Origin of the sequence: Paenibacillus sp. FSL R7-0179, from assembly GCF_038002265.1 — a bacterium.
Taxonomy (GTDB): Bacteria; Bacillota; Bacilli; order Paenibacillales; family Paenibacillaceae; genus Paenibacillus_AQ.
Genome location: NZ_JBBOCC010000002.1, coordinates 1,113,256 through 2,036,001 on the forward strand (window position 1 = coordinate 1,113,256; position 922,746 = coordinate 2,036,001).

Sequence of the window (922,746 nt, forward strand, 5' to 3'; positions counted from 1 at the left end):
CGCGATTGTCTGCTGCTGAAGCAGGGCGAGCGCCTGCGCGGCCATGAATTTCATTACTCCATCATGAGCTATCCTGAGGGGGAAGCCCGGACCTATGCCTATGAGAGTAAGGGCAGAGGGGGCAGCCAACCGGAAGGCTACATCAGCGGCAGCATTATGGCTGCTTATGCGCATATCCATCTGGCTTCCCATCTCCCGGCAGCAGCCCGGCTTGTAGCGGCCTGCCGTGCTTATCGTGACCGCAAACAAGTTGTGAAGCAGCATGATTCCGATTCCTGCAACCAATAAGTGGAATAACGTACCTTGTTTTCCCGATTATCAAGCGATGTCCGGCAACAAGTGGAAAAACAACATCAATTCATGTTACTTTTAGCTGCTTGGGCTAAAATGGGCAACATTAAGTGTTGTTTTTCCAACTGCTGTTATCGCATCGGCCATTTGTTCATTAGCAAGTGTAGAAAATCCAACTATCTTCGTTCCCGTTCAAGTCCAGCCTAAGTCTCATCCGCAAATCACTTCTGACTACTATATGTCAACCGCTTGTCATACGTATAAGGGCCACGTATAATAGGACAAGAGAACGCTTTAATCACCGCGCCGGGCCGGTTATTGAAGCAACAGCATATGGATGCATCAGGAGAAGGGGGAACACTGCAGTGAAATTGTTGGGAGCGATTGAAGCAGGAGGAACTAAGTTTGTATGCGGTATCGGGAATGAGGACGGGACGATTATCGACCGGGTGAGCTTTCCGACTGCCACTCCTCAGGAGACTATGAGCCAGGTAATGGAATATTTTAGCGGAAAAGCTGTGGAGGCTATCGGCATCGGTTCATTCGGACCGATTGATCCCGTTATCGGCAGCCCCACCTATGGATATATTACAACCACACCCAAGCCCCATTGGGGCGGGTATAATCTGGTGGGAGCCGTGGAGGAGCAATTCCACGTTCCGATCGGCTTTGATACAGATGTAAACGGCGCGGCGCTGGGCGAATACAGCTGGGGGGCGGCGCAAGGTTTGGATAGCTGCCTCTACATCACTGTGGGCACCGGGATCGGTGCCGGTGCCGTGGTAGGCGGGAAGCTCGTTCACGGGCTGTCCCATCCTGAGATGGGCCATATTCTGGTCCGTCGTCATCCTGAGGACCACTACGAAGGCTTCTGCCCTTATCACGGCGATTGCCTGGAGGGTCTGGCAGCAGGTCCGGCTATCGGCAAGCGCTGGGGTAAGCCTGCGGGCGAGCTGCCGGCGGATCATCCGGCATGGGCGATGGAGGCTCACTATCTGGCTCATGCACTGATGAACTATGTGCTGATCCTCTCGCCGCAGAAGATCGTAATGGGCGGCGGTGTGATGAAGCAGAGCCAGCTCTTCCCGCTGATCCATGCCAAGCTGCAGGAGCTGCTCGGCGGATATGTGCAGCATCCCGCGCTCAATCAAGAGATTGGCAGCTATATTGTGCCTCCGCAGCTTGGAGATAATGCCGGTTTGTCGGGTGCACTGGGTCTGGCCAAGCTGGCTTTGGACCGCAATTAGGATCTGCTGACAAAAAGGCATTGACTGTTACGTAATATATGGTATTCTAGGTTTTAACAGTATAGCATTTAAGAGGAAGCACCTCTTTCACGAATTTCGTGGGAGAGGTGCTTTTTTGCGTTCAAAGATAAGAATTTATATGCTTCGCGCTAAAATTATCCTTATCTTTCTCGCTGAAACGGTACCGCCCTTTTAAAGGACGGCAATGCCGTTTCCACTTGAAATATGTCATGCGTACTGTAAAACGACGAAAGTAGGGATTGATATGCAGATCGTATTTATGAACCGTTTGTGCAGAAGATCAGGTATGGACGGGGAGGTGTTTGCCCAGCTGTGGATTGGAGAGGAAGATGGGCAGTGGCGTCTGGGCTGGCGTGATTTCTCCGGCGAACAGGAGACGGGCGACAGCCTGTGGTATGAAGGCGGATCATGGAATGAGATGCTGTGTGTATACCGTCACGAGCTTGCCGTGAAGATGGGGGATGGCTACCGCCCGCTGATTGACGGGGTATTTCATGACGAGGATAACCTCAGCAGCCGCAGCCAGGAGCAGCTTAAGCTGCAGTATTACAGTGAACAATACGGCAATGAAGCCATCTTCGAGGAGCTGTGCTCCTGGCGTAGAGGGAAGGCCTCAGGCGAACGGAAGGCGCCTTACATCCTGGCCAGTAACCGTCTGCTGCGCATGATCAGCGCATTTCTTCCCCGCACGGAGGAGGAACTGCTGCAGCTTCCGGGTGTAGGTGAAGGCAAAGCCTCACAGTATGGAGCAGACTGGCTCAGTATCACCGCAGCGGCTGAGCGTGAGCATGATTTTCCCCTAGGCTGGGTGAATCATGCCATAGACGAAGAGAGCTTCGTATCCTGGCAATATAAGCAGAAGGAGCTTAAGTACAAGAAGCAGCTGGAGCGGCTGAGACTGCGGCGTGTTCTGTTACAGGGGATCGAAGAGGGGCAGGGGATGGAGCAGCTCAGAGTGCTTAGCGGCGTTTCACGCCGGGAAGTGCTTGAAGTTGTAGAGGAGCTGGAGAAGGATGGCTACTCGGCCGAGAAGCTCATTACCCTGGAGCTGAGCGGGGTGAGCCCCGAAGAACAGAACAGTATTTGGACAGCCTTTGAACTGATCGGCGACAACTTCCTGAAGCCTGTCCTTTACAAAGCTTACGGTGAATCTTTCGTTCCTGCTGAAGGACTCGATCTGTATTACGAACGCCTGCGGCTGATCCGCATCCGTTTCCGGCGTGAACATCCGGCGGCGTTAAGGATGGTCACCCCTCAATAATTATGGAGACTGACGGCCTGCAGCGGCCCCAATCTGCGGTTCTGAAGAGCGGAATTCCTGATCGCCGCAGACGCATTACATACGGGTGACATACCAAAAAGACGAGGGCTCCCCGGGTCCCGGGATAACCGGGTATACGGTGCCTTCGTCCTTCGTATTCGTCCGCCCTGCTTCATAACCATTCCTTCTTACGGAAGATAATGAGCATTCCGCAGCCTAGCGTCACCATCACGGCAATGACGCCATAGTAGCCGTACTCGGTGTGGATCTCCGGGATATTGTCAAAGTTCATGCCGTAGATTCCGGTAATCACGGTCAGCGGCATGAATATGGTGGTAATTGCCGTAAATACACGCATGATTTCATTGGCGCGGTTCGCAATACTTGATTGATAAGCTTCGCGCAAGTTGCCCATGAGATCGCGGTATGTTTCGAAGGTTTCAGAGATCTTGACCGCATTCTCATAGATATCGCTGAAATACTTCTGCAGTTGATCGTCGATCAGGCGGAGATCCTTTTTGTTAAGCGTGTTGATAACTTCCTTCTGCGGGCCGAGCATCTTCTTCAGCCAGAGAATCTCACTGCGTAGCCCTATGATCTCGCTCAGATGCGATTTCTTGGTATGCATAAGGATATCTTCCTCCAGCTTCTCAATCCGCGCTTCAATCCGGTCACCGACCGAGAAGAAGTTGTCGACAACGAGGTCGATCAGCAGATACAGGAAGCGGTCAGGCGTACTGACCTCCTGCTCCCACAGAACGGGCTTCAGGACACGCAGCTCATGGATCTTCTGCTTCGTAACGGTAATAATATAATGTCTGCCAAGGAATACGTTGAGCGCACGGAGGAAAATCTCCTCATCATCGAACCGGATGCTGTTCACCACGATGAAATAATGACTCTCATAAATCTCCAGCTTCGGACGCTGATCCTCTTCACTCAGACAGTCTTCCACAGCCAGATCATGCAGGCCGTATACAGGCTGAAGCTCAACAAGGTCCTCCACATCCGCATCAATCCAGTAGAACCCCTCGGCAGGGGCGGTTAAAGTTTCTTCAATATTGTCAATAGGCGTAAAAACCCCTGCATTCACCAGCCGGATTTTCATCTGATTCACTCCTTATGTCCCTGGTCTTCTCCAGGGGTATGCTAATTTCAGCACACGGAAAAAATCAGCTTGGCCGGTGGTACAATCATGGATGAAGGCCAAAAGACGGTCCGAGAGCATGAAGAAAAAGGGCTCCCGCCGCCGGCAAGCTGATGTTAATCCTGTGTGGTTGTTCATTCTGCACGCATATTCGCGAGCCCGGGTCGCCTTCCATTGTTCTCTCACCTCTTCTTTTCGCCGTTTATTTTGAAATATAAAAATTTATAGGTTTCACACCATAACTAATTTTTATATTTCTCGCTGAAACGGTGCCGTCCTTTAAAAGGACAGCAAAGCCGTTTCCACTTGGTTAAAACACTTGTCTAGTATAACGCCGGGATATGGGTCTTACAAGAGAAATTGTTTTCTGTCATAAGGCCCCTTCAGCATTGTATGGACTTGACGAAAAGGAGGTTCATGATTTAAAGTGAAATTTAAGAAAAAGCATCTTTCGGATGCTTAAGGCTATTCAACTGAATACAGCTAAATCTTATCAAGAGCAGGTGGAGGGACTAGCCCGATGAAACCCGGCAACCGGCGTGTGAGCGCACGGTGCTAATTCTTGCGGAAGCTTTGCAGGGCGTTATTCGTCCGGCGGAAGTTCTCTGGCAGATGAGAGAGGCGCATATGACTGCATGATATGACCTTTCTCGCCCGGGAAAGGTCTTTTTTCGCTACCCTGCCTCAGGTTTAACCACCGAGTGGAACCCTATTTCAGTTAAGGAGTGAACAGCAATGCCTATCAAAATTCCCGACAGTCTGCCGGCCAAAGAAGTGTTATCCGGTGAGAATATTTTTGTAATGGATGAAAGCCAGGCCTTCCATCAGGATATCCGTCCCCTGCGGATCGCCATTCTGAATCTGATGCCTACCAAAGAAACTACTGAGACCCAGCTGCTGCGCCTTATCGGGAATTCCCCGCTTCAGGTGGATGTTGTTCTGCTCCATCCCAGCTCTCACACGTCGAAGAATACTTCGGCTGAGCATTTGAAGAGCTTTTACGTAACCTTTGATGAGATCAGCCACCGCCGGTTCGATGGCCTGATCGTAACGGGCGCTCCCGTAGAACAACTGGAATTTGAGGATGTCAACTACTGGGAAGAGCTGAAAGTGATTTTTGAGTGGAGCAAGCAGAATGTTACCTCGACCATGCACATCTGTTGGGCGGCGCAGGCAGGGCTGTATCATCACTTCGGCGTGCGCAAGGTGAGTCTGCCGGACAAATGCTTTGGAGTGTTTCCGCATACGTTGAGCCATAATAATGTCAAGCTGCTGCGCGGCTTCGATGAAGTGTTCCATGTTCCGCATTCCCGCCATACCGATGTCTCCCGCGAAGATATTGAGCAGAACCCGGAGCTGCAGATTCTGGCAGAATCCGAGGAAGCCGGGGTGTACCTGGTGGCTACGCATGACGGGAAGCAAATTTTTGTCACCGGACATTCGGAATATGATCCCTTCTCGCTGAAATGGGAGTACGACCGGGATATCGCCAAGGGGATGGAGGTTGCCCTGCCGAAGCACTATTATCCCAAGGATGATCCGACGCGTACGCCTCCGGCAGTCTGGCGTGCCCATGCCAACTTATTATTCGCTAATTGGCTCAATTACTATGTATACCAGGAGACTCCTTACGATATCGGGGCATTTATCTAAGAGGTTGACTTATTCTTAATAGAAGTAATTAATTTAGGAGGCAATGGAGATGGATGAGAAACTGAGAATTGAGAGCAGACTGGCACAGATTGGTTCGATGGAGGACCCCGCCACCGGGGCCATTAATTACCCGATTTATCATGCGACGGCTTTCCGTCACCCTAGACTTGGGCAAAGCACGGGCTTTGACTACATCCGCACCAAAAATCCTACCCGCTCTGTTCTCGAAGAAGCGGCAGCGGCCCTGGAATCGGGGGATGCCGGCTTCGCCTGCGCCTCCGGTATGGCTGCACTGACTACGGTGTTCACCTTGTTTGGACAAGGGGACCATCTCATTGTGTCGCTCGACCTGTACGGCGGAACCTACCGGCTGCTGGAACGGATTCTCTCCAAATACGGCATCAGTGCCTCCTATGTAGATACGAACGATCTGGATGGACTGGAGGCGGCCCGCCAGCCGGGCACGAAAGCCGTATTCATTGAGACGCCGACCAACCCGCTGATGATGATTACGGATGTCGAAGCCGTATGTACCTGGGCCCGCCATCACGGGCTGCTTACGATTGTGGATAATACGCTGCTGACTCCATTCTTCCAGCGTCCGCTAGAGCTTGGAGCAGATATCGTGGTTCACAGTGCGACTAAGTATCTGGGCGGGCACAACGATGTGCTGGCGGGGCTGATTGTGACCAAGGGCGCAGAATTGTCGGCTGAAATAGCTGTTCTGCATAACTCTCTGGGAGCGGTTCTCGCACCGAATGACAGCTACCAGCTGATGAAGGGCATGAAGACCCTCGCCCTGCGCATGGAGCGGCATGAGAGCAACGCCCTGGCCATCGCCCGTTATCTGCAGGAGCATCCGGCTATTGCCGAGGTCTTCCACCCGGGCCTGCCGGACCATCCGGGCTATGCTATTCAGAACCGCCAGTCCTCCGGCAACACCGGGATCTTCTCCTTCAAGGTAAAAGAGGCCGGCTATGTGGAGCCGCTGCTCCGCCATATCAAGCTGATCGCCTTCGCCGAGAGTCTGGGCGGTGTTGAATCGCTGATGACCTATCCGGCGATACAGACTCATGCCGATATTCCGGCTGAAATCCGCGATGCTGTAGGCGTGGATGACCGGCTGCTGCGCTTCTCAGTCGGCATAGAGCATGTAGATGATCTGATCGCGGATCTGGGACAGGCACTGGAGGCCGCACGGAGCGAGCTGGAATAAGGCGGTATGCCGGACCTGGCCTGGCATGCGGGATTCGCAGAACGTACAAGCAGCAGTGTCTTCGGGCGCTGCTGTTTAATTTTGCCTGGGACAAGGTCAAATACCGGTCCTGCGCAGCGAAACATTTTTCAAGAACAGCCGATTGTGATACGATGGGAGAACGAGTATATTTACTTCAAATTAAATTTATCTATACTACTTCATAGATTTAGAGGAGGCCGTCAACAGTGAGTGCAGTCGATCTTATACTGGATAAGGCACTGAAGGGTGAGCGTCTTCAACTGGAAGACACGATCACGTTGTTCGAGAGCAATGAAATTGAGAAAATGGGCGCTGCCGCAGATATTATTATGAAGCGCTGGCACCCGGAGCCAGTGGCAACATTCGTCATCGGCCGCAACATTAATTACACCAATGTATGTGATGTATATTGCCGATTCTGCGCCTTTTACCGCAGACCCGGTTCGGAGGAAGGTTATGTGCTTCCCGATGAGACCATCTATCAGAAGATTGCGGAGACCATGAGCGTGAATGGAACCGAGATTCTGATGCAGGGCGGTACGAATCCCAATTTGCCGTTCAGCTATTATACGGATATTCTGCGCGGCATCAAGCAGCGGTTCCCGGAGATTACCATGCATTCCTTCTCACCTGCAGAAATTATGAAAATGGTAGAGGTCTCTGGCCTGCCGTTGGAACAGGTCATGCGTGAGATTCATGCTGCAGGCCTCGATTCCCTGCCCGGCGGCGGCGCAGAGATTCTCGATGACCGTACCCGCCGCAAGATCAGCCGCCTTAAGGGCTCCTGGCGCGAATGGATGGACGTCATGCAGACCGCACACCGTATCGGCATGAATACAACAGCCACGATGGTAATTGGTTTGGGCGAGAGTATGGAAGAACGGGCGCTGCATCTGCTGCGTGTCCGTGAAGCCCAGGACGAATGCATTGCGAACAAATATGATTCTGAAGGCTTCCTGGCGTTCATCTCCTGGACCTTCCAGCCGGATAATACGAACCTGAAGCTGGACCGCCAGACCCCGGAGGAGTACCTGAAGACCGTAGCCATCAGCCGTCTGGTGCTGGACAATATCAAGAACTTCCAGTCCTCCTGGGTAACGATGGGTCCTGAAGTAGGTAAGCTCTCCCTGCAATACGGCTGCAATGACTTCGGCAGCACGATGATCGAGGAGAACGTAGTCTCCTCCGCTGGCGCGACCTACAAGGTCAACATCGAGTCTATCACCCAGCTCATCCGCGAAGCGGGCAAGATTCCGGCGCAGCGCAACACGCGTTATGACATCCTGCGCACCTTCGAGGATGCCAGCGCGAAGATTGACAATGATTTCATAATGCAGAATTAGAATGAAATAAAGAAAACAAAAATAACGGAGTTAAACTACAAATTGTAGTTTTTACTCCGTTATTTTTGTTGCTCAACTGCAATGCTTGTTCCATTTTTATAAATAGGATAATAAATCGGCTAGCTTTTTGATGTTTAGATATTTTGTGCTTGCTTGAGAATTCGGTCTTGACAGGACTAATACTGCTTGGATACCCAGTGCTGTTGCACCCTCTAAGTTCTGTTCATAATCATCGATAAATACTGTTTCAGTTGCCGGCAAATGCATCGCATCAAGTGCATGGCTGAACATGCCGGGATTAGGTTTGCTTTCTCCAAGTTCAAAACTAAGTGTCATATTATCAAAATAATTATACATACCGGCATTTTTAAGAACTCTTTTGACCGACGGGTCGGTATCTGAAATAACTCCAATCCTATACTTTGCGCTCAGGACTTCAATGGTTTGATTTGTATGATCTAAAAAAACATAATTAGCATCATTGTACACTCTATCATATGCAATGATTTCAGCGTGTTCGTTAGTAAGGTGAATTTCAGGTAACCATTCAGCCAGTGTTTTATAATAATTTGTATACCTTTCAAGCTCCTCATCTTCAGTTTTGTAAACTTCATTTTTGAGGTGCTCATTTGCTTTTAAAATTGCCGTATTCAATTGTTCTTGTGGTATTGACCCTAGAATTTGTGGATTTATGTATTCCAACGCTTTTAATGTTATCCTCCAATCACCTGATGCAGGGCGGAAAATCGTCCAGCCAAGGTCGAGAAATATACCACGTACAGGTTTTTGTATAGTCATTTCAACTCCCCCTATAAATCCTATGATATTGTAAAAATCTATTTATAAAAGAGTAAGTAATCTGTTTTTATTTCCTATTTAACTTGTTCAACAGGCGGAGACCAATTGAATAGGCTTTTTTACGCTTTGTTCACTTAATTCTTCACTTAATTGTAAAATGATATCGTTATATTTTACAAAAAACGATGAATTAATGTGAGATTTTACACAACTCTTTATAAGAGTTAATGGAATTTGATAGATTCATAGGGAAGGCTATGATACAATTTTTCGGACAGTGGTAGAATAATATAGCAATCACAGGGAGGAAATTAGATTTATGGGAGAGAGAAGATGGAACAAGCCGATAGCTTCTTTATTGGCTACCACAGTTCTGGCAGCACAGATGCTGGGCGGAGTATTCAATGTTCCTGTGCTGGCGGCAGGAAAGGCGGAGGCTTCTCCGGTGATTAATGCGGGAACCATTAATTTACGTTTGATGAGCACCACTGATGTTCATACGAACGTATATGGATGGGACTATTTCAAGGGTGCCCCCTCCGCAACTGTAGGTCTGGACCGTACTTCAACCTTAGTAAAAGCTGCACGCAATGATCCAGAGGGGAAATACAACCTTTTGCTGGATAATGGCGATTTAATTCAAGGAACACCACTCGGGACGTATATGGCCCAAGTGTCTGATTTCAAAACTAGCGAAGACCAGATTCATCCGATCATCGCAGCTATGAACCTCATGGGTTATGATGCAGCAACCTTCGGTAATCATGAATTCAATTATGGATTGGATTATCTGGACCGGACCGTTAAAGGCAATGTGAGCAGTGCAACCTATAAAGAGTCTACGGGTGCAAAATTCCCTTATATCAATGCAAATATTTATAATGTGTCCAATGGTGAAAATACATTCACTCCTTATCAAATCATCGATAAAGTGGTAAAGGACAGCGAAGGAAACACCGTTACCATTAAAGTCGGCCTCCTGGGTCTGGTTACTCCGCAGATTATGGAGTGGGACAAGGTAAATCTGGAGGGCAAGGTAACTGCTAAGGATATTGTGGAAACCGCGAAGGAATTTGTTCCTAAAATGAAGACGGCTGGCGCTGATGTTATCGTCGCTATGACGCATTCCGGGTTCGATGCGGCTGCCTCCGGTGAAAATGCAGAGAATGTCATCAACCTGCTGAGCAAGGTTGAGGGCATTGATGCCATTACTTTCTCGCATACCCACAAGGTATTCCCGACGAACGGCGTTGACAGCGCGCTGGATGCTTCCTTCAAAGATCCGTCCACCAAGCTCCCTTATAATAATGATGTAGCTAAGGTAGATAACGTCAATGGTCATATCAATGGGACTCCGGCAGTTCAAGCGGGCTATGGCGGAGGTTACCTGGGCCTTATCGATCTGAAAATCGCCCAGAACAGCAGCGGCAAGTGGACAGTAGACAAAACAGCTTCCAAGGCTTCTACGCGCTCTATTGCTGGCGCAGCCATTGACACCGCTATTGAAGATCTTGCAGGAACGGCACATCAAGCTACGATTGATTACGTGAATCAGCCGTTAGGCAAAACAACTGCTCCGATGAACAGCTATTTTGCAATGGTGCAGGATGATCCGACAGTCCAGATCGTAACCTATGCCCAGCAGCAGTATGTATCTAACTTGATTCATACGAACGATAACCTGGCCGCCTACAGAGATCTTCCGATCCTGAGCGTCGGCGCACCGTTCAAGGCTGGACGTAACGGCCCGGATGAATATACTGACATTAAGAAAGGCAACCTTACGATTGCCAGTGCAAGCGATTTGTACTTGTATGACAACACACTCAAGGCGATTGTTGTTAAAGGCTCGACCGTCAAAGAATGGGTAGAGATGAGTGCAGGAGCGTTCAACCGCATCAAGCCTTCCATCTCCACGCCTCAGCCGCTTTTAAATTCCGCATTTGCTGTGTTCAATTTTGATGTAATTGACGGCATCAAATATACATTTGATGTCACTCGCAATGCGAAGTACAAGCCTGATGGCAGCATCAATGATAAGTCCTCCAGCCGGGTCACTTCCATCACTTATGACGATAAGCCGCTGAATCTGGACCAGGACTTCGTGGTTGTTACCAACAACTACCGTGCCAGCGGCGGGGGGAACTTCCCGGGTGTCAAAGGCGCTAACATGATCATTGATTCCCAGATGGAGAACCGCCAGGTGCTCATGGATTACATCAAGGAAGCGGGAACCGTTGATCCTACCGCAGACAACAATTGGTCGATTGCTCCTATCGAAGGGAATGTCACTGTAACGTTCCCGTCTTCACCTAGAGCAGCAGCGGTCGCTCCTGCAAACATTACAACTACGGATACTACAGATGTAAGAGGTTTTGAGATCTACAACCTTGATCTGAAAAAATCCGCTCCAACCCCAACGGGAGATGTTGAAGTCCATCTGCTGGGCATTAATGACTTCCACGGCCAACTGGACACTACCTCGGTGGTGAACGGTGAAGCAGTAGGCACAGCGGCTACACTTGCAGCTTATTTGAAAGAAGCACGTGCCAAATATGAGAATTCACTGCTGTTCCACAACGGCGACTCTGTGGGCGCATCCGCTCCGGTATCTTCGCTGGAACGCGACAAGCCTACGATGGAATGGATGAACCTCATGAAGTTCGACGTCGGTACCCTGGGGAACCATGAGTTTGATCAAGGTGTCGAGGCTATGAAGGCTCAGATCTATGGCGGTAAGGACCCTAAGAACGACAAAGTCGTCCATAAAGGCGCAGATTTCGATTATATCAATGCCAACGCAGTAGACAGCACTACTGGCAAGCCTATTATCACCCCTTATGTTGTAAAAGAAATTGGCGGTGTGAAGATTGGCTTTATCGGAGTGGTAACCAAAGCAACACCAAGCAAAGTATCGCCAGCCGGTACAGCCGGTGTGAAATTCCTGAGTGCCGAGGAAGAGGTCGCGGCGATTGAGAAATATGCGGCCGAGCTGAAGAGCAAGGGCGTCAATACGATCATCGTGCTGGCCCATGATCCGGCTACTACCAAGGTTGATCCAGTCACCAAAAAGAATGTATCCACCGGTGAAGCTGTGGATCTGGCCAATGCGCTGCCAGCGGATTCCCCGGTTGATGTTATCGTAGCCGGAGACAATCATGGCTATGCCAATGATATGGTGAACGGTAAGCTGATCGTTCAGGCTTACTCTTACGGAACGGCTTTTGAAGACATCAAGCTGATCATTGATGGGCCTACGGGCAAGGTAAAGGATAAGACGGCAGTAGTAACGAACACGGTTCAGAGTAAAATCGCACCGGATGCAGAAACCAAAGCTCTGGTGGACTATTATCTCGGACGTCACCCGGAGCTGACTCAGCCCGTAGGAACTACTGACGGTACCATTACCCGTACAGATGCCTACACTAAGGAATCAGCATTGGGTAACCTGATTGCAGATGCAATGCGTCATGCTATTTTCAAAGAGGGCGAGAAAGATCCTGCTGATTTCGCCTTCATGAACCCGGGCGGTATCCGTGCGGATCTTCCGAAGGGCAATGTAGCGTTCGGAGATCTGGCGAAGATTCAGCCATTCGGCAACACACTTGTGAAGCTGACGCTGACTGGCCAGCAGATCAAGACTCTGCTGCAGCAGCAATGGGCGGTTAAGGCTGACGGCACCGCAGACACGAAGACCCTGCAAATCTCAGGTCTGAAATATACAGCCAACATGTACCTGCCGGTTGCAGAGCGTGTGGCTAACCTGACCAAGACAGATGGAACACCTATTGAAATGTCGAAGAGCTACACGGCTGTAGTCAATAACTTCATGGCTGCGGGCGGCGACAATTATAAGGTGTTAACCGAGGCAAGCTCCTCGCTGGCCGGACCGATTGATCTGGATGTATTCTATAAATATATCGTCGACACATTCAAAGGCGGCGCGATCACTGCTGCCATTGAAGGCCGGATCACCAATGTGGAGAAAGACCCTGGAACGGTTACTCCGAGCCCTAGTCCTAGTTCTAATCCGAACCCAGGTAACCCTGGGCCGGTTACAACTGCAACACCTAAGCCAACGGTTTCGCCTTCGGCTACTCCAAGTCCGGCAGCTACACCAGCCGCAACGGCAGCTCCAACGCCAAGCCCGGCTGTACCTGCTGTGGCCTTCAAGGATCTGGGCAAGGTAGCCTGGGCCGCAGATGCCATTAATGCATTGGCAGCCAAAGGCATTATCAAAGGGATGGACGGCACGAACTTTGCACCAACGAAGAGTGTAACCCGCGCAGAATTCGTAACCATGCTGGTTCGTTCACTTGAATTGAGCAATACGGCTTCACCTGCGAAATTCAGCGATGTGAAGCAGGGAGTCTGGTACTCCGATACGATTGCTGCGGCGGTGAATGCAGGTCTTGTAAAAGGCTCCGGCAACGGTAAATTCGAACCGGGCCGTGAGATTACCCGCGAGGAAATGGCAATTATGATCGCGAATGCCCTCAAAGGTCAGCTGCAGCCGGTAGACACTGCAACGTTGAACAAATTCACAGATAAGGCCAAGATTGCCCCTTACGCCCAGCAGGTAGTGGCACAGCTGACTCAGATGGGTATCGTCAACGGAGTGGATGCCAAGCAGTTCGCACCGAAGAGTATGGCTAACCGTGCTCAGGCTGCGGTCATCATCTTCCGTATGCTGGAGAACAAAGCTTCATAAGTTGAAGTTTACTCATGCAATCATGAAATGATAATCAACAAGATGGAAGGCCCTTGCTGAAATAGCAAGGGCCTTCTTGTGGTTTACATTTGTATCCAAAAATGATATCATAATAATATCAAATACATATCTAATGGAGGCGGCATTATGAAAGAGAAAATTTTGCATCCGGTCAGCGGTTTTTGGGTCATCGCTCTGATTGCCATTTGTATAGGCGGCGGAATTTATGGTGCGGTTCAGGAAAATGTGGCTTTGCCTGTTATTCTGTTCGTAGCGGCGTTCATTTTGAGCACAAGTATATCCGTGGTTCAGCCTAACAAATCGGTGGTAGTGACTTTTTTTGGCCAATATGTGGGTACGATTGCCTCCAGCGGGTTGTTCGCGGTCATTCCGTTCAGCATCCGTAAGACGGTATCCCTGCGGGTCCGCAACTTCAACAGCGTGAAGCTGAAGGTCAATGATGTCGAAGGTAATCCGATTGAGATTGCTGCAGTGATTGTGTTCAAGGTCATTAATTCCGCCAAAGCGCTGTTCGATGTAGATAAATATATGGCGTTTGTGGAAATTCAGAGTGAGACAGCACTGCGTCATGTGGCGAGTAAGTACCCTTACGATAACTTCAATGAGACCGGCATGTCCCTGCGGGCCAATGCTGATGAAATTGCCAAAGAGCTTGCCGTAGAGCTGCAGGAACGCTTGTCCCTATCGGGTGTAGAGGTCATTGAAGCCCGGCTGACCCATCTGGCTTACTCCACTGAGATTGCCAGCACGATGCTGCAGCGCCAGCAGGCTTCGGCCATTCTGTCCGCCCGCCAGATCATTGTGGAGGGGGCTGTCAGCATGGTCGATATGGCGATCCGTCAGCTTAAGGAGAGCGGTGTGGTTGAACTGGACGAAGAGCGTAAGGCAGCTATGATCAATAATCTGATGGTCGCGATTGTGTCCGAGCGCGGCGCGAGTCCGGTAATCAACGCCGGCTCGTTGTACTAAAGGCGGTAATATTATGGCGGCCAAAAAAAGCTTTCCGCTGCGGATCGATCCCGAGCTGCACGAAGCGCTGGAACGCTGGGCGGGAGAAGAGTTTCGCAGCGTGAACGGACATATTGAATATTTGCTGCGTGAGTCTTTGAAGCGTGCAGGCCGCTTGCCGGTTAAAAAACGCAGGGAAGAAGAATAATCTGCCCCGGACGGCGGCCCTTCTGGCCTGAAGGGGGACAGCCGTTTTGCGCTTGACGGAAGATAAGCTGAGATTTATAATTGCCTTAATTCATGTTATCAGCGTTGACGAAGATATGGACCACTTGCTTTGGACCGTTTCAGAGAGAGGGAGCTTCAGGCTGCAACTTCCTCCGGTACCGGCTGCTGGTTTACCCCTTTGTAGCTGCGGTTATGAACTCCGGACGGCTTCCATACTAAGGAACCTTGACGGATAGTAAGAACCGCCGGTTCATGGCCGTTATCCCCATGCTAACGAAGGATTATATTCTGCAGTGAAGCCGAAGTATAAGCGGCAGCTGCCAGGATGGATCGAATTTGGGTGGAATCACGGGTGCAATCACTCGTCCCTTTGCGGGACGGGTGTTTTTTGTGTGCAGAAGCTATGGGTGGTAGCCGCTTGTAAGCTTAGGCTTGCGAAGTGAGTGTGTGAAGAGTTCAAGGAAGTATAGCCCAACAAACCTTAGGAGGAAGTAATCATGTCAGTAAATATTAAGCTTCCGGACGGATCAGTCCGGGAATACGCAGACGGCAGCAGCATTGATGATGTAGCCGCCTCTATCAGCAGCGGACTGCGCAAGAACGCCGCAGCAGGCAAGCTCAACGGGATTGTCGTAGACCTCTCAACACCGCTGCAGGAAGGCGATCTGGTAGAGATCGTAACGCTTGATTCGCCGGAAGGTCTCGAAGTGATGCGTCACAGTACAGCTCACTTGATGGCGCAGGCAGTAAGACGTCTGTTCGGTACCAAGGAAGTGAAGCTTGGAGTCGGTCCTGTGATCGAAGACGGCTTCTATTATGATATGGATCTGGAGCATCCGCTCAATCCCGAGGATCTGCTGAAGATCGAGAAGGAAATGGACCGTATTGTCTCGGAGAATCTGCCGATTGTCCGCCATGAGGTCAGCCGGGGGGAAGCGCTGGAGCGCTTCGGCGAACTGGGTGATCCTTACAAGCTGGAGCTGATTGAAGCTCTGCCGGAAGACAGCGTAATTACCATCTATGAGCAGGGCGAATTCTTCGACCTTTGCCGTGGCCCGCACTTGCCGTCTACAGCCAAGATCAAGGTATTCAAGCTGATGAATGTGGCCGGGGCTTACTGGCGCGGAGACAGCAAGAATAAGATGCTGCAGCGTGTGTACGGCACAGCCTGGATCAAGAAGGCACAGCTGGATGAGCATCTGCGCCTGCTGGAGGAAGCGAAGAAGCGCGACCACCGGAAGCTGGGCAAGGAGCTGGAGATTTTCACCTTCAACCAGTTAGTTGGACAAGGCCTGCCGATCTGGCTGCCTAAGGGCGCGAAGCTGCGCAGTATTCTGGAGCGTTATATTGTCGATCTGGAAGCAAGTCTCGGATACCAGCATGTCTACACTCCGGTACTGGGGAACGTAGAGCTGTACAAGACTTCAGGGCACTGGGAGCATTATCAGGAAGATATGTTCCCTAAGATGACTATCGATAATGAAGAGTTCGTGCTGCGCCCGATGAACTGCCCGCACCACATGATGATCTACAAGAGCTCGATGCACAGCTACCGCGATCTGCCGATCCGTATTGCTGAGCTTGGGATTCAGCACCGTTATGAAATGTCTGGAGCCTTGACCGGTCTGCACCGCGTGCGTTCCATGACGCTGAATGACTCACATATCTTCTGCCGTCTGGACCAGATTAAGAGCGAGTTCATCCGCGTGCTGGAATTGATTAAGCAGGTATACAGCGACTTCGGGATTGAAGATTACCGGTTCCGCCTATCCTATCGTGATCCTAAGGATACTGAGAAATATTATGCCAACGACGAGATGTGGGAGACTGCACAGCGTATGCTGCGTGAGGTAGTCGAAGAAGCCGGCCTTCCGTTCTACGAAGCCGAAGGCGAAGCAGCCTTCTATGGTCCGAAGCTCGATGTGCAGATTAAGACTGTACTCGGCAAAGAAGAGACACTCTCGACCGTACAGATTGACTTCCTGCTGCCGGAGCGCTTTGAGCTGGAATATGTCGGCGACGACGGCCAAAAGCACCGTCCAGTTGTCCTGCACCGCGGGATTCTGGGAACCATGGAACGGTTCGTAGCCTTCCTGCTGGAGAACTTTGCCGGTTCACTGCCGCTCTGGTTGTCCCCGCAGCAGGTGAAGATTATTCCCGTATCGTCAGCCTTCGACGAATATGCGAAGGAAGTGGAAGCGAAGCTGCTGAAGAGCGGCATCCGTGCGGAAGTGGATTTACGCAATGAGAAGATGGGCTATAAGATCCGTGAAGCCCAGCTCGAGAAGCTGCCGTACATGTTCGTAGTCGGCGAGAACGAGATGAATGCGGGCAGCGTGTCGATCCGCAAACGCGGTGAAGGGGATATTGGTGCCCGGGCGCTGCAGGAAGCCATTGATTCGCTTGCCCAGGAAATTGCCGGACGTGTAATCTAATTCAGTCTGCTTACTGAACCTCTGTTATAAGCCTCGTGAGACCGCTATGGCGCGGTGTCATGTATAAAGTTTTGTGAATCGGGAAACCCTCGTACTATGGGGAGGGTTTAACTAATGAACAAAATGGGCTTATACCAGAGGTTTTGGTGTCTTTTCGTCACGATCGTCCTTATGCTGACCGCTGCCGGGATCTTCCCGGATTACGTGCGCAAATCGGCTCAGGCGAGAGGGATGGAAGACACTGCAGGACAGCATGGAAGCAGTATACAGAAGCAGTTACCCGTTGATCGCCAGCAGGCAGGCTCAGCATCCCGTCTTGGAGGCTCCTCTAGAGCCGTACAGCCGGATGCCGCAGACAAGGCTGCTAAGCCAGAGGTACAGGCAGCTAAACCTAAGAAGAATGCTGTTAAGGCCCCCGGCTCGGTTCCGGTAGCCGCTCCGGCTCCAGAGCAGATTATCACCTCGCTGAAAGTAATGGCGACCGGCTATACAGCCGGATACGAATCCACAGGCAAGACAGCGAAGCATCCTGAATATGGGATTACGTATTCAGGTGTTAAGGTACGGCGGGATAAGAATGCGGTATCCACAATTGCAGCGGACCCGAAGGTGCTGCCGCTGGGAAGTATTTTATATATACCGGGTTACGGATATGGAATTGTGGCCGATACCGGATCGGCAATCAAAGGACGCAAGATCGATCTCTACTTCAGCACCACCAAGCAGGTCTACAAGGAATGGGGCAAAAAGTCGGTCGTAGTTCAAGTGATCAAGCGCGGCGACGGAAAATGCACGGAAAGTATGCTGAAGAGCCTTGGCCATGCTATCCAGACTTATAATGCGGTTCCGCAATATTTGCTGGAAGAAGCTATTTAAGGGATATTTCAGCCGGATAACCGGGAGTTTGAATTTATTTTCACGAGCGCATGCATAATACTGCGGCCTGCTTCCCATAATATCGACTGGGGCAAATACTTGCTTCTTCCGATACAATAGGGAGGTGATTCTCGTGGCTAATTCCAAGAAACCAAAGGTACAGGAAAATTTCAAAACACCAAATGAAAAATACAATGCAGAATTCGCTGTTGAAAATGACGGTGCGACTAAGCAAAGCAGCAGTTCTCTGACCAAACCGGCTCAGAAACCGCAGCAGTAATACTTGGTTCCCGGTAAGCTCCTGAAGCAACAAGCTGTCCTGCCATGTCCGGATTACGGGCTGGAGGGCAGCTTTTTTAATAGAATTTTTTAGATGTTTTGGGGTTATTTTAATTGGTTATAGTTTAACTTATTATTCCAGCTGTCTCGGTCTGGAGACTGAGATATGGTTCCTTCTTACGCCGCTGTTCTCTACGGCATTCTTCCTGTAGACTAAGGCTATAAGTGTTCAAGAGGAAGAGTTGTATTTACGACAAGGAGGATGACATTATGAAACGAAGGTTCACCAGCCGGGTACTCGGCGGCCTGCTCCTCATCGGTCTGGGAGGAATGTTCCTGCTACGGCAGATGGGCTACACGGATTTCAGTCTGAGTTCGCTGATCTCCACCTATTGGCCCGTTATTCTGATCGTGATGGGCGTACAACGGTTTTTGGCTCCGGATGAGGATCGTTCAAGATTCTCGGCAACACTCGGCGGATTCATCTATCTGGCCATCGGGGTATTTTTCCTGGGACGGAATTTAGACTGGTTCTACTATTCGGCAAGCGATTTCTTCAAAATGCTGATTCCGGTTATGCTGATCGGCGGCGGATTATCTGTCATCTTCAGACCGCGGCGTAACACTCCGCCTGTACCTCCGGCACCGCCTTCACAGCCCGGCTACTACCCGCCTGGACCCGGCAAGAGTCCGCTGGATACAGCGCCGCCCGCTCCGCTGGAGTCCACGCTCGATCAGCAGTTCGAGCAGAAATTCGGCAAGCCGGCTGGCAGCGGAGAGCGGAACTGGAACGATTATCTGCATAAGAATGAGGAGGACGATGGCGGTAATCCGCTGCATGCCTCGGCAGATACACGCTGGCAGGAGAAGCAGGAGCGCCAGGAGCGCAGACGCCAGGAGCGTCAGGAACGGCAAGCCCGCCGTCACGGCGAATGGCATGAGGAGTTCCAGGATTCCGGGAATGATAAGGATACAACGAACCGCTCGGCTTTTATCGGCGACGTGCATATGGGCAAGGAGCATTTTCAACTGAAGCGGACCAACATTTCGCAGTTCATCGGGGATACAGTGCTGGATCTGACCAATGCGCAGATTCCTTACGGCGAGACCAGGATTAATATCTCTGCTTTTGTCGGCGACATCAAGGTATACATTCCAGATGATATGGATCTGGGCGTGGCTGTGACCGGCAGCTCGTTCATCGGTGATATGCAGGTGCTTGAGCAGTCGCGCAGCGGGTTCATGAGTAATGTGCAGTGCAAAACGCCGTATTATAAGGAATCGGGCAAGAAGGTCCGTATCAACGTCAGCTGCTTCATCGGTGACGTTAAAGTTAAAACGGTGGGTTAAATGGGGATGATCTTCAGTAATACCAAGTGGATGCTGCTGGTCTATTTCCTGCTTAGCGGCGGGGTGACAGCAGGGCTGATGTATGCCGGGACATGCCTGGGCTACATTCAGGTGGTGGATACCCGGATGTGGATCTACCTGTGTCTGGGCATTGTACTGTTCACAGTGATCATCGGCTACATCGCCGGTCAGCGGATTCAGCGGCGGATCGATCATCTGGATCTGAATATGCTGCAGGTGGCTAAGGGGAATATGTCGGTGCGGATGCCGGAGAGCGAGGACCAGTCCTTCGCACGTGTCTACCATGAGTTCAACATCATGATGGATACGGTCGAGAAGAAGATGAAGCGGCTCCAGCAGCTGGGGGAACAGGAAGTTATTGAGAAGGAAAAGGCAGCGGAGAGCGCGGTACTGGAAGAGCGCAGGCGTATGGCCCGGGATCTGCATGATACGGTGAGCCAGCAGCTGTTCGCTATTCACATGTCCGCCTCCTCGCTGCCTAAAGTGCTTGAACGCAGCGCCGAGCACGGCAGGACGGTGATGGATCAGCTGATCAGCATGTCCCAGATGGCGCAGAAGCAGATGAGGGCGCTGATCGCACAGCTGCGTCCGGTAGAGCTTGAGGGGCGTAATCTGTTCGAAGCACTGGAGAAGTGGTTCCCGGATTACTGCCGCCAGAACGGGCTCAAAGGGGTGAAGGAGCTCGAGCTGCAGGGTGAGCTGTCCGAAGCGATTGAGCATCAGCTGTTCCTGATTATTCAGGAGTCGATGGCGAATATCGTGAAGCATGCCGGCGCACGGGTGGTCAGTCTGTCCCTGCGGGAGGTGCCGCGCCAGGTCGTGCTGAGCATCAGCGATGACGGGCAGGGCTTCGAGCATGTGCAGCACAAGCAAGGCTCCTACGGGCTCACAACTATGCGTGAGCGTGCCGAGAAGCTCGGCGGCCAGGTCGAGATTATCAGCCGCAGGGGAGCGGGAACGACGATCCGCGTACATATACCAAAGTTTGTCCAAGGCCGCGCGGAGTCGGCTGCTGACGGGACTGAGGCCGATTCTGAAGAGGCTTGATATGCTCTTGCTGTGAGGAAGCTGTGGCTGTATCATGCTTATATATTATTAGGGGGAGTGCGGAATGAGTCTCGTAAAAGTACTGCTTGTAGATGATCACGATATGGTGAGGATGGGCCTCAAAACCTATCTGATGCTGGACCCGATGTTTGAAGTAATCGGAGAAGCAGCCAATGGTCATGAAGCGCTGGCGATGCTGCGCGAGCTGGGACAGGAGTCGCTGCCGGACTTGGTGCTGATGGACCTGATGATGCCGGTAATGAACGGGGCTGAGACCACCCGGGCGGTCCTGGCTGAATTCCCCGGGCTCAAGATTGTCATCCTTACCAGCTTCCTGGAGGATGATCTGGTGGTCGATGCGATTGAAGCCGGAGCTGTCAGCTACGTGCTTAAGACCGTCTCGGCAGAAGAGCTGATCTATGCGCTGCAAGGCGCGTATCGCGGCATGCCCGTGATGACGGGGGATGTGTCGCAGGCACTGACCCGCGGTATCCGCCAGCGCACGGTCCAGGGCGACTCCTCCGGCTTGACTGAACGGGAGAAGGAAGTGCTGCTGCTGATCGCCGAGGGCAAGACGAATAAGGATATCGGCGAGGAGCTGCATATCAGCATCAAGACTGTGAAGACCCATGTCAGCAACCTGCTGATGAAATGCGAGCTGGATGACCGCACCCAGCTGGCGATCTATGCCCACCGCAAGGGCTGGGCACAGGGATAGCAGCTCCAAAACATGAAAACATTAGTTCAATTTATATAGTGAACCGATAAGGAGGCTATCCGAATAGCAAACGCCAATCTGTTGAAAGAAATTAACCTGAATAATGTGCGTCAGGTGATGAAGCGTATGGAGACGGCTACAAAACCCCAGCTAGCTGCACTGACCAAGCTAAGCGTAGTAACTGTGAACTCGTTAGTTAAGGAACTGTCCGGGTTAGGGGAGTTGTTTGAAGACTTGGTAGTGCCTTCCAACGGGGGCAGACCCGCACAGACCTATCGCTATAATTACGATTTTAGCCTCGCGCTGGTGATGTACGTGACAGAAAAAGCGGGAAAGGTCCTGGTTTCCGCCGCAGTAATCAATTTGAAGGACGATATTATGATGAAGGATGAGCATATCATCCCGGTTTTCGAAAGAGATTTTTTCTATACAATCATAGTACAGGCACTAAGCCAGTATCCTTCCATCAAGGTGATTGGCTTAGGTATTCCGGGACAAGCGGTAAATGGTGAAATTAAGGTCAGCAGTCTCCGGGAACTGACAGGCTCACGGTTAATTGAAGAGATAGAGACCCGGTTTGGGCTGCCTGTTCTGGTGGAGAATGATGTGAATGCAGCGATCAGCGGATATTGTATGAAGCATAGTGAAGGCGAAGAGCAATATTTACTGGGTCTCTACTTTCCGAACGGTTACCCGCCGGGTATGGGGATCTACTTGAACGGCAGTATTCTAAAAGGAAATCAGGGGATGTCAGGAGAGGTAAAGTTTCTTCCCGATATGCCAGAGTGGAGCGTGGAGATGACCCTGGATACATTCATAGCTGCAACCTGCAGGATATTGCAGACGGTGAATGCTGTTCTGGCCCCGGATAGAATTGTCATCTATCAGGACAGAGTGGAAGAGGAAGTCTGGGGAGCGGCCTGGACAGCCTATCAGCTTCAGCATCCCATGCCTGTTTATCCAGAGGTCGTCTTACAGTATACCTTCCAGGAAGATTTCGAGCACGGTCTGCGCAGGCTGACCCTGAAGGAGTTAGAGCCGGAACCCGCCTAGACCGGGCTTCTTAAGAACCCTTGTTAACTACAGGGGTTTTTTGTTGTTTTCTGGATAAGTAAAACAGCTCCTTGACAAAAAATCAGAGAGAGAACATACTTAATATATATACTTTATAAAGTTTATTTATTAAGTGATTTTAGGAGGAGAATCTTTGTCTACCTATTTTTTGATTATTATTTATCTGGCTTTTATCAGTCTGGGACTTCCCGATTCCTTACTTGGCGCTGCGTGGCCCGTGATCTGGCCGGAGATGGGTTCATCGCTGGGATCAGCGGGAATCATCTCGATGATTATTGCCGGAGGGACCATCGTGTCCAGTCTGTTCAGCAATACAATCGTGAAGCGCCTGGGGACAGGACGAATTACCTTTATCAGCTGCCTCTTAACCGCTGCTTCATTGTTCGGATTCTCCGTGTCGCCATCTGTGTTGTGGTTCATCGTAATGGCCGTTCCGCTAGGACTTGGGGCAGGAGCCGTGGACGCGGCGCTGAATCATTATGTGGCTGAACATTACAAGGCTCATCATATGAGCTGGCTGCACTGCTTTTGGGGCGTAGGCGCGACTCTGGGACCCATGATTATGTCAGTCAATCTCGTACATGCCCAGTCCTGGAGAGGAGGATATGCGGTAGTTGCCGGCATACAGTTCGGATTCGCGATGATTCTATTAGTAACGCTTCCGCTATGGAAAAGAGTTGCTGCCACGCGTGAGCCTCAGCTTCCCGCAGCGCTTAGCGGCAATTTTCCAGATGAGTCAGCAGTGAACCTTAAGCCGCAGGAGAGTACTATCCGCTTAAGGGGTGTTAAGCCTACGCTGTTAACGTTCTTGTTGTACTGTGGGATAGAAGCGATGGTTGGACTGTGGGGCGCCAGTTATCTGGTGGGTGCAAGGGGGGTTGCGCCAGATACGGCAGCGGCTTGGATCTCCGTATACTATGCGGGCATAACAGTTGGCAGGCTGATCACCGGCTTCATCACGTTAAAGGTCCATAACCGCCTCCTTATCCGTTACGGTCAATTGGTGACCCTTATAGGTGGAGCTATTCTTGTAATCCCGCTCGATCCGGCCCTCTCACTTTCAGGCCTGATATTGATTGGTCTGGGCCTCGCACCGATTTATCCGGGTCTCCTGCATGAGACGCCGACCCGGTTCGGCAAGGAAAATGCAGCCCGCTTAATCGGATATCAGATGGCGGTAGCCTATACGGGGACAACGTTAATTCCGCCGTTGTTCGGGCTTTTATCCGTGCGCACCAGCATTGCCGTGTTCCCCTTTGCTGTGCTTGCGCTCCTGATCTTCATGTTCTGCAGTGCAGAGCGGGTGAACCGGCTGCTGGGCCGGGCTACTTTGGGGAGGGAATAAACGGATGGCTTATATTCTTATGTGTGCAATCATCTGGCTGGCAGCCTACTTTCATATGGCAGCATTCCAAGAACCAATGGAAGTGAAGCCTATCCGTACTGTAGAAGATCTGTTTGATTAATCAACTATTTATCATCGTCCGGGTATCTTTTATCTCCGCTTAAATTGTTTTTAATGTGACCTTAAGGTTTACAGTACAAAATAAGGACATCAAAACAAATAACACTTTGCCTGACACGGCAAGGCGCGGGAGGAAAGTAAACATGGACGATAACAAAAACAACTACAATCGTGAGAACAACTACAATCGTGATCATGAACCGGGACCGGATCGTGAATGGGACAATAATCATAATGATACTGATAACAGCACTAATTCATCCGCAGAAGGCGGCTCCTACTACTACTCTTACGGACCTTTCAAATCGATGAACAACGATGAGATGAATGGTAATGACCCGCAGCATTATAACCGCCGCGAACCGGAGCGGGTAGAGGTTACTCCGCCGCAGCCGGTGAAGTCCTTACCGTATAACACATCGCTCCGTACCACCGGGTATGACGGAAATGGCGGACGAGGCGGCAATCCTCCGGAGGGAGGCAACGGCTGGCAGTACAACCGTAAGCCGAAGAAGCCGGTGAAGGCAGTACTGGTATCTTTTCTCGCCGGAATGGTGGTCTTATCAGGCTCCATGTTCATGGCAGACCGCGGGAACTGGTTCACCGGAGGCCAGGAGGCAACCACGGTTGTAACGAATCCGGCAGGCAAGACGGCAGGCGGCAACGCCAATATTACACCTTCCACTTCCGCAGCGGCGCTGGTCACCGGCTCAGGAGATGTATCCGGCGTAGTTGAAGGCGTAGGGCCGGCAGTCGTCAAGATCGAGACGCTGGTGAAATCGAATAACTCGCGGAACAGAAGCAGCAGCCCGAATATGAGCGATCCGTTCTCACAGTTCTTCTTCGGTGATCAATTCGGCGGAGGAGGTTCCGGCTCGAATAATTCGGAATCCCAGTCAGGCTCGAATAATTCTTCTCCGCAGCTTACACCTTACGGTATTGGAACAGGCTTCATCTATGATTCGAACGGTTATATACTGACCAACCAGCACGTGGTAGATGGTGCCGATGTCATCCAGGTTACCGTAGACGGTACCTCCAAGCCTTACGAAGCGAAGCTGCTGGGTTCCAGCAAGGATCTTGATCTCGCCGTACTGAAGATTGAAGGCTCGGACTTCCCGTCTGTGGCGCTTGGTGATTCCGACAGCATCAAGGTAGGCTCTGAGGTCGTGGCGATCGGTAACCCGCAGGGCTTCGACCATACAGTGACAACCGGAGTGCTCAGTGCCAGAGGCCGCAGTATTGATATTGCCGAAGAAGACGGCAGTGGTACAAAAACCTACAAAAATCTTCTGCAAACCGACGCCTCGATCAACCCGGGGAACTCCGGCGGACCGCTGCTCAACATGAATGGCCAGGTCATCGGTATGAACGTTGCAGTAAGCAGAGACGCTCAGGGTATCGGCTTTGCGATTCCGGTAAATACCATCAAAGGCGTAGTAGATAAGCTTGAAGCCAACCAGGAAATTCCTAAAGAACCGGTACCTTTCATTGGTGCTACTCTGATGACGATTACTGATGAAGTTGCCAAGCAAATGGGGACAACGATTAAAGAAGGCTCAGTAGTGGCTGAAATTGTCTTCAAATCTCCTGCTTATACAGCGGATCTGCGTCCTTACGATATCATTACAGGAATTGACGGAAAGAGCTACGCTACCAGCCAGGATCTGATCACTTACATCCAGACGCTTAAGGTAGGCGATAAGGCGACTCTGAATGTCGTGCGTGACGGCAAGAAGCTGGATCTGCCGGTAACAATCGGCAACAAAAATGATTTCGAGACTGCGCAGACTCAGAAGCAATAAGCACATCATGCGGTTAGCGCTGAGCGGAAGGGGTAACCCTTCCGCTCTGTGCTGTTCGTGTACGGATGCGGAGAGACGGGTGCATCTGCTACAATAGAGATATATGAATGAGACAATGGGGGCTGCCGGATGCGACCGAATATACTGATAATTGATGATGATGAGAAAATAACCTCCATGCTCCGACGCGGGCTGGCTTTTGAAGGCTATGATGTCAAGACCGCGTCCAACGGGGCAGACGGGCTGCGTGCCGTTCTGAACAGTGATCCTGATGTGGTCATTCTGGACGTTATGATGCCCCAGGTGGACGGGTTCGAGGTGTGCCGCCGTCTGCGGGAGGGCGGGAGCAGCGTTCCTGTGCTGATGCTGACCGCCAAGGATGAAATCGAGCACCGGGTGAAGGGGCTGGACCTTGGGGCAGATGACTATCTGGTGAAGCCTTTTGCACTGGAGGAGCTGCTGGCCAGAGTCCGGGCGCTGCTCCGGCGCAAAAGCGAGCAGGGCGGAAGCCCGGATCAGGCGGTCACCTATGAGGATATAACGCTAGATGTGGATTCCCGGGAAGTGACCCGCGCCGGCCGGCGCCTGGAGCTGACGGCGAAGGAATTCGAGCTGCTGCATCTGTTCATGCAGAATCCGAAGCGGGTGCTCTCCCGCGATCTCATTATGGATAAGATCTGGGGCTATGATTACAGCGGGGAATCGAATGTCCTGGAGGTATATATTGCAATGCTGCGCCAGAAGACAGAGGAGCATGGCGGCAAGCGGCTGATTCAGACGATCCGGGGAGCCGGTTACATCCTAAGAGGTGACTAATATGTCCATACGACTACGGCTCACTGCCTGGTATTCAGGGATTCTTGCCGTTATGCTGCTGGTCTTGTCGGCCGTAATTTACGGCTTTGTCTATATTAATACGTATGGCGATTTGAAAAGCCGGCTCCAGAATCTGTCGCTTCAGGTAGAGCTGAAGGCGGGCCTGACTCAGGACGGAACCCTTCAGCCGATGCTTGGGGGACCGGCGGGTCAGAGTCTGTTTGCCCAAATGTACATCTACGATCTGGACCGGCTGATTTCAAGCCAGAATATGACCGAAATCAAACTGAAATTCCAGGTTCCCTCTAAGGAGGCCCTGCACAGCCAGGAGGGATTTCTGCACGCCAGCTATGGCGGCAACCCCTTCCTGATTTATCAGCGGGCGGTTGATGTAACGCTCAACAACAGTCTGCCTGCGTCTGCTGTCCTTCAGGTTGCCGTATATACGGGGGAGCAGGTCACCCTGCTGAACCGGCTGAAGAATATTCTGCTGGCCGGCTCCTTTGCTACCCTACTCGCCGCTTTCACCTTCGGCCTCTTCCTGGCCCGCAAGGCGATGAGTCCGATTGGCAAGGTCATTGAAGCTGCGAACGGGATACAGACGGGAACGGACCTCAGCTCGCGGATCGTATATGACGGTCCGCAGGATGAGATCGGGCGGCTGATCGAGACGGTGAACAGTATGCTTGGGCGGATGGAGGGCTTTTATACGGGGCTTGAGGAGGCTTATGCAACACAGCGCCGCTTCGTCTCGGATGCTTCGCATGAGCTGCGGACACCGCTTACAACCATCCGCGGGAATATCGATCTGCTGCAAAAGGTCTGGGAGATGAAGCCGGATGACAGCCGGATGTCCGAGGCGGATGTCCGCCAGCTCTCGATTGAATCGGTGAAGGATATCGCTGATGAAGCGGCACGAATGAGCCGTTTGGTAGCGGATATGCTCTCCCTGGCCCGTGCGGATACCGGCCGGACCTTCGAGATCGAGCCGGTGGCGCTGGAGCCGATGATGACTGAGGTGGCCCGCCGGGCGTCGTTCCTGACGCGTGAAGCGGAGTGGTCTGTGGGTGAGATGGGCCATCTGAACGGTAAGTATATCCTGGGCAACAAAGATTATCTGCAGCAGATGATGTTTATTTTCATTGATAATGCTTTCAAATACACCCCGGCCGGTGAGGTTACGCTGGATGCATTGCTGTATCAGAATCAGGTGGGAATCCGCATTGCCGATACGGGAATCGGGATGGACAAAGATGAGGTGCCGCATATCTTCGACCGCTTCTACCGCGCAGATGAATCCAGAGGAATCACGGAAGGCATCGGGCTTGGACTGTCCATTGCCAAATGGATTATCGAGGAGCATGGAGGCTCTGTTGAGGTGGTTACCCGTCAGGGGGAAGGGACTACCTTTGTGATCTGGCTGCCGCTTCTCTTTGCCCCGCCGCTGGAATAGGGTATAATTGAGTAGCTCCTATTACAGCAGTCATTGACAGCAGAAAGCGGTGAATTCATGGAAGTCATCAAAATCTCTCCCCGGGGGTATTGCTATGGCGTCGTCGATGCTATGGTGATGGCACGGCAGGCTGCGCAGAATCTTGATTTGCCCCGGCCGATTTATATACTGGGCATGATTGTACACAACAGCCATGTCACGAACTCCTTCGAGGATGACGGAATCATTACGCTGGACGGGCATAACCGTCTGGATATTCTAGATAAAGTAGATAAGGGAACAGTCATCTTCACAGCGCACGGCGTATCGCCCGAGGTCCGCAAGATGGCGCGCGCCAAAGGGCTGACTACGGTTGATGCCACCTGCCCGGATGTGACCAAGACGCATGACCTCATCAAGGAAAAGGTAGACGAAGGCTGTGAGATTATCTATATCGGCAAGAAGGGCCACCCGGAGCCCGAAGGTGCGGTGGGAATTGCGCCGGAGCATGTCCATCTGATCGAGAAGGAAGAGGAAATTGCCGGCCTCTCTATCCCTTCCTCGCGGATTGTTATCACGAACCAGACCACAATGAGCCAGTGGGATATCAAGCATATTATGCGCAAGCTGCTGGAGACTTTCCCTGGCGCTGAGGTCCATAATGAGATCTGCATGGCTACGCAGGTACGGCAGGAAGCTGTCGCTGAGCAGGCGGGCCAGTGCGAGCTGGTTATTGTGGTCGGTGACCCGCGCAGCAATAACTCAAACCGTTTGGCGCAGGTATCAGAGGAGATCGCCGGAGTTCCGGCTCACCGGATTGCTGACGTCTCCGAGCTGAATACGGAGTGGCTGAAGGGAATTACCAAGGTAGGCGTGACCTCCGGCGCTTCAACGCCGACACCGATCACCAAGGAAGTTATTAATTATCTGGAGCAGTATGACGAAGCGAAGCCGGAGACCTGGGAGATCAAGCGCACAGTCAATATGGCGAAGCTTCTGCCGCCAGTGAAGAATAAGACAGCGAGCACCAGCTGACAGCTCTGAACAGCAATAACACCCTAACCATGTACTCATAGCGATTAACCGGCAGTGCGGCCTGAGAGGGTTGTGCTGCTTTTTTTTGTGAAAAAAGAAGGTCGCCGTTCTGCCACATAGAATTCACGCGGAGCCAGGGGAATAATGGTTGACTGAGAGGGGAATATGCGCTAAAATTACTTTAGTGCTTAAAAGCGTATACGCGTCGTAGCGGAAAAGTAATTTTGAAGATCGGCAGTCGGCCGCTCTATTCAACAACACTAATACGGGTCCAAAAGGGGAGCTATCATATGATCGTTATTACATCCAACCAAACACCTCAGGAACAGGTGAATGAGATTATTGCCGTGATTGAGAAGGAAGGCTTGCAGGTCCACCTCTCTGTAGGGGCTGACCATACCGTAATCGGACTGGTCGGGGGCGTCACTCCGAAGCTTGCTGAGCATCTGCGCCAGATGAAGGGCGTGGAGAATGTGGTGAAGATTACTAAATCCTACAAGCTGGCAAGCCGCGACTTCCATCCGGAGGATACGGTTATCGATATCCGCGGAGTGAAGATCGGCGGGGAGAACCTGGTTATTATGGGGGGGCCGTGTGCCGTAGAATCTCCGGAGCAAATCGATGAGATTGCCCGGCTGGTCAAGGCTTCCGGCGGCCAGGTGCTGCGCGGGGGAGCCTTCAAGCCGCGTACCGGACCTTACAGCTTCCAGGGGGTTGGCGTGGAAGGGCTGACGATGATGGCGGAAGCCGGCAAACGTCACGGCCTGCTGACCATTACTGAGGTCATGACGCCGGAATATGTGGACATCTGTGCCGAGCATGCGGATATTCTGCAGGTAGGCACACGCAACATGCAGAACTTTGACCTGCTGCGCAAGCTGGGCACCTGCGGCCGTCCTGTGCTGCTGAAGCGCGGGTTCAGTGCGACCTATGATGAGCTGCTGAATGCGGCGGAGTACATTCTTGCCGGCGGCAACCGGGATGTCATGCTCTGCGAGCGCGGCATCCGTACCTTCGAGACGTACACGCGCAACACGCTGGATTTGTCGGCCATCCCGGTATTGCAGAACCTCAGCCACCTGCCGGTCATCTCTGACCCGAGCCACGGCACAGGACGCCGTGAGCTGGTAGCCCCTATGGCCAAAGCCTCGGTTGCTGCCGGCGCCAACGGTCTGATTATCGAGATGCATACCGACCCTGATAACTCCATGACTGGTGACGGCGTGCAGTCCCTGTTCCCTGAGCAGTTCGACAGCCTGCTGCGGGATTTGGAGAAGCTGGCACCGCTGGTGGGCCGCAAGTTCTCTCCGTCGCTGGAGGCTGCACCTGTAGTATAATTTTCAACATGTAAATGACTATTGAACAGCTCTCTTCTCCCGCTTCAGGCTGGAGGATGAGAGCTGTTTGTGCTGCATAGGGGACAAAGGTGACATGGAATCCGGATGAAATTGGTATTTTCACCAAAGCGTCAGAATATCTTACATTGTCGCAAGAAATACCTGACATAAGCATTGACGATGTTAGGTATGCGATTTATAATGACGACAGCAAAAAAATAAAAACAAGAACATTTGATACGATGAGCGGCCTAATGTTCGGAATCTGGGGAGGAATTAAGCATGTCGGTTGAAAAAGTATTGCAGACGATCAAGGAAAACAATATCGAGTGGGTGGATTTCCGGTTTGTAGATTTGGGTGGACGTGCTCACCACATCTCTTTGCCAGCATCCGCAGTTGAAGAAGAAACCTTTGTAAATGGAGTAGCATTCGATGGTTCTTCCATTACAGGCTTCCGGGGGATTGAAGAGTCGGATATGGTAATGATGCCTGATCCAAGCACCACTTACATTGACCCGTTCACTGCTCACCCTACGCTGAACATTATGTGCGACATCTTCACACCTGATGGCGAACGTTATGAGCGCGACCCGCGCGGTATCGCAGTGAAGGCTGAAGAATTCCTGCAGTCCAGCGGAGTAGGTACAGCGGCATTCTTCGCACCTGAATCCGAATTCTTCATCTTCGACGATGTACGTTACGAGAGCGGAATGAATACTTCCTCCTTCTACGTAGATTCCGAGGAAGCAGCTTGGAACACTGGCCGCAAGGAAGAAGGCGGCAACATGGCGTTCAAGGTTGGCGTGAAGGGCGGATACGTGCCTGTAGCTCCAGTGGATTCCCAGCAGGATATCCGCAGTGAAATGTGCCGTTTGCTGGGTGAAGCCGGCCTCGAAATCGAGCGTCATCACCATGAAGTAGCAACAGCAGGCCAGGCGGAAATCAACTTCCGTTTCGACACCCTGAAGAAAACAGCTGATAATCTCCTCACTTACAAATACATTGTGCAGAACACTGCACGCCAATACGGCAAGGTAGCAACCTTCATGCCAAAACCGCTGTTCGGCGATAACGGTAGCGGAATGCACGTTCACCAATCGATTTTCAACGGCGATGCTCCATTGTTCTACGAAAAAGGCGCCTATGCCAACCTGAGTGAAATGGCATTGCACTACATCGGCGGTATCCTGTATCATGCTCCTGCATTGATCGCGCTGACGAACCCAAGCACCAACTCATTCAAACGTCTGGTTCCTGGCTATGAAGCACCGGTCAACCTGGTCTACTCCAAGGGTAACCGTTCCGCGGCTGTCCGTATCCCGGTTGCTGCTGTGACACCTAAGGGCTGTCGTATCGAATTCCGTACACCGGACTCCACTGCTAACCCTTACCTGGCCTTCTCCGCTATGCTGATGGCTGGTCTGGATGGAATCAAGAAGAAGATCAACCCTGAAGAAATGGGCTACGGTCCGCTGGACAAGAACATCTACGAATTGTCTGACGCAGACAAAGAGAAGATCCGCAGCGTTCCGGGTTCCCTGGACGAAGCGCTGGATGCACTGGAGGCTGACTTCGAATTCCTGACTGAGGGCGGCGTATTCACCAAGGACTTCATCGATAACTATATCGCCCTGAAGCGTTCCGAAGCTCAAGCTGTTGCCATCCGCGTTCATCCGCATGAATACTCCCTGTACTTCGACGTATAAGATAAGATAGACTATTGTAATATAGCAGGATAGAAAGGCCCCTGGAATCATTGATTCCGGGGGCTTTTTGCGGTACGCCCAACATGGGCATCATCTCTAGGGTGAAAGTCCCGAGCGGGGGCTGGCAAGCGCCTACCGTTAGCCAAGGGCAAGGGTGTCTACCGTGAGGTGGGATCTGAAGGAAGCCGGAGGCAAAAGCACGGCCTGAGGTACACGAATCCAATTAGAGGCGGCTGCAGCCGGATGAGTCACCCGCACATGACAAAATCCAAAGCTGCCAAGTGCTGTAGCCGTAGACTTGGGCAGGCGCGGGCGGAAAGATGATGTTCTTATCTGGGGAGGCCTGCCGGATATGCAAGAAAAAAACTTGTAACCGTAGCCGAGAGGCTGCGCTGAACCGGCAGGAGTCAGCAGAGGCCATAGTACATAAGCTGTTGCAACAGTTTACGGAAGGGCTGAACCGAAAGAAGAGAGGAAACCGATGCGTTCGCATGAAGAGCAACGACAGCAGAATATCTCGCAAGAGAGCTTGCGGCAAAGAGAAGCGGTGAAGCCGTCAGGGTATGCTGGAGCGCCGAGTTCTTCATCGGCACAAGTCGGCCCTTCCTCTCGCAAAGCAGAGAGGCACCTGCTGGAGCGAATGCTCGAAGGAGATAACCTTCGGCTCGCATACAAACGAGTGGTCCAGAACGGAGGAGCACCCGGTGTGGACAATGTAACGGTAGCGAATCTACAGGCTTATTTGAAAACACATTGGGAACCGGTGAAAGCCGAACTTCTTGCGAGTACCTATAAACCGGCACCCGTCAAACGGGTGGAAACCCCCAAACCCGGAGGCGGCGTACGGCTGCTAGGCATCCCGACGGTAATGGACCGCTTTCTCCAGCAGGCTCTTCTACAAGTCATGAATCCGGTCTTTGACGCAGGATTCTCGTGGTACAACTACGGATTTCGGCCGGGAAAGAGCGCCCATGACGCCGTGAAACAAGCACAAAGATATATCCAAAGTGGTTTGAGATGGGTCGTAGACCTCGATCTCGAGAAATTCTTTGACCGGGTAAATCACGATATGCTCATGGCGAGGGTTGCGCGGAAAGTAGCAGACAAGAAAGTACTAACACGGATTCGTGCGTATCTTAGCGCCGGAGTGATAGTAAATGGAAAGCTGGAGCATAGCGGGGAAGGAACGCCACAAGGCGGTCCGCTCAGTCCGCTTCTGGCAAACATTCTATTGGATGATCTGGATAAGGAATTGACCGGACGCGGACTGCGGTTTGTACGCTACGCGGACGACTGTAATATCTTTGTGGCGAGTAAACGTGCGGGCCAACGGGTCATGGAATCGGTCAGCCGATTTGTAGAAGGAAAGCTAAAACTGAAAGTGAACCGGGAGAAAAGTGCGGTAGCCAGACCCTGGCACCGGAAGTTCCTAGGATTCAGTTTCCTGAGCCAGAAACAGGCGAGTATACGAATAGCACCGAAGAGTCTCAAGGCATGCAAAGAGCGAATTCGAGAGCTAACGAACCGGACCTGGTCCATCTCAATGGAAGAACGAATACGCCGATTGAATCAATATCTGATGGGCTGGCTTGGCTATTTCTATCTGGCGTCGGCAAAGAAACACCTCCAAACATTGGACCAATGGATTCGGAGAAGGCTGCGAATGTGCCTGTGGAAACAATGGAAGCGAGTGCGCACACGAATCCGCGAACTTCGGGCACTTGGGGTACCCGAGTGGGTCTGTTTCACAATGGCAAACTCACGGCGAGGCGCATGGGAAATGTCCCGGAACACGAATAATGCCCTTCCGACTTGCTACTGGGAAGCGAAAGGGCTGAAAAGTTTGCTTTCACGTTATCTGGAACGTTGTTAACCTTTTGGAACCGCCGTATGCGGACCCGCATGTACGGTGGTGTGAGAGGACGGGGGCTTGCCGTCCCCTCCTACTCGATCGGCACTTCGTGCTGGAGGGTGAGGTGGAAGGGGGGAGTATAGGGAAAAGGTGAAAAGGTAAAAGGTGAAGGGGATAAATCCCTCTGATTTTAGTGGGGAGTTGGCTAGAAGGTGTGATAAAGGGGATAAATGGACTCCTGTCAAGAAAGTAGACAAAACCTACAACGTTTTTCGCTTAAATGTGGCTGCAAACTGAACCGGAGAAACGTACCCCAGTGCCCCATGGATTCGTTTACGGTTGTAGAAAAATTCAATGTACTGGAAAATGGCATCATACGCCTGTTGCTTCGTTTTAAATCGATTCCAGTACACCAACTCTTTTTTTAAGAGGCTGTGAAAAGATTCGATACAGGCGTTATCATAACAGTTTCCTTTGCGGCTCATGCTTGCGGTCATCTGGTACGTCTTTAGGCGTTCCCGGTAGTCTGCAGAGGCGTACTGGGAGCCTCGATCCGAATGGTGAATCAAGCCCTTTCCGGGGCGTTTGGCCTGGTAGGCAGCGTCCAGAGCGCCCTGTACGAGGTCAGTGGTCATCCGGTCGCTAAGCCGCCAGCCGACAATCTCCCGGGTACACAGGTCCAGCACGCTCGCCAAGTACATTCGTCCTTCCCGGCAGGGAATGTAGGTGATATCCGCTACCCACGTCTGGTTCGGCTTTTCCGTGTGAAATTGCTGGTTTAACAAGTTGGGGGCAATGGGTAGCGGATGGTTGGAGTCGGTGGTGCATACGCGAAATCTCTTTGCGACACAAGAGCGCAGCCCCAGTTCTTTCATGTACTTGCCTACCGTGCGTTCACTGACCTGGTGCCCTTCACGCACTAGGAGAACCTTGATTTTGGGGCTGCCATAGCGACCCTTAGAGTCGTGAAAATGATAGGCAATCCGCTTTAGCAACAAGGCTTTACGAGTGGCTTGAGGGCTGGGCTTCGCTGTTCTCCATTTGTAATACCCGCTCCGGGACACCTGAAAGACACTGCACATCTTCTCCACGCGGAACTCGGAGCGATGATCTTCAATAAACCGAAATCTCAGTTCTTTGGATTGCTGAAGATGTGCACGGCTTTTTTTAGGATGGCCATCTCCTCTGTCAGGTCTGCGAGTTCTTGCTCCCGCTCCTTCAGTTGACGTTCCAGCTCTCTGTATTTGTCTGGAGTAATGATGGGCTCATTCTCAAACTGCCGGTACTGACCTAGCCATTTATGCAACGTTTTGGCGGGGACATCCAGCTCCAGGGCCAATTCCGCCACCGTTTTCGTCTGCTCCTGGATGTACTTTACGGCCTGTCTTTTGTATTCTTCATTGTAGCTTCTCCGTGTTCCACTCATGCGGACACCTCCTCGTTAAACTCATTATCTCTATTCTCTTAATGGGTGTCCACGGTTAACACTAACAGCAAAATCCCTCAGATTCAGCGAAAAGTTGGCACGGAGGTAAAATGAAAGGGATAAATCCCTCAGATTCAGCGAAAAGTTGGCTCGGAGGTAAAATGAGAGGGATAAATCCCTCAGATTCAGCGAAAAGTTGGCTCGGAGGTAAAATGAGAGGGATAAATCCCTCAGATTCAGCGAAAAGTTGGCTCGGAAGTAAAATGAGAGGGATAAATCCCTCTGTTGGTGCTGCTGCTGATTAAACTGATTGACAGTAATGATGAAGAGCATTAGTGCACTTGAATTCTGCGAATGTGGGCAAATGGGCTAAATGAAGAGCATTAGTGCACCTGAATTCGGCGAATGTGTGCTAATTGAGTGAATGTGGAAGCTCCTCCGCACTTGTCGCGACTAGCTTAATATTGTGTTTTCGTAAATTTTCGTAACTAAAATAGTATTATTGTAATATAATTACAATTATATATGGTGATTTGAGCTTTGAAGTATTAATTTTGCACATCAATCTCTGCTCATAAGTCATAAATAACGCTTTACAAAGGGAAATAACGGTGTGATAATGAAACCGAAACCGATTTCGGTAAGCGGATTCGGATCACTTTTTATCAGCATTATTCAGCATTATCAGTATCAGTATCAGTATCAGTATCAGTATCAGTATCAGTATCAGTATCGGTATCGGTATCGGTATCAGTATCAGCACCAGAATCAACAATCTCAACGTAAACAAGAAGAGATCTGCTGTTAGGGAACAGGGAGGATGAATGTAGTGAAGGATCAATCAAAAGTATCAAGAACAGGCTGGAGCTTCACCGGGAATAACGGGGATTTTCGGCTGGAGCAGCCGGACCGGAGCAGCTTTTTATATTTTCCGCTAGTGAATGAAGGGGGCATGATGTCCTCGGTCAGTCCTAAGCTGCATGGCCAGGCGACTTCGGGCCATAACACCTTTCTGACGCCGCCCATCTCGGTGGAGGATCTGCATAATTCCCGCGCCTCGCGCAATTTCTGGGTATACCTCGAAGGCAAGGGCGCCTGGTCGGCTGCGGGCAATTCTGCACGGCAGAATGCGGCGTTCTATGGCGAAGCAGCAGATGAATCCTTGCTGGAGGCAGGACTTCTGTGGCATCGGGTGACGCGGGAGAGTAAGGAGCTGGGACTGAGAGCGGAGATCACAAGCTTCGTACCCTGCGGCAACGACAAGGTTGAACTGATGAAGGTGGTACTTACGAATAGCGGTACAGAGTTGCTTACGTTGACACCTACTGCGGCTATTCCGTTATATGCGCGTTCTGCGGATGATCTGCGCGATCACCGGCATGTCACCTCACTGCTGAACCGGGTCTATACTTCGGCTTATGGTGTTGAGGTGCAGCCTGCCCTGTCCTTCGACGAACGCGGACACCGGGTGAATCATACTTCGTACGGGGTATTCGGGGCTGGTGAGGGCGGAGCGCTGCCAACCGGATTATTCCCGGTGCAGGAGGAATTCATCGGCGAGGGCGGAAGCCTGGACTGGCCGGAAGCGGTTGTGAACAATCTGGCACCGCCGGTTGGGGAAGATGGCGGAGTGTCATGGGAAGGCTATGAGGCACTGGGGGGACTGCGGTTCGCCGCCATCACTCTGGAGCCGGGTCAGAGCCAGTCTTATGTCGTAGTCATGGCGATTGACAATAAAAGAATTGATGTGCAGGCGCTGATGGCCAAATATGGCTCGGCTGCGGCTTTTGACGCGTTGCTTGAAGAGAATAAGCGCTTCTGGGCGGAGAAAGTTAATACGGTTGAATTCCATACCGGAGATCATGCCGCTGACGAATGGATGAAATGGGTGACGCTCCAGCCGGTGCTGCGCAGACTGTACGGCAACTCGTTCCTCCCTTACCACGATTATGGCAGAGGGGGACGCGGCTGGCGCGATCTCTGGCAGGATTGCCTGGCTCTATTGATTATGGAGCCTGCGGATGTGCGCAGCCTGCTGCTGAATAACTATGCCGGAGTCCGGATTGACGGCAGCAATGCGACGATCATCGGGCAGCAGCCGGGCGAATTCATTGCTGACCGCAACAATATTCCCCGGGTCTGGATGGACCATGGGGCATGGCCGTTCCTGACTACCATGCTGTATCTGGATCAGAGCGGGGATCTGGACTTCCTGCTACTGGAGCAGACGTATTTCCGCGATACCTTCATGAACCGGTGTAAGGACCGCGATGCCTCCTGGGCGCCGGGGGCAGGAAGCAGTCTGTGTACAACTGCGGGCGAAGAATATACAGGTACGATTCTGGAGCATATCCTGCTGCAGAATCTGGTTCCTTTCTTCAATGTGGGTGAGCATAACAACATCCTGCTGGAAGGTGCGGACTGGAACGATGGCCTTGATATGGCTGCACAGCGGGGCGAAAGTGTTACTTTCACAGCCTTCTATGCCAGTAACCTGCTCGATCTGTCCAAGCTGCTGATTACTCTGAAGGAACGGACGGGCGGAGATACGCTGGAGCTGGCCGAAGAGATGGTGCTGCTGCTTGACTCACTGGGCCAAGCTGTTGATTATGAATCGGTGACGGCCAAGCAAGAGCTGCTCAGCCGCTTCTATGCTGCCGCACCGAATAAGGTGAGCGGGGTAAGAGCCGTGCTGAAGCTTGAAGAGGTTGCAGCAGATCTTGCCCGTAAAGCGGAATGGATCTTCGATCATCTGCGCCGCAATGAATGGGTAGAGAGCGGACACGGCGACGGCTGGTTCAACGGCTATTATAATAATGACGGCGAACGCGTAGAAGGGGAATGGGCTGAGAGCACACGGATGACGCTTACCGGACAGGTCTTCCCGCTCCTCGGCCACGCGGCTGCTCCAGAGCAGATTCCTGCGATCATCTCTGCGGTAGAGCGCAATCTGTACGATGAGAAAATCGGCTACCGTCTGAACAGCAACTTCGGCGGCATTCAGCAGAATCTGGGCCGGGCGTTCGGCTTCGCCTTCGGACACAAGGAGAACGGGGCGATGTTCAGCCACATGACGGTTATGTACGGGAATGCGCTGTATAAGCGCGGATACGTCAAAGAAGGCCGCAAGGTGCTGGATTCACTGTATAACCTGAGTGCGAATTTCGAGGTGAGCCGGATGTATCCGGGAATTCCGGAGTATATCAACGAGCAGGGCAGAGGAATGTACACGTATCTGACTGGGTCGGCAAGCTGGCTGCTCCTGACGATGGTGACTGAAGTATTTGGCGTCAAAGGCAAGCTCGGCGACCTGCTGCTGCAGCCGAAGCTGGTGAAGGAACAGTTTGACGGCGATAAGAGCGCCTCGATCAAGACTATTTTTGCCGGACGTGAGCTGAAAGTCGTCTATACGGCTTCTGGAAGCACGGAGTACGGAGAGTATCAAATACACGCAGTCCGCTTGAACGGGGCTGAGGTAACGCTTCAGCGCGTCTCAGAAGGCGCTGTGATCACACGCAGCCTGCTGACAGGCCTGCCTGAAGGAGAAATTCATCTGCTGGAGGTAGAACTGGCCTAAGCCGGAGCTGCTGAACTTAATCGCCTGCTTTGCCGGTCCGCGCAGAGCAGGCTTTTCAACATCCGAATATATCGTATAGAATGGACCTGGAAATGCTATGATAGGATGTGCTGCGTCCAACCAGGACAGAAAGGAAAGAGATCAATGACACATATATTATCCAATGGAGTACTGACCGTAGAGATTGCTGATGTGGGAGCCTATGGCGGCACCCGTTTTGACTGGACAGGATTTATTACAAGCGTGAAGCTGGAGCAGGGCGGGCATACCTTTTGCGTTCCGGAAAGTCTGGTGTCCGGGCAGGGTACGGGAGGGATAGGCCTTTGTAATGAGTTTGGCATTTCCCGGGCAATTGGCTATGAAGATGCTGCTCCTGGGGAATGGTTCCCCAAATTCGGTATCGGGCTGCTGCAGAAGCAGAGCGACGAGCCTTATTCCTTCATAGGGGAGTATCCGCTACAGCCGTTCCCGGTCACTGAAGAGTGGAGCGGAGACTCGGTTACATACACTGTGCAGCCGCTGGAATGCCGGGGCTACAGCATGCGGCTGGTCAAGACGCTGAAGCTGGAGGGGAACCGGCTGGACATATTATATAAGGTGGAGAATACAGGGAGCGAAGCGTTGCGGATTGAAGAGTATATTCATAATTTTGTCGGTATTGATGGGGCACTCGTAGGGACGGATTATGAGCTTCGGCTGCCGGGAACGCCTAAGATCGTAGCCCCGGAATCTGCATATACGGAGAATTTGCTCAACATAGACGGGAATAGCCTGACCTGGGCGGGGGAAACGGACCGCCAATTCTATTGCAGACTTGAAGGCTGGGAGCAGGCGGAGGAGGATTATTACTGGGAGCTGACCCATAAACCTTCAGGAGCCTGCATCAGAGAGAGCGGAGATTTTGCTGCTGAGCGGATTGCGCTATGGGGAGACAAGCATGTAATTTCACCCGAGGTTTTTGCTGACATCACTATTTTACCGCGTCACAGCAAGGGGTGGAGCCGCAGCTACCTGTTTTCGGCCTCCTGAATGCAGTCTAGCTTACCTCTTATGTGAATAATTATACTTGCTGGTGTTTATCGTTATCTGCTATCATAGCGATATCCATATTCATAGGAGAGAAAGGGTGGGAGTTATTTTGAGCAAGAGAGCATACAATTTTAATGCCGGTCCGGCAGCATTGCCGCTGGCAGTATTGGAACGTGCGCAGGCGGAGTTCGTTGAATTCCGGGAGAGCGGAATGTCCATTATGGAAATGTCGCACCGTGGGGCGATATACGAATCCGTGCATAATGAAGCTCAGGAACGCCTGCTTTCGCTCCTCGGCAATCCGCAAGGCTACAAGGTATTGTTCATCCAGGGCGGAGCAAGCACACAGTTCGCCATGGTTCCGATGAACCTTATCGGTGAAGGCCAGGTCGGCAGCTATGTCATGACAGGAAGCTGGGCGGACAAAGCCCTGAAGGAAGCCAAGCTGACTGGCGGCGGCCATGTAGCCGCATCCTCGGCAGACAAGAAATTCCTGGCTATTCCCGAGCTTAGCAGTATCAAGGCTGCGGATAATGCAGCTTACCTGCATATCACCTCGAATGAGACGATTGAAGGCACGCAGTATGCACAGTATCCTGATGCCGGTAACATTCCGCTGGTTGCCGATATGTCCAGTGATATTCTGAGCCGCGACTTCGATGTGAACCAATTCGGCCTGATCTATGCCGGTGCGCAGAAGAATCTCGGACCGTCGGGCGTCACCGTAGTGATAGCCAAGGAAGAGCTGATTTCCAGTTCTCCGGCGAATATTCCGACGATTCTGCGGTATGATACTCATTACAAGAATAACTCTCTCTACAATACGCCGCCATCCTTCTCTGTATATATGGTTAACGAAGTGTTAAAATGGATTGAGGAACAGGGCGGGCTTGCTGGCACTGAAGCCAAGAACCGTGACAAAGCAGGTCTCCTGTATGATTATATCGACGGCAGCGGCGGCTTCTACCGCGGAGTTGCGGAAGAAGGCAGCCGTTCCATCATGAATGTAACATTCCGGATGCAATCGGAGGAGCTGGAGAAGCAGTTCATTAAAGCTTCCGAAGCCGAAGGCTTTGTCGGCCTCAAGGGACACCGCAGCGTAGGCGGCTTACGGGCTTCGATCTACAACGCCGTCCCGCATGAGAGCGTGAAGGCACTGGTGGATTTCATGAAGCATTTCCAGCAAACCCAAGGGTAATCTAAGAACGTTCCCGACCTTCCGCCTTGCAGCGGAAGGTTTATATGTTTTGGGGTCCCCGCAAAGTACCTGAGTCATCACCCTACGCTAAAGCCCCACTTTGTGGGGTTATTTTGCCCATAGCCAGGATCACCTGAGCCCGGCCTGTACCTGCAAGCAGCAAGAATACATCACAGGGACAAGGAAGGCAATGCGGGTATCTACTCCGCCGCAATTCTTAAGACCCTACAGAGAGGAAGCATCCGACTTATGGCATTACACATTGTGCTGGTGGAACCGGAAATTCCGGCGAATACCGGCAATATCGCCCGTACCTGTGCGGCGACAGGAACCCATCTCCACCTCGTACACCCGCTGGGCTTTCGCACAGATGATGCTACGCTGAAGCGTGCCGGACTCGATTATTGGCATGCGGTGAATATTGAATATCATAATTCCTTCAGTGAAGTATTGGAGAAGTATCAGGAAGGGCGGTTCTTCTACGCAACCACCAAGGCCAAGAAGCGCTATAGTGATTTCGCCTTCCGGGATGGAGACTTCTTCGTGTTCGGGAAAGAAACCAAGGGCTTGCCGGCAGAGATCCTGGAGGCTGGTCAGGAAACGGCGATGCGGATGCCGATGAGTGAGGCGGTCAGATCGCTTAATTTGTCCAATTCAGCAGCGATTGTGGTCTATGAAGCGCTCCGGCAACTGGATTTCCCACAACTTTTCTAAAAGTTGACATCATTTTTTATTTTTTTCAGCAGGATTCGACATTTTAGTAACGAAATAGTTGATTAGTGCCGAAGAAAGTAATAGGGTACGTGAACTTGGAAGTCAGAATGGCACTACTAATCATAAGTTGAACAGGAGAGTGTAAGTTAGATATGAAACCTGCTGGCGTTGTACGTAAAGTAGATCAGCTGGGTAGAATTGTTCTGCCTAAGTCTCTGCGTAAAAGGTATCAAATGAATGAAGGTGATCCTGTAGAAATTCTCGTTCAGGGCGACCACATTATTCTGGAGCGTTACCGTCCGAAGTGTGTCTTCTGCGGATCTATGGAAGGCGTAAGCGAATATAAAGACCGTTACATTTGTGCAAGCTGCCTTACCGAGATGACCCAACTGCCAAAACACGCGTAAGCGTAGATCGCATCAATTATCTACATAGGGTAAAACACATACGCGGCGTCTTATAACATGGATGCTGGTTGGACTCGGCTTCAGTGAATAGTGAAGAACACAAAAAGAGCGCCGCACATCAGTGCGGTGCTCCTTTTTGTGACATACGATGAAACGGGTGCCGTCCCTAAAAGGACGGCAAAGCCGTTTCCACTTGGGCAGATTGTTCGCGGAGGCGGATTACAGCCCCTTAGTCTTGTCGTCGTTGTAGGAAGAAGTAAGAATACCGGCCAGAAACAGTACGAATACCAGGGTCACGATCCAAAAAGTCAGGGAGAACGACATGCAGGCACCTCCATTATTGACGATCTTTGTTACCCTGAGTATACCCTTTTAATGTGTAAAAATAAATGAAAATGTGATATTTAGCATTGACGGTTATACTTGGGGTTACTTGAAGAACAGGAAGTTCGTCGGGACACGGCGCAGATTGCCGTCTGATGGCTTGTTGATGACCTTGCCGCGGAAAATCATGGACGATGAGCCGCCGCCGTCCAGGTTATAAGCATCAATGACGCCGAGATTGTACAGCTTATCCTGCAGCTCAGCGAGTGTAGCTCCCGAGTTGCCGTTCTCGTCATATCCGTCAGCGACCAGAATTAGCAGCTGATTATCCTTATAGTTGCCTATGACAGTGCGCGGTGCACGCTTCGGAGCCAGCTGCCACTTCAGCGGAATGGCGGTCTTGCTCTGATTCTTCAGCAGCACGGGTACGAAGGTTGCCCCGAATACCGGCTCCAGCTGATCGAGCTGGTCACGGCTGGTGAACTTGCCGCCGATCAGCTGGCCGGACTTGTTCAGGCCGACGAAGCTGAGATCCTTGTAGCTGGGCTCGAAGCCGTACAGATATTGTCCGCCGACGATGGTGGTCGAGAGCGGATAACGCTTGCCGTTCTGATCAGCGAACCCCCCGGCATTAATACCGGCCGAAGCGCCGTAGCGGTTCACGGCCTGCATGGTGGTCTCCGAAGCGCCCGTGCCGTCACCGGCCAGACTCATCTTCATAGCTGTGGAATCCTTCAGCTTAATCTTCATTGCGTATGCTGTATAGTTGCCGGGGTTCAGCCGGTATAATTCGATGGTAATCCGGTCGCTGCTGATCACATCGGCGGGAATGCCGAGCCGGGAACTAATCCGGCTGTTGTAGATCCGCTCGGGACGGGAGGTCTGGGCTGCTGCTGTGCTGACCAATGCATTCATAGCATTCGTGGTCTGCTTGTAGAGCTGTGCGCTGGTGCCGATAGAGTCAATGGTGTACGCGGCATAGCTCTTGGCCACAGCCAGGTCCTGCTTCAATTGGGCGGTTTCATTCACGGGTCCGGGGTCAGCTGCGAAGGGGGCGGTATTCAGCTTAAGCTCAAGCGTGGGCTGGTACAGCCACAGGCAGAGCAGCAGTCCGAACAATGGAGCGGTCAGGAGCATGAAGAACCGGTTCACTCTTTTGACAGGCGTCATCATTTCAGCAAATCCATCTCTTTCTTGAGCGTATCAAGCTGTTTCTTGACCTCGCTTAATTGCGTGTACAGCTTGTTGCTGTTGTCCGTCTTGTTGCTGGCATTATCCTTGGTGAAGGTCAGCAGCTCGTTGAATGTCTGTACGGTGCTCTGAAGCTCCTTCACTTGTTCTGACAGAACGGCAATCTTCGACTCGTAGTCGGTCTTCAAAACGGTAAGCTGCTGCTGGCTTTGAGATCCAAGCTGGCTCAGCACCTGATCCTTCAGATGATTGGTGTAGCTGTACACGGCATATGCGCCGGCTGCGATCATCAGAATCCAGAACAGTAGAAACCATTTTACGGACGAGCCGCTTCTCTCTGCACTCCGGCGAGAGTGTACCCGGGTCGATTCCGCTAGCGGTTGCATTTCATCACCTCAAGCCATATTTTTTCATGATAAAGAATTTACGGGTCCCCGCAAAGTATCTGAGTAAACATCGAAGCCAAAGCCTCACTTTGTGGGGTGATTTTTCAAGTCCTCATTCTATCAGACTTTCAGGTTTTTCGCAAAAGTGAAAGAGCCGCGCAGAAACGACAAAAAGTAATTGCATCCTGTTAAACTACTGCGATACAATTTCTATAGATTGGAATATCTGATGGACGTATTCAAGGTAAAAGAAGGAAGATTAGACTTAGGACAGCATAGATCCTTGCTTGCGTGTTGACAGGAAACGCTTACAGCGCTTTCCATTCTGGAAAATTATATAGATAGCAGGAGGTCTGGGCATTAATGACGAAGGTCTGGCAGGTGGTCATCGTGGGATGTCATCCCACAAGTATGCTGGGAACAAAATTAATACTGGAAGATGAGGAGGGATTGACGGTAGACGGAATGTACGCTACCTGGGAAGAATGTCTTGCGGGCATGGAGGAATCCCGGCCTGATCTGGTGCTGAGTGATTATCAGATGCAAGGTGGAACCGTAGAGCAGGTGCTGCCGGACATGAAAAAAAGCTCACCGTTCTCCCACATTATTATCATGACGGAGGAGAACGATAAGGAAATATTCCTGCCCCTGGTTGAACTGGGAGCGAGCGGGGTATTGTCGAAGGGAGCCACTCCGGGTCAGCTTCTGCAGATGATCCGCGGTATCCGCGAAGGGTTCCTCTCGATTCCGCTGGAGTGGATTGAAAAGGGCTTCCGTCCGGTAGCCTCCTCCAGAGGACTGGAAGGCGTCTTGCAGCTGACACAGACTGAGATGTTCATCATGGAACGCATTGTGCAAGGAATTACATACGACAAAATCGCACTTGAAATTGAAGTCAGCCGCCGTTCAATCGATAACTACCTGCGCAAGATTTATGTGAAGCTGGAAGTATCGACAAGAGCGCAGGCGATTGAAAAGTTCGCGCTTTTCTCAAGACAGAACAAGCAAATCTACGCATAATCCCTGTATTACGACATAATGGCGTCAGGACTGGAATATTCTTAAACCAGATAAAGGGGGGAAGCGTATGAAGTATGAGTTTTCTTCGCGCGCACATACATTGTTATCTTCACCGCTGCTGAGTATCCGTAAGGAGACACGCCGGGGTACGCTAATCTCGTTGGCAGAAGAGCTCCCGGCAGAAGAATTATTTCCGCTGTCACTGCTGTCTGAGGCAGCATCTACCGTGATCTCCACAGATGCAAGTGCGCTGCAATACGGGGAGCCTGAGGGGTATGGCCCGCTCCGTGAATGGCTGACCGGAGATTGGCTCCGCAGCAAAGGAGTGGCGGTAGCCGAAGGCGGAGTGCTGCTGACAACGGGCAGTCAGCAGGCTATCGATCTGCTGTCCAGGGTGTATATCGATCCTGGGGATCATGTGCTGGTTGAGAATCCGACGTCTCCCGGTATCCTGCAGGCACTGCGGATGCAGGGAGCCGTCATTATTCCGGTTCAGGGGGATGGGGACGGCCTGCTGCCGGATCATCTGCGCCGAATGATCCGCAGCTATAGGCCCAAGATGCTGTTCGCTGCGCCAAGCTTCACCAATCCCAGCGGAGTGCTCTGGAGCCTTGCCCGGCGGCAAGAGATTCTGGAGCTGTGCATCGCACATAATGTGCTGATCGTGGAGGATGATTCCTATGGCGATCTGCACTTCCAGCGGAGTGAAGGCCATCCCACCAAGAAATATCCTACTCTATACGCGCTGGAGAATGTCAGCGAAGGCGGGCATGTGCTGTACATCGGCTCGTTCAGCAAGACTGTTGCGCCGGCGCTGCGGACGGGCTGGGCGGCGGGAAGCCGCGAGCTGATCGGCATGATGGCTGCCGCCAAGCAGATGGCGGACTGGCAGTCCAGCTCGCTGAACCAGCGGCTGCTGCATCATCTGCTCAGCGTGACAGCCTTTGATCTGCGGGATCATATCGCGCTGCTGAACCGCGAATACAATACCCGCCTGAAGCTGATGGCGGAGCTGCTGAAACGTCCGGCCTGGAAGAACAGTGTCTACGACATGCCGGCCGGCGGCATGTTCCTCTGGGTATCGCTGCCCGAAGGGCTGGACGCTATCGCTCTGCTGCGTGCTTCGTTATCCAAAGGGGTAGCCTTCCTGCCTGGTCCGCTCTGCAGTGTAAGCGGAGGCTCAGACCGCATCCGGCTCAATTTCAGCCATCCCGGCCGCGACGAGCTGCTGCTGGGGATGAATCTGATGAGTGAGGCGGTGACTGAGTTCACCGCCCGGAGCTAGGATACCATCAAGTGAACGATTGATAGGACGTCTTGTAAGAAGAGTGACCGCTTGGCCTTGACGGCCGGCGGTTTTTTTGGTTTTAGGGGCTCCTGTAATGTACCTGAATCATCATCGGAGCTAATGCCCCGCCTTGTGCAGTGTTTTCGGGGTCCCCGCAAAGTATTTGAATTAACACCGAAGCATTACTTCACTTTGTGGGGGAGAGTTTGTGGGGTTACTTGGCGTGCAGGGATATAAGAAGAACATGCGTCTAATCATTGTGAAAAGATACACAATTGAGACCGATGTTTATCAAAGGGGATGCATGCGGAAATGCAAGCGATGGAGAATGTACTGGAGTGCAGGAATGTAACGAAACGCTATGGGAAGAAGACTGCGCTAGACCAACTTAGTCTGACGATTCCCACAGGTAGAATCGTAGGGCTGCTCGGGCCTAACGGGGCGGGGAAGACGACGCTGATGAAGCTGATTGTCTCTCTGCTGCGGGATTATAAAGGCAGCCTTACGGTCAACGGCATTCGTCCCGGTCTGGATACCAAAAAAATCGTGTCTTATCTGCCGGATCGTGAATTCCTGTATCCGTGGATGACAATTGAAGAGAGCATTGCTTTTTTTGACCACTCGTTTGCCGACTTTCAGCGGGAGAAGGCGTACAGCATGATTGCAGCGCTGGGTCTGAATCTGCAGGATAAAGTGAAGTCTCTGTCCAAAGGGATGCAGGAGCGGGTGAGTATCTCGCTGGTGTTCGCGCGCAAGGCCCGGCTGTTCGTCCTGGACGAGCCGCTGGCGGCGGTGGACCCTTCCACACGGGATAAGATTATAAGGATTATTCTGGATAACTTCGACCCGGATAGCTCGATTCTGATCAGTACGCATCTGATCCACGATGTCGAGAGCCTTTTCACGGATGTGGTGTTCGTGAATGACGGTAAGGTGCTGCTGCAGGGGAGCGTGGAGGAGCTGCGGCGGGAATACGGTGTGCCGATTGAGGAGTTGTTCAAACGTCTGATTTAATCTGCTAAAAACAAGAAAAGGGGAGAACATCATGGTTCAATGGCATCAATTCAAGCTGGAATGCCGGAAGCATTTCGCTGTATTTGCTATCTTCACCGCCTTAAGCGGTCTGGCTAATCTGTATTTTCTGTTTGACCGGGGACAGGATATGGCCTTTGTCTTTCTGCTGGTAAATATGGTGATTGGCATCCTGCTGCCGGTCTATATTTACATGGATTATTACAGGGAATTCTTCACAGGGACGATGCCGGTTAACCATATGCTGCCGCTGCGAACCTCCGCGCTCTTCGGTGTGAAGTCTGCTGTCTTCATGCTGGGTCTTACCGCAGTCTGGTCTACCACTTTGCTGGATGTATTCCTGAATCCCGAAGGACTGTATCAGCTGCGGATCGCACACTCCACAAGTCCCGCGCTGGGCGTCACCTACTTCATACTCTCCAAGCTGTGCAGTCTTCCGGCAGGCCTGGCGCTGATGGGTCTGGCCCTTGCGGCTGCCAAAAGATTCCGTAAGCCTGTGCTGAGCCACATCTGTATTGCTGCCCTCATCGTCCTCATCACCGGTATCCAGTTTGCTCTGGTAATCCGGGGAAGCGAGCATTTCAGCATCGGCTCCTCTGCGGCGGACAGCTTCAAGCAATATGCGAATCTGCTTACCGTGAGCCCGGCAGGGAGGGAGCAGCCGTCCAACATTAACGAGACTATTAACTGGCTGTCTGTCGGCATAAATCTGCTGGTAGCGCTGCTGGCCGGAGCTGCGGGCAGTGCGCTCTTGAACGGGCGTAAATATGAGCTTCACGGAAAATGAGCGGATTTTCATTTGAATTTTACCGGAGGCTATGTTAGGCTGGAGTCAATTAAATCTTCCATAAACACATCGTTTACTGGATTGTTACTGGCCGTGCCAGGCAAAACCTAAACTGATGGTGACTGATTTGAACCCGCTCGCCGGGCTCGATGATCTTGCCAGAGGTTTAGGTTTTTCTGTTATATGGGCCATGCAGAAACATTATAATGAAAAGGGGTAAGGACTATGGCTACAGTACTTAACGGATTTCCTGAGCATTTCTTATGGGGCGGCGCAACCGCTGCCAATCAGCTGGAGGGCGCTTTTGATCAGGGAGGCAAAGGGCTGTCTACGGCAGATATGATCGCTTTCGTGCCTAAGGATAAGCGCAAAGGGGATCATTCCATGGAGATCTCTTCGGAGCGGATCGCCCGGATTCTTGCCGGTGAGACGGATGACTGGTTCCCGAAACGCGAAGGCGTTGACTTCTATCACCGCTACAAGGAGGACATTGCTCTATTCGCAGAAATGGGCTTCAAGGTATTCCGGCTGTCCATTAACTGGGCCCGGATCTTCCCGAACGGCGATGACGCCGAGCCTAACGAGCAGGGTCTTCAATTCTACGACGATGTATTCGATGAACTGCTGAAATACGGCATTGAGCCGCTGGTTACCCTCTCGCACTATGAGACACCGCTCGGTCTTACACAGAAATATAACGGCTGGGCCAGCCGTGAAGTGATCGGCTTCTATGTAAAGTATGCGGAGACTGTATTTACCCGTTACCGGAATAAAGTGAAGTACTGGCTGACCTTTAACGAGATCAATGTCATGCTGTTCAGTCCATATACCGGAGGCGGTATTCTCACAGACCGTGTAGAGAACAAGCTGCAAGCGGTCTTTCAGGGGCTGCACCATCAGTTTGTAGCAAGTGCCCTGGTGACCAGACTGGGACATGAGATTATTCCGGGCTCGCAGATCGGCTGTATGCTGGCCCGTATGGAGAGCTACGCGCATACCTGCAATCCGGCGGATGTGCGTAAGAGACAGCAGGAGGACCAGCTGAATCTGTTCTTCACGGATGTGCATGCGCGCGGCAAGTACCCGCGTTATATGAACCGTTATTTTGCCGAGAATCAGATTGAGATTGTCCGTGAGCCGGGGGATGACGAGCTGCTTGCCGCGAATACAGTAGATTTCATCTCGTTCAGCTATTATATGACACTCACTGTGTCCGCAGGTCCGGAGGGTGAGGCTACAGAAGGGAATCTGCTGGGCGGTATCAAGAACCCGTATTTGAAAGCCTCCGACTGGGGCTGGCAGATTGATCCTGTAGGGCTGCGCATTACCCTCAACAACCTGTACGACCGTTACCAGAAGCCGCTGTTCATTGTGGAGAACGGACTAGGCGCCTATGACAAGGTGGAGGAAGACGGGTCTATCCATGACCACTACCGGATTGATTATTTGCGGGAACACATCAAGGAGATGAAGGAAGCGGTACTGGATGGCGGGGAGCTGCTGGGCTATACGGCCTGGGGCCCGATTGACCTGGTGAGCATGTCGACTTCGGAGATGTCCAAGCGCTACGGCTTCATCTATGTCGACCTGGATGACACGGGAAGCGGCACGCTGAACCGCAGCAAGAAGGATTCGTTTGAGTGGTACAAGCAGGTCATTTTGTCGAACGGTGAAATATTGTAGGTGAAATGGGGCAAGCTTAAGAAGCACGGGCCTTAATAAACCGTTTTCATAAAAGTGTTGTCATATTTACAATGATATGCTAAGATGCTGCTACAGGTAAAATAACTGGATTGTTACTGTTCATTCAGGCAAAACCAGAAACGGGCACTCTTTTGATGCCGTTTTGGTTTTGCCTTTTTTAACACAATAATGTTGTATCCCGCGCCTGCGGGGGGAATTTATTACTCTGACGGTGTAAGGTGATGGAATGAAAATTGCTAAGGTGCTCAACAACAATGTGGTCACCGTAATCGATGCCAGCGGGAAGGAACGGGTCGTAATGGGCCGCGGAATCGCCTTCAAGAAGCAGCCCGGGGATGACGTTGAGGATGCCCAGGTTGAGAAAGTATTCGCCCTGGAGAATAAAGAAGGTTCACAGAAGCTGATGTCGCTTCTCTCGGAGATCCCGCTGGAATATGTGGAGTGCACCGATGAAGTGATCCGTTATGCCGAGACGGTGCTCGGGGAGAAGCTGCATGACAGCATCTATATCTCACTGACAGACCATATCCATTTCGCCATCGACCGTCACCGTCAGGGGCTTCAAATCAAGAATGCGCTGCTGTGGGAAATCAAACGGATGTACCGCAAGGAATTCTCCATTGGACTCAAGGCGCTGCAAATTATCGAGGAACGGCTGGGTGTTCTCCTTCCGGAGGACGAGTGCGCTTTTATCGCAATGCATCTGGTGAATGCGCAGATGAACGGTGAGATGCGGGAGACGGTGAGCATCACGAATATCGTGAAGGACATCCTGAATATTGTCCGGCGGAGCTTCCTCATCGAGCTGGATGAAGAATCACTCGGGTATTACCGCTTCCTGACCCATCTGAAGTTCTTCGCGCAGCGGGTGGTTCAGGGCACTCCGATGGAAGAGCGGGACCAGGATCATGCGCTGCATGATCTGGTCATGAAGCAGTACCCGGCCGCCCATGCGGTTGCGGTGAAGATCGCGGATTATACCCGCAAGATATACAAGCGGGTCTTGTCCAAGGAAGAAATATTGTATCTGACCATTCATATTGAACGGATTATCCGTAGTGGGGATATAACAGAATAATGTGGTGCAGGATTGCTACTCGGTACAGAGGCAAAACCTAAACCCGGACAGTGCTGGAGGCAGAAGACTGCCTTTCTCCGCTGATCGGTGTTTAGGTTTTTTTTGCGTAAAACATACTATAGCTAAGGAGCAACATCTTATGAATACAAAAGAGCTGTCAAAAGAAATATTGAAGCTTGTCGGCGGAGAAGAGAATATCGATCAGGTTACCCATTGTATGACCCGCCTGCGCTTCAACCTGAATGACAACAACCGTGCGGACAAAGCTGCCCTGCAGAAGACGGACGGGGTTATGGGCGTGATGATTAACGGCGGGCAATTCCAGGTCATTATCGGCAACGATGTGCCGGTGGTCTACAATGACCTGATTGGCAATATGTCCGTTTCTCCTGAGAAGAAGGCTTCCAGTGACAATGTGGAGAAAAAGAAGCAGAATCCGCTGAGCAAGCTGTTTGACTTCATCTCGGGGATCTTCACACCGATCCTGCCGGCCATTACCGGTGCGGGGATGATCAAGGGGATTGTCGCCCTGCTGGTAGCGGTGGGCTGGATGGGGACGGAGAACTCCACGTATATCATACTCTCGGCGATCGGGGACGGCGCCTTCTACTTCCTGCCGATTGTTCTGGCTATCAGCGCTGCGCGTAAGCTGGGAAGCAATATGTACATCGCTGCTGCAATCGGAGCGGCCATTCTGCATCCGACCGTCACCACGCTGCTGGGGTCCGGAGAGCCTGTTACCTTCGCTTCACTGCCGGTGGTAGCTGCAACCTATTCTTCATCCGTCATTCCGATTGTGATTGCAGTATGGCTGGCCTCCTATGTGGAAAAAGCCGTTGATAAAGTAACCCATGCTTCGCTGAAGCTGATTATCGTTCCAACGGTAACGCTGCTGGTCATTGTGCCGCTTACCCTGATTGCCGTAGGCCCGCTGGGTGTTATCATCGGGGATGGCCTGACCGGAGGCATCAGCTGGCTGTTCGAGAATACAGGACTGTTCGCGGGCCTGCTGCTGGGCGGAACCATGTCCCTGCTGATCATTACCGGGATGCACTATGCCCTGATTCCAATCATGATCGCATCCATTGCGCAGCTTGGCTATGACTATATGATTCCGATTATGATGGTAGCGAACTTCGCCCAGGCGGGCAGTGCGCTTGGTGTCTCTCTGAGAACGAAGAACAGCAAGCTGAAGTCCCTCTCCCTGTCTACAAGTATTACGGCCTTCATGGGGATTACAGAGCCGGCTATGTACGGTGTGAATATGCGGCTTAAGAAACCGTTCATCGCTGCCCTGATCGGCGGAGCCGCCGGTGGTGCGTTCCTCAGCTTGTTCAAGGTAAAAGCGTATGTCATCGGCGGACTCGCCGGACTCTCCGGCATTCCGATGGTTCTCGGTGCAACCTTTGTCTATTCGGTCATCGGCTTCGCTATCGGGGCGGTCGTTGCTGCCATTGTCACTTATATTATTGGCTTCGAGGATGAGCCGGAAGCTGCTGCTGCGCCTGCGGTGACTCCTGCCGAGTCTGTACACACATCTGCTGCTGCCACTACTGTAATCGGCGCTGCTGCTGAGTCTAAGATGGTGAATCAAGAGGTATTCAGCCCGATTGCCGGAGCGGTGAAGCCGCTGAGCGAAGTAAGCGACCCGGCCTTCTCGGAAGAGATTATGGGAAAGGGATATGCGATTCAGCCATCCGAAGGCCGCGTAGTCTCGCCGGTTCAGGGAACGGTGTTCTCCCTCTCGAAGAGCGGGCACGCGATTGGTCTGGTCAGCGACAGCGGGGCAGAGATGCTGATCCATATCGGCATCGACACAGTGAAGCTGAAGGGCCTGCATTTCTCGCCCAAGGTAACCGCCGGAACCCGGGTGGCCGTCGGCGATCTGCTGATGGAATTCGATCTGGTGGAGATTGAGAAGGCTGGCTACAGCACAATTACGCCGGTTATTATTACCAACATCCAGCAGTATCAGTCCATCCAGTCTGCTGGCGCTACCTTCGTTAAGGAGAAGGAGCTATTGTATACGGTCCTTGCTTAGGCTGAGCTGGGGGCCTGGAGTGGATGAGTGAATGGCTGGGCTTGGTGAATGAGTGAAGAGCTGGAGCTTGGAGTGAAGGAGTGAAGAGCTGGGGCTTGGAGTGAGTGAGTGAAGAGCTGGAGTATAAGGAAGTAGGATGTTTTAGAGTATAGGACAGGTAAGTGGGTAGAAAAGGTATAAAGGAGTTGTCGCTCGCAGCAGGTCTGCGTGGGGACAACTCCTTTTTTGGCCGAATGTATGCTAAAAAGCGAACACAATGTGTTGGGCGAAGGCAAGCGGGCCGAAGGTGTGTGGAAAACCGAATACAATGTGCCGGGGCGAGGCTGAGAGGGTCGAATGTATGCTAAAAAGCGAACACAATCTGCTTCGTGAAGGTAAGCTGGCCGAATGTATGCGGAAAACCGAATACAATGTACCGGGGCGAAGGCAAGCGGGCCGAATGTGTGTGGAAAACCGAATATAATCTGTTGGCGCCCGTTCCAGTAACTTTGTTCTGTGGAGATAGGTGGAAAAAGTACAACTAATTTGACTGGATTGCTGACAGTTGGGATGTTAGTTGGAAAAAGTACATCTATTCGGCTGAAATATGCTAGTTGAGACCAAAAGGTGGGGAATAAGTGTTGTTTATCCAACTAATCTTTTGCGGCGGGAAAAACTCAACAAATTAAGTGTTGATTATCCAACTATAGGCTGGGCAGTCGAGCATGAACGCCTCATGATTGTGTGATTGTCCATGTAAAGTAAGGCGGCAGCATACTAGGCCCGGGAGATGGAGCAGCGAGCGGACAGATAAGCAGCCGTGACCGCCCGGGCCCGGCAGGTGAAGTGGCAGATGGATAGCAAGATGCGTGGCCAGGGTCCTGCAGGTGGAGCAGCGAGCGGACAGGTGTGTAGGCACGGCGATCCGCTCACGGCTGGTGAGCAGCGAGCGGCCTGGCAGGTACGGGTGATCTGCGTATGCCTGAAGCAGCGGACAGATGGGTAGGCAGACGTATGGCCCCGGGCCCGATAGGTGGAGCGGCTCGCCGAGGGCGGACGAACCTAGTGAGATCTGCTGCCGCCCCGGCGCGGGCCTACAGCTTGCCCGCGCTGATCTCCGCGATCCGGGCATACTCGATCAACGCCGCTTGTCCGGCGGCCGTGAGCGTGTAGCGGCCGCGCTGCACCCGGAAGAACCACGCATAGTAGTTCTTCTGCAGGATCGCAGCGGCGCCGGGCACGCCGCTGCGCTTCCGCAGCGCGGCGGGCGTGACGCCGCGCGCGCCCTCCGCCCGGCTGTGCGCAGCCGCCGGGCCCGCCCCCGCAGCGGCATCATCCGCCGCTGCAGCCTCACCCGCGGCCGCCGTCTCCCCGGCGGCCAGGGCCGTGTCCGGCGCGCCGCCGAGCGCCGCGCGCCTACCGCCGAGGCCGGCCGCTCCGGCGGCTTCGGCCTCCAGGGCCTGCAGCGCGAGTGCCACGCGCAGCGCCTTCTCGCGGTAGGCCGTCACGAGCTTGACGCGCGTGCTGCCGCCGGTGTTGTAGTCTCCGCTGCGTTCGCGGAACTCGTAGAGCAGCCGCTCGCGGCGGCGGACGGCGCTGCGGGCCTGCGGCGGCGTCTCGCCCGGCTCCGCGAGCACCTCGACGAGCGGCGCCTTCGTCTTGTAGAAGACGACGGTGATCAGCCCGAGGCCGAGCCGGCGGCACAGCCCGGTGAGCTCGCCCCAGCGCTGGTTGACCGCGCCCTTCTTCTCCCTGACGCGTTCTACCGCTAGGTAGACGTTAGGGCTGAGCCGCAGCCGTTCAATCCCCTGCAGCAGCAGGGCGAGATTGAATGATTTTTTCATCTCCACAATGAGCGGCTGCGCCTCGTCCTCCCGGATGCCGACCAGATCGCAGGTACGCACCTCGCCCTTGATCTCGTAGCCCTGCCGTTCAAAAAACCCCTTCAAAGGAGCATACAGCTCCGTTTCCTGTTTGATTGCCAATGGTTGTCACTCCTGCCCTGAATTGCAGCTTAATTATCCTAGAGAAATCATGATTCTCTATTATAGCACAGCAAAAAAGAGGTCAACTATTCCGGGCTCGCCGCATAGGTATGTAATACACTTTCTAAGCTTGGTGGAGCAAGTAGGAGCGCAAGAGGAGGCAGCGAGCCAATGGATATTTTTGAGCGTATAGCAACGCATCGGGCTGAGAACGACCGTTTGGCGTGGAGCGGCACTTTCAAGGACTATATAGAACTGCTGAAACTGGACCCCGCTCCCGCAAAAACGGCTCATGCCCGCGTCTACGACATGATCAAGTCACACGGCGTCGAGGACATCAACGGGCGGAAGAGGTATAAGTTTTTTGAACAGGAGATCTTTGGGCTGGACCGTGCGGTGGAGAAGCTGGTAGAGGAGTATTTCCATTCAGCCGCCCGGCGGCTGGATGTGCGCAAACGGATCTTGCTGCTGATGGGGCCGGTCAGTGGAGGGAAGTCGACCCTGGTTACGCTGCTAAAGCGCGGGCTGGAGCAATATTCACGTACGGATGCGGGTGCGGTATATGCCATTGAGGGCTGCCCGATGCATGAGGACCCGCTGCATCTGATTCCGCTGGAGCTGCGTCCGGAGATTGAGCGGGAGCTGGGAGTAAGGATTGAAGGCAATCTCTGCCCGTCCTGCCAGATGCGGCTGAAGAATGAGTATCACGGGAATATTGAACAGGTGGCGGTCACCCGTGTGCTGTTGTCGGAAGAGGAACGGGTGGGGATTGGCACATTCAGTCCTTCCGATCCGAAATCGCAGGATATTGCCGATCTGACCGGCAGTATCGACTTCTCCACCATCACTGAATTCGGCTCGGAATCCGATCCGCGGGCCTACCGCTTCGACGGGGAGCTGAACAAGGCTAACCGCGGGATTATGGAATTCCAGGAAATGCTGAAATGCGATGAGAAGTTCCTGTGGAATCTGCTGTCGCTGACCCAGGAAGGCAATTTCAAGGCCGGGCGCTTCGCGTTAATCTCTGCGGATGAAATGATCATTGCCCACACGAACGAGACCGAATATAAATCCTTTATCTCCAATAAAAAGAACGAAGCGCTCCAGTCCCGCATGATCGTCATGCCGGTTCCCTATAATCTGCGCGTCTCTGAAGAGGAAAAGATCTACGCCAAGCTGATCGGCCAGAGCGATATGAAGCATGTGCATATTGCCCCTCACGCGCTGCGCGCGGCGGCGATCTTCTCTATCCTGACCCGGCTTAAGGAGAGCAAGAAGCAGGGCATGGATCTGATCAAGAAGCTGCGCATGTATGACGGCGAAGAGGTTGAGGGCTACAAGGAAGCAGATCTGAAGGAGATGCAGACCGAATACTTAGATGAAGGCATGTCCGGCATCGACCCGCGTTATGTCATTAACCGCATCTCCAGCGCCCTGATCAAAGGCGATCTGCAGTGCATGAACGCGCTGGATGTGCTGCGGGCGATCAAGGACGGTCTGGATCAGCATCCTTCGATTACGAAGGAGGAGCGCGAGCGTTATCTGAACTTTATTTCCATTGCCCGCAAGGAATACGATATTCTCGCCAAAAGCGAAGTGCAAAAGGCCTTCGTCTACTCTTTTGAAGAATCAGCCAAAACGCTGTTCGAGAACTATCTCGACAATATCGAAGCCTTCTGCAACTGGTCCAAAATCCGCGACCCGCTTACCGATGAGGAGATGGAGCCGGATGAGCGACTGATGCGCTCCATTGAAGAGCAGATCGGCATCTCGGAGAATGCGAAGAAGGCCTTCCGCGAGGAGATTCTGATCCGTATCTCGTCCTATTCCCGCAAGGGCAAGAAGTTCGAATATAACAATCACGACCGGCTGCGTGAAGCCATTGAGAAGAAGCTGTTCACGGATCTCAAGGATATCGTCAAAATCACCACTTCCTCCAAGACACCGGATGAAAGCCAGCTCAAACGGATCAACGAGGTCAGCCGCCGCCTGATTGACGAGCATGGCTACTGCCCGATCTGCGCCAATGAGCTGCTGAAATATGTCGGAAGCCTGCTGAACCGCTGACGGAGGCGGCTTCACGGATACTGGGGACCTGGGACTGCCATTAGGCAGTCCTCATGTCTGCCCCGGCGTCAATCAAGACTTGCAGGTTCAGCAAAAAGGGAATATCCCAGGCCATTGTGATGGCTTAAGGATATTCCCTTTATGTTATCTAGGCGGCTAATGACCCTTATCCGCATGGCTAACCTCTACGTCTCCTAATCCTCCTGAGAGTCCTTAGGCTCCTGGTGCTTCCCGCCAATTTTGAAGCTGAATTGGCCTTTATATTTTCCGAGCTGCCCGCCCAGGCCGATGCCTGCGCCTTCACCGCCGCCGAACTGGGCCTTGGCCTCAGCCCCGATGCCCTTGTTGCCGCCTAGCTGAACATGGGAGTCAAAGCCGGCGCCTTGACTAAGCCCCAGATGAGCACCTGCATCTGCATCCAGCCCGTGGTCGCCGCCGGCCTGCGCGCCAATCTGGACATCTGCGCCCTGCCCGCCGCCTAGCTGGGCCTTGGCCTCAGCCCCGATGCCCTTGTTGCCGCCTAGCTGAACATGGGAGTCAAGACCGGCGCCTTGGCTAAGGCCCAGATGACCGCCAGCGTCTGCACTTAGTCCGTACTTGCCGCCTGCCTGCGCACTGAGCCCGGCATCTGCACCCTGGCCACCGCCGAGCTGGGCCTTGCCCTGTGCGGTCACCCCGTATTTGCCGAAGGCCTGGGCTTCGGCGTTCACTCCGAGACCTTGCCCGTTGCCTACATGAGAATCACCTTGCGCTGCAATGCCATAGGAGGGGCTGCCGATATGGCCGTCTGCCTGTATAATTGCGCCGCTGTACGCCAATTTTCCTCCGGCATTCAAGCCAATGCCGTGTTTTCCCCCTAACTCACCTCCTGCATCGACATGAATTCCCTTGCCACCGGTTTGACTTGCCCCGGGATGGCCGTCCGCCGGCTTGTTCGCGGCGGCCGGAGGTTCGGAGGCCCGGATAGTCTGTGTAATCCCGGCAGCTACAGATTGCTTATCAATCCCCGGAGCGGTCTCCTCAGCGGTCTCCGAACGTAACAGGTGGTAATAATGCGAAAAGGGGTAGGGCTGCGGCAGATGCCGATAGCCTGAAGGATGAACTGAACTAGCCGAATCTTCGTTCCTGTAATTCATGCGGGATACCTCCATTCTTAATTCATTACAATAGCCTATTCGCCGAAATGGGAAGTGATACGTGTCAGCTGAAGATAAAAGTGCATTGTAATGCCTGTAAGGCTATGCTACATTGTGTGAATGAATTGAAGAATATTCACTCAGAGGGTTGGAGGGCTTACAGATGGAAGATAAGAAGGCAGAGATTTTCAGACGCGGTACAGAGCTGTTCAGCTCCAAAGGCTTCAAGGACACCAATGTGTCCGACATTACCAAGCTCTGCGGATATGCCGTAGGCACGTTCTATAATTATTATGCCTCCAAAGAGAAGCTGTTCATAGAGATTTATCTGCGGGAGAATGAGGAGCTGAAGCGGAGCATGATGTCTCAGATCGATGCGGAGGATGAGCCGGCCAAGGTGCTCAAGCAGATGATGGAGCTTAATTACAGCGGGATGAATGAGAACCCCATCCTGAAGGAATGGTACAACAAAGCACTGTTCAGCAAGCTGGAGAAGGAATTCTATGCGCATGGCGGGATAGAGGGAATTCATGAGATGATGAACAGCGGCATGCTGGAGTTAATCCGGAACTGGAAGTCCAAGGGGAAAATCAGAACGGATCTTGCGGACGGGATGATTCTCGCCTTGTTCAACTCTATTCCGTATATCGACATTCACAAGGAAGAGATCGGGGCAAGCTATTTTCCGCAGCTTCTGGATCATATGGTGGAATTCATTATGCAGGGCTTAACGGATACACAGCGCTGATAAAGAGCAAGACCGGATCAGTCCCGCAAGCCACCGTCTGATATAATGAACTTATCTATGTCTATTGAAAGGCCGGTGGAGTCACTGAATTACAGCAGAGAGATCGGACAGACGATTGATTATATTGAGGAGCATCTCATGGACCCGCTGACAGCGGAGCAGATTGCGGCGTATGCAGGGTATTCGCTGTATCATTTTTGCCGGATGTTCAGCCAGTCTCAGGACATGCCGGTCATGGAATATGTGCGCACCCGAAGATTGTCGCGGGCTGCCGTTGAATTGTTCAACGGGCGGAGAATTACGGAGATTGCGCTGGAATATGGCTTCGAGACCCCCGGAGGCTTCGCCAAAGCCTTCCGCAAAACCTACGGCTACAGCCCCTCCCAGTACGCGGCGCGGATGAGCGGATATCTCCGGGACCGGCTGGAGTATGAGATCAAGGCCTATATGGCAGAGCCGGTATTGGTGACGAAGCCTACTTTTAACGTAGCGGGTTACGGGATTGAGACCAATGTAGAGGCCGGAAATGCTACGCAGGACGTCGCCTCCTTCTGGTATTACTATGAGGGCGACAATCTGGAGGACCAGATGTACGCGAAGCTGAATCCGCCGAAGCACGGGGAGGTCGGCTTGTGCATTCCGGCAGGCACTGGCGGCAACGCTGTCTATCTGCTGGGGGTTATAGTGGAGGACTTCAGTAAGGTTACTCCTGACATGCTTACGGCGGTTGTGCCTGCGGCGCAGTATGCGGTATTTACGACACCCCCGGTGGACGCTACCGATGAGGCGAGACCGGAGACTTTTGCCGAGGTGGTCAAGAGTACCTGGAGATATATCTTCGAGGACTGGTTCCCGGGCAGCGGCTATATGCACGATGAAGATAAGCTGAACTTTGAATTCTACGACGAACGCTGTCACGCCCGCGTGGATTCGGTGATGGAGATTTATGTTCCGGTGCGTGAGCGAAGGTTTCATGAAACCCTAAAGTAGGTCATGGTAATAAGTGAAAAAAAAGAGCGTATTAAAAATATGGGATGTCGGGTATAAAAAGATGCAGTACATCTGGCAATGAGTACTTAATCTTCTGCTCAGAGAGGATGGGTGACGGTAATGAGAATGGCATTTGTGCTGTTTGACGGCATGACCAGCAATGAAGAAGAATAGACAGATTTGACTGAAGAGCCCTTTCTCGTGTCTTGGATGAAGGGGCTCTTTGTGTTAAGCATTCAGCAAGGCCGGAACAGCCCGACAAATCAGCATCTGTTAAGATGAGATTAGGCCTGGGTGAATGAGGTGAAGCGTCAGCCGTGGACAAGCCGCGTAAGATGATAATAACTATAACCATCGTATGTGCAATGTTAATTCTCTATTTTTGTATGGACTTCACCGGAGTCTATGATGCAGTGGCTGTCTGGCGATTCTTGCAGATGAAAGAGATCTTATGTTAAGAGGAATGAAGATCGACGGCGGCAACTTAGAACTAAAGAAAGGCAAGCCCCAATTGCGGGGCTTGCCTTTTCTGCCGTTATTATTGCTGGGCTGCGGCATCCAATTGAACCGCCACGTAGCTTCCAAACTCCACCATGCCTGCACTATCCAGCTTGCTGGCATCGTATTGCTTGATGACCTCGGCAGTTTTCTGCATTAGCTCCGAGCTGTCGGTATTGCCCAGAACGCGCAGGACTACCAGAGTCTCGCCTTTTTTCAGCTGTTCGGCCAGCTTGGTCTTGTAGGCGTCGAGGGAATCTACCTCAAGTCCTTGTGTCACGTAATAATCGTAAGCATTGCTGGTGGCCTTGAACAGAGGCAGCTCGTGGTCCAGCCAGTAGGCCTTATCCATCACATACTCTACATCGGTGGCTGTAGCATCATTGGAGTTATAGAGCAGATAAGGAAGTCCGGTATTGGTAGCGTTGTTGGTCGGGTCAACATTGACCCATTCGTCACCGAGCTTCACCTTGTTCCAGGCGTGATTCACGCCGCTCATGGTTCCTGTGACGACCATCGAAGGGACCTGGACGAGATCCGAGAGCAACTGGAAGGTGTGGGCATAGCTCATGCATACGCCGACTTTTTTAACCAGAATGCCATAGGTATTGAAAGAATCATTATACTTCGCATCAACGGTCTTGAACTCCTGCTCCTTGGCATTCTCCAGTGCAGCATCGTCATAGACAGTGTTATCATTCAGATAATCGTAGATCGCCATCTGCTTCTCGTCTGCACTCATGCCTTCCTTGATCGTAGCCGCGATGACTTTATCTGCTTCGGCAAGAATCTCCTTTTGCTTGGAGCGGATGGACTCGGCAGAATCATCGTAACTCACATTCAGTGTCAGCTTCTCATAATCGTAGCCATAGCCGCGGAAGCTGAGAATGAGCGGGTTCTGGTAGACCACCTTCTCAATTACATCCACCAGGGTGCGGGCATTCTGCGCCTCCGGGAAGGCTTGCAGCGAGATTTCAGTCTCGCCGTTGATCAGTGTTAATGCAAGATACTCCTCCAGCGCAGAGTCAGCATGAATCAGGTCTGCCCGTATCGTGGTGCCCGGAACCGCCTGCTTGTTGCCTTCCTCTACCTTGCTCTTGGTATTTTCTTTTTGCTGGTCGATGACATTATCACCGGGGGCTACGGGATCTCCTGACGTTCCGGTGTCTCCGCTGCCGCTGTCTTTATTATCAATGATGGTCGGCACGTCGGGTGCAGGTACATAGTCGGTGTTATTCTGCGGCTCCACATACCCTGGGGTGGCCCCTTTGCTCTGGGCGGCTGCCAGACTCTTCAGATCTGCTTCTGTCAGCTGAGATACCTGTACATAGCCCTTGAGTGCGGTGCCCTGAATCGAGTAGGGAACATCTATAGGGCCGGATGGCTTCAGCGTGACTGCACCGGTGTCGTATATGACTCCTGCCGGTGCTTTGGAGCCGTCAATGAACTGGACCGGAACGGTTTTGGGCAGCTCTTTGGCATTCTTGTACAATTTCAGGTTGATGTTATCCTCAGCTGCCACGGTGCGCGGCAGCCGTTTGGATAAAGCCACGGTATCCGCCGAGCGGCTGAACCGGGATTCTTTGTCCCCCTGAACGGCAGTGACGTAATATTCCCCTTGCACATTGTTATTCTGTACGCTGGTGATCGTCTCATCTACTACACCGAGCGCACCGCGTCCATCCTTCATGAAGTCGTTATACGAAGTATTCTTCACTGTTGCAATCAGCAGCGGGCGCTGATCCGCATAGCCCTGCTCCGCACCGCTGAGCGGCTCATTCGTGTTCTCCATCGTAATGTGGGAAGCGCTATAAATGTTATAGCTCTCTGCACCCGGCACCTCATCCCACACCAGGGTCAACCGTCCATCCAGACTGATGTCGGCTTGCAGGTTCGGCACAGGCAGATCCGATTTCACCGTAAACGGAATGATCACCGGCTGCTTCAGCAGAGTTGGCGACTTGGCATCCAGATCATAGTTGAGCCGGATGTAGTAGACAGGCGCGTTCCCCCAGGAGCTGGCTCCGGTAGCGCGCAGGGAATCGGAGGGAAGAACGCCGAAGCCGAGCGGCTTGATGGAGTATACGCTTTTGCCGTCAATGAGCTGTGAATCCTCAAGGGTCCCAACCTTGCTCTCCGGCAGTGCCTTGATATCGGTATGTACGGATAACGTCTTGCCGATGGCTTCGGAGCCAAGATCGGTATTGAATCTGAAGATGAACTCCATATCCTGCTCCACATTATACATAGGCATGATGCCCGGACTGTGATCTGCTTCATCTGAATCATACTTCTGCTTCAGATCGTACACGGTCTGTGAAGTCTCCGGCGGAGGGTTCCCCGAAGTGTTCTTCGTCTCGGCAGTTGCCGTGGCGGCCGGACTGGATGAAGGCGCTGGACTTCCTTCCTTGCTGCCCCCCATGCAGCCTGTCAGAATCACACACATGATGAGCAGCAGTATTGCCATTTGTTTCACTTTCACTAACGTCCTCTCCCGTCTGGTTTCTGTATGAGAGTAATCATGGATCATCCAGAATTACCCATTATAAATCACAGGAGATATATAACCCATTGGGATACTATTAAAACAAAATTGGGATAATTTATATTTAAATATTTTTTGCAGCAGGGTATATGGGGGAGGCGATGGGAAGGATTGAAAGAATGATAAGCGCTTTGCGGTCACAGGCTGTTTTAACAAGAGTGTATTTGTTTAAGCCGTTTACGCTTTCCTGACCAGCTCTTGGAGCTGGTCATTAATGTTATCCCTGCATAATCCTCCGTGATAACAAATAACCGATTTAATGTCGAAGTCTAAAAATTTTTCTAGGGAACGGAAGGCTGTGTTCATATCCGGTGTGGAATGCGGGTGCGGTCCCCCCAAGATGCCCTCCACACTGAACATTGCATCACCAACAACAAGGGCTTTGCTTTGTTTCAAATAGAGACTAATATGTCCAGGCGTATGCCCAGGTGTGAAGATAACTTGAATTCCCCCGCAATACGGAAGCTCTTGTCTATCAGCCAAGGTGCTGTCAACTTTGGCCTTTGGAGAGTTCTCTAATAAGTAGGCCACTATTTTCAAACGTTCGTCTTCCGGTAGGGATTTTAATTGCCAGGCCATACTATCGAGATTTGCCTTCATAAGGGGCAATTGGCCTTCAATATATGGTTTATCCATCTCATGAGCGTATACTTTAATATCTCCATCAGATTCCTGCAGGATTTCAGGAAGACTGCCGATGTGGTCAATATCTTGATGAGTTAAAACGATTGCTTTCAACTTGTCCATGGAGACTCCACACTCGTTCATGGCTGCACGTATTTGCTCGAATTGACCGGGTGTGCCAGTATCAATTAAGACAGCAGCTTCATCGTCCCAAATCAGGGTAGGATTCAATTCTTGACGATTTCCGAATACCTCAACCTGCAATTCCAACATTTCTACTCCGTTCGAAATTTTCATCATTTCTTCTCTCCTATTATATGAATGAGCATTTTGCATAATTCATTTTCAAGAAAAAAAAGAAGGTTATATCTCAAGCTGAATTGAGATTTTGAGTGAAAAAGATGAAAATGGACAGACGGGCAGAATTTTCAGAGGATTGAAATTTTAAGCGGCGTTTGTGCCTCGTTGTCTCGAGATAGCTAGCGCAGAAGCAAGCAAAATAATGGCATTCAAATATTGGTGAGTCGTGACTTTCTGAATGCCCCAAACATGTAATTGGTCTGCGGTTAGGTAGGTCTTCATTCGAGAATTGCATCGTTCTACACTTGTTCGCTTGTTGTAGAGTTCTTTCCAATTTCGGCTTTCTCGGTGTGGTAACGCATAGCGACGTAAATCGTCTCTGCTACTGACCTTAACGACCATTCCGTAATTGGAAGACGAACAGGCCGTCATACCTAAAGGACAATCCACTTTCCCCGTAGCGTGTGGACAACGAAACTTCAAACGTTCCTTTTCCTGTCCCCAATACGTCATTGGAAACCCCATCGAACAGCATGGCGTCCCTTTGCTTGTCATCCCTGCAGGAGGTTCCTTTTCGTTTCGCGGGTTCATTGGAATAATGGCCTGGGCCTTGACGCTGCGAGCCATTTCGTAGTTTTTCATTTGGTCATATCCTGCATCCAGCATGAAAAAACGAGGCTTGAATCGTTCGGCGGTTCGCTTCATGAGTGTAGGTCCCTCATCGCCATCATTTACATGAGCAGGTGTAACCTTTAGGGCAATCGGAAGTTCACTCTCCGTATCGACGGCCAGGTGCAGCTTATAGCCAAACCACTTGACTTTGTTGCCAAACGTATCGAGTTTAACTCCCCAATTGGCATTGCCGGTGAGTTCGCTTTTTCGCTTGGGTTCTTTTTTCTCGTAGGCGTGAATGGCTGCGCTGTCGATGGCGACATGCGTGCCGCCTAGGATTCCGGCTTCCTGACACTGAGCAACAAGATCCTCAAACAACTGCTGGGCAAGGTTTTTGCATGTCAGTTCGGCAAAAACCCGACTTAACGTAGAAATCGAAGGGGCGGGAATGTCCAGCCGAAGTCCACATTGGTAACGGAAACGAAGGTCAAATTCCAGTCTGCGTGCTAGGCCGGTGAACGTATCGATGTTTTCTAAGGGAGCCGCGAGTAATGCGCGAAGAATGCCTTGACGGCAGTGCCCGTCCGCTCCTCGGGGTGAAGGATTTCTTAATTGTCTCGCATACGGCCGTAGATCCAGTGCACTGAAAAAGAGGGGCAGTCGTTCTTTCGATTCAATTTTTTGAAGCTCCTCAAAGGAAAATAGACTTTCTTGGAGAATATACAAAGGGGGCTTCCTCCTCTTGAGTGTTTTGGTGTCGTTACCAAAAAACTTCTCCAAGTTGGGGTGAAGTCCTTTTTCATGCTCGAAAAACCTTTGTGTAATAAGGGCTTAGATTAATGCAAAATGCTCGAATTAGTACTCTTTACTATATAAACGAAATGGAGTCATCTAAAGATACGGGGGCGCTGAGTATTCGCAGCCATTCATGTTATAATTCACTTACACGTAATCCGTTAGGAAGCGAAGGAGGCAGAACCAAGTGTCGAATCCGGATGAGCAAAAGCAGCATTCGTATCAGGATTGGTTGTCATGGGACGGGGGATGGGAATTAATTAACGGCAAAGCCTATAATATGTCGCCAGCGCCTACAGCCTTTCACCAGTATGTTGTAGGGGAGCTATATTTCGCACTGCGTACACACCTGGAGAATAAGAGCTGTCATGTGTTTGTCGCTCCATTCGATGTGTTCTTCAGCGAGGATGATTCTGCTTCAATGCCCGATCATGTAACACAACCCGATCTGTCTGTGGTCTGCTCCAAGAATCAGATTTCCAAGAACGGCTGCCACGGCGCACCAACCCTTATAATCGAAGTGTTATCGCCGTCAACAGCCCTCAAGGACTTCAATGAGAAGTTCAATCTGTACCAGAAGTATGGCGTCCAGGAATACTGGATTGTCGATCCCGGCAACCGCACGGTTCATGTGTATGCGCTGCAGGATGGCCTATATCAGGTGAGGGACTTATATTCAGAGCAGGATAGCGTGCGGTCGAATGTGTTTAAGGATTTTCAGCTGCCGCTGGGCAAACTGTTTGACCTCCAAATCTAATACCACAAGTAGAAACGGCTTCGCCGTCCTCTTAAAGGATGGTACCGTTTCAGCGAGAAATAGAAGGATAAGTTATCATGTGCAACGCATAAATTCTTATATTTTCAAACAAGCCGCAGTGTAATTGCCTATAGCAACTACACTGCGGCTTATTGTACGAACCCGTATATTCCTTTACATAAACCGCCGCTGCACCTTTTTACCGTCATAGGTGAACAAGGCGTTTTTGTCTTCCACGACAGTCTGGAGATGCACGGTGCGGCCCCAGAGGGCGTAGATATGCGGGAGCGTGCGCTCCAGGTATTTCAGATCCAGCTCGACGCTCTCATAGCGGTGGGCAATCAAGAGTTCGCCGTTCCGCTCATAATCGGCATCCTGGATGACGAGGTACGGGGAGCCGCCGTTCACCCGGGCCAGCACCAGCTGGTCGCGTACATTTTCCCACGTTTTATCGGTAATTTTCCACTCCGGGCCTTTTTTCTCGAACACATAGAGGTCCAGGTCGTTCACCAGCTCCTTCGACAGATAACTGCGGATGAAGGAGATGTCGGAATCCAGCTCGCGTACCTCGAACATCCGGTCCCGGTCCCAGCGGCGCTCGATATCCTCGAAAATCTTCAGCCCCAGGTAGTACGGATTCAGGCTTTGGCGGGAGGGCTGGACCACCGATGAATTCAGCTTGGCGTATTCGACAGTCTCTTCGGCAGTCAGGTCCAGCTCGCGCATAATCCGCTGATGCCAGTAGGAGGCCCAGCCTTCGTTCATGATCTTCGTCTCCATCTGCGGCCAGAAATAGAGCATCTCGTCACGGAGCATCGTCATGATGTCGCGCTGCCAGTCCTCTAGAGCGGTGGAGTATTGCTGGATGAACCAGACGATATCTTTCTCCGGCTCCGGGGGAAAAGCACGCTTACCAGCAGTCTCCGGCTCCTGCGGCACAGCATCGGTTTTTTCCAAATCCCACAGCTCGCTGTAGGCACTAGGCGGTGCTGAATTGTCGGTTGCGGCGTCCTTGCGCTCTTTCATCTTGGCTTCGAGCAGATGGGTCTTGCCCAGCTTGCGCGGCTGAATCAGGCTGGGATCGATATGCTCCTGGATCGCCAGCACGGAATCGATGAAGCTCTCTACGGTGTCTGTACCATAAGTGACGGAATAATCATTGATGCGGTCGGCGGTGGCGGACATGCTCTCGACCATATCCCGGTTGGACATGGAGAAGCGCATATTGTTCTTGAAGAAGTCGCAGTGCGCCAGCACATGCGCAACAATCAGCTTGTTCTGCACCAGAGAGTTGCCGTCCAGCAGGAAGGCGTAGCACGGATTAGAGTTGATGACCAGCTCATAAATTTTGCTCAGGCCGAAATCGTATTGAGCCTTCATTTTATGAAAAGTCTTGCCAAAGCTCCAGTGCCCGAACCGGGTAGGCATCCCGTACGCACCGAAGGTATAAATAATATCCGCCGGACATATCTCATAACGCATCGGATAAAAATCGAGCCCAAACCCGGAAGCAATCTCCGTGATCTCGGCAATCGACCGCTCCAGCGCTTTAATCTCATCATCACCGGGCATGCATCCATCTCTCCTTCCAGCTTGTGAACCGTTCTTCCTATGTATATGGGGGGAGGGGAGGGAGTATGATGGGGCAGCGTGCTAGATGAGGGGATAGAAGTATTATTGTACAAAAAAAGCCTAACCACAGCGGATATGCTGAGAGGTAGGCTATTCTTCATTCGGATTTATCATTAAGGATGCTAATGGAACGTTTAAAAACATTGGTTGGATCTACTTTGAACTTGCCCATGCGGGCAAGAGCTACCCGCGCATATGTGGACCATAGAACATTATAGCCATCATTGTTCATTCTGGACCTCTTTCAGTAATCGGGCAAATTCCTCTTCGCTGTTGCTGTATGTTGAAATCCCATTCTCTCGGTCATGCTTGGCCTTACGAAGCTGTGAAAGAACATCCTCATCTTTAAAAATGACAGAAGTCATTCTTTTCTTCTGTTCGGCGGTAAATGCAGGTTCATCTTTCCTCTGTAACATAACATTAAATCCGAAATTATCCTCGATCAATTGCACCAGATCTTTAAGTTCAACATAAGGTTTGCCCTGAAAGCTTTGCTCCAATTGCTCCCTTGAAATGGACATTTCATTCACCGCCTTTTTGTTATTATATCATTTTATATAATCTAATTCTTTAAGGAGTTGGAAAATGTTATTATATACATAGGAAATTTTCCCCATGCATCAACTTACATTTTTAAGATAAATTCTCCAGGGGTGAAGATATGACAAATAGCAATTTCACTTTCTTGTCGAACCATTGGAATATTCTGTCTAATCTGGCCGAAATGGCTGAACGGAATATGTATACCGATCCCAATACATCCTTAATGAAGCTTCGTATGTTTGGAGAGACGATGACGAAGTTCATCTGTGCTCTTGAAGAGATGAGACAGGCTGAGGGGCTTAATCAGATTGATCGTTTGAACTTTCTGAGCCGTGAAGATTTGCTTACGGAAGAGCTGCTGGATATGCTGCACGCCATCCGTAAACAAGGCAACAAAGCTGCACATCAGGGCAATTATGGTACAACCGAAGAGGCCAAGGCGCTTGTGCATTTTGCATTTCGTCTCGCCGTCTGGTTTATGCAGGTCTACGGTGAATGGGACTTTACAGCGCCAGAGTATGTGGAACCAGTAGAAGCAGATGACACTGTTTACAATGAAGAACAGCTTCAGCAGTTGTCTGCTTCCTACGACTCCAAAGTCCAGCAACTGGAGCAGGAGCTCCTGCGGCTGACCGAGCTTCAGGATTCCAAGACCCAGGAAGAGAAACAGAAACGTCATTCGAAGGCCAGAAAGCTCGGCAGTGCCCTCCAACTGACTGAAGCTGAGACTAGAATGATCATCGATGAGAAGCTGCGGCAGGCAGGCTGGGAAGCAGATACATTACAATTGCGTTTTAGCGCAGGGACCCGTCCTGAAAAAGGGAGATACCTGGCTATAGCAGAATGGCCTTTGAAAAATGGTTTTGCGGATTATGCTCTTTTCTATGGAATGGAGTTCATTGGTATTATTGAAGCTAAGAGACAAAGCAAAGATGTCCAGGCCGACATTGAACAGGCGAAGAAGTATGCCTCCTATGTGATTAAGCATGGTGAAGAAATCATTCATGGACCATGGAGTAATTATCAGGTGCCGTTCTTGTTTTCAACAAATGGGCGACCCTATTTGAAACAGCTTGAACATAAATCTGGAATCTGGTTTCTGGATGCACGCAAGCCTACGAATCATGCCAGAGTGCTGCAAACCTGGTACTCACCAGAAGGTCTAAAGGCTCTTTTTCAGCAGGACATCGATCAGGCGACGAAGGATCTGCGTGATGAATCATTGGATTATCTGCATCTGCGTGAGTATCAAGAGAATGCGATTTTGTCTGTGGAACATGCGATAGAAGCGGGACAGCGCAGAATTCTGGTAGCCATGGCGACAGGCACAGGCAAGACGAGAATGGCCATCGGCTTAATTTACCGTCTGATCAAACATAATCGTTTCAAAAGAATACTGTTTCTCGTGGACCGTTCAGCATTAGGCCGTCAGGCCGAGGCGGCGTTTAAGGATTCCAAGCTGGAGAGCTATCACTCGTTCACTGAGATTTTTGAGCTTCAGACGCTGGACGACAAGAAACCTAATGTGGAGACGAAGGTACAGATTGCTACCGTTCAGGGTATGGTGAAGCGGCTTTTTTATAGCGAAGATGATAAAGGCATTCCTTCTGTAGATCAGTATGATTGCATCATCGTGGATGAAGCCCACCGTGGTTATACGCTCGATAAGGAAATGACAGAGATCGAACTGGAGTTTAGGGATCATGCCGACTATGTGAGCAAGTACCGGAAGGTACTGGATTATTTTGATGCGGTGCGAATCGGGCTAACGGCTACTCCAGCGCTCCATACGGTTGAGATTTTTGACAAAGCGATCTTTAACTACTCCTACCGTGAGGCTGTAATTGACGGTTATCTTATCGACCATGAACCACCCATCCAGTTTGAAACAGAACTGAAGAAGAATGGCATCAAGTGGCAGATTGGTGAGGAAGTATCTGTGTATAATGTGGACCTGGGAACCATTGAGAAGGAAATGCTGGAAGATGAGGTTAACCTTGAAGTAACCCAGTTCAATAAGATGGTGATTACGGAGAGTTTCAATCGTGTGGTGCTGGAGGCACTCACTGAATATATCGATCCTGAAGCGGATGGTAAGACTTTGATTTTTGCGGCAACGGATGATCATGCAGATATGGTGGTTCGGATCTTCAAGCAAGAATTGGAGAAGGTCTACGGCCCAGTAGATGATGGAGCGATTCTAAAAATTACAGGTTCGATCAAAGATCCACTGCATGCCATTAAGCTCTTCAAAAATGAACGGCGGCCGAATATCGTGGTCACTGTCGATTTGCTTACAACGGGCATTGACATCCCGAGTATCTCCCATGTAGTTTTCCTAAGGCGTGTCCGCTCCCGTATTCTGTATGAACAAATGCTGGGACGGGCCACCCGCCGTTGTGATGAGATTGATAAGGATCATTTTACAATCTATGATGCTGTAGGAATCTATGAGTCACTCAAGCCCTATACAGATATGAAGCCCGTTGTCACGAGACCTCATGTCAGACTGGATCTACTGGTCGATGAGCTGAAGCAGATGAAGAGTGAACACCACATTAAGTCACATCAGGAAGAGATTGTGGCCAAAATGCAGCGCAAGAAACAACGCTGGACGTCTCAGGATCATGAGGATTTCCAAGCTTTATCTGAAGGGCAGACTATTAATGAGTTCATTGATGAGGTAAAGAAAGCAAGTGCAGAGCAGGTTAGCGGAGCTTTATTAAGCAAACCACAATTGCTTCAGTTCATTGAGGAGAATAGAGGGAGGCATAACCGCCAATTCATCTCGGAGCATGAGGATAAATTGATAGAAGTAACACGCGGTTATGGGACAGCCAACAAACCTGAGGACTATTTGGAAGGATTCAACGGGTTTATCCGTGAAAACCTGAATCTGATTCCGGCACTCAACATCATCTGCACCCGCCCGAATGATCTGACCCGTGAAGAATTGCGGAAGCTTCGGGTGGCGCTGGATCAGAAAGGCTTTACCGAGAAAAACCTGCAAACCGCCTGGCGTGATGTGAAGCAGCAGGACGTCGCCGCAGACATCATCAGCTTTATCCGCCAGCAGGCGTTAGGTGACCCGCTCCTCAGCCATGAAGAACGGATCGAGAATGCCATGAAGAAGATCTATGAGATGCGGGTATGGCCGAAGGTACAGAAGGATTGGCTGAAGCGGATTGAGAAGCAATTGCTGCAAGAATCTGTGTTGGACCCGCATCCTGAGAAGGCGTTCGATGTGGAACCTTTCCGCAGTAAGGGCGGTTATAAGCAGTTGAATAAAATTTTTGATGGGCAATTGGACGAGATTGTTGCTACAATAAACGTTGCGCTATATCCAACCAGACAGAAGGAGCAAGCTTAAACTATGAGAAATCAGGAAATTGTACAAAAGCTATGGAACCTGTGTAATGTACTGCGTGATGATGGCATCACGTATCACCAATATGTTACGGAACTGACGTATCTGCTGTTTCTTAAAATGATGAAGGAAACAAATAATGAAAGCATCATACCTGAACAATATCGCTGGGATTCGCTTCAGGAGCGGCATGGGCTGGAATTAACCAACCATTACCGCCAACTGCTGCTTGATCTTGGTAAAGACGGTCACGAGATCATCAAGCAGATTTATATGAATGCCAGCTCCAACATCGATGAACCGAAGAATCTGGAGAAAATCGTGCGCTCCATTGATCTGCTCGACTGGTATTCCGCTAAGGAAGAAGGGCTTGGGGATCTTTATGAAGGACTGCTCGAGAAGAATGCGAGTGAAACCAAATCGGGTGCGGGGCAGTATTTTACGCCGCGTCCTTTGATTGATGTCATCGTGAAGCTGGTCGATCCACAGCCAGGAGAACGTTGTAATGACCCTGCCGCCGGTACATTTGGATTTATGATTGCAGCAGATAGCTATATTCGGAGTAAGACGGATGAGTATTTTGAGTTGAGTCAGAAAGAAGCGGAGTTTCAGAGACATGAAGCTTTCACTGGTGTAGAGCTGGTTAAGGATACCCATCGTCTGGCGATGATGAATGCAATGCTTCATGATCTCCATGGTGATATTTTGCTAGGTGATACCCTTTCCGACCTTGGAAAAGGATTGAAGAATTACGATGTGATTATGACGAATCCACCGTTTGGAATAAAACAAGGCGGAGAAGGACTTACCCGTGACGACTTAACCTTTATGACTTCCAATAAACAGTTGAACTTTTTACAGCATATCTATAGAGCGTTAAAAACAAACGGAAAAGCCCGTGCAGCAGTGGTTCTCCCTGAAAACGTATTGTTTGAAGGCGGAGTCGGTGCAAAAATTCGTGCAGACTTGATGGACAAGTGTAATCTGCACACCATCCTACGTCTGCCTACGGGGATTTTTTATGCACAAGGGGTTAAGACTAATGTTCTGTTCTTCAGCCGTGAGAAGACAGATAAAGACAGTACAAAGGACGTATGGGTATATGACCTGCGGACGAATATGCCAAGCTTCGGGAAGCGAGCACCGCTGACGACAGCGCATTTTGATGCGTTTGTGGAGGCTTACTCGGCTGAAGATCGCAGCAGTGTACAGGACGAGAGATTTAATGTATTCACTCGTGAGGATATCCGCAAGAAGGATGACAGTTTGGACATTGGACTAATTGCGGATGAGTCGCTATCCGCCTACGATAACCTGCCTGATCCGATCGATTCGGCGGAACTGGCAATTGCCAAGCTGGATGAGGCAATGACCTTGCTACTTGAGGTTGTGGCGGAGCTTAAGGCGGTTGAAAATAAGCCGGAGTATGCTGCTGAAGAGCGTCAAGAGCTGCTTCAGGTCGCGGAAGCGCGTGGAGAGTATAACGTATGAGTAAGATTAAAGGGAAGACGGCAGAGGAGTTGCTTCAAGAGGCATTGGTGCCTGAAGAGGAGCAACGGTACAAGGTACCCTCCAATTGGAGATGGGTGAGATTAGGTAGTGTTTGTGAAGTAGTTGGTGGTGGTACACCGAAGTCAAGTCTTTCAGAGTATTTCGAAGATGGCGACATACCTTGGGTCACACCAGCAGACTTGTCTGGCTATACAGAGATGTTTATTGGAAGAGGGAAAAGAAATATAACTGAATTAGGCTTAAAGAACAGTTCAGCTAGGCTAATGCCTGAAGGTACAGTTTTATTATCTTCCCGAGCTCCTATAGGTTATGTAGCTATCGCAAGTAATGAAATTAGTACAAATCAAGGATTTAAAAGCTTTTTACCCAGTAAATATGTTGATTCAAAATACCTCTATTGGTATCTGAAATTGTCAACAAATTATATCGATTCATTAGCAAGTGGAACTACTTTTAGAGAGATATCTGGATCTAAATGTAAAGAAATTCAAATTCCTCTTGCACCTATTGATGAACAAAGAAGAATTGCTGACAAAGTCGAGATATTGTTGAATAAAACCAATCAAGCCAAACAACTAATCGAAGAAGCCAAAGAATCATTTGAACTTCGTCGAGCGGCAATTTTGGATAAGGCTTTTCGTGGAGAATTGACTGCTAAATGGCGGGAAGAAAAAGGGTTAGGGTTTGCTTGGGAAGAATTCGAAATTCGAAATTTAGTTAGTGAATTAAATCAAGGGTGGAGTCCAAAATGTGAGAGCTATCCCTCATTAGAGATAGAAAAGTGGGGGGTTATAAAGACAACAGCGATTCAACATATGGACTTTAATGAGGATGAGAATAAGCAACTTCCAGATCATTTACAACCAAGAGAGCAACATGAGCTAAAGACAGGTGATCTTCTAATAACTCGTGCAGGACCTCGTGTCCGAGTTGGAGTTTGTTGCTTAGTAAAGCAAGTGAGACCTAAACTTTTACTTTGTGATAAAGCTTATCGCTTCCGTGCAAACCTTGAACGAGTTATACCAGATTATCTAGTTCTGGCATTGAACTCTCCAATGATATTAAAAGAAATAAACAGTATGAAAACAGGTATCTCTGATAGCGGTGTTAATTTAACCCAAGACAAATTCTTGTCAATTAAACTTGTAGTCCCAGCCATTGCTGAACAAAAGGAAATTATTCGTCAGGTGGATAAACTTTTCTCAATGGAACAGAAAACACAGGAACTACTTTATTTAACTGAAGGTATTGATTCTGTAAAGGAATCGATTCTTAATTCTGCATTCTGTGGTGAGCTTGGAACAAATGAATTAACTGATGACAGTGCTAAATCCTATTGATAGATTGTTTACAGGAATAAATCCAAGCATAGAAAAAAAGATTAGGTGTTTCCAAACCTAATCTTTTTCTTTTGAGGAATACATAACAAGATCTTCTAAATCCAGTATAATATTAGCTTTCATCAGCATATCTAACCCAAGGAGCCCGTTGATTGCAAGCTTTTCGTGAAGTGAACCAACATCCAGCTTATAATTCTCAATATGAAAGCTGCCTAATTGAATTGAGTCAAAAGTTTTGCGGAAGCAGCTTTCTTCCCCGCCAATGCCAAACGCAGTAATGAGTTCATCTCCAGTTTCAAAGAAAACACCAATATCTGCTACAGCATCAGCGGATAGCAAGGTATGAGATGCGCCTGTATCAATTACAAGTTTATCAATATTCAGAGTTTGTCCTTTATAAATCAAAGTTAACGACGTTTGAAGCAATCCATCGACATATTCAATTTTCATGCTGCACGACTCCCCGTAAGCCACGAAGCGTTCGAATTTCAACCTTCAACTCCTCGTTTCCAGTGTGAGACACAATCACGCCGTCCTTAGATCGCAGCAATTCCTTGGTCGCTTCTTGAGGGTCCTGAATAGCACGAATCAGTGCGACTTCATCAACATACTTAATGTTTCCTTGGGTATGTGATGCAAGGATTTGCAACTTGACGTATTGATCAGGATAAATCTTACGAACCTCTTCCCATTGCACGGCTGGCACCTCCAGTTAGGTTTGTCCTTATATTGTAGCAGAATATGATCCATAAAAAAGCTCTCCAAAACGATCCTGCATCGTTCATGGAGAACTTTTTTGCATAAGCATCTTGGTGATGCTAGCCCAGCTTAAATATCCCTCATTCCGCTTCCGTATAAAACAGTTTAAGGAGAATATTCTGCGGATAGTTTCCGAAGTGCTCCCCGAAGATGGTAAGGCCGCCTTTGTTAGTAGAATTCCCGTCAATCCCAATCCTCAGCTTGATGAAGGGGGACTCTTCGATCTTTAGCTCAGCGAGGGAGACCGATGATATTTTTTGACCGTCTATTCCAGTATCCTTTTTGGTGACTCTTAAATGCTTCAACAGGCCGTACTGGCTGAGCTCGTTATTCCACCAGGCCGGTGTTATTTTCCCGCGCACATCTGAGAAGTTCCCCGGTGCCGTCCAGGTGCCTAAGAATACATCGTTGATATAAAAAGCAATATCGCTCGGCCAATTATTGTTGGATTCAGGAAACTCTGAAGAGAGCTCCAAGGATAACTCTAATAATTCTGCAGTGAAATTGTGGTTGAACTCATTCGGAATGATATATTCAACGAAGCCCTCCGCAAACCAAAGTAAGGAAGCCTCGATCCGGTCATTGGAGACGAAGGTCCGTTGATCATCCAGCTTGCCGATAATTTTAGCCTGGCTGGCTAATCCGCAGGTAGGGGTGACGGAAAAATTAGAATAGTACCCCAGCTTGATTTCATTCGTAATGACTTTAAAAGGAAGATGGAGCTTTTGCGGGAAGTTGAGGGCAATATGATCGACAGCAACAATGAAATTCTTCTTTCGGCTGTCGGTAGCCTCCAGATTGTCCTGGAGCTTGATGATCTTGGCGTCCTCCAGTAACCGGATATGGCGTGACACGATCGCTTTGCTTAAGTTTAGTTTTACGGCGAGCTCACTGACCGTAAGCGGTGTATGTAACAATAGTCTGAGAATCGAAGCTCTGGTGTCAGATGCCAGTGCTTTCAGAACAGTAATACCATGATCGTCGAGTTCTAAGAACATATGAACCTCCGGTTGTTAACTTTTTGGTTTACAATAAACAATCTGGTTATGCGTTAATTTTATTTAGTATACCACAAAGTTGAAAATCAGGAATAACGCTGATATATGCTTGAAAGAACGCTTTCATCATGATAGTATTTGCTTGCCCGCGAGGAAGATTTACTAACTAAATCACAAAAAGTTAACTTTTATTGTTGTGGACTACTAAGATGGGAGCTGAAGCTGGATGACACACAGGATGGAATATCCGCGTCCGCAGTTCGTCAGAGACGCATGGCTTAATTTGAATGGAACCTGGCAATTTGAATTTGATGACAGGAATGAGGGAGCCGCGCAGCGGTGGTTTGATCCGGGTGAGAGCTTCAGTCAGACCATTCAAGTCCCCTTTGCTTTTCAGACCCCTGCCAGTGGAATACATGATACCACGTTTCATGACTATGTCTGGTATAAGCGCAACTTCACGCTTGATCCGGACTGGTACCAGAAGCGTGTGATACTCCATTTTGGAGCGGTAGATTACAGAGCTTGGGTGTATGTGAACGGTCAATATATCGGGATGCATGAGGGCGGACACACTTCATTTTCTTTTGACATTACCCATGCCTTGACCGGACAGGAGGAGCAGGTAACGGTTCATGTGGAGGACCCTTCAACAGACGAGACGATCCCGCGGGGCAAACAGTTCTGGATAGAGCAGCCGGAAAGCATCTGGTATACCCGCACGAGCGGGATTTGGCAGACCGTGTGGCTGGAGGCGGTAAACCCAGTGCATATTCAGCAGGTGAAATTTACGCCGGATTTGGATCAAGGGAGTATTGGCATAGAAGTGAAGTCTGAGGGACACGGATCAGAAGAATTAGATTTGGATATCCGTATTTCTTTTGGTGGAGAGCTTGTGATTCAGGACCGGGTACGATTGTTACAGCCTATAACAAGCAGAATAGTAGATCTGTTTGGTCTGAAAATATTCCGTACAAACTTTCATCGGGCAGGCTGGACTTGGAGTCCAGAAACGCCTAATTTGTTTGATGTGGAAATGAAGCTGTACGATCACGGGGTTGAGGCGGACTCTATAGAGTCGTATTTCGGCATGCGGAAGGTTCATACAGAGAATGGTATGGTCTATCTGAATAACAAACCTTATTACCAGAAGCTTGTACTCGACCAGGGGTATTGGCAGGAAGGACTGCTCACAGCGCCAACGGATGACCACCTGAAGAAGGATATTGAATTAGCCAAAGAGCTAGGGTTCAACGGTTGCCGTAAGCATCAGAAGGTCGAGGACCCGCGGTTTTTATACTGGGCTGACCGGATAGGGTTCCTTGTGTGGGGAGAATGCGCGGCGAACGCCTCTTTCAATAATGATGCTGTAGCCCGGTTAACCAAAGAATGGATTGAGATTATCGACCGTGACTTCAATCATCCCTCTATTGTGGCCTGGGTTCCGCTTAACGAGAGCTGGGGCATTCCGATGGTGAAATCGGATAAGCAGCAGCAATATCACAGCGTAGCCATGTATAGTCTGATTCATTCATTGGATAATACCCGGTTAGTCATATCGAATGATGGCTGGGAAATGACGTTGACGGACATTTGTGCAGTACACAATTACCAGCACGGCAGGGCAGATGAGCCCGATAAGTATGAAGAGTTCAAGCGCATTCTTTCCACAAAAGATACCATGCTTGCTTCCAAACCATCGGCCCGCAGTGTATATGCAGACGGTTACGAGCATCGGGGCGAGCCGATCTTGTTAACTGAATTCGGTGGTATCAGCTATAAGGCTGGCGCTGACGATGGCTGGGGATATACCAGTGCACAATCTGCAGACGATCTTGTTCAGGAATACGGAAGAATCATGAAGGCTGTATACGCGTCCAAAATTATTTATGGCTATTGTTATACACAGTTAACGGATGTGGAGCAGGAGATTAACGGCCTGGTAGCCTATGACCGGACACCCAAATGCGATCTGGCGTTAATTAAAGAAATTAACGAACAGTGGCATCTGCGGACCATTTAATCGGAACTTATGAAATGATAAGGAGCTGATGAATTTATGACAAATGAAATATTGCTCGACAAAATCGGGCTGGTCGTAGACAGGCTTATGAACCTGGGCGGCAGCGACTATGAAAAGGATAAAACCGTGGTACAGGCCGAGACCAGAGTAGGGATTGTGCAACGGGATTTCGGCATTGAAGAATGGGATTGGCCGCAGGGCGTAGGTCTTTATGGTCTTTACAAGCTGCAAAAGCATTATGGCGATACGCGTTATCTGGAATTTTTCCGGAATTGGGTTTCCCGTAACCTGGAGGCGGGCCTGCCTTCCAAAAACATTAATACAACCGCTCCTTATCTGCCTCTGGTGCTGCTCCTGGAGCAGCTTGAGCCTTCCGGCGAACTGGAGGAGCTATGCCGGGAGCATGCGGATTGGCTCATCCATGAGCTGCCCAAGACCAAAGAAGGCGGCTTCCAGCATACGGTCACTGCGATTGGCAACCGGGATGGCATTCACCTGCACAATGGACAGCTATGGATTGATACACTCTTTATGGCGGTGCTGTTTCTGAACCAGGCGGGGCGCAAGTTCAACCGGCCGGAGTGGGGGCATGAAGCTGAACACCAGATTCTGCTGCATATCAAGTATTTGTTCGACAAGCATACCGGCTTGTTCTTCCACGGCTGGAGCTTCGAACGCAATGATAATTTCGGCAGTATCTTCTGGTGCCGCGGCAATTCCTGGTTCACATATGGGATCGCCGATTATCTGGAAGCCTGCCAGGATTCGATTAGCCCGGGGGTCCGGCGGTTTCTGATAGATACGTATACTGCTCAGGTTAATGCCCTGGTATCCCTCCAGGCAGCTTCCGGTCTGTGGCATACCGTCCTGCAGGACCCAACCAGCTATGAAGAGGTATCCGGGTCGGCCGCAATTGCCGCAGGGATGATCAAAGGCATCAAGGCGGGTATTCTGGATGCCTCCTATCAGGCTGCGGCAGACAAAGCCATTCAGGCGGTATGTCAGAATATTAGCGCAGATGGAACAGTGCTGAATGTATCGGCCGGAACCGGTATGGGAATGGATAAGGAGCATTACAAGAACATTGCCCTCAGACCTATGGCCTACGGCCAGTCCTTGGCTCTTATTGCTTTATATGAAGCGTTAAACTAAACAGCAGAAAGCCTAATCCTTGAGCGTTTACGCCAGAGGATCAGGCTTTTTTTCACAATAAATATGTTAAGATTACATTAATTAATACTTGGATATCGACGAACGGGAGGGATAAGTAATGACCGATGTTACAGCGATTCGGGACCTGTTCCATATTACAGAACCGTGCGGATTTGATAATGAATCATTAACACCGTGGGTGGAACGTTACGGGCATATTCCGCAGGTGCTGCGGGCGTATTATACGGAGCTTGGGGCCCACTCTGCACTCAACGCGACTCAGGATTTTCTGGTTCAGCCTCAGAATTTTCCGCGTTATATGGAAGAAGACTACTGCATCTTTTATACCGAAAATCAGGAAGCCTGCGTATGGGGAATCCGTGCAGCGGATATGAAGCTCGATAATCCTCCCGTCTATGTGCGCAGCGGAGAGGAATGGGAGCGCCTGCGTTCGTCTGTTAAGGAATTTTTGCTGGCTATGGCCCATTTGCAGGCAGTGCTGGCGATGGAGTACAGCAGCGAAGAATATTGGGACATCGATGAGGCTGCTGCGGAGCGGATTGAGCAGAACTTTCCATCCCGCCAAGCGGATTCGGATTTGTACACGGGCGTACGCTTTTTTGGCCGGCCGGGTGAATTGATTGTGATTATGAACAACAACGGGAGCCATCTGCTAATGTTCGCGGCCGAAGACGAGGAACGCCTTGATGAGTTATACAATCTCTTTGAGCAGTGGACGGACGAATAATCCCCCGTCCCCCCAGCAAAAGCCCCGTATACGCCAAACAAGGGCCTGACCGCAGTCAGGCCCCGCTCAACACTCCATCTTATTGCATTTTGAAGTCTACTTAACCATACACCCGCACCTCAATAATCTCCGCATACTCACTGCCGTTGGTCTCCGGGATCACGACCCGCAGGCGGTCGGCTGTTACAGCCTCGTTCAGCGTGTGTACCCGCTTGCGCTTGTGGTTGTCATGTTCCCCGGCAACTGCGGTCCATTTGCCGCCCGTGTAAGCTTCAATTCGATACTCCTTAACGAGCGTTGGCAGGATTTCGTAAGGTGTAACATGATGATGCAGGTTGATCAGATCCTCATTCACGTCGTCGTTGAAGGTAATGTGAACCTCGCGCAGAGTTACCGGCTCGCTCCAGGCCAGCTCCAGCCACTCCGGCTCGCCGGAGGCCATCCGGTCCGAGGACCACAGGTGCGGCCCGCCGTAAGGACGGAGGTAGCCGTCGATGACTTTATCCGCAGCGAAGGCGCTTGTTGTCCCGGACAGACGAAGGCATGGGGCCTTATGGTCGAATTTCTTTTTGTCCCATTGCACTACAGGCTGTGCGGGCGGATTCTCGCCGAAGTCCCGCGAGGCTGCGGGGATCTCGTTATGCCCATAGGCGAGCATTCCTGAAGCTGGCTCATCTGCCATATGCAAGGACAGCGCAGCATTGGCCTTGACGACCAGGAACGCGTTGCGCGGCGTCTCCGGCTGCCACTGAACCGGGAGTTCCACCCACTGGGCGACTCCAGCCTGAACGGGAGCGGATACAGACTGGATTAACGTATGGGGTATATAATTCTCGGGCCGTCCGGTCTCCCATAGCTCGACCGTCAGCTCTGCGGCTTCGGCTGCATCAATCAGCAGCTCGATTCCGTCCAGTTCAGGATCGGCCGGAACGGTGATGCCGATGTTAGCGGTGAGCGGTACGCTGAACGCAGATTGCTCCACAGCGAACCGGCTCCGCTCGCTGGAGGCGCTGAGCGCAGCCTTCAGTGCCAGATCGGCTTCATCCTCGTTGCGCAGCCCGAGGATGGAAGCATCCTGGCGCAGCATCGTCTGCTGCAGCTCGTTCAGGTGGGCCGCATGCAGTTCGCGCGGCGATATTCCCTTGGCGGCGCAGAGTGCCGCGCCGATACCGGCGGCTTCGCCGATGACCGCGCAGGTAGCCATGACGCGGGTTGTGCCGAACGCGACATGCGAGGCGCTGATGTCGCGGCCGGCCATCAGCAGATTGCTGACGTTCACCGAATACAGAGAACGGAACGGGATGTGATAGCTGCCGTCCGAATACATATGCTTCGAGCCTGACTCTGTAGCGTACACACCCTGCGGCGGATGCAAATCAATGGACCAGCCTCCGAACGCTACGCGGTCCGGGAATTCGCGCTGGGCCAGGATATCATTCTGATTCAGGACATAATCGCCAATGAACCGGCGGTACTCCCGCTTGCCCGGAGTCGAACCGACCCATTCCAGCGTCATGTTGTCAGCGTCGAATTTGCCGGAATTCTTAATATAGTCCCAGATCCCGTAGATCACAGACCACAGCTCGTCGCGGATGGCCTCATTGTCATGAACGGTGTCCTGCTCGCCGCCGAATTCGATCCACCAGTAGGCGCAGCCGTTGTCGCCGCTGCGGATGATCCGGCGCTCGGCAATAGCGGTTTGTGTAATATCCTTTGCCATGGCCGGAGCGATATATTTGACCGGATGGCCTGCGTCCTTGGTATAGAAGAGCAGTGTGCTGCCGAGCGTAATATCATCTGCGACCAGTGGTGCCCATTCCTCATTATATTCTTCGCGTGCTTCACGGCCCAGCCGGTACTCTGCACCTGCGAGGAAGCCTACCAGGCCATCCCCTGTACAGTCCAGAAAAACCGCGCTTTCAAAAGTAATTCTCCGTTCCGACCCCATCATCCAGCCCGTCACGGACCGGATGCTCCGCTGGCCGCTGCCATCCTCGGAAGCATCGACCTCATGTACATCCGTATTCAGGAATAACTGAATGTTCGGTTCGGCCTTAACTGCTTCAAGCACAACCATATCCCACAGATACGGATTGCCGTCTTTGTTGCGGTACTGATTCTCCACAAACAGCTCGCCCATGATCCCCGTTTCACGGGCATACCGGTGGATACCGTGTGAAGTTGCGCCGCAGACCCATACCCGCACCTCGCTGCTGGAGTTGCCGCCGAGCACCGGACGGTTATTAATCAGCGCCACACGCCGGCCCAGCCGGGCTGCCGCAATCGCTGCGCATACCCCTGCCAGTCCGCCGCCTACCACCGTTACATCCGTGTTGACCGTTTCACTACGCATTGTTGAACCTCTCCTTTGGTATATGTTAATATATCCGTAGTTTCATGATAGGATAATCATTAATCAAATGACATGCATATAATTTCTTGATCTATATACTTAATTTCAATGAATGATGCAACCTAAGGAGAGTCAGACATGCGCATGAATTGGTCGGTTCGTCCGGCAGCCTATATCTATTGGGAGCAGAAAAAACAGTTCCTGCTGGAGCACGACACCTATCCCGTGTGGACGTTATTTGCGGTTGAGCAGGGACACTTCGCTTACCGCTTCGGAGACTATGAAGGGGAGGGAGGGTTCGGGGACATCATTGTATGTCCGCCGGGGACAACCTTTTACCGGAGAACGCTTAGTCCGTTGACCTTTCATTTCATACAATTCGAATGGGCAGAAGAGGGGGGACCGGAGGACGCCGCCACGCTTGGAGGCAGTTGGACGGTCAGGGATGTGGAGCGCCTAAGATCTACCTACCGCTATATGCGGAGTATCGGAAGAGGGATTCAGGAGGAGCCGGGGTATAGCAGGATGAAGCATATGCTGGAGGATCTCTGGAGGCTGCTTGAAATCGAGCGCAGCAGCGCATCATCCGTAGAGCTGAGCTCTGGAGAGGCAAGCCCTGGCCCGCTGATGCATCAGGCTAAGCAATGGCTGCTGGAGCACGCTTGTACACCTATGACCCTGCAGGAGCTGGCCGCTACCCTTGATATTACTCCGGTACAATTAACGCGGCGTTTCCGTGCAGCCTATGGGACGGCCCCTTCGGACTTCGTGACCGGACTCCGGCTCAGACGGGCTTGCCAGCTCTTGGAGGATTCCAGACTGCCCATTGAAGGGATCGCCCAGCAGTGCGGTTACGAGAACGGCTTCTACCTAAGCCGGGTGTTCACGGCCAAGCTGGGATTAACACCATCCCGGTACCGTAAGCTGCACCGCGTATAATTTTTTCCGCCCGGATGCAATTTGTAATTCCGCAATAACAATTGTTAAACATAACTAATTATATTAATATATAATTAGATTGTAATCTAATTATAGAGAGCAGTATTGTTTTCTGGGGAAAGGAATGATGTGAGATGATTGAGAACCATGCTTCTGTCACCGCCGCAAGCAATATTATGGATGCTAACCAAGGTAAGAGTTATCCCACATTTGCGTATTCGGTATTAGACCGTTATATTGCCGGGGACATTACTATCGATAAGTCTTCGGCGCTGATCGGTACTTCTTCAGGCATTTATACAGTGGTGGGGGATGAGACGAATGATGACTTTGCCTCCCGGCTTATGCGCGAATTCAAGCGTAGAGAGAAGCTTAATCAGAGATTTACGTTGTTTTCATCCTCTGAGGGGTGGGATCGCAGAATCAATGAGCTGTTTGGGGCGCAGCTAAGGCAAATGCAGCGGTATTCTTTTACATTCAATGAGCACCTTTTCATGCAAGCTGGAAGAGCGGGGATACCGGATGGGTTCCGGCTGAACAGGACAACTGAGGAATCGCTTGAGGGGCATAGAGAGTTCGATGCAGCGTACATCCGGAAATACTGGGGATCGATTGAACGTTTTCTGGAAAAAGGCATCGGCTTCTATGTTACGGAACACGATGTATTTGCAGGCGAATGTGTCTCCATCTTCTCGTCTGATCAATATGCGGAAATTGATATCGTAACGAATCCTCTGTTTAGGGGAAGGGGCGTGGCGGGGTGTGTTGCCGAAGCTTTTATCCTGGAGTGCTTAGAACGTCAGATCACGCCAAGATGGGACTGTGACCTTCACAATACGGCCTCCATCCGGTTGGCGCAGAAGTTGAATTTTACCGCTCCACAGAGCTATTCGCTCTATGTGACGAAGTAAGGCTGAATCGTTATAGTAATATACGGGTATGTAGATGGAATAGAGAGGGGGAATTACATGTTTAAGCACAAGTTTGGATTATTCTTGCTGGTCTCTGTATTCTTGTTGTTTGTTACAGGCTGCGGTCCTTCAAGAGCAGAGGTCGTTGATCAGCTGGTGTCCAAGGAAGTGAATGTACTCCACATGCATATGTTTTCCAATTCACGGGATTGGGATATTGAAATAAATGAGGTACATAATTCTGAGCCTGCGCTCGTGGAGCATATCCCTCATGTGACTGTGCATACAGAGGAGAAGAAGCTGAAATGGCTGGAGGTACTGGGACTGGAAGCAAAACGGCCCGTAGTTGTGATTTTTGATCATGAACAAATGGTGTATCACACAAGTGATCCTGAACAGTTAAGAGAATATGCTAAGACGTTTGATTGAAATAACGAAAGTGAATTCTACTCCATAGTACAGCGACAGCAAGAGACGTTATCCGTCCCCTGCTGTCGCTGTTTCTGTTTGCAGGACAAGAAAGTATAAAAAACAGGAAAAAGAACATAGAAAGCGCAAGAAAATTAAACTTATACGAACTATAATTGGTTATGCTTACATATCGTTGATTGAGTATTCGTACCTATCGTCCGCGTAAAGGAGGACTTCGAATTTGAGAACATTCCGTAATCCGGTGCTCCCGGGCTTCTACCCTGATCCTTCGGCCATCCGTGTCGGGGAGGATTATTATCTGGTCACTTCAAGCTTTGAATTCTATCCCGGAGTTCCGGTTTTTCACAGCAGGGACCTTGTCCACTGGCGCCAGCTGGGCCATGTGCTGGACCGTCCGTCCCAGCTCAATCTGGACGGGATTCTTCCGTCGAGGGGGATTTGGGCGCCGACCCTCCGGTACCATCAGGGTCTCTTTTATATGATCACGACGTTTGTTGATAATCACAAGGAATCGCATAATTTCTACGTAACCTCCGCTGATCCGGCGGGAGAGTGGTCAGATCCTGTCTGGCTGGAGGACGCGCCCGGCATTGATCCCTCCCTGTTCTTCGATGAAGACGGGAAGGTATATTACACCGGTAACCGTGTGCCTCCCGAAGGCCAGGATTATCCGAAGCATATGGATATCTGGCTGCAGGAAATTGATCTGGCGCAGGGCAGACTCACCGGTCCGAAGCACAGCCTCTGGCAAGGTGCACTGAAGACTGCACATGCCCAGGAAGGGCCGCATCTGTATTTCATCGGAGGCTGGTATTATCTGCTGACCGCTGAGGGCGGCACCGGCCATACCCATGCGGTGACGGTTGCCAGAAGCCGGAACGTGACGGGGCCCTATGAGGGATATCGGGCCAACCCGATTCTGACCCACCGCCATCTCGGCAGGGAGTATCCCATCGTGAATACGGGCCACGGGGAGCTTGTGGAGACGCAGCACGGGGAGTGGTGGATGCTCTGTCTGGCCTCCCGGACCTGCGGGGGATATTACCGCAACCTGGGCCGGGAGACCTTTCTGACTCCGGTCAAGTGGGAGGACGAATGGCCGGTAGTGAATCCCGGCAAGGGCGTCCTTGAGCTTGAGGGGCCGGCGCCAGATCTGCCGGTGACGCAGTGGCCGCTGCTGCCGGTGCGGGATGATTTTACTGCCGGGGAGCTTAGCCCGGTCTGGAACTTCCTGCGCACGCCGCGCGGCGAATTCTGGAGCCTCAGCGAGCATCCGGGACATCTGCGGCTGCGGCTGAAGCCGGAGGTGCTGGCGGAAACCGGCAATCCGGCTTATATCGGAAGACGGCAGCAGCATCTCAGCTTCAAAGCCGCAGCGGAGATGCGCTTCCAGCCGGAGGCCGCAGGCGAGAGCGCCGGACTGGCCCTGCTCCAGAATGCGGACAACCACTTCCGCTATGAACGGGTGGCAGAGGATGGAGGGCAGCTGCTGAAGCTGACCGTCCGCAGCAGAGGAGCTGAGCAATTGCTGGCCTCTGCGCCGTATGCGCTGGATACGGTACAGCTTAAAGTAGAAGCCCGGGGGCAGGATTACAGCTTTTATTATAGAGCCGCAGATTCTGACACCTGGACCGCACTGCATGAACGGGCTGACGGCCGGGTGCTGAGCACGGATTGGGCTGGAGGTTTTACAGGGGCCTATATCGGAATGTACGCCAGTGCGGGTGGAGCGCAGAGCAGCAATGTTGCGGATTTCGGCTGGTTCAGCTATGAAGAGCTTGAATAGACACTGAAGGAGGAATACGATGAGAACAATACATGATTCCGCAGCTTATCCAATCCCGGAGTTGCCACAGATTCCGAAGCACACTTTCCGTATTACAGACTATGGAGCAGAAGCTGAAGGGCTGGTGTGTACGTCTGCTATACAGGATACTCTGGATGCCTGCGCAGCTGCGGGAGGAGGAACGGTAATTATCCCGCCGGGAGTCTGGCGCACCGGGCCGCTGACGCTGCACAGCCGGATCAATCTGTGTGCTGAGCGGGGGGCGCTTGTATGCTTTGAACCCGACTACAATCTATATCCGCTGCTGTTCTCCCATTACGAAGGGACTGCCGGCTGGCGCTGCCAGGCTCCGCTGGATGGGGAGGATCTGAGCGATGTAGCCATTACCGGTGAAGGTATCTTCGATGGCAGCGGTGAGGCCTGGCGTCCGGTGAAACGCTTCAAGCGGACGGAACTGGAGTGGAATAGCCTGCTTGCCTCCGGGGGAGCCTTGGATGAACAGGGTGAGATCTGGTGGCCTTCCAAGGAAGCGCTTGCGGGAGAAGCTGATGTTCTGCAGCTGAAGGATAACGGTGAGACTGCAATGGAGGCCTATCTCCCTGCCCGTGCGTACCTGCGTCCTGCGCTGCTGAGCCTGCGGAATTGTCGGAGAGTGCTGCTGGAGGGGCCGACCTTTCAGAATTCTCCTGCCTGGTGTCTGCATCCCATGGGCTGTGAGCAGGTTACGATCAGACATATTCAGGTCCGTAATCCGTGGTTCTCCCAGAACGGGGACGGGCTGGATCTGGAGTCATGTACACATGCGCTGGTGGAGCATTGCAGGTTCGATGTAGGCGACGATGCCATCTGCCTGAAATCGGGCAAGGATGAGGAAGGCCGCCGGGCAGGAAGAGCCTGCAGGTACATTACGATCCGCCATTGTACGGTCTATCACGGACATGGCGGGGTAGTGATCGGCAGTGAAATGTCGGGCGGTGTGCATGCGGTCCGGGTGAACGACTGCGTATTCATGGGTACGGACATCGGGCTGCGCTTCAAGAGTACCCGGGGAAGAGGCGGCGTAGTAGAGGATATCCTGGTGGAAAATATTCAGATGTCAGGCATCGTCCATGAAGCGGTATCCTTCCACCTGTTCTATGCCGGGGTGGAGGGGTCTGAGGGCTATGACGAGCAAGAGGTTCCGGTCACGGAGGAGACTCCGCAGTTCCGTAACATCACGCTGCGGAATATGGCCTGCCACGGGGCGGCAACCGCGCTGCTCGTGAACGGGTTACCGGAAATGCCGCTTGCTGCGCTTACGGTGGAGAACTTCAGCGCCATAAGCAGGCGGGGCATCATCCTGCGCCATGCAGCAGGGCTGAAGCTGGACCGGATCAGGCTGCAGACGCAGGAGGAGCCGCAGGTACAGATGCATAAGTGCAGTGATGTGGAGCTTGTCCGTTCAGGAGAGCTGGCCATCACAGAGCTTTAACCTTAGGACTCCGGCGCAGGCTGCGCTCCCGCTTCCTTGCGGTACTGGAGCGGGGTCAGGCCGGTTGATTTTTTGAAAGTTTTATTGAAATGGGACAGATGCTCGAAGCCGACTGCCCCTGCGATCTCCTGGATTCTGGCGGGGGTTCCGGCCAGCAGGCGCTGGGCCTCGCGGACCCTGATATGGACGATATATTCCCGGAAATGAAAGCCGGTCAGGCGATGAAATACCCGGCTCAAATAAGAGGGACTGATGAAAAAGTCCTTGGCGGTCTCTTCCAGCGTAAGCGCTTCCCGGTAATGGGCGCGGATATAAGTGGCGACATCGGTTACCAGATGGTGCAGCGGATGACGGGTGCCGCCAGCCTGGGCCGTACTCTCCGAACGCTGGAGCAGAATCATCAGCTCGGTCAATAGAGCAGTGACACTGACTTCGTACAAGGGCCGCCGGATACGGGATTCCTCCAGCATGCGGTTTAGCAGGGACTCCGCTTCATTCTGCTCGCGCAGGGTCAGCCGGAACAAGCGGTAGCGGTGGCTCTGGAACCACTGCTGCTCGTTCCTCAGTACCGGGGGCAGCAGCAGCGGGTCATAGTTGATCAGAATCCGCTCGAACTCCGCCTTCTCTGAGCTTGCCGTGGAATGAAGCTCGCGGCCGGGAATCAGAATCAGCTCGCCTTTGTGAACCGTAACCACCCGGTCGTCTACGAAATATACACGCTCCCCGTCCGTCAGGTAATACAGCTCAGTCCATTCATGGCTGTGGGGGCGCGGCATCGCAGTGATGCCTTTACGTTTCATATGCTGGATGCTGAAGCGTCCGTCTTCAAGATGATATTTGGGATTAGGGCCAGATACGCTGTTCATACATCTCCTCTTCTCCTGGAAGCTGTTAGAGTTATTATAGAATACATTCAGGTTGCTGTGAAAGGAGCCGTCCATGTTAATTATAGTCTCGAAGAATGCCGGAGAAGGATACAGCAGTCTGCAGGAGGCGCTGGATTCCATTCCTCAGGGGGAGATGCAGGCCGTAACCATACGGATTAAGCCCGGGATCTATGAGGAAAAGGTTACGATCGCCCGTGAAGCCCCGCCCATCCTGCTGCTGGGAGAGGATCAGCATTCCACGATAGTTTCATGGAATGATAATGCCCATACGCTCGGCGCGGACGGTGAACCGCTGCGCACCTTCCGCACCGGCACACTGAACGTGTTCGCAGAAGACTTTACTGCCGAGAATCTGACCATCCGCAACACCTCCGGCCCGGGTACCGGACAGGCGGTCGCGGCGTTCGTGGATGCCGGGCAGGCTGTGTTCCGGCGTGTACGTCTGTTAGGTGACCAGGATACCCTATATACCGGGCCGGGGCGGCAATATTATGATGATTGCTACATTGAAGGGGATGTGGATTATATTTTTGGTCCGGCAACTGCGTTGTTTGACCGCTGTCATCTCCACAACAAGCGTTCCAGAGGGTATATCACAGCGGCTTCAACGCCGGAGGGAGCGGCCTTCGGTTATGTGTTCCTGGACTGCCGGATAACCGGCGGCGAAGGGGTAAGTGAGTGCTATCTCGGACGCCCTTGGCGACCTTACGCACATGTCGCCTTCATCCGCACGGTGATGGACGGCTCGGTAACCGGCGAAGGCTGGCATAACTGGGGGCAGCCGGACCGGGAGCAGACCAGCCGCTATGAAGAGTATGGCAGCAGCGGCCTTGGTGCTTGCCCCGAAGGCCGGGTGGCGTGGTCACGCCAGTTAACTGCGGAGGAAGCCGCACAGTACCGGATTCTGTCTGTGCTGGACGGCTGGCATCCCGAGGGCTATTAATCGCTTGGACTACAGTACACCCAGACCCAGGAATTCAGGATTGGAGGATTTCCCCGATGGAATCACTTGAACAATATATCAATCAACTGACGGCTGCTGCACCGCGCACCTCTGCCTTTCGCAAGGATATCCCCTTTGCGGAGTGGCAGGCATCCCTTACAGCGAGGTTCATAGAGCGGCTGGGCGGATTTCCCGCTCAGAGGGCGGCGCTTGACCCGGTACAGCTGGAGCGGACAGTCTGCAGCGGATACATCCGCGAACGTATCGAGATCACCACCTATGAAGGACTTAGAATGGCCCTGTATCTCCTGATCCCGGAGCAGCCGGCAGGCTCTCCCTGCCCGGCTGTGCTGGCTATTCACGGGCATGGCTACGGCAGCCGCGAGATTACCGGCTTGAACCCGGACGGGTCGGAGCGGACGGGGGACCCGGGTCTGCATAAGGATTTTGCCGTCTCCCTGGTGAAGCAAGGCTTCGTCGTTGCCGCTCCAGAGGTACTCGGATTCGGAGACAGGCGTCTGGCTGAGGATCTCACCAGCGGCGAGCCTGGTCGTAATTCCTGCTTCCGCCTGTCCTCGGCGCTGCTGATGGCAGGGCAGACGATGGCAGGCTGCCGTATCTACGAGACGATGCGGGCGCTGGATTATCTGCAGGAGCGGGAAGAGGTTGACGGGGAACGGATCGGCATTATGGGCATCTCCGGCGGCGGGCTGGTGGCGGGCTTCACGGCTGCACTGGATGAACGGATCAGCAATGCGGTGGTCAGCGGCTATGCCAATACGTTCGAAGCCAGCATTCTCACCCGGCATCATTGTCTGGACAATTATATTCCGGGCATTCTGCTGGAGGCGGAGATGCCGGATCTGCTGGGCCTGATTGCTCCGCGCGGGCTGTTCCTGGAGGCGGGGGACGCTGATCCGCTGTTTGGTCCAGCCGGTGCGAGGCAGGCTCTGGACCGGTTAGAGCAAATCTATGCCGCAGAGGGCCATGTCGGGCAGCTTGCGGCGGATTTTTTCACAGGGGGTCATGAGATTCATGGGGAACCGGCGTATGCCTGGCTGCTTAAGCAGCTTGCCGGTCCGCAGGAGTAGGCGAACAGGTAGCGCAAATGACAGGAGGAATAAAGATGTCTATATCAGAAGCAGTAAGCACAGGCTTATCCCGCAGAATTGCGGATACCTTCATCGGACAATGCAATGAACAAGGGGAGCACGAGTATGTAATGGAGCGCTGGGCATATGTCCCCGGCATGCTGCTGATGTCAGTGGCCCGGGCGGGAATGCAGCATAACGAGCCTGAGTACCTCTCGTTCATGCAGCGGCATATGGACAGCTTCATCGGGGAGGATGGAAGCATCCGCTCCTATTCGCTGGAGGAATATAACCTGGATCAGATTAATCAGGGCAAGAATCTGTTCTGGCTGTACGCTCAGACGGGTGAGCAGCGCTATGCAGAAGCCGCCCATCTGCTGGCAGCGCAGCTAATCGGACAGCCCCGGACCTCTGAAGGCGGCTTCTGGCATAAAAAAATCTATCCCTTCCAGATGTGGCTGGACGGATTATACATGGCTTCGCCGTTCCTGGCCGAATATGGGGCAGTCTTCGGGCGTCCGGAGCTGATCGATGAAGCTGCCCGTCAGCTGCTGCTGATTGAGCGCAGAACCCGTGATCCGCGTACCGGCCTGTTCTATCACGGCTGGGATGAATCCCGGGAGCAGGAGTGGGCGGATTCCTCCACCGGATTGTCGGCCCATTTCTGGAGCCGGGCGATGGGCTGGTATGCGATGGCCGCCGTGGACTGCCTGGAGCACTTCCCGCTGACCCATCCGCAGCGCGGAACGGTGATGGGGATTTTTCAGCGGATGTGCGGTGCGCTGGTTGAGGTGCAGGATCAGGAGAGCGGCCTCTGGTATCAGGTGCTGGATCAGGCGGGACGCAAGGGCAACTACCTCGAAGCGACAGGCTCCTGCATGTTCGTCTATGCGATGGCCAAAGCCCTGCGGCTGCGTTATCTGGAGCCTTCCTTCAAGGCGGCGATGCTAAACGGCTATGAGGGAATCCTTAAGCATCTGGTGACCGAAGATGAACAAGGCGTTCATCTGCACAAGATCTGCCATGGGGCCGGGCTCAGTAAGGACCGCAACGGCTCCTACGACTACTACATTTCCGAAGCGGTTGTATCAGATGTACCTATGGGTGTAGCGCCGCTGCTGCTGGCTGCTCTTGAAGTGGAAAGGTACGTTGCCGGGCAATAACAGTCAGCGGAATAAGCATCGTTTATATCCAAAAGAATAATTAAAAGCTGCGGCTCCATCTATCCAGATTTCAGTGGACAGACGGAGCCGCAGTTTTATGCTTTTGTGACCGCAACTGATGCTGCATACTTGTCTATCTGCTTCTTGTGATGCTTGTCGTGGGAGATGAAATCTCGCAGATACCTGCGGATACTGAATTTCTTGCCGTCACCACCCGGATGATTCTGTTCAAGGGCCGTATCGCTGAAGGAGGCTGCAAGCCCGGTAATCTTGGTCCGGTACAGGACGAATTGCTGGATGGCTTCCTGCCGGGTTACTGTCCTTGCGTATAGAACCGCATTGGCATTGAATGCATTGAAGTCCAGATGTGCGGCTGTCAGCGGCAGGCCTTCTTGGATTTTGACCAGAGCCTCCTCATAAAAGTATTTGTCCCACAGCATGATGTGGCAAAGGAGATCCTGCAGGGACCATTTTCCCGCCTCCAGCGGAGCCTCCCAGTCTGCATCTTCCATGCTGTCCAGCGATTGAATATAGGGGATGAAGGATTCGAATTCAAGAATGAGCTGCTTGTTGGTTTTGGCTGCCATGATCATACCACCTTGTCTGTCAGATTGAATAAGAGTTTATACTACTCATTATAATAGGGGGAACTGGACCACCGCCTGTCAGGTTCAGAGAATTCATCTACTGGATGATATGACTAGAACCCGGCACGGACAGAGGGTATAATTTCAAATAGATGGTAGACAGAGTTAATTACGGGAGGTTCATTATGCAACAGAGGGTGCTGCTGATCGAGGATGATGAAGCGATCAGCGAAATGGTCTGTTCTTATCTGACCAAAGAGGGCTATGAGGTGGAGATCGCATATGACGGGGATATGGCGGTGAGCAAGTTCCTGGGCGGGCTTACATACGATCTGGTGCTGCTGGATCTGATGCTGCCGAAGCGTAGCGGTACAGATGTGCTGCAGATTATCCGGAGCGGCAGCCTTGTGCCGGTGCTGATTATGTCGGCGAAGGACAGCGATGTGGACAAGGCGCTGGGGCTGGGCTTCGGTGCGGATGATTATATTACGAAGCCGTTCTCGATGATTGAGCTGGCAGCCCGGGTGAAGGCGGCGATCCGCCGGGCAGGTTATGCTGCAACTGGCAGCCAGGCTGCTGCCGGGAGCGGGGTGCAGGATGGCGGAGAGATACAGCCGGAGAAGGCGAAGGGTACCCGGCTGCGCGGACTGACCGTGGATCTGGATAATTTCTCCGTACGGAAGAACGGGCAAGAGCTGAAGCTGACCGCCAAGGAGTTCCACATCCTGAAGCTGTTCGTGAGCAGTCCGGGCCGGGTATTCACCAAGGCTCAGATCTACAGCCAAGTCTGGGAAGAGGATTATTATGGCGATGAGAATGTAATTAATGTACATATGCGCAGATTGCGCGAGAAAATCGAGGATGATCCCTCCCATCCAGAGTATATCAAGACGCTGTGGGGGATCGGCTACAAGCTGGGGGATGTGCTGCTGTGATCATTCTTTTGCTGGTTCTGGTTGTACTGTTGCTTGTGGTCACCACGCTGCAGTTCCTGAATTCACGGCAGCATGCCCGCCAGTTGGACTACATTCATCATAAGCTGGAGAGTATCATAGAAGGCGGATCGCATGAGCGGCTGCTCTTGATGAGCAGCAGTCCGCAGGTGCAGCAGCTGCTGACCGATCTGAACCGGCTGTTGGATGTTAATCATCAGGGAGCGGCTAAGCGAAGCAAGCTGGAGCAATCCATGCGCGGAATGCTGGCGAATGTGTCGCATGATCTGAAGACGCCGCTGACGGTGGTGTTGGGTTATATTGAGACGCTGCTGCATGATGAGGCGATATCCAAGGAAGAGCAGGAACGTATGCTGCGGACGATTCATACCAAGGCCGGGGAGGTCATTGCGCTGATGAACCGGTTCTTCGATCTGGCCAAGCTGGAGTCGGGGGACCGGGATATCCCGCTCTCGCGGGTGGAGCTGGGCGAGATCTGCCGCCGGAATATTCTGGCCTTCTATGATCTGCTTAGTGAGAGCGGCACGGATGTGCAGATCGAGATCCCGGAAGAGCCGCTTCATATCATGGGCAACGATGAGGCGCTGGACCGGATTCTGACGAACCTGCTCTCCAATGCGATTACCTATGGTAATGCAGGGGGAGTGCTGGGGCTGAAGCTGTACCCGGCGGATGCCGGACGGGTCTGTATAGAAGTGTGGGACCGGGGCAAAGGCATCGCCGAAGGCCACGAGGATAAGGTGTTCGAGCGGCTGTACACCCTGGAGGATTCGCGCAACCGCGACTATCAGGGCAGCGGCCTGGGGCTGACGATTACGAAGCGGCTGACGGAGCAGATGAACGGCACCATTTCCCTGAGCAGCCAGCCGAATGTGCGTACGGCATTTACGCTCTCTTTTCCCAGACAGTCCTTCTGAAGCTTCTTAAGAATTAAGTAAGATTTCAGTAAGAAAAAAGCAAATTCCGCCCTGTAGAATAAATACCAGGAAGAACAAGACGAGGCTAAAGGGGATAACGGAAGATGACAATGATACTCCGGACATGGGATCTGACCAAGGTCTATGAGGATAAGGAAATTGTGAGCAGTGTGAATATGGAGATTAAGCAGGGTGAAATTTACGGGTTCTTAGGACCGAACGGCGCGGGCAAAACAACGGTGATGAAAATGATTACGAATCTGGTGAAGCCAACAGCGGGCGAGATTGAATTTGCCGGGGAGAAGATGACCCACCGCTCTTACGATATGCTGAAGCGCATGGGCAGCATTATTGAATACCCGGTGTTTTACGACAAGCTGAGTGCCCGCGAGAATCTGGCGCTGCATGGAGAGTATATGGGCTTTTATGATGCCAACGCGATAGAGGAAGCGCTCGAATTAGTGAAGCTGAGAGCGGTGGACAGCAAACCGGTGAAGAATTTCTCCCTCGGGATGAAGCAACGATTAGGAATTGCCAGAGCGGTCATGACCAAGCCGGAGCTGCTGATCCTCGATGAACCGATCAACGGGCTGGACCCGCTTGGAATCAAGGAGCTGCGCGAGGTGTTCCGTATGCTGAGCCGTGATTATGGCATGACGCTGCTGATCTCCAGCCACATTCTGGGCGAAATCGAGCAGATTGCCGACACGATCGGCGTAATCCGTGAAGGGGTGCTGGTAGAGCAGGTGGCAATGGATACGATTCGGAGTCAGCAAACCCAGTACATCGAGCTGGTGACAAGCGAGTGCACGAAGGCCGTCTTCGTCCTGGAGGGGAAGCTGGGCCTCCGCAATTACAAGGTGCTTGACCCGCGGACCATCCGTGTCTACGAGGATATCCCGCAGCTTGAGCTGAGCCGGGCCCTGTCCGCAGCAGAGGTGGAGCTGGAGAGTATGAGCAAGAAGCATCATTCGCTGGAGGATCATTTTGTGGAACTGATGGGGGGCGTCAACCATGCTTAAGTTAATCCGGCTGGAGCTGCGCAAGAGTAAATTCACTTTTCTTAAGGGCGTGCTGATTGCGGACCTGGCTATTCTGGGATTCATGCTTCTAATCGCATTTACGGGCATGAATGAAGGGGACTTTGCGACGTATAACGATTTATTTCAAGGGGTGTCTGTGTTTGTAAAAGCGACCTACATCATCTTCGCCTCCGTTCTGATCAGCAAGCTGGTCATCGACGAGTATAAGAATAATACAATCACAGTGCTGTTCATGTACCCCGTACCGCGTAAAATGCTCATGGCAGCCAAGCTGATTATTGTCTTTCTATTCACCTTCTTAAGTATTTGGCTGTCTAATATAGTGATCAGCAGTATTCTTGCAGGTGTCGGTTATTTCCTGCCCGATGTCATTCAAGGAGTGCTGACACAGAAGCTGTTGCTTACCCACCTGGTGACAACTGGAACAGATGCGCTCTATGCGGCCGGCATCGGACTGATTCCGTTATTCTTCGGGATGCGCCGTAAATCTGTATCGGCCACGATTGTCTCCGCTGTGCTGATTGTAATGCTGATCTCCTCGGGCTTCGGGAACTTCCGAATGGGCAACCTGCTCGAAATATCGATCACGCTTGCCCTGGCCGGTGCGTTCATTGCCTATCTCTCGATCCGCAAAATCGAGCATCAGGATGTAAGCTGAGGCTGCCGGAATCGAAGCCGTTTCTCTCCTGGAAATGAAGTGAACAGTGCGTTCCTCCAGCAGGACTTGCACTGTTTTTGTCGTTGCACAGTCTGCCCCAGTGCGATGTTTTTCTGGCGACCGCTTACGTTTTTTTTGCTATAATAGGAACTAATTCAGAGAGTTCTACATAATCAGAGCGTTTCTGCAGTCTTCGGACGCTAGCTATAGCATAGTTGAAGCAACAGCAGAGGAGGTGGGCTATGCTTAAAGACTGGGCTTCTATTCTGGACAACGCACTGTCAGGCGAAAGTACGTATAGAGCGTTGTTCGATCATCATCCAGACTTCATCATTGTGCTGGACAGGCAGGGGCGGTACAGGGACAGCAACCGGATGTTAAGTGCCGAGGAGGCAGACAGACTGAACGAATGCCGGATGCATCCGCCCGGAGAGGCTCATTTCGCATCTGCTCTGGCCGGGATTACATCGAGCTTCGAGCTGGCTGTGGAAGCCGCGGAAGGAAACGAAGGGACGGGCAGAGGGGCCGGCGGTACTGGAAGTGTGGTAAGTGCTGGTGCTGGAAGTGCGGGAAGTGCTAGTGCTGGAAGTACTGGTATGGGAGGTGCCGAGCGTGCAGTTATTACGGTAAGCTATGTGCCGCTTCACACAGACGAAGGCATTGCCGGTGTATTCGCTATCCTCCATGATCCCGGGAACCGGCCTCTTTCGAGTCTGCTGTGTAGCTGGGTGAGCATGAGCAGCAGACTTGCGGCAGGCGCTGAGCAGACTGTGCAGGCAGGAGACGGGGATTTTGTGTATGCAGATGAAATGGCTGCCACGAAGGATGACGATGAGCAGCCGCAGGCTGAATTCATCTTCGAGATGGCTGAGGACAAACGGCTCAGTCTCATTCTGAACTCTGTCTCTGCCGGAATTTTCGGCCTGGACAACCTGGGCAGGACCATCTTCATTAACCGTGAAGGGGCAGAGATGCTGGGCTACAAGCCGTCAGAGTTGACCGGGCTGCCGATGATGGAGATGATCCATTCCCTGCATGGAGGCGCGCCCCGCCATTCTCTGCTGGAGTGCCCCATTATGCGTACCCTGCAAGACGGAGTTACCCGCAGCATGGCGGATGAAGTCTTCTGGCGCAAGGATGGAACCAGCTTCTTCGTGAATTACCGGATCGCTCCGCTGCTGGACCGGGGGATGATTTGCGGTGTGGTTATTTCCTTCAGCGATATTACGAACGAGCGGGAAATTCTCCGCGCCAAGGAATCGGCAGAGCGGGCTGCACAGGCCAAGTCGGATTTCCTGGCGATGATGAGTCATGAGATCCGCACGCCGATGAACGGAATGATCGGCATGGCCGACCTGCTGCTGGAGACCGAGCTTGGGGAGGAACAGCGCAGCTACGCCGAGATTCTGCGCAGCAGCAGCTACAGTCTGCTGCAGATCCTCAATGACATCCTCGATTTCAGCAAAATGGAGGCCGGCAAGATGCCGCTGCAATCCGAACGCTTCGATCTGCGGGAGATGCTGGAGGGCATCATTGATCTGTTCACTCCCAAGGCAGAGGAGAAGAAGCTCTCCCTGCGCTGGTGGGCAGATACCACTGTGCCAGACATTGTCACGACCGATCCGAGCCGGCTGCGCCAGATTATCGTCAATCTGGTTGGCAACGCGCTGAAATTCACCGATCGGGGCAGTGTCACCTTGTCAGTCAAGAACATCCCGCTGCCCGCCTCACCGGAATATCTGCTGGAGTTCTCGGTCCGCGATACCGGAGTAGGCATTGCCGACAGCAAGCTGAATCTGCTCTTCCAGTCCTTCTCCCAGCTGCATCCGTCCATTAACCGCAAATACGGCGGAACCGGACTGGGGCTTGCTATCTGCAAGCAGCTCGTGGAGCTGATGGGCGGAACGATTTTCGTGGAGAGCGAGGAGGAGCGGGGATCGATCTTCCGGTTTATGCTGCCTTTTATGAAGGAAGAGCCGGAGCCTGAGATACCCTCCTGAGGCTTAGCCGGGGGCTGACGCTCACTTCTATTCTTGTGTTCACATATATCCAGTCAAGCAACTGTGTTCTCAACGATCAAGCCAGACAACCCGTTCTCCAAGATACAGTGGGAGCGGGTTATTTCTGTTCGTTGTATCCACTCTGAGACATGGGTAGCGCAAAGCATTGGATTTCTGCTTGTTGCATTATAAACAGATTATAGTAAAATCAGAAAGTGCCATTTCCAAATTCTTCTTACAAGGGGGAGTAACATGCAAGAGCAGATGTCACGTACGAATAAGGCAGCTTGGGAGACAAAAGCCTATCAGGCTTGGACGCAGTACCATGGTTCACCTGAGGAGCTTGCAGTGCAGCTGCAGCAGGACCCCGTACATACGCTGCGGTATTGGCTTAAGTACACGGGCGATCCGTCAGGCTTGAAGGTGTTGAATCTGCTTGGCTCTCACGGCAGGAAGGCTATTTGCTTCGCTCTTCTGGGAGCTGAAGCCACGGTTGTAGACATTTCGGAAGAGAACCGTATATACGCCTGTGAAGTAGCGGAGTCGGCAGGGGTGAAGCTGAATTACATCTGTGCAGACGCCATGAATATCCCCGAAGAAGAAGCCTTAGGAACGTTCGATGTAGTGCTGATGGAGTTTGGGATTTTGCATTTTTTCACTGATTTAAATGCGGTGTTTGCCTTGGTCCGCAGAAGACTGAAGCCAGGAGGCCGGCTTCTGCTGACCGATTTCCATCCGTTCGCCAGGGCATGGCTGAATACTAAGACGCTTCAGCATCCCACAGGCAATTATTTTGACGATACGCTTAGAACAGGGGAGGTTGCTTTTGCGAAGCTGCTTCCTGAAGAGGAACGTGCCGGGCTGCCACAGGTGGTGACACGTAGCTGGACGCTGGGGGATATCTTAACCTCCATAGCTTCCCAAGGGTTATCGATCCGCGCCTTCGAAGAAATCCCAAGCGCCGAAGATCCGAGATTCCCCGAATTTTACACGCTGGTTGCTGATGCGGCCGAGGGGCCGGTGAGAACGTTATATCTTGATAGGACAACTTAATAGTATCCAGCAAAAAAACAGCAGGTCTCCATTTGGGGACCTGCTGCTGTCACCGTGGCACATGAGCCAAATGTAATCGAAAAACCGATTACATTGCGCAATTGTGAGGCAAGTGAGCCAAATGTAATCGGAAAACCGATTACATTGCGCAATTGTGAGGCAAGTGAGCCAAATGTAATCGGAAAACCGATTACATTGCGCAATCGTGAGGCAAGTGAGCCAAATGTAATCGAAAAACCGATTACATTGCGCAATTGTGAGGCAAGTGGGGCCACATGCGATCTGTGAGCGTACAGCTTTAGCGCATATACATCAGACCCACCGTAGCAGGTCCACAGTGGCTCCCGATGACACAGCCGGCATGAATGACAGCGATCTCAGAGACGCGGGTCTGCTCGCGCAGCGCAGCCTCAAGATACTTGGCGTCCTCATCGGCCAGTGTATGGGCGACAATCAGCAGCTCTGTGTCCATGACAGCTGCATTGGCCAGCGCATGATGGAGCATCTGTTCCACCGCTTTCTCCTTCTTGCCGCGGATGCGGGCAACAGGAACAATGGCTCCGTCCACCAGCCGCAGAACCGGACGGATCTTCAGCAGGCTGCCGATGAAGTTCTGCATCCCTGAGCAGCGTCCGCCCATGTATAAGTAGTCCAGCGTGTCGACCACGAATTCCGATTCCACCCGGCTGCGGGCTTCGGTAATCATCGCTGCGATGTTGGCAGCGCTCTCGCCCGTGGCTGCGGCACGGGCAGCCTTCATGACCAGCAGCGCGATTCCGCCGCATAAGGTCTCAGAATCGACGACATGCACCCGGCCCTCCGGGAATTCACCCGCTGCCAGCAGTGCATTCTGATATGTAGAGGATAGAGCAGACGACAGACTGATGTATACGATATCATGGCCGCTGTCGATCACCGGCTGAAAAGCAGTGATGAAGTCACCGGGGGAAGGGGCGGCTGTCTTGGGCAGAGCGCCTCTTGCGGCCACCCTGCGGTACACTTCCTCAGGGGTAATCTCTACCCCATCCTTGAATGTGCCATCCTCAAAGACGACATATAACGGAACAATGCCGATATCATACGTGTCCTTCCAGCCTTGCGGCAAATCGGAAGTGCTGTCTGAAAAGATTTTTACGATAGACATGAATATCTCCTTCACCGATCTCGGATGAGAATACACTAGATTAAGAAAACTATAATCTATTTATTATACCAAGCTTGGGAAGAATCTCAAAACAAAAAAATGTAACCTGCCAGCCACACAGCACCCCCGCCCATGCCAAAACGGCCTCACCGTCCATGTTAGACAGCGAAGCCGTTCCCGGATACCACATTCAGCCTTGCAGTGCTTATTTCTTCATCACCGGAATCCATACTTCACACACAAAATCCTCAGAGTTCGTATCGCCGGGCGGGTATACCTCAATCTCAGGCCCGCCGGTATGCTCGTAGCCGGTTCCCGGGAACCATTCCTGGTAGATCCGCTGCCAAACCCCTTGGATCGCATGCGGCAAAGCACCCTCGGACCGGAAGACCGCCCAGCTGGCGGCCGGAACAACAGCTGTCTCATACCCCTGTGCATCCGTCTCCGGCGTTCCTTCCACTCCGATCCAGTAAGTAAGCATTTCCTTCTCCATATCCATGTTCATACAGATGCCAAGCCACTCGCGGGAGGAACTAAGCTCAATCAGCTTGTCGGAAGTGCCGTCCTCATTGCATTCGTCCCAGAACTGCGGGATTCTGCGGAAATTCTCCCCCTCACGGGTAGTGACCTCCATTGATTTGCCGATAACGGTAAAAGCTGGTTTATCCACGATTTTATAGTCCATGTCCTGATCTCCCTTCAATGATAGGTGGAACGAGATGCGGGGGAAGGCTTTGAGCTGGACGCCCGGTTTACGCGCTTCCGAAGGAGTAATCCCATGCGCCTTGCGGAACGCCTTGGCGAAGGACTCCGGCGATTCATATCCGTATTTCAGTGCCACATCCAGCACACGAACCTTGGATACGGCCAGCTCCTGGGCGGCCAGCGTCAATCTGCGCTTGCGGATATAGTCGGCCACGGTGAAGCCGGTCAGCATACTGAACATGCGCTGGAAGTGGAACGGTGAGACATAAGCTACCTCAGCCACATCCTCGATACGCAGCGTTTCAGTCATTTTGAGCTCCATATAGTCCAGTGCGTTCTTCATTCGGATCAGCCATTCCAAAGCTCCCCATCTCCTTCTGAAATCATCCTATCATACTACCGCACGTATGTTCCTGTTATTCTCTGCTCATTAGTGACAGGCTTCGTCCGGCGTTCTATCCACCTATGATGTCATATTTGAAGGAGTTTGTCAGTATTCGTAATGCTAACCGATCCGGCAGACTCTGGCCTCGTAAGGGCGGAGGGTGCTGCGGTCCATGACTGCGGGCTCCTCTGCATAATTGCCGATGATCGTTGCGGTGACGGCATTCAGCTCCTCAGTTAGTCCGATAGTCTGCGGGGTATCACTGAAGTTAAGCAGAATCAGCCACTTTTCACCTTCCAGGGTGCGGGTATAGGCATAGATATATTCATGCTCCGGCAGCAGCAGCTCATAATCGCCATAGACCATAATCAGATGCTGCTTGCGCAGCCGAATCAACTGCTGATAATAGTAAAATACCGAGTCCGCATCAGCCAGCGCCTGCTCCACATTGATCTCCGTATAGCGCGGATTGAGCTTCAGCCACGGAGTTCCGGCGGTGAATCCGGCATTGGCTGAAGCGTCCCACTGCATCGGCGTGCGGGCATTATCGCGGCCTTTGGTATGAATCGCTTGGAGAATGGTGTCATGGTCTGCGCCGCCTTCGGTCACCTTTTCCCGGTACATATTGAGAATCTCGATATCCTTATAGTCTTCAAGCACGGGGAACTTCACATTGGTCATGCCGATTTCCTCGCCCTGATAGATGTAAGGCGTGCCTTTGAGCGTGTGCAGCAGGGTGGCCAGCATTTTGGCCGATTGGACCCGGTATTTGCCGTCATCTCCGAACCGGGAGACCATCCGCGGCTGATCATGGTTGTTGAGATAGAGGCTGTTCCAGCCCTTGTCTGCAAGCCCCACCTGCCATTTATGCAAAATATCGCGCAGACCCTTCAGCGTCCACGGCACGACATTCCATTTGCCGCCCGGGCCGGAATCGACGTCCATATGCTCGAACTGGAATACCATCTGCAGCTCATGACGGTCTTCGTCCGTGTAGAGAATGGCGTCCTCGACAGTGGCTCCCGGGGTCTCGCCAACGGTCATTACCTCATATTTGGAGAGGACCTCACGGTTCATCTCCTGCAGATACTCATGGACCCGTGGACCATTCATGTAGTATTCGCCGCCGCCTGCCAGCTCCCCGGGTGTGAGATCCTCATGCTCGACCGAAGGCAGACCCTCCACCTTGGAGATCAGGTTAATGACATCCATCCGTAGCCCGTCGACACCCTTGTCGAGCCAGAAGGCAATCATTTTGTAAAGCGCCTCACGCAGCCGCGGATTCTCCCAGTTCAGATCCGGCTGCTTGCGCGAGAAAAGGTGGAGATAATATTCGCCGGTCGCCTCATCCCGCTCCCAGGCGGGTCCGCTGAAGATGGAGCTCCAGTTGTTCGGCAACGCGCCGTCCGGTCCGCCGGGACGCCAGATGTAATAATCCCGGTAGGGATTATCCTTCGAAGAGCGGGATTCCGCGAACCAGGCGTGCTCGTCCGAGGAATGGTTGATGACAAGATCCATCATCAGCTTCATGCCGCGTTCATGCAGTCCGGCGAGCAGCTCCTCCCAGTCCCGCAGCGTACCGAACTCATCCATAATATCCTCGTAATCGCTAATATCGTAACCATTGTCGTCATTCGGCGATTTGTAGACCGGCGACAGCCAGACGACAGTAACGCCCAGCTTCTGCAGATAATCCAGCCGGGAGATGATACCCTGCAGATCGCCGATGCCGTCTCCATTGCTGTCCTGGAAGCTGCGCGGGTAGATCTGGTAGACTACGGCTTCTTTCCAAAAGGCTCTTTTCATTGGGGGACGCTCCTTCTAGTGGTATTTAAAATTTAGTTACAAAATGGTATCAGCGGCAGTGTTGGCTCCAAGGAAGATTTGGAGTTCCGGCCGCTGTTGTCCCCAGATTTCCTGATTTAACCGCTATTCGCGGTAGAAATCCGGTGACAAAGGCGGACGCTATCGCTCCTACACTTCCAAATTTCCTTTCCGCCTTTCCTGCTGAATTAATTTTCAATAACAAATTTCAAAAAAGCCCCGAAGAAGCTAATATCTTCGGGGCTGATCAAATTACACCGTGACGGAAGCGCCCCCGGCACTGACGCTGCCCAGTCCGTTCACCGTATACTCCTTGCCGTGAATAGTGAGCGAGGCTGGAACCTCGGTTTCGTTGCTGACGGTAACCAGTGCATCGGTCACGGTCACTTTTAGCCGTGAGCCGCGGAACATGATTTTGAACGAATAAGAGGTCCAGTGTCCCGGGTTAGACGGGTTCAGCACGAGCCGGTCATTCAGCACCCGAAGTCCGCCGAAGCCATGGACAACCGACATCCACGTGCCCGCCATGCTGGTGGTATGGCAGCCATCCTCCGTATCGTTATTGTAATTGTCGAGATCCAGCCGCGAGGTCCGCAGGTACATCTCGTACGCCTTCTCCTTGTAGCCCAGCTCACAGGCCAGAATGGCATGGATGCAAGGGGAGAGGGAGGACTCATGCACGGTAATCGGCTCGTAGAAGTCGAAGTTACGCTTCTTAGTCTCCAGATCATATCGGTCGCCGAGGAAGTAGAGTCCCTGAAGTACATCCGCCTGCTTGATGAAGCAAGAGCGCAGAATCCGGTCCCATGACCATTTCTGGTTCAGCGGCAGGTTCTCCGGCAGCACATCCTTGACCTGAATGATCTCCTTGTCGAGGAAGCCGTCCTGCTGGAGGAAGATGCCGCGTTCCCCGTCAGCCGGATAGTACATTTTGGCGATAATCTCATTCCACTTGGCTGTTTCGCTCTCCAGCAGCTCCAGCTTATCCGCCAGTTCGGCGTAACGCGTACCCTCATTCTCCTGCAAATAGGCAAGTGCCTCCAGTGTATACTCCATCGTCCAGGCCGCCATCCGGTTCGTGTACCAGTTGTTATTGACGTTATTCTCGTATTCATTCGGGCCGGTGACGCCCAGCATGACGTATTTGTCCTTATGCGCCACATAGTTCACACGCTCCTCCCAGAAGCGCGCAATCTCCACCAGCACCTCCAGACCGTATTGGCCCAGATAAGCCTTGTCGCCGGTATAATTCACATAGTTATAGATGGCATAAGCAATCGCGCCGTTGCGGTGAATCTCCTCGAACGTAATCTCCCACTCGTTGTGGCACTCCTCACCGTTCATCGTGACCATCGGGTAGAGCGCGCCTTTGCGGTAGCCGAGCTTGCGGGCGTTCTCCTTGGCCTTCTCCAGATGCTTGTAGCGGTAAATCAGCAGATTGCGGGCAATCGCGGAGTCGGCGGTACTGAGATAGAACGGCACACAATAAGCTTCCGTATCCCAGTAGGTGCTGCCGCCGTATTTTTCCCCGGTGAAGCCCTTCGGTCCGATGTTGAGCCGGTCGTCCTCGCCCGTATAGGTCTGATTCAGCTGGAAAATATTGAACCGGATCGCCTGCTGCGCCGACACATCACCTTCAATAATAATGTCGCTTTCCTTCCACTTGTCGCCCCAAGCCGCAGCCTGTTCCGTGAGTAGTGCCACAAACCCCGCCTCCCGCGCACTTTGCAGTGCAGCCGATGCGGCATCCGTGAGCTGTCCCAGTCCGTAATTGCGGGAGGTAACATTCGCAGCATACTTATAAATAACCAGTTGGTCACCGGATTGTACTTGAACGTTCACTGTACTGCCCACATATTTGTCTTGCTCCAGCACTTCAGCTTCGGCAGCAACCGGCTCCCCATTCAGCAGAATATCGAAGGCGAAGGCGGAGGTGACGTGGAAATCGAGCTTTTTGGTCTTTAGGGTCAAATGCCCGCCTTCTGGTCCGGCCTTCTTCTCCACCTCGTTCCAGAATTTCTCGTCATAGTTGGCATCCTTGTTCTTGATATCGCCGTCCAGGTAGGGGGTTACGGTGATTTCGCCGGAGAAGTTCAGCGGGCTGATGGAATAGCGGATTGCCCCGATCTCATGGCGGACCATGCTGACAATCCGGATGCTCTCTACCTTAACTTCTTTGCCGTCCCGAGTGGTTGCGGTGAAGCTGCGGGAGAGTGTCCCTTCCTTCATATTGAGTACCCGGCGGAATTCGCTGACTGTGCATTCGGCCAGATCCAGCGGCGTCCCGTCCAGCTCGATGTTGATGCCGATCCAGTTAGTGCTGTTCAGCACTTTGGCAAAATACTCCGGGTACCCGTTCTTCCACCAGCCGACCCGTGTTTTGTCTGGGTAGTAGACGCCAGCCATGTAGCTGCCTTGCAGACTGGGTCCGCTATACTGCTCCTCGAAGTTGGCTCTGCCGCCCATGTATCCGTTCCCGATACTAAATACGCTTTCGGATATTTCCTGGGTCTGCGGATCAAAGGACTCTTCGATAATGGACCATTCGTTGATTGTTAAGTATTGTTTCATGATTTTGGCTCCTTTAAGGGGGATGGGGATAGAAAATGAACCGTGTGTCTTAGTCTCGCCGGTCCGTGCAGGCCGCTCCGAATGCGAAAGGATGTTATGATCGCTGTTGTCCTCAGATGCCTTTATTCAACGGATGATATCAACTAACGAGTGCATGGAGTAATGTACGCTTTCCGCACCCGGAGCGAAGCTCAGGGGCTTAGACTTAAAGTTAGTTGTATTCTGTGCATTTAAAAGGTGCGATTAGAGGGACTGGAGTCGTATAACTGTAGTCTGTACAACTAAATCTGCCGTAAAAGGTCATATCAGCCTTAAGGTGATAACATAATTGTACAAAGTACAACTAAGCGGATAACCGGGGGCTAAATTAGCAAATTAGTTGTACAAAGTACAGTTAGGCTATCCGGCGGGCTAGAGATGCCGCTTGAGCGGAAAGGCTCACGGCTAGGCTCAGCCTCTGTTACTATTCGTCATACAGTGGCAAAAGATTCCTTCAGCGTGGCAACTGTGAGCTGCTGCAGGGAAGGGACGACGAGTGTTGCTTCGCCTAGCGTCTCGGGGGAACCGATGCCTACGCTGCGCATACCGGCGCGGGAAGCGGCCAGGATGCCGGCTGCGGCATCCTCGAAGACTACACAGTGTGCGGGAGCGGTGTTCAGAGCCTTCGCGCCCAGCAGGAAGACCTCCGGGTCCGGCTTGGCCGCGCTTGTATGCGTGCCGTCAATGATGGCATCGAAGTATGGGGTCAGGCCGGTATTGTTCAAGATGGTCATTGCATTCTTACTGGCTGAGCCTAGGGCTACCTTGATGCCGGCTGTCCGGCATTCCTTCAGGAAGTCCAGAGCGCCGGGGAGAATCTCCGAGCTGTCCATCTTGGCGATGTACTCGACATAACGGTTATTCTTCTGCTCTGCAAGCCGTGCTTTCTCGTCTTCGCCAAGCGTGATGCCGCCGATCTCCAGCAGGATGTTGAGCGAGGCGGCCCGGCTGACCCCCTTGAGCCGCTCGTTATCCTGCTCAGTGAAGACAAATCCAAGCTCTGCGGCCAGCTCCCTCCAGGCAATATAGTGGTACCGGGCAGTGTCCACGAGAACGCCGTCCAGATCGAACAGGCAGGCTTTGATATCAGACATGGTTGTTCCTCCTACGAAGTATTAGTGAATCAATATATGTGTATATGGACATCGCCCCAAATGGGCGGAATTCCTGCAACTTATGCAACTTTCACTGCCGAATTGTGCCCATGTCGAGGAAATCCTGCACAAAGTACAACAATCGGTGAGCGTTACGCGCCAAACAGGCGAGAATCCTGCACTATGTGCAACATTTGTCTGCGGATCATGCCCTGCTTAGGGAAGTCCTGCAAAAAGTGCAACATTTGTCTGCAGATCAGCAGTTTTTCGAACATTCTAATCATTAGCGCAAACGTTTGAACAAATTGCGAAAAAATAAATGAAGCACCATAAGCTTCATTCATCTTTCTTGTTCCTGTCTTATTTCCCCGGGGAATACATCGAGGATTCGCGGACAATCAGGCGGTGGGGAATGACAAAACGGTTCGTATATCCGTCCTGGTTCTCCGGCTTCTGAATACTCTGGATCAGCACCTGTGATGCCGTGTAGCCCAGATGATAGATCCCGATATCAATGCTGCTGATCGGCGGACTGGACAATTCCGAGAGCGGGATGTTGTTGAAGCTGACAATCGCCAGATCCTCGGGCACCTTGTACTTCAGCTCATTCAACCCGCGCAATACGCCGAAAGAGACCATATCATCCACCGCAACAAGCGCGGTCGGGCGGTTCGGAAGATTCATGAAGAAGGACATCGCCCTATAGCCGCTGTCCTGCAGGAATTCACCTTCGACAATCCATTCCTCGCGCATCTCCAGGCCCTTGCTCTGCATCGCTTTGCGGTAGCCCTCCAGACGGTCGCGCGATACGATCAGATTCGGCGGTCCGCTGACGAAGCCGATGCGCTCATGTCCCATCGCAATGAGATGATTCGTCGCATCGAAGGCCGCCATGACATTATCATTATCCACCGAGAGGATATCCTCGTAACGGTCACTTCGTCCCACCAGGACAAACGGATAGTCGCCCGCCTGCAAGAAATCAATGACCGCATCATCCTTGCGGGAGTACAGCAGAATCACACCGTCTACGCGGCGTCCCTTGAGCAGGCGGGAGACCGCTTCCAGCTCCTCCTTCTCGTTGGCACCCGAGCTGATCAGCACATCGTAGCCGGAGCGGCTGGACTGGGTAACGATCCCACGGATCAGTTCCATAAAAAACAGGTTAGAGAACAGCTCCTCTGCAGGCTTCGGAAGAATGATGCAGATGCTGTTCGTTGTTTTGGAAACCAGACTCTTGGCCATCATGTTCGGGGTGTAGCCCATTTCTTCCATAATCACTTTGACCTTACGGGAAGTTTCCAAGCTGATTCTGGGATGGCCTGACAACACCCGGGACACCGTGGAGGGAGAGACCCCCGCTTTCTTGGCAACGTCCTTAATGGTAACTGTCATAGAAACCTCCTAATGGAACCGTTTGCTTTACACAGTAATATTAATCGAAGTGGGGATGATTGTAAATAGAGAAACCCTGAACAAGGCATAATTCCGGCGAATAGCGGGTCTCTTACCTGTGAAGCAGAAGGTACTGCAATTCTTGATGTTGCATAAGGATATGCGCAAATTTGTGCAATTATTAAAGCAATGGTGTGCAAATCAAGCAGAAGGTGAGCTTCACAGTCTTCTTAAAATAGTTGTTGACAGTTACTTTTCTGATGATTTAGTATTTTAACGAATTGTAGCAAGCGTTTACAAAAGTTGATTTCATGCAGGATTCCGAAGCTATAACCATGTGAGTCCAGAAAAAAAGTTCTTCGATGACATTTTTGCAAACGTTTGCGCAGAGTATGTCCTTGTTGATGGTGGGCTTCGTATTTTGATAATCGAAAGGGGGCAGGCAATTACGTATTAACGGGTCGCATCTACAGCAAATGCCCGTAAGGAGCGGGTTGTTATCCGTCATATGGGCTAAACATCATTAACACTAATGGGGGGATTAACGGATATGAGATTTACTGTGCGGGTTAAGAGAATATTTACCGTCCTGATGGTTCTCGCTTTGATCAGCTCTAGCCTAGGTATCGGTCCGGCCAGAGTAAGCGCTGCAGTGGTGAAAGCGGAGCATGCAGGTGATTTGCAGACGAAGTCCGCCGGGCCGGACCCGGCGGAGACGAAGGACTGGAACGAAACCTCAACGGTAACGGAGATGGCTTATAAGGCAGAGGGCTTGTACATAAACGCAGCGGACCATAATGGCACCGCTCTGTATACGGCTCCTGAAGGTGCGGGTGAGCTGCAGCCGGTTCCAGCGGGACATCTGCGGGTTCATTACCAGCGTGCGGACGGCAATTATGCCGATCTGGGCTTGTGGACCTGGGGCGATGTGGCTTCCCCGTCTACGGACTGGCCGAAGGGTGCGGTTCCCTTCCCGGCAAGACAGACCGATGCCTATGGCGCATATGTCGATCTGCCAGTCAAGGATGGGGCGAAATCAGTCTCCTTCCTTGTCGTCAACCGGGTGAACGGAGTTAAGGAGATGGAGAACGGGGACAAGACGTTCCTGATCGGTACTCCGCAGACCAATGAGGTCTGGATCAAGGAAGGCTCCAATCTGACGACACCTTACGAGCCGGTATCCCTCCCTGAGAATACGGTGCGGATTCATTATTCACGTGCGGATAATAATCAGAGCCAGTACGGCCTGTGGCTGTGGGATGATGTCGCCTCGCCGTCCGAAGGGTGGCCGAAGGGCGCAACTCCGTTCGCGCCGGAGCATAAGGATTCCTATGGCGCGTACGTTGACATCCCGCTTAACGAGAACGCGAAGACGATCAGCTTCATCGTCATGAAGCCTGCCAGCGGTGACAAGGATGGTCCGGCGGGCAATGAGAACAAAAGCTTTGCTTTTCTGGACCGCTACAATCAGCTATGGGTGAAGGAGAATGATCCGAACGTCTACACCTCGCCGTTCGGCGAGACGCCGGTCGGCCTGTTGTCTGCGGAGGTGCTGTCTGCCGGCAAGCTGGTGCTGGGCTTCACCATGACGTACGGGCTGGACCCGGCTGCGCTGAAGACCGCCATTACCGTGAAGGACGCGGAAGGGACCTCCATTCAGGTCACGGGGGTGACGATTACGGGCGGAGGCACACTGGAGGTGGCTACGGGTGCTTTTGACCTGAAGAAGACGCCGCTCCGTGTAACTTACGCCGGGGCAACGGTATCCGCTTCCACCGGCTGGAGAATGCTCGATGAGATGTACAATTACACCGGGGATGATCTGGGAGCCGCGTACCATCAGGACGATCATTCGGCAACGCTGAAGCTGTGGGCGCCGAAGGCAAGCTCTGTGACTGCCGTGGTATACGATGCAGCCGATGCTGACCGCACGGTTAGGCGTGTGGAGCTAACCCCTGGTGAGAAAGGTGTCTGGTCGGCCCGGCTGAGAGCCGCTGATCTCGCAGGTGCACCGGGTGCCGGGGATGTGAGAGGCTTCTACTACCAGTATGAGGTCACCAATGATTCGGTCACCCGGCAGGTGCTTGATCCTTATGCCAAGTCAATGGCTGTGTTCACCGTGAATACGGCAGGGGAAGCAGGCGCTGGCGGCGATACGGTCGGCAAGGCGGCCATTGTTGATCTCAGCACAACGAATCCGCCAGATTTCCAGGCGGCTGATATTCCTGGCTATGAGGAGCGCGAGGATGCGGTAATCTATGAGGCCCATATCCGGGACTTCACCTCCGATCCAGCGATTCAGTCCAGTCTGGGCGGGGAGCGTTGGGGCTCTTATGCCGCTTTTGCCAAAAAGCTGGATTATATCAAGTCCCTTGGGGTGACCCATATTCAGCTGCTGCCGGTCATGGCCTGGTATTACGGGGATGAGACGCAGATGAATGAGCGGGAGCTGGATTACTCGGCCCAGGGCAATGAATACAACTGGGGGTATGATCCGCACAGCTATTTCTCCCCGGATGGAGCGTATTCCCAGCGTCCGGCTGACCCCGAAGCGCGGATTAGAGAGCTGAAAGGCCTGATTGATGCGGTACATGAGGCCGGAATGGGCGTTATTCTTGATGTGGTATACACCCATATGGCCAAGAAGGAATTGCTGAACGATATTGTGCCCGGATATTATGCCTTCCAGGATGCGCACGGCAACTTCATCGGCGGCTTCGGCAACAATCTGGCGACCAGCCATAAGATGGCCGAGAAGCTGATGGTGGATTCGGTAAAATACTGGTTCGAGGAGTATAAAATCGACGGGATGCGCTGGGACATGATGGGAGACGCGACAGCAGACGCAGTTCAGGCGGCTTATGATGCTGCGGAGGCCATCAATCCGAAGGCGCTGTTCATCGGCGAAGGCTGGATTACCTTCGGGGGAGATGCTGGTGAGCCTGAGCTCAAGGGACAAGGTGCCGACCAGAAATGGATGGACAAAACGGACAGCGTCGGCGTGTTCTCCGATGAATTCCGCAATGAGCTGAAATCGGGCTTCGGCTCGGAGGGAGAGCCGCGCTTCATTACCGGCGGAGCACGTGATCTGAATACGATCCTGAACAATATCAAGGCCCAGCCCTCCAATGTTCCGGCGGATGATCCGGGCGATATGGTGCCTTATATCGAGGCGCATGACAATCTAACACTTCACGATGTGATTGCCTTAACGCTCCGCAAGAATCCGCAGCTTGCGGAGAATGAGCTGGAGATTCAGAAGCGGATCAGGCTTGGCAATCTGCTGCTGCTGACTTCACAGGGCACAGCTTTTCTCCATGCCGGACAGGAATACGGGCGCACAAAGCAGTGGATGGCGGCAGGCGTTCCCGAGCAGAAATATACCGAGGTGCGGGATGTCGGGGACCAATCGGTCAGTTATTTCATCCACGATTCCTACGATTCGTCTGATAGCGTGAATAAGTTCGACTGGGCAGCAGCAACGGATGCGTTGAAGCATCCGGTACAGAATGAGACCAGAGCCTATACGGCCGGTCTGATCCAGCTCAGGAAATCAACCAATGCCTTCCGGCTGGGCGATATAGGGCTGGTGAATGCCAATGTCAAGCTGATCCAGGCTCCCGAGATGCAGCAGCAGGATCTGGTCATCGGCTACTCCAGCAAGGCTACGGATGGAACCGGCATCTATTATGTCTTCATGAACGGCGACAATAAGGCAAGAACGTTGACCTTACCGGAGGACCTGTCCGGGGCTGAGGTCGTAGCCGACAGTGACCAGGCCGGTACGGCAGCGATTGCTGCGGCGGAGCAGAGCGGCTTCCGCCTGAGCGCTGAGTCGATTACGATCGACCCGCTGACCTCCGTGATTCTGCGCAAGGAGGCACCGGCAGCGGTGTTAACCAAGCTTGCCGCCGACAAATCTGCCTATTCGCTACAGGCGGGCGGCACACATCAGGCGGCGGTTACCGCCACCTACGATGACGGAGCTTCAAGCACAGTCACCGCCAAGGCACAGTATGTATCAGATAAGCCTGAGATTGTCACGGTTACCGGCAAAGGGCTGATCCAGGGACTGAAGGCGGGCACGGCTACCATAACGATTACGTATGGCGGCTTGTCTGTTCAAGTCACAGTTGAAGTCGCAGCGAAGCCAGCGGACGGCAAGCGGTATGTGCAGTTCACATACACTCGTCCCGACAAGGATTACAAGGACTGGAGCGTATGGCTCTGGTATACCGGAGCCGCTGACGGAGAGGTCAAGCTGCCGGAGCCAGCAGGCGGTTCCGCAAGCTCCAGCGTGCTGATCGAGGTGGGCAAGGAGGCCACCCGGGTAGGCTTCGTGCTGATCAAGGGGCTGGACTGGGCGGACAATAAACAGGATATAGCGGAGGACCGCTATATTGAGCTGGTGCCGGGCGAGCTTTTCACCAAAGTCTATGTCACCAGCATGGTTCAGGAGCTTAACGTAATGCCGGCTATCCGTGGTCCGCTCCTGCAAGGAGAAGCTGTAACATTCCTCTACCGGGATGACGAGCTGTTCCGCAGCGGGGCTATATCGGCCATTACGGAAATGAAGGTGAAGGTGAACGGAGCCGAGTATCCGATGACGTATGATACGGCCAAGGAGTGGTTCAGCTACCGGCTGGAAGGACTGCAGGAGGGCACTTATAAATATAGCTTCATGGTTACCAAGGATGGTGTGACCCGCGAGCTGACAGACCCGCACAATACGGTGGACGGCGAATCGGTGATCCGCTACCACAAGCCGGAGGTGCAGATTACAGCAGAAGTCAGCCCGCCTGCGGTGAACTTCAATGAGAACGCTGTGATTACGGTAAAAGCAGCCTCTGCGGAGGAAGTGTCCTACACGGATGCTTATCTCGATCTTACAGAGCTGGGCGGACCTGCTAAGGTCAAGCTGGATACCGGGCTGATGCAGCAGACTGTGTCGGTGAAGCAGAATGTAACAGCCGGACACAAGAATATTCCGGTGGTTCTGGTGGACCAGTACGGCAATGCGCACCGGCAGACGGCTGAGATAGAAGTTAAGGCCAGAACGTACAGTGGCGCGAAGACAGATTTTGACTGGGATGAGGCCCGGATCTACTTCGCGCTGACTGACCGCTTCAAGGACGGCGACCCTGATAACAATGAGAATGTGGACACAACCCATCCTGAAGCGTATCACGGCGGCGATTTCAGAGGGATGATCGATAATATCGATTACCTGAAGGAGCTTGGGATCAACACTCTTTGGATTACACCGGTTGTCGATAATATCGATTTCAACCAAGGGGTAAGCTTCGGCGGTAAGCAGTATGCCTACCACGGGTATTGGGCGAAGGATTTCACGAAGCTTGACGAGCATCTGGGCGACATGGACACCTTCAAGGAGCTGATTGACAAGGCGCATGACCGTGGCATCAAAATCATGGTCGATGTTGTACTCAATCATGCCGGCTACGGGCTGAAGGAGAGCGACGAGCAGCCTGGAGTGACGGCCGAGGATAAGGCGCGCTTCGCAGGAATGCTGCGCACGGATGGAGTACAGGCAGACAAGGATGTCATTCGGGGCGAGCTGAGCGGGCTTCCAGACTTCCGCACCGAAGATCCTGCGGTCCGTGAGAAACTGATCGCCTGGCAGACCGGCTGGCTGAACAATGCACGGACAGAGCGCGGAGATACAATTGACTATTTCCGGGTAGATACGGTTAAGCACGTGGAGGATACGACCTGGAAAGCGTTCAAAAATGCGCTGGCCACGATCGATCCAAGCTTCAAGCTGGTGGGCGAATACTTCGGCGGAACCGCCGGTAATGACGGCGGAACGCTGGAGAGCGGCCAGATGGACGGGCTGCTGGACTTCGGCTTCAAGGAGCAGGCGAAGCGGTTCACCGGCGGTTCCATTACCGCTGTCGATGCCTATCTCCAGGAGCGTGAAGCGAAAATCGGCAATACCCGAATGATGGCGCAGTTCCTGAGCAGCCATGATGAAGACGGCTTCCTGTCCGAATACGTGGACGGAGACGAAGGCAAGCTGAAGGTTGCTGCTGCCCTGCAGATTACAGCCAAAGGCCAGCCAGTTGTCTATTACGGCGAAGAGCTGGGCCGCTCAGGCAAGAATGCGGGCAATATGGCCGAGGGCGAGTTCAGCGGGAACCGCAGCGATATGCCATGGGATCAGCTGGATGCGGAGCAGGGGCTTCACGATCACTACAAGAAGCTGTTGAATATCCGTGCGAATTATTCTGAGGTGTATGCCAGAGGAACCCGCAGCTGGCTGGCAGGTAATGATGAGTCCGGGTACTTAGCCTTCAACAAGCAGTATGGCAAAACGAATATTGTGACGGTCATCAACAGCAAAGCAGAAGGACAGAAGGCGGAAATTCCTGTTCCGTATGAACCCCTGTCTGCTGTGAAGGATGAATACAGCGGCAAGGAGTATACGGTATCGGCGGCTGGGAAGGTTAGCATTGATCTGCCGGGCAGAGATGCTGGCGGTACGGTCATTCTGTCGGCGAAATCTGAGGCGGTGGTGCCGACGCCAGTGCCGACAGCAACACCAGTGCCGGGTGGAGAATCCGGAGGTACTCCGTTGGTTACACCTTCGCCTAGCTCTCCGGCGGTTCCGGGAGATATCCAGGAAGTCAGTGAGGCACAGCTCAGTTCTGCTATGGATGGCCGAGTGGAGCTGCGCATGGAGCCGGGCAAGACAGCGGTACTGCTGCCGCTTCAGGCAGCCGGCTTACTGGGCAAGAACGAACTGGTTATTCAATCGGAGGGGCTAACTGTTACGGTACCGAGTGCGGTGCTTGCGGATGCTGAAGCCTTAGTTAAGGAAGCGGACGCTGAAAGCACGCGAATCCTGCTGGAGCTTCGTCCGCTTAGCCCGGTTGCGGTACAGGAGGAGGTCCGCAGGCTCAGTACGGAGAACAGGTTAGCGAGTGCGGCGTCAGGAATCTACGAGCTTAAGCTGCAACTGGTCAAGCATGACGGTACACGCCTGCCTGTTAACTCATTCAAACAACCGGTTACTTTAACACTCAAGCTTACAGGCCATCCAACGAAGGATTGGACGGGGGTGTTCAGTCTGGAGGATGGCGGTGTGCTTCGGTATATGGGGGGAGCAGTCCAGACGGACGGTTCCTACACGGCGGCAGTTACACAATCCGGCAGGTATGCGGTGCTTGAGGTGCATACCGTCTTTAAGGATGTACCGGGCACTCACTGGGCTTCTGCTGCAATTACATCGCTGGCTGCGAAGCAAATCATTACCGGTGTAACCGCTGAGGCCTTTGAACCGGCCCGGACGGTGACCCGTGCGGAGTTTACGGCGCTGCTGATGCGGGCCTTGGGACAGTCCGGGCAAGGACAGACAACGTTCGAAGATGTCCATCCTGGTGCGTGGTACGCCACTTATGTAGAGGCAGCTGCAAGTCTGGGGATCATCAATGGACGCAGCCGCAGCTCCTTTGCACCGGATGCGGCCATAAGCCGTGAGGAGATGGCCGTGATGGCTGTCCGTGCCCTGGAGTTCAAGCAGGGAGAGAAGCTGGCAATGGCAGCGCCACCGGCAGGGTATGCAGATGCTTCCGGCATTCGTGAATGGGCGAAGGCTTATGTCAATGCTGCTACAGCCTTGAAGCTTGTAGAGGGCAGAGAGCAGCGGCAGTTCATCCCCCAGGGACAGCTGACCCGTGCAGAGAGCGCGCAGGTGATCTATAACCTGCTCAGCCGCCTGTACAAGTAATCCGGCTTTATAACGAAACAGGGTATTCCCGCCAGCCTGAAGGCTGCTGCGGAATACCCTGTTTGTGTTGCGGTAACTGCCGGTGTATGAAGCGAATTCACTCAACATTGCCGGCAATTTACAAAAGCAATTTGAAGTGGCACTTCAAAGATTAAGGCGTGGATCATTGGACGTTTTAGGTGTACAGACTGCAATTAAGCGTAACATTTCGCCGTGTACCCTAACTGAGGCCCGTTATTACCTTAACAAGCTACTGGTTAAAATAGTCTCGCAAGGTATGCTTGTGATGTTACCCTAGGACAAGTTGGCCTGAAGCACGGCGAAGCCGTATGCCGGCAGCCGCAGTGACAGCTTGCCGCGTTCGGCGCGGAGCGCTTCGCCGGTCCACAGATTCTCCCAGTTGCGTTCCTGAACGTCCAGCCGGAAGGTCTGCACCGTCTCCTCCGTATTGATCAGCACGATGATCAGATCATCGTCCAGACTGCGCTCATATGCCAGCTTACTGCCCCCGGCTCCGGCTTCAAGGAAGGTGAAGCGTCCGGTACGCAGTGCCGGATGGCTGCTGCGGATCTCAATCAGCTTACGGTAAAAGTTGAACAAATCGCGGTCCTGCCGCTCAGGGTCCCACTCCATGCATTTCCGGCAGTCCGGGTCGCCTCCGCCATCCATTCCGATCTCATCTCCGTAGTAAATGCAGGGCGTGCCCATGAAGGTGAACTGGAACAGCGCAGCCAGCTTCATAACGTTCTTATCTCCCTCTGCCACAGTCAGCAGACGCGCAGTATCGTGGCTGTCAAGCAGATTGAAGGCAACCTCGCTGGCCTGGAGCGGATAGCGGGACAGCTGTCTGCCGATCGAATGGGCGAAGCCTTCCGCATCCAGCGTTCGGTAGACGAAGAAGTCAAGCACCGCATCGGTGAACGGGTAGTTCATTACGGCATCGAATTTGTCGCCTTCCAGCCAAGGGGCTGATTCATGCCAGATCTCGCCCAGAATGTAAGCCTCAGGATTGGCGCGCTTCACTACTTTGCGGAAATCACGCCAGAATTCGTGATCCACCTCGTTGGCCACATCCAGACGCCAGCCGTCGATGCCGACCTCCTTAATCCAATACTCTGCGACCTTCAGCAAATATTCCTTCACCTCAGGATGCTCCGTGTTCAGCTTCGGCATCAGCGGCTCGAAGGCGAAGGCATCGTAAGTCGGAATGTTGTTCACGACCTGGAGCGGATATTCCCGGATATGGAACCAGTTCTTATACTCCGAATCCTCGCCTTTCTCCAGTACATCCACGAACGGGGCGAAGGTACGGCCCGCATGGTTGAAGACCGCATCCAGCAACACACGGATACCGCGCTCATGGCAAGCATCGACCAATCTTTTCAGCGTGTCCACATCACCGAAATGCGGATCGACCTGCATATAGTCCTCGGTGTCATATTTGTGATTGGTGGTGGCAGTGAAGACTGGTGTGAAATAAATGCCCGTAATGCCCAGCTCTGTCAGATGGTCAAGATGATCTATGACACCCTGCAGATCTCCGCCGAAGAAATTATCCGGCCGGGGGGTTCCGCCCCAAGGCTCCACATGATCAGGACTTATGTCAGGATTGCCGTTAGCGAACCGTTCCGGGAAAATCTGATAAAACACCGCATCCTTGACCCAAGCCGGAGGCGTGAAGACATCACCGCGGCTTATGTAGGGGAATTCAAACAGCCGGTTGGGATTCGCGGGACGCTCCTTCTGGAAATCACTCTCTGTCATCCAGATCCTCTCTTGGCCCTGCTGCAGCAGGAAGCCGTATTTCAGCCTGCGGTAGAGCGGCACCGATTCGCATTCCCAGTAATCGAACATCGCATCGGAAGTGAACAGGGTCATCGGGATTAATTCCTTGGTGGTGTCCCAGGCATATTTATCGCCCGCCCAGGCGAAAACCTCAGTCAGATCGCCTTTCTTGGCCCGCAGCCGCAGGTGGATGGTGTTGTGATCGTAGGCGTACGACCAGTTCAGACGGGGACGATGATACACGGCTTCTAATAACATAATAATTCCTCCTAGATTTAGTTTGGCTATATAGAGTGAACTTAGAAATTTAAATTAAGGGAAAAGTGGCGGAGGGGAATTTTGGAACTGGAGGAGCGGTAGCGACCGCCTGAAAGCTTTACGCAGGAAAGCTCGCATCGTAAGCATCAGCAGTCTGCGGATTTCAACCGTTATCAACGGTATATCAAGAAATCTGCGGACAACAGCGGCCGGAAGTCCAAAACTTCTCTGGAGTCACGGCTAATCCCAAAACATAAAAACCAGTAGTTCAATTTATATAGATTACGCACCCGATTCTGCACATGGCAAAAAGGCACAACCGCCGGTCAGATTACGCCGAGGTTGTACCCGATAAGGGACAGTGCCTTTAGATTGGTGAAGAATGAGGTGTTTCATGATGGTTTGGATTATAGCACGGAACAAAATGAGGTTCAAGAGGTTTGTACAAACAGTTGCACAAAGAAAACTCAACGGGAAACCGATTTCCAAAGTCTGTAAATTGATAATATTTAGCAATTATACAACAAAATTCGTCTAAATACGACAAAAAATGCAGATTCAAATTTTGAAATTGAAGTATATTTAAGTTATTTAAAGAAATCATGCGATATATAGAGTAAAGGTAACAATTTCCCCGTTAAATAGCCGAATTTCATTGATTTTATAGTGTGCAAACGTTTTTACAACTACAAGCCTGCTGATGTATTATGAATTCAGGAATGAAGCGCTTTCTAAACCGGGTATAACGTATTCGGAAGAGGCACAGGAAGAAAGCAGAATTTTTTTTGAATCCTCTGAAATCGTTTGCGCAAACTAGGGAGCGTCATCGTACAATCGAAAGAAGCATCAGCGTAAAGTGGAAAGAAGATTCATCGTCAAATCAAGTGATATACACACACAGGAGGGGTTAAAAGGAATGGATCTCAAAAAACTTATGGTTCTCACCGCAGCGTGCTCGATGGCAATCTCAATTACGGCGTGCGGCTCAAACAACAATACCGGGGGAAATGCAGCGGCGACTAATGCGCCTGCGGAAAGTGCGGCAGCTACAGATAATGCAGGGGCTGGCAGCGACAACGCTCCGGCAGCGGGTGAGATCGTCCCTGAAGAAGGCGCTTCCCTAGTGATCTGGGAGAGTAAGGAAGAAAGACAGTTCGCCGAAGAAGTCGCGAAGCAGTTCACTGCCAAGTATAATGTTCCGGTCAAAATCGAAGAGGTAGCCCCGCCGGATCAAGTCGGCAAGCTTACCCAGGATGGTCCTTCCGGTCTGGCTGCGGACGTCATCGTCATTCCTCATGATAATCTCGGCAAGGCGGCCAGCGCGAGCCTGCTGCTTCCAAACGATATTTTTGCAGAACAGACCAAGGCGGAGAATACGGAGGCTTCCATCGTAGGTTCTTCCTATGACGGCGAGCTGTACGGCTATCCTAGAGCGGCAGAGACCTATGCGTTGTTCTATAACAAGTCTCTGGTCAAAGAAGCTCCGAAATCCTTCGATGACGTTATTGCCTTCAGCAAAACGTTCACCGATAAAGCCAAAAACCGGTACGGCATTATGTGGGAAGTGGGCAACATGTACTTCAACTATCCGTTCATCGCCACTACCGGCGGCTACCTGTTCGGCAAAGACGGTACCGACAAGGACGACATCGGCCTCAACAATGAAGGTGCAATCAAAGGTCTGACTGAATTTGCCAAGCTGAAGGAAGTCTTGCCGATCAAGAGCGGTGACATTAACCCGGATATCAAGCGCAGTCTGTTCAACAGCGGGGATGTAGCTATGGATATCACAGGACCTTGGGAGCTTGCCGGATATAAAGAAGCGCTGGGCGACAAGCTGGGAATCGCCCCGGTTCCTACCATTGACGGCAAAACTGCTATTACCTTCTCCGGGATCAAAATCTTTACCGTCAACGCCTACACGCAATATCCGAATGCGGCTAAGCTCTATGCCCACTTTGCTTCCGGCAAAGATTCGCAGCTGACACTTAACAAGCTGGTCGGCTCCGTACCGACCAACCTCGAAGCGCTGAAAGATCCGCAGATTACGGGTGACGAGTTCGTATCCGCTTTTGCTGAGCAGGCCAAGAACTCCCAGCCGATGCCTTCGATTCCTGAAATGGGGAACGTCTGGAGCCCGGTGAATGCCGCACTTCCGGCCATCTGGGATAACAATACCGATCCGAAGGCAGCCATGGACAAAGCTGTAGAGCAGATTAAAGACTTGAACAACGGGGCTTCTGCCCAGTAACTACACAACCATCAGCTTACCGTGGAATTAGAGTTGCCCGCCGCATAGTCTGCGGCGGGCAGTTTCCTTGAATTCCGCACGGAGAGGAGAACGGAAGGGAAATGCAGCGACACAAAGCGAGAGCTGGAATACTGTCGGCCATTTTTATGGGGCTCGGGCAAATATACAACCGCCAATTCATCAAAGGCCTTATGTTCATAGCGGTAGAAGCTGTGGCACTTATCTATTTCATTAACAATTTGGGAAGAGCCTTCTGGGGGATCACCACACTCGGAGAATCGCCAAGCCGGCTGGAGAAGGTTAAAGGGATTGCCAAAATGGTCCCCGGAGACCATTCCATCGTTATTCTGATTGAAAGTCTGATTACCCTGCTGTTCTTTGTGTTATTCCTGATCGTCTGGTATATGAATATTAGGGATGCCTATAAAATCGGAGCAGAACGCGAAAACGGCCGTCCATCGCATACATTTACTCAATCTGTACGTTATATTCTGGATTATAAATTCGCCCAGAGCTTCCTGCTGCTCCCGGGGCTTGGAATTCTGTTCTTCACCATTATGCCGATCATCTTTATGATCATGCTGGCGTTTACCAACTATGCTGCACCGAACCACATTCCTCCGGCCAAGCTTGTAGACTGGGTTGGATTCGAGACCTTCCGCAATCTGCTGGTGCTGAAATCATGGAGCCATACCTTTTATGGTGTACTTACCTGGACGATAATTTGGGCGGTTCTTTCGACTGTAACTACTTATTTCGGCGGGATGCTGGTTGCCCTGCTGATCAGCCAAAAAGGTATACGCTTCAAAGGCATGTGGAGAATGCTCCTGATCATTCCTTACGCCATTCCGCAGATGATCTCGCTTCTCTTGATGCGCAACCTGTTCAACGGACAGTTCGGCCCGATCAACCAGTACCTCGGTTACTTCGGACTAGGGGGTCTGCCTTGGCTGACTGATCCATTCTGGGCCAAGGTTACAGTTATTGTCGTGAACATGTGGGTGGGAATTCCGGTATCCATGCTGCTAATTATGGGGGTGCTGACTACAATTCCCCGCGATATGTATGAGGCGGCTGAGGTGGATGGTGCGACCAATTATCAGAAATTCCGGATCGTCACCCTGCCGATGATTCTGTTCTCCACCGCACCTACGCTGATTATGCAGTTCGCCGGGAATATCAACAACTTCAATGCGATCTTCCTGCTGACGGGAGGGAACCCGGTGAACGGGAACTACCAGTACGCCGGTTCGACGGATCTGCTCGTTACCTGGCTGTATAAGCTGACGCTGGATCAGAACAAGAATAATATGGCGTCTGCAATCGGCATCATCTTGTTCATCATTGTTGCCGGGTTCTCCCTGTACAATTACCGCCGGACCAAATCGTTCCAAGAGGAGGATATGATTCAATGATTATCGGACGCAAAGCTGCGAACTTTATTCGCCTCTGCTTAAGCTATATTGTTCTCGTTGCCCTGGCGGTCGCTGCAATCTATCCGGCACTCTGGATTCTGCTTGCATCGTTCCGTCCGGGTAAATCCCTGTACAGCAAGACGCTGATTCCTGAGACATTCACTCTCGCCCACTATAAGGAGCTGTTCACCTCACCGGTCTATATGTTTGGAACCTGGTATGGGAATACGCTTAAGATTGCGGTGTTCTCGATGCTGATCGGGGTCGTGCTGACGCTGTTGACCAGCTATGCCTTATCCCGGTTCCGGTTCAAAAGCCGTAAGACTACCATGTCCACACTGCTGATTCTCGGGATGTTCCCTGGCTTCATGAGCATGATTGCCATCTATCTGCTGCTGAAGGAGTTCAATCTGCTGGATACCCATCTGGCGCTGATTATCGTCTATGCGGCCGGAGCGCCGCTTGGTGGAACGCTGATTGCCAAGGGCTTCCTGGACACGATTCCGCGTTCGCTGGATGAAGCCGCACGGATTGACGGGGCGAGCAACTTCGGGATTTTCACCCGGATTATCCTGCCGTTGTCCCGTCCAATGATCACCTATATAGCGCTGACCCTGTTTGTCGGCCCGTGGGTGGATTTCATCTTCGCCAAGCTGATTCTGCGGACCAAGGAGAACTGGACGGTTGCCGTGGGGATGTGGGATATGGTCAATACGATGCAGAATTCCAACTTCACGCTGTTTGCGGCGGGTGCCGTGTTGATCTCTGTACCGATTATGATTCTGTTCGGCTTCCTGCAGCGCCTGCTGGTTGACGGGCTGACTGCGGGAGCAAGCAAGGGATAGGAAATAGTAATTAAACAATGTATGTACGAATAACGGGTGCGGCCTTGAAGCAGTTCTGAGGGGCTGCACCTTTCTTTTGTGGAGAAATCGTGATCTGGATGATAAGGGGAGAATGTAATGCGGCAGCGGCGATTCATTAATTTCAGCTCGGTTGGCGTCAAGTTATTCGTAATTCTGTTCTGTACTATTGTCCTGTTGTCCTCAGTCCTGGGCTTAACCTCCTATTATGCGGCAAAAGGGATCATTACCGATGAGGTGGCAGCTGCCTCCTCACAGTCCATTGTCCAGGCGGCGGACAAGCTGGATTTCCTGTTCGCTGAATATGAAGCGCTCTCCAGGCAATTCGCTGTAGATCCGGCGCTAAAGGCTGACATGGAGACGGTTAATCTTCCAACCGCCGGTACGGTTGCGCGGGCGGCCGCAGAGGACCGGATACGCCGCAAGCTGGACTCCGTGAGAGGATCGGATGAGCGGCTGCTGGGTGTCCGGCTGGTCGCAAGAAGCATGGTGGACGCCGAATCCTACAAATCGACGGGGATTAGCGGTGTGCGCAGTGATGAGGGCATCCTTGCACGGATGAAGGAGATCGATAACGCTAAAGGCAATCCCGTCTGGTTCCCCGTCCGGGCTAAAGGCTTCTTCGATGCCTACAGCCAGTCCGCTATGACGATGGGCCGTCTGCTGCGGAATATTCAGAATCCGGCGGCAGAGTACTACATGCTGATTGAGGTGAAGGGCCAGGCGCTGACGGATGTGCTGTCCAATCTGCATATCGGGCTGGGTGGGGAGATCCGCATCCTTGATTCTTCGGGCCGGGTTACCTACAGTGCTGACGATGCACTGCTCGGGCAGGCTTCTTACATACATACCGGAGAGTTGAAGGCCGGAGCACAGACCGGAGTGCAGAAGAAGGAGGGGCAGAAGCTGCCTGCGGCGGGGAAGAGTGAGGAGCCGGATCTGACCGGGAAACGGGAGAGTGAGGGACAAGAGCCGGCCGGAGCACGCCAGGGGGAGGACGGGAAGCGGTCCTTCACGGCCGGGGATGAGCAAGGAAGCCCGCAGCTTGTAGTCTACCAGCCGCTGAGTACGGCGGACTGGACGCTGATGGGGTACGCTCCGGTGAGTGATTTCACCCGATCGGCCGACCGGCTGCTCTATATTACCTTGCTGGTAGTCTTGGCTGCCGCTCTAATTGGTCTGGTCATCGGCTATGTCTTGGTGCGGCTGATCGGCCGTCCGCTCGGCAAGCTGGCCCGACTGATGGAAGAGGGCGAGCGGGGCAATCTGCAGGTACGGACCAGCTTCAAGGGCCAGGATGAGATCGGGCGGCTGGGCTACAGCTTCAACCGGATGATGGAGCAGATCTCCCGGCTGGCCGGGCAGAGCAGCAGCTCGGCTGCAGAGGTATTAGCGACCTCGGAGCAGCTCGTTGCCGCATCCGGTGCGATTAGCGGCCAGGCCAGTGAGGTCGCAACTGCTACCGGCGAAATCGCCGGGGGAGCCGCCAGTCTGGCAGCCGAGGCCGAGAGCAGCAATGCCAAGGTAGAGCTGATGGGCGGCAAGACTAGCGAAGTAGCAGAGAACAATGCAGTTATGGCAGCATCCGCAGGGAAGGTTATGGAGGTCAGCGGCCAGGGAGCGGAGCGGATGAAGAAGCTGGTAGCGCAGAGTGAGGGGGTGCTGAAGCTGATGGATCTGATTCAGGAGAATTCAGCCATGCTGCGGGATAGCACGGTGCTGATCCGCAGCATCCTCTCCCCGATGATTGCGATGAATAAGCAGACGAATATTCTGGCGCTGAACGCATCGATTGAAGCCGTGCGCGCCGGTGCTGCCGGAAGAGGCTTCATTGTTATTGCCAATGAGATCAGAGGGCTGGCCAAACAATCGAGCGAGTCGATTGCCTCCGTCTCCCGGATTACCGGGGAGATCAGCGGCCATATCGAGAATACGGTCAAGGTTGTGAATGAGGCTGCGCCGATGTTTGACAGCCAGCTGGCCTTGGTCCGGGAATCCTCACTCATCTTCGGGAGTGTAAGGGCCGAGATGGAGGTGTTCAGCGGAGTTCTGAACCAATCCTCGGCGGCAGTCTCCGAGCTGGCCGAATACCAGCAGCAGTTGGGACAATCCATGGCGAGTGTGATCTCGGTAGTGCAGCAGACCAGCGCCTCTACGGAAGAGGTAGCGTCTATGTCCTCACAGCAATTTACGGTCAGCAGGGAGCTGGTCGCCCTGTCACACAGGCTGGAGGAGCTGGCAGAGCAGCTGAAGCAGTCGATGATTTCTTTTCAGGGATAATGGGATTAAGGTGAACGGGTGAGGAAGCGTATTGCGGGAGCCTGCGCTTTTCTATAAGATGGATGAGGTTAGATGCAGGATATCTTGAATACTGAAGGTGATGTCATGGACAAGCATTTATTTCTGAACGGCGGCGGTCCGCCGTTTACCCGTGGACTGGCACGGAGGTTCGTAAGCACGATGGCAGCAGCCGCAGAGCCTGTCGCTGTGTTATTTGAAGAAGGGGTAGACTGGCCGGACTATATGGCTGCTTGCATGCAGCCGCTGGCGGACGCGGGTATAGCTGAATTCTGTTATTTGCCGCTGAAGTCCACTGAGGTGAAGACTGCTATAGAGAGCCTCCAGACTTGCGGCGGGATCGTCATCGGGGGCGGGGATACGGATCTGTATGCTGATCTCATTGTGGATACCGCTATCGGTGAGGTGATCCGGCAGCGTTATGAGTCGGGAATACCGGTTGCGGGATTCTCGGCAGGAGCCTTGATTAGCCCGGAGCGCTGTGTAATTTCCGCCAAGGACAATGAAAGCAGACAATTCAAACACCGCAAGGGCCTCAATCTGATTCCTGAACTGCTGCTATCCGTTCATTTCACCCAGTGGGATGAGGAAGAACATTTACGGACAGCGGTCCGTACCCTCGGCGAGCTGCCGAATTACGGCATTGACGAAGAGACCGGCATCTACCTGCTGAATGGACAGCCCGAAGAGATAGAGGGCGGCGGGGTGTATAGTCTGGTGAATGGAATATTAACAAAGATTCACTGACGATGATGAACAGGAGCAGAGGGCGTTGGCCTTCTGCTCTTTTTTTGCGCCGGAGAACCTGGGCATGTGGTCGGAATGTAATCGGAAAACCGATTACAATCGGCTGGCGAGGGGTGTGTGGTCGGAATGTAATCGGAAAACCGATTACATTCGACTGGCGAGGGGTGTGTGGTCGGAATGTAATCGGAAAACCGATTACATTCGACTGGCGAGGGGTGTGTGGTCGGAATGTAATCGGAAAACCGATTACAATCGGCTGGCGAGGGGGACGTGGGCGGAATGTAATCGGAAAACCGATTACAATGTGTTGGGAGGAGGCATCCGGGCCGGAGGGTTGACCCCGCTGCTTGTCCTGCCTGCGATCAAGCGATACACTTGTGCTATTGATAATGGCAGAGGGGCGGCGGGCGGTGTGGCGGAGATGAACGGGAGTCTATTTGAACAGGGATTGCTGGAGCGGGATTACAGCCCGCACTTTCTGGCTTACTACTACAAGCAATGGAGCAATTATACGATGGCTTACCATCATCACAACTCCACGGAGATCATGTATCTTATCTCTGGCAGCTGTGTCGTGGAGGTGCGGGATGAAGCGGGCGGCGACACACCCTTCCGTCTGAAGCGGGGAGAGATGATTCTGCTGGATGCGGAGGTGCCGCACCGGCTTATCGTGAACGAGGGCTCCTCGTGCCGGATGCTGAATGTGGAATTTGCTTTTACCGAATATGGGGGCGTAGTTCCTTCCATTGGCAGCTTGGCCCGGGAGGAGGAGGTGCTCGCAGAGCTGCTGCGGCATCCGTTCGACAGCCTGGTGTTGCAAGGTCAGGAGGAGGTTTTCCATGTGCTAAAAGCGCTGGTGCTGGAGCTGGATCAACGCGGGCGGAGGGGGAGCAGTATGGTGAATCTGCTCTTCGTAGAGCTTCTGCTGCGGCTCGCCAGGCTGCGCATGGAGTCGCTACCGTCCAGCCAGCAGTCCTCACAGACTTACGTGAGGCGTGCCATCGAGTTCCTGCATCAGAATTATGACCGGAGCATTCAGGTTAAGGAGGTTGCGCTCTCCGTGAATGTTCATCCGGGCTATCTGCACCGCATCTTCCGGACGCATACAGGGCAGACCCTGACGGACTACCTGAACCAGCTGCGTATGGAGAAGGCCCGGATGCTCCTGGGACAGGGCGAGATTCCGGTAGCGGAGATTGCCGACTATGTGGGGATCAGCAGCAGGCAGTATTTTCATCTGCTATTCAAGAAATATTCAGGCTGTACTCCTATCGAATACCGCAACTCTATCGAACGCCATTATTGGAGTGAAGAATAGCTGCCTGTTCGTTTCGGGCTTGTTATTCTGCACATAAGGTTAGGATTGTTGACAGGTTACCGGCAAAATGGTCATGATATTGGTTACGCTTCCGGCAGCCTCCTTGCTACAATGGACAGGAGTCAATAATTCATTGCCGGAGGATGATTATTATGTCTTTTAAAGTAACCTTTATCGGGGCAGGCAGTATCGGTTTCACCCGCGGACTGCTGCGCGACCTGCTGACTGTGCCGGAATTCCGTAATATCGAAGTTTCGTTCATGGATATAAACAGCCATAACCTGGACATGGTCACCGAGCTGTGCCAGCGGGATATTAAGGAGAATGGTCTGGATATCATCATCTCTTCCACTACGGACCGCAGGGAAGCGCTCAGGGGGGCCAAGTACGTATTTTGTACTATTCGTGTGGGGGGCCTGGAGGCCTTCGCTACCGATGTGGATATTCCGCTGAAGTATGGCGTCGATCAGTGTGTAGGAGATACGCTGTGCGCAGGCGGGATTATGTACGGGCAGCGCGGGATCGCAGAGATGCTGGAGATCTGCCGTGATATCCGTGAGATGGCTGCGCCGGATGTACTGCTGCTGAACTACTCGAATCCGATGGCTATGCTGACCTGGGCCTGCAATAAATACGGCGGTGTGCGGACGATCGGACTCTGCCATGGCGTCCAGCATGGACATCAGCAGATCGCCCAGGTATACGGCCTGGAGAAGTCGCAGGTGGATATTATCTGCGCGGGCATCAATCACCAGACTTGGTATATCTCCGCGAAGCATGAAGGCAAGGATCTGACAGCAGGCCTACTGGAGGCGTTCGAGAAGCATCCGGATTACAGCCGTACGGAGAAGGTGCGGATTGATATGCTCCGCCGCTTCGGCTATTACAGTACAGAGTCGAACGGACACCTGAGCGAATACGTTCCGTGGTACCGCAAGCGCCCCGAGGAGATTATGGACTGGATCGATATGGGGGTATGGATTAACGGCGAGACAGGCGGATACCTGCGGATCTGTACCGAAGGCCGCAACTGGTTTGAGACAGACTTTCCGAACTGGATGAAGGACCCGGCGATGGAGTACATCCCGGAGAAGCGGGGCGAGGAGCACGGCTCGTTCATTATTGAAGGACTGGAGACAGGACGCGTTTACCGGGGACATTTTAATATGGTGAACAACGGCGTGATTTCCAATCTGCCGGCTGATGCTATTATTGAAGCGCCCGGCTACGTGGACCGTAACGGCATCTCGATGCCGCTGGTCGGCGACCTGCCGCTCGGTCTGGCAGCAGTCTGCAACGTCAGCATCTCCGTGCAGCGCCTGGCGGTGGAAGCGGCTGTGCATGGGGACGACAAGCTGCTGCGCCAGGCGTTCATGATGGACCCGCTGGTCGGTGCCGTCTGCAATCCGAAGGAGATCTGGCAGATGGTTGACGAGATGCTGGTAGCTGGAGAACAGTGGCTGCCGCAATACAGCGCAGCCATTGCGGCAGCAAAGGAACGCCTTGCTTCCGGTGATCTGATCCCGACAAGAGCCGGCAACGAGGGCGCGGCCCGCTTGAAGGTGAAGACGATAGACGAAATGATGCAGGACCGCGAGGCCGCGAACAAGAATGCCGGGGAATCCGACAAGGGCAAGGACCGCGAGAAGGTGCAGTAAGCGGAGCAGAGATAAGCTTAGGTGGAGCGAATATTTATTGGAATAAGGGCTGTCCCAAAAGCCATGAAATGGCTGCTTGGGATGGCTCTTTATTTTTGGCATAGGGGGAGGTGGGGGTAAGCGCGCTGGTCCGGGTGATGTATGCGAAAAACCGAACACAATTTACTCAGGGTAGGCGCTTGGGCTGGATGTATGCGAAAAACCGAACACAATTTGCTCAAGTAGGTGCTTGGGCTGAATGTATGCGAAAAACAGGCATGACAAGACAGAGACCTTGTCACCCCCAGGAATGAAAATAAGTGGGTGGCATCCGTCGCATCCATTCTAAAAGAGGCTGTAGTCGTCAACACTACATATACAAATCAAAGGGCGGAAACGGTTACTGGGATACACCCCGTGCGAAAAACTGTTCTATTGCGCTTTTCGAGCATCGCCTATTGTAGCCCCCAAAAGTACGTGTATTAAATTACACTCACTCGAGCGCATGATTTGTAAGCTGACGATGGAGGATGATTGGAATGGATGCTGTACGTATGTGTTGCGCCGGTCTGGACGTGCACCAGGAAACCGTTGTGGCCTGCGTGTTGAAAGGACCGATCGAACAGAAACCCCAATGTCACCTGAAAACCTTTGGGACGACAACCAAAGAATTGCTAGGCCTGCAAGATTGGCTGAGTGAACAAGGCTGTCGGGAGGTGGTGATGGAGAGTACGGGCGTGTTATGGAAACCGGTATGGAACATCTTAGAGGGCAGTTGTGATCTGGTCTTGGCCAACGCCCAGCGGGTAAAGAATACGCCGGGTCGAAAAAGTGACATGCAAGATGCGCGCTGGTTAGCGCAATTGCACCGTTGCGGGCTCATTGAAGGCAGTATGGTGCCCGAACAAGACATCCGGGATTTGCGAGACTTGACCCGTTACCGGAGTAAGATGGTGCAGGCGGTGACGGCGGAGAAAAACCGCATTCACAAAATCCTGCAGGATGCCAACATTAAGCTAACCACCTTTATGTCCGATCTATATGGGGTTTCGGGACGGGGCCTGCTCCAGAAGATCATGGACGGCGAGGTCATCGACGAAGGGACCGTTAAAAACCTGGTCAAAACCCGTTTGAAAAAGAAAGTTCCGCAGTTGCTAGACGCGCTCAATGGCAAGTTGCGCCGTCATCACCGCGAGATGATTCGAGACCACTGGGACCACTTGGTCTATTTGGAGAAAAGGATCACGGAGCTGGAAGCTCGAATCGAGGCGAAGGCAGAACCGTACCTGGAGGTGATTGAACAAATTGACTCCATTCCAGGAATTGAGCGGACGTCTGCCGTGACCATCTTTGCCGAAGTGGGGCCGCATGTCGCGGAAATGTTCCCGAGTGATGCGCAGTTTGCATCATGGGCGGGGGTGTGTCCAGGGAACAACGAAAGCGCGGGAAAGCGAAGAAAGTCAAAAACGATGCAAGGGAACAAGCATCTGAAAGGGGCCTTGTGTCAGGCGGCTTGGGCGAACTCTCGCTCCTCGAACCGGATCGGCCAATTTTTTCGACGAATACGTAAGAGAAGAGGCGATAAAAAAGCAAACGTCGCCACCGCGCATTTGCTGATTCGAATCCTCCATGCCCTGATGCGGGAGAAGAGGTCATACCAAGAAATAGACGTCTCACTAGGCGATGAGACGTCCAAGAAAAACACGTTAGATAGGTACGTGAACTATATCCAGCAGTTAGGATATAGCGTGCAATTAAATCCTATCCAATAGTCTTCCCTTTTTCAAAAAAAACGAAACGTTTTTTTGGGGCGGTGGGTCTTTTTTTGTCAAAACCCGTTCTGCTGCGCATTTTCCGGTACTTTTATTTTCGTATTAAACCGAACACAATTTACTCAGGGTAGGCGGTTGGGCCGAATGTATGCGAAAAACCGAACACAATTTACTCAGGGTAGGCGGTTGGGCCGAATGTATGCGAAAACCCATTCTCCTTGCCGCAATTGGGGGAATAGTTGGATTCTGGGCACTTGTTAACGAACGGATCGACGATACTCCGGCAAGAGTTGGAAAAACAACACTTAAATGTTTGCATAGCGCCCACTCGGAGCAAAATCGGCCCTAGCAGATGCTGTTTTTCCACTTGTTTACCTGTAATCGTAAGAAGTTGAAGAAATAAGCAGCGCTATTCCACTTGTTAGCTGCTGTGGCTATTGAGGCTCTGTATCCCTGGGGTGTTTTTGTTCTGTACTAGCTGAGAGATAAAGGAAATACATGGAGCAGACCGAATATAAATTGTAGAAATAAAATTTATCGTTCGAAGGAGAATAAGGGAATTGAAGAAAAGAATACATATGGCTAATGTGCTGTTAATCCTGCTGATTACTTTGTTAGGCGTTGCTATGACTTCTAATGCAGTATCCGCAGCAACAGCAACCCAAACTGCAAAGGGAATCCGTGTATATGTGCAAAATAAGGAAATTCATCCGCGTGCGGCTTCGGTGATTCAAGGAGGAAGTGTGTATGTAGAATTCCGTAGTGTGGTGCAGGCTTTGGGCTTTAAGTTCAAGTATGATGCTGACAGCAAGCAAATTACAGCTACCTCAGAGGATGCTTCTTTTAAAGTTGACCTCAAAACGAAAAAAACATTCGTAAACGGTTCTCTGTACACCCATAATTCGAACATTCCGATGGTTATTGGTTCGGGTGCGGATGCCCTGGTTGCGCTCTCTCTGTTCGAGGAGACTAACTATATCAATGCCGACTATGATAAGACGAACAAAATAGTTAAAGTATACGAGGATCTGCAAGGCAAGCCTAAAAAGGCGGACCTGAAAAAAATACAGGCACTAATTAAAGCCCATTATCAGACTCAGGCTGGCTTTCAGTCGATCGACAAGCTTGAAATGAAATCGTGGGGAGAGTATACCGTATTGCTTGCTGATGTCTCCTTTCGTAAGACAAACACTGAGCTCCTGGACCGGGTTGAGCATGTAAACTTGGAAATGGAACATAAGCCTGATGCCAGTTGGAAGATACATACTATAGAAATCAGTGATACAGACTATCTAAACTATACTTCATTGATTAATAAAGAGGTAAGCGTTCCTGCCGCAGATCAAATGGCCATTCGCGAGTTGCTCGCTGCTTATAGTAAAGCTATAAATGACAAAGATGTGGAGGCGGAACTGGCGCTGCAGGACCCTGCCAACAAGACTGCTGACTACGAACAGGAGATCAGAGAGCTCCGGGAATGGTCGAATCGAAAATTGGATATAGAATATACGCAAGAACAGGTAGTCATTGTCTCATTTTCGGCAAAGAAAGCAGTTGTCTATTCTATCTATACACTTCAAGCTAACAACGACCCATCGAAGTTCAAGGAGCGTTTCTACTCACTTACCTCTGTAGTTAAAAATAAGGATAGATGGTATATTGATTCAAATGGAGGAGTTACGCTTGGTAGAGAGGTTATCAAGTAAACCCTCACTCCCGAATCAGCTTCTCCTGCTGCAGCCGCGCGATCTTGCGGCGGACCGGCAGGCTGAGCCACACGAAGAACAGGCCCAGAATCACCACAGACACTCCTACGTAGAGGTTGATTTTGTAGATGATAGAGGAAGAATTTAGCATAAGCAGCATGATATTTAAGGAGCCCATAATCAGCTCCATGAACGCGAGGGACAGATAGACTTTGTAGATTCGCTGATAGTGTTTGATTTTGGAATCTGCATCGGTATAGATCTGAAAGGGGCCTTCCGAGGCCTTCCTTCTGAAGAATACCCAGCGTTGGTTCATGAATACACGATTGGCCTTGGAGGGGATCCCGAATGGCACACACTCGGCTCCGGTCTCCTCCATGAATTGCAAGTAGCCGGCCGCCTCCTTAGGGTCCTTCTCCAGCAGCTCAATCCGGTAAATATACTCCCCCTTGGTGCTCTCCTCAAACACATAACGGGCCCAAGAATGCTCCACCAGTGCCCATCCCTTGGCCGACATTTCATTCAGCCATGCTTCTTCCTTCTCGAAATCCATGAAAAATTTGCGTACCACCTGACTCATTACGCTTCGCCTCCCAGTAGCTTTCTTCCATTTGTGAGCAGCTCATCAAGCCTTGTCATTTCACTCTGGGCTATCGATTTGCCAAGTTCCGTAATCTGGTATTCCTTCTTGCGGGAATCCTCTCCGCCGGCCAGCAGCTGGATCCAGCCCCGTTCCACCAGCGTGCTTAACGCCCCGTATAACGTGCCTGCCCCCAGTTCCACGCGCTGATTGCTCAGCAGCTTCACATTCTGCATAATGCCGTAGCCGTGCATCGGGGTGAGCAGAGACAAGAGGATATAATAGACGCCTTCGGTCAGCGCCCCGTATTCATTGTTGCCGGACAATGCCATCACCTTCCTTATCGCGAATCTTTGAGTCTCATTCCACACAGACCGGGAATTTCATTTGCATTCCTTTGTATCCTTCGGCGTTATAGCATCTGACGTTATAACATCTGTCGTTATATCGTCAATCGATACATTTAGTATATCGGCTGCCGATACAATAGTCAACAGGCTTATGCGGCGCAAGTTCCAAGCCAGCACAAAAAAAACCGCACAAAAACCCCGCACACCGCAAGAAGCGGCAGGGCGGGGCGGGAACTCACAGCGCAAGAATGCGCATAGCCGTTATGGCTTAACTGCTCAACTGTTCATTGCTCGATTGACAGACCTGAAGTGAGGCTGCTTAAGCTTCAGTAACCTTTTTGCCGAAAAAAGCCTTCAGCGCCTGATACACTTCCTTCTTATCCTTAATCACATAATGCATGAACTGCTCCTGCTTCAGGTGACGGTAGGCGGACATCAGGGTGCTGCTGCGGTTGTACTGGTTCACCTCGCCGTAGCCGAACATATTGCTGCGCTTCAGCAGCTCGCCGATCAGCTTGACACAGCGCTCATTGTCGGAGGTCAGATTGTCGCCATCCGAGAAATGGAAGGGATAGATGTTGTATTTGGCTGGCGGATAGCGGCTGTCGATAATCTCCAGGGCTTTCTGGTATGCCGAGGAGCAGATTGTCCCCCCGCTCTCGCCACGGGTGAAGAAGTCATGCTCGCTGACCTCCTTGGCTTCCGTATGATGGGCCAGGAACACAATATCCACCTTCTCATACTGGCGGCGCAGGAAGCGGGTCATCCAGAAGAAGAAGCTGCGGGCGCAGTATTTTTCAAAAGTGCCCATCGAGCCGGAAGTGTCCATCATGGCAATAATCACGGCATTCGAGTGAGGAACTGCGATGTCATCCCAGGTTTTGTAACGCAGATCATCTGGGCTGATGCTGTGTATTCCAGGGTGGCCGCTGCTGGCATTGCGCCGCAGATTCTCAAGTAACGTTCGTTTCTTGTCGATGTTCGACATCATGCCTTTTTTGCGGATGTCATTGAAGACAATCGATTTGACCTCAATCTCTTCCTTATCCTTCGGCTTCAGATGGGGCAGCTCCATGTCCTGGAAAAGAATATCCTCGAGATCCTCCAGATCGACCTCGGCTTCAACGGTATCTGCTCCCGGCTGGTCGCCCGCTTTATCCCCTTTGCCCGGCTGGGCCGACTGGGAATCGCGTCCGAGGACATCACCCACCTGGCTCTCCCCGTCTCCCTGGCCGACATGCTTTTGCTTGCGGAAATTATAGATAATCCGGTATTCATCCAGACTGCGGATCGGCACCTTCACAATCTGCTTGCCGCCTGACAAAATAATGTTCTCTTCAGTAACCAGATCGGGCAGATTGCCCTTGATGGCTTCTCTGACCTTTTGCTGGTGACGCTCCTGATCCTGATGGCCTTTGCGATGAAGGGACCAGTCTTCTTTGGAGACGACAAAAGTGTATGGACCGGACGGCTGGGACAAGGATGACCACCTCCCATGGACTGTGTTATTCGGTATTGTCACTACGGAGACTGAGACGAAGCAGCAGGTTGTAACTAAAGTATATTCAGGGAGATGGGGGATATGTGAGCTGTATTATTCACTGATTTCTTCCAGGAGCAGATTGTAGGTATTAGAACGGGCTTCGCCGGAGTACCGGCGTCCGTCGATGGTGAATAGATACAGGGCTGCCGTAGAGCCTTGAAGATTCTTACCCATATAATCTGTATTTATTCTGACAAAATAAGTGAGTGTGGAAGTCTGCCCCGCTTCCAGCGTTCCCAGAGCAACGGTTCCGCTGTAAGGCGTACCGGGTACAGTGATGGCGCTTATCGTAACGATATCGGGATCAATGACGATACCCTGCGGTACAATCCGGATCACTGAGACCTCAGCCGGATAATTCCCGCTGTTGGACACTTGAATGTTGAATTCAGCGATGCCTCCAGGCTCAACTACGGGCGGCTCACCCTGAATCTGAATGGAAATGATCGGCGTGAACAGCAATGTGGTCACCGCATTGGAGCGGGAGACCTGCCCAACATTGCGTCCGTCGGGCAAGGAGAATGTATACTGGACCACTCCCTGATTCTGAATGGCCGGAGTCTGGCGGATATCGGTGGCACCCGGAATGGATACGAGAAAATCAACCACCATAACAGCGCCTGCCCGTAAGGTGCCCAGCGGGATTCCGTCTCCGGGGCGCACGCCCCTCTGAGGAACCCCGTCAATCCGGACGCTGTCCCAGACGAACAGTACGCTGGGCGGAACGGCGTCCGTGAGCCGTGCGTTGACAGCCAGATTGCCGCTGTTATTCACAGTGAACTCGTACCGCAGATTGTCGCCGGGCGCTGCACTGTAGAGATCGACCTTCAGCCTTACCGATAATCCGGGCTGGATGACCGTAATCTGAACGGTATTGCTTGTGGATGAGATTCTGCTGTCGTTAGCCTCATAAGAGATTTGTGCGTTCGCCAGAATCACCGAGCCTGGAGGATTCGAGCTCACCCGGACACGGTAAGAGACCTCAGAGGCTGCTCCTGCAGGGAGCAAACCCAGCCCGATGCCTGATGCCGGGTCGGCCTCAGGCTGATAAATCCCGCCAGCGGTAACACTTCCGGGAAGGAAGGTGGTGCCTTCCGGAACGGGAAGTGTGGCAATGACTCCGGTCAGCGGCCGGGTGCCTTCATTCCTGAGCTGAAGGGTATAAGTTACGACATCCCCAATGAAGGTTGTGGGGGTGCTGGCTGAGAGCAGGGAAGACAACTGGTAGGACAGCAGGGAGACACTAACCGTATTGGAACGGATCTCTCCGCTTACTGCTCTGCCTTCAGATGTATTGAAGGAATACGTGCCAATCGCCCTGTTAACCAGCGCTAGTGAAGGCGGAAGCGAGATGACAATGACCTGGAAGGCGATGCTGACTCCCGAATGGGGGGCGAGCAGGCCAAGGGGAATGCCGGAAGACGGAGTGACCCCCGGAAGGGGGACTCCGTCTCTAAGCACACTATTGGCAATGAACGAGACGCCCGGGGGAAGCACATCCGTGATGGTGACAAGCGCACCCGTATTGCCGCTGTTCCTGGCGGTCACAGTGTAGACGAGTGTCTCCCCCAGGGAGGCGCTCAGGCGGTCAGCTTGCTTCTGAAGCGATAATACCGGGCCCACGACAAGTGTATTGACGGTATTGGAATAGGTAACCGAGTCGGTGCCCTCTGCAGAGCTGTACAGAACCATGGACTGATTACTTACGACAGGCTGGAGCCTTGAGCCGTCTGTCATATGACGATGACCTGGACCTGGAAGGTTACCGTTGAGGTCGCTCCCGGTGCGATTGTTCCGATGATGATACCGGTGGCCGGATTTGCTCCGGGACGCGGTGTGCCGTCTACAGTTACGCTGCCTGCAACGAACTGGCTGCCAGCGGGGATCGGGTCAACGAGGACCACATTGTTAACGGGAACAATGCCGTTATTGGTTACGGCAATCGTATAGGTAATGATATCGCCGACAACGGCATCGACAGCCGGAGTGCTCTTAACTGCAGTTACGTCCGGTGAAGAGACAGGGATGACCAGCGTGTTCGATACAGCTGATCCCGAGAGCGAGCGGCCATCCGGCGGCGTGAAGGTGAAGGACGCGGCGGCCTGGTTCACCAGCTGCTGAGGTGAAGGAAGGGAAGCCAGCGTAACCTGCAGGGTGACGAGCATAGTAACTGTCGCACCCGCTGGAACTGTACCCAGATTGATCCCGGTAGTCGGATCAGCGCCGGGGACGGGCTGGCCGTTAACCAGTACGCTGTTCGGTATGAATACAGCGCCCGCAGGGATAGAGTCGGTTAAGGTGACGACTGCCGCAAGATTGCCTGTATTGGTGACGCTGAGTGCATAGGTGACTGTATCTCCAACCGTCGCGTTTGTGGTGTCCGCAGACTTCAGGATGCCGATAATCGGCTGGTATACCGGAGTAACCAGCGTATTGGAATAAGAGGCTCCCGAGAATGCGCCGGAGGTGAAGCTGACGGAGGCCAGATTGCTCAGCGCGGCCGGATTAGGCAGCGTATTGACCAGGATGTTGAAGGTGACCAGCACGGTTGCTCCCGGAGCGATGGTGCCCAGCGAGATCCCGTTCGCAGGATTTCCCCCTGGCAGCGGAGTGCCGTCCACGACCACGCTGCCGGCTACAAAGGATGAACCGGCCGGAATCGGATCACTCAGCACAACATTATTAATCGGAGCAATGCCGTTATTGGTGACTGCAATGCTGTACGGAACCGTATCCCCCGGAACTGCATCAATGACAGTAGTGCTCTTGGCAACCAGGACATCCGGCGACGATACCGGAATCAGATTGATGTTCGAGCTGGCCGACTGGTTGAAGACGCGTCCGTCAGGCAGCGTATAATTGAAGGCGATGATGGCCTGATTGCTAAGCTGCTGGCTGGCCGGCAGCGTAGTGATCACTACCGAGAACACTACGGTCAGAGCTGCACCCGCGGCAACACTGCCCAGTGCGATTCCGGTAGCAGGATCGGAGCCCGGCGAAGGGAATCCGTTAATTAGCACACTGTTCGGAACCAGTGTTGTACCTGCCGGAATGGTGTCGGTCAGTGTGGCCGAGGCGGCATAGTTCCCTGAATTGCTTACATTCACGGTATATATAATAGTGTCGCCTACCGTTGCATTTTGAGAGCTTGCGCTCTTCGCTGCAGCGATAATCGGCTGGAATACCGGCGTGGTCACAATATAAGAGAAGGCTGCACTGGACAGAGCGCCGGAGGTGAAGCTGGCCGAGGACTGATTGTTCAGTACCCCGGACGGCGGCAGCGCTGTAACCGTAACGCTGAAGGACACGGTGACGGAAGCCCCGGGAGCAATACTGCCCAGGGTCACCCCGGTAGCCGGTGAAGCGGCGGGGCGGGGCACACCGTCCACGAGCACGCTGCCCGGAACAAAGGCGGTACCGGCAGGCAGAGCATACGTGAATACCACATTATTGACTGCCGCAATCCCGTTGTTGGTCAAGGTTACGGAATAGGTGATGGTGTCTCCGACATTGGTTGCGGTGGTCACCGTTGTTTTGACAATCCCCAGATTCGGGTTTGAGACCGGCATGGTTACGGTATTGGTGAGTGTTGAACCACCCAGGGTTCTTCCGTCAGGCAAGGTGAAGCTGGAAGCAACGGTTCCCTGGTTGACCAGGAACTGCGGCGATGGCAATGAAGTGATGACCACCGAGAACGTAACGGCTACCGTTGCTCCCGGAGCAATGCTTCCAGCGGCGATTCCTGTGGAAGGATCGGCCTGCGGCAGAGGCAGACCATTAATCAGCACGCTGTTGGCCACAAAGGTAGTGCCGGCCGGAATATTGTCCGTGACCGTCAGGCTTGCTCCGTAGTTACCTGTATTGGTGATATTAATGGTATAGGTCACGGTATCTCCAACCGTGGCATTGGTGGTATTTGCTGCTTTGGTTGCTGCAATTACCGGCTGGAAGACGGGGACTGCCACAGGGTTCGAGAAGGTTGAGCCGGCGAAGACACCGGAGGTGTAGGTGACCGTCGCCTGATTATCAATGGAGGTATCCGCCGGTACGGAGGTGACGGTGACGCTGTATGAGACGACGGCTGAGGCGCCGGAGGCAAGCGTGCTGATGGGAACCCCGGAGGCCGGATTGGCGTTCGGAAAAGGAACCCCATTCACGGATACGCTGCCCGGTACAAAAGCAGCACCATCGGGTGTCGGATCGCTGAGAATCACATTGTTAACCGGGTCCGCCCCGCTATTCGTGATGTTGACGGAATACGCAATCGTGTCACCGAGTGCCACTGAAGTGGACGTGGTGCTCTTGACCACCGACAGGTTGGGAGCAGAGACTGCGATGGTCACGGTATTGGAGACGGCGCTGCCGCTGAGCAGCCGGCCGTCAGGCGGCGTGAAGGTATAGGTAGAAGCTGCCTGATTGACCAGCTGCTGCGGGGAAGGCAGGGACACGATGAAGACCGTGAAGCTGACAGACACACTTGCCCCGGGAGCTACGGTTCCGACTGTGATTCCGGTATCCGGTGCAGCCCCTGGCTGAGGGAAACCGCCGACAATGACACTGTTAGGGTCAAAGGTAGTACCAGCCGGGATATTGTCGGTTAACGTAACATTGGCGGCAAGGTTACCGCTATTGCTGACCACAATGGTATAGATGACCGTATCGCCAACGGTGGCGTTCAGGTCACTGGCGCTTTTGACCAGGGAAATCTGGGGTTGTGTGACCGGTGTGGTGGTGACATTGGATGATGAAGAGCCGGAGAAGACCCCGGAGGTGAAGCTGACGGTCGATTGGTTATTGACCTGCGAAGGAATCGGCATGGTTATTCTCACCTCGAATGTGACGGCAACGGAGGCCCCAGGCCCCAGGCTGCCGATTGGGATACCGGCGGACGGAACTGACAACGGCTGGGAGACGCCGCCGACAATTACGGTTCCGGGAAGGAACGCTGCATTCTCTGGCAAGGGATCGCTGAGAATGATGTTGCTGACAGAGGTAATGCTGTTATTCGTCAGCACGGAGGTGAAGGTAAGAATGTCACCGGTCACGGCATCAATGGCATTGACGCTTTTGACAATACTGACATTCGGTGCCGAGACGGGTACTGTAAGTGTGTTTGATACGGCGTTACCGCCAAGCTGGCGCCCATCCGGCAGGGTGAAAGTATAGGAAGCCGCTGCGTTATTGGGCAGCTGCTGGTTCGGGGGGAGCGCAGTTACCGTAACCAGGAAGCTGACTACAACACTGTCACCCGGAGCAAGCGGCCCCACCGGAATACCGGTTAAGGGGCTGTATCCCGGCAGCGGCGTCCCGCCTATACTTACGCTGTTGGTCTCGAATACCGTCTGCGGCGGCAGGGCATCGGTCAGATTCAGCATGGCCGCGATATTGCCGGTGTTGCTCGCCAGGATGGAGAAAGAGAGCAGACTGCCGACAGAGGCCTGCGCAGGGCTTGCGCTTTTGACAAGTCCAATGACTGGAATGAAGACCGGAGTAGATACTGTGCCCGATAGGGCTGTTCCGCTGAATGTGCCTGATGTAAAGGACGCGCTTGCCCGGTTGCTCAGTTGTGGCGGACTTGGAATAGAGGTCGCATTAACCTGGAAGACAACGATGCTTGTAGCACCCGCAGCAAGTGTGCCAAGAGCGATCCCGGCATTCGGATTGGCAGAGGGGACGGCCGTCCCGTTCACCGTGACTGTCCCCGCTACAAAGGCACTGCCGGCCGGAGCCGGATCAGACAGCACTACATTGTTAACAGCTACACCGCTGGGGTTGGATACGGAGACGGTGTAAGTAAGATATTCGCCTACAGCCACAGAGGTGAGATTGGCATTTTTGAGAATCGTGATGTTGGGCGCAGAGACCGGAATAGTCACTGTATTAGATACACTTCCACCGGAAAGGGAGCGTCCGCTGGGCAACTGATAGGTGTAACTGCTGCTGCCCTGGTCCGTCAAGGTTGCCGGAGACGGCAGGGATTGAACAGTGGTGAGGAAGGTTACGGTCAAGGCGGCTCCCGGTGCTACGGACCCGAGCGGAATTCCGCTTACCGGAGAATCTGACGGCCGGACCACTCCATTCACTGTGACGCTTCCGGCGACGAAGGCAGACCCGGCAGGAATCGTGTCCGTTAAGGTTACTGTTGCTGCGAGGTTGCCAGTGTTCTGTACCTGCAGCGTGTACTGGACATTTCCCCCAACCGTGGCGCTGCCGGGGCTGGCGCTTTTGACAATGCCGATTATTGGCTGATAGACAGGGGTGAGGGTTGTATTGGACTGTGTGATGGCATTGAAGGACCCCGAGCTGTAAGAGGCCGATGACTGGTTGGCGAGCTGGCTGCTTCCCGGCACAGAGGTGACACTCACCTGGAAGGTTACTGTTACGCTGGCCCCTGGCGCAATGGTGCCGACAGATATCCCCGAAGCCGGATCAGCGGCTGGCCGTGCGGTTCCCGCCACCACCACACTTCCAGGCACTAGAGTGCTGCCTGCAGGGATCGGATCAGAGAGCACGACATTCGTGATGGCGACGATTCCGTTATTAGTAACCACAGACGTATACTGCAGGGTATCGCCTACGGCGACATCCGGGAAGCTGGCGCTTTTGACAAGGGCGACATTAGGCAGTCTTACCGGTATGGTGAGCGTATTGGAGGCGGCCGAACCGTTCACGGTCCGCCCGTCAGGAACCAGGAAGGTATAGGCGGCTGTAGCCTGGTCAACGAGCTGCGGAGGAGAGGGCAGGCTGTTCACCAGCACGCGGAACTGGACGGTCGAGCTTCCTCCCGCCGCGATGGTGCCGATGGCGATCCCGGCGGCGGGATTCCCCGCCACGGGCGTACCGTTTACTGTGAAGCTTCCCGGAATGTAGGAGCTGCCGGCAGGGATGTTATCCGTGAGCGTAGTAGTGGCGCCGATATTGCCGGTATTGGAGATTTGCAGGGTGTAGAGAATCTGGTCTCCGACGGTTGCATTGGTTGTATTGGCGCTTTTGACAATGCCGAGCACCGGAGAATATACCGGCAGTGATTGTGTATTGGATGGAATAACCCCGCTCACAATGGGGCCTCCAGCCACACTCTGGAAGGTGAAGGCAGCGTTAGCCGTGTTGGGCACAAATTGCGGATTCGGCAAGGAAGTCACTCTGGCTTGATAGGTAACTGTTATGGAAGTGCCAAGGGCCAATGATCCCAGCGGGATGCCGGAGGTTATATCATAAGTCGGCCTGGAAACACCGGCCACCACTACACTTCCTGTGACAAAAGTAAGACCTGCCGGTAAAGCATCCGACAATACAACACTGGCTGCGCTTGCTGTGCCGCTATTGCTGACCGTTACAGTATAAGTGACCAGATCGCCAACGATGGTACCGGCGACATTTGCGCTTTTGGTCAAGGAGATCTTGGGCGCGTTGATATCAATTTGCAGTCCGTTCGCGTTAACGACATACGCATCGCCTGATGTAGTCAAGGTCAGGAGTGCAGAGGACTGATTATTGACCAGACGCGCAGAGACATCCACATTCGTGATATCCCAGCCCTGCCGCCCCCCGACAATGTTGGAGCCCGGACTGCCGTTGGTCTGGTTGCGGGTGCCGAACGTGCCTGTCGTATTCAGATTGCCGGCATCATTGTTAATCTGCGAGGCAAAGAAGTTGTTCGCGAAGTTATTAGGACCGGACAAGGCGACCTGAGTAGTAGAGGTAGGGCCGAAAAGCGCCTGATCTCCCGAGCGGTTGGCATCTCCTTCCTGGGCGCTGAACTGGATACGTCCGCCCAGCGCGCCGGTAACCGGTGTGGCGAAGCCGGTAATGGTGGTGACCACGGGAGCCGAGGAAGCTTGGACAAGGACGGCGCCTGCGCGCAGTGACATGTTGCGGAAGGGCAGCGACGGATTCTGGTAGATGACGGCAAGTGTCCAGCCCGCATGGTTGGCAGTGGAATCACCAGGAATAACAATAGTCCCGACTACACCGCCAGTGACATAGGTTCCGGCACCTGAGGCTTGAATGGTGCTTGTGACATTGGCGGAGCGGACATACGCGAGTGCCCCGCCACCCAGATCCACCGAATTGGCTGTGGCTGAATCGGGGGTTACGCTGACCGTGTTCCCGAGTGGTGTTGTAAAGGATACCGGGTTGTTGATTGCAGAAGTGAGATTGACGTTACCGTTAACATAGGAACCGCCCCAAATCAGCTCAGCATACAGAACCGTGCTTCCTGCAGGGAGTACTAGAATAGCGGCTGAACTGTTGTTCTGATATAGACTGGTAGTGCCAGCGGGGTAGGTGCCGTATACAGAAGCTGTATTGATCGTAGAGAAGCCTCCGATACTGTCCTGCGTACCCGGTACACCGGCAGTTTCAGAGCGGCTTAGTCCCAGCGTGTTGCCTGTGAAAGTGATGGCGCCTGTTGCATTAACCGTAGACCGGACGACTAGAGGAATAATTTTCACCTCCTTTTGAATAGAAGCTCTGACAGCAAGTGGAAACGGCTTTGCCGTCCTTTAAAGGACGGTACCGTTTCAGCGAGAAATAGAAGGATAAGTTATCATGTGAAACAAATAAATTCTTCTATACTTCAAAAAAAAGCAGACCGGCTCCTGTGTGAGCCGATATGCCATCTTGCTTGTGTTGTATTAGCCTATGTTCCGTTTTGGGCAATCTTGTATGTCCATCCCGATTTTTATAACATATATTACCTGTTATGCAGCCGAAGCCTGCGCTCCAGCAGCGCCTGTGGCTCAGGCAGCACCTTCCGGCTCATCGCCTCCAGTTCCTCACCCGTAATCTCCCGCTTAATGACGGCGAAGTGGTACATAATTTCATGGATGACATTGGACTGCAGCGTCTTCAGAACCTCCAGCTCTTCCGCATCATACAGATTGTCGTCATACGGATATTGATAGAACAGCTCCATCCGCAGCAATCTGAAGTCAAACGGCGGCAGTGGTACGGGATAATCAGGGATCTCCGGGCACAGCGGACTCTGAGAGGGCTGGAAGAAGCGGCCGGTGAAATAGCGGGGGGTATACTCATCGAACTTTTGCTTAAACATAGGGTTGGAAGCATGCGGGAAGCTATGGGCATAGGGTGAGAGAATACACACAACCGCTTGGTGCGTGCTTATTCTATAAATCTCTGACATCGCTGCAAAAAGATCGTTCACATAAGGCATGACCCGGCTGGCCATCACGAATTCGGCCGTATTGTCGGGCAGGGGGATTCCTTCGCAAATATCGCAGACGATATCCACCCCGGGGTACAGTGTGCGGTCGATTCCCAGATACCCGGACTCTTTGCCGGGGCCGCAGCCGATATCGATTCTCAAGGATACCACTCCTTCAAATGCTGAATAAGGCTCTTCATGTATTGTATTAGTCCGGCGCTTCTGTGCGTACGGCTGATGCCCAGCCCGTAACGGCAAGTTTACACTACCCGGCTTGCGGGGTAATCCTTAGGTAAGGTAAGCAGCACACAACTAACAGAGGAGGTACACATCATGAGACTAGAGCGTACGCTACCCGGTATGACAGCAATCGCTGCATTGATGCTCACCCTGACGGCTTGCGGCGGGAACAGCCCGGCGGAAGCCCCCGGAGAATCGTCCTCAGGAGGCTCTTCGGGCATTCCTGTACAGACGGCGGCGGTACCTCTCGCCAGTCCGGTGCTTAAGTCTAGTCCTTCCGCAGCCGAAGAGTCAGAGAAGATTCAAGGCTCAGGTACTTATGTCGGGCAGATGGACCCCCATTCCGTGGAGATTGTGACAGAGGAAGGGCCAACGGCCTTTGAACTAGGTGCTGGCACAGAGGATGCGCCGGAAGGGCTTGAGATGGATGAACCAGTAGTATTTACTTATGTGGAAAAAATAGTCGGAAAAGATCCTGTAGTGATTCAGCGGGTATTGTCCAGTCTGACCAAAGCGGACTGATTCGGCAGGGTGCCCGGAACCGGGACTGTAATAGCGGAATATCCCATGGGTATTCTCTGTTGCAGTCTTTTTGCCGTCTATGGAACCGGCTCCAAAGGTTATTTTTTTGTAACCGGTTCAGAGAGAAACTTTTTCCGCCCGGCTTGCGTCAAAGAGATAGAAAAATGTGAGATGTTTCCTATTTCGGGAGGGTGAGTTTGTGAAAAAGTTATGGATTTCGATTGTAGCAGGATTATTGGTGTTCCCGATGTTGTTTCAGGCCCCTGCCCAGGCAGCAGCCAAACCCATCAAAGTTATTATTGATGGAGTGACCTTGTCCACCGATCAGCCGCCGATAATGGTGAACGGACGGACTATGGTACCGCTGCGGGCTATCTTTGAAGCCTTCAATGCCGACATCAAGTGGAATCAGAAGACACAGACAGTAACTGCCTCTCAGAATGATACAACGATTGTACTGAAGATTGGCTCCAAAATTGCCACAATCAACAACAAGGCAGTCAGCCTCGATGTGCCGGGCCAGAATCTGAAGGGCCGCACTATGGTGCCTACCCGGTTCGTCAGTGAAGCGCTTGGCCGCGAGGTTGGCTGGAATCCGGCTGCGCAGATTGTAACGATTACCACTCCGGTTCCGGTAGGCGGGAATGCGGCTCCGGTATCGGGAGTAACCGCCCAGGATATCGGCGATTATGGAGACGGCCGGGATCTTCAGGTCAGCTTCAACCGTGCGGCCGACGAATCGCTGGTGGATCACTACCGCGTGCTTATCGCCAAGACCGGCACCACACTAAATCTGTCGTCTGCACTGGCAGTAGGGTCCAATAACTACTCCGTTGCTCTGGTAACAGGAGCCAATCCTGTTGTGAAGCTGAATGCAGCCGCCAGAACGATCGACGGTGACCTGATTAAGAATAATCAGGGATATAGCGTATATGTAATGACAGTGGGCAAAGGCAATAATACCAGCGCCCTCTCCAGTGCATCTGCCGTTATTACCTTGCAGAACAAGGCAGTTCCGGCACTGGGTACCGTCCAGGCAACAGATACCAGTGATTACGGAGATGGCCGGGATCTTCAGGTCAGCTTCAACAAGCTGGCCGATGAGAGCAAGATCAGCACGTACCGGATCTTCGTAGTCAAAGCGTCGAATTCCCAGGTGTTTGATCTGGGCAGAGCCAATGCGGTGTCCAGCAGCAATTACACGCAGATCAACAAGACGGGGAACAATATCAGTATGAACCTCGCCTCCGGCTCCAGAGATACAGATGGAGCACTGATCAAGACGGGTGTCAGCTACCGGGTATATGTACTGGCGGTTGACAGCAGCAATGCTGCGAATAATGTGCTGTCACCTGCTTCGGCGGCCCTCACACTCACCAATGCAGGGGTATCCAACCTGAATGTGACCGATGTGAACGATTATAATGACGGGCGGGATTTGAAGGTTACCTTCAACCATGCCACAGACGAGACCAATATCAGCCAATACCGAATCCTGGTAGTGCCAATGAATTATTACAGCAGCTTCAGCTTGAATGATGCGAATAACGTCTCCAGTGCCAATTATACGGCTGTAAATACATCAGGATCTTATACCGAACAGATTCTGAACTCCTCCAGCCGAGATGTACGCGGTTCCCTGATCAGGAATGGAATTAGCTATAGAGTGTATGTGCTCGCGGCAGGCAACTGGAACAATTCAGGCTCGAATGTGCTATCCGCTGCTTCTCCGGCGATCACGCTGGTGAATACCTCCGGCCTCAGTGCCATATCGAATCTGAGTGTGAGTGATGTGAATGATTATGGAGACGGCCGTGATCTGAGAGTAGCCTTCAATCATGCCGCAGACGAATCCTACATCAGCCATTACCGGATTCTGGTGGTGCCTATGAATTATTACAGCAGCTTCAGCTTGTCGGAGGCGAACAATGCGGGGAACTATACTACCGCAGGTACATCCGGGGACAGCACCAATCAGGTGCTCGATGCCTCAGCCAAGGATGTACGCGGCGCAGCCATCAAGCCGGGAATCAGCTACCGGGTATATGTGTTGACTGTCAGAAACGGCGGCTACCAGGGAGCTAACATATTGTCGGAGGGATCGGCAGCCATTACCTTATCGGCTAAGCTTCCTGTCACTTCCGTGACGAATGTAACCTACGGCATGGATAACGGCAAACTTGCCGTTAACTTCACCAAGTCTGCCCGTGAGTCGAATATTTCCGAATACCGGGTATTCGTAGTACCTTCCAAGCAGAGCTTCGGTACAGCAGAGGCCCTAAGCGTGCAATCGTCTTACTACAGATCGGCAGTCCCCAACGGAAGCAATCTCTCGATAGCGGCTGCTGCCAGAGATATTAACGGTAACCCGATTGTCAAAGGCACCAAGTATAAGGTATACGTGCTTGCGGTAGCCAACAGCTCTGGAGTACAGAACGGCGGACTATCCGATTCAAGCGAAGAGTTCGAAATATAAAAGTCCGGCTCTCTCTAGAGGGCTGCACCAAAAAACACAGCATGTCCCGGTTAAGGGATATGCTGTGTTTGCTGTTGAGCGGAAATCAGGACGCTCCGGCATTCACGAACACAACGGATAGCAGAAGCATGAACAGAAGCAGGAAGCCGGCGTTGATGATGATGCCGATGACAGCAAATACCTTACGCCGTCTGCGCAGGGTCAGACCGATAATGCCGGTAACCGCCCCGATGATATTCACTGCGACAAGGATGAGCATGGTCAGGCCCAGATACATGATCGTTTCTGCCGAATCGGCAATCAGTTTATTGTGCTCATTCATCAGAGAAGACGCTTGAGCTCCTACATACACGAAGGTAACCGCGTAGCAGACCAAAGTAAGCAGAGCGATTACGAACGAAGCGATACCGGGGCCGGAGTGCTTATAGTCGCGTTTATTCTCCTGATATTCGTATTCCGGATTCGTATCTTGTTCGAGAGGAGGTGAATGATAATCCATGGGCTGCACTCCTTGGGATGTAATAGGTTATTACTACCACTTCATCATAACACCGCTCTAAATGCAAGTCTTCAGCGCATATACGCTCAGAATAATGCAGCTGGCAAAAGGCGAAGCAGATACGTTAAGATAGGAGAAGTTCAACTCAGGGAAGGAGCTGTATATCTATGCAACGAAGATTGATCGGCTGGGGAGCCTTGCTGGGTATGCTGTCCGTTGCCATCGGTGCGTTCGGATCGCATATCCTGAAGCCTAAAATCAGTGAGCACTATCTGCAGGTATACGAGACGGGCGTCCAGTATCATATGTTCCACGCGCTGGCCCTGATCCTTATCGGGCTTGCCGCAGGGCAGTTGGGCGAAAGCGCACGTCTGCTCTGGGCAGGGCGGCTGATGGTTGCCGGGGTGATCCTGTTCTCGGGCAGCTTGTATATCCTCAGTATTTCCGGCATCAAGGTTCTGGGGGCGATCACTCCGCTGGGAGGCGTATGCTTCATTGCGGGCTGGATCTTCCTCGCCTTGGAGGCCTTTTCGCGCAAGAAGTGAAGTGAAGCCGGAGTATGTATTCGCACAATAACGGTAAGACGAAGAAGCACCCGCCCCCGGAACCCGGAGGGGGTGCTTCTTCGTCTTACAGAAATTCATCGATTTCATTAAGCTTGAATGTGTAGACCTGCTTCTCGTCCTCATGGTATACACTCAGCGAGTTCTCGGTTTCGTCAAAATTCAGAATACGGCAGGGCATGGACACCTGCTTGCCGTGCCGGTTCGCACGAAGCCGGACCAACTGGTTATTCTGAATGTACTGCCTGATTTTGCCGAATACATCAGCAGGAGTTTCTACCGGTGCTGCCGCCGGCTTTTTGGCCGCTGGCTTCTCCGCAGGCTTGGCCGCCGGAGGGTCTGCCGGCTTCTCTGGCAATTTCACCGGCACAGGTGAAGTTGTCAAAGCGTCATTCTTTATAGCCATTTTTGCGGACTTCAGCAGATGATCAATGGCTCTTCCAAGCTCCAGCCCGGAGTTGATGTTGAAATCCGTGACTTTGTCGCTGGCATTCAACATTTCAAGCAGGAACTGCAGCGCAAGCGGGTTCGTGCGGGCATTAATCAGGATGTCGACATTAAATAAATAATTGCCGTCGGTATGTTGTAGTTTCTTATCCATTAATCCCCCAGCTTAATCGTTAGTCACGATTTCTTTAATTTAAATTAGTATATAAACTATACCACTAAATTAGCGGAAATTATATACCCTCTTACATAGAAATAAGGACTTCTGACCCCTCCAATTTCTCTATGAACTAGGACCATCGTCCACACGCGCTCTGAAGCGGAAGCATAACCTACAACGTGTATGTGAAAAGAAGGAGGTGCTGCAAATGGTAACGTTAGAGCCTATGCAGGTGGGCGACCATGTCCTGGTGGGTGTTGAGGTGAAGCTGCCCAAAACTACGCTGCTCAGCATCAGTACAGACAAGGGATATATCATGTGCGGGGCGCTGGATATCGGACTGTTGAATGAGGTGCTGAGCGACCGGCAGATTATTGCGGCAAGGGCTGTCGGGGTGCGCACGCTTAATCAGCTGCTGGCTGCGCCGCTGGAGTCTGTAACTATAGAAGCAGAGAAGCTGGGAATTGTTCCGGGTATGTCCGGTGCAGAGGCCCTGCTGCTAATGATGTAAGGCGCATAGCGATGTAGTCAGCCAAGGAGCATCTCTGCCCCTTGGCTGATTTTATTCTCTTTGAACCGTATCATTTAGCATAACCGCCGCCTGCTTGGTTCATCCTACGGGGTAGGACAGAGGCTTGTTTATGGCCACGGGGGTGAAGGCTTGCCCGGGGTCAAGCTTGTTTCGCCCACAGGGCAGAAGGGTAAATGAAGAATAGACAACTGCATGGCCGGACAATGGACAAGCAGCCGGCTAAATTCGATGGATAAGGAAGGGATTATCTCATGGCTAAAGCATCAAACAAAGTGAATACCGCTTCATTGGAACAGGTACTGAACCGTCAGGTTGCCAACCTTAACGTATTATATGTGAAGGTGCATAACTATCACTGGTATGTGAAGGGTGAGCAGTTCTTCGCACTACATGTGAAGTTCGAAGAGCTCTACGATGACATTACACTCAAAATGGACGAGGTGGCTGAGCGACTGCTGAGCATCAAAGGCAGCCCTGCAGCAACTATGAAAGAATATCTGGAACTGGCTACCATTCAGGAAGCCACAGGCAAAGAAGATGCCCGCGGTATGGTTCAGGCGCTGATTGAGGATTTCGCTACAGTAGCGGAAGAACTGACAGAAGGCATCGAGCTGGCAGAAGAAATCAGCGACCAGCCGACAGCAGACCTGTTCATCAAAATCCGCACGGATCTGGAGAAGAACCAGTGGATGCTGCGCGCTTTCCTGGGCTGATTGCCGGGTAGCGTCAAATAATGAAGTAGACGAAGCCAAGCCTCCCTTCGGGAGGCTTTATTTTTTTGGACTATGATCAATTATTGTTTGAACGAATTTCAGCGAAGCCTGCAGCTCCGGCTCTGTGAAGGAGTTCATGCTCTCGAGAAATTTCTGTTCAAGGTGCTCATGCATCTTGGCGTGGAGGTCAAAGAGCTGTCTGCCTTTAGGGGCAAGGCTGAAGTACACCTCTTTCTTGTTGTCGTTCATCCGGCTGCGCTTGATGCAGCCATCCTGCAGGAGCTTGGTGCTGATTTTGGTGATGCTCGCCTTGGACAGCTTCATTTTGTCCGCGATTGCAGTGCTGTTAATCGGCTCGTTATTGCCGATACAATCAAGGACATGAATGCTGGTTAGACTGGTTGATGAGAACGTGATCCCGTGCTCCTGCAGGAGTTCAGCAATAGTATTCTCCTCAGCGGCAATATATTCCTCGGATAAATGGGATAAATGGATGAAACGCTCATACAGCAGGCGCTTAAGTCCTTCGGCTGGATACATGGGGGACAGGCCACTCCTTCTTGTATATATTAATTCTATTCTAATTCATTATTATTCATTAGTAAACTAATGTTAATGAAGAGTTGTTTTTTAAACTATAGCTAATTAAATAACAGATTTAACTATTGCAATATTGGATTGACATTCCTCAATTTTGAAAATATAGTTTACTGGTAAATCATTTTATATACCAAGCTATATTCGGGGAGGAATGAGAGTGAAGGATGTGTCAGGCACCATAAAAGAACGGCGGACTGTCAGGAGATTCACCGATGCGCCGGTTGAGCAGGAGGCTATTGTATCTTTACTGAATGAAGCCGCCGGTCTATACGAGGCTGAGGGAACACCTCACTGGCGCTGTCTTTATGCCGGAGACCCCGAGTCCCGGGATGAATTGGCTGAATGTATGATCGCGAAGGTGAAGGGAAGCACTCTCGCCAAGCTCCTTCCTGCCAAAATGACCGAATTTTTGAAGAAGCAAATCATAAATACACCGGCCCACATCATCTTCATTGCTGAAGCCGCCGATACGCAGCAGCAGCGGGATGTGAATTTTGCCGCGGTCTGCAGCATCATGCAGAACGTCCAGCTGCTGGGCTGGGAGCAGGGACTTGGCATGCTGTGGTATACAGATCCCATGATTCTCAGCGAGTCTTTATATGAAAAAATTGGTATGCGTGAGGGAGAAAGGATTGCCGGAATTCTGGAAATCGGCTACTTTGAGAAGACGCCAAGGGCCCGGAAAAGAAAACCGGCAGAACGAAGCTGGACTACAATCGGCGAAGACGGCAGCCTGCTCCCGGGCTCCTCTCTGATCTCTCCACAGAACGTCCTGAAGCTGTTGAACGAAGCGGTCTGGGCACCGAATGACGGTCTGAGGCAACCGTGGCGGTTCATCTATGTAACGGGCAGCGAGGTTGCCCGTCAACTCAGCTCCGTAGAGGAGCAGGTTGTGCTGCCGTTGCTTCTGGTTGTAGCCACAGAAGAAGCCGATCCTCATAAGCAGCAGGAAGATTATGCAGCAGTCTGTTGTCTCGTTCAGAATTTTCAGCTGCTGGCCAAATCTGAACCGTGGCAGGTACGCCGACACATTCCGGAATGGGTGTATGAACGGGAACGGTGTAAGGCACTTGGACTTCGTCCGCTGGAGCGGATCGTTGCTGTGCTGGAACTGGGCGGGGGCAATAGGGGTCCTGAATCCGGAGCTTTGCCTCCAGAAGTAAGAATAGAGCTGAATTCATTTGTAAAAACCGGACCTTTGTAATAAAATTAGTGAGAATCATTGATAATCATCCTGATTCACTTTATAATAATTACAATGTGATAAAAAATCTAAATGCTTGTAATCAGGGTTAACCTGTGACAATACAACTTTCTGATTTCGCAAATCGATCAATGGAGGGAATAATAATTATGGCAGCAGAATTTGTCATTGAGGGACTGAAAGCGACGATTGAAGGAAAAGAAATTCTGAAGGGGATTAACCTTCAGATGAAGGGCGGAGAAATTCACGCGATCATGGGCCCGAACGGTACTGGTAAAAGTACGCTGGCTTCAGCGCTGATGGGACACCCTAAGTATGAAGTTACAGAAGGCGCCGCTGTACTCGAAGGTGAAGACCTGCTGGAGATGGCAGTGGATGAACGCGCCCGTGCCGGCTTGTTCCTGGCAATGCAGTATCCAAGTGAGATTAGCGGTGTAACTAATTCTGACTTCATGCGCAGTGCGATCAACTCCCGCCGTGAGGAGGGCAGTGAAATCTCGCTGATCCGTTTCATCCGGCTGATGGAAGCCAAGATGAAGGAGCTGGATATGAATCCTGAATTCCTGCACCGCTATCTGAACGAAGGCTTCTCCGGCGGGGAGAAGAAGCGTAACGAGATTCTGCAAATGATGATGCTGGACCCGAAGATCGTCATCCTTGACGAAATTGACTCCGGCCTTGATATCGATGCCCTCAAAATTGTTGCCGACGGTGTGAACTCCATGCGCAGCCCGGAACGCGGATTCCTGGTCATTACCCACTATCAGCGGTTGCTTAACTATATCAAGCCTGACTATGTGCATGTCATGATGCAGGGACGGATTGTGAAATCCGGCGGTCCTGAGCTGGCACAGAAACTGGAAGCAGAAGGTTACGAATGGATTAAGGAAGAGCTCGGCATTGAAGACGAAACTGTAGGACAAGAAGCTTAGAAACGCTGGAAGGAGGAAACCACTTATGACGACGCAAACCATACTTCCCTTAGACGCCCTGCAACTTACCGCACAGTCGCTGAGCAACGGTGAACCGGGCTGGCTGAAGGACAGCCGCTTGAAGGCTCTGGAGCTTGCCGCTGAGCTTGCTCTGCCGAAGCTGGAGAAGACGCGGGTTGACCGCTGGAATATCAACAACTATGGGGAATACAAGCCAGGCCAGGCGCTGGCGGCACTTCAAGATGCACCGGCTTCTATTGCCGGGCTGATTGAAGGACAAGAGGAAGGCAGCCTGATTATTCAACGGAATTCAGGGGCTGTATATGCCCGCCTGGCTCCGGAGCTGGCTGCGCAAGGTGTTATTTTCACCGATTTACAGACTGCAGTCAGAGAGCATGGAGACCTTGTTCAGCGTTATTTGCATAAGGCAGTATTGCCTGAAGAGCACTCCGTTGCCGCACTGCATGCAGCACTATGGAACGGCGGCGTATTCCTCTACGTTCCGAAGAATGTCATCCTTGAGACTCCATTGCAGGCAGTGCTGCTTACGGATGACGCTGAAGCTGCTTTTGTACCGCATATTCTGATTGTAGCCGACACGAATAGTTCCGTGACTTATGTAGATAACTATGTATCGGATAAGTCTGAAGCCGGTTTGCACAACGGAGCGGTTGAAGTCTTTGTAGGTGCTGGCGCTACAGTGAGATACGCTACGGTGCATCAGCTCGGCCAAGATACTACAGATATTACTTACCGCCGCGCGGTGGTTGAGAATGATGGTACTATCGAATGGATCATCGGTGAGATGAACTATGGTGATACGGCTAGCGACACCAAATCGGTGCTAAAAGGCAACGGCTCAAGCTCAGATGCGAAGGTAATTGCTGTAGGCTCCGGCTCGCAGAAGCTGAGCTACACTACACAGGCGCAGCATTTCGGACGGAATACACCGAGTGATATGATTACCCGTGCTGTTATGCGGGATTCAGCAACCTCGATTATTAACGGAATTACTAAGATTGAGAAGGGCGCTACCAGAGCTGACGGACAGCAGACAGAGAAGGTTCTGATGCTAAGCCCCAAAGCGCGCGGAGATGCCAACCCGATCCTGCTTATAGACGAAGATGATGTAACCGCAGGCCATGCCGCTTCCGTAGGACAGGTCAATTATGAGCAAGTCTATTACCTGATGTCCCGGGGATTATCGCGGCATGACGCAGAAACACTGATCATTTACGGCTTCCTTGCACCTGTTGTGTCGCAAATTCCACTGGAGGGACTGCGCAATCAGCTCCAAACTCTTGTGGAAAGGAAGTTAGGCCAATGATTAGCAGTCAGATCCGGGAGCAGTTTCCCATCCTGAACCAGAAGATCAACGGCCATCCGCTGGTCTACCTGGACAGTGCGGCCACTTCACAGAAGCCGCGCCAGGTCATTGAGGCGGTCAAGTCTTACTATGAATGGGATAATGCCAACGTACACCGTGGGGTGCATACCCTGGGGAGCCGGGCAACCGATGCGTATGAAGGCGCCCGCGAGAAGCTGAAGAACTTCATTAATGCCCGCAGTGTGAAGGAAATTATCTTCACACGCGGGACAACGACCGCACTCAATATTGTAGCTTCCTCTTACGGTCCTTCCGTCCTGAAGGAAGGGGATGAGATCGTGATCACCCAGATGGAGCATCACAGCAATTTCATTCCCTGGCAGCAGCTGGCCAAGAACACCGGGTCCACCCTGAAATTCCTGCCGCTGCAGAAGGACGGGACGATTACGCTGGAGGATGCCGAGCAGACGATTACTGCCCGGACGAAGATCGTAGCGATAGCGTATGTATCCAATGTCATGGGGGTTACTCATCCTATCAAAGAGCTTGCAGCGATTGCCCACCGGAACGGTGCAGTAATCGTTGTGGACGGGGCACAGAGCACACCGCATATGAAGGTGGATGTGCAGGACCTGGATTGCGACTTCTACGCCTTGTCCGGACACAAGATGCTTGCGCCTACGGGTATCGGGGCTCTCTACGGCAAGAAGGCGCTGCTGGAAGCTATGGAGCCGGTTGAGTTCGGCGGCGAGATGATTGATGATGTCGGGCTGTATGAGTCCACCTGGAAGGAGCTGCCGTGGAAGTTCGAAGGCGGAACACCGATTATTGCAGGTGCCGTCGGCTTAGGGGCAGCGATTGATTTCCTCCAGGAGGTCGGAATGGATGAGATCCACCGCCACGAAATGCAGCTTGCCGCATATGCGGAGCAGCGGCTGTCTGAGGTCAGTGATCTGACGATCTATGGTCCCCGCAACCGTCAAGTGGGGGTAGTCACCTTCAACCTGGGTGATGTGCACCCGCATGATGTGGCCACTGTGCTGGATGCGGAAGGTGTGGCTGTCCGTGCAGGGCATCATTGCTGCCAGCCGCTCATGCGCTGGCTGGAGGTCAGCTCCACCGCCCGGGCAAGCTTCTACCTGTATAATACAGAGCAGGATGTAGATGCGCTGGTTCAAGCCTTACTTAAGGCAAAGGAGTATTTCAGCTATGAACTTGGATGACTTATATAGACGCGTAATTATGGATCATTACAAAAATCCCCGGAATCGCGGCTCATTTGAAGACGATGCACTTAAGATTGAGCTCAATAACCCAACCTGCGGCGACCGCATTACGCTTCAGCTTAAGGTGGAGGATGGCGTTGTCCAGGACGCACGTTTCAGCGGCGAAGGCTGTTCGATCAGTATGTCGTCGGCTTCGATGATGACGGAAGCGGTCAAAGGCCAGACAGTAGAGTATGCGCTTGAGATGGCTAACAGCTTCTCCTCTCTAATGAAGGGTGAGGAAGCAGATTTCGGAGATTACGAAGATATTGAAGCCCTGTCCGGTGTTAATAAATTCCCGGCGCGGATCAAATGTGCCACTCTGGCCTGGAACGCGCTTCGCAAAGGCATAGAAACGTAAGAAGCTTATCAATAACATACACAAGGAGGCTGACACCATGGCTAAGAAAGCGCCTGATATGGAGGAATACCAGTACGGATTCCGTGACGAGCACAAGTCGATATTTCAGTCTGGTAAAGGACTCACGGAAGAAATCGTCCGGGAAATCTCCGCGATTAAGAATGAGCCTGAATGGATGCTGGAATTCCGGCTGAAATCCCTGGAGCAGTTCCGTAAGATGCCAATGCCACAGTGGGGCGGCAATCTGGATGATCTGGATTTCGAGGATATCCAATATTATGTTAGACCTTCCGAGAAGCAGGGCAAGACTTGGGAAGAGGTTCCTTCCGAGATTAAGGAGACCTTCGACAAGCTGGGAATTCCGGAAGCGGAGCAGAAGTTCCTTGCCGGTGTCTCTGCACAGTATGAATCCGAGGTAGTCTATCACAGCATGCAGCAGAACCTGGAAGATCAGGGTGTAATCTTCACGGATACGGATTCTGCACTGCGTGATCACCCGGAACTGTTCAAGAAGTTCTTCGGTACGATTATTCCTCCTGCTGACAACAAGTTCGCCGCACTTAACAGTGCTGTATGGTCAGGAGGCAGCTTCATTTATGTTCCGAAGGGTGTGAAGTGCGAAGTTCCATTGCAGGCTTACTTCCGCATCAACTCCGAGAATATGGGACAATTCGAGCGTACTCTGATTCTGGCAGACGAAGACAGCTTCGTGCATTACGTTGAAGGCTGTACTGCCCCGATCTACAGCACGAACTCGCTGCACAGCGCCGTGGTTGAGATTCTGTGCATGAAGAATGCGCGTGTCCGTTATACCACCATTCAGAACTGGGCACCGAACATCTATAATCTTGTTACAAAACGTGCGGTTGCCGAAGAGAATGCTACCATGGAATGGGTAGACGGCAACATCGGCTCCAAGCTGACGATGAAATATCCGGCAGTGGTACTTAAGGGCCGTGGAGCCAAGGGTTCTGTATTGTCCATCGCAGTAGCGGGTAAGGACCAGCATCAGGATGCAGGCGCCAAAATGATTCACTTGGCACCGGACACCACCTCTACGATTGTATCCAAGTCGATCAGCAAGCACGGCGGCAAGGTTACTTACCGCGGACTCGCTTCCTTCGGCCGCAAGGCAGAAGGCGCAAAATCCAATATCAAATGCGATACACTCATTCTGGATAACGAGTCCACCTCGGACACGATTCCTTACAATGAGATCATGAACGATAACATTGTGCTTGAGCATGAAGCGACGGTCTCCAAGGTGTCTGAGGAGCAGCTATTCTACCTCATGAGCCGTGGTCTCTCCGAAGCCGATGCCACGCAGATGATTATCATGGGCTTCATCGAGCCGTTCACCAAGGAGCTGCCGATGGAATATGCGGTAGAGATGAATCGCCTCATAAAATTCGAGATGGAAGGAAGCATCGGGTAACCGGAAGCTTCCTCCAATTCTCAAAGATAGATACAGTGAGTGTCCACAGAACTTTGATGCAGGTTGGTCAAAGCTCTGTGGGCATTTTTGTGTTTTATTAGGACTGCTTGAATTTTTTTCTGTAGTAAGGATGAGGTGGCCTGAAAAGGGGCCGGTCTGTGAAATAAAGGAACCTGAGTCCGATTGCTGAGTAAATACCGCTGATTTTCCCGATTAGCGGTATTTCAGTCCTTTTCAGAGGGCAAGTCGCAATAAAAATACATAAAATACCTTTTATTAGGCTTCCAAAAAGCTGCTTCGCATCGTTGAATCTTGCTATATCTTAATTGAGCAGTATTTGCGAGGAAATAGCAGCATTTAAAACGACGGGCGTCCTTTAGCCCCTGCTTAAGCCCGGTTTATTCCGAAAAAAGAGGGAAAACGGTGGTTTCTCCCCTTTGCCGCATTAAATTAGGGATGATAAACTGCTTAAAGTCACTAAATTGGAAGCGCTAAAAAAGCTGGTTTACGGTGCGATATTTAGAGACTAAGTTTATGCTTACGGGGCAGGTTACTTCGTAAAGCTAAGTTTATGCTTACGGAGGCAGGTTACTTCGTAAAGCTAAGTTTATGCTTACGGAGCCAGCTTTACTTCGTAAAGCTTTAAGGAGGAGAGATATGGATGTTCTCAGGCAACTGCGGGGCTTTTATCGGGAGAAGCTGCACTATCTGATTCTGTCGATTGTATGTTTGGCGGCCGCAACTGCAGTGGGGCTTATTACCCCCAATTTGTTAAGGAGATTGATCGATGATGTTATTGTTCCCCTAAAGTTTACTGAGGTGCCCGTACTCGCTCTCAGTGTGCTTGCTGTCATTATTGTCAAGGCGTGCCTGCAGTTTGCCCATGGATTTTTCGGCGGACGGCTGGGGAATTTCCTGGCTTACCGGCTGCGCAATGCCTGTTATGAGAAGCTGCAATTTCTGTCCTTCCGGTATTATGATACGGCGAAGACAGGTGACCTGATGTCCCGGCTGACCGGGGATTTGGAAGCAATCCGCATGTTCATCGGCTTCGGATTTGCCCAATTGCTAAATGTGTTCTTCATGGTTCTGTTCGGCTCCATTATGATGTTCACCATCAACTGGCAGCTGACGCTGGTTACTCTGATCACAATGCCATTTCTGGCAATAGTCGCACTTAAGTTTGAATCCAAGATTCATCCGGCCTTTCAGGAGATGCGCCTCGCGTTAAGTTCCCTGACAACGGCTGTACAGGAGAATGTCACCGGGGTAAGAACAGTCAAATCGTTTGCCAGAGAGGCCTACGAAGTTGAGAAATTCTCGCACCGTAATGAACGATATAAAGAAAATCAGATTTTTGCGGCCGAGCTATGGAGTAAATTCTTCCCGTTCATGGAGCTGCTGGCTTCGGTCAGTGTAGCTATTCTGCTAGGTGTCGGCGGTACGCTGGTTATCAACAAGCAGATGTCGCTGGGTGAGCTGGTTGCGTTCTTCAGCCTGATCTGGTACATCATCGGTCCTGTATGGGGACTCGGGTTCCACATCAATAACTATACCCAGTCCAAGGCCTCCGGCGAACGTGTGCTGGAAGTGCTGAATCAGACCATCGATGTCCGGGATCAAGAGAATGCCCGCGAGCTTGCAGCGGCAGAAGTGAAGGGTGAGGTGGAGTTCGATCATGTCACCTTCGCTTACGGCAACAAAATGCCGGCAGTCAAGGATATTCATTTCCATGCCGAGCCCGGTGCAGTCATTGGCTTCCTCGGCGGAACGGGGTCCGGTAAATCCACGATCACCCAGCTGATGATGCGTGCCTATGATGTGAATCAGGGCAGTATCAAGCTCGATGGTGTGGATATCCGCGAGTTCCAGGTCCGAAGTCTGCGTTCGCAAATATCGACGGTGTTCCAGGAGACCTTCCTGTTCTCCTCATCAATCCGCAATAATATCTCTTATGGCCTTAAGAATGTCAGCATGGATGAGATCATCCGTGCCGCTGAGCTGGCGAAGGCGCATGACTTCATTATGGAGATGCCGGAAGGCTACGATACGGTAGTCGGTGAGCGGGGGATGGGTCTCTCGGGCGGCCAAAAGCAGCGCATTGCCATCGCCCGCGCATTGCTGAAGAATCCGCGGATTCTTATTCTGGATGATGCGACCAGTGCGGTAGATATGGAGACGGAGCATGAGATTCAGGCCGGCTTCCAGGAGGTTATGCGCGGACGGACGACCTTGATTATTGCCCACCGGATCTCCTCCCTGCGCCATGCCGATCAGATCATTGTCATGAATGAAGGAAGAATGGTCCAGCAGGGCACCCATCAGGAACTGATCGCGGTCCCGGGACCTTATCAGGATGTGTACCGGATTCAGTACGCCGATTATTTAGCCAGGGATAACGGACGAGAGGCAGGTGATCCGGCATGAGTCTTGAGACCTCCAAGCAGACTGCTGACAGTGTATTAAATACCGACAACAGCAAGGTTGAAGAACAGACACTCGAAGAACGTTTTATCTATAAAGATGATGATGTGATCGACAAGGCTTTTGACTGGAGGCAGTTCACCCGCTTATTCAGCTATATGAAGCCATATGCGAAGCAAATGCTGCCGCTGGTCTCGATCATGATGATCCTGGGTACGATTACCAAGCTGACGGTTCCGTTCCTGACCAGTATGGCAATTGATAAAGCGATTGCACCAAAAGATGGAAACCCCAGCCTGACGCTGCTTTATACGCTCACAGCCAGTGTAATCGTACTGTATTTGATTCAATGGATCGCCGGCGTATACCGGATCAAATATACGAATGTGATCGGCCAGCGGGTGATTTATGACCTGCGCTCAGACCTGTTCCGGCATATCCAGAAGCTGTCCTTCAACTTCTTCGATAAACGTCCGGCCGGATCAGTCCTCGTCCGGGTGACCAATGACATCAACTCGCTGCAGGATTTGTTCACCAACGGGGTCGTCAATCTGATGATCGACTGTGTGCAGCTGTTCGGTATTATGATAATTCTGCTGCTTATCAACTGGAAGCTGGGGCTGGCCGTGATGATTACGGTGCCTGTTATGTTCCTGATCTCGACCAAGCTGCGGCAGAGAATCCGTATTGCCTGGCAGGATGTGCGTATGAAGAACTCACGGATCAACTCCCATCTGAATGAGTCGATTCAGGGGATTCGCGTCACCCAGGCCTACACCCAGGAAGAAGAGAATATGCATTATTTCGATGCCATGAATATGGACAGCCGGAAATCGTGGAACAAGGCCTCGGCCATGAACCAGGCATTCGGTCCGATCATTGAAGTCACCGGCGGCTTCGGGACGATGATTCTCTTCTGGTTCGGGGCTTACCTGATTCAGTCGGGAGAGCTTACGGTCGGCTTCCTGGTCGCCTTCAGCAGTTATGTCAGCAACTTCTGGGACCCGATCAACCGGCTGGGACAGATGTACAATCAACTGCTCGTAGCGATGGCTTCCTCCGAACGGATCTTCGAGTATCTCGACGAACAGCCTGCCGTTCAGGATAAGCCGGGAGCGACACCGCTGTCCAAGATTAAGGGAGATATTCACTTCGATAATGTTGTGTTTGAATATGAGAAGGGCCGTGCGGCTCTTAAGGGCATTAACCTGGATGTCCAGGCAGGCCAATCCATTGCACTCGTAGGACATACCGGCTCCGGCAAAAGCACAATCATCAACCTGATCGGCCGGTTCTATGATATCAAGAGCGGCGGCATCACCATTGATGGACGGGATGTCCGCGATGTTACACTCCAGAGTCTGCGCGAACAGATCGGGATTGTCTTGCAGGATACCTTCATCTTCTCAGGAACGATCCGCGACAACATCCGCTTCGGACGGCTGGATGCCACGGACGAAGAGATTGAAGCGGCTGCCAAGGCTGTAGACGCCCACGATTTCATCGTCAAGCTGCCTGCCGGCTATGATACCGAGGTGGAGGAGCGGGGAAGCGCACTGTCCATGGGACAGCGCCAGCTGCTCTCCTTCGCCCGGGCGCTGCTGGCCGATCCGCGGATTCTGATTCTGGATGAAGCGACAGCCAGTATCGATACGGAGACGGAGATCAAGATTCAGGAAGCGCTGAAGCTGCTGCTTCAGGGCCGGACCTCCTTCATCGTCGCCCACCGGCTCTCGACCATCCGTCATGCGGATAAGATTGTAGTGCTGGATCACGGCGAGATTAAGGAAGAAGGCAATCATGCCGAGCTGACCAAGCATGACGGCATTTATAACGGTTTAATTGAAGCACAGTTCCGCTTTTTATAGAAGCATCGTAGAAGCAGATGCAGCAGCCTGGCCCCGATGTGGGGATGGGCTGCTGTTTTTATGTGCTGGAAAGTACAGGGCGCGCGCGGAGCCCCTTTCCGTCAAGACCGTTTCCCCGGCTTCCCGCTTACCCGGACCTCCAGCAGCTGCGCGCTGATCTCCTGCTGCCACTGGGTATCATGAATATCCGCTGCCAGCAGGGCTTCGATATGGAGACGCGCCATTTCCCAGCAGTAGACGGTGTTGACATGCAGGCAGTGCTGAAGCTCGTCTTGCTCCGCCGGAGCCAGCGGACGCTTCAGACTCAGGGTATATAGCTCGGCAAGGCGCTGATGAACCGCAAGCATCATATCTCCTCCTTGTATTACTGTCTGCTATTAGCGTGGCCCCCGAGATCCGGTTTCAAACCGGAAGGAAGCCTAATATGAATATTCAGATCTTTAGAATAAATAAAGTTCTTGAAATCGCTTTTATTTATGCTACAATAGCAGTAATACAGGATTGTGACCGGTAACGCGGGCAATGCCTAAGCTGATGCGAGTATCATTTTTGAATGATATTGGGATCAACTTAGGCTTTTTTTGTACAAACTATGCGGCAGGAGGTGAATAGAGATGATTATCGAGAAGGTGCTAAACAATAATGTGCTCCTGACCAAGAATCAGAAGGGCAAGGAGGTTATTGTGATGGGCAGAGGGATTTCCTTCAATAAGGTGGCGGGGGATTATGTTGATCCTGCCAAGGTAGATAAGATTTTTCTGCTGAACGAGAATGAATTCACTGCCCGGCTGACTGAATTGCTGAATGATATTCCGGTAGCTCACCTGGAGCTGGCCAGCAGTATCGTCACCTACGCGAGTGGAGTGCTGCACACGGAACTGAACGATAATCTCTATCTGACGCTGACCGATCATATCCATTTCGCGCTGGAGCGTTTTGAGAAGGGGATTCAGCTGAAGAATGCGATGCTGTTTGAGATCAAGCGCTTTTACCAGAAGGAATTCGGGATCGGGCTGGATGCCCTGAAGATGATAGAACAGACCACCGGCCTCTCGCTGGGCGAGGATGAAGCCGGATTCATTGCCCTTCACCTGGTCAATGCCAGAATGGATGGCACGGAGGTAAGATCGACGATCAGGATGACAGAGATCGTTCAGAATATTCTGAACATCGTTACCTATCATTATAAGGTGGTGCTGGATGAGACCTCGCTTAATTACTCGCGGTTCCTGACCCATCTGCAGTATTTTTCCATGCGGGTGCTGAAGAAGGAAACCAATAATAGCGGGGAAGAGTTCCTGTACAACCAGGTGAGAATTACTTATGTCAAGGCTTTCGAATGCGTAGGCAAGATCAATGAATATCTGGAGAAATCGCATGGTCAGAGCCTCAGCAAGGACGAATATGTCTATTTGACGATTCACATTCAGCGTGTAACGGAACGCAATAACCTGGAGTAACACGTAACATTTAACACGTAACATACGTAAGATTACAATATTTCATATTTTCATATCATCTGTCAGGGTGTAACTGGTCATGCAGGCAAAACCTGAACTGATGGCAAAAAAGCGTGTAATGACGTCTCTTTTGCCTTGAGTTCAGGTTTTTCTTGTTTGCAGGGGGGAACAAATCGAATATGCTGGCACCATTCGCCTCTGCAGCGATGCTTATATTACAGATCTCAAAAGGAGCAAACCCAAATGAGCAATAAAGACTTATCCAAACAAATTATCACACTCGTTGGCGGAGAAGGGAATGTGAATTCCGTCTTCCATTGTGCCACACGCTTAAGATTCAAGCTGAAGGATAACAGCAAAGCCAATAAAGCAGCACTGGAAAAAACACCGGGAGTCATTACAGTCGTCGAGAACAGCGGACAATTCCAGGTGGTTATCGGCAACAATGTCAGCCAGGTATTCGAGCAGATTATGAAGGAAACCTCGCTTCAGGATGCGGAGAAAAGCGGCGGCGACGAGAGCTCAGAGAGCACTGGAGTTCTGGGTAAAGCGGTGGACATCATTTCAAGTATTTTCTCGCCGATTCTGGGTGCATTGGCCGGAGCGGGGATACTCAAGGGCTTGCTGGCTCTGATTCTGTCCCTGGAGTGGATTAGCGCTGCCAGCGGCACTTACATGATCCTCAATGCGGCTGCCGACAGTGTATTCTATTTCCTGCCTGTCTTCCTGGCGGTGACGGCTGCGCGCAAATTCAAGGCGAATCAGTTCGTGTCGATTGCCATAGCCGGAGCCTTAATCTATCCCGCAGTCATTGCGGCTGTAGGCTCACCTGACTCCCTGCACTTCCTGGGAATCAAGATCGTACTGATCAACTATTCCTCCAGCGTAATTCCAATTATTCTGGCGGTATGGGTGCAGTCGTATGTGGAACGCTGGTTCCGTTCCTTCATTCATGAGTCAGTGCGGAATATTCTTGTTCCTATGTTCGCGCTGCTCATTGTTATTCCGCTTACATTCCTGGCCTTCGGACCTGTAGGCTCTCTGATCAGTGACGGGTTGGCCTCCGGCTATACCTGGCTCTACAATCTAAGTCCGCTTGTGGCGGGAGCTATTGCAGGGGCGTTCTGGCAAGTATTCGTAATCTTCGGTGTACATTGGGGCTTCGTACCGATCATGCTCAGCAATATTGCTACATTAGGACAGGATACCATGCTGCCCATTCTCAGTGCGGCGGTTCTGTCGCAGGCCGGGGCTGTATTCGGCGTCTTCCTGAAATCCCGGAACCCGCAGCTTAAAGCGCTCGCCGGTTCTTCTACACTATCTGCAGTCTTTGGGATTACGGAACCAACGATTTACGGAGTCACCCTGAAGCTCAAGAAACCGTTCATCTATGCTTGTATCTCCGGCGCTATCGGCGGTGCAATTATTGCAACAGGCGGTGCAAGAGCATTGTCCTTCTCGCTGCCGGGTCTGCTGGCCCTGCCGACATATTTCGGTACAGGATTTGTATGGGTAGTCATTGGTATACTGGTAGCATTTGTATTGGCAGCTGTACTGGTGTTGGTGCTTGGCTACAAGGAGCCTGAGACAGATGCTGCTGCAACCGTTAACTCAGGAGGAACCTCGGGTACGACTACACCAACGCTGATTGATAAAGAACTGGTTGTAAGCCCGCTGGAGGGAACGCTGCATCCGCTGGGCACCCTGCCTGACGAAGCTTTTGCTTCCGGTGCCATGGGTAAGGGAATTGTAATTGAGCCTTCTTCGGGCATCTTAACCAGCCCTGTGAACGGAACGGTGACTACTGTATTCCCGACAGGACATGCCATCGGCATTACTTCGGACGGCGGTGCGGAGCTGCTGATTCATGTCGGTGTCAACACCGTGAAGCTTAAGGGTCAGCATTTTACTAAAAAAGTGAAGGAAGGCGACAAGGTGGTCAAGGGTCAGCTATTGCTTGAATTTGACCTCGAAGCTATCCGTGCGGCCGGATTTATAACGGCGACACCGGTGATTGTCACCAACTCGGCACAATATCTTGATGTGCTTAAGAGCACAGGGTCAGAAGTGCCTAGCGGCGAGCTGCTGCTCACACTCATCCGGTAAAAGTATTGGGGCTATGACTACTGTCATATGACCCACGAATAAGGGCTGTCCCGGCTTGGCCAATTATTGGCTCGCTCGGGACAGCCCTTTTGTGTGCAAATGCTCAGGTAAGGCTACTCCATGTAAATCTCAACGACGGCAATTTTGCGTTCGCGGGACAGGTCAAGGAATTTGCCTTCGCTCTGTACAAGCGGACGGAAGACATCCAGCGGGTTGTTCATCACGATCACACCCATATCACCGGTGCTCAGCAGCACACGCTTGCCGATGAAGTTAGGCATCAGATGATTGATGAAGGCCTGGACCGGTTTGCCGTTCAGCTTGCCGAAGCTGAGGGAGTTGATCTCACGCAGAACGGAAATCAGCTCCTGCTTGGACTGATAGACCCGGTGAGTGGTCATAGCGCTGTAAATATCCGCGACGGCTGCGATCTGGGCGTAAGGGTGAATATCTGTCTTGGTCAGCTGCTTGGGATAACCGGAGCCGTCTTCGCGTTCATGATGCTGCAGGGCAACCAGAGCTGTGAAAGGATCGTTCATGGAGTTCTGTATGATTTCGTACCCGTAAACCGTATGTAATTTGATCTCTTCGTATTCTTCAGGCGTTAATTTGCCGGGTTTGTTCAGGATGGCGGGGGAGATGCGGCATTTTCCGATATCGATCAGGTAGCCCGCACGCCCGATCTCATAGCACTCTGTCTTGGAGTATCCAAGCCACGAGGCAAGATAATAGGAGAGCATGCCTACCTGAAGGGAGTGGTTATAGGTATAATTATCTTCCCGGTCGAGAAGGAGCAAGAGTGTCACAACGTCCTTGTGCTTGTCCAGCGTGGACAAGGTCGGCTGAAGAATATCATCCACCACGGACTGATTGAAGCTGCCTTTGCTGAGCGCTTCCATATATAGAGATTCAAAGCCGTCAATCGTGGTATCGAAGCTGCTGGCTGCAGCCTGAATGATTGAGGTCCGGCTGGAAGGGGCGGGCTCTTCCTGTACCGTTTCAATATCTACATAATCAACGCCGTGCTGTATCAGCTTGGCGATTTCCTCCAGTTGCAGCCGTGATCCCTTAGGGAGTACATGCAGCCCGCGGGAGCTGAAGCTATCCATCCGCAGATGATCACCCGGTTTAAGATCCATCACGTGTACTCTCAATGACTAGGCCACCTTACTATAGCAATTTTTTACAGCATAGCAACAAAGTCCGCAATATTCAATGGTGTAAGAGTACTGATTGTAGCTTGCAGATTGTGCAACCCGCTGGTCCTACCCTACTCTGAAGCTATGCAGATTCGCGGAAGGAGAACGGTGTGGTTAGCCCCCGGACACGGGCGGAATGAAGGCCACCTCTGAGCCTTCGGTAATATCCGTATCATCAGGCGCATATTCCTGATCAACGGCTACCAGAGATACACTGATCTGCGGCGCGGCATCGGGATAGGAGGCGGAGAGGAGCTCCTTCAGCCGGCCTGCTGTTACAGGGGACTCATGGGCGTGGAAGACCAGAGTGGAGGAGCCGATAATTTCGGCCAGACCGGCGAATAGCCGGATGGAGATATGCATGCGTTCTTCACCCTTTCTGGACTTAAGCTTAGGACAGCTTATAATGATTACAATATACCATATTGAGTCTGAAAATGTTATGCTAACTCTAGAACAGAACAAGCCTGCCGCTTACTTTATAAACGGCTGTACAAGTGGGAGGGAAGCCAGCTTATGAAGCCTGGGCCGCAAAGATTAACCATTATTCATACCAATGATATACATAGCCACTTTGAAATGATGAGTCCGCTCGCGGCAGTAATATCCGCGATGAAGGCGGCGGCGGGCGAGGAGCCGGTGCTGCTGCTTGATATCGGCGATCATATGGACCGCGCCGCTGTAGAGACGGAAGGCACGATGGGACAGGCCAACATCGACATTATGAATTTGACCGGATACGATGCGGTCACCATCGGCAACAACGAAGGCCTCACCTTCTCCAAGGAGATGCTCTCAGCCATATTCACAGGCATCCAGTGTTCTGTGGTATGCTGCAATTTCCTGGAGTCCGCCACCGGTGAGCCGCCGCACTGGATGCAGCGCCACGCGATTATAGAGAAGGACGGGATAAAGATAGGACTGACCGGTGCGACGGCGGCGTTCACCTCCTTCTATTCTCTGCTCGGCTGGGATGTGCTGGACCCGGAAGAGGCGCTGCGCGAGCAGGTTCAGCTGCTTGCCCCGCAGGTGGATATCGTGATCATTCTGTCTCATCTGGGGCTGCCCGCAGACCAGAGGCTGGCCGAGAAGCTGGAAGGCGTGCATGCCATTCTGGGCGGACACACCCACCATATGCTGGAGCAGCCGCAGATGATTAACGGGACAGCCGTATGCGGTGCCGGCAAATTCGGCCGGTACGCCGGACGGGTTGTCTTCGAGCGGGAGCATCCAGGCGGAGTATTTCACCTGGCCGAAGGAGGCTGCACGGCAGTTGATCCTTCCTTAACGGAGGAGCTTATCGCTCCGGCGGCAGCGATCCATCTGCAGCGCGGCCGTGAGGCCCTGGAGGAGACGGTTGCCATCAGCGACCGCATGCTGCCGCTGGATCTGCAGGGGGAGTCTCCTTTTGGCAACCTGCTGGCACAGGCGGTCCGCCAGTTCACAGGCAGCCCCATCTCGCTCGTTAATACAGGACAACTGCTCGGCCCGCTTCCGGAAGGCAACATCACCGCAGGCATGCTGCATGCCTTATGTCCTTCGCCAATTAACCCATGCACAGTACAGCTGACAGGCAAGGATATCCGCACCGCACTGGAACAGAGTCTGATGGCAGAGTTCCGGAATAAGGTCATCTACGGATACGGTTTCCGGGGAGAGGTGCTGGGCACCTTGGCCGTGGACGGATTAAAAATCTTGTACGATCCAAGGGTCATGCCTTATGATAACGGTATTGCGATTTTTGCCGGCGGGGAGCAGCTGGAGGATACCAAGGTGTATAGTGTCGGCACGCTGGATATGTTTACATTCCGTACAGGCTATGAGAGTATAGCTAATGGCCGGGAGGCGGTATATTTGCTGCCTCATTTCCTGCGCGATCTGCTGCGGATGGAGCTGCAGCGGCCGGGGAGTCTGGATGAGTGTGAAGCGTTTCGCTGGGAGAGGCAATCCACCTGATGATCCACACCATGTTTTATCAAATGGATAGATAACGCATTACCAGGTTTCATTGACTAGATCAGGAGGAGTAATATGGATACAATTACAGCCATTATTCTGGCAATTGTGGAAGGAATCACGGAGTTCATTCCGGTTTCTTCGACGGGACACATGATTCTAACGACTAAGATTCTGGGCTTCAATGAGCAGGATTCGATTATGAAGACCTATGAGATTGTGATTCAGCTGGGGGCCATACTGGCGATTGCGCTGGTCTACCGCCAGCGGATTGTGAATCTGCTCGGCTTTGGCCGCAGAGACAGAGGGGGCGTTATGCCGGCAGCCCGTCTGAACCTGATTCATGTGCTGCTGGGCATTGTGCCTGCGCTCGCTGTAGCTTTTTTTGCAAGGGACTTTATCAAAAGCCTCTTCGGGGCATCCACCGTTCTCTGGGCGCTGGTGGCAGGCGGTATTCTGATGATCATTGCCGAATGGGTCAATAAACGCAAGATTCGTGTGACAGCGCATGATCTGGATGATCTGTCCTACGGGCAGGCACTCTCGATCGGATTATTCCAGATTATTTCCGTCCTTTGGCCCGGATTCTCCCGCTCCGGCTCGACAATTTCCGGGGGGATGCTGAGCGGGGTAAGCTACAAGGCTTCGGCCGACTTCTCCTTCCTCATCGCAATTCCGATTATGTGCGCGGCCTCGGGGTATGAGCTACTCGATTCGTATAAGAATTTCACGAGTGAGACGATCGGGTATTTTGTCATCGGCTTCATTATTTCCTTCATCGTGGCCTATGTGGTGGTAGTTCTGTTCATGAGAATGATCCAGAAGATCAGACCAACTCATTTTGCCATCTACCGCTTCATCCTTGCAGCCGCCTTCTGGCTGTTTATTATGCGTTGATTCTCAGCTTGGCATCACAAAGAAGCAATTTTACCGTTAAAGGCAGGAGTGAGCCAAGGTGCGTCTAGTATCCGTCAATCGGCTTCAGGCGGGAATGAAGCTGGGTAAAAAAATATATAATGATGAAGGGCTGGTTCTGCTTGCGGACGGAGTGGAGCTTACCGATTCCCTGATCAAGCGGCTCGCCAGAATTGATATCGGCTATATCTATATTGAGGACTCGCTCACGGAGGATATTGTGATCCCCGGAATGCTGCAGGATGAGACGCGCAATCAGGCACTTAAGGTGATCCGTAACCAGTTCCAGCAGATGTCCGGTGCCTCGGGGATTACCAAGGGCTTTTATCATCTGGATAAGAAATTCTCCAAGGTGATGGATTCCATCCTCGACGACATGTCCCTGCAGGAGGACCCGATGATCATGCTGCTTGACATGCACACGGCTGACAATTACCTGTACGTCCATTCCCTGAACGTATGCCTGTATACGCTGGTGCTTGGCATTGCCCATGGCTACAGCAAAGAAGAGCTGCGGGTCATTGGGCTTGGTGCGCTGCTGCATGATATCGGCAAGACGCAGATTCCTGTCAAAATTGTACAAAAGCCCGGCATGCTCAGCGAGGAAGAGTTCCGGCATATGCAGGCGCATACCGAGATCGGATACCGCATCCTCAAGGAAGAGCCCAATATTCCTCTGCTGGCGGCTCATTGTGCCTTGCAGCATCATGAACGGATTGACGGCTCCGGCTATCCGCGCGGCCTGACGGGTCCGCAAATCCATGAATATGCGAAATGGCTGGGCGTAGCAGATTCCTATGATGCAATGACCTCCAACCGGATCTACAAAAAAGCCATGCTGCCCCATCAGGCGGTAGAAGCGCTGTATGTCGGCTCTGGAACCTTGTACGAGCAGAAGCAGCTGGAGTTATTCAGAGACCGCGTGGCCATCTATCCGCTGGGGCTTACGGTGAAGCTCAGCTCCGGTGAGAGCGGTGTGGTGGTCAAGATTGATCCCAGCACGCCGCACCGGCCTGTTGTCCGTGTACTGAATGGACCCGAAGGCGAAACGGTTACCCCCTATGAACGTGATCTCAGCAAAGCCCTCTCGGTAGTCATTGTGGATGTGACGGACGGAGGAGAACCTGTAGTGAAAAGTACCGGATAGGTGTTCTGTGCAGCGAGGAGAGAATAGGGCATCTGCAGGAATTGCAGAGCTCTAGTCTCAACCTTGCTGTTTTTTTGAGTAGTCGTGGTATGATATAGCTTAAGTTATCGTTCTTTTTCTTTTGTTTTGGGTTAATAATAAGGAATAAGCATTAAAGGAGCCTTAAGAAATGAGTATATTAGAGCCATCATCATCTATAATTCCTGTAAAAGAGCTGTCGCCGGAGTACGATCCGTGGGATCCGATTACCTCGCTCCGCGAATACGGGCAGCATGTGCTGACCAGTGTAGAGATGACGGTCACGAATCTATGCAACATGCGCTGCGAGCATTGCGCCGTCGGCGACAGCCTTACAATGAAAGAGGGGGAGCTGCTGCCTTTAACCCAGATGCTGAAGCGTCTGGAGGAAGTTGAACATCTGCAGACCATCAGCATTACGGGCGGGGAGCCGATGTTCCGTGCCGGAACGGTGGAGAATACGATTGTGCCGCTGCTGAAATATGCACGGGAACGGGGCATCCGATCACAGATCAACTCGAATCTGACCATGCCGTATTCCCGTTATGAGCAGCTGCTCCCTTACCTGGACGTTATGCATATCTCGTTCAACTATGTTAACGGCGATGACTTCCACGAGGTGGGCTTCGCGAACAGCGGTCACCCGGTCTCGAAGGAGGCCGCCTACCGGCTGTACGACACGATGCTGGAGAATTCCCGCCGGCTGAGCAGCGATGGAATGCTGATTTCTGCCGAGTCGATGATCAATTACCGTACACACACCAAGCTTCCCGAGATTCACCGGCTGATTGGGGACATGGGGGCAAGACGTCATGAGGTACACCCGATGTACGCATCAAGCTTCGCTTCGAAGCTGCCTGTGCTGTCGCTCCGGGAGATGAATACTGCGATTCATTCCCTCCTGGATCATCGTGACCCGGAGATGTGGATGCTGTTCGGCACGCTGCCGTTCTTCGCCTGCAGCTTCCTGGAGGAAGACCAGCAGCTGCTGAGCAGACTGCGCAGCGAGAAGAATGTAACGCTTCGTAATGATCCGGACGGAAGAAACCGGGTCAATGTGAACCTGTTCACGGGCGACGTCTTTGTCACGGACTTCGCCGACATATCCGCTTTTGGCAATATCAGCAACGCGAAGCTGGATGACATTTTCACTGAGTGGCAGACTAAGCATCCCTTGAATCAACAAGTGAATTGTTACTGCGATGCAGCAGGCTGCTGCGGGCCTAACCTGCTCGTGGCCGATATGTATTATCCCGGGGTCGATTTCAAAACCAGAAAAGCGATCACCTTGTAGAAATGGGGCGTTATTATAGTGCATACGGAATTTGAAATAGGAAGATTAGTGCTTAATCTTTTGCTCGTTCTGGTGCTCGTATTATTAAATGGTGTATTCGTTGCGGCGGAATTCTCGCTGGTCAAGGTCAGACAGTCTCGTCTGACCCAACTGGTCAGCGAAGGCAACAAAATGGCGGGATATGCGCTAAAGGTCAACAAGCGGCTGGATTCGTATCTGTCAGCCACCCAGTTCGGAATTACACTCGCTTCTCTTGGACTCGGCTGGGTCGGGGAACCGGCAATCTCGGAGCTGCTGGTGGAGCCTCTGATGTACCAGATCGGTGTAACTGACCAGACGCTAATCTCAACGGTATCTGTGATTATCGGCTTCTCCATTATTACCTTTTTACATATTGTGCTGGGGGAACTGGCACCGAAATCTCTGGCTATTCAAAAAACAGAAGGCTCAGCACTGCTGTTGTCCGCTCCGCTGATGTTCTTCTATAATCTGTTTCTGCCCTTCATCTGGGTGCTGAATGCCTCAGCGAACGCTCTGCTGAGACTGTTCGGCGTGGAGCCGGCCAGTGAAGCCGAGGCGGCCCATTCGGAGGAGGAAATCCGCATTCTGATGAATCAGAGCGCGAAGAGCGGAGTGATCGATCAGGATGAAATGAAGCTGATGGATAACATCTTCGAATTCTCGGACCTGCTGGCCCGTGAGGTGATGCTGCCGCGTACCGATATGGATGTACTATACAGCAATCTTCCGCTGGAAGAGAACATGCGGATCATTACAGAAACGAAGCACTCGCGTTATCCGGTGGCCTTCGAGGACAAGGACCGGATTATCGGCTTCATCCATATCACGGATCTGCTGTTCGCCCCGCCGGAGCAGCAGAATGATCTGGCTTCCCTGGTCCGGCCGATTCTGAACGTGCCGGAATCGATGGAGATCAGCCATGCGCTGCGCCTAATGCAGAAGAACAAAGCCCAGCTGACGCTGGTCGTTGACGAGTACGGCGGTACGGCAGGGCTGCTGACCGCTGAAGAGATCCTGGAGGAGATCGTCGGCGATCTGCATGACGAGTTCGAGGATGAACGCCCTAGCGTGGAGCGCAACGGGGATTACATCTCCGTAGAGGGCCGGATGCTGATTGAAGACGTCAACGATCTTACGGGTGTCGTGATTGAGGATGAAGAGGTGGATTCTATCGGCGGCTGGCTGTTCAAGGAGCTGGAAGGCAATCCGTCCAAGGGCAAGCAGGTGGTCGTTGGCGATGTCACCTTCGAGGTGGAGGAATCAACCCGGCTGCGGATCACCCGCATCAACATCCACCGCGAGAATCCGCCAGAGCCTGAAGAGGATGCGGACGGCGGGGAAGAGGAGAAGGAATAAGCAGAAGTCTAACTCGTATTTTCAAATATAGCAGGGTACTTCAGAAGCTGTGTTGCAGAGCTTTTGGGGGCCCTGTTTTTTTTGCTTTTTCACTATATAGATTGAACTAAAAAATTTAAGTTAAAGGAAAAGTGGCGGAGGGGAATTTTGGAACTGGAGGAGCGGTAGCGACCGCCTTTGTCTGCGGATTTCAACCGTTAGAAACGGGATAAAACAAGAAATCTGCAGAAGGGCAGCGGCCGGAAGTCCAAAACTTCTCTGGAGTCACAGCTAATCCTAAAACCAAAAATCATTAGTTCAATTTATATAGTTTGGCCGCAAAAAGTACCGTTCGCTTGCACACCTGAAGGTGATTTTAATGGGCAACTGTTCTTTTCCACCCTTGGACTGTCATAAGTTAGTTACGAAGGTAACGATCAGAGATCTGGACATTCATCAGGCAATGCCGTCAAAACCTTATGAGGAGGAATGATTATTGAACTCCCAGGATCGCGTATGGACACCGTACAGGGGACCGTTTGATCCTTGTCCGCCGGTGCCGTTCAAGACGTATGTTGTGCCGCCGAACCAATTCGTCACGTTTCAGCCCCCGAATCTGCCGCAGTTCTCCCTGCCGGAGGCGCTCAAACATGGAACGTTATGGCCATCGCTTTACAGCCCTTATGAGTCCAAGTTCAAAGGAGGGAAGTAGCTATGGAAGCTAATCCTTGCGAGCCCCGTTATTACGAGATGCTGGAGCAGCTGCAGGTCCTTGATTTTGCACTCGTAGAGCTGAATCTGTTCCTGGACACTCATCCGGAGGATGTGAAGGCGATCGAGCAGTTCAATCAGCTGACATATGAGCGCACCAAGCTGGCGAACCAGTTCCAGGAGCTATACGGACCTCTGCAGAATTTCGGCCGCGCCTATTCCAAGGCTCCATGGCAATGGAGCGAGAGTCCCTGGCCTTGGCAAGTCTAAGGCATGAAGCCGGGAATGAAATAAGCCTTAAGGAGGGGGAAGTTCACGAATGTGGATCTATGAGAAAAAGCTGCAATACCCGGTGCGTGTCGGCAAATGCGATGTGCGGATGGCCCGGTATCTGATGGAGCAATACGGCGGTGCGGACGGCGAGCTGGCTGCGGCGCTGCGCTATATGAACCAGCGGTATGCTATACCTGATAAGGTAATTGGTGTATTAACGGATATTTCTACTGAGGAATTTGCCCATCTCGAAATGATTGCCACCATGATCTACAAGCTGACCAAGGACGCCTCGGTACAGGAGCTGGAAGCCGCAGGCTTAGGGCCGAACTATGCACAGCGGGATCATGCCTTGTTCTACCAGAACTCGGCCGGTGTGCCCTGGACAGCATCCTATATCCAAGCCAAGGGCGATCCAATCGCGGATTTGTACGAGGACATCGCCGCAGAGGAGAAGGCCCGGGCTACATACCAGTGGCTGATTGACATGACCGACGATGTGGATCTGCAGGACAGCCTCAAGTTCCTGCGCGAGCGGGAGATCATTCATGCGATCCGGTTCAAGGAATCGGTGCAGATTTTGATTGAGGAGAAGGATAAGAAGCGGGTGTTCTGACAATGATGTATACACAAATTAAATAGACAGTTTGACAAGAAGAGCCACAGGAGCAACATCTGTGGCTCTTTTTTCATTGAACGAGAATGTACGTTCGTTTTATTATAGATAATTCCATTAAAATGGGATATGCTCACAAGAAACAAGCAGTACATAACAGGAGGCGACTAAAATCCCTTTACCGCATGATGAAGCATTTAAGAAGCTGCTGGAGACGTTTTTTCAGGAATTTATTGAGTTGTTTTTCCCTGAGCTTGATTCCATGCTGGACTACAGTGAAACCCGGTTTCTGATGCAGGAATTACTCGTGGACATTGTTGGCGAGGAAGCGCGGGAGCTGGATCTGCTGCTGGAGATCCGCTACAAAGGGCTGGACGGTTATATTCTCATTCACCTGGAGCCGCAGTCGTATCGGGATTCACGGTTTCATGAACGAATGTTAACCTATTTCAGCCGTCTGTTTGAACGCTACCGCAAAGAGCATAAGCTGATTATACCGATTGGCATCTTCACTTCTGATGAGATCAGGGAAGAGCAGGATACCTTGGAGATGGTTATTCCTGAACATCATATCCTGCGCTTTCAGTTTCTCAAGGTGGAATTGCGTAAGCAGAACTGGCGAAGATTTATTGATTCGGACAATGCAGTGGCTGCTGCGTTACTGGCCAAGATGGGGTATACTACAAGAGAAGCGAGAGATGTGCGCCGGGAATTTCTGCGCATGTTCATGAAGCTGAGAGCGCGGCTCGATCAGGGTCGGCTGGCGCTTGTGATGTCAGTGGCAGATTTATATTTCCAGCCGGACCGGGCGCAGGATGAAGAGATTATACAAGAATTGATGATACAATACCCGGAGGAGGGTGAAGCGATTATGGAACTCATGCCAGCCTGGAAGCGTTGGGGATATGAAGAGGGTATAGCTGAAGGAATAGAAAAGGGCCAAGCCGAGATTATTCGTAAATTACTGCTTCACGGACTCACTCCGGAAGAGGTCTCCGAAGCGGTGGAGTTACCGGTGGAGAAGATTAAAAAGCTGATGTAAGCAGGGCTCCTCCAAATACGGAATAATATGCTAAGAGTGCTGCACAAACCGTCTCCAGACCCAAGTAAGGGCCGGAGACGTTTTTTTATGTGAACTCTTTTGGCATGTTTTCATGTGATTTTCTGAAATAACCATTAATAACCAGAATATCAAAGGAAATGCTAGTATAACCTCGTTGAGGGATTGTACAAGGGCCTAGAGGTATTCGTATGTAAAAATATGTATATTTTTGAGTGTTGAGGAAACTGGTGTTTAGGCTTACACTGAATATGTAAATAAATACCAAAAAATCAAATGGAGGAAGGCGATCAAAGCGGCTAAGCCGATCAAGCTAATTAAGCTGATTTAACCGATCTAAGCCGCAACGCATACTCTCTCATACATCGTGATTAATACCCGCATGTAAATCTAATACCATCAGAAAGGAATGTGAGATTCAGTGAACAGAGTTGCATTAGTAAGTCCCTTACGGACAGCAGTTGGTTCATTTAACAACGGACTTTCAGCAGTTAGGGCTACGGAATTAGGAGCAAAGGTGATGACGGCCTGCCTTCAGAAAAGCCATGTAGAGCCTGCGTTAGTGGAGCAGATTTATCTGGGCAATGTTCTACAGGCGGGCGAGGGCCAGAATCCTGCCAGACAGGCGGCGCTGCAAGCCGGTATCCCGATTGAAGTGCCTGCAACAACGATCAACACCGTTTGCGGTTCAGGGCTTCATACCGTTGCTTTGGCTTACAATTCTATTCGGGCTGAACAAGGGAGTGTTCTCCTGGCCGGGGGGATGGAGAGTATGTCTAACGCCCCTTATGTGCTGAAAAATGCAAGAAACGGTTACAAGCTTGGGAATAGCGAGCTGATAGATACCGTGGTGGCTGATGGCCTGACCTGTCCGATCAATAACTATCATATGGGCATTACTGCCGAGAACATTGCCGGGAAATATCATATTTCACGACTGGAGCAGGATGAATTTGCCTATGACAGCCAGATCAAGGCCGCTGAAGCTAAGCGGAAGCAGACTTTTGCAGAGCAGATTGTGCCCGTGATGACCAAAATCAAAAAGGAGACAGTCTGGTTCGCGGAGGACGAGCATGTAAGAGGAGAGGTCAGTAAAGAGAAGCTTGCTCAGCTAAAGCCTGCTTTTAAGGAAAACGGGTCGGTTACTGCCGGAAATGCCTCGGGGATCAATGATGGAGCGGCGGCTGTGCTGGTCATGTCGGAAGATAAATGCAAGGAGCTTGAGGTTGAGCCTTTTGCCTATATTAAGGGCTATTCACTGGTGGGCGTAGATCCTGCTTACATGGGAATGGGGCCGGTAAGAGCCATTAAGTCGCTGCTTAAGAACCAGGGCATTCCTCTTGAGGCCATCGATTTGTTCGAGATTAATGAAGCCTTTGCGGCACAGGCCATAGCGGTACTGCACGAGCTTGAGCTTAATCCGGAGAAGGTGAATGTCAACGGCGGTGCGATTGCGATTGGACATCCAGTGGGGGCCAGCGGAGCCAGGGTACTCGTTACGCTGGTCCATGAAATGGTCCGAAGCTCTAAGCATTACGGTATAGCCAGCTTGTGCATCGGAACGGGGATGGGCATTGCCATGCTGGTTGAGAACGCACGCTATTAACACAATTCTGACAGAAAGGGAGTTTAAGATCATTATGAATGCAAAAGAGGTGCTTGCGCTGCAATCCATGCCTGCAGCCAGTCCGGGTTACGGGCGTCCGCCTTACCGCTTCATTGACCGTGAATTTATGGTTATCACTTATGAATCCGACCCTGCGGCGGTCAGACAAGCGGTCCCGGAACCCTTGCAGCCGGATGGAAGTAACACCGTGTCATATGAATGGATCAAAATGCCTGATTCGTCGGGTCTGGGAAGCTATGAGGAGAGCGGGATTGTGATTCCGTGTACTTTTCAGGGGGAGCCGTGCAATTTTGTAGCTCAGATGTATCTGGATAATGCGCCTGCCATTCTGGGAGGACGGGAAATCTGGGGTTTCCCCAAAAAGTGGGCCTCTCCCCGCCTGACCGTTGCAGGCACAGAGACGCTGACCGGCACGCTGCATTATAACGATGTTCTGGTGGCCGTGGGAACCATGCCTTACAAGCATGCTGTGATGGATGCAGAGGATACAGCCAGAGCTATCTCTACGACCCAAGTGAATCTAAAACTGATCCCCGATGTGGATGGGACCCCTAAGATTGCGCAGCTGGTTGCTTACACTCTTGAAGATGTTCATGTAAAAGGCGCTTGGACCGGGCCGGCCCGATTAAGCCTGATCCCCCATGTGAATGCCCCTGTGGCCGATTTGCCGGTGAAGGCGTATCACGGGGGAAAGCATTTTATTGCCGATCTAACGCTGCCCTATGGCCAAGTCATTCATGATTATCTCCAGTAAGGGCTTTTCTCCAAATAATGAACAAGGAGCCTGAAATCTATGATAAACAAATTAATCTCCGCCGAAGATGCCGTGAAGAGGGTGAAGGATGGAGACACCGTGATGGTCGGCGGTTTTCTGGCTGGAGGCCATCCCGATGAGCTGGTGCATGCGCTTGTCGAGACTCATTCTGCGGGTAATCTCTCGCTCATCTCCAATGATACAGGCACCCCGGAATTATCAATCTATAAGCTGGTCAAAAGCGGCCGGGTTAAGCGCATCTATGCCTCCTACATCGGCTCCAATCCAGAGACCGGAAGACTGCTGATGACCAAGGAAGCGGAGGTGAATCTCTATCCGCAGGGCACGTTAGCTGAGAAAATCCGTGCCGGGGGAGCGGGGCTGGGCGGTGTGTTAACTCCTGTAGGAGTAGGAACGATTGTAGAGGAAGGCAAAAGGAAGCTTGATATCGACGGAAAAGAATATCTGCTGGAGCTGCCTCTCCATGCAAATGTGGCGCTGATCCGGGCCCATAAAGCGGACGAGGCGGGGAATCTGGTGATCGACGGCTCTTCCCGGAACTTTAATTTCGTCATGGCGATGGCGGCGGATTATGTAATCGCAGAGGTAGATACTTATGTGAAGCTCGGGGAAATTGATCCCAATCATGTCAACGTCCCCGGGATTTTGATTGATGCTATTGTAAAGGTGGCGAATACGCATGAATAACCGGGAATTTATTGTGAGAAGAATCGCCCAGGAGTTCAAAGACGGTGATGTAGTGAATCTCGGGATCGGTATGCCGACCCTGGCTGTAGACTATATTCCTGATCATGTCCAGATTATGCTACAGGCCGAGAACGGAATACTCGGAGTAGGCCCCAAGGCGGCGAAGTCAGAGGAAAACATCGACTGTATCGATTCTGGCGGGAGCTTTGTGACCACGATGGCCGGAGCCTGCTATTTTGACAGTGCGGTCTCCTTCTCAATCATCCGTGGCGGGCATGTGGACATCACCGTGCTGGGTGCGCTTGAGGTTGACGAGCAGGGCAATCTGGCCAGCTGGATGATTCCGGGGAAAAAGGTGCCGGGCATGGGCGGGGCGATGGATCTGGTCGTCGGGGCCAAGCGGGTCATTATCGCCATGGATCATGTGAGCAAGGACGGGCAGCCGAAAATAGTCAAAGCCTGCAAGCTGCCCCTGACGGCGGTACATGTCGTAAATACGATTGTAACTGAAATGGCGGTCATCGAGGTGATTCCGGGCCAAGGGCTGATGCTGATGGAAATCGCACCGGGTCTGACGGTAGAAGACGTTCAGCAGGCAACCGGGGCAGAGCTATGGATCTCCCCAGACCTGAAGGCGATTGCTGTCGCTGTCTAATAAAATAAAATTTAATATGCTTACATTGTGATGATTCTACGAACATATTACGCCGTTATGCTGTCTACTAGAACAGACAACAAGGAGTGTGAAGGTTCGTGAGTAATCATCCATTTGTAAAGAAAGTATGGAGCGGGATCTTGGCTATGACGGTTCTGCTTCCCACCCTTACCCCTGCTCTATCTCCGCTACCGACTGCTTTTGGGGAGGCGGCGGAGACCAGCGGGGTCGTAAAGGTTGAGGATTTTGAACAGGTGAGCTTAGCGGACCTAACCTTTGACAGTGCCCGCATTCATAGCGGCAGTCTGGCGCTGGAGACCAATCCGAAATATGTACATAGCGGAGCGAAGTCCCTGCGGATTGATTATGACTTCATAGGCATAACCGATAACCCGTCCCAGGTTGCCGTTGGTCCGGCGGCTCAGCTACCATTGACGAACCGGACCCCAAAAAGAATCGGGATGTGGGTATACGCCAATCAGGAGGGTCATGGTCTGACCTCCAAGTTCTACGTGTCTTCTACCGGCAAATCCAAAACGTATGAAATCAGGAGTGAAGAGACCGGGATAGACTGGAGCGGCTGGAAGTATGTTGAGGCTGAGATAGGGTCAGATCTGACTATGCCGGGTACTCTGGCCTTCTACTTCCAGATGAAAGAAAGACAAATGAACAAAAAGAATAAAGGCTCGATTTGGATTGATGATATCAGGCTGATTTATGATGAGCCCAGTAATGAGGATATGGATGTGCCAGTGTTGACTCCGGCGGCACCGGCTCCTGATCAAATCTTGAGCGCTCCCGTCTCTGACCTTATTACCTTATTCTGTCAGCAGAGGATGCTAAGTCAGGCATTGATCCGGATTCCATCCGGTTAACGGTGGATGGTCAGGCTGCGGCACCGTCAACGTATACCTATGATCTGAATCTTAAGCAGATTATCTATCACCCGGAGCTTCCGCTGGCCGGAGGCTATCATCAAGTGCTGGCAGAAGTGAAGGATAGAGCCGGCAATCCGGCAGCGGCCGAATATGCTTTTCAGATCGAGCATGGGGCCAGATTTACCTTGGAAGCCCCGGAGGAGGCTGTCAGTAATGAGACCTACCGGCTGAAGCTGAAGGCGACGGACGTAGGCGAAGCCAAGAGCTTCCATGCCAGAATCAAGTTCGATCCAGAGACATTGCAGGCCAATGTAATTAATGCACACTCCGGCTTGAGTCAGGTGCAGACAACTATCGATAATACAGGCGGCTACGTTGATGTCAGTGCCGAGGGACTGCAAGGGGATCAGGCTGATGCGCTGTCAAGTATTGATTTTGAAGTGAACCGGTCTGCGAAAATGGAGCGCGGCGAGACGGCTAAGCAGATGGCCATGGTAGAGGGCAGTTTCGGATATGGAAGCGGGACGCCAGTTCGTTCCTTCGCCTCTCCGTTAAGTTATAAGATCGGGTTTCCTTACAAGATCAGCATCAAGGGATCAGGCCTGCATACTCAGAGTATCATCTCGGTTACCTCCCGCGCAGGAGCGCCGGTGGAAGGAGCCGGGATTGATTTTACCGATACCAGCGGTCCTCAGACTTATGTGCGTGTAACCGCCGATGGGTCCAAGGTATATGCCAAAGCCGATTCAGCATCCGCAGTGCTCATTAATGTAGAGAAAAACGCGCGGATGTTCGCCACAGCAGGCAGCGCCTCCGGATTCATCAAGGTGTATCTGCCGGATGGCAGCAAGGCGGGGTACATCTCATCCGCAGACGTGGAGCAGAGTGACCTTAGCGCAGAAATAGGCTTGACGGATGCCAATGGAGAGATCCATACGTCCCTGACGAACCTAGCCATTGGCACTTGGAGCGTGCAGGCTGTCAAGGATGGCGGGACCAGCGAGAGTATCAGTATGAATGTTGTAGCTCTGTTTGGCGGGGCAGATCCCCAATATATTCAGACTTTTGTTGCCGAAGATATGAAGACGATGATGAGTGTAGGGTGGCAGAGCGCGCCAAGTGTACAAGAGGCTTATATCCAGTATATGAAAGATAGTGATTGGGTGGACAGTGACCTGACGAATGCTCCGGACAAAGCATCCGTGCAGCGTGCGTTCTCTGAGGTGGAGGTTATTCCTGAGGTTGCAGGGGGGCCTATGGGCGAAATCAAGTTCCATAATGCATTAGTCACGGGTCTTGAGCCGGGTACGGGCTATCGTTACAGAGTCGGCTACGAAGGCCACTGGAGTAATTGGTATCCTTACAAGACGGTTGAGGCTGCGCCGGACAAGCCTGTTTCTTTTGTATTTGTAACCGATTCGCACACCAAAGGGGACAATGGGCTGGAGACCTACCAGCAATTGATCCAGAATGCGTTCACTAATTATCCGGGTACCCAGTTCATTATGCATGGCGGTGATATGGTCGATGACGGGGCGGTTTTGAATGAATGGAACCAGTTCTGGCAAGCCTCGTCGATCTATTCCTCCTCTGTTCCTTCTGCGTATACCATGGGGAATCATGATGTAAAAGGGGGAGGAAAGTACATTTTCGCCAAAGGCTTGGGGCTTCCTGTTAACGGGCCAGAGCTCCAGAGGGAGTATGCCTATTCGTTCGATTCAGGAGAGGTGCATTTCGTGGTGCTGAACTCTGAAGCAGACGAAGTCACGATGGGCAAGCAGGCGGAGTGGCTGCGGGAGGACCTTCTAGCAAGTAATAAAAAATGGAAAATTGTCATGTTCCACAAACCTGCCTATCATACCGAAGATGGACGCGGCAATCTGATCGAATACACACAGACTTATTTTGCCCCCATTCTCGAAGAATTGAAGGTCGATCTGGTGCTGGAAGGCCATGACCATGTATATGCGCGGACCTATCCGATGAGCAAAGGCAAGCCACTGCCAAGCGGAGAGCAAGGAACGGTCTATCTGGACGGCGGGGCGTCCGGCTGGAAGTTCTATGATGGAAGCAAATACGAGTATCTTGATTTCATGTTTGACGAGGATGTTCCGGTCTATTCTGCCATTCAGGTGAGCCATGATAAGATCGTAATCCAAGCCCGCACTACGCAAAGCGCAGAATTAATTGATAACTATACGATTGTGAAAAAGGATGGGCGGACGCTAACTTCGGTGGCCGTAGCCCCGGCCGAATTGAAGCTGAATGTGGGTGATAAGCACGCGACGGTGCTTACAGCTACCTATAGCGATAACTCCACTGCCGATGTGACGAATCAAGCCATATGGACATCTTCTGATGAGCAGGCAGCTACAGTAGACGCGGAGGGTATCATTCATGCCGTTGGAGTGGGCGAGGCGACCATTCAGGCGAATTACAGTAATCTGCCGCCGGTGAAGCTGTCGGTAACTGTGCAGTCAGAAGGTACGCTGCCTAAGCTGCTGAAGCTGACCGCCGAGCCTGGCACACACACCTTGCAGGTGGGCAAACAAGCGGCTTCCGTGATTACGGCGGTATATGACAATGGAGTAAGTACAGTGGTTACAGATCAGGTCCGTTGGACGACCTCAGATCCTGGGGTCGCCTCGGTATCGGATAAGGGGATCATTACAGGGGTTGCAGCTGGGGATGGGGTAACCATTACAGCTTCCTTCGGCGGCTTAACCGTTGCCATTTCCATCGTGGTTGAGGGAGGAAAGGTACCGGTAGTAACGCCGACACCGACACCATCGCCAACTCCACAAACGGGAGTAACACCGGCAACAACGCCAACACCAAAGCCGGCTGTAACACCGACAGTAACACCGTCAGCCAAAGCAACGACTACACCGGCACCAACACCAGCAATAACTGCCGGTCCCGTGAAGCCAACCCTAACCAGACCTGTGCTGAAAGACAGCTTGGACTTAGATAAACTTAAATCTATAGTTGCAAAAGGCCAGACAGCGGCTATTGTTTCATTCCAGGATGTGCCTTCCACGCTGTGGAGTGCATCGTTCATTGAACGTGCAGCCCAGATGGGGTTGATAACGGCTTACGTGGACGGTTCATTCCATCCTGAAGCCAAAGTAACACGCGCTGAGTTTGCTGTAATGCTCACAAAAGCTTTTGGACTGACCGGCTCACAGGGAACCGGATTTTCCGATACGCAGGGACATTGGGCTTCTATGGCACTTGCAGCGCTTAGGCAGCATGGGGTGATTCAGGGCTACGCGGATGGTTCCTTCCACCCCAAGCAGGAGATCACCCGCGCGGAAGCTGTGACTATGCTGGCACGTCTTACGAGCTATGTTCCCGGCACGCCGGCGTTATTCTCTGACCTCCCGGCAAGCTGGGCGGCAGAGCCAATTAATGCCTTCGCTAATGCGGGGATTGTCTCCGGGAAAGGCAACGGCGCCTTTAAACCGAAGGAATCTGCCTCCCGCGCTGAAGCCATAGTGATGATCATCCGGCTCATGGATAAGCTTGTTGAAGCGGGTGAGGAGTAGGCTAGATAGATAAAGCTAATGCTTCTGAGCAGACAAAGGCAGCCCTACTTGATCGGGGCTGCTCTTTTTTACATCAAAATAAGAACGCATGTGCGTTTTATTATACCGAATTCCATTGAAATGGAATATACTCACAACAAACAAGCAGTACATAACAGGAGGCGACTAAAATCCCCTTACCGCATGATGAAGCATTTAAGAAGCTGCTGGAGACGTTTTTTCAGGAATTTATTGAGTTGTTTTTTCCTGAGCTTGATGCAATGCTGGACTACAGTGAAACCCGGTTTCTAATGCAGGAATTGCTAGTGGATATTGTTGGCGAGGAAGCGAGGGAGCTGGATCTGCTGTTGGAGATCCGCTACAAAGGGCTGGACGGTTATATTCTCATTCACCTGGAGCCGCAGTCGTATCGGGATTCACGGTTTCATGAACGAATGTTTATCTATTTCAGCCGTCTGTTTGAACGCTACCGCAAAGAGCATAAGCTGATTATACCGATCGCCATCTTCACTTCAGACGAGATCAGGGAAGAGCAGGATACCTTAGAGATGGTTATTCCTGAGCACCAGATTCTACGCTTCCAGTTTCTTAAGGTGGAATTGCGTAAGCAGAACTGGAGAAGATTTATTGATTCAGACAATGCAGTGGCTGCTGCGTTACTGGCCAAGATGGGTTATACTACAAGAGAAGCGAGAGATGTGCGCCGGGAGTTCCTGCGCATGTTCATGAAGCTGAAGACACGGCTTGATCAGGGACGGCTGGCACTTGTGATGTCAGTGGCAGATTTATATTTCCAGCCGGACCGGGCCCAGGATGAAGAGATTATACAAGAATTGATGATACAATACCCGGAGGAGGGTGAAGCAATTATGGAACTCATGCCAGCCTGGAAGCGTTGGGGATATGAAGAAGGTATAGCTGAAGGAATAGAACAAGGAATAGAACAAGGAATAGAACAAGGAATAGAACAAGGGATAGAGCAAGGGAAAGAAAAAGGTCAGGCGGAGATTATCCGTAAATTACTGCTTCATGGATTTACCCCGGAAGAGGTGTCCAAGGCCGTGGAGTTACCAGTGGAAAAGATTAAGAAGCTGATGTAAGCAGGCATTCTCCAAATAACGCATATACCAAAGAGACCGCCTATCCTAAGACGGTCTCTTTGGTGCGTTCTGATTCAAATCTTTTATTCAATATAGCTCTTCGTAGCCTCATACATTTGCGCTGCATATTCGTCAATCTGGTCCCGTGACATGCGCAGACGGTCCACAGATGTGCCGTAGCCGATCTCCTGGAGTCCGTCAGCAAGGCCCTGGAAGATCCCATCCGTGAACGCATCTAACGGCTCGCCATGTACATGCAGCCCTGATCCGCCGAGATCTGTATTTACGGCTGGAGGGGCTACCTCGATTACCTCAACGCGGGTCCCGGAGAGCTGGAGTCTCAGACTCATGGTGAACGAATGAAGGGCCGCCTTTGTTGCTGAATAGATCGGTGCGATGGCAAACGGAGTAAAGGCCAGGCCAGAGGTCACGTTAATGATAGTTCCAGCTTCCTGTGCTACGAAGAAAGGGGCAAACAGCATAGCCAGATGAAGAGGGGCTTCAAGGTTGGTGGTGATTTCCTGATTGAAATCAGCCCAATGGTTCCTCACATCCGCTGTCTGTACATTGAAGCGCTGCTGAATCCCGGCATTGTTCACTAGGACATTCACTCCCGGATAGCTTGCAGTTACCCAGTCCAAGAGAGCGAGACGTTCTGACTCTACCATTAGATCACACGCACGAATGATCAGGCCGGGGAATTTGTCCTTAGCCGACTGCAGCACCTGCTCACGCCGTCCGGTAATAATAACCGTGTTGCCCGCAGCGATGAAGCGTTCGGCCATCGCCAGTCCAATGCCGGAGCCTCCGCCTGTAATCAGAATGGTGTTTCCTGAGAGCTTCATGATAAAACCTCATTTCCTTTTGTTTTCTAAGTAATTCGTATACCGTTCTATTTTCTTATCAATGCCCTGCAAGGCTTCGGTCATGAGCGCAATTTGTGCCAGTACAGCCTGTTTGTGTTCTTGAAACATGGCTAGCCGCAGAGCAATCGTGCTATCCCCCTCTGCCATCCAGTCTACATATTGCCTGATCTGGCTTATGGGCATCTGTGTGTTTTTCAGATAGAGAATGATCTTAAGGAAGGCGAGATAATTCTCCGTGAAAATCCGCCTGCCTGCTTCATCCCGTTCCATCCGGGGCAGCAGTCCTTGCTTCTCATAATAACGGATGGTAGATTCCGGAATCCCTAAACGGGCAGCAGCTTCGCCAATGGAATAATAGTTCATCTGGAGGCCTCCAAAGTGATTGTTAGATGTCGACAGAGATAGCATACGACTTAAACCATGGTTTAAGTCAACCTAATATTCAAGAGTCTGTCAAAATATTGCTATATGTTATTTTTCCATTTTGCTATAGGATGTGATTGCTCTGCAATTAATTAGAAATATCCAAAAATAGGAGGAATACCAAATGACCAAGGCTGATTTTACAGCATACCAGTGGATGAATGAGGGGAGCATCCGGTTTGAGGATGACAGTATTATAATAGAGGCCACTGCTAACAGCGACTTTTTCTGCAATAACGGGGCCATTTCCGAGGAGGGACTGACGCCTGAGAGTCTGACGAATGCTCCCTTCTTCTATACAGAAGTATCCGGGGATTTCGTGCTGCGGGTGAAGGTGAGCCATGACTTCCGGGACACGTACGATTCTTCTTCCATTATGGTGATGCAGGACCTTAACATCTGGGCCAAGGCTTGCTTTGAGCTGACAGATTTTGATACCCACGCAGTGGTCAGCGTAGTTACGAACCAGATCTCGGACGATGCGAATGGCTGCAATATTGAGGGCAATGAGGTATGGCTTCAGGCTGCCAGGTCTGGGAATGCCTTTGCTTTTCATTATTCGACCGATGGCGTAAGGTTTGACATGATGCGCTTCTTTACCCTCCCGGTGGGAGACATGGTCAAGGTCGGGTTGTTGGCGCAAGCCCCTACCGGCGATGGCGGGGATAGAATATACAAGGATTTCTCATTGCAGCGGACGGTGAAAAATATAAGAGCCGGCGTATAAGCCGGCTCAGCTTGAACCTTTGGCCTGTCGGGGCCAGATGAAATAGGTAACAGTGATGATCAAGTCAATGCCAACCACCACGGACCATACGGTTAGGATACTTAACAGAGCTTCGGTACGGGCGGCGTCGTCAATCCAGATGATGAGACCATACAGTATCCCGGCAGCGAGTACAAAGGAGAGCAGGTGCTTCAACCAGCTCTGGAAATAATGCTTGGCGTGATCCATGCCGTAACGCTTAGCCGGCTTCGCCCCTTGCTTGGTAACATAGTACCGGAAGCGTTCGTCGGCCCAAGCGATCATGCTTTTACCGAATACAATGGACACGGAAATATATACGGCTGCAAGCGCATGTGCTGTCGTAGCGGTAGCGCCTCTTGCCAAATCCACGCCGGAGATCATCAATAGAAGGATATCGAGCACCGGAGTCATCGCCAGCAAAATCAGTCCCAGTGTAGACCGCTTGAAGATATAACGCGCTGTAAAGCCTGCAAGAATGACCACCCAGAACAACACCTCACAGGTAAGAATCGCCCATGCAACCAGATTCATATCGCACCCCTTGTTATAGTTGATAGTAAGTATAGCTTAGTCGAAGTATAACAGCGGATTTTAAATAATACAATCGTATTATTTAAATTGTGCTTATCATTTCGGGTATGCTACAATATGGGCATGCCAAAAATTGTAGATCATTCCGAACGAAAATCGAATATTGCCGAAGCTACCTGGCGGGTTATTATCCGGCAGGGAATCAAAGGGGCTACGGTGCGTAATATTGCTGCCGAGGCGGGTGTATCCTTGGGTGCGCTGCGCCATTATTTCTCTACCCAGCAGGAATTGCTGGAGTTTGCTATGAATCTGGTGAAGGAGCGCGTAACAGCGAGGATTGTGGACATTATGCAGTCGAAGCTTCCTCCCCGGGAGCAGATTTTGCAGGTGCTGCTGGAGCTGCTCCCTACCGACGACAGCAGCATGGCTGAGATGGAGGTATGGTTCGCTTTCACCTTCCATCTCAAGACTGGCAGGGAGAGGGCTACTGAGCTTAACGATGCGATCTATCCGCTGATCGTCCAAATTATTGATTATCTGGATCAGCAGGCGCTCCTCAAGCCGGGGCTGGATAAGGATGATGAAGCCGAACGGTTGTATGCCTTAATTGACGGCTTGGCCCTTCATGCCATGCTTGAGCCTGACCGGATGAATAAACAACGTGTGATCCGGGTGCTGAATGTTCACCTGGAATCTATCTGCAGAAGTGGAGGGGACAGGTAGAGCCGTCCGCTCCGCTTTCTATTTCTGCCAATTTGTTCTAGAATGAATAGGTGCATATAGCAACCGGTTGGCGGGACCCGCCGGATTCAGAGAGGAGTAAGGGATTAATGAAATACCGCAGATTAGGTGGAACCGGACTTAAGGTCAGTGAGATCAGCCTGGGAAGCTGGTTGACCTATGGAGGATATGTGGAGCAGGACAATGCTGTTAAGGCTATTGAAACCGCTTACTCCCTGGGCATTAATTTTTTTGATACCGCGAATGTCTATGAGAAGGGGGCGGCGGAAAAGGTGCTGGGAGCTACCCTAAGCAGCTATCCGCGCGAATCCTATGTGCTGGCGACCAAGGTGTTCGGGGTAATGGGTGACGGTCCCAATGACCGCGGCCTGTCCCGGAAGCATATTACAGAGCAATGCCATGCCAGCCTGAAGCGGCTGGGCGCTGACTATGTGGATCTGCTCTACTGTCACCGGTATGATCCGGAGACTCCGATCGAGGAGACGCTGCGGGCGCTGGATGATCTGGTCCGTCAGGGCAAGGTGCTGTATGTGGGAGTCAGTGAATGGACAGCGGCGCAGATGACCGAAGCTCTTGCAGTTGCCGACCGGTATCTATTGGATCATATCGTGGTCAATCAGCCGGTCTATAATATGCTTGAACGTTATATCGAGAAGGAGATTATCCCGCTTGGGGTGCGCAAGGGAATCGGACAAGTCGTATTCTCCCCGCTCGCTCAAGGTCTGCTGACCGGCAAATACAGCTCGGTCTCCGATATTCCCGCAGACAGCCGGGCTGCCCGGCTCGACTGGATGCGCAAAGGAATTACGGAGGAGAAGCTTACAAAGGTTCAGGAGCTGGTCAAGGTTGCCGCTGAACTGGATATCTCCGTAGGCAATCTGGCGCTGGCCTGGATTCTGCGCCAGCCTAATGTATCCAGTGCCCTGGTCGGCGCGAGCCGCCCTGAGCAGGTGGAGGAGAATGTGAAGGCTTCGGGCATTGAGCTGCAAGAGGATATATTGGCACGAATTGAGGAAATTATCGGTTAAGAGAGAGGGAGGATACAGATGAAGGTTCTATTTATCGGAGGAACGGGACTTATCAGTCAGGCGGTTTCCCGGCTGGCAGTGGAACGGGGAATAGAACTGTATCTGTTCAACCGTGGAGAGCGCAGCAGCTTCGTGCCGCAGGGCGCACAGGTGATACACGGTGATATCCGTGACAAGGAGCAGGCAGCCGAGGCGCTACAGGGGTATGACTTCGATGTTGTAGTCGACTGGATTGCCTTCACGCCGGAGCATGTGCAGACGGATATTGACCTGTTCACCGGCAAGACGCGGCAGTATATCTATATTAGCTCTGCTTCTGCGTACCAGAAGCCCCAGCGTAATTATTTGATTACCGAAGAGACCCCGCTGGTGAACCCGTACTGGCAGTATTCCCGGGACAAAATTGCATCCGAGGAGCTGCTTCTGGAAGCGTATCAGAGCAGCGGCTTCCCAGTGACCATTGTCCGGCCTTCCCATACTTATGGAGATACAGCCATTCCGGCGGCGCTGACCAGCTGGAGCCATCCATGGTCTCTGGTGGAACGCATCCGCAAGGGCCAGCCGCTCGTCATTCATGGCGATGGCACCTCTCTATGGACATTGACGCATAATACGGATTTTGCCAAAGGCTTCGTTGGTTTGCTGGGACTCCAGGAGGCGCTTGGAGAAGCGGTTCATATTACCTCGGATGAGGTGCTGAACTGGAATCAGATCTATGCCGCTATCGGGGAGGCCGCAGGCCGTGAGCCGAAGGTGGTACACATGTCCACGGACTTCATCGCTGCGAATACCCCGGCGGGAACGGCGGACGGGCTGATCGGGGATCAGGCAGTCAGCAGTGTATTCGACAACAGCAAGATCAAGCGCCTGGTGCCAGACTACCAAGCCACCCTGCCGTTCGCGGAAGGCGTGAAGCGGTCGGTTGCCTGGTTCGAAGCCCGGCCGGAACGCTGCACCTCAGACCATGATTGGTCCAAAATGCTGGACGGATTGATCGCAAGACATGGCGTTGATGCGAAGCTGCTTAGCTATTATGTATAAGTAGATTTTATAGATACAAGACCTATAGATTACGCTGAGCAGGTGCTGTCCGTTAACGGGTAGCGCCTGTTTCGCTTACGGATCGATCCACCTTGAATATTAGGGATTGAGTAGGACGTTACGTCACAGTTTATAATAAAAAACACGGTACTTATAAATCTATATAGATTGAACTAAAAAATTAAAGTTAAAGGAAAAGTGGCGGAGGGGAATTTTGGAACTGGAGGAGCGGTAGCGACCGCCTTTGTCTGCGGATTTCAACCGTTAGAAACGGGATAAAACAAGAAATCTGCAGAAGGGCAGCGGCCGGAAGTCCAAAACTTCTCTGGAGTCACGGCAATCCCAAAACAGAAATCATTAGTTCAATTTATATAAAACGGTAATACAGGAGGGGATTATATGGAGCTTACGGTCGGTCAATTCGCCAGCGCTGTCGATACGACGGTAAGGACACTAAGATATTATGAGAAAATCGGGCTTCTTGTTCCTGGAAAGAAAAACGGCGCCAATCAGAAAATTTATGCTGGAGATGATCTCAAGAAATTCTATAACATACAGTTGCTTAAGAGTATGGGCTGGCCGCTAATCGAAATCAAACAAATGCTTGAAGAGACCGCGTATTCTTTTGGAGAAATGGTGGAAATGCAGGAAGCTGTGCTTCGTGATAAGCGAAATAGAATAAACGAATCCTTGGAAATGATAGCCCGGATGAAGAATGTAATGAATGAAACGGGTGATTTGAACAATGAAGATCTGATGTTGCTCATGAATGCGATCCGGTTAGAAGAAGATCAAAGAACGATTTTACAACAATATTTCTCTGCAACCACGGTAGATAAAATAATACCCAAAAATAAACAGCAACAACCAGCATTTGATCGATTAAACCGGAGGTTATTGTCTTTTTTTCAGACATCCATGGACAGCGGACTGCGTCCTGATAGTCAAGAGGTACAACGCGAGCTACAGGAAGTGTTAGCCCTTGTTCCGGTATCTGTGAACGAGCTTTTTCAGACAGAGCGGAGCTTGGACAAGCAGTCAGAGATTTTGAAGGCTTTGCTGCCTGATGATATGGGGGGATTTTTCGGTGAAGCGATTCATGCCTTTTATAACAATCAGTTCGAAGGAAGGGGGGGATAGAAATTGAGTGAATTAAGTACGCGGCAGCATAATAAATGGTTGATCCAAATTGGGTTAGGTTTAGTGCCATTTCTGGTTTTAGGCGCAGCACTCATTGCCATTTTCCGGTGGGGTGAAATCATTCCCTATATCCAGTCCTTGTTTGTTCCAAGTGAGTTGTCTTTTCTAGAAGTTACCTTGCTGGGGCTGATCGCGGGTACGATTGTAGTGCTTATCTCTGTCGGTCTTATTATAACAACAAAAACGGTGCTTCCCCAGTCCGAAGGTTCGGAGATTATACGGAATATCATGAGAACTCCAAGCGGCATTGCCGTCAGCTCACTGGGGGGAGGCATTGTTGAAGAGTTTTTCTTCAGAGGCGTATTAATTGGACTGTTTACGGGTTATGGCTCTATCCTTGACGGCATTGTGATTGGGATAAGTACTTTTTTATTTTGGATTATTCATGTCCCTCAGTATAAAGGGGTACGTTTGGCTTACGGCTTAGTTTTCATTAATGGCCTGATATTTGCTTTATTGTTCTACTTTACGGATTCATTGGTTCCATCGGTCATTGCCCATGCCATTTATAATCTGGGTATAGGGATCTACTTCATGAAGCTTACGAAATAATCCCCATGTCAGGCTGCTGCGAGGTTATAGCATGAATCCGGGATTCGTGAATATACTCTCACTACCGAAATCCCCACGAGTAAAGGAGTCCTGGCCATGCCGACACATCCTTACGTCTCCCGTTTTTTTGTAAATACCGATGCACGCCGTGACAAGCTGGTTTATGATTTGCCGGAAGCCTGGTGGAGCCGTCCGTATGAATACGAATGGTGTACGAATTTCATCTCACCGCACGATGTAGTACTGGACGCAGCCTGCGGAATCTCTCACCCGCTCAAATTCTATCTTGCCGAGCATAGCGCTGAGGTCTATGCCTGTGATAAGGATGCCCGGATTCTGTCGCATGAAGCGATAATGCAGAATATCACCGAGGATGCCGGAGCAACTGCAGCCTCTCAGGTGGAGGCCGGACCTGTAAACAGGCTGCATCTGGCCCAGGCTGATCTCACCTCACTGCCTTATGAGGATGAGAGCTTTGATACGGTTTTTTGTATCTCGGTGCTGGAGCATCTGTCTGTGCAGGAAGCAGTACTGGCCGTCCGTGAGTTCCATAGAACGCTGAATGGAGAAGGGCTGCTGGTGCTGACCTTTGATCATCCGACGGTCAACCTGCCGCGGATGAATGAGATTCTGCTGCAGGCCGGCTTTCAGTATTGGGGCGAGACGGATTTCAATCTTCCGGCAGATGCCGTGCGTACAGATCAGTGGGGCGGCCTAAGCTGCTTCCGGGCAGTGCTCAAAAAAGCGCAAATCTAGCAAAGTCCATCCATCATTTGGTTGTTTCCTTCCATTGTAGTAGAATAGCTTCTAGGGCAGAAGAAAGAAGGAGACAATCTCATGGGGATGATCGGCAATGTTCCGGCTGTAAATGCTGAGCTGCTTCAGTCATCATTCTATTACATTACAAAAAGGAGCTAGAGAACTTTGCGCAGATATGCTGTTATAGTCATGATTCTGCTTCTGCTGGTCCCTGCCGCGGGGATAAGCGCCCAGGGGGCTGCTAAGCAGGAGGAGATTAGCCTTACTTTTGCCGGGGATATTCTGCTGGACGGCTTTGTCGGCGACCAGATTGCTAAGTATGGCGTTGATTTCCCGTTTGCCAAGGTAGCACCGGTGCTGCAGAAGGCGGATATGGCTTTTGCCAATTTGGAGACTCCGGTCTCTGTCCGCGGAACTGCAGCCAGTAAGACGTTCGCCTTCCGCTCCAAGCCGGCGGCACTTGCGGGATTAAGCAAAGCGGGGATCGACGGTGTCACTGTAGCCAACAACCATATTCTGGATTATGGCCGGAACGCGATGCTGGATACTCTGATTCATCTGGATAAGAACAACATTGGGCACACCGGTGCGGGTGCCAATATGGATGAAGCGTTCAAGCCGTATGTCAAGACCGTCAAGGGCAAGCGGATCGCCGTTCTGGGTACAAGCCGTGTGCTGTCCAGCCCCTCCTGGTATGCAGGCAAGAACAGCCCGGGTGCGGCTTCCGCTTATACGGCAGAGCCGCTGCTGAGTGCAATTAAGAAGTCTGCCAAGGATAATGATTATACGGTTGTATATATTCACTGGAATCAGGAATTCAAGGATTACCCGGAAGCTTATGCCCGCAAGCTGGCCAAGCAGATGATCGACAGCGGTGCAGATATCATTCTTGGTGCGCACAGCCATTGTCTGATGGGCATTGAATATTACAAGCATAAGCCGATCTACTATTCACTGGGCAATTTTGTGTTCAACCGTTCCACACGGGGCGGAGACAAGACCCTGCACTCGATGCTGGTTAATTTCACCATTAACTCGTCAGGGGTAACCAGCAGCATTACACCGGTCAAAATCATTGGCGGGCAGCCGAATTTCATGGGGGATGCCTACAATAAAGAGACCATCAAGAAGCTGAACCAGCTCTCCTTCAATGCGAAGATTGCAGCGGGCGGGGCAGTCAGCGAGAAGCTGTGAAGTAAGCTGGCCTGACAGATTCAGAGCCATAATGTATAAGCCCGGGGAGCCGCTTCCTAATCCTCCCTGGGCTATTTGACGTGTTCCTGGTATTATCATAAGTGCCGTTTCGGAGTAGAATAGCAATAACGAATTCTATGCAGAGGATGTCCAGTGAATGATGCCCAAGCTTAAGAAGTACATGCCTTTCACCTATAAAATGATGATTCCTTATCTGCTGCTGGTTCTGCTTACGGATGTGTTCATCGGCTATATCTCCTATTCCATGCTGACCGATTCCCGGACAGAGATGGCCGAGTCCAACATCCGTACAGGCATGGAGCAGTCGAGGAACAATATCCGCTATCAGATGGATGAGATTCAGCGGATGTCGGACAACCTGTTCGGCAGCCAGCCGTTCCAGCGTGCGCTGGAGCTGAAGGGGACGCCGTTTGAGATCTATCTGACGATGCTTGACGAGATTGTTCCCCAGATTACCGCGCCGCTGCAGCTGTTCGGGAACAAGATCCGCTTCATGCTCTACACTCCGAACGCTGATCTGAACATTGTGTCAGGCGATAATCTGGATGATCCGATTATTACCAGCGATTACTACATTCTGCCGTTGGACGATATTGTAGGCAGTCCATGGTACCGGTCGCTGAAGGATTCCAAGCGTGATAATTTGTGGCTGCAGATTGATACAGACCAGAAGCTGGGCAACCTCTCACATGTGCGCAGACTCGTCAACTTCAGTGATTACAAGTCGCTGATCGGGTATGTGCGGATTACGGTATCGCTGGAGGACCTGTTCGGCGGCTTCGATACCTTCCCGCTGGAGGAAGGAATTACGCTGCGGCTGGTGGAGGAGACTACCGGGGACGTTCTGTTCCAGCGGGGCCCCGCCAATAATAGCAGCGGAGAGGGGAGCTTCCTCAGGCTGCAGGAGCAGATTCCGGGCAGTAACTTCATTATTGAAGCGATGGTTCCGCATAAATATCTCACCCAGGATGCCGGACGTCTGCGCCGTGTGATTATCGCGGTCTGCAGTCTGAGCTTCCTGGTCATGACCCTGATCGGGTATGTGGTGGCACGGATATCGGGCCGCAAAATGAGCAGGATCGTAGGCCTGGTGCGTTCCTTCCAGGACGGGAACTTCCAGAAGCGCATCCGCTTCTCCGGCAATGATGAATTCGTGCAGATCGCGGATTCCTTCAATGATATGGCCTCCAACATCCAGGGGCTGATCAACAGCGTGTATGTGCAGGGAATTCAGAAGAAGCAGGCGGAGCTGGAAGCTCTGCAGGCACAGATCAATCCGCATTTTCTATATAATACACTATCTACGATCAGCAGCCTGGCTAATCTCGGGGAGATCGGCAAGGTCACGGAGATGGTCCAGGGGCTGTCCCGGTTCTACCGGCTGACGCTCAATCAGGGCAATGTCTATATTGAGCTGGAAAAGGAGCTGGACCAGGTTGCTACGTACCTGGAGATTCAGCGGGTCAAATATGCGGATGCCTTCACGCTGCACGTGGATGTGGACGAGGAGATTCTGCACATGCAGGTGATTAAGCTGCTGCTTCAGCCTTTTGTGGAGAATATATTCAAGCATGCCTGGTTCGGTGAGACCATAGCCATCCGGCTGACCGGCAAGCGGGTAGGGGACAATATTGAACTTAAGGTAATTGATAACGGGATCGGCATGCGCCCAGAGGTGGTCAAGCGTATGATGCAGGGACCGAGCCAGTCAGGCGGGTACGGTGTGAAAAATGTGGACGAGCGGATTAAGCTCAGATACGGCGATGCATACGGAGTGACAATTGCCAGCTTCTACGGAGGCGGGACAACCGTACGGCTGCTGCTTCCTGCCGGGCTTCAAGGTGATGAGGAGCTATAAGACATGAGGTCAGTTACACATACAGGAGGACAAGATTGCGATGAGTATCAATGTACTATTGGTTGACGATGAGGCAATCGATCTGGAGTGGCTGCGGCGCAGAGTGCTGGCCAGTCCACTGGATCTTGCAGTGGTAGGAACGGCGAACAGCGGCTTCAATGCGCTTAAGATCATGGAGCAGGAGCGGGTGGATATCATCCTGTCTGACATACGTATGCCCATTATGACGGGGACGGAATTCGCGCGCCGGGCCAAGGTCATCCATCCGAAGGTCAAAATTGTCTTCATCAGCGGCCATGAGGATTTCAGCTATGCCAAGGAAGCGATTGAGATCAATGCCTCCGGCTATTTATTGAAGCCTGTAGAAGACAAGGATCTCTACGACATGCTGGAATCTTTGTCTGCCGCTCTGGAGCAGGAACGGGAGAAGAACCGTTCCTTCACCGAGGCATTGTCCCTGGTGAACAAGGAGCTGATTCTGCGCTGGTTCGAGGATGCATCGCCTGAGCCGGCGGAGCAGCATCTGCGCAGTGCCCTGAACCCGCTGCTCATGAAGGGAGCGGCTGCAGCAATTATTGAAATTGATGATCTGGAATGGAAATTGCGCGACCTGTCCGAGGAGGATGCGCGGGTCAAGACGCGGCAGATGGCCGGACTGATCAGAGCGTTCGTAGAGAGCACCCAGCTGGGAATACTGATTCCTGTCCATCATCACCGGTTCGTCATTCTGTGCAGTCTTCCGCCGGACAGCTTCCTCAGTCTGCTGGATGAACTGATTAAGCAGATGGCCGGGAGCTCACCCTGCACCTTAACCATCGGGGTCGGGCGTTACGCCCAGGATGAGGCGGGGCTGCATGAATCCTACCAGCAGGCAACGGCTGCACTCAGTGCGAAGTGGCTGCTGGGCAAGAACCGGCTGATCCGCGACAATCTGGAGTCCTCCCCGCGCGGGACACCGGGGGCCAGAATTGAACAGACCGTTGTGCAGCTGCTGGAGGCTATCATCCAGTACGATCTGGTGGCGATTGACGATCATCTGCTGGAGCTGTTCACGAATGCCGGCAAGAAGGATGTCTATGAGCTGATTATCCGTATCACCTCCAAGCTACATGCGGACCTGCAGCAGCAGAATGAGAATCTGTATGAGCTGCTACAGTGGGAGTCCCATCAGCCGGATATCCTGTTCCAGTTCGAGACGATTCACGATATCCTGTCGTGGATGAGACGGAGATTCTTTGAGCTGTCAGAGCTGCTGTATGTGAAGCGGCAACGGCAGAAGCGCAAGCTGATCGACGAGATTATGAATTATGTCGAGGAGAATCTGGAGAAGAAGATCACCTTGAAGGAGGTAGCCGCCCACTTCGACTTCACCCCAAATTATCTGGGCTTCCTGTTCAAGGAGGAATACGGGGTTCCTTTCAGTGAATACGTCAACGAGCGCAAGACAGGCAGAGTGTTCGAGCTGCTCAGTGATCCGACGCTTAAGATCTATGAGATAGCCGAACGGATGGGCTATAAGAATATCATCTATTTCAACCGTCAGTTCAAGCAAATCACCGGCATGACGCCGGGGGAATACCGCAAGAAGCAGAAGATATAAGCTTTGTTTGCCAAACGTTGCCAGCTCTGGTTTTCAAATCAGAGGCAACGTTTTTTGTTTTTTTGGAAAGTATATATATTTAAACGGATCGTTGAAAAAGTATTACTTTTAGTTGATAGCCCTAATCCACACCGGATGGACGCTTATTTATAATAAGGCTATAGAGAAATGGGAATGGGAAAGGGGATTCAAGATGAAACAGAAACAACACGGATTCTGGGATGATGTCAAGAAATACAGATCCTTGCTTCTTATGCTGACACCGGCAGTATTGTTCTTTCTGCTATTTGCTTATCTGCCCATGTCGGGCATTGTGCTGGCATTCAAGCAATTTGACTATACGGGCGGGGTATTCGGCAGTCCATGGAACGGGCTGGACAACTTCAAATTCTTCATTGACTCCGGCGACGCCTGGCGCGTAACCCGAAATACAGCACTATATAACATTGCATTCATCGTTGTGAACAACGTGCTTCAGATCTTCGCAGCCATCCTGCTGTTCGAGGTAGCGGGCAAATGGTTCCGCAAGCTGACGCAAACGGTATTGTTCCTGCCTTATTTCATCTCCTGGGTGGTTGTGGGCGCGATTGCGTACAACCTTTTCAACTTCGATGTAGGTACGGTCAATGTGCTGCTGAAGGGACTGGGAATGCAGCCAATCGATATTTATAATACGGCAGCCTACTGGCCGTTCATTCTGGTCATCGTATCCGCGTGGAAGACACTCGGCTACGGAACGATTATGTATCTGGCCGCGATTACAAGCATTGACACCGAGATGTATGAAGCCGCCGAGATTGACGGCGCGAATATTTTCCAGCGTATTATGAAAATTACGGTTCCGAACCTGATGCCGACCGTCATCATTCTGGTGCTGCTGGCAATCGGTAATATCTTCCGCGGAGACTTCGGGATGTTCTACAACATGGTCGGCAACAACGGCCTGCTGTTCTCATCCACAGACGTAATCGACACCTTCGTCTTCCGCTCGCTGACTACATCCAATGAAATAGGGATGTCTGCAGCCGCCGGCTTCTACCAATCGATACTCGGCTTCGCAACCATCATGCTGGCCAACTATGCAGTACGCCGATACGATAAGGATCGCGCTCTATTCTAGGACAAGGAGGTAATGCCCGATGAGTTCAACCACTGCTAATATTCAATCACCGGAAGTACGCAGAAAGCCTGCCAACAGGGACAAAATGGTGCTATCCGTTATCGGATACGTAACCCTTACGATATTGGCTATATTCTGTATCTTCCCGTTCATTCTGGTTATCTCTTCCTCGCTGAGTGAAGAGAGCGCGATTATCGAGAAAGGGTTCCAGATCTTCCCGACCGCCTTCTCGACAGAAGCGTACAGCCTGCTGTTCAAATATCCGGCTGAGATGCTCAGAGCGTATGGCGTAACGATCTCCGTTACAGCCATCGGTACGATCGTCGGATTGTTCCTGACGTCAATGACAGCCTATGTGCTGTCCCGGAGAGATTTCAAATGGCGCAGCCGCTTCTCCTTCTTCTTCTTCTTCACTACATTGTTCAGCGGCGGCCTGGTTCCCTGGTATCTGATGATCATCAACTATCTGCATCTGAAGGATACGCTGCTGGTACTGATTCTGCCGATGATGATGAACGTCTTCTATATTATTGTCATGAAGTCCTTCATGGGCAGCATCCCGGATGCGATTACAGAATCGGCCAAAATTGACGGAGCCGGCGATTTCCGGATCTTCATGCAGCTGATTGTGCCGTTGTCCAAGCCCGCTCTGGCGACCATTGGTCTGTTCATTGCCTTGGCCTACTGGAATGACTGGTATAACGCACTTCTCTTCATCTCCAAGTCGGAGCTGATGCCGCTGCAGTATTATCTCTACAAAATGTTAGGCAACATGGATGGAATGCGTAAGGCAATGATGGCCTCCGGTGCGGTAGTCAACACAGACCTGCCAACCGAAAGTCTGAAGATGGCCATGACGATTGTGGCTACAGGGCCGATCCTGCTGGCGTATCCGTTCATCCAGAAGTATTTTGTAACAGGACTAACGATTGGTGCAGTCAAAGGATGATCACAGGGTAACCTGGTTATCAATATAGACTTGAGGCAACTATTACTTAAGGGGGAAATATCGGTCATGATGAACAAGAAAAAGAAACTTACAGTAACGCTTGCAACGATGATGGCACTAGGGACGGTCCTCAGTGCATGCGGCGGCGGCAATAATAACACCAATACAGGAGCGGAGGCTACTAAGGCTCCGGCGGCATCGGAAGGAGCAACCAATTCCGGCGCTCCGGACACCTCCAAAGAAGTGAAGCTCAAAATGATTCTGCTCGGGCCACAGCCTGGGGATTACGATAAGGTCTTCGGAGAGCTGAACACCAAGCTCAAAGAGAAAATCAATGCTACCGTAGAAACTGAATTCCTCGACTGGTCTGACTGGACCCAGAAATACCCGCTGAAATTCGCGGCGAACGAAGATTTCGACCTCGTGTATACAGCGAACTGGGCCTTCTATAACGATCAGGCGCTGAAGGGCGGATTCCTGGAACTGACGGATGATATGCTGACCAAGTATATGCCGCAGACCTGGGAAGCTATGCCGAAAGTGAACTGGGATCAGGCAAAAGTGGACGGCAAGCTGTTCATGGTTCCGAACAACAATGTTGAAGTAACCGACAAAGTGGTGCTGTACCGTGAGGATCTGCGCAAAAAGCATAACCTGCCTGAAATCAACAGTCCTGAGACGTACGCAACTTATCTGAAGGCAATTGCCAAGGACGAAAAAGGGATTACTGCCTATGGAGCCAAGCCGGCAGACGGCTGGAAATTCCATGAGCTGGATCAAACACTGCTGGAGCAGAACAACAACTTCAAAATCGTAGACAGAAGCTTGCTTCCGCTGGCATACAAGCTGGATGATGCTTCCGGTAAAGTCTTCAATATCTATGACACACCGGAATTCACTTCCCTGCTGCAATATTACAAAGACCTGGCCGATAACGGCGCATGGTCCAAGAACGTAGTCAGCAACAAAAACGATGTATGGCAGGATATTAAAGCAGGCAAGGTGTCCTCTTATGCACACAACCTGGGTACTGTAGCTGCTAACCTGGCTGAAATGCGCCGTGACAAACCGGATGTGGAGCTGGCCATTGCTGACCTTACCCCGGGCAAAAAGAAAATTGCTGCGATCTCCACGCAGAACGGGATGTCCGTACATGCTACCTCCAAGAATCCTGAGCGCGCTCTGATGCTGCTGGATCTGCTTCAAAATGATAAAGAAATTCATGATTTGACGATGTACGGTATCGCCGGAAGCAACTACAATCCGGAAGGCGACAAGAAGTTCACCGCCGGTCCTGCTGCCGCTAACTACACAGGCTTCTCGAACTGGGGCTGGAACTCCCCGCTGAACCGTCAGGATGCAGCTTATCCTAAGGAAGCGGACGATATGTTCAACACTTGGCAGTCCAGCATCTATCACTTCCCGCTCGAAACCTTCGTCTTCGACACTACGCCAGTGAAGAACGAAGTGGCTAACATCGGCAACGTGATGCTGCGTTATGCGATTCCGCTGGAGTACGGCTTGATTGATGATCTGGCTAAAGGTCAGGCAGACCTGATCAAGCAGCTGAAATCAGCAGGTCTGGATAAGGTTCAGACTGAAATGCAAACACAGATTGATGCGTTCCTCGCAGCGCAGAAATAACAGCATAAGCTTACGGGCTGCTCTAAAGCGTTAGCTTTGGGGCAGTTTTTATGAAAGGAGCAATTCTCATGAAGTATACGATTCAGGCTCAGGTGTCTCCCAAGCATATCTACCCGTCTACGCTGCGGCTGGGCGGAACCAGTCCCTCAGGGGATGAGCTCAGCTTCACGAATTATTATATGGAGCGCAGCGGCAAGCCTTATTTCGCCATCTGCGGCGAGTTTCATTATTCCCGTTATCCTGAGGCAGACTGGGAGAGCGAAATCCGCAAGCTGAAGGTGTCGGGAATCAATGTGGTTGCGACCTATATTTTCTGGAATCATCACGAAGAGCTGGAAGGCGTGTTCGAATGGGCGGGCAACCGGAATCTCCGGCGGTTCGTGGAGCTATGCCGGGATAATGGCCTATACGTCATCCTGCGTGTAGGTCCGTTCTGCCATGGCGAGGTCCGTAACGGCGGACTTCCGGATTGGCTGTTCGGGCGTGAATTCGAGGTGCGCTCCAATGATGAAGGCTATCTGCGTTATGTACGGCGGCTGTTCGGAGAGATCGGGCACCAGGCTGCGGGCCTGATGTTCAAGGATGGCGGCCCGGTAATCGGCATTCAGCTGGAGAATGAGCTGAATGCTGCGGCCGCACTCTGGGAAGAGACCGCCAAGCAGGGGGACGAGTATCTTAGCGGCGGTGCAAGCGGTGAAGCGGGATCGGAGCATATGCGTCTGCTTAAGAAGTATGCGGTGGATTCCGGTCTGATTGCTCCGATCTATACCAGTACCGGCTGGGGCGAAGCACCGTTTCTGGAAGATGAGGTGCTTCCGCTATATGGCGGGTATGCTTATACTCCATGGAGCATCAGTGATCCGAATCAGGTCCAGAAGCCGACGCCGGAATACGTATTCGTGAACTTTCATGATGAGCAGGCGCCGGGCGGTGAATTCAATCCGCCGTATCCGCGGACGAAATACCCGTTCGCCTGCTGCGAAATGGGCGGAGGGATGCAGACCTGGTATCTGTCCCGGTTCCAGGTCGAGCCGGAAAGTGTCATCGCCATGACCCTAATGAAGCTTGCCGGCGGCTGCAACTTCATCGGGTATTATATGTTCCACGGCGGAACGAATCCGGTGGGAAGAACGGGATACCTGAACGAGAGCACTACGCCGAAGCTGACCTATGACTTTCAGGCGCCGATTGGTGAATTCGGCCAGATCCGCGAGTCGAATCATCTGCTTCGTCCGCTGCATTTTTTCCTGCGCCGGTTCGCAGACCGGCTGGCACCGATGGCGACTGTGCTGCCCGAGGGGGCACAAGCTGTTACGCCGGAGGATGCGCATACGCTGCGTTATGCCGTCCGCACGGATGGCAAGTCCGGGTTCCTGTTCGTCAATAATTATCAGGACCATGTGGACATGGATACGCATGAAGAGGTTGTGTTCGCTGTGGAGCTGGAAGAAGAAACGGTAAGCTTCCCGCAGCGGAGCCAGCTAACCGTTCAGTCCAAGGCTTCCTTCCTGCTGCCGTTCAACTTCGCGCTGGATGGTCTGAATCTTAAATTCGCCACAGCCCAGCCTGTTACGGCTGCTGAAACAGAGGAAGCAGCGGTCTACTTCTTCTCGATGCCGGAGGGTGTCGACGGTGAGTTCCAGATCGATGCAGCTTCCGGCATTCTTGATGTGACTGTGGATGCCGGGAACGTAGCAGAGAACGGCGGCTACAATGTGCTGATTCCGCATGAGCAATCTTCTATGATTGTGATTCGGCGGGACGGAGCCAGAGAAGTCCGTATCTATGCCATGAGCGCTCGTGAAGCTTCGACCTTGTGGGAGCTTGAGGAGAACGGCCACAGCCGCATCATCTTCTCACCGGTTCCTCCGGTTCAGACCCCTGGCGGGATGGAATTCATCAGCCAGGGGCAGCATGCATTCACCTTCCGTGAATACACGGGCGGAACCGAGGCGGCAATGCAATGGAATACCGCACAGGCGGATGCAACGGTCAGCGGACGACAGGATGGCTGGTTCCAGGCTTATGAAGTACAGGTACCGCAGAAGGAAGCCGCCGTTACCATGCGCCGGATTCAGGACCACAAGGTTGTCCTCCAGTTGCCTGAGGATATCCTCGAGAGTACGGAAGAAGTACTGCTGAGCATCGACTATACAGGAAATGTAGGCTACGCCTTCGCTGCCGGACAGCTGTTCCACGACCACTTCTATAACGGCCTGCCGTGGGAAATCGGCCTGTCGCGGTTCCGGGAGGTGCTGCGCCGTGGTGAGATCGTACTGGAGACCACGCCGCGCCGCACCGGTGCCGTCAAGCTGGCCGACGATGCCGCCATGGCGGTGGAGAAGGTGTTCGAGGGCGAAGCCGTAGCCGTGTTCCGTAGTGTGACCGCTACTCCGGTGTACCGGATCGGATTAACCAGATAATGATAATGTAAGAAGGAAGCACTGTCCAGGAAGCTCCGCTGGATTGTGCTTTTTTTTGTTATACAGATAGAACTTGAAACCATACTGAAAGGGAAAAGTGGCGGAGGAGTACAAGTATGATCTATTTAGTACATTTTGTGAGATTTTTATAAGTGCATTAAGTTAGAATGATAACATCGATGATTTGTACTGGAGGCTGTTTGTGAGAAAGGTAAATATCCGCAGGCTTGCGGGAGTCAGCATATTTTTCTTGATTGTCTTTTCTTTAATCTTCATGATCTTCTCACTGACCCGTCCTCCTCAAAGCGAGGTAAGAGTGGAGAAGGGAGTACTGGATCTGTCCAATTGGAATCTTAAGCACCAGGGAGTCGTGAATTTGGATGGTGAATGGGAGTTCTATCCGGATGAGCTGCTGAGCCCTGCGGATTTCCGGCTAGGCAAGTATGATTCACCGCCTGACTATTTGAAGGTTCCCGGCACCTGGCGCGGTAAGAACCCGGACGGCTGGATGAGCCGCAAGGGTTCAGGTACTTACCGCCTGCAGGTATTGCTGAAGGATACCGATGAAATACTCGGCTTGAAAACAAGAAGCATCCGCATGGCCCACCGTCTGTTTATCGGTGGACAGGAGGAGGGGGGCAGCGGTCTTCCTTCCACGGACCAAAGCGTGTTTCAACCCGGAAACACACCCTATTCGGTATTTTTTCATCCGGATGCCCGCAAGCTTGAGGTTGTGATCCAAGTCTCTAACTATAATTTTGTCACCGGAGGAATTGTGAACTCCCTCACGCTTGGGGCACAAGAGGACATCACCCGGCGCAATATGGTACAGATTGGTGCGGATATCGGAGTCATTTTGATCTTGGCTATGTTCGGTGCCTATCACCTGAGCTTCTATTTTATTGGCCGCCAAGAGAAGGAGTATCTGCTTAGCGGATTTTTCTTATTATTTCTGGCCTTGCAGAACTCCTTGTACGGGGAAAAGGTGTTTCAGCGTCTCCTGCCGTCTGTTCCCTTTGATTTTTCATATAAGCTGCTGGATGTCAGCCACTTTCTTAGCGCGATACTGATTATTATGTTCTTTTGTACCGTAGAGTCGCACCTGATGTCGCTGCGCAGGCTGAAGCTGATTCTTACCCCGTTTATGGCTTATCTTGTGATGGTTGTGCTTTTGCCGTACGGGGTGCATATTCGTATGAAATATATCTTCATATTTTATCTCTGGATCGTTATGCTCGGCATTGTAGCGAGAATGGTTTATTTATATATCCGTAGGCAGAGCCAGGTGGCAGACCGTGCGGAGCTGATGCTGTTCATTGGCGGAGCCATTTCTCTGATGATCTATCTGATGAATGACGGCCTCTATTCCGAGAATGTGGTGCAGAGTAATTTTACAGGAAGATGCGGAGTCATTGCCTTTATCGTGCTCATTAATGTCCTGTTGGCTGTAAGGTTCTCGAATGCCTACGCCAAAACAGAGATTCTATCCCGTAAGCTATGGACAGCGAACCAGCTTAAGGATGAATTCCTGATGAACACCTCTCATGAGATCAAGACACCGCTGCATGGAATTATGAATATGACCTCCTTTTTACTGGAAAATAAGGAAGAGAATCTGCATCCAGGCCAGAAGCAGAACCTCTGGCTAATTAAGGATACATCCACGAAGCTGTCGATGCTGATCCAGGATCTGATCGATGTCAGCCGGCTGAGGCACGGAGAGCTGCGGCTCCACCAGACCGCTGTTGATCTTAGAGTGGCTGTCCAAATCGTATACGATATTCTCCGCTTCGAGCTGGCGGGCAAAGAGGTGCAGCTGCTCAATCAGGTGGAAGCTGGTACTTGGGTACTCGCGGATGAGAGCAGACTGCGGCAGGTGATGTATAACCTGGTTCATAACGCGATCAAGCATACCAGTCACGGATCGATTCAGATTTCAGCAAGAGCAGCCGGGAGTGAGGTCTTCATTGAAGTGGAGGACACCGGCACGGGGATATCGGAAGAGAACCATGCGGCGGTCTTTGAATATTTCGGGCAGGTGGACAGGCTGCTGCCGCAGGATGGATATACCGGAATGGGGGTAGGGCTGTATATCAGCAGGAAGCTGGTGGAGCGGATGGGTGGTGTGATTCGGGTGGCCTGGTCCGAGAAGGGCAAGGGAACCCGCATGGTATTTACGCTGCCCGTAGCGGACCCTATTCCAGAATATCAACAGACCGCTGAACCTTACGCGCTGCATACCGATGTTGATTATACGGTGCATGATGTACTGGACCGGGAAGGGCAGACCATTCTGATTGTAGACGATGAGGCCTCCAACATCCATACACTGCTGAATATTCTCCGCCGTCATGATTATAATGTGCTGGTAGCCTTCTCCGCCAAGGAGGCGTTGGCCAAACTGCAGGAATACCAGCAAGTGGACCTTGTCATTCTGGATATCATGATGCCCGGTACATCAGGCATTGAATTATGCCAATCCCTGCGCAGCCGTCATTCTATACTAGATCTGCCGATATTGTTCGCCACCGTCAAGGATGCGCCTTCCGATATTGCGCTGGGCTTCCGGGCCGGGGCCAATGATTTTGTAACCAAGCCCTTTGAGAGCGAGACGCTGATGGCCCGGATTCATAACTTGCTGGCCATGAAATCGTCGATCCAGGAAGCGATCCGGCATGAGCATGCGTTCCATCAAGCCCAGATCAAGCCGCATTTCCTGTATAATGCGATGAGCAGTATCATCTCATTCTGTTATACCGATGGCGTCAAGGCAGCTTATCTGTTAACCATGCTCAGCCAATATATGCGCTTTATTCTGGATATGGACCGCTCCACACTCGTCATTCCTGTATACCGGGAGCTGGAGCTGATTCAAGCCTATGTGGAAATTGAACAAGCCCGCTTCGGGGAGAGGTTCGACTATAGCAGCCAGGTGGATGATTCATTGAAGGCGGTGAATATCCCTTCCCTCTGCATTCAGCCGTTTATTGAGAATGCCATCCGTCATGGACTGTTCGAGAAGGAGGGGCAAGGCAAGGTTGCCTTAAGGATTCAGGCTGGTGACGGATACATGAAGATCTTAGTCGAAGATGATGGTGTCGGCATTCCCGCTGATCTGTTATGTACATTGAACAGTCGCGGAGAGCTGCAAGGAAGCATTGGTATTCAGAATATCCGCAAGCGTCTGGATACAATTCCGGGAGCGAGCTTAAGCATTCATTCGCAAGCAGGAAGCGGGACGAAGGTTACGATCTATCTGCCGCTCAGCGGCTCCGGGCAAGGGGCTGCAGAGGATTAGGAGTAAATATGATTCTGCGTGAAGGAGGGGGCGTCCATGTTTCGCACGATGATCGTTGAGGATGAACGGCCAATTCTGGATTTAATGAAGGTACTGGTTGGCCAAAATAGCAATTATAGCATTGTTGGAGCTTTTACGAATCCGGTAGAGGCCTTGGCGAAGCTGCAGGAGCTGCAACCGGATATCGTGTTCATTGATGTGGAAATGCCGCGGATGAACGGGCTGCAGCTAGCAGTGCATATCCATGAACAGCTGGGTCAGGCAGAGATTGTGTTCACTACGGCTTATAAGGATTATGCGCTTGAAGCATTCGAAGTAAGTGCACTTGATTATATTCTCAAGCCTGTCACGCCGCAAGCGATTCAGCGGGTCACCGGGCGGCTGTTCAAGCACCGGACGACCCTCGCTCCTGCAGAGACCCTCAAGTCCAGCTTCTCTGTCCGCTGCTTCGGTGACTTTGAAGTCCTTAATCCGGAGGGACTCCCGGTTCACTTCCGAACCCGCCGGACCGAGGAATTGTTCGCTTATCTTCTGTGCCACCCTGGACGGTATATCAGCAAGTGGAAGCTCATTGATTTGTTGTGGCAGGATGCGAAGGGAGAGCGGGGATTATCCAATCTGCATAATACCCTGTACCTGTTAAAAAAGGTCCTGAAAGAGAACGGAATTCCGATGAGCATACAGAAGCTTAATGACGGCTACAGGCTGGACACGGCAAATAAACAATATGATCTCCTGCTGTATCATCAACTGCAGCAGGTTCACAGTGAGGGCAGACTGACTACAGAACAAGCCGAAGAGCTCTGTTCGCTCTATCAGGGGCCGCTGCTGGAAGGCAAGAATTACTTATGGAAGATCCCGTTAGAGGAAGCCTGCTTCAAGCAATATACAGCTTTGATTCGGGAATTGGCGGCGGCTGAGCTTGCGGCTGGAAATGGCGCAGCAGCGGAATTGCGTCTTGAGCAATACTTATCGCTGCATCCGCTGGAGGAGGAAATGAGCCGCTTCCTGATCAGTATGTATAGAGAACGCGGCGCATTGGAGAATATCAACAGACTGTATGAGCAGTTTGAAGCTGCCTGTAAGAATGAGCTGGGACTTGAGCTAACGCCGGAAATCAAGAATGAATGGCTGCAGGCTCATTAGGGCCCACAGCAAAAATAAAAGGCGTCCTATGTAGCCGTTACGGCTTATAGGACGCCTTTTATTAGGGTGCTAACAGGGATCAGCCCTTAACCGCCCCCGCGACAACACCCTTCACAATGTATTTCTGCAGGAAGATAAAGACCACGATCGATGGAAGCACCGCCATTACCATAGCGGTCATGGCATACTGCCAGTCCGAGGTATACTGGCCCACGAAGGTGTAAGCGGCCAGCGTTAACGTCTTCGTCTCAGGTGAACCGTTGACCATCAATAGCGGGAGCAGGAAGTCATTCCAGATCCACATGACATCGATGATGATAATGGTCGTGGTGACCGATTTCAGCAGCGGGAAGATCACGCTGAAGAACAGGCGGAAGCCGGAAGCGCCGTCAATTGTCGCACTCTCGTCGATCTCTGTAGGGATGCCCTTGACGAAGCCGTGATAGATGAACACTGCCAGCGGAGCACCGAAACCCCAATACAGGAGACCCAGTCCCCAGGTGCTCTCTGACAGGTTGAGGTTCTTGGCGGTCTGGAGGACCGTCAGCATGATCGACTGGAACGGGATCAGCATCGGCATAATGCACAGGAAATACAGGACACCGCTCCATCTGGTTTTGGTCCGGGCCAGCTTATAGGCGGCGATGGAGGAGATGAATACGATACCGAGCAGGCCGACACCGGTAATAATAAAGTTGTTCAGGAACAGCCGCGGATAGTTGATGAACTCCCAGACATAGGCGTAATTGCTGAAGGTCAGCTTCTGCGGCAGGGCGATGACATCGGTCATGACCTCGCCGAAGCTTTTGAGCGAGTTGATAATCGTCAGGAACAGCGGATACAGGAACAGCAGAGACAAGAGGATCAGAATAACCTCCAGGATGATCTTGCCTGCCTTGCCACGGTTGGTTGTCATTAGGCCTCTACCTCTCTCCGTTTGAAGACGGTTAGCTGGATAATCGTTACGGCAAGCACGGCAAGGAACAGAATGAGCGCTTTGGCTGTACCGTAGCCGTACAGGTTGTTCTGGAATGTATCCCGGTAGATATCATACGCGATACTATAGGTAGTTCCACCGGGGCCGCCGCCGGTCAGCGACAGAATGACATCGAAAACTTTGATCGAATTAGTGAGCGCCATGAACACAGAGATGGTAATCGATGGGGCAAGCAGCGGCAGCGTAATGCTGAAGAATTTTCTCAGCGGTCCGGCTCCGTCTACTGTAGCAGCTTCCTTGAGATCCTCAGGCACAGACTGCAGACCGGCAATGTAGATGACCAGATAGAACCCGATCGACTGCCAGATGGATACGCCAAGGATGGAGATGAAGGCCAGTCCCGGTGTCCCGAGCCAGCTTAGATCAAAGATTGCCCAGCCGGTGCTCTCGCCCAGCGAGTTGAAGCCCTGCATGAAGATGAACTTCCAGATGAAGCCGACAATGACCAGACTGAGGATATAAGGGATGAAGAAGGCCGCTCTCAGCCAAGAGGTGCTTCTTAGTTTCATGTCCAGCAGCACCGCCAGCAGAATCGCCAGCACGTTGACTATGATAATGTAGAGCACCGCGTATTTAATCGTGAACCAGGCGGCATGGGAGAAGTTGGTATCGCCGGAGAAGATCTGCTTGAAGTTATCCAGCCCGATGAACTTGGGGTGCTTGGAGATCCCGTTCCACTTGGTCATCGAATAGCGGATGGTCATCGCGAAGGGAATATAGAAGGCTACAGCGATACAGATCAGAACCGGGAGAGTGAAGATTCCGAATTCGAATTTCTCGCGCCATCTTTTGCCGGGTGTTTTTAACATGGATGCACCTCTTCTTGAGTTATAGGGTGGGAGAATAAGGCCTGGCTTGCCACACTTAACCATTCCGGTTAGTCTATATTGTGTATTATAGAGCAGACCCTTATCGTCAAAAATGGATTTAAGAGTACAGTTAAGGGTAAAAAGGTGAACGGACTGCGGAGGCCGGAAAACCCCAAAACCGGCAGCGGGGAGAGCGGAGAGCATCATGAGAAAAGTGTGGGTTAAGCTGATCGGACCTTTGCTGGCGCGGGTATCCCGCCGCCTGGCTAATAAGCTGATTCTGTTATTTACGATTATCATCATCCTGGTGGTCAGTTCACTCACCTACATATCCTATAGCATGCTGCAGCGGGAATCGGTCGATAACAGCATTGCCAGTACAGGCAATAACCTGCTTCTGGTCGGACGGAATCTGGAGAGCTACCTGAGCGGGATTGAGCAGTTGTCTCTGCCGCAGATCTCCTATGATGAGTTCAATTATGCGCTTTTGCATGAATCGGAAGACTACAGCTCCCGGATGTACGTGGAGGATTATCTGCGGAATTTGTATTTTTCGCGCAATGATCTGGAGGCTGTATACCTCTATGTAATCAAGGAGCAGAAGTATTATTATGTCACTAAGGAGAACTATAACATCACCGTCCGGGTATCCGAGCATCCGCCTATTAATGACCTGCCGTGGTATAAGCGGGCGCTTAAGAGTCCGTATAACCGTTCCTATCAGTCGTTCGTGGAGGAACAGCCGGCCAGCGTGAACAGCGCCGATTACCCCGTTAACCGGGACAAGGTGTTCATGGGCTATCACCGGCTGATCCGCTCCATCGTGTCACGCGAGCCGCAGGCAGTGTTATCGCTATATTTGAACTCCTCCGTGACCGATGAGATTATGCGGGATATCCCGTTCAGCACCGGAGAGCATTTGATGTATATCAGCCCGGACGGCGAGCCCTTCAAGGTGGATGACAAGGAGTTCTACCGGGAGAGCAAGGAGGCGGGGCTGGTGAACCTGCTGACACCGGAGCAGAAGGGGCGCGTAACCTGGCCCGGCAAGGGGCAGAAATACCTCGTAATCTACGATATCAGCCAAAAGGAGGGCTGGAAGCTCGTCAAGCCGATTCCTTACACCCAAATCTATGAGGCGGCGACAACGACGCGAACGTTAAGTGTGGCGATTGGCCTGCTGTTCCTGATCGTCTCTGTGGTGCTGGTCAGCTTCACCTCGAACCGGATTACCCACCCGCTGAAGAATCTGTCGCTCCAGATGCAGCGGTTCAGTACGGGGAGCTTCGATGCGCAAGCTACGGTTGCGGGCAAGGATGAGATCGCCTACCTGTCTCGCCATTTCAACAAGATGGTCGAGAGGACGAATGAGCTGATCAATGAACGCTATAAAATGAAAATCGTTGAAAAGAACGCCGTCCTGAAAGCGCTGGAGGCCGAGATTAATCCCCATTTCCTGTACAATGCGCTCCAGGCGATCTCAACGAAGGCCCTCAAGAACAACAACGATGATATTGTCGAGATGGTGGACAACCTGGCCCTGACCCTGCGATACTGCATTAGCGGCAAGGATGTGGTGCAGGCAAGGGAGGAGCTGCGGCATATCGAACGTTATCTGGCGCTGCAGAAGGCGCGGTTCGGGAGCCGGATGCAGGTGGTGTACGCCTGGGATGAGAGCCTGATGGAGCTGAGAATCCCCAAGCTGTCGCTCCAGACCCTGGTGGAGAACTGTATCAAGCATGCGCTGGAAAAGGTATCAAGTACGGTTACCATCACCATTGAGGCGCATATCACCGGCACACACAGCGTCATCTCTGTGCTGGATGACGGTCCGGGCATCAGCGGAGAACGGCTGGAGCAGGTGCTGAATTCACTTCAGATGCAGTGGGAGGACCGCGCAGCGGACACGGACGAGGAGGACGGCATGGAGAGTATCGGGCTGAAGAATCTGAACACCCGGCTGAAGCTTTTGTATGGAGATGAGTCAGGTCTGGTCATTCATAGCACGGAGCAGGGAACACGAATGGAGATGCGGCTGCCGCGGGGAGGAGTGGGACAACATGTATAGAGTGCTGATTATTGATGATGAGGAGCCGCTGCGCGAAGCGATCCATATCCTGGGGGATTGGGAGGGCCTTGGTGTCAGCGAGGTGCGGGAGGCGACAGACGGGAAGGCGGGCCTTGAGCTGCTGCGCCGTGAGCGGTTCGATCTGGTGCTGGTGGATATGAAAATGCCGGAGCTGGGCGGAGCCGAGCTGCTGCAGATAGCCGAGCAGGAATTCCCGGACCTGCTGCTGATTGTGATCAGCGGCTATAATGATTTCGAGTATACGCGCCAGGCCATCCGCTCGAAGGTGGTGGATTACCTGCTGAAGCCGGTGAACCGCACAGATCTTAACCATGCGCTGCGCAAGGCGGTGGGGGTGCTGGAGGCCAAGCGGAAGCGGGAGAGCGAGTTCATCAGCCGCAATATTACGCTCAATATGTCGCTGCCGAAGCTGAAGGAGAAGATGTATCTGTCCATCATTGACCGGAGCTTCAAGACCCAGTCCAATGAGGCCTTTCTCCCGCTGATCGGGGTGGACGGGGGAGCCAGCCATTTCGCTGTCGGCCTGCTGCGGATGCTTAATCTGGAGCAGGTACGTAAGGAAAGATTCCACGGGGACCGGGATCTGCTGCAATTTGCCGTAACGAATGTCATGAACGAGAACACGGACGGGCAGTTCGAGTCGTTCAGCTTCGCCAGCCCCAAGGGGGAGCGCGAGTTCATTGCCATCTTCACTATGAAGGGCGGTTATGAAGCAGATGCGGCCTTCCTGTCGCTGCACCATATGAAGAAAGCAGCCTCTACCTTGAAGGAGCTGTTCGGAATCCTCTGTGCAGGCGGAATCGGGGAGCCTTGCCGCGATTCGCTCAGTATTGCCGCCTCCTATGAGCAGGCCAAAGCCTCACTGGATATGGTTGACCTGCTCAGCCTGAGGGGCAGCCTGATTGTGCAGGGCAATGTGATGAATCCCGCAGCGAAGGATATTCCCTCCCTGACCGGGCGGATGCCGCAGATCCGCAGCGCGCTGGAGAGCGGGAATGTGAACCATGCCCGCAGCATCCTCAGTGAGTTCATCCGCAAATGCCAAGAGACGGAAGGGTTCACGCTCGGGGAGGCGGACCGTACGCTGCAGGGCTTTATTTTGCTGCTGGGTGAGATTGCTGCAGAGCTGGATGCTATGCCGCCGCAGACCCGCAGCGGGAAGGACAGCAGCCTGTTATCCCTGGGCATTCTTAGCGACTTTGCCTCCTTTGAGCAGTTTGCGGGCGTGCTTAACGATATCTTCGACCGTTATGCGGGCGAGATCAGCCGGACAGTAGCCGGAGACCGCAGCAGTGTGCTGGAGAATATTAAGGCGTATATTGATAACCATTATTTCGAGGACATTAAGATATCGATGTTCACGGAACAATATTTCCTGAGCAGAGAGTATCTGATGAAGCTCTTTAAGGGACAATACGGCTACGGCATTCACGAGTATGTGCAAAAGGTAAGGATGGACAAAGCCACAGCACTGCTGGCCGATCCCGCCCTCAAAATTCAGGATATCTCTGAAATGCTGGGATACAAGGACAAGAACTATTTCAGCAAGGCATTCCGCAATTACTATGATTGCTCCCCTTCTGAATTCCGGCTGCGGCTGCCAGGGGTAGAAAAGTGAAACGGTTACATGGACACTTTTTTACCCTCAGAAGTTCACTTATGTACCTTCTTATCCTTTTTCTTTTTATTTAGAATGATGAGCAAGACCACAAGATGCATAAGGAAAAAGGGGGCAACATCATGTTAAAACGATTCATGGCATTATCTGCGAGTCTGCTGCTGGTGGGCGGACTGCTGGCCGGCTGCGGCGGAAATAACACTAATAATGCCGCTAACAACACGGGTGGAACAGCCGGGGCGGGCAATACACCAACGGATTCCGCCAAGCCCGTCACGATTAATATGTTCACCGCCTCTCCCGAATACACGGATGCCTTCAATGCTTATATTGCGGAATACAAGAAGGTGAAGCCGAATGTTACGATCAATCTGGAGATCATGCAGGCAGACTACAATACGGTGCTGAAATCCAAGATCGCCGCCGGCAGCACACCGGATGTGTTCCAGACCACGGCGGGCGGGGATATCGATACGTTTGCCGAATACAGCGCTGACTTGACCAATGAGCCGCTGGCCGCAGCGATGACGGATGCCGTCCGCTCGAACATGAGCTCTACCGATGGCAAAGTCCTCGGACTGCCGGTGAAGGGCAACCTGTTCGTCCTTATGTACAACAAGAAGCTGCTGGCGGATGCCGGCATCACGCAAGTGCCTAAGACAACTGCTGAAATGGAGGATGCGATCACCAAGCTTGAAGCCAAGGGCATCACACCCTTCGCCAACGCCTACAAAGAGTGGTGGGTATGGAAGCATATCTTCCAGCACTTCGTAGACGCCGCAGCGACCGATGCCGGAACCGATGCCAAGACGCTCGTAGCGGACTTCATTGCCGGGAAGACGACCTTCAAGGATCATCCGGTGCTGAGCGATAACTTCTTCAGCTTCATTGATACAACGGTTAAGCACGGAACCGACAAGCCGCTTGAACGCGACAGCAATGCTGAGGTCAGTGATTTTGCCCTGGGCAAAACAGCATTCATGACCGGTAAAGGCGCGTGGGATGAAGAAGCGATTAAGAAAATCACCCCTGACTTTGACCTCGGCATCGCCGGGTACCCTGTCAGTGACAAACCGGAGCAGTCCCAGATTATCACCGGTGCCGACCAGGCACTGCGGATCAATAAGGATTCTGCGGTAGCAGCGGAAACGGTTGAGTTCTTCAACTGGCTGTATACTTCCGACTACGGGAAAAGCTGGTTCTCTAACGTAGCGAAGGTTATACCTCCAATCAAGGATGCTCCGATGCCTGACCTGCAAATGCCTAAGGAAATGGAAGAAATCCTGAAGACGGAGAAATCCGGCGACCTGTCGGTGAACTATTCCCTGGATACGTTCCACCAGAAATTCGGTGAGCTGATGCAGGCTTATATCGGCGGCAGCAAGACGAAGGATCAGGCGATTGATGAAATTCAGAAGGCCTGGATTCAATTCGGGTCTGCGGAATAAAATTTTGTTTTGACCTTTGCGGCCTCCGAAGTAAGCTTTATTACTGAGGGGGCCTTCTTTCTATGTAACGCGGATTTCAGGGTGGGGGGGTGTAAGTGGCTGGACGTAACTGCGGGAGCTTTGGATTTCCGGCCGCTGTTGTCTCCAGATTTCCTGATTATACCGCTCGTAGCGGTTGAAATCCGGAGACAAAGGCGGGCGCTGCCGCTCCTCCAATTCCAAACCTCCCTCCGTTACTTCGCCACTTACACGAGCACCGCAGGAAATCAGGAGTTTCGAATAGAAGAGAAGGTCTCAATATCGGGAGATGCAGGAAGTGCGGAGAGATTAAGAGATTAAGGATCAAGAATATTTGTCAGGAGGCCAAATAGACATGCAGAGCAGGCTAATAGACATAGCCGAGAACGGGCTTTATCTTACGATTGAAATTACCGGCGAGCAGGATGTGCGGCTGCTGCATTTTGGCGCAGCGCCGCTGGAAGCCGGGAGCATAGAAGAGAAGCATAAGGCAAGCTTCCGGCTGCTGGAGCTGCAGCTGTCAGGGGAAGACCGGGCGGAATATCACGGGCGGACACACCGCGCATCCTATCCGGGATTACGGATGGTGTATGACGGGCATAGGGACACGGTGAATCCGCTGGGCCGGAAGCTGGAGCTTACGTTGGCTGACCCGCTGACAGGTGTGAAGGCGGTACAGCATTATCAGTTCTATACCGGTGTGCAGATTGTACGTTCCTGGACAGTGGTGAGTAATGACGGTGACACAGAAGCGGCTGTGGAGTATATCTCTTCATTCGCACTCACTGGAGTAGACAAAGAGGGCAGCGGCGACCGAAATGATAAGATTGAAGTTAGTATTGCTCACAGCGGGTGGCAGAGCGAGCTGCAATGGAAGAGCTACAGTCTTCCAGAGCTGGGCATGTCCCATCTCGCCGACCGTGGCTCGAAGCGGATTGCCGCCAGCAATACCGGGTCCTGGTCAGCGGCAGAGCTGCTGCCAATGGCCGTACTGCACAACCAGGAGAGCGGGAGCAGCCTGTTCTGGCAGATTGAACATAACGGCTCCTGGCATTGGGAGCTGACGGATCAGGCCCATCAGCTTACACTTCTGGTCAGCGGGCCTACGGAGCATGACAACCACTGGTGGCTGAAGCTTGCCCCCGGTGAAGTGTTCACCTCCGTGCCGGTGGCCGCAGGTGTAGTAGAGGGCGGGTTCGGCGAAGCGGCAGAGCAGCTTACGGCATACCGGCGGCTGATCCGCAGACCGAATGAGGATAATGCGCTGCTGCGGGTGATTTTCAACGATTACATGAATTGTCTGTGGGGAAGCCCGACAACGGAGAAGCTTCTGCCGCTGATTGATGCTGCTGCCGAAGTCGGCTGTGAATACTTCTGCATCGACGCAGGCTGGTATGCTCCCGGTGAATGGTGGGACGGGGTCGGGGAGTGGGAGCCTTCGGCTGAGCGCTTCCCGGAAGGCATCAGGTATGTGCTGGATGTGATCCGCAGCAAGGGGATGATTCCGGGTCTGTGGCTGGAGCTGGAGGTGATGGGCATCAACAGTCCAAAGCTTGCGGAGACCGATGACAGCTGGTTCTTCATGCGCCATGGCAAGCGGGTCAAGGACCGCAGCCGTTATCAGCTCGATTACCGTAATCCGGAGGTCATCAAGCATGCCGACAGCGTGATTGCCCGGCTGGTTGAGGAATACGGCGTCGGATATATCAAGATGGACTATAACATCAATGCAGGTATTGGCACGGAGACGGAGGCAGACAGCTTTGGAGACGGCCTGTTGCAGCATAACCGCGCGTATCTGGCCTGGCTGGACAGCATCTTCGCCCGTTATCCGCAGCTCGTCATTGAGAACTGCTCCAGCGGCGGGATGCGGATGGATTACGCCATGCTCAGCCGCCACAGCATCCAGTCCACCAGTGACCAGGAGGATTATGTGAAGTATGCTGCCATTGCCGCAGGCTCTCCGGCTGCACTGACTCCCGAGCAATCGGCGGTCTGGTCGTATCCGCTGCGCGAAGGCGACGATGAAGAGGTCATTTTCAATATGGTTAACTCGCTGCTGCTTCGCGTGCACCAGAGCGGCCATCTGGCCGAGCTAACGCCAAGGCGCCGGGCGCTGGTGAAGGAGGCGCTGGATTATTACAAGTCTATCCGTGCCTGCATTCCGCAAGCCTTCGCCTTCTGGCCGCTCGGTCTGCCGGATAGTGGAGGGGAATGGGTCAGCTTCGGCCTGCGCCATGGAGATATCCGCTATATTGCTGTATGGCGGATTGCCGGAGAAGCGGCTGGAGTCACGCTGCCCGTTCCTGAGCTGAGGGGCCGTGAGGCGGAGGCGCGGTGTGCGTATCCTGAGGCACACGGTTCGGAGTGGAGCTGGAACGCTGCGGAAGGCAGATTGACCGTTACGCTGCCCGCCGGCAAGACTGCGAGGCTCTTCGAGCTTCGTTCCTAGGGTCAGCTTCACGTGCCAAGGAGAGGTTGAACAGCTGATACGGGGGCATTTGTATACAAGAAGGGGTATTTCTGCACCGGGGGACGGCTGCTGAAATACCCCTTCTTGCTACTTGATGAAGCTTAGGCTTTTCAGCAGCAGACGGCGGGTGTAATAAAAGGACAAGAGAAGGAGGAACGCGAGAACCAGGCTGAAGGGCAAGCTGAGAAAGGCCGGGACCGAATAGGAGGGGGGCAGATTCATCCCTATGGCACTGACTCCGAAGGTCCGCAGTATTCCCGCTATTGGAGCGATGATGGCACAGATGAAGCTCCCGGCCGTCCAGACGCCCAGTACGGGCAATGCAAAGAGGAGGACGAATCCTTTTGCCAGATAGTTCAGCAGGTTGGGCATTGCACCAGAGGAAGAAGTTTTCATGTCGTGTACCTCCATCGTTATGTATTTATCTGAATAATCTTGCCTATCCGGGAAAGGGGATGAATGGTCAGCGTGTCCCGGTAACGGATCTCCCGGATGGAGCATCCCGGTCCGAGTGTAACATTCTGTCCGCACACAAGGTCTGCATGCGTCCGGTACAGGGTGAGATCAGCCCCTTCAATGGTCTCGCAGCGCAGCTTGCGGAAAGGGCTGAGCGGAACAGGGAGCAGCCTGGAGGAGGGAGACACGATAATATCACCTTCAGAGGTCATGTGTCTGATCTTGCACAAGGCCCCCAGCTTGAGACGGATGGTGCCCCTGCAGGACAAGCGGTCTATACGAACGCAGCCCTCAGCCTTGAATTCTTCTCCGGCAGCCTCACCGGTGACAGACAGGTATCCATTGGACGTGATGCTCACGCCCTTGAGTTCATTAACGCGAAGACTGCCGAAGCTGCTCAGTTCCTGCGTGTTGCAAGACAACCCTATGGAGCATTCTCCTCTAAGCCTCAGGCGCGCTGTGGTCAAGCTCCCGCTGACATGCAGGTGGCCCAGCACCTCCACATGGGAGGCGTCCAGATCTCCCCGGCAGATTCGGGAGCCGTTGATTTTAAGAGGTTTATCGGGCGCAGGTGTCGGGTTCAGTGCAGACATAGGTTTATTCACCGCCATTTTAATATTTTAGTAACTATAATATATATTAAATAAAATATTTAATCAATATGTTATCAACCGCAACAATCGGGTTTCGCCTGAATTGCGGCTCGTACAACAAAAAAACTGCACTTCCCTAAGGGAAATGCAGTCTGTCCGTATATTAGGAAACTATAGTTTCTCGCAAGCAGGCACACGGACCGAATGTATGTGAAAAACAGTATACATTGTGCTCGCAAGCAGGCACACGGACCAATGTAAGTGGAAAACAGCATACATTGTGCTCACAAGCAGGCACACGGACCAATGTAAGTGGAAAACAGCATACATTGTGCTCACAAGCAGGCACATGGACCGAATGTATGTGAAAAACAGCATACATTGTGCTCACAAGCAGGCGCATGGACCGAATGTATGTGAAAAACAGTATACATTGTGCTCGCAAGCAGGCATACGGACCGAATGTATGTGAAAAACAGTATACATTGTGCTCGCAAACAAGTATAGCCCCCGGTGTTACTCTAACATTCCGCCCACCAGCTCATCAATTCTCTGGAGGGCCACCGAGATTTTGCTGAGGTCAGTGAGTGCAAAGGTGTCGAACAGAGAAAGGATGTGCTGCTTGCCTGGTCCGGTGAGAATAATATTGACGACTCTGCGGTCTTCCTTCGTGCGCAGTCTCTCGATGTATCCCAGATCCTCCAGCTTATCGCACATGAACGAAGCGGCTCCCGGCGTAATGACTAGCCGCTCTGAGATATCCGTAATGTTAAGAGAGCCGGTGAGCTGCAGCAGGAACAACAGCATGATCTGATTCTGTGAGAGGGACCCTTTTTTCGTAATCCGGTCTATGAACGCCTGTGACTTCTGCTGTACGCTGGCCATATGCTCCATGACGGTATAGACGGCTTTCTCTTTCTCAGCTTCTTTGCTCATGGAAACACTCCAATATAGTATATTACGTAAAATATATAGATTGTATATCTTTCTTGTCAAGTAAAGGAAGAGCATAGTTCCAAAGGAGCAGCCGTAAGCTAAGAGGAGAACCGCATCAGCCATGCCCCCGCAGAATATCGGGCAAAAATTGAATGAAAAGAATAAAATGGATATAAAACGGTTTCGGTTATAGATTTGTCGAAAAAACTCTAAACTTTGTCGAATTTTTTGTCGATAAATATCAAAAGATGTAGAAATAAAATTGACAGGAAAGAAATAGCACTTTACAATGCAATTATAGAGTAATCATTTCTACTTATTAGAAGCTTTGATAGCTTTTAACACGCAATGATGATCCAAGTGTTATTTCAAGGGAGGATGCATAATGATGAAAGCAACTGGCATAGTAAGAAAAGTAGATGAACTGGGACGTATTGTGATTCCGATTGAGCTTCGCAGAACAATGGGAATTGACATAAAGGATCCGCTCGAAATTTTTGTGGACGGCGAAAAGATCATTCTCAGAAAATATGAGCCTACTTGCATCTTCTCCGGAAGCTCCGAGAACCTGATCAACTTCAAGGGTAAAATGGTCAGCAAAGATGTTCTCGATGAACTGATCTCAAGCTTCGACAACGTATAAGTTAAGGCTCTGAGGCAGTATGCAGTATGAACAGAAGGGATCGCGGTGTAAGCACTCCATGTGTTTGCACTGTGGTCCCTTTCTCTAATTAGGGGTTCGTAGACAACATCAGCTGCTTCCTATATCATTAGGTCGTGTGACCGAAGAACAATGGGAAGGGATGATTCACCTCATGAGCAACGAAGAACAGACACAGGCGGGGAACAGACCGCTGCCGAACTTAAACCAGCCGGAAGCCATCGTATTTGATATGGATGGTACGCTGTTCCAGACAGAAAGCCTGTTATTGCCCGCCTATCATAAAATGTTCGATATCCTGCGGGAAGAAGGCCTGCATTCCGGCCCGACTCCGCCCGAGGAACGCATCTTGGGCAGTCTGGGCATGCTGCTTGCAGATATCTGGAAGAACGTAATGCCGGAAGCGGATGAGGCGGTGCACCGCCGGGCGGATGAGCTGCTCCTGCAGCTGGAGATTGAGGGGCTGGAAGCCGGAGGGACGGTCCTGTACCCTAAGGTAGTTGAGACGCTGCGTGCCCTGCATGCGCGCGGAGTGAAGCTGTTCGTCGCCAGCAACGGGCTGGAGGATTATATTCATAGCATAGTAGTCGTGCACGGGCTGAAGGACCTGTTCGAGGGGCTGTACAGCGCAGGCGGCTCGGGCACGGCAACCAAGACCGAGCTGCTCGGCCTTCTGCTGGACAATCACAAGATTGGCAGCGTCTGGATGGTCGGGGACCGTTCCTCCGATGTAGAGGCGGGCAAGGGCAACGGACAGACCGTTATCGGCTGTGCCTATGCCGGCTTCGGGCGGCAGGATGAGCTGAAGGGCTCGGATGTCATTATCTCTTCGTTCGATGAACTGATTGCGTTGTATGATAACAGCGTTGCTGCTGAGCTGTAATCCGGCGTACCTGGAATAAGCAAGGAGTAAGCTAGGAGTGAGCTTTACTACTGGGAAGAAACTTTAATAAGGTAGGCAATGTCCGCCCTCGCCCGATCTTTTATAAGGGTGAGGGCGGTTTTTCCTGTTAGAGGTCAATTCCTGCGCATAATGCAACATACCTTCTCCTTGAGAGACTACAATCGGCAAATGTTGCACAAAAAGCAGGATTACTCTGCATTTAAGTAACTTAACGTTGAGTTTCCTGCATTTCCTGCAACAATTCTGCCGCACACTCTGGTATCTGGATGGCTAAGTTGCACTTTCTGCAACACTTTCAGTTTGCCTTCGGCATCCGCACCTCACCTCACCCCACCCCTCACTAGCTCACAGCTCACCCAACTAATCTACTCTAAACTAGTTAACAAACCTACTTTGCTCCTCAGCGGGCGAGCTCCCCATAACCCCAATCACTACAGAAACCAATCGGATAATCCTTCTACCGGCTCGTAATAACATACATAAGTGCTTTGGATCACTGGGCGCATAAAGCCTTTACGGACCAACTCCTGCAGCTGTTTACGCGCTGTCCGAAAGCTCACATCGTATTGGAGCATCACATCTTTGGGGCGTAAGCCCTTCTTTTGACTCCAGGATAGTCTTAGGATCTCTCGTTCCAGCGGTAAGAGAGACTGCCCGGACGGGTTACGGAGCAAGGCAGGGGTAATGACCATTTGCAGCAGCATCCTGCAGATTTCCGGGCGGTTCTGTACATCATCGAAGGAGAAATGGATGATTCTCCAGCCCATTCCGCTCAAGAATGTATCACGGTTAAGCGAGTAACTGAATTTCTCCCGGTCCATATCCTTCACATGGCTCTGATAACCGTCACATTCCAGACCGAATTTCCCGTAGGAGGGGAGAAAGGCGACATCCAGAAACTGTGATTTACGGTTCCAGTCATAGATTTCATATTCAGGGTGCAGGTCATCCAGGTTGCCGAATAGCGGCCACCAGACATTGCGCAGCATCAGCTTCTCAGCATACTGGTGTCCCCGTGACAGCCGGCCTCTGCGCTCCCCTGATCGGATTGACAAATGCCGGTCCAATAGCAGCTGATGCGCTTTTTCAAACTCCATATGTATTCCCCCTTCATATTGACAAAAAAAGAACGCCCCTCTGCCAGCGATGGCTTGGGACGTTCTTCGTCTGAGTTAATTATACGCTGGCACCTGCGCAGGTGGCAATAAATGGTTTATCGATGTCTGGACATTACCCGTTTATTCGTAATCTATAACAGCCGCCAAGAGGATATTTCCTCCCAGATCGTTTATACTGAGTTTACATACATAACGTAATTTAGTATCTGCACACGCAAGTGCAGAGATGGAGGTTTGTGCGATTGGAATTATTTGAGTATATTTTGTTGATGCTGGCAGCCGTGTCGCTGTCTAATCTGGTGAACCGCTTCATCCCCTCGCTCTCCGTGCCGATTATTCAGATTGCACTGGGCATGGCCTTGACCTGGCTGCCCCTGCATTTCGAGCTGGAGCTGAACCCGGAGCTGTTCCTGTTATTATTCATTGCCCCCTTGCTGTTCAATGACGGCAGGCTTGCCGATAAAGTGGCCTTATGGAAGCTGAAAAAGCCGATATTGCTGCTGGCACTGGGGCTGGTTTTTCTAACGGTAGGGGTGCTGGGATATTTCCTGCACTGGCTGCTGCCGGTATTGCCTCTGGCGGCTGCGTTCGCGCTGGCGGCGGCACTGGCTCCTACGGATGCGATTGCTGTGGGCGCACTGGAGCAAAAAGTGAAAATTCCCCATCAGACGATGCAAATTCTCGAAGGAGAATCGTTGATTAACGACGCATCGGGTCTGGTATCCTTTCAATTTGCAGTCGCGGCTATGGTTACAGGTGCCTTCTCTTTCAAAACGGCCAGCCTGAGCTTTATCTCCATTTCGCTTGGCGGTGTGGTGCTGGGCCTTGTGCTGACATTCATTAAATACGGGATCGTCCGCTGGCTGCGCAGGCTGGGGATGGAGAATGTCACGTTACATATGCTGATTGAGATCCTGACGCCGTTTGCTATTTTTATGGCTGCTGAGGAGCTCGGGGTTAATGGCATTCTGGCAGTGGTCAGTGCAGGGATCGCCCATTCCTTCAGCTACAAGCAGATGAATCCTGAGGTAGCCAAGCTGAGCGTCGTGTCCAAAAGTACCTGGGCGGTCATTATCTTTGTCCTGAACGGTCTGGTGTTCCTGCTCCTCGGTACCCAACTGCCGGAGATTATTAAGACGGTCTGGAACAATCCGGATATAGGCAATGTCCAGGTTATCCTGTATACCTTGCTATTAACCGCTGCTGTCCTCGGTCTGAGGCTGATCTGGATGCTGGTCATGGATATTCCCGAAGGCGAGGAGCCGCGCGGACCCTGGAAGCTGGAATTCAAAAAGGCGCTCATTCTCACGTTGTCGGGGGTTCGAGGTACGATTACCCTGGCGAGTACGATGTCACTGCCGTTTTTCCTGGATGACGGCTCTTACTTTCCCGCGCGAGACCTGATTATTTTCCTGGCGGCGGGTGTCATTCTGTGGACCCTGCTGGCGTCTAACTTTCTGCTGCCGCTGCTGCTTGGCTCAGCTCATGAAGCGGAGCATAATGCTGAGGAGGCCGAGGCCAAAATCGAAATTCTGCGCAACGTAGTTGCCGGATTGCAAGAGCAGGCGACAGATCAGTCCCAGTCCCGGATGGCTTTGAATCATTTGACCGGCACCTACAATGCCAGAATCCGCCTGCTGAAGAAGAATGATGACGCTGAGGAAATGGAACGGAAGCTTGGGGTGACAGCGCTCAAGTGGCAGCGGGAATACATCATGCAGGCGCTCAAGCAGCACGAGGTGAACCCGTACACGGCCTACCGCTATCTGAACAGGCTGAATCGGCAGTTGTTCGTATACACCCGTGATCCGCAATACAAGAATGACCTGATTCCATTCAAAAGCTTGGAAGAAATCACAGGTGTCATCCAGCAGGTCCGCTTAAACGCGCAGGAGCGGCGTGAGGAATCGAACCGGCTGCAGTCCGGGATTTTCGCTTACGTGCTTGAACAGCTGAGAGAGCTGCAGAATACGGGGGAGATGGAGCCTGAAGTAATCAGCTCCCTGATTCTTCGTTATGAGCGGGGGCGGCTCAGACTGACCCGTCAGGAGTCTATCTCTGCTACGAAGCGGGAGTTCGAAGAGTCGCTGCACGAGCTGTCCCGCGCGGGGATTCAGCTGGAGCGTGACAACATTCAGCTGATGTTCGAGGCCGGACGGATCTCCAGAGCTAGCATGAAGGAAATGAAACGTGATATTCTGTTCATGGAGCATGATCTGCGGGAAGAAATGGGCTGAATGCCATCTACAAGGAGCTGAATCTATAGTATGAACAATAAAATAGTAGCGGCTGCCTGTGCAGTTATTGCAGCGCTGGGAATCTACCTGTACACGGGAAGCGGGGGAACGAAGACAACGGAGGTTGCCACGACTCCGGGCAGCGGCCAGTCTGCCAGTCAGGACATCAAGCAAATGGTCGCTGACTTCAGCTCACGCACCTTAACGGCGGAGTCCGCTTCGATTACCTCGACCCAGCTGATTGTGGACAACGGCGGTTCTAACGAAGCAGTCTATGGGCTGCCGGAGGATGAATTTTTCTTATCGGTCGCTCCTTATCTGGACAAGACGCATCCCTGTGCCACCCACAGCCTGACCGGCTGCCAGGGAGAGATGGTTGGCCAATCCTTTGGGGTAACGGTCGAAGACGCGGACGGTAAGGAGATCATGAACCAGACCGTCAAATCCCAGCCGAACGGCTTCATCGACCTATGGCTGCCGCGTGATCAGAACTACAAGCTGACCATTACTCATGAGGGCAAAGAGGCTACGTCCGAGATCTCCACGTTTGAGAGTGACGATACCTGTCTTACAAGTATGCAGCTCAGTTAAAGGTTGGCAGGCCTGATTCTGCCTAAGCCGTTTTTTTGCCCGGATCAAGGGGGAGAAAACGGCTTTTCGGCATGCCACAATATACATAAATGATGAAGAGGAACCGATAATTTGGTAGGAAGGGAAAATTTTCAAAACGAAGAATTCATAATCGCGGAGGAGATCCATTGAGCGAGAAGATGTATCTTAGGATGAAAGCAATAGCACAGGTTGCATTGGTTGTTATCTTACATTTAGGGATAATCACCTTTTTGAGAATAAAAACGGAGGAGTGGCAGGAAGTAGAGGGAATGGAAATGGTATTGACCTATTGTGCTCCTGTATTCCTGCTCTACGCAACTTGTATCCGGTCGTTGAAAATAAAGAAGCTCAGGTACAATCTGATTTGGTTCCTGATCAGTCTACTTCCCAGTGTTGCTATTCTGTTTAAATTAAAAGAGGCTGCAGGCGCTGAGCCTAGCGAATCTGCATTTATTGTATTTCCTCTTGAACAGGGTTATTTGGAATTAATGTGGTTCTTTCCCGTTGTCTATTCGGTCATTCAGTTACTCCTGTGGGCCTCCATGTGGTTTATGATATTATCCAAAGAGTAACGATGGACGTCAGGCTCCCCGCACCCCAGCCATAATGAAATCCTTGAATTGCCGGTCCGCTGCCCGGTCTTCCTCCGTAACGGCACCGCCCCGCTGATGGGACAGAATAACAGCCTTTTGCAAATACATGAAATAGAGGTGGGTGGACTTCTGCAGAAGATCCAGCCACTTTTTTTGATGCTCTGGAGCCACCGCTGCGGTCTCAAGGTTTATGTACCGGGAATACCAGACCTCCATAGCTCTCTTGAAATCAGGCAGCTCCGCCGGATTCTTGGACAGGGTGCTGTAATACACTCCAAAAAGAGCATCATAATAGATCAACGCCTCCTCATGCTCTCTAAGCGCCAGATATTGATCCAGAATCTTCTCCAGGGACGGAACAGGCCGGGCAAAATCAAAATCAAACAGCAGCCTGCCAAACATCCGCTCCAGATTATCCACATAGAGCTCAGCGGCTAAATCTTCCTTGTCCTTATAATGAAGGTACAGCGTGCGGCGGGAGACACCGGCTTGTCCGGCGATCTGCGTCATATCCGTACGTTCAATCCCCTGAGCACAGAATAGGCCCAGCGCGGCCTCCTTAATGAGGCCTTTGGTCATTTGCATTTGCTTTTCACGTAAATTCAATGATCTTCTCTCCTGTCTTCCTGCGAAAATATTGCTGCTGAACCTACTCCTGAGCGGTTGCCGGAGCCTCCAAAAACTCACTGCCTACCGAATAGCGCTTCTGCTGATTGACCGCATCCCCCAGCCACTTCACAAGCTTCACACCATCCTGCTCCGCCTGATAGAAGGTCTCCCGGGTGGAAAAAGTGTGCGGGGTTGTCCCGTTCTCAGTATTCAGCCCGTAATCCGTCAGATAGTAATAATAATTAGGGACCGTTGCAGCTAGAGCAGCTACCGATTGCCGCATTTCCTCTGACCATGCCTTAATACGCTTCTGGTCCCGTGGCCCATTGTAGTCGTTGATCTTGTTCTGGAAGTGAATCAGAATCTCATCATATACCGAGTAGGCTTGTAAAAGCACTGTACCTGCTGGCAGCAGCCGGCCATTCGCCCGAAAAGCAGCCCCGATGATATCTGCCTCCGGCTCGTATCCGAAGCTTTTAACGAAATCCGAGTTCCATTCCTGCTTCATCACATTCGGCCACTTGTCTGACTTCAGGAAGGAGCTGTCCGCATACTGAAAGATCTCAGAATCCCGGTAATGTGAAGCAATCTCGGGCGCCCAGAAGGCTGACCCGAATCCGCCGGCGCTCTCGCCTGCAATCAGCAGCTTATCGGGCTTAGCCACATTCGCATAGATCCAGTCGAGGCTGCTGCGCACATTAGTACGCCCGTTATACCGCATGGTGAAGGTGCTGCCATCTTCTTTTGTATACTCTGTGGTGCGGTTACCAATGTGGAAGTCGCCTGTTGAATAAGGAAGGTAGACCACATTCCAGCCGTGAAAAGGATTATCCGGGTTGTCCGTATCCATCATCCCGCCCAGCAAAGTCAGCATATAGAACGGAATGTCAGCGAAATAGTTGCCTGTATCTCCGCCTTTAATAAAGTTCATAAGCTTAATGGGGTGGGCTGCGCTCTGTGCATCCCAGCTGACACCGCCACCGGAAAAGAAGATGATCCAGTTGTTGCTCTCACCGCTCTTCGTCCAGATAAAATACTCAGACCCATCACTGGAAAGGGTATTCCCGCCCAGCTTCACCTTATTCCACTCGTAAGGCTTCACTTCTGCGATGACAGGGGTTGTAGTGACCGGTCTTTGGATGACAAAAGCGTTGACGGCAAGAACAGCAATCCCAATCAGGCTCAGTAACCCTATCCCTGTGAATAACGTGATTCGCTTTATTTTTCGCATGTCATCGCTCCTTTGATTGGAGTATACAATAGGTGTATTGGTTATACAAGGTGTGTAATTAAATGATCGACAAGTTCATTGGTTTAACATCCCAAATAAAGTATTTTATGATAGTATTATCTACATGAGAAAACTAAGTACAGATACAGTGTTATCCCTTGTTCTAGGTCTCGTGCTGCTGGCCGTGGTTGGCTGTAGCGATAACCCGAACACCCCTGGGGAACAGACTGATGAACAGACCGCAGCCGGCGAGTATTCGATTGAAGGGAAGTCGCTGGAGGAAATGAAGGGGATGGAGTATACGCAGTGGCTTGAGTATTGGAAGGAGACGTATGGCCCGAAAGTAAGCGTAAACGTATATATTCCTATAAATGAATTAAAGAGCTTATCTGAAAAAGCAGCCTCACTGCATTGGAAGGACTTTGACCAGTATGCTTTTGAAGATATCGGTTCAGGAGTGTATATCAGAAAGTACGAAATCGAAGGGGAAGGGCATCTTGTAGTGAGGGGAAAAAGTCTGGAGAATCCGCCTGAGCAAATTACTATGGTTGATGCAGAGGGGAAGGAGTGGGTATTTAATCCTGAGAGTTTGAGTGAACTGCTTAAATAATTCACGCATACTATTATCTGTTTAAAATGAGAAAAGAGAATTAATTAGATTGGCAGGTGAATTAAAGTGGAATCTCACATGCTTATTGCTGCGCAAGGTTTAGCAGATATGCTTCAGCAGGGAAAGGTCCGGCATTTGGAGCTAGGATCTATGACAGAAGACGAACGCGGATGGTCCGGTGCGGAAGTGCGCCGCATAGGAATTATTTATGAAAATGGTCAAAGGGAAAGTATGATTTTTAAGGAAGCGGCCCTGAAAGAGAGAATGGCTATGAAACGGTTAACTGACCAGGGACACCGTAACACGCCAGCAGCCTTTTCTGCGGACACTCGGACAGATGAGCCTAAGTGGATGGCGATGGAGGATTTGGGGAGAATCAAGATGGCTCCGCTGGGTCCAAATTGGACACCGAGGGTTGCAGAGGCACTGGCCAGAATCCATGCCCGTAATTTGCGTAGAGGTTCTGAGATGTCTTGGCTTCCCCACGCTGACCGTAAGTATTGGGAGGATTATGTGATTACGACATTGTCTGTGGATCACTTTGAAGCGCTCACTGTACAAAACCCGGATTTTAGCCGGGAATTTGGCGCTTATCTGCCATTACTGCGTGAGAAAGCCAGCATTTTTGCGCGTGATATGGCGGCCTTATACAGAGAGAAGGAGAGCCTAACCCTTACGCATGGTGATTTGCAGCCAGCAGATGGTTCACATGTCCGTGAATATAATGGAGAGCCGTATATCATTGATTTCGGGTGGTGTCATTATGCCCCTTTTTATATCGATCTGGTCAGTTATTTCAACCAGGAGGATTCTCGAATGTATTACAAGGAACTCCTCTCAAACGGTGTAGCTCTTAGCTTTGCTGATTTTTACGAAAGATTGAGGGCAGCCTTTCGTTACAGCGGGCTGATCTATTTGTATCCCAGTATCAGACAATGGTCTTCCGGGCCTACGGAACTGACGGGCAAGCGTCTGCTTCAGATGTTGAAAATTGTACTTACCGGTGAATTTCCTGAACGTAAAATAGATTACTCTAGCCAACTTTTCTCAAAGCTGCTTAAGGAGCATAACAACGGTACACTTCATCTAAGTATTCAAGCGGATTAAACTCATTTCATTAATTCAACAGGATAGTCAGGAGCAGGATGATTTTGAAGCTCGGCTTCTGTTCCTACAAAAAAGCGCTGCACCGTAGGCCCCTCGATTTTACCGGAACTGCTAACCGACTCGCCGTTGCCTATAGTGTGACGGTGGATCATTTGATCGGTATCTAATTTTTGCTGCTTATTTTGTTCATCATAGTAGTAGAATTCTTCGAAAGATATCCCATATTCAACATCGGGAGTGGAAGTTTTTAATACTCCAGACTCAGGAATGGTAAAAATATATTTTCCGTTATCCTTTTCGATAGCGTTAAACCCCTCTTGATTATAAATAATCTGCACCCATCCCACATAATTGTTTCGAATAAGATAAATATTCGGATTGCGTTTATTAGTGCTGGAGAATTCAAGGACTAATAATAACAACAACGGTATCAATAGGAAAAGTGTCTTTCTCAATTTTTCTACCTCCGGAATTTAACATTAATATACAAGATTAATAGGGAGGGCCCGATAATTATAATTAAAGGAAAAAATTCAATTTAACCGGAGAATAAAATGATAATGAGTTTATTTTTTATTGCCTTAAGCGCAGCCATGGGTGTAGGTATTTGGTTTTTAGTTATAGGGATAATCTTTTCTACTGGTAGTGGCGACCTATTCACAGTAACTCACTATGATTCTTTATTTTTTTACGCTACCCTTTTGTTGTTATGTATTATAGCCTATCTTTTTTTTGCAAAGCACCTAATAGAAAAAGAACTACCCCTTTTGCTTGCTATTTGTTTTGGGACCACCGTTCTTTTCTTTTTCATTACACCTTGGCTTGCCGAAGCAAAATCATCAGTACAGCGGGAACTTTCTAACATTAGCGTTTCGAACAATGAAAAGTTTATTGAAAAAGTAGAGGTAATGGCGGAACAAGAAAAACTACCGTATTCAGTTGATGTTAATAAAAGTAGGGAAAGGTTCAAGGAGATAAGAAATATTAACGTTGTCGTATTGAATAAAACTACCAATGAAGAGATTAAGAAAAAAGATGTCGACAAGTTACTTGGTTTAACATATGGAGAAGATGTCAGGTTGAAAATTTTCGAGAATAGTAATGAAAGATTGCTGATAGATTTCGTAATAAATATAGATAAAAGCGTTAGCTACTGTGAACCTTATAAAATATGCGGGGATTTAGGGTTAGAGAATAAATAATCCATTACATAAAAGAAGGTGTTTATAACGGCCGTTGTAACGCTGCTCTGCAACTACCTTTACGGCAGCATCCTGAATAATTATTACCTTCATACCAGCGGATAATCGTTCCGATTATAGGATTACGGCAAACATAAGGGAAGGGTAACTATATTACCTAATTGTGAGGTGTGAATAAAATAAAAAAGTTCTTTTTAGTAAGTGTAAAAGCGATTTTACAAGTGATCTTTATTGTGTTTATACATTTATTTGTTATTCGTTTTTTGAATCTGAAGTCAGAAGTATGGGAGGAAGAAGCAGTACGACAAGCATATGTTGTTTCTTTCGTTCTAATTATCCTGTTGTATGCAACTTGCATGATTTCATTACTAACAAAAAGGCTTATATGTAACCTAATATGGTTTTGCATAAGCACAGTCCCTAGTGTTAGTCTTCTAATACTTTTTTATAACAGTAGAGAAAATGAACCTACTGAAAATTATTTTATAGATTTGAATTTTGACAGTGGTTTTTTTGAATTAGTAATTATCGTTCCTGTTATATATATTGTAATACAAATAGTTTTTATTTTTGTGCTATGGGTGATGAAATGTGAGAGCATTAAAAACAATACTCCAAGCCATTCTCTATGTACTGTTGGCTATTGGACTACAGCTATTCTTAATTTATTTTCTAAGGATAAGAATAGAGGGTTGGGGAATAAAGCTATTGAATTTTTCAATAAAGATGTACCTTGGGCCACTGTTTTTACTTTTAATTAATTCGTTTTTATATGTAAAAACGCGGAGGATAAAATATCATATTACCTGGTTTCTATTAACTGTTTTACCGAGTTCTTTATTAATTTTATTTTCCAAAGCAATACAAAGGAGCGGAGAGTATGAGCAAGCAGTGGTTGAGATTAAATTCTTTCCTGAATATCAGGTGGAAATGCTCATTCTGCTCCCATTTAGCATTTTTATATTTCAGTTCATTTTGATCTTGTATTATTTGATTAAAGTAAGAAAAGAAGAGGGGTTATTACAATGAAAAGAATTATATCAATTAGTGTAATCATTGTAGTGATTTTTTCTTTATTCAGTTCAATTGGAGGGGGACAAAGTTATACATACGCACATTCAGTTATATTGTTTTCAATCCCATATTTCAAAGAAGTAGCTATGAATGATGCTGCATATTTTCAAAAACGTTCACCAAAAATGCTGATTTAAATGTAGGCAACTACGTGGTGCACTAAAATTCAAAAAATAAACAGCAAGCGCCTCTCCGCATATACGGAGGGGCACTTGTCATTTTATAGATTAACAATCTTCTACTCCTCAACCACCTTAGAAGAACTAGGCGTGTTCTTATTCTTATACACCCACATTGCGTACTCCAGCGGGCGGACCAGCGCTTTGCGGTAGGTGGTGTTGTCGCCGGAGCGGGCGAAGACCTCACGGGCGGGCTTGGGGTTGACCTCCAGCACGTAGATCTTGCCCTCGCGGTCGATGGCCAGATCCAGGGCCAGCTCGCAGAGGGCGCCGAAGCTGTCTTCGAGATAGGCGGCAGCCTCGATCCCCAGCTTCTCGGCAGCGCGCATGGCCTTGTCGGCCCGCTCTTCGCTGCCGAGCCACTGCTTCAGCAGCGTCTCTGCCTTCATGGCATGCCCGCCGCCATGCAGGTTCGAGGTGACGCTGCGGGCGGCGCCCACCCGGCCGGCCATGCCGGTGAACTCCCAGTCGCCCTGGCCGTTCTTCTGCACCAGCATCCGGTAATCGTGGAACCGGCCGCTGGGCAGCCGCAGCGGGATGCCCTGCTGCACGAGGAATTTACCGCTGATGCACCACTGGCGGACGATGGTCTCCAGCCGGTTCAGCGACACCTTGCGCGGGGCGATAATCTGGCGGCTCTGGCGGCGTCCCTGGATATCGAACAGGGACTTGCCTTCCCGCTGGCGTTCGATCCGCAGGATGCCGCGCCCCCCGGTGCCGTTGATCGGCTTGACATAGACAACGGGGCTTACTTTCAGCATCCGGTGCAGATCGGCGGAGGACTGGTAGAGCAGCGTCTCCGGCATATGGGGCCGGAAGCGGCTCCGCTGGGAGAAGGTCTGGTGCACCGTCCATTTATTGCGCAGCGGGCGGTTCAGGAAGGTCAGATGATCGTACCGCGCGCGGAAGCGCAGCAGCTGCTGGAAGCGCTGGCTGCGCTGAATCCGGCAGCGGTCATAGATCATATTCGGGAAGGAGCGCCACTTCCGCGACCATACGCCGCTTTTGACATCATAGACCATGGCATGGATCAGGTCCTTGCTGACATGTACATCTGCCGGGGTGAACACAAAGACATGCAGCCCGATCCGGCTGCCTTCGATAATCATCCTCCGGTATACACTCTTCTCTTCGAGCTGCTTGGCGTCGTTCAGATACAGAGTGAGGATGCCTAGGACGGGCTCTGGCACAGGAGTTCACCTCCTTGCGGGAGAATGGCGGGATCAACTGCGCTCCCCGGGGAACGCAAGAGCAGGGTGGGCTTGCCTGTTGGGCCGGTAACCAGGTCAACAGCGGCAAGGCCGATGTTGAAGCACATCTTGAGGCTGGCTGCATTGTCGCAGGCGACATGGCATTCCAGCTGCCCCAGGCGCTCCAGCTGTGCAGCAAGCAGGGCTGTGCCTGTATGCCTGTTACGGTACAGGGGATGAACGGCGACTACACAGGCCTCCTTGCCGAAGCCGGACACGAAGCTGACGCCTGCGAGCTGGCGGCCGTTCTGCCCCCGCACCGTGGCAACGAGTAAGGAGACTCCCGGCAGGGCGAGCTGATCCGGCGTCAGCCGGGCCAGCCTCCTGCACCCGCGAAGGGTAATCCGCTGCTCCCCATACTCCCTCAGGAACTCAAGCAATCCGGTTCGCCTGGATTCCCACTGTACGGGATTGCTGTCGTAGAGTGAGGATATCTGCATGGTGTCACTTCCTTTGACGGATAATGGATTATTTGGATTGGCGGGACAGATGGTTGCCGTATTGGAAAATGCGTTCGAGTGACAGCTTGCGGATTGCCGGCTCGTCGAACTTCATCGGGCGGGAGTTGGCTTCAAAGAACCAGACTCCGCCTTCTTCATCCACCCCGAGATCCATCGACATCTCGCCCAGCATGCTGGAGGAAGCCCGCTCAATCTGCCGGGCAACCAGCAGCGCTGTGGTAGAGACATTCTTCAGGATAACCTCTGCCTGCTCGGGCCCGAAGGTTCCCTCCAGCATGCTGGAGGGGTCTTCGATGCTGCCGCCGCGCGGCACATGGGTGGTGATGCTGCGGGCCCCGGCCAGGCGGGCACCGATGCCGGTTACCGCCCAGGCGCCCCGGCCGTTCTTCTGCAGCAGCACCCGCAGATCGAAGGGACGGCCGCGGTGTCCGGCAAGCACGATGGCTTGCTGGACAATATAGCGGGCGGACCCTTTTTCCCGGCCGATCCGGGCCCACAGCCGTTCGACGGATGCGGCCTTGTAGGTCGTATTTTTTTTGCCGCTCTGAATCTGCAGCCGGTAGGGCAGGAGAGTGTCCGGCCGGTATCCCAGCCGCATGATGCCTTTGCCCGCCTTGCCCTTCTCCGGCTTGAGATAGAGGCTCTCGTGATTCTTCAGCATCGCGGTAAGGGTCGCTGCGCTGCGCAGGCGGCGGGTTTTGGGCACATGCCGCGAGGTGGCCTTGGATTCCTTGAGCCACTCGAAGAGATTCCATTTATTGAAGAAGCTCGGATTGTACAGCGAGATCTCAGGATGCTCCAGGCACTCGGCGATTTTGCGCGCGACCGGTGCTTTCTCCTCCTCCTCGCGGTTGGGAATCCGGTTATAGATGACCTGCGGCAGAGGAACAGGCACGGCATACCAGATCTTCCCGCTGGCGGAAGGAATGTAGCCGGTCACAGTCGGCTCATTCAGCTTCAGGTCACGGACCGTGACGACATAGACCATATAGCCCATTTCTCTGCCGGTACGGATAATGTCGCGAAAGTTATTGCGGTTGCCGCGGAACTGCTTAAGCCGGTCACTGGTGGTCAGAATGGCGATTACAGGCTTGCTGGGATCGGGTATCCGGCTGTTCACAAGTCATCCCTCCTGCGGAATTTGCTGAGATACAGACAATGCTCCAGGATGTGCTCAATGGAAGCTTTGCCCTCAGCGCGCAGGGAGGGGTGGCGGAAGATAGAGCGTCCCGGTTTGGCATTGGCCTCGAACATCCAGATATCCTCATCCTGGTCAATGCCGAGATCGAACCCGATCTCGCCGAGCAGATGGCGGTGCTGAATCTCCAAGGATTCTGCGAGCTTGACGGCAGTGGTTTTGGCGCGCTGGAGCACTTCATCTGATCTGGCCCCGAACACCCGGCCGAGGGCCTGCTGAGGGGTCAATAGCGCTCCGCCGTTCTTCAGATGGGTGGTGACACTGCCCCGTCCGGCTTTTTTGGCACCGATCCCGACCACAACCCATTGATTGCTGCCGTTCTTGTGCATATGGAAGCGGAAATCAATCGGGCAGCTGTCAATCTCAATAAGGCGGATGCCCTGCTGGACCACATAGTTCTGCATGCTCTGCCCGTGGCGGCCCCGCAGCATACGCATCAGGCTGTCGAAGCTGGTGAAGCGCAGCAGCACGTTCTTGCCATTCCTGCGGTACCGGGCGAAATATCCTTTCTTCGGCAGGTAGGTCAGGCGGTAGATGCCGTGTCCCAGGCTGCCGGCAGACGGTTTGTAATAGACGAAGTGGTGACGGTCCAGCATATCCCGCATTTGTTCGGAGCTGGGGTTACTGTGTGTTTCAGGCACGAAGCGGTTCGCTGCCCCGTCGTTCTCCAGCAGCCGGTAGACATCCGATTTGTTGAAGAAGCTCCAGTTGAAGTACGGAATCTTCTTGCGTCCGAAGCGTTCCCGCAGCTGGTTAATGTAAGGGGAGGTCTCAGCTCTGCGGCTGGGCAGGCGGTTATAGACGACATCCGGCAGGGGCACCAGCTTGCGCTCGAAGCGGCCGCTTGCCGTCAGGAAATATCCGTTGACCTGCTCCTGCTGCCAGTCGATATCCCTGGGCATGAAGGCGAAGATGTAGCATTTGTTGCTGCCTTCGCGCAGCAGCTGCTTGATGAAGCCGGTGCGGGAGCCGAAGGGCTGCGCAGCGGAGGCGGGTCCGTCTGAGAGCACGCCGACCAGCGGCCCGAGCTGCACCTCGTCATTCTGCAGATTGCGCAGGTAGACGCCGCCTGACTTCGGGACCTTGATGGCGCTTTTGACGCCAGAGGCCAGGAAGAGGTGCTTGCCGGCACGCTTGATCGGCTTGATCGTGGCCGGGATGGCATCTTTACCGAGGCGCAGGCGGATATTTTTCTTGCCGGATAATTTCAGGCTTCTCATCAGTTCACCCGAGACATATACTACTCGATCAGGCTGCTTGGTGAAGTGTACATTGCAAAAAGTGAGACCCATTTATGAATCCTCCTTTGGAACCATAGATATCATTCTCCCGTGTGAACGGAGCTGCCCGGGAGGCAGCTTGTGATAGCTGCTTGAGGTAAGCAGCAGATGGCGCGCATAGCGCAGCGGGTTCTCGGCGGCGAGTCTAGCAGCCCGGCGGTCGCCCGTCAGCCGGAACACCGTGCGCCCTGGCTTGGAATTGGCTTCCAGCAGATAAATTCTCCCTCCGGCATCGATGCCAAAATCCAGGCCCAGCTCTCCGAGTCTGCCGCAGGATTCTTCCAGCAGCGGAGGCAGGAGCGTAGACGCCAGGGTCAGCTCCTCCAGCAGGTCTCTTCCTCCCGCGCCGTATTCGTCCAGCAGGAAGGGGAGGACGGGAACAGCTGTGCCTCCGCCATGCAGATTGGAGGTTAGTGAGCCCCGGGTGCCGAGCCGGACGGCCATGCCGGTCAGGCTCCAGGCACCGGTGCCGTTCTTCTGCATCAGCACACGTACATCGAACGGCTGTCCTCCGCTGCCGGTGAGATGCAGGTAAGGCTGTATGATATAGCGGTGCTGGCCGATGAAGCGGCCGATCCAGTCCAGACCTTCGTCCAGCGTACCGAAAACATATTGAAAAGGCTTGTTATCCCGGTCTCTGCCCCGCACCTTCACTCCGCCGCCTTCACGTCTGCCGAGCAGCACAGCGTGCAGGGTGCGCTTGCCGTGGGAGCCGGTCCGGGGCTTCAAGAAAACGCCGTATTCCCTTCCGGCGAGCATATTGCCAAGCGCTTCGCGGCTGCTGTACAGCTCAGTCTCCGGCAGCAGGGCGGCGGCAGCGGGGCTGCGCCGCAGAATCTCGTAGACTCCCCATTTATCGGGAAGCCCGCGGGACCAGGGCAGACAGCGGGTCAATACAGACAGGGCAGCCGATGCTGCCCGTTTCTCCTCCGGTGTCCGGTAGAAGCAGCGGTTATAGAGAATGTCGGGCGGCGGAGCCTGCGCAGGCTCCCATTGTCCGTTCTGCCACTCATATCCGCGGACATAGGAGCCGTCCGCCGCCACATCCTCCGGATGAAAAACAAGGACCTTCAGCTCATACAGCGGGGCCGCACGGCAGAGATGACTGCATAACTCCGGCTCTGCGAAGGGAGGAATCCCGTGGCGACGGCCTGTCATAATGCCAAGGAACCCCATTGCTGTTGTGGTCATGATGTCCTCCTTATAACCCGGCCAGATAACGGCAGTATAGAATCATTTGTTTGACAGAGGGTCTGATTTTCTGGTCATTCAGCGGTGTATTGTCGTTCTTGGACGGCTTGGAGTTGACCTCCAGCAGCCAGATCCGGCCGGATTGGTCAAGTGCAAGGTCGATGCCGAGCTCCCCGAAATGGGCGGGAATGTAGGTCTCAACCCCTCTTGCAATGGCCAGCGCCGCTCGGGGCAGCTGAATCTGAGTGCTCTCTTTGACACCGGCCGGAAGACTGCTTTTGCCGACAGCCTCTCGGGCCGTACTGAGTGTACCGCCGCGGGCCAGATTGGAGACAAAATGATTACTTCCGGCGGTCCGGGCCACAATGGAGGTGACGCCCCATTTGCCGGTGCCGTTCTTCTGTACCAGTGCCCGGAAATCGACCGGCCGCCGTCCAAGCTCCATCAGGGAGAGACCCTGCTGGATCTGGAAGCGGGTGGTTTTCATCTTCGGAGCAATGGATTGAAAAAGCTTCGCCAGGCTGGAATAGCTCTGCTTGCGTGTGCCCATCGGAGTGGTGGACAGCAGCCGGTAGCCGCCGCCTTCCTCCCTGGAAATGCGCAGAATGCCTTTGCCGAGGCTACCGCGTACCGGCTTCAGGAACACGCTTTGGTAGCTGCTGCACATTTTTTTGAGTATGGCGAAGCCGTTCAGGGCATGCGATTCGGGCAAGTACCGCTGCAGGGCGGGGTCCAGAGCCAGCGCCTCGAATACCTCTGTCTTGTCTAGGAACTTTTCGTTGAAGAAGTGGGTTCCGTAGCGGGATTTTACATCTGCCAAAAAATGCTGTACGCTAGGTTTATTCTCTACCTTTCGCGTGGTCAGCCGATTGTTGATCACATCGGCAACAGGAAGACTCAGCTTCCGCCAGCCCTCATCGTAGACCCAGCCCTGGATGGTAGTGGTGCGCGATTCCAGCGCTTCCGGGGTGAAGAAATAGACATAGGCGCCTTGTGCATGGCAGGCATGGGTCAGCTCCCGGCAGAACATGGTAATCTGGCCGAAGACCCTCTCCGGCTGTTCGGGATGGTCCCGGCTCACCAGGACGCCAATCATCGGCCCCAGACGCAGAATGCGGCTGCCGGTGCTGTAGGAAGCGTTAAGTGTCAAGCGCTGTCTTAAGCCAAGCCGCCGGCCGAGTGCCTCACTTACACGCAGGCTGTCGGATTTGGGGACAGGAATTACAGTAACCTCCTGCCGGAAAGAGCCGAAGTTCAGCTGAATGGTTCCGTGCGCCGGTATTTTGAGCCTCTTCATGGATTTGTCGCCTAGCATTACAGCATTTTCCTGCAGGATGCCCGAGTGGACCGTTTGAACCGGGATCTTTAGCTTAGACATCGTGGATCTCCTTCCGGTAGGCAAGCATCGTGCCGGCAATATGATTCTTGAGGGTTACATATCATTCATCATATGGAGACATCTGACCCTTGGTGATTGACCTATTCCCGAAAAAGCCGTGCCGGGCGGATTAATATCGCCGGCAGCCAGGGGGCTGGCAGGCGCACCCGGACCGGAGGGCGGGAGCACAGAAGGAAGCAGGCGTGTCCGGGCGTAACTTGCGCGGCTGCCAAATTTGGGCGCGGACAGCCCCCGGGGCTGCCTGCTGGACAGGCATAGACGAAGCTGCCTGAATAAGCGGGGGATTTTTTGAAGCGAAGCAGAGACGAACATCATTTGGAGGAGGAAATAGAATGAACGTGATTGATAAGGCGCATGAATTAGCGCGTGCTATTAAGGACAGCAGTGAGGTATCGGATATTACCAGTGCAATGAAGGTGATCGAAGCAGATCCGGAGAGCAAGCAGATGCTCGACAACTTCCGCCAGAGCCAGATTGAGCTGCAGCAGCGGATGATGAGCGGGGACATGCCGCCGCAGGAGGATATGGAGAAGATGGAGAAGCTCTTCGAGGTGCTTAACCTGAACCTGGGTATCCGCCGTCTGTTCGACGCAGAGCGCCGTCTTAGTGTGGTTATCGAAGATGTGAACAAAATCATCACAGACAGCCTGTCCCAAATGTACGGCGCCCAATAAGCACCGGCAGCGTATCGGGGATTCGTTATCATACAGGAAAAGGGTGATTTCAGGGCCATACGGCTCTGGAATCACCCTTTTTAGTGCGCCGATCCATAATTACTGCGAGCTACATTCGGTTAATCCTGCTTGCCCTCTACCAGACACAGCAGAATAGTAGCGGCCATCCCGAGACGGCGGTCCAGCTTGCCGTGGGTGTCCTTTGAGAAATCGGCAGTGATTTTGGTGACAAACGGGTTGAAGTTCTGCCGGAAGGCAGGAATCACCATTCCCCCGATTTCTAAATCATATTTCTGCGGAATAATGGCAAGCGCACGGCGCAGCAGCGCGAGGAAGGCATTGTCCTCCTTAATGGTGCCGATCTCGTTATCCTGTGTGTCCAGGATGGCCCACTCGTCCTTGATGAGAGATTTCAGGCCTTTGCGGCGGAGTGCGCCCACCGTTTCCCCGGTCTCCATATCATATACATCATAGGTTGAGCTGATATCAAGAATCTTGCGCGCTTTAATCCGCAGCAGCTCCCTCCCCATTGTCTCGTCAGGGTACAGTGTAATGTCCTCTCTCAGCCGGAACGCTTTCATTTCGGAGAACAGTAGCAGTTGCCCCGAATCACCCAAGATATGTAGTTTTCCGCCGAGTGCAGAGAATATTTTTTTGCGGGCGATGTACCGGGTCTGGTTATAAATGGGATTCAAGGTCATTCCCTCCTTCGCTATATAACATCACATACCCGGGCCATACAGGATAGAAACTGCTACAAGGCACTAACATCCTTCCGGAAAATTACGCAGCTTGTCTCATATTTCAGATCGCAGGTTCATAGATTAGAGATATAGAATCATTCTAACAATCCCGTAGAGCGAAGGAGCGGTCCTGCAATGAGAAAAAAAAGTAAATTCAAGCATTCCGTGTATCTGCTGATTGCCCTGGCCATGCTGTTATACGCGCTGCCGAAGCTGTCTATTCAGAATGGCTCCGGCTGGGTGCTGGGCTTCGGTATCGTCTGGTGTGTCTTCGCGTTCCTGGTCATTGCCTCGCATCTGCATTTCATTATCGGAGTGGATGAAGAGAAGCAGAAGCGTCTGGATGCCGTCCGCAAGGCCAAGCTGGCGCAGTGGCAGGGCAAGTGGAACGAAGAAGGCCGGGTGTCGCAGAGATCATAGTCCAGGAATAGCGCTGGCGGTGTAAAAGTACCCCCTGTTTGCCATTGCGGCGGACCGGGGGTTACCTGTGCAAATATAAGAATGTATATGTTTCACGCTACACATTATCCTTCTATTTCTCGCTGAAACGGTACCGTCCTTTAAAAAGGACAGCAAAGCCGTTTCCACTTGGTGCTTCTCCTGCCGGGAGTAAGTTACCCGGTGTTATATATATATTCCCGGCTGTCATAACTTTTGAAAGATAGAGTGTAACCTGCTGTACTCCGGTGCGGGCAGCATGTATAATAGGTACAGAATAGTACAGATCGGGGTATGGGGGTGTAACAGTTGGAAGGTCAAGGCGATAACATCACAAAGCATGAACAACTGCTGCAGCACATTGAAAGTCTGAAGGTGGGAACCAAAATCTCCGTCCGTAAGCTGGCGAAGGAGATGGGGGTCAGCGAAGGTACGGCTTACCGCGCGGTGAAGGAAGCGGAGAACCTTGGAATCGTCATCACCAAGGAACGGATTGGCACGGTCCGTGTGGAGAAGAAGCCGCGCAATATTTCCGAACAGCTGACCTTCGGGGATGTAGTAGATATTGTTGAGGGGCATGTGCTTGGCGGAGCAGAGGGTCTGAACAAGCATCTTCATAAATATGTGATCGGTGCGATGAAGGTCGATGCCATGATCCGGTACATCGACGCCGACAGCCTGCTGATCGTCGGGAACCGCGATGATGTGCACTCGCTTGCACTGGAGCAGGGGGCCGGGGTGCTTGTGACAGGGGGCTTCGGCACCAGCCGAGAGGTCAAAGCGCTGGCCGATGAGCTGGACCTGCCGGTCATCTCGTCCAGACATGATACGTTTACGGTGGCTTCGATGATTAACCGCGCGATTTTTGACCGGCTGATCAAGAAGAAGATTATGCTGGTCGAGGATATCGTGGAGGGCAAGCTGCGGTTGAACACGCTCAAAATCTCCAGCACTGTAGGAGAACTGCGTGAACTGTCACAGGCCAGCGGCGAGCAGCGGTTCCCGGTCACGGATGAGTGGAACCGGGTTATCGGAATCGTAGGCCGGCGTGATGTGGAGGATCTCAGCGAAGGGCAGAGTATTGAGAAGGCGATGGTGCGCAGTCCGGTCACCGCTGCACTCCAGACCTCGCTGGCTTCGGCGGCGCAGATTATGATGTGGGAGGGGATCGATTTTCTGCCCATTGTGGACCGCAACCGTAAGCTGGTAGGATCGGTCACCCGCCGTGAAGTGCTGCAGAGCCTGCGCGACGCCAGCAATCAGCCACAGCTGGGAGAGACGTTCGATCATCTGATCTGGAACGGGTTCGCGGATGAGCGGGATGAGGAGGGCAGGCTGTTCTTTCATGGCTTCATTACCCCGCAGATGGCGACTGATCTGGGAACGATCTCGGAGGGGGTTCTGTCCACCCTGATGACCCTGTCCGCCTTCAAGGCAGCCAAGGACATCACCGGGAATGACTATGTACTGGACAATATGTCCACCTATTTCATCCGTCCGGTACAGATTGAGCATTCCATCACCGTCATGCCGAAGCTGCTGGAGATCAGCCGCCGTACCTGCAAGCTGGAGATCGAGATCAGCTATATGGATACCATTGTAGCCAAGGCCGTGCTGATGCTGCAGTCGATTGACCACGGGTAGCGGGATTAGCGTGTCACGATGAACGGGTAATGCTAGGCGAATAACGATGAGAGTGACGATGAACGAGGATTCATTCCCGGCAAAATATAAAATAGACCAGGGCTGTCCTGCAGGCAATCAGGATGAGCAACTGGTCTATTTGTACTGGCAACAGAATTTTGGCGGATTTGGTTTCGAGTAAGCTGTTAAGTAATCAGTCGAGTCGGCCTATTGAGTAACCTGTTGATTACGTCTGTTGGGTGATGCCACATTCGCCACGCAAAGATGAACATAATATACAGCAAGTGGAAAAAGAGCATCTATTGATGCTGAATGTGATCGTATCGGAGCAGCAAGTGGAAAAAGTACAACTAATTCGCCGGGAATTGCACCATCTGATGAAAGGACGCGCAAGGAATGCCTTTTTTCCAACTAATAGTCCGGAACTGATAAATGGCCCAAAATTAACTGTACAATTTCCAATTCTCTTAGGCATCCAACGGTAGATGAGGGGAGGAAAACCGCAGCTTCAGGCTCTACCGCAGAGTGTAGTGGGGGAATCCTCAGCTTCCGCTGCGCATCCGGCTGTAGTAGCTGTAGCTGCGCAGTCCCGAGAAGATATTGAACAGGCCCAGCAGCAGAAAAGCAGCCTCAATGACCACGTTAAGCGTCGAGCCGCGGAAGATGAACATCGACATTAATGAAAGCGTGACCAGCATTCCGCCCAGCAGCATATTCATGATCGAGCGTCTGGTGCCTTGGATAAGCGGGTCGGCAGTTCTGCGGGAAGAGATGCTGTACGCGGCGGCGCATACCATGAAGATAACCAGCAGGGCAAACAGCAGATACTTAATGAACATAATCATGAACGGCAGCTCCTTTGTGGAAGACCGGGCAGTCAGCGTAGCCTAAGCCGGGCATTCTGTATCCTGTGATTGTGATTTGTCCACTATTGTATCATGATTTGCGGCTCAGCTGCGTTTATAAGGACTGATTTCCACCCAGATTTGCAGCACGCCCTCCATCACCAGCATGGTGCGGATTTTGACGGTGTATTCCTTCTCGCGGGCCAGATAGATTTTGTTATCCAGCAGCAGGCGCGCCAGCTTGCCGTCGGAATCGATATCGAACATGCTGCGCCCGCGCAGCGGCTCCAGATCGCCTGCCAGCTTGCTGAGGACCTCCTTGGCTGTCACCGGGTCCAGCGCCGCTGCGCTGTCCTTGACCTTGCTCTCCTCGGTACGCACCTTAATCTCACGGATGACGGTGGAGGTGTTGTTATATTTTTTGAGCGTCAGAATGTCATTCCGGTATTGTGCAATCTCCAGCCGCAGATCGTGGTTATTGACCCAGAGCAGGCTATAGCCCATATGATAAATCGCGTTGTACAGGGCGGCTCCCACAATCATCCCCAGCACAAACACAGCAGCAATTTGCGAGAAACGGCGGTAGCGGTCAAACGGCGGAAGTCGCATGTATCTTTTCACCCCTTCGCTTCTACTTGCCGCATACCCACTTGACCAGCTCGCTGCCCATATGAGCACCCAGGAAGGCGAACACCAGATAGAGAATCTGCTTGATCGCCGGAGAGAGATTGCCTCCCAGCATATTGCTCTCAATGACCCGCATCGGGTCGATGGTTCCGCCAACGGCAGCAGCCAGTGCCCATATCTTAATACGGTCTGCGATTTCCAGCATGGTATCGGTTGGCGGTTGAAGAGAGACGACGGCGCCGATTCCGCCCAGCATCGCTCCGCCCAGCACTATGCCGAACGCGATGAAGAAGTCGAGGACGGCCTTGCTTAAGAAAATATCCATAGAAAGCTCCTTCCTTAGATCAGGCGGCGGCCTGCTTTTGCCTGTCCATATGCTCTTAATCCATTCTATGGGCGGTTCCCCCTCTAATATGATAAAATAGTTTCATCTTATGTTTTGATTTGGAGCTGAAGGGAAGTGGGGAATATGAGCCCATTCGTGCATTTGCATGTGCACAGCGAATACAGTTTACTGGACGGGGCGGCGCGCATTACAGATCTCGTGCGCCGGGCCGGCGAATACGGCATGACATCGCTGGCGCTGACGGATCATGGTGTGATGTACGGGGCCATCCCTTTCTATAAAGCCTGCCAGGCGCAGGGAATCAAGCCGATTATCGGCTGTGAGGCTTATTTGACAGCAGGCTCGCGCCGTGAGCGGGGAAGCCGCAAGGATCAGCCGATCTATCACCTGATTCTGCTGGCGAAGAATATGACCGGCTACCGGAATCTGATGAAGCTGATCTCGATCGGCCATCTGGAAGGCCAGCATTACAAGCCGCGTATCGATATGGAGGCGCTGGCAGCCTATGCCGAGGGCATTATCTGCCTAAGCGCCTGCCTGGGCGGTGAAGTACCGCAGCATCTGCTGCACGGCCGGGAGGAGGAGGCGCGCAAGGCGGCTCTGCGGTATAAGGAGATTTTTGGAAGCGACTTCTATCTGGAGCTGCAGGATCACGGGATTGCCGAGCAGAAGCGGGTGAATCCGCAGCTGATTGCGCTTGCTGAAGAGCTCGGCATTCCGCTGGCAGCGACTAATGATGTCCACTATATGGACAAGGAGGATGCCGAGGTTCAGGATGTGCTGATCTGCATCGGCACGGGCAAATCCGTGGACGATGAGGACCGGCTGAAGATCGGGACAGACCAGCTGTTCTTCAAAAGCGGGGAGCAGATGGCTGCGCTGTTTCCGCATGTACCGCAGGCGATAGAGAACACGCAGCGGATCGCTGAAGCGTGCAATCTGGAGCTGACATTCGGCAATCATATTCTTCCGGAATTCTCGCCTTTGCCGGAAGGGCTGGATGCCGCTGCTTATCTGCGCCAGCTATGCCGTAGCGGGCTGGAGCAGCGCTATGCGGATACTCCGCTCTGGGAATCGCCGGAGCAAAAGGAGACGGCCGAGAAGCGGCTCGACTACGAGCTGGGAGTCATTGAGAGCATGGGGTTCAGCGATTACTTCCTGATCGTGTGGGATTTTATCGCTTTTTGTCACCGCAGCGGTATTGTTACCGGTCCGGGCCGCGGTTCCTCTGCAGGAAGTCTCACCGCGTACACGCTGAAGATTACCGATGTGGACCCGCTGAAATATAATCTGCTGTTCGAGCGGTTCCTGAACCCTGAGCGGATCACGATGCCCGATATTGATATCGACTTCAGCGACGAACGCCGCGATGAGGTCATTGCCTATGTGGTAGACAAGTATGGCAAGGAGCATGTAGCGCAGATCATCACCTTCGGTACGATGGCGGCGAGGGCTGCTGTCCGTGATGTGGGCCGGGCGCTGAATCTGCCGTATAACGAGGTGGACAAGGCGGCGAAGCTGATTCCGGGCCAGCTCGGCATCAGCATCAGCCGGGCGCTGGAGGGCACGCCTGAGCTTAAGGCGCTGTATGAGACGAGTCCGAAGACCAGAGTGCTGCTGGACACGGCGATGAAGGTGGAGGGGATGCCGCGCCATGCTTCGACGCATGCAGCTGGTGTGGTCATCTCCAAGGGGCCGCTGACCGATGCGGTTCCGCTCCAGGCGGGCAATGAGAGCACGGCGCTCACCCAGTACTCCATGGAGCATTTGGAGAGCGTTGGGCTGCTCAAGATGGATTTTCTCGGCCTGCGGACTTTGTCGATTATTGAACGCTGCATGAAATGGGTGAAGGAGATGACCGGGAGCGTGCCGGATTTCCGCATCATTCCGGATCATGATCCGCTCACCTATGAGATGCTGGGAGCAGGCGAGACCACCGGCGTATTCCAGCTGGAATCGGCGGGTGTGCGGCGGGTACTGAAGGACCTCAAGCCAAGCGGGTTCGAGGATATTGTCTCGGTGGTGGCACTGTACCGTCCGGGTCCGATGGAATTCATCCCGAAATTCATCGGGGGCAAGCACGGGGAATTCGAGGTCGTCTATCCGCATGCGGATTTGCAGCCGATTCTGGCCGATACGTACGGCATAATCGTCTATCAGGAGCAGATCATGCAGATTGCCTCCCTGATGGCCGGCTTCTCGCTTGGTGAAGCGGACCTGCTCCGCCGTGCGGTGTCCAAGAAAAAGCGGGAGACGCTGGATCAGGAGCGCAGCCACTTCGTGGAGGGCAGTCTGAAGCAGGGCTACAGCGAAGCGGACGCCCATGCGGTCTATGATATGATCGTGCGGTTCGCCAACTACGGTTTCCCGCGCGCCCATGCGGCTGCTTACGGGGTGCTGGCCTTCCAGACCGCTTATCTTAAGGCGCATTATCCGGTGCAGTTCATGGCTGCTATGCTGACTGCTGTGATGGGGAGCCACCGCAAGGTGGCGGAATATGTCCTGGAATGCCGCCGGTCCGGGATTGCCGTCCTGCCGCCGGATGTCAACGAGAGCGGGGTGCTGTTCACTCCGGTGCCCGGCGAAGGCCGAAGGGCTATCCGCTTCGGGCTGGCTGCAGTGAAGAATGTCGGCACGCAGGCCGTAGAGAACATTATGGCAGTCCGTAAGGAGCGGCCGTTCGACAGCCTGCTCGATTTCTGCCGCCGGGTCGATCTGCGGGTCTGCAACAAGCGCGTGATCGAATCGCTGCTGCAGACCGGCGCCTTCGATACGCTGCCCGGACACCGGGCGCAGCTGCTGGCGATGCTGGATGAGACGGTGGATGCGGCGGCCAAATGGCGCAAGGAGCGAGATGAGCTGCAGATCCAGCTGTTCGATGATCTGATCGAGACGCCGAACTGGGAGATCCGCTACCCGGATATTCCGAGGTTCAGCGGAACCCAGCAGCTGGAGCTGGAGCGGGAGCTGCTCGGGCTCTATCTCTCCGGCCATCCGCTGGATGACCATGCGGGGCTGCTGGAGGAGCCGGGCATGCAGAAGCTGATGGATCTTGGCGAAGCAGCGGATGAGAGTATGACCGTGACGGCCGGTATGGTCGTGTCGCTGAAGGAGATCACGACCAAAGCCGGTAAGGCGATGGCTTTTGTGGAGTGGGAAGACCAGATCGAGCGCTGCGAGGTCGTACTCTTCCCGGAGGTGTGGAAACGCAGCCGCGCCCTGATTGAGAAGGGCGCATTGCTGGCCCTGCGCGCCAAGGTGCAGCAGGAGGACGAGGGCTTCAAGCTGCTGGCCGAGGAGGTAGCGCAGCTCACCTCGGACAGCGTGCGCGGCCTGCTGCAGCGCCGCAGCGCCGGGTCCCGGCCCGCCTACGGCGCGGGCCGCAGTGCCCCCGCAGGAGCGCCTGCGGCCGCTCCTGCAGCCCGCACGGGCGCCGGTGGCCCCGGCGTCCGGCCCGGCGGTGCAGCTGGCGCCGCCGCTGCACCGGGCACGCGCACACCGGCGGCACAGCCGCCCGGTGCGCGCGCTTCTGCGGCCGCTGCGCAGGCCGCGCCCAAGGCCACGGCCGCGTCAGACGCGCGGCCGGGCAGCCCTGCCCCGCTGCGCACGGGGCAGGACCCCGCCGCTGAGCGCTTCGCAGGCTCAGCGCCCGGCGCCCAGCGTGTCTTTATCAAGATCACGCCGGGCGCTGAGCTGAAGGGTCTGCTGCCGCGCCTCCAGGCGCTGCTGCAGACCCATCCGGGACCCGCAGCGACGCTGCTGTTCTACGAGCGCAACCAGAAGGTGCTTGCGCTGAGCGACAGCTACCGGATCGAGCCCTCGGAGGAGCTGTTCGCAGCCATTGAAGAGATGCTGGGTGCCGGGACCGTCCGCCTCCGATAGGAGCAACCAAGCTATCCTGGTGCAGCGTCAGAATTATCTTTATGGGTTGGATCAGTAAAGCGATACCACCTAAAATTGTGTTCGATTTTTAGCATACATTGTGCCTGATTACCGTCACGCCCTCGCAATGTGTTCGGTTTTTCGCATACATTGTGCCCGATTACCGTCACGCCCTCGCAATGTGTTCGATTTTTAGCATACATTGTGCCCGATTACCGTCACGCCCTCGCAATGTGTTCGGTTTTTGACATACATTGTGCCCGATTACAGTCACGCCCTCGCAATGTGTTCGATTTTTAGCATACATTGTGCCCGATTACCGTCACGCCCTCGCAATGTGTTCGGTTTTTCGCATACATTGTGCCCAAGCAATTTACTCTTCTATTTGTTCAGGCCTCATCATGCCGACCCGCTATTTTTAATCTGATGCGCTGCTAGAACCTTATCGGATTTAAAGTAGTGGAGCAGAAACAATTCCCGCTTCAATTTACATCTTTTCCATGCGAGGGTTGTTCTTTAGGGGCGATTGGCTTAGCGTAACGGACTGAGGGGCTCTTATGCGGGAAGAAAGTCGTCACTTGGGCGATTAACGGACCGAAAGGACCTTATCCCCTGCAATTCAGCTCCAAAACATCCCGCAGAAAGATGATAAGGTCGTCTGAGTCCGTTACGCTGCATAAGGGGGCGTTATCGTGGGAAGAAGCTCTCTTCGGTCCGTTAGATTTTTGGGGGTGATAGGGTTTCATTACACGAACCCCTGAGTTTCACAACCCTATCCACCCTTTTAAAGCTGACACTGTACTTGGAGCTTGTTCGAAGTGAACAATCCCATAGGTGTATTATGTGCAATTATCAACCGTGAAAAGGACGGCTTTCCTCTCCTAGCTGTAGTTTGTACAACTAAATCTGCCCGAATGGGTGAGAACCCGGGTATAGTGGCAGTTTAACTGTATGGATTACAGCTAAAAGGAAAGTCTGCGCTAAATCAGAGGATTTAGTTGTACAGAATACACCTAAGCATACCCGTTGCCCCTAATTGGGGCTTGGCAAACCCTCAGCATGGCAGCTGGTTAAAGAGTTTCTCACCAGTTAATTCTGATGCTGCACAGATGCATCTTTTACGGGCAGCCGCTGAGATACACCGATCTTTTTAGCACATTTGTCCCCTCTTCCGCATACATTAGGGAACCAATAGAGTGAACTTATGAATCTGTCAGGCTTCACTCTCAAGTTCAGCTAAATCATAGCGGGGCATTGCCCCGTGCGGAAGGGGAATGACATCATGTCCTATCAAATGGCGGAGGAGCTGCTGGAGCGCCGGGGAGTATCGCTGGACTCGATCGCGGAGATCGTCTATATCCTGCAATCGGTCTATTATCCCAGCTTAACGCAGGAGGAGTGCCTGAGCAGCGTCAAGTCGGTCCTGAACAAAAGAGAGGTCCAGTATACGCTCATGACCGGGATTGCGCTGGATGAGTTAGCCGAGAAAAAGCTGCTGCCCCAGCCGTTTCAGGCGGTAATGGAAGCGGATGAATCGCTCTACGGGGCGGACGAGACGCTGGCGCTGGGCATCACGAGCGTGTATGGAATGATCGGCCTGACGAGCTTCGGCTACCTGGATAAAATAAAGCTTGGAATTATCGGCAAATTGAATGATGATAAGGGGAGCATTCATGTATTCCTGGATGATCTTGTGGCCGGAATTGCGGCTGCAGCTTCAGCCCGGATCGCCCACGGGCATGAGGGTGCGAAGGTCTATCCCCATGTGACAGGGACCGAATAACGGCTGCTCCTGATGCGCTGCGGTCGGCCTCCCGCTCCTGAGTTCTTCCTGCCGGGCTTGCTTGCGGGAAAAAAGAAAACTGTGTTATCATAATTTCATTATATTCAGGATACGGCTAGATTCGAGATTAGGGAGGCCTTGCAGGGCATGTGGACGGTAATCTATATAGCGCCGACCGCCAAAGTGGCGGAGATGATCCAGAGGAAGCTTACGGAAGAAGGATTTCTGATTAAATGCCGTCCCATCAATATGTCCAAGCAGCAGTTTGAGATTCTGGTCCCTTCGGGAGAGCTTGAAGAAGTGCAGGAGGTCCTCAATCTGATTCTGCACCCCTGAAGAGTACAACGTAGAGATTCAAGAGCATTCATGACAGCGGCAAGCTGCTATTTGCGCAAATAAACGGCTGAAGAGGTGCGACCCTTGTTCAAAGATTTATTTCAGAAAAAACGGAAGTACGCGACTATTCCTTCAGAACGTCTGGAGCGAAGCGGCGGACCGGCAGAAGGCGAGCGCCCTAAGCGGGAGATTCCCGAAGGTCTAATGAGCAAGTGCGCCAAATGCGGAACGATCCAGTACAGCAAGGAACTGGAGAAGAATTTGAAAGTATGCCCGTCCTGCGGCTATCATATGCGCCTGAATGCAACCGAACGGATTGCAATGATCCTTGATCCGGAAGGGTTCATTGAGTTCGACAGCGAGATGGCGTCGATTGATCCGCTGAAGTTCCCCGGCTATGCCTCCAAGCTGGAGCAGCAGCAGTCCAAAACCGGACAGGTTGAGGCTGTAATCACCGGCCAGGGCAGCATCGGCGGACATCCGGTGATTGTAGCCGTGATGAATTTTGAATTCTTTACCGGCAGCATGGGATCTGTGGTTGGTGAGAAAATTACAAGAGCGGTGGAAGAAGCGACAGAGCGGAGACTGCCGATGCTGATCTTCTCCACCTCCGGCGGAGCCAGAATGCAGGAGAGCATTCTCAGTCTCATGCAGATGGCGAAGACAAGTAGCGCGCTGGCCCGATTCAGTGAAGCAGGCGGCCTGTATATCTCGGTCATTACTGATCCGACTACCGGTGGAGTATCGGCGAGCTTTGCAAGCCTGGGCGACATTATTATTGCCGAGCCCGGAGCGGTATTCGGCTTTGCCGGACGGATTGTCATCGAGCAGACGATCCGCCAGAAGCTGCCGGAGGATTTCCAGACGGCAGAGTTCAATTTGCAGCACGGACAGCTGGATCTGGTCGTGCACCGTAAGGAAATGCGCTCCACACTCACGAAGCTGCTGGAGCTGCATGATGTGAAAGGGGGATTTTAGGTTGGCAGGAGAGTTGCCTTTTGAAATGCCTCTGGTAGAAATGCGCAAAAAAATCGCCGAGCTCAAGCAGTTCGGTGAAGAGAAGGGCATTGATTTCAGCGATGAGGTAGCCCGGCTTGAGGAGCGCTACAGCGAGCTGGAGAATGAGATCTATTCCAATATATCCCCGGCCCAGAAGATGCATCTGGCCCGGCATCACGGACGCCCGACCTCGCTGGATCTGATCGGGCTTATCTTCACGGACTTTATTGAGCTGCATGGTGACCGTCTGTACGGTGATGATCTTGCGGTAGTCGGCGGAATCGCCAAGCTGAACGGCCGGCCTGTGACCGTTATCGGGCAGCAGCGCGGCAAGGATACGAAGGAGAATATTCTCCGCTTCTTCGGCAGTGCCCATCCGGAGGGCTTCCGCAAGTCATTGCGCCTGATGAAGCAGGCGGAGAAGTTCGGCCGTCCGATCATCACCTTTGTCGATACCAAGGGGGCGTACCCCGGCAATACCGCAGAGGAACGCGGACAATCTGAAGCGATTGCCCGTAATTTGTTCGAGATGTCCCAGCTGGCCGTGCCGGTCATCTGTGTGATTATCGGCGAGGGCGGCAGCGGCGGAGCTTTAGCGATGGCCGTGGGCAACCGCGTGCTGATGCTGGAGAATGCCATCTATTCGGCGATCTCCCCTAACGGTGCGGCGTCGATTCTGTGGAAGGATGCCACCAAGGCGGAGCAGGCCGCGGAGGCCATGAAGATTACGGCCACCGATCTGCTGGAGATGGAAGTCATCGAGGAGATTGTTGCAGAGCCCAGAGGCGGTGCGCACCGGGATTACGAAGCTACGGCGGAGGCTGTGAAGGACACAGTCTGGCGTCACCTGCAGGAGCTGTCCGGCATGGATGCAGCAGCGCTGAAGGAAGACCGTTATCTGAAATTCCGCAAAATCGGCGAGTTTTCCGAGTCGGTGCTGGAGCAGGATTACGATCAGGATGAAGCGCAGATTGTGGAGTAAGCGGGAGCTTTTCTCCGGGGGATGAGCGGCATGGCCGGTCCGCCGGATTTGCACTTTTTAACATATTCCAGCTTATTCCAGACTACGGACGGGACAAGACCTGTTATACAATTATTCCCACTATAATCATCCTGTGCTTGCTGCGGGATGATTTTTCTTTTATCGGCCATCCTAGTATTATTCGACTTTAATTTACAGCAAAAACAGGCACTAACATTGATTTTGTGCTCAACATGCAGTAATATTCATAAGGGCGCAATAAAACGTGCATGTCTTTACATGTGATAAAGTTCCTATACAGAGAGCAAGCCTTATAGTAGATTTTGTAGTTGGAAAAAGCGAGACAGAGAGAACGAAAAAACGGAGGAAAACCTAATGCGGAAAAGTAAAATTGTATGTACGATCGGACCTGCAAGTGAATCGTTGGAGAATATCAAAAAATTGATTTTGGCTGGTATGAATGTGGCCCGTCTGAACTTCTCCCACGGCGATTTTGATGAGCACGGAGCCCGGATCAACACGATCCGTCAAGCATCCAAGGAACTGGGCAAGACTGTTGCCATCCTGCTCGACACCAAAGGACCGGAGATTCGTACTGGCAAGCTGGAAGTAGAACCGATTGAACTGGTTCAGGATGAGTATCTGACTTTGACTACGGAAGAGATCCTTGGCGACCATAACCGTATCTCCATCACTTACAACAACCTGCCTAACGATGTTCAAGTAGGATCGACGATCCTGATCGACGACGGCCTGATCGGCCTTACTGTTGTCGACATTCAAGGCACCGAAATCAAGACCCGTATTGTTAACGGCGGTACGATCAAGAGCAAGAAGGGTGTTAACGTACCAGGAGTATCCATCTCCCTGCCGGGTATTACGGAAAAAGATACCAATGATATCATTTTTGGGATCGGACAGGACATTGATTTTATTGCCGCTTCTTTCGTACGCAAAGCCAGCGACGTTCTGGAAATCCGTGAACTGCTTGCGAAGCATGATGCTTCCCACATTCAGATCATCTCCAAGATCGAGAACCAGGAAGGTGTCGATAACCTGGATGAGATCCTGGCAGTATCCGACGGCCTGATGGTTGCCCGTGGCGACCTTGGTGTAGAAATCCCTGCTGAAGATGTACCTTTGGCTCAGAAGCTGATGATTCAGAAATGTAACATCGCCGGCAAACCGGTAATCACAGCTACCCAAATGCTGGATTCCATGCAGCGCAACCCGCGCCCGACCCGCGCTGAAGCAAGTGACGTAGCGAACGCAATCTTCGACGGAACTGATGCAATCATGCTGTCCGGTGAGACTGCTGCCGGGAAATATCCGGTAGAATCCGTACTGACTATGTCCCGTATTGCTGAGAAAGCAGAATCTGCTCTGAACCACCGTGAGATCTTCATGAAGCAGCAGATTGCTCAAGAAACTACCGTAACTGAAGCGATCAGCCAATCCGTAGCGATCTCCGCTCTGGATCTGAATGCTAAAGCGATCATTTCTTCGACTGTAACTGGCCACACTGCACGCGTGGTTTCCAAATATCGTCCTAAATCACAGATCATTGCTGTTACTACCCAGGAAAGAACAATGCGTCAGCTGGCGCTGGTATGGGGCGTAACTCCTGTATTCGGTCCTGAAGCTCATTCTACTGACGAATTGCTGGAAACAGCTCTTAACGGCGGTAAGGCTTCCGGTCTGGTTAAAGCCGGCGATCTTGTAGTCATCACTGCAGGTATCCCGCTTGGACGTTCCGGTTCCACTAACCTGGTGAAGGTAGATACGATTCCAGCCGACTAGGATTTGGAAGAGCTTCTGCAGCACGAATAAGATATAATGAGAAGAGCAGTGGCGCTTGATTGCCGCTGCTCTTTTTTTGATAAGCGGACGCTCTGGAAGTTCAAGATATATGTTGATATCAGGGATGTAAATGGATATATTGGACCTGTGTGTTTGGAGCAAGGCAGTATGTCAGGGAGTCGTATAAATAGGGTTCCTGGAATACACGGCAGGGGGACTTTTACGATAGATCCGTCTGACCGAAAAGGCGCTTCCGCAAGAACGCGGGAGAGATGGCACGGCCAACAGCTTCTTATTCTGGATCATAACGCCGCCGTCTGAGACCTTTAGTCTGGGGCTGCGCCCATTGACTTGACAGCAGGTGAAGCAGACTGTGGATAACTTGGCCAGCGGAGCAATATCGAATCCCACTTGGGGTGCTTCGACAATCCATTCGGCAGAGCTTTGCGGTCCGTTATAGCGCTGTACCGTGCGGAAGACCCAACCTTTGCTGAGATTGCGCAGGGTGATGCACCATTTGCCGGGACTCAGCTTGACGATGGAAGCACGCATATGGTTGCCGGGGGAGACGGGAAAAGGAATGACGGTTTCGGAGGCGGGGAGAATCTCCCACCAGGCATAATACCGGACTTTACCGTTCACCGACTCATGGCCGGTGCCGGTCTGGATCAGGCTGCTGTTCTTGAAGCCGTCAATGCCGATCCAGGCCGAGGAGAACGTAGCTTTTTCCGTAGGCTTTACATAAGGGACGATCCAGTCGGCAGATATCTGCCGGTAGCTGCCTTTTTTGCCGGAAATGGCATAACCGCTCCAGTTGCTTGAGGTCCAGCCGAAGCCGGAACTGGCGGCTCTGCCCGTATTGAGTTTATCCTTCAGACAGGGTTTGCTCCGTGTTAATCTATTGACTTGGCCCACTTGTCCACCGCCTCATAATAGGTTGTGCTCTATTTAATGCAGCAGGCGGCTATGAAGGTTGGGTATTCTGTTAAAAAGAATGAGAGAGGACTTGTAATCCCCATGGAAAAAATAACAAAGCTGCGCGGGTTCTATCTGTTTCTGGGACTGGCCGGGGGCTCCTTCGGCTCCTACCTCTCGCTGCTGCTGAAATCAAACGGACTTGAAGTCAGCCAGATCGGCTTGCTGATGGCTATAGGGACGCTGATCGCCATCTGTGTGCAGCCTTTATGGGGAATGGTCTCCGACCGGTATAACCAGGCGCGGCTGGTGCTGATTCTGAGCGTGGCGGTTCCGGCGGTGCTTGCGGTCCTGTACCGCTCGGAATATTTCATCGTGCTGATGCTGGTGTATACCGTGTCCACGATCTTCTCCTCTACACAGGCGCCTATAGCCGACTCGTACGCCATAGCGGCTGCGAACAGGGCTGGAGCCACTTACGGCAGCATCCGCATGATGATGAGCATAGGCGCTGCCGTAGGGGCCATTGCGGGGGGGCAGTATGTATCCAAGTTCTCTGTATCGACCATCTGGCTGCCGTTTCTGCTTTTGAATTGCATCGCCGTATTCATCGCCTTCACCCTTCCTAAGCAGGCGGAGGAGAATCATATGATGAGCCAGTCCTTCTCGCAGGGTATCAAAAAACTGCTCGGCAACCGTATATTCCTGGCCTTCCTGGGCGGGAGCTTTCTGGTCAATCAGACGATGACGGCCTTCGGGACCTATTTCGTGATTGCCTTCCAGTCAGTCGGCGGGTCCACGAGCTCTGCGGGAATCGCCCTGTTCCTGGCGTCGATTACCAATGTTCCATCCATGTTCTTCGCCTCCAAGGTCATCCGCAGGCTTGGCATGGAGCGGACACTGCTGCTTGGTGCGCTGATCTATGTGCTGCGCTGGGGTATCCAGGTGGCCTTCCCTTACCCTTCCGTGATGATCGGCGTGCAGGTGCTTCACGGCCTCTCGTTCGGGTTCTTTTATATCGCGGCGGTTGAATATGTATCGAAGATTACCTCACCGGAGATGCAGGCGACCGGGCAAAGTGTATTTAACATCGTATTCTCCGGGTTAGCCGGCATTCTGGGCAATCTGCTGAACGGGATGCTGCTGAATCAGGGCGGGGTTGGTCTGATGAACCTCTCCTGTATGCTTAGTGCGGCTGCGGGCGCGGCTCTGCTGGTCTATGTCGCCCGAAGCTCACGCCGCAAGCTGCCGCTTGCGTCTGCATCCGGCGGTGTCGGCGCTTAAGCGTTCTGCTGGCTGCCGGACAGGCTGTATTATAGAAAGGAGCATGAATATGAATCTGCGTAAGCCTGGATGTGCCAGCCGCTGGCACAGTACCTCCATCCGTGTTCGTTATCAGGAGACGGACCAGATGGGGGTGGTCTATCATGCCAACTATTTGATCTGGTTTGAGTGCGGCCGTACGGAGATGTTCCGTGAGCTGGGCTTTGATTACCGGATGCTGGAGGGACTCGGCCTGCTGCTGCCGGTAACCTCTGCAGATTTGCAATTTAAAAGCCCCGCGCGATATGATGATCTTATTACCGTGTATGCGCGGTTAACTACCTTCTCGGCTCTGAGGGTTGTGTATGAATATGAAATCCGCCGGATGGCGGCGGGTCAGGAAGGGCAGGAGCGGACCGCAGGCGAGCTTCTGGTCAGCGGCTCGACGAGCCATGTCTGGCTGAACGGGGAGTGGAGGCCGGTGCGGATTGACAGGGCACAGCCTGAGCTGTTCCAGGCCATCCTGGCTGCGCTGAAGGAAGAAGAATAGCGTTAACGTAAGGAAGAAGGAGGAGCAGTATGATCAGGAACAAATGGCTGTGGGCCGCCTTATTTGCAGTCCCGGCCGTGGAATTATTCGGTTTCATCTATGTCTCAAGTTTTCTTGGAGCGCCCAAGACACTGCTGATCATGCTGGCTACTTCAGTCATCGGTTTGCTTATGATGCGGTTCGAAGGCAAGAAGGTGCTGCAGGACAGCAGAACACATATGCAGGAGGGCCGGGTGCCCGGACGGACCATGCTGGACGGCTTATGTATTTTCTTCGGCGGTCTGCTGCTGATTCTCCCGGGATTTGTCACAGATCTGATCGGCTTTACTCTGGTATTTCCGCTGACCCGGCCGGTCTACCGGGTTTTTCTGCTCAAATGGATCGAGAAGAAGATGAAAAACGGCACGTTCACCTTCTACCGCAGGTAGCGGGTGGGCGTTTGCTGGCGGTATGGTGTGTCAGAAGGTGTTCAGTTGCAGGGTACTGCGGCTGGATGCCTTTTTGGCGTTAGGGGGTTGTGGGGGGAGCAGCAGCGGCCGGGAACAGTTGGATATTGTCCACTTACTGGTGGGCGCAAGAGACACTCTAAGCTTTTAGTTGGAAAAACAACACTTATTAGGCTGCAATTTCTCTCAATGGGCGATGTTCGTAGAATTAAGTGACGTTTTTCCAACTGTTACTCTAAAAAGTTTAAAAACTTCTAAAACAGTATACGTTTATCCAACTAATAGGCCATCAGTAATAAGAGTGTGAGAATTACTTTAACTACACTTATCCCTAATGGTTCGCTATGCTCAACTAGTTTCGAACCTTGCCCCCTAATACAGCCTGCCGCTAAGGATATAGGTGCGCAGGGCGCGGAATACGCCGGCGCGGGCGAACGCGTCGAGAATAACGAGCAGCACAGGGCCGAGGATCAGGCCCAGCATGCCCATCAGCTGAAGGCCGGCGAACATGCCGATCAGCATGGCGAGCGGATCGACGCCGATACTGCTGGCGAGTACCTTGGGCTCCAGCACCTGGCGGGTGATCAGGATGACGCCGTAGAGCACCAGCAGCCCGATGGCCAGCGCCATGTTCCCGGTCATGTATGAATATAAGGCCCAGGGCAGAATGACGATACCGACGCCCAGATAAGGAATCAGGTCGACGATGCCGATGGTCAGGCCGATGGCGAAGGCTGATTTGACCCCCAGCAGCAGCAGGCCGATGATCACAATTACCGCCGTTACGGAGATCAGCACCAGCTGGGCGCGGATATAGCCGAACAGCGCCTTGCGCAGATCCTTCCAGATCTCCGACACCGGTCTCAGCAGCGGGGCCGGGAGCAGGGCGGTCAGCTTGGCATTATGCCGTTCCCAGCCGGTGCTGAGGAAGAAGGCGGCCAATACGATGACAATCAGAATGGTGCCAAGGCTCGGCAGCGAGGAGATCAGCTTCAGGATGATATTGAAGAATCCGGTAATCATCTGCGTCACGGCTTGGCCGACAGTTTCTGTGGTCCGGTTGATATTGCTGTCAATGGTGGCATGATAACCCGGATTGTCGTGGTAAAACTGGTTGATTTGGTTAATAATATTTTGAATGCTGGCATTGCGGCTTAAGGACAGCAACAGCTCCCGCCACTGATCGGTATGAAGATCGAAGGTCTGGAGCAGCCCGATCAGCTCTTTAACCAGCCGGGTGATGAGTGCGGTCAAGACAAGTGCGATGCCTCCGATGTAGAACAGCAGCGAGAGGGATACGGCGAGCCAGCCGGGGAGCTTCATCCCCTTCAGGATCAGGACCAGCGGATGCATAAGATAAGCCAGCAGCCAGGCGATCAGCAGGGGGTATAGAAGCGGCAGCAGTACATATGCAGCCAGCAGAATCAGGGCGGCAGCAAGCACGACCCAGAGGCCGCGCAGCATTCTTTTAAGCACAAGTGTATCGATCATCGGTCCCTCCTACTCTGGGGGATTCCAGAAATAACGGCTCGTCTTATATATATTCATAAGGGGTGTGAAAAGACTAGCAGCGGTAGAAAAGCGCAGGCGGCGGCCATATCCATAACCTGGAAGCTGGTTCGTGAAACAGATTTTGCGTTCGTTTTTTTCTATCCCTCCGATAAAATCATTTGATGTCCTGCAAAGCTTCCACGTTGTTCACATAACCGTCAAAATCCGGTATGATAATTAAAGGTTAAAGAGCAGAAATCTAGTTGCATTCTTCTGAGCCGGTCCTGAAGCTTTTTTCAGAGAGAGTTGAAATACTTGGAAATGTAAATGTTTACATGAGGTTTGAAGCGGCACTATACACTCTTGTTGGCAAAGGAGAGAGATACTATGACAGCTACTAAAGGACTTGAAGGCATTGTTGCAACGACCTCCTCAATCAGCTCTATCGTAGATGGAGTGCTCACTTACCGCGGCTATGATATTGACGATCTTGCGGACCATGCCACATTTGAGGAGACTGCTTATTTGCTGTGGTTCGGCAGTCTGCCGACGGTGCCGGAGCTTGAAGCTCTGCGGCGCGAGCTCAGCGCTCATGCTGCGATCCCTGAGCAGGTGCTCACTCAAATGAAGCTGTATCCCAAGGAAGCCAACACCATGGCCGCTTTGCGCTCTGCCGTATCGAGTCTGGCCCTGTACGATGAAGCTGCCGATGATATGAGCAAGGAAGCGAACCAGACCAAGGCGCTGAAGCTGCAGGCGCAGATTCCGACTGTAGTCGCCGCACTGGCGCGCATCCGCAAAGGCCTGGAGCCGGTGGCGCCCAAGGCGGGACTGACCATCGCCGAGAACTTCCTCTACATGCTGTGGGGCAAAGAGCCGGATGCGGTATCCGTCAAGGCGCTGGATACGGCGCTTGTGCTGCATGCTGACCATGAGCTGAACGCATCGACTTTTGCCGGGCGGGTAACGGTTGCGACCTTGTCCGACATCTATTCCGGTGTGACTTCGGCGATCGGGGCGCTTAAGGGGCCGCTGCATGGCGGGGCGAATGAAGCCGTAATGAAGATGCTGGAGGAGATCGGCAGCCTGGACGCGGTGGAGCCGTATATCCAGGGCAAGCTGGAGCGCAAGGAGAAGATTATGGGCTTCGGACATCGTGTCTACAAGAACGGGGATCCGCGCGCCAAGCACCTGATGAAGATGTCCAGCGAGCTGGGCACGATGAAGAATGACACCAGTCTCTATGACATGTCGGTCAAGGTGGAAGAGCTGATCACCAGCCAAAAGGGGCTGAAACCGAACGTCGATTTCTATTCGGCATCGGTCTACACACAGCTGGGGATCGAACGGGAGCTGTTCACCCCTATCTTCGCCATCAGCCGGACTTCGGGCTGGACAGCCCACATTCTGGAGCAGTATGAAGACAACCGTATCATCCGTCCGCGTGCGGAATATACAGGCATGTCCGACATGAAGTATGTCCCTGTAGACGAGCGATAACAGGGCGGCAGGGAGGGCGGCCCTTGCGGGCTGCTCTGCCCCTTTAGTACAATGAATGATATGAATGCTTATACATTATACTTTTAGGAGGAATATCTACAAATGTTGAAACTGGAACAATACGATCTGCCCACAGAAGGCGAACAAATTACAATCGAAGACGGCAAGCTGCTGGTTCCGGATCAGCCGATCATTCCATTCATTGAGGGTGACGGGACAGGCCGTGACATTTGGAAAGCCTCCAAGCGGGTGCTGGATGCAGCTGTAGAGAAAGCCTACGGCGGTAAGAAAAAAATTGCGTGGTACGAAGTGTTTGCCGGCGAGAAGGCCTTCAATACATATGGTGAATGGCTGCCGAACGACACGCTGGAAGCGATCCGTGAGTACATTGTGGCAATCAAGGGCCCGCTGACTACTCCAATCGGAGGCGGTATCCGCTCCCTGAACGTGGCGCTGCGCCAGGAGCTTGACCTGTACGTATGTCTGCGTCCGGTGCGCTACTTCGACGGCGTTCCTTCTCCGGTGAAGCATCCTGAGCTGGTGGATATGGTTATTTTCCGTGAGAACACTGAGGATATCTATGCGGGGATCGAATATCAGGAAGGCTCCGCCGAAGTGAAGAAGGTGATCGAATTCCTGCAGAAGGAAATGGGCGTGAACAAAATCCGCTTCCCGGAAACATCCGGTATCGGTATCAAGCCTGTATCCGAGGAAGGCTCGAAGCGCCTTGTTCGTTCAGCAGTAGAGTATGCAATCAAGCACGGACGCAAGAGCGTGACTCTGGTACACAAAGGCAACATCATGAAATTCACTGAAGGTGCCTTTAAGAACTGGGGCTATGAAGTGGCTGAACAGGAGTTCGGCGATAAGGTCTTCACCTGGAACCAGTACGATGTCATCAAGGAGCGCGACGGTGAAGCGGCTGCGAATGCTGCCCAGAAGGAAGCCGAAGCGGCAGGCAAGATCATCGTTAAGGATGCCATTGCGGATATTGCTCTGCAGCAGGTATTGACCCGCCCGACAGACTTCGATGTCATTGCGACGCTGAACCTGAACGGTGACTATCTCTCCGACGCACTGGCTGCCCAGATTGGCGGCATCGGTATCGCTCCGGGAGCGAATATTAACTATATTACGGGACATGCTATTTTTGAAGCTACACATGGTACGGCACCTAAGTATGCTGACAAGGATGTAGTGAATCCGGGCTCTGTTATTCTTTCCGGCGTCATGCTGCTTGAGCATCTGGGCTGGCAGGAAGCAGCTGACCTGATCTACAAGGGAATGAGTACAGCGATTAACAACAAGACGGTTACTTACGACTTTGCCCGCCAGATGGAAGGCGCCACTGAGCTGAAATGCTCTGCTTTTGCTGACGAGATCATCAATCATCTGTAAGCAGGCTGGGCCCGTAAATATTACAGATATAAGCTGCACATCCGTGTAGCTTATATCTATGTAGCCGCCTGTAGACTATCATGCGGCGCTCGACCAGTCCGCTGATTCGGTCCACGCGGTGACTTCCTCTGTAACCGTGTAACCCCGGCAATCTGCCGGAGCCCCTCAAATTGAAAATGGAGGAGATTACGATGGGTCATATTTTCTTTTTTCTGCATATGATCGGAACGCTGGCGCTTGGCTTCTATCTGGTGCTGCCGTTTATCTTAAGCGGGACGGCTAAGCTGTCCTCCCCGGCTAAGGAAGGCACGCTCAGTGCAATCGGTGGTTTCAACCGCTTTGCCCAATACGGGCTGGTGATTCAGCTGCTGACCGGCGGCTACATGATGACCAAGGGCGAGTATTCTGTACCTTGGATGATCATTGTTACGGTGCTTCTGCTGGCTATGTTCGCGTTCGGCGGAATTATGACCAAGCCTCTGCGCCTTGCTGCGGCAGGCATGAGAGAGAACCGTGATGTCTCTGCGGAGACTGCCAAGATCCGTACCATGAGTCTGCTGCTGATGGTCTCGCTGGTCGTCATGATCTTTTTCATGGTGTATAACACAATTATCTAATGAACCTGCTGCCGGATGGGTAGTAGGGTGCTTACAGCTCTGGAAGCCTCGGCCTCCAGGGCTGTTTCGTATGTCTGGAAGCACATTGCTGGAGATTGTTCCCAACGGCCGTGGATTCCGCTACACTGTGATTAGGTACTTAGTTCATTTGGGATCACATACATAGGAGCGTGGCAGTAATGATTGGAAGAAAAATAGTAACGGTGGGGCTAAGTCTGGGCTTGCTGCTGGGTTCATCCGGGGTTATATATGCGGCAGCCGATTATGAAGGACACTGGGCACAGAAGCCGATTAGCCTCTGGCTGGAAAAGGGATGGCTGAAGGGATTCGCGGACGGGTCAGTCCGGCCGGATCAGGCGATCACCAGAGCGGAATTTATCAAGTTGATCAACGGGTTCGCCGGGCTGACGGCGGAGAGCAAGGTGAAGGCCGATTTCAGCGATCTGCCTAAGACGGACTGGGCCTACGAAGAAATCTCTAAAGCACTCGATGCGGGCATTATTAAGGGTTATGGCGGCACGATTCGTCCGGGCGATCCCGTTATGCGCCAGGAGGCGGCGATTATGGTGAGCAGATTGCTGCATTATGAGACGGGGAGCACGGAGGTATTATCCATGTTCAGTGATAAGGATCAGATTGCAGGCTGGAGCCAAGCCGATGTCGCTGCTATGATCAATGCCGGAGGAATGAGGGGATACCCGGACGGACGGTTTGCTCCAAAACAAGCGATGACCCGGGCCGAAGCGATTGCACTGCTGGATTACTACAACGTCACAAGCGGCGGCTTGCAGAGTGTAACTATCAGCCGTTCTGAGGGGCTCGGAAGCTTTGAGCCGGGAGCCATCAAATACTATAACAATGTCACCGTATCCGGCTATGATGTGCTGCTGCAGAATCTTAAGATATTTGGAGACCTGGTCTTGGAAGGAATTGGCAACGGAGAGGTGGACTTGGACAGTGTTGAAGTGTTAGGGAAGGTCATCATACAGGGAAGCGGAGATCCCTTAGTGCAGCTCAAGAACACAACCCTGAACCAAGTGATTGTGCAGAAGAAGAGTGGAACTGCCCGCCTGGTAACCGAAGGTGCAACATGGGTGAAGGCGGTGTCGGTACAATCTAATGTGATTCTGGAGGAGGATGAGGGTACCGGTGCCGGGTTCACAGATATTGATCTGCCATCCGGCCCTGCAGCCGGGCTCGCAGTGATGCTTAAGGGCAATTTCGGAGACGTGAACGTTGAAGCCGATGGACCCAACCTCCACCTGCAAAAAGGCTCCATACGCACGGTCAAGACCGCTGCCTCTGCATCAGGACTTAAGATGGAGCTGGATGAAGGCACAACGGTTACTCAGGCTATTCTGAATACGTCAACGAAGGTTACGGGAACAGGCAGAGTTCTGGATGTAATTGTGAAAGAAGATGAATAGAATCCTGAATGAAAAGTTGCTCTTCTAAAGGGCGTCATGCGGAGCATAGAAGAATGTATGCGACAAACCGAATATATTTAGCATGATGATGCTCCTTAAGTGTAGCATAAGGTCTCAGCATCTCTCCCCAGTCTGGTTCTATATCCCGTTATGCCCCAGGTACTCCCGGTCCAGTATTGCATAGAAGTATTGGTTGACCCACTGGTTGTTCCAGTGTATTTCTTCCCGGAATACGCCCTCGCGGACCATGCCTAACCTGTCCAGTACCTTGATGGATGAGGTATTGTATTCATTGCACATAGCCACGACTCTGTGGGCCCTCCATTCTTTAAAAGCAAGCTTCAAGGCCAGCTGAGCCGCTTCGGTGCAGTAGCCTTGCCCCCGGTATTCAGGGAAAAGGCTGTAGCCCAGCTCCCAGCTCTCGCGCTCTTTTACATACCAGTGCAAATGCACTTCACCTGCAGGGGTTGCCTCCGGGGAGGCGAGCCGGATCACGAATTGTTTGTACCAGTCGCTATGGATTCGTTCCGCCACGGTCTTCCGGACTGCCTCCTTGTCGGTTGGAATCATATCCTCGAAGGGCCAGAGTGAGGCGTTGGTTTCAAGCGTTGTGATGAAATCGATATCGTCCGGGGTGACCGGAGAGAGTGAAATTCTTGCGTTCATTTTGCAAAACCTCCTGTTAGTATGATTTCGATCCTACAGATGTCACTATGCTGTGTTATGGTGCCGAAGCGGCCATTAACAATCCCGATGCTTGTATGATGCAGCGGCGGCCGTCCGGTTCCATCGATTACCGTTCCGTTCACCAGCAAGAAGCGCTCATTTCCCATGATAGAAGCGTCCCCTCCGTTAAGGTAGTTGTCGTTCCTCACCAAGTATAGGGCTTTCCCCTTAGCGGATATAGATAATATTCTCTTTGGAAACGTTCGTTGCATACTGTACTAACGTCCCGCTAGAGGTGCCGGTGAATGAAGATTAGCTGTTTGGGCGGCTGCCAAGTGTGGTAAGTAACATAACGTACAGCCAAGCAGGCACACTGCCTGATGCATAAACACCAGACCTTAAGCCATGCTAACATGATCAATCAACATTACTGTGGACAGCGAAAGGAGAATGGATTATGCCAGACACTAACAAACAACCTGTCAAAACCCTGCCCCCGCAGGTACAGGATCAGCGCCCCGGAATTGAGAGTGAGATGAACCCGCTCCCGGAGTTTGAGACCCCGGCGTACAAGGCCGCAGGCAAGCTGCTGGGCAAGGCCGCGCTTATTACCGGAGGCGACAGCGGGATCGGGCGTGCGGTTGCCGTTCATTTTGCCAAGGAGGGCGCGGATGTGGTGATCTCCTACTTGAACGAGCATGAGGATGCGGAAGAGACCAAGCGCCAGGTGGAGCAGGAGGGCAGAAAGTGTATTCTGATCGCCGGGGACATCGGGGACGAATGCTTCTGTCAGAGCTTGATTCGTCAAACGGTTGAAGGACTCGGCAAGCTTGACATCCTAATCAACAATGCGGCGGAACAGCATCCGCAGGACCATATTGAGGACATCACAGCGGAGCAGCTGGAGCGCACGTTCCGGACGAATATTTTCTCCATGTTCTATCTGACCAAGGCAGCCATGCCTCATCTTAAAAAAGGCGCTACGATCATTAACACCACTTCCATCACGGCGTATCGCGGCAGCCCGCAGCTGCTGGACTATTCGTCCACCAAGGGAGCGATTCTCAGCTTCACCCGTTCGCTGTCGATGAATCTGGCCGATAAGGGCATCCGCGTGAACGCGGTAGCGCCCGGACCGATCTGGACCCCGCTGATTCCGTCAACCTTTGACGCGAAGAAGGTCAGTGAGTTCGGCGGCACCCAGCCGATGAAGCGCCCGGGACAGCCTGAAGAGCTGGCACCGGCTTATGTATACCTGGCCTCGGACGATTCCTCCTATGTGAGCGGACAGGTGATGCATGTGAACGGCGGCGAGGTTGTCAACGGCTGATGGGTGCTGGATGCAGATTTGTGTGCAACATATAAATTCTATTTTAAAAAAGCCTAACCGCTTGCCGGCAGGCTTTTTTTCTGCGCTTGTAACTATTACAATATATTTCCGTCTATTTAGATAATTGGATATGAAAAGGGGATTGGGATGCTTAGAAAAAAAGGATTCATTCTATCGGCAGCGGGGATTTTTGTTTTTCTGGTAGTGTTCATTTATTTGACTCCTTTTGCAGGGAGACTTGTGGCAAATACAAGGTTGGAAGGATATGCAAAAAGCATTGGGATTAGAATTACACAGGAATCGCCGCCGCTACCCCTTGTTACTTCCGGTAAAACCCAAATTCCAGTTACCCAAGGCAGCTATTGCTGGGGGAATTTAGGATGTGCGGATTATACAGGAGGACAATCCATGGTACAGGGGGTTACTCCCACTGTTATAGCCTCTGGGGGGAAGATCGATGTTGCTTTTACTTATAAACCGGCACCCGATGAGGTAAACGTTCAGCAATTTGTCGATGATAAAGAAGTGCAAATTCCATTGAAGAACGGCTCTTTTAATGCTCCAAAAGAACAAGGCGTTTATTACTACGGCATATCAGCATTCTGGACAACCGAGGATGGTAAATTTTCAGAAGGGAGTTCATCTGTGGTTTTTGTAATTGAAGTAAAATCTACGAAAGAATAGCTCTAACAGGAATTATATGCTAATATACAACAAGCAAGACGAAACAACCGCATATGAACGATCACTAGGGGTGCCGCAAGGCTGAGACGGGCGTAGTTGTCCGGACCCTTTGAACCTGATCTGGTTTATACCAGCGTAGGGAAGTGGAGAACGAATATTGCAGCGGGGTACACGGCTCATCCCGGTATTCCTGCTTATATTCCAGACTGCTTCCTTATGGGAGTGGTCTTTTTTGTGTTGGCGCGCGGTTTAGAATGAGCTGGAACAGACGGGAGGGGAAGGGATTGTACAAGATTCATGCGGTTTCGGATGGGCGGCTAATGCCTGAAGCGCTGGCGGAATGGGCCGTTGCGGTACATTCTATGGTGGATTATATCCATCTCCGCGAAAAAGCCATGTCCGCCCGCGAATTGCTGGCGGCGGCGCAGCAGATGCTTCAGGCCGGAGTACCGCCATCGAAGCTGGTCATTAATGATAGGATCGATGTTGCCCTGGCCGCCGGGGCAGGCGGTGTACAGTTAGCCTGGCATAGCCTCCCGCCAGCCGCAGTGCGCGGCCTTGCACCGGGCCTGCGGATCGGCAGATCGGTCCACTCGCAGGAAGAGGCGGCGGAAGCTGGAAGGCAGGGAGCAGACTTCTGCCTCTACGGGCATGTATTCCCTACGGCCTGCAAGCCCGGACAGCAGGCGCGGGGACTTGCGCAGCTGGCCGAGGCTGTCCGCTGGAGCCGCATACCGCTGATTGCGCTCGGCGGGATTACCCCGGGCAATGCCGGAGCGGTGCTGGCTGGGGGGGCGGCTGGCATTGCGGTCATGTCGGGGATCTGCGGAGCCCCAGATCCGGTGGCAGCGGCCTTGGCCTACAGGGAAGCGGTTCACAGGGCGGCAGAGCAGGCCGAAACGCTGGATATGACTCAAGCACAGGGCACAGCAGGAGGTGAACAGGCATGAATGTGACCGTTAACGGGAAGAGACAAAGGATCGGGGAGAGCTGCCGGACACTGGAGGATCTGCTGGCCCGGCCCGAGTGGGCCGGTAAGCTGGTAATTGTCGAGCTGAACGGTGAACTTGCCGGCAGAGAGGTTTATGGAGAGACACTGCTTAGCGAGGGGGACCGGGTGGAGCTGGTTCATTTTGTAGGCGGAGGCTAAACACAAAGACTTATCCCAGGAGGCGTTAAGATGCAAGATCCATTGATGATTGGCGGCGTGACTCTAACCAGTAGACTATTCATTGGCACCGGAAAATACAGCCGTAACACCCTCATTCCCGAGGTCATTACGCGATCAGGCTCACAGGTTATTACCGTTGCCCTGCGCCGGGTAGACCCGGAGAGCAGTGACAATATTGTCAGCCATATTCCTTCCCATATGACCTTGCTGCCCAATACCTCAGGTGCGCGCACCGCAGAAGAGGCGGTACGGATTGCCCGGCTGGCGAGATCGGCGGGGCTGGGGAACTGGGTGAAGATTGAGGTCATCAACGACCAGAAATACTTGCTGCCGGATAATATGGAGACCATCCGGGCGACTGAGATCCTTGCAGCAGATGGCTTCGTGGTGCTTCCGTACATGAGTCCTGATCTGTCCGCCGCCCTGCGCCTGAAGGCAGCGGGGGCTGCGGCCGTGATGCCGCTGGGGGCACCGATCGGGTCCAACCGCGGGCTGCAGACCAAGGAGCTGATCCGGATTCTGATCTCCGAGACGGATCTGCCGGTGATCGTGGATGCCGGAATCGGCAGACCGTCCGAGGCGGCCGAGGCGATGGAGATGGGAGCGGCAGCAGTCCTGCTTAATACAGCGATTGCCACCGCCTCAGATCCGCTGCTGATGGCAGAAGCCTTCCGCGCTGCGGTATCCGCAGGGCGCAAGGCTTATCTTGCCGGACTGGGGCCTGTAGAAGAGACGGCGGCAGCCTCTTCACCGTTGACCGGGTTCTTGGCCTGACAGATGGAATAGGGAGGAGAGGAATGGTTATGAGCTTTTATGAGACGATGACCCGGCTGGAGCAGCTTCCTTACGGGACGCTATGGAGCCGGTATACGGCAGAGGATGTGAAGCGCGCGCTTCGTGCAGAGCAAGTCGATGAAGAGGGGCTGATGGCCCTGCTGTCACCGGCAGCGGAGCCTTATCTGGAGGAGATGGCACAGAAGGCGCACCGTTTAACGCGTACGCATTTCGGCCATGTGATGCAGTTGTTCACACCTATGTATCTGGCTGATTTTTGCGTGAATCACTGCACGTATTGCAGCTTCAGTTCTATCTATGATTTTCCGCGCAAAAAACTGACGCTGGAACAGGTCGCCCGGGAAGCAGAGATCATCGCAGCCACGGGGCTGCGCCACATTCTGATTCTGACCGGAGAATCCCGTAGGGACAGTCCGGCTGGTTATGTGAGGGACTGCGTGAATGTACTACGCCGCTATTTTTCCTCTGTCAGCATTGAAGTGAATCCGCTCTCGACAGCCGAATATGCTGAGCTCCGGGAAGCAGGCGTGGACGGTCTGACGCTCTATCAGGAGGTCTACCACCAGGAGACTTACCGTGCGCTGCATGTAAAAGGACCCAAACGCGTCTACCGCAACCGTCTGGATGCTCCCGAGCGGGGCTGTCAAGCGGGCTTTCGTTCAGTAAATATCGGGGCCCTGCTCGGCATGTATGAATGGCGGCAGGAGGCGCTGGCCACAGCGCTGCATGCGAGGTATCTGCAGGACAAGTACCCGGAATGCGAAATCGGGCTGTCGATTCCCAGATTCCGGCCTTACTTAGGCGAATTCAACCCCGCAAGCGATGTTACCGACCGGGCACTGGTGCAGATCATCCTGGCGTACCGCCTGTTCCTGCCGCGCTCCGGGATCTCGCTGTCCACGCGCGAGCCTGCCGCTCTGCGCGACCATCTGGTCCAGCTCGGCATCACGAAGATGTCCGCCGGGGTATCCACCGAAGTGGGCGGGCATTCCCTGGAAGGGGGAACGCCGCAGTTTGAAATCTCAGACAACCGCAGCGTGAACGAGATAGTCGAAATGCTGCGCTCGCAAGGACTCCAGCCGGTATTCAAGGACTGGGATATCCTGTCCGAGCCGCTTGGCTTGAGGTAGGCAAGCTGGTTTGGCTTAGTTTCATGTGACCAAACTGGATGTAACTTAACCTGATCAGGCTGACCGGATGAATTAAAACTGAACAGATTAATCGAATCTACTTGAACAGATTAACCAAATCAAGTTAAACTGACCAGACATACTAATGAATCTAAGTTGACCAGACTGACTAAATCAACTGAACTTAATCAGACTAATTCAATCAACTTATATTGACCAGAATAATCGTGCCTGACTTAACCTGCCCGTTTGCAAATAACCCGCCATGAGGCGGGTTATTTGCATTGTATAAGCGTTCTGGGCTGCGCGTGGGCCGGATATATGCGGAAAACCGAATACAATCGCTAGCGCGAAGGCTGATGGACCAAATGTAAGCGAAAAACAGAACACAATTTCCTGCACGAATGCGCGTGGGCTGGATGTGCGCTCCTCAGGGCTGATACCGGATGCATTCAGAAAGCAGTCGGATGGAGAAATGTGCTGCTACTTAAGAGTGGCATAGGGTATTCGCATTGTTCAGATATTAGTGTTCCAGTCAACGCTAGGAGCCAACGCTATGCGAATGCCATACTCTAATTACTCTATAGATTCAGACTCTCCGGCAGACTGCCCCTGATTCGCGCTGGAAGACAGCTCGTCTAGCGACATCTCGAAGCCCGGAGCCATGTGTTCAAGGAAATACTCCATCTCCGGCATCTCCAGCACATGCAGCTTCGCAGCGGTCTGCTCCCGGGCGGCGGCGAATTCGCGGTTGCCTGCGGCGACCTCCCAGACGCATTTCAGGTAAGCGTCAAGCACATCCGCTGCTTTGACGTAGCGGAGCAGTCCGGCATCCTCGGAGCCGGGCGGGCTGGTGTGCGGCTGCAGGAGCGGCGCGTAGACTGCGCTCAGCTCCGGCGGGATCATGGCCGCCAGCCGGTCGGCGGCCACCTGCTCCATCTCGCGGAAGCTGGACAGCAGACGCGAGTTGTTATGCTTCACCGGCGTGGCGATGTCGCCGGTGAAGACCTCGGTGGCGTCGTGGAACAGCGCCATCGTGGATGCACGGTCGGCGTTCAGCGACCGGCCGAAATGGGCATTGCCAATGGTGCACAGCATGTGCGCCAGCAGGGCGACCTGGAACGAATGCTGCGCCACGTTCTCCGGGGCGGTGCTGCGCATGAGGCTCCAGCGCTGGATATATTGCAGCCGGTAGAGATAGGCGGAGAAATGGTAGTTCAATTTTGAGGTAACCCCTTTCATGAGCAGCTTAATGTGCTATTATAGTAACTAATTGTACCAGAGTTAGGGCCGCTTGAACCAGATGGAGAGGAGACTGAATGAAGATGCAGCATTTTGAAGAGAGCATTTATAATTTGATTGTAGAGACCTCCACGAACCTGCCGGGAGATGTACGCCGGGCGGTGGCCAGAGGGCGAGCGCTGGAAGACCGGGCGACACGCTCCGGACTGGCACTAACCACGATAGCGCAGAATATCGGGATGGCAGAGCAGCAAATATCTCCGATCTGCCAGGATACGGGGATGCCGACTTTTATAATCCATACGCCGGTGGGCGTGAATCAGATAGAGATGAAGAAGGATATTCACAGCGCAATTACCCGTGCTACGAAGAACGGCAAGCTGCGTCCCAATTCGGTGGATTCGCTAACGGGCGAGAACAGCGGGGATAATCTGGGGGCAGGGACTCCGGTGATTCATTTCGAGCAGTGGGAGGAAGAGAGCATTGACGTCCGGTTGATCCTTAAGGGCGGCGGCTGCGAGAATAAGAACATCCAGTACAGCCTTCCGGCAGAGCTGGAGGGACTCGGCAAAGCCGGACGTGATCTCGACGGTATCCGCAAGTGCATTCTGCATTCCGTGTACCAGGCGCAGGGTCAGGGCTGTAGTGCAGGGTTCATTGGCGTAGGCATCGGCGGTGACCGTACCACGGGCTATGAGCTGGCCAAGAAGCAGTTGTTCCGCAAGGTCGAAGATGTGAATCCTACCCCAGATTTAGGCAAGCTGGAGCATTACATTATGGAGAATGCCAACAAGCTTGGAATCGGCACGATGGGCTTCGGCGGTGAAGTGACGCTGCTGGGCTGCAAAATCGGAGTAATGAACCGGCTGCCTGCCAGCTTCTTTGTCTCTGTGGCCTATAACTGCTGGGCCTTCCGCCGTCAAGGCATTCTGGTCCATCCGGCTACCGGTGACATTCAGGAATGGCTGTATGAGAGCGGCACCGGGATATCCGTTGAGGGGGAAGCGGCACCACAGCCTGTTGCTGAGCCTGTGGGTGTAGCAGCGGCAGAAGGGACAGCCTCCGGCGTGGTGCCAGAGGATGCTACGATTCCTGCGGCACCGGCTATTGTATCCGGTACGGGTGAAGCAGCTTCGGATGCGGCCGTCTCAGGGAATGGGACAGCCTCTGAACCGGCTGGAGCAGCTTCCGCTGGTTCAGGCGGCTCGCGTGAGATCCGATTGAGCACACCGATCAGCGAGGAGGATATTCGAAGTCTGCGTGTCGGCGATGTGGTTATTCTCTCCGGTGAAATGCATACCGGCCGCGACGCCCTGCACAAATACCTGATGGATCACGACACCCCTGTCGATCTGAACGGTGCTGTCATCTACCATTGTGGACCGGTCATGCTGAAGGATGATGAGGGATGGCATGTGAAGGCCGCTGGCCCGACGACCAGTATCCGCGAGGAGCCGTATCAAGGCGATATTATCAAAAAATTCGGTATCCGCGCCGTAATCGGCAAAGGCGGTATGGGACCCAAGACCCTCCAAGCCTTAGGTGAGCACGGCGCAGTCTACCTCAATGCAATCGGCGGTGCAGCACAGTATTACGCAGAATGTATCAAGAAGGTCAACGCGGTAGACTTCATGGAATTCGGTATTCCTGAAGCCATGTGGCATCTGCAGGTGGACGGCTTCGCAGCGATCGTGACCATGGATGCGCACGGCAACAGCCTGCATGCTGATGTCGAAAAGGATTCCGCCGCCAAGCTGGCCCAATTCCGCGAGCCGGTGTTTAAGTAAGCGAGCAGATTGTTCCTGCTTCAGAATAGTATCTAACAAACTGCTACGTATGCTGACTAGATATACTGTTAGACTAGAACCTCCTTCATTCCGGTGAAGGAGGTTTTTGGCGATTGCAGCAATTGTGCAGGACAACCTCCTATTGCGGATGAGGGGGCGAAATAGCAGGAACACTGCTGCGTAACGGGAAGTCGGCTGTGTGGGGAGGGTAATGAGAGGACACATGAGAGGCATAAATCCCTCTGCTGGTGCTGAAAGTGGGCTGGATGCGGAAATGAGAGGGATAAATCCCTCTGATAGCGCTGAAAGTGGGCTGGATGCGGAAATGAGAGGGATAAATCCCTCTGATGGCGCTGAAAGTGGGCTGGATGCGGAAATGAAAGGGATAAATCCCTTTGATAGCGCTAAAAGTGGGCTGGATACGGAAATGAGAGGGATAAATCCCTCTGATAGCGCTGAAAGTGAGCTGGATAGGGAAATGAGAGGGATAAATCCCTCTGCTGGTGCTGAAAGTTGTCGGAGAGTGGAAAGGAATGGGGATGGTGCTGAAAGTTAGCTGGGGGCAAAGAGTAGCCGAGGAGCACTAGTGCACCTGAATCCGCTAACCGCCATGAATGGATCTTGCCAGCAAAAAAAGGGGAGTATGAGACCAATACAGTCTTCCTGAGGGGGCCTTCGAGGTATGAGTTTATGCTGAATACTGCTTTTTGTGTTTTTTGCAGAGCGGTTATCCTATATGGGATAAGGGTTGGCGGCAGGTTTGATTTATATGTCTTGACAGCGCATACAGGGACATGTTAATTTTTAGTGGGGAAACCGGTTTCCCCACTGCTGCACTGATGCTGTGAAAGTAAGCTCTAGCGAACCTATCTAGCTAAGCATGAGCACTCTAGCTAAGCTCTAGACAAACTGCCTAGCTAAGCATGAGCACACTCTAGCTGAGCTCTAGCCAAACTGCCTAGCTAAGCATATGTAAGCTCTGGCTAAATTGTCTAGCCAAGCATTAGCAAGCTGTAGCTAAGCATCCGTGAGCCCTTACTAAGCTCTTACTAAGCTCTAGCTAAGCTCCTGCTAAGCAGTCAGCATCAGCCTATGCACTATCAAGCTGAAGCAAAGCTCAAGTTGTTGATGGCAGAGTATCCGCTGGCCCCAATGTGTTGCATTCGGTTTTACATGAGAGGGAGATGAGGAATGAAAAGAAAACGTAACCGCCTGCTTGTTCCCGTTCTAATCACATCCATTGTATTGTCGATCATGATGAATCTGTTTGTCCTGCCGCAAGCTAAGGTGGAAGCAGCCAGCATTGGCACCGTAACCGAGAATGACACGATTTATCAGATTATGGTGGACCGCTTCAATGACGGGGATTCTTCCAATAATGCAACAGGCGCGGCTATCCGCTACGGGGAGAACTCCGAGGAGGATTTCCGTTACATGAAGGGCGGCGACTGGCAGGGGGTCATTGACAAGCTCCCGTATATTCACAATATGGGCTATACCGCGATCTGGATCTCACCGGTAGCTGAGCCGCAGATGACTAACCGTGATAACAACGGTACAGGCAAGAACACAGCCTACCACGGCTACAATGTCAAAGATCCGAACAAGGCCAACCCTTACTTCGGCACCAAAGAAAAGCTGAAAGAGCTTGTAGACTCCGCGCATGCGCTAGGAATTAAGGTCATCATTGATGTCGTTCCCAACCACATCGGCGATTATATGCTGGGCACACAGGCGTATTATGATATCCCGTCATTGCAGCCTGCCGCTCCATTCAATAATCCGGCCTGGTATCACCATAATGGTGACATTAACTGGTCTCTTGCCGATGGACGGTACGATCAGTGGGCCCAGGATTATCTGGAGAATCATGATTTGGGCGGTCTGGATGATATCGACTTCGATGTTCCTGCCGCCAAGCAGGCTATCTTCAGCTCGATCAAGGGCTGGTTTGACTATACGGGGGCCGATGGCGCCCGGGTCGATGCAGCCAAGCTGATGAAGCCGACCGATATCGGCGAGCTGCAGAATTTGCTGGGCGTGAATACTTTTGGGGAGAATTTTGACGGCAATGCCGAATTCGTTTCCCGCTGGGTCGGTACCAACAAGGAGTGGGGGATGCTCGACTTCCCGTTATTCTTCTCCGTGCTGAACAGCTTCGCGTACGGCCAGTCTTTTGACGCGAATATTAAAGGCACCCTGGCTCAAGACTCCTACTACGGCGGCAACGCCAACCATATGGTTACCTTCATCGACAATCATGACCGCAACCGCTTCCTGACCGAGGCCGGGGGCAGTGTTGAGAAGCTGCAGAATGCTTTGTCCTTTATTTTTACTGTGCGCGGAACGCCTGTGGTCTTCCAGGGAACCGAGCAGAACAAGGGCAACGGCAACGGGCAGATCATGACGGGCGGCATCGCGGATACGTGGAACCGCTGGTCGATGGTGAAGCGGGATGCAAACGGCAATGTGCTGGAGAATTATTTCAATGAGAATGCCAGTACCTTCAAGCATGTAGCCAAGCTGAACGAGATCCGCAAAAACAACCCGGCCCTGCGCACCGGCACCCAGCGCGAAATGTGGTCCGCACAGAATCTGTACGCCTTCTCCCGGCGGATCGATACAGGCACGAATGTCGGCCAGGAGGTCATCTCCGCATTCAGTAATGCCTCCAGCGGATCACAGACTGTCACGCTGCCGCTGCGCGCCGAAAGCACGCTTACCGCAGGTACGGTTCTGGTGAACCAGTTGAACCCCTCCGATACTGTGACCGTGCAGGCGGGCGGTGTTACCGGTAAGCAAATTACAGTTACCCTGAGCGCCAATTCAGCCAAAATCTACTCCAAAACTCAGCCGGTAACCGATACGCAAGCACCAAGTGTTCCGGGAAATGTAACAGCAACGGTACAGAATGCCTCCAGCGCGCTGGTATCCTGGTCGGCCTCCACCGATAATGTCGGGGTCACAGGGTATGAAATCTACCGCAATGGAGTGAAGATCGGGACTTCCGCTACGACCTCTTTTACAGATAACGGACTTGTGGGCAGCACTAATTATTCCTATACGGTAAAAGCGTATGACGCCGCCATGAATCTGTCGGCCTTCAGCGCAGCCGCTCTGATCGTTACTCCTGCCGGTAACAGTGTGACTATCTACTACAAGCAGGGTTACACCAATCCGTACATTCATTACCGCCCGGTAGGCGGGACTTGGACGACATCTCCAGGTGTGGCTATTCCAGCCGCCGAGGTAGCTGGCTATAACAAAATCATCATAAACATCGGCGCAGCCACTCAGCTCGAAGCCTGCTTCAATAACGGCAGCGGCACCTGGGACAGCAATGGGGGCAGCAATTATCTGTTCAGCACCGGCACCTGGACCTATTCGCCTACAGGCAATATCCAGGCAGGCGGTCCGGTAACGCCAACGGCATCGCCGACTGCTACACCGACTGTATCGCCAACAACGACACCGACCGTGGCGCCAACGGTGGCACCAACCGTAGCTCCAACAGCTACACCGACTGTAGCACCGACCGCAACACCAACGGCAACACCAACCGTAGCGCCAACGGCAACACCTGTGCCAACCGCCACACCAGCGGGCAACACCGCGACGATCTATTACAAGAATACGGCCTTCAGTAACTCCTATATCCATTATAAGCTGGATGGGGCATCCACCTGGACGACTTCACCGGGTGTGCAGATGCAGGCCTCTACTTTCAGCGGCTACAAAGCTATTACCATTCCGCTCGGCACCGCCACCGGCCTGACCGCAGCGTTCAATAACGGCAGCGGCACTTGGGATAACAATGGCGGGAATAACTATCATTTTGGCACCGGCAGCTCCAGTCTGGTTGGGGGAAGCTTGACCTCCGGGGAACCGCAGGCGGATAGCGTAACCTTCAGGGTTAGCGTTCCGGGATCGACTCCAGCGAATGCCCAGGTCTATCTGACGGGTTCGTTCAACAGCTGGAATGCGGCAGATGCGGCCTATCTGCTGACTCGCGGCAGTGACGGCGTCTATTCCGTCAACGTAAACCTTCCGGCAGGCAGTCCCGTGACGTTTAAGCTGACGCGCGGAAGCTGGGGCACGGTAGAGACCGCGTCCAGCGGTGCGGATATTGCGAACCGGACGCTTACACCGGCAGGCGGAGCACAGACAGTGACGCTAAGTGTGCAGCGCTGGAAGGATCAGTAAGCAGCTTGAGAGGGCGAGGGATGGAAGTCCCTCGCCCCCGTTTTTTTCACGAAGAATAATCCCAAGTAAGAAGGAGTTGAACCATGACCAAGACAACCAGGTCCCTTCGCAAAATTACAGCCCTGCTTCTGGGCGCGCTTCTGACCGTTCCGGCACTAGTGTCTCCTGTCTCGGCAGATATTGCCGCTACGCATGTCTATCATAATCATATGCCGAACTTCTGGGCTTACTATGATCTGAACACTTACAATTCCACCCCTGTAGGCAGTCCGATCCGCTATACCTATGACGGTGAAGTCATCCAGCTGAAGCAGAATCCGCCCGCGGGATATCCCTATTATCTGCCGAATGGCTCTCCCATGCCCCACGATGATCTGGTCTCTTATTATTCCCATCACGCCAAGACTGGCGCGTATTTAACCTGGCCCTGGAGTGTGGCGAACACGCTGCACAGCACTCATCCCCAGGCGCAGATGCATGTTACCATGTCGGGGTCTGTGGTGAACAATGTGAACAGTATTATTCAGCAAGACAATGTAAGCGGATACAATAATCCGGCCTGGGGAACCCCTTGGAAGAATGCCGTGAATCAGCTCCGGACCACTGGCGGCGACAACATGCTCGACCTGATTCATTTTTCCGGACACCATTCGATGGGCCCGCTGGTCGGCAACGATTATTTACTCAAGGATATGATCTATCATGGAGCAACGATGGCTCAGCCTTATTTCCTGGGCAGCAGCTATAAGTCATCGAAGGGTTTTTTTCCGACAGAGCTGGGGTTCTCAGAGCGGATTATTCCTGTGCTGAACAAGCTCGGCATCCAGTGGTCCGTGATCGGCAACAACCACTTCTCCCGCACACTTAAGGATTATCCGCTGCTGGACAGTCCGGGCAAGGACACGATGATCTCGCCGCCTAACCGCAGTGATCTGCAGAATGTCAGCACGGCGGGGGCCTGGGTGAGTGAACCGATGTTCAATGAGCAGCAGGTGGTCTATAATAAATATCCTTTTGCCTCAACGGCCCATTGGGTGCGTTATGTGGACCCGGCAACCGGGGCGGAATCGAGAGTGGTTGGCGTGCCTGTCGCGCAGGCGCAGTCCTGGGAAGAAGGGTATCTGGGCCAGGTAAAAGCAGATGCGCTTAAGCCGTATGAGAATCTGGCTCTGCAGAAGCAGATTTTTGTCGTGGCCCATGACGGGGATAATTCTTCGGGCCGGGCCGGCTCCGAGGAGACCTGGCGCAATGCCGGGAATGTCACCTATGCCGGCAGCGGTGTGACCGGAATGGGGATCGATGAGTATCTGCGCAGCAATACACCGGCCGCTTCCGATGTGGTCCATGTGCAGGACGGCTCCTGGATCGATACCCGGGATTCATCCTCTGATCCGACCTGGTACCATTGGCATTTGCCGTTTGGGATCTGGAAAGGCCAGTTCGCGGCCTTCAATCAGGTGAACGGGACTGCTTACGCCCCGAAGAAGAATCTGGCGGGCGCTGAGGAAGGCATGACGGTATCCTTCGAGAAGGGCTATCATTATCTGGAGCGTAACTTCGCGTTGCTACAAGCTTCCCTGAACTATGCCAAGACCGCCGAACAGATCTGGCTGGAGGAGCATCCGAATTACTGGAAGCCGGCGAACCCGCTGGACCGTGAGGTGACCTACGAAGGCAATCAATTGAATCCGTGGATGCTCTCTTATCCTGTGAAGGGGAATGCTGCGAGTGATTACGCAGGAGGTGCCAATCCCGCTGAGCTGGCCTGGTATTTCCTCCTGCCTGCCATGGATTCGGGGTTCGGTTATTACGATGAGAATGTGGATGACAGCGTGAAGCCGGCGTTGTCCTTCAATCAGTCACTGTATTTCTCCAAGCCCTATGTGTCGCAAAAGCTGGCCAAAGACAAAACCGGCCCCTCCGTCTGGTGGCCTCAGCGTTACCCGTACAATCCGGGCAGCGCCAATGTCAGTAAGGCAGAGGGCTGGACCCTGCAGCATTACAATAATGCTTTTGCCATCTATACGTATGCGTTCGACACCAGCGGAATCAGCGACATCAAGGTGAAAATCCGGGCACATCGTGATAAGACGGCAGACGCAGCGGATAATACCTTCAAAGTATATGATCCCGCAGGTCTGGCCGCATCCGGGGTGCCTGGTATTGATCCTGCCAAGGTAGGTGCGTGGACGGAATATCCGATGAATGTCCGTGACCTGAGCGCCGATATTAACGGTGTCGACTGGCAGCCAAGCAGTAAGACGATTATGCAGAAGGTTCCGGCCACGGATATCGGGAACCTGTATTTCTCCTACATCTCCGATTACCGCGATCAGCTATTGGACTACTACATTGAAGCCAAGGATGCCAAAGGCAATGTGACCAAAAGTGATATCCAGCAGGTCTATGTCGGTGCCGGCAAATATACGCTGGAGAACGGAAAATATAAGGAGAGCATCCAAGGTACTATTGAAGGGACGCATCCGTTCATCACAGATGTGCCTGCTGTCCCGGATAATGAAGCTCCGGCTGCTCCAGCGAACTTGCAGGCCACAGTGGTTAATGCTTCTTCTATCGGGCTGACCTGGAATGCCGCGACAGATAATATCCGTGTTACCGGCTATGAGATCTACCGCAATGGCGTTAGAATCGGAACAACTACTTCCACCTCATATACAGACAGCGGCTTGTCAGCCAGAACAGCCTATGAATACAAAATTAAAGCCTATGATGCCTCCGGTAACCTCTCCGGCTTCAGTGCGGCAGCAACTGCCACCACACCGGAGGGCAATAATGTAACGATCTATTATAAGCAGGGTTATTCCACTCCTTACATCCATTACCGCCCGGTTGGAGGGACTTGGACGACAGCCCCGGGCGTAGCGATTCCGGCCGCCGAGCTAGCAGGCTATAACAAAATCACCATTAATATCGGCGCAGCCACCCAGCTTGAAGCCTGCTTCAACAACGGCAGCGGCACGTGGGACAGCAACGGCGGCAGCAATTATCTGTTCGGCACCGGGACTTGGACGTATACGCCGACTGGAAATATTCAGTCGGGTGGTCCGGTGACGCCAACGGCATCGCCGACTGTAGCACCGACAGCTACGGCAACGCCTAAGCCAAGTGCGACGCCAACGGTTGTGCCAACCGTAGCACCGACAGCTACACCGACGCCAACACCAACCGTAGCACCGACAGCTACACCAACCGTAGCACCTACAGCTACACCAACCGTAGCACCTACAGCTACACCGACGGTAGTACCAACAGCTACGGCAACACCTAAGCCAAGTGCCACGCCAACAGCTACACCAACCATAGCGCCAACGGCTACACCGACGCCCATCGTGACGCCAACACCAACCGTAGCGCCAACAGCTACACCAGTGCCAACCGCCACACCGGCGGGTAACACCGCAACGATCTATTACAAGAATACAGCCTTCAGTAACGCCTATATCCATTATAAGCTGGATGGGGCAACCACCTGGACGACTTTACCGGGTGTGCAGATGCAGGCCTCTACTTTCAGCGGCTACAAAGCCATTACCATTCCGCTCGGCAGCACCACAGGCCTGACCGCAGCCTTTAATAACGGCAGCGGCACTTGGGATAACAATGGCGGGAATAACTATCATTTTGGCACCGGCAACTCCAGTCTGACGGGAGGCAATCTGATTACCGGCGAACCACAGGCTGATAGCGTAACCTTCCGGGTCAGCGTTCCGGGCTCGACTCCAGCGAATGCTCAGGTCTATCTGACGGGTTCGTTCAACAGCTGGAATGCGGCAGATTCAGCCTACCTGCTGACTCGCAACAGTGACGGCGTCTATTCCGTCAACGTAAACCTTCCGGCAGGCAGTCCCGTGACGTTTAAGCTGACGCGCGGAAGCTGGTCCGCGGTAGAGACCGCGTCCAGCGGTGCGGATATTGCGAACCGTACGCTTACGCCCGCAGGCGGTGCACAGACGGTGACACTGACCGTGCAGCGCTGGAAGGATCAGTAACAGGTTATTGGTCAATTTATTATCCCGGAGTGTCTGATCCACGAATCGCCCCTTTTTGGATGGTGTAATACAGCCCTCTGAGAATGGGCGATTTCTTTTGACTTAAGATGCAGAAATAGATGGATTTTCTCCACCTGCTGCTTACAAAATTTGCGCCGAAGAAACAATAGTTGGACAACCAACACTTAATCATTCACATTTACGAGAAATAGCAGAAACAAACATAATTAGTTGTCATTTATCCACTTGCTTCCGATAATTTGGCAGAAAAGGGCGAATTAAGCTGCGTTTTTCCAATTGTTTGCCGTGAACCGGTCACTTCTGAAGAGCAGGGCTGAAACTATTTGGATTGGAGGAGTTGAGGATTGGAGAAATGAGGAGTTGAGGAATTAAAGTTTGCAGAATCGGATAGTTGCGGGTTGAGGTGTCAGGGTGTTGAAATGTTGATTATTTAAGGAGATTTAGGGTTGTGTAACTCCACCACTTAAACAGCGCAGCGGGCGGACTGATTGTGGAGAAGCGATAGTGTTCGCCTTTGTGTCCGGATTTTCACCGATCAGGTAAAATAATAAGAATCTGGACACAACAGCGATCGGAACAACGGTCCGTTTGCGGAGCGTCCATTAGAGAGCCTACACCGCTCCTCCTCGCCCCAGGCCTTTAGATCTCAGACACCGCTCCTCCCTCGACTTTATATCCAGTCCTCCCTGGCACTCCCTCCCAGCGCACATCCCGCTCCCCGCACATTTTACACCCCGTTGATAATCGCCGCCAGAACTGGTATTTTGCCGAAAATGAAGGTAGAGTGTTCTCAAGGACATTTACACGAGGGAAGAGGACCGCCGCAGATGAAACCATTCCGCATTCGACTTACCATCATACTTATGGCACTGATAGGAATATCAATGACCGGGGCCGGGATCACTATGGCTCAGCTGTTTAAGGATTCGCATATTTCCGTGCTTGAAGAGAACATGTCCCGGGAAATAAAGCTGCTCTCCGGCACCTTCTCATTCATGGATACCGGCAGTCCCGATGCTCTCAACTACTATACAGAACAGGCAGAGAAGATCTCCAACTTGACTGGATCGCGCGTCACCTTCATTACGAAGCAAGGCCAGGTCATCGGCGACTCGGAGAAGAATCCGCGCGAGATGGACAATCACTCAACCCGCGAGGAGGAGCTGCTGGCCGCGAAGGAAGGGATTGGCCGGGCGATCCGTTACAGCGATACGTTAGACCGTGAAATGATGTATGTGGCGGGCTCCGTGTCCTCAGACCAAGGCTTTGACGGGTATATCCGGCTGTCGATGGGGCTGGATACCGTATCCGAAGGACTGAACCGGGCGTGGATGATCATGGCAGGAGGACTGGTGCTGCTGTTCATTGCCGCGACCTTGGTGAGCTACAAGGTAGCTTCCAGTATGACCTCTCCGCTGGAGCAGATCACCAGAGTGGCGCGGCGGATTACCGATCTGGATTATGATGCCCGGGTACCGATGAAGCGCAAGGATGAGATCGGCCAGCTGGCTACAGCCATCAACGCGATGGCCGACAGTCTCCAGGCCCAGCTGAAGACCATACGCGACAACGAGGACCTGCTGCAGAGTGTACTCGACAATATGACCGGCGGCATCGTGATGATTAACGCTGAAGGGGAGATTGCCCTGCTCAACCGGGCCGCTGAACGACTGCTCGATGTGAAGCACAGCGAGATGACCGGACATTCCTACAAGGAGATTAAGCATCATTATGAGCTTACCCGGCTGATTGATGATGGAGTGTCCGCAGGTGAACCTATCCACGAGGAGCGCAGCATCTATAATCCGGTGGAGCGGATTGTGCGTCTGGACGGGGTGCCGATGATTCAGGACGGCTGCTCCCGGGGCATGCTTTTCCTGCTACAGGAGGTTACAGAGATCCGCAGGCTTGAGAAAATGCGCAGCGAATTCGTCGCCAATGTCTCCCATGAGCTGAAGACCCCTGTTGCTGCGGTAAAAGGCTTCGCCGAGACCCTCCTCGGCGGGGGCGTTACGGATGAGAAGACGGCGCGTTCGTTCCTGCAGATCATTTACGATGAGAATGAACGGCTGAACCGCCTGATCGGCGACATCCTGGAGCTGTCCAAAATCGAATCCAAACGCGTTCAGCTGGAATGCTCCCCGGTTCATCTGATCGAGTTCTTCGATTCCGTCCTGGAGACGCTTAGCAAGGTAGCGGAGAAAAAGAAGATTACGCTCAGCTCGGATGTGCCTGCGGAGCTATTCATTGAAGGCGATGAAGACAAGCTGCGCCAGATCTTCATGAATCTGCTTTCCAATGCGATCAACTATACCCAGGACGGGGGCAATGTCAGAGTGACCGCAGTGAGCATCCAGAAGAAGGATGGCACTGAGAGCGTACGTTTTACAGTCAGTGATACGGGGATGGGGATTCCGCGCAAGGATCTGCCCCGGATCTTTGAACGCTTTTACCGGGTGGACAAAGCCCGCTCCAGAAGCTCCGGCGGAACCGGACTTGGTCTATCTATCGTGAAGCATCTGGTTGAGCTGCATCGCGGATCTATTAATGTAGAGAGCGATCTGGGCATCGGCAGCTCATTTATCCTGGAATTGCCGCTGCTGCAGGAAGAGAATGAATAACCCTGCGGAGTTTAATAGAGAATAAATTTATAATTTTACACTAAGTTAACATTGTGGTGCTATGATGTGCATGTGTGCAGTTTTGTAAATTAATAACCTATGAAAAGACGGGGGAACCTATGGCACAACGATTGCTTGTCATTGAAGACGAACCGACACTGGCCCGGCTGCTGTCTTATAACCTGACACAGGAAGGCTACGAGGTGACGGTGGAGGATCATGGAACGGCAGGATATGACCGTGCGACTAGAGAACCTTTTGAATTGATCGTACTGGATCTGATGCTGCCCGGCATGAACGGCATTGACATTCTGGATAAATTGCGTGGACAAGGCATACGTACACCGGTGATCGTGCTGACGGCCAAGAATGCGGAAGAGGATGTCGTCCGCGGGCTGAAGTCCGGGGCGGATGACTATATTACGAAGCCCTTCGGCGTATCTGAGCTGCTGGCCCGGGTCAGTGCAGTGCTGCGGCGGATCTCCGGCATTGCCGAAGAAGCTCCGCCCGAGGCAGCGGTATCTGCATCGACGATTATTCTCGGACAGCTGGAGATCTACCCCGAGCGTTATGAAGTCTCCCTGGGCGGACAGAGCATCAATCTGCGGCCGAAGGAATTTGAAGTGCTGCTGTATCTGGCCCGTAAGCCGGGCGTCGTTCTGACGCGGGATGATCTGATGAATGCGGTCTGGGGCTTCGACTATATCGGAGGCCAGCGTACCGTTGATGTGCATGTCAGTTCCTTGCGCAAGAAGCTGGAGCTTGACCCTGAATCCGTGCATATCGATTCCATCCGCGGGGTGGGCTACAAACTGGTCGTCAACAAGAAGAGAACACCTGTCATCTAACATGGCGGTGTTCTTTTCACAAGATAAGCACCTTCTCCTGGCGCATATCTTACTACACAAGGATTTTACACTGCGTTAACAATTCTCTGGAGCTCTATTTACACTGAAAGCTTATCATGGGGAACGAAGATGATGAGAAGGAGACAACAGAAACTAATGAAATCCATCATTGACATAGAGAAGCTAGATCTCTACTATGAGTCATTCCATGCCCTGAAGAACGTGGATTTGCAGATTCCGGAGAAGCAGGTGACCGCTTTTATCGGACCTTCCGGCTGCGGGAAATCCACACTGTTGCGTACTCTTAACCGTATGAACGACATGATTCCCGGAACACGTATTGAAGGTAAAGTAAATATCGGCGGCAAAAACATCTACAGCGACGAGATCGAAGTGGAGAGTCTGCGTAAGCAGGTGGGGATGGTGTTCCAGCAGCCCAATCCTTTTCCCAAGTCGATCTATGATAACGTGGCTTACGGTCCGCGCCTGCACGGTGTGAAGAGCAAAGCTGAGCTGGATGTTCTTGTAGAGCAAAGCCTGCGCCAGTCCGCGCTCTGGGAGGAAGTGAAGGATTTCCTCAAGAAGTCTGCCTTAAGCCTGTCCGGCGGGCAGCAGCAGCGTCTCTGTATTGCCAGAGCCCTTGCCGTACAGCCGGATATTCTGCTGATGGATGAGGCGACGTCTGCGCTGGATCCGGTGTCCACGCTCAAGATTGAGGAGCTGGTCCAGGAGCTGCGGGATAAGTATACGATTGTAATGGTCACGCATAATATGCATCAGGCCGCCCGGGTATCGGGACGCACTGTATTTTTCCTGAACGGTGTTATTGTGGAAGCTGCGGACACGGAGCTGTTATTCTCCAACCCGAAGGATTCCCGCACAGAAGACTATATCTCCGGCCGCTTCGGCTAAGAATGCCTGATTCGCAAGTCTCAGGTTCACTCCGTTCACCCGATATGACCATATGTTTTTGAGGAGGATCACTTTCGATATGATTCGCAGAAAAGAATTCGACAAAGATCTGGAAGAACTGCGCACCCTGCTGCAGCAGATGGGCGAGCATGTAACGGATGCCCTGGATGGTGCGATACTGGCCCTGCAGACCCTTGATACGGCACGGGCACAGGAGATTGTCAAAGCGGACCTGCGGCTGAACGCCATGGAAGACCGGATTATGGAAATCGGCTCACGGCTGATCATCACCCAGCAGCCAGTGGCGAAGGACTTGCGCCGCATTATTGTAGCCTTCAAAATCTCCAGCGATCTGGAGCGTATGGGCGATCTGGCACTGGATGTAGCCAAGGTAACAATGCGTATCCAGGGACAGCAGCTGATTAAGCCGCTTGTGGATATTCCGCGTATGGCTGAGCTGGTGACGATCATGACCACCGAGGCTATTCAGTCTTATCTGGACGAGAATACGGATCTGGCCTACAAAATGGCGCAGGATGACGATCAGGTCGATGGCCTGTACAGCGCGATGATTAACGAACTGTACACGTATATGGTTCAGAAGCCGGAAACCGTGAATCAGGCGATGCTGCTCACTCTGGTTGGCCGCTATATTGAGCGGATTGCCGACCATGCAACGAATATTGGTGAGAGTGTAGTGTATCTGGTTACAGGGAAACGTCCGGATTTGAACCAATAACCGTATAATGATGGCGCATAGATGCTGCTTTGCAGAGCTCTGCGCCTTAAGCGTCAGACAGCAAGCCACCTCCCCGGGGCTTGCCTTTTTTTGTTTTAAAGCGCGCTTCACTTGGCAAACCTGTATTCCATACCATTAGCAGCAGCTAAGGAGCGGGCAGGTGTGGATCTGTGGTCTCAGGTTCTTTTTTGTACGGAGCATATGGTACTATGTAAAGAGAAAGCAAGATAAAGGCGAGGTGCTAGTGTGGACAAGCTGATACTCATTGATGGAAATAATATCATTTACCGGGCGTTCTTCGCCATGCCGCCGCTGACGAATACAGCGGGACAGCAGACGAATGCGGTATACGGTTTCACGACGATGCTGCTCCGTTTGCTGGAGGAGCATAAACCGACACATATGATTGTGGCTTTTGACGCGGGAAAGATTACTTTCCGGCATGAGGGCTATGAAGATTATAAGGGCGGACGCCAAAAGACCCCGCCGGAGCTGTCCGAGCAGTTCCCGCTGCTCAAAGAGCTGCTGAAGGGTCTGGGAGTTCCGCAGTTCGAGATTGCCGGCTACGAGGCTGACGATATTATCGGCACCATCTCCAGGGAAGCGGATGCCGCCGGCCGTCAGGTGATGATTGTGTCGGGGGATAAGGATATGCTGCAGCTGGCTTCCGAGCATACCACCATCGCACTGGTGCGCAAGGGAGTTACGGAAGTAGAGCTGTACGGACCTAAGCAGATCCGCGACAAATATGATCTCACCCCTGAGCAGATCATTGATCTGAAGGGGCTGATGGGCGATGCCAGCGACAATATTCCCGGGGTGCCGGGAGTCGGGGAGAAGACGGCGCTTAAGCTGCTCCAGCAGTTCGGATCGGTGGAAGGCGTGCTGGCCGGAACCGGTGAGCTGAAGGGGAAGATGAAGGAGAAGCTGGAAGAGCATGCAGACAGCGCCATTATGAGCAAAAAATTGGCGACGATCTACCGTGAGGTTCCGCTTGAACATACCTGGGAGGATATGGTGTTCAGCGGTATTGCTGCCGATACGGCGGGCCCTGCCCTGGCAAAGCTGGAGTTCAAGTCCCTGCTGGAGCGGCTGTCGCTCAGCGCCTATTCGCATGGGGCGGACGGCAGTCTGTCCAGCCCCGCAGCAGTGGAAGCGGCTGAGCTGACGATTACCCTCGTTGACGAAGCCGGAATAGAGCAGCTGATTCAGACACTGCCGGGCATCTCCGCCCTGCATGTGGAATCTAACGGGGAGAACCCGCACCGTGCTGAAGTGATCGGCCTCGGGCTGTCTTCGCCGGAGCAGCATTATTTTGTGCCTTTTGCCCTGCTGAAAAGTCCGGCGGCAGCACCTCTGCGGGACTGGCTCGGTGATGAGCAGGCGCCGAAGAGCGGGTATGATCTGCACCGGGCCGATCTGGCTCTGCATTGGCAGGGAATTGCTTTTGCCGGAGCCGCTAAAGATGTTCAGCTGGCCGCTTACCTGCTGGACCCGACGGAAGCGAGCCAGAATCTGAATGACCTGACCACGAAATACGGCCTGCCCCGCTTGTCGCCGGATGAGGATGTTTTCGGCAAAGGGGCCAAATATAGAATTCCTGAGCTTAAGATTCTCGGTGAGCATGTCGCCCGCAAAAGTGCTACCGTGCTTGGCATTGTGCAGAAGCAGCAGGAGGAGCTGGACAAGACGGACATGACCGGTCTGTTCCAGGACCTGGAGATGCCGCTATCACGAATTCTGGCCGATATGGAGAAGCAGGGCATTGCTGTGAATAAGGATGATCTCATTCAGCTCGGCAAGGAATTCGAAGCCCAAATCTCCCGGCTGGTCACTGAGATCTACGCCGCCTGCGGAACCGAATTCAATCTGAATTCTCCGAAGCAGCTGGGCGAGGTTCTGTTCGTGAAGCTCGGTCTGCCGGTTGTGAAGAAGACGAAGACCGGATATTCGACCGATGCCGAGGTACTGGAAAAGCTTGCGCCTTATCATGACGCCGTGCGCCTGATTCTGCAATACCGCACCCTGGCCAAGCTGCAATCTACGTATGTCGAAGGTTTAATGAAGGAAATTTCGCCGGAGACGGGCAAGGTGCATACCTTCTACCGGCAAACGATTGCTGCTACGGGCCGGCTCAGCAGCCAGTTCCCGAACCTGCAGAATATTCCAATCCGGCTCGAAGAGGGCCGCAAGCTCCGTAAGGTATTCGTGCCCTCCGAGCCGGGCTGGTCGATTCTGGCGGCGGATTACTCGCAGATCGAGCTGCGTGTGCTGGCGCATATCTCGGGCGATGAGCGGATGAAGGAAGCTTTTGTCGAGGATATGGATATTCATACCAAGACCGCGATGGACGTATTCGGCGTCCCTGCGGAGAGTGTGGACAGTAATATGCGCCGGTCCGCCAAAGCAGTTAACTTCGGAATTGTGTACGGCATCAGCGATTACGGCCTGTCGCAGAACCTGAACATTCCCCGTAAGGAGGCAGCCCGGTTCATTGAACAGTATTTCGAGGTGTTCCAAGGTGTGCGCCGTTATATGGATGATATTGTGGTCGAGGCCCGTAAGCAGGGGTATGTGACTACGCTGCTGGAACGCCGCCGTTATCTGCCGGAGATTAATGCAAAGAATTTCAATCTGCGTTCCTTCGCAGAACGTACGGCGATGAATACGCCGATTCAGGGAACAGCTGCGGACATTATCAAGCTGGCCATGGTTCATATGGACAAAGCGCTGCATGAGCGCGGCCTGAAGAGCCGGATGCTGCTCCAGGTACACGATGAACTGGTGTTCGAGGTGCCGGAGGAGGAGCTGGAGCAGATGAAGCAGCTTCTGCCCGAGGTGATGGCCGGAGCGCTGCAGCTGTCAGTTCCGCTGAAGGCAGAGGTAAGTTATGGCAGCAACTGGTACGAAGCGAAATAGGCTCCCCGCGCATGGCAGATATCCGGTATAATGGAGTGGAGGTGAGCCATGATGCCGGAATTGCCGGAAGTCGAAACAGTCAGAAGAACACTTAATGAGTTAATTACAGGCAAGCAGATAGAGCATGTCACCGTCCGGCTGCCGCGGATTATTCAGCGCCCGGATGATATTCAAGCCTTTGCCCATATGCTGGCAGGCCATAGTGTGGTTACAGTTGAACGCAGAGGCAAGTTCCTGCGTTTCGTATTTGACGGGCTGGTGATGGTCTCCCATCTGCGGATGGAGGGCCGTTACGGCGTCTACCGTGAGGGCGAGCTGCTGGACAAGCATACGCATGTTATTTTCCATTTCACAGACGGGACAGAGCTGCGTTATACGGATGTGCGCCAATTCGGGACGATGCATCTGTTCCAGCCGGGAGAGGACCTGCAGCTGAAGCCGCTGAACAAGCTGGGGCAGGAGCCGCTGGATGCCGATTTCACGCTGGAACGGTTCAAGGAGATTGTCGCGAAGCGGAGCACCAAGATCAAGCCGCTGCTGCTCAATCAGGAATATATAGTAGGTATCGGCAATATTTATGTAGATGAGTCCCTGCATCGTGCAGGAATCCACCCGGAGGAGACCGCGAAGTCCCTCACGGAGGATCAGCTGGCCAGGCTGCACCATGCTATTGTCGCAACACTGACAGAAGCGGTGAATGCCGGAGGCTCCTCAGTGAAGTCGTATGTCAACGGCCAAGGGGAGAGCGGAAGCTATCAGGATCAGCACAAGATCTATGGACGCAAGGATCAGCCGTGTGCCACCTGCGGTACGCTGATTGAGAAGAGCGTAGTCGGCGGACGGGGAACGCATTATTGTCCCACCTGCCAGCCCGTACCTGTACTGATTCTGTGACTTTTATTTAGAGTCAGCGCTGCATTTACCGCCCTTTCCCGGGCCATTACACCTGAGTTATAACCGTTCTGTATAAAGGCAGGCACTTACTGCCCGTCCCGCCCATATAATGTGTGAAGATTGCTGATTATGGCGAAACGGAGCTCCGGCTTGGATGCTTAATCCACCAGCTCCGGTTCTTCACGGGAGGGATTGCGGGTGCTGAGCCCATTGTTGTCTTTGCTGTTGCTTGCGTTTGCGCTTAGTCTGGATGGATTTGGTGTAGGCATTACATATGGACTGCGTAAAATGAAAATTCCCCTGCTCTCCATTATCATTATTTCGCTCTGTTCAGGGGTCGTCATCTATGGTTCTATGCAGGTGGGCGTGCTGTTGGCCAAGGTAGTCTCGCCGAATGCCGCTTCCAGTGTCGGAGCGGTTATTCTCGTCTTAATGGGCTGCTGGTCCCTGTTCCAGATGCTGACGCAGAAGGAGAAGGAGCAGGGAGAGACAGTGCCTGGACAGGAGACCATACTGGAGACGGCTGCTTCCGTACAAAGTGCCGAGACAGTGCTGAAGCCGGCAGTATTCTCGCTGGAGCTGCGCCATCTGGGCGTGGTGATACAGATTCTCCGGACGCCGTCTTCCGCCGATATGGATGCTTCAGGGAGTATCTCCTCCATGGAAGCCATGATTCTGGGGATCGCGTTGTCACTGGATGCCTTTGGGGCCGGCCTTGGTGCGGCACTGCTCGGATTCAGTCCGTGGTCCACCTCGCTGATGATCGCTGTATTCAGCGGAACCTTTTTGCTGATGGGAATGAAGACGGGACTGAGATTATCCGGCAGCTACTGGATGAAGCATGCGGCTGCGCTGCCCGCGATATTATTAATTGTAATGGGTATAATGAAGTTATTATGAGGTGAGTACATGATTATAGGCTTAACCGGAGGCATAGCTTCGGGAAAAAGCACCGTGTCTGCGCTGTTTGTCCGCAAGGGAGCTGCACTGGTGGATGCCGATGTCATCGCCAGAGAGGTGATGCTCCCCGGACATCCGGTGCTGGCGGCAGCGGTGGAGGCTTTTGGAGACCGCATCCTGCTGCCTGACGGTTCGCTGGACCGGGCGGGTCTTGGTGAGATTGTCTTCCGGGACCCGGAGGCGCTCAAGACACTGAATAACCTGACCCATCCGGCAATCCGCAGGGAGATCAAGGACAGAATGTATGCGCTTGAGCAGGAGAATCCGCAGCGGCTGGTCATTGTCGACATTCCGCTGCTCTACGAATCAGAGCTGGATTCCTTATTTGAGCAGATTATTGTGGTCTATGTTCCAAGGAGGGTGCAGTTAGCCCGCCTCATGGAGCGGAGCGGAATGAAGCTGGAGCAGGCTGAGGACCGGCTGAGGTCGCAGATGGATATTGAACTGAAGCGCAGGAAAGCGAATTATGTGATCGACAATAGCGGTGATCTGCAGTCTGCCGAGCTTCAGGTTGCCCGGTTGTGGGACAGGCTGGGCCTGATATGATGAAGTGGTTACGTAAAAAAAGAGTCCTGCTGCTGCTGTTCATCGGCTTCACCGCGATTCTGTTTCTAGGCTCTAACTGGATGTCATGGTTTTATCCTATTCATTATAAAGCAGAGATCCGCCAGCACAGCCGGACGTATGAGATGGACCCGTTTCTGGTGGCATCCATTATCCGCGTGGAGACCAATTATAAGACCGGCCGTGAATCCAAAAAAGGCGCGCTGGGACTCATGCAGCTGATGCCGGATACCGCCAAGTGGGCACTAGAAAAGGCCAAGCTTCCTGAGGTATCGCTGGAACGGCTGAAGGAAGAGCCCTCGTCCAACATTGAACTGGGCACCTGGTATTTGTCTACGCTCTCTAAGCAGTTTGACGGCAACCGTATAGCAGTAATAGCCGCCTACAATGCTGGACCCGGCAAGGTGCAGAGCTGGCTGGATGAAGGGCAGTGGGACGGAACAGAAGCCTCTGTGAAGGATATTCCGTTCGGTGAGACCCGTCATTACGTGCAACGCGTGATTTATTATTATGATCAATACACTGAGCTCTACAGTGAGTTCTAGGTGCTTGTTACTTCTGTTGCTCTTATGTAAAAAGAAGCATCAAACGGCCGGAGGCCGTTCGATACTTCTTAGGCAAGCTTATGTCGTGTTTAGCAGGTTATTTGTACTTATTTGTACTGACCTGCCAATTGCTGTTCAGCCAGGGTTACAAGACGTTTAGTGATGTAACCACCGATCGAACCGTTTTCGTAAGAAGTTTTATTGCCTTGGTATCCGTCTGGGGAGAGGGTGATACCTAGTTCCTGGGCAACTTCATATTTCAGTTGTTCCAAGGCACCGCGTGAGTTTGGAGCTACCAGGTTATTGGAGTTGTTATTTTGGCTCATTGCTGTTCACCTCCTATCGGTTGGTAACTGTATTATGTGCCGGACATGTCAGATTCATAACAACAAATAAACGGTGTTTTCTGGAAATTAAATGATGCCCGAATAGCCCTTGTGTATCAAGGGACCGGGCCAATCCATTCTAATGATGAGGAAGTGAAGAAGCTTATGAAATGCCCTTACTGTGACCACACCAATACCAAAGTCCTGGACTCGCGCCCGGCCAATGAGAATAAGTCCATCCGCCGCAGGCGGGAATGCGAGCTGTGCAGCCGCCGTTTCACCACCTTCGAGATGATTGAAGAGACCCCCCTGATTGTGATCAAAAAGGGCGGCAGCCGTGAAGAGTTTAGCCGTGACAAAATCCTCCGCGGCCTGATCCGTGCCTGCGAGAAGCGTCCGGTCCCTGTAGAGCGCCTGGAGGTCATCGTATCCGAGGTGGAGAAAAGCCTGCGCGGCATCGCCCTCGCTGAGATCGAGAGCCGCCAAATCGGCGAGCTGGTCATGGAGCAGCTCTACCCCGTTGACGAGGTAGCCTACGTCCGCTTCGCGTCCGTGTACCGCCAGTTCAAGGACATTAACATGTTCATGAAGGAACTGAAGGGATTGCTGTCCAAGAACACGGAGGAGCTGGAGGGGCTGTAAGCGGTTTAGGGAGGGTAAGCCCTCATTGGGGGGGGCTGGCTCTGGGGTTTACGGGACAGCCGCACAATGTACAAGGTACTTATTGGTGAATGAACCGATGAGTGCCTTTTTGTTGAATTGCTTATGAACGTATAGGATTGAGGGGCTTTAATTTGAACAAAAAAAAGACCCTGGTCAGGGTCTTTAAAAATGTGATGGACTCTCAGGGGCTCGAACCCTGGACAAATAGATTAAGAGTCTACTGCTCTACCAACTGAGCTAAGAGTCCATGGAATGGTGGAGAATAGGGGATTCGAACCCCTGACCTCTTCGCTGCCAGCGAAGCGTTCTCCCACTGAACTAATTCCCCATTCGTTTTTCTCACAAGAAATAATATATCATAAATATATTTCTCAGTCAACATTATTTACAAAAAGAATAATAAGGATTAAAATATGGTAGTATATATGACTGATGGGAGGTCTTTCGATATGGGGGATAAGAGGCGGGTCGCAGCATTTTACAGAGTATCAACAAAGGGGCAGCTTGAAGGAAATGATATTCCTATGCAACGTAGGGCTTGTCAAGAGTTTATTAATAGTAAGGGTTGGATGTTGGTAAAAGAGTATACGGAGAAAGGCGTTTCTGGATATAAGACAGCGAATGAGGACAGAGATGAAATTCAACGTGCTAGATATGATGCAGAAAATAGTCACTTTGATGTATTGCTTTGTTTCATGTTCGACAGATTAGGAAGAAGGACATATGAAACTCCTCTGTTATTAAAATGGTTCAACTCAATGGGAATTGAAGTCTGGTCAGTAAAAGAAGGTCAACAAGAATTTACAGACGAAGGGCATGACATAACAAACTTCCTTAGATTCTGGCAATCGAATAACGAATCTCAAAAAACTTCGATGCGCGTTGATGAAAAACATACACAAATGGCCGAAGATGGTGCATTTAGAGGTGGCACTGCCCCATTCGGATACCGGTTAACACCTTCAGGAATTAAAAATAAGAAAGGCAAAGAGCTGATGAAGCTGGAAATAAATGAAGAACAAGCTACCATCGTCAAACAGATGTTCAATATGGTGATAAAAGAGGGTTTTGGAAGTAATCGAATTGCTAAGTTTCTTAATGAAAATACAATCCCCACTTCTACCGGAGGTAAATGGAACACTGCTGCTGTGAACTTTATTCTTAGAAATCCTGTGTATAAAGGGTATCCGGCCTATGGAAAAAGAAAATCGGTTGAAGGGATTTTTGAGACTAAAGGTAAAGCAGAATGGACGATGCCCGAAAAACAACAACTTCAATTAGTAATTATCGATAAAGAAGATTTTGATAATATTCAATTGCTAAGAAGTTCTAGGTCGAAAGAACAAGTTAAAGACCATAATCGGGAACGAGTTAACACCTCGGTAGGCCCGCTTCTATTGGTCGGGTTTATAAAATGTGGTTATTGTGGCTCCCCTTTGACTACAACATATAATGCCAAAAAATACACTCTTGCTGATGGTACGATTAGAATGTGGAAACGGGCGGTTTATCGATGTTCTGGCAAAGCGTTAAGGAAGGTTGATTGCAAGGGGCAGACTATTTATGCACAAAATAAAATTGAAGATACTGTTGCTGATGTTGTTAATCAATATCTCGCATCTTTGAAAAAGATAGACTACATAGAATTTTCCAGAGGTTATGATCTAGAGGAGTATAAGGATATTAAAGAATTCCTTGATAAAAAAAATCAAGAGTTGGCAAGCGAATATGTTGAATTGAACTTACTTAAAAAGGAAGTGACAAAAAGTATTTTGGGAAAGAGTGCCTTCAAGCCAGAACTATTAAATGAAATGATTGAGGATAAAGAAAAGGAATTGCAAAAACTTGATCAGGAAGTCAGATCACTTGAGGAGCAACTTCAGACGAAAAAACTAGAATTAAGTGAAATTAAAGAATTGGCCAAAAATATTAGTGGGTGGATTTTAAAATATAATGAAGCTAGCCATGACAACAAAAAAGTTATGTTGAGATGGATCATTGAAAGGATAACTGTATTCAAAGATCAAATTGAAATCGAATTTAGGCCGGATATTATAAAGTTCTTATCGAGTGCCGGGAACGGTAATATAACTGAACTGAGGAAAAGAACGCATCGCTGGCATGCGTGAGGCTAGCGTTCTAATTTTTCATAAGACATAACTATGGTTTGAAAATAGGGCTTAAATCCAAGCTTTGTATAAAGCGCATTGGCTTCGTGGCTTGCTCTCAGGGTTGCTGTCCGCACACCCTTGTTATGTAAATCATGCAGGGTTGTGATGCACAGAGCGCTTGCAGCGCCTTGATTTCGATACGGCTGCAGGGTAGATACAAACTCAATGGATGCCTGATTGCCGGTCTGCATGGCAGCCGAGGTAGCTATGGGAACACCATCCAGGTAAGCAAGATAAAAAGATAGCTCGCTGCGTGAAAGCCAAAATTCGTAATATGGTTTGCAGGCTTGGAGCTTGGCGGGATAAACCATATTTTTGGAAGTGCTCCTGTTTTCAAGTCAGGCAGCAGATTGTCAATATGCTCGCTTGCTGTATCCTCCTCAAGAGATACTTTAAAAACTAGTGAGGGGCCGTCGAAGCCGGGCAAAGGAGAAATCCATTCCACTTCCCCCTGATGATATTGCATATGTTTTGCCAACGCCAAGGTATGCAGATATTTCTCCATTCCCTGAGTGATGCAATTCACATAATAATCGTGATTCATAAATGGCCTCCCTCTATCGCTTCCCTAAGAGCAGCTTGTTCCGTAAGCGAAGCCCAATGTAGTTAAGCAGCACCTGCATCAGCAGGCTGTCTACTTGGGTGCCGGTGCCTTCGTATTGCAGCGACAGGTCAACAATGTTCTCTATACCTTGTAGCCTTACGTGAGCTATGCAGGCAGTCCGGGCACCTTTTTCCTTAGCCCTCTTCAACTGCTGCACCTGATGAAGATTATACTGCGGCATATAGATCAAGCTGATGACGGCCGACTTTTCGTTCACACCGTCAACGGCATTGACTTGATAGTTGGGGTCGATAAACGCTTTGGTTTTTTTGCCCAGGAGCACCAGCTCCACCTGAAGCCGCCAGATCTCGGAATGCAAGGGAATACCGATGAAAACGATCTCGTCACTGGATTCGATCATGGACAGCAGCGAAGTGATCGCCTGTCCATCCAGTTGGCTGGTGGTTGCCTTAATCTTCTCGGCCAGCAGCTCACCATAGGCTACCGGATCTATGTCCTCTTCCTTCAATGCAGGATAGTATTTGCCGTCATATTGATATTGCAGAGGCGTCTGCTCATAGATCATCCGGAAGCTTGAGAAGTTGTCATAATACATCTGCCGCATGAAGCGGCTGACCGTAGAGACTGAAATATGGTTGGACTCAGCGAATTCCTGTATACTTGAAGTCTGAAGCTGGTTATAGTTCTCCAGCATAGTTTTGGCAACATCAAAGTAAATATCATCCTGATCATAGGTGTTATAGCACTCCAGCAGCGCGAGAATATCTAACATGACGTACAGACTCCCTTTATAGTTTTACTTCATTATAATCGGATTCGGGTGGAGAAGATTCAGCACAAAATCGCCCATACCGGGTAAAGGTAGGGCGATTTTTTAACAATTGTGCAATTCGTTGTCTAATTACTTATGCGAGTACCCGGCAGCATGGATACCGGCCAGCCGGCCGGAGGTATAGGCAAAGCCAAGTGTACCGCCTTCAAAATCAACATAGGCCTGTCCGTACATCCCGCCTGCATCAGCGCCGGCAACGTAAAGTCCAGGAATGGCCCGGCCGTCCGAATCAGTGGCTTCGATCTTCTCATTGATGCGTACGCCGCCCAGCGTTCCGAGGTTACGTCCGACATACTTAATGGCATAATAAGGACCTTGCTTGAGCGGAACCAGCCGCTTCGTGTCGGAGAAGAACATAGGGTCATTGCCCTGGGCGATAGCAGTATTATACTGGTTGGCGGACGCAAGGAACGTATCCTTGTCCACGCCGATCTCCTGAGCCAGTGCCTCCAGTGAATCTGCTTTGTGGACAACACCGGTACCTTTCATTGAATCCAGCAGCGGAGTGTAGTCCGTAGGCTTATTCTCATCTGCAAGTATAACATCTGTATCATTCGGTTCATTGAATTCCATGTAGAATTGCCGGTTGCCCTTCCATTTGGAGAAATGCGGCTCGATGGCAGCCAGGCCCTTCTTCTTGATGGTGTTCAGCATGGCGGAGTCCAGAATCAGGAATTCCGTCTCTTTGGGCTGCATGTGAATCTCAGCGCCGTGCACAGCGAAGAGGGTAACCTTAGTCTCATCGGAAAAGCGCTGGCCCAGCGTATTCACTCTCAGGTTCGGGTACTCACTGAACTTGGTCAGGCTGTACCAATCCTTGTTGATCGGGGCCAGCTTAGCGATCTCTTCAGGCGTAAATATTTGCGCAAAATACTGGGTCGAGGTCATTCCGTATGGATCAGCACCAGCCTTCCAGGCCATTTGGATGCCGTCACCTGTATTTGTAGCAATCTGTCCCGGAGTGAACTTCTTGCCGAAATACTTCTCCATCATCTCGCTGTTGCCGCCGAAGCCGCCTGTTGCAATGACGACAGCCTTGGCGTTCACTTTGAGCTTGGAGCCATCCTCTTTCTTAGCCAGCACGCCGGTTACTGCACCGTCAGAGTCTGTCAGCAGCTCAGTCACCGGAGTACTGAAGCGAACCTGTCCTGATTTGGCTTCAAAAGACTTGATCAGCTTGGTAATCGCAACTGTGCCGCCTTCCTGGTATCCGTGCAGCGTGGCAGGCATTCCGATATGCTCAAAGGCAAAGCCGGTGCCGGCATCCACCAGGGTCATTTTGGCGCCATTTGCATTCAGCCAGTCAACTGTCTTACCGGCTTCATCAATAATGGTGCGGACCAGCAGTGAGTTCATGTATCCATCTGAGGCCGCCATGTATTGGTCATAGAGCCATTGCTTGCTGACTGTGGCCTTCTTGTCCTTCTGCTGCTGGGAATCGGCGGCGAACATGCCTCCGGCCATAGTGCCGGCTCCCATAGGTGTAGCTGTCTTCTCCAGCAGTACGACGCTGGCCCCGCTGTCTTCGGCGGCAAGCGCCGCAGCTGTACCGGCCGCACCGGCACCTACCACGGCTATATCCACCGTGATCTCCTCTACTTCCTTATTCTCGGCAGTGGCCTTGGCCTGCTTCAGGACGGCTAGATCCCCGCCTGCCTGCTTGGCGCAATCTTCCACCGCGTCCAGAATACCCTTAGTGGTCATAGAAGCGCCGGAGACGGCATCGATTGCGAGGCTTTGCTCACTGATGATTTTTTCAGGAACAATCTTTAGCGGCCCTTGGGCAATGCCTTCCGTTTCATTCTGGCTTAACACCTTGATGCTTTTGATCGCGGTCTCGGTGAATTCTGTTTCCACTTCGATCGGACCGTTTTTTCCGTTCCCCTTGGCCGTGTATTTCCCCGGCTTGAAGGAGAGTGCTGCGCCCGGTGCAGAAGGGCTTGCCTTTGCCAGTTGACTTGTCGCTGCCGCCGCCGCCGCTTGCTTCTCAACGTTCTGCGAAGTTACTTCTGTCCCCTTGTTCGCTGAGCTGCTACAGCCCGCAAGTGAGATTACCAGTATCGCGATAATAGCCAGCAGAACTCCTTTGTACCCCCAGTGTTTCTTTTGCATAATGCAGTTGCCTCCCCAACATTCTTTGAGATGTATATCCTCTATTTGAAGGTAACATGTAACACATTTCACATGGAGGTCTGGATCAGACCGCTCTACTTCTGATTTAGAAGAGGAAGGGCGATACGGCACGCAACATTTACCGAATGTGAGCTGTTCAACGGCCGTAACACTGAACCTGTAGGATTGCGATCTTGCGGCAGTTACTTAAAGCAGAATTCCGTTGCAGTCCGAAATCTCCCGGATTTTGATATACCAATTTACAAACCGATGGTCGGTATGTATAATCAGCAGTAATCATATTTTAAATTAACTCAATCTTAACTATGCCGGACAAAAGAGGAGAATAGCGATGAAGAACGCAGACCGCCGCAAGCAGACAATCCGGCAGCTGTTGGAGGCTACCAAGGAGCTGCTGTGGGACAAAAGCTGTCACGCCATTACTTTGAAGGACATCATGGAGCGGTCGCAATTGTCGAAGGGGGCTATTTTTCATTATGTGAAAAGCAAGGATGAGATTTTTGCCTGGGTGCTGGAGGAGCGGCTTGATGCTGTGAATGATCGTTTCGAGGAGGAAGTGGCAGGCAGTCTGGACAAAGCCTTCGAGGGGCCGATGCTGGCGATTGCAAGAAGTCTGGCCGGACTGGAGGACAGCCATGAGGCGACGAATAAGGTGCTTCTATACCTGCTGGGCAAGGAGAATGAGCCGGCGGTAGCGGAGGTGCTTAAGCAATTTCATGAGCGGTCGGTATCCGTATCCAGACAATGGATTAGTACGGGACAGAAATATGGAGTAATCAAAGAAACAGTGAATCCTGATGAGACGGCGGAGCTGTTCGTTCTGTTGTCACTGGGTCTGCGGGTGCGGGCGTCCATGCGTCCCTCTGACGAGTCCCTTTCTGCAAGAGAGGTATCTGAGTTCATGGCTGGTATTCTGAAGAATGAAGATGAAGCATTATCAAGTGATAGAAGGGGAGAGTTTAAATGATTCCTTTTTATGCGCTCATCGCATCCTTTTTGCTGTTCCGGGGAATGGGTCTGCTGGGCCTCCAGTATTGGAATGACTGGCAAACCGCCCTTCAATGGGCCGTAGCTGTGATGCTGCTGCTCGGAGCTTCGGCTCACTGGGGACGGCGGCGGCCGGATCTGGTCAGAATGGTGCCGCCTGTTTTCCCGGGGAAGGAATGGATTGTGACGGTTACCGGAATGCTGGAGATTACCGGGGCTATTGGATTATTGCTGCCCGCTGTTTCCTTGGCGGCCGCAGTGTGTCTGGTTGTGCTGCTGACCGCCATGCTCCCCGCCAATATCTATGCTGCCCGCAATCACCTGACGATTGGCGGCAAGCCGGTCCCGAAATTGCCGGTACGTCTAGCGATTCAGCTTGTTTTTATAGCGGCGGTACTGCTGGCTTCTCCGTTGATCTAACTACTTTAAGCCGTACAATCAAGCTCACAGGTAACACTCCCTTTGTTCATAGGATAGCCATAGAGACTGATAATAAAAATAGCACCTATGAGTGAAAGCTCAAAGTGCTATTTTTTGCTATTTTTTTTTAGAAAAATCAGGACTTTTTCATTTTTTTTAGAGCCATACCCCAATTAGGTCCTCGTGAATCGGTTTTTGTCGAGAATTGTTAAGAGTTTGTTTAGAGCGGTCTGCTAGAATGGAGCCCAGATATGAAATTTCTAAGGGGGCAGATGCTACACTCCAGCAGAATTTGCAATATAGCGCACAGGATGAATGAACAAGGGGGAGCGATACATTGTTTAAGGGTAAGGGATTGAAAAAAGTTTTCTCGTTGCTACTCACGATCAGTTTGGTTTGGACCGGGGCCTTTCCGGTATATGCGGGTTCAACAGATAATGGTGCGGCAAGCTGGTCATCTCTCGATACGGCGCCAGGGGGAATTACATTAAATGCAGTAGCAATAGGCACCGGTACAGTAATGGTGGGCAATGGAGGGGAGATTGGTGCGTTAAGCAGCTCCATGACCTGGACAGACCGCGAATCAGGTGTGACCAAGAATTTGAATGATGTTATTCATACGGGTACAGATGGTGAATATGTTGCAGTCGGTGCCAATGGGATAGTCCTAACGTCAACAAATGGCGTGTCCTGGGCACCCTCCGATGGATACTACAGTATGAACTGGAATGGAGTCAGTTACGGTGATAAAAAACTAGTTCTAGTCGGCGAATCAGGATCTATCATGATGAAAAATGACAACGACAACGACCCTGATTGGAATATAGTATACTCAGACACTAATGCGAATCTGAACGCTGTGGCTTACGGCAACGGTACGTTTGTAGCTGTGGGTGATAACGGTACAGTGGTAATGTCCAAAGATGGATCTGATTGGACTAAGGTAACACGCAAAACAACCGAAAATTTAAAGGGCATCAGCTTCGGCGGTGGCATGTTCATGGCTGTCGGGGCGTCCGGAACCATCATTATCTCTCCGGATAGTAAGAGAGGCGTTGAGCAGGCCCTGGATTCTAAAGTGAATCTGAACGGAGTGGCTTACGGGAACGGGGTATTTATGGCCGCTGGAGACGGCGGTAAGGTTTTCTCTACTAGTGATATGGGGCAGAAGTGGAAGCCTGAAAATACAGGTACGACAGCAACCCTTAATGGAATCGCATTTAATGAGAGCCATAACCGCTTTATCGCTGTGGGTGTAACTGGTGTGATCATTGAGTCCAATGCCGTTCCAAACATTCCGCGGGTGCTCAGTCTGACTCCGGCAAATGATGATACCGATGTGGAGATTAATGCCAATCTGGTCCTGACCTTCAATCAGCCGGTGGATGAAGCAACTGGAAATATCCGGATTTTCAAGGCTGCGGATCTGTCTGCTCCGGTTGAAATCATCCCGGCGAAGGACAGCAGGGTATCAGTAGATCCTGTTAATAATACCGTAATAATTAATCCGGGCGAGGATTTTGTTGAAAGCACTAAATATTCCGTAACAATTGACGAGAATGCCTTCATCAATAAGAGCGAATATGGAAATTCCGCGATTGCAGCGGGTGAATGGAGCTTCACGACAGTAGCTGGAGCAGCAGATACCACAGCTCCGGCTGTAGACAGTTTGACTCCGGAGCGTTGGGGGACATCAGTAGCCACTGACACCAATCTTACGATTACGTTCACTGAGGATGTAATGAAGGAGAGCGGCAACATTCTGATTTACAACAGCACGGAACGCGATATACCGGAACAGATTATTCCTGTTAATTCGGATAATGTAAGGGTGAATGGCAGTGTTGTTACTATTGAACTGTTGTTCTCTTTGAAACACAGTACTAGTTATTATGTTGAAATCGGAGACGTAGCATTCAAAGATGCAGCGGATAACTATTTCTCCGGCATCATAGACAGTAACACCTGGTGGTTTACAACAAACGATGCGCCAGATACTACACCGCCGTTAGCAAGCGGCTTTACTCCTGAGAATGGGGCAAAGAATGTAGAGATTGGCACCAACCTGAGCTTTATTTTCAACGAGGATGTACAGAGATCGGAAGGCAGCATTAAAATATATAACAGCACGAACAGCAGTGTTCCGCCGGTGACGATTCCTGCCGAATCTATTCAAGTCATCATTGACGCTAATGTAGTAACGATCAATCTGGAGGCTGACCTCGATTACAGTACAACCTACTATGTACAGATTGAGAACAATGCATTTGCGGATATGGCGGGCAACAGCTATGCGGGTATCACTAACGATACAACCTGGCGGTTTACTACTACCAGCGAGCCCGATAAGACTGCGCCAATTGTATACACATACTCACCTGCGAACGGTGCAGCAGATGTAGCGGTTGGAACTGATCTGGAGCTTACTTTCAGCGAGAATGTAAGGGCAGGGGAAGGCAGCATTAAGATCTACAGCCCTGACTCCGACAAAGCGGTAGCTACTATTGCTGCCAGTAAGGCAATCATTCTGAACAACAAAGCAACAATCCACCTGGCTCAACATCTGGAGTATGGTACAAGCTACTATGTGAGAATTACAGGAGATGCCTTCGCAGATCTATCCGGCAACTTCTACTCCGGAATTGCGGACAGTACAACCTGGCAGTTCACCACCCCGGCTGCGCCAGATACAACTGCACCTGTGTTGAACACGTACACACCTGCGAATGGTGCAACAGGTGTAGCTATTGGAGCTAATCTGGAGCTTACCTTCAGTGAGAATGTAAAGGCTGGTGAAGGCAATATCGTCATTTACAATAGTGCGAATCATGCACCGGTAGCGACGATTCCTGCAGCTTCCGGGAATGTAACTATTCATAGCAATGCAGTGACGATTAATCCTACGGATGATCTGAAGTATGGTGTGAGTTACTATGTACAGATTGGAGCCGGGGCATTTACTGATCTCGCAGGCAACGGCTATGCCGGTAATGCAGAGAGTACAGTCTGGCAGTTCACAACCACAGATGCACCGGATCGGATCTCGCCAACGGTGATCACATATTCACCGGAGCCATGGGCCACCGAAGTGGCAGTGAACACGAATCTGGTCCTTAGCTTCAGCGAAAATGTACGGGCAGCAGCGGGTACTATTGAGATTTTCCGCAGCACCGATGATAGTCATCCGGTAGCGGCGATTCCTGCTCTTTCGGACAGGGTAACGATCCTGAACAATGTCGTAACCATCAATCCGGCGGATAACCTGGAGCATGGGACGAGTTACTTTGTACGGGTTACAGAGGGAGCATTTACAGATCACGCGGGCAATGGCTATGCCGGGATTGCAGGCATTAACGCCTGGCGGTTTGTGACTACCAGTGCACCGGATACAGCAGCACCTGTAGTAACCTCTTACAGTCCGGCAGGCAGTGCAACGCATGTACCTGTATCTGCTATACTCTCACTGACTTTTAACGAGAATGTGCTTGCTGGAAAAGGGAATATTGAGCTTGTAAATGCAGCAGATCATGAGATTGTAACGACAATCGAAGCGGGCAATCGGGAGCTTGTCACTATTACAAACGATATCGTTAGCATCAATACTAGCAGTTTATTGAAGCAGGGCGGCAGCTATTATGTGCTGATCGAGCCGGGTGCTTTTACAGATGAATCAGGTAACAGCTATGCAGGACTTGCGGATAGTAAGGTATGGAGCTTCTCGACAGTTCCTGTTCCGGTCACACCAACTGATTCTCCTACACCGGCACCGGGCGGCGGTTCAGGCTCAGGAGGGGGAGCCCCGGCTCCGGTACCGACACCAATCCCGCAGACTGAAAGCATCAATGCGAATGTTGAAAACGGTGCTGCTCAAGGCTCTATGGTCTCCTCCGTTGTCATTACCCGCACCAAGGATTCAAACGGTGTGAAAAGTGACACTCTTACGTTCACATTGGATCAGGCCATCCGGGCAGTTAATGAGCTTAAGGCCGCAGGGTCCAATATTGCCAAAATCATCGTGCCTGATAAGAATGACGAGGTGGCTGGAACCAGATTGACTATTCCGGCAACCTCCAGCAAGCAATTTGCTGATAATCAGATTATGCTGGATCTATTTACAGTGAATGCTGAGGTGAAGGTGCCGGGCAGCTCAATGGCTGGATTCGGTACAGATATTTACTTCAACCTCGTTCCACTGAAGACATCACAGCAGAGCGCAGAGGTTGAAGCTCTTGCAAAAGCACAGGTACAGAGTGTATCCCGCGGTGCGGCAGTTACGTTAGTAAGCCGTCCTGTAACAATTGAGACCAATCTGCAGAGCCGTCCGGTTACGCTGGTATTACCGCTTAATAACACTTCGTTAACGGCGGAGCAACTGAAGGCACTTGCGGTCTTCATTGAACATAGCGACGGCACCAAAGAATTGGTCAAGGGAGAGATCGTACCTTTTGGCCAGACCGGAAAGTCAGGCATTCAATTTAGCATCAGCAAATTTAGTACCTTTACCGTTGTACTTGCACAAGATCCTGCGGTACAGGTGAAGGCGTATATGACGGGTTATGCCGATGGCACCTTCAAGCCAGGGAACAGCATTACCCGGGCAGAAGCGGCCAGCATCATTGCCCGCACCTTCAGCCAGTCCAATGTTACTGCTGGCGTAGCGTATTCCGATGTTCCTGCCGGACACTGGGCGGCAGAAGCAATCGGTCAAGTGACGCGAAGCGGCATCATGAAGGGTTACAGCGGAGGCAGCTTCAAGCCTAACCAGACAATTACAAGAGCCGAAATGGCGACCATTTTGTCCCGCTTGATTATAAGCGCACAAGACCATGCGGCCGGCTTCAGTGATATTTCCGGACATTGGGCTCAGGCAGCCATTGAACGGATGTCTCAGGCTGGCATCATCACCGGTTACGAAGACGGCACGTTCCGTCCGGACCAGACGTTAACGCGTGCAGAAGCTGTAACTATCGTCAACCGTGCCCTTGATATCGCTCCGCTGACCAGCGCAGTTCAGAAATGGACAGATGTCCCGGTGGGCTACTGGGCATTCGGCAGCATTCAGGCAGCTTCTGTAGATCATACGGCAGAATAAAATAATTACAGCACAAACAGCCCTTCCATCCGTCTTAGACGGGGAAGGGCTGTTTTGTGCTGGGGGCTAAATGCCTTATGCTGCACTGCCATGAGGGCACGTGGGCTCAATGTATACGAAAAACCGACCACATTGGTCCGGCAGAGGGTGGCTCAGCGCTATCGGCGGTATCACCGCCCGCCAGGGGACGTTTTTCCTATTCATGCTGGCCGCTACTTGATGCCTACTTACTCCCGGCCTCCCACCGCAGATTCCAGTGGTAACGCTGGTCCAGCTCCTCATGACCGCTGAAATACTCCACAAGCCGTTCCACGCTGAAGCTCCCATCCGGTTGGCTGTGAAGCATGGCGATGGCGCACATTCCCTTATCGTTGTTGTGCTCATCCAGCTGGACCTTGATCTCAGGCCCGCACTGCTGGCTTATGGTTACAACGGCGCCGGCTTGTGACCAGTTTGCCACGCCCTCATAGATGAGGGCAAAGATAACAATCCGCTTGATCTCGGAGAGATAGCGGCTGTTAATCCGCAGATTCTCGCCCGTGGCAATCGAGCCGGTGCGGTCATCTCCGTCCAGGAGGATGTGAGGCGGCCGGTTCAGGCTGCCGAAGGATTCACCGAGCGCCTGGACCGCGCCTTTGAGGCCATTGCTCAGCTCAAACAGACAGCCCAGATCGAGATCTATCCCTTTTCTGCCGAACCAGCTGGAGGATTCGGTCTGAACCCAGTTGAGATTGATGACGATCTCCTCCGCAGCTCCCGGCCCGCTCTGAAGCCGGACCGTCTCTCCCCGGTTCTTCAGCAGCCGTTCTCCAGAATTCTCTGGAGAACCGGGCGGCGAAGCCGGAGGCAACAGGTCCGCTGGCCTCTGCTTAGGGCGTGGCCGCAGCTCCGGCAGAACAAAAGGAGATTTCCGGGGCGGAGCCTCCGGTCTCGCTGTCTGAACCAATGCCTGAGCCGTATCCGCCGGTATCCCGTAGCTATGGCACAGGGCGGGCAGGCCGCCGGCATAACCAGAGCCGACCGCACTGAATTTCCATTCGCTCCGATACCGGTAGAGCTCCCCGGCAACGATGGCAGTTTCCACCGAATAACCGTTGCCCAGCGGATAACGCAGCAGCTCCGTTCCGTCCGCAGCGCTCATAATCCGCAGATAGGCACCGTCCAAGGAAGAGAAGCTCTGCTGCCGCTTCACAGCTTCATGGATCGTCAGCACAAACGCAATGCGCTCATATTCCGCAGGAATCTGGTCGAGCCGGACAGCGATTTGTGCTTGGTCAGCCGTGCCTGTGCTGATCCGTTGCTCAGGGGATAATAGAGCTACAGACTGATCACCGGCAGCGGGATGCCCATAGAATATGAGATCCGCCGCAGAGGAGACCCGCTGTGCCTCTGTAAGCAGAACAGCAGAGCTATCAATCTCAATCCCGGCTCCCGCAGCCTGCCAGCCCAGGCCGATGATGAGCTGCGTGAGGCGGGGGTTGTCTTTGGTTATGCTGTATTTTTGCCCCTTGATAAGCTCAAGTGTCATTGAGAACCAACCTTTCCTATGTGTAGTTCAAGCTTGTATAAGTGCACTGGCAGGCTTAGAATCTTCCCCGGCTCCCGGCGTCCAGATTCGGACCGTTCAGGCTGGACAGCCGTTCCAGCGCCTGCTCGTAGATCCGCACAATATCCTGTATCTTCTGGAATTCGGGGTCCGAGGGACCCAGGTTATCCATGAACATGCGCTGTAGAATCTCTTTGTAAAAGGAGATACGGCTCCCCACCAACTGGCATTCGTAGTCAATGACCTCTTCAATCGAGTGCTGCTGAACGAAGTCCATCAGATCGTCAGCAGGGTTACCGCGCGGCTCCCGCTCATTGCGTGCAGCTACCGGCGCATTAATATTATCCAGATTGACGGTAGAGCGTATATCGGTGAACAGGATACCTTCTTTTGCCAGCATGACCTGAAAAGGCTTGTGCTTGAACAGCTCCTGTGCAACCAGCGTACACATCGCCGGATTCCGCAGCAGCATCCCGTCAAATGGATGAAGCACCCACCCGCTGTCATCCCGGTACAGGCTGAACGTGAAGTACTCACCGCCGTACTCATATTTCAGGTTAATCGAACTCTCTGAGGTAAGCTCATATTGAAATGCATCCATTCCGGGTTACGCCTCCTGTATCTACTATGAATTTCTATTAGCATAGCAGAATATAGCGAATATTGGGAGAGATGGGCTTCACCCGCATACCTTCTTTTGAAGAAGAAAAGATTAGTTTGAAATTTGAGGATATTCAGCGATTAAGCAATGTGCGGATTCGACAAATTGTGCTGTTATCTTCTTGAATTTATTATAAAGGGGGGGATTTATATTAAAAAAGCTATTGATTATTGCATTATGTTTCTCATTTCTGTGGGTATCTGATCTGAACCCATTCGCTCAGCTGTAAAAGCTAAAAAGCAGCGATTCTCCTGATTAGTGGAGGATCGCTGCTTTTCGTTGCGGGAACCTGATGTCTACTTGGGCAAAGGTAAAGCCGGCAGCTTCAGAGTCGCACACAGCCCTTCCCCCGGAGGGCTCTCCAGAACAAGCTTACCCTTGTGAGCTTCCGCGATGCGGGCGACCATCGGGAGGCCAAGCCCGTGGCCCTGCCGGACGGGGCGGGTCCGTTTTCCAGAGTAGGGCAACAGCATCAGCTCAGGCAAAAGCTCTGACGGAACCCCAGTCCCTTCATCGGATACGGCTAGACAGCATTCCGGCTCCTTCGGGTTCCGGCTGCCGGAGACCGTTACCGTAATCCGGCTGCCGTCCGGATTATGGCGGATGCTGTTCTGGACCAGATTGTTTACCGCACGGTACAGCAGTTTCTCGTCGCCCGTCACTAGCAGGCGCTCGTCCATAATGCACAGGTCCAGCGAATAATGCTCCTCCAGGCCGTTATTCATGAAGTCAGAGACCACGGTCCGGGCCAGAGCGGATAAGCGGACCGGCTTAAGCTGCAACGGCTGCATGTCATACTCCAGCATCGAGACGAGATTCAAATCGCTGACCAGCGATCTTAGCTGCTCGCCTTGGCGGCGGATGATGGCAGCCTGCTGGCGTTGCTCTCCGGTTAGATTGTCCTGCTCCTCCAGATTGCTCGCGTAGCCCAGGATCATCGAGAGCGGAGTACGGATGTCATGGGAGATCCCGGCGATCCAGTTCGAGCGGGCTTCATCCCGTGATTTCAGCTGCGAGCTCCTGGTTTGCAGCGTAGCGGAAGCCGAATTAATGCTCTCGGACAAATCGCTGAAGAGTCCGGAGGTCTGCAGTTGGACCGGCTCGTCTTTGGCCAGGGCATGAATGCCGTTGATCAGCGGCCGGATACTGCTGATCAGCCGGGAGCCGATGAACAGTGAAAGGGCCACAGCCAGTACCACGTTGCAGGCCAGGAGGAGGAGCACTCTTAAGGGGAGGGAGCGCAACCAGTCCGTCAGGTATCCGAGCTGATATTTTTCATATGAATATTTGGGATAGCCAACGACGAGAAGTCCTTCCGGGTGCTCCCAGATATACACAGGATACTCCAGCAAGTAGTAGCGCGAGAGCTTCGCCACCTCTACGATGTTGTAAGCGCGCGGAATCTCCGGCGGAAGCTGCTCACTCCATGTTACCCTGCCCCCCGTATCCAGCAGCATAGCCCAGGCCCGGTTCTGCTGAAGCAGCGCGGCCCCCTTGGGATCAAGGGAATATGTGCCGTCAGCCCCTTGCAGAGCTGAGGATAACTCGCGCACAACCTTCTCCGGTGAAGCCTCCTGATGGGTCTCCTTGAAGATTAGAGAGCCGATTAGAATCAGGTTGAACAGGAGCAGCAGCGTAGAGACCAGCAGGGTAGAGCCTACGAATTTGCGTAAAATCCGGACCGCGCTGTCCATTAGAGCGCCTCCTGCACCATGAGCTTATACCCAAGTCCTCTGACCGTCAGCAATTGCTCCGGCTTCGAGGGGTCTGCTTCGATTTTCTCGCGGATACGCCGGATATGTACCATTAAGGTGTTCTCATACCCGTAGCTGTCATCCCCCCACACCGCCTGGCAAAGGGCATCGCTGGTCACAATCCGGCCGCCGTTCTGGTGCAGCTTGATCAGAATGGCATGCTCCTTTGCCGTCAGAGGCAGCTCCTGGCCTTCTCTTAGTACCACAGCGCTGTCCAGATCCACTACCTGTTCACCTGATCTGAAGACAGGCAGCCGCTCTGGTATGGAAGGCGCATATACCCGCTTCAGCACAGCGCTCAGTCGCAGTATTAACTCCCTCGGCAGGAAGGGCTTAACGATATAATCGTCAGCCCCCAGTCCCAGACCCAGCAGCCGGTCCTCATCTTCACCACGCGCCGACAGGAAAAGTACCGGCATCCCGGAGAAGGTGCGTATGGCGGAGAGAAGCGAGAATCCGTCCCCATCCGGCAGCATCACATCGAGAATGGCGATATCCGGCTTCTCCTGGCGGCACATTGCTAAGGCACTGCTGTAATCTCCAGCTGCGTATATGCGGTAATACCCTTCTTTTCGTAAAAAAAGCTCGATCATCTCGCGTATCTTCTGCTCGTCCTCGACGATCATTATTTTGCGGTTCTTCATCATATTCAATCGTCATCACCCATAATTAGTATACACGATCAGGCGCTGAAGAATGGGCGGGGCCGGAGTATTTAAGGTAGGCGTAAGGTTATCTTCAGTCTGCAGCAAGGGAAGGCCGCTATGCTTGGAAGCAAGAGCCAACTTGACAGAAAGGGAGCTGAACTGGAGCCTATGAACACACATCCAATTATCGAGACCCAGCAATTGACCAAGACCTATGGGGGAACGCCCAGAGTGGATCAGGTAAATCTGACGGTGGAGCAGGGAGAGATTTTTGGCTTCCTCGGTCCGAATGGAGCAGGGAAGACGACTACACTCAAGATGCTGCTCGGACTGGTGCAGCCCAGCCAAGGAACAGTTAAGCTGTTCGGGCAAGAGCTGCGGAACCACCGGCTGGAGATTCTGAACCGGACGGGTTCCCTGATAGAGTCACCTTCCTATTACGGACATCTGACAGGTCTTGAGAATCTGAAAGTGATGCAGCGGCTGCGCAGCCTGCCTGCCAGGAATATCGATAAGGTGCTGGAGATTGTGCGGCTGGATAATCACCGGCATAAGCCTGCCGGGCAATATTCACTCGGAATGAAGCAGCGCCTGGGTCTGGCCATGGCCCTGCTGGCTTTCCCGAGCCTGCTCATACTGGACGAGCCCACCAATGGTCTTGATCCTGCGGGGATCGGGGAGATCCGGGAGCTGATTAAATCCTTGCCTGCCCAGTATGACATGACGATTGTGGTATCCAGCCATCTGTTGTCTGAGATCGAGCAGACCGCTACCTCGGTAGGAATCATCAGTGACGGCAAGCTGCTGTTCCAGGGGACGATGGCTGCGCTTCAGGCACAGAACCGGGCGGCGGTTCACTTCCGGATCGATGATTCCGCCCGGGCAGTCCGGATTCTGTCGGAGCACGGGTACCGGCCCAGGATGCAAGAGGGGCAGCTGGTGTTCAGAGCCATGCCGGACTCTGAGGTGGCGCGGGTCAATGAGATCCTGGTGTCAGGCCAGATTGCTGTGAGCCGGATCGTGGAGTCGAAGAAGAGCCTGGAGGATATCTTCCTGGATCTTACCGGAAAGGAGCGGAGCCTGTGACGAGAGCCTTGTTCCTCGAATATTACAAAATCCGGCGGAGAAGGGTATGGGCGATGCTGACGCTCTTTCTGGCCGCCGAGCTGGGCTGGGCAGCCATGTCCATAAGCATCTCGATCTCGCGGAGTGCAGACAATGCCGCCTGGGAAGCGCTGATTTTCAGCCTCTCGTCCATGAACGGGCTGTTCCTGCCGATTCTGTCGGCGATTGTGGTGTCAAGGATTTGCGACATGGAGCATAAAGGGGATACCTGGAAAATGCTGATGACCACCTCTGTCGGACGCCAGGCGGTCTATGCCGCCAAATTCGTCTGTGCCGGAAGTCTGATCCTCTACGGCATTCTGGCCCAAGCTGTTTTTATTGCCGGCTTCGGCATGTTACATAGACTCACAGCACCGTTCCCGGCAGGCTTGCTGCTTCAGTTCACTGCGGGTACTCTGATTGCCAGTCTATTGATTATAGCCATGCAGCAATGGATATCGCTGGCGGTGAAGAATCAGGCGTTTGCCCTATGTCTTGGCATGCTGGGCGGGTTCCTGGGGACAACCGCAAGCTTATTCCCTGCCGCTGTCCGGCGGATGGTCGTCTGGTCTTATTATTTGGATCTCAGTCCGGTGACTTATCTCTATCAAGCTTCTGCGGGTTCTTATATTACAGGTACAATACCTGTCCTTCAATGCATTACAGCTCTATTCATCACGCTGCTCCTGTATATGGGCGGAAATGCCCATATCTCAAGACAGGCAATATAAGGAGGAGAACTTATGCTCAGAAGTGTTGCTGCCGAATGGGCCAAGCTGCGCCGCTCGCGGATGGGACTGGTGCTGGTCAGTCTGCCTGTGTTCAGCCTGATGATTGGCTGTGCCAACTTTGTTATGAACCGTGAGGCGCTCGAAGGCGGCTGGTATAGCCTGTGGACGCAGGTAAGTTTATTTTACGGGGAGTTTTTCCTGCCGATTCTGATTGCCATCTGCTGCGCCTTTGTGTGCAGGCTGGAGCATGTGAACCGGAACTGGAACATGATTCTGGCTGCTCCAGTATCCATAGCCGGCCTCTTTATAGCCAAGCTTGTTATTGTAGGCGTGCTGATTGCCGGAGCGCAGGCGCTATTCCTTCTAATGTATTGGGCGGCAGGACGGATGCTGTCTATGACGGGGGCTTTTCCGCTGGACATCATCCTGTGGACCTTTCGCGGCTGGGTGGCTTCGCTCAGCATTGCCGCGCTGCAGCTTGGGTTGTCCATCCGTATCCGCAGCTTTGCCACGCCGATTGGAATCAGCCTGTGTGCGGTCTTTGTCGGGCTGGGCTTATATGTGCTGAAGCTGGGTCTGCTGTTCCCTTATTCGCTGCTGACCATTGGCATGGGCGTGCTTACCCAGCGCGGGCTGACTCCGGCAGAGAACCTGCTGTTCTTCTCCATGAGCGGAGTGTATCTGGTCATCCTGTCGGCCTGGTCTATCCGCCGGCTGAAATATAGTGCAGCGGCGTAAGTTCCGCCCCAAATGCATAACATAAAGAAGGAGCTGTCTAGGAAGCCGTGAAGCGGCTGCTTGGGACAGCTCTTTATGATGGAGAAGATTTAGCGTGAGCACTTGGGAGAGGGGGACGCTTCGCCAATGTATGCTGTTTTCCGCATACATTCAGGCCTCAGGCCTGCGCCTCAGCAAAATGTATGCTGTTTTTCTCACACATTCGGGCCTCAGGGATGCGCCTCAGCAAAATGTATGCTGTTTTTCGCATACATTCGGGCCACACGCCTGCATGTCAGCAAATGTATGCTGTTTTCCGCATACATTCAGGCCTCAGGCCTGCGCCTCAGCGAATGTATGCTGTTTTTCGTTCCCGTAATAAAAGGGGCTGTCACTTTTGGGACAGCCCCTAATTCTAGTACGCCCAGCATGGGCGTACTAGAATTAGGGTGGAATTGACCGGACGCGGGTTGCGCTTCGTACGCTACGCAGACGACCGTAATATCTTTGTGGCGAGCAAACGAGCTGGCGAACGGGTCATGGAATCGGTTAGCCGATTTGTAGAAGAAAGTAAACCGGGAAAAGAGTGCGGTAGCCAGACCTTGGCACCTGAAGTTCTTAGGATTCAGTTTCCTAAGCCAGAAACAGGCGAGTATACGAATAGCACGAAGAGTCTTAAGGCATGCAAAGAGCGAATTCGAGAGCTAACGAACCGGACCTGGTCCATCTCAATGGAAGAACGAATACGCCGATTGAATCAATATCTGATGGGCTGGCTTGGCTATTTCTATCTGGCGTCGGCAAAGAAACACCTCCAAACATTGAACCAATGGATTCGGAGAAGGCTGCGAATGTGCCTGTGGAAACAATGGAAGCGAGTGCGCACACGAATCCGCGAACTTCGGGCACTTGGGGTACCCGAGTGGGCCTGTGTAACGATGGCCAACTCGAGGCGAGGCGCATGGGAAATGTCTTGGAATACAAATAATGCCCTTCCGACTTCCTTCTGGGAAGCGAAAGGGCTGAAAAGTTTGCTTTCACGTTATCTGGAGCTTTGCTAACCTTTTGGAACCGCCGTATGCGGACCCGCATGTACGGTGGTGTGAGAGGACGGAGGCTTGCCGCCTCCTCCTACTCGATTTTGCTCATATCATAATCCGGCATTCCAATGGTAGAGAACCACTGGCGGATTTGCTCCTGGTCCTTGGAGAAGGTAAGACCCAGCTGAAGCAAGAGTCTGGCCTTCTGCGGTAGCAGATCGCCTGCGCCTATAATTCCTTTGGCGCCGGTATCATATACTGCCCCCGAGCCTGCGCGTGTCGCGCTGACGAACAGAACACCCTTGTCAATCGCCTCTTTGCGGGCAGCCTGCTGCGCGGTCGAGATCCCGCCGGCCCCGTGGCCCGCAGTAACTATGCCTTGGACTCCATCATTGGCCAAAGCTGTAATCGGTGTTGCGGAGGCTTCCGTATAGCTGTATACAATGTCAACCTTAGCGAGATCCTCCGGCTGGATTGTGCTGAGATCGAAAGGAGTCTTCCACTTCTCCGTTCCGGCATCCTTAACACGGGCCGGGGCACGGACGGCGCGTATCCGGTTTTCATCCACTGTACCCAGGGCACCGTAACGGCCGCCGTCAAAGGTATCCAGACGCAGTGCATCGGTCTTGGTAACCTCCCTTGCTGCAAAGAATTCATCATTCATCATCAGAACAGTACCGTAGTAGGCCGTCTTTTGGCTGGCAGCCAGTCGTATCGCATTCAGCAGGTTGGCTTCCCCGTCGAAGGAGATCGTATTGGATTGCCGCATCGACCCTGTGAAGACGACAGGCTTCGCGCTGCGGACCGTAAGATCAGTCCAGTAAGCCAGCTCTTCCATAATGTTGGTTCCGGTAGTCACGACAACAGCGTTCACTGCCGGATTAGCCAGTTCCTTATCGATAGCGATAGTGAGGTTATATAAGTCCTTGGATGAAGTCTGCGCCGAACTGATGTTGCTGAGCTCGGTGCTGGTCACATTGGCGATTTTGGACAGCTCGGGCTGTAATCTCTGGATAATATCTTTGATGGGAACCCTGGGGGTGCCGTAAGTCTGAAACAGCTCTCTGGAAGGTGAGGTGGAGGTGATCGTTCCGCCGACACCGACGACTACGACATTGGGAATGACTTTCCCGGGTACAGCCACATCCGCTGCCTGGGTAATGGAGGGAAACGACAACAGGGTAAAGAGGGCAAGCAGGGCGGTAAAGCTTCTCAGAGTCCGTTTGTGAATAAATTTCATAAATGACCTCCTTAGATGTTAAAATTAATGTGATTATATATGACATAAATCATAATTGTCAAAATGATATATTTACTTTTATGTAAAATAAATCTATATTCATGCAGGTTTATTGTATAAAAATTAAAAAAGAATAAATTAATGTTATTTTACATAACTCATATTGTTATTTTAGTTGCGAATTTTAGATGATTTTGTCGAATAATAGGATTTTAAAGATATTTCAAGCTGATAAAATAGACCTATATTCAGATAAGGGGTGAATGAAAATGAAAAAGTGGTTGAAGGTGTCACTTATTATGACAATGATGGTGGTTGTGCTCTCGGCGTGCGGAGGAAACAAAGCGAATGAAGGCGCGGCGGGCGGCAGCTCGAATAAACTGGTAGTCTATACCCCTAATAGTGAAGCGATGATTAACGCACTTATCCCAGCCTTTGAGAAGCAGACAGGCGTTACCGTAGAGCTGGTATCGGCGGGCAGCGGTGAGCTGATCAAGCGGATTCAGTCAGAGAAAACCAACCCGTACGCGGACGTTATGTTCGGCGGAGCTTACGCCCTGTTCAATGATAATGCGGACCTGTTCGAAGAATATGTATCTTCTAATGATAAGGATCTGTTGCCGGGTCACACGAATACGACAGGGATCATGACCTCTTATGTGTCTGACGGAAGTGTGCTGCTGGTGAATACGAATCTGGCAGGCGACATTCCGATTAAGGGCTATGCAGATCTGCTCAATCCGGCGCTGAAGGGCAAAATTGCCATGGCGGACCCCGCGAACTCCAGCTCGGCATTTGCCCAATTGACGAATATGCTCAGAGCAATGGGCGGGGATTACACTTCAGAGGCAGGCTGGGATTATGTAGCCAAGCTGCTGGAGAATCTGGATGGCAAAATTGCGGGCGGCTCCAGCAAAGCGCACAAGAGCGTTGCGGACGGCGAATATGTGGTGGCGTTGACGTACGAAGATCCGGCAGTGAGCTATGTGAGAGACGGCGCTCCAGTCAAGGTAGTCTATCCCGAAGAGGGCACGGTATTTCTGGATGCGGTAGCGGGAGTGGTCAAGGGCTCTCCGAATCAGGAGAACGCCAAGAAGTTCATTGATTTCCTCATCTCCAAAGAAGGACAGGATGCACTAGGGAAAGAGACCACGAACCGTCCGTTACGCTCGGATGCGGTAATCGGAGATTTCATGACACCGATGGACCAAATCAAGGTGATTGATGAGGATGTGGCCTATGTAGCGGAGAATAAGTCAGCCATTATAGAACGCTATACAGAGCTGTTTACCAATATCGCGAAGTAATTCAACCTTCAGAACAGCCAATTTAGAGGAAGCGGGTGTGCAACATGAGCGTCGCAATATCCTTCAAGAATATTGTCAAAAAATATGGCGACACCACCGTCATCCCCGAGCTGTCCCTGAACATCCAAAAGGGTGAGTTCTTCACCCTCTTGGGTCCTTCAGGCTGCGGGAAGACTACACTGCTGCGGATGGTGGCCGGGTTCAACAGTATCGAAGGCGGGGATCTCGGCTTCAACGATAAAGTCATGAACAACGTTCCTCCGGGCAAACGGAACATCGGAATGGTGTTTCAGAATTACGCCATTTTCCCCCATCTGAACGTATCGGAGAATGTAGCCTTCGGGCTGGAGAACCGTAAAGTGGGCAAGGAGGAGCGGCAGCGCAGAGTCGCAGAGATTCTGGATACGGTGCAGATTGAAGTTTACAAGGACAGAATGCCCAAGAATCTGTCAGGCGGACAGCAGCAGCGCGTTGCTCTGGCCCGCGCCATCGTCATTAATCCCGACGTGCTGCTGATGGACGAGCCGCTGTCCAATCTGGACGCGCAGCTCCGCGTGGATATGCGCAATGCCATCAAACGTATCCAGCGTGAGGTGGGAATTACGACAGTCTATGTGACACATGATCAGGAAGAAGCGATGGCGGTATCCGACCGCATCGCGGTAATGAAGTCCGGGATCATCCAGCAGGTGGGAACGCCGCGGGATATCTATCAGCGCCCGGCTAATCTGTTCGTCGCCACCTTCATCGGGCGGACCAATGTCATTGCGGCGAAGCTGGAGAGCGGAGCCGGAGGTAACGCAATTCTTCGTGTGGGCGGCAGTTATTCACTGGAAATCCCGGGGCTTCAGGATGAACTGCTATCCGCGGCAACGGCAGAGGTGAAAATCTCCGTCCGGCCGGAGGAATTCGTGCTGGCTGAAGACGGCACAGGTCTCACGGGAACCGTGGTGAACAATGTGTTTCTGGGGTTGAATACCCACCTGATAGTGGCGCTTGAGAACGGACAGGAGGTGGAGGTCATCCAGCAGTCGGCTTCCACCCAGGCGGTGGAGACCGGACAGCAAGTGACGCTTGCCATTCTACCGGGAACGGTCAATGTATATGATGAAGCCGGGGAACGCAATCTGAACCGGGGGATTCGGCTATGAGCGGCCGGATGAAGCGCTGGGATATCTGGTCGCTGATTACCTTTGTACTTTTTGCCGGATATTTGGTATTCCTGGCCCTGCCCTTGTTCATGCTATTGATAAAAAGCTTTTTCGACAGCAACACCGGAGAGTTCTCACTCGCCTACTTCCATAAATTCTTCAGCAAGGCTTATTATATGAATGCCGTGTGGAATAGCATCAAGGTCACGGTAAGTGTTACCCTGCTGTCTATCCTGGTCGCCGGCCCGCTGGCCTACATTATGACCATTGCCAGAATCAAAGGCAGCGCTGCGGTGCGGATTCTGATTCTGATCTCCTCCATGTCCGCTCCGTTTATCGGGGCGTATGCCTGGATTCTGCTGCTTGGACGCAGCGGGGTGATCACTACCTTCATGTCCCGGGTATTCGGGTTCACGATGCCTGATATTTACGGCTTCTCCGGCATTCTGCTGGTGCTGACCCTTCAGCTGTCTCCGCTGATCTTTATGTATGTATCAGGAGCGCTGAAGAATGTGGACAACTCCCTGATGGAAGCGGCGGAGAGCATGAACTGTACGGGTCTGCGCAAAATGTGGAAAATCCTCGTGCCCCTGATTACGCCGACACTTCTCGCCGGTGGGCTGCTGGTGTTCATGAGGGCATTCGCGGATTTCGGCACACCGATGCTGATCGGTGAAGGCTACCGGACGGTACCTGTCCTGATTTTCAACGAATTCATCAGTGAGGTCGGAGGAGATGACGGCTTTGCTGCGGCGATCAGTGTCATTGTTGTGTTTTTCGCGGTTGCGGTCTTTCTGCTCCAGAAGTATGTGGCGAATCGGAAGTCGTATAGCATGAGTGCGCTGAATCCGATTGAACCGAAGAAGCTGAAGGGAGTAGCCAATCTGGCGGCCCACGCCTACGTGTATCTGTTCACGTTACTGGCGTTGATGCCTCAGGTCTATGTAGCCTATACCTCCTTCCTGAAGACCTCCGGCAAAATATTCGTCGACGGCTATTCGCTGGACAGCTACCGGGCGGCCTTCTCCAAAGTGGGAGATGCAATCTACAACACCTTCATGATGGCCAGTATCACCATTGTAATCATTACCCTGGCTGCGGTCCTGATCGCCTATGTGACGGTGAAGCGCAAAGGTGCGGCGGCGAATGTTCTCGATACCTTCACAATGCTGCCTTATATCGTACCCGGCTCGATTCTGGGGATTGCCCTGCTCGTGACCTTCAATAAAGAACCGCTGGTGCTGAGCGGCACCGCTGTGATTCTGATTGTTGCTTTTGTCATTCGGCGGCTGCCTTATACGATCCGCTCCAGTGCGGCGGTGCTCCATCAGGTGAATGACAGCATTGAAGAGGCTGCGATTAGTCTGGGGGCCTCCACCCTGCGGACGTTCTTCAAGATTACCGTGCCGATGATGATCTCCGGGGTATTCGCCGGGGCGATTATCAGCTGGATCAGTATTATTACAGAGCTTAGCACCTCAATTATTCTGTATACCGGGAAGACCCGGACGATGACCGTAGCGGTCTACACTGAGGTGGTTCGCGGCAATTATGGGGTGGCGGCTGCCTTATCGACGCTGCTGACGGTGATCACCGTACTGTCCCTGCTGCTGTTCTTCAAGCTCTCCGGCAAAAAAGAAGTAACCATGTAGCTGTAGTCCGGGCCCGCGCCAGCGGGTACCGGGCTTTGCTGCATCCTGGTGTATGATTACAGGACGAATAGGAGGGGAAGGCATGAGGGCAAAAAGGAGCTTCAAGGATTCGCTGCGCAGACTGTTTTTGCTGCATACGCTTGTGCCGATTTCCATTCTGTTTGTGCTGTTCCTGATGTTCATGATGATCAATTCGCGGTTCCTGCTTATCAATCAGACGGCAGAAGCGGGCAAAAAAATTAAGCTGGCGATGGAGGAAGTCTACAGCTCCTATATAAAGGAAATGAATGGAGCTTCGGCGCTCGATTCCGTTATCGCGTTCACAAGTGCGCAGACCCGGGGCCCTGAGGTGTTCGAGCGGTTCTATGCCTTCAACAACCGGCAGCGGGTAAAGAGTATTCTGTATATCATGGGTACAGATGGAAGCATTCTGGCCTCCTCTGCTAACTACGGCTCTGACTCCTCAGACCTTGCCCTGCAGGCTATCGCCCGGAGGATGCACAATCAGGGCCTGACGGGATTGGCCGAGACCAACCCTATCCGCTTCTCGCATGACCGCTATACCGCTTATACATTTGCTAAGGCCATCAGCGGCAGCGGGGGTGTGCAGGGGTATCTGATCTATCAATTGTACGAGCCGGATCTGCAGAAGCTGCTTTTCGTGCAGAATAACGAAATTGCCGTAGTTACTGATCCTTACCGGACCATCATTGCCACAACCAATAACCTGACCCAGGGGCTGATGAACAAATACAGCCTGACCAGTGATTCCAAGGGCTACGTATGGATTGATGACGGAAAGTATTACAGCAAGGAAACGTATCTTCCGTTGTCGCAATGGCGTATTTACACGTTAAGTGCCGCCGAAGGGAACCGCAGCGCCTATTTGTCTTTGGTTGTATTTTTTGTATTGGCGAGTCTGCTGCTCTGGATTGTTATTTGGTATTCGGCCCGTATTATCTCCACGCGCCAATCACGGGCGATTGATAAGCTGATCTATGCCGTAAGAGAGCTGCAGTCCGGCAATATGGATTCTTACGTGTACATCGGAACCGGTGATGAGTTCGAGACGCTGGCGAATCAGTATAACCGGATGCTTCAGCGGCTGAATGAGCTGGTCGCCCAGAATACAGAGCTGTCCGATCTGCGCAGAGTCATTGAAGTGAAGCATCTGCAGTCGCAGTTTCATCCGCATTTCATATTCAATGTACTGGAGACGCTCCGGTATGCCATTATCGTGGACAATCAGCTTGCCCAGGATATGGTCCTTACGCTGTCCCGCCATCTGCGCTACAGTATAGGCAATGAGCAGGATCATGTCATGCTCGGGAGTGATCTGGAATATATAGCAGGCTATATGAAGCTCCAGCAGATCCGCTTCAAGGACAGGCTCCATTACCGCGAGGAGGTAGACCAGGCGGCCCGGACGGCGCTCGTCCCCCGGCTGATGCTCCAGCCGGTGATTGAGAATACGATTAAGTACGGCTACCGCCAGCGCCAATCCGTATCGGTTAAGGTGCTGGGCTGGGTAGAGGGAACGGATCTTATTCTTGAAGTGAAGGATGATGCCGGAGGCATGAGCAGAGAACGGCTTGCGGAGGTGCGGGCCATCATGGATTCACAGGATAACCGTGCCCCTCACATCGGGCTGCATAATCTGCACCGGCGGCTGGTGCTGATGTATGGCGGCCGTTACGGGATTGAGCTGGACAGCACGCTGGGAGAAGGCACCGTCGTTACATTCAGATTGCCATACCGGAAGGAGGAGACCAATGTTCAAGGTGCTGCTGGTAGAGGATGAGGAGATGATCCGCAAGGGGCTGCGGTTCACCTTCGATTGGATGGGAGCCGGCTGCGTCGTGGTCGGGGAAGCCGAGAATGGCGAGGATGGACTGCGTCAGATCGCAGACTTGCGGCCGGATATCGTCATTGTTGATGTGAATATGCCGCTGCTGGACGGAATTGGCATGATTGAGCAGAGCGTAGAGGAAGCCGATTGCAGCTACATTATCCTGTCGGGCTACGATGAATTCAGACTGGCCAAGGATGCTATCCGGCTTGGGGTGACCGAGTACCTGCTGAAGCCCCTGGAGCAGGAGCAGCTACTCGCTGCTCTGGAGCGGGCCAAGGGGCAGCTGGCGATGAAGCGGCAATACACGGCTATGCTGACATCAGGTGCTGCTAATGGGGAGGCACTGCAAGCTTCTGTCGTTAAGCTCCCCGGGAAGTCGTCCCGTTACGTGTCCAGGATGATCGGGTATGTTCAAGAACATTATGCGGAGAAAATCGGGATCAAGGATCTCGTGGAAAGCCTGGGGGTAAGCGCCACCTACTTGAATCAGAAGTTCAAAAGCGAAACGACCTATACCTTCAACGATTTCCTGAACCGTTACCGTATCCAGAAGGCGATGGATCTGCTGCGCAGCGGAGAGGACAAGGTATACGCCATTGCCGCCGATGTCGGCTATAAGGACTATAAATATTTCATTGCCATCTTCAAAAAATACGCAGGCTGCACACCCAGCTATTATCAGGAGCGGTACGGCCTTGGACAAAACAGCGGAGAATCGGCAGCGGACAGTCACACCAAACTGGCAGACTAATGGGCAGCGGTAAGCGCCGCCGCCTCTTTAGTCTGCCTAAGTGTATCCTCTCATTAAGCAGAGAGTTACTTTGTCTCCAGATAGGCGATGCCCAGCGCCCCGGTGACCGGGTTGCGGTAGGTCTCGCACTCCACATCGAAGACCTCGCCGATTAATTCCTTGGTCAGAATATCCTCCGGCACTCCGCTGGCCGCGACCCGGCCTTCCTTCATGACATACAGATAGTCGCAGTATTCTGCGGCCAGGGTGAGATCGTGGAGGGCGGCGAGAATGCCGATATCCAGCTTTTTGACAATATTCAGAATCTGCAGCTGGTACTTGATATCCAGATGGTTGGTCGGTTCATCCAGAATCATGAATTCCGGCTGCTGGGCCAGCACACGCGCCAGAATGACCCGCTGCTTCTCACCTCCGGACAGGGAGTTATAGCTGCGGCCGGCATGTCCCTCCAGATTCACCTTGCGCAGCGCGGCAGAGATAATATCTGAATCCTCCCGGTTGTCGGTCTCCAGCATCCCCTTGTGCGGCGTCCGGCCCATCGCCACCATCTCCCGCACGGTGAAGTCGAAGCTCAGCTCGTTGAACTGGCCGACGACGCCGAGCTTGCGGGCTACGGCCTTCGGGCTTGCTTTGATCACATTCAGCTCAGAGAGGAAGACATCCCCCTGGCGCGGCTTAATGACCTTATAGATGCTCTTAAGCAGCGTGGATTTGCCGCAGCCGTTCGGGCCGATCAGGCCGACGAATTGCTTATTTTGTACCCTCAGCGAGACCTCCTGCACAATTTTCGCTTCACCGAAGGATACACTTAGGCTTTCAACGTTCAGATTCATCAGCTTTTCCCTCCAAAAGCATAGCCTTTTCTAATCAGCATGTACATGAACATCGGCGCCCCAATCAGCGCGGTAATAATCCCGATCGGCAGCTCCACATTCGGCACAATCGTCCGGGCAATGACATCCGTCCAGATCAGGAAGATCGCGCCGAACAGAATCGACGCCGGCAGCAGCCTGCGGTGGTCCGAGCCGACCAGTCCCCGCACCAGATGGGGGATAATCAGTCCCACGAAGCCGATCATTCCGCAGCTGGCTACCATAACTCCGGTAATCAGCGCGGTGAGGATCATGTAGACTCTGCGGTAGGCACCCAGATGAATACCCAGCGTAACCGCCGCCTCATCTCCGAGCAGCATGGCATTTAGCACGCGGAACTGCGAGAGGAACAGGATAACAGCAAGCAGGATGGTGACCGAGATCAGTGGCAGCTTATCCCAGCTCGATGCAGCCAGGCTGCCCATCGTCCAGAAGGTAACCGTCTTGATGCCTTCGGCATTGTTCGCGAAATAGACAATGAAGTTGGCAAAAGCGGTACATAGAGCGTTAATGACCATCCCGGCCAGCACCAGCTTGACGGAGGTCATTTTGCCGCCTGCACTGGCGAGTGTGAGGACCAGCAGAGAGGCGCCAACCGCCCCTGCAAAAGCCCAAAAGGCGACACCCGACTGGCCGAGCAGCCCCATCGAGCCGAAGCCGATCAGGATGGCGAAGGTTGCGCCCAGCGAAGCGCCGGAGGAAATACCGAGTATGTATGGATCAGCCAGGGGGTTCTGTACCGCTGCCTGCATAATTGTCCCGCACAGCGTAAGTCCGGCGCCGATGAACATCGCCATCAGGACACGCGGGAACCGGATTTTCCAGATAATATCCACGAACGAACCGGAGGTCAGGTCTTGTATATCTCCAATCTGAATGCCTGTGATGTGGTGAAGCAGAATCCGGTAGGATTGGGAGACAGGAATGTCTACCTGCCCGAAGGAGACCGCAGCCCCGGCAGACAGCAGGGTAATAACGAACAGGATGCCTATAATAGCCATAAAGCCGTAACGGGAATGAATGAGAGATTGCTTAGGCTGTGAAGGTACGGCTAGATCAGTATGCATGACAATGGGAAGGCTCCTTTACATTAGAGAATTTAGTATGGACTGACTCATCAGACGACACTGTGAGCAGGATATCGTAGCATGTTTTTAAATATAAGGTACAATGAGAACGATTGTCAATGATAATTATTCTCATTGACATGCGGCTCAACTTTCTATATTCTACGGAGGTATCCCCTGCAAGGCTATGGGCTTAATGCCCTTCCCGCAGGATAACTAATGTACATACAGAAAAGGGGACCTAAGAGAATGAAGAAAATATTCAAAAGATATGTACCGCTGCTGGCGGTTCTCGTAATGGCGGTTATGCTGGCGGCTTGTTCTTCCAACGCAGGTAATGAGAAGGAAGCAGCGGCAACGGCTGCACCTGCATCGGCCAGTTCCGCACCGGCGGAGACTGCACCTGCGGCAGCCAAGACGGTATATCCCCTAACAATGGAGAACCACACGAATAACGGGGAAGGCACCGAATGGACGGCTAAATCGCAGACCTTCGATAAGGCTCCCGAGAAGGTAGTAGCGAATACCCAAGGTGCGGCGGAGCTGCTGATTAAGCTGGGGCTTACCGACAAAATGGTCGGAGTAGCGGCTCTCTACGGTGCAGGTGATCCGGCAGTTCAGGAAGAGTTCAAGAAGATTCCTGTCATCTCACAGGACTATGCCAGCAAAGAGCTGGTTGTAGGCGCGGGCCCGGATCTGGTGATGGGCCGCGGCGGCCTGTTCGCGGATGCGGATTGGGGAGTAGGGACGGTAGGCGGACTCAATGAGCTGGGCATCAAGACCTTCGTGCAGAGCACCAGCCTGCAAGGGGCAACGCTAGACAGCTTGTACAAGGACATTGAACAGCTCGGCCAGATCTTCGATGTGCAGGATAAGGCCACGGCTTACATCGCAGAGCTGAAGGAGCGTGCGGCGAAGCTGAAGGAGGGATCGGCAGCCACAGGCGCCAAGACCTTCGCTTATGTATCTGACGGAGGCAACGGAGCAATCGCTGTTTATAGCGGCAATGTCGACACTTTTGCGGGGGATGTGCTGGGGTTGGTGGGACTGACCAACAGCTATGCCGATGTGACCGGTGAGATCAGCAAGGAGCAATTGATCGCCACCAACCCGGATGTCCTGCTGATCTCAGTGTACACAGGCGGTATTGATGCCGACCAGTCGATAAAGGCGTTCTATGCCGATCCGTCACTACAGAGTCTGAAGGCGATCCAGAACAAAGCGATCTATAAGATTGACTTCAACCAGTTCTGGGGCTACAGCTATTCCATCTTTGACGGGGCGGAGAAGCTTGCGTCTGAGCTGGCTGCTGCGAAGTAATCCGATCTTATCTTGACAAAAAAAGCAGCCTGAGCTGTCACTCTAACGGGTGACGGTTCAGGCTGCTTTTGGCATTCTCATAGATATTCATAACCACCTGCTGAATCGGAAGTTCCTTGACGGATATATCCGAGAAGGCATGCTTGCGGGAGATACCTTCGATGAACTCGCTGATTGAGATCCGGGCGGTGTCTACCTCAAGCGTTATCTCTAGGTCGGAGGGGCGCTCCATTACCTTGGTCCAGTCATTGTCGAAAAGGGTGTCCCGCACCGACTCGTTAAACGTAAAGCTTACGCGCTTCTTCTCTCCAAGGAACAGCTTCAGCCGCTGGAGCGAGTCATCAAACACCTTCTCGCCGTGATTAATGACAATCACCCGGTGGGCTAACTCCTCCACATCCTCCAGATCATGGGTGGTGAGAATGCAGGTCATGTTCTGCTGCTTGTTCATCTGGCGGATGAATTCGCGGATTTTGAGCTTGGCGATCACATCCAGCCCGATGGTCGGCTCATCCAGGAACAGAATGTCCGGCTGGTGCAGCATCGCCATGACGAACTCGCATTTCATGCGTTCGCCAAGCGACAGCACGCGGGTAGGCTTCTCCATCACTCCGACTATATCCAGCAGCGTTGCCAGCTCTTCCAGCCGGTTGCTGAAATCCGTGGCTGAGATGCCATAGATCGCTTTGTTCATCTTGAAGCTGTCGATGGGCGGAATATCCCAGATGAGCTGGGATTTCTGGCCGAAGACCGCTCCGATGGTGCGGACATAATGCTTCCGGTCCCGGGCCGGGGAATAACCGAGTACTTCGATCTCCCCGCTGGTCGGGTAGAGTGCGCCGCAGAGCATTTTGATCGCAGTGGATTTGCCTGCCCCGTTCGGACCCAGCATCCCGCAGATTTCACCCCGCTCAATGGCGAAGCTGATATCGTTCACGGCCTGGACGCAGACCGCTTCACGCCGGAAAAAGCTCGCGAAGGTCTGCCCCATGCCTGCGCCCCGCTTATAGGTAGTATAGCTCTTCGTTAAATGCTTGACATCGATCACCGGCATCAGCCGCCAACCCCCTCATATAATCTGATCATGTGCCGGTAGACCCAAATGCCTGCCCAGAGAAAGACAAAGCAAGGCAGAACCGCGATGAAATCACCGGCCTGTGCCCGGCCAAGCAGTGCGGAGGCCGGGAGGTAGCCAACCATCCCCACGGGAATGATCAGCGTAGCTGCCGCCTGCACCGCCTTCGGGAAGATCGGCAGCGGATATTTACCGACATGCAGCACGCTGTCCGCCAGCTCGGAAATCCGGGAATTGCCGACCCATTTGAAGGACATCGCCGCCATCATCAGCGATAATCCGGCGAGTACAGCCGTCCCGGCCAGGAACATCCCGGTGAATTGCAGCCACGCGAGGGCGGAGATAGCGCCGATATGCAGAGCGGAGAAGATGAATAAGGCAGCCCCGCCAAGGAATAATCCGACACTCTCTACAGAGAAGGTAGTTGCTACAATGTAGAACAGCGGATTCAGTGGCCTCAGCAGAATGACCTCGAAGCTGCCCTCCCTCACATGCGACATTGTTGTCCATAGCAATCCTCCAAAGACCAGACTGGAGAGACCGCTGGACATGGTGAATATAGACTGAATCAACAGCACCTCGTACAAGCTCCAGCCGGGAAAGCTAGTGCCCGCCCGATAGATTAACAGCGTCACCAGCGGAAACAGAATGTTGCCGATTAGGGTAATCAGACTGCTGACGATGAAGTTCATCCGGTAAGCCGAAGCGGTCTGGATAGCAGAGTACATGCACTGCTTGTATACATCTACATATTTTTTCATAACAGGAATGTTCCTTTCCCTCCGGGTATTCATGCGCCGACCGCCGTGAACTGCTTCATGGCCCGGCGGCGGACCAGCTCATTACAGCCGAACATTATTAGTACAGCAGCGGCCTGCATGCCTACGGCTTCGGGAAGGGATAGCTGAAGGCCGCCTAGTGAATAATGCCCGGTGAACACCATGGCAGGCATATAAGCAATGTACTGGAAAGGCAGGAACAGCTGGGTGACCTGAAGCCAGTGCGGGAAGAAATCAAGCGGAATCAGCGCCCCCGAGAATATTCCCGATACCAGCAGGAAGGCGCTGCGAATCCCGCCGGATTGCACCAGCCAGAAGGAGGTCAGTCCTATCGTATAATTGACATAGAAGTTCATAAGAAAGGCAAGCAGCACAGATACCAGTGTCCAGGGGAGGCTTGCCGGCCGCATATCGATCCCGAAAATATAGATAAAGATCAGCAGGCAGGGCAGGAACTCAAATAAGAAGCCGAGCATCCGGTGCCCCAGCTTCTGGAACAAGGCGAAGGAACGGTGATGCACCGGGCGCAGATGGAAGGTGAGGAATTTGCCGGTACGCACCAGCATCGACAGATTCCAGTCGGCAAAATCCATAATCAGATACCCGATTAGTGCCGTTGCCCCGAAATAGCGGATCATTTGCTGGAGATCAAGTCCGCCGAGCGTAGTCTGCCCGCCATAGACTGCGGTCCAGATGAAATATTGCACCATGAAATAGACCGGGCCGACAATAACAGAGACCAAGGAATGGGTGCGGTAGGCACTCCATTCCTTGTAGGTAACCTCTGCAACGGCCCGGCAGATGAGCCAGTTATACTTAAGACGGTTCATTACATCAGTCCTGACCAGATTACATTGGTTACATTGAACAGGGCTTCCGCATACCAGTTATCATCCGTGAAGGGCACGAACCATACCGCCGTGAGCTGCTCCACCGGATCGATTACCATACAGCAGGCGCCGGCTCCCTCATGAAAATAACTGCCCTCAGAATAGAGGAATGCGGGGCCTTTCCGCATATCCAGCCCAATGCCATAGCTCCGGTCTTTGACATTGTTGCCCCAGCAGTAATCAGGCTTGCCATAGAGCGTGCGGGTGGTGAGCTTCTCGACGGCTTTGCGGCCGATAATACGCGTATCCCCCAAGGTTCCCATGAAGAGGAGCATATTGGCGAAGCGGGTGAGGTCCGCAGTAGTTGAGACCAGTCCTCCGCCTGTGCTGGATACATTCTCCCACAGCTTCTCTGCTGGAGGTACTTCCGGTTGTACGCCATGGATCAGGTCATGGAGCTGCTTTTCTTTATGTTCATTTCTTATGATGAAGCGCCCCGCTAATTCGGGAGTCGGCTCCCACATCGTGTCCTTCATGCCGAGCGGCTGCAGGATCTGCTCCTCTATGTACTGTTCAGCGGAAATACCAGTGACCTTCTTAATGATCTCACCAAGAATACAAAAGCCGAAGGAGCAGTATTGCCATTCCTCACCGACCGGTTTGTCGATCCCGCAGCTCAGTGCAGCTGTGATCCAATCAAGCTCGCCGTCCTCCGGCTTATACTTGTCGAAATATTCGCCAATCAGCTGCCAGTAAGACTTGTGATAAGGAATCGTGCCGCCCGCACAGTCAGGGAACAGGCCGGAGGTATGGGTCAGCAGGCTGTAGATGTCGATTTTATTGAACGGCTCTACGTTAAACGGTTCCAGAAAGGCACCAACGGGAAGATCAAACCGGAGAATGCCATCCTCCACCAGCTTGGCTATCGCCACAGAGGTCACCGCCTTGGTGATGGATGCGATGCGATGAACGGTTGTCGGCAACAGCGGGTCCGTCCGGTCCTTGCGGTAGGAGAGGGGGCCGATGGCACCGTTCATGAACGTCTTGCCGTACCGGGAGACGCTGTAAGCGGCTGCCTGGATTTTGTTCTCGTCGATCAGTTTCTGAAAGAGGGTATGGAGTACCCCGATTCTTGAAGCGTCGTATTGGACCTCTGCCGGTGAGCAGTCGGTAATGCCGGGAGTGTAGAGCATACGTATATGCCTCCTCGAAGGGTAGTAGCGCCAAGATGAAGAAGAGTCCGTGATAGCGCTCCCAAATAGTATATATTCCAGATCATGGATGGTTCAATGGCAAGTTTGATTTATAACCAATTTATCCTGATCCAAAAAGAGGGGCGGAGTGCAAGAACAGAGAATTTACTACGGAGACTATCACTCACACAGAATGGAAGGACAAGGAAAGAAATTATGAAATCGAAACCGTTAACCCAAAGTATCACCTTTATGCAAGCCCTGGCTCTGGTGGTCGGGATGATTATCGGATCGGGGATTTTTTTGAAGCCTGGGATTGTATTGAGTGACGCAGGAACCCCGTGGATGAGTATTCTGGCCTGGCTGGCAGGAGGGATCATTACGCTGGCTTCCGCGCTGAGTGTGGCGGAGATTGCAGCGGCCATTCCGAAGTCGGGGGGACTCTATACGTATCTAACCGAGTTGTACGGCGGAGTAGCCGGCTATCTGCTGGGCTGGGTGCAGGCCGTGATCTCATATCCGGCTTCGGTGGCTGCGCTGGCGATTGCTTTTGCAACCTACTCTGGTTACTTCGTGCCGTTGAACGCATGGCAGCAGAAGCTGGTGGCTGTCGGGATTCTGGGCTTCATCCTGCTGATGAATGTCATCGCGACGAAGTTCGGCGGGATCATTCAGACGGTGGCCACGGTTGGGAAGCTGATTCCGGTAGCGGGCATTGTGGGCGTCGGGCTGTTCTCGGATTTGGCTCCGGGCTTCAGCGGCATCAGTACAGCGGCTGCGGGTGCAGGCTTCGGGGCTGCGGTGCTTGGAACACTCTGGGCTTATGACGGCTGGATCAGCGTGACCAATATGGCGGGAGAGATCAAGGACCCGGCCAGGACGCTGCCCAAAGTCATTTCGATCGGTGTTATTTTTGTCATCGCCGTATATGTGCTGTTCAATATAGCGGTGTTCCAGGCGCTGCCCTATGACCAGATTGTGTCATCCCAGACCCCCGGAGCCGATGCGGCTGAGGCCTTGTTCGGGAGCGGCGGCGGAGCCTTCATTACGGCAGGCATTATCGTCTCTGTGCTGGGGGCGCTGAACGGTTATCTGATGACCGCAGCGCGGGTGCCGCAGGCGATGGGGGAGCGGGGACAGCTTCCGTTCTCCAGGGTGCTGAGCAGCATTCATCCGAAGTTTCAGACACCGGCGAATGCGCTTGTTTTTCAGAGTGTGCTGGCGGTGGTCTACATCTTCTCAGGAACCTTCAATACGCTTACTGATCTGCTCGTGTTCGTGCTCTGGATCTTCTTCACCATGGGCGTGTTCGGCGTGTTCCTCCTGCGCAGGAAGCTGCCGCCCGTACAAGGCCGCTATCGCGTGCCGCTCTATCCGTTCACCCCGGTTCTTGGCGTAGCAGGGGGCCTCTATATCCTGGCCAGTACAATTATCAGTGACCCGCAGCGTTCCCTTATAGGGATTGGCATCACGCTTGCGGGACTCCCGGTGTATGTGGTGATGATGCGGAAGAAGCGCGTGTAGACAGCAGTCCATAGCCAGGTGTGAGATAATTTGAACAAAACAGTTGACAAGCGCCCGTTCAAAAAAGTATACTATGAAAGTACTTTTGAGCGGACGCAGTCAGCTTAGAGATTATCGTCTAGAGAATCATACATAGACACCATACGGACTCTTAGCTCAGTTGGTAGAGCAGTAGACTCTTAATCTATTTGTCCAGGGTTCGAGCCCCTGAGAGTCCATCCCTTAAGAAACGGCAGAAATGCCGTTTTTTTGCTGTCTTGAGAGATGTGTGCGGTAAACCGAACACATTGGGACCGGGGATGGCACGTGGCGAAAATGTAATTGAAAAACCGATTACATTAGGTCGTGTGTAAGCGCGTGGGCTTAATGTAATCGAAAAACCGATTACATTGGGTCGTGTGTAAGCGCGTGGGCCTAATGTAATCGAAAAACCGATTACATTGGGTCGTGTGTAGGCACGTGGCGCAAATGTAATCGGAAAAGCGGATACATTATGCATCCGCAAATTCCGCAGGTAGGCTCACACTCTACAGATGCTCCGCAAGCTGTACCTCGAAGCCGTCGGGGTCCAGGATATAGAAGAAGCGCAGGCTGGGATTCGGCGCGATAGGGCCTCGGGCTACCGGAATTCCTTCCTTACTAAGCTCCGCCATAGCCTCGTCCAGCGACCCAACCTCGAACCCTACAGATACTCCGCATTCCGGCTTCAACGGCGGGTCACTACCCTCTATGAGTTCAAGCTTCGGCTGTCCCTCTATCCCCAGCATGACGATCTGCTTCCCTCTGCTCTCGAATCTGCGCTCCAGCGGAAGCCCTAGAATTCGGTGATAGAAATCAAGGGAAGCCTCCAGATTGCGTACCCTGAGTGTAATCCAATTCATCGTCAGCTCCATCATGATCCATCCTTTACTGTACAATTCAATTGCTGCTAATATTAGCTATCCGCATATTTTAACATATTCGATCAGGAGGTTATAGCAATGAACATAACTACTATAGAAGCTGGCGGCACAATCATCGCTGTAGTAAGCGGCAACGAGGCTGTGGTGGGGGATGTCCAGAGTGCACTGGATCTGATGGCGACGGTACGCTATGAGACGGAATGTGACCGGATCGTGATCCATAAGGCGCTGCTGAGCGAGGAGTTCTTCGACCTCAAGACTCGGCTGGCCGGTGAGATTCTGCAGAAATTCATTAACTATCAGGTGAAGGTAGCCGTGGTGGGGGATTTCAGCAGCTATACCAGCAGCAGTCTGCGTGATTTCATTTATGAATGCAATCAGGGGAAGGATATATTTTTTGTAGCGGATGAGCAGCAGGCCGTTGAGCGGTTGAGCCGGAAACCCCGGATATGATAAGCTCATGGAATCAGGGCGGCCCTGAACTAAGGAGGGGAATTATATGAGCAGCTTAATAGCAGGTGAGGTCTATTCCGGGTTTCAAGTGATACGCAAGGAGTACATACGGGAAATCGAATCCTCCGTATACACGCTGGAGCATCAGCAGAGCGGCGCACGGCTGCTCTATGTACAGAATCAGGATGACAATAAGGTGTTCAGTGTAACGTTCCGGACTCCGCCTGCGGACAGCACGGGAGTGTTTCACATTCTGGAGCATTCGGTTCTGTGCGGCTCGGACAAATTCCCGGTGAAGGAACCGTTCGTGGAGCTGCTGAAGGGCTCGATGAAGACGTTCCTGAATGCTTTTACCTTTAGCGACAAAACGATGTATCCGGTAGCCAGCCAGAATGATCAGGATTTTGCCAATCTGATGGAGGTCTATCTGGACAGTGTCTTTCAGCCGAACATTTACAGTCAGCCGGAGATCTTCGAGCAGGAGGGCTGGCACTATGAGCTGCCGCATTCCGGGGATGAGCTGATCTACAAGGGCGTTGTCTACAATGAGATGAAGGGCTCGTATTCCTCGCCGGTGACAGTGCTGATTGACCGCATCAAAAAATCCCTCTATCCGGGTACGATCTACCGTCACTCTTCCGGTGGTGATCCGCAGCATATCCCTGCCTTGACCTATGAGCAGTTTCTGGAGGCGCACCGGAATTATTATCATCCGTCGAACAGTTATTTCTATCTCTATGGCGATTTGAATATCGAAGCACGGCTGAAGTTTATCCATGAGGAATATCTCAGCCGCTATACCCGCAAGACAATGGACACTTCCATTCCGCTACAGGCCCCGGTCGGCATTACCCAGCTTACGGCGGAGTATCCCATTCTGGAGACGGAAACGGCTGCGGACAAGACATACTTGAGCTTGAATTATGTAATAGGGACCTCTCTCGACCGGGAGCTGAATCTGGCTTTTGCCATTCTGAAAAGCATGCTGATGGACAGCAACGCGGCCCCGCTGAAGCAGGCGCTGCTGGAGAGCGGTCTGGGCAAGGATGTGGTTTCCTTTTATTCGGATAGTATGGTTCAGCCTATGCTGGGTATTGCCTTGACACATTCCAACCCTGAGGCCAAGGAAGAATTCGTGAATCTCGTCAGAACCACTTTAAGCCGCCTTGCAGCAGACGGTCTGGATGAGAAGCTGGTGCTGGCTGCGGTGAACAGCAAGGAATTTGAACTTCGGGAAGCCGACTTCACCCAATATCCGAAGGGTCTTACCTACAATATGGAAGTGATGAAGGCCTGGCTGTATGACGGCTTGCCGTCCACGTATCTGGAGTACGAAGCCGCGCTTACGGCGATCCGTGAACAATGCTCGGGCCGCTATTTCGAGCGGCTGATTGAGACCTATCTGCTGAACAGTAACCACTGCAGTGTCGTTGTCCTCCAGCCTTCTCAGACTCTGGCGGGGGAAAAGGATGCGGCAGTCCGCAGCCGTCTGGCGTCATACAAAGCGTCTTTGGCCCCGGCACAGCTGGAAGAGCTGGTGCTTAGCACGCAGAAGCTGCTGGCCCGTCAGAACACTCCTGATCCCGCTGAAGAACTGGAGAAGCTGCCGAAGCTGACCTTGCAGGATATTAACCCTATCGCCCCGGCGGGGGTACACACAGTGGAGTATACGCTGGATGGGATAAAGGTACTGCATCATGAAGTGGCTGCCGGTGCAATTGCCTATATCAAGCTGTACTGGGATACCAGCATGCTTGCAGCGCAGCAGATTCCCTATCTTGAGCTGCTGGCGAGAGTGCTTGGACAGCTGGAGACGGAAGCTTACAGTATTGAGGAGCTGACGAGTGAGATCGGGATTTCGACCGGGGGCATCCGTTTTCAGAACGAGGTGTTCGGAGCCGGGAAGGCTTCGGAGGGCAGCTATCAGGCCAAATTCAGCGCCCGGATTAAGGTCATGCAGGGCAACATCGGCGGTTCCCTGAAGCTGCTGCATGAGCTGCTCTACGGCAGCAATCTGGATAACCTGTCCAAGCTGCAGGAGATTGTGCGCCGGGAGGCCTCCGGGATGGAGGCGATGCTGACCCAGAAAGGCAATGAGATTGCAGCCAGCCGCGTGCTGTCCTATTTCTCGGATCGGGGGATGTACGAGGAGCAGCTTGGCGGTGTGGGGTATTACCGCTTCATCAAGGAGCTGGCCCGCACCATTGACCAGCAGGCGGAGGGGCTTGCGGATACGTTGAAGGAAATCTGCGGGGTGTTGTTCAATACGCAAAATCTGACGCTCTCCATCACCGGTACGGCGGATTCGTATGCGGAATTCGCCGCACATGTGCAGGAGCTGGACCTGCAGAGACTGGCGGTGGAGTCCCAGCCGCTCTTGTCTGCACAGGGCCAAGCGGTTAACGAAGGCTTCATGTCCGCAAGCCAGGTGCAGTATGTAGTCAAAGGCTATGACTATAAGAAGCTGGGCTTCGCCTATTCCGGCAAGCTGCAGGTGCTTAAGAAGATCCTCAGCCTGACCTACCTGTGGAATACGGTCCGGGTCAAGGGCGGTGCGTATGGCGGCAATCTGCTCCTGCGCCGCGACGGGGTGATCCTGTTCACCTCCTACCGCGATCCGAACCTGCTGGAGACGCTGGAGGTCTATGACCGGGCCGCTCAGTTTGCCGGAGAATATTCGGCAGATGAAGCGGAGATGGAGAGAGCGATTATCGGGACCCTGGCCATGCTGGACCAGCCGCTGAGTCCCGGCGCGCAAGGCCGTCAGGCGGACCGGCATTACTTCGAGCAGATTACGGCGGAAGACCTTCAGCAGGAGCGTAATGAAATCCTGTCGGCCACAGCCGGGGATATCAGGAGCTATGCCAGTCTGCTTGAGGCGGTAACGCAGCAGAATTACTTCTGTGTAGTCGGAGGCGAATCCAAGCTGAAATCGGCTTCCGGTGCCTTTGGCAGCCTGGAGGAGCTGGTGAAATAAGCGGGAGCGGCTTCGATTAGCCTGCTAACACACGATAGGGTGCCTCACGGGCTGTTGACACAGCTGGGGCACCCTTTTGCTGCGGGTAGAAGTTTTCTTTGAATATTTGACTATTTAGTTTTAGAATATAAAGATTACTGACTTCTAGGAGGAACAAGACGTGGAACTTGGAATAAGCACCTTTGTCGAGACAACGCCTGATGTGAATACCGGAGTGACTCTAAGCCATGCGGAGCGGCTGCGCGAAGTGGTGGAGGAGATCGTGCTCGCGGATCAGGTGGGACTGGATGTATACGGCGTGGGTGAGCATCACCGGCCTGATTTTGCAGCTTCATCGCCTGCTGTGCTGATGGCGGCGGCTGTACCGCTGACGACCCGGATCCGTCTGACCAGTGCGGTCATGATTCTGTCCTCAGCCGATCCGGTGCGGGTATTTCAGGATTTCGCAACACTGGACGGGATATCGGGCGGCCGTGCCGAGATCATGGTGGGCCGGGGCTCGTTCACCGAGTCGTTTCCTTTGTTCGGCTATGATCTGAAGGACTACGAAGAGCTGTTTGACGAGAAGCTGGACCTGCTGCTCAAGCTAAGGGAACCCGGAAAGGTGAGCTGGAGCGGCAAGCACCGTCCGGCTATAACGAATCTGGAGATCTATCCGCGCCCGGAGCAAAATCCGCTGCCCGTATGGATTGCGAGTGCGGGAACTCCGGAGTCTGCGGTCCGTGCGGGAACTCTGGGTCTGCCCTTTGCCCTGGCGATTATCGGCAATGTGAACCCCTCCGATTATGCCATGCATGTACGGCTCTACAAGGAGGCAGCAGCCAAGGCAGGCCATGATGTGTCGAAGCTTCCGATTGCTTCACATTCTCATGGTTATGTTGCGGAGACGGATGAGCTTGCGGTAGAGGGCTTCTTCCCGTCTACCCATGCACGGACGAATGTCCGGGCGGTGGAGAAAGGGCTCCCGCCGTATCACCGTGCGGATTATGATGCCGCCCGCAGCTTTGACGGTGCTCTATATGTGGGCGACCCGGACACGGTTGCCCGCAAAATCATCCACCTCTACGAGCATGTAGGGATCACCCGCTTCCTGCTGCATGTCCCGCACGGCTCCATGCCGCATGCCCAGGTGATGCAGGCCATCCGTCTCTTCGGGACAGAGGTAGCTCCCAGGGTGCGGGAGGGAATTAAGCGGCTTAAGCAAGTCTGATGATGCTACGGGCTTAGGCAACGGCTAACAGCCCCCGGGCCTAATGGCTCGGGGGCTTAAGTCTGCCAACCTAAGAAACCAACGAACAGACGGAGAGCTAGAGGACTTAAGTAATCGAAGCCTCATAGATGGCCTGGATTGACGCAGCGAGGGTGCTGTTAAATTCCTCTTCCGTCTGCTGATCGCTGAGCCCCTGGGATAAGGCGCGGGAGAAGCTGGCAATCACTCCATGCTGGCGGGCCAGCTTCCCGTTGGCTTCTGCCTGGGTATACCCTCCTGAGAGGGCTACGATCCGAACTACATGGGGATCTGCAGCGAGCTCACTGTATAGATTATCCTCTGTCGGGATCGACAGCTTGAGCATGACCTTCACGCCATCTGGCAGTTCAGACAAGCTTGCGGCCAGTTCCCGTTTCAGCAATTGCTCTGATTCCTGCTTGTCCTTGCTGAGGATATCTACTTCAGGTTCAATAATCGGAACGAGTCCGAAGGCGGCGATCTGCCGGGCCAGCCCGAACTGCTGCTGAACAGCCTGCCGGATACCCTCCGGGTTCGCCTCATGGATCACGGAGCGCATTTTGGTGCCGAAGATATGCTTGCTGACAGCCCGCTTCAGCAGATCGTCGAGGGCGGGAATAGGCTTCATAAGCTGGACTCCGTGCTCAGGAGCGGCCAGTCCCTGGTCTATTTTGAGAAAAGGCACGATGCCCTTCTGCTCCCACAGGTAATCGGCGGTATATTGCCCGTCAATGAAGCGGTCCATCGTGTTCTCGAACAGAATTGCACCGAGAATATGCTCGCCTGTAAAGGCGGGGCTCTGAATAATGCGTGTTCTCATGCTGTGAACCATGGTGTACATCTCTTCGTCCCCTGAATAACGGTCTTCCTTAATACCGTATTGCAGCAGCGCTTTGGGGGTGCTTCCTCCGCTCTGGTCCAGAGCAGCTATAAAGCCTAGGCCAGTGTGAATCCGGTCCAATTGTTCGGTATTCATGGTTAGTGTCATTCCCTTCTGCAAGATGAGATCGTAACTGTACCCTGTCTAGTATAGCACTTGCGCATAAGGACATACATCCGGGTCCGGCAGAGCTTTCCATTTGCGGCTGAGAGATATGGTATGTTACCTTGTTCAATAGGATGGTATGATAGACAGTGGGGTGAATTTAACTATGACAAACGAAACAACCAATGAGACCACGAATGAGCCGGTGAACGGTGAAGCGGAAGCTGCCGAGAAGGCCATGACCGAAGAGAACTGGAATGAGCTGCTCAAGGCTGTTTTTCATAACGGCATTGTAGCGCTCAAAATGAGCTTCAGCGATGTGGAAGGACAGGTGCTGAACCTGGACAACTACGGCCCGGTATTTGTATTCCGTGTGAAGGATAAAGATAACGCTGATTATTACTGCGGCTTCTTCCTTCGTGAGCTGGCTGCCCGGTTCCAGTCCGGCAACAGTCCGGAGATCTGGATGGCGTCCTTCTTCCACGAGCTGATGAAGACCAAGGGAGGCAACTCCATGCCTAAGCCGCTCGCCAGTGAAGAGGAAGCCAAGGCTGCTGTCGATAACGTGCTGGTGCCGATGTGTATCGCCGCTGTAACGGAGGAGTTCGCACCGGAGCAGGTGCATGCCGGACTGGCCTGGAACGAGGAGCATGGACCGGTCTTTGAAGCAGGCTTCCCTGCCATCACAGACGGAAATAACGTATGCGCGATCCCGCTCCATCTGCTGCTGACGCATCTGCAGCTTAACCGTGATCCTTCGGAGCTGCTCGTGCAAGGGATGTATAAAATCCGCGAAGAGCACGGACTCGAGTAGTACAACGGCATTATCTTTGTAAAAGCATGAACCGCCTCTGTTGGAGCGCGGTTTTTTGCTGCGCCGGGGGTGACAACGTAGCACAGCAATAGGATAGCGTGGAGATAATCCGGCCGAATGTATGCGAAAAACTGAACACAATCGCTAGCGGGAAGGAACGGGGGCTAAATGTATAATGTAAACCTGCCGCTCTACTGGTGTCTTCCGAAAGGACAGTCCTTCACTTTCTCTCAGGTTCGCTGAATTGTCAAATTTCTGGTTCTTCCGGGAAGCAAAAGCGATATATATGGGATGTAGCAGAAGAAGGCGCTGCCATATTCATGTCCGAAACCGGTTGGGTAAGGTTTCAACTGCGCGAACGTACGCGTGCATTGAAATAAGTAGGGCAACTTCGAAATGCAAAAGAGGAGGACGAAGATGTTTAAAAGAGGTAAAGTCTTAAGCTTGTTCATGCTGTTCACATTATTAATCGCACTGGTCCCTGCAGGGAGCGCAAGCGCAGCAACCTGGAATCTGGCCTGGAGCGACGAGTTCGACGGATCTTCCCTCAATACGGGGAACTGGACAGCCGAGATTGGCACAGGCACCGGAGGCTGGGGCAACAATGAATTGCAATACTATACCAACCGTTCACAGAATCTGAAGGTGACCGGCGGCAATCTGGTTATTACTGCGCAGAAAGAATCCTATGAAGGCATGAACTATACCTCGGCGCGGATCAAGACGCAGGGGCTTAAGAATTTCACATACGGCAAAATCGAAGCCAGAATCAAGCTGCCGTCCGGCCAAGGCTTATGGCCTGCGTTCTGGATGCTCGGCTCCAATATCAACACCCCGCCCGGCTGGCCGGCCTGCGGTGAGATCGATATTATGGAGCGGGTAAACAATAACGCTGCCGTTAACGGCACGGTACACTGGGATGCAGGCGGCCACGCCGAATTCGGAAGGGTATCCGGTAATCTGGACTTCTCCCAATACCATATATACAGTGTGGAATGGGATTCGAAGTACATCAGATGGTTCGTGGACGGCAACCAGTTCAATGAATTCTATATTGAGAACGGAACCGGCAATACAGAGGAATTCCAGAAACCGTTCTTCCTGCTCTTGAACCTCGCGGTGGGCGGCAACTGGCCGGGCGCTCCGAATGCGTCCACCAGCTTCCCGGCACAGATGCTCGTGGATTATGTGCGGGTGTACCAGGAGGGCGCTCCTACAAGCGGCATTGTCAGCGGCGGGATCTACACTTTGATGAACAAGGCGAGCGGCAAGGTGCTGGATGTGACAGATGTCTCTACAGCAGACGGTGCCAAAATGCATCAGTGGACCAATTACACCGCCGCCAATCAGCAATTCAGAGTGGAGAGCACGGGAGACGGCTTCTACAAGCTTACGGCGATGCATAGCGGAAAATTGCTCGATGTGCCGAACGCTTCCACGGCCAGCGGAGTCCAGCTCCAGCAGGCGAATGACAACGGCAGCAACGCCCAGCGGTGGAAGATCGTCGATGTCGGCGGCGGGTATTACAAAGTGATCTCCAAGGCCAGCGGGCTGGCGATGGATGTATCGAATTCCTCGACAGCAGACGGTGCGGTCGTGCAGCAATGGACGGACAACGGTACCGATGCGCAAAAGTGGCAGTTCATCAAAATTAATTAGGGAGTGAGCTGGCGAAGCAGCGCTTAAGAAAAGGAGAAGCCCCGCAAGCCTGTCGGCTGGGCGGGGCTTCTTGCTGTATTCTATTTCTTTGAGAACAGCTCGATACTTTGCGTCTCCATAATTGGATTCCAAACTCGCGTTACCGGTAGGGTAAGCGGCTGCGGGTAATCTGCAGCTTGACTGTCAAAAGATAAACTCATCTCACCGGTTCCCGTACCATCTCTAGAGATCGAGGTGCCGCCAAAATTGACAAGTGGCGTTTCCCGATTGGTTCTATCATGCACCTGGCCGTCCGCATCGGTGAATTTGTCGGCCAGTCCTACGCCGATGTATTCCGCCTGTACTGCCCCTTGCGAATCAGTATAATAAAACAGTTCGGTCACTTTGCGCCGGAGCAGAATCTCTTCTGCTGTTGCATTATGCTCTTGTTTGGAGGTGACTATTTCCCAATCGTTGGTCGGTGCTTCAATCACTTGTTGTTTGTTCAGATCGACCACAAATTTCATACGGTCCGGCTCCAGAGCCGAGATGCCGGCAATCTTCAGCGTGGCAGAGTCCGGCTGGTTAAGCCCGGTATGCTTGAATACAAGCGTTGCCTGCGAGTGGTCTTTGTGCACTTCAGAATTATCGGCCGTGATTCTGCCCGGATAAACCAATTTCTCGGATTGACTCCCGGTTGTTGTAATCAGAACAGGATTCAGCAGGCTGAAAATCTGTTTGGTGTTCGCCTTGTCATACTCCAGATCGACATAAGTATTGAACGGAGTATACTGTACTTGGCGTACTTTGATCTGTTGACCGTCCACTGTAAGCGTGCGATTCACAGGGAGTGTGCGCACCTGGTCTTTGAATCCGTCCGGGTCAAGCTCAAACGATACCTCCAGGCTGGTCCGGTACTTGTTGCTGCTGGAAGTGAGCGCCTGGTCGGATGTTCCGGTGAGAATTAGAGTGAACTTCACCTCCTTGGAATCAGTGATGGCAGCCGGATAGTTAGTGGAATAAATAAAACGCTTGTCTTCACCGGGCTGAATTCTGGATTCGCCACTGTATACTAACTCCAGGGCTGCGCCCCGATGCGGATATGGAACCTCATAATCACCGAATTGAATTTTCGTATCCGCAGGAGTAACTTCTTTATCCGTACCGTTGTGTACATTGAAGAGGATATACACTTTACGGCCATCCGTGACAGCGCCATCCACATCCATGCGGTATCCATTGTTTGTTGCGCTTTGACGCACCGGCTTTACCAGATTTCGTTCCAGGATGCCGCCAACCAGCCGGTTTGTTAATGGCTGTTTGCGATAGTCTGCAAAATCATTCCAGCTTGTGGTGCTGGCCGTCTGCACTGAACCGCCGAGGACGGAACCGTCCGTACCTCCGGCTGGCAAGCCGAAGGATGAGACAATCACAAAAATGACTGCGGCCGCAGCTAATACGGCGCCGGCCCCATAGGAATAGAAACGCCGTTTGCTGCGTTTGTTCCCTTGCGCCATTCCACTGCGCATGGCTTTATAAATTTTCATTTCCTGAATCTCCTCTGCATGAAGCTGGACCTCCTGGGCGTCCTGTTTCAGGACACGCTCTTCTTTTTCTAACATTTCTGTCACCTCCTGTTTACTCACAGATATTTCCGCAACTGCATGAGTCCTTGACGCATCCAGGTTTTGATCGTGCCTTCGGGCTTATTCAGTACCTTGGCAATCTCGCCGGTCGTCATATCCTGGTAATATTTGAGCATCACGGCATGCCGGTATTTCGGCTTTAGCCGGCTCATGGCCCGCTCCAGATCGAGACGGTCGCTGCTCCTCATCTCCTGGGGCTCCTCCTCCAGCTTCTCTGTCAGCACCACACGTTTTTTACGCCTTAGCTCATCCATGCAGCAGTTGATGGTAATCCGGAGCAGCCATGGTGTGAAGGCCTGCTCATTCTTGAGCTGTTTGCGCTTCATCCAGGCCCGGCACGAGGCTTCTTGCACCGCTTCCAGGGCATCTGCTTCTGAGCGCAGATAGCTGTACGCGAGCGCATACAGTTTGCGGTGCTCACTTGCCAGCCGCTCATAGAACATCTCTTCATCCATCAGCGCCAGATCTGCTGTATTGGCTTTGTTCATTGTCTTCCCCCCATTCACCATCCCCTCTTCCTTGTGTGTTGGTCTATGGAAGAAGTCGTCCTCGAAATATGTTTTCATAAGTAAGACGGAGCAGACCGCAAAAACGATTGATTTTTATTAAAACATATATAAGTTAGGCCAACCAGTAGGAGGGAACAGCCAAGCGGCATAATTGTACTACTATAAATATCCAGATGTGTGTTACTGTTAATTGTAAGCGCTACGATTGTGGCGGAGAAGGGGAGGCGGTCGGTATGAGGGGTTCTCAAGGCTTCAGGCTGTATCTGTTTCTTATCATACTGTGTATAGTGCTGGGAGGTTGTTCACAGAACTCAGGCAAAGCGCCTGAAGAGGCGGCAGACAAGGTTGGGACGGTACCGCTGCAAAGCCCAGGCGTTCAGAATCTGGTTTTTCACAGTAAGGCCCTGGACCGGGAGATGCGGCTCAGTGTCTATCTTCCTACAGGGTACAATGCGTCTAAGCGTTATCCGGTGCTCTATTTCATCCATGGCTATGGCAGCAAAGAAACAGATATGTGGGGCGGGCTGGATATTCAGCAGAATGCAGAACGACTGATTGAGGCTGGTCAGATCGAGCCGCTCATTATCGTCGCTCCACAGATGGACAACAGCTATGGGCTGAATGCTGTAGCTAATCCGGGTAATCCCGCATCGCCAAGCGGTGAACGGTATGAGGATTATTTGGTCGAAGATGTTGTGAAGTATACAGATACGCATTTCAACACTCTGGCTGAGCGCGGTTCCCGCTATATTGGCGGCATCTCGATGGGCGGTTTTATCGGTCTGCATTCGGCGTTCTTGCATAGTGATGTCTACAGCAGGGTTGGCGGGCATAGCCCGGCGCTGTTCCTGGATGACTGGTCTCTTGCCGGAGGCGAGAACGGTCTGGTCCAGTTTCTCTATCCGACGGAGGCGCTGCGGCAGGAGCGTGATCCGCTTCTTTTGGCGCAGAACAGAGACTTATCGAACTTGAGTATCTACCTGGACTGCGGGGCGGAGGACAGCTACCGGTTCTATGAAGGCACGGAGCGGCTGTATACTCTGCTTAAGGGGAAGGGCGTGCCGGTGGAATATCATCTCAGAGCAGGGCAGCATGACGGGGACTATTGGAAGAGCCATATGGACGAATATTTGAGGTTCTATGCCGGGAGGACGAAGGAATCATGACGCTTACGCATTACAATTTGAATTTTGAAAAGCTGTGTGCTACATATAAGTTGGGCTTAGCTAACTACGCCTATGAACCAGCCCAAGGGAGATGAAGCCGAAGTGGACAAGAGTAAAGTAACCTATGAATCGGTTGACCAGTATATTGCGGACTTTGCGCCGGAGGTTCAGGAGCTTCTGCAGAGCTTGCGTAAGGTTATTTCGGAAGCTGCGCCGGAGGCAGTGGAGAAGATCAGCTACCAGATGCCGACCTGGTTCCTGCATAAGAATCTGGTGCATTTTGCCGCCTACAAGACGCACATCGGTTTCTATCCGGCACCCAGCGGGATCGAAGCCTTCAAGGAGGAGCTGGCGCAGTATAAAGGGGCTAAAGGGTCGGTACAGTTCCCCATCAAGGAGCCGCTCCCATACGATCTCATTACCAGAATCGTCAAATTCAGAGTGGAGGAGAATCAGCAGCAGGCCGCAGAGAAAGGGAAGAAGAAGTAAGCGGTTAGCCAGCAGCACGCAAACAAGCCCCGATCAGACATTAGGGCTTGGTGCGAAAAGAATTTAGTTGTATTTGGAACAGTTAAAAACCGGAGAAAAGGCGGATTTGCAGGGATAGCTGCAGTCTGTACAACTAAAAACATGGCTGAGCTACATTTTTCAATAAAACTGAATTTATAAGTGCAGAGAATACAACTAAGGCTTCCGTAGCTCAAATGAAGCTCGCTTTAGTTGTACAAACTACACTTAGCAAGTCGCAGCCTAGTCGCAAATCCTGTTACCGGAAGCATGAAGTGAATGCTGGACTACTCCCAGGGGCCTACAGCGCCTTATCATCTATGCTGTTCAGCCAGCCCTCAATCTCACCGATCACGGAGCCGATGCAGCCATCCTCGAACGGGGAGGTTAATCCGGCAAGCTTCACCAGCTCCGTGAAGGAGCGGCTGCCTCCGGCCTGGCAGAGCTTCAGATAATCCGGCCAGGCCGAGGTGAAGTCCTCGTTCGAGCGTTTCCAGAACTGGAAGGCGCAGAGCTGGGCCAGGGTATAGTCGATATAGTAGAACGGGGAGCGGAAGATATGGGCCTGCTTGTGCCAGAAGCCGCCTTGTTCCAGATAAGCATTGCCGTCATAATCACGGTGCGGCAGGTATTTCCGTTCAATGTCCCGCCAAGCCTGTTTGCGCTGCTGCGGCGTAGCTTCCGGATGCTCGTACACAAAATGCTGGAATTCATCGACTGATACGCCGTAAGGAATGAACTCCAGACTGTCCGCCAGATGGTTGAAGCGGTACTTGTCCGCCTCCTCCTTGAAGAACAGATCCATCCATGGCCAGGCGAAGAACTCCATACTCATCGAATGAATCTCAGCGGCTTCAGAGGTCGGGAACGCATATTCAGGGACCTCCATATTCCGGCTGGAATACACCTGGAACGCATGCCCTACCTCATGGGTCAGCACATCGATATCCCCGGCGGTTCCATTGAAATTGGAGAAAATAAACGGAGCACGGTAGTCGCTGAAGAAGGTGCAGTAGCCGCCGAATTCCTTGCCTTTTTTGCTGACCAGATCCATCAGCCCGTTCTCCTGCATGAAGGTGAAGAATTCACCCGTCTGCGGGGACATCTCCTGATACATCTTAGCACCATTCGCCACGATCCAGTCCGGGTCTCCCTTAGGGGTAGCGTTGCCGGAATTAAATTTAATGCCTTCATCATAAAATTTCAGGCCGTCCAGCTGAAGGCGTTCGCGCTGACGCTGCTTCAGCTTCCCCGCAACCGGCACGATATGCTCATGCACCTGCTTGCGGAAGCCCGCCACCATCTCAGCATTGTAATCGGTACGTCCCATCCGGTCATACCCGAGCTCCACGAAGCTCTTGTAGCCCAGCTTGGCAGCAATTCCTGCCCGGACCTTCACCAGCTCGTCATAGATCCGGTCGAATTCGGGTTCATGCTCTGCCATGAAGGCATTACGGGCCTCGAACACACCTTTGCGGACTTCACGGTCCGTGGAAGAATCGAACGGAATCAGCTGTGCCAGGGTGCGTTCTTCGCCCTGGAACATGATTTTGGCGGACGCGATCAATTGGGAATATTCGGAAGACAGCTTATTCTCCAGCTGCAGATCTTCAATGACTTCAGGGCTGAAGGTACGCAGTGAGATCTCGGCCAGGCTTAGGAGCTGTGTTCCCCATTCCTGCTCGAACTCGGCTCTGTACTTGGAGTTGACAAGGGCTCTGTAATAATCCGTGATGTACTCCTGGATCACCGGTCCGGTCTCGTCCATATAATCCTGCTCTGCCTTGTAGAATGCATCCTCCGTATTGATGGAGTGGCGGACACTCACGAGGGTCTCCATCGTATCGAAGCGGCTGCGCAGCTTATTGATGGCTGCCACGGCAGCCTTTTGCTCCTCCAGATTGCCTGTCTCCAGGTCCTTCAGCAGAGTGGTGAACTCTTGCTTGAATTGCTCCACATCCGGGCGTTTGTATACATATTCTGAGAATTTCATTTGCTGCATCGCATCCTTTCTTTACCATATAAATTCTATTATATAATCGGCGCGCGCAAAAAACTAATGTTCTTCCGGTAATATTTGATTATAGCTAAACGCTATACTCCTGGTACCGCGCACATCCGTTGTTGAACCGGTATGGAAATTATTTTAAGATAGAGTTAATCTGCACCAATTATTGAATCCCGGGAGGTGATGGCCATGTTTCGGATGAGTCAGTATGTGAACGGCACGCTCCATGCAAAGCCTGTGGAATAACTAAGGCGAAAGCTTGGCATGGAGCGGATGTATTCGCCTGAAGTATGTTTTAAGTGATACAGTTATTTACACAGGCTTTGCCCTTAAAAGATTAATATATTTTAAGGAGCGAGCCAGATATGCAATGTGTAAATGCAGCAAAGCTGTTGCCAGACCACCTGCTGAAGGAGATTCAGCAATATATTCAAGGGGAAGCCCTGTATATCCCGACCTGCAAGAGCAAGCGCAGAAAATGGGGCGAAAGCTCAGGGGCAGCCGATTACTATAAAGTCCGCAATGCTGAGATCCGTAGCCGCTTCCAAGAAGGTGCAGAGTTGGACCAATTGTGCGAGCAATACGGGTTATCTATCGACAGCATCCGTAAAATTGTATATTCCAAGAACCCGCAGAGCTGATCTGCGGGTTTTTCAGGCTTGGGGAGGCGGGGCTGATCTGACCGGAAAAGGGCGGGGCGGATGCAGTATATGGTCAAGTGTGCATCGGCAAAAATACAGCGTGTGATCAAGGGCATCGGCTAAACTGCTATGGCCAAGTGTTCAAAGCGGCTGCGGACTGAGATTCCGCTATTGTGGATTTACAGCGCCATAGTGACTTTTGGCGGATGACAATCCGCTATTGCTGCTCGAATCTCGACAATGAAGCTTCCCCTTTACAGTAGATTGGCCGTGAACCCGCAGTGAACCCGAAGCCGAACACAAGAAAAGCCGCCCCGATACAACGTATCCAGAGTCAGCACCAGATAAACGTTCTAATGAGGCGGCGTGTTCTTCACGACCTATACGGGTTATTATACCGTGCTTCACATTATAACCGTTACCTTATATTGCAGAAGAGCCAACGAAGGAATTGGACTTGGTTGGACCAGGTTGCACCTCCCAAACCTGCAGCTTGAACCCGCTAGAGTGCAGCTTGCGCAAAGGCTATTGTATAAGTCTTTTTACAAAAATATACTGTAGCTGTAGGGAGAGAAGGCAGGAGGCGGTGGCGGTGAAAATCACGATTGAGCAGGTTCCGGAGGGCGGTGAGCCTGAAATTATTCTCAGGTGCAATGACCCGGATGAAGGCTTGCTGGCGCTGATCTACTCGGTGAACGCAGGCGTAAAGAAGCTGATTGGTATGACCGGGCTACAGATGCACATCATCCATCCGCGTGACGTCTATTACTTCGAGGCGGTAGATCATAAGGTGTTCATCTACTGCCAGGAGAAGGTGTATGAGTCGAGGCTGAAGCTGTATGAGCTGGAGACGGAGTATGAGTCTGGTGATTTTTTCAGGGCCTCCAAATCCAGTATCCTGAATGTGGCCAAGATTGAGTCGCTCCGCCCGGTGCTCTACGGAAGATATGAGGCGCTGCTGCACAACGGTGAGAGGGTCTGCATCTCCCGACAATATGTCCCGGTACTCAAACGGAAGTTAGGGTTATAGCTATGCGGTCAAGACTCAAATAGGAGGGAAGCTCATGATTACAACCAGAAAGTATGTGTCTTTGTTCGTGAAGGATCTGCTGGTGGCTTGCGGGGGGCTGATGGTGCTTGCGGCGGTTGTGCTGGCTCTGAATGCTACGGAGATGATCCGGGGCTCGCTGCTGGTGCAGCTGTTCCTGGGGGCGGCGGCCTTTACCTGCTTCCGGTATGCGCTGGTGAATACGTATGAGGTAGATCCCAGAGTGCAGACGGTCAGCTTCTATCTCTGCTTCATTCTCGCTGATCTGCTGGTGATTCTCTGGCTGTGGCTGTTCGCGGACGGCCCGCTGATGGATAAGGGAGTGCTGGTGCCGTTCGTCATTGTCATTCTGGTGGTCAAAAGTATGGTGTACGCGATGATGCATATCGACGGGAGACGAGAAGCCAGGCAGCTTAATCGGAAGCTGAATGAGTATAAGCAGGGCGGGGATCAAGGAGACGAAGAGCTTTAGGAAGCGCTGGAGCTAGGGAGCATGAAAGCCATCTTGGAGGGGAAGCAGGCCGGGTGGCTTTTTGAGCATGAGAATATGAAAACTTAGGGATTTCTGTTACCTTTTGCAGGCTGGACCGTAATAAGCCAAATGCTATACATAATATTCCATGGAGATGATCTAATGCTGCTTCACAAGGTATCCCTGACAGAAATGATGAGCCGTATTCACGAACCCGGATATTCACCCGGAACTGTGCTTGACCCGTACCTTAAGCGTTACAGACAGCTTGAGCCGCATATCCATGCGTTTGTTCCTGAGGACCAGGTTGAAGGGCGTCTGGATTCGGAAAAAGCTTTGCTGCAAAGGATGTACAGCGCAGAAGAACGAAAACCAGGCCTCTTCGGCATTCCTGTAGCCATTAAGGACCTGCTGCATGTAGACGGCTTGCCGACCAGGGCGGGATCACAGCTATCCGCTGAATTGTTAACCGGTCCCCAGGGGTCTCTGGTCACTAAGCTGCGTGCCCTCGGGGCCGTGATTGGAGGCAAGACGGTGACCGAGGAATTTGCCTACAACGGGCCGATTGCTACGCGTAATCCGCATAACACCGCGCATACTCCCGGCGGTTCCAGTGCAGGCTCCGCCGCAGCGGTGGCTGCGGGGCTCTGTCCGCTGGCTGTGGGCACACAGACGCTGCGTTCGGTGATCGCTCCGGCGTCCTTTTGCGGAGTGGTCGGGTTCAAGCCCAGCTATGGCCGGGTTCCACTGGATGGGGTGCTGCTGTTCTCGCCGTCTTTTGACACGGTAGGGTTCTTCACGCAGAACTTGCCTGACATGGAGGCTGCGGCAGCCTTGCTTGTCCCAAATTGGCAGACCCGTCCCGCCGAAGTCTCCCGCAAGCCGGTTCTGGGTATCCCTAAGGGAGTCTATATGGAGCTGATGAGTGCGGAAGTCAAAGGGGTGTTCCAGGCTCAGATCTCAGGGCTTGAACAGCTTGGATATGAAGTCCATTATGTCCAAATGCCGTGGGAGGATGAACTTATCTACGGAAATGCCATGCTGCGCTTCATTGAGGGGGAGCTGGCACGGGAGCATGAACATAGATTCGCAGAGCATAGAGTAGAATACGGCGTTCCCGTGCAGGAAGCGATCCTCAGAGGACAGCAGATTCCCGAGGAGGAGCTGGAGCAGTACCGCGCCCGGCAACGGGAGCTGCGGCGTGAGCTGATGGAGCTTATGGAGCAGGAGGGAATCGACCTGTGGGTCTCTCCGGCCCAAGGGGGGACTGCACCGAAGATCGAGGAGCGGAATACGGGCTGGGCAGGGATGCCTGCGGTCTGGGGCTTCGCGGGAGTGCCCACGGTCAGTCTGCCTGCGGCAACGCTTGAAGGCATGCCGCTCGGCTTCCAGTGCATAGGAAAATATGGAGAAGACGAGCTGCTCTTAGCTTGGGCGCGCCAGCTATGGCCGCAGCTGGCTGAGGAGTAACCGCTCCCCGTCGGATAAGGAGCGGTTACCGTGCCGGTTATTTTGGGGTCTCCGCAAAGTAGCTGAATATCCTTCGAAGCTAAAGTCTCACTTGTGGGGTTTCTTGGGCGGGCAGCGCCGCTTCAGGAACCGTACGTCGATCTCCCCGCTGCCGGCGGTATTCGGCTTCAGGCGGAGAGGGAAGGCATTCCGCTTCAGCAGGAGCTTCACCTGGCGCGGTGTAAGGCAAGGACGGAGCTGTAGCAGCTGCGCGGCGGCACCGGACACGATGGGCGTGGAGATGCTGGTGCCAGACAGCTTGAAATACCGCTTGCCGACCTTATTGCGCGGCAATTCACGGACAAGCTGGGAGCCGGGGGCGCGCAGCGAGATCACTGAATCGCCGGGGGCGACCAGATCCGGCTTCACCCTGCCGCCGGGAGCGGGCCCGCGGCTGGAATAGACGGCGATCCGGTCATCCTTCTGCGTCAGCGTCCGCCGGTCATTGACGGCTCCGACGGTGATTGCGGAGGGGCTGATCCCGGGGGATTCAATGGTCCGGTGCCTGGGGCCGGCATTACCGGCGGCGATGACTACGGTGAGGCCGGCTTTGACGGCTTTTTCAACGGCCTGGACGAGAAGGTCATCCTTGATATGCGGGGCCACCGGTCCGCCGAAGGACATGGACAGGATACGCAGCTTCAGCTTTTTACGGTGGGTGATGCAGTATTCAATGGCCTTGATAATGGTGGAGTCATAGCCGTCCCCATACTTATCGAGCACCTTGATCCCGACAATTCCCGCTTCCGGCGCAGGTCCCCGGTACTTGCCCCGGCTGGACCAGCCGTTACCGGCGGCATCCCCGGTGATATGCGTGCCGTGTCCGTTGTCATCATACGGGCATTTCCGGTGATTGATATAGTCCTTGAACGCCAGAATGCGGTTCACCGGCCGGGTCAGATCGGGATGCGGATAGACTCCGGTATCGAGCACAGCGATGTTGATGCCTTTGCCGGTAAGCCCTCTTGAGCGTTTAACCGCTGTAGCGCCTATGGATGGAGTTGCAATGTTGAGCGTAGCCTTCTTAATGCCGTCCAGATAGACTTTATGGACTCCATTCCAGCGGCATACATGCTCCAGACATTTCAGGGATACCTGTGAAGCCACGGCCTGGTGCAGCCGCAGATGATGCTTGACCGGGAAGACATGCCGTCCCAGATGCTTCCTTAGTTCGCGGAGTCCCGCATGAGTAACCGGTTGTCTGAACTGTATGATCACCGGAATAGCAGCAGTTGAGGCAGCGGTGGAATAGGCTCTGCGGATCTTATGCTTCAGGGGACGGTTGAGCTTGGCAGCATGACGCCTGACCCATGATGGTTCACTCTTCATAATGTAATCACCTCTATGAAGCAGTGTATGCGGCCAGCTGCCTCGTGGGTACGAAACCATGAATGAGTACAGCGATACATTTATGTAAATAACAGGCAATAGCGCGTTTCGTCTGATCCTTCTCTTGCATTTACTACTGTATTCCAAGTAGAAAGTGGTGAAGTAAATGAAAGAATCAGAGAAGAAGGCATTGCTGGCAAAACGTCAACTGATGGCTAAAAAAGCAAGAGCAGCGGCGGTAGTAAGACCCAAGAGACGGCGGATCAGACAGGTGCTTAATAATTTCATCGTGCTTGCCGTGAACAATAACAATGTCCCTTACGAAACACAGGGCTGGACGGCTACACTGACCCGGAGCTCCGGCACTGTAATCACGGCACAATTCGATGAATTCGGCGTCGCTCAGTTTAATACGATCAGCACACTGACAACAGTCAGCTACACGCTCCGGATTATCGACGCGGATAATGTGCAGCGCACACAGAAGTTCGTCCCGTCGAACCGCGAGTTTTTTGTAGCACGCTTCTAAGTCACAACAGCGCGCCCGGATTCATTGAGGGCGCGCTGCTTTATGAGCATGTCTGAAATAATAGATGCTATAGAGAATCACCGGAATGATCAGGAAGTTGGCTGTATTTATGCGGGTCATCCGGTCCGTTAGATTTTTGGGGATGATAGGGTTTCATTACACGAACCCCTGAGTCTCACAAGCGTGATGAAGGAGAGGGAGATTGCGCTTTTTACATAGAGACTACGTCTGACTCCCCTTATATCAGCCAGCATATTATCGAGCCGCCACCCTGGAAATAACTTCACGAATGAAGATAAGCGCCTAACCATTTCCATCTTCTGTGGTGCCGCGCCAGTGGTATGGATGGCTTTGTGGGATTATTTTATGGATGCGTGTTAAATAATATTACATTTGTCAAGCTTCATGCGAAGAAAGCCTTAAAATATTGGCTAAATGTACAATCGCGTTCACCGAATTCAGCTCTTATGACAATAAACCTTCCATCAATATTTAAAAGCGGGGGCATACCCTATATAATATCGCCATAGATGTATATCAGGGATTGTGGAACAGGATACAAAGTGAGCGGCAGCCATGCGCTGAAGATGCTCCGGAAAGGTCTGAGGAATGATGAGCCTGAAAGCCTTGAATGAACGCGTGAACACGGATCTCTCTTACCTCGCCTATGGCGGCGCGGATTGGGTTCGCCCTGTGGAGCATGCCGAAGGCCATGTCTATGATGTCGTCATTGTGGGCGGGGGCCAGAGCGGGCTTGGTGCGGCTTTTGGCTTGCTGCGCGAACGGATCTCGAATCTGCTGATTATCGATGAGAATCGTGACGGGCTGGAGGGGCCTTGGGAGACCTATGCCCGGATGGTGACGCTGCGTACGCCCAAAGCTCTGACCTCGATTGATCTCGGCATCCCGTCGCTGACCTTCCGTTCCTGGTGGGAGGCTCAGCATGGGGCGGAGGCCTGGAGTGAGGTGGACAAAATCCCGCGCGGGCAGTGGATGGAGTATCTGCGCTGGTACCGGCAGGTTCTGAAGCTCCCGGTACGTAATGAGGTGCGGCTATTGCTGGTCGAGCCTGGTGACGATGGGATCTACCGTCTGCAGGTTACAGGAGCGGGTGCGCAGGCCGGAACACTGCTGGCACGTAAGGTGGTGCTGGCTACCGGCATTCAAGGAGGAGGACAGTGGCATGTTCCGCCGATGATTGCAGATCATCTGCCGGAGCACCTGTATGCCCATACCTCCCGGCAGATTGATTTCGCCGCCCTTCGCGGCAAGCGGGTGGGAATTCTCGGCGGCGGGGCGTCCGCCTTCGACAATGCGAATTATGCGCTTCAGGAGGGCGCGGCGGAGGCCCAGGTCTTCGTCCGCCGGGCGCAGCTTCCGGGGGTGAATCCGATCCGCCAGATGGAGGGCTCGGGCATGATTGAGCGGTTCCATACCCTGGCGGATGCGGACAAATATGCGGTCATCTCGCATTTCTTCCAGTATAATCAGCCGCCGACGAGCGATACCTTCCGCCGCGCAGCGGCATGGCCCGGCTTCCGGCTGCATCTCGGCTCGCCGTGGCTGAAGGTGGAGGCTTCAGGGGAGCAGGCGGTGGTGACTACGCCCGCCGGAGAGTTCAGCTTCGACTATCTAATCGTCAGCACGGGCCTGCTCAGCGATCCTGCCCTGCGGCCGGAGCTGCGGCAGGTGGAGCCTCATATTGCCCGCTGGAGCGACCGGTACACGGCGCCAGAGGGATCAGCGAATCCGCTGCTGGATGCGCACCCTTATCTTAGCCCCGGCTTTGCGCTTCAGAGCCGGGATGAAGCAGGCCGCAAGCTGCTGCATGGCTTATTCGTGTTCAACTATTCCGCTCTGGCCAGCTGCGGGTTATCGGCATCGGCTATCTCGGGACTGCGGAATGCGATTCCGAGACTGGTCAGCGGTGTGGCCGACCAGCTCTTCCAGGATGACCGGCAGCAGATCCTGCAGTCTTATTATGATTACGATGAGATTGAATTCACAGGCCCGTAAGACGGCGGGAAGAGGCTGTACCTGAGGCGGGCAACGACCTCTGGTGCAGCCTCTTGGCGTGCAGAGCGGTTAGATGGGCCAGTGCCTGAGAGCTGACTGGCAGCCGGGTCAGGCAGTAATTCTGGCGTATAGCGCGAAGAACAGGGCCAACTCGCCCATGATCAGGACATTCGGTACATCGACTACAAGATCCAGCACATAGAAGCAGGCCAGAATGAGGGTCAACAGTGCCAAGGGCTTCATTCCCAGCCGGTGCTGCTGATGCCTGTAGACCTGAAAGACCAGTGCTGTGGAAGCGAAATAGAGCAGCGCGGAGCCGAACAACAGATTCAGCATCTGCCCATAATGAAGCTGATCCAGGAACAATAGCTGGATTGACGCGGCAAGCATACATAGCGACAGATAAATGAACAGATGCCCGTAGATAATCGTCTGCCCGGCAGTCTGGATATGCATATCGACCTTCTTCTCCAGGTTGTCGTAATACTGCCACCATATGGCGATGATCAGTACAAAGGTGAGCGCAGCAAAGCCTACGGATTGACCGGTCCAGCTGCTGGATTGCAGCACGGCCAGAATGCTGACCACGGATTCGCCGAGCAGGATCAAGGCGAACAGGGAGAAGCGCTCCAGCAGATGATGGGTATTGGCGGGCGTCTTCACCAGAATCCTCCGTCCCGTCAGCGGGAGGATGATGTCCAGCATAATCCCGGCGTACAGTACCGCATACCGCAGCCAAGAATCGAAGAACAGGGAACAGGCCGAAATCGCAAGTCCAATCCAGAAGCGTGATCCCAGATAGCGGGCGGTGTTCCGCAAATGCCCGCTTTCTCTGGAATGGCTGTAATGATACTGGACCGCGGTCATGATCCGGAGCCCGAGGTAGCCAATCAGAAACGGCAGATAGTTGGCATCGAAATCTACGGACAGGCTGGCTGTCATAATTAATACGAAGAACAACTGGATAATAATAAATATCCGGTGCATCATCGTATCCTGGCCATATCGGTTAACGAAGAGCGTCTGGCCGACCCAGGCCCACCAGATCGGAATGAAGATCAGTACGAATTTGCCCAGTGTCTCAAGAGACAGGGTCTCGTGTTCTACATGCAGCAGCACATGGCTGGCCTTGGAGACCGCAGCGACAAACAGCAGATCGTAGAAGAGCTCCAGCCAGGTTACCTTTTTGATGATCATTACGTTAGTCCCCTTTGCTTGCCGAATGTTTGCCCGGAGCCGTCCGGTTTACAAGTATAATAATGGCTCTCTACAGAAGAAGGCAAGAATATCTGTGACAACTGGTGAGGTTGGCCTGGCGGCAATTGACCTGACGGACACACTCATTGATAATAAAGAGGTTCATATTCTTGAGAGAATGGGAGTAGAAGCATGTCATATCGTAATATGGAAGAATGTATTATTGACCTGGAGAAGCACGGGCATTTAATTCGCATACATGAAGAGGTGGACCCGCATCTGGAGATGGCGGCGATACATATGAAGGTCTATGAGGCAGGCGGTCCCGCTCTGCTCTTCGAGAAGGTCCGGGGCTCGAAGTACCGTGCGGTCTCGAATCTGTTCGGAACGATCGAGCGCAGCAAGTTCATCTTCCGTGACACGTGGGATTCATCGCAGGCGGTCATCGCCCTGCGCAGCAATCCCATGAAGGCGCTCAAGCAGCCCTTTAGATATATCGGGACAGGCCTTGCCGCCCGCAAAGCGCTGCCGATGAAGAAGGGCAGCGGCGTGCCGGCCGGATTCGAGGAGATTAGGATCTCCGATCTTCCGCAGATTAAGCACTGGCAGGGCGACGGAGGGGCGTTCGTCACGCTTCCGCAGGTGTACTCCGAAGATCCCGACAAGCCGGGCATTATGAACTCCAATCTGGGGATGTACCGTATCCAGCTTAGCGGCAACGAATATGAGCTGAATAAGGAAGTGGGCGTTCATTACCAGATTCACCGCGGCATCGGTATTCATCAGGCTCATGCGAACAGACGCGGCGAGCCGCTCAAGGTCAGCTGCTTCATCGGCGGTCCGCCTGCGCATACGCTATCGGCGGTGATGCCGCTGCCGGAGGGCTTGAGTGAAATGACCTTTGCCGGGCTGCTCTCGGGGCGTCATTTCCGCTATAGCTATGTAGACGGATTCTGCGTCAGCAGCGATGCCGACTTCGTAATTACCGGAGAGATTCATCCCGGGGAGACGAAGCCGGAGGGACCGTTCGGCGACCATCTGGGCTACTATAGCCTGACTCACCCGTTTCCGGTGATGAGAGTACACAAGGTTTACGCCAAAAAAGGGGCCATCTTTCCCTTCACGGTGGTCGGCCGTCCGCCGCAGGAGGACACTGCCTTCGGAGAGCTCATTCATGAGCTGACCGGCGGGGCGATCCGCTCGGAGATTCCCGGCGTGAAGGAGGTACACGCGATAGATGCTGCGGGTGTGCACCCGCTGCTGTTCGCGATCGGCAGTGAGCGGTATACCCCGTATCAGCAGCTTAAGCAGCCTGCAGAGCTGCTGACGATCAGCAACCGGATTCTCGGAACCGGCCAGCTCAGTCTGGCGAAATATCTGTTCATCACGGCAGAAGAGGACAAGCCGGTCAGCACGCATGATATCGCCGGGTTCCTGACCTACATCCTGGAGCGGATCAATCTGCGCCGCGATATTCACTTCCAGACGAACACAACGATCGATACGCTGGATTATTCCGGCACCGGGATCAACAGCGGAAGCAAGGTGGTCTTCGCAGCCGTAGGGGAACAGAAGCGGAGCTTGTGTACGGAGGTGCCTGAGGTTCTTCAGCGGGTAGACCAGGGCTGGGATCCGGCGGCAATGATTATGCCGGGGATAGTCGCCATGCAGGGACAGCCGTTCCGGGATTACGCCTCGGCGGCAGAGGAAATCTCCGGCCTGAGTGCTGCCATTGCAGCGCAGGGGGCGCTTGATTCCTGCCCGATGATTATTCTGTGCGATGACAGCAGCTTCATGTCAGAGTCGCTGAACAACTTCCTGTGGGCAACCTTCACGCGCAGCAATCCTTCCCATGATATTCATGGAGTGAACAGCACGGTGGAGCATAAGCACTGGGCCTGTGATAATGTGATTATTGACGCCCGGGTGAAGCCGCATCAGGCGCCGCCGTTAATTCCTGACCCTGAGGTGCAGAAGAGGATTGAGCGGGTATTTAGTGAAGGAGCAAGCTTGGGTGGACTGCGGCGGCCCTAGGAGTGAAGCAGCCATTCCATAGCCGCTGAAACCGCTGAAAAGAGGGGTTTGTATGGCTGAGCTTTTCGGAATGCTTTTCGAAGTTATGCTGGATCTCCTGCTCTACCGTAAGGACCGCAAGCGGAGGAGAGAACGAAGAAGACAGCGAAGAATGGAACGGAGAATGAAGAGGCAGGGGCGTCTGTAGACGCCCTGTCTTTCATTTGCCGGATGCTGTATATCTGGCGCATAAAAGTCATATTTTGATAAAATGACTTTTATGCGCTTTTTCTCGTGGTCGAAAAAATGTATGCGAAAAACCGAACACATGGGCTGGCACGAAGTCGCACGGGCTAAGTGTATGCGAAAAACCGAACTCAATGGAATGTGAAGCGCAGCTGCTCAGTTCTGGCTGCCAGGCCATGTGTAGGTCTTGATGATGTCTTGGCTGCCATCCATTCTGTGGATGTTGAAGCTCAACACATTGTCTTTACGCCCGGTGAAATAGATATAGTCCCCCGGGAACATGAAGTCGGGCTGCTCTACCTCGCGCTGGCGCTCCGCACTTAGCAGTTGCTTGTATAACAAAGTCTGCTTACCGGTAGCACGGTCAACAAGGGTCAGGAATGCTGTGTCTGTAGGGCGGACAAGCAGAACATCCGGGTAGACGGCTTCAACATTATAGTAGATATCCTTGGCTACAGTGGTGCCCAGCAGCTTCGGTATATCTACTGTCTCGCTGACCGCTCCGGTTCCATCCTCTATGAGCCTTAACGTATGGCCGTCATTGAATATCAGCTTGCCATCCGCCCGGACCGGGGCTGTGCCGAAGGAGGTATAAGTATCCGTATGCCCCTGGCGGATTACACTATTGTTCTTCAATAGATAGGTATAATACTCCATATGCACATGGGGTTCGCCATAGGAGTTAACGACTTGTAACAACGTTAGACCGGCAGGTGTGCGCTCGAAAGTAAAGTCTACTACATCCAGCTCTATGCCGAGAACAGCAAGCTTATGCTTAGTGTTCTGCTTCGTTGTCAGATACAGCTCGCCGCTGTCCAGCGACAACGAGTACACTCCGCCGTCGAACACTTCGGAATAACCGCGGTACATATGCAGACCGTTGGCCCGGATGGTGTTCGTGACGGCATCCCATCGTACAGCCCCCCCTTCAAGGGCTGCTACTACAAATTTGACAGGCACATACAACTGCTTATCGGCAACATAAGGTGTGCCTCCAAGGGAGACCTTCTTCCCGTCCAGTACGCCAGTGGATTGACCAAGCTTCATGCTGAAGCTTTTATTCCACCCGCTGAAGGTGGCAGTTTTGTCCGCATTATTCCACTTGATCTCAAGTCCCATAACTGTGACCAGGTTAGCCGGCATATAAGAGACCCCGTTCTTGATCTGTGCGATGCCTCCGGCCATTCCTGATATTCCGCTTACGCTGCTGTAGGTTAATTGGAGCTGCACGCCCGGGGCAGGCTTGGCCGAAGCCGGAACGGCTTCAGCTCCTCCGGTCAAGGCCAGTGCGAGTGCAGCGAGGACTAACATCCTCCAGGTAATCTTCATGTTCATCATCCTTTCTGCTTGTATGTTGCTGCTGAATCAGCCGTCCCCCGTCCCGTGACCCATAGGCTGAACTGCGGATTGTAAGGTAACCTCTGATACAGATTCATAACCCCCCAGGGGGTGAATAGCTATAACTGTCAAGCTACACGAAACTAGAAGCATAATCATTTTTCTTATCATTGGATTCTTGCACCTCTCCAATCAGAAGTCTGTATTGTTCTGTCTGTTCCTCAGTGGCCTGATGCCGGAATTGTTCAAACAGATTCACACATTTTATGATTATGCTGTCACTCTTTATTTTAGCAGAAGATTCCAGACCTTGGAGCAGGAAGCCCATTCCTTCCGGGCGGTGATTACGTAAATAATACTTGGCTAATTCCGCGAGAAAGGTAGAGTACTGGTCAGCCAGGATCTGCTGGTTGTGAAGCTCCCCGAAGGCCTTCAGATTGGTCCGGTAAGGGATATAGGAAGGGAACTGTTCAAGCACCTCATCGACATTCCAGGAGAAACGGTTGGCTGAGATCATAATATGGTACAGGGCTACAAAGATCTCACTGGCATGCGGAGCAATATAGGCCACATATTCAGGCAGTACTTCATAGTCGCCGGACATCATCCGGTAGAGAAGGGTATTGGCCGTCCCCCATTCCTGGAATTGGTCCAGGATGTGAAGGGTGTCGTCTCCTTTTTCGCGTATCCAGCTTCGATCCATATATAGAGCTACGTATTTCAGCGCCGATTCATAGTCCCGGAATTCTTCACACACACTTGCCCGCATCAGATGCGAATACAGCGCATAGAAGAAGACCGGCTTCTCCGGACATTTATCCTGGCGGTCCCTGCGCTGCGAGCGGTGCAGATGGTGGTAGCTGAGCATGGCAAGACGGTGCATCTCCTGGGCCAGCGCATCCACCTTGTCCCACTTGTGCAGCGAGTAATAGACATGCATCAGGGCTTTTAGTCCATCGAGCTGATCAGGCACCTCAAGCCGTTCAATATAACATTCGAATAAAAGAGCAGCCTGGAGGTTGAGTGTCTGGCTGTCTCCGAGGGTAATGCGGAACAAACGGTACTGGCAGAGGGCCAGCCGCTCCGAATGCTGATACTTCTCGCTTGCGCTGATATTCTTGTAGAGCACAGCCGCCGCCTGCCAGTGATGCTCCTGGAACAGGTCCTCGGCCACTTCAAAAAGCATCGGAGCGTAGATCAGGTTGTCCAGCAGATTTTTGACTACTAGCTCAATACAGTCCAGCCTCCCCAGCTCCGCCGAATTCAGGATGAAGGGGCGCAGCCGCCGCCAGGTTGGTGCCGAATATAAGAAGCACTCATCGACATACATGCTATAGAAATGATCCTCCGGCAATGACATGCCCCGGGTAATCAATTTCAGGTGGTTCATGGCAATCGGCTGCTGGCCGCTAAGGATACGGCTTAAGGTGCCGGAATTAACGCCGGACTGAATGGAGAACTGGTTAATGGACAAGTGCTGGGAATAGAGATAAGCCTCAAGATGACTCCTAATCGTTGTGAGAGGCTTCAAGGGATCACCGCCTGACTGAATTCCATATTTTGGATTATTGTATATGTGTATAATATAAGTCATTATTCCAATGGTCAATAGAGTGATGGGGAGAAACCGTGAACAATGGAAAAAAGCATTCCCGTAGTCCCGGGAACGCTTAGTCTTCATAGGCGGGCAGACAGCGGATCAGGCGGTGTAAATCCCTGCTGTATCCTTGATGCTGCAGTGCTCGATGACCTCTTCGTAATCCTTAATCAGTCTGTCAAAAATCTGCTCCCAGGAGCGCTGGAGAGCGTGGCGCCGCCCTTCACGGCCCATTGCGCTCCGCAGCAGATGCCCGGCTGCGGCAGTGCAGATCTGCTCTGCCATGGCTGCCGGACTGCGGGGGGCGAACAGCATGCCGGTGGCACCGGGTGCGACCAGCTCCCGCGTTCCGCCGGCATCTGCGGCGATCACGGGAAGCCCCGACGCCATGGCTTCAAGCACGACATTGCCGAAGGTCTCCGTGCAGGAGGGGAAGACGAACAAATCGGCGGAGGCGTATAGCTCTGCCAGCTCTTCGCCGTGCCTGGCACCGGTGAAGGTGACATTGTCCGGTGCCTGCGACTTCAGCTCAGGCAGCAGCGGCCCATCGCCGACAATCACCAGCTGAACGGTTGAACGCACGGACTCCGGCAGTAGCGGCATGGATTGAAGGAGTGTGGTGAGATCTTTTTCGGGGGCAATCCGTCCGACATAAAGCATCATCAGTGCTGCACCCTTGCTGTAAAGTTTCCGCACTTCTTCGCTTCGTCTCTCTGGCGAGTAGAGGGTGCAGTCCACGCCTCTGGACCAAAGGCGCAGCTTGGTGAAGCCCTCCATGCGTAAGCTGGTTAGGGTCTCGCGGGAAGGAGCCAGGACGGCATCGCAGGACCGGTGATACCACTTCATGTATTTCCAGTAGAGCGGCAGGATTCTTCTCATTTTGTAGTATTCGAGGTAACGGTCGAAGTGGGTGTGATAGGAGGCGACATGGGGGAGCTGCTGCTTGCGGGCATACCGGAGGCCGGTTAAGCCGATATTGAACGGGGTGGCGAGATGGAGCAGGTCGGGGGCGAAGGCAGCCAGTTCACTCTGCATGGAGGACATGCCGGGCAGGGCCAGTCTGCACTCGGGATACAGGAAAAAGGGGATGCTGGCCACGGGTCTGACAGGATCGGGGTAGCTGCTCTCCGGGGCTGATTTTGGTGTGAACAGCAGATGTTCAATTCCCCGGCGGTGCAGATGGCCGGTCAGCCGGCCGAGTGTACGGGCAACGCCATTCGTCTGCGGAAGAAAAGTGTCCGTGAATAGAGCCAGACGCATCGGTATCCCTCCCAGTAATCTTGTTGCCTTGATCTTAACAACCAACTATTACTTGGAGATCAACCGCAGGTTAAACATCTCGCATGAAGCGGGGATTTTGCAGGGAGGGTCGGAGGGAACCCGGAGGAGTAAGGAGGGTAAGGGAGGAGTAGAAGGAGTAGGGAGGAGTAGGGAGGAGTAGGTAGGGTAAGGGAAGACTAGGGAGGAGTAGGGAAGACTAGGGAGGACCAAGGAGGAGGAGAGGGGAGTAGAGAGGACAAGGGGGGCTAGGGCAACAAGGTTAAGGGAGGAGCGGAACGGGTATACATGAGGTATCAGGAATGAAGGAGGTATAAGGAGATGAGTAAAGATCTGCCGCCAGAGGTTCCGCCGAAGGTTGTCCCCGATGTAAAGCCGGATATCCTCCCGGAGCCGGTTGTGATCCCGCCGGAGATTGTACCGGAGAAGCATCCCGAAATCGTACCGCCGGAGCAGCCCGAGATTATTCCTCCAGCCCCGCCGGAGATTCTTCCGAATGCTGATCCACTGTAAGCTGGAATGCTGTCTGACAGAAGGATAATGTAAAGATTATGCTGAGCGCCCGGGGAACCGGGCTTTTTTGCGATTATAATAGGAAACTATAGTTTCCTGCTACTGTGGAGAAGTGAGTGTGAAACTGTAGATATGAGTTCTTGGAATGATTCTTAGAATGACTTTGATGCTGAATGTGACTGAAGGCTGAATGCATGTGAAAAACAGCATACATTGTGCTCGCAAGCAGGCAAATGGACCAAATGTATGTGAAAAACAGTATTCATTATGCTCGCAAGCAGGTATGTGGACCAAATGTATGTGAAAAATAGCATAGATTGATTCGCAAGCAGGCATATAAACCAAATGTATGGCAAAAATAGCATACATTGTGTTCACACGAAGGAAATGTTACTCATGCTTTGTTCTGCGCAAAGTACCTGAGCAACTGTCGGAGCTAGAGCCGGCGGGATGAATGGATTTGCGGGTTATTGTATGGTTGTTTTTTGGGTTTATGGTTATTTTTAGCTGCTGCAGGGGAAGGAGGGGGCGTTCGGACAAGCAAGGAGTTACTGTAAAGCGAAATAGGTGGATTTTGTACACTTGTCTGTTGAACGAAGGCCCTCTGTTTGAACAACAGTTGGAGAAACAACACTTAATTCGCACATATCTTCCAAAGTAGCGAAAAGTAGCTGGAATAAATGTACAAAAACCACTTGCTGCCCGATATTTTTGAGAAACCGGCGAAATAAGATACGTTTTTCCAATTGTTTGCGGCAGGCACCCGTCGCCTGTGATGGAGAAGGGTGCGTCGGTAAAATGGACAGGCCATATGTTTGCTGGGGAGCCGCTCCCGATGCCCGGTTTCTGCTCCCATCCCCAATTACAGTACCCATACCTCCGTTCCTGGTTCCCTGTACCGTGCGCGTAACTGATACCAGCTACTCCTTCATGCATCTTTCTCTCGTTTCCCGTTCCGGCTTCACCGGACTCGCTCTCCATTCCCCGCCCCCGTTCCACCATGCCCGCTCTCCAATCTCCGCTCCCCCTCAACTCCCCGGCAGACTTGTCCAGATCGGTTCCGCGTATTGGTTCTGCAGGTTCATGCTGCAATCCTTGCCGGTATCGTAGGAGCGGTTGCCCAGCACCTGTGCGAATTGCTCCAGCTTGCGAATTGCGGCAGTGGGGTCCTTACTCTCCAGCCAATCGGCAAGCGCTCCGAGCACCGTCCTGCCTTCGGCAAGAGCCGCCTCCCACAGCTCCCACACCGATTCTGTGCGGACCTCAGAATAGAGCGCGGGATGCCGCCATTCGGAGTGCCGCTCATTCAGATAATCCAGCTGCTCCTCACGGGCGGTAAGCTTACGGGAGAACAGCAGGCGTGTCCGTCCCCAGGTGATAGCCTTCTTCCAGCCCTTCGGGTCATACAGGCAGCGCTGGGCCAGCACCATATCGCGGTAAGAGGTCTGCCAGATCTCCTCAGGCAACCGGGCCATCGCTTCCGGGTAATGCTTAAGGGCCGTAGTGTGTAGGATGCGGTGAACCGGACCGGGCAGACGGGAGCCGGCGTCGATCAGGGACCAGGCCGGGTTCTGCCACGTGTTAAGATTCCTCCGCCGGTTCATGAACAAGGTGTCCAGATCAATCTCGAACCGCTGATGATCGCGGTATTGATAGCCCGCTTTCCAGTTAATATAGGGATGGAGATTGCGGTCCAGCAGATGATGGGTGAGAAAGCCGAGGAAGTAGAGCCGGGCCTGTTCACCCTCCACTCCGCCGAGGTTCCGCGCCGACTCCCAGAAGTCTATAAGTACAGGCCCGCAGCTGCGCGAATGCATCAGATCCCCGAGATGCAGCGCCCCGGCATCCTTGCTCCAGGGGAGAAAGCTGTGATACAGCAGGATATCAGGACCCTGACAGCCAAGATGATAGAGGGGCTGCTCCAGCTGCTGAAGAAACGGAAGACGATGACTGAATTCTCCGGCCAGCTGCCGCCCGTACTCGATATGCATCCAGATATTAGGCATGATCGTTACCTCCTATGAGTTCTTGGGTCAGCCGCAACTAAACATATTTATATATTTTACCCCCTGTATGTAAAAAGAAAATCAGAAATGCCGCATAAAACAGCATGCATTCTTTTACAATTCTGTGAATGAACCCAATGTGAAAAATAAAATATACAACGGCATAGATTAGCGCTATCCTGAGAAGACATGATCGGAGGCAGGGAGATGGATCAGCGGTTAACCTTCAACGAGGACGCGGCGAATTATGACAGGTGGAGGCCGGTCTACTGCGCAGAAGTATTCCAGGACATCATCGCTTACTCACACATCGGACCAGGCAAGAAGGCGATTGAGATCGGAATCGGTACGGGGCAGGCGACCAGGCCTGTGCTGGAGACCGGCTGTGAGCTGGCGGCGGTGGAGCTGGGCAGAAATCTGGCGGAGTACACACAGCTGAAATTCCGGGAGTACACAGGGTTCAAGGTGCATCATACATCGTTTGAGGATTTTGCAGCCCCGGCGGGAAGTAGCGATCTTATCTATTCAGGCACCGCCTTTCACTGGATTCCAGAGCAGACCGGCTATCCGAAAGTCTCGCAATTATTGAAAACTGGCGGAACCGTGGCTTTATTCTGGAACCGGCCGTTTGCCGCGCGTGCGGACGATGAATTACATCAGCAGCTCCAGCAGATATACCGGAAGTTCAGGCCCGGCAGTCCCCCGTTAATTGAGCACGATACGGCAAGGTACCATGCAGTCTCACAGCGTCTGGATACCTACGGATTCAGAGAGATTAAGCTGAAGCTGTATCATCTGACGAGAGCCTTCCCCTCAGCGGATTATATCGGCTTGCTCAATACCTATTCGGATCACAGAGGAATGCCTACTGCTGCGAGGTTGTTGTTAGAGGAAGAGATCAGAGCGGCGATCCTGAAGAGCGGGGATGTGCTGATGATTTATGACACGATAGACCTGCATTTGGCCAGAAAATAGCACAGCAAATAGCGGAAGCCAGGGATGAGATGTCCGGCTGCCGCTATTTGCTGTGCTCATACAAAACAATCGTATTCAGTCCATGCTGATCAGGTCACGGAATACACCGGGAAAAGAATCAGGGACCGCAATCGCACCCACGGTCTTCTCATAGAAAGGGACGGCGTCCGCCACCCAGCCGATAATGGCATAGCCATAACCGCTCTGGTGCATGGCAGACAGGCATTCCAGCAGCAGCGCCTTCCCGATGCCCAGCCCCCGGTAAGCCTCCAGCACCCCGGTCGGGCCGAAGAAGTTCTTCACCACGACATCATGGCAGGCGAAGCCGATCACCTCGCCCTGCTTCACCGCAATATAGCAGTGGACGGGCAGATGGGCGAAGGCCGTCTCGCATTCATTCCGCCAGCTCTCCGTGAAATGGCGGCCGACAAAATCCACAATCGCCTGCTTATCTCCGGTCATCGCCCGTTTGATGGCAATCCCTTCACCCCGCAGCCGCTCCAGCAGCGCTCCGTTATCCGGCAAATCGTATAGCTTCACAAGCATATCAGGCATTAAGGTTCCCCCGCTTTCTGTTCTATGAGCTCAAGATCGGTCATCATGGCTTGCAGATTGGCCTCGAATAGTTCAGGCCGGTAGAACCGGGAGCGTATGAACAGCTCCGCCATCTGCGGGACCAGCAGCTCGGCAAGCACGCTCTGCATTCTTAGCTTGGCCTGCCGGAGATCGCTGTAGCCGCTCCGGTATTTGTCCCGGAGGAAGGTCATCACTTCCTCGCTGCCCGGCGACATGGCTCCCCGGAAGAGGAAGGTAGGCAGCGGCGAGCGGCGCTGTGCCGGAAGCTCGTACTGGATCATGGCATCGATCAGCTCGGCGGTCAAGCGGTTCTTCTTCACCTCCGGCAGAAGCTGCGGAATCAACGCGTAATAGTCGGTTACCGCATAATCTGCCCATTCTTCCCCGCTCAGCCGGTCCGCAGGCAGGCCGTGGAACTGGTGCAGGAACCTTGTCAGGAAGGTCCCGGTCTCCGCTCCGGAGTTCCAGCTCTGTTCCGCAGCGAAGACAGCCGGATAACGCGAGGTCTCGAACAAGCCGTAGGGGCTGCCTAACGAGAACGGGCACCCCCAGTTCGTATGAATAATACCCTCCAGCTGCTCGGAGCGGGCGAGCTGAATCCAGTCCTGCACATTCTTGATCCGGTTATGAATCACCGGATAATTCTGGTCGCCGTTATCGTCCCAGCAGCGGACAGAGGAAGCGCCAAGGGTCTGGATGCCCGCATCCCGCAGCTTGTGGAGAATCTGCCGGGCATCCGCCTTCATCCGGTGCCCGCCGTAGATCCAGACGACCACGATCACACGCTTGTCCAGCGCCGCAATCTCCTCTGCCGTAGCCTGCATGATCATATCATGCCAGATCATCGGCTGCTTGCCGAGGCTGAGTGTCTTCTCCGCCAATTGATTGACGAAGCGGATGAACGAAGCCTCGGGGGTAAGCCCGGAGCGCTTGCAGTCCCCGCAGGTGCCAAGGGTCCAGACTTCGTCACAGCCGAGGTGAAGATAGCGGCTGTGCGGGTGGAGGGCCGCCACTTCTTCCAGAATCCCGGCCATCATCCCGAAGGAGCCGGCGCGGTGCGGGCACAGCTCGGACACGGTCTCCGGGACCTCACGCAGACCGATATAGGCCGGATGCTTCAGGATATATTCCAGATGTCCGAAGGATTGCTGCTTCGGAATGACGGTAATGAAGTGGTCCTGTGCCGTCTTGAGCAGCCGCCGGTGTTCTTCCTCCGTGAAGGCAAGCTCAGGATGGCGCAGGAAGGCCAGTTTCCGGAACGGCAGCTTGTCCTCATATTCGATAATCAGCGTATTGATCTTATAATCGGCCAGCTCTGCGATATACTCCAGCAGATGCTCATAGGTCGGATAGACGGTGCGCAGATCCAGATAATCGCTGCGCAGCCGCAGCTCCGCCCAGTCGGCAATCGTCACCGCAGGCACGGTACCGCCGCCGCTCTGAAGCAGCTGTTGCAGTGTCTTCAGCCCGTAGAACAGGCCGGAGGCGGTAAGTGCATACAACTCGATCCGGTCCTTATCGGTAATCAGCACATAGCCGTCATGCCTGCCCTCGACCCGCCGGGCCAGCAGCGGGTTGAGCGGAGTACCCTCCGTGACCAGGGCGAATACACCGCTGCCGCCCTGAGCAGCATGCGCTGTTACCCCGGCGAATATCCGTTCAGCCGCCACCACTAGCCGGGCATCCTCCCCGGGGCACCATAACTGCACCGCCCAGCCGTGAAGCCCGGTGACCGGCTCCGGTCCACGGCTCTGCACCACCTGAGGCGCTGGAATCAGCTGGAGGCTCATAGCCAGCGTACCCGGCCCTTGAAGCGCTCAATGAAGCGGTTATTCCACTCGTCCCCGCCCGGGGCGTTGCCGCTGCGCCAGACCGGCACCTCGATCCCTTTTGCCCCGAGGCAGGCGGCAGTGGTCATCATCAGGGAATTCAGCAGAAAAGCGTTGGCGAAGGTAGAGGTGGAGCCCATCTTCGGTTCAATGCCGTCAATGTGAAGCGCAGCGTCACCAGGCTTGACCTTGCTGTCCAGAACATAATCGCAGAGCGCATACAGATTCTGTCCCGAAGGGTGGCGGGCAATATGATCCGCTGGCGTAGCCTCGGCATGGCCCACGGAGGTCACCGCAACCGTGATTACGCCCCGGCGGCGTGCTTCCAGAGCGGCATCGACACAGGCTGTGTTGATCCCGTACGCATTGGCGATAATCAGAATATCGCCTTGTTCGAGCCGGTTGTCTTCAATGACTAATGTGCCATAGCCGGGAGTGCGTTCAACTGCCATGGAGCGCAAGGCGCCATTCGAGATCATCGTGCCTTCATCTAAGATGGCGCTGATATGCATCAGTCCGCCGGCACGGAAGAAGACCTCGGTGGCATTCATATTGGAGTGTCCCCCCGGTCCGTAGAGATAGATCAGCCTGTCCTCCGCAATATGCTCCGCGAGCAGCTCCGCCACCTCCAGCAGCTTGTCCTGCGGCTCACTCCGTATCTCATTCAGCAGTTCGACAATAGTATCCATATAAGCGGACATAATATCTGATTTCACGTTCATCTGGATTCCTCCTTAAGATGTAAGTAAGCATAAGCTGGTGCTTGCCTAGAAGATAACAAAGCAGACTACCCGAGTAAATCAACTATTTTGCGCAATTCCGTACCGTTTTTGACTGATTGATAGAAGGGTAGGTAAAAATTTTTCCGAACGGGTCAGGATCGTGGCTTATGCACCTCGCCTTACCTTTCTATAATGAGAGATAAGATCACGCAAGAGGGGGGACAGAGCCATTGAAGACGTCAGTTGCCTTACCGCAGTCCCGTGAGAAACCAACCGCCGGCAGCAGAAAAAGAAAACGGCTGGAAGCCGGGATGGGGTACCTGTTCACCGGTCCCATGCTGCTGGGTGTGCTCATATTTACGCTAATTCCTATGCTATTCTCCTTCGTGCTCAGCTTCACCAAATGGTCGTTCGTCACCGGGTTTGACAAGATCCGGTTCAATGGCTTCGATAACTTCCGCCAGCTGTTCCAGGATGAGGTTTTCCTGAAGTCGCTGGGCAATAACTTCATTATGCTGCTGGCCGTACCGGCCGGAATGGGGATCGCGCTGGTCCTGGCGGTGATTATCACCAGTCATGTGTACGCGCCGGGGGCTTTTAAAGTTATCTACTTCATGCCCCAGATTTCCAGTGTCGTCGCGGTAGCGGTCGTGTGGCAGGTGCTCTTCCATCCTTCGTACGGTCCGGTCAACGGCTTCCTGTCAGCGCTCGGCGTGGACCATCCGCCCAAATGGCTGGCCGATCCGACCTATGCGCTTCCTTCGGTCATGCTGCTGATGATCTGGATCGATCTCGGGGTCTCGCTGATTATCTATATCGCCGGAATCAAGAATATTCCTGCCGATCTGTATGAAGCGGCGACGATTGACGGCGCCTCGAAGCTGGCCCAGTTCCGCTCGATCACCTTTCCGCTGCTGACGCCGACGACCTTTTTCCTGCTGGTGACCGGGATTATCGGCAATTTCAAATCCTTCGCTCTGGTCAAGGTGCTGACGGACGGCGGACCGGCCCATTCCACCTCTGTTGTCGTATATGACATGTACCAGACGGCCTTCGTCGATCTTCAGACCGGGTATGCTTCATCCATGGTTATGATTCTGTTCGTCATTGTGCTGGCCATTACCGGCTTGCAGTGGCTGGGGCAGCGCTATTGGGTCAATTACTAGAGAAGGGAGGCACACACCTGTGAGAATGGGCAATCTTACCTTAGGAAAAGCCATCATCACCCTGATCATGGCGCTGCTGGGGATCGTGTTTTTGCTTCCTTTTATATGGATGCTGTCCGCTTCGCTTAAGCCGGAGGCCGATGTCTTCAAGTATCCGGTTGAATGGATTCCGCAGACCCTGCGGGCGTCCTTCAACTATCATTCCGTCTGGTTCGGCAAAGCCAACTTCACGCTCTATTACTGGAACTCGATCAAGGTCACGGCGCTTACCACGCTCTTGTCTGTGGGGGTGTCCAGCATGGCCGCCTACGGCTTCACCAAAATCCGCTTTCCCGGCAGAAATGCACTGTTCGTCCTTGTGCTGGCCACCTATATGATTCCTGCGGAAGCCACGCTGGTGCCGCTGTTCATCATCTTCCGGTCGACGGGCCTGTACGATACGCATCTGGGCCTGATCCTGCTGGGCGGGTTCAGCGTGCTGGGCACCTTCCTGCTCCGCCAGTTCTTCGCTTCGCTCTCGAACGAATATATCGAATCGGCACAGATCGACGGTGCGGGTCATCTGCGCATCTTCACCTTCATTCTGTTCCCGCTGGTCCGGCCCGCGATTGCCACGTATGCGATTCTGCGGTTTATCTGGACCTGGAATGATTTTCAGACGCCACTGGTCTTCCTGAACAGTAAGACGCTCTACACGCTACAGCTTGGCATGAATGCCTTCGCCGACCGCAACGGCGCCTTCTATTCGCTGATTATGGCGGCTTCGGTCTCGGCTATTGTCCCGCTGCTGATTGTGTTCATCCTCGGGCAGAAGCAGGTGATCGAAGGCATTTCCTTAGGGGGGGTGAAGGGGTGAAGGCTGGCAAGTTCCCGGAAGTTGCATAACCGGATGTAAACCACATTAGAAGGGGTGTTAGTGATGAAAAAGAATGTGTTCGCGCTGGTATGGATCGTCGTGCTTCTGGTAGCCTTGGCAGGCTGCGGCAATTCGGGCAACAATAGTGCATCTCCCACTTCTGGCAGCACGGCTGCACCGGAGGCGGGGGAGAGTGCTGCACCTTCCGCAGAGCCGGTAACGATCAAGGTTGCTAACTGGTCCCCTGCGGCGGATATGGAGCCTGTGCTGAAGGCCTATGAGGATTCACATCCGGGCGTCTCCCTGGAATATGTTGAGCTTGCCGACAACGGAGACTCTGTGGCTGGCATGAAAAAGCTGGATCTGCTCGTGGCTTCCGGCGAGAACCTGGATGTAGTGTTCATGCCCGGTGCCACCGACTATTCACAGCGTGCCGGACTCGGCCTGCTGGCTCCGCTGAATGACCTGATCAGCAAGGAAGGGATCACGCTGGCTGACGAATACACGATTGATCCGTCTGTGGACGGTAAGGTGTATGCCCTCCCGGATACGCTTGAGAATTATTTTGTCCTGCTGAACAAGGACAAGCTGGATGCGGCAGGGTTAGCCGTTCCCACAGAATGGAGCTGGGACGACTATCTTGATTACGCAGCCAAGCTGACCAGCGGCACTGGCCCGTCCAAGACCTTCGGCACCTATTTCCATACCTGGGCCATGTACTGGGAGCTGGGAATCATCAATCAGGAGAAGGACAACAATCTGGTCAATAACGGTATCGTGAATATCGACAGCGCGGGCATCCGTAAGTCTCTGGAGCTGCGCAATAAGGCTGAGGAATCCGGAGTAGCTGTACCGTATGCCGACACCATCTCCCAGAAGCTCGCGTACCGCTCGGAGTTCTTCACCGGACATGCCGCGATGATCGTGACCGGCAACTGGATGATCGGTGAATCCGGCGGGTCAGAGGAGTTCCCGGCTACGTTCACCACCGCGTTCGCGCCGATGCCTTCGAACAGTGCAGGAGAACCGAGCGGAGTCAGTATTGCTAACGGCAATTATGTTGGGATTCTGGAAAAGTCGAAGCATCCGCAGGAAGCGTATGATTTCATCCGCTGGTACTCCACAGAGGGCGAGCAGATGCAGAATGTATACTCCGCCTGGAAGAAGCAGGATGTGGACCAGTTCATAGCAGGCGTCAAAACCAAGGCCATGAGCCCGGACAACATTGACGAAACCTCACTGGCCTATGTAATCAAGAATGCGAAGCCTGCTCCTTTAAGTGTGCCGCCGACCTATCAGGGCGAGCTGGAAACGGCCTTTACCAAGGAAACAGAGCTGTTCATCCTGAAGCAGCAGGACCTGGAGACTACGATCAAGAAGGCGCAGGCGGAGCTGCAGAAGATTGTGGATGCCAATAAGTAAAAATTGGCAGGGCTAAACGGCCGGATTTTACCTGAAATCCTGTGCTCTAATAGGCTACTGGAGGCGGAAAGCTGATATGATAGAAGCATAGACACGATAGTCTGATTGTGAAGGGGGATTGCCATTGCTGCCAAGAGGATGGAGACTCGGTTTTCGCAATAAGCTGCTCGTCGCTTCCCTGCTCTGTCTGCTGCTTCCCGCCTCTATTACCCTGTATATTTCCAATTCCTACACAGAGCATATCCTCCGCTCCCAGGTGATTCAGAATGAACGCCGTTCACTGGAGCAGGAGAGCCTGTACATCTCGAACCTCTTCAGCAATATGGTGCTGGTGGCGAATTATATCCAGTTCGATCCCGGCATTACCCTTGTTCTCAAAGAAAACTGGCAGCGCAGCAAGCTGCACCAGCCCGATACAGCAAGACATATCCTGGACTTCAAAGAGGTGACCGACAAGCTGGTCAGCGTGACCTCCATGATGGAAAAAACATTCGTAACGGTCCTCACCTCGGACGGGCAATACTACTCCAACTATTCCTACGCCAAGCTCAATGTCGGCGCACTGCTTCAGCAGCCCTGGATGGAGGCTGCCCGCAAGCAGCCTGCCTTCGAGCTGTACTGGGCAGGCGTGATAGATAACTATATTCCGACCGCAGCAGCCGGCAGTCCGCAGGTGCTTACGATTGCCCGCAATCTCAAGCTGTCTTCCAGTTCAACCTATGCTACGGTGATGATCAGTATCGCCGAGAGCCGGATCAGCCAGATTTTCAATGATAGCGGGAAGGGGCAGCAGACCCTGCTGATTGCACCGGATGGAACGGTTACTGCCGCCCGGGACAAGTCCCTGCTGGGCCAGCCGTTCTCACTTATGGCTGCCGTGAAGCCTGCGGCCGATTCCAGCTTCATCGATTACCGGGGCGAGCAGTATCTGCTCAGCAGTCTGGAGATCCCTTACGGCAATTACCGGATTGTCAGTCTGTCGCCCTACCGCGAGGCGGTCAGCCGGATCAGCGCGACCCACCGCTGGAGTTCGGCGGTGCAGGTGGTGTCGGGGGCTTTTTTCCTGCTGATTCTGGTGCTGCTGGTCAGGCAGTTCACGAAGCCGGTCATCCGGCTCGATCAGGTGGCGGCGCGGGTGGACCGCGGGGAGCTGGGTCTCCGTTCGGGAGTCCGGGGCTATGATGAGATCGGGCGGCTGGGCAAATCCTTCGACCATATGCTGGACCGGGTAGAGCGGATGGTACTCCAGATCAAGGAAGAGCAGGCACAGAAGCGCAAGGCGGAGCTGGCGATGCTGCAATCGCAGATTAATCCCCACTTCCTGTTCAATATCCTGAACTCGATCCGCCTGCGCATTATGATGCGGGGAGATGAGGAGAATGCCGAGCTGCTGTCCTCACTCTCCCGGTTGCTGCGCATGACGATTCAACAGCGGGATGAATATACTACGCTTCATGATGAGCTGCATATTGTCAGGAGCTATGTGGAGCTGCTGAATTTCCGCCAGTCCGAGGAGGTGGCGCTGGATACAGACTGTACCTCCGAGAGCCTCAGCGTCCGTATCCCCCGCTTCCTGCTGCAGCCGGTCATTGAGAATGCCTACATTCATGGGCTGCGTCAGGCGGGCGGGCATATTCTAATCCGAACTTGGACGCAGGATCACCGGCTGTTCATTGAGATAGAAGACAACGGGCAGGGGATGGATGAGGACACCCTGAGCCGCCTGCGCGCCGGGCTAAGCTCCAAACCGCCGGGCAAGGAAGCTATGCCGCCAGGCAGGCTGGCCCACATCGGAATGTCCAATGTCTACGAGCGTCTGTATCTGACTTACGGATCAGCCTTCCAGATTACGACGGACAGCAGGCCCGGCGAGGGGACAACCTTCCGGTTCGTATTGCCCGGGCAGATTCCGGATCAGGCTAAGGAAAAGGAGCGTGGTAGGGATGTATAGCGTAATGCTGGTGGATGATGATCAGCCGGTACTGGATTTTCTGACGGCAATGATTCCCTGGGACGAGCTTGGCTTCACGCTGCATTCAGCCTGCAAGAACGGTCTGATTGCTCTGGAGAAGGCCGGGGCGGACATGCCGGATATTGTAATTACAGACATTGGGATGCCGTATATGGATGGTCTGGAGCTGATCCGCGAGCTGAAGCTGCGAAGCGGGGAGGTGCGCGTGGTGGTGCTGTCCTGCATGGATGACTTCACCTATGCGCAGCAGGCGGTCAAGCTGATGGTGAGCGACTATATCCTCAAGGAGACGATGAGCAGAGAGCTGATTACCACCCTGCTCCGGGAGCTGGGCGGGGAGCTGCGCCGCAGGGACGAGGAGAAGGCTCAGACGCTGAAGTGGAAAAGCATGGCCGAGCATCAAAAGGGGCTGCTGAAGCAACGGGTGCTTACGCGGATCACGGCCCGGGAGCTGCCAGGCAGCGAGTGGCAGAGTGACGCTGCCGAGCTGGGCATTCAGCCTGAGCTCACAGCCCATGTCGCTGTGCTCTGCCGGATCAACGGTGACAGCGGGGAGGCTCCAGGGGAGGAGCTTGCGCGGATGGCCTTGGTGGCATCGGCGGCGGAGTCGGTGTACCAGGACAATAATGCCGCCCTATGTCTGCCCTACAGTGGCCGTGATTGTGTACTGGTATTCACCGGCGGTATGGGGAACGGGGCAGAGGCCGCACACATCTCTATGCTCGGCAGGCTACGCTCAGCCATTCAAGCCGTGCCGGGGGTGAGGGCGTCCTTTCAATACCTGTGTATCCCCCGGGGCAGCGGGCATTTCCGCGAGAGGGTGATAGAGCTGCTAACCCAAGGCCGGGAGTATGCCTTCTACTTGAAGCCGGGCGGGCTGGCCGGACTGAAGGAGCTTCCGCCGTTCACGGAGGAGGACCTGTTCACCCGTTACGCCGAAGCCGCGCACGAGATCCGCGAAGCCTTCCTGGAGGAATCAGCGGACAGGCTTGCGGAGCTGCTCGCCAAATGGATGGACCATATCCGTCTGAAGCGTTATGCCCCGCGCCAGGTGAAGGAATGGATGCTCAAGCTGCTCTATGACAATCAGATGCGGCTGATGGCCCGCCAGCAGTTCCAGTCCACTTTTTCGCTGGAGCTGCTGCATGATACCCTGGCGGACATTGACGATATCGGCACGCTGGAGAGTTGGTCCCTGGCTTTCTTCTACGAACGGCTTCCTTATATCCGGGAGATGTACCAGGAGACCCGCCGGGATGAGATCAAGAAGGTGAAGCGGTATGTTGACCGTCACCTGAACCGTAAAATCACCCTGGAGGAGGTGGCGGAATATACGCATTTGAATTCGAGTTATTTCAGCCGTCTGTTCAAGAAGGAGACCGGAATGAGCTTCATCCACTACGTTACCCATATCAAAATGGAGCAGGCCAAGGAATGGCTGGACCAGTCTCCGCAAAGCGTAGAACAGGTCGCCGAGCGGCTCGGGTATGAGAATAAGAGCTATTTCACGAAGCTGTTCAAGCTGCATACTGGAGCTACGCCCGGAGAATTCCGGGGAGAGGAAGGCAGCCGTTCCGCACAACCCCCTGAAGCAAGGAGGCACTACCCATGCTGACTATCAAACCGATTCATACCGAGCTGTCGGGTGCTATGCTTGTCCGGGTATACCCAAACCGTGCACAGCTCGGAGCTGCTGCCGGACGTGAGGCGGCAGCAGCCATCCGGGCGCTGCTGGCCTCCAAAGCGCAGGTGCGGATCGTCTTCGCCGCCGCCCCTTCACAGAACGAATTCCTTGCCGAGCTTGCCGCTGCGAAGGATCTGGACTGGAGCCGGATTACCGCATTCCATATGGACGAATACACTGGCCTGCCGGCAGACTCGCCGCAGAGCTTCGGCACCTTTCTCCGCAAGGCGCTCTTTGACAAGGTGCGTCCGGGAACGGTTCATTATCTGAATCCTGCCGCAGGTGCAGAAGCGGAATGCAAGCGTTATGGACGATTGCTGGCAGAGGCGCCTATCGATATAGTGTGCCTTGGCATCGGAGAGAACGGCCACTTGGCGTTCAATGATCCGCCGGTGGCTGATTTCGCTGATCCGCTTCCTGTGAAGCTGGTGATTCTGGATGATATCTGCCGGAGGCAGCAGGTGAATGACGGGTGTTTCGCCAGCTTGGACGAAGTGCCGCAGCAAGCCTTGACGCTGACGATTCCGGTGCTGCTGTCCGCGCAATGGCTGTTCTGCATGGTGCCGGGCGCTTCCAAGCGCGGTGCAGTGACCCGGACGCTGCATGAAGCAGTCTCTACAGCATGTCCGTCCACCATCCTGCGGGGGCATGGAGACTGCCGGATGTTCCTGGATACCGACTCGTTCGGGGCGGTCTTCTCATGAAGCTGGAGGCGCTGCATTACCGGACCGGCGAGCCGGTCCGGCTTACTGTGGAGGATGGCTTAATTGCTGCTATCGACCCGCTGGAGACGCGGCTGACGCTGGAGGAACGGGCCGAGCTGCCACTGGTGGCCCCGGGCCTTACGGATCTGCAGATCAACGGCTATGGCGGACATGATTTCAATCATCCGGCGCTTGGTGCAGAGGATGTCAAAAAGGCGGTCCGTGCGGTATGGCAGGAGGGCGTGACCGCCTGTTACCCTACGGTGATTACCGGCGCGCCGTATACCATCCTGGGAGCGATGCGGGCGATTGCCCGGGCCTGTGACGAGGATGCAGCCAGCGCGGCGACCATCAAGGGCATCCATCTGGAGGGGCCGTTCCTCTCGCCGGAGGACGGTCCGCGCGGGGCGCATGCCCTGGAGCATATCCGGCCGCCGGACGCGGCCCTGCTCGATCAGTGGCAGGCGGCGGCGGGCGGACGCATCTCTATTGTTACGCTGTCCCCCGAGTGGGAGGGGAGTGCGAAGTTCATCCGCCACTGCGTCCGGCAGGGAATCACCGTCTCCATCGGGCATACGTCAGCGGATGCCGCGCAGATTGCCGGGGCGGTAGCCGCCGGAGCGCGGCTGTCCACGCATCTGGGCAATGGCGCGCATGCTATGCTGCCGCGCCATCCGAACTACCTGTGGACCCAGCTCGCGGCAGATGAGCTGTGGTGCACATTGATCGCCGACGGCTTCCACCTCCCGGAGGAGGTGCTGAAGGTGGCGATGAAGGTCAAGGGCCAGCGGGCACTGCTGGTCAGCGATGCCGTTGCCCTGGCCGGGCTTGCGCCCGGCAGCTACGACACGCCGGTCGGCGGCCGTGTCGTGCTGACCCCGGCGGGCCGGCTGCATCTCGCCGGCGAGCCCGGGCTGCTGGCGGGCTCGGCGCAGATGCTGCTGCGCCACATCGCGCGCCTCAGCGCCGCGGGCCTGGCCGCGCTGCCGGACGCCTGGGACATGGCGTCCGTGCGCCCGGCAGGCTTCATGGCCCTGCCTGCGGCGGCGGGCCTGGCGGCCGGGGCACCGGCGGATCTGGCGCTGATCCGCCGCACCGGGCCGGGCGGCGCCGGGCTTGCGCTGGCGGCGCTGTGCCAGGCCGGCGGCTGGGTGTACCGCCGGGACTGAGCGGAGCGGCGGTACAGTGCGGCGGTACGGTGCGGGCAGGCCGCCGGTGACGGGGGCCTGTTATCCATGTGAATCGCACAAGTTAATCGATTACAGACGGCGGGAGCGGCAGTGGCTGGGTAAGTACATGGCTATGGCTATGGGCATGGTATGGGGATTGTATGGGGATGGTATGAGTATGAGTATGAGTATGAGTATGGCTGTTGCGCCCGCGTTTGCACCACGCCAGTAAAATTTGTAGTAAATGTATTCGGTTTTCCGCATACATTTTCTCCGTTAGTCTACGCGCAGTATAATTGTATTCAGTATTCCGCATACACCCGTACTATGTCCACACTAGCGTCAATGTTTGCACCAGTGCCTGGACCAGTAGCTGCCTCAGTAACTGCCTCAGCATCACCCTATGTATCTGCATTAGTCTCACCCTCACCCTCACCCCTTGCCGCAGGGAACAGTTGGATTTTGGGCACTTGTTCAGAGGTGGGAGGGGCCCGCAGCGAGTCGTAGTTGGAAAAAAGGCACTTAATATGCTGGCATCAGAGCCATAGAGGGGGTTCACGCGAAAAATAAATGTCATAAATCCAACTAAGTTCCGCAAATGCTCCAAATGTTCTAGATTAAGATACGTTTTTCCAACTAATATGCATTAAGTAACCTCCATTAAGTAACCTCCGTCATGTAGAGCAAACCCCAGTTACTTTCATACCCATCAGATATCCCCACACATACCGCTTGCGCAAACCCTTCGGGAGCTGCATGCCCCAGCTTTCAGGGCAATTTGTCCGAAATCAAACTCACTCACAGAACTAGTAATCCAACTGATCTAATAATCCACCAGAACTACACTCCAACCAAACTAATAATCCAGCAGACGCCCGTTGTCATGCCATTGCCCGTACATTTTATTCACTCTGGTATTCTCGATGAATTTGTCCAATCTGCGTTCGAACAGCTCCGGCTGGCGGATGCAGCTCTGAATGGTGTCGATCCGCACCCGCTGATACAGCGCCGGGAAGGCCAGGAAATGCCGGTACACCTGCTCGTCCGCCTTCAATCGCTGTACAATCACGGGATCGATCCGAAAAGCTTCTACATCCATATCCGGCAGGCACCGCCGTCCCTCGGCGCGCATCAGTCCCAGCTTCTCCAGGCGGCGGACGCGCTCCTTATTCAGCTCGGTCCATGAGCTGCGCTTGCTGCGCGGGGATAGTCTCTGCGCTAGCTTGGAGTCAGCCGCCGCCTTCTTCACCCCGTCAATCCAGCCGCAGCACAGCGCTTCTTCCACGGCATCCAGATACAGTATCGTCTCCGGGAGCGGTTTGAGACTGACCTCTACCCAGCAAGAGCCCTCCGTGGTACTGTTCGCCATCAGCCAATCTCTTAATTCTTCTCTCGATGTAGCTTCAAGCCTATTTTCAATGCTCATAATTACACTTCAGTCCCTTCTGACGTTTGCCCTTTGCTCTCTTGCTGATACAAATCCTGCATATTATACAACTTCTCCCTCATTAAACTAATCCTAATCTGAAAATATTGCACAAAAGGCAGCATTCCCTCTTCTCTAAGGGGCTTGGCGGCGATATTCCTGCAATTTGTGCAACAATATTTAAGTTTACCCTGTTATCGATGAACCAGGGTTGCAATTTGTGCAACAACTTGGCCTGCCGCTGCTGCCATACCTTGTCTCTCTGACACCCACCCAATTGCCCCGTGCAAATAAGCCGCGTTCCCATCCAATAGTCCTACTATTTCCTTAAATTCTGCACATTTGTTAACAGTTTCGCAACAGATTCTTTACGCTGCGCATACATAACTTAGGAGGACAATTAATATCCGGCTTTTACAATTAGAGAGTATTAGCAGAATATACCTATTGCAAAATCAGGCTAGATATGAAGGGATGATACTTTTGAAGGGGAATCCGCTGCACTTTTCGATGAAATGGAAGCTGATCTTGAGTTTCTCGGCGATTACACTTATTTTTCTGGGTGTGGCCCTGTACCAGGGACATAAAATCAAGCAGGTCGAGCTATCCATGGAACGGCAGAAGAGCGAAATGGAGAATAGAATTACGGTCTCAACCATCACCCAGCAGCTGCAGGAGCTGAACCGCGCAGAGACTTCCTTGGCGGAATCCAGTGACCTGGAGCAGGCCGAACCGTTGCAGGAGAAGCAACAGCAGCTGTCTGCGGAGCTGGGGAAGGTGGATTTTAAGCAGGGTACGCCTGCTTCTGCCAGTTATAAGCTACTGTCTTCACAAGTAAAAGAATATGGCGCTCTTACAAAGGAACTGGTAACGACGATGTCGGACGAGACCCTTGACCCGCTGAGTGTGCTGGAGACCATTGATGGTATACATACAAAAGCGCTTGCCCTGAATCAGGACATGCTGAAGACTAACGGTGAGCTGTATACCGCTGCCGCTGCCAATGCCGATCAGGCCCAGGGAGTCTCCTTCGCTCTGCTGGATGATACGGTATCCATCGTGATGTACGCTGCGATTGCAGTCTCCCTGTTCATGCTGGTGCTCGCCTGGCTGCTGATCCGCTCGTTCCTGTCGCCGGTGCGCAAGCTTCAGGCGGCGCTCAGGCAGATCGCGGAGGGCGATCTGCGGCAGCAGATTAACTCCCCGTACAATGACGAGCTGGGACAGCTGAGCCATCATTTCGACCATATGGTCGGCAGGGTACAGGGGATGCTGCGGCAGACCTTGTCTGCAGCAGGCTCGCTTGCTGATTACGCGCAGTCTTTTGAGGAGTCTTCGGTGGTTACAGCGCATACGAACCAGAATATTGTCAGAACCATACAGGAGATTTCGCTTGGGGCGGACCAGCAGGCCAGCCAGTCGGAGCAGAGCACACAGCTCCTGGAGGAGCTGGCCTGCGGAGTTCAGGAGATTACTGACTATACCGATGTAATGCTGACTACAAGTGAAGCCGCTAACCGGAACAGACAGCTGGGTTCGGATACCGTTACGGCGCTGCGCCTCAGCTCCCGGAAGTCTCAGGAATCCATTGGCAAGGTGTATGGGGCGCTGGACAAGCTGGTGAACCAGTCCAAGGATATCTCACGCATTACCCATTCGATCACCGAAATCTCGAAGCAGACGAATATACTCTCGCTGAACGCCGCGATTGAGGCGGCCAGGGCCGGAGCAGCAGGTAAAGGCTTCGCCGTTATTGCCGATGAAGTGCGGCAGTTGTCTGTGCAGACGAATAATTCCTCGGTGCATATCAGCAAAATTATTCAGGAGCTTGGGGCCTGTATGGCGGATTTCCAGGGACATATGATGGAGACCCGGGACAGCCTGGAGCAGCAGGACCATCAGGTGGAGCAGACCCTGGCTTCCTTCGCCGCTATCGACGAATCGATTACAGGCATCAGCACACAAATCGGGCAAATTCACAATAAGGTGGAACAGACCCGTACTCTCAATTCTCGGCTTGCCGAATCTGTACATTCTGTTGCGGCTGTAGCTGAGCAGACGGCGGCCGGAGTTCAGGAGGTTAACGCTTCCAGCACCCAGCAGGATCAGGCCATCGGGGACATTGCCAGACAGGCCGGGGAGATTAATGAAATCTCGCAGCGGCTGTTCCGGGAGATCAATGTGTTCAAAATACCGGAGGCTGCTGAGGCCAAATTGGAGCAGGGGTCAGAGTCTGTTCCAGCCCCAGGTTCAAATTCAACCGCAGATTCGGATGCAGTTCCAAGCTCAAAGCATGCAGCGGATAAAGCGGTTCGCGGGATAGTGCAGGTATACGAAGAGCAGCCGATAGCGAAGACAAAAGAGAACATCCCGCCCAAGCCACAGCAGGAGATGCATACGAATCTGACGGATCAGCCGGAAAAAAAGGCAGAAGCCGGAATTCACCGGCCCCTGCCTGCGGGAATACCGGTGCAGGATAAGCCTGCGCCCGGCCTGAATACGCTTGTTAACGAACCGGAGAAAGAGATCTCCAAAGAGCTGGAGGAGGAGCTACTGGTCCTGGCGAAGTGTGCGGGTCAGCGAAGAGACCAGCTCCGGGAACCACTCTGATAAGGACAGGAAGCTGAAGCCCGCACTGCGGGCTTTTGCTGTATCCATGAACCAGGAGGCACCGATGCCAAAAGGCGATTGGTCTGCTTCCGCCGCCTCATTCTGGACGACAGCCGTCCTTCCGGTAATCTGTTCGATGATGGAGATGACGCTGCCAATGGGGAGAGTGCCGTCCGAGCAGGCGTTCACCGGCCCCGTGACAGCTGAGCCCTCCCGGCCCAGCCAATGCAGGAAAGCAGCCGCTTCATCCGAACGGATGAACGAAATCTCTGCCTGCGGATTAGGGATGCCAATGGGCCTTCCCGCCAGAACATGCTCGATGTGAAAATGCAACCGGCGCGTATAATCATCCGTGCCCAGTACAATCGGAAAACGTACCGCAGCCACCGGGAAATCCGCTGTCTGAAGCAGAATCGCTTCGGCTTGCCTTTTGCCTTCCTGGTAACTGACATCCGCTTTCCCGCCAGCCTTCAGCGGATAATGCCAAGGATCGAAGTCCGTTTCAGCCAGCGCCTCCGGCTGCGGATCATACACGGATAAGCTGGAAGTCAGGATATACCGCTTGGCCCGCCCCGCCCAGATCCGCACAGCTGCCGCCGCCTCATCCGGCGTGTAGCAAATGTTATCGTAGACGATATCCCATACAGTCCCCCCGACAGCCTGCTCAAGCGCAGCTTCATCCGTCCGGTCCACAGCCAGCCGGGCAACACGCTCTCCGAAGGTATCCTCAGTTAGACCCCGGGTGAGAATGGTGACCTCACTGTCCTGGTCCTGGAGCAGCAGCTCCACCAGTCTTTTACCGAAAAATCTCGTCCCTCCAAGCACAAGCACCTTCTTCATGGGATCATCCTCCTAAGTTATAGTCAGAGCAGAGCCGCTGCTCCATTCATCCCTATTATGCAGCCATCCGAAGTCCGCCATATGCAGGCGCTCCATGGGTATAGGCGTATCTTGCGTTGTCTGTATACACGGAATGCACGGACTGAACTGTAAACGTGCTTACAGCAGCCGTTACCATCCCGGCGTTCTCCTGGCGGAGCAGCTCCAGCAATACTGGAATCTGCCCTTGCTCATAGGCCTCAGCCAGCGCCCGCAGATAACCCCGGTAATCGGCATCCTGCGGAAGCGCGGGACCTTCATGCTGGATCAGCTCCTCCCGGACCTTGCTCAAGGCTTGGCGTGCACGGTGCAGCGCCGCTTTGACTGCTCCTTCCGTGGTTGCCAGGAGTCCGGCGGACTCGGCGGCAGAATACCCCAGCACATCGCGGAGAACCCAGGCGGTCCGCTGCGGCGGCGAGAGATGGGCAAGCAGCGCCTGAAAGGTCAGCTCCAGCCCGGACAGCTCCTCCAGAGTTGCCGCCGCAGAAGCCGGATCTGATGCTGCCCCAGACCGTTCCATGGCACGGATGAGCGACCCCCGGCGGCGGGAAGCGTCAATCCAGGTATTCTTGGCAATCCGCAGCAGCAGGGCTTCGGGATTGGGGCTGATGGTGAATTTGCGGTAGCCGAGCGCTTTGGCCCAGGTCTCCTGCGCCAGATCGTCGGCGTCGAAGCGGGAGCGGGTGAGCGACAGGCAGTAGTGCTGCAGTGCTTTTCCCAGCTCCTGAAGATGTCTTGTATCCATAGCTATCGTATCCGGTGTCCGGTGATGTTCAAGAATCGTCATAGTAGCCCTCTCCTTCGATGGGTTGCGTTGCTTCTATTATATAAACGAACAGTGCATTGTAAAAGATACGCACCCCCGCTATTTCCGCACCTCTTCCGCTTTCCGTATCTTTTCGCGCAGGCAACCCGTTTACATGGTATTCACACTAAAACAGATTAGAGGAGGCATACCAGAATGAGTGTAATACCCTATGTGATAGAACAGACAGCCCAAGGAGAGCGGTCCTATGATATTTATTCCAGGCTGCTGAAGGACCGGATTGTATTCGTGGGTGCGGCAATTGATGACGGGCTGGCTAATAGCATTATTGCGCAGCTGCTGTTCCTCGCGGCCGATGAGCCGGAGAAGGATATTCAGATGTTCATTAACAGCCCGGGAGGTTCGACTACCGCAGGCTTTGGTATTTATGATACGATGCAGGTAATTAAACCTCAAGTCAACACGATCTGCACCGGTTTTGCTGCTTCGTTCGCTTCTCTGCTGCTGTTGTCAGGCGCTACCGGTAAACGGTCGGCCCTGCCGAACAGCGAGATTATGATCCATCAGCCGCATGGCGGGGTGCAAGGGCAGGCGAGTGATATTGCCATCAGCGCCAGACGTATTCTTCAGATCCGCAAGAAGATTGTCGGGATCACCGCGCAGCGGACCGGCCAGCCGCCGGAGAAGGTGGAGAAGGATATGGACCGGGATTACTTCATGTCGGCTGAGGAGGCACTGGAATACGGAATTATTGACACCATCATCACCCATTTGTGAGACGAAGGAGAGGAAGAGCATGCTGGAAGCGCTGAAGGGACAGGAAGTCACGATTCATTTTTTGGATGGTACAAGTGTCAGGGGAGGCGTACTGGAGGAGCTGGATGAGCGGTTCGTGAAATACAGTACGGAGTATCAGACCCTCTACATTCCCATAACCTCCATCCGGGCGGTAGATGTGCAGACCAAGGAGCGCAAGCGTCCGCGCGTCGGCTTCGGGCAATAACCGGGGGCTGCCTATAAAAGCGTACAAAACCCCGTCATCTCTGCTCAGAACGAGCGGATATAACGGGGTTTTCTTCGAATGATTCGTAGAGCACGCATATGGTCGCGTACGGTCCGAATGTATGTGAAAAACAGCATACATTGTGGCGGTGCGCAGGCGCATGGCCCGAATGTATGCCAAAAACAGCATACATTGCGGTGGCACGCAGGCGCATGGCCTGAATGTATGCCAAAAACAGCATACATTGCGGCGGTACGCAGGCGCACGGCCCGAATGTATGTTAAAAACAGCATACACTGTGGTGGCACGCAGGTATATGGCCCGAATGTATGCGGAAAACAGCATACATTGCGGTGGCACGCGGCGCACGGCCCAAATGTATGCGAAAAACAGCATACATTTTGTTAGCGCGAAGGAAGTCCTATCCATCCGTTAATTATCCTGCTATTTCTCGCTGAAACGAACCGTCCTTAAATAGGACGGTTCGTTTCCACTTATGCCGTAAGTTCTGGCCGCCTTATGGGCACAAGTTCCGCGCTTATAAGGATAGTGAGAAGGCAGGCTCCAGTCGGTGAACTCCCTTCGGGGAGTATCCTAGGGCGGAGCTTAACCCGCACAGATCAGCCAGCAGATAAATGATGCTTAGCCACATTTCCGTGCCTTGCAGGCCGGTCTCCTGCTGCCGGGACAGCTGAAAGGCGAAGCCGCGTCCGGGAACCCAGAAGGGCAGTACTTCGCCGAGCAGCTTCTCCGCCCAGGCGCGGATCTCCGTCTGGCGGTAATCACTCTGCTTCCGGCAGAGCCAGAGCGGGTGGACGACATCCAGCACGTTGCAGGCATTCAGTACATCCAGGTGGAAGAAGCGGCGGTCCCGGCTGTGAGCCAGCACGGTATCGATGCTGCGCTCCGGGTACGGCAGGGGCAGGCCGAACTGGGCATAGGTAGCGCGGGTAAGCCGGTAAAAGCCGTTCACCGGCTGCAGCCAGCCCTCCTCCGCAGTAGGCAGACCCCACAGCCCAGAGTCGCGGCGGCAATGCGTGGCCAGCCAGCCGAACAGATCATCCGGGCGCCTGCCGGAGCCGAAGGATTTCAGATTGTGATACAGGCCGGTAGCATAGCAGTCGATCCAATCGCCGGCGCCCCAGGCATTCTCCGCCCATGGCAGACTATTAAGCTGCCGATACAGTGTAGCGGTATCCATATTCCCGGCCACGGCTACAGGATAGGGCAGAGCAGAACCTAACACCTCTAGCGCGTAGCCTACAGCGAGAAGATGATAACGCGAGAGATGATCGGTTAACAGCTCCGGCTGATCCTCCGGCCCGGGCGGTGACCACGGATCGGGCAATAATCCGGTCCAGCTGTCCTGGAACTGGTGTAAGGTGGCGATCAGCTCCCCCTTCGTCCAGCCGGGCGGCAGACTGCCGAACATGGCAGCAATCTCCACAGCATCGCAGTACGCTCTTACGGTCCGCCCCGCTCCCGGCCGGTCACGGAACAGCTTCTCTCCCTCTAACGTTTCGGAGTAGAACGCAAGCACGGGAGTTAGCTGCTCCTGCACCTGCTTGCTGAAATTCGCGAGCTGCTCATACAGGCTTATAGGAGCAGGCTCCGCTCCGCCAAGCGGCGGTACCCCGCTGCCCGTTCCCGCTCCTTCAAGCTTAGCGGTATCTGTCTGGTATTGAGCAGACGTCGGTCCCTGCGCATTCGCTACATGCTCTGCATATTCGCCAGCGTGCTCTTTCATCTCTATTGCTGCACCCTTCTTATGAACTTCTGGCACTGTCTCCCTAGCCAGACGGCTGCGGATCAGCCTGGCCGGATTGCCGCCGACAATGCTGTACGCCGGTACATCGCGGGTCACGATGGCCCCCGCCGCAACAATGCTGTGCGAGCCGATCCGCACTCCGTCAAGAATCACGGCATTCGCCCCGATCCACACATCGTCTTCTATAACGATGCCCTTAACAGTCAAAGGCTGGCGGAAGACCGGAACATCCGTCACAGCATAGCCGTGATTGAAGCCGTATAGACTTGCATGGGAAGCGATCCGCACGCCATTACCCATGGTAATATCGCCTGAGAGTACGCTATAGCTGTTAATAGAGCAGTCGCTGCCTGTGACCAGCCGTGTGCTGCGGACAATCGCACCTCCTGCGATGTAGCTCCGGTCGCCGAGGGTCAGCTGATCCGGCAGCACGATGGCTTGCGGCGAGACGAAGCAGGCTTCACCGAAGGTGCATGGATAATCGGCAGCAAGCTGCTGCTGGTGCCGTTTCTGCTGAAGCTGTTCCTGTTCTGACAGGCCAATCCAAGGCATGTAATCCAGGGCTTGTACTGAGGGGGATTGTGGTTCAGGCATCCTGCATCTCTCCTTCATCATTCCAGTGGTTAATGCCCTAAGTGTAGCAATGAATGTTGGGGAGGGGCATGGTATAATGAACAGAATTGGCATGTCAAAAACGCTTCAGAAATGACAGGCCGGGAAACGGAGGAGCTATACATGGAGGAGATTCCGCAGAATCTGGTGCTGGACATCCACTGGATTCATGACAAGACGACCTTCCCGCACTGGAGGGATATCCGTCAGAATATACATGTGCACAGCCTGTACTGGATTCAGGAGGGAGAGGGGGTATTTAGAACAGACACAGAGGAGCACCCGGTGTCGCCGGACATGCTGTTCTATCTGAGGCCGGGACTGCCCATGGAGATGAGCAGCGGAGGCGGGGAGCCTTTGCGCATCACCATGATCCTGCTCTCGCTGTATACGTTATCGCCTTCAGCGGACAATCAGGGGAGGGTAGAGCCGCTTCATGAACTGCCCTTGCCGTTCCGCCTGAAGCCCGGGAGGGAGCCGGGCAGAGCGCTGGGTCAGCTCTTCCGCCAGATTGCCGGCGATTTTGTTCCTGGCAGTCCCGGAAGCCAGCTTAAGACTCAGGCGCTGCTCTATGAGCTTTTGTACGAATTATTTCAGGCTAAGGAGAGCGGCCATCCTGACCGGGGGCAGGGATACGAATTATTCTTACGGATGAAGGAGGAGCTGGAGCGCCGCTACAGTGAACCCTTGCAGATCCATGAGCTGGCGGTGCGCTACGGGATATCCCCCTCGTATGTGCGCAGTCTTTTTCAGCAATATCTGCACAAGAGTCCCAAGGGGTATTTAAGTGAGATCCGCTATGAGCATGCGAAGAAGCAGCTGATGTACACCAGGCTAACCCTGAAGGAGATTGCGGGCGCCTGCGGATACAGCGATGAGTTTCATTTCAGCAAAGCCTTCAAGCAGCTCAGCGGACAGCCGCCGTCTGCGATGAGGTCTGGTTAATCCTGCAACGCTCAGGTATGACAGAGGTATGGGAAAGACAGGGTTACGCATAATAAACGAATGGACCGGATCAGATCACTTAACATTGGGCGACCTTTACACTTATCAGTTAACGGCAGCGAAAAACGGGTAAGTTATTATAATGTGCCTCATTTGCAATTTTATCCGGCTGGCCTTGCTTAAATTTGAAATAAAAATGTTGAACAACACCGCCGTTGTGATATAATTGTCCGGTTGGCCTGATGCACTGAAATATGGACGGAGCCCTAAGCTGGTTTTCAATTTATTAAGGTTAAAAGCGAAGGAAAACGAAGGATTTCAGTGTAATGAAGTGAATTACAGAGTATTAATGTAGAAAACTGCAGATTTTACACGGAAGATCACAGTTTTTGTCGGATTTTATTGATTTATTGAGAAAGTTTCTGTATAATCAGCGTTGTTGATTTTTCATAGGATGTAGCCTGTTCCAGAGCAGCAAGGCTAATAACTAATAACTTAAGCATAATTAGGGGGTTATTAATTTGGGAAAAGCGTTAATTATTGGCGCTGGCGGTGTAGCGAGCGTTGTTGTTCATAAATGCTGCCAGAACCCGGATGTATTCGAGGAGATTTGCATTGCCAGCCGTACGGTGTCGAAGTGCGATGCGCTCAAAGAGAAGCTGGACGGGGGCCTGACCAAGATTTCTACGGCCAAGCTGGATGCTGACAACACGGAAGAAGTCATTGAGCTGATCAAGAGCTTCCAGCCGGATGTCGTGATTAATGTGGCTCTTCCTTACCAGGATCTGACGATCATGGATGCCTGCCTGGCTACCGGAGTGCACTATGTGGATACAGCGAACTACGAACCGCAGGATACTGCGAAGTTTGAATATTCCTGGCAATGGGCTTACAAGGAAAGATTCGAGAAGGCCGGAATTACAGCGCTGCTCGGCAGCGGCTTCGACCCTGGCGTAACCGGAGTATTTACGGCCTATGCGCAGAAGCATTATTTTGACGAGATCCATACGATTGATATTGTGGATGCGAACGCGGGCGACCACGGTTATCCGTTTGCCACCAACTTCAATCCTGAGATTAATATCCGCGAGATTACTGCGAACGGACGTTACTTCGAGAATGGCGAGTGGATTGAGACCGCGCCGCTGTCTGAGAAGAAAGTATACGATCTCCCGGAGATCGGCCCGAAGGATATCTACCTTTTGTACCATGAAGAGTTAGAATCACTGGCTGTTAACATTCCTGGCGTGAAGAAGATCCGCTTCTGGATGACCTTCTCGCAGAACTATCTGACTCACCTGAAGGTGCTTGAGAATGTGGGCATGACTTCTATTGAGCCTATCAATTATGAAGGTAAAGAAATTATTCCTTTGCAGTTCCTGAAGGCTATTCTGCCTGACCCGGCTTCCCTGGGACCAAGAACCAAAGGTAAAACCAATATCGGCTGTATCATTCAAGGAACCAAAGACGGCCAGCCTAAGACCTATTATGTCTACAATGTCTGCGATCACGAAGAGTGCTATAGAGAGGTTGGCTCACAGGCCATTTCCTACACTACCGGCGTTCCTGCGATGATTGGGGCAATGATGATTATCAAAGGCATCTGGAACAAACCGGGCGTACACAATATCGAAGAGTTCGATCCAGATCCGTTCATGGATGCTCTTAACAAACACGGCCTGCCTTGGCAAGAAGATTTCTCGCCGACGCTGCTGGATTAAGGCGCATGGCCATGAAGAACAAGGACATCGATATTGATATCAGCAATCTGCCGTCCCCGGCGTATCTGGTGGATGAACGGCTGCTGACGAAGAACCTGAAGACCCTTAATTATGTGCAGGAGAAGAGCGGAGCCAAGATTCTTCTTGCGCAAAAAGGCTTCTCCATGCACGCTATGTACCCACTGGTCGGCAAATACCTGCATGGCGTAACCTCCAGCTCCCTGTTCGAGGCCCGGCTGGGCTTCGAGGAGATGGGCAAAGAGGTGCATGTCTATGCACCCGCTTATGTCGACCGCGAGTTTGATGAGCTGCTTCGCTATAGCGATCATATGGTTTTCAACTCTTTTGATCAATGGAGCCGCTTCAAGCAGCGAGTGCAGAACGCGCCGAAGCAGATCAGCTGCGGCATCCGCGTCAATCCGGAGTATTCCGAGATTGAAGTGCCGCTGTACGATCCTTGCTACAACTTCTCCCGTATGGGCGTAACCCTGCCGAACTTCCGGCCGGACGAGCTGGACGGCATTGACGGCCTTCATTTCCACACGATGTGTGAACAGAACTCGGACACGCTGGAGCGTACGCTTAAGGTTGTGGAAGAGAAATTCGGCCAGTACCTGCACGGGATGAAATGGCTGAACTTCGGTGGCGGGCATCATATTACACGTCCTGACTATGATCTCGACACCTTAATCAAGTGCATTCTGCACATGAAAGAGACCTACAACGTGGACATCTACCTGGAGCCGGGAGAGGCTGTTGCCCTGAACACCGGCTATCTGGTTGCGACGGTACTCGACACCATGCATAACGGCATGGATATCGCGATTATCGATACTTCGGCTGAATGCCATATGCCGGATGTGCTGGCGATGCCTTACCGCCCTGGCATCATCGGTGCCGGAGAACCGGGCGAATTCGCCCACACCTACCGGCTTGGCGGCATGACCTGCCTGGCAGGCGATATTATCGGCGATTATTCCTTCCCGGAACCGCTGAAATACGGCGATAAGCTGATCTTCACCGACATGGCGCATTACTCCATGGTGAAGAACCATATGTTCAACGGCGTCAACCTCCCGGCCATTGCTTCCTATAATGAAGCAGAAGGCCTCAAGGTGATCCGCGAGTTCGAATACAGTGACTTCAGCGGCCGGTTGTCTTAATCGGGTAGATGATAATAATAGAAGCGCCCCTTCAGCTTTGGCTGAGGGGGCGCTTTTTGGGTGGGGGATGGAAGGGGCGGCTTGCTAACGGACAGTCTGCGATATTGCCAATTGTCGCTCCGCTCCCCGCCGCTGGAAATCCTGCAAAAAATGCAACATTACTGCCCCCGATCCGTCCATCTGCCTGAAATCCTGCACAAAATGCAACAATAGGCTGGTCTGACCCGACAAACCGCGGGAAATCCTGCAATAAGTACAACAATTCGCATCTTTGCTCCTTACTCAGCCACAAATCCTGCATAATGTGCAACATTTGGATGCTATCTCGACCCCTGGTTTCCGTCTATCCCCCTTATTTCATACTAATCGCAATTCTGCTCTCCTGCGGCAGCCAGTCAACCTTGGCCCCAAGCTGTTCGCTGATGAAGCGCAGCGGCAGGTAGACGGTGCCATTAACTACAAACGGCGGTGTTGCCAGAGTGACACTTTTACCATTTACGGTTGTCGCTCCGTTTACGGTCTTGATGACGATGGTTAGCGGCGCTTTGTCGGCAGCGGTACCGGTGATCGTTACCACTTTGTCCATGGAATAACCGATAGTAGCTCCCATCTTGGTGAACAGTGAACGCAGCGGAATGAAATTCTGTCCGTTACGGGTAATGACGCCGTTCGTGAAGGCAATGGATTCTCCATTCAGGCTAACGGAGATCGGCTTCTGCATCGGGACAGGCTGCTTATAGCTGAATTCGTAAGTGCCGTACCCGAGCTGAGCATTCTTGTTCACGCCCCAGCCCCAGAGAGTGCCGTCGTTCTTCTGCATAATGACGTGTCTTCCGCCGCCTTTTATTGACTGGATATCGGAAGCGAGCAGGGAGAACTGGGCATTCGGCGACATAAGTTCTGCTGCAATTGAAGCCGCATAGACCTTTCCTTCTGAGGTCAGTGCCACAATTGATTGTTCAACGATGTAGGCATCGGTCACTTTACTAATCCCTGAGAAGACAATCGGAACAGGTTCATCCTGATACGTGGTCCCATCCGAATACCCGGTGACCGTGGAGCCCCAGAACCAGAGACGGGATTGCTTGTCAATCGCGAGCCGGCTGCGTCCATTGTTGTACAGGGTTCGAATATCTTTTAAGCCGGAAAAAAGAGTTGCAGTTATCTGTGCGGGGTCACTATAAGTTTCCGGTAAATAACTATCCTGGTCCGGCCAGGTCCAGACGCTGCCATCCTTGCTGAGCGCATAATTCTGTTCGAGCTGGACAATATCCTTCAAATTGGGAACTGGTGTAAAAGTGGCAAGTTCGTCGATGCTGGTCCAGACCGTCCCATCTGTCTTCAGGAACAGATAACGCTGCCAGCTGTTAAACTTATTGTTAAGCTTGTTGCTCTCGGAATATTGGGAGATAGCTGCAACGTGATCCAGGCCCGGAACAGGCGCAAACGGAGGAGTCGTATTGTCGCCGGTTGACGTAACTGAAGTATATACCGCACCCTCTCCAGTGACTGCCAAATGACGCGGGTATACTCTTTGGAAACTGGTTATATTCTTCAATTCGGGCACAGGTGTAACTTCAATGGCCATGGTTCGGGCATTACTCTCCCACTTCCAGACCGATCCATCCTTGGTGGTTACCATTGCACTGTAATATAGCGGGAAGGCAGACTTCACATCACGTAATCCATGTACCTGCGTAGGTACGGACTTCGTCTCCCCCCAGACCCACAGGGTCCCGTCATCCTTAATCAGATAGTCGGGTCCGTAGGAAGAGATGCCGGAGGACGCTTCACTTTGTGCTGAAATGGTATCTGATGTCCACACGCTCATAATTGCGATCAGACTCATAGTGAATCCTATCAGCAGGCTTCTTTTTCTCATCATATGATCCCCTAACCCCATAAAATAGTAGATTCCTAATAGACGCAGCGGGTGGAAAAAAGTTTCTCTAATGTCGCTTTTGTGCAATATTAGCCAGGCACGAAAATATACAATGAGCTTAGTAAAACATCTTTAGCAAATTTGGGAGGGGCTATTGTGGGCTTTAAATCAACTATTTTGGTAGTAGAAGATATAGCGAGATCAAGAATGTTGTACGAGGAAATTCTTAAATGAGCATTTTGCATAATTCATTTTCAAGAAAAAAAAGAAGGTTATATCTCAAGCTGAATTGAGATTTTGAGTGAAAAAGATGAAAATGGACAGACGGGCAGAATTTTCAGAGGATTGAAATTTTAAGCGGCGTTTGTGCCTCGTTGTCTCGAGATAGCTAGCGCAGAAGCAAGCAAAATAATGGCATTCAAATATTGGTGAGTCGTGACTTTCTGAATGCCCCAAACATGTAATTGGTCTGCGGTTAGGTAGGTCTTCATTCGAGAATTGCATCGTTCTACACTTGTTCGCTTGTTGTAGAGTTCTTTCCAATTTCGGCTTTCTCGGTGTGGTAACGCATAGCGACGTAAATCGTCTCTGCTACTGACCTTAACGACCATTCCGTAATTGGAAGACGAACAGGCCGTCATACCTAAAGGACAATCCACTTTCCCCGTAGCGTGTGGACAACGAAACTTCAAACGTTCCTTTTCCTGTCCCCAATACGTCATTGGAAACCCCATCGAACAGCATGGCGTCCCTTTGCTTGTCATCCCTGCAGGAGGTTCCTTTTCGTTTCGCGGGTTCATTGGAATAATGGCCTGGGCCTTGACGCTGCGAGCCATTTCGTAGTTTTTCATTTGGTCATATCCTGCATCCAGCATGAAAAAACGAGGCTTGAATCGTTCGGCGGTTCGCTTCATGAGTGTAGGTCCCTCATCGCCATCATTTACATGAGCAGGTGTAACCTTTAGGGCAATCGGAAGTTCACTCTCCGTATCGACGGCCAGGTGCAGCTTATAGCCAAACCACTTGACTTTGTTGCCAAACGTATCGAGTTTAACTCCCCAATTGGCATTGCCGGTGAGTTCGCTTTTTCGCTTGGGTTCTTTTTTCTCGTAGGCGTGAATGGCTGCGCTGTCGATGGCGACATGCGTGCCGCCTAGGATTCCGGCTTCCTGACACTGAGCAACAAGATCCTCAAACAACTGCTGGGCAAGGTTTTTGCATGTCAGTTCGGCAAAAACCCGACTTAACGTAGAAATCGAAGGGGCGGGAATGTCCAGCCGAAGTCCACATTGGTAACGGAAACGAAGGTCAAATTCCAGTCTGCGTGCTAGGCCGGTGAACGTATCGATGTTTTCTAAGGGAGCCGCGAGTAATGCGCGAAGAATGCCTTGACGGCAGTGCCCGTCCGCTCCTCGGGGTGAAGGATTTCTTAATTGTCTCGCATACGGCCGTAGATCCAGTGCACTGAAAAAGAGGGGCAGTCGTTCTTTCGATTCAATTTTTTGAAGCTCCTCAAAGGAAAATAGACTTTCTTGGAGAATATACAAAGGGGGCTTCCTCCTCTTGAGTGTTTTGGTGTCGTTACCAAAAAACTTCTCCAAGTTGGGGTGAAGTCCTTTTTCATGCTCGAAAAACCTTTGTGTAATAAGGGCTTAGATTAATGCAAAATGCTCAAATGTAATGTAGAGGCTGATTTTGGCTTATATAATGTTGGATTTGAAGGCGGTTTGGCGCTGTATAGAAAATCGTTTTTTACAGAGTTAATTCATCAAATTGACAAAGCAGCCAAAACACATAATGTCGTTATTTATTTTGAATTTAATGATATTTACTCGTTAAGAGACCGGATTGTGGCTGACGGGTTTGAGTTACTGCACGACATTAAGGAACAACCCTGGGGACAGAACGGGTTCCGCTTCTATGATTATGATCAGCATATTGTTGAGGTAGGGGAAGATATGGAGACTACGCTAGTTAACCTGTACCGCTCAGGTATGTCAGCAGCAGCCATTGCTGTCAAAACCGGCTATCCTGAACAATATGTGAAGACTCAATTAGGAGTTTAGTCAGCCATTTAAGAGGAGGTCGTTTATATGATAACACCGTTTATACATTTTCCAGGAAAATGTGTAGAAGCAATTCAGTTGTATGAGAGGGCTTTTAAGGTGACCGATAAACAAGTGATGCTCTTCCAAGAAGCCCCAGACAACTCCGGAATGACTATCACATCGGAAATGTCCAATCTAGTCTTGCACGCAACCCTCACAATCTGTGGAACAATATTTAATATGAGCGACACGGTAGATACGCATGATGCAGGAAACATGTTAGGCTTTAATGTAATGATGGACTCGGAGGCTGAGTTCTATACGGCCTTCGATGTATTGAGTAAAGAAGGCGAAGTTTTACAAGAAATCGGGCCACAGTTTTTCAGTAAGCTGTATGCTGTTCTGGCCGATTCCTTTGGAATACGCTGGCAAATCATTTTAGTCTTACCGTATGTAGATTAATATAACACTACCCCAAAGAACGCCCCCTCAACCCTGGCTGAGGTAGCGTTCTTTGGGGCAGACAGAGGAAATCCTGCATAAAATACAACAATACAATTACCAATCCATCCATATCCCTGAAATCATGCACATAATGCAACAATAGACTGATCTAATCCGGCTAACTGCAGGAATTCCTGCAAAAAATGCAACAATACCCACCTTTACTCCTTATCTAGCCGGAAATCATGCATTATGTACAACAATCGTGGTAGACCCCGAACCTTAGTTCTATCCCCTTTTAGTTCAAGCTTATCGCAATTCTGCCCTCCTGCGGCAGCCAATCGACCTTAGCACCAAGCTGTTCGCTGATGAAGCGCAGCGGCAGGTAGACGGAGCCGTTAACGACAAACGCCTTATTGGCCAGAGTTACACTTTTACCATTTACGGTTGTCGCTCTGGTCACGGTGTTGATTACAATAGTTAGCGGGGATGGGTAAGCAGCGGTGCCGGTAATGTTTGCAAATTTGTCCATAGAATATTACTGAATATAGACGCTGCACAGGTACGGAAAGTTTCTTTGAAAATTAACCGTTGCTGACGGCGCTCCTGTGGTACAATAATTTAGTCTGTTTTTTGGAATTGTCCGTACTTGAGGAGGAAATCAGCGTTAATGAAACATGCACCCTTTATAGCCGTGGAAGGCCCGATTGGAGCCGGTAAAACCACCCTCGCCACGATGCTCGCCACCGAACTGCAGCTTCCGGTCATTAAAGAAATTGTCGACGAGAATCCGTTTTTGGACAAGTTCTATCAGAATATGGACGACTGGAGCTTCCAGCTTGAGATGTTCTTCCTCTGCAACCGGTTCAAGCAGCTGGAAGACACGACTGTGCAGTACATAGATCAAGGGAAGCCGGTCATTTCGGATTATCATATCTATAAGAATCTGATCTTCGGGGAACGGACGCTGAAGGGAGCGAAACGGGACAAATACCGGGAGATCTATCATATTCTGACCGATGATTTCCCCAAACCGAACATCATTCTGTATATCCGGGCGGATCTGGATACGCTGTTGGCCCGGATTGCCAAGCGCGCGCGTACCTTCGAAGAGATCATTGCCCCTGCCTACCTCCAGCAGTTAATTGAGGATTATGACGATGCGATGGCCTCACTGGCCCGCCGCGAACCGTCCACCGTAATCGTTACCATCGACGGAAATCAGGTGGATTTCGTAGCAAATCCCGAAGATTTCAACACCATCGCAAAGCAAGTAAAGGAGCTTATGAAATGAACAGTTACAACATCCCAGAAAACGCAATTATCACGGTTGCCGGTACCGTAGGCGTCGGCAAGTCGACGCTGACCGCAGCACTCGCGCAGCGCCTGAATTTCCAGACCTCGCTGGAGCAGGTGGATCATAACCCGTATTTGGAGAAATTCTATCACGATTTCGAGCGGTGGAGCTTCCATCTGCAGATCTATTTCCTGGCGGAACGCTTCAAGGAGCAAAAGAAAATGTTCGAGCTGGGCGGCGGATTCGTGCAGGACCGTTCGATTTATGAGGATACCGGAATTTTCGCAAAAATGCACGCCGACCAAGGCACCATGTCCCCGACAGATTACGCAACCTACACCAGCCTCTACGAGGCTATGGTGATGACGCCATACTTCCCGCATCCCGATGTGCTGATCTATATTGAAGGCAGCCTGCCTTCGATCCTGACCCGCATCAATGAGCGCGGACGCGAGATGGAGATCCAGACTGATGTCTCCTACTGGGAGCATATGCACGGCCGCTATTCCCAGTGGATCAATGAATTCAGCGCCTGCCCGGTGCTGCGGCTGAATATTGACGAGTACGATGTGCATGATCCCGCTTCGGTGTCTGCTATCCTGGAGCAGGTAGGGCGGACAATCGGACAGCAGGCAGCGAAGGCATAAAGAGGATGATATACGAAAAAGAGCGTTTCACAGCCGATAGAGACTGTGGAACGCTCTTTTTCGTTTGGACGAACGTTTAGTTCGAATGATCTACACAATAATAAGCTGTCTACGGTCAAATTTTGCTATCTGTTGGTCCGCGTAATAATTCGCATTTGCACCTTAATTTGGGTAATAGGGCCTGTTTCAAATCACCTGCCATTGGATTAATTAAAAACAGAAGGAAATATTACCAATTGAGAAAAGCTAAATCAAATGAAGTTAATACATAATGAATACGGTCAGAATGACAGGAACAGCAAGAAAAGGAGCGAAGGGAACGGAGCCTGGAAGGTTGTGTCCAGCTGTCCGCTTGAGCAGCAATACCAGAGCACATAACATACAAGCCGCACCGAACAGGACCAGATTCAGGAGTCCTCCCAGCCATACCCCTGCAGCCGAGATCAGCTTAATATCTCCTGCTCCTATCGAACGGGAGTGCCTGCGCAAGAGAAGAAGGGGGGCGGCAGGAAGAAGTAAGCCGCTCAGGGAGTTCAGAAGAGAGCCGTACAGAATCATATGAAGAATACCCGTTCCCAGAATTAAGGCTGCCAGAAGGTTGGGAATCCTGCGCCGGCGGATATCACTTAGACTGCATAAGGTCAGGAGTAGCATAAGGCTGGATAACAATAGGAGTTTCATATAGGGACACCGCCTCGGATTCTGTGTGCTGTGCTGGGTTTTGTGATATGCACTATTAGTCGTTTTATGGAAAATGTTCTCATGATGTGTCGCCCTGTGTCAAGGCTGTCAGCCCGGGTGGCTTGCCAGGCAAAATTACAATGAAAGAGGATTGAGGATGAGGGTACTTCTACTCGCAGGTACAGCTCACGGGTACATCACTGCCCATATCGCTGATCCGTGGACAACTATGAATGAAGGAGGCCTGCGGGTCCGGGAGACAGCCGGATACTTGCAGAATCTTACGATTCCCGGGCCGGACGCTATTGTGATTACAGACGAAGGATTGCCGGACGGACTGGCTGCTGACATGGCGTATATTCATACTCTGCTAGAGCATCTATCCCAGACCCGGGAAGGCACTCCGGTAATTATATTCACGAGAGACCCGGGTCAGAGAGAAGCTTGGTCATCACTTGCAAGACAATATGCGAAGCTCAGTGTTCATGAATATTATACACCCAGGCTGCCGGCCTCAGTGCTGAAGCAGGCTTTAGCACAGCTTGGAGATCGTCAGAGGAATAAGGGGCGGGGATCAGGCAGCCAGGATATACGCTCTACGCAAGGCAGCGGGAATGAATCAGGTGAGCTGAAGGGCAAGAAGCGTTCTTTTCTGGACCGGTTCCGTTCCAAAGGTAAGGATGCCGAAGCGATCCAGTCCACTGACCCGCTCTCCCGGGAGCTGGCGAACATTAGCCGGGGGATGAGCCGGGTCGTGGCGGTGACCGGACACCGGGGCAGCGGGCTGACGAGCACCGCGGTCAATCTGGCGGCAGAAGCTGCCAAGCGCGGGCTGAACACGATCCTTGTCGATATGGACGCTGAATACAGAGGGCTTAACCTCTATTTCAGCGGCTTCGATGAACAGGCGCGCAAGGATGAGCATCTGGGGAGCTCCTTGATCCGGATGCTGGCGAAGCCGCAGGAATACAGGACCAATGCTTTTCCTGTCCAAGGAAATCTATGGATCACTACACTCAGCTACGGGTTCCAGGACCAGCGGGCCATTCAGCAATTCTATACCAGCGAGAAGCTGGCCGGGTTGTTATCGGCACTGCGGAATAACTTCAACCTTGTTGTACTCGATCTCCCGCTGGATGCCATGCGGCAGATGGAGAGTGCGCTCATTCATATGGATACCTTCGCGCTGTGTGTGCCTAACAACCTGTATTCAGTATTAAGCACCCTGCGGAATATTGAATTAGTGCTTACAAGGGATTCTGCCGCCTATCTGAATGCCAAGACCAAAGTGATTGTCACCCGCTATAATCACAGCTTTCGCTTTCACGGTGATCTGTTTACCCCGGAGAAGGTCGCAGAGCTCCTTGGCTCGGGCCTGAGTGACAGCTTCCGGTTCGAACCGGCACTGGCCGGATACGTGCCCGCCAGTGCCGAATTTGACCAGCAGATCGAAAGTGATATCCCGATTGTGAACAGCGGGCCGGAGTTCGAGCGGGCGTTCGGCACCATACTTCTTAGATTAATGGAGGGTTCGGGGTAGATGGATATCAGAGGTGTAAAAAATGTGGCTCCCAACCGGAACCTGCTGAAACGAATGGGTGCAGTGCTGTTCAGTCTGACCGTCATTGCCGTCTCATACATAGTCATTACCAATGCCAGCCAGGATGCCCGTGATACGGTAGAGGTGCTGCGGCTGACTCAGAAGGGGGGGCTGCCCGCCTTTACGGTGCTGACAGACAAGCAAGTGGAGACCTATAACATTATCCGCACAGAGTATACACCGGATATGGTATCAGCGGACAAGCTCCCTGACGTACTGGGCAAGTTCACGAAGTATTATATGCGCGACAATAGTGTCCTGTATGAGGATCAGCTGCTGGATGAGAAGCCGGTCAAGAATGAATGGCTGTATAAGCTGGGTGAGAAGCAGGAAGTCCTCACCCTGCCTTACAACTTCCTTGAGGCTGGCGGAGACATTCTGATGCCTGGAGACCGTGTCCGTATCCGTGTATCTTACAATGTGGAAGAAGCAGTGGCTTCTGGCGCAGGAGGCAATCCCAATGCCGTATTCAACCCTTCACAGTCCTCCGTCACGAAGACCGATATTCTGTTCGACAGTATTGTCATCAAGGATATGCTCAACGCGAGCAGCCATTCGATCTATGAGGTATACAAGGAAGTGCTGAAGCTGAGCGAGGATAAACGGCAGGAGGTCATGCGCAGCGACGATTTCCTGAAGAACATTCAGCCCAAGGCTCTGCTGCTGGAAGGCTCAGGTGAGGAGATTAACAAGTATGCCAAATACAAAAGCCTGGACAGCAAAAGCTTTCTGATTACGATGCTCAGCAGAAGCGGCAGCACGGTAATTATGGATGAGCTGCCTACACTGCAAAATGAGGTGGAATCATGGATCGAAAAGAAGTAAAGAAGCTGGAGAGCATCTTCCGCAAGATATCCTCCAAGGAGCTGGTCGGAGCCGAGTTCCGGGACAGCCCGCTAATCTATAGCGTTATTGGCTTCTTGCCGGCCTGTGAGGGTACAGATCAGGCCATGCTGATCGGCAATTTAGGCTATCTGCTGGCACAACAGGGCTTCAATACCTGTATCGTGGATTTTAAAGTGTTCAATCCGAATCTCTATTATCTGTTTGGTGTTGACCCTCCCGCCAGAGGAAAAGGGCTGATCCGGGTGCTCAAAAGCGATAAAGCGGATATGCGTGAGGATATTGCTCCTACCTCTGAGGAGAACCTGTATCTGCTCTCTCCCAGTCCCTATGATCTGCTGGAGGAATACTTCGAATTTGGTTTCGCGCATATTGAACAGGTATTAGCCACACTTAAGGGGATGTTCGATATTGTCCTGCTCGACATCCCATATAATCCCCCACTCGAATTCTGCACGGGGGCGATGAAGCATTGCCATATTGGATATTTCACAGCAGCCGAGCGGATCGAGGCTCCGGGCAATATGACCAAGCTTCTGGACTTCGCCGCCTCCATCGGCATCAGCACAGCCAAGTTCACCAGTGTCATTATGATGAACCTGCATGAGATCGGGCTGGACTATAAGGTGTTCAAGCAGATGGGCTTTCAGATCGCAGCAGCACTGCCCTTCGTGAAGGCTGCAGCGGCATACACCCAAGACGGCAAGCTCTACGTTAAAGATCATCCGCTGCAAAATAAGGCATTTATGAAGGAAATGAACCGTCTGAGGGATGCCATCATTAATCAGTGAAGGAGGCCTGAGCCTTGCTAACCCGGGCAAAAGTAAGCGAAATGCAGCAGAAGTTCTCGCACCACAGCATTCAAGCGGAAGATATGGATGCACTCAAAAATAAATACACAACGATCAGCTTCGAGGAAGCGCTGGAATTGTGCCAGAAATACATTAGCAAGGCAGCAACGAATGCCTTCCGCCGGGAGAGAGACCCGGTCCGCAAACGGGAAATGACCCAAGGCTATATTATGGAGTTCGTCGATAGCCAGAAGCCCAGCGTGGAGGGCTATAGCGGACTACAGTCCCTCAAAAATGCGCTGATTAATGAAATCACGCACTACGGTCCGATCACCGAAGCCATGGAGGACCCGCAAATTGACGAGATCCGGGCCAACGGGCCGGAACAGATCTTCGTGGAGACCGGCGGTAAAACGCTGCGCTGGGAACAGCATTTCACGGACCGCGAACATATGGAGCGCATCATATCGAAGTTAATTGGAGTATCCAAGATGCGCCTAACACCGAAGGTTCCGATGGTGAATGCCCGGACGGTGGAAGGGTACCGGGTGAATGCCACACATGCGGAAATCTCGCCCTATGAGCTGCCTGCTTTTGTCATCCGTAAATTCAGCAAAAAAAGTCTCACTCCGGCCATGATGATTCAAGAACAGAGCTTCTCCGTCAACATGTTCCGGCTGCTCTCTCTAATTCCCAAAGCAGACCAGTCATGGATTACCGTAGGTCCAACCGGCAGCGGTAAAACTACGCTAAATGAAGTGCTAGTGAAGCAGATTCATCCGCTCTCCCGGATCATCACGATTGAGAATCCGTCCGAAATGCGGCTGCACCGCCGGGAAGGCGGAGAATTCGGCCCCGTCATCAATGATGTGCTGCAGTACGAATCCGTGCCTGAAGAGGATGATGCCAGTCCGGCTACGATGGAGAATCTGCTGATTAATGCGATGCGGCAATCTCCCCATTGGATCGGGCCGGGCGAGCTGCGGACCCCGGGTGAATTCGCCACTGCACTGCGGGCGGCACAGACCGGGCATTTCTTCTTCACCACGCTCCATGCCGAAGGGGATGAGGAGGCGATCTACCGCTTCCTGACGGCCTATCTGATGGTCTCCAATGAACCGGCTGAGCTTGCCTTGCGCAACATTTGCAGTGCAGTCCGGTTCGTCATCTACCAGGAGAAGCTGGCTGACGGGACCCGCAAGGTCACGTCGATCTCAGAGATTCTGGGATCAGAAGGCTTGAAGCCGCTGATCAATCCGATTTATAAGTTCATCTATGATGATGTGGTGGAAGAGGCGGGAGGCACCAGGGTGGTCCAAATCATCGGGCGGCATAAGCGGGTGGGTAAGCTCTCTCTGCGTGCCCAGGAGTCTATGATTAAGGCCGGCATTAAGCGCAGCCGGTTTGAATTCCTCACCCGGGAGCCCCTCGAGGATGAAACGGAGGGGTATGCATTCGATGAATGTGAACTTACTCATTAGTGTGCTGCTCGGCGCTTCAGCCTTTGTGCTGTACAATACCGTGTTTCAGGTACGCTTCTTCGAGGGCTCTCTTCACCGCCTCTTAGATTTGCTGGACACGGTGGCTGACCATCTTGGTAAATACAATACCAAGCGTTACGTGGCCCGGATTAAGCGGGAGCGCATCGTCAAGCGAAAGGAGAACCCGGTCGCGAAATACAACCGGCTGGTGGAAGGGCTGATTCTGGATTTCAACCTCCCGGTTACCCTGGAGAGCTTCACCTCGCTGCTCTGCATTTCTTTTGCGCTGGTCGCTGTAGTCATTGTGTTCTTCATGAACAGCGTTACGTTGTCGGTAGTTGTAACGATCTCGATCTTTGTCGGCCTAATGACCTGGTTCGTGATGCAGTCCAAGATCATCCGTGCCCAGGATATCGAGAATATTATGGACGCAGAGGACCTGATCTGTCCGCTGGCCCGGGACGGCGTGCTGGTCGCAATTAAGAAGGTGATGGAGAGTGATGAATACATCAGCCCCAACATCCGGGTCTATCTCCGGCAGTTCATAGATAACTGCGAGAATAACGGATACAGCTTCAGGCAGGCCATCACCCTGCTCAACCGGCAGCTCGGTCCCAAGTTCGATGATTTTACGAAGAAGGCGATTGTGTTTGAATATAACGAACGCAAGGGAATGGCTGACATATTCCTGGATATTGTCGATGAGAATGCGGTGCTGCGGGAGATCAATGCGCGTAAGGAGACGATTTTCCGTAAAATGAACCGCGATTTCCTGATGAAAACCGTCATTGTACTGCTATTCTTCATCTACGCTCTGTCCATTGACGGATTTCGCGAGTTCATGCTGGAGACGCAGGCCGGGAAGCTGATTAACACCATGATGATCTGTGTAATCTGCCTGAGCTTTGCCCGCACCCAGGCGCTCCAGGGGAACCTTGGGGGAGGAAGTGACCGTAAATGATCTTTATCGCCAAGGTGTGTGCCTTAACGTCCATTCTGTATTTGATTAAGCTGTTTCTCCTGCCCATGCTGAAGCCAGTAAGCGGGCGCAAAAAGAAGCGTGCACGCCGGTTCATGAACGAACGTAAAAGCACGCAGCTGAAGCAAAGAGTAGCGCTGTATAAAAAGAATTTTGCCCTGAAATATATGACAGGACTTGTAGGCACAGCGGACCGCATCCGCTTCCGCAAGATGATCGACCGGCTGGAGCTGGCGGTCCGGCCGGAGGAGATCCGGTTGAATCAATGGCTCTACGCTTCTGGCGGAATCCTTCTGACCCTCGTGCTGGGCAGTGCCAACCGGCTGCTCGGCTGTGTGACCGCCATCTTCATTCTGCTGGGCTGGATCTATCCGGTGAAGAGCCTTGAAGAACGCATTGAGAAGAAGAACCGCAATATCTCGCTTGATTTCCCTGCCTTTTACAGCATGGTCTACTACCAGTACTCCAAATCCATCAATATCTATCTGGCCGATGTGATTCGTGATTACCTGCCCCATGCGGGCCAGGATATGGCCGAAGAGCTGGGTGTGATGCTGGATAATATTGAATACGGTGAGGAATATGCGCTGAAGCAGCTCAAGAAACGGGTTCCGATGCGTTATGTGATCAAGTTCTGCGACATCATGGAGACCCGCCTTAGAGGCTATGACAATGTCTCCCAGATGGTGTACCTCAAGAATGAGGTCAATCAATTCCGGGTGGAAGCGCTGGAGAAGGAGCTGCTGCGGCGGGAGCGCAGCAATGCACGAATTCAATGGATACTCATTATCATCTTGTTCGTGTACATTGCCATTTATTATCTGTTCCTGTTCAGAGGTTCACTGGAAATGTTTCAATAAAACTTTATTTTCGGAGGTTGAACAATATGGAGAAGAATTCGCAGAACGTGGCTAAGTCTAAGAATCAAGAGAGCTTTTGGACAGAGGAACGCGGGGATATCGGGGTGAAGCAGATTGCACTTACCGTAGCGGCTATCGTCATTATCGGTGCGGCTATCGTAATTGTGCAAGGGAATCTGGGAGCCTGGATCGGTGATATTTGGGATCTGTTCATGAAGCAGATTGAGAAATTCACACAGTAATCTGAAGGAGGTACACCGGCTATGCGGGGTGTCGCAAAATCCTTTCTGGTCGCGATTGTGGTGGCAGCCAGCATTATGGTGTTCACCAATCTGGTGTTCTTCTTCCCATGGTACATGACCCTGGTCATCGAGACCTTCAACCTGTCACAGGTCGCTGCCGGAGATAATTATATCAAGCAATCCTATTATGATGATGCGCTGAAGCGCCTGAAGGAGCGCCCGATCTACAGGGAGCACCCGGATCAGATCGAGGTTGAGGCCTTGAATGAAGATAACGGCAGGGCCATCGGCAACGATGACGAGACGGTCTATGCCAATGCTACCGAACTGGAGAAGCCCTACCGCCAGCGGGGCGAGCCCGTGACGGTCACGGTACGCGCAGTTTATCCGCTGAGCGTCAGGTTATGGGGGGAAGAGATCCGCACGGAGATTCCCGTATCCTTCTCGCTGACGTCAGTCGGGCTGAAGCACTATAAGGATCTGGACTATTATTTCGATTAACTCACTGAGATGAGAAGCGGGGACTGAAGGACTTGAGAACATTCGCGGTGTCCATTCTGATCGCTGTGATGCTGTCCATCCTGATTGCACCGCTCACCGAGGTGTTCAATATTTCACGCGAGCAGATTGTGCTGAGTACGGCGCTTAATAACGCGCTGCGTTCTGCCAAGGACCGGAGCCTGGTCTATGAGAAGCTGCGGGGGCTGGATGCGGAGGTGGATGAAGAACGTTTCGCGGAGTATTTCGCTGAAGCATTCGGTGCAGCGATGAAAGCCGGACTGACCAGGAATGAGGGCGGGCAGCTAACCTTCACAGGTGAGCAGCAGGCGATACAGGTAACTCTTGAATTTAGACATGAGACTGAGGGCTGGAATGAGCGGGAAACCACAGAAGTACATGTCCGGGCAGAAGTCCCTTATGTATTCAAGACCAGCTATTTACGGCTGGCCCGTGAAGCCGGGCAGGATGTGGATTTCGTTATGACAGGCGAGCGGATGACTGTACTCTCTGTGAAGAATTAAGGACCTTAGGAGACGAGGCTGATGGAATATGTGATGGTCACACTGAAGGCAGGAACGGTGGAAGCTGAACTGAAGCTGCCTGCGGAGATCCCGGTAGCTGAACTGCTGGAGATGCTGGAGGAGCCGCTTGCGCTGAAGCAGCCGCAAAGAGGCAGGCTGCAGGCAGAGCCGCTGGGCCGTATTCTGGAGAGCGCACGTTCACTTGAGGAAGAGGGTGTCAGCCACGGCGCGCTGCTGACACTGATAGGAGAGGAATGACAGCATGAATGATAATATTGCAGGCGGCGGACTTCTGTTACAGAGTCCGGGTGCGTTCTACATCACGGATCTCTGCGGGACGCTGGAGCCGGAACCGGGCACTTACCTGTTAAACAGGGATGAAGGCTCAGCTGCAAGGCTACCGGGAATCCTCTGGTTCATGAATGAAGCGGGCGGCATGCTGTTCGCCAGTGACCAGAGCCGTGGCAATGTCCTGGTTAGAGTGGATACGGGAACACAGGAGCTGAAAGTGGTGCTTCAAGAGCCTTGCCGCGAGATCAGACTCAGAGCAGGCTGGCTGTATTACATCAACGAGAAGGATGGCAGATTGTACCGCTGCCTGCCGGATGGACGCAAGCCCGAACGCCTTACGGACAGTGTGGTGCAATGCTATACGATCTTGGGAGAACAGCTCTATTATGCCTGCGCACAAGGGATCTACAGTTGTCCATTGGACGATAACCGTTCCACCCGGCTGATTGAGGGAGGCGCTGCTTATCTGCAGACTTGCGGAGCGCGGCTGCTGTATGCGGATCTGACGAACGGACATGCCTTGACGCTGCTTGATCCGTTGTCCGGTGAGCGTGAAACCTACCCGGACCTGATTCCGCTCAGCATGGTCAGCGAGGGTGGTTACATCTACTGCTGCAATGCAGGCAATGACGGCTCGATGTATAGACTCGATCTGAAGTCTGGTGAGAGCCTGCGCATCTACGGGGAACGTGCAGACCGCATACATAAGGTAGACGGGCAACTGTTCTTCATTCATCAAGAATCTTGGTATACCATGCCAATGTCTGGCGGACTGGCGGTCCGCTTTCAGGCAGACAGATACCGGTAAGGGGGATGACGATGGTCAAAGCTTATGAATTCAGCCGCCAGCCGAGATTTTTGCCGGATATGCCTGGCGGTGAACTGGAAATTCCGAATCCTCCGCATGCGTATGCCAAACCGGAGATCGCCTGGATGGCTCTGCTGGTGCCCCCTGCCGTAATGCTTGTCATTACCGTGCTGCTGGCACTGACAGCCCAGTCTATGTATATGATGCTGTCCATAGCCATGACGGTAACCACGCTTCTGTTCTCATTCACGGGTGCAGCGTCACAGATCCGTAAGTATAACCGGCAGAAGAAGGAGCGGGAGCAGAAGTATCTGCAATATATTGCCGATGTCCGGGCCGAGCTGTCCCTGGCCCGGACCCAGCAGAGCAAGGCGCTGCACGAGATGAACCCGGAGCCTGAAGCCTGTCTGCATAGACTTCAACAACACGACAGCAAGCTGTGGGAACGGACGCCGGTTCACCAGGATTTTCTCTCCTTGCGGCTGGGGGTGGGCAGTGTGCCCTCCGCTCTGCGTGTCGTATACAACAAGCAGGCCGTCGTGCTGGAGAATGACCCGCTGTTGATGGAGCCGCACCGTCTGGCGCTGGAGTTCGCCAAGGTTCCTGATGCACCGGTTACCGTTAACCTGCTGGAAGCTGAAATTTGCGGCCTCGCAGGGGATACAGAGCGAACCCGGCAGCTGCTGCAGCAAATGGTCCTGCAACTGGTGACTCATCACGGATACGATGATGTGAAGCTCGTGCTGCTGGTGCCGGAGGAACGGGTTCAGGACTGGAGCTGGCTTAAGCATCTGCCCCATGTGTGGAATGAAGATTTCACCACCCGTTACCTGCTCTGTGGCCGGCCTATGGCCCATCCTGTACTGGGTGAATTGCAGGATATTCTGAGAGAGAGGGAGCTGCGCACGGTTCCCGGCAGCCTGCATCCGCATTATGTCTTTATCATTGAAGATCCTTCGCTGCTGGAGAATGAACCCATCTACAATTATCTGTATAACGGGAATGCGAGGCTGGGTGTATCTTCAATGTTCATTGCAGCTAATAAGGCCTATCTGCCGATGAACAGCCGCGTAGTAATCCATATGAACAACAAGAGTGCTGAGCTGGCGGATAAGGTATCGGGAGTCAAGCTGACCTTCGTACCCGATCAGGTGAATACGAGAACGCTTGAACAGTCGGCCCGTAAGCTGGCCCCTCTACGTCTGCGGTCCACAGGAGCCGCGTTTGCTCTTCCTGCTTCGGTCACCCTGCTGGACATGCTGGGGGTCCGTACCGTGGAGGAACTGGATTTCCCGTCCATTTGGAGCCGCAACAAGACGTTCAGGGGAATGAGTGTCCCTATTGGTGTCCGTGCAGGCGGAACCTCATTCCGCTTGGATCTGCATGAGAGCGGGCATGGTCCCCATGGTCTGGTAGCTGGAACCACAGGCTCCGGCAAAAGCGAGCTGCTTCAGAGCCTGATTATTTCACTGGCGATCCACTATCATCCGCATGACCTGGTTTTTGTCCTGATTGACTACAAGGGCGGCGGGATGGCTGATGTATTCCGGGGACTCCCTCACCTGGTGGGGACGATTACCAACCTGGGCGGGAATGAGACGAACCGGGCGCTGCTCTCTATCAAAAGCGAGCTGCTGCGCCGCCAGCGGCTGTTCGCTGAACAAGGGGTCAACAATATCGACCGCTATCAGAAGCTGTATCATAACGGAGGAATGGAACGCGGCATGACGCCTATTCCGCATCTGATCATGATTGCCGATGAATTCGCGGAGCTGAAGCAGGATCAGCCCGACTTCATGAAGGAGCTGGTCAGTGCCGCGCGAGTAGGCCGAAGCCTCGGGGTGCATCTGATCCTGGCTACGCAGAAGCCGGCAGGAATCGTGGATGATCAGATCTGGAGCAATGCGAAATTCAAGATCTGTCTGAAGGTCCAGGATGAAGCGGACAGCAAGGATGTGATTAAGCGTCCAGATGCGGCAATGATCAAGGAGCCAGGGCGGGCATTCATTCAGGTAGGCAACGACGAGATCTTTGAGATGTTCCAGTCGGCTTACTCTGGAGCCAATTATGATCCGGACAACAAGCAAAGGCATCACCTCCGGCACAAACGCATTTACCGGCTGCAGCTCAACGGCAAGCAGGAGCAGATCTATCCACTGAATGAAGAGAAGCTGCCTGAGATGGAGGTGCCAAGCCAATTGGAGAGCGTGGCCCTATGGCTGGCCGCTTCTGCCCAGAGTGCAGACATTCATCCGCTCCCCGGACCGTGGCATCCTCCGCTGTCTGAATCGGTACATTTAGGAGAATTGTACAGCGCTGGCGGCGGCTGGACTGAAGCCGGCGGCTGGCCGGCCGTCAAGGAGACGCTAAGTATCCCGGTTGGACTTGTAGATGACCCGCGCGGGCAAAGGCAGGAAGCATTGATGCTTGATTTGGCCGGGGAAGGCAATCTCTTCATCTATGGTGCGCCAGGCACGGGTAAAACGGTCTTGCTGCGGACCTTATGCTTGTCAGCAGCGTACCGCTATTCACCGGAAGACGTACATTTATACCTGATGGATTGCGGAGGATCTTCGTTCAAAGCGCTTGAAGCGCTGCCCCATTGCGGAGGCGTGATGACGCTGGAGCAGGAGAAGACTATTCTCCAGTTTACTAAGTTCCTGTTCCGCACCATGAATGAGCGCAAGCGGATTTTTGAGGACAGCGGGGCGGATGGCTTTGCCGATTACCGGGCAAGGATCGGCAAGCTGGCGTCTTTGGTTCTTGTGATTGACAACTACTTCGCCTTATCGGAGACCTATGAGGAACTGGATGAGCAGATGGTGGTGCTGGCGCGGGAAGGGACCAAATATGGAATCTATATGGTGGTTACGGCTACCAATGCTTCGCTTGTGCGCTATAAGTTCGCCATCAATTTCAAGAATGCCATCAGCCTGCAGATGACGGAGAAAAGCGAATATGAAATGATTGTCGGCCGCACGGAAGGCCTGGAGCCATCACGCGCGGCCGGCCGGGGACTTGTGCGCGGCAAGCCTCCGCTGGAGTTCCAGACGGCATTGCCGCTCCTGCCGGAGCAGAAGCATGGTGGAGTAGAGCAGTGGATACTTCACTTGCGTAAACAGGCAGACGCCGGGCTGTTAACGGAAGCACCGCGAATTCCGGTGATGCCAGCATCCATCGACATAAGGAAGCTGAATGAGGCTTGTGCCCTGCCGGAAGGGCGGCTGGCGATTGGACTTGCAGATGGCGACCTTCAGCCTGTCGTCCTGGATCTGGACACAACACCTATCGTTATGGTAGCCGGAGATCCCATGTCCGGTAAAAGCACATTGCTGGTATCCTGGGTCACACAGCTGCTGAGACAGTCTGGGAAGACCGCCATCTATGCGCTTGATTCGGGGAGTATGGGAATCTACAGTGTGCTGGTGCAGCCCGGCGTAACGGATTTGGCAGGCGTAGAAGATATGTATGCCTTCGTAGAAGAAATCAAGAATGAGCTGGAGGCCAGACGCCGCTCCCTGCTGGAGGTCAAGAGCAGAGGCGGTGCAGCCGAAGAGCTGCTTGCATCATGGCCGCGTATCGTCTTCGTCATTGACCGGCTTACGGAGTTCACGAATGGTGATCTCTATGCCTTGAAAGAATTGCTGGAACGAATGGTGAAGCAGGAACGGGCGCTTAAGGTTGCCGTTATTGCCGGAGATAACACCTCCGAACTGGCCGGGAACTGGGACGGACTCGGAAAGGCGGTCCGCGAGGAACAATGCGGACTTCAGCTCGGCAGCCTGAAGGATCAGAATCTGTTCAACGTCCGGTTGCCTTACGGTGAGAAGGAGAAGGAGCTGGAGCCGGGCGATGGCTACCTGATTCTGAAGAATAAATACTCGGGTATCCGTACGGCCACTTAGGGCCTGCGTGTAGTCCTAATTGAGGAGGTGAGCTTGTTGCCTACGCCGCAAGAAATCCGCCGGCAGTCAGGAAATGTAAGCAGTGCGGCGGAGGATATCCGCCGGGAGCAGAGTAAGAATGACAGCAGTGCCGCTCAGAGCATCAGCTGGTGGAAGGGCGGAGCCGGGGATACTTACCGCAGCGAGTATCAGGAGATTACCCGGGATGTAACCCGTTTGCTTGGACAGATGCGGGAGCTGCAGAATCAGCTGCAGGCCCTGGCGGGCGCTGTCCAGCGGGCTGACGATGAACGCAGGGCGAAGGCGAAGGCGGAAGAAGAGGCCCGCCGCGCGCTGGCCGCAGCCGCTGCGAGGAAGAAGTAACGGCAATAGATTCCACGAAGGGAGGTGAATCGAATGGTGAAACAGGTGTTCAGTCCTGAGCAGGCTAGAAGTGTAGCCAGTTCCATTAAAGCTAAAGGCCAAAGTGCTAAAGATATCATCAACAAGCTGGATAGTGAGATCAAAGCTGCTGAAGCATGGTGGCAAGGTGAATCCTCCAAGGCCTTCATTGAGGAATTTAACCAGTTGAAGCCGTCGCTCGACAAGCTGGTCGAGTGTGTGAATGGCATCAGTATGCAATTGAACAAGGTAGCAGAGATCAAGGAACAAAGCGATCGCGATATTGCCAGCCAGCTTCGCAGATAGAAGCAGGCGGAATATAGGTATAGGCGGCCGGAAGCATAAGCTTCCGGCGCGGCTATGCTTATCATACATAACTTCAGCATACCAGACATCATGAAAGTGATGGTTCAGACATAGAAGTGAAGCAGGCGGAAGGAGGCCGGAACAGTGGCGCAAAAGGTTGACCCTACAAGGCTGACTGAGCTGTCAGCCGGCTTGAAGCGGATGGGCCGGGAGATCAGCGGGAGCAGCACCAGTATGCAGCAGGCAGCAGGCCAGACAGCGGCAAGAACCCGCGAACGATATACGGAAGGTTATGTGCAGTCTGCCGCCTATGGTGTGGAGAACTTGCTTAAGCAAATCAGATTGCTGGCTGGAACGCTCGCCGGTGAGCTGGACCGCAAAGCGGCTGCGCTCATCTGGGCAGCCGATCAGTATCAGCGGGAAGAGAAGCAGTCTACCATCAGGCTGGAGCGGATATCTGTCAAAAAGCAGAGTGCACCCGGTAATTCCCTGAACAAAGGCTCAGCCGCAGCCTCCCAAACAGCAGCTCTGGTATTGCCGGAGGGGATCAAAGCACTTGCCTCCAAGCTCTCGTATCATCCCGATGCCTACAGCAAAGAGGTAGTGCTGCTGCAAAAGAGGCTGACCGAATTAGGTTATCCGCTTGAAGCAGACGGTTATTTCGGGAAGCAGACCAAGCAGGCTGTTAACGCTTTTAAGAAGACCTATGGACTGGGCAATACAGGCAAGGATGCCGGGATCGTAGGCGAGATGACCTGGCTCTACTTGTTCGGCATCATTCAGGGCGGGCTAAAATATAGCCCTCATGAGTACTCTGAGCAGGTGCGGATCATGCAAATCCGGCTGCGTGAGCTTGGCTATAAGGTGACGGTGAACGGCCGTTTCGACGCCAAGACGAAGCAGGCGGTGAATGCCTTTAAATCAGACCATGCCCTGGGCAATACAGGCGACGTGGCCGGTGTCGTAGGCCCGCACACCTGGAAGAAGCTGTTCAGTGAGCTGAAGCAGGCTGATTCTTCCGCCGGAATGGGCAGCAACACGCTCACAGAGACGAAGCTTACGGATCTGGCGATGGGCGTGATTTTTGGCAATGAAGGCAATTACGGTACTGTGGTTCCAGATGACGGCGGCGGCTTAAGTGTCGGGAAAATACAGTGGCACGGCGAACGGGCCAGGGAGCTGCTCCTCCTCACCTTCAAGAAAATGAATATAACGCCATCCCAGAGAGATTACGAAGCCAAGCTCAAGAAGCATCTGCCTGCCAGTCTGGCGAACGATCTCATCAAGTACGCCAAGCAGGATAAATGGTGGTATACCCGGGTGCTGACCTTGAAGGAGAAAGAAGCGCTTGCCGCCTTATTGACGGCCAAGGCAGGGAAGGAGGCACAGGATGAGCAGGCCCGCAAGGATGTTCAGGTCTATCTGGATAGCGGGAGAAAGCTCGGCATTACCGATCCCCAGGCGCTGGTCTATTATGCGGATCTTAAGAATCAGTCGCCGCGCGGAGCGAACCGGGTGGTGGAGGCGGTGCGTAAGGCGGGTCTTCCGCTGACGCTCAAGAATATTCATCATGCAGCATTAAAAGATGAGGTCATGGGCAAATATACCACCCGGCGCAACAACACCTATAAGGAAAGCGCGGCGCTTCAGGCTCCCTCCGGGAATCCTCAGCTTCCACCCAAACCGAAGCCCGAAGCACCGGACGCTAAGGGCGGTGTAAACGGCGGCAGTACCGGGAATCCCCCTGGCATTGATAAATTCCTTGCGGCCGCTGAGAAGGAACTGGCGAAGGGCTTCAAGGAGCATGTCCCCAAAGGCAAAAAAAGCGGTGACAACAATACGCCTTACGGCAAATGGTATGGGCTGAACTATCAGCCCTGGTGTGCGATGTTCGTCTCCTATGTCGCTAATGAAGCCGGAATCCTGGGCAGTGTAGTACCCAAATATGCAAGTGTTGAAGCCGGGAGACAATGGTACATCAAGCAAGGCCGATACAGCAAACGCTCCTCGGGATATACGCCGAAGGCCGGAGATGTGATCTTTTTTACCCGCAGCGGGCAGAACCATACAGGCATCGTCACAGGCTATGACAGCAAGTCCAAAACAGTATTTACTATAGAAGGCAATACGAAAGACAGGGTGGCCCGGCGTTCCTATAAGCTTACAGATACCTATATCGTGGGATATGGCAAAAATGGCGGGGTCACGGAAGGGCAAACGGACGGCAGCGCGGAATCCGGCAAGGGGTACAGTACCCGCTGAAGAAGATCATCCGCAGCAGCAACACTTGGAGAGGAGCAACGGCAACATGAAAAAAATGTTCTGGATCATCAGCCTTAGCACCGCACTTATGATTACAGGCTGCGCACGGACAGATAAGGCTCCACCCAATGATACGGGTCAGGCTGCCACGCAGAAGCCGGCTATGGAAACCCCTGTTCCCAGTCCTTCAGCAGTTCCGGCCAAGAAGGTCATTGCTGATGAGCAGAAGAATGGAGAAGATGGTATGTTTCAACTGGGAATGACCCTGGAAGAGGTACGTAGACAATTAGAGGCTGAAGGCATCGACGACAGCAATGAAATTGAGAATGCAGGTGATCCCGCCGATTGGAATCAGGGGCACCGTACCATTATGACGGACAGTGCGGATTTCACATTCGATGAGAATGAGCGGCTCTACAGGATTGATGTGACGGATGAATCCCTCACAACAGCAGGCCTTAAGGCAGGGGATGCGGAAGCAGAAGTGCTCCGGCTGTATGGGGAGGAGTTCCACACCTATGAAGGGGCTGACGATGGAAGCCGGGTCCTGGAGTATGTAATGAAGGATCATTACTTCATGGTATGGCTGCAGGAAGAGAAGGTTGGCGGCTGGGGTGTCTCCTCGTATAAATGGCAAACGAATAGTCCCGTTACGGAGAGCTATGATCAGGTGAAGCCTGCCGGAGATCATGAAGGCACTGCACTGAAAGAGAAGCTGTATGAAGAATTACAGGGGAATATGCAGAAGGTTGAGCAAAACTCTGATGATTTGATGGCCGCGGTACTGGCCTCCGACCGGATTCGCGGGCTGCAGGGCATCCTGTCCATCGTGCTCAGCGATGCGGAAGTGGAGGAGATGCTGGGTCAGCAAGAACAGGTTCAGCCATTGTTGGACGATTCTGTGATCTATACCGGCTATACGACGCAGGGCGTGCATCTGATGGCGATTGTGTCGCCAACTACGCCGGGGAATGAGAAATTTAAAGCTGTGATGAACCAGCTGCGCGGCAAGGAGGATGAATATGCCTTCCTGTCCGCGATTACAGATGCATCGGATGAACGTTCGCTTGAGGTTGGACTTGATCTGTATGCAGAGGATCTGACAGGCTCGCGTCAGGAGATTAAGCTTAGCTCGATTACAGTCTCGGACAGCAGTAACGGAGCAGAGCAGGTAGTGCCCTTTACAGGCAAAGACCTGGAACCGCTCTTGACTCAATACAGCCGTAAGCAGAGTTCAGACCTTGTACTGGCAAGCGGAGCCTGGCACGCCTTCGGCTTCATGGGCACCCTGATCAACGATCCTGTCATTACGATAGAGTTAGACGGAGAGCCGGTAATTCTGCAACGCCAGTAGAAGGAGGATAGATAAGGCTTGTCACAAGCCCATTTGAGGAGGATATGAAGATGAAAAAAATAACCATCTGGTTTACCGCCCTTTTACTGCTAATCTCGCTAATGCCTGTATCGGCACATGCCGCCCAATCAGTCCGTGTAGTGGTGGACGGCTCCAAAATCAGCTTCCCGGATGCCCAGCCTTTTCTCGACAAGCAGAACCGGGTGCAGGTGCCGGTCCGCTTCGTGAGTGAAGCGCTCGGGGCGAAGGTGGGCTGGGACCCGGCTCCAAGACCGTTACGGTGGAACTGAACGGCAAGAAGCTGGTGCTGGTCATCGGGAACCGGCAATTTACGCTGGATGGCGCCAAGAAAACGATGGATACCGCAGCCCTGATGAAGAATGGCAGAACGTTCGTGCCGCTGAAGTTCGTCAGCGCAGGGCTGGGCGTAGGCGTGAACTGGGATCAGACTGTCAGTACCGCTTATATTTCCACGGATGGCAAGACGCCTGTGATCAGCTCCGCACCCGTTAAGGGCACTCCTAAGACATCCAACGGATTCACTTATTATACGGATACAGGCTCTATGCTGCTGGTCTCACCCTCTGAAGAGAATCCTCCCAAGGGCGAGGCCGTGCTTGCCATTCTGGTCGATTTCGAGATCAAGGGTGCTGATTACGACATGCAGATGAAGGAAGCGGAAGCGATTATGCGGCAAAAGATCGAGCCGGCTACCGTGGATGCCATGCTGGCTTATGTCGCTCCCAAGAAGACAGTAGAGTATAACCTGCCGTTTAAAACCTTTGAAGATTCCAAATATGAGATCTTTGTGTCTTCTAAGGCATATAACCAACTGTCTTTTACTATATACAGAAAATAGGTGTAGACGGATGAAGAAAGCCCTGGTTGTAGCCATACTTTCGGTTATTGTTGTCGCTGCCGTCGTGTAAACCCACGCCAATATGGCGGACGGTGAGTATCCGATTAAAGTGTCGGTTGGGAATGTGGAGCTTGGCAAGAGTAAGCTGGCTTATCGCACTCTAGGTTCTATTCAAGGCATTACGGTACTGGACGGCATGACAATCACAGTGAAGGGCTCCATGTTCGACGACTTGAATAACTAGACGGCGGATTTGTACTCTGGAGGTGAAGCATGCAGCAGCAGGTGGAGATTAAGCGGATACTGGAGCTGGAGCAGGGACTGAAGCGCTTGAACCGCATACTGGAGGAGCAGGTCACCGGTATGGACAGAAGCATTGGCGGTTTGATCAGTTCGGTGCAAGCTGCTTATCCGGAAAGTTATGTGCAGTCTTCCTCCCGCGAGGCAGTCCGATTGCTGCAGGAACTGGTAAGGGAGGCACAGTCGCTTAGTGACCGGTTAGAGCGCAAGCAATCGGCATTGCGCTGGGCGGCCGGGCAATATCAAGCTGCTGAAGCGAAGGCGCAGAGTCTGTTAAAAACTGCACCGGCCTTCACCTGGAAGCAGGCACGAAGTATGTTCAGCCAGTGGCTGCAAGGCGTACGGGACCAGGCGGCGCGTGGCGTTCAGGATCTCCTTCGCCATCCGCCCACGCTTAGCCGCATGATTCAGGACCTTCTGCGGAACGTCAGGGATGCTTCGGTGGACAGACAATTGCAGCCTTTTGCAGCGGATGCAGTCATATCGGAGCTGTTCCAGCAGAGAGAATTCGGCAGTCCCGCCGAACAGCAGCACGCGCGGGAACAATTGGCCAAGATTGCGGAGGCGTTGCGTGAAATCGGACGCAGTCAAGCGGCGTACTCTGTATATGAGAAGTATGGAAACGTAGTCTATATGAAGTCCGCGAATGAACATGCAGAGCGCCAGCGGGAGCTGCTGCAGAAGCTGGGCGTGGACCCTGGATTTTATGTGAAGACCGACATGCGGACGCAATACAAGGGCTCCCCCTTATCAGCCTGCACCTATAATCCGCTGCTGACAGACGGATCGGCGGTGCCCGCCAGTGATGAACTGCGGTTCGCCATCACACTGGGGCTGGTGAATGAGAAATACCGCGAGTGGGCGAAGAGTAATTATAAGGACATAGAGGCAGCGGTGGTTCGAGCAGAACAGATTCGCGAGCTGGAACGGCAGGTGGCAGAGTATAAGCGGCTCCATGGTCCGCCGATGACTCTGCCGGATGGTACGCCGATCACAGCAGAGAACAAAGAGAATGAGACGACCTATGCATATTTCAGGGACAAGATTTATGATCCCAATAAACATACCGGAGCGGTATACACCGCTTATTATAGCTGGGCCGAAGACACCTACGGCATGACCAAATGGCGCAAATTAGTGGTGCAGGCCGATCAGGTAACCCAAGCCTTCGTAGGCGGCCTGATCAAATCTACAGTCATGGGCGTGGTAGACACCGCCAAGTTCGCCTTTGATTTCGTCATCGACCCGGAGAAAACGACGCAGGAAACGATCGACAAGGTGAACTATCTCGTCAGTCACCCCGAGGTTTTGGTGGATGCCGCCAAAGCCATGTATCATGATTTCAATGAAGGCACCCCGGAGCAAAAAGCCGAAATGCTCGGCAACGCCGCATCCATCCTCGTACCGGGCGTACCTATCGCCAAGACCGGCGTGGTCGGCAAGGTGGCCGACGCAGTGATGGACCCGCTGACCGATGCGGTGAAGAAAGTGCCGGATGCTTTGAAGCATTGGAATTTCCCAGGGACGAATCCGTACCCGAACCGGTTAAACCCGGCAACGCCGGGCGGTCCAGGCCCGATCGAATTGCCGGGGCAGGTGTGGCGGAGTGAGGGGCGGGGGAAAGCTGAAGTAAAAGAGGTTATTGCCCCATCAACTGGCAAACCAATTAAGGTTTATACAGATGGAAATACAACTATACCAATTGATAAAATTGAAAAATATATGAGAGGTAAAGTAAACGTTAATATTCAAGAGTTGAGCAAGGAACTTCGGGAATTAAAACAGTTGAGACAGACACAAAGAAAGGTGTTTGATGCAGATCCTCAAAATGCAGAACGCATTAAACGTCTTGAATCAATGAAGCATAATTATGAGCGTTCAGATGATATGAGAAAAAAACTTGAGTCGATTGGGCTTAATGATACACCCGAGAGTAACCAATCCATTAGCAAACATCTCCTAGATGTAGGAAAGAACATTACACCCGAAAATAGATTGGATTTCCCAAGCGTATTAGAAGGTCCAAATGGAAGAGTCAAAGTTCTAACAACATGGAGTATAGTTGAGGGAAAACCTTATTTATCAACTATTAAGTTAATTCCAATCAAAGATTAACAGGTTGAGGTGAAATATGGACAATAAAGATTTAGCACATGCGTTGGATAGGTCGGAAAATTACGAGGCATATATTGCTAGTATGGATGATACTGAACTTATTTCAATCGTAACTAACTTAGAAAATTTAGATGAAGTTACTACAGCGTTAACAGAACTCTCCATAAGATATAAGGAAATGGTAGTACCTTATTGCATCAAAATACTCGGAGAAGATTTGGGAGATGAATTTCTTCAAGCGGTTGCGTTTAATTTGCTTTATGAAGTTGACCATGAAAAAGCAAAAGAGATTATCACCAAAAAACTAACAAAAGCATCTGCAACCTTGATAGGAGCAATAATGGATAATTTATCATCCGATAGTTTACAACCATTCGGAGAGTCACTTTCATCTGAGTTTCTTACTGCGATTTTAGAAAGATATTTAGAATTAAGGGATGCTGACAAGAAACGTATCCAAGATAATTACGAATGGTTCAAAGAATCTTTTGAGAAAAAACTAAATTTTATTTAGCTCACGGAGGGGTTACCTCACCGTTCCGCCACCCATGTTAGGATGTATAATGCCACGGCGCGACAGAAGTGAGCGCATATATGAAACGACTACCATTAATGTAGCCCTAACTCTGATGCGGCGGGAGAACGTGCTAGGACATTTTTCCAATGCAAAAGACGATATTGTTGGAATCTTCGTCAAGCGTGTCAAAGACCCGATGTCACAGGAGCAAGTCGAGCTAATCCTCGAACATTACCTTGCTACCTCTAAACACAATGATCATGCTAGAACACTAGACGAGTATGAAGGTTTGGCAAGAAATCCAGACCATAATTTTAACATTAACTAGAATAGAAGGTCAGGCTGGGCTTGAATTAAAGGTTAGAGGAGAACTTAAGGGGCCTCCAGTTCGGGTTGTGGTGAGTTTATCTATGGGAATGGAGGAGTGTGGGATGTAAAGGGATTTAACTCAAATTACCCTCCTAAGAAAAGCGGGTTTAGATTAGATAAGGCAATGCCAGATATTGAAGATGAATTAAGCAAAGGAGAAATTCCCTTGGTGGCCTTGAATGGAAAGAGGGGGATAACAGATGTTAACTCAGCAAGAACTAAATAAAATGATTGAGGATCACCAATTATGGATCATTGAATTAAAATCTAGAGGCACACAATTGTATTTAGAGGATGCTATTTTAATTGAATTGGAACTTGTTGATAAGAATTTAACTGATGTGGTACTTGTAGGCTCAACATTACAGAAATGTGTATTATCCAGTACTGATTTTTATTATTCTAATCTGGCATCAATTAATTTTTTTGAAGTCAGTATGAATGGCGTGATTTTGACAAAGGCAAATTTGGATTACTCAATAATTAAGAGATGTGAAGCAACTAACTCTAAGGCTATAAAAGCTTCTCTTTATGAATCAGAAGTTGAGGAAGTGGATTTTTCCAATTCTAGTATGATGAAAGTGAATTTTATGTTTTCCAAGCTTAAAAATGTGAAATTTATTAATTGTGATTTATCGAGAGCATCTTTTAAAAATTCCATCCTTCAAAATGTAGACTTTACTGGTGCCGATTTATCTGAAGTAGACTTATCAAGTGTGGAGACAAACAATGTTATTTTTAATGGGGCTTTTTACAATCATAAAACTATTTGGCCTGAAAATATAAGTTTAGAACAATTGGGAGCCATTTTCAAAGATGAATAGTAGAGGAAACATTGAGTTTGATTGCTCTGGCACAAGCAGAGTATCAGGTGATCGTAGAGAAAGTGAGAGATTACTGCCAGAAAGCACGAGCGGTAGGGCAACAGGCGGATGAGTTAAGATGATAAGAGGCTATACCTAATTCAGGAGGATGATTTTTTATGAAAAAAATAATCGCATTGCTCATGACAGTTTTGCTGCTTTGCTCCGTATTCCCTGCTTCTACGTATGCCGCCCAGTCTGTCCGGGTGGTGGTGGACGGCTCCAAAATCAGCTTCCCGGATGCCCAGCCTTTTCTCGACAAGCAGAACCGGGTGCAGGTGCCTGTCCGCTTCGTGAGTGAAGCGCTCGGGGCGAAGGTGGGCTGGACCCCGGCTTCCAAGACCGTAACGGTGGAACTGAACGGCAAGAAGCTGGTGCTGGTCATCGGGAATAGACAATTTACGCTGGATGGCGCCAAGAAGACGATGGATACCGCCGCCCTGATGAAGAACGGCAGAACGTTCGTGCCGCTGAAGTTCGTCAGCGCAGGGCTGGGCGTAGGCGTCAACTGGGATCAGAGTGTCAGCACCGCTTATATCTCCACGGATGGCAAGACACCTGTGATCAGCTCCGCACCCGCTAAGGGCACAGCTAAGACATCCAACGGATTCACTTATTATACAGATACAGGTTCTATGCTTCAGGTTAATTCTTCTACTGAGAATCCTCCCAAGGGCAAGGCCGTGCTTGTCATTCTGGTCGATTTCGAGATCGAGGGTGCCGATTATGCCATGCAAATGAAGGAAGCGGAAGCGATTATGCGGCAAAAGATTGAGCCGGCTACTGTAGATGCCATGCTGGCCTATGTTGCTCCCAAGAAGACAGTAGAGTATAACCTGCCCTTTAGAACATTTGAAGATGAAAAATACAAAATTAATGTGTCATCTACCGAATATAACGCGTTGGTTTTTACTATATACAGAAAATAGGTGTAGATGGATGAAGAAAGCACTGGTTGTAGCCATACTATCGATCATTGTTGTTGTTGCCGTCTTCCAAATGGATACGTACTCGGATGCACGCGGGAAGCCGGCCACTCCGGCCGAAGTGCTGAAATTCGCCAACGAGGATTACCTGGACTTATATGGTGTGAAGGATTACTTCAAGGAGGAGACCTCCAAGGGCAGCTACCGCAAGGATCTGCTGCAAAAACGGATCGCTTCCGGCGCTGAACGTTACTATGAGATTGTCTACGGGACCAGTCATGGCATCCAATTGGACGGTGGAATATATGAATATTCCGGCTATACCAGGGAAGGCAACTCGGTACCGACAGAGAATGTCCCCTGGTTTGCCGGGTGGAGCGGGACGCAGATTCAGAATCTCTCCCTGATTAAGGAATCCTGGGAGGATGATGCCGTTCAGCAAAAATTCAAAGTTAACACAAATAAATTTGACCGCTACCAAAACACTAACAACCCCAAGCTCACCGCTTATCTCACGGACGGGACCTTTGAGCAGGCTATTATCGAAGGCTTGAATTTTGAATATGGCGGCAACCGTACGTATAAGGACTTCATGTACCGTAATCAGAATAAAGAGCTTCAAAATATGAAGGTCTATACCAACAACGCCACTCCGTCCAAGGGCGGCAAGTGGATTGACTATGTTCATGTGCTCCAGCCGCCTACGTATTTCTCGTGGGGGTATGGAACCGTCTATATCTCCCATAACAGCGGGAATATTACGTATTTGGACATTCCGATTGCACCGCTGGCATTGGTCGAGCAGGAGTATGACTTAAAGGCTGAATTCGAACAGCTGCCGCTGCAGGCAGAGGCCGGGGAACAGGTACAAGTACAGATCCGGGTAAATTCTTCTTTTCTTGAAGAGATCAAGACTCCCTTCCGTTGGGAGATTATTCAAGTGAGTACAGGCAAGGCCATCGATACTTCAGCGGCGAAGCTGACGTTCACCGGTCAGGCGCAGAAGGGGAGCGGGGAGCTTGTCATTCCCAAGAACGGGGAGCGCCTGCTGAAAGCCAGCTTCAAGATGCCGGACAGCGAGGTGCGAATTAAGTTCAGTGTGAACCCGGAGGGGAAAGCACCTAAAGAGAAGCAGCTCGCTAATAATGTGCTCGATTCGCATCCGATCGCCGTCAAGCTGCTGAAGCCGCAGCCGCTGGGCTATAATGTGCTGACCCGGCAGGTGGAATTCCCGATCTACGGCGGCGCACCGTTAGTTGCCCAATTGTACTTACCGCGTGGAAAGTGGATCAACAATGCTACAGGGCAACTGCATGTGACCAATGCGACCCCGGATGTATTCCGGCAATATAAGGTGTCTAACAACGATGTGGTGAATGATCCGGGGAGCCGCATTTCGCGCCAGCCCATCGTCAGCGCGGTGATTGACCGCAAGGATTTCGGTGATGACCCTGAGCATGGCAAATGGCTGAATCCGGCTAATCCATACTCCCCTGCCGTGAAAGAAGGCCGGGTGGAATTCCAGGGCGGAGTCCAAAGAACCTATGAGTATGACGTGACGAGCTGCAGCAATGGCACCTGCACCACAAAGAAAGAGACCGGGACGGCAACCGCCAGCTTCCCGCAGGGGACGGACCGGAAGCTCTATGAAATGTATTTTTATCATGGACGTAAGGAAGTGCCGGAGCCTGTAGTAGATAGTAAGATCGAGCAGAACACCGGAACCGCTCTATCCAAGAAGCTGCTGTGGAGAACCGAGCCGTATCCTGTGGATGTCATCCGCTGGATGTACCATTTAGATAAGAATAATCAAGCCTATCAGGCTGTAGCTGTAAATGGACAATACAAGCGTACGTTTACGCAGCAAGGTATGGGTGACATTGCCTGGAGTGCAGACCGTTCGCAGCGCCAAGAATACCAGACTTCACGGACTGCGGCCAAAGAAGGACAAGCGGGTAAAGCAGGCTATGACAAAGCCGTGTTCGCCACGGACCGGGAATTGCAGCGCTTCAACTATCCGGTGAAGTCGGGCTATTATTTTAACCCGGCAGGGTCCTATTCCTTCAAGGTAAAAACCGTGGTGTACAAGCCGGTCAAGGACGATACCGAAGATCATAAAGAGCTGGTGCAGCGGGTCATTGATTCTTTTCGTTACGAGAATGACCTGATCTACATCAACAACAAAAAGATCGCCGTGAACCTGAGCAATGAGCCGCTTGCCAAACAGGGCGGAGGGTTTGCCCGTAAAACCGGCGTACTGACTGCCAAGAATCCAAAGGGTGTGAATGGTGAAGTGCTGCTGGCCGTAATGGACCGCAGTACAGATGGCAGCCGCTACAGCAAAAAGGTAGTGGAGCTGGAGCATTCACAGGACGTAAAGGGCGATACCCATGAATACTGGAAAAAAGTGATGGAAGGCTATAGCCAGTCCTCTACGGCAGGAAGCAATAAGGCTTTTGAGTATAAGGAATTCGTAAAAAACGGGCAGAGCATGTATCAGATTACGGAAGAGACCCGCGTTACGATTGTGGTCAACCCGAAGAACAGCTATCTGTATACCCACGCCAATATGGCGGACGGTGAATATCCGATTAAAGTGTCGGTTGGGAATGTGGAGCTTGGCAAGAGCAAGCTGGCCTATCGCACTCTAGGTTCTATTGAAGGCATTACGGCACTGGACTGCATGACCATCACAGTGAAGGGCTCCATGTTCGACGACTTGAATAACTAGACGGGGAATTTGTACTCTGGAGGTGAACCATGCAGCAGCAGGTGGAGATCAAGCGGATGCTGGAGCTGGAGCAGGGACTGAAGCGCTTGAACCGTGTGCTGGAGGAGCAAGTCTCCGGTATGAACAGAAGCGCCAGCGGTTTGGTCCGTTCGGTCCAGAGTGCTTATCCGGAAGGTTATGTGCAATCTCCCTCCCGCGAGGCGGTCCGGTTGCTGCAGGAACTGGTACGGGAGGCACAGTCGCTTAGTGACCGGATAGAGCGTAAGCAATCGGCCTTGCGCTGGGCGGCCGGGCAATATCAAGCGGCCGAAACGAAGGCGCAGAGTCTGATGAAAACTACACCGGCCTTCACCTGGAAGCAGGCAGGCAGTATGTTCAGCCAGTGGCTGCAAGGCATACGGGACCAGGCGGCGCGTGGCGTTCAGGATCTCCTTCGTCATCCGCCCACGCTTAGCCGCATGATTCAGGAGCTTCTGCGGAACGTCAGGGACGCTTCGGTGGACAGGCAATTGCAGCCTCTTGCAGCAGATGCAGTCATATCGGAGCTGTTCCAGCAGAGGTCATCCGGCAGTCCCGCCGCACAGCAGCAGGCGCGGGAGCAATTGGCCAAGATTGCGGAGGCGTTGCGGGAAATCGGACGGAGTCAGGCGGCATACTCTGTCTATGAGAAGTACGGCAACAAAGCCTATATGAAGTCCGCGAACGAACATGCGGAACGTCAGCGGGAGCTGCTACAAAAGCTGGGCGTAGACCCAGGCTTCTATGCGAAGACTGACCTGCGGACGCAATACAAGGGCTCCCCCTTATCGGCCTGCACGTATAATCCGCTGTTAACGGACGGATCGGCGGTGCCCGCCAGTGATGAGCTGCGGTTCGCCATCACCCTGGGACTGGTGAATGAGCAATACCGCGAGTGGGCAAAAGCGAATTACAAGGACATCGAAGCAGCGGTAGTTCGAGCGGAACAGATTCGCGAGCTGGAACGTCAGGTGGCAGAATATAAGCGGCTCCATGGGCCGCCGGTGACGTTGCCAGACGGCACGCCGATCACAGCAGAGAACAAAGAGAACGAGACAACCTATACTTATTTCATGGAGAAGGTCTATGATCCAAATATACATTCTCCAGTCGTGCCCACCGCGTATTCTGCCTGGGCGGAAGACACCTACGGCATGACCAAATGGCGCAAAATAGTGGTGCAGGCCGATCAGGTAACCCAAGCCTTCGTAGGCGGCCTGATCAAATCTACCGTCATGGGGGCGGTGGACACCGCTAAGTTCGCTTTTGACTTCGTCATCGACCCGGAGAAAACGACCCAGGAAACGATCGACAAGGTGAACTATCTCGTCAATCACCCCGAAGTTCTGGTGGATGCGGCCAAAGCCATGTACCATGATTTCAATGAAGGCACCCCGGAGCAAAAGGCAGAAATGCTCGGCAACGCTGCGTCCATCCTCGTCCCCGGCGTACCTATCGCCAAGAGCGGCGTAGTCGGCAAGCTGGCCGACGCAGTGATGGACCCGCTGACCGATGCAGTGAAGAAAGTACCGGATGTTATGAAAAATTGGGATTTTCCAGGGATGAACCCTTACCCGAACCGGCTGATCCCGGCAACGCCGGGCGGTCCTGGCCCGGTCGAGGTGCCGGGGCAGGTGTGGCGGAGTGAGGGGAGGGGGGGAATTCCAAGTCAAACAGAAGGTGGAGGACATTGGGGAAGGCCTGGGCAAGTAACAAGGCCAATAAATGCTACTAATCCAAATGCACAGCCAAAAGGGTATAAAACTACAATAAGAGAAAATATGGATTTAGAGACTAAGCGTTCGTTGTCACGAGAGAATGAAGCAGCCGAGATTTTAGCTAAAAACGGATATGATATTGAGCAGAATCCAAAAATACCGGATACTAATAAAGATCCTGACTATTTAATCAATGAAACTATATTTGATTGTTATTCACCTAAAGATACGACAAGTCCACGTGGTATCGCTTCACAACTAGAGAAGAAGAAAATTAAAGAAGGCCAAACAAGAAGAATTGTACTCAATCTTGGAGACTGGAATGGAAATCTAAGTGAACTGAAAAAGCAATTCACTGATTGGCCTATAAAGAATTTAGATGAAGTTATCGTAATAACTAAAGATAAAAAGGTAATTGACTTACTTCCATAAAACGGGGGAATACTCATGGCTTTAGAATATTCATTTATGTTAGAAGAGATACAATTATCCAATACTGATATCAGTATTGAACTGGAAAAATTGGGTGTAATACTAGACGTGAACAAAATTGAAAAAATGTCAGAAGGGATTCGAATAACTGAAACATATGATAGGCTTGGATTTTCATTGACGCTAATGGATACTTCAAAGTCACTTTACGGTTATGAGTCCGAGTACTTCTTGGATGAATTCATCAATCGACAAGATTTAAGTTTTAGAATTAACAAGTTCTTTGAATGGGAAAAAGCAATAGTTAATATGTTAACTATTGTTTTTGAAATCATGGATAAGGTCAGCACTAACTGCATTTTTGAGTTTAATGGCGATACAGTTTATTTAGTGAGATTAAATGAAGTGATCTATATTAATAATAATACTGGATTTTGGGATAATGAGAACTTCAAAGAAATTATCAAACGTAGAGAATTTCTGTTTTTAAAACCTAATGAAAAACTTTAGAGGAGGTTGTTGATAAATCATCTTTGCTGATTTGTAAACTAATGCAGCAGTATGTCTATTCCCTGATGATTTAGACCCTGATGAAGATACGTTTGAAGGTGTCATGTTCTCAGAGTCTGTTAAAGGCCACACCGGCCTTCACCTGGAAGCAGGCAGGCAGTATGTTCAGCTGGTGGCTGCAAGGCATTCGGGATCAGGCCGCGAGTGGTTTGCAGGATGTCCTTCGTCATCCGCCCACCCTTAGCCGCATGATTCGAGATCTGCTGCGGAACGTCAGGGACGCTTCGGTGGACAGGCAATTGCAGCCTCTTGCAGCAGATGCAGTCATATCGGAGCTGTTCCAGCAGAGGTCATCCGGCAGTCCCGCCGCACAGCAGCAGGCGCGGGCACAATTGTCCAAGATTGCGGTGGCGCTGCGGGAAATCAGGCGAAGTCAAGCGGCGTACTCTGTCTATGAGAAGTATGGTAACAAAGCCTATATGAAGTCCGCGAATGAACATGCGGAACGTCAGCGGGAGCTGCTGCAGAAGCTGGGCGTGGACCCGGGCTTCTATGCGAGGACCGACCTGCGGACGCAATACAAGGGTTCCCCCTTATCGGCCTGCACCTATAATCCGCTGCGGACGGACGGGTCGACGGTACCCGCCAGTGATGAACTGCGGTTCGCCATCACCTTGGGACTGGTGAATGAGCAATACCGCGCGTGGGCGAAGATTAATTATAAGGACATCGAGGCAGCGGTGGTTCGAGCGGAACAGATTCGCGAGCTGGAGCGTCAGGTGGCAGAGTATAAGCGGCTCCATGGCCCGCCAGTGACGTTGCCGGACGGCACGCCGATCACAGCAGAGAACAAAGAGAACGAGACGACCTATACTTATTTCAGGGAGAAGGTCTATGATCCAAATATACATTCTCCAGTCGTGCCCACCGCGTATTCTGCCTGGGCAGAAGACACCTACGGCATGACCAAATGGCGCAAAATAGTGGTGCAGACGGATCAGGTGACCCGGGCCTTCGCTGGCGGCCTGATCGAGTCTACCGTCATGGGCGTGGTAGACACCGCCAAGTTCGCGTTTGACTTCGTCATCGACCCGGAGAAGACGACCCAAGAGACGATGGACAAGGTGAACTATCTTGTCAATCACCCTGAAGTACTGGTAGATGCGGCCAAAGCCATGTACCATAATTTCAATGAAGGCACCCCGGAGCAAAAAGCCGAAATGCTCGGCAACGCTGCATCTATCCTCGTCCCCGGCGTACCTATCGCCAAGAGCGGCGTAGTTGGCAAGCTGGCCGACGCGGTAATGGACCCGCTGACCGATGCGGTGAAGAAAGTGCCGGATGTTTTAAAAAATCGGGATTTTCCAGGGATGAACCCTTACCCGAACCGGTTAATCCCGGCAACGCCGGGTGGTCCCGGCCCGGTAGAGATGCCGGGGCAGGTTTGGCGGAGTGAGGGGAGAGGGGATGTACTTGATTCTGTTCCAACTGTTAAAGACGGTGAGTTTGATGATTGGTTCAATTCACTGACTCCTGATGAATTTAATACAGTGTGGGCAGACCCTAAACTAAGAGATACTATAAAAGATCGACTCAGACATCCAGGAGGATTACATGAGTGGCATTTGGTATCAAGAGCAGACGTATTCAAAAGATGGGGAGTAACAAGCGAACAAATTGCTGAAATGAGGACGCTTATAAGCGAGACTAAATTTGTGAATCCCACTGGTAAGCATGGTGGGAAAGGCTCAACAAAAGCACATAATGAATTGCTAGAAATTATTGATTCGTCTACTGATTATGATATGTTTAGAAGAAGGCTACAGAACTGGGCTAATTATAGATTTGAGGGTGGGGTAGATGCTCTACCTGATGGATTAAAACCTTAGGGAGGCTTAACATGGAACAAGAAGGATTCGTGTCTTTGTGGGTTGGCAATGTTAAATCTTTCGAGGAATTGGACAGATTACTTATGGTCTCTTATTCCGATGAAGGAGATTTTATCCCATCCATATTTGCTAATCACTTTGAGATTCGCAGATATGATGATGCAGTAAGAGAAGCAGAATATTATGAAGAAGCAAGTAATAACCTAAATCTATTACTTGAAGGATTCTCTTATGATGATCAAATTGCCCCGAAATTTAATACACTAGTTCAGGAAGAGTTATCAAACGATATTAATGCAGTTATTTTACTTTATAACTTTAAGTATACTGGGCAGATTGCTGAAGCTACATTTTCATCCAATTACCTGAAATACTTAGGCACGGTGGAATACCAATAAAGGAGTTACCCAAGAGGTAGAGACATGGAAGTTAAGGATGAAACTATAATATATCCATTGCCAGATGATGTTCTGCTGACTGAAAAAGAAAATAAGTGGAGAATTAAATTGCCAGATCAATATAAAGAATTTATTAAAAAATTTAATGGTGCTTCTCCTGTGAAAAATAGTTTTAAGTGTGACAACCATAGTTATGCTATTGATAGGTTTTTATGTATCTTGAAGGTAACTGGGGAGAGGGAAGATGAATTTTACGATATAGGAGTAGTTAGAACCCAGTTAGATGAGAGAATTGGTGTAGACGAAAACTTAGTAGGTACTGAGTTATTACCAATTGCTGTTCTATTTGCAGGTGATTTTGTGTGTTTAGACTATAGAAATACTGGTAAAACAGAGCCATCTGTTTGCGTTTGGAATCATGAAGAATCTTCAGAATTAGACCCTGTAACATATTCTACAAGTAACAGCTTTGATGAGTTTTTAAATATGTTAACCGAATGAGTTTTGAAAATAACCGCACATCAAATGCTTTAGCTTTATAATTTAAATAACGCTATTCCGTTACATTAAACAGGTTGAGTATGGTCAGATGCCACCGTAATTGACCTGTTCTTTATTATTTTGTTTGCTTACCGATCGAGAGGGGGCGTGAAGGAATGTATGAGGTTTATGATGGTCAAAAATCAATTGAAGTTTCCAACGTGCATTACAACGGAGATCTACTGTCTTGACATTGTTTTAAACATGATGGATATTGCAAAGATTTCTGAAGACGAAGCTTTTCAAAGAATTAACTTGTACTGGGAAGGAAAAGATTTCACTTCTGAAGATGATATTGTATTTCACGAAGGACCAGACTACTGGGCCAAAAGGATTTATTATGAACAACTGGATTGGTGGAACTATAAACAGGAAGAGCTTACCCCGAGGAAAGTATGAGTTACAAATCACCTGTAAGGATTCATGGGATGACTTAAGTTAAGGGGTGTTGACATGAATTTGAATATTGAATTGAACCAATCGGAAGAAATTCAAAAGTTTTTATGTATATTAAATCTTGGTATGCTTGATTCCCTTATGGAGGGAGTATTGACATTTGAAGAAGCGCACACTTATCTCTATCGCCCTTACATAGCACAACTTTTAAAACAAAATAGTGCCAACCAGAGCATAATTGAATTGTTTGAAGAATGTTGTATGTTGGAAGATATAAGCGATATCGCTCCCGAAAAGCTAACGGAAACTTTTCAACAGAAAAAGAAAGAGACACTATATGTACTTAAATCCTTGTCTACTACAGAAAATTCGATGTACTGGATCAACAAGTTTGACGAATGATTTAGCACTGCTGGGCCATGTCTGAAAATTACCGGATGACAGTAAGAAGCAATTCATGTTTTGTCTATCGATAGCAAGAAAGAAAATGATAGTGCAAGATGATATCGACATCACTGATTTTAGTTGGTATCTGGATAAGCTGGTATCTGGATAGGATACTACCAGTATTTAAGGGTTTGCAAGTTGAACCCATTCCCACCGTAACTGAGCCGTTCTCAGTGCGGTTTTTTGTGTTTTTAGATATTTTCTCTTAAAAATCAGGACTTTTTTCGTTTTTCGAGTGTATTAACCCTATTTCGGGGCGTTTGACGCAGCTTTTGTCGAGAATTGTTAAGAGTTTGTTTAGAGCCGCCTGATAGAATAAACGCAGATATGAAAAAATAGGTAGTTTATAACTAGTATTTTTTGTCCACGGGAGGGCAGGGCGAAAGGAGAATGCGGAAGCACAGGGAGTGAATCTATGCTACAGCGAAGCTTGCTGCATGCCGGACAGGAAATGATGAACGAATAAGGGGGAGCACCAATTGTTAATGAGCAGGAGATTGAAGAGATATACCTCGCTAAGCTTGATTCTTAGTATGTTGTTATCGTTAATACCCAGTTCCTTCAGCGGACTGGCAGAGGCTGCGGGTGATGATTATGAGGTTACGTTTCCAAACGGACAACATGTCGGAAATCTAAGTTACCCTGCGGACAATACGTTTCTTAACTTTTATACCAAGGTGCAAGGCTTTAAGCAGACAGAGGAAGATAAAGACGCCAAGTACGACTGGGCTAAGGGAGATATCTTTGCGGGTGTCGACGATAATGAAGCAACGGTTCAATTCGAGGTGAAGGTAGCCGACAATCCGCTTCTGAAGAATATGGCGGAGAGCGGACATGCCGAGATGCTTACAGGGTTCGCCGTGCTGCGGCGTCACTCCGGGTTCTTATGGACCCGTCAGTCGTCCATTACAGTAAATATTGACGGGAAAAATATTATCAATGAACGAACCGGCAGCAGCCAGAGGTATAACAAGTCGGCCAAGGCTATCATCAAACCTAATTCTGTTATTACCGTTAGAGTCTGGGGCGAAGGCGATGATGACGGTGAAGCAGCGGGTGTGCGCGGATTCTACCTCAAGTTCCAGGATCTCAAGCGTCCGGTGATTGATAACTATACCTTTACTGGCAACGGTGCAGAACGGCTCAACGAGAATATTAACCAGAAAGAGCTGTATGTCAAAAGAGACGAGAACATCACGCTCAGCTACAATTTCAGCGAGCCGGTCAGACCGACTTCGGTGGTAAAGGCGAACTCTGATTATTTCCTGCGGCACAAGCTGTTCATTAATGATCCGGGCACCGGACTTCCGGCAGCCGGACAGCAGCAGTATCTGCAGAATATATCCTTTAACGAGAACAATCTCGATTCCTACCAGAAAAAAATTGCCTACAGATATACGGGTGTTCCTTTCCATAACAGCGGTAATAATCCGCTGAAACCCTTGATTACTGGAGGAACTACAGGCGGAGCGCAGATGGATCTGTCGCTGGATAATAAATTGAAAGAAGCCGTGCTCAGCGATGCGGCAGGGAATAAAGCGGTTGTCAATCTCAACACCGTACCGAGCAGCGGCAGCAATGCCTGGCTGGACCGGAAAAGCGGGAACCCGTTTGACTTCGACCGGGGCGGCTTCCGCGTCATTGTCGATGCCGTGCGTCCGAAGTATTCCAAGACCGCGAACGGCATTCAGCCGGAGATTCTGACGGGAGTTACGCTGAATAAGGGAGATGTGATTGACTTCACCCTCCAGATGACGGAAGAGGCGATTGCCAAAACCGGCTGGGACGAGAAGAAGACCTTCATCCTCTTCAATAACGGAATGAAAGCCTATTATGTTGCAGGCCGGAATACACCGAATTGGAGCTTCCGCATGACCGTGCCTGACGGCAAAACGGTGGAAACCCCGCTGCTCAAGGCTATAGCCATATCTAATGATGCCAAGGGCGGCAGTGAGCCGATCCAGATGGATACCGATGTTATCCAGGATTACGCAGGGAACCTGTTAATTCAGCCTGCGAACTTCGATGGAATCCATGAAGAGAAGATCGCTGGTATTGAGGGCGGTGACTTCTCACTTGCCAACTCCAAGATTGACTGGGCGAACCTGTTCATTGACAATACGGAGCCGGTGATCGGGTACCGGTTCGAGACAGGCGGAGCAACGGATACAACCTATGCCAAAAAAGGTAAGGTTACGATTGACGCCAACGATCCTTCTATTAAAGTACCGCATCTTGATCCTACCGTAGGTGACCGCGGTACGGAACGGCCGAGCCGCGGAATCTACCGTCCTTCCAATATGAGTGCGGAAGCCTCCCCATCTGTAGGGCTGGTGTACTACTGGTGGAGTCAGGATAAGGCTGATCCGTTCGCCGGGGTAGCCGGAGATCATTATGCAGCGCTCAAGCGTTATGCACTCTCCGCCAAACAGCCGTCGGATGAGCTATATCCGGGAGAGTTCGAAAATATAGAGCTGTCAGTAGTGAACAACAAGACAAACCTGCTTGCTCCTCCGGCGGAAGCCTTCGAGGCTGGGAACAGCGGCGAGTGGTATCTGCATACCTGGACGGCCGATATGTCCTGGGATTCTGCCAGAGAATTGATGCAGTATGAGAAGAAAAAAGCTTACGTGGCAACCCATCAAGAACTGTATGATGCCTGGAAAGCAGAGGCACCGGGTTCAGAGGCAGATAAAATCTTCTATGCTGACAATCAGGCACTGGCAGCCGTTGGACAATACGGTGATCTGACTGTCTGGCCGGTTAAAGATTTCAAGAATGACGACTCCAACTGGAAGCATGAAGTAGGCATTCTCAAGCTGGACAACCAGGGACCTTCCATTACGATGGCCGGCGAAGATACCGCTACGGTACAGGCTCTGGTGAAGGACCCGCATAGCGGAGTGAGCAGCGTGCAGTACCAATGGGTGAAGGACGGGGATTCTCCGGCGAGCGACAAGTGGGCGGATACGTCATTCACAGGTTCGACCGTTACCCGGTCTACCTATGAGGATATTGACGAGGACGGCTCGTACTGGCTCTATCTGAAGGCGCTGGATAAAGCGGGCAATGAGACGATCAAGACTCCGCAGGAAAGAGCGGTAGTCGTGAGTTCAGAGGCGGCTATTCCGACAGAGTTCACACCGGAAGCCAATCCTAACTATGTGAAAAGTCATGATGTTACATTCCGGATCAGCGGTGTGCATCCCGATTATGTAGGCTACGCCATCAGCGATAGCTCCATTCGTCCTGATAATGATAGTAAATTTACCGGACTGGAGGTCTCCAAGTCATCCGGCATGTCCCCACTGTCTGAGAAAAGCTTAATTGAAGACGGATCGGAACCGGAAGCGTCTGGTGCTCCTACAGAGCCAAGTCCTCCGGCCACACCGGAAGTTACAGCAAGCATCGGGCCGGTGGCCCTTATGAAATTCCTGTCCTCCGGGCCAGAAGCGCCTTCACTGACGCCGCTTGAACCGGAAGAGACACCGGCACCGGATAACGGTGCTGAGCCTTCAGTGACACCAGAAGTCAGCCCCGATGCCAAGCTGGCAGCCAAGGGCCTTGGCGCTTCTGTAAGTGAAGCCACTTACAGCTATGACATTCCTGCTGCTAAAACAGTGTTGAACGGAACGCAATACATTCATCTTATGGTGAAGCACAGCGACAAAACGTACTACTACTCGAAGGCTTATTATTTTGACAATGAAGCACCGGTAGTGTATTTCAGCCCTGATAGTGTTGCATACCCGCTGCCGCTGCAGAAGACGAAGATCAGCGTGTCAGAGTTCTATAGCAAAACAGGACTGGTCAGCAAGTATCAATGGGTCAGACAAGAAGCGGGTGCAAAAGTGCCTGACGAGTCTTCCGCAGAATGGAAAGACGTCCCGGCAGGCGGCTCAGTATCCATCGACGACAACTCGCTGAAATCGGGAGAAATCTCTGAGTTCCGCTTGTATGTACTCGCGGTTGACGGAGCTGGCAACAGCACGATCAAGGCAAGTGCAGGAACCTTCAAGGTCTCGGCAACGACCAAGCCGGATGCGCCGGTGTCGGATGCCAAGTCTTCTCTGATCTATTTGTCCGGTGATACAGTGGACGGCTACACGGCCATTGTGAAGCTTAGCCTCGAAACAGACGACAAGACCGGTTATGAATATTCAGTGTCACCGGATAACGGTGTGAGTTGGCTGAACTGGAAGTCTTACACCAACTTCGTAGCAGTGAAGGTTCCGACGAGTAAGCCTGAGGAGGTTCAGGTATGGGTCAAATACAGAACGCCGGGCGGTCTGATCAGCAAAGCGGCCAAGCTTGATATCGATGGAGCGTCCACCAGCCTGCAGCCGGTATATGCGCTTGCTTCACTCAGCGTGAACAGCCCGGTCAATGCCAAGGTTGGAGCGGATATTGAGATCACGGTCCCGCCGGGTATCCGGGTAATGCCATCGAAGATTAATCCCTCGGTACCTGTGCGGACAGGGAATTCTTTCAAGATCTATGAGAATGGTTACTACAGCTTCGATCTGACCGATCTCAGTGATCCGGACCGGACAGATACTCTGTATCTGGTCGTGAAGAATATTGACGGTACTGCTCCCGAAGGGACCATTGAATATTCATACATGGAGAGCACAAACGGTAATGTGGTTGCCCTTCTCCAGAGCACCTCTGAGCCGGTGACGGTTGTGAACAATGGCGGCAAGACAGCCTATACCTTCACGGAGAATGGCGAATTCGAATTCGAAATTAAGGATGCTGCCGGAAATATCAATACGGTTAAAGCTACGGTTGCGAACATCAGCAAGGAAGTGCCAAGGGTGAAAGTAGTCCGTTCCTACCAATATGGCGAGAATGGAAGCCAGACCTTCGGCACCCTGAAGGATAACAGCGGCAATGTGCTGTTCTCTACCGGAGTTACGGTTACGGTAGAGAAGGCGGATGCATCCGCTAAAGCGTTCAACATTATCAGTGCCGATAAGAGCATTACACTCATGGAGAATGGAACAGCTTCATTCACTGTGGTGGATGTGTACGGCAATACGACAGTTATCAAAGAGAAGGTAACGAATATTCTCTCTGCACCGCCAGTACCGGATAAAGTGGCTTATACCTTTGTAGATGCCGAAGGCAAAGCGGTTCCGGCTGATCAGATTGTTACCATCGGCGGACAGAAATATGCCAAAGGCAAAGTGAAGGTTACGCTTAGCGGCACAGTTGCTGCCCCTAACCAGATGTTCTCAGGCGTAAGACCTATTGAGGGTGGAGCCGCCTATACGAACCAGATCAGTAAAGCGGATGGAACGTACAGCTACTCGCGTGCTTTTGAGAACAGCGGTTCAGCGGTCATTGCCATCTCGGATCTGCTGGGCAATGTGAACAAGGTTCCGGTAACCATTGCCGGACTTGATAACACAGCACCTGAGCTGGCACTGAACAAGGAAACAGTAGGGATTGTTCAGAACAAGAAAGACTTTAACTTCCGTACGGATCTCGGCGGGTTCACCGTATCTGATAATGTATCGGCTGAGGCTAACGTGAAAGTATCGGTCAGCGGGCTGGATCTGAGCAAGCTTGGACGCCAGCGCGCCACATATACAGCGGTTGATCAGGTAGGCAATAAGTCGGTGGTCTATCAGGATGTGGTGGTCGTGAAGGACGGCGGATTACTGGTCTTCGGTAACGATACCTTAATCTCGGCTTCCTCCGGCGAATCTGCATTGTTCAATACCAACACCATTACCTTCAAGGTATCCGGCTTCAACCTGATGAAGGTAGGCGGAGTAGACAAGGTCAATCAGGCAGGAACGTTCGATATTCTGTATTACCCTGGTCTGTACCGCGAAGGACAGCTGAAGCTGGTGAAGCAGAAGCTAAGCTACGCTGAACTGGTGAGCAGTAATTTCAAGGTCACCTTCCCGAAAACAGGCTGGTACACCATTGTGGTGAGAACCCAGGAGCGGGACCGCGAATTTGCTACCTTCTTTGTCGGCAATCTGAAATAGTTGAAACAAGAACAGGGGGAATACTTGGTGAAGTTGTTGAAACGCACAGTAGCGGTAATGCTCACCTTAATCATGGTATTTCTGTCCACCTCCGAGAGCTTCCATGCTCTCGTCGAGGCGGCCAGCAGTACCAAGACAACCATGATCCAGAATGACTTTATTAAGGTCACTGTGGATAACGAGACGGGCCGCTACGGCATTCGCACTGTAGAGGGTCAGCCAATCCGTAAGAACGACAATAATGTTAACCTGCTGTTCCAGGGAGATGACCCGGAGACGTCGTTCACGACGTTCCGGATCGATGGAACCGATTATATTTACGGCAATAAATACAAGTTCGACGCCAGCCATTATTCAGAGACTACTGCACCTAAAGTGGTGGAGAATTCCAATGGCACCAAGCAGCTTGAGATGATCTGGAAGATTAAAGGCGTAGAGATCAAGCAGATTCTGATGCTCTACACCGACAGCAAGGATGCTGTGAATTCCGGTAACATCAATATCCGCTATGAAGTGAATAACAAGAGCGGGGCGCAGGTGCAGATCGGCAGCCGGATTCTGCTGGATACGATGGTCGGCGGCAACGACGGGCCGCAGTTCCAGATTGGCACAGCCTACAAGTCCCCGCTGCAGGTAGAGCGGAAGCTGGTGCATAATCCGGAGGACGATCCGGGCATTCCCTTTGAGGATAGAGCTTACTTTAAGATTCCTGCTTATTGGGTGATGCGCGATAAGCTGGATCTGACGAATCCTCAGGCAACCAATGTGGTAGCCTACGGCTTCAATAACTTTGCCGAACAGAATATTAATATTGTGGATGAGATGATTGTCGGGCACTGGAACGGCCTGGCGAACACGAAATGGGATTATAAAATCCATCCGAATCTGGACTTCACTAGAGACACCAATGATTTCGGCACAGCGGATTCCGCAGTTGCCTTCTACTGGAACCCGGAGAAGCTGGCACCGGGAGGCTTCCAGAGCTTCGAGACTGTCTACGGTCTGGGTGAACTGACAGCTCCGGATAAAGTGTTCTCGATCCGTTATGTAGATCAGGTTCAGCAGCTGGCTACCGAGCCGGTTGAAGGCGGAGGAGTGCCGACAAAATATGAGAAAAACGGTGTCTTCGACGTTATAGCCGAAGTAGAGAACCTTCAGGCCTACAATATGGAGCACTCCAAAATTGAAGTGGAGATGACGCTGGAAAGTGGCCTCAGCTTCGTCAGGCAGAATGAAAAGGGCGAAGATATCCTGGATGAGAACGGCAATCCGGTCCTGGAGAATTCCCGCAGCAAAATGCTGGAATTCAAAAAGTCAGCCACACCTGATGAAGCGGCGATGGGCATTGAGCCGAAGTACAAGCCGGGTGATGCGGTTACTGCAACCTTCCGCGTTCAAGCCAAAGGCAGACCTTGGCCGGTTACCCGGGAGTATATGATTTCCGCAAGAAGCCCGGAAACGCAAGGCAAAATCGAAGGCGTCAAGGATGAGGGCATCAAAGCCCAGTATGAATCGACCCGTACCAATTTCATTCTCCTGCCGCCGGTGGGAGAAGCAACTGCAACGTATTCCTATGCACTCGCTCCTGCAGAGCTGTATAGCACAGATGTGAAATATCTGACAGTCAATCTGTCGAATATTGAAGCTTACAATACGGGCAATGCAACGACCGCTCCGAACTTTGACCTGTACCTCAAGAATAAAGCAGACGGTAACCGGTACAAAGTCAATGTTCAGGATGCAGTGGTGATGCAGCCGACGGATGACGGATTCTCCGGCGCCATGCGGATTACGTACCGCGGCGGTGACCAGGTGGATCCAGGCGGCAATGTGCTGGAAGCCGGGCTTGGACCGGAATTGCCGCTCGGTGAATACCAGGTGGAGATTGATTACAAGGGCGATGCCGGCGGGGATGAGGAAGTAGCGGCTCTCTATGATATGACGACTCCGCAATCCTTCCTGGTTACCGATAATAACGACACACGTATCCGTGAAGCCGGAGTAATGGCGGTATACAAGGAAGCTGTAGATATCAGCGGCCTTGCGAATGGTTCATCTGTCAAGGATGAGCTGGTGGATCAGCTGAATTCTCTGTTCCCGGGCAAGCCTTTCAAGGACGGTTCGTTCCTGTACAAGGCGGTTACCGAATATAAGAAAACCAAGGCCTTGTTCGGCGCAGCGAGCAAAGCGGTTGATCCGAAATTCGATATCAGTGAATTTATGGATGAAGAAGCGCTGAAAGAGACTCCAATGTATGCTTACAAGCTGTTTGCAACAGAAGAGGACTTCGAGGAATTCAAGGAAGAAGCGGAAGCCAAGGACCCGGAATTCGACCGTGAGATTCTGGTAACTGTCCGCGGTATGATCAAGCAGGTGGGTACAGGTGACGAAGAGCAGGTCATCGTGGATACCAAGACCGAACCGGCAATTATTAATGATGCTGTAGCTTATAAAGGTAAAGACCTGTCTTTTGTACGCGGTAAGCTGGATATTTTCGGCAACACCCTTCCCGGCGATCTGCCTTTCCTGGATACCTTGTTCGTCAAGGGTGAAGGAACGCTGAGCGTAGCGAGCAGCGGATTCGTCTTCCACAAGGGCGAATGGACCCTCGACTTCTTCAACGGCTTCAACAAGTCACTTGGAGAAGAGGACTTCGATCCTAAGGAGAAGGAAGACGATGAAGATAAAGACAAGGATGATGATAAAAAAGAAGAGAAAGGCAATGACGGCAATCCGGAAGACGACAGCCAGAACGGCAGTCTGAAATGGGCCGTCGGCGGCGTGGGCGACAGATTGAATCCGCTGCGCCAGATCATGATTGAGGATGTGTACTTCAACAAGCAGTCTTTGTTCGGGGCACCAAGCTTCTCCATTGACGGCTTTGGCTTCTCTTTCAATGACTACATTCTTAGAGAGAATGGGATTTCCTTCGGCGGCTCAATGTCCCTGAAGATCATTAACTCCGAGATTAAGAATGTCATCTTCAACAGTGCCGGCTTCTATGGCGTTGATGCCTCCCTGGGCTTCGATCTTAATCAGGAGATGGGTTTATTCGGACCGGATAAGAAGAAGGACGCGGACAAGAAAAAAGGTCCGGATGCTCCAAGCGGCAAGGTTACAATCAAGCATGCTGTGCAGGGCGACGGCGTAGGCAATGAATACGGCCTGGAGTTCGCGGCCCAGCTGAAGAATATGATGGGCGTGGAGATTGAATTCTCGCTCAAGAAGGTAAAAGACGGCCGGATTCTTCCGGATGTAATTGCCTTCGGGGCAGAGCTTCCGAAACCGGGTATCCTGGTCACGGGTGCAACCTATTTGACCGCTGTGCGGGGCGCAGTGCGTGAGCTGGCGGACACGATTGCCGGCGGCACGGCACAAGATCCATTCCCGTTAACGATTCAAGCAGGCGTAGGCATGCGGTTCGGGATTGCTCCGGCGTATTTCTTCGGCGATGTGGACCTGACGGTGAAACGCACAGGTCTTAAGGTGGAAGGCAAGCTGGATTTCGCCGCCAAAGCGGATGCGGATAAAGATGACCGGCTTCCAATGCTGACCAAAGCGCTGCTCGAAGCGCAGTGGGTAACCCCATGGTTCGTGCGCGTGGAGGCGGAGATGGATATCGGCGGCTGGGATATCATCATCGGGAAGGCGGGTATCTTCGTCGGACAGAATCTGGAGAAGAACCGCACGGATTTTGAAGGCTACATCAGCTCCAAGGTGCAGATTCCGAACGATGTACCGGTTGTCGGCGGTATGCCGCTGTCCAGTATGTTCCTTGGGGTCAATAATGACAAGGTCTGGGGCAGCATCGGTATTCTGTTTATCTCCCTCGGCATCACCTATTACTGGAGTGGAGGCATTGAATTCGGCACTTCGACCGATCAGTTGCCGGAAGGCATGATCCATCTGGTGGTGGATGATCCTGAGCTTGGACCGCGCCTGATGGTGATTGGTGCAGGGGTGCAGACGCTGGCCACATCCAAGGTAGCTACTGAGGATGAGAACCAGGAAATTATCTACCGCGAGGTAGAAGAAGGCGTCAAATATGTCGAGAACGGATCGATCAATGTCGGCGTAGGCGGCATTACGGTCAAGAACGGCGGCAGAATCCATGAGATTCCAATGGACGGCGTAGCCGGCAATGCCATCATTGAGATGGAGTACAGCAGCAAGGAAATGCCGGAATTCAAGCTGCAGGATGCTTCAGGCAAGCTTTATCCGGTGAAATTCGATAACACGAACACTGATCCTACGGCAAATGCTTTTACACAATATATTCCTGCAAGCTATAAAACGGACAATGGGTCTAAACTCAGCAATGAAGTGGACATTCGCAGAGCCTATATCATTATTCCTGAGAATGAAGCCACAAAGGGCGGCACTTGGAAGCTGACAGCCGTCTCGGCAGTTGATACCAAGCTGCTTAACGTTCCTACTCTGCCTACTCTGGGTGAAGTCAACCTGGCGAAGGACAACACGAACGCGAATAAGTTCACAGCCTCCTGGAAAGTGGCTAACGCAGCCGAAGGCGATACAGTGAACCTGTATCTGGCTGAGGATGCGGTGACAAACCGCAAGGAAATGCTGAATGGTCAAGAGATTCTGCAGACGGGTGATCCGGGTATGCTGATCGCCAAGGATGTACCGGTCGGAGCTGGCGGCTCGGTCAGCGGCGGAATTACGAGCGGCAGCAAAGTGATCGATGTCACCAATGTAACACTGATGGGCAATCCCGAGGATATCCGCGGGCTGCTTAGACAAGGCAACTACTACCTGCGGGCCGAGCTGAAATCCAGCGCGAACTTCGGGACGAAGACTTCGCCGCAGCGCTTTGAAATCATTGATCCGCTGGCACCGCAGAGTGTCAGTGATGTCATTGTTGAGCCTGCCGGCAACGGATTGTTCTCACTCTCCTTCAAGCCGGGAGCGAAGAAAGCGGGACAGAGCGGCTTCGAGCACAGCTACGTGATTGATGCGAAGCTGGATGCTGAAGGCAAACTAAGTGAATATGCTCCGTTCGGAGAGCTGTTGTACACAGAACAGGAGCTTAAGCCTTACTGGAATGCATCCACAGGTAAATACGAAGGTCTGTTGATCGGCGGCTGGAAGGCTGTATCTACAACAGATGAAGTCTACAAGGGCAGCCTTGAAGGCTCAGTGATTGATCTGAGCAAGGTGAAATACGTCGGGCTGGAAGTGAAGCAGAATTACGTCATCGGCGTTACTTCAGCAACGGTTCCAACCGAGGATGCCGACAAGCATCAGAACTATCATTATGCCGAGCGGCAGAGCAGCAGCAGCAAATGGTTGCCGGTTCCGAGCCTGCCGAAGCTGACGGTATTGAGTTCATCAGGGACGGCAGATGCCTCTTCCGGGAACTACGTGAACCTGTTAACGAATGAAACGAAGCAGAAGCTGACGCTATCTTCAAGCCAGTCCAATGTGACAGTGGAAGCCTTCTACGCTGACAAATCCATTGGGACAGTAGCTCTGAAGAACAAAGCAGATGGCACAAGCGAAGGCATACTGAATCTCGACCAGTTCCAGACGGACGGGCCGTATGCGATTGAACTCAGGGCCAGAAATACGGCAACCAAGGATATCTCAGTGACCATGCTGTATCTGACGGTAGATACAATCGCACCGGTGCTGTATCTCACAGAGCCGGTAACGGGTGAACGTACTGCACAGGGTGCCGTTCGTGTAGCCGGAACAACAACTACAGGAACGAAGCTGGCCGCAGTGTATACCGTGAGCCAGTTACAGCCGGATGGGAAATACAAGGATGTTGAGATTTCTGCTCCGCTTACCGTGGACCCGTTAAGCGGTGATTTCAACGGAAATGTGAAGATTGACTCGGCTGAACCTTCCGTAGCCCTCAATATTGTGGCTAAGGACGAAGCGGGCAATCAGAACACAGCAGTTGTGGATATTACGAATGCAGGCTTCAAAGTACCGGTTGCCCTGGTTCTGAAGGGAGCGGAGACGCTGACACCGGGTGCGGCAGGCCAAATCCAGGCTTATCTCAAGGTGTCGGATGGCAAGGATGACAATGGCAAGCCGAAATTCAAGGAAGAGCCGATTACCGGTAAGGATCTGGATAACCTGACTTATGAGGTTGCTGTAGGTGATGCGGTATCCCTGTCAGCCAAAGGCAATGTTACCGCACTTGCCACCGGCTCCAGCCTGATTGAGGCTGAGTATAAGGTATCCGAGGGTGTAACGCTTAAGGGAATGCTTGCGGCAACCGTAGCTGTTCCCGATCCCAAAAAATTAGGAACTGTGCAAGCCGTATCTTCTCCGATTAGCGGAGACAACAACCACACGAAGATTACGGTGACTTCGGCCGGAGATATGACTGGACAGCAGATCTCGTACAAGGTCTTCTCGTCAAGTCCTGAAATCCTGAAGTATGAAGAAAATGTAAGCTCATGGAGTCTGCTTCCGCTCGATGGTATAGTAACTGCTCATCCGGGCGCCACCATTGTGCTGGCTAAGCGTACCTCGCTGGACAAGCTGGTTAAGGCTTCCGGCAGTGTAGCTGCGTCGGTCTGGACCAGCAGTGGTTCAGGCGGTGGAGGCGGTGCTGGCGGCGGCGGTGGTGCAGTACCGGGAGTTGTTGAAGAGCAAGCACCGGAACAGGCAGCCCAGATTACCGTCAACGGCCAGCCCGTGACAGCGGAGTGGGATGGACTTACAGCTATCATCCGGATTACGGATAAAGAAGCAGTTGCAGGCAGTGACCTCACAGTAAGCTCCACCGATCCGAATGCCAAAGCATTCAGTATCCGTGTAGACCAGAGTGTGGTTCAGCAGCAGCTGAGCGCGAAGAAGAAGATTGTGATTGAAGTTCCTATGGGCCAATTGGTCATTGCACCTGAGAATCTTGCAAGTGTAACCGCAGGGCTTACTATCGGCATTGGCGGTAATAGCACTGCTGACCAGCAGGCGATGAAGGCTATTTCGGATCAGCAAGGCTTCACGCTGATGGCGGCAGGGCAAGGTGTAACGGTGAACGTTAACCTGCCAAAGGGCAGCTGGACACCGGCGCTGGCAGCCAAGATTGCCATTCCTGCGCCGCTTGCGGCCAAGGAGATTACGGCCATGGTGCTTAAGGATAAAGACGGCAACTGGACAACGGTACCGTGGAAGCTGGACAGCAGCGGTACGGCAGTGAATGTACAGCTGACGGGCGAAGGCAGCCTCTTCTTCATCCGCAACCAGAAGACCTTCAAGGATATGCCTTCAGGCTGGGGCAAGGAAGGCATTGCAGCGGCATCCGCCAAGCTGTTCGTGCTAGGGAAATCTGCGGACATGTTCGATCCGGCAGGCAAAGTGACCCGGGCAGAATATCCAACCATTCTGCTGCGCGTTGCAGGTCTCATGAACAAGCAGGCAGCTTCGGCAGGCTTCAGTGATGTCAGCGGCAGCAGCTGGTATAACCGCAGTGTCTCCATTGCAGCCGAACTCGGTATTGTTACCGGACTTGAAGGCGGCAAGTATGCGCCTAAGGATACGCTGACAAGAGTTGAAGCAATGACGATGCTCGGCAGATTGCTGAATCAGGTCCAACCGGGCAGTGAACTTAGCGAGGCCGAAGTTACTTCGATCCTCAGCGGCTTCACTGACAAGGGCAAGGTTCCGGCATGGGCAAGACAAGCCGTGGCAATGAGCATTAAGAACGGCATTATTCTCGGGGAAGGCAACAAGGTGAACCCGTCAAGTCCGCTTACGCGTGAACAGGCGGCAGCCGTTGCCATCCGGCTGGATCAGTTCATTACAGCCAAGCAATAACAAGGATGTGCCCGTTCGCTCGTAAGCGGGCGGGCACACTTCTCTGGGAAATCCTTAAGTCACAATCCAATTCAGGTGGTGTCAATATGGCTTTGAAGCGAAAATCATGGATAGGTTATCTAATAGCACTGGCGGTAGTTGTTGTTGCCGCAGTTGCCGGAGGCATCATGGCTAAGGCTGATCCGCAGACATGGGACAGCGCGGCTAGGACCGAGTGGTACGTGCCAACGAATGATACCTTCAAAATAAAGACTGCTGCAGAGCTGGCAGGTGTAGCCAAGCTCGTAAATGAAGGTAAGGTAAACGGGCTGAGCGGTAAAATTATGGAGATTACCGACAATCTGGATCTCTCCGCTTACCAGTGGGTGCCTATCGGTACGGCCGAGCATCCCTTCCGGGGAACCTTAATCACCGAAGGCGGATTAATGAAGAAGATTAACGGTTTGAATGTAGTAGCGAACCGTTCTTACCAGGGTCTGGTAGGGAACATGGCAGGCGGTACAGTAGGCGGCCTGATTTTTGAATCAGGCACCATCTCTGTGACCGGAGTAACCTATGATGTCTATGCCGGCTCTGCTGTTGGTAAAATGAGCGGCAGCAGCATTGTGTTTGACATTACCAACCAGATCAATATCACTTCGGACGCTTCTCCGTACCACTCCTACACGGGCGGTATTGTCGGGATGGGCGAAGGGATGATCTCGAACTCTATCAATAACGGAACCGTTACAGCGTATGGTTCAGCCGATGTTGGCGGAATTATGGGCTATGGCGATTCCAGAGGCATCATCATCAAAAAAGTGGTCAACCATGGAGCGATTCTTGCCCAGGGGACGGACAGCTCCGTGCTCACCGCAGGCGGGATTGCAGGGCATACGACAGGAACGCTTAGTCTAAATGATGAAGATACGCCAATCATCAATACGGCTACTGTCTCCATTGCTGGCGGAAGTCAGGTTGCGGCAGGCGGGATTGCCGGTAAAGTGGACAACACCGTCGTGTTCTCCAACATGACTACCAATAATGGTGCAATTACCGTTAATGCAGCAGCGGCAGTGAATTCGGCAGCCGGTGCGCTGGTAGGCGCGACAGGTACGGTTGGCAGCCGTGAGGCTTCCATTACCTTTGTGAATACAGCGCCGGTTACCAATAACGGCGGCAAGAACGTATATACCGGCGGGATTGCCGGATATACCGGCAGCAAATTCACCTGGACGCATCCTTATGCGAATACACAGCAGATTACAGCAACAGGCACAGAGAATGTAGCTACCGGCGGATTCGTCGGATATGCCGCAGGCGGCTTGGTTACCAGCAACGCTACGGCAGGAGTATTTGAGAATAGAAAGCTGATCTCAGTTAACGGCGGCAAAGGAGTCTACACCGGCGGGATTGCCGGTTATGATACGGGCGGGAACATCACTCAGACCTCTTCCACCGGCGAACTGAAGGTTAAAGGTACTGCGGATGTATATACCGGCGGTACTGTGGGTTACGAAATCGGCGGAACCATTGCATCGTCCGTGACCGGCAAGACTGCAGCGGACCTGCTGAGTATCACTTCTGATGGTACCATCGGCGGAATCGCCGGCTACCTGGAAGGAACCGTGACTAATTCTTCTATTAAATATGCAACGCTGCAGGTCACTTCTGCTGGAGGGGTTGCCGGCGGAATTGCCGGTAACGCACAAGGTACAGTCAGCGGAGTTACTGCTGGAGATGCTGAATCGGCTGACTACAGCACCTTGGTGCTCAAGGCTGCGGTAGCGGGTGCACCGGACGGGCAGTATAATGTCACGTTTGGCGGACTCGTAGGCGTGAACACGAAGCCGCTGACGCTGACCGGCGGAAAGGCTGCACGGATCAGCTTCCTGAATGAAGCCGGAACCAGCGGGTATACCATCGGCGGCGCAGCAGGCAAGCTGACTGCTGATGCGGTAATCGGAACTGCTGCTGTGCCTGCACAGGTACAGGATATCCGCACAGAGCTGAAGGCCGACAAGGTGAGCTTCGGCGGCGGCGCAGGGCATAACTCGGCTGCCGGGTTCAACGGGCACACGAATCGTATTGACATTAAGGCTACAGGCGCTTCGGTAAAAGCCGGCGGTATGTTCGGCGAGAACCATTCGGCCGCAGCCACTCCTTACAATCATGCAGAGAATGTAGTTATCACTGCAAGTGGTGCGGATAACCAGCTTGGCGGGAATACCGGCTTCAATGCCGGACAGCTGGTTAACGCTACAGTGACCCAGCTGTCTATTGAAGCCAGCGGTATCCGTGCGGAAGCGGGCGGAATCGCCGGACATTCCGAAGGCGTATCGGCGTCTGAAGCACGTGCAGGCATTGCATCTGCTGTACTGAATGTTCCCGGTGCTGAACCGATGATTACGCTGACAGCGGCAGATGCCAAAGCTGGAGCGATCGTTGGAGCAGCTACAGCGACAGATATTACAGCGCCGGAAGTGAACGCGGAAAATGGCGCTCTGATGCTCATCCAGGCCCAAGCGGCGAAGCCGTCTGTCGGCGGTCTGGCAGGCACCCTTACGGACAGCAGCATCAGCAGTGACAGCAAAGTGGTCAATGTGGAGAATATGCTGATTCTGGCAGGGCCAGCGGCTGCAGATGCCTACATTGGCGGTATTGTAGGTTACAATGAATCCTCCAGGCTGGAACGTCTGGCAGGATCAGCGGTGAGTCTGACCATTAACGCGCCGCGCGCTACTGCAGGCGGAGTGGCCGGATATAACCACGGCAGTGCTACAGGCATTATTGTGGACACTTATATCAGCAGTCTGAATCTGAAGGCTAACGACGGTGCAGTGTCCTCTTATGTCGGGGGCATCGTGGGTCTCAATGCAGCCCAGAGTATGGATCCGGTACTGAATCCTGCGACCTCGGTCAGCACGATTCAGAATACCCGTACACTGGGTACGGTCTCAGCTACCTCCGCAAATGCCATTGTGGGCGGTATGGTCGGCGAGAACCGTACGCTGATTGCCAACAACAGCATTACCGATAAAATCTCGGTGATCTCACGAGGCAATTCCTCCCTCATCGGCGGTCTGGCCGGTGTGAACACGGCATCAGGAACACTCTATTACACGTATTCCAATGCGAACCTGACCATTGAAGGGAAGGGTACCCATGCCGGGGGCTTGGCAGGCAGCAATGCCGGTGCGGTGATTGGCTCTTATGTAGATATTGATGTTACTGGCAATGCTCAAGGATCATCAAGCGGCTCGGTCTACCTGGGCGGACTGATCGGCAGAAATACAGCCGGTACAGTGGAACAATCGTATTCCGTTTCCAAGGTTACGGCGAACGAAGTCTATACCATTGTAGGCGGTCTGATCGGGGAACTGTCCGGCGGGACCATCAAGAATTCCTATGTGGCGAAAAGTGTTAACGCTGCGAACGATAATTCTTACGCCGGCGGCTTCGTTGGCCGAATTACAAACGGTAAAATAAGCAACGTCTACTCGGCAGCAGAGGTTAATGTAGCCGAGAAAAAGACCGCTTATGCCGGCGGCTTCGCCGGACGTTATGATAATGCAAGCAAAGAACTGCTCTACAAGTCTTACTATATTAAAGACGAAGGACTGAACATTAACCGCGATCTGCCTGATTTCGCAGAGGGCAATCACCGCTGGCTGAATGTGCATGTCCGGCTGACCACCATTCTGTCGGAGACCCTGAAGGACAGAACGGTATTCCCGGGCTTGTCGGGCTGGGATTTCGAGGGAGCCTGGAAATACGGCTCGCTGAGCGCGGCATACCGTTATCCCGAAGTCAACCGCACTGCCAATACCGGCGGCGGAGACAACGGCAATAACGTAAATGCCAATATCAACTGGTATACGAAGGATAAGGATGCGATCGGCTTCGAGATCACCTCGGAAGCGGAGCTTGCCGGTCTGGCGGGAATTGTCAACGGCACGATTGCCGGTGTGGAGCAATTCGGCTTTAAGGACAGAACCGTGACCGTGCTGAATCCGATTCATATCCAATCAAAGCAATGGGTACCTATCGGTGATAAGGAAGCTGGCCCGTTTGAAGGAACGTTCGACGGGAAGAGCCAGCTGATCGACGGTCTGACTCTGCAACCGGTATATACTCATTCCGGGTTGTTCGGAATCATTGGAACTAATGCTACAGTACAGAACATGAATCTTGAGCCGCTCTCGGTTGCCGGTAACGGCTACACCGGCGTACTGGCCGGAACGAACCTGGGTACGGTCAAGAATGTGGACCTTAAGCTGCTTGAGGGCGTTAAGGTCAGCGGCGGTATTGTCGGCGGCATCATCGGCCAGAACTCAGGCAGTGTTGCCGGTCTGCAGCTTACGCTGGACGGCGGAAGCCGGATTGAGACAGTAGCTGAAGGCGGCATCGCCGGCGGTCTGATCGGCGACAACACAGCGGATATTACAGCTGACACCTATGTCATCCACGATAAGGACGGCAGCATCGGCAGTGCGGCTGACCATGCCGTTATCGGCGGGATTATCGGGGTTCAGAATGGTAATGCGACGGGGCTGGCCCTTGAGGTCAATTCGAGATACCGGATTTCCTCCACAGGAATGGAAGCCACGGTTGGCGGACTGGTTGGACATTACCAGAGCGGTCAAGCTGAAGGGCTGACCGTAAGCTTTGCAGACGGAACCCTGGAAGCGCGGGGGCTTGGCTCCATCCTTGGCGGTATGATCGGTCAATCCGATCAGGGGAACAGCATCCGCAATGTTACAGTAACCGGCTCCGGCAGCGGTGTGCAGCTGACAGCTAATGGTACGGCTGGCGGTGTAGTGGGCGCGAAGGAAGGCAGACTCGGCTTCATTCTGGCCCGTTCTGTGGATAACAGCAGCAGCTTCGATGTTGAACATGCAGCGGTGTCAGGCGTGAAGCTGGCTACGACCAGCGACAGCTTGCAGGCTGTGCTCGGCGGGATTGCCGGATCGGCTTCCCGGACGGCGATCAATGACGCCAAGTTCAAGGCTTCTTTGCAGGCCGCCGGTGAAGTGATTACTGCCGGAGGTATTGTGGGAGAGAGTGATAACTCCATCATCTACAACGCAGATTCGTCGCCTGAGCTTCAAGCTGCGGCGAAGAGCGGTGAGGTAGCGGTCGGCGGGATCGCCGGAACGATCTCAGCCCAGGATATCAATCAGGGCTTTGATTTTGGCAGGGCATATCCGCTGTATAAAGGGATCTACATTGCCAAGGTTCATGATGGACAGATCACAGTCACCGGAACAGACCATCGTGCTGACCTCTACGCGGGCGGTCTGACAGGCAAGAATACGGATGCTTCCATCTATAGCTCCGAGGTGGCCTCCGGTCTGAAGGTAACCGGCGGTAATACTGTGAGTGCAGGCGGAGTAGCCGGATACAGCAATGGTATCATTGTGGATACCATTGTCAGAAGTGGTGTGAACGCAGATAACAGCAGAGTGATCAATGCCGGCGGGCTTGTCGGCTGGGGAGACGGCGGTGAGCTTCATTACAGTAAGGTGACCGCCGGCTCCGGCCAGTCCATCAATATCGGATCAGCAGTTACTCTGGGTGAATCAGTACCGAATACACGCGTCGGCGGAGTGATCGGTATGGCCGATCATGTCCTGATTACGAATACCCATACGGATATTCCGGTAGTGATCACAGATACCAATCAGGATAACACGATGTATGCGGGCGGCTTTGCCGGACTGCTGGGTGAGAACGGTACGCTTGCCGGGCAGATTCAGAAGTCTTATGCTACAGGCAAGCTGACTGTCAGCGGCAGATTAGGCTCTTATGTCGGCGGATTCGCCGGATCTGTAGATCATTACTCGATCACAGATTCCTATGCCTCCGGTGACATCAGCAATACCGGCTTCGACACACGCAGCGGCGGTTTCGCAGCCTCCGTGGAGAGAAGCGGCAGCATCAGCAGGTCTTATGCTTTACAGAGCAAGATTTCTACTGTCGGAGTGAAGTCTTCGACCCGTTCCTATAACGGCGGCTTCGCCGGTTATAATGACGGAACGCTTACTAGCGTGTACGCAAATGTGCCGCAGATTAACGTTGCGGTTGCGGGGGACAATGTCTCCAAGGGTGCACTGGTCGGCTACAACTTCCGTGACGGTAAAATTATTAGTTCCTCCTACACAGGCACACTGTCCGCTGTAGGCCGCAACACAGGTGCAGCCGCAGCTGCCGTAAATACAGCAGCTGTTGATCCGCTGGCTTCAGGACTATGGAGTATCGATTATGACACTAGCTTCCTGAATGACCTGACGGGCGGGGCCATTACGGTGCAGACTCCGCTGCAGCTTGCAGGGGCAGTCATGTTCTATAACGAGACTGGACTGAATTATTACAAGCTGTTCAACAGAACGGCAGAGAACAAGCCGGGGCTGGCAACGATCCTGCTTGAAGCAGATATCGACCTTGCCGGACGCTACTGGACGGCATTCGACAGCTTTACAGGCGTATTCGACGGCCAAGGCCATACGCTAAACGGACTTTCTCTGAAAGCCTCCGGCCAGCAGACAGCCGGATTTATCAAGGATCACCGTGGACAGCTCCTGAATGTGAACTTTACCGGAGCAGAACTCTCCGGCGCAGTGAATGCAGGTATTGCTGCCGGGATCAACCATAAGGGTGCCGTTATCCAGAATGTGAAGGTCAGCGGTTCCGTGGCTGGCAGTGCTGCCGCAGGCGGGGTAGCAGGCGTGAATCAGGGAACTCTGGAGAAGGTCACGAATGAAGGCGTGAAGCTTGCCGGAGCAGGCCGGATTGGCGGCATTGCCGGAAGTAACGCTGGTGTAATTCACCAGGCTGTATCGAAGGGCGACATTGATGTTACATCTGCACTGGCCGCAGGCGGCATTGCCGGTGAGAACAGTGCGGAAGGCTTCATCACTGAATCAATGGTCTACGGCGATATCCGTGTAGCTTCGGCTCAGGCAATCGCTGGCGGAATCAGCGGTCTGAATGCGGGAGAGATCAAGAACAGCTACTCTGCCGCGACGGTTCTCGCTGAAGGCATGTCTACTGCATGGGCTGGCGGGATTGCCGGTCTGGCAGAGAGCGGGTCGATTATTTCTTCCCTGAACACCGGAGAAGTGAAGGCTGGAGTGAAGGGTAAGATTCAGCCGCTGCAGGCCTTCTTCGGAGGAATTGCCGGACAGAAGTCTGAGCATGCCACGATCAGCGGCTCCTTGTTCAACAGACAGATGCTGAAGAATAATATTGCCTATTACAATTTGGATGGTAAGGCAGTTGGCGGCAATAACAGCAGTGCCATGGGGCTGCTGGGTGCAGAGCTGACCGGTGCGAATCTGCCGGCAGGCCTGGATGCCGGAGTCTGGACAGCCCAGAACACCTTCTATCCAGTGCTTGCTGCCTTTAACGGAACAGACGAAGGGAATCTGGCTTCAGCCGCTGTTATCCTGAGCCCGCAGGATCTGATTAACCGCGTGGGTTCGGCATTCCACATGAGCGGCGGCGGAGCACTCTCCTGGAGCGCTGATCCGTCCAAGGCTGCAGTGAACGGTACAACAGGCAGCCTGATATCAGGCGGCAGTGCAGTGCTGAAGGCAACCGCTGGAGGACAGAGCAGAAGTATTGCTATTAATACAGCAGCACTCCAGTACCCGAGTGCAGCAGTTGCACCAACTGCAACTCCAGCAGATAAGAATTTCACCACTGAATTGAAGGTGGAGCTGGCAACAGGTGAGCAGGAAGGAAGTATCTACTATACACTGGACGGTACAATACCAACTGAGACCTCCCAGATGTACAGCGGACCTATCGATCTTAAGAGCACAACAACGGTTAGAGCCATTTCCATTGCTCCCGGCAAAGAGTACAGTCCGGTTGCAGCCTGGACCTGGACGCTTGTCGTCCCTAATCCTGGCACTGATTCCGGCTCTGGCGGCTCTGGCGGTGGTGGTGGCGGTGGCCTGGCAGCTCCGCTTCCGAGCCCGACACCTGCACCGGCAGCTCCCGCGATTACTGCGGTTGCTGGAGCATCAACAGTAACTGGTGACAGTGAAGCTCCGGTCAAGATCGCTAAGAACAGCAAGCTTGCGCTGACGGCTCCAGAAGGGCAGACGATCTATTTCACAACGGACGGCAGCATTCCTACTACCAAGAGCACGAAATACACTGGTGAGCTGCTGATTACCAAGAGTATGACGATCAAAGCGATTACGGACAAAGACGATAAAGTCATTACCATCGAATATGTGGTTGAGAATGCCAAGTACAGCCTGAAGAGTGACAGCGGCGAGATCAAGTATATGACAGCTTATCCGAACGGCCTGTTCATGCCGAACGCAGCCATTACCCGGTATGAGCTGATCCAGTCCCTTGCACCGCTGCTTGACATGGAAGAAGTAAATGTAGGGAAACTGTTCAATGATGTCAATGCCGAGAATGAAGGCCTGACCGGATTCTTCGCATCGGCCGGCATTATTGAAGGCTTCCCGGATGGCGGATTCGGCGGAACCAAGGGCTTGACCCGTGCGGAATTCTCCAAAATCATGACTACCGTGCTGAAGCTTGATGTGACTGGGGCAGGCGTTACGAAGCAGAAGGATATCCGCGGACACTGGGCAGAGAAATACGTGAATGCCCTGTCGCAGGCGGGATACGTGCAAGGCTTCCCTGACGGAACCTTCAAGCCGGGAACACCGATTACCCGTGCGCAGGCCGTAGTGCTGATCAACCGCATTGCCGGCACGAAGAAGCTGACGGTAACCGCTGTACAGTTCAAGGATCTTCCGGCTACCCACTGGGCTTACAAAGACATCATGTCGGTTGTGAAATAACAGAAATTCATAAGTGAAGGAGCTCGGCGGATGAAAACAAAGCTGCTTGCCGTAAGCCTGGTCCTCTCATTGATCTCGGCGATACTCTTCTATTCGGGCACCACCAGTGCGGATACACCTGAGACGTACAATGCTGAACAAAGCTATGGAATAGCGGGTAAGGCGATCTTTTATCTGCGTGTGCTGAAAAGCGATGGTACTGCAAGCTCCACCGGAACAGGAGTGATCCTGTCTCCGGCCGGTACCGCAGCAACAGCGTATCATGTGGTCAAAAACGCACAGCGCATTGAAGGAGTCATGGCGGATGGAACAGTGATTAGTCCAATTAAAGTCACGAAGTCCGACGAGCTGAAGGATGTGGCCATCCTTGAGCTGCCAAGTCCTGCTGCGATGAAGCAAAAGGATAATGCCTATGCTTATCTGCCGCTGCGGGAGGACAAGCTGAGACATGGTGAAGCGGTGTATGCCCTGGGCTATCCGCTCAAGAATACAGCGATCATCACGGAGGGGATAGTCAACACTCCGGCAGCCGACATTAACGGCCGAAGCCGGATTCTAACCTCGGCTCAGGTGGCGAGCGGAATGTCCGGCGGTCCTCTGCTCGATACGCACGGCGAGCTGGCGGGTATCATCTCCGGTTCCCTGCGGACGATGAGTAACATTCATTTGATTGTGAATATGGAGGATCTGCGCAGCCTGCTGCCAGCTTCCTTCAACTAAAAGCATTACCAGAAGCAGCTTACACTTGAGGCTGCAATATAATACCGACTATGGCTGTCCTCAGGCGTTTCTTGGCAAACGCGGGGACAGCACTTTTTTTAAAATAAGCTACTTGATGATCGTAATTCATCCCTATGGAAGGAGGAGGATCCCGGGTGATTAAGGCCTATTTGCTGGATGTGAATCAGAAGGATCTCTATAAGCTGTCATCGATGCTTCAGCATACAGGCATGGTAAATGTGATCGGTATGTCTGCTTATCCCGAGAATGTTGTGGACCGGATTGTTCTGCTGCAGCCCGACGTGCTGTTTCTGGATCTTCAGCTGCCCGGCCACCAAGGAGTCGTTGTAGCCGAGCTGGTGAAGAAAAAGCTGCCGGATATTCAGATTGTGGTGGTCACAGAGACGAAGCAGCATGCCCTGTGGGCCTTCGACCAGGACATTGTGGATTATGTGCTGAAGCCGCTGGAGGAGGTCCGGCTAAGCCAGTCTCTGGAGCGGCTGCGCAAGGGAAGCTGAAGCAGGCTGGCGGATGGAATCAGGATGCCGGATATCTCTGCCCATGGTACAATGTACGGACAAGCAGAAAGGATGGGTGATTTTAGTTGAAGTATGATTTTAACCGTGTCATTGACCGCCGCAATACCCGTTCCTACAAATGGGACCAGTCCGAAAAGCTGTTCGGAGACAAGGAGATTCTTCCGCTGTGGGTAGCAGATATGGACTTCGAGAGTCCTCCTGCGGTGCAGGTAGCGATTCTGCGCCGCGTGCAGGCTGGAATATACGGCTATAGCGTAACGGGCGACTCCTACAAAGCAGCAATTGCCGGCTGGTACCGCAGACGCCATGACTGGGAGATTCAGGAGGAGTGGATCTCGGATTCTCCGGGGATTGTAACCTCACTCAGCCTGTCTGTGGAGCTGTTCAGCCAGCCGGGGGATCAGGTGATTGTGCAATCGCCGGTCTACTATCCTTTCTATGATGTGATCCGGATGAATGACCGCAAGGTGGCAGTGAATCCGCTGAAGCTGGAAGCAGGACGTTATGTCATGGACTACGCCCAGCTGGAAGAGCTGATGGCCGGAGGCGCGAAGCTGCTGCTCCTGTGTAACCCGCATAATCCGGGCGGCAGAGTATGGGAACGGGAGGAATTGCTGCGTCTGGGCGAGCTATGCCTGCAGTACGGGGTGACGGTGATCTCGGATGAGATTCATTGCGATATGATCATGCCAAGGCACAAGCATATTCCGTTCGCCTCCCTGTCCCCGGAGCTGTCTGACATTACGCTGACCACACTGGCGGCTACCAAGACCTTCAATCTGCCGGGTCTGCAGACCTCGTATATCGTCACCTCCAGCCCGGAGCTGAAGCGGAAGTTCGATTATAAGATTAAGACGCTGAGCCTGCACATGTCTCCCTTCTTCTCGCCGGAGGCTGTGGAAGCGGCATATAACGAAGGGGAAGAATGGCTGGATGAGCTGATCCTGCACATTAACGGCAATGCTGACTACGCCATCTCCTATCTGGCCGAGCATCTTCCGCAGGTGAAGCCGATGCAGCCGGAAGCCACCTATCTGCTGTGGATCGACTGCCGCGCCCTCGGCCTGGATTCAGACGGGCTCAAGCAGATGATGTACCGTGAGGCTAAGGTGGCGTTCAACGAAGGCTCCGTCTTCGGACCGGAAGGCCAAGGCCATCTGCGGATCAATCTCGCCTGCCCGCGCTCCGTGCTGGCTGAAGCACTGGAGCGGTTCGTGAAGGCTGCGGCCGCCTACGTGAAAAATTAATGTGTCAAGCCCTATTTACAACTTGACAATCCTTAATGGAGAATCCGTCGCCTGATGAGGCTGGCGGATTCTTTATTTTGTGGAGACTATATTGAGCCGAAGATAACCCCATGTTAAGATGAGCAGTGCGAATAAGCTGAGAGAGCAGAGTAAATATAGGGAGTGGAGAGATAGAGATGAGTAACAGCACAACTAGAATCATCATCGATTGTGACACAGGAATAGACGACGCTCTGGCCATATTGTATGCGCTCCGGGCGCCGGGGGTAGTGGTTGAGGGGATTACGACGGTGTTCGGTAACATTGATGTGCAGCAGGCGGCGGATAATACGCTGCGGCTGCTTGAGCTTGCGGCTCCGGGCTATGAAATCCCGGTAGCGCTGGGAGCTTCCCGGGCGCTGGTGCGCGAGCTAACCGGCTTCTCCACCCATGTTCACGGGGAGAATGGCATCGGCGGCGTTCAGCTGCCGCCCTCCCGGCAGGTGCCGGTTCAAGAGACGGCAGCGGAGTTCATCGTGCGGATGGCGGATACGAATCCGGGAGAGCTGGTGCTGGTAACGCTTGGGCGCCTGACGAACCTGTCGCTGGCGCTGGATCTGGACCCGCAGCTGATCTCCAAGCTGAAGAAGGTAGTGGTTATGGGCGGTACGGTCTTTAAGCCGGGTAACGTCACGCCGGTGGCCGAAGCTAATCTGTGGGGCGACCCGGAAGCGGCTGACCGTGTATTCACTTCAGGGCTGCCGGTAATGATGATCGGGCTGGATGTGACACTTCAGACGCGGATTACTTCAGAGCATATTGAGCTGCTGAAGCGGCATGGACGGGAAGAGAATAAGGCGGTCATTGACTTCATGGAAGAGTCGCTGGCGTATTATTTTAAATTTTACCGCGAGGCGAACTATCTCATTAACAGTGCTCCGCTGCATGATCCGCTGGCCCTGATGGCTGCCTTGCAGCCGGATCTGGTAACCTGCCGCCGGATGAAGGTCCGTGTAGAGCATCAGGGGGCGTTCACCTCCGGGATGGTCGTAGCAGATTTGCGGGCACAGCCCAAAGAAGGCGAATTCATCGAAGTGGCTGTAGAGGTGGATGCTGAACGGGCGGTTGGTGTCTTTTTGAGCGTATTTATTTAGGTGTTTAGGGAAGCCCGGACGGGTGAATCTGCAATGGTTATACAAATTGGTCGAGAAAGCCCACTCCTTTAGGGGGGGATGAATCGTCTTTGTTTAAGGGACATCCTTATGTTGAAAAAAATGATCGCATCTTTTTGTAGCAGTTAATCATTTAACTGCTACAATCTAGGTAAGGGACAATCCTATAGAGGTACAGACGTAAAGTGCTAGTCCATCAAGTGGAGATTCAGTTTAAGCAAATCGTTATGGAGCCTGGACTCGTGCCTACTTTGTCAGTACGGCAGGGAACGTTTCAAGCGAAACGTTCAAACGATATGTTGAAGAACAAAAAACAAGGGGGTGAGACCCTGCAAACCGTAACGATTCAAATCCGCATTTTCCCAACCCATCCGTCTGTATTGGTGGATATGGGCAACGAATACATTTGTACCGTCAACCAACTAACGGAGCAAGCCGAAAGGTCTGGAACGTTCCCGAAGCTAACTTCAAAAACCGTTCATGCCAATCTCCCCTCTGCCGTAAAGAATCAAGTGATTCGAGACGCCAAAAGCCTATTTCAGCGGTTCAAGAAAACGAAGAAGCGACCTCTTCTCCAAAAGAGGGTGTACTACGTGAACAATCAAAATTATACGATTTGGGGCAACCATATTTCTTTCCCCGTGATCCTGGAAGGAAAAGTACAACGTCTTATGGTTCCTGCGCTTTTTTCGGATCGGGAGCGGGACATGCTTTCGAATGGGAAGCTTGGACTTCTGCGCGTGGTTCAAAAATCAGCGAAATGGTTTGTTCAAATTTCAATCGAATGCCCCACTGAGCCAGCCGAGGGTCATGAAGTGATGGGGATTGATTTAGGCTTGAAAGTTCCTGCTGTTGTCGTAACCTCTAGCGGCAAGACAAAGTTTTGCGGAAATGGACGTAAAAACAAGTTTGTTCGCCGTAAGTACAGTGCCTATCGCCGCAAATTAGGAAAGCTTAAAAAGTTATCAGCGATCCGTAAACAGAACGACAAGGAAAGTCGTTTTATGAAAGATCAGAATCACAAAATCAGCCGCCAGATCGTGAATATGGCGATTCAAGAAAAGGTGTCTGTCATCAAGCTGGAGAAACTGACGAATATCCGTAAGACGACAAGAACAAGTCGTAAAAACGCTAGAAATCTGCATCATTGGTCGTTCTATCAGTTGCAAATGTTCATCGGGTATAAGGCGACACTCGCTGGAATCAAAGTGGTTGAAGTGAATCCGGCTTACACATCGCAAACCTGTCCCTCTTGTGGAGAGCGGAACAAAGCAAAGGATCGAACGTATCAGTGCGACTGCGGTTATATAGCACATCGAGATCGGGTCGGTGCCATCAACATCATGCGTCAACCTGTGGCAGATGGTAATAGTCTGCCAGCCTAGATAGCTATAAGCTCTGATCTAGGATGGGCGAATGAACTCGCCCTTAACTTAGCAGTAGGGCAAAGCGGAAACGTATGCGCCCGCTAACTAGCTGAGAATCCCGCCCTTTTAAGGGTGTGGAAGTTCGAAATACCTTCATTTGCTATATTTATCTAGTTTGCTAGAATAGTAGGGGATGTAAGGTTGAGAGATTCACAATCTATCTAATAGAATGGGGAACTTACTGATATGAAGCATTTGGTCAAAATCGTATTATGCGCAGCGATCTCACTCGGCAGCCTCTCGGCACTTCCGGCAAGTACGGTCCATGCTGCGCCTGCAGGCGTCAGCATCATGCTGGATGGCTATCCGCTGCCGTTCCCGGTAGAGCCGGTGATGATGAACGGAACGACCATGGTGCCCTTCCGCGCCATCTCTGAAGCCCTGGGAATTCAGGTGGAATGGAATCAGAAGGCCCGCAAGATCACGGCCACCCGGAAGGACGCAGCTGGATCTGCTCCAACTGTAGTCGTCCTGACCCTCGGCAGCAAAAATGCCGTCGTGAACGGGACTGTAGTGAAGCTTGCGGCAGCGCCACAGGATATCCGCGGAACGACGATGCTTCCGCTCAAGTTCTTCAGCCAGCAGTTCGGGGCGGCAGCCTCCTGGGATCAGGCGTCCAAGACCGTATCCATAACTTCCCCTAAGCGGGACATGTATACCTTGGGCTTCTATGCACAGAAGGCATACAGTGAGGTCTCGCTGATTCCAAGCTTCGATGCGGTTGCTTTTGGCTGGGCGCGGATTGACAAGAACGGCCAGTTCACCACCACGGGCAAGGATTTCTGGTGGCCGGAGGCGGCTGGCGAGGTTACGCCGGAATCGATTGTGCAGAATGCGGCGGCGGGAGGGACCGCTCCCTACCTGATGATCTATTCCAGTGACTCGTCACTGGAGCTGAGCAAGAATCTGGAGGACGCGCAGCTCCAGCAGCAGACGATCGCCAGTATTGTCGATTTGGCCTCACAGAAGGGCTTCAAGGGCATCGGACTCGATCTTGAAGGCTTGGGACTGACGGGGGATAAGGCGCTGGTGCAGAGCCAATATAACGCTTTTGTCAAAAATCTCTCCACCGCCGCCCGCGCTGCCAGTCTCAAGCTGACCGTCATTCTGCATCCGCTGAACAGCTCCTACAAGGGGTATGATTACAAGACGCTGGGGACACTCGCGGATGATCTGGTTATCATGGCTTACGCCTATGAAGGAGAGACCGGGCCGGAGCCGATGAATAAGGTCGATGAGAGTATCCGGCTGGCGCTTGATCAGGTCAGCAAGGAGAAGCTGATTCTTGGGATCTCGGTCTACAGTGAGAACGAAGCCTCTGTCAATGCCAAGATCGGTCTGGCTAAGCGTTACGGCCTTAAGGGAATTGCGGTCTGGCGTCTGGGAATCATCGGCCAGCCGGTGCTGAACCGGATGGGAGAAGCTATCGAGCTGTAGCAGGTACATCTATCTTAATGAAGACTGCTGTATGGTGAGCCTATAACCGTGCAGCAGTCTTTTTGCAAAGATCAAATATCAAATGTCACATTAACCTCACGGGCAAACCTGTATAATTCTATAGTTAACTTTATTGCGAATGGTTGCACATCCAAGGAGGATTATAGAAGATGAGTACGAAATACAAAGCACTGGAACTGGATAAGCCGATGACGTATGAGCTGGAAGGGCTGGAAGTCGGCGTAACCTCGAACTGCAATTTCCGCTGTGATTACTGCTGCGCTTATAATAGAAATGACGGCCAGACTCTTGACGGCAAGGAGGTCATCCGCATTTTGGAGGAGCTGCCTAATCTGAAGCGTGTGCGTCTGTCGGGCGGAGAGGTTACGCTGAAGTTCCAGGATTGTGTGGAGATTGTGGCCTACTGCTCTTCGCGCGGCATTCAGACCCAGCTCAATTCGAACGGCAGTCTGCTGAATGAGCAGCGGATCGGGCAGCTGGTGGACGCAGGTCTGACGACGATTCATATCTCTTTCAATTTCACCACGGCTGAGGGCTTCTCGCGGTATTACAACATTCACACCAGCGTCTATCACAAAATCAGAGAGAACATCACTATGTTCGCCAAAACAAACGTGAATGTCGTGCTGGAGACACTGCTGTTCAATGAGACTCAGGATCATATGCAGGAAATCAGCGAGCATGTCTATTCCATGGGCGTAAGAACGCATGAAATCCAGAATAGTATTATCATGGGACATACCGGCTGGAAGGCGATTGCCGCCCGCGAGCAGCTGAAGAATGCCGTCAATGAGCTGATTGCACGGAAGCCGGAGGACACCACTCTCTACTTCACCTGTATGGACCGGTTCATGGATGCAATGGGCTTCGAGGAGCAGCCGGGCGTCTATTTCCCGCATTGCATTGAAGGCATGAAGCAGCTTCATCTGCACGGTAACGGCGACATTCTGATCTCCGAGCTGTGCCACCCGGTTATTATCGGCAATATCTATAATGGAACGTCACTGAAGGACTTGTACAGTAATATGCCTGCACCTCTGTCAGACTATCTGGAGAAACGGCCTTGCCCGGCGCTGGACGCCTTGTTCCCCCAAGGAGTATAGCTCCTTTACCGGATCTGGCAGCAGAGACAGTCAGCGGTGTATGATGGCAAAGTTTACATGAAGGGATGAGAACCATGCTTGGTGCAGTAAGACACGGATTAATATCATCCAACCGTGTGCTGGAGCGGATTATGCCGCTGCTAACACCCGCAGCCATCGTAGTTGGCGTGCTCAATGAGGTGTCTCTGCTTCCGTTAACGTGGCTGGTGCCTTGGATCTTCGCCGGTATGACACTGATCGGCAGTCTGAAATCGAATTTCCGGGATCTGCTAGCCGTGCTGGTCAAGCCGCAGAAGCTGATTCTTCTGCTGGTTATCCTGCACGTTGTGATGCCGCTGATCGGGTGGGTGGCTGCGATGCTGTTTTTCCCGGGTGATCCTTATACCGTTACAGGGTATGTGCTGCTCTTCGCTATTCCGACCGGAGTGGTCAGTGTAGTCTGGGTATCCATGCATGGCGGGAATATCGCGCTTACGCTGGCGCTGATCTTGATCGATACGCTATTATCTCCATTGATTGTACCGGCTACGCTGTATGTCCTGATGGGGGCGAGCGTACAGATGGACGCCGGTGAGATGATGCGGGGCCTGCTGTGGATGGTGGTACTGCCTTCTGTAGCAGGAATGCTGCTGAATCAATTCAGCAAAGGCAAGATCAGCACGGTATGCGGTCCGCCGCTGGCCCCGTTTGTCAAGGTGGGCTTGTTCACCGTGGTCTCGATCAATGGGGCCAGCATCGCCCGGTATCTGAAGCATCCGGATGGCAAGCTCATCCTTATTATCGCGGTTACCTTCGTTACGGTCGCGCTCGGTTACGTTATTGGAGCATTCGTTTCGCGCCGCCTGCATTATGACCATGAGAGCTCCGTGGCCGTACAGTTCAACTCCGGCATGCGTAATCTCAGTGCAGGCGCAGTGCTGGCTGTGCGCTACTTCCCGCCCGCTGTGGCACTGCCCGTGATCTCCGGTATGCTGTTCCAGCAGATTCTGGCTGCCTGCTCCGGCATGTTCATCCGCAGCAGGGTGAGACGGCGGCAGCAGCAAGCCCGGCCGGTAGCAGTGCCGACTGGCGCCTCAGCTTCGCCGGACAGCCCGGGCACTTAGTAGAAGACCAACTTCATATATGGAATGCGAACCCGCTTCTCCTAATTCAACCGCTGTATGCGGTTGTTGAGGAGGGCGGTTCTTTGCTATTTGGTAAATTATGATTTGCGCGACCGGTCACAATTGGACTGTGTGTGTCACTATGGCCGTGCGTTTATCACAGGTTGTGCCAGACGTTTTTTCACAGAAAAACGAATACAATATGTTTTTACTAAGATAAATATAATAGGTTACGATTCGACAAAATTCGATAATATTTCTGAAAATACTACAAGGAATATTCATTATTTTCGAGGAAAATCCGATAATTATTGTAATAAAGTTAGCATTTTGGCTGATTAGAAGCTAGCGGATTAGAAAAGGGCGGAAGGAAGAAGAAAATCATGAAGATTCGTATGAAGCTATCGGTTATGATGATTGTCGTTACACTTATTTCTACAGCATTAATGGGGATTTTTACGTACACCAAATCCACAGCCACCATCATGAACCTGACCGAATCTTCCATGGAACAGGCTAACACCAACAAAGCGCAGACCATCGGCGCAATGATCGACAAGGAGAAGCGGAACATCCAGCTGGTAGCGGGGGAGAGTGAGATCGCGGAGCTGCTGCTTCAGGCTGCTAACGGCGGCTCAGTGGAGGAAACACTGCGGGGCCAGATCAATGTTAAGCTTCAGAGCCAGGTGAAGGATGCAGGCAATCTGGAGCATATGTTTGTGGTCGATCTGAAGGGAACGGCGGTAGCGGACAGCGATACTAAGCTGGTCGGCGCCAACTTCAGCGACAGAAATTATACGAAGAATGTCTTGAAGACCGGCCAGCCGGCCATCAGTGAGACGCTGAAATCCAAATCCACCGGGGCTTACATCCTGGTGTTTGCCCATCCGGTGATGAGCGGGGGCAAGATGATCGGGTTCGTCGGCTCGGCCGTAAATGCGGATAGCCTGATTACGTATCTGGCGGATGCCAAGGTAGCGGGCGCCCCTTCGTCCTATGCCTATCTGGTGGATGAGACGGGGAATACGCTGTATCACCCTGATCATAAGAAGATTGGCTTCCCGGTCGAGAACGAATCGATCAAAGCCGTTGTGGACCGGGTGAAGGCGGGGGAGGCCGTTGCGGACGGCAATGTGGAATACACCTTCAAGGAGGCCAAGAAAAAAGCGGCCTTCACCGTGCTGCCCGAGACGAAGTGGACCCTGGTGCTGACCGGAGATGTGGACGAGGTGCTGCAGCCGGTGAGCGAAATGACCAACTTCATCCTGCTGCTTGGTCTGGGAAGTCTGCTGCTTACCCTGTTGATCGGGACTACGGTGGCTACCCGGATCTCCTCACCGATTATCAAGCTCACGGAGCTGGTGAACCGCACGGCGGAGCTGGATCTCAAGTATGATAATCAATATGAATATTTGACTAAAAATAAAGACGAGACAGGAACCATCGCCAAGGCTATGTTCCGTACCCGCGCGGCGCTGCGTGAGATGGCGGGCAGTCTGATTGCGATCTCCGCCAAGGTGCTGGACAATGCCGAGACGCTGGAGAAGCTGTCGAATGAGGTCAGAGAGAATGCGCATGATAATTCAGCCACGACAGAAGAGCTGTCCGCAGGGATGGAGGAGACGGCAGCTTCTACCGAAGAGATGACAGCGGCCATCCATGAGACCCTGAACAACGTGAGAATGATCAGCGCTAAGGTAAAAGAAGGCTCCGGAGTATCGGGCCAAATTACGCAGCGGGCCCTGGAGCTTCAGCATGATGCAGTGACGTCTACAGAGAACGCGAAGCAGATCTACAGCTCCGTCCGCAGTGAGATGCAGCAGGCCATTGAACAGTCAGGAGCGATCCACGAGATCAATGTATTGGCTGATACGATTCTCTCCATTACAAGCCAGACCAACCTGCTGGCCCTGAATGCAGCGATTGAAGCTGCGCGGGCAGGTGAGGCGGGCCGGGGCTTCGCCGTGGTGGCCGGGGAGATCCGCAAGCTGGCCGAGAAGTCCTCCGAGACGGCTTCAGGCATTCAAGAGGTTGTGCGGAATGTCTATGCCTCCGTAGAGCAGATGACCCGGCACTCTGAGGCTGTGCTGAGCTTCATCGACCGCAATGTGCTGGGCGATTATGAGCGTCTGACCGAGGTCAGCCAGCAGTATAATGATGATGCTTCCACGATTAACGGGCTGATGAACCAGTTCGAGGCGGCAGCTGAACACCTGAACGAGACCGTCTCCAGCATCGCCATCGCTGTCAATGAGGTGGCGGCTACCGTGAACGAGGGGGCCATCGGGGTGCAGGATATCGCGGAGAAGACGGCGGATATTGTGGAGAAGACCTTCCATGAAGCCACAATGGCGGACGAGAATACGCAGAGTGCTAAGGAGATGCAACAGCTGGTAGAGAAATTCAAAATCTAAGCCGGTTTCAGCAGATCTTTACCTGGGCTTCATCTATTTTTAAGCTTGAGGGGGTATAGTACTCACATACCCCCCTTTAATATAACTTTTGGCCCCGCCGGACGCTGGCGGGGCCCCTTTTTTTGAAAGACCGGATACTGGTATGCTATAGTCAATATAAGCTATGTTAGATACTGGAAGGAGGACGCATCATGACAAGATTAATGCTCAGCTCTACGCAAAGTCTATGGATCAGCAGACAGCGGTTATTGTGTAGAGCGGACAGCTATTCTCCGCTGCAACGTTTGGCCGGATAAGGTTCTGTTCTATAGACTTTGCTGCCTTGATAAGTTGAATAACTTAAGAGGAGCGGAGCTATATGAAATATGTAAATGCAGACCTGGTATTACCGCAGCAGCTGCTGCAGGAGGTTCAGAAATATATGCAGGGCGGGATGCTCTATATCCCGAAGCCCGAGGGACAGCGCAAGCGGTGGGGGGAGAGTTCAGGCGGCAGATCCTACTTAAGCGCCCGGAACCAGTCCATTCGTGAGCAATATGCCAGCGGACTAAGCGTAACTGAGCTGGCGGAGCAATTCTGCCTGTCGGGCGACAGCATCAAGAAGATTGTCTATGGAAGCAAGCAGAGAGGGTAGAGGTCTTAAAGGCACAGAAGGTAGCCATTTCTGCTTATGGTAAAAGCAGAAATCTAGTTTATGATGATCGCCTCAAACTGATCCACCTGTAATACAGAGACTGCTCTAAGAAGTCGCGTCATGACTCTTGGAGCAGCCTTTTTTTGTGCAAAAGTCAGGTTATACCTGTCTATTATCTATGTCCCCCGCCTCCGCCGACCCTATAATAAATGCAGACATTCATAGGAGGAGACAGAAAGATGAAAGTAAAAGCAGCAACAAGGAATATAGTACTCCAAGCGCTCAAGGCATACGAATTAGATTGGACAAAAATTGAATATGTAAAGGAATCCGATAGTATCACGTTCAAGATCGAGACGGAAAACAAGCAGCAGCTGCTGCTGCGGATTCATGGCGAACGGTGCAGCCGGGAGGAGATTCTGTCGGAGCTGGAATGGCTCAGACATCTCAGTCAGTCGGCGGAGCTGGTTGTCCCCGTGGGGCTGCCGGATTCAAGCGGCAGTTATATCCTGGAGACTCGAAGTGAAGCTGGCAGTGAAGCGCAGCAGCTTAACTATGTTACCCTGATGCGTTGGGTCGAAGGGAAGCATTCGGAGGGCGATCTGCCGGATGAGCAGCTCTACGCTGTAGGCGTCATGCTGGCCGGGATGCATCAAGCGGGCGGACAGTTTGCCCCCTCTGCAGCGTTCACCCGTCCGGCATGGGGAGCGGACAGCTTCCGCAAGGAATGGGATAAGCTGGAGAAGCATCATTCGGCGCTGGTCCCGGAAGCTTGGTGGAAGCTCTATCAGGCTGCGGCTGTTAGAATTTTGGATGAAGCCGAAGCCATGCTGCCGGATGACAGCAACTATGGTCTGATTCACGGTGATCTCCACGGCGGGAATGTGGTGTTCGCTGAAGGAGAGCCGCGTGCCATTGATTTTGGCCGCTGCGGCTATGGCTTCTACCTCTATGATCTGGCAGCTGCTCTGCTGGAACTGTCCACGGAACAGCGCAGAAGCCTGATAGGGGGCTATAGCAGCATCCGTGCGCTGGAGCCGGATTACGAACGGAAGCTGGAGTGCTTCTTCATTATGATCATGATCGGGAACTATAGCCACCACATCTCTAATCCTGACGAACTCCCCAGCTTGCGGGAGGAACAGCCCTATGCACTGGCCTATCTAAAGGAGTATCTGGCGGACTCCCGGTTTCTGTTTCATAGAATTCAGCCCATCGAAATCAACTGAACCGCCTCCGCCGCCGTAACCAGTTTCTCGCTCCCCAGGTCCATATCCTTCAGCCGGAGATTGCCGAGAGCGGCTTCGCTCTCTCCGACCATAATCACGTAGCGGATACCTCTGGCTGAAGCGGCGGCCAGCGTTTTTTTGGGCCTGCGCGTGCCGGTGTCCACCGTGGCCCGGATGCCGGCGGACCGCAGGCTAGCTGCAGCGATGAGAGCCTGCGGCATATATCCGCCGATCGGAACGATCAGCACGCCGGAACGTTCCGCCGGTTCTGCCGGGCGCCCGCCCAGCAGGGCCATGATCGATTCCATGCCGAAGGAGATCCCCACGGTAGGATATTCGATATCGTCACGCCCGACCAGCTTGCCGATGATGGCATCATACCTCCCTCCGCCGCCCAGACTGGACGAATAGCCGCCTGTGGCATCGAAGATTTCGTATACAGTCCCTGTATAGAATGACAGCCCGCGTGACAAAAACGGATCGAACACGCACACATCCGCAAGTCCAACCGCATCCATCAGCTGCTGCAAGGCAAGCACTTCAAGCGTGCCCGGCTGTCCTTCCAGCTTGTACCGTTCTACCAGTTCCGCGAATCCCGGGTTCGCCAGCTCCAGCAGCTCCGAGATCAGCGTAACCGTCTGAGCGGTTAGCTGCTTGTCCGTCAGCTCAGCCAGCACCCCGCCGCTGCCGATCTTAGCCAGCTTGTCGAGTGTGAGCATCACCGAGAGCTGCTCCTGCTGCGGTACAAAGGCCGCACCCAGAATCTCACCGAGAAAGCGGCGGTTGTTCCACTTCAGCACCACCGGAATTTCCAGTCTGCGGAAGGCTTCCACCGCAAGCTGCATCAGCTCTGCTTCCGCCTGCGGACCGGCAATGCCGGCGACATCGGCGTCACATTGCAGGAACTCGCGCAGGCGGCCTTTTTTGACCGGACCATCCCGGAACACCTTGCCGATCTCATACCGCCGGCAGGGGAATTCGATTCCCGGATTGAGAGCAATCACCTTGGCAAAAGGAATCGTCAGATCGTACCGCAGCCCCAGCCTGCGCCCGCCCTGATCGGCCAGCTGGTACATTTCGCGCAGAATCTCATCGCCCCCGGCGTATTTGGAGGTCAGCAGCTCCAGCTCATTCAGCATAGTCGTATCCATGGACTCGAAGCCGTACAGCTCGAACAGCTCCTGCAGCGTAGTGCGCACCTTCTGGCGGATGGCCTGTTCCCGGCCGAAGTAATCATAGGTTCCTTTAATATTTTGCATACAGCACAGCTCCTTTAGATGTGAATTCCGGTGAAAATATAAAAAACGCGCCGGACCCCGTGGTCCTGCGCGCTTATCTATGCCGCAGGGAGGTCGAACGCGAAATGCGCTAGCCCTCCCTGAATGAATTCAGGTGTGCTAACGCTGCTTGTGATGATGAAGCTGATTCGTTATGATGGACAAGCGGTTCATATGAATCATATCCCTTCCGGCTGGATTACAGCACATTATAGCGGATGGGGAGCAGCGGCGCAAGCGTAACATTTTTGATCGCAGAGGAGCTATTATAATGAATGATACAGAGCTGATCACAGCAGCGGAGCATTTCGCGCAGGAGCAATTAGGCCAGGATACCACCGGACATGACTGGTTTCATGTGAGCCGGGTGCGCAATACCGCAGCCCTGATTGCCGGAATGGAAGGGGCCAATGTGGTGATCTGTACCATAGCCGCCCTGCTGCATGATGTAGCAGATGAGAAGCTGAATCCCTCCAAGGAGGCAGGGCTGCTCAAGGTGAGTGTCTGGCTGGACGGACATCTGCCGGATGAAGCAGCGTGCAAGCATATTATGGAGATTATTGCCACGATGTCCTTCAGCGGCGGCGGGGGCGAACCGATGTCAACGCTGGAAGGGCAGGTTGTCCAGGATGCGGACCGTCTGGATGCGCTGGGGGCGATCGGGATAACGCGTACCCTGGTCTTCTCGGGAGCCAAGGGCCGGCCGGTCTACGATCCGGCGATCCCTCCGCGTGACGAATCGCTGCAGGAGGAATACCGGGACTATTCCAAGGGGACGGCGGTCAATCATTTTTATGAGAAGCTGCTGAAGCTGAAGGATTTGATGAACACCGCGTACGGCAAGCAGCTTGCGGAGGAGCGGCATCAGTTCATGCTGGATTTCCTGGAGCAATTCTATAAGGAATGGAATCAAGGGGGTACACAATGAGTGAAGTACAAGTGAAATTTAGTGATTATGGTCTGGATGAGGAGATTATCCGCGCGCTGGAGGCTCTGAAGTACACGGACCCTACAGAGGTGCAGCGGAAGGTTATTCCGGTGGCGCTGAAGGCGCAGGATCTGATCGTCAAGTCCCAGACCGGCAGCGGCAAAACCGCAGCCTTCGCCATCCCGCTCTGCGAGCTGGCCGATTGGGCGGAGAACAAACCCCAGGCGCTCGTGCTGACTCCTACCCGGGAGCTGGCCCAGCAGGTGAGAGAGGATATAACGAACATCGGGCGCTTCAAGCGGATCAAGGCGGTAGCGCTGTTCGGCAAGCAGCCGTTCGCCCCGCAGAAGCTGGAGCTGACCCAGAAGACGCATGTGGTCGTAGGCACACCGGGCCGCGTTTTTGACCATATCGAGCGTGGCACGCTGAACCTGAGCCGGATTCAGTATCTGGTCATTGACGAAGCGGACGAAATGCTCAGCATGGGCTTCATCGAGCAGATCGAGAAGATCATTAAGCAGTTGCCCAAGGAACGTGTAACGATGCTGTTCTCGGCGACGCTGCCGGAAGTGATCAAGAATCTGTGCCGCAAGTATATGACGGACCCCGTGGATATTGAAATTGCGGCCAGCGGCTTGACGACTGCGTCCATTGAACATGCGCTGATTGAGGTTGTACAAGCTGCCAAGTTCGGGCTGCTCAGCGATCTGCTGATGGTGGAGAACCCGGATAGCTGTATTATTTTTTGCCGGACCCAGGAGCAGGTGAATTCCCTCTTCCGCGGGATGGCCGACCTCGACTACCCGGTGGACAAGATCCACGGCGGCATGGAGCAGGACGAGCGGTTCGAGGTGATGAATGCCTTCAAGCGCGGCCAGTTCCGTTATCTGATCGCCACCGACGTTGCGGCCAGAGGCATTGATATCGAGAACATCACCCATGTCATCAACTACGATATCCCGTTGGAAAAAGAGAGCTACGTCCACCGCACCGGCCGTACCGCCCGCGCAGGCAAAAGCGGCAAAGCGATCACCTTCGTGACGCCGAACGAACACAAATGGGTCAGAGAAATCGAAGGCTATATCGGCTTCAGCCTGCCGGTGATAAAGGCTCCTTCAGACGATGCCGTGGCCGATGCCAAACCGGCCTTCGACCAGAAGCTGGGCAAGCAGCAGGTCCGCAAAGCGGGCAAAACCGAGGTCATGAACCAGGATATCATGAAGCTGTATTTCAATGGCGGCAAGAAAAAGAAGCTCCGCGCGGTGGACTTTGTCGGCACCATTGCGAAGCTTGAGGGGATTACAGCTGAGGACATCGGGATCATCACAATTCAGGATAACGTGACCTACGTCGATATTCTGAACGGTAAGGGACCGCGTGTACTCCAGACGATGAAGGAGACCACGGTTAAGGGCAAGCTGCTGAAATGTCATATTGCCAAGAAATAAGCCGGAGCTGCTGCTATTGCAGCCGGGTATCGAACGCTGTCACACTGGGCAACAAGGCCGGGGTGACAGCGTTTTTTTGAAATAGTGATGTATGATACAATAGTATGAACTCTTTCTAAAGGATGGGCTTCTAATGAAGAAAGCAGACAAGTCAGCCTCCTAAATTCAGTTTACACAAACATTTAGGAGGCATAGCCAATGATTTTTAATCTGATTGATAGAGATAACTGGAAGAGACAAGAGATCTTTAATCATTATCTGAACCAGGGTACGACCTTTAACCTGACAGCAGAAATCGAGATTAGCGTTTTATACCGAATAATAAAACAACAAGAATATAAGCTGTATCCAGCCCTTCTATTCTTATTGACCTGTGTGGTTAACTCCAATACAGCGTTCAGGACAGGGTACAATAGTGCGGGGGAATTAGGGTATTGGGACAAGGTAGACCCGCTGTATACAATTGCCGACTGTGTCTCGGAATCCTTTTCGGCGATTTGGACGGCAGGTACGAATGATTTCACAGCGTTCCATGATGCTTATGTTTCTGATGTGGAGAATTATAAGGATTCGGGGAGATTGTTTCCCAAGACACCTATACCTGAGCATAGCTTTTCTGTATCTATGATTCCGTGGGCATCCTTTACCGGGTTTAACCTGAATATCAGCAACAACAGGAATTACCTTCTGCCCATTATTACAGCAGGGAAATTTAGGACTACAGGTGATTCCATATCCCTGCCGCTGTCGCTGCAAGTCCATCATGCAGTCTGTGACGGCTATCATGCAGGATGGTTCATGAACGAGGTCCAGGCCATGGCAGATCGTGCTGAGGAATGGATTGACGGAAGGCAATAGAACAATCCGATCAAGAGGACAGCGATCCTTGAGAATATTAATTGCACCACATGCTGTTGTTAAATAAAGAAACCTTCCGGTACGGCTTAAGCCGCATTCCGGAAGGTTTTTTTGAGTCCAATAGTGTTGTCCGCTCCAGTATCACATAGAATTCCTAACTATTATACTGCGCCTGATAGAGACGGCTGTAAGTGCCACCGGCGTTCACCAGCTCCTCGTGGCGGCCTTCCTCGGAGATGCCGTCCTCATTAACTACAATAATGCGGTCGGCATTCTTGATCGTTGTCAGGCGGTGGGCAATAACGAGCGTAGTGCGGCCTACGGAGAGGTCGGCCAGCGACTGCTGGATTGCTGCTTCGGTCTCGGTATCGAGCGCCGAGGTCGCCTCATCCAGAATCAGAATCGGCGGATTCTTCAGGAACATCCTGGCGATGGCCAGCCGCTGCTTCTGTCCGCCCGACAGCTTGACGCCGCGTTCGCCGATTACAGTCTCCATCCCGTTCGGGAGGCTGTTAATCAGCTCCTCCAGGTGAGCCTGGCGGGCCGCCTGCCAGATGTCCTCCAGCCCCGCATCCAGCCGGCCGTAGGCAATATTCTCGCGGATGGTGCCGGAGAAGAGGAAGACATCCTGCTGCACGATTCCGATCTGCTTGCGCAGCGAATTCAGCTTCATGTCGCGGATATCGATTCCATCGATGGAGATTGCGCCGCCGGTTACATCGTAGAAGCGGGGGAGCAGGCTGCAGATCGTGGTTTTCCCGGCACCGGAAGGGCCAACGAATGCGATGGTCTCCCCGGCATTCACCTTCAGACTGATCTCCTTCAGCACGGTCCGGTCTGTTTCATACCCGAAGCTGACATTGCTGAAGGAGATATCCCCGCGAAGCGAAGCCACCTCTACCGCATCCCGCTTGTCAGCGATATCCGGTTCAGTGTCGATGACTTCAAGATAACGTTTGAATCCGGCAATCCCTTTCGGATAACTCTCAATAACTGCATTGATCTTCTCAATCGGCCGGAAAAAGACATTGGCCAGCAGAATGAAGGCGACGAATTCGCCGATCTCAAGTTCGCCCTGAATGAAGAACCACGCCCCGCAGACCATCACCACAACAGTAATCAGACGGGTCATCATATAGCTGACCGAGAAGCTTTTGGCCATCAGCTTGTACGCCATCAGCTTGGTCTCGCGGAACTTCTGGTTGTCCACAGCGAACAGCTCTTTCTCAAATTCTTCATTGGCAAAAGACTGGACCACGCGGATTCCGCCGACATTATCCTCAATCCGGGCGTTGAAATTCCCGACGTTGCCGAATAAGCGGTGATAAGTGTCCGTCATGTTGCGTCCAAAATAAATAATGACCCAGGCCATAACCGGCACGATGATGAACGTGATTACGGCCAGCTGGAGATTGATATCGGCCATCAGTATAAATGCGCCGACCAGCGTCATGACCGCAATGAATACATCCTCCGGCCCGTGATGCGCGACTTCGCCGATATCGTTGAGATCATTGGTGATTCTGCCGAGCAGATGACCGGTTTTGTTGTTGTCGAAGAAGCGGAAGCTGAGCTTTTGAATATGGTTGAACATTTTTTTGCGCATATCGGTCTCAATATTGATCCCCAGCATATGCCCCCAATAGGTGACAATATAGTTCATTGCCGTGTTCAAGGCGTAGATGGCGAGGAGGGCGACACAGGCAATCAGAATCAGCGACCAGTTCTGGCCCGGCAGCAGGTCATCAATGAATTTATTGACAGCCACCGGAAAAGCAAGCTCCAGCAGACCCGCACCCACCGCACAGGTGAAATCAAGGACAAACAGCTTCTTATACGGACGGTAATAGGAGAAAAAACGACGCAGCATCTCTTGTTCACTCTTTTCTGTAATATGTTATGTATCTGGTTACTGAGATTGATTCTCAATTAAACCTTCTGCTTAGGATACTAAAGAGGGTTACATGTTTTGTCAACGGTGAGAATCATTAAAATTAAAATATACTGCGGAATTGATTGCCGTTTAACCCATACCAAGGACATTATCTATACATATTTTAACAGTATTCAGGCATAAAGGAGGAGTTAACATGGGCGAAAATGTTGGAGGATACGGCGGAGCTTTCACTTCCACTGGCGCAATCCTGGTTCTGTTCATCCTGCTCGTAATCATCTCTAAATCCCTCTGGGTGTAATCCGGGTTCACCTGCTCTGCTGCCGCTGGTCACTTGACCGGCGGTTTTCTTCTGGACCAGGGAGACTGCTCCGGCAAGCGATATGATATAATGAAATAATGCGCCTTCGTTGAAGGGCGTAATACATATAGCGGCTATTCCCTGACAAGCTCCGGGCTTGACAGGTGTTTTGCTGCGACCCTGGAGGTACAACATGAAGCCTGGCCGTGAAAATAACATGAGGACAAGCCCGGCCTTGTCCTCATCTGCTGCGGATATCCGCAGCCGCTGGATGCTTGTCACCGGAATCATCTGTGTGGCCGCTGCCCTGCGTGCCCCGTTCACTTCCGTCGGACCTCTGCTGGAGATGATCCGGGATGATCTGGGGCTGTCTAATACGCTGGCGGGAGCGATTACGACTTTGCCTTTACTGGCTTTTGCCCTGCTGTCACCGTTCGCGCCCCGGCTTGCCCGCAAGCTGGGACTGCCCAATATCCTGTTGCTGGCCATGCTCACGCTGTCCATGGGAATTCTGGTCCGTTCGGCTTCCGGCACGGTAACCTTCTTCGCAGGTACGGCGATGATCGGTCTGTCGATTGCCGTCTGTAATGTGCTGCTGCCTGGACTGATCAAGGGGAAATTCCCGCACCGCATCGGTCTGATGACCGGAATCTATACCGTGTCTATGAACATATGTGCAGCGGCTGCTTCGGGGCTGAGTGTTCCCTTGGCCACCCGTGCGGGGCTGGGGTGGAGAGGGACGCTGGCGCTCTGGTTCATGATTGCTGCACTGGCTACGGTCTTCTGGATTCCGCAGCTGAAGAGTCTGGGTGCAGGACAGGCAGGCACTGCAGTCTCATCAGCGGCACGGGTCTGGCGCTCCCCGCTCGCCTGGCAGGTTACGCTGTTCATGGGACTGCAATCCCTGCTCTATTATGTGCTGATCGCCTGGTTCTCGGTGATCCTCGGGGAGCGGGGGATGTCTGCCAGCCATGCCGGCTGGATTCTCTCGCTGATGCAGCTGGCTCAGCTGCCGTTCACGTTCTTTGTGCCGCTCTGGGTGGGAAGGATGAAGAGCCAGCGGCTGCCGGTGGTGATTACTTCGGTTCTGTTTATCACTGGCATCCTTGGCGTCTGGTTGGGCAGCACTGCACTAATGGCGTTATGGGCTATCTGCATAGGAATTGCCGGGGGCTTCGCCTTTGGTCTGGCGATGATGTTCTTCAGTCTGCGCACCCGGACTACGCAGGAGGCCAGCGAGCTGTCCGGCATGGCCCAATCGGCGGGGTATCTGCTTGCCGCGATGGGCCCCGCGCTGTTCGGGCTGCTGCATGATGCTGCGGGGAGCTGGAATGTACCGCTTGCGCTGCTTGTTCTAGCCAGTGTGCTGCTGTTCGCAGCGGGTATGGGGGCGGGACGCGACAAGTATGTGGGGGACCGGTTGTGAACGATGGGCCCCGTCAGCTTGGCGGGGTCAAAACGTTTGTATAAGATTTTCGCTGAGAAAGTGCATTGTAAGCTGCTTATGGCGTGCTACTATTGTGTTTAAGATCATCTGAGAATGATTATCAGTGAAATTAGACACAGGAGTGAAGAGAGATATGAAGAATTGGTGCCGAAAATTCATTTGGACCGCTGTACTTATCCTGGCAATGTCCGCTATCGCAGCTTGCGGTACGAATAATAAGGCTGCGGACAGCAAGGAGGTCCAGGCAGGGAATGCGGCAGCTGCCAGCGCAGCACCTGCGGAGACTGGCGGAGCGGCAGCTTCAGAAGGGGCAACACGGACAGTAAGCGGAGAATTCGGGGAGGTAGAGATTCCGGCGAACCCTAAACGGGTAGCGGGAATCTATGTGGAGGATTATCTGAAGGCGCTCGGCGTTACCCCGGTGGTGCAATGGTATCATCCCAGCTGGGGCAAGCAGGATTATCTGAAGCTGGATGTGCCGGAATACGATATTACGGGGAGTATTGAAGCCCTGCTTGAGAAAAACCCGGATCTGATCATCGCCGACGGCGGAGCGGATGAAGCGAGGTACGAGCAATATTCCAAGGTTGCGCCCACTTACCGCCTGCCGGAGGCTGTGCTTCAGGATTCGAGATTGATCCTGACAGCTGTTGCAGAGGCGCTGGGCATCCCGGATAAGGCGAAGACTGTGCTGGCGGACTACGACAAGAAGGTGGCGGACGGCAAAGCTGCGCTGCAGCAGGCGCTGAGCCAGGAGAAGGTGGCGGTGATCCGGCTGAATGTTGCGGACAAGACCTTTGCACTTTTTGGAGTCAAAAACCGCTATACCGGCATGATCTATGATCAATTCGGCCTGACACCTGTCCCTATGGCTGCTGAGATGACGGACTATCAGGCGATCATCTCCGAAGAAGTGATCCCGCAGCTTGAGGCGGACCATATCATTATCTTCCCTGACAATGGCGGTTGGGACAGCGCGGTCAACCAGGAAGCCATCAAGCTGCTGGACGGGCCACTCTGGAAGAACCTTCCTGCGGTCAAGAACGGTAATATCTACCGGATGGAGCGTTCCCACTGGCAATCCGGGGGGATTACCGCCAACCAGATGAAGCTTGAGGATCTGCTTAAGGCGATGGTGAAGTAATCCGGCGTGAAGTGATAGTTGGTCAATAAGCCACAAGAAGGTCTATCCGCAAGGTTGATAGATCTTCTTTTTTGTTTTACACTTGAGTCTATGATAATGATTCTCAGTTAGGAGGGGCAGCAGTATGGCGGAACAGTTGCAGGAACACACCACGAGAAGGCTGCTCCACAGCCTGTTGAATATAGAAGTGGTTACACGCTCTCCGATGGGGAAGGATCAGCTCGAAGTGTATCAGGAGCATACCTTAATCATTGTGTCCGAAGGGCAGGGTTGGCTGCAGGCAGGGGACAGAAGATTTTCTTTGGAAAAAGGGGCCGGGTTCCTGATCGAAGCCGGATCACTGAACCGGATTCAGGCCGGCGAGCAGGGGATCAGCTGGTACCGGATGGAGTTCAGGCTGATTCCTGCAGGGCACGGCAGGCTTGGTACAGGGGACAAGGAACATGAAAAAAATATGCTCCGCCCCGGATATCTGGACTGCCGCCCGTTCTCACAGTGTGCTCTGCTGCTGGATTCCATCTATTATAGCTTCCGGCGTCCGGAGGATATCGAATGGTTCACGGCTCAGACCCGGTTCCAGGAGCTGCTGCTGTTGATTATGCGGGCGAATACTCCGGTACTGAGGGCTAAGGATGACCGTGAGGCCGTGGAAGCCTCGATCCGCTATATGGAAGAGCATTGCAGTGAACCGTTATCGGTCGATCAGCTGGCTGAGATTGCCGGGATCGGGCGTGCGAGTTATACGCAGATCTTCAAAGAGATTACCGGACGGATGCCCCTGGAACACCTGAACGGGCTGCGTATTGAACGGGCACAGCAGCAGCTTCTGCTGACCCGGGACCGGCTGCATGAGGTTGCCCTGGCTGCGGGCTACAGCAATGAGTATTATTTCAACCGGCGCTTCAAAAGAACGGTAGGGGTGACTCCCGGACAATACAGAAGCCTCCATCAGGAGGGAGTCCGGGTATTTGCCCCTTTTCTGGAGGATTATCTGCTGGCGCTGGGCATCACTCCGGTCGTACAGTATTGCCATGCCCAGTGGGGCAAGCAGGAATACCTTGGGTTGAATGAGGTTCCGGCGTTCGATATCTCAAGCGGAGACTGGCACGGTCTCAGCCGTTACTCGCCTGAGCTGATTATGCTGGATGACGGCTTCCGGCGCTGGCAGCTGGGAGAATGCAGCCGGGTCGCACCGTTGTTCCGGCTCCCGTTCTATCAGGAGGATTGGCGTGCCACGCTCCGCAGCGCTGCGGCCGTCTTTGGGAGAACGGGACAGGTGCAGGAGGTAATCAGCGAATATGAACAACAGGCCCGTCAGGCCAAGCGGCTGCTCAGCCGCAGCGTCCGGGGGCAGACAGTAGCTCTGCTGCGGATTTCCGCCTGTGGGGTTACCCTGTATGGTTGCGAACATCTGGGCTATGCAGCGGGTGTCCTGTATGAAGATCTGGAGCTGGGTCGGCATCCCCTGGTCCAGCAGCTTACCCGCGGGCAGAAGCGTGTACTTCTCAGCAGTGAAGAGCTGTCCGGCTTGACCGCAGATCATTTGTTCATTACGTTTGACCTTCAGGAAGGGGAGGGGCGGGAGCTGCTGGATACCCCGCTGTGGAGAAGCCTGCCTGCGGTTCGCAACCGTTGTGTGTACGAGGTGGATTTCATGGCCTGGATGAATTACGGAGTCCTGTCGCATCAGCGGAAGATTGCGGATGTGCTGAAGGTATTGGCTTGAAAATTAAAGCTTGCAATTCCCCGTCAAAGAGAGTATATTCTTAATTACGGTGATTGAATCACTGAATTACATAATATGCGGTCATGGCGGAATTGGCAGACGCGCTGGCTTCAGGTGCCAGTGATAGCAATATCGTGGAGGTTCGAGTCCTCTTGACCGCATCCGCATTACTCAATAGCCCTTCTTCGGAAGGGTTATTTTTTGTGTTTCTGCTGCAGTCGACGGGAAAGAGACTTATTTCCCGGAAGCGTTGCAAAGGAATGCCGTCACAGGCGTGGCGTAAAAGGCTACAGATACAGGTGCGCGGACGGAATGTATGCCAAAAACAGCCTACATATGCTGCTACGCAGGCGTCCAGGCCGAACGTATGTCAAAAACAGCATACATTGGGCTCGCACGCAGGCACGTGGACGAAATGTATGCCAAAAACAGCATACATTGGGCTCGCACGCAGGCGCGTGGCCCGAATGTATGCCAAAAACAGCATAAATTGGGCTCGCACGCAGGTGCGTGGCCCGAATGTATGCCAAAAACAGCATACATTGGGCGCGCACGCAGGTGCGTGGACGGAATGTATGTCAAAAACAGTTACTACTTAGGTCTCCATGAAAAAACATCCACACTATTCCACTTTCGGAAAGGAGTTTTACTCTCCCCTGTCGAAAGAAAAAGACAAAACCCGGGAGGTGAATGAGGTATGGATGTTAGCCCACAGCAAGTCCTTCAGATCAGTAAAGGGGATCCTGAAATTGCAGGCTTCATCCAGATGCTCCTCGACCAAAATCGGGCCTTGACCGAACAGAATCAGCGCCTTCAACAAATCGTTGACACCCAGGCGAAAGAGATTCAATCGCTGAAAAAACGCGTGCATGAGTTGGAACGGCAACTCCAGCAGAAGAGTCATAACAGCAGCAAACCTCCATCTAGTGACGGGCTTCGCAAGCCTCCCAATCTGCGAACCCCTGGTGGTCCCAAAGGCGCACCGAAAGGCCATCCTGGGACGACGCTCCACGTTATCGACAATCCCGACGAAGTCGTGGTCTGCGAATTAACCACCTGTCCGGACTGTTTGGGCTCGCTCGCAGGTGCTCCTTGTGTGGGGGAAGAACGGCGTCAAGAATTCGACCTTCCTGTGTCTCGCATCTGGACCACCGAGTTTCGTGCCGAGCAACGCTACTGCGCTTGTTGCCAAAAAGTCCAGCGTGCAGCCTTCCCGTCCCACATCACTGCTCCGGCCCAATATGGCCCCCGGATGGCGGCGTGGACGGTCTATTTGCATGCCTTTCACTTTCTTCCGCTTCAGCGGATGGCTCAGCTCTTCGAGGACTGGACCACGTATCGGCCCAGCGAAGGTACCTTGCTTTCCTTTTTAGAGACCGCCCATGACCGTTTCGCTCCCATCGAAGAGCATATCCGTACCCAGTTACATCAGAAAGTCAAAGTCCATGCGGATGAAACCGGGTGCCGGGTTGACGGACGGACCCAGTGGATGCACGTCATGTCTGACGAAACGTATACCTTGCTCCAGCTGCACGCCAAACGGGGAGCTCCCGCGATGAAAGACATCGGTTTTTTACCTACTTATACGGGAACCGTCGTCCATGACTGCATGAAAGGATATTTTAATGAGAGGCATAGCTATTCCCATGCCTTGTGTAATGCCCATTTGCTCCGGGAATGCATAGGGATTGCCGAGCACGACGGACATCAGTGGGCGAAGCAGATGAAGGATCTGCTGACGGAGGGCTGGGCCCAGGCGCTGCGTTCCCGTCAAGCAGGGATTCCTTTGGCGACAGAGGTCATTCAATCGTTTCGTGAACGATATGACGCGATTCTCCAAACGGGCGAAGGGGAATGGTCGAAAGACTGGGTACGGGCGAAAACGTGTAAAAAAGGTCGTGCCATTAAGAGCAGGGCCGGCAACTTGGGAGAACGCTTTGAGGTTCACAAAGAGGCGATTCTCAAGTTTCTTTGGTGTCCCGAGATTCCCTTTGATAACAACCAAGCCGAACGTGATCTCCGAATGGTCAAGGTCAAGCAAAAAGTCTCCGGTTCTTTTCGTACCGAAGCCGCGGCGCAATGGTTTGCCCGCTTACGGAGCGTCGTCTCCACCTACATTAAACAACAACTCCCTGTCCTTTCCTCGCTATCTCTTGCTTTTTTCGGTAACCCTGTTTTGAAGTGACCTAAGTAGTAACCAAAAACAGCATACATTGTGCTCACATGCAGGCGCGTGGCCCGAATGTATGTCAAAAACAGCATACATTGGGCTCGCACGCAGGTGCGTGGACGGAATGTATGTCAAAAACAGCATACATTGTGCTCACATGTAGGTGCGCGGAAGGAATGTATGTCAAAAACAGCATACATTGTGCTCACATGCAGGTGCGTGGACGGAATGTATGTCAAAAACAGCATACATTCGGTGCGACCCCCTTATCCCGGAGTCCTCCGTATCAAATCGGTACTTGTCGTAGCTATGCTCTTTATTTCGCTTTTTCTCTCGGCCAGAAGAAGCGGGAGCGGTCTTCTAGAGTCAGGACCCACTCCGCAAAGGTAGCTGGCGGCATGTTCCGAAGGCTCGTATGCATTCTGCGATTGTTGTAAAAGTCCATGTACCGGTCCACGGCTTCATAGGCCTCTTCGAAGGTGTCGAAGGCCTCTTTTCGGAACAAATCCCGGTCGATATTGCTGTGGAACGATTCAATAAAAGCATTTAAATCTGGCGTTCGAGGCGGAATGCGTTCATGAGTCATTTCCCAGCTTTCACACATGTCGCCAAACAGGTGGCTGACGAACTGTGGCCCGTTGTCGGTGCGGATCACCGGGCGTGCGCTGCCAGGGGCGCAGTGTTGCTCCATGGCGCGTCCCAGCGTTTGGCAGGCGTGCTTGGCCTCACATGACGCTCCGCGGTGGTAGCCGACGATGACACGGGTAAACACATCGATTATGCTCAGGACAAAGAAATGCCGGTCTCGGCCCGCCACGTATCCATACTTAATGTCCATCTGCCAGAGCTGGCCTGCTCCGGTAATGACCCGGTTCTCCGGCAGCCTGCGGGGATGCTTAAAGCGCTTGTGACGCTGCGGCTGCAAGATATCCAGCGCCTGACACAGCCGGTAACTTTTCTTGTGATTGAGCCTCAGCCCGTGCTGGTTCCACAAGCACTTGGCCAGCAGTTTGTATCCGTACACGTGCTCTTCTCCAGCGATTAATTCCAGCAGCCATTCCTGGATTTCCTCGTCGCTAATCTTCTCTCCAGACTCGGTCAGGGAGTAGCCGGGTACGGGTCTTCCGCGTCCCTGAGGTACGGCCTGTGGCTCCTGTGACTTGCGTTTCTTACGGTCGTAATACGTAGACTCTGCGAGCCCCACGAGACGGAGTACCAACGCTGCGGTATTCCCCTGCTTAATGAACATCTCGGCTATCTCGATTTTTTCGGATAAGCAGGGGTTGGCTTTTTTAGCAGTTCACGCAGAATCTCGATCTCTAACTCCTTTTCACCGAGGATCTTGATCGCCTTCTCGTATTTCTGCTCCACATCCAGGAGGCGCTTCAATTCCTCCACCTGCTCCTGGGGATACGGATGCTCTTGTTCCCCATGGGCTTCGCGGTAATCTCTCACCCACTGATTCACCGTCGATGGGGTCACCCCATACTTTCGGGCAACCACCGCTGCCTTAATGCCAGACAACACCTCTTGCGCGGCTTTCTCTCTTGTTCCTGTTAAGTGTCCCATACCGTTCATCCTCCTCCTGTTTCTAGTCTACATTTTTGTGGGGGAGGACTCCAACTTCTTTAGGGGGCTGTGGAGCATTGTGCTCACATGCAGGTGCGTGGACGGAATGTATGTCAAAAACAGCATACATGGTGAGTGTGCAATGGCACATGGGCCAATTGTATGGATATCCATGCTGCTCATGTTTCATGCTATATGCCGCCAGAAAGCAGAGTGGATGGAGGCACGTAAAGTCTGCCTACACGTGGAAGGAGGTACAAGCTTCCTTCACCTGTTATGGTGTTTTTCTGTTTTTCACGAACAAACTGTAACCTTTTGCCTTACTTGAACGAATAAGCAGTAGACGGCTGGGCAGGAGAGGAGGCGTGTGAGACGAACGGGAGCGAAAGTGAGCGAGGAGAAGGCCTTGGGGCAGTGGACCAGGTGACGGCGGGTGAGGCGGCGGCTTCTCAGCTGGATGAAGAAGCGGTGCTAATCAGGTTCACGGAAGGGAGCCTGGAGGCGTTTGAATGGCTGGTCCGGCAATACCGGGAGCCTGCTGTGCGGTTTGCCTACCACTTGACCGGAGATTATCATACCGCCGAGGATCTGGCGCAGGACTGCTTCGCCTATCTGCTGGTGTACCCGGAGAAATATGATTACCGGGCATCCTTCAAAACCTATCTGTTCACCATTCTCCGCAACAAGAGCATAGACTCGGTCCGTAAGCGTGCAAGGCAGCAGAGCTTGCCGTATACGGCGGAGAGCAGCAGCGTACATAACCCGGATGAGGGGAATCCTGAACGGCTGGCCATCATCCGGGAAGAGGATGTGGAATGGCGCAGAAGATTGCATCAGATGAAGCCGGACTACGGGCAGGCAGTGTATCTGGTGGATGTGGGACAGATGTCTTATGAACAGGCGGCCGCAGTGATGGGCCGGAATCAAGTGAGCTTCAAGGTCCTGCTGCACCGGGCACGCAAGAAGCTGAGGCAGATCTATGAGAAGGAGGAGTGGGATTGTGAAGTCAACGGAACAGGAGCGGCTATTTCTGGGTGAGGTCTACCGCAAGGCCCGTCTGCTGGAATACGACAAGCGTGAAGCACAGAGAGTACTGCATAACCGCAAGGTGCTGGCCAGACGCCAAATTCTTACAGTCTCAGGCATCACAATCGTTACAGCTGTATTCGCCCTAATGATTTGGATCGGTAAGGTGGATCAGTGGCTGTGTGTTGAGCTGTCGCTCCTTCTGATTACAGCAGGTCTGTTGATCGAAAAGCTGGAATTGCTGTGGAGTCTGGAGAACGACAGTTGAACGGGAGTTGCAGGAAAGGGAGAGAGATGAAATGGAGCTAATCATTAATCATTTGACCAAGACTTACGGAAGCAAGGCAGCCCTGCAGGATATCAGCTTTCGGGTAGGCGAGGGCATTCACGGCCTGCTGGGGCCGAACGGGGCAGGCAAAACTACGCTGATGCGGCTGCTAGCCACTCTGCTGACGCCCAGTTCAGGAACAGTAGAGATAGGCGGGGTTCCCTTGCAGGATAAAGCCCGGGTACGCGAGCTGGTCGGTTATCTGCCGCAGGAGTTCGCCTTCTATCCCGGAATGACCGTCTATGAGGCTATGGATTATCTTGCGCTGCTGTCCGGGATAGGCGGCCGTTCCGGGCGGAAGCGGAGAATAGATGATCTGCTGGAGCAAGTGAACCTTACGGAGCAGCGCCGGACCAAGGTCAAGGCGCTGTCCGGCGGCATGAAGCGGCGGCTGGGCGTGGCCCAGGCCATGGTGCATGAGCCGAAGCTGCTGATTGTCGATGAGCCGACAGCGGGGCTGGACCCTGAGGAGCGCATCCGCTTCCGGCGGCTGCTGGGACGGTTCGCGGAAGGGAGGATTGTCCTCCTGTCCACGCATGTCGTTGAAGATGTGGAGTCCACCTGCGAGCAAATGACTGTACTGCAGAAGGGGAGTCTGCGGTATCACGGCAGAATAGGCGATCTTACCGCCGCTGCGGCCGGACGTGTCTGGATCGCTGAGCTGGACCGGGCGCAGTGGGAGCGGGACCGCGACCGCTTCCCGGTACTGTCTGCCGTGCCGGAGGGTGCAGGCATGCGGGTCCGGGTACTGGCGGAGGAGCAGCCGTACGCAGGGGCACAGCAAGCCGCGCCATCGATTGAAGATGCGTACCTGCACCTGATGCGCAGGGAGGAATCCTGCGTATGATGGCATTGATCGGCAAGGAGATGCGCATGACGCTGCGCAGTCTGGTGTTCTATCTGTTTGTGATTGCCAGCGTATTCTTCTATTTCACTTCTTATGCTACGGAGGAGACCTGGGGAGAGCTCAGTCCTCCTGTAATAAGTACGCCGCAGAATATGGGGACTGCGGAACAGCCTTATTACGGCTGGGCGGTTCCGTGGGATACCCGCAGCTTGGCTGAACAGATGAAGATTCATATGCAGTGGGATCTGAATGATGGAGCGGGTGAGAAGCTGAGGCTGGGATTCCCGATGGAGATAGGGCTGGATGCCGGAGAGAAGGCCGCCTTAACTGCTGCCATCTCGCAGCTGGACAAAGTCCTGAAGGACCCCGGCCAATATACCATGGATGAGGTGTACCAGATCGCTGAGGCATTGAACAGCGAATTGGGCGGAAGCAGTATGTATCAGCAAGGGTTGAGTAACTACGGTTATGCTACAACGTCTATAGACGAAGCAATGAAGGCGCAGGAAGCGCAGCTTGCGGAGTACAATGCTAAGGTAGACGGTGGAGAGCTGCTTCCCGGAGCCGCCCGCTATTTCAGTGATTATCTGTCGTTGCCCGCAGGGATCTTCCCGGTCTTTCTGTCCGCCTTCCTGCTGCTGCGGGACCGCTCCAGCCGGATGAATGAACTGATCTACAGCCGCAGGGTCTCCCCGTGGGTGTATGTCGGGTCCAAGTTTATCGCCCAAGGGATTATGCTCTCTCTGGTCTACCTCATTCTGGCTGTCATCGGGGGCTGGCAGACGGTGGATACGCTTGGACTTACAGGTCAGACGGGGCAGGCCATAAGGACCTTTCTCAGCTATACGGCCTGGTGGCTGCTGCCCACCCTATGGATCTCGGTAGCCTTCGGGATGTTCGGCTCCATGCTGTTCCGCCGGGGCATTGTGCCTATCGCCTTGCAGATCATCTGGTGGTTCGTATCCGTACTGCCGCTCATGGGCTCCTATGGGCTGAGTCGGCTGTTCATCCGCTTTAATTCACCTAATGACTATAATCTGTACCGCGGCTGGGCAGATGAGATTGCCCTTAACCGCAGCTTCTACCTGCTGCTGGCCATTCTTCTGACCGCGGGGGCAGCCTGGCTCTGGGAGCGAAACCGCAGCCGTCTGGATGCTGCCCAGTCACTTGGCAGGAGAAAGACGAAGCGGACTCCGGCGGTGCCCGCATCCGGAGCACTGAGATGAGCCGGCAGATCATCGCGCCGCTCGCCCGTTACAACCTCAAGCTGACAGTGCATTATTCCTGGTTGTTGTCAGCGGTACTTTTGGCAGCCGTACCGGTATTCATAGACCCTGTATTAATGGACAGGCTCCAGGCTGCGAAGCTGGGAGAATTCCTCGTCAGCCTGCTGGGACTGATAGTCTATCCGCATCTGGGTCTGCTGGAGGATGGCGGTATCCAGGAGGTGCTTTATGCCAAACGGGTGCGTCATCTTCCGTTATTTCTGTTCCGCTGGCTGCTTACCGCTCTCTATATCTTCCTTGCTGTTGCTGCTTTGTTCACCTGGATACATGGACACGGCGCGGATTTTGAGTTATGGCCGATGGTGGGAGGGACGGCAATCACCGCCATTGTGATGGGGTCAGCCGGTCTGACGGCCACTCTTCTGGCCGGTAACCTCTCAGCTGGATATATTGCCGGATTCTCCTGGTATCTGCTGGATTTCACCACTAAAGGCAAACTGACTGGGCCCTTTTACCTGTTCGGCCAGCTTAAGGAGCCAGGGGATAACGGCAAGTGGCTGCTTGCCGGTCTATCGCTGACACTGGTACTCTTCTGTGCCTTCTGGCTGCCGCGCAGGAGACTGGACTAACCTGTACCGCCTTGATGTCATGCAAGTGACCAGGGCGGTTTTTTGAAAATATAAGAATGTATATGTTTTGGGGTCCCCTCAAAGCACCTGAGTCATCACCTGCGCTAAAGCCCCACTTTGTGGGGTTTTTGTGTGTGAATATGCACCGTTTCCAGCGGCAAGCTTGCCCGGAGTATCTTCATTAGCGGGACTTTAGGTCTGGAGCATAAATTCCGAAAAAAAGGTATAATGTTACTAAATTATGTCCCCCATTTTCTCAGAGGAGGCTCCAGCTTTGTCCGACACACTATTTAAGCACTTGTACATGCGGTCCTCAATAGGATATGCGGCAGTATCCATTACGGATGGAACTATGCTCATGGCCAACCCTGCGCTTTGCGGGATGTTTGGATACACCGAGACCGAACTCAAGGAGCTGCGTTACCAGGATATCGTCTATCCGGGTGAAGGGGATACCCTGGATCACGGGCAGATTATGAATGACTTAATAAGCAGACCCGATATGGCTGTAGATACCGAAAAGCGGTTCGTACATAAGAATGGTGAGATGCTCTGGGTTGCCCTGCATCTTTTTCTGATCATTGATGAACAGAGCGGAAGTCCCTCCCATCTGGTTGCAGAGATGACTGATATCACCGCGCGTAAGCTGGCGGAGAAGAAGATAGAGGAGGACCACCAGCTCTACGAGCTGGTTACGGAACACACCCCGGATATGATTTCATTCGCCGATCCCGACGGGACGCTGCGCTACGTCTCCCCGTCGGTCGAAGCGCTGCTGGGTTATCCGCCCAGCGACATGATCGGCCGCAACAAAACGGATTTTTACCATGAAGCGGATGCGCTGGAAATGGCCGGACCGGGTAAGCTCTACTCTGACAATGATACCTTCACACGCAGAGTGAGGCATAAGGACGGCCATTATCTTTGGATCCAAAGCTCCTTTCAGGTGGTGCGGAACCGTGAAGGTGAAGTACGGCAGATCCTGACGATTGCCCGTGACATCACCGAGCGGAAGAAGGTTGAAGATATGCTGGCTGCCGCGCAGGAGCTTGGACAAATGGGCTCCTGGGAGTGGAATTCCGTATATGAGCAGCTGATCGTCTCCGGCCAGCTGATGGCTATCTTTGAATTAGGCGGGAATTGCGGAAATCATACCGTGGTCCATTATACTCAGTTGCTTGACTGTGTAGTGCCGGAGGACCTGGACAGATTGCGCGAAGAGCTGCATTATACGCTGAAGTCCGGGGCTAAGGGCGAGGCGATTTTCAGAGTAAAGGGCAGTGAGGATCGTAAGTCTCTCTACGCACACTGGGAAGTGATTCTGGACGCCTCCGGCAAGGTTCAACAGATCCGCGGTATGGTGCAGGATGTGACTGAGCGCGAGCGGATGGAGGAGCAGCTGCGTGAGAGCGAGAACCGCTACAAGTCGCTTTTCGAATACAATCCGTCTGCCATCAGTGCCATGGATCTCCAGGGATACATTCAGTCAATGAATGCCAGTCTGGAGCAGCTGACCGGATACAGCAGAGAGACCCTGATGCATTCCAGTTACAGTGAGATTATTGAAGAGGATGAGCTGGAGCATGTGAATATGCGGTTTCTGGCGGCAGCCGGAGGCAGGGCCCAGACCTTCGATACCCGGGTGATCCGTCACGACGGAGAGCGGGTGGAGGTGGGGATGATTTATGTCCCTATGCTGATTGATCATGAGGTGGTCGGCGTATTTGCCATTACCAGTGATATTACAGAGCCTAAGCGGTATTTGGAGCAGATTGAGAAGCTTAGCTATGAGCATGCGCTGATCCTGAACTCTGTGTCTGAGGGGATTTTTGGCATGAATCTGGAGGGGGAGACCGTATTTATCAATCCCGCTGCCTCTGTCATGCTCGGGTATAATCCGGGGGAGCTGGCCGGCAATATCAAGCTGCATACGATCGCGCAGACCTGGATGGACGGTGAGCTGTATCCCGGGGGACACCGGACGCTGGCGGAGTTGCTCAAGACGAGGCTCTCTTATGAGCAGGAGCAGGAAGGGATTTTCTGGCGTCAGGACGGCTCCAGCTTCCTGGTCAAATACCGGATGACGGCATTATATGATAACGGTGAGCATAAGGGGGCGGTGGTGGTCTTCAGGGATATCACCGAGGAGAAGGCTGTGGAGCGTGCCAAGGAATCTGCGGAGAAGGCTGACCGGGCCAAGTCGGAGTTCCTGGCGATTATGAGCCACGAGCTGCGTACGCCGATGAATGGAATTATCGGGATGGCCGATCTCCTGTCGGGAACAGAGCTTACGGAGGAACAGCAGTATTACACCCAGATTATCAATAAAAGCGGCGCTGCGCTCGTGCATATTCTTAACGAGGTGCTGGATTTCAGTAAAATTGAATCCGGCATGATGACGCTGGATCTCCAGCCGGTCGATATCCGGCAGGTTGTTCAGAACGTCTGTGAGCTATTCTATCCCCGTATCCAGGAGAAAGGGCTGATTCTGCGCAGCCATATTGATCCTGATATCCCGGCAGTTGTCATCACCGACGAAACCAGGCTGAGGCAGGTGCTGGTGAACCTCGTCGGCAATGCGGTCAAGTTCACGGAAGAAGGCGAGGTCGGCGTCTCAGTGAAGCTGGAGGCTGCCGGGGAGCCGGGCTCGCTGATTCTGAGGTTCTCGGTAACCGATACCGGTATTGGCATTCCGCAGGGCAGCCAGAACCTGTTATTCCAGTCCTTTTCCCAGCTCGACCCTTCGATCAACCGTAAGTACGGCGGGACGGGACTGGGGCTGGCGATCAGCAAGAAGCTGGTCGAGCTGCTGGATGGAGCTATCGGTGTGAACAGCGTCGAAGGGGAAGGATCGGAGTTCTACTTCACCATCGGCGTGATGTATTCGGTGGAGGAGCCGGGCGAGGCGCCATTGGCAGGAGTTGCTGCCACTCAGGAGTATAAGGGCGGGATCTTCAATCTGGATCATCCCGAGGGTCAATACGGCCCGTTGTCAATCCTTGTCGCAGAGGATCATCAGGTGAATCAGCAGATCCTGCAGACTTTTCTCAAAAAGCGCGGCTACTCCTCAGACCTGGCAGTGAACGGGGAGCAGGCGGTAGAAGCTGTACGTTCCCGGCATTATGATCTGGTGTTCATGGATATTCAGATGCCGGGCATGGACGGAATTGAGGCGACCCGGCAGATCCGCGAAGCGATGGGGCTGTCCCCGGTGATTATTGCCGCCACGGCCTTTGCCCGTAAGGAAGATGAAGAGATGTGCCTCCGGGCAGGAATGCAGGACTTTATTCCCAAGCCGATCCGTGGAGAAGAGCTCGACAGAGTCCTGAGGGAATGGTCGGGCAGCATCCGCAGATAATCTTGTCATGGATTAGGCTGGAGGACTGCCGGACCAGGGAAGCGCTATTCATATTGACAGCTATCCTTTGTCTGCTTTACTATTATATAAATCGTAATTATTACGAATATATAATGGTAATCGAAAGGGTCAACCGAGTGAAAATCATGAAGCGCGGAGATTTCCTGCTGATTCTTATAGTGTTGCTGGCCGCCGGTTCCATCTACGGCTTCAAGTGGTTCTCTAACCACAGTCATCCGTATAAGCAAGGGGAGTTGGAGGCAGTAATCACAGTGAATGGCAAAGCCTACAAGACTGTGCAGCTAACCAAAGAAGAGCAGATTATTGATATCCGCACCAGGTATGGTCATAACACGCTGAAGGTATACGACTATGGTATTCAAATGACCTATTCCGATGCTCCGCTGACCATTGCGCTGGATATGGGATTCATCTCCCGGCCGAAGCAGCAGATTATTTGCATTCCGGCCCGTCTCCTGGTGGAGATCACCAATCCGGAATCTTCGCTGGAGGATGACGATGCGCTGGACGCGGTCATCTAATCAAGGCTGCAGCTCTTTCCATGCCGCTGCGGCATCGGCATTCGTGTACACATAAGGTGTGGACGGTTCTGCCGTTGCGGTTATGCTCTGCGGAGCAATCTGCAGAGTTTCAACTCCCTCATGAAGAGTCACATGAAGCTTGCCCCGAACCTCAATCCAGGTATCGGCGGGCAGGCTTATTTGTGTACCTGGCGCAAGAAGAATGCCGAAAGGAGTGGCATCTGCCGTACAACACTGAACCAGGAAGCGGCTGACGGCATAGCCGGATTGGCCGGACCCCTGCGGCTCACGGTACAGGAAGCCGGATACGGCGATCTCCTTGCCCTCGAACTGTGATTTGTACAGGTTGAGAGCGCCCAGCGTTTCCGAGAAAATCTCAGGGAACACAGGGATCACGGGCTGCCTGTAGAGCTGGCCGGCCAGCTCTGCGAATTCGGCCTCATAGGGGTTGGCCGGAGTGAACCTCGCCCCGGTGCCGGACTCTACGGCAGTGTAGGACAGGGCAAGGCCCTTCTTGGCCGCTGCGGCACTGCCAAGTGCCCGGTCGGGCAGCAGGAAGCCGAGCAGCAGCGGGAGCAGGAACAGGCTGTACAGTGCGGAGCTGCCTATGAATGAACGGGGCAGGCGGTGCTCGCAGTCGCAGAGGGCGGAGCTTCGGCCCAGCACAGCTTGGAGCCCGAGACTGAGCGCCATCAGGGAGAGCGGAACCGGGCACAATCTGATCCAGCGGGCCAGCTTGGGCGCAACATAATAATGGAGGGCGTCCTGCTGGACCAGATGTCCGATATAGAGGGCGAAGGCGAGCAGAATAACCGCCCTAAGTACGTAATGAAACCGGATGCTTGCGGAGCTATTCATGCAGATCCTCCTCCAGTTATTCGGGATTTCACGGAAGCTACAGCCAGAAGGAAGCGAGTACGGAGCCGGTGAATACGGCCGCGGCAATGAGGAAGAACAGGTACAGGGCGAATCGGGTCTTGAACAGCGAGAGCAGCATCAGCGCGTTCTTGAAATCGAGCATCGGTCCCAGCACCACGAAGGCGAGCAGGGCTCCTGCCGGGAAGGTATGCAGGAACGTGGAAGCAACGAAGGCGTCGGAGGTGGAGCAGAGCGAGAGTGCGAAGGCCAGTCCCATCATGAACACGTAGGAGCCGAGCGGACGGTCTCCAATGGCGGACAGGCTGCTCTGATTCATGAAGGTCTGGATGCCCGCAGTCAGCAGACAGCCGATGATCAGGAATTTGCCCATCTCAAAGAATTCATCCGACGTATGCACCAGGACTGCCGCTGCCCGGCCTCCGCGTAGTGTGCCGTGCTGCTCTTCGCTTCCCTCCCGGCGGATGGACAGGCGCAGCGGCGATCTGCGGACAGTCCCGTAGATGATCAGGCCAATACATGCCGCTACGGCAAAAGCCAGTCCCATCCGGGTGTAGGCCAGCTCCGGATGGGAGCGGAAGGCCGTCAGGGTGGCTCCGTAGACGACCGGATTGAGGATCGGGCCGGACAGAATGAAGACGATGGCAACATAGAGCGGCATCCCCTTATGCATGAGGCGGCGGACCAGCGGAATCATCCCGCATTCACAGACGGGAAAGAGGATTCCGAGCAGGCAGCCGAAGAGAATAGCCGGAACCGCGCGGCGCGGAATCCAGCGTGAGATCAGCTCGTCTGGCACGAAGACGCGGAGCAGGGAGGAGAGCAGCGCGCCCAGCAGGACAAACGGCAAGGCCTCCAGCAGAATGCCGAGGAATGCAGTTTTGAACGTGTCGACATAGCCGTTGTCCAGCAGGCTCAGATGTCCAGGCAGCCACAGGCTGCCCGCTGTCAGCAGAAAAGCGGCGGAAAAGAGCAGCGGCAATATTTTAATCGGATTAAGGGTGGTCATGATTTCTTCGGCTCCTTCCCGCACAGGGGTCTTAGCTGAATAACGCTGCCCAGCTGCGGCTGATGGCCTTCTCGTCCAGATTCAGGCCAATGCAGACGATATATGGCTGGCCCGGGTAGCTTGAAGCCTCCCAGGAGATGCGGTTCCCTGCGAGCTGCACCAGCTGTACGGAATCCCGGCCGGCAAGCCGCACATGGCCTTTGGCCCGGAGCAGACTGTAGCCCCATTGCCGCAAAAAATGCTCCAGCTCCTCCTGCCGGAGACTCCCTGCCCATGCCGCAGGAACGGTTAACGTCACGGCTGCGACTTGGGAAAAAGAGCCGTCCGTCCCGGTTTCAGGCTCATGCACTGCCGCCACGCTGACGCCGCTGCTACTGCCCGTGTTCATCCGCTGGAGTGTGACACCGCTGATATTGCCGGGGCCGCGCCTGGGAGCAGAGCCCTTAAAACTGCGTGCTGCGATGCCTGTGAACAGCGGAGCGAGATTAATCTGGCTGTAGTGGGTGAAGACAATCTCGGATTCCGAATTTTGTTTGGAGACCATCTTCTCAATCTTCCACAGAGTCTCAGGTTCTACCAGATCGCTTTTGTTAACGATGATGAGATCAGCGGTGGTGATCTGCTTGCGCAGAGTGCGGACGAGCTGCTTGTCGGACGAGAAGCGGCTGCTATACTCCAGTGCATTCTCGGCATCCAGCAGCGTAATGGCGTGGTGCAGCTGCAGCCGGTCTGCCAGCGACGGTGCCAGCAGCGACTTTGCGATCTCATCCGGGTCAGCTACTCCTGTAAGTTCGATGTAGATGATGTCCGGGCGGCGCGCCAGCAGGGTGCTCAGGCTGCGCGGCAGCTCCTCCTTGCGGCTGCAGCAGATGCAGCCGTCCAGCAGCTTTTCCACACTTGTGCCGGTACTCTCCTGCAGGATATAGCCGTCCACATCCTTGGCGCCCAGCTCATTCATGATCACCCCCGGGTTCAGCCCTCTCCGCTTGCTCTCCTTCAGCAGACTCAGCAGCAGGGTCGTCTTTCCGCTCCCCAGAAATCCGCTCAGTATAATCACAGGTATCTTCATGGCTCACTCTCCCGCTCCAATAGTACCGTCCCCATAAGAAGGCGGCCAAGCCGCTTCCGCTTGTAATTCCATCTATACGTCAAGCTTATTCAGGAAAGAACACTAATCTAAGAGAGCCGAAATGTTCGGGGAGCTGTTGACAGCGCAGGGATAGAGCGTGTAGAATGTGTAAATCGTAATAATTACGATTAAACGAAAGGAGTTTGATGGAGATGAGAGTAATCGTTACCTTGGCCTGTACGGAGACGGGCGACCGCAACTATACCACCACGAAGAATAAGAGAACGACACCGGAACGCCTGGAGATGCGAAAATATTGCCCGCGCCTGAAGCGTGTCACGCTGCACCGGGAGACCCGCTAAGCTGCTTAGCAGCGTTATTCTGAAAATATAATGTACAAGGAGACTACAATGGACAAAATTCCTGTAACCGTGCTAAGCGGATATCTTGGCTCTGGTAAGACTACACTGCTCAATCATATTTTGCATAATCGTGAGGGCCTGAAGGTAGCCGTTATCGTCAATGATATGAGTGAAGTGAATGTGGATGCGAATCTGGTGAAATCAGGAAGCAGCCTTTCGCGCACAGAGGAGAAGCTGGTGGAGATGTCCAATGGCTGCATCTGCTGCACCCTCCGTGATGATCTGCTGCGAGAAGTGAATCATCTCGCTTCGGAGGGGCGCTTCGATTACATTCTGATTGAATCCTCCGGGATCAGCGAGCCGGTCCCGGTGGCCCAGACCTTCACTTACCCGAACCCGGAGCTGGATATTGACCTGACGGAGCTGGCCCGGCTGGACACGATGGTGACGGTGGTCGATGCCAACCGCTTCTGGCATGATTTCGCCTCGGGCGACAGTCTGCTGGACCGCAATATGACGGCGGGTGAAGGCGACTTCCGGGATATCGTCGATCTGCTAATCGATCAGATCGAGACCTGTGATGTGCTGCTGCTCAACAAGTGCGATCTGGTGGAGGAGGCAGAGCTGAACAAGCTGGAGGCGGTTCTGCGCAGACTTCAGCCGCGGGCGAAGATCATCCGTACGGTGAATGCTCAGGTGGAGCTATCGGAGATTCTGAATACGGGATTGTTCGATTTCGGACAGACCAGCCAGTCGTCCGGCTGGATTGCTGAGCTTGCTAAGGAAGAACACACCCCGGAGACTGAGGAATACGGCATTACCTCCTTCGTCTACCGCCGGAGAACACCGTTCCACCCGCAGCGGCTGAGCTTCTTCTTCAGCAACTGGCCCTCTGAGATCGTCCGGGCAAAAGGACTGGTCTGGCTGGCGGCCAGCGGTGATCTAGCAGCGACCATCAGCCAGGCAGGGCCGTCCATTCAGTTCGGACCCGCCGGTTATTGGCTGGCTACCCTGCCGGAGGAGCAGCAGCAGGAGGTGTTGGCTGCAGAACCGGATGTACTGGCGAAGTGGGACGGGCAGTGGGGAGACCGGCTGAATGAGATCGTCTTCATCGGAGTCCAGATGAACCGTGACGATATCGAAGCCCGGCTGGACCGCTGCCTGCTGACTTCAGAGGAGATGAAGCAGGACTGGACGAAATTCAACAACCCGCTTCCTTGGTTCGTCGAGGAGTTGCTTGCAGCGGGGCAGGAGTAGAAGGATGTTGTGGCAGGGGAAGTGGTACATTAGCTGAGGCGGTGTAAGGGAGCCGGAATCATTGAGCTGATTCCGGCTTTCCCACGCTTAATGGAGCGAGTGGGCCGGATGTAATCGGAAAACCGATTACAATGTGCGGGGCGGGAGTGCGTGGGCCGAATGTAATCGGAAAACCGATTAACAACAATGTGCTGAGACGGGGGTGCGTGGGCCGAATGTAATCGGAAAACCGATTACAATCGGTGCGACCCCCTTATCCCGGAGTCCTCCGTATCAAATCGGTACTTGTCGTAGCTATGCTCTTTATTTCGCTTTTTCTCTCGGCCAGAAGAAGCGGGAGCGGTCTTCTAGAGTCAGGACCCACTCCGCAAAGGTAGCTGGCGGCATGTTCCGAAGGCTCGTATGCATTCTGCGATTGTTGTAAAAGTCCATGTACCGGTCCACGGCTTCATAGGCCTCTTCGAAGGTGTCGAAGGCCTCTTTTCGGAACAAATCCCGGTCGATATTGCTGTGGAACGATTCAATAAAAGCATTTAAATCTGGCGTTCGAGGCGGAATGCGTTCATGGGTCATTTCCCAGCTTTCACACATGTCGCCAAACAGGTGGCTGACGAACTGTGGGCCGTTGTCGGTGCGGATCACCGGGCGTGCGCTGCCAGGGGCGCAGTGTTGCTCCATGGCGCGTCCCAGCGTCTGGCAGGCGTGCTTGGCCTCACATGACGCTCCGCGGTGGTAGCCGACGATGACACGGGTAAACACATCGATTATGCTCAGGACAAAGAAATGCCGGTCTCGGCCCGCTACGTATCCATACTTAATGTCCATCTGCCAGAGCTGGCCTGCTCCGGTAATGACCCGGTTCTCCGGCAGCCTGCGGGGATGCTTAAAGCGCTTGTGACGCTGCGGCTGCAGGATATCCAGCGCCTGACACAGCCGGTAACTTTTCTTGTGATTGAGCCTCAGCCCGTGCTGGTTCCACAAGCACTTGGCCAGCAGTTTGTATCCGTACACGTGCTCTTCTCCAGCGATTAATTCCAGCAGCCATTCTTGGATTTCCTCGTCGCTAATCTTCTCTCCAGACTCGGTCAGGGAGTAGCCGGGTACGGGTCTTCCGCGCCCCTGAGGTACGGCCTGTGGCTCCTGTGACTTGCGTTTCTTACGGTCGTAATACGTAGACTCTGCGAGCCCCACGAGACGGAGTACCAACGCTGCGGTATTCCCCTGCTTAATGAACATCTCGGCTATCTCGATTTTTTCGGATAAGCAGGGGTTGGCTTTTTTAGCAGTTCACGCAGAATCTCGATCTCTAACTCCTTTTCACCGAGGATCTTGATCGCCTTCTCGTATTTCTGCTCCACATCCAGGAGGCGCTTCAATTCCTCCACCTGCTCCTGGGGATACGGATGCTCTTGTTCCCCATGGGCTTCGCGGTAATCTCTCACCCACTGATTCACCGTCGATGGGGTCACCCCATACTTTCGGGCAACCACCGCTGCCTTAATGCCAGACAACACCTCTTGCGCGGCTTTCTCTCTTGTTCCTGTTAAGTGTCCCATACCGTTCATCCTCCTCCTGTTTCTAGTCTACATTTTTGTGGGGGAGGACTCCAACTTCTTTAGGGGGCTGTGGAGCAATGTGCTGAGACGGGAGTGCGTGGGCCGAATGTAATCGGAAAACCGATTACAATGTGCTGAGACGGGGGTGCGTGGGCCGGATATAGTCGGAAAACCGATTACAATGTGCTGAGACGGGGGTGCGTGGGCCGGATGTAATCGGAAAACCGATTACAATGTGCGGGGCGGGAGTGCGTGGGCCGAATGTAATCGGAAAACCGAACACATTCGGCGTTGCGCGGGCACGTGGTCCAAATGTAGTCGGAAAAGCGATCACAACATGTAATGTGAGGTACGGCGATGCAAGTGCTGAGTGATTACGTAATTTGGTGTCCTACCATCAGAGAATAAAGCAAGTCCAAATCGTTGTGATTACGATTGATTTATGTTTACGGGTTTACAAATCGTAATTATTACGATAAAATCATTAAAGTTAAAACGTAATAATTACGAATAAATAGTGAGCTAATAGCTGCTTAATAGTTTTCACTAACAAGTTCATTAACAGCTAACGGACACTTTAGCTCGAAACGTTCCGCTACAGTGTCAGGAAGGGAGGAACGATGCCATATGATTCTGTCATCGATGCGGGATGTGGTGTTCGGTTACGGGGATGAGCCGGTCATTGACCGCTTGTCGCTGGATTTGGAGGCCGGGCAGTTCATTGGGATTACCGGACCGAACGGGGCTGCGAAGACTACACTGCTGAAGCTGATGCTGGGCTTGCTGAAGCCCTGGAGCGGAACGGTCACGCTGAACCGGGAAATTACCGGAGGAGGCAGGCTGGAGGTCGGTTATGTGCCGCAGCAGGTAGCCTCCTTCAATGCCGGATTTCCGAGCAAGGTCATTGAGCTGGTCCGTTCCGGCTGTTATTCCAGGCTGGGATTGTTCCGCCGCTTCACTAAGGAACAGGAGGCGCTCGTTGAGAGCAGCCTGCGGCAGGTGGAGATGTGGGAGTACCGTAACCGGAGAATCGGCGAGCTGTCCGGTGGACAGAAGCAGCGGATCTGCATCGCCCGCGCGCTGGCCCAGCAGCCGCAGGTGCTGGTGCTGGATGAGCCGGTAACGGGGATGGACGCTGCCAGCCGCACCGGGTTCTATGAGCTGATGCGGCATTATGTCAGCCGCCACGGCCGGACCGTCATTATGGTTACGCACGGCCTGGAGGAGACAAGTTCGTATCTGGATACCGTGATTACGCTGGAACGCAAGGAGCAGGAGGGCTGGACATGCTTGGTTACGAATTCATGCAACGCGCATTTTGGGCAGGAGGCCTGATCGGGCTGATCGGACCCTTGCTGGGAGTGTATCTGATGCTGCGTAGGCAGGTGCTGATGGCGGATACGCTGTCTCATGTCTCTCTTGCCGGTGTTGCACTGGGTTCCGTATTGGGCTGGAACCCTGCTCTTAGCGGTTTCACTGTAGCAGTAGCAGGAGGGCTGGTTATTGAGCAGCTGCGCCGATCTTACCGTACCTACAGTGAGCTTCCGGTTGCCATTATTATGACCTCCGGCCTGGCACTGGCCGTTGTGCTGATGAGCATGAAGCAGAACTTGACCAAGAGCTTCAGCTCTTATCTGTTTGGCTCCATCGTTGCGGTAAGCGATACCCAGCTTAAGCTGATTGCTGTGGTGGCCACAGCCGGTATTCTCTACTTCATTATTCTGCGCCGCCCGCTGTACAGCCTGACCTTCGACGAAGAGACCGCCGCTATCAGCGGTGTCCATACCGGGTGGTTGTCCTTCTCGTTCGCTGTTCTAACCGGCATGACCGTTGCCGCAGCCATGCCAGTGGTGGGTGTGCTGCTTGTATCGGCTCTGATTGTGCTGCCCGCCTCCATTGCGCTGCGGATGGCCTCAGGCTTCACGGCAGCTATAATAATCTCCGTCAGTGTGGGGCTGACCGGTGTGTTCAGCGGGCTTACAGCTTCCTACTATATCAACACGCCTCCAGGAGGCACGATTGCACTTATTCTGCTGGTATTTCTGCTGCTGGCCATTGCGGTGCAGAAGCTGATCAGGCTGCGCAGCCGCAGCCGTTATTCATCTCAAGCTAACGAAGAAAAGGGGTCTCACAACATATGATGAAATTCAAATCCATAGCAAAGTCCAATTCGGCCGCACAGTCCACATTCAGCATCCGTCAGCTTGCCGCTTTATCCTTGACCGCCATGCTGGTGATCTCCGGCTGCGGCAACAATACTGGGACCAAAGCCGCTTCTACCAGCAGTCCGGCGTCTACACCATCGGCTGCGGCCGGAGCGACTACTATACCGGCAGCGGATAAATTGAACATTAAGGTCAGCTTTTACCCGATGTATGAATTCACAAAAAGCATTACCGGTGACCTCGCCGATGTGGAGGTACTGGTCCCGCCCGGGGTCGAGCCGCATGACTGGGAACCAACCGCGAAGGATATGGCTGATATATCGGATGCAGATGTGCTTGTCTACAATGGGGCAGGCATGGAAGGCTGGGCGCAGCAGATTGTGGACAGTGCGGCCGGAAGTGATCTCATTACAATAGAGGCAAGTAAAGGACTCCAGATTATTGAAGGAGCAGAGCATGAACATGAACACGAGCATGAGCACAGCCATGAAGAGGAAGCGGCAAGTGGAGCAGACGACGATCACGATCATGAACATCATCATGATGAATCCGCAGCTGAAGGAAGCGATCATGATCATTCCCATACTGATTCCGCTAACAGTGAAGCAGACAACGACCATGACCACGCTCACGACCATGGCGGCCTTGATCCTCATGTATGGCTGGATCCTGTGATGGCAATCCGGGAGGTTCAGACCATTGAAGCAGCACTCTCCGCAGCTTTTCCCGGGAATGCCGCTGCCTTCCACGCTAACAGCGAAGCTTATATCGCCAAGCTGGAGCAGCTGGATCAGGATTTCAGAGCCGGGCTCCAGAACACGAAGCGCAAGGACTTTATTACTCAGCATGCCGCGTTTGGTTATCTGGCACAGCAATATGGCTTGACGCAGGTGCCGATTGCCGGGCTGTCGCCGGAGCAGGAGCCCTCTGCTGCACAGATGGCGTCAATCGTGGAGTTCGCCAAGGCGAATAAGGTGACCACGATCTTTTTTGAAACCTTGGTCTCCTCGAGTGTCGCCGATACTATTGCCCAGGAAATAGGAGCCAAGACCGCCGTGCTGAATCCAATTGAAGGATTAACAGAGGAAGACGCTGCCCACAATCTCGATTACCTGAGTCTGATGCGGCAGAATCTTGACGCGCTGACCCAGGCGCTGAACGAATAAAAACGAAGGAGCTGATCTATAGTGGCCAAGAAATCCAAGGTTGTGAAGGAACAGAAGCGGCAGGAGCTGGTGGCGAAGTACGCCGACAAGCGCAGAGAGCTGAAGGCGGCGGGCGATGTAATGGCACTGCAGAAGCTGCCCCGGGATTCCTCAGCCACCCGCCAAAAGAACAGATGCAGCGTGTCCGGCAGACCGCGGGGATACCTCGCCAGATTCAAAGTATCCCGGATCGTCTTCCGGGAGCTGGCACATAAGGGACAAATTCCAGGTGTCACCAAGTCCAGCTGGTAAACTTTTAACTTAACCAAATACGATAACGGCAAGACGGCTGATCTCTCTGTGCTACAGGAGCCAGCCGTTTTGCTGTGTCTATAGCCTTTGCCGGATCGGGCAGAGTGGACTATGATAGGAGAATAGTATTGTCCTGCTGAAGGAGGCTTACCTATGAGCTATACTGATACATTTATCCGGATTGCAGAAGATTGCCCGGTGGAGACCGGCACCATCCCTGTATCTGATCGTCCGCTCCCACCTGCTCATGTTATTCAGTATCATCTGCTGGCCGGCTCGCCTTACCGTTATAATCATGAAGAACTGCTGTACCAGGTGTATGTGCGGCACAAGGCTATTCCTGAAGAAGAGCGTGAATCACGCCGGGAGGAAATCTGGACAGCGCTGTTCTCAAAAAATCATCCGTGCCTGCGGGCCTCCATGCTGCCCAAGAAATACGGCTGGGGTGTCCATTACGATGCTGAGGGGAAGATCGCACTCTATGCCAAAGAGTCTCCAGAGTATGATTATTACACTACCAAGGATGAAGCCGGAGTGAAGCTGTTGAATGCCATGCGGAATAAGCGGCGTTAATCTTAAGACCACGCAGGATCATATTCTGAACACAGAAAGAAGGAGCTACATGACAGAGTATTGGAGTAAAAGATTTGCGCAGGAGGGGATGATCTGGGGGAGTGAGCCCAGCCCGTCGGCAGTATGGGCAAAGCGGAAATTCAGGGAGGCAGGCGTATCCACTGTGCTCGTTCCGGGTGCCGGGTATGGGCGGAATACCAAGGTGTTCTCCGCTGAATTTACAGTATATGGAATAGAACTAAGTGAGGCGGCACTGGAGCTGGGTACAGTATGGGACCCGGGAACGAGTTTTATTGCAGGCTCGGCGCTGGAGCCGCAGCTTGGGCAGTCTGTAGATGCCGTATACTGCTACGATGTTCTGCATTTATTCCTCGCCGGGGACCGCCGTCGCCTGATTGAGGCCAGTCTCAGTCAGGTTAGAACTGGAGGGCTGCTCTACTTCACCAGCTTTTCTGATGAAGATCCCCATAACGGCTGCGGGAGAGAGCTGGAGCCGGGCACATTTGAATACAAAGAGGATAAATACGCCCACTTCTTCAGCGATGCCGATTTGCGGGAGCATTTTGCCGGGACGGAGATTCTGGAGACAGGTTCCTTTACCGAGTCGCTACAGAGCCCGCAGGGCGGGACTCATGAATACATACTAAGAACGATCCTTGCGCTTAAAAGGTAGCTGCGTTCTGAGACAGAAACGCCAACATGGCCCCTCCCTGCGGCGAGAAGGGCCTTACTGTGAACCTATGCTGTACTTACTCCCTCATCATCCTGCGGCTTTCTATTTAATGAAGTTAATGGAGCTCGCAGTCGGCGAACAGGATATGCCGCGGAATGCGGAAGAAGTTCTCAGCTTTCTCCTGAAGCGCCAATGTAGGCAGATGACAATGGTGCAGCCACTTGCGGAAGGTGCCGGGATGGACGCCGATCCAGATGCTGACATCGGTGACAGAGAAATCATACACCATGCAGAGTCCGGTCAGAATCGCGTTGTGCTGCGGTGAATGGGCGAGCGTTCTTTTCATGAAACGGGATGGGGTCGGCTGGCACACAATCGGACTTTGCCGCAGAAGAGCTTCGTTGAACAGGATATGGGGCGGATAGCCTAAGTGGCGGCAGACCTTGTCCAGATTGGTTCTGGAGGGAATGCGTCCTTCATATACCCATGCGCTTACGCTGCGTGAGGAGACGGAGAGCTCTTCTGCAAGCCGGGAGAGCTTCATGTCCTTGGCCATCAGGATGGCCAGCAGAACGCGGTTGCGGATCTGGCTGCGTTTGGGGCGGCGAAATCGTTTGACCCGTACGCCTTGTCCAAGATATTTGCGGTTGATCAGAGACCAGGCCTGAATTTTATGTGTTTCTTGCTGATTTTTAGCCATAATACCTCCGGGTGTACTGATTTAATGAAGTGACGGATCATCTAGTTTAACTGTTATGACTTTACCATTTCATTACGGCATTCGTCCAGAGTGCAAAGCACCTGTTTTGGTCATGAACCAAGATTGTTTCAGTAATGCTGCGGTTTATGATATATTTTGAGTAATCCATTTCACATTAATCAGGCTGGGAGCGGGATAGATGATCAAGCATATTGTTTTCTTCAAATTAAAGGACCGGTCCCGAGACAAGGTCGCAGAGACGGTTGCAGTCCTCCGTAATATGGAAGGAAGAATTCCGCAGCTGCTGTCCATTGAAGTCGGGGCCGATCTGATTCACTCGGAGCGTTCGTTCGATATCGCCCTGGTCACGGTTGTGGCCTCGATGGAGGATCTACAGGCGTATCAGGTGCATCCGGCCCACAAGGAAGTCATTGCCCATATCAATGAAGTTAAGGAACTGTCGGTAGCGGTCGATTACGAGATTTGAGACGGCACGTACTTGCAAGGCTGGAACCCATTAAGCACGGAAAGCGGTGAGCGGAATGCGCGAGCTTGAGTATCCGATGGAAGCATTGACGTATCTGATTGTTTTTATGGCGGCGTGTGTCGTGATGGTGTTCTGGCTGAAGCGCCGGGGCAGGCGTGGGAAATAACGGCAGTTCATGTTAGGGAAGTTTACTAAATACCGCAGGGTGGAGGGTCAGCTGTGTATTATGTCAACCGGAAGCAAATAGAAGTTATTCTTGAACAGATCCCGGATCTTAACGAAGGTCTAGCGTATGCAGCTTCTTCCTGGGACGGCAGTACGCTGCTGGGTCTGGTGCAGGAACGGTGCTTACATCTGGCCGTTGAAGTCGTGACGGATGTGGGCAGCTGTCTGATTGACGGGTTCATTATGCGTGATGCCGGAAGCTACGAGGATATTATATCTATTATTCATGAGGAAAAGGTGCTGGGAGACAGCGGGATCTACGAGGATCTGACTTCGCTTGTGGCCTTGCGCAAGCCGCTGGTTCAGGATTATTTTGTGTGGGAACGCAAAGAATTGCACCCCATGACCCTGACGCTGCCGGATATTCTGGAGAAATTCGCCAGCGAGGTGCGCAGGTATCTGGATCAGGAGCTGGGCAGCGGGGTCACGGGCTAACTGAAGCCGGGGCTGTGTGCATACAGACAGAAAGGAGGTCCTTTATGGCGAAGAAGAGTCAGGAGAGCGGTTCAACCCGGCGGATGATTATGACACTGCTGAAGATGAGAGGTCCGCTGACGATCAGCGCTCTTGCTGAGGAATTGGGAATTACCGAGATGGGTGTCCGCCGCCATGTGCTTCAGCTGGAGCAGGAGTCACTGGTGAGAACCAAGGTCGTGCGCCAGGCTATGGGACGTCCGATGCATGTATATTCGCTTACCGAGCGGGCGGAGGATCATTTTCCTAAAAGCTATCACAATCTGGCGCTGGAGCTGCTGCGGGAGCTGGACCACGGGAGCGGGACGGATGCGGTCAATATGCTGTTCGAGGGCCGTAAGCGGCGGATGCTTGCCCAGTATAGCCCTATGATGAAGAGCCGAGAGCTGGAGGAGCGGGTTGCGGAGCTGTCTACGATTCAGAATGCCGGGGGCTATATGGCGGAATGGAGCAAGGAAGATGACGGCTCGTACACACTGCGGGAGTATAATTGTCCCATCCGTCAGGTGGCTACCCAGTACCGCAAGGCTTGCCAGTGCGAGCAGCATTTGTTCGAGGAGCTGCTGGAGGCGAAGGTGACACGCAGTGAGTGTATGGCGGAGGGCGGCCAATGCTGCCGGTATGCGATCACGCCGAATCCCAAGCAGAAAACTTCCGAAATCAAGGGCTGAGCAGTCACAGGACATCCTCTCTATGCTTATGATATAGCAGAAATAGGCGATCGCCCGGGTGGCCGGGCAGAGGCACAATAGAATCCAAAGGAGAGATTGATGATGAAAAAAGATAACAAAAGCTTGCTCTGGGGCGTCATTGCCGGCAGTATTGTAGGATCGGTGACAGCGCTGCTGTTCGCCCCTAAGCCGGGTAAGGAGCTGCGCAAGGATATTGCCGAAGGCACAACGGAAGCGGTGGATAAGGTTCAGGTGATTGCCGGCCAGGCCAGTGAGAAGACTACAGAGATCTACGGTAAGGCCAAAGAAGCGGTAGTCTCGGTGGCGCATGAGGTGAAGGAATGGAGCAAGTCCGCTAAATGTGCCGTGGAAGAAGCCGATGTAGCCACAGTAAGCGGTATTGCTGAGCAGGCTGTAGAGGTCACAGATGCAGTGGAAGCTGTAAAAGACGAGATCGCTGCTTATGAAGCTGCGGAGCAAGCCGCCGTGGCTGACGCTGAGATCGAAGCTGTGACCGGTACGGATGCGGCAGTAGCTGAAGCTATCGAGGATGGCAAGACTGCAGGGAAGCTGTCGTAAGCTTCGCTTGATCGATATGAAGCCGTTCTCCGCTGGCAGGCGGGGGGCGGCTTTTGCGTGTGACGGCATGCTTCAGGAGGGTGCGTATTGTGGCTTCCCTGGCTCCCCACTTGAACTGAACCCGTAAATGGAGTATTATCTGCAATTGGGGCTGAAATCCTGGTACACATTATTCCAGCCTTACATAAGCTACACAAAACGAGTTAAAGGATGCGGTGTGTTCGTGCAGCAGGCAATAGCAATATTAGACTCAGGTGTAGGAGGATTGACCGTTGTCAAGGAAGTGATGCGACAGCTCCCCCGGGAGAAAATCATCTATTTCGGCGATACGGCAAGAGCCCCGTACGGACCCCGTTCCACTGAGGAAGTGAAATTGTTCACTGAACAAATCGTGGACTACTTAATTCAATTTAATCCTAAAATGATCGTCATTGCTTGCAACACAGCAACTGCAGCAGCTCTTGATTATATCTCCGCCAAGGTAGCCATTCCTGTGATCGGAGTCATTCACCCCGGTGCCCGCGCTGCCATCAGCGCCTCCAAGAGCGGACAGGTCGGCGTTATCGGGACCATCGGTACGATTACAAGCGGTGCCTATACGGCGGCGCTGAAGCAGCTGTCCCCCTTCGTTCAGGTGGTCAGCCAAGCTTGTCCGGCGCTTGTGCCCTACGTGGAGCAGGGGCTATTTCGCTCGGAGGAGAGCCATCTGGCGGTGGCTGAATCACTGAACGGCATGAAGTACGAGCCGATTGACACGCTGATTCTCGGCTGCACGCATTATCCGTTCCTGGTCGAGCCGATCGGCAAGGTAATGGGACCCGGCGTCAAGCTGATTAGCTCGGCGGATGAGACCGCGCGGGAGATCAGCACCATCCTCTATGATAAGGGCCAGCTGGCACGCGGGGATGAGAGTCCGATTCACCAGTTCTTTTGCAGTGGAGATGCGGAGATCTTCCAGCGGATCGCCCGGGACTGGCTGGGCGAGCAGATCAGCCGGACGCCTGTCGTCTGGCAAGTATCCACTCTGTAGGAAGAGAGCATTACAGCAGTGAACTGAATAGGGACAAACCCCTTGCAGGGAATGTCAGGGAGATGAGACCGGGAGGACTTCCCGGTCTTTTTCCTCTTGATTGTCTGCGGAACGTTCTGCACACCTCCGAGTTGTTACATTTCCACATGACCCGCTGCTGCTGCTCATATACTAGGCATGAGGGCCGGGTCCCGCAGGTCATTAAGCAGGATGATAGGGACGCAGGCACAAGAGGGCCGGGAGGATGAGACCTATGCAGCAATATATTGCCCGCACGGGAGATACCGTAAGCCGTATCGCCGCAAGACACGGATTGACACCAGAGCATGTCATTCAAGGAAATCCATGGGCTGGAAGCCAGCCCTATCTATATCCGGGCCAGGTGCTGTTCCTGCCGTCTGCACCGCGCAAGCGGTATGCGGTGCAGGCGGGGGACGATGTGCAGAGCATCGCGTCCTTGTTCGGGGTGGGTGTAGATGAGCTGGAGATGCTGAATCCCGGGGTAAGCTCGGGACGCATCTGCCTGCCGGGCAAGGTGCTGGTGATTCCGGCGCTCACCCGGGGGACAGAGGTCTATCTGCGCGGGGAATACGGACCGGCTGAGATAGAGGCGGATGCTGCAAGGCTTGCGGCCCGCTATTCTTGTGTCAGCAGCGAAGTTATAGGCCACAGTGTACTCAGCAAGCCGCTCCGCCTGCTGCGGATCGGCAGCGGCCCGCGCCACCTGCATGTGAATGCCGCGCTGCATGCCAACGAGTGGCTGACGGCCCCTTGTCTGATGCGCTTCCTGGAAGAATATGCCGCTGCCTATACGTCTGGTGCGGACTGGCACGGACGTCAGCCTGCGGACTGGCACCGGGACTGGACGCTCTGGGCTGTGCCCATGGCGAATCCCGACGGTGTTGAGCTGGTGCAGGAAGGGGTTCTCGCGGATAATCCTTATTACCGGGAGTTGATGGCGTGGAACTGCGGCAGGCGCAGCTTCCGGCACTGGAAGGCGAACATCCGCGGCGTCGATCTGGGGGACCAGTTCCCCGCACACTGGGAAGAGGAACGTGACCGGCGGCAGGTGCCCGGACCGGCTCCGCGCGATTACAGCGGACCGGCACCGCTCAGTGAGCCGGAAGCGGCGGCGCTGGCGGCACTGGCTGAGCGGGTTCCGGGCGATGCGGCCGTCTCGCTGCACAGCCAGGGAGCTGAGATCTACTGGAACTACCGGGGCTATGAGCCGCCGGAGAGCAGGGATTGGGCGGCCCAGCTGGCAGCAGCCAGCGGCTACCGGGCGGTGGAGCTGACCGGCAGCGATGCCGGCTACAAGGACTGGTTCATCGAGCGCTTCCGCAAGCCGGGCTTCACCGTCGAGCTGGGAGTGGGCAAGAATCCGCTGCCCGTGGCTGATTTTGAGGATATGGCGCTGGACACAGGCCTAATTCTCAGTGCGATTCTGTCAAATTTGAAATAAAAATGAAACAATCTCTGCAAATTTGCGTAAGATAACAGCAAAGGGCACGGCCGCAATCCTGACCAATTGATGCTTTGCGGCTGTATCCTTTTTTTGGTGTGGGAATGAAGCGCAGAAGTGCCCCTGATCTCGGCAAAAGTCGGCTAGATGAGCAAATGAGGCGCAGGAGAACACTGTATTCTCCCCAAAAGTGGGCCAGGTGAGCAAATGTAGTGTATAAATGCTGTTAGTGTTAACCGTGGACACCCGTTAAGAGAATAGAGATAATGAGTTTAACGAGGAGGTGTCCGCATGAGTGGAACACGGAGAAGCTACAATGAAGAATACAAAAGACAGGCCGTAAAGTACATCCAGGAGCAGACGAAAACGGTGGCGGAATTGGCCCTGGAGCTGGATGTCCCCGCCAAAACGTTGCATAAATGGCTAGGTCAGTACCGGCAGTTTGAGAATGAGCCCATCATTACTCCAGACAAATACAGAGAGCTGGAACGTCAACTGAAGGAGCGGGAGCAAGAACTCGCAGACCTGACAGAGGAGATGGCCATCCTAAAAAAAGCCGTGCACATCTTCAGCAATCCAAAGAACTGAGATTTCGGTTTATTGAAGATCATCGCTCCGAGTTCCGCGTGGAGAAGATGTGCAGTGTCTTTCAGGTGTCCCGGAGCGGGTATTACAAATGGAGAACAGCGAAGCCCAGCCCTCAAGCCACTCGTAAAGCCTTGTTGCTAAAGCGGATTGCCTATCATTTTCACGACTCTAAGGGTCGCTATGGCAGCCCCAAAATCAAGGTTCTCCTAGTGCGTGAAGGGCACCAGGTCAGTGAACGCACGGTAGGCAAGTACATGAAAGAACTGGGGCTGCGCTCTTGTGTCGCAAAGAGATTTCGCGTATGCACCACCGACTCCAACCATCCGCTACCCATTGCCCCCAACTTGTTAAACCAGCAATTTCACACGGAAAAGCCGAACCAGACGTGGGTAGCGGATATCACCTACATTCCCTGCCGGGAAGGACGAATGTACTTGGCGAGCGTGCTGGACCTGTGTACCCGGGAGATTGTCGGCTGGCGGCTTAGCGACCGGATGACCACTGACCTCGTACAGGGCGCTCTGGACGCTGCCTACCAGGCCAAACGCCCCGGAAAGGGCTTGATTCACCATTCGGATCGAGGCTCCCAGTACGCCTCTGCAGACTACCGGGAACGCCTAAAGACGTACCAGATGACCGCAAGCATGAGCCGCAAAGGAAACTGTTATGATAACGCCTGTATCGAATCTTTTCACAGCCTCTTAAAAAAAGAGTTGGTGTACTGGAATCGATTTAAAACGAAGCAACAGGCGTATGATGCCATTTTCCAGTACATTGAATTTTTCTACAACCGTAAACGAATCCATGGGGCACTGGGGTACGTTTCTCCGGTTCAGTTTGCAGCCACATTTAAGCGAAAAACGTTGTAGGTTTTGTCTACTTTCTTGACAGGAGTCCAAAATCCCTCTGATTTCCCCAAAAGTGGGCCAGGCGAGCGAATGTAGTGTATAAATCCCTCTGATTTCCCCAAAAGTGGGCCAGATGAGCAAATGTAGTGTATAAATCCCTCTGATTTCCCCAAAAGTGGGCCAGGCGAGCGAATGTAGTGTATAAATCCCTCTGATTTCCCCAAAAGTGGGCCAGGCGAGCGAATGTAGTGTATAAATCCCTCTGATTTCCCCAAAAGTGGGCCAGATGAGCAAATGTAGTGTATAAATCCCTCTGAGTCGGCTGATCAGGTTGCTCAACCCCTAAGTTTGTTTCCATACCTCCCATTACCAGCCCGACTCCCTGCGATCAACCTGTAACGATCCACTCACCAGCCCTGCCAGCACTCATAGTCAATCCTCATCATTTCACACGCGTCAGCTAGTCACCTACCAACCACCCGTCAGCACCCCTTAGTCAATCCCCATCATTCAATCACCCGCCATCCATCCATCACCCATCCAACGTCAACCCGCCCCGGCAGTCACCCACCCGTCAGGCCCTCTCTCCCAGCTTCCCAGCGCCATATGCCCAACCTGTTCAACCAGCTCCTCGCACTCGCTTCCCCCCCTGAAAGTCAAAATAATACACATCAACCCGTATGAAAGCTATACCGTACTCCTCCGGGTCTCTTGCTAAAATTAGCGTATAGATGAGCGGCAGGCGGCCTAGGCTTATAGCATAGCCCAAGTGTCTTCCGGGAAAGTGAGGGCGAGATGGAGTACGAAACATATGCATTAGTTAGTTGTAAAAGCCCACAGCCGGCCTCCTGCGGCGCAGCAGCAGAGGTGGGTGCGCGATGAGTGAATCTGCGGTTACCCGGAAAACGGCCAAGCCCGCAGCCGGCACGTATTGGACGCGCAAGAGACGGGAGCAGCTCGCCGGATGGCTGTTCATTGCGCCGGAGGTGATCGGGATGCTGGTCATCGCGGTGTTCCCGCTGCTGTTCAGCCTGTTCCTCAGCCTGACGGAGTGGAACCTGGTCGGCGGCTTGTCGGCGATCAACTTCGTTGGCCTCGATAACTTTATCGAGCTGTTCAGGGACAACCGCTTCCTGCTGGCCCTGAAGAATAATGTGCTGTTCACGGTCGGTACGGTGCCGGTTACGATGCTGCTGGGAGTAGTGCTCTCGGCGCTGATCCATAAGAAGCTTTATGCCAAGACGTTTTTCAAGGTCGCCTTCTTTGTACCGTATATCTGTTCCACCGTGGCGATCGCGGCAGTCTGGCAGGCACTCTACCATCCGTCCAAGGGGCCGGTCAATCAGATCCTGATGCAGCTCGGGGTATCCGAACCGCCGCGCTGGCTGGTCGATACCAGCTTCTCGCTGATTGCGATTATGATTATTTATGTCTGGCAGCTGCTGGGCTACCAGATGATTATTTTCCTGGCGGGGATGACGAATATTCCCGAGGAGCTGTATGAGGCGGCGACGATTGACGGGGCCAGCGGGATCGGACAATTCCGGCGGATTACGCTGCCGCTGCTGGGGCCGACTACCTTTTTCCTGGCAATCACGAGCACGATCTCTTCCTTCAAAATCTTCGACATGATCAAGTTCCTGACCAGCGGCGGTCCCAACTATTCCAGTACTGTTATCGTGTACCAAATTTATGAGGAAGGCTTCGAGCGCTTCAAAATGGGCTACGCCTCCGCGATGTCCTGGGTGCTGTTCCTGATCATTATGCTGGTCACCTCCATTACCTGGATGACTCAGAACCGTAAAGTCCATTACTAGCCCAAGGCGAAAGGAACGAAAGGCAATGACAATGAAAAAGCTTAAGCCCGGCAATCTGATCTTCACGGTCCTGTTCGCCCTGTGCTCGGTATTCTTCCTGATGCCGCTGGTGTGGATGCTGTCGGCTGCCTCGAAGACGGAGAAGGAGGTCTGGACCTTCCCGATTCAGTGGATTCCCACCGACTGGAATCTGGTCGCCAACTTCAAGGCCGTGTGGATGGGCGATGTCGCGTTTGGATTATTCTATATGAACTCGCTCAAAATCGCCCTGATCTCCACCCTGGCGACCATCATCATCTCAGCCATGGCCGGGTATGCACTTGCCAAGCTGGATTTCAAGGGCCGGGCGCTGATCTTCACCCTGATGCTGGCGTTCATGATGATTCCCGAGCAGGCCACGCTTGTTCCGCGCTATATTATGATTAAGGAGCTCGGCCTCTACGACTCCCATGCTGCGCTGATCCTGATGGGCATGTTCTCCAGCTACTTCACCTTCCTGCTGCGCCAGTTCATGATCGGCATTCATAATGATATGCTGGAAGCGGCCGAGCTGGACGGGGCCGGGTTCTTCCGCATCTTCTGGAGTGTCGTGCTGCCGCTGAGCCGCCCGATTCTGGCGACGGTTGGGATCATCAAGTTCATCTGGACCTGGAATGATTACCAGGGGCCGCTGATTATGCTGAACTCGACCAAGCTGTACACCATTCCACTGGGGATGCAGTTCTTCAAGGAGGAATTCGGCACGCAGATCTCCGTAATGATGATGGCCTCCGTGGCTGCGATTCTGCCGCTGCTGGTCCTGTTCCTGATCCTCCAGAAGCAAGTCATCAACGGGATTGCCATTGGAGGCGTCAAAGGGTAAAGGTCAAAAAAGTGTACGCGTACACCGCATAGCTGTACACGGTGTGCGCGGGCCTTCAATTGTATAATGAGCTTGCAAAACATAAATCTAGGGGGAATTGCTGTGAAGAAACTATCAATCATGCTCGCCAGTGTGGTGCTTATGCTCTCGGTCACTGCGTGCGGCGGAAATGGCGGGAACGGGGCGGGCAGCTCAGCGGCCACCGATGCACCGGGGTCTGCGTCAGCTGAACCGGGTACTGGAAGCAGCGGCACAGACGGGACGGCAGGCAAAGCCAAAATTAAGTTCTACACCTTCAAAGCCGATAAGCCGGAGGAGCCGATCTACCAGGCCGTTCAGGCATATAACAAAGCTCAGGATAAAGTGGAAGTGGAGTATGAATCCCTGGTCCAGAACAGCGACAGCACGGATTTCATGAAGAAGCTGGATATTCTCGTGGCCGGTGGCGAAGTGGTCGATGTGTTCATGACCGGCAATGAGGATGAGCTGCTGGAGCGCGCTTCGCGGGGAGTTGTGGAACCGCTTAATTCTTTTTTTGAACAGGAGAAAATCACTCCCGAGGATGAATATTCCAAGCTGCTGAAGCTGGAGGACAAGGTCTACGGCATTCTGCCCAGCTCCACGCAGTGGCTGACGGTCTTCAACAAGGATCATCTGGAGGCCGCAGGGCTGACCCTGCCTGAGATGGGCTGGACCTGGGATGACTTCCGCGACTATGCCAAGAAGCTAACCACGCCTGAGCATTACGGAACCTACTTCCATACCTGGGGCGAATATCCGAACATTATCGCATACACCGAGAAGCCGCATCCGCAGCTTAGCGCGGATTTGAAGCCGATTTTCGACGATCCGTCCTTCGAGTACTTCTTCAACCTCCGCCGCACGATGGAGAAGGAAGATAAGAGCGCGGAGCCGTATGCCGATGTCTTGGCCTCGAACTACCATGTGCTGCAGCAGTTTTTTGCCGGAAATGCCAGTATGCTGGCTGTGCCGAGCTATGCCGTCCGGGCGGCGCTGAATCTGGAGAAATTCCCGCATGAGTTCCAGAGCATGTACGCCCCGCTGCCGCGTTCGGTGGACAGTAAGGAGCTGGGCATGACGAATATTTCCGGAGGCGGTCTGGCGATGGGCGCGAAATCAGCGAATAAGGAAGCCTCGTATGACTTCATCCGCTGGATGTCGAAGGAAGCCTACAAGTTCACCAAAGAGATTCCTTCGTTCAAGGGCGTGGACGGAGCGGAGCTGGTAGGCAGCTTTTTCGGGGAAAATACAGACCTGATCGATACCGTCTCCCTCTCCAAGACGCTGTTCGATCCGAATATTAAAATGCCTGACTCCTTCAGCGTGCCGTACGGCAGCGAACTGAAAGCGATTGTGGAGAACGGCTTCGCCAGCTTCATTCTGGATAACCGCAGCTTCGATGAGGTCAAGAATGAGATGACAGCGGAAGTCGAGAAGGTAGTTTCTGCCAATCAGAAATAACGGTTGAAGTGCAAAGGCAGCAGGGATTTTGGATTATAATAGGGACGTTGAAGCTTTCATTACAGTGCGGGGTGGAATTCTTATGAAATGGTTAAGCCGTTTTTCCTTCCATCGCAGACTGCAATACACGTTCCTGATCCTGATCCTGCTGCCTTTTGTTGTCGTTACGTTCTGGTCCTATACCTCTGTGCGGGAGAATGTGAGTGAGAAGATCGCCCGTTCCAATGAGGAGACCCTGAAGGTCATCGGCAGTCAAATGGAAAAAACGGTGGACAGCATCTCGTTTGTCTCGGTGTATTTCTCTGAGGCGTATGATCCGGCCGTGCTGGAGAGTCTGCGATATCTCAAAAATACCGGGAGCTTCGGAAATTACGGAGTGTATACCCATTACAACAAGCTCAAGACCACGGCCAATATTCTGTCGGTGCAGTCCCTGGATGCCGATCTGCAGATCATGCTGGTCAACCGGGAAGACCGGATACTGATCGGCAATCAGAATATTCCGGTATTCTCTGTGCTGCCGGAGACTCTTCTTAAGGAGAGCAGCAGGCTGGATGAGCGGGAAAAAGTGTCGCTGCAATGGTTCCCCTACGGTGGCACCCCCGCTGCACCGGATTATTATTATGCCGTACGCTTCATTACCGACCCGCTGAATCAGGACAAGCTAGCCACGCTGTATGTAGGCATTCCGAGCCACTACTTCCGCAGTCTGCTCGACACGGGCAATGCGGTAAGCAGGCTCACACTGGTCGACCAGAAGGGGAGAAGCATTGCTGTCACCGGAGAAACGGCTCCTGCGGATGAAGGTCCGCTGCTGGTCAGTGAGGTCCGTATTCCCAAGGTCGGCTGGCTGCTGACCAGCAAGACGCCCCGCAGCTCCATTGACAGCCATATCAACCGGGAGTTTCTGGTATCGATCTCGCTGATTGGACTGTTCTTCCTGGCGTTCCTGGTGCTGTCCATGCTGTGGGCCGGTTATATGAACAAGCCGATCAGCCTGCTGCGGGCCAGCGTCAAGCAGTATGTCGGCGGCAACCGCGCGGTGCGGATACCCGTCAAGGGCAAGGATGAGGTGGCGGTGCTGTCGGCAGCCTTCAATCAGATGCTAGAGGATATGAACGGGCTGCTGCAGCAGGTCGAGAGTGAACAGGAGGAGAAGAGGCAGCTGGAGCTTCAGGCGCTGGCGGCGCAGATCCGGCCTCATTTTCTGCTGAATACGCTCAATTCGATCAAGGTGGATCTGCTGCTGAGCGGGGACCCGGCGCATGGGGCCATGATCGATGCGCTGATGAAGCTGCTGCGTGTGTATGTCCATGTGGATAAGCCGCTGGAGCTGGCGGAGGAATGCAGGGTGCTGGGCAGCTATGTGCAGGTGATGCAGATCCGCAACCGTCTCGATATCGCCTGGGAATGCGAGGTGGGCGAGGCGGAAGGAGCGGTGATGCTGCCCCGGCTGCTGCTGCAGCCCATTGTGGAGAATGCGATCAGCCACGGCTTCTCCGCCCGTCCGGACCATCCGGCGATCCGGCTCGAAGCAGCGTTCGAACAAGATCTGCTGCGGATCAGCATTAGCGATAACGGCCGTGGAATGCCGGAGGATAAGCTCCAGCGCCTGAACCGGCGGCTGCAAGGAAGTGAAGACCCGGCGCTCTGGCCGGAAAAAGGAGTCGGGCTGGTCAACACAGCACGCCGTCTACAGGTGTTGTACGGATATCGCGCCCGGCTGAGCGCGCAGGCAAGAGAAGACGATGAAGGCATGACGTTCACTCTATATATTCCCGTGACCCGGGAGAAGGAGGCGGTTCCCCTTGATGACCCTGATGCTGATTGACGATGATGTCCCGATGCTGGAATATGTGGAATATCTGCTCGGGCCCTTGAGGCTGGATCTGAAGCTGGTGGCTTCGGCATATAGCAGTGAAGACGCACTGGAGCAGTTCCATGCAGCACTGCCGGATATTGTGATTGTGGATATCGGGCTGCCGGGGATGGACGGGCTGGAGCTGGCGGATGCCTTCCGGATCACGAAGCCGGAGGTGCGCCTGATTTTCCTGACCTGCTATGAGGATTTCCACTACTCGAAGCGGGCGATTCAGCTTGAGGCGGATGATTATCTGATCAAGGATGAGCTGTCGCCTGAGCAGCTTAAGAGCAGTCTCGCCAAAGCGATGAGCCGCTTCAGGAGCCGGGAGGAACTGCTGGAGCGATATTCCTTCCGCCAGGCGATTGAGCGCAATAAGGAAGTGCTGAAACAGAGCTTCCTGAAGCAGCTGCTGTCGGGTGCGGCGGGCCAAGAGAACACGCTGGAGTTCGGTGAACGGCTGGGCATCTCCTGGAAGCACCCGTATCTGCGTCATGGATTCCTGCATATGGATGCCGCATCTGTCACCGAGCGTTACCGGTACAAGGATATTCCGCTGATCCATTCAGCCGTGAACAATATTGCACTGGAGCTGTCTGCGGCAGAGTCTTCCATTACACCGATTATGAGCAGGGACGCCGATATTTATCTGGTCTGGAATGTAGCGGACCCCCACGTTACAGAGAACAGGCTGGCTGAATTCATGCAGTCGGTGCTGGGGAAGGTGGAGCAATATCTGAAGATTACCCTGCGGGGATTCTATTCGGAGTCCTGCGCACCGGTCCGCAGCTTCGATGTGTTATACAAGACACTCACGGATTGCCGGGAAAATAACTTCTATCAGTCAGTGACGCCTGTGTCACTGCTTGAGGTGTATGCGGATTTCGGGCAGACATTAGAACGGCGCGGGGAAAAGGAACGCGGCATGCTGTCCTTGGCACTTCTTGATCAACAGGCCGCCTGGATTGATCTGGCCGTGAATCAGTGGACACAGCAGGCTATGGCGGAGCGGCTGCTGCCGCGGCTGGTGAAGGAGACCTGCGGGGATCTGGTGCGCCAGCTGGCCTTCGAAGCCGGAGGGCTGGCCGAGGAGGACTTCTTCACGCAGCTGGAGCAGACGGTTCATATCGGTGAGGCGGCCAGCCTGACCAAGCGGGAGCTGAGGCATCTGTGGCGGCAGCATACTCTGGCCCCCGCAGCCGCTGAGGAGAGGGATGTCCGGCTTCAGGCCGTGGACCAATTCTTGGAGGAGCATGTGGACCGGATGGTCACCTCTACCGACATGGCAGAGCATTTGCATCTGAATGCCAGCTACTTCTCCCGCTATTTCAAGAAGCTGTCCGGCGTGAACTTCACCGATTACGTGAACCAGTACAAGATGAATATGGCCATTACCATGCTGGCCCGCCCGCAGGAGACCGTCGAGAATGTCGCCTACACCCTCGGTTTCTCCGACCGGGCGTACTTCTCCAAGGTGTTCAAGAAATACAGCGGCCGGAATCCCAGCGAGTATAAGGCAGGACCGGTTGGGGAGGACGACAGGGAGCCTTAATCGAAGAGCATCAAATGTAAAGCTGTGGGTAAGGTTATAGCCCTAGGGGTTCGGTGAAGAGAACCAACAGCAACCTTGTCGGCTCCTTACGGACCCGAGAGTCGTTATGTTCAAGAAAACGCCACTTTTTTAGCCTTAACGGACCAGGGAGCGCTTATTGTCTCTCAAAGGAACGCCTGGGAGCGGAATATTCGATAATAAAGCCCATGGTGTCCGTAACTTCCCAAAGTCATGACTTTCATCCGAAATAAGCGCACCCCAGTCCGTAACGCCGAGTCAATCGCCCAATGTAAGAACAAACTATCTGGGATGGGCTACATCTTAGGAAGAATCACTCCACGCCTTCAGTCCGGCGGGCATCGCAGGCACCTACTCCACCATTTAAATTCTGATGCTCTACTATGGAGCAGCAGATGTAAAGCTGTGAGCATGACTTTAACCAAACGTATGCTAAGGGTTTGCCGTGTTCCAGATAAGGAGCAGGCGGTACGCTTACTTGCTGTCTGTACAACTAAATCCTCTAACGTATCACCCAAAATCCATTTAACTGTAAACCGTGCAATTAAATTGTCCTTTCTACCCAGGTTCCCTGAATATTAACTTCGAAGGAAACTTCATACATGATCTAATAGAACGTCACGAAGCCCTATAAGTCAAAACTGTCCACCGTAACAGGCAATCAGTCTGCACGCTGTTGCAGCCTCCTTCTCACTATAATGGTGAAGAGTCTAAGTATAGCTTCAAGGAGGAACAACGATGAACAGAACTGTATTTACCTTGCCTGCGGAGGAGATAACGATATCCCGTGAGGTGGATGTGCTGGTTGCGGGCGGCGGGCCTGCGGGCGTCGTAGCGGCGATAGCTGCGGCCCGCAGCGGGGCGCGGACACTGCTGATTGAGCAGCGCGGCTTCCTGGGCGGCATGGGCACGGTTGCCCTTGTGCCCGCCTTCTGCCCTTACAGCGACGGGGAGAAGGCCGTGGTACGCGGCATCGGCCTGGAGCTGCTTGACCAAATGAAGGCCGGATGTGAGCCGGAGTTCCGCGAGCGCTTCGGGGCGGAGCTGGACTGGGTGCCTATTGACCCGGAGGTGTTAAAGCGCGTCTACGACGAGGCGGCTCTGGAGAGCGGGGCGGAAGTGCTGCTGCATACCGTGGCGAGCCAGACGGTGATGGACGAGACCGGCCGAAGCATTGCAGGCGTGGTGATCGTCAACAAGTCAGGCCGGAGTCTGGTCCGCGCCCGGACCGTCATTGATACGACTGGTGACGCCGATCTGGCCGCGCTGGCGGGAGCGCCGTTCCATAAGGGCGGAGAATCCGGCGAGCTTCAGGCCGCGACCATGTGCTATCTGCTGGCGAATGTGGACCGGCAGCGTTTTGAGGAATACCGGAATGTAAGCGGTGACACCGATCAGATTCATCAGGCGGTCCAGCAGGCGCAGGCGGACGGGAAGCTGCCGCAGGGCCGGGACTCCGTCTCTGGCCTCGCTTGGGTGGCCGATTATCTGGTCGGTGTGAACTTCGGCCATGTGTTCGGCATTGACGGCTCCCGCGCAGAGGATCTGACCCGGGGAGCCATAGAGGGACGCCAATTGGTCCACCGCCAGCTGGAGTTCTTCAGGGCTTATGTGCCCGGATTCGAGCAGGCCCATCTGGTATCCACCGGCGAGCAGATCGGTATCCGCGAGACGCGCCGGATTGTCGGCGATTACGTGCTGACCCAGGAGGATTTCATGAATATGGCATCCTTCCCGGATGACATTGCCCGTAACAGCTACTTCATCGATATTCATATGGCCCGCAGCAGTGGGGCGATGCATATCCACCATCTTCCGCCCGGGCAGTCGCACGGTGTCCCTTACCGCTGCATGCTGCCGGTGGGCCTGGACAATGTGTGGGTGGCGGGGCGCGCCGCTTCCTCGGACCGTGTCGTGCAAGGCTCCCTGCGGGTGATGCCCAACTGCTTCGCCATGGGGCAGGCGGCAGGTATGGCGGCGGCGATGGCCGCCGGAGCGGAGGGGCAGAGCCGGAGCGTGGATCTTGCTAAGCTGCAGAAGGAACTGGTGCAGCAGGGAGCTTGGCTTGGCGAGGCTCTAGCTGCTTTATAGCTATAATAAATTGAACTTGAACATACACAGAGTGGGACAAGTGACAGCGGCATGAAGTCCAAAACTTCTCTGGAGTCACGGTGATCCCATATGAAAACTATATGTACAATTCATTATCTGCGGGAGCGTGATCCGAATGACAACAAGAGGGTATCGCAGTGGAGCTATGAATCCGGCACAAGGCAAGCCGCGCAGGTGGCTATACTGTTTCTGTGTGCCGGGACTAATCGGCTTGCTGCTGTTCAGTCTGCTTGCAGGCATGTCAGCCCCGGTCGCTGAGGCGGCTGGAACCACCTATTACGTCGATGCTGCCCAGGGCAGCGATACCAATCCAGGTACAGGTGAAGCGGCAGCCTGGAAGACGCTGGGCAAGGTGAACGGTGTGACCTTCAGCCCGGGAGACCGGATTCTTTTGAAGGCAGGCAGCGTATGGAATGATCAGTATCTGGACCTGCATGGCTCCGGGACAGAGGGGAATCCGATAACCGTTGACCGCTACGGGAGCGGGGACAAGCCATTGATCCACTTCGGCAACACAGCTGTGGGCGGGGAGGGCTTCGGGGTCCGGCTGCGTAATGTCTCCTACTGGGAGGTTAATAATCTGGAGATTACAAGCGGGCAGCATGCCACCGACATGCGGCGGAGCGGAGTGCTGGTGGTCGGTGAAGGCTCAGGAGCCGGGAATTTCCGGCATATTACGATCCGCAATCTCGATATTCATGATATTTTCGGCACGGACCGCCGTACAGGGGGCATTAACTTTCATGCGCGCGGAGCAGGTTCCGCGCCAGAGAGTACCTGGGATGGCATCCTGATCGAGAATAACACTATTACGAATGTGGCGGATACGGGGATTCAGACGATGACGGATGCTTTTCTGAATAGTGCCTGGACGCATAAGTTCGACGCCTTCCGGGGTGTGGTCATCCGGGGCAATACCGTGGAGCGAATCCACCGGGACGGTATCCTGGTCAGAGCCGCCGTATCCCCGCTGATCGAATACAACCAGACGAAGTCCATCGGCGAAGCCTGCGATATTGATCCCGCAGTGGTAAATTATCTGGACAACATCGCTGTCGTGGCCGCGCAGTGGGCCTATTATACAACTGGTGCCGTCTTCCAGTACAATGAGGCCTCGGATACCAGGATGCTGGAGGGGGACGGTCAGCCCTGGGACTTCGACGTTGAGGTGCATGACAGCATCTACCAGTACAATTACAGCTATAATAATCAGGGCGGCACGCTGCTCGTTATGAATAACACGAACAATAATATTTTCCGCTATAACATCAGTCAGGATGATCTGGACGGCAACGGGGCGTTCCATCTGGTGAGCGGCGGGGGCAACCTGCAAATCTACAACAATATCATCTACCGTTCCGGGACGCAGAACCGGGCGCTGACTCATGCGAGCAATACGGGAATGGTTAATTACACGAATAATATATTTTATAATACCGCCACAGGCCAATATACGAACAGTCCAAGAATGACGTACAGCCATAACAGCTTCTACGGGGCGAATGCCAATGTCCCAAGCGATCCTTACAAAATCACCGGCAACCCCGGGCTAGTCAGCCCCGGCACCGCAACCGGACGCGATTCGGCAGACGGCTATAAGCTGCTCCCGTCCTCTCCGCTGATCCACGCAGGTGTAGCTGTGCCGGACAATGGGGGTCTCGATTACTTCGGGAATCCGCTCTATAACGGTGCGCCGGATGTGGGGGCGTTTGAATTCCAGGGTTCGATTACACCGCCTGCGGTGCTGTTACAGGAGGATTTCGAGAATAATGATTACGCCGGCTGGACTACCTCCGGGGGAGCCTGGAGTGTGGCCGATGATGTTACCAAGGCGTTCTCACAGAACTCCGGGACAGGTGAAGCACTTGCCTATACAGGCGATGCCGCCTGGAGGAATTATACGTATTCGGCCAGAGTCAAGCTGCTGAATGCTTTTGGCAACGCAGGCTTGCTGTTCCGTTATGCGGACGCTTCCAATTACTATATGTTCCGGCTGAATGATTCGGGCGACAAGGCGGAGCTGTTCAAAAAAACCACCGGCACGCTCACCATGGTCAGCAGCACGAATACTCCCGTTACACCTGGCCAGTGGATGGAGCTGAAGGTAACAGTCAGCGGCAGTACGGTTACCGCCTACGCTGGAGGTGTCCAGCTGCTTCAGTGGACGGATACGGCGGCACAGCCGGCCGGAGGGAAGATCGGTCTACGGATGCATTCCAGCACCGCACGGATCGACGATGTTAAGGTGACGGAGTGAACAGTGGGCACGGTTCGGGAGGATTCGATTAAATTTTACTTAAAAGTGAAACGAATCCTGCGCATTCGCGTAAGATAACAGCAAAGGGCACAGCCGCAATCCTTTTACAGGGGCTTAGCGGCGGTGCCCTTTTCTAAAGGAGGTATAACTCATGAAATTCAGAAAACTGTTGTCGCTCAAACAATGGTCTCATATATTCCGCAGCTCCTGGCATTATATCGTTTCGCCTAATGTGGCTATGGCTGACAAGCTGCTGTTCACTATTCCGGCACTGCTGTACTGGGTGCTGCCCGATTTCATGCCGTTTATACCGATTGACGATATTGGCGTAACGATGCTGCTGATGGGCTGGTTCGTCTCGCGGATGGACCGTAAATACGCGGCACTGCACAGCGGAAGATGACATTTTAGCGACGATTGCACCTTTAACTGCGGATGTCCATCTCCTAATGGTTGCTTTATCCTCCCATATTCCTTAAAATGAATTATTGAGTATTTAAAATATAGAGGCCTGGGAGATGGAATCGAATGAACGTCAAAATTACCCGCAACGCGGCTAAAGTGATAAAGAAGACCATGGAACTTGAAGGCAACAGCGAGCTTAAACTTCGTGTAGCGATTACACATGCCCATGGCGACCATGCCCACTACGGACTGGATCTGGACACGCCTAAGGAGAACGATGTAGTAGTCTCCACTGACAAGGATATCGATGTGATTCTTGATCCGAACCAGCCGCTGCTGGACGGGGTGAAGATTGATTATCTCTACTTGCCGGAAGAAGGCTTTGTGATTACTAATCCGTCTAAAGGAAATCATGGCGATCACTAGTTGATCCGCCCGTATTTTAAGGACATAAAGAAGGGTTGCTTCATGGCTAACGATATTAGAATTTGTGACGAGTGCAATCATATCAAAATGAAAAGCATCGTGCCCAAGCTGCTGAAGATGGCACCGGATGCCGAAATCAAGACAGGCTGCATCTCCTACTGCGGACCGTGCGGCAAACGCCCGTTCGTCTACATTAACGGCCGCTACATCAGCGGACCGACGGAAGACGAGGTGCTGGCCAAAGCGGAAGCCTTCGTCAAACGGCCGGTGGAAAAGAAGTAATTCAGAGCTGCTGCACCTGCAGCATCGTGCAGCCCCCGCGTGATTTGCGGGGGTTGTTTTGGTGTGCGTGGGGATATGCGGACAACCGGATACATTGCGCGGGGCGAGGGGTGCGAGGGCGAATGGATGTGGAAAACAATATACAATGTGTAGCTTCAAGGGTGTGCGGGGCGAATGTATGTGGAAAACAACATACAATGTGCAGCTGCGAGGGTGAGCGGGGTGAATGTATGCCGAAAACAACATACAATGTGCAGCTGCGGGGGTGAGCGGGGCGAATGTATGTGGAAAACAACATACATTCTTTATAGCCGCGAGTGCAGGAAGTAAAGATTTAGGATTACCAAATACCAACAAGTTCTTGCTGATTTTTATACCGGAGGAAATTGTAACTTTATAGTACTACCTTTATCTTGCATTCGCTGCCCAAAAGTGGGACACTAATTTTAGTACAAATTAACGCGGCAAAGAATGCCCCGCTCCCTTCCATTCAGAAGGAGGCGGGGTTTTGTGCGTTCTGAGATTAATTTCAATGCTAATTGGGGGGACTGAAATGGGCTTTGCAGGAGAGCATGATCAATGGTTAAACAATCATCTCAAACGAAGAAAGGGGGAGCGGCTAGATGCGCTTAAGCGGGGACATGGCTACGGGAACCGCTTATTCGTCGAGAGTGTATGGTGGCCGCTTGCCGGACATTTTCACGGACTGCACCCGGAATACGAAGTAAAGGACTGGCGCGGCAGATCTTATTTTGTCGATTTGCTATGGAAGGTTGGATCTTCGCGCATTGCGTTTGAGATTATGGATTTTGGGTCGCATGGCACGGACCGTAGCAAATACCGGATGGACCTGAATCGGGGTCTATTCCTGCAATCACAAGATTGTTTGGTGCTCTACATCTCTCTGGACGAGATGAAGGATAATCCGTCTTTCATCCTTTCAGCACTGCGGAACCGTTTGTTTCCTTATTTGTCGGCTGAAACTACAAATCGGAGTACCGAGAAAGCTTATTCGAGAATTGAACGAGATTTAATGCGATTAGCTATCCGTAACAATCGTGTGCTTCGTCCGGGCAGTGCTGCGAGAGAGCTTGAACTGCAAACCGCGACAGTCATTAAGTACAGCCGCATGTTGGTGGATAAAGGTAAATTTCGCGCTGTAGCTCGAGGAGTAACTCAACGGATTATTTACTATGAGTATGTAGGTTCGCTGCAAAGCCCAGATCTGGTTTAAGATCTGACCCCACCCGCATTTGTATGTGGAAAACAACATACATTGTGCAGCGGCGGGGGTATGCGGGGAGAATGTATGTCGAAAACAACATACAATGTGCAGCGGCGGGGGTATGCGGGGCAAATGTATGCCGAAAACAACATACAATGTGCAACTGCGGGAGTGTGCGGGGAGAATGTATGTCGAAAACAACATACAATGTGCAGCGGCGGGGGTGAGCGGGGAGAATGCACGCCGAAAACAACATACATTGTGCAGCGGCGGGGGTGAGCGGGGAGAATGTATGCCGAAAACAACATACATTGTGCAGCGGCGGGGGTGAGCGGGGCAAATGTGTGTGGAAAACCACATACAATGTGCAACTACGAGGATGAGCGAGGCAAATGTATGCGGAATTGATCCAGCATCAGCGCTTTAATGAGAAAAAAAGCCTTAAGTTCATAGCGCAGAGGGGGGCGGTCCCGAGTGCATCATGTAACTTAAGGCTTCTTAGTAAATTAAGGCTTTGTAGGAAGAGTTACTTAACTGCAATACTGTTTAACCTGCGCCAGCTCGTCCTATTTCCGCGGAGGAAGAGGTCCCAGGTATTGATAGTATTGGCATTCAATCCGGCCATTATAGAGCTTACGGCGCTTGTCCGCCTTGCGGCCGTAGTATTGCTCGAACTCCTTGTACGGGCTGATGGCGAAGAAGGACCAGGTAGGCAGATAGAGCATCATCTCGCCGAACTGGCGGGTCAGCTTCTCCACTTCCTTGTCATTGCTGATCCGCTCGCCGTAAGGCGGGTTGGTGATGATGCAGCCGTATTCGCCTTCCGGCCGGGCCTTCGCAGCGGCCATATGCTTGAAGGTGATCTCACCGGAGAGTCCGGCGCTTTTCGCCGCCGCTTCGGCGATCTCAATCGCTGCCGGATCGATATCCGTTCCGGTCAGCTGCAGCGGGTAATCGTCACGCACCGCATCGAAGGCTTCCTCGCGGGCTTCCTCCCACAGGCGCTGGGGAATCTCCTGCCAGTGCTCGGACGGGAAGGAGCGGCGCAGGCCCGGCGCGATATTCCAGGCAATCATCGCGGCTTCGATCAGAATCGTGCCCGATCCGCAGCAAGGATCATAGAGCGGACGATGGCCGTTCCAGCGGCTGAGCTGGATCAGAGCCGCAGCCATCGTCTCCTTCAGCGGCGCTTCCGTAGCCTGGCGGCGGTAGCCGCGCTTGTGCAGGGCCGGGCCGGTGGTATCCAGGGTGATCAGCGCGATATCATTCAGCAGAATCACTTCTACCACATACCGGGGGCCGTTCTCCGGGAACCACTCCGTGCGGTACGACAGCTTCAGCTTCTCAACAATAGCCTTCTTCACAATCCCTTGACAGGCAGGTACGCTGGTCAGCTGAGATTTATGCGAGCGGCCCTCTACCGGGAATTCGCCGTTCTCGGGAATCCAGTCCTCCCAATGTATCGCCTTCACTCCTTCGAACAGCTCATCGAAGGTCCGGGCCGGGAACTGGCCCATCTTCACCAGGACACGGTCCGAGGTACGCAGCCACAGATTGCAGCGGCAGATGTCGATGTAATCCCCGCTGAACAGGACCCGTCCGTTCTCGACCGTGGTCTCATAACCCAGCTCGTTTAATTCGCGTGCTACTACAGCCTCCAGCCCCATGGGGGCGGTGGCGATCAATTGTAATTTGCCCAAATGCGCTCAACTCCGTTTAACTTGTGGATAAATACGTATAGCCAGTACAATAGAGTAACTGGTTTGTCATCTGACCTGCAGAACGTTCAGCTTACAGTATAGGGTAAGGAAGAGTTCTGCACAATGCCTGTCCGCAGGCACACACCCATCCAAGAGGAGAATACATATGCAGAATCAGGAAGAGTACAGCGAACAGCTATATACAGAAGATGAATTATTGCTTCAAGTCAAAGCAGCCATCGCGGCGGGCGGCATGCCTGAGGTGTCCATTGCCCCGGGCTACGGCAGATTGCTGACGATGCTGGTGACCCTCTCCCGCTCGGCGAACCTGCTGGAGATCGGGGCGCTTGGCGGCTACAGCGGAATCTGCCTGTGCCGGGGAATGACGCAGGAAGGCCGTCTCACCTCTCTGGAGCTTAAGGCTGAATATGCAGAGATGGCACAGGGCCATCTGCAGCAGGCGGGCTTCGGCGACCGGGTGGAATATCGGATAGGCCCTGCACTGGACAGCCTGAAGCTGCTCGAAGCACAGGGGAACAGGTATGATTTCTTCTTCATCGATGCCGATAAGGAGAACTATCCGAATTATCTGGAATATGCGATCCGGCTGGCTTCGCCGGGGGCGATTATTGCCGGGGACAATATTTTTCTGCGCGGCCGCACACTCAATACCGAGAAGAACGGACCGGCTGTCCAGGCCATGCGCCGCTTCAATGAGATGATCGCGGGCGATCCCCGCCTGACCAGCACGCTGCTGCCTGCCTATGACGGCCTGGCGCTGGCGATGGTGAAATAGCATCACTCACATTAGCACCCGCCCGCGTCATAGAGAAGCAGCTCCTTAACGGAATAGCCGGGGTTCAGTCTTCTTGTACAGCTTGATCCGCACCCAGACCGTATTAATCAGCAGGAAAGCACCTGATATGATGAACAGACCCTCAATCCCGATATAACCCGACAGGAATCCGCCGATCACCGCACCGAGCATATTACCGAGCGCGAGCGTACTGCTGTTGAAGCCAAACGCCCGGCTCTCCTTGCCGTCAGGCGTATAGGAGCGAATCAGGGCGTTGACGCTCGGCAGCAGGCCGCCCATGAAGACGCCCATCAGGAAGCGGACGAGAATCAGCTGCCAGACGCTGGTCACGAACGCCTGCGGAATCAGGAACAGAGCAGCGCCGATCAGCGCGAAGGTCAGTATCCGGTGGGCCCCCACCTTGTCGCTGAGCTTGCCGAGCAGCGGCGATGCGAGCATATTCGAGATACCGGTGACGGCGCTGACCATACCTGCCCAGAAGGCAAGGTCGACGGTGGTGCCGTGCAGCTTCTCTACATAGAGCGGCAGCAGCGACATTGGACTGACCATGGCGAACTGCAGCAGGAAGGTCACGCCGAACAGGGCGGGAAGCTGCGGTACCTTCGCCAGTTCCTTTAAGCCTTCCAGCACGGATACCTGAGGCACCTGTGCGGCTTCTGCGCGGTCGAATTTCTCTTTGACCAGGAATAAGGCCAGCAGTGAAGCGACGAACAGAAGCGCGCCGACCACATAGAAAATAGGGCGGAAGCCGATCCAGTCCGCCAGTAAGCCGCCCATCAGCGGCCCGAGAATCGTTCCGGCCACAGCGCCGGACTGCATCAGGCCCATTGCGAAGCCCATCTTCGGTTTCGGTGTGGTGCCTGAGACCAGCGCGACAGAGGCGGGATTGAAGCCGGAGATGGTTCCGTTCAGCAGCCGGAGCAGCAGCAGCTGCATCGGGGACTGGGCGAAGCCCATCAGGACAATAACAATCGCCATGCCGAAGCTGGAACGCAGAAGCATTATTTTGCGTCCGTATTTGTCGGCAAGCTTGCCCCAGAGCGGCTGAAAGATAAATGAGGTCAGGAAGTTGGCGGCAAAAATAAGCCCGGCCCACATCCCGATTGCGCGGTCGCCGGTCACCCCCAAATCTTTGGCGAGATAAAGCGATAGAAACGGGGTAATCATAGTCATCCCGGCATTTACCAGGAATTGGCCAAACCAAAGCACCATGAGGTTGATTTTCCAGGTCTCCCAATTCTTCAAAGTGCTTTCACTTCCTTTCTGAAATTTCTTGCAACAACGATCACGAAAAGACGACATTATATCAGTATATCACATTTTTTCAGCAGGTTAATGCAACACTCGTCATAGTTATGTCATTGGATTGTCATTCCCGGCTGCGCCCGGGAGTTGTTAGCCGCTTACAAAAGGGGCATAATAATGATATGTGTTTAATCACAGTATTCTATTAAATCTAATGGAGATCTTATCATGACCTACAACGACACTTTTATCCGTGCCTGCAGACAGCAGACCACGGAGTACACCCCGGTATGGTACATGCGGCAGGCTGGCCGGTATGATCCCGACTACCGTACAATCAAGGAGAAATATTCGCTGCTTGAGATCTGCAGGCAGCCCGAGCTTGCGGCTGAAGTGACCCTGATGCCTGTGCGCAAGCTGGGCGTGGACGCAGCGATTCTGTATTCTGACATCATGAATCCGGTGGCCTCCCTCGGTGTGGATTTTGACATTGTGAAGAACATCGGGCCGGTTATCGAGAATCCGATCCGCTCTGCAAGCGATGTGCACCGGCTGAAGCCGATTGATGTGCAAGGCGATCTGGGCCATATTCTGGAGACCATCGCCATACTGGACAAGGAGCTGGACGTCCCGCTGATTACCTTTGCCGGAGCACCGTTCACCATCGCCAGTTATCTGATTGAAGGCAGACCGTCCAAGACGTATCACCGCACCAAGGAGCTGATGTTCAGCCAGCCTCAGGTGTGGGAGAAGCTGATGGAGAAGCTGGGAGATATGGTTATTACCTATCTGCGCGCCCATGTCGCCAGCGGCGGAAAGGCGTTCCAGCTGTTCGACAGCTGGGTCGGGGCGCTGGCTCCGCGTGATTTTGAGCAGTATGTGTTGCCTACGATCACCCGGATTTTTGCCGAGTTGTCCGATCTGGACGTTCCGAAAATATACTTCCCCGGCGTCAGCTCAGGGGAGCTGCTCCCCAGCTTGACCAAGCTGCAGGCCGATGTGATCGGACTGGACTGGCGGGTAAGCATCACCGAAGGACGACGCAGACTGGGCGGAGGCTATGCGGTTCAAGGCAATCTTGATCCATACCTGCTGACTGCGCCGATGGATATGCTCAAAGCCCGGGCCAAGGAACTGATCGATGAAGGCATCACGCAGCCGGGGTATATTTTTAACCTGGGACATGGATTATTCCCTGAAGCTTCGCTGGACACGCTCAAGGAATTAACGGATTACGTGCATGAGTATTCGGCAGCGGCAATGAAACAGGCGGCACCGCCGCTGGCATAGTTGTAGAAATAGCATCAAGGGCGGCAGCATCCTTTGCTCTTTGCTGTATGAGACGTTAATTATTCGTAAAAGGGGATGGAAACCGTGGCTAACAAAATTGGAGTACTCGTGATGTCGTACGGCACGCCTGAGAGCCTTGAGGATGTAGAGGCTTATTATACGCATATCCGCCGGGGGAACGCTCCTTCTGCTGAGCAGCTCAAAGAATTGACCGACCGCTATAAGGCGATTGTCGGCGGGGTTTTTCCGCTTAGAGAGAATACCGACCGTCAGGTGGAAGCCTTGCAGGCCAAGCTGAACAGCGGGCAGATCCAGTACGTATGCTACCAGGGACTGAAGCATGCCAGACCGTTCATAGAGGATGGTGTCGAGGCCATGGTCCGGGACGGAATTACCCAGGCGATAGGCATCGTGCTGGCTCCGCATTACTCGGTGATGAGTGTAGGAACCTATATCAAGCGCGCCAAGGAAAAAGCCGAAGCCTGCGGTATTCAAATGGAGTTCATTGAGAGCTACCATATGCACCCCGAGCTGATTGATGTGCTGAGCCGGAGAGTAACTGCCAAGCTGGACGAGTTCGAAGAAACGGGCGCATCGCGCGAGGAAGTGCGCGTGCTGTTCAGTGCACATAGTCTTCCAGAACGCATTCTGGCGATGGGCGATCCTTACCGTGACCAGCTGCTGGAGACCTCTGAGGCGATTGCCGCACAGGCTGGGGTAGAATCCTGGCAGTTCACTTGGCAGAGTGCGGGCCGGACAGCGGAGCCTTGGCTGGGACCGGATATTCTCGATACGCTGCGTGAGCTGGCCGAGAGCCAGGTGAAATACGTGCTGTCAGCCCCGATCGGCTTCGTCTCCGACCATCTGGAGGTGCTGTACGATCTGGATATTGAAGCGCAGCAGCTTGCCTCAGAGCTGGATATGCGTCTTTTGCGGATTGACTCGCTGAACAGTGATCCGGCCTATATGTCGGTGCTCAGTGATGTGGTACGTACTAAGGCGAACCAGTTGAAGGTGAATCTGTCATGACAGATTCACCTCGCAAGGTGGTCATCATCGGCGGAGGCCTCAGCGGCCTCAGCGCCGCGTTCTATATCCGCAAGTTCTACCGTGAGGCTGGAACCCAGCCGGAGATTACATTAATTGAGAAGGACAAGGTCCTCGGCGGCAAAATCGAAACGCTGCACCGTGACGGCTTCGTAATTGAGAAGGGCCCGGATTCCTTCCTCGCCCGTAAGACGGCGATGGTCGATCTGGCCAGGGAGCTGGAGCTGGACCATGAGCTGGTAAGCACGAATCCGAACGCCAAGAAGACCTACATTCTGCAGCGGGGCAAGCTTCATCCGATGCCTGCCGGTCTTGTGCTGGGCATTCCGACAGAGCTGAAGCCCTTCCTGAAGAGCGGACTGGTCTCCTTCGGCGGCAAAATGCGGGCGATGATGGATTTCGTACTCCCGCCCCGCCGCAGTGCTGAGGATGAGTCGCTTGGCGATCTGATTGAGCGCCGTCTGGGTACAGAGGTACTGGAGAATATGACGGAGCCGCTGCTGGCAGGAATCTATGCAGGGGATATGCGCAAGATCAGCCTTCAGGCGACCTTTCCGCAGTTCGGTGAGGTCGAGCGCCAGTACGGCAGCCTGATCCGTGGAATGACGACCGGCAGGAAGCCGGTGGAGACCCATACCGGGACGAAGAAAAGCGCCTTCCTCACCTTCCGTCAAGGATTGCAGAGTCTCGTGCACGCGCTCATCCATGAGCTGCAGGATGTCCGGCAGCTCACGGGGTCAGGAGCGAAATCCATCCGGGTGCTGGGAGGTGCCGGTTCTTCCGGCGCTTCCCGTTATGAGGTGGAGCTTGAGAGCGGTGAGCTGCTGGAAGCAGACGACATCTATGTTACGGTGCAGAACTTCGCAGCCGCAGAGCTGCTGCGTCCACATGTCGATGTCTCGGCGCTGGATGCAGTGAACTATGTATCAGTAGCTAATGTAGTTCTGGCGTTCACCCGGCAAGATATCGTTACCGAGTACGACGGATCGGGCTTCCTGGTTCCGCGTAAGGAAGGGCGGAATATTACCGCCTGCACCTGGACCTCTACCAAATGGCTGCATACCAGCCCTGATGATAAGGTGCTGCTGCGTTGTTATGTGGGACGGTCGGGAGATGAACAGAATGTGGAGCTGCCGAATGACGCACTGGCCGAGCTGGTGCGCAAGGACCTGAAGGAGATTATGGGCATCACCGCAGCACCGCTGTTCACAGAGATCACCCGGCTGAGGTCGTCCATGCCGCAGTATCCGGTCGGCCATCCCGGCCGGATTGCCGGCCTGCGCAGTGAGCTGGCGCAGAAGCTGCCCGGCGTTTACGCCTTTGGCGCAGGCTATGACGGCATCGGGATGCCGGACTGCATCAAGCAGGCGAAGCTTACGGCTGAGACTGCCGCAGCCAGCCTCCCGAAGCTGCCGGAACCGGCGGGAGCTACAATCTAAAAGAAGCGGTGGAGCGGAGCAGTGGCGCTCCACCGTTTTTAGATATGCTATAATAGAAACACTTTAAGGGTAAAGGAGATTACTTGCACTCATGTATCCGCCGAGATCAGGCAATAGACAAGGTAAGAGACAACATAGCAGGCGACGGCGCAGAAGGGTATGGGCATGGGTCAATGTGGCGTTGCTGCTGATGATTACCGCAGCGCTCGCTTATTCATTCATGGACGACAAGGACCAGCAGGGCTCTGCTGCTCCGCCGGCGGCGCTTGTTACCTCCCCTTCGCCGGAAGCTGCTGCAACGGCGGCAGCCCCTACAGAAGCCGTCTCTACAGAGGAAGTACCAGGGGTTGAGGCTACAGCCACTGCTGAGCCTGCTCCGGAGGAGACAGCGGAGGCTTCTCCAGTGCCTGCGGCGACCAAGGAAGCTACGTCTGCACCGTCACCGGCGGATCAGGCAACCCCTACGGATGCGCCGCAGGCCACAACGGCAAGCAGCAGCGGGCTGGTCGCAGGCTTGCCGGAGAACAGCTCCGGCGGGACAGTGAAGCTGAGCTTTGCCGGAGATATCATCTTCAGCGGAAAAGCAGGCGCGCTGCTGGAGCAGAAGGGCTACGACTATTCCTACAGTGCGCTGGATGGGATGTTCAAGAAGGATGACCTCACGGTAGTCAATCTGGAAACCCCGATTACTACACGCGGGGTCGGGGCCAAGAACAAGCAGTTTGTGTTCAAGGGCCCGCCGAAGGCACTGGATGCGCTCAAAGCCGCCGGTGTGGATGCCGTCAATCTGGCTAACAACCACACGCTGGATCAGGGGGAGGAAGGTCTGCTGGACACCCTGAAGCATCTGGGCGAACGCGGAATCCCTCATGTGGGGGCAGGGCGGAATAGCCAGGAGGCTTATTCGGCGCAGTATTTTGAACGTAATGGAATTAAGATTGCCCTGCTTGGGTTCACACGGGTGATGCCGGTGATTGAATGGAAGGCGGAAGCGGGCAAGCCTGGCCTTGCCTCGGTGTATGACAGTGCGGAAGCGCTCAAGGCCATTGCCGCAGCCAAGCAAAAAGCCGATGTTGTCGTTGTCGTCGTCCATTGGGGACGGGAGCGGATGGAGCAGTATGATAAGACCCAGCAGGCGCTCGGGCATAGCTTCATTGATGCCGGAGCGGATCTTGTGATGGGCGGTCATCCGCATGTGCTACAGGGAATTGAGCCCTATAAAGGCAAATGGATCGCCTACAGCACAGGCAACTTTATTTTCACACGCGGCTCCATCCCGGCTACTTGGGAGACGGCGGTATTCCAGGCGGAATGCAGCAAGCAGGGGCAATGTGCTCTTAAGCTGAAGCCGATGGATGCCGAGCTGGCGCAGCCGGTGCCGATGAACGATGCCGACGGGCAGCTGCTGCTGCACAGAATACAGTCTATTTCTTCCGGCCTGATCAAGGTCCGCAATGACGGCACTGTGACCCAAGCGGTGAAATAGCCGGAGGTGCGTATAATGACGAACAATTTGTGTGTAGCCCACCGCGGTTTTTCCGGCAAAGCTCCTGAGAATACACTTGCCGCCGTGCGGATGGCGATTGCGCTGCCTTTTGTACGCTGGATAGAGATTGATGTGCAGCTGACGAAGGACGGGGTCCCCGTGGTCATCCACGATTATTCCCTGGACCGCACGACCAACGGACACGGCAAGGTGAAGAATATGGAGTATGAACACATGCGGCGGCTGGATGCGGGGAGCTGGAGGGGGCGTGCTTTTCGCGGAGAGCGGGTGCCTTCACTGGAAGAGCTGCTTGCTCTGGCGTCAGGCCGGCTGCGGCTGAATATTGAACTGAAGACGGTGGGGGAAATGTATCCGGGTCTCGAGCAGGCGGTTATTGATCTGGTGAACGCCAGGGGAATGCGCGAGGAAGTGGTGCTGACCTCGTTCGATGCAGGTGTATTGCGGCGGATCAAGGAGCTGGACGCGCGGTTCCGTACAGGGCTGATCTATGACTCCAGATATGGTAACCCTGCGGATAAGCTTGATGAGCTGGGCTGCTCCTTTTTATCCATCAGCTATGACCGGCTTAGTCCGGTTCTGGCCAAATCCCTGATTGAGCGCGGCGTGCAGGTGATGGCATGGACCTTGAACAAAGGTAAGGAAATGCGCCGCCTGTCGGAGATGCATTCCGATATTATGATCTGTACGAACCGTCCGGATATTTGGGGCGAACTCTTTTTGAAGGCTTGATCAGGCTGCTGTAAGCACACCAATTCATAGAGGAAGAGAGCTGAAGGAACAATGAGCAGTGCGATCAATAATGTATACTGTGTAGGACGCAATTATCAATTACATGCGGAGGAGCTGGGCAACAAGGTGCCTGCCGAGCCGCTGATCTTCCTGAAGCCGTCTCATGCTGCTGTGGCCCTGGATAAAGCGATCATCCATCTGCCCAAGGACGCCGGACTAATTCATTACGAGGGGGAGCTGGTGCTGCGCATTGCGCGTGATTACGTGCCGGGGATGAGTGTGCAGGAGCTGGTGGATGTCATGGCGCTGGGTCTCGACTTCACGCTCCGTGATGTGCATAATGATCTGCAGCGCAAGGGTCTGCCGTGGACAGCCGCCAAGGGCTTCAAGAACGCAGCTCCGCTGACCCCGTACATGGCATTGCCTGAGGAAGAGGAACTGGAGGCCACCGACTTCACCGTCCGCAAAAACGGAGTTGAGGTTCAGCGCGGGAACGTGAAGAATATGATTTTCTCCCTGCAAAAAATCGTTGAGTTCATTGCCGCCCGCTACGGGCTGGGCAAAGACGATATTATCTTCACTGGAACCCCCGCCGGGGTAGGTCCGGTAGTGGCGGGCGATTCGTTCGAGCTGTTCTGGGGTGACACCCTCATGGGCACCTGCCTGATCGGTTAAGGCGATGCTTTCAGGACTTGAAGTGCTGCAATGGCTGATCGGGGCCTGCGGTGCGCTGCTGGTTGCCGGGGCCGCTTACTGGAAGCAGTCGCTTAGCTTCTCAGGTATGGTGGCGGCAGTGGTCATGGGGACGATCTATTTCGGTGCAGGGAATCTGTTCTGGTTCGGTATCCTGCTCGTGTTCTTCATCTCTTCAACGCTGCTGTCGAAGCTGCATCATGAGAATAAGGCAGAGCTGGAGGCCGCGTATGATAAAACCGGACGCCGCGACGCGGGCCAGGTCTTCGCCAACGGCGGACTCGGGATGCTGGCCGTTCTGCTGAACGCGGTCTATCCGCTGGAGCTCTGGAGCTTCCTGTTCATCGGGGTGATGGCTACCGTGACCTCGGATACATGGGCGACAGAGATCGGCACGCTGGCCCGGAAGCCTCCCCGGTCGGTACTGACCGGGAAGGTGCTTCCGGCAGGCACCTCCGGCGGCGTATCCCTGCCCGGGACACTGGCCGCGGCGGCGGGAGGGACGCTCATCGGCGCGGCCTCCTGGGTGCTGCGGGTGGCCTCCGGCATGACGCCCCATGCCTTCTGGCTGCTGGCGCTCGCCGGACTGCTGGGCGGGCTTGCGGGAGCTTTTGCCGACTCCGTACTGGGGGCTACTGTGCAACGGATGAACCGCTGCACAGTCTGCGGCCGCGAGGTCGAAGCCTCTATGCACTGCGGAAAGCCGACGGAATACGCCAGGGGCTGGCGCTGGATGGACAATGATACTGTAAATGCTGTAAGTTCTATAATAGGCGGTGCTGTAGCGCTGCTGGTCAGTTATATCGGTTACATAGGATAAGGACGGGCCTGAGAGTTAATAAGCTGGCCTTTGCATTATCCGGTAACAAGCTGGATTCTATGGGTTGGGAGGTGAACCGTTGAGCAGTGCATCCGTAGACAAACATGCAGCTATTCTGGATGCCGCTTATGAGCTTTTCGGTTCAGGCGGCTTTTATGAGACGAAGATGTCGGAAGTGGCCGAACGTGCAGGCATTGCCAAGGGTACGGTCTATTTATATTTTAAAAGTAAAGAGGAGCTCTTCATGGCGGTTACCCGCCGCGATTGCGAAGGCTTCCTTGAGCAGCTTAAGGGCAAGCTGAGGACCCGCTCCACATTGACAGACAAACTCTCCGTTATTGCGGAGCATCATCTGTTCTATTACTATGAGCGCAAGCAGCATACGAAGCTGTTCTTCCGTGCGCCTAACAATAACCCTGAGCTGGTGGCCTATATGGCGCAGTTCATGGAAGCCTATATGCAGGCTGTGGTGAAGGTGCTGCTGGAAGGCGGGGCTACTGAACCGGAGCTGATGGCGCAGTCGTATATCGGGATTCTGGACCGTCTGAAGATGGATATCCTGTTCGACCCTGAGTTTGCCGAGGCAGATGCGGATAAGCGTGCGAAGTTTGCAGCCAGGCTCTTTATCAATGGGGCACTGGGCAGCCTGAATTCGGCGCCGGGCGATCTCCCTGCTGAAGGTGAATCTTAAGAGAGTACAGCTAAGTTCACGTTTCAAAATATAAGGCAAGCGAGGACAACTGATGAATATTATGACGGTGGAACATCTCTCCAAGAGCTACGGGGAGAAAATCCTGTTCCGTGATGCCTCCTTTGGCATGGACGACAGGGATAAGATAGGCGTAATTGGCGTCAACGGTACGGGAAAATCAACCTTTCTGAAGATTATCGCCGGGCTTGATACAGCAGATGAAGGACAGATTGCCATCGGTAATGATGTGCGGGTGCAGTTCCTGGCCCAGAATCCGCCTTATGAGCCTGGAAATACAGTCTTGCAGCAGGTATTTGCCGGAGAGGACCCGGAGCTTGCGACGATGCGGGAATATATGGAGGTTATGTCTCTTCTGGAGCAGAATCCGGGAGATTCAGGGCTGGAGAGCCGGCTTGTCCGCATTGGGCAGGCCATCGACGCCGCCGGTACCTGGCAGCTGGAGAGTGAGGCCAAGACGGTCCTCACCAAGCTGGGGATTACCCGGTTCGATGCCCGGATGGAGAGTCTCTCCGGTGGACAGCGCAAGCGCGTAGCACTGGCGGCGGCACTGATTACGCCGTCGGAGCTGCTGATTCTGGATGAGCCTACCAACCATATTGACACGGATTCCGTAGCCTGGCTGGAGCAGTATCTGCAGAAGCGGCGCGGGGCGCTGCTGATGGTAACACATGACCGGTATTTCCTGGAACGGGTAGCCAGTGTAATGCTTGAGCTGGACGGCGGGAATCTGTACCGGTATGAGGCGAATTATTCGCGGTTCCTGGAGCTGAAGGCAGACCGTGAAGAACGGGAGGCCTCAGAGGAGCAGAAGCGTAAGAACCTGCTGCGCACAGAGCTGGCCTGGATTCGCCGCGGGGCCAAGGCCCGCTCCACGAAGCAGAAGGCGCGGATCGACCGCTTCGAGAAACTGAAGGCAAGCACGGGAGGGAATTCGGCGTCTTCACTGGATATCTCCGTAGCCTCTACAAGACTGGGCCGCAAAATCATTGAACTTCAGGATCTCACCAAATCACTGGACGGCCGGACCTTGATCGAGGATCTGAATTATATTGCGGTGCCGCAGGACCGTGTGGGGATTGTCGGCAAGAACGGCAGCGGTAAGTCTACGCTGCTGAACCTGATTGCCGGTAAGCTTACGCCGGACAGCGGCGAGGTGCAGCTCGGGACAACCGTGAAGCTGGGCTACTTCACCCAGGAGCATCAGGACATGGATCTCAGCCTGCGGGCGATCGAGTATGTGAAGGAAGAAGCCGAGATCATCAAGACCGCAGACGGCAGTGTCATCACCGCCGGGCAAATGCTGGAGCGCTTCCTGTTTCCGCCTGCAATGCAGTGGACGCCAATCTCCAAGCTGTCCGGCGGCGAGAAAAGACGTCTCTACCTGCTGCGTGTCCTCATGGGAGCACCGAATGTGCTGCTGCTCGATGAGCCGACGAATGATCTGGATATCGGCACACTCGCTGTACTGGAGGATTACCTCGATGAGTTCCCTGGCGTAGTCTTCACCGTATCGCATGACCGCTACTTCCTGGACCGTACTGTGGATAAGCTGATTGCCTTCGAGGAAGGGGGCATCCGCCTGCATGTCGGCGACTATAGCGAATATGAAGAGTGGCTGGCGAAGAACGTCCCATCCGGCAGCGTGAGCTCCGGCAAAGCAGAAGGCGGTTCCAGCCGCAGCGCCAGCGGAGCTCACGCTGCTGAGCAGGGAGGGAATGCCCAGACCGGGTCAGCGCCGCGCGAGAAGCTGAAATTCACCTTCAAGGAGCAGCGCGAGTACGAGGGAATCGACGAGGCCATTGAACAGGCGGAGCAGCATCTGACAGACATCTCGGCACAGATGGAAGCGGCCTTTGCCGACTCCGGCAGACTGCAGGAGCTGGTGGAGAAGCAGCGGCAGGCCGAGGCAGAGCTGGAGCGCCTGATGGAGCGCTGGACGTATCTCAATGAGTTGGCGGAGAAGATCGCGGGTAAGTAACCGTGCAGAGGGAGGGGCAGTGCTGTAACCCATCCGATGGAGCGCTGGACATATCAATGAGCTGACGGAGATGGACGCACGCGGGTAAGTAACAACGTGCAGAAGGGGGCGGTTACTGTGACTCATACAATAGAAGCCGCTATGCAGCTCCGGTCTTCTGGCCAGGCTGAAGAAGCAAGGACCATGCTGCTACAGCTGCTGACAGCAAATGAGAGCAGCGCGGAACTGCATTATCAGCTGGCATGGACGCATGATGTGCTGGGCTTGGAGCGCGAGGCGGTATCCTATTACGAGCAGAGTCTTGCCCTCGGGCTTCCAGATGCGGAGCAGAAGGCAGGTGCGATGCTGGGCCTGGGCAGCACGTACCGGACGCTGGGGCAGTATACAGAGTCCCGTGCGCTGCTGGAGCAGGGTGCGCTTGAATTCCCGCAGCGTGCTGAGTTCAAGGCTTTTCTGGCCATGACGCTGTATAATCTGGGTGCGCACACAGAGGCGATGCAACTGTTGCTTACCCTGCTTGCGGACACATCCACTGATCCCGGTATCCAGGATTACCGCAAGGCCATTAAGTACTATGCGGACAAGCTGGAACAGGTATGGCCTTAACCGGGTAATCCTGGAAGGAAGAAGGAGCTGGGCGGAGAAAATCGCGGGTAAGTAACACCACGCAGAATCAGCTGCAAAGTCAGAGGGTTATGCAGAAATCCTGCCCAAAATGCAACTTCTCACTCGTCATCGCAGCCCTAATCCGCTATTGTTGTACAAAAAGCAGCATTACCCGATTCCAGAGCGGATTGGCAGGATAATTGTTGTATTTCATGCAGGAATTTACTCTAATGTGCAAGTGTTTGGACGGCAGGGTTGCAATAATTGCAACATTTCGGTCTGGTCAAGTAATATTTGTCTCATTTTTATCACCATGATCAACTAAAAAGGCAGCACCAGCTATCTAAACGAGCTGGTGCTGCCTTTTTGGTACTCTGTATCTCGCTGTTATGAGAATAGGTGAGTGACTGTCCCCGTCCAACTTCAGCGATTCACTCCAGCGGCTACTGCTGTAGAGCGTGACCCGCCATGGCTATTTGCCGCCCGCCACCGCTATCATCTGCATGACCGGCCGTGAATCGCCGGTCAGTACCGCCTCGTCTGCATTCATCTGCGATGAGCCGTCTCCGTCGAGGAAGATCCCTTCCCGTCCCTCGCCCGGGACGGTCTCCTGCACGGCAGCGCGGAATTCCGCCGCCGTGCAGAGCGAATTCGTGACGAGCAGCCAGAGCTTCCCGGACTGGTCATAGACCAGCCCGGAGCGCAGGCGCAGCTCACCCTCAAAAGGCAAATGCTCTGCGGTCGCAGCCGCCTCCCACAGCTCTTCCTGCTGCAGGTTCATGCTGACCCCGCCCTGCGCCCAGTAATTGCTGCGGTCGCTCACCGCCAGGTCGTGGCCAGAGGCTGCGACCTGTACGCTGAGCGCTCCCGCAGCACCGTCCCAGACCAGCGTTCCACGCGCATATTTCGCGTTGAACCAGCCAGATCCGTAGCTGCGGGCTTCATCGTTCACGGGCTGGTCGTTCATGATAGCGATGGACAACAGGTCATCGCCGTAAAAGAAGCCGCCATTGATCCCATAGGCGGCAATTTGACGCAGCGGCAAGCCGGCGCGCCGCAGCACCACATCCTCCGGGTTCAGCGATAGCATATGCAGCTGAACCCCGCCCGGACCTTCGGCTTCCCGATAGGTATAGTTATGCGGGAGGCCGGAGAAGACCTCCCGCTGACTTGTACCTGTATGCGGGAACACAGCAAAGAGGAGCGCGCTTACCGTCAGCAGCGCTCCTATAGCTAGTATCCTTAACTGCGCCGTCCTATCAGTTCGCCCCAACATAAGCCGCCAGCAGCTTAGCCGTATTCAGCACAGCCTGCTTGTGGGTACGCTCCATGGAATGGGAGGCGTGTACGCCGGGTCCGATCAGAGCGGCCCGGATGTTATTTCCGCCGCGCAGTGCAGCAGAAGCATCAGAGCCGTATTGCGGATAGATATCGACCGCGAAGGGAATAGCCAGACCGTTCGCCAGCTCGATCATGCGGCTGGTCATGGCATAGTCATACGGGCCGGAGGAGTCCTTGGCGCAGATGGAGACATCCGTCTCCTTGCAGCTGAGGTCATCGCCCATCGCGCCCATGTCCACAGCGATCATCTCATTGATCTCACCCGGAATCCAGGCAGCACCGTGACCAACCTCTTCATAGTTGGAGATGAGCAGGGACAGGTTGTGCAGCGGCTTCCAGCCTTCGCGCCGGATGCTCTCCAGCAGCCCGAATAAGGCGGCTACGCTGGCTTTGTCGTCCAGATGGCGGGATTTGATATATCCGCTGGGGGTAAGCACCGCCCTAGCATCGAACGAAATGAAGTCACCGACTGAAATCCCCAGCTTCAGCACATCATCCTTGGTGGAGACGAGCTCATCAATCCGGATCTCCATATTCTCTTCCGCACGCTTGAATTCACGGGCATCGGCATACACATGCACAGAGGGATGACTGGTCAGGATCGTACCGGTATAAGTTAAGCCGCTGCGGGTATGGATGATGCAATATTCATTCTCAATGCTGCTCATGCTGAATCCGCCTACAGAGGTTAAGCGGAGGGTACCGTTAGACTTAATTGAGCGGACCATGGCACCGAGCGTATCCACGTGGGCGCTGATGCCGATTGTGCGCGAAGGGTCGAGTCCGGGTACGCTCAGCATCGCGCCGCCTTTTTCATTCCAGGTAAGCGGAATACCCAGCGCTGCCGCTTCTTCGGCCACGAGTGCCATCACCTGGGCGGTGAAGCCGCTGGGGCTTGGAGTGTCGAGCAGTTTTTTGAGCAGATTCAGGATATATTCTTCATTGGGCTGGATGTTAAGCAAGGATAGTTCCTCCTATTCGTCTATGAATTACAGCTGGGATGATCCTTCTGGAGTAAAAGGGGCGCTCTCAGCAGAGCTAGGCTCCATGTTGATACTTCCCGCGTCACGCAGCTTGGCAAGCTCGGCATTCAGGCTCTTGATCTGCTTCTGCAGCTTATACTGGCGGAAAATCCCGTACGAACCCACCACCACACCGCCAATCAGCGCACAGCCAAGAATAACGAGAATCAGCGGGATGCTCACCACGTCAAAGCCGAAATTCACCGGAACCGGATCTACATTCATGACTGCGAATACGGCGGTTATCAGGGCAAAGAACAAACCTAATATTAATGACCATTGAAATTTCATATTTCTTCCTCCTCGGTTCGGTGTGACAATACAAATCCCCTGCCCGCAAAGGGCAAGGGATTACTGTTATACTAAGCGTTCTGTCTTACTTGGTCAACTGCTCCATCTGCTCAATGACGCTCTCAAATACGCTCATGGCTTCACGGATCGGCTCAGGAGACGACATATCCACTCCGGCCTTGCTCAGGATGTTGATGGAATAATCGCTGCCGCCGCTCTTGAGGAAGCCGAGGTAACGGTCAACCGCCGGTTTCCCTTCCTCCAGGATCTGTTTGGCGAAGCTCGTCGCCGCCGAGAAGCCGGTAGCATATTTATAGACATAGAAGCTGTTATAGAAATGGGGAATCCGTGCCCACTCCATCTCAATATCCTGATCGATCACCATATCCTTGCCGTAATATTTGACATTCAGATCGTAGTAGATGGAAGAGAGATCCTGCGGTGTGAGCGATTCGCCTTCTTCGGCGCGCTGATGAATGATTTTCTCGAATTCAGCGAACATCGTCTGCCGGAAGATCGTCGTACGGAACTGGTCGGCATAGTAGGTAAGCAGATACATTTTTTCCTTCGGGTCTGTGGATTTCTTCAGCATATAATCCATTAACAGCGCCTCATTGGTGGTAGAAGCAACCTCCGCCAGGAAAATAGTGTACTGCGCGTCCCGGTATTTCAGCGCGGTGTCCGAATAGTAGGAATGCAGGGCGTGACCCATCTCATGCGCCAGTGTGAACATGCTGTTCAGATTATCGTTATGGTTCAGCAGCACGAAAGGATGGGTGCCGTAAGCCCCCCAGCTGTACGCGCCGGAGCGTTTGTTCTCGTTCTCGTAGACATCGATCCAGCCCTTGTCATAGCCTTCCTGCAGAACACTCAGGTAGTCCTCGCCAAGCGGCTTCAGGCCTTCCTTGGTAATCTTCTTGGCCTCGTCAAAAGTAATATCCAGCTTATATTCGTCCACAAGCGGAGCGAACAAGTCATACATATGTAGCTCATCGACCCCGAGCAGCTTCTGGCGCAGCTTCATATAACGGTGCATCAGCGGCAGACTCTCATGAATCGTATCGATCAGATTCGTGTAGACTTCCTTCGGAATATTGTCACCGTAGAGCGACATTTCAAGCACGGAAGGGTATTTGCGCACACGGGAGTAAAAGACATTCTTATTCACATTAGCGCTCAGCGTAGCAGCAATGGTGTTCTTTTGCTTGCCGTAGGTTTCGTAGACCGCTTTGAAGGCATTCTTGCGGACGTCACGATCCGGGCTTTCGAGGAACTGAATATAGCTTCCGTGCGTCAGCTCGACTTCCTTGCCTTCTTCGTTCTTAATCTTCGGAAACTTCAGATCCGCATTGTTCAGCATGCTGAATACAGTCTGCGGGGCCTGAGCGATCGTGCTGACCTGAGCCAGCAGGGCTTCTTCCGCTTTGGACAGGACATGGGCCTTCTCACGCTTCATTTCAGTCAATGTGAAGGTGTAGCCGGAGAGCGAAGGGTCGGCGATGAACTGGTCCAGCGTCGCGTCAGGCAAGGCCAGAATCTCTGGTGTGACAAAAGAAAGAGCTTCACCCGCTTCAACGCCAAGCTTCTTGGCCTTAGAGGAGAGAGCCTGATACTTCGGAGCCGCTGTATCCTCATCCTGGCGCATATGCGCATAGACATAGAGACGTTCAGTAAGCAGGGACAGCTTGTCGTCCAGCTCAAAGCATTTCTTCAGGGCTTCCGGTGAATCCAGCTTCCCCTGGAAGGAGGCAGCGCTTGTAATCAGCGCCTTCACTTCCTTATATTCGGCATCCCACTGCTCCTCTGAAGCAAACATATCTTCAAGCTTCCAGCGGTTCTCGGCGGGCACTTCACTTCTCTTAGGTAATTGTTCCATAGAAATCCTCCTCGGTAGATGGGATGCGGCTGGGCTGCTCTCCGCCTGCGGGTGCGCTGAGGACAGAGTTCCTTGCAGCAGGCTGAACGCAAGCAGGAGCGGGAGTGATTTGGCGGTAACGGACATGAGGGCAGCCTCCTGATTCTCAAAGTCTGCTTAGTATGCCCTGCCAATTCATGTTTATTAAATCATAAGTGTGCTTACAGATGAAGTTATGTGAGCAGGCTATAAATAATGAAGACAAAAGCCAGCGCAATCATAATGACTGCGGTCAATGCCATCCCGCGCTTCATGCGCGGGGGCATTTTGTCCTTGCTCATAATCAGTACGGCACCCAGACACAGGACGACTACTACATAGATGACAAGACTCTCGTTATCCATGCCGGACTACACCTGTTTGAAGGCGGCAATGATATTCTTGTACTCTTCTTCATTATCCTTGTAGGATTCTTTATTGAAGCGGTTGTTCACCCACTGCATCATAGCCGGACGGCTCATGAAGGTATGCGTTTCTTCACCCCATTGGTCGGAGATTTCACGAAGGATAATATAGCGTCCCTGAACCTCCACCGTCATCATGTTCCACTTGTCTGTTTTGTATATTTCATGTTTTTTGATCATTATCATTACCACCCTGGCGATTTTTGGCTTTTGGGTCAATGATAACGCACCAGAGAAGGGAAAAGCAAATTAAATCATGAAATCAGGGAAAAGATGGATTGCTTTACAAGTATAGAAAGAGTATAATGTAAGCATACGCCATATATGGCGCTATTTTTAGGAGGTTGTTCATTTGAAAGGTACAGTAAAATGGTTTAACGCAGAAAAAGGTTATGGTTTTCTTCAGGTTGAAGGCGGCGAAGATGTATTCGTTCACTTCTCAGCAATTCAAGGCGACGGATTCAAGACTTTGGACGAAGGCCAAGCGGTAGAATTCGATGTTACTGACGGTAACCGTGGTCCACAGGCAGCGAACGTAGTTAAATTATAAAATACGGCCAAGGCAGAGCTTCTGTCAGCCGCAATATATATATTTGATCTAGCACGCACTGGCATAAGTAGCATCAGGCAGCTTGAGCAGCACAGTTCCTTCGGGGGCTGTGTTTTTTTATTATATGAGGAAACTATAGCTTCCTTTTGCTGAGGCATGCTTAAAACCGAATACAATTGGCAGGTACAGCGGAATATGGACCAAATGTATGTGGAAAACAGTATACATTGTGCTCGTAAGCAGGCACGCGGCCTGAATGCTATGTGAAAAATAGTATACATTGTGCTCGTAAGCAGGCACGCGGCCTGAATGCTATGTGAAAAACAGTATACATTGTGCTCGTAAGCAGGCACGCGGCCCGAATGTATGCGAAAAACAACATACATTGTGCTCGCAAGCAGGCACGCAGCCTGAATGTATGTGGAAAACAACATACATTATGCTCGCAAGCAGGCACGCGGCCTGAATGTATATGGAAAACAACATACATTGTGCTCGCAAGCAGGCGCGCGGCCTGAATGTATGTGGAAAACAGCATACATTCAAGCCGCGCGAACTCAGAGCGGGGGCTTACTCTTATTCCTTAGCGGACGGACTGTGCCGCCCCCAAGGTCCAACAGATGCTTGGACAGGAAACCGGCGAAGGCCAGAACCGAGAAGGCGGTAGCGACCAGATAAAATACAACCCGCCCGGCATCCTGGTAGATCAGCCCGCCGAAGGTGCCGCTGAGCAGACCTGCGCCGCTGGACCATACGACGGTGAAGAGGGCCATTCCGGTGGCCCGCAGATGATCAGGGATGATTCGTGTGATATAGCGGACGGCGGTTACATAATAAATGCCGAACGAAATACTGTGCATGGCTTGAATGGCAACCACTGTGCCCGGCTCCTGGGCCAGCGACATGAACAGAAAGCGCAGCGTGAACATCAGGCTGGCACAAGCGAGCAGCGGCAGCTCCTTGAACTTGTCGCCATATCTGCTGAGCAGGAAGAAGATAGGGATCTCACTGAGCGCAGAGGCCAGCAGCGCCCAGCCCACGATCTCATCTCCTGCATTCATGCCCTTGAGGCTGATGGTCAGGAAGGCCTCGTTCATCCTGTAGCCGATGGCGAGCAGGAAGACCGAGCCGAAGAACCACAGCACTTCCTTTTGCAGCAGAATCTCCCGGAGTCCGGAGCCCTTCAGCGGTTTGTCCGCAGTTTCCTTGTCTACAGAGAGCGGTGCCGCTTCGGTTCGCTTCACATCCTTCAGCCCAATCGTAATCAGCAGAGCGGTTACGACAATCACAATGCAAATCGCTACGCTATACTGAGGTCCGAGCGTTCTAAGTACATAGCCTATTGTAAGGGCGAAGAAGGAGTACCCGAGTGAGCCGAATACACGGATGGCGATGAAATTCCGCCCGTGGCGCTGGGCAATTTTGATAGCCATCGTATCTGCCAGCGGAAAGACAGGGTAATAGAAGAAATAGAAAAAGGACAAAATAAGCATTACACTAGAAAAATCGGTGGCTCTGGCCAGAATAATGGCGGTTACCAGCTGGCCTCCAAGCAGGAGGGCCATAATCTTACGGACGGTACCCAGCCGGTCGCTCATCATACTCCAGAACAGATTAGAGAGAATTGAGATTAACGGGCCTACTGAGTAGAGCAGACCCATTTGCGGACTGCTGAAGCCCAGGTGGGCATAAAATAACGGGAAATAAGAAACAACCAGCACACTGGTGCCGTACAGCGTAAACATAAAGGATCGCAGCCAGTTTTGATCACTATATTGGCCGCCGCTCCGCCTCGCATTCATGATTGTGCACTCCTTCGGAATATAGAAAAGTATAGTATAGCATAAAGCGGAGAAGCCGGGGGGTTCGTAAAATATCGATTTTCTGAATCTTTCAAGAGTTTGCGAAAGTGATTTTGTTGTTTGTACAAATCCGCTCTGCATATTATAATAATCATGATTTGGATAAGGAGACAACAATGTGGAGGCACTGTCATTGAATGAATTTGAGCAAGGCCGTAACCGTAGTCCGCGCGGTCCTATTGGACTCATGAAGAGGGTCTATAAGTACGTGCTGCCGGAAGTGCGATCATGTCTCGATTTCTGGCGCAAGGATGCAGAAGGAATTCCCGATCCTGAGCTCCGCAAGCAAGCGCTTGCCAGCATTGAAACGAAGCAGTTTCATTGCGAAGGCGGCGGAATCTATGCCGCCGGCAATTTGTCGATGAGACATATACTGATTCCGCTAATTGTTGCTTATCAGACGATCAGTGATTATTTGGACAACCTGTGTGACCGCAGTACTTCGCTTGACCCGGCTGATTTCCGGCTGCTGCATAAGTCTATGCTGGATGCTGTTACCCCCGGCGCAGAGCCTGTGAACTATTACGCGCTGCGCACGGAACAGAATGACGGCGGATACCTGCACAGACTGGTCCGCAAATGCCAGGAGATGACCTCCCGGCTGCCCGGATACGGTGCTGCTGCTGAAGAGGTCTATAATCTGGCCGTATTGTATACCGATCTTCAGGTCTATAAGCACATTCACCCGGAGCTCCGGGAAGCGGCCCTCAAGGAATGGTGGGAGAAGGAGGGGCACCGGGCGCCTCATCTCCAGTGGAATGAGTTTGCGGCCGCAACCGGTTCAACTTTGGGCGTATTTATGCTTTTTCTGGCGTCCTGTGATCCTAAGCTAAGTACAGTGGCATCATCATCCATTCGTGCTGCTTATTTTCCGCATGTGTGCGGTCTGCATATCATGCTGGATTATCTGATTGACCAGGATGAAGACCGGGCCGGCGGTGATCTCAATTTCTGCAATTATTATGAGAATACGGATATGATGCTGAACCGGATCGCTTCCATTGTGGAGTGGGCCCGCAAGGATGTCCGGAGTCTTCCCGAGAACTCCATGCACCGAATGATCATCGAAGGACTGCTGGCACTCTATTTATCCGATCCCAAGGTGAGTGAGCAGCGGGAGGTCCGCTCGGTGTCCCGGAGGCTGATGAAGAATAGTCCGCTGACCAGACTCTTCTTCTTCGTCAACAGCCGCTGGATTCGCAAACACATGTATTGATGCTGCTGGATCTTCTCCGGGTAAGGGGGAGAAACCGGCACAAATTTAAGGAGGAACTAACAGTATGTCAAACGTAAAAAAAATCGCAGTATTAACCAGCGGAGGAGACTCCCAGGGGATGAACGCCGCAGTGCGTGCGGTTGTCCGCAGCGCGATCTACTTCGGAATTGAGGTATTCGGCATTCAGCGCGGATATCAGGGCCTCTTGAACCGTGACATTTTCCCGATGGATTTGCGTAGTGTCGGAGATATTATCCAGCGCGGAGGTACCGTTCTGCAGTCTGCACGCTGTCTGGAGTTCATGAAGCCGGAAGGCCAGCAGAAGGGTGCTGACATTCTGAATGAGCTTGGCATCGACGGTCTGGTTGTTATCGGCGGAGACGGCTCTTATCATGGCGCCAACAAGCTCAGCAAGCTGGGAATCAAGACGATGGCTCTTCCGGGCACTATTGATAATGATATTTCTTATACAGACTATACGATTGGGTTTGATACTGCCGTAGGCGTAGTAGTGGATGCGATCAATAAATTGCGCGACACCATGTCTTCCCATGAACGTTCCTCCATCGTAGAGGTTATGGGCCGTCACTGCGGAGATATCGCTCTGCATGCGGGTCTGGCTTCCGGGGCGGAGACCATTCTGGTGCCGGAAATGCCTTATGATCTGAATGAGGTAGCTGACCGGATGAAGGATAATTTCGCACGCGGCAAACGTCACAGTATCGTCATTGTAGCGGAAGGCGTAGGCAAAGGTGAGGATGTTGCTCAGGCTCTCAAAGACCGCCATGCTTCCCTGGATGCCCGTGTAACTGTACTGGGTCACATTCAGCGCGGGGGTACACCAACACCGGGAGACCGTAACCTTGCCAGCCGTCTGGCCGATTTCGCGGTCCGCAAGCTGATCGAAGGCGAATCGGACAAGGCGTGCGGGATTATTAAAGGGGAACTGGTTCTTACCGATATCGACAAGGTAGTGAACACGAAGAAAGATTTCAATATCGAGCTGTATGAATTGGCTTCCCGTCTATCCCAGTAACAACTACAAGAATTCATCCAATCTCCAATCCTTAGCGGAGCAGTCATCCTTCCATTTCCGGAAGAGACTGCTCCGTTTTTTGGCTTGACTATATACCCCCACCCGTATATTATAATACCCATAGGGGTATACAAACAGGAGGGAAATAATATGAGCAGAACTATAGTCATTATCGGCGGAGTTGCCGGAGGGGCATCCGCAGCAGCGCGCTTAAGAAGATTGAACGAAGAAGACAACATTATAATTATAGAGCGGGGAGAGCATGTTTCTTTTGCCAACTGCGGCTTGCCTTATTATATTGGAGAGACGATTGATTCAAGAGATAAGCTGTTCCTGCAGACACCGGCTGGTATACAGGCGCGCTTTAATATCGATGTGAGAATCTTCACCGAGGCAACGGCGATTGACCGTGAACGCAAGGAGGTACATTGCCGCAATGTTACAACAGGCGAGACACTGCACATTCCATATGACATTGTAGTGCTCTCTCCGGGCGCGAAGCCTATCGTTCCGGCGTTTCCCGGAATCGCTGAGGCGGATAACCTGTTTACACTGAGGAATATTCCGGATACGGACCGTATCAAGGCATATGTGGACAGCCGTCACCCCCGGCATGCCACTGTAATTGGAGCCGGTTTTATCGGCCTTGAAATGGCTGAGAATCTCCGGGAACGGGGTCTTGCCGTAACTGTAATTGACCGGGGGGAACAGATTCTTAACCCGCTTGACCTGGAGATGGTTCGTCCGCTGGAGGAGCATATGCGTCTGCATGGGGTAGAGCTGCGGCTGAATGAGGGCGTAGAAGCTTTTGAACAACAAGGCCGTCTGGTTCGTCTCTCCTCCGGCGGGGAGCTTAGCACGGATATGGTTATTCTGGCGATCGGGGTCAGTCCTGAGAATGACCTGGCGCGAAGCTGCGGACTTGAGCTGGGCATCCGGGGGGCGGTTAAGGTGAATGCTTCACTGCAGACGAGTGATCCGTCCATCTATGCTGTTGGTGATGTCATTGAAGTGAAGGACCGTGTTCAGGGGTTCGATACCATGGTATCCCTTGCCTGGGGGGCCAACCGTCAGGGGCGTCTGGCCGCTGATCATATCAATGGGCGGCAAGCCTCGTATACAGGAGCATTAGGTACGGCGATTATCAAGCTCTTCGATATGACAGCTGCGCTGACCGGAAATAATGAGAAGACGCTTAGTTCACTGGGCGTTCCCTTTGAAGCTGTGCATATCCATCCGAATTCCCACGCCGGTTACTACCCCGGTGCTGTGCCAATAGCGCTCAAGCTGCTGTTCAACCCGCAGACAGGTGAGATTTATGGAGCGCAAGCAGCCGGAAGTGCCGGTGTCGACAAAAGAATAGATGTCATTGCCACCGCTATCCGCAGCAAGCTTAAGGCTGATGAGCTGGCAGATCTGGAGCTGGCGTATGCGCCGCCGTATTCCTCGGCCAAAGATCCGGTCAATATGGCAGGCTATGTTGCCTCTAATGTGATGGAAGGACTCGTCCGCAATCTGCAATGGCATGAGGTGGACGAATTCACCCACACTTCCGGTCTTATCATTGATGTCAGAGACGAAGCAGAGCGGTTAGCCGGTTATATCCCCGAGTCCATCAATATTCCTCTGGCTGAGCTGAGAGACCGTCTTTCAGAGATTCCGCAGGATCAGAAGATCGCCGTATCCTGTCAGGTAGGGCTGCGCGGCTACATTGCTGCCCGGATGTTAACCCAATACGGATATGCAGTACGAAACGTTGACGGAGGCTACAAGACATACGCAGCAATGGCAAGGGGGGCTAACACTGGAGATTCCGGGAAGACAGGAGCACCAGTTTTGAGAAAAGAGGACCCGTCTCCCGCCGGGATAGTCCATATCAAAGAACAGCTTAGCAGTAAGCCTCAGCTCTTACTGGATGCTTGCGGATTACAGTGCCCCGGCCCTATACTCAAAGTATATGAGACTATAGGTTCTATGGAGGAAGGCCAGCGGGTAGAGATCACTGCAACGGATTTCGGGTTTGCCGCTGACATCAGGCAGTGGTGCAGCAAGACGGGGAATACGCTGGAAGCTGTGGATGTATCCGGAGGCAAAGTTCACGCACTGGTACGCAAAGGACAAGACCCGGAAGACAGAACCGGGGTAGCGGCGGGACAGGCAGCAGTCTCTGAAGGAACCACGATGATTGTATTCAGCGGTGATCTGGACAAAACCATCGCTTCCTTCATTATTGCAACAGGCGCCGCAGCGATGGGCAAGCAGGTAACCATGTTCTTTACCTTCTGGGGGCTTAATGTTCTGCGCCGGGGGCAGTCTCCACAGGTGAAGAAACATGCACTCGACCGGATGTTTGGCCTGATGATGCCGAAGGGAACGCGGAAGCTTCCCTTATCCAGAATGAACATGGGCGGGCTTGGCGCCAAAATGATCCGTTATACGATGCGCCGCAAGAATGTGGAGTCTCTGGAAAATCTGATGCAGGGGGCACTGCATGCGGGGGTCAAGCTGATGGCCTGCACAATGAGTATGGATATCATGGGCATCAAGCAGGAGGAATTAATTGAGGGTGTGGACTTCGGCGGTGTTGCCAGCTATCTTGGAGCTGCCGAGGACTCCGGCGTGAACCTATTCATCTAGAGGGGGCTGATTGACAGTGGAATATGATAAAGCTATTACCAACCGCTTGAAACGTATTGAAGGTCAGGTAAGAGGCGTGTTAGGGATGCTGGAGGAAGGCAAGGACTGCCGTGAGATTGTGACTCAGCTGACTGCGATCCGGACAGCGGTAGACCGCTCTATCGGTGCAGTAATCGGAGATAATCTGGAGCATTGTATCCAGGAAGAGCTGGCGAAGGGGAATTCCCCTGAGCAAGTGATTAAGGAAGCGGTGGATCTGCTGGTAAAAAGCCGGTGAAGCACAACAGCCACAGACGAAGGGGGTCTCCCGGATGTCTGTGGCTGTTTTTGGTTCTACATCGAAGCTACAGCTGAACTTTGTGGCGTTAATTCAAGCCTTCTCCGGAGCGAATCTGCGCTGCACCCTGACGAGACGGGCCAGCAGCAGAATTGCGCCGATGCCAAGGCCGGTGATGAGTCCGATCCAGTAGCCGTAGGCCCCAAGCGAAGTATAAGTGGCGAGCAGGTATCCGACAGGCAGGCCGATCACCCAATAGGCAATGAAGCAGATGACGAACGCAGGATTAACATCCTTATATCCCCGCAGCACACCTTGGGTCGGGGTTGCGATAGCATCGGAGATCTGGAAGAAGATCGCGTAGATCAGGAAATGCTGGATCAGCGAGATCACCTCATGGTCATCCGAATACAGCCCGGCGACATGATTCCCGGCGAAGAGCAGCACCAGCGCTGTGAGCAGGGAGAGGACAGCCGCCGTACCAATGCCCATAATGCCATACTGGCGTGCGTCCTTCAGCCGGCCGGAGCCGCTCTCGAAGCCGACGAGAATCGTCAGACTCATGCAGATGCTCAGCGGAATCATGTAGAGGGTGGAGGCGAAGTTAATGGCGGCCTGATGGGCAGCGATTGTAATCGTATCGAAGCGGCTCATCAGCAGGGTTACAGCCGAGAACACCGCCGTCTCGAAAAAGATCGAAAAGCCGATAGGCACACCAATCTTCAGCAGCTCCTTGAGACTTACCAGAGACACCGCGTGAAATTTACGGAAAATCTGCAGGCTCTGGAAAGGCTCGGCCCGGTAGACGAAGATTAGGGCAATCAGGAAGATGACCCAATACGTGATCGCAGAGGCAACGCCTGCGCCTACGCCGCCAAGGCGGGGGAAGCCGAAGTTGCCGAAGATCAGCAGATAGTTAAGTCCTACATTGACCGGCAGGGCAATCAGGGTGATGAACATGGAGACGCGGGTCTGGCCCAGGGCATCAATACAGCTGCGGACAACGGTATAGCCGAACAGCGGGATAACGCCGAAGGAGATGGCACCGAGGAAGCGGAAGGCAATATCGCGTACGGCAGGCTCCAGATTCATGAAATTCAGGATCGGTGTGAGAGCGAGGCTGCCAAGAATCAGCACGAGCGCCGATACGATCAGGGAGAGCCAAATGCCCTGCATCACCTGATTGGCCACATCCTTGTCCCGCTTGCTGCCAAGGAGATGAGATACAATGGGTGTGATCCCCATAAGAATACCGCTGAGGCCTGTCTGGATCGGAATCCACAGGCTTGTGCCGATGGCTACGCCGGCCAGATCATTCGTGCCGAATTTGCCGGACATATTGGTGTCGAAGAAGGTAATGGCTGACAATGCAATCTGAGTAATCAGAATCGGAAGCAATATATGAAGGAATTGCCCGGCCTTTTGCTTAATGGAAGAAGTCTGTTTCATAATCATCAATGCCCCGTTATCATTATTTTGGATACTTATATTCCAGTGTAAATGTTCCCAGTAAAAAGCCCGGCAGCTGCCGGGCTATGGATATCGTGCGGCTATAGATACATCCGGATAATTGCAGAAAGCTTATTGGTCGTACTTCACATCGGCGGTATAGCGGTTGTTGGCATTCCAGAGCAGGAATTCGTCGATATTCTGATCCTTCAAGGCACGGATCTGATCTTCAACCTGCTTTTTGCCGTATTTGACATAATGCCCGCTGCCCAGCCAGCTGGCGGTGAAATCCTGAATCCATGGGCGGATCACCGGTTTGTAGCTGCCTAGCGGGTTTAGCTTCTTGTGCGTATCGACCATTGAACCCTTAATGGTAGCATAAGGGTCTTTGTCGGGGTCCTTCACATCGAACCAGCCGGTGGAATAATGACTCGGATAGACCATCGGGCTGATAACATCGACATTCTTGGAGATCTTCACGAAATCCTGGCCGATGCCTTCTGCGGCAGGTACCGAGGCGGCATAGCCAAAGATATCTACCGAAATCCGAACTCCAAGCGGAGCTAGCTCAGCTTTGGCATATTTGACGAAGTCGGCGATAATTTCCACACGCGGTCTGTCGCTCTTCGTGTATTTCAGAGTGTCTGCACGCTTCTCGAAGCCCTCAGGGAAGCGTACATAGTCAAACTGGATTTCCTTGAACCCGAGCTTAACGGCTTCCTTGGCAATATCTACGTTATACTTCCACACATTTTCATTATAAGGATTGACGAAGCTGTCTCCGCCTTTGTTGGCCCAGACAGAGCCGTCTTTGTTAACGAAAGATAATTCCTTGTTCTTCTTGGCAAGCACAGAATCCTTGAATACTACAATCCGCGCAATCGGGTAGACATTATGCTCCTTCAGGCGGGTCATCAGCTTGTTGATATCCCCTATGAACGGCTGGGGATGCCCCATTTGCTGAAGCTCAGCATTGTCTGTCTTGTAGGTGATATATCCGGCATCATCCTTAATATCGATGACCATGGAATTGAGCTCAGTCTTGTCCAGCAGGGCAAGCAGAGTCTCCATGCGTGCGCCTCCGGCGCTGTAAGCAGTCACGTATATCCCTTTAACCTTGGGAGCATCCGGCTGCGGATCAGCAATACGAGCTGTCTCCGGCGATGCGCTTGGGGAAGGTGCTGGAGAGGCAGTGCCGCCTCCGTTCGGTAATGCTGCTTCCGGATTCGTTGTGTGTTCTGCGACGATGGGGGGATTCATGGCGCCCTGCAGTACTGCTGCCACATCGGCTTCATGTCCCTGGTTCGGGACACCCACGCCTCCCAGCGCCATCATCAGTAAAGCCCAGGTGATATTCATTTCTTATTCGCTCCCTTTATGTACATTCCTTATAAAGTATAAGGTAACGGATGCACCCAAAAAGAACAGACTTGTAACAATACCCGTAATTTTTTGATGTCTACTTTCCGCTCTTGTTGTTTATAAACGGGATGTACAGATTTTGAACCGCTGAATATAAAAGTAAATGCCGCCCCGGACTGGCACGAAGGCCAATGACCAGGGCGGCAACTATTACAACTTGCTCTTTACGGCAGCTTGCTCAATGAAGATACGCAGAATTCTGATGCTCGCAAATGCTGTAATGGATGATATCCATGGCATCTGCCGGTTCCAGAATACTCAGACCGTCACGCAGTACGATTACAGAATTGAGTTCGTCCTGCTTCAGGAACGGTATCATATCCGGATACCACCTCATGACGATTGCTGACAGTTTTACCGTTTCCATTTCCACAAAAATCACCCTTTCCTTTTTCGAATCGAACTGAATCAGAATTCAGGGTCCACCCGGAAAAACGAAGTGCCTGGAAAAAAGAGGGTAAATCACAATCTTCATGAAATTGTTAAGGTCCTGCGTAGCTATAATATAACATAATTTGAACGGATAAGCATTTTCTTATAAATTAACGTTTGCGGAAGGAGCCCATCACACCGACAGTCTCGACAATATTTACAAATGCCTGCGGGTCGCTTGTTTTGATAATGCGTTTCAGCTCCGCAAGCTCATACCGTGTGGTCACTGTCATTAGCATGTCCCGTTCTACATGAGAATAAGCACCTTCCGTCTTAAATTTTGTAACTCCGCGCTGAAGGCCCAGCAATTGCTGCAGCAGCTCGTCAGTCCGGTTGGTGATGATGTACACGGTAACCTTGATGTGGCTGATATGAATCAAGTCGACCACCTTACCGGTGACGTATATAGACACCATGGAGGCAAGTGCCAGATTCCAGTTATCGTCAAAATAGGCCGCAGCAAGAATGACGAGGCCGTTGAGACCGACCAGCACATTGCCTACCGGGAAGTCCCGGTACCGTGTTATAATGGAGCCCAGAATATCGAAGCCGCCCGAGGAGCCTCCTACGCGGAAGGATACACCAGCCCCGACACCTACAAGCACTCCTCCGAACACAGAGGCGAGCAGCATATCCGAAGAGACCTGAACGACAGGCACGACTGTCATCAACCAGGTTGTTGCCCCTACAGAGACAATGCTCAGAATGATAAATCTCCGGCCCAGCTGGAACCATCCGGCAGCAAGCAGCGGGATATTGAAGAGTAAATACAGTAAGCTGATGTTAAAAGGAGTGAAATAACCGGCCAGCATCGCAAGGCCGGATACGCCTCCGCTGAGCAGTCTGTGGGGGATCAGGAACAGATTAAAGCCGCTTGCGATCATCGCTGACCCAAAGAGAACGGCAAGAAAGCTCCCGAATAGTCTTAGTTTAACCAAGCAAATTCACCTCTGAGTGTAGTGTGAGTGTCATGTAAGTAATGAAAGTAAGGAATACACTGGTATTCCTGATTGGGTTTGTGATATAATGTATAGGATATTCTTGAGTAGGACGTTACAATGGTATTTTTGCATTGCTTAGAATGCGAAACTGCAATTGTCAGGTGTAAGTAGTGGCCTGATCATAGGACATTTTTTTGTCCCAATACGCGCTAAACCATGCAGGAAATACGGCATGATTGGACAGCCTATAAATGTGTTTACCGCTACTTAAGAATACAGACAAGCATGTGGAATGTCCACTGTATAGAAGGAGCATGAATAATTTGAAAACATTCGCAGAATTCGGCTTGGAGCCAAAAGTACTTCAAGCAATCACAGAGCTAGGATTTGAGGAAGCAACACCCATCCAGGAGCAGGCAATCCCGCTTGCACTGACCGGATCGGATCTGATCGGCCAGGCACAGACGGGTACAGGTAAGACCGCAGCCTTCGGAATTCCCCTCATCTCCAAGATCGCAAGAGAAGAAGAGAAGATCCTGGCACTGGTAATGACGCCGACGCGTGAGCTTGCCATCCAGGTTGCTGAAGAAATCGGTAAGCTGACCCGCTTCAAAGGACTTCGTTCACTGGCTATCTACGGCGGGCAGGATATCGGCCGTCAGATCCGCGGACTGAAGAGAAAACCACAGATTATTATTGGTACACCGGGACGCCTCCTGGACCATATCAACCGCAAGACCATCCGCCTGGATGATGTTCAGACGATCGTACTGGATGAAGCCGATGAAATGCTCGACATGGGCTTCATGGAGGATATCCAGACTATCCTCAAGCTCGTTCCTGAAGAACGTCAGACCATGCTCTTCTCGGCTACTATGCCTCCTAACATCCAACGCCTTGCCCAGCAGTTCCTGAAGAACCCGCAGCATGTATCCGTAATTCCTAAGCAGATTAGCGCACCGCTTATCGACCAGGCTTACATTGAAGTGCCTGAACGCCAGAAGTTCGAAGCGCTTAGCCGCTTGATTGACATGGAATCGCCTGATCTGGCGATTGTATTCGGCCGCACGAAGCGCCGGGTAGACGAGCTTGCTGAAGGCTTGCAGAAGCGCGGATATTCCGCTGACGGCCTGCATGGTGACTTGTCGCAGAACCAGCGTGACGCTGTAATGCGCAAATTCCGCGACGGCAGCATTGATGTACTGGTAGCTACAGACGTGGCTGCACGCGGCCTGGACGTATCCGGCGTAACGCATGTTATCAACTTTGACCTTCCGCAGGACCCTGAGAGCTATGTACACCGTATCGGCCGTACTGGCCGCGCCGGCAAAGAAGGAACGGCATGGTCCTTCGTAACTCCGCGTGAGATTGACCATTTGCACCTGATCGAACGTGTTACCCGTCACCGCATTACCCGCAAACCGCTTCCTACAATGGCTGAGGCTATTGAAGGCAAACAGCGCATTACTGCTGAACGTTTGCTGGCTATGGTTGAGACAGGTGAACTGAATGAATACAAAGGAATTGCCATTCAATTGCTGGAGCAATATGATTCTGTACAGCTGCTGTCCGCAGCGATGAAGCTTCTAACCGGCGATAATAAGGATGCGCAAATTGAATTGACTCCTGAAGATCCGATCCGTGCCAAGCGCCGCGGAGGCAAGAACGATATCCGCAGCGGGCGTAAGCCTAACGGCGGCTATGGCGGCAACCGTTCCGGTTCCGGTTCTGGTTCTGGTGGCGGCTATCGCGGTAACCGTGACAATGCAAGCGGCGGCGGCTATCGCGGAAATCGTGATAACTCCAGCAGCGGCGGAAGCACCCGTGGCGGCTACAGCAGCGGCTATGGCGGCAACAGCGGAAGCGGCAGCAGCTACGGCGGCGGCTACAAAGGCAACCGTGATGGAGCGAGCCGTAACACAGACGGAAGACCATCCTCGCGTCCGAGCAGCACAAGCACCCGGCCGGCCAAGCAGGATTATGACGCTTAAGACATAACAGAACACCTTGAAGAAGACGAGCAACCGTTACCGGTTCCCGTCTTCTTTTTTACTGCAGATTCGCTTAGATGAAGGTACGGCTGATAATGACCAGCAGGATGAAGAGCACGAGAATTGTTCCGGTGGAAGTCCAGGGATTGCAGCAGCCAGGTGCGGACATGAGGTCAACCTCCTTTGAACATGGGGGATTTGTTGTGGTTACAATGTAATATATGGACGTATTGCAGTGCTTGCTTAGACACTTACCTAGAACTTGTAAACTTGGGCGCTGGAAAAGTCCAGTACAAACAGGTATAGTTAAGATACGCAGTATGCACAAGATAGACAGGAGGAAGGGAATTGGAGTTTAAAGGAGCAATGGGCGGTATATACCGCATCACGGAATGGATCTCACGCATCGCCTTCAGCAATATATTATGGGCATTGTGTTCGATACCGTTCCTGTTCGCAGGAATTCTGAAGATCCTCATGCTGGGTTCAGAGGCAGGCGGACCGAATGAGCAGATTATGCTGAACTGGGTACTTGGAATATTCGCGCCATTCACTGTATTTCCGGCGACGTCGGCGTTATTTACAGTGGTGCGCAAATGGGTAATGGGCAATACCGATGTAAGTACATTCCGCACTTTTTTTCAGGGGTACAAAGAGAATTATCTGAAAAGCATGCTGGGAGGGCTTATCTACACCCTGCTGTTTGTCGTGATGTACGTTGATGTGACCGTATACATGACACAAATGCCGAATTTTAAGATCGTCGGTATCCTGATGCTGGTGCTGATGATTATTTTGTTCGTATCGATGTTTAACTTCTTCTCTATCGTAGTTCACTACCAGATGACGTTCAAGGAAGTGGTAACCAATTCGATTCTGCTCACGATCGCACGGCCGATCCGTGTGTTCTCGACGTTGATTGGTTCAGGCGTTCTTCTCTATATAGGTCTGCGGTATCCGGTTCTCTACGTGATTTGTATTCCTACGCTGGTTGCTATGCTTGCCTTCTTTAATTTCTTCGCTACATACAATAAGCTGCAATTACAGGTGGAGAAAAAGAAGCTGGCTGAAGAACAGGCCGCACTGGAAGCGGCTGAGAATGAAGGTCTTGCGTCGGATGACGACGATGACGAGGATGACGAAGACGAGGATGAAGACGACAGAGACAAGGACACCGGTAAGGATTTCAAGCGGACTTAACATTCCTTTGATCATCCGGGCAGTAATGTCAACGGAAAATGATCCCGGTGTTAAATAAAGCGTATACAGGTTTACTTTTTCGTCAAAACGCACTATAATGTTTATAAATCCTGCGATGTACGTTATGGTTGCTCGTTGTTTTGAACCAATGATAATGTCTTGGGAGATCTACATGAAGCGCGGCTGAACAGCCCTGTCTATATGACCTGGGGAATTCAAAAACGACTTCTGCGGTCACCCACCTGCTCTAGCAGGTTCAGAAGACACTGCAGCCGGACGGCATAGGCGGGTTTTCTAATGGAATCGACAAGGCACCCTGTTACCTGCTCACTTGCGGGTAGAGGGTGCCTTTTTCAAGGTTAAAGTGAGCAATGCCCTTTTGTTCCGCGGACAAGAGTGTTACACTTAAGGTAGTGAACTTGGGATTTGAAGAGGGGGAAGAATTTTGTCGTTGAAAAGAACCTTGGTCGGTTTATTTCGCAGTCATGACGGAACAAGCGACCGTGCCAAAGATCCGGCATTGAAAACGCGTTATTACAATCTTTCAAGAGACAAGGCGTGGGATGAAGTCTCCGCAACACTGAAGAAAATTCCTGGATACAAGGTCTTGCATGAAGTGCAGTCTGTAGGGGAGATCACGCTGGAGAAAAGAACGGCGTTAGGCCGTTCGCTGGATATCACCGTATCTGTGCTAAGCACCACGCCCGTACGCTGTGCCGTAGATATATATTCAGCATCCAGAGGGTCGCTCGGCGATCTGGGTGCCAATTACCGTGTCATTCAGCGTTTGTACCAGTCTCTGGATAAGAAGCTGGGCAAATATAAGGTGGATTAAGGACAAGTACCTGGGCATGTTTTGCCGGGATTGTATGCGGTTTCCGGGAGCGGGACAGCCCGCTCTGAACGCGGTTATCCTTATTGATCATCATACGCAAAAAGCGGAGAAGGATGACCTTCTGCCGCTTTTTTTCAAAAATGCACATCTATAGCTTCGAAGGCTGTATAACCTATCAGTGCTGTCCGTTCCAGCTTACAGCAGAGCCTTAACTGCGGAAATGGCCGCTTCGTAGTCCGGGTGCTCAGCCATTTCACCGAGATACTCGACATAAGCCAAAGTATCGTTCTTATCTACAACAAAGATAGAGCGCATGTCGAGACGGAATTCCTTGATAAGGACGCCGTAGGCTTGTCCGAAGGAAGTCTCCTTATGGTCGGACAGGGTGATTACACTGTCAATGCCTGCGGCGCCGCACCAGCGGGCCTGGGCAAAGGGAAGGTCTGTACTGATGGTGAGAATGACAACATCATCGCCAAGACCGGCAGCCTCGCTGTTGAAGCGGCGGGTCTGCGCATCGCACACACCGGTATCCAGGGAAGGTACAACGCTGATCAGCTTGATTTTGCCAGCGTAATCTGTAAGAGTAACATCTTCCAGGAGATTCTTGCTAACCGTGAATTGCGGCGCGGGGTCTCCGGCTTTCAGCTGCGGGCCTACCAGAGTGATGGGGTTGCCCTTGAATGTGGCTACGCCTGTTCTTTCTTGCGTCATGTGCTTGTTTCCTCCTTGAATTGCAATATTGGCATGTACCTGCCAGAATAAATTATAATCTTTTTAGAAGCTGGATGTCGAGCTGGACAACATACATAAAAGGATGGGTGTTATGATTTTTATAAGATATGAGAAGTGGAGAAGTTATCTCCGGTATTATCCTGTAACCTGTGCGCTGATTCTGGCCAACGTGGTTATGTTCATCGTGCTGTCTCTGAATGGCGGCTCTACCAACCTGAACACGCTTGTGAAGTATGGGGCTACAGTGAATGTGGGTCCTGAGAAGGATGAGCTGTGGCGCTACGCGTCGGCGATGTTCCTGCATAACGGCTTTGCCCATTTGTTCTTCAACAGCTTCTCGCTGCTTGTGTTTGCCCCGCCGCTGGAGCGGCTGATGGGCTGGTGGCGGTATGCGCTGCTGTATCTGGGCGGAGGTTTCGTTGCTAATCTGCTTGGAGTGGTCAGCCTCGGGCCTGTGGAGATTGGGATTGTCTCTGTAGGGGCCTCGGGGGCGATCTACGCTGTCTATGGCGCATTCCTCTATATTGCGTTGTTCCAGAGGGCAATGATGGATGAGGGCTCGCGCAAGACACTCTATGGACTTCTGGTGATGGGGATTATCACATCCTTTGCCACTCCATATATCAACTATATGGCTCATATCGGCGGCCTGATCGCCGGATTCTTCATTTATGGGCTAATCATCCGTGTATTCAAACGAAACCGGCGATAAGGAAGGGTGTAATCGTGGAGCTTAGACAGCTGCAGTATTTTCTGAAGGTTGCCCAGAAGGAACATGTCACCAGAGCAGCGGAGGAGCTGCATGTCGCACAATCAGCGGTGAGCCGCCAGATTCATCAGCTGGAGCAGGAGCTGGGGGTGGATCTGTTCATGCAGAAGGGGAGAAACCTGCAGCTTACACCTGTCGGGCAGCTCTTTTGCAAAAGAGTGGAGTCGGTGCTGAATGAACTCGACCGGTCAGTGGCTGAGGTGCATGAATTCCTTGACCCGGAGCGCGGCGAGATTCGCATCGGCTTCCCGCACAGCCTCGGGACTCATCTGATTCCTTCGATTGTGGCGGAGTTCCGCCGTCATTATCCCCATGTGAAATTCCGCTTCAAGCAGGGGGCCTATCCTTCCTTAATCAAGGATGTTATCTCTGGAGAGGTGGATCTGGCATTCATCTCGCCGTTCCCCGAGAATGTGGGGCATGTGGCCGGAGATATCGTGATGACCGAGGAGCTGTTCGCCATTCTGCCGCAGAATCATCCGCTTGCCAGCGAAGAAGTGATCCGGCTGGAGCAGCTGCGGGACGAGAAATTCGTATTGTTCAGCCAAGGCTACTCGCTGCGGCCGATTGTGTGGCAGGCCTGCCTCGCGGCAGGGTTCAAGCCGCAGATTGCTTTTGAAGGCGGGGAGACGGATACGATCCGCGGTCTGGTAGCCGCCGGGATGGGGGTAAGCCTGCTGCCGGAGATGGCACTCTACCAGACCAACCCGATGCAGCCTGCGCAGGTCCGGGTGGTGGAGCCTACGATTACCAGAACCGTCGGGCTGATTCACCGGGCAGAAGGTAAGCTGCCGCTGGTCGCCCAGTCCTTCCGGAACTTCCTGCTTACCTATTTCAAAGACAGACACACAGACAATACCCCGGTCGGCTCATAGCCTACCGGGGTATTGTCTGTGTAGTCGTATAGATCTTAATCGCGGTTGCCGAGGAACATCAGGATCAAGCGGATCAGTTCGATCAGGGATACCAGCGCTGCGGCAACATAGGTGAGCGCTGCGGCATTCAGGACCTTGGCCACGCCGCGCTCTTCGTCGTTGCGGATGAAGCCCTGCTGTAGCATAATCGTGCGCGCACGGCTGCTGGCGTTGAATTCGACAGGCAGTGTGACCAGCTGGAAGGCAACTGCGGCAGAGAAGAAGATAATGCCGAGTCCAATAAGATTGAACGAGCTGAAGATGAAGCCTGCAAGCAGCATGAAGGGGGCAACCCCGGAGGCAAAGTTCACGACCGGGAACATCCGGTGGCGAAGCGCCAGCATCGGATAATGCTCCTTGTGCTGGATCGCATGGCCGATCTCGTGGCAAGCGACGGAGACCGCTGCGATGGAGCTTTCATAATATACAGGCTCCGACAGCCGCACGACGCGGTTAATCGGGTCGTAGTGGTCTGTAAGGGTTCCCTGAACCGGTTCAATGGGAATATCGTAGAGTCCGTTGGCATCCAGCATACGCCGGGCAGCTTCGTAACCCGTTAAGCCGTTCATGTTCGGCACCTTGGCCCATTTCTTGAAATTGCCCTTGACCCTGAACTGGGCCCATACAGAAAAGATAAACGCGACAGCTAACAATACATACATTAGTGGCATCATAGGTGCTCATTCCTCCATTATAAATTACAAGCTGTTACATTGGCGGGCCCTGCGTCAGCAGAAGCCGGATCGCTTCCATACAGGCGACACCCTGAGGAATCAGTGCGGCCAGTGCGCGGTTGGCCTGGCCAGGCTTCAAACCGCTTATCACGGGCTCCAGGGCCTTCACTTCCCGTTCAAGCTGCTGCATCTGAAGCTCAAGCTGGACCAGCTTCCCGGAGACCTCAGCCTCAGGTGTGGCTGCATTCCACTTGCCCATCAGGGATTTGATTTCTTCCAATGTATATTTCTCTTGCTTAAGCTGATTAATACGTTGCAGAATGACTAAGGTTTCATGACTGTAGAGCCGGTAGTTCTTCATGCTCCTGGATTCAGGTGTAATCAGTCCGAGCTTCGTATAATAATCAATGGTACGTTCACTGATGCCGGCCGCCTTGGCCAGCTCTCCGATCCGGTAAAGGGTCATATCTCCAAGTTATCTCACCTCACTATATACTGCGTGAAATAATCATATCAAATTGGAAACCGTACAGTCAAACGTGACGCTTACTTTAAAGTATATGCTGACTTTTCATAAAGATGCTTGGGGCGAGAGGCTTCTAAGAAAGGATGAAGTTATTTAAAACATAACATATCGCGTCATATATTTATGTCTTTATGGAAGCGGGGAATCTTCAGAATTGAAGAAGGCAGAGCGTGGTACGGGAGTAATCAAGGGATAAGAAAAGGCATCTTTACTAATAGACGTTAATAAAAATACAGTATGATGCTAAGGTAAGAGCTCTATTGTCTGTATGCGTTTGCATAATTGGCACGTAAGGAAGCGCGCTAATTCTTGCGGGTTACCGGTAATCGTACTCAGGAGCGTTCCTTAAGTGAAGATTGGAACAGCTTCCAAAATTAAATTAAAGCATTCAAAAAAAATAGTCTTGTCAATTTACCTGACTTCTGATTATAATGACATTAAGAGTTTCACGCTTTGTTAGAAAATATAACATTGGGGAGTGGGGTACAATATGAAAAAAAAGATGTTGATGATGTTCCTGGGTATGATTACACTGATGATCTATCCGGTCAGCGCCTTCGCAGCTGAGGGTCCGGCAGCACCGGATCTGCAGATTGGACTTGACACTGCATTTACGTTCCTGGCATTTATCCTTGTATTCTTCATGCAATCAGGGTTCGCATTACTTGAGGCCGGTTCGGTCCGGATGAAGAACGCCGGTCACGTGGCCGGTAAGACGGTACTGACACTGGCAATTGCAAGCTTGTGCTTCTGGGCACTGGGCTTTGGCCTTGGCTTCGGTAACGGCAACAGCTTCTTCGGAACTACAGGCTTCTTCTACGGCGGCGATTCCACAGCCTCTGCATTCGAATCCCTGGCCTTCTCCGATGTTACACTAAATACGAAATTCCTGTTCCAAATGGCATTTGCGGCAGTCTCCCTGGCGATTGTATCCGGCGGTATGGCTGAACGTGCTAAGCTTAGCGTATATATTATCTTCGGAATTCTTTTCTCGGTTGTGATTTATCCGGTTGTAGCTCACTGGGTATGGGGCGGCGGCTGGCTGGCAGAGCTGAGCATGCAGGATTATGCAGGTTCTACAGTAGTCCATCTTACAGGTGCAACGGCGGCAGTAGTAGCGACCATTCTTCTCAAGCCGCGTCTTGGCAAATTCAACAAAGAAGGCAAGCCGGTTATTATTCCGGGACATAATCAGGTATTCACAGTCCTTGGTGTTATTATTCTCTGGTTCGGCTGGTTCGGCTTCAACCCGGGTAGTGCGTTGTCTCCTATGGGCGGATTCTTCGGACACGTAGCACTGACTACTAATATTGCAGCAGCGGCAGGCGGTCTGGCAGCTCTTGCAGCTTCCTGGCTGTACTTCGGCAAATCCGATATTCCAGCCATGCTAAACGGCGTACTGGCAGCCCTGGTTGCCATCACGGGTGCCTGTGCCTTCGTAGAGCCTTGGGCAGCCATCATTATCGGTCTTGTTGCCGGTGCCTTCACCTTCATGACTTCGCAGTGGCTGGAGCGTGCAGGACTGGATGATCCAATCTATGCTTTCTCTGTACATGGTATCGCCGGTATGTGGGGGGCGTTGTCTACAGGTCTCTTCGCAGCACCTGATCTGATTGAACAAGGCGCACTTGTAGGTAAAGCAGGTCTCTTCTACGGCGGCGGCTTCCATCAGCTCGGCGTGCAGGCGCTGGGTGTAGTCGGAACCTTCGTATTCGTAGCCGTGATGTCCTTTGTCATCCTGTATGTGATGAAGATGGTTATGGGTATCCGTGTAACAGAAGAAGAAGAGTTGATGGGTCTGGATATCAGTGAGCACGGTACTTACGGTTATCCTGAGCAAATGAAGCTGATCAGTGAATCAGAATCCAAAACCCTCAAACACTAATATATATACTCAGGCAGGGAGGCGGACCGTGTGGCTTCGATGGAGGCAGCAGATTGGAACGAAGAAGAAAGTTACTTGTCCATCGTAACAGCCGGTTCGCCGGAGGAGCTTAAGAGGAGGCGTACCGCTTGTCAACAAGTGCTGCTGGAGCAGCTGGGCGTGATTCCCGTTCAGGAATGGATGCACCGGGTCAATGCGATGCATGACCAGCTTGCCGGGACGGCGGTACGGATATGTGAGGCGCAGATGAAGGAGGCGGGCTACGGCCTGCCTCCCTGCGCCTATTCCTTTATTGTATTCGGCAGTGCGGGCCGGAAGGAAGCTACACTATGGAGTGATCAGGATAACGGGCTGATTGTTGAGGAAGCGCTGGAGGGGGAACGAAAAAGGTATTTCGAGGCTTTTGGCAGCATGCTGTCGGATGTGCTTGAGGCCATTGGCTATGAGAAGTGTGAGGGCAGGGTCATGTGCTCTGAGCCGCTCTGGCGGAAGTCACTGGCAGACTGGAGGCTCCAGCTGGCAGACTGGATGGAGCAACTCGAATGGGAGCCTGTGAGGTACCTGATTATAGCTTCGGATATGCGGCATGTAGCGGGAAGTGAGGCGCTGTCAGCACAGTGGCGGGAAGCCCTGCATAACGGATTCACGGATAACAGCAAATTAACGATGGCGGTACTGCGCAATACCGTGCGGCATAAGGCAACGCTGAACCTGCTGGGACAAGTGCTCACGGAACGGTTCGGTGATAATGCAGGCGGATTCGATGTCAAATATGGCCTCTACATTCCGCTTGTCAATATTGTCAGGCACTTGTCGCTGCTGCATGGAATTGAAGCTCCTTCGACACTGAAGCGGCTGGATGAGCTGACTAAGCTGGAGCAGTATCAGCATCTGGAAGAAATCAGGCGGGCTTGTCTGACAGCGCTCAGGATGCGGGTGAACACGCCGTTTACGGTGACGGACGGCCTGCTCGTGAGCAGTAATTATTATGCGGAGAATGATCTGAAGAATAAGCAGCTCCGGGCGGAGCTGCGGGAAAGCCTGCTGCTGATCAGACGCCTGCATAAGGCGCTGCAGCGGCAGCTCCGGTCAGCGGAAAGGAGACAGCTATGAAGGAGCCGAGCAAAGGCGGAGGATTCTGGAATAATCTGCGGCAAGGCGGAATGCCCTCTGCCATCGCTTCCATGAGGGGCGGAGAATCGGCGCAGCAGACAGCCCAGCAAATGGCCTTTATCCGTTCTCTGATGCGCGAGAAACGGCGTCCTGAGGTGCTGCATACTCCGCTCTCTGAACTGGAGACGGTGATTTTCGATCTGGAGACTACGGGTTTCTCCCATCAAGGAGGAGACGAGATTATGTCTATCGGAGCGATCCGGGTGGTCGGCGAAGAGGTCAAGGCAGAGGAATGCTTCTATACACTGGTCAACTGCGGGGCAGCGATTCCTGACAATATTACGAGACTGACCGGAATCTCAGCCGAGATGACCTCCTCTGCTCCGCCGCTGATGGATGGCCTGCATAACTTCATGTCCTTCGTCGGACAGAGGGTGCTGGTGGCGCACGGAAGTGCCCATGATAAGGCATTCCTGAACGCAGCCTTATGGAAGACCTCCAAGGTCCAGTTAACCCACCGGGTGCTGGATACAATGATGCTGGCCCGCTGGCTGGAGCCGCACCGCAGCAATTACACGCTGGATGAGCTGCTGGCGATCCATGAGATTCCTATTGAGGGACGTCACCATGCGCTGGAGGATGCCAAGATGACAGCGAAGCTGTGGGTTACTTACATCCGCCAGATCTTACAAAAGAACCAGGTGGATACACTAGGCGACTTGTACGCCTATCTAAGCAGGACATGAGGTCTATTGTTGTAAGACTAGCCGGATTGCAATGTAAGGCGGACACTTATTAAGGTATATCAGGATGGCGGCGGGTCAGGCGCTACGTTGCGTATCGGCCCTGGGCCAATACACATGCCACCCGCTGCGGCAGCACCAGCAGCTGTACGCAGGTCTCCTGCGGCAGCCGGGCAGCAGAAGCTTCCCCAGCCTCTGCTGTACGGAAGAGTCCGGTCCGAACAGCCGGAGGCTTTCCTGGCCGCTGTCAGCTTTACCCCTCTCTCTTCATGGGATTTCGTCTTTGACGGAATCCTCTTTTTTTATGATAACGTTTGAAACTGGAGCAAGTGGGGGTACAATAGAGAAAAATCCTCCATGTAAAGGATCTGAACTCTATGAAAGCAGTCCATAAACGGAATGTAACGATTCTGGCCTTGATTGTATTTCTGGCCGTTCTTGCCATAGAACATAAAGTGAAATCGGAGCCTAAGGCGGTTGCGGTCCTGCAGCAGACGGGAGAACCGGAGACTGGTGCATCGGCAGGACTCAAAGCGCCTCCTTTTACAGTGCAGGAAGGGGATAAGCAATATGGGGTCGATGGGGCGAGGGAAAAGCCGGTCATTCTTAACTTCTGGGCCTCCTGGTGCGATCCTTGCCGGCAGGAGGCTCCTGAGCTGAATAAGCTGGCAATGAAATACAGCAAGGTGCTGGATGTATACGGAATTAACGTGACCAGCCAGGATTACAAGCCGAATGCGGAACGCTTCGTCAAGAAGTACATGCTGACCTTCCCGGTGATGTATGATCTGAAGGGCCAGATCTTCGACAAGTATAACGGGGCGGTGTTCCCGACCAATGTATTGATCGATAAGAACGGGATCATCAGCGAGATTATTCTGGGGGTCCTGAGCGCAGAGGAATTGGAGAAAAAGATTATTGCGCTAACCGGGTCCTAGCACAGGCAATCAGCCATATAGTGAAAAGCCCTCCTGCGCGGAGTAACTTCCGCACCCGGAGGGCTTTGTAGAATCTTGAGAGCGAAAAGCAGACATCAGTGATTGACCAGACCTCTCGGTTCATTGCTGGCCGGAATTCCCTGGTCCAGTGAAATCTGTCCCAGGAGGGCATAGCGCATGGAATCGACCAGAGCCTCCCAGCTCGCTTCGATCACGTTGCTGGATACGCCTACGGTGCTCCAGGTGTCGCTGTAGTCCTTGGATTCAATCAGCACGCGTACCTTCGCGGCGGTCTGATCCTGCTCATCCAGCACGCGGACCTTATAGTCGGAGAGGTGCATGTCTTTAAGCTGCGGGAAGTAGGTCTGCAGCGCCTTACGCAGCGCATTATCGAGTGCGTTGACCGGTCCGTTGCCTTCGGCGGCTGTGTACAGGCTCTCGCCGCCGACCTTCAGCTTAACGAAGGCTTCGGAGACGACAGGGCGGCCGGCGGTTTTCTCAACCAGCATCTTGAATGATTCGAAGGTGAACAGCTCGTTCATCTCGCCGGTTGCTTCCCGGAGCAGCAATTCAAGCGAAGCATCCGCGCCTTCGAACTGATACCCCTGGTGTTCAAGATTCTTAATCTTGTCAATCACCTTGCGCGCCTGCTCGCTGCTTGGATCAAGGCTGAGGCCCATGTCCTGCGCCTTGGACAGCACATTGCTCTGTCCGGCAAGCTCGGAGACCAGGACACGCTGCTTATTGCCTACCAGTTCAGGGGCGATATGCTCGTACGTCCGTGAATCGCGCAAAATGGCAGATACGTGGATGCCGCCCTTGTGGGCAAATGCGGCTGTACCGACATAAGGCTGATTCACCGGCATGTTCACGTTGGCGACCTCGCTGATGAACCGGGCCGTGTTGGTTAACTGCGGCAGGGAATCGCCAGGGATGCAGCGGTAGCCCATCTTAAGTTGAAGAGTAGGAATAATGGAGCACAGATTGGCATTGCCGCAGCGCTCGCCGTAGCCGTTAATGGTCCCCTGGACCTGCCGGGCACCGGCGCCGATTGCGCTAAGGGTGTTGGCAACCGCAAGCTCACAATCGTTGTGTGTATGAATACCGAGCGATGCTTCTGGCAGCAATACACCAATGCTTGTCACAATATCATGAATCTCATGCGGCAGGGTGCCGCCGTTCGTATCGCACATCACCAGCCAGTCTGCCCCAGCCTCGCGGGCACGGGTGAGAACGGCAGCGGCGTATTCAGGATTATTCTTGAAGCCGTCGAAGAAATGCTCTGCATCGAAGATGACCTCAAGGCCCTTGCGCTTCAGATAAGAGATGGAGTCGAAGGTCATGGCCAGGTTCTCTTCCAGGGTGGTCTGCAGGGCAGTGTGAACATGGAAATCCCACGATTTGCCCACCAGGGTAGCCGCCGGAACGCCGGCGTTAATCATCCGCTGCAGTCCCTCGTCCTGCTCAGCCACTGTGTTCTTGCGCCGGGTGCTGCCGAATGCGGTAATCTTGGCATTCAGATGGAGCTCCTGGACTCTTTTGAAAAATTCGATGTCCTTGTTGTTGCTGCCCGGATTGCCGCCTTCGATATAGTGGACACCCAGATCGTCGAGTTTCCTGGCAATCTTCAGCTTGTCATCCGCCGACAGGCTGATCCCCTCGCCTTGTGTTCCGTCACGCAGGGTGGTATCGAAGATGGAGATAGACTTAGACATGAGTGTCCTCCTAAAAGTGTTATTAGCCTTCGCATAGGAAATTAATTTTTATATTATAGCATTTTTACGCGGGAAAGTAACAAAGAACTTTTCACCGCGCCGTCACAACCTGCTCACTGGCAAGTTGACCTCCCGCCGGGGTAGAGGTATGCTGACAATAACAATGGAACCCCGAAGATAAGAAGGTGGATACCATGCAGAGTGTGGATCAGTATTATCCGGCAAGCGGCAGGGTTATTCTGCATGTGGACATGAATGCCTTTTACTGCTCTGTGCATGAGGCGGAAGATCCGGAGCAATATAAAGGAAAGGCGACAGCGGTGGCGGGCAGCGTGGAGGCTAGAAGGGGAATTATCGTCACTTGCTCCTACGCCGCTCGCAGGCTGGGCATCTCCACCGGCATGCAGGTGCAGAAGGCGCTGCGGATTTGTCCGTCTTTAATGCTTATTAAGCCGGATTTCCATCTATACCGCAAGTACTCGAATGCATTTATGCAAATTGCCTACAGCTATACTCCCCTGCTCGAAGCGGTCTCGATAGACGAGTGTTATCTGGATATCACAGGCTCCCGGCAATTCGGAACGCCGCCGGAGATTGCCGAGGCGCTGCAGAGGCGGATTATGGAGGAGCTGGGTCTGCCGTGCTCCATCGGGATTGCCCCCAACAAGCTGCTGGCGAAGATCGCTTCTGATCTGAAGAAGCCCAGCGGCATCTCGGTGCTGCGGCTGCGTGATGTGCCTTCCGTGCTATGGGACAAGCCGTGCAATGAGATGTTCGGGATTGGCGGCAAGACGGCCGAGAAGCTGCGCAAGCTGGGAATCTACAGCATCGGACAGCTGGCGGCTGCGGACGAGGCGATGCTGGTCGGCCATTTCGGCGTCATGGGCGCCTGGCTGAAGCGGGCGGGGAACGGGATTGATCACGGGATCGTGAATCCTGAGCGTGAGCAGAGCAAATCCATCGGCCATACAACCACGCTGCCGCATGATGTAGTAGGTCTGGCTGAGGCGCGCCCGATTCTGCTGAACCTAAGCGATCAGGTCGCGCGGAGACTGAGGAAGCAGGGGCTGGTTGCAGCGGGGGTACAGCTGACGATCCGCACGCCGGATATGAAGACGATTACCCGCTCCCGTCAGCTTGAGGCTCCCACGGAGAGCGCCGAGGATATCTACAAGGTGGCATGTGACCAGTTCGCACGCCACTGGAAGGGTGACAAGCCCGTGCGGCTGCTGGGGGTAACGCTCCAGGGGCTGATACCCAAAGAGGAGTCGGCCATTCAGTTGGACCTGTTCGACTACGAACGGCAGCCGAAGAAGGAGTCGCTCAATAAAGCGATGGATATGCTGCGCAATAAATTCGGCGAGAATGCAGTGCTGACCGCAGGGATGCTGAGCGACAGCCACTCGGCGCGTCTGCGTAACCATAAGGAGCGGGGGACCTCGCTGCAGAAGGATAATCTGGACGGCGCAGACAAGGATATAGACTGAGTTAAGGTCCGTCATCAGCCGCCCTGGGGGACCGCAAAGAATGAGGCAATAATGTCAACACATTGAAAATTCATTGAAATTGTATCCTATTTATATTAATATGAGAAAAATAACAGGCTGCGACTGCAGGCTGTATAGTTAAGCGGGAGGCAGAGAAAAAATGGCTAAGTACACTTGGGTCGAAAAGGACACATGCATCGCTTGTGGTGCTTGTGGCGCGACGGCCCCTGATATTTTTGATTACGATGATGAAGGTTTGGCAGAAGTGATCTATGAGAACGACGGCAACCACGGTAATGTAGTGATTCCGGACGACTTGTTCGATGACCTGCAGGATTCAGCTGACGGATGCCCTACAGATTCCATTAAGATTGCAGATGCACCTTTCAACAAAGAAGGCTAAGCTTCTGCCTTCTACATAAAGACATCTCCGGTCCGCGATAAATGCGGCTTGGGGTGTCTTTTTTTGCATTTCCTGCCGATATAAAATAGAAGATACATACGCATACATAACCATACCACCAATAGTGGAGGCCAACATGAAGAATGCTCAGCATCTAAAAGCCTATGTACAGATGCATCCGGACAATAAGATGGCATGGTACTTGCTTGGTAAGGAATACTATAAGAATGGCCAGTATGGAAAGGCGAATTACTGCTTTAATCAGGCCGGGGAAGTATATGAAGCTTTTGAACGCAGCAAGGTGCCGGCGGAAATGCTGCAGCAGTACGAGGAAGGGCTGCTGGAATCGGCCCGGGAACGGCAGACTGCGAGGCTCAGGAAGCGCAGGGTTCTCCTGACTCTAATGCTGCTGTTGTTACTGCTTATTCCGGCTGCCGTTGCACCGGGAATTCAGCAAGGCAGTGCGGGCAGAGCTGCTCCGGCCGCGAATATCTCAGCCGTGCTGCCGGAGACCGCCGAAGAGCCGCAGGTAAGTCCGCAAGAACCGGTAAGTCTGGATTTCATGGCGGTAGCGTCGGATGCTGCTGCGGGGGGAGGGGGCCTGGCAGCCATCCTGAAGTCGGCGAAGACGCCTTCCGCCACCGCACTGCTCGGTATGAAGCGCTCGGGCAAATGGCTACTGTGGAAGAAAGGGCTGCCGCTGGAGGCTACCCTTGCCAAGAGCGGAGAAGGGCGCATAGTCTATCAGTCTTATAATCAGGCAGCGTGCGCTTGCCAGCCGCCGGGTCTGGCGGAGCTTAAACAGCAGGGGCTGGTCTGGCAGAAGCAGCAGGAGGAGCTCGCTGTGCTATGGAGTGCGCTGCATGCGTACAAGAACAGCAAAGGGGCTTATCCCGAAGCGGTACAGGAATTAGTGAGGCCGTTCCCGGCGAACGTGCTGGGCGGCATCACCCCTCTGATGAAGGAAGCCTTCGCACCGCTGCGCAGTGCCGCACGGGGAGAGGCGCCGCTGCTCTCTGCATCTCCGCAGCTGTCCGGCCAAGAGGCAGGTACTCCGGGACAAGAGCAGACAGGCGGAGGACGTCCGGCGGCGGGGCCGGGGGAGAAGCTCTTTTTCAAAGAACACCTTACTATTATTGTAGATAAGCAAAGCTACCGTCTGGCGGTCACCAGCGGCAATGTGATTGTGCGGAATTATCCTGTGGGGCTCGGCGGAGATAAGACACCTGAAGGAGAGTTCTTCATTAAGGATAAGGTCGTGAACCCGAACGGGCGCGATAACGGGGAATTCGGCAGCCGCGGCATGCAGCTCTCGGACAGTAATTATGCAATTCACGGGACGAATGAGCCGGGTAGCATCGGCAAGGATGAGTCGCTGGGGTGTATCCGGATGAACCGGAAGGATGTGGAGGAGCTGTTCGCGATGGTGCCGATGGGCACGAAGGTTCAGATCAGTCAAGGGGTTCTGCCTGAGGAGCTGGTCGTACCGGAGGAACGTTTCCCTTCGGATTCGCCCCGTAATCAGACCAACCCCCATAAAGTGTACCATTGGCTGAACTAATTCCCGAGAAAGACAAATAAAACGGCGATAAGCGCAATCAGCAGTACGAGGCTGGCGCTGATCCACAGAATGGCTTTGCGGTTCACTTCTTCTTTTTTCTGCTGGAGTGTAGGAGGCTTACGTTTGGTTGACATTAGGTCACCCTTCTTTCTCTCTTAGTCTGTGATAACCCTTACATGTGAGGCTTGGCGGCGGTGCATGAAACTTGTGCCCGCTCTTCTATTCTAGTCTGGATGAAAAGACAAGTCTAGCTGCAATCTCTTGCGGCAGGGACTAGATCACCTAAGCCTTAGTCTATACAGCGAATACCGGCTGGAGTATCATAAGGAAGGTTTCATGCTGGAGCGTGAAGAACACAGAAGCAGGAGTGAGGCTGCCATGGCAAGCAGATCCAAAAGCGAAATTCCGGGGAATCTGTGTGAGAAGTAGCGGCGGTGTGGGGGAAGTGCGGCAGGGCGGGGACAATCGCTGCGGCAAAAAACTTTTCTTTTCCCCCGGAAACGGATAAAATTAAGAAGAAACCTATAGATACGGGAGTCGTTATGTCAATTGTGGTTCCCTTGAAGGAGCGAGAACGGTGCTGTATCGACATTTTGGTAAACCTATTTTCTTTAAAATGGACCCGGAGACGGCGCATCATCTCGTCATCGGCGGACTGAATAAAGCAGATCTGGTTCCCGGCGGGAGCGCAGCCATGCGGCTAATGTACGGGGTTCCTGAGACTGCTGATCTTGCAATGGATCTGTTCGGGGTACATTTCCCAACCCCAGTGGGCTTAGCGGCAGGACTGGATAAGAATGCGGAAGCGGTAGGAGGTTTCTCTTCGATCGGCTTCGGATTCATGGAGGTAGGCACGGTAACTCCGGTAGGCCAGCCCGGCAATGACAGCCCCCGGCTGTTCCGGCTGCTGCCCGACAAAGCGCTTATTAACCGGATGGGCTTCAATAATGAAGGCGCGGAGGCTATGGCTGAACGTCTCAAGAAGCTGAAGAAGCGCAGAATTCCGGTGGCGGTCAATATCGGACGCAACAAGGCCACCCCGAATGAATTGGCGCATGAGGATTACCGCAAGTGTATCCGTACGCTGTATCCGTACGGTGATTTTTTTGTGGTCAATATCAGCTCGCCGAATACCCCGGATCTCCGGAGTCTTCAGCATGGCAGCGAGCTCTCGAACCTGCTTAGCGAGGTTAAGGAAGAAATGGAGCTGCAGCGGGCGAAGACTGGCTTCACAAAAGGGCTTCTGGTCAAGATTGCTCCCGATGTCAGTGACGCTGAGCTGGAATATATGGTACATACCATCACGGAAGCCGGAATGGACGGCATCATTGCCACCAATACGACACTCTCCCGTGAAGGGCTGCAGAGCGACAAAGCCAGTGAGACAGGCGGGCTGAGCGGCCAGCCGCTGCGTGAACGTTCTACAGAGATTATCCGCAGAATCTATACCCAGACTGGCGGCAAGCTGCCGATTATCGGGTCGGGCGGGATTTTTACAGCCCAGGATGCTTACGATAAAATACGGGCAGGCGCCAGTCTGGTCGAAATTTATACAGCACTCATCTATGAAGGGCCGGAGGTTAACCGCAGAGTGCATGCCGGACTACGGCAGCTGCTGCGGCGGGATGGCTATCAGAGGCTCCTTGATGCGGTAGGCGCTGATCATCACTGAAGGATGAATGGACAGGAGGACAAGGCGATGGACGTCAGGGACTGGGGAACTTTTCTGCTTCCTTATGAACAAACGGTGGAGGAATTGAAGGTTAAATTCAAGACGATGCGCTCTGAACTCAAGAAAAGGGAAGAATACACTCCGATTGAATTCGTTACCGGCCGTGTGAAGCGGCTGTCTAGCATACTTGAGAAGGCCAAACGGTTAAATGTCAAAATGGAGGATCTGGAAACGGGTATTGAGGATATCGCCGGCATTCGCATTATGTGCCAATTCGTGGAGGATATCCGCAGAGTGGCGGAATACATCCGTGCCCGCAAGGACCTTGAAGTGCTATATGAGAAGGACTACATTACCAATTATAAGGAGAGCGGCTACCGCAGCTTCCATATGATCATCCGGTATCCGGTACAGACTGCGCTGGGTCAAAAGATTGTACTGGCTGAAATTCAAATCCGTACACTGGCGATGAACTTCTGGGCAACCATTGAGCATTCGCTGAATTATAAATACCGGGAGAGCCTGCCCGATGAAATGCGGGTGCGCCTGAAGACGGCAGCAGAAGCGGCATCCATTCTGGACAGCGAGATGTCGAGTATCCGGGAAGAGATTCTGGAGGCCCAGAAGACCTTCGAGGAGAACTCGAACATGACGACCCAACTGCTGAAGGCGATTCATCAGCTGTATTTCTATCATCTTGTGAATGAAGCGATTGAGAGCCAGGAACGGTTCAATGCGATCTGGCAGGCTCAGGATATGGATGCAATGAAGGAACTGCTGGACCATGTGCGCGAGCTGCTCTCGAAGGCCAAGAAGGGCAGCGAGCCGGATGGCTTATGAGCCGCTGTATCTGGCCTACCTCATCTACTTCAACCGGGACAGGGATTATTTCGAATGTCATGAGGTGCTAGAGGAATTATGGCTGGAAAAGCAGCGTGATCCATTATACAAAGCTCTGCTGCAGGTGGCAGTAGGGCTGTACCATTTCCGTAATGCCAATGTGCGCGGCAGCCTGATTCTGCTGAAACAGTCCCATGAAGTACTGGGCAGATATCCGGCAGTGACGCTGGGTGTTGATCTGGCGAAGCTGGTCCGGGAAGCTGGGGAGTATGTTGCCCTCCTGGAAGCTTACGGTGACCAGCCCTTTGAATATTATGATCTCACAATACGCATCGTAGACCCCGTGCTGGAGGAAGAGGTCAGGCTGGCGGCTGAGTCTACTCCGCCTGTGCTGCCCCAGCGGCGCGGGCCGCAGCGGCCGGACAGACCCAGGCACAGCCCGGATGGCGCTTGACCATAGTAAGGTACAACAGGAGCACCCGCAGGGGTGTTCCTGATTATTTGAGCGGGAGGAAGGCATCATGACGGCACAACTGCCCGGAGCTTTCGCGCAGCGTATGAAAGAGCTGCTGGGACCGGAATATGAGCAATTTATAGATACCTATCAGCAGTCACCCTACGGGGGAATCCGTGCCAATACACTGAAAATAGCGGTGGACGGGCTGCGGGAGCGTTCCCCCTTCACACTGGAGCCGATTCCCTGGTGTCCTTCGGGCTTCTATACCGGAGAGGGAGCCAGACCCGGAAAGCACCCCTATTATCATGCGGGGCTGTACTATATTCAGGAGCCGAGTGCCATGGCCCCGGTTGAACTGCTGGACGTTCAGCCGGGGGACCGGGTGCTCGATCTGTGCGCAGCCCCGGGCGGCAAGTCTACCCAGATTGCTGCCAAGCTGCAGGGCGAAGGCCTGCTGGTCTCGAATGACCTGCATCCTGAACGGACGAAGGCGCTCGCCAAGAATCTGGAGCTGTACGGCGTGCGTAACGGCATTGTCCTGAATGAGCGCCCGGAGCGGATTGCGGCGGCCTTCCCGGGGTTCTTCGACCGGATTCTGATCGACGCGCCGTGTTCGGGTGAAGGCATGTTCCGCAAGGACGAGGATATGGTCAGACAGTGGGAGCCGGGAACCCCGGACAAATATGCGGAGATGCAGCGGGAGATTCTGCGGGCTGCAGCTTCAGCGCTGAAGCCCGGCGGTACCATGGTGTACTCCACCTGCACGTTCGCTCCGGAGGAGAACGAGGAGATGATTGCCGGGTTCCTGTCCGGGCATCCGCAGTTCTCGCTGGTTCCCGTAGGCGGAACCGGTCCGTTCGCTGCCGGACTCGGCCGATTGCCGGGTGCGGCGCGGCTGTGGCCGCATAAGGTCAAGGGGGAAGGGCATTTCATGGCGGTATTACGCCATGATGGAAGTGACGGAGCGGAGAGAGAGACATCTGAGACCGGTGCAGCAGTGAATGGGGCTACGGTGACAGACACTTTAGAGAACGTAAAAGCAGGAAATGATCGGAGAGAGAGAACTCTGCCCGCCGCGCCCCGGAGCAAGGCTGGCAAAACAGACTTTCACAGTAAGGCAGTTCCCGGTAAGGAGAATTACGGCCGGGGCGGCAAGGGAGGACGCGGATCTGGACACGGCTCCGGCTCTGGCTCTGGTAGAGCCGGAACGGGTCCAGGTCCGCAGTCACAGCGAACTGGCGGGGAAGCGATAGCGTTCGCGGTCTATGCGGACTTCATTCAAGAGCTGCTGGGGACACAGCCGCCCGGACATGCCATATGGTTCGGCGATCATCTATATCTCTCCCCGTTGCCGCGAGAAGCGCTGGACGGTCTGAAGACGGTTCGGCCGGGCTGGTATGTGGGGCAGATCAAGAGCGGCAGATTCATTCCCGGTCATCCGCTCGCTACAGCACTTCGTCCTGAGGAGTGCAGCCGCTCAGTATCGTTATCCAGCGCCGGCGGGGAAGCGGTGTCCTACCTGAAGGGGGAGACCTTGTCGATCCCCGCAGAGCGCTTGTCCATTAAGGAAGGACATGCATACAAAGGCTATACCCTCGTCTGCATCGACGGCTTCAGCGCAGGCTGGGGCAAATGGCAGGACGGACTGCTGAAGAACGAATATCCCGCTGGGTGGAGGTGGACTTAGAGTATGGCTGCAGGAGGAACTGCGAATAAGAAGCAGCGGATTGACAAGGTGCTGTCCCATATGGGGATCGGCTCGCGCAGCGATATCCGCAAGCAGGCCAAGCAGGGTCTGATCACAGTAAATGGTGCAGTCGTCAAAGACAGCGGGTTCCATGTAGACCCGCAGCAGGACCGCATAGAGGTAGGCGGGGAGCCGGTCCTATACCGGGAATTCATCTATCTGATGATGAATAAACCGCCGGGTGTATTATCCGCCACTGAGGATAAACGGGACCGCACGGTTCTGGATCTGCTTAAGCAGGAGCATGCGCTGTTCGAGCCGTTCCCGGTCGGGAGGCTGGATAAGGATACTGTGGGTCTGCTGCTGCTCACGAATGACGGCAAGCTGGCACATGAGCTGCTGTCCCCGCGCAAGCATGTCCCCAAAACTTACGAGGCCACCGTAGAAGGGGAGGTCGATGCAGCGGATGTGGCTGCTTTTGCCGAGGGAGTTACGCTTGAGGATGGTTATGTGACCCTGCCCGCGCAGCTTAGCATTCTGAGCAGAGAACGGGGCAGCCGCGTGCTGTCGTATATCTCACTCACCATTACGGAAGGCAAATTCCATCAGGTGAAGCGGATGTTCGTGGCTGTCGGGAAGAAGGTAGTGTTTCTGAAACGGGTGTCAATGGGCGAGCTGAAGCTGGACGAGACGCTGTCCGAGGGAGCCTGCCGGGAGCTCACGGCCCGCGAGCTGGAGCTGCTGCGCGGCGGCGGGGCTGGGGAATAGAGGTAGACTATACAGAGATAGGATGATGGGGTATGAAATACAAACTGATTGCACTGGATGTAGACGGAACACTGCTGAATGATGAGCATCAGCTCAGTGAAGAGAACAAAGCGGCGATTGCAGAGGTTACGCGTCAGGGCGGGCAGATTGTCCTCTGCACAGGACGCAGTCCGCAGAATTCGATTCCTTTTATGGAGGAGATGGGCTTGTCGGGGTATGTGCTGGGCCATAACGGGGCGGCTACGGTGAGTGTCAAGGACCGTAAGGTGCTGCACCAGTACGGGCTGGACGCCAGAGGGCTGGACCCGTATATCGCCTATTGCCGCGAGCGTGATATCCATTTTGATGTGAACACTGCGTTTGAGATGTATGTGGACAATGTGGAGAACCTGACCAAAGAAGCCCACTTTATGTATGAGCATTTCCGCATTATGCCTGCATCTCTTCCCGCCTGGGAAGATTTCCGCGAACCGATTGTGAAATTCACTGTGTTCACGCAGTCCGATATTCTGGATGAAGCGCAGCGGGAGTGGGCTACGTGGGGAGAGCAGTACAATATTCTGCGCAGCGGAGAGTTCTTCGTTGATCTTATGCACCCCGAATCCTCCAAAGGAAATGCCCTGAAGCACCTGGCTGCCGAGCTTGGCATCCCGCAAGAGCAGGTGCTGTCGATCGGCAACTATTATAATGATATTTCCATGCTGACGTATGCCGGTCTGGGTGTGGCAATGGCTAACTCTCCGGTGGAGGTCAAAGCAGCCGCAGATGTGATCACCGGCACCAATAATGACAACGGCGTGCGCGATGCGCTGGTGAAGTATTGTTTGTAAGCGGGAAAGTACAACACGTATAGTAATGAAAAAGCAGCCTGCCCCCGTTAAGGGAGCAGGCTGCTTGAGGTCCGTGTGCTATGCTGCTTATAGCGGAATTAGACGAACAACGAACGGGAAATGATTACGAGCAATATGAAGAGTACCAAAATCGCACCGGTCGAAGTGAAGCCTACACCTGCACCCATGTCTGATTCCTCCCTTGATTCATGTCTGTTCCCATTTGCCGGCGCTTAAGTCCGGCGGATCTCCATGGGATAATGACATCATATGCGTAGGGAGGCTTAATGAACTGGTCAACTGCCTAAACCTCGTCAAGATGGGCTTTTTGAATCCGCAGACCCTTGGGCAAATGATTCTTGAGCTGGCCGGAGCTGGCTTTGCCCCAGCCCACGGGCAAGCCGTCTACGGTTACCAGTGTCCAGCCATGCAGGCTTGAAGGAACCGGCAGGCTCTCCCCGTGCAGCCAGGCCTGGATTTCCGGGCCATCCGCAGGCATATCATAGCTGCGCGCCGCCTGATCCGGCCGGAGTGCCATGGCCAGAGCGTGGGCAGGCTCGATCCGGTTCTTTTTGAGATGGGCAATATGCAGTCCGGCACGCGGCACCTTGAGCCCGTTCAGTATTCCGGTGTGCAGCCGCTCACTGAATGCCTCAGGCAACAGATAGAGGGATTCGCCGAAGAGAAGCGGCACGCCGTGTCCGGTGAATCCGGGCAGCTCTTCTGCCGCCCAGCTCATAAACTGCTGATAGGCCTCCCTAAGCGTAGCATTTGCCTTCTGACCGTTACTGCCGCGTTCACCGCGTTTACTTTTCCTTTTAAGTGAAGCAGATTCTGTCTGATCAGCGGAAGCAGCCTTGTGGAGCAGAGCCGCGAAATGCCCTTCGCCCCGCTCCAGATGCGGCCACAGCCGCTTCGTAACGATTAGCGTCATATCGGGATAGGTCTGCACGAAGCGCTCCATCGTCTCCTCATTCTCCTGACGGTTGAAGGTACAGGTGGAATAGACCATATGACCGCCAGGCTTCAGCATCAGATACGCATCCTGCAGAATATCCCACTGTCTGGCTACACAGATCTCCACATGCTTCGGGGACCATTCGTCTATTGCCGCAGGGTCTTTGCGGAACATTCCTTCGCCGGAGCAAGGCGCGTCCAGCATAATGCGGTCGAACACCCCAGGGAATCTTTTGGAGAGATCACCGGGAGCTGCGGAAGTAACCAGCGTGTTGCTTATGCCGAGACGCTCGACGTTTTCGGCCAGGATTTTGGCCCGCTCCGGGTGGATTTCATTGGAGATGAGCAGCCCTTGCCTCTGCATCAGCGAGGCGATATGAGTGGTTTTGCCGCCGGGAGCGGCCGCCAGGTCGAGAACGAGCTCACCGGGGAGCGGCTTCAGCAGCTCGGCTGCGGACATTGCGGAGGGCTCCTGAATATAATATAGTCCGGCGGTATGATACGGATGTCTTCCCGGCCGGACCGGGTCCTCATAGTAGAAGCCTGTTGGGCACCATGCTACCTGTGACAGGCCGAATTGTGCGATTGCCTGCTCCGCTGCGGCGCGGCCGGAAGGTGCACTGCTTTTTAACGTATTGAACCGCAGACCCTGGGTCCGCTTAGCAAGATAGCTCTCCAGAAAAGCGTCCGCCGTATCCCCTAGCATCTCTCTAATGTTAGCGGTGTACGCGGCAGGCAGCCGTTCTTCATTCATCTTTCATTCTCCTCTAGTTCAAAATCCAAGATAAGTAAAGCTGTCATCTTAGTTGCTGTTTCGGGTGGATACCGATAAAATTAGGATATGGAACCTTAGCGTACCTATACCTGTAGCTGTACCCGTATTTATTATTGTACATATACACAACTATATCATAATTGCCGGCCTTCACCGTAAATAGGGCAATTGTAAAGGGAGATGTACCAATATGAACTTGCTGCAAGCGCTATTCTTCCCGCCGGAGCAGCCCGGTGGTGTATCTTCTATGATCCCTTATCTGCAGGAACGCTTCCGCTCTAGCCGCTGGGAGATGGATTTGTTCTGGCTGCCGAAGCGTATCCGGGGCAAGGGACGTGAAGACATTGTCTTTGAAACCTTCGATTGGACCGTGTACTTTGATAGTCCGGTTGTGCAAAAATACATTCAGACCTACCGGGATTACATCTGGTGGACCAAGCTGCGCATGAGCAAAAATTACGATCTGATCCATGCCCATCATCCGATTGCGGGGCTGGCGATGAAGAGAATTTATCCTGATGTGCCCTTGATTCAGACGCTGCACTCCAGCTATGAGCGTGAATTGATTCTGAACGGATTGATCCGCGAGGGGGGAATTGAGCATCAGTTCCTGGTCGCCATTTACCGTGAGCTGGAGCATGTGAGTGACAGGCTGATGACGGTTTCGCGTGCTTTTGCCGATTATATGACTCCTTATATTGAGCGGCCGGACAGCATCGGAGTGATCCCGAACGGATTCGACGAGAAGCGGTTCAAGCCTGTCCCGCATGAGAATGACATTCCGCAGCTGGTCACGGTTACCCGTCTGGTGCCGGCCAAAGGCATAGATATTCTGTTCAAGGCCTGTGCCGAGCTGAAGAAGCGGGGGCATGAATATGTGCTGCATATTATCGGGGACGGACCGAGCCGGGCGGAGCTGGAGAAGCTTGCGCAGGAGCTGGGCATATATAATGAGACTATTTTTTACGGCTATACGCTGCATCCTGAGGAATTCATGCCGTTCTTCGATATCTTCGTATTGCCTTCGCGGGCGGAGGCGTTCGGTTCGGTATTTGCCGAGGCTGCGCTGAGCTGTCTGGCGCTGGTCGGGACCAATGTGGGCGGCATTCCCGAGCAGATTGAGGACGGGGTGAACGGGCTGCTGGTGAATCCGGATGATGAGCTGGGACTGGCAGATGCTCTGGAAAAAGTAATCACGGACCCCGGTTACCGCTATGAGCTGTCGCGCTCGGCTTGGGATAAAGCAAAGAGCCTTTACTCCCTGACGCGTGTAGCCAATGAGCTGAAAAAAACCTATCTGCAGTTCCAGCCGGGAATGAAGGGGTGAGGCTATGATTCCTTTTCGTTTCCTGCATACAGCGGATATGCATCTGGACAGCCGGTTCGCCGGTCTGTCTCATCTCCCGCCGGAAATCCGCTCCTATCTCCGGGAGTCCACCTTCGCCGCCCTCGGGCGGCTTGTTGGCGTAGCCATCCTGCAAAAGGTAGATTTCGTGGTCATTAGCGGCGATGTCTACGATGTCTCGGATGCTTCGCTTCAAGGGCAGCTCCGGTTCCGGGAGGCCTTGGAGGAACTCGGAAGCCACGGGATTCAGGTATTCCTGATCCACGGTAACCATGATCCGCTGGACGGTCCGCGCCTTAGCTCAGCACCGCCTGCCCATGTTACGGTATTCGGCGGCAGTGAGCCGGAGCGCGTTACCGCCCGCCGCCGGGAGGACGGACGGGAGGTAGCTGTGATCAGCGGCATCTCCTACCCGACCTCCAAAGTGACAGAGAATACAGCTCTGCGCTTCAGCCGCCAGCCGGGCAGCAGCCTGTTCCACATCGGCCTGCTGCACGGCAATGTGGACGGGGATCTCCAGCATGAGACTTACTCCCCGTGCACCCGGAAGGATCTGATCGGCAGGGGCTATGACTACTGGGCGTTGGGGCATATTCATAAGCGGAGTATTCTGCATGAGCATCCGCCTATCGTCTATCCGGGCAACATTCAAGGAAGAAGCATTAAGGAGACCGGGCCGAAGGGCTGTTATACGGTTGATGTCAGTGCAGAGGGTGCAGTCCGGCTGGATTTCCATGAACTGGACAGTGTACGCTGGGAGGTCCGCGAGCTCTCTATTGAAGGGCTCACTGACGAGGCAGAGTGGACCCTGGCTGTAGAGAATGCAGTGGAGGATATCCGCAGAGAGACTCCGCAGCTGATGTCTGTGGTCAGATTCCGCCTGACCGGGCGGGGCGATATACATAAGGTGCTGGCTGAGAAGGGGGCGGCGGATGATCTGCTCACTGAGCTCCAGCGGCGGGAAACTGGGCGCGCAGTGCGCAAGGAATACGCAGGCTTGGTCTGGACGGAGGGCTTCTCCATCGAAACGGGACTTGCGGTTGACCGGGAACACTTGCTTCTGGAGGACAGCTTCCTGGGTGAAATGCTGCGGCTTGCCGGGCGCAGTGGCGGGAATGCCGCAGAGCTGGACGAACTGGTCGCTACTGCGCTGAGACCGCTGATGGAGAATCAGGAGCTGCGCAGGCTGCTATTATCCGCAGGAGCCGAAGAGAAGCAGGAATGGCTGAGAGGTGCAGCAGAGCTGGGAATCACATTGCTGAGCGGACTGGAAGAGTCAGGAGTGACGCCGCTGAATACTGCGGCAGAAGGTGAAGAGTCTTCTGTTGCGGATAGTGAGGCATTGCTGGCGGAGGTTGAGCTGGCGGCGGGAAGAGCGACGGCGGAGGCTGACGGATTGACGACGAGTAAGGCCGCTGCCGTAGATACAGGAGATAGTGGCGGACAGCAAGGCCGGGAGGTAGAGGAATGAAGATCGATTCATTGCGGATAGGCGGCTACGGAAGGCTGGCTCAGCGGGAGATCGGACTGAATGAAGGAGTCACGGTTCTGTTCGGACGCAACGAGGCTGGTAAAAGCACGACCCTGCAGTTCATCCGTGCCATGCTGTACGGCATTCCCGGCAGGGCAAATCCGGCTGAACGGTACGAGCCGCTGCAAGGAGGGACGCACGGCGGGGTGCTGGAAGCAAGGGATGAGTCCGGCGCATTATGGACCATCCGCCGGTATGCATCCGGCGGCGCGGGGCCGGGCAGAGCGGAGAAGCTGCATATTGCAATTCTCCATCCGGATGGCCGCACGGAGGAGCTGAATCAGGCGGAGCTGGAGCGGCGTCTGCTTGGCGGCATCTCCCGGAGCATGTTCCGCCAGCTGTTCGCTGTCTCGCTTGACGAGCTGCAGGAGCTGGGCGCCTTGCAGTCCGGGGAAATGAGCAGCTACCTGTTCCATGCCGGGATGGGCGGCGGCGGGGAGATTATGCGGGCCGAGAAGCGTCTGGTCCAGGAGGCGGAGAAGCTCTACAAGCCGCGCGGCAAGGTCCAGGAGGCGGCCAGGATTCTACAGTCTATCGGGAAGCTGGAGCAGGAGGTAGCGGAGAGCCGCTCTTATCTGCCGAGATATAACGGGAACACGCTGGCTCTGGAAGCTGCGGAGCAGCAGCTGGAGCAGATGAAGCTGGACCGCGAGCTCGCCGGGGCAAGGCTGATGAAGCTGCGCAAGGCGCAGGACATCCGGGAGCTGTGGCTGAAATGGAGCGAAGGCCGGCTGGAGCTGGAGGAGCTTCCTGTGATTGCTTCGTTCCCGGATAACGGGGCGGAACGCTGGAGGTCCCTTACAGCCGATCTGCGCAGCTTGCAGGGGGCGGCGTTCCGGCTGGAACGGCTTACAGCGGAGCTTACCGCAGAGCTGGCGGCGAATCCGCCTGATCCTCTGCTTGCGGAGCAGGGGCCTGCGCTCGAAGCGCTGGACCGCAGCCGCAGCAGCTACGAGGACAAGCTGTCGGAGCAGCAGCGGATTCAGGCGGAGCTGGCGGCTCTGCGGGAGCAGCTGGAACGCCTGCTGCGCAGCATTGGCGCAGGCTGGGATGCCGCAGAGCTTGCGGGCTTCAACCCGGCCGCCGCGGATCGGGAGGCCGCGCGGCGTTACGCCGCCTCTTTTGCCGGATATGACCGGCAAATGGAGACCCGGGGCGCGGAGCTGCTGAGCCTCCGCGCCCGCAAGGCCGCCGCCGCTGCTGCGCTGCAGGCAGCCGAGCGCCTGCTGGCGCAGGAGCACGCCAGCGGCGCAGCGGACTTCGCGGGCCTGGCCCCGCGCAGCCCGCGTGAACTGGTGCAGCTCTGGGACGAGCTGCAGCAGGCCGCCGAGCGCTGGCGCGAAGCGCAGCTCGGCCCGGAAGGCGGCGCGTCAGCTACGCGCCGCAGGGATACCGCCGGGGGCAGTAGCCGCCCCGGCGGGGGCCCGCGCCGGGCGGCACGCTACCGGCGCCTCCTGCAGGCGGGCGCAGCGCTTACGCTGCTGCTGCCGCCTGCGCTGCTCTTGACCGGCGCACCGCCGGTCAGCGTATGGTCCGCGCTCGGCCTGCTGGCCGCAGCGGACCTGTGGCTCTGGTCCGCCCTGCGCGCAGCAGGGGCGGCGGGGTCCCCGCCGGAGCCCGGCGGCGGGGAGGCGGGCAAGGCCGCAGCGGAGATGCTGCGGCTGCGCGGGCTGTTGCTCTCCGGCGCGGAGCGGGAGAGCGGGCAGGCGTCCAGCCCGGACGCAGGCGGGCTGGAGGCCGGGATGCGCGAGCTGCGCCGGCTGATGGAGGCCTGGGGCACCTGGCGCCAGAGCGTAGACCGGCAAGCCGCTGAGGTCGAGGCCTGCCGGACGGAGCTTGCGCAGCTGAGCGGACAGGAGCAGGTGCTTACCGGCGAGCTTGCGGAAGCGGAGACCCGCTTCACAGAGCTGGCGGCGCGCTACGAAGAATGGCTGCGTCAGCGGAGACTCCCCGAAGGGCTGTCGCCGGACGGCCTGCCGGATATCTTCGCCCTGGCAGAGCAGGGCCATGAGCTGCTGCGCCAGGAGACCAAATGGTCTGTGCGGCTGAGCGGCTTGGCTGCGGAATGTGCGCTCTATGAGCAGGAAGGGCTGAAGCTGCTTGCAGCTGCGGGGACCGGACGGCCAAATTCTATTCCCTTTGTAGCTGAGCAGCAATCACTACCGGCTGTTCCGCTTACTGCACAGCACCGATTATTGGCTACAGAGTCTACTGAGCAGCACCAGCTACCCGCTACCGAGGCTACAGTCCAGCAGTTGCTATCCTCTAACGATTTATCTGCTTATCAGACGTCAATACCCAGCGAAACTACTGAGCAGCGCCGTCTACCCGCCACCGATCCTACTGCCCAGCATCCACCCGCAACTCAAGCTGCTCCCGGTCAACCTACCCCAGCCGCCCTCTTAACCTGGCTGGAGCTGCGGAAGCGGGAGTGGGATCAGCTGAAGGCGGAGCTGCTGCGCAGAGAGAGTACGGAGGCACGGCTGGCTGAGGTCCAGGAGGAGCTGGCAGGGAATCTTAGGGAGCAGGCGGAATTGAACCTGCGGTGCTCGAAGCTGCTGGAGGAAGGCGGTGCTGAGGATGGTGAAGACTTCCTGCGCCGTTCTGCTGTGTGGCTGAGACGGATAGAGGTTACGCGGTCCGTGCGTCAAGCGGAGCTGGCGATGTTCAGCGGCTGGGATGCCGAAGGGCGGACGGAGCTGCTGAGTCTGCTGGAGCATCTGGATGCAGGGCGGCTTGCGCAGGAGCGTCTAGCTGCGGAAGAAGCGGCAGTCGAGCTTGAAGAGGAGCGGAGCGCACTGCTAGAGCAGCGCGGCAAGCTGCTGCAGGAACGGGAAGCACTCTCGGTGCGCGGCAAGGAAGACACTGCCCTCCAGCAGCTGGAGGAGCAGCGGGCGGCACTGCGTAATCTGGCCGGCCAATATGCGGTAACAGCGCTGGCGGCCGAGCTGATGGGGCGGACGCGCAGGATCTATGAACAGGAGAAGCAGCCTCAGGTGCTGCAGCTGGCCTCCCTGTATTTCTCGAAGCTCACGTACGGGGAATACCGCCGGATCGTGATGACGCTGGGGCACAAAGAGCTGAAGGCTGAACACAAGGATGCCGGACTGCTGGACAGCGGACTGCTCAGCCGGGGAACCGCGGAGCAGCTGTATCTGGCGATCCGGCTGGCACTGGCAGAAACGATGAGCGGTAAGGTCAATCTGCCGCTGTTCTTCGATGATCTGTTCGTTAATTTCGATGAACACCGGCTGCACGCGGCCCTGGCTCTGCTTGGCGAGCTGTCGGCTTCCCGGCAGATCGTCATGATGACCTGCCACCGCCACGTTGCCGAAGCTGTGGCGGGCATCATTCCTGCTGCAACAGTTATTTCCGTGTAGTCCGGATGGCAGGCTTGATGCTGACAATCGTGATCCCCTGCTTTTTACCGCCCGCACCTCCTGTTGGGGGCTTGCCCTGACCTGGCGGCGGAGATATGGGGGAACGCACGAGCATGACTACCCATATCAGACACAGCGCGCCGAAGATCGGGTAGAAGATGCCCAGCAGCGAGCTGAAGCCGAATTGGCTGAACACATAGCAGATCAGCATGAGCAGCGGGGCGACAAGCGCAGGGGCAACCGGGAGCCGCTGCTGGAGCTGTACGCTTACCCCGTAGATCCCCGCAACGAAGGTGCTGAAGATTTCCATGAAGATCAGCAGCAAGAAGATCATCTGCACCACCGGACCCAGCCGGACGGCGATGCTCCCCATCGGAATTTCGAACTGCAGGATGCCCGGCATCTGCGAGCTCATGGCAAAATGGGCCGCCAGCAGCATGAACCCGATGCCCGCTCCGCCCAGAATACCGCCGCGCACCAGCGCACGTTCGTCATCCGTATGACGGGCCAGCGGAACCAGTACAGCCTGGGCCATGCCAAGGTTGAACGAGGTATAGAGCAGCGGAGAGATCCAGGCGTTGATGCTGCTGTAATCGGTGGGCAGGAAGAGGAAGCGTTCGGCTCCCGCCACGCCCAGCGTATTACAGACAAGAATTAGCGACAAAGTAAGCATCAGGGGCACCACAAGGCTGTTGATCTGCAGAATGCCGGAAATGCCGCGCTTCAGCAGCAAGTAAGATCCGAGGAGAGTCAGAAGCAGTCCAGCCTGATAAGGAAGGCCGAGATGCTCCTTGAAGATCGCCCCGGCGCCTGCCAGCATGATGCTGTTCACCCCGATCAGAATAATCATGGTGAACAGGCTGATGATGGTCCCAGACTTGGCTCCGAACAGATGGCGGTTGAAATCCTCATACGAATCCGCAGAGATTTTCCGGGCGATGATCATCATTTTGGTGCCCAGCCAGATAAAGAGAGCGGCAGAGAACAGAATCGTCAGCAGGGCCCAGTGGCCGTATCTGGTGAAAAAACGGAGGATTTCCTGGCCGGTAGCGAATCCGGCGCCGACAATGGTACCAATATAAGTGAACGCGATCTGTAATGTGCGGACATGTGACTTCATGCTTAGCCTCCTTATGAATGCTGCGAAGTTTATAATCGCGGGGCCTGCAAGGATATAGCCTTGTGTAGTCCGCATAGTACAGGTTATGATGAGGAACAGAGGGACATGACTTCCGCCTGGACGAACAGGTGTGATTTCGGTGGAACGTCTATAAAGGGTAATGGAGGTTTACAATTATGGAAATATTGAAACAGCGGATTTTGGAGGAAGGTGTAGTCGTCTCGGATCAGGTGCTGAAGCTGGACGGGCTGCTTAACCACCAGGTCGACCCGATGCTGACGATGGAAATGGGACGGGAATTTGCCCGCAGATTTGCTGAGGCTGGAGTGACTCGCGTAGTGACTGTGGAATCCTCGGGGATTGCCGTGGCATTTGCCACCGCTTATGAGATGAAGGTGCCGCTGGTGTTTGCCCGCCGCAAAAAAACGCTGCTGGCTGATCCCGACGCTCTGTGTGAACGGGTTCCATCTTTTACCAAAGGGATTGTTACGGACATCATGCTGTCCCGCCAGTTCATCTCGGAGGATGACAAAATCCTCTTCATCGATGACATTATCGCCAACGGCGACGCGGCCCGCGGCCTGATTAAGATTATCCAGCGTTCAGGAGCCGAGCTGGTGGGCCTTGGCGTAGTAGTCGAAAAAAGCTTCCAGGCCGGTGCACGCACGATCCGCGAACAGGGAATCCGTCTGGAATCCCTTGTTGATATTACCTCTCTTAATGACGGGACAATTGTTTTCGGATAAGGTGGAAGTGACAATAACAGGAACACAGCCTATTTTTCAAACATCTGCTTTTCACCCTATAAGTTTTCCTTTATAATAAAAATTAGACATGAGAGAGGAGGCGTCACAATGGGGAATGAACCGGTGACAGAGCAGTTTTTTATTGATAAACTAACCGAGGCTAAGGATCACTTCGAACGTGCGCTGGATTGCAAACACACGGAGTTCGACGATTTGTATCCCTATATGATCGAACATCCTCAGTTTTTCTGGTACAAACGTTATGTTGCTTGGTCAGAGCTTTTGACAATCACAAGTTTGTGTGAAGAGCTGTCGTTCAGCTGGAGACAGACATTCACAGAGCATCAGGTCGAATATCTGGAACAACGTGTGATGTCCGCTAAAGTTCTTGACTTCTGGTTTGAGAAGAATGAAGCGCTGATATAGGAACTTCATAAGACATACAGATTGCTTTTGAAAGATAACTAGACCCGGATGATTCTCATTTGGGTCTTTTTCATGACCGGATTCAGAGTTGAATTTGGACAAGCTAAGCACAGAGAGGAGAGCAAGAATACTATGATCAGCGATGAACAACTGGATGCCTACCGGATTTCTGGTGAGCGGGTAAGAGTCGTGCGCGACGGGCTGGCGAGCAATGATATCAGAGGGATCGTGCTGGCCTGGGACGAGACCCAGGTGATGATCCGGCGTCCAAACAAGCATGTGGTGAAGCTGGACCGGAGATACCTGTATCAGCCGGTGAGCGAGCCCAGACCAGAAGCCTATACCCCGGAATGAGCGGAGAATGGAGGTCAAGATGAGTCATCATAATAAAATAGCGATAGTCACCGGCGGCGCGGGGGGAATCGGACGCTGCATCACCGAAGAATTCCTGAAGGCCGGAGCAATGGTTGCCTGCATCGATACGGATTCTGCAGCCGGACACTGGCTGGAGGAGCGGTATGGCACTGAGCGGCTGTTTTTCTATGCGGGCGATATTGCGCAGCAGTCCGTGCTGGATGATTTCACCGCACAGGTGATCAGCCGTTACGGACAGGTCGATTATCTGATTAACAATGCCTGTATCAGCAGGAAAGGGCTGCAGTCCGAGTGCACCTATGAGGATTTCGAGTATGTGCAACGGGTCGGAGTGACGGCACCCTATTATCTGACGCTGCGGCTTAAGCCGTATTTGGCCCAAGGAGCTTCTATTGTGAATATCTCCTCCAGCCGGGAGCGGATGTCGCAGCCGGATACCGAGAGCTACACTGCCGCCAAAGGCGGAATTGGTGCATTGACCCACGCTCTTAGTGTAAGTCTGGCCGGCAAAGCCCGGGTGAATGCCATCAGCCCGGGCTGGATTGATACCACGGCTTATCACGGTACAGAGGAATCGGTGGAGCCGGTTCATACCGAGCCGGACCGGCTGCAGCATCCTGCGGGACGGGTCGGAACTCCGGCGGATATCGCGGCTATGGTGCTGTTCCTGTGCACTGAGGCTGCGGGATTCATCACGGGCGAGAACATTACAATCGATGGCGGGATGGGCAAGCAGATGATCTACCACGGAGACGGGGGCTGGACCTATCGCCCTGGAGGGCAATCATGAAGCTGCCGGTTATCAAAGATGCCGGAGAACTGGCCGCACTGGTGCGGGAGATCGGGTACCTGCCCTTGTTCCGCTGTGAGATCGCAGGCTTCTCTCTGGAGGAATGCACGCCTGCGGGCTACTGGTTCGTGAAGGATGTAATCGGCCCGTGGGAATGGCGCGAGGAGATTGCGGCCGGGGGCGAGATCGCTTATGCGAAGCTTTTCAACAAGAAGGCCGGGTTCATCAGCAGAGAATGGTATCCGGACTTCGCCAATTACCGCCGTGACGGTTATGACTTCGACGCCAGATATGATGACGGACTGGCCTCCATGGCCAGCAAACGAATAATGGATGTGCTGCTGGAGCATGAGGCGGGGCTGCTCTCCAGTGACCTCAAAGCGCTGTCCGGCTTCGCAGCCAAAGGTGCCAAAGGCTTCGACACAGCCATGACGCTGCTCCAGATGCAGACCTACATTACAGCCAGCAAATTCGAGTATAAGCAGGACAAGCATGGCCGTCCCTACGGCTGGGGAATCGGCCGTTATGCCGTAAGCGAGCATGTATTCGGAGCGGAATGGGTGACTTCGCAGTACAGCATTCAGCCTAAAGCATCCATGGAGCGGATTATGGAGCATACAGCCAAGCTGTTCCCGGAGGCAGGAGCGAAGCAGCTGGAGAAGGTCTTGAAGTAAGTTCGCTCGGGCTGCGAACCGGCGAACGGCAGGAAGGGGCCGGGTTGCTGCTTGGACCAAGGTAATCGAAAAACCGATTACAATTGCTCGCGCGAAGCTACCTGGATCAAATGTAATCGAAAAACCGATTACAATTGCTCGCGTGGAGCTACCTGGATCAAATGTAATCGAAAAACCGATTACAATTGCTCGCGTGGAGCTACCTGGACCAAATGTAATCGAAAAACCGATTACAATTGCTCGCGCGAAGGCACCTGGACCAAATGTATGCGGAAAACTGAGCTTAATCCCCCAGTGTTCCCGACAATAAAATTCACCCAAGCCGCTCACCGCCAGCATATTCAAATCTTGTGCTGCACCCGCACCAAGAGCCTCGTCCTATTTGGGGCGAGGCTCTTGGTGACAGCAGTATTATCCATTACAAAGGACAGCTTAGATGGTCATGGCCAACTGTTCGGCTTGTTCATCCCGGGGAAGAATGGAGGCGAGCTCGGCACCCAGTCCGAGGTAGGCGCGCATACGCTGCATCATCTCATTACGGAAGCCGGGCCATAGAATATGGATCTCGCCAACATAGCCCCGGCAGTTATACTCGGCGGTAACTCCGCGCTGATCCTGGCGCACAGTACTGATCTTGAGCTGGCTCACGGTAAGCTCGCGGGTAACCTCCTTCAGCATCAGGGATGTCTTCTTGGTAGCGCTGGATACCAGCTCCATGTAGAGCTGGGGAGTTTTGAACAGACCGCTCTTGCCGATGGCACGGCAGTCGCGTTCGAATACTTTATGAATAAACGTTAGCAACAGATAGCTTCTGACCAGGGACAATTCATCTTTGGTTATATTCTCAGGGATTGTTGGTGTATTTAGGGGGTGTCTCTTGGTAATCGCCATTATAAATCACCTCATTTATATTATGCGAACCTTTGTTCTCATTATACACCGAATCCGCAAATAAAAGCAATATTTTACTTGCAATTTATGGATAGAAATTTACAATAAAATAAACTTGACTCCATAAATCTGGCATGGTAAGATCTATCTTGTGACTGCGAAAGCAAGTCAACTGAATATGCGGTCATGGCGGAATTGGCAGACGCGCTGGCTTCAGGTGCCAGTGGTAGCAATATCGTGGAGGTTCGAGTCCTCTTGACCGCATTACCGTAAGAATGAATAAGCTCTTGAATCAGTCCTTTTGACGGTTCAGGAGCTTTTTTTGATTGGTTAGATCTGATTGATAATAAGAATTAGGTGTGCCAATATGGTTTTGCTATTGAAATAGGCCGCCTGTATTGTTTATGATAATATCTATGATATTCATTAAATCTTGAGTAGGTAGATTATGAATTTAAATGACAATATATTAATCAAGATTCGTGAAATGAGGGAAAGCTTTACTCCGGTTGAACGGCTGGTCGGGGATTATATTCTGGAGAACAAAGAAGAGATTCCCCATTTGTCCATTAAAGAATTGGCCCAATCGAGTAAAACAAGTGATGCCTCGGTCCTGCGGTTCTGTAAAACAATGGGCTACAGCGGATACCGCAATTTTATTGTGAGTATATCAGCTTCTTTGGGTTCCCGCGATGAGGATGCAAAGGCCCAGTATACAGATATTCAGCCGGGTGATGAGCTCTCGACCATTATTTCAAATATTTCACTCAATAACATGAAATCCATTGAGGACACACTTAGTGTGGTTGACCGGAATGAGATTGCAAGAGCAGTAGAAGTGCTGTGCCATAGCAAAAGAATTGTTTTCTTTGGCATTGGAGCCTCGGGAATCGTCTGTATGGACGCGGAACAGAAATTCTCTCGCATTAACAAAATGTGTCATGCTTATACAGATGGCCATAGCCAGCTCACGGCAGCAACCTTACTCGGAAAAGACGATGTTGCCATTTTTATTTCTAATTCTGGTGCAACCAGTGACATTATTGACGCCCTGATCATTGCCCAGAAGAATAAAGCGACATGTATTGCGGTTACCCGGTACAACAAAAGCGAGCTTGCAATGCGGGCGGATATTGTTCTCAGCATATCTACCCCTGAAATAACAATCCGCAGCGGTGCCATGGGCTCACGTATTGCTATGCTGACGATCATCGACATCCTGTTTGCCGGTGTGGCAAGTGCAGAATACGAGCAGGTAAAAGCCTCTTTAACCAATACCCATAATATTTTGAAGAAAAAACTCAGATATTAAGTACTCAGAATCGAATAGACTTGGAGGAAGCATTGATCGGTCATCGGTCAATGCTTTTTTATTGTATAGGAAACTATAGTTTCCTGCTGCTGCAGCAAAGGTGTGTGTAGATTTGTGGATAAGAGCTCTTGGAATGATTCGGAGGTAGAGTGACTGTGAAGCTAAAGGTGGCGGAAGATAGGCTTAGAACCTATAGAATGGGAGAGTACAACGGCATATGGACTAAATGTATGTGAAAAACAGCATATATTGTGTTCACAGCAGGCACACGGCCTGAATGTATATGAAAAACAGCATACATCCTGCTCGCAAGCAGGCCTAGGAACCAAATATATGCGAAAAACAGCATACATTGTGCCCGCAAGTAGGCAAATGGACCGAATGTATGGCGAAAACAGCATACATTGTGTTCGCTCGCAGGTAATCTCATTCACCCGTTAGGTTGATTTTGGTCTTCCCTTAACGATGTCAGATTATCTACATCACAGAATGTTTGATTCTGGCGAATCTAATGACTTGTTTTTCAAGAATACGGCAGAAGGTGTGATAATAACGTTTGACAAAAGTGAGAATCGCTTATTGTAAGCGCTTTATAAATGTGGTATAACTGATTATATGAGATTATGAAATAAAAAATCGGAATAATATTCATAAATAAAATTTTATTTCAAAATCTATTGACGGCTTTAGGGATATATATTAGTATAAAAATTAATAAATGTATGATATTCTAACATGAATTGTTAGATACATGGAATTTATGTTTAACAAGAAGGAGGATGACTATGAATGACTACCTTGCGGGATTAACCACAGAAGCCGTGAATCCGGACACCCTGATGATTGATGAATGTACGACTGAACAAATGGTCCAGTTAATGAATCAGCAGGATGCTCTGGTCTCGGCAGCCGTCGCTAACGAAATCCCGCAGATTGCAAGGGCGGTAGATATTCTGCACCACAGGCTGTCTGCCGGCGGGAGAATGTTTTACATAGGAGCCGGCACCTCCGGAAGATTGGGTGTTTTGGACGCTTCCGAATGTCCTCCTACCTTTGGTACAGATCCTTCGATGGTACAAGGATATATCGCCGGGGGTGATATTGCTCTGCGGAATGCGGTTGAAGGCTGTGAAGACGATGACGAGGCAGGGACCGCATTAGTCGATAGCATCGGGGTGACAGACCAGGATGTAGTTATCGGCATTTCGGCAAGCGGGAGCGCCAGGTTTGTGATTGCAGCTCTAGCGAAGGCGAAGACGCTTGGGGCCGCTACCATCGGTGTGTGCAACAACAAGGGCTCCAAGTTTGAACCCATTGCAGATATTTGTATTTCACCTGTTGTAGGACCGGAGGTCATTAGCGGCTCGACCCGGTTGAAGGCGGGAACGGCTCAAAAGCTGGTGCTCAATATGCTGACCACATGTACTATGGTCAAGTTGGGGAAAACCTATAACAACCTAATGGTTGATTTAAAAGCCAGCAATTACAAGCTGGTAGACCGCTCCCTCCGCATTATTATGAATACGACGGGTGTAGACACCCAAGCCGCCTCAGAGACACTTGAAAAGGCAGGAATGAATTGTAAGCTGGCCATCATGATGATTAAAACGGGGTTAGACGCAAAAGCGGCAGAAGAAGCGCTTGAGGCTAATGGAGGACGCCTGAAGCAAGCGATCCTCTCATTGAATTAAAGCGCAGGAAATGGAATTACCGGATGGATGCTTGTGAAAATTAAGGAGGCTGCTATCGATGAAAAAAAGAAAAGGTTTAACTCTGTTATTGTCAGCAATCATGATGATGTCGCTGTTATCCGCCTGCGGAGGGAAAGCAAATAACACTGCGGGTTCTGCAAATTCCGGAAACACAGGCAGCAGCGGTGCGGGAAAAGATACGATAACCGCATTATTACCTCCGGTATCGGCTAATTACCAGGCCCGCTTTGCTGATATGGAAAAAGAATTTAATGCTCTGCATCCTAATTTGACGCTGAAAATCGAACCGGCGAGCTGGGAAGATATGACACAAAAGCTGGATACACAAGTCAATGCAGGCTCCCCTCCGGATATTGCCTGGATCGGTGCCTCCGGACTTTCGAAATATGCAGCACTAGATGTACTAATCGATCTGAACCCAGTCCTGTCTGACGAAGTTAAGGCGGATTATGACGAAGTTCCAATGAAATACTTTCAATTGGGTGATGCCCAGTACGGCCTGCCCGCGTATATGGAAATCCACACCATCGGCGGTAATAAACAATTCCTTGAAGAAGCCGGAATTGACTGGAAGAGTATTCAGCAAAACGGCTGGACCTATGATGAGTTCCGGAAAGCTATTGCAAAAGGTGTAGTAAAAAATGATAAAGGTGAAACCAGTCGTTACGGTTTCGTATTCGCGACCTCCGGTGTAACTTCTAAAGACTACCTGGGTATTCTTGCTAAAACTGCGGGGCTGCCGGATTACTTCGATAATGACCTCAAATACACGTATACAAGCAAAAAATTCCTGGGTCTGCTGACAGCAATCCGTGAAATGATCGACGATGGTTCTATGCCGAAAGAGTTAAGCTCCATCGATGCCGGCAAACGCTGGAATATGTTCCTGACCGGCCAAACGATGATCACGGGTAAAGGCTTGTCGGCATTTGAAAACTCCGCCCGTTTGAACAATGAGAAAATTAAAGCGAACGATGGATCAGCTGTTGCCGATTCTATCCAAGTGGATTACATTTCACTTCCGGTTCCAACCTTCAACGGTGCCGATTATATCCCTACTTCCATAGTGGACGGTTATGTCGCACTCCGCGGGAAAAAGGAGCCTTCAGAAGAGCATATCAAAAATATTGCTCTGGCGGTGAATTTCCTGTCTTCCGGTTCGATTGCTGCCAACTATAGTAATGAGCTGTTCTTAACACCAATTACCGAGTCTGCACGTAAAGCAGAAGTGCTTGAAAAATTCCCGCGTAACGAAGACAACGTAGCTGCAGGTAAAGCTATGATGGCCAAAGCGCTCCCGGCCCGTACAGATATTCCTACGGAGCAGGCTGCTGAAGCGCTCAAAATTGAAACAGAAGTGATTATTCCTAAACTGCAGGCATTGCTTGCCGATGAGATTACCCCGCAAGAGATGTATGATGCAGTTAAAGCAGCTGCCGTCAAATCCTTCGGTGAAGATGGTGTGGTCGCTGACTAGATTGCCATATAGGCCGGCATGTGAAGTGAAAGCTGTACGAAGCTTAAACGTACAGCTTTCCTTCTGAATGCAGGCAAGCAGAAGGTACTTTTTTGAAGAAGAGAGGTGCGGCCCAATGAATCAATTGTTGACAAAAAGAAAAAAGCTGAAGCTCGAAAGTGACTCTGGCTGGGGATACGCGTTTATCGCAGTAGCACTTATTGCATTTTCTTTATTTACTGCCTATCCGGTAATCAATGCCTTTATAATCAGCCTGCAGAAATATCGTCCACTAGGGTCCACTTATGTCGGCCTGGAGAACTTCGTCAATTCCTTTTCAGATGAGCTGTTCTGGAAAGCGCTGAAAAATACATTGGTCTATACGCTGTTAACCGTTCCATTTAATATTTTACTGTCCTTCCTTGTGGCCATTCTGATTATGCCTTTTAAGAAAAAAACACAAACTATATTTAAAGCGGTATATTATTTGCCGGCTGTAGCTTCAGGGGTATCTCTTGCTGTCGTATGGCTGTGGATCTTTGATCCGCTAAAATCAGGTATTGCCAATCAAGCGGTCGGATGGTTTGGAATCAGTAATCAGAACTGGCTTGGTTCGAGTGCAACGGCCATGTTCTCACTTGTATTAATGTCCTGGCTGTCAAGTCATGGTACAGCGATCATTATCTATCTGGCGGCACTACTCAGTATTGATAACAGTTATTATGAAGCAGCTGATATTGACGGGGCGACTTTTTTGCAAAAGCTGCGGTATATTGTCATCCCTTTCCTTAAGCCAACAACGCTATTCCTGCTGGTTACCGGGGTCATTGGTTCCTTCCAGGTGTTCCAGAACGCTTATCTGATGACAGGCGGCGGACCAGACCATGCCACAACTATGGTGGGATTGTTAATCTTTAACAACGCGTTCACATATTTCGAGTTTGGCGAGGCAGCGGCCCAATCCTTACTTCTGGCAGCGGTTATTGCCTTGATCTCATTCTTCCAATTTAAGATTCTAGGTAAAGATATAGAATATTAGGAAAGGGGCAGAAACCTATGGGGTTGTTCAACAATACTATCAAAAGCAAAGGGTCTCTGTTCGCCCGTAATGGTCTGATCATTACAGCCCTTCTCCTGTTTGCCGCGGCGACCATTTTCCCGATATACTTTATGATCATTTCCTCGTTCGGCGATCCGGTAGAAGCTGGCGCAATGAGCTATTCGCTGATCCCGGCGAAGATTTCCTTTGAGTCGTATAAATTCTTTTTTAACTTCAGCGCCCATTCCTGGGATTGGTTAAAAAATTCTTTTATTGTAGCAGCCTGTATTACAGTATCTAACGTATTCTTCGCCACGCTTGCAGGATACGCTTTTGCCAAAATGAAATTTAGAGGAAAAGGCATTCTGTTCGCGATTCTGCTGGGGTCCATGATGATCCCAACTCAGGTCACCCAGGTTCCGCTGTATATATTGATCGTAAATATTTTTGAATTGCAAAATACGTATACAGCGCTGATTATGCCAAGCATTGTCACAGTGTATAACATTTTTCTGGTTAAGCAGTTCATGTCGTCCATTCCGGTTGAAATTATTGAGGCTGCCAAAATCGAGGGCTGCTCCCAGCCTAAAATCTTCTGGTATATCATTATGCCGCTGTCCAAAACGGTAATGGCCGTGCTGGCGATCCTGACGTTTATGGCAGCATGGAATGACTTCTTCTGGCCGTTCCTGGTAACCAACACCATGGATATGCAGACGATTCAGGTGGGGCTCAAAAACTTCCGTTTTGCGAATACAACGTACTTTGCACCTATGATGGCCGGGGCAACCATTTCTGCGGTTCCGATGTTTATTTTGTTCTTCAGCTTACAGAAGTATTTCCTTGAAGGAGTCGCCGTCGGAGCGGTGAAAGGGTAATGGGCGGCCCATCTGAAGTAGAGGTTGCCTATCTGGTTGGCTTGATGTCCGGCACATCGGTAGACGGTATTGATGCAGCGGTAATTAAGCTTTCTTCTTCGCCGGACAAAGAGTACGGAATAGAGACGGAGTTACTGGCTTTTGAGAATACCCCGTTTCCAGCGCATGTCAGAAGCTCGATATTCGAGCTGTTTGATCCTTCCAAGGCCACGGTGGATAAAGTAGGCGCAATGAATATGTGGCTGGGGGAATTATACGCCCGGGCTGCACTGTCGGTGATCCGCAAATGCGGACTTGCGCCTTCCCGAATAGTTGCGATAGGATCACATGGCCAAACGATCTATCATGCACCGGAAGAGATGAGGATGGACGGCTACAACCTGCACTGTACGGTGCAGATCGGGGAAGGTGCGGTGATAGCGAACCGGACGGGCATTCCCTGCATCTCAGATTTTCGGGTTGCTGATATGGCAATGAATGGACAGGGGGCGCCACTCGTGCCTTTTACTGAATATTTATTGTTTAACCATCCGGAGAAAACCTCACTGCTGCAGAATATTGGAGGAATCGGGAATATAACGGTTCTTCCGGCCAATGCTTCACCCGAAGAGGTGTATGCTTACGATACAGGGCCCGGGAATATGATTATTGATGGTCTTGTCTCCCGTTTATTTGCGCCAATGACGATGGATGCCGGCGGTGAAATTGCTGCGGGCGGTGAGGTCATTGATCCGCTTTTGAAATGGATGCAGCAGGATGAGTATTATAGTATGCCATTCCCGAAATCGACGGGCAGAGAACGGTTTGGACAACAATATGTTGCCCAAATACTTCAGATGATGGAGTCGAATCGCTGGAAAGCTGAGGATGTAATAGTCACGGCAACACACTTGACAGCATGGAGCATTGCCGACAGCTATGAACGGTATATTGCCCCGCAGCATCAGGCTCAGCGATTAGTGGTTGGCGGCGGGGGGAGTTATAACCTGACGTTAATGCGTGAGTTGCGGCAGTTATTTGCCCCGTTTGGAGTACAGGTGCTGACACAGGAGGATATTGGCGGCAACAGCGATGCCAAGGAAGCCGTTGCTTTTGCTGTACTGGCTTATCATACGATGAGACGTCTGCCGAATAATATTCCCCAGGTCACCGGAGCTTCCCGGCCGGTAGTCATGGGCAAAATTTCTTGGCCCTACCCGGAACACAGGGGGGTTGAATGATGCAAAGTGATATGGTGTGGAGCGGAGTTGACTCTATCACAAGGTATCTTCATCTGTTTAAAGGGAAACGTGTGGGTTTAATTACAGCGACGACAGGGCTTACCAAAGATTTCAGATCTACCATTACGATATTACACGAGAATTGTAATCTTACGGCCATGTTCTCGCCTGAGCATGGTGTGCGCGGAGATTTGGATGCAGGGGCATTAGTGGAGACGTATACGGACCCCCGTACCAAGGTTCCGGTCTACAGCCTGTACCGCAAAGATTCCAAACGTTTAACAAAGGAAATGCTGGAGAAGGTAGATATCCTTGTGTATGATATCCAGGATGTTGGTGTACGGTATTATACCTTCATTTATACGATGCTGTATGCCCTTGAGGATTGTGCTGCGGCTGGCGTGGAATTTGTTGTTTTCGACCGGGTGAATCCGCTGAACGGGGTGAACGTGGAGGGGAACATCTTACAGCCCGGCTTCAAATCCTTTGTCGGGAATTATGAGCTGGCTGTCCGCTACGGCCTGACCGCAGGTGAAGTGGCTGTCATGGCCAATGATCAGATGAACTGGAAGGCAGAGCTTCATGTCGTTCGTCTGGAAGGCTGGAAACGGAGCATGTCCTTCCCGGATACAGGCTTGACCTGGGTTCATCCTTCACTGGGAATCCCCCGGTATGAAACCGCGTTATTATATACAGGCACCTGTTTATTTGAGGGGACAAGCTGCTCCGAAGGCAGGGGCACAACCTTCCCCTTTGAAATGATTGGAGCTCCCTTTATTGAGGCGCAGCAGCTGGCAGATGAGATGAAAGCTTTGCGGCTTCCAGGCGTATATTTCCGTCCGGTTCATTTCAAACCAACGTCATCCAAGCATTCTGGAGAGCTGTGCGGCGGCGTTCAACTCTATATTACAGATCGCCAGGTGATCAAGCCGTTAGAGGTTGGCGTATCCTTATTATTTACGATAAGAGACCTGTTTGAGCCCTTTGCATTTCTGCCCCCAGTGAAGGAGGGCTCACGTCCTTTTATTGATTTGCTGGGCGGAAGCAGTATCTACCGTACGAAGGATATTCAGGCTAAGCAGCTGCTTGAACAGTTTGCAGAGGACAGCAGGCAATTTGCAGAAATGAAACAGCAGTATCATTTATACCACTAGCGGATGGTGAATAGCGGATGAGAACGATAGAACAAATGAGCTTGCGTGAGAAAATCGGGCAAATGTTCGTAACAGGCTTTCCGTCAACGGAGATGTCCCCTGAGCTGAAGGAAGTCATTGAGCAGTACAAAGTCGGGAATATTATTCTATTCTCACATAATATCAGCAATAAATATCAATTAGGCGGGCTTGTAACGGAGCTGCAGCAATGGTTCACCACACATACAGGCATTCCGGGCTTTATTACGATTGATCAGGAAGGCGGCCGGGTGACCCGGATGCCCAAGGACGCGACGAATGTAGCCGGAGCTATGGCCATTGCCTCTTCAGGACGCCCTGAAAATGCTTATGTCGCAGGCAGAATAACGGCCCGGGAGCTACAAGCATTAGGCATTAATTTCAATCTTGCGCCCGTGATGGATGTTAACAGTAATCCGCTCAATCCGGTGATTAACGTCCGCTCCTACGGGGATTCTGTTGAGACGGTATCGCAGTACGGGCTTCAGATGATGAAGGGCTTGCTCGACGGCGGCGTTATGTCCTCGCTGAAGCATTTTCCCGGCCATGGGGATACCGATGTCGATTCACACATTGGCTTGCCTGTAATTAACAAAACGTTGGAGGAGCTAGAGCAGCTTGAACTGCTGCCATTTAAGGCGGCCATTGGGCAGGGTGCCGAGGCCATCATGAGTGCACATATTTTATTCCCGCAAATTGAAACGTCCGGCGTGCCGGGAACGATGTCTTATACGATTATTACAGGGCTGCTCAAAGAGAAATTGGGCTTTAAGGGGCTGGTAGTATCTGATTGTCTGGAAATGGATGCGATTAAACGCTATTACGGGACGGCAAAAGGTGCACTTGAAGCCATTAAAGCAGGGATTGATCTGGTGTTCATAAGTCACACGCCTGCAACCGTTAAAGAAGCGGTACATTTAATAGAAGAAGCTGTGGCGGCCGGTGATTTGGATGAAGCGGTTATTAATACTGCTGTTGCCAAAATTCTGGCCTACAAAGCCCGCTATGCGCATGTTGGGGAACCGGATTACGGGATCGTGGGCTGCGAGGTTCACCGCCGGGCGAACGAGCTGATGCGTACGGAAACGATCTGTCTGATTAAAGGTGAAATCGAGCCTGTTCAGACAGGTGATGGCCAAATCTTGTTTATAGGCTCTTATGCCTACCGGACCGACCAGGCCTCCAGCAGTGTGAATCAGGAGCTTAGCTTCCCCCGGTATATGGGTGAGCATTTTGCTGCAGCGTATGAGCTGATCAGCATTGATCCGGACGAGGAGCAGATTCACGCAGTGCTGCAAAAGGCCGAAGGGTACAAGCATGTTGTTATAGGGCTGTTTAATGCGCGTGAAAATACAGGCCAGCTTGCGCTTGTGCAGAAGCTTGTGGCAGCAGGCTGTAAAGTAACGGCAATTACACTCGGCCGGCCTTATGATTTAGCTTTAATCGAAGGCGCGTTTTGCGGCCTTGCAGCCTTTGAATATACGCCGGATGCGTTCAAGTCCCTTATTCCCATCCTGAATGGTGAGGTCACACCTGCTGCCAGAATTACGATTCAGCTATAGGGGGGACATGAGTATGGCATTTATTGTTGGCATTGACGGAGGCGGCACCAAGACTGCGGTCATTGTTACTCCTGATGATCAGGAAGAGCCTGTATTATCCTTTACCGTAGGGCCTATTAATTATAATGGCGGTGATGTAGAGGCTATTGCTGCCGCTTTCAGGGAGATGTTTAATCAGATCAGGTCCTGCTGCACAAGCCTTGCGGAAGTGATTCATGTATGTATAGGAGCGGCAGGCGTAAGCAATCCGGCAGTAGCCGATTTTTTGGAGAAGCAGGTGAGAGATAACGGTTATAAAGGTCCTCTCACGATTACCGGTGATCAGGAAACCGCATTATATGGAGCCCAGAATGCGATGCAGGGTATTATTCTCATTGCCGGAACAGGCTCCATTTGCTTCGGGGTGAATGAAAAGGGAGAGCGGCACCGCACAGGAGGCTTTGGCCATCTGATCGATGATGAGGGAAGCGGCTATTCTATCGGGCGTGAGCTCTTGTCCATTCTGGTTCAGGCAGAGGACGGAAGAACAGCGGATACGATGATTCCGGAACTGGTCTATAAGCAGCTTGGACTTGGTACGGTGCAAGAGGTGATAGGTTTGGTCTACGGCAAAAACACAACGAAAAAAGATATTGCAGCGCTCGCACCGGTGATGACGGCAGCATGCGGGCTCGGGGACGCCCGGGCACTAAAACTGGCGGAGCAATGTGCAGCCCGTCTGTTTGAGCTTGTGGTGCCTGTTATTGAGCGGCTGAAATTATATGAGAGCAAGATTGCAATTGCCGGAAGTGTGCTGCAGAAATCCCGTTTTGTAAGTGAGGCCTTAGAGCGGAAGCTTGCCCGCAGCTACCCGCAGACCAGGCTGATTATGCCTGTTCATAATGCTGCCTATGGTGCTGTACTGCTCGGAAAAGCAAAAATGAGTAACGGGTAATGCTGTGAATTAAAAAAGATGGGTGTGCCATAAGTCCGACAGTTGCGGACTTGCGGCACACCCTTTTAAAACTTGTCGGTTAAATAAAACACGGCCTGTTGCTTCGGGAACAGGGCCTGCAGGATATCAGCATGTCGGGCAGGGGCTCCTGCTTCAGCTGCGCCTTCCGCATTATAGCCGAAGATGATATAAGAGATCAGCTCCCGCTCATCCACTTCTACGGATATCCGGGACCCGGCCTGACTGCTCTGGGAAACGGAAAGCCGCTTCTGGCGGTAGTCGAGGTAGACCCGATCCTCCCCGCATTGCAGTGCTATGAACAGCTCCTGTTCTGCCATCAGGTCATTGCCGTTAAGTCGCTGCTCCAATTCAGGCTGAAGCTTGTGGAAGGTAGAGTACAGGTTGATCATTTTCCACATTGCCATATGGATGGGGACGGGCTCTGCCTGATGCTGCTGATAATAGGAATATAGCTTGTGATCCTCAGGAAGCATCGCCATGATGTGCTTGGCCTTCGGCCGGAGACGGCATAATTCATGAAATAAGTATTCCACACCGTCCGCTGCCTCATCCAGATAGATGAGTTCGTTGATAAATACCTGTTCGGTGTCCTTTTTTTCTATAATGCCATAAGCGACAATTTTATGATGATGCTGAAGCAGCAGACAGTCCGACTTCTTCCATTCCGGCCACCGGATCATATCCTTCCAGTAGGTTTTATTACGAACTACAGTATAAGTGCGGTTCTGATTGAATTGTTCATAAATAACACGGATATCATCAAGATAACGGGGCTCAAAAGGTATAACCTCGTAACCGTCCGGCTGCCCGCCTCGCGCCTGATTGTCAACAGCATAAGCAGTCTCAGGAATCAGTCTCCAGCCGGCCTTCTCATAAAATGCATGCTTGCTGGCCAGAAGTACACTTATATCATAATCGGCTTCTCTCATGTAGTCTGTTTGTGCAGCAAGAATTTTGTGTGTCAGCCCCATGCCGCGATAATGGGGATCTGCAGCGACGCTGCCCATGGCACCCGTCTGCAGGACCGCTTGGCCGACTCTGATGGAGAGGGGAAAGATTTGAACATTGGCAGCGACTTTGCCGCCGACCGTCGCAAACCATGTGGTATCCGGGTCATAGGAGCTGTCGAGGTCTAATCTTTCCTGGAAATACCCCCGGCCTACGGCAAAACATTCATCTAAAATATCATAAATCTGTTCGAGCTGTTCTCTGCCCGGCCTGTTGGTTACGCTGATATTTGGTTCTGGTGTTGTCGTCATCTGTTCTTTCCTCCTGGGTCAGCCAAGTTGAAAATTATTGTCATAGATAGATCTTAATGTTGAAAATAATTTTCGTCAACAGTACATTGTAAGCCCAATCATCCGACACATCGCAAGACATTGATGATTGATCAGGGAATTCTAAAGCCTTATGATCATATCATGCAACACGATGTTGGATGATTCAAAGGAATACGAGTAGCCAGGGGGAATTGAAATGGCAGCACAGCCCGTCAGAATTTTAATTTTCGGCGCAGGTGTCATCGGGAGCATATACGCAATCAAGCTTATGGAAGCAGGATATGACGTTAGTCTGTTTGCACGTGCGGACAGATTCAGACTTTTACAAGAAAAAGGCCTGCAATATAATGACAAAGGTACAGTTAGAATGGTTCCGGTGAAGGTCATGGATGTGCTCGAAGATGACGATATATACGATTTTATTTTCGTTACCGTCCGTTATGATCGTGCCGAATCCGCGTTGTTAGCGCTAAAAGATAATCAAAGCCCGAATATCGTTACGATGACCAATAGCCCGATTGGATTTTCTTCTTGGCGGGGTATTGTTGGGGATCGGCTGTTACCGGCTTTTCCCGGCTTCGGCGGACAGATCAAAGATGGGGTCCTGTACGCCCGGTTCATGCCCAAGTTTGTAGTGGCTACCTCATTTGGAGAAATGAATGGCGCAGTGACGCAGCGCATCTTAAAGCTCGCACAAGTATTTCAAACCGCCAAGCTTCCCTACGTTATAAAAAAGGATATGCAGGCATATCTAATCACCCATTCTGTATCAGACATTGCCTTGCTGGGCAGTTTGTATGGCGGCAATCAGACGGTTGACCCAGTAACACCCGGAACCAAAAAGACGGCTCGCAAAATAACAGTTACTTTAAAAGCATATCTAAAGGCAATCCGCAAAGCCGGTGTTGCTGTTGACCCGCCCGTCTTTAAAATAGTCCCCAAACTCCCAAGCCTCCTGTTGGATGTTCTCTTCATTGCCTGGTTGCGCACAAACATGGTTAAGGATATGCTGCTGCCGGATTATGCGAATGCTGCGAATCAGGAGGTTGTGCAGCTGGAGAAGGATCTGACGAAGTTTCTATCTATACAGAACGGCTGATGAATCGTTTGTTCCGGTATTGTAACCTGTCTGTTTATTCTTCACTTCCAGCGGATGGTAAGGTTGAAGGACTGAAGCAGGCGGGAGGCTTACCATGATAACAAAATTAGGGAAGATACTGAAAATATCGATATTGGCGGTCTGCCTGGCTGGATGCAGTCAGGCTTCTCAACCCACACATCCCACAGACGCACAGCACATCCCGATTACTCCGTCTCCAGAAGATGCAGCGCCAGAGGAAGCGCTGATTCCGCGCAATACCTCCGAACCTTTTATCGGGCGAATGGATATGGATCTGGCGACGGAGGAGTTCATCTATGGAACCTGGAAGGTGGACAAGCTGCTGGGCTTCACCAATTCCTACAATGACGCGTCTGAATATCCTACAGGACAGGACATCATTGGGGATGAACTCTATCGGGATCAACGACGAAATGACAGTCATAGGCGTAACGGAACCTTCGCCGGGACTGGGCATACCGCTAGGGTTCCTGGATGTGAGCCATAACAAGCTGATCCTGTGGATCGAAGCCGCAGTGTTTGAGTTGACTAGAGTGGGCGAATCGGGTAATAAGTAGTCTAAGTACTGGAGTCTATAATGACAGGAGTGAGCAACCATGAGCTGGGATGTACTTATTATGAAAACGAAATACGATTTTGAAGCGCCGGAGGAAGAACAGCCCCCGGTGCCACCCCTGGGACAACGTGATGACATCATTGAGAAGCTGGCCCGCCGCCTACCGAACCTGGATTACCGGGATAAGGCTTGGGGTATCCTGGAGGGTGAAGGGTTTTCGATTGAGTTCAACACAGGTGACGAGGAGCTCGTAGATTCCATCATGCTGCATATCCGGGGCGGGGGAGAAGTGATGGATACCCTCTGCTTGATCTGCGAGACACTGGAGGCTTATGCCCTGGACACATCGGATACGGGCTATATCGACTTTGAGCAGCCAGAAGCAGCGGAGCAATCCTGGGAGCAATTTCAGAAGTATCGTGACCAGGTGATTAACAATCATAACGGATGAGTTTGAAGTGAACAGAGGCGCAGGATGGATCACATCTGCAGCCTCTGTTTTTCATTTTGGAGTGTTTGGAAATAACATGCAGAAGGGTATTGACGCCTAATGAAGTAGCATGTTAATATTTTCACGTAACAAACTAACATGTCAGTATACCTAAATAGCATGTTAGCATGTTAACTCAATGATCCTACTTCAGGAGGTTATTTTGTGGATGTGGCTAATGTTGTAATCGGTTTCATTATGGTCTTATCATTTTTTGGATTGGTGTGGTATTGCGTCAAGGGGTATAACCTCATGGTTGGCTTCTTCGTCATGTCGGTGCTGTGGACCTCGATTGCCCTGATCGGAAATAGCATTCATCCTACCTCCGTGATGGAGGGCAAGACGTTCATTGACGTCCTGACGAACGTGTTCCAGACGGGGCCTGAGAATTACGGGAAGGCGATACTGGTTAATATTTTCTTCGGCGCCTTCTTCGGCAGAGTCCTGATCGACACCGGGATTGCCGCCACGCTGATCCGTAAGGTTGTTGAGCTTGGGGGAGACAAACCAAGAATTACCATGTCCCTGCTATGTATCGTTACCGCTGTAATCTTCACCTCCATGACGGGTATCGGCCCGGTTATCTCCATTGCTGTCATCGTGCTGCCGATCATGCTGTCACTCGGGATTCCTTCACCGATTGCCTTGTTCTCCTTCATGGGCTCGATCATGGCGGGGATCTTCGGGAACATCGTGAACTTTAAGCAATATCAGGCAATTTTTGCAACAGCCAACGAAAGTTATGCCAGCTACGACTACAATACATATTTCAAATTCGGCATGATTGCGATGGCTGTATCTCTGATCGTAGTTCTGGTGGTCTCTAATGTGATGATGAACCGCAAGCTCTCCCGGGCCTGGGCGGCCACGCCGGATAGCGGAGCTGCGGTAGATGCACCTGCCATCTCCTGGATCTCAATCATTCTGCCGGTTGTGGGTGTAGTGGTGCTCAAGGTGCCGATTATTTTCGGATTTATCTTCGCGGCCCTGTTCGCCCTGCTGACCTGCGGCAAGCTAAAGGGTGGTTTTGCAAGCGTTTGCAGAATGTTGTCGAAGCAGTTCGCGGACGGAGCTATCGATGTGGCGCCAATGATCGGGTTCTTGCTTACGCTATCGATGTTCAACAATGCGGCCACCTATGCTTCCCCTTATTTCAAAACCCTGCTGGACGGTGCAATGCCCCAGACTGCACTGCTCTTGTGTATTGTATTCGCTATCCTGACACCGCTCGGCTTCTTCCGCGGCCCGATGAACCTCGTCGGTTCGGGTTCGGCCATCCTGGCCGTCGTGGTGGCAACCGCTGCCTGGCCGGTGCAATTCCTCTATCCGCTGTTCGCCATTACTACTGTTGCACCGCAGCATCTGGACGTTACACAGTCCTGGGTAGCCTGGGGCTTCGGCTATACGAAGGTTCCGGCCAAGGAATACATGAAGATGTCGATTCCTACCGGCTGGATCATCGGGATTATCCTGTGCGCGATTGTGTTCTTTATGTACGGTAACCTGGTGTAGTCTACTATTAATGAAGAGAAACGGAGAAATCATATGAGTACAATGGTTAGAATGGGGATCGATGTGGGGGGAACCCATACCAAGGCAGTTGCGATTGACAATGCGACCCATGAGATTATCGGGAAATCCTCGGTCAAGACGACGCATGACCATGCCACAGGCGTAGCCGCAGGTGTGGTGAAATGCTTCATGAATTGCCTGGAGGAGAACAACATCCGTCCGGATGACGTAGTATTCGTGGCCCACAGTACTACGCAGGCAACCAATGCGCTGATCGAGGGCGATATAGCCCAGGTGGGCATTATCGGCCTGGCAAAGGGCGGTCTGGAAGGCTGGCTCGCCAAGCGTCAGACCAAGCTTCAGAATATCGATCTGGGCAATAGTAAAGAGATCAGGATCTATAACAGCTTCCTGAATGTTAAAAAAATGTCCGAAGCCTCCGTGATGGCGGTCATCGATGAGCTGAAGCAGCAGGGGGCACAGGTGATTGTGCCTTCGATGGCTTTTGGCGTAGATAACGGGCGGCCTGAGGAACTGGTCTATATCGAAGCGGAGAAAAAAGGCATGCCGACCACCATGGCCTCCGACATCACGAAATTATACGGGCTGACCCGGAGAACGCGGACGGCCGCGATCAACGCAAGCATTCTGCCGAAGATGCTGGATACCGCCAATTCCACAGAGAAATCTGTGCGGGAGGCGGGGGTTCATGTTCCGCTGATGATTATGAGAGGCGACGGCGGCGTTATGGAGATCAGTGAGATGAAGAAGCGGCCTGTGCTGACGATGCTGTCGGGCCCGGCGGCCTCGGTCATGGGCTCGCTGATGTATCTTAGAGCGTCTAACGGGGTATATTTCGAGGTCGGCGGTACGACAACCAATATCGGTGTGATCAAAAACGGCCGTCCGGCCATCGACTATTCCATCGTCGGCGGTCATCCCACCTATGTCAATTCCCTGGATGTACGGGTGCTCGGCGTAGCCGGCGGGTCCATGATCCGGGCGAACAAGAGCGGCGTGGTCGATGTCGGACCCAGATCGGCGCATATCGGCGGTCTGGATTACTCCGTATTCACCGACCCGGAGAAGATCAAGGGAGCGCAGGTCGAATTCTTTTCCCCGAAGCCGGGTGATCCTGCTGATTATGTGGCGGTCCGGCTGGAGAACGGGGAACGGGTGACGATCACGAACTCCTGCGCGGCGAATGTGCTGGGACTGGTGAAGCCGGAGCATTTCTCCTACGGGAATGTGGAAGCGGCCAGAAGGGCAATGCAGGCGCTGGCGGATTACTGCGGAATGACCGTAGAGGATATCGCCAAGCAGATTATGGAGAAGGCCTATGCCAAGATCGAGCCGATCATTCTGGCGCTGGCTGAGAAATACAAGCTGGAGAAGGATCAGATCTCGCTGGTCGGTGTGGGCGGCGGTGCAGCTTCGCTGATTGTCTATTTTTCCGAGAAAATGGGCCTCAAATACAGCATCCCCGAGAATGCGGAGGTTATCTCTTCGATAGGTGTTGCCCTGTCGATGGTCCGGGACGTGGTAGAGCGGATTATTCCGTCTCCGTCCAAGGAAGTGATTGCCGCGCTCAAGATGGAAGCCATGAACAAGGCCATCCAGAGTGGAGCCACCCCGGAGAGCATAGAGATTCATATCGATATTGACCCGCAGACCTCCAAGGTTACAGCCATTGCTACCGGTTCTACGGAAGTGAAGACAACCGAGCTGCTGAAGGAATGTGATGAGGCGGAGCTGCGGGAGCTGGCGGCCCAGGATATGCGTATTCCGTTGGAACGGACGAAGCTGCTGGAGAAGACCCGGTATGTCAGTATTTTCGGCGAATGGATGGATAAAGCCGGTGAAGCCGGGGCAGTCCGCATCCTGGATACCAAGGGCTTCATCAAAGTGCAGAGAGGCCGGGCTATGGCGCTTAAGACCATTGCGGGCGACTACCTGAGTGCGGTTAAGCAGCTGTGGGAGGCCATGGCTGTGTATCAGACGGAGCTGATTGCAAGACCTGACTTTTACCTGTGCATCGGTGCCCGTGTCATGGACTTTACCGCATCGGACTTCGAACAGCTGGAGCTGCTGATGGATATTGAGGTATCCACGTTCGAGCCGGACACGGAAGTTATTGTGGTGGCGGCTAATATCAAGCAGAGCTAGGAACCGTGCGGAAGAACGTGTAGACAGGGGGACATATGCAAGTGCAGACAAAGCTGGGAGAGCTGCTGTATCCATTGCTGGAGGTTGACGATGAGGCTTGGGGAATGTATGCCTTCTCGAGAGACATTCTGAACCGGCGTATTTCACCGGAGACGAAGCGGGAAATGCTGAAGCAGGCCAGAGCCTGCGGTATAGAATATGCACAGCGGATGATGCTTGAATATGGGACCCGTGATGTCAGGGTGCTTGCTGAACGGATGAACCTGAAGCTGGAATTCAAGGATGCGCTCATGACCGGAAAGCGTGTGCTGTTCGCCTCCTACACCCCGCCGGACCGGATCGAAATCATGGAAGAACCCTTGCGCAGAGCGGCGGAGCAGGTACGGGAGGCGGGTCCTGGTCTGGTTGAACTTTTTCCGCAAGCTGGTATAATGAATACTATCCTTGGCCACGAAATTTATCATTTTGTAGAAGACCGGTTTGCACAGGAAATATACACCCGGACCGAGCGCATTCTGCTATGGAAGCTGCTGGGCCTGAAGAATTATTCTACAATACGCACCTTAAGTGAAGTTGGAGCCATGGCTTTTACACAGGAGCTGAACAGACTGCGATACCCGCCGTTTATTCTGGATGTTCTGTTGTATTACAGCTACGATTCAGCCAGTGCGGAGACAATAACCCGTGATGTACTAGGAGTGAGTTCAGGGAAGGTGTAGGGAAGCCGTTGAAGATTATGAATAACAGTAATTCACTGAATGATGTAACTTACAATAGAATAAAAGAAGACATCATGAATATGACGCTCGAGCCGGGAATGGATGTCAGTGTGCAGAAGCTGTCTGAACGCTATGGCGTCAGCCGGACGCCGGTACGGGAAGCAGTGGTCCGCCTTCAACAGTCAGGACTGGTGGAAATATATCCTCAGCGCAAAACCGTAGTCTCCAAGATCGATCTGCAACGGGTCCGTGAGGAGTGGTTCATCCGCACCTCGCTGGAATCTGCGGTGATCGATGAGTTCATCCGCAAGTGCAGCGAGCTGGTAGCAGATACGATGCAGGAACTGATTAATAAGCAGAAGAAGTATATGGACAAGAAATATTTCAGAGAATTCTATATTAAGGACAACCGGTTCCATCAGCTGATCTTTCAGACGGCCGGAGAGGAATTGTCCTGGTTTACCATCGAAGAGGTAGCTTCCCATTACAACCGAATCCGTCTGCTCTACGGGAAGATGGAGGGGGTGCAGCCATCCGATATCGATAAGCATGTGAAGATGGTGGCGGCGACCCGCAAGCGGGATGTGGAAGGGATGCGCAAGGTCGTGATGGAGCATTCCAATACACTGCTGGACCGGGTCCAGAGTATGTCTAAGCAATACCCGCAATTCTTCTGATTATACAAGTTACAAGTGAAAAGCTTAAAGGCGTATACTGAAGTCTTCTCCGCATGGAGCAGGACTTCCGGTATACGCCTTTTGTTGTGATACAAGAAATGATAGAGCTGCTATTGCTGCTTGAGCCGCCGGTAATATAGCCACGTTCTGCCCGCGAACGAGCCGAAGAGCAGAATGGAAAGGAACATAATTGAAGTGTTCCACGCTTGGGAAGCGGTAATCCCGTCCCGCACCATGCCATTAATGAAGGCCGACAGATTAAAGCTGTAGAGCAGGATCATCGGCAGGAACAGCAGGGTATAGCTGATGGCGACTTTACGTGCCTGCTTCAGGCGGTGGACCGGATCACTATAGATTTCCTGCTGCTCCGCAGCGTTCTGCTCCTCCCGGCTCCAGAGGGTCCATTTCTGCATAGAGAAGGGAGAGCTGTAGAGTCTCGTCCAGCCAGCCTCCTGATGCAGCTCGAAATACCCTTCATCGGCAATGACCTGATAGTCGGCGTGATAGGTCATGCGGCGCGGACGGCCCTTGCTGAAATGGAACAGCGTTCCTCCGAAGCCTACTTTATAGAGATTCCATCCGTGCTTCTCCTTGTCCTCCAGCCATTGCTCCAGCCGGTCAGGGGCGTACATCCAGCCGGGCTTCATCCGCGCCATCGTAGTGCCGGCAGGCTTCTGCGGTCCGGGAGGTTTCTTCAGGTCCTGATGGTTTGGCAGAAATACCTTACTGGCAGCCCGGAGCTTCACTATTGAGTAGATTGCTAGAATAAGCAGGGCCAGCGCTACCGCTGCTGCGGCCCAGGTAACGGCCCACATCGGACTTGGCTGAATGCGCACTGGAGTATCCTGATTGAAGGTGAGCCCTAGTACAAGCAGTGGAATAAGTGCAATTAGCAGCAAATACACCAGGATGCCCATGAAAAGATAGGAGATGATGCGGTTTCGCCTCAGGACATCCTTACGTGAAGGATAGGCGCTAATCTGTGACGGCAGCCGGTCATTCTCGTACAGACTCCATTTTCCACGCTGCAGCCGCTTGCTCCATCCCTCTGCGGCAAGAAAAGGAGACATGGATGAATACTTGGCCGAATGATAAGCCAGCTGATAAGTTAGCCGGATAGGCTCAGCCTGCCGGAAGGTAAAGCGCCGCAGCAGTAAGCTCCATTCTTCCACACGCCATCCCTTGCCGGCCATATCGGCCAACCAGGCTTCTGTCCCCGGCAGATCATAGCTCCAAAAGGGCCGAAATACCGTTCTCATTGAAATTCCTCCTCACTGGTGACGGCGTTGCGGTGAAGTTCCTTTAATCTGCCGATTTCAGCGCGCATGACTTCCTTCCCCAGCTCAGACACCTCGTACACCGTCTTTCTCTCTTCATCGGCAAATACGGTAATCAGTCCATCCTTGCTCATTTTGGTCAAGGTTCCATATACCGTACCGGAGCCAAGCCGGAGCCGTCCTTCTGACAATTCCTCCACATGCTTAATGATTCCATATCCGTGGCGCGGCCTGGTTAAGGACAACAGAATATAGAAGGCCGTCTCGGTCATGGGAACGTACTTTTTTAGAACCTTTTGCGCTGCGGACACCGCGTTCACCTGCTTCGTCAGTTCGTTGTGCCAAGTCTTGGCTATAAGAAAGTATGTCATGATGTGACTATGTCATAGTGTGACTATATCACGATGCGACATATTATACAAGCAGAGCTACATTGGCGAAAGAAGCAGTGGCTGGCACAATGGCTGCCAGAGCTCAGGTACAAGCTGGGGCTGTGAACAGTAGACCGTCTGTAAATACTGGCTGAGCGGGGTCAGCGTATCCTCGACCAGCACCTCCTTGATCTCGGATGGCTTGACGGGAATAGCTTGTCCGGTGGAGGACATGAATTCGGCGAGGGGAAGCAGCATAGCGCAGCTCTTGCGGTATGACATGCGGTGCGGGAACCTTGGGGAGCTGCCGGAATCGTATTTGGACAGCCTGATGCGGGAGAAGTTAGCAGCCAGCACTTGGCGGGCATCGAGCTTCAGCACAGCGAAGACCTCACCCGGTTCTCTGCGCGAATACATCGCAGCCATTGCCAGGCAATCGCGCCAGGTTGGCCACAGGAACACATGGCGGTCCAGGCAGCGGCGGAACTCTTCCGCCGTTGTCCCCGGAGCCATCGCCTCAGGCGTAATGCGCAGATGGGCATTCAGAATCGCAGCTTGCCCGGCGTAGCTTACCCTGTGCGCCGCAGTCCGCCGCTCCCCGGCTGCATGGGCAGGGCTCAGCACCGCAGAGGAATAAATGGCGTCAAGGGCAGCCATGGCGGGCAGATTCACTGCCCGGGTGAAATGATAGAGGGAGGTGCGGAGCGGGCTTTTGGTAATGGCAGCTATAAGCGATTGCATCATACTGTTATTTATCCTTTGCGGAAATAGAATAGTTTGTTATTTTAGAGGGGAACTGCAGAAATGGAAAGGATAATTCAACATATATTGTTACCAATATAGGACCTAACATAAACATCAAAAGATGATGAAAGTGATAATTTTACAGTTTGATTATACCGTATTAAGAAAAAAACAACCGTTTCCAGGGGGTGCTTGAAGCAGGAGCAAGTTGCTCCAATTAAGCCCTGGCGCACTGAGAATCGCCTATTAGAAAATGTTACCTTAAAGAATCATAATGAAATTAAGCTTCTCGATTTATTGGAAGGACAACAATAGTTTTGAATGTTTCTCTTGCCGTTACGGTAAGATGACCTCCATATCTTTCAGTGATCTGCCGGACATTGAGCAACCCTACTCCGTGTAGATCATTATTCTTCATTATTCTCCTCTTGTTATTAGGAGTATATGAATTTTCGGAATAAATTGTTAGCATTTGATACTGCGTGAAGATTCGAATTAATATGAATCGTTCTGCAGGAGTGGGAAGAAGTTGAGCCGCTTCGACTGCATTGTCCAGAATATTACCAATTACTATGCACAGGTCAAAAGGATCTATCATGTCCAGATTCTCTATGCTTATATGATGTCTTATTTGTATATTTCGCTTAGTGGAAATATTTATTGCATTATTTAGTAAAGAATCAATGACCAGGTTGCCTGAAGCTATCGCGAAAAAAGAACCCCTCATAGCTTGAAGAGCTTTACTGATATGGATAAGTGCCTTTTCCCTTTCCCCTGCTTGAATGCAGGCACGGATATAAATAAAGTGCTTATTCGTATCATGGATAATTTGTTTGGTCATTTGAAAGGAGTTTGAGACTTTCTGATAGCTGGCATTTTGGTAGTCAGTTTGTTTATGTAATCTTTCCAGCTCATCTTTCATCTGGAAGCTTTCAATTAATTCATCAAATAAATAGATAATCGTAACATTGATTAATAGGACAGCAATAGCTGAATAAATATACATGTTATTTTCTTGTGCATAGAAGAAAAGCGTATTCAAAATAAAAAGACTAACTATATTGATGACTACCAGTACAAGATAGTACCAGGTGTTCAGTTTGTAGTCTCTTTGTCTTTTGAATAGCTTGATGAATACAATGAACAAGAAAAAAATTAGTGAGGATAGCAATAAAATAAGTAAACGTGTTTGTTCTTTGCTTAAGTCAATAGCATCAGATGTAAGATGAAACTGCAGAATGAGTCCATATGACAGTGTTTCCGCTATGAAACCTAAAATGACGTATACAATTGAAAAAATAAATTTTGATTCTAACCGGGCACGGTAGCACCATGAGATGATAAATGCACTGCACATTGAAAATAAACCTGTTGTGACAACTGGGAAAAAAGAGATGGAGGATAAATAAATGATAATTCCACTCAGCAGATATTGAAAAGTGGTTTGCAGTTTATGTTGTTGGGAAGATCCGAGCAAAGCAAAAAAATAGCGATTCAGTAGAACGAGCTGTATGAGCGTCGTCCCTAGGAAAAATAGTAAGTTTATTTTCATTGGATACATTTTCCTGCCATATATTGAGTATAGGAATCTTTAATTTGTTTACTGTGGCCTCTGCTTATAGGTAATTCCTGCTGGTTGCTCAGTATAACGGAATGAACAGTAAATCTCCGGATATAATCCATATTTACAATGACTGACCTATAAATGAGCAGGAAAGGCACTCCTAATTTGGTAGAATAGGATGATATAGTTCCTGTAATAGAGAAATCCCCATTTGTAGTAATTATGTTCAATTTATTTTGTGCCAAAGAATGCTTTATTTTTATAATGGATATAACCTCGGACAAGGGTATAATATTTTCTCCTTGCTCCTCTTTCAAAATTATTGAATAGTTTATAGTTGAATTGAGATGCTCATACAGCCGTATCATTTTTGATTCAAAAGTACTATACACCAATGGTTTTAGTAAATACTGGAAAGTGAATACTTCAAAGCTTTCCATAACATATTCCGGATAGCTGCTTAAAAATAAGATCGTGACTTCTTTATTAGGGTAGGAACGTATTTGCTTTGCCGTTTCCAGGCCATTTAAACCGGACATTTCAATGTCAAGAAAAAGGAAATGGAGATGAGGGAGCTTATTGTTTCGATAGTGTTCCAGCAGTTCTTCTCCGGAAGAAAAATAAGTCAAACTGATTTTACAATTATAGTTTCTTTCAAAAAGAGTGAAAAATCCACTTAATTCTTCGTAAACTTCGCTTTCATCATCACATATTCCACCATGAAACATTAGGTCTTCTCTCCTATTCATTCCATATATTCTAAGTATAGCAAATTCAGCCTATATATCAACACAATGGCCGTTCTAAAATTATTACAATCTTCAAAACAGAGTAAATGAAAGAAAAAAATATCCAAAAACGTAATTCGCATAGGGATTTATACGATTCGCATATAAAGTGTTCCTTTGACAGAATAATTATAATACTATTATTCATAAGGAGATGGAAAAAAATGATAGAGTTATTAGTGAATTTGGCTAGCAAGAGGATGGTTCATCATAAAGTTATCATGCAGAAGGAGTTATCAATAATCCAATACGGGTTAAAGGCCATGATCGAAACCTCGATTATCTTAAGCACAATGATAATCTTTTCTATATTTATGGGGTGCTTTCTAGAAGCCTTAGCCTGGGTAGGGACGGTCTTCTTTATAAGAAGTTTGGGGGGTGGAAAACATGCAAGGACATTTTTACAATGCTATTTCATATCTGTAGCTACCTTTGTATTCTGTATGCTTTCAATACATTATTTTCAACATCAATTTCTTCTATATAAGATCATTTGGGGCGCAGCGTTACTGATGTTTGTCTGTTCACTGGTATCTTTATGTATAAGGGCAAGGCAGGAGAAAGCAGAGAAAATAGGCGCTCTAATAAATAGCTTTCTATTATTGGCATACAGCCTTTTAATTTTCCGGCATATTACTAATCCAATCTTGTTAGCGAGCTTGTTGGGCTTAACTGTTTCGCAAGCATCTAGTTTTTGGAAGGGAAAGCCTAATCACCAATGTAACTCCAATTATAAGATTTCTTTGGAGAGTAAAAGTTAAATATTACATACAGCAGATGTCTTTGGGTTGTTCGTAAGATCCCGGAATATTTGGAGAAAATATAGTGCGTGCTGATCATGATTGTGAAATTAATAACATTCTTGTTATCGCTTTGCAGCGGGAATTATATAGCGCCGTATTGTAAAAAATGCTTTAGCGATAATTAAGCATAAAATGTATTAGGGGAGGTTGTATTATGGAAAAAATTGCGAAGGCATTTACAGGCAATGTTCTCATTACAGGCGTCACAGGTTTTATTGGGAGACATGTGTTATACGAGTTTCTGAAAGTGGCTATGGAAACTTCATGGAGAAATAAAATATATATTCTATTACGGGGAAAAAAGGGTCTCTCGGCTGCTGCAAGAGTTGAGCATTTATTGACTCATGAGTATCTTCCAGAGTATCTCAAAAAGTATGATTACCAGGAATTAGCGGAAAATATCACCGCCATTAATGGCAATTTAGAAGATTCTGATCTTGGGCAGCAGTTGTATTCGCTAATCCCCAGAGACGAGCAGTTGTTCGTTATACATAATGCAGGATCTGTTAATCTTTTTAATACTGCTGCGGCTGAACAAGAGGTCCATCATACTAATTGGCTGGGAACAATAAATCTAGTTCATGCCATAGAACAGTTTAACAGTAAATTGGTGTACATGAGCACTGCATTCTCGTGTGGCATTGTGGATGGAGTAATCGGAGATAACTTCACTTTTTATCAAGATAATAGTTACAGAAATCATTATGAGAAATGCAAAAATCTGACCGAAAAATTCATTCTGAGCTATTGCACCGAAAAAAATATCAAGTATCAGATTTTGAGGCCAAGCGTGGTCTGCGGAAGACTTATTGATGCACCGCTGTATTACATCTCCAAGTTTGATGTGTTTTACGGCTGGACAAAGTTCTTTTGGAATTTACAAAACCAGGGTAGTACGGAAAGTGTAAGAATTCACATTTCCCCCGACTCCAAGGTCAACATAGTGCCCGTGGATTTTGTAGCCAAATCGGTTCTGGCATTTTTTGAGCAGGATATCCCCTACGTTAATATTGTTTATCCGGAATCTATTAATAACCGCTATTTGCATAGCTCATTGCTGCGCTCTTTACACTTTAATCACTATGAGTTCATTGACGAGGCCCCGACTAACCTGAACAAGAGTGAGAAGCTATATTACAGGTCTATTAACAAGGTGTATACTCCTTACCTAAACCAGTGCAGTAATGAATATGACAGCCAACTAATAGGCAGTATTATGGGCAGTAAGTTTATGCCGGAAATTGATTTGCATTCATTGGCTGATTTTTCAATTTGTAATCATTTTGATGAAGAACTAGTCAACTAAAATAATGTGAGAACCCGCGTTACCAAAATCAAGCAATCTTAGGGAGAGAACCTGATCATGAATTTAGCCCAAATGAAAAGAATTCCTTGGAAGGTAATCAGTTTATTGGCGGTGGCATTTGTGGTGCTGAGAGTTAATACGTTATGCTGGTGGATTGCTCATGAGCCTGAAATGCCAAAGGAGTTAAAAGAAAAGTATTACGAATAGTCAATTACTAAAGTCTGGGAGTGGAGATCGGATAATGATAAACGGGACAAAAAACAAATTAGCATTTGTGGCAGTTATTTTTGGGTTTTTCATGGCATTACTGGATACGACGATCATTAACATCACCCTTCCCGAGATGATGAGCTACTACAATACTACGCTGAAAAACATAACTTGGGTAATCAACGGGTATAATTTGGCATTTGCTGTTTTTATCATTACAGCTTCAAGATTGGCCGACCAGTTTGGCCGTAAGAGGATATTTGGGATCGGTATCTTTTTCTTTACACTGATGTCATTTCTATGTGCTATCTCATCATCCTCTGAGATGCTTATCTTGTTTCGCGTGCTCCAAGGCTTATTCGGCGGAATTATTCTGCCGGTATCCATACCGCTCGCACTGGACTTGGCTCCGGAAGACAAGCAGGGGAAGGTGCTGGGCATTTGGTCTGTAGTGTCGGGGCTGGCAGCAGCCAGCGGACCGACGCTTGGAGGATTCTTATCCGATCAGTTCAACTGGCAGTCGATATTCTTGATCAATGTACCGATCGGCATTGTCGCTCTCTTCTTAGTGATCTTTTGCATCAAAGAATCCTATGATTCTACTGCAGGCAAACAACTCGACATTCTGGGGATGTCTACATTGTCCGTCTCGCTGTTCTCTATCACCTATGCGCTTATTCAGGCCAACGACGAAGGTTGGACATCCCCGCTTATCTTGTGCTTATTTTTAGCCTTCTTGATCTTTATGGCGTTATTTGTCTGGGTTGAGCTTACAACAAAGAAGCCAATGATTCCCTTGTCACTCCTCAGGAATGTCACCTTTAATGCCGCCTCCCTAACGCTGCTTATTTTGGGCGCGGGTATCATGACAATTTCGCTGCTTATTTCTTTTTTCATGACCCGGTTGATGGGGCTCAGCGAGCTTGAGGCTGGAGTGACTCTATCTGTTATGCCGCTATCCTCGGCCATCTTCTCGGTAATTACCAGTCTGCTGCTCAAAAGGGTAGGGGAACGCTGGCTTATCATTGCCGGCATGGCTTGCATCGCACTGTCGATGTTCCTTATGAATGACCTGACTGCAGGGTCTGACCGGCTTGATGTAATATACAGACTGGCTATCGCAGGTGCGGGTATGGGGTTTGCACTGGCGCCTACAATGAATTCGGCCATCGGCAATGTCCCAAAAGATAAGGTTGGTATTACGTCGGGGATTATGAATATGACGCGCTCTATCGGGGCAGTGCTGGGTGTAGCTATCATTGTCACTATTCTAAACACGAACATTGCTAGTGAAATTACGGCAGCAAAGTCCAATATTATCGAAATTATCCGTTCGGATAAAGTCTTCAGCGCATCCGCTCAAGAGGAATTGATTACGGCTGTGAATGTGATCGAGGTATCCAGCAGTAGTGAAGTCCCCCAGATGGATAGCGTGATCGGCTTGATGCAGCAGAGAGGGGCCGAATTGCTGGCAGGTGTGGCTCCGGACAAATTGGAGATAACCAAAGCCGCTCTTCAGGCTCAGCAAGACGAAGTGAAGAAACTGTGGCCTGAACGGATTCAGCCTGAGTTATATTCCGGGTTGGTCTCTTCGTTCAGTGATACCTTCAAATACGGCAGTGCCTGTCTGCTGCTGGGCATTTTATTTTCCTTCTTCATAGGAACGGGGCAAAGGCAGGAACAGGGGACCGAAATAGCAATGGACAATACAGAAATGTGAAAAAAGGTGGGAGAAGCCAATGAACAGTATCTTTGAGATGATTAGGCAGTCAGCGTCAAGATGGCCGGATAAAGAGATATTGATAGAACTTCCAATGGACGAAACAGGGGAACGTGGAATTACTTATTCCGAATTGATTACCCGAGCCGAAGGCGTTGCTGCGCTTCTTCGCAAGCAGGGATGCCAGCCGAAGAGCAGAGTACTTCTCCTGTTCAACTCGAACATTGAATTTACGGTTGCATTTCTTGGCTGCATTTTCGGAGGAGCTATAGCGGTTCCCATGTATTTGACCAAAGGCGCGTCGTTTGTGGAGGAACTCAAGACTTTCTCCGCGGATTGTCTGACAAACCTTCTGTTGACCACATCCGAGATGCAGCCCATGCTTCAGGCGCGCTTGCCGGGTTATAGCATATATACGACTGACGGGCTGTCAGATGAGGCTGAGTACATACCAGGCGATCTATCCCCTCACTCCGAGGCATTCATTCTGTATACTTCCGGTTCTACTGGCAGGCCTAAGGGAGTCGTTCATACACATCAAAGCTTCAGCAGTCATGTGATGTCCGTTCAGGACCGTCTCCGGCTGCAGGATACGGACAGTTCAGTGTGTGTCAGCCCGTTGCAGCATATTATGGGGATGCTGAATGTATTCATTTCATTAACTTTTGGTCTTCAGGTTGTTTTTCTGCCCATGCTCCGAGTCTTGCAATCGCCTCTTGAATGGGTAACAGAGCTATCCCGGCGCAGAGCGACCATATTTCTTGGTCCTGATTTTGTATACAAATTGGCGGCTGGCGCTTATACGCAGGAACAGGCGGAAGGATTAGATTTGAGCCATCTACGAATTTCTCTCAGCGGCTCGGAGCGGGTTCTTCCCTCCACAGTGGATAGTTTCACCCGCATTTTCAGCAGGCATGGCTTTGCGGCTACCAGCCTGATCATAGGATACGGAATGACTGAGGCGGGTATTATCTCAATCAGCGCATTGAATGAACAGCCGATTAGGCTTGAATCACATCCAGGTATATATAATTGTGGTCAGGTCGTTGCAGGATATCATGCCGTAATTGTGGACAGCAGCAGCGGACGGGAGTGTGGATCAGGCGAGATCGGCGAGGTATGGGTGAAGGGACCCGGTCTGGCGGATAGATACTGGAACAATTCTGATCAAACCAAGCTGGATTTCGGTATGTATTTGCCCGAAGGAGAGGGGCCATTCTTCAGGACAGGGGACTTGGCCTGCAAGATCGACGGTAATCTCTTTCTGACCGGAAGACTGAAGGAAATCATAATCATCAAAGGGCAGAATTTCTACCCGGATGATATTGAGGCGGGTGTTCGCCGCCAGGCAACGGCAATAGGGCAGTGTGCGGCTTTTTCGGTTGATGCTAGTGAGGGTGAACGCCTGATTGTAATAGTGGAAACCGCACTACAGGACAAGGCGGAGTTATCCCGGCTGGCAGAACGGACAGTCGCGGATATTCAAGTACGCAACGGAATTCGGATTGCGGAGCTGCTCTATATATCTCCTCAATCGCTTCCGCTTACCCGCACCGGCAAGCTCCAAAGAAGTCAATGCCGAGTGCTCTATGTTGAAAAAAAACTAAATCCTGTATACATCTATGAGCATCTGACCGATATGACGGGGGAGAGTAAATCCCGCTCCCCATTTACAACCGGTTTGACGAATGAGCTCACCGTGAATGAGCTCCGGAATACTGTACTTACTGATTTGACTGCAGCTTTCAAGAGGTTACTTCCCGGTGAGACTGAATCGATCGACATCGGAATGCCGGTCCATCTGCTCGGTACCGATTCCATTACAGCCATTGAGTTACATCACCTGGTCGAGGAGAAATATGGGGTCCAGCTTCCGATCACCTATTATCTGGAGGGCAATACTATAGAGACTATTGCCGGCAGAATTATCGAAGAGAGCAGGGCATCTGCCGCTATGGAGGCAAGCCCGACGAAAGAAGAACTGGATCAGGACACGATGGACATGGAGACGGTTTACAACCGTCTGGACAGTTATTCGGAGGAAGAGCTTAACCGGATACTTGATGCCTTGCAGCGGTAATCTATGGCACATTTAAGGAGGAAAAAATGGAACAGACCCTCGAAAGAACACAGAAACTCCAGCTTGCTAAAGCTATATTGAGAGATAAACTGGGTCTAACCGGAGACTCTATTCCTGTCTCCAAAGGGCAGGAAGGATTGTTTTTACAATATCGGCTCTCTCCAGACTCTTGCGCGTACCACTTAAACTTTTGTTCGCTGATTGATAATCAGATCCGGATCGACCTTTTGCGGGAATCTTTCCGCATTTTGCGGGACAAGCACCCTATCCTGCACACCGGATACCGGGAGAATACCGGAGGCCCCTTCAAAGTTGTCCAGCAGGTGATGAACGGGGAAGAATTCTGGATGGTGCATGAGGTATTTGATCTGGAGGAAGAAACGATTGACCAGCTGGTTCACGAGCGATCCAAACATCCCTTTGATTTGGAGAACGGCAAAGTAATGAGAGTTGATTTTTTTGAAAAGGCGGAGGGACAGGGCAGGCTGCTGGTATCCATACACCACATAGCGATGGATTATTGGAGCCAGGGTATTTTGTTGAACGAGCTCGGGTTGATCTATACAAGTCTGGTTGAGCATGGAAAGGCAGCTCCAGGCACCTCCGGGGTGTTTTACAGAGAGTTTGCCAAATGGCAAGGGAGATTGCTGGCATCCAAGGAAGGCCGCCATTCCTTGAATTACTGGAAAGAAACATTAAACGGTTTACTGCCATGCATGGATCTTCCAACGGACTATCCAAGAGGAGAGCATACAGATTACAGAGGCCAATCCTGCTCCTTCGAGCTGAGTCCAAAGATGGTAGATGGAGTCAGAAGACTAGCGGGGGCCCATGAAGCTACAGTTTATGTAATTATGCTTGCTTTCTATTACATGCTTCTCCAGAAATATTCGGGACAGAGGGATATCATCATCGGATCGCCGACAACCGGCAGAAGCAGTGCCAGGTTCAAAGATACGATAGGGTATTTAGTCAATATGCTTCCGCTCCGGATTGACGCTGACAGCAGCCTCTCTTTTCCGGAATTGGTTGCTTATGTGAAGCAAATTTCTATGGAGGGTTTGACCCATGGAGATATTCCCTTCTTTAATATTGTCCGGGAGCTGCAGGGTCAACGTAACGGCAACCGGACGCCTGTCTTCCAGGTTTCCTTGACGTACGAGAAGCCGACATCCTCGAACCGGTCGGGGCGCTTTCTTTATGCGGAAGAGAGACCGATTATTCAATTAGGGAGTCTAGTCCTGCATCCCGTTCCTGTGCCAGTACAAGCTTCCCAGTATGAGCTTTCCCTGTACCTGGAGGAAGTCGAAGGCTCGCTGTCAGGGCAGTTTCACTACCAGTCTGCATTGTTCAAGGAAGAGACCGTTCAGCGCATGGCTCTTCATTATGTTCAGCTCATCTCGGAGGTGCTGGATAAACCGGAACTGGAGATAGGTGCCTATCCCATAATTACTAAGGAAGAACGGGAGAAAATCCTGAACGTCTGGAACTATCCTGCCACGAAGTCTACAGAAGAAGAAACATTGCATAACCGGATTCACAAGATGGCGGAGCAATTCCCGACAAGAACAGCGGTAGTGTGCGGGCAGGAGGAGATTACCTACAGTGAGTTAAATCTGAAATCTTCCATTCTGGCTGCTTGTTTACAGGCGAAGGGTGTCGGACCCGAAGTGAAGGTGCCCTTGATGGTGCAGCCCTCGCTAGATATGATCGTGGCCATTCTGGCTGTTCTTAAAGCAGGAGGGACTTACGTCCCCATTCATCATCAAGCCCCTCCGGAACGGATTGCCGAGATCATACAGGATATTCAACCTGCTGTTATGATCACCGAGCGGGGGTTGGCTACCCATATTCTAGCTGGCGAGACGGACATATTGTATGCAGATGGAGATTGGAATGTGCCGGAACCGGCGGAGATGCCAGAGCCTAACCATGATGTAACTGCTGATAACACCGCTTATATTATTTATACGTCCGGCTCGACCGGAAAGCCGAAGGGCGTTATGGTCAGCCACCGCAATGCCGTCCGCTTGTTTACTTCAACCAAACAGTGGTACATCTTTGACGAACGGGATACTTGGACACTCTTCCATTCATTCAGCTTTGACTTCTCGGTTTGGGAAATTTTCGGGGCTTTATTGTATGGAGGCAAGCTCGTTGTTGTTCCTTACTACGTCACCAGAGAGCCCCATGCTTTTTATAGATTGTTGAGCTCGGAAGGCGTTACGGTGCTGAATCAGACACCGTCTGCATTCAAGCAGCTGATGAATGTGGACCAGAGCCTGCATCAAGAATATCCATTGGCCTTGAGGTATGTCATTTTTGGAGGAGAAGCGCTTGATCTCCAGAGTCTGAGACCTTGGTTTGAGTGTCATGGGGACAAAGAACCAGCATTGGTCAACATGTACGGAATTACCGAAACCACAGTCCATGTTACTTACAGACCCGTCGTTATGGATGATACCGAGTTCGCCACCGGAAGTTATATAGGAGAACCAATTCCCGATTTGCAGATTTATCTGCTTGATGATTATCGGAATTTGGTTCCGCCTGGTGTTCACGGGGAAATTTATGTCGGAGGCGCAGGAGTATCCAAGGGATACTTCAATCGCCCTGAACTGACCGCGGAGAGATTTATTAATGATTTCATAGGCGGAATTTCCGGCAATCGCCTGTATCGTTCAGGTGATATGGGAAGATATCTGCCGAACGGAGATATCGAATATTTGGGAAGACGGGACTCACAGGTCAAAATTAGAGGCTTCCGGATTGAACTCGGGGAAATCCGGTCCAGAATCCTCGCTTTTACCGGAATCAAGGATGCTGTAGTTCTGGTAGACGGCAGCCGCGATGAAGACAAAAAAATTGTGGCTTATGTGATTTGGCAGGGCCAAGAGCTATTTAATTCCGGGACGCTTCGCAAGTTTCTGAAGGGCAAATTGCCAGATTATATGATTCCATCCGCTTTTCTGGCTGTTGAAGAGTTTCCACTGAACGCAAATGGCAAAATAGACCGCACGGCCCTTCCACCCGTTGTCTACGGGATTTTGGAGTCAAACAGTACTGCTGTCCCTGAGACCGAGCTGCAACTTAAGCTTGCCTGCTTGTGGGAAGAAGTTCTGTCATTGGATCAGGTGGGAATAGACCAGGCGTTTTTTGACATGGGCGGGAATTCTATTCTTGTAGTGGAATTGCATAATCGCATTAAAGATCAATTATGTGCAGATATCAGCATAGCAGACCTCTTCCAATATTCTACCGTAGCGGAGCAGGCTGGGCATATCGAGAGCATACAGTCAAGGCATAAGGATGACCAGACGTTGCCCTCGGCTGCCGGCATAATTGACAAACAGCAGTTAAGAAAACATGCGATGAATCGGAGAGTCAAACCGTAGAGGGGAGTGTTACTAACTTTGGATAAGGATAATAGCTTCGATATAGCGATTATCGGAATGTCCTGCCGGGTACCCGATGCGGGGAATTTGGATGAATTCTGGGACAACCTGAAGCAAGGCAGAGAAAGCATACAGTTCTTCACCACCGAGGAAATGGCTCGGGAGGGGGAAGTATCATTTACTAAAAGCAACTATGTAAATGCTGGCGGAATTCTGGAGGAGATCGAGGAATTCGACAACACCTTTTTTGACATGTCCTCATCCGAGGCCGACATTTCAGACCCGCAGCACCTTATATTCCTGGAAGCTGTCTGGAATGCCCTTGAGGACTCCGGGAATATCCCGGGGAGGTATCCGGGGATCATCGGGATGTTCGGGAGCTCCAGCACTAATACATACTTGTACCGCAACCTGCTGCCGAATCGCGGTCTTATGGATAAGCTGGGTATTCATCCGTTGCTGATTGGGAACGAAAAGGACTTTCTTTCCACTCGGGTATCATACAAGCTGGGCTTAACGGGCCCCAGCATGACCGTTCAGACTGCATGCTCAAGTTCTTTGGTTGCTGTGCATATGGCAATTCAAAGCTTGCTGAATGGAGAATGTACTATGGCGGCGGCTGGCGGCGTTACGGTCAGATCGTCACAACGGGTAGGGTATGAGTTCAGCGAAGGCGGAATTTTGTCACCCGATGGGATATGCCGGGCATTTGACGAAAATGCGAACGGCACGGTAACCGGAAACGGAGTCGGGGTTGTGATTCTGAAGCGCTATGAGGATGCAGTCCGAGAAGGGGATTCTATCTATGCCGTAATCAAATCCAGCGCGGTGAGAAACGATGGATTACATAAAGTCGGGTTTACAGCTCCGGGAGTTGAGGGCCAGATCCAGACGATCCGGGATGCGATTAATTTATCCGGTGTCCGTCCAGAGGATATCAGCTATGTGGAAGCTCATGGAACTGGCACACGGCTTGGAGACCCGGTGGAACTGTCTGCTCTTTGTCAGGTGTATGCAGAATATACTGATCATAAGGCCTTTTGCGCTTTGGGGTCCGTCAAATCTTCAATAGGACACCTGGACGTGGCTGCAGGCGTTGTCGGCTTAATTAAAGTGGCTATGATGCTGCGTAACAGGAGAATGGTGCCGACCGTAAATTTTCTATCCCCTAATCCGGAATTAAACCTGGAGAAAAGCCCGTTCTATATTAACACGGAGTGTGAGGAATGGGAGAGCGAGGGAAACCGGTTTGCGGGCGTCAGTTCCTTCGGACTCGGGGGGACTAACTGCCATATCATTCTGGAGGAGTATGTGCCGGAGCGTATGAAGGGAAAGGAGCGGCCGCTGTATCTGGTGCCGTTGTCGGCCAAAACAGAAACCTCATTGATCAGCTACACGGACAAACTGCTAAACCAGCTGAAAAAAAACGGCTATCCGTTGGCTGATGTTGCGTGTACACTTGCCACTGGACGAAAGCTCTTTAAATACCGCCGGGCAATTGTCTGCGGAAATTTGGAGGAGCTGAAGACTAAGCTCGGCTCGACTACGGAGATAACGAAGTCCCCAGCCCGGACACTTCCTTTGACCTTGCTTGTTTCCGATATGGATTTTGAGATGTTAGACAAGCTGTATCCTCATATCTCTGACTGCGGAGGGTCCTTTGCTGGCAGCCTGTTGGCCAGCACGGATATTCTAAGCCGGTATGGACTGACTTGTAACGACTTGCTGGATTGCGCGGCTGGAAGGATCTGCACAAAGCAGCCAGCTTGGCTAACCAAACAGGCTGCCGGGAGAACGGCCTCTTATATCTGCAACCTGTCGCTTCTCTCTGGAATTATTACCGAGTTTGGATTGATGCCGAATACTTACGCTTACACAGATGATGGACACTATGCGATCAAGGTACTGCTTGGCCAGATCGGAGCGGAGGATGTGCTGGACATCCTGCTGGAGGACCCGGCATCATCCGGACGCGGCACAGACGCTGATATTAAATCCGCAATTGAGTTATATGACGGCAACCATAGAGCTGGACATCTCCTCCATATCGGCTGTATGGAGTTAAATAAGGAAGCCGCAGATCAGGTGCATCAGATCGCCGGAATCCAGGAGGATGATGTATCGGAGTATTCGCTGTTCCAAAGCATCATGGAGACGGTTGGAGCGTTATGGTGCAGCGGTATAGCTATAGATTGGGAGAAGTACTATGAAGGACTTGAGGCTAAAAGAGTGTCCCTAGCCACATACAGCTTCGAACGGACGCGTCACTGGATCGAAGCCAAGCCACAAACCGGGCCTGGTATCACAGTATCTAATGAGGCAGGCGGCAGATCGCCGGAGGAGGTCACCTCCAGACTTGTGGAAATTTGGCGCCGGCATCTCCCTGTGGAACAAATAAATATGGATACTGATTTTTTTATGGCCGGTGGGGATTCATTCCGGGCTATTCAGATTCAATCTCAAATAAGTCAGGAATTCGGAGTTCAGCTGTCATTGTCCAGGTTCATAGCAGAGCCTACTCTTGGAACTCAGGTCCAACAATTGCTGTCCAAGCTTAAGGGCGGGGATGTTCAACCCGCAGAAACCGGTGAGCCGGATGAGCGTGTCGTGAGGCTCAGAATTGGTGATGATGCCCATCCTCCGGTCTTTCTGATCCATCCTGCGGGAGGAACGGTGATGGTGTACAAGGCGCTGGTTCAGGAATTAAACTGCAACCGTAATATATTCGCGATCCAGGTGGGGATGCCCGCAGAACGGGCGGGTGAGAAGAAGGAATGCATTGAGGAGACAGCGGCCGAATATATTAAATTAATTAAGCGCCTGTATCCTCAGGGGCCGTACCTTCTAGGGGGGCACTCCTACGGAGGGAATGTTGCCTTCGAAATGTCGCTGCAATTGCAGCGGACCGGGGATTCGGTGGAGGAGCTGCTGTTGTTCGACAGTCATCCACCTAAAGCTTATTTTAATAACATGGTCATGACCGATGAGAAATTTCTCGAGGCATTCCCAATTATAGCTTCCTTGTACTTTCCAAACGATAACATTGGAGAGGATGTGGGGGCTCCGTCTGTTCGCGTAATCACGCAGCCCCGGGAGGATATTGCGGGTATTGTCGGCTATTTGAAGAAATATTCAACTCAGTTGAGCCTGCTGCCCGATGAGGAGATTATGCATTTCTTCCAGGTGTGGGTCAGTAACCACAACGCATTGAGAACTCATAATCCGCAGGAAATGTATAACGGGCGGCTGCATTTCTTCCAGGCACAGCAGCCTCAGCCCAGAGAAATACTAGAGATATTGAACATTAATTTACAACACGGAATGGATCTGGCCGAATGGGGAAGACTGTCTGCAGATTTCTGCGTATACCCCATTCCCGGCACGCATTATTCAATGCTGAACGAGCCTAATGTCCAAATCATGGCAAGAAGTTTAGAGGGGATTGTGTAAGAGTATATTGTTTGCAAAGGTGGCTTAGCGATGAACAAGCTTGCGCTTCTGTTTCCAGGGCAAGGTTCACAGTACAATGGGATGGGAAAAGAATGGATCGGCACTTGCCGGGAAGCTGCTACAGTCTATGAAGAAGCCAGTGACTGGTCTGGAGTAGATGTGAAAAAATTATGCACGGAAGAAACGGCTGCACTGGACGGCAGCCGCAACACCCAGCTCGCAGTACTGGCGAACAGTGTTGCCATGTTCAAAGTCTACGAGGAGAAGGTGGGCATTCAACCGGCTGTTTCTGCCGGACACAGTCTGGGAGAATATTCAGCTTTGACCTGCGCGGGTGCACTCGAATTCTCTGATGCAGTCAGGCTGATTGCCAGACGAGGGCAATTTATGGAGGAAGCCTGCGCAGAGGTGGAGGGAGGAATGGCTGCCGTCACAGGCGTTAGTCCCCTTATGGTTGAAGAGTTATGCGCTTTAGTTTCCGAGCCCGGTCAGTTCATTCAACCGTCCAACTACAATACCGATCAACAGACTGTAATCTCGGGGCATAAGAAGAAGCTGGAGGAGGCTTTAGACGTTCTGGACAGACGTGGAATCCACTATAAGCGGCTCCCGGTAAGCTTGCCCGCTCACAGCAAGATATTGCTGCCAGCCAGAGACCGACTGGCGGAAGAGATGCGGTCTCTTATTATCCGCATGCCCAAGTGGGAAATTGTTTCGAACCTCAAGGCGAGTCCTTATAGCTCGGTGGAAGAAATCAGACATTCCTTACCTGATCAGGTTGTATCCCCCGTATTATGGTCCAGCACCATGCGGTTCCTGCAAAGCAGCGGAATTACGGTTGCCGTTGAAATTGGGCCAAAGACGGTTCTGCGCAATTTGCTCCGTCAATCGGCACCCGCTATCAGAAGCTTAGCTTTCGATGTTGCCGAGGATCGCACGCTGCTGCTCCAATATATGAGCAGTGAATTATACCGGCAGAACGATGCTCATTTTATTTCACTTTGTATGGGGATCGCGGTATCTGTGAGGAACAGAAATTACAATCAGGAGGAATATGAAGAAGGTGTGATAATACCTTATAGAGAAATGAGTAAGATGAAAAGGACGTATGAAGCACGGGGGTATTCACCGGACGCTGCGGACAGAGATAAGGTCTTGGAATATCTGGTCCGGATTCTTGAAACGAAGAAGTATCCCCACGAGCAAATCCGGCGGAGGCTTGGGACTTTGACCGCAGGGAGGAGAATGTAATGAATCAGCTGATTAGTGACACTGCTATTTTATGGCTGCTCCCAATCATATTTATGATTCATGATTTTGAAGAGATCATTCCTATTCCCGGATGGGTTCAGAGGAACAAGGAACAAATATACAAGAAGATTCCCGGTTTCGCCAAATCCAGAGTGGATAAAATGTCCTCTCTCACGGGGTCACAATTCTCAGCAGCGGTGGGAGTGTTGTTTGTCCTATTTTCGGCCGCAGCATTCCTGGCTTATGAGTATCAATTTTATCTTCTATATATGGTGCTTAGCCTTGGCTTATTCCTGCACTCCTTCTTTCACATAGGGGTGTCGTTGTTTTTGAGAAGATGGACGCCAGGCGTGGCAACGAGTGTGCTTTTGCTTCTTCCGTACGGTGTTCTAAGTATTGATTATTTCATTCGTAATGATCTGTTTTTGTTCCCGGATATTTTGTATTTCAGCTTGGTTGTTATCCTCTTGTTTATGCCATTTCTTCAATTTCTTCATTTCATTGGAAGAAAGCTGGCGAGATCGGAGCATCAATAGCCTGTAGCTTTTCGCGGCATTCTTAAGCGAACTTACTTGTCTGCTTTTGCTTCTACAGCTCCAATTCCTCCTCAGTGGAAACTTATTCCACCGTGACAGACCTATAGCCGTTCCTCCCTAATTAGAGATTCTCTAATCAGGGAGGAACGGCTGTTTGGGCTGGGTACATTTATTCCTAGTACTCCATCAATCTTTAAACTGTGGGTAAAGGCGCTTTAATTTGACTCGAGCGTCTTTGGTGGTGAATTGCCAATCGACTCCTTTTTGGCGTTGATTGCGTCCTTGCTCCCAAGCAGAAAGTTCTTTAGATAATTGGACGATGCCTGGAATCCGACGACCTAAACACTGGCCTTACAGGACGCTGAGCTCGATTTCTGCGATATTTAACCAGCTCCCATGCTTGGGCGTGTAGTGAATCTCCAATCGTTTGGTGAGCGAACGCGCAGTCTCTGGATCAAAAGCTTGGTAAAGCGAAGCCATACTGTGTGTATTCAGGTTATCCATGACCAGCTTGACCGTTGGAGCTTCGGGATAGTGAATTTCTAGCAACTCACGCACCTCTTGCGCCCAATCGACTCGGGTTCGACGTTCACGTACGTTTACATGTCTCCATCCAGCTAAGGACTCCGTAAAAATGAAGATTCTACATGTCCCTTGCGGAGGTATTCACTGTCCTCTCGTTCCACTTTAGCAGGCTTCATGGGAATTGGTTGTTGGGGTTCATCCAAAAGCTGGTACGGCTTCTCGTCCATACAGATGACCGGACAATGCGGGTCATACGGTTGTTGGTACACGTCCAGAACGTCTTCCATGGCGGCGACAAAGGCCGCATTTTGCTCTGGAGGAATGCACCGGCATTTCCGAAGATGGGGTTTAAGTTCGTTTTTTTAACACGTGTCTGACCGTCTCGTGAGAAATGCTGTCAATATAATGGAGTTCGACTGCTTTTTGTGCCAACAGACTGAGCGACCACCTACTTCGCCCCGCAGGAGGCGTACTACAACTGAGTGCAATAATCTTTGCCTCCACTTCTCCGGTGATTTTAGGGGGATTCGGAGAGGTTATCCTTTTCTTTCGCTGAACCGTCGCTTCCCATCCCAGCTCGGCATACGTTTTTCGCACCTTGTAGATCGTATTGGGGTGGACCTGTAAATGTTGGGCGATCTCAAATTCTTTTAAGGAGCCTCCCGGACGATCCTCATCGGCCTCTAGCAAAATGTAAGCTCGTCGGATGGCTTTGGCCGAATGCTTTCCTTGGGATACAAAGGTTCGCAGAGCGGAACGTTCTTCTCCTGTTAAGCGCAAGGGATATTGGGTGCTTCGCATGAGTATTTTCCTCTTTTTAGAAAAACGTTAACCGATTTTTCTTTTTCATACTATTAAGTTTGATACAGTACTAGTTTAGCATATATGCAAATATGTCATTGCTCTCCGTCTGCATGAACGGGACTTAGCACCGCTTCAAGGAGGTGTTCATGGCAGCTTCGTTCCTTTGAGCGAGCTGAAGGGCATACTCTTCACCTTGCGGTTCAGCAGCACGGCGTTGATCTCGCCTCCGGCCAGGATGATAAAAGAGCTGATATACAGCCAGATGAGCAGCACGGTTACGCCACCGAGGCTGCCGTAGGTTTTGGAGAAGTCACTGAATTGATTGACGTATACGGAGAACAGGATCGAGGTCGAAATCCAGCCGATGGTGGAGAACAGCGCACCGGGCATGACCTCCCGCAGCGCCAATCTCCTGCTGGGAGCGATCCAGTACAGCAGGGTGAAGACGATGAACATTACGAGCAGCGGAACCAGATATTGCAGCAGATCCCAGAGCTTGTGGAATCCATAGGGGAGATCAACCAGCAGGAAGACTTGCGTCTTAAGCCAGCTTCCGAGAACCAGCAGCAGAATGCTGAGCAGTACGACGAACCCGATCGTCAAGGTAGCGAGCAGGGCGATCCCCCGGATTTTCCAGAAGACTCTGCTCTCATCAATCTCATAGGCACGGTTAAGCCCCTTAATGATGGCATTGATCCCCTTGGAGGCGGCCCACAGCGTAGCCAGCATCCCGAAGGATAACAGCGCCTGACTGCGCCCGGCGGATACATCGTGCAGAATCTCTTCTATTATAGAGATGGCTTCGGCGGGCATGATCTGCTCCAACTGCTCTATATTTTTCTCCAGGGAGATATTCGCATAGCCGATCAGGGTCATGATGAAGATCAGAAAAGGAAACAGGGACAGAATCAGATAATAAGTCAGCTGGGCGGCAATTCCCTGGACGTCGTCGTCGTTGATTTTCAACCATAGCTGCTTGATGAACTTGAAAGTGCTTCTTCTACTGGCGGAAGTGCTGTTCATAGAATCCTCCTTGATCAATATATGAGTAGGCTACCATGTTAGCCAAATCCTTTAATATATATGTATACCCGGCAAAATATCTTTCCACCCGGAAACCTTACATTTTGCAGCTTACAGAAAATTTCCGGTTTCCTGCCTGAATAGATTCTGTTATTCTAGCTTCAGTCAGATTACAAATGCCGGGAGAGTGCTGGAGTGCCGCTGCTATATTATGTTCAGACCGCTGTGATCGGTCTGGTGATTACAATCATTATCACCTTCCATATGTTCATCCGCAACAAGCAGAAATCGGAGCTGAGAAGTATCTTTCTGGGCCTGTTACTGGCGAATACCGTGCTGCTGCTGCTGGAGATGACCATTAACATCGTTACAGGCACAGAGTCGGCGGTTGCCGGAAGGCTGCTGCCTTATATAATCTGTCTATTCTATATTCTTAATCCGCTACCCGAGGCACTGTGGATTTTCTACCTGGATGCCGTCATCCGCCGGAATGAGCAGCGGGGCATGAGCCGGATCACTGCGGTCATTGTCTGCCTGCCGCTGGCGGTGAACACGCTGCTGTCCGTGGCCAGCTTATCCGGAGGCTATCTATTCTATGTAGACGGGGAGCATGTATACCACCGTGGGGATTATTTTCTGCTGATGCCCGGGATGTGCTATATTTATCTGCTGTATTATCTGGTGCTTATGGTGCTGAAGCGTAAGCATATCCCGCCGCAGGAATTCCGCGCTCTGCTGTTCGCGGCCGTTCCGGCCATTATTGCCGGGTTGCTGCAGAGTATGTTCTACGGAATAAGTGTGGTCTGGATTGCTCTAGCCTTCTCCCTGCTGATTGTATATATTAACCTCCAGAATGAGCAGGTCTACAAAGAGCTGGTGGAGCTCGACCGGATGAAGGATCAGCTGCTGGCCAATACGTCGCATGAGCTGCGCACGCCGCTGAACGGCATTATTAATATTACCAGCTCCTTGCTGGAGAGCGGGAGGGAGGAGCTGGATGAAGCGCAGAGGTATAATCTCCATACGGTTGTATCCGAGGCCCGGAGACTGGACAGCCTGATCAATGATATTCTGGATGCTGCTGTCATGAGAAGCGGCAAGCTGAAGCTGAAGCAACGTCCTATCGACTTGCACTCGGTTGCCGAGGCCTCGCTGACTATGATCAGGCAGCTTCATAACAGCGGTGAGATTGCCTTCCTCAATCAGATCCCGGAATCTCTGCCGCCCGTCTATGCTGACGAGGACCGGCTGTACCAGATTATGTACAATCTGATCGGCAATGCCGCCAAGTTCACCCGGCAGGGCTCGATTACGACAGGTGCTGTGCTGGGACAGAACCGGATCGAAATCTGGGTAGAGGATACGGGCAGCGGGATTGCGGAGGACCGGCTGGAGGACATTTTCAAGCCGTTCTACCAGATTGATTCCAGCGAGACCCGGGAAGCCGGAGGAACAGGGCTCGGGCTGTCCATCGCCCGGACACTGATAGAGCTGCATGGCGGTGAGATTCAGGTCAGCTCGGAGCAGGAAAAGGGCAGCCGGTTCAGCTTCACCCTTCCGCTCAGCAGGCTGCCTGCTGAGAAAGGAAACCGAAAGCAGAGAGAGGTACGGCCTGCACTGCTCCAGCATCATGCTGCATTCACTGAGGCGGAGGCCAGGAATACCCAGACCCGCTCCATATTGGCAGTGGAGGATGATCCGGCGAGCCTGGCGGCATTATTCAGTATTTTGAAGTATGACGGATATTCAGTAACCGCCGTAACAGACGGGGTGTCCGCATTAGAAGCGCTTGAGCGAGAACGCCATTATGACCTCATCATTCTGGATGTGATGATGCCGAGAATGTCAGGGTACGAGGTGCTCAAGAGGCTGCGGATCAGATACGGAATGCTGGACATGCCTGTGCTGATGCTGACCGCCAAGGCCCGGCCGGAGGATCTGCAGGCAGGCTTCGCCGCGGGAGCGAATGATTATCTGGCGAAGCCTTTTGAGGCGCTGGAACTGAAGTCGCGGGTCAAGACGCTGGTACAGCTGAAGGAGTCGGTCAGTAACCGGATCGCGGCGGAGCTGTCTTTTTTGCAGGCACAGATTAAGCCTCACTTCCTGTTCAATTCCCTCAGTACGATTATTGCCCTAAGTACCAAGCACCCCCAGCGCTCCAAGGAGCTCTTGTACCATCTGTCCGATTATTTGCGCGGGAGCTTCAACTTTGAACAGAGTGACGGATTCACGCCGCTGGCCAGCGAGCTGTCCACGGTAAGGGCTTATGTGGCTATTGAGCAGGAGCGATTCCGGGACAGGCTGCGGTTGGAGTATGAGGTGGATGAGCGCATGGAGCTGATGGTGCCGGTGCTGGTGATCCAGCCGCTGGTGGAGAATGCGATCCGCCATGGCATTATGTGCAAAATGGAGGGCGGAATCGTCCGCCTGAGCATTAAGCAGGAGAGGAGCCAGGCTGTAATCCGTGTGGAGGATGACGGGGTTGGCATGTCCCCTGAACAGGTATCCGGTCTGCTGAAGCAAGACGGGCCGCAAACGGGCGTAGGCCTGGCCAATATCCAGCGGCGTCTGATGATCCATTACGGGTACGGGCTGCAGGTAGAGAGTGTGCCGGATCAGGGGACGACAGTCACGTTGAGAATTCCGCTTGCAGACGAGGTCCAAGCAGATGGTGCGCATCATGTTACTTGATGATTAGCCGATTATTATGGAAGAACTATTTTCCCTCCAAGGTGTTTCACATATAGAAATTGACAACTATCTCAGTGGTTCCCCATAGCAGATATGCCAGTGCAGATGTTTTGAGTCCTGATAATTACCAGGATTAGTAATCACTCTGCATGCTCCGTATTCTTCAGTTACCTGGGCTGCAACCTGCTGAATTATGCCAATTAGCTCAATCAGCAGCTCGTGTTCTTCCACCTGAATGGTTAATAGGGAAGAGATATGCCGTTTGGGAATGGCTACAATATGAACAGGGTAAAAGGGTCTGGTATGATGGTATGCTAAAATATTGTCCGTTTCGATGACTTTGTTAACTTCTGTTCTGCCGCTCAATACTTCGTCACAATAGAAATCTTCTGTCATATACTTCCTCCTAAATAGTGTCTATTCCCTTGTATTATACTGGAAAACTACTAGAATAGTAGGAAAGATAACAATATAGACTGAACCTGGGCCAAAAATTCTCTGGAGTCACGGCCATCCCATAACATAATAAAAGATGTTCAGTCTATATTGCTACCCAAGGCATAAGGAGAGTGTATATGAAGCTGCTGCTGGAGGAGTACGAAGAAATCAGACGCTGGATGTACCGTAATGCCCGTCCGCTGGACCTGGCACGTTGGAGATTTCACTTTGAGGGCGGCGGTGCTGCGCAGGTGCTGGAAGCACTGTCCGCCTATCAAAATGAGGATGGGGGCTTCGGCCATGCCCTGGAAGCGGACGCGTGGAATCCGAATTCCACGCCCATCCAGACCGCTACGGCGGTGGAGCGGCTGCTGGAGCTGGAATTCACAGAGGCCGGGCATCCGCTGGTGCAGGGAATTCTGAAATATTTGGGCAGCGGCGCGGATATGGAAGGCCGCACATGGAGGAATGTCGTAGCTTCCAATAACGATTATCCTCATGCCCCCTGGTGGCATACAAGCTCAGACAGTACTTCCCACAGTATCTATAACCCGACGGCTATTCTGGCCGGATTCATTCTGAAGGCTGCTCCGCAGGATAGCGGGTTGTATGCCACCGGACTGGAGATTGCCCGTGAGCTGACGGAGCTTTTCCTGCGTGATCCTGAGATTGAGATGCACCCGCTGAAATGTGTGGACACGCTGCTGCATTGCATCACCTGGGCGGGGCTGCAGGAGCACTTCCCCTATGTGGAGCTGCAAGAAGCCTTCAAGGTACAGAGCGCACGGCTAATCAGCCGCGATGAGGGGAATTGGAACGGGTATGGCTGCCGGCCGTCAGCGTTCATCCATTCGCCGCATAGTCCCGGATACGCTGAACTGGGCGGACTGCTGCACCAGGAGCTGGATTATCTGCTGGAGACCCGAAATACCGCAGGTGTCTGGGAGCTGACCTGGAGCTGGGAAGGATATGAACGTGAGTTTGCTATTAGTGAGAACTGGTGGAAGGGGCATATCGTGATTGAGAATTTGCGGCTGCTGCGGGAATTCGGACGAGTGGCGGAGCTGCTATGAACAGAATTGGAATGGCGTATGGCATAAAATAAATGCAGCGCATCTTCAAGCCACAGCCCTCCGTACCGGGAGCTGTGGCTTGATCGCGTCGCGTGCCAATTGCAGCCTTATCACTGGCAGCAGCAATCAGGTGCCGCCGGATTGAAGGTATTCCTGCTCGTAAATGGCCCGGACATCCTTAAGGATACGGCTGCTATGCTCTGTGAATTTCAGCGGTTTGACCTGATTCTTGATCAGGAAGACACCGGATTTGCCGCTGTGTTCACCCAGTGCCGCCTGATACAGCAGGCCTGCCCCATGGGTAGGCTCAGGGAAGAACAGCCGTGTAATGGGTTTTAACCATAACGGGATACCGGATTTTTTGCCGCTGCGAAGGGTATTGTTGCCTCCGGGATCAGCGCTGCGGATCAGGATGCCCTCCGCCGCAAGTGCCGGGGCCGCCGCTTCTGTCCACAAGGACAACGCGCGCTTGGTGTCGGCATAAGGGCCGGTCAGCATCTGGAATTTCGCCGGGTGCTCCAGAGATTCCGGGTCGAAGCTGCGCTTCATCATAAATGCATTGGAGGACGTATTCACGACCGTGCGGAGCCTGCTTTTCAGCAAGAGGGGCTTCAGCTCCATCGTAATGATATACGGAACCACCGTCTGCAGCTCATAATGCAGCTCACGCCCTTGCTTGGACAAGAATAATTCGGGGAAGCTGCCCCCGGCATTATTGAACAGAATGTCAATGTGCGCTTCATGATGGTTAATCTCCTGCAGGGCACTCCGCAATTGCCCGAAGTCGCTTAAATCCGCCTTATAGATTCGAAGTTGTCTGCTGCTGAGTGCCTGCCGGGTAAGCGGGTCATCTTCTGCAAAAGCAGAGCGGATCAGCGCAATGACCGCCCAGCCTTCATTCAGAAGTCTATGGGTCAGGGCCAGCCCGATGCCGTGATTGGCTCCGGTGATTAGCGCTATGTTATGGGGATGCGATGGTTTCATAGTGGTTGCTCCTCTACATGTGAAGTGGTGAATGGTGCTCATTGTATAACTTGGAGCCGAATCCAAGTCAAGCGATAAAATGTGTCATTGACTTGGAGCTGGCTCCAAGTCATATAATAGAACGAAGGCACGATTAGACCAGTGAAACGGAGTGATTCTATGAGTCTGGCGGAAACGGATCTTCAGCAGGGATATTCGATTAAGGAAACGGCGGAGCGGACTGGAATGTCCGGGGATACGATAAGATATTACGAGAAGATTGGGCTGCTGCCCCGGGCGAAGCGCAAGGGGAACAGCCACCGCATTTATAGCGATTCGGACCTGAGCCGGATGCAGCTGGTGACATGCCTCAAAAAAACGGGGATGTCGCTGGACGACATGCGGCCTTATCTTGATTTGTCTCTGGATGCGGACCTGTCTCAGTATCCCGAGCTGCAAGTGATGATCATGGAGCACAGGCAGAAGATTGTTGAGCAAATCGCATCGCTGCAGCAAATTGTAGATTTCATTGACGTCAAAATCGATCAGGGTAATCTGGGCCCGCAGACCTGCGAGCTGACCGGAGACCGCAAGCAGATGCCAAGCGGACGTAAAGCCAAAGCTAAAGTGTGAGGGATCAGGAGAAGCAGGAGGGATTCATTGATGCCGCAGATCATTTATTCACCGTCAAAATATATTCAGGGCAGCGGAGAGATTGCCAGACTGGGCAGTTACTGTCTACAAATGGGGGATAAAGGAGCGTATGCCATAGTTGATCCTTATATCCTTTCAAGGTATGGGCAAGAGATTAAGGATGGCTTCGCGGCCGAGCAGCTTCCCTTGATGCTGCGTGAATTCCAAGGGGAGTGCAGCCTGGAGCAGGTGGAGCAGATGGTAGCTGAGCTGGATAGGGGACAGGTGGGGACTATCGTAGGCATTGGCGGCGGCAAAACCCTGGATACAGCAAAGGCCGTCAGCCATTTCGCTAATCTGCCGGTGATGCTGGTGCCGACCGTCGCTTCGACAGATGCACCTTGCAGCGCCTTGGCTGTTCTGTACAGCGAATCGGGAGCGTTCGACCGGTATCTCCCGCTGCGCCGCAGCCCGGATCTGGTCGTTGCAGATGTGGCGATCATTGCAGGTGCTCCCGTAAGATTGCTGGCCGCCGGGATGGGCGACGCTTTATCCACCTATTATGAAGCCCGGGCTTGCAGCCGGTCGGGAGCAGTAACCAGCACCGGAGGGACCGGGTCGCTGGCGGCGCTCGCCCTGGCCCGTACCTGCCTGGATACGCTGCTTGCGGATGGGCAGCAGGCGCTTAAGGATGCAGGTGAGGGCCTTGTCACGGCTGCTGTTCATCACATCGTTGAAGCGAATATCTATCTCAGCGGGATCGGATTCGAGAGCGGAGGCTTGGCCGCCGCCCATGCTATTCATAACGGACTGACGCTGTTGGAAGAGTGCAAGCACGTGCTGCACGGGGAAAAGGTGGCTTTTGCTACACTGGTGCAGCTGATCCTGGAGGGTGCGGAAGAGACCGAGATTGCCAGAGTCGTGGAATTCTGCCGGATGGCTGGTCTGCCTGTGACCTTGGCGGCTATGGGATTGGCCGGTGTGGAGCAGGACCGGCTGCTGCTGGCTGCTGAGGCCAGCTGTAACCTGGAGAATAGTCCGATGAGCAATATGCCGTTTGCCGTAACACCGCAGCAGGTGCTGAAGGCGATGCTTGACGCTGACAAACGCGGAGCTGGAGGAGTGGCTTAGATGCTGACAGGCCGCCCGTGCCGTATACGCATCCCATTGTTAATAATTGCGTAAGCGCTCCGTACATATTTAACCTTCATGAGCCAAACAATGAGAACAATTGTTGAATCACGAAGGAGGTGTTCCATCTTGAAGATAAGCAATCACAGAGTGAAGCGTGTCCTTCTGTATCCTTTGGCCGCAGTGCTGATTATGTCGGCGGCGCTGATCCCACCGCATGGGGTGTCTGTTGCATTAGCAGACAAGACAGCTTCAGCATCCGCACCAGCAGACAGCAGCAGGGACAACGCATCGGGCAACCTGGCAACTGGGGAACAGCAGCAGGCACTCAGCCGTGTGGCGGTCATTATCGACGATTTCGGCAACAGCATGCGCGGGACAGAGGAAATGTTCAACCTGCCCGTCAAAATCACCGTCGCAGTCATGCCGTTCCTGCGCTCCAGTGAGCAGGATGCCCGGCGCGCCCATGAGCTGGGCTTCGATGTGCTGGTCCATCTGCCGATGGAGCCGCGCCAGGGCAAGCCGGAGTGGCTGGGGCCAGGGGCCGTGCTGACCAGTATGAATGATGCTGAGGTCCGGGGGCGGGTGGAGGCTGCACTCGATAATGTGCCTTACGCGATCGGCATCAACAATCATATGGGCTCCAAGGTGACCGGAGATGAACGGGTCATGGGTATCGTGCTTGCGGTCTGCAAGGAGCGCGGGCTATTCTTCGTAGACAGCCATACCAACTACCGTTCAGTTGCGGGACGGATGGCCCGTGAGCTGGGCATGCCGCCGGTGGAGAATCATATCTTCCTGGATGATGTGCATTCGGCAAGCCATGTAGCTAAGCAGATGAAGCTTGTGCAGGAGCGGGCCTTGAGCCAAAAGTTCTGCGTCACCATCGGTCATGTCGGCATCCAGGGCAAAGAGACCGCCGCGGGCATTCGCAGCGGCATTGCCGGAATGAAGGACAAGGTGCAATTCGTCGGCATCTCCGATCTGGTCCGCGAGGAATGGAAGTGGAATTCCCGGCTTACACTTCCATAAGGTAGGCAGCGATCCCGTTCGCAATGGCTTCGGCGATCTCTTCCTGGCCCTTCGGTGTACAGAGCTTCTCCCGGTCAGCCGGACTGCTGACAAATCCCGCCTCAACGATCACCGTTGTGGCGGTTATTTTGTTGAGCAGGTAGAAGGGCTTGCCCCGGACAGGATCATTCTTCATCCCGTAGAGCTGGTTGAGCTGATCCTGAATGGTCCGGGCCAGCAGGAAGCTGCGACCTTCCTGACGGTACAGGACGAGCGGACCATGCTTGGACGGAGATTTCGCCCAGTTAATATGGATACTGACCACGACATTGGCCGGAAGCGTCTCTGCCAGCTCCTTGCGCTGGGCCAGATCGCGCAAATGCCGGGATCTGCTGCGCAGCCACAGATTCTCATCGCTGGGCGCATAATCGCCGGTCCGGTTCAGGATCGTATCGAAGCCGTCCGCACGCAACAGGAGGAAGAGACGGCGTGAGATGGCGAGGGTGATGTCCTTCTCCAGAATGCTGCCATAAGAGGTTCCGCCGTCTATCCCTCCATGCCCGGCATCAATCAGAATGATCCGCTGGTCATGGCCGAGCATATGCTGGCGGTGTCCGGGAAGCTCCGCCTGCGGATTAGTACGGGGGGCAGCCGCATGGATTACTGCGGGGTTGCCTGCTGTTAGCATGAGCAGAACGCTTGCTGCGGCTATGATCTTTTGCAGCCGGTGCCGGGATCTCAGCGGGGCCTGCTCTTTTAAATGATGGGAATGTGTAGCGGTAAGGGACTCCAATGCTTTTCTCAAGTGAATAACCTCCTTGCCGGAATAATCAACTGTTACTTGTACTTAATGACGGTTTATACAGGTGTAGTCTTGTTAGATTGTGCCTTAACAGCCCAAATCATACGAACCTTCGGATTCCGGTTTAGAGATCTGAGGATTGGAGCACACTATAGGTATAAGATCAAGGGGCGGGAACCCGCCAAGCACTCACCTGGGAGGTGTACGAGATGGCATCCGGCGGAGATGATCTGGTGAAGTATATTACGGAGAAGGTAGTCGTCTACATTGAGAACCCTCGGGCTGTCCATGCCAGACGGAAGGCAGAGAAGCAGCCATGGGCGGAAAAATGGTTCGGCACGCTACCGCTCGCCTGGTCCGTGTGGCGCAGCAAATGGAGCCGTGGCGGGCGTTGAGTGTGAATCAGGTGCATAAGCAAACAGCCTTCCCAAGCGGTGCCGTACAGACGGCACTCGGGAAGGCTGTTTCAGTGTGGAGCAGGAATTCTGCCAGTGCCGCCAGTCTACCGGCTTGAACCGGGCAGAACAGCCGAGCCCAGCGTCGTTCCTCCGGGCAGCGGTACCGGCAGCTTGTGGAAGGTTCCGGCCTTCTGTAGAGCGGTAAGCGGGAGGTAGCGGATGCCGCCTGGACCGGAAGCGGCATAGACCACGGCTGCTTCGGTGCTTCCCTGGTCCCGGGAAGCGCCTGGCTTCAGCCAGCTCTGGCTGCCTGTAATCATGAATGGCGCGCCCAGCGTGTCGTTATGCCCCGAAGACTGGAAGGCGAGACTGCCCCGCTCCTGAAGCAGAGCGCTCAGGCTTGCTCCATTCAGCGTCTTCAGACTGGGTGCGGTCAGCCACAGGAGGTCGGCATACGGGTCATCCTCTCCGCCGCTCCGCAGAGCAGGCTGGGGAGTGCGTGCCTGGCCCGGACCGGAGGCCAGCATGGCTGAGTCATCCGGTGCAGCATTAAGAATAGGCTCAGCCTGGCTCTGACTCCAGGGCAGCAGCTCCAGAACGGCAGCATTCAGATACAGCGTTCTGTTATCCGTAGTGATTTTCCAGACAGGCAGCATTGGAGCATAGAGCGCTTTAACCCCGATGGCACCATAAGAATTAGAGGGTATCAGTCCTTGCTGCACCAGATACTGGCGCAGTTCAGTCATACTATAAGGGAGGCCATCGGTTCCGGCTCCGTATTCGCTAAGCAGATAGCCGCCCTGATCCGCAGCGGAGATAATGAGATAGCCGATCCGCTGTCCGCTGCTCATTACATTGACCAGCCAACTCCGTGTTCCCGGACCAAGAGGGTAGACCTCCGTGCCGGCATCCTTCCATTCCTTAAAAGGAGCATTCGCCGAGAGCTGATTCATCGTCTGCCGGGTGAAGGCCTTCAGCGTTTCCGGCGCTGGAATCGGCTTCATTTCAAGTCCCGGAAGAACCTCCTGCGTAACGGCCTGCATCACGGTCGTCCGGCTGGCTTGTGATGCTAGTGCCTGAGGAGAGGATGCGCTGGCAGCCAGCAGAGTCAGTCCAAGAATCAGACAGAGGAGCAGGCGGCCACGCCGCCGGGAGCTCTTTTGCCTCGCAGTGATATTCATAGGTTCAGTCACCTTTCCTGTTCTTGAGGGAATTTACGCTTCTTATTGTTCATTGTAGGGGACAAGCCCTGAAAAGGCTGTTGCTTGCTGTCGCGCCGGGCGGCGGGAGTTTCGCTGTTTTTTTGCCTGCTTTTAGCGGACGGGGTCACATTCTATGTGCTGCGCAGATGAAACAATCCGTAAGTGACGGCAGAAACTGCAATCTGCGGCTCATACTGCCACGAGGTCTCCTGGCGGCGGCGGTTGAACTGCTCCTCTACGGCGAGGCGCTTCTCCTCATCCTGCTCCTTGAGCAGTTCTGCGTAGTAGATGTCCACGATGCTAAGCTCCAGCTCCAGCCGTTCGCGGGCTTCTTCCGCCCAGGTGTAATCCAGCAGTGCCAGCTTCGAGGTCAGATATCCCTCCAGCCGGTCGGCCCCGTCCGTTATCCCCAGCTCGAACGGCTGGACATGAATGTTCTCCGGCAGCCGCGGCGTCAGCTCCTTGCCGGCCAGCCGGGCCTCGAAGTCCGGAACGATCAGCCCGGTGGTCAAAGAGACCGCGATGAAGTGCAGCTCCTCGCGCTTCAGGTCACAGCTCATCTCGACCTTGTAGCAGACCGCCAGCCACGGCTCGTAGGCGGCCGAGAACAGGGTGGTCCGCTGCCTGAGGCCAGGGTCCTCGAACAGCTGTAGGCACCGGCCTTCGTCCCGCGCCGCCGACCAGATCTGCCGCAGGCGCTTGCTGCCGTAGGTTACGTCCTCGCGGCGGATCATGCCCGGTCCGAGGCGCGGCAGCGCTGGGACGATGCCGAAGTACCGCGCGAGGATGCTGTCCTCCGGCGCAGCCGATACCCCGGGCGGCAGCGCCGCTCCCTGCGCCTGCGCTGCGCCAAGCGGCTCCGCAGCAGCTTCGGCATCCGCTGCCCCGGCCAGACCCGGCGGCGCTCCCGCCCCTGCCGGGCGGCTGGCCCCGCCGCGCGGGCGGGCCGCAGGCGCAGCGGCCTGCGCGGCCAGTTCATCGTACTTCTGCGGGTCGAAAACGAAGCTGAAGGACAGGGTCTCGGGATCTACGCCCGTGCGCTCCACGAAGCCCCAATAATAAGGGCGGTCCGTCAGCATCCGGTCCGCGCGCGGGGAGAGCTTCACCGTCACATGCAGCGGAGAGGATTCAAGAATGGTGCATTCGGTCGCTTCCAGATAATCCATGACCTGCTTGCGCACCTCTGTAGGCGTCAGCATCAGCCCAGCACCCCGCTATCATCCAGCCCCGCGTGGGTCAGCTCACTGAGCGAATCGCCGATCGAATCCAGCCCGCTGCGCAGCTCCTCGTCGCTGCCCGCTTCGAGCACGATTTTGTACAGGCTTTTCTCAAGCGAGCCCTTCTGCTCGAAGCGCTCCAGAATGACATCCAGCCCGCCGATGACCATCTCGAACATGTTGATTTTCTCATGCAGCAGGTGGAGGATATGCTCTTCAATCGTCCCTTCGGTGGAGAGGTTATAGATGACCACATCATTCTCCTGACCGAGCCGGTGGACCCGGCCGATCCGCTGCTCGACCCGCATCGGGTTCCACGGCAGATCGAAATTGATCATATGGTGGCAGAACTGCAGGTTGATCCCTTCGCCGCCGGCTTCGGTGGCAATCATCACCTGGGCGCGTCCGCGGAAGAGGTCCATCATCCAGTCTTTTTTGCCGCGGTTCATCCCGCCCGAGTACGTTACACATTGCAGTCCATGATCACGGAAATACTGAAGCAGATACTCCTGCGTGGCCCGGTATTCCGTGAAGACGATCACCTTCTCGTTCATATCGCGGATTAACTCCATCGTCTTCTCCGCCTTGGTATTCGTCTTGACCGTACGGATCGTCTGGAGCAGCCCCATCATCCGCTCACGCTTCGGCGAATCGGCAGGCAGCTTCTTGATCAGATTCACCAGCGTAACGAACACCGCATCCCGGCTGCTGCACACCTCGCGCTGAAGCGTGACCAGGGAGAGCATACTGCTGAGATTACCGCCTGCCTCCTGATACTGTTCTTTGACAAAAGCGGTCACGCCATCATACAGCGCCTTCTCCTCTGCGGAGAGGGTGAGGGGGATATTGCGCACCTTGCGCTTGGTGAAATTCACCGGGCCTTCGCCCCGGCGGTTGCGGATCATGACCTTGGACAGCTCGCCCCGGAGCTGAACCTCATTCTTGGGCTGACGCTTATCCACCACAAAATTGGCAGCAAAATCGCCCTGATTCCCGAGCTGACCCGGCTTGAGCAGCGTAATCAGATTGAACAGCTCGCCGAGATCGTTCTGCACGGGGGTGGCGGTGAGCAGCAGGCAATATTTTTTGCGGAGCTGCTGTACGAACTGATAATTGGTCGATTTCTTGTTCTTCAGCTTATGGGCTTCGTCGATAATCAGCATGTCATACTCCTGGCTCAGCAGCATTTCCTTATGCGGGTCACGCTTGGCTGTATCCATCGAGGCGACGACAATGTCATTGCCCCAGGAATAGGCTTTCTTTTGCGCTACGGCAGAGATTCCGAACTTCGTATTCAGCTCCCGCACCCATTGCAGGACAAGCGAGGCCGGCACCAGAATCAGAACTTTGCTCACCAGCCCGCGTACCAGATACTCCTTCAGCACAAGCCCCGCTTCGATGGTCTTGCCAAGTCCGACTTCATCGGCCAGAATCGCCCTTCCCGACATCTCGAACAGCACCTTGTGCGCCGTATCCAGCTGATGGGGAAGGGGAGACAGCCCGGACAGATGCTTCATACACTGCAGCTCATCGAAGCTGGTCACCAGCCCCGACTGCTCTCCCTGCACAGCAAGGCGGGATAAGCGCCAGTCGCCCCACGGCCCGCCTTTATCGAGTCTCGATTCCAGATCATGCAGCCAGTTACGCTCAAAAGATAGAGGAACAGGCAGCAGCGGCGCAGAAGTTACCTTCTCTTGGGGCAAGGAATTGCGGAATAATTGCGTCATGTTGCAGCCTCCTCCGTCGCAGTTTCATATCGAAATGCGTAGCAGTAGTATGCTCGTTTCAGAGAGATTTCATAACCAGAGGCGCATGGAATTCACAGAGGAACGCTGTAATCCGCCTTGAAAGCTTTCAGTTCCGGTGCCCTGCAAAAAAGCGAGAAAGAGGGAGGAAATGAGCCTTTCTTTTCCCAATTTTCCGTTATTCCTGCCTGGGGCTGCTTTTTCAAAAAAGACCTCTATCCACAACATGTGGTATAGTTTAAAAGTTAACGCACACCATATATTGTTACAAAAGCATGAAATTTAGCGGTATGCGGATTTAATCCGGCAGTTTGTTATTGACAAAAGGAGCTTTCGCCGGACAAGCAGGCTGCGGCTGCCTTGCCGCCGGAAGCATGAACTATTACATTCCCGGGAGGTTTTGGTATTGAGTACAGTGGAACACAACAAGCGTCTAGAGGGTCTGAGCGAGAAAATATTCCTGGACCGTTACGCCTGGAAGGACGCGGACAGCAATAATGCCAAGGTAGGCGATGTGGTGCTGGTCCTGACCAAGGATGATCCGAAGTTCCCGACCAAGGAGGTCGGTGAAATTGTGGAGCGCACAGGCCGGATCGTTACGGTCCGAACCCGCAGCGGCGAGCTGGTGCAGTCGGATGTCGAGAAGCTGACGCTGAACATTGAGAAGACACCGGAGGAGATGTGGGACCGTCTTGCGGCCGCGATGGCCTCAGTAGAGAAGACGCCCGAGCTTCAGGAGGAGTGGACAAGCCGTTTCCGCTCCATTCTGGATGACTGGAAGCTGGTTCCCGGGGGGCGGATTGCGGCTGGCGCCGGAGCAAGCGAAGAGCTTACGTTATTCAACTGCTATGTCATTCCCTCTCCAAAAGACAGCCGTGGCGGCATCATGGAGACCCTCTCCGAGATGACCGAGATTATGGCCCGCGGCGGCGGGGTTGGCATCAATCTGTCCTCGCTGCGTCCGCGCCGCGCTATTGTCCGTGGGGTGAACGGTTCCTCCAGCGGCTCTGTGTCCTGGGGCGGCCTCTTCAGCTACACTACCGGACTGATTGAACAGGGCGGCAGCCGCCGCGGCGCGCTGATGCTGATGATTAACGACTGGCACCCGGATGTGCTGGACTTCATTACTGTGAAGCAGACGATGGGCCAGGTGACGAACGCCAACCTGTCTGTATGCGTGAGCAACAGCTTCATGAAGGCCGTGAAGGAGGATCTGGACTGGGAGCTTGTCTTCCCCGACACGACTGACCCGGATTACGACACCCTGTGGGACGGCGATCTCGATAAATGGAAGGCCGACAATCGCCGCGTCATTCCTTACCGTACCGTCAAAGCGCGCGATATCTGGCAGACGATTATCGAATCGGCCTGGAAATCGGCAGAGCCGGGCGTTGTTTTCATGGAGTATTATAATCAGATGTCTAATAGCTGGTATTTCAATCGGATTATATGTACTAATCCTTGCGGTGAACAGGGCCTGCCCGGCTGGGGCGTGTGCAACCTGTCTGCCGTCAATCTTTCCAAGTTCTACGATGCCGAAAACCATGATGTGGACTGGGCAGATCTGGCGAGAACAACCCGGTATTCCGTCCGCTTCCTGGACAATGTTATCGATAAGACGCCGTATCATTTCCCGGAAAATGAAGCGAACCAGAAGCTCGAACGCCGCGTAGGCCTCGGCACCATGGGACTGGCTGAGCTGATGATTAAGCTGAATATCCGCTACGGAAGCCCCGAATCGCTGGAGTTCCTGGACAAGCTCTACGGCTTCATGGCCCGCGAGGCCTATTTGGCTTCGGCTGAGATTGCAGGAGAGAAGGGCTCGTTCCAGGCGTTTGACACCGACAAATATCTGCAGAGCGGCTTCATGCGGAATATTACTGAGGTCTATCCGGAGGTTGGCGAATCGATCCGCAAGCATGGCATGCGCAACGTGACTGTTATTACCCAGGCTCCTACAGGCAGCACTGGAACTATGGTCGGAACATCTACAGGCATCGAGCCGTATTTCGCCTTCAAATATTTCCGCCAGAGCCGTCTCGGCTATGACGAGCAGTTCGTGCCGATCGCCCAGGAATGGCTGGAAGCCCATCCGGGAGAGGAGCTGCCGGAATACTTCGTCACTTCGATGGACCTGTCCGCCAAGGATCATATCCGTGCACAGGCCGCCATCCAACGCTGGGTGGACAGCTCGATCTCCAAGACCGCGAACTGCCCGTCCGACTTCACGGTGGAAGAGACCGCCGAGCTGTATGAGATGGCCTTCGATCTGGGCTGTAAAGGCGTGACCATCTACCGCGATGGTAGCCGTGATGTGCAGGTACTGGAAACGGCGAAGAAGGAAGACAAGAAGGATGCTGGGGCAGAAGTTGAAACAGTGGAAAAAGAAGTCGAATCGGCAGCTCCGGCTACTGTGGCCGTAAAGCCAATGACTATGGAAGCTGCTCCGGGTCTACAGCCGGCGGCCAGCGGAGTGGACAAGCAATACAAGAAGCGCCCGCAGGTGCTGCGCGGAGCGACCTATAAGATCAACACGCCGTTCGGCATGGCGTATATCACGATCAATGACCTTGATGGCATCCCGGCCGAAATCTTCCTGAACGTGGGCAAGGCTGGCTCTGATGTCTTCGCCATGGCGGAAGCCCTGGGCCGCGTCTGCTCGCTGTTCCTGCGCTACGGCGACCACGGCGAGAAGGTCGGCCTGCTGATCAAGCACCTCAAGGGCATCGGCGGCTCTGGCGCTATCGGCTTCGGCGCGAACCGCGTCGAGTCCATCGCTGATGCGGTAGCCAAGGCCCTGGAGACCCATGTGCTGAACAATGCCGATGACGACCATATCCCAGCACCTATCGCGGCTACGCTGGAGCTTGATTTCAATGAGGCGCTGAGCGCTGAGCTGAAATCTACCGTTCCTGCGGCAGCCACCAACGATAACCACGGCGGTCATGACGCGCACAGCCACGCTACTGCTTCGCGGGATCTCTGCCCCTCCTGCGGCAGCGCCTCGCTGATTAATATTGAGGGGTGTAAGACTTGCGGGAATTGCGGGTATAGCCGGTGCGGTTGAGCCGAGGATAGAAGATTGTAACTAATACTGGCCCTCATCTTAATAACAAGGTGGGGGCTGTTTGACGTTCCAAAGAACATCAACCGCTTCCAAAAAGCTGTTGCTTTAAGCTTAAGTTTAAGGCGTACAATGATTTTAAGATTCTCTCTTATTGGCGGGATTCATGTAAATCGGAATAGATTATCTTACCGGAAATGGAGGTCTCGAGGTGAGTCAAAGACATTGGATTATTCAAGGAAAGAGCAGTAGTGGCGGAGACGGAGGCGCCGCTCGCTAACTTATTAAACGACCTGATAAGTGAATCTCCCTCTCCTTAACAGTCGCATGAACAACGCAGTTACCGTAGATGTTAATTTGACTCCAATAGGTCCACCTAGCAGTTAGATGGAAGCCCGGGTATGATTGATGACGATAGAATAAACTATGATGTGGCTGTCTTCAACGTAACCAAAAACCAACTTCATCCTCTGCTAAATACCTGCAAAATTAATCATACACCTTGTACTTTCAGCATGATCAACAATATAGTGAGGGATGTTTTGTGATAAAAAAGTGAAAATTTTTCAATCGACATTTAATGACAGATTTTGAATTTTATTAATGATAGGATTGATGATACAAAGTTTACTTAATTTGTTAATCTATCATTTGTGCTTATACATAAGACAAAACTTGAGTATGAGGAGGGCTAGATGAAAATCGTCGTATGCATCAAACAGGTACCGGATATTCATGCGAGTGCAGATAGTGAGTTTGACAGGGAGGCTTATCACCTTCTCAACAATCCCAATGACTTAAATGCATTAGAGGAAGCACTTCGTCTGAAGGAACAATATGGCGGACACATTACTTGCCTGTCCATGGGACCCCGGAAATGTGAGGAGCAATTAAGAGAACTGCTGGGGATGGGCGCAGATGAAGCGGTATTATTATCTTCACCACAGTTTGCCGGCTCTGACACCTATGCAACCTCCTGCATTCTTGCAGCGGGCATACAGAAGCTGGGCAGTTTCGGAATCGTTATTACAGGAGAACAATCCGTTGACGGGGAGACGGGGCAGGTAGGACCTGGCATTGCCGAGCTTCTTGGCATTCCGCATATCATCGGAGTAGAGAAAATTAACGCCCTTCATCCCCAATCGGTCCTTATTGAAAAAGCAGACGAAGAGTCCAGGCTGGTTGTTAAGCTGCCCACTCCTGCATTGTTAGCTGTAAGAAAAAGCTGCAATACTCCACGAATACCATCTATCCGGGGAAGAATAGCAGCTGCCCGGGCAGAAATAACGATATGGTCAGCTGAAGATCTGCCGCTGAATTCTGCTAATGTGGGTAAGTCAGGCTCGCCAACCCAAGTGCTTCATACCGTTAATTGTGAAAAAAATCACCAGCGAGTAAATTCCACGAAATTTTTTGATGAGTGTAATCCAAGTGAATTTATGGAGGTTGTATCTCATGTACTGCAATTGTGATGGGGATTTCATATGAAGATTATACAGTCCAAGTGCAGCTATTGTTTGAAGTGTAAGGCAGTCTGTTTGTTTGAGGCTGTTACTGTCAGCGATGGAAGGGTGATTATAGACGAATCTGTATGCTTTCAATGTGGTGTCTGTAAGGATACATGTCCCATGGAAGCAATCTTCAATGAGCAGGACGAACAAGATGCTGGGATGCAGACAAGCTCAGGGCAAGAATGTAAAGGCATCTGCCTGTATCTCGAATCCCGTGATGACAAACTATCCTTATCCGCTCTTCAAGTCATTGGAGCTGCGAGGCGGCTGCAGGCGCAAAGTGATCTGAAAATCTATGCCATTCTTATCGGTGAGCATACACATGAGCTTGCCAGCGAGTTCGCCCGGTATGGTGTGGACGAGCTATGGTTCGTGGAACAGCAAGGTATTGGCTATTACGCCGAGGATCTTCGCATTCAATGGATTGCTGAATTGTTAGGGATTATGAAGCCTGAAATTGTCTTGGCAGGAGGACTAAGGCATGCGCGTTCCATCATGGCCGGCGTTGCGGCAAGACTGCATACCGGATTGTGTGCCGATTGTATTGATGTTCATCTCGATAGCGTGCAGGGTACGCTGGTGGCAACGAGAACAGCATTTGGCGGTTCGGTAATGGCGAGTATTCATATGCCACAGCACAGACCGCAAATGGCGACTTTGAAAGAAGGTGCTTTTGAGCCAGCGGAGCAGATCGAAGGCTTCTGCGGACAACTGAAGAATTGGTCTGGTCATATATCTACTTCTCAGTCGTTCTATGAAGTATTGGAGGTTCGGAAGATTGAGCGTTGGTTAAGCGACTTTACAGACTCGGATGTTATTGTGGCCGTAGGCCGCGGGATCGGCAAGGCTGAGAATCTCCCGATAATTCTGTCGCTGGCGGAAGCGCTTGGCGCCAAGGTCGGGGCGACCCGGGCTGTTGTCGAAGCCGGCTGGCTGGATGTATCGCATCAGATTGGACAGTCCGGTAAAGTGGTTAAACCACGTGTCTACATTGCCTGCGGAATCTCCGGCGCCCTGCAGCACATCGTAGGGATGGAGAAGTCCGCAACTGTAATCGCAATCAATACTGACCGCAACGCTCCTATTTTTCAATATGCTTCTTATGGATTTGTAGGAGAGTTAGAGAAGATTATTCCAAGGATTACGGAGTATGTGAAGGGGAAAAGCTTGACACTTAAATCTTAAAAACCTATCTGGAGGATGGTGTAACCATGAATAACGTATTACTGGAAGATGTTTCGGCTTATATTCAAAAGATCACAAATGAGGATATACAGGACCGCTCTGCGAATCTGTTTGAGCTTGGCCTGCTAACTTCCCTGGATGTGCTAGATATCATTTCCTATCTGGAAAACAATTTTGGCATTGAACTGTCGGATGAGGACGTGGATATGCATCATTTTGGTACGATTGATGGTCTGGTTAGCCTTGTCGAAAGAAAGACCAAGGAGCAGTAACGGGATGTTCATCCATGAGGCCCTCACTAAGACGGCGGAAGAAACTCCGGACAAGCCGGGCTTCTATGCGGCTGAACGGCACTACACCTATCGTGAAGTGGAGGAGGCATCAAATCGGGTTGCCCGTTTCCTGGTGTCTATGGGTGTGGAAAAAGGAGACCGGGTCGGTATCTTCTCAACAAAATGTGTTGAAGAAGTGCTAGTAATCTTTGGTGCGATGAAGGCTGGAGTTGTATTTGTTCATCTTAATCCGCATTTCAAGGAGGAGCAATTGGCGCATATCATCCGGGATTGCGGGATGAAGCTGCTCTTTCTGCATGAATCCAAGAAGGGTATATGGAATAAGTCGGATTTAAAAAGCGGGGAGCCTGCGGAGGTTGTCCCCATCTTCTCGGACCCGTTAACGCCTGGAGGCTTCCATGACATTATTGAAGGACTGCCAGACCACTTCACGCCAGTAAGCGGGATTAGCCGTGAGGACCCGGCTGCCATCATTTATACCTCAGGTTCTACAGGAAAGCCGAAAGGAATCATTGTCACACATGGCATCTTCCTTGACTCTACCGTTACTTCGGCACAGGTACTGGAGAATCATTCAGAGGACCGGATTATCAGTGTATCCCCCTTTTCCTTCGACGGAGCGTTAAGCCAGCTATTCACTTCCGTTTACGTGGGGGCAACACTTGTACTTCAGGAATCGCTGTTTCCTCAAGATATTGTAAACACGATGTTGAACCAGCGCATCACAGGTTTTCATGCGGTCCCATCATTCTGGCGGATGCTCCTTCAACGCCATTCTCCTTTCTCCAGGAATCAATATCCGCATTTGCGGTATGTGTCAATTATCGGGGAAGTGTTCCCTCATGATGATTTAATGCGGCTCAGACAGATTCTGAGCAATACCAGATTCTATATGATGTATGGAACGACCGAGGCGTTCCGTTCTACCTGCCTGCCGCCGGAAGATTTCGAGCGCAAACCCTCGTCTATCGGCAAACCGCTGCCTGGAGTAACGATAAGAATCTTAGATGAGCAGGGAGAAGATTGCGCCCCGGGCGAAGTGGGTGAAATCGTTCATGAAGGGGCGTTCATTTCGCCTGGCTACTGGAACAATCCAGAGCAGAATGAACGCCGCTTTCGCGGCCGGGCGCTTTATACCGGTGATTTGGCAAAGCGTGACGGGGACGGATATCTGTATTTTGCAGGCCGTAAGGATATGATGCTAAAGTCAATGGGGTTTCGCATCAGTCCCGAAGAGATTGAGGAAGTACTGCTCCGTATGGATGGGATTGAAGAGGTGGCTGTTACTGGGATTTGGGTTGAGGAATCCGGCGAGCGGATCAAGGCGCTTATCATAAGCGGCAATCAATGCATGTTAAGTAAGGAAGCAGTCATTCAGTATAGCAGGCAGCATCTTCCGCATTATATGGTGCCTCACTCCATTGAATTCGTGAGTGAGCTGCCAAGAACCGCTACTTTCAAGATTAACCGGTCTGAGTTATGAGGACTGGCATACAGGTAAGGGAGGGCTATTACATGAAACGCTGTGTGAGATGTATATTACCTGAGACATTCCCGGAGATTCATTTTGATTCCGAGGGCGTGTGTCACTATTGCCAGGAGGCCGAAGGACAAATCCTCTTTTCAGCGGGAGAGCATATACAAGAAAAGCTGGAGAACATCATTCAGGTCAGCAAAGCACTGGAGGGCAGCAGCTATGATGCTCTCGTGGCTTACAGTGGCGGTAAGGACAGCACCTATTTAATTAAACTCCTGCAAGAACGTTATCAGCTTTCCATACTGGCCGTTACATTCGACAACGGCTTTATGTCAGAGACTTCCTTCCAGAATATGCGCACAGTACTGAATACACTGAATGTAGATCATCTGATCGTAAAGCCGGGACAAGGCTCCTTAAATCAGATGTTCGCCGAAAGCTGCGTCCCTCATATCTACCCCGATCATCTCACCAAGTTCGGAAGCGGAATCTGCATCTCTTGTATCCGTATGGTATCGACAATGGCGTTGAGAGTAGCTATTGAGAAGCACATTCCCATGGTCATGCTGGGCAACAGCCCGGGGCAATTGATCCAGTCTGAGAGTGAACTGATTTATCAGGACAACAAGATTCCTTTCGGGCTGCGGAAAAACCTGTTCAAGCCTCTGGTCGAGCAGATCGGGAATGACAGCTTGTATGACCTGCTCATGCTGACTCCGGCAGAGTATAAGACGAAGCCATTTCCTTATGTGATCAATATCTTTCCGATCATCGGATATGACGAGAACGTGATCTATCAGGAGATCAGAGCATTAGGATGGAGAAAGCCAACGGATGTCGACCCGAATTCGACGAACTGTAAGCTCAATTCACTGGGAATCAAAAAGCATTGTGAGACATATCACTTCCATCCTTACGATTTTGAGATGAGCATGCTGGTCAGGCAGGGAATCATCAGCCGCGAAGAAGCATTGCAGCGGGTGCAGGACCCGGACCGCAAGTCGGATGAGCTTGCCGCAGAGGTAGAGGAAGCGCTGGCAGACCTGTTGCAAAAATCCGTACAAAGGTGAGTGGAACGGCTATGGCTTCAAGAGAGAAAATATCGGAATTACTGGATGCCAATCCGGAGATTTTGCGCATATTCGTACTCAGCCCGACAGTCTCAGCTGCCAGAGAACAGCTCTATTCCTATCTCAGCCAGTGTGAAATGGCCATTATGGATGCGAATTGCCAGCTACATCCTCTGGAGAAGAAGAATACACGCGACTGCATCCATGTATTCCGGACAATTATTTCATTGAGCAGTGAAAAGAAGAGCGGCCACAGCTGCCTTACGGTGCTATACCACCTGGCAACAACGCATTGGCGGGAACGCGAGTGGCCGGAGATCAGCGATGCCTTCCTGGAGGATATTATGCATCTGTATAAGGGGGTCATCGGATTATCCGGCATTTATTCCAAATCCGGCATATGTATCCGCGAGGTGCCTGAATTTATCCATCTGCAGGGCCGGGAGGCAGCGATTGTACGCTCTCATTACCTGAATGGCAAGACGGATGAGTACCAGTATATTAAGAAGAAGAATGGGTACCGTTCGGGACTGGAGCCGGATATTATCGGCAGACGAAACGAGACAAGAGACCTTATTTTACAGCAGTTGGACGGTTCACTGGAGGACTGGAACGAATACAAATGGCATCTGAGAAAAATCTACAGGAAAAGCGGCGATATTCAGTCGGTCATAGCCTTATCAGACGAGGAGGACCATGGCATCCGCGAAGCTACCGAGCATGGCCTGGCTTTTGGGATTACCCCTTTCTATCTGTCTCTGATGGATCGTGAGCGTATATCCGGCGGAAGCGATTCATGTCTGCGGGCACAGGTAATCCCGAGCAGTAATTATGTTCACAAGATGCTGGATGAAACAACCGGTTCAAGGGAAGCCCTTGATTTCATGCGGGAAGCTGATACTTCGCCGGAAGAGCATATTACCCGAAGATATCCCAAGGTGGCCATCATAAAGCCGTTTCTGTGGTGTCCGCAAATCTGTGTGTATTGTCAGCGGAACTGGGAACTCTCCGATGATTATCAGGATATTGCCGACCCCCTGCCAGCCGATTTGAAGGGCTCAATGGAATGGTTCAAGAGCAATACCGGTATCAATGAGGTTCTCATTACCGGAGGAGATCCGTTAACGCTTGGAAATACAAAGCTGCAGTCGATTTTGTCGAGCTTCCGGGAGATGGAGCATATCCGGCGAATCCGGATTGGCACGCGGACCCTCGTGACCATGCCGATGAGAATCGACGATGAGCTGCTTGCTATACTGGAACGTTACCATAACCCTCCCCACCAGACGATTACAATCATTACCCATGTCGAACATGCCTATGAGATCTCCTGGGAGATGGCAGAAGCCGTCGGGAAGCTGAAGCGAATTGGTATTGATGTCCTCAATCAGCAGGTCTATACGCTCTATAACAGCAGAAGATTTGAGACATGTTTCTTGCGGGAGAGCCTGAAGAGCATCGGAATCACGCCGTATTATCTGTTTAATCTGAAGGGGAAAGAGGAGACAGAGGATTACAAAGTACCGATCGCCCGCTTGCTGCAGGAGCAGAAAGAGGAAGCGCGGCTCATGCCCGGAACCGTACGCACCGACAAGCCTGTGTTTAATATCCCTTCACTCGGAAAAAACGAGCTGAATTCATGGCAGGATCATGATGTGATTATGATTCACAGCGATGGCAGCAGAATTTATGAGTTCTATCCATGGGAGAAATACATGGCCCCTGTCAATACCTACATATACAAAGACAAGCCCATTGCCGATTACTTGGCTGAGCTTGAGCAGATGGGTGAGGATTCTCGCGATTACGATACGATTTGGTATTACTACTAAGCTGCCTTTAGCGGCTTCGGAAGGAGTGCACCATGTGCGGGATTTGCGGAATCTATAATTTGAACAGGGAGCAACCTGTCTCGCAAGACGTACTGACAAACATTAATAATGTAATGTTCCACCGGGGGCCTGACGGCTGCGGAACCCATATTGACGGCCATGTGGGGCTTGGTCACCGCAGGCTATCCATCATAGATCTGAGCCTCGGACAACAGCCGATGTGCAATGAAGATAACACAGTCTGGATTACCTATAACGGTGAAATATTCAATTATAAGGCACTCAAGGTGGAACTTCAGCAAAAGGGGCATCGCTTTCGTTCGGATTGTGATACAGAAGTCATTATCCATGGTTATGAGGAATATGGAACCGGGTGGATTGAGAAGTGCAACGGTATGTTCGCTTTTGGCTTGTGGGACCCCTCTAGAGGTACCTTGCTTCTTGCCCGTGACCGTATGGGAGTGAAGCCGCTTTATTACTATATGGACGATCACTGTTTTGTATTTGCTTCAGAGATCAAAGCGATTCTACAACATCCTGACGTACCTGTTCAGCTTGAACCCGGATCTATTCCCGAATATTTGTTCAGTACTGCAATTCTGGATGAGCGAACTATGTTCCGCAACATATACGCTGTTCCTCCCGGACACACACTGACCTTAATCAACGGTGAAATGCGGCTTGCCCCTTACTGGGAGCTGAATCTGGATTCGGATCATTCCCCGGGCTCCCTGGAACAGTGGAAGGACGAATTCGTGGACCTGTTGACGGAATCGGTACAAATGAGGTTGATGAGTGATGTGCCTTTCGGCTCTTTACTGAGCGGAGGTTTAGATTCCAGCCTGCTGACGGCGATGGCTTCTGCCGCTTCACCTTCCCGCCTCAACACGTTTTCGATTGAATTCACCAATAATGTAAAGATGAATTTCCAAAACAGCGATACATACTATGCCCGCCTGCTCGCAGAACGCCTGCCGACGACTCATCACGAATATGTACTCGATCCCTCTGAATATTCAGGGATCATGGAGAAGGTCACCTGGCATATGGAGAAGCCGGTTGAATTGACAACACCGTCCCTGTACCTGCTGTATCAGAAGGTAAAGGCAGAAGCCACAGTTGTCATTTCCGGGGAAGGCGCAGATGAGCTGTTCGGAGGGTATTTCTTCTTTTTGCAAGAGCAATCAATCGGCCGGATGAACCAGTTTCCGTGGTCCCCATATTATGAAGAGGTTTCCGGTCTGTTGGACCCAGCGATGGAGACATCCACTCATTACAGGCAACGTCTGAGTCTCGCGATCAACCGGATGATGAACCAATTCAGTACAGGTGACACCATCAACAAAGTGCTTTATATGTTCCTGAAGGTCTATTTGCTCGAAATGCTGGAACGGCAGGACAAAATGAGTATGGCATCCAGTGTAGAGGTAAGGGTGCCGTTTCTGGATTATCGGATCGTCGAACAGATAGCGCGTCTGCCCTCCCATCTGAAAATCCAAGACGGTACAGAGAAATGGTTCTTGAAAGAAGTAAGCAAGGCCTTTCTCCCGGATGAGATCGTTAGCAGGAAGAAGAAGCCTTTTCCTTTTCCCGTTGATCCCAAATCTCTCTTCCAGCAAAGAAATATGGCGCTTGAGCTGATGCATTCAGGTAATTCGAAAATTGCGGCTTATTTTGACCGGAAGAAGGTCAGCGATTTTTTGAACAAAACCGGAGATTACACGAAGCTTGATAATCTGGCCATCTTCCGAACGGCTCATGCACTAATCGCTTTGGAGCTATGGCACAAGACATTTGGAGTGTGAGATATGGACGATTCACAGTTACGTCAGATTGTTCTTGAATCCACAGATGCTTTTATAACAGAATTTGTTGCGCCGATTGCCCAGGAGATTGATGAAAGTGAACGTTTCCCTCTGGAGAATTTGAAGGAGATGGGTCGAATCGGACTTACAGGCATTCCTTTTCCGCAGAACTATGAAGGATTGGGGCTTGATTACAGCGTTTATCTTACAGTGATCCGCAGGATAGCCGGTATCTGCGCTTCCACAGCGATGACGCTTGTCTCGCATAGTACATTAAGCTGTACACCTATTCAGGCGTTCGGAACGGAGGAGCAGAAACAGACGTTCCTCAGACAGATGATTTTGGGTGAGAAGGTAGGCGCATTTGCCTTGACGGAGCCCGGCAGCGGCTCGGACATGGCATCCATGATGACCACAGCAGTGGAAAAGGACGATTATTACGAAATTACCGGCAGCAAAGCCTTTATCACCAATGCCAATGTGGCTGACTATTATATTGTCGCCGCCAAAACCGCGCCCGATAAGAAAGCGCTCGGCATTAGCCTATTCATCCTGGAAAAGGACATGCCAGGTGCTTCCACAGGTGTAAAGAAGGAAAGAAAGCTGGGGATGAGGGGCTCAGATACGGGCTCGTTAACTTTTGATCATGTGAGGGTACCAAAGACTCATTTAATTGGAAAAAGGAATTTCGGCTTAAAAATCTTGCATCATACTTTGGTATCTGCCCGGTTGGGGATGGCTGCCATTGCTCTCGGGATTGCCGAGGAAGCCCGTAAGCAGTGCCTGGAATATGTCAGGCAGCGGAAGCAATTCGACCAATATCTGTTCCAGTTCCAGGCTATTCAGGGCATGCTCGCTGATATGGAAATGGGAATCAACGCTTCCATGCTGCTGCTGGAGAAGGCTGTCCGCTTGAAGGAAGAGGGTAAGCCATACACCAAAGAAGCTTCTGAGGCTAAGCTGTTCGCCTCGGAAACGGCAAACCGGGTAACCAAAAATACGGTACAGATCTTCGGCGGATACGGATACTCAAGGGACTTGCCTTTGGAAAGGTTCTATAGAGATGCTAAGCTAACCGAAATCGGAGATGGGACCTCAGAAATTCAGCGGATGATCATTGTTGAGGAACTTATGAGAAAAGAGAGCCGTGCCTGAATTCAGGAGAAGGGAATGAATTGTAATGACTCTGGAGAAACGAAAGTACTCTTTGCCTGCCATAACTGAGAAAGCCGCTTCAGCACCGCTGTCCTTTCAGCAAGAACGGTTATTTTTCTTATCGCAGCTGATGCCGGACAGCCCGGTTTGGAATCGGGTATCCGTACGTAAATATTCCGGAACCCTGGAAGTCTCGACGATACGCAAGGCTGTGGCAGAACTGGCTAGAAGGCACAGTGTGCTGCGATGCATAGTTAAACGGCAACAAGGCGAACTCTGTCAATATTTCACAAGGGATGTCTCAGAGTTGTTTATTTATACAGACTTGACTGCTGGAGAAGGTCGGGAGGTCGGGATACAGCAGTTGCTGTCCGATGCCTGGCGGATACCTATTCAGCTTAGCGGAAGCGATCCGCTGTTCCAGGCAAATCTGGTACAGACTGCCGGGCAAGAATTTTACATCGTGTTAAAGCTGCATCATATCATTTCGGATGCGACAACCTTTGAACTCCTGTGGCGTGATCTAAAGCATATCTATAACGCCTTACTTGATCCTGCGGCAACGGACTTACCGGAGTTGAAGCTCGATTATGGTAACTATGTAAAGTGGCAACGCAAAGCTTTCTCCGAGGAACACACGAGGGAACAGGAGCGTTATTGGCTGGAGGAATTCAAGGGAGAATTGCCCATTCTGGACCTGCCCACGGACTTGCCGGCACCTGCACAGGTCAGCTTTAAGGGGGCGTTGACAGGGGTGATTCTGCCGGAAGAACTACTGAAGCCACTGCGCGCTCTATGCTTGAATAATAAGGCGATCCTCTTCTCTGGACTGCTATCCGTCTATTATATACTTCTTCATAAGCTGGCCCGGCAGGAGGAAGTTGTTGTCGGAACGGTGTTTAACGGACGGCATTACGGCTCTCAATTAAGCCAGATGGCCGGGTTCTTTGTCAATACTGTAGCTATTCGCCTTAATGTAGATGAAGAACAGTCTTTTGCAGACCTGCTGAAGAGGGTTCAAGGTAAGGTGAACGATGCCTATTATATGCAGGATTTTCCGTTTGAGCGGCTTGTACAAGCCATTAACCCGGACCGGTTGAACAGCCGCAATCCGTTGTACCGCGCCATGTTCAATATGGTGGTAAGCGGGAAGGATAGATTAGACTTTGCGGGTATGGAGGAATCGGCTGTAGATTCGGAAGGTGAATCCGCGCAGACCGATCTGTTGTTTGATGTAAGGCAGGATGGGGAGCAAACAGCCCTTTGGGCAGAATACAATACCGATCTTTTCCGCAAAGAGACGATTATGCATTTTCTGGATATGTACAAGCATCTGTTGAGCCAGATTGTGACCAGCCCGGAGATATTGCTGAAGGATCTGACACTGATTAATGACGCGGAGAAGGAAATAATCCTTCAATCGTTTAACGCCACCTCCACCGGAGATGCGGCGGACAAGTGTATCCATGAGCTGTTTGGGGAAAGGGTGCAGGAAAAGCCTGAGCGTACGGCACTCCTATTCCGAGACCAAAAACTTACTTACCGCGGGATGAACGGGCTTGTCAACCGGCTTGCACTGCATTTGCGCCGTTCGGGTGTTCATGCTGAAAGCATCGTAGCTATTATTGCCGAGCGAAGCCTGGAAATGGTTATTGGGATTTACGCCATTTTGAAAGCGGGTGGAGCGGTGCTGCCTATCGATCCCCTCACGCCGAAGGAGAGAGCCCTGTATATGCTGGAGGACAGCGGTGCAAGCCATGTTCTGCTTCATAAGCCGGAATTCTCGGAGCTTGTGGGCGAGGGGATAAGGATTCATCCGATTGGCGATTTATCGGTATATGCGGATACGGATGAAAGCACTGAGATCGGCTGGGTTAACCAGCCTGAGGATCTGGCCTATATCATCTATACCTCAGGTTCAACCGGCAAACCGAAGGGCGTGATGCTGGAGCACCGCTCTATTGTGAATACCCTGTTATATTTACAGCAAACTTATCCGCTTGAAGCCGGAGACACACATCTTTTCAAAACCACATATACGTTCGATGTGTCGATTGCGGAGCTGTTCGGCTGGTTCTTCGCAGGGGGCAGGCTGGCGATTCTTGAACCAGGGCTGGAACGTGACCCGGGAGGTATTCTGGATGCATTTGGAGCACATAAGATTACTCATGTCAATTTCTCCCCTTCCATGCTGGCAACCTTTCTGGAAGCGACTGAACGCAGAGCCGGTACGGAGTGGGAACAGGTCAAATACGTTTTTTCTGTTGGAGAAGCGCTTAAACCTTATGTGGTAAAGAGATTTTTTGAACGGGTGGAAGGCACGCAGCTGGAGAATATGTACGGGCCGACGGAAACGACCATCTATGCGGTTATTTATTCAGCACGCACAGAGGATGCTGCTGCAAGTATTCCTATTGGTAAACCTATCTCCAACATGAGAGTCTACATCGTGGACAAGCATATGCAGCTTCTGCCTCCAGGGGTTGCGGGAGAACTGTATCTAGCCGGCCGGGGAGTTGGCCGCGGTTACCTGAAGCAATATGAACTGACTATGGAAAAATTCGTGGAAGACCCATTTTTCCCTGGTGAACGAATGTATAAAACCGGAGATTTGGCCCGTTGGCGGAGTAACGGGATTCTTGAATATTTAGGACGGATGGATCAGCAGGTGAAGGTACGGGGCTTTCGCATTGAACCTGGTGAAGTTGAGCAGACGCTACTGATGCATCCGGCGGTTAAAAGGGCCATCGTGGTTGTAAAAGAGGATGAGGACGATCAAAAACGGCTGGTCGCTTATCTTGTCATGCAGCCGGACGGGCACGAGGATAACTGGGCAGGCTTCTTAAGTCGATGGCTGCCATCCTATATGATTCCTACAGCGTTCGTACAGTTGGACGAAATCCCGCTGAATGCAAACGGCAAGGTAGATATAAGAGCGCTGCCGGCTCCAGGTCTGGCAGTCATAGCTAATCCTCAGAAAAGTGATATTCCGCTAACCTACGTGGAGAGCAAACTGATTGAAATTACTGAAGCGGTACTCCATATCGAGGGCATCCGGATTACAGATAATTTCTTTGAACTGGGCGGGAACTCCCTGCTGACGATTCGTTTTGTAACCGAAATTGAGGAAGCCTTTGGCATCAGCGTCTCACTGCTGGATTTTTTTGATCTGCCGGTTTTGTCTGACCTTGCCAAGATCATCGAACCTTTATTTCAAGCCTCGGTGGTATAGAAGGTACACGGCGTATAACCCTAAGAGGGAGAGTGTGTGATGGTAAATCTGGTTAAGAAGTATCCGCCTTTGTTAGCTGCAGGCCGTGCAGACACGTATCCTCTTTCCTATCAGCAGGAACGGCTGTATTACTTATCCCAGATTCTGCCGGACAGCTCTGTATGGAATCTGGTTACATCCAGAACATTATCGGGAAATTTGCAGGTGGCTGCCATGAAGAAGGCTGTGGCCGGGCTGGCCTCGCGGCATCCCGTATTGCGCAGCGTGATGGACTGGCAAGGTAATGCTCCCTGCCAATCTTTCACAAGGAATACAGATGAGTTATTCACTTATTCTGATTTGTCGGTAAAGTCGTTAAGTGAGCGCAGCCACATGCTGCAGGAACAGCTCGAAGAACTCTGGTACCATCCAATTCGGCTGAGCGGGGAGGATCTGCTGTTCCAGGCTACGCTAATCCGGACGGAGGAAGAGAAGTATGTAATGCTGCTCAAGCTTCACCATATCATTGCAGACGGAACGAGTTTGCAGATTCTATGGCGGGACTTAAAGCTCATTTACAATGCTCTAATTGACGGGATTCCTGCCGACTTGCCTGCACTTAAGCTGGAGTACGGCACTTATGCATGGTGGCAGCGGGAGAATTTTTCCGAGGAATTCACGAAAGAACAAGAGCGCTATTGGCTTAAGGAGTTCCAGGGTGAACTGCCGGTACTGGATTTACCTGCCGATTTTCCCCCGCCTGTGCAACTTAGCTTTAGTGGTGCACTTACGAGCCTTGAGTTGCCTGGGGAATTGGTCAAGTTGCTCCGAATACTTTGCATGAATAATCGGGTGATTCTGTTCTCCGGTTTGATGGCCGTTTTTTATACGCTGCTGTATAAGCTTGCCGGTCAAGAGGACATTGTGGTAGGTACGGTGTTTAATGGCAGGCATTACGGTCCGGAATTCAATCACCCGGTAGGTTTTTTTGTCAATACGGTAGCGGTTCGCATGGAGATCAGTGACGGGCTGAAGTATACGGACTTGCTCAAAAGCGTTCACGATAAGGTGGATAATGCTTATTACATGCAAGATTATCCGTTCGAAAGGCTAATCCGTGTCTTGAATCCTGACCGGGATAATAACCGGATTCCGCTATTCCGCACCATGTTCAACATGGTGTCGGAAGGAACAGAAGAGCAGGGGTTCCTGGGTCTGGAAGAGACCAAGCTGGAATCGGACGCCTGTGCTACCCAGACGGACCTCTTGTTCGATGTTCGGCAGGAAGGACCCCGGACATTCCTCTGGGCAGAATACAATACCGACCTATTCCGCGAAGAGACGGTTAAACAGCTTCTTGGGATGTACCTGAATCTATTGCGCCAGATTGTCTTAAGCCCGGAGGCAAAAATGGAGGAGTTAGTATTAACCGGCCCGCAGGAGCAGGAAGAAATCCTTAAGGTGTTCAACGACACTTCAGTACCGTACCCAGCGGACAAGTGCATTCATGAGCTGTTCGCAGAACAAGTGAAGCGGACGCCGGACCATACGGCACTGTGTTACGGGGACCGGCAGTGGACATATAGCGAAGTGAACCGTCAGACTGACCGGCTGGCGGGTCAGCTTCACCAGGTAGGGGTGGAACCCGGAAGCATTGTAGGCATTCTCGCTGAGCGGTCACCTGAACTGGTCATCGGGCTGTTGGGTATTCTGAAGGCAGGAGCCGCCTATCTGCCGATTGATCCGGCCTATCCAGAGGAGCGGAACCGCTTCATGCTGGAGGACAGTGGCACATCTATTTTGCTGGTTCAGTCCGGGCTGAATCCTCCTGCAGCCTGGAGCCTAAAGACGCTGGTGCTGGATCAGCAGGAAGCGGAAAGCGGACCCGGCGGCATGATACCGGAGTTCCCCATCCCGATGGAGCAGGACGAAGAACAGCGCGCGGGGCGGTTAGCCTACGTCATGTATACCTCCGGGTCGACCGGCACACCTAAGGGAGTGATGGTTGAGCACCGGAATGTGGTACGTCTGGTTCATGACGGCGGCTTCCTGGCGATTGAGCCGGAGGACCGTCTGCTGCTGACCGGTTCCCCATCATTTGACGCCGTTACCTTTGAAATATGGGGCTCCCTGCTGAACGGCCTCCCCTTGTATCTAGCCGGAGATGATACGCTGCTGCAGGCCGGACGCCTTGGCATGTTCATCCGGGAGAAGGGGATCTCTCTTCTGTGGCTGACAGCGGCGCTGTTCCAGCAGCTGGCCGAAGAGGACCCGGGGCTGTTCGCGCCGCTGCGGTCTCTGCTCGTGGGCGGGGATCAGCTGCCGGTTCGCCAGGTCCGGCAGGTCCGTGAGGCCTGCCCGGGACTACGCATAGTGAACCTGTACGGACCTACGGAGAATACCACCTTCTCCACCTGTTATCTTATTCAAGGTGAGCATGACACCGGGATTCCCATCGGGAAGCCCGTTCCCAATTCAACGGCTTATATTCTGGATGCGCGGGGACAGATGCAGCCAGTGGGGGTTCCCGGAGAACTGTATGTGGGCGGAGACGGGCTGGCCAGAGGTTACCTGAACCGGCCGGAGCTGACCGCAGAACGGTTCGTGCCGGACCCCTTCCATCCGGGACAGCGGATATACAAGACAGGGGACCGGGCAAAGTGGTTGCCGGACGGGAATATTGCTTTTCTGGGGCGGCTGGACAACCAGGTGAAAATTAGGGGGTACCGGGTTGAGCCGGGTGAAATCGAGACGAGCCTGCTGCTATGCAGCGCCGTCACGGAAGCCGCAGTCGTGGCTGGAGAAGACCCTGAGGGAAGCAAATATCTGTGCGCTTATGTGGTATGCGCCGGGCCGTCCGCCGTCCCCGAAATCCGGGATTTCCTGAACGAACACCTGCCCGGTTACATGATTCCGTCTGTCATCGTTCCACTGGCGAAGCTGCCGTTAACGCGGAACGGGAAGATCGACCGGAAGCAGTTGCCGGCTCCGGCAAGCCTTGAGGAGCCGGCCGTGTTGTTCAGAGAACCCGGCAGTGCGGCGGAGAAGCAGCTGGCGGAAATCTGGCGCGAGGTGCTGAACCGGGAGCAAGTCGGAGCGGACGATCACTTCTTCGCCAGCGGAGGGCATTCGCTGAAGGCGATGTTGCTGATATCGCGGATTAACCGGAGCTTTCAGGTCGAGCTGCCCCTGCGGGAGATATTCCAGGCGCCGACAGTAAGCCGGCTGGCCGCACGTATTGAATTCCTGATGGAGCATGGCCGTTCGGATAGCAAAGGGGATGGAACTGCGATTCCTTACGCTGTACCCCGGGCGGAGGGGTACCCGGCATCAGCCAGCCAGAAGAGGATGTATGTGCTGCACCAGATGATGCAGGAAGGCATCGGATATAACGTTCCACTGGTGCTGCGTGCAGAAGGGACCGTGGATGCTTGCCGGCTGGAAACGGCGTTGAACCTGCTAATACAGAAGCACGAGGCACTGCGGACCTCCTTTCACATGGTGAACGGAGAGCTGGTGCAGCGGATAGCGGAGGATGTGCGGCTGCGGATAGAATACCGGGAAGCAGCGGATGAAGCCGAAGCCGGGTGCCAGGTTCAAGCGTTGATCCGCCCCTTCATTCTAAATCAAGCGCCGCTTATGCGCGCTGCTGTGATTGAAGGCAAGGACAGCAGTGTGTTCCTGGTGCTGGATATCCACCATATTGTAACGGACGGGGTGTCCAGCGGAATACTGCTGCGGGAGTTAAGCCGGTTCTATGAGGCGGCGGCAACGATAGACCCGCAGGATGCTTCCAGATTGCAGGAACTTTCCAGATTGCTGGAGACCAGACTGGACTATAAGGATTATGCCGCATGGCAGCAGGAACGACTCGGGTCGGAGGCGTTACGGGAACAGGAAGCGTACTGGCTGGAGCAGCTTCGGGGTGACATACCGGTCTTGAATGTGGCTGCGGATTATCCGAGACCGCCGGTTCAATCCTTTGCGGGAGATCGCCTGAGCTGTAAGGCGGATCAGCAGCTGTATGAACGGCTCCAAAGAACCGCAGCTGACAACGGAGCGACATTATACATGATCCTGCTTGCCGGGTATCAGGTGCTGTTATCCAAATACAGCGGGCAGGAGGATATTCTGGTAGGAACGCCCATAGCAGGACGGCAGCATGCCGATGTGCAGAACATGGTGGGGATGTTCGTGAATACGCTGGTGATGAGGGGGTATCCGCGGGGCAGTCTGAGCTTCAGGGAGTATCTGGAGGAAGTGAAGGCGGGAGCACTGGGCGCTTACGAGCACCAGGAAGTTCCGTTTGAAGATCTGGTGGAGAAGGTGCAGATGACCCGGGATATGAGCCGCAACCCGCTGTTTGACACGATGTTCGCTCTGCAGAATATGGAGCAGAGCCCGCTCGTGTTGAATGGAGTGACATTCCGGGAGGCGGAGTATGAGTATCCGGTATCCAAATTCGATCTGACGCTGACGGCGGAGGAAGGGGAAGAGGGGCTGCGGTTCGAGTGGGAATATGCCGTGAAGCTGTTCAAGCAAGCAACGGTCGCCCGTATGGCCGAGCATTACGTTCATATCCTGGAACAGGTGACGGAGAACCCGGACCAGCGCTTGTCTGCCGTGGAACTAGCCACTATACAGGAGCAGGAAGAAATCCTTAAGGTGTTCAACGACACTTCAGTACCATACCCAGCGGACAAGTGCATTCATGAGCTGTTCGCAGAACAAGTGAAGCGGACGCCGGACCATACGGCACTCCTGTTCCAGAACGAATCACTGACCTACTGCGAACTGGACAAGCAGGTTAAGCGACTGGCCTGGCGATTGCGTGATAGCGGCATCCAGTCCGGAAGTATCGTGGCTATTATTGCCGAGCGGAGCCTGGAAATGGTCATCGGAATTTATGCCATTCTGAAGGCAGGAGCAGCCTATCTCCCCATAGATCCCGGCACTCCCGGTGAACGGCTTCGTTATATGCTGGAGGACAGCGGTACCCGGCACGTCCTGATTCATCGGCCGGAGGATTCGTCTCTAGTAGATGCAGATGTAACCTTCCATCTAATTAACAGTCTGCCCAAGGATAACGCAGCAGCAGAAGAACAGGAAGAGTTATGCGTGAACCGGCCGGATGACCTCGCCTACATCATCTATACGTCCGGTTCAACTGGCAAGCCAAAGGGCGTAATGATCGAGCACCGTTCATTAGTCAATACGCTGTTGTATCTCCAGGATGCTTATCCGCTCACTGCAGAAGGAACGTATCTGTTCAAGACGGCTTTTACCTTCGATGTGTCAGCGACTGAACTGTTCGGCTGGTTCTTTCAGGGAGGGAGACTGGCCATTCTGGAACCTGGTCTGGAGCGGGAGCCGAGGGGGATTATGGAAGCGGTAAGGCAGCACAAGGTAACTCATATGAACTTCTCGCCGTCCATGCTGGATGTCTTCCTGCAAGCTGTAGACCGCAGAACAGACATGGATTGGGATGGAGTCGAATATGTCTTTGCCGCCGGGGAAGCGTTGAAGCCCCATGTGGTGCAGAGTTTTTACGAGCGGGTCAGCGGTGTGCGGCTGGAGAATATCTACGGGCCGACCGAGATTACGATCTATGCCACCGCCTATCCTACAGAGGCATTGGACAAGAAGGGGAATATCCCGATAGGAAGACCTATTTCTAATATGAAGGCCTATATAGTTGACAAGTATATGCGGCTGCAGCCTCCAGGCGTAGCTGGAGAACTGTGCTTTTCGGGAGTAGGGCTGGCAAGGGGCTATCTTAACCAAGAGGAGATGACGAAGGAGAAATTCGTGAGCAATCCGTATCATCCAGCGGAAATGATGTACAGAACGGGTGATATGGCCCGGTGGTCGGACGACGGGAATATTGAGTATCTGGGACGGCTGGATCAGCAGGTGAAGGTAAGAGGTTACCGTATTGAGCCGGGAGAGATCGAACAGACCCTGCTTGGACATCCAAACATCAGAGCCGCCGTTGTGACTATAAAGGAAAGCTCCTCCGACCTCAAGCGCCTACTCGCATACCTAGTCCTGAGGGATGAGGAACAAGAGGATAATTGGGCGGGCTATTTAAAACGTTGGCTGCCATCTTATATGATCCCGGAAGCTTTTGTACAGCTCAAGGAAATTCCGCTTAATGCAAGTGGGAAGGCGGATGTAAAGAGGCTGCCGGACAGCGGAGCCGAAAAAAACACCTCGTTCAGCGCGCCGCGTACAATGCAGGAAATACGGCTTATACAGCTTCTCGAAGAACTGCTCCAAACGGGTGGACTTGGGATGAACGATAACCTGTTTGACCGTGGAGCCAATTCGATTGTCCTCGTTCAACTGGCCATGCTGCTGGAAGACGAATTTCAAACTGTTATATCTATTATGGAACTGATGGAGGCTCCCACAGCTGAAGCCATTTTCGATAAAATCAGCCTTTCGGCAAGGACAACGGGTACAAGCATATTGCTGTAGGTAACGCGTAACAACCTTTCAATGTAGAGGAGGAGGTCCGGTGAGTCTGACACTGCTGAGCAAATCACATCAAAAGTTTCAGTACAGACATAGTCTGGTGCTGCTGCGAAAAGGGTCTGATCCCGGTAAAAAGCTATTTCTCATTCATGATGGTACCGGCAGGATCGAGGGATATCTTCCGTTATGTGCTTCACTGGATCCCCGGTTTGACATCTATGCGGTCATACTGGATGCAGCTGTAGACGGAATACCCCGCAACATTCGGATAGAGGAATTGGCCAGCCGGTATGTGGAGTACCTGCTTAATCTGACAGAGGGCCCGTTTTATCTCGCAGGCTGGTCGATAGGAGGAAGTATCGCCATTGAGATGTCTAATCAGCTGGAGGCGAGGAATGCGCAGGTGAAGCTCTGCTGCATGTTTGATACTCCCCAACCCGGTTACTATCCGAAAGGGAGTGTCGCGGCATTTACAGTGGCCTCCGAATATGAGTTCTTCAAGCGGTTCATCAAGAGCGGCAGTGTGCAGAGGGAGCTGAATGCGTACGAGAGTATGAGCATGGAGTCTTTTTGCTCTCAGCTTATTGATGCTCCGGCTGAAGCCATTGACTGGGAAGCTTTTTTTGCAGGGTTAGACGGTGAATGGCCGTTTCCCTTGGTGAAGCTAGGCAATCTTACTTATATTGACCGGCTGTATCTGCTCAATATCAATCGTATTCTCCACCATGCACGAACAGAATACTCGCCTCATACCGTAGGAACCTATCCGGTTCATATGTTTCAGGCCATGATTGATCCCATACCTGACCTGAATGAGTGGTCGCGGTACTGTTCATATTTCACTATCCATGAAGTGAACGCAACTCATTATTCTATCTTTGATCCAGAACCCAAAGAGGCTATAGCATCCCAACTCAATGCAATTCTCGAAAAGGAGTGTCCCGCATGACACATTTGTTCGATAGCGTATTTGCACTGCATCAGGACCGGCTTGAGCGTCTGCCACTTATTAACCAACCGAAACTGGGTTATAGTTCGATCTATACACCAGAGGAAGTGCTTTACGCTGCAGGCGTTGTCCCTTTTCGCATAACAGGTGATACACGTACCGTTAATTCGGATGCAACCTCGTTGTTGTCTAACAATTTTTGCTCCTATATCCTAAGCTGCCTGAGTGAAGGCTTGGAGCAGGTCTATTCGTTTTCAGACGGTCATATTTTTGTAGATACATGCGACATGCGTAAGCGGCTGTACGAAGTGTGGCAGAAGAGCGTTGGTGATTCTTTTCATTATCTATTGGAGCTTCCGAAGGATGTCAAGGAATCGTCGAAGAGTTACTACCGCTGGCAAATCGAACGGCTGATTAAGGAGCTGGAGGAGAGATATTCCTGCACGATTGGCCAAACGGAACTCCGGAACGCAATCAGGCTGTGTAACAAATCTAGAAGACTGCTGCAAAAGACGTGCAGAATGCGCAATCAGGGCATACTCCCGATGAATTCTGTCGACATGCTGGAACTGGTCAAGGCCGGCAGCTCGGGATTCAAAGAGGAATTCAACGAGAAGCTGGAAGCCATTCTCCAGATCTACGAAGGGGTAGAGATACCTGCTCATACAGAAGGCTGCAATGTACTGCTCACTGGAAGCTATTTCGACAATGCGAATATTCTGGAGGTTATCGAACGTACAGGTGCCCGTGTCGTCTATGAGGACATGAGCACGGGATACAAATATTTTGAAGGTGAAATTGATGAGAATGCAGAACCACTGGAAGCTATTGCGAGTTATTACCTGGATAAAGCGACAAGTGCACGGATGATCGATGCAGACCGGAGACTTGCCCATATCCAGCATTTAATCCGGGAGCATAATGTGGATGCGGTGTTGTACCTTTCGCTTAAATTTTGCGATACCAATCTGATTGATTATCCATATATCCGCCACTCGCTTGCCCAGCTCGGAATCCCGGTATTATTCATTGAGTCGGAACGGCATATGACCAATATCCAGAGTATCAAAACTAGGATTCAGACTTTTTTTGAAACGAGAATATCTTAGAGGAGGCCATAATGACACTGACTAATGATTTTAAGCTGATCGATGGTGATGACCGGAGCCTGCAGGCCAAGAATATGGCAGAGAATCTGGTCAGCTACAATGTGCAAAACTACTCGCAGCCGAGCTATCCTAAGACAGCCCGTATCCGTTCGCTGTTCAATGCCTATTACATTATGCAGTGCTTTAAAGAGCAAACCAAGGTCGCGTATGTCGGAGAGGTTTTTCCCAACGAGCTGTTATTCTTATTCGGTTTCATTTCACTAAACTTTGAGAGCATATCCACGCTTTTCTCCCAATCCGATGCGATAGATATGTGTCTGAGGCTTACGGAGGAGAATCATCTTCCGAGAGATTTATGCTCCAGTGTTAGAGCTGCCTATGGAGCGGCATTGGCCAATTGTCTGCCAAGACCGGATATCATCATCATCAACAATCACTTATGTGACGGGCTCGCCAAACTGGGCTTTCAATTCAGTAAAATCTATGACAGTACCTACAGTACCTTTAATGTGCCGATGCTGCAGACGGAGGAATCAGTTGCCTATCTGACCGGACAATTTCAGGAAGTCCTCAGGGAAGTTGAACAAGTAACAGGAATGTCCTATGACGAAAAATCTTTTCAAGAGGTTATCAAGCTTTCCAATGAGGCGAAGGATTACTTCCTTCAGACGATTGATATTGCCAAGCAGGTGCATATCCCGGGACTGCAGCGAGAGCTGTATGAAATAATGGCTGTTAATTGTTGGGGCATGAAAGAAATGGTGAAGATTTGCCAATCCCTGCACTCAGAGACTCTTGAAAAGCTGGAAACACAAGAAGTAGCACCTAGAAAAAAAAGGATGCTATGGGTTGGACTGGCCCCCGATCAATCGCACGAGCTGGTTCAATATTTGGAGAGGGAAATTGAAATTATCTATTGGACTACCTATTGGGAAGGTAATTTGATGAAGCTTGATCCTGAGCGACCTCTGGATAGTATGGCTGAGCGGTCTATCGCATATTTGTGGAATTCTGAAAGAATGAGGGAACAGACCGCCGTTGTCTGCGAGCAAAATCATATTGATTGCATTATCCTGGTCAATACCTGGGGCTGCAGAAATATGATGGGTCTTAGCCAAGCGGTCAGGGAAATGTCTGTCACTAAGCAGATTAAATATCTTTCGGTTGACGTGGACATCCGGGACAAAAATAATTATTCGTTCTCTCAAGTAAAAAACCGTATTGATGCGTTTCTGGAAATTATCTAACCTTCAGAAAAAGGAGACTATCATAATGATTACATTAGGAATAGATATTGGCTCGCTTTCCACCAAATCGGCGATTCTTAAGGATAAAAAAGAAATCCTTGCTTATGATGTCATTTATACCGGAGGCAACAACAGACAATCTGCTGAAATGACCTACCAAAATGTCATTGAGAAAGCCGGACTGACACCCGATGACATTGACCTTGTAGTGACTACCGGCTATGGCAGGGAAAATGTACCATTCTCCAATAAGAATTATTCTGAAATTACTTGCCATGCAAAAGGAATGTATTTCCTAAATCCGGAAATCCGTACTATTCTTGATATCGGAGGGCAGGATAGCAAAGCGATACAGCTTGATGATAACGGGAATGTGCTGAACTTTCTAATGAACGACAAGTGTGCGGCTGGCTGCGGAAGGTTCCTGGATATTATCGCGCGGGCGCTGAATGTCCAGCTTGAAGACATGGGAGAAATTTCACTCAATTCCACCTCCGCAGCACGGATTAGCAGCATGTGCTCTGTTTTTGCCGAAACGGAGGTTGTCTCCTTGGTGGCTGTAGGCACACCTGCTCCCGATATTGTCAAAGGCGTTCACGATTCCATTGCGACGAGATCCATTGCTTTGCTTAAGTCGGTAGGAATCCGGGAACCGCTTGGAATGAGTGGAGGTGTAGCTAAAAATATAGGGATTATCAATTCGCTGAAAGAAAAGCTGAACATGGATATTCATGTTACCGATTATCCTCAAGTCACTGGTGCGATAGGTGCAGCGTTTCTCGGACAATAAGGATATAAAATATGAATGAACAAAGGGGGGGATTCAACTTGAATCACACGGCTGCACTTGATAAAATCTCTTATAAAAAAATTATAAACATCACCTATCCTATTATTTTGTCGATGTTTTCCATCAATATTATGGTATTTATTGATCGTGCATTCGTGGCGCAATACGATATTACGCAATTTGCGGCGGTTATGCCGTCCAGTAATGTTGCGACATCATTAGGGAGTATTTTTTTGGGTGTTGTAGGGTTTTCTTCTACATTAATAGCCCACTTTTACGGGGCGGGCGACAAGAATAGCTGCAGCAAATCTTTGTGGCAAGGAGTGTACATAAGCCTGTTTTCTTCACTCATTTTACTCCTTACAGCACCCATTTTTGCATCAGTCTTTTCACTCATGGGACATAGAGGAGAACTTCTAGCCTATGAGAAGCAATTTTTTTACCTGATGATCTTCTCCAACTGTGTGCAGATTATGATTGCCGCTTTTTCCAGCCTGTTCCGGGGTGTGGGTGATACCAAGAAAATTCTGTATGTTGCGCTGATTTCCAACCTCTGCAACATAGCTCTGGATTGGCTGTTGATTTTCGGCCATTGGGGCTTCCCGGAACTGGGTGGAATCAAGGGGGCGGGTCTCGCTACCCTGATCAGCTGTTTCATTAATTTGGCGATTAATATCCTCATGCTCTGTTCCAATTCCTATAAATCAGGCTTTCAGATCTTTAAGCATATCAAATTTGATCGCGAGTTGTTCGTGAAAATATGGAAGTTCGGATTGCCTTCCGGTGTCCAGTCCTTTGTAGGTACTGCCTATTTCAGTCTGCTATTGCTGATTATCGGAAAAACGGGAGAAAGTGATTTAACTGCGGCAAATATTGTGTTTACGATTGAAGGCTTATCCATCTTTCCGATCTGGGGACTCGGTAACGCCTTAAGCATTCTGACCGCTCAGGAGAGGGGCGGGGGAAGGATTGAAAATATTTCGGTCATCCTGAAAAAGGGTTTGTGGTTTGCACTTGGGTTCAATGTGCTGATCATAATATCGTTCAATCTGTTTCCGGAGTTCCTTGTGTCCATTTTCCACGCCAAGCAGAGCCAAGGGTATGATCTGGTCAGGGATATTACCGTCCCGCTTATAAGATTGACATCCGTATGGATTATATTTGATTCTGTTCAAATTGTTATTGGAAGCATCCTGAGGGCAACGGGAGACACCTTGTTCATGATGAAGTTATATTTGATTCTGCCTATTCTGTTTTATTTGCTGCTTCCTTATTACACTTACATCATAGCTGATTATTCGTTATTCTGGGTATGGATCGAGCTGTTAACATATACGATAGTTATGCTGCTTATTGTGACCTGGCGGTACGTAGGAGGCAAGTGGCGTAATATCGAGGTGTTGAACAATCAGTCAGTGAGAGCCTGATGCTGGTCAAGCAATGAAGAAAGGGGAAGATAATGATGATTGAGCTGGCTCCCAAGGATTATCACAAAGCGCTCGACCTGGTCCGCCAGATACAGATTAACACCATGTTCGCTGAAGCGGTGCTTGAGCAGCAAATTACAGGACATGTATATGTAGATTGTATTGAGAACCCCTGTACCTTTTATGTAGTCCATTCCTATGGGATGTCTTTGCTGTTCGGTGATGCTGGAATTGAGTCCTTTACTAACAAGCTTTACGATTATATAACCAATCAGTCGGCAACCAGGGAACAAGTGGAATGGCTGCAGGCTGATCCGGGGGGAGAATGGAGCGGGATAGTGGATGGTATGCTATCCTTCCATAACAGTGAGCTCAAGAAGTGTGATTTGCCGTCCGGTGGCTTTGAGGAGAAAAGAATTATGAGAAATACCAGAGTCAACTTCACCTTTGATCACGATGCCTATCAGCAGGCAAAGCAGAAATTTCCCAGGCACAGTGAGCCTGTAATCCGCATAACCCCAAAGCAGTTTTTGACCCAGACCGGAGCTGTAATTCCCCGGCACTTCTGGCGGGATGAAGAGCATTTTGCCACGGAAGGCGTGGGTTATGCCCTGCTTCGCGATGGAGAAACTGCTTCAAGCGCATTCTCCTCTTGCCGGACCGGGAATCAGCTGGAGATTGGAATTGAGACGGCGGAGGCTTACAGGGGAAATGGTTATGCGGTCTCCGTATGCTCCGCTCTAATCGAGTATTGTCTAGACCATGATCTGGAGCCCGTATGGGCTTGCCGTCTGGAGAACGAGGGGTCCTATTATTTAGCGCAGAAGCTGGGCTTTCGGCCGTCGGTAACGTTGCCTTATTATCGGCTGCCGGTATAATCACTAAGAGAAGAGAGGAATCTCTGGGTGGCGGGCATTCAATAATAAACTCAGTAAAAATAAGGGTGACCAAGAGCCGGAGTAACGCCCGGCGATTCGGTCACCCTTATTTGCTATACTCTTTAGCCTTCCGTCTGCAGCCGTTGCTTCAGCTGTTTTTGTTCGGAATGCAGGGCCAGCTCAGTCTCGAGCTCCATGCCATAGGCTGCGGCCGCCTTTCTGGCATGGCTATGATCAGGACCATAGCGGTGGCCCATCATGTAACAGTTCTTTACCACGTTACTCCTAACCAAACAATAGCCCAAAAGAGTAGTTTTGGCCGTATTCACCAAGATGTAAGAAAGAGTTGATCCTTTCATGAACGTTTGAAGGCAATAAGGTGACCGGAACTGTTTTACTTAAAATTAAAGATATAATAATTCAAAATATCTAACTGCTTGGATAAGGAGGCACTAACGTAATGGGCATCGATACTGTGCTGTGGAGCAGACTGGTGACAGGCTTAACATTGGGGTTCCACGTTATTTTCGCAACAATTGGCGTTGGGGTTCCGCTGATGATTGCTATTGCAGAATTCATGGGCATACGCAAAAAAGACGCTCACTACACGTTAATGGCCAAGCGATGGGCCCGCGGGTTTGTCATTTCTGTAGCCGTTGGCGTGGTGACAGGTACGGCGATTTCACTGCAGCTGGCCTTGGTCTGGCCGAATTTCATGAAGCTGGCCGGTAACGTGATTGCGCTTCCGCTATTTATGGAGGTGTTTGCGTTCTTTTTTGAGGCGATCTTCCTGGGCATTTATCTCTATACCTGGGACCGCTTCAAAAAGCCGTATATCCACTGGCTCCTTACGATCCCGATTGTTGCCGGTGCCGGGATGTCCGCTGTGTTTATCACGACTGTAAACGGGTTCATGAATCAGCCTGAGGGCTTTGCCATGGCGGGAGGACAATTCACAGCTGTGAATCCGGTGGAGGCGATGCTGAATACAGCGACGTTCTCCAAGGTGTTCCATGTCTTAAGCTCAGCCTATCTGACCGGGGCTGCACTGCTGGCAGGCATTGCCGCATTTGCGCTACTCAGAAAGGGCGCTTCGGAATACCATAAAAAAGCGCTGAAGCTGATGATGGCCGTGGTGATGGTGTTTGGACTGCTGAACGCACTAGCTGGAGATGTATCTGCGAAATTTTTGGCGGAGCATCAGCCGGAGAAGCTGGCAGCGGCAGAGTGGCATTTTGAAACGGAGAGCGGAGCAGATCTGGTTCTGTTAGGGTGGCTTAACGCAGAGCATGAGGTGCTGGGCGCACTGCACATTCCCAAATTTCTCAGCTTCCTCGCCTTTGGCGATTTCAATGCAGAGGTGACCGGTCTGAATGAATTTCCTGCGGATGAGCGGCCGCCGCTCCTGGTTCATTATTTGTTTGATCTAATGGTCGGTATAGGGTTCGCCCTATTAGGCATTTCATTCCTGTATTTCCTGTTTGTATTCTGGAAAAAACGCAATGAGCATAACAAATGGCTGCTCCGCGCCATCGCGTTAGGCGCACCGCTTGCTTTTCTGGGAGTCGAGCTGGGCTGGTTTTACGCTGAAATTGGCCGCCAGCCCTGGATCTTAAGGGGATACATGCGTGTAGAAGAGGGGGCAACGACATCCCCGAGCGTGAGAATCCTGTTTTTTGTTTTCCTGTTGCTGTACATCCTGTTGGGAACTGTATGCGTTCTTGTGCTGCGGCGCATGTTCAAGGACAATCCGGCGGAAACCGAGATGGAGAAGTGGCATCAGCCTCCCGGAGGCAACTCAACAGGAAAGGGTGAGCACGCAAAATGAGTTATGAGCTGATTGGAATTTCAGTGCTCTGGCTGTTTTTATACGGCTATTTAATCGTGGCCTCCATTGATTTTGGAGCCGGATTCTTTGCATTTTATGCGCGGCTGACGAAGCAGGATCATCTGATTAACCGTTTGATCTCCCGCTATTTATCGCCTGTCTGGGAGATTACGAATGTGTTTTTCGTCTTTTTTTACATCGGACTTGTCGGCTTCTTCCCGGATACCGCTTATTATTACGGCTCGGCGCTGCTTGTTCCGGGAAGCATTGCTGTGATCCTCATCGCGATCCGCGGTTCGTTCTATGCGTTCGAGAATTACGGGTCCAAAAATAACATCGTATACCTCTTTCTGTACGGCGCTTCGGGGCTGCTGATTCCCGCATCCTTGTCCGTGGCGCTCACTCTGTCGGAAGGCGGCTTCATCTTCAAGCAGGGGGAGAGCGTGTCTCTGGATTACTGGGCATTGTTCACCAACCCCTTATCCTGGTGCATTGTAGGCTTGGCGATTGTATCCGTGCTGTTCATCAGCGCCTCCTTTTTGGCCTTTTATGCTTCCCGGGCTGAGGATCAACCCGCGCTGAAGCTTATGCGCACCTATGCGCTGTTCTGGAGCACGCCGACGATTGTTACCGCGCTGACGGCCTTTATTTATCTGGGACAGCACAATGAGCGGCATTTTCAAAATATGATGGATTTATGGTGGCTGCTTGCGCTGTCCGTCGCTTTCTTCATGCTTGCCATGTGGCTGCTGTACAGCGGACGCCGTTACGGGCTGGCGTTCATAAGCATCATGCTGCAATTTCTATGCGCCTTCTTCGCTTACGGGATCGGGCAGTACCCTTATATTCTGGACCCGTTCATTACGCTGGAGAACAGCATCACTTCACCGGCCATGGGCCTGGCGCTCGTCATTGTATTCATCGGCGGGATGTGCCTACTCATTCCTTCTCTGATTCTGGTGTTCAAGCTGTTCCTCTTTGACGCAGATTATGTGAAAGGAAAGAAATAAATGAACAAGACAACAAGCCTGATTGCTGAGCAAATGTCACGGCAACGAAAACGGTTGGTTATGCTGGCCGTCCTATCGCTCCTGCTCGGTATTGCGATTGTAAGTCAGGCCGGGCTACTGGCGGAAGCGGTGCAGCGGGTGTTCGTGGAGAGGGCTTCCTTATCTTCGGTTGCACTGCTGCTCGCGCTGCTGCTGTCAGTGATGGCGATCCGCACGTTGCTGTTATACGGGAACGGAAGAATAGGCTTGGCTATGGCGGCCGACGCTAAGGCAAATATGCATTCAGCCGTGCTGCAAAAGCTTACCCATGCCTCCATGCCTTCAACGCTGCGTGGGCAGACGGGAGGAAAGGTCAGTGTGGCTCTGGATGCAGTGGACGAGACGGACAGCTACTTCAGTCAATACATGCCGCGGATGGCCGAAGCTGCGATCATCCCGGTTCTGATTCTGGTCGTTACGTTCATTTTACATGCGAATACCGGCTTCATTCTGCTGTTTACGGCACCGTTCATCCCGCTGTTCATGATTCTGGTGGGACTGCAAACGAAGAATAAATCGGAAGAGAAGTATGCGCAGCTTGCCGAATTCTCCGGCACCTTCCTGGATTCGCTTCAAGGGCTGGTGACCTTGAAAATATTCGGACAGGGCCGCCGCCAGCAGCAGCAGATTGAGCGCAGTAGCCTGGGGTACCGTGACGCGACCATGGATATTCTGAAGGTTGCCTTTACGAATACGTTCATGCTGGAATCCATCGTCATGCTGGGCATCGGGATTGTCGCTCTTGAATTGGCTATTCAGCTGCTCGTGTTCAAATCAATGCCGTTCCACACGGCATTTCTGGTGCTGCTGCTTGTTCCTGAGTTCTTCAACCTGCTCAAAAATACAGGCACCGCTTTTCACAGCGGGCGGACCAGTATGGGGGCGGTCCGTAAGGTGGAGCAGATGCTTGCGGAAATCAGCGGCGGCACCGGTGCACAGCCGGAAGCGGGCGGGCAGACCTCAGCCAAGCTGCTCAAGCTGCCGCCATCCATTGCGCTCGATGGTGTACATTTCCACTATGCACCCGGTTCATTCGAGCTTAAGGCTGGGTCTGTCTCCATAGAACCCGGACAGCATGTTGCCATCGTCGGCCACAGCGGCTCGGGCAAAACAACCTTACTCCATCTCATTGCCGGGCTTTTGAAGCCGGTATCAGGGACAGTGACGGTGAACGGAAGCCCGCTGACAGAGTGGGAGGAAGACTCATGGTTTGAGCAGGTGAGCTACATTACGCAGCACCCTTATATTTTTGCCGGCACCTTCGCTGACAATATCGCCATCGGCGCCGGACGGAACGTATCCAGGGAAGAAATCAGGCAGGCCGCAGAGGAAGCGGGACTTGCACCGCTGATTGCCGGGCTGGAGCAGGGATTAGACAGTTATGTCGGGGAAGGCGGCAGGGGACTGTCGGGCGGGGAAAAGCAACGTCTTGCTTTAGCCCGGGCCTTTTTGAAACGTCCGGCCCTGATCTTGTTCGATGAGCCTACGGTAGGCCTCGACTTGCAGACCGAACAAATTCTGCAAAGCTCCATAACAGCGCTGGCCCAAAAGGCCACGATGATCACAGTCGCACACCGGTTATACACGATCCGGCAAGCGGATAATATTTTGTTTATGGACCATGGAGTATTAGCAGCGGCCGGACCTCACGACGAGCTCCTTGAACGTATGCCTCAATATGCCCAGATGGTTGATATGCAGCGAAAAGGAGGGTCAGCATGAATGAACTGGCGATTTTATCCAAGGCCATGATAGCGGAGCGTAAGGATATTCTCCTGTCGATTCTGGGAGGGTTTATTGCCGGCGCAGCCGGTGTGGCCCTCTTCTCCGCAAGCGGGTATCTGATTTCACAGACGGTCTTCATGCCGCCGCTCTACACCCTGATCGTACTGACCGCGCTGGTCAAGCTGCTGGGTCTGCTCCGGGCGGCAAGCCGTTACGGAGAACGCCTGTATTCGCACAGAGCCACCTTTTCCATGCTTAGCCGTTTGCGCACAGGCTTTTTTACCCGGCTGATCCCGTTAACGCCCGGTATCTTGAACAAGAACCGCAGCGGAGATCTGCTGGCGCGGATTGTCGGCGATGTAGAGAGCCTGCAGAATTATTTTTTGCGTGTCGCTTATCCGCCGGTGATCGTCATCTCGGTGTTTCTGGCAACCATGGTGTTCAGTGCTTCTTATTCGTTCTGGATCGCCTGCTTATTTGTAACAGGGATGCTGCTAACCGCATGGGTTGTACCGGGCATCGTACTGCTGGGCCAGCGGGCGATACACGGGCGTGTCCGTAAGCTGCGGGCGCTGCTGTCAACGGAAGTGACTGAAGTATTATATGGCTTCCGCGATCTGAAGGTGTACGGGCAATTGCCGCAGCGGGAGCAGCAGCTCCAGGCGGCTTCAGCAGCACTGACAGCAGAGCAGCAGCGTGCAGCAGGCCATCTGTTATGCGGACAGGCAATGCACACCTTTGTAACCTTTTTTATATCGTGGGGTGTACTGACGCTAGGGGCCTATCTAATTATGGAAGGTTCGCTGTCCGGCGTATTTCTGGCTATGCTGGTCATGGCCTCACAGACGGTGTTCGAAGAAGCAGCGGCCATGGCTACTTTACCAGCCTATAAGCAAGACAGCGAGCACGCGGCCAGCAGGCTGACTGAAACTGTACTGACTGCTGGTGATTTACCTGTGCAGCCGGGCGGCACCCTGGCGGCGGGAGATGCTGTTTCGGTGGAGCTGTCCGGCGTTACGTTCCAATATGAAGACGAGTGGCGGCCCGCGCTGACCGAGGTGTCGCTGCAGCTCCCGGCAGGCTCCGGAACGGCAGTGGTCGGACCGAGCGGTTCCGGCAAATCCACGCTGATCGATCTGCTGCTCAAGCTGCGCACGCCTGTATCCGGGGACATCCGTTTGAACGGTATTCCGGTGCAAGAGCTGGATGAGTCAGGCATCTGGGAAGCTGCGAATGTCGTATTGCAGCAAAGCCATTTTTTCCGCGGAACGGTCCGTGACAACCTGCTGCTGCATGGAGAAGAACAATCCGACGAAGTATTGTTGGAAGCTCTGGCTAAGGCCCAATTGCCGGATATGGCATTAACAAATGTCGTATTCGAAAAAGGAGAGAACCTGTCCGAAGGCGAGAAGCAGCGTCTGGCTCTGGCGCGGGTAATGCTCCGCAAAGGGCGGTTATGGCTGCTGGATGAACCGACCTCTTCACTGGATTATGTAACGGAAGGGCGCGTGTTAACCCATCTGTACGAACAGTCTGCCGGAGATACGTTGCTGCTCATTTGCCACCGGCTTACCGGCTTGGAAGATATGGACAGGATTATCGTCATGGAGCAGGGCAGGGTGATCGAAACAGGTTCGTATGCGGAGCTAATGGAACGAGAGGGGTACTTGTACCGGATGAAGCAGATTGAGCTGCAGATGATTGGAGAGCAATAGGCAACAGAATTACATCCTAAAACAATCCCGATATGACACCAAGCATATCAGGGTTGTTTTTTTGTCTGGTTAAACCTTTTTCTGTAATTCAACAGGTTGTCTATTTACAGGAATATAGTTATATTTTAGGAAATGAAAGAAGGAGAGAATGAATGAGATTATGCTCAAGCAAGCCATAAAATCCATTGCTATTTTATACAAATATGCTCCCTATCTGATCATCTTGAAGTTCTTACAAATCCTGCTGCTGGCTCTGACCACTCCGCTAACGCTATACATAACACAGCATCTGATTGATTCTTTGCAAGGTTATATCAATAATGGTGTTCCGCTGAATCAGCTTGTCCAATGGGGAGCAGGCTTGGTAGCTACTTTGCTTTTCACAGCGAATAGCACCTTCATGGACAGCATGATTACCCTGCGCTTAAGGAGTAAGCTGAACAAGGATTTTATGGAAGAGATTGTGGAGAAATTTAACCGGATAGAGTACTCCTGCTTTGAGGATTCGAAGGTACAGGATCATTTGAACAAAATGGGAAATCACCCGGATGAAAAGATTCTGGAGGTGCTGGTTCAGACCTTAACGATGATATCGCAGCTGGTCAGCTTAGTGAGCTTGATGGCTATCTTTTTACAGGTATCGGGCTGGTTCACTGTGGCCTTCTTGATAATCTTCACACTAATGGTGGTACTGAACTTCAAAGCCATGGAAATGATGAACGGACTGTTCACCAGCCAATCCCGGGATGAGCGTGAACTATCCTACTTGGGGGGACTGCTAAGTGACAAAAGATCCCTGCTAGAACTCAAGGTATTTGGTGCGGTCGGATACATACAGAGTAAATGGAAACAAAAATCGGAAAAGGTGCTAAAAGAGCGCTTGATGACGACGATAAAGTCTCATCGCTATTTTGCTGCCAGCAGCTTTTTGCTTCTAATGTGGATAGGACTAGTAATCTTTGAGCTGATTCATGGAGTCATGGACGGGCGGGTGTCTGTCGGGTTGTTCGTTTCTTTGATTGGAGCATCCGGCAGTATTCTGGGCATTGCAGATGATCTGTCATTGCTGTTCTCCCGGCTGTCTCATCGTTGTATGGAGATTATGCATTATGAAATGTTCATGCAGCTTCCAGAGCGGCAAATTACAACTGTATCCGTGCATCCGGCACCTGCCGACTCTGAACCGTATCCATTCATAGAATTTAAAGATGTTTGCTTTACATATCCGGGGACTGCAGAACAGGTGCTGAAGAAGGTCTCCTTCACCATTCATCAGCATGAACATATTGCTTTGGTTGGAGGAAATGGGGCCGGTAAATCGACAATTGTAAAGCTGTTAGTGAAGCTATATGTTCCAGATCGCGGAAAAATATTGATTCATGGTGTACCCTTGAACCAGATCAGTCAAGAAAATCTTAGAAACAGTATAGGGATTATCTTTCAGGATTACGGCAAGTATTCACTGACTCTTCGGGAGAATATCGCTTTTGGTAACATAGCCAAAATAGGAAATGATAATGACCTTAGAGGTGCTTTGACCAAGGCAGCACCCGATGGGTTTCTGTCTGATTTGGATACGGCTCTAGGGAAAATTGCGGAGAACGGTATAGATCTGTCTGGAGGACAATGGCAGAAGATTGCCACGGCCCGTGCCTATTTGGCAGATTCCCATTTCATGATTATGGATGAACCGACAGCGGCATTAGATCCGGTGGCTGAGAGTGAATTGTACGCAACTTTTAGAGATATGATGGGGGAGAAGGGTTGTTTATTTATCTCTCATCGATTGGCGAGCGCCAGATTCTCTGACCGTATCTTAGTGCTCCAATACGGTGCTATTGTGGAAGACGGAACTCACGAACACTTAATCAGTCAGAAGGGTATGTATGCAAATCTATGGAGCAAGCAAAGCTCTTGGTATAGGGACAGTGATAACCATGAAGGATAAATACACACCGCTGGTGATTGTGCTCAGAGTATACAAGCAAACGTTAAAGGCTGCTCCCTGGTCAGGGATTTTGTCTCCGCTGTATTATTTGCTTGAGGGCATTTTTCCGGTATTTATAACGATTATTTCGGCCGCTCTTTTTAACGAGGTTTATTCTTACTCGCAGGGAAGGACGGAGGCGGAGCCTCTTTTTTTCTACGGGGGAGTTCTGCTGGCAGGCTATGTAGTGAAGCAGATCCTTCAGTTTATATCTAATATTACAATCAATGCCGGAGTATATGAACGATGCACAGACTATCACAAACAGGCTATAGCCCACAAGAGCTCCCGGTTACCGTTAATCCTGTATGAGGACTCCGAGACCATGAACATCAAAGCTAGAGCTATGGACTGTGTAAACCGTGAAATTCTAAGTCAAATTTATATGTCATCTGCGGTATTTGCTACAAGCGCTATCAGTATTATTTCATTGGTGTCTGTGCTGGCCAGCTACAATTTGCTGTTTATTCTGTTGTCCTTGTTGACAGTCATGCCCTATTTTATTGCGAGAAGGCTGCGTGGTAAGGATTTCTATGCGCTGAAGAAGAGACAAACCAAGCGGGTCCGCTACAGGGATTATTTATGGGAACTGTTCAATGATAAGACCGCAGTGAAAGAAATGCGAACTATGGGGTTCGACCAGTACTTAAGCGAGCAATTTAAAGAAACGAGAGTTGAGATCGATAAGGAGTTATGGGCATTCAGTAAAAAGGATGCATTATCTTTGCTGTTCTGCGATACAATTCGTGTCATCGGTTATACGGCGAGTGTAGTTCTCGCACTGGTCCTAACCCTATCCGGGGAGATTAACATAGGCTTGTTCGGAGCAAGCATCGGGGCTTTCTTATCTGTGCAGAATGAAACGAAGAAGTTCTTAATGGATTTAGGCAGCCTTCCTGAGAAGATAGCCTTTGCCAAGGACTACTATACTTATTTGGACTTGAATGAAGAACAGAAAGGCTCTGTGCAAAAAAAGGGGCTGAGCGAAAGCATAAAGCTGGAGCAGCTTGAATTTACTTACCCCAACGCTGCTGGCCAATCCATCAAAGGAGTTAATCTGGAAATTCATAAAGGTGAGAGGATAGCGATTATAGGTGAAAATGGAAGCGGGAAAACAACGCTCTCGAAGTTGATTTTGGGACTATACCCCGTTCAGCGCGGTACAGTTACCTATGATGGAGAAGCCTTAGAGGGGCTGAATCAGGATACGCTTTTCCAAATGAGCTCTATCATTCCTCAGGATTTCATGAGATATTCACTTACTCTGAGAGAGAATATCTGTATCTCGGATCTGAGCAGATTAGAGGCTGACAATGATATTCTGGATGTACTTGCTGCGGTTAATCTGGAATTTGAACCCGCCCAGCTTGATTGTATGTTAGGCAGAGAATTCGATGGCCTGGAGCTTTCGGGCGGACAATGGCAGAAGCTCTCTATCGCCAGAGGATTATTCAAGAATAGCGAGCTTATTGTGATGGATGAGCCGACGAGTGCTCTCGACCCGCTGATCGAGAATCAGATCCTGATGAATTTCCTTACAGTAGCTCAGGGCAAGACGGCAATTATCGTCTCCCACCGGACCGGCTTGTGCAAGCATGTAGATAGAATTATTGTGATGAAGGCCGGTGAGATCGTCGAAGTTGGCAGCCACAGCGAACTCATACAGCAAGATGGCGAGTATACAAGGCTGTATACAACGCAAGAGCAGTGGTATGTTTAGCAAGAATTATAGAGCCCAAGCCTCTTAACGGTGTTACTGTATTAAACTTAGCGGCGTATGTGTATATGGATCTTGGCTTCGTTTTCAACGCTTCCTTTTGTGTTGAGTAGCGGTTTCGCCGAAATACTTTTTGAACGCATTGCTGAATTGCTCCGGGGTGGCGAAACCAGCCTGTGCTGCGATCTCGCCAATCGATATTTGTGTAGTGAGCAGAAGCCTTGAAGCGGCGCCCATCCGGGCTTGCTGCTTCTTATCTTGGAAGGACATGCCGTATTGCTTATGAACCATTCGTTCCGTCTGTCTGGTGCTTAGCCCCAATTGGTTGGCAAGCTGTTGTAGCGTAATGGAGTTGTACTCATATAAAAAGCAGTTCTCGATCATGAGCAGTCTGCTATCATCGAGAGTCTTCAGGGGAAGGGACGGTATAACGGAGTGATTCCCTCTATAATGCCTTAACAGGCAAATCACAATCATCTCAAGAATGTTGGTCGCCATATGATGGACCCCAATCCGCCCGCGGGAGAGCTCTTCGGCAAGCATCTCGAATAAGGAAAGCATGGTACCGTCCTCTTGCCCAATCCAGAAGGGGTTGGCTACCAGCAGTTCGGGGAGAGACGGCTCGCTGAAGTGTTGATGTTTTACATTCGGAGAAACGGAATTTCCGGGCAATACCTCAAAGAAGATGCAATATTCCGCCATAGGGTCTTCCAGATCGGGAATCTGCTCGTGAACGACATCCGGGCCGGTTACAAAGAGCATGCCAGGCGAAATCGCGTAACGGTTGCCTTGTGCAATCAGAGTCCCCTGGCCGGTTGGAATGTAATGCAGCTCGTAGCTTCCCTGGCTGTGGCTGTGTGCAGGCATAGCCTTATAGAAGTACCCGAACTTGACATACAATACGTTCAATACCATTGTGCCCAGAGTCAGCTTGATATCCAGATCACCGATGTTAATGTTAGGTAAGTTCATTCTTCCGGACGCCCCCCCCTTGTCAAAATGCGACATTCATTGATCTTCCTTGTCATCTCTAAGGATAACGAATCTCAGCCTCCATTGATATAATTATTACTGAATTTCGATGTAATGTGATTCATTAGCCCAAACCGCTCAGGAGGAGATCCAATGACGATTGCACCGGAACCAGCACGGATGTATAAGAAGGGGAATTATGCAAATGTCTATACAGAAGTTTCAGCAGTTCATCCCGGAAATGCATGGCGGGAAGGTATGGTTAGCGGAAACGGGGAGAACGGATATATTACTTCAGGCTCACCGTATACGGACTGCTTTATTTTTCAGAATATGTGGTTTAACTATCCTTCCAGGGACCCGCGTGCGGTTCCGCAAGAATTGACAGGACAACTGGATGCCGCCAGGCAAAATGTGTACAGGCAGAACGATGAATGGAAGATTACAGATGCTAACGGATCTACCCGGATCAGAACCTTTTATTACAGCTACCATCCGGGTCATCAGCTCCGGTTCAATATACCCTCCTATGGAAGCTTAAGCAGATATCAGCGATGGACGAATTATGAAACTGCGGAGACAGGGGTACGGTACAGCGATGAGAATGGGGAGTGGGTCCGTACTTCCTTTACTTCTCGTGAGGATAATGTCTCAATTACCAGGATTACAGCTTCTTCTGCAGGTGCAAAAGTTAATATAACCCTCTCGATTGACGATATATCCTCGATGAGCGGAGCGAACGAAGGTCACATTGAGCTGAAGGGACTGCAATATAAAAAGCTGGTGGACGCAAATGCCGACATTCTCGCCCAGGTTGCGCATTACCCTTTTTATGCGGAAAGTGAACTGGCTTACGGGGGATACGCCGGCTTGACTCAGGTTGTTGTTGTGAATGGAACCAAAAAGAGAATACAGATGCAAGGCAACCATGAAGCAGTGAACGTTGGTCAAGAGGCCAACCCGGCAATCCAGATTAAGGACGCTGATGCTGTATATCTCATTACGCGCTCATGCAGAACACATTCTATGGGAAGCATCGAAGATTTTGGTGCAATGGCTCACTACAATATTGTAGACGAGCTCTTTGAAGGGACCCGTGCCGTTGTTCAAAAATATTCAGCAGCAGATGGTCATTTAGATTATGAAGCGGCACTGGCTGCTCACACTATCAAGCATTCCGCAGAATTTAATGCAGTGAGCTTCCATATTGAAGGCGATGCACCTCACAGGAATTCGGACAACCAGACCTTAATTGCTGAGCAGCAATCAACCCCGGCAAGGGTTAATCATGCCTTTATGGAGCAGGTATACAATCAGGGGCGGTATGCCATGATCTGCTGCAGCGGTGCAAGCGCACCGCGCTTATATGGAATGTGGACCGGGGAGTGGAATCCTGGCTGGCGGGGGATTTATACGCTGGATGCCAATGTGAACCTGCAGGTGGCAGCCATGAATACTGGTCATTTAGCTCATGCGCAGCTCGGGTATATTACATTTTTTCTCCGGAATACGCCCGATTTCGAATACAATGCGCGAATGGCCTACGGAATGCACGATGCCATTCAGGTCTCTGTTAACTCTGACGGGGACCGGGCAATGCATGTCGAATATGACAATGATTATCCGTTTGAATACTGGAATGCCGGAGCAAGCTGGTGCCTTCTGCCCATTTATGAATATTGGCAATGCTGCGGGAATCAGCAGATACCAATCAATGATCAGATGAGAATCCATGAGCTGAAGCCGATTCTAAGCGTTGAAGATGGAGGGCTGGCTGATGAAGAATTCGCAGAGTTGCTCGGCAGGGGATATTTGGATTTAGAGCAAGATATCCTGCTTCCCTTGCTGACCAAGCAGGCCAACTTTTGGGAGCAGATCTGCACACCGGAATATTACACGGATATTAACGGGAAGGCTTGTTATCGGCAGGGGAAAGCGCGGCTTGATCCGGGAGAGAAATACTTGATTATTCCTGGATATTCTCCGGAAAACCATCCTATCGGATATAACAGCACCATTACGGCAAATGCCACGATGGATATATCAGCTGCACGAGATGGTCTCTCTATGGTTATTGCAATGGAACGGGAAGTCAAACGTGAGGGTTATGAAGCAGCTATAGCTAAGTGGAAGGCATTACTTGAGCTGTTGCCGGATTATAAATATGACTACGATGGTGCTTTGCGCGAATGGGCAATGAATGAATATACAGAAAATAACAACCATCGTCATTTGAGCCATCTGTATCCGGCATGGCCTGCTTATGAGACACAAGCCGATCCTGCGCTGACACGGGCAGCTAAGATAGCGATTGATAATAGAGACCGGTTGAATACCGGCGATGATACAGCAGGACACGGCTGGATGCATAAGGCACTGGTGCAAGCCAGGTTGAAGAATGGTGACGGAGTACTGTCATCCCTTCTGCCAATGATGAGAGATGCGGCGTATTACAGCTCCTTAATGACAGATCATGATTCTAACAGAAGATGCAATTGTTATTGCACGGACACCTTATTCGGTACTGTGGCAGCTGTGAATGAAGCGCTATTATTCTCGAACACAGGCGAAATAGAGATCCTGCCAGCGTTGCCCTCCGATTGGCTGACGGGTTCTATACATGGGCTTATGGCAAGAACCTGGGCTGAAGTCAAGACATTAACCTGGAATCTTCCTGCGAAATCAGTGCATCTGGTACTGCGTTCCCGTAGGAATGACAATGTCATCCGGTTAAGCGCGGGACTTCCTTGGACAGAGGCCCGGATCAACGGGGAGAGGTTGGATGTGGTACATGACTCACGGGGGAAATATATTCAATTCACTCTAAGTGAAGGAACAGAGGTTAGCGTAACGTTTGAATGGTAAGAGAGACGGGAAAGACACCTTTGAAGTATCGCCGTGCGCAAAAGCAGCATTCCTTTCTTCCTTTAACGGGGAGCGGAGACAATGCTGCTTTTTGCGGTTTAGTTAAAAAAGGTACATGCACCTTAGCCAAAATAGGGTTAAGCTAGAGTTATAAGAATGGAGGGGACACACCATGAAACAGCTCTACATCAAGCAAAAGGTATTCAGCATAGGCGAAAAGTTCACAGTGAAGAATGAGCAGGAGCAGGATGTGTATTATGTGGAGGGCAGCTTCATGCGGATTCCCAAGACCTTCTCGGTTATGAATGCCGGCGGGAGGGAAGTTGCACAGATTACGAAGAAGGTGTTCAGCTTTCTGCCCAAATTCTTCGTGGAAGTGGATGGCCGTGAGGTATTGACGATTAAGAAGGAGCTGTCATTCTTCAAGGCGCGCTATTCGATAGATTCGGCGGATATTGAGGTGTACGGGAACTGGTGGGACATGGATTTCCAGGTTTTGCAGCGCGGGACCGTCGTCGGGGAAGTGAGCAAGAAGTGGTTCACCTGGGGCGACAGCTACAGTGTGCAAGTATGGAATGAGGAGCTGGAGGCGATCATCATCGCCATTGTGGTTGCCATTGACTGTGTGAAGAGTGATGAAGCCTCGGCTTCTAGCCAGTAGCCGGCATGTTAGAATAGATCAATTATGATCCTGCTTAGATCATTGTTTTGGGGCAGGGCGTCTATTAGAATTTGGGGGTAGGTAACGATGTACATGTAAAGGAGACGGTAATATGCTTAGATTGGTCAATGTGGAGAACGGTACGGTAAAAGGCTTGCCCGCAGCCGATCCCCGGATTACTAGCTTCAAGGGAATACCGTTCGCAGCTCCGCCTGTAGGCGAGAACCGCTGGCGGGCACCGCAGCCTGCCGAAGACTGGAAAGGCGTGCTGCAGGCCCACGAGTTCGCACCGGTCTCCATGCAGGTCAGACAGGAGCTGGATGACAACAACATCTATACCCGTGAATGGGCGGTTGAGCCGGACATTGCGATGAGCGAGGATTGCCTGTACCTGAACGTATGGACCCCGGCCAAGCAGGCGGACGAGAAGCTCCCCGTCTATGTATGGTATTTCGGCGGCGGACTGCAGGTCGGCCATCCGGCAGAGATGGAATTCGACGGCGAACGGATTGCCCGCAGAGGGATTGTAGTTGTGACGATCAATTACCGGCTGAATATCTTCGGCTTCCTCTGCCATCCTGAGATTACGGCCGAATCACCGGAGGCGCCTGCTAACTTCGGCAACCTTGACCAACAGGCGGCAACCCGCTGGGTGAAGCGCAATATTGCGGCCTTTGGCGGCGACCCGGACAACATTACCATCGGCGGGCAGTCGGCGGGCGGCGGCAGTGTCATGAGTCAGCTTACCTCTCCGCAGAACGAAGGATTATTTCAGCGGGCGATTGTTGAAAGCGGTATCTTCACGGACCTGTACCCGGGAAACCTGCTGCCGCCGCTCCGGGGAACGCTGCAGGACGGGGAACAGGATGGCATTGAGTTCTTCAAGTATCTAGGCGTATCCACTCTGGCGGAAGCGCGGAAGCTGGATGCGGACTACCTGCGGGACAAGGCTGTAGCGCTTGGCGGGTTCTGGGGTACGGTTGCCGACCAGAAGTTCCAGGTGGGGAATCCGTTCGATCTGTTCGTGCAGAATAGACGCTTGCAGGTGCCGGTGATGCTCGGCCATACCTCTTCCGAATTCTTCAGCACTCCGAAGGTACAGTCCTACGAGGAGTTCAAGCAGCTTGCGGCAGACATGTTCGGGGAGGATGCGGAGACCTTCCTGAAGCTTAGCGGCGCACGGCCGGATGCTGTTCAGGAAGCGGCGGAGCGGGCAGCGGTAAGCGGGATCGAACACGCCATTCGTATTGCCGCGCAGGCGAATGCGGATACCGGAGGAGAAACCCCGCTCTATTACTATAACTTCGATGCCGAGATTCCGGGCTGGGATAACCCGGGCACCTTCCACTCGGTGGATCTGTGGTTCTTCTTCGAGACGCTGGCCAAGTGCTGGCGGCCGTTTGTCGGCAAGCATTACGATCTGGCCCGCCAGATGTGCAATTACACGGCGAATTTCATCCTTACCGGTGACCCGAACGGCAAGGATTCCACAGGCGAAGAATTGCCGCGCTGGGAGCCGTACACCCCGGAAGCACCTTATGGGATGCTGTTCGCAGACAAGGCGGAGTTCTCCAGAGAACAGCCAGGCGCTATCATGGATTTTCTGGTGCAGCAGTATTTCAAGAAGGCTGGCAGCCCGGTCTGAGCCGGATGTGATTCAAGCTGGCTGCTAAGATTAAGCGGCCGGAAGCCCGATAGGCTCTGGGGTTACGGCGGCGAAGCCCCGGCCCTGGCCTGTCTCTGGTAATTTCGCGGTGAATGCCCGGTCACCTGCTTGAATTGCCGGCAGAAATGCTCCACATTCGGGTAGCCGCACCGTGCAGCGATATCGGCGATGCTCTCGGCGCTGTGAACGAGGTATTCCTTGGCCATGCGGACGCGGCTGTTAATGACATCCTCCATGCAGGAGAGTCCGAAGTTTTTTTTGTAGATACTCTGGAGATAGCCTGGACTGATCTGAAGCACACCGGCCATTCTGGCCACGGTCCAGTACTCTCCGGGGTTCGTCTGAATGAGCGTGCGCAGCTTCAGCAGCTTATAGTATTGCGGGGTAATATTGTCCTGGAAATAGGATTCCCACAGCTTGTTGAACAGCGCGCGCAGGAGCAGATCGGTGGAGGAGGCTTTGCAGTCCCCGCCCATATGGTGCTCGCTGGCAAGCAGTTCAAGCAGCTTTTGACAATAGTCAGGGTCGCTAAGCGCAAAAGGGATACCTAGGGGGAGCGGAGATTCCGTGACATAAGGCTCATTGGACTCAAAGCGAATCCAGTCATTAATGAACTGGCCGCCGCAGGCCTGATAATACACCTTCTGCTGCGGCTGATAGAGAACTACGCTGTGAGCAGGGTATTGCTGAAGTCCGCCATGCACCCAGAATAGCGCCGGAGTCTTGGTAATGACCATGAGCCAGTGCGCACCGGCGGGAACATCTACAACAAAGTTAGAAGCGTGTATCGTATTGCACTCGACATAGTGAATAAGGGCCATTCGCACTCTCCTCCTAATGAATCTCGCGGAATTCACCTGGCGTAATTCCTTCGGATTCCATGAATTTCTTGTTGAAGTAGCTGATGCCCGGATACCCTGAGAGGATGGCCACCTCTTTGATAGAGATAGTGGGATGGCCCAGCAATAGTTGCTTGCTTTTTTGAATCCGGCATTTGGTGATATAAGTGACAGGAGTCATTTTCGTTGCTTTTTTAAATAGACTGCAGAAGTAATTCGGTGTCAGCCCTGCTTTGCCCGCCCACCATTCCAGCTCAAAGGGAAGGTGGGCTTTTTGCTGCATTTCGGGCAACAGAGCCGTTATTTTATCCAGATGATTGGTGCTGCGGTAGGAGGAGAATGGAAGCGAATTGCTCACAAATTCAATGATCACGCTATAGGTTAAGGTGGAGATCCGGGAGGGGCGGAGGAAGTTATAATGCTCCACCTCATGAAATAAATCCTCAAATGCCGAATGCAGGAGGGAAGCGTTCTTCAGCGTCCAGATCGAAGAACTGGTATACCGGTTATCCAGAAAGTAAGCCGGGAGTGCATTGCCATTGAACTGAATCCAGAAGATATTCCACGGGTCTGACTCCGAGCAATAATAACGCATACGGTCGTTCGGGAAATGGAGAAAAGCATCTCCAGCGCCCAAGGTGAAGGTCCGGTCCCCGATTTCGATATCCCCGCTTCCGCTGGCGATATAATGCAAGCTGAAATCTCTGACCCCGTTCGGCCGGTTCACATTATGATCGTCCGGGCGGACGAAGTTTCCGAACGAATGCGGAAAGCAGAAGAACCGGAATTCCGTAAAGTTGGGTAAGTAATAAGTCCGCATGCTGCTGTCCCCCTACCTTTCCTCTATCAGACGAAATCTTAATATAGTTTCATTAATAGTATAATATTATTATTTCGTCAAGGATTATTGATCATTATAATGAAAACAATAAACTATTTTTGTTTTAGAAAACGGTGCCCGATATATAAAAGTGACAACGCTTTCTAGAAAATGTTAGCTTACGCCGCGCTTCCCCGGGAAGGTAAACTACAGGTAAAGGAGGAACGAATGATGCAGCTCGAAACAAACGTAACCGGCGCGGAGGTTCAGCGGGGCCAGATATGGAAGCGGTTTAAAAAACAAAAAGTGCTCCATTTATTTGTCGGACTTGGCCTGATATTTCTGGTGATTTTCTCCTATACGCCGATGTTCGGGATTCTGATGGCATTTAAGGACTACAGTATTTCCGACGGGATCAAGGGGATTTTTACAAGTGATTGGGTGGGTCTCCGCTATTTCGATGAATTTGTACATGATTATCAGTTCGGGAAGATCGTCAGGAATACGCTCGTGCTCAGCTTCCTGAAGGTGATTTTTGCTTTTCCAGCTCCAATCATACTGGCCATTCTGCTCAACGAAGTGAAAAGCATGCCGTTCAAGCGGTTTGTGCAGACCATCAGCTATTTGCCGCATTTTATCTCCTGGGTAGTGGTGGTCGGGGTCTCCTATGCGTTCCTGTCCGCAGATCTCGGTCTTGTGAACAAAGCGCTGCTGCAAGCCGGATTCATCGACCAGCCGCTTAATATTCTGACCAGTCCGAATTATTTCTGGGGCCTCTCGGTAGGAAGTGCCGTGTGGAAAGAGATGGGCTGGTGGACTATTATCTTTTTGGCGGCCATTACAGGCATCAATCCTTCTCTATATGAAGCCGCCGAGATTGACGGGGCTGGCAGGCTGGCCCGTATCCGCCATATTACACTGCCGGGGATGAAGGGGACCATCGTGGTCGTGCTGGTTCTGACCATCGGCAGCATTCTTGGAGGCGGCTTGGTCGGCTCTAACTTTGAGCAGGCGTATCTCCTGGGGAACAGCATTAATAATCCGACCTCGGAAATCGTGCAGACCTATGCGTTCAAGGTGGGGTTAAGCGACGGCCGGTTCTCGTATGCAAGTGCGATTGATTTAATCCAGTCTGTTATCTCGGTCATTCTAATCTTCTCCAGTAACTTCATTGCGAAGCGCGTCTCTGGCTCAAGCCTATTCTAGAGAAAGGAGCGTTAACTGTGCTCAAGAGTCAAAAACAAAAAGATCTGGTTATGGACAGCATTGTTTATTTGCTTCTTTCCATTATTGCGCTAACGATGCTATATCCCTTTTATTATGTACTGATTGCTTCGTTTAACAAGGGATCTGACACATTGTTGGGCGGGATGTATTTATGGCCGCGCAGTGTAACCTTTGAGAATTACAGGATTTTTCTGGAGGACCCCAAATGGATGAAGGCATTTCTGGTTACTGTGGCCCGCACGGTCTCCGGCACTGCGCTTGGGCTTCTGCTTACCAGTCTCGTCGCCTACGCGCTGTCTCACCGGGACCTGCTGTTCAGTAAATTTTATTTCACCCTGATTATTTTCGCGATGTACTTCTCCGGCGGCCTGATTCCGTATTACGTGGTGCTGCGTTCATTGGGACTGCTGAATACGTTTGGTGTGTACATTGTCCCTTCTATGCTGAATACGTTTTTCATGCTGATCGCCATCTCGTTCTTCCGGGAGATTCCCGGTGAATTGAAGGAATCTGCTCACATGGACGGCGCAGGCGAGTTCACGATTTACTTCCGCATCATCCTGCCGGTCTCGATGCCGCTGCTTGCCACCATGGCTCTGTTCATGGGTGTAGGCCAATGGAATTCCTGGCTGGATTCCGCGTATTTCGTCCAATCCGAGAATCTGCGGACGCTTACGTTCCGAATGATGGAGATCATCAACCAGAGCAACGCCCCGATGGATTCGGTGGCAGTGGCCAACCGGCCCGGCGGCGGGGTCACCAGCTTCTCGTTGCAGGTCACCTCGATGGTCGTCTCCATCCTGCCGATCATCTGCGTGTATCCTTTCCTGCAGAAGTATTTTGTACACGGAATTATGTTAGGTTCTGTCAAAGGTTAATCAGAATGCTGAGAACAAAACAGGGAGAGATAAACATTGCTTAGAGAGAATCTGGACCGGAATTGGGAGTTTGAACACGGAAAGCCGTTTCACATTCAGCGCAAGGAAAACGGGCAGGCAAGGATCGTCCATCTGCCGCATGACTTCACGATTGAAACGGATACCTGGGCGGAGGCTCCCGGCGGAAGGGCAACCGGGTATTACGGCGGAGGAATCGGCACTTACACCAAGCTGCTGGATATCCCGGCAGAGGCAGAGGGCAAGCGGGTTCTGCTCGAATTCGACGGCGCTTATATGAACACCACTGTGGTGCTTAACGGACATACTGTTGCCCAGCATCATTACGGATATACTCCATTCCATGCGGACCTCACGCCTTATATTAAGCCCGGCAAGCCGAACCGGCTCGCGGTTACGGTCAACAATGCCGCACAGCCCAACTCCCGCTGGTATACGGGTTCAGGCCTATACCGCCATGTCGATCTGTTAATCAGCCCGAAGCTGCATATCGTGCCATGGGGAATCTATGCCCGCACCTCGCATATCGTGGGCGGCACAGCGTTCATCATTGTGGAGACAACGGTAGCGAATCATACGGATACCCCGGCGAGTGTATGGGTGGACCTTAAGCTGGAGAAGGAAGCCGGAGGGGGTGAGGCGGGAAGCGGCAGAGTGCGGGTCTATGTACCGGCAGCGCAGAAGGCCGTGGGCCGGGTGACGGTCGCGGTTGAACATGCCGAATGTTGGGATATTGATTACCCGTGTCTGTACCGCATTACCGCATCTCTGAATGGGAGCGACAGGCACTATGACAGTGACAGCACACTGTTTGGCATCCGCACGCTCAGTGTTGATGTGAAGAACGGTCTTATGCTGAACGGGCGCACGGTCAAACTGAAGGGCGGCTGTGTGCACCATGATCACGGGATTCTCGGGGCTGCCTCCTACAGGGACAGCGAGTACCGCAAAATGAAGCTGCACAAGGATAACGGATATAACGCCATCCGCTGCGCTCATAATCCGCCGTCCAGGGATATGCTGGATGCCTGCGACCGGCTGGGCCTGCTTGTGATGAATGAAGCCTTCGATATGTGGACGATGGACAAAAATCCGCATGATTACAGCTTGTATTTTGAGCGCAACTGGAAGTCTGACATCGAAGCATTTATGCGGCGTGACCGCAATCATCCCAGCATCATCATGTGGTCAACAGGCAATGAAGTCAATGAGCGCGGAGGGTTGTCCGGCGGATATGAGTGGGCTGCCCGGCTGGCGGCATGGGTCAGAGAGCTGGACCCGAGCCGTCCGGTGACCAATGCGGTATGCACCTTCTTCAGCGGGCTGGAGGATGAGGATCAGCAGCGATTCTATGATGATCTCAAGAATCCGCCCAAGGAGTCAGCAGGCTTCGTCAACTTCGACACGGAGTTCGGCAAGCAGGTGTGGGACGGCTATACCGAAGCCTTCTGCGCTCCGCTCGATATTGTCGGCTACAACTACCTGATTCATCAATTCGCTGCCGCTGCCCATAAATATCCTGACCGGGTAATCTGCTCAACCGAGAGCATAGCCAGAGATATGGATAAATATTGGGAAGGTGTGGAGCAACATCCTTATATTATCGGTGATTTCAACTGGACCAGCTTCGATTACATCGGTGAGGCCGGACTCGGTAAGACGTTATATGTGGAACCGCATGAGGCAGATGAGGGGCGTAAAACCTTACATGTGTCTCCATACCCTTGGCGCTTGTCCTATGATGCGGATTTCGATCTATGCGGCTTCGCGCGCCCCCAGCTGGCTTACCGGCGGATTGTCTGGGGCTCTGACGAAACCTTCATTGCCTCCCATCATCCCCGGAACTTCGGTAAAACCGAGCTGATTAGCGGCTGGGGCTGGCCGAAATGCGATCATGCCTGGACCTGGAGCGGGTACGAGGAACAATCCGTTACGGTCGATGTCTACTCGGCGGCTGAGGAAGTCGAGCTCATTCTGAACGGCGTAAGCCTGGGCAGGCAGCCGGCCGGGAAGTCTAACCGCTTCAAGGCGCGCTTTGTTCTTACCTATATGCCGGGCACCTTGGAGGCTGTCAGTTATACGGGCGGCAGTAAAGGTTCCAGCGATGTGCTTCACTCGGCTGGAGAGCCAGCGGGCATCCGCATTGTTCCGGAGAAAAAGGAGCTGTCCGCCGATGGGCAATCGCTCTGTTACGCGGTTGTTGAGATCATCGACGCCGCCGGCCATTGCGTGCCGGAAGCCTCGCTGCCGGCGGTTGCCCGGGTAGAAGGCACAGCGTCTCTGGCTGGCTTCGGTACCGGCCGGCCGCAGACGGCCGAGAATTATACGGCTGGCCGGTTCACGTCCTTCAAAGGCAGATTGCTGGCCGTTGTCCGTGCAGGGGGTGAGCCGGGAATCTCCACGCTGACAGTCAGCGTGGACGGGCTGGAACCGGTTAGTCTGGATATTCCTGTGAACTAATCATATGGAGGGATTACATTGACAAAGAGAACAAGCCACAAGATGCTTGCGGCAACCATGGCCGTTACCTTGACGCTGGGACTATTGTCCGCCTGCGGCGGAAACAACGAAGGAAGCAAGCCGGAGGAAGCTGCCGCAACAGCCGGAGCCGGAGCTGTGAAGGAATTATCCTTGTTCATTGATTTTCCCTGGTGGGCAACTAAGGAGTGGAAGGGACCGATTGCGGAGAAAATCACCGAGAAGACTGGCGTTAAGCTGAATGTAACCGTAGCCACCGACGACAAGCAGCTCCCGCTAATGATTGCATCAGGCGATTTGCCGGATCTGGTGCTCACCTCCAGCAACGTAGGGCGGATGTCCGACGCCAAACTGTCGTATTCGTGGAATGAGCTGATTGAGAAGTATGCGCCGGACTTCAAGCTGGACCCCACCCGAATTGCCATCAATACGATGGATAACGGCAACTTCTATACGGTCCGCAATGCTTTTGCCACCCAGGAAGAGATGTCCAAGAATAAATTTGCGCTCGGCGGGGACGGCAATCCGGGGATTGCGGTGCGTGAAGATATCCTGAAGGAGCTGGGGAATCCCCCGGTCCAGACGCTGGATGACTTCGTGAAGGTGCTGGGGATGGTCAAGGAGAAGTATCCCGACATGGTGCCGCTGGTGCTGGACAAGAACTGGATCGAGCAATATTTTCTCCAGCAATTCGGTGCTGAGGCCCTGTTTGACAATTGGTATGAACAAGACGGGAAAGTCGATTATTTCATCAGACAGCCGCAAATGCTGAAGTTCTTCAAATTCATGAACAGCCTGTACCGGAGTGGCTACATTCTGGCCGAGAACTTTGCGTTTGCCAATGATCAGATCGACGAGCAGTATGCGACCAGCGGCAAAGCGTTCGCCCACGGCCACACCGTAGGCACTGCGGATACGGACAACAGCGCGATTAAGAAAAACAACGGTACGTTTACCTTCAAAATGCTGCCGAGCGCATTGACCAAAGAAGCGAAGAAGGTAAGCACGGGACTTGGCTTCGCCGGCACCTTCATCACCAAGAAGAATAAGGACCCGGAGGCCTCGATCAAGCTTCTGCAATATCTGGCCAGTGACGAAGGGAAGAAGCTGACGATGTTCGGGGTAGAGGGCGAGCATTGGACGTGGAATGAAGAGGGACACCCGGATCTGAAGTATGATTCCTCTGATCAGGACTTCATGAATGCAAACGGCATCGGCTGGTGGGTGCTGTACAATGACGGTGTCATGGAGGGCATGAGAGGATATGTGCCGTGCAAGCAGAAGACACAGGCGCTGATGGAGACGAAGGCGATTACAACCTATAAGCCGGCACTTGGCCTGATTCAGACCCAGCCGGATTCTGCGGAGAAGACGCTCAAGACCAAAATCGACGAGATGATTAAAAATGAGAAGGTCAAGGTGTACCTGGCAAGCTCTGAAGCGGAGGCAGCAGCCAATTACGAGAACCTGGTGAAAACGGCCGAGAGCCTGGGCTTGCAGCAGCTGGTCGATTGGGCCAACGACACGTATCAGAAGAAAAAGGAGCTATTCAAGTAAATCAGGGACAACTGGTAGAGGCGATGAGCCTCTACCTTATTTTGTGTCAGACGATACTCATTACAACAGGAGGAAGAGCAAACATGAGAGTACTGATTGTAGATGACGAACCGCTGATTCTGAACGGGCTGGTGAAGATTATAGGGGAGGCGGCTCCGCTCGGGACGGAGGTGTTCAGGGCGGACAATGCGTTTGAGGCCTTGGAGCTCATGACAGACTGTATGCCGGATGTGACCATAACAGATCTTCATATGCCGGAGAAAAATGGGTTCGAGCTCATTGAGGCGGCCCGGGAGAGCGGTCTGTGCGACCGTTTCATTATTCTGACGGGCTACGATGAGTTTGAATATGTACGCAGAGCGCTCCGCACAGGAGTCGTGGATTATCTGCTGAAGCCGCTCGGCAAGGACGAGATTGCCGCTCTGCTGGCGCGGATTGAACAGGAGCTTCCCTCAGAAGCTGATCCGGAGTACTCGAACCATGCGAAGCGCATACTCGCTTATACCAAAACCCATTATATGAACGATCTGTCGCTGGGCCATCTGGCCGAATTGATGAATCTTCATCCGAAATATATCAGCAGTCTGTTTAAAAGAGTGACCGGCGATACGTTTGTCAATTATATGAACGGATTTCGCATCAAGGAGGCCCAGAGGCTGCTCCGGTCTCATGGCCGGTTATCCGCGAACGCCATCGGTAAGAAGGTCGGGTTCGAGGACAAGCATTATTTCACCAAAGTGTTCAAGAAGTATACAGGAATGACGCCGGGCGCATACCGTGAAGAGGTCAAACAGGAGTATCCGGCGAGTAGCGTAGAAGCAACCGGAGCTGGAGGACTGGAGCTGCAAGATAAGCGCAGTTAAAGCGTTGCATCCGGGATTTTGTCAATGCCGGATAAGTGAAGTAAAAATGTGAGCGTTGTCATTAAATAGATGCCTCCCTCATAATGAAAGCGTAACCAAAATAAAGACCACAATAATTGAACTGGGGGTTGACTATGAAGACAGGTACAAGAAAAGGTCAGAGCTTACTGAAGAGTACTTCCATCCTGTTGTTGTCTGCACTGCTGTTGTCCGCTTGCTCAGGCAAGCTGGAATCCGGTAACGGCGGGAAGGAAACGCCAGCCGGTAATGATCCGAAGCCAAGCGCAGCTGTAGATGAGAGTCCGCTCGGCAAATACGATCCTCCGATTGAGTTGTCGTTCGTCAGAGATCTTAGCGATGTGGTAGAGAATAACGTGCTTGGCGTATTGAAGGACGAGACGATTGATAACAACCGCTGGACCAAGTTGTATGAGGATCAGCTCGGCATCAAGATCAAATATAACTGGATTGTGAAGGGCAGCCAGACCTCGGACCAGTACTTGCAGAAAATCAATGTCACTCTGGCCTCCGGGGATCTGCCGGATGTAACGCCGGTCAACGCCACCCAGCTTAAGCAATTGGCCGATTCGGACCAGCTTGAGGATATGACGGCGTTATATGAAAAGTATGCTTCACCGTTCACAAAGAAGGTGCTGTCGGGAGAAGGAACAAGTGTGTTCGATGCCGCGACCTTCGATGGCAAGCTGATGGCTATTCCGAGCCTGGAATCCTCTATTGAACGGTCGATGTACATCTGGATTCGGACCGACTGGCTGGAAAAGCTCGGGATGCAGCCGCCGAAGACAATGGCGGATGTCCTGGCAATCTCTGAAGCGTTCGTGGATAAGGACCCCGACGGAAACGGGAAGAAGGATACCTACGGCCTTGGCATTACCAAGGACCTGTGGGGCGGGGCCATGGGACTGGAAGGCTTCATGGCCGGATACAATGCGTACCCGAACATCTGGGTGGATGACGGCAGCGGCAAGCTGGTCTACGGCAGCATTCAGCCGGAAGTGAAGAAAGCGCTTCAGGTGCTGCAGGATATGGCCAAGAAAGGGCAGCTGGATCAGGAGTTCGGCGTGAAGGACGGCGGCAAGGTCTCCGAGCTGATCTCAGCCGGCAAGATCGGGATGGAGTACGGCGAGCAATGGAATTCCATCTGGCCGCTGCAGCTTAACCGTGACAACGATCCCAAAGCCCAGTGGCAGGCCTTCCCGATTGTCTCGGAATCGGGAGACACGCCGAAGGTACCGCTGAAGTTCAGCACGACCCGCTTCTTCGCGGTCAAGAAGGGCGCCGCACACCCGGAAGCGGTCATTAAATTGTTCAATCTGCATGTGGAGAAGAACTGGGGCGAGACGGCCGAATTCGATAAGTACTATGCACCGCCGGAAGCGGAGAGCGTCTGGCAGTTATCCCCGGTTACGCCGTATCCGGTTACGAAGAACGTAGACGCGTTCCGGGAGATTGATGCTGCCCGCAAGGCCGGTGATTTCTCCACCCTGAAAGGTGAAGCGAAGACAATCCAGGAGAAGCTTGAGTCCTATGCTTCAGGTTCAACAGAAGGCTTCTCCTTATGGGGCTGGGAGCGGATCTATGGTGAGCAGGGCTCCATGGGCATAGCCGACCAATATATCAAGAATGACCAGTTCCTGCAGGAGAAATTCGTCGGCGCTCCGACTCCGACCATGGTTGAGCGCAAGACAACGCTTGAGAAGCAGCAGAATGAAATGTTTGTCAAAATCATTCTGGGTGATCCGATCGATAAGTTCGACCAGTTCGTGAAGGACTGGCAGAAGCTGGGCGGCGATCAAATTACGCAAGAGGTCAACGAATGGTACGCAGCGACTAAGAAATAAGGCGCCTCTGGAGGAAGAAAACGACCTTTTCTTCCTCCATTCCATTCTAGCCCTGCAGATGTGGAGGATAACAATGAGAGCAAAACTGCGAAAAGAACTGCCGCTTCATTTGATGCTTTTGCCGGGACTGGTGATGATCATTCTGTTCTCCTACGTCCCCATGGCCGGTGTCATGATCGCGTTCCAGAAATTCATCCCTGCCAAGGGCTTGTTCGGGGATCAGAAGTGGGTGGGCCTGGATAACTTCGAATATGTGATGAACCTGCCAAGCTTCACACAGGTGCTGTGGAATACGCTGTTTATTTCGAGTCTCAAGCTGATTCTGGGCCTGATTATTCCGCTGGTGTTCGCCATTCTGCTGAACGAGCTGGCCAGCAATGTGATTAAACGGTCCGTGCAGACAGCGATTTATCTGCCGTATTTCTTGTCCTGGGTGGTGCTTGGCGGCATCTTGATTGATATTCTGTCTCCATCGGGCGGGATTGTGAATGAATTCCTCGGATGGTTCGGCGTCTCCAAGATCTTTTTCCTCGGCGACAATGACTGGTTCCCCTTCACGCTGATTGCCTCGGATGTGTGGAAGAACTTCGGCTACGGCACGATTGTATATCTGGCGGCCATAACGGGCATCGATCCCGGGTTATATGAAGCAGCTACCATTGACGGCGCCAACCGCTGGCACAAGACCTGGCATATTACCATTCCGGGCATACGCATGGTCATCGTCCTGCTGTCGGTGCTCAGTCTGGGACAACTGCTGAACGCGGGCTTCGATCAGGTCTTCAATCTGTACAGTCCGCAGGTCTACGAGAGCGGGGATATCCTGGACACCTTCGTCTACCGGATCGGTCTATTGGATGCCCAATACGGCGTAGCGACTGCCGTCGGCTTCTTTAAATCCATCATATCGCTCACCTTGATCTCCAGCTCGTATTTCCTGGCTTACCGTTTTGCCAAATACCGGATCTTCTAGAGGAGGGAGTACCCTTGGAGCAATCGCTTACGCCTAAACAGGCAGACATAACTACTGTTCACCGTTCCAAAAAGTTCGACGGGATATCGGTGCTGAACGCCGCCTTCCTCATTCTGGTCTCACTGCTCTGTATCCTGCCGCTCGTTCATATTATAGCGGTGTCCTTCAGCTCCAGTGCGGCAGCCTCCGCAGGGTATGTCAGGCTCTGGCCGGTAGACTTCACGTTCGCCTCGTATATGTATACGATGAGCCGCACGGAATTCTGGCAGTCGATGGTGGTATCACTGACCCGGATCGGGATCGGGACGCCGCTGAACCTGCTGCTGACGATCCTCGTGGCCTACCCGTTATCCAAAGAATCACACGCTTTGCGCTTCCGCAGCGTCTATGCCTGGGCCTTCTTCGTCACGATGCTGTTCAACGGCGGGCTGATCCCCTGGTATACCACACTCAAGGAGTATGGCCTGCTGGATTCCATCTGGGCACTGGTACTGCCTGGCGCAGTTCCTGTGTTCAGCGTAGTGCTGCTGCTTAACTTCTTCCGGGAGATTCCGAAGGAGCTGGAAGAGGCGGCGCTGATTGACGGGGCCGGCCACTTCCGGACAGTCTGGTCCATCTTCGTGCCGATCTCCAAGCCCGCGCTGGCAACACTGGCCCTATTCTCGATGGTGGAGCACTGGAACAGCTGGTTCGACGGCCTGCTGCTTATGGGGAATCCGGCCAACTATCCGCTGCAAAGCTATATTCAGACGATTGTCATCCAGCAGAACCTGTCGAATATGTCGCGTGATGCCATGCTTGATCTGGCGCTGATCTCGGACCGGACGCTGAAGTCCTCCCAGATCTTCCTCGGCTCCCTGCCGATTATTCTGGCGTATCCGTTCCTGCAGAAATATTTCGTGAAGGGAATTGTACTCGGCAGTGTCAAAGGTTAACCACCCGGAAGTTATGCATAAGCCTGCGGCTCCCCACGGATTCAGGCTATAATGGTGAAAATGATTGCTGGGGGTCTGGGATTGTTGTTCAAAAAGGATTACTCACTGCGCAATACGATATTTCTGCGGCTGATTGTGACCTTTCTGCTCATTATGCTGCCTATTCTTGTCTTCGCCGCTTATCTGTATCAATGGATTATGCAAACGGCCAGCAGCGATATCCGAAGCTCGGCCAGCGCCCAGACCGTCTTTTACTTAAATGATATGGAGAATGAGATCGAGCGGATGAAGCTGCTGCAGTACAGTCTGCTGGAGGATGAGGATCTGAACAAGCTGGCCCTGACCTGGGAGACGCTGCCGACCATTGACCGCACGGAGAATCTGAATTCACTGATGAAACGGCTGTTCATCGTGCAGAACAGCAGCACGTATATCAAGGACGTTAGGGTTCATATCATGACTATAGGCCGGACGATCTCATCGGTCGGCGGTGTGCGTGAGATTGAACTGAAGCGCTTCCGCGAGATCCGCTCGGTCTTCGGGGACCGCCGTTCCCAGGTGATTGAGTGGGATGGCGGCCTGTATCTTAGCGCGATGAAGCAGCGGGGCATCAAGGGGGCGGAGCCGGTGCTGACGGTCGAGATTGAGCTGGATACCCAGGAGCTGCGGGCGGCGCTGGGCCAATTCAATACGTATCCCGGCAGTGGAACGCTATTGCTCTCCGATAGTGCGAGATTCGCGCTCTACAGCATGACCGGCGAGCTGGCGCGGGCGGAGCCGTCCCAGTATGCCCGGGATATCCGCGCGGTGGCCTCCGGGGAGAGGCTGAGGATCGCCGGTGCGCCATATTACATCGTCCAGACCGGCTCGCAGGAGCTTGGGTTGTCCATTTACCGGATCATCCCGGAGGATATTATCAAGAATCCGCTTAGCAAATTCTATACCTGGGCCTGGGTGTTTGGTGTGGCCGCGCTTGCTATCATTATTGCTTTTGCGCTGTCGACCTACAAGTTCATTCATAAGCCGATGCTGACGCTGGTGAAGAGCTTCCGGAGAATGGAGCAGGGCGATCTGGATATTCATATCCAGCATGAGTCGAAGGATGAATTCCGTTATCTGTACAGCCGCTTCAACCAGATGGTGAGCAATCTGCATTCCCTGATCGATCAGGTCTACAAGCAGAAGATTATGGCCCAGCGGGCAGAGCTGAAGCAATTGCAGTCACAGATTAACCCGCATTTTCTGTATAACAGCTTCTTCATTCTGAACACGATGGCGAAGACCGGCGATACCGAGCGGATCGAACAGCTTACAACGATGCTCGGCGAATACTTCCAGTTTGTCACCCGTAACGCTTCTGACCTGGTGTCCTTGGAGCAGGAGATTCACCATGCAAGAATGTATACAGAGATTCAGGCCATGCGTTTCTCCCGCAGAATTGGAGTCCGGTTCGATGCCTTGTCCGAGGAGCTGAAGAAGGTGTCCGTTCCGCGGCTGATTGTGCAGCCGATTATTGAGAACGCGTTCAAGCACAGCCTGGAAAAGAAATCCATGGAGGGCCTGATCATTATCCGCTTCGCCCAGGAAGGCCCGGACATCCGCATTATCGTAGAAGATAACGGGGATAGGCTGAGTGATGATACGCTAGAGCAATTGAGAGAGTCCCTTAATGTTTATCGAGAGCAGGCGGAGACAACGGGACTGGTGAACATTCACCGGCGTATCCGCATTACCTTCGGCGAAGAGAGCGGCTTGCTTGCGGACCGGAGTGAGCTGGGCGGATTAAGGGTAACCATCCTTCTTAGAGCGGGAGGTGAGAATGCTGGTGTACAGGATGCTTATCGTTGATGATGAAGAGATTATCACAGATGGACTGGCGGTTATTTTCGGCAAAATGGAGCTCGAGCTGGACATCTACAAGGCCTACTCGGGCCGCGAAGCGCTACATCTGCTGCACCGGACCCGGGTGGACCTTGTTCTCTCAGATATCTGCATGCCTGAGATGGACGGGCTGGAGCTGATGAAGCATATCCGCCGGAGCTGGCCGCAATGCAAAATCGTCTTCCTGACCGGACACAGCGACTTCAATTATGTCTACCAGGCGATTCAGGCTCCGGGCGTTCAATATGTGCTCAAGAATGAAGGTTATCCGAAGCTGATTGAGGCGGTGATGCGTGCGCTCCAGGAGCTGAACGACACCATGCAGGTGAATGATCTGATCCGTGAGTCCAAGGAGCAGCTGAACACGCTGGAGACCTTGGCGCAGGGCGATTATTTCCGCCATCTCATTCACAGCGTCAAGGCGGACCAGGATATGGCCGGGGACTTCGTCCGTCTGAACATTCCGCTGGATGCTTCGCGGCCGGTCCTGATCGCACTGGGCAGTATCAGTGATCCTGAATCCTCGCGCACGTATATGGACCGGCGGGAGACGGCGCTCGCGGTGAAGTTCCTGTCCGAGAAGCTGCTGAAGGAGCGGACGGTCAGTCTTGGGGTCATCGACCGGTACGGTGACCTGATCTGGCTGATTCAGCCGGGCGGTACGGGAGAGGCTTCGCAGCCGGAGGATCTGGAGCAGATGATTAAATTCCTGGAAGGCACCTTCGAGCTGATTCAGCAGTCGTGCCGGGAATCACTGGAGGTCGGGATGGCCATCACCCTGAGTGCAGAGGAGTCTGCGTGGTCCAGGCTTCCGCTTGTGTACGATAAAGCGAGGCAGGTTCAGCATTACCGGGCCGGGGATGGGGAGCGGATGGTGCAGAAGGTGCAGCTGAATGAAGCGGCGGTGCCGGATACCGTGCGTGACCGCTTCCTGCGTGACAAGGTGGAGACCTTGGCTGCACATCTGGAGGCGGGCCGCAAGGAGGAGTTCCTCCAGCTGTTCGGGGAGATGGCTGAACCGGCAGGGCATGAATGCACACGGGGCAATCCTTATCTGACTGAACTATATTACACCATTGCCCTGATGCTCATGTCGTATACGAACAGATGGGAAGCCGACGGGGAGATTGGGGCAAGCGGGCTGATGCAGCTTGAGGTCCACCGGACGCTGGGAGAAGCCTTCCAATATCTTCGGGACACGGCTGAGCTGCTGTTCTCTGTCAGGAAGAACGGGGAGCAGAAGCGGGCAGCGGGTGTCATCGACCGGATCTGCATATATATAGAAGAGAATCTCGACCAGGACCTGTCGCTCGTACGGCTGGCCGATGTGATCCACTTCAATCCCTCCTATCTGTCCCGCCTGTTCAAGCAGGAACGGGGAATCAATCTGTCCGAGTACATCGAGGATATGCGCGTCCGCCAGGCCAAGGAGCTGCTGCGCAGAGGGGAGTTGAAGGTCGCCGAGGTCGGCTCGCTGATCGGCTACGTCACCCCGCAATCCTTCACCCGGGTATTCAAAAAATGGACCGGCACCACGCCACAGGAATACCGTGCGGATGTGGTGGGGGGCTGAAAGGATAAGAATATAAGGGAATCGCTCCTTCGGGATGGATAGCGTTGCCTCCATCGCCCGGGGGAGCGATTGTTCGTTGAGGAGAGTAAATGAGAGGGATAAATCCCTTTGGTGGGGCTGGAAGTGGAGTAAATGGTGAAATGAAAGGGATAAATCCCTTTGGTGGGGCTGAAAGTGGAGTAAATGGTGGAATGAGAGGGATAAATCCCCTTGGTGGGGCTGTGCTTGGGCTAAAGGAGTGCCTGAATATGCCGGACGTAGGCAAAATGAGTAAATGAGGTGCATTAGTGCTCCTGAATATGCCGGACGCGGGCGAAATGAGTAAATGAGGAGCCCTTGTGCAGCACAAGGGCTCCTCGTTTCAATTCCGCCTTAAATGGGGCGGATTGCTTCAAGCTGCTTACTGTTACTTATTTATAAATCCGATAATTCCCGCTCAGCGCCAGCATGGTGAAGAAGTACAGGCAGTTGTCATAATAGCGCCGTTCTCCGGTGCGCAGGGGAGTGTTCCAGAACAGCTTGACGAAATGCCCGGCATCCGGTCCGTCAGCAGCGAGCGAGGCCATGGCCAGAGTGGACAGCAGGCCGACCGGATGCAGGGACAGCTCGTCAAAAGGCTGGCCATCAATCGTATACCGCCGGTAATCAGCCGGATCGATATCGCGGAAGAAAGCCTGGATGCGGTTAGACTGCTCCACCTGCCAAGGATCGCAGTGGAACCATTCATAATCCAGCCCGATGTTGGCGGCTACCCGGTAGGCGTCGCTGAAGAAGTGGCGGTAGTCACCATGCGGCTGGGGTTCAGCTGGAGTTCCGTCATAGTTGGCGTATTCCGGGGACAGGCCGGTTGCGGGATGGCAGGCCAGATGCAGGTAATCCCGGCTACGGGCGGCCGCATCCTTCCAGAACGCCCGGTCTGCTTCATCCGCCTGCAGCGCGAACAGATCATAGAAATGCGGCAAATGATAGGAGGGATCGCTGAACGGAGTCTCCGGGATGAACTTGATCAGCCGGGTCTCGGGGTCCCACATCGGATCGCCTTCCCCGTCTTCTCCCTTGTGCACACAGGCGCGGAGAATGATTCTGGCCTGCTCCGAATAATTGAACGGCGGGGCCCCGTCACCCCAGCGGCGGGAAGCGAAGAACAGCGCCATCGCGAAGAACTCCTCCCCGTCCGGGGCGGGTCCTTGCGACAGCCGGGTGCCGTCCAGCTTACAATGCCAGGCGAAATAATCCTTGTAACGGCCCTCCGTATGCTGCATGAAGACTTTGGCGAATGTCCAGAGCCGGTCAAACTCCTCTTTTTTATCCATCTGAACCGCCATCATCATCCCGTAGGACATGCCCTCTGTGCGCACATCGGTATTGCCTGTATCTACGATATAACCCTTATCCTCATCCATAGTATGGTAGAGCCGCACATCAGGGGCACCGTAGAACATTTCGTTCCAGGTATCCTCCAGCCGCTGCTGGATGGCCTCCGCACACAGTCCGTTCTCAAGGAACAGATTTCTATACTCTCCTGTATAAAAAGAACCCTCTGTAGTATTCATCATAACATCCTCCAGGTGAATTTTATTTTGCCCAAGTATACCATAAGCGGCGGTATAGAGATTAAAGCGTTTTCCAGATAATTTATAGACGATTCCGGCTCCGGACCATAATCTAAGGATAGATCAAGCTTAGGTGTCTATATGTCATGGACTTCACGCCAAGAGCTTCTCTATACTGGTAGGGACATGCTGCAAGATGAATAACAAGGTAAGGGTGATAGAGCTATGAATGAGGTGTCAGAGCTAATGAAGCTTACAGTCTACACACGCATACCGAACCAGGATTACACCGGGTCTCTAAGCAACAGTGTTCATATGGCCTGCGCAGATGATCATAACGGATTTCAGCCGCTTAACCGGAACTATGGCCTGTTATTTGCCGTGGCCACCGTGGATGAGAAGAATGTGATCCATGAAAAAGGACTGAAAAATCCCTATCTGTTCCGCACACAGGATGGTGCTTTCGGGATGATTGCCGTAAGGGTGGACGCCTCGGGAGAGGATGACGGGGAGAGCAGAGGACAGATTCTGCTGTGGACCTCGCCGGATCTGGTGACCTTCGATGCCCAGCAGCTTGTACGGCTCGATAATGAACGCTATGTAAAAGAAGCCGTCTGCGCACTGGACAGCACCGGCGGATATGAGATCCGCTGGCAGGATAACGACGGCAACTATTACGTGAACCGGCTGGCTGACCTGCGGAAGCCGGAAGGGATCTCGCCGCCGGAGCCTGCTGAAGCTTACACGGTAGAGCAGCCCGCTAGGCCGCTGACCGGCACCTGTCCGGGGAATGTGCTGACAGTGGACGGTCCCACAGGCCGCAAGGTACAGGCAGCATGGACCCCGGTGTATAACACCGATATCCGTGTGGAGGAACAGGTCAGTGTCCGTTCCGCCGGCGAATTGGCGAAGGTCAGAGCCACCGCGCTGTATTCTGACGGCTCCACTGCCGATAAGCGGGTGGACTGGGATACCACAGGGATTGATTTCACCTTGCCGGGAACGTATACCATACATGGCAAAGTAGTCACCTACGACTTGCCGTTCCCGTTGGCAAGCGGCTATGCAGACCCGGTAATTCTCCCTTGGAACGGCAGGTACTACTTCCTGGCTACCAATGACAATGTCAATAATATCGGCATCTATGTCCGCGTGGCAGATACCTTGCAGGACTTATTCGTTCCGGGCTTCGAGGAAGCCGTTATTCTGGACCTGAATGAGGAGCTGAACTTCATCCAGACCTTCTGGGCGCCGGAATTCCATGTCATCGGCGGGGAGCTGTACATCCTGTTCGCTGTTGGCGGCAAGGTATGGGGACCGCAATGCCATCTTATGAAGCTGAATCCCGGCGGTGATATTATGCAGGCCGGGGATTGGAGCACACCGGTCCGGGTGAAGCGGATGGACGGTACTCCATTGGCCGGAGACGGCATTACGCTGGATATGACTTATTTCAAGGCAGACGGCACCTCCTGTGTAGTCTGGTCTTACCGCAAAGGGATCGGAACGCCGCTGGATACCGGCTCCATGCTGTACATCGCCACTGTAGATGAAGCGAACCCGGCGGTGTTAACCAGTGAGCCGGTGCTGCTGTCGCGTCCGCTGCTCGGCTGGGAGAATGTTCAGGGCACGATCAATAACGAAGGCCCGTATCCGCTTCTTACGGAAGATACCGTGTATATTGCCTACTCCGGCGGGGCGGCAACGGGATATACCTATGCGGTAAGCTGGTTAAGCATTCCACGGGGCGGCGACTATCTGAATGCCGGTGCCTGGAGCAAGGCAGGCACGCCGGCACTTTCTTATTATTCGCTGGACGGGGTGTACGGTCCGGGGCATAATTCCTTTTTCCAGGATACTGACGGTACTACGCTAGTCCTCTACCATGGGGAAGAGCAATTGGTGAAGCATGGAACGAGATGCTCGGCGATCCACAGAGTCCATTACAATAGTAACGGCATTCCACTGCTCGATGTGGCCGGGGAGAGAGATGTACATCCGGATTACGCCGAGTGCACGATACAGGTGACTGTGCTTGATTAGCTAGGCCACACTTACAACGACAATCTATATAACAAATGGAGGATGTTAAAATGACACAACCACAAGGATTGAACCCATATCTGCCTTCCTGGGAGTACGTGCCGGATGCGGAGCCTTATGTTTTTGAAGGAAGAGTATATGTCTATGGCTCACATGACCGGTTCAACGGACACGCCTTCTGTCTGAACGACTACGTCTGCTGGTCAGCGCCGGAGGACAATCTGGGCGATTGGCAATATGAAGGGGTGATCTATAAGACGACAGATGATCCGCTCAACCCGGAGGGCAGCATGTGTCTCTATGCACCGGATGTGACGCAGGGACCGGACGGGCGCTACTATCTCTACTATGTACTGGACAAGGTTTCTCTCGTATCGGTGGCAGTCTGCGATAAGCCGGGCGGCAAATACGAATTCTACGGCTATGTCACCTATAAGGACGGCACACGCCTGGGCGAACGGGAAGGCGATGAGCCGCAGTTTGATCCGGGGGTATTGACCGAAGGAGACACCACGTACCTGTACACCGGCTTCTGCGGATACGGAGACAAGTCCAGGCATGGCGCGATGGCTACTGTACTGGGCCCCGATATGCTTACAATAATTGAAGAGCCTGTGTTCGTGGCACCGAGCCAGCCTTACAGCCAGGGAACCGGCTTCGAGGGCTATGAGTTCTTCGAGGCCCCTTCCATCCGCAAAAGAGGGGATATCTATTACCTGATCTATTCCTCCATCTCGATGCATGAGCTGTGTTATGCCACCAGCAGTCATCCTACCCGGGGTTTTGTGTATCAGGGTGTCATTGTGAGCAACTGTGATCTGCATATCGATACGTATAAGCCAGCGGACCGGACGATGTATTACGGCGGCAATAACCACGGCAGTATCGTGGAGGTTAATGGAGCGTGGTATATCTTTTATCACCGGCATACCAACGGGACAGCGTTCTCGCGCCAGGGCTGCATTGAGCCGATTGCGTTCCGTGAAGACGGCACGATCCCGCAGGTGGAGATTACAACCTCCGGCCCGAACGGCGGTCCGCTGGAGGGACGCGGAGAATATCCTGCTTACCTGGCCTGTCATTTGTTCACCAAGGATCAGGAGATGTATACCGGAGGCTTTGGCCCTATGGGTGCCTGGATGGACAGCCGGTTCCCCAAAATTACGCAGGACGGCAGAGACGGTGAAGAAGAGATTGGCTATATTGCCAATATGACGGAGTCGGCCACCGCCGGGTTCAAGTATTTTGACTGCAAGGGGGTTAGCCGGGTCTCCATCAAGGTGCGGGGATATTGCCATGGTGAGTTCCAGGTGAAGACGGCTTGGGACGGGCCTGCGCTTGCTTCTATACCGGTAGGCTTCACGAACGTCTGGAAAGAATATGCGGCGGATGTGGCGATTCCGGACGGCGTTCAGGCGCTGTATTTCACGTATACCGGGGGCGGCGGCGCGCAGTTTGCTTCGTTTACACTGGCTTAAGCGGTCGCGGGCGGGATGGAATAGAGCATGACAAGGAGCAGTGCCCGAGAGACCTCTCAGGCACTGCTTCTCTATTGGAGGATAGTTATTATTCACGAGTTACGGACTCTGAGTCCGCTCCGGAGACTACACACCGGAAGAATACCGGGCCTTGTACTCTGAGGGCGTCATGTTCATATAATGCTTGAACCATTTGGAGAAATAGCTGACATGCTGGTAGCCTGACTCCAGTGCAGCCTCCAGTACATTGTATGAGCCGCTGCGGAGCAGACTGGCTGCTTGGCTGATGCGGATATAGTTCAGATACTCCATCGGGCGCATCCCTGTCTGAGCCTTGAAAAACTTGCAGAAATGCGAGCGGCTCAACGCCACCACAGAGGCAAGCTGATCCAGCTCCAGCCGGTCGCGGGAATGGGCTTCCATATAGCTCAGCACCTCCCGGATCTGCCGGTTATATTCCCGGCCGTGCCGGGTCTCCGCCGCCGGGTTCAACCCGGTCAGCTTGTACTGATAGCAGTCTGCGATGAACAGCAGCAGGAGCGCCTTCAGACTCATTTCGTATGCCCCGGGCATGCGCTCATAGCGGCTTAACAGCTCCCTGATCAGCTGAAGTAAGGGGGCGTGGGAAGCATCTGCAGCAGATAATAGAGCGGGAAGCCGGACCGTCCCTTGCAGGACGGGGTCCAGGAACAGCTCCTGTACCCGGTCGGGCTGCGGCGAAGACAGCCAGGAGCCTTTGAACACGATGGAGTAATAACAGGTGCCGCCCATAGCAGTGTCTATACCTGAATGAAGCTCCCCGGGATGGACGATCAGGGCATCCCCTGCTTGAATAGCGAACTCACGGCTCTCAATATGGAAGACAGCGCTGCCTTTTGCCAGATAGATAATCTCCATTTCGTTATGCCAGTGTACCGGAAGAATGGAATGCACGCGGGCCTGATGCTCCACCCGGTAGATATGCAGCGGGAATTCCAGCTGGCCGTGCAGCTTGTTCTCCCGGTAACGGTGTTCGTACATGATGTCCTCCTGTAAATCGTCATATTGTGTTGATATCGCGCAAATATATGCTAGATGAACCGATATCAATAATAATATCATTATCATTAGAGGAAGTCATAAGGAAGGGTGGAAGCATTGTGAAACTGATAGAGGTACAATCCGGCGGGGCCGGCGTAAGGCTTGCGACTAGTGAGGGAATGATGCATATCGGCTGGTGTACGCCAGGGATTGCCAGAATCCGTTATACGCTGAATGCTGAGCTGAGCGGCAAAGAGAGTCTGATGGTGATAAGCCAGCCAGCGGCCGGGAACGTAGAGTACAATATCGCAGACCTGCCCGGGCATCTGGAGATCTCAACGGCGCAGCTAACGATTGAAGTGGATAAAGAAACCTGTGCGTTCAGCTACAGAGCTGCGGATGGTACACTGCTGACACGGGAGCCGGCCCGAGGCGGCAAAACCCTGGAGCGCACAGAGGTCTATCATACAGTCTTCGATGCTTCAGCAGATACGGTCGAGACTGGACAGGGTGCTGATGGGCTGCGTGCCAGAGCAGAGGGGGTGAATCGGAGGCTGGACCGGGAGGCTTTTCATACGAAGCTGGAATTTGAATGGCAGGAAGGGGAGGCCCTGTACGGACTTGGCTCCCATGAAGAGGGGATGATGAACCTCCGGGGACGGCAGCAATATCTGTATCAGCAGAATATGAAGGCGGTTGTTCCGGTCCTGGTGTCTACGCGCGGCTACGGGATTCTGGTAGATTCGGGGTCTTATATGACTTTTCATGACGATGCCTTTGGCTCGTACCTCTGGAGTGATGCGGATGAAGAGATGGATTACTATTTCATTTATGGTCCGGAATTCGATCAGATTACGGCGGGCATCCGCTATCTGACCGGAGAAGCGCCGATGCTGCCGAAATGGTCCTTCGGGTATGTGCAGTCCAAGGAAAGATATGTCTCCCAAGCGGAGCTGCTTGCCATTGTACAAGAGTATCGTGAACGTTCGCTTCCCCTCGACTGTATCGTACTTGACTGGCAGTCCTGGACGGGCAATCTGTGGGGGCAAAAGACTTTCGATCCTGAGCGCTTCCCCGATCCGGTGCAGATGATGGACAGCCTGCATGCTATGAATGCCAAGCTGATGGTGTCGATCTGGCCGATCATGGGTGCGGGCGGGGACAATCATGAAGAGATGAAGGCGCGCGGCTTCCTGCTCGGTAATCAGGCGACTTATGATGCCTTCCGGGAGGAAGCGCGCGAGCTGTACTGGAAGCAGGCCCATGAAGGATTGTTCGCACATGGAGTCGATGCCTGGTGGTGCGATTGCACTGAGCCGTTCGAAGCAGACTGGAAGGGGGCAGTTAAGCCGGAGCCGGAGCAGCGGCTGCTGATTAATACGGCAGAATCGAAGCGGTATCTCGATCCGGGCTTGATCAATGCTTATTCTATGCAGCACTCCAAAGGAATCTATGAAGGCCAGCGTGCAGCGACCTCAACGAAGCGGGTAATCAATCTGACACGTTCTGCGTTCGCAGGGCAGCACCGCTATGGCACAATTACATGGTCTGGCGATATAGCCGCCAACTGGGAGACGCTGAGGAAGCAGATAGCAGACGGCCTTAACTTTTGCCTGACCGGTTCGCCTTATTGGACGCTGGATATCGGAGCGTTCTTCGTGAAGAATCACAAGGAGCAATGGTTCTGGAACGGGGATTATGACGAGGGTGTTGCCGATCTGGGCTACCGGGAGCTGTATGTCCGCTGGTTCCAGCTTGGCGCGTTCCTGCCGATGTTCCGTTCTCACGGAACCGATACGCCGAGAGAGATCTGGCAGTTCGGCCAGGAGGGAGAGCCGATGTATGATACCTTGGTGAAATACCTGAAGCTCCGTTACCGGCTGATGCCGTACATCTACTCCTTGGCCGGAGCTGTGGCACACCGCAGTTATACTATGTTCCGCGCGCTGGCCTTCGACTACCGGGAAGATGTGCAGGTTCATGCTATCGGCGATCAGTTCATGTTCGGTCCGGCCTTCATGGCGGCTCCCGTGACAGAGGCCATGTATTACGGTCCCGGCTCCCGTGAGCTTGAAGGGGTTCTTAAGCAGCGGAGTGTCTACCTTCCTGAAGGCGAGTGGTACGATTATTGGAGCGATGAACGGCTGGAGGGCGGAGTGACGATTGTAGCAAAAGCGGATCTGGAGACGCTTCCCCTGTATGTCCGTGCCGGGTCCATTGTTCCGCTCGGCCCCGATGTTCAGTATACGGATGAACAGCCGGAGGCAGTGACGAGGCTCAAGGTATACGGCGGCAAGGATGCAGCCTTCACCCTGTATGAAGATGAAGGCGATAATTATAATTATGAGACTGGCTCTTATACCATGATTGAGCTGAGCTGGTGTGAAGCGGACCGCAGGCTGACTATCGGGAAGCGGGCCGGAGACTATGCCGGAATGCAGGCGGTAAGGCAATTTGCCGTAGAGCTGGCCGGGCATGCCGGAAGCTGCGTTGTCACTTATGAAGGGGATGCTGTAACCGTCTGCGAGGAGGACCTTCAGAGCTAAGGCAGAAGGTCATTGTAACCAATCCGAACGTTTTGTAAGCTGAATTAAGAAGCACTACTACGCTCTGTTACTCTTGCGGTAGGCGGCGGGTGTCATGCTGGTGATTCTTTTGAACGTACGGTAGAAGTGGGGCAGGCTCTCGAAGCCGCAGGCCATGGCAATCTGCTCGATGGTATAGCTTGATTGCAGCAGGCTGTCCTTGGCGGCAAAAATCCGCTTGGTCGCAATATAATCCGTCACATTCATGCCCAGACGCTGCTTGAAGACCCGGCTGAAATGGGCCGGTGAGATCGAGGCCCGCGCAGCCAGGGAGCTAAGCTCCAGCGGCTGAACGAGATGATCGTTGATGTAGCTGAGCGCCTCACGGAACCACTCCGGCAGCAAGGGATTGGAAGCAACCGGCTCGGCGGCTTGCGGCAGACAGTAGCGGTTTAAATGCAGCAGTGCAAGATGAAGCAGCAGCGTAAGCGCCTGCCCGCCGTCCGGCTGATTCTGCTCGCGCTCCCGGTGGATCGCATCGATATCATTTTGCAGAATCTCAGCATGCTCAGGAGACAGAGTATACTTGTACTGCTTGTTGGTCTTGGCAGCGTCGAACAGCTTCAGATAGGGATAAGACTCACTGTAGGTATGGTTATGGATCAGAGCCGGGCTGAAAAAAAGGGCGGAGGAGGTCACCGGCTCCTCATTGTCGGGAAATCCCCGGTGCACCGTGTTTCCGGGAACAACGATGATGTCACCCGGATGCATCTCATAAAAGGTCTGATCGATGAAAAAGCTTCCTTTGCCGCCGTATACGTAGATGAATTCGTACCAGTCATGCTGGTGGTCGGGCAGCTCGCGCTGCGGGCTTTTCGTTTCCTTATAGTCCAGCAGCAGCGTAATTGGCAATTGATGGTCAAAATGCCTGCGGATCGGTTCCATGAAGTCTCCTCCTGAGTTTCATCTCTGCATTCTTACCCACATCATATCAAAATAAGGTATGAATTTGTTTGTTTTAGCTATTTTTATTCCTTTATCGGATGTTTACAATAAGGTGGAATGGAGGCGTTATCATGTATATTGATGCTCACCAGCATTATTGGAAGATAGACAGGGATGATTATGGCTGGATTACGCCGGAGATTCCGGTGCTGTTCCGGGATTATCTGCCCGCTGATCTGGAGCCGGAGCTAGCGAAGCATGGGATCAGCCGCACGATTGTGGTACAGGCTGCGCCGACCGTGGAGGAGACGGAATACATTCTGGGACTCAGCGGGCAGGCGGAGTCTGTCGCGGGTGTCATTGGCTGGCTGGATCTTGCAAGCCCTTCCTTTCAGGCAGAATTCGAGCGGCTCAGCAGACAGCCGAAGTTCACCGGGCTGCGGGTGATGATTCAGGAGATGGCGGACCCCGGTGTGCTTTTGACCCGGCCATATATAGAAGCGCTCTCATATCTTGCGGAGCGGGATGTGCCGGTGGATCTGCTGGTGCTGGCCGATCAGCTTCCGCAGCTCATTGCGATGCTGGAACAGGTTCCGGGACTGCGGGGAGTTATTGATCATCTGGCTAAGCCGAAGATTGCTTCGGGCCAATTAGAGCCGTGGCGAAGCCTGATGGCGGAGGTGGCTAAGCATCCGGGAATTTACTGCAAGCTGTCCGGGATGGTGACGGAGGCTGATCCGCAGGGCTGGACGCAGGAGGATTTTTCGGCTTATGTGCATGCTGTGCTGGAGCTGTTTGGACCGGGGCGGGTGATGTTCGGCAGCGACTGGCCGGTGTGCCTGATGGCGGCAACCTATGAGGAGGTTGTAGGGATTTTGCGCACAGCACTGCAAGGCCGCTTATCCGCGGAAGAGAGGGAGCCGGTGTTTGGAGCGAATGCTGCTAGATTTTATAAGTTAGATCTATAAACCATAGGAGGTAGTGCAAGATGAAATACAGACAGCTGGGCAATACGGGACTTGAGGTCTCAGCATTAAGCTTCGGGGCCTCTTCGCTGGGCAGCGTGTTCCGGGAGGTTCCGAAGGATGAGGCCATCCTTACGGTTCATACGGCGATTGATCTGGGGATTAACCTCATTGACGTCTCCCCGTACTACGGCCTGATGAAAGCGGAGACAGTTCTGGGCGAGGCACTCCAGACGCTACCGCGTGACAAATATATTCTGAGCACCAAGGCCGGACGTTACGGATCAGATGAATTCGACTTCTCCAGAGAGCGCATCATCCGCAGCGCGGAAGAGAGCATGGCCCGCCTGGGCACGGATTACCTGGATATTCTGCTGCTGCATGATGTTGAATTTGGCTCGTTTACGCAAGTGATGGAGGAGGGCATTCTGGCGCTGGAAGAGCTGAAGCAGGCAGGCAAAATCCGTTACTTCGGCGTCAGCGGCCTGCCGCTGAGTGTGTTCGAGAAGGTACTTCCGCAGACCAAGCTTGATGTCATTCTGTCCTACTGCCATTATTCGCTCAACGATACCACACTGCTCCGGCTTCTTCCGCTGCTGGAGGAGAGCGGCACAGGGCTGATGAATGCGTCGCCCATCTCGATGGGGCTGCTCAGCAACCGCAAGGTGCCGGACTGGCATCCGGCGGGAGCGGAGATTCAGGCGGCGTGTCAGCGTGCTGCTGAATATTGCAGGGATAAGGGGGAAGACATTGCCAAGCTGGCGGTTCAATTCTCTACAGCGAATGAGCAGATTCCTACCACACTGGTCAGTACGGCAACGCCGGAGAATATCCGCAACAATATTAAATGGACCGAAGAGCCCATAGATCAACAATTATTGGCAGAAGTGCGCGATATTCTGAAGCCGATCGACGGGGCGACCTGGCCGAGCGGACTGCCGGAGTGGAACGAAGCACAGAGCCGGAACGGGGAGCGCCTATAATGAAGGGAATTATTTGTGAGGAGATCGGAAAGTTCGTATTCAGGGAAGATCTGCCGGAGCCGGGGCTTGTGGACGGGGAAGCCCTTGTAAGCATCCGCCGTATCGGCATCTGCGGGACAGATCTGCACGCTTACCGGGGGAACCAGCCTTATTTCACTTATCCGCGTGTGCTGGGGCATGAGCTGTCCGGGATTATTGAGCGCATTGGCGACAACCCGCAAGGACTGCGGGCCGGTGACCAGGTCAGTGTCATTCCGTATCTGCATTGCGGAGAATGCCGGGCTTGTCTGAGCGGTAAAACGAATTGCTGCCAGAAAATGAGAGTGTTCGGTGTTCATCTGGACGGCGGGATGCGGGAACGGGTGAGTCTGCCTGTAGGTAATCTGCTGAAGACAGACGGGCTGACGCTGGATCAGGCGGCCATGCTGGAGCCGCTGGCGATTGGTGCCCATGCGGTTCGGCGCTCCGGTGTCGGCGCTGGAGATCAGGTGCTGGTGATCGGCGCAGGCCCAATCGGACTGGGCGTGATGGCCATGGCCCGGTACGCAGGGGCGAAGGTCATTGCGATGGATGTCAACGATGAACGTCTGGCCTTCTGCAAGGGCTGGGCGCAGGCAGAGCATACGGTAAGTGCCTTGAAGGAGCCGAAGGAACAGCTGACGGCGCTTACAGGCGGCAACTTCCTGCCGCATGTCATTGATTCCACCGGCAATATCTCCTCCATGGAAGGGGCTTTTGGACTGGTCGGGCATGGCGGTACATTGACTTATGTCGGCTTGGTCAAAGGGAACATTACCTTTAGTGACCCGGATTTCCATGCCCGCGAAATGACGGTGCAGGGCAGCAGAAATGCGACCCGCGAGGACTTCGAACGGGTAATTAGCGCCATTAGAGACGGTTACATTGATGTGGACCGCTATATTTCCCACCGCTGCTCCTTCGGGGAGATGACCGGGCAGTTCGAGAGCTGGCTGAATCCTGAGTCCAAGGTGATCAAGGCGCTGGTGGAACTGAATTAAGTCTGTTTGAACTGGATCTGAATACGAAGGGACGGAATATCGATGACAAGCATGGAACAGAGCCAGCGGTTATGGTACACGGAGCCGGCACAGGAATGGAATGAGGCACTGCCGGTCGGTAACGGCAGGCTGGGAGCGATGATCTTTGGCAGGGTAGCTGAGGAAAAGCTCCAGCTCAATGAGGATTCCGTGTGGTACGGAGGTCCGCGTGACCGCAACAATGAAGATGCGCTGCCCCACTTGCCGAAGCTCCGCCAGCTGATTCTGGAAGGCAAGCTGCGGGAGGCGGAAGAGCTAGCAGCCATGACGATGGTGGGGCTGCCGGAAGCACAGCGCCATTATCTGCCGCTTGGCGACCTGCTGCTGTCATTCGCCGGACATGAGCAGCCTGCTGAGGACTATCAGCGGGAGCTTGATCTCGAATCCGGCGTATCCCGGGTGAGTTATGTGACCGGCGGGGTCCGGTATACCCGTGAGCTGTTCGCCAGCTACCCGGATCAAGCTATCGTGGTGCGGATTACCTCTGACCGGAAGAACGCAATCTCCCTGAAGGCCAGGTTCAACCGCCAGAACTGGAGAATGCTGGAGAAGACCGAGAAATGGAATGACAGCGGGCTGGTGATGGGCGGAGAATGCGGCGGGCGCGGGGGCAGCTCCTTCGCTGCTGCATTGAAGGCCGTCACGCAAGACGGAACCTGCCGCAATATCGGCGAATATGTGCTGGTGGAGGGGGCAAGCTCGGTTACATTGCTGCTTGCCGCAGGAACCACATTCCGCTATCCCGATCCGGCGCTGTATGCCAAGCGGCAGTTGGAGGCCTTGACTATGGTGCCTTATGAGGAACTGCTTGCCCGCCATGTTGCGGATTACCGCAGCTTGTACGGCCGGACCTCGCTGACGCTCCCGATGAACCCGGAGCTGAGCGGACTGCCAACCAGTGAACGGCTAAATCGGTTCCGGCAGGGGGGAGAAGACCACGGACTGATCTCGACTTATTTTCAATATGGCCGTTATCTGCTGATCGCCTCCAGCCGTCCGGGCTCCTTGCCTGCGAATCTGCAGGGCATTTGGAATGACAGCTTCACTCCAGCCTGGGACAGCAAATTCACAATCAATATTAATGCGCAGATGAACTACTGGCCTGCTGAACTCTGCAATCTGGCGGAATGCCATGAGCCGCTGTTCGATCTGATCCAACGGATGCGTGAGCCTGGACGGGTGACTGCGAAGGTCATGTATGGCTGCGGCGGCTTCACGGCACACCACAATACGGACATCTGGGCAGATACTGCTCCTCAGGATACGTATCTGCCAGCATCGTTCTGGCCGCTGGGAGCAGCTTGGCTGTGTCTGCATATGTGGGAGCATTACCGGTTCAGCCAGGACCGCCAGTATCTGGCGAATGCCTACGATACGATGAAGGAAGCTGCACAGTTCCTGCTTGATTACCTGATAGAGGATGAGTCGGGCCGGCTGATTACCTGCCCGTCCGTCTCGCCGGAGAACACGTATCAGCTGCCCGGCGGAGAATCGGGCGTGCTGTGTGCCGGAGCCTCTATGGACTTCCAGATCATTGAAGCCCTGTTCAAGGCCTGTGTCCAGAGCTCGGAGATTATCGGCTGTGACGAGGTATTCCGCGAAGAACTCCGTTCAGCGCTGAACCGTTTGCCGGGGCCACAGATCGGTAAATACGGGCAGATTCAGGAATGGATGGAGGATTACGAAGAGGTAGAGCCGGGGCACCGGCATATTTCGCATCTGTTCGCGCTGTATCCGGGGGATGCCTTCACGGTGGAGCATACGCCAGAGCTGGCAGCAGCAGCCCGTACGACGCTGGAACGCAGACTTGCCAGCGGCGGCGGACATACCGGCTGGAGCCGGGCCTGGATCATTAACTTCTGGGCCAGGCTGCAGGATGAGCGTAAAGCCTATACCAATGTGCGGGCGTTGCTGGAGCATTCGACCCTGCCTAACCTGTTCGACAATCATCCGCCGTTCCAGATTGACGGGAACTTCGGAGGAACAGCAGGTATCGCGGAGATGCTGCTGCAGAGTCATACAGATAGGATCAGACTGCTGCCTGCATTGCCTGCCGACTGGAACGAGGGCAGTGTCAAGGGTCTGCGGGCGAGAGGCGGCTATACCCTCAATTTCACCTGGAGCGGTGGACTGGTTACGGAAGCAGTGGTAACATGTACCGTATCCGGCCTATGCCGGCTCGAAGGTCCAGGACTTGATCCCGTATCGTTCATAGGAGAAGCGGGCAGTTCGTATACCTTCACCGGTAGAGTAACTTTAGGATAGCTAGTTGACAAATAGGATAATATAGTTATGTAGGATTGGCGTATTTGTGCCAATCCTTTTTGGTGTGGTTAGCTAGAAAGTCGAGTGTGGGTCAAATATAATCGAAAAACCGACTACAATTTGCCGGGGGACGGCGCGCGAGCCGAATGTAATCGAAAAACCGACTACAATTTGCCGGGGTCGGCGTGCGAGCCGAATGTAATCGAAAAACCGACTACAATTTACTGGGGGGCGGCGCACGGGCCGAATGTAATCGAAAAACCGACTACAATTTGCCGGGGGGCGGCGTGCGAGCCAAATATAATCGAAAAACCGACTACAATTTGCCGGGGGACGGCGCGCGGGTCGAATGTAATCGAAAAACCGACTACAATTTACTGGGGGGACGTCGCACGGGCCAAATGAAGAGCACTAATATTCACCCATCACGAGCAGGCCGTAAACACACGCAGCGAGCTCTGAAAGAACGGCAATTCCGCTGCCGCGATTCAAGCAACCGTTTTCTTTTTGTGAATTTATAGGGGGGAAGATCTATATTCTATGAATTGTAAGCGCATTCTGAAAACGTATAATTAAAGTTGTCACCAGGAGAAATTAGAAGCATAAGCGATTAGCCAAAAAGGGGAGGCATAACAACATGCACAAAACGGCAAAACGTTCAGCAGCAGCCGCTGCGGCCGGTGTATTAGCACTCACACTGGCACTGACAGGCTGTGGATCAAGCAATAACACCAGCAACACCGGAAGTAAGGATACCGCAGGCAAGGATACCACCAGCGGAACCAACGCCAGCCCGGCAGCAGCCGGAGACGACACGGCTCCGGTAACGTTCTCGGTATTCATGAATGGTCCCGCACAACAACCAACGCCTGACAATAAGATTTTGAAGCTGATCAAAGACGAGACCGGAATCACCTTTAACCAGGAATTCCTGGTCGGCGACCTGCAGCAGAAGCTCGGGGTCATGATTGCCGGGGGAGATTACCCGGACATCATGTCGGGTGACGACAAATTAATCAATGCCAAGGCATACATTCCGCTGGAGGATCTGATTGAGAAATATGCTCCTAACCTGAAGAAGCATTACGGTGCGGTCTGGAACCAGATCAAGGATGAGAATGACGGCCACATCTACGTTCTGCCAAGCTATGGCGTCTATCAAGGTAAAATTACTGAGCCTACTTATCAGGGACCAGGCTTCTGGCTGCAAAAAGGCGTGCTTGAGGAAATGGGCTACCCTACTCCTAAGACCCTGGATGAGTACTTCGACATCATTGCCAAATATAAAGAAAAACACCCGGACATGATCGGGTTCGAATCACTTAACTTCGACTGGCGCGTGTTCCCGCTGCAGAATCCCCCAGAGCATCTGTCGGGGCATCCGAATGACGGGGCCGTTATTGTAGATAACAATGTAGCACAGATTTTTGCAGACAAGGATATCTCCAAGACCTATTACAAGAAGCTCAATGAGATTAACGCTCAGGGCCTGATGGATAAAGAAGCGTTCGTACAGAACTATGACCAGTATCTGGCCAAGGTTGCAAGCGGCAAGGTCATCGGGATGTTCGACCAGCACTGGAACTTCCAGGACGGCGAGAAATCCCTGATCTCCCAAGGCAAGCTGGAAAATACGTATATCGGTTTCCCTCTGCTCTATCCGGGCGCAGAAGAATGGTATCGTGACCGCGGAGCGGTCGGCACCAACCGCGGATTCGGAATTTCGATTAATGCCAAGGACCCTGTCCGCATTATCAAATTCTGGGATAAGATGATCACCGAGGATTGGCAGAAGACGCTTCAATGGGGCGTGAAAGGCGAAGATTATGAAGTGAACGCAGATGGTTCCTTCTACCGTACACCTGAGCAACGTGCGAATGCGGATAAGACCAGCTGGCAGGTTGCCAACAAAATCACAGGGATGTTCGGTTACATGCCTAAGATTCAAGGTACGTACAGCGACGGTAACGCAGCAGATGCGGGTACACAGCCTCAGGAATTCTTCGACAGTCTGAAGCCTTACGACCAGAAGATTCTGAAGGCGTACAACAAGAAATCATGGTCCGAATTCTTCAAGGAGCCGAAAGAGAACAATATCTACTTCCCTGCGTATTCCATCGTGCTTAAGGATGGTTCACCAGCCCAGCTCGCACAGTCCAAGCTGAATGACCTCATGATTAAGTATTTGCCGAAAGCCATTATGGCCAGCCCGGCTGAGTTCGATAGCGTGTGGCAGGATTATGTGGACAGAATCCACAAGCTGGACATCAAGGCCTATGAAGACCGGATGAATGAAGGCATTCAGCAGCGCATCGAAAAATGGAGCGTTAAATAAACCATTCAATACAGAACTAGGAGCGGGAAATGCTGTTTCCCGCTCTTCCTAAATAAGAATGCGTGAATAGGACAGCGTGGAGAGAATGATTTTTACAGGAGGGAATACAACATGTCTGATGCCGTACTGGACAAACAGGTCAAAAAACAGAAGACCCGAAAAAGCAAAATCGATCCGGAAATCGGTGTGAGTCTAAGCTGGAAAACACTGAAAACACAGAAACAGCTTATTTTTATGTCCGTGCCCATTGCACTTTATCTGATTATCTTCAACTATGTTCCCATCTGGGGCTGGCTTATGGCCTTTCAGAATTACCGCCCGGCGGTGTCCTTTGGCCAGCAGGAATGGGTAGGCTTACAGCAATTCAAGTTTTTATTCTCTGACGATACCTTTATGCTGGTACTTCGCAATACCATTGCCATGAGTTTCATTAACCTTGTACTGGGTACGGTTACGGCTATCGGTCTGGCTCTGCTGCTGAATGAGATCAAGCTCAAGTTCTTCAAGCGTGCCGTTCAGTCGATTTCCTATTTGCCGCACTTTCTGTCCATGGTTATCGCTGCGGGGATTGTGTCCACTTCACTCTCTATCGACGGCGGGATTGTCAATGTCATCCTAATGAAGCTTCACCTGATTAAAGATCCGATTATGTGGCTCAGTGAAGGGAAATACTTCTGGGGCATTATCGGGGCATCGAACGTGTGGAAAGAGGTGGGCTGGGGTACGATCATCTATCTGGCGGCCATTACCTCCATCGATCCTTCCCTGTACGAGGCTGCTTCCATTGACGGCGCAAAACGTTTTCAAAAGATGCGTTATATCACGCTTCCGGGAATTAAGGCTACATTCGTTATTTTGCTGATTATGAACATTGGACATATTCTGGATGCCGGCTTCGAGCTTCAATATCTGCTGGGCAACGGACTTACTGTGGACTATTCGCAAACCATTGATATCTTTGTAGTGAAGTATGGTCTGGCCATGGGTAACTACTCGCTGGCTACGGCGGCAGGGATCTTCAAAACGATTGTCAGTGTTATTCTCGTATTCATCGCAAACAATGTCGCAAAACGCCTCGGCGAAGAGCGATTACTATAGAGGAGGAAGCCCATATGAAAGCCGGGACCAAAGGTTCAAGCCGGATTGAGCCGGTTGTATTTCATACCTTCAACACGATATTTATGCTCTTTGTGGTTACTGTCACGCTCTATCCGTTCCTCCAGACGCTGGCTGTATCCTTCAATGACGGCAGTGACACGCTTACCGGGGGAATCTACCTCTGGCCCCGTGTATGGACGCTGGAGAATTACCGGGCGGTCTTTGTATCAGGAACAATCTATCATGCTGCATTTATCTCGGTATCCCGTACGATTATTTCAACTTTGCTCGGTGTGTTCCTTACAACGATGCTCGCTTATGCACTGGCGCAGCCGCAATATATTTTCCGTAAAAAGATCGGCCTGCTGTTCATCCTGACGATGTATTTCAATGCCGGACTGATTCCGAACTACTTCCTGATCAAGAATATGGGCCTGCTGCATAACTTCATGGTCTATATCCTGCCGAGTCTGGTCAGTGCGTTCAACCTGATTATCATGCGGACATATATCCGCGGGCTTCCGTTCAGCCTTACCGAATCGGCGAAGATTGACGGAGCAGGTGAATTCAGAATTTTCTGGAAAATCATCTTCCCGCTCTGTACGCCTGTACTGGCAACAGTCGCACTGTTCATCGCGGTTGGCTCATGGAATTCCTGGTTTGACACCTTCCTCTATGCCTCCTCGGATATCAAGCTTAGCACGCTGCAATACGAAATGATGAAGATGCTCGGCTCCATTATGAGTACGAACAATGATCCGTCGATGCTGGCGGGAGGCCAGAACAATCAGGTCCAGTCGCTGGTTACGCCAGCCTCCATGCGTTCAGCCATTACGATCGTTACAGCGGTTCCGATTCTGTTCGTCTACCCTTTCTTACAGAAGTATTTCGTGGTAGGATTGAACCTGGGTAGCGTAAAAGAGTAATTGTTACTACGTATTATAGTAAGAAAAATAGGTATACGATAACCGTTTCGGGTGCAGCCGAAGCGGTTTCTCCTGTTCAAATATAAGTATGTATATGTTGCACACGATAACTTATATAAAGTTGGTGATTCCATGCTTAAGGTACTGTTTGCCGACGATGAGCCGATTATGCTGGAGGGGCTCCGCTTCCTGGTCGACTGGGAGGCATTAAATTATGAAGTATGCGGCGAGGCGCTGGACGGGGAGGATGCACTGCAGCTGATCGGCAGCACCCGCCCTGACCTGGTCATTACAGATGTGCGTATGCCGGTCATCGACGGCCTTGAGCTCATCCGAAGAACCTCTGAAAGCGATTATCAGCCAAAGTTTATTATTTTTAGCGGCTATGCTGATTTTGAGTATGCCAAGCGGGCCCTGAAATACGGAGTATCCAATTATTTGACCAAGCCGCTGGATGAAAAGGAGCTGACGGAGGCGCTGCAGACGGTTACGGAACAGATCCTTAAGGAACGCAAGGCCTCCTCACGGCGTGATGCGCTTTCGGCTCTATTGCAGGAGGATATGGTATCCCGGCTCCTGATGCGGGAGAATACGGAGGAGGAGCGGGAGCAGGGGCTGAAGACGCTGGGGATCTCCCCCGCCTCGCGGCTATGCTGTATTCTGGTCCATGGAGCAGCGCCGGACAGCTTGCATATGCGTGAGCAGCTCGCCGCCATGAACGCCAAGGAACCGCTGCGGAGCCTCGCGGTCTATCCGTTCACCGCAGGCAGCGGGAAGCACGGCTATCTGCTGGTGTCCCCGCAGGAAGGACCGGCGCTTGACCGGGCACTGCTTACCCGGTGGATGGAGGAGCTGCGGCCGCTGTACAGCACGCCGGTCTTTTTCACAGCAAGTCTTCAGCATCAGGGCCCTGAGGCTCTGAATACGGCATACCAGGAGGCGCTGGCTGCTGAGCTGTGCAGACCGTATGGTCCGGTGGGCGGGGAAGCAGGCTTCTTCGAGAAGCAGGATAAGACTCAGATGGCCATGCTTCCGGCAGAGCTGAGACGATCGCTGCTGCAATCCGTCACCGAAGGGAAGGCCCTGCATCTCACAGATCAGCTCGGAGAGGTGTTCAAGATTTTCTCGGCGGAGGTAGCTTCCAGCTCCTGGATCGACGCATTTCTGGCTAATATCAAAGCAGAGCTGCTACGTGAAATTACTGCCAGAGGGGGAGACTATACGCAGTGGGTGCAGAAATGGTTCCCGTCCCGGCATTCGGCCACTTGTCTGCCGATGCTTAAGCGTCAGATAGAGGAGGAGCTGTGCGAGGCTGCACAGTGGTTCGCTGCGGCTGCGGATGGCAGGGTAGAAGATCAGATCGTGGCCGCAGCGATCGAGTATGTCCGCGGGCATTATCAGGAGAAGCTGAAGCTGCAGGATATTGCTGGGCACCTGCATGTGAACTCGGCTTACTTAGGACAACGGTTCAAGAAATACTACGGCAGCTCTTTTAACGATTATCTCCATGAATACCGCATTGAAGAGGCAAAGAAGCTGCTGCGCCGGACCGATATGGGGATTTCCGATATCTCAAGCAGAGTAGGCTATTCAGACGCCGATGTGTTTGCCGCCAAGTTCAAGGCGCTTAACGGAGTTACACCTTCCGTGTACAAGAAGAGCTAATTCAAGAGGGAGGAGAGGGCCTGCATGAAGAATAACCGGAAGCCATCTGCCTTCATCAATGATATTCCGCTCAAATACAAGTTTTTGTTCATCTACTTGCTGTGTGTGCTTGTCCCCATACTTAGCATCAATGCCCTCTTTTATGTGCAGATCAGCCGTAATGTGGAAGCACGGGAGAGGAATAATTTGGAGATATCGGTAGACCGGGTGGCTTATGACCTGATGCAGATCGTGAACGAATGTGTGGCGATCAGCAATACGGTGGCTGCGGACCGGCCTTTTATGGAGATGATGGATTACGCCTACCCGGATAATGAGGCTTATTATGATGCCTATAATGATTCTCTGAAGGATAAGCTGCGCCAGTACAGCACTCTCCACTCCTATATCTCCTGGATGGGCATATACACCTCAAATCCGACGATTCAGAACGGCAACAGCTACTTCATTCTGTCGGACGCGGATAAGCGAAGTGAATGGTACCGTAAAATCTCAAGCAGCACAGACAAGGTGCTGCTCACTTCTTATCAGGGAACCAACCCGCTGAATCCGCTGCAGCAGGAAGTGCTCGTCAGTCTGATCCGCAAGCTGGATAACTTCACGGGCCAGCCCTACACGAAATATCTGAGGATTGATCTGCGGCTGAACAATGTGCAGGACCTGTTCCAGAAGGAGCGTGACTATCTGGATTTCAAGCTGCTGGATGAGAAGAACCGGGTCGTACTGGATTCGAACCGTTCCTTCTCCTCACTGGATGGCAGTGCCTTGCTGAACGTGGACACTAGCCTTGACCAGGTGCCCAAGCAGATTGTCCGGGCGCTTAGCAGTGCGGCCTACACCAAGGGCTGGCGGCTGGTTGGCACTCCGGAAGGACGTAAGATCAACCATGAGATGGACAACGCGCTCAGGAACTCGCTGATTCTGCTCCTGCTGACGATCATCCTTCCCACGCTGCTCATGATCGTCATTATACGTTCCTACAATCTGCGGGTACGGCTGCTCTACAAACATATGAAGCAGGTCAAATATGAGCAATTCGAGAGCATTGATATGTATGAGGGGAAGGATGAGATCGGCGGTCTGATCCGCAGCTTCAATCTGATGACCGACAAAATCCGCAATCTGATCAATGATGTCTACAAGCTGGAGATTCAGAAGAAGGATCTGGAGCTGGAACGGGTGCGGGCGGAGCTGAAATATCTGGAGAGCCAGGTGGACCCTCATTTCCTTTTTAATACGCTGAATGCGATCCTGGTCATCTGTAAGAAGTATAAATATGAACAGGTTACTGATGTCATCCGCAATCTGGCCCTGATTATGCGCAGGCTGCTCAGCTGGAAGGATGATCTGATTACGGTGCAGGAGGAGGTATCCTTCATCGAAATGTATCTGCAGATTGAGAAGTTCCGCTTTCAGAACCGGTTCTCTTATGAGCTGGATATTGCGCCTGAGGTGCTGAACTGCCGGATTCCCAAGATGAGTATACAAGCTCTGGTGGAGAATTCCTGCAAGCATGGTCTGCAGTCGGTCAAATGGGCAAGGGAAATCCACGTGTCCGCTTCACGGAATGAGACCGGTCTGCTGATTGTGGTGACCGACAACGGCAAAGGAATCGAGAAGGAGAAGCTGGAATGGATCAAGTCCCATCTGGAGACAGAAGAGGATACGGGACAGAATGTCGGCCTCCGCAATGTGTATAAACGCCTCATGCTGTACTATGACGGCAGGGCTGGATTCAGTATTGAGAGCATCGAGTATGAACGCACGGTCATTACCATCCAGATTCCCGAGGATTTGAGTCTGGTTCCGATAGGGGAGGGAGCTCATGTATAAAGTAGTGCTTGCTGATGATGAGACGATTGCCTTAGAGGGGCTGCGGACGCTGACCGACTGGGGGGAGCTGGGCTTTGAGGTATGCGGCGCCTGTGAGAACGGGGAGGAAGCGCTGGCTGCCATTATCCGCAGCTCGCCCGATCTTGTAATTACGGATATCCGCATGCCCGGGATCGACGGGCTTGAGCTGATCCGTCGCGTACGCAGTCTTGATATGGAGCAGCCGGTCTTCATCGTGCTTAGCGGCTACGGCGAATTTGAGTATGCCAGAACAGCCATCCGTTACGGGGTAAGACATTACCTGCTGAAGCCGGTCATGGATGCGGAATGGGATAAGGTGCTTACGGACATTACGGATGAGCTGGAGCAGCGCCTTAAGCAGAGCATGCAGCACAGCATGCTGTCCAGCCGGCTGCTGCCGCTCGTGATCGCGCGCATGCTTGAAGGACACTGGGCGGAGCCGGATGAAGAAGCAGCTGAGCAGATGGACCGCCTGGATGAGGCGGCTACCGGGTGGACATATGTGCACGTGGAGGGTCATAGCAGCGGGATTTCGGAGCTGTGCCGGGAGCTGGCCGGACCAGCCGGTGCGATGTTCATTGATCTGCCCGGGGATCAGGCCGGGCTGGTCGTGGAGAGCTCGGGGGCGGCGGCTGGACTGGCGGAGCAGCTGTACGCCGGGCTGATCCGCAGCGGAGTAAAGGGCTCGGTCAGCATCGGGCCGAGTGTGCGCTCCCTCCGCGAGCTGCCGGTCTCCTACCGCGAGGCGGCAGACGCTGCGGCCCGCCACTACTTCTATTCGGACGAATACGGCCCGGTGGATTCGGCCAGTGAAGCTGAGGGACAGGTGAATTACTCGCTTCCTTCCGCAGCGCTGATTGAGGAGATCATCAGCGCGGTGGAGCGGCTGCAGGAGCAGAAGGCCGCGGAGAAGCTGGGCGAATTGTTCAGCGGTTTCAAGGAGAACCGGACAGATCCGGGAGTCGTCCAGATGACGGGCATGGATATCATGCTGCGGAGCATGGAGCTGCTGAAGGAATTCGGCGGCGCGGACGATCAGTGGATCGGCACGCTTGATTTTTTCAGAACCGAGCCGAGGTCCCTGGAAGACCTGCAGGTCACCCTGGAGACGGCGCTCTCCACCAGTATGAACTATATACGCCAGCACAAGGAGCGTAACTCCGAGCATCCGCTGATCCGCGTGGAATGCTTCCTGAGAGATCATTATGCGGAGCATCTGACGGTAAAAGAGATTGCAGAGCATTTCTATCTCAATCCGGTGTATCTGGGTCAGGCCTTCATTAAAAAACACGGCATCAGCATTCTTGAATACATTCATAATCTGCGGATTGAAGCGGCCAAGCAGCGGCTTGTCGACACTCAGGACACAGTCAGAAGCATTGTGGAGAGCGTCGGGTACGTACACTATCACCATTTCTTAAGAGAGTTCGAGAAACGGACGGCGCTGAAGCCCGTCCAGTTCCGCGCACAGGCACAGGGAAATAAAAAATAGGGTGCAATTATTTATTTGGGGTCCATCTATTTACTTTGGTGATGGTAAACGCATACAAATGCGTTATGATAGAGAGAGTTGTCCCAAAAAATGTTGTCAAATACAGGAGGTTAGCAAAAATGGAGCAAGCCAGCAGCGAAATTCCTGCATTACATGAAATGTTCCGGGAGGCCTTTAAAATAGGGGCTGCCGTCAGTACCGGCATTATAGCTTCCCAGGGTCCTTTCATCGCGAATCACTACAACAGCATCACCGCCGAGAATGAGATGAAGCCGGCTCTGGTTCAGCCGCAGGAAGGCGAATACACCTTCGAGGCTGCGGACAGTATCTTCGAATTCGCAGAGCCGCGCGGAATCGGTGTCCGGGGGCATACGCTTCTGTGGCATAACCAGACCGGAGACTGGATGTTCCGGGATGCGGAAGGCGGAGCCTGCAGCAGAGAGCAGTTGCTTGCGCGTCTGCAGACCCACATCAATACGGTAGTGGGCCGATACCGGGGACGGGCGTATGCCTGGGATGTAGTGAATGAAGCGATTGAGGATAAAACAGACCAGTACCTGCGCGATACGAAGTGGCTGCAGATTATCGGCGAGGATTACCTCCGTCAGGCCTTTGAAATGGCACATCAGGCAGACCCTGACGCGCTGCTGTTCTACAACGACTATAATGAGACCGATCCTGTCAAGAGCGGCAAAATCTACAAGCTTGTCCGCAGCCTGCTGGACCAGAATACGCCGATTCACGGGATCGGGATGCAGGGACACTGGAATATCTACGGCCCTTCCATTGAGGAAATCCGCAATGCGCTTAAGCTCTACGCATCGCTGGGGCTTAAGATCCACATTACCGAGCTGGATCTCTCCGTATTCCGTCATGACGACAAACGCACGGATTTGAAAGCGCCAACAGCTGAAATGCTGAAGCTTCAGGAGGAGCGTTATGCCGAGATCTTCGCCCTTCTGCTGGAATTCAAAGATTCCATTGATTCGGTAACCTTCTGGGGTGTGGCCGATGATTATACCTGGCTGGACGGCTTCCCCGTCCGGGGACGCAAGAACTGGCCGTTCCTGTTCGATGAGCAGAAGCAGCCGAAGGCTTCATTCGCCCGGCTGGCCGAGCTGGCCGCACCGCAATCTTAATATTATTGCATGCTTGACATCTTTCTATATCTGGAGGGAATCAAATGACAACTCAACTGAAGCAGGCTACCGGCAAGGTACCGCCAAGCGGCAATCCGCTGGTGGCACACAGATACGGGGCCGATCCTTATGCCCTGGTATTCGGAGACCGAGTCTATCTGTATATGACCAATGATGCACTGGAGTATGATGAGAACGGCGCCGTGAAGGAGAACTCCTACAGCAGCATTAATACGATTACCGTCATCTCGTCCGCTGACCTGGTGAACTGGACTGATCATGGTCCGATAGCCGTAGCCGGGCCGGAGGGTGCAGCGAAGTGGGCCACCCAGTCCTGGGCACCGGCAGCACTTCATGCCGTAATTGACGGCAAGGATAAGTTCTTCCTCTACTTCGCCAATAATGCCAGCGGCATCGGCGTTCTGTCGGGTGACAGTCCGGTGGGTCCATGGGTGGACCCGATTGGGGAGGCACTGATTCTGCGCTCTACACCCGGGGTAGAGGATGTTACCTGGCTGTTCGACCCGGCGGTGCTGCTTGATGACGACGGCAAGGGATATATATACTTCGGAGGCGGCGTTCCGGAAGGACAGTTCGCTGAGCCGGGCACAGCACGGGTGATGCCGCTGGGTGAGGACATGACCAGCGTGGTGGGCAGCGCGAAGGTGATTCCGGCCCCGTTCATGTTCGAGGATGCCGGAATCCATAAGTGGAACGGAGTCTACTATTATACCTACTGCTCGAACTTCTATGACGGGCAGCGGCCGGAAGGCAGCCCTCCTGCGGGAGAGATTGCCTATATGACCAGTGAGCATCCGATGGGTCCCTGGACGTATCACCACACGATCCTGAAGAATCCGGGACATTTCTTCGGCGTATCCGGGAATAACCATCATGCGGTCTTCCAGTTCCATGACAGCTGGTATATTGCTTATCACGCCCAGACCTTGTCCAAGGCCCAAGGGATTGCGAACGGCTACCGCTCCACACATTTGAACCGCCTGACTCATAATGAGGACGGGTCTATTCCGGAGATCCATGCGGATTACGAAGGTGTACAGCAGCTTGCAGCGTTGAACCCGTATGAACGTATTCCTGCGGCAACGATGGGCTGGAGCGCAGGGGTGAAGACAGAATACCTGGCTGAGGGCGGAGTTCAGGCCGTAACGGATGTGGAGCACGGCGGCTGGATCGGACTATCCGGGGTAGACTTCGGCAGCGGAGCCGGCTCATTCCAGGCGTCAGTACTAAGCCTGGAAGCGGGCGGCGTGCTGGAGCTGCATCTGGATGAGCCGGCGGGTCCGGTTATCGGCAGATTGGCGGTTCCGGCGGCGGACGGCCCGCAGGAATGGCTGGAGCTGGAGACGGCGGTCCAGGGAGCGGAGGGAGTGCATAACCTCTACCTGGTATTCACAGGAGAGACCGGTAAGAGCCTGTTCAAGCTGGCCCATTGGCAATTCATACCACAGCATAACTAACAGCAAGGAGGCGGCACATTGAATACAGCCATCATTACTAATCCAGTACTATGGGCAGATGTCCCGGATGTGGATGTGATCCGGGTTGGCCCAGTGTTCTATATGGTCAGCACCAGTATGCACTCGATGCCGGGTTGTCCGATTATGAAATCGGTGAATCTGAAGGACTGGGAGATTGTGAGTTACGTCTTTGATACCTTTGAGGACACTCCGGCCTTCCGGCTGGAGGACGGCGAAGGGATTTACAGCGGCGGTTCCTGGGCTGCCTCGCTGCGGTGCAAGAATGGAATCTATTATGTATGCTTCTCTTCCAATGATACAGACCAGTTCTACATCTACCAGACCGGGGATATTGAGCATGGACCGTGGGAGCGTTCGGTCATCCAGGACCTGCACCATGACCCGGCGCTGCTGCTGGATGAGGACGGCCGCAATTATGTGATCTACGGGAACGGGGATATCCGCATCCGGGAGCTAACATCGGACCTGACATCGGTGAAGCCCGGCGGGACTGATCAGCTCCTGCTGGAAGGCGAGCGGCAGGGTATTATGCTGCGGATGGAAGGCTGTCACGCTCATAAGCGGGAGGGCTATTACTACCTGTTCTTCATTGAATGGCCGGCAGAGGGCAACATGCGCAGACGCCAGCTATGCTACCGGTCCCGGGAGCTGCTGGGTCCTTATGAGCGAAAGGTTATTCTGGACGATAACCTGGGCTACGAGAATCGTGGTGTAGCGCAAGGCGGGCTGGTGGATACTGAGGACGGCGACTGGTACGCTGTGCTGTTCCAGGATCACGGAGCAGTTGGACGTGTTCCCTGCGTATTCCCTGTGAGCTGGGAGGACGACTGGCCGGTAATCGGGGATGGCGGCAAGGCTCCGCTGGCCTTCGATACGAAGCTTCCCGCCGTGGAGCCGAAGGCGCTTGTAATCAGCGATGAGTTCGAGTATACGGAGAACCGGCTGGCGCTTCAGTGGCAATGGAACCATAATCCCGATAACGGGCTATGGTCGGTTACCGAGCGGCCGGGCTGTTTGCGGCTGCGTACAGGCAAGGCAGCTGATAGCGTAGTAACGGCGCGCAATACGCTGACCCAGCGGACGGAGGGTCCGGCTTGCAGTGCCGAGACGCTGCTGTATCTGGGCGGCATGCACGAAGGAGACCGGGCCGGGATGGTAGCCCTCCAGTCCGGGTACGGCACGGTTGAGGTGGCGGCCGGAGCGCAGGGACAGTTCACTGTGGAGATGTGCATCCAGGGTGACGGTGGCGTTAAAGTGGTGGAGAGTATTCCGTTCACGGGTGAGCGCATCTGTCTCAGGATTGATTTCAACTTCAGGAATGGTGTGGACGAAGCCCGGTTCTTCTACTCGGGAGACGGGGAGGTCTGGCAGCCCATCGGGCAGACGCTGCATATGCTATATACGCTGGATCATTTCATGGGCTACCGGATCGGCTTGTTCAATTATGCGACCCGGCAGCCCGGCGGCTATGCCGATTTCGATTATTTCCGTTATCACCGGGAGGATTAAGACCGGGTCTGGAAATGGGAAGCATATTCGCTGGGTGTCATCGATGTATGCTGCTTGAATATTCTTCCGAAATACGTGAGGCCTGTGAACCCTACCCGGAAGGCTACCTCCTGAATCGAATACCGGCGAAGCTGGAGCAGGCGGCTGGCCTCATGTACCCGCAGCATGTTCACATATTCGATTAAGGTCTTGCCGGTGTTCTTTTTGAATAGATGACAAAAGTAGTTGGGGGTCACGCAGCAGATCCGTGCGGCTTCCTCTACGGTCAGCGGTTCATGGAAATGGTTGCTAAGGTGAATCAGCAGGGGCTGGATGCCCGTCTCCTGCGGGTCTCTTTTGGAAGGCGGTACTGTGAACTCGGCCAGGGGATAAGCGAGACCCAGGGAAGAGAACAGGCCGCCTTTTATACATAATTCATACCCGGGGCTCTTGCTCTGATAGCTGTCAATAATCTGTTCAATGCATCCTCTGATCTGGCGGGTAACCGGCTGATCCGCCCCATAAAAGGCAGGCAGCCGGATTTCACCGGAGAGCAGCGGCCGGATATGCTGAAGCTCAGTCAGGTCCCGCATACCGTTCAGCAGCGCTTCGTTGTAGACAACCGCATACAGCTCACTGCCATCCTCTGTCGGATAGGCCGCATGAATCTGCGGACGGCTGACGAAGGCAAGCTCACCCTGCACCAGCTCTCTGGAGTGGGGGCCGACCTGGACGCGGAAGCGGCCCTTGGTCACGAGAATCCATTCGAGATGGTCATGCCAGTGCGGCGGAATAATACTGCGGTCCGGAAAGCAGATATGAAATACATTGATGGGGAACAGGCCCTCGGGAATTTCCGTGTGCTCTTTTTTCCATGGATAAGGCTTGTCCTCGAACGCTCCACTCATCTTAATCCCTCCACATAATCGTAATATCGTATGATAGATGCGTACTTTTATGTATAGTATGGCGGCTTTGCACTCTATATAATGTGGTTGCAACCTTATTATAGAACTGTTGGAGGGATCGCGCTATGTTTCGTGAAGAGAATGGCAGACTAATCAGAGAATATGACCATGAGAGAGTCTGGATAGAGCCTTGGGGAGAGCATTCGCTGCGTATCCGGGCTTCGTATGCGGAGATTACCGATGAGCAGTGGGCACTTCTGCCTGCTGTGCAGACGCTGAGTCATATATCGATTACCAAAGAGCGCGCGAGCATTGTGAACGGGAATATCCGGGCGGAAATAACGGACAAGGGACAGATCTTCTTCTATAACCAGCACGGCAAGCTGCTTCTTAACGAGACGGAGGATACGTATCAGTTAAAATACGGGGGCAGAGAGCTAAGCGCCATCCCCGGCAGCAGTGATTTCTCCGTGAAGCTCCGGCTGGAAGCGGACCCGCAAGAGAAGCTGTACGGCATGGGGCAGTATCAGCACTCCTTCCTGAATCTGAAGGGCTGCTCGCTGGAGCTGACCCACCGCAACAGCCAGATCAGCATTCCGTTCGTGCTGTCAAGTGCCGGCTACGGGTTCCTGTGGCATAATCCGGCGATCGGACAAGCGCATTTCAGTCTGAATGTGACCGAATGGACAGCCCCGTCCACCAAGCAGCTGGATTATTGGATCACCGCCGGTGACTCGCCTGCCGAGATCGAGGAGTCTTATGCCAAGGCTACGGGAACCGTACCGATGATGCCGGATTATGGCATGGGGTTCTGGCAGTGTAAGCTCCGCTACCGTACGCAGGAGGAATTGCTGGAGGTGGCAAGGGAGCATAAGCGGCGGGGGCTGCCGATTGACGTCATTGTTATTGATTTCTTCCACTGGACGAATCAGGGAGACTGGCGGTTCGACCCGGAATATTGGCCTGATCCGGAGGCAATGGTGCAGGAGCTGCAGGAGCTGGGCATTGAGCTGATGGTCTCGGTCTGGCCGACTGTCCAGACGGAGAGCGAGAATTATAAGGAGATGCTGGAAAAAGGCTATCTGCTGCGCTCGGACCGCGGGGTGCGGACACAATTCCAGTTCCTCGGCCAGAACGCGATCTTCGATGCGACTAATCCGGAGGCCCGCAAGTTCCTGTGGGGTCTGATTAAGCAGAATTATTATGACAAAGGGATCAAGGTTTTCTGGCTCGATGAGGCGGAGCCGGAGCTGACGGTCTATGACCATGATATCTACCGTTATCATATCGGCTCCAGCAAGCAGATCGGCAATATCTATCCGATGAAATACAGCCAGACCTTCTATGACGGCATGGCCGCTGAAGGCCAGGAGAATATTATCAATCTGGTCCGTACCGCCTGGGCGGGCAGCCAGCGGTATGGGGCGCTTGTATGGTCTGGAGACATTCACTCCAGCTTCAAGGTGCTCAGCATTCAGGTGCGGGCCGGACTGAATATGGCTATGGCCGGGATTCCATGGTGGACCACCGACATCGGCGGCTTCCATGGCGGTAATCCGGCAGACGCCTCCTTCCGGGAGCTGATGGTCCGCTGGTTCCAGTACGGCGCGTTCTCTCCGGTATTCAGGCTGCACGGGGACCGTTCACCTTTTGTAGAGCCTACCGGAACGCGGGGCGGGGGCGTATGCGGAAGCGGCTCGGATAATGAGGTGTGGAGCTATGGGGATGAGGCGTATGACATCTTCAAAGAGTTCATGCAGATGCGGGAGCGGCTGAAGCCGTACATCCGCGGGCTGATGGAGGCTGCCCATGAGAAGGGCACGCCGCCTATGCGTCCATTGTTCTATGATTTCCCTCAGGACCCGGCAGCCTGGGATATTGAGGACCAGTATATGTTCGGTCCCGATCTGCTGGTCGCTCCGGTCCTGGGCGAGGGCGAACGGGCACGCAAGGTATACCTGCCGTCCGGCTCAGAGTGGACCCATGTCTATACCGGCACTGCCTATGCCGGCGGACAGGCTATTATGATCGATGCGCCGCTCACGCAGATTCCGCTGTTTGTGCGGGACGGTGCCGTGCTGCCGATTCTGGGCGGAGATGAAGAATAAGGATAGTGTGAACAAGAGCAGCGATTCTCCGGTGGAGGGTCGCTGCTTTTGGTAGTTGGGGAGGAATGTATGCGAAAAACCGATCACATTGGGCCGGCGTGGGGCGTGCGAGCGGAATGTAATCGAAAAAGCGATTACATTGGGCGTGGTGAAGGCGCGAGGACAGAATGTATGCTAAAAACCGATCACATTTGGCGTGGCGGAGGCGTGCGAGTGAAATGTAGTCGAAAAAAAATACAATGGGCGCGAGTGCGTGGACGAAGGCTGATGGCGCAAAGTAAAGCAGTATTGGGGGATAAAAGTTCGAATAGTCGTGCAAGGGTTTTGCCTTAGTCAGTGGGAATTCGTTGGAAATCCTCCACTTGTAAAGGAACGTAGGAGCGCTAGCCAGAGAGCAGGTGGAAAAACAGCACTTAATTTGCTGCGGATCAACCAAAGTGGAGGAAACCGTGAAATTAAATGACGTTTATCCAACTATTTCCACCAGATGCTGCGAATGATCACAATTAAGATACGTTTATCCATCTAAGTCTCCTCCCGAATCAGCGGTTGCTTGGATGCCAGCCGCTCCCGGTAGGCGCGGGGGGAGAAGCCGGTTAGCTGGCGGAACTGGCGGCAGAAATGCTCGACATTGGCGTAGCCGCAGAGAGCAGCGATCTCGGCGATTTTGTGCTGGCCGAAGCCGAGCTTCTCCTTGGCCAGCCGAATCCGGCATTGAATGACATCCTCCATGCAGGAGATGCCGAAGGCGGATTTGTAGATGGTCTGGAGGTAGCCGGTGCTGATGTGCAGATACCCGGCCATCGAGGATACGGTCCAAGGGTGACCGGGATTACTGTACAGAGTCTTGCGCAGCTCCAGCAGATTATAATACTGCGGCGTAAGCTTGTCTTGGGACGCCTCAGACAGCTTGTTGAACAAGAGGCGGAACAGGTAGTCAATGGACAGCTCCCGGTAGTCATTCTGGAAGGAGTTCTCCAGCGTCAGCAGCTGGAACAGCTGATGGCAATATCCGGGGTCGGGCAGGGAGAACGGACTGCCCAGCGGCAGAACGCTTTCAGTGATATACGATTCATCCGCATCGAAACGGACCCAGTCGTTGACATATTTTTGGGAGCAGGCGCGGTAATAGATGTTGTGCCCTGGAGGATACAGAACGACAGAGTGAGCTGGGAATTCCTTCAATTCACCTTCCACTTCAAACACCGCAGGAGTCTGGGTCAGGACAAGAAGCCAGGCGTTCAGTCCTTCGGGGATACTGTAGACGAAATTGGCCGGATGTGCAGCATCGTATTCCACGTAGTGAATTGTAGGCATTGGCTTCTCCTTTCTTCGGATAGATCAATTAATGGTCAGTAAATATCATTGTTAGTATTTCAGTGAATCTCTATAATTTGTAGTGGACATTAGAGTAAATTCGAAGGTTAACCGAACAGTGCGTAATTATAGTTATTAGAAATTATCAATAGGAAGGAAGATTATGAATCCATGATACCACAACAAAACGAAGATCGGAAAGATATCCTTTGCTATACAAGACTGCCGCAAGAGGATATTGTGTATGCTTCGAAGCTGGCTTACAGTATGCACCTGGCTTACAAGACTGATGGGGGCCAGTATCGGGCATTGAATCATAACTCGGGTGTCCTGTTCGCCAAGGCGACGGAGAATGAGGATGGGACGCTCCGCGCCAAAAGCCTGAAGAAGCCGTATCTCTTCTACTTGGCAGACGGGAATTTCGGCGTCATTGCTGTGCGCACCGAGGCTGACGGGGAAGCAGATGAACAAAGCAAGGGGAAGGTGCTGCTGTTCTCTTCGGCCGATCTGCTGCAATACAGCGAGATTGGATTGCTGGAGCTTAAAGCGGATACTCATGTAAGCGATATCTCGTGTACCTATGACCCGGAGCGCAGCGGTTACCTGATTCAATGGATAGACGGGCAGGGCCAGGGCTATGAGAATTTCACTGCCGACATCATGAGCCTTACGAATGTCTCAGCACCGGTGGAAGCGGAGCCGTTCACGCTGGAAGCGGTGCAGACTGATATCGAGGGAATCCAGCCGCGCAACAGGATCTCTGTCTCCGCTGAGATCGCCCGCAGACTCTTCTGCAAGCTTACGGTACCGGAGAACATTGCTGTCGTAGTACCGGACCGGGTGAATGCGGCATCGGTGGAGGATGTGCAGGCGGTCCGGGCAACAGCCCTATACAGTGATGGAACGCAGGCTGCCAAAAAAGTCCGTTGGAACACGGATGCCATCAACTGGGACAAGGCCGGGACCTACAGCATCTCCGGGGAGATCCATCAGGATCATTTCCCATTCCCGATTGCACTTAACCGTGCGGACCCTTGCATTGCAGCGTGGAAGGGGAAATATTATTTCATAGCGACTAATGATGCAGATAAGGAACATACGCTGTATATGAGGGAAGCCGATACGATTCCCGGGCTGGTGACAGCGGAGGAATCCCTGATCCTCGATTCCACCACGTATGAAGAGATCGGCGGCCTGCTGTGGGCACCGGAACTCCATATCATTGAAGACGAGCTGTATATTTTCCATGCCGCAACACCCGGAGAGTTCTTCCATGAGGAATCACATGTGATGAAGCTGAGTCCGGGCGGCAATCCCATGAATGCTGCGGACTGGTCCAGGCCCCGCCGGGTAGTGAAGAAGGACGGAAGCTATCTGTGTGAAGCAGGCACAACAATCTCGCTGGATATGACCGTCATCCGCTGGAACGGCCAGCTCTATGCCGCATGGTCGGAGCGCCAATTCCTGCCGGTGGATCTGGGAGCCTGGGTCTACATCGCCACGATTGACCCGCAGGAGCCGTGGAAGCTGACCAGTGATCCGGTGCTGCTGACCCGGCCGGATTACGGCTGGGCCAATAACCATACGTTCGTGGACGAAGGTCCGTTTGCTCTGTACACGGAGGACAAGCTGTACGTGACTTTTGCCAGTGCAGCCGTGGATGCTACTTATGTGGTCGGTCTACTGACCGCAGACAAGGGGGCAGATCTGCTGGATATCAACAGCTGGACCAAGGGCAATTATCCGCTGCTGACCTCCAGAAGCGTGCCGGGAGAATATGGACCGGGCCATAATTCCTATGTAACGGACGAGGACGGGGTGATCTGGAACGCCTACCACGCCAGACCGGGAATCGAGGGACCGCGAAGCTCCGGCCTGCGGCGCGTGCATTTTGACATTGATGGTGCTCCAGTTCTGGATCTCACCGAGGAGAAGGACCTGAATCCGGGCCTGAAGCAGGTATACATGGAAGTCATCGTAGGCTAGAAAGGTTATAGCGAAATATAGAATATTCATTTAAAATGTCTAAATGATATACAAGAAAGAGGAGGATGATCATATGGAATATCATGTTGCAATGCAAGGAAGTGATCAGGCTTCCGGTACAGCAGACCAGCCCTTCCGCTCCATTTCCCGCGCTGCGGCGCTGGCGGAGCCTGGAGATACGGTCACCGTTCATGCGGGGACATACAGGGAATGGGTGAGCCCGGCTAACGGAGGAACAGAGGATCAGAGGATTGTCTATCAGGCTGCCGGAGATGGGGAGGTCATTATCACAGGCGCTGAGCCGGTGGCAGACTGGCAGGATGAAGGAGACGGTGTTTGGAGTGCGGAGGTGCCGAACAGCCTGTTTGCTGTGCGCAATCCTTTTGAAGAAAAATTATATGGCGATTGGCTGTTCGAAGGGGCGTTCGAGCCGCATCTGGGGGAGGTCTATCTCGACGGCAAATCGCTGTATGAATGTGATAGCGTTACCAAGCTGCGCGATCCCAAGGTATGGCCGCAGGCCAAGTACCCGGCGGACTCTCTGCTCCAGTGGTATGCGGAGGTGAGCTCCAATGCAACTAAAATCTGGGCGAGCTTCGGTGGCAGGGACCCCCGCCGGGAGAATGTGGAGATCAGCGTGCGCCCTTATTGCTTCTGGCCGGAGCAGACGGGGCGGGGTTACATAACCGTCAAAGGCTTCACGCTCCGCCAGGCAGCTCCCCAATGGGCACCGCCAACGGCGTTGCAGGAAGGGCTGATCGGACCGCACTGGAGCAAGGGCTGGATCATTGAGGATAACCACATCTGCGAGTCCAAATGCACAGGGGTGAGTCTGGGCAAAGAAATCTCAACCGGGCATAACGAGTGGTCTAATGGCCGGATGAAGGGCGGGACGCAGCGGGAGCAGGAGGTTATTTTCCGTGCACTCCGCCAGGATTGGCATAAGGACAACATCGGAAGTCATATCGTCCGCAATAATGTGATCCATGATTGTGAGCAGGCTGGAGTCGTCGGTCATTTGGGCGGGGCCTTCAGCCAGATTTGCCATAACCGGATTTATAATATCCATCATAAACGGATTTTCCACGGGGCAGAGGTAGGCGGAATCAAGCTGCATGCTTCACTGGATACCCAGATTTGCGGCAATGTCATTTACAGCTCCTACCGGGCGTTATGGCTGGACTGGCAGGCACAGGGCACCCGCATCAGCCGGAATGTGTTCTACGACAACCTGTCGGAGGATTTCTTCATGGAGGTCTGCCACGGTCCTTATATGGTCGATCACAACCTGTTCCTGTCGCCGATGAACTTCCGCAATATGGCCCAGGGCGGCGCGTTCGTCCATAATCTGTTCGCCGGCAGATTCGTGGTACGTCCTGAACTTACCCGTTATACGCCGTACCATATGCCGCACGAGACAGCGGTTGCCGGGTACAGCAATATCGCGGGCGGTGACGACCGATATTACAACAATATCTTCCTGCGTGACGAGGACAAGGACAATGAGGTAGTACCGATGACGTTCTTCGAGCATCTGCCGCTTGCCCCGAGAGAGCAGCTTAATGATAACGGTGAACGGGTGATGGATGGTATCCCGGATAATTCCCGCTGTTATCTGCATCCTGTTGGACTGGGCGGCTATGATGAGCACCCGAATTCCCTGGACAAGCAGTGGTGGGAATACACCAAGGAAGAGATCAAAGCGCTGATCGATTCCGGGAAGCCGTTCCATCCCGAACAGATGGCCCTTCCTGTAGCTATTCAAGGCAATCTGTATCTGAAAGATGCGGTGCCGGGTGCGCATGAGCGCAGCGCGAAGGTCTATGCCGACAAGGGTCTTGAGGTTGAGGTGGATGCGGCTTCCGGCAAGGTGCAGGTGCATATTGTGAACCCTGAGCTGCTCCGTGCAGCCGCGCCAACCGTAGTCACCACGAATCTGCTGGGCAGAAGCTATCACGCCGAGATGCGCTATGAGGAGCCGGACGGCTCACCGTACCGGTTCGACTGCGACTTTTTCGGTAAGCAGCGCCCGGACTCGAATGTGACGCCTGGACCGTTTGAATTAACGGATAACAGTCCGGTGAAGATTGTATTGTAACGCAGAATACTGGAAAGCCTGTCCCCCCGGGACAGGCTTTTTGCTCGCCATAGATTGGTGATGCAGTGTTAACCAGCTCCCGCTGTAATGACGCAATAAATTAGGTGGAATCTGCAATGATTATTAACTGAAGCTACTTTAAAATGTCACTATCCTAACGAAGCAGGTTCCGCCGGCGGGAAACCGACGGCGGAATTTTTTTTTGTAGCCGTTAGTTGTATAGCCATATTCACTTGTGGGAGGTTCAAATGATGTTCAAAGTATTGCTGGTAGACGATGAGGTATTTGTCCGCAAGGGACTGCTGGAGATCATTCCGTGGGAAGCGCTTAATTTCAGTATCGCCGGAGAAGCGAACAATGGGGCAGAGGCGCTGGATATGATCCGGCAGCTCAAGCCTGATCTGGTTATTACGGACATACGGATGCCTATTCTGGACGGACTGGAGCTTATCAGCAGCGTGGCCGAGAATAATGCTCAGGATGTGGTCTTCATCGTAATCAGCGGCTTCAATGATTTCAAGTATGCACAGCAGGCACTCCGCTACGGGGTGCATGACTATATTCTGAAGCCGATTGACGATGAGGAGATGACCGCCACACTGCGAAAGCTGTCCTATACGATGGGCAGGAAGAGGATCACCACACTGACTAATGATGATCACACCGCCAGTGTAATTCTGGAGGCGTTGGTGCAAGGGAAGCTGCCGGATACAGAAGCGGAGCCCCTCGCCGCAGCACTGGGCATGGAGCATAAGCGAGGCTTCCTGTATTGTCTGGCCGAAGTGTATTCAGGCCCGGAGGACCAGCAGCTTACGCTGAAGCAATTTCAGAGCGGGCTGCAGTTCATTGAAGAGGACGGTAACCGCATACCTGTGTTTGAGCAGCAGCAGGGAAGCTTTGGAATGCTGCTCTGCACAGAAGCGGTAACGGGCGGAGCCTGCGGTCTTGCGAACCGTCTGGAATGCCTTAGGTCAGCATTGGCGGACAGGCTTGGTTGCAGGCTCAGTCTCTACGCAGGCGATCCGGCCCAGGCGCTTATTGATGTTCACCGTTCGTATGCGGAGGCGAATGAAGCGGCAAGACATAAATATGCCGAGCCCGCCGGGCTCATTATGTACTCCCTGATTAAGGAGAGGCCTCTGTACGTTTTTGATATGAGTCCGGCGGTCATAAGCAAGCTCATCGTCCAGCTGGAAGAGGGGGACAGGTGCGGCTACCTGGACACTGTGGACAGTATCTTTCAGCTGTTCCATAAGCAGCGGTTCACACCGCAAGCGGTATCAGGCTCTCTAGCCCGGTGTAGAACGGGAATCATTGCTGTCATTAAAGAAATGGATGGCAGTGAAGAGCAGATTCTGAAGCTGAGGGGGCTGACTGAACGGGAGCATGTGAATTGGAGTCTGCAGATGCTGAGGGAGAATTTCACACTGGCTTTGCAGGAAGCAGCAGAGTATATTGCCCTTCTCCGCAAAGAGCATTCTGCAGGGGGCATTGTGCTCGTTAAGCGGTATATCGATACCCGCTACAGGGAGAATATCAGCCTGAAAAGTATAGCCGCCCAATTCTATATGAATGCAGTATACCTGGGACGCCTGTTCCGCAAGACATACGGTGTCTATTTCAACGATTATTTACTGGAGCTCAGGATACAGGAGGCCAAAAAGCTGCTTCGGAAAAGTGATTTCAGAATATATGAGATCGCCGAGAAGGTCGGTTTTCAGAGTGCGGATTATTTCGTGACCCAATTCGAGAAGCTGGAGCAAGTGTCGCCGACAGAATACCGGAACATGTTGATAGAAAAAGAATAACGGGGCGATCCAATGAAAAAGCTGTTAAATTACATGAAGCTGCGCGAGAAGCTGCTGCTCATGTACGTACTGTCCGTATTTATTCCCATTGTCCTCACCAATATCGTGTTCTATCACGTCACAACCACCAATATCCGCAATCAAAAAATCCGTGATGCCGACATGGCACTGAACAATTTGAGAGCCGAACTGCAGGTGGCAATCGACCAGGGAGTAGGCTTATCGTATTCGCTGTATGCCGACCCCATCTTTAATAAGACCATTTCCCGCAAATTCACCAGTGAGATGGATTATGTACAGACATTCAACAGCTACCTGGAAGGAGCCTTGTCCAATCAAGGCGTACAGGGTGTCCGTTGGTATCAGGTGTACACCGATAATCCTACAGTGCTGACCTCCGGCTATATTGACCGTCTAACCGGTAAAATCCGCCAATCAGACTGGTATACCCAGTCCAAAGCCTTGTCGGCACCTTATCCGACCTTTGTCTATTCGGAGCAGAAATTCAGTCTGATTCAAAAATTAAATAATTATTACACCAGCGGAATGGAGCAGCTCGTCAAAATTGATTTGAACATGGAGCGGATTCAGCAGATTTTTAACGGCAGCACCTTCAATGGCGCTGTGTATCTGTTAGATCCCCAAGGCCGGGTTCAGTATGCGAATGATGAGGCGGCGAGCCCGGGGCTGGTCCCTTTCAGGAGTATTCTCCAGCCTAAGAATTCCCTTGAATTCCAGGCTGCATATACCGGGATTAATTATCTGGAAGGGTGGACACTTGCGGGCGTGATGAATGAGGAGCTTGTGCTGAACGAAGTCAGGAAATCGCGTTCTTTTGTCATTTGGTTTGCCTGCATCAACTTTATATTGCCCACAATCATCATTGCGGTGATGTCCCGCTCGATTCATGTACGGCTGGTCCGGATTCTCAAATATATGAAGAAGGTCAAGGCGCAGAACTTCCAGACCATTCCCTATGAAGAGGCCAGAGATGAGATCGGCCAGTTAACCATGGAGTTCAACCGCATGACCGAAACGATCAACAGCCTGATTAACGAGGTCTACGTTGCCGATATCCAGAAGAAGGACCTGGAGCTTAGGGAGCAGCAAGCGCAGCTGCATGCCCTGCTTAGCCAGATTAATCCCCATTTCCTGTTCAACTCGCTCGAATCCGTGCGCATGCGCAGCATCATCAAGGGCGAGAAGGAGACGGCAAAGATCATTCAGCATATGGCGAAAATGTTCCGGAAGTCCATCTCCTGGAGTCAGAACTATGTTACCGTCAGCGAAGAGCTGGAGCTGATTGAGAGCTTCCTGGAGATTCAGCAGTACCGCTTCGGCGACAAGCTGGAATATAGCATCGTGGCAGACCCGGAAGCCCTGAGGCAGCGGATTCCCAAAATGGTGCTGTTGCCGTTTGTCGAGAATGCCAGTATCCATGGGGTCGAGTCCATCGCGGATAGCGGAATCATCTCCATCTCAGTGACTGTGCAAGCAGAACGGCTGATTCTCAGACTGGAGGATAACGGGATGGGGCTGTCACCGGAGAAGCTGGAGGAGCTGCTGCTCTATCTGCAGGAGGATGGCGGTATCGGTGAGCGGGTTGGGATGAAGAATGCATACTACCGCCTGAAGCTGATCTTCCAGGATCAGTTTGAATTTGCAGTTGAGACCCGGGAAGGGGAAGGGATGGTTATTCTCATCTCCCTGCCGCTGATGGATAACAGCACCGTATGACATCGCAATATGGGTATACATTTTGAAGCACAAGGTATGGTTTGTCGGGTAAGAAAGTAAGCGGTTTCTTGGTATATTGAAAGAGCTTACACAATTTATGGAATTACAAGAACAGTTAAGGGGGATTTAGTAAAAATGTTAAAAAATAAGCTTTTGACCACCAGTCTGGTACTCATTCTGGCGGCGGCATTGGGAGGCTGCGGCGGAGGCAACAGCAACACTGCGCCGGACACCTCAGCACAGAGCACGAATGCGGGAGGCAATGAGGATGCTCCGGCAGTGACCTACAAGTATTTCAGCTTCGGGGCACCCAAGAAACAAGTCTTGGGAAGTGAAACAACAATCGGCAAAGAGCTGCAGAATCAGACTGGAGTGGACTGGAATATTGAATATCTGGTCGGCGATGGGGATACCAAGGCGGGCGTGATGATTGCCAGCGGAGACTATCCGGACATTATTGATTCCAGCGGTCAAATGGCTAAGCTTATGGACGCAGGGGCATTTATTCCGCTTGATGATCTTATTGAACAATACGGACCCAATATTAAACGGGTATACGGACCCTACTTTGATAAATTCAGACAACAAGACGGCAAGCTCTACTTCTTCCCTTACGGTGCGAACATCGGCTATGTCTCCGAGCCTAACTTCCAGACCGGCTTCTACATTCAGCGGTCTGTACTGAAGGAATTCAATTATCCGAAGATTAAGACGCTTGATGAATATTTCGACTTGCTGAAGCAATACAAAGAGAAGCATCCCCAGGTGGGCGGACAGGAGACGATTGGCTTCGCTACCCTTGCTGGTGAACAGGGAAGCTTCTTCACCCTTCAGAATCCAGCCAATCACCTGGCAGGCTATCCGAATGACGGCAGCACCATTGTCGATATGAAGACCCATGAGGCCAAGCTGGTTGGGGGCTCCGATTATCAGAAGCGATGGATCAAGAAGCTGAATGAAGCTAACGCCGAGGGGCTGGTTGACCCTGAATCCTTCACCATGAACAGAGACCAGTATCTGGCGAAGCTGACGTCGGGACGTGTACTCGGGTACTTCAGCTATTCCTGGCAGGTTGGGGATGCGACGAATAACCTCAAGAAGGCCGGTAATGACGACATGCGCTATGTTGCGCTTCCGATCGTATTTGATAAAGAGATCAAGGATCAATATATTGATCCTCCCGGCTTCGTAAACAATTATGGTGTAGGCATTACAGTGAAAGCCAAAGACCCGGTTCGTATTATCCAATACTTCGACAACCTGCTCAAGGAAGAGAATCAGATTCTGGTTCAATGGGGCATCAAGGATCAGAGCTACGCCGTTGACGCGAATGGAAGATTCACTTATGCCAACGATGCGCAGCGCCAGCTGCACGAAGATCCTGAGCAGAGCATGAAATTCGGGTTTGACTATTTCAACTACAGCTGGCCGCGTTATGGCAATAACTCTGTTCTGCAGGATGGCAATGCCTATGGTCCGGGTAACCAGCCTGAGGTAGCCTCTTACGGTTATACGGATGGCGACAAGAAGCTGCTCGAAGCTTACGGAGTGAAGACCTTCAGTGAGCTGTTCAACGACCCCGATGAGCGCCCTTGGTCTCCTGCCTGGTCCATTGCCCTGGAACAAGGTTCCCCTGAACAGATGTTCATTACCAAGGCTGACGATTTACAGCGTAAACATCTGCCTGCTATGGTTCTGGACACACCGGCCAACTTCGACAAGAATTGGGGAGATTACATGGCCCAGTTCGACAAGCTGGATAAGAAAACCTATGAAGATTTCATCACCAAGAAGGTTCAGGAACGTGTAGCAGGCAAATGGTAATCTAGAGACAGAACCAGCTATAAGCTGCGGGCTGGAAGGGGGAAGCTGCTCCGGCCCGCAGCTGTAATCAGCAAGGTGTCAGAAGGGAGAAGAACCAGTGGAGAAACCAGTACATGCTCTACCCCCCCTCAACAACAAGGGAATCCTTTCCAATAGAAACCATTCATTCTTCAAGCGTCTTATTCAGCAGAGAACACTGGCTTTCATGTGTATTCCTTTTGTTCTTTGGGCGTTTGTATTCAAGTACCTCCCGCTCTGGGGCTGGACCATGGCTTTTCAGAATTACAAGCCGGCCAAGAGCTTCTCAGAGCAGCAATGGGCGGGGTTAAAGCACTTTAGGATACTGTTTGAGGACAGCACCTTTTATCGTGTGCTGCGGAATACACTCGTCATGAGCGGTATTCAATTAGTATTTGGGTTTGTTACGGCAATTACGCTTGCGCTTCTGTTAAATGAGCTGAAGAATATTATTTTTAAGCGTGTGGTGCAAACCGTCAGCTACTTGCCGCATTTCATCTCCTGGGTAGTGGCGTCGAGTATTGTGCTGACGGTATTATCGCCGGACGGGATTGTCAATGTCCTGCTTACCAAGCTTCATCTCCTGGACAAACCTGTACTCTGGATGGGCAAAGGGAGTTATTTCTGGGGAATTCTCGGGGCAACACAGGTATGGAAGGATGTGGGCTGGAACACCATCATCTACCTGGCCGCCATCACTTCCATCGACCCCTCTCAATATGAGGCGGCTGAAATCGACGGAGCCAGCCGTTTTCAGCGGATGCTTAATATCACGCTTCCCGGACTCAAGCCGGTTATCATCATTCTCCTGATTATGAATATGGGTAATATTCTTGAGTCCGGATTTGAGGCGCAATATTTGCTCGGTAACGGGATGAACATTGACTTCTCGGAGAACCTGGATATATTCGTGCTGAAATATGGACTTGGAATGGGTAATTTCTCCCTGGGTACTGCTGCAGGGATATTCAAAACTTTGGTCAGCTTCATCTTCCTGTTCTCAGCCAACAGCATCGCCAAAAAAATGGGAGAAAGCAGATTATTCTAAAAGGAGGTATATGTCATGCAAGCAGCAAGAAAATCGCGTTTGCGTAATTCCAGTCTGGGAGACCGTGTATTTGATATTTGCAACATCATTTTTATGCTATGTCTGATGATTGTCACGATGTATCCCTTCGTTAATATGATCGCCATCTCCCTTAATGATGCTAATGATGCTGTCAGAGGCGGGATTTATTTGTGGCCGCGGATGTGGACCTTTAGCAATTACAAGTATATCTTCGGGGAATCGGACATCTATCATGCCACGCTGATCTCCCTTCTGCGTACAGTGATCGGAACGGCAGTCTCAGTCTTCTGTACCGCCATGCTGGCCTTCACCTTGAGCCGCCAGGAATTCGTACTCCGCAAGTTCGTCACAATGTTCTTCGTATTCACCATGTATTTCAGCGGCGGCCTGATTCCCGGCTACCTGCTGATCCGGAATGTGGGCCTGACGGATTCTTTCTGGGTCTATATTGTTCCGGGGATTATCGGTGTGTTCAATATGATTGTCATCCGATCTTTCATTGAAGGCCTGCCTGAAGGGATTCTGGAGTCCGCCCGGATCGACGGTGCCGGGGAATTCACGACCTTTGTCCGTGTAGTACTGCCGTTGACGATTCCTGCAATGGCCACTGTATCTCTGTTTGTGGCTGTGGGACAGTGGAATTCCTGGTTTGATGTATTTCTGTACAACTCCTCCAATATCAAGCTGAGCACACTTCAGTACGAGCTGATGAAAATTCTGCAGACAACCAATACGTCTGCGACTGCAGGTGCAGTGGATGCCTATCAATCTGCAGATAATGCAGTAAGGGTAACGCCAACCTCGTTGCGTGCTACGATGACCATCGTTGCAAGTGTACCCATTCTGATGGTCTATCCGTTCCTGCAGAAGTATTTTGTTCAGGGGATGACGGTCGGCGGCGTTAAGGGTTGATGACATGGGGGAGGGGCAGGGATTTAACCTGCCTGCACCCCGCTTGAGGTTATATCATCTTATGAATCCAAGCATCGGTATACAATACAGTAAGTGCAAGACAACAGATTGTTATGATTGTTCTCTGCCTATAAATGAAGAGATAGTTCCTCTTATAATAGAAGCAGAGTGCAATTATGAGAGCCGGATGGGGATGGAAGCAATGAGTGAGGAGTACATGAACACCCTGGAGAATTTCAATAACATTCATGCCTTTTTGAGAACAATGGTAACTTTGACGGGGCAGCTTCTTCAGCTTAATTGTCCACCCGGATTATCCGCAACTGGCAGGCGAGATGGTGGAATGGACACGGAATGTATGGGGCGAGGGGAAAAAGAAGCTCAACACCGACTGCTATCCCTATGGTCTGGAGGTTCAGGCATTATTAGATCAAGGATTTGTGCAGGATTCTCATATCGGGAACACCCGAAGATACGATCTTACGCATACGGAATACATTTTGAATCTGGAAGAAGGGTTCCATATCCGCTCAATGGCGGAAGGGACAGACGAAGGCCAATGCAGGGAGCATAGAGTACTGGAGAAAAGATCTTAAGTCCTATAAGGCGGAGCTTGATTTCTCGGTAGTGGATGATAAAGGGCGGCCTGTTGCCTTCTGTTTCGGGTTCGTGGATCAGGACAACAAGATAGCGGTTATAGAGACGATTGGGACCCACCCGGATTACCGGCAACGCGGCTTCGGCAAGTCTGTCATTTCTGCATGCTTCATCCGCCTGAAGGAGCAAGGTGTGACAACGGCATACATTACGGGTTTTTCTGCTGAGGCTAATGCCCTCTATCAATCTCTGCATCCAGTGGAGATTATTCCAATGCATTCGTATGTGTATGAACGTCAAATCTAGTCCGTACAGGCGTTACTGATGGATTTCGATGCTCCAAATATTTTTTTGCTCAGCAGCTTCCTCAGCAGGATTCCGGACTTAGTTTATCGAATAAACAAAGTGTGGGGATGTACATATAATCTATGAGAGGAATGAGCAGCTTTGGACATGAACCATCAGAAGTATACAACACAAGCAGCGGGATATGATCAGGAGAAAGCAGGGATTGAGCGTGGTAAGATCACGATGATCGAATATCCCTCTGCAACAGTTGGCAACCCCCGGAAGGCAAGAGTCTATACGCCGCCTGGCTATTCAGACGCTGAGAAATACAGTGTACTGTATCTGCTGCACGGCATTGGCGGAGATGAGGACGAATGGTACACACACGGCACGCCGCAGATTATTCTGGACAACCTGTATGCCGATCACAAGCTGAAGCCGATGATTGTAGTTCTGCCGAATGGCCGGGCGATGCAGAATGACCGTGCGGTGGGCGACATCTTTGCGCCTGACAAGCTGGAAGCCTTCGGGGCCTTTGAGTCTGATCTGCTGAACGATCTGATCCCTTATATTGAAGCGAACTATTCCGTGCTGACGGACCGGGAGCACCGCGCGCTGGCCGGGCTGTCCATGGGCGGAGGGCAATCGCTCAACATGGGTCTGAATAACCTGGACCGCTTCGCCTGGGTGGGAGCCTTCTCTCCGGCACCTAACACGAAGGAGCCTGAGCTGCTGGTACCGGATCCGCAGAAGGCAGCGGATGCGCTTAAGCTTCTCTGGTTATCCTGCGGAGACCTCGACAGCCTGAAGTATGTCAGCGACCGCACCCATGCTTATTTCTCAGAGCATAACGTGCCTCACATCTGGGTGGAGGAACAGGGCGACCATGACTGGCCGGTCTGGAAGAACGGCTTGTACCAGTTCGCTCAGCTTATTTTCTAAATGGTCTAGGAGGCGCCCGGAGTGGGTGCCTCCTATTCTGGCTGGAAGCGCTGCGTAATCTCCTGCCAATCACCCGCCCAACGTACGATGACCGCCAACTAATTACTCAGTAATTACTCAACTAACGTCTGTTTATCATCCACCGGTCACACAAGACAGCACAGCACGCGGCTATGGAGAAGTTGCGAGGAAATAGATGGAATTTATACACTTGCTGATGAACCAACTTTCCTTACGGGAACAGGAGTTGGATAAAAGGCACTTAATTCATCACAATTCACCTGAAGTGGGTGAAATCTCAAAATTAATTATGCTTTTTCCACTTGTTGCCGGGTAATCCTTAGAAAGCGGGAAATTAAGATACGTTTATCCATTTGTTTGCCGATGAGGTACCCGAACGGCTGGAGATTGGTTCGTTGGCCGGAATTGAGAGACGGAAGCCGCCAAAAAAGGCAGTCCCAAAGCCATTACATAATGGCTCCGGGGCTGCCTTTTCTTTTGCTTTTACAGCTTACGCATTAACGTTCATTTGCTTACTTGTTAGCAATCGCGTCAGCACGCATTTTAACGATTTTCTCTGCTCTTTCCTTGTCTACCGCGAAGACATCGTTCCAGCCCAGACCTTCCACATCGCTCTTCAGCTTGGTCCAGAGCTGGTCGAATTCGGCCTGGTCCTTGGCGAAGATCATTTTCCAGGAGGTGTTCTTGACATAATCCGAGATCTGGCTGCGTTTGTTCTTGACGTCAGAGGAATCGGAGCCAAGACTGGTGTTGATGTTCGGCACGATGTCGATCATGTTGTTCTTTGTATAGTACTCGGTCGGAGTAGTGGCGTCATAGGTGCTCTGCCAGTCGGTGGTCAGCTTGGTTTTATTCGCTTCGATGGTGGAAGCCCAGTAGGTGCTGTTATAGAACTCTTTGGTTTCCGGGTCGGTCACGAAATCACTCATAATCATCGAGTTGACCTTGCTCTGGCCATCCTGGTAACCGCCGCCGCCATATTCAGCAGGGACCGGGGTGTTTTCCTGGAATGCAGTCTGACCAACTTCGGTCAGCTTGAATTTGCCGTCTGCTGTCTTTTCATAGTTGAAGCCCTCAAAACCGTTGGTATAGTAACGCAGGCCCTCCGGTGAAGACATCCAGTCCATCAGTTCCATGATTCTTTCCGGTTCTTTCGCTTTGGAGCCGATGGCGAATACTCTGCCGTTCCCGAAATAAGCATCACTGTTCTGGATCAGGTGGGTATCGCCAATCGGAACCGCCACGTTGCCGTCACCCTGGTTGCCGCGTTCAATCGTGTTGTAGAAGCCTCTCTGCCAGGAGTACCACAGGAGCAGCACCTGCTTGTTGGTCAGCTTCTCAGATACCTTGTTCCAGTCCTGGGAAGGGGAATCCGGGTCGACGAGACCCATTTTGTTAGCGTCATAATAGAACTGCAGAATCTTCTTGTACATGCTGTTGTCGTCCACAATCGGAACGATATCGCCTTTGGCATTCAATTGAATCGTTGTCGTACCGTTCGGCTGCTCATAGCCATACCAGTTGCTCAGCCACCGGACATTCTCCATGCTTCCGCCGTCCCAGTCCTTCCACAGCGTAATCGGAACAATCGGCTTGCCGTCCGGAGTCTTCGGATATTTAGCCTGCATGTCCTTCAGGGCTGTCATCAGGTCGTTCAGATTGTTCAGCTTCGGCGCGCCGATTCCCTTGTAATAATCCCAAGGCATGATCGGGCTGGAGTATGGCAGCTCTTCCGAGAAGGTCGTTGGCGAAGTATCGGCGGTGAAGGCCGGGAGAGCATAGATTTTACCATCCGGATTCTGTTTCTCGAAGGCCACATTGAACGGCTTGAAGTGATTGTCTACATATTGGGACAGATGCTCCGTGTTCTTAATCATGTCGGTTAGATCCATAATCATGCCTGCCGGAATCAGTTCCTCAAGCTGGCTGTTCTCAATAATCAGGAGGTCGCCGAGGTCACCGGATGCCGAGCGTGTCTTGTACAGCTGGTCGCCCGCTACCTGCGGAGCCAGAATGTTCAGTGTGATATTGAACTTGTCTTTCAGCAGCTTGCCGTACCATCCCGTCTGCTCGCCTTGATAGTTAGCTGCGTTGTCGAATACCGTAATGGTTAGTGGTTTGCTGTGATCGATGCCTTTGCTTGTGCCCGGATCGGATGACTCAGCAGGTGTTCCGGGCTCGGCCGTCCCCGCAGCAGCTCCTCCATTGTTGGAATTACCACTGCAACCACTTAGCGCCGTTGTTACCAGCAGGATGGTCGTCCCTAGTAACAGCGCGGACTTTCTGCCCAGCTTGATGTGTGTTTTCATGTGTAGCCCCCCGAATGTTTAATGTATCATAAATGGCGCTGGCGGATTAGCCTTTGACCGCACCAATTATAATTCCTTTGACAAAAAATCTCTGGAAGATCGGATATACCAGCAGAATAGGTGCGACTACGATAATGGTTACGGTCATCCGGATGGAGGTAGAGGTCTGCTTGGTCGCCAGGGTTGCCATAGCCGTGGAGCCGGCATTCTGCAGATTGACCATGGTCGACAAGGAGCTCGCCTGGTTGATGTAGTTATATAGTATGAACTGTAAGCTGTAGAGCTTACTGTCCGTTACCAGCAGGAGCGTATCCTGGAAAGAGTTCCACTGGTTGACCGCTGAGAAGATGGCAACGGTTGCAAGGATCGGCTTGCTGATCGGCAGAATGACTTTGTAAAAAATCGTGAAGATTCCTGCGCCGTCAATACTGGCCGCCTGCTGAAGCTCCTTCGGTGTTGCCTCGACGAAGGTTTTGACCAGGATGATGAAGAAAGGAGCAACAACGGACGGAAGAATATAAGCCAGGAAGTTGTCCGTCAGATGCAGCGATCTCATGGTCAGATACCAAGGAATGATCCCGGCGTTGAAGAACATCGTGATAATGGTGAAGCGGTACCAGAACTTCTTGCCCCACATGTCCTCCTGGGCGAACATAAAACCGAGGAAGGCCGAGGCGCCGACAGTCAGCAGCGTACCGATTACGGTTCTGCCGAGAGAGATCATGAACGCATTGCCCAGACCCGGGATTTTGAACACATCGATATAATTCTGGAAATGAATCCCCTTAGGCCAGAAAATAATTTCGCCCTTCGCACTGAGATCATTCGCGCTGATCGTATTGATAATGATCGAGTAGAACGGATAAACGCAGATGAAGGCGAACAGTGAGAACAGGATGTAGATAATAGTAGAGATGATTTTATCGGTAGCGCTGACCTGCATTTTGACTGTTTTCTTGGTGAGGTCGATCTCGCGGGTGTTTGGCGTAAGACTGGTCTGGTTGTCACTCATACAATGCCCTCTCCTCTCAGCATTTTGGACAGCCCGTTCACCGAAAAGAGAAGCACCACGCTGATTACACTCTTCAGCATACTGATCGCAACAGAGACGGAATAGCTGCCGCCGCCCATGGCGAGGTTATACACATATAGATCAAGAACCTGAATAGTGTCCTTGTTAAACGCATTCTGGAATACGAAATACTGCTCCAATCCGTTGTTCAGGAAGCTGGCAATCTGGAGCATCAGCAGGACGAAGTAGGTTGGCATCATGCTTGGCAATACGACATGGCGGATCACCTGCATCCGGGTAGCCCCGTCTACATAAGCCGCTTCATACAGCGATTCGTCGATGCCCATGATGGCTGCGATGTACAGAATGGCGGACCAGCCCAGTGTCTTCCAGGTAGCCCAAGCCCACATCGTCCACCATACGTGCTCGGAGCTCTGCAGGAACATGGTTGGAGAATCGGTCAGCCCGGTCATATGCAGGAAGCCGTTGACCATCCCTTCGCTGGAGAACATGGAGAAGGCGAGGGAGTACACAAGCACCCAGCTGATGAAGTTCGGCAGTGTGGTGACTGTCTGGATGAATTTGCGGAAACGTACCGCCTTGATTTCGGTCAGGAAAATAGCGAAGATCATCGGGAGCCAGGAGAAAAGGATGCCCAGTCCGCTGATGCCGAAGGTATTCCAGATGACCTGCATTAACTGGTCGATCTTGACCTGATTCTCAACCAGGGAATGGAACCATTTGAAACCGACGAACTCGGAGGCGGACAACGGGATAGGCGGGGTGTAGTCAAAAAATGCATATACCCATCCATAAAGCGGATAGTAGGCAAAGACAGCGAGTAAAAGCATAAAGGGAGAGATGTAAAGGAATTTCCGGAACGAATTGCTTCTCATGCTCTGGCTGCGCATTGTTTCACTCCTCATCATATTCTCTTTGTATGATTGCTTCCTGAAGCTAAGCCGGGGCAAGCAATCCTGAGTAACTTGTCTGGTTGTCATCCCCCTTCATAATAAAAGCAATGATAAGCAATTTCGGAGTAATTGATAACGCTTTCATGTATGAAACTATAATAAGTTATCGTCTATCTTCCTACAATGACCGATCCTCACCAATTATTGATCTATTGTAAGGTGAAGGAGACGCGGACGAAAAGGGCAATGGCATGGGAGGGGGAAGGGAGAGAAGCAGGAGACGCGGATGAAACGGGAGTTTATAGGAGTGGGAAGAAGGCATACGGGAGGCTAGCGGCCGGACTTATTCAGAGCCTTGCTCCAGATTTCGCACAGGCCGCTCCTTCCAATCCCTCTGCCTCAGGCAGTGATGAAGCATTGCTTGCGGTATTCATTGGCACTGGTCCCGGTGTATTCTCTGAATTTCTTGTAGAACCAGTCGGTTTCCGAATACCCGACAGCGTCTGCAATCTCATAGATTTTCATGTCAGTCGTTTCCAGCAGCAGCTTAGCCTTCTCCATCCGCTGGCGCAGGAGATATTCGTTGAAGGATATCTTCTCCTGCTGCTTGAACTTCTGTCCGAGATAAGCGCAATTGAAGTTCAAGGAGTCGGAAATCTGCTTGAGCGTAATATTACGATGGAGCTGCGCATCCACGTATTGCTTGATCGTACTGACAATTGGAGACGGGGAGGGCGGCTCTTTTTGAAGGGTGAACTCCGCATAATCCTGCTCCGCAGCAGCCGGTCTGCCGTCCGGAGCCAGCACCCGACTAATTGCCTCCAGACTTCCGCTCAGCTCAGCCGGGTCCACCGGGTCTGTCAAGTAATCGCTTACATTGTAGAGTAAAGCTTGGCGCGCCAAGCCGAAATCCCCGCTGCCGCCGAGCAGGATAATCGGAACGGAGCAACCTTGCCTGATCTGCTCACAGACTCTCATGCCCGCCGCATGGGCGTCCCTAATGTTCAGAAGAACCAGCGATATCCCCTCGCTGTGGATCAGCCGCAGAATATCGGATGAATAATCAGCATGCGCATGAATGATGAAATTCTTAAGTCTGCTCCCTGCCATATAAGAAGCGATCTCCCGCACCTGACGGTTTCGCTCTACACATAAGATTCTGTACAAGATGAAGACCCCGCTTTCAGAGAGAAGTTAAGCTTCCTTCATCCATTATGTGCAACACAGCCGGGCGCTACAATGTGCAATTCTTGCACCAGGCTCCATTTGTTTACCTGATCGGAATCCGGTTGCCCGGCGGATAAGGACTTGCGGACCCGACCTATAATTTGACAGGTGAACACCTGAAGTTAGACGGGTTGCTGCCTGAAAATGTAAGCGCTAAACTTTCGAGGTAAGTCATTCATACTTGGGGGGACAGATCATGCGGGCAAAAAAAGTAATGTCAGTATTCATTAGTATGTTGTTATTAGCTGCAACGACGGCTTGCGGCGGCGGAGCAGGGAACGGCGGGAACGCCGGAGGGGGAGCATCAGCCCAGCCGGCGGCGGCTACGGAGGCTCCGGCAGCTGAGGCCACTGCGGAAGCTACGCCGGCTGCGGAGCCGAGCAATGCTACACCGGACAAGGATTTCGATATGGGCGGCAGAACGATCAAGATTGTCTCCTGGTGGGATATGAAGATTCCCGAGGACAATCCTGACAATATCCAGCGCTCTAAGAATCTGAAGGAATTGATGGCCAAGCATAACTTCAAGGTTGAATATGTAGCGCTGGACTTCGGTGAATACCAGAAGAAGGTAGTGGCTTCACTGGTTGCCGGTGAACCGCTTGGCGATATTGTCAGAATGGGCAAGGGATATATGATTCCGGTGCTGACGAAGCAGGATATGTTCTGGCCGGTAGACGAGTACACCAAGAATGAGAATGCCTTCAATCAGCGGATGACTACGGAATTCTCACAATATGAGGGCCGGGGCTATGGCTTCTCGGAGAATGCGGGCAACCTGATCAGCGGGGTCTTCTATAACCGCACGCTGATGAAGAAGCTGGGCATGAAGCCGCTCCAGGAATATGTGAACGAGGATAACTGGAACTGGGAGACCTTCACCCAAGTCGCCAAAGAAGCGAACAAGGATACAGATAACAACGGAAAACTTGATGTTTGGGGCCTGGCCTCAGGCGGGTTCCTGGAGATGGCAATGGCCTCCAACGAGACCGATCTGACCATTGAGGACAAACAGAATCTCGATGATCCCAAGCTGCTGGAGGTCTTCAAGTTCATCGCGAAGCTGGGAGCTGAGAAGGTAGCGCGGCCGACTGAAGGCGGGGACTGGCAGGAACCGGCGCAGTTCTTCCGCCAGGGGAACACGCTGATGTATGCGGGAGCCGATTATGAGGCGAACGGCTTCAAGACGGATATGAAGGATTATGACATCGGCTTTGTTCCTTTTCCAAAGGGGCCTAATGCTACCGAATACCACAGTGTGGAATCCAATGTCCAGTTCCTGACGATCCCGAAGAAGGCCGAGAATCCGGACCAGCTGCTGTATATCTGGGAGAAGATCAACGATATCGAGTCGATCTACGATTATCCGAAGCAGGCTTCCCTGGAGAGCACATATGACAACGAGGATGATATCAACAACGCCAAGCTGGTCGAAGGCGGTATGCTGTTAACGAACCATAACACCTTCTCGACTATGCCTTACTACGAGATGATTGACGAGTTGAAAAAGGGAACGTCGGCATCTACTGTCATTCAGAAGTACAAGGCGAAGGTTCAGGCTTCTGTAGACGCGGTCTACAAAAAATAAACGGATATCCGCATGGAACAACAGTCCCCCGCGGACTGTTGTTCCCATTCTTGCGGCAATTTACATGATCCATCGCTTAAGGGGAGGAGTACGATTGAATATTCGAATCAGGAACATAGCGATTATATTGGTTGTTGTCCTGCTGGCCGGGACGATCTGGATATTTAATTCCCCGGGGCAGCGTGTGCATTCCGATTCTCCCGCAGTAGGCAAGTTCACAGCAGCCGCGCAGGATGCCGAAGAAGGCAGCTATGAAGCCTATCTGAAGCAACACGGGGATGCCCCGCGCCCTGACCGGGAGATCCGTATCGAAGGGGAGAGCTATTCCCCTGGCAGCGGAGATGTCTTCGAGGTGAAGCAGCAATTCGAGGGGCTTGACGGAACAGCAGTCATTACACCGGAATCGGGAACCATCTCCTGGGAGGTGCCGGTTCCGGAATCCGGGCTGTACAACATCCGGGTTCATTATTATCCGGTGGAAGGCAAAAGCTCGTCGATTGAGCGTTCCTTATCCATCAACCGGGAGGTGCCGTTCAAGGGAGCGGATACCTTGCTCTTCGACCGGGTCTGGGGGAACCGTGAAGAAGTCATCAAGCAGGATGACCGCGGCAATGATCTGCGCCCCAGACAGGTGGAGCAGCCGGTGTGGCAGTCCACGGTTATTGCGGACAGTGAAGGCTTCTATGAGGAACCATATGCCTTCTATCTGGAGCAGGGGAACCAGACCCTGTCGCTGACTGCGCTCCGTGAGCCGATGGCCATTGATTATATCGAGCTGTTCCAGGACCGGACAGTGCGGTCTTATGCAGAGGCTCAGCAGGATTATGAGACTAAGGGCCTTCAGCCGGTAAAAGAGCCTTATATCGAGGTCCAGGCCGAAGCGGCATCCGCCAAATCCTCGCCTACCTTATATCCGTTATCTGACCGCTCCAGCCCGGCAGTAGTGCCTTATGCGGTCTCGAAGCTAAGAATCAATACCATCGGCGGGGTGAACTGGAAGCTGCCGGGGCAATGGATCGAATGGGAGATTGATGTCCCTGAAGAAGGTCTGTACCGGATAGCGCTCAAGGAGAAGCAGAATCAGCTCCGGGGTGTCTATGCCAATCGCAGCCTGACCATTGACGGTGAATATCCCTTCACCGAGATGAAGCAGATCCGCTTCAATTACTCGCCCGGCTGGCAGATGAATGTACTCGGCGGGGAAGAGCCTTATCTGTTCCATCTTACACAAGGGACGCACAAGCTGAGACTGACCGTGACCCTGGGCGATATCGCCCCGCTGGTCCGTACCATCCAGTCCAGTGTCCTGACCCTGAATGAAATGTACCGCAATATTCTGGCGATTACCTCCAATAACCCGGATAAGTTCCGTGACTATCAGCTGGAGAAGCGGATACCGGAGATGACCAAGGTGTTCCGGGAGCAGGCGGAGATTATCCGCAGTGTCGGTGAATATCTGGAGCAGGCCACCGGGGAACGCAGCGACAAGGTATCCGTGCTGTACTCGATGGTCACCCAGCTGGAGGATATGGCTAAGCACCCGGATACGGTAGCCAAACGGCTGGTCTCCTTCAAGACGAATGTCGGCGGTCTGGGAACCTGGATTCTAAGCGTGCGGGAACAGCCGCTGACACTGGATTCACTGGTGGTCTCGGCGCCGGATAAGCCGCTCCCGTCTGCGCAGGCTACCTTCTTCCAGAAGCTGAAGCATGAGCTCAGAGCCTATGGTGCCTCGTATACCGAAGACTACGACAGTATCGGTAACGTGACGAAGAATCAGAAGGCGATTACGGTCTGGATCTCGACTGGCCGGGATCAGGCTCAAGTGATGAAGAGCATGATTGACGATACCTTTACACCGGATACGGGTATCTCTGTGGCGCTGCGGCTGGTGCCTCCGAACATTCTGCTGCCGGCAACCCTGGCGGGCGAAGGGCCGGATGTAGCCATGCAGATCGGCGAGGACCTTCCAGTGAACTATGCGATGCGCAAAGCATCGGCTGATCTGTCCCAGTTCGCCGATTTCAAGGAAGTAGCTGAACGGTTCAGGGACAGTGCGCTCACCCCTTATAAGTACAACGGAAGTGTCTACGGGCTGCCTGAGCAGCAGATCTTCCCGATGCTTTTTTACCGGAAGGATATTCTGCAGGAGCTTGGCCTGGAGCCGCCTACTACGTGGGAGGAAGTCTACAATGTGGTCTCTGTTCTGCAGAGGCATAATCTGGAATTCTATCTTCCGCTGGAGGATACACTGAACAACGCGACGCTGGTGCCTAATGCGGCCTTCACCATGCTGCTCTACCAGAACGGCGGGCAGCTCTATACGGATGACCAGAAGCGAAGCGCGCTGAACTCGGAGACCTCCATGAGTGAATTTAACAAGTGGACCCAGTTCTATACCAATTACAAGTTCCCGGTGAAGGTGGACTTTCCGAACCGCTTCCGTACAGGTGAGATCCCGATCGGGATTGCCGATTATACCATCTATAACAGCCTGACGGTAATGGCGCCGGAAATCCGCAATTTGTGGGAATTCACGGTGGTGCCGGGAACGAAGCAGGCGGACGGCAAGGTGGACCATAGCGTGGCCAGCCATACAACCGGTGTCATGCTGCTGGAGAATGCCAAGGACAAGGATTCGTCCTGGGAATTCATGAAGTGGTGGACAGACAAGGACACCCAGGTCCAGTACGGCCGGGAAATGGAAGGGCTGATGGGAGCGGCGGCACGTTATCCGACCGCGAACATTGAAGCGCTGGAGGAGCTGCCGTGGCCTGTGAAGGATTACAAGGAGCTGGAGAGCCAGTGGCAATGGGTGAAGGGTAACCCTCAGGTTCCGGGCGGGTACTTCACAGGCCGGCATCTGGACAATGCGTTCCGCAAGGTGGTCAACGGGAATGTAAATCCGCGTGAAGCCCTGTCGGATTATCTGATCTACATTAACGATGAAATTCAGATCAAACGGAAGGAATTCAAACTTCCGTATTAGGTTGGAGGCTGCAAGCTGATGGTACAAATACACAATACCACTGAACCAGCCTTGCAAGGGCTGGCTGGCGGTCCGCTCAAGGAATCCCGCCTGGCGCAATTATGGAGAGATATCAAGAAGAGCAAGCATTATTATTTCATGATGAGTCCCTATATGATCATCTTCTTCCTGTTCACGGTGATCCCGGTGGTCGTCTCCTTCGGGCTGAGCTTTTTCTATTTCAATATGCTGGAGACGCCGAGATTCATAGGCTGGGAGAACTATTCCAGGCTGCTGCTGGGCGATGATGTGTTCATGATCGCGCTGAAGAACACCTTTTTGTTCGCTGTCATCACAGGCCCGTTAAGCTACATTGCCTGCTTCCTGTTCGCTTGGCTGATTAATGAGCTGTCGCCCTTCGTGCGGTCGCTGATGACGCTGGTCTTCTATGCGCCTTCGATCTCGGGCAATGTGTTCTTCATCTGGCTGATCGTCTTCTCGGGTGACAGCTATGGTTATCTTAACGGCTTCCTGATGAAGATCGGGGTGCTGCTGGAGCCGATCATCTGGCTGCAGAATGAGAAATACATTCTTCCCATCATCATTATTGTGCAGCTCTGGCTGAGTCTCGGCACAAGCTTCCTGGCCTTCATCGCCGGACTTCAGACCGTGGACCAGACGCTGTTCGAGGCGGGAGCGATGGACGGAATCAGGAACCGCTGGCAGGAGCTGTGGTTCATTACCCTGCCATCCATGCGTCCGCAGCTGATGTTCGGCGCGGTCATGCAGATTACCGCCTCCTTCGCGGTGGCCGAGGTCTCCATTGCGCTTGCGGGCTTCCCGAGCGTTAACTATGCGGGTCATACGGTCGTAACGCATCTGATGGATTACGGGACATTGCGCTTTGAGATGGGCTATGCCTCGGCGATTGCCACCATTCTCTTCGCGATTATGCTCGGAACCAACATGATGACCCAGAAGCTGCTCCGAAAGGTGGGTGAATGACCCTGTATTCAAGAGTGATAGGGGCTCTTCGCCCTCAAAAAAGACTGAACCGTTCCTTTGCTGTCAGCTTTATGCTCTTCGGCCTGCTGCTGGGCTTCGGCGCATTCATGGTTCTTCCGCTGATCTACGCGGTGAACAATGCCTTCAAGCCGCTGGATGAGCTGTTCATCTTCCCGCCAAGATTCCTGGTGCGGAACCCGACGCTGGAGAACTTCACCGATCTGATGGTGATCATGGGCAATTCCTGGGTGCCGTTCACCAGATATATTGCGAATACGCTGCTGATCACACTGGTAGGAACCGCAGGACACATCCTGCTGGCGTCGGCAGCGGCGTATCCGCTGGCCAAGTTCAAATTCCCGGGCTCAAGCATTCTGTTCAAAATTGTAGTGCTGTCCCTGATGTTCTCGCCGCATGTTACGGCAATACCGAACTATCTGGTCATGTCACAGCTGGGGTGGATCAATACCCAAGCTGCGATTATCGTGCCGTCACTGGCCTTTTCATTAGGGTTGTTCCTGATGAAGCAGTTCATGGAGCAGATCCCGGATGCGCTGATTGAGGCGGCCAAAATCGACGGTGCGAATGAGTACCGCGTGTTCTGGCAAATCGTAATGCCGAATGTGAAGCCGGCCTGGCTGACGCTGATGATTCTGCAATTTCCGGCGCTGTGGGGCACAGATGGAGGAAGCTTCATCTACAGTGAGAACCTGAAGACGCTTCACTACGCGCTTAGCCAGGTCATCCAGGGCGGGATTGCGCGTGCCGGGGTCGGAGCGGCAGTCGCGCTGCTGCTGATGACCGTGCCGATTCTGTTGTTCATTATTTCACAGAGCAGTGTCATCCAGACGATGGCTACTTCCGGTATGAAAGAGTAGAGAGGAGGAACGGTGACCATGGTCGCAAGGATAAAGAAACTGAGAACCGGTCTGCTGGCCTTGTGCTGCCTGGCCAGTCTGGGGCTTGGCGGAGAGCTGGCCCTGGCAGAGAGCGCAGCCCCTTCCTACAATTATTCATACTGGGGGAATGCGGTGGCGGCTCCGTCCGCCTACGAGGCAACTACGCTCATCACGGGTGCCAGCTCCGGTGCGGGCCCATTTAATAATCCGCAGGATATTCAGGTTACGGAGGATCAGCAGATCTATGTTCTGGATAGCGGAAATAACCGGTTTGTCATCCTGGATCAGGACTACAAATCCGTCAAGACGGTAGATGCGTTCGAGTTCAAAGGGAAGGCGGAGAAGTTCAACAATCCGCAGGGCATCTATGTGACGCAGCAGAAGGAAGTGTATGTGGCGGATACGGGCAATAAGCGTATCGTCCATCTCGACAGCAGCTTCAAGGCGGTGGGGATCATTGAAGCACCGAAGTCCGAGCTATTGCAGGCGAGCTTTGAATTTCAGCCTGTCCGTGTTGCTGTAGACAAAGCGGACCGCATCTATGTGATGTCGGCCGGCGTCTTCGACGGCTTCATGGAATTCGGGGCAGATGGTGTGTTCAAATCGTTCATCGGCGCGAACCGGGTGCATGTCGATGCGGTGGAGTATTTCTGGAAATCGATCTCTACCAAGGCGCAGCGCGAGCAGATGGTCATGTATACGCCAACCGAGTTCACGAATCTGGACATTAATGACGAAGGCTTTCTGTATGCTACCAACGGTGACGATTACGGGGACCCGATCAAGAAGCTGAACGCGCAGGGTGCGGATATTCTGCGGAGAGAGGGCTATTACAAGCCCAGCGGCGATCTTATGTATTCAACACGGTCAGGCGGTGCCCCGCGGCTCGTGGATATTGATGTGAGCGACAGTGAAATATACGCGGTGCTGGATGCCAGCCGGGGCCGGGTGTTCACGTACAACGGGGACGGCTATCTGCTGTACATTTTCGGCGGAATCGGTAACCGGCTGGGCGAATTCAACACTCCGGTTGCCCTTGAGCATAGCGGTGACGATATTCTGGTGCTGGACCAGGCGCTGGGTGAAATCACGGTATTCCAGACCACAGAGTATGGAAGAACGCTGAACAGTGCCGTACGCAGCTACTATAACGGTGATGAGGAGATGGCTTCCCGGGAGTTCAGCAAGGTCGTCAACCTGAATGCGAATATGGAGTACGCTTATGCGGGCATAGGCAAGGCATATCTGCGGCAAGGCGAGTACAAGGAGTCGGCGGAATATTTCGAGCGCAGCATGGACCGGACCAACTATTCCAAAGCGTTCCTGCTCTACCGTAAGGAAGTGCTTCGCGGACATTTCTCCACCATTATGACGGGTCTGATCGCACTGTTAGCCCTATGGCTGGGCCTGAGAATGTTCCGGAAAATGAAGGCCAGAAAGAAGGTGGAGCTCCATTGAACAGAGAAGCGCTGCAACATCCGCTGTATGTGATGGTTCATCCGTTCAACGGATACTGGGACCTCAAATATGAACGCAGTCAAAAAACCAGTCTGATCCTCTCCTTCGGCATTCTGTTTATGCTGATTCTGACGAATGTGCTGGGCGAACAATACAGCGGGTTCCTGGTGAACATGAATAATCCGCGGTATCTGAACAGCCTGCTGGAAGCGGTCTACGTGCTGGTTCCTGTTCTATTCTGGTGTGTGGCGAATTGGTCGCTGACCACGCTGATGGACGGGGAGGGGAAGTTCGTGGAGATTTTTATTACCACCTGCTTCGCACTGCTTCCGATCGTGCTGATTAATTTCCCCTGGATCTGGATCAGCAATTTCATCTCGGCCCAGGAGAGCTCCTTTTATTACTTTTTCAAAAACTTTGCCATTCTCTGGTCGGGACTGCTGCTGTATGTGGGCATTATGACCGTTCATCAGTTCTCCCCGTCCAAAACGGTCGGGACGATTCTGCTGACGCTGCTCGCTATGGCCTTCATGGCTTTCCTGACCCTGCTGTTCTTCAGTCTGGTTCAGCAGATGATTGCATTCGTCTCGACCATATACCAAGAAATTGTCTTGAGGAGATAGGAGGAGGACCGGGAATGAGGAAGCCGTTAATCATGCTGCTCTCGATTCTCTTCAGTATGAGTGTGCTGGCCGGCTGTTCGGCGTCAAGTTCAGGCAGCCAGGCCAGCGGGCATGAACCGAATCTTGAAGTGTCCTTTACGGAAGGGAGCGCGCTGAAATCTGCCTTCACCGATAATGGGGTGAGCGGGATGACAGGCGTGCTTGAGAACGCACAGCTCCGGCTGTTCATGGACGAGGCTACCGGGGGGATCGCCGTCAAGAATCTGACGGACGGGACGGTCTGGTACAGCAATCCGCTGGACCGTGAAGCGGATGCCAAGGCCAGCGGGGATAATAAAGACCTGCTGTCCGCGCAGCTCAAGCTGGATTTCTATAACAACCTGGGTCAGGTCAGCTCTGTCAATTCATATACGGACAGCGTGGCCCATAAGCAAATGAAGATGGAACAGACGCCCGGGGGGGTCAAGGTCTTCTACCAGTTCGGAACGACCGCTGCAACAGCAGAGGACCTGCCGATGAAGATGGGCAAGGAGCGGTTCGAGGAGAAGATCATGAGCAAGATGGATAAGACCGGGCAGCGGACGATGAAAATTGCCTATACCTTCGATGAGGAGAACGGAGTCTATACGCGAAATGATGAAGCGCTGAAGGGGCTTCAGCTGGAGCGGACGCTGAAGGGCTTCGAGAAGGCGGGATATACCGAGGAGGATCTGCAGCAGGATATCGCCGAGAACAACCTCAGCCAGACCAAGCCTGCACCGCGTATTTTCCAGCTTGCCATTGAATATGCCCTGGACGGGGACCAGCTGGTCGTCAAGGTCCCGGTAGCGGATATCCGTTATCCTGCGGATTATCCGGTGAATGACATCTCCCTGCTGAGCTTCCTGGGTGCCGGAGGGAGTAAGGATTCCGGGTCCATCCTGGTGCCGGACGGCTCAGGAGCGCTGATTCATTTCAATAACGGCAAGACCCGTTATCCCGCTTATAAGCAAGCCGTGTATGGTGTGGACGGGACGATGGAGACTACGGATGCCTATGCACAGCAGCAGGAGATCAAGCTGCCGGTGTTCGGCCTGATCCGGGAGGAAGGCGCCATGCTGGGCATTATTGAACAAGGCGCTTCTCTTGCCACCATCAACGCGGATACCAGCGGCAGATTGAACGGATACAACTATGTATATCCGAGCTTCACCCTGATTGCCAAGGGAGATCTTACCCTGACATCAAGCGATCAGAACCGCACCCTGCCGAAATTCCAGCAGGAACCGCCCAAGACAGATTACGTCGTCCGTTATGCGTTCCTGAGCGGAGCGGAGGCTTCCTATCCGGGCATGGCGCGTTATTACCAGAGCTATCTGGCGGAGCATGGCGGACTGCCTGAGGCGCAGCCGGCAGCTTCCGCAGAAGCCTCTGTCAATACGCCGTTCTATTTGGAGCTGGTGGGCGGAATCACGAAGACCAAGCATGTCCTTGGCATTCCTTATCAATCGCTGGAGGCGCTGACCACCTTCGAGGAAGCGCAAAAGATTCTGGAGCAGATGAAGCAGCGCGGGATTGATAACATCAAGCTGAAGTATGCGGGCTGGTTCAACCGGGGCCTGGATCATAAGGTGCCGGACCAGCTGTCTGTGGATAAGGCAATCGGAGGCAGCAAAGGGCTGGAGCGGCTGACTGCCTACGCCAAGGAGCAAGGCATTCAGCTCTTCCCTGACGTCGCACTGCTGCGGGCGAACCAGACCTCAGGCTTCCGGATTAACCAGAAGGCTTCCCGGATGCTCAGTGAGATTCCGGCCGCCGTCTATCCGTATAATATGGCCTTGAACCGGCGGGACCGTTCCTTCACCCCTGCCTATATTATTTCGCCAAGCAGGATCGGCGGATATGTTGATGCCACGCTGAAGGAGATTGCGCCGTTTCAGACCGGCGGCATCTCCCTGAGGGATATGGCCGATCAATTGAACAGCGATTTCCGTAAAAATCAAGAAATTGACCGGTCAGCGTCCGAGCAGATATCGGTCCAGTCGCTGGAGAAGATCACCGGAGCGTCCATGCGCATTCTCGCGGACGGCGGGAATGCCTACGCCCTTCCGTATCTCTCTGACATTACGGATGCTCCGGTGTCCAGCAGTCGGTTCAAGCTGGAGGATGAGGAGATTCCGTTCTATCCGATGGTGGTGCGGGGATATGTGAATTACACCGGCAAGCCGTTTAACCTGTCCACGTTCACGAATCCAAGGCAATATATCCTGAAGAGCCTGGAGTATGGCTCCGGCCTCTATTATGAGTGGATGCATGCGCCTAATTACAAGGTGAAGGATACCGACTTCGATAACCTGTATGCGGTCCATTATGAGCAGTGGATTAACCAGGCGGCTGATATGTATACCGAAGTGAACGGAGTGATGAAGAACGTTCAGAATCAGCGGCTGACCGGTCATGAGAAGCTGGCAGACGGTGTCTATAAAAGCACTTACGGTAACGGGATGTCTGTCATCGTCAACTACAATAAGACCGCAGTCCTTGCAGAGGGCCGGACGGTTGAGGCCGAAAGCTATATTACGGGTGGTGAGCAATCTTGAAATCCATACTTAGACTGGACCGCAGATCCTACAATGAGCAGAAGGCAATCATGGGCTTCTTCTATGTGCTGCCCTGGCTGCTGGGGTTCATCTTCTTCTTCCTGATTCCGTTGTTGTCTTCGCTGCGCTACAGCTTAAGCTCAGTGCAGGCCAACTCCGACGGACTGATTGTTCATTTCAGCGGCTTCCAGAATTATGTCGAAGCGCTGACGGTGAATACCGAATTCAACCGCTCGCTGGCCGATGCCATTATGAATATGGTCATCAATGTGCCGCTGATCGTTATCTTCAGCCTGTTTCTGGCAGTGCTGCTGAATCAGAAATTCATCGGCCGGTCGCTGGCCCGTTCGATCTTCTTCCTTCCGGTCATTCTGGCCTCCGGGGTTATTCTGAGCCTGGAGAGCACCAGCCTGATTCAGGCGGTCAATGATCAGAATGCCGGTGCGGGAGCGATTCAGGGACTGGGCACCTTCGAGCTGGAGGGGCTGATGCTGGACGCGGGCTTAAGCGAATGGGTAGTGAACTATCTGACCAGTGCCGTGAGCCGCATCTATAGCATTGTGAGCCAGTCCGGTGTACAGATTCTGATTTTCCTGGCCGGCATCCAGACCATCTCGCCGCAGCTGTATGAGGCGTCCAAGATGGAAGGGGCAACCGGCTATGAGGCCTTCTGGAAAATTACTTTTCCGATGGTCAGCCCGCTTATTCTGGTGAATTCCATCTATACGATTATCGATTCCTTCTCGAATAACGCCATGACGGATCTGATCCGGGAGACCGGCTTCACCCAGTTCAACTTCGGTCTAAGCTCTGCGATGGCATGGCTGTATTTCGCCGCAGTGGCCTTAATTCTGGCTGTCAGCAGCTATCTGATCTCGAAGAAGGTCTTCTACTATGATTAAAGGGAGGATGGGACAAATGCATGCGACCCGCTTACTGTCGCCCGAACGCTGGAAGAAATGGATATGGTCCTTCGTGCGGCTGACGCTCATTGCAGGCCTGTCGTTCGTAATCCTCTATCCGGTGCTCCAGAAGATATCCACGGCCTTCAAGGCCAAGAGCGATCTGTATTCGCCGATTGTCGTCTGGCTTCCCGAGAATTACACGCTCGACAATTTCGTCAAAGCGATTGGAATTATGGACTACTGGCAGGCCCTGCTGAATACCTTCAGCCTCTCGGCGCTGACTACGATCTTGACCGCCATTTCCTGCGCGCTTGCAGGTTATGGCTTCGCCCGGCTGAAATTCAAGGGAAGCCAGCTGCTGTTCGCCGGAGTCATATTGACCATTCTGGTTCCGCCGATCACCATTCTGATTCCGGTCTACCTGAATTTGAAGGATTTCAGCCTGATGGGGCTGATTCCGCTCTTAACCGGCGGTAAATCGGTGAATCTGCTCAACACCTACTGGCCGTTTATTCTAACCTCTGCTACGGCTAACTCGCTGAAGGCGGGGCTGTACATTTTCATCTTCCGGCAGTTCTTCCGGGGGATTCCCAAAGAGGTGGAGGAAGCGGCTTACATCGACGGGGCCGGGGTCGGCAAGACCTTCTACCGGATCATGCTGCCTAACGCGATTCCTTCTATTGTTACGGTGTTGCTCTTCTCGTTTGTGTGGCAATGGAACGACAGCTTCTTCACCACGACCTATCTGACATCCAGTAAGGTGATGGCAACCCAGCTCGGCTCGCTGCCGTATAATCTGCAGATTCTGCTGGAGGACGGCGCCAATTCCAAGGCCGATCCGTTCTACCTCAGCATGGTCCAGGATACAGGGATACTGCTGGCGATTCTGCCGCTGATTATTATCTATCTGTTCGTGCAGCGGTATTTCGTGGAGAGTATTGAACGTACCGGGATTGTCGGGTAACCGTAGAAGGAGGATAACTGTGCGCCAAAATAACAGAACAAGCACTCCGGCCAGACTGGTCCGGAGTATAGTCTTCGCAGCCGCGCTTCTAGGGTTATCCGGCTGCTCCGCTTCTGGCGGGGATGCGGCTCCGGCCGCCCCTTCGCCCGGGCCGCAGGAGAGCGCAGCTTCATCCCCGGCCGCTTCACCCGCCGGGACTCCGGCACCTTCTGCCGCAGCTTCGCCTGAAGCTGCGGCGGAAGCTCCGGTGCAGCAGGAGGCCGCGCCGCTGGCGGCAGCCTATGCGGATTACTTCCCCATAGGCGCTGCGGTGGAGCCGGACCAGACAGAAGGAGCCACGGCAGAGCTGCTGAAGCGGCATGTGAACTGGCTCGTGGCTGAGAATGCCATGAAGCCGGATGCGATTGCACCGGCTGAGGGTACCTTCACCTGGGAACGGGCCGACCGGATCGTTGCCTTCGCCAAGGCGAACGGCATGGGGCTGCGCTTCCATACTCTGGTGTGGCACAGCCAGACACCGGAGTGGTTCTTCCGGGATGAAGCCGGTAAGGCGATGGCGGATGAGACCGATGCAGCAAGGCGCGAAGCGAACAAGAAGCTGCTGCTGAAGCGGCTCGATAGTTACATCACCGCTGTTGTCAGCCGTTACAAGGACGACATCTCCTCCTGGGATGTAGTGAATGAGGTGATTGAGCCGAACGACCCTGACGGTATGCGGGCCAGCGACTGGTACAAGATTACCGGCACGGGATTCATCGAGACTGCCTTCCGGTCGGCCCGCAAGGCTGGAGGACCGGAGCTTAAGCTGTACATTAATGATTACGGCACAGAGAGTCCGGAGAAGCGGGACCGTCTCTACGAGCTGGTGAAGGACATGCTGGCGAAGGGAGTGCCGATTGACGGGGTTGGCCACCAGACCCATATTAATCTGGAATATCCTTCGGTGGAGAGCATAACCCAGTCCATGGAGAAGTTCCATGCTCTGGGCCTGGATAATCAGATCACCGAGCTGGATATGAGCCTGTATGTCTATAATGATCTCAGCGAGGTCGGCCCTGTAATCCCCGAGGATATCCTTCAGAAGCAGGCCGCACAGTACGGCGAGATATTCGCTGCACTAAGAGACCGGAAGGAGCTGTTAAGCGGGGTCATGTTCTGGGGGATTGCGGATGATCATACCTGGCTGAGCAGCTTCCCGGTCAATCGTACCGAGGCGCCGATGCTGTTCGACCGGCAGCATCAGCCCAAACCGGCCTTCCAGGCGGTCACCGATTTTTAAATGGTAAAGAACGGGTAAGCCAAACAAGAATTGCACCTTACAATTCCTTTATTTTTGCCGGGATAATATAATATTCTGGTAGTAATAATCTTGCAAAGTGAGGTTGCAACTGGTGCCCATAACAATCAAGAACACAATGGCCTGGACTGTCGCTGCATGCATGGTCGTAGGGCTGATGACCGCTTGTGAGAGGGGCGATAGCCTTGCGGAGCGTTCTCCGGTCCCTGAGGGACAGCCGGGGAGCGCTCCGCTGTATGAGGAGCCGGGTCTTAGCAAATATGATCCGCCGATTCAGCTGTCGTTCGTACGTGAGAACAACGATGCGCTGGAAGAAATACTGAAGGAATTGCCGGGGGAGACGCTGGAGCATAACCGCTGGACCGAGCTGTATGAAGAGGTACTCGGCATTAAGATTACCTATGACTGGACGGAGTGGAGCTCCATCTACTCCCGCAAGCTGGGGGTATCCCTGGCCTCTGGGGATATCCCCGATATTGTGCGGGTGAATGCTTCGCAGCTCAGGGTGCTGAGCAATGCAGGGCTGATCCAGGACCTGAGCGAAGTCTATGACCAGTACGCAACCCCGTTAACCCGCAAGGTGCTGAGCGAGGAAGGGGCGGGTCCGTTCGAGACGGCTACGCTTGACGGCAAGCTCATGGCGATCCCGGAGACCAATTCGTCGATTGAGGGCGCGATGTTCCTGTGGATTCGGACGGACTGGCTGGAGCGGCTCGGCCTTAAGCCGCCGCAGACGATGGCAGAGGTGCTGGCTATTTCGAAAGCGTTTACGGAGCAAGATCCTGACGGTAACGGCAAGCATGATACCTACGGTCTTGCGGCAACGAAGTACCTGTGGGACCCGGTTATGGGACTTACCGGGTTCATGGCCGGTTATGGTGCTTATCCCGGCATCTGGATTAAGGACAAGACCGGTAAGCTGGTCTATGGAGGTATCCAGCCGGAGGTCAAGCATGCCCTGCAGGTACTTCAGGATTTGTACCGGACGGGACAGATTGACAGGGAATTCGCCTTCAAGGATGGGGTCAAGGCCAGCGACTGGATTGAGCAAGAACAGGTCGGAATGATGTACGGGGAGCAGTGGGGCTCCTTCCTCGTACAGCTCAGCCGTGAGCATAATCCGCAGGCCGAGTGGCAGGCCTTCCCGCTGGTCTCGGAGTCCGGGGCACCGCCGAAGGTGCCGCTTCCGTTCAGTACCAACCAGTTCCTGGCGGTCAAGCGGGGCGTAGAGCATCCTGAGGCGCTGATCAAGCTGATTAACCTGCATCTGGAGAAGAACTGGGGGGCTACGAGCGAGGTGGAGCGGTACTATAATGCTCCGCAGGCGGTGTGGAAGCTCTCGCCGGTGACACCGTTTCCGGTGCAGAAGAATCTGGAGGCCTTCCGGGAGCTGGAGACCTTCCGGCGCACCGGCGATGCCTCCGTACTTCAGGATGAAGCGAAGACGATCCAGAAGCGGATTGCCGCTTACGAGGCCGGAGGTGCGGACAGCGAGACAGGCTGGGGCTGGGAGCGGACATATGGGCCTTCGGGCGCTTTTTCCATCCTGGACGGGTATGAGCGTAATCACCAGCTGCTCTATGAGAGCTTCGTCGGTGCACCTACAGAGACGATGATCGAGAAGCAGAATATTCTAAATAATCTTCAGATTGATGCCTTTCTTGATATCATTCAGGGCAGACCGCTCAGCGAGTTCGATAATTTCGTGGCACAGTGGAGCAAGCTGGGCGGCGAGCAGATTACGGCTGAGGTCAACGACTGGTATGCAGAGAAGGGCGGAAGCGGCAAATGATCGGACATGAGCAGACGAGTGGAGGCGGTGCACATGCTTAAGTTTCCTGCGGTGTCGATGCGCCACACTATTTTTATCCGGATGGTTGTCACTTATCTTGCTATTATTCTGCCGATTCTGCTGCTTGGACTCTACCTCTACAACTGGAGCTACAAGAATGCAAGTCAGGACCTGTCCAGAGCGACCCTGTCGCAATTAAAATATTATCTGGAGGACCTGAACCGCGAGGTGGAGTGGATGGAGATCCAGCAGTATGATCTTGCCCAGGATACCGAGCTGAACAAGATTGCCGTTACCTGGAACTATATGGATGATGTTCAAAAGCGGGAGAGTCTGAACTACATTACGCAGCGGCTAACTTCCCTGAAGAACAGCAGCGCCTACATCGGTGATGTGTTCGTACATATCCGTACCATTAACAAGACGCTGTCTGCGATGAACGGCATTGATCAGTTTGACAGCAGCAAGTTCAATTTCTTCCGGTCGGTTGATCTGAGAAAAGAAGGGCGGCTGATCAACTGGAACAACTTCCTGGAGCTCAGCGTTACCCAGTCGAGCGGAAGGATGGGCGAGCCGCCGCTGTTCATTGTTCAGATCGAGCTGGACAACGAGAAGCTGAGGGATTCGCTCCGGGCGATTAACGCGTACGAAGAGAGCGGCTCGCTGCTGGTCTCGCGCCTGACGGATTACGCACTCGGTACAGAGAACAGCTCCCCGGAGCTGATTAAGAGCTATCACCAGGCAGTTGATGAAGGGAACCTGTACAACTGGGAGCTGGACGGAATCCGGTATCATATTGACAGCTTCACCTCCGACAGGCTGGGGATGGCTGTTGCCACCTATTTGCCGGAGAAGGCGGTCAAGCGCCCGCTGACCAAGTTCGTGGTCTGGGCGTGGCTGTTCGCGGCGGTGTCCTTCCTGGCGGTGCTGATCTATTCTTACGCGACCTATAAGTTCGTCCAGAAGCCGCTGCTTGTGCTGATCCGCAGCTTCAAGCGAATGGAGAGCGGCTCGCTGGATATTCAGATTGACCATGGCCGCAAGGATGAATTCGGCTATCTGTATCTCCGGTTCAACCAGATGCTCAGCAGGCTGCGAATGCTGATTGACCAGGATTACACCCAGAAGCTTATGATGCAGCGGGCGGAGCTGAAGCAGCTCCAGTCGCAGATCAACCCGCATTTCCTGTATAACAGCTTCTTCATTCTCAGCGCCCTGGCGAAGCAGGGGGACAGCTCCCGGATTGAGGAGTTCGCGGGCATGCTGGGCGAATATTTCCGGTTCATCACCCGTAACGGAGAGGATAATGTCCGGCTTGCGGAGGAGACGCGCCATTCCCGGATGTACACGGAGATTCAGAAGATGCGCTTCTCCAGGCGCATTCAGGTTCAGTTCGATGAGCTGCCGGAAGCCATGGAGGAGCTGCGGGTTCCGCGCCTGATTCTCCAGCCGATTATCGAGAATGCCTATGAGCATTGTCTGGAGAAGCAGGCGGAGGATGGGGAGCTGCGGGTTTCTTTTGAACAGGAGGAACGGGAGATCCGCATTATTGTTGAAGATAACGGAAGCGGACTGACCGATGAACGGATCGAGACCTTGAGAAGGCGGCTGAATCAGAACAGCGGTACGCATGAAGTCACCGGCATGAGCAATATTCACCGGCGCATCCAGTTAATCTACGGGGAAGGCAGCGGCCTGTTCCTGGACAGAAGCACACTAAGCGGCCTCCGGGTTGCAATCCGGATCAGGCTCACAGGAGGTGAAGGTCTTGTACAGACTATTGATCGTTGATGATGAAGAGATTATAACGGACGGCTTATACGAGGCGTTCAACCAACTGCTACCGGACAAGCTTGATGTCTACAAGGTCTATTCGGCCAAAGCAGCCCTGGAGTGGCTCTCGCGCACCCGGATCGATATTGTGCTGACGGATATCCGCATGCCCGGCATGAGCGGGCTGGAGATGTCTGAGCAGATCCGGGAGTTTTGGCCGCGGTCGCGGATTGTTTTTCTGACCGGCTACAGCGAATTCGATTACGCCTATAGTGCGCTGCAGCTTCCCGGTGCCCGTTATCTGCTGAAGACGGAAGGCTTCGACAAGATTATTGAGACGGTGCAGGAGGTGCTGCAGGAGATTGAGCAGGGCAATATGCTGAGCGAGCTGCTGGAGCAGTCCAGGGAGCAGCGCGATTCCATGGAGACGGCAGCACAGGGGGATTATCTCCGCCATCTGCTTCAGGACAGCCAGTCCTTGTGTGCAGATGCGGACACGTTACGTGCAGATTTCAGCAAGCTGGGTATCACCCTTAAGGCTGAATCTCCGGTGATGCTCGTTCTTGGACGGCCTACATACCCGGAGGGCATCTCTTATATGGACCGTCGCGAGCTTCTGACCTCTTCCCGGCTGATCTGGAATTCGCATCTGGCGGAGATGACCCGGCATGCCTGGGTGCTTGACCGGCACGGAGATCTCTTGTGGCTGCTGCAGCCTCTGGATAATGCCGGGGCTGCCTTCGGCGGGAATTTCACGCGGTATCTGGAGGGAACGCTGGAGATGATTCAGGATTCCTGCCGGCAGACGCTGGGCCTGCCGGTTGCTTTTACAGTCAGCGGCTCAGCCTGTGCCTGGACAGAGACCGGCCGCCATTACGAGCGGCTTCACCGGCTGCAGCAGATGAAGATCGGGGACGGCATCTCCATGGTGCAGATTGACCGCAGCGGTCCGCCGGGGCCTGACGTCATCCGTGAGACGGGGGTCCGGCTCCACCAGCGGGTGGAGAATCTTGCGGCCCATCTGGATGCCGGACGGCGGGAGCGGTTCGCGGAGACGCTGGAGGAGATCCGGGAAGGCATTCATTCGGGCATCTCTGCGGAAGAGGCAGCCGAGCTCTATTACACGGTTGCGCTTGTGCTGCTGTCCCATATGAACCGTTCGGAGCTCTACAGCCTTGTCAATGAATACGGCAAACTGATGCGGCTGGACGAGCATTCATCCCTGGGGGAGGGCATCTATTATCTGGAGAGGCTGGCCTCAGATCTCTTCGAGCGGAGAAGCACAGCCGAGAAGGAGCGCTCCTCGGAGGTCATTGAACGGATCTGCGATTATATCCACAGCCACTTGGGCGAGGATCTGTCTCTGGTGCGGCTGGCTGAGCTGCATTATTTCAATCCGTCGTACCTGTCCCGCTTCTTCAAGCAGGAGCAGGGCATTAACCTGTCAGAGTACATCGATCAATGCCGGGCGGTCAAGGCGAAGGAGCTGCTGGGAAATGAAGCGCTCAAAATCCGCGATGTAGCGCTGTATGTCGGCTATGAGGCCCATCATTCCTTCACCCGGTTCTTCAAAAAAATGACGGGAATGACGCCCCAGGAATACAGGGAGTCTATGCATGTAAATCTATAATTTATAAGTAAATAAACTATAATCTGTAAGTCTATCAACTATAATCACACAGGTTTCCGCCCGTCTCCGCGCAGAGTACAATTCAGATGTATTCGCTTTCATTAAGACGGCATCCGCCGATTCCATGAAATGAGAAGGAGATGGGTATCTGTGAGAAAAAGGAAGTTAAGCTTATCCATGAAGCTGCTGGTGATGCTGGCCCTGCTGCTGACGCCAATGCAGTCCGGCGGCGGCAAGGCAAGCGCTTGGGAGGGTTCGCCTGTTCCCAAGCTGCATGTTAGCGGCAATCAGCTGGTGAACAGCAGCGGACAGCCTGTACTGTTGAGCGGCTGGCATCAGCCTACCGGGGCTTACTGGACGTATCAGAACAGCAATTATTATCTGAACCGCAACGGCGGGAACCGGCATAAGGCCACTCTGGAGTACCTGAAGGAGATCACAGATACCTTCACCAGCACCTCCGGCAAATACGGGAACAGCCACGGCTGGTACTCGAATCAGGTCCGCTTGTTCATCGACCGGGAGGATATGGGCGATGTCGCTGCAGGAACGTATAACTTCGCGGGCCTTCAGGCAGCTACCCAGAATCTGATCATTCCTTATGTAGAGTACGCGAAGACGAAGGGGCTGTATGTCACGCTGGGACTGGACTTCACACTGCTGGACAACAAGGCGACTACCCAGGCTAACCTGGACAAGTTCAATCAGATCTGGGGTTATCTGGCCTCCCAGCCGGGACTCAAGAGCGCGGATAATGTGATGTTCGAGCTGGTGAACGAGCCGGTGCTGAGCGATGTGAACGGACAATGGGGCGGCAATCCCTCCCAGCCGAACTTCGCGGCGTTCTGGAATTCTTTGAAAAACTTCCAGAACTCGATGATCTCAACCATCCGCAGCAAGGGCGCGGACAATGTGATCTGGGCTTCCGGACTTGGCTGGGATCAGCATTATCAGCTGACGGCATCCAGTCCGCTGACCGATCCGCTTAACAATTACGGATATGCCGTGCACTGGTACCCGGGCTACGGCGCTTATGACAACTACAACTCGCTTCAGCAGATATGGGATAGCAGCATCAAGCCAGCGGCCGATGCTTACCCGATCAATATTACTGAAACCACCTGGTTCAAGAACCAGCCGGGCGACTCCTCGTATTGGGATCTGTTCAACGGTACGAACGCAGGCTTCGGCAAGAATACCAAAGCAATCTTCACTGCCGCCGGCAATGTCAGCATTGCCGTCCATATGAACGGCTTCCTGCTCGATCCCGGTCCCAAAAGCTCCTTCGCCGATCCGGACGGCGGATTGCTCTATGACGGCAATACGGTCCGCGACGGCATGGCGCGCTTTATCTTCGAATGGTACTACGAGCGGGCCCAGTTCAACCCTTGGAACGGGGTGTGGAACGGAGTCACCAACAATGCGAAGTATAAGCTGATCAACCGGGGGTCAGGCAAAGCGATTGACGTTCCGAACGGGCAGAATACGAATTCCCTTCAGCTCCAGCAGTGGCCGGAGAACACCGCACTGGCTCAGCAATGGACGGTTACGGATATGGGCACGTATAACAATATTTACCGGCTGCGCAGCGTGAACTCCTCTGACAACAAGGTGATGGATGTGCGTAACGGCACGAAGAACAACGGCGAAGCCATCCAGCTGATGCAGGATTTGAACAACACCGCCCAGCAGTTCCGGCTCATCAAGCTGAGCAACGGCTACTGGAGCATTCTCAATGTGAACAGTAACAAGGCAGTCGAAGTCACAGGAGCCTCCACCGCAGACGGCGCGAAGCTCCAGCAGAACCTCTACCGCGGCGACCTGCACCAGCAATGGAAGCTGGTTCAGGTGAACTAGAGCTTAATGGTAAAAGCCCCCTTCTCCATCTACGGGGCGGTCCGGGACAGTACCGGATTGCCGTGTGGGGGGAAGGGGGATTTTTTGAGCGTACGGCAGGCGCGTGGGGGAAATGTAATCGAAAAACCGATTACATTCGGCGCTGCGGAGGCGCGTGGGCTGAATGTAATCGAAAAACCGATTACATTCAGCGCTGCGGAGGCGCGTGGGCTCAATGTAATCGAAAAACCGATTACATTCGGCGCGGCGCTGCGGAGGCGCGTGGGCTCAATGTAATCGAAAAACCGATTACATTGGGCGCTGCGGAGGCGCGTGGGGGAAATGTAATCGAAAAACCGATTACATTGGCGCTGCGGAGGCGCGTGGGCTCAATGTAATCGAAAAACCGATTACATTGGGCGCTGCGGAGGCGCGTCAATGTAATCGAAAAACCGATTACATTCGGCGCTGCGGAGGCGCGTGGGCTCAATGTAATCGAAAAACCGATTACATTCAGCGCTGCGGAGGCGCGTGGGCTCAATGTAATCGAAAAACCGATTACATTCGGCGCTGCGGAGGCGCGTGGGGGAAATGTAATCGAAAAACCGATTACATTCGGCGCTGCGGAGGCGCGAGGGGTAAATGTAATCGAAAAACCGATTACATTCGGCGCTGCGGAGGCGCGTGGGGGAAATGCAATCGAAAAATCGATTACATTGGGCGCTGCGGAGGCGTGGGGGAAATGTAATCGAAAAACCGATTACATCGGCGCGCGGAGGCGCGTGGGGTAAATGTAATCGAAAAATCGATTACATTGGGCGCTGCGGAGGCGCGAGGGGTAAATGTAATCGAAAAACCGATTACATTCGGCGCTGCGGAGGGGCGTGGGCTGAATGTAATCGAAAAATCGATTACATTCAGCGCTGCGGAGGCGCGTGGGCTGAATGTAATCGAAAAACCGATTACATTGGGCGCTGCGGAGGCGCGTGGGCTCAATGTAATCGAAAAACCGATTACATTCGGCGCTGCGGAGGCGTGCGGGCTGAATGTAATCGAAAAACCGATTACATCGGGCGTGTGAAGAGGTGCGGGAGACGGGTGTCGGAGGCTGGAGGGCCGGGCGCAAATGTGTGGAGGGAAACAGTTGCCTTTTATACACTTGCTGATGAATGAAAGGCTTCTCCTGCGCCAACGGTTGGAAAAACAACACTTAATTTTGCGCATTTCCACCAAAGTGACGAGATCAAACTAAATAGTTGCTCCTTTTCCACTTACTCCCGCCCAATACTGAGATTCCAGTAAACTAAGGTACGTTTTTCCACCTATTTCCGAGAGAGAAGAGATGACACAAGTAGTTTTGCTTGCAGCAGGGCCAGAGAAGGTATGATTTTTCAACCAGCCTACCCGCCCAGTCCCCTCGAAGTTGCTGCATTCGCGCCCACAAGCATCACAATCCGCATAAAACAAACCAAGCTCTTTACACCTTCCACTCTCTCACTCCTTATATATGAAAAGCAACATACATCCATACAAAAGCAACGTTAAGCTATGTATTATAAAGGGTTTGTGTGATTAAATACATAAAGAATACAGCATTTTACCCAGGGATCAATATCTGTCATAATGCGAAAGGAATGAATACAAATTATGGACAAACAGCAACAGCTCGGCTTAACGCCGCCGATGGGATGGAATTCGTGGAACACTTTTACTTGGGATATCAACGAGCAATTGATCCGGGAAGCAGCTGACACGCTCGCAGCCGACGGATATAAGGATGCAGGGTACGAATACATTGTTATTGACGGCTGCTGGAGCCTGAAAGAACGGGACAAGGATGGCAAGCTGGTCGCAGATCCGGTCAAATTCCCGAACGGAATGAAGGCGGTTGCAGATTACATTCACTCCAAAGGACTGAAGTTCGGGATGTACTCTTGTGTGGGAACACATACCTGCGCCGGGTATCCGGGCAGCTTCGAGCATGAATTCCAGGATGCTGCGTCGCTGGCGGAGTGGGGTGTAGATTTTCTTAAATATGATTACTGCTTCAAGCCCAGACATATGTCGGGGGAGCTGCTGTACAAACGGATGAGTCTTGCGCTTAAGAACTGCGGACGGGATATTCTTTTCTCCGCATGTAATTGGGGCGAGGATAATGTCTACCAGTGGATTCGTGAATCCGGCGCACATATGTACCGGTCTACCGGCGACATTCAGGACAGCTGGGAATCGATCAAGACCCTCGCGCTGTCGCAGCTTGACAAAGCCGCCTACACCGGGGCCTACTGCCACAATGACCTGGATATGCTCGTCGTCGGCATGTACGGGGGCAGCAACAGTGACTTCATCGGCAGTCAGATTGGCGGCTGCACGGATGTGGAGTACAAGACCCACTTCTCGCTGTGGAGCCTGCTGGGTTCTCCGCTGATGATCGGCAGTGACATCCGGAAAGCAAATGAAGCGACCAAGAATATTCTGCTTAACCCGGATCTGATTGCCATTAACCAGGATATCGAGGGCCGCGGAGCTTACCGCATTAAGCCTGAGCCGCAGTGGTTCCATACCAATGAAGTATTCATGCTGGTAAAAGTATTGGCAGACGGTGACCTGGCCATCGGGTTCTTCAATCTGAGTGACGGTCAGCGAGAGATGTCGCTGCAATTCTGGGATTTCGGACTTCCGTATGCCTCCGGCAAATCGCTGTCCCTGTATGGCTGCTGGGAGCACAAGGAGCTTGGGGTGTTCAGAGAACGCTTCGCTCCGGTCGTGCCAGCCCATGACTGTCTGATCGTGCGGGCGAAGCTGGTATAGAGACAAGAAAGAAGAGAAGCGTATGAGCATGAACAGAACCTGCAGGCAATGCGGTGTTCCGCTGATGACAGATGATGTGGCGATTTACCTGAAGCTGGTCACGCGCAATGCCCAAGATTTCCTGTGCATCGACTGCCTCGGCGTTCAGTTGAAATGCGGACGAGAGCCGATTGAGCGGCTGATTAAGTATTTCCGGGAATCGGGAAAATGCGTGTTGTTCCGTTAACACCTGCCAAAATGTAAAATTAGGACTGTTCCGCAAGGCATTAGCGCTTGTGTGGGACAGGCCTGTTTCGGCTGAGCGTACCTATGGAATCCCAATGAACAGTCAACAGTAGGCTAGATGCAGGAAGTGAGGGATAAATCCCTCTGAATGGGCCGGAAGTAGACGGAATGTGGAAATGAGATGTATAAATCCCTCTGAATGGGCCGGAAGTAGACGGAATGTGGAAATGAGATGTATAAATCCCTCTGAATGGGCCGGAAGTAGACGGAATGCGGAAATGAGAGGGATAAATCCCTCTGAATGGGCCGGAAGTAGACGGAATGCGGAAATGAGAGGGATAAATCCCTCTGAATGGGCCTGGAAGTAGACAGAATGCGGAAATGAGAGGGATAAATCCCTCTGAATGGGCCGGATGTAGGCAGAATGAGCAAATGTGAGAGAGATATCCCTCTAGGTGCTGGAGTGAACGGCCAGGGGGATTGGGAGGAATAGATGGTAGATTGAGCCCATTGCGAGGGAGGCGTAATTGAATAAACAGAGCAGCATATCTCCGGTATTCAATACCCAAAGACTGCTGCTCTGTTTGTTATTGACTATGAGTGTGCCCTGTAAGTAACCAACCAGTATCTAGCGGGTCAGTTCACGAAACCCGCCTGCTCCAGTAATCTTAGAATCACAGTAGCGGCCTCCGCGCGGGTGGTCGATTGGCCCGGGTGGAATTGCCCGTCAGGCGTTCCGGTGATCAGACCTGCCTGAACCGCCTTGGCAACATCCTGCTGTGCCCAGCCGGCAATCTGGCCTGCGTCCTTGAACGCTGCTTGCTGTGACGCTGAATCTGGGAGCGGCGCACCTGCAAGGGCCATAGCCTTCACCAGGATGGCTGTCATCTCCTGGCGTGTAACCTTGTCGCCCGGCCGGAAGGTATTGTCCGTTCCACCCCGCACCAGGCCCAGCTCAGCGGCTGTCCCGACGCTTCCGGCGTACCATGCACCGGCGGGGATATCCTTGAACGAACTGGCTGCCGGACCAGAAGAGGAGAAGCCGAGCGCACGGACGATCATCGCTGCGAATTCAGCGCGCGTTGTGGTACTGTCCGGTGCGAATTGGCTGTCTGTTAAGCCAGTCAGAATAATCTTGGAGGCCAGCTTGTGGACAGCTTCCTGTGCCCAGTGGCCGTTCATGTCTGCAAAGGTCCTGTTGCTTGAGATTACAGTAAATGTACCGTTGCTAGGACTGTAGAAAGATGCTTCGCTTCCGTTAAAAACTGCCGGGACGAAGGTGAAGCTGCCGTTATTCTCCAGCCTCACGACTGTCGCATTGCGGCTGTTCACCGGAGTGCTGAGCGGCAGGGTATGCCGGGCATAGCTGCTGCCGAAGCCCGGGATCTCCACCGACTTGCCGCCAGCCTCCGCCTTCACCGTATATTCTACCGCCTGGCCGATGAGCTGGCCTTGAGCAGAGAGGGCAGCTTGACTTATCGCTTGCTGCCGCTCTTCCGGGAGTATCGTCATGCTGACGGTAAGCTTCCAGCTCTCACTGCCCAGTTGCTGCCCCAGCGCTGCCGGATTAAGAGCCCTCACAGGGAAGTGGATGGTGCCTAGTGTAGAGGTAACCGTAATCTGCTCTGCCGCCTGAACCTGCTTGGCGTCCAGAGTGGCTGTTGCCAAGGTGCCGTTAACCGTAGCTTCAACGTTAAGCTGATTGTTGCCCGGAGCTACAGTCTGCACCGAACCGACGGTAGTATTACTAGTGCTACTTCCACCATTACCACTAGAAATCCCGACATTGCCACCGCCGCTATTACCGCCGCTGCCATTACCGCCGCTGCCATTACCGCCGCCATTACCACCGCCGCTATTATCGCCGCCGCTATTATCGCCGCCGCCATTATGGCCGCCGCCATTATCGCCGCTGCCATTATCGCCGCCGCCATTATCGCCGCCGCCATTATCGCCGCCGCCATTATCGCCACCGCCATTATTGCCGCCGCCGTTATCGCCGCCGCCGTTATCGCCGCCGCCATTATCGCCGCCGCCATTACCGCCGCCGCCATTACCGCCGCCGCCATTATCGCCGCCGCCATTACCGCCGCCGCCATTACCGCCGCCGTTATCGCCGCCGCCATTATCGCCGCCGCCATTATCGCCGCCATTATCGCCGCCGCCGTTATCGCCGCCGCTTACTTCAAGCGTGTGGCGGGCATACAGATCAAACCGGTCGAATGCCGGTGTGTACTGGCGTGGAACCGCCGTGTAAGGCGTGAAGCCTTGCGCGCCGCTTCCGCCATAGGGGTTGGAGCCGCCGTTGTACGTATTATTGTTGGAGAAGCGGATCGTATTCATGCCTGCCTTCAGCTCCACATCCAGCGTCTGGGTAGCAAATTGCTGCCAGGAGATGGTGTTCTTGAAGTAGACCGTCTGAGGTTCGCCGCCGTTGACGCTTACTTGCGCATAACGCTCAACGACATCATTGTTGTAAGCATGGGTTCCCGCACTTTCACCGTTAGCATAAGTGACCACCAGCTTGTAGGTGCCTGCCTTAGGCGCGTTAATGTTCCCAAGCTCCAGATAGCGCTCTGCCCCGTCGTAAGAGGTAATGCCACTCACATATTTGCCGCCGGAGGCGTATTTGGCGAACGCATCCTCCCGGATAAGCGGCAGCTCGGAACCGGCAGGCGTTCCGACCACGGTTGCCGCCTCAGCCTCCACAGAATATAGAGCGGCCTTATTTACAAAGGCTGCATTAATGTAATCCAGACTGAGCGCCGCGCTGGAGTGCACGTCGATCAGGTTAATGCCTTTGCGCAGGAAGACTGGAGCTTTGGCATCCTGCCATTGACCGTTCGTATTCACCACAGGGAGATCAATCAGAGGCTTGCGGTCATGGGCAAGCTGCAGCTTCCCGCTGTCCGCAGAAGCATAGCGCGCTGTCAGCTCATACATCCCGTCCTCCAGAACGCTGAGGACGAACCGCGTGTTCGCTGCTTGGCTGCCGCCGTAGCCGCTCACATATCCGGCCCCCTCGAAGCCTTCCAGGCTGCCGGCCCGGGACAAGCCCTGCTCTGAATCATAGTCGGCGAATTCCGCCTGCACACGATAATTCGGAAGTGCGCCAGGCAGCCCGTTATACGTCAGCTCGATGGCATCCAGAGTGGATTCGCCCTGGCCTGCTTCTCCCGTGTCCGGGTTGGTTCTGCTGATGCCGATGGAATGGGTGCCCTCCGTCAGATCGGCGAGTAACGTATTGCCGCCAAGCAGTTGCATATTGTAGTCAGCACGCAGTACGATTTTGGCTGCCGGCTGATCGTCAATTTTGACGAACCATTCGGAATTGATGCGCTGATTCGCATCACCCGTGTTCGATTGATTACGCAGCGAAGCGGTCGCGCCGCTGCCGCCAATCAGATCCAGCCGGTAGTTCCCATCTGCAGGAACGGTTACCGAAGTCCATTTCACGAGGCTGTCCGCTGCCTTGATGCCTGACACATACTGGCCGTTCGAAGACGAGCGCCCCGTACTCTTGCGCGGGTATTGGTCCACCTTGGACACATTCGTCTGTACCTCTGCATTCTCCGCTTCGTAACGCTTGACGAAAGTCTCCTTCGGAGCATGGCCCACCGCTGGTGTAATGACGGCATAATAGGCCGAGGTGTAATCATTCAGGTTAATCCCCAGCGTAACCGAGCCGTTCTTGACCGGAAGATTGCGGTTCAGAATCTGCGCAGGCTCCACCAGGAAGCCGGTCAGGCCGGTATAACCCGCATAGAAGACAGAGACATGCACTTCTTCAGCTCCTGCCAGGAAGGAAGGGCTGTTCCCGTTACCGGTGACGTTGTTGAACACGATCTGACCGTCGCCTTGGGTCCCGCCGAAGGCGATACTGACCTGCTGCTTCTGGTCTTGAATCGAAGTTAACCCGTACAGGCCGGGGCCGAAGGCGTCATTCTCAGCTCTGGCGTTAATCACATTGACCTTAGCCATGTCGCCGCCCATCATGTCGGCATACCACTTGTAGAGCCACCATGCCCCGTTCGGCTCGTTCTGTCCGGCGAGCAGGGACCCGTAGGAGTTGGCCGTATTCCAATACGGCAGCATGCTGTTCATCTTCAGCTCATCGTAACGTGCGATGTAATGGATAAGCGAGCCGCCCACAGCGATCTCTGAAGTGGCCGCATATTCATTAATATCGACTTTGAGCGGGAAGGGAAGAGGGCGGTCCGGGTACAGCTCTTTATAGCGCTGTAAGGACTTCGCTTCCACTGCTCGGAAGGTTGTGACGTTCGAGGCCGCCTGATTGAAGGCTTTGTCCCACAGCATATGCCAGCTGATGATATCGGGCAGACAATCATTCTCCACACAGAAGGGAATGAAATCCTCGAAGACTTTAGCCCCGTACTGGGTCAAATTAACGCCGGAAATGACTGCACCGGGATCGATTTCTTTGATCTTCTTGACTACGGCGAGCCAGTCGGCATTGAACACGGCTCTGGAGTTCTTCCCCGTCTGGCTGTCGGACAGCAGCTGGGGATAACGGGTATTATTCTGTTCAGGCTCATTGAACGGGATATAGATGAAGCTGGAATTGACATTGCGGCCCGGATTCTCCGCTGCCCATTGATCCTTGTAGGCTTTGACCGCCGTGGTGATCGGAATGACTGCTTCCTGGATATATTCCTCTGCCGTTCTGGAAGGATAATACCAGTGCTGGTAATAATCCTGCATGACGATATTTACGGCTTCCCCGCCAGCCTCGAAGAAATAATCAGACACTCTGAGCGCATCGCCTGTAGGATGCTGGATGCCGTTCGGCGGCTTCTGCGAGATATGCGAGGGCTTGATCGGTATCAGCGTGTTGATATCCGGCACGTTCGGCTCACTGAGGGCATACAGAGCGCCGGAAGCCCCGTGGTATACAGGTCCTAGCGAGCGGTCGGCGAGATCGACTGTTATTTTGGCCGGGTTAGTTACAATGACCTCTTCATGCTTGGTCGCTGTATAGAGTGCGCTGACCTGACTGGCCGTGAGCTGGACATTGTAGATCCGCAGGTCGTCGAATCTCCCCTTGATATCTCCATCCGAGGTGTAGAGCGACCTGCCGAACGCATTGAACTTCAGGGCGTCCAGATAGTCACGCGCAAAAAAGTGCTGGAGTACCGAAACCATCGTTGCACCTGATGAGCTTTTGCTCTGATCCAGTCCCTTGATGCCAACCGGGACGCCGTTCAGGTAGATCTCATAGGCTCCGCTGCTGGTCATAGTGACGGTCACCTGCTGCCATTTGCCCTTGGCCGGGTTGCGGTTCCAGACGATATCGCCTTTGTAGCTGGCAATCTGGCTTGGGTTCGTCCCGGTATAGATCCGGTTGCTGAACGTGCCGTCCCCGGCGATCATAATGAACTCCGAGTCCTGCCAGCCGCTTACCCCGGCATTCGTCAGCCCCTTCTCGGCAATCGTGGAGGACAGCAGACGGGTATAAGCGTTAGCCGAAGAGTCAATGTTGGCCCAAAAGGAGATGGACAGCTCATCCTTGATCCCGCTGTAGAGCTGATCGGGCAGCTTCAGCCAAGCAGTACCGTTCCCGCCGCCGGGCAAGGAGAGGACGTCTCCGCGCTGTTCGTCATAGACAATGGAAGCTACTCCCTTCAGCTCGGCGCGTTCAGCGGCCGCATCGGGGTAGACGCTGTTCACTACCGAGGTGCGGCCAATCACCTGCCCGGAGCGGAAGCTCCACTGGAACAGCGGGGACGCTTCAGCGGCGGCTTTCATCTGGACTTGAGGCGCAGTCTCCTGAACAGGAGCAGCCTCCGGCCTTGCGGCCGTATCTGGCCCTGACGAGGTCGCAGGAGCCACAGCAGGCTCAGGCTCCACCGGTGCATCAGGTGCTTCATCAGAATCAGGTGCCGTAACCGGATCGGTTACTAACACCGGCTCAGTCACCCATACAGCATCTTCCACAGGAACCGGGTCTGCAGGGGGAACGTTGGAAGCGCTTGCCAAACTGGAGGGCAGGAGAGTCAGAATTGCCAGTATAGATATCAGTGAACGCTTAAGATATAGCCTCAATAGATACTCACCTCTTTTGTTTTTTGAGATACCTTTGCCTAATGTCCTAATGTCCTTACGGTGATGATCGTCTGCACAGTCTGCCGTGAAGGCCCCCGCACTTGGAACGCTTTCTTATCCCCTCACCCGCTATCTCCGCATAGGCACCGCAACCTCCCTGTCATGGCTGTTTCGCTTCACCGAGAATGTTAAGGGAATGACTCTTACTATAAAATCAAGCTTTTTTACTGTTTTTGTTCTTTTCTTTACGTGTCTGGGTTACTGCCTGGAGCGGGCAGCCCGGGGAGCTTGAGCGGTAGCCGCAGAATTCTTCCAGCCCTTCCTCCGTAATTCCGGTACATGTAAAAAAGGGAACGAAAAGAGTAAAAAAAAGACATGCAGAGCAGGGTGGCGGGAACGCAGCCGGGAGTCTATCATTAAAGGTATTCCACAAAACTCTGCTGCCGGAGGTTATGACTTGAAAGCACCCTTCCCCTTGAAGCCCAGCCGCCGTTTTGTGAGCGTGAAGAACAAAATGCTGTTCTTTTTTCTGCTGGCCATTCTGATTCCGGTTGTGATCCTGTTCGTGAACTCCTATATCTCCTCGCAGCAGATGCTTGAACGCAAATATACGGACCTGCTGGCCGATGTGACGAGACAGTCGAATATCCGCATTGAGGAATTCCTAGAGGACACCAAGCAGATTTCGCTTATCGCCAGCTATGGAATCAACAGCTACATTTCTGCCGTCTCTCAGGAGAATTATCCGGTGCAGAACTATCTGCACGAGAGCTCCGTGACGAACGAGCTACAGGCCACGCAGCTGCTGATGAACTACATAACAATGAAGGACCGCGCCATTTCTATCTATGTCTACAATTTGGTGAATGGCAGCGATCTCTATGTGGCCCCGAACAAGCCTGTCGATTATACCTACAACCCCCGCAAGGAGGACTGGTTCACCGAATTCCTGCGTTCTGACGATATTACGCGGGATTTGCCGACCCGGCTGGACCGGCAGACCAAGGCGGATAACAACTGGACGATCTACAATCTGCGCAAAATCTTCGATATGGAGAACGGCAAGCTGCTCGGCGTTATGGCGGTAAGTGTAGACATCGATTTCATCAACCGGCTGAACAAGCGGATGGAGGCAGGCAACCGTTCTGCCTTCACCGTTACCGATGACAGCGGCAGGATTATATTCAACAACAATTATAACCTGATCGGCAAGCCGTTCAGGACACTTTTTCCGGTGCGTGAGGAAGAACTTGCCGCAGGTTCCGGCAGGCAGATTGTCCGTGTAGCCGGGAAGAACTATATTCTCATCCAATCGCCGTTCGAGGTCCATAACTGGAAGACTTATATGTATATGCCGGTGGAAGAGCTGGCGGTCGAAGGCGACATTCTGAAGCGAAACCTGTGGACGATCGCTGTTGTGCTTATCCTGTTCGCCCTGGCCAGCTCGGTGTACATGTCGAATCTGATCACCCGCCCGATCAAGCAGCTGATCCGCAATATGACGCTGGTGGAGCAGGGGAAATTCGATAATCTGCCGGCGGTCCGCTCGAATGATGAGATCGGGGTGATGGCCAGCCGGTTCGAGCAGATGTCTGCAGAGCTGAAGCAGCTGGTGGAGCGGATCTACGTGGAGCAGGAGCAGAAGGTGGAGGCCGAGATCCGGGCCTTGCAGGCGCAGATCAGCCCCCATTTCCTGTATAATACCTTGAATTCGGTCAAATGGATCGCCACCATGCAGCAGTCGGAGAAAATTGTCGAGATGACCGGGGCGCTAATCTCCATGCTCCGTTATACCGCCAAGACGGACAACCGGCTGGTGCCGGTCCGTGAGGAGCTGGAGCACATCAGGCATTATATCGTCATTCAGAAGGTGCGATATTTCAACCGGATCGAATTCCGCTCTGAGGTGGAGGAGACCCTTGCGGAGCAGGAGATTCCGAAGCTGAGTATCCAGCCGCTGGTGGAGAATGCGATCTTCCACGGGATTGCCGACCAGGAGGACGGACTGCTGTCCATCGAAGTCAGACAGGCCGGAACTGCAGAACTCACCATTACGGTAAAGGACAACGGCGCAGGCATGAGCGCTGAGGCGGCTGCGAAGCTGCGCAGCAGGCTGGGCGGCGCAGAGGACAGCGGCGGCATCGGGGTGATCAATGTGCATCAGCGTGTACGCCGGTTATACGGCGAGCCGTATGGGGTATCATTCGAGAGCAGCCCGGAGCAGGGTGCAGTATTCGTGATCACCATTCCCATTCGGGACAGGAAGGGGGACTATTGAGTATGCTGGGTGTGATTATCGTGGATGATGAGCTGCTGATGCGTATCGGTCTGAAGTCGATCATCCAATGGGAAGATGAAGGATTCACGATTCTGGGCGAAGCCGCCAACGGGCGCGAGGCGCTGGAGCTGGCCGGGACGCACCGGCCGGATCTGATTATTACGGATATCAAAATGCCGGTGATGGACGGCCTGGAGCTGATCCGCGAGGCCCGGCGGCTGGACATCGGCGGGCAATTCGTCATCCTTAGCTGTCTGGAGGAATTCCAGTATGCGCAGGAGGCGCTCCGGCTTGGGGCGGCGGACTATCTGATCAAGAGCGATATGAAGCCGCAGCAGCTGGTGAATGTGCTGGAGACAGTCAAAAAGCGGGCCGTCCGCCTCTCCGTAGGCGGCTCCGCCGGAATGCCGCCCGGGTCCTACAGGGAGAGCATCGAGCATTTGAAGGAGATGCTGTTCAAGGAAGTGCTGAGCGGCTTCAAGGGCGCCGAAGAGGTGCTCGCCCGGCGCGAAGCGCTGCACATCCGCCTGCCGGATCAGCCGATGGTGCTGATGAAGCTGCGGATCAACCGGTTCGACCAGCTGCGGCGCAAGTATGTGGAGCAGGACGAGAAGCTGCTGCGCTATTCAGTGGCGAATATTCTGGAGGAGATCCTGCCCCGCAAACGGGCGAAGGAGATCATCGTCATGAATTCCGCAGAATATGTGCTGCTGCTTGATCTCGGAGAGGAAGGGCGGATTGTGCGCGCGGAGATCGAACGCGCCGCCGCCAAGATCCAAGAGGCGATGAAGGATTTCCTGAAGCTGACCCTGTCGATCGGCGTCAGCGCTCCGGCCTCCGGCTTCGACCGGCTGAAGCGTGCATACCAGGAGGCCGACATGGCCCTGGATGCACTGTTCCTGGAGAACGGCAGCGGCCTGTGCTTCTACGATCAGGCCCGCAGCAGGCAGAGAAGCGGAGAACGGCTGAACCTCGACAAGTCTGCCCTGCGCAGATTCAGGCAGGATACAGAGAGCGGCAGCGGGGAGGCGATAGCCTTCCTGAACCGCTTGAAGGAGTCCTTGCTGCAGGAAGGCTGCACGAAGCAGGCAGCGCGCTTAGTCTATATCAGGATGCTGGCGGTCATTCAGTCCTGCTTCCCGGCACTGCCCGAGCCGAACGAGGCTGGGCTGACCCTGTATGAGAGCATCCTCGGGGAGGAGAGTCTGCAGGGGCTGCACGGGCTCATTACCGATTATCTGGAGCAGTGCAGAGCGCAGATGTCGCAGGGACAATCCTCCCGGAGCTATGCGGAGCAGGCGAGTGAGCTGATGATGCGGCTCTACGCAGAGGATATCTCGCTGCAGTCGGTGGCGGAGCAGATTAACGTGAATGCCTCCTATCTCAGCCGGGTGTTCAAGCAGGAGACGGGCGAGAACTTCGTCAGCTTCCTGACCCGGCTGCGTATGGAGAAGGCCAAGAGCATGCTAAGGGACAGGAACGTCAAGGTCTATGAGGTTGCCGAGCGCGTGGGCTATCCGAACACCGCGTATTTCAGCAAGCTGTTCAAGAAGCTGAACGGCATAAGTCCTGAGGAATACCGGGGCTAGAGTGGCAATTGTCAAAAAAAGAACAGAGTCTGTAAAAGAAGTGCATCCGCTGCGGGTGCACTTTTTGCCGCTTCCGGGGATTGGTCAAAAAAGGGAATGTTTCCGTAAAAAACGGCCATTCCGGGAGCGGCGGGGTTCGCCTACCATTGGAGATGCAGCAGATGCAGCATATCCTAAATGGAAGTTGGGGGTAATTCTAGTGAAGAAAAAAGGCTTAGCGGCCGTATTGTCCATCCTGCTTACAGCGGCCACCTTGACCGCATGCGGTAACGGCAACGGCAACGGCAATAACAAGGCAGCTGCCCCATCGGCAAGCGCGCCTGCAGAGGCGGCAACACAGCAAGCAAGCGGAGAGAAGGTCCAGCTGACCTATGCAATCTGGGATTCCAATCAGGAGAAGGGCCTGCGGACCATCGCCGATGAATTCGAGGCTAAGAACCCGGACATCAAGGTCAATATTGAAGTGACCGGCTGGTCCGATTATTGGACGATGCTGGAGGCCGGAGCTACCGGAGGCTCGCTGCCGGATGTCTTCTGGATGCACTCGAACGAGATTTACCGCTATGCCAGCAACGGCATGCTGCTTGATCTCACAGACCGGATCGGCAAGAGCACCGAGGTGAAGCTGGAGAATTACCCGGAAGGTCTAAACCAGATCTATAACCTGAACGGCAAGCAGTACGCGGTGCCGAAGGATTTTGACACGATCGGGCTGTGGTATAACAAGACGCTGTTCGATCAGGCGGGCATTCAGCACCCGGATGAGAATTGGACCTGGGATGATCTGAAGCAGGCGGCCAAGACGCTTACAAAGGACGGGGTCTACGGCTTTCTTGCTCCGCTGCATAATCAGGAGGGGTATTACAACTTCGTCTATCAGAACGGCGGAACCATTATTACAGCGGATAAAAAATCAGGCTACGATGATCCCAAGACCATTGAAGCGCTTGATTTCTATATCGGCCTGGTGCGTGAGGGATTGTCACCTGAGGTCTACGGCGATGCCGAGCGTGCCGATCTGCTGAAGAACGGTAAGGCGGCCATGGGGCTGTTCGGCTCCTGGAACCTGAGCGGCTTCACGGAGAATGAATACATGGCTAAGAATTTCGATGTGGCTGTGCTGCCGAAGAAGGAGAAGCAGGCCTCGATCTATAACGGCCTCGGCAATGCCATTGATGCCAAGACCAAGCATCCTGAGGAAGCTTGGAAGTTCGTGGAATACCTGAGCTCCAAGGCAGGTCAGGAGCGGCAGGCAGAGCTTGGCGTAGCGATCTCCGCATACACAGGCGCAGCCGATAAGTGGGTGGATTCCAACAAGACCTTCAACATCAAAGCCTTCGTGGATATGGTCAGCTATGGCGTGATCCGTCCCTATTCCAATACAACGGCGGTCTGGGAAGACAAGGCCTATGAAGCGCTTAAGCCTGCGTTCACCGGCAAGATACCGGTAGCGGAAGCCGCGAAGAATGCGGCTAAGGTGATGAATGAGAGCTTGGCGGAAGAGAAATAAGCTTGAGAACAGGACCGCGGCGCCCTGAGGGTGGCCGCGGGTTTGACTGGAAAGATAAGAATTTATATGCTTCGCGCTATAACTATCCTTATCTTTCTCACTGAAACGGTACCGTCCTTCAAAAGGACGGCAAAGCCGTTTCCACTTGAAATATAACGATGCGTCCCCTACAAGGACGGCAAATCCTTTCCGCTTGAGAGGTGAGTCCATGAATCAACCCGTGAAGAGAAGAATAGGAGCTGCCACCCGGAACGAATGGTACTGGGGCTGGCTGCTGATCGCACCCACAATGCTCGGGCTGCTGGTGCTCAATTTTATCCCGATTATCCAGACCGCGTACCTGAGCTTCTTCAAGAGCGGAGACTTCGGCAAAGGCAACATCTACATCGGGTGGGACAATTACAATAAGCTGATTCATGATCCGCAGGTGTGGCATGCTGTAGGTAATACCCTGCTGTATACTCTGCTGGTTGTACCTGCAAGTGTGGCTATCGCTATGCTGGTGGCCGTGCTGCTGAACGGCAAGCTCGTGGGCCGCTCGCTGTACCGCACGATCTACTTCATACCGATGGTCGCTGCACCCGCAGCGGTCACCATGGTCTGGCGGTGGATGTACAACCAGCATTATGGCCTGATGAATTACGGGCTGTCCAGAGTGGGCCTGCCGGCGGTCAATTGGACGACTGATCCGCGTGTCGCGCTGATCTCCATCGCCATAATCGGCATCTGGAGCGTGATCGGCTACAATATGGTGCTGCTGCTCGCCGGTCTGCAGGAGATCCCGAAGGACTTTTATGAAGCGTCTGATATCGACGGGGCCAGCAGAGTACGGCAATTCTTCATGATCACCCTGCCGCTGGTCTCGCCAACCCTGTTCTTTGTAGTGGTGACCTCGGTCATTCAGGCGATGCAGGTCTTCGACGTGATCTACATGATGATTGATGTGACCAACCCGGCTTATGATCATACCGTATCGCTGGTGTATCTGTTCTATAATAATTCGTTCAAATACTCGAACAAGGGCTATGGCTCGGCAGTTGTACTGGTGCTGCTCACACTGATTATGATCATTACGTTCTTTCAGATGCGGGCGCAGAAAAAATGGGTCAACTACATGTAGGAGGGTGCAACATGGATAATCCGAAGCGTTATAACCGTATTCTGTCCCACACTGTGCTCCTCCTGGGAGCGGCCGCAATGATTCTGCCCTTCGCCTGGATGCTGCTCACCTCCTTCAAGACGGTGACGGAATCGACCTCCATGAATCCGTTTGTATTCCTTCCTAGGACCTGGAGATGGGAGAATTACATAGAGGTCTGGCGGCAAAATAACTTTTTGATGCTGTACTGGAATACGTTTGCGATGATGGCTCTGCGGGTGCTGTGCGCGGTGATGTTCAGTGCAATGGCAGCGTATGCTTTTGCGAGGCTGAGATTTCCGGGGCGTGACTTCTGCTTCAGTCTGGTGCTGTTCCAGATGATGGTGCCGACCCAGATCTTCATCATCCCGCAATATCTGATGGTGGATGCGCTGGGGATGCGCAATACGATCTTCGCTCTGCTGTTCCCCGGGCTGGTCAGCGCCTTCGGCACGTTCCTGCTGCGGCAGTTCTTCATGGGGCTGCCGAAGGAGCTCGAGGAGGCGGCGAAGATCGACGGCTGTAATATCGGCCAGACCTTCGCCAGAATCATGCTCCCGCTGGTCCGCTCCGGCCTGGTTGCACTCGGCATCTTCACGGCTCTCTTCTCCTTTAAAGACCTGATGTGGCCGATGATCGTTAACACCAGCTCGGATGCAGCGACCCTCTCCTCGGCCCTGGCGAAAATTCAGAGCGCCTTCTCCGTGGACTATCCTGAGCTGATGGCGGCTTCCGTGCTGGCCATCTGGCCGATGCTGCTGATCTACATTCTGTTCCAGCGGCAGTTCATTGAAGGCATTGCCACCTCGGGCGGCAAGCTCTGATGACCCGTTGACGGGAAACGGAGATGTCCGTCAGAATAGAGGGAGAATGGCTGAAGGAGGGAGAGAAGCCCATGATGGCAAGAAGAACCGGGAGACTGTGCGCCGCTGCACTGCTGCTCTTCGTGCTGGCTGGCTGTGATGCACAGGAGCGCACGGACGCCTCTCTTCTGTCCAGCCAGCTGCCCGGTGAAGATGAACCTGTCACCCTCCGCTACTCCAGCTATCTGCTGGATACGGCGCAGGCGGGCAAGGTATATTTCGATGCGATTGCCGAATTTGAACGTCTGCATCCCGGGATTAAGATTGAAGCCGACTTTATTCAGAATAATAATTACACGGCAGGGATCAAGATCAGGCTGCTGGGTGGCGAGAGGGTGGATGTATTCGATACATGGTCGCCCAGTCTGTTCGAGGAATTCCGCGCTCTGCGCAGCGATATGTATCTGGACCTGACGGGCGCTGAATTCCTTAAGGAGTTCTACCCCAATTCACTGCTGCCGGTAACTATTGACGGCAGGGTATACGGCGCTCCTGAAGTGATGCACAGCGACGGGCTGCTGTACAACAAGACCCTGTTCGATGAGCTGGGACTGGCAGTCCCGCGCACCTGGGATGAGTTCCTGGCGCTTTGCCTGAAGCTGAAGGAGGCCGGGGTGATTCCGGTAGCGATGGATGCGGAATGGTCTACGGCCCAGTTCTTTTGGGGTTCAATCATGTCGGACAACGGGGCGGATGCCGCCTGGACGAAGAAGCTGGAGCGCGGGGAGATCACTATTGATGATCCGGTGTTCACCGATGCAATCAAGAAGCACCGGGAGATCATTGACCGGGGGCTGGTGCCGCCGAACTGGAAGAGCCTGAAGCATGAGCAGGCGAAGGACCTGGTGGGCACGGGCCGGGCAGCTATGATCATTACCGGAACCTGGGATATTCCCAGCATCAAGGAGCGGAATCCGGCGCAGGATATCCGCTTCATGATGGTGCCGGGCAGTGTGCGGACGGTGCCGAACATCAATGTCGGTACGTACCGTGTCATCAGCTCCCGGACGGAGCATCCGGAGGAGGCCAAGCAGTTCGTGGCGTTCATGAACGGCAGAGCCACGCAGGAGAAGCTGGCCGCAGGCGCACTCGCCGTGCCATCCGTCATCTCGGCGCCCACGGACCGCAGCGATTCGGTCTCGTCCATTGCCGCTGCAGTGACGCGCGAGGATGCGACCCTATACTGGCCGCATACGGTATCGACGGAATCGCTCCAGGTGAAGATTCTGGAGGGGGTCAATCAATATCTGGCCGGACAGCCGCTGGAGACCGCCCTGGCCGGCATCCAGCGGGCGGTTGATGAAGCTGCGGCTAAGCGGCGGGCAGCCCGATAGCTGACGGGAGGGATTTATCCCTCTCATTCCGGCAATCGGCCCGCATACGCCGAATTCAGAGGGATTTATCCCTCTCATTCCGGCAATCGGCCCACATACGCCGAATTCAGAGGGATTTATCCCTCTCATTCCGGCAATCGGCCCGCATACGCCGAATTCAGAGGGATTTATCCCTCTCATTCCGGCAATCGGCCCACATACGCCGAATTCAGAGGGATTTATCCCTCTCATTCCGGCAATCGGCCCGCATACGCCGAATTCAGAGGGATTTATCCCTCTCATTCCGGCAATCGGCCCGCATACGCCGAATTCAGAGGGATTTATCCCTCTCATTCCGGCACACAGCCCGCATACGCCGAATTCTGAAGGTCTCAACTTAATGGTTGCTGCGGGCGCTGTTCCTCGGAATTGCTTCGCTGCCCATCCGGTATTCCCGCAGAGTTCCCTTTCACTTGTAGTCTAGTCAGTGCTCCCGGCATCACCCCGATGCCCCATTCTTCCTCCCGTTCCCGCCTACAGCGACTTGCGGAATTCCGCCGGAGTCATGCCGGAGAAGTTACGGAACAGCTTGATGAAGTAGCTGACGTTGTCATAGCCAAGCTGCTCCGCGATCTCCACGATGGTCAGGTTCGTCTGATTCAGGAGATCGCGGGCCTGCTCCATTTTCACCCTCGTTACGTACTCAATGAAGGTCAGTCCGGTCTCCAGACGGAATAACCGGCTGAAATGGGTGGGGTTCAGGCCCAGGCGCTTCGCCATCTCCTCCATTCCAACCTTCTCGCTGATATGATTCATGACATAACGTTTGGCTTCAGCGACCTCTTTGCGGACATTCTGCTTCCACATGGAGCTCAGCATGAGTATTTTATCCTTCAGGAATTCCTCCAGCCATTCCATGAGCTGCTCCAGCGTTTCGAATTCCTGGATCGAGCGCTGAAGCCGCTCACTGTTGAAGTTGTTGACGAAGTTCTGCATGACTACATATTTCAATTCCAGCTCCATCACCATCTTGAGCAGCCAGCTCTTCACACTCTCTACCGGATATTTCTGGTCCCCGATATACTGCTTAATCTCCCTGACCTTGGCCGCAATCTGCGAGCTGTCCTCCTGCTGAATGCAGTCCCTTAGCTGCTGTAGAATCTCCGAATAATGCACGAACAGGTCCTCGCCGCTGGTCTGGACAGGCGCATACTTCATAATCGCCCCCTCGGCGGTATAGAATCGCAGGGCATGGGAATCCAGCAGCGCCTGAATCTGCTTCTTGATGTCGATCAGACTTGGAGTAGCCTCCCCGTAAAAGAAGGAAATCCCCATCCGCAAATGCAGCTTCGCCATTCTCTGAACATGCCGGAAATGATCACGGAACTCCTCATACAGATTGCGGACGAGGATATGCGGCAAAGGAATGAACAGGATGAACTGCCGTTCCGTCAGCGCGAACTGGATAATGCCATCGATCTCCAGGAATTCCTGCAGCACATTATCCATCACGAACTGCAGGTTCACCACTCCGCCGAACCGCCGTTCCAGCTCATAGGAGCGCTCCGGGACCGCCAGTACGGGCAGATACGGGGTGCCTTGGTGCAGGCTGATGCCCATCGCTTCGGCTTGTCCGAACCACTCGGCTTCATCCCAGACCGGCTGCTCCACGAACATGCGGATGAACCTGGTCCGGATGGCGGCGTGGTTCTGGCTGACCAGCTTCTCCATCTGGAGGTAGTGGTTACGGGATTTCAGCTTCACCTCCAGCCGGGCTACCGCCTCCGTTAATACAGCAATCACTTGATCGATCTGCAGGCTCTCCTTCAATATATATTCGGCCACATTCAGCTTCACAGCCTGCTGGGCATATTCGAATTCCCCGTGGCAGGACAGGATAATCGTCTGCAGCTGAGGGTTCATCTCCCGCGCCTTCCGGATTAATTCCAGTCCATTCATCGCCGGCATGCCGATATCCGTAAGCAGAATATCCGGCTGATGCAGCTGGCAGGCTTCCCAGGCCTGTCTGCCGTCCGAGCAGCAAGCCGACAATTCAAGGCCGAGGGTGTCCCAGGGGATCGCAGCACTTAAATACTCCAGGACAGGATAATGATCATCTGCTAGTACTACTTTATAGGTCATGAATATCTGCTCCTATCCGCTTCACGGGCATGATTAACTGTACGGTGGTGCGCTCCCCGTGAATGCTCTCAATGTTCATCTCGAAGCGCTCCCCGTAGATTAGCTTGAGCCGCTGGTAGACGTTGATTAATCCGATGCCGTGAGCGGGCTCAGCCACGGGCGTCCCGTCAGCACTCAAGGCGCCTATCTCCGCATCCTTCTGCCTGATGTGCTGAAGCAGGGCGGCGAGCGTATGCTCCTCCATTCCCGTGCCGTTGTCCTCAATGTGAATGGTCAGCCTGGACTGAACGAGTCCGATGGTAATGACCACCCGTCCTCCGCCCTGCAGGAACCCGTGCTTGTAAGCATTCTCAATAATAGGCTGCAGGATGAACCTTGGCACTGTCTCCAGCAGCAGCTCTTTGTCCACATGCACTGCATAATCCGTAGGATATCTCATCGTGAACCGCATTAATTCCATATACTGTTTGGTGAAATCAAGCTCACTGGCAATCGAGACGAATTCCTCCCGGCTGGAAAAGCTGGCCCGCAGCATAGCAGATAGGGAGCCGACTATAGCAGCATTCTCCTCATCCTGCTTCATGAGCAGCTTGAGCCGGATCGAGCTAAGCACATTGAACAGAAAATGCGGGTTGATCTGGGCCTGCAGCATCGCAATTTCCGCCTGGCGCTTCAATTCCTGCTCCGTCTCCACCTGTCTGAGCATCAGCTGCACCCGGTCCAGCATGTTATCGAAGGAGTGCCCGAGGCTGCCGATCTCATCGGTTCCCCGGATGCCCGAGCGGACCATGAGATCTCCGTCCTCGACCCGGCGCGCCGCCTTGCCCAGGACAAGCACGGGCTTGGTGAATCTCCGCAGCAGAACAGTAAGCGCGAACAAGAAGCTGAGCGCAAACACTGTCTGAATAATCAGGCCGGTCCGGTTCATCCCGTTCAACCGTTCCGTCAGCTGCTCATAGGGAGCGACACTGATCAACTTCCATTTGGCATATTTCAGCGGCAGCGAGAGGAGGAGCTGGTTCTCCCCCTTGAACTTGACGATATCAGGGAAGGCCAGCTCATCTACAGGCAGCAGCTTGTCAAAGCTTGTGCCTATCAGCTCATGGCTGCGGTTCGACAGAATGTTATCCTCTTCATCCAGCAGATACACATCCTCTTCCAGTGAAGCAAACCGCTCACGGATCGAAGCCTCACTGCGGCTGACAATCAGGTAAGCGTAGGGGGCGGAAGTCGTTTCTTCTCTTAAGGCACGCGCTGTCATGAAGATATACGGCTGCTCAGCCTTCAGGGAGGTCAGATAGTTGTCCTCTGCTCCCATAAATAAGGTGTCATACGGCGGGAGCTGCTCCAGCGTAGCGAACCAGCGCCGCTTCAGAAATTGCCGGGGATCATAATCATAGAAGGAATAATCGGAATAGGCATGTCCTTCCTTGTCCAGCAGGGTGATCCGCAGATCAATGGTGTCTCCGGCCACCTGCTCCAGGCGGCTGGTCAGGGTCCGCGCTGCTACGGGATTGGTCTTGGCATCCTCCAGCAGGGTCTTGATCTCCGGATCGAAATGGACGAAATTCGACACCGATACCATCTCTTCGAAGATCACATCAATCTGCGACTGGACAATTCTCAGGGACTGCGTGGACTTCTCCAAGGAATGCTCCCGGATAATCAGCTTGGAATAGACATTGGTAATATATAGCATCCCCAGTGCCGGAATGACCAGGCAGGCGATGGAGGTAAGGATTAGCTTTTGCCGGAAGGAGAGCTGACTGAGCCTGTGCTTTTCTTTCATTAATATCCCTCCCGTAGTAGACCTTCACAGACTTATGGTACTTGATTCTGCGGTTCGGCTCATCCAATAATTTTTTCAATTTAGAAAAAATAATGCTATACAAAGTTTTCGCCACAGATAAATTCGTTGCATGTGCTATGAAATTTGCCCTTCTATAATAAAGCTACAAACATAAAAAGAGGTGGATAAAGTGGAGGTTATTACTGAAGAGGGGACGGCAAAACGGTCCGGCAGCCCCGGGATAAGCAAGATGCGCAAGCAATCCTTTTACGACAATATTGCAGGGTATTTATTCATTGCCCCCATGCTCATTCTGACCGTAACGCTGGTAATTATTCCGATTCTCCTATCCGGTGTGATCAGCTTCTCGAACTGGAACTTTGTATCCGGTCTGGACGGGTTCGGGTTTGTCGGTCTGGATAACTACACCCGGCTGGTGCAGGACGAGTCCTTTCACCGTTCGCTCTACAACAACCTGATCATGATCGGCGTCGTTCCGGTGGCGATGTTCCTGGCGCTGGTGCTGGCGGTGCTGATCAACAAGGCAACGTATTTCAAAACCTTTTTCAAAGTGATCTACTTCATGCCCTTCATCTCAAGCTTCGTGGCGATTGCCCTGCTCTGGAGAGTACTCTATCACCCGAACAACGGTCCGATCAACGGCTTCCTGAGATCCATCGGGGTGGAGCATCCGCCCATGTGGCTGGCTGATCCCAAGTTCGCCCTGATCTCGGTCATGATTATTATGATGTGGACCTCACTCGGCTTCAATATGGTCATCTATCTGGCCGGCCTGCAGAATATCTCACGGGATCTGTATGAAGCCGCCGATGTGGACGGGGCCTCACCGCTCAGACAATTCTTCAGAATTACACTGCCGATGCTGTCGCCTACGTCCTTCTTCCTGTTGATCACAGGGGTTGTCGGGTCCTTCAAGGTCTTCGATCTGATTATGGTGTTAACCGGCGGCGGCCCGGCAGGCTCAACCTCCGTCATTGTCTACTATCTGTACGAGGTGGCATTTGTGAATCTGGAGTCGGGCTATGCTTCGGCGATGGGCATTATTCTGCTGATCCTCATCCTGCTGGTGACCTTGTTTCAATGGGTCGGACAAAAGAAATGGGTCAACTACTAGGAGGTTTATACATGCGATCGATCAAGCTTAACCGTGTTATTGTTACCGTTGTCATGGGGGTTGCGGGCATTCTGTTCATCATGCCGTTCTTATGGATGCTCTCCGCCTCCTTCAAGCCCGAGCTGGATGTCATGAAATATCCGATAGAATGGATTCCATCGAAATGGAATGCGGCGGAGAACTACAAGCAGGTATGGGCGGGTGCCGTGCCGTTCACACTCTACTACTGGAATACGACAAAGGTTACTCTGATGTCTACAGCGCTGTCACTGATTATCTCCGCTATGGCGGCTTACGGTTTCTCCAAAATCATTTTCAAAGGGCGGGATATGCTCTTTCTGGTGGTCCTGGCCACCTTCATGATTCCAACGCAGGCCATTCTGGTTCCGCAGTTCATTATGTACCGCTGGCTTGGACTGTTCGACAGCCATTTCGGGCTGGTGCTGCTTGCCGCCTCCGGGGTGCTTGGAACCTTCCTGCTGAGACAGTTCTTCCTTGGAATCCATGATGAAATTATTGAATCGGCGCGGATTGATGCAGCGGGCCACTGGACGATCTTCATGCGGATTGCCATGCCTCTGGTGCAGCCAGCCCTTGCTACCTATATGATTCTCCGCTTTATCTGGACCTGGAATGATTACCAGAATCCGCTGATCTTCCTTCGTTCCGATTCATTGTTTACCCTGCAGCTGGGCATCCGGAAATTCGCTGATTTCAGCGGCGAGTTCTACTCCTTGATGATGGCAGGCGCTGTATCGGCCATTCTGCCGTTGTTAATTATTTTCATGATCGGCCAGAAGCAGGTGATTGAGGGAGTTGCGATGGGCAGTGTCAAAGGCTAGACTAATTACATTACAGGGGGCCAAATCATGTCAAAAGTAAAACGCAATCTATTCATTGCTGTACCGCTGTTATCCCTGCTGGTATCCGGATGTGGAGGCGCGGGCAATGCAGAGAAGGAGCCGGCGGCAACGGGTGCAGGAGCAGGTGCAGAACAAGCGGTAACCATTAAGCTGAGCAACTGGTATGCCAAAAAAATGGACAATTGGGATATCGTGATTGCCGAGTTTGAGAAGCAGCATCCGAACATTAAGGTGGAATTCGCCTCTGCGGAGGATAACAACTCCAACGAGTATTATAAGAAGCTCGACCTGGCGGTGGCCGGGGGGGACGATCTGGATATCCTCATGTTCAGTAACATGACCTTCCTGTCCCAGCGGGCAGGGCTCGGCATGATCCAGCCGCTGGATGATTATCTGGCCAAGGACGGCATTAATTTCAAGGATGAATATACAGCGGATACCAGCATTGACGGTAAGATCTATGGATTGCCCGGCAAGTCCTCGCAAGGTCTGGTCATTATCAACGAGGATCACCTAAAGGAAGCGGGACTTGAGCTGCCAAAGGATTGGACCTGGGATCAGTACATGGATTACGCCAAGGCGATGACGAAGAAAACGGGCGATAAGACCCGTTATGGAACCTACTTCCACAGCTGGATTCAATATGGCTATGTGGCACAGACCTTCGGTCAGGCGGTGAATGCGAATCTGACTACCGATGACGGCAAGACCGCCAATATTAACAATCCATTCATGCGCAAGTCGCTTGAGCTGCGGCTTCGGGGAGAAACGGAAGGCTCCGCAACCCCGTATTCCGAGGTGGTCAGCCAGAAGCTGAACTACAGACCGCAATATTTCAACCAGGATACCAGTATGCTTGTCACCGGCTCCTTCCTGATCCCGGAGACTGGCGGAACCGATACCATTCCGGCCAGCTTCAAGACCGTGTTCGCTCCGCTGCCGAAGATGAAGATCGAAGATCCGATGTCCTCGAACGTCAGCGGGGATGTCCTGAGCATCTACAGCAAGTCCAAGCATAAAGACGAAGCCTACACCTTCATCCGCTGGTTCTCCACCGAGGGGATTGTGCTGCAAGGGAAGAATATTCCGTCCTGGAAAAAAGCTGACTTGAAAGATGTGGTGGACCGGATTATCGCAGGCAGCAAGACCCCGGAAATGATCGACAAGGCTTCGCTGCTCTATGTTCTGGAGAATACTATACCGACTACGGCAGCTACAGCGGTGCCTTATCACGCTGAGCTGGAGAAGGTGCTGCTGGAGGAATTCGACAAAATGCTGCTGTCCGGTCAAAGCATCGATGATACGATCGAGCACGCACAGACCAAAATACAGAAGATTATCGATTCCAAATCCTAAGCAGCAGATAATACAGATTAGATAGGAGTGCTGACCGTGCTGTATCCAATAATGACGGAAACCCGCAGTCTGTTCGATCTGGGCGGGGTATGGAATTTCAAGCTGGACGATGGCTCCGGCTGGGAGGAGAATTGGCAGGCCTCCAAGCTGACAGATACAATCCCTATGGCGGTGCCTTCGGCTTACAATGATCTGGGCGTAAGCCCGGAGATTCGTAATCATGTCGGCTGGGTGTGGTACGAACGGGAGCTGACGCTCCCTTCGGGCATCCTGAATGAGCGGCTGGTGCTGCGCTTCGGCTCGGCCACCCACAAGGCGAAGGTATTTATCAATGGAAGCCTGGTGATGGAGCATGCCGGCGGATTCCTGCCCTTCGAGGGCGTGATCAATGACTTCATTCGGCCGGGAGCCAACCGGTTGACCGTGGCCGTGCATAACGTCGTGGATTACACCACTTTGCCTGTTGGCCTGTACACGGAGACCGAGGGGCCGGACGGGAAGATTAAGGTGAAGAACCAGCCGAATTTCGATTTCTTCAACTTTGCCGGACTCCAGCGGCCGGTGCGGATCTACTCTACACCGCAAACCTTCGTAGAGGATGTTACGGTGGTCACGGATTATTCTGGTGAGAACGGAATCGTCAAGTACAGCGTGGACATTAACGGCGAAGCGGATATCCGGGTTACGGTACAGGATGAAGAGGGGAATACGGTCTGTTCAGGAAGAGAGCCGTCCGGTGTACTGGATATTCCCTCTGTCAGACTATGGCAGCCGCTGAATGCCTACTTGTATACTCTTAGAATTGAGCTTGTGCAATCCGGGCAATTGATTGATGTCTATGAGCTGCCGTTCGGCGTGCGGACGGTAGAAGTGAAGGACGGGCAGTTCCTGATTAATGGCGAGCCCTTCTACTTCAAGGGCTACGGCAGACATGAGGATACTCCGTTCCATGGACGGGGCCTGGATGAAGCCGCGAATATTATGGATTTCAATCTGATGAAATGGTCCGGGGCCAACTCCTTCCGCACGGCGCATTATCCGTATGCCGAGGAAGTGATGCGGCTGGCCGACCGTGAAGGCTTCGTCGTGATCAATGAGACTCCGGCAGTAGGCCTGGACCTTAATTTCCTCGTGATGTTCTCAGGGGGTTCGAAGAAGGATACCTGGGCAGAGGTCCAGACCTTCGGACATCACCAGCAGGTGATCCGTGAGCTGATCAACCGCGATAAGAACCATGCCTGCGTGGTGATGTGGAATGTAGCGAATGAACCGGCCTCCTATGAGGATGGGGCGTACGAATATTTCAAGCCGCTGATCGAGCAGCTGCGGGAGGATGATCCGCAGCACCGTCCGGTGACCCTGGTAACGCATATCGAAGCCTCACCGGCTAACGACAGAATCTCTGAGCTGATCGATGTGCTTGCCTTCAACCGGTATTACGGCTGGTATGTGGACGGAGGGGACCTGGAGTCGGCGAAGGTCAAGCTGCGGCAGGAGCTGGAAGCGTGGACCCGGCGCTGCCCCGGCAAGCCGATGAAGATGACTGAATACGGAACCGATACCGTGGCTGGACTGCATGATGTGGAGCCAATCATGTTCACGGAAGAATATCAGGTGGCGTTCTACCGGGCGAATCATGAAGTCTTCGATGAGTTCCGGGAGTTTGTGGGTGAGCAGGTATGGAATTTCGCCGACTTTGCCACCAGCCAGGGCATCATCCGGGTGCAGGGGAACAAGAAGGGCATCTTCACCCGTGACCGCAAGCCCAAGGCGGCAGCCCACGAGCTGCGCCGGAGATGGACGGAGATCCCTGATTTTGGCTATATGAAGTGAAATGAACTTTCGGTTGCAGCGCAAGCTTGCAAACCTGCAAGCCTGCAAGTCTCCAACCCTTCAAGCCTCCCGTTATGGGAGGCTTGTTTTTTTTATACAACAACCCCCGGCTCGGCTGGGGGCCTTAATGATTCGTAGCAAGAGGGAAGGGCGGATGGAGTTGGAAAAAAGGCATTTAATTTTGCGTAATGGAGGATTAGGGGGAAACGGCTGGATAAAGTACACTTAATTCCTGGAATATGATTTATTTAGCAGAAGTTGGACCGAGTAAGCTGCATTTTTCCAACTAATTAGTTTACGTACCCCTTTACCGCCAAATTAGATGTACAATTTCCACTTCTATAAGTCCGCCGTCATGAGTCAGACGCTGTAAGCCTACCCTAATGATCCAGTCCCGCCTTCCGCAGACACTGCGCCTTCCCGCTCCACTTCCCGCGAACATTCTACATTCTGTTTTATTCCTGCTTAGCATATCTGCCCGGAGATACTCCGGCCACCTTGGTGAAGCTGCGGATAAAGTTCGCGTAATCGCTGAAGCCGGATTGATAACAGGCCTCGGTAAGACTAAGGCCGTCCCGGAGGTAAGCCTTGGCTAACGAAATCCGGCGGTCCAGGATATAGGAGCGCAGCGTTAGTCCTGTGTGTTGTTTGAACTGTCTGCTGATATAGGTGCTGTTCAGATGAAAGAGGCCGCTAAGCTGCTCAAGCGTGAGGGGCTGCCCCAGGTGGGCATCAATATACTCCATCGTCCTGCGGACCAGCTCCGGCATGATATCCGCAGGAACGATGCTTGTTCTATGAAACACGGTGTTGGTCAGCACCAATAATTGAGCAAGCATGCTGTTGGCGAGGATATCTGCCCCATACATATCGGATGAGAGGGCCTTCTCCAGATCGCCGGTCAACCGGAGAACCTGCTGAAGCTCGGCTTCCTCCAGATGAACGATGTTGCCCTTTCCCTTCGGACGGTAGTCGAAGCACCAGGATAGTGGAGTAGCCGGAGTAGAGAGGCGGTGCAGATAAGATTTTTGCAGATTGATCGTAATCCTTTCATATTCTGATTCATCCTGGCTGAAGGAACGGTGCATCTCTTCCGGGTTCAGCACAAGCAGATCTCCGCGCCGCAGGTGGTAGCAGCTGTTCTCAATATAGAACTTGACGTTGCCGCGCAGAAATAGGTACAGCTCATATGCTTCATGGCGGTGATAGAAGGTTCCCATATTATAGGTGGTTGTCCTGTGCAGGTAGAGGTAATCTTTATGGATAGGGTCATAGCGAAGCTCAAAAGGCTCGTTCATGGGTAACCTCCGGATCATTTCGCGCAATAATAACAGCGGAACCTGCAATGATTCTTCTCTGGAACTACTTTAAAATGACATTATCCTAGCATGCAGGAATAGGATTTGCAATCATTTTATCGTAATAGAGCAGACTGGAGGACAGAATAGTGGAACTGATTATAACGGCAAGAAGCAAGACTCAGGAAGCTTCAGAGTATACCGGACTTAACGGGCATGGACTGCATGCATCTGTAGAGATAACAGGCGGGACAGGCAGTGCACAGCATCCCTTTCAGGCTCATGTGCAGCTCACGAATCTGAACAGCGCGCCTTGGTCAGGCGTCATTCATGTGGAGTTGCCGTTCGCCAAGGCTGATCCGCGCTTTTTTCTTCCTGCATTTATGTATGGCCGTAACCGGGGAGAAGCTCCGCAGAATGTCCCGAACGAATTCCCGAGATTAAGGGAGGGGAAGCCCGCGCGTCCTTCATCTTCCTGGTGGATGGTGCGCAGCGACCGGCTGTCACACCCTGCTGCGCTTGTATATGACACCGGGACAGTGTACGGATTATGCGCCAGCCCTTATTTTATATACAGGGAGGGAGAGAAGACCCCGTGGAAGCCTGGGCTGGAGGGGGAGTTCTTCCAGTATGGCGGCTTCACCTGCTCGCTTGCCAAGGGAACGGTCGGGTATACGCTGGGGTATGAGAATGCACCGCTTCTGTTCATCAAATCGCATCTCGTCAAGGAGCGGGCACCGCTGGAGGAGAACTGCTTCGAGCTGGCGGCTTCGGAAACTGTAACGTTCACATTGGATCTGTATGCGTATACGGCCGGATCTGAGCTGGGTATCCATGCTGCACTGGAAGAGATTTATTCCCGCTATCATCAGCCCCCAAGATCCGGCAGTGATAGTCGGACCGCAGCGGCCGATCTGTCGAAGGCCATCTATCAGTATGCATGGCTGCCTGAGGACCGGAGCTACACAACCTTTGTCTATGAGGACAAGGAGAAGGGCGGGTACCGGTATAATAAAATCATCTCCACCAGCTGGACAAACGGTTTGACTGTAGCCACTCCTATGCTGATGGCTGCGCTGCGGCTGGGAGATGAGCCTATGCGCGGGCAGGCCCTCTCCTGCATTGAGAATATCATCGCGAACTCCCTGAACCCGGCTTCCGGTCTCCCTTACGAGGCCTATCAGGACGGCAGATGGAGCATTCACGGCTGGTGGTTTGACGGGATGCGCACGCCGGGACATTCCGCTTATCTGTGCGGACAGGCCTTATTCTATATTATGAAGGCCTACGAATATGAGAAAAGACTGAGCCATGTCATCCACGAGGACTGGGTGGACTTCGTGCGTAAGATTCTCCCTGTACTGGAGAGAAGCCGGAATTCGGACGGTGAATACCCTACGATTCTCTCCGAGAGAACCGGTGCCGGTCTTGAATATGATTCCTTCAGCGGGACGTGGGTCTTGGCTGCCATAGCTTACTATAGCTGGCTCACCGGAAACGGGTCGCATCTGGACAGCCTGAAGCGCAGTGAGCGGCATTATTATGAGACCTATGTGAAGCGGATGGAATGTTATGGAGCGCCGCTTGATACGGATAAAGCGATTGATTCTGAAGGGATTCTGGCGTATATCCGGGCGGTCCGATATCTGCATGCCCTCACTGGGGATGAGCTGTATCTGGATCATATGAGAGATGCGCTTGCTTACGAATTCACCTTCAAATTCGCGTATAATTCACCGGTTAAGGTACCGCCGCTCAGCACCGTGGGCTGGTCCAGCTCCGGGGGGAGCGTGACCTCAGTCGCCAATCCGCATATTCATCCCATGTCGAGCAGCGTGGTAGATGAGCTGTATTATTATGTGCAGCAGCGTGAAGATCCGTATGTGAAGCAGCGGCTGCTGGATACCGTCGGCTGGGGCTGTCAGACCTACAACAGATATGACCGGGAGTTCGATCATGGCTTGACGGGCTGGATGTCCGAGAGATTCTGCCACTCGGAGGGTCTGGTGACCGAGACCTACAGTGACGGCTCACCGGCCAGTACCTGGTTCTGTCTGATGCCCTGGGCCAGCGGCAGTATTATAGAAGGTCTGGTTGGCGATTACTGGGAGACGGACAGCGAGTAGCGCTGTCCATTCTCAAGGTTGATATTCTGTTAAAAATATGGGGCTGTCCCAAAAGCCATGAAGTGGCTGCTTGGGACAGCTCTTTATTTTGTAGTAGGATCAACGTGAGCACTTGGGTGAACGCTGCGCGAACGGACCGTTGTTCCAATCGCTGTGGTCTCCAGATTTTTTTCATTCCCCTTAGCGGTGAAAATCCGGAGACCAAGGCGACCGCTGCCGCTTTTCCACAATCGTTCCGTCCTCTCTGCTGTTTAAGCGGGAAAAGTTTCTTCAAATCTTTCTAAAATCACAAAAAGAAACCTCTCTTTTGTTAAAATGGAGTTACCACACAACCATTTCAAAGGAGAGGTTTCTTTGTACATTCAATATACCATGGACCAACTTTGCTTGCCAATGGATCTGGAAGAAGATATCCCGAAAAATCACCTCGTTCGCGTCGTGAATGCCGCCGTCAACCGGCTGGACAACGCCATTTTTGACGCGGCCTATCCTGGCGGCGGCCGTGACAGCTACCATCCTAAAATGCTTACCAAAGTCATCATCTACGCGTACACTCAGCGAATCTATTCGTCTCGCCAAATCGCCAAAGCGGTCCGGGAGAACATTCCCTTCATGTGGCTGGCCGGACGGCAGCGACCCGACTTCCGCACGCTGAATCGCTTCCGTTCCCAGCGGATGAGAAATGTCCTCGAAACGGTATTTACCGCCGTGCTTCAGTTTCTGGCTAACGAAAAATACGTGTCTCTGGAGCATTATTTTGTGGACGGCACTAAGATTGAGGCGAATGCCAATCGCTACACCTTTGTCTGGAGCAAAGCGGTCAGCAAACACAAAGCGAAACTGCAAGATAAGGTACAGGCCCTATTCGCTGACATTGACGCAGCGGAAGAGCAGGAAGAACAAAAGAACCAGGGCAAAGATCTGGCTGAACTCCGCACGGGTTCAGAAATGGACAGTGAGAAACTCGAACAAGCCATGCAAAAGCTTGAAGCTCAGCTTGCCGAAAAACCGAAAGACAAGCCCCTAAAAAAGACGGTTCGGAAGTTGCGTAAGGATTTGCTCCCTCGACTGCAGAAGTACGAACAATATCAAAAGCTGCTTGGGGACCGTAACAGTTTCAGCAAGACCGATCCAGAGGCAACGTTTATGCGGATGAAAGAAGATCACATGCGAAATGGCCAACTGAAGCCAGGTTATAATCTACAGATCGGGACCGAAAACCAGTTTATTGTGGCCTACAGTCTCCATCAAAGACCGGGTGACACCCGCTGTTTAGAACCACATCTGGAAAAAACAAAGCAGTTCCTCGGGAAACTTCCAAAGACGGTCATTGCAGATGCCGGCTATGGAAGTGAAGAAAACTACGCCTATCTGGAAAAGAGCGAGATACAGGCCGTCGTGAAATACAGCACCTACCACAAAGAAAAGAGCAAAGCCTGGAAAGCCGACGTCGGAAAAATCGAGAACTGGACCTACGACGGATCCGAGGATCGTTGGACGTGTTTAGCTGGACACCCGCTGTATTTCCAACGAGAAAGCAAGGAAACCACAGAGAGTGGATACGAAATTAAGAAGCGTCACTACCAAAGTCAAAGCTGCGGAGGTTGTCCGCTAAAAGAAAACTGCACGAAGGGAAGCGGAAACCGGGAAATCGCAGTCAGTTTGGAGCGGCTTAGATACCAGAAACAGGCGAAAGAAATCCTCCGAAGCGAGGAAGGCTATCTATTGGCTGTACGTCGAATGACGGAGCCGGAAAGTGTATTTGGACAATTAAAGAATAACCGGGGCTTCCGGCGCTTTCTGCTTCGCGGCTTGGAAAAAGTGACGCTGGAGGTCGGTTGGCTTTCGCTCGCCCACAACCTGCTGAAGCAAGCAGCGAACGACCAGAAACGCAAAGGAGCGGTCCTCCAATAACGGAGAATCGCTCCTTTTTTTACTTGGTAAGCTTTGAAAAAGTTGCAGGTTTTGTTTCCACCTATAGAATATTTACTTTTGGGACAGCCCCTTTATTGTGGGAACAATGTATGTGGAAACAGCATACATTTGCCTGGCGCGCAGGGATGAGGCCCGAATGTATGTGGAAAACAGCATACATTTGCTGGCGTGCGGGCGTGAGGCCCGAATGTATGTGGAAAACAGCATACATTGTGCTGGCGTGCGGGCGTGAGGCCCGAATGTATGTGGAAAACAGCATACATTGTGCTGGCGTGCGGGCGTGAGGCCCGAATGTATGTGGAAAACAGCATACATTTGCTGGCGTGCGGGCGTGAGGCCCGAATGTATGTGGAAAACAGCATACATTGTTCTGTTGCGGAGCGTTCCCCTCCCCCAAGTGCTCACGCTGAATCTACTCCAGCATAAAGAGAGCTATCCCAAGCAGCCGTTTCATGGCTTCTGGGACAGCTCCAATTAAGCTATCGTAAATTTCATACCCATCGTATGCAGTTCATTTCCTTGAATTTCAGTGAAATCATCTTCTACAGAGACCGGAATTTCAATTCTTTTTTCAGTGCCCTAACTTCCTCTAAATCTACAGTATCAGCACATTACCCTGGATGTAAGGGAAAAGACAGCTATAATGAACCTTACCTTTTTCAAAAGAATGCCTGTGCACTTACGGCAGCATACCAGCCCGGTATCTGCCAGGAGACATCCCGGCGACCTTGGTGAAGCTGCGGATGAAGTTGGCGTAATCGCTGAAGCCGGACAGCTCGCAGGCGGCTGCGACGCTCTTGCCGGAGGTAAGGTGGCTCATGGCCAGGGAGACGCGCTTGTTCACGATGTATGAGCGGACGGTAAGTCCTGTGTGCTCTTTGAATTGCTGGCTTATATATTTGCCGCTGTAATGGAATTCCTGCTCTAGCTGGGCGGAGCAGATCGGTTCGAGCAGATGCTCCTCGATGTAAGCCATTGTCTGGCGGACCAGCTCCGGCATGAGATTATGCGGCAGGGCGGCAGAAGACTGCTGCAGCGTGTTGATGAATACAAGCAGGCGGGTGGCATAGGAATCGGCCAGCAGATCCTGTCCGAACTCCTCGGAGTGAAGGCTATGGATCAATTGGTCCGCCAGTCTGGTATAGAAGGCGCACTGGTCGCGGGAGAGCCGGATCAGCGTGTTCAGCCCGGAGGGAAAGGGGTTGAAGCAGGCCAGCAGATTCGTACGGCTACTGGACAGCCGCCGCAGGGCGGATCTTCTCAGGTTCAGCCCGATCCGTTCATAGGGCTGGTTGTCGGCACAGACACATCGGTGCATCTCACCGGGTCGGATCAGGAGCAGATCGCCGGGGGAGAGCTTGTAGCAGGACTGCTCCACATACATGTAGGTATTGCCTCTCAGGAACAGGTAGATTTCGTAGGCATCGTGCCGGTGATAAGGCTGAGCCGGGCTGAGCTGCTCCGTGGTGGTTGATTTGTGGAAGCAGATCATTTCTTCGGGGATCGGGGTGAATACATATTGGGTAAGTTGCTCCATGGCATTCATTCCTTTATTTGGATATATAAGGATTATCGGTATCCGCGCAATATAGTATCGCTGATATGCAACGACGATATATCAACTATTTAATATAATACAGGAATAGGAAGCGCTTGCAAGTGTTGCAAGGAAAAAGGACAAGCCTGTACAGGGTACAGCTGCCGCTTCGATTAGACAGGAGGTGCGACCAGGGGCAGAATTCGGCAGGAATGTTGTGCAGAAATCATATAATAAGGAGATGAAGCAATGAAATCAACGTTTAAGAAATCATTATGTACCTTGCTGGCAACAGTAACTATGTTGTCTGTGCTGGTGGTGCCGCCGTCCAAAGTGAATGCAGCCAGCGATGTGACGGTCAATCTGTCCGCCCAGAAGCAGGAGATTCGCGGATTCGGGGGCATCAACCATCCGAACTGGATTGGGGACCTGACCGCCGCACAGCGGGAGACCGCCTTCGGGAACGGGGCGAATCAGCTAGGATTCTCCATTCTGAGAATCTCTGTAGACGAAAACAAGAACAACTGGTATAAGGAGCTGGACACGGCCAAGGCGGCCGTTGCCAAGGGAGCGATCGTCTTTGCTTCACCATGGAATCCGCCCAGCAGCATGACGGAGACCTTCAACCGCAACGGGAATACCTCGGCCAAGCGTCTCAAATATAACCAGTACGGCGCATACGCCCAGCATCTGAATGATTTCGTGACGTATATGAAGAATAATGGGGTTAACCTGTATGCGATCTCGATACAGAATGAACCGGACTATGCCGAGACCTGGACCTGGTGGACACCTGCCGAAGTCTTGAACTTTATGAAGAATTATGCCGGTTCCATCAATTGCCGGGTCATTGCTCCCGAGTCCTTCCAATATCTTAAGAATATGTCCGACCCGATTCTGAATGATTCCCAGGCACTGGCCAATATGGATATTCTGGGTGCGCATTTGTATGGAACACAGGTGAACAACTTTGCCTATCCGCTCTTCAAGCAGAAGGGTGCAGGCAAAGAGCTGTGGATGACTGAGGTCTATTATCCGAACAGCAATAACAACTCGGCCAATCTGTGGCCGGAAGCGCTGGAAGTAGCATACCATATGCACAATGCGCTGGTGGAAGGGGATTTCCAGGCTTATGTATGGTGGTATATCCGCCGCCAGTACAGCCCGATGAATGAAGACGGCAGTATCAGCAAGCGCGGGGACAGCATGGCCCAGTTCTCCAAGTTCATCCGCCCGGGTTATGTAAGAGTGGACGCGACCAAGAATCCGAATACCAATGTCTATGTCTCGGCTTACAAGGGCAGTAACAAGGCAGTTATTGTGGCTATTAATAAAAGCACTTCGGCCGTCAGCCAGCGGTTCGTCCTGCAGAACGGCACAGCCTCCAGCTTCGCTTCGTGGATTACCGACGCCAACCGGAAGGTGGCTGCCGGCTCTAACATTAATGTGTCGAACGGCGCTTTCACCGCCCAGCTGCCTGCGCTTAGTGTAACTACCTTCGTAGCCACACTCGGAAGCAGCAAAAGCTCCGTAACGGATGCAATCTATGACATTGAAGCAGAGCCTGCTTTGGCTGAGGAAGTTCTTGCCCAGTAGAATGCAGTCGCAGCATTTATGACTTAACCGCAGTTAGACCCGCATCCCGGCCTGTAAACCGCAGCTTGTATAGTGCGTTTACAGGCCGGGATTTTTGATATTTTAAAGGACGGCACAGCCGTTTCTGCTTCTTTCGGGGCAAACGTTTAAATTTGAAAGAGAATAGTGTTATTTTAAAATGAATCGTGCATCCTTCTGCTACAAATGTCCAAGTTCAGTTGTTAAGATATTACCAGGCAAAACCATGAAAGCGCATACAAGAGGAGGAATATCTAGGATGAGTAAAAAGATCAGGAGAAAGGCACTCTCAGTTTCCATGGCTGGTGTGCTGCTGCTATCCGTCATTACCCCTATGCCATTCTCTAACCCGCTTCAAGCTGCTCCGGCTGCTGACGTGCAGGCTGCTATTGCTCCGGCACAGGTAACAGCAGATTGGTACAAGAGCTATCAGACGATGGATGGTGTAGGAGCCGCCTATGCGTATACGGATTCCGTGCATATGCTGCAGCTCGCTTCAGCCGGCCATCAGGATACGGTCCGGCATCTGCTGGATCTGACCTTCAGTGAACAAAAGGGTACAGGCCACGACATTGTCCGGGTGATCATTGGTGATAACGGCGGCCTGACGGCTTCCGGGGCTACTGCGGCAAGCCCGGGGTTCAACCCGCTCACCAGTCTCCTGGCCGATGTGAATCATCCCGGCTTCGACATTGATGGGAATGCCATTCCCATGCGTGGAACAGCAGGACAATACGGCTACAAGATCGAAGCGGAGAACCGTTATTACGACGGCAATACTGACAGCATCTGGCCGGTCGAACCGGAGCATGCTCCTGGAACCCTTGTACCTGTGCAAGACTTTGTATGGGATTATCCCTCCTGGAACCAGCCGATCGGCAATGACGACGGCGGCCCGACCAATCTCCTCAGTAAGCCTGGTGAACAGCCTGTAGTCATCAAGAATTCCCCGCGTACCCGCAAAGAGCTGTTCGATATCGATCAGGTCTGGACTATGCTCCAGGCACAGCAGTATGGCGTCAAGCAATTCTATGCCTGCACCTGGACCGTCCCTTATTGGATGAGCCAATCCAACACCAATTCTCCCAGCAAAATTATCCGCGGCGACATCGCCACCATCGACGGAAAACCGGTCAAAATATATTATCAGGCCTATGCAGATTATCTTGTCAATTATATTCGCGGCATGTGGGAGCAGTGGGGGATTCCGATAACCCACATCAATCCTTTTAACGAAGTCGATCTGGCGGGCGGCTCAGCCGCTTATGTTACGGAACTGATTAACGGCTATATCGGACCTGCCTTGAAAAAATCGATGCAGCCCGGCGGCGATCTCTATGATATTAAGAACCCCGAAGGCAAGCTCATTGATTTCATTCCCCAGCTTGCCGCCGTGGACGGCACGAATCTGGGCGCTTCCTTAAGCAGAGGCGGCGAGGTGTTCTCGCAGACGGACCCGGATAATGCACTCGACAAGAATCCCTATCTCGATGTATTCACCACCCATCTCTACGGTACAGTGGGGATCGGTACAGATGAGAACAAGCTGTATCATACCGGTGATTTCTCCAAGAGTCCTCTGGATTACACCAAGGATGGCAGCAAGTATCCCGAATGGCTGAATAAGTATAAGCTCTGGCAGGCAGAATTCATGAACCAGGACACCGGTGACGGATCGGCTGGCGCGTATACCCAGCGCTACGGCAATCAGAATATCAATGACGCAGTGCGCTGGTCCAATCTGCTGACCAATATGTTCACCAGTAGTCCGGGCTTCACCGGCTTTGTCTGGTGGAGCATGTGGGACAGCAACGGCGCGGACGGCTCTGACCTGATCCGCTTCGCGACGACCAACTCCCAGCAGGAGCCGGGACGGATCAGCACACTGACCGGTGAATACCGGTTGTTCAAGCGCTTTTACAGCTACGGGCATTTCTCCCGGTTCATGAATCCCGGCGATGTGCGCTTTGAGGTTACACGCGTACCGGCGCCCGATCTGAATGTGGTCGGCTTCAAGAATCCGGCTACGGGTGATTTCTCGATGACGGTATCGAATGCGAACAATGATGACAGCGTCCAGCCACTGGAATTCAATCTGAAGGACTTCCCGGCAGGAACAGACAGCGTGACCGTGTTCCGCACCTCGGGAAGCGAGAATCAGAAGAAGCTGGGTACGATTCCGGTATCGGGCGGCAAGTTCGTTATTGATATTCCATCGGCCAGCGTCGTAACGGTTGTTCCGTCTAAGGGAACCTTTGCCGCCTATCAGGGGCTGGACGGGGAACGCGATATCTTCTCCACGCTTGAGGCAGAGGGGAATGACAACCGTGTGCCCGGCGACAGTGCAGGCCAAGCAGGCCGTGCCAATGAGGCAGTGACACTGGGGGCAGGCGGGTACCTCGCTTACAACAATGTGAACTTTGCAGACGGCTCGGCGAACGGCGGCGTGGTCCGCAGACACTTGCTGTATCTTACCGCCCAGACGAAGTCGGCTCAGGGAGGCAAGCTTGCCGCTTACGTCCTTCCCGTAGGGACTGCTGCCGGCAGCAGCGCCGACATCCTGTCCCAGGGTACGCGGGTCGCAGAGATTCTGGTACCGGCCAATGACAGCTACGGCAAGTTCCAGACTATGGTCGATACCGGTGATCTCAGTGCTTACGGGCACAAGGATCTTTATATTGTGGCTGAGCCTAACGGGGCTGAGGGCACGATTACCATTGACCGCTTCCTGTTTGGCGCAGGTGATTCGGACTGGAGTGCGGCTGCCAACAACTCGGTCGTGACGATTCCGGGGAACCTGCTGCTGAATGGAGATTTCGATACAGCCACAGCCTCGAATACAGATCACTGGTCGGCAGGCCGTTACAATAACGGCAGCTTCGAGCCTGCTGTCACAGGACCTGTGCTTACGGCAGATACAGTGCAGAGCTACTCGGGACTCTCCCGTTACCTGAAGAACAGCTCTACCTCCAAGGTTGCCGGGTCCGGGAAGCTTGCGGGCCGCACAGCAGCCGCGGAGCAGTATGACGGCATCTGGCAGGATGTGACCGGCAAGCTGAGCCCGGGCGAGAGCTATAACTTCAAGGGCTATTTCCTCTCGATGATGAGCCGCCCGGACAGCTATGATGTCGCTGCGGAGCATCCCGGAGATGTGGAAGTGGCGCTGGTGTATTACGGCAAGGATGGAGTTCAGCTTGGCATGGACCCGATCAACGGGCGCGATATGCCGGAGCCTTATGCCGCCCGTGAAGCTGGTGATCCGGCGTACTGGCAGAACGGCCGGCTGGTTGGACGTATTCTTGAAGGCGGCCCGCTGGCCTTAAGCTCCTTCCAGCCTGTGGATGTGAAGGTGGCGGACTGGCATGAGACGCCTAATCAGCCATTCACGTACGATGAGCCCGCAGGCACAGCGAAGGTGGTTCTGGCGCTGTATGCGAAGGATGCCAACATCCTGTATGCCGACCAAATGTCGCTTACTCCTGAGGCGGTTGTCTCCCGCAACCTCTTTATCGATGGCGTTCAGCCGTCTGATTTTGACGAAGCGAAGTACGAATATAAATTTATGGTGGCCGGGAATGCCATTCCGAAGGTTACAGCGGTAACCAGCGATCCGGCTGAGCATGTCAGTATCTCGCAGGCGAACAGTGCGCAGGGAACGGCAGTAGTCCGGTTTAGCAAAGGCGAACAAGTGAAGACCTATAAAATCTTCTTCAGTACGAACGAGTCGGTTGAATTCTCGAATGGCCTTCCGGCAGGCTGGGAGGTGGTAAATCCGGCTGAGCCGCAGGCGGCACTCCGCTATAGCGCGGATGGTGCAGAGATTCAGACCTTGAAGAGCGATACGGAGTATCCGGGCAGCCATAATATGCTGCAGCTTCCAGGCTCCGCTGACGGCAACTGGACGCTGACGGCGAAGCTTACCGTTGACAAACCGCTGAATGATCCGTCCATGGGCGAGAACTCCCAGGTGGGGCTTGGTATCAGCGGCAGTTCAAGCGGAGAATTTTACCGGATCAATGCAAGGAAGGTCAGCAGCAATATCAAAGTCAATAATTCAGGCAAAAGCGGCACCCAGTCCTTCACCAACAATACGAACCAAACCAACTTAAGCGGTACTAACTATTTCTTGCGGATAGTAAAAGAAGGCAATGTGGTGCAAGGCTATTTCTCCACCAACAGCGGCTCTTCCTGGACCCCGATGGGCAGTCCGTCCACGTATACTCCGGAATTCTTTAAGGCTGCCAAGGTGCAATTGTATGGAACCAATACGAGCGCTGTAACGGACTTCAAGGTCACCTTCTCGGGGGTTACCCTGGTGAAGACCCTGGGGGAGACGGGGGAAATAATCTGGCCTGAGGGAAGCAAGCTTGAAGCTACCGGTATTACGCGTACAGGGGTTACCTTATCGTGGCCGGCGGCAATGGATAATCTGGGCGTTACCGGCTACCGCATCTACAACGGGATTGATGCCGAGCCGCTGCTTGTAACCGGCAGTGAGCCGGTGGAGACTGAAGCCGGAGCTGTATACCGTTATGAGATATCCGGGCTGCTGCCGAACACGCAGTATACCTTCAAGGTGGAGGCAAGAGATGCTGCGGGGAGTTGGAGTAAGGACGGACCGTCCGTTATAGTGACCACCCTGCCGGGTGAAGACATCACGCCGCCGGTCTGGGCGGAAGGAAGTACGCTTGCCGCTTCCGGCATCACGAGTGACGGGCTGACGCTGACCTGGCCGGCTACGGCCACAGATGACAGCGGCATCTACGGGTACCGGATTACGAACGGAACCGGAGACCAGCCGGTTACGGTTACAGCTGCTGTGTATACGGAGACCGTAACCGGTGCTGTATACAGTTACCAGGTAACGGGATTGCAGCCTGGTTCGCAGTATATGTTCAAAGTGGAGGCAGGGGATACGGACGGCAATTGGAGCGAGGATGGGCCTTCTGTGTCAGCAACCACGCTGCCTGCTGCGGACATCACACCTCCGGTCTGGATGGAGGGAAGCACACTTGAAGCTTCACGGATCACAGCATCCGGCCTGACGTTAACCTGGACGCAGGCTGAGGATGATACGGGAGTGACCGGCTACAAAGTCTATAGGGGATCAGAGGAAATCGCTGCGTTATCTGGAACAGAGCTGCGGTACGAGGTAACCGGGCTTACTGCGGGAACAAGGTATAATTTCTCGGTGCAGGCCGGGGATGATGCCGGGAACTGGAGCATGAATGGTCCTGCCCTCTCTGTAGCTACGTTAAAAGACAGCGGCGGTCCGTCTGAGCCGGTTCCAACACCAACAACAAAACCCACACCAGCGCCGACGCCAATATCTACACCAGTGCCGACATCTATGCCAGCATCTAAGCCGTCATCTGCACCAACGCCTACTCCTGTGCCTGGTGCAGTAGTGTCGCCATCGCCGACACCGGCTGTAACTTCGGCACCTTCACCGGCGCCTGCCAGCCCATTCCAGGATGTGCAGGCCAAGTATAGCTGGGCTTCCGAGGCGATAGACACGCTATACGGGCTGGGTATTATCACAGGAACCTCCAGTACCACGTTTAACCCGGAGAAGAACATCATGAGAGCGGATTTTGTGCTGATGCTGGTGCGGGCTCTTGGACTTGAAGCGGAGGCAGAGGCAGGCGCACAGGCAAACTCCAGCTTCACGGATGTTCATCAGGGAGCCTATTATTATGAAGCATTGGGCATCGCCAAGAAGCTGGGAATCATCCAGGGAGTAGATGGAAGCAGGTTCAATCCGCAGGGAGAAATCACCAGACAGGATATGATGGTCATCGCTGCCAGAGCGCTGAAGGCGGTGAACAAATTGACGGTTAGCGGCAGTGCCGGAGAATTAAGCGGCTATACGGACAGCAGTAAGGTAGCAAAGTATGCCGTAAATAGTGTAGCCGCTCTGGTCAGAGAAGACATTGTGCGGGGAGACGGCACCTCCATCCATCCCGCAGCAGTCACCACCCGGGCGGAAGCCGCAGTCATAATCTTCCGTATGATGAAGAAGTAAGTCAGAGAAGCACAATCCCGCAGGTAAAAGCATAGAATCACATCAAATCCCCCTCACGGCCGCAAGTGTCCACCCATCGGAAGATGGGCCGGATGCTGGCTGGTTGGAGGGGGATTTTTGATTTATATCTTCTTTTTTACAAATAATTAGTTTATCATTGCTTCATTCCAAAGATTAGGAGGATTTACTATGCGTGGAGTAATAAAACCTATAAGCCGGTTGTGTGCGGGGCTTATGCTGCTGGGTGCTGTATCCTATGCGGGAGGGGGGCGGGTGCTGGCTTCGCCTGCCGGGAGTGAACAGGTTACAGGTACAGAGGCTGCGGCTGCGGCTGCTGTCGACGTCAGTTCTTCCATTACCGTGCTGGGCAGCCCGTTCAAGAAAGCGGCTTATGCGCGTAATGTCTGGGACATGCAGCTTTTTGGCGGCAAAATCTATCTGGGTCACGGCAACAGCAGCAACAATGCGCCTTCGCCCAATGCGGGGCCGGTTCCAATCTACTACTGGGATCTTGCCCAGAATAAATTCTCTGTGCAGGATGTTACGTATACGAACCCGGCCACAGGCAAGGTGACCACCAATGTCTATGTCATGGATGAACAGATCGACAGCTTCAAGGTATTGAACGGGGAGCTGTATATTCCCGGGCATGACTCCAGAGTACCCGGGTGGGCTTACGGGAATTTTTACCGGCTGAACGGGGATCATTGGGATCAATACATGAACATTCCCGGAGGTATCCATGTGTACGACATGGCGTACTACAAAGGCAAGCTCTACGCAGCACTGGGCGCTAACGAAGGCCCCCTGATTTACGTGTCTTCGAACAGGGGAGCAAGCTGGACCCGCTTCGGGTCGGTCTCCCAGTATGGTATTATGCGTGCGTACAATCTGTTCGAGCTGGGCGACACACTGTATGCTTCCTCGGCTACGGCAGGGAAGACCCAGGGGATTGCGAATGAGAAGGGATATATGACCTCCATTAAGCAGGGCACAAGCGGGGGAATTCAGACGTCCAAGCTGACATTTACCAGTACCCAGCTGTTTCCGGGGCTCAGCTTCGTTACCAAACCCGGTGAAGTGAATGTTCCCGGTGTCAGCGGCCAGCCTTGGCTGAAGCTTCTGCGCACGACCCCGGTGAACGACCGGCTGCTCTATATTGCCGGGGTGATCTATAACGATCATCAATCGATTCCGCAGGGATTGTTCTCGGCCGGAGCTAACTTCCAGAGTGTGCGCAAGGAACGGTTGTCTGATTCTGCTGTAGTGCCAATGGATATTCTGGATCGCGGAGAGACGGTATATGTGCTTGGTTATATAAAGGAGGCTTCAGGACAATATACCAATGTTGTCTACCGCAAAAATGCTGTCAGCTTCGCTGCCGGCGGGGAGGGCTGGAGTGAAGTCTTCCGCTTCAGCCGGGATACCTTCGCCCGTTCCTTCGAGGAACAGGGTGGTGATTTCTATTTCGGACTGGGGAGTTACGCGGATGTCATTCCGGCTTCCACCGGCACGATTCTGAAGCTGAGCGCCGGGGCTTATTAAAGGCTACTCCCCAATAATCGCAATGTCCGAGTTGATCCATTGGGCTGTGTCTGTGCCCTTGGACAGTAAAAGCAGCGTGTTGATGATATCCTCGCCCCAGTTCTGCTCGTTCTGTGAGATTACGCGGGTGATCTGGCCGTTATCCAGCGCCTGCTGCAAGGCAGGGGTGAGGCCGAGGGCGAGGTTATAACGCTTCAGCCCCTTGGCCTTCCAGACCAGGACAGAGCTGGTGCTGGAGACAAAATCCAGATTGACCAGCGCGCTGAAATGGGGATGGTCCGAGATCATCTGCTCCAGCTGCCCGGCAGCCCGTTCCTCACTGCCGTCATTGTGGCGGATCTCCAGTACATCAATGTCCGTATGCTTAGTCAGATAAGCTTCAAGTCCAAGCAGGCGTTCCCGGGTGCTCTGCATCCGGGACATCCCGGACTCGACCAGAATCATTCCTTTGCCGCTTAGCAGACGTTCCACCGTCTGTCCCATCACTGCGCCGGTTGCCCGGTTATCCGCCCCGATATAGGCCGTTCTCCGGCTGGCAGGCGAATCCGATTCGAAGCAGACCACGGGTATCCCTTGAGCGGCCGCCTTGTTAATTATCGCGGTGAGCGCCTGCGAATCCACCGGAGCAATTGCAATGCCGTCTACCCCCCGCTTAATCATCATCTCCATGATGCGGATCTGCTGCTCCAGATTGGCTTCATCGGGAGCCTGCACCAGCAGCTCTACGTTATGCTTCCGGGCTACCGCTTCCGCTTTTCCGGTGATCATCTCGTAAGTGGCATTCACCATAGGGTAGATAATGCCGAAGGTCAGCGGCGGTTCTTCACTTGTGCTTGACGGGGGCTCTCCCGCGGCTATCTGAGGAGTATCCGTTGCTCCTGATGCCTTAAGACAGCCGCCAAGCAGGAAGCCCGCCGTCAGCAGCAGAAGAACCAAGGACCATCCCCGAAGCCTGTTCACGCTCACGCATTTCCCGCCCCTCTGCGGAACGTGTGCAGCTGCTCCCCGTTATTTCCCTGCCTGCGGAATTCCATGGGCGTCATCCCCGTTACTTTTTTGAACAGGTTGGAGAAATAATGCTGATCGTTATAGCCGACCAGATAGGCAATTTCAAAGGTTTTGTGCCCCGTAGATTTCAGCAGCTCCTTGGCCCGGTCCATACGTGTAGCCGTCAGGAATTCCGTGATGGTCTGCCCGGTCGCCTGACTGAAGGTCTTGCTCAGATGGCTGGGACTGACCCTGACCACCTTGGAAATGTCATTCAGGGAGAGCTGCTCCTTGTCGTATTGCTCAAGGATATATTGCTTCACCCGGTCAATCAGCTCACGGTGCTTGTCTGCTCCTTCGGAACGCCATTCCCATAGCCGCTCGTATAACTGCTTGAGATACTGAATGCCGTCATCACTACTGGAGATTTGCTTCAGCTGTGTCTGCAATTCCTGGAGAATGCCGGCGTGGCCCGCGGCTGCGCGGAACCCGTTCTTCGCCGTCTGGACCAGCTCCAGGGTGATATCATTCATCAGGTAACAGGCATATCCTGAGTTCCAGTTCATTTGCTCAAGCTCCTTGGACAGCTCCAGCAGGAAGCCGGACATCTGCCTGTGGTCGCCTGACTTCAGGAATTGGACCAGCCGGCTTCTGTCGAGCAGAACCCCATGGGCGCTAGGGTCATAATACGCCTCAAGCATGGCTGCGGAATGCATTCTGGACATCTGCTTGAACATCCGGTCATTCTCGGCCTCCAGATAGGAGAGGTGAATGCCCTGAAGACGTTCGCAGACCTTGCCCCGGCTGACGGACAGCTCCAGCCCGCAGCCTTCCCTCAGCCGCTGCTTCGCAGCCGCGCACAGGTCATCCAGGGTCTGGTTCATCTGGACCGGATCACTGCCTTTATAGATCAGGACCGTCTCCGTACGGCTGCGCTTGTAGTTGAAGCTGTCAGCCGCCTCCTTCAGCAGACCCGCTAACAGCGCCTCAGCATCCGGTGAAGCGGGGGGAGGCTCCGGAGACTCCTCCATAGGTTGCAGAGTAAATACAGCGGCGGCGTAGTAAGGAGCTGTTAATTGCAGTTCAAGCTGGGCCGCCGCTTCGTAAGCGGCAGCGGTGCTGATCAGGCCTCCGCACAGATCCGCGAACAGATTCTCGGGGGTGTAGGCATATTTGTGCCTGATCCTTAGTTCCTCATCAATCCGGGCGCTGACGCTACGCAGGAGCTGTAGCAGGTCGGCAGCGCTGAACGGCTTCAGGCAGTAGTCCTCCACCCCCAGACGCAGTGCCTTCTGGGCATACTGGAAATCATCATGGCCGCTGAGAATGATGATTTTGATCTGCGGGAATTTCTGGCGGACGACAGAGGTAAGCTCCAGGCCGTTCATGAACGGCATTTTGATATCGGTAATCAGAATGTCAGGCAGCTGCGCTTCAATGATAGGGAGCGCCAGCTCCCCGTCGGGAGCGTCACCGCAATAGAGGAAGCCCTCCTTCTCCCAATCGATGCATTCCCGGATATTCTCGCGGATCAGGATTTCGTCATCCACAAGCATAATCTTCTTCATCACTAGACCCCCCTGTTCTTGGGTATGCGAACCGTAATCTGTGTGCCATAGCCTTCCGAGCTGTCCAGACGGATACCATATTCGGGCCCGAAGTACAGCCGTAGCCGCTGATGCACATTTTGCAGGCCGAAGCCGCCCTGGCCGGTGTCCTCGGGTTCCTCCGACTGGATGGGATGCTCTACCGATTCCCTCAGCGCTGTAAGCCGCACGTCGGGAATGCCGATGCCATTGTCCGAGACCGTAAGCATGATGGTGCCGCCGTCGGTGTACCCGCCAATGCGGATCAGTCCCATGCCCCGCTTATTCTTAATTCCGTGATACAGGGCGTTCTCAACCAGCGGCTGCAGGGTCATATTCAGTATCGGATACTCCTGCAGCTCCTCCGCCACCTCCACCTTGAACTCCAGGATGTCGTGGTAGCGCATCTGCTGGATAATCAGATAGCTCTGCACATGGGCAAGCTCGGAGCGGATTTGTACCCAGTCGCGCCCGTTGTTGAGGCTAAGCCGGGAGAACGCGGACAACGCCTTCACCAGCCGGATCACGCCATCGTGATTCCCCGCTTCAGCCATCCAGACAATAGAATCCAGCGTGTTATACAGAAAATGAGGGTTAATCTGCGCCTGAAGCGTCCGCAGCTCTGCCTTCTGTAATTGCTGCTGCTTACGGATGCTCTGGGCCAGCAGCTCTTTGATCTGCTCGACCATGATGTTGAAGCTCTGTCCGAGATCGGCGATCTCATCGGTACCGTCCGGCTTGACTTTGGCTTCCAGATAGCCACTTGCGGTCAGGCGCATCTTGTGCTGGAGCAGCTGGATGGGCCGGGTTAGCCGCCGGGTCAGCAGATAATGGAGCGTGATCGCAAAAATAATGCTCAGCCCCACGCTGATAATAATCAGCTGTCTGATCCGGTTCGCCTCGGCCACAATCTCCTGCAGCGGCGCTATACCGATAATCGTCCAGCCTGTCGCCAGCGACGAGGTATGGACGATGAACCGGGGCGGGCCGCCCGTCTGAAGCACGAAGCTGCCGCTTCTGCCCCGTTCCCCCGCAGGAATCAGGTTGTCCTGAATAACGGCCAGCTCTCCCGCCCGCACAGGAGGGACGTAGAGGGGATTGTTCTGCTCGTCCAGCAGGTAGAAGAATCCGGTAGTGCCGATCGTCACCTTGTCGCAGAACTCTTTAATGAAGGAATCGTTCAAATCCACAATGATATAGCCGATGACTTCATGAGTAATCCGCTGCTTGACCGCCTTCATAATCGAGATCACGCCCGTATCCCCGTAGGTGAAGCCGTCTACCCGGTCATAGCCGGTAATCAGCGGCGGGGGCACCCGGAGGATCAGCTCCGGATTCTGGGATAACGCCTGGAAATGCGGATTGCGCAGCGGGTTGCTGGCGGACTGGAAGATTCCCCGGCGTTCGCTGATGCCTTTGCCGTACAGATTAATCAGGCTGATGTTGAGCACATTCTCATACTTGTAGGTGTCCCGGTAGAGGGTGAAGGTCTGCAGAATGTCCTTGGCCTCCTGATAGGTCTCCGACTGCGAGAACAGAAAGTGGATGACCTGAGGATTATTGCTAAGCTCCAGCAGACGCTCGGTATCCTTGAACAGGTTGTCCATATTCGTTCCCAGCATATCGGCCTGAAGCATGCTTGAAGCCTTGCTGTGACTGGAGATGGATTGGTAGGATTTCTGGTAGGAAATGAGGCCGACGGCAATTAGCGGTATGGTGGACAGCACTATGAACAAAGCCAGCAGTTTGGCTCTAAGACTGGAGGAGATCCAGCGTGTAATCCGCATTATCGGGAATTCCCTTTCACAAATAGAGTAGATGCCGTTCCTATGTTTTATTTTATAACAAATACTGGAATACCGAAACAAAAAAGAAAGCGCAAACAAAATATCCACCTTTTGAATAAAAAAGTACACTAAAATACCTATTCGGAGGGAAAAAGCCAAAAATTAGAAAGCAAACGCCAAAGGCTGCCCGTATAATGCCCTTCTGTAAGCGTTCTATAATGGGCACAACACCGGAACATGGTGAACGTCAAGGGGGAGGAATAAGGAGATATGAAAAAGCTTGGAAAAGTGGGGGCTGTGCTTGCCCTGGCGCTGTCTATGACCCTGTTAGGGGCATGCAGCAGCAATAACGGCGGGAACACGGCGGCGGATGCGGGCAAGACAGACAGTGCAGCGACGAAGGCGCCGGCGGCCAATGCCACCAAAGAGGCCAAGGACATCACGCTCGGCTTCTCGCAGGTCGGGGCGGAGAGCGGCTGGCGCAGCGCGAATACAAAGTCGATCCAGGATTCAGCCAAGGAAGCGGGCTACACGCTGAAATTCTCGGATGCCCAGCAGAAGCAGGAGAATCAGATCAAGGCACTGCGTTCTTTTATCCAGCAAAAGGTCGATGTCATCTCCTTCTCTCCGGTAGTGGAATCCGGCTGGGATACGGTGTTGAAGGAGGCTAAGGCGGCGGGTATCCCGGTTGTTCTTACAGACCGTGCGGTAGATTCCAAGGATACCTCGCTGTATGTTACCTTCCTGGGCTCCGATTTCGTGGAAGAAGGACGCAAGGCAGGAAAGTGGCTGAGCGAGCAGTATAAGGACGCTTCCGGGGACGTTAATATTGTAGAACTGCAGGGAACTACAGGCTCTGCTCCGGCCAATGACCGGATGGCAGGCTTCGCCGAGACCATTAAGGATAACCCGCACCTCAAGGTTATTGCTTCACAGACCGGCGACTTCACCCGCGCCAAGGGCAAGGAAGTCATGCAGGCCTTCCTGAAGGCCAATAAGAAAATTGATGTGCTGTATGCCCATAACGACGATATGGCGCTGGGGGCTATTCAAGCAATTGAAGCGGCAGGCCTCAAGCCGGGCCAGGATATCAAGATTATTTCTGTCGATGCCGTGAAGGACGGAATGCAGGCTGCCAGTGAAGGTAAAATCAACTTCATCGTCGAGTGTAACCCGCTGCTTGGACCTCAGCTGATGCAGGTAGTTAAGGATGTGGTCGACGGCAAGCCGGTAGAGGCACGGATCGTGACTGAAGAGACCACCTTCACTTCCGAGCAGGCCAAGGAAGCGTTGCCTAGCCGCCAGTATTAATCAGCAAGCCAAAAGAAACCTTGCTCCGGCGGTCCTTGAACCGCCGGAGCGGTTGTCTATGGAGAATAAGGAGTGGATATAGCCTTGAGCACACAGCAGCCCATACTGCAAATGACCCGGATACATAAGCGGTTTCCGGGGGTGAAAGCCCTGACAGATGTGAGTCTGCGCCTGTTCCCCGGCGAGGTGCATGCCTTGATGGGCGAGAATGGCGCTGGTAAATCCACCTTGATCAAGGTGTTGACCGGCGTCTATTCGATTGATGAAGGCCTTGTGGAGATGGAGGGCACCTCCATCTCCATGCGCAGCCCGCAGGAATCACAGGCTGCGGGCATAAGTACCGTGTACCAGGAGGTGAATCTGTGCCCCAACCTGACCGTGGCCGAGAATATCTTCATCGGCCGGGAGCCGCGGCGGTTCGGCTGCATCCAGTGGAAGCAGATGAACCTGCAGGCAGCGGAGCTGCTCCGGGAACGGATGAATCTGCATATCGACGTCACCCTGCCTCTGCAGAGCTACTCTGTTGCAGTTCAGCAATTGGTTGCCATTGCCAGAGCGCTGAATATCTCGGCGAAGGTGCTGATTCTGGATGAGCCGACCTCAAGCCTGGATCAGAACGAAGTGGATCAGCTGTTCCGCATTATGAGGAAGCTTCAGCAGGAGGGGCTGTCGATCCTGTTTGTGACGCATTTTCTGGACCAGATGTATGAAATCTCCGACCGGGTCACCATTCTGCGTGGCGGCGAGCTGGTCGGTGAATACATGGCGAACGAGCTAAGCCGCCTGGATCTCGTACTTAAAATGATCGGCAAGGAGCTTCATCTGCTGGATGAGCTGCCAACGCTTGCGGCACAGGACAAGAACAGCCTGGGCGATGAGCTGCTGAGAGCGGAAGGGCTGGGCCGCCGGGGCGGAATCGAGCCGTTCGACCTGAATATCCGCAAGGGAGAGGTCGTCGGACTGGCCGGACTGCTCGGCTCCGGGCGGACGGAGGCGGCCCGCCTGTTGTTCGGTGCCGACAAGCCGGACTTCGGGCAAGTGATCCTGCCGTCATCCGGCGGCGGGGTGCACTCTCCCCGGGAGGCCATAGGACGGCGGATCGCTTTCTGCTCGGAGAACCGCAAGACTGAGGGGATCATCGGCGATCTGACGGTAAGAGAGAACATTATTCTGGCGCTCCAGGCCAAGGATGGCATGTTCAAGACGATCCCGCGTGGGCGGCAGGAAGAGCTGGCCGGAGAATACATCCGCATGCTGAATATCAATCCTCCCAGCCCGGACCACCTGATTAAGAACCTCAGCGGCGGCAATCAGCAGAAGGTGCTGCTGGCCCGCTGGCTGCTGACAGAGCCGGAGCTGTTCATCCTCGATGAGCCGACTCGGGGGATCGACATCGGAGCCAAAGCAGAGATTCAGAAGCTGGTGCTGACACTCTCCCGGCAGGGGATGTCGTTCCTGTTCATCTCCTCGGAGCTGGATGAGGTGCTGCGGGTCAGCGACCGGATCGCCATTCTGCGCGACCGCCGCAAGGTGAAGGAAATTTCAGAGAAGGACATGAGCCAGCAGCAGATTATGCAGGCGATTGCGGGAGGCTGAACCAATCATGAGCGTAGTAATGAAGCATCATTTATTCTGGCCGCTGTGCGTACTGGCTGTGCTGCTGCTGTTCAACCTGTGTTATTCGCCGGATTTCTTCTCCATCACCGTCCATGACGGGCATTTATACGGCAGCTTGATCGACATACTGAACTTCGGTGCGCCGCTGATCCTGGTAGCTATCGGGATGACGCTCGTAGTGGCTACCAAGGGGATCGACCTGTCGGTCGGTTCCATAGTAGCCATCTCGGGCGCTATCGCCTGCCTGAGCATCAGCAGGGGAGCGGATCAGAACAGTATGGGACTGATCTTGACCTCGGTGCTGCTGGCCGCAGGCCTGTCCCTGATGCTGGGGGCCTGGAATGGACTGCTGGTCTCCATGGCCGGGATTCAGCCGATTATAGCCACACTGATTCTGATGGTCGCGGGAAGAGGGATCGCCCAGCTCATTACCGGCGGACAAATTATTACGGTAACCAGTACTAAGTATGCGTATATTGGGTCCGGTTCACTGGCTGCGCTGCCTTTCTCTATTTTTGTCGTAGCGCTGGTTCTGGTGATTGCCCTTCTGCTTACCCGGCGGACGGCCCTCGGCCTGTTCATTGAATCGGTGGGCTGTAATCCGGCCGCCAGCAAGATGTCCGGCATCCGTGCCCACTTAGTTATCCTGGCCGTCTATGTGTTCTGCGGCCTATGCGCCGGCATCGCCGGCCTGCTCCTCAGCTCGAATGTCTCCAGCGCTGACGGCAACAATGCCGGTCTCTGGTATGAGCTGGACGCTATTCTGGCCGTGGTCATCGGCGGAACGTCGCTGAACGGCGGCCGCTTCTATCTGACCGGCACCGTGATCGGAGCGCTGATTATCCAGACGCTGACCACCACCATCTATATGATCGGTGTGCCGCCGGAGATTACGCTGGTTGTTAAGGCCTGTGTCGTCCTGGCCGTCTGCCTGATCCAGTCGGACACCTTCCGCGCCGCGATTGCCGCGCGCTGGAAGTCGCGGCATTACCCCGCTGAGAAGGAGATGAGCCGTCATGCCTCTTAACCGCAAGTATATTCCGATCGTTGTCACCATTCTGCTGTTCATTGTCATGTTTACTGCCGGTTCCTTCCGGTACACCGGCTTCTTCTCCCTTCAGGTGCTGATGAATCTGCTGGTGGATAATGCCTTTCTGCTAATCACGGCGGTGGGCATGTCCTTCGTCATCCTGTCTGGAGGCATCGATCTGTCTGTCGGCTCGGTGATTGCGTTATCCACAATGGTCTCGGCGAGCCTCGTGCAGCAGCAGGGCTGGCCGCCCGCCGTGGTCATCCCGCTGGTACTCCTGATGGGCGCCGTATTTGGTACCATTATGGGCGCAATTATCCATTATTTCGCTATCCAGCCGTTCATCGTCACACTGGCCGGAATGTTCCTGGCCCGGGGCTTATGCTATGTTATCAGCATCGATACCATTACCATTGATAACACCTTCTACACCGCCATGGCGCAGACGCGGATTCCGCTGCCGGGCGGCAGCTTCCTCTCCATTAGCGCTGTTATCGCGATACTTGTCGTAGCAGCCGCTATCTTCACGGCTCACTATACCCGGTTCGGGCGCAATGTGTATGCCCTTGGAGGCAGTGAGCAATCAGCGCTGCTGATGGGATTGCCCGTGGCGAGAACCAAGGTGCTGGTCTATACGCTTAGCGGACTATGCTCGGCGCTGGCCGGTGTGGTGTTCACCTTTTACATGCTGTCGGGGTACGGGCTGCATGCCGTCGGCTTCGAGCTGGACACGATTGCGGCGGTTGTCATTGGCGGCACGCTGCTGACCGGAGGGGTCGGATATGTGCTGGGTACCTTCTTCGGGGTACTGATCCAGGGCGTGATTCAGACGATTATCAGCTTCGAGGGCACACTCAGCTCCTGGTGGACGAAGATCGTCATCGGTCTGCTGCTGTTCATCTTCATCCTGCTGCAGCGGGTGCTAAGCTCCAGGCGGCTGACCTTAAAAGAATAGGTATTGTGCATGGAGAGACAAATTATACTTGTCTCTCCATTTTTTTGCTATATAATTGTAATCGCTATCATACGGAAGGGGGAATCAGCGTGCGAACAGTAAAAAAATGCCTGGTTGTGCTGCTGGGCATCGTCCTGACACTGATGCTGCTGGGCGGTTGTACGGGTGGCGGGAATAACGGCAGGCCGCAGGCGCTGCCCATACCTGAGCCTTCTCCTCCGGCGCTTACAGTCCTGCTGCCCTCCACAGCAGAGACCGCTGCAGACAAGCCGGCCCGGCTGGGCTTCTCCCAGCTCGGTTCGGAGAGCACCTGGCGGGAAGCGAACACCGCATCGATCCGCGAAGCCGCCGGGGAGGCGGGGATTACGCTGCTGCTGAAGAATGCTGAGCAGGATCAGCAGAAGCAGTTCGAGGCCATCCGTTCTTTTATCCGCAGCGGGGTCGATGTGATTGCCATTGCACCAGTGGTGCAGACCGGCTGGGAGCCTATTCTGCTGGAGATTAAGCAGGCCGGAATTCCGGTGATCATCCTGGACCGTTCAGTGAATGTACCGGACAGCTCGCTCTATGTCACGTTCATCGGCTCTGACTTCTATGAAGAAGGAGTGAAGGCGGCTAAGTATGTGAGAGACAAGATGCGCCATCACAACGGGGAGATCCGCATTGCAGAACTGCAGGGAACCGTAGGCTCAACACCGTCCATCGATCGCGGGCGCGGGTTCCGCAAGATGCTGGACGATCAGCCGAACCTGCAGATTACCCTCAGTGCACCGGCGGATTTCACACGCAGCGGCGGTCATGAAGTGATGAAGACCTTCCTGCAGCAGCCGAAGGAGCAGTGGCCGCAGGTGCTCTATTCCCATAATGACGATATGGCCATTGGCGCGGTGGAGGCTATTAAGGAGGCCGGACTTGTGCCGGGGGAGGATATTATTATTGTGTCGGTGGACGGGACGCGGCGGGCGTTCGAGCAGATGGTGGCGGGCAGCATCAACGCTGTGGTCGAATGTAATCCGCTGCTGGGGCCGCTGCTGACGCAGGCCGTGAAGGAGATTATGGCCGGCCGGACTCTGCCGAAGCGGATGGTGACCCCGGAGGATATATACACCCGTGAGCTGGCTGCTATGGAGATCAACAACCGCAAATATTAAGACATAAAAACCAAAAAATTTCAACTTTTCAAACAAAAATCTACATTGTTCATTGGGCGGAAGTATATTAAGATGATCTCGAATAACAAATATTAGTAGATTCATTCAAGTAATTCAATAGGAGGGGAGGATTGTGAGCTTCCGGCATATGTAACGCATCCGATTGAAAGGGTTTACACAAATTGTAATGGAGGAGAATGCCAATGTTCAAAAAGCTCTCGGTGCTTGCGATGACCTTTGTTCTGCTGCTGGGCTGTCTGCCTATGCTGTCTGCTCAGGCGGCAGGGAACGCCACAGCCAAACAGCCGGGAAATTCCAATCCGCTGATGGACCACAAGCTGGGTGCCGACCCCTTTGCATTGACGTATAACGGAAGAGTCTATATCTATATGTCGAGTGATGCTTATGTCTATAACAGCAACGGAACCGTGAAGGACAATGATTTCAGCGCACTGAACAAAATCAATGTCATCTCTTCGGCAGATATGGTGAACTGGACAGACCATGGCGCCATTCCGGTAGCCGGAGCCAACAATGTCAACGGTTCTGCGGGCATTGCCAAATGGGCCTCGCTCTCCTGGGCGCCTTCAGCCGCCGTGAAGAAAATCAACGGACAGGACAAGTTCTTCCTGTACTTCGCCAACGGTGCATCAGGCATCGGGGTACTGACAGCCAACTCTCCGATTGGCCCATGGTCCGATCCGCTGGGCAAAGCACTGGTGACAGGCAGCACGCCGGGAATGTCCGGGGTGACCTGGCTGTTTGACCCGGCGGTACTGGTCGATGACGACGGCAGCGGCTATCTGTATGCGGGCGGGGGCATCCCCAACACTTCCGACCCGGCATCTATCGCGAATCCCAAGACAGCCCGCGTGCTGAGACTCGGTGCGGATATGACCAGTATTGTTGGAAGCGCCTCCACTATTGATGCTCCGTATATGTTCGAGGATTCGGGTATCCACAAGTACGGCGGCAAATATTATTACTCGTATTGCTTCAACTTCTCCGGCACGCACCCGGCTGCCTATCCGGCAGGTGAAATCGGGTACATGGTCAGCAACAGTCCGATGGGACCTTTTACGTACACCGGACATTTCCTGAAGAATCCATACACCTTCTTCGGGGTAGGCGGCAACAACCACCATGCCGTGTTCAACTTCAATAATGAGTGGTATGTGGTGTACCATGCCCAGACTGTAGCAAAGGCTGTACTCGGAGACGGCAAGGGCTACCGCTCTCCGCATATCAACAAGCTGGTCCATAATTCCAACGGAACCATTCAGGAGGTTCAGGGAAATATGGCGGGCATCGCCCAGATTGCCAATCTGAATCCGTATAACAGAGTCGAAGCCGAGACGATCGGCTGGAACGCGGGCATCACCACTGAACGCTCCCAGGCCTCCGGCGGTCCGGTAGGCAATATGAATGTGACCAATATTAACAATGGAGACTGGGTTGCCGTGGGCAATGCCGATTTCGGCACTGGCGCTTCCAGCTTCAAGGCGAATGTGGCTTCCGCCACAGGCGGCGGCAAGATCGAAATCCGGCTCGACAGCGCAACCGGCCCGCTGGTCGGCACGCTGAATGTTCCAAATACAGGAGGAGCGCAGTCCTGGCAGGAAGTACAGACTACGGTCAGCAATGCGACAGGCGTGCACAGACTCTATCTGGTCTTTACCGGATCAGGCTCTGGCAATCTGTTCAACTTCGATTACTGGCAGTTCTCGACGGGCGGCGATGGCGGCACAACACCTCCTCCGGTGAGCAAGGTGGAAGCGGAGGACATGACGCTCAGCGGAACCTATGCGGGCAAGATCACTTCCCCTTTTAGCGGAGTGGCGCTGTACGGGAATGATGACGCTGTATCGTTCAATCAGTATTATGCCTACGGCACGCATAACTTCTCGGTCCGGGGGGCTTCCAACAATTCCTCTACGGCGCGGGTGGATCTGCTGATCGGCGGTGTGAACGTTGGCTCCTTCAATTTCAGCGGCACAACGCCCTCGGTACAGACATTGACCAATGTGGCCCACGCCACCGGCAATCAGGAAGTCAAGCTGGTCGTAACCACGGATAATGGAAGCTGGGATGCCTATGTGGATTATATTGAATGGAACCAGTGACGAGGTAAGCATACGGGAGGAGGGATGCTATGGCAAGTAGAAACGGCTTTGCCGTCCTTTTTAAGGATGGTACAGTTTCATCGGGAAATAGAAGGATAGGTTATCGTGTGCAACATATAAATTCTTCTATTTTTAAAAAGGCAGGGCTGTACCTGCTGGCAATCTCGCTCATGCTCGGTATTCTGTTCAATCCTTCTACGGCGGCTGCTGCTACCTTTACGAATCCGTTCATTTATGCAGATGCCCCGGACAATGATGTCATCAGGGTAGGCAATGTGTATTACATGACCAGCACCACCATGCATATGACCCCCGGTGTTCCTATCATGAAGTCCTATGATCTGGTGAACTGGGAGATCGTGAATTATGTCTACGATACGTATGCGAACGGGGATGCGCAGAATCTGAACAACGGACAGAATGAGTACGGCAAGGGCTCTTGGGCCAGCAGCCTGCGATACAATAACGGGATCTACTATGTGTCCTTCGGGTCCAATTCAACCGGCCGGACGTATATCTATCAGACCTCGAATATTGAAAATGGCCCTTGGACCTCGTCGGTCCTCGGCAGCTATTATCACGATGCTTCGCTGCTGTTCGACAATGGCCGGGTCTTTCTGGTGTACGGGGCGGATAACATCAGCCTGATTGAGCTGACGGCAGATGCCAAGGCTATTAAGTCCGGCGGAATCAGTCAGGTTATCATCCCGAATTCCAGCAATATTGCCGGTTCGAACTTCATTGTGAAGGCCGAGGGCGCGCATATCCAGAAGATCAACGGCTATTATTATGTGTTCCTGATCTGCTGGCCTTCGGGAAGCGGACGCACTCAGTTGACCTACCGCTCCACCAGCTTAACCGGAGGCTACACAGGTCAGGTCTCGCTGAACGACTCGGGCATTGCCCAGGGAGGCATCGTGGACACGCCTTCCGGCTCCTGGTACGCGATGCTCTTCAGGGATAGCGGGGCGGTTGGACGGATGCCGTATCTGGTGCCGGTAACCTGGTCCGGCAACTGGCCGGTCTTCGGAAGCGGGGGTAAGGCGCCGCGGACTCTGAATCTGCCTGTTGAAGGGTATCCGGTTAAGAAAGTGTATGCATCGGACGAGTTCACTGCGCCTTCGGGTGGAAACGGATTAGCCAAGGTCTGGCAGTGGAACCACAACCCCGATAACTCGAAGTGGTCGCTGACCCAGCGCCAAGGCTTCATGCGGCTGACCACCGGCAAGGTAAGTACAAGCCTGCTGGATGCCCGGAACACGCTGACCCAGCGGACGTTCGGGCCGAAGAGCACGGGCGTGACGGCCCTGGAAACGGGCGGGATGAAGGACGGAGATGTTGCCGGACTGGCTGCTTTTCAGGCTAAATACGGCTTCGTCGGTGTGAAAATGTCCGGCAATTCCAAATCCATTGTGATGGTCAACGCCAGCTCCGGGTCCATGACTGAAGTGGCGGGTGTGCCGCTCAGCCAGAACAGAGTCTATCTGAAGGTGCTCTGCGATTTCACCAATCAGACGGATAAGGCGTACTTCTCCTATAGTCTGGACGGCAACAACTGGACATCCATAGGGAATACGCTGCAGATGTCTTATACGCTGCCTCACTTTATGGGCTACCGGTTTGCGCTGTTCAATTATGCGACGAAGTCAGCGGGCGGCTATGCTGATTTTGATTATCTGTGCCTGGAATAGGTGCGCTTTAAGTCCATTAAGAAAAAGGAGATGTATTCAATTGAAGAACAGAATTAAAAAGGTTGTGGGCGGGCTCGCCCTAGCGAGTGTCCTGCTCACCTCTGTGATGGCAGGCAATGCCAGCGCAGCAATTACCAATGGATCGAAGTTCCTGGGGAATATCATTGCAGGCAGTGCACCAAGTAACTTCACCACCTATTGGAATCAGGTCACCCCTGAGAACGGCACCAAATGGGGAGCCATTGAAGGCAATCGCAACCAGATGAACTGGGGCAATGCGGACATGATCTATAACTATGCGATTAGCAAAAACATCCCGTTTAAGTTCCATACCCTGGTCTGGGGAAGCCAGGAGCCTAACTGGGTCGCCGGCTTACCGGCAGCGGAGCAGAAGGCGGAGATCAGCTCATTCATTACTCAGGCAGGGCAGCGTTATGCGGCAAAATCAGCCTTCGTGGATGTTGTCAATGAACCGCTGCATGCCAAGCCCTCGTACCGTAATGCCATCGGCGGCGACGGAAGCACCGGCTGGGATTGGGTCATCTGGTCCTTCCAGCAAGCCCGTGCGGCGTTTCCGAATTCCAAGCTGCTGATCAATGAATACGGCATTATCGGTGACCCCAGTGCAGCCGACAAGTACGTGAACATTATCAATATCCTGAAATCCAGAGGACTGATTGACGGAATCGGCATTCAGTGCCACTACTTCAATATGGATAACGTCAGCGTCTCCACTATGAATACCGTGCTCAATAAGCTTGCTGCTACAGGCCTGCCTATCTATGTCTCCGAGCTGGATATTACCGGTGATGACAACACCCAGCTTGCCAGATACCAACAGAAATTCCCTGTGCTCTGGAACCATCCTTCCGTTAAGGGCGTAACCCTGTGGGGCTACATCCAGAATCAGACCTGGGCATCGGGTACCCATCTGGTGAATTCCAACGGCACAGAGCGCCCTGCCCTGAAGTGGCTGAAGCAATATCTGGGCGGCTCATCAGCCCTGATGGAAACCACTGACGCCCAGGACCTCACGATCACTGACAGTCTGATCCAACCGGACAGTGTGGTTGAGCCAGACCCTCAGCTCGACCTCCAGCCGGTGCTGGAACCCGCTCCGGCCGAGTAAGCTGAGACAGGCACGAGGTATGTAACATTACTTAAGGGCTGCTCCCAGGGCGTAATGCGCCGGGAGCAGCCCTTTTTTGGTGGGAGGGGTAGTGTTAGAATCGCGCGGGCCAAATGTATGCGAAAAACCGAATACAATGGGCAGTGTGCAGTTGGATCGTAAGGCGTTTTGTGATCTTCATCTTGCTTTCGCTGAGCAAAAGTGGCACACTAGTAATAGATATATTAAACGTGGCAAAGAATGCCCCGCTCTCTTCTCTTGCAGAAGGAGGCGGGGTTTTGTGCGTTTAGAGATTAATCTCATTAGCTGAGCGGGGGAATTAGAGTGGGGTTTACAGAAGAACATGACCAATGGTTAAGCAAGCATTTGAAACGAAGAAAGGGGGAGCGGCTCGATGCACTTAAGCGGGGGCATAGCTATGGTATCCGCCTATTTGTTGAATGTGTATGGTGGCCGCTTACCGGACATTTTAACGGACTCCATCCGGAATATGAAGTTAAGGACTGGCGCGGCAGATCCTATTTTATCGATTTACTGTGGAAGGTTGGTTCCTCGCGTGTTGCATTTGAGATTATGGATTACGGATCGCATGGAACGGACCGGAGCAAATACCGGATGGACTTGAATCGCGGTCTCTTCCTGCAATCCCAGGACTACATGGTTCTCTATATCTCGCTGGATGAGATGAAAGAGAATCCGTCTTTCGTCCTCTCCACGCTGCGGAACGTTCTGTCTCCTTATTTGTTGGCAGGAACGGCTAATAGTAGCACTGAGAAATCATATTCCAGAATTGAACGGGATTTGATGAGGTTAGCTATCCGTAACTATCGTGTCCTTCGTCCCGGCGATGCTGCGCGAGAGCTTGAGCTACACTACACCACAATTATTAAATACAGCCGTATGCTGGTGGATAAGAGGAAATTCCGCCCTGTAGCGAGAGGGATATCTCCACGAGTTACATACTACGAGTACATAGGTACAATTCAAAGTCCAGATCTGGTCTGAAAAACAGCGTCACCTGAATGTAATCGGAAAACCGATTACAATGGGCCGGGTGGGAGGTGTAGCCGGCAATGTAATCGGAAAACCGATCACATTGCGCCGGACGGGTGGTGTGGACGGAAATGTAATCGGAAAACCGATCACATTGCGCCCGCCAACGCTCACCGCACAGGCAGCTTCTCCCCGCACCCGCCATTCTCACGCCCCACCCCCATCCGCCGTTGGAAGGGAAACCGTCCCCTCCCTATACACCTTTCTGTACTGTGACGGCGTGTAAGAAGTAACCTTTTTGAATATCTTCGAGAAGTACAGCGGGTCGTGGTAGCCGACCGAGTAAGACAATGACTTCACCGACAGCCGCGACTCCGCCAGCAGCTCGCAGGCCCGCCGGATGCGTACGGTGGTCAGGTAGCCGGAGATGGAGAGGCCTGTCTCTTTTTTGAACAGCCGGAACAGGTAACTGCGCTCAATCGTCACATAGACCACCACATCCTGCACCGACAAGGAAGACTTCCAATAGTTACTCTCAATATAGGCCTTCGCTGACCCTACATAGTCCTTCTTGAGACTGGCCTGCTCACTCGGATAATACTCCATGTAATACGACAGCAGCAGATGAAGCGCCGCATCCGAGCGCTCCCTTACATACGGCTCCTGTTGATACCCCTTGACCTGCTCGAACATAACCCTGAAATCCTGCGGGGCGGCCGTTACAACGGGCTGCTCCGGTGAGATATGAATCATAGCAAGCAAGCGCAGAGCCTCCGCCCCGCTGAATTCAATCCAGCAATACGCCCACGGGTCCTGCGGATCAGGATAATAATACACCTCCGTCTGCGGAAAAATCATAAAGCTCTCGCCCGTCTCCACAGGGTATACCGCCTGGCCGGTCTTCAAGTAACCTCTGCCGCTTACGATATAATGCAGCGCATATACATCCCGGACGCCGGGTCCCCATCTATGCAGATTGGGGGGCTTGTACCCGTTCCCTTTTACTATTGGACCTTCACTGTGTCCGTATTCCATAGAGTTCATAGTCGGCACCTGTATCTTTCATCTTAGAGCTTCTGTTATTAGAAGCACTAAAGAAATTAACGAACAGCAAAAAGAAGCGGAGGGGAAATTTGGAACTGTAGGAGCGGTAGCGACCGCCTGAAAGCTTTCCGCAGGAAAGCTCGCATCGTAAGCATCAGCTAGTCACCGGATTTCTACCGCGAAGAGCGGTTACAATCAGGAAATCCAAAGACAACAGCGGCCGGAAGTCCAAATGTTCACCGCAGTGACGACCAAGCTTCAAGTTCAAATCTTAAGTCTGTCTTCTATACTATAAGACGAATACAACAAATAAACAAAGGAAGCGTATTCAAAAATGACAACGCTTTCTTAAGAATGTGAGCTTACGGCGCCCCGCCGCTTGCAGGTAAACTAAAGGTACGAGGGAGGAGCGCATATGGAATTGGAAACACAGCCAAGAAGTCCTGGAACCGGCGGAGGCCGGCGGTCGTTTTTATGGAAGCGGTTTAAAAAACAGAAAGTACTGCATTTGTTCGTTGGACTAGGCATGGTTTATCTGCTGATCTTCGCGTATACTCCGATGTTCGGCATTCTGATGGCGTTCAAGGATTACAGCATCTCCAGCGGCATCAAGGGAATCTTCACGAGTGACTGGGTCGGGCTGAGGTATTTCGATGAATTCGTCCATGACTATCAGTTCGGCAAGCTGGTCCGCAATACGCTGGTTCTTAGTCTGCTGAAGGTCATCTTTGCCTTCCCGGCGCCGATCCTGCTGGCGATTATGCTGAACGAAGTGAAGCACATGGCCTTCAAGCGGTTCGTGCAGACGATCAGCTATCTGCCGCATTTCATCTCCTGGGTCGTGGTGGTCGGCGTATCGTATGCCTTCCTGTCCACCGATGTCGGTGTCGTCAATAAGGCGCTGCTGGCGATGGGATTTGTGGATGAACCACTCGGTTTCCTGACCAGTCCTAACTACTTCTGGGGGCTGGCGGTAGGTAGCGCGGTCTGGAAGGAGATGGGCTGGTGGACGATTATTTTTCTGGCTGCAATATCGGGGATTAGCCCCTCGCTCTATGAGGCCGCAGAGATTGACGGTGCTGGCAGGCTGGCGCGAATCCGCTATATTACCCTGCCGGGGATGAAGGGAACCATCGTAGTTGTCCTGGTACTGACCATCGGGAGCATTCTCGGCGGCGGACTGGTCGGCTCCAACTTCGAGCAGGCCTACCTGTTCGGCAACAGCATTAATAATCCCACCTCTGAGATCGTCCAGACCTACGCATTCAGGGTAGGCTTAAGTGACGGACGGTTCTCCTATGCAGCAGCGATCGATTTAATTCAATCGGTGATCTCGGTAGCGCTGATTTTCTCCAGTAACTATATTGCCAAGCGGGTATCGGGCTCCAGTCTGTTTTAGAGAGAGGAGGGAAGGCTATGCTCAAGAGCCAGAGACAGAAGGATTTAGTGTTTGACAGCGTGATTTATGCAGCCTTGTTCATTATCATGCTTACTATGCTGTACCCGTTCTATTATGTGTTAATAGCATCATTTAATAAAGGCTCAGATTCGTTGCTTGGCGGGGTGTACCTGTGGCCCCGGAACTTCACCCTTGAGAATTACAGGATGTTCATGGATGATCCCAAATGGGTGCGGGCCTTCCTGGTGAGCGTACTGCGGACCGTCTCCGGTACCTTGCTCGGACTGCTGCTGACCAGCATTGTCGCCTACGGCTTATCACACCGGGATCTGTTGTTCAGCAAGGTCTATTTCACAGTGATTGTATTCGCTATGTACTTCTCCGGCGGACTGATTCCTTATTATGTGGTGCTGCGTTCACTGGGCCTTCTCAATTCGTTCGCCGTCTACATTGTCCCGTCCATGCTCAGCACGTTCTTCCTGCTCATTGCGATCTCATTCTTCCGTGAAATTCCCGGTGAGCTAAAAGAGTCAGCGCATATGGACGGGGCCGGGGAGCTTACGATATTCTTCCGGATTATCCTGCCGGTCTCGACGCCGGTACTGGCGACAATGGCCTTGTTCATGGGGGTCGGGCAATGGAACTCCTGGCTGGATTCAGCCTATTTCGTCCAGTCCGAGGAGCTGCGCACGCTGGCCTTCCGCATGATGGAGGTCATCAACAAGAGTAACTCCCCGATGGATTCCATTGCGGTGGCGAACAGCGCCTCGGCGGGGGTGACCAGCTTTTCCTTACAGGTGACCTCAATGGTCGTGTCGATTGTGCCGATTATCTGTGTGTACCCGTTCTTGCAGAAGTATTTCGTACATGGAATCATGCTGGGTTCGGTAAAAGGCTAGGACAGTACCTCAGTGTTCAAATGTTCCATCGCTCATACAGCTCATTATTTCAATCATGGAGGGATTCGCTTGAACAAAAGCAGAAGCTTCAAGATCGTGGCAGCCGCACTCTCAATGGCCGTAGTGTTATCCGCTTGCGGCGGTAACGGGGGAAATACCGATAAGCCCGCCCCGTCCGGCAGCCCGGACGCCGCCGCAGGCGGGAATGCAACCGCCCAGCCCGGACAGGTGAAGGAGCTAAGCCTCTTCATCGATGCGCCTTGGTATCCCGTAACGGAATGGAAGGGACCGGTTGCCGACAAAATCACAGAGAAAACAGGCGTGAAGCTGAAGGTCACGGTAGCCACCGATGACAAGCAGCTCCCGCTGATGATTGCCTCGGGCGATCTGCCTGATCTGGTGTTCACCTACTCCAATATTGACCGCTTATCCGACTCGAAGCTCTCCTATTCCTGGAATGAGCTGATCGAGAAGTATGCGCCGGATTTCAAAATCGACAAGACACGGATTGCCATCCATACGATGGATGACGGCAAATTCTACACCGTACGCAACTCCTTCGCTACCGAGGAGGAGATGAAGAACAGCAAATATTCTCTGGGCAGCGACGGCAACCCGGGCATCGCGGTCCGCGAGGATATTCTGAAGGAATTGGGCAATCCGCCGATTAAGACCCTGGACGATTTCGTCAAGGTGCTGGGGATGGTCAAGGAGAAATACCCTGATATGGTTCCGCTGATCATGGATAAAGACTGGATCGAGCAGTATTTCCTGGCCCAGTTCGGCACAGAGACGCTGCTGGACGGCTGGTATGAGCAGGACGGCAAAGTGGAATATGCGATCAAGCAGCCGAAGATGCTCGATTTCTTCAAATTCATGAACAGCCTGTACCGCAATGGCTATATCCTGGCTGAGAATTTCGCTCTGGCCAATGACCAGATCGATGATCAATATGCCACGAACGGCAAGGCTTTTGCCCACAGCTATACTGTAACCACTGCGGATTCCGATAACATCAAGATCAAGAACAATCAAGGCAACTACACCTTCAAAATGCTGCCAAGCGTGCTGTCGAAGGATGCCAAGGTAGTCAGCTCCGGGCTTGGCTTCGCCGGAACCTTCATCACCAAGAAGAACAAGGACCCCGAGACCTCGATCAAGTTCATTCAGTATCTGGCGAGCGATGAAGGCAAGAAGCTGACGATGTTCGGCGTCGAAGGGGAGCACTGGACCTGGAATGAAGAGGGCCACCCTGATTTCAAATACAATCCGTCCGATGCCGACTTCGTGAACACTAACGGGATTAAATGGTGGTATCTCTATAATGATGGGGTCACAGAGGGAATGCTGTCCTACGTACCTGATCTGCAGAAGACCCAGGCGCTGATGGATCTGAAGTCGGTCCGTATCTACAAGCCGGAGATCGGCCTGATCCAGACCCAGCCGGATTCACAGGAGAAGACCATTAAGACCAAGATCGATGAGATGGTCAAGAATGAGAAGGTCAAAATCTATCTGGCGGAATCGGAGGAAGCCGCAGTAGCAGCCTATGAGAATATGCTGAAGAACGCAGAGAACATTGGCTTGCAGAAGCTGACCGACTGGGCGAATGAGACCTATCAGAAGAAGAAAGAATTGTTCAAATAAGCAAATTCCTGCCGGTAGAGATCAGTCTCTACCGGGTTTTACATGTTCATGGTAGGATTAGAGCAACAAAAGTCGGGCACCGGAGGGACAGACTGCCGTGAGCATTGTACGCAAAATGATAGCAGGGTATATCCTTCTGATTTTTATTCCTGTAGTTACGTTTGGCTACTATTATTATAGTAAGATCTATGACTCTGTAAGCGGCCAGTTTGTGGAGAGCCGTCAGAAGATTCTGGAGCAGGCTTATGCCAATATGAAGGCAGACCTGGCCCGGATTGATTCCACGCAGCGGATGCTGCAATACAATCCGTATGTTACCGATTATCTGGACGGCAGCTACGAGTCTGACGCAGAGAGTGTATATGCCTACAACCGTTACATCAATCCGCTCATTATACAATCACTGAATATCAGTCCTGAGATTGAGTCGTTCAGAATCTATCTGACCAAGCAAGGCGTGCTGCCTATCACAGACCGGCTGCTTGAACTGTCGTCACTGGATGCACAGGGGGCAGGAGCTGCCCGCCTGTTGCTGCCGGGACAGGGGAAGTGGATCATTCCCGATCCTGAGGTGGAAGCGCCCCCGCTGGTGTTCTATCAGAATATATATAATAATGACTTTACCGAAATTGTGGGACTGCTGGAGCTGCGGGTCAGCAGTGAGCTGATCCGTAAGTTCTACCGGGCGACAGGCGGAGGGGATTGGACCGCGCTGCTTCTGCCGCCGGAGGGCAAACCGCTGGAGCGGGAAGGCATTCCCGCAGCGGTGGACGATGCCACCTGGAGAAGACTGGCCTCGGGAGAAGCACAGACCTATTTTATCAACCGGGAGGTCATTGTTAATCAATTATATATGAAGGAGCTGGGGGTACGTGTCGCCGTCATCGGCAAGGTATCCGAGGTGTTCCGTTCGATCCGGAGCCAGGAGCTGGTGATGATTACGACATTCGCGGTGCTGCTTGCGTTATTGTCGTTCGCTTATTACACCCTTGCTTCAACGATTACGAAGCGCGTTCTCCGGCTCGCCAGGCATATGCGCAATCTGAACGACGACAACCTGAAGCAGTCGGTCAGCAAGGAGGATAAGCCGGGCCGCAGGGATGAGATCAGCTTCCTGACCGAGACCTATAATTCAATGCTCCTGCGCATGGATGAGCTGATTAACAATGTCCACCGGGCCGAGCTGCGCAATAAGGAAGCCGCTTACAAGGTGCTCCAGGCCCAGATCAAGCCGCATTTTCTCTATAATACGCTGGAGACCATCCGCATGCTGGCCGAATCGAACAATGACAAGGAAGTGGCGGAGATCTCTTACTGGTTCGGTAAGCTGATGCGCTACAGCCTGTCCGCCCAGGACGATCATACTGTTCTCTCCCAAGAGCTTGATACGGTGGTCTTCTACCTTAATATTCACAAAATGCGGCTGCAAAAAAGACTCACCTATGAGGTCGATGTCGCTGTGGCTGCCGAGACCCTGATCTGTCCAAGATTCATCCTTCAGCCGCTGGTCGAGAATAGTATTATTCACGGAGCTGCCGTGACGCTGCGGCCGGTCCATATTCTGATTCAGGCAAAGGAGACGGAGGGCGAGATCCGAATCAGCGTATCCGACAGCGGTATTGGTATTCCTGAGGAACAGGTGCGGCTTATTCGCGCCCGGTTATCCCGCGGGGAAGAGATGAACACTCAGGAAGAGGCGGAGGGAGGCGTAGGCCTGTATAATGTCAGCGAGCGGATTAAATCATTTTATGGCGGGACCTCACGGCTGGTTCTTGAGAGTGAGGAGGGCAAGGGGACCTGCCTGACCATCATCCTATCGAAAGGGGCGGCAGAGCAAGCATGAGAATACTGATCGTAGACGATGAGCCGATTATCCTTGGAGGGCTGGTGAAGGTGATTGGCGGAGCCGCGCCGGCCGGAGCGGAGATCCGCGAGGCCGGCGACGCCTTCGAGGCGCTTCAGATCATGAAGGAATATATGCCGGATGTGACGGTAACGGACCTGCATATGCCGGAGAAGAACGGGTTCGAGATGATGGAGGAGGCGAAGGAGAACGGTTTATGTGAGCGCTTCATTATTCTTACCGGACATGATGATTTCGAATATGCCCGCCGGGCGCTCCGCTACGGGGTTGTGGATTATCTGCTGAAGCCGGTGGATAAGGAGGAGGTAGCCCGGCTGCTAAGTCGGGTGAACCGGAATCTTCCCTCTATGAACAGTACGGACTGTCCGCCCCATGCCAAGCGGATTCTTGCCTATACCCGGCTGAATTATATGAATGACCTGTCGCTGGATCATCTGGCCGAGCTGATGAATCTTCATCCGAATTACATCAGCAGCCTGTTCAAGAAGGTCACCGGCGATACGTTCGTCAATTACCTGAATACTACCCGGATCAAGGAAGCACAGAAGCTGCTAAGCCTCCACCGGGATCTGCCGGTAGTCGAGATCGGACGCCGGGTCGGGTATGAGAACAAGCATTACTTCAACAAGGTGTTCAAAAAATACACCGGCAGCACCCCGGGAGCTTACCGTGACAATCACTGAAGCTTGCGTGCGGCCGGAGACCGGGCGCAAGGATGGGGCATGCTGTACCTACACGCCCCTCTTGGCCTTCATGCACTTGAGCTTGTAGGTACGCCCGTAGGCCTTGCCGTATCTGACGATCCTCTCCAGCATCCAGGTATCCTTCAGCTTGGTGAACGGGCAAGGATCGGGGGCGGTGTTCACTTCCAGAATCCAGGGAGTCAGCCTCCGGTCCAAGGCCAAATCCAGGCCGATTTCCTTAAGTCCGGGATAGGCAGAGCTTAACTGGATGGCGCAATTCACGCCAAGTCTGTTCATTTCGGCAAGCAGATCGCTGCGCTTCCCGGAACGGGTGTAAGCCTTCAGCAGCGTCTCCACCGGATAGATAGTTCCGCCCTGGCTGCCATTCGTAACCACCTTTTGCGGATGAGCCACGCGTCCCGCCGCTCCTGTAGCCTCCCACTTCCCCTGAGGATTACGCTGTACCATCACGCGGATATCAAACGGCCGTCCGCCGTAAGTCAGCAGCCGGATGCCCTTTTGCACCAGATAGGACCGGCCCCCGGTCTCCGCCAGGAGGGCTTGATATGCCTCGCTGTAATTACTGAATGTGTGTATCCTTGTCCCTGCCTGATAGCGGTATGACCACGTGGTCCCCGAATCAGCTTCGCTTCCGCCAGTGCGGCTACCGCTCCGCAGCATCCGCTGTTCAACCCGTATGACCCCTTCGCCTAACGAACCGCAGCAGGGCTTAATATAGACCATTTGATGGTTTTGCAGCATGGCCTGGAGTACTCTCCGGCTTAATTTTCGGGTCTCCGGGATATGCCGCTTTAATTCAGCCTTCTTCGCCAGTACCGTTGTCTTCGTTAATTTATTGGATATGCGGCTGATTTGCTCCTTCATGCTGCTCCCCCGTTCTATGGACTCTAATAGGCTATAGTACGGTACAGAGCCGGATTTGGCTTGGGCGGATGCCCCGGGGCCGAACACACAGGCAGATGAATACATAGATTATTGAAGGTATTCATCCGGGGGCTGCGTTCAGGCAACCGGTGCGGGAGGCGTCGAAAGGAATGGCGGAGCAGTGGCGGGATAAGGTAAACGAAGTAATCAGGTACTTCCCCTGGTACGAGGATCTCATTGGCAATGAGCACGTGAATTATAGTCTGGAGCATCTTCCCCTGATGACTTCGGAGCTGCTGGACACTCATTATTATAATAATGAACCCGATGCCTCTCTTGCCGTCTACCGGACCTCGGGCACCAGTACAGGACGGCGCAAATCAATCGTCTATTCGGAAGAGGATGAGCAGCATTATATCGATATCAAAACCAGGCTGTTCGGGGAATTGCTTCAGGGAAGCGGATGTGCCAGGGCGCTGGCGGATATGGGGACCGGACATGCTGCGGATACGGCGCTGGCTATTTTTGCACGGCTGGGACTGGTGAACAGCTCCATTCCCTTCGAGTTGCCGGTAGAACAGCATATTGAGCGTATTCAGACTTTCAGGCCCGACCTGCTGTACACCATGCCTTCGATTTTGGATCATATCGTATATGCTGCGGAGGACCCCCGGACGTTTGGAATCCGCAAAATCATTCTGGTCGGCGAGATCGCCACCCGGGAGTGGCAGCAGAATATGGCCCGCCTGTTCGGCCTGAGACCGCAGGATATTACCGATACGTACGGGTCCATTGAAATCGGCACAATTGCTTATTATTCGCATGAGCTGGGCCGGTATCTGCTGGCTGAAGGCATCGTCGCCGAAGCTGTGGGAACGGAGATCATAGGGGAAGGACTCGGCCCGCTGGGCGTCGGCGAAGGCATTCTCGTGCTTACCTCAACCGTGCGTAAGCTGCTGCCTGCCCTCCGGTTTGTCACCTATGATGTCGTGAGGGATTTCAGGACCGTGCAGATAGAGGGCGCGGAGCGGCAGAGCTTCCAGTCTATCGTCAAAAGAGTGGGGCGTGAACTGAAGCACGGGGAGAAAATCAGCATCTACGATATTGAACAGGTCGTCTACCGTCATCTTCAGCAGGCCAGGGTCCGGGTCGGGGTCAGCCATAATGCATTATCTGTGTATATCCAGAGCAGGTCAGCGGCTCCCTCCTGCGTTCCGGTCATCAGGGAAGAGATCAGGGCATGCATCCCGGAGATTGGTCTGATGATCGCAAATCACCTGCTTGACGATATTGAGGTCATTCTGACGGCAGAGGACGGGGAGCTTGCGGGCGGGCAGGTGAAGAACAAGAAGCTGTATTATGAGAAGGAGAAGAAGAAGGAGAAGGAGCAAATGCAGGGAAGGGCGGAGCCCCGGCTTAACAACGGGATATTATCGGCTATCGGACATACACCACTGCTCAAGCTGGAGCATCTGTTTCACGCCAGCAGGTTCAGCGTATACGCTAAGATGGAGCTGATGAACCCGGGAGGAAGCGCTAAGGACCGCCCAGCCTTGCGGATGATCCGGGAAGCCTGGAAGGAAGGTCTTATCGGACCGGGGACCGTTGTTGTAGAATCCAGCTCCGGGAATATGGCGATCAGCCTGGCCATGATATGCAAGCAGCTCGGGATGACCTTCATCAGCGTAGTGGACGCCCGAACCACCGGGATGAATCTTCAGATGCTGAAGGCGCTGGGTGCGGACATTGATTTCATTGACCGCCCCGATCCTGAAACCGGGGAATTCCTGCCGGCCCGGCTGAAGCGTGTGCAGCAGCTGCTCGCGGAGATACCGGGCAGCTATTGGCCGAATCAGTACGCTAGTCCCAATAACTATCTGTCCCATTATGATACGACCATGCCGGAGATCGTGACGGAGCTGGGGCAGGTCGATTATCTGTTCTGTAGTGTCAGTACCTGCGGAACGATAAACGGGCTGGCAGAATACGTGAAGGACAAGGGACTGCGGACCCGGATTGTGGCGGTGGATGCTGAGGGTAGTGTTATTTTTGGCGGCCATCCGAAGAAGCGGCTCTTCCCTGGACTGGGTGCCGGTATTGTGCCCCCGCTGCGCAGACTGGACCTGATCGACCGGATTGTGCATGTGACCGACGCCGATATGGTGAAGGGCTGCCGGGCGCTGGCCCGCAGGGAATCCATTCTGGCCGGAGCCTCCTCCGGGGCAGTGCTTGCTGCTATCCGGCAACTTAAGGAGGAGATTCCTCCCGGCGCAGTCTGTACCGCCATCCTGCATGATAAGGGAGAACGGTATCTCGATACGGTCTACTCGGATACCTGGGTTCAGCGCCAATTCGGAGCGGAGCTGCTGTCAGCTGCGGAAGAGTTCATGGTGTGACCACAACAGGGTGGATTTTTACGGGCAGCTAGCTAATCAAACCTTACTTTACCGATTCAGATATAGTCATCACCTGGGAAGATGGCCTATGGTATGATGGACATAATCGTAATAGCAGCACTGCCCGTGATTTTACACCCCATTAACATGCTTCATATGTTCGCGTGATATAACTGAAACAATCGGTTATAAGAGGAGAAGATGAGATGAAGCTAAGCAAAGAGGAGAGATCGTGGATTCTGTACGACTGTGGGAATTCCGCCTATTCCATGGCAGTGACTACAGCGCTGCTGCCGATTATCTTCGGGATGTTCGAGAATGTGGGCAGCAGCATGGACCTGGGGTACTTCAACTCGATCGCCAGTATTTTGGTGGCGGTCCTCAGCCCGATTCTGGGCACGATTGCCGATTATAAGGACCGGAAGAAGCGGTTTTTTATTTTTTTTGCTGCGCTCGGTATCCTTGCCACTGCCTCCCTGGCCTTCGTGTCCCCGGACAGCGGTCAATGGCAGCGGCTCGTCGCCTTTTACATTCTGTCAGCGGTCGGCTTCGCCGGGTCCAACATCTTCTACGATTCCTTCCTGGTGGATATTACGGAGGATGAACGGATGGACAAGGTGTCTACCCGGGGGTTCGCCTACGGCTACATCTTCAGTTGTATTCCGTTCGGCATCAGTCTGCTGCTGATCTTCCTGCTGGGAATGGACAAGGCCATCGGCTACCAGATCGGGTTCATCATTACGGCGCTCTGGTGGGGACTGCTGACGGTGCCGATGATCCGGGATGTGAAGCAGAGATATTATATCGAGCCTGAGCCTAAGCCTGTGGTCCGGAGTTTTCAGCGTATCGCTGACACCTTCAGGAATATCCGCCAGCACCGGATGGTCTTTGTGTTCCTGCTTGCTTACTTCTTCTATATTGACGGAGTAGATACGATTATCAAGATGGTTGTGCCCTACGCCACCTCCGTCCTCGGCACAGATGCCCTGGACACCTTCACGCTGCTGGGAATTCTGCTGATCATCCAGATTATTGCCTTTCCCTGCGCGATTCTCTATGGCAATCTGGCCAAAAGCTACTCCACTCGGAATCTGATTATTGCTGGAATCTTCACCTACGTTATCTCTTGTATCGCAGCGTTTTTCATTACTTCGGTATGGCATATCTTCCTGCTGGGTGCGCTGATCGGCTCGGCACAGGGTGGTATTCAGGCGCTCAGCCGGTCCTATTTTGCTAAAATCATCCCGAAGGAGAATTCCAATGAATTCTTCGGGTTCTATAATATTTTCGGCAAGTTCGCGGCGATTCTCGGCCCTGCCTTAATGTCTCTGACCACTACCTTGGCGGGGGATGCCCGCTATAGTATTTTGTCGATTATCCCGCTCTTTCTGATCGGCTTCTTCATCTTCATTACATTGCCAAAGGGGACATAGTATGGAATCCACCGGACTGCAACCGCAACCACCCTCGGCAGCCAAGCATCTGATCGTTATCTCCTATGATGCCTTCTCTGAAGATCACTGGGAGATGGCCAGCCGCCTGCCCAATCTGTCGAAGCTGATCACCAGCGGTGCCTACAGCAACCGTCTCAGAAGTGTCTATCCCACGCTCACTTACGTGGTACATACGACCATTGCTACCGGCGTCTATCCGGATAAACACGGTGTCTATCACAATAATCCGCTGCAGCCGTTCGTGCCGGAGGAGGAGCAGCGCTGGTTCTGGTTCCGCGAGGCTGTTCAGGTGCCAACCATCTATGATGCGGCGCGTAAGGCGGGGCTGAGTACAGCGGGACTGCTCTGGCCGGTAAGCGGCAAGTCCTCGATTCAGTATAATATCCCGGAGATCCGTGCGCTAAAAGGGGAGAATCAGGCGCTCAAGGTACTGCGAAGCGGCAGTCCCCTTTACTGCGCCCGGCTGGAGCTGAAATACGGACGGATCAGGCAGGGCATCGCGCAGCCGCAGCTCGATAACTTCACCACGAGGTGCGCCGCCGATACAATTAAGCGCCATAAACCGAACCTGCTCATGATGCATCTGATTGACCTGGATGACACCAAGCATCTGTACGGCACGGACAGCGGGGAAGTAGACGAGGTCATTCTGCGGATGGATAATCGGCTGGGGGAGATCATGCAGGCGGTAGAGGATGCCGGAATCCGGGAGGAGACGGTGATAATGGTGCTTGGCGACCATGGTCAGTTCAACGTACGCTACAAGCTGCATTTGAACAATCTTTTGCAGGCTAAGGGGCTGATCTATGATAAGGACGGCGTGATGCACTGGCGGGCCTACTTCCAGAGCGGCGGCGGTTCAGCTTATCTGCATGTGCGGCCCGGAGATGAGGAGGCGCTGCGGCTAGCCTTGGCGGCGGTGGATGAATATAGGAGCGGCGGGGGCCCCGGAATTGAGAGCGTGTATGGAAGAGAGAAGCTGGACCTGCTTCACGCCAGTCCGGTGGCAAAAGTTATGCTTGAAGCGCAGCGGGGCTACAGCTTCGATGAGGCGCTGGCGGACACGCTGGTCACCGATCTACAGGCGGCGGGCATACGCTATGCTACGCATGGTTACTCGCCGGATGCAAGCGGATACCGCTGCAATCTCATCATCGCAGGCGCGGGGATCAAGCAGGGCTATTCCATCGGCGGTCTGGAGATGGTCGACATCGCCCCGACGATGGGCCGGATGCTGGGACTGGACTTCGGGCCGGGGGACGGGCGTGTGCTGGAGGAGATTTTTGAGGAGTAGCGGGGGATAGTGAGCGGATTAGTAATGATAGTGTGAGTGATGGATAGTATGACAAATGGTAAACAGGATGAATGGTAAAAAAGGATGAATGGTGAAGAGAGAAACTTGTCCCAGTCTAATCAGGTTGTCCGCGCTCGCGGCCGCCGGGTTAGGCTTTTTTGTTTATTGTACCCGGCAAATATGATGTTAGTTTGCTTATGCGGAGCTGCGGTGTGTGGTACGAGTACGCGCAGGTCAGATGTATGTGGAAAACCGAACACAATCTGCTGCGGCGCAGTAGAGAGGCGTTTACCTCAGAAAATAGGTGGATTTCCTCCACTTGCTGATGAACGAATAAGCGTTTCCCGGACAACAGTTGTATAAACAACACTTAATTTCAGCGAATGCAGCCGCAGAAGGCCCAAACAAACTATTTTAGTTGTACTATTTCCACTTGTTTCCTTATATTTGCCTGAAGTGGGCTGATTAAGATACGTTTTTCCACCTATTTGCGGCTAAGAATGAGACGCCCTGCCTGCGGACATGCCTGGGACCTTGGACACGAATATACGTTGGAGGAGTAGCCACGACTGTAATTTAAATTTAAATTACCGTTGACAATTTGCCTATGATCAAATATATTATCCATAAGAATAAAAGTTTCCTTAGGGAAACAATTGTGTTTATGAGAAACAATATACACAATAGATTCATTAAATTGCTATATAGATTGAACTTGAAAATATATGTAAAGGGAAAAGTGGTGGAGGGGAATTTTGGAACTGGAGGAGCGGTAGCGTCCGCCTGAAAGCTTTCCGCAGGAAAGCTCGCATCGTAAGCATCAGCTAGTCACCGGATTTCCACCGCGTACAGCGGTTCGAATCAAGAAATTCTTACGACAACAGCGGCCGGAAGTCCAAAACTTCTCTGGAGTCACGGCCAATCCCAAATCAAAAAATCATTAGTTCAATTTATATAGATAGACCAAACAAGAGACGGGGTGCAGACATGATTCAGATTAAAGGCTTGAACGTTGATTATTTCGGCAATTCAGCGCTGGAAGGAGTGACGCTCGATATCCCCTTCGGGCATTCGGTCGGCATTATCGGGCCCAATGGTGCGGGGAAGTCTACGTTCATTAAGGCGCTGCTGGATGTGATCAAGAAGAGAAGCGGAACGGTGAAGGCAGAGGGCAAGGACATTGCCCTGTACAGACGGAATATCGCCTACGTGCCGCAGAAGAACGATATTGACCTGACGTTTCCCATTACTGTTAAGGATACGGTGCTGACCGGAACCTTTCCGAACCTGAAGCTGTTCCGGCGTCCAGGCAAGAAGGAGCGGAATATTGCGGAGCGCAGCATGGCGATGGTGGAGATCGGTGACCTTGCGGATAAGCAAATCAGTAACTTGTCCGGCGGGCAGCTACAGCGGGTGTTTATCGCCCGGGCGCTGGCCCAGGAGGCCAGTGTGTTTTTCCTGGATGAGCCGTTTGTCGGCATTGATATGGTCAGTGAGCGCATCATTGTGAACCTGTTCAAGCAGCTCCGTGAGGAAGGCAAGACCATTCTGGTGGTGCATCATGACCTGCATGAGGTCGAAGAATACTTCGACCTGATCATTCTGCTCAACAAGCAGCTGATCGCCTTTGGAGATGTGCAGGATACCTTCACCACAGAGAATATCCGCCGAGCTTACGGTACTTCCTTGGGCAATGTGATGATCCAGGGGGCAGGAGGTGCCGCTCATGATTGAGTCCTTATCCAGTCTGCTGAATATTCCGGTATACGCCCTGAACGCCGGGTTATCTGCGATTATTCTCGGGATTGTCTCGGGGGCGCTGGGCAGCTTCATCGTTCTGCGCAAAATGTCGCTGATGGGCGATGCGTTATCTCACGCGGTGCTTCCGGGCGTCGCCCTGTCTTATATTCTGGGCATTAACATGCTGCTGGGCGCTTCGTTGTTCGGCCTGTTAGCCGCTATTCTCATTCAATTCATCACCAGCCGCAGCAATATCAAGAGCGATACCTCCATCGGCATCATTCTCAGCTCGTTCTTTGCACTCGGTATCGTCCTGATTACATTTGCCCGCAGCGGGCTGGATCTCACCCATATTCTGTTTGGCAATATTCTGGCGGTTCCGCAATCCGAGCTGCTGCAATCCTTCATCATCATGCTGGCGGTGCTTGCCATTATTACACTGCTGTACAAGGAGCTGCTGATCAGTTCATTCGATCCGGTGGTAGCGAAGGCGTACGGGCTGAAGACCGGCTTGTATCATTATCTGCTGATGATGCTGCTCTCCGTAGTGACCGTCTCCTCCCTGTCCCAGGTTGGGATTGTGCTGGTCATCGCCATGCTGGTCATCCCGGCAGCCACCTCGTATCTGTGGTCTAATTCCTTGCTGCATATGATCGTATTAGCCTCTGGAGTAGGGGCAGTCTCGGGGATCATCGGCGTATACGTAAGCTTCCGCTACAATCTGCCGACAAGTGCAACAATCGTGCTGGTAGGCGTCACCCTGTTCAGCATTTCATTCATTATTTCGCCCAAGAATAATTTTCTGCGGAAAGGACTGAAGCAAGCATGAGACGTACCAATCGGATTCATATCGTCAAAATTATAACCGTATCCCTGCTCCTTCTCTTACTCGCAGCATGCTCTAACACCAGTAAGGGGGGAACGGGTGACGGCAAGCTGCAGATTGTAGCTACGTATTCAATCATTGCAGACATGACCCGGAATATCACTGGAGATAAGGCGGACGTCTACAGTATGGTGCCTATAGGAACAGACCCGCATATGTATGATCCGCTGCCCGCAGATACAGGCAAGGTTTCGAGTGCGGACCTTATTTTCTATAACGGATTGAATCTGGAGACCGGCAAGGGCTGGTTCCAGGATCTGCTCAAGGTGACCAAAAAGGAAGCGGCCGCGTTTGCTGTCTCCGAAGAGGTCACGCCGATGTACCTGACCGAGAAGGGGAAGGAAACCCAGGTTGACCCTCATGCCTGGCTGGATATACAGAACGCAGTCAAGTATGTGGATGTCATTACCGCTCGTGTGATTGAACGGGACCCGGACAACAAGCAGTATTACTTGGATAACCAGACCGCGTACGTGAAGGAGCTGACGGAGCTGGATCAGTATGCCAAGGAAGCTGTGAGCAAGGTCCCGCCGGAGAAGCGCGTGCTGGTGACCAGTGAAGGGGCCTTTAAATACTTTTCCCGGGCCTATGGCTTCGAGTCCGCCTTTATCTGGGAGATCAATACCGACAGCCAGGGAACACCAGAGCAGATGAACCGGATCATCGGCATCATCAAGGAGAAGCAGATTCCGGCGTTATTCCTGGAGACGAGTGTCAATCCCAAGACGATGGAGACGATTTCCCGCGAGACCGGGGTGCCGGTCCACTCCAAGATTTTCACAGATTCTCTGGCTAAGGAAGGCGAAGACGGAGACACCTACCTGAAGATGATTAAGTGGAATATCGATAAGGTGATTGAGGGCTTGTCGAAGGAATAGAAGGATATCTATATTTGAAAAAGAAGCTGCAACCCCAAATAACCCGCAGAGCCGGATAGCCTTGATGATCCTTGCCTGCGGGTTATTTGTTATTCGGTAACAATTCCAAGCACGAATCCGTCATAACCCTTGCTGCCTACCGTCTGCAGTGCAGTAGCGTCTATACGCGGCTCTGCGGAGAGCAGCTCCATGAACTGCCGGATGCCTTGAACCCGGTCATCCGCACTGCCCGGGTCAATCACCTCGCCGTCACGCACCACGTTATCCGCTACGATGACCGCGCCCGGCCGCGCCAGCTTCAGCGCCCACTTCAGGTAATGCGGATTGTTCGGCTTGTCGGCATCAATGAAGATGAAGTCAAACGGCTCACAGCCCCGGGCTTCCAGCAGCGCCAGCGAATCCAGAGCCGGACCTTCCAGCACTTCAATTTTGTCTGCTAACCCCGCCATTCTAAGGTTATCCTCAGCTACTACAACATGCTTGTGCTCGAATTCCAGTGAGACCAGTCTGCCCGTCTCCGGCAACGCCCGCGCCAGCCAGATGGTGCTATAACCGCCCAAAGTGCCGATCTCCAGAATGTTGGATACCCCTTTCATCTTGGCCAGCAGATACAGCAGCTTCCCCTGATTGGGAGCGACATCAATATTCGGTAAGCCGGCCCCTGCATTCGCATCCAGCACAGCGTCCAGGACCGGATCTTTCGTCAATAATCGGTCATTGAAATAAGTGTCTACGTTGCTCCATTTGTTCTGTTCTTCCATGTGAATCCCTCCGTTAGTTGTGTTTTTGTATTGTTGTATTGGATCTGCTTTAAATATAAGGTAAAATCATTCATAACACTAATATATGTTAATGGTTTACTCATAATAATAAGTTATGAATAAAAGCTATGAATAGGAGCGTAATTATGAACATTCACGCACTGCGGCTTTTTTATTATGTGGCCGAGACGGGAAGCGTCACCAAGGCAGCAGCCCGGCTGAGGATCAGCCAGCCTGCAGTTACCAGCCAAATCAAGAGGCTGGAGAAGGATTTGGGCCTAGCCCTGTGTAGTCCCAGCGGCCGGGGCATCTCGCTGACTCCCTTCGGGACAGAACTGGCGAAGCAGGCAGGCAATCTCTTCACCTATGAAGAACGGATAGAAGAGTTCGTAGAGGATTACCGCCAGGGGCGGAAGGGGAAGCTGCGTATTGCCGCCACCTATCTTCCGGCGAATTTCCTGGTCCCGGGCTGGGCCGCCCGGTTCAAGGCGGGGCACCCGGAGATGGAGATTGAGATTACCACCACCAACTCGGCGCAGGCCTTTGAACAATTGCAGCGTCATGAAGCAGATGTCGCCTTTTACGGGGGCGGAGCCAAGGAGAAGCCGGAGGATGTCGACTGGCTGGAGCTGTTTGAGGATGAGCTGTGGTTTGTAGTGGCACCCTCCCATCCTTTTGCCAATAGTACGGTATCACTGCCGGAGATGATGCAGGAGCCGTTCGTGATGCGTGAGGAAGGCAGCTCCACCCGGGAGCGTCTGGTCTCGCTTTGTACAACCTACGGTCTGAAGCCGCCGCGTGTGACCCTGCAGTTCAGCGGACTGGGTGAGGTGATCCGTTCGGTCATGGCGGGCTATGGCGCCAACTTCATCTCCTCGCTGGCGGTGCGGGACTATGTGGAGTGGAAGCAGTTATCCCGGGTACATGTGGAGGGCATTCAGCTTAGCAACCATATTGCTGTCTGTACACGCAAGAACGAGACCCTGTCAGCCGGGCTACAGCGGTTTATTGACATCTGCCGGAAATGATGAACAACAATAATATATTCTTTTTCGATTAACATATATTGATAAACAATAAATACTATGCTAAGTTATACTCACTCTAACAAGTGAGGTGTATGTGTGATGAACCGTAAGCCAGGCTCAACCACGTTTCTGAAGGCGGTACTTATTCTGTTCGCGCTGGCTGCGCTGGCCTTGTGTATCTTTGTGGTCCCTGCCATATCTGACTTCGCGGCGGAGCTGTATCCAGACCATTCTTACATCCAGGTGCTGGTGATGATAGATCTGTACGGGGCGGCTCTGCCGTTCTTCATTGCACTGTCCCAGGCCTACAGGCTGTTAGGCTTCATTGACCGTAATGAGGCTTTCGCTGAGGGTTCGGTGCGGGTGCTGAAGCATATCAAGCATGCGGCTGTATCGATTAGCGGAATGTTCACCTTGGGGCTGCCGCTGTTCTATCTGATGGCGGAGAAGGATGATGCCCCGGGCATTATTGTGATCGGGCTGATCCTTATTTTCGCCTCCATGGTGATTGCTGTATTCGCGGCGGTGCTCCAGAAGCTCCTGAATGAAGCGATAGCATTGAAATCTGAGAATGATCTGACAGTCTGAGGTGGCGACCATGGCGATTATAGTGAATATTGATGTGATGCTGGCTAAGCGGAAAATGAGTGTGACCGAGCTAACGGAGCGGGTGGGAATTACGATGGCGAACCTGTCCATCCTTAAAAACGGCAAGGCCAAGGCGATCCGCTTCTCAACACTTGAGGCAATATGTAAGGCACTGGACTGCCAGCCGGGGGATATTCTGGAATATACAGCGGATGCTACAGAATGATGGGTAACGGGAGCGGGGAGGGGACGTTATTGAGAGCCGTGATAAGGCTGCTGCACTTCGGGTATCATCAGGCGATGAGCTGTATCTTTCCGGTGGCGATCTTCGGGACTCTCATTCTTACGGACACGTTCCGGCTGCCGTTCATCCACCGCTATGATCTGATTCTGCTGATCCTGCTCACTGTGCAGTACCTGATGTACCGGAGCGGGCTGGAGACGCTGGATGAGATCAAGGTCATCTGTGTGTTTCATGTGATCGGTCTGGTACTGGAGCTCTATAAAATCCAAATGGGCTCCTGGGCGTACCCGGAGCCCGGCTATACGAAGCTGTTCGGCGTTCCGCTGTACAGCGGATTCATGTACGCCAGCGTGGCCAGCTTCATGTGCCAGATCTGGCGCAGGCTGCAGATGGAGCTGACCGGCTGGCCGGGCCTGGCTTCGGCGGGACTGCTGGGCGGCGCAATCTACCTGAACTTCTTCCCCCATCACTTCATTCCCGATTTCCGCTGGTGGCTGACAGCCCTGGTCGTAGTGGTATTCTGGAGAACCTGGATCATCTACCGGGTGCAGGGCAAGACGTACCGGATGCCGCTTGTGCTGGCTTTTGCCATTGTGGGGTTCTTCATCTGGCTGGCCGAGAATATTGCGACCTTCCTGGGGGCGTGGCAATACCCGGACCAGCATGAGAGCTGGCAGCTGGTAGGGTTCGGCAAGATCAGCTCATGGTTCCTGCTGGTGATTATCAGCGTAATTATTGTCGCCCAGCTTAAGCATGTGAAGGCCGGCCGGAGCGGGTCCAGATAGACATTCCCTCCAGCGGATAACGGAAGGACGGCCCGGTTCCGCCCGAGGCGGACGGAATTAGCGAGCATTGTTCCCCGTGTGAATCAAGGGAGAATAGCTGCTCAATGTGATAGACACCGGGAGATGGAGCTGACTCGTAGAGTCTTAGTGCAACTCCGGCCGCCGTTTGAGCTGTGATGGATGCTTCATGTACGCCTGTAATGCCGTATTCTCTGGAAGCGGCTCTGCCGTCCTTTCTGCCGTAAGCATCCACTTTGACCGCATAGCGCTCCGAGCCGAAGCGGAAGCGGGTGAACGCCTGGACCGCAAGGTTGCGTAGCGTCCGGTTACGCAGCAGACGGGACAGTCCGGTGCGGCGCAGCAGCGCTGCTGCTGAGGTCATGCTCCGGGAATCGAAGCAGAGCCGGGTCGAGACAGAAGGGACATTAAGGATCTGAGGCAGAGTCATCTGATCCGAAAAAGGAAAGCGGTAGGCGCGGTGCTGCCGCAAGTCAAAGCCGAAATCAGCAGCTGTGGCTTCTGTGAAGCTGGAGACGGTACGCGGTCTGCCGTGTTCGGTAATCTCGAAGTCGGCTCCGAGATTGTCCACCGTCCACTCCATTGCCGCCTGTCCATGGCTGTCGCCCAGCCCCAGCATGATCGAGATGCCGATCTGCTCCGTATGGTCCAGCTCCTGGACGGCACGTGCCGCAAGCAGGTTCGTTAACCCCGGAGCGAGGCCGACACTCAGCACTGCCGCTGCCTTGAGATTATGCTCCACAGGGTCTAGCCTTTGCAGCATGGTCAGGAAGTCTCCGCTTGCCGAGACATCTACATAATGGGTGCCGCTCTGCAGACAAGCTTCAGCCAGCCGCGTGTCCTGCTGATCAAGGCACATGATGACCAGCTTGACCTTCTCCAGCAGCTTGGGTTCCAACGGCAGGTCGGCGCTCAGCTGGAGCGGTTTCACTTTCCCTCCGGTGCTGCGGGAGAATTCCTCGGCCCGGTGCAGGTTTCTTCCTGCCGCGTAGACCTTGCCGGGGTGCACTTCTCCAAGAATATGGCTGATCTTTGACCCGACATGGCCGTAGCCGCCGATTACTACTATATCTGTTTTCATGATTATTCCCGTCCTTCGTGGTGGATTGCAGGTTCTGCGGTATAATTAACGTTACGTATCATTATCCTGCTAAGAGGGGCGGCAGACTATCCCACATTTGTGGGATTTCGGAGAGGGGAGGACAGAAGATGAACAAGGGAATACATACCCTATTACAGCTTGATCCTGCCCGGGGCGGGCCGGTGCTGGATTCGCAGCAGTACCGGGAAGCGGTGATTGCCAGACTCCGCCTGCTGGTGCCGTTCTCTGCGGCCTGTTGTACGACAGTAGACCCGCATACGCTTTTAACCACAGGGGCGGTCACGGAGCAGGGACTTAAAGAGGTTCATCCGCTATTGTTCGAATATGAATATCTGCATGAGGATTATATGAAGTATGAGCAGTTAGCGGCGGCGGATATTCCGGCAGCCTGCTTAAGCGGAGTGACCGGGGGAAGCCTGGGGATAAGCGCGCGTTACCGCAAGGTGCTGCAGCCCGCCGGATTCGGGGATGAGCTGCGCGTGGCACTGCGCACAGGCGGGGTCTGCTGGGGATTCTTGACCCTATTCCGTCCGCTGGGGCAGCCGCTGTTCCAGGAGCAGGATTGCACCTTGCTGGCTTCGGCAGCTCCGCTGATCGCTGAACGTCTGCGCGCATATGCCTCTGTCCTGCCGGTAACCGGAGCGGACCGGGCAGCGCCTGAGGATGACGGAATTCTGGTGCTGAGTGAACAGTTGGTCCCGGTCAGTGCGAATACAGCGGCCCGTTACTGGCTGAAGCAGATCTGGAACCTGGAGCAGCTCGAAGAAGGGCTGCTTCCCGGTCCGGTACGTGCTGTTTGCCTGCGGGTGCTCGGCGCGAAGAAGTCTGCCGGAACCGGGACTGCTCAGGCAAGAACAAGTCTTCCAATCGGAGACGGAGCGTATCTGACGGTTACCGCAAGCCTGCTTGGCGGTCCGCAGACACAACTCGCCGTATCCTTCGTCAGTGCCCGCTCCGGCGATGTCTTCCGGCTGCTGGCCGAAGCCTTCGCCCTGACTGCGCGGGAGAAGGAGCTGGCAGAGCTGCTGGCGCTGGGACTATCGACTAAGGAGCTGGCAGAATCGCTGCATATCTCCGCGTATACGGTGCAGGATCATTTGAAATCGATCTTCGCCAAGACTGGCGTGTCCAGCCGCAGAGAGCTGATCAGCCGGCTGCTTCCGCGATAAGGGCTGAGAATTACTAATATAGAACAAATAAGGGGAATCTCCATAGCCGTCTGGCTGGAGATTCCCCTTGCTTCATGTTCGGACTTGTATAGAGCTGGAACTGCTTCGAATGAGCTCTTACTGGCGCAGTGTCTTCAGCGCGCCGCTCCAGGCCAGAACCTGATCCAGCATAGCGTTGACGTTGGCAGCATGCAGGTCAGCCGGCTTGAACACCGAACCATTCTCGAAGTCGGTGAACAGCGAGAGCAGCGGGTGAACACGAACGTCGGCGACGGATAATTCGCCGAGGATTCCGCGCAGATGCTCAGCGGCGCGGGCGCCTCCGGCGGAGCCGTAGCTGACGATACCGGCAGCCTTGTTGTTCCATTCTTCACGAGCAGAATCCAGTGCGTTCTTAAGTGCCCCGGATAGACTGTGGTTATATTCCTGAACGATGAATACGAATCCGTCCAAGGTAGCCAGCTTAGCTGCCCAAGCCTGAGCTTCAGCATAGCTGTCGCTTTCCCCGAGCAGCGGCAGCTTGAAGTCGGCAATATCTACGATTTCGTAATTAGCATCTCCACGGGCGTCAGCGATCCCCTTCACCCATTCCCCTACCTGCGGGCTAACGCGGCCCTGGCGTGTGCTTCCAAGAATAATTCCGATATTAAGTGTTGTCATTGTAATTCCTCCCTGGTTTTTGTTTTCCGTAATTTGTTTTGCTTGTTATGTTTTTTATTATAGCTGATAACTTTAATAAAGCAAGTGAAATTTTGAAACCTAGTTAAATTTTTAGCTAAAATTAAAACGGCCCAATTACCGTACCGAATCTGGGTAGGTCATCGATATGTCATTTTGCATAACATTGTAAAGTTGTTTTTAGGCTCGAAACCAAAATTTTCAGCTGAATAATTGATTGTCATGATGAATTTAGCTTAAAATACACTCAACAAGTCAGTTATTATGACATATAATTAAGAAATCTTATGCATCTATACTATATGGAGAGGTGGGGCAGCCATGATAGAGGAAAAGAAACGGCAGGCAGAGCTTGAACTACCGCGTGATTGCACCTTCTCACCTGAAGACTGGCGCATTCTGGCCCAGTATTGGTATCCGGTGGCTACGGCAGCAGAGGTACAGGATCAGCCGGTGGCGGTCAAGCTGCTGGATATGAAGCTGGTGTGCTACCGCAGCGGAGGCAAGGTGGTTATTGCCCGGGATCTGTGTTTTCACCGGGGAGCCCCGCTGAGTAAGGGGTGGGTGGAGAACGGGGAGATTGTCTGCCCGTATCACGGGTTCCGCTATAACTGTGAAGGGAAATGTACTGCGGTACCGGCGCATCCCAGCGCCAAAATCTCGCCCAAATTGAAATTGATCGTCTATCCGGCCATCGAACGGTACGGTCTGATCTGGACCTGCCTTGCAGATGCGCCGGAGCAGATTCCCGCCTTCCCGGCCTGGGAGGACCCCGACTATATTAATATTCTGATCCCGAGCTTCGACATAGCCGGCTCTTCCGGGCGGCAGATGGAGGGGTTCCTGGATGTATCCCATTTCGCCTACGTGCATACGGCAACCTTCGGTGACCGCAATAACACAGAGGTCCCCCAGTACAAGGTATGGCGCGAAGGGGAGACGGAGCTGGTCGCCGAATACTGGAGCACGGTCAGCAACTATGGCAAAGGGCAGGAGAATCCTGCACCTGAAGGCTTCCAGTGGCTGCGGGAATTCCGTGTATTCGCCCCGTTCGCCGCATCGCTGACGGTTTATTTCCCGGATGAGGGCAGGCTGAAGATTCTGAACTGTGCTTCTCCGGTGTCGGCCCGTTATACCCGGCTGTTCTGCCCGATCTCACGCAACTTCGATAAGAACGCCCCAATCGAGGATACCGTCAAGTTCAATCTACAGGTGTTCCAGGAGGATGCGGAGATGGTAGAGTCGCAGACGCCGGAGGATCTGCCGCTGGATCTGCAGGCTGAAGCCCATATTCCGGCAGACCGGACATCCATTGCCTATAGACAGCTGCTAAGCAGCCTTGGGCTGGGGCAGAATTATACGTCCTGATGCATCCTTTCAATTACTCAGGCATTATTAACAGCACACGCCCGGCGGCAGAGATTAGAATCTCGGCAGCCGGGCGTGTGCTGTTGTGTTGATCGGGCCGCCTGCGTAACGCAGAGTTAGCGCAGCAGCTAGACCGTATAATTTTCCAGTGAAAGGCTCCATCTTCCATCTACATGCTCAATTCTGTGCAGGCTGGTATAGGAAGCCGGAAATTTACTGCCGCGGTTATTCCAGCCGATCCCTTTGATGAGGTGATAGATGATGTTTATGACACCGCCATGTGTAACAACCATCAGGTTATTATCAGGGCCGTTGTCCGCATGCTCTTCGCACAGCCGGGTGAAGGCTTCCTGAATCCGTGTGAAGAATTCGAGCGGACTCTCTCCGCCGGGGTAACGCTCGTCCATCCGCAGGCCTGAGAAGTATAAGCCGGGATACCGTTCATTCACGATTTCGTTCGGCATACCGGCGATCACGCCATTGTTCATCTCCCGCCAATCCGTACTGCGCTCCAAGGGTAACTCCAGTTCTCTTGCCAGCTCACCGGCTGTATCCAGCGCCCGCTGCAGATCGCTGCTGACTATACGTTGTATAGGGAATGAAGCCGAATTCTCTCTCAAAAAACGGCCAAGCTTCTCGGCTTGCCGGTAACCCTGGCTATTCAGCCCCCGCTGGCTCCATCCGCCGCGATATCCTTCGTCATCGTTGCCGTGTCTAACCAGATAAATCGCCAACTGCTCTTCGGCCTCCTGTTCTATGATGGGTTGATATCATTCCTTTGAAGATTCCTTCAAGTAGCGTACCCTGCTAAGTCTATCACTCACTTTCCAGAATGTTCAAGAACAGAAGTTACAATCGAAGCAACTCAGCTTGACGATACCCGGACATAGCTTGTACCGTCCTTTAAAAGGACGGCAAATCCGTTTCCGCTTGCGGCACGAAGACAATACGCTGCTGACTGGCCGGCGGAGTCTTCCATACCTGTTCAATCTGGGAGAGCGGATAAACGATAGGGTTCGCTGTAAGCTGACCTTCTGCAATCGCATGGATCAGCGCCGGAAATTCCGCCAGATAACCGGCTGGCGTGACGGACCCCTGGCCGCTGCCGATGATCTGGAAGTTGGCAGAACGGAGCGCAGCGGAAGGAATCGCGGCGTCCGCACCTGCCATGGAACCGATCTGAATCCAGGTTAACAGCCGGCTGCGGTCGGACCGGCGGGTTAATATCGGGAGCATGGCGAGTGCAGCAGGCTCACCCCACAGATAGTCGAGAACGATATCCACTTCGGCTGAGGCTTCGCCGAGATTCCGGGCCACTGTCCCGGGATCTCCGGTTAGCGGTATGAGTACATCCGCACCATGCTGTGTAAGCGAACGGAGACGTTCCGGGTTGCGCCCGGCAGCGATGATCTGACTGGCTCCCATAAGCTTGGCGATCTGAACGGCCATCTGCCCGGAGTTGCCGGTGGCGCCCAGAATGAGCACCTTGAACCCGGGCTTAGCCTGAATCCGGCGGCGGAGAGTCACCCATGAAGACATGGCTGGATTCATGGCGGCGGCGATGAGCACGGGATCAGCATCTGCGGGTAGCGGGACAGCGCGGCGGAGATCGATGAGGGTCTGGTCTGCGAACGATCCCAAGGCATTATCGGTGGCAACAAAATAGACCAGCTTACCATCCGGGAGCCGTCCGACGCCGTCAATACCGGGGATTAACGGTAGTTCATCCGTACTCGTGTAATGAGAACCGTTGGCCTGTGCCCGGACCCGGAGATGTAATCCGGCAGCCAGCACATCCACCAGAGCTTCGTGTTCTCTTGAGGGTGCCGGAGCTTCAATCTCTTCGTATTTCGGAGCTGAATTGAATGATCTTACAATAGCAGCGTACATAAATAGGCCTCCATTTACCCAGGTGGTATACCTGGATGAGTGATTTTTGTTTGTGAAACAAACTAATAAGTTTGTAATACGAACAATATAGTTTGTATTACGTACAAAGTCAACGGCTGCTGTGATACAATAGGAGCAAACAGGTCTGAAATATACAAAAGTGGAGTGAAATCAATGAGCAGTTATGATAATTCTTTTGATAAACTGGAAGATCTGTCGATGGTAGACAGCCTTGTGCAGCTATCCTTCCTGGTGCAGAATATCCTGGCCCGAATAGGAACGGAGCATGATCTGTCGATCATTCAGATCCGTCTGCTGGGGATATTGCGCGACCGGGAGCCGGGTATGCTGCAGCTGGCGAAGCATCTGGGCCTCGATAAATCCAGTATTACAGGGCTCGTCGACAGGGCGCAGCGCCGCGGGCTGGTAGAACGAACTGTATCAGAGAGTGACCGGCGGGCATTCAATGTACGGGCTACTCCGGCAGGCTGGAAGATTATTCATGAGGTCGGGGAGCAGATCGAGCGTCAGATTACGGCGGTAACCGAGGGTCTTACCGGGGAGGAGCGGGCGCAGATGATTGCCCTGGCCAGCAAGATTCTAGTCACTGCCCCAGGGGTGAGCCGCTGAACGAAACGATAGGGTTCGTGACAATAGAGAACAATCGTGACGATAGAGAACAATAGGAGGGATTTCCATGGATCAGGAATTGATGGATGAACTGGCGTCTCAATTCAAGAATTCGCTGAAGGTGCTGAACGCGGTCGGTGCCGAGACCCGGCAAGCCATCCTGCTGGCCTTGCTGCAAGGGCCGCAAGATCCGGGCATGCGTGTAGGCGAGATCAGAGGGATCACCCACTTTTCCCGTCCGGTCGTGTCCCATCATCTTAGAATCTTGATAGAAGCCGGAATTGTTAGCGTCCGCAAAGAAGGCACCCGCAACTATTACCGGCTGGACTCCGGAAGCAAGCTGATGGTGCTCAAAAGCTTGGTGAACGGGCTGGAGAAGGTGCTGGCACAATGCGGGCGTGAGGCAGGGATTTTCTGATATGGAGAATCCCTGCTTTGCGGTATGCGAAAAATCGAATACAATCGCTGCTGTGAGGGCGCGTGAGCCAAATGTATGCGAAAAATTTAAGCTACCATGTTCCAGCCAAGCGTGATATGCTATAATCACTTACCGACAGACAGTCGGTCGGTGATCGGAATTATTACAAATAAATCTACGGTTACACCCAAAGTTAGTATCATCCCAGCTTCACCATAAGGAGACATGACTATGAGAGTTGTCAAAGAAGCGGAAGCCCGCAGAAATGAGATTCTGGATGCAGCCGCGGAGCTGTTCGGACAGAAGGGCTTCGACGGTACGAGCACCGGCGATATTCTGGGCAAGGTCGGCATTGCGCGCGGGACACTGTATTATCACTTCAAGTCGAAGGAGGATATTATGGACGCGCTGATTGAGCGGACGAATGCCACTATCCTTCATGCCGCGCAGCAGGTTGCTGAAGACAAGAGCATACCCGTCATTGACCGGATTCTCCGTGTAGTCATGGCGCTGAACATCAGCAGCGGAGACAGCAGCACGGAGATTATGGAGCATATCCACAAGCCGCAGAATGCACTGATGCATCAAAAGGTTCAGAAGGCGGTCATCCGTAGCGTTCCGCCCATTCTGGCCTCCATCATCAGTGAGGGGATAGAGCAGGGGATATTCAATACTCCCTATCCGTATGAATGCATGGAGATGGTCGTTGTCTATGCCACCACAATTTTTGATAACGACATGGTTGACATGACGGAGGAGGAGCGTATGTCACGCGTTCTGGCCTTCATCGCCAATGTGGAACGGCTGCTTGGTGCCGGGAGTGGGAGTCTAATGAGCGTAATGCAGATGTTCGGCAGCGCCAATGAAGCGAAGGGAATTCATGGTGATGAGTAATTCCGGCATAGGATTCGGCAGATTCCTGTTTCTCTGGTCAGGACAACTGATCTCAGCCATCGGCAGCGGGCTTACCGCGTTCGGGCTGGGGATCTATACCTTACAGCAGACCGGGCAGACGTCGGCTATGGCGCTGGTGACCCTCCTGGCATTCATGCCGTCACTGCTGCTCAGTCCAGTCGCAGGCGTGCTGGCGGACCGTTATGACCGCAGGCTGCTAATGGTGGTAGGGGATACGCTCTCTGCTTTAGGTCTGATCTATATTCTGGTCTGCCTGCTGAATGGAGAAGCACAGCTGTGGCAGATCTGCTTAGGGGTAACCGTCAGCTCGGTATTCTCCTCGTTGCTTGATCCCGCCTATAAGGCTACGATCACCGATCTGCTTACAGAAGAGCAGTATACGAAGGCCAGCGGGTTTGTGCAGATTGCCGGCTCCGCCAAATATCTGATTTCGCCGCTCATTGCCGGGCTGCTGCTTACAGTCTCTGATGTGAAGCTGCTGCTGATTATCGACATCTGCACGTTTTTGGTAACCGTACCTACTACACTTGCGGTCCGCCGTGGTCTTGCCTCCAAGAAGGCGGAGCAGGCACCGGCCTTCCTCCGGGAGTTTCAAGAAGGCTGGCGGGCGGTCTCCGGGAACCGTGGGGTGCTGGTGCTGGTGATTATGACCTCGGTCATGACCTTCTTCATCGGGTTCATCGAGACCTTATGCATGCCGATGATTCTGGCGTTCTCCAGCAGTGCGGTCTTGGGGACGCTTGAGACGGTCATGGCATCGGGAATGCTGGTGTCGAGTGTCATTATAGGGATGCTGCGGATACAAAAGAATTTCGTGCGCATGCTGGCAGTGTCGCTTTTCTGCTCAGGGATCAGTATCGCCGTCTTCGGGCTGCGTGAGAACATCGTATTGATCGGCGCTGCGGGCTTTATGTTTTTTGCCATGCTGCCCTTTACAAATACTGCCCTGGATTATCTGGTCCGCACCAATATCGATAATTCCGTCCAGGGGAGAGCCTGGTCACTGATCGGACTGCTCTCGCAGCTTGGATTCGTGGCGGCCTATATGCTGGCAGGTGTGCTGGCAGACTACGTATTTACTCCCTTGCTGGTAAGCGGCGGAGTTCTGGCGGGTAGTGTGGGACGGATCATCGGCACTGGCAGCGGGCGGGGGATGGGACTCCTCATCATCATTGCCGGCCTGCTGTTAAGCGCCTCTTCGGTCATGATCTATCGGCTCAAATCCATTACAAGTCTTGAGAGCAGGGGGTAACTTATGTTTTACCGAATCATCCGCAGAGATATCCGCACAAGCAAGGGAATTACACTCACGACGATGCTGTTCGTAGCTGCTGCAGCCATGCTCGTCTCTCTGTCAGCCATTCTGGTTGTCAATCTGAGCGGGGCGATCGATCATCTGATGACGCAGGCGAAGACGCCGCATTTCCTGCAGATGCATTCCGGCCAGCTGGATCAAGCCCGGCTCAAAGCTTTTGCAGAGCAGAACAATAAGGTTGAAGAACACCAGGTGCTTGATTTCCTTAATGTAGAAGGCGCTAGGATTGTCATGGACGGGCATACGCTTGCGGACAGTGTGCAGGATAACGGCTTCAGCACACAGAGCGGGAAATTTGATTATCTGCTTGATCTGGACGGGAATGTGATTAATGTACGGGGCGGCGAGGTGTATGTCCCGATAAGTTACATGAAGGATGGCTCCGTCAAGGAGGGAGGGACGGTTACCGTGGGAGACACAAGTCTCACCGTAGCGGGGTTCCTGCGGGATTCACAGATGAACTCGCTGCTCGCTTCGTCGAAGCGGTTCCTCGTCAGCCCGGCGGATTATGCGGAGCTGGCACCGTACGGAACCACAGAATATCTGATTGAGTTCAGACTGAGGGACCTGTCGATGCTGGGAGCCTTTGAGACCGACTACACCGCAGCAGGACTGGAAGGGAACGGTCCGGTAATTACCTATCCTCTGTTCAGAGTGCTTAATGCAATCTCTGACGGGCTGATGATTGCGGTGATCCTGCTGGCGAGCGTGCTGGTCGTTATTATTGCTTTTCTATGTATACGGTTCACCCTTATGGCTACCATCGAGAGCGATTACCGGGAGATCGGCGTTATGAAGGCCATCGGTCTGCGTGTCTCGGATCTCAAAAGAATCTATCTCGCCAAATACGCAGCAATAGCGGCTATGGGAAGCATCCTCGGCTTTATATTAGCGTTCAGCTTCCGGGGTCTGCTGCTTGAGAATATCAGGCTGTATATGGGCGAAAGTGCGCATCCGGCCCTTGCTCTGGCGTGTGGCGTCTTTGGTGTACTGCTTGTATTCCTCACTATTATTGCCTATGTGAACCGGGTGCTGAAGCGTTTCCGCAGGATTTCGGCGGTCGAAGCCATCCGGTTCGGGACAGTTCAGGAGACCCGGAGAGGCTCCAGACGTTTGACCTTGAGCGGCAACCGGCTGTTCAGCACGAATGTCTACCTGGGCGTTAAGGATGTCTTGTCCAGAAAAAGTCTATACGCAACCATGCTTGCGGTGCTCGTCATCTCTTCCTTCCTTATGATTGTGCCCCAGAATCTCTATCATACGATCTCCTCTCCGAGCTTCATTACATACATGGGCATCGGTGACAGTGATCTGCGGCTGGATATCCAGCAGACGGACCATATTGCTGAGAAGGCCGCAGCTATTGCGCGGGTCATGGACCAGGATCAGTCGGTCTCCCGCTATGCGGTACTCACCACGCGGGCGCTTAACGTACAGCTGGAGCATGGAGCGGAGGAACGGTTGAAGGTTGAGCTGGGGGACCATTCTATATTCCCGGTGGCCTATTCGGAAGGGCGCAGACCGGAGACAGCGAAAGAAATCGCCCTGTCCGCCGTAAATGCGAAGGATCTGGGCAAAAAGCCCGGAGACTCCCTGATCCTGCTGATTGAAGGAGAACCCCGGATGCTTACGGTAAGCGGAATTTATTCCGATGTGACTAACGGCGGCAAAACGGCCAAGGCCGTATTCACCACCCCATCCGCAGAGGCGATGTGGTCTGTCATCTATGCAGAGCTGGCGGATAAGTCGCAAGCAGGCAGCGCGGTAAGCGAATATGCCCGGCAGTTCAGTTATGCGAAGGTGTCGGGGATTGACGAATATGTGACGCAGACCTTCGGCTCCACCATTCGCTCAGTCGGTAAGGCTGCATGGGCTGCTCTAGCTGTGATGCTGGTTCTGAATGTACTGATTACACTCTTGTTCATGCGGATGCTGGTAGCTAAGGACCGTTACCCTATTGCCGTCATGAAATCTCTGGGCTTCCGGAATTCCGATCTGACTGTACAGTATTATGTGCGTGCTGTATTTGTATTGGTGACCGGGATGGTTCTGGGCACCCTGCTCGCGAACACTCTGGGACAGATTCTTGCCGGGGCTGTGATCTCCTCCTTCGGAGCTTCGTCCTTCAAGTTCGTGGTCCATCCCCTCTCCGCGTATCTGCTGTGTCCGCTGATTATGACTGGTTCTGTACTGATAGGGGCAGTCTTCGGCACATCGGGCATCGGCCGAATTCAAATATCCGGCAATATTAAGGAGTAGATCAAGAAGATGAAGAAGATTATTTCGGGTGAAAATATAACCAAACAATACGGCACTGGCGGGGAGCGCCGCAAGGTGCTGGACGCAGTATCCGTTGATATTCACGAAGGTGAATTCGTCTCGGTGATGGGACCTTCAGGCTCAGGGAAATCCACGCTGCTGTTTGCACTGAGCGGTATGGAGCGGATCGACTGGGGGCTGGTTACTTTTGAGGGCAGCGATCTGGCGATACTGGAAGGCGATGAGCTTGCTGATCTCCGAAGAACAAGAATGGGCTTCGTGTTCCAGCAGCCGACGCTGATGAAGAATCTGAACATTCTGGATAATATCATTCTGCCGTCGATGCGCGGCAACCGGCGGAAGGTTGCGGCGATTACGGAAAAGGCGCAGCAGCTTATGCAGAAGGTGGGCATTGCAGACTTGGCGAAGCGTGATATTACGGAGGCTTCGGGCGGACAGCTGCAGCGGGCCGGCATCTGCCGGGCGCTGATGGGGAGTCCGCGGATTATTTTCGGGGATGAGCCGACCGGTGCGCTGAATCTGAAGGCCGCCGGGGAGATCATGGACCTGTTGTCCGGGATCAATGAGGAAGGGACGGCCATTATGCTGGTCACCCATGATGCCACTGTGGCGGCCAGAACGCAGCGGATTATGTTCATGTGTGACGGCCGGATCGTCGATGAAATACGCCTCCCGAAATACAGCGGCGGGACACTTGAGCCCCGCATGAACTTAATCACGGCAAAAATGCGGGAGATTGGGATTTAATAGAAATGAACGATCTGCCCGGATGGTTCGTATTATAGTTATTTGCTAACACCAAGGAAGAGGTGAGAGGAAATGCTGACCATCAAGAATTTTACGAAGAGTTATAAAGGCGGGGCTAAGGCGGTGGATAATCTTAGCCTTGAGGTTGAACGGGGCGACATCTACGGCTTCATCGGGCATAACGGCGCAGGCAAGACCACGACGATCCGCGCTGTGGTGGGCGTGCTTGATTTTGAACAAGGGGAGATTGAGATTGACGGTATCTCGATCCGCAGGAATCCGGTAGCCTGCAAGGCGAATATTGCCTACATCCCGGATAATCCGGACCTGTACGATCACCTGACGGGGATTCAGTACCTGAACTTCATCGGCGATCTCTTCAGTGTATCGGGGTCCACCCGGGAGCGGCTGATCAGGCAATACGGTGACGCCTTCCAGCTTACAGCGAGTCTGGGTGATCTGATCTCCGCGTATTCCCACGGCATGAAGCAGAAGCTGGCCATTATTTCTGCACTTATTCATGAGCCGAAGCTGTTAGTCCTGGATGAGCCTTTTGTGGGCCTTGATCCGAAGGCGGCGCATACGCTGAAGACGATCATGACGGATCTGTGCAGCAGGGGCAGCGCCATCTTTTTCTCCACACATGTTCTGGATACGGCAGAGAAACTCTGTAACAAGATTGCGATCATCAAGGGCGGACGGCTGATTGCCCACGGTTTAACGGAAACGGTAAGGGGCGAGAAAAGCCTGGAAGACGTATTCATGGAGCTGATCGATCATGATTAATGTCTGGAGATTAACAAAGCTGCAGCTGTTGTCCTCCTTCGGCCTCAATCAGGCGCTCCATACGAAAGACCCTGCACGCAGACGCAAGGCGCTGCTGATCAGCCTCTTGGTGATAACCGGTATACTCATGATCGGGGCTGTATCATTCAGCTACAGCTTCATGATGGCGAAGTCGTTCGAGCAGCTTGGGCGGATGGAGCTATTGCTGGCTGTGATGATGGCGGTCACTTCGCTGGTCGGCTTCTTCACTACGGTCTATAAAGCCAGCGGGGTATTATTCAGCTATAAGGATTACGATATGATTATGTCCCTCCCGGTGAAGACCAGCCATGTTGTGGCGAGCCGGGTGCTTCAGCTCTATGTGATGAATCTGTTCTTCACGCTGCTAATCATGCTTCCGGCGGGGGCGGTGTATGCGATACATGTGAAGCCGGGCGTGCTCTATTATTTGTTTTTTCTAATGACACTCTTCTTCATTACCTTACTGCCGATTATAGCGGCTACGCTTGTGGGCTCCCTTATTAGCTGGATCTCTTCCCGGTTCCGGGCGAGCAAAATTGTGAATATGATCCTCACCTTCGCCTTCATCATTGTACTGATGCTGGGCTCGTTCACGCTCAATCAAGGGCAGCAGGCGACTATAGATGTTGGAGCCGCTCTGGGTGATATGATCTTCAAGGTGTATCCCCCGGCTTCCGTGTATGTTGACGCGGTCTGCTCATACCGGGTTAGCGCCCTGATCTTCTTCATCGCGGTGTCTGTGCTGGCCTTCATGCTGTTCTCGGTCCTGCTGGCGACCCGGTACAAGGCGATTCATACAGGGCTTATGACCAGCCGCGCAAGCCGTGGATATAAGATGAAGCCGTTACAGGCTAATTCAGCATTCAAGGCCTTGTATCTTAAGGAGCTGCGCCGTTATTTCAGCTCGGTTAATTATGTCCTGAACACAGGGATTGGGATGGTGCTGCTCCTGATGATGTCTATTTCCTTATTATTCGTCAGCTCTGAGCAGCTGGGAACCATACTTGATATCCCGCAGTTGTCAGATGCCCTAAGTTCGCTGAGTCCGCTGGTTATCTCTCTGTTCGTTGTTCTGAGCTGTACGACAGCCAGCTCTATTTCGCTGGAAGGGAACCATCTGTGGATCTTGACCAGCTCACCTGTGCCCAAACCAGCGATTGTATTCAGCAAGGTGGCGGTGAATCTCACCATTACATTACCGGTGATTGCCGTAAGCTGGGGACTGCTGGCCTATACCCTGCATGCCGGATGGATGGAGAGTATACTCATGCTGACTGTTCCGGTCATCTATGCCTGCTATTCCGCGCTGCTGGGCGTTATGGTGAACCTGAAGCTGCCCAAGCTGGACTGGACCAGCGAAGTTGCGGCGATCAAGCAGAGTGCGTCGGTGCTGGTAACGATGCTAATCGGTGTCCTAACGCTGGCTGTTCCCGCCGTACTGTTCATGCTTCTTCCTGGGGTGGGCGGAAATCTCATCCTGCTGGGATATGGCGTGCTTCTGGTAGCGGTTTGCGCCGGCATGTACAGATTTATCCAGATTAACGGAGAGCGGTTGTTTCAGAAGCTGTAGTCATCCTGGTTGTTGTGAACGCATCAAGCAGTCCCAATTAAGTTAGGAGATGAAACTGTGCAGACCCTGCGTGAGAAACTGGAGGATTATACGAATCAGTACCTGAAGCTGTGGAGTTTTTACGGCGTGATTAAGGTCATCAGGAAGGGCGAGGTGCTCTTCGAGCGGGCCAGCGGGTATGCAAGCATGGAGTTTGGAATTGAAAATACGCTGGCGTCACGCTTTTCCCTCGCCTCCATGTCGAAGCAGTTTACGGCCTTCGCCGTCATGCTGCTGCATGACAAGGGCCTGCTGGATGTTGACCAGCCTGCACGCCAGTATCTCCCGGCAGAGCTGGCCATTGACGAGTCCATCACTGTCCATCATTTGCTGTCGCATACCTCCGGTTTATATAACTTTTATAATTTTGAGAATGATTTCTTCGGCGGAGACTACCGGCTGGACTATTCCCGGACAAGGTTCTTCCGGCAATACATTAACAAGAAGCCAACCAAGCCGGCAGGAGCAGCGTACGATTATAATAACTCCAACTACAATCTGCTGGCGTGGATCATAGAACATGTCTCGGGGGAGAGGTACGGGGAGTATCTGCATCAGCATATTTTCCTGCCTCTAGGGATGAACAACAGCACAGTGGATGACGGCTGCGCCGTGATTGAGAATAGATCCAGCAACTATATCACAGACTTCGCGGACACCGTCAAATGCCCGTATTATAACGAGAAGTTCAGTATCGGTGCAGGCGGTATGGTAACGGACTGTGCGAATTTGTACAAATGGTATGTCTGTCTGCGCGGCCGGCAGCTCCTGTCCTCTGCGGCTTATGAACGATTCTTTCAAGAGAACGAGAACAGCTACTGCTACGGCCTGGAGCATCACCTTCTATATGGGCAAGACAGGTATTCCCATGGGGGCGATCAGCTGGGGATTTGCACGTATATGCAGCATTTTTACGCGGAGGATCTGTGCATTATCATCCTCTCGAACAATGAAGGCATTAATCAGTACAGACTTGGAAATGCGCTCGCGGATATTCTTCATGATGTGGAGGTAGAGCCTCCGGCCCGGCATCCTGAGCTTCAGCTCAGTGAGGAGTGTTTAAGGGCGTACTGCGGAACCTATCTCGCAGACAAAATTCAGATCGAGCTGACCCACGGGAAGTTGTACTTCACCAGATTCACCGGCAACGTCCATATTGAGCTCTATCCGGTAGGTGATGGCGAGTTCGTCCAGCGTTACTATGACCAGCGCCAGCCCTATAGGATCACTGAGAATGCGCAGGGGGGGAAGGTTTTTTTCGGATATGCACGGTTAGCCCCTTAAAGTTGCCGCGGCGTCAAGTGATAGGATAAGGATGTGATCACAGGAAGGAGGGAGAAATGAACAGGACTGTTGTTACCATACAGCAATTGTCGGAGCAACTCGGGCTGACGAGCCGCACCTTGCGGCACTGGGAAGCGGAAGGATTGTTTCAGAGTAAGCGAGAGGTATCTTCCGGCTGGCGTACATATGATGAACATGCACTTAAGTGTATCAGGATCACAGCGCTGCTGCGGAGAATGGATATTCCGATCAGAGAAATACAGGCTGTCTTGGATAATAGTTCTGTGTCTGCGCTTAAACAGGTCATACAGAACAGGATAATGGCTCTACAGGTGCACCAGGAAGAGCTTGAACGGATGGGACAGCAATTACATCAGCTACTCGATTACCTGAATAATTCCAATAAGAGGACCTCCATTCAGGAGGAACTGCTTAGCGAAATGGAGAATGTTTTTATGAGTAATGTAACGGGGAGGTCCACATTCAAAGTGATTACCCTGCCGGCGATGAGAGTTGCTTATCATATCGTGGTAGACCCCTCTCCCGAAGAGAAAGCGATGGGTCCTATCATGGATTGGCTGGAATCTGCTAATCTTCTGGGCACGGCCCGGTTATTCGGCGGGAATATGAAGCCTATGCCAAGTAGTGCAGGTACACCCTATGGCTATGGAATGTGTGCGACAATTCCGGATGGAATCAGCGTCCCTGAGCCCTTCAAGGAAATGATCTTGCCCGGCGGGCTATATGCTAAGTTGGATAGCAGTGATGATATTGGCGGCTCCTGGAAGATACTGATGGACCAATTAGTCGATAGCCCAAAGTACCGCTCTGACCGCAGCAGACTCTGCCTGGAAGAGCATATACGCAATGACAGCCCTCCGTGCGGCGGGAATTTGTATGATTTGAGTCTGATGGAACCTGTAGTATTGAAAGGAAGGTAACTATACATTCCGGTAATAACGTCAGGAGGTACATACTATGAAAAAGTCAGAGGTTACACTAAGTAAAGCTACGTTGGAGGATGCGGCAGATATTCATGCTATGCAGCTTCAGGCCTTTTTGCCGCTCTTGGAGAAATATAAGGATCATGAGACAAGCCCAGCCAATGAGACACTGGAGAGAATCGTGGAACGGATGAATCAGGATTTTATTGATTACTATATCATCTATAACGCCGGGATTGCGGCAGGAAGCGTCAGAGTCAAGAAGAAGGACAAGCATGAGTACTGGCTCGGCCAGATATGTGTATTGCCGCAGTACCAAGGCCTGGGCATAGCACAGCAAGCCTTCGCCTTGATTGAAGAGGTCTATGCCGATGCGCAGAGCTGGGGGCTGGCGACCATTATGCAGGAGGAGCGAAACTGCTATTTGTATGAGAAGCTGGGCTATAAAAGGACGCCAGAAACTCAAGTAATCAACGACAAGCTGACCTTGTGCTTTTACGAGAAAACTCTAAATTGAAGTTGAAGTTAACGCCTACAGCTATGAAATGCTGCACAAATTGCAACTCCGATTTATTGATATAGTAGTTTTCGCGAGGATTGTTGTATGAAAAGCAGGAATAATCCGTTCAGCGGCTTAGCAGATGCAGGAAAACTGCCTTTTGTGCAACAATTTTGGTTTTCGGACTATATAAAGAGATGAAAGTTGCAATATGTGCAGGATTGTGACTGGTAATCTGGTATGTGCGGGGGATGAGAACCCTGCGCGTCAGCAACCTAGCACGAACCTCACGGACTACAAATCCGTTATTTCGGCGGATTACAGCAAATCCGCAGATTATGCGGACAGAGAATCCGTTAAGTAACCAGAATTGGCCTGATTTCAGCTCCAAAGGGTAGGATAAGGTCCACTCTGAGTCCGAAACGTGGAGAAAATCAGGCTTTTTCGGCGAATAAGGTCCTCTGTGTCCGCATAACAGACTATTATTGTCTACAGCCGCTCCGGCTTTGGCAGGCCGGGTACATCGAGCGCTTCGCCCAGCGCATAGGTGAAGCTCCGGATCAGCCACATTTATTTGCCTGCCAGATGGAATGGTGTGTAATTCAGACAATGGCTTCAACAAGTACTTGACAACTGTAACTATAGAAAGTAAAGTAAGGATATAAATTATCTTGACTTAAAGATAATATTTAACCAAATATCTTAATATAAAGATATAATCCGAATCAACAACTTAGGAGGCAATTCAAATGAACAAGCAAACCATGGGTATTCATCATATCACCGCTATTGTCGGGCATCCGCAGGAGAATATGGACTTTTATGCAGGGGTACTGGGGCTGAGGCTGGTGAAGCAAACGGTCAATTTCGATGATCCGGGAACGTATCACTTCTACTTCGGCAATGATGGCGGGAAGCCGGGAACGATTATTACCTTCTTCCCGTGGGCGGATGCGTATCAGGGTAAGATCGGCGGGGGCCAGGTCGGCGTTACTTCGTATGTGATTCCAGTTGGGGCGATGGCGTTCTGGAGAGAGCGGCTCACGGCATTCAAGGTGGCTTATACAGAGATGGAGCGGTTCGGGGAGCAGTACCTGGAATTCGATGATCCGCATGGCCTGCATCTGGAGCTGGTGGAACGGGAGGCGGGTGAGCGTAATGAATGGACCTTCAGCGGAGTAACACCGGAGGTGGCAATCAAGGGCTTCGGCGGCGCAACACTGCTGTCCACACATCCTGAACAAACGGCTGAGCTGCTCGAGAAGGTGATGGGACTTACATTCGTGGGGCAGGAAGGCGATGTCGCCCGCTACCGTTCGGCTGCGGATCTGGGCAATGTGGTTGAGCTGAAGGTAACGGCCGTACCGCGCGGTGAAATGGGGGTCGGAACTGTCCATCATATCGCCTGGAGAGCGAAGGATGACCAGGATCAGCTTGAATGGCAGGAAGTTGTGCATGATAATGGATATGGGGTAACGCCGGTGCAGGACCGGAATTATTTCAACGCCATCTACTTCAGAGAGCATGGGGAGATTCTGTTCGAGATCGCTACCGATCCTCCAGGCTTCGCTCATGATGAAACACCGGAGACGATGGGAGGCAGCCTGATGCTGCCTGCACAATACGAGCCGCACAGAGCACAGATTGAACAAGTTCTGCTGCCGGTTTCGGTAAGAGAGCTTAACTAATCTGCTTTGACATTAAAAAGGAGGCACGAGTATGATCCCTATTGATCCGCAGCAGGGCACCGAACGGGATAATTATAAGCTTCTGGTCGGGACGATTATTCCGCGTCCGATTGCTTTTGTAACCACCTTGTCGGAGGATGGGGTCTTGAACGGTGCGCCGTTCAGCTACTTCAATATCGTATCCTCCAACCCGCCGATGATCTCCGTCTCTATTCAGCATGCCGGGGGCCGGTCCAAGCATACTGCACATAACATCAAGCAAATGAAGGAGTTTGTGGTTCATATTGTGGATGATCAGAATGTCGGACAGGTGAATATGACGGCTGCGCCGTTGCCGCCTGATCAGAGTGAGGTCACCTTAGCGGGGATGACGCCTGTGGATAGCCTGCGCATTAAGGTTCCCGGCATTCAGGAAGCGAAGGTACGGATGGAATGTGTCCTTGAGCATAGTCTTGCATTGCCTAACAATGATCTGTTGATTGGCAGAATCGTGCAGTTTCATCTGGACGAGGCGATCTACGAGCAGGGGAGAATTAATCCGGTAGCCTTAGGGGCGGTCAGCCGTCTGGCCGGGAATAGCTATGCGGGGATTGGGGAGATTTTTGAGCTTGAGCGGCCGGTGTAACAGTGAGCTTTGGCATGGCCAGAACATTAGTTAGATAAACGCATCGATTATCATCCCTGAGCTAGTGTAGAAAATCCAACTGTTGCCCCGGCACATCCGTGAACAGCGCTAATAGGCAATTTAGGCCAAATAGATACTTTTGGCTCATACCACAAATAAAACCCTGGCGGAAGCGCCAGGGTTAGCTGTGTCATATAAAAGGATTGCATCGCATCAGGGAATATGTTAATGTTAATAAACTGTCGGCCATTTTATTTGTAAATGGTCAGAGTTAATGCATCTTATTTATATATTAAGTATAGCAAACGGACATCCAGTTTGTCAAGCCGCCAGTGTGGAACGATTTCAGCAAGAAAAAGGAGTGTTCAGAGGATGGAAGAGACAAAGGTCTGGAAGCAGGAGCAGGAGTGGCTGGAGCAGGTGAAGGAGCAGCTGATAGCGGGGATAGCGGAGCTGGAGCCTGAGGTCGGGCAGCTAAAGGAGCAGGCTACGGATATCCGCCGGGGATTCTGGGAAGAGGTCACGGTCGATACGAACTCGCAGGAGGATTTCGAGGAGAGCTTCTTCACCATCACCCAGCAGGAAGCGGTTTTGTCTGAACGGGAACGCAGTCATGCGCGGAAGCTGCGGCAATGGAAGAATATGCAGCGGCTGCTGCCGTCCCCTTATTTTGGGCGGATTGATTTTCAGGAGGAAGGGCAGAAGGGGGCTGAACAGGTCTATATCGGGGTCTCCTCCTTCGTGGCTGCGGATGGCCTGAGCTTCATCGTCTATGACTGGCGTACCCCGATAGCGAGCCTGTATTACGACTATCCGCCGGGACACGCGGCCTTCGACACACCGGGAGGACGGATCACCGGCTTGATGGAACTGAAGCGGCAGTACCAGATCCGCGGAGGTCAGCTCCAGCATCTGTTCGATTCGAGCGTGACAATCGGAGATGAGCTGCTGCAGCAGGTATTGGGTCAGGGCGCAGACTCCCAAATGAAGAGCATCGTAGCTACGATTCAGGCGGAGCAGAATGCCATTATCCGTAACGATACGAGCCGGATGCTGATTGTGCAGGGAGCGGCGGGCAGCGGCAAAACCTCGGCAGCGCTTCAGCGCGTAGCCTACCTGCTGTACAAACACCGTGAGCGGCTGACGGCCGATCAGATCGTACTCTTTTCGCCCAATCCGATGTTCAACAGCTATGTGTCTACCGTGCTCCCGGAGCTGGGGGAAGAGAATATGCAGCAGACGACCTTTCAGGAGTATCTGGACCGATGGCTGGGAGCCGCGTTCCGTCTTGAAGATCCGTTCGATCAGATGGAATATCTGCTCACCGCCCAGCAGGAGGAGGGTTATGCCGCCCGTCTTAAGGGCATGGAGTACAAAGCATCGGAAGCTTTCCTCCACGCACTTCAAGGGTATGCCTGCTTGCTGAAGCAGGAGGGCATGCTGTTCAACGATATTTGCTTCCGGGACCGTGTGCTCATACCTAGTGAACAGATCCGGGCCAAGCTGTATAGCTATGATCCTTCCATTCGTCTGCCGAACCGGGTGGAGCTGGTGCAGAAATGGCTGCTCACCGAGCTGGCGGCACTACAGAAGGAAGAGCAGGGGGCAGCCTGGGTAGAGGAGGAGATGAATTACCTCGATAATGAGCAATATGCCGAAGTCCACGGTAAGCTGCACAGAGATAAGGGCGTGTTCGACTTCGCGGAGAAATACCTCCGCTTGCAGGAGCTGCTGGTGCATAAGCGGGAGCAGGATGAAGGGGATTTCGATTACGCCGAGCGGGAGCAGGAGCTGCTGGGAGAGATGATCGTGAAGGAGCAGTTCAGACCGCTGAGACGGGGGATCAGGAAGTTCACCTTTATCGACATGGCCGGGCTCTACCGTCAATTATTCAGTGATGAAACGGCCTACAGGAAGATGACAGGTGAAGCGGAGGTACCGGAGCTATGGCCGGAGATCTGTGCGCAGACCCGGGAGATGCTGGACAGCGGAACACTCTTTTATGAAGATGCGACCCCGCACTTGTACATGCAGGAGCTGATCGAAGGCGTGCGGACGAATACGCAGGTGCGGCATATTTTCGTGGATGAAGGCCAGGATTATTCAATGTTCCAATACGAGTTCCTCCGCAAGCTGTTCCCCCGCGCCCGCATGACCGTTCTGGGAGACTTCAGCCAGGCGATCTTCACACAGGCCACGAATCTGTATGGGGACCATTCACCGCTGCTTCATCTGTACGGGGAAGAGGAGACTAGCCAGTTCCTGCTGGTCCGCAGCTACCGCTCGACCTTCGAGATTGTGGAGTTCACCAAGCAGCTGCTGCCCGGAAGCGAAGGAATTGTGGCTTTTGAGCGGAGGGGCAAGAAGCCTGTGCTGTCTAAGCTGGCGAGCAAAGAACTGAAGGCAGAGCGCATCCTGGAGGATCTTGCTGAGCTTCAGGCTGAAGGCTATAGCTCCATCGCTGTAATTACGAAGACGGCCGCCGGGAGCAGAGAAGCATATGAGAGTCTGACTGCCAGTGGCCGGGCGCATGAGCTGAAGCTGATTACGAAGAACACGCCAACTTTTGAAAAAGGAGTGCAGGTGATCCCCGCCTATCTCGCCAAAGGCGTCGAATTCGACGCGGTGCTAATCTACGATGCTTCTGCGCAGACGTATCATAGGGAGAGCGAGCGGAAGCTATTTTATACGGCATGTACCCGGGCTATGCACCGGCTGCAGTTGTATGCTGCGGGGGAGTGGACACCGTTTGTGGATGGGGTGGATCGGGAGTTATATATTGACATCCATTGATAGTTACACTAAACTGTAACCAACACAGTTAACTGTAACTATTGTTCCGCAAGGAAGGAGAGTCACATGAATACCTACACTGCGAAGCAAGTGGCTGAGGTATTACAGAATGAAGATCCGCAGATGAATCTGCGGACGGTCAGGTACTATACGCAGATTGGAATGCTGCCGCCGCTTGAGCTGGCCGGGAACAAAAGGGTGTACACCGACAATCATCTGCATTATCTGCGCGCTATCCTTGTATTGTCCAAGAGCGGCGAGACGCTGGCCTCGGCACAGGAGAAATTGGCGGGGCTGCCACTGGATGACGTGATCAAGCTCGGGGATAATCTGCGGCTGTACCAGTCGGATCAGATGCTCCACAGTGAGCTGCGTGTCATCAGTGAAGATGTAATTCTCTCCATTAGCCCGCGGATCTCACCTGTGCTGAAGGAGAAGATGGTTGAGGCCGTCACCCGTTTACTTCAAGAGGAGGGACAGGTATGATCAGAATCCGTTTTGCAAAATCTGCTATTGAGCATGAGGAAGGGATGAATCATCTCTGGCTTCAGATCATGCCGCCCGGCGCTGGACAGAACGTCTGCTTACAGTTAATACTTCCGGAAGGGCTAAACCGGTCCCCTGATCTGAGTGGTGCTGTTGAAGACGGCAGCGGGAGAATAAAGATTAAAGAGGTGCTGGCAGTAACGGACCTGTACATTGAAATTTTCACCCGGGAGCCGATTCCCTGCGGGGAGTACAGCCTGGCGGCTGAATTGTCTTACACAGACGGTAATGGCGTGTTTACTACTGTACGGGAGGACATTCCGCTGCTGGTGGTGTCCGAGGAAGAGGCGGCTGAGATCCGGACGGACGAAGAGGTTGTACGCAGAATTAAAGAGCTGCGGTTCCTGCCGGACAGCGGCGGAGCCAATTCGTCTACGTCTATCGAATATACTCCGGCAAAGCTGATTCGCTTGGACTCCAGCCATGTATCGGAATGGGAGAAGAAGTACCGCGTGGAAGGTGCTCTAGAATTGTAATTGATCTACTGGCAGGTGAACCTATGAACTATGAGAATGCCGGGGAGCTTTTGCCGGAGAAGCTGCTTAAGGAAGTGAAGAAATATGCGGCAGGCAAGCTGCTGTATATTCCGCAGGACGATGAGAAGAAGGCGTGGGGGGAGGCTTCGGGCTACCGCCAGGTTCTCGTCAGACGCAATCAGCTGATCTACAATAAGTATCTTCACGGAACCCCAATCGCTGAGCTGTCGAAGGAATATTATTTGTCCCAGGAGACCATTAAACGTATTGTATACTCCAAAAAGGACACCAACAAACTGGATTACGATCCCACAGCACCGTCCGCCGCAGCGTATGCAGAAGCAGGGATGCTGGAGGAGTGGGTGCATTCCTATGTGCTGTTCGGCCGCCGCAACAAGAATTTCTCGGAAGGCCTTGCGCTGATGAACAGAACGTATGAGGGGCCGCTGTGGATTCCGCTCTCCTTGCTGAGCAGAACGAGCGGCCCCGAGAGCGGGATGAAGTGGAGGGTGGACCGGGAGGATTTTGAGCACAAGGTGATGCACTGGACCCAACAGATTCAAGCGGGTGAAGCCGCTCCGCCCCTCATCGCGAAGGTTGCGCAAGGGAGAATGGAGCTGAACAGCGGTAATTCGTTACTGGAAGCGCTGCACCGCACTGGGGTAAGCCAATATCCTGTCATTGTCTGGATGACGGAATTAGCTGATAATGAGCAATATTTGAAACAGTATGCTATGTACAGACCGGACTGAGCAGATATGGCGGAAACAGCTTAAATTATTTTCGGTATAGGCTGCCTGCTGCGCTCACGGCTATGATGAAGATATCCCACAAGGAAAGGCAGACATTCAGGATGATATACGGGACAACTGGTTGTGCTATGGAATATGCCGGGCGGGGGGCTATCCACGAGTGGGTGCAGCTTTTTTTGCGGAATGACGGGAAGAATGTGGTGCTGGCAGACGGATTATTGCTGGAACCCAGAGTCTATACAGGGCCGGTGGTTGTAGATATTACGAGGTTCGGAATAGAGGAAGGTGCGCCCTCGTATCTGACTGCATTAGATGAACAAGCCCGTTTCTTCAGTATTGTAGAGACAATGACAACCTGTTACAGCAAGTGGGATATGCCTCCGTTAATTGTAAATTATGCTGACGGGACGTTCGCAATCAATGATGGACGCCACCGGAATGTGGCCTTGCGCCGGATGAACATTACACTTGCACCCGTGGTGTTCTGGACAAGCTCGGAGGCGGATCAGCGGTACATATCGGAATATTTGAGTGAAGAGAGGATGGAGGACCTATGACTGCCAAGTTGCCATTATTCATTATCACCGGAGCCAGCGGAGTAGGTAAAACCACGGTCATGCACGAGCTGAGGGAGCAGATGCCGGAATTTGTGCTGTTCAGTACGGATGATGATAATTTCGGAAGCACGGGAAAGAAGCTGGAGTACCAGGACCGGTATAATGTGCTGTTTCATTGTGCGCGTGCCGTTGCGTTGTCGGGGAGAGGAACGGTTATTTGCGGGACGATGATGCCTTGGGATGCCAAGAAATGCGATGTATATGATGCGTTCAGCGAAGTGCACTTTATTAACCTGCATTGTGACGATGCCACCCGGAATGCCCGCCTGCGGGGCCGGGAGGATGCAGCTACCTGGACTGAAGATATGCTCAGGCAGCACGAGGAATTCGCGCAGTGGCTGCTGGAACATGCCGATACGGACTATGATCCGCCGATGCCGACCTTTGAATCAACCTCTACACCTCCAGCCCGTGTGGCGGAGCAGATTAAGGAGTATATCGGGTCGAAATGGAGGCAGGGAACATTAAGTTAACTGCTGCTGTTGCGGATAAAAGGATAAAAGCCATCCCGCCGGATGGCTTTTCGCTTGCTGGTTAGGAGAAACCAAATACAACGGATGCTGCTGCGCTGAGGGATAGGCCCAATCTCCATAGCCAGTAGCAGGTATAGAGGAATCCTGCATGAAATACAACAATACTGCCCAATACAAACGGTATATGCTGAAATCCTGCACGAAAGGCAACAAATCCAGGGTTAATTGGCTCTGAATACCGAAAATTGTGCAATATTGCAACATTGTACTTCAGCCGGTAATAGGTTCAGAGGAATCCTGCAAGAAGTGCAACAACTCACTCTATAAGCGGCCAGTGAGTGTAAGCATCGGCATAGGCTTAAGGCTCCATGCTGCTCCACAGCGCCTTGAAGGCACCGGGTTCAACCTCGAAGAATACCGGAGCATTGCTGTAGCGCACGAGTCCCTGGCCGAACAGGGTCAGCTCCACCCGGGTTTTGTCCGCAAGCTGGAGATAGACCAGCTTGCGGTCGTCTTGGTCATAGATGCCTTGCTCCATGAGCGGATCGGCGGATAGGGGCTTGGCGGTCATGAGGGCGTTCAGGAACCCGTCAAGCGCTGCGCCTTCGGGCAGCGGCAGGTATTGCTGTTTGCCGTTATTCCAGCTGTCGAAGCTCTCCCACTGGGCGGAGGCAATGCGCCCGTCCAGGTTCAGCTTGCCAATGAGATCGGCACCGCTATGGACCGTAATCCCGTTCGTGTGTTCGAACAGCTCTGCGAACACCTGGCCGTCCACCTCTGTATAGGACATGACCAGGAAGCCGGAATCATATCCTTTGACGGCATAGATATCCGTCTCCCCAATGTTCGAGGCCAGCTCCGTATATGCATCCTTACCGCTCCATTCATCAATCCCGCTGGTCGTGCGGCCCAGCTTCTCTCCGCGCAGTGCAGCCGCATCGGCCGCTTCCATGCGGATCGCCGCCTGGGTATAGATATTGCCTTGGTAGACAACCAGGCCGATCATATCGGCCACAGCACCGGAGCTTTTATCCGGCAGCTCGATCTTGGGAATGACGACTCCTGCGGCATTGCCCGCAGCTGGTGTACCCGGATCGACCTGGGCCACTTGATTAGGTGAACCAGTTCCGCCCAGCTGCTTCATCACGCTTGGTCCGGCCAAGCCGATTCCGGCAGCAACCAGCACGCTTGCTGCAATATAGACCATTTTACGCGGACGGCGTCTTTGTTCCATTTTACCTTCTAAGCCTTGCTTCATTTCTCTGCTTGCACTCATAGTATCCACCGCTTTCTTATATTGGGTTCGAAACTGATCTTCCTTCATTCCGCTTCTGCTCCTTCCAGCTCCAGTCTTAACAGCTGGCGCCCGCGCTGAAGTCTCATCTTCACGGCCGACTCGCTGATCTGCAGAATTCTGCTGATCTCCTGGACGGGGTAATCCTCGTAATAGTACAGATGAATCACAGTCTTATACTTCACCGGCAGGGCCAGCACTAGCTGCAAGACCGCCAGCTCTTCGGGGTTATCGGCCGTAACCGGCTCCACCCCTTCGAGCTTGACCTCGCGCTTGCGCCAGCCTCTGCCCAGCAGATTCTTGCAATGATTGGTGATGACCCGGATCAGCCAGGCCTTCTGGTGTTCGTCATCCTTGAATACGGGAGCCTTCTCCAACAGCTTGATGAAGGTGTCCTGCGTAGCCTCTTCGGCATCCTGGCGGCTGCCCAGATGAACCAGGGCAATCCGGTATAGCATATCTGCATATTGTTCGTAGCTTTTCATCACAGGATGGCCCGGCCGGGTCATGGGTTGCTGCATGAGGTTATGCCCTCCTTTATCTATAACACCCTTTAGGACGGCATCCGGTCACATTTTGTTTCCGGGAATTTATTCTGCTTGCCGTAAGCTCACCCGGATACAGCAAAAAAGGGCCATGATTAATGGCCCTATCCCAATTCTTTAGATTCTTTAGATCCCTCAGATTCCGGCGAACATATCATTCAAGCGGTCCCAGTTAGCCGCGAGCCACTGATTCTCCTGACGGAAGCGGACGAGCGGCGGGAATTCATCCTGCCCGGGCACGGCAATCCATTCGGCTTCCTTCCACCAGGTTAATTTCAGCGAACGGATGAGGGTGCTTGCAGGCAAGGGGAGATGTTCACGGTAGCCCGTCACAAAAGCCCTTACCTGTTCCAGTCCGATCCCGCCTTCTGACAGCGCGCAGGAAAGGATCGGCCGGGCTACATCGAACTCCGGGTAGACGTAATGCAGCCTGTCGAAGTCCAGGATCGCCGCCACCTGATCTGTGCTGAAGAGGATATTATCCACGAACAAATCCCGGTGTCCCCAGCCCCGTCCGCAGTCCGCGAAGATGCCGGTGTCCATCCGGTCGATGATCCTCCGCTGCAGCTCAAGCGCCGATATCGTATCCTCGCTCTGCCGGGCGGTGGCCTGAATATAGCGTGTCTCCCAATTCCTCAACATAGACGCCTGACTGCGGACCTCCCAGTACAGCGGCAAAGAAGCAGGCAGCGCATTGAGCAGCTTGTGCATCTGGCCGACTACTCTGCCCAGCGTATACATCTGCTGCACTGTGGCCGAGCCGGGGGCAACACTGTGCCCGTCACATAGGGCCATCAGCACGTACCGTTCCTGTGAAGGCGTTCTCAAGACATAATTCCCCGCGTGTGAAAATAATTTCGGAACAGGAAGGCCTTCCAGGTATAGATGGTCCTGATGACTTAAGGAGACCTCAAGTCCGCGGGTGAGCGCTTCAGGGTAACGGATCTTGCTGTATTGCTTCACGAATAGACGGCCCTGATCACTGTCCAGTCTCCACTTCAGATTCAGGAAGCCCTGATCAATCTGGACCGCTTCAGTGACATGCATCCCGAATCGTTCTGTCATAGAATCCAGGATTTCATCCCGGATTCTTGCGGCTGTGTCTGACATACCTATTTCTCCTCATCTGACCGAATAAGAGACTGATTATGACTCCATTCTCGCCGGATTTCCGGGGATTATCAAGATAAACTTTCTTTAAAAAAGAGGGCAGTCCGGCCAGCCAATTTACGGCTTGCCGGACTGCCCTCTATACAGAAAATCTTATGCTTGCTTAGACAAGTGTCAGCTTGAACTTGAAGGTATACGGACGGTTAGCCGGCAGGGTGAACTGCTCATGGGTTGGCGCACCCCAGCTGTCGTCGCCGCCCACACCCATTTGCTTATAATTGACACGCAGCACGGTCTTGTCAGAGGCTGGCAGCTTGTAGCCGTGGTCGCTGGCTTCGAGCTCGGCCGGAGACCAAGGAAGCGCATTGACTTCGAGTGGGACTGCACCTTCCACAGACAAGCCGTGTCCTTCGCGTCCTGCAGTGACAGAAGCATACCGGACATCCGTCTTGTTGCCGCATTCCTGAGGGCGGAGGTAATCCGTGAACTGCTCACTGACCTTGCCTGAGTAGAGTCCCAGCGGAGCTCCGGCTTTACGGTCCCAATAGTTCTCATGCGGCCCGCGGCCATACCAGGAGACCGTGTCCAGGCTGCTGTCCAGCTCGAAGACCATTCCGAATTCCGGGATCTCCGGCAGGGTGCTGCTGCCCGGGTTAAGCTCCTGTACGATCTCGACTGAACCATCTGTACGAATCTCGTAATGAACACGCAGGGTAGACTGCGGCTGTGTACCCAGCAGATAATCGGCGGTGACGAAGCCGAGGCCCCCTTCTACACGGCAGCTGAACCGGGCCAGCTGACGCGCGTAGGACGCTTCCTTCCAGACCGCACAGCGCTCAGGATGCTTATTGCCCAGATCATTGTCTGTAACAGCTCTCCAGAAGTTAGGTCTGGCCGGTGCGAGCAGAACTTCCTTCCCGGAGGACTTCAGCGAGACAAGCGCGCCGGTTGCTGTCTCGAAGGCAAGCGCGAATCCGCTGCCCTCGAAGGACAGGAAGCCATCCTTCTCCTTCACTTGCAGGGTGCCGCCCGAAACCTCCGGGCTCCGGGACGGAATATACGGGGTTAACACGAACTGCTCCCAGGCAATTTCATGCGCGGCCTCAGACCAGGCGGTTGCGCCCTCTTGAACGAATGACACCGTAAGCACAGCTTCCTTATCGGATTCCAGCAGCGCTGGATCCAGCGGAACCGTGAAGCTGGCTGCTTCCCCAGGCGCTGCGGAGAGCGGCAATTGTCCTTCCTGGGCCGTCTTGCCGTTCAGAGCCAGCGACCATCTCAGCTGATAGTCTGCCAGATCCGTGAACAGGAAGTGGTTGCGGGCTTCGAAGCTTCCGCTTTTCAGATCAAGGGCGGTGATGGTGATATTCTGGTAGCATTTCTTCACCTCGAAGAGCTTAGGCGTCACACTACGGTCCGCGAACAGCAGTCCGTTGCCGCTGAAGTTGCCGTCATGCGGCTGCTCCCCGAAATCCCCGCCGTAAGCCAGATAAGACACGCCTTCAGGAGTGGTTGTGCGGATTGCCTGATCCACCCAGTCCCAGATGAATCCGCCCTGAATGCTGTCATATTTGTCGAACAGCTCGGTGTACAGATGCAGGCCGCCGCAGGAGTTGCCCATGGCATGGCTATACTCGCATAGAATATAAGGCTTCTTCGGATTACTGAGTGCGTACTCCACGACTTCATCCGGCTTGATGTACATCGTTGATTCAATATCGCTTGCCGCGTCCGAAGGTCTGTAATGATAAGTACCTTCGTAATGCACCGGACGGGTCGGGTCAGCTTGCTTCAAGTGGTCATACATGGCCAGGAAGTTATCGCCGCCGAAGGATTCATTGCCAAGCGACCAGATGATGACGGACGTGTGGTTCTTGTCGCGCTGCATCATGGAGTTACAGCGGTCAATGACGTTCGCGCGCCATTCCGGGCGGCTGCCGGGAACGTTGCCCTCATGCAGTTCCTTTTGCCCGTATTGCCAGGAGCCATGTGTCTCCAGGTTCGTCTCATCGATCACATAGAGACCATATTCATCGCACAGCTCGTACCATACCGATTGGTTCGGATAGTGGGAGGTCCGCACGGCATTGATATTGTGCAGCTTCATCAGCTTGATGTCGGTGATCATATCTTCCTTGGAGAGCGCACGGCCGGTATCGCAGGAGAATTCATGGCGGTTCGTTCCCTTGAATACGATCCGTTTGCCGTTGATCTTCATCAGGCCGTCCTGGATCTCGAAGGTCCGGAAGCCCGTCTTGCAGCTGAGCGCCTCCAGCAGCTGTCCCTGATCGTCCTTCACCGAGATCAGCAGGGTGTAGAGGTTAGGCTTCTCCGCGCTCCATTTCAACGGGTTCTTCACGGCTGCAGACAGCTTAAGCAGCTGAGTTCCCTCCCCTTCAAAAGCAAACCCGGCTGACACCGGCGCTGCCCATACCGGCTGCTGCTTGCTATCGTAGAGCTGTACTTCTACGGAGTGTGCGGAGGTGACCCGGTTATAATAGTTCTCCAGCATCAGGTCGAGTTGCAGCTCCGCATCGGTGAAGCTCCTGTCCAGCACGGTGCGGACGAAGAAGTCGGCTACCCTTACCGGAGGTGCAGTGTAGAGATAGACATCGCGGAAAATTCCGCTCAGACGCCAGAAGTCCTGATCTTCGAGCCAGCTTGCATCACACCAGCGATAGACTTCAACCGCCAGCTTGTTCTCGCCGGGAAGCAAGTAGGCAGTGATATCGAATTCTGACGGTGTGAAGGTATCCTCACTGTATCCGGCGAGTTCTCCGTTCACCCATACATAGAAGGCCGATTCCACACCTTGGAAGCTGAGGAATACAGGTTGTCCGTCCCAATCCTGCGGAACGCTGAAAGAACGGATATAGGAGCCTACCGGATTGTATACCGTTGGAGCGAAGGGAGGCTTCAGATCCGGCTCGGACACTTCCCAAGGATAGCGGACATTGGTGTACTGGGGATAATCATATCCCTGGAACTGCCAGTGGGAAGGAACGACGATATCTGCCCAGCCGGCAGCGTCGTATCCGTTCTTATAGAAGTCCTTGATCCGTGCGTCCGGTGTTTCGGCAAAAGCGAATTTCCACGTTCCGTTCAGCGACTGGTAGCGGGAGGAGGAAGCTTTATCTCCTTGAAGGGCGTCTGCCGCTTCCGGGAAGGACATCATGGAGGCATGGGCATCTATACGGTTCAATTGAAAAATCTCAGGATTATTGTTCCATTCGGGATATCCGTTGGCAGGCTGCTGATATGAGAGTTTGTTGCGCAAGTTAACATCTCCTTATATTGTTATATTCATATTATAGGATGGGAAATGTTCTGGGTATATATAATGATTTTCTTCAGTTATAATAAAATATGAAACAACAGATCAAAGCGAGCTTGCAGCTGGAAGGAGAACGCTATGGATAGCACGATGATCTTTTGCGAGATGGAAGATATGCTTCTGCTGCCGCTGTATGCGACGACCATCGGGTATTGGGAGCATCAGGGGGAGATGGCCCGGCCTGCGGGCTTCCCGGATTATCAGCTGCACCAGGTCCTCGGCGGGAAAGGTGAAGTCAATATCAGGGGCAAGTCCTACCTTGCGGAGGCGGGCGACCTGTTCTGTCTCTACCCCGATGTTCCCCATTCCTATACCCCGCTTAGCCGGGAGTGGGAGCTGGCCTGGATCTCGTTCAACGGAAGAGAAGCAGCCCAGATGCTGCTCTACGCCGGAATCCGCGAGTCCGGGGTTGGACGCCTGCGGGCAGAGCCCATACTTGCTCCGCTGGAAGAGATGCTAACCCTCTCCTCCGGCAATGAGCTGCAGGACAATCTGGAGCGTTCCAAGCTGCTGTATGCCCTGCTGCTGGATCTGAAGCGCAGCCTGCTTCCGGCCTCGAATGAGGACAACGAGCTTGCACGGATGAAGCCGGTGCTGCAATATATCGAGCTTCACCTGCACCGTCCGCTGCTGCTGAAGGAGCTGGCCGAGGTGGCGTCTGTCTCGCCGCAGTATCTGTGCCGGCTGTTCCAGCGGACCGTCCGTGAACGGCCGGTGGCCTATATTAACAAGCAGCGGGTCAACCGGAGCAAGCAGCTGATGTTCAGCAGCCGGGGGCAGCGGATCTATGAAATCGCGCAGCGGGCAGGCTTCGAGAATGTCAGCTATTTCTGCGCCGTCTTCAAACGCATTACCGGCATGCAGCCGGAAGAGTGGAGAGGACTGCACGGATTGGACTAGAGGCTGCTATAATTAGAAAAAAAACAAAGAGAGGAGGGATGTTGTAGTGATCCTGGGACAAAGCAGAGGTTATCAGATCCGGTTAATGGATGAACCGGCGGCCAGAGAGATCGTCAACTGGAGATATGAGCCGCCATATGCCCTGTACAATATGCTGGATGCGGCTGATGCCGCAGAGGATATCGAGGAGCTGCTGGATGGCTCTTATTTCAGCGTAGCTGCTGCGGACGGAGCGTTGATCGGGTTCTTCTGTTACGGGCAGAACGCGCAGGTGGGGGAAGGGATAGAGAGCGGACTCTACCTCGATGGAACGGCCCTCGATATCGGCTTGGGGTTAAGACCGGATCTGACGGGGCAGGGCCATGGACTGGCTTTCCTGCAGGCGGGGATGAGGTTTGCAGAGCGGACGTATGACGCGGAGCGATTCAGATTGTCGGTGGCAGCCTTTAATCAGAGGGCAGTCCGCTTGTATAAGAAGGCAGGCTTCGTCTTTTTACATAGCTTCATGCATCAGCACGGAGAGAGCGAAATGGAGTTCCTGCTGATGGAGACCCCGGACCTGGCTGTCCGCCTATAGCGCGAGTGGAGAATACAGGGTGAAGTCTGTTAATATAGAATTATGGCATCATCCATATCAAAGGAGAATTCAATGTGAACGAGAACCTGAAGCAAGCGTATGTGCAGTTAGGCTTACCTGAAACCGTAACCAGAGAGGAACTGAACAAGCGGTTCGACTTGCTCCTGAAGCGAAGACGCTCCCTGACTACAGAGCAAGAGATCGCAGACTACGAAGCTGATTTCCGGGCGTACAAGCTGATTCTGGATACCTGGGACGAGCAGGAGATCCAGAAGGCCGAAGATGAGCGGCTTGCCAAGTACGGACGTTTCTCCGGTACAGCGAGCAAGTGGGAGACCTTCATGCGGCTATACAAAACACATGTGATCCTTGGCATTATCGGGCTGCTGGTGGTGATTTTTGGCGGGAAGGCTCTCTATGACAATTACCAGCATCGACAATATCTGGCTTCCCTGCCGCCTGTGGATGCGAAGATTATGTTCATCGGCAGCTTCGGTGTCACGGATACGAGCGGTAAGACCGAGGAGCTGGAGAAGGCGATCATCGCGGCTTACCCGCAGTGGAAGCGGGTGGAGACGGTGATGACTTATCTGCCCAGAACGGGCGACGGCTCTGACTCGCTGGATATGAACTATATGCAAAAGGCAGTTGTGGAGCTGGCGGCGAACCGGCCGGATATCCTCGTGCTGGATGAGGCCACCGTCAAGTGGATCGGCGGGCAGACCGGATTCCAGAATCTGGAGTCGATCACGGCGGACGGGAAGCTGGCTGCGGACGATGCCCGGATGCAGTGGGGAGTCAATGAGGACACGGGCAAGAATGAGCTGTATGGTGTAGATATTCTGAAATCCCCATTCATCTCAGAGCTGCCCATCAATTATAATGCGAAATCGATCATTATCGGTGTTCTGAATGACAAGGACAAGGATAAGATGCTGGCGTTCGTGAAGCATATTGCGGAGGAGCCGCCCGTTAAGTAAGCAGGATACACAGTAAAAAGAAGGGGTGTCCCAAGAGCCATGAAATGGCTGCTTGGGACACCCCTTTGGTGTGGAGAAAAATGTACGTGTTCACTTGGGTTGACGTTCCGCTGGGCTTTACTGCTCTAAGCGGTAGCCCCCGTGGAATACAGGACCGACATATTCATTGAACGCATATCCGTTACGGATGGCGGCGGATACGAAATCCTTCGCCTTCACCACAGCATCCTTCACCGGCAAGCCGTTAGCCAGTCCGCCGGTAATCGCTGCGGCGAAGGTGCAGCCGGCGCCATGGTTATGGGCAGGCTCGATCTTCGCAGTCTCCAGAACGAGGTATTCGCTGCCGTCGAAGAAGATATCAATCGCCTTGTCGCCGCCCAGCGCCTTGCCGCCCTTGACGACAACATTCTGGGTGCCGAGCTGATGGATCAGGCGGGCAGCTTCCTTCATCTGATCAAGCGTAGTCAGCTTGCCAAGACCGGATAGCACTCCGGCTTCGAACAGATTAGGAGTAGCCACCGTAGCCAGCGGCAGCAGCAGATCGCGGATGGCATCTGCACTCTCCGGGTTCAGTACTTCATCCTCGCCTTTGCATACCATAACCGGATCGATTACGACATTGGTCTGCTTGTTGTTCTTCAGGGCCTGTTCAGTAACCTTAACAATCTCTACACTGCCGAGCATACCGGTCTTCATGGCATCCACAGGACCGCCGGCGAAGATCGTCTTGAGCTGTTCGGCAACGATGGCAGCATCGACAGGGTATACATTATGATGCCAGCCCCGGTCAGGGTCCATCGTTACAATTGTAGTCAGGGCACTAAGGCCGTAGGTGCCGTATTCCTCAAAGGTTTTGAGGTCTGCCTGAATGCCTGCGCCTCCGCTGGAGTCACTGCCGGCAATGGTTAATGTCTTAATGATTTTTGACAAAGGTAACGTCCCCTTCTTGTATATGGATAGTATGCTGCTTATTATAACAAAAATCATCGGCTTAGTCCGCAAAAAAAGTATAAGCTCCAAAAACGCACCGCAGCCCTTGGGTGAGAGCAAGGGTTTGCCGGTTGCTGCACTGCATATCATGGTAGTCTAGTGGATTCTTTATTCAGGAGGCTGCCATGATTGAGATCAGTTTATGCATGATTGTCCGCAATGAGGAGAAGAGCCTGCCCCGCTGCCTGGCATCTGTGGAAGGGCTGGTCGATGAGATCGTCCTTGTCGATACGGGATCGGCAGACCGCACCAAGGAGATTGCCGGTGCCTTCGGAGCCGCAGTTTATGATTTTACCTGGACTCAGGATTTCTCCGCTGCCCGTAATTATGCCTTCAGCAAGGCGACCCGGGATTATATCTTCTGGCTGGATGCGGACGACTATCTGAGAGAAGAGGATCAGGCGCTGTTCAGGGAGCTGAAGTCTTCGCTGCCGGAACAAGTGGACAGTGTGAATATGCAGTATAATCTCGCTTTTGACGGGGAGGGGAGGGTGACGACCTCCTTGCGGCGCAACCGGCTGGTCCGCCGGGCGTGCGGGTTCCGCTGGATCGGTCCGGTGCATGAATATCTGGAGGTCTACGGCCCTTCGCTGGCAAGTGCCGTCTGTGTTACCCATGAGAAGGATAAAGCGTACACAGACCGTAATCTGCGGATCTACCGCAAAAGGGAAGCGGAAGGGGAGAGCTTCTCTGCACGCGATCAATATTATTTCGCCAATGAGCTGCGGGACCATGGAATTCACAGGGAGGCCTGCCGGTATTATGAGCAGTTCCTCAGCGGCGGGCAGGGCTGGATTGAAGACAATATTCAGGCCTGCCTGCGGCTGGCTGAATGCCTGGAAGCGCTGGGGGACAAGGAAGCGGCCTTCACTGCAGTCACCCGTGCGCTGCAATATGATGCTCCGCGTGCCGAGGGCTGCTGCCGGCTGGGGACCTGGCATCTGGAGAAGGGCCAGCTTCACCCGGCCATCTACTGGTTTGAGCTTGCGCTTCAGCTGCCAAGGCAGGCGGAATCCATGGCGATGAAGAATGAAGCCTTCTCCACCTGGATTCCGAATCTGCAGCTTGCGCTCTGCTATGACCGGCTGGGCCAGCATGAACGGGCTAACCGGTATAATGAGACTGCGCTGCTTCATTCCCCCGGCCATCCCAGCATGCTGTATAACCGGAATTACTTCCAGAAGCTTTTGGGCGACAAATATGTCTCCTTGCAGCAGCTCTGAACACCAATAAGCGCTCCCCCGCCGAGGCTGGGGGAGCGCTTATTGATTGTCTAAGGATGTCCAGGCATTGCCGCAGGCTCCAGCAGCAGCTGAGGTTCGCTCGTACGGATGAATTCCAGCACCTTGTCGTAGATAATCCGGTGGCCGTCCCGGTTAGGGTGGATGCCATCCCGGCAGATGAACTTGGTGTAATCCGGCTGCTGCAGGAAGGCGCCCCGGACATCGATAATCTTGGTCCTGGTACTCTCGGCGACCTTGAGGATAGCGGAGTTGTAACGCTCCTGCCACCAGTAGATCTTGGTGACGCTGCCGAGGAATTTCATAATGTTCACTTCGGAATCGGGATTGTTGCCGCTGACCCACTTGAAGTAGTTGTCCGCATTCAGCGGAGGCAGACTCATCAGGATTGGTGTGATCCCCTGGTTCTTCAGGAAATGAATCATATCCGTCAGCATCCGCTCGAAGGCCGGAAAATCCGTCTTGGGACTATGCTCTGCCTCAGGGTTGCTCGCAATCTCTCCCCAATGGTAGTCACAGTCATTGCCGCCGTATTCAATCAGCACCACATCCGGCTTCTCCTTCAATACATCCCGCTTCAGATTGCCGAAGCCCTTCATCAGCGTATTGCCGAATCTGGCCGTATTGCGCATCGCTCCCTTGAGCTTGCCCTGAAGCATAGATACATAATTATCCTCCAGAATGACATACTTGCTTCTTGTCTCGTCATACACAACGCCCTTGGAGATAGAATCCCCGCTGACCATATATTTGAACTGAGACCCGATGGACTCTTGCAGCTCCTCATCCTTGTTCATGCTCCCGCCTCCGATAACCCTAGTGTATATACAATCAGTGTAAACCATACATGCAGCCGTGCCTATGTATAGATGTCATGGTTTCTTAGTCCAGTCAGCAGCCTGAATTCCCCATAGAATAATGGAGAAGGAATTTGTTACCAGGAGGCCATATTGATGACGCAAATCATTGATTTCAGCAAAAGTGCAATTACCAGCTTCAGCCAATCAATCACTATCCCTGTTCCTCTGTCCCCCTCCAGCTATGCGCTGACCGAATTCGGGCTTGCCACCTTACAGGGCGGGAGTGTCCTGCTAAATGCCACGGTTGGTGTTCAGACTACGCTGGGCAATCCCAATCTGCTGCTTACCATCCTGCGTTCAGGAACACCCGTGTTTACCCTGCTGACAACGGCACCCGGCGGGAGCCAATATGCTCCGCTCAGTCTCTCTTATGTGGATCTTAACTTTCCGTCAGGATATTTCGCTTATACGTTGACGATTTCACAAGTGAATTCCTCTACACTGAATTCTGCTAATCTGATCGGTCCTGTTGATTTCTCGGGCCTCTCTCTGGTGTAAGCGATGGCGGCTATCATTGATTTCGGTAAAAGTGTCCCGTCCAGCTTCAGCCAATCTGCTTCACTCCCTGTAAGAAGGGTACCTAACAGCACGATTCTGGGACAGTTCGGGGTGTCTGTAGGGACGAACGGTCTGGTTCTGCTTGAGGCGACAATCGGCCTCCAGAACAACACGCCAAGCGCCTCCAATTTGATTTTTACCATTGTACGGAATGCGGTGCAGATCTTCACGGCAAGATCCAGTCCATGGACCGTGGATAGCTATGAAGCCGTTCATTTATCCTTTACAGACAGCGGCATTCCTGCCGGTTATTACGGCTATGCCCTCGTTGTGTCCGCCATCGGTACCGGGAATCCGCCGGTGATCATCGGCCCGCTGGTATTCTCGGGCATATCCGTATCCTAATCTGACGCCGGGGAGTAACACTCCCCGGTCTTTTGGCTGCAAACCTATAGAATTATTATTCTCTCATTGGACAAATATAGCGATACATATACATGGAATTGGAGTGAGTCTGCGGCTTGGAAGGGGGAGAAGACACCGGTTAAGTAGGAAAATGGAAGGAGCACGGAATGTATGCCCTATACCACAGGAGCGGTCTATAATCCGCCTGCCGGAACGTCACATATCGACCGGATTCAGATTTCCTGCCTGAATGATTCTATTGTCGTAGCGATTAATATCAATTTGCAGATTTTTCATTTCCTCGGCAGCAATTTCACACGGGTAGCCGTAGGCGAAGCTTTGTTTCAAGTGAACCCCCAGCAGCTGGTGGTCCAGACGTATTCGGTAAACGCTGCGAACTACTATGAAGTGCAGATTAACTATTACAGTGCGGTGAACACGATTGTAAATGTATTTCTGCTAGACGCCGCAGGCAACAGTATCGGGCGGATTGTTCAACCAGAACTTACATACATTGACCGCTTGACGATCATTAACACTTGAAACGGGGTGATGTCTGTTGGCGAACGTCAACGTTACAGCAGGATTGCCGGGGAATCATATTGAGCCATCGATTGCGGTCAATGAACTGGACCCCAATATTCTGTGTGCGGTAGCGGTAGATTCTAGTACCGGAACGGCTCTCACCGGCTTCTACCGGTCAGTGGACGGCGGGGCCACCTGGTCTTCCACGATTCTGCCGCAGGCACCGGGCTTTATGAGCGCGGAAGCGCCGACCATTGACTATACCTTTCCCAATACCTTTATCGTTGCTGTCCACTTTTTCAATGAATTTGAAGACGGGACAATTGCAACGTACACCACCTTTGACAACGGATTGACGTTCAATCCTCCTGTTATCGTTCAGCGTGGCTACGGCCTATACGTCCATAATGACGAACCCTTCCTTGCTGTAGACCGTTCACCGTCCAGCCCGTACCGGGGCAATGCATACGTTGGCTATACCCCGCTGTTCTATTTGGGAACGAATGCCGCGATCTTTTTCCAGCGTTCTGTGGATCAGGGGCTTAGCTGGGAGCCGCCGCAGCGTATCTCTGATCCCCGGGGAGATCTGGAGCGGGCGGCACTCATTGTCGGACTGGCGGGCGAGGTCTATGTGGGCTATATCCAGCTTGGCCCTGGCCCTAAGTATGCTTACATCCGTGTCTCCCAGGACGGGGGAGTCAGCTTCAGTCCCCCGGTCACCCGAGGAGCTACTTTTCTGGCCAGTACTGTTCCCGTGCCCAGCCCGCTGCCTGTTCCGAATTACAACTTCCGCGTACAGACGAATCTAGCGCTTGGAGCAGACATCTCGAACGGCCCCCTTGCGGGTTTTGTCTATGCGGTGTGGAACGATTTCCGGCTGGGTTATGCCGATATCTTCTTCTCACGTTCCCCGGACGGCTTGCTGTGGTCCCAGCCGGTAAGCATTACAGGGGCTCCGTCCGGATCGCAGAATTTCTCGCCTTCAATCACGGTATCGCCTTCCACGGGGACGGTGCGTGTAATCTACTATACGAACCGGCTGGACGGCTTCCTGCTGGATGTGTTTGTAGCGGAGTCTATCAACAGCGGCTTGTCCTTCACGAACCGGAGAGTCTCCGATGTATCCACGAATCCGAACGGCAATTCTCCGATTCCGACTGCGCTGATTGGGGACTATATTACGGCGGCTACTATTTTTCCGGATACGCTGGCAGCGGTATGGAATGATACTCGGCTGAACAAGCAGGATGTTATTTTCGGCAATTGAGCGGGGAGGGAGTGGTATCTTTTTGTAAAAAAAGGTCCGGCTGGTTCCTCCAAGCCGGGCCTGTTTTCCCTTGCTATTCTACTTGGTCTATCATCTTCGTTCTTCTTAACTGCCTATCCGTTCTCTGCAAAAGGGCGTCCAATACGCGCTTTCCCCGCACCGTTCCCGCTTAAAAAGGCGGCAGCCGTCCGCTCCAGGATTTTAACACTGTTCTCCCAGGTCCATGATTTTGAATCGGTCTCACCGCGCGCGGCGAGCCGATTGCGGAGCACAGAATCTTGAATAAGCCGCATCACATCCGCCGCAAGCCGGTTCTCATACCGGTAGGACAACAGGCAGTTCTCCTCATGGCGGGCATACTCCAGATTTCCTCCCGAATAGACCGAGACTAACGCCGCCCCGCAGCGCATCGCTTCAAGTCCTGGCAATGAACCGGTGTCGAAAATACTAGAGCTGACAAAAATATCAGCCCCGTTATAGTGATAGCATAGCTCCTCGTCATTGAGCGGGGTGAAGAAGCGGTATTTGCCGCTGTCCATCATTCTTCTCAGGGATTCGGAACTGAAGCATTCATCCGGCGGACTGATGAAATTGATATTGACCCACGGGAAGTGCTGCTTCACGATATCCAGCTGATTCACCAGATAATCCTGCTCGCGGTGCCAGGAGAACCCGTTCTCCACCTTGCGCAGGATCGCTGTTATGTTCAGCGGCTCCTGAAGCTCCTTGCGGATATTCATGTTTCGGAATGAAGCGCTGATCCCTACCGGCACAATGCTTCCGCTGATTCCGTGTCCCAGCTTAATCAACTCCTGCTGCCATTTGGAGAGGACAATGAGTTTGTCAGTAATATGGTAGGAGGGGAAGGATATCTCGCTCTGCGGCAAAAAAAGAGGTTCATAGCACAAGGAGAGGCGGATATGCATGCCTTTGCCGTTCAGACTGGCTGCCTGTGAGGCCGGAACCGTAGTGTAGAAGTTGGAGACGATGATATCGCTGACCGGAAAATCGGATTCACGGAGCAGCGTGTAGTCAGTAATCAGCAGAGTGGAACGGACGTCATAGGAAACATCCCCTCCCAGCGGCATAACAATCACAACCTGGTGGCCCCGGGCCGTAAGACCGTTCGTTAGCTCCACGAGCATGCGTTGCGCCCCGCCATGGCATAAGGTAAGAATGGGGAAAGTGAACCGCATCTGTGATCCCTTCCTTTCTGCACAATCGCCCTGCAACAATGCGATAGGTATACTATTTTATTCAGTGAAAAGCGAAAAGTACCGCTAAGCGGTACTTTTGGAGGAAATGGGGTTATGGCCTTAAAATCACGAATTGCGGAGGTTGCGCAGCAGGTTCACGCAGTTTTGGATCTCCAGGCTAGTGACATCCTCAAGCGAGACATCGATCATCGGCTTATGCGCCTCAAGCTTGTCCAGGAACTCAGCGGTGTGGAACAGCCCGGCCCCGGGAGCGCCGTGACGAATGCGTCCGCTGTCCTCGTAGATTCCTTTAAGATGGGCGAGGATAATCCGGTCGCCGAACAGACTGAAGGATTGATCGATGATCTCATCCTGAAGATGAACCTCTTCACCGATCAGGTTGCACGGATCGAATACGACACCGATGGAGCTGGAGGGCACCTCGTCGAGGATGCGCCGCATTTTGGCCGGAGAGGACAGGGTATGGGTACTGACGCCTTCAAGCCCTAAGAATACTCCCCACTTCTCCGCCTCCTCTGCCAGTTCCTCGACCGTTGCCTTAAGGGCATCCCAGCCGAGCTCCTCATAGCGGTAAGGGGCGAGCTCCTGGAAGGTCGTAAGTGCTCCCGTCTCCGTGGCGACCATAGGGGCACCGAACAGGCGGGCATAGCGCAGATGCTCCTTGAAGCGGTCAATCTCCGCCCGGCGGACCGCAGGATCGGGATGAATCGGATTGATGTAGCAGCCAAGCACGCCGATGCGGATACCGGCCCTGTCGAATTGCTCAGCGATATAGGAAGCAAGTCCGGGACTCAGCTTGCCCGGGGAGAGGTCGATATCCTGTATGGCTTTGGACAGAGCAAGCTGTACGAAATCAATATTGTAGGTCTGAAGAGCGGCAGTTAATTCCTTAAGCGGCAGGCAGCCGGCAGTATGCGCCAACGTTCCGTAACGAATAATAAACAACTCCTTTGGAATTCTATGAATTTATATCTATAATATTAATGACGCTTACATAGACATGCAAGGGTTAAAGAGTGCATGGAACACAGGAGGAATAGTGATGAATGCAATAGAAGTGCGTAAGCAAGAGCTGGAGAACTGCCGTCCGGAGCCGACAATGGACCGGGAGACGATTGATGAATTCTGGAATGATCTGCTCGCAGAAGATGAGGAGCAGCCGCTGGAGGTGACGATCACCCCTGAAGAGACCCCATATCCGGGCATGAAGGTGAGTAAGGTCAGCTATATGAGCTATGGGGAGACTACGATCAATGCCTGGTATATCCAGCCTGCCGGTGATACAGAGGGCACGGGAGACCGGCCGTGTATTGTGACCTTTCCAGGTTACACCGGAGACCGGGGATACCCTGAGCGTTATGCACATTTCTTGCTGCTTGGCTACACTGTCCTGGCCGTAGATGTACGCGGGCAGCTGGGCGAGACCGGCAATCTGCTGCCGCAGGAGCACGGTGTAGTCAAAGGCTGGATCAGCCAGGGGCTGCTGGAGAAGGAGCAATCCTATTATCTGGCGTTAGCTATAGATACAGTTCGGGCCATCGAGACGGCTGCACAGCTGCCAGGGGTTGACCCGGCGCGTATTGCGATTAATGGGGCCAGCCAGGGCGGAGGGATCGCGCTGTTGGCAGGGGCGCTCAGCCGCCGCGTGGCGGCGGTGGCCGCAGACATTCCTAATCTGTGCCGGCTGGATTTCGGAGTGCTGAACTCCACCAGCTCACTCACAGAGATTGCGGATTACCTGAAGCGCTATCCTGAGCATCTGGAGCGGGTGTTTGAGAATCTGGCCTTTTTCGACATTGTTAATCTGGCTCACCGCTTCACCGTTCCTGTTCAGATGTCCGTAGGCTGGAAGGATACAGTATGTATGCCGGAGACGATCTATGCCGCGTATAACCGGATAGAGTCGCCTAAAGAGATTAATGATTATCCGTTCTCCGGACATGAGGTGAGCGAATTCCAGCGCAGACAGACGGCATTGTTCTTCCAGAAGCATCTGGGTTCCTGAGTGAAGCTGTATAGGCCACAGTGATTAGCAGCAAGGGAATGGTGTGAAGATATAGTAAGGGTTGGTGCGAGGCCATGGATAGGCAGTCTAATCACCGGGAGGGAACTACGGATGGACAATCAGACGGGTAAGCTGCCGGCGGGAGTACTGGTGGAGAGCTTTGAGTATGACAAGAAGAATGAGGAGCTTGTGAAAAAGAGCTTCTGGAGCAAAACCAGGAAAGCCGCCGGTAAAATCCCCTTCACCAGAGAAGCGATCGCCATGTACTACTGTGCTATGGATGCCAAAACACCGCTATGGGCGAAAGGGATTGCCTTTGGAGCGCTGGCTTATTTCATTTCCCCGATCGATGCCATTCCCGATGCGCTGATCGGTCTGGGCTTCACAGACGATGCTGCCGTCATGGCGGCGGGCATCCGGGCCATTGCCGGACAGGTCAAGGAGGAGCATAAGCAGAAGGCTGAGGAGTTTTTCGAGGATTCATAATTGACTGGAAGACAGTGAAGGGATGCAGCGGGTGGCTGCATCCCTATTCTGCATACCCCGCTACACTCCGGTGTCTATAGCCGAACCCTCTGAAGTCTGCTGCTTCGCCTGATACTCCAGACCCCAATCTCTCATCAGCTTGATAATCGGAATCAGAGACCGGCCGAATTCGGTCAAGGAGTATTCGACCTTCGGCGGCACCTGATGATAGACCTCACGGTGAACGACGCCATCCTCCTCCAGCTCGCGGAGCTGCAGGGTCAGCATGCGCTGGGTGATGCCGGGGCAGATGCGGCGGAATTCATTGAACCGGACTGTGGAATCCATCATATGGTACAAGAGTACCCCCTTCCATTTACCGCCGATGACATCGAGGGTGAATTCTACAGGACAAGCATAAGCAGTGCCATCCGGGCAGGTGCCGAAACCGCCTTTACGGTCGCGCATCACTGAACACGCTCCTTAGTATCATTTTGTATACTACATCACAAAAATGTGCGTACTTCTAAATGTGTTGTCTATCCATTACTATAGGCATAGGAACAGGAAAACGTCAATTCCTTATCATGAACGGTACACAGAAAGGGAGTATGGAGGATGGAGAACACAAGCACAGCAACTGAAATGACGAAAGAGCAGATTTTGGCGGCCTATGAGTACAGACATGCGACCAAAGAATTCGACAGCAGCAGGAAGATCAGCGGAGAGGATTTCGGCTTCATTCTGGAGACTGGACGCCTGTCACCGAGTTCGTTCGGCTTCGAGCCCTGGAAGTTTGTAGTTGTCCAGAACCCGGAGCTCCGGCAGAAGCTGCTGCCCTACGCCTGGGGCGCCCAGAAGCAGCTGCCGACCGCAAGCCATTTCGTGCTTATTCTCGCAAGACAGCCGCGTGACCTGGCAGCCGACTCAGAATATATTCAGAGTATGATGTCGGAGGTACAGAAGCTGCCGGTTGAGATTGCAGAGGGCAAGCAGCGGGTGTATGGCGCATTTCTGAAAAACGATTTCGGCCTGGCTGGCAATGAGCGTGCGATCTTCGAGTGGGGTGCGCGCCAGACGTATCTGCCCCTTGGCAATATGATGACTGCAGCCGCGCTGATCGGCATCGATTCCTGTCCGATTGAAGGCTTTGATAAGCAGAAGATGGAACAGCTTCTGGCCGATGAGGGGATTATGGACCCTGAACATTTCGGGCTGGCCTGCATGGTAGCCTTCGGCTACCGTACCAGTGAGCCGCGTGTCAAGACCCGGCGGCCCGCTTCCCGGGTGATAGAGTGGATCTAAGGGCGGCGTCGTCAACGGACAGGAGAACCTGCTGAGAATCTAAAAAGAAACGGGTGCAGCCCTCAAGGCAGCACCCGTTTCTTTTTGCAATCTGGAGAACCTGCGGCAGTTCCTGCTTCCGCGTCTACCGTAATGAAAGTACATAGAAGAGTCGAAAACTTATTGAAAATTTACTGAAAATTCTGCTACTCTTAGGAGGTCAACCTGCTGCCCGTAAGCGGCCGCTTAAGATCGTCATTTCAAGATTGAAGGGATTCCTGCATTATGAAAATCATCCGCATTATCGCCGACGTCTGCTTGCTGTATGTGTTCTTCCTGGCCGGAGACTATTTGCAAGAGCTGCTTCATTTGCCGATTCCAGGCAGTATCGTGGGACTGTTGCTGCTGTTCGTTCTCCTGCTGCTGAAGATTGTGCCGGTGAAGCTGATCGAGAACGGCTCGTCCTTTATCCTGGCGTATCTGCCCATGTTCTTCATCCCGGCTACCGCAGGCATTATGAACCATCTGGATATTTTCAGCGGAAGAGGGCTGCTCCTGATCGGCATTCTTGTCATCAGCAGTGTGCTGACCATGGTGGTCACGGCACATTCCAGCCAGTGGATTGCCGCCCGCAGCGTCAAACGGTTAACACGCCGGACGTACCGTGCCCGTAATCTCCACGGGAAGGGGAAGGAAGCATGAGAATTCTGCTGGCTGCCGGCTTCGTGCTGATGAACGTAGTGATCTATCTGGTCATGTCCATGCTGTACAAACGCTACCGTCTTCCGGTTCTGCTGCCTGCACTGACCGCAACATTTACAGTGGTCGTGCTGCTGATGGGCTTCCATATCTCTTATGAGACTTATATGATTGGCGGCGACTGGATTAACCGCCTGCTGGGACCCGCGGTAGTATCGCTGGCCTATCCCTTATACAAGCAGCGGCATGTGCTGTGGAAGAATCTCCCCGCCATTCTCGGCGGAACGGTCACCGGACTTATGGTCGGAATGTTCAGCGGACTGCTGATGGCAGCCGGACTCGGCTTCTCCAAGCTGTATGTGCTGTCTATTCTGCCCAAGTCGATTACCACCGCTGTAGCAATCCAGATCTCCAGCAATCTCGGCGGAGATTCATCGCTGACCTCCGTCTTTGTGATGGTTGCCGGCTTTACCGGAGCAATCGGCGGCCCCTATATAATCAAGCTGTTCAGAATCCGCAGCGAGTCTGGGATCGGCATTGGCCTGGGCACAGCTTCCCATGCCCTCGGCACTGCCAAAGCGCTGGAATACGGCGAGGAGTCAGTCTCCATGAGCTCTGTAGCCATGACCGTATGCGCTATTGTCGGCTCCATTGCCGGACCGCTAGTCGCCTGGATCATGTACCATTAAGCTTAGAGACTTTCAGTAATCAGCCGTTCACGCGCAGCCGGATCACATTCCAGGAAGCGGCCGGAAGCATTGCACTCACCCGGCCGCCGTCTGCGGCTGCCGTTCCCCGGTTGTGCGGAAGCACATTCGACGGGTTGGAGCGGGTATTGGCCGCCTGAAGATCCTCATGCTCAAGAACCGTGTGCTGAATAACCTCTACAGCGCCGAAGCTCCGCAGATCAACCGCCAGCTCCATGCCTTCGCTCAGATGGCGGTTCACTGCAAACACAGTAACCTCGCTTAGCTCCTCATTATATACACTGACCGCTTCCAGATAAGGAACGTCGGTGAAATCCTTGGAGTCATATTTCGCACTTGTAATCAGCGGGTGAAGCACCGTCCCCCGGCCGTAGATGGAGGCATGCATGTAAGGATAATAAGTGGTCTGCAGCCACAGCGGACCTCCGTCCTCCGTCATAATCGGTGCAATGACATTAATGAGCTGTGCGATACAAGCCATTTTGACCCGGTCTGCATGCTTGAGCAGGCTAATCAGGCAGCAGCCCACCACCAGCGCATCCTCCAGGGTATAGACATCCTCGAATTCAGGCGGTGCAATCTGCCAGTGCTGCTCAGCACGGCTAGAGCCCTGCGACTTCCACACATTCCATTCATCGAGTGACAGGTAAATCTTTTTCTTGCTTTTCTTCTTAGCCTTGATATAATCACATACTGCTGCTACGCTGTCGATGAACTGATCCATATCGAGCGATTGAGCCAGGAAGTTCGCTGTATCTCCATCATTGTTATTGTAGTAGGTGTGCAGTGAGAGGAAATCAACATTATCGTAGGTGAGATCCAGAACTGTAGCTTCCCATTCGGCAAAAGTACTCATGTTGCTGCCTGAGCTGCCGCAGGCGACAAGCTCCAGGGAAGGGTCCACCCAGCGCATCGCTTTGGCGGTCTCATTAGCGAGCCTTCCGTATTCGACCGCAGTCTTGGCTCCGATCTGCCATGGACCGTCCATCTCATTACCCAGACACCAGGTGCGGAAATTGTGCGGAGCCTTGTAGCCATGGGAGATCCGCAGGTCACTCCAGTAAGAGCCGGAGGGATGGTTGCAGTACTCGACCAGATTCCTTGCAGCGTCGATTCCCCGGGTGCCGAGATTTACTGCCATCATTACTTCGGAACCGGCCAGCTTGGCCCAATCGGCGAATTCATTCGTGCCTACCTGGTTAGTCTCTGTAACCCACCAGGCAAGTTCAAGAGAGCGCTTCCGTTCCTCCTTGGGGCCGACGCCGTCTTCCCAGTTATAGCCGGATACGAAGTTGCCTCCCGGATAACGGATGATTGGTACGCGTAGTGCCTTAATGGCCTCCAGCGCATCACCGCGGAATCCGTTCGCATCAGCGGTAGGGTGTCCCGGCTCATAGATTCCGCCATACACGGCCCGGCCCAAATGTTCAATGAAGGAACCGTACAGCCTTGGATCTACCTCGGCCAGCTTGAAGTCTTTGTCGACAATCATCTTGGATTGAATGCTCATAGTTAGAAGCTCCTTTGTGTTAGATTAATGAAATGGTTAATCGTTCAAGCCTGTTTATGATTACATGATACGAATTACGGGGTATACTAAGCAATAACTAATTTCAGGATTAATATAATAACTAATTCAAAGAGCGCGGAGGGTCACCAATGTATTTAACCACAGATTCTGAATCGCTGAAGGTCTATGAAGCACTTGCCAGCGAAGTGCGGCTGCGGATCATCGATCTGCTCAGCAGTGAAGAGATGCATATTAAGGAGATTGCAGCCCGGTTGTATCTCAGCAGCGCCATTGTCAGCTCGCATGTAGCGAAGCTGCAGAAGGCGGGCATCGTCAGCTCCCAGATGAAGCGGATCGATGGGGGGACTTATAAATTCTGCTCACTTTCTGCGAATTTCTTGCAGATTAAATTATCCGGGGCCAAAGGAATCGCCCGCAAGGTGGTCGAGGTCTCTGTCCCTGTCGGGCATTACACCGACCTTGAAGCCTCACCGACCTGCGGCATTGCTACCACTGAGAAGCTGATCGGGTATTATGACGACCCGCGTTATTTCCTGGACCCGCAGCGGGTAGATGCCGGCATTCTCTGGTTCGCCAAAGGCTACGCGGAATATAAGGTTCCGAATTATCTGTTCATGGATCAGACGGTGCAGGAAATTGAGATATCCATGGAGATCGGCTCGGAGGCGCCGAGTGTGAACGAGAAGTGGCCTTCGGATATCTCTTTTATGATGAATGGCATTTCGCTTGGCAAATGGACCAGTCCCGGTGACTTCGGCGTAATGAGAGGCCGGCTGACCCCTGCCTGGTGGAAATCGGATGTGAACCAGTATGGGCTGCTGAAGGTACTTAGAATTAATGCAGGGGGAACTTATATAGACGGCCAGCAGATATCGGCAGTTACCATTGATCAGGTGGGCTGGCAGCAGGATCAGTGGAGCTTCAGGTTCACGGCGGAAGACACCACCCGAAGGCGGGGCGGCTTAACGTTATTCGGGCGCGGCTTCGGGAATTATGAGCAGGATATTGTGTTTCGTGTGTATTATGAGTAAGCGGGACCTGTCCGCCGAATGGCAAGTGAACGGCCAAGATAAGGAATACGCAGCTTTGTTCAAATGGGATGTTTGCAAAAGGGGTCCGCGGGTAACTATAACTACGTAGTTCAAATCGCGCACAGCTTGCATACAAGGAGGAATTCACATGTCAGATCATTCCGGTAATGAAGCAGACATCCGCAACAAAGAGAATAAAGACGGGGATTCACTCGCAGAACGCAAAAAGATGGAGAATGGTGTGGACATTGAACCGGAAGCCGATGATTGGGAAGCCAAACCGGCTGAAACCGCCCATCCTGACCCGCTGCCTAAGAATTAGGGGATGGGGGATTAGGGTGTAAGACTAAGGCATAAGGTATAAGACATGCTGCCCCGTCTTAAGGAAGAATAAGGTATAAGAAGCAAGGCATAAGGCAAATGCAAATAGCAGACTGTTCCTCACGGAGCAGTCTTTTTTCTGATTTAGGAATCACCAGCTTTCAACGGTTCCAGACCAACGGAGTAAATAAGGAGAGGAGGTCTGGAGTGTATGCGAAAAACCGAAGACAATCGAGCAATGAGCTGGCGCGTAGCTAATGATTCAAATGTATGCGAAAAACTGAACACATTGTATTGGTGAGAAGGTTAATCGGCAAATGTATGCGAAAAAACGAACACAATTGCTGGCGTGTAGGCGAAAGGGTCCAAATGTATGCCAAAAACCGAATACAATCGTTGGGGTTTAGGCGAAAGGTCCAAATGTATTCGAAAAACCGAATACAATTTGGATTTGCCGATGAGTAGAGAACCAACATTGTTCAAGCGTTTGGTCAATGTGTTCGAGGAAGCTAAAGGCCCGCAGCCATGTGCAGACCCGCCAGATATTCCCGTCATAATGTCCGGTGCTCGGAGACATACTAGCTCCAATTGGAAAATAATTGGGACCGGAGGCTCGAATAACTACGATGACACCGTTACTTTTACAGCAAAGTTACAGTATAGTGGCTGCGGTAAGCCCCTATCTGTTCTATTTCACTGTATATTCGTTCCTGGGATGGGTCCTTGAAGGCAGCTATAACCTCTATAGCACTGGGACTTTTCGGAAAGAAGGCTTCCTCAAAGGGCCATTCAAGCCCATGTATGGCTGCGCACCGTTGCTGCTACTGGCAGCACATGAAATTAGGCTTTCCTTTCCGTTATTCCTGCTGCTTGCGCTGATTATCCCTTCGGCGGTTGAATTTGTCAGCGGCTGGCTGCTTAAGGGGATCTTTCGTAGACAGTGGTGGGATTATTCAGGGATGCCGTTTCAGCTTCAAGGGCACATCTGCCTGAAATTCTCGCTGTATTGGTGGGGACTGTCACTACTTTGCTTCTATGGCCTGCAACCGCTGGTAAACTTCCTCTACCTGTATTTGGAACGGGTATGGATACTAGTGCTGCCCATCGCCCTGCTGCTATTCACGGCGGATCTGCTGTGGACGTTCCACACCCGCCGCCGCGGGCTGCAACTGATGCAATTGATGCAAGTGCTGGAGCCACCGGAGCTTGGTGAGGGCTAAGGAATCAGTGACGAATGTGAATACAAAAAAACAAAATAACCCGAATAGCCCAAAATATCTCCGCCTTATGGCTGGAGATATTTTACGTTATATAACCGTTTTGTTCAATAACAGATTTATTTATCGATCCTTTAATCCTTTTAGAGTTTGACCATATTCTTGTATAACATCGGAAAGACAATCCATGAAATCCTTATCAACATCGGCCGGAACTATGACTTTAGTGGGTTTTGTGATTATCATCTCTTTGCTGGAGTGGAGTATATCATCCATTGTGACCTCTCCTTATTATAATTTGCACTTATATAACAATTGTACGCCAGACAAGGAATATCATACAACCATGTCAAATATAGTGCTAACCCGGTTAATTCATAAACCGTGGAGCGGGAGGGCGCATGAAGAACTTTTTCAGCAAATACAGTCGGGTTATTATTATTCTTGAAACGCTACTTATTGCGGGACTCTCACTATTGCTGGTATGGGAATTCAACAAGCCGGTTCCTCTGGTCAGGGACCAGCGGGACTTGATTACGCATTTTGATCAGCTGGATTTGGACAGAATTACAGAAATGATACATAGATTTAAGGAAGGCAAGGGAGATAACCTCACTATGCTTCAATGGGGTGTTGACAGCGGGCCGTATATTCATGATTTCTACAACGATGGCAGGGTACTGCACTGGACGGTGGACAATAGCCGGGACTGGGCAGGAGACAGCGGGAAGATTGAATATGTGTGCAGGGAGATCCGGCTTGCTGAGACTGAAGAATACTATAGGGTAGAGCTGACGGATTGTGAGAATCAGCCGGATGATTTCGAGGTTTATCCGGTTTCTTTCCGCAAGGATGAGCTGTAGGCTGGAATTAAGAATGATATAGGGACTAATTGGATTCAAGTCAGGAGGAAGCTTCATGTCAATGTCTGAGTATTACCGGGAGCTGCGCGGGAAGGCCGGCAGCGGGCTGTTAATGATACCGTCTGTAGCGGCTGTGGTAAGAGATGAACAGGATCGGATTCTGCTGATCCGCAAAAAGGATGAAACGTTATGGGGTCTGCCTGCCGGAGCGGTTGAACCTGGAGAGACCCCGTCCAGGGCACTGCGCAGAGAGGTGTTCGAAGAGACCGGCTTAATGGTAACGCCTGAACAGATTATCGGCGTATTCGGCGGTGAGAAATTCAGATATGAATATAGTAATGGGGATCAGGTAGAGTACACGGTTATTGTATTTGAGTGTGTCATTGTTAAAGGACAGCTCAGGAGTCTGGACGGGGAGGCGGAGGAGCTGAGATTCTTCAAGGAAGACGAACTGCCCGGGCTAACAATCCCTTACCCCCCCAAGCTGTTCGTGCGGGATGGTGCTGCGCCCAGGAAGGTTATATGGGATTGAAGATTGTATTTCATTAATGAAGGAGTAGTTACGATTGCGGATTTTGAATTTACGATCAAGAATGATCTACTGCGGCGCAGTACTGCTAGCCATTGTACTGGGTCTTGGGACCAGGGCATACGGGAACTCGCTGCCGCACTTTGTCAGCGAGCACTTTGGGGATGCAATTTGGGCAGGAATGATCTACCTTGCTTCCCGGGTGTTGCTGGTCCGGCATCCGCTATGGATTTCGCTTGTCCTTAGCCTGTGCTTCAGCTTCGGAATTGAGTTCAGCCAGCTCTATCAGGCAGAGTGGATTCTGCATGTGCGTGCTACAACCCTTGGCAGCCTAATTCTCGGTCACGGCTTCCTGTGGATTGATCTGGTCCGGTATACTGCCGGAATCCTGTTCTGCTGGACGGTTGACCAAATCTTACAAAATTGATTCTGGATCATATAGGAAGAAGAATATATATTAAGTGAGGCGATCCGGTCTGTAATAATATGGAATACGAATGCCGGTCATCTGCCGAACGCTGCTTAATATGGAGATGAGTAACTGTAAATGACGAACAGTTTATTGGTGGTATGTCTGTTGACTCTGATTATTCATACGACGGAGACCTTGTCGTATTCGGTGCGTTTTGCCGGAGTGAAGCTGAACAAGATCGCTATCGCATTATCCCTGACCGGAATTATTGTACTGGTCTCCAGAACCGCAAATATGGTACAAGGCCCCTTAACAGCGAAGTTCGTAGATTATGCCAAAGCTGACGACAGCTTCCCGCTGCTCAACTATTTGCGGATTATTATGCTGGCATCTTCACTGGGGACATTGATCGCCATTGCGTTGTTTCCGACCTTCGTAGGACTGTTCACAAGAGTGATCTCCAAGCTGGAGATCGAAGGCTCCATCCCCAAGCTTCTGACGAGTGTAACGGTCAGCCAGCTCAAGAATACGCGCAAATATATCCGCAGACCGAAGGTCAGGCTCAGCAGCTTCCGTTATCTTGGCATTCCCAAACGCTTCATCGTGATGAATGTCTTCGTGACGGCCTTCTACACGGTAGGCGTATTATCCTCGATGTATGCGGCCAAGCTGTTGCCGGCGTTCAGCACCACTGCTTCCCAGGCATCGGGCCTGATTAACGGGATAGCAACGATACTGCTGACAGTGTTCATCGATCCGCAGCTGGGAATCATTACGCACAAGGCAACGGAGAATGCGGAGTACCGGGACCAGCTCGGGAAGATCTATGTACTTCTGATGGGCTCGCGCTTCCTGGGATCTCTGCTCGGCCAAGCCTTGCTGGTACCCGGTGCCTTCATCATCACCTGGCTGGTGAAGCTGCTCTGACCTTCATAAATAAGCTACTTCGGCAGCTTCAGCTCTGCGGCACGTAGCGCCGTGCTGATCTGTTGCTCCCAGCCATATAACTGTGCGGCCATAGTACGGATCTCCTTCATCCGGTTATAAGACAGCTTCATTGCAGCCGCAGCCTGGGTGGCGTCCCCCGCCTGGACAGCGGCTTTGTAGCGCTTGTCGGCCTCGGTTCTCTCTGATTGTGCGGCTGAGAATAGCTTGTTCTGGGCGGCGATCTGCTTCTTGAGCAGGGAGATCGGAGCAAGGGCATCCTTAACCGGTTTGTTCTTCGCTGCAGTTAACGCTTTGGCTTCTGCCAAGGCTGTGGTTGCCTTCTTCACTTCAGCCCGTGCTGCGGCAGCGGCAGCCTTCAGCTTATTGCGCTTCAGCTCTAGCACAGTGGCACTCTTCAGATTGCTTGCCTTACGGGCAGCGGTGATCTGTTTGTTGAGAGCAGCGTACTGGTCCAGGAGCGGAGCATACTTCTTCTGAACCGCTTCCGAGGCAGTCTTAAGCTTGGCGAGCTGTGCAGCATTAGTGGCTTGAAGCTGCTTGTTCACGGCGGCAAGGGCAGTGTTATTCTGCTTGCGCAATTCCTGATTCCGCTGAAGGTCAGACTTCAGCGATGCCTGTAGACCGGTATAGTCTGTGTACAGATTATGAATCTCGTCCAGCGCAGCATCCCACCCGGAATCCGCAGAGACACTAGACAAGGGATAGGCCCACAATGACAGGATGATCAACAGCACAGCCACTCTTCGTACAGTTCTCTGCGACAAAGGAGTAACAGCTCCCTCACCTTGCCAATTCGTGAAGTCCGTGAATTTAAACATTGCCTTCAGCTCCTCTGATTGTTCATTTTGGCAATAGACACAAAGAAGCACCTCCAAGAAAGGCATGAACTGCCTGTCCTGCGAGGTGCTTCTCCCGCTTAATGTGTGTTACCTGTGCATTTACTATAACCCCGGTGAAGCTGCATAGTCAAGTGTTTTTAGGAACGTAGGTTCGCGAAATGGGATATTTATCTTCTTTTTGTATATGACTCTGCCGGAAAATCTAGTAGAATATATCTGTAGTTTACAATAATATATAAAGTTCGACATCTTGGTACTCACACGAATAGGAGATGCATTATGCAACTTAGACATGTGAAAATAAAAGGAACAGGCAAATATTTGCCGGAGCGTGTAGTCAGTGATGCAGAGCTTGATAAGATCCTTGGCACAACACCGGGCTGGGTGAACAAAATCACCGGCGTCGGCACCCGTCATTATGTGGGAACCGATGAAACCGCCTCCTACATGGGAGCAAGAGCCGCTGAAGCAGCCCTCGCCGACGCAGGCCTCAGCTTCAGTGAGGTCGATTGTCTGGTGTGTACGAGCGGAACCAAGGAGCAGCCGCTGCCGAGTACCGCCGTGTTCATTCAGCAGGCCATGGGTCAGGCGGATTCCGGTGTGCCGGCTTTTGATATTGATGCGACTTGTCTCAGCTTTCTTGTAGGGCTTGATGTGATGTCCTATATGGTGGAAGCGGGGAGATATAAGAATGTGCTGCTGGTGGCTACTGAGATTGCATCGGTAGGGCTGAACTGGCAGGACAAGGAGAGCTCAGCCCTGTTCGGTGACGGAGCAGCGGCAGTGGTGATCGGGCCTGCGGAGACCGGGGATTTCTCGTGTATACTCCATGCTTCGCTCAAAACCTACAGCAGCGGTGCGCGTTATTCGGAGATTGCCGGGGGCGGGACAAGGTTGCATCCCCAGAATTATACAGCAGAGGATGCACTGCCCTATCTGTTCCATATGGATGGACAGGCTATATTCCGCAAGGCGTCCAAGCTGCTTCCCGATTTCATTGCTGACATGCTGGGCGCCACAGGCAATAAGATGGACGACTTCAAGCTGGTCATTCCCCATCAGGGCAGTGCAATGGCCATGCGTCTCCTGCGTAAAAAGCTGGGCATTGCCGAGGACCGCTTCCTCGACAATACCGAAGGCCATGGCAATACGATTGCAGCATCCATCCCGATGGGGCTGCATGAAGCGATCCGTAAGGGCCGGATATCGCGCGGAGACCGGATCATGCTGATCGGCACAGCGGCAGGGCTGTCTCTGGGAGGCATGATTATTGAGTACTGAGGCCCGGCGTATTCTGATTACCGGCGGACGCGCTCCGGTTGCCCTGGAGCTGGCAAGGCTATTCAAGGCGGCGGGCCACCGGGTATACGTGGCGGAAAGTGCTGAGTATCATTTGTGCCGGGTATCCTCTGCCGTCGAGGCCAGCTTCCAGGTGCCTGCTCCAAGATATCAGCCGCAGGCCTATATCCAGCGGCTGGCTGCGTTAACGCAAGAGCTAGGCATTCACTGTTTGATTCCGACCTGTGAGGAGATTTTCTATGTCTCTGCCGGTCTTGAGCATCTAACGGGGTGCCGCGTACTTACGTCAGACCGGAGGATTCTAGCCGGGCTGCACCATAAAGGGGAGTTCATGGTCCTGCTCCGTTCACTTGGATTCAAGGTCCCGGACACGGTGCTGATCAGCAGTGGGGAAGAATGGCGGAGAGCTGTGAAGCAGGCAGCAGAGAGCGGGGAACAGCGGGTCTATAAGCCTGCATATTCCCGCTTTGCCTCGAAGGTCATTCTCCCGGATAAAAGACCCGCTCCAACTAATCCGCGTAGCCGCGTTCCGCGAGAAATAGATCCACCAGCCGGACTATCGGCCGAGGCTCCCTGGGTGTCCCAGGAGTACATTCAGGGCAGAGCGGTTTGTACGTACAGCATACTTCACGAAGGCATAGTTGTGGCGCATGCTGCGTATGACAGCAGGTACAGGACGGGGCGCAGTGGGGCCAGCGTGTATTTTGAACCGCTGGAGCATCCTGCGGCTCTGGAATGGGTCCAGCGGTTCGCCGCAGCAACCGGCTTCAGCGGCCAGATCGGATTCGATTTCATCGAACCGGAGAACGACATGTTGTATCCGATTGAATGCAATCCGCGCGCAACAAGCGGTATTCATCTGTTCACGCCGGAGGAAGGGCTGACGGAGGCGCTGCTGAATCCCGGTCTGCTCGTGCAGAGCGGAACAATTATTGTTCCACGTTCAGCCCGCACAGCTATGCTGACACTGCCTATGCTGGGCTGCGTGCTGAAGCCGGGCCACGGAGGATTCCGCAGCTGGCGGCGGGCGCTGTTTGGAGCAGCAGATGTGGTCTACCGCAAGGATGACCGCCGCCCTGCCCGCGAGCAGTTCCGCATAGTATACGCCGCCTGGAAGACAGCCAGGCGTCACCGCATCTCGATCACAGAGGCGTTAACTGAAGATATAGAATGGAATGGTGAGGCATGACCAAAGCGCTGGTAACAGGTGCAACCGGATTTCTCGGACGGCATACCGTCCGGAGGCTGGCCCGGATGGGCTGGGAGGTCTACGCGCAGGGACGCAACCCGGAGCAGGGGAAGCAGCTGGAGCAGGAAGGGGCAGTGTTCCTGGCCGGGGATCTGCGTGACCCGGAAACTGCCTATAGCTTTTGCCGGAAAATGGATATTGTCTTCCATTGTGCAGCCTTGTCCTCACCTTGGGGGAAGTACAAGGAGTTCTATACATGCAATGTGGAGGCTACAAGCCATATAGTTGAGGGGTGCAAGCGGCATGGCGTAGGAAGGCTTGTTCATATCTCCACGCCCAGTGTATATTCCAGCCAGCGGCCCCGCTTCGGCATCCGGGAGAGTGATCCGCTTCCCGGGCGGCCGGCCAATGCTTATGCCGCAACGAAGCTGATTGCCGAGCAGGTAGTCCGGCAGGCTTCGGGTGAAGGACTTACTGCCTTCATGCTCCGGCCCAGAGCCATATTCGGCCCGATGGACAACGCCTTGTTTCCCCGGCTGCTGGCAGCGAATGAGAGCAAGGGGGTGCCGCTGATGAATGGCGGCGCGGCGCGGCTTGATCTCACATGCGTAGATAATGTAGTCGATGCCATGCTGCTCTGCTGTGAAGCCCCGGTCTCTGCTTCCGGCAGCGTCTACAACATCACCAATGGTGAGCCGCTAAGGTTCGAAGAGCTGGTCACCCGGCTATTCTCACTGCTGGGGCTTCCGCTGCGCACCCGGCGTCTGCCCTACCCGGTAGCTTATACCGCAGCGGCTCTAATGGAGGGGATTTACAAGGTGCTGCCTATCCCGGGGGAGCCGCTGCTGACCCGTTATTCTGCAGCCGCACTCGGTATCTCCCAGACACTGGATATTACACTGGCCCGCAAGCAACTGGGTTATCAACCGCGTATAACAACAGACGAGGGACTTCGTGCCTTTGCAGAATGGTGGAGGGAACAGCAATGATTACAGAAATTCCAGTTGGATTATCTATATTGTCTGCGGGCTATTGCCTGCATCCCGAGCGGCTGACGCTGCGCGGAGGCACACTGAAGCCGGTTGCCTTCCCGGCAGGTTATGCCCTGATCCGGCATCCGGAATACGGACCCATCCTGTTCGATACAGGCTACAGCGCGCGTTTCTTCCAAGAGACAGCGAGTCTGCCAGCCTCCCTATACCGCAAGATTACTCCGGTTGTCTACAAGGAGGAAGAGAGTGCAGTGCGGCAGTTGCAGGCAGGCGGGATCTCGCCGGAGGAGGTGCGGTATGTGGTGCTGTCGCATTTTCATGCCGACCATATCGGCGGGGTACGGGATTTTCCGCAGGCACAGTATATTTATTTGCAGAAATCTTACGATGCCGTATGCGGGCTGGGTCCTGTGCGGGCTACGAAGGCGGGATTCCTGCCTGGGCTGCTGCCGGAGGATTTCAGATTACGCTCTATCCCTGTGGACGAAACCTCGGCGAAGCGTGCGCTGCCGCAAGGCCTTCCGTTCTCGGAAGCCTATGATCTGCTTGGAGACGGCAGCCTGCTGGCGGTTGAGCTGTCGGGCCATGCCGCCGGAATGATCGGCGTATTCGTCTCTACCGGCGAGCATGATTATCTGTTCTGCGCAGATACGGTCTGGTCGAGCCGGGCGTTTCGGGAGAACCGTAAGCCGCACCCGGCAGCAGGCCTGATCATGTCCAGCCGGACAGAATACCACCGCAATTTCGAGCGGCTGCGTCAGCTGCATGAACAATTTCCCCTGCTGCGGATTGTGCCCAGCCATTGCCGCGAGGCGCTTGCGCACTGGGGAACAGAAAGTGTGACATGAAGCGCATTAGACTGGTGATCACCCATTATATTCTCACTAAGTGGGGCAGACACTGGAAGAACCGGGCAGCGCTCGAGCAGTGGCAGGAGAAGCGTATCCGGCTCCATGCAGATAAGGTGAGGCAGGGCTCGAAGTTCTACAGGGAGCTGTGGGCAGGCATTCCGTCCAAGGATTGGCGGAGCTTCCCCGTGATCGGGAAGCAGGAGATGATGGAGAATTTCGATCAGCTCAACACAGTTGGCATTACGAAGGAGCAGGCCTTTGCCGAGGCCTATGAAGCGGAGAACAGCAGGAACTTCAAGCCTACGCTGCAAGGCGTCACCGTCGGGTTATCCTCGGGAACCTCCGGCAACCGGGGTATTTTTCTTGTTGGAGAGGAAGAGCAGGCTGCCTGGACCGGTACGGTGCTCGCGAAGCTTTTGCCGGGTGGACTGTGGAAGCGGGCGAGAATTGCTTTTTTCCTGCGGGCAAACAGTAATTTGTATGAATCTGTGAAGCAAGGACGGCTGCAGTTCCGGTATTTCGATCTGCTGGAGCCGCTTCCCCGGCTCTTGAACCGAATGAAGGAGTACCAGCCGGATATCTGGATTGCACCGCCGTCCATGCTGCGACTGCTGGCTGAGGCACAGCAATCAGGTGAGATGAAGCTGCATCCCCGCCGGATCATTGCGGTTGCGGAAGTGCTGGACCCGCTTGACCGGCAGCAGATTGAGCAGACCTTCGGGCAGAAGGTCCATCAGGCCTATCAGTGTACCGAGGGCTTCCTCGGGGCTACCTGTAGTCACGGGACGCTGCACCTCAATGAAGATATTGTACATATCGGTAAAGAAATGCTGGATGAACAATCACGCCGGTTCGTGCCCATCGTGACCGATTTCTCCAGAAGTGTGCAGCCCATCGTCCGCTACCGGCTGAATGATATTCTGACCGAAGCGGCAGAGCCGTGTCCCTGTGGTTCGCTGTTCACGGCCATTGAGCGGATCGAAGGACGCTGTGACGATATTCTGTATCTGCCCCATGCGGCAGAGAGCACGCACGTTACGGTATTCCCTGATTTCGTTACCCGGGCCGTGTTGGCGGCTTCCGCAGACATTGAGCATTACAGGGTCATCCAGCACAGCCTCACTGAGCTGGAAATCTCCTATCGTACACGAACCGGCACCGATCATGGCACAGAGCAGCAGATTACAACAGAGCTGACGCGCTTGTTCGCGAGGCTGTCCTGTATCCCTCCGCAGCTGACTTTTACCGCCTACAATTTCGTGCCCGGAACTGTGAAGCTGCGCCGGGTGGAGAGGAGCTGGAAGCCGTGAAGAACCGGGTAACGCAGTATGACCGTGAATCTGCTCAGGAGTTGGACTGGCCGGATACGGAGTATGGGCGGTATGCCCGGGAGTATCTTACACCGCTGCTGGAGCGGGGAGCGCAACCTTTTATCGCCAATGTGAGTACAACTGTTAAGGTGCTGACCATCGATGGGCTGCCGGTTCCGATTACCGTCAATGAAGCAGACTATGACAATTCGTATGTATGCTCGCCCTATACCCACTATGTTAGCTATGCGCGTGAGGAGCTGGCCCTGCTCAATAACCGGATGCTAGAGGGCTTATTGTCGCTAATGCTCACAGGAGTGGGCTGGATGCTGCGGCAAGCACGGTTCAACCGGGTGGTTCAGGTGAATAACTGGCTGCTGTCCACCAATCTGTATCCTGCCTTAAGTGAGGAACAGATGACGGCGATACTTGATTATCTCCGCCAGATTTATCCCGGTTATACGTTAATCTATCGTTCGCTTAGCCGGGAGACCTCGGGAGAACTCATTGCCAGACTGCAGGGATATGGCTGCAAGCTGGTTCCAAGCCGGCAGATCTACCTGCTGCATCCGAATACCTCCGGCTCCAAGGCCAGATGGCTGGTCAAACGCGACAGGAATCTGCTGGCGAAGCATGGCTATACCGAGGTTGGCCCGGAGGAGATCACACAGGAAGACATTCCCCGGATCGTGGAGCTGTACAGACTGCTGTATATTGATAAATATTCGGCCTATAATCCGCAGTTCACCGAAGCCTATATTGCCCTAGCGCTGGAACGGCGGACCTTGCAGATCTACGGTCTGCGCAAGGAGGGAAGGCTGGATGCGGTGCTGGGCTTCTATGAGCGGGAGGGCGCGATGACTGCGCTATTGTTCGGTTATGACACAAGTCTGCCTCAGTCTTTAGGACTCTACCGTATGCTGTCCGCTGTGCTGATCGGGCTTGCGGGCAGCAGAGAATTATTACTGCATGAGAGCTCCGGCGTCGGCCAGTTCAAGCGCAACCGGGGAGCGGCTGGAGCCACTGAATATTCGGCGGTGCATGATCGGGGGACCTCGCTGCTGAACCGCTGCGGCTGGTCCATCCTGGAGCTGCTGCTCCGGCGGATCGGCATGCCGCTTATTCAGAAGCTGAAGCTGTAGGCCGGATTCTGTATACTTTACTTAATAATGAAAGAAGGTGCCCCATGAACACTAATGTAGGCCAGCCCCATGGGCATGAACCGGTGGCACTGATTACCGGAACCTCCAGCGGGTTCGGGCTGCTGACGGCAATTACGCTGGCCCGCAGAGGGTATCGGGTCATTGCCACCATGCGGGATATCGGCCGCAGCAAAGAGCTTGTTCAGCAGGCTGAGCAAGCAGGTGTGCGGGAGCGTATTCATCTGCTGGCACTGGATGTCACGGACGAAGCTTCGATTGCGTCGGCCGTTCAGGCTAGTCTTGAGCTTGCCGGGAGAATTGATGTGCTGGTGAACAACGCCGGCTTTGCCGTAGGCGGATTCGTGGAAGAGGTGAGTATGGAGGCATGGCGAGGGCAGCTGGAGACCAACTTTTTCGGCCTGATTGCCGTAACAAAGGCAGTGCTTCCCCTGATGCGGGTCCAGCGCAGCGGCCTGATTATTAACGTGAGCAGTGTCAGCGGCCTGAGCGGATTCCCGGGCTATGGTCCCTATGCCGCCTCCAAGTTTGCGGTGGAGGGATTCAGCGAGAGTCTGCGCCAGGAGATGCTCTCTTTTGGCGTCCGCGTTGTACTGGTTGAACCGGGCTCCTTCCGTACCCCCATCTGGGACAAAGGGATTACGGGCATGCACAGAAATGAAAGCTCCCCGTATCACACCAGGCTTGAGGAAGTACTGCGGTACTCCCGGCGGGCGTCCGAGACAGCTCCCGATCCGCAGGAGGTAGCTGACCTGATAGGACGGATCACTGCGAAACGTGCACCGAAGCTGCGCTATCCTGTAGGCCGGGGCTCGCGGGTGCTGATGATCGCCAAGGCCCTGCTTCCCTGGAAGGTGCTGGAGAGCATCATCTCCAAATCACTGCGGTCGATGAAGTGATAGTATGACAGAACAGAATTGGGGTGGATGCTTTTGCCGGGAACGGTTGGATTACATATATGCTTTGATGAGCAAGGCCGGGAGATTGAGGTGCTGGATGTGACCCGGGTCGACAAGGACACCTACCGGATTGAGGAGACACCGATTTTTAACCCGGGGATTGCGCTTGGCGATATTATCCGGGTCAGTGAGCGTGAGGGGATCGCGTATTACATTGAGACGGTGAAGAAGTCCGGACTTGTCCGGTATGCCTGGCTGCTCAGCAAAGAGGCGGCGGCTTCCGGCGAGATCCGCAGCTTCACGGAGCGGGTGACAGAGCACGGGGGCAGATGGGAGCAGATCTTCGGCGGATTGCTGGTGATTTATCTCCCTAAGCACTCTCTAGTAGACGCAGAGCTGGAAATGTCGCGGATTATCAAGCATTTTGAAGGTTAATTATACGAATCTGAGGTGAAGGAAGTTGAAGAAATTCTTGAAGCAGTGGGTGCCGAGTATTGCCATTGGCATTATTCTATCCTTATTTATCCGTACCTATGTAGCGGAAGCAATGCGTGTGCCTACCGGTTCGATGATTCCGACTATAGCGATTAACGACCGGCTTGTGGTGGACAAAATGCTCTGGAATACCTCGCTGAAGCATGGCGATATCGTGGTGTTCCATCCGCCGGTTGCCGAAGATGCGCAGAAAAGATATGTAAAACGGCTGATCGGACTGCCGGGCGATGTGATTGAGATCAGGGATGGAACCTTATACCGTAACCATGAGGCGGTCGATGAGCCATACCTGCAGGAGAAGATGACCTATACCTTCGGGCCGGTCACCGTTCCCGCAGACCATTATTTTTTCCTGGGCGACAACCGTAACGTCAGCTATGACGCTCACTTATGGGAGACTCCGTTCGTAGACAAGGATGCGCTGATCGGAAAAGTACTGTTTGATGTGAACCAGTTATTCTAAATCGGGTAGTCGACCACCACTACGTTATCCAGCATTCCCTCCAGCATCGACACGAACTTCTGATGGGCCGGGTGAGGCCCATACTCACGCAGGGCTTCCTGACTCTCAAAGGTCACGCGGAGCCCCAGCGTATAGCCGTGGACATTCTGCTGCTCCTCGGTCACATTAACGCCTGCTGTAAGGTCAATGATACCGGGGATTTGCTTTTTCAGCGCCAGAAGTGCTTGTAACAGGGCTTGCTCCTGACCTTTATCGAAATGCTCATTGAAGCGGAAGATGACGAGATGTTCATACATATTGGATAAATCCCCCTTGGACAAAGTGTTGGACTGCATTAGAGATTATACTACAAATTGGACAGATGGAGGTTGAATACGTTGACCGGAGATTTCCTGGCCATAACCGACCGGGTCAAGGCGCCTAACCCTGTTAGAGTCTTGATAGGTGTGCTGATTCCCATAATTATTCTGACACTGCCCCCTAACATCGACCCGGATAGACATTTCTATTTATACTACATCAGACTGGTATGGATTGGACTAAGCATCGCAGCCTGCCTCTTCATTATTATCAACGCGCTGCGGAAAGAAGGCCTTCTTCAGTGGGAGACGGATTCGCTTATTATTCGCAAAAACCGTATCTCTGCGTCAGGGATCAAGGTCATTTACATAGATGGTCCGATAGTAGGAATATTGCCTGCAGGCAAACGGATTGTCCCGGTTAATCTCTGCTTCAGGTTCACAGATGACACGGCAGCGGCAAGGAAGAGACTAATGAACTGGGCGGAAGAGAACGAAATTAGGCTAAAGTACAAGAGATTTGTCAGATGGCTCTGAACAGAATATGGAAAGGCGTCTAAAGACAGGGATTCTAGAGAACTAGATTGTTTGGAGTTTGTGACTTTCACCGGATTGTTACTTTACCGTCTGTTGACTATGATCAAGTGGAGCATAACGGAATATTCCTAATCATACAAAAGGGGTGCTGGTACTTGAAAGTACATGTCACGGATCTGAAGCACGGTGATTGTCTCATGGCAGACACTTTCAATGGTGTAGGGCTGCACGTTCTCCCCAAGGGGACGCGTGTGGAGCGGGAAGAGATTAGTATCCTGATCCGGCACAAAATTGATTATGTCGATATCGAGCCGCGCAGCGGGCTGCATACGGGTGAGGAAACTGCACCCAGCCACGGGCTGCATGATGATTTTGATCTCGCTATTTTGAATTATGAAGCGATTTTTCTGGAAGCCTTGACGAAGGGCAGCTTCTCGCAGTCTGTAGTCGATGATACACTGAAGCCGCTTCTGGAGACCTTGGAAGGTCAAAAGGATGTTGTCTCCCTGCTCCTTCTGCTTGACCGGGATGACATCGATACATATCACCACTCATTACAGGTGGGCTTATTATCCTATTATATTGCTGCGTGGATGGGTTACTCCAAGGAGGAGCGTTACCAGATCAGCCGTGCGGGCTATCTGCATGACATCGGCAAAAGCCAGGTGCCCCTGTCGATCCTGAACAAGCAGGGTCTGCTGACGGACTCCGAGAAGGAGGAGCTGGCACGCCATACCTTCTATGGTTATGATCTGATCCGCGGCTCCAAAATGGACGAGGTTACCGCGCTGGTAGCTCTCCAGCATCATGAGTACGAGGATGGCTCAGGCTATCCAAATCAGCTGCTCAAAAAAGAGATTCATCCGTACGCCCAGATTGTTTCGGTAGCCAACATCTATATGTCGCTGACCACTTCTACTGCGAACCGTCCCAAGCAGGGGCTGGTTACGGTGCTGCGCAAGGTGCATGAGATGGGCTTCGGCAAGCTGAACGAGACGGTAGTGCAGGCATTGACCGGACATTTACTGCCGAGCTTTGTGGGCAAGAATGTACAGCTCAGCAACGGCGAAGTGGGTATGATCGTCATGAATAATCCGCTGGACCTCTTTAAGCCGCTGGTAAAAGTGGGCGAGGGCTTCCGCGACCTGTCGCGTGAACGCAGCCTGTCCATCGATGAAGTGGTGAGCTGAATAACCGGATGAAGAGACACTGTCCGCAGCGTCCTCTTCTAATGAACGGCCGGACTGTCCTTCTGGACAGTTTGGCTTTTTTTCGTGTGCAGAGAGAGGAAAGGAGGTTGCGCGCAGGAACCCAGGTGACCGGAGGAAGGTTTGTATTCACGCCATAGATTGGCTATGATTAATGAGAGATGGAAGAGTTGCATAGTGATTCTAGTCATTGTACAGCAGCATAAAGGAGAAATGAAGATGCATATCGACAACCAGTTAGAGAAATTGAAGCAGCTCAAATACGAGCTTACCCGCTTTATGATGATTTACAAATTCGCTCTTGCCGAGATGGAGACCAAGATTGATATTCTGAAAGAGGAATTCCAGCTTCTTCACGACTATAGTCCGATTGAGCATACCAAGTCCCGGATCAAATCCCCGGAGAGCATTATGAAGAAAATGCTGCGCAAGAACAGTGAGCTGTCCCTCCCACAGATCAGAGCCAGTATCAAGGACATCGCCGGGCTGCGGATCACCTTTTCGTTCATTTCAGATATTTATCAGGTTAGCGCCATGCTGCAGAAGCAGGACGATCTCAAGGTGCTTGAGGTGAAGGATTATATTAAAAACCCGAAGCCGAACGGTTATCAGAGTCTGCATCTGCTGATCGAGGTTCCCGTATTCATGTCGGACTGTCAGGAGCATGTCTGTGTTGAGGTACAGATCCGCACGATAGCTATGGATTTCTGGGCCAGTCTGGAGCATAAAATTTTCTATAAATACAGCCAGGCGGTTCCAGAGAACTTGACCCGTGAACTTAAGAATGCGGCTGACAAGGCGTATGAACTCGATCTGCAGATGGAGCGGCTGCACCGTGAAATTAAGGAAATCAAGGATTCGCAGGAGGACGAAGATCCATTCTCCGAGTTGCGGGATATGATCCTTAACAATCAGCAGTTCAGTCTGCCTGATAACTTTGTTAAGCTGTTGAAGGAATAGAGGATGCTTTGACAGAAAGACATATACATACAGGAGTTATCAAGGGAGCGACTACAGGATGAGTGACAAGCGTCTTTGTACCATTGCAGTGAACCAGGCGGGTTATTCAAGCGGAGGAGATAAGCTGGCTCTGTTCTCCGGGAACACCCTGCGTTACCATATAATTGACACAGGAAGTGGGGATGTGGTATTCACCGGACAGACGGGGGCTAATATTAAGGATAAGCCCAGCGGCTGCCGTGTGCGCAGCGGAGATTTCTCGGCGCTTACCTTACCCGGGAAGTACCGGATCGAGGGGGCGGAGGGGGAACACTCCGCTGCATTTGTTGTTGCAGACAAGCCGTATCAGGAGCTGCAGCGGGGATTGCTGAAAGCCTTCTATTACTACCGCTGCGGCCTGGAACTTGAAGGAGAGTATGCGGGAGCCTGGGGGCATAAGGCCTGCCATCTGGCAGAAGGTACAGTCATCGGCCAGCCCGGGTTGAGACTGGACAGCAGCGGAGGATGGCATGATGCAGGAGACTATGGAAAATACTCCGGGCCTGGTGCGAAGGCCGTAGCGGATCTTCTTCTGGCCTGGGAGCTGTATCCTGCGGCGTTTGCTGGTGTACATACACTTCCAGAGAGTGACGGCAGCCTGCCGGATGTCCTGCTGGAATGCACTGTTGAGCTGGACTGGCTATTCAAAATGCAAGAGTCCGGCAGCGGCGGGGTCTACCACAAGCTGACCACAGCGCATTTCCCCGGCCTTGATGTGATGCCGGAGGAGGATACGGCGGAGCTGTATTTCTCGCCGGTCTCTGCGGCTGCTACCGGGGATTTCGCCGGTGTGATGGCTATGGCGGCGCGGATCTACAAGCCGTTCGATGAAGCATATGCGGCGCGGTGCCTGGAAGCCGCGCGGGCTGCCTGGAGCTGGCTGACTGTGCATCCGCATGTGCCGGGCTTCACCAATCCGCGCGGGATTACCACGGGGGAATATGGCGATAAGGTAGACAGTGACGAGCGCTTCTGGGCAGCGGCGGAGCTATTCCGCACGACGGGAGATGAACAGCTCCATAGTGCAGCTCTTGAGCTTGCCAAGCTGCCGTTCCCCAAATACAGCTTCGGCTGGGGGGATATGGGCGGCTATGGCACACTGGCTTATCTGCTCATAGGGGAAGCAGGCACGGAGCCATCTCTCTATGCAGAGCTTAGGGAGGGCTTGCTGGCAGAAGCAGACCGCCTGCTGCGGCAGAGCCGTCATGACGGCTACAGAATCTCGCTGCTGGAGCAGGATTATATCTGGGGCAGCAATATGCTGGTCATGAACCATGCCATGCTGCTGCTGGCAGCGGAACATTTCAGCGGGGTACAGGAATATGCAGCTTGTGCTCTAGATCACCTGCATTACTTGCTGGGCCGCAATGTGCTGGGGATCAGCTATGTGAGCGGCTTCGGCGAACATGCGGTCATGCATCCCCATCACCGCCCGTCTGTAGGCGATCATGTGCTTGAGCCGGTTCCGGGCCTGGTGGTTGGCGGTCCGGACCGGAGGCTGCATGATAAATATGTGAAGAAGCATTTGCGGCGCAAACCCGCAGCCCAGTGCTACGCAGATCACGAGGACAGTTATTCCACGAATGAGGTGACGATCTACTGGAATTCACCGGCATTGTTCGTGACGGCGAGATTCAATTGCTGATCAGTTAAGGAGACGGGCCCATGCAGTCATTCAAAGTGATTAGTCTGGATATGTTCCAGACCCTGGTGAATATTGAGAGCAGG

745 protein-coding genes, 5 tRNA genes, 1 other RNA gene, 6 pseudogenes and 2 riboswitches (2 of these 759 cut by a window edge) are annotated in these 922,746 nt (G+C 52.8%); of the genes and pseudogenes, 562 read left to right on the forward strand and 195 right to left on the reverse strand.

Features of this window, described 5'->3' with window-relative positions; all coding sequences use genetic code 11:
• The 3 genes from MKX63_RS21350 to MKX63_RS21360 form a co-directional block, all read left to right on the forward strand.
• Positions 1–288, forward strand: partial view of a cobyrinate a,c-diamide synthase gene (locus MKX63_RS21350; protein ID WP_341023176.1) — the 3' portion only. Its footprint begins 1,293 nt before the window's first position; the window shows 288 of its 1,581 coding nt (coding positions 1,294–1,581); the start codon falls outside the window, past its left edge; its stop codon occupies positions 286–288.
• A 368-nt stretch (positions 289–656) separates the two neighbouring features.
• Entirely contained in the window at positions 657–1,538 is an 882-nt protein-coding gene (locus MKX63_RS21355; RefSeq protein WP_341019884.1) for an ROK family protein, read from the forward strand.
• A 265-nt stretch (positions 1,539–1,803) separates the two neighbouring features.
• On the forward strand, positions 1,804–2,820 hold the full coding sequence (locus tag MKX63_RS21360) for an HRDC domain-containing protein (RefSeq protein ID WP_341019886.1): 1,017 nt from the start codon (positions 1,804–1,806) through the stop codon (positions 2,818–2,820).
• Positions 2,821–2,992: 172 nt separating this feature from the next.
• Here the strand turns inward: MKX63_RS21360 and corA are convergent, their stop codons facing one another.
• Positions 2,993–3,928 (reverse strand): magnesium/cobalt transporter CorA, encoded by a 936-nt coding sequence (gene corA / locus MKX63_RS21365; RefSeq protein ID WP_341023178.1) that lies wholly within the window; start codon positions 3,926–3,928, stop codon positions 2,993–2,995.
• A 526-nt stretch (positions 3,929–4,454) separates the two neighbouring features.
• Positions 4,455–4,586, forward strand: a riboswitch (SAM riboswitch).
• A 116-nt stretch (positions 4,587–4,702) separates the two neighbouring features.
• Between corA and metA the strand changes: the two genes are divergently transcribed.
• The 3 genes from metA (at position 4,703) to mqnC (ending at position 8,200) form a co-directional block, all read left to right on the forward strand.
• Positions 4,703–5,620 (forward strand): homoserine O-acetyltransferase MetA, encoded by a 918-nt coding sequence (metA, locus tag MKX63_RS21370; protein ID WP_341019890.1) that lies wholly within the window; start codon positions 4,703–4,705, stop codon positions 5,618–5,620.
• A gap of 49 nt (positions 5,621–5,669) precedes the next feature.
• On the forward strand, positions 5,670–6,836 hold the full coding sequence (locus MKX63_RS21375; protein WP_341019892.1) for an aminotransferase class I/II-fold pyridoxal phosphate-dependent enzyme: 1,167 nt from the start codon (positions 5,670–5,672) through the stop codon (positions 6,834–6,836).
• 227 nt (positions 6,837–7,063) lie between these two features.
• Positions 7,064–8,200: a cyclic dehypoxanthinyl futalosine synthase gene (gene mqnC, locus MKX63_RS21380; RefSeq protein WP_341019894.1), complete on the forward strand. Its 1,137-nt coding sequence runs from the start codon at positions 7,064–7,066 to the stop codon at positions 8,198–8,200.
• 96 nt (positions 8,201–8,296) lie between these two features.
• On the opposite strand, the gene MKX63_RS21385 is transcribed toward mqnC, so the two are convergent.
• Positions 8,297–8,998, reverse strand: coding sequence for an HAD family hydrolase (locus tag MKX63_RS21385; RefSeq protein WP_341019896.1), 702 nt, complete (start codon positions 8,996–8,998; stop codon positions 8,297–8,299).
• A 319-nt stretch (positions 8,999–9,317) separates the two neighbouring features.
• Between MKX63_RS21385 and MKX63_RS21390 the strand changes: the two genes are divergently transcribed.
• The 19 genes from MKX63_RS21390 (at position 9,318) to ltrA (ending at position 34,176) form a co-directional block, all read left to right on the forward strand.
• Positions 9,318–13,709 (forward strand): bifunctional 2',3'-cyclic-nucleotide 2'-phosphodiesterase/3'-nucleotidase, encoded by a 4,392-nt coding sequence (locus tag MKX63_RS21390; protein ID WP_341019897.1) that lies wholly within the window; start codon positions 9,318–9,320, stop codon positions 13,707–13,709.
• A 147-nt stretch (positions 13,710–13,856) separates the two neighbouring features.
• Positions 13,857–14,699, forward strand: coding sequence for an SPFH domain-containing protein (locus tag MKX63_RS21395; protein WP_341019898.1), 843 nt, complete (start codon positions 13,857–13,859; stop codon positions 14,697–14,699).
• Between the two features lie 13 nt (positions 14,700–14,712).
• Positions 14,713–14,886, forward strand: coding sequence for a toxin-antitoxin system HicB family antitoxin (locus MKX63_RS21400; protein ID WP_036722388.1), 174 nt, complete (start codon positions 14,713–14,715; stop codon positions 14,884–14,886).
• Positions 14,887–15,403: 517 nt separating this feature from the next.
• Positions 15,404–17,341 carry a threonine--tRNA ligase gene (gene thrS, locus MKX63_RS21405; protein WP_341019899.1) on the forward strand — a complete coding sequence of 646 codons (1,938 nt, stop codon included), beginning with the start codon at positions 15,404–15,406 and terminating at the stop codon, positions 17,339–17,341.
• Positions 17,342–17,512: 171 nt separating this feature from the next.
• The gene (locus MKX63_RS21410; protein WP_445321851.1) at positions 17,513–18,217 is read left to right on the forward strand and encodes a 3D domain-containing protein; all 705 of its coding nucleotides are present in this window, start codon (positions 17,513–17,515) and stop codon (positions 18,215–18,217) included.
• 133 nt (positions 18,218–18,350) lie between these two features.
• Positions 18,351–18,497: a hypothetical protein gene (locus MKX63_RS21415; protein ID WP_341019901.1), complete on the forward strand. Its 147-nt coding sequence runs from the start codon at positions 18,351–18,353 to the stop codon at positions 18,495–18,497.
• 269 nt (positions 18,498–18,766) lie between these two features.
• Positions 18,767–19,846, forward strand: coding sequence for a cell wall-active antibiotics response protein LiaF (gene liaF / locus MKX63_RS21420; protein ID WP_341019902.1), 1,080 nt, complete (start codon positions 18,767–18,769; stop codon positions 19,844–19,846).
• On the forward strand, positions 19,847–20,914 hold the full coding sequence (locus MKX63_RS21425) for a sensor histidine kinase (protein ID WP_341019903.1): 1,068 nt from the start codon (positions 19,847–19,849) through the stop codon (positions 20,912–20,914).
• A gap of 64 nt (positions 20,915–20,978) precedes the next feature.
• Complete coding sequence (locus MKX63_RS21430; RefSeq protein WP_341019905.1) at positions 20,979–21,632, forward strand: response regulator transcription factor; 654 nt, start codon at positions 20,979–20,981, stop codon at positions 21,630–21,632.
• A 57-nt stretch (positions 21,633–21,689) separates the two neighbouring features.
• Complete coding sequence (locus MKX63_RS21435; RefSeq protein WP_341023179.1) at positions 21,690–22,685, forward strand: ROK family protein; 996 nt, start codon at positions 21,690–21,692, stop codon at positions 22,683–22,685.
• A gap of 154 nt (positions 22,686–22,839) precedes the next feature.
• The gene (locus tag MKX63_RS21440; protein ID WP_341019906.1) at positions 22,840–24,051 is read left to right on the forward strand and encodes an MFS transporter; all 1,212 of its coding nucleotides are present in this window, start codon (positions 22,840–22,842) and stop codon (positions 24,049–24,051) included.
• A gap of 263 nt (positions 24,052–24,314) precedes the next feature.
• On the forward strand, positions 24,315–25,976 hold the full coding sequence (locus tag MKX63_RS21445; protein WP_341019908.1) for a S1C family serine protease: 1,662 nt from the start codon (positions 24,315–24,317) through the stop codon (positions 25,974–25,976).
• Between the two features lie 129 nt (positions 25,977–26,105).
• Positions 26,106–26,792, forward strand: a complete 687-nt coding sequence (locus tag MKX63_RS21450; protein WP_036722376.1) for a response regulator transcription factor — start codon at positions 26,106–26,108, stop codon at positions 26,790–26,792.
• A gap of 1 nt (position 26,793) precedes the next feature.
• The gene (locus MKX63_RS21455) at positions 26,794–28,245 is read left to right on the forward strand and encodes a sensor histidine kinase (protein ID WP_341019910.1); all 1,452 of its coding nucleotides are present in this window, start codon (positions 26,794–26,796) and stop codon (positions 28,243–28,245) included.
• Between the two features lie 57 nt (positions 28,246–28,302).
• Positions 28,303–29,259, forward strand: coding sequence for a 4-hydroxy-3-methylbut-2-enyl diphosphate reductase (locus MKX63_RS21460; protein WP_341023180.1), 957 nt, complete (start codon positions 28,303–28,305; stop codon positions 29,257–29,259).
• Between the two features lie 290 nt (positions 29,260–29,549).
• Positions 29,550–30,596, forward strand: coding sequence for a 3-deoxy-7-phosphoheptulonate synthase (aroF, locus tag MKX63_RS21465; protein WP_209872939.1), 1,047 nt, complete (start codon positions 29,550–29,552; stop codon positions 30,594–30,596).
• Positions 30,597–30,685: 89 nt separating this feature from the next.
• Positions 30,686–30,889 (forward strand): hypothetical protein, encoded by a 204-nt coding sequence (locus MKX63_RS21470; protein WP_036697762.1) that lies wholly within the window; start codon positions 30,686–30,688, stop codon positions 30,887–30,889.
• Positions 30,879–32,303 (forward strand): type I glutamate--ammonia ligase, encoded by a 1,425-nt coding sequence (glnA, locus tag MKX63_RS21475; RefSeq protein WP_036697759.1) that lies wholly within the window; start codon positions 30,879–30,881, stop codon positions 32,301–32,303. The genes MKX63_RS21470 and glnA overlap by 11 nt, the downstream gene beginning before the upstream one ends.
• Before the next feature lie 481 nt (positions 32,304–32,784).
• Complete coding sequence (ltrA, locus tag MKX63_RS21480) at positions 32,785–34,176, forward strand: group II intron reverse transcriptase/maturase (RefSeq protein WP_341019914.1); 1,392 nt, start codon at positions 32,785–32,787, stop codon at positions 34,174–34,176.
• 239 nt (positions 34,177–34,415) lie between these two features.
• On the opposite strand, the gene MKX63_RS21485 is transcribed toward ltrA, so the two are convergent.
• Both MKX63_RS21485 and MKX63_RS21490 read right to left on the reverse strand, forming a co-directional pair.
• The gene (locus MKX63_RS21485; RefSeq protein ID WP_341018601.1) at positions 34,416–35,399 is read right to left on the reverse strand and encodes an IS3 family transposase; all 984 of its coding nucleotides are present in this window, start codon (positions 35,397–35,399) and stop codon (positions 34,416–34,418) included.
• Positions 35,285–35,581 (reverse strand): transposase, encoded by a 297-nt coding sequence (locus MKX63_RS21490; protein WP_341016938.1) that lies wholly within the window; start codon positions 35,579–35,581, stop codon positions 35,285–35,287. The genes MKX63_RS21485 and MKX63_RS21490 overlap by 115 nt, the downstream gene beginning before the upstream one ends.
• 829 nt (positions 35,582–36,410) lie before the next feature.
• Between MKX63_RS21490 and MKX63_RS21495 the strand changes: the two genes are divergently transcribed.
• The 5 genes from MKX63_RS21495 (at position 36,411) to MKX63_RS21515 (ending at position 42,506) form a co-directional block, all read left to right on the forward strand.
• A complete protein-coding gene (locus MKX63_RS21495; RefSeq protein ID WP_341019916.1) occupies positions 36,411–39,158 on the forward strand; it encodes a GH36-type glycosyl hydrolase domain-containing protein in 2,748 nt (915 codons plus the stop codon).
• Positions 39,159–39,302: 144 nt separating this feature from the next.
• The gene (locus MKX63_RS21500) at positions 39,303–40,187 is read left to right on the forward strand and encodes a hypothetical protein (protein ID WP_341019918.1); all 885 of its coding nucleotides are present in this window, start codon (positions 39,303–39,305) and stop codon (positions 40,185–40,187) included.
• 106 nt (positions 40,188–40,293) lie between these two features.
• Positions 40,294–41,385 (forward strand): 3-phosphoserine/phosphohydroxythreonine transaminase, encoded by a 1,092-nt coding sequence (gene serC, locus MKX63_RS21505; RefSeq protein ID WP_341023182.1) that lies wholly within the window; start codon positions 40,294–40,296, stop codon positions 41,383–41,385.
• A 249-nt stretch (positions 41,386–41,634) separates the two neighbouring features.
• The gene (gene trmL, locus MKX63_RS21510) at positions 41,635–42,099 is read left to right on the forward strand and encodes a tRNA (uridine(34)/cytosine(34)/5-carboxymethylaminomethyluridine(34)-2'-O)-methyltransferase TrmL (protein ID WP_036697752.1); all 465 of its coding nucleotides are present in this window, start codon (positions 41,635–41,637) and stop codon (positions 42,097–42,099) included.
• Positions 42,100–42,251: 152 nt separating this feature from the next.
• The gene (locus tag MKX63_RS21515; protein ID WP_341019920.1) at positions 42,252–42,506 is read left to right on the forward strand and encodes an AbrB/MazE/SpoVT family DNA-binding domain-containing protein; all 255 of its coding nucleotides are present in this window, start codon (positions 42,252–42,254) and stop codon (positions 42,504–42,506) included.
• Between the two features lie 429 nt (positions 42,507–42,935).
• Here MKX63_RS21515 and MKX63_RS21520 read toward each other — a convergent pair whose 3' ends face one another.
• Both MKX63_RS21520 and MKX63_RS21525 read right to left on the reverse strand, forming a co-directional pair.
• Positions 42,936–44,003, reverse strand: coding sequence for a phosphodiester glycosidase family protein (locus tag MKX63_RS21520; protein ID WP_341019922.1), 1,068 nt, complete (start codon positions 44,001–44,003; stop codon positions 42,936–42,938).
• Complete coding sequence (locus tag MKX63_RS21525; protein ID WP_341019923.1) at positions 44,000–44,407, reverse strand: hypothetical protein; 408 nt, start codon at positions 44,405–44,407, stop codon at positions 44,000–44,002. The genes MKX63_RS21520 and MKX63_RS21525 overlap by 4 nt, the downstream gene beginning before the upstream one ends.
• Positions 44,408–44,770: 363 nt before the next feature.
• On the opposite strand from MKX63_RS21525, the gene MKX63_RS21530 reads away from it, so the two are divergent.
• The 8 genes from MKX63_RS21530 (at position 44,771) to MKX63_RS21565 (ending at position 54,342) form a co-directional block, all read left to right on the forward strand.
• Entirely contained in the window at positions 44,771–45,427 is a 657-nt protein-coding gene (locus tag MKX63_RS21530) for a DNA-binding response regulator (RefSeq protein ID WP_341019925.1), read from the forward strand.
• Positions 45,428–45,494: 67 nt separating this feature from the next.
• A complete protein-coding gene (locus tag MKX63_RS21535) occupies positions 45,495–46,712 on the forward strand; it encodes an aminotransferase-like domain-containing protein (RefSeq protein ID WP_341019926.1) in 1,218 nt (405 codons plus the stop codon).
• A gap of 315 nt (positions 46,713–47,027) precedes the next feature.
• Positions 47,028–47,729, forward strand: a complete 702-nt coding sequence (locus MKX63_RS21540) for an ABC transporter ATP-binding protein (RefSeq protein WP_341019928.1) — start codon at positions 47,028–47,030, stop codon at positions 47,727–47,729.
• A 31-nt stretch (positions 47,730–47,760) separates the two neighbouring features.
• Entirely contained in the window at positions 47,761–48,534 is a 774-nt protein-coding gene (locus tag MKX63_RS21545) for a hypothetical protein (protein WP_341019929.1), read from the forward strand.
• 225 nt (positions 48,535–48,759) lie between these two features.
• The gene (locus MKX63_RS21550; protein WP_341019931.1) at positions 48,760–50,217 is read left to right on the forward strand and encodes a glycoside hydrolase family 1 protein; all 1,458 of its coding nucleotides are present in this window, start codon (positions 48,760–48,762) and stop codon (positions 50,215–50,217) included.
• A 247-nt stretch (positions 50,218–50,464) separates the two neighbouring features.
• Positions 50,465–51,316, forward strand: coding sequence for a BglG family transcription antiterminator LicT (gene licT / locus MKX63_RS21555; RefSeq protein WP_341019932.1), 852 nt, complete (start codon positions 50,465–50,467; stop codon positions 51,314–51,316).
• Positions 51,317–51,455: 139 nt separating this feature from the next.
• On the forward strand, positions 51,456–53,357 hold the full coding sequence (locus MKX63_RS21560) for a beta-glucoside-specific PTS transporter subunit IIABC (RefSeq protein ID WP_341019933.1): 1,902 nt from the start codon (positions 51,456–51,458) through the stop codon (positions 53,355–53,357).
• An 832-nt stretch (positions 53,358–54,189) separates the two neighbouring features.
• Positions 54,190–54,342: a hypothetical protein gene (locus tag MKX63_RS21565; RefSeq protein ID WP_341019934.1), complete on the forward strand. Its 153-nt coding sequence runs from the start codon at positions 54,190–54,192 to the stop codon at positions 54,340–54,342.
• Between the two features lie 88 nt (positions 54,343–54,430).
• On the opposite strand, the gene MKX63_RS21570 is transcribed toward MKX63_RS21565, so the two are convergent.
• Positions 54,431–55,321, reverse strand: a complete 891-nt coding sequence (locus MKX63_RS21570; protein WP_341019937.1) for a DUF2161 family putative PD-(D/E)XK-type phosphodiesterase — start codon at positions 55,319–55,321, stop codon at positions 54,431–54,433.
• A 171-nt stretch (positions 55,322–55,492) separates the two neighbouring features.
• Here MKX63_RS21570 and MKX63_RS21575 point away from each other — a divergent pair, with 171 nt between their 5' ends.
• Positions 55,493–57,388, forward strand: coding sequence for a PrkA family serine protein kinase (locus MKX63_RS21575; RefSeq protein WP_341019939.1), 1,896 nt, complete (start codon positions 55,493–55,495; stop codon positions 57,386–57,388).
• Positions 57,389–57,582: 194 nt separating this feature from the next.
• On the opposite strand, the gene MKX63_RS21580 is transcribed toward MKX63_RS21575, so the two are convergent.
• The gene (locus tag MKX63_RS21580; protein WP_341019941.1) at positions 57,583–58,524 is read right to left on the reverse strand and encodes a hypothetical protein; all 942 of its coding nucleotides are present in this window, start codon (positions 58,522–58,524) and stop codon (positions 57,583–57,585) included.
• 163 nt (positions 58,525–58,687) lie between these two features.
• Here MKX63_RS21580 and MKX63_RS21585 point away from each other — a divergent pair, with 163 nt between their 5' ends.
• Both MKX63_RS21585 and MKX63_RS21590 read left to right on the forward strand, forming a co-directional pair.
• Positions 58,688–59,272, forward strand: a complete 585-nt coding sequence (locus tag MKX63_RS21585; protein WP_341019942.1) for a TetR/AcrR family transcriptional regulator — start codon at positions 58,688–58,690, stop codon at positions 59,270–59,272.
• A gap of 57 nt (positions 59,273–59,329) precedes the next feature.
• On the forward strand, positions 59,330–60,262 hold the full coding sequence (locus tag MKX63_RS21590; RefSeq protein ID WP_341019943.1) for an AraC family transcriptional regulator: 933 nt from the start codon (positions 59,330–59,332) through the stop codon (positions 60,260–60,262).
• A 538-nt stretch (positions 60,263–60,800) separates the two neighbouring features.
• On the opposite strand, the gene MKX63_RS21595 is transcribed toward MKX63_RS21590, so the two are convergent.
• The 3 genes from MKX63_RS21595 to MKX63_RS21605 form a co-directional block, all read right to left on the reverse strand.
• The gene (locus MKX63_RS21595; RefSeq protein ID WP_341019944.1) at positions 60,801–63,242 is read right to left on the reverse strand and encodes a transglutaminase domain-containing protein; all 2,442 of its coding nucleotides are present in this window, start codon (positions 63,240–63,242) and stop codon (positions 60,801–60,803) included.
• A gap of 240 nt (positions 63,243–63,482) precedes the next feature.
• Positions 63,483–64,226: an MBL fold metallo-hydrolase gene (locus MKX63_RS21600; RefSeq protein WP_341023184.1), complete on the reverse strand. Its 744-nt coding sequence runs from the start codon at positions 64,224–64,226 to the stop codon at positions 63,483–63,485.
• 147 nt (positions 64,227–64,373) lie between these two features.
• Entirely contained in the window at positions 64,374–65,567 is a 1,194-nt protein-coding gene (locus MKX63_RS21605) for a transposase (RefSeq protein ID WP_341014490.1), read from the reverse strand.
• A gap of 256 nt (positions 65,568–65,823) precedes the next feature.
• Here MKX63_RS21605 and MKX63_RS21610 point away from each other — a divergent pair, with 256 nt between their 5' ends.
• The gene (locus MKX63_RS21610) at positions 65,824–66,393 is read left to right on the forward strand and encodes a Uma2 family endonuclease (RefSeq protein ID WP_341019946.1); all 570 of its coding nucleotides are present in this window, start codon (positions 65,824–65,826) and stop codon (positions 66,391–66,393) included.
• Positions 66,394–66,567: 174 nt separating this feature from the next.
• Here the strand turns inward: MKX63_RS21610 and MKX63_RS21615 are convergent, their stop codons facing one another.
• Together MKX63_RS21615 and MKX63_RS21620 are read right to left on the reverse strand one after the other, a co-directional pair.
• Complete coding sequence (locus MKX63_RS21615; protein WP_341019948.1) at positions 66,568–67,965, reverse strand: SpoVR family protein; 1,398 nt, start codon at positions 67,963–67,965, stop codon at positions 66,568–66,570.
• A gap of 281 nt (positions 67,966–68,246) precedes the next feature.
• Positions 68,247–68,546 carry a hypothetical protein gene (locus MKX63_RS21620; RefSeq protein ID WP_341019950.1) on the reverse strand — a complete coding sequence of 100 codons (300 nt, stop codon included), beginning with the start codon at positions 68,544–68,546 and terminating at the stop codon, positions 68,247–68,249.
• A 140-nt stretch (positions 68,547–68,686) separates the two neighbouring features.
• Here MKX63_RS21620 and hsdR point away from each other — a divergent pair, with 140 nt between their 5' ends.
• From hsdR to MKX63_RS21635, 3 genes are read left to right on the forward strand one after another with little or no spacing between them, the layout of a single operon-like run.
• Entirely contained in the window at positions 68,687–71,938 is a 3,252-nt protein-coding gene (hsdR, locus tag MKX63_RS21625) for a type I restriction-modification system endonuclease (protein ID WP_341019952.1), read from the forward strand.
• 3 nt (positions 71,939–71,941) lie between these two features.
• Complete coding sequence (locus MKX63_RS21630) at positions 71,942–73,426, forward strand: class I SAM-dependent DNA methyltransferase (RefSeq protein ID WP_341019954.1); 1,485 nt, start codon at positions 71,942–71,944, stop codon at positions 73,424–73,426.
• On the forward strand, positions 73,423–74,787 hold the full coding sequence (locus tag MKX63_RS21635) for a restriction endonuclease subunit S (protein WP_341019956.1): 1,365 nt from the start codon (positions 73,423–73,425) through the stop codon (positions 74,785–74,787). Before MKX63_RS21630 ends, MKX63_RS21635 begins: the two co-directional genes overlap by 4 nt.
• A 57-nt stretch (positions 74,788–74,844) precedes the next feature.
• Here the strand turns inward: MKX63_RS21635 and MKX63_RS21640 are convergent, their stop codons facing one another.
• From MKX63_RS21640 to MKX63_RS21650, 3 genes are all read right to left on the reverse strand, one after another.
• A complete protein-coding gene (locus MKX63_RS21640; protein ID WP_341019958.1) occupies positions 74,845–75,237 on the reverse strand; it encodes a retropepsin-like aspartic protease in 393 nt (130 codons plus the stop codon).
• Positions 75,227–75,484: a hypothetical protein gene (locus MKX63_RS21645; protein ID WP_341019960.1), complete on the reverse strand. Its 258-nt coding sequence runs from the start codon at positions 75,482–75,484 to the stop codon at positions 75,227–75,229. The genes MKX63_RS21640 and MKX63_RS21645 overlap by 11 nt, the downstream gene beginning before the upstream one ends.
• A gap of 142 nt (positions 75,485–75,626) precedes the next feature.
• Entirely contained in the window at positions 75,627–76,544 is a 918-nt protein-coding gene (locus MKX63_RS21650) for an ArsR/SmtB family transcription factor (protein WP_341019961.1), read from the reverse strand.
• Positions 76,545–76,770: 226 nt separating this feature from the next.
• Between MKX63_RS21650 and MKX63_RS21655 the strand changes: the two genes are divergently transcribed.
• From MKX63_RS21655 to MKX63_RS21665, 3 genes are all read left to right on the forward strand, one after another.
• Positions 76,771–78,567 carry a glycoside hydrolase family 2 protein gene (locus MKX63_RS21655; RefSeq protein ID WP_341019962.1) on the forward strand — a complete coding sequence of 599 codons (1,797 nt, stop codon included), beginning with the start codon at positions 76,771–76,773 and terminating at the stop codon, positions 78,565–78,567.
• Positions 78,568–78,603: 36 nt separating this feature from the next.
• Complete coding sequence (locus MKX63_RS21660; protein ID WP_341019963.1) at positions 78,604–79,719, forward strand: glycoside hydrolase family 88/105 protein; 1,116 nt, start codon at positions 78,604–78,606, stop codon at positions 79,717–79,719.
• A gap of 118 nt (positions 79,720–79,837) precedes the next feature.
• On the forward strand, positions 79,838–80,467 hold the full coding sequence (locus tag MKX63_RS21665) for a hypothetical protein (RefSeq protein ID WP_341019965.1): 630 nt from the start codon (positions 79,838–79,840) through the stop codon (positions 80,465–80,467).
• A gap of 100 nt (positions 80,468–80,567) precedes the next feature.
• On the opposite strand, the gene MKX63_RS21670 is transcribed toward MKX63_RS21665, so the two are convergent.
• Positions 80,568–82,820 carry an FAD-dependent oxidoreductase gene (locus tag MKX63_RS21670; protein WP_341019967.1) on the reverse strand — a complete coding sequence of 751 codons (2,253 nt, stop codon included), beginning with the start codon at positions 82,818–82,820 and terminating at the stop codon, positions 80,568–80,570.
• A gap of 138 nt (positions 82,821–82,958) precedes the next feature.
• Here MKX63_RS21670 and MKX63_RS21675 point away from each other — a divergent pair, with 138 nt between their 5' ends.
• The 5 genes from MKX63_RS21675 to MKX63_RS21695 all read left to right on the forward strand — a co-directional run bounded on the left by MKX63_RS21675 (position 82,959) and on the right by MKX63_RS21695 (position 88,359).
• Positions 82,959–83,759, forward strand: coding sequence for an AraC family transcriptional regulator (locus MKX63_RS21675; RefSeq protein WP_341019969.1), 801 nt, complete (start codon positions 82,959–82,961; stop codon positions 83,757–83,759).
• A gap of 134 nt (positions 83,760–83,893) precedes the next feature.
• The gene (locus MKX63_RS21680) at positions 83,894–84,670 is read left to right on the forward strand and encodes a GNAT family N-acetyltransferase (RefSeq protein WP_341019971.1); all 777 of its coding nucleotides are present in this window, start codon (positions 83,894–83,896) and stop codon (positions 84,668–84,670) included.
• A gap of 57 nt (positions 84,671–84,727) precedes the next feature.
• Positions 84,728–85,099 (forward strand): hypothetical protein, encoded by a 372-nt coding sequence (locus MKX63_RS21685; protein ID WP_341019972.1) that lies wholly within the window; start codon positions 84,728–84,730, stop codon positions 85,097–85,099.
• Positions 85,100–85,322: 223 nt separating this feature from the next.
• Complete coding sequence (locus tag MKX63_RS21690) at positions 85,323–86,888, forward strand: glycoside hydrolase family 43 protein (protein WP_341019974.1); 1,566 nt, start codon at positions 85,323–85,325, stop codon at positions 86,886–86,888.
• Between the two features lie 19 nt (positions 86,889–86,907).
• Positions 86,908–88,359, forward strand: a complete 1,452-nt coding sequence (locus tag MKX63_RS21695; RefSeq protein ID WP_341019976.1) for a glycoside hydrolase family 28 protein — start codon at positions 86,908–86,910, stop codon at positions 88,357–88,359.
• Between the two features lie 2 nt (positions 88,360–88,361).
• Here MKX63_RS21695 and MKX63_RS21700 read toward each other — a convergent pair whose 3' ends face one another.
• A complete protein-coding gene (locus MKX63_RS21700) occupies positions 88,362–89,225 on the reverse strand; it encodes an AraC family transcriptional regulator (protein WP_341019977.1) in 864 nt (287 codons plus the stop codon).
• 73 nt (positions 89,226–89,298) lie between these two features.
• Between MKX63_RS21700 and MKX63_RS21705 the strand changes: the two genes are divergently transcribed.
• The 3 genes from MKX63_RS21705 to MKX63_RS21715 are packed head-to-tail and all read left to right on the forward strand — an operon-like array spanning position 89,299 to position 92,443.
• On the forward strand, positions 89,299–90,189 hold the full coding sequence (locus tag MKX63_RS21705) for a pectinesterase family protein (RefSeq protein WP_341019978.1): 891 nt from the start codon (positions 89,299–89,301) through the stop codon (positions 90,187–90,189).
• A gap of 56 nt (positions 90,190–90,245) precedes the next feature.
• Complete coding sequence (locus MKX63_RS21710; protein WP_341019980.1) at positions 90,246–91,280, forward strand: dienelactone hydrolase family protein; 1,035 nt, start codon at positions 90,246–90,248, stop codon at positions 91,278–91,280.
• Between the two features lie 35 nt (positions 91,281–91,315).
• Positions 91,316–92,443, forward strand: a complete 1,128-nt coding sequence (locus MKX63_RS21715) for a glycoside hydrolase family 88/105 protein (RefSeq protein WP_341019981.1) — start codon at positions 91,316–91,318, stop codon at positions 92,441–92,443.
• A 95-nt stretch (positions 92,444–92,538) separates the two neighbouring features.
• On the opposite strand, the gene MKX63_RS21720 is transcribed toward MKX63_RS21715, so the two are convergent.
• On the reverse strand, positions 92,539–93,030 hold the full coding sequence (locus tag MKX63_RS21720) for a DinB family protein (RefSeq protein WP_341019982.1): 492 nt from the start codon (positions 93,028–93,030) through the stop codon (positions 92,539–92,541).
• A gap of 185 nt (positions 93,031–93,215) precedes the next feature.
• Between MKX63_RS21720 and MKX63_RS21725 the strand changes: the two genes are divergently transcribed.
• The 6 genes from MKX63_RS21725 (at position 93,216) to MKX63_RS21750 (ending at position 99,654) form a co-directional block, all read left to right on the forward strand.
• On the forward strand, positions 93,216–93,965 hold the full coding sequence (locus MKX63_RS21725) for a response regulator transcription factor (protein ID WP_341019984.1): 750 nt from the start codon (positions 93,216–93,218) through the stop codon (positions 93,963–93,965).
• Complete coding sequence (locus tag MKX63_RS21730) at positions 93,962–94,900, forward strand: sensor histidine kinase (RefSeq protein WP_341019985.1); 939 nt, start codon at positions 93,962–93,964, stop codon at positions 94,898–94,900. Before MKX63_RS21725 ends, MKX63_RS21730 begins: the two co-directional genes overlap by 4 nt.
• Before the next feature lie 104 nt (positions 94,901–95,004).
• Complete coding sequence (locus tag MKX63_RS21735; protein WP_341019986.1) at positions 95,005–95,922, forward strand: ABC transporter ATP-binding protein; 918 nt, start codon at positions 95,005–95,007, stop codon at positions 95,920–95,922.
• Positions 95,915–96,601 carry an ABC transporter permease gene (locus MKX63_RS21740; RefSeq protein ID WP_341019988.1) on the forward strand — a complete coding sequence of 229 codons (687 nt, stop codon included), beginning with the start codon at positions 95,915–95,917 and terminating at the stop codon, positions 96,599–96,601. Before MKX63_RS21735 ends, MKX63_RS21740 begins: the two co-directional genes overlap by 8 nt.
• Before the next feature lie 242 nt (positions 96,602–96,843).
• Positions 96,844–98,601, forward strand: coding sequence for a PAS domain-containing sensor histidine kinase (locus tag MKX63_RS21745; protein ID WP_341019989.1), 1,758 nt, complete (start codon positions 96,844–96,846; stop codon positions 98,599–98,601).
• Between the two features lie 252 nt (positions 98,602–98,853).
• A complete protein-coding gene (locus MKX63_RS21750) occupies positions 98,854–99,654 on the forward strand; it encodes a class I SAM-dependent methyltransferase (RefSeq protein ID WP_341019990.1) in 801 nt (266 codons plus the stop codon).
• Between the two features lie 298 nt (positions 99,655–99,952).
• On the opposite strand, the gene MKX63_RS21755 is transcribed toward MKX63_RS21750, so the two are convergent.
• The 7 genes from MKX63_RS21755 to MKX63_RS21785 form a co-directional block, all read right to left on the reverse strand.
• Positions 99,953–100,798, reverse strand: coding sequence for a DegV family protein (locus MKX63_RS21755; protein ID WP_341019991.1), 846 nt, complete (start codon positions 100,796–100,798; stop codon positions 99,953–99,955).
• Between the two features lie 205 nt (positions 100,799–101,003).
• Positions 101,004–101,864, reverse strand: a complete 861-nt coding sequence (locus MKX63_RS21760) for an AraC family transcriptional regulator (RefSeq protein WP_341019992.1) — start codon at positions 101,862–101,864, stop codon at positions 101,004–101,006.
• A 144-nt stretch (positions 101,865–102,008) separates the two neighbouring features.
• Positions 102,009–103,694, reverse strand: coding sequence for a glycoside hydrolase family 13 protein (locus MKX63_RS21765; protein ID WP_341019993.1), 1,686 nt, complete (start codon positions 103,692–103,694; stop codon positions 102,009–102,011).
• 270 nt (positions 103,695–103,964) lie between these two features.
• The gene (locus MKX63_RS21770) at positions 103,965–106,283 is read right to left on the reverse strand and encodes a glycoside hydrolase family 65 protein (RefSeq protein ID WP_341019995.1); all 2,319 of its coding nucleotides are present in this window, start codon (positions 106,281–106,283) and stop codon (positions 103,965–103,967) included.
• 470 nt (positions 106,284–106,753) lie between these two features.
• Positions 106,754–107,416, reverse strand: coding sequence for a beta-phosphoglucomutase (gene pgmB / locus MKX63_RS21775; RefSeq protein WP_341019996.1), 663 nt, complete (start codon positions 107,414–107,416; stop codon positions 106,754–106,756).
• A gap of 152 nt (positions 107,417–107,568) precedes the next feature.
• A complete protein-coding gene (locus MKX63_RS21780; protein ID WP_341019997.1) occupies positions 107,569–107,760 on the reverse strand; it encodes a hypothetical protein in 192 nt (63 codons plus the stop codon).
• A gap of 16 nt (positions 107,761–107,776) precedes the next feature.
• Positions 107,777–108,811 carry a LacI family DNA-binding transcriptional regulator gene (locus MKX63_RS21785; RefSeq protein WP_341019999.1) on the reverse strand — a complete coding sequence of 345 codons (1,035 nt, stop codon included), beginning with the start codon at positions 108,809–108,811 and terminating at the stop codon, positions 107,777–107,779.
• A gap of 118 nt (positions 108,812–108,929) precedes the next feature.
• On the opposite strand from MKX63_RS21785, the gene MKX63_RS21790 reads away from it, so the two are divergent.
• Both MKX63_RS21790 and MKX63_RS21795 read left to right on the forward strand, forming a co-directional pair.
• On the forward strand, positions 108,930–109,088 hold the full coding sequence (locus MKX63_RS21790) for a hypothetical protein (RefSeq protein WP_341020000.1): 159 nt from the start codon (positions 108,930–108,932) through the stop codon (positions 109,086–109,088).
• 273 nt (positions 109,089–109,361) lie between these two features.
• Positions 109,362–116,561: a pullulanase gene (locus tag MKX63_RS21795; protein WP_341020002.1), complete on the forward strand. Its 7,200-nt coding sequence runs from the start codon at positions 109,362–109,364 to the stop codon at positions 116,559–116,561.
• 294 nt (positions 116,562–116,855) lie between these two features.
• On the opposite strand, the gene MKX63_RS21800 is transcribed toward MKX63_RS21795, so the two are convergent.
• Positions 116,856–118,604 carry an alpha-glycosidase gene (locus tag MKX63_RS21800; RefSeq protein ID WP_341020004.1) on the reverse strand — a complete coding sequence of 583 codons (1,749 nt, stop codon included), beginning with the start codon at positions 118,602–118,604 and terminating at the stop codon, positions 116,856–116,858.
• A gap of 916 nt (positions 118,605–119,520) precedes the next feature.
• On the opposite strand from MKX63_RS21800, the gene MKX63_RS21805 reads away from it, so the two are divergent.
• The 9 genes from MKX63_RS21805 to MKX63_RS21845 all read left to right on the forward strand — a co-directional run bounded on the left by MKX63_RS21805 (position 119,521) and on the right by MKX63_RS21845 (position 132,611).
• Positions 119,521–120,855: a sugar ABC transporter substrate-binding protein gene (locus tag MKX63_RS21805; RefSeq protein ID WP_341020007.1), complete on the forward strand. Its 1,335-nt coding sequence runs from the start codon at positions 119,521–119,523 to the stop codon at positions 120,853–120,855.
• A gap of 101 nt (positions 120,856–120,956) precedes the next feature.
• On the forward strand, positions 120,957–122,270 hold the full coding sequence (locus tag MKX63_RS21810) for a sugar ABC transporter permease (RefSeq protein ID WP_341020009.1): 1,314 nt from the start codon (positions 120,957–120,959) through the stop codon (positions 122,268–122,270).
• On the forward strand, positions 122,267–123,115 hold the full coding sequence (locus tag MKX63_RS21815) for a sugar ABC transporter permease (RefSeq protein ID WP_341020010.1): 849 nt from the start codon (positions 122,267–122,269) through the stop codon (positions 123,113–123,115). The genes MKX63_RS21810 and MKX63_RS21815 overlap by 4 nt, the downstream gene beginning before the upstream one ends.
• A gap of 117 nt (positions 123,116–123,232) precedes the next feature.
• Positions 123,233–125,413 (forward strand): methyl-accepting chemotaxis protein, encoded by a 2,181-nt coding sequence (locus MKX63_RS21820; protein ID WP_341020012.1) that lies wholly within the window; start codon positions 123,233–123,235, stop codon positions 125,411–125,413.
• 105 nt (positions 125,414–125,518) lie between these two features.
• Positions 125,519–126,178: a Type 1 glutamine amidotransferase-like domain-containing protein gene (locus tag MKX63_RS21825; protein ID WP_341020013.1), complete on the forward strand. Its 660-nt coding sequence runs from the start codon at positions 125,519–125,521 to the stop codon at positions 126,176–126,178.
• A 421-nt stretch (positions 126,179–126,599) separates the two neighbouring features.
• Positions 126,600–127,496, forward strand: a complete 897-nt coding sequence (locus MKX63_RS21830) for an AraC family transcriptional regulator (protein ID WP_341023185.1) — start codon at positions 126,600–126,602, stop codon at positions 127,494–127,496.
• Positions 127,497–127,648: 152 nt separating this feature from the next.
• Complete coding sequence (locus MKX63_RS21835; protein WP_341020015.1) at positions 127,649–129,154, forward strand: alpha-glucosidase/alpha-galactosidase; 1,506 nt, start codon at positions 127,649–127,651, stop codon at positions 129,152–129,154.
• 533 nt (positions 129,155–129,687) lie between these two features.
• Positions 129,688–130,905 (forward strand): IS110 family transposase, encoded by a 1,218-nt coding sequence (locus MKX63_RS21840; protein ID WP_341018523.1) that lies wholly within the window; start codon positions 129,688–129,690, stop codon positions 130,903–130,905.
• Between the two features lie 560 nt (positions 130,906–131,465).
• On the forward strand, positions 131,466–132,611 hold the full coding sequence (locus MKX63_RS21845; protein WP_341020017.1) for a stalk domain-containing protein: 1,146 nt from the start codon (positions 131,466–131,468) through the stop codon (positions 132,609–132,611).
• Positions 132,612–132,615: 4 nt separating this feature from the next.
• On the opposite strand, the gene MKX63_RS21850 is transcribed toward MKX63_RS21845, so the two are convergent.
• The 6 genes from MKX63_RS21850 to MKX63_RS21875 all read right to left on the reverse strand — a co-directional run bounded on the left by MKX63_RS21850 (position 132,616) and on the right by MKX63_RS21875 (position 144,412).
• Positions 132,616–133,191, reverse strand: coding sequence for a DUF2812 domain-containing protein (locus MKX63_RS21850; RefSeq protein WP_341020019.1), 576 nt, complete (start codon positions 133,189–133,191; stop codon positions 132,616–132,618).
• Positions 133,191–133,523 carry a PadR family transcriptional regulator gene (locus MKX63_RS21855; protein WP_341023187.1) on the reverse strand — a complete coding sequence of 111 codons (333 nt, stop codon included), beginning with the start codon at positions 133,521–133,523 and terminating at the stop codon, positions 133,191–133,193. Before MKX63_RS21855 ends, MKX63_RS21850 begins: the two co-directional genes overlap by 1 nt.
• 337 nt (positions 133,524–133,860) lie before the next feature.
• Entirely contained in the window at positions 133,861–135,021 is a 1,161-nt protein-coding gene (gene yhbH, locus MKX63_RS21860; RefSeq protein ID WP_341020020.1) for a sporulation protein YhbH, read from the reverse strand.
• 114 nt (positions 135,022–135,135) lie between these two features.
• Entirely contained in the window at positions 135,136–136,821 is a 1,686-nt protein-coding gene (locus MKX63_RS21865; protein ID WP_341020021.1) for a DUF11 domain-containing protein, read from the reverse strand.
• Positions 136,818–143,537 carry a DUF7507 domain-containing protein gene (locus tag MKX63_RS21870; RefSeq protein ID WP_341020022.1) on the reverse strand — a complete coding sequence of 2,240 codons (6,720 nt, stop codon included), beginning with the start codon at positions 143,535–143,537 and terminating at the stop codon, positions 136,818–136,820. Before MKX63_RS21870 ends, MKX63_RS21865 begins: the two co-directional genes overlap by 4 nt.
• Positions 143,538–143,779: 242 nt before the next feature.
• Positions 143,780–144,412 (reverse strand): methyltransferase domain-containing protein, encoded by a 633-nt coding sequence (locus MKX63_RS21875; RefSeq protein WP_341020024.1) that lies wholly within the window; start codon positions 144,410–144,412, stop codon positions 143,780–143,782.
• 171 nt (positions 144,413–144,583) lie between these two features.
• On the opposite strand from MKX63_RS21875, the gene MKX63_RS21880 reads away from it, so the two are divergent.
• Together MKX63_RS21880 and MKX63_RS21885 are read left to right on the forward strand one after the other, a co-directional pair.
• The gene (locus tag MKX63_RS21880; protein ID WP_341020025.1) at positions 144,584–145,012 is read left to right on the forward strand and encodes a hypothetical protein; all 429 of its coding nucleotides are present in this window, start codon (positions 144,584–144,586) and stop codon (positions 145,010–145,012) included.
• Between the two features lie 199 nt (positions 145,013–145,211).
• A complete protein-coding gene (locus tag MKX63_RS21885; protein WP_341020027.1) occupies positions 145,212–147,488 on the forward strand; it encodes a copper amine oxidase N-terminal domain-containing protein in 2,277 nt (758 codons plus the stop codon).
• An 85-nt stretch (positions 147,489–147,573) separates the two neighbouring features.
• On the opposite strand, the gene MKX63_RS21890 is transcribed toward MKX63_RS21885, so the two are convergent.
• The gene (locus tag MKX63_RS21890) at positions 147,574–147,987 is read right to left on the reverse strand and encodes a hypothetical protein (RefSeq protein WP_341020028.1); all 414 of its coding nucleotides are present in this window, start codon (positions 147,985–147,987) and stop codon (positions 147,574–147,576) included.
• A 167-nt stretch (positions 147,988–148,154) separates the two neighbouring features.
• Between MKX63_RS21890 and MKX63_RS21895 the strand changes: the two genes are divergently transcribed.
• Positions 148,155–148,532, forward strand: coding sequence for a DUF423 domain-containing protein (locus MKX63_RS21895; RefSeq protein WP_341020030.1), 378 nt, complete (start codon positions 148,155–148,157; stop codon positions 148,530–148,532).
• Positions 148,533–148,617: 85 nt separating this feature from the next.
• Here MKX63_RS21895 and MKX63_RS21900 read toward each other — a convergent pair whose 3' ends face one another.
• Entirely contained in the window at positions 148,618–149,151 is a 534-nt protein-coding gene (locus MKX63_RS21900) for a hypothetical protein (protein WP_341020033.1), read from the reverse strand.
• A gap of 214 nt (positions 149,152–149,365) precedes the next feature.
• Between MKX63_RS21900 and MKX63_RS21905 the strand changes: the two genes are divergently transcribed.
• Positions 149,366–149,668 (forward strand): YunC family protein, encoded by a 303-nt coding sequence (locus MKX63_RS21905; RefSeq protein ID WP_341020035.1) that lies wholly within the window; start codon positions 149,366–149,368, stop codon positions 149,666–149,668.
• Between the two features lie 272 nt (positions 149,669–149,940).
• Positions 149,941–150,402, forward strand: coding sequence for a Dps family protein (locus MKX63_RS21910; RefSeq protein WP_036692784.1), 462 nt, complete (start codon positions 149,941–149,943; stop codon positions 150,400–150,402).
• Between the two features lie 57 nt (positions 150,403–150,459).
• On the opposite strand, the gene MKX63_RS21915 is transcribed toward MKX63_RS21910, so the two are convergent.
• Entirely contained in the window at positions 150,460–150,942 is a 483-nt protein-coding gene (locus MKX63_RS21915; RefSeq protein WP_341020037.1) for a MarR family transcriptional regulator, read from the reverse strand.
• Positions 150,943–151,159: 217 nt separating this feature from the next.
• On the opposite strand from MKX63_RS21915, the gene MKX63_RS21920 reads away from it, so the two are divergent.
• The 8 genes from MKX63_RS21920 to MKX63_RS21955 all read left to right on the forward strand — a co-directional run bounded on the left by MKX63_RS21920 (position 151,160) and on the right by MKX63_RS21955 (position 161,818).
• Positions 151,160–152,206 (forward strand): nitroreductase family protein, encoded by a 1,047-nt coding sequence (locus tag MKX63_RS21920; RefSeq protein ID WP_341020040.1) that lies wholly within the window; start codon positions 151,160–151,162, stop codon positions 152,204–152,206.
• Positions 152,207–152,355: 149 nt separating this feature from the next.
• A complete protein-coding gene (sufC, locus tag MKX63_RS21925; protein WP_341020042.1) occupies positions 152,356–153,138 on the forward strand; it encodes a Fe-S cluster assembly ATPase SufC in 783 nt (260 codons plus the stop codon).
• A 25-nt stretch (positions 153,139–153,163) separates the two neighbouring features.
• The gene (gene sufD, locus MKX63_RS21930) at positions 153,164–154,465 is read left to right on the forward strand and encodes a Fe-S cluster assembly protein SufD (protein ID WP_341020043.1); all 1,302 of its coding nucleotides are present in this window, start codon (positions 153,164–153,166) and stop codon (positions 154,463–154,465) included.
• Entirely contained in the window at positions 154,462–155,688 is a 1,227-nt protein-coding gene (locus MKX63_RS21935) for a cysteine desulfurase (protein ID WP_341020044.1), read from the forward strand. The genes sufD and MKX63_RS21935 overlap by 4 nt, the downstream gene beginning before the upstream one ends.
• A complete protein-coding gene (gene sufU, locus MKX63_RS21940; protein ID WP_341020045.1) occupies positions 155,675–156,091 on the forward strand; it encodes a Fe-S cluster assembly sulfur transfer protein SufU in 417 nt (138 codons plus the stop codon). The genes MKX63_RS21935 and sufU overlap by 14 nt, the downstream gene beginning before the upstream one ends.
• Positions 156,092–156,128: 37 nt before the next feature.
• Positions 156,129–157,526, forward strand: coding sequence for a Fe-S cluster assembly protein SufB (sufB, locus tag MKX63_RS21945; RefSeq protein WP_341020046.1), 1,398 nt, complete (start codon positions 156,129–156,131; stop codon positions 157,524–157,526).
• Between the two features lie 657 nt (positions 157,527–158,183).
• The gene (locus MKX63_RS21950) at positions 158,184–159,953 is read left to right on the forward strand and encodes an ABC transporter ATP-binding protein (RefSeq protein ID WP_341020048.1); all 1,770 of its coding nucleotides are present in this window, start codon (positions 158,184–158,186) and stop codon (positions 159,951–159,953) included.
• A complete protein-coding gene (locus tag MKX63_RS21955; protein ID WP_341020050.1) occupies positions 159,950–161,818 on the forward strand; it encodes an ABC transporter ATP-binding protein in 1,869 nt (622 codons plus the stop codon). The genes MKX63_RS21950 and MKX63_RS21955 overlap by 4 nt, the downstream gene beginning before the upstream one ends.
• 101 nt (positions 161,819–161,919) lie before the next feature.
• On the opposite strand, the gene MKX63_RS21960 is transcribed toward MKX63_RS21955, so the two are convergent.
• Entirely contained in the window at positions 161,920–162,165 is a 246-nt protein-coding gene (locus MKX63_RS21960) for a DUF7667 family protein (RefSeq protein WP_341020051.1), read from the reverse strand.
• A 267-nt stretch (positions 162,166–162,432) separates the two neighbouring features.
• Between MKX63_RS21960 and licT (MKX63_RS21965) the strand changes: the two genes are divergently transcribed.
• On the forward strand, positions 162,433–163,278 hold the full coding sequence (gene licT / locus MKX63_RS21965; RefSeq protein WP_341020052.1) for a BglG family transcription antiterminator LicT: 846 nt from the start codon (positions 162,433–162,435) through the stop codon (positions 163,276–163,278).
• 243 nt (positions 163,279–163,521) lie between these two features.
• Positions 163,522–165,384 (forward strand): beta-glucoside-specific PTS transporter subunit IIABC, encoded by a 1,863-nt coding sequence (locus MKX63_RS21970; RefSeq protein ID WP_341020054.1) that lies wholly within the window; start codon positions 163,522–163,524, stop codon positions 165,382–165,384.
• Positions 165,385–165,497: 113 nt separating this feature from the next.
• On the opposite strand, the gene MKX63_RS21975 is transcribed toward MKX63_RS21970, so the two are convergent.
• A complete protein-coding gene (locus MKX63_RS21975; protein ID WP_341020057.1) occupies positions 165,498–166,538 on the reverse strand; it encodes an HD-GYP domain-containing protein in 1,041 nt (346 codons plus the stop codon).
• A gap of 159 nt (positions 166,539–166,697) precedes the next feature.
• The gene (gene moaD, locus MKX63_RS21980) at positions 166,698–166,946 is read right to left on the reverse strand and encodes a molybdopterin converting factor subunit 1 (RefSeq protein WP_340755251.1); all 249 of its coding nucleotides are present in this window, start codon (positions 166,944–166,946) and stop codon (positions 166,698–166,700) included.
• A gap of 153 nt (positions 166,947–167,099) precedes the next feature.
• Here moaD and MKX63_RS21985 point away from each other — a divergent pair, with 153 nt between their 5' ends.
• The 16 genes from MKX63_RS21985 to MKX63_RS22060 all read left to right on the forward strand — a co-directional run bounded on the left by MKX63_RS21985 (position 167,100) and on the right by MKX63_RS22060 (position 185,199).
• Positions 167,100–168,539 carry a bifunctional metallophosphatase/5'-nucleotidase gene (locus tag MKX63_RS21985; RefSeq protein ID WP_341020059.1) on the forward strand — a complete coding sequence of 480 codons (1,440 nt, stop codon included), beginning with the start codon at positions 167,100–167,102 and terminating at the stop codon, positions 168,537–168,539.
• Between the two features lie 75 nt (positions 168,540–168,614).
• A complete protein-coding gene (locus tag MKX63_RS21990; protein ID WP_341020061.1) occupies positions 168,615–169,436 on the forward strand; it encodes an undecaprenyl-diphosphate phosphatase in 822 nt (273 codons plus the stop codon).
• 58 nt (positions 169,437–169,494) lie between these two features.
• The gene (locus MKX63_RS21995) at positions 169,495–170,601 is read left to right on the forward strand and encodes an HD-GYP domain-containing protein (protein ID WP_036721458.1); all 1,107 of its coding nucleotides are present in this window, start codon (positions 169,495–169,497) and stop codon (positions 170,599–170,601) included.
• A gap of 169 nt (positions 170,602–170,770) precedes the next feature.
• A complete protein-coding gene (yfkAB, locus tag MKX63_RS22000) occupies positions 170,771–171,913 on the forward strand; it encodes a radical SAM/CxCxxxxC motif protein YfkAB (protein WP_341020063.1) in 1,143 nt (380 codons plus the stop codon).
• A gap of 18 nt (positions 171,914–171,931) precedes the next feature.
• Positions 171,932–173,290, forward strand: a complete 1,359-nt coding sequence (locus MKX63_RS22005) for a hemolysin family protein (RefSeq protein WP_445323536.1) — start codon at positions 171,932–171,934, stop codon at positions 173,288–173,290.
• Between the two features lie 475 nt (positions 173,291–173,765).
• Positions 173,766–173,981, forward strand: a complete 216-nt coding sequence (locus MKX63_RS22010; RefSeq protein ID WP_036692819.1) for a spore coat associated protein CotJA — start codon at positions 173,766–173,768, stop codon at positions 173,979–173,981.
• A gap of 2 nt (positions 173,982–173,983) precedes the next feature.
• The gene (locus MKX63_RS22015) at positions 173,984–174,250 is read left to right on the forward strand and encodes a spore coat protein CotJB (RefSeq protein WP_341020064.1); all 267 of its coding nucleotides are present in this window, start codon (positions 173,984–173,986) and stop codon (positions 174,248–174,250) included.
• Positions 174,251–174,299: 49 nt separating this feature from the next.
• Positions 174,300–174,869, forward strand: coding sequence for a manganese catalase family protein (locus tag MKX63_RS22020; protein ID WP_209991273.1), 570 nt, complete (start codon positions 174,300–174,302; stop codon positions 174,867–174,869).
• Between the two features lie 172 nt (positions 174,870–175,041).
• Positions 175,042–175,911 (forward strand): Rpn family recombination-promoting nuclease/putative transposase, encoded by an 870-nt coding sequence (locus tag MKX63_RS22025; protein WP_341023194.1) that lies wholly within the window; start codon positions 175,042–175,044, stop codon positions 175,909–175,911.
• A 439-nt stretch (positions 175,912–176,350) separates the two neighbouring features.
• Complete coding sequence (locus MKX63_RS22030; protein ID WP_341020067.1) at positions 176,351–177,535, forward strand: acetyl-CoA C-acetyltransferase; 1,185 nt, start codon at positions 176,351–176,353, stop codon at positions 177,533–177,535.
• A gap of 34 nt (positions 177,536–177,569) precedes the next feature.
• A complete protein-coding gene (locus MKX63_RS22035; RefSeq protein WP_341020069.1) occupies positions 177,570–178,310 on the forward strand; it encodes an acetoacetate decarboxylase in 741 nt (246 codons plus the stop codon).
• A gap of 39 nt (positions 178,311–178,349) precedes the next feature.
• The gene (locus MKX63_RS22040) at positions 178,350–179,018 is read left to right on the forward strand and encodes a CoA transferase subunit A (protein WP_341020070.1); all 669 of its coding nucleotides are present in this window, start codon (positions 178,350–178,352) and stop codon (positions 179,016–179,018) included.
• Positions 179,011–179,673 carry a 3-oxoacid CoA-transferase subunit B gene (locus MKX63_RS22045; RefSeq protein WP_076155054.1) on the forward strand — a complete coding sequence of 221 codons (663 nt, stop codon included), beginning with the start codon at positions 179,011–179,013 and terminating at the stop codon, positions 179,671–179,673. Before MKX63_RS22040 ends, MKX63_RS22045 begins: the two co-directional genes overlap by 8 nt.
• Positions 179,674–179,771: 98 nt before the next feature.
• The gene (locus MKX63_RS22050) at positions 179,772–180,548 is read left to right on the forward strand and encodes a hypothetical protein (RefSeq protein WP_341020072.1); all 777 of its coding nucleotides are present in this window, start codon (positions 179,772–179,774) and stop codon (positions 180,546–180,548) included.
• 2 nt (positions 180,549–180,550) lie between these two features.
• Positions 180,551–184,099: an S-layer homology domain-containing protein gene (locus MKX63_RS22055; protein WP_341020073.1), complete on the forward strand. Its 3,549-nt coding sequence runs from the start codon at positions 180,551–180,553 to the stop codon at positions 184,097–184,099.
• Positions 184,100–184,269: 170 nt separating this feature from the next.
• Positions 184,270–185,199, forward strand: coding sequence for an Rpn family recombination-promoting nuclease/putative transposase (locus tag MKX63_RS22060; protein ID WP_341023197.1), 930 nt, complete (start codon positions 184,270–184,272; stop codon positions 185,197–185,199).
• A gap of 83 nt (positions 185,200–185,282) precedes the next feature.
• Here the strand turns inward: MKX63_RS22060 and MKX63_RS22065 are convergent, their stop codons facing one another.
• Entirely contained in the window at positions 185,283–186,044 is a 762-nt protein-coding gene (locus MKX63_RS22065; RefSeq protein WP_341020075.1) for an SDR family oxidoreductase, read from the reverse strand.
• Positions 186,045–186,053: 9 nt separating this feature from the next.
• On the reverse strand, positions 186,054–186,428 hold the full coding sequence (locus MKX63_RS22070) for a MerR family transcriptional regulator (protein WP_341020076.1): 375 nt from the start codon (positions 186,426–186,428) through the stop codon (positions 186,054–186,056).
• Between the two features lie 184 nt (positions 186,429–186,612).
• On the opposite strand from MKX63_RS22070, the gene MKX63_RS22075 reads away from it, so the two are divergent.
• The gene (locus MKX63_RS22075) at positions 186,613–187,215 is read left to right on the forward strand and encodes a DUF1349 domain-containing protein (RefSeq protein WP_341020079.1); all 603 of its coding nucleotides are present in this window, start codon (positions 186,613–186,615) and stop codon (positions 187,213–187,215) included.
• A gap of 6 nt (positions 187,216–187,221) precedes the next feature.
• Here MKX63_RS22075 and MKX63_RS22080 read toward each other — a convergent pair whose 3' ends face one another.
• Positions 187,222–187,767 carry a hypothetical protein gene (locus MKX63_RS22080; RefSeq protein WP_341020081.1) on the reverse strand — a complete coding sequence of 182 codons (546 nt, stop codon included), beginning with the start codon at positions 187,765–187,767 and terminating at the stop codon, positions 187,222–187,224.
• A 123-nt stretch (positions 187,768–187,890) separates the two neighbouring features.
• Here MKX63_RS22080 and MKX63_RS22085 point away from each other — a divergent pair, with 123 nt between their 5' ends.
• From MKX63_RS22085 to MKX63_RS22155, 15 genes are all read left to right on the forward strand, one after another.
• Positions 187,891–188,490, forward strand: coding sequence for a TetR/AcrR family transcriptional regulator (locus MKX63_RS22085; RefSeq protein WP_341020083.1), 600 nt, complete (start codon positions 187,891–187,893; stop codon positions 188,488–188,490).
• A gap of 107 nt (positions 188,491–188,597) precedes the next feature.
• Positions 188,598–189,536, forward strand: a complete 939-nt coding sequence (locus MKX63_RS22090) for an aldo/keto reductase family protein (protein WP_341020085.1) — start codon at positions 188,598–188,600, stop codon at positions 189,534–189,536.
• Between the two features lie 18 nt (positions 189,537–189,554).
• Positions 189,555–190,577, forward strand: coding sequence for an SDR family oxidoreductase (locus MKX63_RS22095; protein ID WP_341020087.1), 1,023 nt, complete (start codon positions 189,555–189,557; stop codon positions 190,575–190,577).
• Between the two features lie 399 nt (positions 190,578–190,976).
• Entirely contained in the window at positions 190,977–191,717 is a 741-nt protein-coding gene (locus tag MKX63_RS22100) for a MerR family transcriptional regulator (RefSeq protein WP_341020089.1), read from the forward strand.
• Between the two features lie 3 nt (positions 191,718–191,720).
• Positions 191,721–192,329, forward strand: a complete 609-nt coding sequence (locus MKX63_RS22105; RefSeq protein ID WP_341020090.1) for a CPBP family intramembrane glutamic endopeptidase — start codon at positions 191,721–191,723, stop codon at positions 192,327–192,329.
• Positions 192,330–192,425: 96 nt separating this feature from the next.
• On the forward strand, positions 192,426–193,085 hold the full coding sequence (locus tag MKX63_RS22110) for a class I SAM-dependent methyltransferase (RefSeq protein ID WP_341020091.1): 660 nt from the start codon (positions 192,426–192,428) through the stop codon (positions 193,083–193,085).
• A 168-nt stretch (positions 193,086–193,253) separates the two neighbouring features.
• Positions 193,254–194,282 carry a CapA family protein gene (locus tag MKX63_RS22115; protein WP_341020092.1) on the forward strand — a complete coding sequence of 343 codons (1,029 nt, stop codon included), beginning with the start codon at positions 193,254–193,256 and terminating at the stop codon, positions 194,280–194,282.
• Between the two features lie 157 nt (positions 194,283–194,439).
• Positions 194,440–196,161, forward strand: a complete 1,722-nt coding sequence (locus MKX63_RS22120; RefSeq protein ID WP_341020094.1) for a sensor histidine kinase — start codon at positions 194,440–194,442, stop codon at positions 196,159–196,161.
• 40 nt (positions 196,162–196,201) lie between these two features.
• Entirely contained in the window at positions 196,202–197,761 is a 1,560-nt protein-coding gene (locus tag MKX63_RS22125) for a response regulator (RefSeq protein ID WP_341020096.1), read from the forward strand.
• Between the two features lie 193 nt (positions 197,762–197,954).
• Positions 197,955–198,881, forward strand: coding sequence for an ABC transporter permease (locus MKX63_RS22130; RefSeq protein ID WP_341020097.1), 927 nt, complete (start codon positions 197,955–197,957; stop codon positions 198,879–198,881).
• An 85-nt stretch (positions 198,882–198,966) separates the two neighbouring features.
• Positions 198,967–199,830: a carbohydrate ABC transporter permease gene (locus MKX63_RS22135; RefSeq protein WP_445321849.1), complete on the forward strand. Its 864-nt coding sequence runs from the start codon at positions 198,967–198,969 to the stop codon at positions 199,828–199,830.
• A 66-nt stretch (positions 199,831–199,896) separates the two neighbouring features.
• The gene (locus tag MKX63_RS22140; RefSeq protein ID WP_341020099.1) at positions 199,897–201,474 is read left to right on the forward strand and encodes an extracellular solute-binding protein; all 1,578 of its coding nucleotides are present in this window, start codon (positions 199,897–199,899) and stop codon (positions 201,472–201,474) included.
• Between the two features lie 68 nt (positions 201,475–201,542).
• Positions 201,543–203,897, forward strand: a complete 2,355-nt coding sequence (locus MKX63_RS22145) for a beta-galactosidase (protein WP_341020100.1) — start codon at positions 201,543–201,545, stop codon at positions 203,895–203,897.
• Between the two features lie 202 nt (positions 203,898–204,099).
• Positions 204,100–207,195, forward strand: a complete 3,096-nt coding sequence (locus MKX63_RS22150) for a hybrid sensor histidine kinase/response regulator (RefSeq protein ID WP_341020101.1) — start codon at positions 204,100–204,102, stop codon at positions 207,193–207,195.
• 36 nt (positions 207,196–207,231) lie between these two features.
• Positions 207,232–208,341, forward strand: a complete 1,110-nt coding sequence (locus MKX63_RS22155; RefSeq protein WP_341020103.1) for a response regulator — start codon at positions 207,232–207,234, stop codon at positions 208,339–208,341.
• 79 nt (positions 208,342–208,420) lie between these two features.
• Here MKX63_RS22155 and MKX63_RS22160 read toward each other — a convergent pair whose 3' ends face one another.
• On the reverse strand, positions 208,421–209,257 hold the full coding sequence (locus MKX63_RS22160; protein WP_341020104.1) for a carbohydrate ABC transporter permease: 837 nt from the start codon (positions 209,255–209,257) through the stop codon (positions 208,421–208,423).
• Complete coding sequence (locus tag MKX63_RS22165) at positions 209,257–210,147, reverse strand: carbohydrate ABC transporter permease (RefSeq protein WP_341020106.1); 891 nt, start codon at positions 210,145–210,147, stop codon at positions 209,257–209,259. The genes MKX63_RS22160 and MKX63_RS22165 overlap by 1 nt, the downstream gene beginning before the upstream one ends.
• Positions 210,148–210,352: 205 nt before the next feature.
• On the opposite strand from MKX63_RS22165, the gene MKX63_RS22170 reads away from it, so the two are divergent.
• The 4 genes from MKX63_RS22170 to MKX63_RS22185 all read left to right on the forward strand — a co-directional run bounded on the left by MKX63_RS22170 (position 210,353) and on the right by MKX63_RS22185 (position 217,772).
• On the forward strand, positions 210,353–212,215 hold the full coding sequence (locus MKX63_RS22170) for a cache domain-containing sensor histidine kinase (RefSeq protein ID WP_341020108.1): 1,863 nt from the start codon (positions 210,353–210,355) through the stop codon (positions 212,213–212,215).
• A complete protein-coding gene (locus MKX63_RS22175; protein ID WP_341020109.1) occupies positions 212,208–213,854 on the forward strand; it encodes a response regulator transcription factor in 1,647 nt (548 codons plus the stop codon). Before MKX63_RS22170 ends, MKX63_RS22175 begins: the two co-directional genes overlap by 8 nt.
• Before the next feature lie 122 nt (positions 213,855–213,976).
• On the forward strand, positions 213,977–215,302 hold the full coding sequence (locus tag MKX63_RS22180; RefSeq protein ID WP_341020112.1) for an ABC transporter substrate-binding protein: 1,326 nt from the start codon (positions 213,977–213,979) through the stop codon (positions 215,300–215,302).
• A 373-nt stretch (positions 215,303–215,675) separates the two neighbouring features.
• The gene (locus MKX63_RS22185; RefSeq protein WP_341020114.1) at positions 215,676–217,772 is read left to right on the forward strand and encodes a glycoside hydrolase family 36 protein; all 2,097 of its coding nucleotides are present in this window, start codon (positions 215,676–215,678) and stop codon (positions 217,770–217,772) included.
• Positions 217,773–217,880: 108 nt separating this feature from the next.
• Here MKX63_RS22185 and MKX63_RS22190 read toward each other — a convergent pair whose 3' ends face one another.
• From MKX63_RS22190 to MKX63_RS22200, 3 genes are all read right to left on the reverse strand, one after another.
• Complete coding sequence (locus MKX63_RS22190) at positions 217,881–218,189, reverse strand: hypothetical protein (RefSeq protein WP_341020116.1); 309 nt, start codon at positions 218,187–218,189, stop codon at positions 217,881–217,883.
• Between the two features lie 17 nt (positions 218,190–218,206).
• Positions 218,207–218,842 carry a hypothetical protein gene (locus tag MKX63_RS22195; protein ID WP_341020117.1) on the reverse strand — a complete coding sequence of 212 codons (636 nt, stop codon included), beginning with the start codon at positions 218,840–218,842 and terminating at the stop codon, positions 218,207–218,209.
• 516 nt (positions 218,843–219,358) lie between these two features.
• On the reverse strand, positions 219,359–219,778 hold the full coding sequence (locus MKX63_RS22200; RefSeq protein ID WP_341020118.1) for a MarR family winged helix-turn-helix transcriptional regulator: 420 nt from the start codon (positions 219,776–219,778) through the stop codon (positions 219,359–219,361).
• Positions 219,779–220,163: 385 nt separating this feature from the next.
• On the opposite strand from MKX63_RS22200, the gene MKX63_RS22205 reads away from it, so the two are divergent.
• Both MKX63_RS22205 and MKX63_RS22210 read left to right on the forward strand, forming a co-directional pair.
• Positions 220,164–220,421, forward strand: a complete 258-nt coding sequence (locus MKX63_RS22205; protein ID WP_036721536.1) for an AbrB/MazE/SpoVT family DNA-binding domain-containing protein — start codon at positions 220,164–220,166, stop codon at positions 220,419–220,421.
• Positions 220,422–220,593: 172 nt separating this feature from the next.
• A complete protein-coding gene (locus MKX63_RS22210; RefSeq protein WP_341023200.1) occupies positions 220,594–221,322 on the forward strand; it encodes an HAD family hydrolase in 729 nt (242 codons plus the stop codon).
• A gap of 452 nt (positions 221,323–221,774) precedes the next feature.
• Here MKX63_RS22210 and MKX63_RS22215 read toward each other — a convergent pair whose 3' ends face one another.
• On the reverse strand, positions 221,775–222,440 hold the full coding sequence (locus MKX63_RS22215) for a hypothetical protein (protein WP_341020120.1): 666 nt from the start codon (positions 222,438–222,440) through the stop codon (positions 221,775–221,777).
• A gap of 263 nt (positions 222,441–222,703) precedes the next feature.
• On the opposite strand from MKX63_RS22215, the gene MKX63_RS22220 reads away from it, so the two are divergent.
• The 3 genes from MKX63_RS22220 to MKX63_RS22230 all read left to right on the forward strand — a co-directional run bounded on the left by MKX63_RS22220 (position 222,704) and on the right by MKX63_RS22230 (position 225,882).
• Positions 222,704–224,698, forward strand: a complete 1,995-nt coding sequence (locus MKX63_RS22220; protein ID WP_341020122.1) for a Na+/H+ antiporter — start codon at positions 222,704–222,706, stop codon at positions 224,696–224,698.
• Positions 224,699–224,728: 30 nt separating this feature from the next.
• Positions 224,729–225,289, forward strand: coding sequence for a CueP family metal-binding protein (locus MKX63_RS22225; RefSeq protein ID WP_341020123.1), 561 nt, complete (start codon positions 224,729–224,731; stop codon positions 225,287–225,289).
• A gap of 167 nt (positions 225,290–225,456) precedes the next feature.
• Positions 225,457–225,882 (forward strand): hypothetical protein, encoded by a 426-nt coding sequence (locus MKX63_RS22230; RefSeq protein WP_341020126.1) that lies wholly within the window; start codon positions 225,457–225,459, stop codon positions 225,880–225,882.
• A 9-nt stretch (positions 225,883–225,891) separates the two neighbouring features.
• On the opposite strand, the gene MKX63_RS22235 is transcribed toward MKX63_RS22230, so the two are convergent.
• Positions 225,892–226,509 (reverse strand): TetR/AcrR family transcriptional regulator, encoded by a 618-nt coding sequence (locus tag MKX63_RS22235; protein WP_341020128.1) that lies wholly within the window; start codon positions 226,507–226,509, stop codon positions 225,892–225,894.
• A gap of 43 nt (positions 226,510–226,552) precedes the next feature.
• Positions 226,553–227,743: a pectin acetylesterase-family hydrolase gene (locus MKX63_RS22240; protein ID WP_341020130.1), complete on the reverse strand. Its 1,191-nt coding sequence runs from the start codon at positions 227,741–227,743 to the stop codon at positions 226,553–226,555.
• Positions 227,744–227,867: 124 nt separating this feature from the next.
• Between MKX63_RS22240 and MKX63_RS22245 the strand changes: the two genes are divergently transcribed.
• Both MKX63_RS22245 and MKX63_RS22250 read left to right on the forward strand, forming a co-directional pair.
• A complete protein-coding gene (locus tag MKX63_RS22245) occupies positions 227,868–228,353 on the forward strand; it encodes a hypothetical protein (protein WP_341020131.1) in 486 nt (161 codons plus the stop codon).
• Between the two features lie 150 nt (positions 228,354–228,503).
• Positions 228,504–229,460: a phosphotransferase gene (locus MKX63_RS22250; RefSeq protein WP_341020132.1), complete on the forward strand. Its 957-nt coding sequence runs from the start codon at positions 228,504–228,506 to the stop codon at positions 229,458–229,460.
• Between the two features lie 2 nt (positions 229,461–229,462).
• Here MKX63_RS22250 and MKX63_RS22255 read toward each other — a convergent pair whose 3' ends face one another.
• On the reverse strand, positions 229,463–229,915 hold the full coding sequence (locus MKX63_RS22255) for a DUF6843 domain-containing protein (RefSeq protein ID WP_341020134.1): 453 nt from the start codon (positions 229,913–229,915) through the stop codon (positions 229,463–229,465).
• A gap of 105 nt (positions 229,916–230,020) precedes the next feature.
• Here MKX63_RS22255 and MKX63_RS22260 point away from each other — a divergent pair, with 105 nt between their 5' ends.
• Both MKX63_RS22260 and MKX63_RS22265 read left to right on the forward strand, forming a co-directional pair.
• Positions 230,021–230,662, forward strand: coding sequence for a hypothetical protein (locus MKX63_RS22260; RefSeq protein WP_341020136.1), 642 nt, complete (start codon positions 230,021–230,023; stop codon positions 230,660–230,662).
• 170 nt (positions 230,663–230,832) lie between these two features.
• The gene (locus MKX63_RS22265; protein WP_341020138.1) at positions 230,833–231,423 is read left to right on the forward strand and encodes a hypothetical protein; all 591 of its coding nucleotides are present in this window, start codon (positions 230,833–230,835) and stop codon (positions 231,421–231,423) included.
• 551 nt (positions 231,424–231,974) lie between these two features.
• Here the strand turns inward: MKX63_RS22265 and MKX63_RS22270 are convergent.
• Genes MKX63_RS22270 through MKX63_RS22295 form a run of 6 tightly spaced genes read right to left on the reverse strand, consistent with a single transcriptional unit; the run spans position 231,975 to position 238,673 of the window.
• Entirely contained in the window at positions 231,975–233,105 is a 1,131-nt protein-coding gene (locus MKX63_RS22270; RefSeq protein WP_341020139.1) for a YheC/YheD family endospore coat-associated protein, read from the reverse strand.
• Complete coding sequence (locus MKX63_RS22275) at positions 233,087–233,605, reverse strand: N-acetyltransferase (protein WP_340755157.1); 519 nt, start codon at positions 233,603–233,605, stop codon at positions 233,087–233,089. The genes MKX63_RS22270 and MKX63_RS22275 overlap by 19 nt, the downstream gene beginning before the upstream one ends.
• A 28-nt stretch (positions 233,606–233,633) precedes the next feature.
• Positions 233,634–234,746 carry a YheC/YheD family endospore coat-associated protein gene (locus MKX63_RS22280; protein WP_341020141.1) on the reverse strand — a complete coding sequence of 371 codons (1,113 nt, stop codon included), beginning with the start codon at positions 234,744–234,746 and terminating at the stop codon, positions 233,634–233,636.
• Positions 234,743–236,116 (reverse strand): YheC/YheD family endospore coat-associated protein, encoded by a 1,374-nt coding sequence (locus MKX63_RS22285; RefSeq protein ID WP_341020143.1) that lies wholly within the window; start codon positions 236,114–236,116, stop codon positions 234,743–234,745. Before MKX63_RS22285 ends, MKX63_RS22280 begins: the two co-directional genes overlap by 4 nt.
• Entirely contained in the window at positions 236,117–237,295 is a 1,179-nt protein-coding gene (locus MKX63_RS22290; protein WP_341020145.1) for a YheC/YheD family endospore coat-associated protein, read from the reverse strand.
• A gap of 10 nt (positions 237,296–237,305) precedes the next feature.
• Positions 237,306–238,673, reverse strand: a complete 1,368-nt coding sequence (locus tag MKX63_RS22295) for a YheC/YheD family endospore coat-associated protein (protein WP_341020148.1) — start codon at positions 238,671–238,673, stop codon at positions 237,306–237,308.
• Between the two features lie 353 nt (positions 238,674–239,026).
• On the opposite strand from MKX63_RS22295, the gene MKX63_RS22300 reads away from it, so the two are divergent.
• A complete protein-coding gene (locus MKX63_RS22300; RefSeq protein ID WP_036691219.1) occupies positions 239,027–239,368 on the forward strand; it encodes a YlbF family regulator in 342 nt (113 codons plus the stop codon).
• A gap of 119 nt (positions 239,369–239,487) precedes the next feature.
• On the opposite strand, the gene MKX63_RS22305 is transcribed toward MKX63_RS22300, so the two are convergent.
• Entirely contained in the window at positions 239,488–240,069 is a 582-nt protein-coding gene (locus tag MKX63_RS22305; protein WP_341020150.1) for a hypothetical protein, read from the reverse strand.
• 177 nt (positions 240,070–240,246) lie between these two features.
• Here MKX63_RS22305 and MKX63_RS22310 point away from each other — a divergent pair, with 177 nt between their 5' ends.
• From MKX63_RS22310 to MKX63_RS22320, 3 genes are all read left to right on the forward strand, one after another.
• Complete coding sequence (locus MKX63_RS22310; RefSeq protein WP_341020151.1) at positions 240,247–240,531, forward strand: hypothetical protein; 285 nt, start codon at positions 240,247–240,249, stop codon at positions 240,529–240,531.
• A gap of 327 nt (positions 240,532–240,858) precedes the next feature.
• The gene (locus MKX63_RS22315; RefSeq protein ID WP_036721605.1) at positions 240,859–242,193 is read left to right on the forward strand and encodes a DRTGG domain-containing protein; all 1,335 of its coding nucleotides are present in this window, start codon (positions 240,859–240,861) and stop codon (positions 242,191–242,193) included.
• 58 nt (positions 242,194–242,251) lie between these two features.
• Positions 242,252–242,374 carry a hypothetical protein gene (locus MKX63_RS22320; protein ID WP_341020152.1) on the forward strand — a complete coding sequence of 41 codons (123 nt, stop codon included), beginning with the start codon at positions 242,252–242,254 and terminating at the stop codon, positions 242,372–242,374.
• Positions 242,375–242,735: 361 nt separating this feature from the next.
• On the opposite strand, the gene MKX63_RS22325 is transcribed toward MKX63_RS22320, so the two are convergent.
• From MKX63_RS22325 to MKX63_RS22335, 3 genes are all read right to left on the reverse strand, one after another.
• Positions 242,736–243,038, reverse strand: a complete 303-nt coding sequence (locus MKX63_RS22325) for a YtpI family protein (RefSeq protein WP_341020153.1) — start codon at positions 243,036–243,038, stop codon at positions 242,736–242,738.
• Positions 243,039–243,143: 105 nt separating this feature from the next.
• Positions 243,144–243,647: a hypothetical protein gene (locus tag MKX63_RS22330; RefSeq protein ID WP_341020154.1), complete on the reverse strand. Its 504-nt coding sequence runs from the start codon at positions 243,645–243,647 to the stop codon at positions 243,144–243,146.
• A gap of 22 nt (positions 243,648–243,669) precedes the next feature.
• The gene (locus MKX63_RS22335; protein WP_209993411.1) at positions 243,670–243,990 is read right to left on the reverse strand and encodes a YtrH family sporulation protein; all 321 of its coding nucleotides are present in this window, start codon (positions 243,988–243,990) and stop codon (positions 243,670–243,672) included.
• Between the two features lie 144 nt (positions 243,991–244,134).
• On the opposite strand from MKX63_RS22335, the gene MKX63_RS22340 reads away from it, so the two are divergent.
• The 6 genes from MKX63_RS22340 (at position 244,135) to pyk (ending at position 253,793) form a co-directional block, all read left to right on the forward strand.
• Positions 244,135–247,893: a DNA polymerase III subunit alpha gene (locus tag MKX63_RS22340; protein ID WP_341020156.1), complete on the forward strand. Its 3,759-nt coding sequence runs from the start codon at positions 244,135–244,137 to the stop codon at positions 247,891–247,893.
• 1,282 nt (positions 247,894–249,175) lie between these two features.
• Entirely contained in the window at positions 249,176–249,676 is a 501-nt protein-coding gene (locus MKX63_RS22345; protein WP_036700686.1) for a phosphatidylglycerophosphatase A family protein, read from the forward strand.
• Between the two features lie 147 nt (positions 249,677–249,823).
• The gene (locus MKX63_RS22350; protein ID WP_036700684.1) at positions 249,824–250,012 is read left to right on the forward strand and encodes a hypothetical protein; all 189 of its coding nucleotides are present in this window, start codon (positions 249,824–249,826) and stop codon (positions 250,010–250,012) included.
• 84 nt (positions 250,013–250,096) lie between these two features.
• Positions 250,097–250,990, forward strand: a complete 894-nt coding sequence (accD, locus tag MKX63_RS22355; RefSeq protein ID WP_341020158.1) for an acetyl-CoA carboxylase, carboxyltransferase subunit beta — start codon at positions 250,097–250,099, stop codon at positions 250,988–250,990.
• 1 nt (position 250,991) lies between these two features.
• Positions 250,992–251,993, forward strand: coding sequence for an acetyl-CoA carboxylase carboxyltransferase subunit alpha (locus MKX63_RS22360; RefSeq protein ID WP_341020160.1), 1,002 nt, complete (start codon positions 250,992–250,994; stop codon positions 251,991–251,993).
• Positions 251,994–252,368: 375 nt separating this feature from the next.
• The gene (gene pyk / locus MKX63_RS22365; protein ID WP_036725599.1) at positions 252,369–253,793 is read left to right on the forward strand and encodes a pyruvate kinase; all 1,425 of its coding nucleotides are present in this window, start codon (positions 252,369–252,371) and stop codon (positions 253,791–253,793) included.
• 171 nt (positions 253,794–253,964) lie between these two features.
• Here pyk and MKX63_RS22370 read toward each other — a convergent pair whose 3' ends face one another.
• On the reverse strand, positions 253,965–254,708 hold the full coding sequence (locus MKX63_RS22370) for a G1 family glutamic endopeptidase (RefSeq protein ID WP_341020162.1): 744 nt from the start codon (positions 254,706–254,708) through the stop codon (positions 253,965–253,967).
• A 102-nt stretch (positions 254,709–254,810) separates the two neighbouring features.
• On the opposite strand from MKX63_RS22370, the gene MKX63_RS22375 reads away from it, so the two are divergent.
• Genes MKX63_RS22375 through MKX63_RS22385 form a run of 3 tightly spaced genes read left to right on the forward strand, consistent with a single transcriptional unit; the run spans position 254,811 to position 256,949 of the window.
• Positions 254,811–255,992, forward strand: a complete 1,182-nt coding sequence (locus MKX63_RS22375; protein ID WP_341020164.1) for an MFS transporter — start codon at positions 254,811–254,813, stop codon at positions 255,990–255,992.
• A 49-nt stretch (positions 255,993–256,041) separates the two neighbouring features.
• Positions 256,042–256,521 carry an acyl-CoA thioesterase gene (locus tag MKX63_RS22380; protein ID WP_341020167.1) on the forward strand — a complete coding sequence of 160 codons (480 nt, stop codon included), beginning with the start codon at positions 256,042–256,044 and terminating at the stop codon, positions 256,519–256,521.
• A gap of 29 nt (positions 256,522–256,550) precedes the next feature.
• Positions 256,551–256,949 (forward strand): FxsA family protein, encoded by a 399-nt coding sequence (locus MKX63_RS22385; RefSeq protein ID WP_341020168.1) that lies wholly within the window; start codon positions 256,551–256,553, stop codon positions 256,947–256,949.
• A 390-nt stretch (positions 256,950–257,339) separates the two neighbouring features.
• On the opposite strand, the gene ytvI is transcribed toward MKX63_RS22385, so the two are convergent.
• Positions 257,340–258,455 carry a sporulation integral membrane protein YtvI gene (gene ytvI / locus MKX63_RS22390; RefSeq protein WP_341023202.1) on the reverse strand — a complete coding sequence of 372 codons (1,116 nt, stop codon included), beginning with the start codon at positions 258,453–258,455 and terminating at the stop codon, positions 257,340–257,342.
• 390 nt (positions 258,456–258,845) lie between these two features.
• Between ytvI and citZ the strand changes: the two genes are divergently transcribed.
• The 4 genes from citZ to MKX63_RS22410 all read left to right on the forward strand — a co-directional run bounded on the left by citZ (position 258,846) and on the right by MKX63_RS22410 (position 263,400).
• The gene (gene citZ, locus MKX63_RS22395; protein ID WP_341020170.1) at positions 258,846–259,958 is read left to right on the forward strand and encodes a citrate synthase; all 1,113 of its coding nucleotides are present in this window, start codon (positions 258,846–258,848) and stop codon (positions 259,956–259,958) included.
• A gap of 102 nt (positions 259,959–260,060) precedes the next feature.
• Positions 260,061–261,356, forward strand: a complete 1,296-nt coding sequence (gene icd / locus MKX63_RS22400) for an NADP-dependent isocitrate dehydrogenase (protein WP_341020172.1) — start codon at positions 260,061–260,063, stop codon at positions 261,354–261,356.
• 191 nt (positions 261,357–261,547) lie between these two features.
• On the forward strand, positions 261,548–261,973 hold the full coding sequence (locus MKX63_RS22405) for a hypothetical protein (RefSeq protein WP_076082918.1): 426 nt from the start codon (positions 261,548–261,550) through the stop codon (positions 261,971–261,973).
• Positions 261,974–262,152: 179 nt separating this feature from the next.
• On the forward strand, positions 262,153–263,400 hold the full coding sequence (locus MKX63_RS22410; protein WP_341020174.1) for an S-layer homology domain-containing protein: 1,248 nt from the start codon (positions 262,153–262,155) through the stop codon (positions 263,398–263,400).
• Between the two features lie 138 nt (positions 263,401–263,538).
• On the opposite strand, the gene MKX63_RS22415 is transcribed toward MKX63_RS22410, so the two are convergent.
• Positions 263,539–264,066, reverse strand: a complete 528-nt coding sequence (locus tag MKX63_RS22415; RefSeq protein ID WP_341020176.1) for a GNAT family N-acetyltransferase — start codon at positions 264,064–264,066, stop codon at positions 263,539–263,541.
• Entirely contained in the window at positions 264,063–264,233 is a 171-nt protein-coding gene (locus MKX63_RS22420) for a hypothetical protein (RefSeq protein ID WP_341020177.1), read from the reverse strand. Before MKX63_RS22420 ends, MKX63_RS22415 begins: the two co-directional genes overlap by 4 nt.
• A gap of 290 nt (positions 264,234–264,523) precedes the next feature.
• Here MKX63_RS22420 and MKX63_RS22425 point away from each other — a divergent pair, with 290 nt between their 5' ends.
• The 6 genes from MKX63_RS22425 to thiH all read left to right on the forward strand — a co-directional run bounded on the left by MKX63_RS22425 (position 264,524) and on the right by thiH (position 269,176).
• On the forward strand, positions 264,524–265,396 hold the full coding sequence (locus MKX63_RS22425) for an SDR family oxidoreductase (RefSeq protein ID WP_341020178.1): 873 nt from the start codon (positions 264,524–264,526) through the stop codon (positions 265,394–265,396).
• A gap of 147 nt (positions 265,397–265,543) precedes the next feature.
• A complete protein-coding gene (locus MKX63_RS22430; protein ID WP_341020179.1) occupies positions 265,544–266,080 on the forward strand; it encodes a hypothetical protein in 537 nt (178 codons plus the stop codon).
• A 56-nt stretch (positions 266,081–266,136) separates the two neighbouring features.
• Positions 266,137–266,239: riboswitch (TPP riboswitch) on the forward strand.
• Between the two features lie 125 nt (positions 266,240–266,364).
• A complete protein-coding gene (locus MKX63_RS22435; RefSeq protein ID WP_341020180.1) occupies positions 266,365–267,030 on the forward strand; it encodes a thiamine phosphate synthase in 666 nt (221 codons plus the stop codon).
• Positions 267,027–267,230, forward strand: a complete 204-nt coding sequence (gene thiS / locus MKX63_RS22440; protein WP_341020182.1) for a sulfur carrier protein ThiS — start codon at positions 267,027–267,029, stop codon at positions 267,228–267,230. The genes MKX63_RS22435 and thiS overlap by 4 nt, the downstream gene beginning before the upstream one ends.
• A gap of 30 nt (positions 267,231–267,260) precedes the next feature.
• Entirely contained in the window at positions 267,261–268,025 is a 765-nt protein-coding gene (locus MKX63_RS22445) for a thiazole synthase (protein ID WP_341020183.1), read from the forward strand.
• Between the two features lie 23 nt (positions 268,026–268,048).
• Positions 268,049–269,176 carry a 2-iminoacetate synthase ThiH gene (gene thiH / locus MKX63_RS22450; protein WP_341020184.1) on the forward strand — a complete coding sequence of 376 codons (1,128 nt, stop codon included), beginning with the start codon at positions 268,049–268,051 and terminating at the stop codon, positions 269,174–269,176.
• 576 nt (positions 269,177–269,752) lie between these two features.
• Here the strand turns inward: thiH and yfbR are convergent.
• Complete coding sequence (yfbR, locus tag MKX63_RS22455; RefSeq protein ID WP_341020185.1) at positions 269,753–270,397, reverse strand: 5'-deoxynucleotidase; 645 nt, start codon at positions 270,395–270,397, stop codon at positions 269,753–269,755.
• Positions 270,398–270,501: 104 nt separating this feature from the next.
• On the opposite strand from yfbR, the gene MKX63_RS22460 reads away from it, so the two are divergent.
• The 13 genes from MKX63_RS22460 (at position 270,502) to MKX63_RS22520 (ending at position 291,441) form a co-directional block, all read left to right on the forward strand.
• Positions 270,502–272,205, forward strand: coding sequence for a fumarate hydratase (locus MKX63_RS22460; RefSeq protein WP_341023204.1), 1,704 nt, complete (start codon positions 270,502–270,504; stop codon positions 272,203–272,205).
• Between the two features lie 223 nt (positions 272,206–272,428).
• Positions 272,429–272,761 carry a hypothetical protein gene (locus tag MKX63_RS22465; protein WP_341020187.1) on the forward strand — a complete coding sequence of 111 codons (333 nt, stop codon included), beginning with the start codon at positions 272,429–272,431 and terminating at the stop codon, positions 272,759–272,761.
• 635 nt (positions 272,762–273,396) lie between these two features.
• On the forward strand, positions 273,397–276,408 hold the full coding sequence (locus tag MKX63_RS22470) for a carbohydrate binding domain-containing protein (protein WP_341020188.1): 3,012 nt from the start codon (positions 273,397–273,399) through the stop codon (positions 276,406–276,408).
• Between the two features lie 83 nt (positions 276,409–276,491).
• On the forward strand, positions 276,492–280,418 hold the full coding sequence (locus MKX63_RS22475) for a carbohydrate binding domain-containing protein (protein WP_341020189.1): 3,927 nt from the start codon (positions 276,492–276,494) through the stop codon (positions 280,416–280,418).
• An 848-nt stretch (positions 280,419–281,266) separates the two neighbouring features.
• The gene (gene pnpS / locus MKX63_RS22480; RefSeq protein ID WP_341020190.1) at positions 281,267–283,060 is read left to right on the forward strand and encodes a two-component system histidine kinase PnpS; all 1,794 of its coding nucleotides are present in this window, start codon (positions 281,267–281,269) and stop codon (positions 283,058–283,060) included.
• A gap of 119 nt (positions 283,061–283,179) precedes the next feature.
• Entirely contained in the window at positions 283,180–283,908 is a 729-nt protein-coding gene (locus MKX63_RS22485; RefSeq protein WP_341020192.1) for a response regulator transcription factor, read from the forward strand.
• A gap of 156 nt (positions 283,909–284,064) precedes the next feature.
• Positions 284,065–284,820 carry a phosphate ABC transporter ATP-binding protein PstB gene (gene pstB / locus MKX63_RS22490; protein WP_036695861.1) on the forward strand — a complete coding sequence of 252 codons (756 nt, stop codon included), beginning with the start codon at positions 284,065–284,067 and terminating at the stop codon, positions 284,818–284,820.
• A gap of 79 nt (positions 284,821–284,899) precedes the next feature.
• On the forward strand, positions 284,900–285,559 hold the full coding sequence (gene phoU / locus MKX63_RS22495) for a phosphate signaling complex protein PhoU (RefSeq protein ID WP_036695863.1): 660 nt from the start codon (positions 284,900–284,902) through the stop codon (positions 285,557–285,559).
• A gap of 246 nt (positions 285,560–285,805) precedes the next feature.
• On the forward strand, positions 285,806–288,478 hold the full coding sequence (gene polA, locus MKX63_RS22500) for a DNA polymerase I (protein WP_341020193.1): 2,673 nt from the start codon (positions 285,806–285,808) through the stop codon (positions 288,476–288,478).
• A 51-nt stretch (positions 288,479–288,529) separates the two neighbouring features.
• Positions 288,530–289,372 carry a DNA-formamidopyrimidine glycosylase gene (gene mutM / locus MKX63_RS22505; RefSeq protein ID WP_341023207.1) on the forward strand — a complete coding sequence of 281 codons (843 nt, stop codon included), beginning with the start codon at positions 288,530–288,532 and terminating at the stop codon, positions 289,370–289,372.
• Between the two features lie 198 nt (positions 289,373–289,570).
• A complete protein-coding gene (gene ytaF, locus MKX63_RS22510) occupies positions 289,571–290,272 on the forward strand; it encodes a sporulation membrane protein YtaF (protein ID WP_341020194.1) in 702 nt (233 codons plus the stop codon).
• Between the two features lie 9 nt (positions 290,273–290,281).
• Complete coding sequence (gene coaE, locus MKX63_RS22515; protein WP_341020196.1) at positions 290,282–290,878, forward strand: dephospho-CoA kinase; 597 nt, start codon at positions 290,282–290,284, stop codon at positions 290,876–290,878.
• Complete coding sequence (locus tag MKX63_RS22520) at positions 290,878–291,441, forward strand: lytic transglycosylase domain-containing protein (RefSeq protein WP_341023209.1); 564 nt, start codon at positions 290,878–290,880, stop codon at positions 291,439–291,441. Before coaE ends, MKX63_RS22520 begins: the two co-directional genes overlap by 1 nt.
• Before the next feature lie 107 nt (positions 291,442–291,548).
• Here MKX63_RS22520 and MKX63_RS22525 read toward each other — a convergent pair whose 3' ends face one another.
• Positions 291,549–291,767, reverse strand: coding sequence for an alpha/beta-type small acid-soluble spore protein (locus MKX63_RS22525; RefSeq protein WP_036695868.1), 219 nt, complete (start codon positions 291,765–291,767; stop codon positions 291,549–291,551).
• Between the two features lie 165 nt (positions 291,768–291,932).
• Here MKX63_RS22525 and nrdR point away from each other — a divergent pair, with 165 nt between their 5' ends.
• Positions 291,933–292,409 carry a transcriptional regulator NrdR gene (gene nrdR, locus MKX63_RS22530; protein WP_341020198.1) on the forward strand — a complete coding sequence of 159 codons (477 nt, stop codon included), beginning with the start codon at positions 291,933–291,935 and terminating at the stop codon, positions 292,407–292,409.
• Between the two features lie 195 nt (positions 292,410–292,604).
• Here the strand turns inward: nrdR and MKX63_RS22535 are convergent.
• A tRNA-Lys gene (locus MKX63_RS22535) sits at positions 292,605–292,677 on the reverse strand.
• A 6-nt stretch (positions 292,678–292,683) separates the two neighbouring features.
• Positions 292,684–292,758, reverse strand: a tRNA-Ala gene (locus MKX63_RS22540).
• A 121-nt stretch (positions 292,759–292,879) separates the two neighbouring features.
• Here MKX63_RS22540 and MKX63_RS22545 point away from each other — a divergent pair.
• Positions 292,880–294,559, forward strand: coding sequence for a recombinase family protein (locus tag MKX63_RS22545; RefSeq protein WP_341020199.1), 1,680 nt, complete (start codon positions 292,880–292,882; stop codon positions 294,557–294,559).
• 2 nt (positions 294,560–294,561) lie between these two features.
• On the opposite strand, the gene MKX63_RS22550 is transcribed toward MKX63_RS22545, so the two are convergent.
• From MKX63_RS22550 to MKX63_RS22565, 4 genes are all read right to left on the reverse strand, one after another.
• Positions 294,562–294,912, reverse strand: a complete 351-nt coding sequence (locus MKX63_RS22550; protein WP_341020200.1) for a GNAT family N-acetyltransferase — start codon at positions 294,910–294,912, stop codon at positions 294,562–294,564.
• On the reverse strand, positions 294,807–295,145 hold the full coding sequence (locus MKX63_RS22555) for a hypothetical protein (RefSeq protein WP_341020202.1): 339 nt from the start codon (positions 295,143–295,145) through the stop codon (positions 294,807–294,809). The genes MKX63_RS22550 and MKX63_RS22555 overlap by 106 nt, the downstream gene beginning before the upstream one ends.
• A gap of 13 nt (positions 295,146–295,158) precedes the next feature.
• Entirely contained in the window at positions 295,159–295,938 is a 780-nt protein-coding gene (locus MKX63_RS22560) for a MurR/RpiR family transcriptional regulator (RefSeq protein WP_341020204.1), read from the reverse strand.
• Between the two features lie 129 nt (positions 295,939–296,067).
• On the reverse strand, positions 296,068–298,110 hold the full coding sequence (locus tag MKX63_RS22565; protein WP_341020205.1) for an FAD-dependent oxidoreductase: 2,043 nt from the start codon (positions 298,108–298,110) through the stop codon (positions 296,068–296,070).
• A gap of 352 nt (positions 298,111–298,462) precedes the next feature.
• Here MKX63_RS22565 and MKX63_RS22570 point away from each other — a divergent pair, with 352 nt between their 5' ends.
• From MKX63_RS22570 to MKX63_RS22580, 3 genes are all read left to right on the forward strand, one after another.
• Complete coding sequence (locus MKX63_RS22570) at positions 298,463–299,098, forward strand: TetR/AcrR family transcriptional regulator (RefSeq protein ID WP_341020208.1); 636 nt, start codon at positions 298,463–298,465, stop codon at positions 299,096–299,098.
• A complete protein-coding gene (locus MKX63_RS22575) occupies positions 299,095–299,538 on the forward strand; it encodes a DoxX family protein (protein ID WP_341020210.1) in 444 nt (147 codons plus the stop codon). The genes MKX63_RS22570 and MKX63_RS22575 overlap by 4 nt, the downstream gene beginning before the upstream one ends.
• Before the next feature lie 391 nt (positions 299,539–299,929).
• On the forward strand, positions 299,930–304,630 hold the full coding sequence (locus MKX63_RS22580) for an Ig-like domain-containing protein (RefSeq protein ID WP_341020212.1): 4,701 nt from the start codon (positions 299,930–299,932) through the stop codon (positions 304,628–304,630).
• 223 nt (positions 304,631–304,853) lie between these two features.
• Here MKX63_RS22580 and MKX63_RS22585 read toward each other — a convergent pair whose 3' ends face one another.
• From MKX63_RS22585 to MKX63_RS22600, 4 genes are all read right to left on the reverse strand, one after another.
• Complete coding sequence (locus MKX63_RS22585; RefSeq protein ID WP_341020214.1) at positions 304,854–306,158, reverse strand: TerD family protein; 1,305 nt, start codon at positions 306,156–306,158, stop codon at positions 304,854–304,856.
• Positions 306,159–306,213: 55 nt separating this feature from the next.
• Entirely contained in the window at positions 306,214–306,777 is a 564-nt protein-coding gene (locus tag MKX63_RS22590; RefSeq protein WP_341020216.1) for a hypothetical protein, read from the reverse strand.
• A gap of 356 nt (positions 306,778–307,133) precedes the next feature.
• Entirely contained in the window at positions 307,134–308,531 is a 1,398-nt protein-coding gene (locus MKX63_RS22595) for a sensor histidine kinase (protein WP_341020218.1), read from the reverse strand.
• Entirely contained in the window at positions 308,531–309,238 is a 708-nt protein-coding gene (locus tag MKX63_RS22600; protein ID WP_445321795.1) for a response regulator transcription factor, read from the reverse strand. Before MKX63_RS22600 ends, MKX63_RS22595 begins: the two co-directional genes overlap by 1 nt.
• Positions 309,239–309,406: 168 nt before the next feature.
• On the opposite strand from MKX63_RS22600, the gene MKX63_RS22605 reads away from it, so the two are divergent.
• The 4 genes and pseudogenes from MKX63_RS22605 to MKX63_RS22620 form a co-directional block, all read left to right on the forward strand.
• On the forward strand, positions 309,407–310,324 hold the full coding sequence (locus MKX63_RS22605; protein ID WP_341020221.1) for an ABC transporter ATP-binding protein: 918 nt from the start codon (positions 309,407–309,409) through the stop codon (positions 310,322–310,324).
• Positions 310,321–311,073, forward strand: coding sequence for an ABC transporter permease (locus MKX63_RS22610; RefSeq protein ID WP_341020222.1), 753 nt, complete (start codon positions 310,321–310,323; stop codon positions 311,071–311,073). Before MKX63_RS22605 ends, MKX63_RS22610 begins: the two co-directional genes overlap by 4 nt.
• 12 nt (positions 311,074–311,085) lie before the next feature.
• A complete protein-coding gene (locus MKX63_RS22615; RefSeq protein WP_341020223.1) occupies positions 311,086–311,811 on the forward strand; it encodes an ABC transporter permease in 726 nt (241 codons plus the stop codon).
• A gap of 431 nt (positions 311,812–312,242) precedes the next feature.
• Positions 312,243–312,851: pseudogene (locus MKX63_RS22620) on the forward strand (group II intron maturase-specific domain-containing protein); the annotation flags it as partial.
• 70 nt (positions 312,852–312,921) lie between these two features.
• Here MKX63_RS22620 and MKX63_RS22625 read toward each other — a convergent pair.
• The gene (locus MKX63_RS22625) at positions 312,922–314,070 is read right to left on the reverse strand and encodes an asparaginase (RefSeq protein ID WP_341020224.1); all 1,149 of its coding nucleotides are present in this window, start codon (positions 314,068–314,070) and stop codon (positions 312,922–312,924) included.
• 269 nt (positions 314,071–314,339) lie between these two features.
• Here MKX63_RS22625 and MKX63_RS22630 point away from each other — a divergent pair, with 269 nt between their 5' ends.
• From MKX63_RS22630 to MKX63_RS22650, 5 genes are all read left to right on the forward strand, one after another.
• Entirely contained in the window at positions 314,340–315,377 is a 1,038-nt protein-coding gene (locus MKX63_RS22630) for an ABC transporter substrate-binding protein (protein ID WP_341020225.1), read from the forward strand.
• A gap of 44 nt (positions 315,378–315,421) precedes the next feature.
• Entirely contained in the window at positions 315,422–316,528 is a 1,107-nt protein-coding gene (locus MKX63_RS22635; protein WP_341020226.1) for an ABC transporter ATP-binding protein, read from the forward strand.
• The gene (locus MKX63_RS22640) at positions 316,525–318,180 is read left to right on the forward strand and encodes an ABC transporter permease (RefSeq protein ID WP_341020227.1); all 1,656 of its coding nucleotides are present in this window, start codon (positions 316,525–316,527) and stop codon (positions 318,178–318,180) included. The genes MKX63_RS22635 and MKX63_RS22640 overlap by 4 nt, the downstream gene beginning before the upstream one ends.
• An 82-nt stretch (positions 318,181–318,262) precedes the next feature.
• Positions 318,263–319,981 (forward strand): sensor histidine kinase, encoded by a 1,719-nt coding sequence (locus MKX63_RS22645; RefSeq protein WP_341020228.1) that lies wholly within the window; start codon positions 318,263–318,265, stop codon positions 319,979–319,981.
• Positions 319,953–320,783, forward strand: coding sequence for a response regulator transcription factor (locus MKX63_RS22650; RefSeq protein WP_341020229.1), 831 nt, complete (start codon positions 319,953–319,955; stop codon positions 320,781–320,783). The genes MKX63_RS22645 and MKX63_RS22650 overlap by 29 nt, the downstream gene beginning before the upstream one ends.
• A 65-nt stretch (positions 320,784–320,848) precedes the next feature.
• Here the strand turns inward: MKX63_RS22650 and MKX63_RS22655 are convergent, their stop codons facing one another.
• Positions 320,849–321,616 carry an ABC transporter ATP-binding protein gene (locus tag MKX63_RS22655; RefSeq protein ID WP_341020231.1) on the reverse strand — a complete coding sequence of 256 codons (768 nt, stop codon included), beginning with the start codon at positions 321,614–321,616 and terminating at the stop codon, positions 320,849–320,851.
• Entirely contained in the window at positions 321,616–322,722 is a 1,107-nt protein-coding gene (locus MKX63_RS22660) for a FecCD family ABC transporter permease (RefSeq protein WP_341020233.1), read from the reverse strand. The genes MKX63_RS22655 and MKX63_RS22660 overlap by 1 nt, the downstream gene beginning before the upstream one ends.
• A gap of 249 nt (positions 322,723–322,971) precedes the next feature.
• On the opposite strand from MKX63_RS22660, the gene MKX63_RS22665 reads away from it, so the two are divergent.
• Positions 322,972–324,042 carry an ABC transporter substrate-binding protein gene (locus tag MKX63_RS22665; protein ID WP_341020235.1) on the forward strand — a complete coding sequence of 357 codons (1,071 nt, stop codon included), beginning with the start codon at positions 322,972–322,974 and terminating at the stop codon, positions 324,040–324,042.
• Positions 324,043–324,079: 37 nt separating this feature from the next.
• Here the strand turns inward: MKX63_RS22665 and MKX63_RS22670 are convergent, their stop codons facing one another.
• From MKX63_RS22670 to MKX63_RS22685, 4 genes are read right to left on the reverse strand one after another with little or no spacing between them, the layout of a single operon-like run.
• Positions 324,080–325,096, reverse strand: coding sequence for an ABC transporter ATP-binding protein (locus tag MKX63_RS22670; RefSeq protein WP_341020237.1), 1,017 nt, complete (start codon positions 325,094–325,096; stop codon positions 324,080–324,082).
• A complete protein-coding gene (locus MKX63_RS22675) occupies positions 325,096–325,878 on the reverse strand; it encodes an ABC transporter permease (protein ID WP_341020239.1) in 783 nt (260 codons plus the stop codon). The genes MKX63_RS22670 and MKX63_RS22675 overlap by 1 nt, the downstream gene beginning before the upstream one ends.
• Positions 325,879–325,907: 29 nt before the next feature.
• Entirely contained in the window at positions 325,908–326,726 is an 819-nt protein-coding gene (locus tag MKX63_RS22680) for an ABC transporter permease (RefSeq protein ID WP_341020241.1), read from the reverse strand.
• Positions 326,726–327,919 carry a serine hydrolase domain-containing protein gene (locus MKX63_RS22685; protein WP_341020243.1) on the reverse strand — a complete coding sequence of 398 codons (1,194 nt, stop codon included), beginning with the start codon at positions 327,917–327,919 and terminating at the stop codon, positions 326,726–326,728. Before MKX63_RS22685 ends, MKX63_RS22680 begins: the two co-directional genes overlap by 1 nt.
• A gap of 216 nt (positions 327,920–328,135) precedes the next feature.
• Here MKX63_RS22685 and MKX63_RS22690 point away from each other — a divergent pair, with 216 nt between their 5' ends.
• Positions 328,136–329,443: an APC family permease gene (locus tag MKX63_RS22690; RefSeq protein WP_341020245.1), complete on the forward strand. Its 1,308-nt coding sequence runs from the start codon at positions 328,136–328,138 to the stop codon at positions 329,441–329,443.
• A gap of 145 nt (positions 329,444–329,588) precedes the next feature.
• Positions 329,589–329,661 (forward strand) — tRNA-Lys (locus tag MKX63_RS22695).
• Positions 329,662–329,970: 309 nt separating this feature from the next.
• Here MKX63_RS22695 and MKX63_RS22700 read toward each other — a convergent pair.
• Positions 329,971–330,360 carry a VOC family protein gene (locus tag MKX63_RS22700; protein WP_341020247.1) on the reverse strand — a complete coding sequence of 130 codons (390 nt, stop codon included), beginning with the start codon at positions 330,358–330,360 and terminating at the stop codon, positions 329,971–329,973.
• A gap of 63 nt (positions 330,361–330,423) precedes the next feature.
• Here MKX63_RS22700 and MKX63_RS22705 point away from each other — a divergent pair, with 63 nt between their 5' ends.
• The 3 genes from MKX63_RS22705 to MKX63_RS22715 all read left to right on the forward strand — a co-directional run bounded on the left by MKX63_RS22705 (position 330,424) and on the right by MKX63_RS22715 (position 334,985).
• The gene (locus MKX63_RS22705) at positions 330,424–330,798 is read left to right on the forward strand and encodes a DUF4180 domain-containing protein (RefSeq protein ID WP_341020249.1); all 375 of its coding nucleotides are present in this window, start codon (positions 330,424–330,426) and stop codon (positions 330,796–330,798) included.
• 46 nt (positions 330,799–330,844) lie between these two features.
• Entirely contained in the window at positions 330,845–333,775 is a 2,931-nt protein-coding gene (locus MKX63_RS22710) for an insulinase family protein (protein WP_341020251.1), read from the forward strand.
• A 160-nt stretch (positions 333,776–333,935) separates the two neighbouring features.
• Positions 333,936–334,985, forward strand: coding sequence for an Atu2307/SP_0267 family LLM class monooxygenase (locus MKX63_RS22715; RefSeq protein ID WP_341020252.1), 1,050 nt, complete (start codon positions 333,936–333,938; stop codon positions 334,983–334,985).
• Between the two features lie 106 nt (positions 334,986–335,091).
• Here the strand turns inward: MKX63_RS22715 and MKX63_RS22720 are convergent, their stop codons facing one another.
• Complete coding sequence (locus MKX63_RS22720; protein WP_341020253.1) at positions 335,092–335,979, reverse strand: fructose bisphosphate aldolase; 888 nt, start codon at positions 335,977–335,979, stop codon at positions 335,092–335,094.
• A gap of 175 nt (positions 335,980–336,154) precedes the next feature.
• Here MKX63_RS22720 and MKX63_RS22725 point away from each other — a divergent pair, with 175 nt between their 5' ends.
• Together MKX63_RS22725 and MKX63_RS22730 are read left to right on the forward strand one after the other, a co-directional pair.
• Positions 336,155–336,802, forward strand: coding sequence for a hypothetical protein (locus MKX63_RS22725; RefSeq protein WP_341020255.1), 648 nt, complete (start codon positions 336,155–336,157; stop codon positions 336,800–336,802).
• A 417-nt stretch (positions 336,803–337,219) separates the two neighbouring features.
• Entirely contained in the window at positions 337,220–338,461 is a 1,242-nt protein-coding gene (locus MKX63_RS22730) for an RICIN domain-containing protein (RefSeq protein WP_341020257.1), read from the forward strand.
• Positions 338,462–338,541: 80 nt separating this feature from the next.
• Here MKX63_RS22730 and MKX63_RS22735 read toward each other — a convergent pair whose 3' ends face one another.
• Both MKX63_RS22735 and MKX63_RS22740 read right to left on the reverse strand, forming a co-directional pair.
• Positions 338,542–340,062 (reverse strand): DUF4179 domain-containing protein, encoded by a 1,521-nt coding sequence (locus tag MKX63_RS22735; RefSeq protein ID WP_341020259.1) that lies wholly within the window; start codon positions 340,060–340,062, stop codon positions 338,542–338,544.
• A 20-nt stretch (positions 340,063–340,082) separates the two neighbouring features.
• Positions 340,083–340,574, reverse strand: a complete 492-nt coding sequence (locus MKX63_RS22740; RefSeq protein ID WP_341020261.1) for a sigma-70 family RNA polymerase sigma factor — start codon at positions 340,572–340,574, stop codon at positions 340,083–340,085.
• A 254-nt stretch (positions 340,575–340,828) separates the two neighbouring features.
• On the opposite strand from MKX63_RS22740, the gene MKX63_RS22745 reads away from it, so the two are divergent.
• Together MKX63_RS22745 and MKX63_RS22750 are read left to right on the forward strand one after the other, a co-directional pair.
• The gene (locus MKX63_RS22745; RefSeq protein ID WP_341020263.1) at positions 340,829–341,761 is read left to right on the forward strand and encodes an alpha/beta hydrolase; all 933 of its coding nucleotides are present in this window, start codon (positions 340,829–340,831) and stop codon (positions 341,759–341,761) included.
• A 72-nt stretch (positions 341,762–341,833) separates the two neighbouring features.
• The gene (locus MKX63_RS22750) at positions 341,834–342,250 is read left to right on the forward strand and encodes an iron chaperone (protein WP_341020264.1); all 417 of its coding nucleotides are present in this window, start codon (positions 341,834–341,836) and stop codon (positions 342,248–342,250) included.
• A 319-nt stretch (positions 342,251–342,569) separates the two neighbouring features.
• Here MKX63_RS22750 and MKX63_RS22755 read toward each other — a convergent pair whose 3' ends face one another.
• Positions 342,570–344,261 carry a M3 family oligoendopeptidase gene (locus MKX63_RS22755; RefSeq protein WP_341020265.1) on the reverse strand — a complete coding sequence of 564 codons (1,692 nt, stop codon included), beginning with the start codon at positions 344,259–344,261 and terminating at the stop codon, positions 342,570–342,572.
• Between the two features lie 380 nt (positions 344,262–344,641).
• On the opposite strand from MKX63_RS22755, the gene MKX63_RS22760 reads away from it, so the two are divergent.
• From MKX63_RS22760 to MKX63_RS22775, 4 genes are all read left to right on the forward strand, one after another.
• On the forward strand, positions 344,642–344,917 hold the full coding sequence (locus MKX63_RS22760; RefSeq protein WP_341020266.1) for a CD3324 family protein: 276 nt from the start codon (positions 344,642–344,644) through the stop codon (positions 344,915–344,917).
• Between the two features lie 592 nt (positions 344,918–345,509).
• Entirely contained in the window at positions 345,510–345,947 is a 438-nt protein-coding gene (locus MKX63_RS22765) for a LytTR family DNA-binding domain-containing protein (RefSeq protein ID WP_341020267.1), read from the forward strand.
• Positions 345,948–345,981: 34 nt separating this feature from the next.
• Complete coding sequence (locus MKX63_RS22770; protein WP_341020268.1) at positions 345,982–346,437, forward strand: hypothetical protein; 456 nt, start codon at positions 345,982–345,984, stop codon at positions 346,435–346,437.
• A 162-nt stretch (positions 346,438–346,599) separates the two neighbouring features.
• A complete protein-coding gene (locus MKX63_RS22775; RefSeq protein ID WP_341020269.1) occupies positions 346,600–347,907 on the forward strand; it encodes an amidase in 1,308 nt (435 codons plus the stop codon).
• 87 nt (positions 347,908–347,994) lie between these two features.
• Here MKX63_RS22775 and MKX63_RS22780 read toward each other — a convergent pair whose 3' ends face one another.
• Positions 347,995–349,275, reverse strand: a complete 1,281-nt coding sequence (locus tag MKX63_RS22780; protein WP_341020271.1) for a S8 family peptidase — start codon at positions 349,273–349,275, stop codon at positions 347,995–347,997.
• A gap of 166 nt (positions 349,276–349,441) precedes the next feature.
• Between MKX63_RS22780 and MKX63_RS22785 the strand changes: the two genes are divergently transcribed.
• Positions 349,442–349,804: a hypothetical protein gene (locus MKX63_RS22785; protein ID WP_051478024.1), complete on the forward strand. Its 363-nt coding sequence runs from the start codon at positions 349,442–349,444 to the stop codon at positions 349,802–349,804.
• Between the two features lie 612 nt (positions 349,805–350,416).
• Positions 350,417–351,820, forward strand: a complete 1,404-nt coding sequence (locus MKX63_RS22790) for an NAD(P)/FAD-dependent oxidoreductase (RefSeq protein ID WP_341023212.1) — start codon at positions 350,417–350,419, stop codon at positions 351,818–351,820.
• Between the two features lie 108 nt (positions 351,821–351,928).
• On the opposite strand, the gene MKX63_RS22795 is transcribed toward MKX63_RS22790, so the two are convergent.
• Complete coding sequence (locus MKX63_RS22795) at positions 351,929–353,017, reverse strand: low temperature requirement protein A (protein ID WP_341020272.1); 1,089 nt, start codon at positions 353,015–353,017, stop codon at positions 351,929–351,931.
• A 192-nt stretch (positions 353,018–353,209) separates the two neighbouring features.
• Here MKX63_RS22795 and MKX63_RS22800 point away from each other — a divergent pair, with 192 nt between their 5' ends.
• On the forward strand, positions 353,210–355,051 hold the full coding sequence (locus tag MKX63_RS22800; protein ID WP_341020273.1) for a UbiD family decarboxylase: 1,842 nt from the start codon (positions 353,210–353,212) through the stop codon (positions 355,049–355,051).
• Positions 355,052–355,103: 52 nt separating this feature from the next.
• A complete protein-coding gene (locus MKX63_RS22805; protein ID WP_341020275.1) occupies positions 355,104–355,238 on the forward strand; it encodes a hypothetical protein in 135 nt (44 codons plus the stop codon).
• Between the two features lie 194 nt (positions 355,239–355,432).
• On the opposite strand, the gene MKX63_RS22810 is transcribed toward MKX63_RS22805, so the two are convergent.
• The 3 genes from MKX63_RS22810 to MKX63_RS22820 all read right to left on the reverse strand — a co-directional run bounded on the left by MKX63_RS22810 (position 355,433) and on the right by MKX63_RS22820 (position 359,471).
• Positions 355,433–356,587 carry a copper amine oxidase N-terminal domain-containing protein gene (locus tag MKX63_RS22810; protein ID WP_341020276.1) on the reverse strand — a complete coding sequence of 385 codons (1,155 nt, stop codon included), beginning with the start codon at positions 356,585–356,587 and terminating at the stop codon, positions 355,433–355,435.
• A 160-nt stretch (positions 356,588–356,747) separates the two neighbouring features.
• Positions 356,748–358,145, reverse strand: coding sequence for a transcriptional regulator (locus MKX63_RS22815; RefSeq protein WP_341020278.1), 1,398 nt, complete (start codon positions 358,143–358,145; stop codon positions 356,748–356,750).
• A 168-nt stretch (positions 358,146–358,313) separates the two neighbouring features.
• Positions 358,314–359,471, reverse strand: coding sequence for a glycosyltransferase family 4 protein (locus MKX63_RS22820; RefSeq protein WP_341020280.1), 1,158 nt, complete (start codon positions 359,469–359,471; stop codon positions 358,314–358,316).
• 339 nt (positions 359,472–359,810) lie between these two features.
• On the opposite strand from MKX63_RS22820, the gene MKX63_RS22825 reads away from it, so the two are divergent.
• On the forward strand, positions 359,811–360,002 hold the full coding sequence (locus MKX63_RS22825) for a hypothetical protein (protein ID WP_341020282.1): 192 nt from the start codon (positions 359,811–359,813) through the stop codon (positions 360,000–360,002).
• Between the two features lie 548 nt (positions 360,003–360,550).
• On the opposite strand, the gene MKX63_RS22830 is transcribed toward MKX63_RS22825, so the two are convergent.
• Together MKX63_RS22830 and MKX63_RS22835 are read right to left on the reverse strand one after the other, a co-directional pair.
• Positions 360,551–360,877 carry a hypothetical protein gene (locus MKX63_RS22830; RefSeq protein ID WP_341020283.1) on the reverse strand — a complete coding sequence of 109 codons (327 nt, stop codon included), beginning with the start codon at positions 360,875–360,877 and terminating at the stop codon, positions 360,551–360,553.
• 153 nt (positions 360,878–361,030) lie between these two features.
• Complete coding sequence (locus tag MKX63_RS22835) at positions 361,031–362,008, reverse strand: zinc dependent phospholipase C family protein (RefSeq protein ID WP_341020285.1); 978 nt, start codon at positions 362,006–362,008, stop codon at positions 361,031–361,033.
• A 207-nt stretch (positions 362,009–362,215) separates the two neighbouring features.
• On the opposite strand from MKX63_RS22835, the gene MKX63_RS22840 reads away from it, so the two are divergent.
• Positions 362,216–362,983 carry a class I SAM-dependent methyltransferase gene (locus tag MKX63_RS22840; RefSeq protein WP_341020287.1) on the forward strand — a complete coding sequence of 256 codons (768 nt, stop codon included), beginning with the start codon at positions 362,216–362,218 and terminating at the stop codon, positions 362,981–362,983.
• Between the two features lie 75 nt (positions 362,984–363,058).
• Here the strand turns inward: MKX63_RS22840 and MKX63_RS22845 are convergent, their stop codons facing one another.
• From MKX63_RS22845 to MKX63_RS22855, 3 genes are read right to left on the reverse strand one after another with little or no spacing between them, the layout of a single operon-like run.
• Positions 363,059–363,538 carry a GNAT family N-acetyltransferase gene (locus MKX63_RS22845; RefSeq protein ID WP_341020289.1) on the reverse strand — a complete coding sequence of 160 codons (480 nt, stop codon included), beginning with the start codon at positions 363,536–363,538 and terminating at the stop codon, positions 363,059–363,061.
• On the reverse strand, positions 363,538–365,349 hold the full coding sequence (locus tag MKX63_RS22850) for a glycoside hydrolase family 20 zincin-like fold domain-containing protein (protein WP_341020291.1): 1,812 nt from the start codon (positions 365,347–365,349) through the stop codon (positions 363,538–363,540). The genes MKX63_RS22845 and MKX63_RS22850 overlap by 1 nt, the downstream gene beginning before the upstream one ends.
• Complete coding sequence (locus MKX63_RS22855; RefSeq protein ID WP_341020293.1) at positions 365,346–366,110, reverse strand: SIS domain-containing protein; 765 nt, start codon at positions 366,108–366,110, stop codon at positions 365,346–365,348. The genes MKX63_RS22850 and MKX63_RS22855 overlap by 4 nt, the downstream gene beginning before the upstream one ends.
• A gap of 230 nt (positions 366,111–366,340) precedes the next feature.
• Between MKX63_RS22855 and MKX63_RS22860 the strand changes: the two genes are divergently transcribed.
• The 7 genes from MKX63_RS22860 to MKX63_RS22890 all read left to right on the forward strand — a co-directional run bounded on the left by MKX63_RS22860 (position 366,341) and on the right by MKX63_RS22890 (position 375,083).
• Positions 366,341–367,276, forward strand: a complete 936-nt coding sequence (locus tag MKX63_RS22860) for a carbohydrate ABC transporter permease (protein ID WP_341020295.1) — start codon at positions 366,341–366,343, stop codon at positions 367,274–367,276.
• A 25-nt stretch (positions 367,277–367,301) separates the two neighbouring features.
• Positions 367,302–368,132: a carbohydrate ABC transporter permease gene (locus tag MKX63_RS22865; protein ID WP_341023213.1), complete on the forward strand. Its 831-nt coding sequence runs from the start codon at positions 367,302–367,304 to the stop codon at positions 368,130–368,132.
• 63 nt (positions 368,133–368,195) lie between these two features.
• Entirely contained in the window at positions 368,196–369,554 is a 1,359-nt protein-coding gene (locus MKX63_RS22870; protein WP_341020297.1) for an ABC transporter substrate-binding protein, read from the forward strand.
• A 124-nt stretch (positions 369,555–369,678) separates the two neighbouring features.
• Positions 369,679–371,505, forward strand: a complete 1,827-nt coding sequence (locus MKX63_RS22875; protein ID WP_341020298.1) for a cache domain-containing sensor histidine kinase — start codon at positions 369,679–369,681, stop codon at positions 371,503–371,505.
• The gene (locus tag MKX63_RS22880; protein ID WP_341020299.1) at positions 371,498–373,141 is read left to right on the forward strand and encodes a response regulator transcription factor; all 1,644 of its coding nucleotides are present in this window, start codon (positions 371,498–371,500) and stop codon (positions 373,139–373,141) included. Before MKX63_RS22875 ends, MKX63_RS22880 begins: the two co-directional genes overlap by 8 nt.
• The gene (locus MKX63_RS22885) at positions 373,135–373,914 is read left to right on the forward strand and encodes a glucosamine-6-phosphate deaminase (RefSeq protein WP_341020301.1); all 780 of its coding nucleotides are present in this window, start codon (positions 373,135–373,137) and stop codon (positions 373,912–373,914) included. The genes MKX63_RS22880 and MKX63_RS22885 overlap by 7 nt, the downstream gene beginning before the upstream one ends.
• Positions 373,911–375,083 (forward strand): N-acetylglucosamine-6-phosphate deacetylase, encoded by a 1,173-nt coding sequence (locus tag MKX63_RS22890; RefSeq protein WP_341020303.1) that lies wholly within the window; start codon positions 373,911–373,913, stop codon positions 375,081–375,083. The genes MKX63_RS22885 and MKX63_RS22890 overlap by 4 nt, the downstream gene beginning before the upstream one ends.
• A gap of 856 nt (positions 375,084–375,939) precedes the next feature.
• On the opposite strand, the gene MKX63_RS22895 is transcribed toward MKX63_RS22890, so the two are convergent.
• Complete coding sequence (locus MKX63_RS22895) at positions 375,940–376,509, reverse strand: YdeI/OmpD-associated family protein (protein ID WP_341020304.1); 570 nt, start codon at positions 376,507–376,509, stop codon at positions 375,940–375,942.
• 510 nt (positions 376,510–377,019) lie between these two features.
• Here MKX63_RS22895 and MKX63_RS22900 point away from each other — a divergent pair.
• Positions 377,020–379,119: a methyl-accepting chemotaxis protein gene (locus MKX63_RS22900; protein ID WP_341020306.1), complete on the forward strand. Its 2,100-nt coding sequence runs from the start codon at positions 377,020–377,022 to the stop codon at positions 379,117–379,119.
• On the opposite strand, the gene MKX63_RS22905 is transcribed toward MKX63_RS22900, so the two are convergent.
• Together MKX63_RS22905 and MKX63_RS22910 are read right to left on the reverse strand one after the other, a co-directional pair.
• Positions 379,060–379,959 carry an NAD-dependent epimerase/dehydratase family protein gene (locus tag MKX63_RS22905; protein ID WP_341020309.1) on the reverse strand — a complete coding sequence of 300 codons (900 nt, stop codon included), beginning with the start codon at positions 379,957–379,959 and terminating at the stop codon, positions 379,060–379,062. The genes MKX63_RS22900 and MKX63_RS22905 overlap by 60 nt on opposite strands.
• Positions 379,960–380,014: 55 nt before the next feature.
• Positions 380,015–380,785 (reverse strand): RNA polymerase sigma factor, encoded by a 771-nt coding sequence (locus tag MKX63_RS22910; RefSeq protein WP_341020310.1) that lies wholly within the window; start codon positions 380,783–380,785, stop codon positions 380,015–380,017.
• A gap of 174 nt (positions 380,786–380,959) precedes the next feature.
• On the opposite strand from MKX63_RS22910, the gene MKX63_RS22915 reads away from it, so the two are divergent.
• Both MKX63_RS22915 and MKX63_RS22920 read left to right on the forward strand, forming a co-directional pair.
• Positions 380,960–381,541, forward strand: coding sequence for an ATP-dependent Clp protease proteolytic subunit (locus MKX63_RS22915; protein WP_341020312.1), 582 nt, complete (start codon positions 380,960–380,962; stop codon positions 381,539–381,541).
• Between the two features lie 19 nt (positions 381,542–381,560).
• The gene (locus tag MKX63_RS22920) at positions 381,561–381,767 is read left to right on the forward strand and encodes a hypothetical protein (RefSeq protein ID WP_341020313.1); all 207 of its coding nucleotides are present in this window, start codon (positions 381,561–381,563) and stop codon (positions 381,765–381,767) included.
• Between the two features lie 538 nt (positions 381,768–382,305).
• Here the strand turns inward: MKX63_RS22920 and MKX63_RS22925 are convergent.
• Positions 382,306–384,129 (reverse strand): acyltransferase, encoded by a 1,824-nt coding sequence (locus MKX63_RS22925; protein WP_341020314.1) that lies wholly within the window; start codon positions 384,127–384,129, stop codon positions 382,306–382,308.
• A 111-nt stretch (positions 384,130–384,240) separates the two neighbouring features.
• Here MKX63_RS22925 and MKX63_RS22930 point away from each other — a divergent pair, with 111 nt between their 5' ends.
• From MKX63_RS22930 to nspC, 3 genes are all read left to right on the forward strand, one after another.
• On the forward strand, positions 384,241–385,092 hold the full coding sequence (locus tag MKX63_RS22930; RefSeq protein WP_341020316.1) for an AraC family transcriptional regulator: 852 nt from the start codon (positions 384,241–384,243) through the stop codon (positions 385,090–385,092).
• A gap of 521 nt (positions 385,093–385,613) precedes the next feature.
• A complete protein-coding gene (locus tag MKX63_RS22935; RefSeq protein WP_036702452.1) occupies positions 385,614–386,813 on the forward strand; it encodes a saccharopine dehydrogenase family protein in 1,200 nt (399 codons plus the stop codon).
• Between the two features lie 26 nt (positions 386,814–386,839).
• Positions 386,840–387,976, forward strand: coding sequence for a carboxynorspermidine decarboxylase (gene nspC, locus MKX63_RS22940; RefSeq protein ID WP_341023214.1), 1,137 nt, complete (start codon positions 386,840–386,842; stop codon positions 387,974–387,976).
• 352 nt (positions 387,977–388,328) lie between these two features.
• Here nspC and MKX63_RS22945 read toward each other — a convergent pair whose 3' ends face one another.
• Positions 388,329–389,858 carry a stalk domain-containing protein gene (locus MKX63_RS22945; protein WP_341020317.1) on the reverse strand — a complete coding sequence of 510 codons (1,530 nt, stop codon included), beginning with the start codon at positions 389,856–389,858 and terminating at the stop codon, positions 388,329–388,331.
• 353 nt (positions 389,859–390,211) lie between these two features.
• Positions 390,212–391,405, reverse strand: coding sequence for a transposase (locus MKX63_RS22950; protein WP_341014490.1), 1,194 nt, complete (start codon positions 391,403–391,405; stop codon positions 390,212–390,214).
• Positions 391,406–391,525: 120 nt separating this feature from the next.
• Here MKX63_RS22950 and MKX63_RS22955 point away from each other — a divergent pair, with 120 nt between their 5' ends.
• The gene (locus MKX63_RS22955; protein WP_341020318.1) at positions 391,526–391,924 is read left to right on the forward strand and encodes a VOC family protein; all 399 of its coding nucleotides are present in this window, start codon (positions 391,526–391,528) and stop codon (positions 391,922–391,924) included.
• Positions 391,925–391,951: 27 nt separating this feature from the next.
• Positions 391,952–392,368, forward strand: a complete 417-nt coding sequence (locus tag MKX63_RS22960; RefSeq protein ID WP_341020319.1) for a VOC family protein — start codon at positions 391,952–391,954, stop codon at positions 392,366–392,368.
• Between the two features lie 280 nt (positions 392,369–392,648).
• On the opposite strand, the gene MKX63_RS22965 is transcribed toward MKX63_RS22960, so the two are convergent.
• Positions 392,649–392,882, reverse strand: coding sequence for a copper amine oxidase N-terminal domain-containing protein (locus MKX63_RS22965; protein ID WP_341020320.1), 234 nt, complete (start codon positions 392,880–392,882; stop codon positions 392,649–392,651).
• Between the two features lie 138 nt (positions 392,883–393,020).
• Between MKX63_RS22965 and MKX63_RS22970 the strand changes: the two genes are divergently transcribed.
• Positions 393,021–393,644, forward strand: a complete 624-nt coding sequence (locus MKX63_RS22970) for a deoxynucleoside kinase (RefSeq protein ID WP_341020321.1) — start codon at positions 393,021–393,023, stop codon at positions 393,642–393,644.
• Entirely contained in the window at positions 393,641–394,294 is a 654-nt protein-coding gene (locus tag MKX63_RS22975; protein ID WP_341020322.1) for a deoxynucleoside kinase, read from the forward strand. Before MKX63_RS22970 ends, MKX63_RS22975 begins: the two co-directional genes overlap by 4 nt.
• Positions 394,295–394,555: 261 nt before the next feature.
• On the opposite strand, the gene MKX63_RS22980 is transcribed toward MKX63_RS22975, so the two are convergent.
• Positions 394,556–394,975 (reverse strand): prepilin peptidase, encoded by a 420-nt coding sequence (locus MKX63_RS22980; protein ID WP_341020323.1) that lies wholly within the window; start codon positions 394,973–394,975, stop codon positions 394,556–394,558.
• 157 nt (positions 394,976–395,132) lie between these two features.
• Between MKX63_RS22980 and MKX63_RS22985 the strand changes: the two genes are divergently transcribed.
• The 45 genes and pseudogenes from MKX63_RS22985 (at position 395,133) to MKX63_RS23210 (ending at position 462,759) form a co-directional block, all read left to right on the forward strand.
• The gene (locus MKX63_RS22985) at positions 395,133–396,515 is read left to right on the forward strand and encodes a hypothetical protein (RefSeq protein WP_341020324.1); all 1,383 of its coding nucleotides are present in this window, start codon (positions 395,133–395,135) and stop codon (positions 396,513–396,515) included.
• On the forward strand, positions 396,516–397,400 hold the full coding sequence (locus MKX63_RS22990; RefSeq protein WP_341020325.1) for a hypothetical protein: 885 nt from the start codon (positions 396,516–396,518) through the stop codon (positions 397,398–397,400).
• Positions 397,382–398,209 carry a hypothetical protein gene (locus tag MKX63_RS22995; RefSeq protein WP_341020326.1) on the forward strand — a complete coding sequence of 276 codons (828 nt, stop codon included), beginning with the start codon at positions 397,382–397,384 and terminating at the stop codon, positions 398,207–398,209. Before MKX63_RS22990 ends, MKX63_RS22995 begins: the two co-directional genes overlap by 19 nt.
• A 14-nt stretch (positions 398,210–398,223) precedes the next feature.
• Positions 398,224–399,690: an ATPase, T2SS/T4P/T4SS family gene (locus tag MKX63_RS23000; RefSeq protein WP_341020327.1), complete on the forward strand. Its 1,467-nt coding sequence runs from the start codon at positions 398,224–398,226 to the stop codon at positions 399,688–399,690.
• Complete coding sequence (locus tag MKX63_RS23005; RefSeq protein ID WP_341020329.1) at positions 399,668–400,651, forward strand: hypothetical protein; 984 nt, start codon at positions 399,668–399,670, stop codon at positions 400,649–400,651. Before MKX63_RS23000 ends, MKX63_RS23005 begins: the two co-directional genes overlap by 23 nt.
• Positions 400,648–401,529: a hypothetical protein gene (locus MKX63_RS23010; RefSeq protein ID WP_341020330.1), complete on the forward strand. Its 882-nt coding sequence runs from the start codon at positions 400,648–400,650 to the stop codon at positions 401,527–401,529. The genes MKX63_RS23005 and MKX63_RS23010 overlap by 4 nt, the downstream gene beginning before the upstream one ends.
• Positions 401,530–401,555: 26 nt before the next feature.
• A complete protein-coding gene (locus MKX63_RS23015) occupies positions 401,556–401,771 on the forward strand; it encodes a hypothetical protein (RefSeq protein WP_341020332.1) in 216 nt (71 codons plus the stop codon).
• 21 nt (positions 401,772–401,792) lie between these two features.
• Complete coding sequence (locus MKX63_RS23020; protein WP_341020333.1) at positions 401,793–402,272, forward strand: hypothetical protein; 480 nt, start codon at positions 401,793–401,795, stop codon at positions 402,270–402,272.
• 32 nt (positions 402,273–402,304) lie between these two features.
• Positions 402,305–402,793 (forward strand): hypothetical protein, encoded by a 489-nt coding sequence (locus MKX63_RS23025; RefSeq protein WP_341020334.1) that lies wholly within the window; start codon positions 402,305–402,307, stop codon positions 402,791–402,793.
• A gap of 21 nt (positions 402,794–402,814) precedes the next feature.
• Positions 402,815–403,051, forward strand: a complete 237-nt coding sequence (locus MKX63_RS23030; RefSeq protein WP_341020335.1) for an EsaB/YukD family protein — start codon at positions 402,815–402,817, stop codon at positions 403,049–403,051.
• A 4-nt stretch (positions 403,052–403,055) separates the two neighbouring features.
• On the forward strand, positions 403,056–403,892 hold the full coding sequence (locus MKX63_RS23035; RefSeq protein ID WP_341020337.1) for a DUF5050 domain-containing protein: 837 nt from the start codon (positions 403,056–403,058) through the stop codon (positions 403,890–403,892).
• Between the two features lie 11 nt (positions 403,893–403,903).
• The gene (essC, locus tag MKX63_RS23040; RefSeq protein WP_341020338.1) at positions 403,904–407,797 is read left to right on the forward strand and encodes a type VII secretion protein EssC; all 3,894 of its coding nucleotides are present in this window, start codon (positions 403,904–403,906) and stop codon (positions 407,795–407,797) included.
• A gap of 36 nt (positions 407,798–407,833) precedes the next feature.
• A complete protein-coding gene (locus MKX63_RS23045; protein ID WP_341020339.1) occupies positions 407,834–408,160 on the forward strand; it encodes a WXG100 family type VII secretion target in 327 nt (108 codons plus the stop codon).
• Between the two features lie 33 nt (positions 408,161–408,193).
• Positions 408,194–408,484, forward strand: a complete 291-nt coding sequence (locus MKX63_RS23050; protein ID WP_036702412.1) for a WXG100 family type VII secretion target — start codon at positions 408,194–408,196, stop codon at positions 408,482–408,484.
• Between the two features lie 144 nt (positions 408,485–408,628).
• A complete protein-coding gene (locus MKX63_RS23055) occupies positions 408,629–410,746 on the forward strand; it encodes an NlpC/P60 family protein (RefSeq protein WP_341020341.1) in 2,118 nt (705 codons plus the stop codon).
• 46 nt (positions 410,747–410,792) lie between these two features.
• Positions 410,793–412,100, forward strand: a complete 1,308-nt coding sequence (locus tag MKX63_RS23060) for a hypothetical protein (protein ID WP_341020343.1) — start codon at positions 410,793–410,795, stop codon at positions 412,098–412,100.
• A gap of 101 nt (positions 412,101–412,201) precedes the next feature.
• Positions 412,202–412,959 (forward strand): annotated as a pseudogene (locus MKX63_RS23070) (copper amine oxidase N-terminal domain-containing protein).
• An 82-nt stretch (positions 412,960–413,041) separates the two neighbouring features.
• On the forward strand, positions 413,042–413,203 hold the full coding sequence (locus MKX63_RS23075) for a hypothetical protein (protein WP_341020348.1): 162 nt from the start codon (positions 413,042–413,044) through the stop codon (positions 413,201–413,203).
• A gap of 29 nt (positions 413,204–413,232) precedes the next feature.
• Positions 413,233–415,374 carry a hypothetical protein gene (locus MKX63_RS23080; protein WP_341020349.1) on the forward strand — a complete coding sequence of 714 codons (2,142 nt, stop codon included), beginning with the start codon at positions 413,233–413,235 and terminating at the stop codon, positions 415,372–415,374.
• A gap of 16 nt (positions 415,375–415,390) precedes the next feature.
• Positions 415,391–415,888: a hypothetical protein gene (locus MKX63_RS23085; protein ID WP_341020350.1), complete on the forward strand. Its 498-nt coding sequence runs from the start codon at positions 415,391–415,393 to the stop codon at positions 415,886–415,888.
• 572 nt (positions 415,889–416,460) lie between these two features.
• Positions 416,461–417,084, forward strand: coding sequence for a pentapeptide repeat-containing protein (locus MKX63_RS23090; RefSeq protein ID WP_341020352.1), 624 nt, complete (start codon positions 416,461–416,463; stop codon positions 417,082–417,084).
• Between the two features lie 158 nt (positions 417,085–417,242).
• Positions 417,243–418,052 (forward strand): copper amine oxidase N-terminal domain-containing protein, encoded by an 810-nt coding sequence (locus MKX63_RS23095; protein ID WP_341020353.1) that lies wholly within the window; start codon positions 417,243–417,245, stop codon positions 418,050–418,052.
• Between the two features lie 10 nt (positions 418,053–418,062).
• On the forward strand, positions 418,063–420,780 hold the full coding sequence (locus MKX63_RS23100; protein WP_341020355.1) for a hypothetical protein: 2,718 nt from the start codon (positions 418,063–418,065) through the stop codon (positions 420,778–420,780).
• A gap of 29 nt (positions 420,781–420,809) precedes the next feature.
• On the forward strand, positions 420,810–422,948 hold the full coding sequence (locus MKX63_RS23105) for a CdiA C-terminal domain-containing protein (RefSeq protein ID WP_341020357.1): 2,139 nt from the start codon (positions 420,810–420,812) through the stop codon (positions 422,946–422,948).
• Positions 422,949–422,963: 15 nt separating this feature from the next.
• Positions 422,964–423,458, forward strand: a complete 495-nt coding sequence (locus tag MKX63_RS23110) for a SitI3 family protein (protein WP_341020360.1) — start codon at positions 422,964–422,966, stop codon at positions 423,456–423,458.
• Positions 423,459–423,538: 80 nt separating this feature from the next.
• Positions 423,539–425,347 (forward strand): hypothetical protein, encoded by a 1,809-nt coding sequence (locus MKX63_RS23115; protein ID WP_341020362.1) that lies wholly within the window; start codon positions 423,539–423,541, stop codon positions 425,345–425,347.
• Between the two features lie 11 nt (positions 425,348–425,358).
• Entirely contained in the window at positions 425,359–425,745 is a 387-nt protein-coding gene (locus MKX63_RS23120; protein ID WP_341020363.1) for an immunity 22 family protein, read from the forward strand.
• Between the two features lie 24 nt (positions 425,746–425,769).
• Positions 425,770–426,246, forward strand: a complete 477-nt coding sequence (locus MKX63_RS23125) for an SMI1/KNR4 family protein (protein ID WP_341020364.1) — start codon at positions 425,770–425,772, stop codon at positions 426,244–426,246.
• A gap of 159 nt (positions 426,247–426,405) precedes the next feature.
• Positions 426,406–426,684, forward strand: coding sequence for a hypothetical protein (locus MKX63_RS23130; RefSeq protein ID WP_341020366.1), 279 nt, complete (start codon positions 426,406–426,408; stop codon positions 426,682–426,684).
• 54 nt (positions 426,685–426,738) lie between these two features.
• Positions 426,739–427,083 (forward strand): DUF3969 family protein, encoded by a 345-nt coding sequence (locus MKX63_RS23135; RefSeq protein ID WP_341020368.1) that lies wholly within the window; start codon positions 426,739–426,741, stop codon positions 427,081–427,083.
• A 530-nt stretch (positions 427,084–427,613) separates the two neighbouring features.
• Positions 427,614–433,130 carry a hypothetical protein gene (locus MKX63_RS23140; protein ID WP_341020370.1) on the forward strand — a complete coding sequence of 1,839 codons (5,517 nt, stop codon included), beginning with the start codon at positions 427,614–427,616 and terminating at the stop codon, positions 433,128–433,130.
• Between the two features lie 27 nt (positions 433,131–433,157).
• On the forward strand, positions 433,158–440,924 hold the full coding sequence (locus tag MKX63_RS23145) for an S-layer homology domain-containing protein (RefSeq protein WP_341020371.1): 7,767 nt from the start codon (positions 433,158–433,160) through the stop codon (positions 440,922–440,924).
• An 86-nt stretch (positions 440,925–441,010) separates the two neighbouring features.
• Positions 441,011–449,734 carry a chitobiase/beta-hexosaminidase C-terminal domain-containing protein gene (locus MKX63_RS23150; RefSeq protein WP_341020373.1) on the forward strand — a complete coding sequence of 2,908 codons (8,724 nt, stop codon included), beginning with the start codon at positions 441,011–441,013 and terminating at the stop codon, positions 449,732–449,734.
• A 30-nt stretch (positions 449,735–449,764) separates the two neighbouring features.
• Positions 449,765–450,454, forward strand: a complete 690-nt coding sequence (locus MKX63_RS23155) for a S1 family peptidase (protein WP_341020374.1) — start codon at positions 449,765–449,767, stop codon at positions 450,452–450,454.
• Between the two features lie 155 nt (positions 450,455–450,609).
• Positions 450,610–450,972, forward strand: coding sequence for a LytR/AlgR family response regulator transcription factor (locus tag MKX63_RS23160; RefSeq protein WP_341020376.1), 363 nt, complete (start codon positions 450,610–450,612; stop codon positions 450,970–450,972).
• Between the two features lie 86 nt (positions 450,973–451,058).
• The gene (locus MKX63_RS23165; RefSeq protein WP_341020377.1) at positions 451,059–452,240 is read left to right on the forward strand and encodes a MalY/PatB family protein; all 1,182 of its coding nucleotides are present in this window, start codon (positions 451,059–451,061) and stop codon (positions 452,238–452,240) included.
• A 176-nt stretch (positions 452,241–452,416) separates the two neighbouring features.
• On the forward strand, positions 452,417–453,373 hold the full coding sequence (locus tag MKX63_RS23170) for a nucleoside hydrolase (protein WP_341020379.1): 957 nt from the start codon (positions 452,417–452,419) through the stop codon (positions 453,371–453,373).
• 253 nt (positions 453,374–453,626) lie between these two features.
• A pseudogene (locus MKX63_RS23175) lies at positions 453,627–453,716 on the forward strand (transposase); the annotation flags it as partial.
• The gene (locus MKX63_RS23180; protein ID WP_341023216.1) at positions 453,688–454,776 is read left to right on the forward strand and encodes an RNA-guided endonuclease InsQ/TnpB family protein; all 1,089 of its coding nucleotides are present in this window, start codon (positions 453,688–453,690) and stop codon (positions 454,774–454,776) included. The pseudogene MKX63_RS23175 and the gene MKX63_RS23180, both read left to right, overlap by 29 nt.
• A gap of 228 nt (positions 454,777–455,004) precedes the next feature.
• On the forward strand, positions 455,005–456,255 hold the full coding sequence (locus MKX63_RS23185) for a stalk domain-containing protein (protein WP_341020380.1): 1,251 nt from the start codon (positions 455,005–455,007) through the stop codon (positions 456,253–456,255).
• A gap of 170 nt (positions 456,256–456,425) precedes the next feature.
• Positions 456,426–457,379: a radical SAM protein gene (locus MKX63_RS23190; protein WP_341020381.1), complete on the forward strand. Its 954-nt coding sequence runs from the start codon at positions 456,426–456,428 to the stop codon at positions 457,377–457,379.
• A gap of 65 nt (positions 457,380–457,444) precedes the next feature.
• Positions 457,445–458,482 carry a bile acid:sodium symporter family protein gene (locus MKX63_RS23195; RefSeq protein ID WP_341020382.1) on the forward strand — a complete coding sequence of 346 codons (1,038 nt, stop codon included), beginning with the start codon at positions 457,445–457,447 and terminating at the stop codon, positions 458,480–458,482.
• A 383-nt stretch (positions 458,483–458,865) separates the two neighbouring features.
• Positions 458,866–460,896, forward strand: coding sequence for a methyl-accepting chemotaxis protein (locus MKX63_RS23200; protein ID WP_341020384.1), 2,031 nt, complete (start codon positions 458,866–458,868; stop codon positions 460,894–460,896).
• 358 nt (positions 460,897–461,254) lie between these two features.
• Positions 461,255–461,530 carry a CD3324 family protein gene (locus MKX63_RS23205; protein ID WP_341020386.1) on the forward strand — a complete coding sequence of 92 codons (276 nt, stop codon included), beginning with the start codon at positions 461,255–461,257 and terminating at the stop codon, positions 461,528–461,530.
• A gap of 239 nt (positions 461,531–461,769) precedes the next feature.
• Positions 461,770–462,759, forward strand: coding sequence for a phosphotransferase enzyme family protein (locus MKX63_RS23210; protein WP_341020388.1), 990 nt, complete (start codon positions 461,770–461,772; stop codon positions 462,757–462,759).
• Here the strand turns inward: MKX63_RS23210 and hisS are convergent.
• The gene (hisS, locus tag MKX63_RS23215; protein WP_341020390.1) at positions 462,738–464,018 is read right to left on the reverse strand and encodes a histidine--tRNA ligase; all 1,281 of its coding nucleotides are present in this window, start codon (positions 464,016–464,018) and stop codon (positions 462,738–462,740) included. The genes MKX63_RS23210 and hisS overlap by 22 nt on opposite strands.
• A gap of 123 nt (positions 464,019–464,141) precedes the next feature.
• Here hisS and MKX63_RS23220 point away from each other — a divergent pair, with 123 nt between their 5' ends.
• The 4 genes from MKX63_RS23220 to catA all read left to right on the forward strand — a co-directional run bounded on the left by MKX63_RS23220 (position 464,142) and on the right by catA (position 467,270).
• Positions 464,142–464,279 carry a hypothetical protein gene (locus MKX63_RS23220; RefSeq protein ID WP_341020392.1) on the forward strand — a complete coding sequence of 46 codons (138 nt, stop codon included), beginning with the start codon at positions 464,142–464,144 and terminating at the stop codon, positions 464,277–464,279.
• Positions 464,280–464,307: 28 nt separating this feature from the next.
• Positions 464,308–464,964 (forward strand): HD domain-containing protein, encoded by a 657-nt coding sequence (locus MKX63_RS23225; RefSeq protein WP_341020394.1) that lies wholly within the window; start codon positions 464,308–464,310, stop codon positions 464,962–464,964.
• Positions 464,961–466,412, forward strand: a complete 1,452-nt coding sequence (locus MKX63_RS23230) for a DEAD/DEAH box helicase (protein WP_341020396.1) — start codon at positions 464,961–464,963, stop codon at positions 466,410–466,412. Before MKX63_RS23225 ends, MKX63_RS23230 begins: the two co-directional genes overlap by 4 nt.
• A 198-nt stretch (positions 466,413–466,610) precedes the next feature.
• The gene (gene catA / locus MKX63_RS23235; RefSeq protein ID WP_341020397.1) at positions 466,611–467,270 is read left to right on the forward strand and encodes a type A chloramphenicol O-acetyltransferase; all 660 of its coding nucleotides are present in this window, start codon (positions 466,611–466,613) and stop codon (positions 467,268–467,270) included.
• Between the two features lie 154 nt (positions 467,271–467,424).
• Here the strand turns inward: catA and MKX63_RS23240 are convergent, their stop codons facing one another.
• On the reverse strand, positions 467,425–469,140 hold the full coding sequence (locus MKX63_RS23240) for an ABC transporter ATP-binding protein (protein WP_341020398.1): 1,716 nt from the start codon (positions 469,138–469,140) through the stop codon (positions 467,425–467,427).
• Between the two features lie 220 nt (positions 469,141–469,360).
• Here MKX63_RS23240 and MKX63_RS23245 point away from each other — a divergent pair, with 220 nt between their 5' ends.
• The 6 genes from MKX63_RS23245 (at position 469,361) to tnpC (ending at position 475,967) form a co-directional block, all read left to right on the forward strand.
• Complete coding sequence (locus MKX63_RS23245; protein ID WP_341020399.1) at positions 469,361–469,465, forward strand: YjcZ family sporulation protein; 105 nt, start codon at positions 469,361–469,363, stop codon at positions 469,463–469,465.
• 193 nt (positions 469,466–469,658) lie between these two features.
• Positions 469,659–470,891 (forward strand): CynX/NimT family MFS transporter, encoded by a 1,233-nt coding sequence (locus MKX63_RS23250; RefSeq protein ID WP_341020400.1) that lies wholly within the window; start codon positions 469,659–469,661, stop codon positions 470,889–470,891.
• A 154-nt stretch (positions 470,892–471,045) separates the two neighbouring features.
• Positions 471,046–472,056, forward strand: coding sequence for an ABC transporter substrate-binding protein (locus tag MKX63_RS23255; protein ID WP_341020402.1), 1,011 nt, complete (start codon positions 471,046–471,048; stop codon positions 472,054–472,056).
• A 124-nt stretch (positions 472,057–472,180) separates the two neighbouring features.
• Positions 472,181–473,782, forward strand: a complete 1,602-nt coding sequence (locus tag MKX63_RS23260) for a helix-turn-helix domain-containing protein (RefSeq protein WP_341020404.1) — start codon at positions 472,181–472,183, stop codon at positions 473,780–473,782.
• A 77-nt stretch (positions 473,783–473,859) separates the two neighbouring features.
• Positions 473,860–473,943 (forward strand) — tRNA-Leu (locus tag MKX63_RS23265).
• A 536-nt stretch (positions 473,944–474,479) separates the two neighbouring features.
• A complete protein-coding gene (gene tnpC, locus MKX63_RS23270; protein ID WP_341014754.1) occupies positions 474,480–475,967 on the forward strand; it encodes an IS66 family transposase in 1,488 nt (495 codons plus the stop codon).
• Between the two features lie 301 nt (positions 475,968–476,268).
• Here tnpC and MKX63_RS23275 read toward each other — a convergent pair whose 3' ends face one another.
• Positions 476,269–477,201 (reverse strand): IS3 family transposase, encoded by a 933-nt coding sequence (locus MKX63_RS23275; RefSeq protein WP_341020406.1) that lies wholly within the window; start codon positions 477,199–477,201, stop codon positions 476,269–476,271.
• A 5-nt stretch (positions 477,202–477,206) separates the two neighbouring features.
• Positions 477,207–477,521, reverse strand: a complete 315-nt coding sequence (locus tag MKX63_RS23280; protein ID WP_341018037.1) for a helix-turn-helix domain-containing protein — start codon at positions 477,519–477,521, stop codon at positions 477,207–477,209.
• Between the two features lie 414 nt (positions 477,522–477,935).
• On the opposite strand from MKX63_RS23280, the gene MKX63_RS23285 reads away from it, so the two are divergent.
• From MKX63_RS23285 to MKX63_RS23315, 7 genes are all read left to right on the forward strand, one after another.
• Positions 477,936–478,559: an RNA polymerase sigma factor gene (locus MKX63_RS23285; RefSeq protein ID WP_341020407.1), complete on the forward strand. Its 624-nt coding sequence runs from the start codon at positions 477,936–477,938 to the stop codon at positions 478,557–478,559.
• Positions 478,522–478,815, forward strand: coding sequence for a hypothetical protein (locus tag MKX63_RS23290; protein WP_341020408.1), 294 nt, complete (start codon positions 478,522–478,524; stop codon positions 478,813–478,815). Before MKX63_RS23285 ends, MKX63_RS23290 begins: the two co-directional genes overlap by 38 nt.
• 31 nt (positions 478,816–478,846) lie before the next feature.
• Positions 478,847–479,722: an ABC transporter ATP-binding protein gene (locus MKX63_RS23295; RefSeq protein ID WP_341020409.1), complete on the forward strand. Its 876-nt coding sequence runs from the start codon at positions 478,847–478,849 to the stop codon at positions 479,720–479,722.
• Entirely contained in the window at positions 479,719–480,948 is a 1,230-nt protein-coding gene (locus MKX63_RS23300) for an ABC transporter permease (RefSeq protein ID WP_341020411.1), read from the forward strand. The genes MKX63_RS23295 and MKX63_RS23300 overlap by 4 nt, the downstream gene beginning before the upstream one ends.
• On the forward strand, positions 480,945–481,577 hold the full coding sequence (locus MKX63_RS23305; protein ID WP_341020412.1) for a hypothetical protein: 633 nt from the start codon (positions 480,945–480,947) through the stop codon (positions 481,575–481,577). The genes MKX63_RS23300 and MKX63_RS23305 overlap by 4 nt, the downstream gene beginning before the upstream one ends.
• A 274-nt stretch (positions 481,578–481,851) precedes the next feature.
• A complete protein-coding gene (locus MKX63_RS23310; protein WP_341020414.1) occupies positions 481,852–484,935 on the forward strand; it encodes a PAS domain S-box protein in 3,084 nt (1,027 codons plus the stop codon).
• Between the two features lie 146 nt (positions 484,936–485,081).
• A complete protein-coding gene (locus MKX63_RS23315) occupies positions 485,082–485,477 on the forward strand; it encodes a NusG domain II-containing protein (protein ID WP_341023217.1) in 396 nt (131 codons plus the stop codon).
• Here the strand turns inward: MKX63_RS23315 and MKX63_RS23320 are convergent, their stop codons facing one another.
• From MKX63_RS23320 to MKX63_RS23330, 3 genes are read right to left on the reverse strand one after another with little or no spacing between them, the layout of a single operon-like run.
• Positions 485,478–486,335 (reverse strand): TIGR03943 family putative permease subunit, encoded by an 858-nt coding sequence (locus tag MKX63_RS23320; RefSeq protein ID WP_341020415.1) that lies wholly within the window; start codon positions 486,333–486,335, stop codon positions 485,478–485,480.
• Between the two features lie 37 nt (positions 486,336–486,372).
• Positions 486,373–487,362 (reverse strand): permease, encoded by a 990-nt coding sequence (locus tag MKX63_RS23325; protein ID WP_341020417.1) that lies wholly within the window; start codon positions 487,360–487,362, stop codon positions 486,373–486,375.
• A gap of 31 nt (positions 487,363–487,393) precedes the next feature.
• On the reverse strand, positions 487,394–488,431 hold the full coding sequence (locus MKX63_RS23330) for a CobW family GTP-binding protein (RefSeq protein WP_341020419.1): 1,038 nt from the start codon (positions 488,429–488,431) through the stop codon (positions 487,394–487,396).
• Between the two features lie 212 nt (positions 488,432–488,643).
• On the opposite strand from MKX63_RS23330, the gene rpmG reads away from it, so the two are divergent.
• Together rpmG and MKX63_RS23340 are read left to right on the forward strand one after the other, a co-directional pair.
• Positions 488,644–488,793 carry a 50S ribosomal protein L33 gene (rpmG, locus tag MKX63_RS23335; protein ID WP_036725285.1) on the forward strand — a complete coding sequence of 50 codons (150 nt, stop codon included), beginning with the start codon at positions 488,644–488,646 and terminating at the stop codon, positions 488,791–488,793.
• Positions 488,794–488,841: 48 nt separating this feature from the next.
• Positions 488,842–490,050 carry a GTP-binding protein gene (locus MKX63_RS23340; RefSeq protein WP_341020421.1) on the forward strand — a complete coding sequence of 403 codons (1,209 nt, stop codon included), beginning with the start codon at positions 488,842–488,844 and terminating at the stop codon, positions 490,048–490,050.
• A 303-nt stretch (positions 490,051–490,353) separates the two neighbouring features.
• Here the strand turns inward: MKX63_RS23340 and MKX63_RS23345 are convergent, their stop codons facing one another.
• Together MKX63_RS23345 and MKX63_RS23350 are read right to left on the reverse strand one after the other, a co-directional pair.
• Positions 490,354–491,286, reverse strand: a complete 933-nt coding sequence (locus MKX63_RS23345; protein ID WP_341020406.1) for an IS3 family transposase — start codon at positions 491,284–491,286, stop codon at positions 490,354–490,356.
• A 5-nt stretch (positions 491,287–491,291) separates the two neighbouring features.
• A complete protein-coding gene (locus tag MKX63_RS23350; protein ID WP_341018037.1) occupies positions 491,292–491,606 on the reverse strand; it encodes a helix-turn-helix domain-containing protein in 315 nt (104 codons plus the stop codon).
• A 627-nt stretch (positions 491,607–492,233) separates the two neighbouring features.
• Between MKX63_RS23350 and MKX63_RS23355 the strand changes: the two genes are divergently transcribed.
• From MKX63_RS23355 to MKX63_RS23380, 6 genes are all read left to right on the forward strand, one after another.
• Complete coding sequence (locus tag MKX63_RS23355; protein WP_341020423.1) at positions 492,234–492,941, forward strand: metal ABC transporter ATP-binding protein; 708 nt, start codon at positions 492,234–492,236, stop codon at positions 492,939–492,941.
• Positions 492,887–493,747, forward strand: a complete 861-nt coding sequence (locus MKX63_RS23360; RefSeq protein WP_341023220.1) for a metal ABC transporter permease — start codon at positions 492,887–492,889, stop codon at positions 493,745–493,747. The genes MKX63_RS23355 and MKX63_RS23360 overlap by 55 nt, the downstream gene beginning before the upstream one ends.
• The gene (locus tag MKX63_RS23365) at positions 493,744–494,937 is read left to right on the forward strand and encodes a metal ABC transporter substrate-binding protein (RefSeq protein ID WP_341020425.1); all 1,194 of its coding nucleotides are present in this window, start codon (positions 493,744–493,746) and stop codon (positions 494,935–494,937) included. The genes MKX63_RS23360 and MKX63_RS23365 overlap by 4 nt, the downstream gene beginning before the upstream one ends.
• Positions 494,938–494,958: 21 nt before the next feature.
• A complete protein-coding gene (gene rpsN, locus MKX63_RS23370; protein WP_341020427.1) occupies positions 494,959–495,228 on the forward strand; it encodes a 30S ribosomal protein S14 in 270 nt (89 codons plus the stop codon).
• Between the two features lie 153 nt (positions 495,229–495,381).
• Positions 495,382–495,801 carry a DUF6157 family protein gene (locus MKX63_RS23375; protein WP_341020430.1) on the forward strand — a complete coding sequence of 140 codons (420 nt, stop codon included), beginning with the start codon at positions 495,382–495,384 and terminating at the stop codon, positions 495,799–495,801.
• Positions 495,802–495,850: 49 nt separating this feature from the next.
• Positions 495,851–496,474: a class I SAM-dependent methyltransferase gene (locus MKX63_RS23380; protein ID WP_341020432.1), complete on the forward strand. Its 624-nt coding sequence runs from the start codon at positions 495,851–495,853 to the stop codon at positions 496,472–496,474.
• Positions 496,475–496,589: 115 nt separating this feature from the next.
• On the opposite strand, the gene MKX63_RS23385 is transcribed toward MKX63_RS23380, so the two are convergent.
• A complete protein-coding gene (locus MKX63_RS23385; protein ID WP_036702276.1) occupies positions 496,590–497,174 on the reverse strand; it encodes a helix-turn-helix domain-containing protein in 585 nt (194 codons plus the stop codon).
• Between the two features lie 199 nt (positions 497,175–497,373).
• Between MKX63_RS23385 and MKX63_RS23390 the strand changes: the two genes are divergently transcribed.
• The 19 genes from MKX63_RS23390 to MKX63_RS23480 all read left to right on the forward strand — a co-directional run bounded on the left by MKX63_RS23390 (position 497,374) and on the right by MKX63_RS23480 (position 517,846).
• A complete protein-coding gene (locus MKX63_RS23390) occupies positions 497,374–497,661 on the forward strand; it encodes a Dabb family protein (RefSeq protein ID WP_341020433.1) in 288 nt (95 codons plus the stop codon).
• Between the two features lie 219 nt (positions 497,662–497,880).
• On the forward strand, positions 497,881–498,321 hold the full coding sequence (locus MKX63_RS23395; protein ID WP_341020434.1) for a DUF86 domain-containing protein: 441 nt from the start codon (positions 497,881–497,883) through the stop codon (positions 498,319–498,321).
• A 44-nt stretch (positions 498,322–498,365) separates the two neighbouring features.
• Positions 498,366–499,031, forward strand: coding sequence for a helix-turn-helix transcriptional regulator (locus MKX63_RS23400; RefSeq protein WP_341020435.1), 666 nt, complete (start codon positions 498,366–498,368; stop codon positions 499,029–499,031).
• A gap of 102 nt (positions 499,032–499,133) precedes the next feature.
• The gene (locus MKX63_RS23405; RefSeq protein ID WP_341020438.1) at positions 499,134–499,610 is read left to right on the forward strand and encodes a YtxH domain-containing protein; all 477 of its coding nucleotides are present in this window, start codon (positions 499,134–499,136) and stop codon (positions 499,608–499,610) included.
• A 223-nt stretch (positions 499,611–499,833) separates the two neighbouring features.
• Positions 499,834–500,640: a glutamate racemase gene (gene racE / locus MKX63_RS23410; RefSeq protein WP_341020441.1), complete on the forward strand. Its 807-nt coding sequence runs from the start codon at positions 499,834–499,836 to the stop codon at positions 500,638–500,640.
• A 253-nt stretch (positions 500,641–500,893) separates the two neighbouring features.
• Entirely contained in the window at positions 500,894–502,102 is a 1,209-nt protein-coding gene (locus MKX63_RS23415; protein ID WP_341020442.1) for a M14 family metallopeptidase, read from the forward strand.
• A 291-nt stretch (positions 502,103–502,393) separates the two neighbouring features.
• Positions 502,394–502,690 (forward strand): transposase, encoded by a 297-nt coding sequence (locus MKX63_RS23420; RefSeq protein ID WP_341016938.1) that lies wholly within the window; start codon positions 502,394–502,396, stop codon positions 502,688–502,690.
• An 11-nt stretch (positions 502,691–502,701) separates the two neighbouring features.
• Positions 502,702–503,559 carry an IS3 family transposase gene (locus MKX63_RS23425; protein WP_341018673.1) on the forward strand — a complete coding sequence of 286 codons (858 nt, stop codon included), beginning with the start codon at positions 502,702–502,704 and terminating at the stop codon, positions 503,557–503,559.
• An 857-nt stretch (positions 503,560–504,416) separates the two neighbouring features.
• The gene (locus tag MKX63_RS23430) at positions 504,417–505,355 is read left to right on the forward strand and encodes a carbohydrate ABC transporter permease (RefSeq protein ID WP_036702264.1); all 939 of its coding nucleotides are present in this window, start codon (positions 504,417–504,419) and stop codon (positions 505,353–505,355) included.
• A 25-nt stretch (positions 505,356–505,380) separates the two neighbouring features.
• Entirely contained in the window at positions 505,381–506,217 is an 837-nt protein-coding gene (locus MKX63_RS23435) for a carbohydrate ABC transporter permease (RefSeq protein ID WP_341020443.1), read from the forward strand.
• A gap of 102 nt (positions 506,218–506,319) precedes the next feature.
• A complete protein-coding gene (locus tag MKX63_RS23440; RefSeq protein ID WP_341020444.1) occupies positions 506,320–507,699 on the forward strand; it encodes an ABC transporter substrate-binding protein in 1,380 nt (459 codons plus the stop codon).
• 82 nt (positions 507,700–507,781) lie between these two features.
• Positions 507,782–509,530, forward strand: coding sequence for a sensor histidine kinase (locus MKX63_RS23445; protein ID WP_341020446.1), 1,749 nt, complete (start codon positions 507,782–507,784; stop codon positions 509,528–509,530).
• Positions 509,511–511,112, forward strand: coding sequence for a helix-turn-helix domain-containing protein (locus MKX63_RS23450; protein WP_341023222.1), 1,602 nt, complete (start codon positions 509,511–509,513; stop codon positions 511,110–511,112). Before MKX63_RS23445 ends, MKX63_RS23450 begins: the two co-directional genes overlap by 20 nt.
• A 756-nt stretch (positions 511,113–511,868) precedes the next feature.
• Positions 511,869–513,221: an FAD-dependent oxidoreductase gene (locus MKX63_RS23455; RefSeq protein WP_341020447.1), complete on the forward strand. Its 1,353-nt coding sequence runs from the start codon at positions 511,869–511,871 to the stop codon at positions 513,219–513,221.
• A gap of 136 nt (positions 513,222–513,357) precedes the next feature.
• Entirely contained in the window at positions 513,358–515,499 is a 2,142-nt protein-coding gene (locus MKX63_RS23460) for a family 16 glycoside hydrolase (protein ID WP_341020448.1), read from the forward strand.
• 151 nt (positions 515,500–515,650) lie between these two features.
• Positions 515,651–515,902: a hypothetical protein gene (locus tag MKX63_RS23465; RefSeq protein ID WP_076157676.1), complete on the forward strand. Its 252-nt coding sequence runs from the start codon at positions 515,651–515,653 to the stop codon at positions 515,900–515,902.
• A 125-nt stretch (positions 515,903–516,027) separates the two neighbouring features.
• Positions 516,028–516,330 (forward strand): HesB/IscA family protein, encoded by a 303-nt coding sequence (locus MKX63_RS23470; protein WP_036702251.1) that lies wholly within the window; start codon positions 516,028–516,030, stop codon positions 516,328–516,330.
• Positions 516,331–516,372: 42 nt separating this feature from the next.
• Positions 516,373–516,612 (forward strand): DUF1450 domain-containing protein, encoded by a 240-nt coding sequence (locus tag MKX63_RS23475; RefSeq protein ID WP_340754794.1) that lies wholly within the window; start codon positions 516,373–516,375, stop codon positions 516,610–516,612.
• Between the two features lie 553 nt (positions 516,613–517,165).
• A complete protein-coding gene (locus MKX63_RS23480; protein ID WP_341020451.1) occupies positions 517,166–517,846 on the forward strand; it encodes a hypothetical protein in 681 nt (226 codons plus the stop codon).
• A 557-nt stretch (positions 517,847–518,403) separates the two neighbouring features.
• Here MKX63_RS23480 and MKX63_RS23485 read toward each other — a convergent pair.
• The gene (locus MKX63_RS23485) at positions 518,404–519,537 is read right to left on the reverse strand and encodes a THUMP domain-containing class I SAM-dependent RNA methyltransferase (RefSeq protein ID WP_341020453.1); all 1,134 of its coding nucleotides are present in this window, start codon (positions 519,535–519,537) and stop codon (positions 518,404–518,406) included.
• A 166-nt stretch (positions 519,538–519,703) separates the two neighbouring features.
• Between MKX63_RS23485 and MKX63_RS23490 the strand changes: the two genes are divergently transcribed.
• Positions 519,704–520,333: an O-methyltransferase gene (locus MKX63_RS23490; protein WP_341020455.1), complete on the forward strand. Its 630-nt coding sequence runs from the start codon at positions 519,704–519,706 to the stop codon at positions 520,331–520,333.
• A gap of 45 nt (positions 520,334–520,378) precedes the next feature.
• On the opposite strand, the gene MKX63_RS23495 is transcribed toward MKX63_RS23490, so the two are convergent.
• Positions 520,379–521,599: an MFS transporter gene (locus MKX63_RS23495; RefSeq protein ID WP_341020457.1), complete on the reverse strand. Its 1,221-nt coding sequence runs from the start codon at positions 521,597–521,599 to the stop codon at positions 520,379–520,381.
• Between the two features lie 228 nt (positions 521,600–521,827).
• Between MKX63_RS23495 and hemE the strand changes: the two genes are divergently transcribed.
• The 10 genes from hemE to MKX63_RS23545 all read left to right on the forward strand — a co-directional run bounded on the left by hemE (position 521,828) and on the right by MKX63_RS23545 (position 532,420).
• Entirely contained in the window at positions 521,828–522,889 is a 1,062-nt protein-coding gene (hemE, locus tag MKX63_RS23500; protein ID WP_341020459.1) for a uroporphyrinogen decarboxylase, read from the forward strand.
• 84 nt (positions 522,890–522,973) lie between these two features.
• Positions 522,974–523,918 (forward strand): ferrochelatase, encoded by a 945-nt coding sequence (hemH, locus tag MKX63_RS23505; protein WP_341020460.1) that lies wholly within the window; start codon positions 522,974–522,976, stop codon positions 523,916–523,918.
• Positions 523,915–525,375, forward strand: a complete 1,461-nt coding sequence (gene hemG, locus MKX63_RS23510; protein ID WP_341020461.1) for a protoporphyrinogen oxidase — start codon at positions 523,915–523,917, stop codon at positions 525,373–525,375. The genes hemH and hemG overlap by 4 nt, the downstream gene beginning before the upstream one ends.
• A 91-nt stretch (positions 525,376–525,466) precedes the next feature.
• Positions 525,467–526,861: a CapA family protein gene (locus MKX63_RS23515; RefSeq protein ID WP_341020462.1), complete on the forward strand. Its 1,395-nt coding sequence runs from the start codon at positions 525,467–525,469 to the stop codon at positions 526,859–526,861.
• Between the two features lie 15 nt (positions 526,862–526,876).
• Positions 526,877–527,611, forward strand: coding sequence for a glycerophosphodiester phosphodiesterase (locus tag MKX63_RS23520; RefSeq protein WP_341020463.1), 735 nt, complete (start codon positions 526,877–526,879; stop codon positions 527,609–527,611).
• A gap of 51 nt (positions 527,612–527,662) precedes the next feature.
• Entirely contained in the window at positions 527,663–528,286 is a 624-nt protein-coding gene (locus MKX63_RS23525; protein ID WP_341020464.1) for a fumarylacetoacetate hydrolase family protein, read from the forward strand.
• 25 nt (positions 528,287–528,311) lie between these two features.
• On the forward strand, positions 528,312–529,124 hold the full coding sequence (locus MKX63_RS23530) for a DUF92 domain-containing protein (RefSeq protein WP_341023224.1): 813 nt from the start codon (positions 528,312–528,314) through the stop codon (positions 529,122–529,124).
• A 79-nt stretch (positions 529,125–529,203) separates the two neighbouring features.
• Positions 529,204–529,815, forward strand: a complete 612-nt coding sequence (locus tag MKX63_RS23535) for a TetR/AcrR family transcriptional regulator (protein ID WP_341020465.1) — start codon at positions 529,204–529,206, stop codon at positions 529,813–529,815.
• Between the two features lie 52 nt (positions 529,816–529,867).
• Positions 529,868–531,814, forward strand: coding sequence for an ABC-F family ATP-binding cassette domain-containing protein (locus MKX63_RS23540; RefSeq protein WP_341020466.1), 1,947 nt, complete (start codon positions 529,868–529,870; stop codon positions 531,812–531,814).
• A 117-nt stretch (positions 531,815–531,931) separates the two neighbouring features.
• On the forward strand, positions 531,932–532,420 hold the full coding sequence (locus MKX63_RS23545) for a tetratricopeptide repeat protein (RefSeq protein ID WP_341020468.1): 489 nt from the start codon (positions 531,932–531,934) through the stop codon (positions 532,418–532,420).
• Positions 532,421–532,892: 472 nt separating this feature from the next.
• Here MKX63_RS23545 and MKX63_RS23550 read toward each other — a convergent pair whose 3' ends face one another.
• From MKX63_RS23550 to MKX63_RS23575, 6 genes are all read right to left on the reverse strand, one after another.
• A complete protein-coding gene (locus MKX63_RS23550; RefSeq protein WP_445323537.1) occupies positions 532,893–533,696 on the reverse strand; it encodes a hypothetical protein in 804 nt (267 codons plus the stop codon).
• A complete protein-coding gene (locus MKX63_RS23555; RefSeq protein ID WP_341020473.1) occupies positions 533,680–534,723 on the reverse strand; it encodes a M42 family metallopeptidase in 1,044 nt (347 codons plus the stop codon). Before MKX63_RS23555 ends, MKX63_RS23550 begins: the two co-directional genes overlap by 17 nt.
• Positions 534,724–534,750: 27 nt before the next feature.
• A complete protein-coding gene (locus MKX63_RS23560) occupies positions 534,751–535,074 on the reverse strand; it encodes a LapA family protein (RefSeq protein ID WP_341020475.1) in 324 nt (107 codons plus the stop codon).
• An 85-nt stretch (positions 535,075–535,159) separates the two neighbouring features.
• Positions 535,160–536,950 carry an oligoendopeptidase F gene (pepF, locus tag MKX63_RS23565; RefSeq protein ID WP_341020476.1) on the reverse strand — a complete coding sequence of 597 codons (1,791 nt, stop codon included), beginning with the start codon at positions 536,948–536,950 and terminating at the stop codon, positions 535,160–535,162.
• 212 nt (positions 536,951–537,162) lie between these two features.
• A complete protein-coding gene (locus MKX63_RS23570; protein WP_340754769.1) occupies positions 537,163–537,333 on the reverse strand; it encodes a hypothetical protein in 171 nt (56 codons plus the stop codon).
• Between the two features lie 6 nt (positions 537,334–537,339).
• A complete protein-coding gene (locus tag MKX63_RS23575) occupies positions 537,340–537,573 on the reverse strand; it encodes a hypothetical protein (protein ID WP_036702226.1) in 234 nt (77 codons plus the stop codon).
• 172 nt (positions 537,574–537,745) lie between these two features.
• On the opposite strand from MKX63_RS23575, the gene MKX63_RS23580 reads away from it, so the two are divergent.
• The gene (locus tag MKX63_RS23580; protein ID WP_036725228.1) at positions 537,746–537,943 is read left to right on the forward strand and encodes a cold shock domain-containing protein; all 198 of its coding nucleotides are present in this window, start codon (positions 537,746–537,748) and stop codon (positions 537,941–537,943) included.
• 557 nt (positions 537,944–538,500) lie between these two features.
• Here the strand turns inward: MKX63_RS23580 and MKX63_RS23585 are convergent.
• The gene (locus MKX63_RS23585) at positions 538,501–539,745 is read right to left on the reverse strand and encodes an MFS transporter (RefSeq protein WP_341020478.1); all 1,245 of its coding nucleotides are present in this window, start codon (positions 539,743–539,745) and stop codon (positions 538,501–538,503) included.
• 193 nt (positions 539,746–539,938) lie between these two features.
• Between MKX63_RS23585 and MKX63_RS23590 the strand changes: the two genes are divergently transcribed.
• From MKX63_RS23590 to MKX63_RS23605, 4 genes are all read left to right on the forward strand, one after another.
• Positions 539,939–541,021 carry a tetraprenyl-beta-curcumene synthase family protein gene (locus MKX63_RS23590; protein WP_036702370.1) on the forward strand — a complete coding sequence of 361 codons (1,083 nt, stop codon included), beginning with the start codon at positions 539,939–539,941 and terminating at the stop codon, positions 541,019–541,021.
• A 64-nt stretch (positions 541,022–541,085) separates the two neighbouring features.
• Positions 541,086–542,057 (forward strand): 6-phosphofructokinase, encoded by a 972-nt coding sequence (gene pfkA, locus MKX63_RS23595; RefSeq protein ID WP_341020481.1) that lies wholly within the window; start codon positions 541,086–541,088, stop codon positions 542,055–542,057.
• Positions 542,058–542,207: 150 nt separating this feature from the next.
• Positions 542,208–544,694 carry a CoA-disulfide reductase gene (locus MKX63_RS23600; RefSeq protein ID WP_341020482.1) on the forward strand — a complete coding sequence of 829 codons (2,487 nt, stop codon included), beginning with the start codon at positions 542,208–542,210 and terminating at the stop codon, positions 544,692–544,694.
• 16 nt (positions 544,695–544,710) lie between these two features.
• Positions 544,711–544,971 (forward strand): metal-sensitive transcriptional regulator, encoded by a 261-nt coding sequence (locus tag MKX63_RS23605; RefSeq protein WP_209990974.1) that lies wholly within the window; start codon positions 544,711–544,713, stop codon positions 544,969–544,971.
• Between the two features lie 93 nt (positions 544,972–545,064).
• On the opposite strand, the gene MKX63_RS23610 is transcribed toward MKX63_RS23605, so the two are convergent.
• The 4 genes from MKX63_RS23610 to MKX63_RS23625 all read right to left on the reverse strand — a co-directional run bounded on the left by MKX63_RS23610 (position 545,065) and on the right by MKX63_RS23625 (position 549,212).
• Positions 545,065–546,420 (reverse strand): MATE family efflux transporter, encoded by a 1,356-nt coding sequence (locus tag MKX63_RS23610; protein WP_341020483.1) that lies wholly within the window; start codon positions 546,418–546,420, stop codon positions 545,065–545,067.
• Between the two features lie 132 nt (positions 546,421–546,552).
• Positions 546,553–547,779 carry a putative glycoside hydrolase gene (locus MKX63_RS23615; protein ID WP_341020486.1) on the reverse strand — a complete coding sequence of 409 codons (1,227 nt, stop codon included), beginning with the start codon at positions 547,777–547,779 and terminating at the stop codon, positions 546,553–546,555.
• 241 nt (positions 547,780–548,020) lie between these two features.
• Entirely contained in the window at positions 548,021–548,209 is a 189-nt protein-coding gene (locus MKX63_RS23620; protein ID WP_171718441.1) for a hypothetical protein, read from the reverse strand.
• Between the two features lie 175 nt (positions 548,210–548,384).
• On the reverse strand, positions 548,385–549,212 hold the full coding sequence (locus MKX63_RS23625; protein ID WP_341020488.1) for a YitT family protein: 828 nt from the start codon (positions 549,210–549,212) through the stop codon (positions 548,385–548,387).
• A gap of 326 nt (positions 549,213–549,538) precedes the next feature.
• Here MKX63_RS23625 and MKX63_RS23630 point away from each other — a divergent pair, with 326 nt between their 5' ends.
• A complete protein-coding gene (locus MKX63_RS23630; RefSeq protein ID WP_341020489.1) occupies positions 549,539–551,206 on the forward strand; it encodes a DEAD/DEAH box helicase in 1,668 nt (555 codons plus the stop codon).
• A 73-nt stretch (positions 551,207–551,279) separates the two neighbouring features.
• On the opposite strand, the gene MKX63_RS23635 is transcribed toward MKX63_RS23630, so the two are convergent.
• Positions 551,280–551,375: a hypothetical protein gene (locus MKX63_RS23635; RefSeq protein WP_036702210.1), complete on the reverse strand. Its 96-nt coding sequence runs from the start codon at positions 551,373–551,375 to the stop codon at positions 551,280–551,282.
• Between the two features lie 179 nt (positions 551,376–551,554).
• On the opposite strand from MKX63_RS23635, the gene MKX63_RS23640 reads away from it, so the two are divergent.
• The 3 genes from MKX63_RS23640 to MKX63_RS23650 all read left to right on the forward strand — a co-directional run bounded on the left by MKX63_RS23640 (position 551,555) and on the right by MKX63_RS23650 (position 553,241).
• Positions 551,555–552,406: a YesL family protein gene (locus tag MKX63_RS23640; RefSeq protein WP_341020491.1), complete on the forward strand. Its 852-nt coding sequence runs from the start codon at positions 551,555–551,557 to the stop codon at positions 552,404–552,406.
• Positions 552,407–552,510: 104 nt separating this feature from the next.
• A non-coding RNA gene (gene ssrS / locus MKX63_RS23645) (6S RNA) lies at positions 552,511–552,702 on the forward strand.
• 149 nt (positions 552,703–552,851) lie between these two features.
• Positions 552,852–553,241: a DUF1499 domain-containing protein gene (locus tag MKX63_RS23650; RefSeq protein ID WP_036725209.1), complete on the forward strand. Its 390-nt coding sequence runs from the start codon at positions 552,852–552,854 to the stop codon at positions 553,239–553,241.
• A gap of 195 nt (positions 553,242–553,436) precedes the next feature.
• Here MKX63_RS23650 and tpx read toward each other — a convergent pair whose 3' ends face one another.
• Positions 553,437–553,955, reverse strand: a complete 519-nt coding sequence (gene tpx / locus MKX63_RS23655) for a thiol peroxidase (RefSeq protein WP_340754751.1) — start codon at positions 553,953–553,955, stop codon at positions 553,437–553,439.
• A 112-nt stretch (positions 553,956–554,067) separates the two neighbouring features.
• On the opposite strand from tpx, the gene MKX63_RS23660 reads away from it, so the two are divergent.
• Together MKX63_RS23660 and MKX63_RS23665 are read left to right on the forward strand one after the other, a co-directional pair.
• On the forward strand, positions 554,068–554,688 hold the full coding sequence (locus MKX63_RS23660) for a rhomboid family intramembrane serine protease (protein ID WP_341020495.1): 621 nt from the start codon (positions 554,068–554,070) through the stop codon (positions 554,686–554,688).
• Between the two features lie 14 nt (positions 554,689–554,702).
• Positions 554,703–555,620 (forward strand): LysR family transcriptional regulator, encoded by a 918-nt coding sequence (locus tag MKX63_RS23665; RefSeq protein WP_341020497.1) that lies wholly within the window; start codon positions 554,703–554,705, stop codon positions 555,618–555,620.
• Between the two features lie 35 nt (positions 555,621–555,655).
• Here MKX63_RS23665 and MKX63_RS23670 read toward each other — a convergent pair whose 3' ends face one another.
• Complete coding sequence (locus MKX63_RS23670) at positions 555,656–556,333, reverse strand: zinc metallopeptidase (protein WP_445323538.1); 678 nt, start codon at positions 556,331–556,333, stop codon at positions 555,656–555,658.
• A gap of 34 nt (positions 556,334–556,367) precedes the next feature.
• Positions 556,368–556,799 (reverse strand): MerR family transcriptional regulator, encoded by a 432-nt coding sequence (locus MKX63_RS23675; protein WP_036702199.1) that lies wholly within the window; start codon positions 556,797–556,799, stop codon positions 556,368–556,370.
• A 550-nt stretch (positions 556,800–557,349) separates the two neighbouring features.
• On the opposite strand from MKX63_RS23675, the gene MKX63_RS23680 reads away from it, so the two are divergent.
• The 4 genes from MKX63_RS23680 (at position 557,350) to MKX63_RS23695 (ending at position 561,538) form a co-directional block, all read left to right on the forward strand.
• Positions 557,350–558,744, forward strand: coding sequence for an ammonium transporter (locus MKX63_RS23680; RefSeq protein WP_341020501.1), 1,395 nt, complete (start codon positions 557,350–557,352; stop codon positions 558,742–558,744).
• 39 nt (positions 558,745–558,783) lie between these two features.
• Entirely contained in the window at positions 558,784–559,857 is a 1,074-nt protein-coding gene (locus MKX63_RS23685; RefSeq protein WP_341023229.1) for a DUF294 nucleotidyltransferase-like domain-containing protein, read from the forward strand.
• The gene (locus tag MKX63_RS23690) at positions 559,854–560,603 is read left to right on the forward strand and encodes an exonuclease domain-containing protein (RefSeq protein WP_341020503.1); all 750 of its coding nucleotides are present in this window, start codon (positions 559,854–559,856) and stop codon (positions 560,601–560,603) included. The genes MKX63_RS23685 and MKX63_RS23690 overlap by 4 nt, the downstream gene beginning before the upstream one ends.
• A 374-nt stretch (positions 560,604–560,977) precedes the next feature.
• Positions 560,978–561,538, forward strand: coding sequence for a TlpA family protein disulfide reductase (locus MKX63_RS23695; protein WP_341020505.1), 561 nt, complete (start codon positions 560,978–560,980; stop codon positions 561,536–561,538).
• A 95-nt stretch (positions 561,539–561,633) separates the two neighbouring features.
• Here the strand turns inward: MKX63_RS23695 and cimA are convergent, their stop codons facing one another.
• Complete coding sequence (gene cimA / locus MKX63_RS23700; RefSeq protein WP_341020508.1) at positions 561,634–563,253, reverse strand: citramalate synthase; 1,620 nt, start codon at positions 563,251–563,253, stop codon at positions 561,634–561,636.
• Between the two features lie 194 nt (positions 563,254–563,447).
• On the opposite strand from cimA, the gene MKX63_RS23705 reads away from it, so the two are divergent.
• The 3 genes from MKX63_RS23705 (at position 563,448) to MKX63_RS23715 (ending at position 566,704) form a co-directional block, all read left to right on the forward strand.
• A complete protein-coding gene (locus tag MKX63_RS23705) occupies positions 563,448–564,740 on the forward strand; it encodes a DNA polymerase IV (protein WP_341020509.1) in 1,293 nt (430 codons plus the stop codon).
• 160 nt (positions 564,741–564,900) lie between these two features.
• The gene (locus MKX63_RS23710; protein ID WP_036702186.1) at positions 564,901–565,143 is read left to right on the forward strand and encodes a ferredoxin; all 243 of its coding nucleotides are present in this window, start codon (positions 564,901–564,903) and stop codon (positions 565,141–565,143) included.
• A 136-nt stretch (positions 565,144–565,279) separates the two neighbouring features.
• Entirely contained in the window at positions 565,280–566,704 is a 1,425-nt protein-coding gene (locus tag MKX63_RS23715) for a L,D-transpeptidase family protein (protein ID WP_341020510.1), read from the forward strand.
• Here the strand turns inward: MKX63_RS23715 and MKX63_RS23720 are convergent.
• A complete protein-coding gene (locus MKX63_RS23720) occupies positions 566,701–566,838 on the reverse strand; it encodes a hypothetical protein (protein WP_341020511.1) in 138 nt (45 codons plus the stop codon). The genes MKX63_RS23715 and MKX63_RS23720 overlap by 4 nt on opposite strands.
• Before the next feature lie 443 nt (positions 566,839–567,281).
• Between MKX63_RS23720 and MKX63_RS23725 the strand changes: the two genes are divergently transcribed.
• From MKX63_RS23725 to MKX63_RS23750, 6 genes are all read left to right on the forward strand, one after another.
• Positions 567,282–568,376: a quinone-dependent dihydroorotate dehydrogenase gene (locus MKX63_RS23725; RefSeq protein WP_341020512.1), complete on the forward strand. Its 1,095-nt coding sequence runs from the start codon at positions 567,282–567,284 to the stop codon at positions 568,374–568,376.
• Positions 568,377–568,403: 27 nt separating this feature from the next.
• Positions 568,404–569,216 carry a GTP pyrophosphokinase gene (locus MKX63_RS23730; protein WP_341020513.1) on the forward strand — a complete coding sequence of 271 codons (813 nt, stop codon included), beginning with the start codon at positions 568,404–568,406 and terminating at the stop codon, positions 569,214–569,216.
• Complete coding sequence (locus MKX63_RS23735) at positions 569,206–569,670, forward strand: DUF309 domain-containing protein (protein ID WP_341020514.1); 465 nt, start codon at positions 569,206–569,208, stop codon at positions 569,668–569,670. The genes MKX63_RS23730 and MKX63_RS23735 overlap by 11 nt, the downstream gene beginning before the upstream one ends.
• 67 nt (positions 569,671–569,737) lie before the next feature.
• Positions 569,738–571,360, forward strand: coding sequence for an RsmB/NOP family class I SAM-dependent RNA methyltransferase (locus tag MKX63_RS23740; protein WP_341020515.1), 1,623 nt, complete (start codon positions 569,738–569,740; stop codon positions 571,358–571,360).
• A 3-nt stretch (positions 571,361–571,363) separates the two neighbouring features.
• Positions 571,364–572,128, forward strand: a complete 765-nt coding sequence (locus MKX63_RS23745; RefSeq protein WP_341020516.1) for a pseudouridine synthase — start codon at positions 571,364–571,366, stop codon at positions 572,126–572,128.
• Positions 572,129–572,160: 32 nt separating this feature from the next.
• Positions 572,161–572,958, forward strand: coding sequence for a Cof-type HAD-IIB family hydrolase (locus MKX63_RS23750; protein WP_341020518.1), 798 nt, complete (start codon positions 572,161–572,163; stop codon positions 572,956–572,958).
• A 98-nt stretch (positions 572,959–573,056) separates the two neighbouring features.
• On the opposite strand, the gene MKX63_RS23755 is transcribed toward MKX63_RS23750, so the two are convergent.
• Together MKX63_RS23755 and MKX63_RS23760 are read right to left on the reverse strand one after the other, a co-directional pair.
• Entirely contained in the window at positions 573,057–573,146 is a 90-nt protein-coding gene (locus MKX63_RS23755; protein WP_143803672.1) for a sporulation protein YjcZ, read from the reverse strand.
• Between the two features lie 116 nt (positions 573,147–573,262).
• Positions 573,263–574,669, reverse strand: a complete 1,407-nt coding sequence (locus MKX63_RS23760) for an RsmB/NOP family class I SAM-dependent RNA methyltransferase (RefSeq protein WP_341020520.1) — start codon at positions 574,667–574,669, stop codon at positions 573,263–573,265.
• A 211-nt stretch (positions 574,670–574,880) separates the two neighbouring features.
• Here MKX63_RS23760 and MKX63_RS23765 point away from each other — a divergent pair, with 211 nt between their 5' ends.
• From MKX63_RS23765 to MKX63_RS23775, 3 genes are read left to right on the forward strand one after another with little or no spacing between them, the layout of a single operon-like run.
• Complete coding sequence (locus tag MKX63_RS23765) at positions 574,881–576,017, forward strand: glycosyltransferase family 4 protein (protein WP_341020521.1); 1,137 nt, start codon at positions 574,881–574,883, stop codon at positions 576,015–576,017.
• 4 nt (positions 576,018–576,021) lie between these two features.
• Entirely contained in the window at positions 576,022–577,506 is a 1,485-nt protein-coding gene (locus MKX63_RS23770) for a metallophosphoesterase family protein (protein WP_341020522.1), read from the forward strand.
• On the forward strand, positions 577,503–580,946 hold the full coding sequence (locus MKX63_RS23775; RefSeq protein ID WP_341020524.1) for an AAA family ATPase: 3,444 nt from the start codon (positions 577,503–577,505) through the stop codon (positions 580,944–580,946). The genes MKX63_RS23770 and MKX63_RS23775 overlap by 4 nt, the downstream gene beginning before the upstream one ends.
• On the opposite strand, the gene MKX63_RS23780 is transcribed toward MKX63_RS23775, so the two are convergent.
• Positions 580,933–582,066: a YkvI family membrane protein gene (locus MKX63_RS23780; protein WP_341020526.1), complete on the reverse strand. Its 1,134-nt coding sequence runs from the start codon at positions 582,064–582,066 to the stop codon at positions 580,933–580,935. The two genes, MKX63_RS23775 and MKX63_RS23780, sit on opposite strands and share 14 nt — an antisense overlap.
• A 176-nt stretch (positions 582,067–582,242) precedes the next feature.
• Between MKX63_RS23780 and MKX63_RS23785 the strand changes: the two genes are divergently transcribed.
• The 5 genes from MKX63_RS23785 to MKX63_RS23805 all read left to right on the forward strand — a co-directional run bounded on the left by MKX63_RS23785 (position 582,243) and on the right by MKX63_RS23805 (position 585,077).
• The gene (locus MKX63_RS23785; RefSeq protein ID WP_341020528.1) at positions 582,243–582,812 is read left to right on the forward strand and encodes a xanthine phosphoribosyltransferase; all 570 of its coding nucleotides are present in this window, start codon (positions 582,243–582,245) and stop codon (positions 582,810–582,812) included.
• Positions 582,813–582,920: 108 nt separating this feature from the next.
• Entirely contained in the window at positions 582,921–583,238 is a 318-nt protein-coding gene (locus MKX63_RS23790; RefSeq protein ID WP_340754713.1) for a hypothetical protein, read from the forward strand.
• A gap of 132 nt (positions 583,239–583,370) precedes the next feature.
• Positions 583,371–583,592, forward strand: coding sequence for a hypothetical protein (locus tag MKX63_RS23795; protein ID WP_340754711.1), 222 nt, complete (start codon positions 583,371–583,373; stop codon positions 583,590–583,592).
• A 19-nt stretch (positions 583,593–583,611) separates the two neighbouring features.
• Positions 583,612–584,403, forward strand: coding sequence for an SDR family oxidoreductase (locus tag MKX63_RS23800; protein WP_341020530.1), 792 nt, complete (start codon positions 583,612–583,614; stop codon positions 584,401–584,403).
• Positions 584,400–585,077 (forward strand): AlkZ-related protein, encoded by a 678-nt coding sequence (locus tag MKX63_RS23805; RefSeq protein ID WP_341020532.1) that lies wholly within the window; start codon positions 584,400–584,402, stop codon positions 585,075–585,077. The genes MKX63_RS23800 and MKX63_RS23805 overlap by 4 nt, the downstream gene beginning before the upstream one ends.
• Positions 585,078–585,509: 432 nt before the next feature.
• Here the strand turns inward: MKX63_RS23805 and MKX63_RS23810 are convergent, their stop codons facing one another.
• On the reverse strand, positions 585,510–585,968 hold the full coding sequence (locus MKX63_RS23810; protein WP_341020533.1) for a hypothetical protein: 459 nt from the start codon (positions 585,966–585,968) through the stop codon (positions 585,510–585,512).
• Positions 585,969–586,148: 180 nt separating this feature from the next.
• Here MKX63_RS23810 and MKX63_RS23815 point away from each other — a divergent pair.
• The 10 genes from MKX63_RS23815 (at position 586,149) to MKX63_RS23860 (ending at position 597,253) form a co-directional block, all read left to right on the forward strand.
• Positions 586,149–586,232: transfer RNA gene (locus MKX63_RS23815), tRNA-Leu, on the forward strand.
• 184 nt (positions 586,233–586,416) lie between these two features.
• The gene (locus MKX63_RS23820) at positions 586,417–587,280 is read left to right on the forward strand and encodes a MurR/RpiR family transcriptional regulator (protein WP_341020535.1); all 864 of its coding nucleotides are present in this window, start codon (positions 586,417–586,419) and stop codon (positions 587,278–587,280) included.
• Between the two features lie 785 nt (positions 587,281–588,065).
• Positions 588,066–588,971 carry an N-acetylmuramic acid 6-phosphate etherase gene (murQ, locus tag MKX63_RS23825; RefSeq protein ID WP_341020537.1) on the forward strand — a complete coding sequence of 302 codons (906 nt, stop codon included), beginning with the start codon at positions 588,066–588,068 and terminating at the stop codon, positions 588,969–588,971.
• 58 nt (positions 588,972–589,029) lie between these two features.
• A complete protein-coding gene (locus MKX63_RS23830; protein ID WP_341020539.1) occupies positions 589,030–590,469 on the forward strand; it encodes an ABC transporter substrate-binding protein in 1,440 nt (479 codons plus the stop codon).
• 115 nt (positions 590,470–590,584) lie between these two features.
• On the forward strand, positions 590,585–591,487 hold the full coding sequence (locus MKX63_RS23835; protein ID WP_341020540.1) for a carbohydrate ABC transporter permease: 903 nt from the start codon (positions 590,585–590,587) through the stop codon (positions 591,485–591,487).
• Between the two features lie 17 nt (positions 591,488–591,504).
• Entirely contained in the window at positions 591,505–592,365 is an 861-nt protein-coding gene (locus MKX63_RS23840; protein WP_341020541.1) for a carbohydrate ABC transporter permease, read from the forward strand.
• On the forward strand, positions 592,365–593,585 hold the full coding sequence (locus MKX63_RS23845) for an anhydro-N-acetylmuramic acid kinase (protein WP_341020543.1): 1,221 nt from the start codon (positions 592,365–592,367) through the stop codon (positions 593,583–593,585). The genes MKX63_RS23840 and MKX63_RS23845 overlap by 1 nt, the downstream gene beginning before the upstream one ends.
• A gap of 11 nt (positions 593,586–593,596) precedes the next feature.
• Positions 593,597–594,739: an exo-beta-N-acetylmuramidase NamZ family protein gene (locus MKX63_RS23850; protein WP_341023231.1), complete on the forward strand. Its 1,143-nt coding sequence runs from the start codon at positions 593,597–593,599 to the stop codon at positions 594,737–594,739.
• A 17-nt stretch (positions 594,740–594,756) separates the two neighbouring features.
• Positions 594,757–596,319, forward strand: a complete 1,563-nt coding sequence (locus MKX63_RS23855; protein ID WP_341020544.1) for a glycoside hydrolase family 3 protein — start codon at positions 594,757–594,759, stop codon at positions 596,317–596,319.
• Positions 596,320–596,332: 13 nt separating this feature from the next.
• Entirely contained in the window at positions 596,333–597,253 is a 921-nt protein-coding gene (locus tag MKX63_RS23860) for an N-acetylglucosamine kinase (RefSeq protein ID WP_341020546.1), read from the forward strand.
• A 65-nt stretch (positions 597,254–597,318) separates the two neighbouring features.
• Here MKX63_RS23860 and MKX63_RS23865 read toward each other — a convergent pair whose 3' ends face one another.
• The gene (locus tag MKX63_RS23865; protein WP_341020548.1) at positions 597,319–598,533 is read right to left on the reverse strand and encodes a GNAT family N-acetyltransferase; all 1,215 of its coding nucleotides are present in this window, start codon (positions 598,531–598,533) and stop codon (positions 597,319–597,321) included.
• A 217-nt stretch (positions 598,534–598,750) separates the two neighbouring features.
• Between MKX63_RS23865 and MKX63_RS23870 the strand changes: the two genes are divergently transcribed.
• The 7 genes from MKX63_RS23870 to MKX63_RS23900 all read left to right on the forward strand — a co-directional run bounded on the left by MKX63_RS23870 (position 598,751) and on the right by MKX63_RS23900 (position 605,794).
• Positions 598,751–599,653: a ketopantoate reductase family protein gene (locus MKX63_RS23870; protein WP_341020551.1), complete on the forward strand. Its 903-nt coding sequence runs from the start codon at positions 598,751–598,753 to the stop codon at positions 599,651–599,653.
• 94 nt (positions 599,654–599,747) lie between these two features.
• The gene (locus MKX63_RS23875; RefSeq protein ID WP_341020552.1) at positions 599,748–600,161 is read left to right on the forward strand and encodes a hypothetical protein; all 414 of its coding nucleotides are present in this window, start codon (positions 599,748–599,750) and stop codon (positions 600,159–600,161) included.
• A gap of 130 nt (positions 600,162–600,291) precedes the next feature.
• The gene (locus MKX63_RS23880) at positions 600,292–600,681 is read left to right on the forward strand and encodes a hypothetical protein (protein WP_341020553.1); all 390 of its coding nucleotides are present in this window, start codon (positions 600,292–600,294) and stop codon (positions 600,679–600,681) included.
• Positions 600,682–600,885: 204 nt separating this feature from the next.
• Positions 600,886–602,232, forward strand: coding sequence for a citrate transporter (locus MKX63_RS23885; protein ID WP_341020554.1), 1,347 nt, complete (start codon positions 600,886–600,888; stop codon positions 602,230–602,232).
• 33 nt (positions 602,233–602,265) lie between these two features.
• Positions 602,266–604,398 carry a hydantoinase/oxoprolinase family protein gene (locus tag MKX63_RS23890; RefSeq protein ID WP_341020556.1) on the forward strand — a complete coding sequence of 711 codons (2,133 nt, stop codon included), beginning with the start codon at positions 602,266–602,268 and terminating at the stop codon, positions 604,396–604,398.
• 35 nt (positions 604,399–604,433) lie between these two features.
• Positions 604,434–605,117: a hypothetical protein gene (locus MKX63_RS23895; RefSeq protein ID WP_341020557.1), complete on the forward strand. Its 684-nt coding sequence runs from the start codon at positions 604,434–604,436 to the stop codon at positions 605,115–605,117.
• Between the two features lie 17 nt (positions 605,118–605,134).
• The gene (locus MKX63_RS23900) at positions 605,135–605,794 is read left to right on the forward strand and encodes a GntR family transcriptional regulator (protein WP_076157574.1); all 660 of its coding nucleotides are present in this window, start codon (positions 605,135–605,137) and stop codon (positions 605,792–605,794) included.
• A 110-nt stretch (positions 605,795–605,904) separates the two neighbouring features.
• Here MKX63_RS23900 and MKX63_RS23905 read toward each other — a convergent pair whose 3' ends face one another.
• The 5 genes from MKX63_RS23905 to MKX63_RS23925 all read right to left on the reverse strand — a co-directional run bounded on the left by MKX63_RS23905 (position 605,905) and on the right by MKX63_RS23925 (position 610,499).
• Positions 605,905–607,053, reverse strand: coding sequence for a DUF2812 domain-containing protein (locus MKX63_RS23905; RefSeq protein ID WP_341020558.1), 1,149 nt, complete (start codon positions 607,051–607,053; stop codon positions 605,905–605,907).
• Entirely contained in the window at positions 607,050–607,343 is a 294-nt protein-coding gene (locus MKX63_RS23910; protein ID WP_341023233.1) for a PadR family transcriptional regulator, read from the reverse strand. Before MKX63_RS23910 ends, MKX63_RS23905 begins: the two co-directional genes overlap by 4 nt.
• Positions 607,344–607,499: 156 nt before the next feature.
• Positions 607,500–608,186 (reverse strand): DUF7002 family protein, encoded by a 687-nt coding sequence (locus tag MKX63_RS23915; protein WP_341020559.1) that lies wholly within the window; start codon positions 608,184–608,186, stop codon positions 607,500–607,502.
• 280 nt (positions 608,187–608,466) lie between these two features.
• Complete coding sequence (locus MKX63_RS23920; RefSeq protein WP_341020560.1) at positions 608,467–609,738, reverse strand: sensor histidine kinase; 1,272 nt, start codon at positions 609,736–609,738, stop codon at positions 608,467–608,469.
• Entirely contained in the window at positions 609,735–610,499 is a 765-nt protein-coding gene (locus tag MKX63_RS23925) for a LytR/AlgR family response regulator transcription factor (protein WP_341020562.1), read from the reverse strand. The genes MKX63_RS23920 and MKX63_RS23925 overlap by 4 nt, the downstream gene beginning before the upstream one ends.
• Before the next feature lie 239 nt (positions 610,500–610,738).
• Here MKX63_RS23925 and MKX63_RS32605 point away from each other — a divergent pair, with 239 nt between their 5' ends.
• From MKX63_RS32605 to MKX63_RS23965, 9 genes are all read left to right on the forward strand, one after another.
• The gene (locus MKX63_RS32605) at positions 610,739–611,299 is read left to right on the forward strand and encodes an accessory gene regulator B family protein (RefSeq protein WP_445323563.1); all 561 of its coding nucleotides are present in this window, start codon (positions 610,739–610,741) and stop codon (positions 611,297–611,299) included.
• A 196-nt stretch (positions 611,300–611,495) separates the two neighbouring features.
• On the forward strand, positions 611,496–612,647 hold the full coding sequence (locus MKX63_RS23930) for an SDR family oxidoreductase (protein WP_341020564.1): 1,152 nt from the start codon (positions 611,496–611,498) through the stop codon (positions 612,645–612,647).
• A 57-nt stretch (positions 612,648–612,704) separates the two neighbouring features.
• Complete coding sequence (locus MKX63_RS23935; RefSeq protein WP_341020568.1) at positions 612,705–612,854, forward strand: cyclic lactone autoinducer peptide; 150 nt, start codon at positions 612,705–612,707, stop codon at positions 612,852–612,854.
• 34 nt (positions 612,855–612,888) lie between these two features.
• Entirely contained in the window at positions 612,889–614,577 is a 1,689-nt protein-coding gene (locus tag MKX63_RS23940; RefSeq protein WP_341020570.1) for an MFS transporter, read from the forward strand.
• A gap of 37 nt (positions 614,578–614,614) precedes the next feature.
• Positions 614,615–616,657, forward strand: a complete 2,043-nt coding sequence (locus MKX63_RS23945) for an AMP-binding protein (RefSeq protein WP_341020571.1) — start codon at positions 614,615–614,617, stop codon at positions 616,655–616,657.
• A gap of 26 nt (positions 616,658–616,683) precedes the next feature.
• Positions 616,684–620,052 (forward strand): non-ribosomal peptide synthetase, encoded by a 3,369-nt coding sequence (locus MKX63_RS23950; RefSeq protein ID WP_341020573.1) that lies wholly within the window; start codon positions 616,684–616,686, stop codon positions 620,050–620,052.
• An 18-nt stretch (positions 620,053–620,070) separates the two neighbouring features.
• On the forward strand, positions 620,071–623,502 hold the full coding sequence (locus MKX63_RS23955; RefSeq protein ID WP_341020575.1) for a type I polyketide synthase: 3,432 nt from the start codon (positions 620,071–620,073) through the stop codon (positions 623,500–623,502).
• 30 nt (positions 623,503–623,532) lie between these two features.
• Positions 623,533–624,753: an ACP S-malonyltransferase gene (locus MKX63_RS23960; RefSeq protein WP_341020576.1), complete on the forward strand. Its 1,221-nt coding sequence runs from the start codon at positions 623,533–623,535 to the stop codon at positions 624,751–624,753.
• Positions 624,753–625,289 carry an HXXEE domain-containing protein gene (locus MKX63_RS23965; protein WP_341020577.1) on the forward strand — a complete coding sequence of 179 codons (537 nt, stop codon included), beginning with the start codon at positions 624,753–624,755 and terminating at the stop codon, positions 625,287–625,289. Before MKX63_RS23960 ends, MKX63_RS23965 begins: the two co-directional genes overlap by 1 nt.
• A 186-nt stretch (positions 625,290–625,475) precedes the next feature.
• On the opposite strand, the pseudogene MKX63_RS23970 reads toward MKX63_RS23965, so the two are convergent.
• Both MKX63_RS23970 and MKX63_RS23975 read right to left on the reverse strand, forming a co-directional pair.
• Positions 625,476–626,615, reverse strand: a pseudogene (locus tag MKX63_RS23970) (IS630 family transposase).
• Positions 626,616–626,762: 147 nt separating this feature from the next.
• A complete protein-coding gene (locus MKX63_RS23975; protein ID WP_341020579.1) occupies positions 626,763–627,641 on the reverse strand; it encodes a YihY/virulence factor BrkB family protein in 879 nt (292 codons plus the stop codon).
• Positions 627,642–627,836: 195 nt separating this feature from the next.
• On the opposite strand from MKX63_RS23975, the gene MKX63_RS23980 reads away from it, so the two are divergent.
• On the forward strand, positions 627,837–630,332 hold the full coding sequence (locus MKX63_RS23980; RefSeq protein ID WP_341020580.1) for an ATP-binding response regulator: 2,496 nt from the start codon (positions 627,837–627,839) through the stop codon (positions 630,330–630,332).
• Between the two features lie 66 nt (positions 630,333–630,398).
• On the opposite strand, the gene MKX63_RS23985 is transcribed toward MKX63_RS23980, so the two are convergent.
• Positions 630,399–630,728 (reverse strand): HIT domain-containing protein, encoded by a 330-nt coding sequence (locus MKX63_RS23985; protein WP_341020582.1) that lies wholly within the window; start codon positions 630,726–630,728, stop codon positions 630,399–630,401.
• A 179-nt stretch (positions 630,729–630,907) separates the two neighbouring features.
• Here MKX63_RS23985 and MKX63_RS23990 point away from each other — a divergent pair, with 179 nt between their 5' ends.
• Positions 630,908–631,843, forward strand: a complete 936-nt coding sequence (locus MKX63_RS23990) for a hypothetical protein (RefSeq protein WP_341020584.1) — start codon at positions 630,908–630,910, stop codon at positions 631,841–631,843.
• 126 nt (positions 631,844–631,969) lie between these two features.
• Here the strand turns inward: MKX63_RS23990 and MKX63_RS23995 are convergent, their stop codons facing one another.
• Positions 631,970–632,827, reverse strand: a complete 858-nt coding sequence (locus tag MKX63_RS23995) for an SDR family NAD(P)-dependent oxidoreductase (RefSeq protein WP_341020586.1) — start codon at positions 632,825–632,827, stop codon at positions 631,970–631,972.
• Between the two features lie 159 nt (positions 632,828–632,986).
• Here MKX63_RS23995 and MKX63_RS24000 point away from each other — a divergent pair, with 159 nt between their 5' ends.
• The 3 genes from MKX63_RS24000 to MKX63_RS24010 all read left to right on the forward strand — a co-directional run bounded on the left by MKX63_RS24000 (position 632,987) and on the right by MKX63_RS24010 (position 635,602).
• Positions 632,987–633,439, forward strand: coding sequence for a MerR family transcriptional regulator (locus tag MKX63_RS24000; protein WP_341020588.1), 453 nt, complete (start codon positions 632,987–632,989; stop codon positions 633,437–633,439).
• A gap of 30 nt (positions 633,440–633,469) precedes the next feature.
• Positions 633,470–634,570: a glycerol dehydrogenase gene (locus tag MKX63_RS24005; protein WP_341020590.1), complete on the forward strand. Its 1,101-nt coding sequence runs from the start codon at positions 633,470–633,472 to the stop codon at positions 634,568–634,570.
• Positions 634,571–634,699: 129 nt separating this feature from the next.
• Positions 634,700–635,602, forward strand: coding sequence for a divergent polysaccharide deacetylase family protein (locus tag MKX63_RS24010; RefSeq protein ID WP_341020592.1), 903 nt, complete (start codon positions 634,700–634,702; stop codon positions 635,600–635,602).
• Here MKX63_RS24010 and MKX63_RS24015 read toward each other — a convergent pair.
• Entirely contained in the window at positions 635,589–636,386 is a 798-nt protein-coding gene (locus MKX63_RS24015; RefSeq protein ID WP_341020594.1) for an N-acetylmuramoyl-L-alanine amidase family protein, read from the reverse strand. The two genes, MKX63_RS24010 and MKX63_RS24015, sit on opposite strands and share 14 nt — an antisense overlap.
• Positions 636,387–636,592: 206 nt before the next feature.
• On the opposite strand from MKX63_RS24015, the gene MKX63_RS24020 reads away from it, so the two are divergent.
• On the forward strand, positions 636,593–636,778 hold the full coding sequence (locus MKX63_RS24020) for a YqzE family protein (RefSeq protein ID WP_341020595.1): 186 nt from the start codon (positions 636,593–636,595) through the stop codon (positions 636,776–636,778).
• A 107-nt stretch (positions 636,779–636,885) separates the two neighbouring features.
• Here the strand turns inward: MKX63_RS24020 and MKX63_RS24025 are convergent, their stop codons facing one another.
• From MKX63_RS24025 to MKX63_RS24035, 3 genes are all read right to left on the reverse strand, one after another.
• On the reverse strand, positions 636,886–637,962 hold the full coding sequence (locus MKX63_RS24025) for a hypothetical protein (protein WP_341020597.1): 1,077 nt from the start codon (positions 637,960–637,962) through the stop codon (positions 636,886–636,888).
• 152 nt (positions 637,963–638,114) lie between these two features.
• Positions 638,115–639,185 (reverse strand): YqhG family protein, encoded by a 1,071-nt coding sequence (locus MKX63_RS24030; RefSeq protein WP_341023234.1) that lies wholly within the window; start codon positions 639,183–639,185, stop codon positions 638,115–638,117.
• Positions 639,182–640,927 (reverse strand): DEAD/DEAH box helicase, encoded by a 1,746-nt coding sequence (locus tag MKX63_RS24035; RefSeq protein ID WP_341020600.1) that lies wholly within the window; start codon positions 640,925–640,927, stop codon positions 639,182–639,184. Before MKX63_RS24035 ends, MKX63_RS24030 begins: the two co-directional genes overlap by 4 nt.
• 424 nt (positions 640,928–641,351) lie before the next feature.
• Here MKX63_RS24035 and MKX63_RS24040 point away from each other — a divergent pair, with 424 nt between their 5' ends.
• The 17 genes from MKX63_RS24040 (at position 641,352) to MKX63_RS24120 (ending at position 670,425) form a co-directional block, all read left to right on the forward strand.
• Positions 641,352–644,012: an adenosylcobalamin-dependent ribonucleoside-diphosphate reductase gene (locus MKX63_RS24040; RefSeq protein ID WP_341020601.1), complete on the forward strand. Its 2,661-nt coding sequence runs from the start codon at positions 641,352–641,354 to the stop codon at positions 644,010–644,012.
• 692 nt (positions 644,013–644,704) lie between these two features.
• A complete protein-coding gene (locus tag MKX63_RS24045) occupies positions 644,705–645,481 on the forward strand; it encodes an electron transfer flavoprotein subunit beta/FixA family protein (RefSeq protein ID WP_341020602.1) in 777 nt (258 codons plus the stop codon).
• A gap of 12 nt (positions 645,482–645,493) precedes the next feature.
• Positions 645,494–646,705, forward strand: a complete 1,212-nt coding sequence (locus MKX63_RS24050) for an electron transfer flavoprotein subunit alpha (RefSeq protein WP_341020603.1) — start codon at positions 645,494–645,496, stop codon at positions 646,703–646,705.
• Between the two features lie 26 nt (positions 646,706–646,731).
• A complete protein-coding gene (locus tag MKX63_RS24055) occupies positions 646,732–646,977 on the forward strand; it encodes an acyl carrier protein (RefSeq protein WP_341020605.1) in 246 nt (81 codons plus the stop codon).
• 4 nt (positions 646,978–646,981) lie between these two features.
• Positions 646,982–648,481 (forward strand): AMP-binding protein, encoded by a 1,500-nt coding sequence (locus MKX63_RS24060; protein WP_341020607.1) that lies wholly within the window; start codon positions 646,982–646,984, stop codon positions 648,479–648,481.
• 32 nt (positions 648,482–648,513) lie between these two features.
• A complete protein-coding gene (locus MKX63_RS24065; protein ID WP_341020609.1) occupies positions 648,514–649,545 on the forward strand; it encodes a hypothetical protein in 1,032 nt (343 codons plus the stop codon).
• A gap of 11 nt (positions 649,546–649,556) precedes the next feature.
• Entirely contained in the window at positions 649,557–651,377 is a 1,821-nt protein-coding gene (locus MKX63_RS24070) for a KamA family radical SAM protein (RefSeq protein WP_341020610.1), read from the forward strand.
• A gap of 32 nt (positions 651,378–651,409) precedes the next feature.
• Positions 651,410–653,182: an asparagine synthase (glutamine-hydrolyzing) gene (gene asnB, locus MKX63_RS24075; RefSeq protein ID WP_341020611.1), complete on the forward strand. Its 1,773-nt coding sequence runs from the start codon at positions 651,410–651,412 to the stop codon at positions 653,180–653,182.
• Between the two features lie 3 nt (positions 653,183–653,185).
• The gene (locus MKX63_RS24080; protein WP_341020612.1) at positions 653,186–654,337 is read left to right on the forward strand and encodes an acyl-CoA dehydrogenase family protein; all 1,152 of its coding nucleotides are present in this window, start codon (positions 653,186–653,188) and stop codon (positions 654,335–654,337) included.
• A 25-nt stretch (positions 654,338–654,362) separates the two neighbouring features.
• The gene (locus tag MKX63_RS24085) at positions 654,363–657,569 is read left to right on the forward strand and encodes a non-ribosomal peptide synthetase (protein ID WP_341020613.1); all 3,207 of its coding nucleotides are present in this window, start codon (positions 654,363–654,365) and stop codon (positions 657,567–657,569) included.
• A gap of 39 nt (positions 657,570–657,608) precedes the next feature.
• Positions 657,609–664,028: an amino acid adenylation domain-containing protein gene (locus MKX63_RS24090; RefSeq protein ID WP_341020614.1), complete on the forward strand. Its 6,420-nt coding sequence runs from the start codon at positions 657,609–657,611 to the stop codon at positions 664,026–664,028.
• 40 nt (positions 664,029–664,068) lie between these two features.
• Positions 664,069–664,974, forward strand: a complete 906-nt coding sequence (locus MKX63_RS24095; RefSeq protein ID WP_341020615.1) for a thioesterase domain-containing protein — start codon at positions 664,069–664,071, stop codon at positions 664,972–664,974.
• Positions 664,971–666,083, forward strand: a complete 1,113-nt coding sequence (locus tag MKX63_RS24100; protein WP_341020616.1) for a 2-hydroxyacyl-CoA dehydratase subunit D — start codon at positions 664,971–664,973, stop codon at positions 666,081–666,083. Before MKX63_RS24095 ends, MKX63_RS24100 begins: the two co-directional genes overlap by 4 nt.
• A gap of 11 nt (positions 666,084–666,094) precedes the next feature.
• Positions 666,095–667,330: a 2-hydroxyacyl-CoA dehydratase subunit D gene (locus MKX63_RS24105; protein ID WP_341020617.1), complete on the forward strand. Its 1,236-nt coding sequence runs from the start codon at positions 666,095–666,097 to the stop codon at positions 667,328–667,330.
• 25 nt (positions 667,331–667,355) lie between these two features.
• Positions 667,356–668,120: an acyl-CoA dehydratase activase gene (locus tag MKX63_RS24110; protein ID WP_341020618.1), complete on the forward strand. Its 765-nt coding sequence runs from the start codon at positions 667,356–667,358 to the stop codon at positions 668,118–668,120.
• A gap of 38 nt (positions 668,121–668,158) precedes the next feature.
• On the forward strand, positions 668,159–669,547 hold the full coding sequence (locus MKX63_RS24115) for an MATE family efflux transporter (RefSeq protein ID WP_341020619.1): 1,389 nt from the start codon (positions 668,159–668,161) through the stop codon (positions 669,545–669,547).
• A gap of 32 nt (positions 669,548–669,579) precedes the next feature.
• Complete coding sequence (locus tag MKX63_RS24120) at positions 669,580–670,425, forward strand: GNAT family N-acetyltransferase (protein WP_341020621.1); 846 nt, start codon at positions 669,580–669,582, stop codon at positions 670,423–670,425.
• Between the two features lie 122 nt (positions 670,426–670,547).
• Here the strand turns inward: MKX63_RS24120 and MKX63_RS24125 are convergent, their stop codons facing one another.
• Complete coding sequence (locus MKX63_RS24125; protein WP_341020623.1) at positions 670,548–670,685, reverse strand: hypothetical protein; 138 nt, start codon at positions 670,683–670,685, stop codon at positions 670,548–670,550.
• Between the two features lie 200 nt (positions 670,686–670,885).
• On the opposite strand from MKX63_RS24125, the gene MKX63_RS24130 reads away from it, so the two are divergent.
• The 6 genes from MKX63_RS24130 to MKX63_RS24155 all read left to right on the forward strand — a co-directional run bounded on the left by MKX63_RS24130 (position 670,886) and on the right by MKX63_RS24155 (position 680,449).
• Positions 670,886–672,253 carry a cytochrome ubiquinol oxidase subunit I gene (locus MKX63_RS24130; protein WP_341020624.1) on the forward strand — a complete coding sequence of 456 codons (1,368 nt, stop codon included), beginning with the start codon at positions 670,886–670,888 and terminating at the stop codon, positions 672,251–672,253.
• A complete protein-coding gene (locus MKX63_RS24135; RefSeq protein WP_341020625.1) occupies positions 672,250–673,263 on the forward strand; it encodes a cytochrome d ubiquinol oxidase subunit II in 1,014 nt (337 codons plus the stop codon). The genes MKX63_RS24130 and MKX63_RS24135 overlap by 4 nt, the downstream gene beginning before the upstream one ends.
• Positions 673,264–675,024, forward strand: coding sequence for a thiol reductant ABC exporter subunit CydD (gene cydD / locus MKX63_RS24140; RefSeq protein WP_341020626.1), 1,761 nt, complete (start codon positions 673,264–673,266; stop codon positions 675,022–675,024).
• The gene (gene cydC / locus MKX63_RS24145; RefSeq protein WP_341020628.1) at positions 675,021–676,742 is read left to right on the forward strand and encodes a thiol reductant ABC exporter subunit CydC; all 1,722 of its coding nucleotides are present in this window, start codon (positions 675,021–675,023) and stop codon (positions 676,740–676,742) included. The genes cydD and cydC overlap by 4 nt, the downstream gene beginning before the upstream one ends.
• A 148-nt stretch (positions 676,743–676,890) precedes the next feature.
• Positions 676,891–678,690, forward strand: coding sequence for an ABC transporter ATP-binding protein (locus MKX63_RS24150; protein WP_341020629.1), 1,800 nt, complete (start codon positions 676,891–676,893; stop codon positions 678,688–678,690).
• A 364-nt stretch (positions 678,691–679,054) separates the two neighbouring features.
• The gene (locus MKX63_RS24155) at positions 679,055–680,449 is read left to right on the forward strand and encodes an ABC transporter ATP-binding protein (RefSeq protein WP_341020630.1); all 1,395 of its coding nucleotides are present in this window, start codon (positions 679,055–679,057) and stop codon (positions 680,447–680,449) included.
• An 84-nt stretch (positions 680,450–680,533) separates the two neighbouring features.
• Here MKX63_RS24155 and MKX63_RS24160 read toward each other — a convergent pair whose 3' ends face one another.
• Positions 680,534–681,418: an AraC family transcriptional regulator gene (locus MKX63_RS24160; protein ID WP_341020631.1), complete on the reverse strand. Its 885-nt coding sequence runs from the start codon at positions 681,416–681,418 to the stop codon at positions 680,534–680,536.
• Between the two features lie 153 nt (positions 681,419–681,571).
• Between MKX63_RS24160 and MKX63_RS24165 the strand changes: the two genes are divergently transcribed.
• The 3 genes from MKX63_RS24165 to MKX63_RS24175 all read left to right on the forward strand — a co-directional run bounded on the left by MKX63_RS24165 (position 681,572) and on the right by MKX63_RS24175 (position 686,589).
• Positions 681,572–684,283: a glycosyl hydrolase family 95 catalytic domain-containing protein gene (locus MKX63_RS24165; RefSeq protein ID WP_341020632.1), complete on the forward strand. Its 2,712-nt coding sequence runs from the start codon at positions 681,572–681,574 to the stop codon at positions 684,281–684,283.
• Between the two features lie 172 nt (positions 684,284–684,455).
• Positions 684,456–684,944 (forward strand): LURP-one-related/scramblase family protein, encoded by a 489-nt coding sequence (locus tag MKX63_RS24170; protein WP_341020633.1) that lies wholly within the window; start codon positions 684,456–684,458, stop codon positions 684,942–684,944.
• A gap of 112 nt (positions 684,945–685,056) precedes the next feature.
• Positions 685,057–686,589, forward strand: a complete 1,533-nt coding sequence (locus MKX63_RS24175) for a carboxylesterase/lipase family protein (RefSeq protein WP_341020635.1) — start codon at positions 685,057–685,059, stop codon at positions 686,587–686,589.
• A 62-nt stretch (positions 686,590–686,651) separates the two neighbouring features.
• Here MKX63_RS24175 and MKX63_RS24180 read toward each other — a convergent pair whose 3' ends face one another.
• Together MKX63_RS24180 and MKX63_RS24185 are read right to left on the reverse strand one after the other, a co-directional pair.
• Positions 686,652–687,431 carry a helix-turn-helix transcriptional regulator gene (locus MKX63_RS24180; RefSeq protein ID WP_341020638.1) on the reverse strand — a complete coding sequence of 260 codons (780 nt, stop codon included), beginning with the start codon at positions 687,429–687,431 and terminating at the stop codon, positions 686,652–686,654.
• A 13-nt stretch (positions 687,432–687,444) separates the two neighbouring features.
• A complete protein-coding gene (locus tag MKX63_RS24185; RefSeq protein ID WP_341020640.1) occupies positions 687,445–688,269 on the reverse strand; it encodes an AraC family transcriptional regulator in 825 nt (274 codons plus the stop codon).
• A gap of 231 nt (positions 688,270–688,500) precedes the next feature.
• Here MKX63_RS24185 and MKX63_RS24190 point away from each other — a divergent pair, with 231 nt between their 5' ends.
• The 11 genes from MKX63_RS24190 to MKX63_RS24240 all read left to right on the forward strand — a co-directional run bounded on the left by MKX63_RS24190 (position 688,501) and on the right by MKX63_RS24240 (position 702,792).
• On the forward strand, positions 688,501–689,475 hold the full coding sequence (locus tag MKX63_RS24190) for an ABC transporter permease (RefSeq protein ID WP_341020642.1): 975 nt from the start codon (positions 688,501–688,503) through the stop codon (positions 689,473–689,475).
• A 17-nt stretch (positions 689,476–689,492) separates the two neighbouring features.
• Positions 689,493–690,374: a carbohydrate ABC transporter permease gene (locus tag MKX63_RS24195; RefSeq protein WP_341020644.1), complete on the forward strand. Its 882-nt coding sequence runs from the start codon at positions 689,493–689,495 to the stop codon at positions 690,372–690,374.
• 36 nt (positions 690,375–690,410) lie between these two features.
• On the forward strand, positions 690,411–692,852 hold the full coding sequence (locus tag MKX63_RS24200) for a glycoside hydrolase family 2 TIM barrel-domain containing protein (RefSeq protein WP_341020646.1): 2,442 nt from the start codon (positions 690,411–690,413) through the stop codon (positions 692,850–692,852).
• 18 nt (positions 692,853–692,870) lie between these two features.
• Entirely contained in the window at positions 692,871–694,427 is a 1,557-nt protein-coding gene (locus MKX63_RS24205) for an ABC transporter substrate-binding protein (protein WP_341020648.1), read from the forward strand.
• Between the two features lie 83 nt (positions 694,428–694,510).
• A complete protein-coding gene (locus MKX63_RS24210; RefSeq protein WP_341020650.1) occupies positions 694,511–695,290 on the forward strand; it encodes a response regulator transcription factor in 780 nt (259 codons plus the stop codon).
• Between the two features lie 134 nt (positions 695,291–695,424).
• Positions 695,425–697,152 carry an extracellular solute-binding protein gene (locus MKX63_RS24215; RefSeq protein WP_341020652.1) on the forward strand — a complete coding sequence of 576 codons (1,728 nt, stop codon included), beginning with the start codon at positions 695,425–695,427 and terminating at the stop codon, positions 697,150–697,152.
• 73 nt (positions 697,153–697,225) lie between these two features.
• Positions 697,226–698,125 carry an ABC transporter permease gene (locus tag MKX63_RS24220; protein ID WP_209992448.1) on the forward strand — a complete coding sequence of 300 codons (900 nt, stop codon included), beginning with the start codon at positions 697,226–697,228 and terminating at the stop codon, positions 698,123–698,125.
• Between the two features lie 47 nt (positions 698,126–698,172).
• Positions 698,173–699,060 carry a carbohydrate ABC transporter permease gene (locus MKX63_RS24225; protein ID WP_341023237.1) on the forward strand — a complete coding sequence of 296 codons (888 nt, stop codon included), beginning with the start codon at positions 698,173–698,175 and terminating at the stop codon, positions 699,058–699,060.
• Between the two features lie 60 nt (positions 699,061–699,120).
• Positions 699,121–700,908 carry a sensor histidine kinase gene (locus MKX63_RS24230; RefSeq protein WP_341023240.1) on the forward strand — a complete coding sequence of 596 codons (1,788 nt, stop codon included), beginning with the start codon at positions 699,121–699,123 and terminating at the stop codon, positions 700,906–700,908.
• The gene (locus MKX63_RS24235) at positions 700,895–702,514 is read left to right on the forward strand and encodes a response regulator transcription factor (protein WP_341020653.1); all 1,620 of its coding nucleotides are present in this window, start codon (positions 700,895–700,897) and stop codon (positions 702,512–702,514) included. Before MKX63_RS24230 ends, MKX63_RS24235 begins: the two co-directional genes overlap by 14 nt.
• Before the next feature lie 89 nt (positions 702,515–702,603).
• A complete protein-coding gene (locus MKX63_RS24240) occupies positions 702,604–702,792 on the forward strand; it encodes a hypothetical protein (protein ID WP_341020654.1) in 189 nt (62 codons plus the stop codon).
• A gap of 132 nt (positions 702,793–702,924) precedes the next feature.
• Here MKX63_RS24240 and MKX63_RS24245 read toward each other — a convergent pair whose 3' ends face one another.
• Positions 702,925–704,067, reverse strand: coding sequence for a glycosyl hydrolase family 8 (locus tag MKX63_RS24245; protein ID WP_341020655.1), 1,143 nt, complete (start codon positions 704,065–704,067; stop codon positions 702,925–702,927).
• A 225-nt stretch (positions 704,068–704,292) separates the two neighbouring features.
• Between MKX63_RS24245 and MKX63_RS24250 the strand changes: the two genes are divergently transcribed.
• Positions 704,293–706,110 (forward strand): family 43 glycosylhydrolase, encoded by a 1,818-nt coding sequence (locus MKX63_RS24250; protein WP_341020656.1) that lies wholly within the window; start codon positions 704,293–704,295, stop codon positions 706,108–706,110.
• Between the two features lie 50 nt (positions 706,111–706,160).
• Positions 706,161–707,588, forward strand: a complete 1,428-nt coding sequence (locus MKX63_RS24255; protein WP_341020657.1) for a family 43 glycosylhydrolase — start codon at positions 706,161–706,163, stop codon at positions 707,586–707,588.
• A gap of 126 nt (positions 707,589–707,714) precedes the next feature.
• Here MKX63_RS24255 and MKX63_RS24260 read toward each other — a convergent pair whose 3' ends face one another.
• A complete protein-coding gene (locus tag MKX63_RS24260; RefSeq protein ID WP_341020658.1) occupies positions 707,715–708,608 on the reverse strand; it encodes an AraC family transcriptional regulator in 894 nt (297 codons plus the stop codon).
• A 119-nt stretch (positions 708,609–708,727) separates the two neighbouring features.
• Here MKX63_RS24260 and MKX63_RS24265 point away from each other — a divergent pair, with 119 nt between their 5' ends.
• A complete protein-coding gene (locus tag MKX63_RS24265) occupies positions 708,728–711,154 on the forward strand; it encodes a glycoside hydrolase family 31 protein (RefSeq protein ID WP_341020659.1) in 2,427 nt (808 codons plus the stop codon).
• A gap of 57 nt (positions 711,155–711,211) precedes the next feature.
• Here MKX63_RS24265 and MKX63_RS24270 read toward each other — a convergent pair whose 3' ends face one another.
• The gene (locus MKX63_RS24270) at positions 711,212–712,078 is read right to left on the reverse strand and encodes an AraC family transcriptional regulator (protein WP_341020661.1); all 867 of its coding nucleotides are present in this window, start codon (positions 712,076–712,078) and stop codon (positions 711,212–711,214) included.
• Between the two features lie 131 nt (positions 712,079–712,209).
• On the opposite strand from MKX63_RS24270, the gene MKX63_RS24275 reads away from it, so the two are divergent.
• From MKX63_RS24275 to MKX63_RS24335, 13 genes are all read left to right on the forward strand, one after another.
• On the forward strand, positions 712,210–713,046 hold the full coding sequence (locus MKX63_RS24275; protein WP_341020663.1) for an amidohydrolase family protein: 837 nt from the start codon (positions 712,210–712,212) through the stop codon (positions 713,044–713,046).
• A 20-nt stretch (positions 713,047–713,066) separates the two neighbouring features.
• Positions 713,067–714,026: an aldo/keto reductase gene (locus tag MKX63_RS24280; protein WP_341020665.1), complete on the forward strand. Its 960-nt coding sequence runs from the start codon at positions 713,067–713,069 to the stop codon at positions 714,024–714,026.
• On the forward strand, positions 714,026–715,045 hold the full coding sequence (locus MKX63_RS24285; protein ID WP_341020667.1) for a zinc-binding alcohol dehydrogenase family protein: 1,020 nt from the start codon (positions 714,026–714,028) through the stop codon (positions 715,043–715,045). Before MKX63_RS24280 ends, MKX63_RS24285 begins: the two co-directional genes overlap by 1 nt.
• Before the next feature lie 51 nt (positions 715,046–715,096).
• On the forward strand, positions 715,097–717,349 hold the full coding sequence (locus MKX63_RS24290; RefSeq protein WP_341023242.1) for a glycoside hydrolase family 95 protein: 2,253 nt from the start codon (positions 715,097–715,099) through the stop codon (positions 717,347–717,349).
• 637 nt (positions 717,350–717,986) lie between these two features.
• On the forward strand, positions 717,987–719,684 hold the full coding sequence (locus MKX63_RS24295) for an extracellular solute-binding protein (protein ID WP_341020669.1): 1,698 nt from the start codon (positions 717,987–717,989) through the stop codon (positions 719,682–719,684).
• Positions 719,685–719,795: 111 nt separating this feature from the next.
• Positions 719,796–720,782: an ABC transporter permease gene (locus tag MKX63_RS24300; protein ID WP_341020672.1), complete on the forward strand. Its 987-nt coding sequence runs from the start codon at positions 719,796–719,798 to the stop codon at positions 720,780–720,782.
• Positions 720,783–720,796: 14 nt separating this feature from the next.
• Positions 720,797–721,708: a carbohydrate ABC transporter permease gene (locus tag MKX63_RS24305; protein ID WP_341020674.1), complete on the forward strand. Its 912-nt coding sequence runs from the start codon at positions 720,797–720,799 to the stop codon at positions 721,706–721,708.
• 132 nt (positions 721,709–721,840) lie between these two features.
• Entirely contained in the window at positions 721,841–723,373 is a 1,533-nt protein-coding gene (locus MKX63_RS24310) for a response regulator transcription factor (protein ID WP_341020676.1), read from the forward strand.
• A gap of 24 nt (positions 723,374–723,397) precedes the next feature.
• A complete protein-coding gene (locus tag MKX63_RS24315; RefSeq protein WP_341020678.1) occupies positions 723,398–725,206 on the forward strand; it encodes a sensor histidine kinase in 1,809 nt (602 codons plus the stop codon).
• The gene (locus MKX63_RS24320) at positions 725,199–726,719 is read left to right on the forward strand and encodes a response regulator (protein ID WP_341020680.1); all 1,521 of its coding nucleotides are present in this window, start codon (positions 725,199–725,201) and stop codon (positions 726,717–726,719) included. Before MKX63_RS24315 ends, MKX63_RS24320 begins: the two co-directional genes overlap by 8 nt.
• A 119-nt stretch (positions 726,720–726,838) precedes the next feature.
• Positions 726,839–727,858, forward strand: coding sequence for an endo-1,4-beta-xylanase (locus MKX63_RS24325; protein WP_341020682.1), 1,020 nt, complete (start codon positions 726,839–726,841; stop codon positions 727,856–727,858).
• Positions 727,859–727,902: 44 nt separating this feature from the next.
• Entirely contained in the window at positions 727,903–729,336 is a 1,434-nt protein-coding gene (locus MKX63_RS24330; RefSeq protein WP_341020684.1) for a glycoside hydrolase family 43 protein, read from the forward strand.
• Positions 729,337–729,354: 18 nt separating this feature from the next.
• On the forward strand, positions 729,355–730,866 hold the full coding sequence (locus MKX63_RS24335) for a glycoside hydrolase family 43 protein (RefSeq protein ID WP_341020685.1): 1,512 nt from the start codon (positions 729,355–729,357) through the stop codon (positions 730,864–730,866).
• Here MKX63_RS24335 and MKX63_RS24340 read toward each other — a convergent pair.
• The gene (locus tag MKX63_RS24340; RefSeq protein ID WP_341020687.1) at positions 730,863–731,753 is read right to left on the reverse strand and encodes an AraC family transcriptional regulator; all 891 of its coding nucleotides are present in this window, start codon (positions 731,751–731,753) and stop codon (positions 730,863–730,865) included. The two genes, MKX63_RS24335 and MKX63_RS24340, sit on opposite strands and share 4 nt — an antisense overlap.
• Positions 731,754–731,878: 125 nt before the next feature.
• On the opposite strand from MKX63_RS24340, the gene MKX63_RS24345 reads away from it, so the two are divergent.
• Positions 731,879–733,861: a glycoside hydrolase family 31 protein gene (locus tag MKX63_RS24345; protein ID WP_341020689.1), complete on the forward strand. Its 1,983-nt coding sequence runs from the start codon at positions 731,879–731,881 to the stop codon at positions 733,859–733,861.
• Positions 733,862–734,386: 525 nt separating this feature from the next.
• Here the strand turns inward: MKX63_RS24345 and MKX63_RS24350 are convergent.
• Positions 734,387–735,178, reverse strand: coding sequence for a helix-turn-helix transcriptional regulator (locus MKX63_RS24350; RefSeq protein ID WP_341020690.1), 792 nt, complete (start codon positions 735,176–735,178; stop codon positions 734,387–734,389).
• A gap of 171 nt (positions 735,179–735,349) precedes the next feature.
• On the opposite strand from MKX63_RS24350, the gene MKX63_RS24355 reads away from it, so the two are divergent.
• The 10 genes from MKX63_RS24355 (at position 735,350) to MKX63_RS24400 (ending at position 748,457) form a co-directional block, all read left to right on the forward strand.
• Entirely contained in the window at positions 735,350–737,164 is a 1,815-nt protein-coding gene (locus MKX63_RS24355; RefSeq protein WP_341020692.1) for a family 43 glycosylhydrolase, read from the forward strand.
• A gap of 73 nt (positions 737,165–737,237) precedes the next feature.
• The gene (locus MKX63_RS24360) at positions 737,238–739,262 is read left to right on the forward strand and encodes a right-handed parallel beta-helix repeat-containing protein (protein WP_341020694.1); all 2,025 of its coding nucleotides are present in this window, start codon (positions 737,238–737,240) and stop codon (positions 739,260–739,262) included.
• Between the two features lie 251 nt (positions 739,263–739,513).
• On the forward strand, positions 739,514–741,070 hold the full coding sequence (locus MKX63_RS24365; RefSeq protein ID WP_341020697.1) for a response regulator: 1,557 nt from the start codon (positions 739,514–739,516) through the stop codon (positions 741,068–741,070).
• 12 nt (positions 741,071–741,082) lie between these two features.
• Positions 741,083–742,807 (forward strand): sensor histidine kinase, encoded by a 1,725-nt coding sequence (locus tag MKX63_RS24370; RefSeq protein ID WP_341020699.1) that lies wholly within the window; start codon positions 741,083–741,085, stop codon positions 742,805–742,807.
• Positions 742,808–742,942: 135 nt separating this feature from the next.
• Entirely contained in the window at positions 742,943–744,631 is a 1,689-nt protein-coding gene (locus tag MKX63_RS24375) for an ABC transporter substrate-binding protein (RefSeq protein ID WP_341020701.1), read from the forward strand.
• A 142-nt stretch (positions 744,632–744,773) separates the two neighbouring features.
• Positions 744,774–745,697: an ABC transporter permease gene (locus MKX63_RS24380; protein ID WP_341023245.1), complete on the forward strand. Its 924-nt coding sequence runs from the start codon at positions 744,774–744,776 to the stop codon at positions 745,695–745,697.
• Positions 745,698–745,712: 15 nt separating this feature from the next.
• Positions 745,713–746,630, forward strand: coding sequence for a carbohydrate ABC transporter permease (locus tag MKX63_RS24385; protein WP_341020703.1), 918 nt, complete (start codon positions 745,713–745,715; stop codon positions 746,628–746,630).
• Positions 746,631–746,968: 338 nt separating this feature from the next.
• Positions 746,969–747,226, forward strand: a complete 258-nt coding sequence (locus tag MKX63_RS24390; RefSeq protein WP_341020704.1) for a hypothetical protein — start codon at positions 746,969–746,971, stop codon at positions 747,224–747,226.
• A complete protein-coding gene (locus MKX63_RS24395) occupies positions 747,201–747,533 on the forward strand; it encodes a GNAT family N-acetyltransferase (RefSeq protein ID WP_341023246.1) in 333 nt (110 codons plus the stop codon). Before MKX63_RS24390 ends, MKX63_RS24395 begins: the two co-directional genes overlap by 26 nt.
• Before the next feature lie 147 nt (positions 747,534–747,680).
• Positions 747,681–748,457, forward strand: coding sequence for an alpha/beta hydrolase (locus MKX63_RS24400; RefSeq protein ID WP_341020707.1), 777 nt, complete (start codon positions 747,681–747,683; stop codon positions 748,455–748,457).
• A gap of 533 nt (positions 748,458–748,990) precedes the next feature.
• On the opposite strand, the gene MKX63_RS24405 is transcribed toward MKX63_RS24400, so the two are convergent.
• From MKX63_RS24405 to MKX63_RS24420, 4 genes are all read right to left on the reverse strand, one after another.
• Complete coding sequence (locus MKX63_RS24405; RefSeq protein ID WP_341020708.1) at positions 748,991–750,787, reverse strand: hypothetical protein; 1,797 nt, start codon at positions 750,785–750,787, stop codon at positions 748,991–748,993.
• Between the two features lie 46 nt (positions 750,788–750,833).
• Positions 750,834–751,799 (reverse strand): carbohydrate ABC transporter permease, encoded by a 966-nt coding sequence (locus MKX63_RS24410; RefSeq protein WP_341020711.1) that lies wholly within the window; start codon positions 751,797–751,799, stop codon positions 750,834–750,836.
• A complete protein-coding gene (locus MKX63_RS24415) occupies positions 751,796–752,650 on the reverse strand; it encodes an ABC transporter permease subunit (protein WP_341020713.1) in 855 nt (284 codons plus the stop codon). Before MKX63_RS24415 ends, MKX63_RS24410 begins: the two co-directional genes overlap by 4 nt.
• 462 nt (positions 752,651–753,112) lie before the next feature.
• Complete coding sequence (locus tag MKX63_RS24420; RefSeq protein ID WP_341020715.1) at positions 753,113–753,880, reverse strand: helix-turn-helix transcriptional regulator; 768 nt, start codon at positions 753,878–753,880, stop codon at positions 753,113–753,115.
• 256 nt (positions 753,881–754,136) lie between these two features.
• On the opposite strand from MKX63_RS24420, the gene MKX63_RS24425 reads away from it, so the two are divergent.
• The 18 genes from MKX63_RS24425 (at position 754,137) to MKX63_RS24510 (ending at position 778,294) form a co-directional block, all read left to right on the forward strand.
• Positions 754,137–755,528, forward strand: a complete 1,392-nt coding sequence (locus MKX63_RS24425; RefSeq protein WP_341020717.1) for an ABC transporter substrate-binding protein — start codon at positions 754,137–754,139, stop codon at positions 755,526–755,528.
• 64 nt (positions 755,529–755,592) lie between these two features.
• Positions 755,593–758,517, forward strand: coding sequence for an extracellular solute-binding protein (locus MKX63_RS24430; RefSeq protein WP_445323539.1), 2,925 nt, complete (start codon positions 755,593–755,595; stop codon positions 758,515–758,517).
• A gap of 18 nt (positions 758,518–758,535) precedes the next feature.
• The gene (locus MKX63_RS24435; protein WP_341020723.1) at positions 758,536–759,501 is read left to right on the forward strand and encodes a carbohydrate ABC transporter permease; all 966 of its coding nucleotides are present in this window, start codon (positions 758,536–758,538) and stop codon (positions 759,499–759,501) included.
• A complete protein-coding gene (locus MKX63_RS24440) occupies positions 759,498–760,379 on the forward strand; it encodes a carbohydrate ABC transporter permease (RefSeq protein WP_341020725.1) in 882 nt (293 codons plus the stop codon). Before MKX63_RS24435 ends, MKX63_RS24440 begins: the two co-directional genes overlap by 4 nt.
• 18 nt (positions 760,380–760,397) lie before the next feature.
• Positions 760,398–761,858 carry a hypothetical protein gene (locus MKX63_RS24445; protein WP_341020727.1) on the forward strand — a complete coding sequence of 487 codons (1,461 nt, stop codon included), beginning with the start codon at positions 760,398–760,400 and terminating at the stop codon, positions 761,856–761,858.
• Complete coding sequence (locus MKX63_RS24450) at positions 761,855–762,481, forward strand: YIP1 family protein (RefSeq protein WP_341020729.1); 627 nt, start codon at positions 761,855–761,857, stop codon at positions 762,479–762,481. Before MKX63_RS24445 ends, MKX63_RS24450 begins: the two co-directional genes overlap by 4 nt.
• A gap of 14 nt (positions 762,482–762,495) precedes the next feature.
• Positions 762,496–765,060, forward strand: a complete 2,565-nt coding sequence (locus MKX63_RS24455; protein WP_341020731.1) for a DUF5696 domain-containing protein — start codon at positions 762,496–762,498, stop codon at positions 765,058–765,060.
• Positions 765,057–765,962: a carbohydrate ABC transporter permease gene (locus MKX63_RS24460; protein ID WP_341020733.1), complete on the forward strand. Its 906-nt coding sequence runs from the start codon at positions 765,057–765,059 to the stop codon at positions 765,960–765,962. Before MKX63_RS24455 ends, MKX63_RS24460 begins: the two co-directional genes overlap by 4 nt.
• Before the next feature lie 16 nt (positions 765,963–765,978).
• Positions 765,979–766,929 carry a carbohydrate ABC transporter permease gene (locus tag MKX63_RS24465; protein WP_341020734.1) on the forward strand — a complete coding sequence of 317 codons (951 nt, stop codon included), beginning with the start codon at positions 765,979–765,981 and terminating at the stop codon, positions 766,927–766,929.
• Positions 766,930–766,948: 19 nt separating this feature from the next.
• A complete protein-coding gene (locus MKX63_RS24470; protein WP_341020736.1) occupies positions 766,949–768,208 on the forward strand; it encodes an endo-1,4-beta-xylanase in 1,260 nt (419 codons plus the stop codon).
• A gap of 136 nt (positions 768,209–768,344) precedes the next feature.
• A complete protein-coding gene (locus MKX63_RS24475) occupies positions 768,345–770,018 on the forward strand; it encodes an extracellular solute-binding protein (protein ID WP_341020738.1) in 1,674 nt (557 codons plus the stop codon).
• 33 nt (positions 770,019–770,051) lie between these two features.
• Positions 770,052–771,809, forward strand: coding sequence for a sensor histidine kinase (locus MKX63_RS24480; RefSeq protein WP_341020740.1), 1,758 nt, complete (start codon positions 770,052–770,054; stop codon positions 771,807–771,809).
• Complete coding sequence (locus MKX63_RS24485) at positions 771,787–773,421, forward strand: response regulator (protein ID WP_341148699.1); 1,635 nt, start codon at positions 771,787–771,789, stop codon at positions 773,419–773,421. Before MKX63_RS24480 ends, MKX63_RS24485 begins: the two co-directional genes overlap by 23 nt.
• 150 nt (positions 773,422–773,571) lie before the next feature.
• Positions 773,572–775,278, forward strand: a complete 1,707-nt coding sequence (locus MKX63_RS24490) for an RICIN domain-containing protein (RefSeq protein WP_341020744.1) — start codon at positions 773,572–773,574, stop codon at positions 775,276–775,278.
• Between the two features lie 6 nt (positions 775,279–775,284).
• Positions 775,285–775,554, forward strand: coding sequence for a hypothetical protein (locus MKX63_RS24495; RefSeq protein ID WP_341020746.1), 270 nt, complete (start codon positions 775,285–775,287; stop codon positions 775,552–775,554).
• 517 nt (positions 775,555–776,071) lie between these two features.
• The gene (locus MKX63_RS24500; protein ID WP_341020748.1) at positions 776,072–776,338 is read left to right on the forward strand and encodes a hypothetical protein; all 267 of its coding nucleotides are present in this window, start codon (positions 776,072–776,074) and stop codon (positions 776,336–776,338) included.
• A gap of 566 nt (positions 776,339–776,904) precedes the next feature.
• Positions 776,905–778,068, forward strand: coding sequence for a glycoside hydrolase family 27 protein (locus MKX63_RS24505; RefSeq protein ID WP_341020750.1), 1,164 nt, complete (start codon positions 776,905–776,907; stop codon positions 778,066–778,068).
• A gap of 22 nt (positions 778,069–778,090) precedes the next feature.
• Positions 778,091–778,294 (forward strand): hypothetical protein, encoded by a 204-nt coding sequence (locus MKX63_RS24510; protein WP_036693380.1) that lies wholly within the window; start codon positions 778,091–778,093, stop codon positions 778,292–778,294.
• A gap of 635 nt (positions 778,295–778,929) precedes the next feature.
• Here MKX63_RS24510 and MKX63_RS24515 read toward each other — a convergent pair.
• On the reverse strand, positions 778,930–784,290 hold the full coding sequence (locus tag MKX63_RS24515; RefSeq protein ID WP_341020753.1) for an S-layer homology domain-containing protein: 5,361 nt from the start codon (positions 784,288–784,290) through the stop codon (positions 778,930–778,932).
• Positions 784,291–784,813: 523 nt separating this feature from the next.
• Here MKX63_RS24515 and MKX63_RS24520 point away from each other — a divergent pair.
• From MKX63_RS24520 to MKX63_RS24545, 6 genes are all read left to right on the forward strand, one after another.
• A complete protein-coding gene (locus tag MKX63_RS24520) occupies positions 784,814–786,634 on the forward strand; it encodes a sensor histidine kinase (protein WP_341020755.1) in 1,821 nt (606 codons plus the stop codon).
• Between the two features lie 2 nt (positions 786,635–786,636).
• Positions 786,637–788,223 (forward strand): response regulator, encoded by a 1,587-nt coding sequence (locus MKX63_RS24525; RefSeq protein ID WP_341023249.1) that lies wholly within the window; start codon positions 786,637–786,639, stop codon positions 788,221–788,223.
• Positions 788,224–788,422: 199 nt separating this feature from the next.
• Complete coding sequence (locus MKX63_RS24530) at positions 788,423–789,733, forward strand: ABC transporter substrate-binding protein (protein WP_341020758.1); 1,311 nt, start codon at positions 788,423–788,425, stop codon at positions 789,731–789,733.
• 208 nt (positions 789,734–789,941) lie between these two features.
• Entirely contained in the window at positions 789,942–790,853 is a 912-nt protein-coding gene (locus MKX63_RS24535; RefSeq protein ID WP_341020760.1) for a carbohydrate ABC transporter permease, read from the forward strand.
• Positions 790,854–790,864: 11 nt separating this feature from the next.
• Positions 790,865–791,695, forward strand: a complete 831-nt coding sequence (locus tag MKX63_RS24540; RefSeq protein ID WP_341020761.1) for a carbohydrate ABC transporter permease — start codon at positions 790,865–790,867, stop codon at positions 791,693–791,695.
• A 71-nt stretch (positions 791,696–791,766) separates the two neighbouring features.
• On the forward strand, positions 791,767–793,068 hold the full coding sequence (locus tag MKX63_RS24545) for an ABC transporter substrate-binding protein (RefSeq protein ID WP_341020763.1): 1,302 nt from the start codon (positions 791,767–791,769) through the stop codon (positions 793,066–793,068).
• Positions 793,069–793,581: 513 nt separating this feature from the next.
• On the opposite strand, the gene MKX63_RS24550 is transcribed toward MKX63_RS24545, so the two are convergent.
• Both MKX63_RS24550 and MKX63_RS24555 read right to left on the reverse strand, forming a co-directional pair.
• Positions 793,582–795,189 carry a response regulator transcription factor gene (locus tag MKX63_RS24550; RefSeq protein ID WP_341020764.1) on the reverse strand — a complete coding sequence of 536 codons (1,608 nt, stop codon included), beginning with the start codon at positions 795,187–795,189 and terminating at the stop codon, positions 793,582–793,584.
• A complete protein-coding gene (locus tag MKX63_RS24555) occupies positions 795,179–796,978 on the reverse strand; it encodes a sensor histidine kinase (protein WP_341020766.1) in 1,800 nt (599 codons plus the stop codon). Before MKX63_RS24555 ends, MKX63_RS24550 begins: the two co-directional genes overlap by 11 nt.
• A gap of 250 nt (positions 796,979–797,228) precedes the next feature.
• Between MKX63_RS24555 and MKX63_RS24560 the strand changes: the two genes are divergently transcribed.
• From MKX63_RS24560 to uidA, 4 genes are read left to right on the forward strand one after another with little or no spacing between them, the layout of a single operon-like run.
• A complete protein-coding gene (locus tag MKX63_RS24560; protein ID WP_445323564.1) occupies positions 797,229–798,113 on the forward strand; it encodes a carbohydrate ABC transporter permease in 885 nt (294 codons plus the stop codon).
• 11 nt (positions 798,114–798,124) lie between these two features.
• On the forward strand, positions 798,125–798,955 hold the full coding sequence (locus tag MKX63_RS24565) for a carbohydrate ABC transporter permease (RefSeq protein WP_341020769.1): 831 nt from the start codon (positions 798,125–798,127) through the stop codon (positions 798,953–798,955).
• A gap of 27 nt (positions 798,956–798,982) precedes the next feature.
• On the forward strand, positions 798,983–800,332 hold the full coding sequence (locus MKX63_RS24570; protein WP_341020770.1) for an ABC transporter substrate-binding protein: 1,350 nt from the start codon (positions 798,983–798,985) through the stop codon (positions 800,330–800,332).
• 36 nt (positions 800,333–800,368) lie between these two features.
• The gene (gene uidA / locus MKX63_RS24575) at positions 800,369–802,165 is read left to right on the forward strand and encodes a beta-glucuronidase (RefSeq protein WP_341020772.1); all 1,797 of its coding nucleotides are present in this window, start codon (positions 800,369–800,371) and stop codon (positions 802,163–802,165) included.
• Positions 802,166–802,620: 455 nt separating this feature from the next.
• On the opposite strand, the gene MKX63_RS24580 is transcribed toward uidA, so the two are convergent.
• The gene (locus tag MKX63_RS24580) at positions 802,621–803,463 is read right to left on the reverse strand and encodes an AraC family transcriptional regulator (protein ID WP_341020774.1); all 843 of its coding nucleotides are present in this window, start codon (positions 803,461–803,463) and stop codon (positions 802,621–802,623) included.
• A 149-nt stretch (positions 803,464–803,612) separates the two neighbouring features.
• Here MKX63_RS24580 and MKX63_RS24585 point away from each other — a divergent pair, with 149 nt between their 5' ends.
• Together MKX63_RS24585 and MKX63_RS24590 are read left to right on the forward strand one after the other, a co-directional pair.
• Positions 803,613–805,589: a hypothetical protein gene (locus MKX63_RS24585; RefSeq protein ID WP_341020776.1), complete on the forward strand. Its 1,977-nt coding sequence runs from the start codon at positions 803,613–803,615 to the stop codon at positions 805,587–805,589.
• Positions 805,590–805,943: 354 nt separating this feature from the next.
• A complete protein-coding gene (locus tag MKX63_RS24590; protein ID WP_341015032.1) occupies positions 805,944–807,503 on the forward strand; it encodes an IS1182 family transposase in 1,560 nt (519 codons plus the stop codon).
• A gap of 700 nt (positions 807,504–808,203) precedes the next feature.
• Here the strand turns inward: MKX63_RS24590 and MKX63_RS24595 are convergent.
• Positions 808,204–809,061, reverse strand: a complete 858-nt coding sequence (locus MKX63_RS24595; RefSeq protein WP_341020777.1) for an AraC family transcriptional regulator — start codon at positions 809,059–809,061, stop codon at positions 808,204–808,206.
• Between the two features lie 249 nt (positions 809,062–809,310).
• On the opposite strand from MKX63_RS24595, the gene MKX63_RS24600 reads away from it, so the two are divergent.
• The 3 genes from MKX63_RS24600 (at position 809,311) to MKX63_RS24610 (ending at position 818,245) form a co-directional block, all read left to right on the forward strand.
• A complete protein-coding gene (locus MKX63_RS24600) occupies positions 809,311–810,657 on the forward strand; it encodes a glucuronoxylanase (protein WP_341020779.1) in 1,347 nt (448 codons plus the stop codon).
• A gap of 277 nt (positions 810,658–810,934) precedes the next feature.
• Positions 810,935–816,700: an S-layer homology domain-containing protein gene (locus tag MKX63_RS24605; RefSeq protein WP_341020781.1), complete on the forward strand. Its 5,766-nt coding sequence runs from the start codon at positions 810,935–810,937 to the stop codon at positions 816,698–816,700.
• A 189-nt stretch (positions 816,701–816,889) separates the two neighbouring features.
• Positions 816,890–818,245 (forward strand): hypothetical protein, encoded by a 1,356-nt coding sequence (locus tag MKX63_RS24610; protein WP_341020783.1) that lies wholly within the window; start codon positions 816,890–816,892, stop codon positions 818,243–818,245.
• A gap of 3 nt (positions 818,246–818,248) precedes the next feature.
• Here the strand turns inward: MKX63_RS24610 and MKX63_RS24615 are convergent, their stop codons facing one another.
• Genes MKX63_RS24615 through MKX63_RS24625 form a run of 3 tightly spaced genes read right to left on the reverse strand, consistent with a single transcriptional unit; the run spans position 818,249 to position 822,605 of the window.
• Positions 818,249–819,211, reverse strand: coding sequence for a sugar ABC transporter substrate-binding protein (locus MKX63_RS24615; RefSeq protein WP_341020785.1), 963 nt, complete (start codon positions 819,209–819,211; stop codon positions 818,249–818,251).
• Positions 819,208–820,800: a response regulator transcription factor gene (locus tag MKX63_RS24620; protein ID WP_341020787.1), complete on the reverse strand. Its 1,593-nt coding sequence runs from the start codon at positions 820,798–820,800 to the stop codon at positions 819,208–819,210. Before MKX63_RS24620 ends, MKX63_RS24615 begins: the two co-directional genes overlap by 4 nt.
• Positions 820,801–820,802: 2 nt before the next feature.
• On the reverse strand, positions 820,803–822,605 hold the full coding sequence (locus MKX63_RS24625) for a cache domain-containing sensor histidine kinase (protein WP_341020790.1): 1,803 nt from the start codon (positions 822,603–822,605) through the stop codon (positions 820,803–820,805).
• Between the two features lie 270 nt (positions 822,606–822,875).
• Here MKX63_RS24625 and MKX63_RS24630 point away from each other — a divergent pair, with 270 nt between their 5' ends.
• From MKX63_RS24630 to MKX63_RS24675, 10 genes and pseudogenes are all read left to right on the forward strand, one after another.
• Positions 822,876–823,916: an ABC transporter substrate-binding protein gene (locus MKX63_RS24630; protein WP_341020792.1), complete on the forward strand. Its 1,041-nt coding sequence runs from the start codon at positions 822,876–822,878 to the stop codon at positions 823,914–823,916.
• 72 nt (positions 823,917–823,988) lie between these two features.
• On the forward strand, positions 823,989–825,512 hold the full coding sequence (locus MKX63_RS24635; RefSeq protein ID WP_341020794.1) for a sugar ABC transporter ATP-binding protein: 1,524 nt from the start codon (positions 823,989–823,991) through the stop codon (positions 825,510–825,512).
• Positions 825,513–825,519: 7 nt separating this feature from the next.
• Positions 825,520–826,560, forward strand: coding sequence for an ABC transporter permease (locus MKX63_RS24640; RefSeq protein ID WP_341020796.1), 1,041 nt, complete (start codon positions 825,520–825,522; stop codon positions 826,558–826,560).
• On the forward strand, positions 826,550–827,518 hold the full coding sequence (yjfF, locus tag MKX63_RS24645; RefSeq protein ID WP_341020798.1) for a galactofuranose ABC transporter, permease protein YjfF: 969 nt from the start codon (positions 826,550–826,552) through the stop codon (positions 827,516–827,518). The genes MKX63_RS24640 and yjfF overlap by 11 nt, the downstream gene beginning before the upstream one ends.
• A gap of 89 nt (positions 827,519–827,607) precedes the next feature.
• Complete coding sequence (locus tag MKX63_RS24650) at positions 827,608–828,669, forward strand: ABC transporter substrate-binding protein (RefSeq protein ID WP_341020800.1); 1,062 nt, start codon at positions 827,608–827,610, stop codon at positions 828,667–828,669.
• A 203-nt stretch (positions 828,670–828,872) separates the two neighbouring features.
• Positions 828,873–830,396 (forward strand): annotated as a pseudogene (locus MKX63_RS24655) (glycoside hydrolase family 43 protein); the annotation flags it as partial.
• A gap of 57 nt (positions 830,397–830,453) precedes the next feature.
• Positions 830,454–830,792, forward strand: a pseudogene (locus MKX63_RS24660) (carbohydrate-binding protein); the annotation flags it as partial.
• Between the two features lie 170 nt (positions 830,793–830,962).
• Entirely contained in the window at positions 830,963–832,483 is a 1,521-nt protein-coding gene (locus MKX63_RS24665; RefSeq protein ID WP_341023253.1) for a glycoside hydrolase family 43 protein, read from the forward strand.
• Between the two features lie 40 nt (positions 832,484–832,523).
• A complete protein-coding gene (locus tag MKX63_RS24670; protein ID WP_341020802.1) occupies positions 832,524–833,612 on the forward strand; it encodes an endo-1,4-beta-xylanase in 1,089 nt (362 codons plus the stop codon).
• Between the two features lie 366 nt (positions 833,613–833,978).
• Positions 833,979–834,617, forward strand: coding sequence for a hypothetical protein (locus MKX63_RS24675; RefSeq protein WP_341020803.1), 639 nt, complete (start codon positions 833,979–833,981; stop codon positions 834,615–834,617).
• Between the two features lie 195 nt (positions 834,618–834,812).
• Here MKX63_RS24675 and MKX63_RS24680 read toward each other — a convergent pair whose 3' ends face one another.
• Positions 834,813–835,649 (reverse strand): AraC family transcriptional regulator, encoded by an 837-nt coding sequence (locus tag MKX63_RS24680; protein WP_341023256.1) that lies wholly within the window; start codon positions 835,647–835,649, stop codon positions 834,813–834,815.
• Positions 835,650–836,064: 415 nt separating this feature from the next.
• Between MKX63_RS24680 and MKX63_RS24685 the strand changes: the two genes are divergently transcribed.
• The 5 genes from MKX63_RS24685 to MKX63_RS24705 all read left to right on the forward strand — a co-directional run bounded on the left by MKX63_RS24685 (position 836,065) and on the right by MKX63_RS24705 (position 842,141).
• The gene (locus MKX63_RS24685) at positions 836,065–837,048 is read left to right on the forward strand and encodes an ABC transporter permease (protein WP_341020805.1); all 984 of its coding nucleotides are present in this window, start codon (positions 836,065–836,067) and stop codon (positions 837,046–837,048) included.
• Between the two features lie 17 nt (positions 837,049–837,065).
• Complete coding sequence (locus MKX63_RS24690; RefSeq protein WP_341020807.1) at positions 837,066–837,947, forward strand: carbohydrate ABC transporter permease; 882 nt, start codon at positions 837,066–837,068, stop codon at positions 837,945–837,947.
• A gap of 69 nt (positions 837,948–838,016) precedes the next feature.
• Complete coding sequence (locus MKX63_RS24695) at positions 838,017–839,594, forward strand: ABC transporter substrate-binding protein (protein WP_341020809.1); 1,578 nt, start codon at positions 838,017–838,019, stop codon at positions 839,592–839,594.
• A 97-nt stretch (positions 839,595–839,691) separates the two neighbouring features.
• Positions 839,692–841,437, forward strand: a complete 1,746-nt coding sequence (locus tag MKX63_RS24700; RefSeq protein ID WP_341020812.1) for a sensor histidine kinase — start codon at positions 839,692–839,694, stop codon at positions 841,435–841,437.
• Positions 841,434–842,141 carry a response regulator transcription factor gene (locus tag MKX63_RS24705; RefSeq protein ID WP_341020814.1) on the forward strand — a complete coding sequence of 236 codons (708 nt, stop codon included), beginning with the start codon at positions 841,434–841,436 and terminating at the stop codon, positions 842,139–842,141. Before MKX63_RS24700 ends, MKX63_RS24705 begins: the two co-directional genes overlap by 4 nt.
• 48 nt (positions 842,142–842,189) lie before the next feature.
• On the opposite strand, the gene MKX63_RS24710 is transcribed toward MKX63_RS24705, so the two are convergent.
• On the reverse strand, positions 842,190–843,026 hold the full coding sequence (locus MKX63_RS24710; RefSeq protein WP_341020818.1) for a YheC/YheD family protein: 837 nt from the start codon (positions 843,024–843,026) through the stop codon (positions 842,190–842,192).
• Positions 843,027–843,196: 170 nt separating this feature from the next.
• Here MKX63_RS24710 and sbnA point away from each other — a divergent pair, with 170 nt between their 5' ends.
• The 6 genes from sbnA (at position 843,197) to MKX63_RS24740 (ending at position 851,674) form a co-directional block, all read left to right on the forward strand.
• The gene (sbnA, locus tag MKX63_RS24715) at positions 843,197–845,422 is read left to right on the forward strand and encodes a 2,3-diaminopropionate biosynthesis protein SbnA (RefSeq protein ID WP_341020821.1); all 2,226 of its coding nucleotides are present in this window, start codon (positions 843,197–843,199) and stop codon (positions 845,420–845,422) included.
• Between the two features lie 206 nt (positions 845,423–845,628).
• Complete coding sequence (locus tag MKX63_RS24720; RefSeq protein WP_341020825.1) at positions 845,629–846,855, forward strand: MFS transporter; 1,227 nt, start codon at positions 845,629–845,631, stop codon at positions 846,853–846,855.
• 1 nt (position 846,856) lies between these two features.
• Complete coding sequence (locus tag MKX63_RS24725; RefSeq protein ID WP_341020827.1) at positions 846,857–848,170, forward strand: alkaline phosphatase family protein; 1,314 nt, start codon at positions 846,857–846,859, stop codon at positions 848,168–848,170.
• A 990-nt stretch (positions 848,171–849,160) separates the two neighbouring features.
• Positions 849,161–849,904, forward strand: a complete 744-nt coding sequence (locus tag MKX63_RS24730; protein WP_341023258.1) for a metal ABC transporter ATP-binding protein — start codon at positions 849,161–849,163, stop codon at positions 849,902–849,904.
• Positions 849,897–850,739 (forward strand): metal ABC transporter permease, encoded by an 843-nt coding sequence (locus MKX63_RS24735; protein WP_341020829.1) that lies wholly within the window; start codon positions 849,897–849,899, stop codon positions 850,737–850,739. Before MKX63_RS24730 ends, MKX63_RS24735 begins: the two co-directional genes overlap by 8 nt.
• 20 nt (positions 850,740–850,759) lie before the next feature.
• Positions 850,760–851,674 (forward strand): metal ABC transporter substrate-binding protein, encoded by a 915-nt coding sequence (locus MKX63_RS24740; protein WP_341023260.1) that lies wholly within the window; start codon positions 850,760–850,762, stop codon positions 851,672–851,674.
• Positions 851,675–851,763: 89 nt separating this feature from the next.
• On the opposite strand, the gene MKX63_RS24745 is transcribed toward MKX63_RS24740, so the two are convergent.
• Positions 851,764–852,435 carry an O-methyltransferase gene (locus tag MKX63_RS24745; protein ID WP_341020831.1) on the reverse strand — a complete coding sequence of 224 codons (672 nt, stop codon included), beginning with the start codon at positions 852,433–852,435 and terminating at the stop codon, positions 851,764–851,766.
• A 146-nt stretch (positions 852,436–852,581) separates the two neighbouring features.
• Here MKX63_RS24745 and MKX63_RS24750 point away from each other — a divergent pair, with 146 nt between their 5' ends.
• The 4 genes from MKX63_RS24750 to MKX63_RS24765 all read left to right on the forward strand — a co-directional run bounded on the left by MKX63_RS24750 (position 852,582) and on the right by MKX63_RS24765 (position 855,080).
• Positions 852,582–853,463, forward strand: coding sequence for a LysR family transcriptional regulator (locus MKX63_RS24750; protein ID WP_341020832.1), 882 nt, complete (start codon positions 852,582–852,584; stop codon positions 853,461–853,463).
• Positions 853,464–853,562: 99 nt separating this feature from the next.
• Positions 853,563–854,051: a DUF2975 domain-containing protein gene (locus MKX63_RS24755; RefSeq protein ID WP_341020833.1), complete on the forward strand. Its 489-nt coding sequence runs from the start codon at positions 853,563–853,565 to the stop codon at positions 854,049–854,051.
• Between the two features lie 10 nt (positions 854,052–854,061).
• A complete protein-coding gene (locus tag MKX63_RS24760) occupies positions 854,062–854,277 on the forward strand; it encodes a helix-turn-helix domain-containing protein (RefSeq protein ID WP_341020834.1) in 216 nt (71 codons plus the stop codon).
• 29 nt (positions 854,278–854,306) lie between these two features.
• Positions 854,307–855,080 (forward strand): DUF817 domain-containing protein, encoded by a 774-nt coding sequence (locus tag MKX63_RS24765; RefSeq protein ID WP_341020836.1) that lies wholly within the window; start codon positions 854,307–854,309, stop codon positions 855,078–855,080.
• Here the strand turns inward: MKX63_RS24765 and MKX63_RS24770 are convergent.
• Positions 855,043–856,179, reverse strand: a complete 1,137-nt coding sequence (locus MKX63_RS24770; protein ID WP_341020839.1) for a saccharopine dehydrogenase family protein — start codon at positions 856,177–856,179, stop codon at positions 855,043–855,045. The two genes, MKX63_RS24765 and MKX63_RS24770, sit on opposite strands and share 38 nt — an antisense overlap.
• Positions 856,180–856,307: 128 nt before the next feature.
• Here MKX63_RS24770 and MKX63_RS24775 point away from each other — a divergent pair, with 128 nt between their 5' ends.
• Positions 856,308–857,369 (forward strand): helix-turn-helix transcriptional regulator, encoded by a 1,062-nt coding sequence (locus tag MKX63_RS24775; RefSeq protein WP_341020841.1) that lies wholly within the window; start codon positions 856,308–856,310, stop codon positions 857,367–857,369.
• Positions 857,370–857,486: 117 nt separating this feature from the next.
• Here the strand turns inward: MKX63_RS24775 and MKX63_RS24780 are convergent, their stop codons facing one another.
• Positions 857,487–858,029: an NADPH-dependent FMN reductase gene (locus tag MKX63_RS24780; RefSeq protein ID WP_036729889.1), complete on the reverse strand. Its 543-nt coding sequence runs from the start codon at positions 858,027–858,029 to the stop codon at positions 857,487–857,489.
• 339 nt (positions 858,030–858,368) lie between these two features.
• Between MKX63_RS24780 and MKX63_RS24785 the strand changes: the two genes are divergently transcribed.
• On the forward strand, positions 858,369–859,415 hold the full coding sequence (locus MKX63_RS24785; protein ID WP_341020842.1) for an aromatic ring-hydroxylating dioxygenase subunit alpha: 1,047 nt from the start codon (positions 858,369–858,371) through the stop codon (positions 859,413–859,415).
• 128 nt (positions 859,416–859,543) lie between these two features.
• On the opposite strand, the gene MKX63_RS24790 is transcribed toward MKX63_RS24785, so the two are convergent.
• Positions 859,544–860,149: a histidine phosphatase family protein gene (locus MKX63_RS24790; RefSeq protein WP_341020843.1), complete on the reverse strand. Its 606-nt coding sequence runs from the start codon at positions 860,147–860,149 to the stop codon at positions 859,544–859,546.
• Positions 860,150–860,318: 169 nt separating this feature from the next.
• Positions 860,319–861,305 (reverse strand): quinone oxidoreductase family protein, encoded by a 987-nt coding sequence (locus MKX63_RS24795; protein WP_341020845.1) that lies wholly within the window; start codon positions 861,303–861,305, stop codon positions 860,319–860,321.
• A gap of 174 nt (positions 861,306–861,479) precedes the next feature.
• Here MKX63_RS24795 and MKX63_RS24800 point away from each other — a divergent pair, with 174 nt between their 5' ends.
• The 20 genes from MKX63_RS24800 to MKX63_RS24895 all read left to right on the forward strand — a co-directional run bounded on the left by MKX63_RS24800 (position 861,480) and on the right by MKX63_RS24895 (position 880,723).
• Entirely contained in the window at positions 861,480–861,935 is a 456-nt protein-coding gene (locus MKX63_RS24800) for a MarR family winged helix-turn-helix transcriptional regulator (RefSeq protein ID WP_341020847.1), read from the forward strand.
• Between the two features lie 67 nt (positions 861,936–862,002).
• Positions 862,003–862,353: an ArsR/SmtB family transcription factor gene (locus MKX63_RS24805; protein WP_341020850.1), complete on the forward strand. Its 351-nt coding sequence runs from the start codon at positions 862,003–862,005 to the stop codon at positions 862,351–862,353.
• A 231-nt stretch (positions 862,354–862,584) separates the two neighbouring features.
• The gene (locus tag MKX63_RS24810; RefSeq protein ID WP_341020853.1) at positions 862,585–863,247 is read left to right on the forward strand and encodes a TetR/AcrR family transcriptional regulator; all 663 of its coding nucleotides are present in this window, start codon (positions 862,585–862,587) and stop codon (positions 863,245–863,247) included.
• Complete coding sequence (locus MKX63_RS24815; protein WP_341023262.1) at positions 863,240–864,520, forward strand: MFS transporter; 1,281 nt, start codon at positions 863,240–863,242, stop codon at positions 864,518–864,520. Before MKX63_RS24810 ends, MKX63_RS24815 begins: the two co-directional genes overlap by 8 nt.
• Positions 864,521–864,523: 3 nt before the next feature.
• Complete coding sequence (locus MKX63_RS24820) at positions 864,524–866,842, forward strand: ABC transporter permease (RefSeq protein WP_341020855.1); 2,319 nt, start codon at positions 864,524–864,526, stop codon at positions 866,840–866,842.
• Positions 866,843–866,851: 9 nt separating this feature from the next.
• Positions 866,852–867,610 (forward strand): ABC transporter ATP-binding protein, encoded by a 759-nt coding sequence (locus MKX63_RS24825; RefSeq protein WP_341020857.1) that lies wholly within the window; start codon positions 866,852–866,854, stop codon positions 867,608–867,610.
• A gap of 72 nt (positions 867,611–867,682) precedes the next feature.
• Complete coding sequence (locus tag MKX63_RS24830) at positions 867,683–868,396, forward strand: ABC transporter ATP-binding protein (protein ID WP_341020858.1); 714 nt, start codon at positions 867,683–867,685, stop codon at positions 868,394–868,396.
• A complete protein-coding gene (locus tag MKX63_RS24835; protein WP_341020863.1) occupies positions 868,389–869,987 on the forward strand; it encodes a hypothetical protein in 1,599 nt (532 codons plus the stop codon). The genes MKX63_RS24830 and MKX63_RS24835 overlap by 8 nt, the downstream gene beginning before the upstream one ends.
• A 57-nt stretch (positions 869,988–870,044) precedes the next feature.
• The gene (locus MKX63_RS24840) at positions 870,045–871,310 is read left to right on the forward strand and encodes a serine hydrolase domain-containing protein (RefSeq protein ID WP_341020865.1); all 1,266 of its coding nucleotides are present in this window, start codon (positions 870,045–870,047) and stop codon (positions 871,308–871,310) included.
• A gap of 56 nt (positions 871,311–871,366) precedes the next feature.
• Positions 871,367–872,251 (forward strand): MerR family transcriptional regulator, encoded by an 885-nt coding sequence (locus MKX63_RS24845; protein ID WP_341020868.1) that lies wholly within the window; start codon positions 871,367–871,369, stop codon positions 872,249–872,251.
• Between the two features lie 37 nt (positions 872,252–872,288).
• Positions 872,289–872,771, forward strand: coding sequence for a GNAT family N-acetyltransferase (locus tag MKX63_RS24850; RefSeq protein ID WP_341020871.1), 483 nt, complete (start codon positions 872,289–872,291; stop codon positions 872,769–872,771).
• Between the two features lie 205 nt (positions 872,772–872,976).
• Positions 872,977–873,117 (forward strand): hypothetical protein, encoded by a 141-nt coding sequence (locus tag MKX63_RS24855; protein ID WP_341020875.1) that lies wholly within the window; start codon positions 872,977–872,979, stop codon positions 873,115–873,117.
• A gap of 385 nt (positions 873,118–873,502) precedes the next feature.
• Complete coding sequence (locus MKX63_RS24860) at positions 873,503–874,441, forward strand: ring-cleaving dioxygenase (RefSeq protein WP_341020878.1); 939 nt, start codon at positions 873,503–873,505, stop codon at positions 874,439–874,441.
• 31 nt (positions 874,442–874,472) lie between these two features.
• Positions 874,473–875,066: a flavin reductase family protein gene (locus MKX63_RS24865; RefSeq protein WP_341020881.1), complete on the forward strand. Its 594-nt coding sequence runs from the start codon at positions 874,473–874,475 to the stop codon at positions 875,064–875,066.
• Between the two features lie 372 nt (positions 875,067–875,438).
• The gene (helD, locus tag MKX63_RS24870) at positions 875,439–877,859 is read left to right on the forward strand and encodes an RNA polymerase recycling motor HelD (RefSeq protein ID WP_341020882.1); all 2,421 of its coding nucleotides are present in this window, start codon (positions 875,439–875,441) and stop codon (positions 877,857–877,859) included.
• A 66-nt stretch (positions 877,860–877,925) separates the two neighbouring features.
• Complete coding sequence (locus MKX63_RS24875; protein ID WP_341020883.1) at positions 877,926–878,345, forward strand: MerR family transcriptional regulator; 420 nt, start codon at positions 877,926–877,928, stop codon at positions 878,343–878,345.
• A complete protein-coding gene (locus MKX63_RS24880; RefSeq protein WP_341020885.1) occupies positions 878,342–878,881 on the forward strand; it encodes a hypothetical protein in 540 nt (179 codons plus the stop codon). The genes MKX63_RS24875 and MKX63_RS24880 overlap by 4 nt, the downstream gene beginning before the upstream one ends.
• A 23-nt stretch (positions 878,882–878,904) precedes the next feature.
• Complete coding sequence (locus MKX63_RS24885) at positions 878,905–879,633, forward strand: CD3324 family protein (RefSeq protein ID WP_341020887.1); 729 nt, start codon at positions 878,905–878,907, stop codon at positions 879,631–879,633.
• Positions 879,634–879,734: 101 nt separating this feature from the next.
• On the forward strand, positions 879,735–880,190 hold the full coding sequence (locus MKX63_RS24890; RefSeq protein ID WP_341020890.1) for a hypothetical protein: 456 nt from the start codon (positions 879,735–879,737) through the stop codon (positions 880,188–880,190).
• The gene (locus MKX63_RS24895; protein ID WP_341020893.1) at positions 880,187–880,723 is read left to right on the forward strand and encodes an AAA family ATPase; all 537 of its coding nucleotides are present in this window, start codon (positions 880,187–880,189) and stop codon (positions 880,721–880,723) included. The genes MKX63_RS24890 and MKX63_RS24895 overlap by 4 nt, the downstream gene beginning before the upstream one ends.
• Here the strand turns inward: MKX63_RS24895 and MKX63_RS24900 are convergent.
• The 5 genes from MKX63_RS24900 to MKX63_RS24920 form a co-directional block, all read right to left on the reverse strand.
• Positions 880,715–880,987, reverse strand: coding sequence for a hypothetical protein (locus tag MKX63_RS24900; RefSeq protein WP_341020895.1), 273 nt, complete (start codon positions 880,985–880,987; stop codon positions 880,715–880,717). The genes MKX63_RS24895 and MKX63_RS24900 overlap by 9 nt on opposite strands.
• A 94-nt stretch (positions 880,988–881,081) precedes the next feature.
• Positions 881,082–882,047, reverse strand: coding sequence for a hypothetical protein (locus tag MKX63_RS24905; RefSeq protein ID WP_341020896.1), 966 nt, complete (start codon positions 882,045–882,047; stop codon positions 881,082–881,084).
• Positions 882,044–882,538: an RNA polymerase sigma factor gene (locus tag MKX63_RS24910; protein ID WP_341020897.1), complete on the reverse strand. Its 495-nt coding sequence runs from the start codon at positions 882,536–882,538 to the stop codon at positions 882,044–882,046. Before MKX63_RS24910 ends, MKX63_RS24905 begins: the two co-directional genes overlap by 4 nt.
• Before the next feature lie 159 nt (positions 882,539–882,697).
• Positions 882,698–883,672, reverse strand: a complete 975-nt coding sequence (locus MKX63_RS24915; RefSeq protein ID WP_341020899.1) for a phosphotransferase — start codon at positions 883,670–883,672, stop codon at positions 882,698–882,700.
• Positions 883,673–883,835: 163 nt separating this feature from the next.
• A complete protein-coding gene (locus tag MKX63_RS24920) occupies positions 883,836–886,949 on the reverse strand; it encodes a glycoside hydrolase family 2 TIM barrel-domain containing protein (RefSeq protein WP_341020901.1) in 3,114 nt (1,037 codons plus the stop codon).
• A 135-nt stretch (positions 886,950–887,084) separates the two neighbouring features.
• Here MKX63_RS24920 and MKX63_RS24925 point away from each other — a divergent pair, with 135 nt between their 5' ends.
• From MKX63_RS24925 to MKX63_RS24935, 3 genes are all read left to right on the forward strand, one after another.
• A complete protein-coding gene (locus tag MKX63_RS24925; RefSeq protein ID WP_341020904.1) occupies positions 887,085–887,906 on the forward strand; it encodes an AraC family transcriptional regulator in 822 nt (273 codons plus the stop codon).
• Positions 887,907–887,952: 46 nt separating this feature from the next.
• On the forward strand, positions 887,953–888,483 hold the full coding sequence (locus MKX63_RS24930; protein ID WP_341020907.1) for a GNAT family N-acetyltransferase: 531 nt from the start codon (positions 887,953–887,955) through the stop codon (positions 888,481–888,483).
• A gap of 74 nt (positions 888,484–888,557) precedes the next feature.
• Positions 888,558–889,463 (forward strand): hypothetical protein, encoded by a 906-nt coding sequence (locus tag MKX63_RS24935; protein WP_341020909.1) that lies wholly within the window; start codon positions 888,558–888,560, stop codon positions 889,461–889,463.
• A gap of 117 nt (positions 889,464–889,580) precedes the next feature.
• Here the strand turns inward: MKX63_RS24935 and thiD are convergent, their stop codons facing one another.
• Positions 889,581–890,393: a bifunctional hydroxymethylpyrimidine kinase/phosphomethylpyrimidine kinase gene (thiD, locus tag MKX63_RS24940; protein WP_341020911.1), complete on the reverse strand. Its 813-nt coding sequence runs from the start codon at positions 890,391–890,393 to the stop codon at positions 889,581–889,583.
• Between the two features lie 185 nt (positions 890,394–890,578).
• Here thiD and MKX63_RS24945 point away from each other — a divergent pair, with 185 nt between their 5' ends.
• The gene (locus MKX63_RS24945; protein ID WP_341020913.1) at positions 890,579–891,676 is read left to right on the forward strand and encodes a glycosyltransferase family 2 protein; all 1,098 of its coding nucleotides are present in this window, start codon (positions 890,579–890,581) and stop codon (positions 891,674–891,676) included.
• 50 nt (positions 891,677–891,726) lie between these two features.
• On the opposite strand, the gene MKX63_RS24950 is transcribed toward MKX63_RS24945, so the two are convergent.
• Entirely contained in the window at positions 891,727–892,491 is a 765-nt protein-coding gene (locus MKX63_RS24950; RefSeq protein ID WP_341020915.1) for an SGNH/GDSL hydrolase family protein, read from the reverse strand.
• Positions 892,492–892,647: 156 nt separating this feature from the next.
• On the opposite strand from MKX63_RS24950, the gene MKX63_RS24955 reads away from it, so the two are divergent.
• The 4 genes from MKX63_RS24955 to MKX63_RS24970 all read left to right on the forward strand — a co-directional run bounded on the left by MKX63_RS24955 (position 892,648) and on the right by MKX63_RS24970 (position 895,249).
• A complete protein-coding gene (locus MKX63_RS24955; protein WP_341020917.1) occupies positions 892,648–893,052 on the forward strand; it encodes a hypothetical protein in 405 nt (134 codons plus the stop codon).
• A gap of 3 nt (positions 893,053–893,055) precedes the next feature.
• On the forward strand, positions 893,056–893,457 hold the full coding sequence (locus MKX63_RS24960; RefSeq protein WP_341020920.1) for a hypothetical protein: 402 nt from the start codon (positions 893,056–893,058) through the stop codon (positions 893,455–893,457).
• A gap of 171 nt (positions 893,458–893,628) precedes the next feature.
• Positions 893,629–894,000 carry a hypothetical protein gene (locus MKX63_RS24965; RefSeq protein ID WP_341020922.1) on the forward strand — a complete coding sequence of 124 codons (372 nt, stop codon included), beginning with the start codon at positions 893,629–893,631 and terminating at the stop codon, positions 893,998–894,000.
• Positions 894,001–894,016: 16 nt separating this feature from the next.
• Positions 894,017–895,249: an exo-alpha-sialidase gene (locus MKX63_RS24970; protein ID WP_341020923.1), complete on the forward strand. Its 1,233-nt coding sequence runs from the start codon at positions 894,017–894,019 to the stop codon at positions 895,247–895,249.
• 113 nt (positions 895,250–895,362) lie between these two features.
• Here MKX63_RS24970 and MKX63_RS24975 read toward each other — a convergent pair whose 3' ends face one another.
• Positions 895,363–896,445 carry a glycosyltransferase family 4 protein gene (locus MKX63_RS24975; RefSeq protein ID WP_341020924.1) on the reverse strand — a complete coding sequence of 361 codons (1,083 nt, stop codon included), beginning with the start codon at positions 896,443–896,445 and terminating at the stop codon, positions 895,363–895,365.
• A 126-nt stretch (positions 896,446–896,571) separates the two neighbouring features.
• Positions 896,572–897,387 (reverse strand): sugar phosphate isomerase/epimerase family protein, encoded by an 816-nt coding sequence (locus MKX63_RS24980; RefSeq protein WP_341020926.1) that lies wholly within the window; start codon positions 897,385–897,387, stop codon positions 896,572–896,574.
• Between the two features lie 121 nt (positions 897,388–897,508).
• Here MKX63_RS24980 and MKX63_RS24985 point away from each other — a divergent pair, with 121 nt between their 5' ends.
• The gene (locus MKX63_RS24985) at positions 897,509–898,471 is read left to right on the forward strand and encodes an acetylxylan esterase (RefSeq protein WP_341020928.1); all 963 of its coding nucleotides are present in this window, start codon (positions 897,509–897,511) and stop codon (positions 898,469–898,471) included.
• A gap of 111 nt (positions 898,472–898,582) precedes the next feature.
• Positions 898,583–898,957, forward strand: a complete 375-nt coding sequence (locus tag MKX63_RS24990; protein WP_051493493.1) for a YkvA family protein — start codon at positions 898,583–898,585, stop codon at positions 898,955–898,957.
• Positions 898,958–899,017: 60 nt separating this feature from the next.
• Here the strand turns inward: MKX63_RS24990 and MKX63_RS24995 are convergent, their stop codons facing one another.
• Positions 899,018–899,404 carry a winged helix-turn-helix transcriptional regulator gene (locus MKX63_RS24995; RefSeq protein ID WP_341020930.1) on the reverse strand — a complete coding sequence of 129 codons (387 nt, stop codon included), beginning with the start codon at positions 899,402–899,404 and terminating at the stop codon, positions 899,018–899,020.
• Positions 899,405–899,554: 150 nt separating this feature from the next.
• On the opposite strand from MKX63_RS24995, the gene MKX63_RS25000 reads away from it, so the two are divergent.
• The 3 genes from MKX63_RS25000 to MKX63_RS25010 all read left to right on the forward strand — a co-directional run bounded on the left by MKX63_RS25000 (position 899,555) and on the right by MKX63_RS25010 (position 901,608).
• Positions 899,555–900,241 (forward strand): NAD(P)H-dependent oxidoreductase, encoded by a 687-nt coding sequence (locus tag MKX63_RS25000; RefSeq protein ID WP_341020932.1) that lies wholly within the window; start codon positions 899,555–899,557, stop codon positions 900,239–900,241.
• A gap of 264 nt (positions 900,242–900,505) precedes the next feature.
• A complete protein-coding gene (locus tag MKX63_RS25005) occupies positions 900,506–900,922 on the forward strand; it encodes a CidA/LrgA family protein (RefSeq protein WP_341020934.1) in 417 nt (138 codons plus the stop codon).
• A complete protein-coding gene (locus tag MKX63_RS25010) occupies positions 900,919–901,608 on the forward strand; it encodes an LrgB family protein (RefSeq protein WP_341020936.1) in 690 nt (229 codons plus the stop codon). The genes MKX63_RS25005 and MKX63_RS25010 overlap by 4 nt, the downstream gene beginning before the upstream one ends.
• Before the next feature lie 19 nt (positions 901,609–901,627).
• On the opposite strand, the gene arfA is transcribed toward MKX63_RS25010, so the two are convergent.
• Positions 901,628–903,136 (reverse strand): arabinosylfuranosidase ArfA, encoded by a 1,509-nt coding sequence (gene arfA / locus MKX63_RS25015; protein ID WP_341020939.1) that lies wholly within the window; start codon positions 903,134–903,136, stop codon positions 901,628–901,630.
• A gap of 149 nt (positions 903,137–903,285) precedes the next feature.
• Here arfA and MKX63_RS25020 point away from each other — a divergent pair, with 149 nt between their 5' ends.
• The 7 genes from MKX63_RS25020 to MKX63_RS25050 all read left to right on the forward strand — a co-directional run bounded on the left by MKX63_RS25020 (position 903,286) and on the right by MKX63_RS25050 (position 908,457).
• The gene (locus MKX63_RS25020) at positions 903,286–904,188 is read left to right on the forward strand and encodes an ArsR/SmtB family transcription factor (protein ID WP_341020941.1); all 903 of its coding nucleotides are present in this window, start codon (positions 903,286–903,288) and stop codon (positions 904,186–904,188) included.
• Between the two features lie 148 nt (positions 904,189–904,336).
• Positions 904,337–904,510, forward strand: coding sequence for a hypothetical protein (locus tag MKX63_RS25025; protein WP_179090391.1), 174 nt, complete (start codon positions 904,337–904,339; stop codon positions 904,508–904,510).
• Between the two features lie 625 nt (positions 904,511–905,135).
• Positions 905,136–905,729, forward strand: a complete 594-nt coding sequence (locus tag MKX63_RS25030; RefSeq protein WP_341020943.1) for a putative ABC transporter permease — start codon at positions 905,136–905,138, stop codon at positions 905,727–905,729.
• 398 nt (positions 905,730–906,127) lie between these two features.
• On the forward strand, positions 906,128–906,589 hold the full coding sequence (locus MKX63_RS25035) for a hypothetical protein (protein WP_341020947.1): 462 nt from the start codon (positions 906,128–906,130) through the stop codon (positions 906,587–906,589).
• 55 nt (positions 906,590–906,644) lie between these two features.
• On the forward strand, positions 906,645–907,121 hold the full coding sequence (locus tag MKX63_RS25040) for an NUDIX domain-containing protein (RefSeq protein ID WP_341020948.1): 477 nt from the start codon (positions 906,645–906,647) through the stop codon (positions 907,119–907,121).
• A 43-nt stretch (positions 907,122–907,164) separates the two neighbouring features.
• Positions 907,165–907,545 (forward strand): ribosomal maturation YjgA family protein, encoded by a 381-nt coding sequence (locus tag MKX63_RS25045; RefSeq protein WP_341020950.1) that lies wholly within the window; start codon positions 907,165–907,167, stop codon positions 907,543–907,545.
• Positions 907,546–907,665: 120 nt separating this feature from the next.
• Positions 907,666–908,457, forward strand: coding sequence for a lipid II flippase Amj family protein (locus MKX63_RS25050; RefSeq protein WP_341020953.1), 792 nt, complete (start codon positions 907,666–907,668; stop codon positions 908,455–908,457).
• Positions 908,458–908,471: 14 nt separating this feature from the next.
• On the opposite strand, the gene MKX63_RS25055 is transcribed toward MKX63_RS25050, so the two are convergent.
• A complete protein-coding gene (locus MKX63_RS25055) occupies positions 908,472–909,296 on the reverse strand; it encodes a hypothetical protein (RefSeq protein WP_341020954.1) in 825 nt (274 codons plus the stop codon).
• Between the two features lie 300 nt (positions 909,297–909,596).
• Here MKX63_RS25055 and MKX63_RS25060 point away from each other — a divergent pair, with 300 nt between their 5' ends.
• The 9 genes from MKX63_RS25060 to lepB are packed head-to-tail and all read left to right on the forward strand — an operon-like array spanning position 909,597 to position 917,975.
• Entirely contained in the window at positions 909,597–910,598 is a 1,002-nt protein-coding gene (locus tag MKX63_RS25060; protein WP_341020956.1) for a beta-ketoacyl-ACP synthase III, read from the forward strand.
• Positions 910,588–911,805: an ATP-grasp domain-containing protein gene (locus MKX63_RS25065; RefSeq protein ID WP_341020958.1), complete on the forward strand. Its 1,218-nt coding sequence runs from the start codon at positions 910,588–910,590 to the stop codon at positions 911,803–911,805. Before MKX63_RS25060 ends, MKX63_RS25065 begins: the two co-directional genes overlap by 11 nt.
• Positions 911,802–912,794, forward strand: coding sequence for an NAD-dependent epimerase/dehydratase family protein (locus MKX63_RS25070; protein WP_341020960.1), 993 nt, complete (start codon positions 911,802–911,804; stop codon positions 912,792–912,794). Before MKX63_RS25065 ends, MKX63_RS25070 begins: the two co-directional genes overlap by 4 nt.
• On the forward strand, positions 912,791–913,645 hold the full coding sequence (locus tag MKX63_RS25075) for an MBL fold metallo-hydrolase (protein ID WP_341020962.1): 855 nt from the start codon (positions 912,791–912,793) through the stop codon (positions 913,643–913,645). Before MKX63_RS25070 ends, MKX63_RS25075 begins: the two co-directional genes overlap by 4 nt.
• Complete coding sequence (locus MKX63_RS25080; RefSeq protein ID WP_341020964.1) at positions 913,642–914,958, forward strand: F390 synthetase-related protein; 1,317 nt, start codon at positions 913,642–913,644, stop codon at positions 914,956–914,958. Before MKX63_RS25075 ends, MKX63_RS25080 begins: the two co-directional genes overlap by 4 nt.
• A complete protein-coding gene (locus MKX63_RS25085; protein ID WP_341020966.1) occupies positions 914,955–916,100 on the forward strand; it encodes a GNAT family N-acetyltransferase in 1,146 nt (381 codons plus the stop codon). The genes MKX63_RS25080 and MKX63_RS25085 overlap by 4 nt, the downstream gene beginning before the upstream one ends.
• 44 nt (positions 916,101–916,144) lie before the next feature.
• A complete protein-coding gene (locus MKX63_RS25090) occupies positions 916,145–917,017 on the forward strand; it encodes an SDR family oxidoreductase (protein WP_341020968.1) in 873 nt (290 codons plus the stop codon).
• 27 nt (positions 917,018–917,044) lie between these two features.
• Positions 917,045–917,452: a DUF4265 domain-containing protein gene (locus MKX63_RS25095; protein WP_341023264.1), complete on the forward strand. Its 408-nt coding sequence runs from the start codon at positions 917,045–917,047 to the stop codon at positions 917,450–917,452.
• 25 nt (positions 917,453–917,477) lie between these two features.
• Positions 917,478–917,975: a signal peptidase I gene (gene lepB, locus MKX63_RS25100; RefSeq protein ID WP_341020970.1), complete on the forward strand. Its 498-nt coding sequence runs from the start codon at positions 917,478–917,480 to the stop codon at positions 917,973–917,975.
• Here lepB and MKX63_RS25105 read toward each other — a convergent pair.
• Positions 917,972–918,271, reverse strand: coding sequence for a Dabb family protein (locus MKX63_RS25105; RefSeq protein ID WP_341020972.1), 300 nt, complete (start codon positions 918,269–918,271; stop codon positions 917,972–917,974). The two genes, lepB and MKX63_RS25105, sit on opposite strands and share 4 nt — an antisense overlap.
• Positions 918,272–918,352: 81 nt before the next feature.
• On the opposite strand from MKX63_RS25105, the gene MKX63_RS25110 reads away from it, so the two are divergent.
• The 5 genes from MKX63_RS25110 to MKX63_RS25130 form a co-directional block, all read left to right on the forward strand.
• Complete coding sequence (locus tag MKX63_RS25110) at positions 918,353–918,811, forward strand: hypothetical protein (RefSeq protein WP_341020974.1); 459 nt, start codon at positions 918,353–918,355, stop codon at positions 918,809–918,811.
• A gap of 155 nt (positions 918,812–918,966) precedes the next feature.
• Positions 918,967–920,001 carry an HD-GYP domain-containing protein gene (locus tag MKX63_RS25115; protein ID WP_341020977.1) on the forward strand — a complete coding sequence of 345 codons (1,035 nt, stop codon included), beginning with the start codon at positions 918,967–918,969 and terminating at the stop codon, positions 919,999–920,001.
• A gap of 237 nt (positions 920,002–920,238) precedes the next feature.
• On the forward strand, positions 920,239–920,979 hold the full coding sequence (locus tag MKX63_RS25120) for a GTP pyrophosphokinase (RefSeq protein ID WP_341020979.1): 741 nt from the start codon (positions 920,239–920,241) through the stop codon (positions 920,977–920,979).
• Positions 920,980–921,037: 58 nt separating this feature from the next.
• Positions 921,038–922,663, forward strand: coding sequence for a glycoside hydrolase family 9 protein (locus MKX63_RS25125; RefSeq protein WP_341020980.1), 1,626 nt, complete (start codon positions 921,038–921,040; stop codon positions 922,661–922,663).
• A 20-nt stretch (positions 922,664–922,683) separates the two neighbouring features.
• On the forward strand, positions 922,684–922,746 hold the beginning of the coding sequence (locus MKX63_RS25130) for an HAD family hydrolase (protein ID WP_341020981.1). The gene runs 624 nt beyond the window's last position; only the first 63 of its 687 coding nucleotides appear in the window; its start codon is at positions 922,684–922,686; its stop codon lies beyond the right edge, outside the window.

What these genes read in the sequence shown, in the direction of transcription:
- MKX63_RS21360 (WP_341019886.1), top strand. Translation starts at nt 1,804, where the DNA reads ATGCAGATCGTATTTATGAACCGTTTGTGCAGAAGATCAGGTATGGAC.
- corA (WP_341023178.1), bottom strand. Translation starts at nt 3,928, where the DNA reads ATGAAAATCCGGCTGGTGAATGCAGGGGTTTTTACGCCTATTGACAAT.
- metA (WP_341019890.1), top strand. Translation starts at nt 4,703, where the DNA reads ATGCCTATCAAAATTCCCGACAGTCTGCCGGCCAAAGAAGTGTTATCC.
- MKX63_RS21375 (WP_341019892.1), top strand. Translation starts at nt 5,670, where the DNA reads ATGGATGAGAAACTGAGAATTGAGAGCAGACTGGCACAGATTGGTTCG.
- MKX63_RS21385 (WP_341019896.1), bottom strand. Translation starts at nt 8,998, where the DNA reads ATGACTATACAAAAACCTGTACGTGGTATATTTCTCGACCTTGGCTGG.
- MKX63_RS21390 (WP_341019897.1), top strand. Translation starts at nt 9,318, where the DNA reads ATGGGAGAGAGAAGATGGAACAAGCCGATAGCTTCTTTATTGGCTACC.
- MKX63_RS21395 (WP_341019898.1), top strand. Translation starts at nt 13,857, where the DNA reads ATGAAAGAGAAAATTTTGCATCCGGTCAGCGGTTTTTGGGTCATCGCT.
- MKX63_RS21400 (WP_036722388.1), top strand. Translation starts at nt 14,713, where the DNA reads ATGGCGGCCAAAAAAAGCTTTCCGCTGCGGATCGATCCCGAGCTGCAC.
- thrS (WP_341019899.1), top strand. Translation starts at nt 15,404, where the DNA reads ATGTCAGTAAATATTAAGCTTCCGGACGGATCAGTCCGGGAATACGCA.
- MKX63_RS21410 (WP_445321851.1), top strand. Translation starts at nt 17,513, where the DNA reads ATGCTGACCGCTGCCGGGATCTTCCCGGATTACGTGCGCAAATCGGCT.
- liaF (WP_341019902.1), top strand. Translation starts at nt 18,767, where the DNA reads ATGAAACGAAGGTTCACCAGCCGGGTACTCGGCGGCCTGCTCCTCATC.
- MKX63_RS21425 (WP_341019903.1), top strand. Translation starts at nt 19,847, where the DNA reads ATGGGGATGATCTTCAGTAATACCAAGTGGATGCTGCTGGTCTATTTC.
- MKX63_RS21430 (WP_341019905.1), top strand. Translation starts at nt 20,979, where the DNA reads ATGAGTCTCGTAAAAGTACTGCTTGTAGATGATCACGATATGGTGAGG.
- MKX63_RS21445 (WP_341019908.1), top strand. Translation starts at nt 24,315, where the DNA reads ATGGACGATAACAAAAACAACTACAATCGTGAGAACAACTACAATCGT.
- MKX63_RS21450 (WP_036722376.1), top strand. Translation starts at nt 26,106, where the DNA reads ATGCGACCGAATATACTGATAATTGATGATGATGAGAAAATAACCTCC.
- MKX63_RS21455 (WP_341019910.1), top strand. Translation starts at nt 26,794, where the DNA reads ATGTCCATACGACTACGGCTCACTGCCTGGTATTCAGGGATTCTTGCC.
- MKX63_RS21460 (WP_341023180.1), top strand. Translation starts at nt 28,303, where the DNA reads ATGGAAGTCATCAAAATCTCTCCCCGGGGGTATTGCTATGGCGTCGTC.
- aroF (WP_209872939.1), top strand. Translation starts at nt 29,550, where the DNA reads ATGATCGTTATTACATCCAACCAAACACCTCAGGAACAGGTGAATGAG.
- glnA (WP_036697759.1), top strand. Translation starts at nt 30,879, where the DNA reads ATGTCGGTTGAAAAAGTATTGCAGACGATCAAGGAAAACAATATCGAG.
- ltrA (WP_341019914.1), top strand. Translation starts at nt 32,785, where the DNA reads ATGCGTTCGCATGAAGAGCAACGACAGCAGAATATCTCGCAAGAGAGC.
- MKX63_RS21490 (WP_341016938.1), bottom strand. Translation starts at nt 35,581, where the DNA reads ATGAGTGGAACACGGAGAAGCTACAATGAAGAATACAAAAGACAGGCC.
- MKX63_RS21500 (WP_341019918.1), top strand. Translation starts at nt 39,303, where the DNA reads ATGACACATATATTATCCAATGGAGTACTGACCGTAGAGATTGCTGAT.
- trmL (WP_036697752.1), top strand. Translation starts at nt 41,635, where the DNA reads ATGGCATTACACATTGTGCTGGTGGAACCGGAAATTCCGGCGAATACC.
- MKX63_RS21515 (WP_341019920.1), top strand. Translation starts at nt 42,252, where the DNA reads ATGAAACCTGCTGGCGTTGTACGTAAAGTAGATCAGCTGGGTAGAATT.
- MKX63_RS21520 (WP_341019922.1), bottom strand. Translation starts at nt 44,003, where the DNA reads ATGATGACGCCTGTCAAAAGAGTGAACCGGTTCTTCATGCTCCTGACC.
- MKX63_RS21525 (WP_341019923.1), bottom strand. Translation starts at nt 44,407, where the DNA reads ATGCAACCGCTAGCGGAATCGACCCGGGTACACTCTCGCCGGAGTGCA.
- MKX63_RS21530 (WP_341019925.1), top strand. Translation starts at nt 44,771, where the DNA reads ATGACGAAGGTCTGGCAGGTGGTCATCGTGGGATGTCATCCCACAAGT.
- MKX63_RS21535 (WP_341019926.1), top strand. Translation starts at nt 45,495, where the DNA reads ATGAAGTATGAGTTTTCTTCGCGCGCACATACATTGTTATCTTCACCG.
- MKX63_RS21540 (WP_341019928.1), top strand. Translation starts at nt 47,028, where the DNA reads ATGCAAGCGATGGAGAATGTACTGGAGTGCAGGAATGTAACGAAACGC.
- MKX63_RS21545 (WP_341019929.1), top strand. Translation starts at nt 47,761, where the DNA reads ATGGTTCAATGGCATCAATTCAAGCTGGAATGCCGGAAGCATTTCGCT.
- MKX63_RS21550 (WP_341019931.1), top strand. Translation starts at nt 48,760, where the DNA reads ATGGCTACAGTACTTAACGGATTTCCTGAGCATTTCTTATGGGGCGGC.
- licT (WP_341019932.1), top strand. Translation starts at nt 50,465, where the DNA reads ATGAAAATTGCTAAGGTGCTCAACAACAATGTGGTCACCGTAATCGAT.
- MKX63_RS21560 (WP_341019933.1), top strand. Translation starts at nt 51,456, where the DNA reads ATGAATACAAAAGAGCTGTCAAAAGAAATATTGAAGCTTGTCGGCGGA.
- MKX63_RS21565 (WP_341019934.1), top strand. Translation starts at nt 54,190, where the DNA reads ATGGATAGCAAGATGCGTGGCCAGGGTCCTGCAGGTGGAGCAGCGAGC.
- MKX63_RS21575 (WP_341019939.1), top strand. Translation starts at nt 55,493, where the DNA reads ATGGATATTTTTGAGCGTATAGCAACGCATCGGGCTGAGAACGACCGT.
- MKX63_RS21580 (WP_341019941.1), bottom strand. Translation starts at nt 58,524, where the DNA reads ATGAATTACAGGAACGAAGATTCGGCTAGTTCAGTTCATCCTTCAGGC.
- MKX63_RS21585 (WP_341019942.1), top strand. Translation starts at nt 58,688, where the DNA reads ATGGAAGATAAGAAGGCAGAGATTTTCAGACGCGGTACAGAGCTGTTC.
- MKX63_RS21590 (WP_341019943.1), top strand. Translation starts at nt 59,330, where the DNA reads ATGTCTATTGAAAGGCCGGTGGAGTCACTGAATTACAGCAGAGAGATC.
- MKX63_RS21600 (WP_341023184.1), bottom strand. Translation starts at nt 64,226, where the DNA reads ATGAAAATTTCGAACGGAGTAGAAATGTTGGAATTGCAGGTTGAGGTA.
- MKX63_RS21615 (WP_341019948.1), bottom strand. Translation starts at nt 67,965, where the DNA reads ATGCCCGGTGATGATGAGATTAAAGCGCTGGAGCGGTCGATTGCCGAG.
- MKX63_RS21620 (WP_341019950.1), bottom strand. Translation starts at nt 68,546, where the DNA reads ATGTCCATTTCAAGGGAGCAATTGGAGCAAAGCTTTCAGGGCAAACCT.
- hsdR (WP_341019952.1), top strand. Translation starts at nt 68,687, where the DNA reads ATGACAAATAGCAATTTCACTTTCTTGTCGAACCATTGGAATATTCTG.
- MKX63_RS21630 (WP_341019954.1), top strand. Translation starts at nt 71,942, where the DNA reads ATGAGAAATCAGGAAATTGTACAAAAGCTATGGAACCTGTGTAATGTA.
- MKX63_RS21635 (WP_341019956.1), top strand. Translation starts at nt 73,423, where the DNA reads ATGAGTAAGATTAAAGGGAAGACGGCAGAGGAGTTGCTTCAAGAGGCA.
- MKX63_RS21640 (WP_341019958.1), bottom strand. Translation starts at nt 75,237, where the DNA reads ATGAAAATTGAATATGTCGATGGATTGCTTCAAACGTCGTTAACTTTG.
- MKX63_RS21650 (WP_341019961.1), bottom strand. Translation starts at nt 76,544, where the DNA reads ATGTTCTTAGAACTCGACGATCATGGTATTACTGTTCTGAAAGCACTG.
- MKX63_RS21655 (WP_341019962.1), top strand. Translation starts at nt 76,771, where the DNA reads ATGACACACAGGATGGAATATCCGCGTCCGCAGTTCGTCAGAGACGCA.
- MKX63_RS21660 (WP_341019963.1), top strand. Translation starts at nt 78,604, where the DNA reads ATGACAAATGAAATATTGCTCGACAAAATCGGGCTGGTCGTAGACAGG.
- MKX63_RS21665 (WP_341019965.1), top strand. Translation starts at nt 79,838, where the DNA reads ATGACCGATGTTACAGCGATTCGGGACCTGTTCCATATTACAGAACCG.
- MKX63_RS21670 (WP_341019967.1), bottom strand. Translation starts at nt 82,820, where the DNA reads ATGCGTAGTGAAACGGTCAACACGGATGTAACGGTGGTAGGCGGCGGA.
- MKX63_RS21675 (WP_341019969.1), top strand. Translation starts at nt 82,959, where the DNA reads ATGCGCATGAATTGGTCGGTTCGTCCGGCAGCCTATATCTATTGGGAG.
- MKX63_RS21680 (WP_341019971.1), top strand. Translation starts at nt 83,894, where the DNA reads ATGATTGAGAACCATGCTTCTGTCACCGCCGCAAGCAATATTATGGAT.
- MKX63_RS21685 (WP_341019972.1), top strand. Translation starts at nt 84,728, where the DNA reads ATGTTTAAGCACAAGTTTGGATTATTCTTGCTGGTCTCTGTATTCTTG.
- MKX63_RS21695 (WP_341019976.1), top strand. Translation starts at nt 86,908, where the DNA reads ATGAGAACAATACATGATTCCGCAGCTTATCCAATCCCGGAGTTGCCA.
- MKX63_RS21700 (WP_341019977.1), bottom strand. Translation starts at nt 89,225, where the DNA reads ATGAACAGCGTATCTGGCCCTAATCCCAAATATCATCTTGAAGACGGA.
- MKX63_RS21705 (WP_341019978.1), top strand. Translation starts at nt 89,299, where the DNA reads ATGTTAATTATAGTCTCGAAGAATGCCGGAGAAGGATACAGCAGTCTG.
- MKX63_RS21710 (WP_341019980.1), top strand. Translation starts at nt 90,246, where the DNA reads ATGGAATCACTTGAACAATATATCAATCAACTGACGGCTGCTGCACCG.
- MKX63_RS21715 (WP_341019981.1), top strand. Translation starts at nt 91,316, where the DNA reads ATGTCTATATCAGAAGCAGTAAGCACAGGCTTATCCCGCAGAATTGCG.
- MKX63_RS21720 (WP_341019982.1), bottom strand. Translation starts at nt 93,030, where the DNA reads ATGGCAGCCAAAACCAACAAGCAGCTCATTCTTGAATTCGAATCCTTC.
- MKX63_RS21725 (WP_341019984.1), top strand. Translation starts at nt 93,216, where the DNA reads ATGCAACAGAGGGTGCTGCTGATCGAGGATGATGAAGCGATCAGCGAA.
- MKX63_RS21735 (WP_341019986.1), top strand. Translation starts at nt 95,005, where the DNA reads ATGACAATGATACTCCGGACATGGGATCTGACCAAGGTCTATGAGGAT.
- MKX63_RS21740 (WP_341019988.1), top strand. Translation starts at nt 95,915, where the DNA reads ATGCTTAAGTTAATCCGGCTGGAGCTGCGCAAGAGTAAATTCACTTTT.
- MKX63_RS21745 (WP_341019989.1), top strand. Translation starts at nt 96,844, where the DNA reads ATGCTTAAAGACTGGGCTTCTATTCTGGACAACGCACTGTCAGGCGAA.
- MKX63_RS21750 (WP_341019990.1), top strand. Translation starts at nt 98,854, where the DNA reads ATGCAAGAGCAGATGTCACGTACGAATAAGGCAGCTTGGGAGACAAAA.
- MKX63_RS21755 (WP_341019991.1), bottom strand. Translation starts at nt 100,798, where the DNA reads ATGTCTATCGTAAAAATCTTTTCAGACAGCACTTCCGATTTGCCGCAA.
- MKX63_RS21765 (WP_341019993.1), bottom strand. Translation starts at nt 103,694, where the DNA reads ATGAAAAGAGCCTTTTGGAAAGAAGCCGTAGTCTACCAGATCTACCCG.
- MKX63_RS21770 (WP_341019995.1), bottom strand. Translation starts at nt 106,283, where the DNA reads ATGAAACAATACTTAACAATCAACGAATGGTCCATTATCGAAGAGTCC.
- pgmB (WP_341019996.1), bottom strand. Translation starts at nt 107,416, where the DNA reads ATGTCTGATATCAAAGCCTGCCTGTTCGATCTGGACGGCGTTCTCGTG.
- MKX63_RS21780 (WP_341019997.1), bottom strand. Translation starts at nt 107,760, where the DNA reads ATGAATGAAGCTTATGGTGCTTCATTTATTTTTTCGCAATTTGTTCAA.
- MKX63_RS21785 (WP_341019999.1), bottom strand. Translation starts at nt 108,811, where the DNA reads ATGACAGTTACCATTAAGGACGTTGCCAAGAAAGCGGGGGTCTCTCCC.
- MKX63_RS21795 (WP_341020002.1), top strand. Translation starts at nt 109,362, where the DNA reads ATGAGATTTACTGTGCGGGTTAAGAGAATATTTACCGTCCTGATGGTT.
- MKX63_RS21800 (WP_341020004.1), bottom strand. Translation starts at nt 118,604, where the DNA reads ATGTTATTAGAAGCCGTGTATCATCGTCCCCGTCTGAACTGGTCGTAC.
- MKX63_RS21805 (WP_341020007.1), top strand. Translation starts at nt 119,521, where the DNA reads ATGGATCTCAAAAAACTTATGGTTCTCACCGCAGCGTGCTCGATGGCA.
- MKX63_RS21810 (WP_341020009.1), top strand. Translation starts at nt 120,957, where the DNA reads ATGCAGCGACACAAAGCGAGAGCTGGAATACTGTCGGCCATTTTTATG.
- MKX63_RS21815 (WP_341020010.1), top strand. Translation starts at nt 122,267, where the DNA reads ATGATTATCGGACGCAAAGCTGCGAACTTTATTCGCCTCTGCTTAAGC.
- MKX63_RS21820 (WP_341020012.1), top strand. Translation starts at nt 123,233, where the DNA reads ATGCGGCAGCGGCGATTCATTAATTTCAGCTCGGTTGGCGTCAAGTTA.
- MKX63_RS21825 (WP_341020013.1), top strand. Translation starts at nt 125,519, where the DNA reads ATGGACAAGCATTTATTTCTGAACGGCGGCGGTCCGCCGTTTACCCGT.
- MKX63_RS21830 (WP_341023185.1), top strand. Translation starts at nt 126,600, where the DNA reads ATGAACGGGAGTCTATTTGAACAGGGATTGCTGGAGCGGGATTACAGC.
- MKX63_RS21835 (WP_341020015.1), top strand. Translation starts at nt 127,649, where the DNA reads ATGTCTTTTAAAGTAACCTTTATCGGGGCAGGCAGTATCGGTTTCACC.
- MKX63_RS21840 (WP_341018523.1), top strand. Translation starts at nt 129,688, where the DNA reads ATGTGTTGCGCCGGTCTGGACGTGCACCAGGAAACCGTTGTGGCCTGC.
- MKX63_RS21850 (WP_341020019.1), bottom strand. Translation starts at nt 133,191, where the DNA reads ATGAGTCAGGTGGTACGCAAATTTTTCATGGATTTCGAGAAGGAAGAA.
- MKX63_RS21855 (WP_341023187.1), bottom strand. Translation starts at nt 133,523, where the DNA reads ATGGCATTGTCCGGCAACAATGAATACGGGGCGCTGACCGAAGGCGTC.
- MKX63_RS21865 (WP_341020021.1), bottom strand. Translation starts at nt 136,821, where the DNA reads ATGACAGACGGCTCAAGGCTCCAGCCTGTCGTAAGTAATCAGTCCATG.
- MKX63_RS21880 (WP_341020025.1), top strand. Translation starts at nt 144,584, where the DNA reads ATGAGACTAGAGCGTACGCTACCCGGTATGACAGCAATCGCTGCATTG.
- MKX63_RS21890 (WP_341020028.1), bottom strand. Translation starts at nt 147,987, where the DNA reads ATGGATTATCATTCACCTCCTCTCGAACAAGATACGAATCCGGAATAC.
- MKX63_RS21895 (WP_341020030.1), top strand. Translation starts at nt 148,155, where the DNA reads ATGCAACGAAGATTGATCGGCTGGGGAGCCTTGCTGGGTATGCTGTCC.
- MKX63_RS21900 (WP_341020033.1), bottom strand. Translation starts at nt 149,151, where the DNA reads ATGGATAAGAAACTACAACATACCGACGGCAATTATTTATTTAATGTC.
- MKX63_RS21905 (WP_341020035.1), top strand. Translation starts at nt 149,366, where the DNA reads ATGGTAACGTTAGAGCCTATGCAGGTGGGCGACCATGTCCTGGTGGGT.
- MKX63_RS21910 (WP_036692784.1), top strand. Translation starts at nt 149,941, where the DNA reads ATGGCTAAAGCATCAAACAAAGTGAATACCGCTTCATTGGAACAGGTA.
- MKX63_RS21915 (WP_341020037.1), bottom strand. Translation starts at nt 150,942, where the DNA reads ATGTATCCAGCCGAAGGACTTAAGCGCCTGCTGTATGAGCGTTTCATC.
- sufC (WP_341020042.1), top strand. Translation starts at nt 152,356, where the DNA reads ATGGCAGCAGAATTTGTCATTGAGGGACTGAAAGCGACGATTGAAGGA.
- sufD (WP_341020043.1), top strand. Translation starts at nt 153,164, where the DNA reads ATGACGACGCAAACCATACTTCCCTTAGACGCCCTGCAACTTACCGCA.
- MKX63_RS21935 (WP_341020044.1), top strand. Translation starts at nt 154,462, where the DNA reads ATGATTAGCAGTCAGATCCGGGAGCAGTTTCCCATCCTGAACCAGAAG.
- sufU (WP_341020045.1), top strand. Translation starts at nt 155,675, where the DNA reads ATGAACTTGGATGACTTATATAGACGCGTAATTATGGATCATTACAAA.
- sufB (WP_341020046.1), top strand. Translation starts at nt 156,129, where the DNA reads ATGGCTAAGAAAGCGCCTGATATGGAGGAATACCAGTACGGATTCCGT.
- MKX63_RS21950 (WP_341020048.1), top strand. Translation starts at nt 158,184, where the DNA reads ATGGATGTTCTCAGGCAACTGCGGGGCTTTTATCGGGAGAAGCTGCAC.
- MKX63_RS21955 (WP_341020050.1), top strand. Translation starts at nt 159,950, where the DNA reads ATGAGTCTTGAGACCTCCAAGCAGACTGCTGACAGTGTATTAAATACC.
- MKX63_RS21960 (WP_341020051.1), bottom strand. Translation starts at nt 162,165, where the DNA reads ATGCTTGCGGTTCATCAGCGCCTTGCCGAGCTATATACCCTGAGTCTG.
- licT (WP_341020052.1), top strand. Translation starts at nt 162,433, where the DNA reads ATGATTATCGAGAAGGTGCTAAACAATAATGTGCTCCTGACCAAGAAT.
- MKX63_RS21970 (WP_341020054.1), top strand. Translation starts at nt 163,522, where the DNA reads ATGAGCAATAAAGACTTATCCAAACAAATTATCACACTCGTTGGCGGA.
- moaD (WP_340755251.1), bottom strand. Translation starts at nt 166,946, where the DNA reads ATGCATATCTCCATCCGGCTATTCGCCGGTCTGGCCGAAATTATCGGC.
- MKX63_RS21985 (WP_341020059.1), top strand. Translation starts at nt 167,100, where the DNA reads ATGAAGCCTGGGCCGCAAAGATTAACCATTATTCATACCAATGATATA.
- MKX63_RS21990 (WP_341020061.1), top strand. Translation starts at nt 168,615, where the DNA reads ATGGATACAATTACAGCCATTATTCTGGCAATTGTGGAAGGAATCACG.
- yfkAB (WP_341020063.1), top strand. Translation starts at nt 170,771, where the DNA reads ATGAGTATATTAGAGCCATCATCATCTATAATTCCTGTAAAAGAGCTG.
- MKX63_RS22015 (WP_341020064.1), top strand. Translation starts at nt 173,984, where the DNA reads ATGGAAGCTAATCCTTGCGAGCCCCGTTATTACGAGATGCTGGAGCAG.
- MKX63_RS22020 (WP_209991273.1), top strand. Translation starts at nt 174,300, where the DNA reads ATGTGGATCTATGAGAAAAAGCTGCAATACCCGGTGCGTGTCGGCAAA.
- MKX63_RS22035 (WP_341020069.1), top strand. Translation starts at nt 177,570, where the DNA reads ATGAATGCAAAAGAGGTGCTTGCGCTGCAATCCATGCCTGCAGCCAGT.
- MKX63_RS22040 (WP_341020070.1), top strand. Translation starts at nt 178,350, where the DNA reads ATGATAAACAAATTAATCTCCGCCGAAGATGCCGTGAAGAGGGTGAAG.
- MKX63_RS22045 (WP_076155054.1), top strand. Translation starts at nt 179,011, where the DNA reads ATGAATAACCGGGAATTTATTGTGAGAAGAATCGCCCAGGAGTTCAAA.
- MKX63_RS22065 (WP_341020075.1), bottom strand. Translation starts at nt 186,044, where the DNA reads ATGAAGCTCTCAGGAAACACCATTCTGATTACAGGCGGAGGCTCCGGC.
- MKX63_RS22070 (WP_341020076.1), bottom strand. Translation starts at nt 186,428, where the DNA reads ATGAACTATTATTCCATTGGCGAAGCTGCTGCCCGTTTAGGGATTCCG.
- MKX63_RS22075 (WP_341020079.1), top strand. Translation starts at nt 186,613, where the DNA reads ATGACCAAGGCTGATTTTACAGCATACCAGTGGATGAATGAGGGGAGC.
- MKX63_RS22080 (WP_341020081.1), bottom strand. Translation starts at nt 187,767, where the DNA reads ATGAATCTGGTTGCATGGGCGATTCTTACCTGTGAGGTGTTGTTCTGG.
- MKX63_RS22085 (WP_341020083.1), top strand. Translation starts at nt 187,891, where the DNA reads ATGCCAAAAATTGTAGATCATTCCGAACGAAAATCGAATATTGCCGAA.
- MKX63_RS22090 (WP_341020085.1), top strand. Translation starts at nt 188,598, where the DNA reads ATGAAATACCGCAGATTAGGTGGAACCGGACTTAAGGTCAGTGAGATC.
- MKX63_RS22095 (WP_341020087.1), top strand. Translation starts at nt 189,555, where the DNA reads ATGAAGGTTCTATTTATCGGAGGAACGGGACTTATCAGTCAGGCGGTT.
- MKX63_RS22100 (WP_341020089.1), top strand. Translation starts at nt 190,977, where the DNA reads ATGGAGCTTACGGTCGGTCAATTCGCCAGCGCTGTCGATACGACGGTA.
- MKX63_RS22110 (WP_341020091.1), top strand. Translation starts at nt 192,426, where the DNA reads ATGCCGACACATCCTTACGTCTCCCGTTTTTTTGTAAATACCGATGCA.
- MKX63_RS22120 (WP_341020094.1), top strand. Translation starts at nt 194,440, where the DNA reads ATGATGCCCAAGCTTAAGAAGTACATGCCTTTCACCTATAAAATGATG.
- MKX63_RS22125 (WP_341020096.1), top strand. Translation starts at nt 196,202, where the DNA reads ATGAGTATCAATGTACTATTGGTTGACGATGAGGCAATCGATCTGGAG.
- MKX63_RS22130 (WP_341020097.1), top strand. Translation starts at nt 197,955, where the DNA reads ATGAAACAGAAACAACACGGATTCTGGGATGATGTCAAGAAATACAGA.
- MKX63_RS22135 (WP_445321849.1), top strand. Translation starts at nt 198,967, where the DNA reads ATGGTGCTATCCGTTATCGGATACGTAACCCTTACGATATTGGCTATA.
- MKX63_RS22140 (WP_341020099.1), top strand. Translation starts at nt 199,897, where the DNA reads ATGATGAACAAGAAAAAGAAACTTACAGTAACGCTTGCAACGATGATG.
- MKX63_RS22145 (WP_341020100.1), top strand. Translation starts at nt 201,543, where the DNA reads ATGAAGTATACGATTCAGGCTCAGGTGTCTCCCAAGCATATCTACCCG.
- MKX63_RS22155 (WP_341020103.1), top strand. Translation starts at nt 207,232, where the DNA reads ATGTTTCGCACGATGATCGTTGAGGATGAACGGCCAATTCTGGATTTA.
- MKX63_RS22160 (WP_341020104.1), bottom strand. Translation starts at nt 209,257, where the DNA reads ATGACAACCAACCGTGGCAAGGCAGGCAAGATCATCCTGGAGGTTATT.
- MKX63_RS22165 (WP_341020106.1), bottom strand. Translation starts at nt 210,147, where the DNA reads ATGTTAAAAACACCCGGCAAAAGATGGCGCGAGAAATTCGAATTCGGA.
- MKX63_RS22170 (WP_341020108.1), top strand. Translation starts at nt 210,353, where the DNA reads ATGAGAAAAGTGTGGGTTAAGCTGATCGGACCTTTGCTGGCGCGGGTA.
- MKX63_RS22175 (WP_341020109.1), top strand. Translation starts at nt 212,208, where the DNA reads ATGTATAGAGTGCTGATTATTGATGATGAGGAGCCGCTGCGCGAAGCG.
- MKX63_RS22180 (WP_341020112.1), top strand. Translation starts at nt 213,977, where the DNA reads ATGTTAAAACGATTCATGGCATTATCTGCGAGTCTGCTGCTGGTGGGC.
- MKX63_RS22185 (WP_341020114.1), top strand. Translation starts at nt 215,676, where the DNA reads ATGCAGAGCAGGCTAATAGACATAGCCGAGAACGGGCTTTATCTTACG.
- MKX63_RS22190 (WP_341020116.1), bottom strand. Translation starts at nt 218,189, where the DNA reads ATGAAAACTTCTTCCTCTGGTGCAATGCCCAACCTGCTGAACTATCTG.
- MKX63_RS22195 (WP_341020117.1), bottom strand. Translation starts at nt 218,842, where the DNA reads ATGTCTGCACTGAACCCGACACCTGCGCCCGATAAACCTCTTAAAATC.
- MKX63_RS22200 (WP_341020118.1), bottom strand. Translation starts at nt 219,778, where the DNA reads ATGAGCAAAGAAGCTGAGAAAGAGAAAGCCGTCTATACCGTCATGGAG.
- MKX63_RS22205 (WP_036721536.1), top strand. Translation starts at nt 220,164, where the DNA reads ATGATGAAAGCAACTGGCATAGTAAGAAAAGTAGATGAACTGGGACGT.
- MKX63_RS22210 (WP_341023200.1), top strand. Translation starts at nt 220,594, where the DNA reads ATGAGCAACGAAGAACAGACACAGGCGGGGAACAGACCGCTGCCGAAC.
- MKX63_RS22215 (WP_341020120.1), bottom strand. Translation starts at nt 222,440, where the DNA reads ATGGAGTTTGAAAAAGCGCATCAGCTGCTATTGGACCGGCATTTGTCA.
- MKX63_RS22225 (WP_341020123.1), top strand. Translation starts at nt 224,729, where the DNA reads ATGAACAATAAAATAGTAGCGGCTGCCTGTGCAGTTATTGCAGCGCTG.
- MKX63_RS22240 (WP_341020130.1), bottom strand. Translation starts at nt 227,743, where the DNA reads ATGCGAAAAATAAAGCGAATCACGTTATTCACAGGGATAGGGTTACTG.
- MKX63_RS22245 (WP_341020131.1), top strand. Translation starts at nt 227,868, where the DNA reads ATGAGAAAACTAAGTACAGATACAGTGTTATCCCTTGTTCTAGGTCTC.
- MKX63_RS22250 (WP_341020132.1), top strand. Translation starts at nt 228,504, where the DNA reads ATGACAGAAGACGAACGCGGATGGTCCGGTGCGGAAGTGCGCCGCATA.
- MKX63_RS22260 (WP_341020136.1), top strand. Translation starts at nt 230,021, where the DNA reads ATGAGTTTATTTTTTATTGCCTTAAGCGCAGCCATGGGTGTAGGTATT.
- MKX63_RS22275 (WP_340755157.1), bottom strand. Translation starts at nt 233,605, where the DNA reads ATGCAGATATCCTCACTCTACGACAGCAATCCCGTACAGTGGGAATCC.
- MKX63_RS22285 (WP_341020143.1), bottom strand. Translation starts at nt 236,116, where the DNA reads ATGGGTCTCACTTTTTGCAATGTACACTTCACCAAGCAGCCTGATCGA.
- MKX63_RS22290 (WP_341020145.1), bottom strand. Translation starts at nt 237,295, where the DNA reads ATGACCACAACAGCAATGGGGTTCCTTGGCATTATGACAGGCCGTCGC.
- MKX63_RS22295 (WP_341020148.1), bottom strand. Translation starts at nt 238,673, where the DNA reads ATGTCTAAGCTAAAGATCCCGGTTCAAACGGTCCACTCGGGCATCCTG.
- MKX63_RS22300 (WP_036691219.1), top strand. Translation starts at nt 239,027, where the DNA reads ATGAACGTGATTGATAAGGCGCATGAATTAGCGCGTGCTATTAAGGAC.
- MKX63_RS22305 (WP_341020150.1), bottom strand. Translation starts at nt 240,069, where the DNA reads ATGACCTTGAATCCCATTTATAACCAGACCCGGTACATCGCCCGCAAA.
- MKX63_RS22310 (WP_341020151.1), top strand. Translation starts at nt 240,247, where the DNA reads ATGAGAAAAAAAAGTAAATTCAAGCATTCCGTGTATCTGCTGATTGCC.
- MKX63_RS22320 (WP_341020152.1), top strand. Translation starts at nt 242,252, where the DNA reads ATGAACGAGGATTCATTCCCGGCAAAATATAAAATAGACCAGGGCTGT.
- MKX63_RS22325 (WP_341020153.1), bottom strand. Translation starts at nt 243,038, where the DNA reads ATGATTATGTTCATTAAGTATCTGCTGTTTGCCCTGCTGGTTATCTTC.
- MKX63_RS22330 (WP_341020154.1), bottom strand. Translation starts at nt 243,647, where the DNA reads ATGCGACTTCCGCCGTTTGACCGCTACCGCCGTTTCTCGCAAATTGCT.
- MKX63_RS22335 (WP_209993411.1), bottom strand. Translation starts at nt 243,990, where the DNA reads ATGGATATTTTCTTAAGCAAGGCCGTCCTCGACTTCTTCATCGCGTTC.
- MKX63_RS22340 (WP_341020156.1), top strand. Translation starts at nt 244,135, where the DNA reads ATGAGCCCATTCGTGCATTTGCATGTGCACAGCGAATACAGTTTACTG.
- MKX63_RS22345 (WP_036700686.1), top strand. Translation starts at nt 249,176, where the DNA reads ATGTCCTATCAAATGGCGGAGGAGCTGCTGGAGCGCCGGGGAGTATCG.
- MKX63_RS22350 (WP_036700684.1), top strand. Translation starts at nt 249,824, where the DNA reads ATGTGGACGGTAATCTATATAGCGCCGACCGCCAAAGTGGCGGAGATG.
- pyk (WP_036725599.1), top strand. Translation starts at nt 252,369, where the DNA reads ATGCGGAAAAGTAAAATTGTATGTACGATCGGACCTGCAAGTGAATCG.
- MKX63_RS22375 (WP_341020164.1), top strand. Translation starts at nt 254,811, where the DNA reads ATGGAAAAAATAACAAAGCTGCGCGGGTTCTATCTGTTTCTGGGACTG.
- MKX63_RS22380 (WP_341020167.1), top strand. Translation starts at nt 256,042, where the DNA reads ATGAATCTGCGTAAGCCTGGATGTGCCAGCCGCTGGCACAGTACCTCC.
- MKX63_RS22385 (WP_341020168.1), top strand. Translation starts at nt 256,551, where the DNA reads ATGATCAGGAACAAATGGCTGTGGGCCGCCTTATTTGCAGTCCCGGCC.
- citZ (WP_341020170.1), top strand. Translation starts at nt 258,846, where the DNA reads ATGACAGCTACTAAAGGACTTGAAGGCATTGTTGCAACGACCTCCTCA.
- icd (WP_341020172.1), top strand. Translation starts at nt 260,061, where the DNA reads ATGTTGAAACTGGAACAATACGATCTGCCCACAGAAGGCGAACAAATT.
- MKX63_RS22405 (WP_076082918.1), top strand. Translation starts at nt 261,548, where the DNA reads ATGGGTCATATTTTCTTTTTTCTGCATATGATCGGAACGCTGGCGCTT.
- MKX63_RS22410 (WP_341020174.1), top strand. Translation starts at nt 262,153, where the DNA reads ATGATTGGAAGAAAAATAGTAACGGTGGGGCTAAGTCTGGGCTTGCTG.
- MKX63_RS22415 (WP_341020176.1), bottom strand. Translation starts at nt 264,066, where the DNA reads ATGAACGCAAGAATTTCACTCTCTCCGGTCACCCCGGACGATATCGAT.
- MKX63_RS22420 (WP_341020177.1), bottom strand. Translation starts at nt 264,233, where the DNA reads ATGGGAAATGAGCGCTTCTTGCTGGTGAACGGAACGGTAATCGATGGA.
- MKX63_RS22425 (WP_341020178.1), top strand. Translation starts at nt 264,524, where the DNA reads ATGCCAGACACTAACAAACAACCTGTCAAAACCCTGCCCCCGCAGGTA.
- MKX63_RS22430 (WP_341020179.1), top strand. Translation starts at nt 265,544, where the DNA reads ATGCTTAGAAAAAAAGGATTCATTCTATCGGCAGCGGGGATTTTTGTT.
- thiS (WP_341020182.1), top strand. Translation starts at nt 267,027, where the DNA reads ATGAATGTGACCGTTAACGGGAAGAGACAAAGGATCGGGGAGAGCTGC.
- MKX63_RS22445 (WP_341020183.1), top strand. Translation starts at nt 267,261, where the DNA reads ATGCAAGATCCATTGATGATTGGCGGCGTGACTCTAACCAGTAGACTA.
- thiH (WP_341020184.1), top strand. Translation starts at nt 268,049, where the DNA reads ATGGTTATGAGCTTTTATGAGACGATGACCCGGCTGGAGCAGCTTCCT.
- MKX63_RS22460 (WP_341023204.1), top strand. Translation starts at nt 270,502, where the DNA reads ATGCAGCATTTTGAAGAGAGCATTTATAATTTGATTGTAGAGACCTCC.
- MKX63_RS22465 (WP_341020187.1), top strand. Translation starts at nt 272,429, where the DNA reads ATGAGAGGCATAAATCCCTCTGCTGGTGCTGAAAGTGGGCTGGATGCG.
- MKX63_RS22470 (WP_341020188.1), top strand. Translation starts at nt 273,397, where the DNA reads ATGAAAAGAAAACGTAACCGCCTGCTTGTTCCCGTTCTAATCACATCC.
- MKX63_RS22475 (WP_341020189.1), top strand. Translation starts at nt 276,492, where the DNA reads ATGACCAAGACAACCAGGTCCCTTCGCAAAATTACAGCCCTGCTTCTG.
- pnpS (WP_341020190.1), top strand. Translation starts at nt 281,267, where the DNA reads ATGAAACCATTCCGCATTCGACTTACCATCATACTTATGGCACTGATA.
- MKX63_RS22485 (WP_341020192.1), top strand. Translation starts at nt 283,180, where the DNA reads ATGGCACAACGATTGCTTGTCATTGAAGACGAACCGACACTGGCCCGG.
- pstB (WP_036695861.1), top strand. Translation starts at nt 284,065, where the DNA reads ATGAAATCCATCATTGACATAGAGAAGCTAGATCTCTACTATGAGTCA.
- phoU (WP_036695863.1), top strand. Translation starts at nt 284,900, where the DNA reads ATGATTCGCAGAAAAGAATTCGACAAAGATCTGGAAGAACTGCGCACC.
- mutM (WP_341023207.1), top strand. Translation starts at nt 288,530, where the DNA reads ATGCCGGAATTGCCGGAAGTCGAAACAGTCAGAAGAACACTTAATGAG.
- coaE (WP_341020196.1), top strand. Translation starts at nt 290,282, where the DNA reads ATGATTATAGGCTTAACCGGAGGCATAGCTTCGGGAAAAAGCACCGTG.
- MKX63_RS22520 (WP_341023209.1), top strand. Translation starts at nt 290,878, where the DNA reads ATGAAGTGGTTACGTAAAAAAAGAGTCCTGCTGCTGCTGTTCATCGGC.
- MKX63_RS22525 (WP_036695868.1), bottom strand. Translation starts at nt 291,767, where the DNA reads ATGAGCCAAAATAACAACTCCAATAACCTGGTAGCTCCAAACTCACGC.
- nrdR (WP_341020198.1), top strand. Translation starts at nt 291,933, where the DNA reads ATGAAATGCCCTTACTGTGACCACACCAATACCAAAGTCCTGGACTCG.
- MKX63_RS22545 (WP_341020199.1), top strand. Translation starts at nt 292,880, where the DNA reads ATGGGGGATAAGAGGCGGGTCGCAGCATTTTACAGAGTATCAACAAAG.
- MKX63_RS22550 (WP_341020200.1), bottom strand. Translation starts at nt 294,912, where the DNA reads ATGGTTTATCCCGCCAAGCTCCAAGCCTGCAAACCATATTACGAATTT.
- MKX63_RS22555 (WP_341020202.1), bottom strand. Translation starts at nt 295,145, where the DNA reads ATGAATCACGATTATTATGTGAATTGCATCACTCAGGGAATGGAGAAA.
- MKX63_RS22560 (WP_341020204.1), bottom strand. Translation starts at nt 295,938, where the DNA reads ATGTTAGATATTCTCGCGCTGCTGGAGTGCTATAACACCTATGATCAG.
- MKX63_RS22565 (WP_341020205.1), bottom strand. Translation starts at nt 298,110, where the DNA reads ATGCAAAAGAAACACTGGGGGTACAAAGGAGTTCTGCTGGCTATTATC.
- MKX63_RS22570 (WP_341020208.1), top strand. Translation starts at nt 298,463, where the DNA reads ATGAAGAACGCAGACCGCCGCAAGCAGACAATCCGGCAGCTGTTGGAG.
- MKX63_RS22575 (WP_341020210.1), top strand. Translation starts at nt 299,095, where the DNA reads ATGATTCCTTTTTATGCGCTCATCGCATCCTTTTTGCTGTTCCGGGGA.
- MKX63_RS22585 (WP_341020214.1), bottom strand. Translation starts at nt 306,158, where the DNA reads ATGACACTTGAGCTTATCAAGGGGCAAAAATACAGCATAACCAAAGAC.
- MKX63_RS22590 (WP_341020216.1), bottom strand. Translation starts at nt 306,777, where the DNA reads ATGGATGCATTTCAATATGAGCTTACCTCAGAGAGTTCGATTAACCTG.
- MKX63_RS22595 (WP_341020218.1), bottom strand. Translation starts at nt 308,531, where the DNA reads ATGGACAGCGCGGTCCGGATTTTACGCAAATTCGTAGGCTCTACCCTG.
- MKX63_RS22600 (WP_445321795.1), bottom strand. Translation starts at nt 309,238, where the DNA reads ATGATGAAGAACCGCAAAATAATGATCGTCGAGGACGAGCAGAAGATA.
- MKX63_RS22605 (WP_341020221.1), top strand. Translation starts at nt 309,407, where the DNA reads ATGAACACACATCCAATTATCGAGACCCAGCAATTGACCAAGACCTAT.
- MKX63_RS22615 (WP_341020223.1), top strand. Translation starts at nt 311,086, where the DNA reads ATGCTCAGAAGTGTTGCTGCCGAATGGGCCAAGCTGCGCCGCTCGCGG.
- MKX63_RS22625 (WP_341020224.1), bottom strand. Translation starts at nt 314,070, where the DNA reads ATGAAATTTATTCACAAACGGACTCTGAGAAGCTTTACCGCCCTGCTT.
- MKX63_RS22630 (WP_341020225.1), top strand. Translation starts at nt 314,340, where the DNA reads ATGAAAAAGTGGTTGAAGGTGTCACTTATTATGACAATGATGGTGGTT.
- MKX63_RS22635 (WP_341020226.1), top strand. Translation starts at nt 315,422, where the DNA reads ATGAGCGTCGCAATATCCTTCAAGAATATTGTCAAAAAATATGGCGAC.
- MKX63_RS22640 (WP_341020227.1), top strand. Translation starts at nt 316,525, where the DNA reads ATGAGCGGCCGGATGAAGCGCTGGGATATCTGGTCGCTGATTACCTTT.
- MKX63_RS22645 (WP_341020228.1), top strand. Translation starts at nt 318,263, where the DNA reads ATGAGGGCAAAAAGGAGCTTCAAGGATTCGCTGCGCAGACTGTTTTTG.
- MKX63_RS22650 (WP_341020229.1), top strand. Translation starts at nt 319,953, where the DNA reads ATGTTCAAGGTGCTGCTGGTAGAGGATGAGGAGATGATCCGCAAGGGG.
- MKX63_RS22655 (WP_341020231.1), bottom strand. Translation starts at nt 321,616, where the DNA reads ATGAATCTGAACGTTGAAAGCCTAAGTGTATCCTTCGGTGAAGCGAAA.
- MKX63_RS22660 (WP_341020233.1), bottom strand. Translation starts at nt 322,722, where the DNA reads ATGCATACTGATCTAGCCGTACCTTCACAGCCTAAGCAATCTCTCATT.
- MKX63_RS22665 (WP_341020235.1), top strand. Translation starts at nt 322,972, where the DNA reads ATGAAGAAAATATTCAAAAGATATGTACCGCTGCTGGCGGTTCTCGTA.
- MKX63_RS22670 (WP_341020237.1), bottom strand. Translation starts at nt 325,096, where the DNA reads ATGCCGGTGATCGATGTCAAGCATTTAACGAAGAGCTATACTACCTAT.
- MKX63_RS22675 (WP_341020239.1), bottom strand. Translation starts at nt 325,878, where the DNA reads ATGAAAAAATATGTAGATGTATACAAGCAGTGCATGTACTCTGCTATC.
- MKX63_RS22680 (WP_341020241.1), bottom strand. Translation starts at nt 326,726, where the DNA reads ATGAACCGTCTTAAGTATAACTGGCTCATCTGCCGGGCCGTTGCAGAG.
- MKX63_RS22685 (WP_341020243.1), bottom strand. Translation starts at nt 327,919, where the DNA reads ATGCTCTACACTCCCGGCATTACCGACTGCTCACCGGCAGAGGTCCAA.
- MKX63_RS22690 (WP_341020245.1), top strand. Translation starts at nt 328,136, where the DNA reads ATGAAATCGAAACCGTTAACCCAAAGTATCACCTTTATGCAAGCCCTG.
- MKX63_RS22705 (WP_341020249.1), top strand. Translation starts at nt 330,424, where the DNA reads ATGAACATAACTACTATAGAAGCTGGCGGCACAATCATCGCTGTAGTA.
- MKX63_RS22710 (WP_341020251.1), top strand. Translation starts at nt 330,845, where the DNA reads ATGAGCAGCTTAATAGCAGGTGAGGTCTATTCCGGGTTTCAAGTGATA.
- MKX63_RS22720 (WP_341020253.1), bottom strand. Translation starts at nt 335,979, where the DNA reads ATGAATACCGAACAATTGGACCGGATTCACACTGGCCTAGGCTTTATA.
- MKX63_RS22725 (WP_341020255.1), top strand. Translation starts at nt 336,155, where the DNA reads ATGACAAACGAAACAACCAATGAGACCACGAATGAGCCGGTGAACGGT.
- MKX63_RS22730 (WP_341020257.1), top strand. Translation starts at nt 337,220, where the DNA reads ATGTTTAAAAGAGGTAAAGTCTTAAGCTTGTTCATGCTGTTCACATTA.
- MKX63_RS22735 (WP_341020259.1), bottom strand. Translation starts at nt 340,062, where the DNA reads ATGTTAGAAAAAGAAGAGCGTGTCCTGAAACAGGACGCCCAGGAGGTC.
- MKX63_RS22740 (WP_341020261.1), bottom strand. Translation starts at nt 340,574, where the DNA reads ATGAACAAAGCCAATACAGCAGATCTGGCGCTGATGGATGAAGAGATG.
- MKX63_RS22745 (WP_341020263.1), top strand. Translation starts at nt 340,829, where the DNA reads ATGAGGGGTTCTCAAGGCTTCAGGCTGTATCTGTTTCTTATCATACTG.
- MKX63_RS22750 (WP_341020264.1), top strand. Translation starts at nt 341,834, where the DNA reads ATGAACCAGCCCAAGGGAGATGAAGCCGAAGTGGACAAGAGTAAAGTA.
- MKX63_RS22755 (WP_341020265.1), bottom strand. Translation starts at nt 344,261, where the DNA reads ATGAAATTCTCAGAATATGTATACAAACGCCCGGATGTGGAGCAATTC.
- MKX63_RS22760 (WP_341020266.1), top strand. Translation starts at nt 344,642, where the DNA reads ATGCAATGTGTAAATGCAGCAAAGCTGTTGCCAGACCACCTGCTGAAG.
- MKX63_RS22770 (WP_341020268.1), top strand. Translation starts at nt 345,982, where the DNA reads ATGATTACAACCAGAAAGTATGTGTCTTTGTTCGTGAAGGATCTGCTG.
- MKX63_RS22775 (WP_341020269.1), top strand. Translation starts at nt 346,600, where the DNA reads ATGCTGCTTCACAAGGTATCCCTGACAGAAATGATGAGCCGTATTCAC.
- MKX63_RS22780 (WP_341020271.1), bottom strand. Translation starts at nt 349,275, where the DNA reads ATGAAGAGTGAACCATCATGGGTCAGGCGTCATGCTGCCAAGCTCAAC.
- MKX63_RS22785 (WP_051478024.1), top strand. Translation starts at nt 349,442, where the DNA reads ATGAAAGAATCAGAGAAGAAGGCATTGCTGGCAAAACGTCAACTGATG.
- MKX63_RS22790 (WP_341023212.1), top strand. Translation starts at nt 350,417, where the DNA reads ATGAGCCTGAAAGCCTTGAATGAACGCGTGAACACGGATCTCTCTTAC.
- MKX63_RS22795 (WP_341020272.1), bottom strand. Translation starts at nt 353,017, where the DNA reads ATGATCATCAAAAAGGTAACCTGGCTGGAGCTCTTCTACGATCTGCTG.
- MKX63_RS22800 (WP_341020273.1), top strand. Translation starts at nt 353,210, where the DNA reads ATGTCATATCGTAATATGGAAGAATGTATTATTGACCTGGAGAAGCAC.
- MKX63_RS22805 (WP_341020275.1), top strand. Translation starts at nt 355,104, where the DNA reads ATGGCTGAGCTTTTCGGAATGCTTTTCGAAGTTATGCTGGATCTCCTG.
- MKX63_RS22810 (WP_341020276.1), bottom strand. Translation starts at nt 356,587, where the DNA reads ATGTTAGTCCTCGCTGCACTCGCACTGGCCTTGACCGGAGGAGCTGAA.
- MKX63_RS22820 (WP_341020280.1), bottom strand. Translation starts at nt 359,471, where the DNA reads ATGCGTCTGGCTCTATTCACGGACACTTTTCTTCCGCAGACGAATGGC.
- MKX63_RS22825 (WP_341020282.1), top strand. Translation starts at nt 359,811, where the DNA reads ATGAGTAAAGATCTGCCGCCAGAGGTTCCGCCGAAGGTTGTCCCCGAT.
- MKX63_RS22830 (WP_341020283.1), bottom strand. Translation starts at nt 360,877, where the DNA reads ATGGGTACTGTAATTGGGGATGGGAGCAGAAACCGGGCATCGGGAGCG.
- MKX63_RS22835 (WP_341020285.1), bottom strand. Translation starts at nt 362,008, where the DNA reads ATGCCTAATATCTGGATGCATATCGAGTACGGGCGGCAGCTGGCCGGA.
- MKX63_RS22840 (WP_341020287.1), top strand. Translation starts at nt 362,216, where the DNA reads ATGGATCAGCGGTTAACCTTCAACGAGGACGCGGCGAATTATGACAGG.
- MKX63_RS22845 (WP_341020289.1), bottom strand. Translation starts at nt 363,538, where the DNA reads ATGCCTGATATGCTTGTGAAGCTATACGATTTGCCGGATAACGGAGCG.
- MKX63_RS22850 (WP_341020291.1), bottom strand. Translation starts at nt 365,349, where the DNA reads ATGAGCCTCCAGCTGATTCCAGCGCCTCAGGTGGTGCAGAGCCGTGGA.
- MKX63_RS22855 (WP_341020293.1), bottom strand. Translation starts at nt 366,110, where the DNA reads ATGAACGTGAAATCAGATATTATGTCCGCTTATATGGATACTATTGTC.
- MKX63_RS22865 (WP_341023213.1), top strand. Translation starts at nt 367,302, where the DNA reads ATGGGCAATCTTACCTTAGGAAAAGCCATCATCACCCTGATCATGGCG.
- MKX63_RS22870 (WP_341020297.1), top strand. Translation starts at nt 368,196, where the DNA reads ATGAAAAAGAATGTGTTCGCGCTGGTATGGATCGTCGTGCTTCTGGTA.
- MKX63_RS22880 (WP_341020299.1), top strand. Translation starts at nt 371,498, where the DNA reads ATGTATAGCGTAATGCTGGTGGATGATGATCAGCCGGTACTGGATTTT.
- MKX63_RS22885 (WP_341020301.1), top strand. Translation starts at nt 373,135, where the DNA reads ATGCTGACTATCAAACCGATTCATACCGAGCTGTCGGGTGCTATGCTT.
- MKX63_RS22890 (WP_341020303.1), top strand. Translation starts at nt 373,911, where the DNA reads ATGAAGCTGGAGGCGCTGCATTACCGGACCGGCGAGCCGGTCCGGCTT.
- MKX63_RS22895 (WP_341020304.1), bottom strand. Translation starts at nt 376,509, where the DNA reads ATGAGCATTGAAAATAGGCTTGAAGCTACATCGAGAGAAGAATTAAGA.
- MKX63_RS22900 (WP_341020306.1), top strand. Translation starts at nt 377,020, where the DNA reads ATGAAATGGAAGCTGATCTTGAGTTTCTCGGCGATTACACTTATTTTT.
- MKX63_RS22905 (WP_341020309.1), bottom strand. Translation starts at nt 379,959, where the DNA reads ATGAAGAAGGTGCTTGTGCTTGGAGGGACGAGATTTTTCGGTAAAAGA.
- MKX63_RS22910 (WP_341020310.1), bottom strand. Translation starts at nt 380,785, where the DNA reads ATGACGATTCTTGAACATCACCGGACACCGGATACGATAGCTATGGAT.
- MKX63_RS22915 (WP_341020312.1), top strand. Translation starts at nt 380,960, where the DNA reads ATGAGTGTAATACCCTATGTGATAGAACAGACAGCCCAAGGAGAGCGG.
- MKX63_RS22920 (WP_341020313.1), top strand. Translation starts at nt 381,561, where the DNA reads ATGCTGGAAGCGCTGAAGGGACAGGAAGTCACGATTCATTTTTTGGAT.
- MKX63_RS22925 (WP_341020314.1), bottom strand. Translation starts at nt 384,129, where the DNA reads ATGCCTGAACCACAATCCCCCTCAGTACAAGCCCTGGATTACATGCCT.
- MKX63_RS22930 (WP_341020316.1), top strand. Translation starts at nt 384,241, where the DNA reads ATGACAGGCCGGGAAACGGAGGAGCTATACATGGAGGAGATTCCGCAG.
- MKX63_RS22945 (WP_341020317.1), bottom strand. Translation starts at nt 389,858, where the DNA reads ATGAGAAAAAGAAGCCTGCTGATAGGATTCACTATGAGTCTGATCGCA.
- MKX63_RS22955 (WP_341020318.1), top strand. Translation starts at nt 391,526, where the DNA reads ATGCTCAAATGTAATGTAGAGGCTGATTTTGGCTTATATAATGTTGGA.
- MKX63_RS22960 (WP_341020319.1), top strand. Translation starts at nt 391,952, where the DNA reads ATGATAACACCGTTTATACATTTTCCAGGAAAATGTGTAGAAGCAATT.
- MKX63_RS22965 (WP_341020320.1), bottom strand. Translation starts at nt 392,882, where the DNA reads ATGGACAAATTTGCAAACATTACCGGCACCGCTGCTTACCCATCCCCG.
- MKX63_RS22970 (WP_341020321.1), top strand. Translation starts at nt 393,021, where the DNA reads ATGAAACATGCACCCTTTATAGCCGTGGAAGGCCCGATTGGAGCCGGT.
- MKX63_RS22975 (WP_341020322.1), top strand. Translation starts at nt 393,641, where the DNA reads ATGAACAGTTACAACATCCCAGAAAACGCAATTATCACGGTTGCCGGT.
- MKX63_RS22980 (WP_341020323.1), bottom strand. Translation starts at nt 394,975, where the DNA reads ATGAAACTCCTATTGTTATCCAGCCTTATGCTACTCCTGACCTTATGC.
- MKX63_RS22985 (WP_341020324.1), top strand. Translation starts at nt 395,133, where the DNA reads ATGAGGGTACTTCTACTCGCAGGTACAGCTCACGGGTACATCACTGCC.
- MKX63_RS22990 (WP_341020325.1), top strand. Translation starts at nt 396,516, where the DNA reads ATGGATATCAGAGGTGTAAAAAATGTGGCTCCCAACCGGAACCTGCTG.
- MKX63_RS22995 (WP_341020326.1), top strand. Translation starts at nt 397,382, where the DNA reads ATGGATCGAAAAGAAGTAAAGAAGCTGGAGAGCATCTTCCGCAAGATA.
- MKX63_RS23005 (WP_341020329.1), top strand. Translation starts at nt 399,668, where the DNA reads ATGAATGTGAACTTACTCATTAGTGTGCTGCTCGGCGCTTCAGCCTTT.
- MKX63_RS23010 (WP_341020330.1), top strand. Translation starts at nt 400,648, where the DNA reads ATGATCTTTATCGCCAAGGTGTGTGCCTTAACGTCCATTCTGTATTTG.
- MKX63_RS23015 (WP_341020332.1), top strand. Translation starts at nt 401,556, where the DNA reads ATGGAGAAGAATTCGCAGAACGTGGCTAAGTCTAAGAATCAAGAGAGC.
- MKX63_RS23020 (WP_341020333.1), top strand. Translation starts at nt 401,793, where the DNA reads ATGCGGGGTGTCGCAAAATCCTTTCTGGTCGCGATTGTGGTGGCAGCC.
- MKX63_RS23030 (WP_341020335.1), top strand. Translation starts at nt 402,815, where the DNA reads ATGGAATATGTGATGGTCACACTGAAGGCAGGAACGGTGGAAGCTGAA.
- MKX63_RS23035 (WP_341020337.1), top strand. Translation starts at nt 403,056, where the DNA reads ATGAATGATAATATTGCAGGCGGCGGACTTCTGTTACAGAGTCCGGGT.
- essC (WP_341020338.1), top strand. Translation starts at nt 403,904, where the DNA reads ATGGTCAAAGCTTATGAATTCAGCCGCCAGCCGAGATTTTTGCCGGAT.
- MKX63_RS23050 (WP_036702412.1), top strand. Translation starts at nt 408,194, where the DNA reads ATGGTGAAACAGGTGTTCAGTCCTGAGCAGGCTAGAAGTGTAGCCAGT.
- MKX63_RS23060 (WP_341020343.1), top strand. Translation starts at nt 410,793, where the DNA reads ATGAAAAAAATGTTCTGGATCATCAGCCTTAGCACCGCACTTATGATT.
- MKX63_RS23075 (WP_341020348.1), top strand. Translation starts at nt 413,042, where the DNA reads ATGGCGGACGGTGAGTATCCGATTAAAGTGTCGGTTGGGAATGTGGAG.
- MKX63_RS23080 (WP_341020349.1), top strand. Translation starts at nt 413,233, where the DNA reads ATGCAGCAGCAGGTGGAGATTAAGCGGATACTGGAGCTGGAGCAGGGA.
- MKX63_RS23085 (WP_341020350.1), top strand. Translation starts at nt 415,391, where the DNA reads ATGGACAATAAAGATTTAGCACATGCGTTGGATAGGTCGGAAAATTAC.
- MKX63_RS23090 (WP_341020352.1), top strand. Translation starts at nt 416,461, where the DNA reads ATGTTAACTCAGCAAGAACTAAATAAAATGATTGAGGATCACCAATTA.
- MKX63_RS23095 (WP_341020353.1), top strand. Translation starts at nt 417,243, where the DNA reads ATGAAAAAAATAATCGCATTGCTCATGACAGTTTTGCTGCTTTGCTCC.
- MKX63_RS23100 (WP_341020355.1), top strand. Translation starts at nt 418,063, where the DNA reads ATGAAGAAAGCACTGGTTGTAGCCATACTATCGATCATTGTTGTTGTT.
- MKX63_RS23105 (WP_341020357.1), top strand. Translation starts at nt 420,810, where the DNA reads ATGCAGCAGCAGGTGGAGATCAAGCGGATGCTGGAGCTGGAGCAGGGA.
- MKX63_RS23110 (WP_341020360.1), top strand. Translation starts at nt 422,964, where the DNA reads ATGGCTTTAGAATATTCATTTATGTTAGAAGAGATACAATTATCCAAT.
- MKX63_RS23115 (WP_341020362.1), top strand. Translation starts at nt 423,539, where the DNA reads ATGAAGATACGTTTGAAGGTGTCATGTTCTCAGAGTCTGTTAAAGGCC.
- MKX63_RS23120 (WP_341020363.1), top strand. Translation starts at nt 425,359, where the DNA reads ATGGAACAAGAAGGATTCGTGTCTTTGTGGGTTGGCAATGTTAAATCT.
- MKX63_RS23125 (WP_341020364.1), top strand. Translation starts at nt 425,770, where the DNA reads ATGGAAGTTAAGGATGAAACTATAATATATCCATTGCCAGATGATGTT.
- MKX63_RS23130 (WP_341020366.1), top strand. Translation starts at nt 426,406, where the DNA reads ATGAGGTTTATGATGGTCAAAAATCAATTGAAGTTTCCAACGTGCATT.
- MKX63_RS23135 (WP_341020368.1), top strand. Translation starts at nt 426,739, where the DNA reads ATGAATTTGAATATTGAATTGAACCAATCGGAAGAAATTCAAAAGTTT.
- MKX63_RS23140 (WP_341020370.1), top strand. Translation starts at nt 427,614, where the DNA reads ATGAGCAGGAGATTGAAGAGATATACCTCGCTAAGCTTGATTCTTAGT.
- MKX63_RS23150 (WP_341020373.1), top strand. Translation starts at nt 441,011, where the DNA reads ATGGCTTTGAAGCGAAAATCATGGATAGGTTATCTAATAGCACTGGCG.
- MKX63_RS23155 (WP_341020374.1), top strand. Translation starts at nt 449,765, where the DNA reads ATGAAAACAAAGCTGCTTGCCGTAAGCCTGGTCCTCTCATTGATCTCG.
- MKX63_RS23170 (WP_341020379.1), top strand. Translation starts at nt 452,417, where the DNA reads ATGAGTAACAGCACAACTAGAATCATCATCGATTGTGACACAGGAATA.
- MKX63_RS23180 (WP_341023216.1), top strand. Translation starts at nt 453,688, where the DNA reads ATGTTGAAGAACAAAAAACAAGGGGGTGAGACCCTGCAAACCGTAACG.
- MKX63_RS23185 (WP_341020380.1), top strand. Translation starts at nt 455,005, where the DNA reads ATGAAGCATTTGGTCAAAATCGTATTATGCGCAGCGATCTCACTCGGC.
- MKX63_RS23190 (WP_341020381.1), top strand. Translation starts at nt 456,426, where the DNA reads ATGAGTACGAAATACAAAGCACTGGAACTGGATAAGCCGATGACGTAT.
- MKX63_RS23195 (WP_341020382.1), top strand. Translation starts at nt 457,445, where the DNA reads ATGAGAACCATGCTTGGTGCAGTAAGACACGGATTAATATCATCCAAC.
- MKX63_RS23200 (WP_341020384.1), top strand. Translation starts at nt 458,866, where the DNA reads ATGAAGATTCGTATGAAGCTATCGGTTATGATGATTGTCGTTACACTT.
- MKX63_RS23205 (WP_341020386.1), top strand. Translation starts at nt 461,255, where the DNA reads ATGAAATATGTAAATGCAGACCTGGTATTACCGCAGCAGCTGCTGCAG.
- MKX63_RS23210 (WP_341020388.1), top strand. Translation starts at nt 461,770, where the DNA reads ATGAAAGTAAAAGCAGCAACAAGGAATATAGTACTCCAAGCGCTCAAG.
- hisS (WP_341020390.1), bottom strand. Translation starts at nt 464,018, where the DNA reads ATGCAAAATATTAAAGGAACCTATGATTACTTCGGCCGGGAACAGGCC.
- MKX63_RS23220 (WP_341020392.1), top strand. Translation starts at nt 464,142, where the DNA reads ATGAATTCAGGTGTGCTAACGCTGCTTGTGATGATGAAGCTGATTCGT.
- MKX63_RS23225 (WP_341020394.1), top strand. Translation starts at nt 464,308, where the DNA reads ATGAATGATACAGAGCTGATCACAGCAGCGGAGCATTTCGCGCAGGAG.
- MKX63_RS23230 (WP_341020396.1), top strand. Translation starts at nt 464,961, where the DNA reads ATGAGTGAAGTACAAGTGAAATTTAGTGATTATGGTCTGGATGAGGAG.
- catA (WP_341020397.1), top strand. Translation starts at nt 466,611, where the DNA reads ATGATTTTTAATCTGATTGATAGAGATAACTGGAAGAGACAAGAGATC.
- MKX63_RS23240 (WP_341020398.1), bottom strand. Translation starts at nt 469,140, where the DNA reads ATGCTGCGTCGTTTTTTCTCCTATTACCGTCCGTATAAGAAGCTGTTT.
- MKX63_RS23245 (WP_341020399.1), top strand. Translation starts at nt 469,361, where the DNA reads ATGGGCGAAAATGTTGGAGGATACGGCGGAGCTTTCACTTCCACTGGC.
- MKX63_RS23250 (WP_341020400.1), top strand. Translation starts at nt 469,659, where the DNA reads ATGAAGCCTGGCCGTGAAAATAACATGAGGACAAGCCCGGCCTTGTCC.
- MKX63_RS23255 (WP_341020402.1), top strand. Translation starts at nt 471,046, where the DNA reads ATGAAGAATTGGTGCCGAAAATTCATTTGGACCGCTGTACTTATCCTG.
- MKX63_RS23260 (WP_341020404.1), top strand. Translation starts at nt 472,181, where the DNA reads ATGGCGGAACAGTTGCAGGAACACACCACGAGAAGGCTGCTCCACAGC.
- tnpC (WP_341014754.1), top strand. Translation starts at nt 474,480, where the DNA reads ATGGATGTTAGCCCACAGCAAGTCCTTCAGATCAGTAAAGGGGATCCT.
- MKX63_RS23275 (WP_341020406.1), bottom strand. Translation starts at nt 477,201, where the DNA reads ATGTTCATTAAGCAGGGGAATACCGCAGCGTTGGTACTCCGTCTCGTG.
- MKX63_RS23280 (WP_341018037.1), bottom strand. Translation starts at nt 477,521, where the DNA reads ATGGGACACTTAACAGGAACAAGAGAGAAAGCCGCGCAAGAGGTGTTG.
- MKX63_RS23295 (WP_341020409.1), top strand. Translation starts at nt 478,847, where the DNA reads ATGGAGCTAATCATTAATCATTTGACCAAGACTTACGGAAGCAAGGCA.
- MKX63_RS23300 (WP_341020411.1), top strand. Translation starts at nt 479,719, where the DNA reads ATGATGGCATTGATCGGCAAGGAGATGCGCATGACGCTGCGCAGTCTG.
- MKX63_RS23305 (WP_341020412.1), top strand. Translation starts at nt 480,945, where the DNA reads ATGAGCCGGCAGATCATCGCGCCGCTCGCCCGTTACAACCTCAAGCTG.
- MKX63_RS23315 (WP_341023217.1), top strand. Translation starts at nt 485,082, where the DNA reads ATGAAGCGCGGAGATTTCCTGCTGATTCTTATAGTGTTGCTGGCCGCC.
- MKX63_RS23320 (WP_341020415.1), bottom strand. Translation starts at nt 486,335, where the DNA reads ATGAATAGCTCCGCAAGCATCCGGTTTCATTACGTACTTAGGGCGGTT.
- MKX63_RS23325 (WP_341020417.1), bottom strand. Translation starts at nt 487,362, where the DNA reads ATGACCACCCTTAATCCGATTAAAATATTGCCGCTGCTCTTTTCCGCC.
- MKX63_RS23330 (WP_341020419.1), bottom strand. Translation starts at nt 488,431, where the DNA reads ATGAAGATACCTGTGATTATACTGAGCGGATTTCTGGGGAGCGGAAAG.
- rpmG (WP_036725285.1), top strand. Translation starts at nt 488,644, where the DNA reads ATGAGAGTAATCGTTACCTTGGCCTGTACGGAGACGGGCGACCGCAAC.
- MKX63_RS23340 (WP_341020421.1), top strand. Translation starts at nt 488,842, where the DNA reads ATGGACAAAATTCCTGTAACCGTGCTAAGCGGATATCTTGGCTCTGGT.
- MKX63_RS23345 (WP_341020406.1), bottom strand. Translation starts at nt 491,286, where the DNA reads ATGTTCATTAAGCAGGGGAATACCGCAGCGTTGGTACTCCGTCTCGTG.
- MKX63_RS23350 (WP_341018037.1), bottom strand. Translation starts at nt 491,606, where the DNA reads ATGGGACACTTAACAGGAACAAGAGAGAAAGCCGCGCAAGAGGTGTTG.
- MKX63_RS23355 (WP_341020423.1), top strand. Translation starts at nt 492,234, where the DNA reads ATGATTCTGTCATCGATGCGGGATGTGGTGTTCGGTTACGGGGATGAG.
- MKX63_RS23365 (WP_341020425.1), top strand. Translation starts at nt 493,744, where the DNA reads ATGATGAAATTCAAATCCATAGCAAAGTCCAATTCGGCCGCACAGTCC.
- MKX63_RS23375 (WP_341020430.1), top strand. Translation starts at nt 495,382, where the DNA reads ATGAGCTATACTGATACATTTATCCGGATTGCAGAAGATTGCCCGGTG.
- MKX63_RS23380 (WP_341020432.1), top strand. Translation starts at nt 495,851, where the DNA reads ATGACAGAGTATTGGAGTAAAAGATTTGCGCAGGAGGGGATGATCTGG.
- MKX63_RS23385 (WP_036702276.1), bottom strand. Translation starts at nt 497,174, where the DNA reads ATGGCTAAAAATCAGCAAGAAACACATAAAATTCAGGCCTGGTCTCTG.
- MKX63_RS23390 (WP_341020433.1), top strand. Translation starts at nt 497,374, where the DNA reads ATGATCAAGCATATTGTTTTCTTCAAATTAAAGGACCGGTCCCGAGAC.
- MKX63_RS23400 (WP_341020435.1), top strand. Translation starts at nt 498,366, where the DNA reads ATGGCGAAGAAGAGTCAGGAGAGCGGTTCAACCCGGCGGATGATTATG.
- MKX63_RS23405 (WP_341020438.1), top strand. Translation starts at nt 499,134, where the DNA reads ATGAAAAAAGATAACAAAAGCTTGCTCTGGGGCGTCATTGCCGGCAGT.
- MKX63_RS23415 (WP_341020442.1), top strand. Translation starts at nt 500,894, where the DNA reads ATGCAGCAATATATTGCCCGCACGGGAGATACCGTAAGCCGTATCGCC.
- MKX63_RS23420 (WP_341016938.1), top strand. Translation starts at nt 502,394, where the DNA reads ATGAGTGGAACACGGAGAAGCTACAATGAAGAATACAAAAGACAGGCC.
- MKX63_RS23430 (WP_036702264.1), top strand. Translation starts at nt 504,417, where the DNA reads ATGAGTGAATCTGCGGTTACCCGGAAAACGGCCAAGCCCGCAGCCGGC.
- MKX63_RS23435 (WP_341020443.1), top strand. Translation starts at nt 505,381, where the DNA reads ATGACAATGAAAAAGCTTAAGCCCGGCAATCTGATCTTCACGGTCCTG.
- MKX63_RS23445 (WP_341020446.1), top strand. Translation starts at nt 507,782, where the DNA reads ATGAAATGGTTAAGCCGTTTTTCCTTCCATCGCAGACTGCAATACACG.
- MKX63_RS23450 (WP_341023222.1), top strand. Translation starts at nt 509,511, where the DNA reads ATGACCCTGATGCTGATTGACGATGATGTCCCGATGCTGGAATATGTG.
- MKX63_RS23455 (WP_341020447.1), top strand. Translation starts at nt 511,869, where the DNA reads ATGAACAGAACTGTATTTACCTTGCCTGCGGAGGAGATAACGATATCC.
- MKX63_RS23460 (WP_341020448.1), top strand. Translation starts at nt 513,358, where the DNA reads ATGACAACAAGAGGGTATCGCAGTGGAGCTATGAATCCGGCACAAGGC.
- MKX63_RS23465 (WP_076157676.1), top strand. Translation starts at nt 515,651, where the DNA reads ATGAAATTCAGAAAACTGTTGTCGCTCAAACAATGGTCTCATATATTC.
- MKX63_RS23470 (WP_036702251.1), top strand. Translation starts at nt 516,028, where the DNA reads ATGAACGTCAAAATTACCCGCAACGCGGCTAAAGTGATAAAGAAGACC.
- MKX63_RS23475 (WP_340754794.1), top strand. Translation starts at nt 516,373, where the DNA reads ATGGCTAACGATATTAGAATTTGTGACGAGTGCAATCATATCAAAATG.
- MKX63_RS23480 (WP_341020451.1), top strand. Translation starts at nt 517,166, where the DNA reads ATGGGCTTTGCAGGAGAGCATGATCAATGGTTAAACAATCATCTCAAA.
- MKX63_RS23490 (WP_341020455.1), top strand. Translation starts at nt 519,704, where the DNA reads ATGCAGAATCAGGAAGAGTACAGCGAACAGCTATATACAGAAGATGAA.
- hemE (WP_341020459.1), top strand. Translation starts at nt 521,828, where the DNA reads ATGACCTACAACGACACTTTTATCCGTGCCTGCAGACAGCAGACCACG.
- hemG (WP_341020461.1), top strand. Translation starts at nt 523,915, where the DNA reads ATGACAGATTCACCTCGCAAGGTGGTCATCATCGGCGGAGGCCTCAGC.
- MKX63_RS23515 (WP_341020462.1), top strand. Translation starts at nt 525,467, where the DNA reads ATGTATCCGCCGAGATCAGGCAATAGACAAGGTAAGAGACAACATAGC.
- MKX63_RS23520 (WP_341020463.1), top strand. Translation starts at nt 526,877, where the DNA reads ATGACGAACAATTTGTGTGTAGCCCACCGCGGTTTTTCCGGCAAAGCT.
- MKX63_RS23525 (WP_341020464.1), top strand. Translation starts at nt 527,663, where the DNA reads ATGAGCAGTGCGATCAATAATGTATACTGTGTAGGACGCAATTATCAA.
- MKX63_RS23540 (WP_341020466.1), top strand. Translation starts at nt 529,868, where the DNA reads ATGAATATTATGACGGTGGAACATCTCTCCAAGAGCTACGGGGAGAAA.
- MKX63_RS23550 (WP_445323537.1), bottom strand. Translation starts at nt 533,696, where the DNA reads ATGTTGGGGCGAACTGATAGGACGGCGCAGTTAAGGATACTAGCTATA.
- MKX63_RS23560 (WP_341020475.1), bottom strand. Translation starts at nt 535,074, where the DNA reads ATGAAATTTCAATGGTCATTAATATTAGGTTTGTTCTTTGCCCTGATA.
- pepF (WP_341020476.1), bottom strand. Translation starts at nt 536,950, where the DNA reads ATGGAACAATTACCTAAGAGAAGTGAAGTGCCCGCCGAGAACCGCTGG.
- MKX63_RS23570 (WP_340754769.1), bottom strand. Translation starts at nt 537,333, where the DNA reads ATGGATAACGAGAGTCTTGTCATCTATGTAGTAGTCGTCCTGTGTCTG.
- MKX63_RS23575 (WP_036702226.1), bottom strand. Translation starts at nt 537,573, where the DNA reads ATGATCAAAAAACATGAAATATACAAAACAGACAAGTGGAACATGATG.
- MKX63_RS23585 (WP_341020478.1), bottom strand. Translation starts at nt 539,745, where the DNA reads ATGAATGCGAGGCGGAGCGGCGGCCAATATAGTGATCAAAACTGGCTG.
- pfkA (WP_341020481.1), top strand. Translation starts at nt 541,086, where the DNA reads ATGTCAAACGTAAAAAAAATCGCAGTATTAACCAGCGGAGGAGACTCC.
- MKX63_RS23600 (WP_341020482.1), top strand. Translation starts at nt 542,208, where the DNA reads ATGAGCAGAACTATAGTCATTATCGGCGGAGTTGCCGGAGGGGCATCC.
- MKX63_RS23610 (WP_341020483.1), bottom strand. Translation starts at nt 546,420, where the DNA reads ATGAAACAGACTTCTTCCATTAAGCAAAAGGCCGGGCAATTCCTTCAT.
- MKX63_RS23615 (WP_341020486.1), bottom strand. Translation starts at nt 547,779, where the DNA reads ATGAATATCACCTGGGCTTTACTGATGATGGCGCTGGGAGGCGTGGGT.
- MKX63_RS23620 (WP_171718441.1), bottom strand. Translation starts at nt 548,209, where the DNA reads ATGGAAACGGTAAAACTGTCAGCAATCGTCATGAGGTGGTATCCGGAT.
- MKX63_RS23635 (WP_036702210.1), bottom strand. Translation starts at nt 551,375, where the DNA reads ATGTCCGCACCTGGCTGCTGCAATCCCTGGACTTCCACCGGAACAATT.
- tpx (WP_340754751.1), bottom strand. Translation starts at nt 553,955, where the DNA reads ATGACGCAAGAAAGAACAGGCGTAGCCACATTCAAGGGCAACCCCATC.
- MKX63_RS23660 (WP_341020495.1), top strand. Translation starts at nt 554,068, where the DNA reads ATGATTTTTATAAGATATGAGAAGTGGAGAAGTTATCTCCGGTATTAT.
- MKX63_RS23670 (WP_445323538.1), bottom strand. Translation starts at nt 556,333, where the DNA reads ATGATGCCACTAATGTATGTATTGTTAGCTGTCGCGTTTATCTTTTCT.
- MKX63_RS23675 (WP_036702199.1), bottom strand. Translation starts at nt 556,799, where the DNA reads ATGACCCTTTACCGGATCGGAGAGCTGGCCAAGGCGGCCGGCATCAGT.
- MKX63_RS23680 (WP_341020501.1), top strand. Translation starts at nt 557,350, where the DNA reads ATGAAAAAAAAGATGTTGATGATGTTCCTGGGTATGATTACACTGATG.
- MKX63_RS23685 (WP_341023229.1), top strand. Translation starts at nt 558,784, where the DNA reads ATGGAGGCAGCAGATTGGAACGAAGAAGAAAGTTACTTGTCCATCGTA.
- MKX63_RS23690 (WP_341020503.1), top strand. Translation starts at nt 559,854, where the DNA reads ATGAAGGAGCCGAGCAAAGGCGGAGGATTCTGGAATAATCTGCGGCAA.
- MKX63_RS23695 (WP_341020505.1), top strand. Translation starts at nt 560,978, where the DNA reads ATGAAAGCAGTCCATAAACGGAATGTAACGATTCTGGCCTTGATTGTA.
- cimA (WP_341020508.1), bottom strand. Translation starts at nt 563,253, where the DNA reads ATGTCTAAGTCTATCTCCATCTTCGATACCACCCTGCGTGACGGAACA.
- MKX63_RS23705 (WP_341020509.1), top strand. Translation starts at nt 563,448, where the DNA reads ATGCAGAGTGTGGATCAGTATTATCCGGCAAGCGGCAGGGTTATTCTG.
- MKX63_RS23710 (WP_036702186.1), top strand. Translation starts at nt 564,901, where the DNA reads ATGGCTAAGTACACTTGGGTCGAAAAGGACACATGCATCGCTTGTGGT.
- MKX63_RS23715 (WP_341020510.1), top strand. Translation starts at nt 565,280, where the DNA reads ATGAAGAATGCTCAGCATCTAAAAGCCTATGTACAGATGCATCCGGAC.
- MKX63_RS23720 (WP_341020511.1), bottom strand. Translation starts at nt 566,838, where the DNA reads ATGTCAACCAAACGTAAGCCTCCTACACTCCAGCAGAAAAAAGAAGAA.
- MKX63_RS23730 (WP_341020513.1), top strand. Translation starts at nt 568,404, where the DNA reads ATGGACGTCAGGGACTGGGGAACTTTTCTGCTTCCTTATGAACAAACG.
- MKX63_RS23735 (WP_341020514.1), top strand. Translation starts at nt 569,206, where the DNA reads ATGGCTTATGAGCCGCTGTATCTGGCCTACCTCATCTACTTCAACCGG.
- MKX63_RS23740 (WP_341020515.1), top strand. Translation starts at nt 569,738, where the DNA reads ATGACGGCACAACTGCCCGGAGCTTTCGCGCAGCGTATGAAAGAGCTG.
- MKX63_RS23745 (WP_341020516.1), top strand. Translation starts at nt 571,364, where the DNA reads ATGGCTGCAGGAGGAACTGCGAATAAGAAGCAGCGGATTGACAAGGTG.
- MKX63_RS23750 (WP_341020518.1), top strand. Translation starts at nt 572,161, where the DNA reads ATGAAATACAAACTGATTGCACTGGATGTAGACGGAACACTGCTGAAT.
- MKX63_RS23755 (WP_143803672.1), bottom strand. Translation starts at nt 573,146, where the DNA reads ATGGGTGCAGGTGTAGGCTTCACTTCGACCGGTGCGATTTTGGTACTC.
- MKX63_RS23760 (WP_341020520.1), bottom strand. Translation starts at nt 574,669, where the DNA reads ATGAATGAAGAACGGCTGCCTGCCGCGTACACCGCTAACATTAGAGAG.
- MKX63_RS23765 (WP_341020521.1), top strand. Translation starts at nt 574,881, where the DNA reads ATGAACTTGCTGCAAGCGCTATTCTTCCCGCCGGAGCAGCCCGGTGGT.
- MKX63_RS23770 (WP_341020522.1), top strand. Translation starts at nt 576,022, where the DNA reads ATGATTCCTTTTCGTTTCCTGCATACAGCGGATATGCATCTGGACAGC.
- MKX63_RS23775 (WP_341020524.1), top strand. Translation starts at nt 577,503, where the DNA reads ATGAAGATCGATTCATTGCGGATAGGCGGCTACGGAAGGCTGGCTCAG.
- MKX63_RS23780 (WP_341020526.1), bottom strand. Translation starts at nt 582,066, where the DNA reads ATGAAGTCACATGTCCGCACATTACAGATCGCGTTCACTTATATTGGT.
- MKX63_RS23785 (WP_341020528.1), top strand. Translation starts at nt 582,243, where the DNA reads ATGGAAATATTGAAACAGCGGATTTTGGAGGAAGGTGTAGTCGTCTCG.
- MKX63_RS23790 (WP_340754713.1), top strand. Translation starts at nt 582,921, where the DNA reads ATGGGGAATGAACCGGTGACAGAGCAGTTTTTTATTGATAAACTAACC.
- MKX63_RS23795 (WP_340754711.1), top strand. Translation starts at nt 583,371, where the DNA reads ATGATCAGCGATGAACAACTGGATGCCTACCGGATTTCTGGTGAGCGG.
- MKX63_RS23800 (WP_341020530.1), top strand. Translation starts at nt 583,612, where the DNA reads ATGAGTCATCATAATAAAATAGCGATAGTCACCGGCGGCGCGGGGGGA.
- MKX63_RS23805 (WP_341020532.1), top strand. Translation starts at nt 584,400, where the DNA reads ATGAAGCTGCCGGTTATCAAAGATGCCGGAGAACTGGCCGCACTGGTG.
- MKX63_RS23810 (WP_341020533.1), bottom strand. Translation starts at nt 585,968, where the DNA reads ATGGCGATTACCAAGAGACACCCCCTAAATACACCAACAATCCCTGAG.
- MKX63_RS23820 (WP_341020535.1), top strand. Translation starts at nt 586,417, where the DNA reads ATGAATTTAAATGACAATATATTAATCAAGATTCGTGAAATGAGGGAA.
- murQ (WP_341020537.1), top strand. Translation starts at nt 588,066, where the DNA reads ATGAATGACTACCTTGCGGGATTAACCACAGAAGCCGTGAATCCGGAC.
- MKX63_RS23830 (WP_341020539.1), top strand. Translation starts at nt 589,030, where the DNA reads ATGAAAAAAAGAAAAGGTTTAACTCTGTTATTGTCAGCAATCATGATG.
- MKX63_RS23835 (WP_341020540.1), top strand. Translation starts at nt 590,585, where the DNA reads ATGAATCAATTGTTGACAAAAAGAAAAAAGCTGAAGCTCGAAAGTGAC.
- MKX63_RS23840 (WP_341020541.1), top strand. Translation starts at nt 591,505, where the DNA reads ATGGGGTTGTTCAACAATACTATCAAAAGCAAAGGGTCTCTGTTCGCC.
- MKX63_RS23845 (WP_341020543.1), top strand. Translation starts at nt 592,365, where the DNA reads ATGGGCGGCCCATCTGAAGTAGAGGTTGCCTATCTGGTTGGCTTGATG.
- MKX63_RS23850 (WP_341023231.1), top strand. Translation starts at nt 593,597, where the DNA reads ATGGTGTGGAGCGGAGTTGACTCTATCACAAGGTATCTTCATCTGTTT.
- MKX63_RS23855 (WP_341020544.1), top strand. Translation starts at nt 594,757, where the DNA reads ATGAGAACGATAGAACAAATGAGCTTGCGTGAGAAAATCGGGCAAATG.
- MKX63_RS23860 (WP_341020546.1), top strand. Translation starts at nt 596,333, where the DNA reads ATGGCATTTATTGTTGGCATTGACGGAGGCGGCACCAAGACTGCGGTC.
- MKX63_RS23865 (WP_341020548.1), bottom strand. Translation starts at nt 598,533, where the DNA reads ATGACGACAACACCAGAACCAAATATCAGCGTAACCAACAGGCCGGGC.
- MKX63_RS23870 (WP_341020551.1), top strand. Translation starts at nt 598,751, where the DNA reads ATGGCAGCACAGCCCGTCAGAATTTTAATTTTCGGCGCAGGTGTCATC.
- MKX63_RS23875 (WP_341020552.1), top strand. Translation starts at nt 599,748, where the DNA reads ATGATAACAAAATTAGGGAAGATACTGAAAATATCGATATTGGCGGTC.
- MKX63_RS23880 (WP_341020553.1), top strand. Translation starts at nt 600,292, where the DNA reads ATGAAAACGAAATACGATTTTGAAGCGCCGGAGGAAGAACAGCCCCCG.
- MKX63_RS23890 (WP_341020556.1), top strand. Translation starts at nt 602,266, where the DNA reads ATGAGTACAATGGTTAGAATGGGGATCGATGTGGGGGGAACCCATACC.
- MKX63_RS23895 (WP_341020557.1), top strand. Translation starts at nt 604,434, where the DNA reads ATGCAAGTGCAGACAAAGCTGGGAGAGCTGCTGTATCCATTGCTGGAG.
- MKX63_RS23900 (WP_076157574.1), top strand. Translation starts at nt 605,135, where the DNA reads ATGAATAACAGTAATTCACTGAATGATGTAACTTACAATAGAATAAAA.
- MKX63_RS23905 (WP_341020558.1), bottom strand. Translation starts at nt 607,053, where the DNA reads ATGAGAACGGTATTTCGGCCCTTTTGGAGCTATGATCTGCCGGGGACA.
- MKX63_RS23910 (WP_341023233.1), bottom strand. Translation starts at nt 607,343, where the DNA reads ATGACCGAGACGGCCTTCTATATTCTGTTGTCCTTAACCAGGCCGCGC.
- MKX63_RS23915 (WP_341020559.1), bottom strand. Translation starts at nt 608,186, where the DNA reads ATGATGCAATCGCTTATAGCTGCCATTACCAAAAGCCCGCTCCGCACC.
- MKX63_RS23920 (WP_341020560.1), bottom strand. Translation starts at nt 609,738, where the DNA reads ATGAAAATAAACTTACTATTTTTCCTAGGGACGACGCTCATACAGCTC.
- MKX63_RS23925 (WP_341020562.1), bottom strand. Translation starts at nt 610,499, where the DNA reads ATGAATAGGAGAGAAGACCTAATGTTTCATGGTGGAATATGTGATGAT.
- MKX63_RS32605 (WP_445323563.1), top strand. Translation starts at nt 610,739, where the DNA reads ATGGTTCATCATAAAGTTATCATGCAGAAGGAGTTATCAATAATCCAA.
- MKX63_RS23930 (WP_341020564.1), top strand. Translation starts at nt 611,496, where the DNA reads ATGGAAAAAATTGCGAAGGCATTTACAGGCAATGTTCTCATTACAGGC.
- MKX63_RS23935 (WP_341020568.1), top strand. Translation starts at nt 612,705, where the DNA reads ATGAATTTAGCCCAAATGAAAAGAATTCCTTGGAAGGTAATCAGTTTA.
- MKX63_RS23940 (WP_341020570.1), top strand. Translation starts at nt 612,889, where the DNA reads ATGATAAACGGGACAAAAAACAAATTAGCATTTGTGGCAGTTATTTTT.
- MKX63_RS23945 (WP_341020571.1), top strand. Translation starts at nt 614,615, where the DNA reads ATGATTAGGCAGTCAGCGTCAAGATGGCCGGATAAAGAGATATTGATA.
- MKX63_RS23950 (WP_341020573.1), top strand. Translation starts at nt 616,684, where the DNA reads ATGGAACAGACCCTCGAAAGAACACAGAAACTCCAGCTTGCTAAAGCT.
- MKX63_RS23960 (WP_341020576.1), top strand. Translation starts at nt 623,533, where the DNA reads ATGAACAAGCTTGCGCTTCTGTTTCCAGGGCAAGGTTCACAGTACAAT.
- MKX63_RS23965 (WP_341020577.1), top strand. Translation starts at nt 624,753, where the DNA reads ATGAATCAGCTGATTAGTGACACTGCTATTTTATGGCTGCTCCCAATC.
- MKX63_RS23975 (WP_341020579.1), bottom strand. Translation starts at nt 627,641, where the DNA reads ATGAACAGCACTTCCGCCAGTAGAAGAAGCACTTTCAAGTTCATCAAG.
- MKX63_RS23985 (WP_341020582.1), bottom strand. Translation starts at nt 630,728, where the DNA reads ATGACAGAAGATTTCTATTGTGACGAAGTATTGAGCGGCAGAACAGAA.
- MKX63_RS23990 (WP_341020584.1), top strand. Translation starts at nt 630,908, where the DNA reads ATGAAGCTGCTGCTGGAGGAGTACGAAGAAATCAGACGCTGGATGTAC.
- MKX63_RS23995 (WP_341020586.1), bottom strand. Translation starts at nt 632,827, where the DNA reads ATGAAACCATCGCATCCCCATAACATAGCGCTAATCACCGGAGCCAAT.
- MKX63_RS24000 (WP_341020588.1), top strand. Translation starts at nt 632,987, where the DNA reads ATGAGTCTGGCGGAAACGGATCTTCAGCAGGGATATTCGATTAAGGAA.
- MKX63_RS24005 (WP_341020590.1), top strand. Translation starts at nt 633,470, where the DNA reads ATGCCGCAGATCATTTATTCACCGTCAAAATATATTCAGGGCAGCGGA.
- MKX63_RS24020 (WP_341020595.1), top strand. Translation starts at nt 636,593, where the DNA reads ATGGCATCCGGCGGAGATGATCTGGTGAAGTATATTACGGAGAAGGTA.
- MKX63_RS24025 (WP_341020597.1), bottom strand. Translation starts at nt 637,962, where the DNA reads ATGAATATCACTGCGAGGCAAAAGAGCTCCCGGCGGCGTGGCCGCCTG.
- MKX63_RS24035 (WP_341020600.1), bottom strand. Translation starts at nt 640,927, where the DNA reads ATGACGCAATTATTCCGCAATTCCTTGCCCCAAGAGAAGGTAACTTCT.
- MKX63_RS24045 (WP_341020602.1), top strand. Translation starts at nt 644,705, where the DNA reads ATGAAAATCGTCGTATGCATCAAACAGGTACCGGATATTCATGCGAGT.
- MKX63_RS24050 (WP_341020603.1), top strand. Translation starts at nt 645,494, where the DNA reads ATGAAGATTATACAGTCCAAGTGCAGCTATTGTTTGAAGTGTAAGGCA.
- MKX63_RS24055 (WP_341020605.1), top strand. Translation starts at nt 646,732, where the DNA reads ATGAATAACGTATTACTGGAAGATGTTTCGGCTTATATTCAAAAGATC.
- MKX63_RS24060 (WP_341020607.1), top strand. Translation starts at nt 646,982, where the DNA reads ATGTTCATCCATGAGGCCCTCACTAAGACGGCGGAAGAAACTCCGGAC.
- MKX63_RS24065 (WP_341020609.1), top strand. Translation starts at nt 648,514, where the DNA reads ATGAAACGCTGTGTGAGATGTATATTACCTGAGACATTCCCGGAGATT.
- MKX63_RS24070 (WP_341020610.1), top strand. Translation starts at nt 649,557, where the DNA reads ATGGCTTCAAGAGAGAAAATATCGGAATTACTGGATGCCAATCCGGAG.
- asnB (WP_341020611.1), top strand. Translation starts at nt 651,410, where the DNA reads ATGTGCGGGATTTGCGGAATCTATAATTTGAACAGGGAGCAACCTGTC.
- MKX63_RS24080 (WP_341020612.1), top strand. Translation starts at nt 653,186, where the DNA reads ATGGACGATTCACAGTTACGTCAGATTGTTCTTGAATCCACAGATGCT.
- MKX63_RS24085 (WP_341020613.1), top strand. Translation starts at nt 654,363, where the DNA reads ATGACTCTGGAGAAACGAAAGTACTCTTTGCCTGCCATAACTGAGAAA.
- MKX63_RS24090 (WP_341020614.1), top strand. Translation starts at nt 657,609, where the DNA reads ATGGTAAATCTGGTTAAGAAGTATCCGCCTTTGTTAGCTGCAGGCCGT.
- MKX63_RS24100 (WP_341020616.1), top strand. Translation starts at nt 664,971, where the DNA reads ATGACACATTTGTTCGATAGCGTATTTGCACTGCATCAGGACCGGCTT.
- MKX63_RS24105 (WP_341020617.1), top strand. Translation starts at nt 666,095, where the DNA reads ATGACACTGACTAATGATTTTAAGCTGATCGATGGTGATGACCGGAGC.
- MKX63_RS24110 (WP_341020618.1), top strand. Translation starts at nt 667,356, where the DNA reads ATGATTACATTAGGAATAGATATTGGCTCGCTTTCCACCAAATCGGCG.
- MKX63_RS24120 (WP_341020621.1), top strand. Translation starts at nt 669,580, where the DNA reads ATGATGATTGAGCTGGCTCCCAAGGATTATCACAAAGCGCTCGACCTG.
- MKX63_RS24125 (WP_341020623.1), bottom strand. Translation starts at nt 670,685, where the DNA reads ATGATGGGCCACCGCTATGGTCCTGATCATAGCCATGCCAGAAAGGCG.
- MKX63_RS24130 (WP_341020624.1), top strand. Translation starts at nt 670,886, where the DNA reads ATGGGCATCGATACTGTGCTGTGGAGCAGACTGGTGACAGGCTTAACA.
- MKX63_RS24135 (WP_341020625.1), top strand. Translation starts at nt 672,250, where the DNA reads ATGAGTTATGAGCTGATTGGAATTTCAGTGCTCTGGCTGTTTTTATAC.
- cydD (WP_341020626.1), top strand. Translation starts at nt 673,264, where the DNA reads ATGAACAAGACAACAAGCCTGATTGCTGAGCAAATGTCACGGCAACGA.
- cydC (WP_341020628.1), top strand. Translation starts at nt 675,021, where the DNA reads ATGAATGAACTGGCGATTTTATCCAAGGCCATGATAGCGGAGCGTAAG.
- MKX63_RS24150 (WP_341020629.1), top strand. Translation starts at nt 676,891, where the DNA reads ATGAATGAGATTATGCTCAAGCAAGCCATAAAATCCATTGCTATTTTA.
- MKX63_RS24155 (WP_341020630.1), top strand. Translation starts at nt 679,055, where the DNA reads ATGAACATCAAAGCTAGAGCTATGGACTGTGTAAACCGTGAAATTCTA.
- MKX63_RS24160 (WP_341020631.1), bottom strand. Translation starts at nt 681,418, where the DNA reads ATGAACTTACCTAACATTAACATCGGTGATCTGGATATCAAGCTGACT.
- MKX63_RS24165 (WP_341020632.1), top strand. Translation starts at nt 681,572, where the DNA reads ATGACGATTGCACCGGAACCAGCACGGATGTATAAGAAGGGGAATTAT.
- MKX63_RS24170 (WP_341020633.1), top strand. Translation starts at nt 684,456, where the DNA reads ATGAAACAGCTCTACATCAAGCAAAAGGTATTCAGCATAGGCGAAAAG.
- MKX63_RS24175 (WP_341020635.1), top strand. Translation starts at nt 685,057, where the DNA reads ATGCTTAGATTGGTCAATGTGGAGAACGGTACGGTAAAAGGCTTGCCC.
- MKX63_RS24180 (WP_341020638.1), bottom strand. Translation starts at nt 687,431, where the DNA reads ATGGCCCTTATTCACTATGTCGAGTGCAATACGATACACGCTTCTAAC.
- MKX63_RS24185 (WP_341020640.1), bottom strand. Translation starts at nt 688,269, where the DNA reads ATGCGGACTTATTACTTACCCAACTTTACGGAATTCCGGTTCTTCTGC.
- MKX63_RS24190 (WP_341020642.1), top strand. Translation starts at nt 688,501, where the DNA reads ATGCAGCTCGAAACAAACGTAACCGGCGCGGAGGTTCAGCGGGGCCAG.
- MKX63_RS24210 (WP_341020650.1), top strand. Translation starts at nt 694,511, where the DNA reads ATGAGAGTACTGATTGTAGATGACGAACCGCTGATTCTGAACGGGCTG.
- MKX63_RS24215 (WP_341020652.1), top strand. Translation starts at nt 695,425, where the DNA reads ATGAAGACAGGTACAAGAAAAGGTCAGAGCTTACTGAAGAGTACTTCC.
- MKX63_RS24220 (WP_209992448.1), top strand. Translation starts at nt 697,226, where the DNA reads ATGAGAGCAAAACTGCGAAAAGAACTGCCGCTTCATTTGATGCTTTTG.
- MKX63_RS24230 (WP_341023240.1), top strand. Translation starts at nt 699,121, where the DNA reads ATGATTGCTGGGGGTCTGGGATTGTTGTTCAAAAAGGATTACTCACTG.
- MKX63_RS24235 (WP_341020653.1), top strand. Translation starts at nt 700,895, where the DNA reads ATGCTTATCGTTGATGATGAAGAGATTATCACAGATGGACTGGCGGTT.
- MKX63_RS24240 (WP_341020654.1), top strand. Translation starts at nt 702,604, where the DNA reads ATGAGAGGGATAAATCCCTTTGGTGGGGCTGGAAGTGGAGTAAATGGT.
- MKX63_RS24245 (WP_341020655.1), bottom strand. Translation starts at nt 704,067, where the DNA reads ATGAATACTACAGAGGGTTCTTTTTATACAGGAGAGTATAGAAATCTG.
- MKX63_RS24250 (WP_341020656.1), top strand. Translation starts at nt 704,293, where the DNA reads ATGAATGAGGTGTCAGAGCTAATGAAGCTTACAGTCTACACACGCATA.
- MKX63_RS24255 (WP_341020657.1), top strand. Translation starts at nt 706,161, where the DNA reads ATGACACAACCACAAGGATTGAACCCATATCTGCCTTCCTGGGAGTAC.
- MKX63_RS24260 (WP_341020658.1), bottom strand. Translation starts at nt 708,608, where the DNA reads ATGTACGAACACCGTTACCGGGAGAACAAGCTGCACGGCCAGCTGGAA.
- MKX63_RS24270 (WP_341020661.1), bottom strand. Translation starts at nt 712,078, where the DNA reads ATGGAACCGATCCGCAGGCATTTTGACCATCAATTGCCAATTACGCTG.
- MKX63_RS24275 (WP_341020663.1), top strand. Translation starts at nt 712,210, where the DNA reads ATGTATATTGATGCTCACCAGCATTATTGGAAGATAGACAGGGATGAT.
- MKX63_RS24280 (WP_341020665.1), top strand. Translation starts at nt 713,067, where the DNA reads ATGAAATACAGACAGCTGGGCAATACGGGACTTGAGGTCTCAGCATTA.
- MKX63_RS24285 (WP_341020667.1), top strand. Translation starts at nt 714,026, where the DNA reads ATGAAGGGAATTATTTGTGAGGAGATCGGAAAGTTCGTATTCAGGGAA.
- MKX63_RS24290 (WP_341023242.1), top strand. Translation starts at nt 715,097, where the DNA reads ATGGAACAGAGCCAGCGGTTATGGTACACGGAGCCGGCACAGGAATGG.
- MKX63_RS24295 (WP_341020669.1), top strand. Translation starts at nt 717,987, where the DNA reads ATGCACAAAACGGCAAAACGTTCAGCAGCAGCCGCTGCGGCCGGTGTA.
- MKX63_RS24300 (WP_341020672.1), top strand. Translation starts at nt 719,796, where the DNA reads ATGTCTGATGCCGTACTGGACAAACAGGTCAAAAAACAGAAGACCCGA.
- MKX63_RS24305 (WP_341020674.1), top strand. Translation starts at nt 720,797, where the DNA reads ATGAAAGCCGGGACCAAAGGTTCAAGCCGGATTGAGCCGGTTGTATTT.
- MKX63_RS24310 (WP_341020676.1), top strand. Translation starts at nt 721,841, where the DNA reads ATGCTTAAGGTACTGTTTGCCGACGATGAGCCGATTATGCTGGAGGGG.
- MKX63_RS24315 (WP_341020678.1), top strand. Translation starts at nt 723,398, where the DNA reads ATGAAGAATAACCGGAAGCCATCTGCCTTCATCAATGATATTCCGCTC.
- MKX63_RS24320 (WP_341020680.1), top strand. Translation starts at nt 725,199, where the DNA reads ATGTATAAAGTAGTGCTTGCTGATGATGAGACGATTGCCTTAGAGGGG.
- MKX63_RS24325 (WP_341020682.1), top strand. Translation starts at nt 726,839, where the DNA reads ATGGAGCAAGCCAGCAGCGAAATTCCTGCATTACATGAAATGTTCCGG.
- MKX63_RS24330 (WP_341020684.1), top strand. Translation starts at nt 727,903, where the DNA reads ATGACAACTCAACTGAAGCAGGCTACCGGCAAGGTACCGCCAAGCGGC.
- MKX63_RS24340 (WP_341020687.1), bottom strand. Translation starts at nt 731,753, where the DNA reads ATGAGTGGAGCGTTCGAGGACAAGCCTTATCCATGGAAAAAAGAGCAC.
- MKX63_RS24345 (WP_341020689.1), top strand. Translation starts at nt 731,879, where the DNA reads ATGTTTCGTGAAGAGAATGGCAGACTAATCAGAGAATATGACCATGAG.
- MKX63_RS24350 (WP_341020690.1), bottom strand. Translation starts at nt 735,178, where the DNA reads ATGCCTACAATTCACTACGTGGAATACGATGCTGCACATCCGGCCAAT.
- MKX63_RS24355 (WP_341020692.1), top strand. Translation starts at nt 735,350, where the DNA reads ATGATACCACAACAAAACGAAGATCGGAAAGATATCCTTTGCTATACA.
- MKX63_RS24360 (WP_341020694.1), top strand. Translation starts at nt 737,238, where the DNA reads ATGGAATATCATGTTGCAATGCAAGGAAGTGATCAGGCTTCCGGTACA.
- MKX63_RS24365 (WP_341020697.1), top strand. Translation starts at nt 739,514, where the DNA reads ATGTTCAAAGTATTGCTGGTAGACGATGAGGTATTTGTCCGCAAGGGA.
- MKX63_RS24370 (WP_341020699.1), top strand. Translation starts at nt 741,083, where the DNA reads ATGAAAAAGCTGTTAAATTACATGAAGCTGCGCGAGAAGCTGCTGCTC.
- MKX63_RS24375 (WP_341020701.1), top strand. Translation starts at nt 742,943, where the DNA reads ATGTTAAAAAATAAGCTTTTGACCACCAGTCTGGTACTCATTCTGGCG.
- MKX63_RS24385 (WP_341020703.1), top strand. Translation starts at nt 745,713, where the DNA reads ATGCAAGCAGCAAGAAAATCGCGTTTGCGTAATTCCAGTCTGGGAGAC.
- MKX63_RS24400 (WP_341020707.1), top strand. Translation starts at nt 747,681, where the DNA reads ATGAACCATCAGAAGTATACAACACAAGCAGCGGGATATGATCAGGAG.
- MKX63_RS24405 (WP_341020708.1), bottom strand. Translation starts at nt 750,787, where the DNA reads ATGAAAACACACATCAAGCTGGGCAGAAAGTCCGCGCTGTTACTAGGG.
- MKX63_RS24410 (WP_341020711.1), bottom strand. Translation starts at nt 751,799, where the DNA reads ATGAGTGACAACCAGACCAGTCTTACGCCAAACACCCGCGAGATCGAC.
- MKX63_RS24415 (WP_341020713.1), bottom strand. Translation starts at nt 752,650, where the DNA reads ATGCTTTTACTCGCTGTCTTTGCCTACTATCCGCTTTATGGATGGGTA.
- MKX63_RS24425 (WP_341020717.1), top strand. Translation starts at nt 754,137, where the DNA reads ATGCGGGCAAAAAAAGTAATGTCAGTATTCATTAGTATGTTGTTATTA.
- MKX63_RS24430 (WP_445323539.1), top strand. Translation starts at nt 755,593, where the DNA reads ATGATCCATCGCTTAAGGGGAGGAGTACGATTGAATATTCGAATCAGG.
- MKX63_RS24435 (WP_341020723.1), top strand. Translation starts at nt 758,536, where the DNA reads ATGGTACAAATACACAATACCACTGAACCAGCCTTGCAAGGGCTGGCT.
- MKX63_RS24440 (WP_341020725.1), top strand. Translation starts at nt 759,498, where the DNA reads ATGACCCTGTATTCAAGAGTGATAGGGGCTCTTCGCCCTCAAAAAAGA.
- MKX63_RS24445 (WP_341020727.1), top strand. Translation starts at nt 760,398, where the DNA reads ATGGTCGCAAGGATAAAGAAACTGAGAACCGGTCTGCTGGCCTTGTGC.
- MKX63_RS24455 (WP_341020731.1), top strand. Translation starts at nt 762,496, where the DNA reads ATGAGGAAGCCGTTAATCATGCTGCTCTCGATTCTCTTCAGTATGAGT.
- MKX63_RS24465 (WP_341020734.1), top strand. Translation starts at nt 765,979, where the DNA reads ATGCATGCGACCCGCTTACTGTCGCCCGAACGCTGGAAGAAATGGATA.
- MKX63_RS24475 (WP_341020738.1), top strand. Translation starts at nt 768,345, where the DNA reads ATGGCCTGGACTGTCGCTGCATGCATGGTCGTAGGGCTGATGACCGCT.
- MKX63_RS24480 (WP_341020740.1), top strand. Translation starts at nt 770,052, where the DNA reads ATGCTTAAGTTTCCTGCGGTGTCGATGCGCCACACTATTTTTATCCGG.
- MKX63_RS24495 (WP_341020746.1), top strand. Translation starts at nt 775,285, where the DNA reads ATGGTAAAAGCCCCCTTCTCCATCTACGGGGCGGTCCGGGACAGTACC.
- MKX63_RS24505 (WP_341020750.1), top strand. Translation starts at nt 776,905, where the DNA reads ATGGACAAACAGCAACAGCTCGGCTTAACGCCGCCGATGGGATGGAAT.
- MKX63_RS24510 (WP_036693380.1), top strand. Translation starts at nt 778,091, where the DNA reads ATGAGCATGAACAGAACCTGCAGGCAATGCGGTGTTCCGCTGATGACA.
- MKX63_RS24525 (WP_341023249.1), top strand. Translation starts at nt 786,637, where the DNA reads ATGCTGGGTGTGATTATCGTGGATGATGAGCTGCTGATGCGTATCGGT.
- MKX63_RS24535 (WP_341020760.1), top strand. Translation starts at nt 789,942, where the DNA reads ATGAATCAACCCGTGAAGAGAAGAATAGGAGCTGCCACCCGGAACGAA.
- MKX63_RS24540 (WP_341020761.1), top strand. Translation starts at nt 790,865, where the DNA reads ATGGATAATCCGAAGCGTTATAACCGTATTCTGTCCCACACTGTGCTC.
- MKX63_RS24545 (WP_341020763.1), top strand. Translation starts at nt 791,767, where the DNA reads ATGATGGCAAGAAGAACCGGGAGACTGTGCGCCGCTGCACTGCTGCTC.
- MKX63_RS24550 (WP_341020764.1), bottom strand. Translation starts at nt 795,189, where the DNA reads ATGACCTATAAAGTAGTACTAGCAGATGATCATTATCCTGTCCTGGAG.
- MKX63_RS24555 (WP_341020766.1), bottom strand. Translation starts at nt 796,978, where the DNA reads ATGAAAGAAAAGCACAGGCTCAGTCAGCTCTCCTTCCGGCAAAAGCTA.
- MKX63_RS24560 (WP_445323564.1), top strand. Translation starts at nt 797,229, where the DNA reads ATGCGCAAGCAATCCTTTTACGACAATATTGCAGGGTATTTATTCATT.
- MKX63_RS24565 (WP_341020769.1), top strand. Translation starts at nt 798,125, where the DNA reads ATGCGATCGATCAAGCTTAACCGTGTTATTGTTACCGTTGTCATGGGG.
- MKX63_RS24570 (WP_341020770.1), top strand. Translation starts at nt 798,983, where the DNA reads ATGTCAAAAGTAAAACGCAATCTATTCATTGCTGTACCGCTGTTATCC.
- MKX63_RS24580 (WP_341020774.1), bottom strand. Translation starts at nt 803,463, where the DNA reads ATGAACGAGCCTTTTGAGCTTCGCTATGACCCTATCCATAAAGATTAC.
- MKX63_RS24595 (WP_341020777.1), bottom strand. Translation starts at nt 809,061, where the DNA reads ATGGAGCAACTTACCCAATATGTATTCACCCCGATCCCCGAAGAAATG.
- MKX63_RS24600 (WP_341020779.1), top strand. Translation starts at nt 809,311, where the DNA reads ATGAAATCAACGTTTAAGAAATCATTATGTACCTTGCTGGCAACAGTA.
- MKX63_RS24605 (WP_341020781.1), top strand. Translation starts at nt 810,935, where the DNA reads ATGAGTAAAAAGATCAGGAGAAAGGCACTCTCAGTTTCCATGGCTGGT.
- MKX63_RS24610 (WP_341020783.1), top strand. Translation starts at nt 816,890, where the DNA reads ATGCGTGGAGTAATAAAACCTATAAGCCGGTTGTGTGCGGGGCTTATG.
- MKX63_RS24620 (WP_341020787.1), bottom strand. Translation starts at nt 820,800, where the DNA reads ATGAAGAAGATTATGCTTGTGGATGACGAAATCCTGATCCGCGAGAAT.
- MKX63_RS24625 (WP_341020790.1), bottom strand. Translation starts at nt 822,605, where the DNA reads ATGCGGATTACACGCTGGATCTCCTCCAGTCTTAGAGCCAAACTGCTG.
- MKX63_RS24630 (WP_341020792.1), top strand. Translation starts at nt 822,876, where the DNA reads ATGAAAAAGCTTGGAAAAGTGGGGGCTGTGCTTGCCCTGGCGCTGTCT.
- MKX63_RS24640 (WP_341020796.1), top strand. Translation starts at nt 825,520, where the DNA reads ATGAGCGTAGTAATGAAGCATCATTTATTCTGGCCGCTGTGCGTACTG.
- yjfF (WP_341020798.1), top strand. Translation starts at nt 826,550, where the DNA reads ATGCCTCTTAACCGCAAGTATATTCCGATCGTTGTCACCATTCTGCTG.
- MKX63_RS24665 (WP_341023253.1), top strand. Translation starts at nt 830,963, where the DNA reads ATGCTCGGTATTCTGTTCAATCCTTCTACGGCGGCTGCTGCTACCTTT.
- MKX63_RS24680 (WP_341023256.1), bottom strand. Translation starts at nt 835,649, where the DNA reads ATGAACTCTATGGAATACGGACACAGTGAAGGTCCAATAGTAAAAGGG.
- MKX63_RS24685 (WP_341020805.1), top strand. Translation starts at nt 836,065, where the DNA reads ATGGAATTGGAAACACAGCCAAGAAGTCCTGGAACCGGCGGAGGCCGG.
- MKX63_RS24690 (WP_341020807.1), top strand. Translation starts at nt 837,066, where the DNA reads ATGCTCAAGAGCCAGAGACAGAAGGATTTAGTGTTTGACAGCGTGATT.
- MKX63_RS24705 (WP_341020814.1), top strand. Translation starts at nt 841,434, where the DNA reads ATGAGAATACTGATCGTAGACGATGAGCCGATTATCCTTGGAGGGCTG.
- MKX63_RS24710 (WP_341020818.1), bottom strand. Translation starts at nt 843,026, where the DNA reads ATGAAGGAGCAAATCAGCCGCATATCCAATAAATTAACGAAGACAACG.
- sbnA (WP_341020821.1), top strand. Translation starts at nt 843,197, where the DNA reads ATGGCGGAGCAGTGGCGGGATAAGGTAAACGAAGTAATCAGGTACTTC.
- MKX63_RS24720 (WP_341020825.1), top strand. Translation starts at nt 845,629, where the DNA reads ATGAAGCTAAGCAAAGAGGAGAGATCGTGGATTCTGTACGACTGTGGG.
- MKX63_RS24725 (WP_341020827.1), top strand. Translation starts at nt 846,857, where the DNA reads ATGGAATCCACCGGACTGCAACCGCAACCACCCTCGGCAGCCAAGCAT.
- MKX63_RS24735 (WP_341020829.1), top strand. Translation starts at nt 849,897, where the DNA reads ATGATTGAGTCCTTATCCAGTCTGCTGAATATTCCGGTATACGCCCTG.
- MKX63_RS24745 (WP_341020831.1), bottom strand. Translation starts at nt 852,435, where the DNA reads ATGGAAGAACAGAACAAATGGAGCAACGTAGACACTTATTTCAATGAC.
- MKX63_RS24750 (WP_341020832.1), top strand. Translation starts at nt 852,582, where the DNA reads ATGAACATTCACGCACTGCGGCTTTTTTATTATGTGGCCGAGACGGGA.
- MKX63_RS24755 (WP_341020833.1), top strand. Translation starts at nt 853,563, where the DNA reads ATGAACCGTAAGCCAGGCTCAACCACGTTTCTGAAGGCGGTACTTATT.
- MKX63_RS24760 (WP_341020834.1), top strand. Translation starts at nt 854,062, where the DNA reads ATGGCGATTATAGTGAATATTGATGTGATGCTGGCTAAGCGGAAAATG.
- MKX63_RS24770 (WP_341020839.1), bottom strand. Translation starts at nt 856,179, where the DNA reads ATGAAAACAGATATAGTAGTAATCGGCGGCTACGGCCATGTCGGGTCA.
- MKX63_RS24775 (WP_341020841.1), top strand. Translation starts at nt 856,308, where the DNA reads ATGAACAAGGGAATACATACCCTATTACAGCTTGATCCTGCCCGGGGC.
- MKX63_RS24780 (WP_036729889.1), bottom strand. Translation starts at nt 858,029, where the DNA reads ATGACAACACTTAATATCGGAATTATTCTTGGAAGCACACGCCAGGGC.
- MKX63_RS24785 (WP_341020842.1), top strand. Translation starts at nt 858,369, where the DNA reads ATGATAGAGGAAAAGAAACGGCAGGCAGAGCTTGAACTACCGCGTGAT.
- MKX63_RS24795 (WP_341020845.1), bottom strand. Translation starts at nt 861,305, where the DNA reads ATGTACGCTGCTATTGTAAGATCATTCAATTCAGCTCCGAAATACGAA.
- MKX63_RS24800 (WP_341020847.1), top strand. Translation starts at nt 861,480, where the DNA reads ATGAGCAGTTATGATAATTCTTTTGATAAACTGGAAGATCTGTCGATG.
- MKX63_RS24805 (WP_341020850.1), top strand. Translation starts at nt 862,003, where the DNA reads ATGGATCAGGAATTGATGGATGAACTGGCGTCTCAATTCAAGAATTCG.
- MKX63_RS24810 (WP_341020853.1), top strand. Translation starts at nt 862,585, where the DNA reads ATGAGAGTTGTCAAAGAAGCGGAAGCCCGCAGAAATGAGATTCTGGAT.
- MKX63_RS24815 (WP_341023262.1), top strand. Translation starts at nt 863,240, where the DNA reads ATGAGTAATTCCGGCATAGGATTCGGCAGATTCCTGTTTCTCTGGTCA.
- MKX63_RS24820 (WP_341020855.1), top strand. Translation starts at nt 864,524, where the DNA reads ATGTTTTACCGAATCATCCGCAGAGATATCCGCACAAGCAAGGGAATT.
- MKX63_RS24825 (WP_341020857.1), top strand. Translation starts at nt 866,852, where the DNA reads ATGAAGAAGATTATTTCGGGTGAAAATATAACCAAACAATACGGCACT.
- MKX63_RS24830 (WP_341020858.1), top strand. Translation starts at nt 867,683, where the DNA reads ATGCTGACCATCAAGAATTTTACGAAGAGTTATAAAGGCGGGGCTAAG.
- MKX63_RS24835 (WP_341020863.1), top strand. Translation starts at nt 868,389, where the DNA reads ATGATTAATGTCTGGAGATTAACAAAGCTGCAGCTGTTGTCCTCCTTC.
- MKX63_RS24845 (WP_341020868.1), top strand. Translation starts at nt 871,367, where the DNA reads ATGAACAGGACTGTTGTTACCATACAGCAATTGTCGGAGCAACTCGGG.
- MKX63_RS24850 (WP_341020871.1), top strand. Translation starts at nt 872,289, where the DNA reads ATGAAAAAGTCAGAGGTTACACTAAGTAAAGCTACGTTGGAGGATGCG.
- MKX63_RS24860 (WP_341020878.1), top strand. Translation starts at nt 873,503, where the DNA reads ATGAACAAGCAAACCATGGGTATTCATCATATCACCGCTATTGTCGGG.
- MKX63_RS24865 (WP_341020881.1), top strand. Translation starts at nt 874,473, where the DNA reads ATGATCCCTATTGATCCGCAGCAGGGCACCGAACGGGATAATTATAAG.
- helD (WP_341020882.1), top strand. Translation starts at nt 875,439, where the DNA reads ATGGAAGAGACAAAGGTCTGGAAGCAGGAGCAGGAGTGGCTGGAGCAG.
- MKX63_RS24875 (WP_341020883.1), top strand. Translation starts at nt 877,926, where the DNA reads ATGAATACCTACACTGCGAAGCAAGTGGCTGAGGTATTACAGAATGAA.
- MKX63_RS24880 (WP_341020885.1), top strand. Translation starts at nt 878,342, where the DNA reads ATGATCAGAATCCGTTTTGCAAAATCTGCTATTGAGCATGAGGAAGGG.
- MKX63_RS24885 (WP_341020887.1), top strand. Translation starts at nt 878,905, where the DNA reads ATGAACTATGAGAATGCCGGGGAGCTTTTGCCGGAGAAGCTGCTTAAG.
- MKX63_RS24890 (WP_341020890.1), top strand. Translation starts at nt 879,735, where the DNA reads ATGATATACGGGACAACTGGTTGTGCTATGGAATATGCCGGGCGGGGG.
- MKX63_RS24895 (WP_341020893.1), top strand. Translation starts at nt 880,187, where the DNA reads ATGACTGCCAAGTTGCCATTATTCATTATCACCGGAGCCAGCGGAGTA.
- MKX63_RS24900 (WP_341020895.1), bottom strand. Translation starts at nt 880,987, where the DNA reads ATGTTGCAATATTGCACAATTTTCGGTATTCAGAGCCAATTAACCCTG.
- MKX63_RS24905 (WP_341020896.1), bottom strand. Translation starts at nt 882,047, where the DNA reads ATGAAGGAAGATCAGTTTCGAACCCAATATAAGAAAGCGGTGGATACT.
- MKX63_RS24910 (WP_341020897.1), bottom strand. Translation starts at nt 882,538, where the DNA reads ATGCAGCAACCCATGACCCGGCCGGGCCATCCTGTGATGAAAAGCTAC.
- MKX63_RS24915 (WP_341020899.1), bottom strand. Translation starts at nt 883,672, where the DNA reads ATGTCAGACACAGCCGCAAGAATCCGGGATGAAATCCTGGATTCTATG.
- MKX63_RS24925 (WP_341020904.1), top strand. Translation starts at nt 887,085, where the DNA reads ATGGATAGCACGATGATCTTTTGCGAGATGGAAGATATGCTTCTGCTG.
- MKX63_RS24945 (WP_341020913.1), top strand. Translation starts at nt 890,579, where the DNA reads ATGATTGAGATCAGTTTATGCATGATTGTCCGCAATGAGGAGAAGAGC.
- MKX63_RS24950 (WP_341020915.1), bottom strand. Translation starts at nt 892,491, where the DNA reads ATGAACAAGGATGAGGAGCTGCAAGAGTCCATCGGGTCTCAGTTCAAA.
- MKX63_RS24955 (WP_341020917.1), top strand. Translation starts at nt 892,648, where the DNA reads ATGACGCAAATCATTGATTTCAGCAAAAGTGCAATTACCAGCTTCAGC.
- MKX63_RS24960 (WP_341020920.1), top strand. Translation starts at nt 893,056, where the DNA reads ATGGCGGCTATCATTGATTTCGGTAAAAGTGTCCCGTCCAGCTTCAGC.
- MKX63_RS24965 (WP_341020922.1), top strand. Translation starts at nt 893,629, where the DNA reads ATGCCCTATACCACAGGAGCGGTCTATAATCCGCCTGCCGGAACGTCA.
- MKX63_RS24975 (WP_341020924.1), bottom strand. Translation starts at nt 896,445, where the DNA reads ATGCGGTTCACTTTCCCCATTCTTACCTTATGCCATGGCGGGGCGCAA.
- MKX63_RS24985 (WP_341020928.1), top strand. Translation starts at nt 897,509, where the DNA reads ATGAATGCAATAGAAGTGCGTAAGCAAGAGCTGGAGAACTGCCGTCCG.
- MKX63_RS24990 (WP_051493493.1), top strand. Translation starts at nt 898,583, where the DNA reads ATGGACAATCAGACGGGTAAGCTGCCGGCGGGAGTACTGGTGGAGAGC.
- MKX63_RS24995 (WP_341020930.1), bottom strand. Translation starts at nt 899,404, where the DNA reads ATGCGCGACCGTAAAGGCGGTTTCGGCACCTGCCCGGATGGCACTGCT.
- MKX63_RS25000 (WP_341020932.1), top strand. Translation starts at nt 899,555, where the DNA reads ATGGAGAACACAAGCACAGCAACTGAAATGACGAAAGAGCAGATTTTG.
- MKX63_RS25005 (WP_341020934.1), top strand. Translation starts at nt 900,506, where the DNA reads ATGAAAATCATCCGCATTATCGCCGACGTCTGCTTGCTGTATGTGTTC.
- MKX63_RS25010 (WP_341020936.1), top strand. Translation starts at nt 900,919, where the DNA reads ATGAGAATTCTGCTGGCTGCCGGCTTCGTGCTGATGAACGTAGTGATC.
- arfA (WP_341020939.1), bottom strand. Translation starts at nt 903,136, where the DNA reads ATGAGCATTCAATCCAAGATGATTGTCGACAAAGACTTCAAGCTGGCC.
- MKX63_RS25020 (WP_341020941.1), top strand. Translation starts at nt 903,286, where the DNA reads ATGTATTTAACCACAGATTCTGAATCGCTGAAGGTCTATGAAGCACTT.
- MKX63_RS25025 (WP_179090391.1), top strand. Translation starts at nt 904,337, where the DNA reads ATGTCAGATCATTCCGGTAATGAAGCAGACATCCGCAACAAAGAGAAT.
- MKX63_RS25030 (WP_341020943.1), top strand. Translation starts at nt 905,136, where the DNA reads ATGACACCGTTACTTTTACAGCAAAGTTACAGTATAGTGGCTGCGGTA.
- MKX63_RS25035 (WP_341020947.1), top strand. Translation starts at nt 906,128, where the DNA reads ATGAAGAACTTTTTCAGCAAATACAGTCGGGTTATTATTATTCTTGAA.
- MKX63_RS25040 (WP_341020948.1), top strand. Translation starts at nt 906,645, where the DNA reads ATGTCAATGTCTGAGTATTACCGGGAGCTGCGCGGGAAGGCCGGCAGC.
- MKX63_RS25050 (WP_341020953.1), top strand. Translation starts at nt 907,666, where the DNA reads ATGACGAACAGTTTATTGGTGGTATGTCTGTTGACTCTGATTATTCAT.
- MKX63_RS25055 (WP_341020954.1), bottom strand. Translation starts at nt 909,296, where the DNA reads ATGTTTAAATTCACGGACTTCACGAATTGGCAAGGTGAGGGAGCTGTT.
- MKX63_RS25060 (WP_341020956.1), top strand. Translation starts at nt 909,597, where the DNA reads ATGCAACTTAGACATGTGAAAATAAAAGGAACAGGCAAATATTTGCCG.
- MKX63_RS25070 (WP_341020960.1), top strand. Translation starts at nt 911,802, where the DNA reads ATGACCAAAGCGCTGGTAACAGGTGCAACCGGATTTCTCGGACGGCAT.
- MKX63_RS25075 (WP_341020962.1), top strand. Translation starts at nt 912,791, where the DNA reads ATGATTACAGAAATTCCAGTTGGATTATCTATATTGTCTGCGGGCTAT.
- MKX63_RS25080 (WP_341020964.1), top strand. Translation starts at nt 913,642, where the DNA reads ATGAAGCGCATTAGACTGGTGATCACCCATTATATTCTCACTAAGTGG.
- MKX63_RS25090 (WP_341020968.1), top strand. Translation starts at nt 916,145, where the DNA reads ATGAACACTAATGTAGGCCAGCCCCATGGGCATGAACCGGTGGCACTG.
- MKX63_RS25095 (WP_341023264.1), top strand. Translation starts at nt 917,045, where the DNA reads ATGCTTTTGCCGGGAACGGTTGGATTACATATATGCTTTGATGAGCAA.
- MKX63_RS25105 (WP_341020972.1), bottom strand. Translation starts at nt 918,271, where the DNA reads ATGTATGAACATCTCGTCATCTTCCGCTTCAATGAGCATTTCGATAAA.
- MKX63_RS25120 (WP_341020979.1), top strand. Translation starts at nt 920,239, where the DNA reads ATGCATATCGACAACCAGTTAGAGAAATTGAAGCAGCTCAAATACGAG.
- MKX63_RS25125 (WP_341020980.1), top strand. Translation starts at nt 921,038, where the DNA reads ATGAGTGACAAGCGTCTTTGTACCATTGCAGTGAACCAGGCGGGTTAT.